The sequence below is a fragment of the Singulisphaera sp. GP187 genome (assembly GCF_900129635.1).
GTDB lineage: Bacteria > Planctomycetota > Planctomycetia > Isosphaerales > Isosphaeraceae > Singulisphaera.
Genome location: NZ_FSRB01000002.1, coordinates 1,326,447 through 2,249,192 on the forward strand (window position 1 = coordinate 1,326,447; position 922,746 = coordinate 2,249,192).

Consider the following 922,746-nt stretch of genomic DNA (forward strand, 5'->3'; position numbering starts at 1 on the left):
CTGGGTAGTGGCTTCGTCCCTCGATAACCATCGTCCGATAATACCCTAGATTTCCTGGGCTGGTGAGCGGTTCCCCGAATTCCTCACCACCATCTGCAAGCCCAACTTAGGGATGGCCCCAGACCGCAACTCCCGTCGCTACCTTGCCTGGGTGTAGGTCAATCGATGTGCCGAATCGAGAACCACTCCCTTGTGCGCCGGTAAAGCGATCGGTAGGCTCATCATACGCTCAGGGGTGTTACGATTTTGCGAAACATGATACCGGGCGTATCGCAGAGGTCAGCGATTGATCCAGGTCTGGGGAGCATGACGATGCGAAGGCGAAGCGGCTTCACTTTGATTGAACTGCTTGTGGTGATCGCGATCATCGCGGTCCTGATTGCCCTTCTCCTTCCGGCTGTCCAGGCCGCCCGCGAGGCGGCGCGACGGTCGCAATGCACGAACAACCTGAAGCAGGTAATGCTCGCCACGATGAATTACGAGGCCTCGCAGGGCTCGCTCCCGGCCGGTAAGGCGTCTTGGCCCAATTCCCTCGACCCGACCATCCCCGCGGATCACATGGGGTGGGGGGCTGCCGCAACCATTCAGCCGTTCCTCGAAGGATCACCGGTTTATAACAGCATGAATTTCACCCTTGGGGTCTTGGGCGGACCTGGCCAGGCGTATGCCTATTGGCCGCAGAATTTGACGTGCTACACGACGAGTGTTCAAACACTCCTCTGTCCGAGCGACGGCTTCCCCGAGGCGGTCTCCGGGCGTGCTTCCACGCCCTTCAAGGGGACCAACTACCTGATGATCAGCGGGGCGGGCGAGACGATAGGCGGCATCCAGGGCAATGGGGTGGGCTCCACAGGAGTGCTCTTCACGAACTCGTTTATCCGGCTCGCGGCCCTCACCGACGGGACGTCGAATACGCTGGCTTTTTCCGAGAGCCTTCGCGGCCCGGGGAGTCCTGGAAGCTACGAGGTGGCCGCTGGCACATCTACGGACGTGAAGCGTTACCTGAATAATGCCGGTAGCGCAGGGAATTGTGAGGCACCCATCGCCCAAAGTGCGATCAAGATGGGGGCATGGTACGCGGGAAACTTCGAGGACGGTACGATGGGCAATACCGCCCTCCCGCCGAACACACGGACGATGGACTGCACCTTCCACAGCGGCGCCGCCCCCTGGAAATCCGCCCGAAGCAATCACTCCGGCGGCGTTAATGCCGCGTTCGTGGATGGGCATGTCGCGTTCGTCAAAGAATCAATTAATTTGACGACGTGGCACGCCCTCGGAACACGATCGGGTGGCGAAGTCATTTCGGCTGATGCGTTTTAGGACGAGGTCCCGCGGAGTGGTCGACCGACAATGACGGTATGTCGCCCTTACGGCTCCGCTCTGATCGGTGCGATCACTCCGCCTTCTTCTTATCCGGCTCCCATCGATATTCCATCATTCGAGCCACCTCGCTCGCGTCTTCCGGCCCAAGGAGTCGGCTCACCACGTGCAGCGACGCATCGATTCCGGCCGAAACACCGGCCGAGGTGACGACCTTGCCGTTATCCACGAAGCGTCGTCCCTCGATCACCTTCGTCTTCGTTGCTGCTTTCCTCAGTGCGTCGAGCGACTCTCGATGCGTCGTTGCTTCCAGGCCGTCAAGCAGACCGGCCTTTGCAAGCAAAAGGGCACCGGTGCAGACGGAGAGCACCACTTCCGCGTCTTCCGCCGTATTTTGAATCCATTTGATGATTGCCGGATCTGCCGATGTCTCGCGGACCGATCCTCCGGGGATGACGAGAAGGTCCGGCTTCGGACAATTCCCGATGCCGTAGCGCGGGGTGACCGAGAGAAATCCCTGGCTCACAATGGGACTCTCGCTCCTCCCGACCGTGTAGACGTTGTACGCCTGGCCGCGGCCCGCCCACGTGAAAACCTCGCCCGGACCCGCGAAATCGAGCAGCTCGACGCCATCAAAGACGAGGATTGCGACGTTCTTCCGAGGCTTGAAATACGCCGCCGGGTCGGCTTTGAAGCTGGCCACGCACCGCGGTGAGCCGAAGAGGAAAATCTTGCCGTCGTGAACCAGGTACAGGTCGGGTGAAGCAGGAACCTTCGGCATCATCGTGCACGTTTCACCCTGGACCGAGAAGCGATCGGGGCTCGCGTCGAAGCGTGCCTTGTGCTCGGCATCCGTGAAGAGGTAGCGAAACCTGCCCCTCGTGGTAGCAAAATCCTCGACTCCCGTCCTCTCCTTGCCTTCCAGGAGTAAAACGGGGTCGAGCCCCTTGAGCACGACCTCGGCCGGAGACTTCTCGACGTCATCGTTCGCGCGAAGGCTCGGCAGGACACTGACCGTGGTTAGGGCAAAGGCCAAGGCGATGATGCGTTGCATCGTGAACACTCCCTAATTTTCAAAGATCGTAGGGGCAGCCGGTGTAGAGGTCCGTCGGGGCATCCGCGAAGCTGAGACTTTTCTCCGGCGAACCTGTCATCTTGGCTGTCAACGAGCCCAGTTCCCTGAGCATCGACTCTGAGTAGCCAGGCCAATGCTTCGCGATCTCACCGTTAGACCCAATCAGCACGACGTACGCCGAGTTCTCGACGCCATAATCCCGGACCAGTTCCTCGTTCGGGTCAAGGAGCAACGGATAGGTGACATGGAATTTATCCGCCCACCGCTTCGCGGGTTCGGCCGCGACGTTGATGACACCCCGTATCGAGACGCGAGGATAGGCGGCGTGGAGCTCATTGAAGAAGGGCTGGGCAGCATCACTACAAGGGCACCCTTCCTTGACGAACGTTAGGATGACCAGCCCGTTTCGAAGCATCTCCTCGAGCCGATAGGTTTTACCGTCAGTCGCGGCTTTTGAAAAATTTGGGGCCGGGCGATCAAGCATCGCTCGACTCGCCCCGGCCATCTCCGGCGTCACGATATGCTTCGTCGACCCTTCGATGATGACCAGTTCCTCTTCGGTCGCCGGTAGCTCCGACCGCAGGCGGACCATGGCATAGAGACTACCGAACGTCGCCGAAGCGAGCACGATGAGCGTGAAGTGAACGCGATTCACGGGTCACCCCCTTTTAGTAAGAATCGGCCGAGATGACTTCGCCACCGCCCCGGGTTGAGAGACCCCGCCAGGTCGCGACGTTTACGGTGTTCTTCACGAACTGGACGTGTCCATCGCAGAAGACGACATTCACCCCGCCGGGATGATTGCTCCGGGCCGCGAACCATCCGCGGTTGTGGGAGAACGTGTCCGGTGAAGAGCTGTTGGGACTAAGGTACGTATTGAAGAGTGTGGCGTTCGCCTGGCCCCAAATCCACGGTGAACCTCGGTCGCCCCGCCAGTTCGTGGCAGCGGGCGCATCGGCATCGGTGAGGGCCGGTGATACTCCACCCGGCGAGTTGAGCACGCGTGAGTGACCAGCCGAGGCGTTCGCCATCGGACGCAATGGCTTCGGGATGGTCGCGAGGGGGCCCGACTGATCGGTCCCCGAACCGAGGAGGCATTCAGACATGGCGAGCGTGTTCGAGGTGCCATCGGTCATGTTCGCGAACCGCGTCTGCGATCCGAACCAGAAGACACCGTCGGAGAGGAATGCCGGGTCGTAATACGTCAGGAGGCCGGTTCCGAAGCCCGCGACATAATTCGTCCCGACGACCTCGGCCCCGGTGTAGCCGCTGAACTGCAGCTTTTGGCCGTCGCTCGGGCAGAGGAACAAACTGACGACGGTCCGAGCGGCCGTCATCGAAGCGGGGTGGATCGAGAGCGGTGAGGACGGGATCAGGAGCGCTGGCTTGTTAAAATCGACGAGCTGTTGGAGATTGCTCTGTTCGACGTAGGGGAGAAGTCTCGCCTGCATTGAGTAGGCGTAGACGCTGTCGTTCACGCTACTCGCCCCGGGGAAACACTGGTTGCTGCTCTCGTAGTTGTGAAGAGCCAGGCCGAGTTGCTTGAGGTTATTGGTGTACTGGGCGCGTCGAGCCGCCTCGCGTGCCGCCTGGAGGGCCGGGAGTAGCAGGGCGATCAGCACTGCGATGATCGCGATGACCACGAGTAATTCGATGAGCGTGAAGCCGCAATGGCGCGGCGACGAGCCTCGGCGCATTCCCAGGAAAGAGCTCCGAGCGGGAAGGCTTGTCGTGAACATCAGGTCGCGACCTCCGTCATGGCTAAGACCTCGCGTGGAGGCTGAAGGCCCAGCCAATCGCGAATCAGGGGGATGCGACGCAGAACAATAGCGTCTAATAGCAGCACCAAGACGAGAGAAGCCCCGAACAAGGGTAAATACACCCCGAGCAACGTCACGAGAACGAGAAGGCCGAACGAGAAGCCGGGGGGCACCAGCACTTTGGGAGCACCCAGCACGCCCGAAGTCCGACGACGCCACCAGAGGACCACCGAGCTCACGCTGAGAAGGACCAATCCGATCGCGGTAAGGAGGCCGAGGACCTGATTGGGCCACCCGAAGAGCCGCCCTTCGTGCACGGCGATTCCCGCGCCCACGACCTGGTCGACAACGTGACGATCGCCGAAGTCGGTGCGACTCTTGATCGCGCCCGTGGCTCCGTCCATGACCAGATCGACGCGATATGGCCGGTTCGCCGTCATCGACTTCGCCGTCCAAGTGGTGTTCCCGCCCCGAAATGACTTCGCCCCCGGAGGCGCAATCAGAACAGGCGGGAGCAACCCAAGCGGCTTCACGGTCGCGACGATCCGGTCGACCGACGTGAGATCGACCGGCGGGCGCGAAGCGGTCCGCCCACCACGCCCCGTCGACCCATGCCCACTGTGTTCGCCGGAGCCGCCCGATTCCTCCCGGATCGCCCGCGGAGGCGATCCGTTTGACCAGTCCTGGCGGGCCACTGCCGTGCCGGTTAGCCGACGCACTGTCCGGAAGTTGTCGCCCCAAAACTTCGCCCAGGGCAAGCCGGTGAGAAGCAGGACCAGCGCGAACCCCGAGATCCACATTCCGGTAACGCTGTGGATGTCTCGCCAGAAGACCCGAGAACCTCGCCTGAGCCGCGGGTAGACGATCCCTCCCCACCTCGCTACTCCGCGAGGCCACCAGAGGAAGAGGCCGGACACGATCATGATAATCGCCCAAGATGACGCAAGCTCCACGATCGCAGACCCTCGATTACCCATGAGCAGCTCGCCGTGGATTCGGAAGAGCAACCGCATCAGGCGGTCTTCCTCGGCGATCGCATGGAGAATCTTCAAGGACTCGGGATGGACATAGACGCGCATCGCCTTGCCGTCCTGGCTGACGACCACCCGAGCGGCATCGGAGGCGACGTATGGGAGTTCATAAGCCTGCAACGTCGATCCCGGGAAGGCCTCGAGTGCCGCACGAATCCGTTCCGACGCAACCGCGGGACGCCCCTCTAACCTGAGCCGGTCGTAAGGGCGGTCGATCCAGGATTCAATCTCCTGCTTGAAGAGGTAAATCGAGCCGCTGATCGAGAGCACGACGACGAACGGGATGCAGAAGAGTCCCGCATAGAAGTGCCACCGCCAGACGGCGCGATAATCGGGCCACGTTTTGTGGCTTGGAGGCTGAGCGATCTCGGACATGATGAGGTTCCCGTAAGTCGAATCCGATTTAGTAAGCGTCCGACGAGATCACTTCGCCGCCCGCACGCGTCGCGAGGGCCATCCAGCTCGTCAGCGCAATCGAATCCTTGACGAAGCGCACGCTGCCGTCGGACATGCCGAGATTGACGCCACCGGAGTGGTTACTCCTCGCCGTCTTCCAGCCGTAAGAGCGGCCCGCGAAGCAATCCGGCCGCTTGTCGTTGGGCGAGTAGTAATGGTTGTAGAGGGCCGAATCCAAACGCCCGAGCGCCCAGGCGATGTTGCGGCTTCCCGCCCAGCTCGTCCCCGTGCTGACCTGGCAAATCCCCACCGTCGGTGGGACCGCTGAACCCGTGTGGATGTTCTGACGTCGGTGTTCGGACGGAACCATACCCGTTGAGGTTTGCTGATTGCCAACTAGCGATTCGCTCATCATCGCCGTGTTACTAAGGCCATCAATCACATCCGCAAAGCGAACAGACGACTGATGAAACATCACGCCGTCACCTCCGGCGGAGGCCCCGTCTGGATGCCCTGACCCGTTGTTCGCCGAGTAATTCGTCGGCCGCCATTGTTCCTCAATGACAGCGGAATTCGCGCCATCGCTCGGGCAGAGGAACACGTTGAAGAGGACGCAGGTCACCGTCGTGTTCTCCGCCCGGACCTTCGCCCCCAACCCCGTGGATGGGCTGTACCGCAAGCCGAGGTCGAAGTTCATCGCGTTGAAGAGCGCGTTCCCCTCGATATGCGGGAAGATTCTCGCAAGCGGACTGAAAGTGTACTCATGCGTGTCGCTGCCGCGGGGGAACACGCCCGCGGCATCATGGTATAGATGCATCGCCAGGCCGATTTGCTTGAGGTTGTTCGTGCATTGAGCCCGCCTGGCCGCTTCTCGAGCGGCCTGGACGGCGGGCAAAAGGAGGGCAATCAGCACGGCAATGATGGCGATCACCACCAAGAGTTCAATCAGGGTGAATGCTTTTCGATTTTGCATCTGTGTATTCTTCCAAGGGGGGGGATGCTCAGTGCGCACGCTGACCTGGACCGGCGACTCGTTAAATCGCGGTCGAAGCAAGACATGAGCAGTCACGCGACGGACGTAGCAGGGCCCGAGGCTTCACTAGGGAGCAACGGGGAGTAGCGTCGGTGATGTGGCCTGAACGGTCAGGCCAGAGCGTCCACCCTCGGAGGCCTCTCCAGGCGAGAGGCATGGTGGGCGGGGAGGAGGACGGAATCGGGACGCGAGGCGAGCCGACTCGTCTCAAGAACGTGAGCGGCGAGGTCGCTGATGAACGTCGCCGCTTTGCCCGTGGGGCCTGAGAAGCTGCCCGACGGGGTCGCCGAGTCGCCGCAGGGTGCCGCGGCGAAACACGGGCCTGAATCGCCCTTCTCGGGCGAAGTCGTCGTAGGTGTCGAAAGAGCAGGAGGAAGAGCCGACGCCTTTGGTTTCTTCGGCCCGCAGCAGCACGAGGCGCCGCGACATCGCGGCCCGCACTTGCACGTGTGACCGTGGTCACTCGCTTCCGTCGCGGTCGAGGCCGACAAGGAAGAAGCCCTCGCGTCTCCGCCAGCAACGATCAACCCGAGTGCGACCAGCGCCACGAGATAGGCTCGATGGCGAGAGGGGCACAGGTCGGTGGATTGCAAGCGGACCGGCATGCCGAGGGAACCATGGGGCGGACTTTGGGCGTGATACTACGAACCTCATATGATCTCGTTCACGCACCAAAGTGTCAAGGAGACGCGGAATTTATGGCCTTTTCCTCTCCACGCTCGGCAGGTGCGGCGTTCTGTCGCATTGATCATTGAGGCCATTCGAGGATAGGGAATGTAAGCCAAAAACAATGTTTAATTGTGAATAGATGGTGCGCCGTGAAAAGGTCTGGTTCTTCAGTGGGTGCAACTCCCACCCGGCTAACTCAGTCGCTCCAGCCGGTAGCTATCGAAGCGGTGGTGGAGGTAACGAAGCCGCCGGAGCCTTCGAGAAAACGGGTCGTACCAGCGACTCGGCGAGTTGGCAGGCCGTAATGTGAGTGAACGTCGAGCAGGCCTCGAAAGTTTTAACGTGGAAGCCGACCCGCCTATTTATCGGGGAAGGCCGCAGCCGCTGGGGAAATGAGGCTCACGCCTCGTGAAGCGACAGAAAACCAGTGGTTCCACCGGGGTAATGACGACGGCATGCGAGCACACGGAGAACCGAGGCAACACGGGGAACCCCATCGGTGGGAGCGCGTGACTCCCAACGGGACGCCCGCGAGGGACAAGCCAGGCCGACCGGGGTGGCGGACAGGCTCGTTTGATAGCATCCCTCATTCGGAGCTGATGAAGTCAGTCTCGCGCCGCGTCAGCGATCGGCATCTTTTGAAGCTGATCAAGATGTGGCTCGAAGCACCGGCGGAAGAAGTCGACGACCGAGGGCGGCGTCGTCGAACGACCCGCAACAAGGACGAAGGCCGGGGTAGCCCGCAAGGATCTCCGATTTCGCCGCTGTTGGCGAATATTTATATGCGGCAGTTTATTCTGGGCTGGAAGGTATTGGGGCATGAGCGTCGTCTGGACGCTCACATCGTCAACTATGCCGATGATTTCGTGATCTGTTGCCGCGGCAGTGCCGACGAGGCGATGCGGGTGATGCGATCGATGATGTTGAGGCTGCGGCTGACGGTGAACGAGACCAAGACGCGTCTATGCCGCGTGCCCAAGGAAAGCGTGACCTTCCTGAGTTATACGATCGGATTGTGTCACTCCGCGCGGACGGGTCGCTCGTACATTGGTACAAAACCGTCCGCGAAGTCGATCGATAGCCTTAAGGCCGAGATCCACGAGTTGACCGAACGACAATGGCTGTGGACGACGGTCGAAGACCGGGTGGCGAAACTGAACCGGATGCTTCTGGGATGGTCGAACTACTTCTGTCTCGGACCTGTCAGCCCGGCCTACCGCGCCATTGACCGCTACACGCGGCATCGGCTCCGCCAGTGGCTTCGGGGGAAGCATAAGGTGCAGAGTCGCGGAACGACACGATTCCCCGACGCGAGGCTTCATGACGAATTTGGCCTCATTCGCTTATGTGATCGCCCACGAAGCTTTCCGTGGGCAAAGGGGTGAGTGCTTGTCCGAGAGCCGGATGCGGGAAAACCGTGCGCCGCGGAACGCGGCCTTGAATCCCTGACACAATCAGGAGGAACTCGGAGGAATGTTCCTGGGTCATCTGGTTGACCTGAAGGCGAAAGCCGGAGGGGAAAACAGCATGCCAGAGAAGCGGGGGTCACTGGAAGACGCTGAAGGTGCCGTCCCGCAAGACCCGCGTGATAGGGCGAAAGCTGGATTGCCTGAATCCCAATCCCCAGCGGTGCAACCGCACACTCGCTGCTACAGCGTCTCGAACGCAGCGTCCCCAGGGGCGGACCGTTCGGTTTTGCGGACTGCCACCTCCGTCTGGGAGAGCGATGGATAACGAATTCATTCAAGGGGATGAATGGGGCGTCTACGTCACGCTCGATACGTTCAAGACCAACGGAACGCGGGATGGCCTAACGGGCGCGAGCCCCAAGGTCACGGAGTCTTCGTAGTAGTCGGAGGTCGGGAAAGCCGACCACATGGCGAAGGGAGACAGGTGGTCTGACGACCAAGACGTCAAGGTACGCGAGATGCGAAACGCCGAAACGATCTTAGGAGTCATCAGCGAACGTGGCAGACGAAGGCTGCCGCTGGAAGACATCTATCGGCAACTGTTCAACCCCGACCTATTTCTGCGTGCCTATGGGCGAATCTACCGCAATGACGGTGCGATGACCCCCGGTTCGACGCCGGAGACCGTAGATGCCATGTCCCTGGAGAAAATCGATGCGATCATCGACGCGCTGCGTCATGAACGATATCGATGGACTCCAGCCCGACGAACGTACATTGCCAAGAAATCAGGGAAATTACGTCCGCTCGGGATCCCCACATGGTCGGACAAGCTGCTGCAAGAAGTAGTGCGATCCCTGTTGAACGCCTACTACGAGCCCCAGTTCAGCCCACATTCTCACGGGTTCCGACCCCATCGAGGTTGCCATACCGCCCTCGGAGAGATCACCCAACGCTGGAGAGGGGTCAAGTGGTTCATCGAAGGAGACATCTCTCAATGTTTCGACCGCATCGACCACCCGGTTTTGCTGTCGATCCTGAACGAGAAACTCCACGACCAACGCTTCCTGCGGTTGCTGGCCAACTTGCTTGACACGGGTTACTTGGAAGATTGGAAATATCACGCGACGTTGAGTGGTTCTCCACAAGGCGCCGTGGCCAGCCCGATCCTTTCCAACGTCTACCTCGACAAGTTGGATCAGTTTGTCGAGACCGTGTTAATTCCAGCTCATAACCACGGAAAACGACGGAAGCCCTATCCGCCTTACATGGCCCTACTCAACTCCGCTCGAAGGAAGATGGACGCTGAGAAAACCCACGAGGCATGGCTGTTACGCCGACAGGCCCAGCAGATGCCCTCGCGCGATCCCAACGATCCCGACTTCCGGCGATTGTGGTATGTCCGGTATGCGGATGACTTCCTGCTCGGCTTCAGTGGACCACGGGAGGAAGCCGAACAGATCAAGCGTCAACTGGAGGAATTCCTGCGCGACTCGCTCAAGCTCGAACTCTCCCGGGGGAAGACGCTGATTACCCATGCGCGAACGGAGGCGGCACGATTTCTCGGCTATGAGATCGTTACCCTGGATGCCGACGAGAAGCACGATCCTCGCGGTCATCGCTGTATCAACGGCGCACCGGGGCTTAAGGTCCCCGCGGATGTCATCCGGACGAAATGCTCTCGATACATGCAGCGAGGCAAACCGAGTCGACTGGCTGCTCGGCTCCATGAGACTGATTTCAGCATCGTGACCCAGTACCAAGCCGAATATCGGGGCCTCTTCCAGTGCTATCTCCTGGCCTTTAACGTCCATCGCCTTTGGCGACTTCATCGGGTGATGGAACTTTCGTTGACCCATACGTTGGCGGATAAATTCAAGACCTCCGTCAACCAGGTCTATCGGAAATACCAGAAAACCGTGGAAGTCCCCCACGGCACACAAAAGGTACTGGAGGTGATCGTCGATCGCGGACCGAAGAAGAAACCGCTGGTCGCACGCTTCGGGGGCATTGAACTTCGCTGGCAGAAGTACGCCATCCTCAACGACCACCCCAAGGAAGTCTTCGGTGTTCGGAGCGAGGTGGTGCAGCGCCTTCTGGCTCAGAAATGCGAACTGTGTGGCGCCGAAGGGGCCTGTCAGGTCCACCACGTCCACAAGTTGGCGGATCTGAACCGACCAGGACAGGGCGAGAAGCCGCCCTGGATCAAGCGGATGGCTGCGCGCCGCCGCAAGACCCTGGTTGTCTGTCAAAAGTGCCACGCGGCCATTCATCGAGAACGACCGAGGCGGCACTCGTTCTAAGCATAGACCACTGGCGAGCCGCTTGAATCGAAAGATTCACGAGCGGTTCTGAGGGGGGTGGATGGAAAAGGACGTAGCCGGTTGCCCGTCACTGCTGTCGCATTACGGGCTCACGAACCCCGGCACAAGCCGAACCTCGCCAGCCGCCTACCCTACGCCCGTCCGGTTCGATGAGCGGGGAGTGGAAACGGGGCGTTCAGCTACTGCGCCACTCCTCGACTCTATTTATATGATTTGTTTCATGAGTCATGACTCCCATGCCCGCGCCCGTGCGAGTGACTCGAGGATCGCGCGGCGGAGCTGCGTTCGCGTTTCCTTCGCCCGCTTGTCGCCGGTCGCAAACTATAAGTGTGTCTGCACGTGAGAGGCCGCGAGCCCAGGTCGGTTGTCGAAATAGGCAGTGGGATCTTTCGTCTCGCTCAACATGAATTTGGGGACGAGGAGGAACACTCACGCGGCCAACGAACTGTTACCACGGAATACGTTCTTGATCTCGTCCTCGGATCGGAACCGGTTCGGACACCCCGTGCGGTAGACGAGGAGTTCGTTCGGCACGACGACGACACCATTTCCGCAAAGATCGATCCCGCTCACTCCGGCCGACTCGAATTCCGCAAGTCTCGCTTCCGGGAGGTAGGGCACGACGACGAGCGGATAGAACTCGGGGGGGCGGGCGTACCGACGCACCCGTTCAACCGCCTCGGAGAGGGCCTTCGGCGTCGAAAGCCGTTGGACCTCGATCACGAATCGGTGGCAACGTCCCGCCCCATCCATGCGGGCGAAGGCCTCAGGTTTCTCGCCTCTGTGACGGGTAGATCTCCTCCCACTCCAAGCTGAGGGGAGGCAGTTGAACTCGCCCTTCTCGTAGAAAGGTTGCGAGCTCGACTACAGTCGGAATTTTCTTGAATTTCATTGTTTTCCTGCGTAGGAAAACTGGGGATTTACCGAAATACCTGAGTTGATTTCCTATTGTTCGTTATTTTCTTGCTAAATCAAGACTCCCGGATGATGGCTGGATTCGGATGCGAATCGACTATCCTCAACGGGTGCACGTTCGACGCAAGCCGCCGAGTCCCGTCCTTCCGCCACTGGTCTCGCCTTGGCCTCCTCCGGTCGCTCGCATCAATTGCCCTTGACTCTTTCGATGGGATCAATACACTTGTTTCAAACGGCTGTTTGAAACGGTCGTTTCAGGGCGAGGTGAACATGGCCATACCCGACCAGACCAAGACGCGGCTGCTGGAAGCGGCTGGCGAGGAGTTTGCCGAGAAGGGGTTCGACGCGGCGCGGGTCCGTGCGATTTGTCGCCGGGCGGAAGTGAACCTTGCGGCGATCAACTACCATTTCGGTGATAAAGAGCGTTTGTATACCGAGGCTGTACTCGAGGCGCACCGGTGTGGCAGTGAAGTGTTGCCCGACTCGGTCTTTCAGGAAGCGGAGCCGGCCGACCAGCTCCGCCGTTATATTCACCACTTCTTGAGCCACGTGGTCTCGCTCCGGGGGCAACCGAAGTGGCATCACACGCTGATTCTCCGGGAAATGCTTCAGCCGACCTCGGCGTCGGAGGTTCTTGTCCGTGAGGCGATCCGGCCTCGGTTCGAGCGGTTGCTGGGGATCCTCCGCAAAGTTTGTGGCGACGCGGATGAGCGGCGGCTTCACGCGCTTGCCTTCAGCGTGATCGGCCAGTGTCTCCACTACAAGATGGCCCGGCCAGTTTCCGAGCGGTTGATCGGGACCGACGCGTTCGAGGCGCTCGACCTCGATTTTTTGACCGAGCATATCGCCACCTTCTGTCTGGCGGCCCTGGGGCTGGTCCCCCCCTTGAACGCGGCGGGGGAGTCGAGCGGTGGAGGAGTCGGGCTCGGGGCGCGGACGGTCCTGCCACGAGGGAACGAAGAGGAGAACGGCGATGTCCTGGATCGCGTTGAAGATGTTGATGGGTGACCGAGCGAAGTTCCTCGGGATCGTCATGGGGCTGACCTTCGCGGCGCTCCTGATCATGCAGCAGGGGTCGATCTTCTGCGGCCTGATGCGCCGGACTGCCGGGCAGGTCATCGATATCACGGGGGCCGACCTCTGGGTGATGGACCCGAACGTCCGGTTCGTGGACGACGTCAAGCCGATGATCGAGAACAACCTCTACCGGGTCCGCGGGGTCGACGGTGTCCTCTGGGCGGTGCCGCTCTACAAGGGCCAGGCGCGTGCGAAGCTCAACTCGTACGATCGGGACGGCCAGAAGCAGGAGGTGATCGAGCAGGTGATCTTGATCGGGCTTGACGACTCATCGATGGTGGGCGCTCCGCCACCGAGTCGAATCCTCGCGGGCAGTCGCCAGGCGCTCCGCCGGCCCGATGCCATCATCATCGACAAGAACCGGCTCCCCAAGCTCTTCCCCAATCAGGCCAAGGAGATCTACGAGAACTACGACTGGTTCGTCGGCAAGGAACTCGAGATGAACGACCACCGGGCGATCATCGTCGGGGTCTGCGAGGCGACCCGTACGTTTCAGTCGAATCCGGTTGTCTACACGACTTATTCGCGGGCCAAGTTGTTTGCGCCTCAGGAGCGGAAGATCCTGTCGTACGTGCTGGCCAAGACCGAGCCGGGGCGGAAGCCGGAAGAGGTCGCCGAGCAGATTCGCCGGCAGACCGGCCTTGGTGCTCTGACGAGCGAGCAGTTTATCTGGAAGACCATGGGGTACTACTTCAAGTACACGGGGATTCCGATCAATTTCGGCATCACCGCGGCGCTCGGGTTCCTGGTCGGGACGGCGATCGCCGGTCAAACCTTCTACAATTTTACGCTTGAGAATCTGAAGCAGTTTGGTGCCTTGAAGGCGATGGGGGCGACCAACTTCCGGATCGTCAAAATGATCCTGCTTCAGGCGACGGTCGTCGGCCTGCTCGGCTACGGCATCGGCGTGGGGCTCGGGGCCGTGTTCGGGATGGTCAACGAAGGAACCGAGCTCGCCTTCTATCCCTACTGGCCGATTCTCCCGATCACGGCGGTCGCGGTCGTCTTGATCTGCATCCTGGCCAGCCTCGTGAGCGTTCGGCGGGTCATCGTGCTCGAACCCGCGGTCGTTTTCCGTGGTTGAGGTTGAACGAATCCATCCTTCCAGATTAAAGGGAGAGGGTCGGGATGAATCCAGCCGCGATGGAAGTGAGCGATCGCCCGGCCCGGCCGGGGCTCGAGGTGGCGGTCCGAATCCGCAACGTCACCAAGCACTTCGGGGCGGGCGACCAGAAAGTTCTCGCGCTCCGGGGAGTTGATTGGGACGTGTACATGGGGCAGATGTCGATGATCGTCGGCCCGTCGGGCTGCGGCAAGACGACCCTGCTGTCCGTGATTGCCGGGATCCTCGATTGCGACGAAGGAGAAGTGAAGATCTTTGGCAACGAGGTTACGGCGATGCGTGACCGCCAGAAGACTCGGTTTCGCGCGGAGAATATTGGGTTTGTGTTCCAGCAGTACAACCTTCTGCCTGCGTTGACGGCGGCCGAGAATGCGGCGATCCCGCTGGTGATCGCCGGCTGGAAGCGGGAGAAGGCCGTGCAGCGGGCGCGGGATGTTTTGAGCTCGATCGGCATGTCCAAGAAGACGGAGAGCCTGCCGTCCCAGCTTTCCGGAGGCCAGCAGCAGCGGGTCGCCATCTCGCGTGCCCTGGTCCATGAGCCTCGGCTCCTGGTGTGCGACGAGCCGACCGCGGCACTCGACCACGAAACCGGCCTGACCGTCATGGAACTGCTCCGCGAGGCGGCCGTCCGGGCCGACCGCGCTGTCGTCGTCGTCACCCACGACAACCGCGTGTTCCATTTCGGCGATCGAATTGCCCGGATGGATGACGGCGTGATCGTCGAGATCGAAGATCGGACCAATGAGGCGGCCGCCTGATCGGCTCCCTCCCCCTCATCGACAGGAAGAGAATCGGCGATGTTTAACAAATATGTCTTGCCGTTAGTGGCGATCGGCGGTGTCAGCCTCGCGGTCTTCTACACGGTGGTCCAAGCGCGGCAGTCGACTGAGAAGGTGACGCCGGTCATTCCGCCCCCCACACGACCGACGACCAAGACCAAGGTCATCGCCGGCGCGGGGCTGATCGAGGCCCAGAAAGAGAACATCCCGATCGGGACCAACGTGCCTGGGGTTGTCTGGGAGATTTACGTTAAAAAAGGTGATTATGTCAAAAAGGGAGATCCGCTTTTTCGGATCGACGAACGGGACCTCAAGTCGCAGTGCAAGGTTCGCGAGGCGGAGTTAGCGGCCTCCCAGGCCCAACTCCATAAGTTGCGGGCCGCGCCCCGCCCGGAGGATGTCCCTCCGTTGCAGGCGGCCTTCGAAGAAGCGAAGGCGAAGTTTGCCGATACCGAGGCGGCGGTCGCTCGGACCGAGAAGCTCTACAACCGCCAGATGATCGCCGCCAGCGACTACGACAAGGACCGCTTCAACTACTACGCCGCCAAGGCGACCGCCGCCAAGGCGAAGGCCGACCTGGAGCGTCTCCTGGCCGGGACCTGGAAGGAAGACCTCGACGTCGCCGCGGCCACCGTCGCCCAGGCGCAGAGCCAGGTGGAAAGCATCAAGATCGAGCTCGACCGGCTCACCGTGCGGGCCTTGGCCGATGGCCGGGTGCTTCAACTCAACGTTCGCCTGGGCCAATTCGCGGCGATGACCTGGAAGGAGCCGATGGTGGTCCTCGGCGACGTGGACCGGCTGCACGTACGGGTCGATATCGACGAGAACGACCTCCCTTACTTTGAGAAGAATGCCGAAGCGATCGCCACGCTCAAGGGCCGTCCGTTGGTTCGGTTTGACCTGAGTTTTAAGTATGTTGAACCTTATGTGATCCCGAAGCAGAGCTTGACCGGCTCGAATTCCGAACGCGTCGATACCAGGGTCCTTCAAGTCGTCTACGCCCTGCCCGATGACCGACCGGTCGACCTCTATGTGGGCGAACAGATGGACGTCTACCTCAAGGCGGCGACGACCCCCAAGGGGATCTCACTCGAAGCCGGTCCGGGCGCATCCCTCCCGTTCGACGACGTCCACCAACCCGCCTTGAGCGCGCCGCGTACCAATCAGCCAAAGACTTCGCCCTGAAGTGCGAGGAAGGCCGTCTCGCCCGCCTGGGAAGCGAACACGCCATTCCGTCCGTTGGGGATCAACCCCTACGGACGCGTGGTGCGTTTGCGTTTGCCATTCGCGTGCGAGGCCCTGCGCAGTCGCGCTCGTGACTTGGAGCGGGCACTCGAAGCTTTTTCCGCGGGCTTGGCCGTGTCGTCATCCTCGTTCGGGAGCGCGGCGGCAACGACCCGGAATCGAAGCGTCTCCTTGGCGACCTGGGTCGGCGCGTGCTTGTCGCGGAGGATGAGGTCGTAGTCGTATTCGCCGGGCTTCAATCCCTTGAGCGAAACGGAATTCTTCAGGTAGATCGGGTTCGGCGGATAATCGACCTTGATCTCGAAGTCGAGCAAGTTCTCCTTGCGGAGCAAGACCGTCTTTTCGCCGCGGCGGCGGATCTGACCGGCTTGGATCAGATGAATGTGGTTCGACGCGCCGGTCTTGATGATGCGGTAGTTGAGCGGGTGGTAATAGACGAGCAGCTTCTCGTCCGCGGTCAGGGCCGCGCCCGGCAAGGGTTCGAAGTTCTCGAACCCATCGATCGACCGACAGGCCACGGGTGGGGTCATCGAGAGGCGATCTTCGGGTTTGCTGCCGACCGCCTGCGCGGCGGCGTCCGGCTGGGGCTCGAGCCGGTTGTCCTCACTCCCGTGGGCGATCGCCAAGGTCGCGAAGCCGCAGCAATAGAAGCAACAGAGGACGCGCGTGGTCGCTAAGACTCTCATGTTGGTGTATCCCGGTCGGTTCACGTCTCGACATTCACCTGACGGGGGGAGACGCGCAGCGTAGCGGATGAAAGGCATGACTTGCAAGAGTCTTGATTGCAAGTGGGGGGTGAGTGGCGGGAACTCCACGTGGCGTGGAGGCGGCAAAAGGGCCTCAGTGCCGACGGTCTTCGTGATCCGCAGAGTCAGCCGGGCCGGTGAGCGAAGCCTTGTCGACAGGGTGGTCCGCGGAAGAAAGTCAGTGTCTGAGGGCCGTAGCGTGAGGCATGCGACAAGTGGCGAAAAAGAGCGTGACTCGCGGGGTGGGCACGGCCGATGTTCAAGACGGTAACCCTTGGGAAGGGCTACCGTCTTGTGTTGGGATGCATCAATGGTCAAGGAATCGATCACATACCGGTCAGACTACGCGTCGGCGTCGCAGCCGAACCGCGCCCGCCGCTGCCGCCACGATCGTCCACGACAGGACCGTCGCGGGCTCGGGAACCTGTGCGCCGAACGACGGGACGTGGAGGAAACCACTGCTTTCTTCACCGATCGGATTGTCGTTGGGAGAGCCGGCATAGGCCGCGACCCAGAAGCCGTCTTTCGGATCGAGGACGCCGGGCGCCATGTGACTGAAGTTCTTGATGGTGAACTCGAAGCCCGGGTGGGCGGCCGAGGGATCGAAGGCCAGGGTACCGAGGTTGTTCGTCAACGTGGCCCCGTAACTGTTCTGCAAACTCTTGTTATTCGAACCGTTGTAGGCGGCGACGTTGAACCCGATCAGACCCGGCCCGGCGAGCGACTTGTCGGAGGGAATCCCCGCCACGGCGACGACGGGGCCATGCGAGTTCGAATCAACCGGATTGGCTCCGGCGAAGGCGACCGTAATCGATTTCAGTCCACCGATGTGGGCGGGATCGACTCCTCCATAGTCGGCCAACGCTTTGGCGATGTCCGGTCCGCCATTCCCGATGGCGCTCCCCGCGATGCTGTACGTGTTCAGACCGACCGACAGGGTATCCGTGGCCTTGTCGTATTGCAGTCGCATGTCCTTGATGGCGTATCCGTTGATGATATTCTGCGCGGTCATTTGGGGAAGTTGCGTGATCCGATTCAACGGATCGGGATCCACCGAAATGATTCGGATCTTGTCATTAGGGTCGTTGGCTTTGTTGAAATCGTTCTCGACGAACCCAGTGAAATTGATCGGGTCCGCCGACACAGAACTCGCTCCGAGCAACGTCAGCGTCGCCAGGGTCCATCGGAGCGCGTTTCGGCTCACCATTACGAGTCTCCTTCCACGTAAAGGTATTACGTCCCGCGTCAACCGCCGCGTGCTGGAGGCACGCGATGACCTGGGGGACAGAAAACGCCCCCAGAACCACGGCAGTCCGGCCGACGGACGTCGGTTGAACCGCAGTGTGTTCCGGCAGGCGGGTCTCCTCGCACCGCCGGGATGTCTCGACTCACGGTCGCTCCTGAACCGCGAATCGGGTCACCCTTCCCTGTTGGTCCGCGTCCCAACGGACGCTGGCCTGTTAGAAAGGACGATGGCGCGATGTCACTGATCTCTAGGCTGCTTCATGCCGTTCAATCGTGGCGGCGTCGTCCCGGCGGTCTCAAGACCACCAAACGGACCGCCGTGTCGATGGAACAGCTTGATCATCGGCAGCTTCTCAGCGTTAACTTCACCGGGAACGTTAAAGTCGATTTTCCCGCTACACAGCAACCAGGCGTTGTAGTCATCCCGGCTACTACGGTGAGTGCAACCGCTAACCTTCCCAATGATCTTGCCCCCATCATCGGGGTGTCAGGGTTTACGCTCAGCGGGATTCGAGTCTCTTACTCGGCATCCGACGATGTCTTGAGTATCGGTCTCGACCAACCACCGAGAGACTCCACAACCGACCCTAACAATCCTGGACCGGGCCCGTTCCCCTACAAGGCCGGAACGAGTCCCTTCTCCGTGATTGCCGGCGATGCCGACAACAATGGAGATGACGGGACCGTGAGTGCGGCGGTGCGCGCACTTCGACCTTCCGTGCTCGCCTTCGATGATCCGCCGCAGTTTGGCAAGTCTGAAACCATGGGGGCCTTCCTTGACCTCAATGGGGACGGTTTTGCGGATATTGTCGCTGGTTACTCTTCTAACGATCCTAGGACGCCGAAAGAGTATCAGGTTGCCCAGGCAATCGTCAACACGAATGCGCCTCCTACGACGCCCGATTTCGGCACGCCGTTGCCGGATAATACCGGCAATGTCTATAAGGTGAACTCGACGGTACATCCGAATCTCGAGTTCGCAATCAACCATTTCTCTCAGCTCTACCTGAAGGAGACAGGGCAGACCCTGACCCCCGACAAGGTGATCAGCATCGGAGCGTTCGCGGGTTCGGGCGAGGACGATGGCATCGGCGAGGCGTTCTTCCCGCAAGTGCCGGTGCCGTTCGACAAGACGATTGTGCCGCCGCCGCCGGTTTGCCCGCCGCCGCCGGTCTGCCCGCCGGTCTCGCCGCCGGTCGTGATCAACCCGCACCAGAACAACCACATCAACACGGCGCACCCGACCGATATCCGGGTCTCGATTCTCGGGACCTCCGGATTCGACGTCACCCAGATCGACCCGTCGACGGTGACTTTCGGTGGCGCGAGTCCGGTCTTCAACTTCTTCCGGAAAGTCAACCGTGACCAGTTCCTTGACGAGACCTTCGTCTTCAAGGGCACGGACGTCAAGTTGCCGCCAGGCATCATCGAAGCCCCCATCATGGGCTCGCTGAAGAATGGCCAGAAGTTTGTGACCTCGATGCGGGTCTTCAACCGAGACTTCAGCTTCTACTCTCCGGCCGACGTCTCCCAGGCCCAGAGCCGCCAAGCTGCGAATCCGAACCGACTGCAAACTCCGGTCTCGGTGCTCCAGCGGAGAGCCTCGCTCCATGGAGATGTCGTGGGGACTGTGGCGACCCCGGTGACTGCGGCCAAGGTTCCTAGCGGCCCGGCCGCCATCCAGGTTCGCAACACTCGGGTTGCCGCGGCGGCCCCGCCCGCGGCGGCTCAGGTCGTCTCGATCCGGCGTCGCCAGCCGGTGGTCAACACCGGACAGCGTCAGAGTGCCGCGATCTCCACGAAACTTCAGTCCAGCATCGACGCGTTGGCCAACTCCCAGTCGAGCATGGATATGAGTGGAACCGCAGCGTCCAGCCGCTAATCAACCCGCATTTCGTTCCCGCCCCGCCGACGGCGTTTGACGCCGCGGCGGGGCGGTTTTCCCTTTCGAATGCGCGGCGTCATCCCCGCTCGGCCCGATCGGCGCTGCCCACTGGCAACCACGCGGTGCGGCTCCATTCCACCTGGCCACTTCTGTCACGTTCGCTACAATACAGAAGCCCAAGCAGCCCGCGAGGCATCGTCCAAGGCCTCGTTTCCACCTGCACCCCTTGGATCGGATCGAGCGACCATGCTCAGGATCAACGACCGGATCTCGATCCCGCTGGCGGAGTTTCAGTTTGACGTCTCGCGCTCGGGCGGGCCCGGTGGGCAGAACGTCAACAAGGTGAACTCGAAGGTGTTGCTCCGCTGGATTCCGGCGACGAGTCCGAGTCTTCCCGAGCCGGTTCGGGCGCGGCTCCTCTTGGCGCTGGCCAACCGGCTCACGCGCGAAGGCGAACTGCTCGTCAGTTCGCAACGGACCCGCGACCAGTCCAGGAACCTCGCCGACTGCCTCGCCAAGGTGCGCGAGCTGATCCTCGCCGCCGCGACCCCTCCCAAGATCCGCCGCCCCAGCCGACCGACCCATGCCTCGAAGATCCGTCGGGTGGAAGCGAAGGGGCGACGCTCCGCGACCAAGCAACTGCGCCGCAAGCCCGAAACGGACTGACACACCGTCCCTTCCCTCAATCACGCTTCAGGATGCTCGACGATGGCCGATCACTCGCCGTATCAGCAAAAGATCATCAAGCGATATTACAATAATTTCTCCTCGCTTCAGGTGCAGCGGCTCAGCGAGTTGGTCACCGAGATCTATCTCGCCGAAGGTAAGAAGTGCGACCGGCTCTGGAAGCAGGTGGGCGAAAGCCTGACGAAGCTGGAGTTCCCCGCGACCCGTGTCGAGCACTTGCTCCTCAAACGCGATCCTTCGTTGCTTGCGGGTGTGCTCAAGGAACTTGAAAACAAGACGTGAGCCAAACGTCCCTGCACTGCCCACTTGTCAATTTGCCTTCCTTGCGTCCCCAAGTCCCCCATCCTCTCTAGTCTTGATTTCCCCCCTGGGACCGCGGGCGTCCCGCCCGCTCTTCGATGGATTGAATTCAAGAGCGGGCGGGACGCCCGCGGTCCCAGGGGAGAGGACTTGGTCTTCCCTCGCGGATTGCATCCTTATCTTCGTCTTCCCCTGGCGATGTAGGGACGCTCGCTCTGCCTCCCCGGATTGCCAACGAACGGGTGCGACGAGGCCGTCTCGAGCCTCTGGGGGCCGCTCCGCGCGTGTAGAACGAGTCTCGGGGCGGTGAGTGAGTGGAGTTATCACCCAATGAGGCGCTAACCGTGGGGATTAGCATTTCGGAAAACTGTTCGAGATTTACCGGTCATGTAGCACGCAGGATAAGATTGCGCCGTTTGTACGAAAGGAATTGTTGACGTGGAAACAAAGGTTTTGTAAATTTTCGACAGCTTAATGATGAATCAATGAAATGGATACTTCGACATTCGAGTAGACGCCCCACCGACCTCGGCCAAGCCGGAGGCGATGGATCGGCTCCGAATGGTGCCCAGCCGCAGCACACTGTATTCACCCGAAGCGAGGTTGCTCAAGATGTCGTTAGCTCAGCGAGTCCGGGACCATCGCTATTCCAAGGGGTGGGGACCCGACGAGTTGGCAAGCCGCGCCGCGATTTCGCGGACCGCTCTGTACCAGATCGAAAGCGGCAAGACGGAGTTGCCACGCGCCGGTACGTTGAGGCGGATCGCCCTCGCGCTCGACGTGTCGATGGAGATCCTCCTCGGCCATAGTGAAGCCGGTCCGATCGTTGCGGCCACGGCGCGGCCGGGACGAGCCAATGCCGAGTGGCTCCCCACCGAGGGAGGTCCTCTGACCATCCCGACCTCACGCACCGCGCCCACGATCGAAAATGTCGATGGCTCGCGGTTCAGCGTGGAATCCGCCCCCTTGGTCACAGCCCCGGCGGAGAGCTACCTCTCGGTACGTGAACGCGAGCTTGCATGGAAGCTCCACGAACTGCTTTCATCCAATCTCGGTGAAGGGATCGCTCGGATCATCGAAGAATCGTACCGATTGCTCCCCTCCTCCCGGCATGTTGGCTAAATTCGGCTCCTTACCCCAAAAAAGCGGGTAGAATTCCTCAAGGTTCGGCGTTGTGTGGCCGAGTTGCGGTCCGCGGAACGTCCGACTGAGCGACACCTTGAGGGGACAACATGAGTGGTCTTTCGTCGGTTCGGGGGAGATGCTGCCTGGCGATCCTCGGTCTGTTTGCCTGGAACGCGACCCGCGCTGAGGCGGGTTGGCCGTTCCGACGACGGGAGCGAACGGTGGTTGCCACGGTCGCTCCGGTTGCCGCTCCCCGGTCCGCCGCTCCGCTCGGGACGTTCACACCCACCCCCGTGATGACCGTGCGCGGCAATTTCCCGGTCGGCGGCGGATACACCCCGGCCGACTCGTTTGGCGACACGTCCATGGATATCTATGGGCCGCTCTCCTCGCTCCGCGCGACCTCCGCGCCCGTATTAACCTACAGTCGCGGTTACGACGGCCGCTCCGTGGTCAGCGAGGGCACGTCCTTCTCGACGCCGAACCTTCCCAGCCTGAGCCCGGTCATCTATCCGACCCAGGCGACGGACGTGAATGGGCCTCGACAGTTGAAGAATCCGCCCTGGTGGCCCAAGGCGACCAATTGGATCGACCAGAACTAACGCTCAGCGCGGACTTCGAAGATCCGCTCCCCGCTTGGCGTCACCATCCCTCGTGTTGAGTGAAGCCCACGCTCCGTCAGGAGGGTGGGCTTCTGCCATTCACGGGGGGGAGGCCGGCTTCGTCGCGTTCCCCAGGGCCGGTTCGCGTGCGTCCTGGTCCCACTCGGGATTCGTCGCGAATGGAGCGTGCGGTGGATTCATAAGCCGTACCATGTCCCCAAGCGTGGAGGGCGGCTAATCGTTCGGGTTCAGGCGTGCGCGGAGGTGGACGAATTTCTCGTGGAGGTCGCCCCCGCCAAGTTCGGGGTGGAGGATGGCCGTGGCATCGATGAGCTTGGCGGCCTCGCGGTTCTTCCCGGCGCGGTACTGGGCCAGAGCGACGCCATACCGCGACTCGAACCAGGCAGGAGAGCCTGCCACGGCTTGTCGCGATCGGAGCCGCTGGACTTCCGCGGCGAGGTCGAATGCGCTCAGACGGATGTACGTGTCGGCCATGTCTTTGAGAATCCGATCCTCGAGGGAGGGAGGGGTTCCCCAGTCCGCCGTAATCGAAGCGCGGGCGCGGGCCTCGTCGCCAATGAACAGCAACGCGCGGGTTTGACGAAGCTTGGCCTCGCCGAGCTGGACCTGGGTAAGCTCGCCTTGGCGTTCGAGGATGCCGGCGAGCAGCAGCCGATTGATCAGGCCGAAGCGACGGACCCGGAGGTCCGATGACGACTCCGACGCCACTGAGTCGAGCAGTCGTGCAATCTCGAGCAAGTCGGCCGGGTGACTGAGTTTGATCTCGGCGCGTGCGGCTTGTTCGGCTTCGAGAAAGTGGTTGAGCTCAGCGACGGCGATCAGATGGAGTCGACGCGCCCGTTCTCGCTGATCGGCCTGGCTGGCCGACCGCTGGACCGACTCACAGAGCCGTCGGGCCTCCTCGGCTTGACCCACATCGGGGGTGAGTTCAAGACGGACCAGGGCGAGGTTGATCGCGGCACGCTGGGTATCGTTCTGGCATTGGGTGTAGCTTTCGTTCAGGATGGAACGCGCTTCCGTATAGCGCTGGCGGACCAGCGTACGGTCATTGTTGACCCGTTGCGCGTCGAGGGCCTCTTGGCGAAGGCCGGCGACCGCCAGCCTGGCATCGAGCCAACGGGGATCGGCATGGGGGATCTCGGCCCAGAGCGACTGAGCTTCCACTGACTTGGACGTGGCGAGCCGATACTTGCCCAACAGCCAACGCGCTTCGTTCGCCGAGGGATCCTGCGGGAAGTCACGAATCTGCGTCTCCAGAGCCGTGATGTAGGCCGCCTGGGACGCCCCTGCCTGTTTCGTCGCCAAGGCGCGAGCCCGCGCCATGATCCGGAGCAGGCCGGCCTTGGCGCGGGTGCCGCCGGCCTTGGGATTGTCGGCAACCCGAGTCAGGATCGCGTCGGCTTCGAGGAATTTTCCGGCCTGGAAGAGTGAGGCGCCCGCGCGGAGCCGAAGCGCGGCGGCCTTTTCGGGCTGGCCCGTCGCATCGGCACGATCGCCCCCTTTTGCATCGAGGGCGCTGGCGCGGGCGAGCTCCCCCGCGGCGATCGCGGCCTCGGCGAGGATCTCCCAGGCGCCTGGGTCCTGCGTTTCGTCCGGTTCCTTGATCCCTCGCGCCAGGTCGAGCAAGGCGAGCTTCGCCTCCGCGGTTGTCGAACCCTGCAAGGGGCGCACCGCCTGAAAGAGGGCCTTCTCGACTTCACTGCGGCCCGACCCGGGAGCCATCCGCGCGCGCTGGTTCAGCCGAACTCGCAGGGTGAACAACGCCTTTTCCGAGGCGCTGACACCGGCGTGTTCGATGTCCTTGAGCGCCTGGTCGAACCGTTTCGCCGCCATCGCGATCCCGACCTTCGCCTCGATCAGGGCTTCGGGGGTGGGTGGCGGCGTCGCTTTCTCCGCCGCCTCGAGTGCCGACTTTGCCCCGCCCTCGTCGCCGAGCTTTGCCAAGACCTCGGCGCGGAGTAACGACGCGAATCCAACGAGCGCGGGCTCGTCGATCGATTTCTCGAGCACCTGCGCGGCATCACGGAGCCGCGAACGCTGTTCCTCCGACTCTTCAGGGGCGAGCCTCGCCCGGTCGGCCAGCGCCTGAGCCAACCGGAATCGAATGTTTTGGGCGAGGACCTTCTCGTCCGCGCGGAGCGCACCGCTGAGGGCTCGGAATCGGGAGATCGCCACGTCGAGATTCTCGATCGCGGAGTCTCCCGCCTCGCGATCGCCGGGGGCGAGTTCTCGCTGGTCGGCCCAGAGCCGCCCGCGCGCCCAGAGGTAAACCGCGGACTGAAATCGGAACTGGTTCGCTTGCGTATGCTCGGGGTTTTCGGAATCGAACCGATCGATGAGGTTGATCGCCTCGGTCCAGCGCTTCCGCCGCTCCGAAGCCGTCGTCGCCGACTGAGCGGCCCGATCAAGTGTGCCCGCCATCTCGAGCACGATTTGCTCGCGTTTATCGAGGTCGAGCGTCTGGTTTTCCACCTGGCTGCGCAATGCCGCCAGATGTTTCTCCAGGTCGTCGTCCGCGCTGACCCTTGGCAGGCCCGACCCGACGAAGAGCGTCCAGGCTACAAGGAAAAGCGCCGGAGAAGTGCCGCGTCGTGGCATGACCCATCCTTGGAAGAAAGGGATGGCGGAAGAGGAGCGGGGGGCGCGATCCGCTCCCCTTCTGGGGTATTGTACGCGACGGGTCACGCCTGTTTCTTGAGCAGGTCGCTGATCGCCTTGCGGTAGGGGGTTTCGGAGGTGATGGCCACGCCGGCGACCGAGGGTTCATAGCCCCCTTCGGCGAACGATCGTTCCAAGGGAATGTACCAAGGTCCCCCATCGCCGTAGGCGGCCGTGGCGAGCAGCGTATCGGGGCGCTCGCCCTGGGCGCCGAGCTGGTACTCCACGAAGGTTTCCGCCGGCAGGTGAAGCAGGGTCACGCCTGCTAACTCGAGCTTTGAGAGCAGGATCGGTCGTCTCGAAGCCACACGCATCAGCCAGCCGCAGGTCATGGCCGTTCGATTTCGGTTGACGACGCTCTCTTTGGGATTGGCGACGATCGCCTTGAGCTTGTCGAGATCAAGGTCGGAGCGAGCGGCGAACCGGAAGGGGGCGGTGACCCATTCGGCCGAGTCGAGCGGGCGGGCTCGATCCTGGGCGTTCTCGTCGGCCGCTTTCATCGCCGTATGGATGCGCTGGGCGAGGATGGCACGGTTGGCGTGGTTGCCGTCGTTGTATTTGCCTGCGGTGACGTTGCCTGCCCCCCCGGTGAAGTAGACGTGGAACGTGTCCGGCTCATCGGCGGCCCGCTGTTGGCGGGCCAGGCCGGCGAAGTCGCTCGAGACCCGCCCGTCGCCGTAGTAGCTCATCGGGTGCGTGGTGTAGTAGTAGAGCCGGGCCAAGGGACGATCCCCCTGGAAGAAGCCGACCGACTTGAGGATTGGGTCGATCGTGCCCACCGGCTCGGCGCGCGCCACCGGGTCGGGCGTGGCGCTACCCCGTGTGAACCGGATCTTGCCGTTGGGGCCGATGACGCGGCGGTTCGAGGCCACTTCGTGAACCTCGGCCTGTCCGGCTCGGATGTGGGTGACCGGCTTCGAGGCGACCAGAGACTCCCGCACCGCGGCCGCAGCGCGTTTGACCAGGTCGTCGACGAACGCCTCGTCGTATAATAAGGGGGCGGCGTTGGCCTTGCGGAGCAAGGCGTTCCCCTCGCGATCAATGAAGGGCGCGTTGTGTTGGTGGACGCAGTGCAGCGCCACCCGGTCGGGCGTCGTGTGCGCGGCCTCGGCAAGCGCCTCGGTCCAGAGCCGGTGCGACTCGTCCATCACCCCGGTCCAGTCCAGGGCGGCCAGCACGATCGGTAGCCCCGCCCCTTGGAGTACCACCCCACGCAACCAGAGCGGGTCGTCCACCCCCACCACCGGCTTGATCCAGCCACCGCATAAGGAGTGGCCGTTGGGTGGAGTCGCATCGACCTTGAATGTGGCGAGGTGGAAGGCGAGCATAGCGGGTGCTCCGAAGCAACGTTCTCGGCATGAGGGTTTCAACACGGACTCGAGCAATGTATCGGAATCGAGCCGGCCGTGATACGGTCTAACCGTCCGCCGCGTCCAACCGACAGGTCCGCACGTGATACCGAATTCCCACACCCCACCGGCCGTCGCCTGGCACCAGGTTCGTAAATCCTATCCCGATGGCCCTGAAGCGCTTCGTGGGGTCGACCTCACGGTCGCGCCTGACGAGTGCCTTGCCATCCTGGGAACGAGTGGCTCGGGGAAAACGACCCTCTTGAAGCTGGTCAACCGGCTGATCGACCCCACGTCGGGGGATGTGCTGGTCCGTGGCGTCTCCACGCGCGATTGGGACCCGATTGCGTTGCGGCGGTCGATGGGCTACGTGATTCAGGATGTCGGCTTGATGCCACACATGAATGTCCTCAAAAATGTGGGGCTGCCGCTCCGGCTCCAAGGCCGCCCGACTCAGGAACGCGACGCGGAAGCTTGGGAATGGCTCGAGTTGGTCGGGCTCGAGCCCGATCGGTTCGCGCCGCTGAGGCCGCATCAACTGAGCGGCGGCCAGCGGCAGCGCGTTGGGGTCGCCCGCGCCTTGATGGGCGATCCCGACCTGATACTCATGGACGAGCCGTTCGGTGCGCTCGACCCGATCACCCGGCGCGAGCTCCAGGACGAGTTCCACCGGCTTCGCCTCCGGCTCCGGAAGGCGGTCGTTTTCGTCACTCACGACATTCGCGAGGCCTGCCGGGTCGCCGATCGGCTCGCGATCGTCGATCACGGAACCTTGATCCAGGTGGGCACTCCCGCCGACCTGCTCCGGCGCCCGGCCAACGCGTTCGTTCGGAACTTCTTCAGCGACGCCCAATCGGTCCTCGAGGATATGCTGGGAGACTCGGCATGAATGGCCTGATCGACCTGGCTTGGTCCGAGCGCTGGCAACTCGCCGAGGCCACGGCCGCCCATCTCGACCTGGTGATGGAGGCCCTCGTTCTCGCCGTCTTGATCGGGGTCCCACTCGGGATCCTGGCGATGCGGTCGCGCGCGGCCGAACGGGTCGTCGTCGGTCTGGCCAACGTACTGCAAACGGTCCCGAGCCTCGCGCTGCTGGGATTCCTCCTGATTGTCTTTCGAGGACAGATCGGCAAACCACCCGCCCGTGCCGCGTTGGTGGTGTATGCGCTTCTGCCGATTATCAAGAACACGATCCTGGGGCTGCGGAGCATCCCGCGCGACGTGGCCGAAGCGGCCGTCGGGTTGGGAATGACGGCCTGGCAGCGGCTCCGGATCGTCGAGCTTCCGCTCGCCGTTCCGATCGTCCTGGGCGGTGTTCGGGTTGCCACCGTGGCGTCGGTCGGCATGGCGACCATTGCCGCCGCCATCGGCGCGAAGGGACTGGGGAGCTACATCTTCCGGGGTGTCTCGCTCTCCGACTCTCGGTTGATCCTGCTTGGCTCGATCCCGGCGGCAGTTTTGGCCCTGGCCTGCGACGCGTCGCTCGGCGAGGTTGAGCACGCCCTCGACCCGTCGCGGCCTCGCCGCTCGCGGTTCCGCACCGTCGCGGCCTCGGCGGCGATCCTCGTTCTGCTCGGCGTGGCCGCCTGGGGGTGGTTGAGCGACCGCGCGGCCGACCGGGCACGATCCACGACCGTCGTGATCGGTTCAAAGGACGGCAGCGAGATGATCTTGCTCGGCCACATGCTCGCCGACCTGGTGGAAGCACGCACCGAGTTTCACGTCGATCGCCGCTTCAACCTGGGAGGGACGCTCGTCTGCTACAACGCCCTCAGCCAGGGGGGGCTCGACGCCTATGTCGAGTACACGGGGACCGCGCTGATGGCGATCCTCAAGGAACCGCCCCAGAACGACCCGGAAGTCGTCCTCAAACGGGTTCGAACGGTCCTGGCCGATCGTGATGGGGTCGCGACCCTCGAGCCGTTCGGGTTTGAGAACACCTTCGCCCTGCTGATGCGCCGTGAGCAGGCCGAATCGCTGGGGATCCGCTCGATCTCGGACTTGCGCCGGCACCTCGCGACGATTCGGCCGGGCTTCGGACCCGAGTTCATGAACCGTCCCGATGGCTATCCCGGGCTGACCAAGGCGTACGGCCTGGACTTCGCGACCGCTCCACGCGAGATGGATCGCAACCTGCTCTACCAGGCGGTCGCCCAAGGCTCGATCGACCTGGCCGCGGGCGACTCGACGGACGGCCGGATCGCCGCGTTCAACCTGATCTCGCTCCAGGACGATCGCCGCTACTTCCCCCCGTACGAGGCGGTCCCACTCGTCCGCAACGCGACGCTACGGAAGGATGCCCGGCTTCGTGAAGCGTTCGACGAACTCGCGGGCCAGATCGACGCCTCGACGATGCGCCGGCTCAACCAGGAGGTCGACGTCAAACGACGCGACCCGGCGGCGGTCGCTCGGGAGTTTCTTCGCTCGAAGGGTCTGCTACCGGCGGGGTGACGCTCCTCGCGGCGTCGGGAGCCGCGCCGAGATCATTCACCACGCATGGTTCGCCGATCCCCCGCCACATTCACGCCGAGGGAGACGAGTGCGGCCGCTCTCCGCTCGGATCGGGTTGCGCGTCGCCGGTACTGCGGGGGCCGATCAAAAAATAGGAGTGAATCGCGGTCCGCCCCCTCGGGATTGTCGTCTTTCAGTGCAGAGGGGGGTGAAGATCGTGGGAGAACGGTTCGACACGCACAGTGCGCTCCTGGAGCGCTACCGGGACTATTTGCAGCTTCTCGCCCGGCTCCGGGTGGGTCGGCGGCTTCAGGGGAAGCTCGACCCATCCGATCTGGTGCAGCTCACCCTTCTGCGGGCGCACCAAGCGCTCGACCAATTTCAAGGAACCGAGGAGTGTGAGCGGGCGGCCTGGCTGAGAAAGGTCTTCGCCACGACGACCGCCGATGAGGTCAAACGCTACAGCCGGGGCAAGCGCGACGTGCGTTTGGAACGTTCGCTGCTGACGTTGCTCGACGAAACCTCCATGCGGCTGGAGACTTGGCTGGCAGTCGACCAGTCGTCGCCGAGCCAGCAGGTGCTTCGGCAGGAACAACTCGTCCTTCTGGCCGAGGCGCTCGCCGCCATGCCCGAGGATCAGCGGCAGGCCGTCGAGCTGCATCATTTGGGCGGGTATTCCGTGGCCGACGTGGGCCTCCAGCTCGGGAGGAGCAAGGCGGCCGTGGCGGGCCTGCTCAGGCGCGGACTGCGGGGCCTTCGCCAGCGGCTCGACACCAACGGTCAAAGGTAATCTCATGGGCGACGATCGTGAATACGACCGAGACGAACGGCTGGATCAGGTCATTGCCAGCATCCTCGACGAGGCCGAATCCGAGGGCGTCGAGGCGGGCGATCGCCGGCGTTGGCTCGTCCGCTACCCTGAGTTCTTCGACGAGCTGTCCGACTTCTTTGCCGACCGTGACGCGATCGAAGCGATCGCCGCCCCGCTCCGTGAGATCGCGCGGACGACCGATGAGGAGTGGTCGTTCGACTGGCTCGCGCCCCCCGACCATCCCGACAACCTGGGCCGGCTTGGCGAGTACGAGGTCATTGAGTGGCTGGGACAAGGAGGGATGGGGGTCGTGTTCAAGGGGTTCGACGCGGGTTTGAACCGGTACGTCGCCATCAAGGTGCTTGCTCCCCAATGGTCTTCCGACGCCGGCGCGCGGCGGCGGTTTACCCGCGAGGCCCGCGCCGCGGCGGCGGTCAGCCACCCGCACGTCATCACGATCCATGCCGTCGGCGAATGGCAGAGCCGGCCCTATCTGGTCATGGAGTACGTGACCGGCGCCTCGCTCCAGCAGCGGATTGCGGAATCGGGCCCACTGGAACTCAAAGAACTGCTCCGGATCGGTGCACAGGTCGCGTCAGGTCTGGCCGCGGCGCATGCGCAAGGGCTGATCCATCGCGACATCAAGCCTGGCAACATCATGCTCGAAAACGAGCTGGCCCGGGTCAAGATTACCGACTTCGGGCTCGCTCGGGCGGTCGATGACACCCGGCTCACGCAGCATGGCGCCTTGGCCGGGACTCCGACCTACATGGCCCCCGAACAGGGACGTGGCGACCGACTCGACCGCCGCGCCGATCTCTTCAGCCTGGGCAGCGTCCTCTATGCCATGGCCACCGGCCGCGCGGCGTTCCGGGGCGACTCGACGCTCGAGGTGATCCGCCGGGTCTGCGACGGCCGCCCTGCCCCGATTCAGGAATTGAACCCTGACATCCCGTTGTGGCTGGTCGAGGTCGTCGAGCGGCTCCACGCCAAGGATCCGGCCGACCGATTCCCGTCGGCCGACGAGGTCGCCGACCTGCTTGGCCGACATCTCGCCCGGGTCCAGGATCCTTCTCTGCCGATGGTCACCCACCCCTGGGTCGGCCGCACCCGGCGCCGTTCCCGCCGGGTTGAGGAGTGGCGGCTGGCGCGCCGCTGGTTGACGGTCCCGCTGCTGGTGGCACTCGTGGCACTGGTCTCGTCGGCGGGGACCTGGTGGGCGTTGCGATCGTCCCCGGTCGGCCTCCGGTCGGTCCCCCCCGCGGCGGTCTCGGCCCTGCTCGATCCCGCCCGGCTCAAGCAGGAGTATCATTTCGATTTCCGGAACGACCGCTACGACCACCGCTGGCTCGCGGTCGAGCCCACCGCCACGGGCGGATTGCGGGTGAAAGCCGATCCCCGCGGGCTCCGGATTGCGATCCCGACGAAGTTAGAGAGTCGTGGGATCGGCATTTTTACCAAATTTGGGATTCATGGCGACTGCGAGATCACGACGACATTCGAGGTTTTGACCGCCGACAAGCCCACGGTCGGCGCCGGTTCTGGACCCGAGCTCTATCTCCGCACCGTGGACGGATGGAGTAATTTTGTCTCCATGTATCGCTGGGTACCCAAGGATGGGACCGTGCCCGTCGTTGGCGCCGCCGCGGCGGAGAAGGTGGAACACAAGCCTTATCGTGACAATCACAAGAACACGATGCTGGCGAAGCGGGGCAAATTTCGGATCCTCCGTGTCGGCTCGCAGGTGCACTACCTGGTGGCTGAAGGGGAGAGTGATCGCTTTCGCGAAATCCAAAAAACGGAGTTCACCACCAAGGATTTCGATCGAGTCCGGTTCGTCGCCCAGATTCACAACTCTCCGATCGCACTCTCGAGCTCCTCTTGAAGGATCTAACCATTCGTGCCGAGACGCTGCCGGGCTGGACCGGAAGCCCCGTGCCTCCCAAACGGTCGCCCTGGTGGGTCGTGGGAGTCGCCGTGGTCGTTCTCGCGGCCCTCGCCGCGGGCGTTCGGTGGGCGGCCAGGCGGGCGCGGCAAGCGCAGGAGGTCGGATGACGAGACCGCGACCGGTGTGGACCGGTGGGGGGGTGGGGCTGCTCGCGGTGTTGGCGGTTGCCCTGGCGCTGCGGCTCCCTTACTTGACGGAACGCAGCCTCTGGTACGACGAGGCGTCGTCCTGGCAGACGGCGAAGTTCCCGCTCTCGGAACTGTGGCAGAGCGTTCGCATGAACGTTCATATGCCGCTCTATTATGTCCTTTTGAAAGCCTGGATGGCGGTCTGGGGAGAGTCTGTTGCGGCGCTTCGCGGGTTTTCGATCACGTTCGGCCTGGTCACGGTGCTTGGGATCGATCGGTTCGCCCGCGAGCTCTATCGGGTTTCGGCCTCGGGCGACGACCGGGAATCAGGGGCCCGGCAGTTCGGGTTGGTGGTGGCTGGCTTGGTCGCGGTCGCCCCATTCCAGGTGTTCGGGGCCATCGAGGCCCGGATGTACGCGCTTGGCACCGCCCTGACCGCCGTCAGCAGTTGGCTCCTCCTGCTTCTCCTGCGCCAGCAAGGTCCGCGCTGGCTCTGGTGGGCCTACGGGGTAAGCGTCGTTAGCCTGCTCTACGCACACCACTACGGCCTGTTCTCGGTCGTCGCGCAAGCCCTCTTTCTTGCCTTGTACTTGGTCTGGCTGATCAGTCTGGGCGCGCTGTCCGAGGCGCGGGCGCTCGCCGCAAATGGGGCCGCAGTAGCCGCGACAGTCGGGTTGGTCTATCTGCCCGGCTTCGTCCTCCTGCGTGGGCAGACCGGTCGAGTCCAGCAAGAATACTGGATCCCCGAGTTACGCTGGCGGACCTTCTGGGGGACCTTTAGCGAGTTCCTGGTTCCGACGCACGGCTTCGACTTCCTCCATGGAGGCCAAATCGTTTGCGCGGTCGTCGTGATCTCCTGGCTCGTCGTTGCGGTTCGCGGGCGGCGCGGCGACTACCTGGTGCTGGCCTCGGCCGTCATCCCGTTACTTCTGGCCGCGGCTGTTTCGACAATCCAGCCGATCTGGGTGGCGCGCTACTTCCGGTTCGCTCACCTCTTTGTGCTGACCGCCGTCGCCCTGGCGATCTGGAAGCTCACGAGACGGTCATTGGCTCTGCGGGCTGTTCTCGTCACTCTGCTGTTTGCGGTCCTGCTCGGGGCGAATGCCGTCTTCTGGAATTACCTCGATATCCCGAATGGGGGAGGCGTACGGCAGGCGGTTGCGACGATCCTGGCCGAGCGTTGCGACGGTGAAATGATCGTTACATTCAACCATCACCAGTACGTTCCCGCCAAGTATTACGTTGGTGATCGGGCAACCGTCCGGCTGCTGGATTCGGGGCCGTTGTTCTGGGGCAGGCACCTCATCCGGCCCACCGACCTGATCTCACCCGAACAGTTGCGTCAGGCGCTGGGGCGTGGCGTCTGGGTCATCGGTACCGATCCGCTTCCCGGGGAGCAGCCGGTGCTGGCTGGGGCCGTACCGTTACGGCAACACGAGTTCCACTATTACCAGTCTTTACACCGGCACTTGTACGTTCACCGGTTTGCGATCCCGAATCAACCTCCCGTTCAGGAAAGGCCGGCGCCATGATCATGAGACAAAAGGCGTTCACGCTGTTCGAACTCCTCGTTGTCGTCGCGGTGATCGGTGTACTTGTCGCGCTGTTGATTCCGGCCGTTCAAAGGGCACGCGAGGCGGCGCGGCGGATCCAATGCCAGAACAATTTGAAGCAGTTGGGAATCGGGCTGGCCAACTACCAGAGTCGCTGCGGGGTCTACCCGTTCGGCGTCGGTGCGGATGCCGACAAGTCCCTCCCGACGTTTGCCTCGACGGGCAATCGGCGGTTCTCACTCCACTCGCAACTGCTTCCCTATCTCGAGAAGTCGACGCTTTTTACATACGTTCCGCACATCTCGCCTGCAATTTCTCGGAATTTTCACCTCCTGCTATTTCTGGCATACGCTGATGTATTGGCTCCCGCGACCCGCTCCTTCCATGATCTCCGCCACTGACTTGCTCACATCACGCCTCCTCGTCCCGCCAACCCATCGTGATCGTTCCCCATCGATTCTTCGCTTGTTTCCCATGCAAGGCAATGTCCCAACCGTTCCCTGCCTCCTTTCGGAGTCAAACTTGAGGATTCGCTTTTGACGTAAGTCTTGCGGGCCTAGACTTACGTCAAGGCGTAATTATTTCTGCAAGTCAACAAAATTTTCCACCTTGACCCGCTCGACTCTCGGACAATCATGCCGACGGGAATCACAACCCGACGCCTGTCGCCAATCGCGGGCATGTCGAGGACGATTTGATCCCTCTCGAGGCCATGGTCCATGCCAGAACAAAAACGACCGCGCCAGTCGAATCCCGCTCCCGATCTCAGTCCCGGCGAGGCGGCCCACACCGGCGGTCAGTCCCTCAAGTCCTTCCGGCTCGGCGCCCTTCCCATCCTCGATCGGATCATCCGCCGACTTCGACTGGATGACTTCCTCCGCCAATACCTTCCCCCCGAGGATGCCCGCCAAAAGATCGCCACCTCCACCGGCCTCCTTCTCTTGCTCAAGAACCTTCTCGTCTCCCGTGAACCCATGTATGGCGTCGGCCAATGGGCGAGTCGCCACCCCGCCGAGTGGTTCGCTCTGACCCCGGCCCAACTGCCCCACTGGAACGACGACCGCGTCGGACGTTGTCTCGACCGACTCTTCGACGCCAATGTCCCCTCGTTCACCCTGGCCGTCGCCACCCATGCCGTGGCGGAGTTCAACGTCGCATTGGACGAACTCCATAACGACTCGACCACAATCACCTTCCACGGCGACTATCGCGAGGCGGCCCAAGAGGACCTGATGCGGGGCCAGAAGACCCAGGCCATTACCTGGGGGCACAACAAGGATCATCGCCCTGACCTCAAACAACTGCTCTACGTCCTGACCGTCACTCGCGATGGCGGCGTACCGGTTCACTTCCGCGTCGAAAGCGGGAATACCACCGACGACCGCACTCATCGTGCCACCTGGGACCTGCTGTGCCAGTTGACCGGGCGACGGGACTTTCTCTATGTGGCCGACTGCAAGCTCGCCACCGCCGAGAACATGGCTTACCTGCACCAGCACGGCGGCCGATTCCTGAGCATCCTGCCTCGTACCCGCTCCGAAGATGGCGAATTCCGCGCGTTGTTGTACCAGGACCAGGTGACCTGGAAGCCGATCCATGAGAAGCGGGATGAGAAGGGAGTTCTCCTGGAACGCTACAGCGTGGCCGACCAGGCGACCCTCAGTGCCGAGGGCTACCGTCTGATCTGGTGTCACAGCACACGGAAAGCGGAAGTCGACGCATCATCACGTCATCAGCAAGTGGAGCGTGCGTTGCTGGCGTTGTCGGAACTGCGGTTAAAACTCAGCTCGCCGCGTAGCCGCTATCGCCAACTCGGAAAGGTCAAGGAGGCGGTCGCGGCCATCCTGGAGCCGCGGGACTTGGCCCGGTGGATCACAGTCGAAGTCGTGGAAAAACGGGAGGAAACTTACCGTCAGGAGGGGCGTGGCCGTCCCAACGACAAGACGCGCTACGTGAAAGAGGAGACCGTTCGCATCGCATTGACTTACCGCATCGACCATGTTGCTCTCGCGGCGGAAATGTGCGTCGACGGTGTCTTTCCCCTAATCACCAACGAGTTATTGCTTACTGAGGAAGAATTGCTATTAGCATACAAGCGTCAGCCGGTAATCGAGAAGCGGTTTTCGCAACTCAAGACAGACTTCGAAGTGGCTCCCGTGTACCTGCAGAACGTGGGGCGGATCCAGTCGCTGCTTTGCGTCTATTTCTTGGCCCTGTTGACCGAGGCGCTGCTGGAGCGGGAACTGCGTGCGGCGATGAAACGCGATGGTGTGAAGAGTGTGCCTCTGTACCCGGAAGGTCGAGCGTGCCATCGCCCGACGGCACGTCGGGTGATTGATTTGTTCGAGGAGGTGCAGCGTCATCAGCTGATCGTGGAGGGGCAAGCGCCAGTGGAATTCACGACCGAGCTCTCCAAGTTGCAACGCCAGATTCTGAACCTGCTTGGCATGGCGACGGCCTACGATCGCTGAAATTGCAGGCCGCCGGAAATTCGGAGATAATGAACCAGAGATGTGCGGAACGTAGGTTTTTAACCAGATTAACTTCAACATCGCTCCATTCTTTCCCGATGCGACGGGCAATCCGATCGTGATCACGGGCCAAGGGCCCAATGAGACCGCCGCGCAAGTTTGGGTCGACGTTTTTATCTGCCCGTCGGACTTCAACCGGATGACCTCCCGGCCCTGGGGGCAGGTGAATTACCGGTCGTGCAACGGCAGTTCGTGGTCGGGGCGCACGGGTGATGGCCTATTTGGCCAGGCGACTCAGATCCGGCCCGCCGACGTGAGCGATGGCCTCTCGAATACGGCCGCGGCGTCCGAGCGGCTCCGCGGCCACGACGATTTCGAACGTGTGGACTTCGCCTCCGATCAATTCCGGCTCGCTGCCCCGTGGACGGAGGCTACCTTTCGCACCTGGTGCGACGAGCTGACCGACGCCGAGGCTGCCGCTCTTCCGAGCACCCCGACGTCGGCGACGTTGGGCCTGACCTGGCTGGAAGGCAACATGTCCTGGACGCGGTACAACCACCTCTTGCCCCCCGGCCGCAAGACTTGCGTGAATGGAGCGACCTGGAACGGCGCCGCCATGACCGCTAGTAGTCGCCACGACGGAGTGGTTGGCCTACTCCTTGGCGACGGGTCGGTCCGATTCGTCAAGTACGCAGTCGATCCCGTCGTCTGGAAGGGGCTGGGCACGATCGCGGGGAGTGAGACGATCTCGGGTGATTCGTACTAAGAAGCGATTTCAACCGGCGCAGCGGATGGAGCGTCTCTCTCCACGCCGTGGCCTGAGACACACGGGTTCCGTGTACGGAACCCGTGGCACCCAGAATTTCCTTGTTCCCGGTTCAAGTGAGCCGCTTGAGAGAGATCTTAAGCCTCTCGTCGAAGCTCAGGTGGCGGGAACTGGCTCAGTGAGCGAGTCGAACGGCGCGACATCCTTGTTCGACTTGGGATGGAAGAAAATCGCGAGCAGAATCGCGGAAATGATCCCCAGGGCGGCCGGCACTGCGAAGAGCTGGCTGAAGTTCACGACCTTCTCCCCCGTGGCGTTGACGGTGGTGACCTGGTCGCCCAGCCAGCCCCAGAGGAAGTTGCCGAAGAATGGCCCGACGCCGAGGATCAAGAGGTTGAACATGCTTTGGGCACTGGTTCGGATATCCTTCGGGAAGTTCTCATCCACGTAGATGTAGACCGTGGCGAAGAAGAAGGCGTACGCGAATCCATGGACCACGTTGCTGAGGATGACCAGCCAGAGCGTATCCCGGGTTCCGATCGCGTAGATGCTGAACCGGACGACGTGGCCGAGAATTCCGAGGATCATCGTGGTCCGCCAGCCGAGCTTCTTGAGGAAGAAGCCGAGGTAGGCCATCGTGGAAATTTCGGCGATCTGCCCGATACTCATCGCCGGGGCGATCCAGTTCTCGGGGAGCCCGATCGCCGAGAAGAACGGGCTGGTCCAGAAGAAGTAGCAGTAGTGGATGAACGAGTCGAGGAGGGTCACGACGAAGAGAACCAGGATGCTCGGGACGGCCAGGAGCTTGAGCGCCTCGAGCGGGGCGAACTTCGATTCCCCGTCCTTGGACGGCGGTGTATGAGGCAGCGTCAGGCAGAAGGCGGCCAGCACGAGGGAGGCAATCGCCGAGACGAAAAACGTGCTCGTGAGTGCCAGCTCCATCGCGTGACCGGTCTTGGGCGTGGAGAGTGCCTTGCCCAGCCAGGAAACGAACCCGCCGGCTGCGGCCATGCTCGGCACCTTGGCCCAATCAATCGGAATGAAAATGAACGGCCAGCTGGCCGCGATCCAGCCAATCGTGCCCCAGACGCGAATCGGTCCGAAGTCTTTTTGGGCGTCCTTCAAATTCGCAAATGCGATCGCGTTGGTCACCGAGAGCGTCGGTACGTAGAAGAAGCAGTGGAGCAGCATCAGCCCAAAGAAGGGCCAGAACTGTTTGGTGTAGGCGAGTCCCAGCATGGACAGCCCGCCCACCAGATGGCTGAACGAGAGAAACCGTTCCTGCGCGAAGTAGCGATCCGCGAGCTGACTGCCGAAGAACATGCCGGTCAACGATGCGATCGCGAAGGCATTGAAGATCCAGGCAATCTGCACCCCTTCGAACTTGAGGTACTTGCTAAGGTACAGGCCGAGCAAGGGGAGCCACGCTCCCCAGATCACATACTCGAGGAACATCATGATCGAGAGTTTGGTGCGAATGGCCTGATTCATCGTTGGAAGTTCTCGCGAGTCTCATCATGGGGGACGGACTGACGAAGGCCGCAAGGACCTTGCGTACACTCAAAGCCATTAACCTTAGCAGTTTGCTCGCGTCAAGGCGATGGGATGACGGTCAATTTGTGGCGGAGCTCAGACGGGGATCAAATCGATCAGGCGGTCGACAACGTGACGGCATGTGTTTGTGCGAGCCCAGTCGTATCGCAACGCGGCTCGGCCATCATTGGAGTGGGCCTCGAGGATCGCGCGCACCGCCGCGATGAACGCGTCGGAGTCGGCCGCGACTTCGAGGAGATGGGGATAGAGTTGGCATTCGGGCAAGGCGGTGGAGACGATCGGCCGGCCGGTCACCATGTAGTCGAGGATTTTGGTGGGACAGCAGGCGATGTTGAATGGGTGGTCGGTCAGGTACGGGATCATGCAGACGTCGAACGCGCGGTTGTAAAGGTTGATTTCATTCTGGGGTCGCCACCCCACGGCGTGGACGTTGGGACGTGCCAGGCATTGCTGATAGTCGGCGTGCCAGGAGTCCGACTTTTGAACGTTGGTTTGGCCGACCAAGACGATCGACGCCTCGGGCAAGGCTTCGCTCAGACGGATCAAAAGTTTCCAATCGAGCCGGTCTTCGACCGACCCCACAAAGCCCAGGAGCGGGCGCGGGAGTGAGGCGATGTCGGCGGGGGGCGGCGCCGGGAGCTCCCAGGGGTGCTCCGTCAGCGACGTCGTTGGCGCGCCATGCGGGAGGTGCCGGATCTTGGCCGCGGCCTCGGGCACGGCGGCTCTCAACTCCTCGGCGCGGACCCGGGAGACGCAGATCGTGAGGTCGGACTCGAGCGCGGCCTTCCGCTCTAACATCTTGATCTGGTCCGCATAAGCAGGCCAGTACAGGCTGTAGTCGTCGATGTTGTAATAGATCTGGAAATCGGGACGCAGGCTGGCGCTGAGGTGGAGGTAGTAGGGGTAACTCATCACCAGCGCCAGGCGCGCGTCCGGGGCATGCCGTTGGTGCCAGTGTTGAATCGTTCGACGGATCGGCCTCATTCCCAAGGTGGGGAACCTCTTCATCCAACCGGTGGGGAGCACCAGTTCATGCTCCCAAAGGTTGGGTCGGCTCTCCACCAGCGGGGTGTTCCAGCTCCAGGGACGAAGCCCGTGCTTCCAGGCGTTGCGATAGTCCCGGCAATTGAGGAGCAGGGTGGTGACGCCCTCGCGCTCGACCTCGCGGAACAGGTTCTCGGTGGAGAACCAATTCACATCGGCCACCGCCAGCGCAAGCCGGTTCCGCGTCACGTCGAGGCCGTCCCGCGGTCGTGAGTCAGTCATGGCCATCGTGGCTCTTGGTGTCCTGATCGTGAACTCCCTTCACTTCGTACCCACCTCAATCAATCCGTGGGAGGCCTGCCGACCGCCCCGCAACCCAACCTTGAGATCGACCGATCCTCAAGTGGAGGCAGCTTAAGTCACTCCTTGCTCCCTTGTCAAGTATGTACGTGACGCGAAGTGTTGATCGACATGGGTCGCCAGCCCTCCCAAGGAACGGTGTGATTTTCCAACATTCGGGATATTTGGCGATCGATTTGGGATTGAATCCCGCAGTCTCGAAAGATATGATCCGTAACTTCAAAATTGGGATTCAGACGCGGGATGCAGTTTGGGCCGGTTTCGGAGCGGCTCGACGGGCACCGGTCACGCGGGACGTTGACCTATGACGACGTCCGATGAAACGCGAGTCATGGGATAGATTCATCGGGGATTCGGGAATGGCCCGTGTTGGTTCGGCCATTTCTCGTGACCCCGCGATCGAGTTCAAAGCGCGGGAGATGAGCTCCGTCACGCGCCTCATTCGGTCGATTTGATGATCTATTTTGTGTATTCCGACGAAACATCGGAATCGGAAAAATTTCTCTAAACCTCCGAATTTGTTGTTGGCGCGTGCTCGCACGCTCCCTACAATCTGGCCGACTTGGTGGCAGTGGCCTAAACCCGGAAGGATGAGGGGGTTAGGTGTCGCCGAGCGGCAACCTGCGTCTGGGATGGACGAGGGTCGCGCCGTCGCGGGATCAGGTTTCGGCCTGTTCCGGACGGCCAAACCATCACACCTGTGGCCTTTGGGTTCCAACGGCGGAATTCGAGGCCCCCGATGCGGAGCCACTCCGCATTCACCGATTGATTTCGCACCTTCTGAAAGGGTTCAACTCGATGCATCAGCTTATTCTTTTGACGGCTCTCACCGCGACCAGTGGACTCTTTGGCGGCGGACGCCAGCAGTGCGGGACGAGTCGTTGCGGTCGCCCGACGTTGGGCTTCTCGGCCTGCGCCCCGCGGCAGCAGTGTGCCCAGCCGCAGCCGCAGTTCTCCGCTTGCCAGCCTGGGACCGCCTGCGGGACGGCTGCCCCGGCTGCCTACCCGACCTATGCCGCTCCTCAGGCGCCCGTCGCCGCTCCTCAGGCCGCCCCCCAGGCCGCGTTTTATCCTTCGTTCTATGGCCCCGCCGGGGCTTCGAACTGTGCCGGCGGCAGCTGCGCCCGCCGTTGATCCGGCTGCGGGGTCGCTGACCTGCTCCTTGGGGGAGCCATGGTTCAGCGCGTCCCGAGCCCGACCCTTCCATCCCTTGGCGGAGTTCTTGCGCGTGGCGCGGGGACTCCGTCTTGCATTTCGAATGCCATCGAACAAACCGCTTCGCTGACGGAAGGGCAGAGAATCAAGCCCGTCTTTTTTTTTGCCGTTCCGAGGCGGGAACGCGAAGTTTCGCCGAACCCATTTTTCCCGGTCTTGGCATCATTGTGGGGCCAACGATTCCGGTAGGGAGGGATTCGGCCCCCTCACGCGCCTTCGAGAATCTGTTGGAGCGGGCGTTTCATCAGGATCGAGGGGGCGGTGAGACCAGAGGAGGCGGGAGGAGTTGACGGTCGGCGAGGGAAAACGAGGATCGTTCCCGCTCGCCGCGTCCATCAAAGGAGGCACGATGGCTGGGGTCGCTTTGGACCCGTCACCATCGTTGGTTGGTCGATTCGATCGCTGTGAAAAACAAAGGGATTCGCAACGGCCTCACCAGCCGCGTGGGAAACACTTCTCTCAGGGAGCGATGGTGGCGAACGTTCGGAGTGTGGCCGGGGGTTCGTCCTTCAAGTCGGTTGCGATCTCGAAGACGGCGTTGTAGGGACCGGCTTGGTCGGGAGCCTTGAAGGTGATATCCACGGTATGGAGCGGTCGCGCTCCCTCGGGGTCCGCCTTTCCGGACAGCTCTTCCTTGTTCCCCTTGAGGGTGGTGAGGTTGAACGGCTGAGCGGATCGGACGAGGACTTTCTTGGTGACGGTTGAGCCAGGCTTGACGCGTCCCAGGTTGATGATCGAGGGAGAAACGACAACAGCCGTCTGCACGTTCGCCGTGACCGAGACGGGAATGGTCGCTCCGCTCGGGTCATTGGTTTCCAAGGTGATTTCGTCCTTGAAGTAACCGTTGGGCACGGTGGGGTGCAGAGTGGCGATCAAGGTAAACTGTTGCTGGCCGTCGATCGTGCTCCCCGCGGGCTTGAGCTCCGCCTTGATGTGGTTGCTCTGCGTCTTCATCTTGGTCACTTGCCAGTTGGGCATCCCGCCCGCGTAGTTCAGTTGCAGGTTGATCTTCGGTGTGGCCGAGCGCTGCACGGTCCCGAAATCCACCTGGCCGGGCATCAACGTGATGTCGCCCCGGATGAAGCAGCTCAGGTTCAGGTCGACCTCAACGAAGTTGGGCTGATCGATGATCAAGGTCAGGCCCGAGGCCTTGTGACCGACGAACTTGGTGGTATCGATCACCGCTTCGATGGAGGTCTGGGTTCCTGTCGGGATCACGCGGGCGCCGACTTTGACCTCGGTGCAGCCGCACTTGGTACGCCAGTCGGCAATGTGAATTTCATAACCCGTCCGATTGATCAGACGGAAGGTGTGGTGGATTTTGGAGCCTCGCGCGACGTTTCCGAAGTCGAAGGCTCGTTCTGGAAAAACCGTGTCGACCCAGCTCTGCGCAACCACGGAATGGGCGGCAAACAGAGCCCAGGCCGCCATGAGGATTGGAACGCGACGCATGGGGCCAATTCCCTTCTTATAGGCCAGATCACTAAGCGGCCTCTCCGCATCTCCGTTACGAGCCAATCCTAACCAGCCAGGCCGCTGGCGGGGCATGGCGGAATCCCTCGGGACCCTGCCGCCACCCCCGCGCTCGCTCGAAAGCTATCATATCCCCATCGCTGCTCCTCGTCACTTCGAGCTCGTGTTTTTCTCCGGGGTTGCCCGATACCACCAGCACGTCCGACCCATTCCGAATTCCCCGATTGCCGTTGTCAGGCTGGTGGGGGAGAGTACTAGCTGTTACGATGGTTATAAGGCATTGATCGAGTCGGGTTCCGCGTTGCCGTCGTCCTTGGGGCCGTAGGACGGATTGCGACCACCGGTCTTGTCAGCAATGCTCGTCTCTTCTCTTCGCAACGGCCATTCTCCGTGCACTCCCCCACGTCTCTGAACGCAAACCGCCGCGGATATTCTGCTATGCTCAAGCCCGCCGTGGAAGTTCACAATGTCGATGGGATCCTAGTCGCCGAGTTCTGGGATTGTCTTCGACTCGATCCAGCCCCCGTTCAAGACTTGCGTACGCTCTACGAAGCGCACCTGGCCTCGAAGGGGAGGCCCGTGGCGGTCATCGACCTCCTGGGCGTCGGTTACGCGGGGTCGGCGGCGCTCGGCAACTTCATGGCCATGCACCGTCTGGCCAAGCAACGCGGGGGTCGACTCATTTTCTGCAACGTCGATCCGACCGTGTTCGAGGTGTTTCGCGTCAGCAAGCTCGACCCCTTGTTCACGTTCTCGGCCGATCGCGCCTCGGCGTTGGCCGCGGCCAATGGTCAGGAGTCGTCGTCGGCTCCCGCCGCCTTCCCCAGTTCACCTACGGTGCCCGCCGCGGCCCCACCGCGTAAAAGCGGTGGAGATGGCTTGATCAGCGCAAGCCGACGAAGGAAGCTGTCTTAAGCTTGCGGCTCGGATCCGCGCCGCCTTGGCCTTCGCTAGCGATGAGCGGGCTGGTTGTTTGTTCCTTGAGAGGCTTTTCCCGATGGCGTCCACGCCTCGAATCGATGTGAATGAAATCGATAGCGTGAAAGTCGTCCGACTCCTCGACCGGCAACTCTTCGACGAGCGGACTGTTCGCGACGTTGCGGACCAGATTGCAGCCATTCTTCCGAATGACGGCACTCCCATTCGTTTGGTGCTTGACTTCTCCGACGTGGCCTTGATCTCGAGCTCGCTGCTGAGCAAGCTGATCCTGTTTCAGCGTCGGGTCGATTCCTCGCGGGGCAAGCTCCGGCTCTGCGAGCTTTCCCCCGTGCTCCAGCAGGTCTTCCGGACCTCGAACCTCGATCGGCTCTTCAGTATCGATCGCGACCAACGCGCCTCGCTGGCGGCCTTCTAGGCATTGTTTGAGAAAATCGGTCGAGGTTGAACTCGGCGATGATCCTCGCTGGAACCGAGCCGCGCACGCAGCGCAGCGGAGTCAGCGGTTCCCGATTGACGTTCCGAGGTGCCGAGCGCAACCGGAACGCTGACTCCGCTGCGCTGCGTGCGCGGCTCGGTTCAAGAAGAAGCAGTGGCCCGACCATCAGACCACACGGATTTTGTCCGGTTTAGACTCGCGCCAGCCTCCAGCCACCGTGGAGAAACCGCGCGGCGACCAGAGCCGCGCGAAGGCAGAGGTCGGCAAGCATGGCAATCCAGGCGCCGTAGAGTCCCCATCCGAGCCCGCCCGAAGCTTCGGGGGTGGTCAGCAAGTAGGTCAGCGGGATCCGTACGACCAAGTAGCCGAGCACGACGATCACCCAGGGCCAGCGGGTATCCCCGGCTCCTCGGAGTGCGCCGTTCAATACGTTGATGGTCGCCAGGGCGGGCATGGCGAAGGCCACCACCCGCAACACCGGCACGCCCAGGGCCGCGACTTCGGGTTGGCGGCCCCCGGTGAATACGAAGAACATCGGCCCGGCCAGCCCGTAGATGAGCACCCCCAAGCCGGAGAGGACGACGACTCCCAGCCACCAGGAGGTTCGGGCGGCCTGACTTGCGAGGTCGGGACGTCCCGCGCCCAGGTATTGGCCCGTGAGCGTACTCGCGGCGACCGCGAAGGCCGTGATGGTCAGAAAGGCGATCGCCTCGCAACGGATCGCCACACCGTGCGCCGCGGTGGCGGTCGCGCCCAGCAGGTTGATCAGGCTGAGGAACCAGAGCTGGGACAGGACGTTGGTCATGCTCTCGCCCGCGGCCGGCACGCTGATCCTGAGGATCCTCCGGGTCTCGTGCCAGACCGGGATCATCCCGCGCCAGTCGAGAGTCATGCCCGACCGCCCGCGAATCAGCAGGCCGAGCACGACCAACCCCCCTACCCCCTCGCCGATCGCTGTCCCGAGCGCAATTCCGGCGAAGCCGAGTGTCGGGAACGGGCCGATGCCCTGGAGTAGCGACCAACTCAGCGCCACATTAATCAGGTTAACCAGAATCATGACCCACATCCCGGTCCTGGTGTCCCCTGCCCCTCGGAGACAGGCAATCCCGACCGTGGTGCAGGCCAGGAGCGGAGTGATCGTCAGGACGATCTTCAAGAAGAGAGTCGCATGGATCGCCGCGGCGCCCCTGAGGTTCAAGGCCCGCACAATCGCCGGCGCGGTCATCCAGCCGATCGCAAAGGTCGCGGTGCCGACGACCAGGGCGATCGTGATCGACTGCTGGCAGATTCGCGCGGCCGCGGTGCGCTGGCCCTGACCGATCATCCGGGCCACCAACGCGGTTCCCCCGACCGAAACGATCGTCAGGATGTTGCCGAGAAACCAGAAGAGGTAACTCGACACCGTCACCGCGGCCAGATGCTCCTGCGAGAGGTAGCGACCCGTCAGCAGGGTATCGGACAGACCGACCAGGTAGAGCAGCGACTGTTCAACGAGCACCGGCGCGGCCAGCCAGATCACCTGGCGTGCAATCGAGGAGCCGGGAACCGCAAGCGAAGGGGCGTCGTCCATCACGATCCTTACTAGGGAGGAAGACGCACCCCAAAGCGTCAGCGCAAGGGGACGCGCCGAGTGTCGATGGGAAGGCCCCAAATTCGGCTTGACTCGGATTTTTCGACCCACGGGGGGACGTTGATCGGACCGGGGTGCAGGTAGGTGGGTTTCCCGCACTCGACCCTAAGAGCTATGATAGCGACTCGGACAACCCATGCTTCGGAGGAGTTCGCCCGTGCCCGCTCGAATCCTGGATGGTAAGGCCCTCGCGCAAAAAGTGAGGAAGGACGTGGCGGTCGAGGTGGCGCGGCTCAAGGCCGAGCACGGTCTGGTTCCCGGCCTGACGGTTGTGCTCGTCGGCGAGAATTCCGCAAGCCAGGTCTACGTCCGCAACAAGCAGAGCGCGTGCGAAGCCGCCGGCATGCACGGGACCATCGACCGCCTTGCCGCCGACACGTCCGAAGCCACCCTGCTCGCGACCATCGACCGCCTCAACGCCGACCCCGCCGTTCACGGGATCCTCGTTCAACTGCCGCTCCCCTCCCAGATTAACGAGCGTGCGGTGATCGAACGGATCGATCCGCTGAAAGATGTCGATGGGTTTCACCCGGTCAATGTCGGGCTCTTGACGATTGGGATGCCCCGGTTTGTCCCCTGCACTCCGCTCGGGATTCAGGAGATGCTGGTTCACCACGGGGTCGAGACCCGAGGCGCTCACGCCGTGATCCTGGGCCGCTCCCAGATCGTCGGCAAGCCGATGGCGCTCCTGCTCGTTCAAAAAGGGATCGGCGGCGACTCGACGGTGACGATCTGCCATACCGCGACGCGCGACGCCGCCGCCGAGACGCGCCGGGCCGATATCCTGATCGCCGCGATCGGCCAACCCGAAGCGGTCCGGGCCGACTGGATCAAGCCGGGAGCGGTCGTCATCGACGTGGGAATGAACCGGCGGAGCGACGGCTCGCTCTGCGGCGACGTCCACTACCCGGGCGCGTCCGAGGTGGCTTCGCTGATTACCCCGGTTCCCGGAGGCGTCGGGCCGATGACGGTCGCCATGCTCTTGCGCAATACCTTGCGGGCCGCGCTTCTGGCCCAATCATGAACCAGGAACAAGAGACGCTCCGGAAGCTTGATCGGCTCCTGAACCAGCTCGATCGGAAGGCCAGGCGGCCGCGCTCGCGATTTCCGATGGCGGCGATCTACTTGACCCTGGCCCTGATCCTGGGTTATCAACTGCTCGTGCGTTTCGTCCCCATGGTCTGGTCGACGCTTCTGCCCGGTGGCTGGGCCCAGGCCGAAACTTTGTCCGGTTGGCCGGGCCTGATCTACCGCTTAGGGTGGATCTGTCACACGCGCTTCGAGGCGGTCTGCATCGCGTTGGGTGGCATTTCGCTTGCGGGATTCGTGCTGAGCTTCGGCCCCTGGCCGGCGCGGCTCGTGGTCTGGCTGGCCGCGGTCGGGTTCGTTCTCGTCGACGCGGGCATCGTGTTCGTCGCGATCATGACCTGTCTCAATCTGGCCCTCTGAAAACGAGTCCAGGGCCGTCTCGGGCGGGTGGCTCGAGCGGTTCTCGCCCATTTCACGTCAATTTAAAGGCGACCTCTATCATGATCCGCCTGGGAATTTGCAACGAACTCTTCGAGGGGTGGGACTTCGCCGAGGTTTGCCGGACGGTCAAGGCGCTCGGCTACGAAGGCCTCGAAATTGCGCCGTTCACCCTGGCACCGCGAATCACCGACGTCTCGGCGGCGCGTCGCCGCGAACTCCGTACGATCATCGAGGACGCGGGCCTGAGCACGATCGGTCTCCACTGGCTCTTGGCCAAGACCGAGGGCTTTTACCTGACGACTCCCGACGTTGCGGTCCGGAATCAAACGGCCGACTATCTCGTGGAACTGGCCGAGGCGACTCGCGACCTCGGCGGCACCCTGATGGTCCTCGGCTCACCCAAACAACGCGATTTGCTGCCGGGGGTCTCCTACGATCAGGCGTTCGACTTCGCCGTCGATGTGCTGAGCCGATCGATGCCGAAGATCGGCGACTTCGGGGTCGACCTTTGCGTGGAGCCGCTGGCGCCGAGTGAGACCGACTTTCTTAACACGTGCGACCAGGCGAACGTCATGATCGAGCGGGTGGGCCACCCGAACTTCAAGCTCCACATGGACGTGAAAGCCCAGAGCGGTGAGACGACCGCCACCGTTCCCGAACTGCTGACCAAGCACGCCGCCAACGCCGGACACTTTCACACCCAGGACGTGAACCTCCGCGGACCCGGTATGGGAGACGTCGACTTCGGCCCGATCATGAAGGCGCTCGTCGATTCTGGCTACGATCGTTGGGCCTCGGTCGAGGTCTTCGATTACTCACCAGGTGCCGTGGAAACGGCCCGCCAGAGCATCGAGACCCTGAAGCGGAACTTGGACGCAGCCTATGCCCGTTGATTCCGACTGAGCAATGCCCGACAAATCCCCTGCCTGAAGACTCAGGTTGGGTGAGCACGGCCCACCGATTTGGAATTGGCCTGGGATCCATCCCAAGAGCCGGTGGGCTGTGCCCACCCGCCAATTCCCTGGCGTCGACACCCATTCGTGGTTGCCTCCTGTCCTGTTACTCGCAGGTTGGTCGGTTGCGCTTGATGTCAATGCGGTAGATTTGTACAGTAGGCGATTGCGGGGTCGGAGGGAAAACTGGTATTGTTGTAGAGAGACGAATGGGGTTTGCTCTGGGGCGAACGGATTCACGGTCTTCGAGGCGAAAAACGGAGCGATGGCGAAACGCAAGCGCCGATCGATCAACGGGCTAGGGCTTGAGAACGCGCGGCCGAAATCGGTCATCGAGGATGTCTCGTTGGCTGAGGCGACCCGATCGCGATACCTCAACTATGCGCTGAGCGTTATTACGTCACGCGCCTTGCCGGACGTCCGTGACGGTCTGAAACCAGTCCAACGCCGCATTCTGTATGCGATGTGGCATGATTTGCACCTGAGCTCGGACAGCCGCTTCATGAAATGCGCGGCGGTCGTCGGCGAGGTGATGAAGAGTTATCACCCGCACGGTGACGCATCCATCTATGATGCCTTGGTGCGGATGGCTCAACCATTCAGCCTTCGGTATCCGTTGGTGGAAGGTTACGGAAACTTCGGGTCGATCGACGGCGATCCTCCGGCGGCCTTTCGTTATACCGAAAGCCGGCTGACGCCGATCGCGCAAGAGCTCTTGAGCGAACTGCGGCAGCAGACGGTCGACTTCCGCCCCAATTATGCGTCGACGACCGACGAGCCTATCGTCCTCCCCGCCCAGTTTCCCAATCTCCTGGTCAACGGAGCGTCGGGAATTGCGGTCGGGATGGCCACGAATATTCCGCCGCACAACTTGCGGGAGGTCTGCGCCGCGCTCGATGCGCTGCTCAAGGACCGCGATCTCCCCTTGGAGAAGCTCACCCAGTACATCACCGCCCCTGACTTCCCGACGGGCGGCGTGATCCTGAACACCCCTGACGAAATCCGCCACGTGTATGCGACCGGTCAGGGGACAATCAAGCTTCGCGGCACCTATGAGCTTGACCCGGAGAAGGCGAACACCGTGCTGATCACCTCGATTCCTTACGGGATCGAGAAGGATCCGCTCGTGCAGCGGATCGGCGAGTTGATCGGCAAGGGCCTGGTTCCCCAACTCACGAACATCAAGGATTTGAGCACCGACGACGTTCGGATCGCGTTGGAGCTCCGGCCTGGTTCGAACGCCGACGCGGCGCTCGCCTACTTGTTCAAGAACACACCCCTGCAAACCAACTTCAACGTCAACCTGACCTGCCTGCTGCCCGCGGCCGGGGCCGAGATTGCGGTCCCCGACCGGCTCGATTTGCGGAGTATCCTCCAGCACTTCCTCGAGTTCCGGCTCGATATCGTCACCCGGCGGTTGCAGTACGAACTGACGAACCTGCTCCAGCGAATCCACATCCTCGAAGGATTCGCGATCGTCTTCAACAACCTTGATGAAGCGATCAGGATCATCCGCGACAGCGACGGCAAGGCCGACGCCGCTCCCAAGTTGATCGCCCGGTTCGACCTCTCCGAGCTCCAGGCCGACGCGGTGCTCGAAACGAAGCTCTACCGGCTGGGTAAGCTTGAGATTAACGACATCCTCGAAGAGCTCGCCCAGCGACAAAAGCGGGCCGCGGAGATTCAGGCGCTCCTGGACGATGAGTCGGCACGTTGGAAGATCATTCGGACCGAGTTGAAAGAGATCGGCCGCGCCTACGGCGACGATCGGCGGACCAAGGTCGACGGGCCTCCCGAGGCGATCGAGTATCGCGCGGAGGATTATATCGTCGACGAGGATGCGTGGGTGATCGTTACCCGCGACGGCTGGGCGAAGCGGCAGAAGTCGTTCACCGACGTCGCCAGCATCCGGGTCCGCGAAGACGACCGCGTCGGCTGGATCTACCGTTCCCGGGCGCGGCAGACGCTGACGATGTTCACCGATCGGGGGATGGCGTACACGCTCAGAGTCAACGACATCCCGATGACGACCGGGCACGGCGACCCGATCCAGAAGCAGTTCGCGTTTGAGGACAATGAGCATATCGTGTGCGTCCTCTGCCACGACCCGCGCTGCCTGCCCGAACCGGGTGATACTCCGCAGTCGCCCGTCTCCCTGGTCCAGGGAACCTTGGACGGAGTCAACGGGACTACCGGCGAAGGCACGAACCCGGCGCTCCCTCCTCCCCCTTACGGGATCGCCCTGACGGCCGGCGGCAAGGTCTTGCGGTTTGCGCTCGCGCCCTTGGCGACCGTCTCGAATCGCAAGGGGCGTTCGCTCGTTCGCCTCGACTCCTCGGTTCCGGACGATCTGGTCGTGGGCGTCGAGGCGACCGATGGGACGGAGAACATCTGTCTGGCGACCCGATCAGCGCGGGTCCTGATCTTCCCGGTGACCGAGGCCAATGTGGTCGGGAGCACGGCCAAGGGGGTCATCGCCATCAAGCTCGACTCCGATGACCGCGTCCTCGGGTTCGCGCTGGCCAACAAGGTGCGTGAAGGCCTGACCGTGCAAACCAACCGTGGGGCCACCCAGATTATCCGGGCCACCAAGTATCCCGTCACCAGTCGGGGCGGCCGGGGCTATGGCGTCCTGCAACGGGGGACGCTCGACGCGATCATCCACGATGAAGCGACGCCGATCCCACCGCCCGAACAAGTGGGCGAGTAGGGCGAACCACCCTTCTCCCTTGATCGATACCCGCGCGACCCTTACGTCTGCTTGAGCGAGGACGCTATCCGATGGCCTCGGGAACATATAACGCCGATTCGATCACCGTTTTGGAAGGCCTGGAGGCCGTCCGACGGCGTCCGGGTATGTATATTGGTGGGATTGATTCCACCGGTCTCCACCACCTGCTCTGGGAAGTCGTCGACAACTCGGTCGACGAGGTGATGAACGGGCACGCCACGCGGATCGTGGTCACGCTCGAAACCGATGGCAAGACGGTCTCGGTCTTCGATAACGGCCGCGGTATCCCCGTCGATATCCATCCCAAAACCGGCCAGAGCGCGCTCGAGGTGATCCTCACCACGCTCCACGCTGGTGGCAAATTCGACAACGATGCCTACAAGGTCGCGGGCGGTCTCCACGGTGTCGGCGCCAGCGTGGTCAACGCCTTGAGCAAGAGCCTGATCGCCCAGGTTCGCCGCGACGGCGTGGTTTATTCCCAGAGCTACCGCCGCGGCAAACCGCTCGGCCCGGTCGAGCCGGGGGAACCCGCGCGGGGGACCGGGACCACCATCACGTTTACACCCGACCCCGAGATCTTTCTCGACCAGGTCTACGACTCGAAGCTGATCGCCGAACGACTGGACATCAAGACCTACTTGAATAAGGGCTTGGTGATTCAGTTCGTCGATCAGAAGAAGAAAGAGAGTCACGAGTTTCGCCACGATGGAGGTGTCGCCGACTTCCTTGATGCCGTCAACCAGGCGCGGGCGGACGTGCGGGTCTCCCCCCTGCCGTTCGTGCTCGAGCGGGAAGACGACGCCGAAAATTTCCGGTGCCACGTGGCCCTGGCGTGGACCGAGTCCACCGAGGAGTCGGTCCGGTCGTTCGTCAACACGATCCCGACCGTCGACGGCGGCACGCACGAGCTGGGCTTGCGCGAAGCGGTCCGTTCGGCGGTCCGGCGGTACATGACCGATCACGACCTGATCAAGAAGGGGGTCGAGATCAAGAATGAGGATATCCTCGAAGGCTTGACCGCAGTCCTCTCCATTTGTGTTCATGAGCCGCAGTTTCAAGGGCAGACCAAGGGGCGGCTGAACAATGCCGAGGTCCGTTCCCTGGTCGAGTCGATGGTACGGCCTCGGCTCGAAACCTTCCTGATCAAGAACCGGAGCGTCGGCGACGCGATCGCCGCGCGGGTGATCCAGTCGGCCAAGGCCCGCGAAGCCAGCCGCGCGGCGGCCTCGCAGGTCCGCCGAAAAACGGCGATCAGCAATCGACTCAACCTCCCGGGCAAGCTGCACGACTGCGACAGTACCAACCCCGACGAGTCGGAACTGTTCATCGTCGAAGGCGACTCGGCCGGTGGCTCGGCCAAGCAAGGTCGTGACCGCGACATCCAGGCGATCCTCCCTCTCAAGGGCAAGGTGCTCAACGCCGAGCAGGCGGGTAAGGCGAAGGTCCTCGACAACAAAGAGCTGACCGATATTGTCAGCGCCCTCGGCTGCGGGATGGACGATCAGTACGACCCAGCTCGACTTCGCTACGGTAAGGTCATTCTCCTGACCGACGCCGATAGCGACGGCCACCACATCGCCACGCTCCTCCTGACCTTCTTCTACCGTCATCTTCCCAGTCTCTTGAACGATGGGCACGTCTTCCTTGCCTGCCCGCCGCTCTACAAAATTTCCTGGGGCAAGGAAACCTACTGGGCCGCCGATGACGCGACACGCGACCGCGCTTTGGCCAAGTTGCCCAAGAATGCCAAGCCCAACATCACACGCTTCAAAGGTCTGGGCGAGATGCCCTCGGCACTCCTCTACGAGACGACCCTCGACCCGGCCCGCCGCCGCCTGCTCCGCGTAACCGTCCCCGACGACGACCGCACCTACACCGAACGGACCGTGAGCGACCTCATGGGCAAAGAACCCGAGGCTCGATTCAAGTTCATCATGGCGGAAGCCTATACGGCGAAAGATATTGATATTTAGGTGTAATTGTGCCCGGATTTGCTTCGATCACGGGCTTGGGCCGTTCGGGGCTCCTTCCTCGAAACCTTGGACCGCTCGGGGAGCGCCGTTCAATCCGAGGCTGGGTCGACATGGATCAGGATCTTCCGGGCCCCTTTTTCAGAGGCGGCCCGGAAGGCGGCCTCGGCCTCATCCAGGGGAAACTCCGCGCCGATCAGGGGGCGGACGTCGACCTGGCGATTGACCAGGGCGGCGATCGCCTTAGGGAAGGGGCCGCACCGCGAGCCGATCACGCGGACCTCGTTGATGACGATCCCGGCCAGATCGAGGGTGTACGTTCCCGCGACGGTCGTTTTCAAGACGACCGTACCGCAAGACCGGACCAGCCCCAGCGCTGTGGGAAATCCCGAGTGCGACCCGGTGCAGTCGACGACGACGTCAAACTGCTTCGCGAGCGCTGAGGCTTCTTCAAGCCGGTGGGTGGCGATGCCCTCTCCCGCCAAAGCCAGCTTCGCGGGGTGCTTGCCAATCAAGCTCACCTGAGCTCCGGTTGTCCGTGCGACCCAGGCGCAGAGCATCCCGAGCTTGCCGTCGCCGAGGATCGCCATCTTCAGGTCGGGATGGAGTTCCAGTTGCTCGGTGATCCGGAAGGCCGCGGCGAGTGGTTCGATAAACACGGCCTCGCGATCGCTGATCGCGTCGGGAATTTCATGCAGGTTGACCAAGGGCACGACGACCTGTTCCGCCATCGCCCCGTCGTGGCCCACGATCCCCAGAACCGTCCGGTGCGGACAGTGACCGGGCCGGCCGTCTAGGCAAACAGGGCAATTGTGGCAAGCGTTATTGATTTCCGCGGTGACGCGGCGGCCGGCGTCGGTCAGGCCGACGAACTCGTGGCCGAGCACGCCACGGAACCCCAGATAGCCTTTGGCGAGTTGGATATCGGTGTCGCAGAGCCCCACGCTCCGGACGCGGAGGCGGACTTCACCCGGGCCGGGAATTGGCGTGGGGAGATCGTCACGGAGCCGGATTGAGGAGCCGTCGCAGTAGAGACCTTTCATGAAATTCCCCGATAATCATCGATTGCGGAGGCCCTGGCCCCAGAACGGGCAAATTGCCGGATCGGTTGATTTTCCCCGAATTTGTCTTTGTTCCGCGAGGGCAATCATAGTAAACTCTTGCCGCGACTTGATAGGGTTTCCCTCCGAACAGATCGCACACGCCCGAGGCGAGAGCCAGACTCATTTTTTCCGAGTGACTGGCGATTGTCGAGGCTCTCGCCGTCCTATAAGACACGACCGAACCTCCGGGTGGGCTCTGGTGCCGGAACGCGGAAGACAGTACGTGAGCCTGGATCGTGGCACCGACCGCTTCAATGGCAGCCGATGAGCATGATCGGCCCACCCCGTCGAACGAGTATCCGCCCGGACTATCCACAAATCGAAGGTTCAGCATGTCCACGACGCTTTCCGATCCCGCTCCGCAGAAGATTGCCTGGGCCCCCCTGATCTGGATCGGGGCGCTTCATGTGGGTGCCCTGCTCGCGTTCGTCCCGGCTTACTTCACCTGGCAGGCCGTCGCTCTCTGCTTCTTCCTGCATTGGGTGACGGGCGGGCTCGGCATCACGATGACCTACCATCGCCTGCTGACGCATCGCAGTTTTGCGACCCGGCCGAAGGCGCTGGAGTACGTCCTGACGGCGATCGGTTGCTGTGCCTCGGAGGGGGGGCCGATCGGTTGGGTTTCCGACCATCGCCGCCATCACGCCCATTCCGACGAAGAAGATGATGTTCATAGCCCGAACCGAGGGTTCGGCTGGGCGCATATGTTCTGGTGGATGACGCCCGACATCACCTCGATCCACACGCCCGAGTACTACCAGCGGTGGGCCCCCGATCTCTGTAAAGATCCGGTCCTTCGTTGGCTCGACAAATATTTCATCCTGTTCCCGATCCTGTTGGGCGTCGGCCTCTACGCGATCGGCGGCATGCCTTGGCTCGTCTGGGGCGGGTTCGTTCGCTCGGTCTTCGTGCTCCATTCGACCTGGCTGGTCAACTCGGCCACTCATATCTGGGGCTACCGGTCGCACGAAACACGTGACAAGTCGACCAACCTCTGGTGGGTCGCCGTGGTGACTTACGGTGAAGGGTGGCACAACAACCACCACGCCTTCCAGACCTCGGCCCGACACGGCCTCCGGTGGTGGGAGGTCGACATGACCTACATGACCATCCGCCTCCTCTCCTTCCTCGGTCTTGCTTACGCCATCAAGATGCCCAAGATCCCGAAGACCACCGCGGCCAGTCCCGACCGCCTTGTCGAGGACGCCGCCGGAAGTGATCCCGAGATGACCACGGTTTCCGGCACGGCCAGCGACGAGCCCGAACTGGCCGTCGCCTCGAAGTAAGCGAAGCCAACGCGCCACCGAACGCTCGGATTATCGCATAAGAGAACTTGGACGGGTGGGCCGCAACTCCGCGGCTCACCCGTTCTTGCGTATCGGCATTGTGGTTCAGGAACGGTTTCGGTGAGTAGTGGGTTGTATCGCAGCACGACTGGGGCGATGATAGTGCGAGTAAGCGGCCCTAGCTCAACGGCAGAGCAGGGGACTCATCATTTTGTGCGGAAAAAAATGGTGGCGCCGGGGGGTAACCCTCGAACGCGATCCGGGTGAATTGCGGGAAACCTAAACCCTGGGTGTCGAAACCGGTTTCGCACCGAGGGCATGGCAATCCGCAGCCTAGCTTGGTCGGGCAACAGGTGGCCAAGACGGTTCAGAGACTAGCGGGGTGAGTCCCAACAATAACCCCCGCCGACGAGCGCCCGGCCTCCTCCTGACCTTTTCCCAAAGGCCAAAGAGGAGGGTGAGATAGTCCAAGCCTCGTGGAAACGCGAGGGGCCTTGAATCCCTTGGTTGCAGGTTCGAATCCTGCGGGCCGCATTGCCGAAGATCGTGCCGAAGTGTCAGCGTCTCATCCCATCGGAGGAGGAGGCGCAAATACCAGCCGGATCGGGTCGGGTCGGAGAGTCCTAAGCAGTCGTAACGGGTCTTCGCGATGCATGACAACCCCTCGCGCCACCGCCGCGGTCCACTCCACGACCTGATAGGTAGCATCCTCGCGCGAGCGGGCAGGTCTGTTTCATGACCTGGTTCGCTCGGGGTCGAGGGACCAGGTTTTCAAAAGGTTGGGGCTTGGTCGTTCTGATGGCCCTGGTTCATGGCTGGGCCATCTGGATGGGGATGGGGGGCGCTCGGGACTCTCCAACGGCTGGCCGATCTGGCATGACGATCATCCACTCTACTTTCATAGTGCCCTGATCACCCCCCGGTTCTTGAGCCTGACCGGGACCACGGCGGGTTATGACCCCAGCTTCATGTCGGGGTATGCCAAGAGCGTGGTATTTCCCGCCTCATCGACGTTGCCGGAGCTGGTGCTTACCCTTTTCGGCGGTGATCACCCCGAGTACGCCTACAAGGTTTACGTCTTGGTTTCGGCGTCGCTGATCCCCTGGCTGATTGCCTGGGGGGCGGGCCTCTGGAACGCTCGAGGCGGGGCCGCCTCCCTTGTGGTCCTGCTCTTCCTGATCTATGTCTGGACCGATTTTCCAATCAACTACGCCGCGTTCGGCATGCTGCCCTACCTCTTGGCGATCCCACTCGGGCTTGCGGCCGTGGGGGCCTTTTGCCGCTACCTGGAGCGGGGTGGTGTACGCTGGTGGCTGGTCTCAGCGACGCTGATGGCAGGGGTTGTGCTGGTCCATCTGACCGGCTCGATGGTCGTTGCGCCGGCGGCCGCCCTGGCTTACGCCACCGCGTTCGCGATGCGCGAGCGGGTTCCCGGCTCCTTCCCGGTGTCGCGGCACGTGGGGGTCTGGCTGATTCCGTTGGTTGTGCTGGCGGTCAATGCCTTCTGGTGGCTTCCGGGCCTCTGGCTGGCCTCCACCAAGGGGCCGAGCGACTTCGCCTTCGCTCATCCTGAAGGAGTGGTCACGCGGCTTGGCCAGATCGTGACCGTCGAAGCCCCGATTGAGAGCGTTCTCTGGGGGACGGGCCTGTTGGGGCTCGCTCTGCTCGTCCGGCGCGATCGGGTTCTTGGAGCGGGGCTCCTCGGGTTTATCGGGGCGGGCGTTTTTTGGGGCTATCTCGCGGGGGGCCTGCGGTCGCTCGACTTCCTCCAACCGGGGCGGCACACCTACGCCGTCTATACGGGGCTGGCGCTGGCTTCGGGGCTGGGCATCGCCGAGAGTTTGACCCGGCTCGCCGGAGCGGAACGGCCACGACTCGATCGCTGGGCGGTCGTCGGGCTGGTCCTTGTCGGGCTTCGCCTGTTCGGACCCGCGATGAATGCGTCGGTGCTCTCTCGAGTGGCGGGACCTCATCCGTTTTTGGAGAGCCGGCCATCCGAGCGGCTCCTCTGGGTGGTCGGACACATCAAACGATCGATGCAGCGCGGTGAGCGTCTGCTCTACGAAGAAGGGGGCTTTGGGCTCCCCGGCATCCCTGACCCGTTCCAGGGAGGGCGTTTCAGCGGGATTCTCCCTTGGAAGACCGGGGTGGAAGTCATCGGAGGCCCGTATCTCCACGCCTCTCTGGTCACGAATTTCACGCAGTTCGGCGAGGGGAAGTTGTTCGGCGAGGCGAAGTGGGGCCGCGACCACTTCGTGCGCTACGCTCGGCTCTATCGGCCGACGTACATCTTGTGCTGGAGCCCTTGGACGCGAGGTTTCTGCCGGTCGAATCCCGAACTCATTGAGGTTCTCGACGACGATGGTACGCTCCTGTTCGGTCGGGTCAACGGCTTTGCCGGCGATGCGATCGAAGGTACGGCCCAGGTTGATGCGTCGCCGGGGCGGCTGGTGGTGCGCGAGAGCGAGCCTGGGGTTGACGGAACCGTGGTCCTCCGGTATCACTCCGTCCCGTGTCTGAGGACCAATCCGCCAACCCGGTGGGAACCGGTGTTTCTGGAGCAGGATCCGACGCCGTTCATTCGGCTCCACCCCGCTGGTGGCTCGGTCACTCTGGAAATCAGGTTTCCGCCCGACAAGGAGCGCGGACCTGGGCACTGACGAGGCCGCACGCGGACCGAGACGAGTTGACGCGTGGCCCCACCTCCATGGAAGGAGTGAGAGCCGTGCTACTGGCCCCTCGCGATGCGGCCCCTGATTTCGATCGCCATTTCCGCCGTGCCGTCTGGATCGCGGCGCTGATCACCATGGTGGGTGCCGCGTTGGTTTACGCCGACAAGGCGGCCGAAGACCGCAGCGCCTTCGTCCGCTGGCGGCACCAGGTGCTCCAGTTCTGGGATGGCGAGAACATCTATGACGAGATGCGGTTCCCGAACCCGCCGATCTTCCCGATCACGATTTATCCCCTGATGACGCTCTCACCGGTCACAGGGGCACTCACCTGGTTCACGATCAAGGTCGCGCTCACCGCCGCCTCAATCTGGCTCTGCTTCCTGATGGTGCGACCTACCGGCGAACGGACGCTCCCCTCATGGATCCAGGGCTTTGTGCTGTTGCTCAGCCTGAGGCCGATTCTCAGCGATCTCCATCACGGGAATAACAACCTCATCATCCTGTTCCTGGTGGTCGCCGCGCTCCAAGCCTGGCGGAAGGGCTACGACGTGCTCGCCGGCATCACGCTGGCGCTGGCGATCTCGTACAAAATCACTCCGGCGCTTTTCGTCCCCTACTTCCTCTACAAGCGATCGTGGCGGACCGTGGGTGCCACGATGCTCGGGATGGTTCTGTTCGTTCTCGTGATCCCGAGCGTGATCCTCGGCCCGTCTTTCAACCTGCTCTGTTTGAAGACGTGGTGGCACGGGATGATGACCCCGTTCCTGGTCAACGACTTCGTGAGTCCGCAGGAGATGAACCAGTCGATGGTCGGAGTCCTGACCCGGCTCCTGACCGACTCGAAGACGGGGGGCGGTCGCTACGACGTCCACCTCGATCTCAACCTGGTCTCCTGGTCCCCCGCGTTCGTGAAAGCACTTCTCAAAGGGATCTCGATCGGCCTGGTCGGCATGCTCGCCCTGCTCTGCCGGACGAAAACGAGTCGTCGCGATGATTCGAGGCTCCTCGGTGAGTTCGCGCTCATCGTCATGACCATGCTTTTCGTCTCGGAGCGGAGTTGGAAGCACCACTACGTCACCCTGCTCTTGCCCTACACCTACCTTGTGTACCGGGTGGGGATGCCGGGACCGAAATGGCGGAGGGTGGCTTTGGGAGGCGCGCTCGCGCTCTCGGCGTTCCTGATCGCATCGACCTCGTCGGAGATTGGCGGAATCTTCGCGCACGGGCGGGGTCACAAACTGGCGCAAGGGTACGGCATGTTTCTCTGGGCGGGCGTGGTCTTATATATTGCCACGGCTTGGAGTGTTTGGGTGGAGGGCGGCGCCGATTGTGCCGATTATAGGGATATTGAGCCAGTGTCGCCGGAGCGGAGCACTTCGGCGCCTCACTGGGTGGGGAAGGCTCAGCCGACCATTTCCAGCTAAATCCGCTGGAACCGCTCAGGTGCATCTCCCCCCTGGTCTGTTGTTGAGCGATTCATCTCGGGCAGTGGCCAAGGAGGGCCTTATGAACCCGTTCAAACGAGCACCTCGCCGACGTCAGCAGGTGCAACTCTGTGCCGAGGCGTTGGAAACCCGACAACTGCTCACAGGGGGTGCGGGCAATACCTTCGCGATCATCCCCGGCACCATCGACAAGCCCAACGGCACGGTCTCGGTCTCGTTCACGCTCGACCAGTCGCACTTCACCCGGCCGAAAGGAAAAGTGGCGATTGGCATCGACGTCGTGGCGGATCCATCGGGCAGCTTGAAGCCCTTGATCTCGTCGGTGACGGACCCCCACGGTAAGATCATTCCGCAAACGATCCACGCGATCTACGACCCGCACGTGAAGCATCGCCAGGTGGCCGGCGGTAAGGGCACGAGTGCGGTGATCAGCCCGATCGGCTCGTTCCCGAGTGATCCGTCCCAGCCGGTCACGTTTACGACCCAGGTCCAAGCCACGGGCAAGACGACCGGTAAGTTCTTGCTCGGGTTCTACTTGCCCGGCGACGCCAACGGCGACGGCAAGGTCGATCAGACCGACCTCAAGCTTGTTCGCTCGCTCCTGGGCTCGAAGGCGGGCGACAAACGATATTCGTTCGATGCCGATACGAATCGCGATGGCCGGATCACCGCGACCGATGTCGCTTACACCAAGCAAAACATGGGTGTGACGACGACGATCAGCCCCGTGATCGCCGCCAACCTCGACACGTCCAGTGTGAGCAACCCCGCGGGCCGTGCGAACAACATGCCCACGGCGCGATTCACCGGCACGGCCACACCGGGCGCCGCGATCACCTACGCCAATTCGTCCGACCCCCAACAGGCGACGATCTCGACCACGGCCGACACCGCTGGGAACTACACCGTGATCACCCCGCTGAGCCTGGGTGACAACGTATTCGAGGTCACCTCGGTGGACGCGTTCGGGCAGACCATCAAGGGGAAGATCGCCGGGGTCACTTACAAACCCTGAGGCCGTTCTTCACACTCAGGAGTCGTCGAGTCCGCTTGACCCGAACCGGACACAATCAAGGCCCGTTGGATCGCATCATGCGCCAACGGGTCTTGATCGTTGAGATGGGACTCGAGCGCCTGGATCGCCTCGTCCGAGCCGATCTGGCCCAGGGCCCGGGCCACGGATGAGCGAATCACCGGATCGGGATCGTCCAACAAGCCCGCGAGCGCCGGCACGGCCGAGGCTTCGCCGCTCGCCCCCAGCACGGACGCGGCGTTCCGGAGTAATCCGGAGCGTTTCGAACGTGCCAGTGCCGTTCCCTTGATCGCCTTGGAAAAGGTGGCCGGATCTTCGGCCAGCCACTCGACGAGGTTGGGGTGGGCCCACTCCTCCCCGGGGTCGAGTGCCGGCTCTCTGCCGGCCGATGCCTTGCGGTTCCATGGGCAGACGTCCTGGCAGATGTCACAGCCGAAGACCCAGCCGTCGAGCTGCCCTGCGACGTCGTCGGGGATCGGCCCCTTATGCTCGATCGTCCAGTAACTGATGCACCGTCGTGCGTCGAGTTGGTAAGGGCCGGTGAAGGCGTCGGTCGGGCAGGCGTCGAGGCAGCGGGTGCAGGTCCCGCAGTGGCTGGACTCGTGGGGCGGGTCGTAGTTCAGTTCGACATCGAGCAGCAATGCCCCCAGCAGGGTGAAACTGCCGAGGCGGCGGTTGATGAGCATCGTGTTCTTACCAACCCAGCCGAGCCCGGCGCGGCGCGCGAAATCACGTTCGAGCAACGGGGCGGTGTCGGTCACCGCGCGGCCGCGAACGGCCGGTTCCTCGACCTTGAGCCAGTCGAGGAGGGACTCGAGCCTGCGCCAGAAGACCTCGTGATAATCGGCGGCCCGAGCGTAGCGGGCGACCTTGCCCTGGGTCGGCCCCGCCGGCTCGGATTCCGGACGGCCGTACACGAAGCTCGCGACCACGACGGACCGTACGCCCTCGAGCAGCCGGTCGGGATGGGCCCGGGCCTCGGCCTGGCGTTCGAGGTATCCCATGCCCGCCGCATGCCCGGCCTGGAGCCAGTCCAGGTAGTGTGGGTAACTCGGGGGGCTCACCGCGGGCGCAATCCCGACCTGGTCGAAACCGAGTCGAAGGGCTTCAGACTTGAGACGAGCCGTCAGGTCCGGGTCCATTGGCGGGCTTTCGGGGTCAGGCTTGTCGTAGCCCGACCGAGTCTTTCACGCCGAGGTTCTCGTAGATCCGCCGGGTCGCATCCGAGCGGTTCAAGGTGTAGAAGTGCAACCCACGGACGTTATTGTCGAGCAGGTCACGGCATTGCTCGGTCGCCCAATGGATGCCCACCCGCTCGCGGGCCTCGGGGTCGTCGCCGCAGCGATCGAGTGATTTCAAGAGCCGGGCCGGAAACCGGGCGCCGAGGGCCAACTCGGCCATGCGGCTGATATTGGTGTCGCGCGTGATCGGCATGATGCCGGCGAGAATTGGCACCTTGATCCCCGCATACTCACAGCGCTCGCGGAAGTCATAGAAATCCGCGTTGGAGAAGAAGAGTTGGGTGCAGATGTAGTCGGCACCGGCATCGACTTTCCGCTTCAGGTGGTCCATCTCGCTCAGCCGGTTCGGCGTGGACGGATGCCCTTCGGGAAAGCCGGCGACGCCGATTCCAAACCCGCGCGGGTGGGCTTGGGAGGTGCGTGATTTAATGAACGCGACCAGCCCGGCCGCATGCTGGAAGGCGTCGTTACCGCGGTTGTAATCGACCAGGTTGCGCGGCGGGTCGCCGCCGAGGGCCAAGATGTTTTCAATTCCCGAGCTGGCGTAGCGGTCGAGGATCGAGGCCAAATCATCCATGCCATGGCAGACACAGGTCAGGTGGGAGACCGCGGTCAGGTTCGTCTCGCTCTGGATCCGGATGACCAGGTCGTGGGTTCGCTCGCGGGTCGAGCCCCCTGCCCCGTAGGTGACCGAGACGAACGAGGGTTGCAAGACTTGGAGCTGTTCGATGTTCCGGAAGAGGTCACTGGACGACTTGTCGGTCTTCGGCGGGAAGAACTCGAAGCTGAACGTAGTGGGATGAGCTTTGAAGATGTCGAGTATATGCATGCTGATGCTCGTCCGTGATCTTCCGGAGCTTGCCACGATGCGATGATCTTAAGACAGGATAACCGGGGCAACCTGGGAATGGGAGTCGAATTTAAAAGCCGGTTATTTCGGGAGCCGTTTCGAGTTCGGGGCACTGACCTCCCGCTTGGGGCAGATCGAGGCGATGGCGCATTCGCCGCACCGTGGGCGGATCGCCACGCAGGTTCGCCGCCCGTGCTCGATCAGGCGATGGCTGAAGTCCACCCAATGCTTGCGCGGGATGATCTGGACGAGGTCGCGTTCGATCGTGACCGGATCGCGGCCCGTGGTCAGGCCGAGCCGGAACGAGAGCCGCTTGACGTGGGTATCGACAACCACCCCCGACGCGATCGCGAACGCATTGCCGAGGACGACGTGGGCCGTCTTCCGGCCGACGCCCGGCAAGGCGGTCAGCGCGTCGAGATCGCTCGGGATCTCGCCACCGTGTAGTGCGACGACCAGGGTCGCCATCGCCACGAGGTTTTTCGCTTTCGCCCGGAAGAATCCGGTCGAATGGATCAGCTCCTCGACCTCGGAGAGGTCGGCTTTGGCTAGAGCCTGGGGATCGGGAAAGCGGGCGAACAACGCGGGGGTGACCATGTTGACTCGCGCGTCGGTGCATTGCGCCGAGAGGATGGTCGCGACGAGCAGCTCGTAGGGATTGCGATGGACCAGGGCGCACTCGACCGTCGGGTAGAGCTGAACCAGGGAGCGAACCACCTGCTTGGCCTGGAGAGCGGGATCATCATTGGGCTGCGGAAGCCGAGGCATCGCGTTGCGTCCTCTCACCTGAGGCCTGTTCGGGCTCTGAGGTCATGATCGTAGCCGGTCGCCCACGCCTGTCAATCGCGGCCGGCATCGCCGAACGCGACCGCAGGCCCCTGCCCCGGACGCCTCCCAACGGATCGCAGCAAGCAAGGAGGCGACCCCGTTCGCGCTACGTCCATCTTCTTTTATCTTCGGCGATTGCGTTCGTGCTGAGCGAGATCAACCTCCGGGACGATCGGCGGCTCCCATTTCTCGAGGACGAGGTCCGGCTTGGGCGACGACTGGAGATTTGGGGCGTCAGGCGCGATGTCGAATCTCGGGGTGAGTGCCTACAATGGGGCACGACGCTGAACATCGAAGCCGATTCTGCCTGCCCCCATCGTCCTCAACCTGGACTCAGGCCAAACCTCACCCCCGTGGAACGTGGAAGGCGATCCCGATGGCGACCAAGAAGCTGAATTCAAGTGAAGAGCCGGTGGTCCCGGCCGCGATCCGCCCTGTTTATGACACCATCGCGGTCCTGACCGACACCTTCTGCCGGGAGCACCTGACTGAGGAGTATGCAGTCCTCTGTCGCCAACTCGCCGGGGCGCTGGCGCGCAAACGACCGTCTCCCTTGCTCGGCGGTAAACCGACGACCTGGGCCTGTGGGATCGTCCGCACGATCGGCTGGGTCAACTACCTCGACGACCGCAATCAGAAGCCGCACATGAAGCTGACGGCCATTGACAAGGCGTTCGGAGTTGCCGAGAGCACCGGCCAGGGGAAGTCGAAGGCGATCAGGAGCCTATTCAAGATCCATAACTCCGAGCCGCAATGGACGTTGCCCAGTCAGAAGAAGCCGACCGCAATGTCCTGGATGATTCCGATCAACGGCTTCATCGTGGACGCCCGGATTCTCAAGCGGGAGTTCCAGGAAGAGGCATTGCGGAAGGGCTTGATTCCCTATATCCCGGAGAAAGAGGATCGCTGAGGCCGCCGACCTCGAGCCGCCTTCAGAGCGTCTCACAAGACCCTGTGGGGGCTGGCGGGACCCCCATGGGCTTGTCGTGTTGTCTGATTGAAATTCCCTGGGACCGTGGGCGGGTCGCCCGCAGTCCCAGGGGGTGGGGAGGGACTTCGCTAGGCCGGTGGTGTTCCTGAACCGTTTTACCTTTGACCGGGCGGAACATTCGATAGCCTCTGCCGCGGTGAAAAGGCTTCAGTGTGTTTTGGCTTGTTGCAAACCGTGCCTCTCTCTTTTTGCGGGACTCGACCAATGGCCGATGACGGTGACCTGAAAGCGTTTCGCAACGTCTGCCGGCTCTTTCCCCTCCCGGGCCTCGTTTTTTTTCCGCATGCGATCCTTCCCCTGCATATCTTCGAGCCACGCTACCGCCAGATGACCGAGGATGCGCTGGCCGAGGGCGACCGGCTGATTACGATGGTCCAGCAGCGCGACGACGCGCCCGAGTCCGCGGCGGGAGTCCCCGCGGTCGAGGAGATCGCCTGTTTGGGACGGATCTTCCAACATCAGCGGCTTCCCGACGGCCGGTTCAACCTCCTCTTGCTCGGGCTGAAGCGAGTTCGGCTGGGCCGCGAGCTTCCGTCGGAAAAGCTCTATCGACTGGCCGAAGCCGAGACGCTTGAGGACGTCGATCTTGGCCCTCCCGAAGGCGATCATCGTCGGAACGATCTCCACGACCTGTTCCGGGAGGTTGTCAGTCGAACCGGCCCCGGACCGAACCACGCGGATCAGGTTGCCTTGCTCGAGACCTCACTCTCCCTCGGGCCGCTCACCGACCTCGTCGCCTACACTCTCGGGCTCCCGGTGGAACTGAAGCAGAGTCTTTTGGCCGAGACTCGCGTGACGCATCGCGCCGATGCGTTGATGGAGATTCTCGGGCGAATCCTCGCTCAGCGACCGCAATCGACCCCAGGGCCGATCTTCCCTCCCCCGTTCAGTTCGAACTAGCCGCGGCCCTGTGCTTGATTTTCGCGGTTCGCGGCCTTAGAATAGGGATTCCGAATTTTACGGAACTAGAAAAGCTGCCTTGATTTACAGACGTCGCGAAGTCGGTCGACCCAGTCGCGACCAGCCTCGGTGACTACCCGCTTGAGATCGTGATCATGTCCGAGGCTTTTCCGTCGGAACGCAGTGGCTACGATTGCGGAGACAGTGCGTTCGACGACGACAAAGAAGACGAGATTGCCAGAGTGGCCGACACCAAGATCGACCTCGAACGTATCCGGGGTGCGGTTCGGGAAATTCTGATCGCCGTGGGGGAAGACCCCGACCGTGAAGGACTTCGCGATACTCCCGACCGCGTGGCTCGGATGTATGCCGAGGTGTTTCAAGGGTTGCACCAAGACCCAAAAGTTCATCTCCAAAAGCTTTTCACTCAGAAATATGACGAGATGGTCCTGATCAAGGACATCCGTTTCGAGAGCTTTTGCGAGCATCATCTTCTGCCGTTTATTGGCCAGGCCCACGTGGCCTATTTGCCGAACGGCAAAGTGATCGGGCTCTCGAAGATTCCGCGCGTGATCGACGTGCTCGCGAAGCGTCCGCAGATGCAGGAACGTTTGACCGAAGACGTGGCCGATCTCCTCATGAAGGAGCTCGACGCCCGCGGTGTGGCCGTCGTGATCGAGGCCAGCCACAGTTGCATGACCGTCCGCGGGGTTCATAAGCCGGGCAGTTCGTTCGTCACGAGCGCCATGCGCGGGGCCTTCAAGGAACGGCTGGCGACTCGGCATGAAGTGCTCTCGCTGATCTTTGGCGGCAAGCAGACCTGAGGCGGCTGTTGCCGTCGCGAGAGGCTTGGTTCGGATCGGATCGGATCGGGCTGCCGTTCGCGTGCGAGTGACTCCGAAAACCGCGGCCCTTGAGAGTCCGGCGAGACCGATGCCGATACCGATGATCCCGCTGCTGGCTGATTTCGCGATTCGCCTGGCGTGCGGCCTGGCCTTATTACTGTTGGTCACTCCCTGGCGGATCGTCCCCCCCGCGTTCTTCAGAACGCACGCTCAGATTATCCTCGGCCTCCTCGTTCTGGCTGCGCTCGATCTATCGAGGACGGGGGTGAATGCCCCGGCCGGAGTCATCATCGGCGCGGCTGTCCTCGGATACTTCGCCACGATCACGTGGGGCCTCGGTCTGGTCCGGCTGGCATTACCGATCACGGTTGCCATTGTGCTCGCCACCGGAGGCATTCTCAGCGTCGTGTCGCGCGATCCGAGGGCCGCGACCTGGACACTCACCGCCAGCGGTCGGCTGGCCTCCGCGTTTCTGATGGGCTCGACGTTCACGGCGATGCTCCTGGGGCATCACTATCTCACGGCCCCGGCCATGTCGATTGCGCCCCTCCGGCGGTTCGTGAAGTGTATGGCCTGGGGGCTTGGGATCAGGGCGTTCGTGGCGGGGCTCAGTCTCTGGTTCTGGTTCAATAGTCCTCCCGGCTCGAGCTTTTCGGCGGGTGTCTCGCCTCTTTTCTTGACGATTCGCTGGGGAATGGGCTTCGCCGGCCTGGCCTTGGCCACCGTGATGACCTGGAAAACCGTGGAAATCCGTTCGACGCAATCGGCGACCGGCATCCTCTATATTGCGGTCATCTTCGTGTTGATCGGAGAGCTGACTTCATTGTATTCCCCTGCGATGGGGTGACAGTGGGTCGCGAGCCGGCCGTCTATCGCGCGGGCGGGTGGAAACGGTAGAATGAAAGGTTCGCGACGAGGTGCGGAATTGGGGGAGGGTGAGTCGGTCGTTCGCGGGCGGTATCGAGTGAACGACCACGGGGATTTTTGAGTCGAGCCGGTGCGAATCCTGAGTTGCGGCGGCGGCCTGATCATCCAAAAGGGGCGCGGGCGCGATCACGCAGAAAATAAGGGCGGCCGATGGAGTTGACTTATCAGTGTCCGAACTGTAACGCGGTGGGCGAAGTCGCGCCGATTGAGTCGACCCCTTCGGTGACCTGTGGCGGCTGCGCACTGAAACGCGACATGCACCCGGGCTCGTCCGAGCACGGGGAATTGAAGTCGTGCGCCTGGTGCGGGACGGAAGATCTCTACATCCAGAAAGACTTCCCTCAGGGGCTCGGGCTCTTGATCGTGATCGTCGGCTTCGCGATCAGCACGGTCTTTTGGTATTATGAAATGCCATTGCTGACGTACATGGTGCTCTTGGCCTCGGCCTTGCTCGACATGGTGCTATTTTATCGCGTGCCCGACGTCACGATCTGCTACCGTTGCCTGGGGCAGTATCGTGGACTCGGGTCGAATCCGTCGGGCCGGTTCAAGATGTTCGACCTGGCGGTCGGCGAGCGATACCGGCAGGAGCGGTTGCGCGTGGAGCAGTTGCGGGGCGAACGGGCTTCGGCCGATGCCACATCCCCATCCCCATCCCCATCCTCATCCGAGAAGTCTAGCTGAACACTGGCGAATCCGACGCACCGTTTCGAACTGTTCTTCGGACTGTTTAAGGACGCGGCCCAGCCTTGGACGAGCGGCGAGCACGGATTCACGACGACCTGCGCGGAGTCATCGAGGGCGAGTTGCTATTCGAGCCACTCGAACGCGCGAATTACGCGCATGACGCCAGTATTTACGAGATCGACCCGCTGGGGGTGATTGTCCCCCGGACCGAGCAGGATGTGGCGACCGCGGTCCGCTATGCCGCGGAGAACCAGATTGCCGTGCAGGCGCGCGGGGCGGGGACCGACCCGTCGGGCGGGGTCCTCGGCGCGGGGCTGGTGATTGATTTCAGTCGCCATTTTCGTCGGATCGTCTCGATCGCCGCCGACAGCGTGGTGGTTCAGCCGGGTGTGGTGCTCGACCATTTGAACGCACAGCTCGCGCCGATGGGTCGGCGGATCGGGCCCGATCCGGCCGGCTCTGAGTTCTGTACGATCGGCGGGATGATCGGCGTCGACGCCGTGGGGCCCCGTTCGCTCCGTTGGGGGTCGACCGGCGATTACGTGGCCCACCTTCGTGTGGTCTTCGCGCATGGCGAGGTCGCCGAGGTTGGTTACGAGCCCTGGCCCGAGTACGACGACGACGCGATCGACTTCAAGGGGGTGGTCGTCCGCAAGCTTGGAGCGCTGGCGAGGCACAACAGCGAGATGCTCTCGCGGCGGATCGCCCGGGCGCCTCGGAGCCGCGCCGGGTACGCCCTGGGGCGTTCGGCGACCCCTTCGGGAATCGATCTGGCGCGATTGCTCGTGGGCTCGGAGGGGACCTTGGCCCTGGTCACCGAGGCGACCCTCCGGACCATCCCGATCCCCGCCGCGCAAGGGGTCGCGCTGCTTCCGTTCGCGCGACTCAGTGATGCCGCCATGGCGGTTGCCAAGTGCCTCGAGGAATCCCCTTCCGCCTGCGACCTCTATGACTGGCGGTCACTTCACCTGGTGCGCGACGCCGTCCCGGCCTTTCGTGACTGGATCCCCGAACTGGCCGAGTCGGTCTTGATCGTCGAGTTCGAGGGGGACGATCCGAATGAGGTGGCCGACCGGCTTCGCCGCCTGACGAACCGGATGATCCGCTCGCGATTGCTCGTCGCCGACCCGGTCGAGTTCACCCGCCGCGCCGAGGCCGAACGGGTGCTCAATCTCCGCCGCGTCGTCGAGCCGCTCCTGATGCGGATGAAAGGACCCGCTCGGCCCATTCCGTTCATCGAAGATGTGGCCGTTCCGCCCGCGGCGCTGGCGGAATTCCTCCACCAACTGCAAAATATTTTCAAACATCATGACGTGAGCTGGACCTTGGATGCGCAGGCCGGTCTCGGCCTGCTGCGGATTCGCCCCTTCCTCGACATCGCCGACCCGTCCGACCTGGCCAAGATCGAGCCGTTGGCCACTCAGGTCGTCGACGCCGCGCTCGACCTGGGAGGTGCGATCTCGGGCGCCCATGGCTGCGGTCTTGTCCGGACTCAGTTCCTGAGACGTCAGTTCGGGGATCAGGTCCAGCTCTTCCGCGAGATCAAGGATGCGTTCGACCCGTTGAACGTCCTCAACCCCGGCAAGGTCATTGGTGACGACCCGCACCTGATCACCCGCAACATCAAGCGGATGCCCGTTCCGGTTCCCGAGCCGGAACCGGACGAGGATGCGGAAGCGGAAACGGGAACCGCGGCCACATCGTGGATTCTGCCCGTGCTCCGCTGGACCGATCGAAGCCCGATGGAGACGGCCTCGGCCTGCAACGGCTGTGGGGCCTGCCGGACCTCCGACCCGTCGGCGCGGATGTGCCCGACGTTCCGGGCCCTCGGGTCCGAGGCGGCCACCCCGCGCTCCAAGGCGAATCTGATCCGCCAGATGATGGCCGGGGCGATCGATCCCAAGCTTTGGGGAACCGAGGAACTGCGCCAGAATGCCGACCTCTGCATTCATTGCAACCTCTGTTCGAAGGAGTGTCCGTCGGGCCTCGATGTCTCGACCCTGATGCTCGAGGCCAAGGCGGCGTACGCCGAGAACCATGGGCTGCCGCCGGTGGACTGGATGCTCTCCCGCGTTGACCTCTGGTCGCGGGTGGCCAGCCGATTCCCGATCATCAGCAACGCGCTCTTATCGAACGGGACCACGCGCTGGTTGTTCGAGCGGCTCTTCGGCCTCGCCAAGCTCCGACGACTACCGAAGGTGCATCGAACCCCGTTCGTCCGCCGCGCCGCGAGACAGGGGCTGACTCGACCGAGGCCCCAGGCGCCTGGTCCTCGGGTCTTGTACTTTGTTGATGTGTACGCCAACTACTTCGATCAAGAGTTGGCCGAGGCGGCCGTGGCCGTGCTTCATCAGGCGGAGGTCAACGTTTACGTCCCGACGGCGCAGCGCGGTTCGGGCATGCCGGCTCTGGTTGCGGGCGATATCGACCACGCACGTGACCTGGCGTTGGCGAACCTTCGCGTCCTCGGCAATGCGGTTCGCGATGGCTACACGATCGTCTGCTCCGAGCCGACCGCTACTTTGATGCTCCGCCACGAGTATCTCAAGCTGACCGACGATCTCGACGCCGCACTCGTGGCGGCGAACACGTTCGACCTTGGCCAGTACCTCGCCGGTCTCGAGGCGCGGGGGCAACTTCCCGCGCCCAAGCATCCGCTCCGCGCCCGGGTCGGCTACCACCAACCCTGCCATCTCCGCGCCCTCGATGTGGGGACGCCAGGGCTCGACCTGATCCGGAACATCCCCGAGCTCGACGTCGAATTCATCGATCGCGGCTGCTCCGGGATGGCGGGAACCTTCGGCCTGGCACGCGACCACTTCCGGACCTCACTCCGCGCGGGGCGGCCCCTATTGAACCGGCTCCGCGACGTCGACATCGAGATCGGTTCCACCGAGTGTGGGGCCTGTCGAATGCAGATGGAGCAAGGAGCCCCCAAGCGGACGCTTCATCCCATCAAGCTCTTGAGCATGAGCTACGGACTGAACCCCGCCCTGCTCCGCCAGTTCAAGGCACCCAAGGCCCGTCACGAGGTCTTGTAAATGGCCCGGCGGCGGTTCCTGGGTTGACGCTTGGGGACGTCGCGGCTATCTTGCCCGCCGATTGTCCCGTCTCAAGTCATGTCCTGACACACTCGATTGTCACCTCGCGGATTCGAACGGGCGACGTGCCGCGTCGCCACTGACTGCTAATCCGGTCACGTTCGGAACGCATCGAAGAACGCCTTGGGATCTTGACGCTTTTCGGAGCGTGAATGACGTGATTCCGAAATGCGACGCTCAATCATCGGGTTCGGCCAGGGAAGGCCGGCTCTTGCGGTGGCTTGGTCGACTATGGGGAGGTGCCGTGCGGGTGCACGAGCAAACCACCGACAGCACGCGTCGGACATGGTGCTGGATCATTCTGGGGATCACGCTGGCTTCGAGCCCCGTTCAGGCTCAGAGCGACGCGGAATCCGCACAGTCGGCGCGATCGGCTGACCCGATCGATCTGGCCGCGGGCTCGATCCGACTCTGGAACCAGGGCGCCGAGCAATGGCTGCTGCTCCAGGGGAAGGTCGCGATTCACCAGGGCTTGGAAGGCGTACGCGCCAACCAAGCGGTGATCAGGGTGACTCGGTCCGAGACGCGAACCGGTGTCTCACACCGGATCGATGTCTACGCCGAGGGGCAGGCGCAGCCAATCGGCCGCCCTGTCTCCCCCCGGAACAGCTATCGAACGACCCTGGTGACGGATAAGAATATCCGGTTTAAGCCCTATGATAATAAGGTTGTGGCACGCGAACCCGGCCCTCCGAAAGGCGTGACGATTCTCGACCGCGCGTTCCCGGCGACTCAACCGGCCAATACCGCACGCTCGACAGTGCCGCTGCCGAGAACGCGTTCGGTCAGTCCGGCTGCGCAGCCGCCTGCGGCCACATCCCCATTGATCCCGGAGATCGCGCCGAGTCCGGCGATCGTCACGCCCACGACGGTCACCCGCCGCGTGGTCCCCGCGACGCAAGCGGATGAGGTTCCGCGCTCCACCCTGCCGCGGCGGAGTTCCGGTCCGGTGATCCCGGTCGAGCATTTGAACGCGTCGACATCCGTGAACGTCCCGACTTCGTCGGATGTCTCGCCGGCCACGCCAGCCAGCCGTGGGTATCCCGTGGCTCAAGGGGCCGAGACTCCGACTCTCGCCACACCCCAGCCGATTCCGCCCCCGATCATTCCGGCAGTCGTGCCCGTCACGGAGCCACTGCCGGAGTTCACCTCGGTGCCGCCCCCCGTGCTGCCGACAACGGCTTCGGTGTCGGCCGATCGCGCGGAAACAGCCGAGAAGATCGACCGAGTCGTGGTTCCGACCCAGTTCGAGCCGGAAGGGTTTGATGGGGGTTCAGCGGGCGATCCACCGGGCGGGTTCCCTTCGCCGGTCGAGTCGCCGGAGATGGAGGATGCACCGAGCGTCCCCAATCTCTCACCGTTTCCTCTCGAGCCTCCGACCGAGCTGGAACCTCTGCCCGGTCCGGGTCTCGAGCCGGTCCCCGGCTCGCCGAATGGCGAGGCCGCGCGGCCTGGCAAGCCCGCGTCCCCCGCGATTCCGATCATGCCCGGCACGGCGCGGACGACGCGGATGATTTCACGCGACGGGACCCCGTACACACTGCAAACCCTTCCCACTGTCGACGGCTACACCACGACCGTCATTCGGGGGGGCGTGAACGTTCTCACCGTGTCACCGCCGCCGACGGGTGTACTCGACCTCTCGGCCGACCGGGTGATCATCTGGCGCAAGACGGGTGCCAAGTCCAGCATCGGTCCCAACGGTGAACTGATCGAAAACGCCGGTGACCCGATGGAGGTCTATCTCGAAGGTCACGTGATCATTCGCCAGGATAAGCAGACGGTGGCCGGCAGTGGCGATCAGCAGACGATCCATGCCGAGCAAGCGTTTTATAATATCCAGGCGGGTCGATTCATCGCGGACAAGGCCGAGCTCCACATGTTCGCTCCCGGCCTGATCGCTCCGACCAAGATGTTCTCACCGCGGATCGAGCAGTTCCGTCCGCTCGTTCCTGGGAAGAACGGTGGCCTGGAATATGGACTCGAGGAGATTCGGGCCGATCAGACCATGCTCACCGGCAGCCGCTTCCCGGTGCCTGGGTACCGATTCACCAGCCGATCGGTCGACATCACTCACGTCGTGAGTGCGAAGACCGACCCCAACACGGGCCAGACTGTCGGAGATCCGCGCAACCCAAGCACCGAGCCGGACCTGACCTGGCGAATCGATGCGCGGCGAAACGTGTTCTACCTCGGGGCCCTGCCTGTCTTCTACTGGCCGCGGATCCTCGGCAACGCCGACGACATCGAACCGCCGATGCGCCAAATTCGCTACGGCTATAACAACTACCTCGGACATCAAGTTCTCGCCGACTTCAACGGGTTCCGCGTGTTCGGTATTCGCAAACCGGATTGGATCGATAACTGGAATATCGATGTCGATTACTTGAGCATGCGCACCCAGCAGTTCCCTGCCTTGGGATCGGAAGTCGGTTGGTTCGGCAAAGACTTCATCAGCGATCTGTTTGACCCGTACCGGCGCGAAAAGCGCGACGTCGACCGCGTCGGACCTGACGGCTACTTCGGCTACCTGGATATGTGGGGATTGCGAGACGACGGTATCGACGTCCTCGGTGCCGGACCGGCAGTCGTCACGCCGTCCGGAGACATTCGCCTTCCCGATGGGACGGTGCCGGGTAAGCGCGGCTTTCAACGAGGCTTTAGCGGAATTCCGGGGCTCCCGAATGGCGTCCCCGCCTTCCAGAAGTTTCGAGGCCGCATCAATATGCGGCATATGCAGTCGCTCCTCGGAGCCGACGCCGATCCTTACGAGGACTTTCGGTTACAGGTGGAGGCCGCCTACGTCTCCGACCGTCAGTTCCTGGAAGAATACTATAAGCGTTTGACCGAGACCGGGCTCGACCAGGAGACCTTGGGCTACGTCATTCGCCAGAAAGACAACTGGGCCTGGTCGATCTGGACCGAGGCCAACCTGCAGAACTTCAACACCGAGACCCAGTGGCTGCCTCGGCTCGACTACTACCGCCTGGGCGATTCCCCCTTGGGGAACCTGCTGACCTACGACCAGCATTCAGGCATTGATTACGCGAATGTTCACACGGCCGTGGAAGTGAACAACCCGAATATCTTTGCGTTCATGCCCTATGATCCGATCTCGAATACCAGCGGAGTCTTCAGGTCGGGACGTGCCTACACCAACCACGAACTCGACATGCCGCTGAACTTCGGTAACATCCTTCGGGTTGTTCCCTACGTCCAAGGGCAAGCGGTCGGCTGGGACAACCAGATCAGCGGCAATGCCGTCGGCCGGCTCTGGGGTGCCGCGGGCGCCCGGGCCGACATCATGGCGTGGCGCCGCTATCCCGATATCGAAAGTGACCTGTTCAACGTCCACGGCTTGAACCACAAGGTCAATTTCCAGGCCGACTATCGCAACGCCTATTCCAACGTGAATCTGAATGAGATCGGAATCCAGGACGACCTCGACGACAACACGTACGAGTTCGTCAGACGGTACTTCGCACTCTTCCAATACCACGGGGGACTGCTTCCGCCCCAGTACGACCCGCGCCACCTGATCATGAGGCGGGCGATTTCGCCGATCACGGGAACGACCGACGTTCAGGGGACCATTCAGACCCTCCAGTTGAACATGCACTCGCGGCTTCAGACCAAGCGGGGGCCTGAAGGGAGACGGCGGATCATGGACTTCATGACCTTCGACCTCTCGACAACCTACTTCCCCTACGCCCAGCGCGATAACTTCGGCAAGGCGTTCGGCCAGAACTCGTATAACTGGCAGTGGTTCCTCGGCGATCGCACGAGCCTGGTCTCCTACGGCTGGTTTGAGTTCTTCGACATCGGGGGCAAGCCGAAATTCCAGGCGAGCAAGAACCTGGCGCAAGACCCGTTCGGCCTGAACGTGATTACCTCGGGGATCTCGATTAGCCGCCCCCCTCGTGGGAATATCTTTATCGGTTACACGATCCTCGATAGCGGTCAGATCACGACCTCGGCGTTGAACCCAAGCGTCAGCTACTGGATGAGCCCGAAGTGGTACGGGACCTTCTCCACGTCGTATGACTTCGGTAACGCCATCTGGCTGTCGTCGATGTTCTCGTTCACTCGGGTCGGGGCCGACTACCTGACGACGATCGGCTTGGTAGTCGATCCCCAGCGCAACAATTTCTCCCAGATCGCGATCGCGATTTCGCCCCGCCTCAGCCCTGGAATCCGCCTGGGATCAGGGAGTGGGCTGAACCAGTTCGACTCGCGGTATGCACCGACACAATGACCATGAATGAGTTGCGGGATCCATCGGGACGAGTTCCGAATCGACCTGGGGGCCAGTTCATGTTCGACGGAGCTCACGAGACTGAGATGCCACGCGGCCTGTTGACCGTCCCGGTCCGCGCCGACGACGACTGGAGTGAGTTCGACCCGCCGGGGATTTGGACGGCCCGCGCGGGCCGCCGGAACTCACGCGAGAAGTTCGCGGCCGGTCTCCGAGGATTGAAGCACGCGATTCGAGGCGACTCGAGCTTCTTCGCCCATGGCTACCGCGGGATCCTGATCGCCATGACGGCCGCCCTGCTCGGGGTCAGCCCCTGGTCGTGGTGCCTGCTCGTGATCGCCGCCTGCATGGTGCTGCTGTCCGAATTGACCCACAGTGCCATCGATACGCTGGCGCGTGCGGTCGGCGATCCCGAGGCGCCACCCCTCCGAATGGCCCGCGAGATCGCCGCGGCCTGCGTCCTGGTCGCCGCCTTCGGATCGGGCGCGGTGACTGTGGTCGTGCTGACCATGAAGTTCGGTGAACTGCTCGGCTGGTGGAACTGATCAACAGCCCGGGAGCCGCCACCCGGCCGGACCAATGATTAACCATTAAGCGTTTCGGCCTAAGTTTCGGCCTATTAAGGAGATTTCGATGCTGTCGCCACGCTACCGGGTTTTCTGCCCGGTCTCGGGTGACCCGGATCCACGAGAACGGTTCACGAATGAGTGGCGTACACTGGGGATCGAAGTCGGGAGAATCGTCGACCCGGCCCTGGTTTTTCCAAGGAAATCTCAGCCGGGCCGGCCGAGCCACCGCTTGAACCACGAAGCTCAACCCGTAGCATGATCGGCCCGACCGCTCCCCGTTGCGAATTTCGATCGGGCCGACCGAGCGACTCGCGACTCTCAAAGCTCCACCGAAGTCAGTGGCCCAGCCGGCCCGGCTGGGTTTCGTCCCTTGCCATTTCGGCCGGGCCACTTCCTCTTTTCCTTCGCGGTGCGCAACTCAAAGGTGAACTGCTCTAGCTAAAGTGCATCGACGGCCGCGGCCGAGAGTGCCACCTGGCTCGCGCTGGGCGAGCCCAGGAGCCCTCGCGGGGTGGCCACGGCCTCGAAGTTCCGGCCGTTGTTGATCGGCCGGTCCTGCGGGTCGGTCAAGCGCGAGACGTCAACCCGCAGGTGCTCGATGCGGGGTAGCCGCGCTGGGCGGACGGGGATGAGGATCACCCGGTTCTGCGGGGCGTCGTAGAGGGCCCGGGTCAATGTCACGCGCCCGTCGAAGACGATCCGCGGGCCCCCGATGGCCCGGATGAGCCTGCCCGAGGAAACCGCATAGGCCGCGAGGTTCTGGGCTGCCGTCTCGGAGAGAGGACCGCTGAACCCGGCGACGAGGGCCTTGACATTCCTCAGGCGGCGCGTCGCGCCGAGGTTGACCCGCTCGACGCGCAGCGAGGTCAGGGTCACTGGGGACGTCTGGTTCGGCACCGGCGTGGCCGTCGGCGTCACCCGTAGCGCGGCTGTGCCCCTCACGCCGTTGAGGGCGGCGGTGACCGTCGCCGTGCCCGCCGTCACGCCGCTCGCCAGGCCCGAGTTGGAGATGGTGGCGACCGAGTGGTTGGCCGAGACCCAGGCGACCTGCCCGGTCAGGTTGCGCGTCGACCCATCGGAGTAGACTCCCACCGCCGCGAGTTGGCTGGTCTGGCCCATCTCGAGGCTCGCGTCTTGGGGGTCGACCACGATCGTGACCAGCCTTGCCGCCGTCACTGTCAAGTTCGACGTACCGATCACGTTCCCAAGCGTCGCCGTGATCGTCGTGGTGCCGAGTCCCGCGCCGGTGGCCAGGCCTCCCGCGTTGATCGTTGCGGTGGCCAGCGTGCTCGACGCCCAGATAACCTGGGCCGTGAGGTCGCGAGTGGATTGGTCGGAGTAGATACCCGTGGCGATGAACTGCTGGCTGAGGCCCTTCGCCACGCTCTGGCCCGTCGGCGTGACGGCGATCGACACCACCACCGGAGCCGTCACTGTCAGGACGGACGAGCCGCTGACACCGCTCAGCATTGCCGTAATCGTCGACGTGCCGAGCGCCGCGCCGGTGGCCAGGCCCCCGGAGGTGATGACTACGGTCGAGGGCGTGCCGGACACCCAGGCGACCAGACCCGTCAGGTCCTGAGTTGTCTGGTCGGAGTACGTCCCGGTGGCGGTGAACTGCTGGCTGCTCCCCTTCGCGAGGCTCGGGGTCGCCGGCGTGACGGCGATCGACACCACCACCGGAGCTGTCACCGTCAATTCCGTCGTCCCGATCACGCTCCCAAGCGTCGCCGTGATCGTCGCCGTGCCGAGTGCCGCGCCTCTGGCCAGGCCCCCGGAGGTGATGGTTGCTGTCGTCTGTGGGCTCGATGCCCAGACGACCAGACCCGTGACGTCTTGCGTTGTCTGGTCGGAGTACGTCCCGGTGGCGGTGAACTGCTGACTCAGGCCCTTCGCGAGGCTCGGGGCGGCCGGCGTGACGGCGATCGACACCACCACCGGAGCCGTCACTGTCAAGTTCGTCGTCCCGGACGCGCTCCCAAGCGTCGCCGTGATCGTCGCCGTGCCGAGTGCCGCGCCTCTGGCCAGGCCTCCCGAAGTGATTGTCGCGGTCGCCTGCGTGCTCGACGCCCAGACGACCTGACTCGTCAGATCCTGCATCGACTGATCGGAGTACGTCCCCGTTGCCGTGAACTGTTGGCTCAGGCCTTTCGCGAGGCTCGGGGCGGCCGGCGTGACGGCGATCGACACCACCACCGGAGCCGTCACCGTCAAGTCCGTCGTACCGGACACGCCGCCAAGCGTCGCCCTGATCGTCGACGCGCCCAAGTTCGCCCCACCAGCCAGGCCCCCGGCGGTGATGGTGGCAATCGAGGGGGTGCCCGAGGTCCAGGCGACCTGGCCCGTCAGATCCTGTGTCGACTGGTCGGAGTACGTCCCCATTGCCGTGAACTGTTGGCTGAGGCCCTTCGCGAGGCTTGGGGCGGCCGGCGTGACGGCGATCGACACCACCACCGGAGCCGTCACCGTCAGGATGGACGAGCCGCTGACACCGCTCAGCATCGCCGTAATCGTCGACGTGCCGAGCGCCGCGCCGGTGGCCAGGCCCCCGGAGGTGATGACTGCGGTCAAGGGCGTGCCGGACACCCACACGACCTGACCCGTCAGATCCTGCGTCGTCTGGTCGGAGTAGGTGCCCGTAGCGGTGAATTGCTGGCCGAGACCCTTCGCGAGGCTCGGGTTCGCCGGCGTGACGGCGATCGACACCACCACCGGAGCCGTCACCGTCAGGTCCGTCGTACCGACCACGTTCCCAAGCGTCGCCGTGATCGTCGTGGTGCCGAGCCCCGCACCGGTGGCCAGGCCTCCCGCGTTGATCGTTGCGGTCGCCTGCGTGCTCGACGCCCAGATGACCTGGGTTGTGAGGTCGCGCGTGGACTGGTCGGAATAGGTGCCCGTGGCGATGAACTGCTGGCTGAGGCCCTTGGCGAGGCTCGGGTTGGCCGGCGTCACCATGATCTTCGTCAGGGTCAGCGGTGCGTTGCCGAAGTCGAGGCCCGTGAGGCTCCCCCCGTCGGTGATCGTCACCTGATACACACCCGGTGCGATGGGGAGCGTCTGGCTGAAGCCCCCCTGCGGCACCTGGCGGAGCGTGTAGTTGCCCGGGGCAACGTTGGGGATCGAATAGTGGCCGCCGCCGTCCGTGGGGCTTGAGGTGGCGACCAGGGTCGCCCCGCTGTAAAGCTCGACAACCCAGCCCTGGAGTCCCCCCTCGCCGCTGTCCTGCGAGCCGTCACCGTCGAGGTCGTTGAATACAACGCCGCCGACCGCCCCGGAGGGGGTCGACACCGTCAGGTTGTCGACAGCAAAAAATGCCGGCGTGTTGATTCCATAAAGTGGGTCGTTCCGGGACGACTCGAGTCCGAATTGCAGGCTCCCCGCGCCCGAAAGCGGAGTCAGGCCCACCGTCTGCCAGGTGTTGATGATGGAGTGGTTCGAACCGAGGAAGTTCGCCAGGTCGAAGTCAACTTCGCCGATCTTCGTCCCTGTGCCATTCGGACCAGTGTAGCCCTCGATCGTCAGGCGTAAGAAGTCGCCAGCGCCGAACGCGCTCACGAAGGTGTCGCCGTTCAGCATCGAGAGATAGGCGTAGGTCGTGTTCGTGACTTCGATCGACACGGGCGTCGCGCCGTCCGGCAAATTCACAAATGAGCCGGCGGGGTGGAACGGGTCCGCCGCGCCGCCGAAGGTGAAGGCGACGCCATACGTCTGCGAACCATCCGCCCCCGATCCCGTGATCGCGCTGTACTGGTTGGTGTAGCCGGGAGTCGTCGTGTCCGTCGTGCTGGAGATCGCCCAGCCCGACCAGAGGCCACCGAAGTCGGGACTGAATTCGGTGTTGAAGGTGTTGCCGGCATCAACGAACTTGCCGCTCGGACCCGCATTATTGACGTACGTGTTGGGAGCGAGCCCGAAGCTTTCGAAGGTCGCGACGGAAGTCGTCGCCAGGAGCTTGCGATCCTCGAGAAGCTCCAGACCTAGGAGTGGGCGGAAGCGCGTCGTTCGGTGCCGCTTCGCCCGCCGACCCCATGCACCGTCTGCCCGCAGGAGAGCCCTGGCTAATATCGTCATGATGTAATCCTTGGTTGCTGTTTCTTGAGTGGAAGGCCGGTGCGTCATTCGGTGGAAGTCGGGCCGCTCAGCCCACCGCGACCGGTACGCGACTCGCCCGTCGCGGCGAGCATGCGCGGGGAAGAGAGTCCCGCGACACGGCGCGAACGAGCAAGCACTTTCGAGATCTCCAGCACGGTGGCGCGCGCCTACGCCGGCGAGCCCCGCCTTTAGCGGCAACCCTATCGAGGGAGTGAGGAGGTCAACTGCGGCACGCTCGTCCCACGCAAAGCGATGCCCACAACGGTGCTGGTAGGTCTTCTGACTCTCGAGCTGGGGCGACGAGCCTTCTCACCGGGCGGCCGTTCAGGCCAACCCGACAATGGCAATTGGAGGTGCGTCGCCCGTGAACGCTCGATTACAGCGGCGGGGCCGTTCCGGATTCGCACCGGATTCCCTGTTCGCCGGCCGCGGCAGGCTGCGCGCGACCGGCCACCAACACCTGTTCGATTCGGAAGCTTAGGCAAGTTGTAGTGTCGTTGTCAACCGGCCGGGCGTCCTCCGTGATCGATCCCGGGCCGGCCGCGCGGGATGGCGAGGACGATCGAGAAAGGTACACCCCGCACTCCGTTCCGGCAGGGGTGAGACCGAGTTGATCCCGAGCGTTCAGAGGCTATCGGCACTGACAATCTCCTGACCTTTTCGCGACAGGAGGGCGCCGAGCACCTTGTTGTTGATGCTTTCCTTCAGGAACCGGGCCGACCCGTCGGCGAAGGCGAAAGCCGCCCCACCGGAGTGGTAGCTGGCGAACTCCTGACTGAAATCACATCCGAGTCTTCCGATGGTCGTGTTGCCCTTTGCAACCTGGCAGGAAGCCCAGATTGTGCCCGGCACCGTACCGTTTCGAGCGTTGATGGGGGCACTCTGATCGAGGAAGTTTTTGTGCCCCATCCAACTGCCGAACGCGGCCTCGTGGGCTTCACCCGCGACGATGGTATACGTCGTTCCATCCGTAATATGCTTGATTGAGATGGGGGCGGTACTCACGGTCAGGGTCATGCCCCGGGCAATTTTCGAGGTATCCCCCAGGTCGTCATAGGTGTTCTGGCAGGTCGTCGCCGGGAAACAACGGACGGCCCGCTCCCCATAGTTGCCCGAATAGTCATTGCGGCCATAGAGGGACGGACCTTTGGGGTTCTCTCCATTTGGCCGCGTGAGAGACATGGTAGCATTTGTCGGGCAAATATACGTCGAAATGATCGTTCCCGCGGCTGTCGAATTCTCAGCGTTGATGTACCAGCGACTCTGATTGATGCTGTTGTACAGGGGAGCCTGTTCGACGAAGGGGAGAATTGCCGTCCCCCAACTGTTGATCCTCCTGGCTTGGACCCCTTGGCTATCGCCCACGGCCTCCGTGGGCAAGGACCCTCCGAAACCTCCGATCGGGAAGACGTCATTAAGCGAGTGGTAGTTCTGGAAACCCAGGCCGATCTGCTTGAGGTTGTTGGTGCACTGGACTCGGCGCGCGGCCTCGCGTGCCGTCTGGACGGCGGGTAGGAGCAGAGCGACCAGCACGGCGACGATCGCGATGACCACGAGGAGTTCGATGAGCGTGAACCCGCTTCGGTTGCGGGTCGAGGGATGGGGGCGCATGGACATGGAGCCTTCCGCCGGGTCGGGCGTGGGGGTTCGGCTCCGGCCCCCCGGCGCGCGGCACCTCGGCAGACGGTCTGCGAGCGGGCCCGCCCGGATGCTTGCGGCCGAAGCATCGAACAGAACTCGACGGGCAGGTCTTCTGGCTTACGGCTCCAAACGGCCCCGGATCGCCTTCCCGCCGCATGGCAGTGGCATTCTTCATCCGGGGGCCTGGCCGATGACAGCGGCGGCCCCGCGACGGATTCTCACCGTCTTCCCTATTCTCCCCAAAGCCTGCAAAGAGGTCAGGGGGCACCTGTCGAGTAACAATGATTACAGCGTCAACATGACTCGACTGTCAAGATCGCCGGAATTCATTCGTTGAGAGCGACGCGAAAAGAGTGCATGGCTTTTAATGTGGGCAATCATTTAATGACAACGACCCGATCCAGGGCGAGGAAGCCTCGTGCGACTCGTTCCCACAGTCCCCCGCTATGCCTTACCCACAAGTCGTAAGTCGTTAGCAATCCGGAGGTTATGGAAGGGGGCTGTGGCCCGAGCTGGATGCCACAACTGGAGGACTCTCAAGCACTTGCGCCGATGACCCTCGCTGGACACTGGGCCAGACCCCCCACTTTTGTGGGTAATGCATAGCGGGGACCGTGGGAACGAGGGTGATTCTTAGCTCGATGGCGGGTCGTTGGTTTTTATTCACTTTGAGGGCGGGCTGCCGCTTTCCTGCGCCTTGTGAAGGGCGGCGTGTGCGGCCTCATCGGCCGGCCGGGTGTCTCGGCTCTTGCGTACCGTGAGCTCGATCCGGCTGAGGTACTTCACATTGGCGCAGTCATCGAGCTCATCGGTGTGGCAGGCGGCCGGATCCTTGATCAGGAACCGGATCGGGCCTCCATGTTCCAGGCCGAGAGCCTGATCGCCGACCCGATAGACCACGATCCCCTCGCCCCGGACCGCTTGGAGTGGGACCGAGACGTGGAAGTCGTCGCGGTCGGCATGAAGCGTCAGGTAATTGGCCTCGGGGCGTGGGCGGACCTTTTCCAGGAGCACTTCCAGGACCACGCCGTCGCCCTGGCGTTGGGGGTGGAATCGGGAGACGTCGCGCACCTGCGCGGACTCGGGTAACTGCGCGAGCTCCTCGAATGTCAGTTCCAGCGGGTGCTCGACCGCCCCGTCGACTTTCAGAACCAGGGTCTTGTTGTCCATCGGTTATCGTTCCGTCGGATAAGTGAGAGGCACCGGCGACGTTGTCTGCTCCATTCCGAGGAGGGGACGTAGCCCCTCATGCTCACGACGTTTCGGCCGGCTCGCGCACGTTGAATTCGAGCTTCCACCGCCGCGCGTCGCGGGTGCTGTTGCACCAGAGCTCCAGCGTGCCCACCTCGGTCACCTGCGAGTGGAGGCGAACCGGGACGGTCTCGCCCGAGGCGCCCTCCTCGGCGGCCAACAAGGTCTCCATGGGGGCCATTTCCTGGAGCTCGTCGGGCTGCCAGCGGTCGAGGATCAGGCCGACCGGGTCGTCGCGCCGGGTGGTCGACCCGAGGAAGCGGAACTCCGCGGGTTCGCCGACGACCAGGCCGAACTCGGGGCCGGGGACGTCGCGCTCGGTCCCCTCTTCCATGCCCATCGGCACGACACAGAGGGCCTTGATCGGCGGGGCCACGCCGGGGACGGCCGGGCCCGAGGTTTCGATGCCGACGTAGTAGGAGCGTGGCACCCCGCCGCGAATCCGGATCCCTCGACCTTGGCGGACCTGCCCGTAGTAGGCGGCCCCGAGGGCAACGGCAAGGTCGAGGTCGTGGGTCTCCAGGGGAGGCACCGGTTCGCCGGCCCATGAGGAGAGGACCTCGACGACCCGGTCGCGAAGTTCGGTCGCCTTGAACACGCCGCCGTTGAACAGGATCGCCGAGGGGCGAAGGGTTGAGCCCTGGGCGTGGAGCGACCCCGCCTGCTGGCCCAAGAACCGCGCGAGGTGCCGGGTGATGGCCGGGTCGGACGCATACGGCAGGCCGATCTCGGTCAGGCCCACGCGACGACCGCGCGCGGGCATGTCGGTCGGGGCACAACGAGGCAGGAAACCATCGAGCAGGACGGTGTTCAGGGTCTCGCGGCTCAGCTCGGTCTTGATGGCGCCGCCGATGACCTTCGAGCCTCGGCCCAGGATCGTCACCGGCGCCGAGGGCTTCTGAGGGCTGGCGAAGAGGGTTTCCTTGGCGGTCCGGCAGGCATAGCTGAGCGCGACACGCTGGGTGGCGTCGAGTCCGTCCATGCCGTTGGGGAGTGACCCGGCCACGGCGTGAGCCAGCGCCAGGTCCATGTTATCGCCGCCGAGCAGGATGTGTTCGCCGACGGCCAGGCGGGTCAGCGCCAGGTCTCCCCCCTGGTCGGTGACTGCGATCAGAGTGAAGTCGGTCGTCCCACCGCCCACGTCGCAGACCAGGAGCAGGTCGCCCACCTTGACGTTTTTCCGCCAGCCTTCGCCTCGTGCCGAGAGCCAGGAATAGAAGGCGGCCTGAGGCTCTTCGATCAGGGTGACCTGGTCGAAGCCCGCGGCGCGTGCCGCCTCGACGGTCAACTCGCGGGCCACGGCGTCGAACGAGGCGGGGACGGTGAGGAACACGTCCTGATGCTCGAGCCGGTCGGTGGCCGTCTTGCCGGCGATTCGCAGGTTCCAGGCGTCCCGCAGGTGCGCCAGGTAGGCGGTGGAAGCCTCCACGGGGGAGACCTTCTCGACGCCCTCGGTCGGGTTCAAGGGGAGGATCGGGCTGCGTCGATCGACCCCGGGATGCGAGAGCCAGCTCTTGGCCGAGCTCACGAGCCGTCCCGGGACCTTGGCGCCGTGCTCGCGGGCGAACAGGCCCACGACCTGATCGGCCCGCGCTTTCCAAGGGAGGTCGGTGGCCGCCGCCGGGAATTCCTTGGCGGCGGGCAGGTAGAGGAACGAGGGGAGGATGGGCCGCTCCCCGACGTCGTTGACTCCCACCACCTGGGGAATCGCCAACGACCGGATCGGCGCCGGGGTGTCGTCGGTCGCCTCGCGGGTGTCGGCATAAGCCAACGCGCTGTTCGTCGTACCCAGGTCGATGCCGACGACGTAGCGGGACATGCGGACTCCTTCGATGTGCATCCAGAAATGAGGATGTGAGCCTGTAAAACTTTGGCTCCACTCCGGTGCCGGTCAATCCAAGCGAGCGAGCGAGAGTCGGTGGCCGGCTCAGGAGACCTCGACCTCGGCCGGCGAGAGCACCGACGTATCGTCGCGAGCGACCGGGAGGACCGGCAGATGGACCGCCTTGACCCGCCAGCCGTGGTGTTTCAAAGTGCCCTGGAACGGAGGCGATCCATTCACGTTGCCGATCAGGCGGATGGCGGCCGGATCGAAGTCGGCGGCGATCGTCACCCGCTCTTCTTCGGCCGCGTTCATGATCGGCTCGATCGTGAGGTAATCCCGCAAGGACTTGCGGCAGCCACGATGGATGTCCCGGACCGCGGCGCCGATCTGAGCGTCGGTGTAGGCGTCGATGTCTTCCTCGAGGAAGTCGATCAGGCGACCGTCGCGTTGGAGGACCGCCAAGACCCGGAGGTCGGGACCCGTCGAGGCTTTCACAAAGAGCGGTTCAACCCGGGCCGCGAAGTCACGGTCGGTCAGCGTCCGGAAGCAGGACTTCAGGGCGAGCCAGAGACGGTTCAAAGGGTACAACTCCTCGTGATCGAGCGGGGATCTGGAGCGTCGAGCGATGACCGATCATCGCCCACTCGCATCATCAATCGTAGCCGTTCCACCCGCGACTCGTCGGAAAAAAATCGGTCTTTCTTCCCGGATCAATTTCCCACTTTAACCGCATCGTCGCCGCTTGAAAACGCGCGGACCCGCGAGAAAAATCAGACATCGGGGTCGGCTCGAGCTCGTCCGTGCGACCGTCGAGGCGCACGGATCTCGAGTCTCGCTCCGGCCCGGTTCAATCGCGGGGCGCCATTTCGAGGGGCGGAGCGAGTTCCGTGGGAGGATTGGACGACGGGCTCGCCTCCTCTCGCTCCTCCGGGTTGCGGGTGGCGACGTGGACGTTGACGAACGGGGCGCGAACGTGGACGCCGTTCCTGGTTCGAACGTTCACCAGCCCCCCCCCATCGTCCGAGCTGAGTCGATCAGGGCCGTGACAGCCGAGCAGAGAACCCGAGAGGACGAGAGCGGACAGGATTCGGCTGAGGTGGGGTTGCATGACCCAGGTCTCCCATTTTCCGTGAACTTCACCGAGAAGAAGATCGACATCACGCCTTCTCTGAGTTACTTTCATTAAAGAGCAAAGTCCTTACTCCCTACTTCCCCACTCCGTGAGTAAGGCTCGGTAGACTGACCCCGGTTCTTTCGAGACCTGGCCTGCCTGATTTGCCTCTTCTTAAGTACAGACCTGGGCCGCGATCCTCAGGAGGCGATATCATCATGTCCTCGTTCCGTACTCGAGAGGAGCCGGATGGTCTCGTCATCATGCTCGACGACGCAGCCGGCTTGAATGACTTTCGATCGTCCGCGTTCCGCGACATGCTCTACGAGCTCGTCGAGGCAATCGAGACGCCGCGGGTCGCCTTCAACCTGAGCAAAGTGGATTACCTCTCGAGCTCAGGGGTCGCGATCCTCGTCGGTCTGAAGCGACGGATCGATACCAAGAAGGGCAAGCTCGTCCTGTTCGCGACCCAGCCGATCGTCCTCGACCTCCTGCGAATCATGAAGCTTACCCAATATTTCACCTTTGCCGATGACGAGGCGCAGGCACTGGCGTCCCTTCGTCCGGTCTCTACGGTGTAATCCTCCCTTTTCATTTCCTCGTTACCCCTGTTTGCCTACCTTATCAGCTCGCCTGAAGTCGCCGAGTGAGGATCGCCGAGTAAATAAGCCGTAGCCTTAGCTCGCTGCGCCATCAGGGCTTGGGTTCGGACTGATTGGAAAAACCGTCCCGACTCATCCCATTGGCGCACGATCCAGGGGGTTTTCAGCCGGACAAGCCATTCCGAATCAGGGACGGCGGCTCGCGGCGGTTTTACGCCTGGCAGGAAGACGGGCGGAGTGACCGACCATTTTTCGTGCCGCGTTGGGGAGGGAATCTTCGATGAAATCCACTAAACGGTCTGACCGGCCCGATTCGAACCGGCTCAAGCTGGGATCGAGCCTTGAGGCACTCGAGCCTCGAACGGTGCTCTCTACAGTTCAGCCATTCACGCCCTGGATTCCGACCGACTTACCGGTCTACACGGCGGTAACCCACAAGCCGATCGCCTTCTCGATTGATGGCTTGGTCGATCAGGCGCGGACCAACCCTCAGGCGCAGTTCTTGAACAGCCGGGGCAAGATCGTCTCGGGCAAGGACCGCCAGCGGAACGAGTGGACGATCACGGTCCACGGCCCGGGCAGTGTCTTGGTCACCGACTCGACCCCGAACGACGGGATCCTCGACGACAATATCGACACGATCCAGCTCATCGGGACCGACCCGAACCGGACGTACGTGACGGCCCAGACCACCGCCTCGGCCTTCACCCCCACCGACGGTACGGTCCTCTTCAACAAGCTGGTGAGCACCACCGGCGTGAAGTCGATCATTCTCAACGGGTTCACCTTGACCCAGACCGTCGCGCCGCCCGAAGGCACGGCGAACAACTCCGATACCGGAATCTTCCTGACGGGTGGCGTGGGCCTGCTTCAGTTCCACAACATCCTCGGCACCTTCGACACCGCGACGAGCGATCTCACGACCGGCGCGGCGCGGATCCCCGATGGGCCGATCAACATCGTCATCGGTGATCCGTCGACGCGGTTGAAGGTGGCGCCGACGATTCGGATGGACAGCATCTTCAACACGGTCATCGACTCCACCGGAGCGCAGGTCGCGACCAATCCGCAGGTCAACCCGACGGTCAACTTCCTTGTGAACGGCGAGCTGCACGGGCTCGAAATCGTCTCCTCGACCCAGCATCCGTACGTCGATCCGGCGCAGCAGCTCAATGGCGTCCAAACGATCCGCGGCCCGGTGGGCGGACCCACGTTACGGTATACCAATCCGACCCTGAGCCCGATCGCCAGCGCCGGCACTCAGAACCTCTTCCCGATCGTCGGATCGACGGGGCGGACGGCGGTCCGAGCCACCGGGATCGGCCAGCTCAAATCCAAGGCGGGCGTGACCAATGTCACCGCCTCGCGTGGAGCGGTCCCGTTCCAGAACGGGTTCAGCGGCCTGAACCACCTCAAAAAGGCCTCGTTCGGCGCGAACGCCGACGCGTTGGGCCTGGATGTGAACGGCCGGATCGGCTCGCTGAAATTCAAGAAGGGACTCGGCAGCCCCGTCGGCGACAGCGCGTCGGCCACTCAGTTGGGGATTCCCGAAGGCCAGACCGGCTACCCCGCGGCGGGCTTGCAAGGGGGCCTGGTGACCGCAAGTCGCATCGGCAGGCTGAAGGTCCTGGCCGCCAACTCGAATTTCCAGACGGCGAGCAACCCCGACTTTGTTCAGCTCAATCGCCAAGGGTACACCACCTACTTTGCCCGGCCGGGCAATGCGTTGACCTCGTCTGCGATCGTTTCGTCGGGCTCGATCGGGAAAACGCAGGTTGTCGGCACCACGGTCAACAGCGAGATCAAGGGGGGCTTCCACTACCCGTCGTTCGCGGCGGGGCTGGAAGGGACGCGGTCGCGAAGCAAGGTCGGGCCGGTTGCCATCAATGGCGATCTGGCCAGCGGAGTGGTCTCGTCGACCGTTCGACCGGGCGCGAACAACGTCTACGGCAACGTTTCTCAGGTCGCCGGCCCTGGGCAGATCAGGGGCCATTCGAACAGCACCCTCTACGCCACCTCCGGGACCACCCCGCTCAACAACAAGGGCACGGGGTACTTTGCCCGCGTGAAGAGTGGTGGCTACTTGCCCCCGCCCTCGATCCATCGCAAGGTCAGCAGCGCTCAGTTCTGATTCATCGCGAGGTCTGAGCAAAAAGTACGACGAGCCGTCGCCAGTCTTGGACCGGCGACGGCTCGTTCGCTTTTGCATGATTTGAGGGCTGGCTGACTGGCTCAGAGCAGACAGGCAGAGCCCACCGCTCGTCTCATCACCAACGCCAGAGCGCGGTGCCCCAGTTCAACCCCGCGCCGAACCCGGAGGTCAGGAGCAGGTCGCCCCGCTCGATCGAGCCCGCCTGGACCAACTCATCGAGCGCGATCGGGACGGAGCCGGCCGAGGTATTGCCGTACCGTTCGAGGTTCTTGAACACGGCCTCGCGATGAAATCCGAGGACATCACTCGCGGCGTGGATGATCCTCACGTTTGCCTGGTGGGGGATGAACCAGCGGACGTCATCGACCCGGCAGTCAGCCTTCTTCATGACCTCGACCGTCGAATCGGTCAGGATCCGCACGGCCCACTTGAACACCGCGCGACCGTCCATCGTGAGGTATTGAAGCCCTTGCTGGAGCGCCTCGACCGTGGGGGGGATCCGGCTGCCGCAGGCGGGACGGCTCAGTAAGTCGCCCCCCGAGCCGTCGGAACCGAGTTGGTACGAGACCAGCCCCTGCTCCGGAGACCCCGGCGCCAGCAGGACGGCCCCGGCGCCGTCGCCGAAGAGCGGGAAGCTCTTCTGATCGCCCGGATTGATCACCCGGCTGTTGCAATCTCCTCCGATCACGAGGGCGCGCTTGCTGGTGCCAGCCGCCACGAACTGCGCGGCGGTAATCAGCGCGAAGATGAACCCCGCGCAGGCCGCCTGGATGTCAAACGCCGGGCAGTTTAACTTCAGACGGTCCTGGACCAGGTTGCCCGTCGAAGGAAAACACATGTCGGGCGTGAAGGTGCCCACGACCAGCAGGTCGACCTCGGCAGGATCGCAACCGGCGGCCTTCAGGCAGCGAATCGCTGCTTGGGTGCAGAGGTCGCTCGTGGCTTGGTGGGGAAGCGCGAACCGGCGTTCGTGGATCCCTGTCCGATTGACGATCCATTCGGGGTCAAACCCGTGCGAATCACGCAAGTCGTGATTGGTCACTACGTTTTCGGGAACGTAGCTGCCGGTCCCGAGGATCTGTATTCCCGTCAGCGAGCGGGTCCGCGGCTCGACGTGCAATTGGCCGTTGCTCATAGGCGATCCGCGACGGTCATCCACCTGGTTCTAGAGTTCCGAGCCCGAGGGGCACTCCTCGTCGGCTGCCCCTTCCGATTCCGCGGGCGGATCGTTGATCGACAACACTCAGGACCCGAACAAGGCTCGACGCGAGGGTGGGATTCTTTTGGAATTCGGGATTGTTTTGGAAAGCGGCTTCAAGGCTCGTACAACTCCCTCGGCGATTTTTGAGATTCGCCTTCGCAAGCAAAACTCGAACTCGTCACGAGGGAGAACACGACTATACTGACTGGCTCGCACGCTGGCCAGAGCAAATAGGCCGACCGGGATTTGTGGATTTGTCCCTAACCGGCTTGACCACCTTCGATTCTGATTCCTCGGAGCCCGGCGGCCACCGCGCGGGACGTTTGCATGTCCGAACATTGGATTCGCCTCCGTGGCGGCTGGGAGTGGCAGACCGGTTCCGCAGACGCCCCGATCAAGCGTCCGGTGGCCTTGCCAATCGCCTGGCCCGCCGATCAGCCAAGCCCGGTGCGGCTGCGCCGTCGCTTCGGCTGCCCACCGATCGACCCACGCCACGAATCGGTCTCACTACGCCTGGAACAGGTCCCTGGTCTGCTCGCGGTCGAGCTTAACGGCCACACTCTGGACGGCCCCCTGGATGAGTCCATGACGGTCCCACTTGGGCCAGGATCGCTCGGGCCGCTCTTGGCGAAAAACGTGCTGATTCTCGAAGTCGACCCGGTTCGTGCGACTCGTCCGGGAGAAACCTGGGGGCAGATCGCTCTGATTGTCGATGCACTCACAGGGGATCAGGAACGGTCGGCCAAAACGCCTTGATCGGCATTCCGTCCACTCATCGCCCGCAGTCCCAGGGAATGCAGGACAATACGATCAGTGGACGGGCGCCCGTTGCCCCAAGGGGATGGCCCTCTGGCTGGCGGGTTGCGACGCGGCAATGGTACACTTTTCAGCGTCTTGTCCAGAGACGATTCCGAGCGAACGCTTCCCGCATGCATGCCATCGACTTTCTCAAAGACCCGTCGAAGGTGCCGGTCAAACCGGTCTACGCCGTTTTCGGTGACGATCTGTTCCTGCGCCGAGAGAGCCTGGCGACGATCCGCCACCAGGTTCTCCAGGGGGATGACGAGGAAATGGGCCTGACCCGGTTCGCCGGCGAGCACGCCTCGCTGTCCGACGTCCTCGACGAGGTCCGTACCTTACCGATCTTCGTGAAACGCAAGATGGTGATCGTCGACGGGGCCGACCCGTTCGTCACCGCGCACCGCAAGGAGCTCGAGGCCTACGTCGAGCGCCCCTCAACGGCCGGTGTGCTGGTCCTCGCGGTCAAGGTCTGGGCGTCGAACACCAAGATCGCCAAGAACCTGGAGAAGGTCGGCCTTTCCATCGAGTGCAAAGGGCCGGCGGAACGAGTTTTGAGCGCCTGGCTCGTTCACATGGCCAAAATCCGCTCCGAAGTTCGGCTCGACTCTGACGCCGCCTCGCTCCTGATCGAGCTGGTGGGCACCGAGGTCGGGCTCCTGGTCTCCGAGATCGAGAAGCTGGCCGTCTTCGTCGGAACCAAGGCGCGGATCTCGCGCGACGTCGTGGCGAAAATGGTGGGCGCGGGACGAATCGAGGACGTCTGGAACGTGCTCAACGCCACCACGACCGGACGCAGCGCACTCGCCCTTGAACTTCTCGATCGCCTGCTCGGAGCCGGAGAGCATCCGATCGGTCTACTCGCGGCGATGAGTGCCTCGCTCCGTAAAGTTCACCACGCCGGGCAGTTGCGAAGGAATCGGCTGTCTCTGGACAATGCCTGCGAGCAAGCCGGGATCAAATTTGCACGCGATAAGGTGCGCATGCAACACACCCACCTCGGTCCGCGTCGAGTCGATCAGCTCCCTCGGCTCTTGCTTCAGGCCGACCTCGACCTCAAGGGGGCATCCAACTTGCCTCCTCGCGTGGTGATCGAAAAGCTTCTGGTCGAACTCGCCCGCCCCCGACAGGATTAAAGAGAGAATGCGTGCCATGATTCGTGGCGCCGGGCTCTGGTTCGGTGTGCTGCTGACGGTTGTTGCGACCGTGGTCTCGGCCCAGGGCGCGGAGCGCTCGGAACCCACAAGTCGGGACGGCCCCAAAGTGCCGGTGGCCCTGGTCTGGGGACCCGACGATCGACTTCACGTCGCGCTCCGCGAGGCCCGGCGGGTCATCACCATCGATTCCGAAGGCTGGCAGGTCGTCGCCGCGTGGCCGTTAACCGTCCGTCCCGTCTCGTTGACTCGCGATGAAACCGGTTCGACGTTTTTCGTGGGAGGGGCGGACGGAGAAGCGCTCGTCCTCGATCGCGCAGGCAGGGTGGTTCGGACCCTGCCGACGGGCAACGGCCCGACCCGAATTCTTCCGCTCGCCGCGGGTCAGGTCGCGGTCGCGTCGCTCTGGGACGCGGCCGTGCGGATCATCGACTGGCGGCAGGGACAAGTCGTGGCCACACATCGATTGCCGTTCCCGGTGGGGGCGCTGGTTCGAACGCCCGCGGGGAGGGTTGTCGTGGCCGACGCGTTTGGCGGTCATCTCGCCGACCTCGTGCCGGGCCGGCCGGGAACCGAGCGCGTGCGGGTCTTCGAAGGCGTCAACCTCGCGGCGGTCGCGGTCTCGGAAGAAGGCAAAGAGCTACTTGTCATTCACATGGAGCAACTCGAACCCGCGCCGATCACGGTGGCCAACATCGACCGTGGGATCATTCTCTCGAGCCGTTTGAGCGGCGTCCCACTCGCGGAGTTCGACGCGGGAGCGGAGCCGGGTGAACCCCTGAGCCGCCGCCAGGTCACGCTCGACGGCCCGGTTCACGGCGCCGCCGATCCGAGCGCGCTGGCGCTCAGCCCCGACGGAACCCAGATCTTCATCACGTTGGCCGGATCGCACCAGGTCCTCAAGAACGATCGCACGAACGGGGGTTCAGCGGTGTCGGGCGCGGCGCCTCGGTTCCGGCCCTTGGGGCACAACCAGCGGCTGCAAGTGCTCGAGGTCGGCCGCTCCCCCGTCGCCCTGGCGTTCGACCGGTCCGGTCAGCATGTCGTGACGGCAGACTCAATGTCCGACCGAATCTCCGTCGTCAAGGTTGCCGACCTTTCGCGCGTGGCTACCGTGGAGCTCAGCCCAGGTCCCGTCGTCCGGACCCCGGAACAACGAGGCGAGGCCCTCTTCCACGACGGAAGACGCGCACTCGATCGCTGGATGAGTTGTTCGAGCTGCCACAAGTCGGGTCATACCAACGGCTTGAACTTTGACACGTTGGGTGATGGTGGATTTGGCGCCCCCAAGAACACACCCAGCCTGCTGGGCGTGGCCGGGACTGAGCCCTCGGCCTGGAACGGGTCGCTGGCCCAACTCGCCGACCAGGTCCACCAGTCGCTCGACTCAAGTTTGCGTGGCCCTGATCCGGCCCCGGGCATGGTTCAAGACCTGGTCGCCTACCTGGAAAGCCTCAAGCCGCCACCGCCGCGCCGGGCTCGTGACGACCCGGCCGCCCAGCGGGGAGCGGCCCTCTTTCGCTCAAGACGCTGCGAGACCTGCCACCGGCCCCCTGCCTACACGATCGCGGGGCTTCGGGATGTCGGACTCGACGACGGTTCGGGAGGCAACCGCAGCTTTAACCCCCCTTCCCTCCTTGGAGTGGCATGGTCGGCGCCCTATTTCCACGACGGCCGAGCGGCCACTCTCGCACAGGTCGTTGAGAGTCACAGCCCAGGGCAAAAAACCAGCCTCAGTCCCGAGCAACGGGATGACCTGATCGCCTTTCTGGAATCACTCTGACTCCCCTTCCCGGTTCCCTCCCCTATCCCTCCGTTCGTTCAGCCGAGCGGCCACTCCTGATCGCTTCGGGAGGCGTTCGCTCCGTGACCGACCAGCAACTCAGGCGAGCGATCAATCATGGATCATTGCGTGGCGAAAATCGTCGAGATCGTTGCCCGAAATCAGAGCGATCGGCGCTCGGTTCTTCAGCTTGGCTATAACCTGGGCCGGCTGAGCGAGCTCACCGGGCGCGGCCGCGAGCCCTTCTGGGATCGCTGGAAAGACGCCGTGGCCGAGTGGGATGAGCAGAAATTGGCGGTGCTGGCTCAAGAATTGCAGACAAATTCATACGAAGGAACAGGCCAAGACTGATTTCTCGATCTGACCGAGGGGCTGGTCGTGCAAACTCCTGACCGCCGAACGGTTGGAGGTTTGCGAAGGATGGGTTAGGTCAAACGCCTGTGCTCCTTTGGGAAGGGAGAGTTGTTTAGGTTGTAAGACTTGATCGTCCTGGTTTTTTTAAAAGCAAGGTTTAGGGGCCTTGCGAGTCTCTTGGGAAGGAGGTTGGGCGCGAACCGAGTGGTTGAGGAAGATGGCCGGAAATGCCGATGAAGAATCGGTTAAACTCGGAATTCTCGGCAGATTCGCCAAGTTTTTCCTTGCATAATACGCATGCGTTCGTCAGAATAAGAGCGTGCTGAAGACTTCCCGATCGATAAGGTCGGCGTTTTCGGAACCCTCGCGACTGACACACATCACGTGATTTACTAACGCTTATTGTGGCTAGCGGGCGGAAGTTAGGATAATGCGACTCACACATTCGGATGGCGTAATGACTTTGCTGGAACAGGTGGAGACCCGGGTTCGTCAGTCAACTCACGGTCGGATTCGCAACCTCTTGGTCGAAGAGGTGCAGGGTCGGCTTGTGATCCGTGGTCAGGCCCCTTCTCACCATGCGAAGCAGTTGGCCTTGCACGGTGCCTTGGAGTTGCTTTCGGGCGATCGGTTTTCGTCGGTGATTACCGTGGGGCGAAGCACGCCGGTCGCGGAAGAGGTCGCCGTCTAATCACGATCTCCGGCAGGACGGCGGGTGGCCCACGCGGATTCTGAGGTTTCTGTCGCGATCGCACGGTGATCGACCTCTTTTTTTTGACGTAAGAACCCCACTCTGGCGAACGATCCACCCCGGCCATTTGACCGGGGTGTTTTTGTGTCGGGGGGGCAGCGGATTCGTGCTCGTGAGGTGAGGGACGCGTGCGTCTTGACTTGAGGGCGGCGCGGATATCGACCATAGTAGGGGGCGCCCTTCCGCGCTCGCGATGCCAGGGAAGGACGGACGCGGAGGATTCCCTTGCTCCGCCGCTGACTGGGTTCGGGTGGGGCTCGAACTCTTGATTCGTAGGGGCCACGGTCCCATTCTTTCCGAAAGGTCTTGTTTCATGCGACGGACCCGACGCGGTCTCGGCTACGGCCTTCTCATCTTGAGCCTGGGGGCCGTCCTCGCGGCGGACACGGCGACCGCTGAGACCCATGAATCTTGGGACGCGGTCTTCATCTCCGGCGCCAAAGTCGGCTTCATCCACACGTATGTCGAACCCGTCAAGGACAAAGGGAAATCCCTGGTCCGGGTTCGCCAGGATATGGAGTTCACCTTCAAGCGGCTCGAGGACCGGGTCACGATCAAGACCATGTACGGCACGATCGAAACGCAGGAGGGAAGCGTCCTCAAACTCGAGACCCGGACGCTCGCCAGCAATCAGCAGATGACGGCGACCGGTTCGGTGGTCGACGACAAGATGACGCTCTCCCTCGACGGCGGCGGCCAGCGCCAGCAGGTGACGATCCCGTGGGGCCCGGAGGTGCGCGGCCCCTATGCCGCCGAACAAAGTCTTTCCCGGGCGCCGTTGAAGTCGGGTGAGTCGCGTGACCTTCGGATGTATGTGCCTGACCTGAACAAGATCTGCGAGATCAAGCTCGTGGCCAAGAGCACCGAGGAGGTCACGCTCGGCGACGGCAAGCGTCCGTTGCTGCGGATCGACCAGATCGTGTCGCTCGAAACCAAACCGATGCCCGAGTACAACACGACCCATTGGGTCGACGCGACCGGCCAGGTTCTCAAGAGTCGGAGCGAGATCCTGGGTGGGCTCGACATCTACCGGACGACTCGCGAGGGGGCCCGTCTGGGCGGCGACCAGGTGGCGCTCAATCTCACGATCAGTTCGATCGTGAAGGTGACCCACAAGATCGCCAAGCCCGAGACGCGTCGCGACGTGACCTACCGGGTCGGGCTGACCGATGAAGACCCCGCCACGCTCCTGCCGACCGACCGCCGGCAGACCGTTCGCGCGGGGAAGACCAAGAACTCCGCGTTTCTGGATGTCAAAACCGCCCGGCCCACCGACGGTACGGCGGGCCCCGAGACGGTCGATGCCCAGTTCCTCCGCGCCAATTCCCTGGTCACCAGCGAGGATCTGACGGTCAAAAAGCACGCGGCCCAGGCAACCGCAGGCGCGGTCGATCCCTGGGACAAGGCCGTCAAGATCACGAAATGGGTGGCGCAGAACTTGAAGGACAAGAACTTCGAGACAGCGTTCGCCCCGGCCAGCGAAGTCGCCCAGACGCTCGCGGGCGATTGCACCGAGCATGGTGTCTTGGTGGCCGCCATGTGCCGTGCGGTGGGTGTCCCATCGCGTGTCGTGGTCGGGCTCGTCTATTCTGACAGTCTCGGTGGATTCGGTTTTCACATGTGGAATGAAGTGTACGTCAACCGTCGCTGGGTGGCCGTGGATGCCGCCTTCGATCAGACGGAAGTTGACGCAGTCCATATCAAGCTGTCCGACACCAGCCTTGACGGGGTCTCACCTTACGAAGCCTTCCTGCCCGTCGTTCGCGTCCTGGGCAAAATGACACTCGAGCCGCTCGAACTGCGCTGAGCGGCCCTACCGGCCGGGCCGGGTGGTGTTCTGGCCGCCCGGCCCTTGCTGGTAATTCGGGCCGTGCCGCTTGTCCGGCTTGGATTCGATCCGTAGACTTCCGGTAGCAACGGATGAGTCTCGATCGAGCCTGTCAGGCGGTCCCTCCGGGGGAGTCTTCCCGACATGATGTGGCCCTGGACGCGCAGCGCTTTCCTTTCGATCTGCGGAGTCGCCGCTCTCGGACTCATCCCGCCAGCGCTTGCGGCGGATCCTCCCAAGTCCACGCCAACCCCCGTCAATCGACCCGAGATTGTCGTCTCCGAAGCACTCCGGAACCATCCGGTGACGGCTCAGTACCCGATCGCGACGACCTGGCGGTCCGGCCAGGTCGTCCTGTCGGGTCGGGTGGGAACCAAGGTGGTTCATGACACGGCGGTCCGGCTTGCGATTGCGAGCGGCTACTCGGTCCGCGACGATCTCAAGATCGACACGTCCGAGGTGTACCGGACCTCCGGCTCCCAGGCCCTGATGGGCCCTCGCGCCGGCCTGCCGTTCGGGGCCCCTTATTACGTGTATCCACCGCCCCTATTTGGTCGGATCGACGACCCGTTCTATGGCTTCGAGCCGCCGCTGGTGAGCTACCCGCCGTGGTGGCCCGCGATCGCGGCTCGGGAACCGATCAACCTGCCTCCGGCTCAAATGAATCTGGGGCAAGGGCAGGCGCAGGCGGATCCGGGCGCCGATCCGAATACGGCCTCGCCGATGAAAGTCCCGATCGGTGCGTCGGCCGACGACGGTTTCGTGGAAATGACCCTCGACCCGCGCGGTGCGGCCGTGCTTCGCGGGACGGTCCCCACCGCGGCCGATCGCGTGGCGATCGGCCAGAAAATCGCTCAGATCCCCGGCGTGACCCAGGTCGAGAACTTCTTGAACGTGGGAGTCGCGCCGTCAGAGACGCCCCCTCCACCTCCTCAGCCCCCCCAGCCTGCGGAACTGCCCGCGGCCAAGCCTCCGGTCAAACCGGAAGCGCCGGAGATCGACCCCGCACTTCAACCGGCGATCGCGGCCGACCATGACGAACTTTCCCAGCGCGTGGGTCGAGCCCTACTCAGTCGGCCGGCCGTTGCCAAGTTGCCGATCAAGGTTGCCGTTCGTGAGGGGGTGGCCTATCTCTCGGGAGCGGTGCCGACCGTTTATGAGGCCATGCTCGCCTTCCGCGCCGCCCAGCAGACTCCGGGCGTGCGCGACGTCGACGACCGGCTCCAGTTCGTCGTCCCCGACGGCGAACGGAGGAACCCGTTGCAGCAGAAGGGACGCCCCGAGGATGTCGAACCCTACCTGACCGCGCAAATTCGCCGCCAGGTCGGTGACATCGCCCACGTCGATCAGGTCCGGCTTCAGGGCGACACTCTCGAAATCAAGGGGTCGCTCGTTCAACAAGCAGACAAGGCCCGGCTCGACGCGATCCTTCGCTCCATGCCTGTGCTCCGCGGTTTCCGCCTCGAATCGAGTTTCATCGTCGAGTAGCGGGGCCGAAGATGAGCTTTTTTGAGAGACTGGAAAATCTAGGAAAGATTTCCTGTTCGTCTCTTGAAAAAAAGTAAAGAAGTTGCAAGCCCGAACCGGTGTTTGATCTTGATCGATTCTCCGGTCCGGGCTTAGGATGACCCGCGCGGTCGGGGACCCTGTATTCCTCGCCCCGTCATTCTGATTTGAAAACACCACGTCTCTCGGGACGGAGAGGGGTCTGGATCGCATGATCGCCAACAAGGATGGTGGCGTGTCGTCACGAGCCGCGGGACTCTTCACACAACGGTCCGGCTCGTCCACGCCCTTCTCTCAGGACCCGTTGGCCGAGGCCGTCGATTCGACGAGCCGCTGGCTCATTGATGGTCAAAACCCCGAGGGATACTGGGTCGGAGAGCTCGAGGGGGACACGATCCTCGAGTCGGAATATGTCCTGCTCATGGCTTTTATCGGCCGAGGGGCCGAGGAAATCTGCGTCAAGGCCTGTCGCTACCTCCGCGACTTGCAACTCCCCAACGGCGGCTGGGCAATCTATCCCGGTGGTCCGTCCGAGATCAGTGCGTCGGTGAAGGCCTACTTCGCCTTGAAGATTGTCGGCGTTCCGGTCGACGATCCGGCGATGGTCCGGGCGCGGGAGTGGATCCTCGAAGCCGGTGGAGCCCAAGGCTGCAACAGCTTCACCCGGTTCTACCTGGCGCTCCTGGGGCAGATTGGCTACGGCGATTGCCCGAGCGTGCCGCCGGAGATGATGCTTGTCCCGTCGCGGCTCGGTTTCAGCCTCGCCGCGATGTCGGCCTGGACCCGCACGATCGTCGTGCCGCTCTCGATCATGTCGGCGTTCAAGCCGGTGCGTCGCCTGCCGGCCGCGCAGGGGATTGCGGAGCTCTTCCGGACCGACCTCCCGCTCCATCCGGCCCGGCGAACCAAACGGCTGGTCAGTTGGACCAACCTGTTTCTCGGCTTGGATCGGGTTTTCAAATGGGCCGATGATCATTTGCCGCGCTCCTGGCGGCAGCCGGGCATTCGGGCCGCGCACCGCTGGATGCTCGACCACTTTGAAAACTCCGACGGCCTGGGCGCGATCTTCCCGCCGATGATCTACACGGTCGTCGCGCTGCACTGCCTGGGTTACAAACGCGACTCGGCCGAGTTGCAGTGGGCGCATCGCCAACTCGACGACCTCCTGATCGAAGAGGACGGCAAAGTCCGCGTGCAACCCTGCGTGTCGCCGGTCTGGGATACCGCGATCGCCGCGATTGCACTGGCCGATGCCAAGGTGCCGGACTATCACCCCGCCCTGCTCCGCGCCGGCCGTTGGCTGCTTGAAAAAGAGGTTCGAGTCGCCGGTGACTGGCAGGTGCGTCGGCCGGGTGTCGAGCCGAGCGGCTGGCATTTTCAATTCAACAACGAACGCTATCCCGATATCGATGATACGGCGATGGTGATCCTCGCGCTTCAGCGTACAGCACTGGCCAAAACGCCCGAGGCGAAAGCGGCCACCGAGCGCGGGGTCAAATGGCTCCTGTCGATGCAGAACCGCGACGGCGGCTGGGCGGCCTTCGATGTTGATATCGACAACGAGGTCCTGACCAAGGTCCCGTTCGCCGACCACAACGCGATGCTCGACCCGAGTTGTGCCGACATCACCGCGCGGATCCTCGAGTGTCTGGGAACCCTTGGCTATCGCAACGATCACCCGGCCGTGGCGCGGGCCTTGAACTATCTCTGGAAGACGCAGGAGCCGCAGGGCTGCTGGTACGGTCGCTGGGGCGTCAACTACATCTACGGGACCTGGCAGGTCTTGCAGGGCCTCAAGGCGCTCGATTTCCCGATGGATCACCCCGCCTTGCAGCGAGCGGCCGACTGGCTCGAGTCGGTCCAGCAAGCCGACGGTGGCTGGGGTGAGTCCTGCCAGAGCTATGACGACCCGTCGTGGATGGGTCGGGGTGAGCCGACGGCCTCGCAGACTGCCTGGGCTTTGCTCGGCCTGGTCTCGGCCGGCCGCGGGCGTGGTGACGCCGCACGCCGAGGCGCGGATTACTTGCAGACCACGCAACGCACCGATGGGACCTGGGACGAAGGCCCGTACACGGGGACGGGATTCCCACGTGTCTTCTACCTCAAGTATCATCTTTACCGGATCTATTTCCCTTTGATGGCGATCTCACGTTACCAGGCCGTCGCGGGACGTGTGCCGGTGCCGGTACCCGTGACAACGCCCGGTGCCCAGGCCAGCCGAATTCCGGCCCTGCCCGAGCCGTTTGTCGTCTGAATCATGCTCACTGAGTCGGTCACGAACCGACGGGGAGCCGGTTGCATCCCGCGCCACTCCCCCTCGACCCTTGACCCGCCGTCTCTGATTCTTAGCCCGAGGGCCACGGATGGTCCCGAGGATTCCGCCCCAGGAGGCAGTGCGTCATGCGATTCCCACTCTCGTTGACCAGTACCGTCGCCAGCTACATCGTCAAGAAAAAGCTCGCGCGGACCAAGCGGTTCCCGATGGTCCTGATGCTTGAACCGTTGCACGCCTGTAACCTGACCTGTACGGGCTGTGGGCGGATCCGTGAGTACGAGGCGACGATCAAGCAGAAGCTCTCGATCCAGGAATGCCTCGATTCGGTCGACGAATGTGGCGCTCCGGTCGTCTCGATCTGCGGCGGCGAGCCGATGATCTACCCGGGAATCGACGAACTCGTCGCCAAGATTCTCGAGCGGAAGAAGGTCGTCTACCTCTGCACCAACGGAATGTTCATCCGTAAGCAAATCAAAAGATTCAAGCCTTCCAATAAGTTCTTCTTCAACGTCCACCTCGACGGGATGAAGAAGAACCATGACATCGCGGTCGAGCGTGAAGGGGTTTTCGACTCGGCGGTCGACGGCATCAGGGCGGCCAAGGAAGCCGGTTTCCTCGTCTGCACGAACACCACGGTGTTCAAGGAAACCGACATGGCCGAGCTCGACGAGCTCTACGCCTTCCTGACCTCGATCGACGTCGACGGGTTCATGATCGCCCCCGGCTACGGCTACTCGGCGGTCGCCGACCAGGATATGTTCCTGACCCGCGAAGACATCCGCACCAAGTTTCGCGCGGCCGAGGCGATGTTCCGCAAATACAAGTTCAACACTTCGCCGATCTACCTCGAGTTCCTCCAGGGCAAGCGCGAAATGTCGTGCACGGCCTGGGGCAACCCGACCCGGAACATCAAAGGCTGGAAAGGCCCGTGTTATCTGATCACGGACATCCACCACAAATCGTTCGACGACCTCTTGAACAAGACGCCCTGGGAGAAGTACGGTTACGGTAAGGACCCGCGGTGCGAGAACTGCATGGTTCACTCCGGCTACGAAGCCTCGGCCGCACTCGGCGTCAACAGCAAGCTGGGCGATACGTTCAAGATGATTAAGTGGCAGTTCACCTGATCGGAAATTCATGAGTCGTGGGACATCCGGAGGCGCGGCCACCAATCCCGAGGGGACGTCGTCCGCCTCCGCCTCTTCGTCTGCCCCCGCCCCCTCACCCGCCTCTGTCGATGTCGGCATAGTGGCCGCCATGTCGATCGAGGTCGGGTTCTTGATGGACCGAATGAAGCGGGTTCGCAAATATGCGGGGCCGAAGCATACGGTCATCGAGGGGGAATGCGAGGGTAAAGTCATCGCCCTGATCGTGGCCGGCATGGGCCGCGAGGCCGCCAGGCGTGGAGCGCAACTCCTGCTCGACGGCCACCGCCCGCGCTCGATCGTCTCCGCCGGATTTGCGGGTGCGCTCGATCCCGAGCTCCGGCGCAATGATCTCGTCATGGCCAGCGAGGTTGTCGACCTCGAAGGGCAGCGGTGTGCGATTGACCTCGGTGTTTCCCAGCACGCCCCCAGGCCCCGGGTTCGCTCCGGACGCCTTTTGACGGTCGATGCGATCGTCCGCACCGCGGCCGAGAAAGCCGAGCTCCGCGAACGATTCGCGGCCGACGTCGTCGACATGGAGACGTCGGCCGTCGCCGCGCTCTGTCACGAACGCTCGGTTCAGTTTCTTTCGATCCGAGTTGTCAGCGATGAAGCAGGCGTCGATCTCCCCGCCGAGGTCGCCTCGCTGATGACCCGCTCGGGCAGCTATCAGGTCGGGGCCGCCCTCCGCGCCATCTGGAATCGACCGTCCAGCCTAAAAGACTTCTGGGCCCTCCACGAGCACGCCCAGGAGGCCGCCGATCGGCTCGCGACCATCACCGCTGGCGTCATCGCCGAGCTCCCTTGAGCCGTCCCGCCCACACTTTCTCTTGAATTCCCTCTCTGGCACCACGGGCGTCACCCCGCATACTTGGCGTGACCGATGCACACTTTCCTAATAAATAATCGGCACGAGCGAATCGCTTTGGTGCGAGATTCACCACTCCGGACAACTCTTGAGCTGGGGAGAAGCGCCAGTGATCTTGGCCATCAAGTCGAGCCTTGCCCTCCCGTTTAAGCACGTGCTCTGGTGCGCCGCCGTCTTGATTGGCAGTGGTGGTTGTGGAGCGGAAGAGGGTAAGGTTTCCCAAGCTGAGTATGATGCGTCGCGATCCGTCGTTGGAGCGGCCTCGCCTCCGGCAGCCACGGCGCCCGCGGAAGGGGCGTCCGCGACACCCCCGGCCCAGCCGCGCCGGATCATCTATAATGCCCAGGTCACGCTTGTGGTGGAGAGTCTCACCGGCGTCAGTCAACAGATCAATCAACTGGTCCAGGCCAGCGGGGGATACGTTTCGGAAACCGATACGAACATGCAAACGCATGCTCCGCGCACGGGGACGTGGAAGGTCCGCGTGCCCGTCGCTCGGTTCGACAGCTTCATGGCGTCTGTGACCAAGCTTGGCGAACTCCAGCATAATCACGTCGACTCGCAGGACGTGAGCCAGGAGTACTACGACCTCGAGGCGCGGATCTCCAACAAGCAACAAGAAGAAAAACGCTTGTTGAAGCACCTGTCCGACTCGACCGGCAAGCTTGAAGACATTCTCGCGGTCGAACGAGAATTGAGCCGGGTCCGTGGGGAAGTCGAGCAGATGCAGGGCCGGATTCGCTTTCTGACCCACCAGACCGACCTGAGTACCGTCACCATCACCGCCACCGAAGTGAAGGACTATAAGCCTCCGGTCAGCCCCACTCTCTCCACCGAGATCACGCGCACCTTCGGGCAGTCGGTCGGCCTCCTCGGCGATTTCGGCCGGGGTCTCCTGCTCTTCTTCGTCGCGGCGGCCCCCTGGTTCGTGGTGATCGGCTTCGTCGCGGTGCCGCTCTGGTGGCTCACTCGCCGGCGCTGGCTACGGGCCCGAGTCTAATTCCGTTTTCGTTCCGCTTGTCTTCCCTGGGATCGCGGGCATCGCGCCCGCATTCCGATCACTTCTTCGCCGCTGCCGCGGGATTGGCCGGAGGAGCGCTCGACGGGGCGAGCGACCGGCGAACCGCCGGAGCCCGCTGCAAGGAACGGCCCGAGGCCAGGGTCCGCGTGGGCGTCATGATGCTCTCGACCCCCATGGTGGCGACCCCTGGAATCAAGAGCAAGGCGACGATTCCGATGCCGGCCGCGTGCGTCGGGTGGAACTGGAAGATCAGGGTGAACACGGCGAACCAGACGATCGCCTGGAGGACCGTCCAGGGAAGGTCGGAGGTGAACATCGTGTCGAAGGAGGGACGGAGCCAAGTCAGCAGGGCTGCGAGCAGGAACGATCCCAGACCCACCTTCAAGCCCGCGCGAGGCGTGACTTCGTCATAGAAGAAGTCCTGGCCAAACTCGACGATCATATAGCAAGAAATGAACATCGCAAACCAGTAGATCAGCAGCGGCCAGATGATCGCGCCCATGACTGTTCACTCGGCGAGTTCGGATTGGCTCCCAAGATTGGCATCCGGAGGGAGCGTGCGGAAAAGCAACAAAGGAATCATCGGCAGCCCAACGCGACGGAGGCAAGTCTCGTCCTCGTGCCGATCCGTATCGTAACCGGATCGAGAGTCGTTGGCCACACCGCACGCTGGCGGTTTTCCCGCTGATTGGTACGATTGGACGTTCGCACCGAAGACTCATTCCAATGCGAGGAACGGGGAAACGACCCATGGTCCGTATCAGTGCCTTCGCCGACGAGATTTCCAAGGACCCGGTCGAGCAGCTTGACGTGCTCGAATCGCACGGCATCCGCCACATTGAGTTTCGCTCGATCCACGGAATCAACGTCCTCGATCTCAGCGATGCGCAGCACGAGGAATTTCGCGCTCTCTTGCGTTCCCGAGGCTTCGGCCTGAGCGCGATCGGGTCGCCGATCGGCAAGATCAAGATCACCGATCCGTTCGACGGCCACCTCCAACGCTTCGACCTGGCGATGGACCTGGCCGAGTTTTACGACGCGCCGCGAATCCGGATTTTCAGCTTCTACATGCCGCCGGGAGATAACCCGGCCATCCACCGCGATGAGACCATGACGCGGATGACCGAGCTCGCACGCCGCGCCGCCGCCCGAGGGATCACCCTCTTGCTCGAGAACGAGAAGGGGATCTTCGGCGATACCGCCGCGCGCGTGCTCGACATTCTGGAGACCGTGAACTCGCCCAGCCTGTCCCACGCCTTCGATCCGGCCAATTATCTCGAAGTCGGCCAGCCGATCGACGAAGCTTGGGACATGCTGCGTTCGCGAATGACCCACTTCCACGTCAAAGACTACGATACGAAGACCCACAAGAACGTTCCGGCCGGTGAAGGTGAGGGGCAAATTCCTCGCCTCATCGCCGACGCTGTCGCCAATGACGGTTACAACGGCTTTTGCGTGCTCGAGCCCCACCTCGTGATCGCCGAGCTCAGCTTCGGCTTCACCGGCCCCGAACGGTTCGGCGACGCCGCGCGGGCCCTCAAGGGCGCCCTGGAGGCGAAGGGAGTCGCGTACGCCTGATCGGTGGCGTCCTTTCCGTCCGACCCCAAAGGTGGGAATCGCCCCGGAAAAGCCCTCCTTCGATCCGGGATCGGCCCGATTGACCGGTCCCGGAACGGGTCATAAACTGCATACCCTCAGCCTGGTTCAAGTGGATCCAATCCTCGATCGCCACCGGAGAACGCTCAGATGATCGAATCCTCAACGAGTCGACGAACGTTTTTGCGAACCTCCCTCGCGGGGGGCCTCGCACTCGCCTCCGGAGTCGGCTCGTCCTGGGCCGCCGAGGTGTCGGGCCAGCCCGCGGCCGGTAAGATTGGCGATTTCAAGATCTCGCTCGCTCAGTGGTCGTTGCACAACGCCCTGAACAAGACTAAGGAGTTGACCAACCTCGACTTCCCCAAGGTCGCCCGCGAACAGTACGGCATCGACGCCGTGGAATTCGTGAATCAGTTCTTCAAGGACAAGGCACACGATTCGGCCTACCTGAAGGACCTGAAAACCCGCGCCAATGACCATGGTGTCACCTGCGTCCTGATCATGATCGATGGCGAGGGGGACCTGAGCGCCAAAGAGAAGGCGGATCGCACGAAGGCGGTCGAAAACCACAAGAAGTGGGTCGACGCCGCCGCGGCCCTCGGTTGCCACTCGATCCGGGTCAACACCGGAGGGAACTACAGCCCGACCGACGTCACGAACGTCGCCGAGGCGTGCTCAGCCCTCACCGAGTACGGCGACCAGCACAAGATCAACATCATCTGCGAGAACCATGGCGGGCCTTCGAGCAACCCCGATGCGCTGATTGCCTTGATGAAGGCCGTGGGCAAGCCGGGCTTCGGCACGCTTCCCGACTTCGGCAACTTCCCCAAGGACAAGAAGGGCGAGTATACGATCGACGTCTATGATGCGATCGCGCGAATGATGCCCTATGCCAAGGGGGTTTCGGCCAAGAGCTACAATTTCAGCTCCAATCGGGAAACCTCGCTCGACTACGCGCGGATCCTCAAGATCGTCACCGACAGCGGCTACCACGGATACGTCGGCATCGAGTACGAAGGCCAGCGTCTGACCGAGCCGCAGGGGATCAAAGCCACCAAGGAACTGCTTGAGTCGGTGCGTGGATCGGTCTACCGCCCCAGCGTCTGAGTCCCAGTCCAATTTCAAGGACGCGACCCGACGTCAGACGTCGATCACCCCCGGCTTCGCCATCGAAGCCGGGGGCGTTTTCCCCTGCCCCTGCGTCTACCCCACCCGACTTCCCCACCCTCGACGAAGAGGTTCGCGCATGATCGCTCCCGAACCCAAATCGGTCGCGGCCGTCATCACCGAGTGGCGCGCGAATAGCCACGCCGACGTGCTCCTCTCGCGAATCCTCGAGCCCGAGGTGTGGGGACACACGAAGCCGTTCGGATTGAAACTGGCCGCCGTCTACGCCGATCAGTTCCCGGTAAACGACCTCTGTCGGTCCTACTGTCGGAAGTACGACATCCCGATCTTTCCGACGGTCACGGGGGCGATCGGGATCGGCACGCGTGAGGTGGCCGTCGATGGCGTGATCCTCGTCGGCGAACATGGCCAGTACGCACACAATCATTTGGAGCAGACGCTCTATCCACGGCGGCGCTTGTTCGAGGAGGTTGTCCACGCCTTCCGGATCCTGAAGAAACGGGTGCCCGTTTTTAGTGATAAACACCTGTCTTATGATTGGCTGTTTTCGCGTTGGATGTACGATCTGGCGCGGCATGAGGGGATTCCCTTCATGGCCGGCTCGTCGCTCCCGGTCGCCTGGCGGCTCCCCGCCCTGGACGTTCCCCTCGGCACCGAGCTGACCGAGGCGATGGCGGTGGGCTATGCCGATCTCGAGGCCTACGGGTTCCACGCCCTCGAAACGTTCCAGTGCATCACCGAGCGGCGCCGCGGGGGCGAAACGGGGGTGCTCTCGGTGCGCTGTGTGACCGGGCCGCGGGTCTGGGAGGCGGAGAAGGCGGGGCTCTGGTCGAAAGCACTGCTCGACGAGCTGGAGCCGGCCCGGCAATCGGCGTTTCGCGATCCCAAGCCAATCCAGCCGGCGGCGAGCGACGCCCTCTTTCTGATCAATTATCGCGACGGTCTCAAGGGGGCTGTCGCGATCCTCGGCTCGGTGGGCTCGTGCTTCGCCTACGCCGGCCGCCGTCGTGGCGTCAAGGAGCCTGACGCGGCCGTCTTCATGCTGGAGGACAAGCGGCCGTACGGTCATTTCGGCCACCTGCTCCGGGCGATCGAGCAGATGATCGTGACCGGGCACCCCTCCTACCCTGTCGAGCGGACCTTGCTGACCAGCGGCATTCTGTCCGCCTTGATGCAGAGTCGGCTCGAGGGAGGATCGGTCATCCCGACGCCCCACCTGGCGGACCTGGCTTACCAGCCGGCCGACTGGCCGTATGCACCCGGGCTCGTGGGAACCCCGGCTTGACCGAAACGGGGATGCGGCGTATCGTACCCGCCGACCCGATCCCGACAGGCGCGGGCCTTATTCTGCTGGCACGAGGGATGGACCCCGTGGGTGCCGACCGAACGCACATCCTGGTACTCAACTACAACGGTCGCGAGCTTCTGGCGGAATGCCTGCCGTCGATCGTCGCGGCCGCCGTACGGGCCCCGGTCCCCTGCGCGGTCTCGGTCGTCGATAACGACTCGACCGACGACTCGCGGGAAATGCTGGCCCGGGACTGGCCGAGTGTCGGAGTCATCCGCGAGCCCAACCGAGGTCTGGCCTCGTTCAACGCGGTCCTTGCCCGGCTGGAAGAGCCGATCGTGCTCTTGCTCAACAGCGATATCAAACTCGCGCCTGATGCCGTGGCGCCGCTGCTGGCGGCCTTCGACGAGCACGACGACGCCTTGTTCTCGGCCCCCCAGTGCTGGACCTTCGACGGTGTCGAGTACGAGGGGATGCGGACTCGGGTCCGCACTCGCTTTGGTCTGGTTCAGGGGATGTGCCGGGTCCCCGGTCACGAGTCCTGTGTCGATGAGCCCGACCTGACCGCGGCCTCGGGGCCGATCTTGGCCGTCGATCGCGCGAAGTTCCTGGCGCTCGGCGGCTACGACCCGCTCTATTTCCCGGGCCGGATCGAGGACCTCGACCTTGGATTTCGCGGTTGGATGGCCGGTTGGCCGGGCTATTATGTCCCGGAATCGATGGCCTACCACAAAGGCTTCGGCTCGTTCGAGCCGGCGTTCGGCCGCTCGGGCTGCGATCGCCTGGCGGCTCGAAATAGCTTGATTTTTGCATGGAAAAACCTGAGCGGACGTCGGCTCGCCGTGCACCTGGCCTGGCTCCCGGCGCGGCTGGTCCATGACCTCGCCTCGCGTCGCGCCGATTTCGCGTTGGCGTTTGTGGAAGCCCTCAGGCGACTCGGGCACGTCCGCACCGCTCGCCGCGCACTGGCGGTGGGGAGCGGTCGCTGGATCGCGCGGCAGGAGGCTTTTTTTCAACGGTTCCAATGGTGATTGTGGGTTGGTGAAAAACACGTCGCAAGGAGGCGACAAATGCCCCGTCCGACTTTCCCCCTGGTGATCGATGCGCGCCCCCGAGGTCCCCACGGACCTCTGGCCGGTGAGCTCGTCCAGGGTCGGTGCGTCCTGGGGCACTTGCTCGACATGGCGAGGACGCTGGACAACGCGACCGTGGTGGTCCACGCCCGCCTCGAAGAGCATCCCCGGCTGGGCGACTTGCTCTCCGACCGCTCGACGGCCCCGTATGTGTTTGCCACCGGTCCGCCCCCCGAGAACGCGACCATCCTGAGGACCGACCGACTCTACGATCGCCAACGACTCCACCGCGCCTTGCGGAAGGGGAAGGACCCCGAGTCGGCCGTGCTCTGGCGGCTCGATCAACCGCACGGCCTCAGCGGCGCTGAGGCCGAGTTGACCCGCCGGCAGTCGTATCAACCGATTGGTCGCTACTGGGCGCTGCTTCCTGCCCAGATGATCGCACGACGACTGCGACCGACCCGGATCCGGCCCAACGCGCTCACACTCGCCTCCGCTGCACTCGTGGTCGGGGCCGCGGTCGCGGTCGCGTTCACACGGGCGACTCCGTGGGCTCATCTGGCCGAAGCCCTGGCGTTGGCCCTCGCTCTGGTGCTCGACACCTCGGACGGGCACCTCGCCCGGATTCAAGGGACCGCTTCGGAGTTGGGACGCTGGCTCGACGCGACGCTCGACGAGCTGGGTGACATGGTCTTGCACGCCGCCATCGCCTGGTCGGCGTTCGCCCGAGACGGGCATCCCGGCTGGCTCCTCCTCGGCATGCTCTACGGCATGGGGAAATATCTGTTCATGGTGACGACCGCCGAGGCGAAGCACGTCTCCGCGCGACAACCGCATCATGCGGCCGTCGCCGCTGCGCCGCCGGCGACGTTGCGTCCATCGAGGCTGAAGTCGTGGGTTCGCCTGACGGGGCACGCCGATGTTCGCTGGCATCTCTGGATCGTCCTGGCGGCGATCGGGCGCCTTGACGTCGCCTTGATCGTCTACGCCGTCTACTTTCCGGTCCGGGCACTCGGAAGCGCCCTGGGGAAGGTGGTGGTCCGTCATGCCTGACCCGCGGATCTCCGCCCTGATCCTGGCCAAGAACGAGGCCGAGAACCTCCCGAGCTGCCTTGCGTCGGTCGCCTGGGCCGACGAGGTGATCGTGGTCGTCGATCGCGCCAGCCAAGATCAGACCCAGGCGATCGCCGAGCAAGCCGCCGACCGCGTTGTGGTCCGCACGTTCGACGACTTCGCCAGCCAGCGAAACGCCGCGCTGGCCTTGGCCACGGGTGATTGGGTCTTCGCCATCGACGCCGACGAGCGCGCTACCCCGGAACTGGCCACCGCGATTCGCCGCGCGACCACCGACCCCGACCGCGCGCACAACGGGTTCCGGGTCCCGATTCGGAGCGTGATCCTCGGCCGCCCGTTCTCGTACTCGGGGACGCAGCACGACCTGCCGCTTCGCCTCTTCCGCCGAGACGCGGGCCGTTGGGTGGGCGCGGTCCATGAGACCGTTGCGCTCGACGGATCGGTGGGAACGTTGAGCGAGGCGCTTCAGCATCGGACGATTCCCGACATGCAGACCTTTCTTCGGAAGGTCAATGAATACACGAGTCTCGAAGCGATCGAGTTTGAACGCGAAGCACGCCCCTATCGCGGGACCGAGACCGCGTTGCGGCCGTTCTGGACGTTCGCCAAGCTCTACCTGGGGAAGCAAGGGTTTCGCGACGGCCTTGAGGGGTTCGTCTTCTGCGCTCTCTCCGGGTTCTCGGTGGCGGTCCGGGACTGGAAATACCGCGAGCGGCTCAAAATGCGGAGGGCGTCGTGACGGCATGCCACGAGGCCGAGGTGGCCGCTCAGTTCGATCGGCAGCAGCAACGCTTCAAGTCCACCGTGGCGGTGGATGACGTGCGGCTGAGCGCATTGAAGCAGCGGCTCGAACCGTTGCGCGGTCGGCGTGTGCTCGACCTGGGATGCGGCAAGGGCCGGTTCGCCCGGCCGCTGGCCGAGGCAGGGGCTGAGCTTGTCGGGATCGACCTTTCGGCCGCGATGCTGGCGGACGCCCGCGGGATCGCTCGAGTCCGAGGGTCGGCGAGGCGACTGCCGTTCGCCGCGGACTCGTTCGACGCCGTGATCGCCGTCGAGGTCTTCGAGCATCTCGCGGCGATCGATGACGTGTTGCGCGAAGCGCGTCGCGTGCTCCGCCCGGGAGGAGTCCTGGCGATCGTGGACAAGAACGCCGGGGCGCTGAATGCCGATCGGCCCTGGCTTCCCAGTCTGGTCGTGAAGCGGATCGATGAGCTCCGAGGGCTCTGGATGTATTCCCATGACAGCCCGGTTCGCGAGCGCTGGTTCTGGCCGGGGCGGTTTCGGAACCACCTGGGCCGTTGGTTCGACGAGGTGCACGTCGACCACATTCTTTCCCCCAAGGAAGCGGATCGCCGGCTCTTCCGGCAGATCCCTCGCGCTCGACTGTTGACGCTTTGGACGGCGAGGGTTGCCGGGAGCCTTGTATGAATCCATTTAATCATTCCAACCTGCCGTCACTGCCGCTCTTGCTCTGGGAGACTCCCCCGGGGCTCGACCTGATCCTGGCGCAGGAAGGGATCCCCTGCTCTCGCGTCCAGGCCGCGCATTCGCTGGCGTTCCAGAGGGGGCGCTTCGTGCTCTACGACGGCCGCCGTATTTCCGGGGCCCGGGTTCGCGCCACGTTGACTCCCGACCACGTCGCGCTCGATATCGACTTGCTCCGCCAGGAGGATCGCCGCGACCCGTTCCAGGCCTTGGTTGACACGAGGGCTGCGCACCAGTCGTGGCAGGTGACGGGGCTCACGCTGACCGAGCGTGCCGGCCGGATCGCCAAGGCGGGAATCCGCCGTCGGATCGTGCAACGCCTGCGCCATGCGGTCGGACAGGCCGGCGGACTCTGGGTGCGGCTGGGCGCGTTCCCGTTCCCTTTTCGATCGGCGTTCAACTTCCGGGTCGACCTCGACGAATCGGTCCCCGACGACTACGCGCGGTTCGCTCGCGCCCGGCGCCCCTTGGAAGATTGCACGACGCACTTCGTCAGCACGCGGGCCTACGGTGAGCATCCGGCGGTACTCTCCGACTTGCTCCGTTACGATAGCCAGTCGCACGGTCATCACCACGTCATCTACCGCGATCCCGATGCGAATCGCCGCAACCTGAGGCGGGCCCACCGGACGCTGGCGGATTGCGGGATGCCGCCCGTCGGATTCGCCGCGCCCCACGGGCGCTGGAATGCCGGGCTCGATGAGGTTCTCGAAGAGCTCGGATATCTTTATTCGTCTGACTTTCAGCTCGGCTTCGACGACTTGCCGTTCTTCCCCTGGCTCGGCGATCGGTTCTCGACGGTCCTGCAAGTGCCGATCCACCCCGTCTGCGAAGGCCTGTTCATTGAAGCTGGGGCCGATAACGGCCGCGCTGTCGCGCAGTATCTCGCCCGGGTGGTCCGGTCCAAGATCAACGCCTGTGAACCGGCGTTCGTCTACGGTCATCCGGAGCGTCGGCTCGCTCGGTTCCCCGAGGTGCTCGCCGAGCTCGCGGCTCTGATCGCCAACGAGCCGTATGTCTGGCGCACCACGCTGACCGGGTTCGCCCAGTGGTGGCGCTGGCGGGCCGAGCGGCGTTGGTCGGTCTTGCCGAAGCCGGAGGGGCGATTCGAGATCCAGTTCGACGACTGGAGTGCCGAGTTCCCCCTGGCGATCGAGATCGTCCGCGGTCATCACGTGGCGACGGTGCCGGTCACGGGGCCGAGAATGGTCGTGCACCTTGCGGATCTCGCCTATGAGCGCCGCGAGGTTCGGGCCGACCTCCCGGCACCGACCCTCGCGCGTCGGACGCCGAGCTTCAAAACGGCCGTCCGCACGGCCCTCGATTGGGAGACGGTGACCCCGCTCGCGGATCTGCCCTCGAGCACGCTGACCGATCGGGTCAAGAAGGGCCTGCGTTGGTGGCGTGACGAGCCGAACGGGGGGGACGCGCGATGAGAGCGATCCATCCTTCGGCCTGGGCCTCCGCGCGATCGCAGGGGGCGATGCAGCCGGATTCGGTTCTGTTCCACGCGCCGACGTCCGCGTTCCAGGCCCCGGGCGGCGGAGAGAACCAGCTCGTCCAGACCGGCAAGCAGCTCGAGGACCTCGGGGTCACCATTCGACTGTTCTCGCCTTGGATCGACCGACTCGAGGAGGCCCGCCTTCTCCACCTGTTCGGCATGTCGCGCGAAGGGCTCGAGCTGGCCCGCGTGGCCCGAGCGCGGGGGATCCGCGTGGTGCTCTCGCCGATCTGCTGGTACGAGCCGCGTGCGATCGCTTTCCTGGCCCCCAACCGGACCCGTGAGGTCTTCGACCTCGCGAAGCTGGTCGTCAAACGGGTCGCTCCGCGCTGGCCGAGCTGGCGTCGAATGCTCTTGAATCTTGCTGATGTGATCCTGCCCAACTCCATGGCCGAGGCCGGTCAGCTCATCCGGCTCTTCGCGATCGAGCCGGGGCGGTTTCGGGTCGTTCCGAACGGCGTGCAGTCGACGTTCACCCACGCGTCCCCCACCCGCTTCCGGTCGGAATTCGGGGCCAGGGATTTCGTGCTCTACGTCGGTCGGATCGAACCGCGCAAGAATGTACTGCGGTTGGTGGAGGCGATCACCTCGACCGGTTTGCCGCTGGTCATCATCGGCTCACCTCCGCCCGGATCCGAAGCCTATGCGGACGCCTGCCGCCGAGCCGGGGGCAACGAGGTTCTCTGGATCGACGCCTTGGATCATGACGACCCGCTCCTGGCCTCGGCGTATGCGGCGGCCCGCGTCTTCGCGCTCCCGAGCTGGTTCGAGACGCCGGGCCTGGCCGCCCTGGAAGCCGCCCTGGCGGGCTGCGCCGTGGTCATCACGCCCTTCGGTTGCACGCGTGAATACTTCGGCGAGCGTGTCGAGTATGCTCGCCCCGATCGCCCCTCGCAGATTGCCCGAGCGATTCTGAAGAGCTGGGAATCGGGCCCGGATCCTCGGTTGGCCTCGCACGTCGGCTCGCGTTTTCTCTGGTCGGATGTGGCCCAGCGAACGGCGGAGGTTTATGACCAGATCGCCGGCTGAGCCCAAGCCCGTTCCCGTTCGCCGTTACCGCTACAGCAAGCTGAAGTGGCGGATCCTGGTCCACGCGCTCGACGCGGCCGGCTCGCTCGGCATGCGCCTCTGGCGCAAGTTTCGCCCCGCGCTGCGGGTCGAGAACCCACGGCGGATCCTCGTGGTCCAGCTCGACCATCTGGGCGACGCCGTGTTGAGTAGTCCCCTGCTGGCACGTTTGCGCGTGGCCTATCCCGAAGCGACGATTGATGTCCTGGCCTCACCGAGCAATATCGAGGTCTTCCAGTCCGACCCGAATGTCGATCATGTCCGGCTCGCCGCGCGCAACTGGTTCGCACGCCGACGCGGCCACTGGGCCCTGGGCACGGCGGTCTGGGAGCTTGGTTCACGGCTCCGAGGCGCGGGCTACGACGTCGGGATCGACGTGCGCGGCGATGTCCTCTCGGTCATCGTCCTGGCGCTGGCGGGCATCCCGCGCCGCGTCGGCTGGGCGATGGGCGGCGGCGGGTTCCTGCTGACCGACATCGCCGAGTGGGTCCCCGGCCGTCACGAGGTGGCGTCGCGGCTCGCCCTGCTCGAGCAACTCGGGATCCCCGACGATGAGCCCGCGCGGGTGGCCGTTTACTCGACGGACCACGACCGCGTCCTGGTTGGCCAATGGCTGCGCGACGACTGGCCCGAACGAGCGTCCCAGGTCATGAGCCAGTCGGCCTCGCGGAGCCGGGGCGAACGCTACGCCGGGGGGCGTTTGAAGACGCTCGCGGCGCCGTCGGAAACGACCACCTGGAGCGACGAGGGCGACTGGCTTCACGCCGGTCGGTTCGGCTCCGAGGCACCTATGCTCGCCGTGCACCTCGGCGCTGGGATGGCGGCGAAGCGCTGGCCCGCCGAGCACTGGCAGGCGTTGCTCGCCCGGTTCCTCGAGGATGGCTGGCGGGTCGTTCTGGTCGGCGGTTCCGAGGACACCCCGGTCGCCGAGCGGATGGTCCCTCACGCCAATCTCCGCGACTGGACCGGTCGGTTGACCGTGCCCCAGACGGCCGCCTTCCTCGAACGCGCCGACCTGTTCATCGGCTCCGACTCCGGCCCCGCCCATCTGGCGGCCTGCGCCGGGATCGCCTCGGTCATCCTCTTCAGCGGCACGAACCGCCCCGGCCAGTGGCGTCCCTGGTCACGCCGATCCCTGGTCTTGCGCCACAACGTCCCATGCCGCCCGTGCCATCAAAAGATCTGCCCACTTGTCGATCACCCCTGCATGTCCGGACTCCAACCGGAGCGGGTCTATCGCCAGGCAAAACGCTGGTGGGCCCGGATCCACCGCGAGGAATCGCCCCATGCACCGATCTGAATCCGATCGCCGGCCCGTCGTGGTCGCTCGCCCCTTCGACTGGCGTGGCTGGGTCGTCCTGGCCTGGGTGCTCTGGTTCGGCCTGCTCTACGGCAAGATGGTGGTCGAGAGCCGGGGACACCGCGTCCGCGCGCTGGTGCCGTTCACGCAAGTCTCACCCTGAATTCGTCATTCGCGCTTCATCCCAGTGGTTCGTCCGGCAAATCCTGAACTTCGGGCTGGGAGTGAGAGCCACCCTTGAGGCTTGCGGCCTGTCCGATTTCAGCGTTCCGGCAGTCCCGGTCGTATGCTTCTCAGGTCCCTGACTGCCCCATCGGTATATCGGCTGGGAAAGGTTCTGTTGTTTTACAAGTTGATGGATTTGTATGATTTAGTTTTGGATTGCGATTCTCGTGGCGATAAGTGGTTCTCAGGCCCTACCCTTTAGCAGTGCGAAGGGGTGATGAATGGCTGTGCCAATCTCGATCGAAGCACGGTTGTACTACCGTTGTGCGTTTCAACGGTATGATGACGCTCAGGTCTTGCTGCGGGCCGACCACACGACCGGGGCTGTTTACTTGGCTGGGTACGGCATAGAATGCATTCTGAAGGCACTTGTCCTTTCGGAGCTGGCTCCCACGGCCCGGGCCGAGCTGCTCAACTCGTTTCGAGGGTCGAGGGCGCACGAGTACGATTGGCTACGGACACGATACCTCAAACAGGGTGGGGCGCGCTTTCCGCGAGACATTACCGAAGCGTTTACGCTTGTTAATGATTGGTCCACCGAGATGAGGTATTTGCCCCGAACGTTGAGAGTGGATGAAGCGGTGGGATTCTTATCCGCGGCGGAAAGAATCATTCGTTGGGTGGATGGGAGGCTTTAACATGCCAATCAACATTTCAAGAGGCGACTCCGACGGCGTCATCGAATGCATGATCGAAGCGTTGCGAGCGTACGAGGCCGACCATCCCCATTCAAAAATTGATATCTATCGCCAGAATTCAGTTTCTATCCGCGTCAGGATCATCGATTCGAGTTTCGCCAATCAGAACAAGATTGAACGTAGCAAAGATGTTTGGAAGTACTTGAATTTATTGCCCGATGAAGTCCAGTCCGACCTCAGCACCCTGATTCTTCTCACGCCCGAAGAGACAAGTCATTCGTTTGCCAATCTCGAGTTCGAGGATCCGGTTCCATCAAACTTGTGACTTCGCGATCCTCACTGAGATGGCGAGGTCCCGATTGAGAGCGAGCGGTATTCGCCTTGGTTCTTTCCTGAGACTGCCGGGCATCCGGCCCGCTCTCAATCTGATTGGAATCGAATTGACGAGCGGGCGGGTTGCCCGTGCCCCCTCGGGGGTGCTTCCCATGGCGAAGCTTCGCCGAACCCGTTTTTCGAGACTTCTCGCTGATCACCACCGCAGTTTTGACGTAAATCTTGCTGTAAATGGCAGTTGATCGCGTTTTTCTCGTTCCCATGCTCCGCGTGGGAATGCCGTCTTGGACGCTCCGCGTCCTCTGGCGACCGCCATTGCCAGAATCGAAGACGACGCAGAGCGTCGAAGCCGGCATTCCCACGGAGGACCGTGGGAACGAGGGGGAACCTCGGTCCCATCCGTGGTGGTGATTAGCGAGAAGTCTCTTGATTGGCAAGTTAAAGTGTGCTGTGCCGGGCCAACCTCACCGAGCGGATTTTCTCCGCGGGAATCCAGCAATCCTTCTCCTTGCCAGGCTTGGATTTGGCGATGCCCATGTTTGTGAAGAGCCGATTTACGATGGGAATCCGGGATGCCGTCGACCCATTGCTCACCTTTCGCCGCTCCGAGACCACCGTCAGCGTGATCCCATCGTCGTTCGCTTTGGCAACCTTCCCCTCATAAACCGTCTCGACGACTTCCTGCTGGTCGTTCAGTTCGGAATTCAGTTCCACCTGGCATTGTGTACCCACGGGCAGAACCGAAGGGCTGGTGAGGATCGTGATCTGGTGTTCCCTGCGTTCGGAGTCGTCCGCTCGGGAAGAGCGATCGACGGGTTGAACCAAGACTGCAACCATAGCCGCGGCTAAGCAACATCCGTGTCGGATCTGCATGAGATCCTCCGAAATCCTGGAAAGTCGAAGAACGAAGCTTCAGTTACCCCATGCAAGCGAATTTGACAAGAGCACTATCGCTCGTGTCCCGCGTTGGAAGTTCACTGGTATACCCACGTCATCTTGTCAAGAATCAAATCCGAGTCTGATCGCTAAGAAACCGCAACAAATCGAGATATCTCCGGTGGTTTGTTCGCCGACATCCTGAGTCGCCATGGGGCAGACCAGCGATCGTGAGAATTCTCACCTCGTTGTTGGGTTGCCACGTTCATTCGTCGCCGAATTCGCCCATGTCGATAGGCATCATAATCTCGATCTCCTTGCCTGGGAATTGGGCCCGAATCGACAGTTACACCCCCCATTGCTCCGACGATTCTCGCGAGCGTGCTGAGCTTCGCGTCGCCCGACTTTTCGATCTGTGAGATGTTCGCTTGGCCCGCCCCGGCGCGTTCCGCCAGATCCGCCTGGGAGAGTTCCTGGAGTTGCCGCAGTTCGCTCAGCCGGATGGCTTTCGGCGGCTCGGATCCACCTCCGTCCGGATCAGTTCGGCGACGCGATCCGTCGCTGCTTTGACATTGCCATAGACTTCATCTGGGCCGCTCCCGTAGTCGTCGTCCGAGGGAGTAGAGACCCCGAATCCCCGCTCCGGCCGCCATTCGACCACGACCGGCGATCGACCACCTTTGCGGTGGACATCGAGAAACCACGGGCCATTCTCGTCGATCGGCCTGTCCAGAGAAATCGCGAGGCCGGGATGCCGAACGGCTATGTCGTTTTTGATTCGTTCGATCGGATTCATCGCTTCGATTCCCCAGAGATCAGATGACCTGACTGTCAGATCCCGCTTTCTCATGGAGGGCGTGGCCCAGAATATTCTTGATCATTTTATCAGGATTCAGGAGCAACACGCATCCGGCGCCAGATCCAGAGGCCGACGAAGACGCCGGCCAGGATCAGCGCGGTGAGGAAGAAGGCGACGTAGATGGTGGCGAACACCAGGTTGTCGGCCTCGTAATTGACGAACCGATAGAGCAGGACCTCGGCCGAGCGGTCGGGAGCGGGTTGCCCCGCCTGGCGGAGCATGTCGCTCAGGAGGACCCCGCGCTGTGACAACTCCTCGGCTTGGATGGTGTCACGGTCGGCCGAGTACGAGTAGTGGATTTTGTGGCCGATGATCAAGAAATTGACGAGCACGGCGGCGGCAATGCCACCGCCGATGAACTGGACGACGTTCAGGAAGGGGCGGACCGTTACTTCTCGCTCCGGGTCGGGACTGACCTGCGCATCCATGGCGACCATGAACAGGCCGATCCCGAGGCCCATCAAGAGACGGCCCGGGGCGAGTTCCCACTGTCCGGGCGCGGGGAACCAATTGAGGTCGACGACGTCGCGAATATCCCAGTACGGCCATTCCATCATTTGCTGATAACACAGGTGGATGCCGCCGGCTAAGAGCAGGAGACCAAGAATCGTGCCCGGCAGGCCGAGGATCACGCGGCGGTGGTGCCAGCGCAGTCGTGAGACGGCCAGAGAGATGGCGATGCCGATCGGCAACGGCCAGATCAGCCAGGTCCGTTGCCAGGAGCTGAGATTGACGATCATGCCACCATAGATGTTCATGATGTAGCCGTGAAAGAACTGGCACATGCCACCAAAGAAGAACAGGGCCAGGCGGATCCAGTTCTCCTTCAGGACGGCCCAGTCCAGTTGCGGCCAAACCAGGCCGAGGGAGACGACCAGGGCACAGACGCAGGTGGCGGTCGCGACCACAATGTCGTCGCTCTCCATCCAGCCGTGCAATTGACCCCAGTGCAGGCCGTAGATCAGCGCGGCGGACGCCACGACCAGACCCGGCAGGTAGGCCAGCGAACCGCGCGGTGTTCGCGGTGGCGACTCGTATGTCTCCGCCATCGACAGCAGGGCTACCAGGCCGATCGCGGCGACGATGCCCTCGAACAGGAAGCCATACTGCCACTCCGACGACTCGTAGAGCATCGTGGCGATCGCCACCGCGCCCGGTCCGGCGACCGGACAGAGGATGGCGGCCCAGGCCACGGGAATCTGCCAGTCGTGATCGAGCAATCGGGGTGCAAAGTAGATCACCATCCCGGCCCCGGCGCCGGCCACGACGCGGCCGATCAGGAAGAGCGACAGCGGGTCCCCCACCTCCACGACGTTCAGGAGCGAACCGACCACCGCCAGCATCAGGCCCGACTGGGTCAGGCCGCGGCAAGACCAACGTTGGCTCAAGGCCGGGCAGGCCAACATCGTCAGGGCGAGACTGACAAGATAGCAGGACTGAAGCGCGTAGACCTCGGCGGCCACCCAGCCCTGGCTCACACCCATTTCGCGCAGGTTCATCGTGTGGCCGCCCGTGGTGAGCAAGACGGCCACTAAGGCGATCATCGGCCGACCTGCGAGCACCTGGTCTCGGGCTCGCGCCAGCTTGGCGAACGTGGAACTCGTCTCACTCGTCGCCATGGACGTTTTTCCCGCTCGGGTCGAGTTGATTGATCCAGGTCAGTTCCATTCCTTGGGGGGTCTGAATTGTCAGGGTCGACTGGAGCGCCGGCTTGTGGTTCAGGGCCTGCAATCGCTCCGAGATATGGTGGAAGGCTTGTACGACCGCGGCCTCCTTCTCGGTGAGCTTCATGCCGGCCCAGCCTGGCCCGGTGGTGAAGATCACCGGCAGTCGCACCTCCTGCTGGAAGACGCCGACGCCGTAGGGTTGGACGATCGGCACGGGAGGCAGGACCTCAATGCGGCTGTAGAGCGGCTTCTCCCCGGTTCCCGCCTGCTGGGAGGCCCAGGTCTGGATTTCGTCGGCGACTTGGTGGAGCGCGGGATCGGCGATCTGGTTGAAGGTGTACGCCGGCGGAAGCGTCTTGTCCGAAGCCTGGGGAGGCCGACACCCCGGGGCGACCAGACCGACCAGCGGTAGTGTCGCCAGGACGATTCGCAACGGGTAAGTGATTGTGTTCATTGTTTTTTCACCTTTCCGTTGCTGGGCTCGGCGGCCGGATAGAGGATGGTTTGCCATTCCCTGGAAACCGGCCGGTAATCCGTGGACCCCACCACGATTTCAAACGTATCCCCCGGTTCGAGGTTGGCCTCGGTGCCGCGCTGGAAGCTCGCGTAGCCCAAGCCGACGATCGCGCCGACGCCCATGCCGCCGCCGATGAAGGCCATGTTTCCCCCGGAGAACTGGGCCCCCACGCTGGCCCCGGTGCCGGCTCCCTCGAGCCCGAGCAGGGTCGTCAGCAGAACACGCCGCATCCGCGTGGCGAACCGCCGGTCGGCCAGATCCATGCGCCAGGGGACCCAGCCGGATTGCCCCTCCACGGTTTGGACCAGTTGGGTCATCTGTAAGCTGACGAAGCCGGCACGGCCGAACCGGCCTGGGCTCGTGATTTTCGTCACGGTGCCTCCCACCAGGATCGGGTACGGGGGGCACGGCTCGATCAACTCGGCGAGGAAGCAATCGCCCGGCTGAATCGGCGGCCGGCCGTTGAGCAGTCGCTCGCCCGGACTGAAGCCGTCGGTCGGCAGCAACTGGCAGATCCGGAGGGTCACGGCCAGGCCCGACTTGAGCAGAATGGGCTCGCCCCGAGGGATCGGCTCGGTAGGCGTCCCCATCAGCGGCGGCAATACCGCCGGCTTCTCAGGCAACGCTCCGGTGCGTGGCGGTGCCCCCGCTCGCGGGGCCAGCATCGGTGGCGGGCTCGGTGGCTCCTGGATCGGAGACAGCTCATCGGGACGCGGCGGCGTCACCTCTCCCTGGATCTGACGGAGCGGTGTGAGCGAAGGCGCCGGGAGTGACGGCGATTGGCTGGGACGCGCCGGCATCCCGTCGCGTCGGGGTAACGGAGCCGGAACGGGTAGCGTGAACGTCCCACTGCGCGATGGCGGTTGCGAGAACGGGGACTGCGCCCGGGAGACCGGCGCGATCCAGAACGTCGCCACGGCGCAGGCCGTCCCTAGCACAACCGTGAGGAAGCGGCTTCGCATCCATGTGGCTAGGATCGTGGATTGCGTCAGATGATTATTGTAGGATGTTTTATGGCCTTGCATGGTTGCCCTCCTTCGGGACGAGCGGTGTCCGGGTGCTCTCCTTCGACGCCAGCCAGGGCAACCAGCGGTGGTGGTTCCCATCCGGCGGCGGCTTCTGCCAGGCCGTCATCCTGGAGATTCGTTTTCGCTCCACATAGTCGAGCAGTTGTTCCGTGGCGCGGAGGATGTTGAACCGGGCCAGTTGGAGGTTGTACCACTGGGTCCAACGATTGGCGTCGGCCTGGAGCAGGTTGACCCGTGCTCCGAGCACTTCGACCCAGATCGACTGCTTCTGCTCGTAAAGCCGTTCCAGCCGTTCCATTAACTCGTGGCGCAGCTTCAACTCGGCTTCGCCCAGTTCCCACTCGCGGATCGACTGCTGCCAGCGGTCCCAGGCATTGCCGGCGTCGACGGCCACCTCGATCAAGGCTTTCTCCAGCTCCAACTGCGATTGGACGACGTCGAGGCGGGCCTCTCGAATGCTCGACCAGAGGCCGATGTCGACGACCGGCAGGCCGTAGGACGAGCCGAAGATCGCGCCGAGGGTGATGCCGCCGTTTTTGGTGGGGGACGTGTTCTTGAAGCCGAGCTCGGCCGGCAATCGGCCCTCACCGAGCAGGCCCAACACGCTCCGCTTCTGCTGGAGTCGGGCGATCCGCAGTCCCACGAGGCGAATCCGCACGTCCACCCGTTGCTGCTTCGCCAGTTGGATGGCCTCTTCGCGTGAGCCGGGGAAATCGGGCATCCAACGCAGGTCCACTTCATCGGGGTCGGCCAGGTCGAAGCCGTAGGACTCATCCAGCCGGATCGGGATGGCCCGCTCCTGTTGGGGGACGAGCAGTCGGCTCTGATGGAGGACGAGGGCCAGTTCGCGCTGGGTGATCCGCGCGTCCTTTTCCAGGTCGGCGAGCAGGACGCGTGCCTTGGTGTCGCTGACGTGGGCCTCGGTGACCTCGACGTCATGCACCTGCTTCTCGCGGAGCTTGCGCTCCGTCAGCGCCAGGGTTTCCTCGGTCAGCTCCACTCCCAGTCGTGCGGTCCGGATGCCGTAATCGACCTGCTTGGCCTCATAGTAACCCTGGATCGCCAGCATCATCTGGGAGCGGCGGACCAGTTGTTCCATCAGCACCTTGGCGTGAATGCCTTCCTCGGCGATCGGCAAGGCGGTGATGTGGCCGGAGGGAGCGAGCGGAAAGTAAAGGTTGGCCCGGTTGAGCGCGGCTTGCTGGAGCCCGGGGCTGCCCTCGAGTAACGCACCGCCGGTGACGTCGGGCAGAATCATGACCTTGCCGGGACCACCCAACTGGTTGAAGGCCACGGCCAGTTGCGGGAGGTTGACCAGCGGCACGAATTCCTTCAGCGCCTCGAAGCGGGCGACCGCGGCCGTTTGCACGGACACGTTGGCTTGCACCGTCTCCACGTTGGCCAGACTTTGGCGGATGGCGTCCTCCAGACGCAACGGGACGGGGGGCCGGACCGGCGACCCCTCGGTGGGAGGTGGAGGATGGGCCGCGCTCTCCGCTCCCGCCTCGGTTGTCATGGATTCGGCGGGCTGGGCTCGAAGGTTTGTCGTGGCACCAGCCAGCACGAGGATTGTCAGAAGCAGGGGCGCTGGCCGAGGACGGCACAACGTCCGAGTCGGTTTGGAGACAGTAGGTTTCATTGGCGTGTTTCTGGTCACTCCGTTTACCATTCCTGGGGGCTGTTTCGGACGTAACGCGCCGTATCGATCGTGATCCGGGTCGACATACCGGGGCGGATCCGATTCTGAAAGTTCTCCTTGAGTCCGAACCGGATCCGTACCGGCAAGCGTTGGACGACGCGGACGAAGTTGCCCGTGGCGTTGTCCGGCGGGAATAAGGAGAAGACCGCGCCCGATCCGCCAGCGACGCTCTCGACCCAGCCCTCAAACGCCTGCTTGGAAATGGCGTCCACCGTGATCTTGACCGCCTGGCCGACCCGGACGTTGGGCATCTGTTGCTCGCGCAAGTTGGCGACGATCCAGACGTTGTCGAAGTCGAGCGGCACGATGCTGAGGAACGGGTCGTGGGCTTCAACCGTCTTGCCGACCTGGATCGTGCGACGGCTGATGACGCCGGCTCTAGGAGCGCGAATCAGGGTGTTGCTCAGGTTGAGCTTGGCCTGTCTCAGCTTGGCCTCGGCCAGGGCCTGCTGGTTGCGGAGGCCGAGGGCCGTGTCGGCGGCCACGGTGAGTTGCATTTGCTCGGCCTCGGCCCGGCCGACCGTGGCGTCGGTATTGGCCAGCGCCTTGCGGCTCTGTTCGAGGCGAACGCTCGCTTCCTGGAGCTGTAACTCGCTGGCCAGCACCTGGCGCTCGGTGCCCTTGATGTCACTCTGCAGCGATTCGACCTTGGCGATGGCCTCGCGGTAGGCGGCCTCGCGATTGTCGAACTCCTGCCCGGGCACGTCGCCGCTTTTGGCTAGATTTTTGAAACGATCGTAATAGTACTGAGCGTTGCGCTGGAGCGCCATGAGCCCTGGCATTCGCGCCTTCAGCGCGCCGAGCACTTCCTACTCTTTCTCGTGGAGCCGCGTATGCGTCTGCACGACCACGGTGGCGGCCTGAACCGCCTGCTCGGCCTCGGCTCGCTTGGCCTGTGCGGCGATCAGCATCGATTTGCGGTCGTCCGTGGTGAAGTGCGTCGTGACGTCGGCGGCGTCGGCGGCATGTCCGGCCTGCTGATAATCGGCCAGTGCCTAATCCACTGCGATCTGAAACTCCACCGGGTTGATCTGCGCGATGGGGTCGCCTGGCTGAACGATCATGTTGTCATCGACGAACAGGGCGACCACCTGGCCGGTGACGTAGGAGGAGATCGGCGTGATGTTGCCAACGACGTAGGCGTTGTCCGTGTACACTTCGGAGCGTGAATTCCACCCCCAGTGGAGCGAGACTCCGCCGGCGATCAGCCCCACCAGGAGCAGGAACCATTGACGCCGGCCCGAGGTCCGTAAACGTGGCATGAATCCTTATCCAATTGATTGTTAAGGAGCTTGCGTTTCCCCCTATTCAGTCAAGGGGTCGATGCGCAATACGATCAATTTGCCTGAATTGGTATAATTATCGCAAGGATGACAGCCGTTGATGGATGCGTTGGTTCGGGATTGGTCCGAGGCACGCGATCGCACCCGGGCCGTAATGCCCCTCCTCTTTTACGGTGGACAGCCTTCGACGTTGACGTTCGGCCTCGAATCAAAGCAACGCCAGGTGACTTATGGCCCTGAGCACGCGAAAATCCCGGCTACCGAAGCGCCGGGTCGATCAAATGGCTCACGTCTTCGAATCCGACAGTTTCGTCAATGGCGGCATCGTCGCCACGCACTGAAAGCTTCTCAGCCAACGTGATTCGCTGAAACGGGGAGGCATCGGAGTGTTGCAGAGGCATCGATACTCAAGGCTTCGCACGATTACTTGTCGGCAACTGGGATCGATTTTTCCAATTTTATCGCCTTTGGCAATGATTTGGCAGTCGAGTTTTCGCTGATATCTTGAAATCCATGGAAAGCCAGATTCTTGGACCGCGATGGTGCTGCTGATGGAGTCGGTCGAGACCGAGTCTAACGTCGGCGATCAAGCCCATGGATTCATAATTGCGATGGCATGGATTGAGGTGGGATGTTGATTTAAGTGCGACTTTGTAGCCCCGAAGGCGACGGTCGTCCCTTGCCCAGGGCGCAAGCCTTTGGAGAAAAGACAAGATTGAATCCGAATTGGTTTGAGTCGTCCCGAACGGGCGACTCTCAAATGCGTTGGCCGGCACCGACGGTCGCCCGTTCGGGATTGTGAGATGCGTGTATTTGTTTTTGAATTCAGATGCATTTAAGCTTTGTGTCTTAGGTGTAACAGGAATTCAAGCATTTTTAGTAGTTGAAGGTCGCTTGAAGGACGATGCCTTGCTGCCAGAGCTGGCCGACCGAAGGGGGGGTAGTGGCCGTCGAGGGCAGACTGTCCAAGGCCCAAAAACGCTCGTACTGGTAGCCCAGGAAAAATCGCGTGCTGCTGTTGCGCGAGGGTTGCCAGGTGGCGCCCGCCCGGATGTTGAGGATCGGCGTGTCTTGAGTGCCGAAGCGGCGGGTCTCGCCGGAGAGAGGTCGGCCGTCGGGGCCGAGCGTCGTGGAGCGGGTGAGGAACCCGATGTGGCTCCCGTCGAAGACGCTGGCAAAATCGGTCCGGAAATCGAGTGACCACCCTGAATTGCCGAGGTGGCGGACCAGATCCAGCGCCGCATGCGGGCCGGCCCCGGCGATGTTGTTGTACTGTCTCGCTTGGAAGATGCCGTTGCCGGCCGCCGCTTGGCCGAACGGCTGGTTGAACCGTGAGTCGAAGAACATGAAGAGGGTACGAATCCCGAGCGTCCATTTCATGTCCCAGTCGGGCCCGAGGGAGAGCTCGCGGCTGTTGTAGTCGAAGTCGATCATGTCGAAAGCGAGCCGGCTGTTCAGGGTCGAGGCCCCCTGCCCGCCTGGGCCACTCCCCCGCCCCTCGGTTCCCAGATGCCGATAGGCAACCAGGAATTCGCCGAACCCCGAAGGGAGGCGATAACCGAGGAAAACACGCGGGGATACCGTCCAATCCAGCGGAGCGCTGGGAAGTGCCACAATGGTCGAGGTCTGGTTGGCCATTTGCGCCCGGTTCCTCACGGTCCCACTCAACCCGTTGAGGACGTGCGGCTTGAGGACTTGAAGCTCGATCCCGGAAAACCAGCCCGGTGATGGAAACTCGGGGCTGTCGAGCCGCGGGTCGCGGACGAAATAGGGGGCATCCACCCGGAGCATTCCCTCCAACGGGGATGGAGGTGGGGGCGGCGCGAACAGGGAGGCCGGCAGGTCGGCGGGCTTGGGTAACGCTTCGAGGACCCCGCCGCCAATCCCAGCGTCCCCCGCGGCGGGCAGAGGCTCAGGGAGAGCGTCGGGCGTGGTGAAGAGCCCTGGGCGATGGGCTGTGGCTTCGCCGGGAAGAGTCGACGAACGATCTTGCGCAAGTCCCACGTCGGAGAGCGCGAAAGCGACGGCGCCAGCCAGAAGTAGATGTGTCATTTTCATGATGACAAACTCCTTGAACTTGCCGCGCTCGGGGGTCGCGCAAGGTCCGCCGCGTAAGGTGGTTCAGTGGGACGCGACCCGCCAACGTGGGGCTGGCGAACCGGTGGCCCTGGCTTAGGGTTGCCGGCCGCCGGGCCTGGATCCGTCGCGTTTGAGAACGGGTCGGTCGCCCCCATCGTCGGCGGGATGGCGCTCCGATGGCCTAGCTTCAAGGGCATTGTTGGCGCGGGAGGGGGTGTCGCGCTCGCGTTCGGGACCGGCGTCGGGGAGGGTTGGCCTTCGCTCCGCGGAACGGCCCCATGAGGGTGAGGACATGGCAAGGGGTGTAACGCGTCGAAATCGGGTAACTGCGGCAGTTCCAGGGGTTTGCCCAGTTGGTACAGGTCGTCCGTCTGAATCAAGTTGGCCACGTTCACGACCGAGGTCCAGAGTGATCCCAGAACGCCCAGGTAGGCGTTGACGTCGGTGACGAGCACTTGCTGGGCCTGGACCAGGTCGCCGAAGGCCGCGGTCGGATCGATCTTCCGCCGTTCAAAGACGCCCCGGTAGTAGCGCACCTGGTCGGGCAGCACGTTGCGGCGGTAATACTCCACGGCAACCAGGTTGGCTTTGTAAGGGGCATAAGCCGCGGCGAGTCCGTTGGCTAGGGCGACCTCGACCTGGTGCGGTCCCTCGGCGGCTCGAACCAGGTTGGCGGAGGAGGCGCGGATGTTCCCCTGGTTCCTGTCCCAGATCGGAAACGGGATCCCGATCGTCAGGGCGTGGAAGTTCTGGAACGGAAAGACGGTGTTCTCTTTCCAGATGTCACCGCGGACCTCGACGTCGGGCACGGGCGTGACCTGGGCCAACTTGAGGTTGTAACGAGCTCCTTGCAGCGTGTTCCGCGCGGTGAGCACGTCCGTGTGATTGCGGAGAACATGGGCAAGGACGGCGTCATAGTCGTAGTGCGGGATGAGCCGATCGACCTGCCCTTCGACCGCGCTGAGTGGTAACTGCTTCAGGCCCATGTCCGCGACGAGCTGCTTCCAGGCAAACACCGAGTTGGCAATCGCTTGCTGATACCCGAGGCGGACGATGAAGGCCTGGGACCGCAGGGCCGCCGGCTCGTGGCTGGCGGTGAACCCGCCCCCCAGCAGGTCGGCTTGGAGCCGGAAGATCTCGTCGGTGAAGTGGGCCAGCGCTTTGTTGACGCGGAGCGTTTCCCGGGTGACCAGGAGATTGTAGTAGTCCGTCCGGATCGTGGTGGCGAGGTCGAAGCGAGCGCGCCTGAGCGCCAGTTCCGCGTTCCGAAGATTCATCTGCGCCGCCGCGGTCTGAAGCTTCAGCTTGCCGCCGGTCTTGATCACCTGGTCGACGAAGACCCCCTGCGTGCCGGTGGCCGTGTTGTTGGCGTTGGGGCCGGCCTCGTAGCCAATCGTCGGGTTGGGATAGAGGCCCGCCTGTTGCAAGAGCCCCCTGGCCGCCTCGACGTCGGATGCGGCCTGACGAAGCGCCGGGGCGTTGGCGGCCGCGAGTTGCTGAAGGTCGGCGAGCGTATAGGGGCGGCCGTTCGGGCCGGGCAGTGGCACGGGCTCCTCGGCCAGTGGGGGTAACTGCGGAAAGAGCCTGGCGACGGCTTCTCCCCGCCCCGCCTGTTCGTCGGGGAGCTTGACAAGCGGTGTCTCCGCCCCCGGAATTTCCTTGGGGATCGCCAACTCGAATTTGCGGAGCGGCGGTGCCGTCTCGCCGGGGGGGGGCCTGTCAACCTGGGTGAAGGAGGTCCGAGCGACATCGTCGGGCTCCGAAGCGGAGCCCCGCCCATCATGGCGTGGAGTCGCGGTCCCCGGCGCCAGGGCGTCCCTCCCCGGTGGGGTGTCGCCTGGTTTGGGAACGGTGGCTGGCACCGCTCCGAACGGACTGGAGCCGCTGTCGGGCGGTGGCGAGGGGAGTGGCCGCTCTTGCCGCGGGGCACCGGCCGCCGCTGGTGGAGTCGCACTCACCGGAGAAGGTGGGCCGTCGACCGATTTCGGAGCGGGAGCCGGCGCCACATCGAAGGGATGGGAGACGATGGTGGCCACGGAATTGTCAATCATCTGCAGGGGCGGCGTGTGACAGCCACTCATCAGCAGAAGAATCGAGACCAACATAGGCTCACGCATCGACTTCATTAGGGTCTCCGTACCCCCAAGGCCTCAGTTGATGCGGCCGTCGAGTCATGAATGGCCACTCGACTCGGCCGGAACGAAGCTCAACTCGCTTGGAGCTGATTCGAGTCCGTCAGGTCGGGGAGCTGCCAGCGGCTCAGGTAAGCCGCAAGCACCTCGTCGGCGATGGCTGACTGAGAGACCCGCCGCATGGCGGACTCGACACCGAGCCGCTGAGCCGTCTCGACGGCAAGATGAAGCGTCACCTTGACAGTCGCCGGACTTGCGGGCGAATCATGATTCTGGCCTGGCTTCTCGCCGTGTTGCTTTCCCGTCGCTTTTTGGCCCATCTGTCTTACCTCCTTGCCGCTTTGCCGTCGTTCCTGCACCTCCCTATCGGCAGTCCGAGCGGACGGCTTCAGGAAATTTGGTTGAATTGTGCGGATTGTTGCGGATTTGGCGGTTCTGTTGAGCGGATGAGGAGGAACGAGCCAATGCATCCGAGAGCGGGCTTGGGGGCGGATGTTTGTGGTTTTACATGTATTGAATTTTTGATGTAATGGCAAAGCTCAGAGATGACTGGGCCGGGAACCGCGCGATCAGTGAGCCATCCCCCCGCCCCCTTCCGGCGGCTCGCGGTGGCCGTAGAAGCTGTAGAGCACCGGCATCAAGTAGCGGTCGAGCAAGAGGGTCACGGCCATGCCGCCGACCACGACGATGGCCAACGGCTTCGCCGTCTGGCTGCCCATCTTCGTGGAGATGGCCGCGGGCAAGAGCCCGAGGATGGCCGTCATCGCGGTGATCATCACGGGGCGGACCCGCTTGAGGGAGCCCTGGATGATCGCGTCGTGCACCGGGAGGCCCTGGATCCGAAGGGCGTTGAAATAGGAGATCAGCAGCAGACCCTCCATGATCGCGATCCCGAAGAGCGAGACGAAGCCGACGGCCGCGGAGACGCTGAAATTGGTCCCGGTCAGGTACAACGACCAGACGCCCCCCACCGCCACGTCGAAGACATTGCTGAAGATCACGATCGTGTCCAGGAACGAGCGGAACGCCGCGTACAGGAGGATGAAGATCAGAGCGAGCGATAAGGGAATGATCCACATGAGCCGGCCGTTGGCTTCCTCCATCTGCTCGAACTCGCCACTCCAGACCCCCGCGTAAGGGATTTGGAAGAAGTCCTTGGTCCGCGTCTTGGCTTCGTCCACGGCGCTGCCCAGATCGCGTCCGCGGACGCTGAACTTGATGGCGATGAAACGCTTGCCCTGTTCGCGGTAGATGGTTGAGGCGCCGGGGCGATAGAACGGGCCGTTGGGGGCCAGCGCGTAGTCCGCCCCCACCGGCGTGACCAGGTCTCCCAGCCGAATGCGCGGGGTGCTGCTGATCGGGTTGGACGTGTCGGCCAGGCTGCCGGTCACCGCGGGGGGCGGCAAGGCATTCCCGGCCGCGCTCGGGGTGATGCCGGAGCCCTGCGCCAGAACCACTTGATTGTTGATGATGTCCACCGGGATATCCAGGATCGACGTCTCGTCGGTCCGCCGCCACTTGGGCCAGCGTGTGGAGATATCGAACAACTTCTCGCCCTCGACCATGCTGGACATCGCCTTGGCGCCCACGGCGCTGCTGACGACGTTGTTGACGTCCGCCGTCGTCACTCCCCACTTTTGGCACTTCACCGGATCGACCCGGAATTCCAGGTGCGACGATCCGCGGACATGGAATACGCCCACGTTGGCGATTCCCTTGACGTCTTGCAGGACGTTCTTGGCCTTGGCGGCGAGCAGTTCCAGTTGGTCGAAGTCGGGGCCGAAGATTTTGAGGGAATTGTCGCCCTTGACCCCGGATAGGGCCTCAAGCACATTGTCCCGAATGTTCTGGGAAAAATTCCAGACGATGCCCGGCAGGACGCGCTCCAACTCGCTGTTCATCGCGGTGATGATTTCTCGTTTCGTTCGCGCGCGGGTGGAACCCCAGATCCATCGCCGCCAACCGGTCTGCGGCACCAGCCTGGGCCAGTCTTTCTGGCGGCGCAGTGGCACGAAGTACTCGCCGCTGTAGAAACCCTCGGTGTCCGTGCCGTCGTCGGGCCGGCCGCTCTGCGTCACGATCGACTCGACCTCGGGGTAGCGGGCAATGATGGCACGCGCCTGCTTGGCGATCGCCACCTGGTGATCCAGGTTCATGTTCAGCGGACCGATGCCGCGGAGCCATATGTTCCCTTCCTCAAGCTCAGGCATGAACTCACGTCCGAGTTGCGGGATCAAGCAGGCGGTGCCGCCGATCAAGAACGCCATCACGACACAGGTGGTTTTGGGAAACCGCAGGCAGAGCTGGAGCTTCCACAAGTAGCGGAACTTCAAGGCGCGGACGAGAAAGTTCTCCTCGACCGGTTTGAAAGTCTTGAAGAGGAGCATGCACAAGACCGGCGTGAGCGTCAGGGCGAGCACCAGGGCGCCGGCCAGTGAAAAGGCGTACGTTTGTGCCATGGGCGCAAAGAGTGCGCCTTCCGGGCCGGTCATGGCGAAGAGTGGAACGAAGGCGCACATCATGATTAAAACGGAATACAAGAGTGCGTGGTCGATCTCCTTCACAAAGCGAAGGATCCGTTCCTTCATGGGTAAGTCTGGGTAGTTGTGCGCGGCCAGGTTGCGGTAGATGTTCTCGACCACGACGACTGAGGAGTCGACGATGATTCCGAAATCAACGGCCCCGATCGAGAGCAGGTTCGCCGACTTGCCGCGGACGTAGAGCATCGTGAACGCGAACAAGAGCGCGAGCGGGATGTTGATCGCGACAATGATCGCGGTTTTGATGTTGTTCACAAACATGAACAGGATCGCCACGACGAGCGCGACGCCGGTGAGGAGGTTCTCCGTCACGGTGTCGGTGGTGATGTTGAGCAAGTCGGTGCGGTCGTAGTAGGTTTCGATCTCCGTTCCGGGCAAGAGCCGACCGAAGGCTGGGTCGTTGATTTGTCGGACCTTGGCCCTGATGTCTTTCAAGGCGGGTAACGTGTCCTCCCCCTTGCGCAGGAGTACGATGCAGGTCACCCTGTCGTCCTCGTCGTGCCCGACGTCGGCGATGGGCAGGGGGGATCTCGGCGGTCGCTCGCGGTCGGCCCGCCAATAGCCGATCCGCCCCAGCCGCGTCAGGTGGCTGACGACCACGCCCCGCTCGCCGGGCAACTGCCCCGGGGAAAGCCGGCCCCCCTCGACCACGTCGTCGACCCGAATCGGTTGGTTGTTGACCGAGCTGATGACCAGACTGCGGATTTCCCGGATCCGGCGCAACTCCTCCGCGCGGAGGATGGAGGCGGCGGCGACCGGATTCTTCAGTCCGAGCACTTTGTTTACCGGGTCCAGAGCGCCGCCAAACAGACCGATGCTTCGCACGGTCATGGCGACCTGGCCCGGGTTGATGTAGTCGCCCCCCACCGTGGTGTTGCTGTTCGCCAGCGTGGCCTGGAGCTGGCCCAGCGTGATGCCGTAGCGGCGGAGGCGGTCAGGGTCGGGCTGAACCTCGTAGCGCCGCACCGTGCCGCCGAAGCTCGTGACATCGACGATCCGCGGCACTCTCCGGAACTCACGCTCCAGCACCCAGTCTTGCATCGCCTTGATGTCGTTCAGCGTGTAGACCTCGCGACCGGCCGCATCTTTGGGCACCTTCAAGACGTAACGGAAGATTTCCCCCGTGGGAGACTCCGGCGAAATGGCCGGGGTCACACCGCTGGGTAGCGGCTGGGAAATCGTGGACATCCGGTTGATCACTTCCTGCCGAGCCGTCTGGTACGTGTACTCATTGCCGTAGTGCCACGTCATCTTGAGGTCGCTCAGGCCGAACAGCGACTTGCTGTTGACCTTCTTCAAGCCGGGCATGCCGGCGAACGTCACTTCCAGGGGGACGGTGACCTGGCGCTCGACCTCTTCGGCGGACGCGCCGGGGAACAGCGCGATCACCTCGACGATCGCGGGCGCCGGGTCGGGGTAGACTTCCACATTGACATTCAGGAACGAAGTGACGCCGATCACTGCGAGGAACAGGGCGAGCAGGATCACGACGATCGGGTTGTCGAGTGCCCACCCAATCAGCTTGCGAACCATGGGAACCTTTCGGTGGAATCCAAGGATCACCTTCGTCTTTGTTCGTTAGCCCGTGCCCAGCTTCGCCTTCCTCACCCGTTGTGATTCAAGGCCCGCCGCCGGACGCGTTTTCGCCTTGGCGACGCGATCGGTTGGCTGCTGCGCCGGTCGTGACTCGAGTTCCAGCAAGGCGGCTTTGAGTTCCAACGTCCCGGATAGGAGGACGCGCTCGCCGGGCTGAAGGGGCGCTTTGGGCAGGAGGCCCTCCTCGGCCTCATGAGCGGTCAATTGCTCCTCCTTGGGGATTGGCGTGTTTCGGACGAACACGGTGTGTTCGAATCGCTGCGTCACCTCGACGCGCCGCATCGTAAAGTGACGCACGGCCGGATCGGGCTGCACGAACACCAGGCTTTGCAGGCCATCGTCCACCAAGGCGTCAGTCGGAATCTCGACCACGTCGTTCGGCGGGGGGATGTTCACCGTGGCGGTGACGTATTGCCCCGCCCGGAGTCGCTTTCCGGGGTTATCGACATACCCTTTGATGACCGCCGTGTGCTGATTGGGGTCAATGACATAGCCGATCTCGTCGATCGTTCCGGAGAGACCCGTGGCGGAGGCCACGCCGACCGTGCGCACGGTCCACCTCCGTTCGCTGCCGCGGAGGTCTTCCAGTTCCGGCAAGTCATCCTCGGGGCAACTGGCGATGACCAAGAGCCGGTTCACGTCGGCGATTTGAAACAGGTTGACCGTGTTGTCCACCACCATCTCGTCCGTATGGACGTTGCGTTCGACGACGACGCCGTCGAAGGGCGAGCGCAAGGTCACGCGGCCCCAAGGATTCTCCGTCTCCTTGTCAGGCTCGACTTTGCCCCCGTTGGCTTGTTTCAGGCCCTTCACCCACCGGCCCTCGGGGGACTTGAACCACGCGTTCTTGTCGGCGCTGATCTTCTTGGCCTCGGCGTGAAGGGCGTCGATCTCATTCTGGGGGATGTCCCACAACTTGAGGTTGTTGAGGGCCCGGCTGATGGCGTTGCGATCGCCCTGGACGGCCCGAGAATAGGTGTTCAGGAAGACAGCCGGTACGGCCTCCGCGTGTTTCTCGGCTTCGTCGAGGATCCTCTGGTCCAATTCCAGTTGCACCAGGGCATCCAAGAGATCATTCTTCTTGATCCCGACGTCCGCGCTGTAAAAAATCCCCAAGAGATCCCCTTTCGAGACGCTGTCGCCCTGCCTCAGTTCGCGGAACTCCGTTTGACCGGTCTTGGGGGAGTGATCCCAGACCTGGGCAATCTCGACCACTTTGGCCGGCGCGAATCGAGCGCGGATGCGGGCGAGGCGGGTGGGATCGAGGGCCGTGGAACCGGGCAGCACGATCGGCCGCATCCTGGTTGGCGGCTCCGCGATCGCGAACACGTCGCGCTGGCCCTTGCGGATCCCCAAGGCGGTGGAGACCTCCTCGGGGACCTGGAGCGTGTGAGGTTGGCCCGGGACCAGCGAGACGCTCTGTGGGGCGGACGCGGCCGAGCTCTCATTGTCTGCCGCCTTGCCCGCGAGCAAGTGCAGAGGGATGCCCGAGAAGTAACTGTAGAATCCCGCCGCCGGAGGAACCAAAACCACGATCAGGAGAAACGCCACGACGACTCTCTGCCCCAACCCCATCCTGCGATGCGGAGGGAGAACCTCCGCCGCCTCTGGGGGCGTTCCCACGCCGGGCTGTTCGGGTCCCTGACCCTTGAAAGATTCATCATGTTGCGGGTTGGCATTCATCTTGCCGCCTCAGCATGAGCTGGCCCTTCGCATTCGTCCTTGAACTCAGGCCGTGGTTTCGGGGGACGTTTCCCCCTGACGATGCTGTCCCACCTGCCTGATCCCTGGTTGGCTGACAAGAAACGACTGGACTGTGGGCTGAGTTGACTGGTGTGAACGGGGTGTTCACGTTGGGCAGGCGGGCGAATGTCGGGCCCGTTTGATCCACCCAGCACCCAGCGCCCGCCCCCAGCAGCCAGACGGTTCGGGGGCGTGAAGTGGGCTCGGCGAGGCTAACAGCGGAGTCGTTGGAGTTGTTCTGGCATGAAGGAGGGAGAAGCCGGGCTCATGGTCCCGGCCGGCGTCGAGCCGACTTCGGGGGCGATCAGGTCGAGACCCATTTCTTGGAGCCAGAGGCTTGGCCGATCCTTCCCATCGCCGTCGGGGTCGTCCCAGGCCACGTCATCGAAGAATACGAAGGAATGGCCGTCCGACGACTGGATCGCGCCCTGCCGTAATCGGGTAACGGTCAGGTGAGGGCCGGAGACGACTCGGCCGATCGACCCGGCCTGGAGGAGTGGGCGAGGAGGGAGAGGTTTGTCCCGTGACGCGACATTTCCGACCGTCGGCATCTGCCCTAGGCTCAGTGTGAATAACAGCGTGAGCGAATGGATGAAGCGGGGTGAGGTGCTGGGCGAATCCGGCCGGACCCCCGCGACGTGTCCGCATCTTGCGACGGAGCCACCGGTTCCGGTCAATCTCGACGAGGCTCGTCCCCGTTCAGGATCAGTCGGGGCAAGGGCGTGGTCGTCGTCGAGCAAGGCCTCGCTTCTTGGACGCGGTGGGGGCTGCTGCATGAGATTAGGTCCGGTCGCACGCGATCACCGCAATACGAACGTTCGCGCACCGCGAGAGTCGGAACAGGAAACGGCAATCATTTGCGCCTTTTACGATAATGGATCCAACTCGGAGCGTCAACAGACCGCAGAATCAGGAGAAGTCGACGTCGGTTGGTTCGAAGTCTCCGTCTTCGCCTTGGAGGGGAGGGTAAGCATTAGCCTGCCTCGGTCGCGAGGTGGTGGCAGGCTGAAGCCGATTCTCGAAGCCACCTGCTTCCTTTCGCTCTTAGTTGTTGCCGGGTTCCATGAGGATTTTGAGAGCGTCAATGTCCTGGTCGATCGTCCCGGCGAGTGCCCATGGGTTCTGGGAGTCGACACTGTGGTTCTTGGGGGAGAGCCGATAGCCTTTGAGCGTCACCGTCAATGAGTATCGCTCGGTGGGGAGACCGATCAGATCGAAGCGGCCTTCGGGGTCGAGTTCCACGCGCTGTGAGTCCCAGGCGTCTTCCCGGCTCACCAGGAGGCGTGTCTTGGGCGGGACCGGCTTTTCGTCCGAGAGCAAGACGCGTCCCTTGAGCCGGTGGCCGGAAACGACGGGGAGGTCGCCGACATCGGTTGTGGCGGCATCGCCCCCGACCTGAATTTGCCGAGCAACCATGGCGCCGCCATCCTTGATGGTTCCGATCAGGCCATAGACGAAATAGCTTTCAGCCGGATGAACATTCAAGAAGGTAAATCGGCCGATCACGGGTGGGTCAGACGGTATGGCCAGGAGAACCAAGGTAAAGATCGCGAGACTCATGGTCGCTTTCTCCAGGATCGGTGTGCTTCAATCGATTCCCCGGAGGTGGTCGTTGGCATCGGGCAACTCGATCCGCAACAACTCGTGCTGGTCATCCGCGACATCAATAGACTTGATGTTGCGAATGGAGCGGTCTGCTCCCTCCTGACTCCGAGAAACACTCAGTTTGATGGGACCGCGCGGGAGGCCGGTGAGGTGAAATCGGCCAAAGCTCTTGGTTTTCTCGAACCAAACACTCCCTGTCGGTGGCATGATCGCATCAGTGCGATTGGACCGGTCGTAGCTGACCATCACCTTGTCGAGTGGGTTCCCACGCGGGTCGACCACGACACCTTTCACCTCCTGGTCGGTCACAGGCAATCGGAAGTCATCGAGACGCACGGACTGGCCCGGTTTGACGGTCGCATGCTTGCCGGACGAAGTCGCATGACCGCTCACTTCGACGTGGGTGTTATAGCTTGCACCGGCGATGATTTGGTCGAAGGAGTAGGAACCGTCCTCATCGATCTGGTGTTGAGTTGCGACGATGCGGCCGAACGACCGCCCGCTCTGGTCAGGGAATGCCACACTTCGGTAGAGGTACAAAACCTGAACGGCGAGTGGCTTTCCGTCGTCGTCGAGAACGTGTCCGGAGAGAGTGCCGAGCGGTTGAAGTCGGACCTCAAGACTCGTCGCGGCGGTGGTGGCCGTCTCGTCGTCGAGGAGCTCGATCATGGCGCCGAGCCGCCGGTCCGAGGCGGTGACGTCGATGACGGTGCCCTCATGGGGCTGGAGACCGGTGACTTCGTAACGCCCCTGGGTGTCGGTCTTCCCCGAGGGTTGCTCGGGCTGTCGGTTGAAGTCGCGGACGTCGACTCGGGCATTCTCCACCGGCCGGCCGTCGGGATCGACCACGCGTAGCACGATGTTTCGGCTCCGGATGAGTGAGAACTCGGCGACTTCGATCGTCTGTCCGCTCCGGCCGCTAATCTCACGCGAGAACTTGGGGTCTGCGGGGCCATCGAAGCGATCGCCAACTGGCTTTGCAAAGCCCTGCGGAATGGTTTGCAGCAAGAGGGTGCCGAGTCCCGCCGGTACGACGAGACGATATCGCCCTTCCGCATCGGTTTCATTCTGAGGATCGAAATCCAGTGAAGTGCGCGCAGCCTCCGGCATCGGAATGAAGGTGAGCAGGGCGTTGGCAATTCCCTTCCCCGAGGCACCGTCGAGCACGCGTCCTGTCAGGACCAGTCCGGGCGGTAACGACAGGGACCGTTCCAATACCTTGGGTTCCTCCGGGATCGCGATGGTGGTGACGATCGGCGCGGCGTCGACATCCGCGGAAGTCACTTGCAACTCCAGCGGCCCTGACGTGAGGCCCTCAATGTGGAATCGGCCTGCGGAGTCGGCTTTCGTGGCTTGATTGTTACAAGTAAGTCGTGCGTCCCTCGCTGGCTTGCCCCCGGTCTCGAGAGTCACGCGCCCCGTCAGAACGTGGTCGGTCGTCTTCGCCGTCAGGGTGAAGCCGCCCGTATGGATTGGGTGGCGGCTCTCCGTGACACGGCCGAAACTGCGAAAGGAGCGTTGGATGTGATTGGGCTGTGGCTCGTCGGTGGTCGCGGCGAACGCGAACAATCGCTCGTGGCGAGGTTCGGTCACGGCAAGTGCTGCGATGCGTTCGATGGGAAGTCCACGAATGATGAACCGCCCCTCCGAGTCGGTCTTGGCCCCCACGGGGAAAGCCGACCAGGACAGGTTGAGCCCGTTGTCGGTGCGCACGCCGTTGATGTCGGGACTCCCCAAGGGTTGAAGGCCGTAGACCGAGACCTTAGCGTCGACCACCGGCTTGCCCCCAGGCTCAACGATCCGGCCGCGCACCGTTCCCTCGAGACCAAGAGTCAAGGTGATCGGAGCCTGCTGGTTCTGGAGTGTAAGCTGGACCCAGTTCAAACCGTGCCCTGGTGCCAGTGCCACGACATCCCAGGGGAAGACACTCTGACCCACCCCTTCGGTTTTCTTGAAGCCAGGCGCGGCGACGTCATCGAATCGGAACCGTCCTTCGTCATCCGTCTTTGTCTCGGCCAAGGAGTCCACGAGTCCCTCGCGTTCCATAAATGTCCGATCCTCCTTGGACCGCGGCTCGCGCGCCCGATACAGGGACCACTCGCGGAGGATCACGGTCGCCCCGGCGATCGGCTTGCCGCCGGAGTCAACGACCTTGCCGGACGCGGAGAGCTTGACGACGACTGGGGACGCGTCGGCCTTGTTCGCGGACGGCGTCTCGGCCGCCTGCTTGGCGGGCGCAATCTTGGGAGACGCCTCTTCGCCCTGCGATGCGGCGAGAGCGAAGCCGATCAGCAAGGCGAAGCTACCGGCCGTGAGCGAGACGGCGGCCGCCAGCTTCAATTTAAAGGCGATCATCGAGACCAACTCCTCCCGGACGAGAACCAGGGCCGTCGCCGGGACCACCCCGGTGACCAGGCCGCGGATGGCGAGTGCCGTGGCCGCACGCGCCGTCGCCTCAACCAGGGCCGGAGCAACGGCGGCCGTCGCCTCGTTGCCAAGGAATGCCGTGCTGCCGGCCACCGCCGCCACGGCCGGGGCAAACCCACGACGCAAGAGCCGGTCCTGCAACCGACGTCGGCCGCGCGCCAGGCGGCTCTTGACGCTCCCGAGCGGCCAGTCAAGTTGGTGGGCCGCCTCTTCATGTGACAGGCCTTGCAGGCAGCAGAGGACGACCGGCAGCCGCTGGGCCTCCCCGAGGCGGTCGATCTCCGCGTCGATGACCGCTCGAAGCTCGTCGTGTTGCAGCCGGTCGGCATCGTTCACGGCGACCTCCTCAACCTCCGGTCGTTCGTGGGACTTGCGCCGGTCGATCCGAATCCGGAGCCGGAGCGCAACCCGGCGAGCGACCCGGTGTAACCAACCTCCGAGCGCATCGCGGTTGCGGACCGAGCCGGCTCGGCGGGCGAGGACCAGGAAGGTGGCCTGAAACGCATCCTCGGCCAGGTGCGGGTCGGCCAGCAAGCGGCGGCAGACGGCCAGGACCAATGGCCCGTGTCGCTCCACCAGCATGGCGAACGCGGGTTCCGAAGCCGCGGTATCGCCGGACGAGAACCGGTCCAGCAACTGGCGATCCGACAAAGCCCCCAGCGAACCGACTTCAAAGAGCGTTCGGATCTGCTCGCGCAGACGGAGGTCCAAATCCCCTGGCGTCATCGTGCCCCCCTGCCCCGGCCTTTGCCTACGCGTTCGTTGGATCCCACCTTCAATGAGACCAGGTGCGCGGGCTGAGGTCCCGATTCTTTTGAGGCGAGCGATATTTCTGAGGCGAGCGGGCGGGAGGATGGGCTTTGACGGTTTCCCGAGGGAATTCGCCCAGGCGGGCTCGAGGTTTGGCGACAGGTTTCCAGCCCGCAAACCTCAAGGTGGTGGCGGGCTGAAGCCTAATCTGTGAAGTGTACACATGAGCCAGCCGGTTTCTAGCGGTTGCCCAGGGCGAGCCGCGATTGTTTCTGAACCACGAGGCGATCGACCACTTCCCCTTCGAGGTTCCAGGCGCGGTAGGTCAGACGATTCTCGGGAACGTTGATGTCGATTGTCTGATAGGTTGCGACCTGGGTCAGGCCGAATTCGGTGTAGTCTCGCGGGTTTTGGTCGCAGAATTTCTCACCGGAGACGGCGACGACGTAGGTGGTCCCCTCGGCGTTCGAGGCCACACGCTGGTTGCCGCGCATCGGGTACGATCGCAAATAGGCGTGGTCGTGCCCCTGGAGCACGAAGTCGACGTGGTGCTTGTCGAAGACCGGGATCCAATCTTCCCCCAAGGTCGGGTTCAGTCGCGACGGATGCGACGCGTAGATCGGATGATGGAATACGACGAACGTCCAGGCCGCCTCGGTCTTGGTGAGGGCGGCGTCGAGCCATTCGGCTTGGACCTGGGCGAGCCTGCGATCGACGAGCGCCAGGTTGCTGTCGAGGACCGCGACGAAGGCGTTGCCGTATTCGAAGGAGTAGACCAGGTTGGGGGCGATCCCTGGGGGACCGTTCTTGGGGAGCTCGAAGAAGGAGGTGTAGAGTCGCGGCCCCTGGTCGAGATATTCGTGATTGCCGACGCAGGGCATGAGCGGCACAGTGTCGAACACCCCCTTCGCTCGGAGGAAAAAGTGGTCCCAGTTCGTGCGCTCGTTGCCGCGATCGACGAGGTCGCCCGCGAGGAGCATGAAGCCGGCGTCGGGATGCTGTTTGTGGGCGGCGCTGAGGAGTCGTCCCCAGCCCTCGAAGCCGCATTGCGCATCGCCGAGATAAAAGAACTGGAAGTGATCCGGGCGCTCGGGTCCCGTCCGGATCGTTCGCCAGGGAGACCAACCGGTGGCGGACCCATTTCCCAGGCTATAAACATAGCTTGTGGCCGGTTCCAGTTGGTCGACGCGGACCTGGTGTCGGCGGATGGCCGGGTCGTTGAGCAAGTCGGGGGAGCGGACGAGTTGGGATTCTCCGGACACCTGGCGGATGGCGTTCGGGTCGGCCGGGCCGTCTCCGCGCGACGACGCTGGCGCGAGTCTGAGTGCGGTCGAGGCGGCGCCGGGTTCGGTCCGCCAGCTCCAGACCAGGTCGTGGGCGGGGTTGGGACCAAACGAGACCACGACTTGATCGGGCGTTCGGCTCGACGCCACGTGGGTCTTCCAGATCCGGCCCCGAGCCAATGCGGTCGCGTGGCGCAACTCACGGGGGATTTGCAGGAGGATCGATTCACGGAGGGTGGTTGGGATCGCTCGGACCGGCACGAGGGCGTCGAGGGTCGCGCTCACGCCCTCGGCTGCCTTGACGGTCTGCCACCGCGCGGGTCTCCGCACCTGGATCGACAGCGGACCACCGTCCTCCGCCCGGAAGAAGGGGACGTAATGCTCGGCCACCGCGCGGTCGAGGGCGTTCACTCCCAGGCCCACCGAGCCGGCCTCGAACCGCTTTCGATAGAGCGGCCAGCGCTCGCCTTGCACCTCGACGGATTCCGCGGTCGCGGCGAAGCCTTGGTCCGCCAGCCAGAACGGGAGCGCAGTCGGGTTCGCGGCCACCGCGACGATCGAGGGCCGATCGATCTCCACTTGGAGGTGGCCTCTCCCCAGGGCGTCACGTTCGGCCGACGTGAGTTCGGCGAGCACGCGATGGCCTTTGGCGGCGATCGTGGTCAAGTCGTCGATCGATCGGGTGCGACTGAGTCGTTTGCCGACTTCGCCAAGCGTCTCGCTCGGAGTGGCTGGGTTTGGGGCGGGGGCCGGACTCCGATCGACGCAGCCGGTCATCAGGCCAGAGAGCAGGATCGTTGCCAAGAAACGAACGCGGGTTTGGAGTTGAGCCATCCGTGCGATCTCCCCAGTTGCGCCCGTCGAGCCGGGGCGGTCCGGTCGTTTAGATAACGGATCTCCCCCTTTCCTTACAGAGTAGATCCGCAAGAAAAAGGGTCGTCCCCCTCCACGGGGGGCTGGAATCGAGCGTTTTTCACGCATGGATCCGCAACCGGTTGCTGCGTGTGGTATGAGTCTCAGGGGTCGAGTTCGATCAGGAAGGGTTCTGAGGTGGAGGAAGCCCTTTTGAGATTGATCGCGGTGTGCGCAACGGGCTGCCCGGTCTCTGTTCGTGTCCCTGTGTAGGCACACGGTTTGCAAAGCTTTCAGACAGCTTTCCTAAGGTCAATGCAACTCTGTTCGTGGTGAGGCCCTATGCCGAAGATTACGAATTTGCGGCCCGGTGATCCGGAACCACTGGGGCCAACAGTGAAGCCTGACGGCATTAATTTCGCGATTTATTCGTCGGGTGCGACGCGCATCGAGTTGCTTCTTTTTGACAATATCGCCGACCAGAGACCGAGTCAGATCATTCCGCTCTCTGACGAGACCAACCGGACTGAGCACGTCTGGCATATCTTTGTCGAAGGCCTGCCGAACAAGACGCTCTACAACTTCCGCGCGGACGGGCCGTACGAACCGGCGACGAACGGGACCCGGTTCAATCCTGCCAAGACGCTGCTTGACCCCTATGCGCCGGCGCTCACAGGCGATTTCTACTGGCAACCCGGCGATGCGCTCGGCTACGACAATACCGAACCGGACAAGGCGGACCGCCATCTTGTCCCGAGCACGGTGGAGAACGTGGCCGGTGCCCCGCGTTGCGTGGCCTACCTGAGCGACTTCGATTGGGAAGGGGACCAGCATCCCGACATTCCGATCGAAGAGTCGATCATTTACGAGGTCAACGTGCGCGGGTTCACCCGGCACCACTCGTCGGAGAACGACCTCGCCGGGACCTATCGCGGGTTCATCGAGAAGATCCCCCACCTCAAGGCACTGGGCATCACGGCCGTTGAACTCTTGCCGATCATGGAGTTCGACCAGTTCGACGGTCCGTTTCGCGACCCCGCGACCGGCGAGCGCCTGGCCAACGCCTGGGGCTACAACACGGTTGGCTTCTTCGCTCCCGAGTCGCGCTACAGCTACTACGGCAAGGTCGGCGAGCAGGTCGACGAGTTCAAGATGCTCGTCCGCGAGCTGCACAAGAATAAGATCGAGGTCATTCTCGACGTGGTATTCAACCACACCCGCGAAGGAAATCATTACGGGCCGACGGTCAGCTTCAAGGGGTTGGATAACAATGTTTATTACATGCTGACAGCTCAGCCGGAATTCTATATGGATTTCACGGGCTGCGGCAACACTTTGAACTGCAACCACCCGGTCACGCGCAAGTTCATTCTCGACTGCCTGCGCTACTGGGTCACCGAGATGCACGTCGATGGATTTCGGTTTGACCTCGCGGCCGTCTTCGCCATCGACGTCGATCAGCAGCAGAAGGGGAAGACCCCGATCATCCACGAGATCGAGTCCGACCCGGTCCTCTCCCGGATCAAACTGATCGCCGAGCCGTGGAGTATCCAGCAGTATATGCTCGGGAGCTTTTCGGATCGGCGCTGGGCGGAGTGGAACGGCCGGTTCCGCGACGTCGTTCGCAAATTCGTCAAGGGAGAAGCTGGTCTCACCGGAGAGTTGGCGACCCGCGTGGCTGGTTCATACGACCTGTTCGCCCCCAACGCCGAATCAGAGCGTTCGCCGTTTCACAGCATCAATTTCGTGACCTGCCATGACGGGTTCACGCTCAACGACCTGGTCTCCTACAACGACAAGCACAATGAGCGGAACGGCGAGTCGAATCGCGACGGAGCCAACGATAACAATAGTTGGAACTGCGGATATGAAGGGTGGGTCGAGACGTCCGACCTGCCCGACGAAGAAAAAGAGACGATCGAGACGCTTCGACGTCAGCAGATCAAAAACTTTCTGACGCTCCTCTTCCTCTCGCAGGGGACGCCGATGCTCCTCTACGGCGACGAGATGCGGCGGACGGCCGAGGGGGACAACAACACGGTCTTCCAGGACAACTCGCTGAACTGGATTAACTGGGAGAACACGAAGCGGCATGTCGAGATCTTGCGGTTCACGAAGCTGATCGTCGCCTTTCGCAAACGCCATCAGATCGTGCGCCGCTGGCGTTACCTGACGTCCGACGAGGCGGAGACGCCGATCCTGCGGAACATCAAGTGGCATGGAGTGAGTCCCGAGCAGGCCGACTTCTCGGAGACCTCGCGGTTCATCGCCTGGGAGCTCGAGGCGTTCCAGACCGACCAGCGTTCGGACGTGCCGATTTACGTGGCGTCGAATGCGTTTTGGGAGCCGATCACCATCGAACTTCCCACGATCGAAGGCCGGCGGTGGTATCGGGTCGTCGACACCTCGCTTGCGGTCGAGGAAGACATCGTGCCCGAGGAACAGGCGTTCTTCCTCCCGGAACCGACCTATCTCGTGCGTCCGCGATCGACGATCGTGCTCGTCGCCAAATGAACAAGCTCACGGGACGAACGGTTGCGGTCAGGGCCGTTCGACAGGGGTTTTGGCTGGCGGGAGCCCTGGCCGGAGGATCGTTGGTCTGGATCCTCCGGTCGCTCGTTTCACCCGGTACGCTCATCCTGGGTGTCGGTGCGGTCATGCTGTTCGCGGCCTTGGTCGGCGAGCTGATCGTTGCCTTCACGGCGATCCGGTCGACGCGCCGGGTGATTCCTCCTCCCAACGCTCAACCGGCGGACGGGCGGATCGAGCGCCTTGTGATCACTGGCGCGACCGGCGAGCCGAACCGGCGCGACCCGAGGTTCTCGGCGTTCCGTGCGCTTCGCCCCGTCGAGAATTTGCCGCCCCCCGCGCGGCTGCCGTCCGGGAGTATGCCTCCCTTGCTCGGTCGAATCACGCTGGTCTCGCTCTTCGTCGGTCGCGACCAGCACCCCTGGTCGGACGACGAGATCGCCCGGGCGCATGCCGCGCTCTTTCGCGCGGGGGAATGGATCGAGCGCGAGGCGATCCGCTGGAAGGCCCCGGTCAATCTGACGTTGGCCGACACCTACTTTGTGGTGGATGATGACGAGGCGACGAACGACGTCGAGATGACCTTCGAGCCCGAAGGGGAGAGCGTTGGCCCGCTCGAAGCCCATGCGGTGACGAAGGCGTTGATCGACACGAGCCGCGCGGCGTCCAAGCTCGGCTTCCGCGACGCCGTGGATTGGATGGAGCAGATTCGAGCGCGAGTCGATGCCGATGCGTTGGTCTGGCTGCTCCACCCGCGACGCGCGGGCCGGTCGTTGGCCATCCCCTTGGACCTGACCGAGCTGGCCGGCGTGAGCCTGGCCGTCTGCTACGCCCGTGAATCGAGCTTTCCCGAGCCTCTGATCCGGTCGCCATTCACTGATCCGGTGACGGTCGTTCACGAACTTCTTCATCTCTTCGGCGCGTCGGACAAGTACGGAGTGCCGCTTCGTTCCTACCCACCGCGATCGGTCAGCCCGCGTGATATCATGCGTTTAAATGAGTTGAGCCTTTCCCGACTTCGGATCGATCGACAAACCGCCTGGGAAATCGGCTGGGAGATCGACGACGCATTGCCTCGGGATCGATAAAAAATCGGCCGCTCTCCGCCGTGAAGCGAAGAGCGGCCGAATCACTTGGTCAAGTAAACTTGGTCAAGAAAAGAGGTAACAAACCTTCAGTTAGATTCCACGGAAGGACGAGATTTCGCCAGTTGATTGACGAGGTACGCGGCATCAGATGCCCGGCGAGCATCCGCGTATTTGGCAAGAGGCGCCGAACACGTTTCGTCGCCGTAAATCCCAACGACCGTAAATAGACCATGCAACTCGCCTGTTTCGGCCCTCGAGAACAGCCCCGACCGGATCAGCGAAGCGAGGTTCTGCTGCCACAGTTGGGTTTCGGCCAATTTCGTCATCATGGCGAGCCCCTTGAACTTTTGGGTTGTGGGACCTTTCCTTGGCCAGCGAGCGGCCATTCAACCGCTTCTCCTCTATTCTAAACGCTCAAACCTTGCTGAGGGTTTTAAACGACTGATTTTTTTTCTGTGTCTTCTTTTCGCGACCAAGTTCCCCGGAGGGTCATTTTCACAGAGAGGCGGAATTATCGTCGTTTTTGGTCTACACGTATAGAGGAGCTCGCAGACAATCAGGTTCACTCTCGCACGCAAATTCCGAAATTCATTCACCGTCTCAAGTTATTGCGGTGCGAAGGAGACCCTGTGACGGCCGCTTTTCGGATTTTCGGAGAACGTCCTGGAGACAAAGAAACTCTACTGCAAACGTTGGGCCAGAGTGGTGTGACCTCGAAGGTCTTGTCCGAAATCCTCGAGCGTTCTCGTCCGTCCGGCGACTCGGTCGTGGCTCGGCTGAGCCGCTTCATTCCCAGGCGTCGACGCTCTCGAACGAGGATGAGCGTTTGTAACTGGGCTCGCCCGGTGGAATAGGACGACCAGATGTCTGGATGTCCTGAATCTTCCCGGTCGATTTCTGGAAAAAGGCAACGTCGTGGCCTAACCGCAGACGGGCTTGAACCTTCGGGTGGAGAGTCACTCCCGGAGGTTGCGTCGCAACCGTTGCCCGTCGCCGGTTGAAAGCTTGCGAGATCGCACTCGCCTCTGCTTTAACTATAGACGGCGTGTCGAGCCCTTGGGCTTGGATTTCTCGCTTGGCCCGAGGAATTCCGGCGGATCCGGCTGCGTCGGATCCGCGATTGCGACCATCGGTCATGGGTCTTCATCGCGGACCGCACTTCCAACGAGGCCGCAATCGAAGATGGTCCGCAAGAGCCGGACCCTACGGGACCCGTTGGACGCACGATGACGCTGAGGTCGGGAAAGACGGGTTTCCATCGAAAGGTGGAAAGCACAGTCATCAGAGGGATGCAAAGTGAGCGGGCGAGGAGCGAGGTCGCCCGAAGAATGGGTCCAACTTGAGGAAATATTTTCCGTCCGAGATCGGCCATGAGGGAGATCTGCTTGAAAATCAGGCAATCCGTGCCTCTCGCTTGGGATGCGGCGAAAGCGTACGAGGTCAGACCCGCTTGTTGACGTTGGGTGTGGTGCCTCGAGCGCGGCAGGCTCCGGTCAGGACGGGCGAGTCTCCGCGACGTCGGTGGAGCGTTGCGTGTTCAGGACGGCGTCGCGGGCCAAGGCCAGAGCGCCCTGGACCACAACGTCTTCACCCAACGCGGCGGGAACCACGTCGAAGGTGCCTCGGAACGGCGGGAAGACGTTCAGGTTGAGCTGGTTGCGGATCGGCTCGAACCAGAACTCCTCGCCGATCAGCGACACGCCGCCACCGAGGATGATCCGATGGGGAGCGAGCAGGGTCACGGCCTGATTCAATGCATGGGCCATAGCGAGGACGGCCTTGCCCAGTATGAACGAGGCTTCCTGGTCACCGGCCTTCGCGGCATCGGCCACCATCGTGGTGTCGATCCGGGCGGGGACGCCGCCGGCGAGCTCCAGGACCTTCCAGTGGGTCAGGCCGTCGGCGAGCTGCCGCTCGGCGTAATTCCGGGCCGCCCCGGCGATCGCCCAGCCCGAAGCAACGTCCTCGAGTTTGATGACGTCGAAGTCGGACGTCGTCCGGTCGATGACCCAGAGATGGCCGATCTCGAGCGCACCCGCCCCGGACCCTCGGTAGATCTGGCCGTCGAGGAGCAGGCCGCCGCCAATCCCGCTGCCGATCGTGACATAGAGCAAGGGGGAGAATCCGACCCCCGCGCCAAACCGCGCCTCGGCCAGCCCCGCGGTGTCCGCGTCGTTCTGAATCGAAACGAGCGGGATCTGCAAATTTGCCCGGACCCATTTGGCCAGGGGAAACTGATCCCAGCCCGTCACCTGATGGGACTTGGTTGTCACGCCCGTGTTGGCGTCGACCGGTCCGCCGAAGCCGATCCCGACGGCCGCAACCTGGTCGCGCGTGGCTCCGATCCGACTCTGGAGGATCGGAACGAGTTCACCGATCTGCGCGAGGATTCCCCGCGCGCCTTGCGCCGGCTCGATCGTCCGTCGCTCGAGGGCGACGATCTCGCCATCGCCTCGACCGAGTCCCAGTTGAAGCTTGGTGCCACCGATTTCGATGCCGAGCAACAGAGGTTGGTTTGTCACCGTCATTTTGCACCCGTTGGCGCTACCGCCGTTGGCCCGGAAATCCGCCGATAGATATCGTCGATGATCCAATGAAAGACGACCTGATGCAACGACTCGACGATCCCCATGTCGTCGATCCCGACGTGGAGGTTGTGCTGCGCCAGGGCTTGGAGTTTGCCCCCGCCATAGCCAGTGATCCCGACCGTCGTCATCTCATTGCGGTTGGCCCACTCGACCGCCTTGAGGATGTTCGGGCTATTGCCCGATCCCGAGATGGCCAGCAAAAGGTCGCCGGGCGAGGCGAGGTTCTTGAGCTGCTCGAGGAAGATGTTTTCGTAGCTGATGTCGTTAGCGACGGCCATGATCCAGGCGGTGTTGTCCGTCAGGCTAAGCACCTTGAGCCGCTTCTGATTCTCGAAGTCGCGCAGCGTGCACTTGGCCAGGTCTTCGCAGAGGTGGGAGGCATTGGAACCCGAGCCTCCGTTGCCGCAGATGAAGACGAAGCGTCCGGCATGGTAAGCCTGTTCGATCAGGTCGCTGAACTTTTCGACCTGAGTCATGTCGAGACGCTGGATCTCGCGGCAGACCCGTTCCATGTAGTCTTTCGCGCCTAGGGTCGCACCGAGCATCCGGACGTCTCCCGAGGAATTTCTCGTTTTCTAGAATGGAAGGGTGAGACGGATAAGGTCTCTTTGGAATAGAGCGACTGTACCAAGCGAACGAGGACTCGTGAAGATGAAGCGAGCGCGTCGGAACCGACGCAACCGTGCTAGTTTAGGCAATTAAGCATCGGGTTGGTGATTCGCTCGATCGGCGGGACGAGTCTGTTAGAATGCCGAACGGGAGCGGAGTCGGGTGATGAGGGTCCCGCGATGATGATGGGCCTGCTGGGTACGATCGTTCTCAACGCGACACTGGGACTGGGGGCCTACTGGACCGCCCGTCATGGGTTCCGCCAGCCGGCGGGTCTGACTCGGGCGTTGGCGGCGGTGACGCTCGCCTGGACCTGGGCGACGGTCGGTCTGGAGATCCTCGGGGCGTTAGGCGCACTGGGGCTGACGTCGTTATTGATCTGGTCGGCACTCGGGCTTGGGATTGGGCGCGTACTTCGGGCCTGGGATGATCAGCCCGAGTGGGTTGAGGCGGCCGATCCGCCCGGACAGGCCTGGTCCTGGGAGTCGGTCGTTGCGCTTGGGCTGACGATCTGGGGGGGCCTGTTTCATGGGGTTCAGTCGCTGCTCTGGCCGGTCAAGGTCATCAGCGACGGACCGATCTACCACCTCTACTTTGCGGCTCGATGGTGGAAGGAAGGGAGTCTTCGGCTGATCGCGACTCCGTTCGGCGAGAACGCCGCGCCATATTTCCCGGCCGTCGGCGACCTCTGGTTCACCTGGCTGATGGTGGGCTGGGGGGGAGAGCGTCTGGCGAAAGTCGGGCAGGCGCCGTTCTGGGGGGTATCGGGGCTCGCGGCCTATGCCTTGGCCCGGCGGTTGGGGGCCGGATCATCCGCCGCGCTGATCGCCACCACCTGGTTCCTCACGTCGACGCCGCTCCTGCTCTTCGCCTTTGAAGCGAATGTCGACATGATTTTCGTAGCCGGTTACTTGCTGGCCGCCTCCTTCTTCGTGCGCTACCACCTGGGAGACGTGCGGGGATCCACACTGGCGCTCGGGACGCTGGCGGCGGGGGGGGCGCTGGGGTCGAAGACGATCGGGGTGGTGTTCGTCCCGGTCTTGCTGGGCTTGGCCGGTCTGGCCGTTTGGCGGCGGCCCGGCCCGTTCTTGGACCGAGCGATTCACCTGGTCCTGGTGTTGACCCTGCCCCTGGTGATGGCGGGGTTCTGGTACGGCCGCAACCTCTGGCTGACGGGCAATCCGCTCTATCCGCTCCACCTCGCGGTCGGAGGGAGGGTCTGGCTCTCGGGATGGTATGACCGTGTCGCGATGCGAACGAGTCCTTACTATCTCCCCGTTGAGGATTGGCGGTCACTCTGGGACGTGGTGATGGGTGTGATCGACCCGCACTTCGCTCCTTTCTGGTTCGCGGCCCTCCTTGGCCTCTGGTCGCTGAGGACGCGAGGAACCGAGCGAGCGGTTGATCTCTGCGTCTGGATCTGTTCACTCCTCGCCATTCTCAATGTCGGGCTCTATTGGCTGTTGATCCCCTACCGAACGCAGCAGAGGTTTATGCTCCATGCGGTGGGACTGGCGGTGGTCCCGCTCGCTCGGCTCCTCGATCGCAGTCGCTGGCTTCGGATGACGGCGCTCGGGCTTCTGGTCATCCATTTGCTGATGTCGCAGAACTGGCCGTTCGCCTCGGGTTCGGCCCCCTGGGACCTGAGCCGTTGGATCCCCGATGTGACGAGCGGGATCTTCTTCATGCCGCAAATGGCGCTGATGCGTCAGGGCCGGAGCGAGTCGAGCCGCCTGATCGGTCTGGCCGCAATCGCGTTACTCGGGGTTGGCTCGCTCGGGGTCGCATGGGCCTGGAGCCGGGTTGGCGGGTCCCCCGCGCGTTGGCTTCGCGCGGTGTTCGCCAGCCTCGGGCTCTTCGGGATCGCGTGCGGCGTATTCTTTCCCTACGATCTCGATCCGCGCCGGCGGTTTCATCCGGTCTTCCCCGACTACTATCTCGGTTGGCTCGACCTCGAGACGCGCGTGGGGGCCTCGGGGGCGAAGATCGCCTACGCGGGAACCAACATCCCCTTTTACCTGATGGGGGCGGGACTGCGCAACGAGGTCCGCTACGTGAATGTCGATGGCCGGCGCTCGTGGCTGCTCCACGACTACCATCGTGAAGCTCGAGCGAACGGGAAACCGACCTGGCCCGACTCGAGGCCGGGGTGGGACCGCCTCCATCCCGACTACGCAGGGTGGCTGGCCGCGCTTCACGACGAACAGATTCAAATTCTCGTCGTCGCCAAGGCCAATCCCGACGAGGGACGGCACAACATCGCCGACGCCGAACAGTTTCCGATTGAACGCACCTGGGCCGACACCCATCCCGAATCTTTCTTCCCCCTCTACGGCGTGGTCGAGGGAGATCCACGAATGCGGATCTATCGAGTCAGGGCGGCAAGACAGTAAAAAGGACAGCCATGGAGGAAGTCATCGAAACTCAGGCAGGCAAGGTTGGGGGGCTCCTCGAAGCTCGATGGGCCGAGACCCGGGGCACGTCAGCGCGGGGAAGGCTCTGTCGATGCGATCTGCTGATATGGTTTTTTGTTTATTTTTTTGTCGGCGATCTGCCGTATTCGCTTGCCTGGCCAAGGCCTTCGTTGTCCGCGGCGCTGGAAATTGCCCGTAAGTCAGTATCGTGAATTGCGAAATTGATTTTATCGCAAATTGCGATTATTCTTGGCGTGAGTGAATTCGTTGGTCGATAGGTGCGGCGTGCGAATTATCTCCAAGAAGCGGCTGCAGCAGTTCTGGGAGTCCCGAAAAGTCGATTCTGAGATCGCCGAGAGGGACTTCTCGGCTTGGTACAAATTGGCGATCAACACCGACTGGGCCAATTTTGGGGCACTCAAGCAAACATTTGGAACGGCTGACCAAGTGGGAAACTGCGTCGTCTTTGATGTGGGCAACAATCGATTCAGGCTCATAGGCCGGGTGAATTACGTCCAGGGCATCGTTTACGTTCTGAAAGCGATGGACCACAGGGAGTATGACAAAAAGGTCTGGATCGCTAACTGTGGATGCAACAGCCCGCCACCAAAGCCGCCGAGCAAGCTGAAGAAGGAACGTCCGAAGGATACGCCCCCTGCTCGAGGGCAGAAGAAAGGGAAGTAGCCATGGTTGTTACAACTTTAGACCGGGCCCTCCCGGGTACTTATTTCGCGCTTGTGAAGCGGTTCCCGCTCACCCACATTCGGAGCGATGAACATCTGGCGGCGGCGGCGGCGATGATCGACCAACTGCTTCAAGAGGAGCTCGAGGAGGGGGCTCAGGAGTATTTGGCGGCCCTCACGGATCTCGTCGAGATCTACGAAGATCATCACGTGCTGATCCCGGACGCCTCCGAGGCCGACGTCTTGCGCGAACTGATGCGAACGAACTGCTACAGCCAACAGGCCCTGGCGAAGAAGGTCGGGATTGCCCAGTCCACGATTTCCGACGTTTTGCAGGGTAACCGGGCGTTAACCAAAAAACAGGTCATCAAGCTCGCTTCGCTTTTCAACGTCTCGCCCGCCGTCTTCCTGCCGGCTTGAGCGCAACGGCGAGTCGCCAGGCACTTCAGCGGGGAGATCCGGGCGATTCTTGGGGGGCCTGGCCGCGGACGGTGGTGCCACGGTGTGGCGGAGGGTGGTCCCCGGCTCTGGGTCTGCCGAGTCAGGCCGACCTCCTCTCAAGGTGGATTGGGCCTTTGACCCGAATTTTTACGAATTCCCCAAAATCGGCGACGGATTCGTCGTTGGCTTCGCACTATTAACTGCAGACGATCGACAGCACTTTCGTCCCGAAGCCGCCGTTGCGGGCGGCTTGACGGTCGAGCGTCAGTGCTACCGTCATTGATTCCATCGAGATGCGACGTGCCACGGGTTCTGCTTGGGAACTCTCCCGGAGCCGGGGGGCGGCGAGCTCGAGGATCAGTGACTGAAGAGGCCGCGGGGGGAGAAGCAAGCGATGAGACTGACCCTGAGAACCTTGCTCGCCTGGCTCGATGACACGCTCTCGCCAGCCGAGGTCCGTGAGATCGGCAAGCAGGTGGCGGAGAGTCCGTTTGCGAAGGAGTTGGTCGAGCGCGTGCACCGCGTGACCCGCCAGCGCAGGCTGACGGTTCCGAGCCGGAGCGGGCCGGACTCAACCGATCCCAACCTGGTTGCGAGCTACTTGGACAACGAGCTTCCCCCCGAAGAAGTCGCCGAGTTCGAGAAACGGTGCCTGACCTCCGACGTGCATTTGGCGGAGGTGGCCAGCGTTCATCAGATTCTCAGCCTGATCGGTCAGAAGGCGAAGGTGCCGACCGAGGCGCGGCATCGGATGTATCACCTGATCAAGGGACGCGAGTCGGTCGCTCCCAAGGCGCCTCGGGCTTCGCTGGCTTCCGAGCCGGAACCGGTCTCGGAGCCGATCCAGCCCTGGATTACCCCCGAGCCTCCTCGCCAGCAGTGGTACGGCCGCGTCTTGCCGGCCGCCGCGGTCATGCTGTTGATCGTGCTCTTATGCTGGTCGGCCTGGATGAGCCTGCCCCCGCCCGAGGTGTCGCCGAGCCCCGATGCCGGGCCGATTGCGCAGGGACCTGGCGTTGACGACGGGAAGCTCGCGCTCAACAAGCCCAAGAACGAAGCTCCCGTCCCGCCGACGGACCTCAAGAAGGGGGCGGAGGACCTGGGTAAGGAGGCGACCAAGTCGTCCCTCACCGAGCCGGGGAAAGTCGCGACCAAGGACGTCGAGGGCGCAGCCGCGGAACCGACCGAGGATGCGATGGTGAAGCCTGAACTTCCCACGGGCACCTTGGGGAAGGCTGAGAAGCCCACGGGGATTTTGCTTCGTTATGACCCGGACCGGCGCGAGTGGGACCAGTTGACGGCCGAAACTCCGCTCAAAGATAAGAACCGCTTGCTCAACCTCGCCCAACTCCGCTCGGTCCTGGAGCTTGGAGCGACGAAGGTCGACCTCGTGGGTGAGACCGACCTGACCGTCTTGCCCGCCGCGGCGAAGCAGGCGGGCCGGCTCGAGCTCGCTCAGGGCCGGGTCGTGCTCCTCGGGGCAATGCCCGCGGCCCCGTTCGCGATCCAGCTGGGCAAGAAGACCATCGAAATCACCCCGCCGCCCGGCGCCTTGGTCGGCGTGGAGCGTGTGAACCATCGCGGCTCAGGTGCGTTGGTCGCTTCGGACCCCACCTTGCAGATCTACGCCAACGAGGGAGAAGTCGCGCTTCAGTCCGATGACGCCAAGGAGACGCTCTCCGGCCCTGGTTCGATCACGTTCGACTCGGAAGGCACCTGGACCGGCGTCGACAAGACGCCTCCTCCCGGGTGGGTGACCGAATCCAAGGCCTCCCCCTACGACCTTCAGGTCGGCGAGCAGCTCCAACGTTATTTCCGGCCCGGTCGTAGCGTTCTCGCCAATCTCGTGGAAGCGCTCGAGGACGACCAGAAGGACGTGCGGCGGCTGGCCATCTCGGCCACGAGGTCGGCGGGTGGGATCGCCTTGATCGTGCCGCTGCTCCACCAGGAAGAGAATCCCGTGTCGCGTCGCGCCGCGATTCAGGTCCTCCGCTCTCACCTGGGAGAGGGATCCGACGCGAGTCGCGAGCTTCACTCCCAACTGGAAAGCACCTTTGGCGCCGAGGTTGCCGAGCGGGTTGAGAAGCTGCTCGTGGGCTTCACGCCCAAGGAAGCCGGTGACGAGGCCACCTACAAGAAGCTGGTCGATGATCTTTCCTCGCCCGAAGTCGCCGTGCGTGAGCTGGCCCTGGAAACGCTTCAATCGCTCACCGGCCGCGACGAACTTGGCTACGATCCCGACCACCCCACGGGCAAAGGGCTGACCGCCTGGAAGAACTTGTCCAACGCCCACGAGCTTCGAGCGGTCGGGACGCCGCAACCTGCGAATGAGAAGAGTGTGACGCCTAAAGTGGAGAAGTGAGCACGGGGCCTGATGCCCGCATTTTTTTTCTTCCGGCCAGGCGTTCGGAGCCTGGCCCTTCGAGTTTTGAACACTCCGTGGCCGATTCCCCTGGCTGAGGCCAAGGGATCGGCCCTCGCCTTTTTCCCGATCAGGCCCGAGCCATCGCCGTCAATCGCGGGAAGTGCGGTCCGCCACCACTTTGCGGAACACCCGTCGGCTCCTGCTCGCGCGCTCGTCGCGATGCGACCGCGTAGGCTTCGGTCAGCGTCGGTCCACTGACGTCATAAGCGACGCCCGGCCGCTGCAGGTGAACCGTATAGGTGGGGCCGTAGGCGTCGTTGCGAGTCGAGTGCCAGACATGCCACCCGGCCACGCGTAAGCGGCAGGAGACTAATTCCCAGACGAACATCGTTGAAGACTCCGGTTGCCGTCGACGACAGACGGATTCCATCTCGATCCGTCTTATCGCTGGATCAAAAGGCGGTCTCACTAAGATTCAATATGGCCAATGATCGAGGGGTTTCCAAACCAAATTGTGTATTTTGCCTATTTTCCAAAAGGGGAGCTGACGGTTGAGCCAAGACTATCGAGAGTATCAGGCGGCGGCGGAGCGGATGGCTCGGGAGGCGGGGGGCCTGTTGCGAGACGCTTACGGGCGGGTTGTGGCGCGCGAGAAAGGGCCGGGCGACCTGGTCACGGACGCTGATCTCGCCAGCCAGCGCTTGATCGCGGCGCGGATTTCGGAATCGTTCCCCGACCATACGCTGCTCGCCGAGGAGGAGGGGGCCGTCCCGGACCCGTCACGACCGTGGCGCTGGGTGGTCGACCCGCTTGATGGCACGATCAACTTCGCCCATGGCTTCCCGTTCTGGGCCGTCTCGATCGCCCTGGAACATCAGGGTCAGCTTGTGGTCGGAGTCGTCCACAACCCGTTGAGCGGCGCGACGTATAGTGCCTCCCTGGGGCAGGGAGCCACCCTTGACGGGGTTCCCGTTCGTGTCAGCCCGGCCAAGTTGCTTCAGGACAGCCTGATCACGACCGCATTGCCCACTGATTTCGTCGATGTCGCGGACCTTCAACTGGCCTACTTTCGTCGGTTCTCCACAGGGACGCACTCGGTACGCCGGACCGGTTCGTCGGCCTTGAACCTGGCGATCCTCGCCGCCGGCGGGTGCGAGGTCTGTTACGCGAGCTTCATGCACCCCTGGGATGCCGCCGCCGGGGTTCTCCTGGTCCGCGAGGCGGGCGGAACGCTGACCGGCCTGGTCGGCGAACCGTACAACCTCTACGGCGCGGGGATTTTGGCGACGAACGGGTTGGTCCACGACGAGGCCCTTCGGTTCCTCGAGGAAGCAAGAGGCGCGAAGGCCGGCAAAACCACGTGAGCGACCGCCCGTCGGCATGGCTTTCAGGCGAGCGCGGAGCCTTCGCTCTGCGCTCGCCTTCGAAACGAGCACTCAAGCGTGCGGAGAATTCCGGAACTCGACCGGCCCTTCGAGCAAGCGATCGATCGCCCGTTGTTAAAGCTGGCGACTTTGCGGGCTGGGCGACTGGGGTCGTGGCAGCGGCCCTGTCTACATGCTATATTCAGAAATGGCGTCCCACACGCCTCAACTTGGGTTGCGACTCACTCGGGACCGCACCCGAGGGCCATTTGGATTTCATTTCCCAGGAAATTGATCCATCTTCCTCCACGAAGGTCCAACGACTTGCGTCGTCTCATCCGGCTGCTGACTTGGGGAGTCCTGGCGGCCTTGGCCGTTGGGTTTCTGTCTTCAGCGCGTGCAGGGGAGGATCCACCCCCCTCGGCCGTGAAGGAGCCAACAACCCCAATCGCCCCTGCGATTGAGGAGCCGAAGCCGGAGCCGTCGGTCGCCCCGGCCGTGGAGGAACCAAAGCCGATTGCCCCGGTCGTTGAGGAGCCGAAGCGGGTCGTCCCGGACGCCCCACCCCCGCCGGTTTACATCTTCCTCAACTCACCCGCCGAACTCGCGGAACTTTGGAAGAAGCTGAAGCAGCCCGACTTCATCCTCCTGCGCGGCGATGAACTTCGGAAGCAGGCTGAGCCATTGCCGGAGGGAGTAAGTCCCCTGCTGGCGGCTCAGGGGATTGTTGTCCGTTCCGTTGCGATCCGAGGCGCGGTCGTCGGGGAGATGGCCAATCTCTCGGTTCATCTCGTGGTCGCAACCCCGACCCCGGGACCGAACCGGGTCGCGCTCCGGCTCGATAATCAGACGGTGACCCGGGCGATTGAGAAGGATCGCCCCCTCCCCTTGCGGGTGATCCCCGGTGGCGGTTGGGAGGTCGAGCTCTCCGGCCAGGGAGAGCACCAGGTTCAGGTCGATCTCAAGGTGCGACTGCGGTCGACGACCGAGGGCCGTTCGCTCGAGCTCGGGATTCCCGAGGCGCCTTCCACGCAAGTCGAGCTGGACGTGGATCAGGTGGTGTCGGACGCCCAGGCAGGACCCGTCGAACCGGTGAACCGGGAGCCAATTCACGCGGGCAAAGGAACGCGACTTTCGTCGCATCTCTCGCCACGGTCGCGGCTTGACCTGAGCTGGAGAGTTGAGGCGGAGCCGGGGGCACAACTCCCTCCGCTGCTATCGATCCAGGGGGATATCGCCATCGACGTGGATCCAGGGGCGTTTCGGGCGCGGTCGTCCTGGGCGATCACGTCGGTCCGTGGCGCGATGCGGAGTCTCGAGCTGCAGCTTGACCCCGACGACGAGGTCCTCGAAGTGACGCTCGACGGTCAGTCAATTCCGGCTGGAATCGAGCGGGATGGAGCCGAGCGCCGGTTGTCGATCCCCCTGACGGAGCCTTTGCGCCCTGGTCCCACCAAGCGGTTGTCCATGACGACCCAGCGGAAACTGCCTCCCCAATCGTCCGCTCGGCTCTCGTTCCACGGTTTCCCCTTGAGTAATGCCAAGGAACAGTTTGGGGCGATCGGCATCGCTCAGAGAGGCAACCTGGTCATCAGTCCCACCGTGGGGCGTGGACTCCGGCGGATCGATCCGAGGACCGAACTCCCCGATGACCTGCGAGCACGTCCGGGCACCTTCTTGGCCTACCAGTTCGTCGATCAACCGTTCGATTTGGAGCTTCGGATCGAGCCCTCGCCCCCTCTGGTTCAATTCGATGCGCGGACCACGATTCGCCTGGGAGCCGGGCAAGCGAAGATCGACACGTGGTTGGGCGTCGAGACAGCGAACGGCCGGCTGTTCGACCTGAATCTCGTTTTGCCAAAAGGACTCGAACTCGAGTCGGTCGGCCCGCCGGACATGATCGAATCGTGGCAGCTCTCTCCCGAGCGCGAAGAAGGTCGAATCGTGACGGCGCGTTTGACTTTCCGGGCCCAGGAGGGGAATTCGTTCGCGCTCCATCTCGTCGGACGTCAAGCGATCGACCCCACGCGATCGGTGGCTGTGGCGCTCTTCCAACCACGTGAATCCTCTCTCGGCGGTGGACGGATCGCCGTGCTCACGGACCGCAACCTGACGGTCGACGTGGCCGAGCGTACCGAAGGTTCAGCGCGGACCGAAGCGTTCCGATCCGCGCGCCAGGAGCCTCCCGCCGATTGGCCGTGGCCCCCGAATCGATCCATCGAAGATAAACCCGCGCTCTGGCTGCGCTACGATGGCACGCCGGCGACGTTACCGCTCCGATTAGTCGTTCACCCGCGGTCGGTCGCGCACGAGACCAGCCTTGTCTTTCAGGTGGGCCGTCGCGGTGTCGACGGTCGCCAAGAGACCGAGTTCGCCGTCCATTTCGGGACCCTGGAACATGTGGATGTGGACGTTCCGCCCGAACTGGTCAATCGCTGGGAAGTCGAGGATGGCGATGTGGCGAGCCGGACCGACCTGGGGCCGACGCCAAAGGGCGGACGTCTCTTCCGCCTGAAATTTGCCGACGAAGTGACGGATCGCGCCAAGTTGACGTTCCGGTTTCGACGCCCCCTCGCGGCGGAGCTCGAGCCCGACCGAGAGACCGAGATCGACGCCTCCTGGCTCCGCTTTCCCTTGGGTGAGGCGGCTCCGGTGCGGGCTCGCGTCGCCTCGGATCCGGGGATCCGGGTCGAGGTGGTCCCCGGTGGTTGGCAACGAGGCGCCGGGGAAGAGGCTACGGCTTCGCCAGGCGCCCTCCCGCTCCACTATCGTTTGCTGAGTTCGAAGGCAGAAACGGACACGCCGCCGCTCCGTCTCACCGCCACGGCCTTGACGTTGACTCCCCTGCCCTCGCTTATCGCGTCCCGACTTTGGTTGCGGACGGTTCAAGGGCCCGAGAACGACCTTCGGACGACCGCCTGGTTCTGGGTGGAAACGCATGAGTCCACGCTCTCGGTCTCGCTCCCGCGCGAGGCCGTGCTGAGCCGGGTCCGGGTCGGTGGCGTGCCCGTGGACCGGAAGGAGCAACTGCCCAACGCGAGCGGATATCGGTTCCGATTTCCGTCCCAGGCGGGCTCGGGACCGTTGCTCGTGGCCCTTGAGTATGTGGTTCCCGCAACGGCCATCAGTCGCGATTGGACTCCGCCGCAGTTGCTCAACGGCATCGTGCAGCAGACGCGCTGGGAGGTGGTCGTTCCTTCGAGCCGTGAGATCGTCGGCGTCCCCTCGGGATGGACCGACGAGAACCAGTGGTATTGGGATAAATATGTTTGGCGGCGGCGGCCTTGGAAGTCGACCGAGGACCTCGCTTCGTGGGCGAGCGGTTCCACCAGTCGAACCCGGGGCGTGAACGGCTGGGACGAGGATGGTCGGGGCGACTATCATGCTTATCTGTTCGAGCACCCGGGTCAGCCTCCCGAGCTTCGTCCGCTCATCGCCACGCGAGGCAGCCTGGTGGCACTCTGCTCGGGGCCGGTCCTGGCTTTGGGCGTGTTGGTGGTCGTCTATCGACGGCCGCGGTTCCGCTTGCTCTGGTCGGTCTTGCTGGCCCTGGCGTTGGCGGTCGCCGCTTCGGCTCAGCCGAGCCTGACCCTGCAAGTGGTGCAGTGTGCCATGGTTGGCGTGGTGTTTACCTTGCTGGCCGCGGCATTACAACGGATCGTCGATCGTCCTGGCCGGGGGGCGACGGCCGTCTTTGGCGAGCCCGGCAACCTGGGGACAAGTCCGAATGGCGGCTCCTCGGTGCACCAGGCAGGCGGGGTTGGGTCCGACGACTCGACGGCGATCCGGGTCCGTCAGGTCTCGACCGTCGATCACGCCCTCGCTCTATCGCAGCCGACGTCGGACACGGCCTCGGGACGTGGCTCTTCCCGGAACATCGGTCAATAGTTCGAGATGCACCCTGCCGGGGAAGAGTGGACCGTGACGATCGATTGCTCCAAGGCCCTTCCGAATCGCCACCGACGTCTCCCGGGCTGGCTGTGGGCTCGTCTGCTGATCCCGATCGCCTTGCTGGGCGCGGGACCGCCCGAAGCCGTCCGAATCCGGGTCCCGGCCGAGAGAGTCGGGACCTGGTTTCCCCACGGCACGGAGCTGCGCGGCCTGTCCGCGGAGCAGTTCGATGCGCTCTTGGCGTCGGCCCGGGCGGGCTATCAACGCCTGGCGGGGGGAGCCCCCGCGCGACTCTTGCAGGCCAGGCACTCCGCGCGCTGGAATGCCGGCCTGCTCGTCGGAAGCTCCGTACTGGTGATCGATGCCCCGTCAGGCAAAGGACCGTATGAGCTGATCCTCAGCCCCTGGACCGCCGCGATCGAGCCCGCCGAAGCCGCGACGACCCGTTTGCGGATGCACGACGACGGCCGGACCGCAGTCCGAGTCGAGGCGGGGACCGTTTCCACGGTCACCTTGAAGTGGCAGCTTCGCGCCCGCACGGGTTCGCAAGGCCGCCGCTTCACGCTCGGCCTGCCCGACACCGAGACGTCGAGACTCACGCTCGACTTGCCCGAGGACTGGATACCCGAAGGAGCGACCGGAATTCGCCAGGGTCCCGACCCAGGGAGCGAACCGGGCCGAAAGACCTGGCGGTTCGAGGGACGCGGCGGCCCGATCGATCTCCAACTCCACGGTCGTCGGTCGGATCAAGGGGCGAACCAGGAGCCGCGGGCCTGGGTTTCGGGACCGACTCGCGTCGAGTTGGGTGAGGCCTTGGCGCACTGGACCATGGACTGGTTGGTGGATCTTGAGCCCCACGCTCCGCGCCGATTTCAGGTGGAATTGGACCGAGGGCTTGAATTCGCCAGCGTCACCGGTCCTGGCATTGATGAGTCGCGGGCCGAAGTCATTGGCGAGGTCACTCGCGTGACCGTCCTGCTCAACGACCAGGTCGCGGCGCCAACCCGGGTGACCTTTCGCGCGGTCGCGCGGATCCCCGCCGAGGGGCCGTGGCCGGTCCCGGCTGCCCGGCCGCTCGACGCGCTCTGGACGGGGGGGAGAACGAGCATCCGGCTCGATCCGAGTCGACTGCTGCGCGATTGTCGCGAAGCGGCGGGGCGGCGCGTGCCCGCACGACCGACCGGCGATCAGGCCGACCCGAACCTCATCGTCTTCGAGGCCGAAGCGCCTCAATCAGTGGCCGTCCTCACGTTCGGAAAGCCTCGGGTCGATGTCTCGGTCGAGGTCCGCGGACAGCTCCTCCTCGGGAACTCTTCGCCGCGACTCGAGAGCCAGTTGACCTGGCGGGTGCATCGCGGGCACCTGCTCGCGCTCGATGTGGACTTGCCGCCAGCCTGGGTTCCCGAACGGGTCCAGGTCGTCGGCATCGACGAGCCGTTGGCCTGGCACCCTCGCACGTTGCCGGGGGGGGGCGTGCGGGTTCACGTCACCCCGCCCTCGGGGGATTTCACCCGGAGTTCGTTGGTGCTCAACCTGACCGCGAGCGCGGCGATTGCGGGGGGACGTGGTCCGATCACGCTCCCTCGAGTTCGCCCGGTCGGGGTCCAGGTCGTCGACGAGCGCTGGCTTGCCTGGACGGAGTCGGGAGTGACGCTTCATCCGGCAAAAGCGACCGGGCTCGCCTGGATCGACCCGTCGCTCGTGATCGGCCCCACGAATGACCGCCCCGCCATGCCGGCCGGATTGCGCGAAGCCCTCGCCTGGCGCTGGATTTCCGATCAGGCCGAGGCTCGCGTGAACCGCGAGCGTGTCCAGGAGGAACCGCGCGGCTCGATCCAACTCCTTGCCAGCATCGACCGCGATCGGTTGCGACTCGACTGGCGGATTTCGGTTGATGCCGGGGAAGAGCCGCTACGGTCGATCCCTCTCGTTTTGCCGGACCCGATCCAAGGCGCGGGGGATTGGCACTTTACCAACGAGGTCAGCTCCGTCGAGTTGCCGCGAAAGCCGATCGATCCCGCGCGGCGGGCCGAGCTCGGTTTGCCTGAGTCGGGTCAGGCCTGGGAACTGGTGCTCCCCGACGCGCCGTCCGGGCCGGTCGTGGTTCATTCGCGTCTCGAAGTCCCTTGGGACGGGCGAGGACGACTCCCCCTGCTCGTCATGCCCGATCGATTTCGATCGCGGCACTTCGCCATCGTGGACGTCGCACGCCAGTTGCAGGCGAGTGTCGAGTCGTCCGGCCTCCAGGACCTCGAGCCGGCGGTGGCCGAAGAAGCGATCCGGATTGGGAATCGGCGCGCGGGACGCGACAATTTGAAGGTTGCCGCCGACCCGGTACCCAGACGTCGGGCCTATGCCTTTAGCTACACGAAACCGGGAGGCCGGCTCGAGGTCCGGACCGAAGCGTTGGAGCCGGCCTCGAGCGAGGGGGTGATCGATCACTCGATCCTGACCACGTTCGTCGATCCCCAGGGACCACTCCGGCACCGGCTGGCACTCCGGGTGACGATCGCCGATGCCCGAACGCTCGACCTGACCCTGCCTCAGGGATCGACCTTGGTCCGGGTGAAGCGCGACGGTCAGCCGGTGGCCCCTTCCCGGAATGCCCGGGGCCACTCCCTGCCGTTACCGTCTCCGACCTCGTCCCGTAACGCCTGCACCTTCGTGCTCGACTATCAGACGCCTCGTCGCGCGTCCGCCGCCGACCAGGATTACCGTCCGGAACGCCCCTTGGCATCGCTCACTTACCTGGCGTTCCGCTGGGAAGTGGTCGTCCCCGAGCCCTGGTTGGTCGCGGAGCACGGACCGTCCCTGACGGCCAGTGACCCTGCCTCCGCTCCAACGGGGTTGCGTCGTTTCCTGCCTCCCTGGCGGTGGTCGAGGAAAGGAGAGTTGAAGCACGATGCGGACGTGCTCCGCTCGCTCGACCAGCAAGCGGCCGAGACCACGTTGAACGAGATGACTCTGGGGGAATGTTTCACCCGATGGGATGCCAGCCCCGTGCCGATCGTCATCGATCGGATGACGCTCGAGTCCGGGGGTTGGGGACCTCGGTCGCGAGTGTCCCCGCCTCACAACGACCGCAATCGGGCGGGGGCGGCCAGTGCGGTGATCGGCCCGCTCGGCCTTTCGTTGGTTCCGATCGGCGAGGCGGTGCTCGTGACGACGCGTGTGGAAGCCCCCGATCGGCCGGGCGGTCCGTTGCGCGACGCCGAAGCGAGAGCCGCATGGGAGGCGAGGATCCGGGAGGCCGTGGTCAACGGGTCGGATGTCTCCGACCGATTCCAGACCGTCGCCCGCTGGCGTGGCGAGAGTGCGCGGAAGTCGCAGTATGGCAGTGAAACCACCGATATCGACCCGTCGCCGAACGGCCGGCGAACCTGGCGGTTCTCGGCCGTGGGGTGGCCCGAGTCCGGCATGACGATCCATCTCGTCGACGAGCAGCACGAGCGTGCGACGGCCTGGGCGGCCGGGTTGGCCGTCCTGGCGATCGGGATCGCCTGCCGTGGCATTGCTCCCCATCGCCGCGCCCTTGGCTTGGCGGTCGTCCTGCTCGGTTCTGGGGTTGGCTTGGTCATGACGGCCCCACGCCCCGCCGCGATCGCGGCGGGAGGGGCGACCGGCGCCTTGGCCGTCTTCTTCTACGGGCTAGGAAGTGCGATTCCGGCATGGCCGCGCCGTCGCAACCGCAATCGCGATTCGCGGCCGTCCTCCTCCCCTCGCCTCCGGTCCGGTTCGGGGGTCATCACGGCCCTCGTCGGTTGCTCGGTGTTTTTGGCGGGTGCCGACTCGGTCCGGCTTCTGGCCGCCGCCGGCGATGACACTCCGGTCGTGGCGCTTTATCCGTTCGAGGGCGCGGCCGACCCGGCGCGGATTCCGAACCAGGCCGTGATCCGCCTCGAGGATTACACGCGTTTGAAGACGCTGGCCGACTTGACCCGACAGGAACCGAACCCAGGGGTGGAGGCACTGGCGGCCACTCATCGGATCGCCTGGCAAGGGGCGGGGGGAGTCGTCATCGAGTCGGAGATCGACCTGACGCTCGAGGGGGCACGCCCCGCGCTCTGGACGTTCCCGGTGGGCCACGCACGCGACATCACAGCGGCCCTCGACGACGTCGAGATCCCGGTCCAGGTCCAGTCGGGAGGTCAGGTCGCGTCCGTCACGATTGCCGGTGCGGGGCGGAAGCCGCTTCGGATCCGCCGGTTCGTCACGCCTCGACGCCTTGATGATGCGGAGTCGATCAGCTTGCCGATCAACCCCTTGGCCTCGGCTCGGGTCGAGGTTGGTCCCGGACCAGCCGGCCGGCGTATCGAAGTCCCCAACGCGCGCGGGGCGTTGACGCCTTGGGCAAGTGGTTCGGCGGGAGCGCTCGGCCCGGTCGATCGCCTTGAGGTGCGCTGGGTTTCCAACAATGAACAAGAGAGAATCCCGGCCGTGGGTTCGGTGGAAGGCCTCCTGCTCTGGGATGCCGAACCCGCTGGAGACCGGCTCCGCGCCCGCTTGACCTATCGCAAACCGGAGGGAACGTCGGTGATCCGGCTCCGGCTCGATCCCGGGCTTGTGGTCCGTTCCCTTGCGATTCCAGGCCAGGCGGACGCCAGTCTCCAGTCGACCGAGAAAGGAGTCGAGTGGGTTGCTCATATCAATCCGCCGCTCCCGGATGGAGCCGCCATCCGGCTCGAGTTCTGGAGGCCGCACCCGATCGGTCAAGAGCTGACCGATGAGTTGCCCACCCGCACTCTGCCTCGGATCGAGCCGTTGGGGGCCGAAACCTATTCGGGGGCGATCGGCTTCCGAAGACCGGCCGAATGGGCCGGTCGCCTGGCGGCTTTGGCGGGGAGCGACCCGATCACCGAAGAGGTGTTCGTGCGGTCCTGGGGGAACCTCCCCGAGGAACCTCTGACGCTCTCCGGGGTCACGCGCTTCCTCCGTCCCTCGAGCGTGTCGGTTCGGACCGGACTTCAGCCCGCGCGGCTGTCCGTCCAGCCGACGGTGGAGCTCAACCTCGGTCCCGGGCGCGTCGAGGTGAGTCTGGAGGCGAAGCTCACTCAGGTTTCCGGACGGTCGTACCAGGTCGAGTTCGACGTCCCGAGCGAACTGCAAGTCACCCGTGTGGAAGGCGACGGGGTCACCGACTGGAGCCGCTCCTCCGGGCGAATTCAGCTCCGATTCGATGGGGCGTCGGCCAAGCAACGCACGGTTCGGGTCCTGGGCTGGCTGCCCGTGCCGTACGACCCGTTAGCCACGGGGACCACGCGGCAAGAGGTCGGCGTTCCCTGGCCGCGCTGGCAAAACGTCGAGATCAGTCCGGGCTCTCTGGGCATCACCGCGCCGATGACCTTTCAACTCGAGACGGCGGCGGGCGTGACTCCCTCGAATCCTGATTTTGAAGACTTGAGCCTCACGACCGTGCGGACCACGTATCGGGTGGATCGCCCCGAGGGGCTGGGAAGGCTCCGGTGGGAGGTCGAGCCCCCGCGCGTCGATGTCCAGGTGAGGAGCCAGTTGACGATCAACCCAGACTCGGCCGAGTGGGTCGCGGTGCTCCGTTACGACGTCTCGGGGGGAGCCTGCGACTCGATTCAACTCAAGCTCCCGACCGTCTGGGCCCAGTCGGCCGAAGTCACGCTGGCGGGCGGCAGCCATCAACTCACGTCGGAGTCGCGTAAGGAATCGACCGTCCTGACGATCCGCCCTGAACAACCGATCTGGGGCTCGCAGGACGTGACGATCCGCTCGGTCCGATCGCTCGCCCAGACGAGTACGCTCTTCTTCCCGGTCCTCGAACCCTCGGTCAACGGGACGACGGAAAGCGACCTGGCGATCGTCAACGCGTCGGGGCGCGAGTTTTCGACCGAGGGGTCGCCGAGCTTGCAACCGATCGATGACTCGTCCCGGTTCCAGACCGAGGAGTTTTCGCCGTTGCCCGGCCTTCCGACGAGTGTCTTTCGAGTCAAGTCGAAGGGCTGGTCCTTGAAGGTGGATGCGCCTGGCGGGACGCTACTGGCGAGGGATCTCGGTAGTGGCCACATTCGGGCCGCTCTGACCGAGATTGAAGGGGTTGTCAGGGAGGATGGATCGACCCTGGGATCGATGCGCTGCCTGATCGAGAATCGTACGGGACCGTTTTTCCCGTTCTCGCTCCCCGCGGGCTCGAAGCCCGTCTGGGTGTCGGTCGGTGGTCGGCCCACCCGACCGCTCCGCGCGGCATCCGGCCGTTGGCTGATCCCACTCGAAGAAGCCGATTCGGACGAGTTGACGATGGTCTGGGTGTCGAAACCGACGGTGGCACCCAAGCCTGGTGAGGGACGCTTGATCCCCTACCCCGGGCTCGACCAGGAGCGGAGTTCCACCTTCCTCTCGCTCCGAATTCCGGCGAGTTGGGACACGACCAGCCGGAGCCCCGTTTTTGCCGCGGTGGCTCCGGACCGGCAAGACATTTCGCGCGCGGAGAAACACGGGCGATTGATCGCCGACCGGCTCGCGACGATCGACCGCAGCTCGCTTCGCGATCGCGAGTCGCTGGTTGCATCGCTCGTCGAGTTTGAGTTGATGCTCCGGAGCGCCGAGCGCGCCGCGGTCTGGGAGTCGCCGCTCCCGTCCGCGACCCGGGAGACCGAGATCCGGGTCATCCAGGCTCGGGTCCAGGCCGCGCGTCACGGGTTGGCGGAGGCCGTCGAGACCGCCGCGCTGGATGAGCTGGCCCGAGCGGCCCGGGTCCATCTTGGCCTGGCTCGTGAGGACGCGGCCGCGGCCACCCCGGAGCTCGCCGAACCGGCGGTCCCGGTTCGGCTGCGACGGCTCGGTCAGCCTCGTCGGTTCGATGGCGACCTGGATGGGGCCGGCAAGGCTCCCGTGCTGGTGGGAACCTCGAAGCCGTCCACCTGGCTGAGCGAGTCGGAGCAAGCCGCTGGTTTCGTGTGGGCCGCCGTCGCCTTACCGCCGCTCGTCTGGGGCCTGACGCGCCGAACCGGCCGGTCGAACAACCTGACGAGCGTCCTCCTGCTCGCCGCAACGCTGGCCGTCACCGCCCTCAGCGGCGGCCTCGGGATCTTCCTCGCCGCCCTGTTCATGGCCGGACTCGGTTGGCTCTTCCCGGACGCCTGATCCACCGACCACCTGAATCTCGCGTTTTCGCTCGCCTAAGGATGAATCCGCTCGATCGGGACAGTGTTTCGTCGTCCCCAACGCCGCGGTTTGAGCGTAATCAGGAGCCTGCAGCCACCGCGGGGATCCGAGAAGACCGGCGGCGTCGGTGCACAAACGGCGGTCGAGAGAGACGCCGGCGGCCGCGGAGTGACCCGCACTACGTCGGGGCGGGAGGCGATTCTTGGGGGCTGAGCGTCCGATCTGACTTGCGCGTTCTCGGGCGCGCAACGACCGTACCCGTCGTCGAACCAGTCACGTAGCAGAGCCACGACTCCCGGCTTGCCGGCGCCGATGTAGAGACTACGGCGGCGGCGGTACTCGGTCAGAATCGGTTCCGCTCGCGCCATGATCGCTCGGTCTTCGTCGTTCGGTTGATGGCCTTTGGGGACGGCCCAGACGAATTTGTTTGATGCCGACGCGACGGTGGGCACGGTGAGGAAATCGCGGGGGACGAGCTTCCTGTCCGTGGACTTTGAACCGTCCAGGTCGGCGCCGACGAAGAAATCGACGGCATGATCCGGGTAGCCGAAGAGATAGCCCGAGGCGCGAAGGCGGTCGGCCGTTGGGGCGTGCTCCATCTTCTCCACGACTTCGATCGGGTGCGATTCCGGCGTGATCCCATACGTCGAGAAGAAGGTGTGGTGAGCTCTGATCGTGCGCCGGAGGGCCGGGCGAGATGCGACCCAGGCGTGAGCATGTCGCTTTCCATCATGGACCGCGGCGAAAACGAGGACTCCGGCCTGAAACGCGTCGCCGCACCGAATGACGGGGAGGATCCTCCGCATCTCATCGAGCTGCCGCAGGTCAGGCGAATCCACCGGGAACCGGGTCCACCAGAAGGAGCTACTGACCGGCTTGAGCCCTCCGACAACAGTGTAGAGGGCCTCGCTGTCGAGCATCTTCAGGAGCAGCGCCTCGACCTGAGGGCGGAACTTCGGATCGAGTTGCTCGACCGGGAAGCACTCGTTGCGGGGGACGCCGTCCGCACGGAGGTCGGCGCCGAGGACCGAGCACAGAACAAGTCCAAGGAAGAGGAAGCGGGGGCCCAAACAAGTCACGTTATCTCCTTTATAACTTTGTGGTAATCGCGTTTGCATGTGGTTTGATTTTCGCCGGTCGAAGCCAACCGGATTCGCACGCTTCGTCTCAGGTCAGTAACCATCGGCCCCGATCACTTCGCCACCCGCCCGCGTTCCCAGGCCCCGGTAGTTGGGCACATCGATTGAGCTCTTGAGGAACCGAACGGACCCGTCTCCGAGCAGGAAATTGGCACCGCCGGGATGCATGCTCCGAAACCCGAACTGTCCGAGAGTGAGGCTTCGGGGATCGTCGACCCACGTCGTCGAATTGGTGCCGTTGGCCGGGTCGACGACCCAGGTTGGCCGGCCGATGTAGGGCGGGGCGTTGAGCTTGGGGACAACGTAGGCACCACCGGAGATCCGGGTATCGCTCCAACTCGCATAGCGCGCCGGAGTCCCAAGGTCGTCACCACTCCACGAACCACCGACATTGGCGATGTTGAAGCGACTGAACGACGACTCCTCACGAAATCGCGACGTCTCCCCCACCATCAAGGTGTTGCTCAGTCCGTCGCTCACGTCGGCGATTCGGTAGCACGCATTCCGGCCGAACATTCCCTCGGAGAAGATCGCGCCGCACAGGTGCGCGTTCCTGGCCGTCAGCGCGGTCCCATAATTGTTCGCAATACATTCTGAGAGGCCGATGACGCTGGCGTACGACGTCTGTGTGATCTTGAACGACGTTCGTGACGGCTCGGCCCGGGTGTCCGACGGACAGAGATAGGCCGAGACCGGGAACTCCCAGACCGACGTGTTTGGGGGGAAACCCGCGGGGAAGCTGAAGTTGAGGGTGTTGTACTTATTGCCCTGTTCGAGGTAGGGCATGATGTAGTTCGACCACGTATGCCCCCAGGCCGACGTGCAAGCCGGCTCCGTGGATCGCGACTGGGCGACGTAAGCGGGGGGAAACACCCCCAGCGCACTCTCGTAGTTGTGCAGCGCCAGGCCGATCTGCTTCAGGTTGTTCGTGCACGAGATTCGCCGTGCGGCCTCGCGTGCAGCCTGCACGGCGGGCAAGAGCAACGCGATGAGGACCGCGATAATCGCGATCACGACCAGCAACTCGATCAAGGTAAACGCGCGGGGGCGGCGAGCCCATTGGTTTGGCATCGGGTCGTCCTTCAGATCTTGGGGGGGAAACGACGGTCGATCTCGTTCCGAAGCATGCTGCTCCGCCGGCGGACGACGCCGTCGGTCCGCCGGCTCCGGTCGTTGAGGTCGCGTCGCTCACTCAGACGTCGAGGCCGCGATGAGGATCTCGGAGCCGTCCTTGAGCGGGCGGGTTGGACGCTACGACCGATGCGCAAACTCAAGGGGCGACGCGTGGCAGGGTCGCAAGCCTAGAGTCGGATTGCGTTAGGCCCGCGCATGTCCCGAGTGGAAGGTCCGCTCCGACCTTCGTCCGATACCTAAAAAGAGCCGGCAAAGCCGCGTCTTGGAGTGAGGCCGCCTCGGAGCTTGCGAAGGTCAAGGGCGAACAGGGGAGGACCGACATCGGAGAGGAGGCTGTCGACCGAGCCCGGTTTCGCGGGACCGACGGTGACGTTTTCCACGACCGAAGTGTCCGGCTTCCCCTCATTGAGTCCGCGAGCCTGGAATTCGCCCCGATGGGATGCGAACCCAATGAGTATGTGCCGGTCGCCAATGATTCGTTCCAACGCCGTGCCCACCCGGTCTACCCGCGACCTGCTCGGTTCCTTAAGAACGTGACAGACGTCAGCTCAGGTGACGAATGTTAGGAGACGAGGGATTTGCCAAGAGTCCGCAGGGATTCCGGAACTCTTGTGACAGGTGCGGCACATTTAAAGGTGGGAAGAGAAGTCGACATCAACGAGGTTTTGTCCGAGACCATCGCTTCGCCTCATTCAGGACGCCCTTGATCGTGGGAACGCACCGCAAACTTCTGGTCGCTTCGCTCGTCGTGATCCATTGCTGCGTGATGCTCTGCGGCCCTAGCTTGCACTCGATCTCAGAGATCGGTCATCCCGCAATACTGGGCGGTGACACGGGGAAGAGTCACGAAGACGACCCGTTCCGGGTGCCACATGGCTTCTCCGGTCACTGTCTCGTTTGCCATCTCTTCGCGCAGGGGCAAATGCCCTCCCTGCCGACGATCGCCCCGTCGTCCTTTCAAATCGTGGTGCTTGATCGAATTCCGTTCCGGCGCGTCGCCACCTACATCCTGCCCGCCATTGTGCACCCGCGTGCCCCTCCACTTCAGAGTTTCGGTCGCGCCTGACCGAGTTTCTCCTCAAATCCAAGAGGGTCGTGCCTCCGTGCCCCGGCGCGGACTCCAGTGGCTGGCGATGGGCGGGCCCATGGACCAGCTGCCGGAAGAACGGCAGCCTGCTCTGGTATCAACTTGGTCCCGCGAGTCCGAAGTGGAGGAGGCCGAGATTGGGGCCTCTCGAGAAGCCCTTCATGGTGGGCACCCGGCAGGCGACAGCGCTCTGACGTCTCCGCAGTCGATCGACGGAGACTTGTCCACGAAGAGGTATGGCAAGCCTCATGGGATCGACAGCTCGAGCAGGATCGGATCGGGCCTTGTCGGACGAGCAGTTTTCATCGGTCATCGCACCGTTGCTCGGGTCGTTAGTCACCCTGGCGAGCAAGATCCTTAAGAGCCACGATCTGGCGAGTGATGCCGTCCAAGAGGCTGCGTTGGGGCTGTGGCTCGAGGAGCAATGGCCGCCCAATCCACGGGCGTGGCTCATCCGCGCCGTCATTTACCGCAGTCTCCACATGGCCCGATCTCGCGCACGCCGCCGAAAACACGAGGCCCTGGCCGGCGCCGAACGCCAGGAATCCTGCGATCGCGATGATCCCAGCCGGCTCCTCGAAAGCCAAGATCTCCATCGTGAATTGCTGGAAGCGCTCAAGGAGCTTTCGCCCGAGCATCGTGACATCTTCGTCTTGAAGTTCGTTGAAGAATGGGACTATGAGGCAATCGCCGGGAAGCTGCAAATTCCGCTTGGTACCGTACGTTCCCGGCTGAATCGCTCTCGCAATTCTTTCCGTATCACCGTTCTACAATTCCTTCCCGATGGATGCGAAAGTCGCGTCAATAAAGAAAGAGCGATGCGATGAGACCTGAACCAGGGCATTCTTTCCGCCTCTGGTGGAGCACGATGGGCGGGCGGATTTCGACCGGCAAGCGCCCGATCGAATCTCGACCGGCGATCGCCTGGACCGGACTCGGGGGCTTCTCTGCATCAAAATGGAATGACTTTCTCACGCACGACTATTTTCCCAGCGTGAACCCCTATCTTCGCTGGATGTGGACGCCGCTGGGCTGCCTTGGGCTCACCGCGGTCGCGGCGGGGCTCTGCGGGATGATTCTGCATCCGCAAGGCTTCGTGATCCTCATCGGAATCTTAGCGGTGATCGGCTTCGGCGTCGCCTGGCCCTGGCTCGGCCTTCGGGGCGTCCACGGTTCGGTCGGCTTTGACCACAAGCGCGTTCGCGAAGGAGACCAGGTGCAGCTCGAGGCCTCCATCACCAACCGGCTTCCCTGGAGCACGTGGGGCCTTACCGTTGAAGGAATCTTCATGACGAGCGACCCGAGCGAGTCTCCGGCCCCCGTCGCGGGCCTGGCGCTCCTCCGGGGGTGGCGAACGACGCATGTGACCTCTTGTCTCGTTGCGGAATGCCGAGGCGACTACCCGATCCACCCTCCCCGAATCGCAACCGGCTTTCCCTTCGGACTTCACAAAGCGTGCCGACCCCTCTCGACGGCGTCGCGGTTGCTGGTCTGGCCCAGAACGTTTCCCGTCGGACCGATTCCCGAAACGTCGGGACGAGGCGTTGAAGGCTTCGCCCCTCGTGACAAGCCGGGGACGTCGGGCGACGTGATCGGTGTCCGACCGTATCGACGCGGCGATTCTCTGCGTCGAATCCACTGGCCGCAAACGGCCCGTCACGACCAACTGGTCGTCTGCGAGCACCACGCTCAATCGGTTCCTCGCGTCCAGGTCGTGATCGACTCTCATGAAAGCGCTCACGTGGGTCGGGGGCCGAACGGTTCGCGCGAATGGGCGATTCGGATCGCGGCAAGCTTCCTCGAGGATTGGATCGGTCAGGGTGCGGAGGTCGAACTCATTCTTCAGAGTCGTGTCATCGCCCCACGTGAAGGCTCGATCCCGGCGCGTCGCGCTCGATTTCTCGACGCGCTGGCTCGCTTCGACGCTCACGACCTACTCACTTTGCCCGACATCCTCGACCTGCCGGCCTGCCGCCAACTTCGCGAAGGGATTCGCCTGGTCGTCACCACCGACCTGGGTGTGCAAGGCATTACACGACGCGGTTCGCGTGGGATGAACGAACTCTTCGTGGTCCTCCGAGCGGCGGCGTTCGCAGAGGACGGGGAGCAATGCCATGCCTCCCCGATGTTGTTGACCCCTTGGATTTGGGTGGACGACCCAACGCGAGTCCCTCAGTGCATCCGACGCGCATGGAAGGAGGTGCCCGTTGATCGCTGATGTCGAGGATCGCAAGGTGCGCTGGCTCACCCTGGTCATGATTGCATTGGCGACGATCCTGATCGAGCTCGCTGTCGCGGAGCCGGGCCGAGCCCCGTGGCTCTGCGCCCTGACGGCGCTCGGCCTGCTCGTCGCCCCCGCCTGGGCGATGGCCTGGTTCCTCAGCCGACGCTTGGGGCCCGCGCACCGACCCCGGTTTCCGAGGCCGCAGGGATCTTCGACTCGAACCGATCGCTTCCCGGCGAATACCGTCCTCTTTCTCGTGATCCTTTTCGTTTTACCGTTCGTCGGTCAGTTGGGGCAGGTGTTCTGGCGGGGGCGGGGTGTCATGCTTGAGGTGGTCTTGCTGACCGCCCTCAGGAATCTTGGACTCGGGCTCGGGGTCCTCGCGTTTCGCCCCGTCTTCAGCAGGCTCGGGGCCGTTATCAGTCTCTTCCTGGTCTTGGTGGCCGCTTCGCTGGGCGACGGTCATTGGATTCTCGTGATCATGGGTGTTTATGCGATCGCCGCAACCTTTTGGTTGATGCTCATCTACTGGGATGGCATTGCAATGGGCGTGGAAGAAAAGCAATCGAAATCGCTCCCCTGGTCGGCCGCGGTCTGGGTCCTGGCGATCTTCACGCTCGGTGGGATGGCGGTTTTTGGACCGACCCGCGCCGCGACGACGCTGGCGGGTCTTGTGCCGACCTCGGGGGGAACGGACTGGAATGATGGCGAAGCTCGCGGTGGTGTGAACGACGGCGATCACGAGGTGAGTGCCAGTGAGAATCCGCAGAGCGTCGGTTTCACCCAGAGTGAGGTCTATCTCGACTCCGACCGGCCTAGCCTCTACGACACGTTCAACGATAGGTACGGTGAACCATTCAAGGTCAAGAAGACGGAACGGATGATCGCGCTTCAGTCTCAGTCCGTCAAGGAACAGAAAGAACTGCCGGTCGAGAACCTCCAGGCCGGACGCGAGTTTCCGCTGGTACGTCGTAAACCCGAACCGCCCACGCGTCGACCCGGCCACCGCGCGGCCAAAGCCCTTCTTTATTTGAAAGGTCCAACGCCTCTTCATCTTCGGATGGCTATCTACGACCGCTTCGACGGCAACACCTGGCTCGAGCAATCCGCGGACGAACCATTGTCTTCGCTCGAGAAAGAGGGCCAAGGAGCCTGGCTCCGGCTGGTGCGGCCGATTCCCCCGATCGATCGAGGAATCCAGTCTCATCAACTCAAAATCGGCCTCCTCGATTCCGAAACGCTCCCGGTCCCGGCCCAGTTGTCACGGTTGAGGGTGGGAAGCGTGGACCGACCCGACTTCTTTGAATGGGGCCAGGGCGGTATTCTCCGCATGGTCGGACGGACAGTTCCCGCAGGGACCGTGATCGAGACCGAGTCCCAACTCGTCGACCGGCACCGACTCGCTCGGCTCGAACTCCCGCCAATCTTGGTTTCGACCCAAGGACCTGATGGTCACCGCGACGAGGATCCGATCGCCTCCAAGGTGGCCGATCTGGCGAGACACTGGGCTTCGGGCCACCCCCGAGGCTGGGGGCAAGTCGAAGCGATCGTTGGTCGACTCAAGGCGGATTACCGCTTGGTGCGAGACGCCTCGCATCTCGTCACGAGTGGCGACCCGGTCGCCGACTTCCTGCTCCGAACCCATTGCGGCGCTGACCACCATTTCGCCTCGGCCTCCGTCGTTCTGCTTCGCTCGCTCGGCCATCGAGCACGACTGGTCAGCGGCTTCTACGCGTCGCCGGCTCGCTATGACGTTCGGACCCGGCATACGTCGGTCCAGAAGGAAGATGTTCATGTTTGGGCTGAGGTGATGGTCTCCGCGGGATGCTGGGTCACGATTGAGCCAAGCCCGGGTTATGAGGTTCTGGAACCGTCGCCAACGCTGGTCGAGAGATTGGCCGGGGTGCTTGTCCTGACAGCGCGGTGGGGCCGCGACCACGGTTGTGCCCTCGTCGTCTCCACTTTGCTCGTGATCGGTTCGCTTTACCATCGACGCGAAATGTTCGACGGCTTCGCCACTCTGGCTTGGTGGTTGAACGCGGGAAGGGCGACACACGGGGGCGTACTGGCGACGCTCTCCTTGGTGGAGCGGCGGTCGCGGTGGGCGGGCCGCCCCAGACCTCCCGGGCAGACCCCCGCGCGTTGGTATGGGCCGATGGCCCAGGGAGTGTCCGTGGAAATTCGAGACGATCTCGATCGATTGGTCCGTTTGGCGGACTGGATTCTCTATGCCCACGAGGGCGTGCGAAGTGCGCCCTCGTGGTACGAGCATGACGTTCGCGCCATGTGCCGCCGCGTCGTTCGAGGCTGGACGCTTGGGCGGGTTCGCGCCTCGGCAATGGACGCACCGAGATGAGAAAGGCAGATGATCTCGTGACCCCTGATTCGAGCCTGATGGTAGAGAGCGAGCAGTGCCTGATCGAAGGGATCCGCTCCGCCCTGAATGCGGCCCTCCGGGGCAAAGCGGTCGTCAACGAGTACGTCTTGGCCTGCCTGCTGGCGCGAGGCCATCTTCTCGTCGAGGACCTTCCCGGGCTCGGCAAGACGACTCTGGCCAAGGCGCTGGCGCACGCCGTCGGTGGCAAGTTCGCTCGGGTCCAATGCACCCCCGACCTGTTGCCGGGGGACATCACCGGCTTTCGGATCTTCGACCAGCGAACCCGTGAGTTCGAGTTTCTCCCCGGTCCCGTTTTCGCCGACGTCCTGCTGGCTGATGAAATCAATCGAGCGACCCCCAGGACTCAGAGCGCTCTTTTAGAATCCATGGCCGAGCAACAGGTGACGATCGACAATGTGCGTCATGTCCTGTCGCCAACATTTTTCGTGATCGCGACCCAGAATCCGGTCGAGCAGCATGGCACGTATCCCCTCCCCGAAGCGCAGCTCGACCGGTTTGCGATGAAACTCCGAATCGGCTACCCCGAAAAGGAAGACGAACGGGACATGCTCGCCGCGGCCGTCGGATTCACACGCGACTTGGCGGTGGAGAGCGGCCCGAAGATTGAACCGGGAGAACTCCATGCCCTGCAAGAGCGCGTCGCCCAGGTCACCGTCGGCCCGTTGGTGCGTGAGTATCTCGTCGAACTGGCCCATGCCACTCGCGCGCACCGCCAGGTCATTCTCGGTCTGAGTCCGCGCGGACTTTTGACCTGGCAGCGGCTGGCCCAGGCCCGTGCCTTGCTCCAGGAACGCGATTTCGTCACGCCCGATGATGTCCAAGATATGGCCACTCCGGTCCTTGAGGTTCGCCTCGGAGTGGAACCCGAGGCAATGAATCGGGTGTTGGGAGAGATCCTCGCTTCCGTTCCGGTTCCCGTCCTCCGATAAAATCGCTGCGCACTAAATCAATTTTAAGCAAAGTAAGTTGGGGTATGTGGATGTGTTTTGTTGCCGTTGGTTGAGCTTGTCGTGGCCGGGGTGACCTGCGTCATGATCGCCCAGGTCAGGTGGAAGAGACGCAGGTTCGGCGGCACGTGCCGTCCAAGCTCGTCGGACGGCCTTCTCGCTTCAGAGTCACATTCCGACCGATCGAGTATGGAGAATCCACGCGATGCGATGCCTCAATGAGCTCAGAGGGAACGGCCTGCTCAACCTCCTTTTGCTTTTCATTTGTAGCGGCTGCCACGAATCGACGTCGGCGAGCAATCGCCCGAGGATTACCCCTTCGACTCCTCCTCAGACTACGGCCAGCGGACATGAGCATAAGCCAGGAACGCATGGCGGCCTGATCGTGCCTCTCGACGGCGCTCACTTCCATGTCGAGGCGATCCTGACAGACCGAGGTGGGATCCGCCTCCTGATGCTTGGCGAGAACGAGTCCCGGGTGCAGGAAGTCGAGCTCCAGACCATCACCGCCTATGTGCGGGCGCTGGGGGATTTGAACTCCCGCCCATTCGAATTGAAACCCGAACCTCAGCCGGGGGACCTACCTAGCAAGACGTCCGCCTTTGTCGGCCAGTTCCCCGACGGCCTGGCGGGGCGGCCCTTGGTGGTCGTCGTCCCGAGTCTCCGGATCGATGGTCGTCGGCTCCGCTTCGGGTTCGAGACTCCCGAGCCGGAATCCTCGGCGACGATGCCGGAAAAGGTGGCCGATGAGGAGGAGCGAACGCTGTATTTGACGCCTGGCGGCAAATACACCGAGGCTGACGTGCAGGCCAACGGCCGGAGGACCGCCTCGACGAAGTTCGCGGGTTTCCATGCCTCTCACGACCCGAACCCAGCCCCGGGCTCGCGAGTTTGCCCGATCACGGACACGCGGGCCAGCCCGGATTGCTCCTGGATCGTTGGCGGGAAAACCTATCTCTTTTGCTGTCCTCCCTGCGTCGATGAGTTCATCCGTCGCGCCAAGGACGATCCCGAGTCGATTCGCGAGCCGGAGACTTACGTGGCTCCCGAGGAAGGTCCGAAATGATCGACATCCTCTTACTCTGGGCCCATGGCGATTCCACGGTGGTACTCGACCTGAATCCCGTGCGAACGATCGCGGGAGCTGCCGTCCGGTTCATCCAGGCCGTGCTCAACGGTGCCCCCTATCTCTTGTCCGGCGTGGTTCTCGCAGGATTGCTTCGGGGTATCGTCGGCGCCGAGGTCATCCGGCACCGGTTCGGGTCACGGTCGCTCGGGAGCGTGGTCTGCGCCTCGATCTTTGGGTTTCTCCTGCCCCTTGGCGCGCTGGGCTCGCTCCCCGTCGCACGTCGCCTCTTGGCCATGGGAATTCCCCGCGGCACGACCCTCGCGTTCCTGATCTCGGCGTCGGTTCTCGATCCCCTCTCACTCGTTCTCGGACTATCCTTGATGAGTCCTCGCCCGATGGCGGCATGCGTTGTCGCCGTGTTCGCCTGGTCTCTTCTGGCTGGACTCCTGATCAATCGCCTGACCAGTAACCGCTCGCCGGTTGAGACGATCTCGGACTTCGAAGGACTTCCCGGCACCCCCTTCGCGCGACTTGCCAGGGTTGTCTCGAGCATGGCTACGGATTGCTCCGGTTCGTCACTCCGTGATCTCGCGCTCGCAGCCGCGGGCGCTGGTCTGCTCGGGGCGTTCTTGCGTTCCGGTTGGCTTCAACAGGCGGCCTCGCCCCCTCGACCCGCGGGGAACCTTGTCACCGCGGCCATGGGAGCACTCGCGAGTGAAACTCCGTTGGGAGCGATGCGCCAAGCAGGGATCCTGGTCCGTGACGGGTACACGCACCAAACCGCATTCATGTTGCTCGCGTCCGGTGCCGGTTTCAACCTGGCCATCCTCAACTGGCTGCATCGTGGACTGAGGCTGAAGCCCTGGTCGATGGCGGCCGTGATCGGTATCGGCATTCTGTTGCCATGCCTCATCGGTTGGGGGTTTGATCGACCGGTGAGGGAACCGGCGGGCCAGACCATGTTTCACACCCACGCATTTGATGAGGTTGAACGTCCCAACTTCGGTGGGTTGGAATTGTCCTTGGCAGTGCCGATGGCATGGGGAATCGCAACACAGGGCCAGGCGTTTACCCTTCCGGCGCTACTTCTTCTCACGCTGCTTTCAACGGCCGGACTCATCGCTCGCCGACCTCGGATTCGGTCGGTGCTGATGCAGTGGAACGCCTGCCTGGAGTTGCCCCGGCACGCGTCGGGAACGCGAGCCTGGGATCGTTCGCTCTCCCCCCGCCTCACGACCGCACTCGGACTGGTCGCGGCAATTCCGGCGTTGATCGCATTGGTCCTCACCTACTACCCGGCACCGCCGGTCCTCCTCGATGAAATGGTGCTTGTTCATACGGAAGTCCAGTACGCCGTCCGGTTGGGCAAAGCGGACGAGGCCCTCGTCTGGATCGATCGCTGGAACGACCTGATTCAGAAGCTGGGGCCAAGTCTGCGGCTTCGGCAGGGATCGATCGGAGGCCCGGTTCAAGTCAAGCTTGACGAACTCCGCGAGGCCGTCGCCGCCCTTCGAGGATTCCTGGATGAGGGGCGTCTCGAGGAAGCGCGCACGCTACTTGGTCATCTTGATCGAGCCCAAAAGGAATGCCGCCAGGCATTCGGGGCGGTCAGCTAATCGATGGTCATGCTTGCAAATATTGATCATGTGTGCAAACGGTTGGGATCGCGCACCGGAAAATGCCGGATCGGCCTTGAGGGCGAGCGAACGGTTTCCGGTTGACCCAATGAAGCAGCCCCTCGCCCGGCCATGATGCCGAGGAGGGGCTGCTTCATTGAGTTTGAATCAAAAACGCATACCGACCTGAAAGTTCAATCAGGCCAGATTCGATCAGATCAGTTCTTTGATGGGCGTTCCGGCATCCACCAGCTTGATCGGACGACCGCGCGGGGTGGTCCACTGGGTGCCCAGGTCGAGACCCATGGCTTGGGTCATCGTGGCGATGACATCCATCGGGGCGACCGGCTTGTCGACGATGTCGACGCCGTCCTTGTCGGTGTCGCCGATGGCTTGTCCGCCACGGATGCCGCCACCGCCGAGGACCATCGACCAGCTTCGCGGCCAGTGGTCGCGGCCCGCGTCTTGGTTGATCCGCGGGGTCCGGCCGAAGTCGCCCATCCAGGCGATGACCGTATCGTCGAGCAGGCCGCGCTGGTCGAGGTCGGCGACCAGCGCACTCATGCCCTTATCAAGCTCGGGCAGGAGACGGTTCGACAGGGTATCGAAGGCGCCCGCGTGGGTATCCCAGCCGCCGAGGCTCACCTCGACGAACGTGACGCCCATTTCGACGAGCTTGCGGGCCATCAAGCAACCGGAGCCGAATGAGCCACGGCCGTAGAGATCGCGGACCTCTTTGGGTTCGCTATCGAGGCTGAGCGAGGCCTTGGTCTTGCGGTCGTTCATCATCCGGACCGTCTTGTTGTAGACGGCGTCGTGGTCGGTGCTCCCCTGGCCCCGGCGTTGGGAGATGAAGTTGTTTTCGACCAGTTTCATCATGCTGAGCCGACGGAACATCCGCGCCTCGTCGACCCCGGCCGGCGGCTCGAGGTTGGCCACCTTGCCGTTGGGGTTCTGGACGACGAACGGGGAGTAGGCCATGCCGAGGAAGCCCGCGCCCACGCCCGGTCCGTTGATCGAGATCGCGTGGGGAAGCGCGAGCCCTTCGTGCCGGTTGCCAAGTTCGTAGGCGAACGATGTTCCGAAGCTCGGATGCACGACGGTCGGGTTGGGGGTGTACCCGGTGTGCATCATGTACGTGCCGCGGTCGTGGTTGCCTTCCTTCGAGTTGAGCGAGCGGATGACGCTGAGGTGCTTCATCTGCTTGGCGACGTTCGGCAGGTGCTCGCAAATCGAGATTCCGTTGGCCGAGGTCGCGATCGGCTTGAAGGGGCCGCCGTTCTTCTCGCTGTCCGGCTTCAAATTCCAGGTGTCCATGTGGCTCGGGCCACCGGCCATCCACAGCAGGATGCAGCTCTTGGGCTTGGAACGCCCCGGGGCGGCGGCATTCGCTTCGAGAGCGCCGATGAGATGGGCCGCCGGGACGGCCATTGCGCTGGTCGCCAAATGGCCCATGAAATGGCGGCGGGACATCCCGCTGGGAACAATCAGGTGGTCTGACATCGGTCGAAAACCCCCCTTGCGCCTCAATCGAGGCGAACTCGGGGTGACGAGGCGAAAGGCCTCGTCACCGTTCTTGCATGCGGACCGGCTTCAATGGTTCAGGATGAATTCGTTGGAGTTCAGCAAGGCCCAGAACAGGTCTTCGAGAACGTAGACCGTATCGGGGTTCGAGGTCAGTACCCCGCTGGCCGCCGTCAGCTCAGACCGGGTGGGATAGCGACTCAGGGCCGAGAGGAAGAGGTTGTTGACCATGTAGATGGGCGGTGCCATCTTGCGCTGAGCGACCGCCCGGACCTTCAGATCGTCGAGAAAGCTTCCCGGTTTCCCACCGACGGCGCGTGCCATCAGGTTGCCGTTCATCATCATCAAGGCTTGAGGGATCGTCCCGTTGAAGGATGTTCCTTCCTCACCTTCGTCGTTGCCGAAGGCGAAGACGAATTGCTCCAACCACTGGTCGCGCTGGCGGTCGAGGTTGGCTGCGCCTTCGGTCTTGTGGGCGTTGGTGGCCGTGAGCAACGAGTCGAAGAGCTGCTCGGGAACCATCGGCTTCAGCGCCATGTGGCTGAAGAGGGTTTCATCCTTCTCGTTCCCCTTGGTCATCATGCTCGACAACTGGTACGCCTGGCTGTTCATGATCCAGCGGACCAGCGTCTTGATGTCGAACCCGCTGGCGGCGAAGTCTTTGCCCAGGGCCTCGAGCAACTCGGGATGGCTCGCGGGGTTATGAGCACCGAAGTCGTCGACCGGGTTGACGAACCCACGCCCGAGGAAGTGGCCCCACATCCGGTTCACGAACGCCTGGGAGAAATATTCGTTCTTGGGGTCGGCGATGAACTTGCCGAGCTCGACGCGGCGATCGACGTCCGTCGCCTGGCTGATCTTACGACCGTCGAGGAACCGAGGGAACGCCACGCCCATCAGGCCGTTCCGCTTATCGAAGCTGGCAAAGGCGTCGGTCGGTTCGTCGGTGAGCTCGATGTGGTCGATCACCTCGGCGCCGCTGGCGTCCGGTTTGCGAACCACACGCGATTTCAGGCCTTTGAAGAACGCGTTGATTCCCCAGAAATCCGCCTGTTTCCAGTCGTTCGACGGGTGGTCGTGGCACTGGGTGCATTGGATCTGTTGGCCGAGGAAGACGCGGGTCGTCACCGAGGTCAGGGGGACCGCTTCCATCTCCAGGTGGGAGATCGGGAAGTTCACCGCCCCGTTCTCTTTATTGGACCCTTTGGCCGTGATCAGGTCGAACGCGATATCGTTCCAGGGCCGGTCGGCGTTGATCTGCTGGCGGAGCCAGCTGTTCAACTCCCCACGGAGCACCATCTGATCCAGTCGTCGTCGGCCGGTCAGGATGACCGTCCATTGGTTGGCGAAGTTCTTGGCGAAATCTTCGTGCTTGAGCAGGTATTCGACCAGCTTCGCCCGCTTCCCCTTCTCCTTGGAACGGAGGAAGGACGCAGCCTCGTCCGCGTTGGGAATCCGGCCGAGTACGTCGAGATAGGACCGGCGGAGATACTCCTCGTCGGTACACTCTTTCGAAGGCTTGATCGAGGCCTCGTCCCAGGCCTCGCGGATCATCTTGTCGAGGAAGACCGGCTTGGCCACGCCCGACTTGGTGGCGACGAACTTCGTGTCCGCGGCGTCATCGCCCGCGTCCTTCTCATCCGCCCTGGCCATCGCCCCATACCAGGCCAAGCCCGCCAGTACGGCCAGGAACACCACGCGCCGGCTTGGCGACTTCCAGACTGGACCCACGCTCATCGGCCCACTCCTCAAAAAAAGGCAATGCGTACGATGTCCCGGAATCCGGCCCTGGTGCGTCGGATAGTGACGTGTCTGAAATTCAGATTACGCCAAGGAAACCCAACCGGTCAAAGGCATTCTTCAGTCCGTCAATGATTTTCTGTGTGATTGACCACATAGGCGACTGCATCCATCAGGGCAAGCACAGGCCGGCGCTGCAATTGTACGCCGTAGAACGTCAGGTGTGACACCCTTTTTTTGGAATTGGTGGAACTGCTGGTGGAGAGGGGAGATCGGTACGAAAAGAGGGAGGGATTCAGGCGTTTGAGGCGGTGGCGAACCGGTCTCAACCCGGTCGGGTACGGTTCGTCAGTCCCCCCTTCGTTCGGGGCTCTGGGAAAGGTGTGCCGTCGCAACGGGTAGGCTCTCGCCAGCGACCATCCCGAAGGGATGGCAAGCGAGAGCCTACTCGAAGAGGCGTTCTGTGAGTCCTACACGCACCCATGAAGACTCGTCACCGCCCCGGTCCAAGGATCGATGCGGTCATCCCTCGATGGGTGGGTAGACGACCGCTCAGGCGCTCTCGCGTTGGAAGTGGATCTCGTGGAGCCGGCGATAGAGTGGGGACGATCTTCGCAGTTCGCTATCCGTGCCGACCGACTCGATGCGACCGGCGTTGATGAGGACGATTCGATCCGCGAATTGCAGTGAGCCGAGGCTGTGGGTGATCAGGAAGGTCGTCCGGTTCCGCGAGAATTCTTCGATCGCCTTGCGGATCAAGGCCTCGTCCTGAATATCCACGGCGCTGGTCGCTTCGTCGAGAATCAGGATCGCCGGATCGAGGAGCATCGCCCGAGCCAGGGCGATCCGCTGGCGCTGACCCCCGAGAGCCCGAGGCCGCGCTCGCCGATCACCGTGTCGTAGCCGTCGGGCATGGCGCTAATGAACTGGTGAGCATAGGATCGTTTCGCCGCGGCGATGACCGCGTCGCGGTTGGCGTGCCGGTTGCCGTAGGCGATGTTGTTGGCGATGGTGTCCTCGAAGAGGATCGTCTCCTGGATGACCATGCCGATCTGGCTGCGGAGGCTCCGCATCTGGACGTCGCGTAAGTCGTGGCCGTCGATCCGGATTGCACCGGATTCCACGTCCCAGAACCTCGTGAGGAGGCTCATCATGGTCGATTTGCCACAACCGTTGGGACCGACCAGGGCCACCGTCTCACCATGCCTCACGGAGAGGTTGATCCCTCGCAAGATCGGGTCGCGACCGTTGTAGCTGAATTCGACCTGATCGAATTCGATGGTCTTGTAGTGCCGCGGGAGCCGCGCGGCCTTGGGCTTGTCGGCGACCTGGGGTTGGCGGTCCATCAGCGAGCAAATTCGGTCGGCCGCGGCCGCCGCACGCTGGATCCGCGAGTGCACGTTGGCCATCTTCCGAACCGGGTCCGAGATCCCCGCGAGCGTCGCGTACAGATAGAGCAGGTCTTCGATCGCCATCCGATGCGAGGCGAGTTGAAGCTTGAAGAGGCCGAGGTCGAGGAAGATCGTGCCGTTCAAGACGAGATAAGAGCCGGCGAGCAGCGCGATCGAGACCGTCGACAACGCGAGCATCTCGAGCACCGGGTCGGAGAGTGCGTCGATGGTGGCGACCTTGACGCTCTTCTTGTACAGGCTCTTGGTCTCGAGGAAGAAGCGGCGCCGTTCGCGACGCTCCATCGTGAACGCCTTCACGACGACGATTCCCTGGAACGTCTCCTGCAAGATCTTGTAGATATTGGACATGCTCTCCAGGGAGCGCCGCACGGCCCGTTTCATGATCTGACCGGCGCGGTTGGCGGTCATCGCCGAGACGGGCACGAGCACCAGCGCCAGACAGGTGAGCCGCCAGTTCAACCAGAGCGCGATCGACAGGCAACTGATCGCCCGCAGGGGTTCGCGGATCACCTTGCTGAGCAGGGTGTTGAGCCCTTGCGCCAGCGAATCCATGTCGTTGGTGAACCGCGCGATCAATTCCGACGACCCCTGATCACTAAAATTCGAGAGGTCGAGCGCCAGGGTCCGGCGGAAGAAATGGTTGCGAATGTCGAAGAGGGTCAACTGCATCACGTCGGCCACGAGCACTTCCTGAAGGAACAGGAAGAGGCCCTTGATGGCGACCCCCGTGATGACCATGACCATCAGCAAGACCAGGGTCTGGAACCCCTTGGCGGGAAGGTAGCGGTCGATCTTCGGCTGAGCCCAGCGATAGGAATTGAGCCACCACGAGGTTTTGGAACGCTCGCTGAGCAACGAGGCCCGGCGGCCCTCCAGGGGATTCGCATCCGGCTCCAACGGTTGCAGCTCGGCGAATCGCTTCAACTCGTCGAGTCGAGCGCCCGCAACATGCTGTTCCGCCTGGCGGGATTGGAGAATGACCTGGTCTCGGTTCCCGGGACCCGGTTTGCCCTTCAACGCGATCCCGTCGTTGAAGGCGCGTTCCAACTCCTGGACGCTCTCGCGTTTGCGCTCGAAGTCCTTGTTGACGTTCACGAAGTGATCCTTCATGGCGACCCCGGTTGGGTCGGCCATTCCCTGGATCAGCTTGATCTCTTCGAGACGCGCGTCGAGGGCACGGACCTCGGTTTGTTGCGTGACGATTCGCTCGGCAATCCATTTCTGGCAATTCTCACTATAAAAGAGAATCTTCAGAAGGGGATAGACCGCGCTGATGTTGGCGCTCCACAACAGAGCCACCATCACGGCGCAGGCTAGGGATAGCCCGAACCGGACCCGATATGGCCAGGCGAATCGCACGAGGCGGGCAAAATTCTTCATGGTCGAGAATCGCCGAAGACGGGGTTACCCAATAGCCTCCATGCCATCCCCGACCCACGGTGAAGCGGGCCAAGGCGTTGGGCGACGGGATCATTTACCATCTGTCGGATGGCTTGGCAATGCGACTTCAACTCTTCGGCCACCATCTCAAAGAATCGGTCTAGGAAAGATCGCGAATTGGGGTTAGGATTCCAGGCGCGGACGTCCCTCCACTCACCGGACGGCCGGTTAACCGTCAGGGAGGACGGGGATGAAGGCACTCGCTCTGGTCGATGCACCAGAACACGTCTGCTGTCGCTATCGCCTTCGAGCCTTCGAGCCCGCGCTCGCCGAGGCGGGATGGTCGCTCACGTTGCGTGCCTTGGCACGTGGTGCCTTCCGACGCTGGTTTCAATTCGCGCAAGCCGCGGAATTCGACACCGTCCTCCTCCAGCGGAGACTCCTGCCCGGCTGGCAGCTCAGCGCGCTCCGCAAGCGTGCGCGGCATCTTGTCTTCGACTTTGACGACGCGGTCCTCTATCGCGATTCCTACGATCCGCGCGGTCCGCATTGTCGGAAGCGTGTGGTTCGATTCGCCCGCACCGTGCAATTCGCCGACACGGTCATCGCCGGGAACGACTTCCTGGCCGACTGTGCATTGAGGGCCGGGGCCCGTCCCGAGCGCGTGCGGGTGATCCCCACCTGCGTGGCGACCGAACAATACCGGCCTCGCGGCTCGGACGCAAACCGGGACGCGACTCGGCTCGACCTGGTCTGGATCGGCTCGTCGAGCACGCTCCAAGGCCTCGAGCAACAGCGACCCCTCTGGGAGCGGCTCGGGCGCGAGGTGCCCGGAATTCGGCTCCGGGTGATCTGTGACCGGTTCCCGACGTTCGCGGCGATTCCGGTGGTCGAGGTTCCCTGGAACGCGGCGACCGAGACCGCTGAGCTGGCGGCGGGCGACGTCGGAGTGACCTGGATTCCCGACGATCTCTGGAGCCGGGGCAAGTGCGGTCTGAAGACACTTCAGTACCAGGCGGCCGGTCTCCCCGTGATCGCCAATCCGGTCGGGGTCCACAACGAGATGGTGGTGCCCGGAGTCACCGGCTTGCTCGCGGCGACCGACGATGAGTGGGTGGAAGCCGCGAAGCGGTTGAGAAACGATCCGGGCCTACGCAGTCGGATGGGAGTGGGGGCGCGCTCCTCGGTCGAATCGGGCTACTCGGTTGGGGCTTGGGCCGAGACGTTCGTCGCCGCGATCGCCGAGTCGGGTTCGACCAACTCGACACGATCGGCAAGTACGGCAGGTCGTCGGGCCCAAGCGGAGCGTGAGTCTCGGCCTCATCGGGGGCCGTCCCGGAAATCCTTTGATTCCGAAAGAATCGGGCGCTGAGAGTATGCACTCTTACAACGCAACGATGGGCCACGACAGGGCGACTGGATGAGTTGGCTGTTCCGGAAAATTCCGAAGACGCCTCCCTCGGAGCGTCTCTTCGAACCGCCAGAATGGGATTGGGCCCAGGCGGATGACGTCGGTTGGTGGGTCCGCGCCGACTGGAAGCAGGCGTTGCTCGGCCCTCGTGGTTTGCGCCTCGAAGAGTGGCGGCGCAATGGCCAGCTCACGGTCGTCAAGACGGGACCGCATCGGGTCGTCTATCGCGCGGAGCTGCCCGAGGGGGCCGTCTACGTCAAGCACTTCCTGGTCCCCGGCCTGAGGGCGAAGCTGCGCCAGTGGGTCCGGCGCGGCAAGGGACGCAACGAAGGGCGGCGCACCCGCTATCTCGCAGCGATCGGTGTGACCACAATCACGCCGATTGCACTCGGCGAGCAGCGCAAGCGGTTCATCCTCTTCGAAAACTACTTGATCACGCATGCGATCCCCGAGACGCTCCCGCTCGACGAGTTCGTCGAACGCCGGCTCCCTCAAGAGCCCGCGCATCGGCAGGCGCGGATCCGTCGGAACCTCGCGGCCGCGCTCGGGACGCTCACGGCCCGGTTGCATGACGCCGGCTTCGTCCATCAGGACTTCCACCCGGGAAACATCCTGGTGCGGATGGAGGACGATGACGACCAGCCCCGACTCGCGATGATCGACCTCGATGCCTTGCGGGTCTGTCATCCCCTGTCCTGGCCGGAGGCCCAGGTCAACCTGGCGCTCTTGAATCACTACTTCTGGCTGCGCTGCGGCCGATCCGACCGGTATCGATTCTTCAAGACTTACCTGCGCGATCGGAACATCACGCCCCCCGACCCGGGCGCCTTCGCGCGCTCGATTGAGAGTGCGACCCGCGCCTGGGCCGAACGGCTCTGGCGACGTTGGGGCAAGCGCTGTCAGGGGAGCAATAAGTACTTCGCCAGCTATCGGGGTCACAATGCCTGGTCGATCGCGTCACGCGACCTCGATCCGGACATCGTCAAGGCGCTGCTTGAAGACCCCGACGCTCCCTTCTCCGATCGCGGCACGGTGATCCTCAAGCAGTCGCGGACCACCACCGTCGCGGAAACGACGCTCCTGGTTCAGGGCCGCCCCACCCGGGTGATCTACAAACGATTCAACAAAAGGGCGTGGATCGATCCCTATTTGACCTGGTTCCGTCCTTCGCGCGCCTGGCAGTCGTGGCAGGCGGGTCAGCACCTGGTGAGCCGCGCGATTCCGACCCCGCGCAACCTGGCGTTCATCGCCCGGCTGCGACCGTTCCTTCGCGATCCGGGCTCGTGGTATCTGCCCCACGAGACGTATCTGGTCACGATCAAGGAAGAACGTTCGATCACCCTGAGTGACTACGTTCATAAGGTCTTGCCGACTCTCGAGCCTGCCGAGCGTCGGACCCAGATCCGCCGCTTGACGCTGGCGCTGGCGAGCTTGCTCCGCAAGATGCATGAACGATCGCTCTCCGATCGCGACCTCAAAGCGTCGAACCTCTTAATTCTGGGCGACCCGTCGGCTCCCGAGATCGAGTTGAGCGTGATCGACCTGGTCGGAGTGCGCCTGCTTCATCCGTTGCCGAAGCACCGGCAGATCCAGAATTTGGCTCGCCTCTATCTGAGCTTGGCTGATGTGAAGGACCGCACCCGCACGGATGCGTTGCAGTTCCTTCGCGCCTACCTGCCCTGGGGCCTGACGCCGCATAACGATTGGAAGGGCTTCTGGCGTGCGATTGCACTCGCCAGCCAGACCAAGATCGAGCAGAACAAGCGGCGCGGCCGCGCCTTGTCGTAACGTAAGCTCACGTAACGAATTCAACTCCAATAGACTGACCCACCCGAGCGCAGAGGCAACCACGATGCAGGAGAGACAGCCCGTCTGGATGTATCTGATCCTTGCACTTTTGGTCAGCCTGGGCATCGTCGGCTGCGCGACGATGGGCGAGCAGTCTCAGTCACTGGTTCCCACCCAATACCGCACCCGAACCGGGCCGTATGCCGTCTTCTCCAACTTCCCGATCGCGGCCGACTCCTCGGCGATCCGCAGTCTCCACTCGCTGGAGAATGACGTCGAGGCCAACCTGGGGGTGAGGGTCAACGCCGACGAGCCGCCGGTCGAAGTCTACATTCTCAACGATCGCCAGAGTTTTAGTCATTTCCTCAAATTCTATTATCCTGAGCTTCCCCCTCGCCGCGCGTTTTTCCTCGCCCAGGGGACTCAACGGGTCGTCTTCACGTTCATGGGCGAACGTCTTGAGGAAGACCTCCGTCACGAAGCCACTCACGCGCTTTTGAATGTGGCGTACGGCGACCTGCCCCTCTGGCTCGACGAGGGTTTGGCCGAGTACTTCGAGGGGGCGGACAGCCAACGCGGTCTGAACAAAGAACATCTCGGCCGCCTTCCCAAGGACATGGCGGCCGGCTGGAAACCGGACATGGCCCGGCTGGAAACCTTGACCAGTGTGCGCCAGATGACGCCACGCGACTACCGCGAGTCGTGGGCCTGGGTCCACTACTTGCTGAATGGTCCCAACACGGGCAAGACGGTTTTGCTTTCCTACCTGGCTGACCTTCGGTCGGATCCGAAGGCCGCCAAATTGTCCGTCCGCCTGCGCGATGAAGACGGCAACGGCGCTCGAGTCTTGCTCGCCTACCTCGAGCGGATCCGCGACTTGCCCGTGGCGGTTCAGCCCACGTCGGACGCGACAACGGTCCGCCTCCAGGACAACACGCTCGAGCCCACACGCACCGCGGCCCCTCAACGGCGCAGTGTTTTCACCCGGATGCGTGCGTTCTTCGGCTTCTAGGCGGTCCCGCCAATGGCGTCGGGGATCACCGGCTTCTCCCGGATTAGGGTCGCCCTGTCAGGGTTCGGGGTATTGTCCCGGGCTGCTCCGTTGGGGCGAGCATCGTCGGGAACGTGCGCAGCTTGTTGATAAACTAACCCACAGCGGTTTGCTAATGCGTTGCGCGCATTTAGCCCCAACGGGGCGGCCCAAGGAAGCCCGGGGTAACGCCCCGGGAAATTAATATGTTTGTATTCGATAGCCCTGTAAGGGCGGCCTAAACTGGGCGATGGACCTGGGGTGATCGGTCTGGTTGGGGTGACCCGTTAGGCCGCCCCTACAGGGCTGGGAGCCTTGGTGGCCGAGTCCCCAGGTCGTTGCCCTGGGCTTCCATGGGCCGCCCCGTTGGGGCTGAAAACGAGCGACACGTGAACTTGTCAGGGCCGGTTGGGAAGGTCACGGCGGGATGGTGCCAACGCCGCTTGCTTCGAATCCTTTGGCTCGTATGCAATCATGGTAAACCGCTGTAAGCGATTGGTCCGGGGGCCTTCCTGGCCGCCGGACGGGTCATTTCTTGACCTTGATGGGGATCTGGTTGATCTTGGCGGCCAGGATGAAGTCATTCTCGGAGAGGCCGCCGATCGCGTGGGTCCAAAGCACGATCGTGACGTTGCGATAGCCTTCGAGGTGAAGGTCGGGGTGATGTCCGTCCAGTTCGGCCAGTTCGGCCACCTTGTTGAAAAAGTCGATGGCGGCCATGAAATTCTTGGCCGTCCAGGTGTGTTTGATCCGTGTCCCGTCGGCTGCGAGTTCCCAACCCTCAAGGTGAGTCAGGTAGGCTTTGGCCTCGTCGACGGGAACCGGTGGAATGCCCCCTTCGCAAGGGCTGCAGGTTTTGCGAACCAATTCGTCGGCCGTGAGCGTGCTCATGGGATGGTGCTCCGGAATTGTCGACACCGTGGTGCGATCCATTCGACTCGACCGATCAGAATAATATTATAGGCACACCACGTGCCGGAGTGGTTCGCAGAGCGCACGCGGCTCGATTCGATTACTGGAAACTTTCCTGGGCGTTGGGGAAAGCTCCTGAACCGACGTCGGCGACGTATTGGGCCGCCGCCTTGCGAATTTCATCGCCGAGCTCGGCGTAGCGGCGCACGAACCGGGGGCGAAACCCCTCGAAGAGGCCGAGTAAATCGGGCGTGACGAGGACCTGGCCATCGCAGCCGGCCCCGGCGCCGATCCCGATGGTTGGGATCGAGAGCTCCGCCGTGACCCGGGCGGCCACGTCGCTCGGGACGCACTCGAGGACCAGGGCAAACGCTCCGGCGTCCTCGACGGCATGGGCGTCGGCGAGGATCTCGTCGGCGTTCCGCTGCACTTTGAAGCCGCCGAGTCGGCGGATCGATTGGGGCGTGAGCCCGACATGGCCCACGATCGGGATGTCGGCCTCGACCAACGCGCGGATCGTCGCGGCGGATCGGCGACCCCCCTCGAGCTTGACGGCCCGACACTCGGTCTCCTTGAGGAATCGCCCCGCGGAGAGGATCGCCTGCTCAGGAGACGACTGGTAGCTCAGGAAGGGCATGTCCGCCACGACCAACGCGCGCTTCGCGGCGCGGGCGACCATCTCGACATGGTAGATCATCTGGTCGAGCGTGACTCGCAAGGTCGTGGTGTGCCCTTGCACCACCATGCCGAGCGTGTCACCTACCAGTAAGCAGTCGACCTCCGCCTGGTCGAGCAGGAGTGCGGTCGTATAGTCGTACGCCGTCAGTACGCTGATCTTGCGCCCTTGCTGTTTCCAGCGCGCGAAGTCGGGGGGTGTGACGGGAGATTCAGCGGGTGCCATCCAACTCATCCTGAGGATCGATTAAGACCGCGAGCAAGATGCCCGGCCGGTCCACTAGGACTTTGTATCGCCGTCGGATCGCCTCGTGCAAGGCCAAGCGGTTCGGGTCGTCCGTCGAAACGTCGGCGACGTAGCGGGCGCCTTGGATCCGATAGAACTCCACGAGGGCCAACGGTCCCTCCGAATCGAGCACATCTCCCCACTCGCCGGCGGCCCGTTTCGCGGCCGAGGCGGTGAACTCCATCCGGCATCCCCGGCGATCGCTCGCGAAGAGCAAGGCCTCGGGCGCGGCCACCCAGGCCGCTTGGGGCACGTTCGCCTGGATGGCGCGGGCGGCCTCGGCCAACGAGGACCACTCGACCGGTGTCTTCCAGGTCGACCAGGACTGAATCAGGGCCAGCCCCAGCAGCCCCGCGCCGGCGATTTCCCCGAACGCACGCCGTCGAACGATCAAATGGTCGAGTCCTTTTCCGACGCCGACGGCCATGACGGGCGCGAACATCAGCCAGTAGTACTCGTGGTGAAGCTTGCCGGCGAGCGCCGCCAGGGCGGCCAGGGTCGATGCCCCCCAGACCGTCCAGAGCCGGTCGCCGGCACGCGGAGGCCGCAGTCCCAGAAGCGCCAGAGCCAGGCCGAAGGGCGTGAACGACCGGAGGAGAAACCGGGCGACGTGAACCGCCGTCTCGGGCCGGAACAGGGCCGTTGGGATGAGGACTCGAAGCCAGATCGCCCCATTATCGGCCGAGGCCCGAGAACCGGCTCCGGCCGAGAGCAACGAGGCCGCATGCCAGTACCAGAGCAACGCCGGCACCATCAACGAGACCACGAGGGCGATTTTCCAAGACCAGCGCGGACGGAGGATCACCGTGACGAGTGGGATCAGAATCGAGGCCGCGACGATCTTGATCGCCAGCCCGGTCGCGATCAGAACGACGCCAAGGCCGAGCCAGAACAGACGGCCCCCCGCTTCATAATCGTCCCAACAACGCATCCCGGCGACGAGCAGGCCGATCATCAGCGCGTCCGGTTGAAACGAGCGCCCGTAGCGCACCGTGACCGGAAAGATGACGAAGGCCGCCAACGCCAACAGGGCCGGCCGACCACCGAGGCGACGCTTCGCCAGGCCATGAAGCCCCCAACCGCCCAGCGCAATCGCGAGCGCCGAGACCAGCCGCCCGGACGCCTCCAGAGGGAGGCCGGTCCGTCGTTGAAGGCTGGCCGCCGCGAGCGCATAGAGCGGAGGCTCGACGAGGAAGAGGTTTGGCAAGGGCGCTGTGTCGAGTTGGGGACGCAAGAACCCAGATCCCCGCGCCAGGTTTCGAGCCACCATGGCGGTCGGAATCTGCCGCCCCACGTAGTTCTCGACGATCGGTTGGTCGAGCTTGATCGCGCGGATGCCGACGGTCAGCAGCAGGACCCCGACCACCGCGAGCGATTCACGCGAGAACCACAAAGGGGCTGACCTCCTTGACCGTTTCGCCACCATCCCCCTGCCCGTTCACCAACAAGGGTGACGGTCGCGCATCGTATCGCCCCCCGGATCGGCCGGTCAAGCGGCCAAGTGAGGTGAGGCCGCCACGGAACGGCTCGTCCTCAAAAACCTCCAGAATAGTTTTGCTTCGCCGGCAGGGAAATGGCAGGATCAAGACGTTCGCCATCTCTGTTTTTTCTTTTCCATTCCATTTGTTTCGTGAGCGTGGTTTCGCGCGTGGATGAATCGCGACGCCGCGCGATCGTATCTGACTCGGGAGACGTGACATGCAAGTCCGTGACGTCCTGAAGTCCAAGGGCGGTCAGATCATCTCGATTCAACCCGAGGCGACCGTGACCGAAGCTATTGCGCGGATGGTTCAGAACAATATCGGCTCCTTGCCGATCGTCGACGCGGAAGACCACCTCATCGGGATCATCTCCGAACGCGACCTGCTTCGCGGTATCCACAACCACGGCGAGAAGATTTGCGGCAAGCACGTCGCGGAGTTCATGACGCGAGACCCTGTGACCTGCGAACTCGACGCCAACGTGAATGATGTCATGGGCCAAATGAGCGAGCGTCGCATCGCCAAAGTGCCGGTCCTCAGCGGCGCGAAGCTCGTCGGCATCGTTTCCGTCGGCGACGTGATCAAGGTCCTCTACGACACGGTGCAATCCGAGAACCAACATCTGATGTCGTACATCCACGGATCGATGTGATCGGTTTGCTGTTGGTAGATGAGCAGACGTTTGGTGTCACGGGTTCCGAGCTGGGAACCCGTGGTATCCAATTTTTCCCTGCCTTTCCGGTTCCCAACGACGCTCGGAGCGAAGTTCAGATCGTCGCGACCGTCCGCTCAGCCAAAGATCAACCCGCAACCCGCTCCGGGGTTGATCACCGCCCAAGCAATGGCTCTTCGACGAGCTGTCGGTGGGGCGGGCCGAAATCCGGAGGGAGCGGGCCGTTCCAGCGGCTGTAGACGGCCGTCATATCGGCGAGCCGAGCGCGAACCCTCGGGTCAAGTTGGCCCGACTGGAACCGCCACGCCCAGTTCCCCTTGGCAATGCCAGGAGTGTTCATTCGTCCCGAGCTGTCGAGTCCCAGGATATCTTGCAAGGGAATGATGACCGTATCGGCCACCGAGGCGAGCGCGATCCGGATCAGGTCCCAGTGAATTTCCGAGCCGTTGGTGCCGAGGTAGCGTAGCGCGAAGGCCCGCTCGGCCGCGATCTGCTCGGGCGTCTGGGTCGTTTCGATGTGCGACGTGTGAAACCAGCCGACCGAGGTCTCGTTGTCGTGGGTCCCGGTATAGGCGACGCAGTGGTTGACGTAGCGATGCGGCAGGTGGAGTTCGGTGCCGGGATCGCCGCCGAAGGCGAACTGGAGGACGCGCATTCCGGGCAGGTTGAAGCGGTCGCGCAGGACCTCGACTTCTGCAGTGATTTCCCCGAGGTCTTCGGCGATCAAGGGGAGCCCTTGGAGCCCGTCGCGGAGCGCCTCGAGGAACGCGATCCCCGGCCCTAACGCCCAGCGCCCGGTCGCGGCCGTCTCGGAATCGGCGGGCACCTCCCAGTAGGCCTCGAAGCCGCGAAAGTGGTCGAGACGAACGAGGTCGACGCGGTCGAGAACCGACTTCAAGCGGGAGATCCACCAGGCAAACCGCTCGCTGGCATGCGCCTCCCAGCGATAGAGCGGGTTACCCCAGAGTTGGCCCGTCTCGCTGAAATAATCGGGGGGAACGCCGGCAACGAACAGCGGTCGGCCGGTGGCGTCGAGTTGGAACAGGTCGGGGCGCGCCCAGACGTCGGCGCTGTCTTGGGCGACGAAGATCGGCAGGTCGCCAATCAGGTGGATGTGGTGCGCCGCGCATGCGGCACGCAGGGCGTTCCATTGCCGCGCGAACGCGAATTGCACGAACTTGTAGAAGAGGATCGACCGCTTGAGTTCACCGCGCCACCGCTCGATCGCGCTCGGCTCGCGTCTGACGAGGTCGGGCTCCCACTCATACCAGGCGGTCCCGCCGTTCGCCTCCTTCAGAGCCATGAAGAGGGCGTAGTCGCCGAGCCAGTCGGCGTTTTCGTGCAGGAACGACGCGAATTCCGGATGATGTGGCGAAAAGTGGCGGAACGCGCGACGGAGCAGCCGATCCTTGGCGTCCGCCACGGCGTCGAAGTCGATGTGAGCTTCGGGCAGGGCGGGATAATCGCCGAGATCGGCGGCCTCGAGCCAGCCCTCTTCGACCAGCAGGTCGGGGTTGATGAGCAACGGGTTGCCCGCGTGCGACGAGTACGATTGGTAGGGCGAGTTGCCAAAGCCGGTGGGACCCAGGGGGAGGATCTGCCACCAGCGCTGACCACTGTCGGCGAGGAAGCGGACGAATGCGTGCGCCTCCGGACCGAGATCGCCGATTCCGTAACGGCCAGGCAGCGAGGTCGGATGGAGTAAAACTCCGCTAGCTCTCGGGAGCCGCATAGAAAGGCGTTCCTCTACGGTGCTATCGGTCGGGTCGGCTCGAGGCCGAGACGCACCGGCCTCCGTGCGATTGTTCCGGTCGGATGAGAATTCAGTCGGTATCCGTTCCCCTGGCGTTGGATGGCCTTCAACCCGAGGCACTCGATCCGGCTCCGCCGGCCCGTCCAACGATCGGCGGGGCCCCACTGGATCACCTTGATCAGGAGCCGACCACCATAACGCGCCGCGATCGCTTCGGCCAAGCCGTTGCACGCCCGCCCTTGCGGATAGACCGGAACCCCCCGCGCCTCACGGCTCCAGGCGGTCAGGTCAAACCTTCGCCAGTCGTCCGGCCCGGGCGGTTGGAGATGAGCCTTGAGGTCGGGCGTCAACTCGTCCCACTGGGCCTCGTGCAAGAAGATGTCGGTACGCTCGACGTGGCTGGCATAGAGCGCGTGTCCGGGCCAGGCGTCGAGCCACCCGTCGCGCTCCCCCAGCGGCAGGATCACCGCAACCCAGAACAAAACGCGTGCCGGGAGCCCGAGCCATTTCTCGCTTTGGCTCCCCGCGCTCGCTTCCGGTGTCATCGGAAAACTCATCCCGAACAGGATCGCGATTTCGACCATCATCGCCCCGTTCCAGACCAGGACGATCGTGCTGTGGCGAAGCCCCCAAGGCCCGAGGATCCCGAGCAAGGCCGTATGGAGTACGAGCGCGGCGGCCAGCCCGATCCGCCGCGTCCTGGGAACGAGCAAGGCGACCGCCACGCCGATCTCCCAGAGCGGCATCGCCAGGATCGCCGCGATCCTCCCAGCGGCCGGCCACTGGGCGGGGTCAAGGCCGAACGGCCTGACGGCCGTGACCAGGAACAGGTTGCCCAACTCATTGCAGAAGGAGACGTCGAGTTTCGAGAACCCCGAGTAGAAATAGAGCGCTGCGAACCACCAACGGCAATACGTCAACGCACGCGCCGGGGTGAGGCAAACCAGGAGTAATCCGATCATCAAGAACTGATAAGCCCAAGGCTGGAACCGGTGCTGATCCTCAAGGATCAGCACCAGGAGGATTCCCAGTCCGAGCGTGAGCGAGGCCCTCCAGGCGACCCCCGCCGTCGCGAGTGCGACGGCGGCCAGGAGTGCGGCGAACGCGACGAACCCGATCGCGCCGGTGAGAGCGGGAAGCCCCGCGACGAACGGGACGCGTGGGAAGACGCCTCGATCGATCCAGAGGGGCCAGGAGAGGACCAGGATGACGAGCGTGGCGAGGCCAAGCGCGCCCCGTAGCCGGTCCCGGATCCTGTCGACGTCACTCGCCGCGTTGGTGAATCGGTCGATCCACCTCAAAGTTCCTGGGCCAGTGCGAGGATACCGCCCCCTTCACGCTTCAGCTTCCCCTGAGCGACGAGCGCGTCCCAGACTTCCGGAGGATGTCCGCCAGGGGGCGTGATGCCCCCGATTCTCGACGCCTTGCTGCCGATCCCCAAGCCCGACGCGTCGTCAAGCCTGGCGAGCTTGAGCCGTTTCTTGAACGCCTTGAAAGCCCGCTTGATCTCCTCTTCCGTGGCCATCGTCAGTGAACCCCTGAATCCGTTGGCAATCGACCGGGACCTCTCCAGGCCGAGCGTAGTCCAGCCCACCTGGGAACGCAAGAGAGCGAGGCGAAGCGTTGCGAACCGAATCAAGGGAGAAACTCCCCGATCGCGTTCCGGAACGCCGCCCCATCTTCAATATGAGGAATATGCCCCACGTTGGGCAAGACGACGAGCCGCGAACCTTGGATCAGGCTGGCCAACTCCTCCGCGACTCGCACCGGGTTCACCAGGTCGAGTGCGCCGGCGAGGACGAGGGTCGGGCTGCGGATGGCCTGCACCTGTTCCTTCGCTTCATGGACCGCCGCGGCATGGGCCTGGCGCGCGAACGCCTCCGCATCTTGCGGCCAGACGTTTCGCTCGGAAAATCGGACGAGCCCTTCCACTTGGGGCGCGTTCCGGTAAAAAGCAGGGGCCACGAGCCAGGGGAGGGTCGCCCGGGTGAACTCCGCCGGCTCGCTGCGCCGACGCAGGAAGACCCACGAGTCGATCACTGCTCTTCGCCAGGCGTCTGTGCCCGCGTGAGTCGACGCCAGCACGAGGTGCCGGACCTTCTCCGGGTGCCGGATCGCCAACTCCTGCGCCACCGCCCCACCGAGCGAGTGCCCGACGACATGCGCGGAGGGGAGACCGATCGCCTCGAAGAACCCGGCGACATCGTCCGCCAGATCGGCCGTCGTATACCCTGCCGTCGCCCGATCACTCCGGCCGGCGTCGCGCGCATCGAGTGCGATGGTTCGAAACCTGGCGCCGAAGTGTTTGATCGTCACACTGAACGATCGGTGATCGCCCCCCAGCCCACTGAGGAAGACCAGCGGTTCCCCCTGCCCCGCCTCCTCGTAAAACAGGTGCACCCCGTTCGCAAGGATCTCGGGCATTGTCGCGTCCTCCCCTTCATTCCTGGTTCGTAAAATCGAATTCTATGATCTTCCCACACTCCGAGGACTTGACTTCTCCCCGAATGGACGGCATTATAGTCCTACCGCAAAGGCCCCCATCGTCTAGTGGCCTAGGATACTAGGTTCTCAGCCTAGGGACCGGGGTTCGAGTCCCCGTGGGGGTACTGGTTAGAGAAACAGGGGTCAGGGCGAAAGCCCTGACCCCTGTTTTCTATGCGCCCCCGATTCGCTTCCGCTTACTTTGCGACGAACCAACCGTACGATCGATCAAGCGACCAGTTGTGGGCCGGCAGAAGCTGACCCCGGGTCTAGCCGCTGGCCGCACTTATCATTTTCCTCGCCCCGCTGATGGTGGTCGCTTACTCTCGACGGGGTCGGGCCGTTGGATGAATCCGGGCCTCTGCCCGAAGCCAAAGTCCCCTGCCCTAATCGACGTCTGTCAGGTCACTCGAGTTTTGCTGGCCGTCGCATGATCCCCGCAACCTCCCCGTAGACGCCACCCGCAACGACGTCTGGGGTATCGTGCTCGATGTCTTCAAGCTTGCCGAGCTTACTCGTCCACTTTCCCGTTGGTAATTGTCTGGCTGCATGTGTGTAAAAAAGGTGGTTGCCGTAGATGGCGACCTTCTCAAATCCCGGATCGGATTCTTCCCCGTTACAGGCTTCGAAGCCGAGTGATTTGAACGCGGCTTCCAGGATACCGATGCCGTATTCGTCGGGAGGCGATACGATAGGCCAGAATACCCCCGGCTCCCACCAGTACTCGGTGTCCCCAGCCGCCCATGCGATGCAGTTGTCGTCGATCATCGCCGGGCTGGTGACCCGGTGGTTCTCGGGCGTCAGGCGGGGGAAATCCTCGTCAGCTTCCATGGCCGAGGACGCCTTGGCGTTCACCCCACAGGCCCCAGGCCTGGGCCATCAGTCGCACCTTGCCCATGGCCTCGGGCGGGACGGGGTTCTGCTCGGTGATCGCTTCGAGTGCCCAGAACCACTGATCGGGCTCGCGGCTCAACTCCTCGAGGATCAGGGGGACGACTGGAGCCCCCATTCCGATGATCCGCTGGTAGGGCTTGAGCATGGCCATCTGGGCGGAATTGGAGAGGTAGCGCGACTCCTGTTTCCACTCGGCGGCAAGCCGTTGGAATCGTTCCGCGACACTGAGTCTTTCGGTCGCCGCTGGAGGTGGGGATGGATTCTTCGACATGGCCGTGCGCTCCTTGCGAGTGAACGTCCGAGTAAGACGGTTGGCCGCCCGATCACGATTTTATTCTACCGCCAAATGCGAAAGGCCCCAAGGCAAACGCGGGCCGCAGTATGCCTGCTGGAACAGTGGTATCTTGGGGAAGTGGTCCGTTCACCTCGTTTCGTAGGGAACAAATCGGCAAAACGATTGGTAAAGCCGTCCCCGCTATCTTCGCCTGAAATCAATGATTGAATATCTCCGTCGGTGCGATAGTATCGGAGCATGGAGATTCCGCTGAAGTAAGAGGCCGATATGGGAGTGACCGAACCGGGCGAGAGACCCGGCGAAAGACGTTAAATGAATTTTGTTTTGATATGGTGATGATATTGTCTGGTCTGGGAGGTCGAGCCGGAGTGCAAGTGGCCAGGCCCTTATTTGGGAGGGCTGAGAGGCTTAAAGCGGTTGTGTTTCGGTGGAGACGCCGTTGGACTATCCAGGCTCCCCGAATTACCCCCTTTAGGTGCCTGGTCACCGACTTACTCCGCAGTCCTTGAATTTGACGCGGGTCATGCGGCCTCACTGGTGGCCGGAGCCGTCATTAGCACGTCGATGCACTCGGCCACGTCCCATATCGATAAGCGCACGATCGTTCCAGCCCCAGGGGCCGCCCCGCCGCCCCGGTTTGTGGTAATATCCAGGTTACGCTCGGCGGGTCCAGTTCGCTGACCTTGGGCGGTAGGCAGCGCCGGGCGATCGAGGCCACAAACACGATGTCGCGGTTCCCACGAGGACGACTCACTCTCTGCAAGATCATGGGGGTGGTCGCGAGCATCGCTGTCTCGTGTGCCTGGCCTCCCTTCCTCTTGCCCACCGTGTTCGTTCTCTTCGGGCTGTTCCTGCCCAGGTCGATACTCCTGACGATCGTAGCGTGGAACTTGGCCTGCCTGGTTATGCTTTATGTCCACGCCTATGCGTTCGCTCCCGCCATCTTCGCCGCTTACACGGCTCGTTTTGGCGATGTTCAGGCGAGTGACGGGCGGTTCGCCTGGGTCGCGATCACCTTCGCCTTTGTCCTCATCCCGCTGCCGCCCACGTTCGTGTGTGTGCGGCTCAACGATGCATTGGCCCGGCGTCCGAGTGATTGGAGGCGGATCGTCGCCTCTTCGGTCGCATGGGAACTGGTTCTGCTCCCTGTCCTCGTTTGCTCTCGTATATTCAGTCTTGACTACAAGATCAAACAACTCGGCTGGGCCATAATCGGGCCACCTGACAATCTCTATAGCTTTACGAATTTGGTGTTGCCCTGGCTCCTCTCATGGCTGATTTGCACGGTACCGGTCGGTGTGGCGGCGTTATGGTTGCACGAGAAGACGGGCGGACGGAATCTCAGGAATATTTGGCATGCTTATGTATGCATTGATTCATGATGAGCCGGCTAACTTGGCGTGCGAGTAAGGCCACGGTCGTTCCACCCCCAGGGGCCGTCACGCCTCCGCGCCAAGCGGCACGCCATCCTGGCGTGCCCCGAGGTCTTTCCCAGCGGAACTCCTGGAGTTTTGATAGCCAGGTACTTCATTTGGGAGGCTTGGCGAAATGAGGAAAGCAAGGCGGACCATTGCCGGCCTGATTGAGTTCACCAGCTTACCTCTCCTGCCCCACTCTCGACGCCTGGCTGCCGGAGGTTTGACCCGATCCGATTCTTTCTCAACTTCGCCAACGAGACGACCACGATTGCCGCCGAGGTGCGCGGTGACTCCGATCGGGCCTACCCCTCCCTTCACGGCCTGGTGGAAGCCACTCTCTGGGTTGTCGCCGAGGGGGGCAATCCCGAACCGTTCATCACCTGACTGAACTGCTTGGAAGAATCGGAAATCGATGAGATTGTCAGTCAATCAAGCGTGGTAAATACGGATTTGCCAAGGCGATTTTTCCTTGGTGTCAATCCCCGGTTTGGCATAATTGATGCAGGTTCAAGCCACCCTGGTGTGTGCGAAATGGACTCGACGGCCCAGCCAGACCGAGGCGATTCATGTCACACGAGCAAGGCCACTTCAGACATGGCGATCAGGGACTGAAGCCCGAGGCACTCAGCAACGAACTTCTCAAGCTCAAGATCGACGATTTGTTTCAGGAGGTCGAGAGCCTCAAAGCGCGGGTCGCTCGCCTGGAGGGTGAGTCCAAAAGAAGCCACGGGGCCCGCCGGGGCTGACACCACCGATTTGACTCGGCGCGAAGCTCACCCCGACCCACTGCCAGGGGCGGCCCGGTCTGACCTGTCATCAACGTCCTGAGAAGGACAATCATGGCTCAGGCTTGACAATTGGAGAACCTGGAAGGATAGTGTCCTAAGATGTCACTCGGGGGCGAGGGATTGTGGAGCCTGGCTCCGGTCTTCTCGCTCTGCTTTGCTGACCCTCTCGGGACAAGGACACGCTCATGCCGGAAACCGTCGTGCATTTCCAGATTCGCATGCCACCGGCGCTGCATGAGCAGTTGGCGAGCTGGGCCAAAGAGGACAAGGCGTCGCTCAACGCGCTGATCGTCTCGATTCTCAAGAACGATGCCGAGCAACGCGAGTCGGGGGGAAACCGGACGCCGAGTCGGGCGGACGAGGCCGCGCGGTAACGGAAGCCCGGCCTTTTTTTAAGGAGCGACGGGCCCTGACCTTGAATCGAGGGTTCGGTCCCTTCGTGCGGTTCGCTGGGGAAATCATGGTGTTCCGAGCATGAACCTTTCGGTCCGCGAGACAGCGAGCCTGCTGACCGTCTCCGAGAAGACGATCTATCGCTGGATCAAACAGCAGACCATCCCGGCCTACCGAGTCCAGGACCAGTACCGCTTCAATCGCGCGGAGATCCTGGAGTGGGCGACTGCGCGCCGGCTCAAGGTTTCCAGCGAGATTTTCCAAGAGCCCGAGGCCGCCGACCAACCGATCCCGTCGCTGCTGGCCGCCTTGGAAGCGGGCGGCGTCTTTTACCGGGTCTCGGGTTTTGACAAGGAAAGCGTGTTGCGCGAGGTGGTCGGCCTCCTCCGATTGCCGGAAGAGGTCGACCGGGATTTCCTGCTCCGCGTCCTGGTCGCCCGCGAGGCGATCGCTCCCACGGCGGTCGGCGATGGAATTGCCATTCCGCACGTGCGCAATCCCGTCGTGCTCCACGTCGGGCGTCCCATGATCGCGCTCTGCTTTCTGGATCAGCCGATCGAGTACGGCGCTCTCGATGGTAAGCCGGTCCATACCTTGTTCACGATCATCAGCCCCACCACGCGGGCTCATCTCCACCTCACCTCGAAATTATCCTTCGTCCTAAGAGATCCGGGCTTCCGGCAGGCGATCAAACGGCCCGAAGCGCGTCCCGAGATCTTGGTTCATGTCGAACGGGCAGAGAAGGAACTCGCGGGTCCTCGGCTCCAAAGTGTGCCCGCGGAGGGAGTGGCCCCGACTCCACGGCCCTCGGACTAAGTCGGGATCGGAGCGAGTGAGGGAAGCTGGCCGAAGGCATCCACCTAGCTCCTGGCCCTGAATGGGGTGTGCGACCGCAGGTTGCGCGATCCCGAGAGGGTTACCGAAGGAAATTGACCGTGTAGCGATTGCCCTCGATGAATTGCCGAGCGAGTCGGAGCTGCCTGATACCCCGGATCGAGGCGATCACGGGTCCTTCGAGATTGCGCTGGAAGCGAGCACTGGCAATCGCCAGCCTGACCGGAGATAATTCGGTGTTGCGTCCGCAAGAGGTGATCGTGCGTCGCGGACCATGCGGCCTCAATCCCGCGGAGCGACCAACCTCAACCAGAACAAGGTCGATTGGCAAGGTCCAGGCTTGTCCGGAACCTGCGAGTTGGTTCACGATGCATTGAAATTTCGTACCCAATCCCCCCCCCCGCATTCGCCGTACGACCACTGGATCTTGAGAGACGGTTTCGGCCTCAAGCGTCGCGTGCTCCTTGTTTGGAGAAGCAGGAAGTTCTGATTCAGACAATCCTCCGACCACGCTGACTGGCAATCGCCGCGCGTTTTGACGCACTCGAGATCAATAATGAATACGATTGATTATATTTACAGATTTGATCCAAAAAATCCGACTGCGAAGCCTTTGACCCGCGATGCGGAAGCCGCGAGGAAGGCGTTGGAAGATGGTAACCGGATGTTCTCCCATTGGATGGAGAGCTGCCGGACCAATACGACGTCCCTGGGTGAACCTCGCTACGTTGTGCAATGCAACGGGTTGGAGGTGGGGATGAAGCGGACCTACGGCGAGATGCCCACGCAATCGCCGTTCGCGGTGGTGGTCGGGTGCTCGGATGCCCGGGTGCCGACCGAGATGCTTTTCGGCCAGGGGTTCAACGACCTGTTCGTGATTCGGGTCGCCGGCAACGTCCTGGACGATGCCTGCCTGGGGAGCGTGGACTATGCGCTCACCAGCTTGAGCCATAGCATTCGGGTGGTGGTCATGCTCGGCCACAGCGGTTGTGGCGCTGTGACCGGAGCGGTCGATGCCTACCTCCAGCCGTTGAAGTTCTGGTCGAAGGCGGTCACCCCCATGCTCCGCTCGATCACCCAGCGGATCTTCGTGGCGGTCCGCGAAGCGGCCAACGGGATCAAGGACGTCTGGGGACCCGATGCACGCGACATGCCGGGCTTTCGGGAGGCCCTGATCGAAACCGCGGTCTGCCTCAATGCGGCGCAAGCGGCGTTCGCCCTTCGCCAGGATGTCGAACGCAACGCGCGCTGGGAAATCGAGGTGCTGTACGGGGTCCACAACATCCGTAACCATCAGGTCTGTATGCCGGTCGACCCCAGCGCAGCACGCTCTGACGAGCACGTCCATCTCGCGACCGCACCGACCAATCCCAAGGAGTTTTACACCCTGGCCGTGAAAATGGCCCAGATCCTCAAGCCGGGCCGCGAGACGTCCCCCAACCCCGCCGCCGCGAGTGCTAACGGGGTTGCGGACCGGACGCACGACGTGTCGGATGCGGATACGGCGACGTCCTAAACCTCCTTGGAGGAACGAACGACTGACGATTTCTCCACCATCGCCCTTCGTTTTCGAGTGGCCAAGTCGCCCCTGCGCAGGGGCGGCTTGGCCGAATTTTTCTGCCCCGACATCTCTCCTCCCCGATTGGGACCGTGGTCGTCCTGCCTGCTTTTGATTTGAATGGATTTCCCTGGGACCGTGGTCGTCCTGCTTGTTTTGATTTGAATCGAATTCCCTGGGACCGCGGGCATCCCGCCCGCAATTTAATCTAAAGGGATATTAAATTCTGATTTGAAATCGTTTTGACTTATTAAAGAACGGGCGCGACGCCCGCGGTCCCAGGGGGGATGGGAGGGAGAGTCGGAGCTCGTCTGCCTTGATTTCTGCGCGTCAATGCAGGCGTGTAATCGTCGGGTATATTTAAGGGACTGAGCTCGGCGGTTCCGGCTTCATGCTCCGCGTGGGCGTGACCCCCTCGGGCCTGCGACTTGACGAGCCCCTCTTGAGGACGACACCGATGATTGATAGGGCGAAACGATCGTTCCGACCGAGCGCGGAGTGCGTTGAAGAGCGTTGCGTCGCAACCGCTCATACCTTGGCCGCCGCCAGCGAGCTTCAGGCCATGGCGGTTCGTCATCGCGCGGATCGAGCGGCGATGGTGCTTGCGCGGCTCCCTCAGTTTCAAGCGCCCACGGGAACGGCCCCGTTGAACGGGCCTGGGGTCGCCGCTGCCGCTGTCGCCGCGGAGCGAGGGACGATCGAGGCGTTGCGGGCCCAGCGCCGCCACCCGCGTCCGCGGCCGACGCCTCAGCCCAATCCCGGGTCGGGGCCCAATGGTGGCATGGGCTTGATTCGGTTGGGGCTTCCCGGTGGTTTTCTTGACTATGGCGTCGTGAGTCTCTGGAACAACACCGGGACGACGGTGACCTTTGGGATCTCGGCGTCGACCTACCGCAACGGCCAGACCTTTTTCTTCACGTTCCGGCCTGGCCAGAACCAGTCGTTCTTTGCCCCGGTCGTGAACGGGGTCAAGCCGCTCTTTCAGGTGACTTTCAACTCGGACGTTCGCAACGCGATCCCGCTGCCGCAGCAGAATATTGTTTTTGAGTCTCCCCGCTACGTTCCTCAAGGAACGGCAGGATGGCCGTACGCGATCGGGTACGGTGTCAACGGGTATTTTCTCACGCAGATTTGATGGGAACGGAGTGGCACGACCGACCGGCCTCACGTCGTCAGTGGGGCGGACGGGTGCGAGGCGGTCGGACGGCGGTCTCGTGCCAGTATTGACGGAGAGTGACGACCAGGTCGCGATAGCGCGGGTATTCGGACGGCTTCTGAATATACGTGTTGGCGCCGGCCTGGTAGGTCTGGAAAACGTCTTCGTCACGGAGTGACGTGGTGAGGACAACGACCGGGATGATCCGCAGCAGCGGGTCGTTCTTGATCTGGGTCAGGACCTGGTAACCATCGATGCCAGGGAGGTTGAGATCGAGCAGGATCAGGTCGGGTTCGAGCTCGATGTCGGCCTTCGGGTCTTGCAGGCGGACTAGATAATCAAGCGCTTTGCGTCCGTCGTGGATGACGGTCAGGCGGTGCGGGACGTTCCCGTCGTGCAACGCGCGCTCGATGATCATCACGTCGGCCCGACTGTCCTCAACCAGGAGGATATGGAAATCAGGTCGCATGAGTCACTTCGGTTTGCGGCATGGAAGGTTCGGGTGGAGATCGGCGTAGGCTGATGAAGAACGTTGCCCCTTGATTGGGTTCGCTCTCGACCCAGATCCGGCCGCCGTGGGCATGGACGATCTTGCTGCAGATGGCAAGGCCGGCGCCTGTGCCTTCGTATTCCTCCCGCGTGTGCAAACGCCGGAAGAGTTGGAAAATCCTCGTATGGAACTGGGGGTCGATGCCGATCCCATTGTCTCGCACATAAAGGGTCAGCCAGGGGCCAGGTTCGTCGACTCGCGTTCCCACTTCCACCCAAGGCGCGGCACTCTGGTTGTACTTCAACCCGTTGCCGATCAGATTCGCGAGGAGTTGGCCGATCCGGTCGCGGTCCCCCCAGAGCGTGGGTAGCACTCCAACCGTCCTGACTTCCGCCCCTTTACTGCGAATCAACTCACCCAGGTCGGCCTTGAGGAGCGACATTACCTCTTCCAGGTTAACCGTCGCGAAATCGCCTGTCACCCTCCCGGCTCGAGAAAGCGTCAGCAGGCCGTGAATGAGGGCTCGCATGCGCCTTGATGCGTCGACCAGGTAACGGACGTATTCTTGGCCGTTAGAGTCGAGTTTATCGCCGCAATCGCGGAGCAGGAAGTCGGAGAAGGCGATCAAGGTACGCAGTGGTTCCTGGAGGTCATGGGAGACGACGTAGGTGAACTCGTCCATCTCCTTGTTTTTCCGGGAGAGCTCGTCGATCGTCACGGCCAGTCGGGCGTTCTTCTCCCGGAGCTCGGCCTCGAGTCGGTGTCGCGCGGTGACGTCCTGGGCCACGATGCGGGTGTGCAGGAGCCTGCCGCCCGACCCCACGACGGTGGTTCCCGAGACCCAGACGTCGATCGTCTCCGCGTTCGCCATCACCCACTGGCTTTCGATCTCGACTTTGCCGTTCAGGCAAAAGTCGGCGAACCGCCCCGCGAACAGCGAGCGGCGCCATTCGGGGAGGAGCCGCTCGTACGATTGGCCGATCACCTCGTCGCGTCGGTACCCGAGCGTGCGGAGAAGCGTATCATTGCACTCGAGGAGCCGCCCCTGCTCGTCGAGGCTGAAATACATCGCCGGAGCGTTCTGATAGAGGTCGCTGTACCGATCCTTCAACTCTTCGAGTTCGCGGTTGATGTGGCGTAGCTGCTCGTTGACTTGGGTGAGTTCGCGGGTTCGGAGGCGAAGTTCACGCTCCGCGCGGATCTTGGCGGTGACGTCGGTGATGTGGCAGCGGAGGTGCGAGACCGTCAGGTCCGCGCCATAGCGGGCGCCCACGTTCATCTCGATCGCCTTCGGCTTACCGCGCGCGGTCTTGATCCGGAGGATCAGGCCGTGCGCTTCCCCCTTCGAGATCGCAGCGCGCAGCTCGTCGCGCGCTCGCTCGTAATCATCAGGGTGGACGATCTCGAGAAACGACATCTCGCGGAGCTGCTTGAGCTCCCAGCCCAGGAATTCCTGCTCGGCGGCGCTGGACTCGATCCAACGGAGCGTTCGGGACTCGAGCCGGCTGACCATGTCGGTGGTGGAGAAGTCGCCCGAGAGGGAGACATCGAGGCTATCGTTTCCCGGGGTCAGCGACGCCAGCAGGGCGCTTCGCGTGAGTGAATCGGTGATCTGTTGCGAGCTGAACTCGCCACTGCTCAACGTCAGGTTGAGCGACGACGGCGGGTCCGCCTTGGGAACCGGGTGCCAGACCTTCTTCAATTCCCGGAGCGCTCTGAGGACTTCGCCCAGTTCAGGGGCGTACGTGAGCTCAAACGGGAGTTGAGGGTCGTCGGCCAGTGCGTTCAGCTCTCGAGCGAGCCGGTGGATCGGGGTGGCCCACCGCTTACGCTCGGCATCGCTCTGCACTCGCCCGGCGATCAAAAGCATGAGGGCGCTGAGCACCAGGATCGGCAGACTTCGGGGATACCCGAGAATCGCGTAGCTGGCCGCGCCGAAGCCGACCCAGAGTAGGCCGAGAATCAGGGCGGCCCCCCATTGGTCTTGGAACGGGGCAGACTTGCGGTGAGATGGAGCGGGCATGATGGATCGGGTCTCGGAGACGATCGCGGGCGCTGGTTACGAGTCCCCCTGCCCGCTCCGGATGGCAGCGGGCATGACGGCCTGGGGTAGCCAGATGGTGAAACAGGCACCTCCGCCGGGAATGTTCGAGGCGGAAAGCCGTCCCCCTTGCTCCTTGAGGATCTCGGAGGCGAGGTATAGACCATACCCGCTTCCCGATTCCTTTGTGGTGAAGAACGGTTCGAAAATCCGTTCCAGCAAGGCTTCCGGGATCCCCGGTCCGTTGTCGCGGACCTCAATTCTGACCCAGTCCGCCTCTTGGTCGCGGACCGGCTCAACCCGGACGGTGATTTGCCCGCCGTGCCCCGACGCCAGGATGGCTTCGTGTGCGTTGCCGAGGAGGTTGAGAAAGACCTGCAAGAGCCGACCGGCGTCGGCGCGCACCGGAGGTACCCGATCGGGAACGATCGTTTCGATTCCGATCGGGCACTCACGCGGGTCGCTTCCCTTGAGGAACAGGTCGGTCGACTCGCGGACGAGCGGGGGCAAGTCCACCAACACGACCATGGGCGCGCCGCTCCGGACGGTCGCCATCAAGTGCTCGAGTCGAATTTGGAGCACCTGGGCGTTCCGCAGAATCGGGTCGAGCCATTGCAGGTGGGGATCGTCGGGCTTGAGCTGATACTTCATCAACTCCGCGCTGCCGCGAATGACAGAGAGCGGCCCGCGAATCTCGTGGACGATCCCGGCCAGGAGCCGTCCGACCTGGACCAAATGCTCGTTCAGGGCCGCCACGGTCGCCATCTGGCGATACTGGATCAGCCGACTGATCCGGGCGAGGAAAATCTCACCCGGCGAGTCCTTCGTCACATAGTCGTCGGCACCGGCGTTGAGGCCTGTCAGGACGTCGTTGTCGTTGTCGCGCACCGTGAGCATCAGCACCGGCACGCCCGCGACCTCGGGGTCGGCGCGGATCGCACGGCAGACCGAATGGCCGTCCATGTCGGGCAGGTTCACGTCGAGCACGATCGCGTGAGGACGGACCTCCCGCGCCTTTGCCAACGCATCCCCTCCCCGAGCCACTTCATGGACGGTGTGGCCGGCGCGGCTTAATAAGGTTCGGAACAGGGCCCGATCGGCCGGGCTATCGTCGACGATCAGGACCGCACTCATCGGCCGCAACTCCTTTGAACCCATCGCCGACGCAAGTCGCGCCGCGGTCCCCCCGATCGCCTCGTCGCGTCCTTGAGAACGTCATGGGATGAACCTCCCTCGCATTCCTCTGAGAGTGGCTCTTCGCGTATAATACGCCAATTATTGTTCCCTGGACACAGAGTGGATTCAAAACTCCGTGGAGTGGCGAGGTCGGGCAGCCGCTTCCATCCTGTGTGGCCCCCTCATTGGTTACGTCCCGGGTCTTGCTCATGGTGCATCTTACCCCAAGGCTCTCACTCCAGGCGATGTGACCCCTCTCTTGAATCGTGCGCTGACGGACATGGCGACGGAGCGGCCCGGTTTGCGGATCGCGAACCGGGACCGACAGTGTGTTGAGGACCATGATGACAGAGAGTGCTCGCTCGGCAATCTCCGACCCGTTCTGGCGGTGTGCGGCTTGTGGAACGCCGAATCCGTCACGGCCGTATCTGACGCAATGCCTGGGGTGCGGCGCATCCGTATCGGCCTCCGACATCGCCGCCGCATCGGGTCATGAACCGGCTCGACCGCGCCATCGACGCGGCCGGTCGATTGCGATCGCGACCTGGGTGTACGCGCTGTTTCTCTTGACGATCCTCGCGCTCATTTACTGGGTCGGTGAAGACTGGTGGGGAGTGACGATCTTACTGTTCGTGCCGCGCTGGCTCTACCTCGGCCCCGTCATTGCGCTGGCCCTGGCCAGCGGCTTGAGGTGGCGTCCCTCGCACTGGATCTTGCAGGGAACGATCGGCCTGGTCGTGGCCGGTCCGTTGATGGGGCTTTCCTTTTCGACGGCACGGCTCTGGGGTCCTCGCGTCGAGGGAACGCGGGTTCGGATTCTGACCTACAACCTTGGTCCCGGCCCGATCGATTCCCATCGTCTGATCCAGATGATTGAACGGGAGCGGATCGATCTGATCTGCTTGCAGGAGAACGTCGAGATCAATCTCGCGTTCAAGGCCTACCTGGATCGGGGATGGTATCGCGATCCGTCGAAGCGGTTGGCAAGTCGTTACCCGATCGTCGCCAACCTGGAATCGTTGAATGTTCAGTCGTCGAACGATGGGTGGTATTCCGCTCAGCTCGATCGGGTCCGGGTTCGAACACCCCAAGGCGTCGAATTCGTGGTCGTCACGGTCCACCTGCCCACGATCCGGCCCGGGTTGACCGGGGTGCTCGAGGGGAATCTGAACCGGCTGCCCCCCCAGATCCAATGGTGGCGGATTCAACTGGGTCGGGTGGTGAGCAGCCTGAGCGCGTTGGGGAACGTCCCGGTCCTCGTCGGGGGCGACTTCAATATGCCCTCCGACGACTCGTCGATGGCGACACTCCGGTCGGTCTTTCGGTTTGGCTTCGAAGACGCGGGGCTGGGCTACGGCTACACGCGTCCTTCCCGGGTCCCCTGGTTCCGGATCGACCACCTCCTCGCCAGCCCGCACTGGACGTTCACACGCTGCTGGGTCGGGATCGACTGTGGCTCGGATCACCTGCCTTTGATCGCGGAGGTGGTCTTGCCTCCAGCTCCGGCTCCGCGGTCCGCGGTGCCGACTCCCCGCTGATCGATGCGACGTGTTCTGTCGTTGGCGTGCGCAGTGGAGCCTGGTGGATCGTCGCGGGCACTCGTTCCTCGTCGAAATTTCTTTGGGCGAGATCCGGGGCCGTCCCCCGGATTTTCTCGGAATCGCGGCCCGCTTGGCGAACTCCGAGGGGTTCATTCGCCCGTGCGAGACGAGGATTAAGAACCGCCGGGCATGGCGGTTGCACCGCCACGCTCTCGTCGCTAAGGTTTTGGTTACAGAACTCCCATTTCGACTGGCGAAACATGAGCGAGCTCACGAGCATGGCCGTGAAGAGTGCGAAGACGCCGACCACGTCGGTGGATGACCTGAACCGGATCGTCCACGCTAATCACTGGGCTCCGTTCTCCGTTCTCGGTTCGCATGAATGGAGCGACGGGGCCGCGCCGGCTCGCCTGATTCGGGCCTTCTTACCCGAAGCGAAAAACGCCTGGGTTGTCGACCTGTCGGGGGGCGAACCTGGTGTTCGCACTCCGATGGAGCAAATTCACCCCGACGGATTTTTCGTGGCGCATTTCCCGACGCGGACGGCCCCCTTTCCCTATCGGCTGGCGGTCGAGAGCCATGAGGGCTTCAGTTGGGAGTTCATCGACCCCTACCAGTTCGGCCCGGTGCTCAGCGATTTTGACCTCCATCTCCTGGGGGAGGGAACGCACTACCGGAACTTCGAGCGGCTGGGCGCGCACCTTCGCGACCACGAAGGCGTGGCGGGGGTCCACTTCGCGGTCTGGGCACCGAACGCCGAACGCGTGAGCGTGATCGGCAACTTCAACCACTGGGACGGCCGCCGCCACCCGATGCGGAGCTGTGGCGCCACCGGCCTCTGGGAGATCTTCATCCCCGAGCTCTCCCAGGGCGAAGTCTATAAGTTTGAGATCAAGAGTCGGGTCCAGGGCTACCTGGTCAAGAAGTCCGACCCTTACGGGTTCTCCGCCGAATTGCGGCCGGAGACCGCGTCGGTCGTCTGGGACGTGACCAACTTCGATTGGCACGATGACGAGTGGATGCGCGGCCGCCAGCAAGCCCAAAGCCTCAACAGCCCGCTTGCGATCTACGAGGTCCACCTCGGTTCCTGGCGGCGGAAAACCGAGGAGGGGAATCGCTTCCTCACCTATCGGGAGCTTGCCGACCAGTTGGTCGAGCATCTGAAGGAGACCAACTTTACCCACATCGAGCTGATGCCGGTTAATGAGCATCCGTTTGATGGCAGTTGGGGGTATCAGCCGGTTGGCTACTTCGCGCCGACCTCGCGATTCGGCACGCCTGATGACTTCGCCTACTTCATCGACACGCTCCATCAGAATGGGATCGGCGTGATCCTCGACTGGGTCCCCGCGCACTTCCCGCGCGACGTCCATGGGCTCGGCTTCTTCGACGGCACCCACCTGTACGAGCACGAAGACCCCCGGCTCGGTGAGCATCGCGACTGGGGCACGAAGATCTTCAACTACGGCCGGCCCGAGGTGCGCAACTTCCTCCTCGGCAATGCCCTGTTCTGGCTCGAGCGTTACCACATCGACGGCCTGCGCGTCGATGCCGTCGCGTCGATGCTCTACCTCGACTATTCGCGCAAGCCGGGCGAGTGGGTTCCCAACATCCACGGCGGCAACGAGAACCTCGAGGCGATCGACTTCATCAAACGACTCAACGAGCTCTGCCACGCCGAGCACCCAGGGGTCTTGACCATCGCCGAGGAGTCGACGAGCTGGTCAGGGGTTTCGCGGCCCACCTACCTGGGAGGCCTCGGCTTCAGTCTCAAGTGGAACATGGGCTGGATGAACGACACCCTTGAGTATATGTCGAAAGACCCTGTCTTTCGGAAGTATGAGCATGGGTCGTTGACCTTCAGCATGATCTACGCGTTCAACGAAAACTTCTTGCTGCCGCTGTCGCACGACGAGGTGGTTCACGGCAAGGGGTCGTTGCTCGACAAGATGCCCGGTGATCTCTGGCAGAAGTTTGCCAACCTGCGACTGCTCTACGGCTACATGTACGGTCACCCCGGCAAAAAACTCCTCTTCATGGGCGACGAGATCGCGCAGTGGCGCGAGTGGGGCCACGACACCAGTCTCGACTGGCATCTGCTCCAGTGGCCCGACCATCAGGGGATCAAGAATCTCGTCGGCGACCTGAACGCGATCTATCGCTCCGATCCCGCGCTGTATGAGGTCGACTTCGAGTGGCAGGGCTTCGAGTGGCTCGAGCTTCACGATTGGGAGAATAGCGTTCTCGCCTTCCTCCGGTCCGCGAAGGATCGGAGCGACTCGGTTGTCGTGGTCTGTAACTTCACGCCGGTCGTGCGTGAGGACTACCGGGTCGGCGTTCCCAGCGGCGGCTATTATCGCGAGATCCTCAATACCGACGCTCAGCGCTACGGCGGGTCGAACGTCGGCAACCAAGGGGGAGTCTGGGCCAGGCACGAGTCCCATGGAGGTCGGCCCTATCACCTCTCGTTACGCATTCCCCCCATGGCCGTCCTGTTCCTCAAGATGCCGACGGCTTCATGACCGAAAAAGCGGACACGGTCGCAAGGGGGCCGGGTGGTTGGACCCGGGGCACCCAGCGGTAGCAGGTCCGTTGCAGCTCCATCGGGTTGCAAAATGTGTGCATTGCTTTTCTGGCTTGCAATCGATGTCGGACAACCACCGAACGACGCTTTCCTCGCCATCGTCCATGGCGAGGAGAGCGTCGTTCGTTCGTTGAGCATGCTTGAATGGGATCCAATGATCGCTTGTTATCGTGAAGGCTCGTCCGCGAAATCTTCGAGGCGGGGGGCGTTCTTAGTCACGCCCGACTTGGCCTTGGCGGGGGCCGCCACCTCGGGTGTGCGCATGGTCTGGGGGATCAACTCGCTGATCGCGACGTCCCATTGCATCTGGCCGATCGCCACCACGGCCGTCTTCTTGCGGGGGTCGAGCTTGACGACTCGGCCGGGCCGATCGTAGCCGAATTTGGGGACGACCACTCGATCGCCGGGCTGGAGCCGGGCTCGCGCATCGGCGAGCCGTTCGTCGTTTTCCGCTTCGCGTTGGAGGTCGGTGAGCCGCTGGTTGAGTGCTTCCCGCGTGCGTTCCGCTTCGGATTGGGCGGTCAGAGCGGCCTGACGCGCGTCCTCGGCGTCCTTGCGAAGCTTCTGGAGGATCGCCAGCTCGGGAAGGTCCTGGCCCCGCCCTTGGGCCAGATACTTCGCCGCACGCGTGACGATATGTTCGGGCAGGCTAAGTCGACGAGCAATTTGCAGGGCGTTCGATTGGCCGATATCGCCGATATGTAGTCGATAGCGGGGCCGCAAGGTTTCCAGGTCGAACTCGACCGCGGCGTTCTCGACCCGAGGATTCGAGAACGCGTAGGTTTTCAAGTCGCCGAGGTGGGTGGTCACGATTGCTCGGGCGCCGATGCTGTCGATCTCGTCGAGGATCGCACGACCGAGCGCGGCCCCTTCGGCCGGGTCGGTTCCTGCTCCCATCTCGTCGAGCAGAACCAACGACTTCGCGGTGGCGCGTGCAAGGATCTCGGTCACGCGCCGCACGTGAGAAGAGAAGGTGGAGAGCGATTGCTCCAGGCTCTGCTCGTCGCCGATGTCCGCGAGCACCTCGTCGAAGACGGGGAGCTGCGACCCTTGATGTGCAGGGATGTGCAAGCCTGCCTGCGCCATGATCGCCAGGAGTCCGACGGTCTTGATCGCGACCGTTTTGCCCCCGGTATTCGGACCGGTCACGACCAGGGTCTGAAACTGAAGGCCAAGGTGGACGTCGATGGGTACGACGGTCCTCGGTTCCTGCGGACTCGCGACCGGGGGAGGAGCTGAGTCGGGGGCATTGCTCTCGGTTGGCGCTTCACGCGGCGGTTCGGGCACGCGAGGAGGTGCGGTGTCGCCTCGGAAGAAGGCTTCGAGGAGCGGGTGCCGCGCGCCGCGGAGCACCAGCTTTCCTTCCTCGTTGAAGTCGGGGGGCGTCATCCGGCCGTCGAGACTGTAACGTCCCCGCGCGTGGATCAGGTCGAGCTCGCCGAGCGTTTCCAGGCTACCCAGCGCCGATTCGGCGACCTGCCCGAGTTGGGCGCTGAGCCAGCGGAGGATCCGACGAATCTCCTTGGCTTCACGGGCGCGAATGAAGGAGAGCTGGGCGGAATGCTCGGCGATTGCCTGGGGCTCGATGTAGACCGTCTCATTGCTGGCGCTGGTCCGGTGGACGGAGCCTTGGATCTCGCCACGATGCTCTTTGGCGATCGGCAAGACATAGTGGTGGCCGACCATCGTGAAGTTCGGAAACCGGAGGATCCGCTTGATCTCGTTCGAGCGGAGCATCCTTCGGAGGGTCTCTTGAATCCGCTCCTCGACCTGGCCGATCTCGCGGCGCAACGCCGAGAGCTTACGGCTTGCGGTATCGAGGACGTTTCCTCGGCTGTCGAGGCACCCCTCGATAGCGTTGACGACCCCGGAAAACTCTCCGACCCCTTGCTTGAGCCCACCGAGCCGAGGGAACTCTTCGCCGATCCGCTCGAGCCACTGGTTGAGGTGGCCGATGGCGCGCAGGGTCTCGACCGATTGGGCGAGTTCCTCGGCGTCGAGCATCGCGCCGATCTGGGCGCGGCGGACTTGGGGACGGATGTCGTGCAGGCCCCCGAACGGAGGAGTGAGGCCGCTGGACAGGGCCTCGAGCATCTCGGTCGTGAGTGCCTGCCAGCTTCGGATCTCACCGGGATCGCGGCTCGGTTCCATGCGCCAGGCCCGCTCTTTGCCCAGCGAGCAGGCGGCGCGCTTGGCGACCAACGCGCGAACCTTGTCGAATTCCAGAAGCTCTAGCGTATGTGTGTCCATGACCCCTCGCGGCGCCCCACGTCATCTCAGCCCGCACGACCCGATTCTCCTGCGACACAACGCGGGAATTCGAGGTTCGCCTCCGGCTGATTATCGCACGCCGCAGTCCGTTCTGGCCATGTCGCCTGGAGCCGATGCGTAGGATCAGGTGAACTCATCGCGTGGTTGGAGCGGACGTTGCTTCGGTGCTCTTGGCCAGCAACTCCTTCCGCCAGGGACCGGCTTCGACGCCCAGATCCTTCTTGGTGATCTTCCGAAGCGCGTTCAGTGAAGCCAGACGGGTCGCAGGATCGGGGTGCTCCATTGAGTTCACGAGGACCTCGAGGATCCTCGGGTCCTTTGCCCTCATTTCGCCGAGCCCTTCGATGGCGGCGATCCGGCAGTCTTCCAAGGTGTCGACAGTCATGACCCGCGAGAGGATGGTCGCGTCGTCGGGCAGGCCGACCTGGCCGAGCGATCGGCAGGCCTGCGAACGCACTAATCCCTCGTTGTCGCCGACCGCCTTGATCAACGCTTCACGCGCCGCGGGATCGTGGAGCTCACCCAGAGTCCGGCAAATGACCGCGCGGGTCGCCACCGGTTCCTTGCCTTGCTCGAGCTTGTTGACCAGTGTGGCCACGGCCTCCTTCTTCTGCTCTTCAGAGTCATAGCAGTGGGGCGAGGCAAGCTTGTGATAGGCGAGGTAGCGGGTATTCGGGTCCGGGTCTTCGCGGACCTTCCGCAAGAACGACGCCGCGGTGGTGCCGGTGAAACCCGAACATCCGGCGAGTCCAGCCGCAACCAGTAAGGTCGCCGCGAGCGCCCGCCGATTCCCTGCGCAAAGAGTCGGTAACGTGCCGTCCATGACCGTTCCGCCTTAATGAATTCAACAGACTTAAGAGCGTTAATGGGATTGTCGAGTCGAGACGCTCGTGAGATGAAGACGCCATAGGTCGATCGTCGAGCCGAGTCGACAGGAGCCTCGGCGCGGCGGGCATCTTAATCCGAAGTGTAATGTCGGCCAAGGCCAACTTGTTGCGATCGGGATCAGCGGATCATCGGGATCATGGCGTGCCCATGGGCCGCTCCTTTATGATGAACCCGACAAATGGCCAGGGCCATTGCGACATCAACGTCGACGAGGGATTATTCGATGTCCGATTCCGTCAATCGCCGTCACTTTCTTTCCGTCAGCGCTGCCGCGGGGTTGGGCGCTTCGGTGCTCGGGGCGGCGGCCCCCGTGCCGGTGGGATCGAAACGGCCGATCGTGGTCGCCAGTGGGAATGGGCTGAAGACCGTCGAGAAGGCGATGGAGCGAATCAAGGCGGGGGCCGACCCCCTCGACGCGGCGATCGAAGGGGTCGCGATCGTCGAGGCCGACCCCGAGGATCACACCGTCGGCTATGGTGGCATCCCCAATGAGGAAGGGATCGTCGAGCTCGACGCGGCCGTGATGCACGGACCGACTCACGGCGGCGGCGCAGTCGCCTCGATCCGCAACATCATGCACCCCGCCGCCGTCGCGCGCCTGGTGATGAAGCGCACCGATCACTGCTTGCTCGTCGGCGAAGGGGCGCTCCGATTCGCGCGGGCTCATGGGATTCCCGAGACGAACTTGCTGACCGACGAAGCTCGGGAAATCTGGCTCCATTGGAAGGAGACCAACGGCAAGGACAGCGACTGGATCGCGCCTCCGGATGCGGAACTGTCACCGGCGGTCCGCAAGTTCTTCGGGATTCGCGAGCACGGAACCCTGCATTGCTCCGCGCTCGACACGCACGGAAACCTCGGCTGTGTGACCACGACCTCGGGTCTCTTCTACAAGATCCCCGGTCGTGTGGGCGACTCTCCGATCCTGGGCGCGGGCCTCTTCCTCGACAATGAGGTGGGGTCCGCCGGCTCGACCGGCCGGGGCGAGGCGAACCTCCTGAATCTCTCCAGCCACACCATCGTCGAAGCCTTGCGCCGCGGGCTCGCGCCCAAGGACGCGCTGCTCGAAGCCTGCAAGCGGATCGTGGCGACGAATCGCAATCCGCGACTTCGCGACGCGAAGCAGCGGCCGAATTTTCAGGTCAAGTTTTATTGCGTCGCCAAGGATGGACGGTACGCCGGGGCCAGTCTCTGGGCCGGTTCGAAGATGGCCGTGCACGATGGCGACTCGGCCCGCCTCGTCGATTGCGCCTCACTCTACGACGAACCCGATCCCGAGCCGAACTGAGCGGAACGGAACTCAGCCGGGCCGGGAGGATAATCAGCCCAAGACGGACGGTCTGATTAACGAGCATGTGAGAGAAGGTGGCTTCCCACTTGGCGGGAAGACTTCAAGCCGTTACCTCCTGGATCGATGTCCGGCGGCAGGAGGTTTACCCGCCAAGCCGGAACCGGCGGCCCGCGTGGGACAACCCCGACGCGGCGTCGGTTCGTGACCGCGGACGCAAGCCGATGAGGATTTCCCCGGACGGGTTCGGGGCCGAGCAACCACCCTCGCCGCGGCGCGGGTGGTTGTGCTCTTAAATGGAAAAATGTAGATCTGCGTAATTCTTGGAGACGCCCGCCTCACGGACTCTGGCGTGTGGGTTGGGTGCAACCCGTGCCGTCTACGGCCTGAATGCAAATCAAAGGAAGACCAGCTCCACTGGCTTAGCGCCGGCCTCTGGCCTCTTGGCTTGCGATGTGGCGCTTCGCCGAGGCCGATCCGTGTGCCTCGGCTGATCGCGATTCCACTCAAGCTGTGCGGTTAAAACGGAGAAAGGCCCCACCTCCGTGGCTCTCGTCGCCGCCCCTCTCACACGACTCTCTCTGGTGAGGGGCGGGACCGAGCGGGTTGAGGTGAAGCCTAGGTGGTCAGAGCGACCATGCGATCGGTGCGCCGGAGCGAGAGTTCGCCTGCTCAGGCGGTGGGGTTCGACGATGCGACGTGCTTTTCGCCAGCCTTGGAGACATGGTAACGGATGTGGCCGCTGACCTTGTCTTTCGCACCCTTCTTGATCAGCTTCTTGGTGGCGAGAGTCTCCAGGGACTTCGCTTCAGCCTTCTTGTCGGCCAGGTAACCTTCCTCCTTTGTACCGTGGACGACCTTGAGCAGGTCGAGCTGACGGTCGGTCAGCTTGACGACCGCAACCTTCTTGGGAGCGGCTTTCTTCGTGGTGGCGGCGGCGGCCTTCGGCTTGGGCGTGCCGGCCTTCGAAGCGGTGGCCGCCTTGACGACCGGAGCCGTCTTCGCGGCCGCGGCGGTCTTCGTTGCGGCGGTCTTCGTCGCGGCGGTCTTCGTCGCGGCCGGCTTCGCCGCGGCGGTCTTCGTCGCGGCGGCCTTCGTCGCGGCCGGCTTCACTGCGGCCGGCTTCACCGCGGCGGCTTTTGTCGCGGCCGGCTTCGCCGCCGCTGCAACCTTCTTCGGGGCGGCCTTCGTTTGGGAGGCCGAGGGGCTAGTCTTCTTGGTGGTCGCTTTCTTCTTCACCGCCATCGCTTCGAACCCTCGCATCAAGGTAGTACTCATTGTGGACCGGCACCAAACCACCGATCTCACCTGTCACTTCATAGCGAAATATATCAGGACCGGGAAGACGAAGATGGGTCGCCTCCAAATGGTTTTCTCGCGATTCCTCTGAAAACCGGCTCAGTATCTCCAACGTATTCAAGAATCTTGAGTCTGAGGAAAGCTGGAAAATCCATATGCGACGACAAATGCATGTGCGGTGAAATCGATGTTAGGCTTCGCTTTTCCCTGATTTCTTGAAGATTCACCGAGAATGATTGAGGTTCGATGATGGTCAAAGAGGCTCGCATTCGATCGCACCTGCCATGAACTTCACGAGTCTCTCGCTCTCGAAAAAAAAATTGCGAGAAGCGCCGTTTTCTCGCGGGTTTTGTGCTGAACGGCAAGTGAGAACGAGACCGGTGCAAGGACACGAACGAGTCTCGTCTTGTGTCGATGCGTCGGCCCGAGCCGCCCGCCACGCTCTTTTGAAGTGGGGATCTTTGCGGTCCGTCGGGACTCGCAATCTGGCGAACGTCTTGAGGCTCGGAGCCTGACGTGATCGCACGCCCCGAGGCGATTAGGTGACGAGGCCTCGCCGTGGTGACCGCGTGCGCGGTTGAAAAAGCGAGCGAATTCGTCGGAGCGAAACGCGCGAAGCTCGATCCATCCGAGTCAGGATCCGTTGGCAATCAGCCCGCATAAACCTCTCGACCTGCAACGTTGCGAGGACCGGAGGATGCCGCTTCTCTCGTTTCGTCTTTCCCGCTTCAAGCCCTCGGGTTCGCAACGGTGAACCGAGGCATGATCGATCCGCTCGCGGTCCGGCAGACGCATCAACCAAGTTGTCACTCCCGATTTTTCGGGGTGGGTTGGTCTCGATCAGCTACGGGCATTCATGTTGTGCCGGTTGCGGGGAATTTGACGATTCGTATTGATATTCTTGAAGGTCGCGTTGCGTGAGGTGGTGTCGTCGAACCCACGTGAAAAAGGGAGGACGGTGCGGCTTTGGTTGATCCTGCACCGACGCGCGAACCGGAGCGCCCTCGGGGCTGATGCTCGCTCACTTGCCTCGGTTCGCGGACGGAGGTCGCACGGGCCGTGGTCGAGATGAACCGGACGCGGCGTGGGGAGTCATGAGGGGGCGAACTCGGAGCTGATGCGTCACTGGCCCGGGGCACACTCGCGGGCTTCCGCCGTGAATCTGGGGGACGCGCCGCGACTTCTTTTGTTTCCCGGCTCAAATTTGCCGACAGAGATCAGTCTCTGAGCGGGGCCTTGAACTCACGATCGGAGCGCTGACTCTGACGTTTCTTTCGCCCACGCGTTGAGGACCGTCGATCGTGAGGGCTGCGAGTCGTTGGTTCTCAAGGGAAGGGCCCTGGAATGGCGGGTTTCTCCGTTGGGGCGGGATTGCGAGGACGGTCGTCGTCGTTCGATTGTGTCGAGGTGATGAAGACCCCGTTGCTGGACTTGAAGCCGGGGCGAGAATGCCTTACCTTGGCCTCTGTGTAATTTCATCCGATGCGCGGTCGTGGTGACGCGACCGGTGGGGAAGCGCGAGACGTTGCACCGGCCACTTCCCGGGTGGGATGCCGGTTCAGGAGGTGTCAGCGAAACCGATGTACGTACCCAAGCAGCTTTTCTTCACCAAAGGGGTTGGCGTCCACCGCGAAAAATTGACGAGCTTCGAGCTCGCTCTGCGCGATGCCAAGATTGCCTGCTACAACCTCGTCCGTGTCTCGAGCATTTTCCCCCCCCACTGCGAGGTCGTCTCGATTGAGGATGGGTTGAAGCACCTCGAGCCGGGACAGATCGTGCACTGCGTGATGAGCGAGAGCGCGACGGCCGAGCCGAACCGCTTGATCGCCGCCAGCGTCGGTGTGGCGATTCCGCGCGATCGGACCACGTTCGGTTACCTCTCCGAACACCACTCGTACGGCCAGACCGCCAAGATCTCGGCGGACTATGCCGAAGACCTCGCCGCCGAAATGCTCGCGACTGTCCTCGGGGTGGAGTTCGACCCGAACAGCTCGTGGGACGAAAAGCGCGAGATCTGGAAGATTGCCGACGTGATTGCCGACACCAGCGAAGTGACGGCTTCGGCCGTGGGTCATAAAGGGGGACACTGGACCACCGTCGTGGCGGCGTCGATCCTGCTGCCGTGAATGAGCGAAAGCCGAGAGAGGTCCAAACGACGATGACGGAACCAGGTAACCCCCTCAGTGTCCTCCAGCAGGTCAGTCAGCACCGGATCGCGCCTCCGGCCGTTTCCGGATCTGACCTGGCTGCCGACCTGATCGATCAAGCGTTTCTCAGCTACAACGCCGGCAGACTTCGCGAAGTCTGTCAGGTTTTCACGCGAAAGATGCTCGAGCCCAATTGCACGGTCGGGCTGACAATCTCGGGAGCGCTGACTCCCGCGGGCCTGGGCATGAGCTGCTTGATCCCCTTGGTCCAAGCCGGCTTCGTCGATTGGATCGTCTCGACCGGCGCGAACCTCTACCACGACACCCACTACGCGCTCGACCTGCCGCTCCACCAGAGCCGGCCGAACCTCGATGATTTCGCGCTGCGTCAAAACGATATCATTCGGATTTATGACATCGTTTTTGACTATGCGACCTTGCTCGACACCGACGCGTTCTATCGCGAACTGATCCGCGACGACGTGTTCGCACGCACGATGGGGACCGCGGAGTTCCACTATGAAGTGGGCCGCTACCTCCATGGCCGGGCTCAAGCCCTGGGGCGTCCCGCCAACAGTCTGCTGGCGGCCGCCTACGAGGCGGCGGTGCCAATCTACACGTCCAGCCCCGGCGACAGTTCCATTGGGATGAACCTCGCCGCGCTCAGCCTCCAGGGTGGCAAGCTCCAGATTGACGCGCTCCGCGACGTCAATGAGACCGCGGCGATCGTTTATAACGCCAAGCGGAACGGCGGCGAGTCGGCGGTCCTGATCCTGGGCGGCGGTAGCCCGAAGAACTTCATTCTTCAGACCGAGCCGCAGATCCAGGAAGTGCTCGGGTTGGCGGAAAGTGGCCACGACTACTTCCTCCAGATCACCGACGCCCGGCCCGACACCGGCGGTCTCTCCGGCGCCACGGCCAGCGAGGCGATGACCTGGGGCAAGGTCGACCCCGAACGGCTCCCCGACTCGGTGACCTGCTACACCGACAGCACGATCGCGTTGCCGCTCCTCACGGCCTATAGCCTGGCCCGGCACGCCCCGCGGCCGCTCCGTCGGCTCTACGACCAGCGCGAAGCGAGCTATGAGGCGTTGCGCCTGGAATATGAGAAGCACCGCGCCGAGGGGGAGCCCGACCCCTCCGCACGCAAGACGTTGGGCTGAGGCGGTCGCCATCCGTCCCTTCGTGCCCCTGATCACCCCCATCATTCCCGTCAACGACGATGAGCCCGATCCGACCGCCGTCAACCAGGCTGCCGGAATTCTCCGGCGGGGCGGGCTCGTCGCGTTTGCAACCGAAACGGTTTATGGCCTCGGGGCTGACGCCACAAACCCCGAGGCCGTCGCGCGGATCTTCCAGGCCAAGGGAAGACCATCGTTCAACCCCCTGATCGTGCATGCCGACCGAGTCGAGATGGCTCGCGACTGCGTGCTGCAATGGCCAGAGAGTGCCGATATTTTGGCGCGTTGCTTCTGGCCGGGGCCGTTGACGCTCGTGCTGCCTCGCGCGGCGATCATCCCCGACGTGGTCACCGCCGGGCGAGACACGGTCGGTGTGCGGATCCCCGATTCAGGGGTCGCCCGCGCCTTGATCGAAGCGACCGGCCGGCCGATCGCCGCCCCCAGCGCGAACCGGTCGACCGGAATCTCTCCGACCGAAGCCTGGCATGTCTCAAATGATCTCGACGGCAAGATCGACCTGATTCTCGACAGCGGACAAACCGGGGTCGGGATCGAGTCGACGGTGCTCGACCTCACCACCAGCCCCCCTCGAGTTCTTCGCCCCGGGTCGATCACGGTCGAGCAAATCCGTGAGGCGCTCGGCCGCGAGGTGCTTGGCCAGGCGGATCGACCGCCCGAGGCGCAACCGCATTCGAGTCCCGGTCAGATGGACGTGCACTATGCGCCGAGGACTCCGACGTTCCGGGTCGAGCACGTTGCAGTCGACGCCCTTCCAAGGGAAGGGCGCTGGGTCTTGATCTCGCTGGGCGAAACGTCGATCGCCGACGCTTCGTCGATGGGTCGACCTGACCGGCACATCCGGTTGTTGACGCCCACCGAGGCCGAGTCGTCGCTCTACTCTCACCTCCAGTCGATCGATTTGAGCGGGATCGATTTCTTGGTCATCGTTCCCCCCCCGGACGAACCGCGCTGGTTGGCGATTCGGGATCGGATCTGGCGAGCCTCACGGCCCTGGCCGGCCGGTCGCCAAGATTCGGCGAACGGTGAATAGGATTCGCCATTTTATGGAATGATAAAAGGCTGATTCCTTGTTGGGCCGTGCCAACCCTCCAAGAGACTCGCGATTATTCGAACAGCCGGCGCTGCTCGTCGAACGGGAACAGGTCGGTGTCGGACACGGGTTCGGGAAGATTGAGATGGCGATAGGCCGCGGGCGTGGCGCGTCGGCCTCGAGGCGTTCGGACGATGAAGTGGCGGCGGAGCAGATAGGGCTCGACCTCGTCGGTCAAGGTATCGATCGCCAGGTTCATCGTCGCCGCGAGCGCTTCGGCTCCGCTCGGCCCGCCGCGGAAGACCTGGATCAAGGTCTCCAGGTAACGCCGGTCCTGCTTGTCCATGCCTTCGGCGTCGACCTCCTGCATATCGAGCGCATCGCGTGCGATCGAGAGCACGATGTGTCCGTCGGCTCGGGCGGTGGCGTAGTCGCGCACCCAGCGCAGGCGGGCATTGGCGAGCCGAGGGGTGCCCCGGCTCCGCCGGGCCAGTTCCCAGGCGGCGTCCGGCGTGATCGTCGTCCGCAACTTCTCGGCGTTGATCGCGACGATGCGCGCCAGGTCGTCGACGTCGTAGAATTCCAGATGCTCGTGCATGTGGAAGCGGTCGCGCAACGGTCCTGAAAGCATGCCGCTTCGCGTCGTGGCCCCGATGATCGTGAACTTCTTGAGCGGGAGGTTGATCGTCCGCGCCGCGATCCCTTCACCCAGGACCACGTCCACCCGGAAGTCTTCCATCACCGGATAGATGAATTCCTCGACCGTCTTGGGGAGGCGATGGATCTCATCGATGAACAGGATCGACCCTTCGACGGCGTTGGTCAGGTAGGGCATCACGTCCATCTTCTTGTCCAGCGCAGGGCCGCTGGTCATGTTGAGCTCGACCCCGAGCTCATTGTGCAAGACGGTCGCGAACGTCGTCTTGCCCAACCCGGGCGGTCCATCAAAAAGGATGTGGGGGAGCGGCTCGCCGCGCTTCTTCGAGGCTTCGAGCGCGATCGAGAGTCGCTCGGCAACGCTCCGCTGGCCGACCACCTCGGCCAGGGTTTGCGGGCGGAGCTTCTCGTCCATCTGATCGACCGGCCGACCTTCCTCGCGGTGCAGGTTCGTGTTCCGGTTCGGTTCGGGAGCGTCCCCCCCCTGTCCTCCCTTGATGATCGGCTCGCGCATCGGACAATCCTTTCAGACGGTGATCGGCCGGGACCGGGACCGCCCTGTTGTTAGTCGGGCTGGCGCTGTTGCTGGTAGATGGCGTCGATCATGTCGGCCACGCTCTTATACTTCTTCTTGCCCGTGAGGACGCGGTCGATTTCCCGTCGCGCTTCGCTCTCGTTATGGCCGACGGAGAGTAGCGCGGCAAAGGTGTCGCGGATCACGTCGGGTTCGACGTTTTCCACGGTGCCGTTTGACTCGGCCGCGGTCCCCTCGGCGGCCGCGGCCTGCCCGACGATGAGCGTGAACTTCCCGACCTTGCGACGGAGCTTGGCCACGATCCGCTCGGCGGTCGCCTCGCCGATCCCGGGGAAGGTCGAGAGCATCTTGACGTCCTGGTCCTGGATCGTGCGCGCGAGCTCGCGGACCGGCCGGACCATCGCCCGAAGCGCCTTGCGTACCCCGACCCCGTCGACCGAGCAGAAGATGTCGAAGAACTCGCGGTCGATCGCCGACAGGAAGCCGACCAGCCGGGGAGTCATCCGTCCCCCCATCGCGTTGCCTTCGATGTAGAAGATCGTGTGGAGACTGACAATCTCTCCCAGTTGGGTCTGCATCTTCCTTCGCGTGTACTCGGGGATGAGAACCTCGATCTCCATCGGGTCCACCGCCAACGTCAGCACTTCCTCGGCCACCGAGCGAAGTACGCCTCGAATCTGCGAGATCACGGGCGGTTCCCCCTCTCCATCCTTAATTCATCTGTTCTGTGGTTTTGTTCACTATTATGCCCGCAAGAGGGCCGCAAGACAAGGGCGATTCCGGCCGCCCGAGCCTGGAACCGCGGGGACGGCGGGCGACTCGGCGATGGGGCGGTGCCGAGCCGTTGAATGACTGGGCTCGGCGTGTGGGGCTTGATGCGTTCGCTCGCGTGGGGGGCACGCTCCGGACCGGTTAGCGCCTGATCTTCCAGGGGAGCGATGTCTCTTTGACTTCCGCGAGCTCGGTGATTTCAGCTCGGCTCGTGCGTTCGCGATAGGGGGGCAACACGAACCAGCGCGAGGCCGGCCGAGGCCCCCCTTCCAGGTACGGGCGAAGGATTTCCCCCAGTCCGCAGGTCAGGGAGATCGCCCCGGGGCGGCTGACGTGCATCGCGTCCGCAAAGGCGGAGGACGGGTATCCCGAGTGGGCCCCATCCACCACGACCAGGTTGGGGTGGTGGGCTTGCAGTCCCTTCGCGAACTCCTCGAACGATGCGCTCAGCCCTTTGTCCTGACGCAATTGCTGAAGTCGGGCATCGAGGGGCGGTACCAGCAAGAAGACCGTGATGTCGTGCGCGGCCGCGAGCTTGAGCAGACGTCGGACGTAAAGCGTGTTGATTTGCTGGTATGACCATGCTGATGGTGCGAACCACTCGTGGTCGGTCGGTGTGAGCTCGGTCGGTGGGGAGTTCTTGGGAGCGAGGATCATCGCCCCTTGGTTATTCACGCGGTTCCACAAACTCGTCAGGGTCGGCTTCCTCAGCGAGCACGCCTTGCCGTCCAGCGTCGCCATGACCGCGTTGCGGATGTCGAACCGATTGAGGATCGAGGGGAAGGCTTTGGCCAGGAGGACTTCGGCCGTGAAGTCGGGGTCGCGAGCGGTCCAGCCCAGGTCGATCGACTCCCTCGCCGAGAGCAAGTTGGGGAAGAATCGAATGCAGCCCCAGTAGTTGTTTTTCATCAAGTGCGGGTGCAGGTCGAGGACCAGGGCCTTGGGCCGCGCCCCCGAGTCGAGGGCCCGCTTGAGCAGGTAATAGTCGGCCTGCGGCGGCGAGCTGCACATGGCCAGGTTATACGTCCGCCGGCCGAGCTGTTCCTCGAGCACTTGGGGGACCACGCCATACGACGTCTGGCTGGTGCCGAGACAGAGGATCTCGGCCTGCTTCGCGTCGAGGCGGGCCGAGCGGCCCGTGGCATACCACAACCAGTATTCAGGCCGGGCGAGGTCAAGCGAGGCGTGCGAGACGAAGAGCTCGATCGCCAGCAGCAGGCCGAGCATGCCGACGAATCCCCGAGGCAGGCGGCTGTTGCGAACCTCGGTCCCACGATCGTCCCACGGCTCGTTCATCGACGCGCTCCCGAAAGGAGGTGGGTTCGGACGATCGCCGACCGCCTGGCTGCACGGTCCGGTGAACCAGGCGCCGCGATTGGGGGCAGTAACAGTGACGACCCTGGTTCGAAGTGGGAGGGCCACTTCGGAACTATTCCGATCAAAGAAGTGATGGAGTGAGACATCCGTCGTCATCCTTGCACCGAATCCACCGCGGGCGCTCGCGGCTCATCCTGGGGCGAACTCCCCTCGAAGCGCAAGGTTTGCGCCTGAAGGTGTTTCATCTCGTTCGGCAAATGAGTCCGATCTCTTGAGGAACCGATTTGAAATTGCGATGCCAGAGTGACGCGAAACCGGCCGCGGCCCACCGGCGTGGTCGCCAATCGATCGGATGGTGCGTTGGCACGAGAAGCGTTCCGTTCCTTCGGTCTCGGATTCCGTGGTTCCCAATGGGCCTTCGAAATCCAGTTGACGTGGCTCGATCCGATTTGGTGCAAACGTGGAAAGCATTCTGGCTGAACCCGTTGCGAACTTCTCTGCTCCGGCTTGGACTCACTTGGAGGGAGCGAGGCTACGCCAGATAAGGCATTGGGGGCGTCGCGGGGAATGCGGATCGTGACGATGTTTGTTTTTTCTTGCCCGGTTCAAGGGACGAACTGCAACTGAATAAAAGAGAAGAATCGCCAGACGGGTGCGTTACGTGAAAACTCGTGATCGCTATTCCGGCGTCCGGATAGGAAGAGAGCTGGCTTATTATGAACGACTATTATGACCAGGGCGCGGAAGGACGAATCGATAGCCTCATTGAGGAATTGATTCCTTTAGAGACATTCGAATCGGCCGCGGTAGCCTCCATTTTGCTGGCTTGTCGTGCCGCGTTAAGGGACGGCCAGATCGCCGAGATGGAGCGAATTGTGTGGTGGTTCCACGATTCCGCGAAGCATGAAAGCTACGCCGAGGCCGAAGCGCGAGCCAATTAGGCTGTGTTTGAGAAAATGGGGCTCGGTTGACTTCGGCGATGATCCACGCTTGAACCGAGCCGCGCACCCAGCGCAGTGGAGTCAGCGGTCCCAAATTGACGTTCCGAGATGCCGAGCGCGACCAGATTGCTTACTGCGCTGGGTGCGCGGCTCCGTTTAAGAAACGAGGCGAGCCTCGGTAGTCTGGAGCCCGCGGATTGCGATCGGATTCGCGCTCGCGGGGTGTACTGTGCCGGGTGATCGTTTGACTAACGGTTAAGCTTCGCTGAACCCGAATTCCTCGATTTCGAAGCAATCGAGACCAGTAACAACGTGGGTCCAACGATTCGTTGGGTGGGCACGGCCCACTATCTTAATCTCCAGACTGACGGGGAGGTTGGGATGGTGGGTCGCTCCTGCGCTGTGCGAGGAAGCCGACTCGAACCGTGAATCGTCCGGATCCTGCCATCAACGCGGCGGGTTCCCCGCGGCATCACCCCTGTTCCAAGGCCTGGTCCGTGTGCGATTCCGGAGAAAAATCGCTTGGGGAGGCCGAGCCTGGTGCGATGTCGAGTGTCGCCTGGATGAGTCGTTTCCCCTGCTCTCCAAACCCGTGATAGATGCTTTTCATCGCCGAGGCGGTCAGGGCGGCGGCCCCTTCGAATCGCCATCGACAAGTCGCGTCCACCATATTTCCGGTCAGGGTAAACGGCGCTTCGCCACGAAAGACCAAGATGCACTGCACGAAGGCGCATTCCCGGTAGACCTTACCATCCAGGACGACCGTTTCCCCGGTGAACGTCTCATCAATATGCTCGACCTGATTCGGCATGGGTGCTCGAGACCTCCCGTCCAACGCGCTGCAGCCGAGATCGCCTGCCTGGTTTGACTTGCCCGGTGTCCCCCGGCGGGAATGACCGAGAGCTTGCCGACGATCATTCTAACACCCGGGCTGGTTCAAGGGGTTGGTTGAGATTTTGTCCCGTCTCATGGAACGACCTCAGAGCGAAGCGAGGTGGTGAGATGGGGCGGCGCGGCTTCGAAACGCATCGAGCCCCTGGTTTCCCAGGGGCTCGATACTCAAACGAGGATGACGGGGCTCGAACCCGCAACCTCCGGCGTGACAGGTCGCACTTCTAATTCCCTCCGTACCACCCAGACAGCCGGGATCCCCGGTATCGCGCAGCCTAAAATTGCTGCCAGGACAGCCCAGATTGGTGATGATCAGGGCCGGGTATCGGCGATCAAAGGTCAGGGTTCGCCTCGATCGTTCAACCTGGGGACCGTCCCTGAGAGGTCCAATCCTAGCGATCGAGACCCGCATGAGCCGCTCAGGGCCAGGTCCCAAGCCTGGGGATTATTCGATGCCGAATGCCTCGTACAGCCGCTTTGCCGCGGAAGTGATCGAAGTGTACGAACTGAAGGAACCCGCGACTTTGTGCAAGATGCGCCAGGCTTTGCGGGAAGTAGGAGAATTGGAAGGTGTGAAGAAGACTTCGGACTTGAAGCCAGTGACGATCGTCCGGTGGCTCAAGCAATACCCAGATCGGGCCCTCGCTACGCAGGACAGCCTTCTACGAAGCTTTCGGGCGGCATGCTCGATCGGTATCGCATCGGGCTATCTGCGATCGAATCCTTGCGATTTGATCAACCTCGACTTGGAAGAGTACGAAGAGGACGAAGACGAGGAGCAGGAAGTCAAACTCCGTCACCACTCGATCGTCGCGATTCGGAAAATCCTCGAACAGGCGTCAGCGGAGGTCGCGCAGTTTCCAGGGGAGTGGAAGGTTGCGCGTCTCGAAGCGCTGGTCTATACGTACGCCTTCTCCGCGCTTCGGAAGAGCGAAGCGCTGCAGCTCAAGCGAAAGGACGTCGACCTCAAGGAGGGATTGATCCATATCAAACGCCGTCGGATCAGGACAGGGAAGAAGCCGAAGACACGGGCGAGCATTGCCGCCGTACCGATCCCAGGCGAGCTGTCACCGATCCTCGAGCGCTGGCTAATCGAGTGTGGCTCACCGTGGGTCTTTCCGGGGGTGCGCCGGATCGGCCCCTGGACCGGTGGACCTCCCGGACACAAGCCCTTGGATCAGATCAAAGCCCTCGGCGAGCGGGCCGGCGTGGATGGACTCACGATCTTGAGCTTTCGTCACAGCTTCGCGACTCACTCACGGCGATGGGGAATGTCGGATGCCACGCTCAAATCGATCCTGCGCCATACCACGATCCGCACGCAGAAGCATTATCTCCATGCGGATGCGGACAACTTGAGAGCCGCGGCCGAGACCGTATCCTTCACGCCTTGACCCCTCCCCTGCCCCGGTCATGCTGGGGCAGGTCTTCAACTCATCTTTTTTCCAATCATTACATCTTCAACCGAATTTTTTGCCAGGCTTTCCTAGGCTGCCGACATGTCGTCGGAGCCTGCTACTGGAGGGAAGCCCTTGCGACGGTATCTGTCGTAGGGGAGTGCCTCTTTTTTGAGGTAGGGCACGATCAACGGTTCGACCAGTCGGCCGGGTGTAGTGCCCTGCATCTCGGCCAGCACCCTCAGTCTCCACGCGACTTCGTGGCCAAGGCTGAGAGTCACCTTTGTGCGACTCTCCTCCTCGACAGGCTCCACCTTGGTCGCACGTCGCCTCGAAGGCTTCTCGCTACCAGTCGACTGAGCTTCGATGCCACTCTCGACACCGGACTCAGGGTCGAGGTGACCTGCTGTCTGATCTTCCGGCCGTCGTTCACGTCGAGCCATCGACAGTCTCCTTCGTCTACTCTTGCCACTCTCGACCGCACCGACCGTCGGTCGCGTCTACTACAAATCTCTTCGGCTTCGGACACCTGGGCGCTTGATTACCGAACCGCCCAGGATGGCTCAGGGGTGATCACTCCCCCAGCTCATCCCGACGATCGTCCAAGTCGCCTACCTCACGACAGGGGAGGGCTCAGGCCCTCTCTCCGTTCTCCTCGTGACCTCACCTCGAATTGACTTCCGGGAACCCAAACCCGGGTGCGCCTACGGCGTGCCTCGGTGAGGAGGGAGCTGCGCATGATCAGTCCCACTGGCGAGACTCACGCCCCGAATCCGCAAAGCGAGATCCAACGCGACCTGATCGCCGAGCTCGTGGAGCTCCGGAAGCAACAGGATGCAAAGTGGCCCCCGGGGCATGTCCCGAGACTCGCCGCCTTCCAATGGGTCGAACTGGCACTTTCGCAAATCGATAGCGCGAGCAACGCACCCGAGTCGTCCCCGGCATTCCGGCGAAGGTTGATCCGAGCGACCAGCTACTTACTCGCCGCGCTCGAATCGACCGACCATCGGAATGAAAAGTTCCTTCGGAGGTTCGGAAGGCTCTTGAGGCATTTCCATCGCAACGGCGCAGCCGTCGAGAGGAGTTCCTCATGAGCGAATTCCTGAACGAGTTCGAGATTCCGAAGGACCTCGCGAGCTGCCCGCAATGTGGCTGCGTGGTGTTCCTGATTCGTTTCATCGACGGCCGGATCCATACCTGGGATCCGAAATTCCTGAGTCGACGAAGGATGGTCCAGACCATCGGACTCGCCGAGTGGGCGGACTGGCTCGATCACGGCCAGCGCTGGGGAAGCCGGTACGACACGCTCCACGAATGCGCACCCGGGGCCGGGGCCCAACCGGCTGAGACGGAGGGCCGCGGCCATGACATCCGGCTCAACTGAAGTCGTCGACCTGGTCGAGCACCCCGCGCCGCCGAGCTGCTCGGCGTGCGCGGACACCGGCCAGGTCGCACCCGACGCGTTCGGCCACTGGGTGCCCTGGTCTGACTATGTCGCGACGATCGCGGTCCGGGAGCTGGCCGAAGGTTGGCCCCCGACGACGTCGCCGATCGCGGTGGGGATGCTCCACCCGATGCCGTGTCCCGAGTGCCGCGCACAAGAAAGCCCCCCCGGTCAATCCGTGACCGAGGGGGCAAACCAGACGTCTGCGTTGGCACGAACCGTAATCAGTTCGAATCTTCTCTTCAAGTTGTGAGGTAAAAATGCATCCGCCCATCGACCCAAAATCCGCCTACGCTCCCCCGGCTCGCCCGCAAATTCGCTTGCGCAATGTCGCGCTACTCGTAGTGCTCGGGTCTCCGCTTCTCTACCTCGGCGATCAAACGTTGCCCCACTTCGGGGACGGACCGGCTGTCACCTCGCCCGAAGGAAGGGCAATTTTGCGGGAGTTCGTCCGCCGCGTGATGCCGAAACATTTTGCAGGAGGGTCGATCCGATGAAAATCCCCCTAACGACAACTCGTCGTGGCATCACGTTGCTTGAGATCCTGATTTCGATCCTGATCATGGGCGTGGGCATGACGAGCATCATGACCTTGTTCCCGATCGGCCTCCTGAATCTCCGTCAGGCGAACCGTTACTCACGATCGAGATATCTGGCACAGTCGGCGTTCGCCGATATGAGAGCCGAAAACCTGTTGGCTAAGTCGTCGTTCATCAAGAACCCGGCAACAGCTCCCTGGTACACAACGCCGATCGCGGCTCGAGCTTATGATCCGTGGATGCAGGACACGCCCGATTATGGCTCCGATCCTTGGGCCGCTCCGTTCGGTGTCTACCGTGGCGATGGGCCACCGACATCCACGGGGAACACGATCGGGCCGCTCGTGGGCTATGGATTCCCGGTCGCTTACGACCCGCTCTGGCGCTCCGCAACGGGACTCTATCCAGATCCCAAGACGACCCCGGAATACCGATTCGGTTCCGGAATTGGATTTGTGAGGAACGATCCGGATGGAAGTTTGGGGAGTGTCCACGGCTTGCCGCGCGTGACAAATTTCCCGGCGTGGACGACGGCCAACGTCCCGGGCATCTTCGTATCTCCGGAAGACATTGTGCTTCAGTCGGCGAGCGCCCCTTCCAAGAGCGCAGGGTCCGGCAGTTCGATCGTTCCGGACATGCAACTCGGCACGAATGCCGTCACGGGCATGGCGTCAGTCCAGAACGACTGGAAGTTCACATGGATGTTTACCGGTCGGCAGTCGATGTCGACGGAGGGGGATCGCTTTGATGGCGACATCGTGATCTTCGAGAATCGACCGTTCGCGGCGAATCCGATCGTCGCTCCCTTTGACGCCACCGTGAAGACGGCCGTCGCTGGAGAGACGGTTGTCGAGGCAATCTACGGATACACCGGTCATGTCACGAGCGTCGACGGCAAGGTCGGATACGGGTCGACGGCGAAACGCGTCGTCTTGCTCCGCTGGTCGGACAAGGTTCCGGATCCGGAAATCCGAGTCGGTGACTGGTTCGCCGATGTGACTTACGAACGAGCCGCCACGGTTGAGCGGCAACGGATGATTGCCGATCCGATCGCGGGGAAACTCGAACTCCTTTATCCGTACCAACGGTGTCACTGGTATCGGATCGCGAAACGGACCCAGCCTAACGCGAGCACGACGCTTCCGGGCTATCGCGAGCTGACGGTGTGGACGATCAACCCGCTGTATGCGTTCACGCTTTTGGATGTGGCGACCGGCGATCCCATCCACGTCAACGCGGCACTGATCTCGCCGTATGTCGTCAACGTGTATCCGCGAACCATCTACGCGCGTTGATTGACAGGGATCGCGCCCCACTTTCCGGCCGGGCATGCCTGGTCTGACCAACCGGCCTTGAGGTCCAGACCGCAGCCGCACCGCCGACAACTCCCCTGATCGAAGTCTTCGCACGCCTGGCAAATCGCCAGGCGTGCGTTCTTTTGCGCCTCGGTAACCCGTGGCGACCCGGCGGACACGTGCTGGACGATGGCCGTGGCGAACGACCGGAGCTGCGCGATGAGCCCCGGCTGGTGGGCCTGCTTGCAGACGAAGCGGGATCGCTCCCCGGGGCAGGAGCGGCTTTCGTCAGAGAGCGGGCACTGGTCGCACTTGTTCATGGCGGGGTTGTCACCAGTAGTCTGACCGCTGGGAAGATGTAGGAATCGTAGATGGGCGAACCGACGTTCCAGTAGAACTCAGCGGAATAAGTCGGCGTGCAACTGGATGCGTGGTAAACGAATCCGTTGTTAGGAGTCGAAACCGCATTCCATGGACCAGCGGGAATCGTGCCTCCTGACGGGCATCCCGCAACGGATGTCCACGACAATGAAAACGCCGGTGTGGTTGCTGGTACTCCTGCGGTATACGGAAAGTACATCATGTACCGCATCGCGACGGTGCTTGCGGGACAGGTGCTTACTCGACTCGCGCCGGGATAACTTAGTAGGTTGTAGGCAATCCAGTTGCCTGGGCCGCAAGGAATAAGGGGATTGGCTGGCGTCCAGATCGCGGCCATCGTGACACCGTAGTAGGTGTCATAGAACGAGAGGACTTCGGGGATCGTCGCAGTGCATGGGCCGAGGAAGCAACCACAACACTTGCATCCCGGGCTCCGCTTGATTCCCATCAGCAATCCTCCGAGATCGCGCCCAGCCGCCCGCTGATGATGCCCACGACGATGAACTTGCCGCCGCTCCCGACGATCGATCCAAACAGATTGCGGACCTCGGCCGTCTCGTCGGCCACCAGGTTGTCACCTTCGAGGTGATAGAGGGTGCAGGTCGCCTTGCCGACCGTGGTTCCGGAGCGTGCTGGGATCCCACCCGATGGAGTCTTGGCGTAACGCAGTTCCGACGACCCGGATGCCCCACGCGCCCGCGGGGCGGGTAAGCCGCGGGTCAGCTTCTCAACGTATCGAACGACGTCAATGATTCTCTCGGCGCCGATCTCACTGAAGCCTACCGTGGGATCGCCCGGGTCGGCCGGGCTTGAGGCGTCAGATTCACCTCGGGGCCGCGTTGCATCGGCCATCAGGCAGTCCCCTGCAACTGGGCGAAGAAGTCGTTGAAGTTGAAGACGGCGAAGTCGATCTTTTCGTGGACGTCGAATTCGAGAGTCACCGCTTTCGCGTTGCTGTCTTTGGGGAGCGGCTGGCCTGTCAGACTGAGCGGCCAAGGGGACGAAATCTTCTGGCCATATTCGTCCGTGATTTCGATTTTCTTCTGCGAATTACTTGGGTCGAGACGGCGGAATCCGAGGTTCGGGACCCGGCTCTTCCAGGGCTTGTCGTTGAAGACAAAATTATAGGTGACGACCCAGTACCAGCCGATGTCAGGGTTGAAGGCCCGCTGGGGTGTGATCTTCTTGACCTTCACGTATTCCGGATCGGCCCCGAAGAAGGGCGTCGAGTTGATCTTATCCTGGAACGAGTGCGCGAGCGCGGGGTCATAGCTCGGCTCGTTGCGGATCAGCACCAGGATCGGCCGGGAACGGTCTTTCATCACAGGCGGGTCAAATGGATCGCCTGCCGAATTCACGATCGGCTTACCGTTGACGTCTTCGGTGATGGCCTCCTGGTATTGTTCCTCGTCCCAGGAGACTTGAGGCTGGCGGTCGACCGGATCCGCCGCGAATTGGCTCGCGTCGTAGGGACCATACTCGGCCACCGCTTCCCAGCCTCGCCCATCCTCGTCACGTTCGGTAACCGTCAAGGACTGGCAAAACGAGCCGTGGTCCGATTCGTACCCCGTGTCGTACACCTGGCCGATCGCGACGGGCAGCGCGGCCAGAATCGCGCCGGGCCCGACTCGCGCGTCGTCGGTCTGGACGTACCAGGTGCGTCGGTACGATCGCTTCCAGATCTGATCCCTCTTCGCCTCCCGGCCGCCCGGTTTTTTCTCGACGATACTTATGATCCGCATCAGAATTCCCTCCGCTGGAGCGGCAGGGACTGACCCGACGCGCCGAGCTTCTTCTCGATCCGATTCAGGACTCCGACCGTATCCTTGGAGTTCTTCGCCACCGACTTGATCGAGTCATCCTTCGTCCCCCCGGCCCGGAATTGGAGGAGAGCCGAGTAGGCTTCCTTCGATCCGAGCTCGAGAGCCCCGGCAAACTTGGTTTCACCGCCTTGGCCCAGCTCCTCCTTGCCTGCGAGCTTTTTGGATCGTTCATAGGTCTTTTCATCGATCAGGCCCGCGGACTTCAGCGCGTCGAGTTCCTTGAGCTTTTCGCCGTACTTCTCGAGGGGAGTCCGGCTCTCCTCAAAGATCGACTTGGCTTTATCCGAGAACTCGTCGCCGGACTTCTTGGCACGGTCGAACGTGTCTTTGTTGATGAGACCGGCTTTGAAGAGCTGTCCGAGGTCATGGAGCTTGACGTTGTATTTTTCCAGGGGAGTCCGGGTGTCGTCATAGACCTGCTTGGCTTTCTGGCCGTACTCTTCGAGGGCCTTCTTGAAGGCCCGCTTGTAGGTTTCCTGATCGACCGCCCCTGACTTGAACATCTCGTTCAGGTCCCGGACCTGGGTTTGGAATTTTTCCAGCGGAGTGCGGGTCTCTTCGATGATCTTCTTGGCGCCCTCGGCGATTCGCTTCTGGGATTCCATGGCCGCGGGATCCAGGGCGGATGGTCCCTTCATGCCCCCCATCGGGCCGGCCGCGGCCGGTCCGCCGGCGTCCATCCGCATCATGGGGTTGCTCTTGTTGATCATCGCGAACTTGGCCTGAATCTCCTTCTCCAGGCTGGCGAAGTTCGGAGCCATCAGCGCTGGAAGGTCGAGACTCCCACCACTGAGTGCATTCTTGAGCCCGCTGTAGATCCCCTGACCCATCGTCTTGGCGAACGACCACCCGAGGCTGAAAGCGACTTTGACCAGGCCGATGGCGAGCGACGGGATGTAACTGACGATCGTCCCGATGACCTTGATCACCATCACGCTCAGGTTCCAGAACGCTTTGATCGCCTGTCCGATGCCGGCGAAGATCAGCTTGACCCAGTTGTTTTTGATCCACTCTCCGATAATCGCGAGGTTCTGGGGGATCGACTGGAAGACGGCGACAACGTTGGCGATGCCCTCCTGGAACTTGAGCTGGACGATCGACCAGACGGCCGGCAGGTTGCGGAGATAGCTTGCAGCCACGCCGATCGCATCGCCGATCCTGGCGGCGAAGCTGGAGATTGCCCCGCGATTGCGGGTAAAGGCGGTGTCGAGCCAGGTCGCAAATTCGTTGAGCAGCCCCATGCCCTTTTGCAAGGCCGGCAAGAAGACGCTCATGAGGTTTGCCCCGGCGTTGGTCATCGTGCCACCAAATCGGCGCATCGCGTTCGCCGGGGAATCGATCGTGTTGGCCAGATCGCCCTGAGCGACGGCCAGGCCTTTGATGATCAACGATGTTCGCGCCGCGACTTTCTGCTGAGTGCTCATCTCCTGGCCGGCCTTGATGAGGCCGAGCCGGAAGGCCTCTTGCTTGGTCGCGGCATCCTGAACGTCGATGCCGAACGCGGAAATGGGCTCACTTTGCCCACGGAGCGCCGAGGCGATCTTGCCGGCCGCCTCGTCGAAGCCCACGTTGAAGATCGACCCTGCGTCGGCCGCCAACTTCGCCAACTGCACGCTGGTCTCGGCCGAGGCCTTCTGAGTCTGGCCACCCATGCCTTGGAGGAGCTGGCCGAAGATTGCGGCGGTGTCGATGAACTCGGTCTTAACGGTGCCGAACCGTGTGGCCATCCCATCGGAGGCGTTCTGCACGATCTGCGCCTGGTTGCCGAAGATCACCCCCATCTTGCTGACTGACTCGTTCAGGTTGGAAGCTTCAACGGTGCTCGCCTTGAGGAACTGAACCCCTTTGAAAGCGAGCGCGAAGGCGCCGAGGGCGACGGCGATCTCCGCTCCCAAAGCAATGACCGAGTTTTTGAGCGTGTGGACAACGGAATTGACACCCCGGAACGCCGCTCTCAGCCCGGTCACTTGCGCAATCTGAGGTCCGAGCCGGAAGTTAAACATGCTTGAGAGTCTGGTACCGGCGACGTCTCCGAAGTCCCCGATCAAATTTTTAAGCCTGAGGAAGCCTTGGAACGCGCCGAGCGCCTTGTCGGCGGTCGGCCCGATGCGCTGGACCGCCGCCTGGACCCTGTTGAGGGAGCCCTCGGCGGCGCCGGCCCCCTTGGCGATCTCGTCGCGGAGCTTCTGCTGGAGACGCGAGATCGCGGCCTCGGCCTTGGGGAGTTTCATCTCCGAATCGATCCGCCGCGCCAACGTCACGATCGTGCCGCCAATCCTGTCGATCTGCGCGGTCATTGTGGCCGCAAATCGGTTGAGAGGGGCCAGAGCCGTCGCGAACGCGGCCTGGATCTCTCCGGCTTGCTCCTGAGCCTGGCTGGACATTTCCCCCATGTTCGAGGTGTCGGCCGCCTCAATCTTGGGACCCTTCATGGTGAACGAGTCCGCCGCGCGCTGGGTGCGTACGGCGGACTGGGCGAAATTGTCGAGGGCGCGTATGCCCCGGTCCAACTCCCGGACGAAGGGGTTAGCGTCGCCGCTCATGCGGACCACGATGTTGCCGGCCAGCGCCATCAGACACGTCCATTTCGTTGCGCGGCGAGGGCGCGGAGAGCGAACAGGCCCGCCGCGGCGGACTGGGTTTCGCTCTTGGGTTTCTGCCGGCGGGGGATGAAGTCTTCCGGGGTGAGCGCCTTACCCTTGCCGAAGACATTCGCAATCGTCGATGAAATCAAGCCCGCTTGCCAGTAAGAGTCAGGCAGGGGGTCGAGGCGATCGTACGCCAGCCACTCGCTCAGCTCGTGGGAATCGATCCGGGAGAGCAACTCCCGGACAGGCATCCCGAGATTCAGTGCGAGCTTGAAGCAGAATCTTCGGAGGGGCTGGCATTCGAGTTTCCCTCAAGGGCGTCCACGTCCTTCTTGGTGAAGGCGGAGAGCCGCATGGCGACCTCGAGGATCCGGTCGAGCGCGGCCGCGGACTTGGTGCCGAGGGGGAGGATGTCCTTCTCGCTGAAGAGGCGTTTCCCGGTCTCGTCGCAGACGGTGGCGACCGCCATGCGGGCCCGGAAGTCCTTGCCCGGCTCTTTGTTGTACGCCGCCTCAAGGCGGTCTCGCTCGGTCCCGGTCATGGTCTGGACGAACACCGTCCCATTCCACTCGGGGATGGAGACTTCTTCGCGCGGGAGGTCGTCGGCCGCGAGGATCGATTCGCGTGAAAGCATGATGGCCTTGGTTTTGGTGAAGGGGGAAGGTCAGAGAACGGGGCTGAGAGGTTGACCGGGGATCACGCCGGCGCAGCGCTGAGGACGATCTCGCCGGAGACCTTGATTTCAAACTCGGCTTCGAGGTTTCCTTCAACCTCCATGCCGGTCGGCTTCAGCTTCGTGAGGACGCCGTCGAAGGTGGCCGTGGTCGCGTCGGCGTCCGCGAAGACTAACTGGAAAGTGGCCAACAACGGGTTATCCCAGAGACCGAAGAGGAAGAGGTGCGTCGGGTCGTGGGGATCGTATTGCAAAGTCCCGGACATCGAGCCGCCATCGGCGATCGTCGGCCGGTAGGTTTTCTTGGCGGAGTCGAGGTTCGTTGTCTCGGCGGTGCCAACCTCCATCTCCGGGCCATCGAGCGAGACTCGCTGCGCGATGGTGGTTTGTGCCGCACTGATTTTGACTTTCAGCAGGGTCCCCTTGCCGGGGTTCACCTGTGTGACGTGGGCCATGCTAAGACCTCAAAGGGGAGGACTCGAGAAAACGGAAATTTTCATAGGCGCACTTCTCTGTCGATCCGTCTCGCAACCTCGCGCGTGACGACCTGGATTGCCCGATCTTGGGCCAGGTCGACCGCTTGCTCGAGGAGCTTGGCGGCATAGGGGCCACCCACCTCGGCTTCGATCGCCGTCGCGACCGTCGCGCCGAGCTGGGTCCCCTCGTCCTGGTGGATTCCCGCCTGGACCCGCGGTGACTGTGTGAGCGAGGACGCTTGCTTGCGCAGGACCTCACCGCCGCGGCGAATCGCGGGGAGGAGGACCTCCGGCGCCACGTCGCGTTTGAGCCGCTGGAGGGCTTCCTTGGCCTCCTTGATGCCGCTGATTTTCAGGCTGGCCATGGGTCGAGTTAGCTCGTGAGGATCTTGCCTTGGAGCCGGCAAGACGTGGTGCAACTGACCGAGATCGACGACACGTCGGCGGTGAACGGATTGGCGAAGTAGCCGGGCGATCGGCCCCAGACCAGCGGGTTGCCAGCGATCAGGTTGACAGTGTTGCTGGGCGCGACACCGGGCGTTGGCGTGGTCACGGCCGACGCGGGGCTCGAGCCACCCGAAAAGCTATCGGTGGTCGACATGGTCACTGTCTGGAGGCCAAGGTTTCCGGTGAACGTGACGTTCACCGGGGTTCCGGGGAGCGGACCTCCGGTACAGATCGCGCCACCGACCGCGACATTGGACAGCGCTTCGAGAGCGGCCTGAACGGCGGCCGCGGTGGCGTTATAAACGATCGCCGCCGTGGTCTGGCCGTTCACGGTGGATGTGAGCGTTCCCCCGGTCGGTGTCCCCGTAACCGTGATCCGCTTGGTCTCATTGCTCCCGTTGGTGCGGATCGTGAGGTTCGAGGTCGCGACAAGCACGACAGATTGCAGAGCGGCCGCGGTGAAGGCGAGCGTGACGAGCTGGTTGGCCGTACCGCCGGTGAAGGTCTGGTCGAGCACGATTTCGGCGTTGCCGACTTCGAGGTCGGAACCCCCGATTGAGTTAGCGCCGTTGGTCGTGATCGAGAGCGCTTGACGATGGGTGAGGCTCATGAGGGTATCGATTCTCGATAACGGAACAAGTAATCGTGCATCTCAAAATAGGTACCAAGGTCGGACTGGGTGACTGGCGGATCCCAGCGATCGAACTCGTCCTTCCTGACGGTTTCCAGGATCTGGATCGAGCCGGGGAGGCTGCCGTTGATGATCCCCTCGAACTGGTTGCGCACCACTTGCAGGATCGCGTCACAATCTCCGTTGACGGTGGAATAGGCCCTGAATTCGACTCGCGCCTCAGTCACGCCGGCGGCACCCGAAAGGTTATGCACGGGGACGTTCGAACGGACCACGTAGACCAGCGCCGGCAATCCCGCAGTCTGAGGGAGGACCTGGGGAAAGATTCGCTGGCCCACGATGAGAGTGAGCGCGGCATTTGACTTGAGCCCCGTCGCGAGCGCCGCCCGAAAACCAAACGCGACGTAAGGTCCGGCCGCTTGACTACGGAGGATCGTCAGAATCACGGGTATCGGCATGATCGTTTTAGATTCAGATGATGTTGAAGGTGTCGCCATTCGCGGGGGCAAAAGGCAACGGGGGCGAAACCGTGAAGGTCTTGGTTGTCCCCGCGTAGTTGGTCGCGACCGTCTTCAAACCTTGCAACTGACCTGAGGTGAAACACACCTGGCGGCCCGTGTAGAAGCCGCTGGCCGTCGACAGGCCCGATGCGGCGGTGAATCGTGTCGTCGTCGAGCTGGATCCACTCACCGTCCCTGCGTTGAGGAGCTCGTTGTAGGCGGACAGCATCTCATGGACCGCAGCGACCAGCGGACCGATCCCAAGCCCGGTCCCGTCCCAGTAGTCGCTCCCTCGACCGACAACAGGATCTCCCACGGCCGGATTACCGCCGGGTTTCTCGAAGAGGGTCCAACGATAGTTTCCGGCAGGCGAGCCAAGGGGAAACGGGCAGGCGTAGTTACCGCTCCCGGCCGGCGTCTCCGGCAGTGGAATCGCATAGGACGCGAGGTCAGCGACGACGTAAGGCGTGACAAATGCGGTTCCGTTGTAGACACGGTTCGCCGAATCTCGGATCACCGCGTAGATCGTCAAGCCGGTTTGCAGGCCGTCGATATTCATTGAGCCGCCATCCACTCGAGATTCCCTCGGCTAGATGATGTTGAACGTATCGCCATCTGTCGGCGGAAACGGGAATCCGGGCAGAACGGTGAAGGATCGGGTTGCCCCGACGTAGGTGGAAATCGGTTGCTTCAGCCCTTGAAGGTCGCCCGAGGTGAAGCAGACCTGCCGGCCGTTGTAGTGGTTGCTGTCGACGGCGAAGGTTGAGGAGCCGCGGAACGTGGTGGTTGTGGGTGCGGGATCCTCGACGGATCCGGAGAGCAAGAGCTGGTCGTAGCTCGCGAGGGTCGCGTTGGTGGCCGTCGTTGCCGGGCTGTTTCCGAACGTCGTCCCGTCCCAGTAGCCACTACCGCCTCCGATGCGAACATCAGTGCTCGCGGGGCTGCCACCTGCTTGGAGATAGACCGACCACAGGTAATATCCCGCCGGCGATGTGAGCGGGAACTGGCAGACGCGCACCCCGAACCCGGCCGGCGCTTCCGGTGTGTCCGTCGCATAAGCCTGCCAGTTGGCGAGTTCAGCAGGAACGTAGGCCGATCCATCCCAGAATTCGACGTTAATATTCGAGATATGGGTATAGAGCGTGTTGCCCCCTGTCGGCCACGGCGCCTGAATCTTCGTGTCGTTCATGATGCTTTGACGACCTCCGTAACATAGATCACATATTCACGGTTACGTTCGTCGACATTGTTGATCCAAGAAATGTCGTAGGTCCGGCTTTTGAAGGTGAACCGCTGAGTCGGCTCGATCGGACCGATGTATCGCATCTCGAGGACGTGCGTCAGGGTCGCGTGGATTTGCGCGGCGTTGAAAACCTCGCGCCCGGTCGGGGTCCGGATCGATGCCCAGTACGTCCCGACATCGGCCCATGTCGGGATCATTTGACCGTCGGTCGAGGGTGCCTCGGTCGCTGACTGGAGGGTGACGCGCTTGCGGAGTGTGCCCGGCTTCACGCGTAACTCCCATGGTCACAGGAGGCCAGCAACGCATCGACTGCGCCCGGGACCGATGCCACGAGTGTCCCCGTGACGGTCGTATCTCGATTCTCGTACCAGTGAGTGGTCATGATTTTGATCGCCGTGACAATCGGCGCGGGGATCGCGGCCGCGTTGCCGTAACCCGCAACGAACGTGACCTGCACGGAGTCGATCGTCGGCCGGGAGACTGGCCAGACCTGGGAGTAGGCCGGCTGGATCCGGGCCGGAGTGCCGATGGAGACGTTGTAGCTCGCAGGCGCGACCGTCTGGAGAACGCCCTGGAAGTCGTAGTACTGCACGCTCGTGATCGACTGGAGCGGCGGCCGGGGGATGTCGATGACCCCCGTCGAGTTTGGGACCATGCCCGGGTAGAAGCCGAGTCCCGAGGGGAGGCTCCCCATTGACGGCCAAATCTCCCGGATCGCTCGGTTGTAGTAACCGCCGGCCGAGGGGAAGCTGTCGAGATCGAGCCGCCAGGTCTGGGTGACCAGGGCCTGGCGGAGGTAGTTCTCGCAATAGACCCGCGCAGCGGTGACCAAGCTCGAGACGAGCGCATCCTCTTCGTCGATATCAATGCGGAGGTAGAGCTTCGCCTCGACGAGTGACACGGGCTCCTCAGCCGGCGGTGTGACGAGCGTGAGTCGCATGGAGGGTTACTTACCTTTGGCGTTGGAGGCCGTGGCTCGTTCGGAGGCGGGCGGGGCAACAGCTCGTTGGGGCACTGGCACCGCGACCATCGCGACGTATTCGGCGTGCCCGAGCTCGACGAGCTTGGCCGCGCGGAAGTCGTCATGGATCTCGACAACGCTGCCCTCCTCTTGCCAGTTGTCGCCGATGAGGGCCGCTCGTTTCATTCGGATTTGGCGCATGGGAGTCCGTGGGTTGGAGGTAGCCGAGGATTAATCTCCACGGCCACCTGGTGGGGCTCAGCCTTGGTTGGTGACCATGTCCGTGACCAGCGAGAACGACTCGTTGTGACGGACCTGCACATCGACGTCCTGGAGTCCGACGATCCGGACCGAACCGGTCGAGGATCCGGTGTACGGGTCCACCAGGATGTCGAGGCCCGACCAGTAGGCGATGATCAGGTCATTCCAGTTGCCGAAGAGGAGCGGCGAAAGGTTCGTGCCGGACCCCTTCGTCAGGTTGCGAGGAAGCTGCTGGGTGGCGTACGCGGGGTAGCCGTTGATCTCGTTGTTGTCACCCCAGATGTAGATCGGGAACGTCGATCCGATCTTCGCCGTGGTCTTGAGCGTGCCCCGGCCATCGGCGTTGGTCACGTAGGCCATGTTGCCGAGGTCGGCATTGCCACGCGCCACGACCGTTTCCAGGGCGACCATGGCGGCGTTGGTCGGCACGTCGCCGTTGGCACCCAGCGCGATGACGTTGGTTCCCGTGATCCCCGAGTTCTGCATGATGCCGAGCGGTTGATTGCTCGAGCCAGTGCCGTTGAACCCCGCAAGGTCGATCGCTCGCGCGATGATGGCGGCGATGTCGTCCATGACGAATGCTTCGCCGTCGATGTTTGCGAGCTCGAAGAACCGTCGGCTGATATCGGTGAAGGCGCCGTAAGTGTGCGGCGTGAAGTTGACCTGATCCAAGGTCTGGTTTGAGCCGGTCGGGGCGCCGCCTTCACCGACCCACTGGCCAGTCGCCTTGCCGTTCTGGCGTGGAATCGAGAATTTCCCTTGGAGGTTCTTGATCTCCCGGGCACCGAGAGCCATCAAGACCATCTTGTTTCGGAGGATCTCAATGTATTCCGTGTCCAGGAACGTCGGCACGGCTCCGGCGCCTGCCGAGGTGTCCAAGGCGCGACGCTCCGACGATCGCCGGCCGAACTGATCGCGGCCACCCGGGCGGGAGTTGCCCATCGGGTAATAGAAGTCGTTGGTCGGTCCCTTATCCCCGCGTTTGGCGATCTCCTCGGAGACCTCGAGTTCCAGGCCCGTGAGCCCCGGGGCCCCACGCTTGGCGCCACCGGCCCGCTTGGCGTCGGCCACTTCCTGGATCGCTTTGATCAGGCTGTACCGATGCTTGCCATTGCGGGTATTGGCCGGATCCTCGTGAGGGAGCGGAGCCGATCGCCGCTTCTCGGGATCGTCGTACCCGATCACTTCCATCGCGGCCTGACGCTCGATCGTGCCGATCCGCTTGCCCAGCTCCATCGCCTGGGAGTGGAGGCCATCGAACGAAGATTGCTCCTCGGGATTGAGGCCTCGATTTTCCTTCTCGGCCCGCTCGACGATCTCTTTCGCCGCGTCAAGCTTCGTGGCGCGCGTCTGACGCAGTTCGTATGCCTTTTCTTTCATCGCTTCCTCAGTTCAAGAGTTGGGGATCAACTGCGCCTCGGCAAGCCGTTGGCGGGCCTTGGCCAAAAGGGTCGTGATCGGTGGGGTCGGGGGAATCTCGCGCTGGCGTAGCGCGGCGTTGAAGCTGCGGCACGCGACCGACGTTTGTTCGTACGCGGGGTAAGTGACCGGGCCCACGTCGTAGAGTTTCCGGACCTTCACCACGGTCCGGATCGGGATTGCTCCGGTCATGTCCCACTGGTCGACGTCGGTCGTGAAGCTGAATGAGCAGCCCGTCATGTTGCCGAGCCGGACATTCTCGGCGGCGTCATGACCGACGGAGGTATTGGGGAGGTCGATCTCGTAGTGGAGTCCGATCTCGTCTTGCTCCATCCGGAGCGTGCCGGCGACGTTCCGTCCGATCAGCATGTTTTCATCGTGGTTGACCAGGCCACGGACGTCATCCGTCTTGAGGGAGTCGGTGAAACACCCGGGGGCGAGCTTCTCGCGGAACATCCCCAGGTCGAGGGAGAGTTGGCTGAAGACGGCTGCATAGCCGACCAACGTGCCGGGTGACTTCGAGCCCTCGGCCGCGGCCCGGAGCTCGACACTGCCGATCAGTGTCCGACGCTCGAGGTCCTCGCTGGCCGGCGGCGTGCGCGATTCGACGTTGTTCATTGTTCCTGCCTGCCGTTCAGCGTAAGGAGGTCGGCGCGACGAGCCTTCGGAGTCGCTTCCGTCGGCTTCCCTGTTTGATGAGCCGAGCTTTCGGAGTCGTTTCCGTCGACTTCCCCGCTTGATCGAGGGGGTTGTATTGAGACTGGACAAGGTACTTGTCACCGCCCTTCTCCGGTCCGATCGGGGGCATCCCCTCGCCGAGCCGGATCTCATCCGCGTTGATCGCGCCCAAGTTGCGGAGGGCCTGGTACATGGCCATCCGGGCGGCCGTGTCGCCGCGGAGCAACGCGCTCATGTCGTACCGGATCACCCATTTCCGCCGATCGTCCCGGGTCAGGAGCCGGCGGTTGAGAACCCCTTCACGCATCGCCACCCAGAACGCCAGCGTCGTCGTCCAGTAATCGAGGTTGGATTGCTCGATGTTGGACATGTGCGACTGTGAGTAGTCACCGATCTTGTGAGGAGGGACGCCATAGAGTCGCGCGATCTCGAGGACCTGGAACTGGCGGGTGCCGAGGAACTGCGCGTCTTCGGGAGAGATCTGAGTCTGGGTGTACTCCGTCCCCTCCTCGAGGATCATGAACTGGTGCGACGACTGAGTGCCCTGATGGACCTGATTGATCGACCGGCGGATGTTGTTCTGCGCCTCTTCCTTCAGTCGCTTGGGGAACTTCAGGATGCCCTTGGGAATCGCCGAGTTGCCGAAGAAAGACGCGCCGAACTGTTCAGCGGCCAGTGCCAGGCCCACGGTCTGGCGGGCGATCGTCAGGGGCGTGTAGCCGAGGATCCCGTTGAACCCGAGACCGGCGAAGTGGAGGACGTTCTCGGCGAGGAGCTCTCGTTTGTTGTCGAGGAGGTAGTAGAGTCGTCCGCTCTCAGTCTGCTTGGGAATCGTCTTCGCCGGGTGAAGGATGTGGAGCGCTTCGGCGCGACCACGGGTGTCACGAACGACCTCCGCATATCCGTTTCCCTGGCCGAGCGTGTGGCCCTGGGTGTCGAGGGTGAACTTCAGGGACGACGTATTGTCGTCGGTCTCGACTCCAAGCAGCTCGTCATAGTAGTTGGTCGGGTCGAGCCGGACCCCGCCGTCGGGCAATTTCTGATACAGCCCAAGCGGCAACGTGGCCATATCTTTGGAAATGAGATTGATCGACGCATAGACCGCCGTCAAAGCCATCGCGGTCTGAGGCGTCACGTACGTTCCGGATAGGACCGGCGCGCCGGGGACGGACCCCGTACCCAGCCCCATGGAACGACGCTCCATCCAGGAATAAACCCGGTCGAGGGTCCGGGCGAGGATCGAGGGCATCGAATTAGGCGCCGCCCGCGCAAATGGCAAACGAACCGGTTGCCGCCGGAGTGATCAGGATCGTCTTGTGGGTCGAGTCGACGGTCTTTCCGGCAACACTCTCGAGGACGTGCGTCGAGCCGGCCGGGATCGTCAGGGTCGGTGAACTGCCACCCAGGAAGACATCGAAGGGATTCGAGCCGCCCGGGGCCACCGTCAGAGATGCCGTCCCGGTGTTTCGCAGGACGAGCTTATTGACCGTCGCGAAGGTCGTGTCACCAGCGCTCGACGCAGTCGCCGAGGTCAGGTCGGTGAGGTCGATCGTGACCGCCGTCGTGCCGGTGAGGGCGACGGTGGCGGCGCCGTTTTTCGCGTAGTTCGAAGCGGAGAGGTCGGTGAGGACATAGTCGAGCCGGCTCCCACCGCCGCCCGATTCAATGACGGCGGCCGCCTCGGGAGCGTAGACACCGATCGCGCCCGCGGCCTTCATCGCCGCGCCGACCAGCGCGGCCACGGCGAGCTTGACAAAGTTACTCTTGGTTGTCGGCATGCTCATTCCTAAAGGTCAGAGAAAAAGGATCCCGCGTTCGTCGTAGATCGAGTCATCACCCTCACCACCGTCCTTGAGCCATCCGACGATCGCGTTGATCGTCGCGGCCAGGCCGTCGATTCGTTTCGTGGACGAGGACTTGACGAGGTGCATGAGGCCGGTCGAGGTGGTCTTTACCGTCGCGTTCGCGATGTTCCAATCGAGCACTGCATGGTTCTCATGCCGAAGCGTGCGATCGAGCATCATCGACTCAAACCGCACCATGGCTTCGTTCAGTGAGACGGGTCCCTGGGGGATCCCGTCGACCTTCATGTCATGGTTGTTGAAGAGCCTGGTTAGCAGGTGGGTGGCATACGCACGGTCGGCAGTGAGTACGCGAAAGGGTGTCGATTCGTGCAATTCAAGGATGTCGGTTTCGACCTGATTGAAGTCGGTCGCTTCGCCTTCGGTGAAGACCAAATAGCCTTGCTGCTCCCAAAGCGGATACCGTTCCTTGTTCAGTTTCTCATGCTTCCATCGACCTTCTTTCGGCACCCAGAATTTCGGCAGGAGGTCGAGGCCTCCCAGCTCATTCGGAAAGACCCGAGCGAGCGCCGCCATGTCGCCGGTTACTCCAAGGTCGAGCCCCGCGTAGCACGACCGTCCGGTCAACCGGCGAGATCCAGAACCCCGCATTCTTTCCACCTGTCGGTTTGCAACCACCGACTCGCCTGTTCGGTCCACAGGTTGAGGTAGAGTTGCTTGAAACGATTCTCGAGCCGTGGTCGCAAGATCGCGTCGCGGCATTCACTCCGGATGAACTCGAGGTCGCAGAAATCGCCGAGAGCCGGCATCGCTTTGAACCACGTCGACTCGGCCCGCCAGTCGTCTTCCTTATCCGCCGCGTAGATCACGGGGAGATAGGTCGGGTCGGTTACCGTGCCATTCTTGACCTGGAGTGCGTAGCTCCATTCGTCGTAGCAGACGCTGGCCAGGTCGTGGCCGGCCGTCGTGATGTACCAGGTGAGTGGATCCTTCCTCGCGCCGAACCCGGTCGTGAGGACATTCACGAGCTCTTCGTCGACCACGTGGAGCTCGTCGATCAGGACGACCGAGGGTCCGAGACCGTGCTTCGACTTTGGGACGCTTGAGAGAACCTCGAGTTCGGAGTTCCCCTTGTGGAACACGATCCGCTTGTTGCTCTGCCCCTCGTAGATCGTCACCAGCGAGTCGAGCACCGGGTCTGCCCGGATCATGCTCACCATCGCCTTGAAGATCAGGCTGGCTTGCTTGACGTCGCCTGACGCGATGTAGATGAGTTGGTTCGCGCGGCCCTGGCCCATCAACGCATAGAGCCCGCCGCCAGCAACCACCTCCGTCTTACCCTGCTTTCGGGGGAGTGCCCAAAAGCTCTTGCGATATTGCCGGAGGCCTGTGACCGGATCGATCGTCCCGAAGAGCCTCTTGATCGGCTCGGCCTGCCAGGGCCGCAGGTTGAACGGCTCCCCCGCGTAATCTCCGGTGTGGGTCAGGTTGTTGAGGAAGCGAAGCGCCCGGTCGCCCGGATTGAGTGGTAGCGGTCTCAGCCTGTCACTGACAGAAGATCTCCCCACCGGCCATCCCCTTCGGGCTTCCCATTCGATCCGCCGCGCGACTTCGCCGACAACCCGGGCGTCAACCCAAGGTCTTTCAGAAGTCCGCGGAGTCGCATTGTCTGGGCGCTGATAATCCCCAGCAGCGGATGCGGCATCGGCGTGCCGTTGGCCGCAAAGAGCGTCAGCTTGCTCGCAGGCTGAGCGGCGTCCTTGTCGGGGGCACCGACCTGGCTGAGCTCGTCGTGAGCCCGCTCGAGCAGGCAGACCGTCCGGGCCGTCGCCTCGATCAACCGCACGTCGGCTTTCACCAGAGTCCCCGCTTCACGGCAGGCGCCAACCAGTCGTTGGAACTCGCGGACCTCGGCGGCGTTCAGAGTCGCGGGGGCCTCGATTTCGTCGGGAACGACTGGCGACGGTGCGGCCTTCCGACCTCGCTTCGCCATGGTCGCAATACCCCCAAAAAAGTGGTGCAAAAACGTAAAAGGGGCCAGTGCGTTGGAGGATCGGACGGTCCCAGCAAATGACCCTCCCCCCTGGGGTTACTTATTGGTCCTGAGTGAGTCCCAGAAATTCACGCGGCGCTCGATCTCGTCGGCTTCCTCTTTGGTCATACTGTCTGGGTTGACGCTCGGCCTGTGAGTTCCGAACCGATCATCGATCGTGGTCACATCAAGCGTGCTCACTTCGATGTCTGTCTCAATGTCACCGACCTTGGCTTCGATCAGAGTCATCGTCACCGTGGCTGCGTGGTGGGGTGAGCTTCGCTCGAACCGAAGGGCGACCACTCCACCGATAGACTCGCCGGTGTCGGCGTTGACGACCGATGTCCGGTCATCCTTATGGGTGAGCTTGAGTCGCATGCTACTGCCCCCTCCTCGTCGCGTTCTTCGCCGTCTCACTCGAGTGGCACGACTTGCAGAGCAGTTCAACGTTGGTCTCTTCGAAGGCCAACTCCATGTTCACCCGAGGATCGATCTTGTGGTGGACCTCGACTCCAACCACTGGCCGTTCCCGCGTGCTGCACCGTTCACAGAGGATCCGCTCGGCGCGGATCCTCGAGCGGAACCGCTTCCATCGGGAGGTCCCATAGAGCTCGAGCAACACCGGGTCGCGACGGTTGCGGTTGTAATCCGTGTGCCGCGCGGCCGGCGTCGGCATCCAGGCAGGGCGAAGAGTTGGGATTCGTTTCGGCATGAATGACCGCTTGAGCAATGGATAAGTGCCTGGACAGAGGAGGGGTACACATCCTCTTCCAGGCTGGCAGCGATGGTTTCCCACACCAGCCAAGGCCGATGAGAACCTTGGCGTTCGCCCGATCGGGCTCTATCTGCCTCACCACTTGACCGGGCTAAATGCGGTGGTCAGCTCGCGTGAGGCAGAGCAGACCGTTTCTTTTTCGCGTCGGCGATCTCGAGCTGGTGGAGCTCGCGTTTGTGCATGCGCTCCTGACGGTCATTCGCATAACCGCGAGCGGCGCCGATGAGGGAGCTGAGACCGATCAGGATTGGCGGGATCATTTCCCAGCTCGGCCCATGGCGGTAAACCGCATCCGCGGCCCACCAGAGAGATGCCGCGACGTTGCATAAGAAAATTGAAGTCTGTGCGGTGAGATGGTTCGACATTGGTCGGGTCGGCTCGAAGAGGTCAGTGAGCTTTATCGAAGGGCCAGCGATCAACCAGCGGCCAGCGCTTGAAGTTGCTCCCGATCCTTCAAGGCTTCGTTGATACCATTACGGACGGCTTTGGGAGTCACTCCCCAGAGGGCTGCGAGGTCGTTCGCCGAGTACGGCCGGATCCGGTTCTGACCGGGATCGAACAGACCTTTCGTGGTCGCGTGTAGCCAGAGCGCGTTGCGGCGTTTGCGGCTATGAACGTTCGTCAAGCGAGGAGCTCGACGTGGGCAGGCCTTCGCGTAGACACCCTCACCGGCCGTATTCTGGAAAAGCATCAATGACCTCATCCTGATAGACTTACCGGTTATTGGTTCGAGTTAGCGACTCTGTCGATTTCAAGGATGGAGCGGCCGATCAGTTCGACGACTCGTGGGTGGACGGCATTGCCGAGGCAGCGATCTCGGTCCACGAGATGGGGAAACCCATCATCCACTCGACATACTCGGGGTGTGGGCGTGCCCTGACTGGACAGGGATCGCGGCCGGCGAGTCCGTAGAGCAGGCCAATCAATCGAGTTCCCAGCAAACTGCATGTCTGCCAGGTTTCCTTCGACCGCAGTTTCCAAGGGAAGTTTGAAACCGCGTCGACAACTGTGGGGGTAGGCAACAATCCAGGCACGGTTGCGAATGTGATCCGCTCCGATGGCCCAAGCACCCACCACGATCGGCGTTGCGGTGTAACCCGCTCGATCCAAGTCGGCGAGAACCTGGTCAGCCCCGCGAGCCCGGAGAGCAGGCACGTTCTCAGCAATGACCCAACTGGGTCGGATCTCCTTGATGAGCCTGAGCATCTGATACCAGAGGCCTGACCTCTCCCCTTCAAGTCCTTTGCCCTTGCCGGCCGTGCTAATGTCTTGACAGGGGAAGCCACCGCAGACGACGTCGATTTCACCAAGTCCATCTGCCTTCAGTCTCCTGCTACTCAGTGTGCGAACATCTTCATAGATCCAGGACTTGGGCCAATGCTTGCGTATGACGCGGCGGGCATAGCCGTCCTGCTCGCAGAAGGCGATCGTTTTCATCCCGGCTCGTTCGAGACCGAGAGAGAAGCCGCCGATACCGGAGAACAGGTCGAGGACTCGTAACTTGTTCATTGAATCTGCACGTCCACAACGTTGGCGAGCTTGGCCGTTCGGATGATCGCCTGGTTTTCTAAGCCTTGGCGACTGCTCTTGGAGCCATCCACTAACCACGGTTCGACGAGCGATTCCGGAACGATGAAACCGTCGACCTCGTAATTGACCTGATGGACCTGGTCGACCAAGTACTCCAGATAGAGCTCTTCCTTGTGCTCGATCAAAGGAGTTGCTTCGATCGCCTTTCCCCAGGCTCGAGGCTTGGAAACGAAGTCCGCAGGCTTCCCCTCTCGCTCGCGTCGCTCGTTCACTTCCTTGGCGTAGTTAGATCCGAGGTAGCAATCCATTCGAGTCCGTTTACGGAGTCGGCCAGTGAATGGATTCGGGTCGCCGGCGTCCGACTTCTTCGTCATCCTCGGTTCAGTCAAAGTCTCCAGGCTAACCAGAGTCTTTTCGTTGATTCCGCGCAAGAGCGGCTCGAGGTGGTTCACCCGAGGTCCTCTTTCGGTGTTTCGGCGGGGTAGGTGTGCGAAGGGTCCCGAGCCAACCCATAACTGGATCGACTCGGTATGATATTTAGGGTTGGATGAAGGAAGAGCCGATCGCGTCAACCGCTTATTGAAGACCGACCGCCACGACAAACGGACCGAGGGTGAAAGCCTCGAGGCTCCGCGTATCGTGCTCGGCAATCCATTGGGCCCACCGGCTGCGTGTCCCCCAAATCAGTTCGATAATGACCAACTGATCGGTGAGACGGTTCCGCTTCACGACCTCGACGCGAAACCAAAGAGGGATCCGGCTTCGACGACGGGGGCCGCGGCCCCCGTCGTCGGCGGATGGTGACCGGCGCGGTGAGAGGTCCATCGAGTCGGCTCCGACCAATCACCGATCGCCGGCCACGTTTTTGAAATCAGGTGCGGGCCCCAAGCCTACCGAAACCTGATCGGTCCAGGCCGGCCAATCCAACGCCGGCGGGCGCAGACGCGGAGAGCTCGCCAGGCGTGGCGACGTCGTCAACCGTCGCCCCCGGGCGGGAATGGCGGTCAAACTTGTGAGCGATCTTGAGGCGTGGGAGTCAGCCACGATTGGGGCTCCAGTTGGATATCGGTTGGCCATTGCGTCGCGCATCGACGCGCACCGAAGCCAGCCACTCCAGCTTCTCCGGGTCGTGCGAGCACTCTCGACTCAGCTCTCGGTATTCACCAGCACTGACGGTCTGCTTCGTCGCCTGGGTCTCAGGAGCGGCGCCGAGGATCCGTCTGATCTGCCTTGGGGTCAGGCCCGTGAGCGTCGACAAGTTCGCGACCGGCTCCCCATCGGCGGCATACCGCACGATCAGGATATTTCGCCGAGCGACCTCGAGCGCTTCACGTTGCGAATAGGGGCCAGAGAATTTTCCTGGCCTCCGTCGTGGTGTGAGAGTCGAAGTTGTTGGCATCGTCACGTCTTGGTGCATCGTCGAAGGGGACGGGCGTCGGCCCCAACCGTAGTGAACTGACCGGGGAGTGATCGATACTCCCCTCAAAAATGTTTCTCGAGGGACATAGGTTCGCGATGTCACGCGGCAAACGTCTATATCCAGGCGAGTTTCGCGACTTCACAGCCGGTCATTGTCCGTTGGGACGGTTTCACAGATGCGAGGTCATCGCGCGATCCATCCACGCTTCTGCCCTTCGTCGTGCAAGACACGGTCAGCTCCCCTCGTATTCAGCGGCATCGCCGGAATCAACCCATTCAGCCCATCTTAACACGTGTCGGCGTTTTCAGTGTACGTCAAGACACCGAAAATCGGCCAACTATCTGTACAGGGCCGAACAGGACTGGACAGCCTATTTTCCCGGAGCCATGCTTGAGCTCGGTTTACTTGCTAAAGCGCAAGCAAACCATTGCGCTTGAGCAAGGTTGCTAAGGCGCAAGATTACGCGGTTTTCCGCTTGAAATCCGAGGTGAAACGATGGGTCGAGTCGTCATCTATTACCGAGTCTCGAGCGACGAACAGTTCCAGTCGGGTGCTGGCCTCGGGGCGCAGCAAGATGCGTGCCTGCGTTATGTCGAGCGGGAAGGGCTCGAGCTGGTCGACCAGGTCGAGGAGGAAGGCGGGGTGTCGGGGGAGACACCCCTCGAACGTCGGCCCGGCCTCGTTGCCGCCGTGCAACTCCTGAAACGCGGAGATATCCTCCTGGTCTCCAAACGCGACCGAGCCGCGCGGGACACGATGATGATCGCGATGCTCGAGGCGATGTTGAAAGGGAAGCGCTGCCGTCTCGTCTCGGCCCTGGGTGAAGGGACGGAAGCGCTCGACCCCAACGACCCCATGGCCTTTCTGACCAAAGGGATCGTTGACCTCTTCTCCCAATTTGAGCTGATGATGATTCGCTTTCGTACGGCAGGTGGTCTCCGAGCCAAGCGCCGAAAGAACGAGCGGAACGGAAAAACTCCCTATGGCTGGGACCTTCACGACGACGGCCGCCGGAGCAAGATGAAGACCGACAAGGACACAGGCAGAGTTCTCAGCGGCGGCCTGCCAATCGCGCTGGTCGAGAACCCGACCGAGCAAGAGGGGCTCCGGATGATGGACCGGCTCCATCAGGCCGGTTGCTCCCTTGCGGCGATCGCCGACTCGCTGAACTCCAACTCGCTGTACACGAAGGCCGGCAAGCCTTGGGCCCGGTCGTCAGTGGCGTACTGTCTGAAGGTTTCGATCCCACTTCTGAAAGGCGGCGAGAATGAAGTCAAAGCAAAGGCGGCCGGTCCAGCGCGTGACGTTGGCGGACCAGCTCCGGGCGGCGATCGCCAACTGCAACCGATCTGAGTACGAAATTGCGACCGAGTCGGGCGTCAGCCAAGGGAGCGTGACCCGGTTCATGCGCGGCGAGCGTGACTGGACGCTCGGCACGGCCGACCACGTTGCCGAGGTCCTGGGGCTCGACCTGGCCGGCGCGAAGTACGCGCCGGCCAGCAGGCCCGGGGCGAAGCGACTGCCGAGGCGCGTCACCAGCTCGTCGTCGCCGGCGACGACGGCCGACGTCGTCCCGGAGCTCAACTGAGTCCACCTATCCCAAGTCCACGAAGGGAAAAATCAATGCCGCGAGTTATCGGTTACATGCGGGTCGCGACCGTCCAGCAAGACAACACGAGGATGTCTCTTGAGAACCAGCGGAGGCACCTGGAGATTTATGCGCGGACCCACGGTTTGGACCTGATCGACGTCATCGCGGACGAGGGGTATTCGGCGAACGACCGGCAACGTCCCGGACTCGTCGAGCTCAGGAAGAGGTTGGACAAGCACGAGATCGACGCCGTGATCGTCTGTTCTTTGGATCGACTGACTCGATCCATTGGGCTTTTGGACGAGCTCGTTCAGCGCTACTTCGACAAAAAGATCGAGCTGATCACGTTGGAGGAGGGTATCAACCAGTGCACCATCGTCGGCCGAAACACCTTCGAGCTGCTCCGGACGATCGCAGAATGGAAGCGGTTGAACATCCTGGAGACGTGAGAAACCAAACGACCCCGGCCCACGCGGGTCGAGGTCGAGGTGAGATCGGAGCTGACTGTTTCCGCGGTTGGATCCGGGCCCTGGGTGTCCAACCGGGGCGATACAGCCAACGCAGGCCGATCCCCGTCACGGGGTGAATTGCCGGCGGCGCTCTACCTGATTGAGCTACGGGCGAGCATTACGAGCTCGACCGAGGGGATTCGAACCCGCGACCTCCGTCGGCATCACAACGATACTTTGTGATTTCGGAGTGTCAAATTCCTCAGGAGGCCGCCACCCCTCCCACTCGACATACTCGATCATCGCGATACACCCGTAGAGATAGCCCACCACCAGACCGACGAGTAGCGCGATGCTGGTCGGTCCCCATTCCCACTCCCACTCCATCCGACCCCTCCCTTCGTCACACAACCGCTTGCGGATAGAGCCGACTCACCTCGTGAGGCATGGGGCCGGTGCGTCCGGCGTCTCCGGCGGGAATTGACCATCGCCCGAAAGGTGAAGGTTGCTACCGTCGGGATCCTCTCTGAACGACCCACCCCCACGGGAAATCACGGACGCTGGTTCCTCGCGACGCTCCGGAGCCGCAACGACGGCCTAGGATTTCGAGGCGGGTGCGGAGCGCGTTGATGAAGGCGACCGTGTTTTTTCTCCCCGATCGCCGATTCGAAACGGCACCGCCCTGGTCCGTCAGAACCAGGGCGGCCCGCGCCCTTCACTTCTCACCTGCAACAATCGCTCGCAACAAGACAAAACGTGCACAGAAAAATGACATCTTAGGATGTCGACAGCCAAGTGTACCACCTGATCAATCGGTCAGCGCGAGCGCTCTGCTTGACACTCCCACCAAATTTCTTCCCGATCGTCAAAATCAGGCCCTCCCAGACTCTATGTCCGGTTGATCGCTATTGGGGCGCATGAAAAAGGGCCGAGCACAACAAGTGCCCGGCCCGGGTGGGAGCTAACGCGAGACAAGACGAGGATCGGCACTCGCCCCACCTCGAGCGCAATAAAAAACGCCGTGCCCCCCGTCTCAAGGGACACGGCGTCTGTTGGTGATGTCGGAACGCCCGACGCGCGGAGTTTAACCGGGGTGCTCGATTGGTGGAAGTCACTACTCGGTTGCAACGAACTGCCGTTCCCAGACTTTCAGGAAATCCCCAATGATCTCGAAGTCTTCTTTCGTCAGATTCGCGGGGAACCTGAGATCGAACGACCTGGAACCCTTGAGGGGGAAACTCAAGGTGCGCACAGGCGATGCGTTGGTTGGAGCGGTCCACTCCGTGGATGGGTTCTGTCGGTCCATCTGTCGGTCCATCGGACTCCTCGCATCTGTGGGCCGTTCGGGGACCGCCGAATCCGTGTCGGCTTCATCCGCCGCAACGTCGCCCAGGATACCCGCCTCATTCAGGCCGGCATAGAGGATTGTCGCCCGGTACACCCTCACGGCATGTCGTGCCGCGTCTGCCGTGTAGGACCGTTCCAGCTTCAAGTAGACTTCAATCGTGTTGTCGTCAGGGAAGTGGGGTCCATAATGCTCCCAGAGTTCACGGTGTGCCTTCGGAAGAAGAGCGGCGTGCCGAATCTTCTCATCGCGATCGGGTGAGTGTTCGCGGGAGTCGGCCACGATCTGAAAGCCGAGCTCGGTGAGCTTGACTCGACGACCCTCAGCGCTGCCCTCGTCGACGGCCAACCCGTATTTCTTGAGTGCGGATACGACCAGCGAAACCGAACTCGCCTTGGGGCTGTAACCAAGGTAATTTGCGGCCGTGCTCAAGTGAATTGCGGAACGTTTCGCCTTCTGAAAGAGGATGCGGGCTTTTTCGATCGCATCCTCAAGATTGAGATAGGGAACGTTCCGTGCCCCACTGGAATTGGGCGCGATGGGCGGCCTTTCGAGGGTCCTCATGGTCTTCACTCCATTGAAAATGAGCTCTGTCCTCAGAACTGGCCGAATTAATAGCTCGCCTTCCCTGAACTGTCAATTCGGATTCTTCAGCGATCTAGGCGTGAGGACTCAGCTCGATCGGATGAGCTGGCGTGTCGGAGGTTCGGTGACCGACTCCGGCATCGACCCCCGGCCAGCAGCCGCGGTGCCGACATGACTGGGCGTTGCTCATGTCCCACCACTCAGTCCCTTCGGCTTCGGCCTGAGCAGCTCTGCCGGCTCGACGCCTACGGCATGCGCCAGGACCTCCACCATCTCGTCCGTGATCCTCGGCGATTGAATCAGGGTGTTGACCCGTTGTCGGGTCATGGGCCGGCCCACCGCCGCGGCCTTGTCGGCGAGCTCGCCAGCGGGGACCACGATCTTGGCGTGGCCAAGCCGGTAGAGATTCCACGCGACCAGGTTTCCCATGTGGACGTCATTCTCGGGCATGAAGCTCCCCCTTTGGGATGAGCCTACTCGATCACGGTTGCTCGGTCAACCGTGACGCAGGACAGCATTTGGATTTTTTAGTTGACAGGTCAATCAATGCCGTCTATAGTTCTTCAGTCAGGCATGGATAAAGAGACGGACACGAAAGGAGCTGGAGAGATGGCTAGTCGGACCGACCTGATGGGCTTCAAGCGGGGCTGGGTGGACGCGGAGCGGTTCGTGAAGGGAACCCACCGCGATCGCCGGGAGATCCGCCGTCAGCTCGCCAAGTCGGCCGACAGCTACGCCCCGTTCTGGAGAGGATACCGTGACAGCCTGCTCCAACGGCTCGAGGACTTCGCCGCGGCGATCGCCGAGGGCCGGGTTGCTCGGACCTGCCGACCGTCGCGGATCTTTTATGTGATTAACCACGAATGAAAGGGAGACTAATGGCCAAGAAGAAACCAACCCCAAAGAAACCCCCAGCTCCGCGCGTGCTGCAAGGGACGCTCGTCGTCTATGAGACGCAGACGAAGCTCAGCAGGGGCAAACGACTTTTGGCAAGCGCTCGTTTGCCTGGCGATCTTTTATATGACATCTTCATCGACTCGGCCGAACTGTGCGTTTCACTCGAACGCCAGGGGTTTGCCACTCGAGTCGTCGATCTCAAGGATCTGGTCAACGCCATTTTCTACGCCGAGGAGCGATCATGACCCACGTCCAAGCCCTGGCTGGCAACCGAACCGGCATTCAGCCCACCACGTGCAACGGCCACTTGGCCCACCACGATAGCTTCGCCGACAACCACCTGACCCATGGTGGGCCGGTGGCGCTGCTCGTCACGGTGTACCGTTGCGAGCTCTGCAACCATCGGGTGGTGCTCGAGCGGATCGCCGAGTCGGACCGGCCCGACAGCACCATCGAGCTGGCCCACCAGGTCGTCAACGACTACCTCCCGATGGGGCCTCGGCAGATGGTCAAGGCCCTGGCGGGGTTGATGGGAGTTGATCGTTGAATCCCAGGGTGGGAGCTTCTTGCCGGAGGATCCAACAAGTAGAGTGACGGTATGACTGACATCGAACGTGAAGCCCTGGAACTCGCCCGCAGAAAGTGCGTCGGCCGCTACACCATCCGCCACATCGAAGCGTGGGTGAGGTTGGCCGAACGAGGGCTGGTCCACGTCGTCAGAGACGACTCGGGTTCTTGGTACGAGCTCACAGACTTGGGATCGGACGAGCTGGGCATTCAGGAACCAGCGAGGGCGCCCGGGGACGGGATGCCCACCGCGGCGGACTGATCGCCGCGTTTCCAGGCCTCAAGAAAGGCCTTCCCCTTGTCACTCAGGTAGACCTGATGCTTGCCCCAGGTGAAGGCCCGATCGCTGTGTGAACTCTCCTTCCACGTGATGTTGAGGTAGCCTGAAGCGATCAGGCCCGCGTAATCGCCGAGCCCGTCGCCCGTGCAGACCGTGCCCCCTCCGGCGCGTTCCAACGCGAGCAATAGGTCGACGGACTTCCTGTCGAACGCCTCATTGAGGGCCATCAGGAGAAACTTCCAGGCCCGGATGGATTCCGTGGTGATCTTTTTCAGGTGGTGGAGGGCATGGCAGTTTCCGCAGAGGGCGAGCAAGTTCGACGGATCGTCCGAGCCGGCTTCGGACACGTAGACGATGTGGTGGATGTCGAGGGTCAAGATCGTCCGGCAGACCGGCACAGCACAACGATAGCCCGCCTCATGCAGGACAGCCATTCGGGTGGCTGGTGAAAGAGGGTTACGTTTCTTTGACACAGGTGATGACCACCCAAACGAAAACGCCCCCACCGGGCCATCACGCACCGGCAGGGGCGAACGATCGGGGCAAGCCCCGATTCGAGTTGTGGCGTGGTGATGGGCACGCGATGGAGGGGAGTCTACCGCCGGCGTGGACGGTGGACAAGAGGCCGCTTTGGGGGGCATTTCAGTCGCCCCAAACTCTTCTTAATTCTCAGGCCCATCTTCCTCTTAGAGGATTTACCCAAGGGTCGATCGAGATCGACTCTGCCGTGCCGCTGAACGTAATCGCCGATTACATCAAAGACCAAAGTTTCGTCATCGCTGATCTGCCCTCCGTTGCGACGCACGGACTTGAAGGCGAAGAGGGCCGCATTCAAGAGCACGACCGGATCATTGGGGTCATTGAGGCCGGGATTGATTCGTCCGGCATTGTACCGGGCAAGGTGTACCGCATGCTTAAGTTCTCGGATCTCCAGCTCGACTTCGGCCCTCTTGTTCTTCAAGGCTTCGCGGCGGGCCTCGAACTCTCGTAAGGTACGAAAATCACAACGCTTCGTATCTGCCAAGCGAATGCAAAGTTGTTGAATATCTGCTTGTAACTCTCCGATGCGTTCAAGTACCTGATGGATGTAGACGGGGCCATGGTGCCGATCGGGAGGTTGTGTGCCGGACTGGGGTAGGCACTCGTGACCATCGCCTTCGATCTCGTTGGAAACTTCTTCGGGATCCATCGTCCATCCAGAACCTGGCTAAATGAAAACACCCCCACCCGGGCCGTAATCCCGGATGAGGGCGCAGACCCAGGGCAAGCCCTGGGTTGGTTCGAAGCGTGATTACGGCACGCGATGGCCGAAGTGTACCCTGCCCCGTTCAGGTGGACAAGAGATCCGATCATGACGGAGATATCGGATCGATCGGATTGTGAGGAGGGAACTTAACCAGTCCGTCGCTTGTTAGATCGACCAACGCCAGTTAGAGTAATTTCCGGTTCATGCTTGTTAGCGGGTTATCCGACCAAGACGCCCCGCGACCGGCCAAACACAGAGGACTCAGAAATGTCCGCTTCCGCCCGCAAGGGGCCGTCGTGCCCCCGTGGCGTCCGTGCGTCCCTGCACAGTGAACGCCGATTCTACCTTGACCTCTGGTCCAAATTCAAGCAGGTGCGCGTTGCTACCCCGGCGACCCTGCCAGTCGACGTCCAGCCTGTCCGAACCTGCGCGGCCGACGCGACGGAAGGGGGTGTCGCTTGACCATCCCGATCCGCGACAACCTCGAGTCCAGCAATCCTTCGACCGACGAAGTCGAACGCCACCTGGAAATCTGGACGAACACGTCGATCCCGTTCAGCCGACGGATCCTTTCCTACCACTGGCTGGAAAAGATCGGCATCAGCGCGCCGCTCCCCGAAGGCTGGTCGGATGAGGAGCTCCCGGAGAAGACGCCGACGGGCCCGACCTACTCGCAAGGCAATCCTCGCGAGAAGTTCAACGTCTACCGGGCGAAGACGGGGCATCCCGACGGAGTTTTGCAAAGCCGCGAGGCGGAGCGTGATCTACTCGCGATCCTCGCCCGCGATGCCTCGCACGTTGGGGTGGTCCGGGAGATCCTCGTCGTCGAGGACATGGAGCTCGCGGCGCACCGAGTCCTCTTTCATTCGATCACCGACCTGAACGCGGCGGGAACACAGCCTGATCGGCCCCATCTCACGGAGGCGTTGGTTCAGGCCGGCGTCCCCGAACTGATCCGGGAGCAGGTGCTCGACGCGGTGCTCGCGGCCGAGCCCAACCCGGAGAACCTCCAATCCCTGGCCGGGATCATCAGGGACAAGGCGTTCTCTCGACGCACGAGAGAAGCTCTGGTCGACGTGCTCGACGAAGCGGCGTCTGGTAGGCATACGGCCGCCGAACTGGCTTCCCGGGTCGAGGCGACGATCCTCAGCCTGGTCCGGATCGAGTCCCTCTCTGAGTGGGAGGAACCGAACCTCGACAAGCCGACTCCCCCCATTGCGTTTCCCTTGGAGGTCTTTCCCAAGCGGCTCGTCGAGCTGATCCTTCCGGCTTCCGAGACCCTTTCGTGTTCGCCCGATTTCCTGGCCGTGCCCTGCCTGACGGCCGCGGGCGCGGCGATCGGCGCGACGGTCGCGCTTGAGATCAAGAAATCATGGAGCGAGCGTGCGAACCTGTTCACGGCCATCGTCGGCCGGCCAGGCGCGGCCAAGTCTCCCGCGCTGGCGGTCGCGACGGCGCCAATCGTCGAACTCCAATGGGAGCTCGCGTTTGACTTCCTGCTCGAATCCGACGCGAAGAGCAACAAGCGGAAGAAGGCGATGAAGCTCGCCAAATCCAAGGAGGAACGCGACGCGGCGCAACGGAAGCTGAAACTGGAGGAGGACGAAGAGAATTCCCGAATGACCGAGATCAACGTCTCTGATACGACGTGTGAGGCCGTGTCCGACCTGCTCGCGAACAACCCGCGGGGGATCATCATGGTCCGCGACGAGCTGGCCGGCTGGCTGAACAGCCTCAACCAGTACAAGAACGGATCCGGCGATGACCGTGATTTCTACCTCTCGCTATGGAACGGCGCTCCGCAGAAGAAGAACCGGGTGAGCCAGGGGCCGATGCCGGTCCATGCCCGCCGCCCATTCTTCGCCGCGACCGGCGCGATCACGCCGAGCAAGCTCGACCGGTTCACCGAAGACAAGAACGGCCGCTATGTCGATGACGGATTCCTCGACCGGATGCTTCTCAGTTATCCGTCCGAGGTCAGGTTCAAATGGAGCTGGGACGATGTGACTGGCGACGCGGTTTCCGACTGGTCGAAAGCGTTCCGCCGGCTCTGGAACCGGGAGATGGTTGTCGACGACGTGATGGGGGGCAAGGCGGTTCACCTCCCCTTCGACGACGCGGCGAAAAAGGCGTGGGAATCCTGGATCACGGCCCACATGAACGAGACTTACGAATCCGATTTCCCCGACCATCTCGTGGGTCCGTGGTCGAAATTCCGGACCCAGTGCGCCCGACTCATTCTGATTCTCGACCAGCTCCGCTGGGCGTATGACGCCAAGCGAGGGGCGAAGGCGGGCGCCGTGGGCGTGAAGTCAGTCGAGTCCGCGATCCAACTCGTGGACTACTTCAAGGCCCATTTCCGGCGGGTCGTCCAGATCCAGGCCGGCAACCAAGACAACCCCGACGCGCGTGACGTGCTCGACTGGGCGATCAACCGCGGCTCATCCCGATTCAGCGAACGCGAGGCCAAGGGGAATTTCCGAGCCAGGATCAAGGAATCGAAGTCATTCCTGACCCATGCGGTGGCCTGGCTGATCGAGCGGCATTGCATCCGGCCGCTCCCCGCCCCGGTTAAGGCCGTGGGCCGGACCGCCAAAGCGGCCTACGAAATTAATCCCCACCTCCTCAATTCCCCTAGTTCGAATACACAAAATACACGAAATTCGCAACGTGGTGCGGGGTAATGACTTAACCTGCGCATTCGAATACGCACGTAATACACGAAATGCACAAAACTCCCCCAACCGGTGTATTCGAATACACCAGTTGCACCGATCCCGGGGCTCTGGAGCGTGGCTCTAGTTTTGTGTATTACGGGGGAATTTCGTGTAGTTCGAATGCGCAGGTTAACCCTAGTCGTTGCAATGACTTAGGTTATTACGTGTATTTTGTGTATTCGAACCAGAGAAAAGAAATGGAGAGGGGCGGTTGGGAAATCGCGGGGGCGCATAAAACGGCCCCCGGGTTATCCGACCAAAGACGCCCCCGGGGGCCGCAAACTCAGAGGTATCCTGCCCACTCATTGTCCATTATGGAGTGATCGAATGACCACGTCAATGGAATTCGCAAGCAAGGTTGCCCACTTTGTCCTGACGGGCAGATGGGCAGCGAGGATGACGGGATTCGAACCCGCAACCTCTGGCGTGACAGGCCAGTGCTCTAACCAGTTGAGCTACATCCCCAACACTTCAAGTCTTCATGCGGAGCAGCAGTTCTTCAACGGCCGACTCCTGGAAATCAACGAAGCCCCTGAGAACAAAAGCCTCGCTTTTCCAGCGAGGATGACGGGGCTCGAACCCGCAACCTCCGGCGTGACAGGCCGGTGCTCTAACCAATTGAGCTACATCCCCAACACTCAGTGTTCAACGTTCGTGTTGAGGAAATTATCTTACGGCCTGAGGGGGGGGGATGTCAAGAGACAGGGGTTGCCGCTCCGCGAAATGGCCGTTAGGCTTGCACTTCTCCCCACATGGAGCGTCGTCCAACCCATGGATTTGCCTGAGCTTGTTGGGCACGAGGCTGAAGCCTCGTGCTTCGAGAATCGGACGAGAGGATCACGCGACGTGCAGATCACCAAGGCGGTTATCACGGCGGCCGGCCGGGGAGCCCGGCAGTATCCGGCCTCCGATACCGTGCAAAAAGCAATGCTACCGCTGGTCGATCGTGACGGGCTGACCAAGCCGATCCTCCAGATCATCGCCGAAGAGGCCATCGAGAGCGGGATCGAAGAGATCTGCATCGTCAGCGCTCCGGGTGACGAGTCGGTCTACCGAAGCCATTTCCGCAATTACGCGCAGAACTTGCGGTCTTCATTCCGAGGTTTCGAGTGGGCCGAGGAACAAGCACGCCGACTTGACGACCTGGAGCAACGGCTTCGGTTCGCCGTTCAGCCCGAGCCTGAAGGGTACGGCCACGCGGTCTGGTGCGCCCGCGAGTTCGTCGCCGACGCTCCCTTTCTCTTGCTGCTGGGTGACCACCTCTATATCTCGAGCGAGACGAGGCGTTGCGCCCGGCAACTGATCGACCTGGTGGCGGACGAAGGCTGCTCGGTCTCCGGGGTGCAGGCGACCCGGGAACATCTGATTCACCAGTACGGTACGCTGACCGGGAAACGGCGGCATGACCTGCCGGCCGTCTACGCGATCGATGAGATTATCGAGAAGCCGAACCCGACGCTGGCCGAATTGAGGCTCCAGGTGCCCGGCCTTCGTGCGGGGCACTACCTCTGTTTCTTCGGTATTCACGTGCTGAGCCCCGCGGTCTTCGACCTGCTCGATCACCTCGTCAGGACCGATGTGCGGGAGCAGGGGCAGATTCAACTGACCACAGCTCTGAATGAGCTTGCGCGTCGGGAGAAATACCTGGCACTCGAGACCCGCGGTTCGCGATACAACCTCGGTGTGAAGTTCGGGTTTGTTGAAGCGCAGATCGCCCTGGCGCTCGCCGGCGCGGACCGTGAGCGAATGCTTGCCGGTCTGCTCGAGTCGATCGTGCGGATCGAACAAAACCACGTCGTTTCGGACCAGGCGCTTTGAGGGGACCCGCTCGCTTGGCCGAGTGAAGACTGGAATGGAATGCCTCGCGTTGTTTGAGGATCGGCTGGCCGCGGGTTGCCAACGGATAACACGCTCGGAACCGGTGCGGGAACCCCTGGGCCGGTGGCTTTCAGGTTCCGAGTCGGGAACCTTCAGCACTCGGACTTCCCTCGCGATTGGCCTCAAATCGGCCTACTGAGATAGGCTCTAGGGCGGCTCATGAGTTTTCGCGGATCGCTGCTGATCGACACCATCACGAGCTCTGACCCGAGCGTTCGCAATCGCTCGGTCCGCGACCTGATCGCGGGGGCTTCGACCGAGGAGATCCTCCTCGCCTGCGAGGATCTGGAAACGTTCCGCCAGTCGGCTGAGAACCTGTACGAACGGGTTCGTGCCTCGATGTTTCTCCACGCGATCTATCGCTATGCGCTCCAGGACGACGCGGGCCTGCGCGAAACGGGCCACATCCCGTTCGACGGGTTCAAGGATTTGATGGGGCGGCGGTTCGAACAGGCGATCGCCTCGTTTCGCGGGTCGATGGATCGCGAACGGCCGAATGGTGCGATTGCCAGTGCCTTGGCGCAATCCTATGAGCAACTGACCTATCAGACGCTCGCCGACCAGGTGCGCCGCTCGGTCCGGAGCTGCCGCGGCAATCGTTGGATGTTCCGGGTCGGCCAAGCCGACGAGCAACCGCTCCGGCTTCATCCCACGCTGTTGGAGCGCGACTCGGATCAGTCGCTCTTCCCGATTCTGGTGGAACGCACCCCGGTCCGGCTCGACCTCTCCCACAGCGCCTGGTCCGACATCTTTTTCCTCGGCATGGATTTTCCCGAGGGGGCCCGCGTCCTGAACATCTCGGTCGACCTGGGCGTCCACGGCCGTGACGAGCACCCTCGGCCGCCGATCGAGACCTATGTCCGCGCCATCCCCGAGCCGTTGCTCCGGCTGACGAGTATCGACTTAAACGCATGCAAGGATGTGACGACGCTTGAGGAGCTCTTCAACTTCGGCAACGACTATCTGGGCCTGATCAAGGCCGGGGTCATTGCCTCGGGTTTGGTCCCTCCGTCGTTCGAAGGCACCGCGAACCGGCTCGACGAGCTGCTCGGGCACATCGTCCGGCCCGGCTACGGCCTGGAAGTCGTGAGCAAGGTCAACGATATCCCCAAGGGATCGCGGCTGGCCGTGTCGACGAATCTGCTGGCCTCGTTGATCAGCCTCCTGATGCGCGCCACGGGCCAGACGAGGAACTTGACCGGCCCACTCGACCCGGAAGCAGCGCGCGTGGTGGTGGCCCGCGCGATCCTCGGCGAATGGATCGGCGGGTCCGGTGGAGGTTGGCAGGACTCGGGAGGAACCTTCCCCGGGGTCAAAGTCATCCACGGCGTTCCGGCGAGCGAGTCGGACCCGGAAAAAGGGGTGAGCCGGGGCCGTCTGCTCCCTGAATACGAGCTGCTCGACGGCAGTGCGGGTGATTCGGCACTCGCGCAATTCCAGGAGGCGCTGGCGGAGAGCCTGGTGTTGGTCCACGGCGGCATGGCGCAGAACGTCGGGCCGATCCTGAACATGGTGACGGAAAAATACCTCCTGCGCAGCGGTGAGGAGTGGGAGGCGAGGCAGGAGGCACTCGAGATTTTCGAGGCGATCGTCCAGGCCGTCAAGCGAGCCGACGTGCGGGCCGTCGGAGCGCTGACCACGCGCAACTGGGAAGGGCCGCTCAAGCGGATCATCCCGTGGGTCAGTAACCAGTTCACCGAGACGATCATTCGCGAGGCGAAGGAGACCCTGGGAGACGACTTTTGGGGGTTCTTGATGCTCGGCGGAATGTCGGGAGGGGGCATGGGCTTTTTCGTCGCCCCGCATCGACAGGCCGCGTTCCGTGGCGAAATCGCCGAGATCATGGCGCGAGCGAAGGCTGCGCTCGACGACGCGATGCCGTTCGCGATGGAGCCGGTCGTCTACGGATTTCGGGTCAACCCGTTCGGCACGTTCGCCGCACTCCAGTGTGGCGCAGCCGCGATGATGCCGTCGCGGTATTACACGCTCCAGGTCCCGCGGATGATCGCCGCGGGGACCGGTGCGCTCGACCCGTTGCGGATGTCGGACGTCGACCATTTCGCGAACCAGAGCCGCGATACCAGCGAGTTGCTCCGCGTCTTCCGGACGATGATTAACAACCTTTTCCCGGTCACCCAAGCCGCGGCCGACTCGACCGCGAACTCGTGGGATCAGGACTCGGAGCGGATTCGCCGCGAGAATGGCTTCGACCCGGTCCAGCACGTGCAGCTTCGCGAGGATCTTCAGCGCGGCCGGATCGGCCTGGCGCTCAACCGCCTCCCGATCGCGACAGACATTCGTGACGTCGAGGACTCCGACCTGATCTTCGCCCGCGAGGAGTCGACGGCGCCGGAGCTGATCCGGAACGGCGTCCAGGCACTCCGGCACGGCGAGGTGGCCGTCGTGACGCTCGCCGCGGGGGTCGGTAGTCGCTGGACCACCGGCGCGGGGGTCGTCAAGGCGATCAACCCGTTCGTGATGCTGGCGGGCCGGCATCGCAGCTTTCTGGAACTCCATCTGGCCAAGACCCGAAAGTCGCAACGGCGGTTCGAAGTCGCGATCCCCCACGTGGTCACGACCAGCTACCTCACCCATGCGGCCATCGAACGGCACTTGAGCCGTTCGGCGAACTACGGCCACGATGGTCCGGTCTACCTGTCACGCGGCCAGTCGATCGGACAGCGCTTGATACCGATGGATCGCGATCTCTCGTTCCTCTGGGAGGAAGGGGCCCACGAAACGCTCGACGAGAACAAGCAGAAAGTCCGCGACGCCAGCCGTCGCGCGATCCTCGACTGGGCGCGGGGCCGTGGAGAAGGGACCGACTACGTCGACAACGTCCCGATCCAGCGGTTTAACCCTCCCGGCCACTTCTACGAGGTGCCGAACCTGCTGCGCAACGGCGTTCTTGCCCGGCTGATCGCGGAGCACCCCAACCTCAACTGGCTGATGGTCCACAACATCGACACCTTGGGGGTGCATCTCGATCCGACCGTGCTCGGTCTGGCGATCGAGTCGAAGTCGACCCTGGGCTTTGAAGTCATTGCCCGTCGGATCGACGACCGGGGCGGTGGCCTCGCTCGCGTGGGCGGCCGGCTACGCCTGCTCGAGGGGCTGGCCCAGCCGCGCGAGGATACCGAGTTCGCGCTGCGGTACTACAGCTCGAACACGACATGGGTCCATATTGACTCATTGCTCGATGCGTTTCAGCTCAGCCGTGCCGACTTGAACGCCAACGACACCAAAGTCGCCGCCGCCGTCCGTACAATGGCCGCGCGGGTACCGACCTACGTGACGATCAAGGACGTCAAGCGGCGCTGGGGTCATGGCCAGGAGGATGTGTTCCCGGTCGCCCAGTTCGAGAAGCTCTGGGGCGATCTGACCTCACTTCCCGACTTGCCCTGCTCGTTCCTCGCCGTCGATCGCCAGCGCGGACAACAGCTCAAGGATACCGCCCAGCTCGACGGGTGGGCGAACGACGGAAGCCGGGAATACGTTCAATCGATTTGCGACTTCGACGCGTAATTTGCGGCGTGGATGCCTTCTTTGATGCGAAGGCGGTTTGTAGGCTCTTTGCGGCTCAGGATTCCGTCTTTTTCGACCCGGTTAAGACCGGGAGAGGACTGGCCGATATCCCAAAACAGTCGGCAGTCGTTGGCGTGCGCTGGCAGCCCCAAAGCTGGGCAGTCTCGTTGGATCGATCGAACGACCCAACGGCCACGTCTCACAGGGAATGGTCGTTCAGAGGGAGGCAAGGGATGGCACGCCGAAATCGGCGAGTCGGCGTGGGGAGCGTACGCACGGTTGGCCTGGTCGTCGCGTTGCTCTCGGGATCGTCGGGATTCGGGCAAGGTGTGAACATCCACCCGGAATTGAGTTCCAGCGGGCCACTCGCTCCGGCTCGTCCCGAACTTGCCGGAGTGGGAGTGCCGCTGGCATCACCTCAGTCGGAGCGGATCGAACCCGGTACGGGCTGGAATGGGATATCAAACTCGTTGAGCAATACGGCCGTGCCGATTACATCCATTGATCAGTTGCTCCGAATGGATCGTGGGGCGCTCGACGTTTTGTACCAGAGTTCGGGCGCCGCACCGATGCCCGTCGGCAAGGTGAAGGGGCGAGTCATCCTCTATCCAGGCACGGGACTGACACGGCCGGCGTCCAAGGTGGCCAGGTTGATGTGGCAAGGTAAGATTTTCAAGAATGAGCAGCCGATGGCGGTGAACCGTTTTTTCGGCTTGAAAGTCATCAAGGCTAATGTCTACCAGGATCAAAGCTGGTTGGATGGCCGGCCTTCGCTCATTCTCGACTATAGCCAGACGTCCCGCCTCTATGCTCCCTACCGCGATGAAATCCGCGAGGTCGGCCCGGGCATCTTCTTGGGCCTGATGTACTCACGGACCCAGCCCGACCCGACGCTCAAGATGTACTTTGCGCTGGAAGCTACGCGTTAAAGTATTTGAAACTGTTCACGCCCTAGTGGGGATGAGCGAGGGGGCATGTCGCCTGAGCGGTGGGCGGCAGGATTCGATGATCGTGAGCATTCGTTCGACGAATCGGCTGCGGGTCGCCGAGTCGGTGCCGAACCTGGTCTTGCGCCGCTATCGTGGCTTTGACTCGACGAGACGGGACGCTGTGCTTGGCCGTGAGGCTGATCGGAGTTGCCGTGGCTAACGAGGTCTTGGTCGAGGATTGGACGCCTGGGCGGAAACTTTGGCTCAAGACGCCAGGCCGCTACTCGATGGATGTCGCCGTCGAAATCCTGGGTTGGATCGAGGGTTTCGATAACGTCTCGATCCTCGATCCCGGCTGGCCATCACCCGGCTACGGCAAGTTGGTGGAGGTCGGCATTAAGGTCCAATTCGGCAATATCCAGTTTGCCATAATGTGCAGCTACGACGACATTTTCATCGACCGGATCGCCGGTAACAACCGCAAATTCACGACTCTGTGTGAGGCAATCCAGCAGAAGTTTGTGACAACCTGACCTCCAAGATGTTCCGAGGCACCCAGGAGAGACCATCGTTAGAATTCCGGTCGTGGAATCAGTCGGGTAGCCCGGCGCGGTCCCCTCCCCGGTAAACCTTCACGTCCCGGTACTTGACCTGGATGCGGCGGCCTGAGCATCTTTGAGGCATGGAACGGCCGGGATGCATACCGAGCGAAAAAGAAAAAGGGACAGGCACTACGCCTGTCCCTTTTGCGATTAAGCTTGGCTGAGCGAGCGCTGGGCCAGGAGCAGGGCGCCCTGGACGGGCTGGTTGACGTAGGTGGTTTCGACCTGGTATCCGAGGCTCTTGAGATGCGCCAGGAGACTTGAGGAAACCGAGTTCGAGGACAGGAGAAACCCTCCGGCCAAGGCGAGATGGATGTGGCCGTTCGGCCATCCCAGCGCCTTGGCCACGGCGGCGACGGCCTCGGCGAGTTCGCGACCGGCCGGTTCGAGCAGGACGCGTTCGATCTCGGGATCATCTTCGGCCGCCGCAATGACGTCGGCCGCGAGCGCCGCGATCCGCGCGCGATCGAAGTCGGGCGAATAGATTGTGGCGACGAGCCGGGTGGGACTATCGATGCCAAGCGCGTGGCAGAGCTGGTCCGTGAGGGCGTCGGCAGGGTGCGGTTGGTTGTCGCGGCCGTCGAAGCGGCGGGCGACCATGCGGAGCGCCTGCAAGGCCACCGCGTAACCACTCCCTTCGTCACCCAGGAGGGGGCCCCAGCCACCGGCTCGAGCCGACCGGCCATCGGCCGTTCGACCGACGGCGATCGAACCGGTGCCCGCGATGACCCCGAGTCCCCACCCTTCGGGGGTTCCCGCGGCGATCACGAGCTCGCCGTCGTTGGCGAACACCAGGTGGTTCGACCAGCGCGATTCCCCATTCCAGGAGTTGAGCACCTCGCGATCGGCGGCGCGGTCGAAGCCGGCGAGTCCGAGGCAGGCCGCCGCGACGGGCCGCTGGGACAGACCCGATTCCGCGAAGGCCAAGGCGATCGCCTGGTCGAGCGCCCACCGCGCGGCCACGGGGCCGACCGTCTTGATGTTCGACGGACCGGCCAGCCCGCGCCCGAGAACCTTGCCCGAGGCATCGGCCAACCAGGCCGATGTCGAGGTGCCACCGCCGTCGATTCCGATCAGGAGGGGAGACGTCATCGCGGGTCGACCCCGGTTTGTGCCATGACCGCCGCGCGGACCTGGCCGCCGTGCGAGTCGAGAAGGGCCTGGGCCTGGTCGGGCTCCACGCCGGCCATCGCTGCCACCAAGGCACGCTTCAACTGGCCCGAGGAGCGTCGGAGCAAGTCGGCCGCCTGTTCATCGTCGAGTCCCGCGATCTCGCGCAGGATCCGCCGCGTTCTGATCCGAAGCTTCTCATTGCTCGGCTGCAAGTCGATCATCTGGTTGCCGAAGGTCTTGCCGATCCGAACCATCGCCCCGGTCGTGATCATGTTCAGCACGAGCTTGGTGGCCGTTCCCGACTTCAGGCGGGTCGAGCCGGTGATCACCTCGGGACCGACCAGGAGTGCGATCTCGAGGTCGACCTGCGCTCCGAGCAAGCTCGGTCGATTGCAGGCGATCCCGACGGTCGAAGCGCCCAGGGCCTTCGCCTGTTCGACCGCACCCAGCACGTACGGGGTGCGGCCCGACGAGGCGATGCCGACGACCAGATCGAGGGCCGTGATCGAAAGCGCCAGCAAGTCGGCGGCCCCTTGGGCCGGGTCATCCTCGGCCCCTTCCACGGCTCGAGTCAACGCGGTCGGCCCCCCCGCAATCAGGCCGACCACCATCGAAGGAGGAACGCTGAAGGTCGGCGGGCACTCGGACGCATCAAGGACCCCCAGCCGTCCCGAAGTTCCCGCCCCGACATAAATCAGCCGCCCACCCCGTCCGAATCGATCGGCCGCCCACTCGATTGCGGTCGCGATCGCGTCCGACTCCGCGCGTACGGCTTCGACCGCCTTGGCGTCCTCGGTAATCATCAAGGCGACGAGATCCCGCGCGCTCAGCCGGTCCACGGCCTCGGACTCGGGATTCCTCGCCTCGGTCAGTAAACGATCTTCAAGAAGCATGGGACGCTGTCTCTCTCGTGCGAATCAAAAAAAGATCCAATAAAATCATTTGTACAGAAGATAGTGCTCGCGGATCGTGCGGAACTGGGCCAGCTCCTCTTCCCAGAGCGCGCGGATGGCCTTGCCGTCTTCACCTTTCAGGAGCGCGTTGTAGGACGCCCGATCGGCGATGAATTTGAGGAGGCCGTCGTGCTCCCAGCTCTCGGGGTAGAGCTCACGCAGCACCACGGCCAGTTCGATTCCCAGGGCGAGGGGATCGAACTGGTCTCGGGAGGTAATGAAAATCTGCACGCCACCGCATTCTTTGCCCGCGTACTGCCGCTCTTTCGGAGTGAACTGGTTGGGCACGAATCGAACGCCGGGGAGGCCGCGGCCGTTGAGGGCCGCGGAAAACTCGCGGGCGTCGATCCAAGGGGCGCCCAGACGCTCGAACGGGGTGTCGGTTCCGCGACCGGTGGCCAGGTTGGTCGCTTCCAGCAGGCCGACTCCGGGGTACAGGAGCGCCTCGGTCAGGCTCCTCATGTTCGGCGACGGGTTGATCCAGGTCAGGCCCGTCCAGTCGAGGAGATCCTCGCGCCGCCAGCCTTCGCAGGCGATCACGGTGAGGTCGGCCCCGATCTTCCGCTCGGCATTGAAGAGCCGGGCCAGTTCCCCGACGGTCATGCCGTGGCGGACCGGAATCGCGTGATGGGCGATGAACGCCTCGAAGCCATCATCGCGGACCGGGCCCGAGACCGCGACGCCGCCGATCGGGTTCGGGCGGTCGAGGACGATGAGCGGGATCCCGTTCTCCTTGGCGGCCTCGACGATCAAACCGAGAGTGCTGATGTAGGTGTAGAAGCGGACCCCCACGTCCTGGATGTCGTAGACGAGGACGTCGATGCCCTCGAGGTTCTCTTTCGACGGCTTCCGCGTTTTCCCGTAGAGACTCAGGATCGGCAGGCCGGTCTTTTCGTCCTTACTATCGCCGACCTCGGCATCGACCAGGCCGCGGATCCCGTGCTCGGGGCTGAACAGCGCGACGAGCTTGACCTCAGGAGCATTGGCGAGGACGTCGATCGTCGGGACGCCGTCCTTGGTCCGGCCCGTGTGGTTGGTGACGAGCCCGACCCGCTTGCCCCGGAGGGACTCGAACTTCGACTTCACGAGCATGTCGATTCCGCAGTCGACCGGATGCAGGTGGGTCTCCCCCGACTCTGGAGCCTTGGGGCGATCGAGGATCGCGGCCGACGCCAGAGTGGCGACCTCGGTGCGGATCGGACCGGAGTTTCCTTTGGCACCGAACGGGTGGAGCCGACTGGTCAGGATGATCACGTAGGTTTGGGTCGCGGGATCGACCCAGATCGACGTGCCGGTGAACCCGGTATGGCCGAAGCTGCCGGCACCAAAACCGCGCCCGCGGGGATGGCTGAACGGTGTTTCCACGTCCCAACCGAGTCCTCGACGTTGTCGGGCAGGTGTATTGCCCGGGTCGATCATCGCCTGGACCGTCTCCGGCGCGAGAACAGCTTTGCCGTCCTGTCCCTTACCGCCGTCGAGGAGCATTTGAGCATAGATTGCCATGTCGTCGGCCGTACTGAACAATCCGGCGTGGCCCGCGACGCCGCCGAGGGCGCGCGCCCTCGGGTCGTGAACCACTCCGCGGATCCAGCTCCCCTCTTCCTTCTCGGTCGGAGCGCACCGCGCGAGGTCGATCGCGGGATTCGGCTTGTTCCCGTCCGCCAGGGGAGCGTACCGGCTGTCGGCCATGCCGAGCGGCTCGAAGATCGACGCGTGGGCGTACTCATTCAGGGGTTTGCCCGAGACCCGTTCCACCAGGCGTCCCAGGACCAGGTAGTTGACGTCGCTATAGAGGAAACGCTCGCCGGGCGTGGAGTGGAGCTCCTGCTCAGCGATTCGCTCCCAGGCCTTGTCGGTTCCGTCGGCGTAGTCCTTGATCGGGTTGTCCGCGATCAGGCCGGTCCGATGGCGGAGCAGATGCTCGACGGTGATCGCCTTTTTGCCGTGGTTGTCGAACTCGGGGAGATAGGTGACGATCGAGTCGCCCAGCTTGATCTTGCCTTGCTCGACGAGGCGCATCACGGAGGTTGCGGTGGCCACCGGCTTGGTGAGCGACGCCATGTCGAAGATCGTGTCGCGTGTCATTGTCTCGGCGGTCGGTTCGACGCTGCGCTGGCCGTACGCTTTGACGTAGGCGACTTTCCCGCGGCGGCCGACGAGCACGACCGCGCCCGAGACCTCCTTACGTTTGATCGCACGCTCGACGGCCTGGTCGATCCGGGCCAGCCGCGCCGCGTCGAGTCCGACCGCGCTGGGCTCGGCTTCCGGAAGCGCGGCCCGCGCGGCGAGTGGGCTGGCGAGGAGGGAAAATAGCAGAAAGAGGCGAGCGGCATTCATCATTCAAATCTCGTTCTGGAGGTTCGGATCGATGATTTTCCGGGGTGCGGCGGGCATCACGAGGCTCACCGCCATGCCGACGGCGACCACGGTGGTCGAGCCGACCAAGGCGTACCAGGGATAGGCCAGCTTCGTGCCGAAGGCGGCGAACGAGACGGCGACCAGGCCCGCGAGCATGCCGATGAAGGCCGAGGCCTGCCCCGCGCTCCGAGAGACCAGGCCGAGCAGGAACAGGCCGAGCAAGATTCCGGTGACGAAGCCGGCGACCGCCAACGCGTTGTCGACGACCGCCTTCTCCAAGCTGATGGCGGCGATGGCCACGCCGATCTGGACGATGCCCCAGAAGGCGGTCAGCCCCTTCGACAGTCGCAGCAGATTTCGTTCCTCGGTTTTGGGGAAGAGCGGGCGATAGAGGTCGTTGACCGTCGACGAGGCCGAGGCGCTGAGGGCGCCCGAGACCGTGCTCATCGTGACGGACAAGATCGCCGCGATCACCAGGCCGAGCACGCCGGTGGGGAGGTAGCGGATGATGAATGAGGCAAACTCTTCGTCCTTCGTGGGGAGGACGGGTGGGGGTGAGTGCTGATAGAGCACGAAGAGCCCGACCCCGATCACCAGGAAAAGGGCGAACTGAAGGAGGATCACCCCGCCGCTGGCGATCAGGGCCCAGGCGGCCTCACGCTGCGAACGTGCGGAGAGGTAACGCTGGACCATCATCTGATCGACCCCGTGCGACCCGGTGTCGAGGACCAGGGCACCAATCAGCCCGGCCCAGAAACCGTAGGCGATCGTCAGATCCGGGGTGAAGTCGAACACCCGGAACTTGTTCGCGGCCATCCCTTCCTTCAGAATGGTCGTCCATCCCCCGGGAACCTCGCCGACCAGGATCGCAAGTGCCACGATCCCGCCGAGGATGTAGATGAAGAACTGGAGCACGTCGGTCCAGACGACTGCCTTGATCCCACCCAGATATGTGTAGCCGATTGTGAATAGCCCGATCGTGATGATCGCGCCTGGCATTTCCCAGCCTGAGGGGACCGGGTAACCCTGGGTGGCGAGATACATCTGCCGGAGCACTTTGGCGGCGAGGAAGAGCCGGAGTCCGGAAGCGACCGTTCGCGTGACCAGGAACAGGACCGACGCCGCCTTCTGGGTCGCGCCTCCGAACCGTTCCTGAAGCACCTGGTAGGCGGTAAAAATCTCTCCCTTGAAGTAGGCCGGGAGCAGGACGATTGCGACGAAGAATCGCGCGAGAATGTAGCCGATCGCGAGTTGCAGGAAGGTCATGTTGCCGCGGTAGGCAATGCCTGGCACGCTCAAGAACGTCACGGCGCTCGTCTCGGTGGCGACGATGGAGATCATCACCGCCCAGCCGGGAATATTACTCTCGCCGAGGAAATAACCCTTCAGGCCCTTGGAACCAGAGCCAAGCCAGGCCCCCAATGCAGTACAGCCGATGATGTAAACAACGATCACCCCCAGATCGAATGGGTGCATGACGACTCCGGTGCGGAGACGTGTCCAGGGAGGTGAGCGAATGCCTCCGCCCGAACACGTCGGAAGGGTCTTAATTTACCACGGCGAAGCGCGAATTTACAATTACACCCCGTGAGCCGACCGCGTTGGGATTGCACTCGACTTGTGAATTCGTGGCCCCCTTTTTCGTTATGCAAGATCAATCGATTACCCCCTCTCGCAAATCGTCCGGGACTCAGATGGTTTGCGTTTGCATAATTAAACAGCTTTCTAAATCTTGTAGGGTGGGCACGGCCCGCCATCTCTGTTTTCTTGTGGGGGCGGGTCGGCTTCAGCTTGCCCCACGCCGTTTGACAAGAGGCTTGCGGGACCGGGGCTCTCTTGGTTCTCAGGGCGAAACCTGGTGGGCCGTGCCCACCCTGCAAGAAATCAGCCATGTTTCTCGCGCACGATCTGTAAGGTTTGAAGCCCCGTCATCAAGAACGATCGCTTCGACGCCATCCGGTTGGCAAAACAAGGCGTGGTTGCGACAATTCCTTGAATGCCGGACGTTTGCTTTTTTCGCTGAGAGGTCGGGTTCGAGGGAGCACCGATGCCGCCAGCCTCCGTGTGCCCGAAATGCCACAACCCATTGCCCGATGATGCACCGCTTGGGCTTTGCGTGCCTTGCATGCAGGGTCTGTTTTACGACGACCAATCGGGAACCACGGTCAAATTACCGCGCTGGGGGGAGGTTGTTCGGCGGACCGATGGCGATGTCTCGGACCGATCGGTCGAGGCCCTTGCGTGGTACGACCTGTGCGAGACCGTTTCATTTCGCGAGCGCGCGGGTTTGCCCAGGGGGCAAGGGCCGGGGGCTGGCGAATCGGGTCTGAGCCGATTCGTGAGTGCGGAGACCTTGATGAACTCGCTGGTTCGGCTCGAGCTGATCGAGCAAGCCGAGCTCGACGAACTCCTCAAGCGGTTCCCGGCCGACCTCGATCCGACGAATCCCGAGGAGCTCGCCCGGGGATTGGTGCGGTTCAAGCGTTTGACCGAATACCAGGCCGGGGCGCTGCTCCAGGGGAAATCCAAGGGGCTGGTCATTGATAAGTACCTCATCCTCGATAAGCTCGGCGCGGGCGGGATGGGGATGGTGTTCAAGGCGCTCCACCGGCGGATCAAACGCGTGGTGGCCTTGAAGGTCCTTCCCCCCTCGTTCGCCAAGGATGAGACGGCCGTCCGCCGGTTCCATCGCGAGGCCGAGGCCGTGGCCAAGGTGAGCCACCCCAACGTCGTCGCGGTGCTCGACGCCGATGAATTCAACGGGTTGCACTTCTTCGCGATGGAGTACAGCGCGGGGAAAGACCTGAAGCGGCTGGTGGAGGACCGCGGACCCCTGCCGATTGCCCAGGCCATCGAGTGCATCGTCCAGGCCGCGCGCGGTCTGGGGGCGGCTCACGCCCGCGGGATCTATCATCGCGATATCAAACCCTCCAATTTGTTGCTTGACCCGCGCGGGGTCCTCAAGGTGCTCGACCTCGGCCTGGCTCGGATGGACAAGGGGGCGAACCTCCTGGGGGACGCCGAGCCCGACCCGGAACTGACTCGCCCCGGCATCATCATGGGCACCGTGGCGTTCATGGCCCCCGAACAGGCGTACAATTCTCGATCCGCCGATCACCGTTCCGACATCTACAGTCTGGGCTGCACCCTCTTCTTTCTGCTGACGGGAAGACCCCCCTTTCAGGGCGATACGCTCATGGCGCGGGTGATCGCTCACCGTGAGGAGCCGATCCCGTCCTTGCACGACTCGCAACCCGACCTCCCTCTGGCACTCGACGCCGTACTACGGCGGATGATGGCCAAGGCGCCTCAGGCACGCTACCAGTCGGTGGATGAGCTCATCGCCGATTTGCAGTCGTGCCAAGGCCTCGGCTCCGCTGCGAAGGTTGCTTGGCCGCCGAGCAAGTTGGTCGACGCCAGCTCGCTCTCTGACTTCGGGATCGGAACGAAGTCGTTGCGTCCGTCTCGACCCTGGCTGCTTCGACGGGTCGCGGTCCTCGTTCTCACCATCAGCCTGGCGAGCGTGTTGATGGTTGCGGTCGCTCGGATGCGAGTTGAACCACCGGCTCCGAGCGTGGCGGCGAATCCGTCCCAAGTCGGCCCAAGGCCCGAGCCGGCCGCCAAAGCCATTCTTCCCGAGCCTCCCCCTGCTCTTCCATCCGCGATCGCCCCCCGCGCTGAGCCGTCCCCGCCACCCCTCGTCACCCAGGAGGAGACGAAGGCGGTCCCCGAACCGATCGAGCCGATCGGGGAAATCCGCCGGTTCTCGGGCCACGAGGATCGTCTGGTGGAGAGCATCGCCGTGGCGACTGACGGCAAGCATGCCCTGTCGGCGGGCCTCGATTGCACGGTTCGCTACTGGAACCTCGCGACCGGGGACGAGATCCGCCGCTTCGTTCACGACGGCCCGGTTTTCTCCGTGGCCTTTTCGCATGACAACCGCCTGGCGCTCACTGGCGGTGCCGACAAGGTGATGAGGCTCTGGGATCTGGAGGCCGGCCGGGAACTCGCCCCCTTCACGGGTTTTACCCAGCCGATCTACAGTGTCGCCCTCTCGCCCGACGGGAAATACGCGCTCTCGGGGAGCCGTGATAAGTCCGTCCGTTTATGGGACGTCGCGACACGCAGCGAGGTTTACTCCCTGCTCCTTGAGGGGGCGGTCACGGTGGTGGCGTTCTCCCCCGACGGCGAGCGCGTGCTGACCGGGGGCGAGGACAAGACCGTGCGGGTCTGGAAGCGGCTCTCTCCGCATGAGGCGTTTGATTTCAAGAGCACCGCCAAGGTGCTCTGTGCGGCCTTCTCCCCGGACGGTCATCGCGCCCTCTCGGGGGGCGACGATGGAGCGATCGTCCTCTGGAACCTCGACAGCAAACAGATCATCCGCCGTTGTGAAGGCCCGCGCGATCAGGTCCGCTGCGTTGCGTTCCTACCCGATAGTCGCCACGCGCTCTCGGGAACCAAGGCGGGTCGGCTCATCCTCTGGAATGTCGAGGACGATCGCGAGGTTCATCGCTTCGATGCGACCGCGGGGCGGTTGGGCGTCGCGGTGCTTCCGGATGGCCGGCGCGCCCTGACCTCCGACGATGACGGCTTCGTCCGACTCTGGAAACTTCCCCTCGTTCTCGAGTGATCCGTCAATCCGGCTTCACCGCGATGACCGAGACCGTCCGGAAGACTTGGATTTCGGGATCATGTTCACCTGGGTCAGCGTTAATGTTTCTGCCGCGGGGTCGAGCTTGTACGAGAACTGATTGAGGAAATGGGTCCCCAGCACCGGAGGGGCATCGTAGGCTTCGAGCACCACGACGCACTCGACGTTGGGGATCTTCAACGGTCCCAACTCCACGGATTTGATCGTCGTCCGCTTGGCCCGAAGGGTTTGACCATCCTCCATCAGGAGGTCGAACTCCGGCGAGGCTTCGCTCAACTCGATCTCGAGCGCGAGGGCAGACGCTCTGGAGAGGCGGACAACCTCAATGGCGGGATCGACGACCATCGTCTGGCTCTGACCGTTGATGATGGCATCGACCTGAATGGCCGTCTTGTCGGCCACCAAGGGGAGCTCCACGGTCTGGATCAGTTTCTCGGCTCGCTTCAGGATGTCGACCGCTCCCTTGGGGAGCGGGACCACGATGGCCTTCATCCTCGCTTTCGCCTTCTTGACCGCGGGGTCGTTCTCCAACTGGTCGTGCTTCTCCTGGCTGTCGTCCACCGCCTTGCGAAGGGCGAGGGCATTCTGTACGAACCCATCCCGATTGGTCGCGACGTTCTCGGCGAGTTTCTTACGAACCTCGGCGACCTCCTGCTCGTCTTTCCGCAAGTTCGCCAGCTCGGTTTTTGCTCCGGCCAACTGAGCGGTCAATTGCGCCTTGCGGGTGGCCTGGGTCGCCTTGGCGACTTGCTCTTCGAGTTTCTCGATAGTCGCCGCCAACTCCTCCGCTCGCTTCGGACGCGACTCCTCATCGCGTTGCTGATCCTTCTGCTTGCCCAACGCGTTTCCTAACCGATCCTCGAACGTGCTCGTCTGGAACGCGAGCGAATTGATGTCCTGATCCAGCCCCACCACGAGCCTTTTTCCTTTGTTCGAGGCATGCAAGTCCTTTGACTTGAGCAAGTCAGACCGCATTTTCGCGATGTTGGATCGGTAGTTTTCCACGGGCCCGAGTGCAAATTTGAGGTCGGTCCCCCGATTCAGGTCCTCCAGTGCTGCGATGACTTGTCGGTCGTTCGCGAGGTCGTCATACCGTTTTTGAACCGACTCCGTCGCGACGACCAGCGCTCCCTGGCGCCGCTGGATCTCTCCTTCTTTCGCGAGGGCCATCGAACCGAGCTGATCGTACTCACGTTGCGCTTGAATGAGTTGGAACTGGAGTTCCGCGGCCTGGTATTCGAGGCTCACATTCCGCGATTGGAGGATTTGCCACTGCCTTTGATCATTCAGGTCCTCAAGGTTCGACGACTTGTCGCCTAGCGCATTCGGAGTTCCCTTCTGAGGGGAATCCGCAGTTGCTTGATCGCGAAGTCGTTTTCGCTCGACCTGTCTGGCTTGGAGGGCGGCCATGGTTTGATAACCTTGCCGGCATTCATATTCCCACGCCTGCAAGACCTTCAATTGTCGCGCCGCGGCGATCGTGAGCTGTTCCATTCTCGCCACGATCCGCTCCCATTCCGCGGAGGCCTGCCTGATTCCTTGCAGACCCTGCGTTCTGAGCTCGTCTTCCGCGGCCAGGACGTAAACCTGGCCCGATCGTGACAAGCCTTTCGCGGTGAGTACCTCATCCGGTCGTGGCTTGTCACTTTCGGAGGGCGCGGTTCCAGGGCGATCCATCGGCGGGATCACCACGGGTCTTGGCACTTCAGTCGGAGAGGCCCGAACGACTTCGGGCTGATTTTTTTCGACCGGCATCGACGTCTTGCTCGTCGCCAGCGCGGCGGTCCCGACCTCAATCGGTTCCGTCGCTGGCTCTGGCTCCCGCGCGGGCTCCGATTCCACGACGGCAACGTCAACGGCCGGAGGGATCGGCTTCACGTCGGTCTGGATCGGCTCGGGGGCCGTTACCGGAATCGGCGGCTGAGGGTTTGAGACCGACATCCTGCCGGCAAGAAACCCGACGAGAGTCGTCACGGCAATCAGGGAGCTGAAGACCAGCAACGATCGGGATCGTGAGGACATCAGGGGAGGCTCCGGTTCCGTTCCGAATTGCCAGCTCAGGCGTCACTTGATGCTTGGGGCGTTTCGTTCACAGTGCAAGAGCGCTCGCCCTCACTTAGCCCGCACCCAATAAGGAACGGACTCTGGGGGAAACCAGTCCTCCCGAAGGTTTCGCCGCTTTGGCTGGCAACGATACCGGAAGCCGATTTGCCTGGACCGGGAGGTGCGTGGAACAAAGTTAACTTTATCGGAACCTGACTCCAGAGAGAAGTGGACGTTTCCAGTGGTTTACTTTCGGGGGGGGGCACAGGCCAAGCGGACGTGGGCAATTCGCGGGGAAACCGCTGGAAACAGGAAGTCGCCACGCGGTTGAATATTTTGTTGGCAAGTCAGCGTGGCATCGGGTATAGAAAATGCTTGGAACCGCCGAATTTAAAGGTGAGCGCCTCTCCAAAAAAATGTCATGAGGCTTTCACCTCTGCCTGATTCTGCCCCGCCTTCTTGATTGAAGTCCTCGGCCAAGCCTGATGCCCGGAGGAACTTTCCCGTGAGCCGGAACCCTCTTTTCCTCTCGTGGGTTGTTGTGATCGGAGGGTTACTCCCCTCGGCGAGCGCTCCGGGTGCCGAGGAGCCGAAGCTCGACCTCGCGCAGGTCGAGGATTTCGAAATGAATGTGCGGCCGGTCTTGGTGACCAAATGCGTGGGCTGCCACGGCCCCGACAAGCAGAAAGGGGGACTCCGACTCGACTCGCGGACCTCCATGATGCAAGGGGGAGACTCCGGGCCGGCCATCGCGCCCGGGGCTCCGGATCAGAGTCGGTTGGTCGAGGCCATTCGCTACGGTGACGACCTTCAGATGCCCCCGAAGGGGAAGCTGAAAGAGACAGAGATCAACGCCCTGACGCGTTGGGTCAAGGCCGGCGCTCACTGGCCCGAGTCCCGGTCGGAGTCGGCCGCCACCGCCCCTGCCCCATCATCGTCCGCGGCGACGACTCTGATTTCCGCGCAGGACCGGGCGTTCTGGGCGTTCCGGCCGGTCACTGTGCCTCCGACTCCGCACGTCAAGGATAAAAGCTGGCCCCGGTCGCCGATCGATGAGTTCGTGCTCAACAAGCTCGATGCGGCCGGGTTGAAGCCGGTCGCGGCTGCCGATAAACGGACCTTGATTCGACGCGCGACGTTCGACCTGATCGGGCTGCCACCGACCGTTGAGGAGGTTGAGGCCTTTCTGCGCGACGACTCGCCCGAAGCGTTTGCTCGGGTGGTCGACCGCCTGCTTGCCTCGCCCCATTACGGCGAGCGCTGGGGGCGTCACTGGCTCGACGTCGCGCGGTATGGCGAGGACCAGGCGCATACGTTCGAAGCCCGGCTCTATCCGAGTGGATTCCGGTATCGCGACTGGGTCGTCAAGTCACTCAACGACGACAAGCCATACGACCAATTCGTCATGGAGCAGATCGCCGGCGACTTGCTCGACGGGCCCAATCGCGACGATCGGCTCGCTGCCCTCGGCTTCTTCGCCCTCGGGCCGGTCTATTACGGCAAAGCGGTTTACGACGAGCTCGATGACCGCGTCGATACGCTCAGCCGCGGCTTCCTCGGCCTGACGGTCGCCTGCGCCCGCTGCCACGACCACAAGTTCGACCCGATCCCCCAACGCGACTATTACGCCCTGGCCGGGATCTTCGCGAGCAGTCAGTACAAGGAGTATCCCCAGGCCTCTGCCGAGGTCATCGCCCACTATGACCAGGCCCAGGCCGCGATCAAGGCCAAGACCGACGAGATCGCTTCGTTCCAGCGCTCGGAATCCGCGCGGCTGAGCGAGGCGCTCATCTCTCAGACGGCGCGGTATATGGTCGCTTCCTGGAAGCTCATGAACCGGCGGAAGGTCGAGCCGAAGCTCCAGACCTCCGACGTGGCCAAGGCGGAACAGGTCGAGCCGTTCTTCCTCGACCGCTGGGTGAAGTACCTCTGGCCCGAGCCGGCCGTCGAGCGTCCTTACCTGGCGCATTGGCTCAAGGTTGTCGCCGCTCAGGACAAGGCGGTTGACCTTTCCACGGACTCCGGTGCCCTGGCCCAGGTGACCGAGGAGGCGCACCGGTTCGAGACCTACCTCCAGTCGATCGTTGCGGTGAAGAAGGCGGTCGAGGCCCAGCAGAATGCCTCGAAGGCGATCGGCCTCGAGGCCAAGCCGGCCGAGTCTGTGGCGGGGGCGGGGGCGGGGGCGTCGCTCGCGGGCGTCGATAGCCAGGTCTTCGCGGAGATCGGCTCGCGTGACGGGCTCTTTGCCATTCCCAAGGACAGGGTGGATGGGCTGCTCTCCGCGGACGCGAAGGCGGCGTTGAAGACGCTCAAGTCCGAGCTGAACCGCTTGAAGAAAGAGGCGCCGCCGAAGTATGCCGTGACCCACGGGTTGGCCGAGGGGACGAGCATCGCGGACATGAAGCTCTTCCTGCGAGGGAACCCGGAAACCCCGGCGGACGATGTCCCTCGACGCTTTCTCTCGGTTCTGAGTCAGGAGAATCCCACGCCGTTCCGCCAAGGGAGTGGCCGGCTCGAACTGGCGCGGGCGATTGCCAGCCCGGCCAATCCGTTGACGGCTCGGGTGATGGTCAACCGGATCTGGGAGCACCACTTTGGCCGGGGCCTGGTCGGCACGCCCAGCAACTTCGGGCATATGGGGGAGCGGCCGACCCATCCCGAATTGCTCGACCATCTCGCGAGCCGGTTCATCGCGCTCGGATGGTCGATCAAGGCGTTGCATCGCGAGATCATGGGATCGGCGACTTATCAACTGAGTGGTCAGTACGACGCGCGGAACAACGAGGTCGATCCGGACAATCACCTGCTCTGGAAGATGAATCGGCGCCGGCTCGAGGTCGAAGCCTGGCGCGACGCGATGCTCGCGGTATCCGGCACGCTCGACCCCACCCTCGGCGGCCCCTCGATCGCGTTGACTTCCTCCGAAAACAAGCGGAGGACGTTCTACGCCTCGATCAGCCGCCATAGCCTGGATGGCCTGCTCCGGCTCTTCGATTTCCCCGACCCGAACATCACGAGCGACAAGCGGACCGTGACCGCGGTCCCGCTCCAGCAACTCTTCGTGCTCAACAGCACCTTCATGGAACACCAGGCCAAGGCCCTGGCCGCGCGGTTGCACGCGGTCCCGGACATGTCGCTTGCCGATCGGATCAAGCAGGCGTTCCTGGTGCTCTACGCCCGTCCCGCGAGCGAACGCGAAGTGCAATGGGCGTTGGAGTTCCTGGGAAGCGATGAGACGAAGCCCGATGGACAAGGTGGGGGCGCGCTCTCGAAGTGGGAGGAATACGCCCAGGTCCTGCTGGGAACCAACGAATTTACGTTCGTGGATTAATCAGCCGGGAGAATCCTCGCGAGCGGATTCTCGGATCGTCGGGCGGCGTGCGAAACAAGTTCGAAGTCTGAGGCGACGGAGATATGGACATGCGAAACCAGGGGGGCGATCCGTCTTTCTCGCGCCGGGACATGCTTCGGAAGATGGGAGGGGGCTTTGGCGCCCTCGGCCTGGCGAGCGTGCTGGCCGGCGAGGGGAGCGTCCTGAGCCGTGTCGTGGCCGACGAGCCAGCGGCCAATCCGCTGGCGCCGCGGTTGCCGCACTTCGCGCCCAAGGCGAAGCGGGTCATCTTCCTGTTCATGAACGGCGGCCCGTCGCACGTCGACACGTTCGATCCCAAGCCGCAACTGACCAGGTTTCATGGCGACAAGCCGGCGAATCAAGGAATCAAGACGGGCCGGAAGGGGGGCGGAACCCTGATGGGGTCCCCCTTCTCGTTTCAGAAGTACGGCCAGAGCGGGATCGAGGTCAGCGAACTCTACCCAAATGTTGGCAAGCAGATCGACGACATCTGCGTGATCCGCTCGATGCGGACCGACGTGCCCAACCACGAACCGGCCCTCTTGATGATGAACTCCGGGCAGATTCAGCCCACCCGGCCGAGCATGGGGTCGTGGCTGACTTACGGGTTGGGGACCGAGAACCAGAACCTCCCCGGCTTCGTCGTGCTCTGCCCCGGTAAACCGGTCGTGGGGCCGCAGCTCTGGAGCAACAGCTTCTTGCCCGGGATCTTCCAGGGAACGCACATCAATAATGCGTCCCTCGACCCCAAGGCGGTTATCCCGAACGTGCGGAACCGCAACCTCACCCGGTCCGCCCAGCGCAGTCAGCTCGACCTCCTGGCGAAGATGAACGGCGAGCATCTCGAAGGACGCGGCCGCGACCCGCAGCTCGAAGCCCGCATCGAGTCGTTGGAGATGGCCTTCCGGATGCAGTTCGAGGCGCAGGACGCGTTCGACATCAGCCAGGAATCGGCCGCGACTCGTGCCTTGTACGGCAAGGGTGAATTCGCCGACGCCTGCCTGATCGCGCGCCGGCTCGCCGAGCGGGGCGTGCGGATCAGTCAGATCTACTACGGCAACGGCCAGCCCTGGGACGATCACGCCGACATCCTGAACCACCGCAACCACGCCGCCAACAGCGACCAGCCGATCGCCGCTCTCTTGATCGACCTGAAGTCGCGGGGCCTGCTCGAGGACACGCTCGTCGTCTGGGGTGGAGAGTTTGGCCGGACCCCCACCTCCGAGGGCTCCAAAGGACGCGACCACCATAGCCTTGGCTTCACCATGTGGCTGGCCGGCGGCGGCGTGAAAGGGGGCCATGTCCACGGCGCCACCGACGAACTCGGCTTCGTGGCCATTGAGGATAAGGTCCACGTCCACGACCTCCATGCCACGATCCTCCACCTCCTCGGGATGGATCACGAACGGCTCACCTACCGCTATAGCGGCCGCGACTTCCGGCTCACCGACGTTCATGGTGAAGTTGTTCATGGCATTATTGCTTGAATTTGTTGGTTTGAATTGAGCCCCATCGGGGCAGCCCAAGGAAGCCCAGGGCAACGCCCTGGGGACTTGGTCGAAATGATCAGCAGCCCTGAAAGGGCGACCTAAAGGGTTATGGCTACAAGGCTAATGTCGCAAGGTGATGGCTCGGATTAGGTCGCCCTTTTAGGGGTGATGAGTGTAAATATGTCGATTTCCCGGGGCGTTGCCCCGGGCTTCCTTAGGCCGCCCCGTTGGGGCTAATACCGGCCAACGCGTGCGCCGCTCGACGGTCAACCGCTGTAAGGAAGAATCGTGACCCGTAGCGTAGTGAGTCACCGTGAGTCCGGGCGCGTGGAGAGACGGATGCTTCGACGATACGCCCGTGGTGGAGACTTGCGCGGAAAGACTACGTGGGGGATCGTCTGGTTCACGATCGCAACGTCGCAATACGTTGGCCCCGTGGTCGTTCGGGCGGCGGATCACGCGAACGAGGAACGTGTCGAACGCCGGGTATTGTCCTTCCTGGCGACGGAAGTGCCTCAATGGTTCCGGGAGAATCATTGCTACTCGTGTCATAACAATGGCGATGCCGCGCGTGCGTTGTTCGCCGCGAAAAAGCTGGGCGTCAGCCTGCCTGAGGACGCTCTTCGCGACACGATTGCGTTTCTCGAGCGACCGGAGCGCTGGGACAAGAATGGGGTCGACGCCGCGTTCAGCGACAAGCGCCTGGCGCGGCTCCAGTTCGCCAATGCGCTGGCGGCGGCCGTCGACGCCAACGCGATCGGGGATCGATCGGTGCTCCTGAATGCGGCGGCCCGTCTGGTGGTTGACCAGGCGCCAGACGGCTCGTGGAACATTGATGAAGTGGCCTTGATCGGTTCGCCCGCCACCTACGGCGCACCGCTCGCAACCGCCCTGGCGCGCCGGACCCTTCTCACCGCCGATGCCGATCGGTTCGCGGGACCGATACGTCAGGCGGGGCGTTGGCTTCAAGCTCGGCCCGTGCGAAACACCCTGGATGTTGCCGCGATCTTGATCGGGTTGAAACCGACCGAGGTGCCGTCCGACCTGCGGGTGCGCTGTCTCGACCTGATTCGAAAGGGCCGGTCGACGGACGGAGGATGGGGCCCGTTCCCGACCTCCCCTCCCGAGGCGTTCGATACCGCGATCACCCTGCTCGCCCTCAGCCGCTGGCCCGCTCCGCCTCCAGAGGTGGCTTCCTTCATCCAAGGGGGGCGGAGTTACCTTGTCGCCAATCAAGCCGAGGACGGGAGCTGGCCCGAAACCACCCGTCCAACCGGTGGCGAGAGCTACGCCCAACGCCTTTCGACCACCGGTTGGGTTGCTCTGGCTCTGCTCGCCACGGATTGAAGCGGGGCGTTTGCTGCCCCGAAGGGATAGCCTTTTCTCGTCAATTATGAAAATGGCGACGTGTTTTGGATCCCGAAAGGCGACCGCCCGAGCCAGGCCCTGGCTCTTGGCGGTCGCCCCTTCGGGACGGCTTGGATGATGGTTTCGACGCTTAATCCTTGACCGGCGACGGCCCCTTCTCGATTTCCTCGAACGGGATGTTCAGGATCGGGTAGGCGCTCCAATCCTTGTGGTCGAAGTGCCACCACTCGTTGATGTTGACGGTGAATCCTTCCTTTTCCATGGCGTGGCGGAGCAACTCGCGGTGCCAGTGCTGGAGGGAGGTTCCGCCGGGATAGTCGGGATAGGAGCGCTGGGAGAATTCGTCATAGCCGCCGACCATCGGCACTGGCTTACCGGTGGCGATTTCGTAGAGGGTCAGGTCGATCGCGGAGCCGCGGTTGTGTCTCGATCCCTTGGCCGGGTTCGCGACGAAGATCTTGCTCGGTCCGGGCGTTGCGTCCCAAAACATCTTGGTGACGTACCAGGGGCGGTACGAGTCGTGGATCAGGATCCCGTACCCGAGCGGTTTGAGCGCCTGGTGAACTTTTTTGAGGGCCTCGGCGACCGGCCGTTGCATGAACGAGCGGGCCGAGGAATAGAGGGGAGTTCCCATAAAGTTATTCGCGGATGCGTAGCGGATGTCAAGCTTGATCGACGGCTCGATCGTGGTGATGTCGACCAGGTCCGGGGCGCGGAACTCGTCGGCCTCGCGCGGCGGCTGCGCGGCGAGGGCTTCCACCCGCAGGTCGGCGACCGGCCGGAGAGGCTGGATCCGGAAGGTGGCGCCATCCTCTCCATCAATGGGCCGACGCACGAACCGGACTTCGGCCGCCACCACGTCTTTGACGCGACCGTTCTCATCTCGACTGAACTTCAAGCTTTCACCGTCGTAGAGCCCACGGGGAGGAAACCGGAAGTGATCGGGGGAGACCTCTTCGAGGGGGTACGAGAAGAACCACTCGATCAGAGCGTGGAGCTTACCGTCGTTCTCATAGATAAACAGGACGTTATGATCCCAACCGTATTCGCCGATCAGGCCCGCCCAGCGCTCGGGTGAGGGCTCGGGTTTGGCCACCGCCACGCGAGTCAGAGGGGTGCCATCGACGATGAGTTGATCCCCCTTATGCTCGACCTTGGACCCATAATCGAGCAGGTCGTCGACGATGAGTTGATCCCCCGACTTGCGAAGTTCGGCCCGCGCCCCTCCATCCCGAGGAGTCAGGTAGAGCTTGCCGTTGCGGGCGAGCAAGTCGACCGCTTGATCGCCACCGGCGTATCGTCCTTCGAGGCTCAGGGCGAGTTCCGGAGGCACGGGGGAACTGGACTCAAGCGCGGGTAAGGGCTTGCTCGCGCGCACCGCGAGCATCAGCCTTAAGGCGGTGTCGGCAATCCGTTTGGTCAGGGCGTTGGCACAGTCTCGGTTCGCGATCACGACGACGCCCAGCTTCTCGTCGGGGAGCGCACCCACCTCGGTGGCGAAGCCATAAACCGCGCCGCCGTGTCCGATCCGGCGGTGTCCATCGATATCGGCGAGCGCGAAGCCAAACCCGAATTTCGACTTGTCGCCGGCCTTCGAGAACTGCGGCTCGATCATTTGCCGGAGCGTTTCAGGCTTGAGGATCGTGGCCCCGTCCGGCCCTTTGCCATCGGCGAAGAGCGTGCTGAGGAATCGGCCGAGGTCGAGGACGTTCGAATAGAGGTTGCCGGCCGGTGCCGTGCCCAGGGCGAACGTCGGCGCGGCGAACGAGCGGCCGTCGAACGTCGCCATCGCTCCCTTGGCCAGGTACGGCTTCATCGCGGGAGTCGGCGCGAACCGGGTCCGATCGAGCCGGAGCGGGCCGAAGAGCCGGCGCTCCATGGCTTGCGAGAAGGGCTCGCCGCCTACGCGCTCGAGCACCAAGCCGACCACCGCGATGCCCGCATTGGAGTATTTGGTTTTGAACTCGGGTGCATAGACCAGCGCTGTGTCGTTTAGGCTTTTCACCGTCGCGTCGAGCGAGGGCTCGGTCGGGTCGAAATAGTGGCCGACCGGAGATTCGCGGACGAGTCCCGAGCGATGGGACATGAGTTGCCGGAGCGTGATCGGCTTCCCCTTGGTCTGCTTGGGCGCGAACCCGGGCAAGGAGTCGGACACGGGGGCGTCAAGGTCGAGCAACCCCTGTTCGACGAGTTGCATCACCGCGATATCGGTGAAGAGCTTGGAGACCGAGCCGACGCGGTAGACCGTCTCGGCCGAGGCGGGGACGCGTCGGCGCGGATCGGCGAAGCCGAAGCCCCGGGCCCAGGCGACCTGCTGGTCGTCGATCAAGGCGATCGAGAGGCCCGGGATCTCCTTCTGATCGATCTCCGAACTGATCCAACTCTCGAGTTTCTTGGCGACTTCCGCGTACGGTTCTCGAGGCGGGACGGTGGCGTCGGCCATCGTCGCACGCGGGATCAGCGTCGTGAGGACCAAGAGGGTCAACGCAGCGATGGCGCGGATCACAACACACTCCGTTTCCAGTCGAAGCCGAGCCCGACGAATCCGGACGGGATCCGCTCGAGCGACTCTTCGGATTCAAGCCTCGGACGTCGAGCAGGTCCGAGGTGCGCGTTCTCCCAAGGACAAGATCGTCGCCGAAGACTGCGATCGAGGCAATGATCGTGCGGGTCAGGCCACCTGGTTTCAAGCCGACAGGCCTGGCCAGGTTCGTACTCGGACCCGGCAGCCTTCGCCCGCGACGGCGAGGGCACCGACGTAACCGGGGCCGGGGTGAAGCTCGTGCAGCGACCAGCGGGCCGCCTCGTCGCGATTGTCGTGCGTGACCAGCACCGCGGCCGGCGCTCCCGGGGCGAGTGAGACCTCGAACGAGTCGAGCGGGAGTGCGAGGCCCTTCCCTTGTGCCTTGATGTACGCTTCCTTCCGGGTCCAGCACGTGAAAAAAGCCTGGATTCGCTCCTCGGCCGGCAACGAGCGGATCGCAGCCAGCTCGGCGGGGGCAAAGAACCGCGCGGCGATCGCGTCGGCGGCGAAGTCGGGGCGGATCGTTTCGAGGTCGATGCCCAGTTCCCGTTCGCGCGCGAACCCGAAAAGGGCGATCTCGCCGGAATGCGAGATGTTGAACCTCACGAGGTCGGGCTCATGGGCGTCGGCCAGGGCCGGTTTGCCGTGGGCATTATAAGAGAATTGAACATGCGAGGGCTCGATCCGCAGGTAACGGCCGAGCAGAACTCGTAGGAGACCCCGCGCGACGGTGAAGTGGCGCCGACCTTTTTCAAACGAGTAGCGATCGGCCCGCTTTCGCTCGGGTTCGTCGAGCAAGGTCCGGAACTGCGCGATCTCATGCTCGGCTTGCTCGAGCGAGGCCATCCAGACATGGACGTCATCGGGGCCAAGCGTCTCGACACTGTCGCCCGGTCTGAACGAGTAGGAGGCTGTCGTCATGCGGGAAGCCCCTGAAGTGGCGTCAGGGCCCGGCTCAACACCGCCAGCAGTTCCGCCGTGGCCGTCTGGAGGAAAAAGTGGCTTCCTGGAAAATGTTCAGATTTGAACGTTTCGCTTGTCTGAAGTCGCCAGCCTTCCAGTTCTTCCTGATCGACCCAAGGGTCGGTGCGCCCCCCCAGGGCAAGAATGGGGAGAGGTAACGGGGGTTCAGTCGTATAGATATACGTTGCGTTGACCGCAAGGTCGGCGCGGATGATCGGCGAGAACAGGCTCATCAATTCGTTGTGATCGAGGAGCGCTTGCGGGGTTCCATCCAGCAGCCGAAGCTCTTTGCGGAACTCCGGCTCGGGGAGGGTGTGGATCGGCCGGCGACGCGGGCGAAGTTGTGGAGCGATGCGACCGGAGGCGATCAAAAGCTGGGGACTCGGCAGGTTTCGCCGTCGCAATTCTCGGGTCAGCTCGAAGGCGACCAGGGCGCCCATGCTGTGCCCGAAGAGGGCGAATGGCTGATCGAGGTCGGCGGCGAGGGCCTCGACGAGGTCGTCAATGAGCGGGCCGATGAGCTGATGGATCGGCTCGCGGATTCTGGTCTCGCGACCTGGAAGCTGGATGGCGCAGAGCTCGACCCCCTCGGGGAGCTGGTCCGGCCAGAGCCGGAAGAGGGATGCGCCACCCCCCGCGAACGGGAAGCAAAAGAGCCGGAAATTCGCCAGTCGATTTGGCTTGGGCCGGACCAGCCAAGGATTCGTCGCACGATTCGTCTGCATGGACCTCTGTCTCGTCAGTGAGCATTCTCATAAGCGACTGCGGTTGACCGTCGAGTGGCGCATGCTCTCGCCGGTTTCAGCCCCAACCGGGCGGCCCAAGGCAGCCCGGGGCAACGTCCGGGAAATCAACATGTCCCGCTCCCAGAACCCTGTAAGGGCGGTCTGGGGGGCTGGGGGCCACCCGAACGTAAACCGCTGGAGTTCGCTTCGGTGGGGCGCACATCGAACCTGCCCGAACTGAGCTCGGTTCCGCTCAGTCCTTCTCGGTCCGAACCAGGCTGGCTCCGATTCGGGACACGGTCTTCGGGTCGTTCATGCCCGACTTGCCGAACCCAGGAAGCGCACCGAGGGCAACCGCCTCCTCCTGGGCTTTGGCCAGGTCGCTCACGAGCATGGTGGGCGTGCCTGCCAGTTCCGGGTCGGCCTTCACGGTCTGGATCAATTCAAGGCCGAGCGATCCGTCAAGGTCCGTAACCCGGTTGACCAGCAGCAGGTCGTAACCCCCTGCGCGGAGTTCGCTGAGCGCGTCTTCAAACGTGTCGGCGGCCGTGATCTGGGCGTTCAGTCGACCGGCTAAGGCCCGGGTCAGGCTTCCGTGGTCGAACCCACATTGACCGACACTGAGGATCCGAGGAACGGCCATCGAAGGGCTCCGCTTTATCAATAATGGGGTTCAAGCACAAAAGGGACGGTGGCAGCACGTCCACTTTAGCGTGCGGCAAACCCGAAGCTCAAGTCACGAAGTCTCGCCTTGCGGACTCGTCGAGCGCTCAAGCGAGCCCGTTTCGCACGGCTTCACGCATTTTTTCCAGACCGGTGCGTGCCACGAGCAACGGATCTTGTTTCCAGTACTCGCGGTTGAACAGCTCGAGCGAGAGCATCCCGCGGTAGCCGACGGCTTTGAGCGTCTGGAAGACCGCGCCCAGCGGAGCGACGCCGTCTCCCGGATAGATCCGATGGGCGTCGGTGATGGTGTCGCGCGAGGGCGAGTCCGGGTAGTCGTTGAGGTGGAACACGTGGAACGCCTGCCCGGAGAGGAGCTTCAAGCCCTCGAAGCTCGAACCCCCTTTGTGGAGATGGTAGACGTCGGGCAGGATGCAGGCCTTGGGGTGTCCCGAGTCCATGGCCACCAGCGCCGCCTCGCTGAGTCGGCCGAGCGTCTTGGAGAAGCCCCAGACCTCAACCTGAGGCACGACACCGATCGAGTCGCCCAGTTCCAGGAGGGTCCGATAGCGGTCGGCGACCCGCCTGAGGTCGAGGTCGGAACGATCGGTCGCCCCGAGCGGCGGAGCGGCGATCCGGTGCCCCCCGATGCTGAGGACCAGCTCCATGTTTCTCTTGGCTTCCTCGAGGCCCTTGCGACGTCGCCCGTCGTCATCCACGGCCCACTCGAAGAAGCCGATCGCGTCCTCGACGCTCAACCCCTGGTCGGCGATCCGTTTGCCCAGATCCTTGAGCGAGCCGCCCGCGTTTGCATACTGATCGAGCTCCCGGATCCAGGGCTCGATCCCCTGATAGCCGGCCTTTCCGACGATGTCAACCACGTCCGGAATCGCGAGCTTTTGACCTTGGATCGTGCTGGTGTTGAAGCAAAATCCAAACGGCGAATCGGCTCGGTCGTCGGCCGCCTCGGCCTTGCCGCCCCCCAGCGCACCGAGCGTCAGTCCGGCTCCGAGCCCGGCTGGTACGGTCGACAACCATCCACGACGCGACAGCTCACTCATCGGCGTTCTCATCCTCTGGGCCGTGATTAATGCGGGGCGGGAAGATGCGACCTCGATCCCCTTGCGAATCGAGAGTCGCCTTATATGATTCAGTTCTGATGCGATCTGAGCGTCAGGCGGAAGTCCAGGTGGCGAGTTGGCCGCTCCGGTAAGCGCGGTTGCCGAGATGGGCCGCCGAGGCGGCGCTGACGCCTGCTTCAGCCGGGCAATGGGGACGTTGCCGGCTCCGGACGCAATCGATCCAGTTGGTCAGGTGAAGCAGCTCGCCATCGGGCTTGTCGTAGAAGTCGCGGCCGCGGTGAGGGTCGGTGCCCAGGATCCACTCCTCGGGCTTCCCTTTGCCTCCTTCGGGATGGATCTCGTAGCGTCCACGGTCGATGTAGAGGGTCCCGTCGGTCCCCATGAATTCGATCATGGCGCCGTTGCGGGCGTTCGAGAACGTGCCTTCGAAATAGGCCTGAATTTCGTTGGGGTAGTGGAGCAAGCACTGGATCGTATCCGGGGTCTCCCAGACCCCTTTGCTGGCGAGCTGGTCGCCGATCGCCGCGGCTTGCTCGGGGTGATCGAGGTCGAGGAACCAGTGGGCCACGTCGATCCAGTGCACCATCAGGTCAGTCAGTAGTCCGCCGCCGAAATTCCAGAACCAGCGCCAGTTCCGGAAGCGATACTCGTCGAACGGCTGTTCGGGAGCCGAGCCGAGAAAGGCTTTCCAGTCGACCTGTTTCGGATCGACGCCGAGCGGACCCTTCAGCATCCGGCTCCGCGTGTTGCGATTCCAGGTCAGGTGGACCTTGAAGATCCGGCCGATCCGCCCTTGGTCGACCAGTTCCTTGGCCTTCATGATGTGGGGCATACTGCGCTGTTGGGTGCCGATCTGAACGATCTTGCGGGTCTCGTTCTGGGCCTTGATGACGGCGGCCCCTTCGGCCAGGTCGTGCGTCAGCGGCTTCTCGACGTAGACGTCCTTCCCCGCTTTGCAGGCGTCGATGGTCATTGGCACATGCCAGTGATCGGGGCTGCCGATCAGAACGGCGTCGATGTCTTTGCGATCGAGGAGCTCGCGATAGGCCCGGCTGACGTGGGCCTTGGAGTCGGCGAGCTTTCGGCCTTCTTCCAGGTGCGGTTCGTAAATGTCGCAGACCGCGGCGATCCGGACGTTGGGGATGTTGGCCAGCGACTTCATCAAGGTCCGGCACCGCCCGCCCGTGCCGATGCAGGCGACCTCGATCGTGTCGTTTGCCGCGTAGCCACGCGTGGTCTCGAGCCCCGTCGCTGCCGCGAGCAACGCCCCCGCGCCGACCTGCCCCATTGTCTCCAGGAACTCTCGCCGCGACTTGCTTGCGCGCATTCGATCGTATCCTTCAGAAAATAAAGGGTCGCGTCCGCGACCGGAGCGGTCGATTCTATGAAGCTGGCGTCGATCAGCCTTAGTATCGCAAGCGAGGGCGTACGCACAAGGCCCTGGCGTCATGGAGTGGGCCCCGATTGCTTTCGCTCGCCTCTGGCTCGCGAATAAGGACGGCGAGCTTACGCTCCCTGTTTTTCGAGCCTTCGCGTATGGCTGTGTCAAACCCAGGGGCTTACGCTCGCCGCTCAGCGAATACTCGAAACGGCGATGGATTGGCGACCAGGGTCAGAGGAGCCGGTTTTCCCGGATGACCTGCGAGTACCAATGAGCGCTCAGCTTCGGAGTGCGCTTCTGTGTGGCGAAGTCGACGTGGACGATTCCGAATCGCTTGGCGTAGCCTTCGGCCCACTCAAAATTATCGAGAAGTGACCATGCGAAATAGCCGCGCACGTCGTAGCCTTCGCGGACGGCTCGGTGGAGCTCGACCAGGTAACTCCGCATCACTTCGCGACGGTCGAGGTCGATGACCTCACCATCGGCATTGATCGTGTCGGCCAGCGCGGCGCCATGCTCGGTGATGTAGAACGAGGGGACGCCAAAAACCTCGGCGGCGTGACGAACTCCCCAGTAAAGCACTTGGGGCGTGAGGTTCAGCCAGGGAAGATCCCCTTGGGGAAACTGCCGAGGAAAGGCCAGTCGTTCGGTGAGGCCGTTCCGACCCGCTCGCACGAAGTCGCCCGAGTACAGGTTGAGCCCGAGGAAGTCCATCGGCTGGGCGATCCCGGCGAGGTCGCCCACTTCCACTTGCGGCGCGTCGGCTCCCGCCGCGGAGAGGAAGTCCTCCGGGTAGCGTCCTCGGAAGAGCGGTCCCATGAGCTGGCCGTTCGAACGCTCATACTCCGCGCGTGCCGCCGCGATGTGTTCGTCCGTCTCGATCACGGGGATTTGGGGCGGTGGCAGATGGTTATGGACGAGTCCGACCCGCGCGCCGGAGCCACCGTGTGAGCGCACGGCCGAGACCGCATAGCCGTGAGCGAGCAAGGCATGATGATAGCCTTGGTTGACCGCTCGCGCGGATTCGGTGCGGCCGGGCGCGAACTCCCCTTCCAAATAGCCCTTGCCGATGAAGCAAGGGATCTCGTTGAGCGTAAACCAGTTCTTGACGCGGTCACCCAGACGCTTGACCACGGTCTCGGCATACGGTCGAAACGCTTCCGCCGTGGATCGGACGAGCCAGCCGCCGCGATCTTCGAGCGCCTGCGGCAGGTCCCAGTGGAAGAGGGTGACCCAGGGGGTGATTCCGGCCGCGAGCAGGGAGTCGATCAGCCGGTCATAGAAGTCGAGCCCGCGCGGATTGACCGGGCCGTCACCCGAGGGAAAGATTCGAGGCCATGCGATCGAGAGCCGGTAATTGCGGATCGCGAGGTCCGCCATCAAGGCGGCGTCTGCTTCGTAGCGGTGATAATGGTCGCAGGCGGTTGCGGGGGTGTCACCGTTGGCGATGTGGCCACGGGTGGCCGCAAACCGGTCCCAGATCGACTCCCCTTTACCATCCTCGCGGGCCGCCCCTTCGATTTGCGCTGAGGCGGCCGCCGCGCCCCAGACGAAGTCTTCGGGAAACCGATAAGATGGCGTCGTCATGAGTGGGGTCCTGACACAGACAAACAAGTTGCCGAGGGCTCGGCACGGTCGGCCGCGTACTCATCGGTATCGTAGTCGTTGGCCGTGGCTCGTAACAGCGCCTCGCTGGCTTGTTCGGTTCTCAAGAGGCGATCCGGCGGGCCAGGATCAGCGGGCGTTTGCCGATCACCTGCGGGAGCGACTCGGAACGAGCTGGGACCGTCGAGGCGACGGGAAGCAGGTTGTCCGCAAGGCGTGTTTTGGGGCGGTCCGTCGACGGATCGAGATTGGGAAGTTGAACAAGGTCTCGTCCGGAGGAGAGCGCGGGGAGGAGCGCGGGTTTGGAGGCGAGTGCGGGCGCAGGCCGTTGATCGAAGTGCGGCCGGCCCGCGAGTTCGGTCGCGTGGCAGCGGACGTCGAGGACGCGATTTTCGGATCCGCGATGAGTCGTCGAATCGGCAAGGGATCGAGGCGTTGCGTCAAGCTTGGCCGAGTGGGCGAGAGGCAAGGACCCGGCGATCGCTCGTCCCCCATCCTGCGTGGAGATTACGGCCTGATTGAACGCCGTTGCGCGTGATCGCTTGCGCCTGGCGGTGGCTCCGATGACAACGATCAGGCAGCCGCACGCCACCCCGAGGATGACCTGATTGGTAGGGGCGGTTTCTCGGCGGTCGATCATGGGGAGACCGGCGATCGTGCGTTTCGGATTCAGGGGAGACCGCTCGGTTGGTCTCACGACGGCGGACCCGGCTTTTGGAACGGGAGTCGGACCTGATTGGCGCGCGGCCGAGACGACAGCCTGGGCGAACGCGTTGCAATCCGGAAAGCGCTGCTGTGGATCGCGTGCGAGGCCCCGATGCACGGCCGAGCAGAGGGCAATGGAGATCGTCGGGCAGACTTGGCGAAGCTCCGGGGGGTCGATGCTTGTCTCTTTCTCGAAAACCCCCGCGCTGGTTTGACCCTCGAACGGGGGGTGACCGCTCAAGAGTTCATAGACTGTTGCTGCTAACGCATACTGATCGGATTGTCCGTCGGCCGGCGCTCCCGCGACGATCTCGGGGGCGAGGATTGCCGAGCCGCCGGCGAGCTGACCGTTGGCGCTCGGTGGGCTGCCTCCCGGGGTGGAGGGAGGGAGCCACTCCGCCATCGCCTCGGCCATTCCGAGCCCGCCCAGAGACGCGTGGCCGTTTTCATCGAAGAGGATGTTGGCAAGGCTCACTTCGCGAGAGAACCGGTTCCGGGCGTGGAGAAAATCGAGCGCATCCGCCACGTCGGGAAGCCACTGCTCGAGCGAGCGCGGGGCCACGGGAGCGGGCCGTCCGTCGGGGCCGACCGGCCTCCGAAACTTCAGGCTTCCCCCCGTGCGATGCTCGGCGACCACGAAAGGCGTATTCTCATAGGTTCCCACCTCGGTGACCTTGACCAGATGGGGATGGACCAGCCGGGCTCCCGAACGAACGGCGCGCATGAAGCGCGCCTTCGATTCGTGGTTGGGGACGGGAGGGAACGCAGGAACCTCGACGATGACGTCCGCGTCGAGGTTGCGGTCGTGGGCCAGATAGACGACGCCCGCGGCGGCCTGGCGCAGGGTATCGAGAATCTGGTAACGTCCGTTCGCGAGCTTCATCCCCTGCCACGATCCGACCCGGAGGGGACGGGCCGGGGAGGACGGCGCTCGCACCGACTCCGTCTCGGCCTCGATCGTTCTGCCGGCGAGGAGGACGCAACGATCGACCGAGCGCCGGCTTCCTTCCGAGAGATGAGTCGAGAGATGTTCGAGCGATTGGCTGGCATCGGCGGCCGAATACCGATGGTACGGCGAGCCTGAACCTTGCTGAGCGCTCGAATTCGCCGAGAGGCTGGCAACCACGGCCACGACGAGCAGGATCCGCCTGGCAAAGTTTGCGGTTTTGAGATCACGATGCGGGCCACGGTAGATCGGGTGGCCGGCGTCGGGGGCGTCGCGACTCTCGTCGTTTGACTTTCGGTTCTCGGACGTGAACACGATCGGATCGCGGCCGAGACAGCGATGGAAGCGGCCGTCGAACCGGGTCGTCGAATGCTCGAACCAAAATTCGCCGAGCGCGCGCTCGATCTCCTCGCGTTCGCTCCCCATCGGGTGGATCAAGGCGTTTTGGGTGCGCAGAAGGATGGCTCGGCAACGAGGGCATGAGGCGATTGTTGGACGTTCTGCTGGCATGCGAAATTACCTCGGATAGGATTAGGTCGCCGTCCTTCCGCGACACTTGCAACAGTCGGGAATCCACCCGACGGCGACTCGGATGGGTCGCCCCCGTCCCTCACCCTGGAGGGTCTTCATTCCCTGACGACGCTTTTATTTTGGCTTGCGCGAATCAGTCCGAAATCTCGACCTCCCGTCGGTTGTACTTTTTCCCATCTTTGTAGTTATTTCCTCATCAACAGAGGAGAATTTTCCCATTCTTTCGCCGAGGAGCGCGCGACGGAATGGGAGCGGTGCCGGTCGCTTTCGAAACTCAGGCGACCGCGTCAGCGGACGGAGCGATCCCAAATCGCCGACGAAATCGCCGCCGTGGAACTCGCCCGCGCGACCGACGCATCTCATTTGCAGAGCAAAGCGAGCAGGGTTTGCCGTTCGGGCGAGCGTGGTTTTCGCCGGTTCACGCCGCACCAAAGACTTGGAGAGCGCACTCAGATTCTGAGTGACTCCGTCGGCATCTCCATCCTGATAGATGTGATCGAGTGGTCGTGCCGTCAGGTTGTGTCAATCGACGTGGAATCAATTGATGACAGAACGAGCCGACGATCCGCAGTGCAAATCGAATGCCAATGCACTCGGGTTGATCGAAAAGAACCGGGCGGAGGGCCACGGTTTCGGAAGACCCTCGTCCCGGGGACCGTGGGTGCCCTGCCTGCTCGTGCTTGGGCGATCGATCCACCCTGAAATCTGGCAGGAAATCGGGTAAAATCAGAGCCAGAGAGGACCGGTCGAACGCCCGGCCTCTGGTTGGAGGGACCCGGTCTATGTCGATGTCACCGTTGCGGAACGAGTATACGAAAGCCACGTTGGACGAGAAGGATATCGACCCCGATCCGATTCGCCAGTTTCAAGTTTGGTTCGACGCCGCCCTGGCGGCCAAGGTGGACGAGCCCAACGCGATGGCGCTGGCGACGGCCACTCCGGACGGCCTGCCGTCGGTTCGGATCGTCCTGCTGAAGGGAGTCGACGCCCGGGGCTTTACCTTCCACACCTGCTATGACGGGCGGAAGGGGCGTGAGCTCGACGCCAATCCCCATGCGGCTTTCGTGCTCTTCTGGCCGGCTCTCGAACGCCAGATCCGGGTTGAGGGGCGGGTCGAACGGGTGAGCGGCGAGGAGTCGGACGCCTATTATCAGAGCCGCCCCTTGGAATCGAGACTCGGCGCCTGGGCTTCGCCCCAGAGTGAAGTCGTTCCCTCGCGTGCGACGTTTGAGGATCGCATGGAGGAATACCGAACCCTTTATCCGGATGGCGAGCCGATTCCTCGGCCGCCGAATTGGGGTGGCTATCGGATCTTGCCGCACACACTGGAATTCTGGCAAGGGCGTCCGAGCCGGCTCCACGACCGGGTGCGTTACCGCCGGGACCCCAACGGCGATTGGCAGGTCGAGCGACTCGCCCCTTGAACGCCGAGGCGCGATCGCGAGTGGCTTCCGTCGCAAACGACCGATCCGAGTGAAATTGCGTGCGACGTCGTTGCTCGGTGCCCCGGGCCTTGGCTCTGGATCGGGAAGGGTTGGTATGTCTTCATCGGATCAGAGCCTCGGCGATGAGCGATCGAGGTTGTGGCGGCCGACGCTGGGAGCTTGGCCTGACGAGGGAGGTGCCGGGACGCGGTTTCGGGTCTGGGCTCCCGAGGCCCGCTCGGTCGAGGTGGTTCACCTCCCTTCCCAAGGAGGTGAGTCGATCATCGCCCTTGAACGTTCGGACGACGGGACGTTTGGAGGGCGAGTCGAGGCCGCGGTTGTCGGGGATCGGTACCTCTACCGCTTGGACGCGAAGGGAACCTATCCCGACCCCGCCTCGCGGTTCCAACCCGAGGGCGTTCACGGCCCGTCAACGATCGTGGACCCAGCCGGATACCGGTGGTCGGATCAAGGGTGGCGGGGAGTGAACCGTGAAGCGCTCGTCATCCACGAGATCCACGTCGGCACTTTTTCGCCCGAAGGGACCTTCGCCGGGCTGACCGATCGCCTGCCGTGGCTCGTCGAGCTGGGGGTGACGGCGCTCGAGCTGATGCCGGTCGCCGACTTCGCGGGGTCACGAAGCTGGGGCTACGACGGTGTCGACCTGTTCGCCCCTTCCCGGAGCTACGGCACGCCCGACGACCTCCGCCGCCTGGTGGATCAGGCCCACCGCGTCGGGCTCGCGGTGATCCTGGACGTGGTTTACAACCACTTCGGACCCGTGGGCAACTACGCTCCAGCGTTCAGCCCGAACTATCTCTCCACGACCCATCGGAGCGTCTGGGCCGCCTGTGTGAACCTGGATGGCGAGCGGAGCGCGTGGGTCCGCGAGTTCTTCATCGAGAACGCGCTGCACTGGGTGCACGAGTACCACGTCGACGGCCTTCGGCTCGATGCCACCCACGAGCTCCACGACGACAGCGCTCGCCACTTTCTGGCCGAGCTCACGTCGCGGGTCCGGGCCTCGGCTCCTGACCGGGAGCTCGTCCTGATCGCCGAGGATGACCGCAACCTGGCCAAGATGGTGCAACCGGAGAGCGTCGGGGGATGGGGCCTTGATGGCGTCTGGGCGGATGATTTTCATCACCAGATTCGTCGCTTCCTGGCGGGCGACCACGAAGGGTATTACCGCGACTACAGCGGATCGATTCCCGACCTCGTGGAGACGCTGAACCAAGGGTGGTACTACCATGGACAGCCGTCGATTCATCAGGGCATCGGCCGGGGAACCGATCCGCGCGGGCTCGCTCCGCGCTCGTTCGTGTTCTGCCTCCAGAATCACGATCAGATTGGGAACCGGGCGTTTGGGGATCGGTTGAGCCTGAGCGTCGACCTGGCGGCTTATCGCGCGGCGACGGCTTTGTTACTCACCGCGCCGGCGATCCCGCTCCTCTTCATGGGTCAGGAATGGGCGGCGACCACACCCTTTCTCTATTTCACGGACCACGAGGAGGATCTGGGAAAGCTCGTGACCCAAGGTCGCCGTCAGGAGTTTCGTCATTTTCAGGAATTCGTGGATCCCGAGGCGCGTGAGCGGATTCCCGACCCCCAGGCGGCCTCCACGTTCGCTGCCAGTCGGCTCGACTGGTCGGAACCGGAGCGTGCCCCCCATGCCGCGACCCTGAACCTGTACCGGGCTTTGCTGGCACTCCGTCGCCGTGACCCCGCACTCTGCTCGAACCAGCGCGACGACGTTCAAGCCATCGCACTCGACGATGCCTCGCTGCTCCTGCTCCGGCGCTCGAGTCGTGACGGAGCCACCTTACTGATTGTCGTTCGCCTCCGCGGGGCGGGCGCGGTCCGCTTGGAGAACGCGCCCGCGCTCGGCCTTCCTTCCTGGTGGGATCGCCTGGAGCTCGTCCTGACGACCGAAGATCCGTCGTTTGCCGTCGATCCCCTGCCTGTGGAGATCGACCGCTCTCAGGGTGTCCCCCTGATTCGGTTCCGCCGCGCTGGGGCGGTTGTCCTACGAATCCAACCGCCCCGAGGGAACGTCTGATCGCGGGAGCATGTTGCCCCTTCCCTCCCAGGTCGATCCGAGGGCGTGCTCGCCGGGCGGCTCGTGCGGTAAAATGGCCGTCACGATCCGGTCGAGCACGTTCGCCGGGCATCCGAGGCTTGTGGACGGAATCAATGGACGACCAGCAGACAACGACCGGCACGCTCAAGGAACTGGTACGCACGTTCTCGACGGAACGGAACTGGGAGCAGTTCCATCACCCCAAGGACCTCGGTCTGGCGCTCGTTTGTGAGGTGGGCGAGGTTCTCGAGCACTTTCGCTATCGGAACAACGACGAGATTCAAGCGTTCCTGGCCGATCCGGCCAAGAAGCGGGAGTTGGCCCACGAGTTCGCCGACTGCCTCTGGCTCTTGCTCCGTCTCGCCGACGTCTGCCAAATTGACCTGGCCTCGTCACTCCAAGAAAAGGTAGAACTGGCCGCGCTGAAGTATCCCATCGATCAGGTCTACGGGCGAGCGGACAAGTACACCACCTATCAGACGTCGCGCTCCGAGAGCGAATCGCCGGCCGAGTGACGCAGCTCGGGAGAATCGATCCGTCGTTCGCCCCTGCCAATTGTTTTTTGAGGTCGGCGTGAAAATAGACTCAAGTTCCTGGCGCAGACTGACGAGACAGAAGAAGTCGAGATGTCAACGCGCGCCGGCGTCCATGGATGGGCGAGGGATCCGGAGCTGAAGCGGGGTGGGAACTCGAAGCGCTTCGAGAGGCAGGACGACCGGGTGGGAATGGATTCCAGGCCCCTTGGTTCTGATCTGTCGAAGCGATGCAACGCGTTCTGCCCGATCGGCTTGGATACCCCGGTGCGACTGGCCCTTAGCTCAGGAGGAGCACGCGTGGCCGAACTCACTCTGCTAGACTCGGTTGCCAACGCCATCCGCGCGGAGGCAGAGAATACGCGCACCTTGACCATTGACGCCAACACGCGTCTGGTCGAAGACCTCGACCTCGACTCGATCGACATCGTCGGCGTGACGATGCGGCTCGAGGACCGGTTCCACATCGAAATTGATGTGGAGGATATCAAGCACTTTCGCTCGGTCAGCGATCTGATCGATCAAGTGTCGATCCTTCTCGGCAAGTCGGCCGCTTGATCGCATGTCCACTTGGTTTCGCCGCGACGGGCGATCGCCGCTCGGGTTCGTGGTTCAAGCAAGGCTTCGCGTCACCGCGCGGGTGGCCGGACAAGGAGCGCGGTGATGTGGCAGCGTTGGATGATCGTTCATAAGGTTGTGTTGCAGACCGTGCTACCGGTGTTGCGGCGGCTCCCTTACCGGCTCTCGATCCGGCTACTCGGCATCATGGGCCGGCTCGACCTGCTCGTGATTCCGCACCAGACGCGGCTCTATGAAGCGGCGGTCGCCGGGGCGGCCGAGCGGCTCGGGTGTGATTGGAACGTGCGCGCGGTCAGCCGTGCCCTCGCCCGGCAGACCTACCGCTGGCGCACCCGGGACTTGCTGCTGGACGGTCGGTCCGACCGTTGGATCGACCCGCTCTTCCAGGTCTCGGGGCGTGAGAAGCTCGATGCGGCCCGGGCCCGGGGCAAAGGGGTCATCCTGCTGGCCAATCACTTCGGGTCTCATGTCTTGATGACCCACTGGCTCTTCCGCCAGGCTTACCCGTTGCGCTGGTTTGGAGAGAAGCCGAGAAACATCTCGGAATACTTGATCGACAAGTTCCAGTCGGATGGAACCCACGGTCAGGCCGGGCTCTTCGTCTCACGCAAGGCGGGGACGGCCGAAGGGGCTTCGACGATCTACCACGCCGCGCGAATCTTGAACGCGGGCCTGATCGTCAAGATCGCCTGCGACGTGCGCTGGAATGATGCCAAGGCGGTGTCCGCGTCGTTCCTGGGACGCACCGAGTCGTTTTCGACGACCTGGGTGACTCTGGCCGCGATGACCGGAGCCGCGGTCGTCCCTGCCTACTGCCGGATGGATGAGCAAGGGACTTTTCATCTCGACTTTCGCGACCCACTCATCGTTCCCCCCGATGCCCGCCGCCCTGGCCGTGCGATCGAGTGGGTGGACCGAGCGCTCGATGGGCTCGAGGAACAGGTCCGGCTCTTCCCCGAACAGAGCAACGACTACTTCTTCTGGGACCCGGCCGAAGCGAAGGCGAACGGTGGTTCGACGCCCTCGGGTTCACGACGCGTTGAACGGGCTGTCGCCGTTCGATAGTCGGTAGGCAGGCAAGTACGCAAGCCATGAGAAGAGTGAAGGGTCCGGGGATCAATCCGACCGAGAACGCGAGGCGAAGGTCGGACGACCCCCGGAAGGATCCGGGGGCGACTCGGCTGTTCGGCGGCTCAGACCATCTCTTTGAGAGCCTTCATCGGGACGACCTTGACGACGTTGCGGGCGGGCTTGGCCTTGATCGTGATCGGCTCTTTGGTGAACGGGTTGATTCCCGGCTTCGCCTTGGTGGCTTCCTTGCGGCTGACCTTCAGCTTGAGCAGGCCGGGCACGACGAACTGGCCGGGGCCCTTCTTGCCGAGCTCCTTGGCGATCAACTCGCTCAGCGCGTCGAAGACCTTGGAGACGTCCTTCTTGCCCAACCCCGTCTTCTCGGAGATGGTCCCGTAGATCTCCCCCTTGGTGGCCGCACGCGCCTTAACCGCGCTGGCCGGGGCGGCCTTGGGGGCGGGGGCAGGGGCCGGGGCTTTGGCCTTGGGAGCGGTTTTCTTGGCCATGGTCGTTACGATCTCCTGGTTCTTGGAAGTGTCCGAGCGAACCGTCCGAGCCTCGACCTCATCGAAGGTGATCAACGAGGCTTTTTTCGCTTCGATCGATAGACTGATCGGATAATTACAGGAAAAATTAGAGGCGTGCAGCCCCAATTGTCGTCATTTCTCGTCATTTTCAGCGAAAAAGTCCGGTTTTTCGGGCGCTGAGACGCCGAATTACCGGTTTTTGGCCGTTTTGCCCGCCACGCTTCGAAAACCCCGCAAATTTAAGGGTATTCTGAGCGTGTCGAGACGTGCTCGTTTCTCACCTCTGTTTTAGCGTCTGGAACGTGCCCTCCCATCCGTTCGGAGGCATGGTCCGAGCCCCGTCGTTGGTCGTCAGCGCAGCGTCGAACCAGGGCGCGACGACCACCGCCAGGTCGGGGACCGACGGACGTTTCGTGCCGTCATCCGCGCCATCGCTTGGCTCTATCGGCTTGGCTTTTACTGATGTAAGATGGTGGCGGGCGCCGCAATGCGGCGTTCTTGCTGGGTGTCGTGATTTTCTCGAGGGAGCCTCATCGATGGTTTGCGTTGCTGTGACTTATGTGATCAAGCCCGGCCATGAGCGTGAGGCGGTCGAGCTGTTCGGCAAGCTGACGGGACCGACGCGAGCCGAGGCCGGTTGTCGGATGTACCTGGCGCATCGCTCCACGACCGACCCGAGGAAGTTCTTCCTCTACGAGCAATATGACGATCAGGCCGCGCTCGACGCCCATCGGGCCTCGGAGCATTTCGCCCGGTACGGGACCGGCGGCCTCTTCCCGATTATCGAGAGCCGCACGCCGGAGCTGTATGAGCCGCTGGACGTGGTCTGAAGGCGGGTGCTTGGGGTCGAGGCCCACCCAGGTTCGGGCGGGCCTCGTACCCTCGTGAATCGCGACAGGTCGAGGCCCTGGTTGCGCGTCAGGGTTCTGCTCCGAGGAGTGCGCTCGATGAAACCCAGGCGGGGTGTGCTGACGACCGTGGCCGTGCTGGCCGTGGTGTTCGGACTCGGAGGCCGGGCGGCGATCTACCGTTCGCTCGCGTCGCTCCCAGCGCCGGTGACGGACCTTGGCGAGCCGTTCGTGGAGGAACCGGAACGGCTCGCGCTCCTGACGTCGGCCGGACGGCGGATCGAGCCGCTGCACCAGCGGATGGGCAAGCCGAACCCGGGCGATTGGCTGGACCGGCACCCGGAGCCCGGCCAGACCTTCGAGGAATATCGCGCCGGGAGCCCGAGCCGTCCGACGGCTCAGCTCACCACGCTTTACATCCAGAAGTGGGGCGACTTCGACGACACTCAGTCGGCGGTCGTCGACCGAGTCGCCGAGCTGCTCGGTCGGTTTTACGGCGTTCCAGTCAAGTTCGAGGAACCGGTGAGTCTCGACTCGGTCGACGACCAGGCCTGTCCCCCCCATCCGGAACGCGGCGATCGGCGGCTCCTCTCGACCTATGTCCTTGAGGAGCTCAGGGGGTCGCATTGGCCCAACGATGCGGCCGGCAGGCTCGCGATGACGACGGTCGACCTCACGCGAACCGGTGGGGGCACCTGGGCGTTCGGTCAGGCCTCACTCTGCGATCGCGTGGCGGTCTGCTCGTTGTTTCGTCAGGGGGATCCGCACGAGGATTTCACGCTCTGCGTCAAGCGGACCTTGAAAACCTCGGTGCATGAAGTTGGCCACATGTTCGGTCTGACCCATTGCGCGGCCTTTGAATGCGCGATGAATGGATCGAACCATCGCGAGGAAGCGGACGCACGTCCGCTCTGGTTCTGCCCCGAGGACGAGATGAAGGTCTGGCTGGCGTGCCGGCTCGACCCCGCGCGGCGCTATGCCAGCCTCGCCGCGTGGGCCAGGTCGAACGGACTCGATGCCGAGGCCCGGTTCTGGGCTCGATCGCGGCAGGCCATTGCGGACCCGAGCGACCGAGCAAAGCGAAAGTGATCGGGCAGGTGGATTGGGCCGCTCACGACTTGAGCCAGCGGTCGTACCAAGCGAACGCTTCGTCCTGCATCGGCTTGTCGAACTTGTGCGGCCCGGGGTAGAACGAGCATCGATAGCGATCGGCCGCGTTCGCCTTGGTGAACACCTCGCCCAGCATCTGGTCGGCACGCTTCATTTCCGGCACGGTGAAGAGGTCGTCTTCAAGGTCGTTCAACACCAGCGTCGGCCTTGGCGCTCTCAGGCCGAGGATCTCGCAATAGTCGAGGTCGAGCGGCAGACCGGGGATGTAGATCATCCAGGTGTGCGTATGCGCCTTGTGGAGGAGATAGTCACGCCAGGTCGTCATCATCCCGACGCAGCAGGCGCAGGCGATCCGGTCGTCCATGCCGGCGAGGTAGACGGTGCGTAGGCCGCCGCCGGACAGTCCGCCGCAGCCGACGCGTTTGGCGTCGACGTCGTCGCGCGAGCAGAGGTAGTCAAGCGCACGCTGGTCTTCGGAAAGGAAGACGCCCGGCCAGGTGGTCCCCGCGCAAAAGAGGCTCTTGGCCATCAGCGACTCATGCTCGCTGGCGAACTTGTTGTACGCTGCGATCTCCGACTCGGATTCAGGATTCTCTTCCTTGAGGTCGCGGCGGACGACGCGAGGCAAGTCGCCGACCCGGATTCGCCGGCTGGCGAACGCGAAGGCGTCGTGAACCAGCACGGCGTAACCCCGCTTGGCCAGCTCGTTGGCCCAGCTCAGGCCACCGTAGTAGTCGCGATGTTTTTTCATGACCGGGTGGAGGTCGTCGCTGATCTGGGCGATCTTCCGCGTTCCGAACGCCTTGTTCCCCCCATGGTCGTGGAGCGCGAGCACCGCGGGCAAGCGTTCAGTGGCCCCCTTCGGCTTGAGGAAGATCGCCTCGGTGGGAGGGCCGTAGGGAAGCTGCCAGTGCAGGTGTTCGATGTGCAGGCCGTCATACTCGAACTGGTGTTGTAACTCGGCCTTGGGCACCCCTCCACTCTCGGGCACGAGCAGGCAGTCGCGAACCCGCTGGCGTGCGACCTGCCTCCAGGCCTCGACATCCGTGAACTCCGACTTCCGGAACGAGAGCCTGGCGGGCGCGTCGCCGACAATTGAGGCGGCCCACGGGCCGTAAGCGCCGATCATGTTCGGTTCCATCGGATCCCCTTCGTCGGGTCCCCCCTCCTTGTCCTCCGCCCGAGCGGCGAAGAATCGAGGGACGGATGCCACTCGAGTAGCTTACCGGATTCCCGGCTTCAACAAATCTAGCGAGGAATCTCCCGCCTTCAGTCGTGGGGAGGAATCGCGTGATCGTCTTGCTTTTAGATTAAAACCGTCTAAAAAGCAGACATGAAACTTGTCGCCCAGATCCAACTCATGCCGGATGCTGATGCCGCCGCGAAACTTCGCTCGGCCGTCGAGCGATTTAACGAGGCGTGCGACTGGCTGGCGGGCGTGGCGTTCGACAAACAAGTCTCCAATCGGATCGAACTCCAGCGGATCGCCTACCGCGACGTTCGCGACAAGTTCAGCCTGTCGGCTCAGGCCACATGCCTCTGTATTCGCCGGGTTTGTGAAGCCTACAAGCGGGACAAGACGATTCGCCCGACGTTCCGCAAGGATGCGGCGATGCCGTTCGACCCGCGGACGATGAGTTTCAAGGGGATTGCCCGCGTCAGCCTCTTGACGCTGGACGGCCGGGTGATCGTCCCGTTTGTCGTCGGGTCCTACGGCGCGGATCGGCTGGCGATGCCCAAGGGGCAAGCCGACCTCGTCAGACGCAAGGACGGCAAGTGGTTTCTGATCGTCACCGTGGACGTACCAGAAGCCACACCGATCCCGGTCACCGACTTCATCGGGGTCGACCTCGGTCTTGCCAACGTGGCGACCGACAGCGATCCCGAGACCAAGCCTCATTGCGGAAAGCCCGCCGAACGGGTCCGCCGCAAGCACAACCTCCAGCACAAACGCCTCCAGAAGAAGGGAACCAAAGGGGCGAAGAAGAAGTTGCAACGGGTCTCCCGCAAGGAAGCCCGGTTCAATCGCCACGAAAATCACGTCATCAGCAAAGCGATCGTCGAGGTTGCCAAAGGCACCGGACGCGGCATCGCCGTTGAAGATCTCAGCGGCATCCGCGACCGGCTCCCGGCTTGGGGCAAAGACGCGCGCAATCGGCTCTCCGGCTGGTCGTTCGGCCAACTGGTCGCGTTCATGACGTACAAGGCCACGCTTGCGGGCGTGCCCATCGAAGCCGTGGATGCCCGCTACACGTCCCAGACGTGTTCGGCATGCGGGCATTGCTGCCGAGAGAACCGGACGAGCCAAGCGAAGTTTCTCTGCGTGTCGTGCGGGATGGGCATGAACGCGGACAAAAACGCCGCCCTGAACATCAGGGCTCGGGCACTTTCTAAGCGTGCCCTAGAACTGGTGGACTTCACGGTCTAACCGGAAATCCCTCGGCTTTAGCCGTGCGGAAGCTTAAGAAATGGCGTGCTGGTGCTTTGTTGTACGAGCGATGAGGAGGGTCGAGCGGCCTGGCTGTTCCGTGTGAACTATGGCCGTGCCCACCCGGCAGGACGGAAATCACCTCGTTATTATCAGTAATGCAATGTGCATTCGTAGGGTGGGCACGGCCCACCACGATTTTTCAACGAACCGCCATCGAGCGAGGCGTCCCCCTCGTTCCCACGGTCCCCCGTGGGAATGCCGTCCCCGACGCTCCGCGTCTTCTGGCCGTCGCAAGCCGAGGACGCAGAGCGTTCCAGACTTCATTACCACGGGGGACCGTGGGAACGAAGAGCGAGCGGCTTCCTCGCCCTGGATCGGGTCGTTGTGATTTTTCGATGTCCAGGGCCATCGCGAAAGATGGTGGGCCGTGCCCACCCTACAAGAGGGAAATTGCCATGACGTGTTTATTGCATTGGGTTTTGATCAAGGAGCTTTGGGAGCGGCCGGCTTGAGGACGGTCAACCAGGGTTGGTCGGTGGTTGCGCTGAGTCCTTCGATCGCGAACCGGGCAGGCCGTTCGACCATTGCGCCATCGACCGCACGACCGAGGACTCGGAACGGACCGGACGGAGCGGTGGCCGCGGCCATTGCCGTGGCGGTTAGCGAGAGGGTCACCGTCTTCTCCGTGTCCTTGCCCGGCTCGGATCGGACGGAGGGAGCGGTCATGCCCTCGGGGAGACCGTCGAAGCGGACTTCAATGGGGCTCTTAAAACCGTTTTTGCGCTCGATGGCGACCTCGAGCGTTCCGGCCTTATCCGGGGTCAGGGTGAGCCGATCGGCCTTGAGCGTCAACGTGTAGTCGGGGTCCGGGGCGGCGATGGTCAGCCGATAGACGAACCGTTCCCCCCCATGCCCGTGCAGGTCCCGAATCGAGAGCTGATAATCGCCATCCGCCGGAGGAGTGAACGCGAGTTGAACGTCGTGTTCCTTGCCGCTGTCGTCGACGTCATTGAGGGTTTTCCCTGCGGCGTCGGTCACCCGGAGGACCGGGTCGAGCGGGGCTCCCAGGCTCTCCGACTCGACGAGGAGGCTCAGGGTCTGCCCTTTCTTGGCAGGGAATGTGAAAACATCCTGATCGCGTGCGGGGGCGATCCGTCCGCTGACGGTGCTGGGAACAGGGATCGCTTGGGGGTGGTCCCGATCGCTCGGCTCTTGTTCGATCAGCGCGGCATGAGCGACGAGGCGGATGTCGACGGTATTGGCAAAATCGGGGTGGATGAGCGAGGCGGTCTCGTGGTTCCCGTCGGCGACGACCGCAAGGCGTTTGGCGGTTTCCGGGACGTTCCAGCCGTGGGCTTCAACCTGTCCCGGATCGGAGCGGGCGACGGCCAACGGGTAGCCGTGGTCGAGGAAGCCTCCGGTCGTCAGGGTGAGCCGGTAGATGTAGGCATCTCCCCCCGCGAACCCGATCGTGCTATCCGGGGTTGCCGGAAAGGCGAAGATGCGGACCAGATAGGTTCCGTCGGCGGGCACCTCGAAGGTGAGGCGGGGGTCGAATCCGCGGTCGTCATCGTTCTGGGCCAGCACGAACCCGTCGGTTGAGGCGACTTGGAGGACCGCGTCCATCGGCGAGCCGAGCAGGCGGTTGGCGTCCACCGCGGCGACGAGGAGCTGCCCCTTTTTCATGGGGACCGAGAACTCATCGACGTCATTGGATTTGCCGAGGCGTCCATTGATCGTGACCCGAGAATGATCGAGCGCGATGTTGGGCTGATCCTTCGACTCGCTCTCGACCAGCTCCGGAAGGACACCGACGAGGAACGGTCGGAGCGAAGTCGCTCCTTCCTCGTCGCTCAGGCGGATCCAGTGGACCCCTGGTTTGGCGTCGGACGCGACGATGATCGAGAGTTGTCCCTTCTCTTTCTCGGCCTTGACCTCAATCGCGGGACCATCGGACCAAACGTGAACCGGCCAGTGATCGAACGAGCCAGTCGCCTTCACGGCCACGGTCTGGCCGCGCTGGGCTCCGGGGGGAAAGAGCCGGTCGAGAGTCGGCGGTTTTGCCTTCGCGGCGGAGGCCGTTGCGAGCAGGGCGATGAGGCTGGCAACGATGGGGCGGGTGGTCATCATGCGTCAATTGTCAAGTCAATGGGATGTGAGGGATTCGGGTGGGCCATCATCGCTTCAAATCGGCAGGGAAAGACGGGGAGCGATCAACTCCCCGCTCGCCTTGAAGACCTGAATCAACCCATCAGTTCGGTGATAGGCGTGGCGTTGCTGACAAGGTGGGACGGGCGACCTTGCGGGGTGTAGTACATCTTGTCCGGGTTGATCCCGAGCTTCAGATAGACGGTTGAGGCGAAGTTCTCCGGGGAGAGGATCCGCTCGACGGCCGTGTAGCCCTTGGAGTCGGTGGCGCCGATGACTTGCCCGCGGGGTGTGCCGCAGCCGGCGAAGAGGACCGACATGGCGTTGGACCAGTGGTCGCGGCCCCCGTCCTTGTTGATTTTGGGCGTACGGCCGAACTCGCCGAGCGCCACCACGAGGGTGGTATCGAGCAGGCCGCGGGCGTCGAGGTCTTCGATCAGGGCCGCGATCGTGGCCTCGAAGGGGGGGAGCTTCTGGTCGAGCGACTTGAAGATCCCCGTGTGGTGATCCCAGCCCCCTTCGTTGAGCGTGATGAACGGGACCCCCGCCTCGACCAGCCGCCGCGCCAAAAGCGCGCGCTGACCGAACGCGTTCCGGCCATACGCGTCACGGACCCGCGCCGGCTCACTGCCGATGTCGAACGCCGTTTGCGCTTCGCGCGACGAGATGATGTTGTAGCCCTGCTCGTAATACTCATCGAGCGAATTGGCCGGATCCCCGGCCGCCTTGTCGCTGATCCGGCGGAGGCGATCGACCCGGCTCCGCAGGTCGCGACGCGCGGTGAATCGCGCGTCTTCCAGGCTGCGCGGCAGGGCGACGTCGCGAACCCGGAAGTCGGACGAGTTCGGGTTGTCCGACATCACGAACGGAGCGTACTTCGCGCCGAGGAAGTTCGGCCCGCCCGAGCGTGACATGCTCGGCATCGAGAAGTAAGGGGGCAGACCCCCGGAAACACCGCGTTCGTAAGCGGTGACCGACCCCAGGCTCGGGTGGAAGCTGACGAACGCACCGCAGCCGACCGGAATCCGCGGCGGCGCACCCGTCATCATGTAGTGATTGCCGGCCCCGTGGTTCCCTTGTTCGTGGCGGATCGACCGGACGATCGACAGCTTGTCGGCGATCGCCGCGAGCTTGGGGACGTTCTTCGAGAATCGGAACCCGGGAATCGCGGTCTCGATCGCGTCGTAATCGCCGCGGATCTCGGCCGGAGCCCCCGGCTTGGGGTCGAACGTCTCGTAGTGGCTCGGCCCGCCATCCATCCAGATCAAGATGCAGCTTGTGGCGGATGCCGACGGCTTCCCCTGCCCCTGCTCTTGGAGCGCAGCCTGGCCCTTGAGCCGCAATGCGTCGACCAGGCCGCCGCCGATCAGAGCGCCCAGGCCGAGACGGAGGCAGTCTCGCCGCGTGGCGCTCTCGCAATTCGTATAAACGCTCATCGGGACCTCGATGAATTAGGGTGGCGTCGTGGACGGTCCGACAGGACTGGACGAGACGGAACAGGGCGGGAACGTCGTCAGTCCTTGAAGACGAACTCGGCCGAATTAATCAAGGCCCAGAGCAAGTCCTCAGCCGCCTGCCGGGGCTTGACCTTCTCCTGGGAAAAGAGTTCTTGGCCGATCGCTTTCTCTTCTTCGGTCGGGAGTCGATTGTAGACCAGCAGATACAGTTCTTCGACGATCTCGGCGGGGCTCTTGCCGGTCGCCGCCAGCTTGGCGGCACGTCCCTCGTCGCTCGTGATCTTGCGATGCAGGTCCGGTGAGTTCATCAGGTGCAGGGCCTGGGTGACGGACGTGTCGGGGGTCCGCTCGCAAGGGGGATCCTGGTTCGGGTCGGGCCGCCCGAACGTGTCGAGAAAGAGCGAGGGTGTGCGGTGGGTCCAGATCGCCACGGCCCTTGAATTCGCCGGCACCGCCTGGAACGAGTTCGCAACCTGGGTGATGTCGGCGATCGTGTCGAGCATGACCTCGGCCCGTAACCGCTGGCGGTAGTGCCGGGAATAGTTCCGCGTGTCGGCGCTGTTGCGTTCGTTCGGCTCGGAGCTGAGCCCGTAGACGGTCGAGCTCACGATCGTCCGGATCAAGTGTTTCAGGTCGTAGCGGTGCTGGCGGAAATCCTCGGCCAGGGCCTTCAGCAACGGGGGGTTGCTCGCGGGGTTCGTCGCGCGAAGGTCATCGACCGGCTCCACGATCCCACGACCCATCAGGTCGGCCCAGACCCGGTTGACGATCACCTCGGCGAGATACGGATTCTCGGGGCTCGTCATCCATTCGGCGAGCGCTTCACGCGGATCCGAGTCGGGGTCGTTAGCGTCCCGCGCCTTGCCGAACAGCGGCTTGGGGGGCAAGACCTCACCGCTCAAGGGGTGCTTGACCGTCCCCCCCTTGGCTGTGAACATGATTTCTTCGCTCCCGGAGATCGGCGGCGAGAGCCCGACCCCTTTACGGCCGATCCGCGCGAAGTAGGCGGCGAATCCGTAAAAATCTTCCTGGCCCCAGGCCTCGAACGGGTGGTGGTGGCACTTGGCGCAGTCGAGGCGGATCCCGAGGAAGAGCTGGCTCATCATCGGCGCGATCTCGTCGGGATCGCGCCGATCGCGGAAGATGGTGGCCGCACCGTTGTGGAAGGTGCTTCCTTGCGCGGTCACGATCTCGCGGACGAACTGGTCGTACGGCATGTTCTTGCGGAAGGCGTCGCGCACCCAGGCGTCGAGGTTGAAGACCGCCTTGATCCCGACCCGGTAGGGGTTGGGTCGGAGCAGGTCGAGCCATTTATTGGCCCAGACATCGGCATACTCGGGGCGATTGAGCAGCCGGTCGACGAGCATCGGCCGCTTCTCGGGCGACGGGTCGGCGAGGAAGGCACGGACTTCGTCGGGCGAGGGTTGCCGCCCGATGATGTCGAGCGAGACCCGGCGCAGGTAAGTGGCGTCGCCGGCCGGTTCCGACGGCAGGATTCCCAGCCGCTTGAGCTTGGTCCAGACGTGTTCGTCGATGAAGTTGGTACGAGGCAGGACGGCGTAGAGGCTGCTCGACACTTCGCCCGGCAACGGGATCGTGACTTCGCTGGTGGCGAACTTGTCGCGGAACCGCGCGGTGATCGCCGCCTCGCCCGGGATCGGCCCCGCTTTGAGCTGGCCGTCGGCCGCGACTTCGACGATCCCACTCTCGTTCGACTGGTAGGCGGAGAGATGCGTGACGTCCTGAGCCGAGCCGTCGGAAAAATGCGCCGTCACGACGAGTTGCTGGTCGGAGCCCGGAGTCATCAGGCGATCGGACGGCACGACGCTGATCCGCTCGAGCCGAGGCGCCTCGCGCGGTGTCCGCGGCATTCCGAGCTCGATCCAACGAAGAACGGTCGCCATCGCCTCGCTGTCCGGATCGAGCCGGCGGCCTCCCCCGTGAGCAAGCTGCGCTGAGCCTTTCAAGAGGAGCAAGCTTTGCGTCGGTGCCGCCGGGAAGACGCGGCGGCCTCGCGCTTCAAGCGCGATCGAGGCGAAGTCCGAGTCGGCATCGAACGCGAGGATCGAGAGCTGGAAGCCGTTCTGGCCCCGGGCCTTGCCGTGGCAGGCTCCCGCGTTGCATCCTGCCCGGCTGAGCACGGGCATCACGTCGCGTTCGAAGGTGGGTCGGTAAGGTTCGCTCGTCCCGGAAACTTGAAGCGTCAGGTGGGCCGTGCGTCCGCCCGATGTCGCGGAGATCCGCGCTTCGCCGTCCCCCTTGGCGCGGGCGACGCCCTCGGGGCTGACTGCCACCACGTCCGGGGTCTCGGCTTGCCATTTGACCCGGCGGGTCAAATCGACTTGCCGACCCTCCACCTTGCCGATCGCCAGGAGCTGCTGGCGGGCGCCCGGCCCCTTCAGGGCCGTGACGCTGGACAGCAACGTCAACTCAGTGGGTTCCGCGTCCCCCGCGTACACCTCACGCGGTCCGACCGAAGCTATGACCAATGACATCCCGATGAAAAAGGCGAGCGTACGCAACGGCATGTCCTCGACCCACGAGCGACTCGTTGTTCTGTCTCTCGTTCTCACTCACCCCAGATCCTATACGAAAAACGCACGATTGTCTAACAAAAGTGCAACGATAGAAGCTAGGCGACAAAACCTCGACTTATGGCTTGATTTTTTTGAGCCAAACCGGGGATGAGAAGGTGCCGTTGCCGGCGACGTCCCAGGCTTCGACCCGGATCCAGGTGCGGCCCGCGAGCTCGGGCTCGAGAGTCAGGGTGCGGTGGCCGAACGGCTCGGTGTCGGTCAGGTCGATCCGCTGGCGCACGACCTTGGTTCCGTCGCCCGAGACCAGCTCGGCGAACGCGAGCGGAAACGTCCATTCCAGGGTGACGCGGGTCTCGGGCGTGGAACTTGGTTTCAAGTCCAGGGTCTCGCCGCTGGCCTTGCCGCCGACCTTGAAGTCGAGCAGGAGCACCTCGCCGGTGGTCACGAAGAACCGGCCGCCTCGAATCGCGTCGAGCACGGGCTGCCACCCCTCCTCGAAGCGGGGAATGCGATCGAGGCGAAGATAGTTGATGTTCATGTGGCCATAGAGCTCGTGCGTGTGGTCGAGTTTGAAGACGTCGACCTCGCCGATCACCTGTTTCTTCGGCCCCCAGTTGGCCATATCGTCGAGCAGGTCGAGCGAGCGCTGGCCCAGTCGCGGGTTCGAGAGGTCGGCCGGCATCGCCTTCCAGGCCCCCCCCAGCCAGGTGTCGGCCCGAAAGTAATCCTCGTTCCGAAACGCGTCCGGCGCCCAGTTCGACGCCTTGATTCGCGGATGTGCGGTCCAGACCAGGCCGTGCTCGCGTTCCAGGAGTCGCGCCATGTCTTCACGGCTGCCGACCCGGTAGACCGTCCCTCGCAGTGGGTCTTCCTCGGCGAACGGCTCGCCGGGCGCTCGTTTCATCGTCCAGTAGACCGGCTTCGGAAAGAAGGACATCCAGTGCCCGGAGTGTTGTCCCGGTCCCGAGATCCCCAGGAAGGTGTCGACCTCCTCGCCGGGCATGATCAAGAGCTCGGGGTCGGATAGCCGCCGGCATTCGGCGAACATCGCGTCGAGCTCGGGAAGGCGGAGCGGACCAGGGTCTTTTTGGTGCCCATCGCCATGGAACTCGGCCAGGTGGACGAGCTGGACATTCATGGCTTTGAACATCCCCACAAAGTCAGGGATCGTCCTCGGTCCCCCTTGGGCCGCTTCCTTCATCGCGGCCATCGTGATCGCCATATGATAGTGGCTGGTGAACGTGGTGTGCCCGGGGATCTCCGGGAAGCGATCGCCGTGGGTGTAACGGAGCGTCTCCCGCAGCGCCTCCTCCGCGTTCTTCGGGCTCAGCAAGTAGAAGACGCCCATGTGTTGCGCGGTGCCCGGAGGCGCATTGAACCAAGGCACATAGTTCCCGCCCCCGGTTTCGGCCTGGCGAATCCCAAATCCAAGCCGCTCGTCGAGCCCGCGATGGTTGCGGCCCCGCCAGACGTTTTGCAGGTTGTCGGTGAAGTCGCGAGGCGTGAAAAACCGGTGCGGCGGCGGAAAACAGGCCACCGACCCGCGGTCGGACTCGGCAATGATCGCCCGGTGGCGGACCGCCGCCGGCTGATCGTTTGCTTGTTTGTCAAGATCGTGATGGGTGAGTTTCCCTTCGGTATCGATCCAGGCAAACCGTGACCAACTGGGTTCCTCGGAGGCCAGTCCTGCGTCGTAGAGATAGGCGCGATCTTCTTCCTTCGTGCTCAGGACGGTTTCGACGTTGATGAGCCGGCTTCCCCGGTACACGGTCACGTGCAGGGCGCCCGTGAACGGTCCGGCGGTCACGTCATTGAGGATCACCGTTGCGCGTTGGCCCTGACTGACCACGCGGATTTGCTTGAGATCAAGCTGGGCTCGATACGACTGACACGGACGCTTGGCCGGATTGTCGAAGAAGACGTTGAAAACGCTCATCCCAGGGGGCCGGTCCGGAGGCGATTTCCGCGAGCCGACGGTCACGAACGTGACGGGATCAACGTCTTTCAGCAGCGTTGCCAGAGCCGCGTTCTCGTCGCCGATGACGATGCCCATGCTGGCCAGGAGGGGTTTGCCGGGGCGCGTGTCGATGAGGAGTTGTCCCGTCTCCCCCGTCGCCAAGGGCCACTCGACTTTGAGCTGACCGGTCTTGGCTTGCTCGTCCGTGGTGATCGCCACGCCGCATTCCGGGCGATAATCGCGCAGATCGACCGGAACGACTTCCGCCGTCCTGGCATCCCGGGCCAGCGACGAGGCCGCCAGCAGACCCACCATTCCGAACGCCAGGGGAAACCTGAAACGTCTGCAAGCCGTTGAGAAACCCATGCTCGACCTCTTCGAATCGATGGTGACCACCCAAACGCTGGCGCACGGCGACCCGACCGGGCGAGGAACAGTCCGAACTCGGGGCTTTGCCACTCAAGAAACGATCAGACTACCGGGGAGTTTCCCCGGAGGCTATCGGCAACTTGCGACCGGGCGGGCCGACCTCGGGGTGAGGGCCGCGTTCCGCGGCCGGGATTTGCGGCGATGCATCCTCGAACTCGCCCACGTCTGGATGGCTGGACCCAGGACAAGAGCTCAAAGACCGGGGGTCGCCGAGTCCGGACTTCCGCCACCCAGTTCGCTCGGCCCGTGATCCCCCCCCCCGAACATAAACCGTCGTAGGTTTATTGTGTTCGATAAATATGTTGCATGTGTTATTTGGAAATTTAGGGATTCAGATTCGCTTGATTGACTTACGAATGAGTGCGGTTTACCCTTGGTTTGCCACGCCTGGGTGGCTGGGGCCCGATTCGGACTCTGGAGAACGCGTCAGAAGACTGGGGTCTGAGTTCGGACACCCGCCACCCAAGCACGCTCGGCTACGAATTCGCCCGATCGAAAATCGCTTTTAGCATCGTTGAATTGTGTGAGCTATGCTGATGAGGCGGCCACGATCGTAGTTGATCGCGATCGATCCGGAATCCAGTTTGGTGACGCACGGCGATGAACGAAATCACGCGGATGATCCACCGATCGATCAATGAGAGCGGTGGTCCCCAGGGAGCCGGACCCATGGTTCTGTGGGATCGCGACGAACACCATCGCCCTGTATCGCCGACACTGGCCCACATGGTCTCCGCTCAAGACGCTCCACCTCAATCATTTCGCGCGATGGCCGTTTCAACGGTTTCGTCCCTCGTTGAACGGCAGCCATTCACCTGTGTCTGAGGAGCTTTTTCGATGCTTCGTTTCTTCGGGATTGGGTCGGTTCTCGTGGTCGTGCTCTCCGTCACCGGGCAATCGGCCCACGCGCAATATCGCTACCCGGCCGGGTATGGCGGGTGGGGAGGCTGGGGCGGTGGTGGGTCGACCGTACAGGGGAGCATCGCCAGCGGCATGGGAAATTACGCCGCCGGGGCCGGCGCGTACAACGTGCAGACCGCGCAGGCCCGTTCGATCAACGCGAACACGGCGATGCAATGGAATAACTACATGTACGCGGTCAACAAGCAAAATGCCGCGACCAATCTGGCCCGGCGCCAGAAGCAGCAGCAGAACGTCAATGAGTCGGCCGACGCGACGTTCAAGCGGCTCCATGACAACCCCGACCCCCACGACGTCCACACCGGTGACGCCTTGAACGTCGTCCTCACCGAGTTGGCCAACCCCAAGGTGTACACCCAGTTCGTCCAGAAGTCGGCGCAGCCGATCGACAGCAAGCTGGTCAAGAACATCAACTTCGAGTTCGCCGCCCAGATGATCCTGATCAGTCTCGAGGACATCAGCGCTCGGGGTGTCCCCGACGTCCTCGCCACGAACCCGGCCTTCGAAGCCGACCGTCAGGCGATTCGGACCCTCGTCGCGAAGGGGAAGAAGGAGGCCGAGAGCTCGAACCAGGTCTCGGACGAGACGCTCCGGAGCTTCCGTGAGGCGGTCAAGGTCTTGAAGGACAAGGCCGACAGCACGTTTCAGACGGGGACGCGCCAGCGGGACGAGGCCGATAACTACCTGAAGGCCCTCTACGGCCTGTCCAAGATGCTCGAGCAGCCCCAGGTGGAGCAGTTCCTCAAAGGGCTCAACCAGTATCCGACGACGACCATGGGGCACCTGATCACGTTCATGCAGAGCTTCAACCTCCGCTTTGGCGTGGCGAAGTCCCCGGTGCAGGAAGCGGCCTACGACCAGATCTACCCGATGCTCGTGCAGCTTCGCGACCAGGCGCAGGGACAGGGTCCGAACCCGCTGACGACCCAGGCGCCGTTGCCGGATCCGAAGCATGCGACGTCGTTCTTTTCCGGGATGGATTATAGCCACTTCAAGCCTCAGCCGAGCCCGCACACCGGGGTCGTGCCCACGCCCCCCGCGCCGGGACCGTCCCGATAAGTGGGAACCGCGGTCGTTCCGTTTCCGTTTCATGAAGCGCTCCGGGGGATCGCGCAATCACGATCGGGATGACCGCGATCCCCTGCCCCGATCTTTTGCGGAAGTCATTTGTGTTCATTCGATGAGGATGGCGAGGCGTACGCCTCGGGAATTGCTGAGGAGTGACAGGCAATGAGATCGGTCCCCCTTTGGTTCGGCGTGGTGGTGTTTGGGGTTTGCCTCGGTTCCGGAGCGCAGGACGCCGTGAAGTCAGAGAAGGTGGCCGCCCGGGCATCAAGTCGGGCTGATGACGCCAAGGCCATCGCCGGGCTGGTCGTGTCCTTCACGAAAGCCTTCAACGCGGGCGACGCCGCCGCGGCCGCCGCAACCTACGCGGAGGACGCCCTGGTTGTCGACGAGCAGGGGACGCGGACCGAGGGCCGCGCCGCCGTTCGCGACCAGCTTGCCGCCTCGTTTGTCGAGAGTCCCGGCAGCACCATCGCGATCCAGGTGGACGCGTTGCGCTTCCTCGGCCCCGACACCGCGCTCGAGGAGGGCCAAACGACGATCACGCCGGCCGGGGCCGGCGGAGTGCCCGAGGTGACCCGATTCACCGTCGTCTATGTCAAACGCGACGGCCAATGGCTCCAGTCGGCCGTTCGCGACGAGGTGACGCACCAGTTGACTCCTCACGAACGCCTGAAAGAACTGGAATGGCTGGTCGGAGACTGGATCAACGAGAGCCAGGACGCGGTCGTGCATACCACCTGCAAGTGGGCGGACAACGGCAACTTTTTGCTCCGCGAATTCACCATGAAAACTCACGGCCAGCCGGTCCTGAGCGGGTCGCAACGGATTGGCTGGGATCCGGTGAGGAGCCAGTTCAAAACCTGGATCTTCGACACCGAGGGGGCTTTGGCGAGGGCTACTGGACCCGCAACGGTGACGAGTGGGTGATCAAGGCCGAGGGCGTTCGCCAGGACGGCCGCCATGCCTCGGTCACGAATATTTTGAAGCGATTGGGCAAGGACCGGGCGAGCTGGCAGTCGGTCGACCGGACCCTCGGTGGCGTCGCGACGCCAGGGGTTGACGAGTTCACACTGGTGCGGAAGCCGCCCGAAGCCGGCAAGTAAGCGTCCTGGAACCCGTTTTGCGCCATCCATCCTCCTTTCTATACTTACAGGATTCGCTCCATGACGCGCACCCTTTGGAAACTGGCTCTCGGCATTTCTCTGGCGTTACTCGCTAGCCCGTCCGACGTCCTTGCTGGCCGTGGCGGCGGCCGAGGTGGCGGTGGCGGCTTCGGTGGTGGCGGAGGCGGTGAGAACCGAGGCGGCAACGGCGGTGGGAGCCGGGGCGGTGCGATGGGGGGAACGCCTTCATTCAGCCAGTCTCGCCAGCCGATGAATCAGTCCCGAGGCTCAGGCGACTCGGGTCGAGGCAACCAGCCCGGATCCGGCACACGCTCCCAATCCGGCAATCCCGCGGCCGCCGCCAATCGCAACCAGGGGCCGTCCAACGCGGGTGCCGCCGCCGGCTATGCCAACCGCAACCAGGGGCCGAGCAACGCGGGCGCCGCCGCCGGCTACGCCAACCGTAACCAGGGTCCGAGCAACGCGGGGACTGCCGCCGCCGGTGCGGGCTATGCGAATCGCAACCAGGGTCCGAGCAACGCGGGTGCCGCCGCCGCCGGCGCGGGCTACGCGAATCGTAACCAGGGACCGAGCAACGCGGGTGCTGCCGCCGCTGGGGCTGGCTATGCGAATCGCAACCAGGGACCGAGCAACGCGGGTGCCGCCGCCGCCGGCGCGGGCTACGCGAATCGTAACCAGGGACCGAGCAACGCGGGTGCTGCCGCCGCTGGGGCTGGCTATGCGAATCGCAACCAGGGACCGAGCAACGCGGGTGCCGCCGCCGCCGGCGCGGGCTACGCGAATCGTAACCAGGGACCGAGCAACGCGGGTGCTGCCGCCGCCGGCGCGGGCTACGCGAATCGCAACCAGGGCCTGTCCAATGCGGGGGCTGCCGCCGCGGGTGCGGGTTATGCCAATCGCAACCAGTACGACGGGTATCATCCCGGCGTGGTCAACGGTTACTGGAATGGCAATAACTCTGCGGCCTGGGGTGCGGCGGGCTATGGCCTGGGCGCCACGACCGGGGTCGGGGCCTGGGGCGCTGGTTCGCCGATCTATGCTTACGGGTATTCGGGCTACAATAATCCCTACGCCTCCGGAATGGGGGGTGGGTCGCAGCAGCCTGGCAACGCGCCCCAGCAGGCCGCAGCGCCCGCCGCCGATTACTCCCAGCCGATCAGTACGACCGCCGCTTCGCCCGAGCCGGCCGTTGCCGACCAGGCGACCTCGGCGTTCGACCAGGCCCGTGAGGCGTTCAAGGCGGGCGACTACGCCAATGCCCTGCAACTCGACCAGCAGGCGCTGACGCAGATGCCCAACGACACGACCTTGCATGAGTTCCTCGCCCTGGTACTCTTTGCGCAAGGTAAGTACGAGCAGGCCGCGGCGCCGCTCTATGCGGTGCTCTCGGTCGGCCCCGGTTGGGACTGGACCACCTTGAGCGGGATGTATCCCGACGTCGCGACCTACACCGGACAGCTCCGCAACCTGGAAACGTACATTGCCGCCAACCCCAAGTCGGCCCAGGCCCGCTTCGTGCTGGCCTACCAGTACCTTTCCGAAGGGCACGATGAAAACGCGGTCGACCAGCTCAAGCAGGTCGTGAAGCTCCAGCCGGATGACACGCTCTCGGCGCAACTGGTCGCCCGGTTCCAGCCTTCCGGAGACGCTCCGCCCGCCTCCGCCGGGTCGGCCCCAGCCGGCGCGCCGGCCGTCGATGGGAAGTTGCCCGGGAAGTGGGCGGCCACTCCGGCCAAAGACGCCAACATCGCCCTGACGATCCAGGACGACGGTCGCTTTACCTGGGCCGCGACCGGCCAAGGAAAGCCGCCGACGACGATCGCGGGCGCGTCGACCTTCGCCGACGGTGTCCTGACCTTCGTCGACCAAGGCGGACAGAGCGGCTCTCTGGTCGGCAACGTGACCTGGCAGAACGCCGATCAGTTCAACTTCCGCCTCGCCGGCGCACCGCCGACGGACCCGGGGCTGAACTTCACCCGCTGATTCTCGGTCTCGAGGAACGGACGGATTTCAGAATCGCGTCGATTTGTTTAACGTAGACGGAAATGAACAAGCACCATAACCGACTCTCGCGCGCGATCACTCGTTTCGTCGAAAATCCCTTCACCAATTTGGTGAAGGGAATCGCGCTTTTCCTGATCGGTCTGTCCGAAGCCTCGAGAACCTTCTCTGAAGACGTCAAGCACAAGCAGCTTCGGGTCGGTCATGGCCTGATCATCATCGGCTTTTTCAGTATCCTCGGCGCCCTCCCGCACTTGATCGACGGCCTCGAAGCGAGCCGGCGATACTTTGAACTCAGGGACCGGACCGCCCGGCCGGATCCTGATCCCGCGGGTGGGCCCGAGAACCACGATGTCCGAGTCCAATGATTTCGGTCGACCTACTTCGGATCGACTCGATTCGTTGGACGGTGCCAAGATGCGGTAACACGTGTGCGAAAGCGAGCCTGATTTCTCACTTGATTGAATCATGAGACGTGAGTTGGCTCGCGTGGAAGTCATTGCGTGCGAACGGCTATTCCCGTGCGGTATGACACCAACGTGGGGGCATCCCGGCCATGAAGATCGGGTCAATTCAATCGCTGGCGTGCGTGGGGCTGGGCGCGATGCTCGGGTTCATCGCCGCGACTTATGACGTTGCTCCCTTGTCGCGGGCCGGCGTGGCCACGGCCCGCGTGACCGACCAGGGCGTCGCCAAGACCTCCTGCTGTTCAGAGGGAGTCGCCAGGAGCGTTTTGTTCGCGCAGGCCGGTGTGGAGGCGACCACAGCCAAGGCCGCAGCGACTCTGGCCGGGAAGAAGCCGAACATCGTCTTCATCATGGGTGACGACGTCGGCTGGTTCAACATTGGCGCCTACCACCGGGGGATGATGGCCGGCAAGACGCCGAACCTCGACAAGATGGCCGCCCAGGGCAAGCTCTTCACCGACTATTACGCTGAGCCGAGTTGCACGGCGGGCCGGGCGAACTTCATCACCGGCCAGTTGCCGATCCGCACCGGACTCACCACCGTGGGCCAGGCCGGTGCCAAGGTCGGGATGCCCGCGACGGCACCGACCATCGCGACGGCCCTCAAGTCGATGGGGTATGCCACCGGGCAGTTCGGCAAGAACCACCTGGGTGATCTCAATGAGTATCTCCCCACGGTCCACGGGTTCGACGAGTTTTTCGGCTACCTCTACCACCTCGACGCAATGGAAGACCCGGCCTTCCACTCCTACCCGCCTGAGCTGAAGGCCAAGGTCGGCCCCCGGAACGTGATCCACAGTTGGGCGACCGAGCAAGATGATCCGACCGAGCAGCCGCGCTGGGGTAAGGTCGGCAAGCAAAAGATCGAGGATGCCGGCACACTCTACCCCGACCGCATGAAGACGGTGGACGACGAGATCCTCGGCCATACGTTCAAGTTCATCGACAAGGCCAAGAACGACGACAAGCCGTTCTTCGTCTGGCTGAACCCGACCCGGATGCACGTCATCACCCACCTCGCTGACAAGTATGCCAAGCTGCAGACGCCGGAGAATGGCTGGTACACCTACGAGGCCGGCATGGCCCAGCTTGACGACATCGTCGGCTCGGTGATGAAGAAGCTGGATGACTTGAACGTTGCGGAGGACACGATACTGGTCTTCACCACCGACAATGGCGCGGAGAATTTCACCTGGCCGGACGGTGGCCAGACGCCGTTCGCGGGGGGCAAGGGCACGGTGCTCGAAGGCGGCATGCGCGTGCCTTGCATCTTGCGATGGCCGGGCAAGGTGCCGGCCGGGAAGGTCGAGAACCAGCTCATGTCGGGGCTCGACTGGTTCCCGACGCTCGTGGGGGCGGCCGGCAATCCCGCGGTCGTCGACGAGCTCAAGCAAGGCAAGTCGCTCGGTGGTATCAACTACAAGGTCCACCTTGATGGCTATGACCAGTCCGACCTGATCACGGGCAATGGGCCGTCAAAGCGACACGAGGTCTTGTACTTCGCCGAGGGAACGCTCGGCGCGGTCCGAATTGACGACTACAAGTACCGGTTCATCGACCAGCCCAACGGTTGGCTTGGCGGCACGGTTAAGCCCGACTGGCCGGTCCTGGTCAATCTCCGCCTCGATCCGTTCGAGCGCACCGGTCTGTCCGGGTCGTTGAACTTCTATAACTTCTACATCCATGAATTCTGGCGTTTCACCTTCGTGCAGCAGGCGGTCGCGAAGGTCGGCGAGACGTTCGTGGAGTTTCCGCCGATGCAGAAGGGCGCGAGCTTTAACCTCGAAGCGGTGAAGGAGCAGATCCTCAAGGCCATTCAAATGCGGGCGGCGAAGTGACAATTCCACTCGGTTCCCATGGATTCAAGAGCGGGCGGGTCGCCCGTGGTTCCAGGATCGATCGGATCTGAGGGCTCGAGCCGATCCTGGAAAAACAATGCTCGCGAAATGGAGCCGGCCGGTCCCTTGGGGGCCGGCCGGAACGATTTGTGCGGCTGAGATGGAAGGGACGCGGAGCGCACCTAGCGAATCAGGAGGAGGATCAACGCCAGCACCAGTGGCACGGTGTTGAGAATCAGGCCGGCCACCGAGTACCGGGCGACGGGCTGATGACCACATGGGGCGAGCAGCAGGCCGAGTCCGCCGAGCGCCAGGCCGATGAGCGGCGGCTCGAACGGCAGCGAGGCACGAGTCCCGGCCACCCACCCCGCGCCATGCTGCGGGATGAGGAGGGCAAAGGCAAACGCCCATCCCAGCGCCACCATCAGGCCCAAAAGCACCGACGCCTGTCCCAGCAAGAGGGAGAAGAACCAGGCGGTTTTCGGGATCAATCGTTCGGTCCGCATCACGTCCTCCTTTCCTCGAATCGGCGGCCAGTGAAGCCATTCCGTTCACTTCGCAGGGGTATTCGCTCGGCGATCGGTCTTATGGTGAGAAAGAGCCTGGCTCGTTCTCGATTCCGATACATGCTTTATTCAAGCATCCCTTTTGGCCGGTCTCAAGCCGTTACCGGCTCGTCACCCTGTTCCGCGAGCCGACTCGCAGGACTTTCCCCTAATACGTCAGAGCGTACCCCAAGGTTCAGACCGTCTGAATTCCCAAGCCTGGGGGCGATCCCTTTGCCCGCGGGACTCGTACCTCTCCTTGCTCGGGGCGAGGAGCTCCTCTTGTCTGCACGGCTTTTTCTTGAACAATAGGATGCGGGGCGACGAAGGACATCAAAGGGACGTCGGTTTGACGCCCGAGTGGGTTACTCCTGCGCCACATAAAAAACAAGGATTCCGCACGATGCCAACCACCACTGCCGTCGATATTTACGACGAGATTGAAGCACTCAAGGTTCGCGAGGACGCTGCGATTCTCGCGCACTACTACCAGGACGGCGAGATCCAGGAGTTGGCCGACATCACGGGGGATAGCCTCAAGCTGGCCCGGGAAGCGACCAAGATCAAGAACCGGACGATCGTCTTCTGCGGGGTCCATTTCATGGCCGAGACGGCCAAGATGCTCAACCCCGAGAAACGCGTGCTCCTGCCCGACATGGGCGCCGGCTGTAGCCTGTCCGACAGTTGCCCTGCGCCGGCGCTGGAGCGTCGGCAGATTCAGCTCCGTGCCGAGGGCCGCCGGTTCCAGACGGTCACGTACATCAACAGCACGGCCGCGGTGAAGGCGCTTTCCGACTGGGTCGTCACGTCGGGGAACGCGGAGGAGATCATCCGCCGGGTTCCCGAGGACGTCGAGATCCTCTTCGTGCCCGACCGCCACCTGGGCCAGTATCTGATCGAAGTGACCGGCCGGCCGATGATCCTCTGGGACGGCTCGTGCATGGTTCATGAAGTCTTCAGCGTCGGGGACCTGCTCCGCTTGAAGCGGCGGATGCCGGAGTCGTTGACGGTCGCGCATCCGGAATGCCCGACGAACATTCGCGAGCAGAGCGAGTTCGTGGGGGGGACCGAGGCGATGATCAAGTACGTCGCCGGTTACGAAGCGCCGACCGACTTCCTGGTCGCCACCGAGGCCAACATGCTCTGGCAGTTGGAGGCCAAGGTCCCCCGCCATCGCTATCACCCGGTGCCCGGCGTCACCTGCGCCTGCAACAAGTGCCCGCATATGGCGCGGAACACCCTGGAAAAGCTTCGCGATTGCCTGGCTCTCGGCACCCCGGAGATCCTCTGGCAGCCCCAGTTCGAGCGGGCCGCCGAGGTCTTGCGACGGAGCCTCCTGGATCCGTCGAAGTAGGCTTAAAGCGGTTTACCCATGCATTGCATACGAGCCAGGGATTCGGAGCAAGCGGCATTGGCATCGTCCCGCCGTGACCTATCCAACGGGCCCTGACAAGTTCTCGTGTCGCTTGATTTCAGCCCCAACGGGGCGGTCCATGGAAGCCCAGGGCAACGCCCTGGGGAATCGGCCACCAAGGTTCCCAAGCCCTGTAGGGGCGGCCCAACGGGTCACCCCTACCAGACCGATCGACCCAGGTCCATCGCCCGGTTTAGGCCGCCCTTACAGGGCTTTTAAATGCAAGTGTATTGATTTCCCGGGGCGTTGCCCCGGGCTTCCTTAAGCCGCCCCGTTGGGGCTAAAATCGGCGGCAGCTTGCGCAACGCGTTAGCAAACCGCTGTAAAGCGATGAGGCGAGCGTCCCGAGTCCTATTCCTCGCCCTCGACGGTCACTGCCATGACGACCGGGGCCGTGCCGTCGGGGCCTTTGACGAATTCAATCTGGGTGATGACGTCGTTCCGCTTGGGGGCGATCGCCAGGTAGCGGATCTGCCGACCGAACAGTGAGTACGCGAATTTCGACTCGGGGACGTCGACGCGGCGGATGTAGTCGGCGAAGTGGATCCCGTTCTTGAGCGGGTGGTCCTCGGTTGCTCCACCGGCATAGTGCAGGCGAACGATCATCGAGACCGACCCTTCCGTGCCACCCGGATAGCCCCAGCCGCTCACGCCGCTGAGCAGGTGGATTGCCTTGGCCGGGACGTTGCACGCGAGGCTGACCGACTTCGGCATCGTGGGCGGCAGCGTGCCCGAGGGGCCGAAGAGTAGGATGACGTTGGGGACGCGTTCCCCACGCGGGTCGACGAGTCGGAACGGCACCCCTTCAAATGTCTTGGGTGACCAGTCGCGGAAGATCAGGCGTTCCGCCCCGGCGTCCTTGCTGTAGAACATTCCCGTCGTGCTGACGATGGTGGCCGACTTGGCCAGGTCGAGCGGCAAGTACTTGCCTCGTTGGGTGAGGAACTCGAGCAGGTTGGCGATTCCCTCGGGATTCACCTGTTTCTCGAAGCCCTCGGGCATGACTGACTTGGGTGACGCTTGCAACTCCTCGACATCCGCGCGAAGGATGACGTGGGGCTTTCCTTCCGCGTCGCCCAGCTCAATCGCCGTCTTCGTCTCGGACGTCAAGACACCGACGAAGACCTGGCCATCGGTGGTCGCCACGTTGTACTGGCGGTAGTTGCCTTCGACGCTCCGGCTCGGGTCGAGGATATGAACAAGCAGTTCCTCCTTGGGATGAACGGCCATCCCGGTGAGGTCGGGCCCGACCTTCCCCCCCTCCGCGCCATGGGTGTGGCACTTGAGGCACTGCTGCTGAAAGACGACCTTTCCGAGGGCGGCGTCTCCTTTGCGGAGCACGAGCGGTGAAAGTTCTTCGATCACTTTTTGACGGTCGGCGTTCGGCAGGCTCCCCCCGCGCGTGAGCAAGGCCCGCGCCCGCTGACGGATCTTGGCCTCGGGATGGGCGGCCAGCGACTGGGTCTGGTCGAGGGTCAGATCCCCCAGCGAGACCTCTTGCTGCTCGATCGCGTTCAAGAGCGCGGTGGTCGCCACCGGGCGGCGGAGCAAGACTCCGATGGCGGTCGACTTCGCCGTGGGCGTGAGCCGGCCAAGCAACTTGATCAGGGCCGGGCCGACCGACTCCGACCCACTTTCTCCCAGGGCCTCGATGATTCCCTTGGCCAACGTCGGCGCGGTCCGGGGCGTGATGATTTCAAGCAGGGCATCGACCACGGCGGGGTCGTCCGGGCGGAAGCCGATCAACTGCTTCGCGGTGGCGATTCGCTGTTGCTCCGTCTGACCCTCGTCACGCACGTCCGCCAGCAGCGACTTGCCCACCTCGACGGCATAAGCCTCGAAGTGCCGGCTCCCCCAGCCGGTCGCCAACCGAAGCAGTTGCCCCTTGGCGCCCGGCGAGATCCGGGGCAGGACACCGGCCAGGGTCTTCTCCGCCTTCTCGTCAAGCGTCGCCGGCCGATCCTTGGGCCAGCCCTTGACCAGGCCCGCGACGATCGTCTCGACGACGCTGGGATCGGCGTCGTCCAACGAAGCGATCAGACGGTTGACCGACGTCGTCGGGCCCCCACGGGCATAGTGCTCCGCGACGATGTTCGTGACCGCGAGAACTCGAGTCGAAACCGGTTTCGTCTTGGCGACAGCCTCCAGGAAGTCGAGTGCGTTTCGCGCTGCGACGGCCGTGGCCGCGTCGGGGATCCAACGATCGCCCGCATTCTCCGGCTTCCCGAGCAGCGTGGCGACCACCTGGCCGACGCCCGCCGATTCGGGCATCTCCGCGAGCGCCAAGAGTGCATTGAGCCTGACCAAGGCGTCGGAATCCTTGAGGAGCCCCTGGGTCAGGACCGCTTCCAGGGATTGCGGGTTCCGCGGCAGCACTTTCAGGGCGTTCATCCTCACCCCCGCCGACGGATGCCCGAGCGCCGCGGTGGCCACGCCGGCCGCCTCGGGGTTGGATCCGTCCAGGGCGCCGAGGCCCTGGATCGTCCAGAGGGCATGGATGGCGGCGGGATTCAAGCCGATCGCGTCAACTCCCGGGTCGCGTGTGAGCGCGAATAAGGCGGGCAGGACGTCACGATCGCCGCGCTCAACGAGCAGACGTTGAGCGTGAATTCTCCAAAACATGTTGCTGTTCTTGAGCGTGTCGACGAGCTGCCCGGGAGTGGCTTTCGCCAGCGACAGTGGCGGCTCGGGCTTGGCGGCTCGATTCACGACGCGGTAGATCCGGCCGTGGGTCTTGTCGCGGAGGTCGGTTTCGTAGGCTCCTCCCCGGCCCGTCTTGAAGCCGGCGGGGGTCGGGTTGTGCTGCACGATGTAGTTGTACCAGTCGATGACCCAGACCTGGCCGTCGGGCCCAACCTCCGCCATCGTTGGCGCGGTCCATTCATCGTCGCTGGCGAACAGGTTCACCGGGTTGGTCGAATGAAAGTCGCTCCCGTCCCGCTTCAGGACGAACGTGCCGACGAGATGGCCGGTTGGCTCGGCGACGAACGCGGTGCGGTTCCAGTAGAATTCGGGATAGGCGCGGGCGGTGTAGAGCGCGTGCCCTGCCCCCGCGGTGTAACCGCCGTGGTGGTCGACCTGGCGGACCCGGTCGGTCACCGCCTTGAACATGTGAGTGTCGGCGATCATTCCCAGTACGTTCGACGACCAGCCGCGCACCGCTTCGTAGTAGCGGTTCGGGATCGCCAGGTACATGCTCGGATTTCGATTGGCGGTCGACCCGAACACCAGCCCTTCTTCGCTGATCCCGACGCCCCAGGAGTTGTTGCTCGTGCTCCGGAGGAACTCGAGCGTGGAACCGTCCGGCTTGAAGCGATAGAACCCTTGCGAGAACCGGAGCCGTTCGCCACCCACCGTTCCCGAGAAGCCCGAGTAGCCGACCATTCCCCAGATCCAGTTGTCGAGCCCGTACCGCAAGTTGCTCGGCCCGGCATGGGTATCGTGCGTGTTCCAGCCACCGAACAAGACTCGCCGCTCGTCCGCCTTGTCGTCGCCGTCATTGTCTTTGAGGAAGAGGGTCTGGGGCGCCTGATGAACGATCAGGCCGCCGCGGGAAAAGGTCAGGCTGGTCGGAATGCTCAGCTTGTCGGCGAAAATGGTGAACTTGTCGGCTCGGCCGTCGCCGTCGGTGTCTTCGCAGATTTTGATCCGATCGCGGCCGCTGCCTTCGGGCTTGAGCTCGTTCGGGTAGTCGATGCTCTCGGCGATCCAGAGCCGTCCGCGCTCGTCCCAGTTCATGCAGAGCGGCTTGTCGATTTGCGGTTCCGCGGCGAAGAGCTCGGCGGTGAATCCCTCGGGGACGATGATGTGCTTTTGCGACTCGCTGGGATCGACCGGGCGCTGCATCTTGTTCCAGGACCCGTTGCCTTGCCGCGGCCCGTCCGGCGGATAGAACGCGATCTTGGCTTCTTCATAATCGAATGGCTTCACGTCCTTGTTCTTGGGAGTCATCGTCGGCAGCGGCGGGGCACCTTGCTCAGCAAACGCCCCCGCGACGGCCGGATCGGTGGCCGCGGCCCAGCGAATCCCCCGTTCGAGCAGGTTCTCGAAGCCGGGGTTGCCCCAGGTGCGTTCGTCATGGCCCCACGCAGTATAGAACACGCGTCCCTTGTCTTGCGTTCGGACCCAGGTCCAGGGCTCTCGCCCTTGATCGTCCACCCGGTAGGCGAGCACGGTCCGCCCTTCGGCGTTGTGCTTGTGGTGAACGTAGGTCTCGTCCCAGCTCTCGAAGCCGCGATATCCCTTCATCAGCGGATGATCGGACTCGGTGATGGTGTCACGCATCACCCCCGTCCCGTGTCGCAGGAACTGGGCTCCCATCAAGGCGACGACCTTGCTGGAATTCCGGAAGCAGTACGAGGCGCAGTGAATCGGAACGAATCCACCACCGCCGTTGACGTAGTCGAGCAGGGCGCTCTCTTGGTCGTCCCCAATTCTGTCGATGTTGGCATAGAGGAGAACGGCCTTGTAGCCGGCCAGTGTCTTTGGATTCAGATCGTTGACGTCCTCGGTATACGTCAGCTCGATGCCGCGTGACCGCAGGACGGGATCGATCTGGCGAAACCGGTCCGCCGGGCGATGATGCCCCTGATCGCCCAGAAAGAGGACCCGCATCGGCTCGGCCGCCTCGATGAGCGGCCCCGAACCCAACAAGAGAGCCAGAGCCGGGAAGGTCCAGGCGACGAGCGCCTGCTTCGCCATCGATCTCATGACGAGGTCTCCGTACTTGTGCGCGATGGGCATCAAAAGAAGCGAGCACGACGCGGGCGAATCGATTACTAAAGAATCTTAAGTAAATGGCGAGTCGCACCACAAGGGGCAAGACTGACGATTGTGGTTGGCACGTTGCAGGAGGTCGTGGGCAACCTGAATCGCCAACTCCCGTGGTCCCTGTTGCGTTTCGGCTTGAGGCGATCCGCTCCCCACTTGCCTTCAAATGGACTTTCTGGGGCAAGGTCATGGACCTTGCGCCCCGATTGGATACGATTGCGGTCATCTTTCGCGAATGACTACGGCTGATCGTGCGACGCCTGGGGACTGTGCGTAATGATTTTCCGACCTCTCGGCCGGACCGGCCTGCAATTGTCCCAACTCAGCTTCGGAGCGTCCTCACTGGGACAGGAGTTTCGGCCGGTCGATCTCAATCAGGCGATCCGATCGGTTCATGTGGCGCTCGACTCGGGGATGAATTTCATCGACACGTCCCCGTATTACGGTCGTGGGATGAGCGAATGCATGCTCGGGGTGGCGCTCCGCGAGATTCCCCGAGATCGATACCTCCTGGGCACGAAACTCGGACGTTATGCGCCGGCTCACTTTGATTTCTCCGCCCGCCGGGTGGTCGAGAGCGTTGACGTGAGCCTCGAACGGATGAAGGTCGATCATCTCGACATCGTGCTCTGTCACGACATCGAGTTCGTCGAGCTTTCGCAGATTCTCGAGGAAACGCTGCCCGCGCTCCGGCGACTCCAGGCGCAGGGCAAGGTGCGGTTCATCGGCGTGAGCGGCTATCCGATGGCGATCTTCAAGGCGATCCTCGACCGCGCTGAGCTCGATGTCATTCTCTCGTACAACCACTACACGCTGCAAAACACGATGCTTGCCGACCTGGTCCCCTATCTGCAAGCCAAAGGAGTTGGGATCATGAACGCCGCGCCGTTCTCGGCACGGCTCCTGACCAATGCCCCGCTTCCGCCCTGGCACAAGGCCACCCCGGAAGTCCGCGCCCTCTGCCGCCAGGCCGCCGAGCACTGCACGGCACGCGGGGTGGATATCGCCCAGCTCGCCTTGCAGTTCTCGATCGCAGATGCCGACATGACCACCTGCATCGTCGGCTCAGCGAACCCGGAGAATGTCCAGAGCTGGGTCAAGTGGGCTCAGACGCCGCTGGACCCGCAACTTCTGAGCGAAGTGTTGGCGATCCTTCGCCCGATCCAGAACTGGTTTTATACCGAGGGGCGCCCGGAGAACAACGATCCCAGCCCCGGATCCGGGAATTGATTTCGTGTCGTGTTTGTGCCGTATGATATGAAGTGAAGTAACGGACAGTCGTGCTTTTCAGAACGGATCCGATGACGGAGCCCCGGCCGATTCGGCCCCCGGCCTACTCGTGGAGAAGCTTCGATGAAAGCCCTGTTGTTGGAATCCCCCAAGAACCTCAAGTGCGTCGAGATCGATTCGCCGGGCAGTCCCGGGCCTGGCGAAGCGCTGGTACGGGTTCATCGCGTGGGCGTCTGCGGGACCGACATCAGCGGTTACCTGGGGAAGATGCCCTTCTTCAGTTATCCTCGAATCCCGGGCCACGAGCTGGGCGTCGAAGTGCTCGCCATCGGCGAAGGGGTCACGCAAGTCAAGCCGGGCGACCACTGTTCGGTCGAGCCTTACATCAACGACCCGAATAGCTACGCCAGCCGTCGCGGGCATCCGAACTGCTGCGAAAACCTGCAGGTGCTCGGCGTCCATCGTGATGGTGGCCTGCGCCCTGAGTTCATTCTCCCGGCGCGAAAGCTTCATCCCTCGATCTCGTTGACCTTCGATCAGCTTGCCATCGTCGAGACCCTGGCGATCGGCTGCCACGCCGTCAATCGTGCCGCACCCCTGGGCGATGAGTCGGTTCTGATCATCGGCGCCGGGCCGATCGGGCTTTCGACCCTGGAGTTCGTCAAGCTGACCGGCGCGAAGACCATCGTCCTGGATGTGAACGAGCATCGGCTCGATTTCTGCCGACGCGTGATGGGTGTCAAGCACACCGTCAAGAATTCCGAACACGTAGAAAAAGACTTGCGCGACTTGACCGACGGCCACCTGCCCGACGTGGTGATCGACGCCACGGGCAATAGCGCTTCGATGTCGAACGCCTTCGGTCTGATCGCGCCCGGGGGCCGGATCGTCTTCGTCGGGATCACGACCGAAGAGGTCCATTTCAAACACGCTCTGTTCCACAAGCCCGAGGGAACATTGCTCTGTTCCCGGAACGCGCTCCCGGGCGATTTCCGGCGGATCATCGGACTCATTGAAGAGGGGATGATCGATACGAAGCCCTGGATCACGCATCGCGCCGCGTTCGATGACCTGCCCGGTCTCTTTCCATCGTTCACGAAGGCCGAGACGGGTGTCATCAAGGCAATCGTTGAAGTGAATTGATTTTTCTTGGTAAGCGTGAGCCCGCCGCGGCCCCGGAGCCCTTGACCGATGACGCAGAGGACGAATGACCAGGCCAAGCTCACGGCCTGCGTGACCTTGGGGCTTGAACCGAGCTTTGGCTTCGGAGACCGCATCGGGCTGGCGACACCGGGTCACGTCGCGGCGATGCATCGCTCCGGCGGCGGGATTCAGCCGATCTTTCCTCAACAATCGATTCGCGAGATGGCTCGGACGGGCCGGACCCCTCAACGCGTGATGAACGACGCGCTGGGGGGCATGCGGGCGGCGGGCTGGAACGGGCGCACCGGAGCGGATGCGGACCACCTGAAGACGACGGCGGACGTTGATGCGACGGCCGCCGTCGGCTTCACTTTTTTTACGATCGACCCGTCCGATAGCGTGGACGCCCACGCCGATGATTATGGTGAGGCGACCCTGCGCACGCGGTTCGCCGCCGTCGCCGGCGAGGTGGATTGGGTCGGCGGCTATCAGGGCAAGACGGTCGGGCTTGCCACGGGAACCATCGTTTCGTTGGATGAACAAGCCTGCCTGCGTGCGGCTGTGAAGTATGGTCGTGCCTTGAACCATGCGATCCGGATCGCGGAGCACATCGCGCGGGTCCATGACCGGGCGGGCCGGGACTATGAGATCGAATTAAGCGTCGACGAGACCGAGCAACCAACCACACTGGCCGAGCACTTCATTATTGCCGATCAGTGCCTCCAGCGGGGGATGAAGCTGATCAGCCTGGCCCCCCGCTACATCGGCGACCTTGAGAAAGGGGTCGACTACAAAGGGGATGTCGCCGCGCTCGAGCACTCGCTCCATGACCATGCCGCGATCGCCACGCTGCTCGGTCCGTACAAGCTGAGCCTGCATTCGGGCTCTGATAAGCTCTCGATGTACGCGGCGCTGGCACGAGCGACCCGCGGCCGGTTTCACGTGAAGACGGCCGGTACGAGCTACCTGGAAGCGCTCCGGGTCGTGGCTCGGCACGATGTCCCCTTGTTCCGCCGGCTCGTCGAGTTCGCCCGCGGCCGGTACGAGACCGATCGGGCGACCTACCATGTCTCGGCGACCCTCCGCTCGGCGCCCCCGGCGTCCGAGGTCGCGGAGCCGGCGGATCTGGAGCGGCTCTACCTGGAGTCGTGGGCGGATGTGCCGCCGGGCGCCGGCTTCACCCATCCCGGGCGACAAATCCTCCATTGCACGTTCGGGTCAACCTTGACCGACCCGACCCTTGGCCCGGCGGTCCGCGAGACACTCGAACGGCACCCGGACACTTACACCGAAGTGCTTGCCGACCACTTTAGCCGACACCTGGAGGCCCTTCGTCTCGGGATGTGAGATGATAGCCAAGAGCGAGAGCGAGCCGGGGACGTTGAACCGACGTGGATTTCTTTGAGAGGAAGAGGGGCGATGACCCAGAGCTTTGTCGAGCAGTTGTTTGGCCTGTCAGGGCAGGTGGCCGTGGTCATCGGCGGAACGGGAGTCCTGGGCGGTGCGCTGGCTGAGGGGGTGGCGAAGGCCGGAGCGAAAGTTGTGGTGGCCGGACGCGACCCGGAGAAAGGGGCCGCGCGGGTTGAGGCGATCAAGTCGGCCGGTGGTCGGGCGAGCTTTGCCCCGGTCGATGTCACCCATCGCGACTCGATTGCGGGGCTGCTCGACCATGTTCTCACGACCGACGGACAGGTCGACATGGTGATCAACGGCGCCGGGGTCAATAGCGCCAGTGCCTACCTCGAGGCGAAGGACGAGGATTGGGATCGCGTCTTCCAGAGCAATCTCAAGGCGGTTCACTGGGGCTGCCAGATCTTCGGTGGCCAGATGGCCTCGGCGGGCGGCGGATCGATTCTGAACATCGCGAGTGTGTCGGCTCACCTGCCGCTCTCCCGCGTGTTCGCCTATTCGGCCGCCAAAGCGGCCGTGGTCAACCTCACCCAAAATGTTGCCCGTGAGCTCGCCCCGTCGGGCGTCCGGGTCAATGCGTTGAGCCCTGGCTTCTTCCCGGCCGAGCAGAACCGCAAGATCCTCGACCCCGCGCGCATTGAAACCATCATGAAGCAAACCCCGATGGCCCGGTTCGGGGACCCTCGAGAACTCGTCGGAGCGACCCTCCTCCTGCTCTCCCGGAACGCCGGCTCGTTCATCACCGGGGCGACCTACTACGTCGATGGCGGCTTCACCGCCATGCGGCTCTGAGGAACGATCGCGCACTCGGGCGATTGCATCAAAGAATTTACGACACGGGATCCATTGCTATGGCGATTCGCTCGGCCGTCACCATCAGTCTTGTGCCCGAGGCCCGGGGCGGTCCGTTCGTCTTCTGGGACGACCTTGCGGGCGCCTGCCGCAAGGCGAGTGAGCTCGGCTTCGACGCGGTCGAGATCTTTCCGCCTGGTCCCGACGAGGTGGACCCGGTGGCGCTTCGGACTTTACTCGCGGGGCACGGGCTGGCACTCGCGGCGGTCGGCACCGGAGCGGGCTGGGTGAAGCACCGCCTGAACCTCGTGCATCCCGAGTCGTCGGTACGGTCCCGAGCACGCGACTTCATCCGGGCGATCATTGATTTCGCGGGTCCGTTCCAAGCGCCGGCGATCATCGGCTCGATGCAAGGTCGGAGCGGCGACGGCGTTGATGCTGCGACCGCTGCCGGCTACCTGGCGGACGCCCTCGAAGAGTTGGGCGAGCATGCCAAGAATTATGGCGTCCCGTTGGTCTACGAGCCTCTCAATCGGTACGAGACGAACATGGCCAACACGGTCGAAGCGGGAATGGTCATCCTCCGCTCGCTCTCGACCCGGAACGTGGTGTTGCTGGCCGACCTCTTTCATATGAATATTGAGGAGGCTAACCTTCCCGCCGCGATTCGCGCGGGGCGCGGGGCCATCGGTCACGTTCACTTCGTCGATTCCAACCGCCGTCCCGCGGGACTCGGTCACATCGACTTCGCACCGATCGTCGCGGCCCTCGAGGAAATCGAGTACCAAGGCTACGTCTCTGCCGAGGCATTCCCCTACCCCGATCCGGACTCCGCCGCCGAACGCACCATGCAGGCCTTCCGGCAATACTTCCGCAACGATGGGGCTTGATCCTCGCTTCCCATCGTCTTGTCGGGTGGGCACGGCCCACTATCTTATGGGCTTATCAAAAGCCAATTCTGTGATGGGCCGTGCCCACCCGACAAGCCAGGCACGAGCCGCTGGGATGAATCCCGACGGCCGGGCCGGTCGGGTTATTGAGCGCGCTGGGCTTCGGTCGGTGAGCTGGCGGGGCGGGCGTTGGCATCGGCAGGGGACTTCGATGCGGTCTGGCCGCGCTGGATCCAGCCCCAGCGAAACAGGTTTTTCGCATCGAGGTAGCGGCTGTCCGACGTCACCGCTCCGAGGATGACGACGATCAAGTGGTCGTCACCGCGGTGGCCGCTGGCGACGAGGCAGGCACCGGCCGCGGTGGTCGTTCCGGTTTTGACGCCATCGTAGCCTTCGGTGGCGAGCAGTCGGTTGGTGTTCGACCAGACGATGTTCCTGGTCTTGCCCTCGGCGTCCTTGAGCGTGGTTCCCCGCTTCACGGTCGAAACAACGGAGGCGAGGACCGGATGCTTGAGCACCTGACGCGCGAGCTTGGCCAGGTCGCCGGCGCTGGAGTGGTGGTCCTCGGCGGGGAGGCCGTGGGTGTTGGCGAACCGGGTTTCCTTCAGCCCGAGCTCGGTCGCAACCCGATTCATCTCGGCGATAAACTGGGTCAAGGAATCGGCCTTGGCCGAGTCGTCTCCTGATTTTTTGAGCCGAGTGCCGAAGTGCTCGCCGAAGGCCACGGAGGCGTCGTTGCCTGAAGGGAGCATCAAGCCGTAGAGCAGTTCACGGACAGTCACCTGTTCGCCGGCGCGGACGCCCGCGGTCGATCCGCCCGTCTCGTCCGCTCGTTCGGAAAAGGTAATGACTTCATCAAGGACCTTCGGATTGCGCTCGACGATGCGGGCCACGACCAGCGCGGTCATCATCTTGGTCGTGCTGGCCATCGGCAGTGGCTCGGCCTGGTGATCTCCCCAGAGGATCTCGCCGGTTCGTCCGTCGGCGATGGCCCATGCTTTCGCGGAAACGAACGGTGGTCCGTCGAGCGAGTCGGCAGGACGCTTGTCCGGCGTCTGGGCGTTGACCTCTGCGGGGGTCGGGACGTCCGGGACCACGATCGGCTTAGTTCCCAGCGCGGTTCGGGTCCGACCGTCAATGATGCCGGTCGCTCGGAACCCGTTGGCACGCTGGAATCGGCTGACCGCATCGCGGGTGGCGTCGCCGTAGTCACCATCGATGTCCAGGCGAGGCGAAGGTTTGAGCTCTTCGTTGAGTCGGCGCTGGATGTCTTCAACGGCTGATCCGTTGTCGCCGGGCTTGAGGATCGTCTCCGAACCCGCGCGGGTCAGCTTGGTTTTCTCAGCCGTAGCGGTCTGGGCGCGCGCTTCGATCGTCAGGACACTCAAGAGGAAGAGGCAGAACGAAGTTCCAATGGCCTGAACAAGGGAACTGAAGCGGGAGCGTTGTTGGTTTTGAGGGGTGGGTGGTGTTGTGACCTGTCTTGAGGAGGGCATGCCTGGTGTGTCTCTCGGTGGGATGAACAGGACCAAGGGGCGCGCATTCGCCGCGAGCACCTGCTTGGGGCTTAAGACGATCGTGATCGTTCCTGCTTCGGGTTGCAAGCAGCCTTTTCATTTCGCGAATGGTTTCAAACCCCTCGGCCGATCGTCGAGGGAAACTTACCGGGGTAAAGACTTGGCTTGAGGTTCCGCGCAGGGGAAGATCAGCGAAACGAACTCTACCCGACCAACGGCCCGAACACGACTATGAAACGAACTTGGATTTTCGCGTCGAGCCTCGTCCTGATTGCGGCCGGAACTGCCCTCGCCGGCGACTTCCCGACTCCCCGGAATTCGGAGCCCGACCCTGGCTCGGCGATGCCGGCGAGCGCGACGGCGGCCTCGTTTCGCGTGCCTTCGGGATTTCGGGTCAACGTGTTCGCCGCCGAACCCGACGTGCAAAATCCGATCGCGATGGCCTGGGACGCGCGGGGGCGGCTCTGGGTCGCCGAGAACTACACCTATGCCGAGCGGTCGCAACGGTTCGACCTCGGGTTACGTGATCGCGTCGTCATTTTTGAGGATGCCGATGGCGACGGTCGATCCGACAGGCGAACGGTCTTCAATGACGACGTCCAGATGCTCACGAGCCTGGAGCTCGGCCAGGGCGGTGTCTGGCTCCTCTGCCCGCCCCAGTTGCTTTTCATTCCGGATCGCAACGGCGATGACGTGCCCGATGCGGCGGCCGAAGTCGTGCTCGATGGCTTCACGGTTCCCGCCGAGAACTACCACAACTTCGCCAACGGACTGCGGTGGGGCCCTGATGGCTGGCTCTACGGGCGTTGCGGCGCGTCATCTCCCGGCCGCCTTGGGATTCCGGGGACGGCCGACTCGGAACGCATCCCGATGAACGGGGGCCTCTGGCGCTACCACCCTGCGCAGAAGCGGTTCGAGGCGCTCACGCATGGGACGACGAACCCGTGGGGGCACGACTGGAACGAATTCGGCGAGGCCTTCTTCGTCAATACGGTCAACGGCCACCTCTGGCATGCCGTCGCGGGGAGCCACTTCGTCCGTCCCCACACGATCGACCCGAACCCGCGCGCCTACGCCCTCATCGACCAGCACGCCGACCACTGGCATTGGGATCACTCGAAGGACTGGTCCGACTCCCGGAAGGTCACGGGCGAGCACGACCGTCGCGGGGGCGGCCACGCGCACAGTGGCGCCATGATCTACCTGGGCGACCAGTGGCCTGCTGCCGATCGTGGCAAGCTGTTCACCCTCAACTTCCATGGTCGCCGCGTCAATGTCGAGCGGCTCGATCGAGCGGGGAGCGGCTACGTGGGGCGTCACGAGCCCGATCGCTTGTTCGCCGCCGACACCTGGTTTCGCGGCATCGACCTGGGCTATGGGCCGGACGGCGGCGTGTTCGTGCTCGACTGGAGCGACACCGGCGAGTGCCACGATAGCACCGGAGTGCATCGGACCTCGGGCCGGATCTACAAGATCACCCACGGTGAGCCCAAGCGGGTCGTGGTAGGCGACCTCGCCAAGCAGGACGAGCGTTCGCTGGTCGAGCTCCACCGCCATTCCAATGAGTGGTTCGTTCGCACGGCACGGCGGCAACTCGCCGACAGGTCGATGCGGGGCGACCGCCTCGACCAGGCCCGCGAGGCGCTGCGTGTGATGCTGGTCGATGATCCCGATCCGGTCCGGGAGCTTCGTGCGCTCTGGTCGCTCCACGCGATCGGCGCGGCCGACGAGGGCTTGCTTCGGCCCCTGCTCGGCCACGAACACGAGGCGGTTCGCGGCTGGGCGATCCGGCTGCTGACCGATCGGATGCCCTTGGACACCGTCACCAGCCAGCGGCCTGGCCCGGTCGTCGCGCTCCCGGAGGGAGTGCTCGACATTTTTGTGAGGATGGCGAAGGAGGATCGTTCCGGGCTGGTTCGACTGGTCCTGGCCTCGACGCTCCAGCGGTTGCCCGTCGCAAGGCGAGCCGAGCTGGCCGCGCCCTTGATGAAGCGTGAGGAGGATAGGGACGACCACAACATCCCGCTCCTCGTCTGGTACGGCCTGATCCCGGTCGGCGATGCCGACCCCACGGCCCTCGCGCGGTTGGGGGCTGAGTGCGTGTTGCCCGTGACCCGTCGGCTGATTGCGCGTCGCCTGGCGGAAGATATCGAAAAGAACCCCGCGCCGTTGAACGAACTCCTCGCGAGAGGTGAGACAAGCCAAATGCCGGCGCTCCAGGCCGACATCGTGTGGGGAGTGGCCGAGGGCCTGCTCGGCTGGCGTAAGGCGATCCGACCCGCCGCGTGGGAGTCGTTTGCTCGACGGCTCGAGCCGTCGGTCGATCCTGCCGTACGCACGCGAGTTCGCGAGTTGAACGTGCTCTTCGGAGATGGCCGCGCTCTTGATGAAGTGAAAAAACTGGCACTTGATGACAAGTCCGACTTGACCGCCCGCCGCGCGGCCCTGCAAACCTTGATCGAGAGTCGCCCGCCCGACTTGCGGTCGATCTGTGAGCGGTTGCTTCGCGTGCGCCACCTCAACGCGACGGCCGTGCGCGGACTCGCCCTCTTCAACGACCCGGGGATCGGCCGCAGTCTGGCCGCGAACTATCGCTCGTTCCACCCTTCGGAACGGGGCTCGGTGATCGACACCCTCGCATCCCGCCCCGCGTTTGCGCTGGCGTTACTTGACCAGTTGGCCGCCGGCAAGATTCCCCGCGCCGACCTGACTCCGTTCCATGCGCGGCAGATCCGCAGCCTGGAAGATCCGCAAGTGCAAGCCCGCCTCTCCGAGGTCTGGGGCGAACAGCGTGAGACGGCCTCGGATAAGAAAGCGAAGATCGCTCATTTCAAAGGGACGCTCATCCCGTCGGTCATCGCCGGCGCCGATCGGAGCCAGGGGCGGGTCGCGTTCAACAAGGTTTGTGCGTCGTGCCACAAGCTCTACGGACAAGGGGGCGAGATTGGCCCTGATCTGACCGGGGCTGGGCGGGATAACCTCGATTACCTCCTCGAGAACGTCGTCGACCCCAGCGCAGCCGTCAGTGCCGATTTCCGGATGGTCATCGTGGAGATGAAAGACGGCCGCGTCCTCAACGGCCTGGTCCGCTCGCGGACCGACCGCACCCTCACGCTGCAAACCCAGACCGAGCGCCTGGTCCTGGAACACAGCGAGATCGAACGGGAAAAGGGATCACCCCTCTCCCTGATGCCCGAAGGACTGCTGGACCCCCTCACCCCGGACCAAATCCGCGACCTGATCGCTTATCTGGCCCAGCGTTCCCAAGCTCCGCTACCGCCCGGCGAATAGTGGAGGGTGTCTGAATTCTCCCGGAGGGTGGGCCGTGCCCACCAACTGGAATCGGCGATTGATAAGTCGATAAGAGGGTGGGCCGTGCCATCCTCCGGGAGAAAATGGAACCGTCACTCGATCAATCGGTGTCGGAGGCCAACCCTTCGAGGTCGAACCGAGCGAGGGTGATTCGCTCGTACGGTCCGCGCTCGCCGCGTTCATAGAGGCAACCGACACTCCGGCCGGCGAGGCTTGCCAGGCAGGAGTAGGCCGAGGGACCCGCGTGCAGGGTCTTGTGACGCGGCCAGGTCCTGCCGCCGTCCTCGCTCAGACGTACCGTCATTAATTCACGCTTGGCGCTGGCCGGGTTGGAAAAGAGCAGCCGATTCGACGCACGCCCCTGTTCGTCTTTGAGGGCGATCAGGCTGGCCTGGCAAGCGGGTTCGACCAAGATCGGGTCAATGGTGGGGGGAGTCCAGGTCAATCCACCATCACGACTGGTCGCGATCGCCCGGCCTTGCCCTTGTTTCGGCGGATGATTTCGCATGTTGAGCAGAAGCGTCCGATTGCTGAGCTCGACGACCTGGCACTCGTTGATTCGTTCGCCAGCGACACCGCCGAGTTTCCAGGTGGCGCCGTGGTCGTCGCTGTAAATCACGTGCGAGCGACTGATCTTGCTCTTGGCGAGGAAATGGTCGCAGGGGACCACCATGCGTCCGCTCTCGAGCTGAATGGAGACCCCGGGACCGGTCGCGTACCAGGTCCAATCGGGGAGTTTCACTTGCTTGGTGATCTCCACCCGAGGCGACCAGGTGAGCCCCTCGTGGGTGCTCTTCATCACCCAGACCGATCGTGTTTCTCGGCTCGTCCCATCAAGGATCTGGGGCTCCTTATCCTGCCCGTGGTTGCGGGTCATGAGCATCCAGATGGTCCCGGTTGCACGGTCGACGACCGGGCACGGGTTTCCCAACGTGTTCGGGCCGTCGTCGGCGATCACCTGCAGAGGGCCCCAGGTGATTCCTCCGTCGTTGCTGCGACGTTGCACCAGGTCGATATCACCGCTATCGCCGCTCGACTGTTTGCGCCCTTCGCAAAAGGCAAGGACCGTACCGTGGGGGGTGACGAGCAGTGAGGGAATGCGGAAGGATTTGTATCCGTCTTCCCCAGCCACGAAAACGTCGAATTGCGCGAGCCCGTCCCGTTGGCCTTGGGCCGCGACTTTGCCGCTTGGTTCATCCGTAGATAATTGCGCGGAGATGGCTGCACGGCTTGCCCCGAATGAGCCAATGAGCCAGGCGGCCAGAAGCGTCGGCACGAGGAAGCGACTTCCTCCACGTTTTCGCATGGTTTCAACCTTTTCGCTATCCATAAAATTCGGTCGATACCGCCGTTTTTGTGATCAGGCGAGGATCTCATTCACGACTCGGCAGGGCTCAACCCCGGATAGGCGGGCGTCGAGGCCCTGGAACTTGACCGAAAACCGCAGGTGGTCGATCCCGAGGAGTTTCAACATCGTGGCGTGCAAGTCGTGGACGGTGACGACGTTCTCGACCGCGGCGTATCCGAACTCGTCGGTCCGCCCGAAGCTGAAGCCCGGCTTGATGCCGCCGCCGGCCAGCCAGATCGAGAAGCCTTTGTTGTGGTGATCGCGGCCGTTCCCCCCCTGGGACATGGGGGTGCGGCCGAACTCACCCGCCCAGACGACCAGAGTGTCTTCGAGCATCCCGCGCTGCTTCAGGTCGAGGATCAAGCCCGCGCAGGCGCGGTCGACCTCCTCGGCCTTGAGGGTGATCCCCTCTTTGACGCCGTCGTGGTGGTCCCAGTCCTTGTGGTAGAGCTGGATGAATCGGACGCCACGCTCGGCGAGCCGCCGAGCCAGCAGGCAATTCGAGGCGAACGAGCCGTCCCCCGGCTGGCAGCCGTAGAGGTCGAGGATCGACTTCGGCTCGGCGGCGATGTTCATCAAGTCGGGGACCCCAACCTGCATCTTGAAGGCCATCTCGTACTGGATGATCCGCGTCGCAATTTCGGGGTCGTCCACCAGCGCGTCGAACCCGGAGTTGATCGCGTTGACCGACTGTACGACGTCCCGCTGCTGGTCGCGCGACACGCCCGGTGGGTTGCTGAGGTAGAGGACCGGATCTCCCTTGCCGCGGAGATGGACCCCTTGGTAGCGACTCGGCAAGAGGCCCGCCGACCACTGGCGCGCGGCGATCGGCTGATTCTGTCCGCCGCGACCGAGCGAGGTCAGCACGACGAACCCGGGCAAGTCTTCCGATTCACTCCCCAGACCGTACAGGACCCAGGAACCCATCGACGGCCGGCCCGCGATCTGTGACCCTGTGTTCATGAACATGTGGGCCGGATCGTGATTGATCGCGTCGGTCGTCATCGAGCGAATGATGCAGAGTTCATCCGCGACCGAACCGATGTTCTCGAACAGGTCGCAGATCTCCGCGCCCGACTGGCCGTACTTCTTGAACCGAGTTTGCGGCCCGAAACAGACGAGCTTCTGGCCCTGAAGCTGGGCGAGCTGCTGCCCCTTGGTCAAGCTCTCGGGCATGAGCTTGCCGTCCATGGCCGCGAGGGCGGGCTTATAGTCGAGGGTTTCGAGGTGGGACGGGCCTCCCGCCATCGTGAGCCAGATGACCCGCTTCGCCCTCGGCGGATGGTGCAAGGGGTTGACGCCACCTCGGGTCGCGGCGTTCAGGAGCGCGGGGTTCAATAACGAACCGAGCGCGACCCCACCGACCCCCATGGCGGTCCGCGAGAGAAAGGTGCGTCGGTTCACCCGCATTGAGTCTTCCGCGGAGTTGCGTCTCATGGCGATCAATTCCGGGTGATGGTTTCGTGGAGGTTGAGGATCACGCGGGCCGCGTTGGTCCAGGTGGCCAGCTCGGCCGCGCTGATGTCGTCGGGCCGAGGCGACTGGCCGACGGCGATCAGCGCTTTGGCCGCGGATTCGTCACGCTCGAACTGGTTCCGATGGTGCTCCACCAGGTGGATCAGGTTGGTCAACTCCTCGGGGCGCGGTGGGCGCTGGAGCGCTCGCCTCCAGGCCCAGTCGATCCGCTCGGCCGGGTCGGGCCCCCCTTGCTGAATCGTCAGGGTCGCGAGCACGCGCGCGGCCTCCACGTAAGTGGGGTCGTTCAAGAGCACCAAGGCCTGCTGGGGGATGTTCGACCGACTCCGCTCAGCGGCACACTCCTCGCGGCTCGGCGCATCGAATGCGATCATGCTGGGATGAGGAAACGAACGCTGCCACCAGGTGTAGAGCCCGCGGCGGTACTCCCCTGCCCCACGGTCGGCGACGTACTGACGGGGCGGAAAGTTCAAGTTCTCCCAGTAACCGTCCGGTTGATAGGGCTTGACGCTCGGCCCGCCGACCTCAGTCGCCAGCAGGCCGGCGATCGCGAGGGCGTTGTCGCGCACCAGTTCGGCCGGGATCCGGAACCGGCTCTGCCTGGCGAGTTCTCGATTTTCAGGGTCGCGTGTGAGCAGCTCCTTCGAAGCAGTCGAAACTTGCCGATAGGTTCGACTCGTGACGATCGAGCGCACCAGCCGTTTGACGTCCCACCCCGAGTCCACGAACTCGCACGCGAGCCAGTCGAGCAGGTCCTGATTGGCCGGCCACTCCCCTTGCGAGCCGAGGTCGTCGACGGTCTTGCAGAGCCCGATCCCGAAGAACTGCTTCCAGAGCCGGTTCACGTAGACACGCGCGGTGAGTGGGTTTTCCCGCGAGACCAGCCAACGCGCCAGGTCGAGCCGAGTGAGCCTCCGGTCGTCGTCGTCGGTGCGGTGGGGCGTCAAGTATTCGGGGAGAGCGGGGCGAACCGGTTCTCCGGTTTCATCGAGCCAGTTGCCGCGTGGCAGGATCCGCACCGTGCGGGGCGTTTTCAACGCGTGCGAGACCAGGCAGCGGGGCAGCGATTCCTCGTAGCTCGCGAGGGCCTGCTCGGATGCCGCCAGTGTGGCCCGGATCGCATTCATCTCGGGCGAAAGGACGCGATAGTGCGCAGTCACCTGTTCCTGCTGAGACGCCGTTCGATGTTCCGGGTTGATCCGGATCGCCTCGACGAGTTGCGGAGGAGGAATCATCGCCCGAGGCGCACGAACCGGGGCGGGCGACGTGGTCGCCAGGATCCGAAAGCGGCCCAGGGTGTGGTTGGACCCATGCTGGTGGCTCAGCGTCAGCGTCAACGTGGTCGGTGTCCCATCACCCAGTGGTGTGGCGGTCTCGAAGACGATCGCGTTGTCCGTCTGCGTGGCTCCCGCGATCGCCCACCCGTTGTTCGGCCCATTCTTGCCATCGATCGCCGCGAATGCGGGAAAGCCCGACTGCTCGAAGGTCGCCGACGCGTGCGCCAGACTCACGGCCTTTCCCTGGGCGTCGGCGACGCGGAATTCCGACAGTACGAAGTTGCCGTTGCCCGCGCGTCCCGGCCCTTGATTGGGGAGCGTGGAATGAGCCAGGGCGTCGATTCGCAGGCCTCTGATGCCGTGCAGCGTGGTCGGGACCGTGATCCGATAGGTGTCATTGCCGCCGCGCGATTGACCTTGGACCTGGATCACCCCGTCGGGTCCCACGGTGAGCTGAGCACCTGCTTGGGCGACGGCCGTTTCAGGATGTAAGGCGATCCAATGGTCAGCCTGGCTTGCCTCCGCGATGACCGCCTTTTCCCAGGCGTCCTGGCCGGCCGTGATCTGGGTCCCTGGGGCCGCGAGCCGAGCCTTGGCCGCGGCGACGTTCGCCTGCAGCCGCGCCCGTTCTTGGGCCTGGAGCGGGTCGGTCACGATCATCCCCGGCTCGCGCTTGCCGATGATCGGCTCTTTGATGTCGGCGAAGAACGCGCCCATCGAATAGAAGTCGGCCGCTTTCACGGGGTCGTACTTATGGTCATGACACTGGCAGCAGCCCAAGGTCTGGCCGAGCCAGACGGTGCCGACGGCGCGGACGCGGTCGGCGAGCATCCGCGCCTCGTAGTCCTTGGCCTGGGCGCCTCCTTCCTCGGTGGTCAGGAGGAGTCGGTTAAAGCACGAGGCCACTTGCTGTTCCTGAGTCGAACCGGGCAAGAGGTCGCCGGCCAGTTGCTCGATGGTGAATTGGTCGAACGGCGTGTTGCGGTTGAACGACCGGATCACGTAGTCGCGATAGGGCCAGACGTTGCGCGGGGTGTCGGAGTGATAGCCGATCGTATCGGCGAACCGGACGATGTCGAGCCAGTCGATCGCCATCCGTTCGCCGTAGTGGGGGGAGTTCAAGAGCCGATCGACGAGCCTCTCATAGGCGTCGGGTGAGTCGTTGTTGAGGAATGTGTCGACTTCTTGAGGTGTCGGGGGAATTCCGACCAGGTCGAAGAAGAGCCGGCGAATCAGAGTGCGGCGGTCGGCCTCGGCCGAGGGAGTCAATCCGACCTTCGCCAGGCGCTGCTCCACGAGTCGGTCGATCCCTTGAGGACCGGTGGGGGCCTGGGGCCGAACTGGCAGCTCGTAAGCCCAGTGCCCCTTGTAGACCGCGCCCTCAGCGATCCACTGCTTGAGCTTCTGCTTTTGCTCGAGCGTGAGCGACTTGCGCGACTCGGCGGGAGGCATGAGCTCGTCGGGCGCATCGCTGAAGATCCGCGCGATGAGCTCGCTTTCCTCGGTCTTGCCTGGAACGATCGCCTCGAGCTTGATGGCCGAGTCGCGGAGATCGAGCCGCAAGTCGGCCTTGCGCTGGTTCTTGTCAGGGCCGTGGCATTGATAGCAGTTTTCAGAAAGGATCGGCCGGATATCGCGGTTGAAGTCGATCGGGTCTTCCGCCGAGCTTGGCCGACCCACCATGAATAGCGATAGCAGAGCGAATGCCGTGATGCTCGTAGGTCCGAACCGGGCTGTGAGCAAGCGTCGTGCGAGTGGCCTGGATTTGAGTCGCATGATTGGTCACGGATCCGGTTGAGGTCTGAGTACCGAGCGTCGCCAATACAATCTTCCCTGGACCCGCGGTCCCAGGGAAGACTGAAAGAACATCAGGGGGCCGTCCCGGAACGAATCGCGGTCACTTGGTCGGTTTCACGGCCGGGATCTGGCCTTTTGGATTTTCTTGAGGCTTATTGGTCAAACTCGCCTCGGGCGCTCGACTCATGAGGTAAGCGAACAGGTTGCGAATCTCCGGGTCGGTAAGCTTGGTCATCAGGCCGTCGGGCATCAGCGAGATCGGCAAGGCCTGGAGGGTCTCGATCTCGTCGCGATTGACCAGCGTCGTTTGATTATCCACCCCGCGGAGGGTGACGGTCCGGGTGTTCTGGTCATGGATCAGGCCACTCAAGGTCCGGCCGTCGTTGGTGAAGACTGCGAAGTTCGTGAACTCCTCGCGGATCGCCGCGCTCGGGTCGGCGATCGCCAGGAGCATGAAGTCGAGATTCGTCCGTTCGTAGCCGGTCAGGTCGGGCCCGACGTCTCCCCCTTCGCCAAACAGCTTGTGACAGGTGGCGCAATTCTTGGTGAACACCTCGCGCCCGGCGCTCAGGTCGCCGCGTTCGCCGCGCACCAGGGTTTGAAGCCGCTCGATCAGCTTCCGGGTCTCCGCCGGAGTGGCCCGGGTCTTGCCCCAGAGCGTGTCGAGGCGTCGATCGATTTGCGGGTCATGATGGAGCCGCATCTGCTGCACGATGTCCATCGGGATCGTCCGGTGATCGATGGTCGATGCGTCGATCTCGTTCAAGAGCGCGACCGTCCAGCTCTTACGGCTCGCCAGCAAGCGGTGCGCCGTGCTCCGGAGCGCCTGCTCATCAGGGAGCGTCGAGTGGTACTGACGCAAGACGATCTGACCGATGGTCGGGTCGTCATAATTCATCAACGCTTCCAGAGCCACGCGTTTAATCGCATGCGAGGATGAGGCTGCCAGCAAATTTTTCAGCCCGCCGACCGCCTTGGGCTGGCGCAACTGCCCGAGGATCTCGATGTAGGCCAGTCGAGTCGGCCGATCGGCCCGCTCGTCGGCCACGATCTTGAGCGCTTGCTGGACCGACTCCGCCTTGCCGAGCCTCAAGCCGAGGGCCAGGTCGGACTTGCCGAGGCTCTGCTGGTACTGATCCAATGCATCGGCCAGCGCGGGGGGCAAACCGCTGATCTCCCGGCCGCGGAACGCCTCCATCATCCCGACCATCATCCGGGTCGTCTGTTCCTTCCCCGGCGCCATCGCGAGCAGCCGCGCGCAGGTCTCGAGGTTCTCGGGACCCCCTGCCATCGCGTAACGCTGCATCAAACGCTCGAGCACGAAGCGGTCGACGATCGGCAGTCGCCAGATCTCCGGCTCTTGAAACAAGGCGTGGACCGCCTCGCGATCGGTCTCGGTCTTGGATTCAAGGGCCCACCAGAGCAACAGGGGGATGTGCTTGTCGTCGACGTCCTCGGTGCGAGCCAGCAGTCCCCGAACGATCGGCAGCCCTTTGGAGGCCGGGAGTCGCTTCGCACTCGATGCAAGCTGAGAACGGACGTCTCGATCCGGCTCGGTCTGAGCCAGGGCCGCGAGCTTGCCGGCGATCGCCTCTGAAACGTCCTTGCCGTCACCCAGCAAGCGGACCGCCCAGCGGCGCACGTTGGGGTCGCGATGCGCGAGCGCACGGGTCGCCGCGTCTTCGTCGAACTTGCCCGACAGGTTGAGCGCCCAGAGCGCGTCGAGGGCGTGCGGGTTCTCGTCGTCGCCCGCGAGCGTCCGAAGTTGCGGGACCAACGTTTCGTCGCGACGATCGCCCAGCAGGAGCAAGGCCTGGCGACGCTGCCACTTGTTGCGATGTTTGAGCATGTCGACGAGATTTGCCCCGCTCAGCTTGGCCAGGTTGAAGGGCGCGATCGGCTGGCTCCCTTTCGCCTGCAAGCGGTAGAGTCGCCCGCTTTCTTTGTGCCAGTTGTCCCGAGGGTCGACGTGGCTCAGCCGGCTGTCATACCAATCGGCCATGTACACCGCCCCGTCCGGGCCCACTTCGAGGTCGACGGGCCGGAACCAGCGATCGTTCGTCACGACGACCGGGGGCAGGTCGACGGTTCGGTAGGTGGAGGTGTCGCGCAAGAGCCGGCTGGCGAGCACGCGGTTGTGGAGCGCGTCGGCCGAGATCACGGTGCCATCGTACTGAGGGGGGAAGGCGCCCCCTTCGTAGATCGCGAACGTCTGGCTGAACCGCTCGGGAAAACCCTCGTGGAGCATGTGGTGGTAGTAGCCGAAGGCATACGGGTTGGTCAACGGACCGTGCTTGCCCCAGTTCTTCTCGGCGTAGCCCCCCTGGACATAATGCATGCCTCGGGTGTTACCGGCGTTCGTGCCCGAGAAAACCCGGCCGACCGAGTCGATCTCGAGGCTGAAGGTGTTGCCACCCCCCTCGGCGTAGATCTCGAAGACTTTCGTCTCGGGATGATAGCGCCAGATCATCTGCCCTTTGAAGTGGACGTTTTTAGTGACGGCCGAGTTAATCGTGCCGGTGGTCGTGCTGCCGTTGGCGCCGTAGATCCAGCCATCGGGACCCCACTCGAGATTGCTGGCGACGGAATGGGTGTCTTCCAGGCCGAAGCCGCTGAGGTGGACTGTGGGGTCGGCGTCGGGAATGTCGTCGCCGTCGGCGTCGGGATAGAAGAGCAAGTACGGCGGGTTGAGGACCCAGACGCCGCCGCGGCCAACCAGGACGGAAGAGACGATGTTCAGGCCTGTGATCACGTCCCTGGTTTTATCATAGGAGCCATCGCCGTCGGTATCCTCGAGCACCGTGATCTTATCGGCGCCCGGGAAGTGGTGGGGAGGCGGGGGCGGGACCTTGTCGAACACGGCGCGGAGGTACTGGTCGTACTTGACGACCTTGAGGCCGGCCGGGAACGGGTACTGGAGGTACTGGACGACCCAGAGCCGTCCGCGCGAGTCCCAGGTCAGGTCAAGGGGTTGGCGGATGGCCGGCTCGGAGGCGATGAGCTTGATTTCGAGGTCGTCGACCACCTGGAACCGCTTGACGGTCTCGGCGGGCGACGTGGGAAGCGACTCGTCACCGGTCACCCCTTTCCCCTGGAAGCCGCGGATCATCCGCTCCACCTGCTCGTTGGCGGCGAGCCCATCCTTGTACTTGTCGCGGGCGTTCTCTTTCTTCACGGCCGCCGGCCGGTTCAGCGCCCAATGGATGGCGTTCGCCAGCAGCCGATTGAACGCGGGGAGCTTGAAGTCGTCGGGGTGGCCGAGCGACGTGTAGAAGACGCGTGAGTTCTTGAACGTATTCGTCCATGCAACCGGGTAGCTGACGGTCTTACCCTGATCGACGGTTTCACCGCGGAGCAGCTCGGTCGCCTTCGATCCGAGGTCGACCGATCGGTAGAGCGATCCGGCCGAATGAAACGCGGCCGAGGGGAGTCCGGCGAGGATTTCATTTTTCTCGGTTCCGGGCGCCTTGGTCACGTCGGTCCCCGTCTTGTTGGAGAGGTCGCCCGTATAGTGGCCGCCGAGAACCGTCGTATCGAAGTCAGGCCATTGCGCGTGATTCGCCGGTGCCGCGCCCGCGCTCAGGGCAAAGGCGTGGCTCGACGTCCGGAGCGCGACCAACGGCTTACCCGCCTCGAGATAGCCGCGGATCAGGGCCAGCTCCGCATCGGGGAGCGTGCGCCTTCGCACGCTCAGCACGAGCAGGTCCGCCTGTTTCAGTGCGTCCAGCCCGGGAAAGTGGTTGGGGTCATTCGGGTCGGGTCGGACGATCGTGGTGCGGAACCCGGGGGATGCCAGCTCGCGTTGGATGAACTCGGGGAGAGTTTCGCTGGTGCGATACCCCTCCTCACCGATCATGAGAACGAGGTGAGGAACCGTGGCTGGCTCGACCGCGCGGGTGGCGGAACCGAAGCCGACCAGGGCCATGCCAACCCACGCAATAACCACTCGCCTGATGCACATCCAAGGCTGAAGCATCTGAGTCTCCGGTGATGCGTCGAGGACCGAGGGGACTGGCTCTTGATGGACCGTCGCGGAGGGGCGATCGTCGAGGTCTGACCCTGACGGCCGCTCCTTCGAGGTTGCCGAGATTTCGTTCCTTACAGCGGTTTACCGTCGGATGTCGCACGAATTATAGTGAACTGGATATATAGTATGAGCATGTTTATGGTTTTTTTGTGTTCAGCCCCATCGGGGCGGTCCAAGGTAGCCCAGGGCAACGCCCTGGGGATTTGGTTACGAGGGTCATCAGCCCGGAAAGAGCGACTTAAAGGGTTACGCTGGCACGACCTATGTCGCAAGGTTGCCGCTCGGATTAGGCCGCCCTTACAGGGCTATTGAGCGCAAATGTGTCGATTCCCCGGGGCGTTGCCCCGGGCTACCTTACTCCGCCCCGTTGGGGCTGAAACCGGCGAGAGCGTGCGTCACTCGACGGTAAACCGCTGTAGGACGATGATGCGGATCATCTGTTTCTGACTCTCCGCCAAAGTTCCCGATACCGAGGACAGCGGGCAAAAGGCAAAACGCCCGCTGTCCCAGGAGAAGAGGATTCAATTGACCCTTTTTTGCTGGTTGACCCTCGATGAGCTTCAGGAAACCCAGGCGGGTTCCCAGCCCTTGCGGTACGGTTTCTTGAGCATGGCGTTCGCCGTGGCATTGTTCGTGATCTTGAGCGCGCCGGCGTCCCAGCGAAGTTCCTGCTCGGGGTTGCGGATCGCGATCGAGCCGAGCAGCACGGTCTCGGTCAACGGCGCTGAGTAGTCGAAATTCGAGGTGGTTTGACCCTCGCCGCGGCAGGCGTCCGCCCAGGAAACGTAGTGGTCACGATCGGGCACGGTCTCGATCTTGAAGTCGGCGAACTGCTCTTCCGGCAGCAGCCGGGGGGCGGCGACGTGGGGGATGACCAGCGATCCCTTTTCGCCGATCAACAACGAGCCCGCGGTGGGGAGCTTGGTTCCTTCCTTGAGTCCCAGCGCCTCTTGCGGGGGGAAGTGCCCTTCCCCATCGTACCAGGTCACCTTGATCGTCTTGCCCGCGGTCCGCGCCGTGCCCGGGAATTCATACTGGACCGTGGAACGGCGGGTCCAGAGGTCGCTCGGGAGCGGAGGCGCTTCGCCTCGGATCGTGGTCGGCGCCGTCAGCTCCAGGGACTTGAAGACGGGGTCGAGGATGTGGCAGGCGAAGTCGCCGATCTGGCCCGTGCTGAAGTCCTGCCAGGCACGCCAGTTGAAGGGATGATAGATCTTTTCCTTGTACGGCCGGGTCGGCGCCACGCCGAGCCATTCATCCCAGTGCAAGGTCGCGGGGACCGGGTCGCTGCCGGTCGGGCGTTCGTCGACCAGCATCCAGATCAACGGGCCGCTCTGCCAGGAGTGGACCTCCTTGACCTTACCGATCACACCGTCGTGCACCAGCTTGACGGCCGTGCGATAGGCGGTGTGCGACTGGATCTGGTTGCCCATCTGGGTCACGACGCGGTTCTTGGCCGCCGCCAACTGCATCTGCCTGGTTTCGAAGACCGTGTGCGCCAGGGGTTTCTGGCAGAACACATGCTTGCCCAACTGCATGGCCGCCAGAGAGATTGGCGCATGCATGTGGTCAGGTGTGGAAATAATGACGGCGTCGATGTCTCGGGCCTTGTCGAGCACCTTGCGCCAGTCGGTTGCCGTCGCCGCTTTGGGGTAGTGCTTGGCCGCTCGTCCCAGGTGGTCCGGCCCCTCGTCGATGTCGCAGATCGAGACGATATCAACATAAGGACTGGCGGCGACCGACGTGTGATCCGACCAGCCCTTGCCCCAGACGCCGATCGCCGCGACGCGAAGCCGTTCGTTAGCTCCGTAGACCCGCGACCACCCGGCTGCACTCAACACGCCCACACCACCGGCGACCGCGGATCGCTCCAAGAAGCGACGACGAGAAATCGGCTTGGACATCATGGAACCCTTCTCCAAATTCGTCGAATCGAAAACGAGCGAGAGCCGAGGCTCTCTCGACTGATCGGTGGTCTGCCAGATCCACCGAATTCGGCCAAATTGGGATCAACGATCAAGTCGCTGAGACTCAAGTTTCCGACCAGGGGTTGCCCCCTTCAGTGTCGCGATATTGTTTCACAGCCGTCGAACAAAAGCGACGGGCTAACGGTCGAAGTTCGCCCTCCGAGATGGGGGCCATCATTGCCGGCTCGGATTTCCGCCAGCCGAGGGGGACGCGTCAGGAGGAGTCCTGTTTCTCCTGGCGAAAATTTCTTTTATTTTGCATTTGCGAGGCGGATTCGGGGCAATACAAGAGTAGAATGAATCGAATCGGTTCCCTCTGAGGGCATGTGTGGGGCGGATGCTCAACCAACTCAGCGACGCAAGCTTACTGGAACGCTTCGTAACCTCACGTGAGGAAGATGCGTTCGCGACGTTGGTGCAGCGGCACGGTCCCCGCGTTCTCGGAGCCTGTCGGCGGATCCTCCGCAACGAGCATGATGCTGAGGAAGTCTCCCAGGCGACGTTCCTGGTCCTGGCCCGAAAAGCGGCTGATATCCCCTGGCGCGAGTCGGTGGGGTCCTGGCTTTGTGCGGTGGCGCATCGACTGTCGCTGAACGCGCGTGCCGGTGTCTCACGCCGGACCCGGCACGAGGTCCCCGTGGCCGCCCTGGCCTCGGCCGGCTCGGACCTTGGTTACTCGTCACTGCCCGAAGAGTGCCATCCTCAGGCCGACCCGTTTGCCGAGATTGCCCGCCGCGAGTTGCGGCGGGTGCTCGATGAGGAATTGTCCTGCCTGCCTGAGAAATATCGTGCGCCGATGGTGTTGTGCTACCTGGAAGGGTTGACCAACGAGGAAGCGGCCGAGCAATTGGGGTGGCCATCCGGCTCGATGTCCCGGCGGCTGGAGCGGGCCCGCACGATTCTTCGGCAACGCCTGGCGAGCCGGGGATTATGGCTCGGGTTGCTCCTCCTCTTGACGCTGACGGTCTCTCTGAAGGCCCTGCGCGTCGCGTCACGCGACCAGGGGCAAGCCTTGGTGATGGTCCGTGAGGCGATGGCCCCGTTCAAGAGCCATCAGGACGGTGGCGAAGACCTCGAACGGCTCCTGGCCGCGATCAGCCGGTCCGACGAGTCGCTTCCCTCGCTGGATGAGGCCTTGGTGGTCGCGCGTCGCTCGACGCGGGTTGCCGAGCGGATCGAGAATTTCGATCACGGCGCGGACCGCGCGAAGTGGAATGGGTACGCCGTCGGGATGCGCCAGTCGGCCCTCGCGATGACCGAAGCCGCCGAGCGAGGCGATTCCTCCGATGTCGTGGCGGCGGCCCGCCAGTTGAATCAGCGCTGTATTCAGTGCCACGTCGCCTTCCGCCATTGATCGACCGTTTGGAATCCGCCGGTCGATCTTGGGTGCGGCTGGTGCCCGGTCGGATTGGGAGCGGCTCGGTTCGCGGTACCCTGTTGTCGCGCGGTCACCTCAGCGCTAAACTGGCCGGTGGAGATCGACTCCGCTTCCGCCCCCCTCCGCCTACCGTGCGACATCTTGGGTGCTCAGCCAACTTGGTGCGCGCAGGATTGGCGAGAGTCGATCGCTCCTGGCGGGTCGTTCGCGCTTCCCCGCTTGGAAGACGACCCCTCCGTCCCGGTCCTCTTGCGAGATCACGAAAGGGCTTCGATCATGTCCGAGCTGAACCGCAGGACCTTCCTTTCCGCGGCCGCCGGTACGGTGGCGACCGCGAGCCTGGCCGGCAGGGCCTCGGCCGAGGGGCCGAACGAGACCATCCGCGCTGCGGTGTTGGGCGTCAACAGTCGAGGCAAGGCGCACATTGAAGGCTTCACGGGGACCAAAGGGGTCAAGGTGGCCCTGCTTTGCGACCCCGATCGCGTTGTGCTCGATCAGCGGCTCAATGAGTTCGAGAAGAAACACGGCTATCGGCCCGACGGCGAGACCGACCTCCGCAAGGTCTACGACCGCAAGGACGTCGACGTCGTGAGCGTGGCGACGCCGAATCACTGGCATTCGCTGGCGACGATCTGGGCCTGCCAGGCCGGCAAGGATGTTTATGTCGAGAAGCCTGGCAGTCACAACATCTTCGAAGGCCGCAAGATGGTCGAAGCGGCCAAGAAGTACGGCCGGGTCGTCCAGCACGGGGTGCAGCTCCGCAGTTCCGAGGCGATTCAAGAGGCTGTCGATCATCTCCGGAAGGGGCTGATCGGCAAGGTCTACATGGCGCGCGGGCTCGTTTATCGCGACCGGGCATCGATCGACCATGCGAAGGACCCGGACACCGCGCCGAAGACGCTCAACTGGGATCTCTGGCAGGGCCCCGCTCAGGAGCGTGCGTTCTCCAAGCGGATCGTCCACTACAACTGGCACTGGCACTGGAACTACGGTAACGGCGACGTCGGCAACCAGGGCGTCCACGAGACCGACATGTGCCTCTGGGGCCTGGGCCTGGAGACGCTCCCCTCGTCGATCGTCGCCATGGGTGGGAAGTTCCTCTGGGATGATGATAAGGAAACCCCTGAAGTGCTCTCCAGCACTTATATGTTCCCGAACCAGAACCAGATGATCGAGTTCGAGGTCCGTCCCTGGGCCACGAACACCGAAGCCGGCGCAGGGGTTGGGAACATCTTCTACGGCTCGGACGGCTACATGGTCATCAAGGGTTATAGCACCTACGAGACCTTTCTCGGCCGCCACGGCAAGGAGGCCGGTCCCAAGGGTTCAGGCGGCGATCCCGTCGGCAAGCACTTCGCGAACTTCATCGACGCCGTTCGCAGTCGCGATGTGAAAACGCTCCACGGACCGGTCGAGACGGCCCACACCAGCTCGGGCCTGGCCCACCTCGGCAACATCGCCTACCGCGTCGGCCGTCAGCTCCACTTCGACCCGGTGACCGAGAAGTTCATCGGCGATAGCGAGGCTGATACCTTCCTGACCCGCAATTACCGCGCGCCTTACGTGGTGCCCGATCAGGTCTGATCGGCCTGAAACGCCGGGCTCTCCTCGGATGGGGTGGGTCCGGCGCACCTCCTTTTCTCCATGTATGGGATAGGCTTCAGCCTTCCGTCACCCTTGAGGGGGGGCAGGCTGAAGCCTATCCACCAAGCTCGAAATTGGCCAAGGCTATCAGCATATCTGGATATCAAGAGCTGGATTTACGGTGGGTTGTTTTCACCCTCCGAGAGAATTCTGCTCGCGTCCTCCTCCCGTCATTCGATCATCGACTCTTGTTTCATCGCCGCCGGAGCGTTCGACCATGCCGGGAGGTCTCTTCCTTCGACTCGCCGCGTTCGTCGTGATTGTGAATGTTCTGGCCCTGGAGCCGGACAAACTTGCCGCGGGTGAGGAGGTTACCGACTTTTACAACGTCGTCGCGCCGGCCGGGGCCGACCCTTGGCTCTGGTCCCAGAACGGCTGGTACTACGCCACGGTGACGACGGGTGGAAACGTCACGCTTTCCCGATCACGATCCCTCTCCAACTTGGGGGCGGCAGAGCGTAAGGTCGTCTGGACTCCATCGCCGGAGACTCCCGCCGCCAAGAATCTCTGGGCGCCCGAGCTCCACCGCCTGGAGAAGGCCTGGTACATCTATGTCGCCGCCGATGACGGCGCCAATGCGAATCATCGCATGTACGTCCTCGAAAATCTGGCGGACGATCCATTTAAAGGTGAATTTGTTTTCAAGTCAAAAATCGTCGATCCGAAGGACGATCGCTGGGCGATTGACGGCACCGTGCTCCGGGTGGGTGAACGGCTTTTCTTCGTCTGGTCGGGCTGGGAAGGGGCCGAAGACATCCAGCAGAACCTCTACATCGCGGCGATGAGCAATCCCTGGATTCTGTCCGGGGCGCGGGTCGCGATCTCCCGGCCGACCCTCCCTTGGGAAACCAAGGGCGCTCCCCCCGCGGTCAACGAAGGACCGCAGGTCCTGGTCAAGGACCGGCGGATCCACCTGATCTATTCGGCCAGCGGAAGCTGGACCGACGCCTATTGCCTGGGCCGGCTCACCGCCGATATCGATGCGGATCTCCTCGCGCCGGCGTCGTGGAAGAAGTACGAGAAACCCGTGTTCGCAAGCGTTCCTGGGGTCTATGGGCCGGGACATTGCTCGTTCACCAAGTCGCCGGACGGGCGGGAAGATTGGATCGTCTATCACTCCGCCCGCTATCGAGGGGCGGGATGGAACCGGCTGCTCCGCGCTCAGCCGTTCTCATGGGATCAGGACGGGTTCCCTCGGTTTGGGGCCCCTGCTCCGCCCGATCAACCGATCAAGGTCCCAGGTGGCGAGCCCGCCCGCCAGCGGTACGAGGCCGAAGCAGGCTCGCTGGTCGGAGCCGCACGTGTTGCGCGGCAGCCCAGTGCGTCTCGCGGGGCGAAGGTTCAGTTCCCCGGTTCCGCCGACAGCACACTCACCCTCGTGGCCACCGTCAAGGAGGCGGGCGCCTATGTCGTCTCGATCCGCTACCTCAACGCGTCGGATCGAAAATCGTCGGCGACCCAGACCTTGACGGTCGATGACGGCCCTCCCCTGCGCGTTTCCTATCTGTTCACGGGCCCCGCCGACTGGTCGAATCAGTTCGTCTCCGTCACTCTGAAGACCGGACCGAATCGCATTCGGCTGGGTCAGGGCGAGCGCATGGTCGAGATCGACTGCTTGGATATTACGCCCGGTGATCGATGAGCTTGTGGCTCCTGAAAAACGGTTGTGGCAAATTGAGCTTGTTTCGACCCGTACGATCGGCTCGAATCCCTGGAGGGCAACCCGACAAGCTCGGACTTGATCGTCGTCTTTTCCCCTGGAATTCTCTTCCTCGCCGCTGAGCAGTGGCATCCGTGAACCTGATGAGGATCTCTCTCCAATGCGTTTCCGGCTCCCCTTGTTTCTCGCCTCGACGCTTGTCATGGCACTGATCGCGACCCCAACGCACGCGGGCGAGCGCTGGTCGGTTGAAAAGGCCAACGCCTGGCAGCGCGAGCATGGCTGGCTCGTCGGCTGCAACTACGCTCCCCAAACCGCGATCAATCAACTCGAGATGTGGCAGGCCGACACGTTCGACCTCACGACGATCGATCGCGAGCTCGGCTGGGCGCAGGAGCTTGGCTTCAACAGCGTCCGGGTCTTCCTCCACGACCTGCTCTGGGAGCAGGATCGCGAGGGCCTACTCAAGCGAATGGAGCAATTCCTCGCCGTCGCGGACAAGCATAAGATCGGCGTGATGTTCGTCCCGTTCGACAGCGTCTGGGATCCGTTCCCGCGTGCGGGCAAGCAACGTGCTCCTCGCCCCCACGTTCACAACTCGGGCTGGGTGCAGAGCCCAGGCATCGAGGTCCTCAAAGATCCCGCCCGGGTCGATCAACTTGAGGGTTATGTCAAAGGAGTCATTTCCCACTTCAAGAACGACCGGCGAATTCATGCGTGGGACCTCATCAACGAACCCGACAATCCCAACAAGTCGAGCTATGGGACGAAGGAGCCCAAAGATAAGGCGGAGCTTGGGCTCCACCTCACCCGCAAGGCGTTCGAGTGGGCCCGCGCGGTCGATCCTTCGCAGCCGTTGACCTCGGGAGTCTGGCAGGGAGACTGGTCCGAAGAGAAGATGGCGCCGATCGTCCGGTTCCAACTCGAGGCTTCCGACGTGATTAGCTTCCATAGCTATGATCCGTTGCCGATGTTGGAGAAGCGGGTCGCTTCGCTCCGGCGCTATGGTCGACCTTTGCTTTGCACCGAGTACATGGCCCGTCCCAACGGTAGCACGTTCGAGGGGATTCTCCCCTACCTCAAGGAGCAGAAAATCGGCGCGTACAACTGGGGCTTCGTGGCCGGGAAGACGCAAACGCAATACCCCTGGGACTCGTGGACCCGCCAGTACACGGGCGAACCCCCCGTCTGGTTCCACGAAATCCTCCGTGGCGATGGATCCCCTTATATCGCCAAGGAAGTGGACTTCCTCAAGAATCTGAACCGAACCAATTGATCGGGGCGGCCTTGCCCTGATTTCTGCGAGGAACCGGGGAGTGGGTCATTGCCTCGGCCGTGCGCTCTCTTACGCGTGCGGCCGAGGCCGTACTCCTTGATTTTCTGAGGGATGACCGCGGCCTCGCAACGACTTCCGTCACTGTGTCGGCTGATGCGGAATCGCGTCGTCGACGTTTCCTTGTGTTTTGATGGAGTCGAGGGGCGCCGCAGCACCGTGATCGCTGGGGGCGACGTTGCGGTCGAGCCAGCGCGAGACGCCATGGAGGCTGGACAGGATGATCAAGGCCATGACCGTTCCCAGGACGGCCGAGGCTGCGTGCCCGATGCCGGCGGCGATGCCCACGGCCGCGGTGAGCCAGAGGCCGGCGGCAGTGGTCAGTCCCTTGACCTCGTGGTGATCGGCCTGTTTCAGGATCGCCCCTCCGCCGATGAAACCGATGCCGGTCGCGATCCCTTGAATGACGCGGCTCATGTCGGACACCGTTGTCCCCGCTTGCTGCGCAATCAAAACGAAGAGGGCCGCGCCCAGGGCCACGAGCATGTGCGTCCGCAGCCCCGCCGCCTTGCCCGAGCGCTGACGCTCGAATCCCAACACCCCGCCGAGCAGCGCCGCGACCGTGAGCCGGACCGCGATCCGGACGACTTGGGCCAGCTCCGGCAAATCGGAAAAATCTTTGACCACCGCCTGCCACCACCGCATTGAGTCGACCCTCCAAGGCCATAACAACGACCCACGCTCACCGGGCGCTCACCGGCAGGTGATAGAACGCCAGCCCCAAGATGATGTACACCGCGATCAGCATCGCCCCTTCCATCCAGTGACTCTCCCCGTCCTGACAGACGAGGGTCAGCACGCTGACGGCCAGTACGACCGAGATCAGCTCCAGCGGCGAGAAGTGAAGGTCGAGCGGGTGCGGGTGGCCCATGAGCATGCTGGCGAACACCAGCACCGGCGCAACGAACAAGGCAATTTGCAGGCTGCTGCCGACGGCGATATTCACCGCCAGGTCCATCTTGTTCTTCATCGCCACCAGCACGGCCGTCGAGTGCTCGGCGGCGTTGCCGACGACCGAGACCACGATCACCCCGATGAACACCTGGTTCATCCCCAGCGCCCGTCCCGCCTGCTCCACCGTGCCAACCAACAAGTGCGCCATTCCGGCCACGCCTGCCGTGGCCAGCACGAGGACGATCAGCGACGTGCGCCGACTCCATTCGGGCTGGTGGTGTTCACCCGTTGAGGGCAACTCGGTTTCCGACCCTCCGAAAAGGTGTTGATGCGTCCTGAGTGAGAAGACCAAGCTGAGCCCATAGATCACCGCGAGAATGACGGCGATTTCCTCGCTCAGGGATTCGACGCTGTGCAACTCCGTGGTGCTGAGACTGGTCCCCGCGCGGAACAAGTAATAGTAGACGGTCGGCATGATCAGGCCGATGGACGCCAGGACCAGCAGCGTCGCCCCCATGCTGGCGGCCGTGCGGTTGAACTCCTGACGCTGATGAACCAGGCCGCCGCACAGGATCGCCATGCCCAGGACAAGTAAGACGTTGCCGATGATCGAGCCGGTGATCGTGGCTTTCACCAGAGGATACATCGCCGGCCCGCGCCAGAGGATCAGCAGGGCGATGAGCAGTTCGGCCGCGTTGCCGAAGGTCGCGTTCAGGAGCCCGCCGATCCCCGCGCCCAGCGTCTCGGCGAGATTCTCCGTGGCCCGGCCCATCAGGCCCGCGAGGGGAATGACCGCCAGGCCCGAGAACAGGAAGATCGAGAGCGCGCCGGCGTGGAACAGCTCCAGCCCGAGCGCCACCGGCATGGCCAGCAGCAGCCAGGTTAACGGCTGCTTGGCGAGCCCGTGCAACGCCAGGCCCAGGCCCATGCCGGTTGGGGTGTCTGGGGGGGAGGCGCGGACCTCGTTACTGGTCATCTCAACTCCGGTGGCTTTTGGATAATCTGTTGTTTAGCATTGCATGGCTTTGTGGTATACAACCCCGGAGGGGCTGCAAAATGCGTTCATGGCTTTTCTGACTTGACAGTTAGGGCGTTTCCTCCTCAGTTCCCACGAATTTCTCCGGATAGGGGGCGCTGTCGCCTCGTGCGGCGTACCAGAGGATCCGGTTGAACGTATCCTCATCGGCCTCATCCGCCTCGTCGAGGTCCAGGGCCAGCGATTCCTTGGCCCAGTGGAGAGCCTGATCTTTGAGCTTGGCGAGCGGGGGATTCATCTCGTCGAGCTCGATGCGATTGGGCGTCAAGGTATAGGGGGTCAGGTCCGGCTCGGCTTGAAAGCAGTCGCGCATCGCCGTGGCCGACAGGTCGAGCTGATTCATCGGCGGCAGCCCGAGGATCAGCTCGATCGTTTTGACCATGCCGGTCTGATTATAGCTCGTCGAGTCGACATATTTGCGTTTGGTGTAGGGACTGACGACCAGGGCCACGGTGCGGTGGGAGTCGACATGGTCGAAGCCGGCTTGGGGGTCATCCTCAACGATGAAGAAACAGGTGTCTTTCCAGAACGAGCTCTTGCTCACGGCCTCGACCACCTGGCCGAGCGCCAGGTCGTTGTCCGCGACCATCGCCCGAGGGGTCGGTGAGCCGGGTCGAGTGCCGCTCGTATGGTCGCACGGCAGGAAGAGGTAGACGAGGTTTGGGAATTCCCCTTTCCGCTCGTATTCGGCCAACTCCTTGATGAAGAGTTTCGCCCGATAGACGTCGGGAATCGACATGACGAAGCCAGGATAGGCGGGGTGGGAGTACGGTTCGAGCGTCTTGACATTCAACTTGGCCTCGACCTTGAACTTGCCCGGACCTGTTTTGTACTCTTCGTACATGTCGGTCCAGGTCGAACCTTTGGGCGCTCCCCCCTTGACGAACTCACCGAAGTTGAAAAACGTCTTCTTGTGTTCGAGCGCATTGTCCCACAAGAAGCCGCTGGAGGCGAAGGCGAGCGGGTCGCTCCCCTCGTAGGGATAGCTGCGTGTGAAGCCGCCGAAGGCCTTTTCCAGGTAGTCGGTCACATACGCTTCGTTCACCCACTGGTGTCCGTCCGCGCTCAGGACTCCGCTGCAATAGAAGTTATCGAAGAGCGTGAATTCACGGGCCAGCTTGTGGTGGTTCGGCGTCACATCCTCGCCGAACATGACCAGGTTCGGGTCGCCGTTGCCCTCGGTCATATCGCCGAAGACCTGGTCATAGGTGCGATTCTCCTTGATCACGTAGATGACGTGCTTGAAGACCGACGGTTCGCCGTGCCGCTGGGGAACAACCACAGGCGCGGTATTCGGCCGCGGTTTTTCGAGGCCGCCCAGGCTATAGGTCAGGCGGTTGTTGGCGTTGACCTCGGCGGTCTCGTTGGCGAGTTGCTCGTCGTCGGGCACCTGGATGATCGAGACACTGCCGAGGTGGTCGTGCGAGTTCATCCCCTCGTCATCCGGACGGGGCTCGCGCTCATTCCCCTTGAGCCGACTGAGCGAGCCGACCCCCTTGATATTGGCGACGAACAGTGTCTTGCCGTCGTTCGAGACCAGCACGGCGCCGGGATACCAGCCGGTCGGGATCAGGCCCGCGAGCCGACTCTCTTGGGGGTGGGTCGTGGTGGATTTCGAGGACGACGACCGGGCGCCGAGTCGAACCACGGCGATGCAGTTGTTGGTGCCGTTGGCGACATAGAGCGTTTCGCCGCCGGGACTGAGGGCCAACGCGTTGCAGCCGCTGCCGAACGGCAATCGGCTCTCGGGTCGGCAAGAGATCGTCTCGACCACTTCGTCGGTCTCGGTCCAAATCACCGAGACCGTGTCGCTGTTGGCGTTGGCCACGTAGACGAAGCGACCCTCGGGGTCGGAGATCATGCCTGAGGGATGGAGCCCGACGTCGATCGACTTCACGTGCTGCCACATTCCGTCGGTTCGTTCCAACACGGAAACCGTTCCATGATTGGCGATCCCACGGCGGTCGACACGAGCCGCTGTCCCGGAGCTGTCAGCCTGGGGGGCGTCGGCGTTCGGAGGGTTGCCTCCCCAGTTCGTGACGTAGCAAAGGTCCGGGCTTGGGCAGCAGACCGAGTAGGGGGCGACGCCGACGTTGACGCTCTGTTCCACGTTACCGCTGGCGAGGTTGACGAGTTGAGCGGTATTGCCGCGCGTTGAGGTCACCCAGATCGCTTCGTCGGACAGGCGGGCGATCCCGGCAGGGTGCGCTGCACCTTTCACGGCCGGTTTCGCCAACTTTACCGGCTCGAGCCATGAATATTCGTCCCCGTTCATCGAGGCCGCGATTTGGACCTCATCCTTGGAGTCGGTCGCATAGACCCGCCCCTCCTGCACGAGCAGGCCCGTAACACTGAAGCCGACCCGCGACGTGAGGGTCTGCCTGATTTTACCGGTCGATGAATCAATAAAGACAAGATCTTTGAGATTTTTGACGACCAAGGTTTTCCCGGCGTCGATCAGGGCGAGGTCGACCGGCCTGCCTGGAAAAAGGACCTGAATCCCCGATGGCTTGAGGATCTGGTTGGTGGGCACGACGATGCGGCCATCCGGCTGTCGGCCGACCTTGAGCCGGTCATGTTCATCGGCCCGAGCACTCGGGGACGCGACCAGGGCGAAGACGAAAAGAGTGAGGAGCCGTCGGGGAGGAAGCGGCATGGTTTGGAGTCTCTCTGGAAGTTGCGAGGGGCGAAAGGCGACTCATCAACTTAATAGTTCAAGCAGGCTCCGCCCTGGTGCTTCAAGGGGATTCGATTGGTATTCGGAGGCTTCGGACGCTGCTTTCCCGTTGAAACCGAAAAGGTGGGCGGGGCGCCCGCGGTCCCAGGAAAATGCAGCCGATTCAGTGGGTTTTCCCACTCCGTCGATCGGTCAAGAGCGGCTGCAAGTCGCGAAGGATCTCGTCGGCGATGACGCGATGGCCTTCCTCGTTGGGGTGGCAGCCGTCGGTGGTCCACTTCATGAGCGAGACCCCGTTTTGGCGGGCGGCGGACCAGGCCGAGTAATGATCGACGAGCGGAAGTTTGCGCTCGCGAGCGATCGTTCGGGCGACCGCGACGAACGGCTCGAGGCGGAGGTTGGGGGATTCGCCGAGCCCGTTCGGTGCGGAATCGTCAGCCCAGCGCGGCGGAGTCATGAGCACCGGTTTGGCGCCGGCCTGTTCGATTCGTTCGACCAGCTCGCCGAGGTTCTTGCGGTACTGGTCGACCGTGAGTCGGCTGGCCTGCTTGCCCACGTCGATGTAGCTGTCGTTGGTGCCGTACATCAGCAGGACGACGTCGGGTCGGTTCGTCTTGAGAACCTCACTCAGCCTCGCGAGTGCCTGGTCGGTCCGTTCACCACCGATCCCCACGTTACTGATCGAGGTGGCGAAGCCACGTGCCTTGAGCGTCGACTCGAGTTGACCGCCGAAGGTCTGGGCCTGGGTGACCCCGGGACGCACCCCCTTGGTGATCGAGTCACCAAGTAAGAGAACGCGGGGCGCTGGCTCCTCGGCGTTCGTCGTGGAGCCCAGGATCGCGAGCATGAATAGGAAGGATGGGATGTGTTTGTGTGTGGGCAGGTGCTTCATCGTGGTGGCTCGTTGCGCGGTCGAGACGGCGACGCGTGCTGGAAGTTGTTGGTCCAGTCACCGTCTCTCCGGCGAGAGCACAATACAACGATTGAACGGCGATGTCGAGGAACCAGACCATGCCCGAGCGACGCTGGAGAAAAGACCGCGCGGGCGAATCCACCCCCGTTGGGGATCGCAAGGCCAAAGGGGTTAGTGCGTCACCTCACGCACGTCGCCGAGCTCCTTCGTTTCTCCCGGCTCGAGATTCTCGGCCTCGCCGACTCGGAGTCCCGTTCCATGGGGGGCGGCGACCTTGAGGACATACTCTTGACCGGGTACGAGGCCGGCGAACGAGAACCGTCCGTTGCGGTCGGTCGTCGCGTCGTGGGGGGGAGGGTTGCGGATCGGTGGAAACCTGGAGATCCCCGATAGGTAAGCATGACACTGGGGCGTGGACGGCCGTTATCGTCCACCAGACGCCCTGAGATCGTGCTCCAGGGATGGAGTTGGGCGACGAGGGGGCCGGGTTCCCCATCGCGGACGGCCAGCGAGCCGGCGAGCTGACGGCCCACGTGCTGAAACTGGACGACTCGGATGCTTCGGCCGGTCAGTCCGGTCACGGGAAACCGGGCCTTCTCACGCGACTGCCACCACCCCTGCCGCGCAAGATCGCCGGGTGCAAGGCCGCTTGCCCGGGCGCCGGCAACGGGCTGGCCGTCGGGGCCGAGGATCGTGATGGACGGCTCAGGACTGGCCGTGACGGACAGGTTACAGGTCACGACATCGGTCACGGCCTCCGGCTCGATGGAGGCGAACGCATGGCATTGGGAGGGCGATGTCGAATCGTTCAGGTTGGGGAACGGTGGACTGTCCCCCGGTTGCCTTCGCGCAACCAGGTCCGCGTGAAGGAATCGGTCCCCCACGACTTTGGCGGTGATCAACCCCGGTCCCGGGAACGCGACCACCGTATAGCGGCCGTCGTGATCGGTGGGGCGGGGTTCGGGAGAGGCGATCTCGCGTGACCGGATGGCCTTCTCATTGCCGACAGTGGGATGGGCCTCGATCAGGGCCGCCACCGGGGCTCCCGTCGCTCGGTCGGTGACCCGACCTCGGACCAGCACCCCGGGGAAGAGCGCGAAGTCGAGCTGAGTCGCCCCTGTGCCCGGACGGTTGGTGAACTCGCGTGAGCCGGGGTGGTAAGGCTGCCCGTCGGCCGGGTCGGCGCGCAGGGTGACCCGCTCACGAAGGGGTAGGCCCTCGAGCCGATACTGTCCTTGCGCGTCGGTTGTCGTTCGAATGAAGGTTCCGGGCCAGTCTGTCAGAGGGTAAAAGTGCTCCGGATCAGCGTTCCCGAAGCCGACCTGGTTCCGAATGACGACGCCCGGCAAGGGAAGTCCCGTATTACGGTCGCGGACGACCCCTTCGACAGGCCGACTCGGAGCGACCACATCCACGAAGTCCGCTGTTTGACTGATGTTCTTATGGGTCGCGGGGCCCTTGTGGGTCTGTGCACCGAACGGAACTGAGACCGGAGCGCCGGGTCGGGTTACGACGTTGAGGACGTACGTCGCAGTCTTCGGACCTTGGATCAGCAACGAGACGAGGCGTTCTCGGCCCAGGCCACTGAGCCGAAATCGCCCATCGCGTCCGGTCGTCGCCGGGGTCATCAGACGCGTCAGACCCGCCTCCATCGGCCTCGACAAGTGGCTAAACGCGCGGTAACTGGATAGGCCCGCCGCGACGTCCTTGAGCCAGGGGGAGAGGTCCCCTTCGGGCGTCTCGGCAAGTTCGAGCACTCTGGCCGTGACGCCAACCAGAGGACGCCCTTCCAGGTCGATCAAGCGGCCGGTGATCGGAACATCGTCGGGGGGGAGCGTGAGGAGGAGGCCGTCGGGTTCGCCGATCTTGAGGTCCGCGGTCCAGGCGGGCCCGTAGCCGTCGGCAAACGCCGCCACCATTGGGCCCGGTTCACCCGTTCCGACCGAACGGGATGCGGCGAAGTCGGAGCGAGCGATGGTGAAGTGGAATCGCCCGTCAGTTCCGGTCGTCGCGCGAACCGCCGGGGGGCGCTCATCGTCTGACGGCAAATTCCCTGAATAAAGGCGTGCGCCCGGGATAGGCTGCCCCTTTGTATCGAGGATCCGGCCGCCGATGTCCAGGATCTCCGGGACGGTCGTCGAGCCTTCCGCCCCGGGGGGGGCCGACGAGTCGGTCACCGCGGCCAGAAGCCGATCGTGCCCTGATTTTACCGGCTGCCCCGGGCCGATGGCTAGGATTGCGACCAGGATCAACATGGGCGAACCGACAGCGAGGACTCGAATCGGCAGGGCTGGAGCTCTGTCTCGGATCGATGGCATTGTTGAGGTCCCTTGGTCACGTCCGGGGCAGTCAAGATCTCGACATTTTGTTACGGTGCGATCGTCTCGCCGATCGCCGCGTTGTTGATGACCTCCTCGCCGTTTCGGGTGATGATCGCATGTAAGATCTTGGGGTCGATCGAACGATTGATGAACCGGGTCGATCCGTCGGCTGTCAACGCGACGAAGCCCTCTTTGAATTGGCCGCCGAGCTTGGGGAAAGGTTGGTCCGGCGCGTATTGCAAGTCTTCGGGTTTCGTCCAAGGGACGGTCGCTCCCGCTTCGACGACCATCAGCGTGCTGACCGTTCCGTCCGGAATCTCCGGGAAGGGGTTGCGACCTTCGACCAGCGCGATCCCGTTCTTCCCCTCGAAAAAGGCACGCTTGCCCGTGAACCCCTGATAATAGGTCGATTCGGTCGGCTGTGATCGATTCACGACGGGAGCGTAGACCTTGGGCCTCAGCTTCAGCAGGCCCTGGTTGTGCGGCCCGTCCCAGGGCTCATCAAGCTTAAACTGATCGTAAAGTGCCTTCTCCCCGATGAATGGCAAGATCGCCACCCGCCAGCTCAAGAGCGGTTTGCCGTTTGCGCTGTAGATGGCCGGTGGGGGGAATCGCTTGTTTGTGTCGAGATAGGCATGGATTCCACGAGCGATCTTTCGGAGGTTCGCCGCACTGCGGACGATCAATTCCGCCTCTCGGGGCTCTGCTTTGTCCGTTACGGTCGTCGGCGATTTTTGGGGAGCCGCTTCCGAGGGTTGCTCCGCGGCGGCGTCAACGCGCGGGGCGGAGCCCTGCTGCGCCACCACGGCCACGCTGCCCGCCGCGGCTCCTGCCAGGATGAGGGTGACCATCACGGTCTTGATCTTTGTGAGAAACATGGTTTTGATGACTCCTTGGGAGAGAGCGGCGACTGAGGCCGGGACCGTCCCGGCCGTCAGACCCATCGATACGCTCATTGCGATCTTGGTCGTTGAACCGGCGAGTGCGGCGGGCATGGCCGAAGCCTGGCCCGTGGCCACGGCTGTCGCCAGCACTCCGCCGGGGAGAGCCACGCCGCGGCGGCTCAACCGTCCCTTGAGGCGATCCCGAGCCCGCGAGATCCGGGCGCTCACGGTTCCGACCGGTCGCCCCAGACGCCGCGCCGCCTCTTCATGGGTCAACCCTTGCAAGTCGCAGAGCACGATCGCCGTGCGATACCGCTCGGGCAACCGGTCGATCTCCTCGTGCAGCGTCTCGATCTCTTCACGGACCGAGGGCGTGAGCTCGCGTCCACCGGCGTCGGCCGCAACCTTGGCTCCAGACATCGCCGCCTCCGCCTCACGCCTCCTCCGTCGTTCGTTCCCGGCTTTCACCTGTCGCGCGGTCCGGAGGGCGACTCCGTAGAGCCAAGGCCCGACGAGCTCGGGTTGACGCAACGAACCCGCCTTGCGGGCGAGGACGAAGAAGGCGGCCTGAAACGCGTCCTCAGCATCGTGCGGATTTCGGAGCAATCCGCGGCAGACGCCCCAGACCATCGGTCCGTGCCTGGTCACGAGCGCGGTGAAGGCAAGTTCGGCGTCCTCCCCACGACGCGTCGCGAATCGCTCGAGCAGTTGCCCGTCGGTAAGCCCCGCGGTCGCCCCACCACCGAAGAGCGTTTTGAGGGGATCGACCACGACGGAATCTCTGATCGCCATGTTCCGAGGTCTCCGAATCACTGCGAGTTCATCCCATACTCACAGGTCAGAGACCGTCTCTTGCATTTTTCTCGAAATTTAATCCTGGGAAGTCTCGTACGCCTCGGCTGGAAGTAGCAGACATGGTGCCTCCCTTGTCACGCGACATCGATCCTGGTGTCGTGACTAACAATCGCGGATGTGCCTCCTCGCGTGCCGCTACCCGACCCAATGTGTGGGCGTTTACCCGAGGTCGTAAAAGACCTCGTAGTGCCGATCGTTGATCCGTTTCCTGATGAACGTTTGAAAGTTGTCGATCAGGATCGATGAGGGACGATCACGACCGGTGCCGCTCACCACCTCCTCGGACCTCAGGGGAGTGTCGGAGAAGACGATACCGCGATAATTCCCCTTCCACCCTATGGAGGTCTTGAAGAGGACGATCATTCGCCCATCCGCTGTCCTAAAGAGATCGACGGTCCCCATCTTGGTCATCGGGCGAAGCCGAGGAGGCAAAACAACGTCAAAATGCATGCCAGGCTCGAAACGCTGCCCTCTGAATTCCCGGAGTGCTAATTCAAGATCGTTTTCGCTCAGGTGGGGTTTCTCGAGAGACGACTGGAACGCTAGGAGAACAAAAGGGGCCCACTGGATCACGAGGAGGAGGACAGGAAGTGCCGCCAAGACGATGAGGACGGCCACGAGCAAGACTCGGCGCACCTTGACCTGTGCAAGCGACTTTCGCACGGATTTCCTCTCGTTTGAGGTGACTTACAAGTGTGTTTTATGAATCATCCTTGCGACCTTCCGCCATCGTCCTTCGTCCGACTGTCCGGGCTAACTGGGAGATGCCCCCATGCCCATCCGACAAAGAACCGGCGCAATGGGGAGAATCCGTAGATCCGACGCATCGGGGCGAGCCCGAAGTAGTAGAACACCAAAAGGAGGATCGACTGCGCTGCTGCCTCTGGAGATTGGAGCAACCAGAACACGATCGCGACGATCGCGGTCGTCTCCAGGAGCCAACGAATCGTGAATCTGACACGAGGAGGTCCCATGGCCACAGGCTCCGCACGGCTCGGCTAGAACGCCTGATTCCTAACTCACTTCTTCCACCTCAGACGACTGAGCCGGCGAAGGCGTTACCAACTCAACTTCAAGCAATGCGCCCTGTAGCCAGCATGGTCGCTACATCGTCTCTTAATGCGATATTGATAACGGGTTATGGTGTTGAAGCCGCCGTAAGCACCGCTCACACACCGCCTTCGTGGCAAGAAGGGCGACCACAAAGAGGCCGCCGTCAAAGGCCAGAACGCATGGCTCAATACCACTGGGATGAAATCTTAGGCCATGGATGAGGCTGGCCATGCATGGAGAGAGAGGCCACCCTCGTCAAAAGAGAGCCTTGGAGATGGGATCCAACTCCGTGGGACGATCAACCCCCCCCGAATTCTTTTTGCCATCCGGTCGGCCTCAGGTTTGCCCAGAGCAGGATTCCGGTAAGTAGCGTAAGGAGGATGGCCGTGGTCCGATGGACCGGCTGAGGCCGTCGCGCGGTGTGAATCAAAATCAAGAACGCCACCCCGATGACGGACCAGTCGATACCGGCTGCAATGACCGCTCCCACCGGCACCGCGAGTAACCACCGCCTCGTCGTCATCCGGGGGAGTTGCATGAGCTAGCCCTGTAACACCTTGCCTCGACTTCACCCGTGTCGCCTTGCCGTCGACGTAAGTCGGGAAACGATCAATCAAAAACCGCCATTCCGTTGGTCGTAATGACTCGTTACCGTTTTTGTAACTGTAAAACAGACATGTTTTGCGTCTGTTCAAGGACGCTGTGGATGGATGCTTTTCATCCCCTCCAGACTACACTGAACGGCAGCAAGTGGCGCTGACGAAATCGCCGGTCGGGTTCCGTTCGGGGATCCCGAGGGACCGGCCTCTCTCCAGTCGATTTCTCATGGTAACACGTCCGGACCAAGCGCCCGACTGACTGAAGTCACGACCAGGCCCGATGCGGGAACCGGCTGGATGGCACTGGCCACGGGGAGAGGCTGTGAGATAACGACCTATGACAAGCCGATCGATACTACAAAAATGAACAATTGTTAAAAAATAGAGTTGTGACCTCGTCTGGAAAACCTTAACGGGCCGCCTGGTTACGCTTCATTTTTGCAATCAGCTTGGGGTAGTCAGGGTGATCGCGCAGGCTTCCCAGGCTGCCGCTCATTCGGTAGTCGCCCTCCACGCGGAGGACGTTGTCGTAGCCTTTTTCGACCGCGAGGGTCAGAGCGTCGATTGCCCGATCGGTACATTGCCGTTGCAAGGCTTGCCGGTCTGAGGTTGGCAGTTTGGGGGCAAAATAGGGAGAGAGGATCCCGATGCACTGGGCACGAGCCTCGGCGAGCTTGAGGAGGCTGATTTGGTCGTCGGCCTCGAGCGTGCAGAGCGCTTTCACCGTGGCGGTCAACTCGCTCCAGTCCTGATGGCTGGCCGTGAACCTGGCGCGGTGGACGAGCAACTCGCAAGCCACGCGGATCGGCTGTGACTGGGCAAATCCGAGGTCGTCGATCGCACGCTGGCGATTCGGATAGACCTGAAAATCTTCGTCACGGGTGATCCGAATCCCGGGGATGGCTCGTTCCAACGCCAGGACTCCGTCGTAAGTCACACGGCTGGCCGCAAGACGGAGCCCTCTCAGTTCCGTAAGGCTTTTGAGGTGAACCAGGCCGGCGTCGCTCGTGACGGTATTTCCGAGGTTCAGATCTCGGAGTCTGGTCAGCGACTTGAGGTGGATTAAACCGGCGTCGGTAATCGCCGCGCCGTTGAGTTCGAGAGATACGAGGTGACCGAGACGACCAACATGCGCCAAGGTCTGGTCATTGGCCTTGGTCCGACTCTTGGCTCGCTGAGGGATCAGATTCACATGGACGACATAGCCAACGTAGTCGACTCCGAGCCGCGCCGCCAGCCATTTCGGAGCTCGAGGCCGACCATTGGGGTTGATGATGTCTGGATTATAGTGGTCCCACTCCCAGTCGTAACTGACCGTACCACCCGCCCTCAGGATCGCGGCCACCGCGTTCCGCTGCGTCTGAACGCTCCGCACGTAGCGTCCCATCCCGAGGCCTACGAGCATGACGAGCACGATCAATCCGCGCAGGCTCAGCCGGATCCAGGGACGACGCTTTTTGGGGGCGCCAGCATCGGGAGTGGACCTCACTATGGGAGTCTCCGGTTTTGCACTCGTCCCAATCGAATCCCGTTGCCCTGCTTATGGAAACCGAGGTGCCTGGAAGGATCGCCCCTGGTTCTCTGGATCTTCTCTCAGCGGCCCGAGGGTCAATCGCATTAACCGAGCGTGCGCCGGGTGTGCTGGGCAATCATGAGCTCCTCGTTCGTCGGCACGACCCAGGCGGAGACTCCGTTCCCATCAGGTCGACTGATCCGAGGTCCGTGAGACGCATTCGCGGCGGGGTCGAGCGTCAGACCTAACCAGGTGGCACTCCGGCACACGCGTTCGCGAATATTCACGTCATTCTCACCGATCCCACCGGTAAATACCAGGGCGTCGAGTCCCCCGAGTGCGGCGGCCAGCGAGCCGAGCTCTCGGCTGATTCGGTAGGCAAAGAGTTCGATCGCCTCGTTCGCATGCGCCTGATCGCTCGCCTGGAGCTCGCGCATGTCGCTTGAGATCCCGGAAACGCCGAGCAGACCGGATTGGTGGTAGATTAAATTTTCAAGTGCGTCAGCGTTCATCCCATGCTGCTTCATGAGATAGGTCATCAAACCGGGGTCGAGCGTCCCGGCGCGGGTTCCCATTGGCAGGCCGTCCGCGGGGGTGAAGCTCATGGTTGTGGCCACACTGCGTCCGTTATGCATCGCACACAGGCTCGCCCCATTCCCGAGGTGGGCGACCACCGTCCGGCCGGCCGCGGCCGCGGGGTCGAGCTGGCGGAACGCGGAGGAAACGTACTCATAGGAGAGTCCGTGAAACCCGTACCGGCGGATCCCCTCGGCGGTGAGCCAGCGCGGCAGGGCGAAGAGCTGGGCGACGGCCGGCTGACCGCGGTGAAACGCCGTGTCGAAACAGGCCACCTGCGGCAAGTCCGGCACGTGCTCGGCCACGGCTCGGATGGCCGCCAGGCTATGAGGCTGATGGAGGGGAGCGAGGGGAACCAGTTCGTCGAGCGCGGCGAGAACGGCGGCGTCGATCCGGACCGGACCCGTGAACCGGGTCCCGCCGTGGACTACCCGGTGACCGGCCTCGACGACGTGAAGGCCCCCCAGGGCGCCTCGGCCCCACTCGAACAGGAACTCGATCGCCGCCCGATGGCCGAAGCCGGTGCCTGAGCTCCAACTCCGTTCGCCGATGACGGCTCCATTGACGTCCTTCGCCTTGAAGTGGGGGTGAGTCTCGAGGCCCTCGATCTGCCCGGAGATCAGCAGGGTTGGCGCGTCCTCGATCAGGAAGACCGAGAATTTCAGGCTCGACGAGCCCGCGTTCAGGACGACTTGGGCGTTGGCCATGAGTTTCCTCGTCGGCGGGCGGGGTCGCAAGAAAAAAGCCAAGATGAACGGCAGGTCCGGGGCGGCGAACCCGCGCCCCAGACCTCAACAAGACGTCAGACGGAACAGCTTCAGTGGCGGCGGTCCGAGGCGATCAGTACGGCCACTTCCAGTCGCGGGCCTCGGGCAGGTCGACTCCGTATTCGTGGGCGTAGTTCACGCAGGCGATCTGGAGGTTGCGGAACTTCTCCTTGGCATGCGCTCCGGTCGCCTGGAGCCGTGGGACACGGTTGATCACGTCCATCGCCAGCGTGAACCGATCGATCTGGTTCTGGATCGCCAGTTCAAGAGGTGTGTTGATGTTGCCTTTCTCCTTGTAACCCCGGACGTGCAGGTTCCCGTGGTTGGTGCGCCGATAGGTCAGGCGGTGGATCAGCCAGGGGTAGCCATGGAATGCGAAGATCACCGGTTTGTCGACCGAGAACAGGCTGTCGAAGTCCTTGTCGGAAAGGCCGTGCGGATGCTCCGTGTCGGGCTGGAGCTTGAACAGGTCGACCACGTTCACGAACCGAATCTTGAGGTCCGAGAATTCCTGACGCAGCAGGTCGACCGCGGCCAGGGCTTCCTTGGTTGGAATGTCCCCCGCGCTCGCGACCACGACGTCCGGCTCCTGGCCCTCGTCGGTGCTGGCTTGCGGCCAGATCCCGATCCCCTTGGTGCAGTGGGTGACCGCCGCGTCCATGCTCATGTATTGCAGGTGCATCTGCTTGTCGGACACGATCACATTGACATAGCCTTCGCTCTTGAGGCAATGGTTCGCGACCGAGAGGAGCGAATTCACGTCGGGTGGCAGATAAATCCGGGTGACGGCCGCGCTCTTGTTCAGGACCACGTCGAGGAACCCCGGGTCCTGGTGGGTGAACCCGTTGTGATCCTGCCGCCAGACGGTCGAGGTGATCAGCAAGTTCAAGGAGGCCACTTGCCCGCGCCACGGCAGTTGGTTGCAGATGGTCAGCCACTTGGCGTGCTGGTTGAACATCGAGTCAATCACGTGCGCGAACGCTTCGTAAGTGCTGAAGAACCCATGGCGGCCCGTGAGCAAGTAGCCTTCGAGCATTCCTTCCAAGGTGTGCTCGCTGAGCATCTCGACCACTCGGCCGTCGGGAGCGAGCTCGCCGCCGTCGGCGTCCTCGGGGAACGTCTCCTCGAGCCAAAGCTTCTGACTCGTCTCGTAGATTGCTTGGAGCTTGTTCGAGGTGGTTTCGTCCGGGCCGAAGACCCGGAAGTTGTGCATGTTCGCCTTCATCACGTCGCGAAGGAAAACCCCGAGCGGACGGCAGTTCTCGGCCTCGGTTGTGCCTGGTCGCTCGACTTCGATGCCGTACTCCTGGAAGTCGGGCATCCGCAAACCTTTTTTGAGGTTTCCGCCGTTCGCGTGCGGGTTTGACCCCATCCGCCGGAGGCCGGTAGGGGCCAGGGCTTTCAACTCGGCGCGGATGGTGCCGGCGGCGTCGAACAAGTCCTCCGGCTTGTAGCTGCGCATCCAGTTTTCCAGATGAGCGAGGCGTTCCGGGTTCTTCTTGACGTCGGCCAGCGGCACCTGGTGGGCCCGCCAAGACCCCTCCAGCTTGTGGCCGTCCACCTCGCTCGGGCAGGTCCACCCCTTGGGCGTTCGGAGGACGATCATCGGCCAACGCGGGCGGAACACCTTGCCGGACGATCGGGCCTCTTGCTGCGCCGCGCGAATGTCCGCCACGCATTTGTCGAGGGTGGCCGCCATCGCTTGGTGCATGGTGTCCGGGTCCGACCCTTCGACGAAGTAAGGGGTCCACCCGGTGCCGCGGAGGAACGACTCGAGCTCCTCGTGGCTGACCCGCGCCCAGAGGGTCGGGTTATTGATCTTGTATCCGTTGAGGTGAAGGATCGGCAGCACCGCGCCGTCACGCACCGGGTTCAAAAACTTGTTGATGTGCCAGGATGTCGCGAGCGGTCCGGTTTCCGACTCCCCATCGCCCACGACCGCGGTGACGATCAGGTCGGGGTTGTCGAAGGCGGCCCCGCACGCGTGCGAGAGGACGTAGCCGAGCTCGCCCCCCTCGTGGATCGACCCGGGCGTCTCGGGCGTGCAGTGGCTGCCGATACCACCGGGAAAGCTGAACTGCTTGAAGAACCGGTGCAGCCCCTCCTCGTCCTCGCTCTTGTCGGGGTAGATCTCCGAGTACGACCCCTCCAGGTAGGTGGGACCGAGCACCCCAGGCGCACCGTGTCCGGGGCCTGCCATGAAGATCATGTCGAGGTCGTCGCGCCGGATCAGCCGATTCAGGTGCGTGTAGATGAAGGCGAGCCCGGGGCTGGTTCCCCAGTGCCCGAGCAGTCGCTCCTTGATGTGCTCGGGCCTGAGCGGCTCGCGAAGCAGTGGGTTCGCCTTCAGGTAGATCATCCCGAGCGCCAGGTAATTGCAGGCCCGCCAAAAGGCGTGGGTGTTGACCAGTTCATCCGGGCTCAGTGGACTGCCGGAAACCGTGGACCGCGCCCGACCGAACGCGCTCAGAGAAGCGGCGCCGGCCTCCTTGGACTTAACTTTGATGAGCGGAGTTTCCGAGGACTGGGGCATGTTGCGTTCCTCATCGGTGTTGCCGCGGCTGATCGAGACACGTCGGAACAGGCGTTCAAGAACAGATTCTCAATCCGTGATCATCAAGACCGTGGGGCCGGGACCGCATTCGCGCATGCCCCGGTTCGCGTGAACTCGGTCAGGTTGGCGAGCGTCGTCGTCGCGATGCCTTGCAGGGCCTCTCGCGTGAAGAAGGCTTGATGGCCTGTGATGAGCACGTTCGGGAATGTGAGCAAGCGGGCGAAGACGTCGTCGTGGATCACCTGGCCGGAATGGTCCTCGAAGAACAAGTCGGCCTCCTCTTCGTAGACGTCCAGGCCGAGGTAGCCGATCTGCCCTGACTTCAGGCCGGCGATCACGGCCTCGGTATCCACCAGGGAGCCGCGGCCGGTGTTGATGATCATCACCCCTGGCTTCATCGTGCTCAGGGTTTCCGTCTTGATCAGATACCGAGTCGCGGGCGTTAGTGGACAGTGCAGGGTGATGATGTCCGACCTGGCGAACAAGTCGGCCAAGGGGACGTAGTGAACCTGCAACGCCGCGCATTCCGGATTGGGCTGGATGTCGTAGGCCAAGACCTGGCAGCCGAGTCCGCGCATGATCCGGGCGACCTCGAGTCCGATTTGACCGGTCCCCACCACACCGACCGTTCGGCCGTGGAGATCGAACCCGAGGAGGCCGTCGAGTGCGAAGTTGCCTTCGCGGACCCGGTTGTAGGCCCGGTAGATCTTGCGGTTCAACCCGAGGATCAACGCGACCGTGTGCTCAGCCACGGCGTGGGGCGAGTAGGCCGGAACTCGGGCCACGACCAGGTGGTGGCGGTGCGCGACCTCGAGGTCGACATTGTTGTAGCCCGCACAGCGGAGGGCCACGAGCCGAACGCCGCTGCGATGGAGCTCGTCCAGGACCGGGGCATCGAGCTCGTCGTTGACGAACGCGCAGACGGCCTCACACCCAACGGCGAGCGGGGCGGTCGCGGCGGAGAGTCGGGCATCGAAATAGACGAGTTCGTGCCCATGCTCCGAGTTGGCCCCGTCCAACGAAATCCGGTCGTAAGGCTTGGTGCTGAAGACGGCGACCTTCATCGGCTTGCTCCTGAAACGGCCCCGGTTCGCGCACTTCCCAGGTAACCCTGACTGGACGCCGCGGGGGTGCGGTCGCGAGAAATCAAGCCGGAGCCCGCGAGCGGTGCCTACGGTCGGGCCTGCCCCGGCGCCGGAACCGTGGTTGAGTATACCGAGCTTCGCGGGTTTTCCGCACAAGATCCCCATTGGGTTCCCGACGCTCGCCCGATCGTCGACGATCCGCCATGTGTTTTCAAGGATCGCGCAAATGCGCGGACCAAGGTCATTCCGAGCGCGGGATCGCCTGGTTTTCCGGAACCACCGCGGCCGTTCCCTCTCGGCTCGTCCGCGGCACGTTGGGGAACTCGGCGAGATGCATTCGCAGGATGCGATCGACTTCCATCAGGGTGTACGGACTGGCGTTCATCCGGGTATGGGTGGTGGGGATCCAGTGCTCGCTCGCGGCCCCGTCGGAGTGGGCGCTGGAGAGAGGGACCACACCGTCTCCTCGGGCGAATTGAGGGGGCAGTGAGCTCGTGCCCGCGATCGTGTGGTAGGTCGTCGCCGGATTGATCGGGAGTTGCCGCATCGTCACGAGGATCGGATTGCTCCGGGTGAGGAGGTCGATGCTGGTCGGCAACTTGGCCATGTAGGGGAGGATCGCGCCTGGGTTGTCTCGTTGGAGCTGAGCGACCAACTCGCGGGAGTCGGGGGAGCGCTGAACCAGCCGGGAGGTCACCCGGCCCACCGCCCGGTTGGCCAGTGCGGCGCCGTCGTGCGGGGTTCCCATAAAGACAACGCGCCGTATGAAAGGCAGCGGTTCAAAAAAGAAGAGGTCACGCAGGAACGTCTTGGTCGATTCGGGCGCAATCAAGCTCTCAAGCGGCTGGGTTGAGGCGAGTCTCCAGAGCGCATCCCCACTCCAGGTGATCTGCAGCTTGATGAGGAGGCCGCCCATGCTATGACCGATGAAGACGGAATTCTGCAGGCCGGGGTCGCGACGTTGGGGGTCGAACGTCGCTTCCATGTTGCGGAGGCTGCGGCGGAACATGGCGGCGGATCTGATGAAGTTGATACCTGTGGGATATCGATATCCAACGATCTGAAACCGGTCGAGAAAACCAGGGCAGGATCGCAACCCATTGACGATGTCGGTGAAGGTGTAAGGGTTATCTCTCAGGCCGTGGACGAAGACGACCGGAATCTTCCCGGGCTGGTACGGTTCCACGAAACCGAGGAAGGCATCGTCGAGTACGGTGCTCGGGTACAGAAAGCCGATGAAGGCGAGCCGCCGGCTGCCGACGCTCGCCTCGGCCATGGCGACCGGGGCATCGAGGTTGCATGCGAGGGGATATCGACGGCCTCCCAGTTCAACGCAGGTCGCGCGCAATGGGTCGTAGAGTTCCAGCATGTCGACGCTCTGCGCGGCGCCGCCCTCAAGGCCGATCCAGGGACCAAGCTCGGGGTGGAGAATCGCCGTCGCCGGGAAATAGGAGCGCGGGGCGAGGAAGCGATCGCTCGGTGTGAGCTTCGGGTTCGCGCGGGCGGATACCTCCGCCGCCCCAAGACCGGTACGCTGATACGGGCGATGTTGGGCCGGATTCTTCGGCGCCGACCGGGCGTCGTGGAGTTCCTCGAAGTCTTGGGGGGACCAGACGAAGCCGCGATGGATGATCGGGACGACGATCGGCCCCGCCGGCCCGTTGATCTGAAGGTGCGAACGCGGGTCCAGGCGGCCGAACGTCCCGGCCGTGCGCAGGCAGTCGGCGAGATTCTGGTTGTAGTGGCAGGGAGCCTGGGCCTGGTCCCAGCCGGCCTCGAGCGTGCCGCCTTGGGAGATCAAGGCGGCGTAAGCGAAAACGGTTGCCTCATAGTAACGATCGACACAAGTCGGCGAACCTTCGTCCTCGAGACGCTTTGCCTCTCGGTGAGCACTCTTCGATCGGACCAACGCCTGACCCGCGTCGAGTCGGGCCGGGACCCCCTCAAGGGATGGCGCGGGACTCGTCAGGATCAGGCCCGGCAGTTGGGCGAGCACTCGCCCCCGATTCCCGCCCGGGATGACGAGCGGGCCAGCCAGCATGAGCGACGCGAAGAGGCTGTGCGCAAGCGCGTTCCTCCAACGAGATTTGACGAACTCGATCATCGACGGCTCTCGGGAAGACCGTGGGACGCAACCGCAACCGATTGGCAAACGGCCAGTGACTTCGGGTGAAACATACCTGGAGTTCCGGACGCTCACCGCGTCTCATTCCCTTCTCGGAGCGAGTTCGTGCCGCTACGATCCCGGGAAACGGAGCAAGTCGGAAACTGATCGCCGTTGGGCTCCCTCGATCGACCAAGCCGCACCGGCTTCCGGCGCGTCGAGTCGTTACCATTGAAGGGCATCGGATTTGCTGGAGAGTTGCAATCGGTTTGGGGATTCCGTAATTTGTGAAAGTCTATGTTCCTGCCATATTCATCCCTTCAGCGATCACAGTGACGTGGCATCGTTCGGTGGACTCGACCGCGGCCAGAGGCAAATCGGCGAATCGCTTATTCGAAACAAACGGCCCGAGACGTGGAATGGCTGGGAATGACCATTCCGTCTACGCGGTGAACGCGGGCCGATCGGCTCGATGAGAGGGGACGGAGATGAGCGGGAAGATCGTGCGGCGGATTGCGTGGGTCGGCCTCGTGGCCGTGGTGGCCTTCTTCGGTTGGCAAGTTTGGAAGGCCCGTCAGGCCCCTGCTCTGCCAGCGGGCATCGTCTCCGGCAATGGGCGGATCGAATCGATTCAGGTGGATATCACGGCGAAGTATCCGGGCCGGCTCGTGCAGCTCCTCGCGCGCGAAGGGGACCTTGTCAAGCCGGGTCAGGTTCTCGCTCGCATGGACACCTTGGAGCTCGAGGCGCAACTCGCCCGCGCGAAAGCCCAGGTCGCCGAGGCGGAAGACTCGGTCGCCACGGCGAAGTCGGATATCCTCCAACGTGAAAGCAACTTGAAGCTGGCCGAACAGAAGTACGCCCGCGGCCAGGTCCTCCTCAATCGGCGAACGATCTCGCGTGAGGAGTGGGATCAGCTCCGGGCCGAGCGCGACGCCAGCAAGGCCGCCGTCGAGTCCGAAAATTCCCGACTTCGCGCGGCGATGCACAGTGTTGAGGCGGCGCTTGCGGAGGTGAATCGTTTTCAGGTGCAGATCGCCGATTCCACCTTGAAGTCCCCGGTCCAAGGACGGGTGCTCTACCGGCTCGCCGAGGAGGGAGAGGTGCTTGCCGCGGGGGGCAAGGCGTTGACCTTGATTAATTTGAGCGATATCTACATGGAGATCTTTCTCCCCTCCCGGGTGGCCGCCCTGGTCGAGATCGGAGCCGACGCCCGGATCGTGCTCGACGCGATGCCGCAGTATGCCGGCCGAGCCCGGGTCAGCTTCGTTTCGCCAGAGACGCAGTTCACCCCCAAGCAGGTGGAGACGCCCAGCGAGCGTGATAAGCTCATGTTCCGGGTAAAGCTCCAAGTCCCCTCGGAATTGATCCTCCCCTACATCGAGAAGGTGAAAACCGGGGTCCGAGGTGTCGGTTACGTCCGCTTGGACAACTCGGTGCCCTGGCCCGCTGCCCTCGAGAAGCGGTTCCCCAAGCCGACGGAAATCGCCAAGCCTGACGTTGCCCCCAAACCGAGCGATGCATCGAAGCCGGAGGCGACGTCACAGCCCGGCGATACCCCTCAACCTGGCCCTGCGCAATGACGATGCCCGAGAACACCGCCGTCATCTCGCTCTCGGGCGTCTCCCACCACTATGGTGGAGTGCAGGCGCTCGTTGACATCGCCATCGAGATCCCGGCCGGTCGCACGGTCGGCCTGATCGGGCCCGACGGCGTCGGCAAATCGACCTTGATCGGTCTGATCGCCGGGGCGCGGAAGATCCAGGCGGGGACGGTGCGCGTCCTCGGGGGCGACATGGCCGACCGTCAGCATCGTGACGTCGTCTGCCCTCGGATCGCGTACATGCCCCAGGGGCTCGGAAAGAACCTCTATCACGAGTTGAGTGTTTACGAAAACATCGACTTCTTTGCCAGGCTGTTTGGCCAGTCGGCGGCGGAGCGTCGCGCCCGGATCGGCTCGCTGCTCAAGGCGACGGGCCTCGACCCGTTTCCCAATCGGCCGGCCGGGAAGTTGTCCGGCGGCATGAAGCAGAAACTCAGCCTCTGCTGCTCGCTGGTTCATGACCCTGAATTGCTGATCCTTGATGAGCCGACGACCGGTGTCGACCCGCTCTCGCGCCAGCAGTTCTGGACCTTGATCGAGCGGGTCCGCGAGTCGAGCCCCGGGATGAGCGTGCTGGTCTCGACCGCCTATATGGACGAGGCCGAGCGATTCGAATGGCTGATGGCCATGGACGCGGGCCGGATCCTCGACACCGGCACCCCCGCGGAGTTCCGCACGCGCACCGGGGCCTCGAACCTGGAAGCAGCGTTCGTGGCCCTGCTGCCCGAGGCGAAGCGAGGTCGAAGCGGCGGCTTAATCATACCGCCGAGGGTCGACGATGGCGGTGAACCGGCGATCGTGGCCAAGAACCTGACCATGCGGTTCGGCAGTTTCACGGCCGTGGACAACGTCAACTTCGAGATTCGCCGCGGCGAGATCTTCGGCTTCCTCGGCTCCAACGGCTGCGGCAAGTCGACCACCATGAAGATGCTGACCGGGCTGCTCCCCGCGACCGAGGGGGAGGCCAAGCTGTTCGGCAAGTCGGTGAATGCCGGCAGTCTCGAGATTCGCAATCGCGTGGGTTACATGTCGCAGGCGTTCTCCCTCTATGGAGAACTGACCGTGGCGCAGAATCTCTGGCTTCACGCTCGGCTCTATCATCTTCCCCAGGAGACGCGCGCGGCGAGGATCGCCGAACTGGTCGATCGGTTCGGCCTGGGGCCATACGTCGACCAGGTCTCGGAAGCACTACCGCTGGGCCTGCGTCAGCGCCTCTCGCTTGCGGTGGCGATCATCCACGAACCCGAGATGCTCATTCTCGACGAGCCGACCTCGGGGGTCGACCCGGTCGCCCGCGACGAGTTCTGGGAAGTTCTTATCGAGCTTTCTCGCAATCATCATATTACGATTTTCATATCGACGCACTTCATGAACGAAGCGCAGCGGTGTGACCGCATGTCGCTCATGCATGCGGGCAAGGTCCTCGCGTGCGACACTCCGGCGGCGCTGGTGGCCGCCCGAGGCGCTCCGGACCTGGAGACCGCGTTCATCGACTATATCGCCGACGCCATCGGCGAGGCCAAGGCGCCGGACGGTGCGGCCCGCGAGCGCTTAAACTTCGGGCCGACGGAACCGTCGGGCCGGCATGCCGCCGGGGCTCCTACCGCGTCGATCTTCCACCTGGGCCGGTTGATGGCCTATGCCAACCGGGAGACCTTGGAGATCCTCCGCGACCCGATCCGGCTGGCCTTTGCCTTCGTGGGGTCGGCGATCCTGATGCTCGTCTTCGGGTTCGGGATCACGACCGACGTGGAGGACATCCGCTACGCCGACCTCGACCTGGACCAGACGCCGGAGAGCCGGGCTTACCTCGAGTCGTTCGCGGCTTCCCGCTCGTTCTGGAAGCAATCGCCCACTCACGATCCGAACGAGATGCAGCGTCGACTCCAATCGAACGACATTTCCGTCGGCATCGAGATGCCGCCCCGGTTCGGCAGGAACTTGCGGAAGGGCTCACCGCTCGAGGTCTCCGCCGTCGTCGACGGCGCCAACCCGTCGCGGGCCGAGACAATCAAGCAGTACGTCGAAGGAGTCAACGCCTCTCATTACGAGGACCTCTACCGCCGCAAGTACGGCCAGGTGCCCAACTCGTTCGCGTCCGACATGCAGATGCGGTACACGTATAATCCCACGTTCGAGAGCATCTATGCGATGGTGCCGAGCGTGCCCCCGATCCTGCTGATCCTGATCCCGGCGGTGCTGATGGCTGTGAGCGTCGTCCGCGAAAAAGAGCTCGGGTCGATCATCAATTTCTATGTGACGCCCACGTCGCGACTCGAATTCCTGATCGGTAAACAGCTCCCCTATATCGCGATCGGGATGATCAATTTCACGATCCTGACGATCATGGCCATCTTCGTGTTCGGGGTTCCGATCAAGGGGAGCGGCCTGACCTTGGTCCTCTGCGCCTTGGCCTATGTCACCGCGACGACCGGAATCGGCCTGCTCGTGTCGACGTTCACCTCGAGCCAGGTCGCCGCGGTCTTCGTCACCGCGATCGTGACGATCTTGCCCACGACCCAGTTCTCCGGCCTCCTTCAACCGGTCTCGACCCTGCAAGGCGGAGCGCGGGTGGTCGGGACATTCTGGCCGACCACGTATTACATGCGGGCCAGTGTCGGGGCGTTTACCAAAGGGCTTGGCGTCGAGCAACTCGGGCGCGACGCCCTGCTGATCGCCGCCTTCATTCCGGTGCTGACCCTGCTCACGGCGGTCGCCCTCAAGCGCCAGGAGGCCTAGTGCGAAGCGTTGCCAATATCTTCTGGCTCGGCACCAAGGAACTGCGGAGCCTGAGGAGCGACTATGTCCTCGTCCTCTTCATGATCTACGCGTTCACGTTCTCGATCTACACGCAAGCGAAAGGGACCTCGTCCGAAGTCCACAACGCGTCGATTGCCTTCGTTGATGAAGATCAGTCCGCTCTCTCCAGGCAATTGATCGCCGCCTTGTATCCACCCCGGTTCAAGACCCCCGTACTGATCAAGGCCAACGAAGTCGCCGATGCGATGGATGACGGCCGGTTCATGTTTGTCGTGGCGATTCCGCCCCGGTACGAGTCCAACCTCCGGGCGGGCCGTCGCGCGGAATTGCAGGTGAATATCGATGCGACTGCGATGCTCCAGGCGAGCATCGGCGCCACTTACATTCGCAACATCCTGTCGGCCGAGATCTCGCGATATCGGTCCCGATCCGACAGCGACACCGGCGCGGGCCTGTCTCCCAGGATCGTGGTCCGCAAAGCGTTCAACCCGAACGGGGATACCTCGTGGTTCACCAGCATCGTCGCCATCATCAACCAGGTGACGATGCTGACCACCATCTTGACCGGCGCGGCGTTGATTCGTGAGCGTGAGCACGGCACCATGGAACACCTGATGGTGATGCCCCTGACCGCGATCGAGATCGCCCTGGCGAAAGTCTGGGCGAACGGCCTGGTCATCCTGGTGGCGGTCACCCTCTCGCTCTTCTTCGTGGTCCAGAAGATCCTTGCCGTGCCGATCGCCGGCTCGCCCGCACTCTTCCTGTTCGGCGTGGTGCTCTACCTGTTCTTCGCGACGGCCCTGGGAATCTTCCTGGGCACGATCACGCGCACGATGGCCCAGTTCGCCTTGCTGATTATCTTGATTCTGATCGTGCTCCAACTCCTCTCCGGAGGCTCAACCCCCGTCGAGAGTCAGCCAGACTGGCTCCGGCGAATGACGATCTTCCTCCCGTCGCGGCACTTCGTGAGCTTCTCCCAGGCGATCATCTATCGCGGGGCCGGCTTGAGCGTCGTCTGGCGCCAATTCTTCGCCGTCGCCGCCATCGGCCTGGTCTTCTTCATTTTCAGCCTGAGCCGATTCCGAAAATCCATCGCCGCCAGCCGCTGAGGAGAACCACCGAAACGAGTGGCCGTTCCGATTGGCGCAGCCCCAAGTGGTATTGGTGCGAAGTATGTGCTTGTGTTAGCCCTGTGGCCTTGGCCGCACTGCTCAGACTTGTTTTAAGTTGCCATTCTCCCTCCCCCCGTATCGCCCGTGGTCCCAGGGGGGAGTTGGTTTCAGCCAGGGAACTGGCTTGTCGGGTGGGTACGGCACACCGTGCCTTTTTGACCTGCAGGTTGGCCGGATTTGGTGCCCCCTGATACCCGGAGGCGAAACCTGGTGGGCCATGCCCACCCGACAAGATTACAGAAATGTCAATTAGTCAGAATTGCGACGTGTTGACTCGACCCGGCGGAGCCTCTCGATGTCGGTTTGCGAGAGGTTTTCGTTCCCAAGCTCGATCTCAACCCGCTGAATGGTCCCCGTAAACTTGAATGGCGACTCATAGGCGTCACTCACCGGCGAGCCGGTATCGAGTCCGGTGTCGAACGTTTCGTCGGCGGAGAACCGACCTGAGATTGTCTTCTCGACTCGGCCCTCGGCGACCTTCTTGGCGTCGACATGAAGCGTGACAACTCCCCCTTTGCCAAGACCGCCGCCATCGTATTTGAACTCGACTCGGATCGCATGCTTTCCCGGGGCAAGCCGTTCCGAACCGGTGACCTTGTAGCGGTCCTGGGTGAACCGGTTGTACTCATAGACCGGTTTTCCCTCCTTGATGAAGAGTGAGTAGCCGCCGACGACTCCGCCGGCCGCGACCAGCGTTCCGGACGCCCCGCCTTCGGGGATGACGACTTGCGCTGTGATCGAGTGCGACTTGTTCTTGATGTTGGGTGACGAACTTTCCGGGATCCGCCGCGCTCCGGGGAAATAGAGGAACTGGGTGCGCCCTGCGATCAGGCTTGGTCGCATCGCGGGGTCGGCCCGTTCGATGAACCGGTCGTCGAGGGGCAGGACGTTGTACTTCGCGGCCTCGACCCAGAAGAGATCCTGGAGGTCGCGGAGTTGTTGCGGGTGTTTGGCCGCAAGGTCGTTCGCTTCACTAAAGTCGTCGTCGAGATGGTAGAGCTGCCACTCATCCTTGGTGAAGTCAGACCCGCCACTGTTTTCCCAGGGGAGGCGGCCATGCCGGCAGGTGGCAATCCAGCCTTTGTCGTAGATGGCACGGTTGCCGAACATCTCGAAATACTGGGTCTGCCTCGGGCTTTTCGCCTTCGAGTCGGCGAATGAGTAAGCCATGCTTACACCTTCGATCGGCTTCTGAGTGACGCCGTTGACCTCGGCAGGCTCACGGATTCCGGCCGCCTCGAGGATCGTCGGCGCGAGGTCGATCACGTGGTGAAACTGGCTGCGAACTCCGCCTTTGTCCTTGATCCGGTTGGGCCAGGAGATGACCAGCGGGTTGCGGACGCCCCCCAGATGAGAGGCGACTTGCTTGCCCCACTGAAAGGGCGTGTTCATCGCCCAGGCCCAGCCGACTGGGAAGTGATTGTACGATTTTGGGCCGCCGACCTCGTCGAGGTGCGCGTGAATGTAGGCGGGGTCTTCCTTCTCGCCGCCCAGGCCGACCATCTCATTGAACAGGCCGTACAGACTCCCCTCCATCGATGACCCGTTATCGCCAACCTCCCAAAAAATCAACGTGTTCTCACGTTGGCCCATTTCCTCGATCGCGTCGATTACACGGCCAACTTCCTGGTCCGTCTGGGCGGTGTAGGCCGCGAATGCCTCCATCAGCCGGGCGGCCACCTGCTTCTGGGCCACGGTCAGCGTGTCCCACGCCGGGATCTCCTTGGGCCGCGGCGTGAGCTTGGTCTCGGCCGGGATCACGCCGAGCTGCTTTTGACGAGCGAACGTTTCTTCGCGATAGACGTCCCAGCCTCGGTCGAACTGGCCCTTGAACTTGGCCAGCCACGACTTGGGGACATGGTGCGGCGCATGGGTGGCGCCCGGGGCATAATAGACGAAGAAGGGTCGGTCGGGAGTCACCGACTTCTGCTGATGGAGGTAGTCGATCGCCTTGTCGGCGAGGTGCTCGTTGAGTGTGTAATCAGCCTCGCGGCCCTTGGGCGGTTCCATCTCGACGGGCGTGTTGCCGTCGTAGAGCGCCGGCTGCCACTGGTTCGACTCGCCGCCGACGAACCCGTAGAAATGGTCGAACCCTTGGAGGCCGGGCCAGCGGTCGTAGGGGCCGGAGACGCTCGTCTCCCAATCCGCGATGTTGTGGTTCTTGCCGAAGAAGGCCGTGCTGTATCCGTTCTGGCGGACGATCTCCGAGACCATGGCGCAGCTCTTGGGGATCTGCCCGGTGTAGCCCGGGTAGCTGCTCCCCAACTCGGTGATGTTGCCGGTCGCCGCTGAGTGGTGGTTGCGGCCGGTGAGCAGGGCCGCGCGGGTGGGGGAGCAAAGTGCCGTCGTGTGGAAGCGATTATATTTGAGTCCACTCGCGGCGAGCTTGTCGAGGTTCGGAGTCGGGACCTGGCCGCCGAACGTGCCCCACTGGCCGAACCCGGAATCGTCGATCAGCACGATCAGCACGTTGGGCGCCTCGGCGGGAGCCTTGACGACCGGAAACTTGCCGGGCGTGGAATCCTTGTAGGTTCGGCCGATCTGGCCTCGGAATTCGGTTGCCGGGGGAGGGAGTACGGGAGAATTGGCTGTTCCCGAGTCTTCTGGCTTGCCTGCGGCGCGGGCGTACGGAACGAGAGGAACCACGATCAGCCAGCCGAACAGAGCGCCGGTGGCGAAGGGTTGGGGGATGCGCAACGGTGTTGCCTCCAAGGTGCGAGAGGGGGTGAGAGCGCTCACTTCAGGTCGATCGTCACCTTCTGGATTTTGCCGGTGAACTTGAAGGGAACGTCGTACGAGAGGTTCACCGGCGTGCCGGTATCCAGGCCGACGTCGAGCCCTTCATCGAGCGTGAGCCGGACCGGGATCGTTCGTTCGATCCGCACCTGACCGACGGACTCGCCATCCACCGAGAGTTTGGCCTCGCCTCCTTTGCCGATTCCACCGCCGTCGTAACGGAAATCGACATGGATGGCGTGCCGACCTGGGCTTAAAGCCTTCCGCGCGGCGACTGCCGTGTGCGCGACGTCCACGAAGTTGTAGTGGAACACCGGCCTCCCCCTCTCCAAATAGAGGGCATAGCCGCCGAACAGGCCGCCCTGGGTGACGATCATCCCGGCGGCTCCGTCGTTGGGGACCTCGACCTCGGCGGTGATCGCGAACGACTTGTTCTTGATGTCCGGGGCGGCCCCCTCCGGGATCCGGCTCATTCCCTCGTACAAATGGAACGAGGATCGGCCCCGGGTCAAGCTCGGCCGGCCCGCCGGGTCCATCCGGCCGGTCCGGCTGTTATCGATGGGCAGCACGTCGTACTTTGCGGCCTCGGTGTAAAACAGGAGTTGCAGATCCTTGAGTCGGTCGGGAGACTTGCTTGCAAGGTCGTTGGCCTGGGTGAAGTCGTTCGCGACGTGGTAGAGCTCCCAGCGGTAGCCGGTGATCGGGTCGATGTCGGCGCTGTTCGGGTCCCAGGGGGGGATCGGAGGCGTGGTGCAGGCGACCCAACCGTCGTGGTAGATCGCCCGGTTCCCGAGCATCTCGAAATACTGGGTCGTTCGCCGCGACGGTGCGTCGGCGTCGTCGAAGGTGTACGCCATGCTCGCCCCTTCGATCGGCTTCTGAGCGACCCCGTTCACCGTGGCGGGAGTGGTGACCTGGACGACGTCGAGGATCGTGGGGACGATGTCGATGACGTGGTGCCACTGGCTCCGTAGACCCCCCTGCTCTTTGTTCTTGATCCGTCTCGGCCAGGAGACGACCATCCCGTTGCGGGTGCCGCCGTAGTGCGAGGCCACCTGCTTCGTCCACTGGAACGGGGTGCACATCGCGTGTGCCCAACCGGCCGGGTAGTGGTTGTAGGTCTTCCAGGTCCCGAGGTCATCGACCCGTCCGAGCACGTCCTGGATGTTCTCGGGCACGTGGTTGAAAAAGGTCATCTCATTGAGCAAGCCCTGCATGCTCCCCTCAGCGCTCGCCCCGTTATCACCAACGATGTAGAAGATGATCGTATTATCAAGCTGCCCCGACTGCTCGATGGCATCAACGACCCGGCCGATATTGTGGTCAGTCTGCGACAGGTAGGCGGAATAGAGCTCCATCATCCGGGCATACACCCGCTTTTGGTCGGCTGTAAGTGTGTCCCAAGCCGGGATCCCCTCGGGTCTTGGCGTCAGCTTGGCATTCCTTGGGATCACTCCGAGTGCCTTTTGACGTGCGAACGTTTCTTCGCGGACCTTGTCCCACCCCTGGTCAAACTTGCCTTTGGCCTTCGCGATCCAATCGGCGCTGGCGTGGTGCGGGGCGTGAGTGGCGCCCGGGGCGTAATAGGCGAAGAACGGCTTGTCGGGTGAGATCGCCTTCTGGCCGCGGATCCACTTGATCGCCTGGTTGGCGATATCATCATCGAAGTGATAGTCAGGGTTGCCGAGATAAGGTTCGATCGGCTTGGTCCCTTCGATGGTCGCCGGCCGCCACTGGCTCGTATCGCCGCCGACGAACCCGTAGAAGTGCTCGAAACCGAGCCCGGTGGGCCAGAGGTCGAACGGCCCATTTTGACTGCTCTGCCAGTCGGGCACGTTGTGGTTCTTGCCGAACCAGGCCGTGTTCCAGCCGTTTTGTTTGAGGAGTTCGGCCACCGTCGCGGTGTCCTTTCCCATCAATGTGTCGTAGCCCGGGAAACCGGTGCCGGCTTCCATGATGCAGGCGGTGTGGACGGAGTGGTGGTTCCGGCCGGTGATCAATGCGGCCCGTGTCGGCGAGCAGAGCGCGGTGGTGTGAAATTGGTTGTACCGCAGGCCTCGCTTCGCCAGCGCTTCGAGCGTTGGCGTGGGACATGGCCCCCCGAACGTGCTCGAGGCGCCGAACCCCACGTCGTCGAGCAAGACCAGGAGGATATTGGGCGCTCCGTCGGGCGCATCGATCGGCCGCGGAAAGTCGGGCGTCGAGTCGTTGGCCCGCAGGTCGATCTTGCCCTGGAATGGCACGGGAGGTGGGGGGAGGACCGGGAAACCCGCGGCTCGTCCCGCATCCAATCGCGTTCGCGGGACCAGTTCCTCAGCTCTGGCACGTGTCACCAGTAGGCCCGTCCCCGCGCTCCAGGCGCCAAGGGCAACGATCAGGCCCGCGGACAGTCTCATCAACGTTTTGCTCATGGCCGAAGGCTCCCTTACTGCGGTGTCTCAGGCTTCAGCGAGCGAACATCTACGGGAGTGAGCCGTCGAGATGTCGGAATATTTCGACTCAATGATGTGAAAAATTGCGAAATCAGCTAGTGTGTTATGTCGGAATATTATGGGTTTGTTCGAGGGAAGACGACGTTCCAATCCCTCTTCATATCCATGACGAGCCACCCGCGCTCGGGAGCCTCGTCAAGCGCCCGGACCAGGCGGCCGACGTTGGCCTTGCGATCGTAGGCGTATTCCCGCTCGGCGTCGGTATGGTGGACGATTAGGCCGAACCGCGGGCCAGGGCCCGACGTTACCCAGCGGAGCATCTCGTAGTCGCCGTCGGAGTTGCCGAACGCCGCGATCGGGCGGCGGCCGATGGATTGCTGGATGCCCACGGGCTTGCCGGCCTTGTCGTCGACGAAGTTAATCTCGGCGAGCCGGAAGAGCGTCGGTTGTCCGTCCTTGAGTTCGTACTTCAGCTTGACGGAACTGCCGACCACTTGCTCGGGAGGAATCCCGTAGACCGAGGCCGTCCAGGGGCGCATGAACTCGACGCCGCCGCCGGAGACGATGAAGGTTTTGAACTGATTGGCACGGAGGTAGGCGAGCAACTCGAGCATCGGTTGATAGACGAGCTCGGTGTACGGCCGTTTAAACCGGGGGTGCCGCGCGGTCTTCAGCCAGTCTTCGACGATCGTGGTGAACTCGTCGGAAGTCATCCCGGCATGGCTGGTCGCGAGGAACTGAAGGCGATCGTAGGCTGAGACGGAGAGGACTGCTTGGATGTCTCCCCCGAGCGCGGCTTTGAATAAAGGCTGGTCCTTCACTTCCGGGTGCTTGGCCGCGAACGCGCGAACCCGGTCCACGGCAAAGACGATCTGGACGTAGAGGGGGTGCTCGCACCAGAGCGTCCCGTCGTTGTCGAAGGCTGCGATCCGTTCGGCGGGAGGGACGTAGTCCGACCCTCCTTGCTTGGTCACCTTGCCGACGAACTCGACGATGGCCTTTTTCGTCACCCCCTCGTTCCATGAGGGGAGCGGGTCAACTTGGCCTACGGCGGGCTTTGTGAGGATCGCGGCGAGCGCCAGCGCGATCAGAGCGGACGCAGAGTGTGAATTCATGCTTGTTCCTTGAAGTCAATCGTGAGGGGAACCACGCGCCGGATCCCGATGAACTTGGCTGCCATCGGTTCCGAAGCTGGAACCGATGGCAGCCGAACGACTCGCGATTGGGCAGAGACCGAGCGAGCCCATTTCGATGGGACCGTGGGCCCAACGTCACCCGAGCACCCGCGTTCAGTGGCTGCCGAGATTCTCCTTCATCTTGTCCATGGCCTGATCGACGCTGAAACTCGGAGCCCGCTGGCGGGGCGGGAAGTCCTTGAACGTCGCCAGGAACTTGCCGGTCACGGCCTGGGCCGCGAAGATGACGTAGGGCTGGGAGACGAGCCAGTCGTAGTACGTGTTGGAGGTGACGTCGGCGCGCTCATAGGGGTCGGACCGCAGGTCGAAGAGCTTGGGCAGGCGAAGCGGGGTGAAGGGCTCGGCCCAGACCCGGAGCGTGCCGGGGGCGCGCTGCTCCATGAACACGATCTTCCAGTTCTCGGCCCGGAGCCCGACGAGGTCGCCGTCGTCGTTGAAGTAGAAGAATCCGCGACGGGGACTTTTCTCGACTTCCCCGGTCAGGTAGGGGAGCTGATTCCAGCCGTCGAGGTGAACCTTGAACTCTTTCCCGGCCGCCTGGTGGCCCTTCAAGAGCTTCTCCTTGATCTCAGGATCGCCGGCCGCCGCGAGCAAGGTGGGCAGCCAGTCGTGCCCGCTGACAATCTCGTTGGAGACCGAGCCTGCTTTGATCTTGCCCGGCCAGCGGACCATGCAAGGGACGCGGAATGCCCCTTCCCAGTTCGTGTTCTTCTCGCTCCGGAACGGGGTCATGGCGCCGTCCGGCCATGTGTTCATGTGGGGGCCATTGTCGGTTGTGTAGACGACGATGGTGTTGTCCGCGATCTTGAGGTCGTCGAGGGTCTTGAGCAGTTTGCCCACGTGTCCATCATGCTCGACCATGCCGTCGGCGTATTCCGTCAAGGCGGAGAGCCCGGGAGGGCTGCGTCGGTCCGCGGCGACGTGGGTGCGCAGGTGCATCCGGGTGCTGTTGAACCAGACGAAGAACGGTGTGCCGCCGTCATGCTTCCGCTTGATGTAGTCGATGGCCGCATCGGACGTTTCATCGTCGATGTGTTCCATCCGCTTCTTGGTGAGCGCCCCTGTGTCTTCGATGACTTGCTTGCCGACGCGACCGAATCGGGGGTCGACAGTCGGGTCATCCTGGTCGGTCGCCTTGCAGCGAAGCACGCCGCGCGGTCCGAAGATTCGCTTGAACTCGGGGTCGCGCGGGTAAGTTCTCTGCTCCGGTTCTTCCTCGGCGTTGAGGTGGTAGAGGTTCCCGAAGAATTCGTCGAAACCGTGGACCGTGGGCAGGTATTCGTTCAGGTCTCCGAGGTGGTTCTTGCCGAACTGGCCGGTGACGTACCCCTGATTCTTGAGCAACTCGGCGATGGTCGGGTCTTCCTTCTGGAGCCCGACCGGCGAGGCGGGCACACCCACTTTGCTCAGTCCGGTGCGGAACGTGCACTGGCCGGTGAGGAACGAGGACCGCCCGGCGGTGCAACTCTGTTCGGCGTAGTAGTCGGTGAAGATCATCCCCTCTTTGGCGACCCGATCGATATTCGGGGTGCGGTAGCCCATCAGGCCCATCGAGTAGGCGCTAACGTTCGTCTGACCGATGTCGTCACCGAAGATCACCAGGATGTTTGGTTTCTTGCCGTTCTGGGCCGCCTCGTCGGCGACGGCTGCGTTGCGCTCCGCCAAGGCCAGGAGCGTACCACGATCGAGGTCGCTCGAGCAGCACGCGGCTTGTCCCGGCTCTCCCGGGGTGACGCAAGTGGGTGAACCCGGCACTGCCGGGGCCGCCTTCACGGGCCGAGGGCCGCCGGTCGTCGCCGCGGCGTAACCGAGCAACGAGCCGATCGCGATCAGGGCGAGGGTTTGGAGGAATACGCTTTTTCTCATACGTGGAAGTCTCCTCTCAGGACGTTGGGGTCTTCACGCAACGGAAACCGACGTGTGACATGCCCGTATCCGGGCTACAGCCGTGGCGGGCCGACGGACGATAGCGCGAGCAGTAACTGTCGTTGCACAGAAACGAGCCTCCGCGCTGCACGCGTTGGGGAGTGAACGGGCGCGCTGGGTCGGAGCTTTGCTCGGGACCGGTCGGATTGAGAGTCAGGCCGCGGCCGGCACGTCCCCGGTAGAGGTCGCGCTGATACCAGTCGGCGCACCACTCCCAGACGTTGCCTCCCATGTCGAAGAGGCCGTATCCGTTGGGCGGGAATGACTTCACCGGCGCGGTGCGTTCGTAGCCGTCCGCCACGGTGTTCCGATAGGGGAATGCCCCTTGCCAGATGTTGGCTTGGGGCCGGTCGAGCGAGAAGGGCGCGTCCCCCCAGACGTAAGGGCGGCCGTCGAGGCCACCGCGCGCGGCGAACTCCCACTCGGCCTCGGTGGGGAGTCGCTTGCCCGCCCAACGCGCGTAGGCGGAAGCGTCGTCCCAGGAGACCTGGACCACCGGGTGGCCCCCTTTGCCCTGGATGGTGCTGCCCGGCCCCTCCGGATGCCGCCAATTCGCGCCGGGAGTCCAGCGCCACCAACGGGCGAAGTCGCGGAGGTCGACCGCTTCCTCCGTGGGTTGAAAGACCAGGGATCCAGGGACGAGTGCCTCCGGTGGGGGCGGGGGCGTTCCCGGTGAAGACTGAGCGAGGATGTCTTCGGCTTTCGGTGCGGTTTCGGCGGTGGTGACGTAACGCGTGGCCGCCACGAACGCGGCGAATTCGTCGTTGGTCACCTCGTGCTCGTCGATCCAGAAGCCGTCGACCCGGACCCGGTGGGCGGGGCGTTCGTCGGGCCAGCCGAGGTCCGAGTCGGTGCCCATCGTAAATTCCCCTCCCGCGATCCAGACCATCGCCCGGGGAGGGGCGGCAGGCGCGTTCCAGAGCTTCGTGGCGGCGTAGGCCGAAGCGAATGCCGCGAAACCGACCCCGAGCATCAGGAGGGTGCGCTTCATTGGAGAAGTCCGTGGCCAACGAGCAGGAAGATTTCTTGGGATCCCAAGATTCACAGATTGGAGGATCTGATGTTTCTTGGCGCACCGTTCGGATCGCGAACGCCTGACCAGGAACGTCCGTATGAAACATAAAGGGCCCCCCCGATCTTTGCCAGGGGTGGCCCTTCTCGTCCTCGGTTTTACTCGGTCTCGCGAGAAACGGGTTCCCGCGCGGGTCAGTGGCTTCGCCGGTGCCGGCGGATCGAGGCCTTGAGCGCTGCCGCCGCCTTGTGGCCGGCTCCGAGGTTAGCGGCCGGTTGGTGCGGGGTCGACACGACCGAGGGAGTCGGAACGTGGCGTCCTTTGCGGTGGGGATGGCCGAGCGGTCCGAGCGGGATTTTGCGGGCGGAGGACTCGGCCGTTGCAGGCGATGGGGTCGGAACGGCAGTCAACGGTGCGGGAACGCTGGTCGTGGTGGTGCTGGTGGTGAGCGTGCTCAGGGGAACCGTCGCGGTCGTGGTGGCGAACGCCTGCGGGAGGGTGGCCGCGGCCGAGACCGACCGGACCTGCAACGTGGTGTTGGGGGCCGCGGAAGGCATGGCCAGGCCCGGCGTCGCCGTGATCGTCGTCAAGAGCGAGAGCGGCCGGCTCGCCGTGTCGCCGAAGTAGACGTCGATCTGGTAGCTCTGGTTGACGTCGTGGACGCTGGGATCGGGCTCAAAGTAGAGGTCGGCCGCCGACGCATAAGTCGCCGGCCCGGTTTGTGGCTGGCGGAAAACGGCCATCCACGAGCCGGTCGAACCGTCGGACAGATACGAACCGCCACTCCCCAGGCGTCGCACGACGACGCGCGCCACCGGCGTGGTGGTCGGCAGGTTTGAGAGTACGACATGAACGTCCTGCTTGCCGTCGGATCCGCTCGACGCGGCGAGTCGAGCCAGGTCGTGGCCATCCTGGTTCAGGGAAGTGGCCACCGGGTTGAGCAGACGCGGGTCGGCGAGGACTCCGGTGAGCTGAGTCTGGGCGGACGTGGAACCATCGGCATAACGGACCAGAATCTGGAGCGTCTGGGGAATCAGAGTGCCGTCGGCTCCGAGGAAGCTCGAATTCGGCGCCAGGTAGAGGTCGCCCGTCGGCGCATACGAACCGGGACCGTTCGACGCCCGAACCAGCTTGACCGCGGACTGATAGGCTGACCCTTGGTAGGTCCACGATCCGCCCCCGACGGCCCAGACGTCCACCTGGCTGACTTGGAGGTCGGTGCGGAGTCCGGTCAGACCGAGATGGAGATCCTGAATTCCATCGCTCTGGGGGGCGGGCGTGGGGCCGACAAAGTCAGCGCCATCCTGGCCGTACGACTTGGCCGCGAGACCGACCACCTTGGCGCTGGGGTCGCCCACCACACCCCACGCGACCGTACTACTGGTCGATCCGTCGGCATAGGTGATGAGCAAGTCGTAATGATTGGAGGAATTGGTCCCCTTCTGGATGCCGTTCTCCGGGATTAACGAGGGGACGTAGAGGTCCGCGGTGGTGGAATAAGTGCCGAGGCCAAGAGAATCTCGAACCAACGCGGCTCGCCAAATCCAGGAGCTGCGGTTGATCTGAGTCGGCAGGGACGTTGGCAGTGGGGCGACGTATTGGTAGTGGCCGTAGCCGTAGGGAAGCACGTCGACCTGGGCGATCGCCTTGTTCGAGGGGAGCCCCGCCAGGACGATATGGATGTCCTGGTATCCATCGGGCGCGAGTGTGGTGCCGTACCCGACGAAGTCGGAGTTATCCTGGCCCAGCGATGTCGCCGTCACAGTGGCGGGACCACTATTGACTCGCAGCGACGGGTCGGCCACCACGACCCCGAAGAGGGGCAGGCTTGCGGTAAGGCCATTGGCATAAGTGATGAGAATGTCGTAGTGGCTCGTTGCGCTGATCGGTGCGTAAGGCTGAACGTAGAGGTCCGCCGTGGCCGCGAATCGGGAAGGGCCGAGGAGGCTTCGGACAACTCCGATGCGCCAGGCCCCCGGGGTGAGGCCGGGCGTGTTGGCCGGAAGACCGGTTGTGGCGTATTGGTAGTGGCCACCACCGTAGGGATAGATGTCGATCGTCTGGATCGCCAGGTCGGTGCGCAGGCCGGCCAGCACGATGTGGACGTCCTGAAGACCGTCCGGAGCCGTGGTGGCGCTGCGGCCGACAAAGTCCGAGCCGTCTTGATTGTGCGACACGGCGGTCACTTGCGTCGCCGCGGGAGACTGCGGGGGCTCAAGGACCTGGCCGGCGAGGTTCCCCGCGAGGAACTGGAACCCGACCTTCCGGCCGGCTTGGACGAACGCGGGGGAGGTTGTCGAACTGTTGCCGCTGAACTGGGTGAGCCGCAACTCACCCGGGTCGATCGAGGTGGGGTCGCCGATCTGGAGTGAGGTGAAATTCCCGGTGGTTGCTGCCACCAAAGCATCCGAATAAATGAATTGATTGTCGGTGACTGAGCCACTCAAGTAGAGCCGGCCGCGATTCTCCTGAATGTTCGTGCTATGTTCCACCGTCAGGACACCCTGAGCCACGGTGCGCGTTGCGCCCGCCGGACTCGAGCCGAGCGTCCAGAAGACCGGGTCTCGGAAGGTGTTGCCGTCGATCGTGAGGTCGAAGACGGGCGAGTGAGACCAGCCCCAGGGCGCGGGGTAGGCCGTACTCCCCTGCCACGCTTCCTGGGTTGCGCTGGCGGCGATGGAGAATGGCTGGGCCCCGATGACGAGGTTGTTACGAATCAGGGTGCCAACATGCGTCCCCGCGAGTTGGAAGGCAATCGACGACGATTTTTGAAGGCTCGACGTGTCGATGGTATTGCCCTCGTAGACGTCGTTGACGAAGCCTCGTGTGATCGAGATCGTGTAATCCCCCGCGGGGAGATCTCCATCCAGGAGATAGTTTTGCGGGTCGATCGTCTGAGCGATCCGAAACCAGCGTCCCGCGGAGGGGCCCGACAGGATCGCGACGATGTCCCCGGGTTCGCCTGGCGTTCCGCGCAGAGTGCCCACCTTGAGGAGTCGGCGACTGACGGGACTGACGATCGCCGGGCCTTCGTAGTGGGGATAGTACGACTCGGTCAGAATCAGTTCCGGGAGGTTGTACTGCCCTCCGGGATTCACGGCGGCATCGCGGCCGATTCCACCGTCGATGACGTTGTTACGAACCGTCGTATTGCTGCTCGTGCCCGTGAAGAGGAGAAAGCCGTAGGTGATACCGGCCGGGTCGACCTGATGAGCGTGATTGCCCTCGAGAAGGATGTCATGGCTGTAGCGGATCGCGAAGACCGGCGAGACGGACGTGCCGGCCGAGGCGCCTCGGTAGTCGTTGCCCGTGATCGTCCAGGGGCCGCCCCAGAGCTCGACCGGGCCGCCTCGGAAGACGTTGTTGGCGATCACGCCGCTATCGTCGTAGTTGCCTCGAATCAGACGGACGACCGTGAGGTTGTAGTAACCGATCGCCGAGCCTTGAGGCGAATAATCGATGTTCAGATTTCGAAAGTTGAGGTCGACCTTCGGATTCGGGCCGAAGTTGGAATCGCTATAGGCCGACCCGATCACCGCGGGGTTCATCTGAAAGTCGGTGGTCCAGCGGATCGGGGTGGCAAAGCGGATCGAAAGGCCGTCGAGCGTCGTGTGGCTCTTGTGGATCTTGATCGCATACGACCAGGCCGGGTCGGCACTCGCCTGAGAGAACGAGAAGATCGCCCCGGGGTCGGCGATCAAGGCGATGGAATTGACCAGGTCGATCGGCGCGGAGAGCGCGTAGACTCCCGCCTTCAGGTGAATCGTTCCATAACGTTTGGCCAGCGAATTGAGGTCTTGCCCGGGCTGGCTGATCGAGGCGGGGTCGACGGTGATCGAACTGGCAAGCGGAGCCGGATCGCGGAGATTCGGATCGGCGACGCCACCGCGAAACTGGCTGACGTATTGAACGGTGCCACCGGCGAGCCGGAACCGCAAGCTCATCAAGGCGTCGGATTCGTCGCGGATCGGCGCGAAAATGAGGTCGGCCTTGGTGGGATCGGCAAGGGGGCGGATCGTCAGCCGTTTTGCGCTATTGAGGTCGCCCGGAGTCCAGACCCAGCCGATATCGTCGCTGAGCACGGCCTCGGCCATGGACCAGCCCGCGGGGAGTCCGGACAGGGTGATGTGGACGAATCCGGGCGTATTCGTGTTCGCGTTGTCCTGTCGCGACCAAAGCGCCGAAGGACCGGAGAACGAGACCGGGATGCTCGGGTCCTGAGACGCACTGGCCGCGAGCGTCGGGTCGGGCGTGGTCGCGATGGTGGCGACCAACTGACTGGCCGACCCGACGAGATTGGGGCTGGCGTCCATTTTGCCGATCCGGTTATACCCGACGGTCACCGTCACGGTGGACCCCGCCCCGAGTCCGGCGACCGGGTTCAGGTACACGTCCGCCCGGCTGGGGTCGGACGGATCGAGGAAGATTTCCGCCCGGTTGTACGATGAGGACATGCCGGTCGGCCGGGGACCGGCCAGCCAGTTGACCGTCGAGCCGTCGGCCGTCGGCATCGACACGATGACCGTGTCGGTGTCGACGTTGAACGTGCTTAGCCCGCCATCGGTCGCCCGGCGATAGTCGAGCAAATTCGTGAGCTTGAGGTGGATGTCCTTGATCCCATCGGATCCCGCGGACGGTCCGGGCCCGGTCAAGTCGGGACCGTCCTGCCCCGCCCAGATCACACCCAGATCCTTGCCCTGAACCCGAAGTTGAACGTTGACCGATGAGGTCGAGAGCAGGTTGTTGATCGTTGCTAATGTGCCGTCGGCGTACTTGATTCGGATCGCTTCATAACGGGTGTTTGCTGGGTCGTTGAAATAGGGCTCGAGATAGACGTCGGCTTCGGTTGACCACGCGCCGGTTGCCTGGGTCTGGCTCCTGACCAGGAGCGCCTGCGAGGACAGGCTGGACGTGGCCGTCCACAGGCCGCCGTACTGTCGCTGCACCTCAACGCGATCGATGGCCCGACTGGGGTCCAGACCGAACAGGTGGATGTCGATGTCCTGATACCCATCCGGGCTCAGGCCATCCCGCCCCACGTAATCCGTATTATTCTGTCCCACCCAGGCGGCCATCTCGGCGAGGAGAACACGATCTTCGAGACTTTCCACACGAAGTCGGCCCCGTCGTGCCGTTGCTTTCTTGTCTCGGAGCGGTGCCACGGTGTAACTCCCGATTGATGGGCGTAGAACGAACCCGGTCCCCAGGGAAGGATTTCCTTGGGAATCGCATTCGATCGATGGGACTCAGATTGTTGGGCGGTGCGTTGATCGGGCAAGAATGCGCAAAGCGAAGCAGTCCACCTTTGATGGGCCAGCGCGCACGCGGACTGCGGATGATCGACCTCTCGGCTTATTTCTGCGTCGAATAAGAGAGAGCGAGCAATCGGTCGTCGCTGAAGTTTAGCATCCTTTTTTTATTGAAGACGGCAAAGTCGTTGTCCGACGGCTAAGTTTATTAAAGAAAAACGCTCCGGCTCGACGGGGAAAGAACGCATCCCCTTGCTCACACAGAGTGATGCGTCGGACATGCCGCGGAGAAATCGCGCCCAACGGTTTGCCAATGGGTGACGATCGCCGTCAAATCGACCAGGCCATGAACGCCAAGTGCGAGCCAGGTGTTCAAGGCCGTGGTGTCTCGACCGGATCGTGCGGGAGCACCGCCCCGGTCTTGGGGTCGATCGACAAGTGCAAGTCTTCGTCGTTACGGGTATAGAAGTAGAAGCCGTACATCATTTCGTTGAAAGTCTGGTCACCATTCCCAACCGTCTGCGATGAGTCGGGGTTGTACGGGTTGAACGCCGAGTTGTCAAAGTGCGCGAGGACCTCGAAGCGGGTTCCCTTGGGAAACGTTTTCGTCCCCGGCGCCCAGCGGTACGACTGCTGCCAGTCAAAGTTGTAGTTGGGAATCAAGAGCAGGGTATCGGTCAACCCGTTGGGGTGCCGGGCGAGAAATGTCATATCCTTGCCACGCGCGTGCATGTGTGCAAAGAGACCGACTCCGGTCGCGTCGAACTCGAGGCCACGGCGGGCGGAGACCGGGTGCGCCGGCGCCTGGGGAGGAATCTGGAATCGGGTGGCGGAAACCTGCTGGTGGCGGAGCTGATTCCGGACCTCGACGCGCGGGAATTTCAGCCCCACCGAGAGCCGCGCTCGCTCAGGTTTGCCCGTCGTCGTATAGTGGATTTGAAGACCGAGGACGCTCCCTTTGGGAATCAGGTACGCCGTTCCGTCGTCCAGGACCATCGGATCGCCGCCGGGCACGCGCCCGGTGATGAAGTTCTCCTGACGCGCTCGTTCCCCCACCTTGTTATAGGCGAGGTTGGCGTGGTGAACGACCCGAGAATTGTCGGAAATGATCTCGACGGACTGAACCCAGGTGTCGTGGGTAAAGAGATAGGGCAAGATCGCATAGCGATAGTCGACGGAGCCGGAGGCGGGAAGCTCGTGCGCCAGGAGCATCGTCGTGGTCAGGTCGGGCTCGCCGATCCGCCACCGCCCGGTGGGAAACTTGCGTGGTTTTGGTTCTTGCGCGGTGTCGCCTCGGGGCATTCCGCCCTGGATCCACCGGAGGAACGTTTCGCGTTCCCGCTCGCTCAGCCCGCGGCGGTTGGCGAACGTCCCGTGCTTGTCGCTCGCGAACCAAGGGGGCATCCGTCGGTCGGCGACCACTTCCGCAATCATCGCCGACTGTGAGACGACGTCACGATAACTGATCAACGGGAACGGTGCCTCGGTTCCCGGATGATGGCAGTCCTGGCAGTGCCGTTGAACCAAAGGCGCGATCGCTCGGGAGTACGTGGGGACCAGTCCCTGCCCGAGCGGAACAGCGGCTGTGATCAGGCATCCATCCACGGTTGTCGCTTCGCGTGCGACCGCACGACCCGCAAGGAGGTCATCAAGGGCGTCACGGAGATCATGTCGGTCGGCCCGGGGGCGCTCACCGGTCAAACGGAACTGATCGTCGATCCGGCCGCGATAGCGGATCCGGTAGTCGGAGTCGAGGACCACGGTCTCCGGAGTACGCTGCAAGCCGAGCGACTTGGCACAGATGGAGTCAATATCTTTGACAAACGGAAATTCTGTGTTGGTTTCGACGGCTTGCGTGGCCATCGCGACGATCGTGTCGTCCGGACCGACGTTGAGGGCCAAGAACTGGACGCCGCGGTCGCGATACTGTTTCTCGAGCTGAGCGAGCACCGGCAAGTAATGCTGCACGAGGGGACAGGTCGTGTTGGTTGCGACGATGACGAAGGCTTTCTTGGCGGCGAAGTCGTCGAGCGATCGAGTGAGGAAACGCGTGTCCTTGAATTCCAGGTTGGCAACCCGTTGGCCGATGGGACTGCGGTCGTCGTTGGCCCCACTGGCGGATTGCGCGACGAAGAGAGCGAGAATCATCGCCGGCCGCATCAGACGTCTTCGACGCATCGTCCTCGTCTCCCGGTTTCAGGCTCCAATCGAGAGGAGCCTTGATTGTGACCGAGGAAACGTGTGGGGGCAACGGACTCGATGAGAATCGCGACCGTGAGGTGAATCGCCAGACCTACGGACAATTAGTCGGCGGCATGAGTTTAATGTGTTTGTGGTAAGAATGTTTTGATGTTTTTGGTCAATCGAGCCGGTCTGCCAGAGCGGGTTCAACTTTCTTGAGCTCTTGGATGACGAGGTCAGCCATGGGTTCTCCCCCTTTGGGTGTGAGGTGGGTTCGGTCGGCCCCCCCCGTTTTGACGTCCTTCGGGTTGAGGACCTCGGCGGCCTTGGGACCCATCGTGTTGAGCCGTTCGATGCTTCGCGCATGGAGATCAATCACAGGGACCGACTTGGCTCGACCCAAACGCTTGACGGCATCGACATAGGGACTCAGGTCCGATTCGATCTTTCCCGCGCGCGAGAAACGCCGGCGCGTCATGGAGGTCACGAGGATCGGTTGGGCGCCGACTGACTTGGTTTCATCAATGTACCGTGTCAAAAATTGCCGATAGGTTGTTTCCGGGTCCGTCTCCCGTTTGGGTCCTTTGCCTGGTTGATCGTTGTGGCCGAACTGGATCAGGACGTAGTCGGGTTTTAAGTCCAACGCTTTCCGCCAATGACCTTCGTCCCGATAGCTCCGTGAACTCCGACCTGAGCGGGCCATGTTGATGCACTCGACCCCTGGACCAACCCGCTTGGCAAAACTCGGACCCCACCCCGAGCCGTCGGCCACCGTCGAGTCACCGATCAGGACGATTCGTAGGCTTTTCGCTTGGGCCGGCTTGGTTGCGTCGCGTGCCTCAAGATCCTGGGCCATCAGTGTGGATATGGAGGTCTGTGCCGCGAGCAAGAGCAAGATCCCCCCTGCTCCGCGAGCCGTTCTTATGAAGCGGAAGGCCGGGCCTGATGGCGTCATGACTCTGCTCCTCGTGGAGTGACGTTTCCCCACCGTTTCAATCAGGCGAGAATGCCTCGAATGACATTGCCATGCACGTTCGTGAGCCGTCGTTGAATGCCGTTGTGATAATATGTGAGGCGTTCGTGGTCGACTCCCAGCAACTGGAGTACGGTGGCGTGAAAGTCATGCCAGTGGACCGGATTTTCAACGGCCTTCCAGCCGATATCGTCGGTCGAGCCGTAGGCGAAGCCGTGCTTCAAGCCCGCGCCCGCCATCCAGACGGAGAAACCATTCTGATTGTGGTCGCGGCCCTTACCGACGACGTCTGAGGCCGATTGCGTGAACGGGGTGCGGCCGAACTCGGTGGTAAAGAGGACGAGGGTGTCGTCGAGCAGACCGCGGCGCCGCAGGTCCTGGATCAGCGCCGCGACCGGGCGATCGATCCTGAGTGCTTCCTGACTGTGATTCTGCTTCATGTCCTCGTGGCCGTCCCAGTTTCTTCGCGGGCTGCCGAACGTTCCTCCCGAGAAGAGTTGCACGAACCGGACCCCGCGTTCCAGGAGTCGGCGCGCGATCAGGCACGAGCGGCCGAAGTCGGCGGTCTCGGGCCGGTCCAGTCCGTAGAGGGCCTGGGTCTTGGCCGGCTCCCCTTGGAGATCCGCCACCTCGGGCACAGCCAACTGCATCCGGGCGGCCAGTTCGTAGCCGCGGACCCGAGCGGCGAGCATGTCATCGTTGTCGTGGTCACGCAGATGTTGATGGTTCATCGCGGCGGCGAGGCTGCGCGCGGCCGCCTCGGCGTCCGGCGCGATCGGCCGCGCGGGGAAGAGGTCATCGATTGGCGGGCCGTTGGAACGGATGACGACCCCTTGGTGCCGAGCGGGTAAGAATCCGTTGGTCCAGTTAATGGTGCCACCCGGGGGGCGCTCACGGGCGTCCGGGATGACCACGAACGCGGGCAAGTCGTCCGCTTCACTTCCCAGGCCGTAGCTCATCCAGGCTCCCAACGTGGGAAACCCATTGAGCCGAAACCCGCTGTTCTGCTGAAACGTGGCCGGCGTATGGTTCGACGTCTCGGCAAACATTGAATGGATCACGGTGAGCTCATCGGCCACCGTCGCGATCTCCGGGAACAGGTCCGAGACCCAGAGGCCGCTCTGGCCGCGCTGGTGGAATTCCCAGTCGGGCCGACGGAGTCGGCCCACCTGGCCAAAGAAGACATCGGGCCGCTCGGTCGACGGCAGCGCCTTTCCGTGGGCTTCGATGAGCCCCGGCTTGTAGTCGAACGAATCCACTTGGCTCAAGGCGCCGACGAGGCAGATGTGGATCGCCCGAGTCGCCTTGGGAGCGAAGTGGGGACAGGGAGATACCGACTCGCCCGGCACGGCCGCCTGGACGATGCGTTCACGGAGCATCAATTCGGCGAGCGCAGCACCGCCGAGACCGTTTCGGACCCAAGAGAAGAACTCGCGACGGTCCATTCGGCCCCCCTTAACCCACCTGGTTTAATCAATATAGAGAAATTCATTGCTATTGAAGATGGCGCGGGCCAGGACGGGCAAGCCGTGGCTCACCACGACCTGACGGGCCCGCTCCCGCTCGGCGGCGTCGGGTGCGCGGCCGAACGCGAGCTGATAGGCTCGCTCGACTTGCCGCTCGACGTTTTCGCCGGCCTCGTTCCGCAGTCGCTCCCCGGTACGCTCGGCCAGGCGGAGCGTGAGGTCGTTGTTGAGCAAGGCGAGGGCCTGCAATGGGGTAATCGTGACCGCACGCCGGGGAGCGGTCGTCGAGGGGTCTGGGCAGTCGAACGCATCGAGAAAGAGGCTTCGCCCCCCTCGCGCCCAGGTCCGGTAGATCGTCCGCCGATCGAACTCGGGGCCGACCGCCTCGATCGGGGTGTACAGGGTCGACGCCGCGCCGTTGACACTGGTGACTTTGAACTCACGGTAGCCCGGGCCCCCTTGTTGCGGGTTCAAAACGCCCGCAACGGCTAGCATCGCATCGCGAACGGCCTCGGCCTCGAGCCGCTGAGGTGCCTTCCGCCAGTGCAGCCGGTTGGCTGCGTCCTGCTTCGCGGCATCGGGATTCAGCCGGGCGGACTGGCGATAAGTCGCCGAGGTCACGATCTGGCGATGGACCTGCTTGAGGCTCCAGCCCTGCGAAACCAGTTCGGCGGCGAGCCAGTCGAGCAACTCGGGATGAGAAGGCTGCCCCCCTTGGAACCCGAAATCGCTGGAGGTTTCCACCAAGCCGGAGCCGAAGTGCCCCTGCCAGAGCCGATTGACGATCACTCGCGTGAATAAAGGATTGCGCGAGTCGGTGACCCAAGCGGCCAGCCGGCTCCGCCGTTCGCGATCGATCGCGTCGGGAGCGAGCCCGAAGTCGGCCGTCGGTCCGGTCACTGATGGCAGGCCGCCGGCCGCGATCAGCTCGGCCGGCTGTGCGGCATCGCCGCGGATTAGGCGATGAACCGGCTCCGGCGGGCGTGGCGTATTCGCGTAAACCTTGCGGACCTTCGTTTCGACCAAGGACCAGAGTGAGTCGAGCTCAGCCAGCAGCCGGGACCGTTCGGCTCGCAGTTCGGGCGTGAGCCGCGCTTCGAGCGCGGCGGTCGCACTGAGATCGCGTTGAGAATGCGCCGAGCTCGCGACCTCCTCCGCCGTGAGCGCCCGATCGTACAAGCGCGCTCGGAGCACCTGTCCGCCCAGCGTGGTTTCACGCGTGGGAAGGCCGTGTCTCAAGCCAAAGACGACCTGAGCCTGGCCCGCGGCAAACGTGGTGAGCTTCGGCGACCGGTACGGGGTCCCGTAGACTTTGCCCTCCCGGTAGGCGGTAATCGTGCCATTCTCGTCGTAGACGATCGCAAGATGGATCGGGCGGTCGACCGCCTCGTGTTCCTCGGAGCCGCGGAAGCTCTGCGTCCGCGCGTAGTTCTCACTGCCGGCCATCCAGCGGCGCGGTTCGCGCTCGGCGAAGACGATCGTGTCGAACAGGCGGCCGTCGAGCGTCTGCACCCCGATGACTCCGCCCCCGGCTTGTTCGAGCCGGTCGAGCCTGACCCAGGCTTCCAGCGTTTTCGCCTTGAGGTCCACCGTCAGCGGAACCGTGCTGGCAAAGCTCGAAGGGGGATGGAGTTTGAGCCCGTTGCGCCCGAGCTTGGCCCCCCCTTGGAGGGCGCTCGTCAGCTTGCCGACTTGGTCGTGCTCGTCTTGATCGAAGTCCCACCGCGCGATCGGGGTCGGGGGCGTCGAATCGGATCGGTTGGTAGTCGTGGACGATAGCTGCGTCGGGCTGGTCGCTTCAATCGCGAGCACTCGGCGCTGCAGTTCGGGAATACGCCGCCGCGCCGTCTGGACGTCCGAATCCCGCGGTGCCACGTCCTGGACGCCGTGCCGGACTCCGGCCAGTGAGGCGACGATTCGGTAGTAATCGACCTGGCGAATCGGGTCGAACTTATGATCATGACAGCGAGCGCAATGGATGGTCAGACCGAGGAAGGTTTGGCCGACGGTGCTGACCATGTCCTCGAGCTCGTCCTGACGGACCACCTTCCGCATCGCAGCGCTCTGCTGGCTTTGTCCCACACTGTCGAAGGCGCCGGCGACCAGGAACCCGGTCGCTTCCACGGCCTGCGACTCGTTGGGCCTGAGCGCGTCGCCCGCGAGTTGCAACCGTGCAAACTCGTCATAAGGGGTGTCCCGGTTGAGGGAATTGACGACCCAGTCGCGATAGGGCCAGGAATCGGGCCGGAATTCATCGTGTTCGAACCCATTGCTCTCGCCGTAACGCGCGAGGTCGAGCCAGAGCCGTCCCCAACGCACCCCGTACTGGGGAGAGGCGAGGTACCGATCGACCAGTCGTTCGTACGCGTCGGTCCGCGACTCGTGCATGAACGTGTCGACCTCCTCCGGAGTCGGCGGCAGTCCGAGCAGGTCGAACGAGAGCCGACGGATCAGAGTCCGCCGATCGACGGGCGGTTGCGGCGTGAGTCGCTCGGTTTCGAGCCGATGGAGAATGAAGGAATCGATTGGGTTCTGGCACCAAGATGAGTCAATAACAGCCGGCGGCGTGGGTCGGACGACGGGCTGTAATGACCACCAGTCCAGGCCGGCTCGCTTCTCTGTCGTCGACCGAAATGTGTCGATCGGGTCCAGGCCCCACTCGGCCCCGCCCGCGATCCAGCGCCGCAAGGTGGATTTCTCCGCCGCCGAGAGTTTCACCTTTGGCGGCATCGTCCCGTCGGCCACCTGCTCCCAGAGCAGGCTTTCATCGGGCTTGCCGGGGACAAACGCTTCGCCGCTGGTGCCACCGCGATGCGCGGAGGCCCGACTCGAGAGATCGAGGCCCCCCTTGGGGTCGAGTCCGGAGTGGCAATCGAGACAGCGTCGCGCCAGGATCGGCGCGACCTCACGGTCAAAGTTGAGGGGTTCCCCGGCGCGCGCAACCGGCACCAAGCCCCAATTCGCGGCGATCGCAAATCCGAGCATCGTCAAAGTCGGGAGACGCAAGGGACACCTCGAACTCGTCCATCGGAACCGGCCTTGGGCCGTCGCGCGAGCCTCAAAAAAAAATGAGGGGCTGACCTTGGCGTCGACCGCGCTACGGAGTGACGTTCCGTTCATAATCCACTCGCTCGGGAAGTCGGCCATTCTTGCAGAGTTCGCACCCTATTGCATCGAAAAACCTCCGATGTCCCTGGTTTTCCTCTCCCTTCGGGAACATCGTGATTCCAGTCCCGGGATCCGTTTTGGCATGCTTGCCGACCGCCTTTGAGAATCGTGGGACCAGGGATGGAAAAAAAGGCCAGGCGGTGGCGTCTATCAAGTGGCGGACGAACTGGGAACGGTTGGGAGGGTGCATGGCCCGCATCGAGCCGGAACTCCTGGGGTGTTTGTTTGATGAGCATGCGTCCGCGCTTGTGCTCTACGCCCGTCAATGGTCCGACCGCCCTGAGGATATCGTCCAGGATGCGTTTGTCGCCCTGGCCAGGCAACGGCATTGGCCCGAGCACGTGCTGCCTTGGCTCTATCGCGTGGTACGCAACGCCGCGATCGCGGCAGCCAGGAGCGACCAGCGGCGCCGTCGTCGTGAAGCCTTGATCTCGGCGTCCAAGATCTGGTTTGCCTCGGCCGACGAGCGAATCGACGCGACGGATGCCACAAGTCTTCTGGCTAACCTGACTTTGGAGCAACGCGAGGTGATCGTCGCTCGACTTTGGGGCGGTTTGACCTTTGAGGAGATCGCACGACTTCAGGGGTGTTCCCTGACCACCGCGCACAGGCGATATACGGCCGGACTCGCCCGGCTTCAGGAGCGGCTTGAACAACCATGGACCCTACCGACCGCGATCCCTTAGTCGATCGAAACGCCTTCGAGCAGCGCCTTGGCCAATGGCGACCCGCGGCCGGCGGCCTGGATCGGGACCGCATGCTGTTCGAGGCGGGCCGGGCCTCGGCCGGCGACGCTTCCTTGAGGCGGTTCGCCGTCGGTTCGATCGCTGGCCTTTTGGTGGTGGCTCTCGGCCTTGGTGGCCTGCTCGTTCACGAGCGGAGCCAGCGTCGATTCGTGGAGGCCGAACTAGCCGCCGTGCGGCATCCCGTGAATGTGGACCGGCCGACGTCGCCCGCGCCGACCGTGGTGGTCGCGGCCGACCCCAACAGCTATCTCGTTCTCACGCGTCGGATGATCGATTCCGCTCCGGATGAATTCCCGTTCACGGCGTCCTTGCCTGCGCCGGCCCAACCTTCCTTGCCGGATGAGCCCCCTCTCACGCCACTTCGGGCTCGCCAACTTGGACGTGTGATTGAACTTTGATTGAATGATCGCAGTATTAAATTAGCACAAATAATTGCTAATAGTGGTTAGTGTTAGTGAATTAATGAATGTAGAATTGTGGCAGAAATCGCTTTGCTTGCGTAGTGTTGCCTCCCCCCTGGGACCGCGGGCGTCCCGCCCGCATTCCCGTCTTGTTGGTAAGGCCGAGCCCAGTCCTTTGCAAACCGTTGGAAAACCAGCCTTCACATCCTGACCTGAGGCCGAACCGTTCGGCCCCAGCGCCACTCGGTACGAAGGGAGAAAGACCGTGCGCCATCTAGGTCGAACCCTGGCCGGAGCCCTTGCGCTCGTGGCCGCCTTGTCCGTGACGATCCTGGCTGAAGCAGAACTTGCCCCCAACGCTCCCCAGCCCAAGGCCTACAGCGACCCGAGGGAGCTTCGCCTCACCCCGAAGCCGGCACCGGTGCCCGCACTCAAGTACCGGCTCCTTCCCATGGAGTCGAAACGGACCCCGGGCGATGCGGCCCCGATCTATTTGCGGCTAGGAATCGAGTCGTCGATCGAGCTTAAAAAAGGGGAGATTGGCCAGAAATCCAAGGACTGGTCCAACCTACCGCTCGCCCAGTTTCCTGTCGCTGAGGCTCGGAAGTACCTCGATCCATGGGGCAATGTCTTCAAGCAATTGAAGTTCGCCGCCCGGAGGCAATCCTGCCGGTGGAATTACACGCTGTCCGAACAGAGGGAGGAAGTGATTGAGCTTGGCCTGTCCGACCTTCAAGAGATGCGCAACTGGGCCCGCCTGCAAGCCATCAAGGTCCGGTTGGAAATCGCCGAGCACAACTACGATGAGGCGGTCCAATCGATGGAGACGGGAATCGCTTTCGGCCGGCACGTTGGGGAGGGACCGGTCCTGATCAATACTCTGGTTGGCGTCGCCTGTGCTCAACTGATGCTCAGCGGCGTGGAAGAGTTGATCGCGCAGCCCGACTCCCCCAACCTCTACTGGGCACTCACCGCGTTGCCTCGACCGCTGATCTCGGCTCGAAACGCGCTTGAGACCGAAGCGCTGATGCCCGAATGGATGCTACCGGAACTCCTGGAAGCCGATCGCCCCCACGCCGATGCGGAGTGGACGCCGATCCTCGCTCGGCTCCATGCCCGGATGCAGTCGATCGCGAGCAGGGTGATGGTGACGGATCACGCAGGAGTTCATCCCGCGACGTCTACGTTCCCCGAATTGGCCGCATTCAAGGCCCAGGCACTTCCCGCGGCCAGGTCCTTCCTGAAACCGCAGAAGATCGCGTCGGACGATCAGGCGATCTTGATGTACCTGGCCGCGCGTTATCGTGAAATCTATGACGATCAATTTAAGCATGCGTATCTCGAGTTTCCCCGCGCCGTCGCGAGCGTCCAGGCGGCCGATAAGCCCGTGGGGGTCATCAAGACCGGCCCCTTCGACCCGTTCGTTTCCTTGATGCCGAGCAGCATGGCTGCACTGACGGCGGAGGCCCGGCTCGATCGGAGTGTCGCGGCCCTCCGTGTCATCGAGGCGATTCGGATGGATGCCGCCGTTCGAGGCGAACTCCCGCGCTCGCTCGACCAGGTGAAAGTCGTTCCCATCCCGGTCGATCCGATGACCGGCAAACCGTTCGAGTATCACCTCGACGGCGAAACCGCCACGCTCGTGGGGACCGACGTCGAACCTCGGATGGTGCTGAGGTATCAGCTCAGCCTTCGCAAGTGAGCGATTGTGACAACCCGAGCCACGGCGTGTTCCTCCGGTTTGAAGACTCAGGCGTGCCCCTCGAATCCCTTCCGTCGCCCGGTTATCGTGGGGTCCGTGGCGGTCGCTGACGCGATCGCCACGGACCCCTCACTGGTTTTTGGGATTGGGTCGCGAGAGTCTGCCGATGATCGAGCCTGTCGATCCCCATGGGGAAGTCGCCTCTGGGAGAATTACGGGATCGCCTGTCCCCTCATTCTTGGTGAGTCCGGCCCAGGCATTCGGCCGGCCGATCTGTCGGCTCGGCCTGGCTGCGCGCGGCGGTGCCGCGCTCACGCCGGACGACGTGCTGTACGCCCTGGACCGCGGGGTCAATTTTTTGAACTGGCCGGGTGAGTCGGACCTGCCCGGCGGCCCGGACGCGGTGAGTCGGGCCGTGGCGACGCTCGGGCCCCGGCGCGAGTCGGTCGTCGTCTCCGTCCAGTTTGGCGCACGGACGGCGGCCGAGGCTGCCGAGGAGCTTCGCACGATCCTTGCGACGCTCAAAACCGACTCCATCGACGTGCTTACGTTCTACTACGTCGAGCAGGCGGCCGAGTGGCACGCGCTGGCCGCTCCCGGGGGAGCCCTGGACTATTGCCGGGCCGCCCAGCGTGCTGGGGTCATCCGCAAGATTGGGATCACCAGCCACCAGCGTCCGCTTGCCGCCGAGATTGCGCGTAGTGGTCAGCTCGACGTCTTGATGGTCCGGTACAACGCCGCTCATCGGGGCGCGGAGCGTGAGGTCTTCCCGACGACCGATCACCTGGGTCTCCCCGTGATCGCGTATACCGCCTTGCGCTGGGGAGCCCTGCTGCGGCCGACGCCCGACGACCCCCCTACATTCGCCGTGCCCCCTGCCCCGTCTTGGTATCGATTCGCCCTCCAGTCGCCGTCGGTCTCGGTCGTCCTCATGGCCCCGCACGACCGCGCCGAGTTGGAGCAAGACCTGGACGTTCTCCACGCCTCCGAGCCGCTCGACCCCTTCGAGTATTCCCGATTGGCCGAACACGGAAACCGGGTACGCCGACACGCCGGCCGCTTTCCGTAACTTCGCCGTGAGATGCGAATGTTCAGTCCTGGGGTCCGTCTGGCCTGACCTCCTCAACCTGGCTTGACGAGCCGAAAGGTGAGTGATCCCGGTTGTCAGGTATTGGCGATTCGGGTACGTTCTATGCTATGAAACTTGCGAGACGTGAATTCAAGAATGCTTTGTTCATCATCGTTGGCATACTCTCCGCGGGGATGGGTCTGCATGGATTTCTGTTTTCGAGCCGCTTCATCGACGGCGGCGCCACGGGCGTGTCGATGTTGCTGGCAAAAGTGCTTGGATTTCCGCTCTCCGCCTTGATCGTGGTGATCAACCTGCCGTTCATCGCGCTCGGCTACCGGCATATCGGCCGAGCGTTCGCGATTCGAAGCTCCGCGGCCATCGTGGGCTTGGCGATCTGCCTCGCGACCATCCACTACCCTGACGTCACGTCCGACAAGCTCCTGACGGCGGTCTTCGGCGGATTCTTCATCGGGGCCGGCATGGGATTGGCCATGCGCGGGGGAGCGGTGCTCGACGGCACGGACGTGGCGGCGCTCTTGATCAGCAAGAACAGCCATTTGTTCCGGGTTGGGGACGTGATCCTCGGCTTGAACATCGTCATCTTCCTCACCGCCACCTTCTTCCTCGGGGCGGACTCCGCGCTCTACTCGATCCTGACCTACGTCTCGGCCTCCCGGACCCTCGAATTCCTGCTCCACGGTATCGAAGAATACACGGCGATCAACATCGTCTCCGAACGTAGCGACGCGATCCGCCAGGCAATTACCGGCATGCTTGGCCGTGGCGTGACCATCTATAAAGGTCGCAGAGGGATGACGGGGACGGACCAGGACATCCTCTTCTGCGTCGTCACCCGGCTCGAGATCGGCAAGATCATGGACATCGTCAACGAGATCGATCGGGCGGCATTCGTGTACGTTTATCCCCTGGCCGACGTCAAAGGGGGAATCCTCAAGAAGTCGGGCCACATGTAATCTCAGCGCGGGAGGAAAGACTCTCTCCTCTCGCGTACCTGTGGGACTGATCACTCCACTCTCCCTGACCCTCTCGGCCGTCGATTCGCTTTGAGTGTGGCTTCGTCGCGAGGCCTCCAGATTCGCGAGCTGCGCTGGCCGGGAGAGGCGGAGGCGTCCATGCAAGGATATGGTCTCACACTTGTAAGCGTGCAATTCCTCTGACTTTGCATCCCTCACTCTTGACGATCCTGCAAGGATCTGGTAAAAACAGTCCTGTCAGGCCGAAGTGGCGGAATTGGCAGACGCGCTAGGTTCAGGTCCTAGTGGGCTAACCATGCCCGTGGAGGTTCAAGTCCTCTCTTCGGCACTGCAATAAAAGGACTTACGTCGACGAGACGTAAGTCCTTTTCTTTTTCCCTTCCAGCCTCTACCACATTTCCATCACCATGTTGCCTTCCTGTTCGGCTTCTGTTGCCCGGTACGATTCTCGTGGTTCGATCAGAAACCACCGGAGTCGACTCGATGGCTGGGCTCAAGACCGACAGTAAAGGCAACAAGCTGATCACGTTCTGGTACGACGGCAAGCAGTTCCCTCGCTCGGCCGATACGAAAGACGTTCGAACCGCAGAGGCATCCAGGACCCACGTCGAGCACGCCATCTTTCAGCTGACTCAGCGTGACGCCACGCTGCCGGATGGACATGCCATCGCATTGCTCGCGTCGAATTGCTCCGTAGTCGTCCACCGTAAGCACATCCTGACCTCCGCGAACTGGGTGCCGCGAAAGACATCCAGCCTAAACGAAGGTGGTTACGGTCGGTCCCTTTTAGGCGCTCAGTTCCACCCCTCGCCGCCCACATCTTCTCAGCCGGGTTCCGAGTCCGCTCCGTCCGTATCGATCGGATACTGCGTGATCTCGATGCCAAGTTCGAGTTCACCAGCTAAACGAATCAACGACGGTGGAAGATAATCACACTGGACCATGACATCCCTTTGAGCAATCCCGAAGTCCAAGGTAACGCTCTCAATGCCGGCGAAATCGCGGAGTCGGGAAAGTTCATCCCTGTTGATTTCCAAGTATGCTGTTGCCTCGACAATCTGTTGAGGGAAGTCGTGGAAGTCAGCGTCACTGACAACGAACGTGATTCCCGAGGTTGAGTGTTTCTTTCCTTCGGGCTTAAGCTCCGGGAAGAGCGGCTCATCCTTGCGATAGAGTTTGCAGGCCTCGAGATGGCTCTCTGCCATGAACTGGTCGGGATCAAACTGTGTTCCATCGGCACGTAAGACTGCAACCATTGTCTGCCTCCTTCGATGCAATCGTCGTTCCCAACTCAGGGCCTACCTCAATTAACCCGACGTCACCGGCCCGATTCTAGTCGCAGACGGGTCCGTCTGGATCGCCCCCAACCCAGCCCTTGGGGATCGGAACGCCTGGCGGCGGTGAGATGCCGTTCCAGGAGTGGTCGATCTCCAGGGGAAGGACGATCAAGGGGTCCACCGTTGCTATCGACCCTTTGGTGTGGGGCGGTCCCCGATCCTTCGTCGTTCACGAGGTTCACCCATCGGTCGCCCGACGTTCGGCACGACGGCGTCCACCCCCGCTCTGGTGCAGAAGGGACTCGTTGCTCCCTGCCCCCTCTTCGACTAGACGACGGAGTCACAATCTCCGGTGTGGGAGTGGCAATGGAGCCGGAAACCGGGATAATTCCTTCCACGGCGCTGGATCATCCCATCGCGAATTGGAGGCCGGGCATGCAACCTCCCCGTTTTACCATAGCCAGGCTGCTGGTCCTGATCGTGTTCTTCGGGATCGTCTTTGCCGGGCTGCGTTCAGGCTCGAACGATTGGTTCAAGCTGATCTACAGCCTCACCTTCCTCACGCTGGTCTATGCCGCAATCGCAGCCAGGTATCGCAGGGCATTCTGGCATGGCTTTGCTGTCGCCGGTTGGGCCTACTTTGTCATTGGATTTGGACCTTGGATCGGTTCGCCATCCGGATCGCAACCGCCCGGTGTGGTGAACAGGAATCTCGTCTCATCGGTCGTCCTCGAAATCGTCTCTGGAATAATGCACCGGAGCGATGCGGCGGTGGCAGCAGGAAGTGGTCCTTTCCCGTTTGGCATCGTAGATCTACTCGAAGCCAACCGAAATGGCGTCGGTCACTGTGCGTTGACCATTCTGTTCGCCTTCGTCGGGGGCTTGATCTCCAGGAACTTGGCCGGACGTCCCAGGACCGAGGATTAGAAGCGGACTGTTCGGATGTGAGCTACACCCTCATCCGGTTCGGCTAGGGAAGATCAAGCAGATCAAAATCGAGCCGATTGACTTGGGCGTCCATTATCCTCATGCAAAGGCCGGAGGTTTTCGGCAGGTTGTACTTGGCAGGGAGCACCTTCCTGCTGTCTTGAAAGCCGATCGTATCGTTCCCCGGTTCCACTCCCGCCTCCCTCTCGTACTTCCCCTGGACGACGGCCCCCGAGACCTTGCGTCCCGTCGGGTCGAGCGGTTCGAAGTGGATGACGGCTGATCCTATCGGAGTGCCCTCATACGTTACGATCCCGTAGACCCGAGGCGGTGGGTTCTAGCTCCTCCAGAAACTCAACAGGAATGCAGAGAGCCCGACCAACACCAGCAAGGTCTTCAGGCTGAGTTGAAGCCGTTGCCGCCTTGAATTGGTCGAACTGCTGCGTCCGACCTCTTCGCCAGAAATGGATGCACCCTCCACGGGAGGATCGGGGCGTTCCTTTGATGATTTGACCCAGGCCGAATTCAGCGAGTGTTCAGAGAATCAGCATCCCGGTGTCTAGCGACTGTGGCTTGTATCCTCCCATCGAGCCGAGGGCGTCGGCCCATCAGCCCCCTTTCGGCCGGTGGGCCTCCACAGCCACACGCGGCAGCAAGCCAGCACCAAGAACCCGAAGATTCCGACGTACGGGAGTAACCTCGTGAGGGCAGGCGGCGTCACGATCGTCCCCACGACCTTGTTCAGTTGCCAGCCAGCCAAGCCCAGCCAAACCCACACAGGAATCGGCCTGACCCAACCCAGGGAGGACACGTTCGAGGTGCGGGTTTCGGCCCTGGTCACCCCGCCGATGAAACACTTGCACCGCGAACAGATGATCGTCTTCCCAACGGATTCATCCGATATCCCGATCGCCAGGTTGCAATTGGGGCAGCGGACGAGCTTCTGCCAGGCTGTGGCCTTGGGATACTCGGCGAGGCACGCGGGACAAACCGAGATCTCGGGGCCATCGATCAGATCGCCCGCGAATCCGCAGGTGGGACAGCCCCCCTCGTCGGTCGTGGCGGCCAGTTGGTCAGTAGACGCGACCCACCCAAGGACGAGATCTTCGTCGGTACTCCCTTCCAATGGAAGATCGCTATCCCTGCCCGTTGTTGAGCAACCTGGATCGACGCTCATGGCCCGGAGCATACCACAATTGTCTGGAGCGACGTACCTTTTACGATGGTCAAATCGATGGGGAGATGTGCCGCCGACTGGGGCTGATGAGGCCACGCACTGTCTGCCCCGGAGAGGCGGTATGGATTTGTCGATCCGCCCTCGAACCCGACTCCGCCAAATTGCCTCCAGAGCGTTGACGCTCCAACCGGCATTGTCGTTAAAGGCAGGTCGGCTTGGCTGACGAGGTTTCAGCCGCAGGCCCGGTGGAATACGCTCATGGGATATCGAATCCAGATGACAATTCTAATAATGAAAACAATGTATAAACGTCATTTTAGTTGAAGCATGACGTCTCGATCGTCGAGACCAGGCGTTACCCCAGTGCCATCCGGAGTTGACGGTAGGCGAGCACGAGGTCATCAAGGCTGAATGCGCGATTCCGCCCGCTGGGATTCGGCAGCACCCAGACCGATGCGCCACCGAAGGCGGTAGGTTGTGGACCCCAATGGACTTCCCGCTGGTGAGATAATGCCGAATAGGCGGCCTTGCCGAGAAAGGCGACGTATTGCGGCGCATACTGCTCAATCTTCTGCTCGAGTCTCGCAGAATTTGCGGTGAATTCATGTTTTGATAGCTCATCGGCCCCCGCTGTGGGGCGTTCCACCGCCGTCGTGAGCCCACAGCGATACTCCAGGAGCGATCGATCGTTCTCGGGGAGTATCTGGTCCGGGGTAAACCCGGCGAGGTGGATCACACGCCAGAACCGGTTACTCCTTCCTGCGAAATGATGTCCCGTCGTTGCCGCACGCAGGCCAGGGTTGATCCCGCAGAAGATCACCCTCAAGTCCTTTGCAATCACGTCGGGAAGTGGACCGTCCATTCGCCCCGCTCCTTTCTCGATGCCCAGCCGCCACTCATCGCTCCGAGAGACGTCTTGGCCATGTCACTCGGTCGGGCCCCTTCTCAAATCCAATTTGAGGCAAGTCGGATCCTCCAACGCCTCCTTGCCATCGACAACGCGGTGGTTGTGCGTGAGCGCCAGATCCATCATTGGGCGGATCTCGATCTTGGCGTCCACCACCCTCGTCCGCTTCCGGATCGGGTGCATGCCGAGGACGCCCGATTGCGGTGAATTCAGGACCGGCGCCGACATCAGCGAATCGTAGACGCTCTCGTCGGTGATGTTACCGCGGTTTACCGTCGGATGGCGCACGGATCATGACTTGAGATCGAGTGGCCCGCATGGAGGCTTGCTTCGCGACTCTTCGAACAAAACTTTGGCCTCCCATTGATTGCCTATCATCTAGTAGGTAAGATTCAGCGAGCGGGGCCAGAGAAATGACCGATGACGAGGGTCTCAGGATTGGCTCCGGGCGGTCCTGAGCGCCTCCGATGACTTCCCGATCGGAATCGAGCGATGAGCGATCGCGATACACGCAGAGAGTTGCTGGATCTGGCCGAGACGTTGGTGCGGACACGGGGATACAACGGTTTCAGCTATCGCGATCTGGCCGAGCAGATCGGGATCAAGACGGCGAGCATCCACTATCATTTCCCCACCAAGGGTGACCTGGGCGAAGCCTTGATCGAGAATGAACGGGAGGTGTTCGCCAAGAACCTCGCTCAACTCGACGCCGCCGAAAAAGACCCGAGGCGCCGGCTCGAGCGATTCATCCAGCTCTTTCAGGCCAGCACGATCGGTTGTGACAACCGAATGTGCCTGGGGGCCATGCTCGCGGCCGAACAAGAGACCTTGCCTGACGCCATGGGACAAGCGGTCCGGCGGCTCTTCGCGGCCAACGAGGCCTGGCTTGCGAAGTTGCTGGAAGCGGGGCGAAACCAGCGGCAATTTCGGTTCAACGGGTCCGCGGATCTGGCCGCCCGATCCTTGTTCTCGGCGCTCGAAGGAGCGTTGCTGACAGCCAGGGCCTTTCACGATATCGGCCGGTTCGAGGCCACCTCCCGATGGATCCTTGAGACTCTGATCGCCTGATCCGATTTTTTTTGGTCCCGATTATCTACCTATTAGTAGTTAGTCAGGATGAGACTGGCTTTGGATGGAGAGGAGCTTTGCGGTGAACTCGTCTCTAAACCCGATTGCCTTCGCGATGCGACATCCGGTCAGCGTGATGGCCGGCGTGGCGGCCCTGGCGGTCGCCAGCCTTCTCGCCGCCCAGCGCATCGCCGTCGACGTCTTTCCCGCCCTCGACTTGCCGGTCATCTACATCGCCCAGCCCTACGGCGGTATGGACCCGAGTCAGATGGAGAGCCAGCTCACTTCCTACTACGAGGGCCACTCGATCTACATGACCGGCATTCACCACGTCGAGTCGAAGAACATCCAGGGGATGGCCGTGATCAAGTTGTCCTTCTACCCCGGCACCGACATGGGCGGGGCGATGGCCGAGGCGGTCGGCTACACCGTCCGGGCCAAGGGATTCATGCCGGCGGGCACGTTGCCCCCGTTCATCCTTCGCTACGATACCGGGAGCGTGCCCGTCGGCTACCTGGTCTTCGATAGCGACCGGGCGCGGAGCGTCAGCGAGATGACGGACCTCGCTCTGTTTCGGGTGCGGGCGATCTTCGGCAGCATCCCAGGGGCCTCGGCGCCCCCTCCCGTGGGCGGCAACATCCGCTCGATCGTCATCAACCTTGATCCCGAGCGGCTGAGGGCCTACCGCCTCTCGCCCGACGACGTGGTCGCCGCCCTGAGCGCCGGCAACCTGGTCGTCCCTTCGGGGAACGCCCGCATCCACGACCAGGCCCCGATGGTGCCGTCGAATGCCATGGTCGTCGACCCGCAGGCGCTGGGGAGCATCCCCGTGAGGCCCGGGGAGAACCTCTACATCCGCGATCTGAGCACCATCACCGACGCGATGGACATCGCCACCGGCTATGCCCTGGTCAACGGCAAGCGTTCGATCTTCCTGATGGTGAGCAAGCGGGCCGACGCCTCCACGCTGGCGGTGGTCAACGCCTTGAAGGCGAACCTGACCCGGATGCAGGAGGCGCTGCCGCCGGATATGCACATCCGCTTTGAGCTCGATCAGTCGCCGTTCGTCACTCGGGCGATGTGGGGCGTCGGCAGCGAGGGCCTCCTGGGTGCCGCCCTGACGGGCCTGATGGTGCTCCTCTTCCTGCGCGACTGGCGGAGCGTGGTGGTGGTCGTGCTCAACATCCCGCTGGCCTTGATGGGTGCCCTGGTGGCGCTCTGGGCGACGGGGCAGACGATCAACTTGATGACCCTGGGTGGCTTGTCGCTGGCCGTGGGCATCCTGGTGGACGAGGCCACGGTCGAGGTGGAGAACATCCACTCACAGATGGAACACACCGACTCCGTGGCCGAGGCGGTACGGCGGGGCAATGCCGAGACGGCGGTCCCCCGGCTCCTGGCCATGCTCTGTATCCTGGCCGTGTTCCTGCCGGTCTTCGCCATGGAGGGGGCCGTCCGCAACATGTTCGTGCCGTTGGCCCTGGCCGTCGGCTTCTCGATGATCACCTCGTACGTGCTCTCCAGCATGTTCGTTCCGGTCATCTCGGTCTGGTTGATCCGACGGCACGGCGTCGCTCCGAGCGACCAAGGCACGCCACCCTCGGGCGCCTCAGGACGTCTCCCGCAGGCGTATGACCGTGTCCTCCGGGCGCTGATCGACAACCGCAAGAAAGTGATGGTGGGTTACCTCGTCGCGAGCGTCGGAACGCTGGTGCTCGTGGGGAGCCGGGTCGGCCGGGAAATCTTTCCGGCGGTCGACACTGGACAGTTCCTCGTCCGCCTCCGTGCCCCCACCGGCACGCGGATCGAGCGGACCGAGGAGATTGCCCGGCAGGCCCTCGACGTCATCGCCGCCGCGGCCGGGGCCGACGCGGTCGAGGCCACGGTGGGCTTCGTCGGGGTGACGCCGGCCACCTTCCCCAACCAGAGCGTCTATCTCTGGACCCGGGGCCCTGAGGAAGCGGTCCTGCGGATCGCCCTGAGACATGACAGCGGGGTAAGGGTCGAGGCGCTCAAGTCCCGGCTCCGCCGCGAATTGCCGGAGCGGCTCGGCTCGTGGCTGGAGGCGAAATGGCGGAGCGAGGGGCTGGGCTCCGACGAGGTCTCTCGGCGACGGCAGGCCCTCCGCTTCTCGTTCGAGCCGGCCGACATCGTCAACGAGGTCATGAGCTTCGGCTCGCCCACCCCCGTGGAGCTGCTGATCCATGGCCCGAACCTCCGCGATGACCTCGCGTACGCCCGGAAGGTGCGGGCCGAGTTGGAGAAGGTGCCGGCCATCCGTGACCTCCAGTTCGGGCAGGCGCAGGACTTCCCGACGGTCGAGGTCACGATGGACCGGGAGCGGGCCGGCCTGAGCCAGGTCACGGTCCAGGCGATGTCGCGTGCGCTGCTGTCGGCCACCTCCTCGAGCCGGTACGTCGTCCAGAACTTCTGGGCCGACCTGGCCTCGGGCAACGGCTACCAGGTGCAGGTGCAAGTCCCGCCGCCCCGCCTTGATTCGGCGCAGGAGGTCGGGGTGATCCCGGTCAAGCAGACCCCGGGCAACCAGGTCTTACTCCGTGACGTGGCCCGGGTCCGCGAAGGGGCTCGGCCCGGCGAGTATGACCGGCTGGACATGCGTCGGTATATCAGTTTGACCGCCAATATCGAGGGGAGCGACCTGGGTCGGGTGGCGACCGCCATCGATCGGGCGCTGGACCGGGCCGGCCCTCCGCCACGCGGTGTGCGGGTGGATGTGCGTGGCCAGATCGAGCCGATGCGGCAGATGTTCGTCGGCCTGTCGGTGGGGCTGGTGTTGTCGGTGGTCTCCATCTTCCTGCTTCTGACCGCCTACTTCCAGTCGACGAAGCTGGCACTGGTGTCCGTGGCGGCGGTCCCGGCGGTTCTGGCCGGCGTTGCGGTTATGCTTTTCATCACGGGATCGACGCTCAACATCCAGTCGTTCATGGGCGCGATCATGGCGGTCGGAGTGGCTGTGGCGAACGCCATCCTGCTGGTGACCTTTGCGGAGCGGGACCGCCGTCGCGGTTCGGCCGAGCCCGCGGTGGCAGCCCAGGCCGCGATCGAAGGGGCGCGGCATCGCATCCGGCCGGTCTTGATGACGAGCTGCGCCATGCTGGCTGGCATGGTGCCGATGGCGTTGGCGCTGGGCGAGGGGGGTGAACAAACCGCCCCACTCGGCCGGGCAGTCATCGGCGGGCTGGTGGCGGGGACATTGACCACCTTGTTCGTCTTGCCCTCGGTGTTCGCGGTGGTCCAGGCCCGGAGTCGGACCGTGTCCTCCTCGATCGACCCGAGGGATCCCGAGAGCGTTTACTTCCTCTCAGACGCCGGAGAGCCGTTGGATTGGCCCGACTCCGACCGGCCGACTGCGGTCACCTCATGAATGGAGAGTTTATCCGATGAAACGGATCCTGTACCTCAGCGTCGCGGGTCACCGGAATTGGCTCGTGGCGGTCGGTCTCCTCTCACTGGTTGTGGCGGCGGGGGTCGGCCACGACCGTCGCAGACGGGTCGACGCTTCCCCGAAATCGAAGCCGGTTCCGGCCAAGGTGATGGTGGACGCGGTCCGGCCGCGACGAGCGAGTCTGCACCGCAACATCGAGCAACCGGGGCAGATCGAAGCGTTCGAGCGGACTGCCCTGTACTCCAAGATCCCGGGCTTCGTTGAGCGCTATCACTTCGACATCGGCGACCGCGTCCGGAAGGGCCAGCTCCTGGCAGAGCTCTCAGTGCCGGAAGTGGTTGAGGAACTTCACCAGAAGGAGGCGGCCGTCATCGAGGGCGAGGTCTTGATCGTGCAAGCCCAAGCGATGCTGCGGGTGGCCGAAGCCAAGGTCACACAGTCTGACGCCACCCTCCGCTTGTCCGAGGCGAGTCGACTCAAGGCCGAGGCGACCAAGAGCTGGTGGAAGTTGGAGCACAATCGGGTCTCACGGTTGTTGGGACGCGGCGCCTCGTCACAGGCGGAGATGGAACAGACCGACGAGAAGTTCAAGACGGCGGACGCTGCCGTCTCCGAGTCGGTCGCGGGCGTGGCCCTGGCGAAGGCCGGACTCGTCGAGAGCAAGGCCCAACGCGACAAGGCGGCCGCGGACGTCCGTGTCGCCGAGGCGCGATTGCGTGTGGCTCGCGCGGACCGCGATCGAGCGGCGGCGATCCTGGGCTATGCCCGGATCGAAGCCCCCTACGACGGCGTGCTGACCCGCCGCGGCGTGGACACCGGCACGTACGTCCAGCCGCCGGCTGGCAATGCGACCGGCGCCGCACCCCTGTTCGAGATCGCGCGAACCGACCAGGTGCGGATTTTCGTGGACGTGCCCGAGGCCGATGCCGCACTCGTCAAAGCTGGCGGACCGGCCCGGGTCCTGGTGCAGGCGCTGGGGGACCGCGACTTTTCTGGGCGCGTGACCCGCTCGAGCTGGCTCCTGGAGGACCGGACGCGCACCCTGCGGACCGAGATCGATTTGCCCAACACGGACGGGATCCTCCGGCCGGGCATGTATGCCACCGCCCGCATTCCGGTCTCACGCCCGGAAACGCTGACGGTGCCGACCTCGTCAGTCTTCCTGCAAGACGACCAGGCGTGGGTCGTTCGCCTCATGGGCAACATGGCGGTCAGGACACCCGTCCGACTGGGGCTTCGTGACCGACAAAGAGTGGAGGTGTTACGCAAGCAGAGGCACTCGGTCGACCAGAGCGCACCCGCCGAGTGGGAGGACTTCACCGACACCGACCTGGTCGTCCGGGACAACCCGTCCACGCTGGTCGACGGGCAGGAGATCGCCGTCCGACCCGAGAGTACGTCAGTCGCGTCCCTGACCCCAGATCCCTGAGGGGGGGCAAGTTCCCGATTCACGGGTAGCTTGACGGCGTGCATCGAATATTCATAATTTAAGGAAAATGTCATGAGGAAGCAACGCGATTCATCAAATGGAGCGGGGCTGCGCGAATGCGCCTGCAATGCTCTCGCTCGGCTCCGATCGCGCCGGCCCGTCGAGGCCCATCCCCTCGGTACCGGGCGGCCGAGGACCCTTCTGGAATTCCGCATCAACCGGCGCATGAGGATGGTCCACCGGGCGTTGGATCAGATTCAGGAACTCAATCCGAAGGGGACGACGCGGGACGACCTCCCCGAGGAGGTGTGGGACTCCCTCGCCGGGCGCGGCGAGCGAGCGCTCCTCGACATCGTCGACGCTGAGGTGCGGTTCTGGGCCGCAATCCTCACGCACAACCCGTTGATCCTACTCGGTGAAGGCGAGGCGGTCTGGGTCGGCAGGGTCGTCCGCCTCGCGCATATCATCAGGAACAGCGCGGATCGTCGGCGAGAGGAACTGGCGTTCTTGCGTGATCGGTTCTCGTGAGGCACCCTGACCTGCCACCGGGGAGGGGAGGATGATGCGACGGCGGGACGGATGGACCCCGTGAGCCCCGGGTTGAAGGACGGGGTTGTGGTCGGCCTGCTCGGTATCGACCTCGGCTGTCGGAAGCGCAATCGCCTCAACGGAGTCGTCCGAAAAATCTCCGCGGAGGCGTACGACGTTGTCGTGGCACAGAACTACGGCAACTGTTCCCGCTCTATCCACTCGCGCAACACCTGTTTCGTCGGTGGAGCGGCGGCGGAGCAAGGTTTTGACGAGTCGAGCGTTATGGATTTCCGTGTGCTGCACTTGCGGCCCAGCGTTCACCGTGGGAGCATGCTCGCCCTCGGACTCGGGATGGTTCCGAGGCTCAAAGTACCATCGAGGACGACTCATGAGACGCGCTGCCTTCTGCCTCCTCGGCACAGTCTGCGGCTATGCTTTTTCGGCCGGAGCAGGATACGCAGTGGTCAATCGGGTTTCGCCGAACTCGCACGATCGGTCGGTCGAGGCCGCGATGACCGGCGCCTTCGTTTCGGGACCCGTCGGTGCGATCGTCGGTGGCGTCGCCGGCTTCCTCCTCGGGGGACGAATACGCCGCGGCGTTAGGCGGGCACCAGGCGTCCCCCGGGCCTAGCCGGCGCGGAAGTCCCTACTTTCGCCTGCCTGCGACCAGCTCCGCCTTGATTTCACTCGCTCGACTGATCCGAGCGATCGGCCTGGATCGAACGCTCAAACACCTCCAATTGCTCTCGGGAGCCTATTGGTAGTCCACATCGACCAGATCATCGAGGCCGACGCCGACACGGTAAGGCCGCTGGACCGCCTCCTTCAGGTCGCCCAATCGCTCGGTCAATTCCTCCCGCTGATGGAGGGCTAACGTAATCTGGGAGATGCCAGGTTCGTCCGTGTGGGTGCGATTCGTAGCTTGTCTGGCGTTTTTTTCGGCTGAAAGGAACTTATGATTCCCATTTACTTCGAAACGCCCGCGGACTTCAGGACCTGGCTTGAGCAGAACCACTCCAAGGCCGAAGTTCTGTTGGTGGGCTTCTACAAGAAGGGAACTGGTCAACCGAGCATGACATGGCCCGAGTCAGTCGATGAGGCCTTGTGCTTCGGCTGGATCGACGGCGTCCGAAACAGCGTCGATGCTGACCGTTACACGATCCGATTTACTCCGCGTAGGACCAGAAGCGTGTGGAGCAGCGTGAACGTCGGCCGGGTTCAGGCCCTACTCGATCAAGGGCGGATGCAGCCCGCCGGAGTCGCCGCGTTTGAAATCCGGAAAGAGAACCGCTCAGGTATTTATTCCCACGAGCAGCGGAGTGTCGAACTACCGGAGCCGTATCACGGAGTCCTTCGTGGAAACACAACCGCCTGGGAGTTCTTCCAGAAACAGCCCGCGTCCTACCGGAAGGCGGTCAGTTGGTGGGTTGTGAGCGCCAAGCAGGAGAAAACCCGCCTGACACGGATGGAAAAGCTGGTGGCATGCTCGGCGAATGCGGAGCGATTACCGCAGTTCACATCGAATAAGCCGCTGGGTTGACACTTTTAGTAAAACGAGAAGACTGATATTGTTGTTGGTTGATGGTATGTGGATTAGTATAGTTTTAATGGAAATTGAAACGTGAAATAGTGCTGTGGTTGTAAAGCGTAAATTGAGGCGTTGGGACGCCCCGCTACCACGTTGTCGGCCGAATCCGGCAAGCCCGAACGGCGCGAGTCGGACTCTATCCGCGACGACAGTCTGTCACGCTTGCCAAACCTCTGCTGAGATACCGGGGCGCGTGAACCCATTGGAGATTGCCCTCGACTTCAGAGCACCCGGGCCGACGCCCGCCCCGCTCACATCGTCAACGGGACGATGGACCATGACTGAACCTGAATGCTTGATCGGCACCGAATCCGCGTCGATCCTGATCGCCGTCGAAAACCTTTCAACGCCTGACGTCCCAATCTCCCGGCTCCGTCGGAAGGACACGAAGGGTCTTCGACCCTGGATTTCCCAGATCAACCAAAAAAGACGGAATAGTCAGGCCCCCTTGTTACATTCACTCTCGGTCAATCTCACGGCGGTCCCCAAGTTTGCGGGAACGAATCCGATGGCGAAAGAACGACGAGGCAAGTCCCTGGGTCAGCTCCACACGCTCTTCAACGTGGGGACGGTCGGAGGGCTGTCGGACGGGCAGTTGCTGGAGTGGTACACGAGCCGGGGCGGCGAGGCGGCCGAACTGGCTTTCTCGGCACTGGTGGAGCGTCACGGCCCCATGGTGCTCCGCGTCTGCCGGTCGCTGGTCCGGGACGAGCACGAGGCTCAAGACGCCTTCCAGGCAACATTCCTGGTCCTGGTGCGCCGGGCCGGCAGCCTCTGGGTGCGCGACTCGCTGGGGCCCTGGCTCCACGAGGTGGCCTGCCGCGTGGCCTCGTGTGCGCGCTCGGCCGCGGCCAGGCGCCGTCGGATCGAACGTCGAGCGGCCGAGTCGGCTGTGGCGTCTCATGTCGTTAGCGAGGTCGGCAGCGACCTGAGGTCGATCCTCCACGAGGAGATCGGCCGGTTGCCGGAGCCCTACCGGGCCGCGATCGTGCTCTGCGGCCTCGAGGGCCTGACCCATGACCAAGCGGCCCGGAAACTTGGCTGGCCGCTCGGGACGCTTCAGAGCCGGCTGGCTCGGGGCCGGCAACGGCTTCGCGGACGGCTGGCCCGCCGCGGTTTCGCCCTCCTGGCCGGGCCCCTCGGCGCGGTCCTGGCTCGCGAGGCGGCCGCCGCCTCGTCCTTGCCGTACGCACTCGTCGAACAGGCGACCCGGGCCGCAGTCGCCCCGGCGCTCGCGATCGGGAAAGGTGCAAGCGCCGGGGTGGTCTCGGCGGCGGCGATCGAACTAATGGAAGGAGCTTTGAAGACAATGTCGCTCATCCGTTTCAAGAAGATCGGGTTGTTCACGCTTCTCCTTGGAATCGCCACGGCCTGCGCGGGCGTGGCAGCCCGCCAGCCCGTGCGCGAACCCAGTCCCACCGTGCCTGGCGAGCAGACGAGGGTCACGTTGCCGGCCCACGTCGTCGAACCCCCCGACATGATCCACATCGAGGTCCACGAGGCGCTTTCCGGCCAGCCGATCACTGGCGAGCGCCTGGTCCGTCCCGACGGCACGGTCTCGCTCGGCTTCTACGGCGATCTCTTCGTCGCCGGGCTGACCACGATGGAGATCAAGACGAAGGTCATCCGCCACCTCCAAAAGTACCTCAGCGACGAGCAGCTCGGCCTGATCGTGCCCGACCCCGATCGCGCCGGTAAGTTCAAGGTCGTGCCCGCGATCGACTCGGTGCGGGTCTACGTGGAAGTGACGAGCTACAACAGCAAGATGTACTATGTGATGGGTGAAGTCGCCGAGCCGGGCCGGATGTACATCACCGGCAATGACACCGTTCTCGACGCAATCAACTATGCTGGCGGCCTGCTGCCGACCGCCACTCGTCAAGACATCCGCCTGGTCCGTCCGCCGGGATCCGGCAGCACGGAGCGACAGATCTTTCGAGTCGACTACCCGGCCATCGTCTACAAGGGGGACCCGTCGACGAACTACCAGCTCCTTCCGGGCGACCGCCTGATCGTTCTCCGTGACGAAAACCTCGAGGCGGCCCACGAGGCGCCGGCGTTCGACCAGGACGTTCCTCCCGCTTCAAGGCCGGAATCCTCCCTTGGAAAAAATAAGCCGGATCCTGCCTCGGCCGAACTCCAGGCCCTGACGCGACGGCTCGATCAGCTCGAGCGGAAGCTCGACCGCCTGATCGAACATCCGGGAGGATCGTCCAGCCCGCCACCAACCCGCTGAAGGAGGGCCACGACCTCAGGGTCAGGCAATTCAGTGCGGAGGTCTGGGAGCTTCAGAGATGGCCTCAGCACCTTCTTGATGTCCCTGGTCACTGGCAACGGTCGCGGTTGCGGTCGACCCTGCGGCCGCCTGAACCGGGCGGCGCTCGCCGAGAGGTTGGCCTTCGCTGAGGCGGTCGGGCTCCGGCCTGCGGCCACGCTCGAGGTGTTCAAAGAGAGCATGGCCTACTCTCGCGCGATGGACGTGAAGGGGCGGAAGATGATCGAGAAGGACTTCACCGTGCAGGCGAGGCTCTCTCAGCATCTCAAGGACGTCCTCCTGATGCTCGACGCTGCGTCCGACGCGGGACTGTCGCTGCCGCTCTCCGAGACTCATCGCCGGCTGATGAAGCGAGCCGAGGCCGAGGGATGGGGCGACCTCGACAACAGCGCGATCATCGACGTCTACAGGAGTGCGAGGCCATGAGCGGGGCGCTCCTCTCTCCCAGGGCACGCGTGGCGGTCCTGGCGGCCGCGTTCGTGGGCCTTGACTTCGACGGCGTCGAGCTCGGGCTCATGCCGGTCGCCTCGCTCTCCGTCTCGAAGGGGCTGCTCGGCGAGTCGTTCACGCCCACGCTCGGCGGCGATTGGTTCGCGCGTTTCACCGCGGCCCTCATGTTCGGCGCGGCGGTGGGTGGGATCGCGTTAGGCCACCTGGGCGATCGCATCGGCCGCACGCGGGCCATGGGGGTGAGCATCCTCCGCGACTCGCTGTTCGCCGCCCTCGGCGCATGGGCGGAAACGCAGGAATAAATGCTCGTGCTCCGATTCATCGTCGGGCTAGGCGCAGGGGGGATGTGGTCCAATGGCGTCGCCCTGGTCACCGAGTGCTGGCCGGTCGCCTCGAGGTCCTTCGTCTCGGGCGTGACGTCGGCCGGGCTGAACGTGGGCATCCTCATGCTCTCGCAACTGGCGCGGATCTGGCCGATTACCTCCGACTCCTGGAAGTGGGTCTTCAATCTCTCCGGCGCGCCCGCGGTCCTCGGCGTCCTCGTGCTCGTCGCCTTGCCGGAATCCCCGAAATGGCTGGCGGCGCGAGGCGAACCGGGACGTCGGCCGCCGCGACTTCGGGAGCTCTTTCGGCCCGACCTCTTCCGCATCACGCTCGCGGGCGTCGTCCTCCGCGCGATCCCGATGATCGGGGCGTGGGCCGCCAGCAAGTGGATGATCCCTTGGGCGGACAAGGTGGCCGGCTCGGCGAACACGCAATACAAGGCCGAGACCCAGGGCTGGTGGGTCCTCGACGCCACCCTGGGATGCTTCGCCGGCGCGCAGCTCGCGAGTCGCCTGGGGAGACGCCGGAGCTACGTCCTGATCAGCGTAGGCTCGGCGGCCATGACGTTCGCGATATTCCAACTCACCGCGCCACTGCGTCCGTCGTTCCATCTCGTGGTCTTCGCGCAGGGGTTCGTCGCGATCCTATTCTTCGGCTGGCTGGCCCTGTACCTGCCGGAACTCTTCCCCACCCGAGTGCGCGCCACGGGCGTCGGCCTGGCGTACAATTCGGGTCGCTTCGCCACCGGCGTCGGCGTGGTGCTGGCCGGGATGCTGTTCACCGCCCTCGGCGGCGACTACGCCCGCGTCGGAGCCCTGTGCGCTCTGATCTACGGCATCGGCATCCCCTTCATCTGGTGGGCGCAGGAGACCGCGAACGAGAGTCTGAAAGCCTGACCAGATCCTACGTAGCCCAGGCGTTTCAGTGGGGAGGTTCGAGCCTCAGTCGCCGGGGTATTTTCTTGCTATGTTTCTAGAAGTCAGCAAAATAAAATTGTGTGGATGGTTTTGCCGGGTTCCCTGCTTGAACCGGTTGAAATGCCTGGCCACCAACTTCTCCCTGGTGACTGGCAAGAATCGCGACGAAACGCCATTACGGAGTTTGGCCTATGCGGTGCACCACCTCGGGTATCCCGGGATATGACTTGACGCTGTCCGGGACTAGTTGGACGGGTGTACGGCCTTGGTTGTCGCAAGTCGTTGGATCGGCGCCGAGTTCGAGTAGCGTCATGGCTGAGTCCGCATAAGTGCACTCCATTGCCACGTGAAGCGGTGTGTAACCGAGATGATCCTGAGCGTTAGGCTTCGCACCGAGGTCGGCGAAGCCGGTGGCCAGGCATCTAACAGAGGGTGAAATGGGAGGTTTGGGTGATTTGTTGAAAATTTCGCGACTGGACGCTCATTTTTGCTGAAGCTTCTGGATCCCCAATCGGACTGCATGGCTTTTTCCGCCAGGTCCGGACCTCCTTTAGGCATGACTTTCCGGCTCTCGGCAATCTGGGGTATGGTGAGCTATTCCGCCATGAGGTCGCGGTGTTGATACTTGTCGACGTGGTACTGTGCCTTTCGGCCCCTACTTTCCTCCATCGCTCATGTCGAATCGGCGGCGGGACTACGTCCCGCAGAACGTGCGGTAGCCGTTCTCCTCGTGGGGCGGCTCCCGGTATTCGGCCAGCTCTTGCCTCGCTTCGTAAGGGGATGCCAACACCTCAAGCAGCCGGTGCAGCACCGACAGGTCGTCGCGCTTCTCGGCGGCTGAAAGCGCTTCCTCCACCCGATGGTTCCTCGGGATGACTGCCGGGTTAACGGACCTCATCAGGTCGTAGGAGAAGCCGTTCGGCAGGATGTCCCGCCCGAGCCGGTTCTGCCACTGGTCGTGCCAGGCTTGAAAGTCAGGCTCCCGATACCGGTCAACGGCGGGCAAACCCTCCGACGACAGGTCGCGGAACGTGTTGGTGAAGTCGGCCCGGGACTTCTGCATCCAGTCGAGTAGGGCTTGGATCAGCTCGACGTCACCGGCCTCATCCGTCCGGAGCCCCAGCTTTTTCCGCATGCCGGCGAGCCAGTACCGCTCGAACACGGCGGGGAAGTTTTCCAGCACCTCCGTGGCGACCGCAACCGCCTTCTCCGGCGCTGGATCGAGCAGCGGCAAGAGGGTCTCGGCGAATCGGGCCAGGTTCCACTGCACGATGTTGGGCTGGTTGCCATAGGCGTACCGGCCGCCATGGTCGATCGAGCTGAATACCGTCCCAGGGTCGTAGGCGTTCATGAACGCACACGGGCCGTAGTCGATCGTCTCCCCGGAGATCGCCACGTTATCGGTATTCATGACCCCGTGGATGAACCCGACGAGTTGCCACCGCGCGACGAGTGAGGCCTGGCGGTCCGTGACGGCACGGAGGAACTCCAAGTACTTTCCCGGGGCATCGATCAGTTCCGCGTCATGGCGGGCGATGGCGTAGTCGGCAAGCGCTCGCAGGGTCGCTTCGTCACGGCGGGTCGCGTACTCGAACGTGCCGACCCGGATGTGGCTCGCGGCCACGCGGGTCAGTACCGCTCCCCGGCGGATCGACTCCCGGTACACCGGCTCGCCGGTGGTGACGACCGCGAGGCTCCGCGTGGTCGGGATTCCCAGCGCGGCCATGGCTTCGCTGATGATGTATTCGCGGAGCATCGGCCCGAGGGCGGCCCGGCCATCGCCGCCGCGAGAGAACCGCGTCCGCCCTGATCCCTTCAACTGGATGTCCTCGAGTCGCCCGGACGGCGTCCGGTGCTCGCCCAGCAAGATCGCTCGACCATCGCCGAGCATCGTGAAACCGCCGTACTGGTGCCCGGCGTAGGCTTGTGCGATCGGTTGCGAACCGATCGGCAAGGCTTGGCCTGCGAAGAGAGCAGCGGCGGCCTCCGGCGGGATGGCTTCGAGATCGAGGCCGAGTTTGTCCGCGAGGCTGTGGTTCAGGATCGTCACCTGCGGTTCCCGCACCGCAACCGGGTTTGTCGGGATGAAGAGCACGTCCGGCAGTCGAGCGTAAGTGTTGTCGAACCGCCAGCCTACCGAGTCAGGATCCGCACCCGTTGCGGTTGAAGCGACCATCCCGTTCCTCCAGCGATGTGCTCAAAAATCCCATTATACCCGTCGGGACAGGGAGAAGGCTCAGTTCCTCGCCACTCCGCACCTCGGTTTCACCGACCTCGACTGAGTCGACGCCTCGGCGGGCAAACGACCGAGGGCTGATCAGTCGGTCGCTCCGCATTTGTGGAGCCGATTTGGCGTCGCGCGGGTTACGCCGTCGGGGCGCGAACCAACTCTCCAGGCCGGGTGTCATGTTCAGGTTCATGTCCTCGATCCAGGAGACAGTCATGAAGCGAACGAAGTTGCCCGCTGACACCGTCACGTCATTCGCCCCGTCACCGGAGACTTCGCCATTATGGCTGCTTCCATCAACCTGTCCGATCTCTCGTGGTCCACTCCCGATGGCCGGTCACTCTTCACTAGCCTCAGCCTGAGTTTCGGACCGGCTCAGACGGGGCTCGTCGGCCGGAACGGGGTGGGGAAGACGACGCTTCTCAAGTTGATTTCCAGCGAGCTGCGCCCCCGGTCGGGGAAGGTGTCCGTCAGCGGTAGCCTGGCCGTGCTGCGCCAGACCGTACAGGTGGGCACGAACGAAACGGTCGCCGACCTCTTCGGCGCGCGCGACGCGTTGGCCCTCCTCCACCGTGCCGAAGTCGGCGAAGCCACCGACGAAGACCTGGCCGATGCCGATTGGACGCTGGAAACTCGCATCAGTTCCGCCCTCGATCGCATCGGGCTGGACACACGGCCCGAAACGCTTCTGGCTACGCTGTCGGGCGGCCAGCGCATGCGGGCCGGTCTGGCCGCCCTCATCTTTGCAGAGCCTGACTTCTTTTTGTTGGACGAGCCGACCAATAACCTCGACCGCGAAGGCCGGAGGGCGGTCATCGACTTGCTCGCCAACTGGCGGTCCGGGGCGGTCGTCGTCAGCCACGACCGGGAGCTGCTCGACACCATGGACGCCATCGTCGAGCTGACCTCGCTCGGTGCCACGAGGTATGGCGGCAATTGGAGTCGATACCGCGAACTCAAAGCGGTGGATCTCGAAGCGGCGCGGCGGGACCTGGCGGATGCCGAAAAGCGTGTCGCCGAGGTCGCCCGCGGCGCTCAGGCGACGGTGGAGCGGCAGGCACGAAGGACCGGCGCGGGCCAGCGGAAGGGGGCGAAGGGCGGCGCACCGCGCATCTTGCTTGGCGGCCGGAAGGACCGGGGCGAAACCACGACCGGCGAGAACGCCCGCCTGGCCGAACGCCGGCGGGACCAGGCCCTCGAAGCCGCCGCCTCGGCACGCGAGCGCATCGAAGTCCTCCAACCGCTCACCGTCAAGCTCGCGCCGACGCACCTGGCGGCCAACAAGACGGTGCTCAAGGTCGACGACGCGACGGTCGGTTACGAGCCGGACCGGCCAATCCTCCGCGACCTGTCCTTCAGCATCATTGGGCCGGAGCGTCTCGCCGTGACCGGGCCGAACGGTACCGGGAAGACGACCTTGCTGGCCCTGGTCAGCGGACCGTTAAGCCCCTGGACCGGAACGGTCCAGAGGATGACCGACTTCGCCATGCTCGACCAGCAGGTGAGCCTGCTCGATCCGTCGACCTCGATCCGTGACAACTTCCGGCGCATCAACCCGGAGGCGGACGAGTCCGCCTGCCGGGCCGCGCTCGCCCGGTTCATGTTCCGGGCCGACGCGGCGTTACAGGTCGTGTCCACCCTCAGCGGCGGACAGTTGCTCCGAGCCGGCCTGGCCTGCGTGTTGGGTGGCCCGGCGCCGCCCCCGTTTTTGATCCTCGACGAGCCGACGAACCACCTCGACATCGACTCGATCGAGGCGGTCGAAGCCGGGTTGCGCGCCTACGACGGGGCGCTGATGGTCGTCAGCCACGATCCGACGTTCTTGGAAGCCATCGGGATCTCACGCAGGCTCGAACTGTAATCCCCGCCTCCAACGCCGAAAGCCCCAAAGGCAAGCCTCACGGCCGACGGAAACTGCACCGGGGAGTTCACGGGTCGCCATGGCTCAGGTGTCGCAGGTTACCTCTTGGAGTGCAGTCGCCCTGGAGACATGGTACATCGCGCGATGTTACGAATGTACTCGACCACGAGAGAGCCGCTCATGTTGGGAAAAAGTTGGAACGACTGCTCGCTCTCCCGACGTTAATTATGGGTCAGACGGAAGATCCTCGACTCTTGTGAGCTTATGCCTGTGGCCACACGGCGAAAAAACTCGGTCCTCGGGCCGCTCCGCTCGCTATTCAACGTGGGCACGATCGGGGACATGACCGACGGCCAGCTCCTGGAGCGGTTCGCGATCGGCGGAGAGGCGGGCGAACTCGCCTTTGCCGCCTTGGTCGAGCGGCACGGGGCGGTCGTGCTCCAGATTTGCCGGGCGATACTGCGTGACGAGCACGAGGCCGAGGACGCCTTTCAGGCGACCTTCTTGGTGCTCGTTCGCAAGGCCGGCTCGCTCTGGGTGCGGGACTCGTTGGGTCCCTGGCTCCATCAGGTGGCCTACCGCGCCGCCCGGTGCTCCCGTTCCGCCATCGTCCGACGAACGGCCCGGGAGCGGCGGACGGTTGAGGTGATCGCGGCTCGACGCGACCCAGGATGCGCCGATGACGGCGAGGAGCTCCGGGCGGCGATCCACGAAGAAATCGAGCGGATGCCGGAGCGTTACCGCGTCCTGGTCCTGCTCTGCGACCTCGAAGGCCGCACCCACGAGCAGGCCGCGCGGCATCTGGGCTGCCCGGTGGGCACGGTCAAGAGTCGATTGTCCCGGGGCCGCACACGTCTCAGAGACCGGTTGATCCGTCGTGGCCTCATCGTGCCGGCCGGAAGCTTCGTCGCCGGAATCCTTCCGCGGACCAGTCGGGCGATACCGCCCGTTTCCTGGTCCGATGCGACGACTCGGGCGGCGATTCAGATCGCGGCCGGTCAGCCGCTCACCAGCGTGATTTCCCCGACAGTGCTCGCGGTGATGAAACACGTTTCAAGGGGATCCTTCATGAACAGCTTGAAGGGGGCCGTGCTGGCCGCCGTGACGTTCGGAGCGCTTGCCGCCGGGGCCGTCGGACTGGCATGGGCCGGGCTCGGAGAACCGACAGGCGATCCGCAGGACCCGTCGCGTCCCAGCGTGGCGCTCCCGGCCGCGGGTGGGGAAAAGCCGCGACTCGAGGAGCCGAAGGTTCGGGACACCGCAGACATTCGCGGCTCGTGGGAAGTGGTCTACGTGACCGGTACGGTGGTTTCCGGCAACCGTGAAGGTTACACGATGCCAGGTCAGATCGTCCTCGTCACGGACAAGACGATCAACTTGCCAACCCTGACCGGCAACTCGGAAGCCCCGATAAAATCCCTCGACGCCCTGTCCTACACGCTGGAACCGGGGCGGAAGGAGGCCGACGAGCAGGTCGAGTCGGCCGAGGAAAAGTTCAAGGGGTTCCGGCTCGCGTTGTCCCGGATGGAGCAACTCGTGCGCAAGAAGCGGCTTCCCGAGAGCTCGTTGATCATGCCCAAGAAGCAGGTCGACCATGCGGAGGCGGTGTTGCGGAACACCGAGAGGAGGCGCGACGAACGGCAAGCAGAAACGACGGCCCAAGAATCCCAGATCGACATCGAAGCCGCCCCTGGGGGAGGAACGGTGTGGCGGGGCATCTACCGGCTCAAGGGCGGTATCCTGACGATCTGCTACGACTCCGGTGGAGGGCGGCCCGAAACGTTCGCTGGCAATAAACCATCCGAACGCCTCATTATCCTGATCCAGCGTCCGGCGATGATTGGCGTGACCCTGAGGGACAGGGAGCTCACACTCCCCGCTCGCCGTTCAGGCGAACGAAATCTGCCCCGAGGTCAGCGCCCGCTCGCCTCCCAGGCGAGCGGGGAACGTGAGCTCCCTGTCTTCCTGAAGTGAGGGCGAAGTGCGAGCGAAACGCCCGCTCCACAGGGTATGGGGCTGTCAAGGGCCGTCAGTTGGCCAGGCAGCTCCGTTGGGAGGCCTGGGAGATCCAGTGAAATGGAGCTCCGTCGCCACCCGTGATGAATTCATCAGGTTTCCCCTCTTACCCTCTGTAAGAGCCTGGTCACCAACATCCGCCGGTCTCCGACGCAGAAGTCCCCAGAAGCCTTGAGGGGGACAGGGCGTGAGGACAGAGACTGGGCACGGCGCCCGGATCAGACATTTCATCCCTTCGGAAACAAGGTCATCTGCGCCACGGCGATCAAGATCTGGCGGATGGTGAACCCGGAGGCGGATCATGGTTTCGGTCACCTTGGCCGATCGAGGCGATGCCCGATCAACTGAGCATGCGGTGATCGCACGCGACAGCATTTGCCTCCGATCGTTATGTCCTTGAATGGACTCCTCGATCTTACTACCATTCGTAGTTCGTGTTAGAGCTCCCGAGTCCAAGTGCGACGGTCCCCTTCGAACGGCAGGAATGATCGATGAGCGAAACGCGGCAAGACTTCTCGAAAGTTGGATTTGTGAAGACAATTGTCTTGCCCGGCGCGCTCATCTTCTTGATACCTGTGATTTCGTTGTGCTTTTTTCTTCACGCTGAGCGCCGCTTCGACGCCGAGGCGCGAGAGGCGGTCTTGCCCCAAATCCACGCGGACGCGCGATTATCGGCCGAGCAGCGGGAGCGAGCGATTGCGCTCTTCACCGAACATCCCTTCTCGGAATTGGTCGCGGATGAGCGATTCGCCGCGGGGCTCGATCCGACGGCACGCTTCCAGTTCGCGACGTTCCGTTGGCTGATTCGGCTGTCCGCATTCTCAATCGCCACCGGCGTTGCGGTGCTCGTACTCGCTGGCTTCTGCGTCTTGATCTCACGCCGATCCCAGCGGGCTCAATACCTGAGCCTGTCGGTCGGCTGGCAGGTCCTGCGAGTCTACGGAGCGCTGCAAACGATCATCCAGGGTGTCATGGTCCTGGCGCTCTCGTATTGGGTCACGGCCCTGTGGATGCACGTCTATTCCGTGAAGCTCATCGTGGTAGCCGGGGTGCTGGCCGTCGTCGGCGCCTTCGCCGTAATTGTCGCGATTTTCAAGCGGCCCAGGACCGACACCGCCGTCGAGGGGCGGGTCCTCGATCGTGCGGGGTCCCCCCGGCTCTGGGACGAACTGGGCGCCATTTGCGCCAAAGTCGGCACGGCCGAACCCGACCAGGTCATCGTGGGCGTCGACGACAATTTCTTCGTCACCGAGATGCCAAGGCCAGCGCGCATAGCTGTACGGTTTAGGCGGTCTAGCGCGAGAGGATTCAACTCGATATCCTGAGATACGGTTTTCGTGATCGCCTGCCTCGACACTTGGCGCGTGGAGGTTGGACACGGACCGAACTCAGGATCTCGTCTCATGGCCAAGTTTGTCGACGTGGCTTCGATCGGTTCCTACTTCGAATCGCTCTCCGATCCCCGTCATACACGCAATCGCAAGCACTTGCTGGTCGATATCGCCGTCATTGCGGTCTGCGCCGTCATCTGTGGCTGCGATGGACCCACCGCCATCCATCGATGGGCCAAGAACCGAGAATCCTGGCTGGCCCTGCATCTCACTCTGCCCAACGGCATCCCCTCCCGGGACTGCATCCGACGCTTGCTCATGACGCTCAAGCCCGAAGCGTTTCAACGCGTCTTTCAAGCCTGGATCTGTGAGGCGATTCCGGTCGACGTCAACAATCCCCACCGTCTCGTCGCCATCGACGGCAAGGCTTGTCGCGGGTCGCACGACAAGGCCAAAGGCCTCGGCAATCTCCACATTGTCAGCGCCTGGGCCAGCGAGGAGGGCATCGCACTGGGCCAGGTCGCCACCGACGCCAAGTCCAACGAGATCACGGCGATACCGCAACTCCTCAACCAGATCGACCTCGCCGGTACGCTCATTACGATCGACGCGATGGGCTGCCAGAAAGAGATCGTCAAGCAGATCGTCACTGGCAAGGGCGACTGCGTGATCGCCGTCAAAGACAACCAGCCGAAGCTTGCAGCAGCGATCCAGTCGTTCTTTTCCGACCACATGGAACGCGACCTGGAAGACCTCCGGTATCAATATCACGAGACCCGCGATGACGGGCACGGCCGCATCGACGAACGGGCCTATCTTCTGGCCAAGGTGCCCAGTGATTTCGCCCCGGGGAAAGAGTGGCCGTGGGTCAAAGCGATCGGCTATTCGGTGCGAGTCACGCGGCATGCCGACGGTACGGAGTCGGAGGAGATGCGTTACTATCTGAGCACTTGCGATCTCAGTGGCAAGCGGTTCGGCGAAGCGGTGCGCGGACACTGGGGCATCGAGTCGATGCATTGGGTCCTGGATGTCAACTTTCGCGAGGACGAGCACCGCACTCGCGAGCGAACTTTGGGGAACAATTTGAGCTGGCTTCGGCGGTTCGCCGTGACGCTCCTGAAGCGTCATCCCGACAAGGATAGTCTTCGCGGCAAGATGATGTCCTGTATGATCAATACGGACTATCTTACACAAGTTCTTTCATTGCAGCCACTTTGATATGCGCTGGCCTTGACCGAGATGCCGGTGAATGTCGACGAGACCACCTGTCGAGGGAGGACGCTCTATGTCAGTCTGTCGCTGCTGAAGCAGATGGATGGCGCGGAGGCGGACGCCGTCCTGGCGCACGAGATGGCGCACTTCAGCGGGAATGACACACTGTACTCCAAGAAGATCTCACCACTGCTCAGCCGTTTTGGAACCTACTTGCAGGCGCTGTATGGAAACCCTATCACGCGTCCCGTCTACTATTTCATGCATTGCTTCCGGTCCCTGTTCGAATTGTCGCTGAGCGAACACGCGCGACAGCGCGAGTTTCGCGCGGATCGGATCGCGGCGGAGACGACGTCGCCGCGCGATTTCGCCGGCGCGCTCCTGCGGATCTCGGCCTACTCGGACTTTCGGGGCAAGATCCAGCAGGATCTCTTCGAGAAGGAGTGCGTGCTGGAGACCGCCAACATCTCGGCACAGATTGAACAAGGTTTCCACTCGCACGCCATGTCCTTCGCCGCGAAACCAGACCTCGGGGGTCTCGAGACGTCGCATCCGTTCGACTCTCACCCGCCGCTTGCCCGGCGACTGGAAGCCGTTGGGATCCCGCTCACACCGCAGGATGCGCAAACGCTCGTGTCCACCCAGGGTGACGGCCGCTGGTATCAGTCGATCGATGAGGCCGAACAGATCGAGCGTCGACAGTGGGAGCAGTTCGAGGAGAGATTCCGCACCTTCCACGAGGAGACGCTTGCCTATCGGTTTTTGCCGGAGACCGACGAAGAACGCACGATCGTCGTCAAGTCGTTTCCCGGACTCACGATCGAGGGCAAGAAAGGCATGCTGGTCCTCGACTGCGAGATGGTCCGGTACACCGCATGGCCCGACAATATCCTATATTCTGAGATTGCAAATTGTTTGCTTAACGATGGCACGCTACAGATCCACTATGTCCGGAGCGGGAAACAGAAGGCGAGCATTCCGATGAAGACGTTCGCCAAGCGCCAACAGGAGGCACTCCAGACCATCAATCATTACTATGCCCGCTACTTGAACGCCGTGGCGTACCAGAAGCAGAAGCAAGCTGAAAAATCGTGATATTTCTAGGTGTTGCTGTAATATGAGGAATCCAGGATTTGAGCCCGCCTTTCCTCCTAGACGCCCTGACGTCGCCGTTCCCGATTGCGAATGCTCAATCTCACCTCCGGTGTGCTGGCCGTTTCGCGCCCCCAAACCGGATCGGGGCCGTCAACTTGGCCAGGCACCTCAGTCGGCAGGCCTGGGAGACCCAGTGAAATTAGTGCTCAGTCGCCGCCCGTGATGAATTCGCCAGATTTTACCTCTCGCCCGCTTTGGGAGTCTGGCCCCCAACATCCACCCGACTTGGCCCCCGTCACTCTCAGCCTGAGCCGTTGGTTGTCCGGGCTCGGCGCAAGGTCATTCGTCATCGTCACCGAATCGCCGCTTGAGCCATTCGCGGAGGTGATCCCTTCCGCCCGGACTGCCTTGAAAGGGGAGATCCTCCCGGAACTCGGCGCAGATGAAGCAACGCTCCACCTCGTGTCCCTCGTAGTGGGCGAAGCGAGTGAGCGTGACCATGAGCATGTCGATTAAACTCGACGCGGGCGATCCGGTCGGATCTCCAAGGTGTTGCAAGTGCCAGCAGTAATGGCGTACCTCCATTGCTATCGGGCCGCACCCGGAGCGGATCTCGGCGAACAACTGCCGGCCGAGTGACCGGAGCCGCGCCAGCTTCTCTTCACGGGCGGTTGCTACGTATCTCAATTCCGCAAGGATCGGCTCGAACGGCTCGACGGCACGCCAAGGGTCGGTCGTATTTGCCAGGACCGTCTTGCGAGCGACTGCCAGTCGGCGTCCAAATTCGTCGGACGGTTGTCGCCAGTCCATCGATCCGCTCCTGCTGTTTGACGAGCGTTGCGTAGATGGGGGGCGGCCCGACCAGGACGATGGCAGCAACCACGCCAGTCGATCGCCCCGGACGGAGCCAATAAAAATATCCTCGCATCCGCTCCCCGCCCCGTGCCAGTGGTTCGGGTGAGGAAGCGACGACGCCGCGAGTTTTGACGTCCCCGTCCCCGTTTCCTTCCCCCGTGCCGTGGCTGGGGGGACGATCGATAGGTCTCGAGTGGCCTTGACGACCCCGGACAGGAACCCGCCGCGACGCACCGCAGCGGACGGCATCTGTCGGTCTGGACTCGCTCGGAAAAGCGAATCGGAGCGACCACTCGCTCCGCTCGGCCGGGCACTCCGGCCCGATCCCAGGGTGCCAAGTCGCGTTGAAGTCCTTGCGACTGGCGGGTCCGATGTGCAGAATCTTGTCCGAATCGTCGCTCCGCGAGCACGACGGCCCCAGATCGACTCAGGGCCGTTTCAAGGCCATGATGGCTTCGGTGAGATCTTTCACAGCAGGACCCCTGCCCCGCAACTCACCGTTGAAGGGATCTGGCTCGAAAGAAAACGCCAAGCTTTCTATTGAAGGGTGCATGCTGAGTGGCGAGACAAACCTGGGGCTCCACGCCATCCGCCGGCGCGGGCCTCGACCCTTCGCATCCCGGAGACGCATCGGATGAGACGACTGACCTGGGCCGCCCTCGCGCTGGCTTCGATCGCGACACCCCTGCCCCTGCCCCTGAATGCCGCCGACGCTACCAAGTCGGGGATCGACAAGAGTTTCGTCGACAAGTCCGCCCGCCCGCAGGACGACCTGTATCGCCACGTTAACGGCGTCTGGCTCGACACCGCGAAGATCCCGGCCGACCGGCCGCAGGACGGCGCGTTCTACAAGCTCCGCGACCAGGCCGAGGCCGACCTCCGCGTCCTGATCGAAGCCGCCGCCAAGGGCGAGGGAGAGCAAACCCCCGAGGCCAAGAAGGTCGGCGACCTGTTCGCCAGCTTCATGGACGAGGAGGCGGTCAACTCCCTGGGTGCCACGCCGATCGCCGAGGACCTGGCCAAGGTCAAGGCCATTGCCGACAAGCCAGGGCTGGTCAAGGCCCTGGCCGAGTTCGGCAAGGCGGGCGTCACCGGCCTGTTCTCGGCGGGGGTCAACACCGACGCCAAGCAGTCCGACCGCTACATCATCTACCTGGGCCAGAGCGGCATCGGCCTGCCCGACGAGTCGTATTACCGCGACCCCAAGTTCCAGGAGAAGCGTGACGCCTACGTTCTCCACATCGCCCGGATGCTCAAGCTGGCCGGCCTGCCTGACCCCGACGGCTCGGCGAAGACGATCATGGCGCTGGAGACCCGCCTGGCCAAGAGCCACTGGGACCGCGTCAAGAGCCGCGACGACACGCTCACCTACAACAAGAAGGACCGCAAAGGCCTGGTCGAGCTGACCCCGGGCTTCGACTGGCCTTCGTTCTTCGACGGCATCGGGGCGAAGGGTGTTGAGGAGGTCGTGGTCGCCCAGCCCGACTACTTCACCGCGTTCGCCAAGGGCCTGGACGAGGTCCCGCTCGCCGACTGGAAGACCTGGCTCGCCTGGCACGTGGTACGTCACTACGCCCCGATGCTGGGCCAGCCGTTCGTCGACGAGAGCTTCGACTTCTACGGCAAGACCCTGACCGGCACGACCGAGAACCGCCCTCGCTGGAAACGCGGAGTGGCGGCCGTCGAAGGGATGCTCGGCGAGGCGATCGGCAAGATCTACGTCGCCAAGCATTTCCCCCCCGCCGCCAAGGCGCGGATGAAGCAGCTCGTCGCCAACCTGATCGAGGCGTACCGCCGCAACTTCGAGTCGCTCGACTGGATGGGCCCTGAGACCAAGAAGAAGGCGCTCGAGAAGCTCGCAAAGTTCACCCCCAAGATCGGCTACCCCGACGAGTGGCGCGACTATTCCAACCTGGAGATCCGCCACGACGACCTGATCGGCAACGTCCGTCGCTCGGCCGCGTTCGAGACGGCGCGCGAGCTAGCGAAACTCGCGAAGCCGGTCGACCGCAACGAGTGGTTCATGACCCCGCAGACGGTCAATGCCTACTACAACCCGGGCATGAACGAGATCGTCTTCCCGGCGGCGATCCTCCGCCCGCCCTTCTTCGACATGGACGCCGACGACGCGGTCAACTACGGCGGCATCGGCGCCGTGATCGGCCACGAGGTCGGCCATGGGTTCGACGACCAGGGGTCGAAGTACGATGGCGACGGTAACCTCAACGACTGGTGGACCGACGCCGATCGCGCCGAGTTCGACAAGCGTGCCAAGCTTTTAATCGAGCAGTACAACGCCTTCGAACCCGCCCAGTTGCCCGGCCAGCATGTCAACGGCGCGCTCACGATCGGCGAGAACATCGGCGACCTCGGTGGCCTGACCATCGCCTCCAAGGCGTATCGGATTGCCCTGGACGGCAAGCCCTCCCCCACCTTGGACGGCCTGACCGGCTCCCAGCGTCTGTTCGTCGGCTGGGCGCAGGTCTGGCGTTCGAAGACCCGCGACGCCGAGTTGATCCGCCGCCTGGCCGTCGACCCGCACTCGCCGACCGAGTTCCGCTGCAACGGCGTGATCCGGAACATGCCCGAGTTCTACGAGGCGTTTGGCGTCAAGGAGGGGGATAAGCTCTATCTCCCTCCCGACCGCCGCGTCCGGATCTGGTGAGCCAACTCGTTCTCCGGTCGCCCGGGATGGACCAGGTTCCATCCCGGGCGAGCGACCTGGTTGTAGATTGGCTATTGGGTATTTGTTATTGTTGTTGATGGTTGCATGGTATGGGGATAATAGCAGGGTTGGTGCCAAACTCGATGGGAGTTCGAGGCAGAATCTGATTATACCCAGCTTTTGCGAGCTGCGCTAAAATTGACGAGTGTCCCTTTTTCCGCTCCGCTGATGGCTGCAGAGGGAATAATTTCGATGAGTGTTGCTGTGAACATTTTTGTGACTTTGCTGCCCATTCTACTGCCGCTTTGCGAGCTTGGACAAGCCAAGGACGGCAACTCGACAAAGGATCCGCTGGGCCCAAGTGACCAACTTGCGGCGATTATTGAAACCTGTCAGAAGGCCCGTGAGGAAATTCTTCAAGGCGTCTGACACTGCAAGAGATCAAGACGAGAAAAAAAATGCATTCAGCCGCTATCAGGCCGGAACCTACGAGCGGATGAGGGGCGTCCTGGAGTTGGCCAAGGCCCATCCCCGAAATCCCGTGGCCGGCGAGGCGCTCCGATTTATCGCCTCGACCGAACGTCTCCTGGGCTCGGAACCTAAGATCGATTCACCATCATCCTTGGCCCCGGCGCTGGAGCTGCTGTGTCGCGACCATGCGCGCGACCCCGGTATGAGGAAAGTCTGCTCAAGCCTAAGTAGCTATACTTATATCGAAAGTGTAGAACGGCTGATGCGAGTGGTCTTTGATCAGAGCCCCAACCGCAACGAACAGGGCTTGGCCTGCTATGCCTTGGCCACCTTGGTGGGTCGCCAGTCGCATGATATTCGCTGGTTGCGCGAAAGGCCCGAAGGAGATATGTCCTATAAGGACTTGGAGGATGAATGGGGCAAGGATGTGATGATGAGTTTTCTTAAGAAAGACCCTGACTCGCTTGAAGCCGAGGCCTGCGCCCTGTTGGAACGCGTTTCCTCCTCATTCGGGACGGTGAGCAGTCCGTTCGACGGGGATCGGAGGACTCTGGGCGACATCGCCAGTGGGGAGTTGTTCGCGCGGCGTAACTTGGCGATCGGCAAGGTCGCGCCGGAGGTCGAGGGGCGCGACCACGTTGGCAAAGTGTTCAAGTTGAGCGACTACCGCGGGAAGGTGGTTCTGCTCTCATTCTCTGGAAATTGGTGCGGTCCGTGCCGGTCGATGTACCCTGAGGAGCGGGACCTGGTCCAACGCCTGAAGGACAAGCCATTCGCGTTATTGAGCGTCAACACCGACGAGGATCTCGAGTCGTTGCGAACGTCGGTCGAGTCGGGCGAAATCAGCTGGCGTTGCTGGTGGGACGGTGGCAAGGGGCCGATCACCACCCGGTGGGGGATCATGAACTTCCCCACTCTCTTCCTCCTCGATCGCGACGGCGTTATCCGTGCGAAGCCCGTACCCCGGTTACAGGCTTTGGGCCAGGCGGTGGAAGCATTGCTTGAGCCTGCCAAGTGAGCGGCGAACTGGCCAACCTCGAGCACTTGCGCCCTCTCGGGTTGCAAAACCAGGCCGAATCTCTCCATGTGTGCTCCCCGTTCTTGAGATAAGCAGATTGGTCAGGCACTTCAATTGGGATATCTGGCAGGCTTAGCGAAGTTGGGCGCCCGATCGCGAGTCTTGACGACTTACTCAGGTTTCCCGTCCGGCCCAGTTTTGGTGTCTGGCCACTGGCACAGATTCTCTTATTAGGCGATCGGCCCAGATTCGCTGGTGCGATGGTCCAGTAGATCCCTCAGCGCATCGCCGAGTCGCGGGAATTGAAACTCAAAGCCCTCCTCCTCCCATCGCTTCGAGACGACGTACCGTCCATAGAGGGCGAGTTCCGGATCGGTCCGCAACAACCACCCCGCTCCCATCCGGACCATCCAGGGAGATGCCGGGAGGCCGAGGGGCATGCCGACGGCGCGGCGTAGTTCTCGCATGAAGGTCCGCTGAGGGACGGGGTTGGGTGAGGAGGCGATGTAAGGACCCTGCACAGCCGGGTCGAACAGAGCGCGCACGAAGAGTCGATTTATGTCCATTTCATGGATCCAGCTCATCCCCTGAGTGCCCGAGCCAATCGGTCCGCCCAGACCCACTCTTGCCAACACCACGAGCCGCGCCAACGCACCACCCCCAGCGCCCCGGTCACGACCGAGAACAAAGCTCGTACGCAAGATGACCGGACGCTGCGTGGTCAGGACGCTTGAGTGGAATTCCGCTTCCCATGCGCGCCCCACGAACGGCGCGAAGCCGTAGCCGAAGGGCGATTCCTCCGTACAGGTGACCTCCGGCGGGTCGCCGTAGATGTGTGCCGTGCTCATCTGCACCCAGACCGGCGGCGGGGAGTTGATGACCCGGACGGCCAAGCCCAGCGCTCGCGTTGCGTCCACCCGGGAGCGGAGGATTTCGTCCTGGTGGTCGGGGGTCTTGACGCAATCGACGCTACGACCCGTGAGGTTGACCAGCCCGATCGCACCATCCAGCTCTCGACACCACTCTCCCAGAGTGCGGCCATCCCAACGTACGTGGCGCCATGGCCCGCTCGGTTTGGGGGGACGGCGCGAGAGCAGGACGACCGACGTTCCGCAAGCTTCCAGGTGGTTGGCGAGAGAGACCCCCAAGAATCCACTGCCGCCAGCGATCACAACCCGGCCGGATCGCAAAAGCTCAGTCATAGTATCAGCCACTCCTCGCGGTATGTCAGGCTTTGCTCTCCCAAAGTACCGCGAAGCGCAGCCGGACTTAACCGCCATTCTTTAGGACGCAGGGGGGCTGTACAAGTCACGCCGCCAGGTCGCGTTCCAGGGACCGGATCGATCGCAGCCTGGCGAGGCGTTCTTCATCCAGGTTCTCAAGAATTCTCTTGTGAATCTTTGAAAGTTCAGTGCCCTCGTGGGCCTGATCGGCCCAGGCCAGGATCCGCACCAGGCCCCGACGCTGATAGTGCACCGACTCGGCCTCCAGAAAGCGCGGTCAATCCCTTTTGACCGAGGTCCGCAAGGAAGCATATGGCCAGGCACCCGCGAGTTCTACCTCGGTTTTGGCTGCCGAGTCATCGACAGAATGTCTTCCATGGAGCCATCCTCGGTCGTCATTGACCGGGTGTACGTGTACTGCTCGATCCAACCGGTCTTGGTGTCGATCACGAACTCGGCGCGGTCCACTATCGTGGAGGGCTTGAGTTCGTCGGCCTCGGGCAGGAATTGCGCCGGACGCGGGAAGGTCAACTTCAAGGTCTCACTGATAATCCGGTCGGTCTCCTTGGGGTCCGGGGTCTGGGTCCAGGCGACCACGGCGCGGCCCTTGGCGGGTTCATAAGAGGTGAGGGTGATTGCCCCCTTGCAGGGAAACGGAGGTCCTTCGAGCGGGTTCGGCAGGAGGTCGTCATACTCCATGGGCTTGCCGACCTTCGGGTAGACCCGGCCGATGGGCAGGAAGAAGGTGAGCGGTTCTTTCGTAAATGATTGCTCAATGCGTTCCTTGGTGGAGAACATTGCCTCGAGGGGCGGCCGGACGGACGCCAGTATCTTTGCGTCGACTCCCGCGGTCCGTTGTGACTCGATCACGTGATCGATGAGTTTCGCCCCCGTCGCCTTCATCTCGGCCCAATTCCGCAGGCCGGTGATCGTCGCTTCGTTGTCGAGTTCGATGTCGATCGTGAGCCCTTCAATCAGCCGATTCACCGCGTGCACGTTCGAGTTGGCGGCCACCTTGGGATCGTCGAGCGTGATCTTGCCCATCCGCCAGCGCACGAGGAATCCCTCCTCTCCCGCCTCGACGACGCTGACATCCACCGGCCCTCTTGCCGAACCTTTGGCCGTCACCTTGCCGCCCGAGGTTCTCCGACGAGTCTTGACACGCTCATATCGTTGTTTGTCGCCGACCTTCCATTGCGGCTGGATCGAGACTTCGCCGGCCTTGCCGTCATCGGTTTGGCCAGTCGAGGTACGTGCCAGTACGAGGAGGGTTACGTAGGCGATGACCAGAGCGGATCGAGGTGTTCGGTAACGCATCTGATGTGTCTCTCTGGTCTTCGGCCAAGTTTGACGCGATTCAAGGCGGGGTATCGTTTAGGCCGCCGGCTGAGGCGCGAGCGGTTCATGGCGTGGCTCGCGGGGAGTCATGGGGCAAGCCTATGAAAGCTCAACCCCTCAGGAAGCGGCGGTCCAGGAGATCATGGGTGTGCAAAAACTCGGGCCAGATTGACCGCGAGATAGCGATTGAAGACGTTAGCAACAACGAAATTGTTCGCGTAACTGTAACGCTTGAATACGGTCCAAACGCCGGCAAGCGGAGATCGCCCGAGGGCACTCTGGAGCCGATTCGTCTGGGTTGCAACGCGTTTGACAAGCTTCGTCGGATTTCGGAGTGGCTCTTGGATGTTACCAGGAAGCGGGTCATTCCCGGCACGAATGAGTGTGCCCTTACCCTCTGTGTTGTAGTAGTCGATCAGGAGCGTTCTGGCCGTGCCGTGGCCGGCGAAGCCGAAATGGGCCCCGCTGGGGACGTAGGCGTTCTCGCCTACGGGCCTGAAAAGGAACAGGTCGCCGGCGTAGTGCTCGAGCGGGTACGTCACCCGCTTCGGCCCGAGGCGCACGGCCAGCCCCTGGCCCATCCGCACCACTTCGGCCGTGCCGTACAAGTCACTGGTGTAGGCGCCGACATAGGAGGCAAGCGGTCGGGCCGGAGGCGCGGGGACCGGCGGCGGCGGGTAGGTGGGGTAGAGATCAATGATCGACTGCCAGAAGCGGGCGTAGAACTCGCCGAACAGGGGCACATAGTCCCGCTGGATCGCCCCCTTGTAGAGAAGGTCGAAGAACCCGTCCGCGAGCGCTTCGGGCAGGCCGATCGGGAACGAGTTCGAGAGGACGACGATACCCACATCCTCCGATGGGTAGTATGTGATGACCGTGGCCGCACCCGAGTTGAAGGCCCCGGAGTGGTTGAGCCGGAGCCGCCCCTCCGGATCGGTCGACACATTCCAGCCGAGACCGTAGTAGCCGGAACCCGTCGAGATCTGGGGGGTGCGCGTTTCCTCCAGCGCTCGCGGTGCGATCACCGTCCGACCCTCGAACCGGCCATTGCGGAGGTGGAGACGCAGGTAGTTCGCCATGTCGCGTGCGGACGAGCTGACGCCTCCGGCGGGCGATTCGGCCTCGTCATCATTCGGCGGGATCCGGGGGACCCACGTCGAGCCGGACCGGACGTGCGGGTCGGCTCGATTGCTGGCGTCGATGAAGTCGTCATAGCGGGAGCTGGTCGAATGCATCTTGAGCGGCCGATAGAGGACCGCCTTCGCGACGTCCTCCCAGGCGAGACCCGTCGGCCGCGCCGCCGCCGCGGCGCCGATGGTGTAGCCCACGTTGCTGTAGGCGTAGTGGGTCCCCAAGGGGGCCTCCAGCGTGATGAAACGTGTGCGAGTCATCAATTCGTGGCGGTTGAACCCGACATCGACCAGCACGTCACCCGCGTACTCGGGGAGGCCGCTCTGGTGGGAGAGCATCTCGCGCACGGTCACGCGGGCGGTCGTGTCCGGCAGGTTCATTCGGAAACCGGGGATGAGCGCTGCGATCCGGGCATCCCACCGCACCGCGCCCCGACCGACGAGGCCGGCCACGATCGTCGATCCGACCGGCTTTGACAGGGACGCGAGTTGAAAGACGGTATCGGGCGAGACGGCCGCGGGCTGGCCGATCCGGCGCACGCCGAATCCCTCCAGGTACACGACCTGGTCGCCCGCAACGATGGCGATCGACAGTCCGGGGACGCCCGTCCGTGCCTGGCTCTGGATGACGTACTGCTCGAACGCCGGGAGCTGGGATCGCACGTGGGCCGGGTCAACGAAGGCCTCGACCTCGGTCACAAAAGCCTGCCCCACCCACAGCGCGGTCACCACGATCGCAGACTTCGCGATCCGACTCATGCGGAGGTCCCCCGGTTGAATGACTCGGTCGCCACCGACCACGGCGTCCACGGCGAAGCACCAATTGGAATCGATCTGTCCTTCTTAGGCAAGCCTCCTTGTCTCAATCAGTGACCTCCGTGAGCCTCTGTTCATTGGCGCTTTACCGAGGGCGTACTACTGCTATTGAGGACAACTTTGTGAACGGCCGCCTGTCGAATGCGTGCGGCGTTGGGACTCCGCCGGCTGACTTGCCCCGCCTGGCACTGAGTCACCGCAGGACACCACCGCAAGGGCAGGTCGAATGATTCGAAAGCCAAAACGTGTGGACCGCAGACGTGCGGTGTATTATGATTCACTTAAATGTTGAATTAAAAATGAAAAAATCCTTGCGCCTGGCGGGCCGTGGTGACTGGTGGGCCGCATTCTGTGGCCGCGGCGCCTGCCCGGCTCCCCAACATCACGGTAGCGATGCGGAGACTTCTGATGAATTGGAGTGGATCGGACCGTCTCGAGTACTGTACTGTCGCGCAGTCCGGTGGTGGACGGTCGTCGTTGGGCCGGGGCCGGCCGGAGCGGCATCGCCGAGCGCTGCGGCTGGTCGTCGAGTCGCTGAAGGACCGCACGGTCCTGACCACAATGCTGATGGTCAGCTCCCTGCTGGACTCCGGCGGCGGCCAGACGCTCCGGGCGGCCATCGACCAGGCCAACGACGGCCCCGACAGCGAGTACGTCAGACTCGGTTTCGCCGGGTTTATCGTTGCCGCCGTTGCGGCCTTGCAGGTGTACCGGTGGCTGATCTGGGGATAGACGGGTGGCCGGGGCACTTCATTGAAGCGGGGTCGCTCTCGTCGGTCGATGTGGCGCCGAGGTGTAACCGCCGCTGCAGCGGCCCCACCCGCCGTGGCGACTATTGCAAATGAGTTTATCTTGTAATTAATCAATATTTTTGGCGCGGAACGAGATGCGGTACACCTGGTTCGGGTCGCACACGCCCGGATTCGGCACCAGCACGAAATCGTCCGCGACCACCGGCTTCAAGTCTGACCCCTCGACGATCTCGACCGCTTCCACCCGATGCGGGAGGAACTGGAGGATCGGGCGTCCGCCGCGCTGCGAGCCGTTGGTGTTGATCGGCTTGAACGTCGATTCCCCGCGCCGGGGGATGATGTCGAGCGTATAGAGGCCGTCGGAGTGGGTCAGCGACTGATCCCAGGCCTTGGGATGCTCGGCCATCCGGGCTTCCCACGCCGGGTCGCCGTAGAAGGCGACGATGTCGCGGTCATACTCCAGACCTCGGATGTCACCCCTCTTCGCCGCCCCTGATCGCAGCCGCTCCACCATCGCGTGGTCATTGGCCAGGAACGCCTCGGCGAGTGTATACCGACCCGGCTGTTCGACGAAGTAGTCGAGTTGTCCCCAGCCGCCGTAACCGAACCAGGTCAGGTCGGTGTAGCCGACCATCTGCGCGACCCCGGCGTTGTTCATCCAGGCGAGGGCCATGGCGTTCTTGCCGTCGACGTGCCCCATCAGACAGTTGCCGACGGCCAGGTAGACCTTCGGTGTCGGCGCATCGATGGTGATTTCCTTCTTCTGAAGGTCCAGGCCGTAGAGTTTGCCGTCCTTGCAGCGGAACGTCCCGTTCTTGTAGCCATAGCCGATCTGCCAGTCGTGCTCGGTGGCGTGCCCCGAGGTGACGAAGAGGTCGGCCTTCGCGAGGGCGTCCGCCAGAGCCTGGGTGGTATCCGCCGGGCCTTGTTCTTGCCGCGGCTCAGCGCCTGGCTCCTTGACGACCAACTGGTTCGGCTTGACCTCGCTGTACCAGCGGCCCTGCTCGCACATCTCGAGGGCGACTTCGGTCCCGGCGGCGACGTTGCGGATCGTCAGCGGCTCACGGAGCTTTGCGATCCTCAGGGCGGCCTCGGGCGTATACCCGGTGAGAATGCCCCAGGAGGTGTCCGTGTAGGGATCGGCGTCGAGTTGCCGCGTCATCCGGTGGATGCGGGCCACGAATTCCTTGTCGGCCTCCTCGGGGCGGGCGACGAAGCAAGTGAATCGCGGGAAGCGGTCCTTGAGGCGTGGCAAGGACGCGGCGACGTCGCCGTCGTAGGTGATGACCTCGGCCGCGTGCTTCTCCGCGAGGGCGGTGGCGACGGCGGCCCAGGCCTGGTCGTTTTGGGTCGCCTTCGAGATGACGACCGCATAGCCGCCCGCAACTCCCTCGGCCCGTGCCGATGCGAGGACTGACGTCGCAAAGATCAATGCCAAGCCTAATCGGCGAGTGAGTCTCATGGCGTTCTCCCGAGTTGCGACCGAGAAACCCCCTGGCCCAGCGAGTCTATCAGAACGGAGCCCGAATTCGACGGCAAATCGCCGTTTGACCGAACGATGGGACAGTGCTGATGGATTATTGAATGTGAATGGAATTTATTTCTGGGGAACTGTTATTGTTCACGCTACGGCTGAACCCTGGCGTAGAAAGCGGCCTTCCCTCGTTCCCGCGCTCCGCGTGGGAACGAGGGAAGCCGAGCTTTCCTGTGATCGCGAAACCGACGGAAACGAAGGTGTCCCCCGATGCACCGGAGGACGACTACGCTTGAACTTTTCCGGAACTTACGAGAAATTATATTTAGCTGTGCTGAACCTCTCGGGTGTTCCAGCGAAGTGCGTAGCCAGGTCACTTCCGCGTGCGAGCGATGCTGTCGGGATGGATCAGGAGAAGACGTTCACGGTTGAAGAGACAATGGATTAAACCGGATCAACCCGCCCGTCACTTGGTGGGCGTGAGTGGGCGGACCGAAACATCTTTGAAGAAGACCGTCGAGTCCTTGTCGTGGTTTTGCAGGCCGATGTAGCCTTTTTCCGGTCGCGGTCCCCGCGCGGGGTCGCCCTCACCGTTCGTTTCCGTGGCCTGCGGCTTCAACTCGCCGGCATCGAAATCAGCGACCGGCGTGCCGTTGATCGCGGTGGACACCCGGTTTCCCTTCAGTGTGATCTCGAGCGTGTTCCATTCGAGCGGCTTGCCGGGCTGGCTCTTGGCATCGGCGAAGGTGTAGATCGAACCCGTACCGCGCGCCGACTTGCCGCCGTCGGCGATCTGGACCTCGAAACCATGATGGACGGCATACCAGGGGTCGCTCGGCTTGTCCGCGATGCGGATGTAGACGCCCGAATTCGACCGCGCGGTCCCGGTCTTGTAAGTGACGCGGATGACGCAGTCGCCCAGCTTCTCTCGCGCGAACCAGAGCAGTCCCATCCCGCCCTCGGTGCGGAGTTGCCCATCCTCGACCACGAACCGCCCTGGCCCGACATGCTCCCATCCGTTCAGGCTCTTGCCATCGAACAGGGGCTTCCAATCGGACGGCGCGTCTGCGAAGACGGTCATGCTGGAGACAAGCGTCAAGGACAGGATGGCGGCGGCGTTCCATACTCGGGGAATCATCGTGCGAGCCTCGCTTCATCGGGTCGGGAAGGAATCGGCCCGAGATTAACGCGCGGGGCTGAGACGATCAATGTTCAGGCCCTCGGGGAGAGTTCCACCCGCCGAGGGATACCGGCGGAATCTGCGGCGGCGGCGCCAGGCTGACGGGAAGCCGCTGCGCCTGTTTTTTCAAAGCGAGCGGCGGCTTCGTCACCACTTTTCAGGCGAGCGCCTCCTTGCAGTACTGAACGCACTTGGCCACTTCAGCCACGGCGCTCGAGCCTTCCGGGATCTTGTACTCGACCTCGATATCGGCCGGGAAAGTCCACTTCTCCTTCCTCATGGTCTGCAAGATCTCCTTGATCGGAGTCTTCCCCATGCCCCACGGCAGGTTCTCGCCTTTGACGGTCCGGTCCTTCAGGTGCAGGCTGACGATGCGGTCATGGTACTTCTCGAGTACGGGAATTGGCGACAGCCCCTTGGTGCCCGCGAAATAGTGCCCGACATCGAAGTTAAAGCCGATGTACGGGCTGTAGGCCAGGATCGGGTCGATCTTATCGAGCAACGGGTAGTTGTTGGTGTGGTTGTGGAAGGCCACCCAGATCTTGTGCTTGTCGGCGAAGGGGGCGAGCTTCTTGGCCATGGGTTCCGAACGTTCCAGGCTGATGCCGACGCAGCCCAACGCCTTGGCCACCTGGAAGTTGAAGTCGATCGTCTCGTTCGACTGGCCGAAGGGGATCTTATGAATGTGGATGTTGACGCCCGCATCGTTGTACATCTTGCGCATCGCGGCGCACTTGGTCAGTTGCGCGTGCCGCTCTTCGTCGGTCGGCTCGGCCTGCGGCTGGCCAGAACCTCGGCGACCGCCGCCGATGCCGGCAAACGACCGGATCGGTCCGTCCATCATCTCGACCTCGCTGAGCCCATCCTCAAGGAGCGCTTTGAGCGTATCCTCGGCCGAATTGATGGCGCCGCGGTAGCTGTATGTGATGCACCCGATGCGCACACCGTTGAAGTCGGAGTTGGGCTTCGGCGCGTCGGCTCCCAGCACGCCCCGCGGCATCACGGCGCACGCGGCAACGGTCGCCGCCCCCTTGAGGAACGCGCGCCGGGTTCCCGGGTTGTCAATCATGTTTTGTATGTTCATGGCGATTCCTTTGGTGTGCAGCGAGCTGTTGGTGGTGAAGCCTGACACTTGCGGGTGTCAGTACTCCCGTGGTGGGATACGCCGGCTACAAGATCATGATCGCGTTCGAAAGCACGCTCTCGAGATCGAGGCCACGAGGCGGTCTGCCGATTTTGAGTTTTTTAACCATGAGGATGGGGGGATTCTACCCGGCGTGTTGCTCGACGGAAAGGTTTCGGATTAAACCCTTGAGACTCGGTAGCCAGGCACCTACAGCGGTTTACGTTCGGGGGGATCACAGGCCGAGCTCTTCGGCTTGATCCTTCACCCGTTGCGAACCGAGTGGCACGGGCCGGACATCACCCACTTTGCGTCGGTCTGCAGCGAGCTGGTCACAGACCGAATCGGAATTGGCCCTCCCTGGCGATCTCGAAGTAAGTCTCCTCTGAGGCGATCCGGCCGGACAAGAATCGACATGTCGTTTACAATCAGCCACTTGGCTCCCGCTCCGAGGGTCGATTCGCTGTGCTCCCGGACACTACCAAGCCGGTCCTCTCCGCCGTGGCCAAGGTGTGCAATGGACTGACCTTCCTGGGGACAGAACTCGGGGGAGTCGCCATCCTGGAACGCCGAGCATGGCGCGGGTCGTGAATCCGAAGCTCCTGAGGACGTCGAATGCGTGTGAGTCGGTCCGACGGTCGCCCCACCTGGAATTGAAGACATGCTATCACGAACCTTCGACTTGAATTCGCAGTCCTACAAGCAAAACCCGTATCCGACGCTGGCCAGGATGGTCGCGGAGGGGCCGGTGGTTCGCGTCAGGTTTCCATGGCTCGGCAAGCTCTGGATGGTGACCCGTTACGAGGCCGCGAGCGAGTTGCTGCGGGATCGCGAGCGGTTTGTGCGCGAACCGCGATCGGCGGGCATGCCGCAACGGTCCAATCTGCCCTGGTGGTTTCCGCGATCGATGCAGCCGATGGCCGAGGTGATGATCAATCGCGACGAGCCGGATCATCGGCGGCTGCGCGGGCTCGTCGACCAGGCGTTCCTGCGGCACGGTGTCGAGCAATTGCGCCCCCGGTTCGACGCGATCATGCGTCAGATGCTCGACGAACTGGAGGTGAAATTCCGACGCGACGGCCACCCGATCGACCTCGTGGCCGGTCTGGCGCGGCCGTTCCCGCTGGCGGTGATCTCCGAGCTCCTGGGCCTGCCAGCCGAAGACCGGCCGATGTTCGCGAAACTCGCCGGTGCTTTTTCTGGACGCCCCTCGCCGCTCGTCCTGTACCGAATGCTCGGCGCCATCAAGAGTATCAATACCTATATTCGAGAGCAGATCCGCATCTGCCGTGCGAAGCCGCGCCAGGGCCTGATCTCGGAACTCATCTCCGCCAGGCAGGAGGATGAGCGTCTGACCGAAGATGAGATGGTCTCGATGGTCATCCTGCTCCTGCTGGCCGGTCACATGACCACGGTGCATCTGATCGGTGCGGGACTCTATACGCTTCTCACACATCCCGAGCAGAAGCGATCGCTGCTGTCCGACGGGTCGCTGGTGGAGACCACCGTTGACGAACTGCTGCGATACCTCTCGCCGGTGCAGATGACCAAGCCCATGATGCCGGTTCGCGACCTGGAATGGCACGGTAAGCGGCTCCAACGTGGCGAGAAGGTTGTTGCCCTGCTGGCCGCTGCCAATGTCGATCCCCAGAAATTTGAGCATCCCGATCGTTTCGACATTCATCGCAGTCCCAATCCGCACTTGGCGTTCGGAGCCGGGATTCACGTCTGCCTGGGATTGAGGTTGGCCAGGGCCGAGGCCGAGATCGCGCTCGAGCAACTCCTGAACCGCTTTCCCAAGTTGGAACTCGCCATCCCCCCGTCCCAGGTGACATGGTCGCGGCAACTGGGGACCCGCGGTATGGAGGCGTTACCGGTCAGGCTGATGTGACGGCTGGCGAATCGACACATAAGACTCGATTTCCCGTGGTAGTCGTCTCGGTTGAGGCCCGACGTTAAAGTTGGTGGTTCAGATGCCCAGACTTTCGTTGCTGCCCGGCCCGAATTGATGATTGCCAGGCACGCCAATGCCAAGGGGACACAGGGGACTTGTCATGACTTCGAGATCGAGAACCTTGCCGATGGCCATCATCCTGGTCCTGTCGTCCTGCCTGACGACCGCATTCGCCGACGAAGGCTGGGTCTCACTCTTCGACGGGAAGACCCTCGACGGCTGGAAGGTCAACGGCGGGTTCGCCTCGTACAAGGTCGAGGACGGGGCCATCGTCGGCACGACCGTGGAAGGCAGCCCCAACACATTCCTTTGCAAGGGGGATTACAAGGACTTCGTGCTCGAACTGGAGGTCAGGTGCGACCCCCGGCTGAACTCGGGCGTCCAGGTCCGCAGCCATCTGTACGAAAAGGACACGCCCCAGGAGTCTGACCCGAAGAAGGTTCGTAAGGCCGGGACGGTGTACGGCCCGCAGTGCGAGACCGCCGAATCGGCCAAGGGCGTCTCGGGCAACTTCTGGGACGAGGCTCGCCGCACCCGCTGGCTCGATGACTTCGCCGAGAAACCCGAAGCCCGCACGGCATTCAAGGACGACGATTGGAACCGCTACAAAATCGCCGTGCAAGGCAACCGCTATCGCTCGTGGGTCAACGGGGTCTCTGCTTCTGGCTTCACCGACGACGTGGACAAGAGCGGTTTCATTGGCCTCCAGGTCCACGGCATCGCCAAGGGCCAGGGGCCGTATCAGGTCCGCTGGCGGAATGTTCGCATCCGGCCGTTGGTGCCGGGCGAGCAGGTGCGCAAGGCCGCGGCGAGGCCCGGCGAGATCCTGCGCATCGTAACCCGATCGGAGTGGGAGAAGGCGCAAGCGAACGGCGAGTACCGGGGCGATACGTTGGCGACAGAGGGGTTCATCCACTGCGCGACGCCGAAGCAACTGCCCTGGGTCGCCGAGACGTTCTACAAGGGTCGGACCAAACTGGTCGTTCTGCGAATCGAGCCGAGCAAGTTGACCTCGCCGCTGAAGTGGGAGAGCCCGCCCGACTCGGGGGAGAAGTTCCCGCACGTCTACGGCCCACTCGACCTGGAAGCCGTGGTCGAGGTCGTCCCGCTCGAAGAACTTCTCTCCGATGGCATCCGAGATTGATTTAAGGCATAGGGTCGTCAGTCAAGTCGATGGCTCTCTGTTCGTCGAACTGCCTGTCCACGGCCGGCCCTCCCTGCGCTCTGTGGCGAGGAATTCGCCGCGCACGGACAATCATTGGCCACGTGCGACCTGCTTAGAATCGCGTGATGGAACAGTATTGGATCCAATGGATGGGGATTGAGGCACTGCGACGTTCCCGGCACTCCGATTGCATTCATGCTGCGGACTCAACGGCCGAAGACGACCATTTGTCCATGGGATGTCCCGGCCTCCCCCCCACCAGGTCCCCGCCCCGATGAACCGCAAAGCTTTTACGCTGATCGAACTCCTCGTCGTGATCGCGATCATCGCGGTCCTCATTGCCCTGTTGTTACCCGCCGTCCAGGCCGCGCGCGAAGCCGCCCGGCGGATGCAGTGCGTCAATAACCTCAAGCAGCTCGGCCTGGCGCTTCATAATTATGAGCAAGTGGCCAGTGCTTTGCCTCCGGCACTGGTGATTGTCGGAAGCGGAACAACGGTCACCTGGACGAACAGCTTCGGGGCCTATTCCCGCCTCTTGCCTAACCTCGAAGGGGGCAATACTTACAATGCGGCCAACTTCATGGTCGACATGCAGACCCCGCCTAACGAGACGGTCGTCCGGCAGGTGATCTCGGTCTTCATCTGCCCGAGCGAGACCCAGCCCGTGGCACGGGCCCTCGCCGCGGGGGGCCAGTACGGGATCGCCAACTACGGCTTTTTCGAGGGCGACTGGTTTGTTTGGGGTGGGCTCGGGAGCACCAGCAAGAATCGCGGCACGTTCGGCGTGAACCAGAGCCGCTCGTTCGCGGAGTTCACCGATGGGTTGAGCAACACGCTCTTCATGTCCGAGGGGAAGGGCTATCTCACCTACTTCCGGGACTGCTCGTCGTTTACCGCCACCAACATGAACGCCCCTCCGCCCCCCGACGCGGAACCGGCTACGGTCGCGCCCGAGTACAACGGTTCCGGCGGCTGCGCGGTCCGCGAGGCTGAGGGGCGGACCCAGTGGTTCGAGTCGGGCGTGCATCACAACGGGATGACCACCGCCTGGCCGCCGAACAAGGCGACCCCCGGGAAGTCCGGGGGGAAGACATATCCCGACGTCGACATCAATAGCAGCCGCGAGAAACTCGGCAAGCCGTCGTTCGCCGCAGTCACCGCCCGGAGCTACCATTCCGGCGGCGTTAATGCCCTGTTCGGAGACGGCTCGGTCCGCTTCGTCAAGAGCACGATCAACGGCTGGACATGGCGATCCCTCGGCACCGTCGGAGGTGGCGAGGTCATCAGCGCCGATTCCTACTGACGCGGGTCCACGGTAATCGGAGGGCTGGAACCGATTAACCTGGCTCCGACGCCCCTCCGCCCGACCGCACGCGATTTCGGTTCTCAAAGCGGCGTGGAGGCAGGCCGCCGAGGTGGGGACCGATCGGGCAAACTCGGACTGAGCGGCCCTGCCCTGATACGCGCTTGCGCGGGCCGTCGCGAAGGGGTGAGTCCAATCTCTCCCCTCGCCATGGCCCTACGCGGGAGACTCGACGGCGGGCAGACGTCGAGTCAGAGCTTGCGATTGGTTCCGGTCGTGCGATCAAAAACTCGCCGACTCTGACGATTGATTGTCCACATCTTGCTTCGATGATTTACCCAAGTTTCACCGATGTCAAACTCTGGGAATGAGTTGCGCAAATTGCGCATCCAGGCATGCCGCGTGCATTGGAGCAAGCCTCGTCACGAATCTGGCCCGAGCCAGAGAGTGAGCCAGGGTGTCCTGACGACGATCGTCACGCCGAGATTCACCACTGAGGTCCGCAACATGATGATGAGGCGACTCCGCCCCGATGCCGTTCGATTCCGACGCATCGGCTTCACCCTGATCGAACTACTTGTGGTGATCGCGATCATCGCCATCCTGATCGCCCTGCTGTTGCCCGCTGTCCAGGCGGCACGCGAGGCGGCTCGGCGGGCCCAGTGCACGAACAACGTCAAGCAAACCCTGCTCGGGTTCCACAACCACCACAACAATTTCAACGGCTTTCCGCCGGTCCGCACGGAGACGCCCTCCTATGGCTGGTGCGTCAACCTGCTCCCCTTCTTGGAGCAGCCCCAACTCTACAACGCCTTCAACCTCGATAAGAATTTCTACGACTACGAGAATCAGACGGTCTCCCATACCGCCCTCCAAGTCTTCTCTTGTCCGTCGGGTCCGCTCGGTCTCCACGACGTGCCCATCGGCTTGGGCTCCACCGTCTACGGGACGAGGGGCTACGTGGGCGACTACAAAGCGAATCACCTGCTGAACTCGATGTATCTGGTCAATGGAGTGGCCGGGAACCCGGTCTTGCTCCGCGCAGGCAAGTTTCAGCCCCTTAGCGCCGTGACCGACGGCACTTCCCAGACTACCCTGGTCCACGAGCAGGCCGGACGTCCCGACTACTATCTGCGCGGGTGGAAGAAGCAACCGTCGAACTCCGCCCTGACGAGCGTCTACTGGTGGGATCCCTGGACGTCGTATTCCCATTTCCAGTTCCAGGGTTACGCGGCCGACGGGGTGGCGACCGGCTGGGCCTGCGCCGTCAACTGCAACAACGGTCAGGGAATCTACGGCTTCCACCCGGGCGGGGCGAATGTCGGCTTCTGCGACGGGAGCGTCCAATTCTTCAAGGAAACGGCCGCGGTCCGGATCGTCTTCGCACTGGCGACGCGCGACGGCGGGGAGACGCTCTCGTCGTCGGACTACTGACACAACGGGTGCGTGGACAGACGCTCGATACGAAGTGAGAGTTGCGAGGCACACAGATTGAAATTAGATGTGATTTTGTTTTCAGTTGTAGGGTTGTTTGCCTTCGGCTGCGGCGATGAAACGAGCGGGCCGGCGATTTACCCGATCTCGGGGAAAGTCCTGGTCGACGGCCGGCCCGCGGCAAAGGCCCAGGTCTCGTTCCATGCCCTGAACGGCCCGGGCGGTGAGACCTTGCAGCCGATTGCGATCGCCGAAGCGGACGGATCGTTCCGGCCGAGCACGCGATTCTCCCACGATGGTGCGCCGGCCGGGAACTACGTGGTGACGGTCGTCTGGCCCAAGGTCAATTTGGACCACGGCGAGGAGGTTGCCGGACCGGACTTGTTGCGCGGCAAGTACAGTGATCCCGCCCGATCGGGCCTCACGGCCACGATCAAGGAGGGCGAGAACACCCTCCCTCCGTTTCAGTTAAAGACTTCGCGATAAGGTGCGGATAGGCGCCGACCAGGCCGAGTTGTTTCGGCCTGGATCGAGCCGTCATGTTCGAGGAATTCAGCGACAGGAACTCCATAAAATGCACATGGCGAATGAGCGCCGGCCCCGCGCCGGCTTCACCCGGGTCGACGTCGTTGCGACGGTGGTACTGACCCTGCTCGCGTTGCGCGGCAAGTACAGTGATCCCGCCCGATCGGGCCTCACGGCCACGATCAAGGAGGGCGAGAACACCCTCCCTCCGTTTCAGTTAAAGACTTCGCGATAAGGTGCGGATAGGCGCCGACCAGGCCGAGTTGTTTCGGCCTGGATCGAGCCGTCATGTTCGAGGAATTCAGCGACAGGAACTCCATAAAATGCACATGGCGAATGAGCGCCGGCCCCGCGCCGGCTTCACCCGGGTCGACGTCGTTGCGACGGTGGTACTGACCCTGCTCGCGTCCGGGATGGTGTTCCCTCGCTTGCTGGCGGCTCGCCAGGACGACGCCAGGGTACGGTGCCAGGACAATCTCCGCCTGCTCGGTCAGGGATGTCTCCAGTTCGAGAAATCGCACGGGGGATTCCCGGCGCGGCGGACCGGCTTCAACAACGGTTTGCCCTATGCGGGATGGGGGCCCCAGATCCTCCCCTATATCGCTCAGAATGAACTGGCCAACCAGTACAACCCGAAGCTCGATTTTTTCGATCCCGGCAACAAGACCGCTTCCGAGGCTCAGGTCGGAGCGTTCCACTGCCCGGCGGCTCCGGCCGGTCGCACGGTGGCGATCGAAGCGCAGGCTTCGGCCAAGTCCGAGAACCCGGATAAGGATTTGGTCTTCTCTATCAAAGGAGGAACATGCGACTTCATCACCTCCAATGGTGCACTCATGCCGGGCGGCGGCTACGGACTGAACGCCGCCGACCTCGGGTCGATGATTGGCAACCAGAGACAGCCAATGGGAGATGATGAATATGTACCCCTCTCCAAAATCAGCGATGGCCTGTCTTGTACCTTGCTCCTCATCGAGCAGGCCGGCCGCCCCGAGATCTGGCGGTTCGGCAAGAAGAAAGATGCCGCCGATCAATTCGGGATGAGCGCGAATGCACGGGGCTCATGGGCCGGCTGGGGTTCGATTGCGTTCGGGCCAGCCTCCGCAACGACCGGCGAGACGCCGGGCAAAGGAGACGCCAGTGACTGCGCTGTGAACTGCAACAACTCGTTCGGCATCTATGGGTTCCATACCGACGGGGCGAACGTCCTCCTCTGCGACGGTTCCGTCCGATTCGTCGGGACCAAGCTCGATCCGCTCACGTTCCTCCACCTGACCATCCGCGATGATGGCCAAGTCGTCGACCTGAACGACTTCTAACTCGGAAGGGCATCTCACCACCATGCGATTTCACTCATGGTTCCTGCTCCTCGTCTTCGCCCTGCGATGGCCTTCGCTCGTCCGGGCCGTCGAACCGCCGGCTCCGGAGAAACTGGCTGAGGTGATCGACGCCAGGCTGACAGCGGGGTGGGCCAAGGCGGGCGCACCTCGAGCCCCTTTGGTGGACGACGCCGGGTTCCTCCGTCGGGCTTCTCTCGACCTGATCGGTCGCATTCCGACGGCGGCAGAGGCACGTGAGTTCCTCTCGGAACCGGGCCAATCCGCCAGCCGGAGGGCCAGGCTGATCCATCGGCTGGTCGACTCCGGAGGGCACACACGGCACATGGCGACGTTCTGGCGCAGGACCTGGATCCCCCAGGCCGACACCGCCGAATTCGCGAGACTGGCCGATGATTTCGAGGCGTGGGTCGCCCTCCGGCTGCGCGAGGACGTGACCTATGATCGGGTGGTTCGCGAGTTGCTCACGCTCGACGAGGCCGCTGCCGCGCGCCCCGGGCGGCTCTCCCCGATCGGCTTCTTTGCCGCCAGTGAGTCTAAGCCGGAGAATCTCGCCGCCAACGCGACTCGCGCGCTCCTCGGCGTGAACCTCGATTGCGCCCAATGTCACAACCATCCGTTCGCCCGCTGGACCCGCGACCAGTTTTGGCAGACCGCCGCGTTCTTCGCCTCTCCGAACCCAACGCGGGACGGTAAGTCCGGCCCACCTCGGCTGACGATCCCGAACACGGAGAAGTCTCTCGCCCCGGCGCTGCTCGACGGCACGGCGGTGAACTGGCCCGACTCGGCTTCGCCCGGCACAGGACGCCGGCTGTTGGCGGACTGGATGGCCGCGAAGGACAACCCGTTCTTCGCCCGCAATGCGGTCAACCGTCTCTGGGCCCATCTCTACGGAACCGCACTCGTCGAACCACTCGACGATCTCAGTGGAGAAGGCAGCGACACGGGCGAACGCGCCGACTTGCTCGAGGAATTAGCCGACACGTTCGCGGCCAGCGGATCCGACCTGAAGTACATGACTCGCGCCTTCGCGTTGACGAATGCCTATCAGATGGCGGTCGTGGGTGGCGACGAAATTTCATCAGACGAGAAAATGTTCAATAAGATTCTCGTGCGAGGCTTGACCGGCGAGCAGCTCTACGACAGCCTGCGGACCGCCGCCGGTCTGCCGCCGGAGCGTGACGATCTCGGCCGCGGCCAAGGTCGGGAGGCCCGCAAGCGGTTCGCCGCCCAGTTTCACGTCGAGCGGCCGGTAGTCGCGGAGCGTTCGATCACGCAGGCGCTCTCAATGATGAACGGCCCGCTGACGACCGACCTCGGCGATCCCGCCAATAACCCGACGCTCGCCGGGATCGTCGATGCGCCGTTCCTCGACACGGCGGGCAAGGTCGACACGCTGTTCCTGGCGGTGGTCGGCCGCCTGCCCCGGAAGGAAGAATCGAGGACGGCGATCGCCTATGTCGAAGACGCCGAGGGCTTTCGCGGCCGAGCGTTCGGGGACCTGTTCTGGGCCCTCGTAAACACCACCGAATTCAACACCAATCACTAGCTTCGAAAGGACGCAAGTCCCATGCCCGGCCCCTCACAACTCTCGCGACGTGACTGGCTGCGTTTGACGGCGGTGGGCGCCGTCGGGGTGTCGCAGTCGGGCTGGCTGCGCGCTCTCGCCGACGACGCGACGGACAACCCAACCCGGCGGAAGTCCATCATCCTGCTCTGGCTCAACGGCGGGCCGGCGACGATCGACCTGTGGGACCTGAAGCCCGGCCACGCGAACGGCGGGCCGTACCAGGAAATCGACACGGCCGTGCCAGGGGTGAAGATCAGCGAGCACCTCCCGAAGCTGGCGAAGCGGATGGATGAGATCGCCATCATCCGCTCGATGGCCACCCGCGAGGGGGACCACCGCCGGGCCCGGATCGTGAGCCTCACCGGGTACGCACCGGTGGGGGCGATCCAGTTCCCTTCGGTGGGCTCACTGATCGCCCATGAGTTCGACGATCCCGCCACCGATCTGCCGGGATTCGTGAGTGTCGGCGGCCGGAACGGCGCCGACCTCGGGGCCGGATTCCTCGGCCCTCGGTTCTCGCCGCTCGTGGTGGGTGGGGGCGAGCGGCGTCTGATCCCGGGTCGCGGCGCCGACGAATTGAAAGTGCCGGACCTGGACCGGCCCGAGGGCCTGAGTGCCGCGGCGTACGCCAAGCGGCTCGAATTGCTCCACGGTCTTGAGAACGGTTTCGATGCGGGCAAGAAGGGACCCGTCGCGGAGACGTTGAAGGCCGCCACGGACCGGGCTGTGCGGTTGATGCGCCCCGAGGCCGCCGCCGCGTTCCGACTCGAGGCCGAGACGGCCGAGGTCCGCGCTGCCTACGGCCGCACCACCTTCGGCCAGGGGTGTCTGCTCGCGCGGCGGCTGGTCGAACGCGGTGTCCCGTTCGTTGAAGTCACTCTTGATGGCTGGGACACGCACCAGAACAATTTCGACCGCGTGGCGGAGCTCTCCGGCACGCTTGACACGGCGTTCGCGGCGCTGCTCGCCGACCTTGAGGGCCGCGGGTTGCTCGATTCGACCCTGGTCGTCTGCCAAGGGGAATTCGGCCGGACGCCGCGGATTAATGGACAAGCCGGGCGCGACCACTGGCCGGCATCGTGGTCCGCGGTGTTGGCCGGCGGCGGCATCCACGCCGGGCAGGTGATCGGTAAGACCAGCGCCGATGGGATCGCCCTGGAGAGTAAGCCGACCCGGACGCCGGATCTCATCGCCACCGTCGTGAAGGCGATCGGCATCGATCCGATGAAGCAAAATATGTCAAACGTAGGACGACCCATCCGCATCGCCGACCCGACCGCGAAACCGATCGAGGAGCTGCTGTGAATATTCCCGGCATCTTGCACCTTGCCCTGACGGCGGTAAGTCTCTCCCCCACGTCGGAGTCCAGCCCGCGAGCCAATGCGCCGGCCGAACTCGTTCTCCTCGGCGGTAGTCAGGTCGCGCGAATCGAGCTATCCGTGGAGGTGGCCGGCTCGCCGCTCCACACGGTCTGGGACGAGACGTTCGCACGCCTCTTTGCATTCTTCGACCGCGAGGGTGACGGCGTCCTCGACGAGAAGGAGGCGGCCCTCCTGCCCTCGCCGCTCGCGCTTCGGCAAGCGATGGGCAATGGCTTCACGCCGCCGGTCGGGTCCGCCCCTGCTTTCGCCGACCTCGACCGGGGCGACGGCAAAGTGAGGGCCGACGACCTCGCCGCATTCTACCGCGGTGCCGGCGCCGGGACGGTCCTGATTGGCGTGGGTCGGCTGCCAGGAACTGCCGAATTGTCGACCGCGCTGATCAGGTCCCTCGATACCGACCGCAACGGCGAACTTGGCCAGGAGGAGTGGAAAGCGGCGGCCGGAACCTTGAAGAAACTCGACGCGAACGACGACGAGCTGATCGGGGCTGGGGAGATCGTGCCGAAACTCGTCTACCCCGGCGCCGCCGGGACGCTCCTACTGACGCCGGCGGCCGGCCCGGCACCGTCGGACGTGCTCGCGAAGCTGCCGCTCGTTCTCCTTCCCGCAGATCCTAAGCAGACAGGCTGGACCGTCGAAGTCGCGCGGCGCCTGCCCCGATTCCAGGCCGAGGAACTGGCCCGGTGGCGGAAACGGGAGCCCGACGCAAGTTGGGGCGTCCGTCTTGGCGATCAGCCAACCTCGGAGCGGTTCGCATTCGCCGGGGACGGCGTCCGGGTGAGTGGCTGGGCCGCGAGCGGGAAGATGAAGGATTCCCTGTCGACGGCCCGACGCGCAATGACGGGCCGATTCGAAGTCCCCTGGTCCGGACCGGAAGCGGGCGGCAATCGGCGGCGCGGGGGCGACCTCTCGTGGCTTACGCCGATCGCGGACCGCGACGCCAATGGCAAGCTCGACCGAACCGAGCTCGACGCCTGGCTCGACCTGCAAGCGCAGCTCGCACGCGGGCAGGTGCTGGTGACCGTGCTTGACGGGGCGGGGCTGTTCGAGATCCTTGACACAAGCCACGACGGAGCCTTGTCCGTGCGCGAACTCCGCGCGGCCTGGGAGCGGCTGGAGGAAGCCGGATGCGTGACGGGCGACACATTCGACCGCGCGAGGCTTCCCCGTGTGGTACTGGCCGCGGTCAGTTGGGGCTATCCGCGAGACCTGGCGCTCGTCGCGCGTCGTGGCCCAGCCTGGTCCCGAGCGATGGACCGCAACGGAGATGGCGATGTGTCTCGCCGCGAGTTCACGGGGCCGGCTGCGGAGTTCGATAAACTCGACCGAGACAGGGACGGCCTGATCGACGCCGCCGAAGCCGCTCGCGCTGGCGCGAGTGCCGAGGCTTCCGATACGCCCCCAGGGCGGTCGCGTCCCTAAGTACGTGGATCTGGTCATTCTCTGTATTGAATTATGTGCAAGCCCTGGGTGCCACGGGTTGGACTCAACCCGTGAGCCAAAAACCCAGGCGATCATTCACGGGCTAAATACACAATAGTGTCCGGGATTCCTGATGGCGAGGAGGCTTTTCGTCAGGACATCCCAGAATAATTCGATTTGAACAGCCTTGCAGCCGCCTCCTTCGGTTTGGAGGGCGATCCCGGCGCATGCCGCGGCATGACCTCGTCCGCAGCGCGTGGACGGGCCCTGATCGCTTATTTGGGTTTTTCGGCACGCTTCCGCGCAACGCGGTCACGCTGTAATTGGCACTGACGCTCCCGCTCGCGAAGGATCGGCATGATCTCGTCCATCGTCGCCGTGCCGTTGGCCACCATTCCCAGCAGGCTAAACATATACTTGCTGGGGCGATTTCCTGTATGGATGTACATGAGCGTGACGCCGATCACGGCGACGTAGAAGCTCAACAGCACACCCTCGCGGCTGTGACTGATCAGATGATCGAACCGCGCGTAGCTTTTCAGCCAGCGGAAAAACAGTTCAACTTGCCATCTATGACGATATAATACTCCGATGATTGATGCGTCGGGCTCGAGCAGGGTCGTCAAGAGGTAGACCGGATTCTCGGGGTCATCCTTGGGGACGATGACCACTTCGCGAAGGACGATGCCCAGCGGTTTGCGATGCGTCGAGCCGGGAAAACGGACCAGTCGATCGGAGATGACGTCCGCGTCGCGGGCCTCTTGGGTGAGTTCCCTCGTCTCGGTCGTCTCGAGGTTGGGGGTGCGTTCTCCGGGTTTCCGGAACCGCATCACGAAATCCGCCGCCGGTTCTACGTGGGCCTTGATCAGCTTGAAGCTGAAGATCCCCCGGTCGTAGAGATGGATCGCCCCGGGGGTGATGGAGTACGCGGCGGTGGTCGCCTCGCTCTGGCCGGCCTCGGGGACGACGATCAGCTCGGGGAGCCAGGTTTGGGCATCGACATGGAAGTCGAGGCGAGCGCCGGTCTTGCCGCCGCGGCGGCGGACGCTCCAGGCCACTGAGGCGGCGGCATGAAGGAAGGTGCCATCGACGGCGAGGACCTGGCGGTGAAGCGAGCTCAGGGGATCGGCGGCCTGGTTCGGGTTGGGACTGGGCTTGAGAACGTTGCGTCGGAGCTGATCGAGGATCGGCTGCAAGCGAGTGTGGTCGGCCAACTTATTGAAGTCGGAGAGGGTGCTTTTGCAGAGTTTCTGGATCGAGAGGAATTTTTGGGCTTGTCGGGTTTGGCTGAAATCCTCGATCGTCCTGAGGGTCCGCAGAGTGGGGTTGAAGAAGGCCAGGAGCATGGCAACGAAGACGTCGTCGAGGAAGAGGTCGCGGTTGCCATGGGGGTCCTGGTCGCGAAGTTGTGCGATGAGCCGTTCGATCGAATGGATGTGCTTGGCCCCGACCACTTGATCGGGCCAGATGGGCAAATCACGAGAGAGCCACCCCGGTGCCCCGACCCGTTCAGGTCGCTGGGAAGGGGGAGTGTCAACCAGGGGTGGTTTCTTGGCCGCCATGACGAATACTGTGGCCGACCGTAACCAAAAGCGCAAGCGAAGATTTGATGAAGGTCGATCCCGGACACTATTGTAAATACAACCCGTGGCACCCAACGTCAGTAACTCGGCGTCGTCAACAACGGATGTAACTCTCACCGGACCAGAGAATTACTGCCGCTCCGTGGCTGCGGTTCGTTCGAGAGAAGGGGGGGCAAAAAATCGCCGTTCTTCGTCATGATGGGTGCGGCTAGCAACCGGCACTCACCTGGATTGAGGAAGAACGGCGATGAAGGCAGCTCGGACGCTGCAAGGCTTGCAGCAACCGCAGTCGTTGATCGGCTATGTCCGACAGTTTCTCACCCCGACGGTCTGGAAGCAAGCCCGAGGGGTTGTTCCTCAAAGGCGGTCGGCGCCGCGGTGGGATCTCCAGCCACTGGTCGTGGTCATGCTCGCCATGACCTGGGCCACCGGCGACTCCGAGTCCGAGAGGTTTGAGAAGGCCCGGGGATACTACGTCGCCTGCCATGAGTCGCGAAGACGCCCGGGAAAGACCCTCGTCGGCTTCCAGAAAGCGATGCGACGCGTCCCCATGCGACAACTCAGGGCGTTGGCCGCGGGGGTTCGGCAACAGATCCACGCCCGACTGGGGTCGCGGCGGATTGTCGACGGCTTCGAGCCGATGGGCTGCGACGGCTCGCGGATCGAGTGCCCCCGCACCCCCGAGTTGGAACGGGGACTCGGGCAGGCCGGCAAGAACGACGCGGCCCCCAACGTCTGGCTGACGGCGTTCGTCCACTTGCCCACGGGACTGCTTTGGTCGTGGCGACTCGGCCCGGGCACCGCGGCCGAGCAAGAGCATTTGAGGCACTTGCTCGCCACCCTCTCGCCCGAGGCCCTGATCGTCTGCGACGCCGCTTATATGGGCTTCGATCTGGTCCGGGCGATCCTCGGTGTCAAGCGATCGTTCCTGTTCCGGATGTCGTCGCGGGTCGACCTCTACACCCTCGAAGTGGCGAACCTGGAGGATTGGACCGAAGGCCCTGTCTTGTACTGGCCGAACTATGTCCAGAAGAAAGGGGAAGCGCCGATCCAATGCCGCTTGATCCGGATCCCGGCCAAGGGCAAGGGTAAGGGGTCGGTCAAACGCGACGTCTGGCTCCTGACCGACGTCCTCGACCCAGCCCGGATGTCGGCGGCGACGGCCGCCAAATTCTACCGCTGGAGATGGCGTAATGAAGGACTATTTCGCACATACAAGCGTATAATCAATAAATTGAAACTCGCTAGCCGCACGGTGGCCTTGGTGCATCGCGAGGCCGAGTTGTCACTGCTGGCCACGCAGATCCTCCTGGCGCATGCCGACCTGGCGCTTCGGCCGGCGTCGGCGTCGGCGTCGGCGACCGATGGCCCAGTGATCAGCCCCCGCAAAGTTCTGATCGAGATCCGCAAGGAGATCGACGCGGCCGTGAAACCCAAGGCCAAGTGTTACCACAAGCGACTCGCGGGCTGCCGCGCCGGGTGCCGGAAGCAGAAGAGCCCGAAAGCCACACGCAAGTGGCCTCGTCGCAAACCGCATAAGCCGCCGAAACCGCCTGTGCTCCACACCCTGACTCAGGAACAGAAAGCCTTGCTAAACAAGCACATGAGTGCAGTAGGATGAGGCATCAGTAATCGACGTTGCGTGGCACCCAACGGCGATTCTATCACCGCGGTCACCGCTCAGAAAAGCAAAGAAGACCGGGACCAAACGCTTAGATTCGCCCAGTGACGAGTGACGCCGGACCCGGTCGCTGAGCACCTTGACGCTCTCGAACCGGCTCGCACGCGCCGTAACGTCGCCCTCGCCCCGCTCATTCCAGAGGCACCAGGCTCGAGGCTCGCCCCTCGCGATCCACTCGACTCAGGAACGCGTCGCTACCGCTCAAAGAACGACACTTGCTGGAATCGTAGGCCGTCCAGAATCTGCTCCACCCGCGTGTCGGACAGCGTCCCGATCCGTTCACCCAAGCGGGCCTTGTCCACCGAAGAGACCTGCGCCACGACCACAACGCTCTGCGTGGGAAGGTTCGCTTCGCCCACATCGAGGAGGACATTCCCCGGCTCGCTCGCCCGGTGTAAGTTCGACGTCAGACCGCACACGACCACGGTCGTGATCCGCGAGTGGTTGAAGATGTCCTCCTGAACCACCACATTGGGATGAGTGTAGCTCGAGCCCGGGCCTCGCGAGTCATCCGGCCCGATCCAGAACACGTCACCGCGGTTAATCCTCGCGGAACGTGTGCTTGTTTCAGTTTCTGTATTTGTCTTCATGTGCATTCGCGAAATTTGGCCCAATGGATGCTGCATAGTGCGCTACCGCGTCCCATTCTCCGACCGAAGTTCTTTCGTGATCGTGCTTTTTCGCTTCTCCTGGATGATAGGTAAAAGAACTCGGCCCAAAAAACAAGGTGAAAGAAGTGACTGTCGCCACGTTCTCGGTGGCTTTCGCATGGCCTGGATCATTTGACACTGTGGCAACGGCAATGGGTTGATGGACCCTGGCGGTGGGCGGCAAGTTCGAAGCGGCGGTGAGGTAGGCCCGGCTTTCGCGATCGCAGTCGGGTAGAATCGACGGCCCCCCAATGAAACGATGCGAGTGAGCCGGTCCACCGGGTGACGCACCGGGGACTCGAGCGGGATTCTGGGCCGGACGGCGAGTGATTTTTTCGCTGCGTTTGCCTTGGGAGACTCCGGAATCCCGCGACCCGCCAAGCGATTGCGAAGCGTCGTCCATCTTCTCGGGAGACCGCCGCGCGATGAACCCACACGACCCGATTTTGCCGACTGCCCCGGCCGCACCACGCCGGTTCCTGCCCATGCTCCTCGTGCTGTTCGTCGGCAGCGGGTGTGCGGCCCTGATTTACGAGATCGTCTGGCTCCAACTCCTGCAACTGGTGATCGGCTCGACCGCCGTTTCCCTTGCCGTGTTGCTCGGGACGTTTATGGGCGGCATGTGCCTGGGCAGTTTGCTGCTACCGCGCGTCGTCTCGGTTCGGCGCCACCCGTTGCGGGTCTATGCTCTGCTCGAGTTGGGCATCGGCGCCATCGGGCTCGTCGTCTTGTTCGGGATGCCCTATGTCGAGCAGGTGTACTCGCATTACGCCGGGCACGGTGCGCCGGGCATCTGGTTGCGTGGGGCGGTGGCCGCAGTCTGCTTGCTGCCTCCCACCCTGCTGATGGGCGCGACGCTGCCGGCCATCGCGCGCTGGGTCGAGACCGACGCCGAGGGGGTGTCGTGGCTCGGCTTCTTCTATGGCGGCAACCTCGCCGGGGCCGTCTTCGGCTGTCTGCTGGCTGGCTTCTACCTGCTCCGCGTCCACGACATGGCCACCGCCACCTACGTGGCCTTCGCCCTCAATCTCGCGGTGGCCGCGATCGCGTTGGCCCTGGCGGCCTCCCTGGCCCGGCATGAAGTGCCAGCCGGCCCCACGACGAACGAGAACGCAAGGCCGGCGGCCGGCGCCTGGGCCGTCTATCTGGCGATCGCCCTCTCCGGGATGTCGGCGTTGGGCGCCGAGGTGGTCTGGACTCGGCTGCTCTCGCTGATGCTTGGAGGCACGGTTTACACCTTCTCCTTGATCTTGGCGGTCTTTCTGATCGGGCTCGGGATCGGCAGCACGCTCGGCGCCATCCTGACGCGGGGGGCTGTCTCGTCGCGGGTGGCGCTTGGCATCTGCCAGTGGTTCCTGACCGCGGCGATTGCCTGGACTGCGGTCATGATCTCGCAGTCACTCCCCTACTGGCCGATCGTCCCCGGGTTGTCGCCGAGCCCCTGGTACATCTTCCAGCTCGACCTGGTGCGCTGTCTTTGGGCCATCCTGCCGCCGGCCTGCCTCTGGGGAGCGAGCTTCCCGCTCGCCCTGGCGGCGGTCGCGGCTCGTGGCCAGGACCCCGGACGGTTGGTCGGAGGGGTTTATGCGGCCAACACGATCGGCGCCATCGCCGGAGCCTTGGTGTTCAGCCTGCTGCTGGTCCCCACCATCGGCACGGCCGGCGCCGAGCGGGTGCTGATCGGGCTTGCCCTGACGGCCGCGCTGGTGGCCCTGCTGCCCCTGGTCCGGCGGTCATCCGGAACATTGCGGCTGGGGGGGGCGACGACGCTGGCGGCCGCGGTGGGCGTGGCCGGCTGCCTCGCCTGGAGCGTGACGCCGGTGCCGTGGGAGCTCGTGGCGTTCGGCCGGGCGACGCCAAGCCTGCTCGCCCAGTCGGCCCCCGGCATCGTCAAGGACGTCCCGGAGGACCCAGGCGACGCGGACGTCTTCTGCACCTACGTCGGCGAAGGGACGAACGTCTCGGTCGCCGTCACCATGACGGCGGACGGCGTGCGGAGCTTCCATGGCGCCGGCAAGATCCAGGCCTCGACCCTGGCCGCCGACATGCGGCTGCAGCGGATGCTGGGGCACCTCCCGGCGCTGGTGCACAAGAAGCCCGAGTCGGTGTTGGTCGTGGCCTGCGGCGCGGGCATCACGGCCGGCACCTTCGTCCTCCACCCCGACGTCAAACGCGTCGTCATCTGCGACATCGAACCGTTGGTGCCGACCATCGTGACCCCGATGTTCGGTGTGGAGAACTACCACGTGGTCGATGGTATCGCCCGTGAGAACCCCCACACGGTGAATGGCAAGCAGGTCAAGGTGGTCTACGATGATGGCCGACACTTCCTCCGCACCACCCCGGAGAAGTTCGACATCATCACCTCCGACCCGATCGACCCGTGGGTCAAGGGATGCGCTGCGCTGAATACGGTGGAATATTATCAGATGTGCCGCGATCACCTGAATCCGGGCGGAATTGTCTGCCTCTGGATCCCACTCTACGAAAGCAACCTGGCCACGTCCAAGAGCGTGATCGCCACCTTCTTCCAGGTCTTCCCCAACGGCATCCTCTGGAGCAACGAGCACAAGGCCTTCGGCTCCGACGCCGTCTGGAGCAACGAACGCGATGGCTTCGGCTACGACGCCGTCCTGTTCGGCCAGATCGAACCGACCGTGATCGACGTCGACGAACTGCAAGGGCGTCTGGACCGCCCGGACCACAAGCTCGTGAAGCAGTCGCTCCGCGAAGTGGGATTCGGAGAGTTCAACCAGGAGGGGACCGACCTGCTCACCACCTACTCCGGGGAAGCGCCCTTGCTGAAGGAATGGTCGCGGGGCGCCCAGATCAACACCGACCGCAACCTGCGGCTCCAATACCTGGCCGGCATGTGGTTGAATTCCAACATGGGCGAAAAGATCCTCTCCGGCATCCTTGCGTATTACCAGTTCCCCGCCCAGCTATTCGTCGGCTCACCTGAGAGTGTCCAAACGCTGAGACAGGCTCTGACTCGGGCGGGTCGAAAGTCTTCACCGGAACTCGCCCGGGACCGCGCCGGATTGTCCAGGTAGCCGGAAGCGTGCTTGCTCATTGAGCCGTGCGACCCTGGCGTGACGCCACGATCGGCGCCGGCCCTTGGCTGTTGGTCTTCGCTCGCCTGGAAGGCGAGCGGGGAACTGATCGCTCCCTCTCTTCCGGCAGAAGAAGTGCCCCCGTGACGGGGCGATCGTCTCGATTTGGCCCCGATGGGACTGGTAGCGGCCACAGAGCCGACATAGACTAAGGCTAGTATCCGTGCATGGATGGCCCCGGCCTCTGTAGGCCTTTCTGGAGCGCGGAACCGTCAGGAGGGATCTTCATGGCTTGCCATCGGCTTCCGGGGCTCGTGCTCGGCTTGATCATGCTCTAAGCCATGGTCGCTCCGGACCCGGCCGAACTTGTCACGCGACTCGGGGCATCGAAGTATGAGGACCGCGCGACGGCAGGCGAGGCGTTGGTCCGGCTCGGCGGCCAGGGCAGGACCAAGGTCGGTGTGCTCGAGGACCTCGAGACGCAGACCGGCCTGTCGTTGCGAATCGGCCAGGGCTCCCAGCCAGACCCCGTGGCTCTCGGCGAGGGCTGCATCCAAAGCTACTCGATATTACGATTGATCGCCCCAAGTCCGGATTAATATGTCAATCCAAACCATCGCCGCCGCGGCCGACGGCAATTCCCGAGTCTGTCGCAAGGAAACCGGGCCGTCTGTCTGCCCCGGAGGCCGAAATTCGCGTGGGAACGAGATCCCGGTATCCTTGCGACTGTCTCCGGTTTCTTCGCCGGAAAATGGCACGCCTCGGCAAAGAAACTGGTGTTTGTGGCGTAGGTGCATGCTAGAGTTTTTGAATTAATTGTATTGGTGCAATTAGTGGAAGTCGTGGCAAGAGGTTAGGCGAGGTTCTCTCGCCCCCGTTCCTCATAGACTGGCCATCCGAACGCTCCCTCGTGCTCCTCCACGCCCAACTCGCAACGCGGTGATTTCGGCAAATCCACGAAAACGCCATCCAACCGGGCCTTGAGGAGAACGCCTTTGAGGAGATCGCCAAAGATTGTCACAAATTCGTCGTAGCTCCCGGGCGGAATCTCGCGTCTGGTGCCGTCGGGCAGGGTGAACAGGACCGGCTCGACTTCGTTCGCCTCCGCGGCGGCCTGCCATTTCGGCCGTTCCAACTTGTTTCCCTGGATGTGTGCATTCCACTGACCGTCGGGCTGGGCGTCGCGTCGAGTGTCGAATACGAGAGCGACCCAGCCCGCTTGATCGAATTGATAGCCGAGATCGATTCGCTTGACTCGCTTACCCTTACCCGGGCCATCATTGCTCGCAGGATAAAAGGCCCCCACTCGCTCGGAGACGAGGCGATAAATGTCGATGAAATCCTTCCTCAAATCCAATCGTTTCATGCGATCGCCTCGTTCTGTTGCGAAACCTTTGATATTATGTTCCGATCGCATGTTAGTGAATCGGCAACCGATTGGCTCCGACCACGAACGGCGGGCTCCAGGGCCAGGCATTCGTCCTGGGTGTCGCACCGCCGGCCCGAATGTACGTTTACCGGCTTCACCGTCTAGCGATCGAGATCTCGGTTGAGTTTGACGGCGTCCCATCGCCATGAGTGACATGCATCGTCCGGCGGGTCAGTGAGCCCGAGTGCCGGATTCACTTACTCAGGTGAACCTTCCTTAAAACCCATCTCGCGGCTCATCTCGGTCAGGACGTTGGTGTCGCGAATCAGCTCTTTCATCAAGAGTGGGAACGGCAATGCCCCGAGATTGACGGCGCGTTCCAGCAGGTAGGGGATCGGGCTGTGCGGCTCGAGACGTCGCAGCGCGTTCGCGGCGTCGGTGAGCTGAGCGTAGATCTGGGTGCGGGTGAGGGGTTGTCGCCCGGTCGCCGAGGCGGTTGTCCCGCTTGATGGGATGGAATCGGCGGGGTCGGCTGGATCTGAGCTTGCGTTGGGCTCGGGCAACGGCAGGTCGGGGGCCGCATTGAGCTGGAGAATTTGATTCGCCAGCAACTGACAATCATCGAAGGCCTGTCGCAAGCCGAGCAGCGCCGGGGCGGATTCGCCCATCCGCTCATCGAGTGCGTGGACCAACCCGTCGAATTCCAGGCGGGCCGCCGCGAGCAACTCGACGGCGTCGCGAGAGGAGTCGACGGGAGTGAGTTGCCTGGCCTTGTCGAATAACTCGGGGGTCAGTCCCGATCGGGGATCCTGGCTCCGTCGCCAGTCCAACCAGCCGTACTCGGCCCCCTCGCCCCGGACCAGGGGGACAGCGCGCAGGGTGCTCGGGAATGAGGCGCCCCGGTCGGGATCGTCGAGCCAGCGGAACGCCGCGGCGCGAACTTCGAGGTCGTCCCCTTCTTCCAAGGCCGGGCTCAGTCGATCCCAACACTGCTCGACCATTAGACGAAGCAAGCGCAGACCGTCACGAAGACCGGCGAAGCGGTCGTGCTTGACGAGTGCCTCGGTGAGGCGGGCCGCCACGGAAAGGTCTTTCGACGTCTCCCGGAGCACTTGCTGGCTCAACTGGACAATCGCGGACCAGTCCGCGGACTTCGCGGTCGTGGGGCGCTGAGGATCGCTCGGGTCGTAGTCGCTCGGGTTGATCTCCCGGCGGCACAGATCGAGCCGCTCGCGGAGGATGTAGGGCAAGCTCGAGCCCGCCGGTTCGGGGCCGGGGATCGGCGCCAGGAGCGGCTCAAAATCCAAGAGCGGCGAGGGATTCGTGGCCACTCGGCAACTCCGCGAGGGTCTGGGGACTCGAGACGTCCGTTGGTCTCGGCAGTCTGTCGACGCTACTGAATCGGTCTTGTGATTGCAACGGACGACGCATGATCCCAAAAGGCTTCCGAAGCGGCTCAGCGGGCTCCCGTCGATTGAATGAAGAGGTCCTTCAAGGTCTTCGCCTTGGCAGGCTGGTCCGAGGCAACACCACCCGTTGGGGCGGCGGCGACTGCGGGAGCCGGCTGGGATCGAGCCACGGTCCGCGGCGTCGCGGTGGGCGTTGCCGGCGGCTTCGGGGCCTGCGCGAAGTTGGGGACGTCCACGTCCCGCGCTGGCCCGTCGGGCGTTGCCGACGGCTTCGGTGCCTGTGCGTGGCTGACGATGTCGAAGAGGCTCTGGCCACCCAAGGGGGGCATCCCCGTCGCCGTTTCCGACGCCTGGGACGCACTCGAGGCCTGGGCGATTGCCTGGCGAGCGCGGGCGACGAGGGCGGCACGCGGGGTCCGCTCGGCGGTCTGATAGTAGAACTCGGTGCGACCCACGGCCGGATCGATCCGCTCGAGCGGAATGGCCGGCGGCAGCTCGGGTTGGATCGGATCGGGCCGCTCGGGCGGTCGCGGCTTGATCGGTTCGGGGGGCGCCATGGCACAGCGCGACAGCGCGGCGGCGGCGGCAGCGCGGACCCGCAGCGAGTTTTCGGAAGGGTTGCCGTCCGTGTCCTCGGCCGAGGCCGAAAGGGTTAGGGCGGCGATGGTCTTGTTGGTGCAGCAGCATCCTGAGCCCATCACCCGCGCGGCGGCAAACCGGACGCACTCGTTGCGGTCGGCCCTCAGCGAGTCGATCAAGGTCTTCTCGGCCTCGGGCCAGTAATGGCAGTCGACCGTACCGAGGTACTCGACCGAGGCGACCCGCGCCTTGGCCGCGGCGGTGTCGGCCTGGATCTGGGCCGCCGCGCCCGCCGCACCCGGCTGAGCCTGTTGCGCGGCTGTTGGGGTGGTCGGACAGCAATTCCCGAACGAACCTCCGGTCAGGCACTTCAGTGGTGACATCCCCTGGCTGAACAACTGGCCGCATGGCGAGGCGCAGAACTTGGCTTTGCACGCCTCGATGTTCTGACAGATTTGACCGAGGAGGCCGGTGAATCCGGTCGCCGCGCCCGCCGCCCCCGCGGTTCCGGCCGCCCCGCCCGCGGCGGGAATTGCGGCGCACCCGGTGAAAGTCAGGCTGAGTGCGATGAACAGGAGCGACGACCAGGCCCTGGCCTTGGTTGGTCGGGTCATGCCTCGATCTCCGACAGATGCAGAGGGTCGTCCGACGGACCAGGGTTCCCCCGAAGTAGGTCGGTTCGCTCTTCCCAGGGACGCAGACGAGCTGAATGCCATGAAATCGACTTCGGCATTTGACCGGCGGATCTTGACGCGATTTCGGATTAAAGCGAAAGCGGTGACATGGTGGATTGTAGCGAATTTTCTGACAAGGTGCCGTCGCGACGATGAGCACACCGGGGAATGAGACTTGGGATTGCGAGATCGTGGGATGGCCGATATAAACCGGCACGATCGAGCGGCAGTTGGCTCGAGGTTGAGCAATTCTTCAAGGCGAATCGCCCATTGTCTTCGGACACCTTACGGTCTCTCCATTTCGGAAGTCTCCGAGAGATCATGCCGTCGAACGTGAACGGCTGCGGATTCTCCCTCTTGAGAAGGAGAAGGTGCGAACGTGCTGCACACTCAGTCTGGAGCCATCGAATGATTGGGAGGTGCTTGTTCGAGCACCTCACTCGGCCCAGCGCGAGGGTGATCCCCTGGGTCGCACTGGTGGCTTGTCTTGGGGGCTGTGCCGTACCGTTGACGCCTGGTGGAAACGACCGGCCGTCGATCGACTGGACGCATAATCCGCCGTCGATTCATCGCGAGGAAAGTGTCGAACCCCCGACCCCCGACCCCGCAACGAAGGTTGCAGCCGTGGAGGTTGCCGCGCTCCCCCCTGCCCTCGACCCGACGAAAGTCGAGTTCGAGGAAGTGGCCGCGCTCCCCCCTCCCCCTCCTCCTCCCCCATCGACGATCGAGGGTGAGGAGGTGGCCGCGCTTCCTCCTCCGCCTGACCCTTCGAAATTTGGGACGGGCGCAGTGGCCGTGATCGCCAACGAGAAGGCGCCGGCCGGGGTCTCGCCCGGGACTCCCGAGGTGGTTCTGCCGATGATCGCGCTGCCCGAGTTGGACGAGGCGGCTCCCGCGGTCCCCCTGAAAGATCCGGCGGTTCAACTCTCTGGGAAGGAGGCGAGCCTCCTTGATGAGAGCGTCCTGCCCGTCGCTTGCACTTCGTGCGGGCAATTTCACGGGGCTGGCCACTCCGACACTTTCGGCGGGAGTTGCGGCCCCGGCGGGTGCATCCCCGGCCGGTCGAAGTCGTGCTATCACGCGGAGGCCTCAACCTACTTCGGGCGACTCGCCTCGAATTTGTACCATTGCCTCTGTTGCCCCGACCCGTGCTACGAGCCGACCTGGGTGCCGGAAGCCAACGCCTCCTTTTTCGTCGATCCGGCCCGCCCCCGGACCCAGAAGCGGCTCCGCTGGGATCACGGCAACACGCTCTGGTTCCCCGACCGATCCGAGTATTTCTGGGCGCGGTCGTTCCGAGGACCAGGTCCGCAACCGCGCCAGCCGGTGACGAAGAGTGGCAAGCCGATCTATGGTGAACGCCTCCTCAACTACGACCAACTCTACGTCTACATGGAAGCCGCGCTTCCGCGATTCAGCTTCTTCACCGAGATTCCGTATCGGTCGACGTCCCCCGACCTGACCGCTCACCACGCCGGCTTCTCGGATATGAACATTGGTACAAAATCGTTGCTGTTGGACTGCGACCTCATCCAGCTCGCGCTCCAATTCAAGACCTATCTGCCGATCGGCAGCGTGACCCAGGGGCTCGGCAATGGCCACGTCTCCTTGGAACCGTCGCTCCTCATGGCGCTCCACCTGGCACCCCACACTTACCTTCAGGGGCAAATCGCCGAATGGGTGCCGCTTGGAGGTGATCCTAATTATGCCGGAGCGATCCTCCACTATCATCTCAGCATGAACCAGCTCTTGTGCAACGTGATGCCCGACGTGCCGCTGATCGGCACCTTGGAGTTCAACGGCTGGTCGTTTCAGGACGGAGCGTTCACTGCGCCCGTGCTGGGTCCCCAAAATTCGTCCGGGGATTCGTACCTGAGTATCGGCCCCGGCTTGCGGATGGCCGTCTGCAACTACATCGACTTTGGCGTCGGGACCGCCTTCTCGCTCAATACACCGAACTGGGGTGACCCTTTGATTCGGAGCGAGATCCGTATCTTCTATTGAAAAAGCGCAAAAAAATGCAAAGGGGTGTCGCTCGGCACGGCTGGCTCGTTGAACCCTGCTTTTGCTACGAGAGTCGACCTTCCGGGAGTGTCGAAGCAGCCTCGCCTGTGCGGCCTCGGGCTCCTGGGGTTGCGGCCCGAACGACCACGTGCGAAGGTTCGGGCCTGCGGGATTCATGACGTGCGACTGGCGTATACCGGTTATAATCCGTTTGTCTGCGCATTTTTAGAGCACTGAAGCGTTGGGAGAGGCCGTTCCAACATGGGAATCAACCCCGTTCATTGGCATGAAGGCATGTTCCTTCGGCCCCACCACTTCCAGCTTACGCGTGCGCACCAATCCGAGCAGTCGCACCTCAATGAGAAATGGGACCACCATCACAACTGGGGGCTGCGGGAGATCGACCTTGACCTCGATGCGCTGGCCAACTCGCGGCTGGTCGTGCGCACGCTCAAGGCACGGCTCCGCGACGGGACGCAGGTGGTCATTCCCGACGACGGCGTGGTGCCCCCCGTCGACTTGAAGCCCGCGCTCCAGCGGTCGGAGTCGGTGACGGTCTACCTCGGTGTGCCGGTGCTCCAGCAAGGGCGAGCCAACGTGGCCGGCAAGGACTCGTCCGACGGGGTCCGGTATCTGGTCTCCACCCAGACCCTGCCCGACGAGAACACGGGGGTCAACCCGCAGCCGATCTCGGTGCGTCGGCTGAACCTCAAACTGCTGCTTTCGGACCAAGATCAGACCGGCTACGAGGTCTTGCCGATCGCCCGGGTGATGCGATCGCCCCGCGCTGAGGCGACGCCGCAGCTCGACCTGACTTACATTCCACCGTTGCTGGCCTGCGACGCCTGGCAGCCGCTCTGCGGGGGGATCCTTCAGTCGGTCTATGACCGGATCGGTCAGAAGATCGACTTGCTGGCCAACCAGGTCGTGTCGCGGGGGATCACGTTCGACAGTCAGACTCAGGGCGACCTCCAGATCTTTGCCCAGTTGCGGGAGCTCGACCAGGCATACCCGGTGCTGGCGGTCGTTGCGTTCGTGGATGGCGTTCACCCGCTGGCTGCCTACCTGGAACTTTGCCGCCTGGTCGGGCACCTGGCCATCTTCGACCCGACACGCCGCCCTCCTGAACTGCCGCGGTATGACCACGACGATCTGGGCCGTTGTTTCTATGGTGTTCGCCAGCAGATTGATGCCCTGCTCGATATCCTGGTCGAGCCCGAGTACAAGGAACAGCCGTTTGTCGGGGCCGGGCTGCGGATGGAAGTGACCTTGGAACCGGCCTGGCTCGAGTCGTCACGTCAGATGTTCATCGGAGTGCGATGCTCACTTGACCCCGAGGAGTGCATTCGCCTGTTGACCAAGCCGGGGCAGCTCGACATGAAAGTCGGGAGTTCCGATCGCGTCGACGGGATCTTCCGGTTCGGCCAGGCGGGGCTCCAGTTCACTCACACGCCAAGGCCGCCGCGCGCCCTGCCCGCTCTGCCGAACCTGATCTATTTTCAGATCAACCGCGACTCGGAGCCGTTGGAGTGGCAGAACGTCCAGAAATCTCTGACGCTGGCGATCCGCTTGAATGAGAATCTGGTCGCAGGCAACATCCAGGGCCAGCGTACCCTGATGATCAAGGCCGACGGCCAGTCGACCACCCTGCAATTCACGCTTTACGTCGTCGCGAAGACTCGTTGAATGGGCGTCGAACTGGATGGAGCTCGCCGCTGATGCACGAAGCCGTTGCCGCGCTCGTCCACCCGATCCTGGCTCGTGGTCTGCAACTCAAGGAGCGGCTCGACCGCGGTGAGACGCCCGTGTTTGCCACGGAGCAGGCGATTCTCGAAGGCCTGCTGACGGCCGGGCTCGCCGAGGAGCACGGGACGGCGGCTTCGGAAGCCGAGCCGCGGACGATCCGGCTCACGGGGGCCATTCGCCGGTCGACCGAACGGCTGATGACGGTCCGTTATGCCCTGGCTTGCTGGCTCGATGAGCTCTTCATCCTCGAATCCGCGTGGGAAACCCGGTGGAACGAGCGGAAGATGGAGGTTACTCTGAACGGCACGAACGACCGGGCCTGGAGATTCTGGGACCTGGCGCGGCGGCCGGAGACCCGGCTCGATCGGGACCTTCTAGAAACCTTTTTCCTCTGCGTGATGCTCGGCTTTCGGGGTGACCTTCGCGACCGACCGACGGAGCTCCGGGATTGGGTCGACAGCTCGAGGGCCCAACTCACCAAGATCGAAGGGATGGAGTGGACCCCTCCCCCGGAGCTGACCCCTCCCACTCGAGTCCCGCCGCTTCGTGGGGGCGAGCGGCTCCGGATCATGGTTGTGGCCGGAGGTCTGGTGTTCCTCTTGTTGACGCCGGTCTTGGCCTTTTTCCTCATTTATCAACTCGGGCGGTAACGGAGCGCCATGTTCCTGCTCAACTCGATCTGGCGCGGGATCAAGGGGTTGGCGAAACTCGCATTCCCCTTCTTCGCCAAGGCGCGCGAACTACGACATCCCGGCCAACGACTCCGCTGGGTGCTCCGCTTGCTGGTCCTGGCGGCGACTCTGGTCCTGCTCGGGTTCATCAACGACTGGGCCGACCTCGAGCGGGTCCTCCGCGCTCCGCTGCCGATCCTCCGGAGGATCTGGCTACCCTTGCTCTTCCTGATCATCTATATGATGTCCTGGCTGATCTGGTGGCTCTGGGAGTTGCTGACGGCCGAGAAGGAGAGCTCCGAGTTTCCCGACATTGATGAAGCCTGGGACGCCGCCCTCCGCGCACTCGAGCAGGCGAGTATCGACCTCACGCAGTCCCCCCTGTTCCTGATCCTGGGGAGTCCGATCGGCACCGAGGAGGCCTTGCTCAACGCCGCCAAGCTCTCGTTCGAGGTGGGGCGGACACCGCGAGGGGCCAATGCGCCCTTGCATGTTTATGCCAATCGCGATGGGATCTACCTGACCTGTCCCGGAGCCTCGCTGCTCGGGCGGCAGTCGGCCCTCTTGAGTGAATCACCCCTGGCTGGTGGCGGGGGACCCGCCGCCAGGCCGGCCCCCGCCCGCTCGATGGCCGTCGACCTACCGGCCTTGGCCGTGGCCACGGCAACCCAGGGAACCGCCTCCTCGCCGTTCGAGCCGGGAGTGCTCGGACGCGGGCCCGAATCGTCGGACGAGCGGGAGAAGCCTCAGACCGAGGTCCGGGAGTTGTCGAGCCAACCGCGTCGGCGTCGGGCCTCACTGATCAAAGATCAGGTCGAGGTCGACCTCCAGACCGGTCGGCTCCAGCATCTCTGCCGCCTGATCGTCCGGAGCCGCCGGCCCTACTGCCCGATTAACGGGATCCTTTTCCTCGTCCCGTTCGCCGCGACCGAGTCGGCCGACGAGGCGGACGAGATCGGGGCAATCTGCCAGCACGACCGGGCCGCGGTCCGTGACAGCCTGCAAGTCCACTGCCCGGTCTTCGCGGTGATCTGCGACCTCGAGCAAGTCCCTGGATTCCGCACCTTCATCGGCCGGTTCCCCGAAGAACAGCGTGAGAAGGTCCTGGGCCTGGACCTGCCGCTTGTTCCGGTGGTCGACGAGTCGGGTTTCGCCCGGATGATCAACGAGAGTGTGCGCTGGATCGCTCAGGTCCTGATCCCAACGCTCGTCTATCGACTCTGGAGACTTGAGGAACCGGATCGCAAGAACGCGTCGGAGGTGCTCCATGAAAACATCGAGCTCAACCAGGTCCTGACCCGGCTCCAGGAGCGCCAAGATCGGGTCTTCCGGTCGCTGACGCGAGCGTTCGCCTCCGAAGCCCCCGATTCGACCCTGTTCGGCGGCTGTTACCTGGCGGCCACCGGTCGAGACGCCGCGCACGAGCAAGCGTTCGTTGTCGGCATCTTCCGTCGCCTTCTCGAGAACCAGAACTACGTCAGTTGGACCGCGGAGGCCCAGGCCGAGGATGCCGACTATAGACGCTGGGCGATGCTGGGCTGGTCGAGCATCGCGGTCTTCCTGGTGATGGTCGCCTCGCTCGGATACTTCTTCTGGTTGCGCTGAGTCCGGAACGCCTGATTTCATCGAATTGACGAATGTTTTTTTATGGATGCAATTTATTGAACGCTAACTGAGGCTTTCGCAGGAAGTGAAAGCGAAGCTCCAGGCCGCGGCGAAGGTGGCCCACCGTTCCGTGAGCGCGTTCGTCCTGGAGTGCGCGTTGGAACAGGCCGAAGAGACGCTGGCAAGCCGCTCGGCACTCATCGAAAGAGTTCGAGCGGCACGGTGGCCGTTGTGCTTGCCTTCACGTTCACGTCGGCTTTGGCCTTGGTCTGCGACGCTTCTTTGCTCGTGGTGAGCTGGTAGTTGCCAGGGGCGAGGTTGTCGAATCGGAACGTGCCGTCGGCGGTGGTCGTGGCGCGGGCGATCTCGGTGTTCGGGGCTTCCTTGGCCTGGGCCGCTTTGGGTTTTGCTTCCTTGGTCTGAGCCTCATCTTTGGGTTTTTGGGACAGGATGACAACCATGCCGGGCTGCGGCCTTGGACCCTCCAGGACGGTGCCGACGATTCGGCCGGGTGTGACCGGATCGGTGTCGGTGAGTTCAATATTGGCCGTGGCGTAGGAGGTTTGGCCGGCACCGGTGGTAAACTGAGCCGCGAGGTCGGTCGGTCCCTTGACGTCGGGCAAGTTGAGCTCGGCCGACCAGATCACGCCTTCGGTATCGGGATTGCCCGGCGTGGTGGTGACCGTTGCAGGAAGGGGAGTCCCCTCTGCGGGTGGTTTGCCGACGAAGAAGCGGACGCTGGCGATTCCCGAGTCGGTGGCGCTGGCGGTCGCCTTGACCATAAGCTTAGAACCCCGCCGCGCTTGGAGGGGGAGCTCGATCAAGCTCGGTCCGTTCGGCCGGCTGTTGTCGATCAAGAGGGGTTGAGACACGGCTTGGATTTCTTGGCCGTTCTCGTCGAGAAGGCGTGCGCGGAGCACTCGCTGTCCCTCGATCTCCGACAGGTCGAGGGTGGTGGTCCAGTCGTCGGCCGACGCTTCGAACAGGAGCGAGCCATCGGGGCCGCCGGGGGCGAATCCGATCCGGCGATGTTGGGCGGTGGGGAACCTCCGGACTTCCTCGGGCTCGAACGACCCGGATTGCGAACGTCCGAGCATGATCTCGAGCGAGGAGCCGGGGCTTGGGTTGTCGACCTCGGCCCGGACGGGGAAGGAGACGACGGCCGGGGTTGATCGCGCTGCGCGGAGGCGGAGGGCCGGCCGGCTGTCCTCGACGGGAAGAGTGGGTTGACCGTCCGGTGGGAACGTGGTCCGGAAGGCGATTCCGCGCGGGTAGGCGTCGACCTGGATGTAAAAGGTGCCAACACTGTCCGCGCCGGGCAGGCGTCGCAGGCCTTTGACAAAGAGGAGTAGTGGTGTGCCGTCCGGGGGAAGGAGGCCCCGTAACGTGCCGTCTCCAATGCCGAGGAAGCCGGGGATCTGATCGGGGGGGAGGAGGAGCTGGGCGACGGTCGGAGGGCCTGCGGTCGCGGCGCTCGTTCGAAGCGCGATCGAGAGCCGATTCTTCGACGCGCCACCGGTGCTACTGGCGGGTGCATACTCGACATGAGACACGCGCACGTACTCGGCCGGCGCGGCGATCCGCACCCCGATCGTCGCTCGACCGAGGATCGATTCCTTGTCGGTTGCGTTCCGCAGGAGAATTTGCAACGGCCCCGTTAGCTCGGGCAACGGCGTCTCCGATTTCATCGACCCGGGTGGGAGCGGGACACGAGTGATCGCCCCGGGTGCCACACTGATCCGTGGGGCCGTGCCAGGGACCGCCTGGTCGCCGACTTTTAAATCCACGAGGACATCCTGCGCGGCACTGGTCGGATTTCGGAGGTAGAGGTAATACGGCTGTCTGTCCTTGATGGCGCGCAGTCCGAGGTCCAGTTGAGGCTCGGTCGGCTCTTTCGGATTGGCGCTCAGGAACATCTGCATGCGCCGCGATGCGAGTTCCAGGTCAATCGTGACCGCCTGGTAATAATCACGACCATCCACATGCGCGCGAACCAAGAAGCCTTGGGGGGGAGGCATGTCGGACGGTTGCTCCGCCTCGGGGGCGAGCTCGGCGCGGAGCGGGATCGCGCGGACGGCTGTGGTCGAGGGAGACAGGACGTAGGAGCTCGCGAGGCCGTTGGCGGCGGCCCCGGCCGGTCCGGAGCGACGGAGCACCGTCGAGGCCGTGACGACGCGGAGCCAGGACGGATCGGCCAGCAGGAGGTCGATGTGGGTGGGCCCACTCTCCGCCTGGCCGGGAGGGACGCGGAGTGAGAGTGACTCGGTCGTGATCGGGGATTCGGCCGACAGGGTGGCCACCGGGCCGGGGAATCCCCAAGGGGAGACCAGGCGACCGCGCTCGGACTTTCCCGACATTGTCCGGAGTTCGCGGGCCGCCGTTCGGAAGAAGAGCGAACCGCCCAGGTCGACGCCCTCATATTCATATTGGTCGGCCAACCAGGCCCATAACGCGCGTTTCTCACGAAGCCATGTTGCATAGAATATACTTTTTGGCGTTGCGTCATTGAAGGCCGACGACCACGACGGGGCGACCAGGGGGTTGAGCCGAGCGCGGTTCGAGGAATCCGCCGGGCCTTGGGTAGACTCGTTGGATCCGCCGTTCCAGACTTCGCGCAGCCCCCGTTCGAGGTCCCACCAAGCGCCTGGATCCTCACCCCGCGTCGCGGCCTTCGCGACCCGATTGTCCAGCACCTTGGCTTCGGCTTCGGGCAATCCCGCCAATCGAAGCAAGATGATCCGTCTCCGGGCGCGGTCAACGAGCCGTCGGTTGTCACTGGCCCGTGATGCGACCTGACCGGAGTTTGCAATCGACTCCGGATCCAGTCGCGCTCGGTCGAGTTTCAGGGTCTCCTTGAGCAAACGGCCCGCCAGGTCGTGGGCGGCCTGCCAGAGTGCGACGCGCTTCTTGGCCGCGGGAGCCGGATTGCGGAGCACGGTCTGAATGGCGCGGATGGTCTCCGAGCCCGCCCGGGGCGAGCGCGCCTCGGCCAGGAGCGTGGCCAGCGCGGCATCCGAGTAGGGCCTCTGGAGCTCGTCGAGATCCTGGCGAAGCCCCTCCGTCTGGGCGTGGAGGATTTCGATCCGCCGGCGCATCTCATCGATCGGCAGCGGCGTACCGTTGCGGATGACCTCATCCGGCAGAGTGAGTGCATCGCGGATCGCGATCACTCGGCCCACGGTTTCTATCCAATGGTTCTGAACGATGGTCGGCGAATTCAAGTCATCCAGCGACTGGGGCAGGAATTGCAGCGCCTCGAGCCAGAGATGCCTTGCGTCGAGCACGACGCGCTGTTGCTCGAGGATCAGGGCATAGCGTGCCTCGGCCACACGGAAGAGCCGATCCGCCTCGGCGACCGCGGCGAACCCGTGGGCCCGCAAGATGACCTCGGCGTTGTGGCGCAACAGGGCCGCTTCCTCGAGTGACAGGCGGAGCCAGGCGAGCGTCTCCGATTGATTGTTCGCTCGCTCGCCCTGGCTCGTGACCTTCAGGGCCCGGCGCACCGTCTCGGTCGGCCATGTTGCATCTTCATAACTCTTGGCCAATTCGGCCAGTTGCCGGAGCAAGAGGGTTTCGACGAACAAAGGTTCAGGCTGCTGGTCCTTGAGCAATCCGTCGAGGAGGAGGATCGTTTCCCTGGTCGGCTCGGCCGTTCGGGCCGCGTCGAACAGAGCCCCGGCCAGGTCGAGCATCGACGCGCCTTTGATTTTCGCGTCAAGGGCCGCGGCCGTGTCGCCGGTGCCCGGCTTCGTCGCGGCCACCGGTTTTGCGGCCGGCGGGGTTGCCGCCTTGGCGGGCGCGGTCGGTTTCGCGAGGAGTTCGGCCACTGCGGCGGCCACCGCCTGATCCTGAGTCCAGCCTTGAGCCGTGGCCATGGCGAGCGAGGTTGGCTTCGGCTGAGCCGTCCGTTGGACCTTGGCAAGCAGTTGCTCATAGATTGGCAGATTGGCCATTCGGTCCTGACGGATCCGCGCCGGATCGACGCCGCCACGCCACTCGGTTTCGGCGGTCAAAAGGGTCTGTTCCAACTGCCGGTAGGCCAGAGGGGCGACCTGATCGTTGGCCGCGGCTCTCCAGCGGTCGCGGACCGACCAGCCGGCTTGCAGCCATCCGGGGTAGGTGGCCGATGGGGGCATCGGCGGGGCGAACTCGATGATGTCGTGCTTGAGCGCCAGCAACGGGAAGTTGGCACCGACCCCATAGAGCACGGGCTGCTGAAGCACGCATCGGTTCAGCCGCGCCCAACGTTCGACGTGACTGCGGACATAGGCGGCGAGATCGGTAACACGAATCAGGCCATCGCGTTGCAACCGGGGTCGATCCAGCTCGGTCCCGCCGCGCAAGCCGGCTTCGAAGTAATAGCTGAAAATCGAGCGGCCGAGCTCCTCCGAGGTCAACGAGTACTGGCCGGGCGCGGCGGCCGTGAGCGTGAGCCGGCACGGGTCGTCCACGGCCTTCAAGTCATCGGGGATCCGCGATGCGATGTCGTCGTCAATCACCGCATTCCGCGATTCGCCGTGGGGCTTCGTGAGGTCGAGGACCAGCAGTTTCCAGCCCGCCGGCGACGCCCGGAGTGCTTCGAGGACTTCGCGGAGTGGTATCCAGGTGCGGAAGTCGGCGGGATCGGCGTCCGCCGGAAACAGCGCCACGGCGCCTCGGGGGCCGATGCAGGCCCGTGCGTTGACATAAACCACAACCGAATCCGTCGCGACGAGCTCGCCGAGCCGCCCGAGCTCCTGCTGAATCGTCCTCCGGTCCTGATTCCCGAACGGTGTATTAATGATTCGAGAGATGGAGTCGCCACGGCTCATCGCGTGGAGGTCTTGCTCGGCCCAAGGGAGGAACGAAATCTGGCGCGACTGGTAAGAGCTGACCCAGATCGGAAAGAGATAAGGGCGGGGAAGCGGGCGGATCCATCCGAGCAGGCCGATCAAGACTCCGGCCAGGGCCAGGATACACGCCAGAAGCACGAAGATCCGCCAGTGCCGTCGATCCGCCTGCCGCTTCATGGACCCCGACGCCGTGGGGTTCTGACGCCAGAGTGGCGAGATCGACGACGGTGAATGCGACGGATTCGACATGACGGATCATCCCTCGGCAACCACCGGTCGCCTAACCTACGAGGCCTTGGCTTGACGATCGGCGCAACCGCGGATTCTTACTCAAACGGCATGACCGACACCCCAACCTCCCGGATCGGCACTTCCTGGGGAGGGACGTCGTCCGGCCTCGGGATTGGCAAGTCCCTCAGCTCGGTCGAGAACCCCCTGCGCTCGGCCTGGGCTTTGAATGTGTTGATGGAATAGAGCTTCAAGCCGGTCAGCATCGCACCGGCTTCGTCACGCGTGACGGGCCAGAACAAGGCCGTGGTCTTGGCCGCGCTCGTGTAGTACCGTTGCTCGGAACCGGCGGGAACCAGGCCAACCGGTCGCACTCCGATCGGTTTCCCGGGCGAATGGCCCAGCCGGACCACCAGGCAGGGCTTGACCTCCCAGGCACCGTGACGGATCTCGACGCGATGATCCTCGACCCGGACGCTTTCGACGGTCACGTGATCCCCTTCCACCGGGACCGGACTGGCCGCCCGGCCGGTGTCGAGGTCGAAGTCCGGGCCGCGATCCAGGCCCGCCGACGCCGGGGTGTCCTGATCGGGGTTCCACCAGCAGCGAAGGATCGGCCGCGCTGGGGATGGGGTCCCCGGGCTGGACGGCCAACGGGAGACATCCAGGGTCCAGGCGGCCGCCGGGAAGCCGGATCGATTGCTCCATCGCGTGGCAAACGGGACCTCCGATGCCCCCAACGGCTCCAGCTCATACCAGACCTCGCGGGGGCGGACGACCGACAGGCTGGTCTCGAACCGGCTGAACGCCTTTTCCAGCGTGCAGAGCATTTGCAGACTTGATGTTCCCAGGAGTTGATCCTGGAGCACGGCCAGTCGCCAACTGTTCTTCTCGGTCGCAGGCTTCCAGGAGAAGTCCTCACGCGAGAACTCGATCCGCCGGAAGTCGACTCCGACCCGGGCGGGGTCCAACTGGACGATTAAGAGGTCACCGTTGTTCAGGGCGATGTTCCTCGACTGGCGGCGGAGGGGATCGATGACCAGCTTGAATCCGCCGGGCGCGAGCGCGGGGGCAAACCAGCGGTCGTTGGCCCCGATCCGCGAGGTGGTCAGGCCCTCGCTGGGCGTGCCGGGGACCAGCACGTTATCCTCCTCCTCAACCCAGTAACGGAGCCGGCGCCCCATTGCCTTGCCGAGCACACCGGCCAGATTCGCCGCGTCGTTCACCTCGTAGAACTTGCCCGGGATCGGCAATTCCTCGATCACACGGAACTGGGCTCGCGCCCGTTCGGCCTCCGGGCTGACCACCTTGTAGCCAACGATGTTGACTTCGATCCCCGAGTCTTTGAACAAGGCATGGATCGCCACCGGGATCGGCGTTTTATGTGGGTTTGCAAAGGTGTCTTGCTCATAACGATTGTCCATCCCGTCGGTCAGGACGAGGAGCGTCTTGAACCCGGGGACGTTGCGGAGGTCGTCGCGAGCGCGGAGCATGGTGCGGACGATGGGGGATTCGTTCCAGGGCTCCAGCGCTGGGTACTCGACCCGATCCATCAACTGCTTGAGCTGGCCGGGGTCACCGGGATCCCAGGTCACCGGATCCTGGATGCGTGTGATCGTCCGCTCGGCGTCCTTGACTGTCTTCTCGAAGCCGACCGCCTGGCCGAAGACCCAGACACTGACGACCGTCCCCTTCGTCAGGCCTTGCAGCACCTGACGAAGCGCCTGAGTCGCTTCCCGGTACTTGGTCGTCGGTCCCCATGCCTGACCGGCCGCGGGGCCCATGCTGCCCGAGCAATCGAGCACGATCGCAATGGCGCCGCTGCTGGTTCCAAGCCGTTGGAGGACCGCATCCTGGGCACGGACCGACAGGCTTGCGCCGGCGGGCACCGGGTGCCGGCCCACGACCTGCTCGGGCACGAGGTGGAGGTCGACCGCCGTCTCCAAACGGAAGCGTTGGCCGCGGAAGAGACCATGTGCACCACAAGTCGAATGCTCGACGCGAGGGGTCGACGGGGGCGACTGCTCGGACTGGTTCAACCGCTCACTGACAAAGGTGCAGAGGATCGGCGCCTCGGGTTGGGGGCCGATCGACTGGGCGATTCGTCGACCCGCCTCGGGAACGAGCGACTGCAAGTCGCGACCCGGATCGAACCAGACGACCGGGAAGCCCGACGAGGCGGGTAAGCCCGGGTCGGGTTGGAGTCGATACTCGACCTCGATTCGCTGCTCACTGGTCAGGACCAGTCGCGCCGGCCCCTGGAACCCGAACTGGCCGGGGCGCTCAAGTGCGGTCTGCGCGGCTTTGGCCGAGGTCCGCAACGCCAGCGGTCTCGGGTCGATTTGCCGCGCATCGTCCACGAATCGCAGGCCCGCGGTCCGATAGTACGGTTCGAGCGCTGGGTCTTCGGAATACCAGTGGTCGGCGAGGGTCCGACTCGCCTGCCACAAGAGGAGATCTCTGAGCATGATCAAACGGAACGACGTGCTCGGGTCGACCGACGAGTTGGTTGGCACGCCCCCGTCAAGCTGTCGCCAAAGTCGGTCGGCGACGCCGATCAAGGTTCGATCCCGCGGGTCGGCCGCGATTAAACCATCGGTCATCGACTGATCGATGACCACCGGCATTTGGAGCCAGCGCTCACCAATTTGCGTGCCGACGCCGCTGAGGGTCGCGTTCCAACCGGGATCGTCTTGGAGCCGGGCAAGCTGACCGCGGACCCGGACGAATTGATCCGCGTTCCCACTGCCCGTGGAGTCAAACCAGTTCTGTCCCAGCACCCCCAACGCCATCAGCCCTTGGATTTGCCCCTGCTGAATCGCACGCGAACGATTGCTCGCCTCGGTGATGGCGGGCGCCGTGTCGAATTTGCCGTCGTTGTCTTTGACCAGGAATCTCCGTTCGATTCGCGCGAGGCTCGACATCAGACGCTGGCGCATCCGGAGGTCGTTGAACGGAACTCCGATCGCGATCCGGAGCTCCGGCCAAAGGATTCCCAGGTCGCTTTCCTCGATGCCCCTGACGTGACTGTCGAAGTCGGCCACGACCTTCTGGAACAACCCCCGGACCTTGGCGGTCAAGTTCACGAGGTCAGTCGATGGGGAGTCGCCATCGGCAGGGCGACGGATCGACCGGGGATCGCCTTTCTCAAGAGTGGCGACCAGGATATGGGCGGAATCCCAGAGCGTGGTGACGCTTGTCTCCAATTCGTCGAGCCGGACGTTCCGGACCCGCTGTCCGTAAGGACGGATCCGAGCCAGCCAGAGCGAGTAGTCGGGGAGCGCCTCGAGCACCTCGTCGCGGATCCCGCAGGCAGCGCGCACCTGCCCGGCGTCGTCTTGCACCTCCTGGTAGATCCGCTCGGCGCGCTCGAGCAAGTCACCGCCGCGGTCCCAGTTGGACGCTTCCGAAGCGAACAAGAGGTCGAGCCCTTGGCGACGGAGCCCATCGGCCTCGTCCATCCGGGGGCGAACCCAGGGGAGGACTTGACTGACATACGGGTGCAGACCGCGGTCGGTGGGGTCAGCGGGGAGCAGCGCCGATTGTTCCGCGAGGCGGCGGACCCGGATCGCCTGGGAGACGCGCTCGGAAAGGCCAGGGCTCGCGAGGCTCTCTCGCGGCAAGTCGCGTGCCATCATGATCAATTCTTGAACTTCGACGGGTGGCGGACTCGCCGGATCGACCAGGAGCCGGGCGAGCCGGACGGCCCGGTCGAGGTGGTGCGCCGGGTCGTCGGCCGCGCGCTGAATCAAGAGGTCGAGGAGACCACGACGCAGGTCGTTCGAAGTGCGGCCGGCGGACGCCTGGAGCTGCTGCCAGAGTTTGACCTCATCGCCTGGCGACGCTTCCCAGAGCTTTTCGAAAGGATGACGGAGCGAGTCGATACCGGCGCCCCCCTGTCCGTCGATCACGCCCATGGTGAGCGTGCCCTGGATTGAGCTCAGGTCGATCGTGAGCGGCCGGCCCAACTCGAGCACGAGCTGGTTGAGATCCAGGGCCAGTTCGTTGGCGCCGTCGACCGCCCCGGCACGGAGCAGCTCGTCGTAGCGGATCAATGTTTCCTTGTAGAGCCGCCACTTGTGGGGGCGATGGATCGTCGGCGTCGGAATGGACTCGCGGAGCCGCTGATAGTCACGCCAGGCGGCGAGCGCTTTCTCGGTTTCGGACTGGTGATCGCGGGATCGGGCCCGCGGGGTGCTCAGACCGGTGGCGCCGCAGAGTTCGATTGCGCGGGCGCGCTTCCTGCCCGCGGCTCCGGCCGGGATCAGGACGGGAGTCTGCCGCTCCTGGAGGTTGATCCCGACCCACCGTTCGACCTGGCCTCGGACGTGCAGAAAGAGATCCTCCGCGTCGATCCGGCCGTCTTCATTCACCGCGGCCCCTTGGAGGCCATCGATCAGCGTGGCGGCGAAGATCGATTGCCCGAGCGAGTCGCACGACCAGGACCGCTGGTCGACGTCGCTGGCACTCAAGACGACCAGCCGCGGGATCGCCAGAACGCGGGACTCAAGTGCTGCTAATTCCCGCGCGAAGTCATTGTGAATCATCCCGAGCGTCCAATCACTCTGGATCTGGGTCGCGTCGAGAATCAGGACCTTATTCATCGCGGTGGGGAGCTTGGCGAGGCGATCGAGGACCGCAGTGAGCCGAAGCCGGTTCCGTGCGATCGGCCGGGCGTCGGCATCGTCGGTCAGGAGATAGGCGCCGTCCTGGTCGCTGCCACCGTGCAGGGCGAGGAACAGGACGAGTGTCCTCCCCTCGAATTGCGCCAGGCCACTGTCCCAGGCCGTGTCGCCGGTGAACATCAAGGGACCATGCGCGAGCCGAAGCCGACCCGAGCCCCAGCCTGACGGAGCGTTTGCGGGGACGGCCTGATTCGCTAAAACTTGCAAACTTCTACGGCCGTAAGCGTTGTGAGGGATCGCCAGGTTCTGCTCGTAGCCGGCACCGACAAGGAAGAGCGAGGCCGGCTTGGGGGGCCAGAGCCAGGTGCTGACCCAGATCAAGAGGCCGCCCAGGATGCCGAGCGCCAGGGCGGCGCCCGCGACCTTCAGGGCCCTCGTCCGACGCACCCGCCTCGGCGATCGAGCCTCGAGTTGACGGCGCCACTTCGGACCGGCCGAGCGGCGCTCGCTCGACGCACCGGTGCGCCGCCAGTCATCGCCCGAGGAGGCGGATCGCTGGCTCGACATACTCACACGGCCTCCTCAACAACCCCGGAGATCCCTCGCATTCTTGGCTCCCAATCTCTAGTATACTTGACATAAGCGCGGGGGGAGCAAACGACGCCCCGGAACTGATTGCGCGAGGTCGAGAATGCCGTTTCCCGTGTCGAGATTGACGGATGTGACGGTGACGGGGGATGTGATCACCGCTCCTGGAGCCCCCACGGTTGAAATCGCGGGGATGCCCGCCTCATGCATGGGCGATGCCGTTGCCGGGTCGGTCTGTGTCGGCACCGTGGTCGTGGGTAGCCCGACCGTGCTGATCATGGGTCGGCCGGCGACCCGGGTCACCAGCAGCGTGGTGGGGGCCAATCCGGAGACGGGCGTCCCGGTCACCACGGCGGTCGCCACGGGCGCGCCTACCGTGCTCGTGCCCTGACGCGGGTTGCGGCTTGAATCAGACCTCGAGCGCGGGGCCGTTGGCTTCCGGAGCCGGACCCGGCGGTGGGTCGCAGTTCAGGCGGATCATGGCGCCGTCCAGGTGGACATCCTCCACGGTCCGGACCCGCAGCTCGTTCGCCTGGATTCGGACCTCGCCGCCACTCTGGAGCTGGACCGCCTCGGTGGCGTCGACCTCGAACCGCCGGCATTGCAGCGAGATCGTCTCGGGCGATTCGAGCGCGATCCGGGCCGCCCGGATCCGGACCATCGGCCCCGCCTCGGTCAGGCTGATGCTGAGCTCGAGTGCGCCACCACGGTCCCGGACCTCCAACTCCTCACCGGCCGCGCCCACACGGACGACGAGCGTCCGCCCTGACGGCAGCGGGCGCTCGAACGCCGCCGGCTCGAGGTCGGATCGGGTTAATTCTTTGTTTGATTCTATGTCCATGATATTTCCAAAATGATTCGTTGCCCAAGGTTCCCCGAGGCGTTGTTCAGACACCGGGCTCGAAATCAAGCAGCGATCCCTGGGGATTGGACAGGCCCGCCGGGGGCTGATCCACGCGCGTGCCGAACTCCTCCAGGAGCTTGTCACGCAGCTTCGCGCCGAGGTGGGGATCGTCGGGGGCTTGCCGCGCCTGAGGCCGTGCCGCCTTGGCCGCCTTCTTGGCCGCGAGCTCGGCAAGGGCTTGCTCCCGCGCCTTCGTCGCTTCCTCGAGCCGTTTCTCGGCCTTCGCCTGCTGCTCTTCGATCCGCTTGCTTCGTTCATGGCTCTGCGTTTCGAAGCGTTCCAATGAATCGCCGAGCTTGTCGGTTGCCAGCTTCATGCTCTCCTGGAGTTTCCCAAGGACGTCGCGCACCGAGGCGTCGGAGGAGACGTTCTGCATCTTCGCCACTTTCCGCTGATAGTCCGACATCGCCGCGTTCAAGGTCTGGAACGGGTCGCCGTTTGACATGGTGAATTTCTCCAGGGCGAAGTTTGGATCATCGTCGGAACCGAGGCCGTTGAGTTGGCTCAGCGAATGCCCGCATTCTGGGCAGGCAATCTGCTCCCAGAGTCGCGCGGAGCAGTCGGATGAGAGGCAGCCAAGCACGGCGGCCGGGCGGAGCTTGACCGGCCGCCGACAGACCGGGCAGGGCCAGGTCTCGGGGATCGCCGTCCCGCAATCGGAGCAGGCGGCGGGGTCGGGAGCCGGAGGGGAGTCGGCGATCGCCACCAACTCATTCGGGAACGCCCGATCGTTGCCGTAGGCCGCGCCCCAGAGTTCGAGCCACTCGGACTTGCGAAAGCGGAGCGCGGGACCGAATTGAGGGTCGTGGAGCACGATCCCGTCCGCGTCGGCGTGGGTGAGGATCGAGAAGTGGCGCTGGCGGGAGCCCTGGGACAAAGGTTGATGGAACACCACGCGAACCCCGAGCCGAGAGCAGGTCGAGAGCAGTTCCCAGGGGAGTCGCGCCTGCACCGTCAGCGCGGCGAACCCGCGTTGCTGCGCCTCCCAGGCCAAGCGTGACGCATAAACACCTGAGCGATCGATCCGGTTCGGCTTCAGGATCGCCCAGAGTTCCGCTTCCGAGAATTCCAGGCCGAACGACGCATAAACCATGCGGAGCGACGCGGCGCCGCAGGTCCATCGGGTCTCCTGCTTCCGGTACGGAATCGAGGGCATCGGCAACGGCTTCATCGGCGATCAATCCCAGCGGTTGTGGCCATAGGCGACGTCGAGCCCGACCGTGATGAACCGGCGGAGTCGGTCGGACGACTTCGCCGCGAGCAGGACACTGGCCGCGGCCATCCGCGCCGCCAGGATGGGATTGGGAGGGGTGGATCCGACGCCATGGGACTCGCTCTGGCCGAGTGCAAACGCGGCCGCACGCGCCACGGCGCCGGCCGAGGTCCTGGTACCGGCCGGCTCGACCGAACGGCCGGCGGCTTGGCGGTGGGCCTCGGTCGGTTCGAGGACCCAACGGACCGCTGCCCCCAGCGCCTGGCGATGCGCCGTCGGCATCGTCTCCAACGCTTCGGCTTCCGCCGACCGGGCGCAGAGACAGGCCCACCAGACCGCCTCGCGGTTCAGTAAGGCGTGGGCCATGTAGCGGATCGCGTCGGCGTACAACCGGTTCTCGACCAGCAGGGTGAGAAACTGGCCTGGCTTCATGCCCGCGACCAGTAGCTTCTTCGCCCTGATGCCGATGCGTACGTTCTTGCAGATCTCGTCCGCGGTCCGATCGGGGTTGATTGTCGGGGGCGCCGCTCCACCCACGGCCGGCTTGGGCCCGGCCTGCGGGTTCGATCGAATTCCTGCATTCCCTGGTTCCATTCGCTCGCGTCCCACCCGCAAGAGTCCTTGAGGTCTGATCCCGTCCGCAATCCGGCTCGGTGACGTGGCCACCTGCTGGACCATCCCTTGCCCAAGGGTCGGACCTCAGGTAATGGTGATCGCCGCACCCGTGATGCCGACCTCGGCGTCGCCGGTGACGTCCACCGTCGGTCCGCTGATGACGATTCCTTCGGCGGTGATCTCGATGGCGGATGCCCCGCACGAGATCGTGATCCCCTCGGCCGTGATCGCGATCATACTCTCGGCCACCGAGAGTGTGATCGCCTCGGCTGTGACTGAGATCGTGCTCTCGGCCGCCGAGGTCGTTACTCCCACCGGGTCGACCTTCACCGAGGACTCCTCGCTTTCAACGGTGATCATCAAGGCCGAAGTGGCCGTGATACCCTCCGGGGTCATCTCGATGCAGTTGGGCTCCTGCGTGATGCCTGACTGGAGCGTGAGTGTCCCGTCCGCCCCGCAGTCGGCCGTGACCGAGCCGATCTCCTCCGCGGTTTCGGTCCTCAGCCAGGCCATCGTCCCCCCCTGGACGACGCTCATGCTCGAGCCGCAGATGAGAACAACGCCATCGATCTCCTCGTTGCCCAGGGCCTGAATCGAGATCAGTGAGGGGCCTTCGTCGGTGGGTGACAGCGCACTGACCAAATTGATACAAGGCGCGATCACGTCGTAAAGGACGTCGGCGGATTCGGAGTGGCAACCCGAGGTGTCATTTGATGCCTCTGACGCTCCCCCCGCGGCATCGCGACGCGTCGCGAACTGAGTCAGCTCTCTTCTCGTGATCGTCTGGTTCAGCGCCAACAGATTGGTCACGTATGACGTCCCGGTCTTCAGCGCGGTGACCTGGGCACTGAGCTGCTGCAACTCGGCCACCGTCGCGAACTCCCGAGTGACAGTGTTCGAGAGCGCCTCGGCATAAATCCAGGCGCCCAGGATCAGGTCATTGATCACCCAGACCCCGGCGAGTTCTCCCCACTGGCCCCCCACCCCCATATCGGGCGCCGCGGCCGCCAGGAAGATTTCGCCGATGTTGAAAGCCGCGTAGAGGCTCGCGAACACCGCGGCGGCGATCCCGGAGACGGTCGAGTTGCTGGGAGTGACACAGAAGGGGGCCGTTCCCCGCCGGACCTCGAACTTGGGGCCGTATTGGAAGGCGACATTGCCGCCCAGGATCACGTCGATATTGGCCGCCTGCGCCGCCGTGCTGAACCCTTGCGCCACCGCGCCGAGCCCTGCCGTCAACCCCTCCGCGACGACCGTGGACGGAGCAATCGAAAGGAGCGCTAGCGGGTTGATCTTGGTGGAGGAGATCTGGCCGACGAGGTTCCAGGAATAGAGGCCGAGCGTACTATTGCGGTGCCAGCCGACGGTCAGGTCGAGATTCATCGCCGGCGACGTACCGATGGTCGGCTGCCAGTCGGTGTCCATCTCCTGGCCGCCCCCCCCCGCGCCACTCGATTTCGAGCTTGGCCAAAGCGCGTGGTTAACCCCCGGCAGCACGCTCCCCACCTGGCGCGAGTGAAACGATCCGACGTGCTCGTGTTTTTCGCTGGCGACATTCACATACATGCTCCCCTCGGTGCTGTGGGACATGTCCCGCTCCGAGTGGATGTGAACGTATTCGCCTCCCTGGGTGTCCTCGAACCGGATCCCCGAGAAGTTCGGCTGCGACGCTCCGGATCCGACGGTCCGGGTCTTGATCCCGGCCTGAGTCTTCTGGTCGGGCAGCGGGAACGGCGGCATCTGGGCCGCGTTGTAGACGCTACCCAGGATCATCGGCTCGTCGGGGTCCCCTTCGAGAAATCCGACCACCACTTCCTGGCCGATCCGGGGGAGTGTGATCGCCCCCCAGTTGGCGCCTGCCCATGGCTGGGCGACCCGGATCCAGCACGAGCTGTCCGCGTTGAACTGGCCCTGGCGATCCCAGCGGAACTGGACTTTCACCCGGCCGTACTTGTCGCAGAAGATCGGGTCGTCGCCCGAGGGGCCGACGACCACGGCCGTCTGCGGACCTTCGACGCGCGGCTTTGGCGTGGTCCGAGCCGGGCGGAACGGGAGGTCGTGGGGGATGCACTGGAACGTGTTGTGGTACAGCAAGGTCGCCGGGGAACCGGTGGTGTACGAGCCCTCGAGGCTGGCTTCGTGCTTGACCTCGGTCAGCACGTAGGCACCATCGCCGTTCCGATGCCCCTGGAGGGTGAACTTCGAGCCGGCGGAGAACTGGCGGCAGCCCCCCTGCCCCTCGATCCGAAGCCCGGCGACCGCTTCTTCCTGCATCCGGATCCCGACCGTCCGCGTCCCGTCATCGAAGATCTTCGACAGGTCGGCCTGTTGCTCGTTCCCCCCCGCGCCGATCCCATCGAACCGGCCGGCGTACCCTCCGGGATATTCAAACCGCTCCAGGTGGTCGTTCCCCCCCACCTGCAGCGAGTGTTCGACGGTTCCGGCCGTGGCCGAGGCCGCGGTCTGCCGCGACGACTTCAGCGGCTTGTCGGGCATCTCGAAGCAGTAATCCCACAAGGTCGACTGGCCCGAGCGAATCTCCTGCGACTTGGTCCAGGCCGTGACCCGCTCGTCCTTCCGGGTGCCGCCGACGACCCGTTCATAGACCACCCGTGACGGCGAGGCGACGTCGGGATGAGCCTGAGGTGTGTTGGCCAGGATCAACTGGTGCCCACCGGACGAATGCTCGAAGTAGTAGAAGATGCCCTCGTCCTCCATCAGGCGGGAGGCGAAATCGAGGTCGGATTCCCCGTATTGTGCGCAGTAGTCGCGAGGCGCAAACTGTCCTTGGATCCGATTCGCCACGTCCAGCTCCGACAGCACCTTCATCAAGATGTCGGGCACGGTCATTTGCTGGAAGTTTCGCGACTGAACGTTCCGAGAAAGCAACCAGAGCTTGGGAACCATGACCGCCTGGTACCGGCAGAACGTCGGCTCCCCCTTGGGCCCCGGGACGATTTCCCCCTCGCTGAACCGGCTGATGATCCCGTTGAAATAGCGAGTCGTGCCGTTGGGCCGCTGGAGCGAGACGGTGACCGACTGACCGAGCAGCTTCTTGAACGAGACGTCGGTCTCGGCCTCGGCGAGCAGGTCGAGCTCGAACTGGAAGGGGGCGGAGAGTCGTTCGTGCCCCTGAAACTTCTCAAGCAAGAGCGCGTCCGCGCCGAGTGGTGTCTGCACTTTCAGCACGTCGGCCTGGGTATGTCGGGACATCGACGTTTCCTTAGTCGACCGGCCGCTCGTTTGGGATTGGGTGCGAACGGCCCAGGCAGGGGGGTGGAATGAGTACCGCCGACGCGATGCGTCGCCCCGCTCAGTCAGGCTGAACTGTGCCAGAAACGGTCAGGAGACGCAAGCGGCCCCGCATCGGTTGCGGCGACGTTGGGACGGCTCAACCCACCTGGTCACCAGAATCGGACGTTGGCATAGAGGGCCGCGGCCTCGCCGAGCACCTTCGGCCAGTGCGGTGGTGTCGGCTCGACCCGGGCGCGGATGCTATGGAGGTCGGCGAAGCCATAGGCCCGGTCGTCCTCATGAGTCACCTGCACCACGTTCTCGAAGTCGTGCGCGAACGGCTCCTCACCGAGAAACTCGTAGATTTGAGCCATTGTCATAGCGGGAGCCGCAGTCAACGACTCATAAGGCACGAACAGCAAACGATCGCGGAATCCGCGCATCAGGGCGTCGCGGATCCGGTTGCAGGCCAGGCCCAGAGGTTGGTCGCCCCGAGCCCAGACCGCGCATCGGCCTTCAATACTCTGGAACTCGACGTAAAACTGGGATTCTTGGGGGATCTGTCGGGTCGCCGACGCCTTCCGCCAGAGCCGTTCGAAGCTGGCCAGGACCTCGCGGATGTCGCGGACCGGGACCAGGACCCGCGCCCGCCTTCCCAGAATGGCTTCGGCCAGCTCAAGGTGGGCCAGCCAACTCCGCGACTTGTCGAAGACCACCGGGCGCGGATCGTCGGCATAATAAGACTCGAGGATACCCCGAAGAACCCGGCGCTTCGCCGCCTCAGACGCGTCTCGGTCGATCATCGCCTGGAACGGGGCGAGTTGGTCCCAGTGGTTCCGCACGCCGAAGATGACGTCGAGAATGCCGCTCGTCGCCGAAGCATGGAATCGCGGATTCTGCGCCAGGATGTTCGCCAGGAGGGTCGAGCCGCTCCGGGGCAGCCCTGACAGGAAACAGTATTGTTTGTGAATCATGTTCTGTTACGTTTACGAATCATCATGCAAGCAGGCAGCGGCTTGAAGTCCGAGAGTCGACCGTGCCATTCTCCGGAGCAGAGCGGCGGCCGTCAACTCTCCGGTCCATCCTTGGAAAATCGCGAGACTGTCGCCACGTTACCGGGGCTTTTTGTTTATCGGAAGCCTGGGAGCATGAGCGCCCTGTCTTTGGGCCTTCGCATGGGCTGGCTCGTTTGACATTGTGGAAACGGCACCAGGTTGATGGACCCGGGCGGAAAATCCGGTAACGTGGCGAATTGCTTATCCAAGATAGGCGACAGTGGTTTTCGATGAGTTGGGATTGGGGCAGCGATTGGTTTTGAGGGACTGAGCAAACACGAAGGCGGTTCAAATAGGGGAATTCAATAGGGAAATTCTCATGTCGTGATGCAGTCTGCGCAAGCTGGATAAAATTATCCCTGTAAGACTCTTCGTAGTATCCCATTTTGCCCAGACAACGGCAATATTGACGAATGTCCCCTGGTATGTAGCAAATCAGAGAGAATAACTCTTAACTCTCTGGCTCATAAAGACTTCCATAGTAGGAGTGGGATTTCTTCCCGGTCCTTTCTTGGAGGTCCATTCGCATGGCAACTCGCACTGCTTCCAGGCGGCATCGTCGCTCCCACGAGATTCAGAAGCCTACGGGAACCTTGCATCCCCGAGTGCAAGCCGTGGGCCCAGAACGGTTTGGGATCGTCAGCATCGATTGCGCCAAGGCACGATCCAAGTTCCTGCTGGCCGATTTCTATGGGACGGTCCTGCTCCCTCCCACGGTCATCAACCACGATCGCGGGGGGTTCGAGGCAGCGATTCATGCGGTCCACGCGGCGGCTCAGCGGCTTCGGCTCGGGGTGGTGATCGTCGTGGTCGAACGCACGGGGCGGTTTCACCTGCCGGTCCAGGCCGCGTTCCAGGCGGCTGGCTTTGAGGTCCGGATCGTCCATCCCTTCGCCACCAAGCAATTTCGCCAGCCCGCCGATCCCGGCAATAAAACCGATGACACCGACCTCTCCGCCATCCATCGCGCGGCGGTCAACGGTTTCGGACTCCTCGAGCACGAACCCGACCCCCTCTACGCTGACCTCCAACTCCTGGCTCGTCATCGCCGCGATCTTGTCACCAAGAACGTCACACTTCGAAACCAAATTCACGACCATTTTCAATTGATCATGCCAGGGTTTAGTGCGGTCATTGATCCGTTTGACAGCCCACTGCCGCTCTGGATCGTCAAGAACTTGCAATCGGCCGACGCGATTCTCGAGGTCGGTGTCCTCGGGCTCCTCAGGCGGCTTCGTGAGGCGGGATTCCATCCGCATCTGAAGACCGTCGAGAAGATCGTCGCCTGGTCCAAGGCGGCTCCCGCACAACATTCGCAATCGCCAAGTCATCTGCGGTTGCTCATGTCACTTGATGGAGATCGGATGACCAAGCTTGAGGCCATCCGGACCGTCGAAGGGGATCTCGCCGGGTTCCTGGCTCGCACCCCCTACGTGCTGTTGCTGGGAATTCCGGGGATCAACGTGGCGACCGCCGCCGAGTTCGCTGGCGAGATGGGGCCGATCGGCCGTTATCCCAAAGCCCGTTCGATCACCGGCCGCGCCGGGCTGTTTCCCTCGCGGTATCAAAGCGACACCGTCGACCGGAGCAACGGGGCGTTGGTGCGCCGCGGCAATCACTCGCTCCGCGAAGTGATCCTCCGGATCGCCGACAATTTGATCACATGTAATGATTATTTCAGGATCCAAGCCGCCAAGTGGCGATTGAGTGGCAAGGATCCGCGCGACATCCATGTCAAGGTCGGCGGCCGATTCTGCCGGATCGCCTACCAGATGGTGGCGGGGCAATCGGTCTACCGCCACCCGAGCTGTCAGCATCGGCATTATGTTCTTGAAAAACTGATCAAATTTTTGAACGAACACAATGTTGATTGTGCACGTACTATGTTGATCTTGGATTCGGCGGTGTGCCAGCTTCCCCGATCGGAGCATCGGTCGGAGGCGGTCCCGCTGACCGAGGAACTGTCGCGGCCCCGGTCGAAGCGGGGAACCGGTCCGCAACTTTTGGGCGAGATTCTCCCCGCGGTCTTGGCGAAGCTGGGGGTGAATTTGCTACCATCGAGCGTGTCAGGGGAGCCTGATCCCACAGAGTGACGACCCGGCCGAGGGACCGAATAACGTCGAATGTCCCCGTGGCGCAAAGCCGTGGTTAAAGCGTGGCGCTCTGTCCGATCACCAACGTCGGATCCGGCTGTGTGGGGTCACTCCCCTGATATTACCAGTGTGGCGAGCGTGATCTGCAGCGACAGAGATGGTCCATCGGCCCGCGGTTCGTCCCCGGAATCTGAACAAACCGCCAGTATTCCTGGCCGGGAGGGGCCACTTCGTCCCCAGGCTGCCCGCCCTCGTTTTGACCGATTCCTACATGGCTGTCTTTGTTTGCTCCCCGATAGTACGGGCACTCGGAAGATACGCAGGGGCACGCAGGCCGCGTAGCGACAGACGGTACTGGAGATCGTGGAAAATGCCTATTGTCTGAGCTTCCGAGAGCGATATCATGGATGGCGAGCTGTTACCGAGACGTTTTTTCCCTGAGGCAAAATCATGACAGTCAAGGAACTCAAAGAAAAGCTCTCCAAGATGGACGAAACCGAACAAGTTGCGGTGGATCTGAACGACGATTCAGGCCACTTTCTCTTCGATATCGTCGGCGTCTCGTCTCATAAGGGAACCCCGCTGCGAACGGCCGATGGTGACGCTGGCTTTAGAGCGGAAACCGATGGCCCTGCCAAATGGACGTTCATCTCGATCGAGAAAGCTTGATTGCTTACCAGTACTCGTTCGGGAATCTCACCAACTCGGCGGTAATCTACTTCTGATTACCGCCTGGGCACAACAAAAGCATATAAATGCGAGGCCAACAGATGACCGGTTACCAAGAGCAACTCAACCGCGTCCGCCGATGTTTCAAGCGATTTGAGCGGATTAACGAAAGCGGTATATTCGATGGCTCCGTGGAGAATCATATTGACGACATCCACGCCTTTTTCCAAAACTGCTATCACCTTAAGGATTGGTTGAAGAATGATCCAGCCTTCAGCACGCGCACCGGTCCAGAGATCGAGAACCATATCAATACTACTCTGGAGTTGGCAATCTGCGCGGATATTTGCAACTCAACTAAGCATCTCATACTGACAAAAAGCCCAAGGAGCGGCGCACTGCCGACGATGGGTAAAAAGACATTCACAATCGGAATCACGGACACGCTTCCGATTGCCGGGGAGCCGGTCAAAGAAGTCCCACAAACAATCTCATTGAAGATCGAGATTGATCACAATGGCGCAAAACTCGATGCATTCGATGTGGCGACGAAGGCGCTACAAGCTTGGGAGAAATTTATCTGAACCGGATACTCGTTTGGGTGGTCGCGTTCATACTGACAAACAAAAAGCACTAAGGAATAGGCCGGGGATAACTTCCGTGGTTGGCATCGGTTAGGATGTCAGACCAGATGTTTGGAGGGAGTATACGGGAGGGTCACATGGAAGCCTACACATCGACAGTCCAACGGATGATGAAACGGCTCTTCGGCTCGTTGAAAGAGAACGACCGGCGGCGGTATGCGGCGATCGAGGCCGCGAAGTTGGGGCACGGCGGGGTCGAATACATCGCGGGTGTCCTGGAGTGCGACCCGAAGACGATCCGGTTAGGCCTCGGGGAGTTGGAAGGCGAGGACGACCTGGACACGGGCCGCACTCGCAAAAAAGGGGCGGCCGGAAACGGTTGATCGAGGTCGACTCGGCCATCGAAGCGAACTTTCACAAGGTCCTTGAGGACCACACCGCGGGCGACCCGATGCGACTTGAAGTGAAATGGACCAACTTGTCGCGGCGCCAGATCGCCAAGCGGATGGAGGAATTGGGGACACGCGTCAGTCGCGACATCGTCTCGAAGTTGCTCCGGAAGCATGGTTACCGCAGGCGGAAGGCGGTGAAGAAGAAGACGATGGGGCCGCGCCACCCGGATCGCAACGCCCAGTTCGAGAATATCTCCCGTCTCAAGAAGAGGTACTTGAAGGCCGGCTTGCCGGTAATCAGCATCGACACGAAGAAGAAGGAATTGCTGGGCGATTTCCAACGCGACGGGGTGATCGATACTCAAGAAACGATCGTGGTCAACGACCATGACTTCGGGAGCATGGGCTCGGGTACTGTGATCCCGCACGGGATCTACGACGTGGGGCGGAACCTTGGATTCGTCCACCTCAACACCAGCCACGACACCAGCGAACTGGCCTGTGACAGCATTGCGGCTTGGTGGGAATACCACGGTCGGTTGGCCTATCCCGGGGCAAAGAAACTGCTGGTGCTGTGCGACGGCGGAGGTAGCAATAGTGCGTCAAGATATGTATTCAAGGAGCAACTTCAGAAGTTGGCGAATCGGCTGGGCATCGAGATCCGAATCGCCCATTACCCGCCGTACTGCTCGAAGTACAACCCGATCGAGCACCGCCTCTTCCCGCACGTGACGCGGGCCTGCCGCGGGGTGATCTTTCGAACGTTGGAGACGGTCCAGTACTACATCTCCAAGACCGAGACTGCCACGGGCTTGAAGGTGGCAGTGCGAATCCTTGAGAAGGTGTATCAGACCGGCATGAAGTGCGCCGAGGGATTCAAGGAGGGCATGAAAATTGTCTTCGACAAAGTCCTGCCCAAATGGAACTACCGGGCTCTCCCCAAACCAGCATGAAAACGGGAAGTTATTCCCGGCCTATTCCTAAGCCCCAGGGCGATTGCACCATTAAATGATCTTGCTACAAGGACTTGCGTCGACTAAACCGCCCCAGATTGGTGCTCTAGTCGACGTAAATTCATCGCACAGCAAGACTTATTGACGCAATCGCCCTGTCCTAAGCCCTGTTCCGAGGCAACAATGGCGAAACAAAAGCCGTTCGACTACGCCGATTTTCATTTCAGGAATATCTATAAGATGGTCGCCACGCTTGATAGCGAATCGGACAGAGCAGTGGCATTGATCGTAACAGCTTGGCTCGATGACGCGCTGTCGGAGATGATTAAAAGCAGATTGGTCAAGGATAAGCGTGTAATCGACGAAGTGTTTCGGTTCGATTCCGCGTTAGGGACATTCTCGAGCAGAATTAAACTCGCATATCTAATGCGACGCTTTAGCAAAACGGTCTACGATAACCTTCAAACAATCCGGACAATCCGAAATGGTTTCGCACACTCGCGCGAGAATCTTCAATTTGTGAATGTCACCATAAGCTCAAGCTGCGAGAAGCTTTGTTTAAAAGAGTTCAAAGGCTATAAGAGAGGAAAAAATGACTCGGATCCACGAAGAGCATTTATTGCGACCGGTATTGGATTACTCGGTTTTTTCGTCGAATTCATGTGGGCGGAAACTATGTCTGTCGATGGCAAGGAGGACTATTTCCCAAAATTCATGAAATCAATGGGAGAAGACACAGTACGAATGATGAAAGAGTTCAAAGAATTCGACGAAAAGCAAACAAGCGACAAATGAGCATGCCTCATAAACCAATCGTCAGCTGGTTACTCATTTGGGTGAAGAGCCCGCGATTAGTATCAATGCATTCTCCGGTCGATTACACCGAAACGAGCTGCCTATCCTAATGCTCGACGGCTCAATCGGCGGACCGGTTTCGGTTAGGCTTTCCCCATCGCCAACGGCATCTCCAATGAGACCGGAACCAGTGCGTGGTAATTGGGCACAGAAGTCTGTTGAAATGGTTGGCAACGCGAAGAAGAACCTCATCGGGGCAACGAGGATCTTCGACCAAACCCAAGTAATCGCCGCACCCCCGATGGAATGAGAATTTGTGGCCAGCGTAAGTGAAAGTCAGCCCTGGTGAGTCCGGTCTCGCCTCATGCGAGGTGACGTAGGAGACGCCGTGAAGCGTCTCCAAATGGGTCAGCATGTCCGGCCAATCCTTCGTATCCCACAGCTCAACGAAGATCCGGTTAGGATGATCGTCAGGATCGCCCAGGAGAAGGACGGGCGCGAAGCCGCTGGTCAATGGGATAACTCTGGTTTGAGTAGAGTGCCGTCATAAACGAAAAGCTGCTGGGCCCAACGCCGAACCACGAGCAGTGTAACTGAAGGTTCGCCAACTCGAGCAACACCCGTGACACGGTGCGCGGCGTCCCGGTGAGAGCCGCCGCGTCGGCACTTAGACCACTTGTGCGACGATGTAGGTGACCAGATCGGCGAGCTTGGCTGCGACGTCTGTCATCGGCATTTCTGCGGTGTCTAGGCCGTTTCGTGAGGCAAGCATGGGGCTGACCTCGCGGAGATCGTCGTACGTCGTACCATGCACGATGGGAACGATCTGGTCACGCGCGAGGAGTACCGAAAGCTCCTTGTCTGCGACGCCCGCTGTTGGAAGGCGCTTCAGCAGCGCTGGGGTTACCAGTACGATTCCGATTCGCGACTTCGCCAAGCCTTTGTCGATAGCACGGAGAAACGGCTCGCCGAGGCCAATGTCATTCTCACTGAACCAGACCGAGATACCACTTGCCACGAGCAAATCGTACAGTGTCTTGGCGACCCCCTGCCGGTCGTCCCACGCGTGGCACAGAAAGATGTGCCGAAGCTCCGGCAAAAGCGCTCGTTTCTCGACGGTTTCGCGGATTGGCGTGAGAGCCCGCACTTCCTCGGGCGTGTAAAACTGAGTCGAACCGGCTGGTGACCAGCGCGGCCTCACGCTTCTGCTGGAACCGCCGGCGCCGCTGCTCCGGCTGCCTCCGCTGTTTCCCGATGACGAGTAGGAAGGGGCTGAGTAGGAGCTGTAGCTGCTGTAGCCGCTATAGCGTCCGCCGCCGCCGCATGCAGGGCAGGCGGCCCGAGCGGCCGCTGAGCGATGGCCCTGTACTGGTGCTGTGCATCTAGCCACGGTGCGTGAACCCTGTGCTGAGATTGGTGCGAGAAGTGATGACCTCCAGGCCCTCCCGACCAACGGGATTCGACGACAACTCGTTGAGTTAGCGTTATCCCCTTCTCGCCCTTAGGAGAAATTCTATCCTCTGGAAGCCACAATCTCTAGCGAGAAGGTCACATGATGAATTCGCCACCCAATCTCTAAGTGCGTGCATGAAACCTTGCATGCATTCATTGCGGTCGGCCAATCGACAGACGTGTACTCATTCAGCCTTGCTGCTGATCAGGAAGCTTGCAATTCTGACCTTTAAAGGCATCCTTCCAAAACTGAGAATCTGGAAAGTGTTTCTGATTCAAAGCAATTAACTCTGGAACGTCAAATGTAAGTTCGTAATGATCTTTCGCGCCCGAAAGGCGTCCGAATCCCAGGAGTTGAAGAATTTCATTCGGTGTGTTCGGATCGACACTGGTGAAGCGAATGAACGCATCAGGTCGGCAGCATTCCGATCGTAAGCGTTCACGCCCCCTCGCCCAGAATCGATGGTTTCTGAGACCCATTCTGGTGGGCCATGATGGCTTGAGTGAGGAATTTCAGCACGTCGCGACTCTGGGATCGGCAACTGGCCACCACGGTTAAGATCCGTTCCACGAACCGACTGCCCCGTTCGCTGTCGGGGGAATTCAAAGGGGGCATTCCTATATTTTGACGCAGTTTGCGCAAGTTGGATAAGATTGGCCCTGAGACTTTTTGTGGTGTCCCATCTTGCCAAAATAACGGCAATATTGACGAATGCCCCATGGATTCGCCTCCGGTCGACAAGGTTCCCGGTTCGCGAGCTGACTGCGGACTCCCGGTTACGACGACGATGCGACGCCCCCAGCGATCGTGATTCGCCTCATGAGGCTATCGGCGAACTATTGAGGAAACCCAAACCATGCGATTGCCTGGCGTGCGACTCTCGGTGCGACAGGGGATGACGGCGATCGCGGGACTGGCCTTGGTGTTCGGCGGGGTGACTTGCGGCTTTCGACGCGCGGAGAACCGGCTCGTCGTTGAGAACCGTTCGGGACAATCACTCGATTTGTTGGATATTTCTTTGTCTCGTGCGGGGCACATCGTGACGATCAAGAGCTTGCCCGATGGGGGAGCCGAGACGGCTCCGTTCTGGATCAAGGGCGATGATGGGTTCGTGCTCAACGGATCACTGGCTGATGGGACCAAGGTGGTCGGCAACTTCGGATATGTAACCAACGGGGATTATGCGGAACGACTCCGTTTTGTGGTTCGTCCGGGCGGACGCGTGGAATTTACGGATTGATGCGACCCTGTGGCGAGGGCGCCGGGCCATTCGGGGCCGGGCCGAAAACCCGGCGACGTGGCGACCGTCTCGAAAAAATCGCTCCGACTGCGATCATCAGACTCTTGCGAAAGGTCGTGAAGACGCTTCGGCTTTTTTTCGAGGCGTGTTTACTGGGCGAAACTTATCTCTTAGAGTCTAGTGAATCCGGCATTTGCCGATCTGGTTGCAAGTCAACATCGCTCAAGACTGGGTGCTATCCTTGAACGTACGGTCCTCGATTCGCAGGCTTCGGATGGGGGGATGGTCATCGTCCGCTTGCGGTGGAGCGAGGATCAAGGGCCTTGCGTCCGGAGCGCGGGGAGCGGAGTCGGGAGCCACCGTCAGAGTCCGATTCCGCCCTTGGGAATTGTTGAACCGTGGGCTTGGGATTTTGTGGGTTTAGGGCTTGTTCGACCGATTCGCCAAACCAACCAACCCTCGGCGACCTTGGCGGAATGCCGTTCGTTCGAGGTGTCCGGGGCGCGACCGGTGGTCTCTATCCGAGGATGACAATGTCAAGCGAAAGCCTACAGCACAAACTGGATCGGGTGCGCCGGCCACGCGTCCAGATTACCTACGACGTGGAAACCGGCGGCGCGATGGAAAAGATCGAGCTGCCGTTCATCGTCGGCGTGCTCGCCGACCTGTCCGGTCAGCCCAAGGACTCCCCCAAACCGCTCAAGGAGCGGAAGGTCGTCGCGATCGACCGCGACAATTTCGATAATGTGCTGGCCAAGGCGGCGCCCCGGCTGGCGCTCCGGGTCCCCGACCGGTTGAGCGACTCGGGCAACAAGATCGCTGTCGAGCTCAATTTCAAGAGCTTTGAAGACTTCGAGCCGGCCCGGGTCGTCGAGCAGGTGGAGCCGATGCGGAAGATGCTCGAGATGCGCAATCAGCTCACTCAGCTCCTCAGTAAGATGGAAGGCAACGATAAGCTTGAGCAGTTGCTCATGGAAGTGTTAAGCAATACGGACGCCGCCAAAGACTTGGCCAAACAGATGGGCGGCGAGTCGCCGGCCGCCACCGAACCTGCCACTGAAACGGAGCCCTCGAAATGAGCAGCGCCGACGAGCAAGTGCAATCCGTCGCCGCGCCGACCGAGGTCGAGACCGAGGCCGCGGCCGGCCCGAGTCTGCTGGATCAGGTCATCGCGGCAACCCGACCGCAAAGTGGTGTCGAGGCGGACCGCGCGAAAGACTACTTTCGCCAGTTCCTCGACCACGTCGTCGAGCCGGGCCAGGTCGTCTCGAAGGATGTTGAAACCAACATCAAGACCTGGATCGGCGCGATCGATCAGAAGCTCTCGTCCCAATTGAATGAAGTTCTCCACACCCCCGAGTTTCAGCGGCTCGAGGCCACCTGGCGGGGACTGCACTACCTGGTCCACCAGTCCGAGACCGGCGAGAGTCTCAAGATCCGCGTCTTGAATGTCTCCAAGCGAGATCTGTTCAAAGACCTGGAAAAGGCGGTCGAGTTCGACCAGAGCGCCCTCTTCAAGAAGATCTATGAAGAGGAATACGGCCAACTGGGCGGCGAGCCCTACGGCATGCTGGTGGGCGACTACGAGTTCGGCCGCGGCCCGGAAGACGTCGGCCTGCTCCGCATGGTGTCGAACGTCGCCGCCGCCGCGCATGCGCCGTTCGTGGCCGCCGCCGCCCCCAGCTTGTTCAACATGGAGCAATTCACCGAACTGGCGACCCCCCGCGACCTCGCCAAGATCTTCGACGGGGTGGAATACGCGTCGTGGAAGAGCTTCCGCGAGTCGGATGACTCGCGCTACGTGGCCTTGACGCTGCCGCACGTTCTGTCGCGACTCCCCTATGGTGATCAGTTCACCAAAGTGGATGAGTTCAATTTTGAGGAGTTCGTCGACGGTAAGGACCACAGCAAGTACCTCTGGATGAACGCCGCCTGGGCGTACGCGGCCCGAGTGACCGACTCGTTCGCCAAGTACGGCTGGTTCGCGCGGACCCGAGGGGTCGAAGGGGGGGGCAAGGTCGAAGGGCTGCCGGTGCATACCTTCCCGACCGACGATGGCGATGTCGCCATGAAGTGCCCGACCGAGATCGCGATCTCCGACCGTCGCGAGTTCGAGCTCTCCAACCTCGGCTTCCTCCCCCTGCTCCACGACAAAGGTCGCGACTTCGCCGTGTTCATGGGAGCGCAGTCGACTCAGAAGCCCAAGACCTACTTCGACCCGGCGGCCAATGCCAACGCCGAGCTCTCGGCGAAGTTCAACTTGCTGCTTTGCACGTCGCGATTCGCCCACTACCTCAAGGTCATGGCACGCGACAAGATCGGCTCGTTCATGGAGTTGTCCGACGCCTCGAAGTGGCTCAACGACTGGATCAACAACTACGTCGTCAACCCGCAAGGGGCGGGCGATGAGACCAAGGCAAAACGACCGCTCTCCGAGGCTCATATCGAGGTCCGTGAGGTCAAGGGCAAGCCGGGTTGGTTCGAGGCGATCGCCTACCTCCGTCCCCACTACCAGCTCGAGACCCTGACCGCCTCGCTCCGCCTGGTCGCCGAGGTTCCCAAGAAGAGCTGACGCCGCGCAGCCCCTCGAGGCGACGAGGGCCGACACGGGTCGGTCCTCAACTCCTTCGGTCGGGTCCGCTCGGTGGAACCTGCGAAGTCTCATTCTTTTTTTTCGATCCGGGGTCGTGAGTCGACCGTAACAATGCCAGGTTTGGGATTCCGGAAGATTTGGCCGTGGAAACCGCGGGCTGAGTGTGGTCAGTCGCGGTCCGTCTCGATCCTCTAGCTTCGGGAGTTTTTTCGCATGGCCTTCGATTGCTACCTCCAGTTCAAAGGGAGCAACGCGCCCACCGGTGAGTCGACCGATTCCACTTATAGCAAGTGGATCGCCCTCAACTCATTCTCGTTCGGGGCGAGCAATCCGAGCGACATCGGATCGGCGACACCGGGGAGTGGTGCGGGTAAGGTTCAACTCTCCTCCTTCCAGGTCGAGAAAAAGGCCGACAACTCTTCGCCCGACCTCTTTCTCGCCTGCTGTCAGGGGAGCCACTTCGACACCGCGACGGTCGTAATGCGGAAGGCCGGCGGCGGTCAGAACGTCTATTTGCAATATGATTTCAAGGAAGTCTACATCGATACGGTCCAGGCGCAAGGGGCGACCGCGACCGACGACCGGCCGTCCGAGATCGTGACCTTCTCGTTCTCCCAGGTGAAAATCACCTACACGCCTCAGGAGACGGGCGGGAGCAAGGGGACGCCGAACGTCAAGGGCTGGGACGTGACGACGAACAAGAACGTCTAATCGATGACCGTTATGAAGATCCTCGCGTGCCTTCCGGCTGGGCGATCTGGTCGCCCCCGGGAGGCCGAGGGTTTCGTCCTCCAGCGCCAAGGCCAATGCTCATGAGCGCCGATGAACTGTTCAAGGCGGGTCGACTTCGCGAAGCGATCGAAGCCCAGATCCTCGATGTCAAGGCCCATCCCGCCGACACCGCGAAGCGCCTCTTCCTCTTCGAGCTCCTCGCCTTCGAGGGCGATCTCGGCCGCGCGCGAAAGCAGGTCGATGCTTTGCATTTCGACCAGCCCGAGTTGCAGGCGGCGGTCGTGACTTATCAAGGACTCCTCGACGCCGAAATGCTCCGGCGCGAGCTGTTTCAGGCAGGTTCGCCACCACCGAAGTTCCTGACCGATCCCCCGGCCCACGTCCTCCTCAGGCTCGAGGCGGTCGCCCGGCTCCAGGCTGGCGACTCGGCCGCCGCGGCTGTCTTGCTGGCGAAGGCGAATGCCGACGTCCCCTCGTTTCGTGGTTCGCTCAACGGCCAGCCTTTTGAACTGCTCCGCGATGTCGACGATCTGTTCGGCACCGTGATCGAGGTCATGGCGCGTGGTAGCTATTTCTGGGTCCCGCTCGAGCAGGTCGAGCGCTTGACGATGGGGGCGCCTCGGTTCCCTCGCGACTTGCTCTGGATCCCCGCGCGGCTCGAGCTTGCCGCCGCGTCCGGCGATGTCTTCGTGTCGGCGCTCTATCCTGCCACTCATACCGATGCCGACGAACTCGTTCAACTCGGTCGGAAGACCGACTGGCGTGGTGACGAGCCGGGCCCTACCCTCGGGTTCGGCCTGCGGACTTTCCTTATGGGCGACGACCCGATCGGGATGTTGGAATGGCGCGAGTTGATCGTCGAGTCGGAGTCGGAACCGGCGCGCCTGCCCGAGGCCTGACCGTGATCGGCTCCGGTCCAATCGGGGCCTCCTATTCCTTTCGTATCTCGAATTGAATGCAATGACATGGGAGGTCGTTCTTGTCCCCAGTCGATCCCCATCGCGGCCTTGTCCCGTCGGTTCTCGACCGGCTGATGCCCCAGGCGAACCGCTCAACGACACCGACCCGATCGGAGGGGGTCAGCGTCGAGCAGATGATCGAGGCGGTTCGGCGCGACCTGGAAGCGTTACTTAACACAAGGCAGTCCCAGGGCGATCTGCCCAAGTGTTACGAGGAGTTGACCCACTCGGTCTTCACGTTCGGGATTCCTGACGTGTTGGTCCTCTCGACCATGGCCCTGGAACGCGACGGCGAGATGGGGCCGGTCATCGCCGAACTGATCGAGCGGTTCGAGCCTCGGCTGTGTGACGTCCAGGTGGTCCTGGCGGATAAGGATCCGCTCGGTCGAGAAATCCGCTTTCATATCGATGGGCGACTGCGTGTCGAGCCCTATCCCGAGCTCGGGTTCGAGACCGTGCTGGAGCTGACGACCGGCCGGGCCCTGATCACGTCAAGCGAGGGATGATTCCACGATGAGCAAGACGCTCTATACTTATTACGAACGGGAGTTGCGGTTCATTCGCCGGCTGGCGCAGGACTTCGCCCAGCAGTATCCGGCGGCCGCGGGGCGACTCCTGCTGGAGTCGAATCGAAGCGCTGACCCGCACGTCGAGCGGATGATTGAGTCGTTCGCGCTCCTGGCAGGTCGGGTGCACCAGAAGCTCGACGATGAGTTCCCGGAGCTGACCGACGCGTTGCTGAACACGCTCTATCCCCATTACCTCGCGCCGATCCCGTCGATGGCGATCGTTCAGTTCGAGCTCGATGCCAGTCGTGCGCGGCTGCCCGGCGGATTCACGATCGCCAAAGGGAGCCAGCTCGTCACTCAGCCGTTGGAGGAGCTGCCTTGCAAGTTTCGCACGGCCTATCCCGTGACGCTCTGGCCGGTTCGCTTGACCGAGGCTCGGCTCGCCCCCCCGCCGTTTCCCGCCGGCCTGGAAACTCCGCCCAAGGCGGCGGCGGCGATCCGACTCCGGCTCGATTGTCTGGCGGGCTTACGGTTCGCCGACCTCTCGCTCGACCGGCTTCGGTTCTACCTCGACGGTGATGGTCCGACCACCGCCGCGCTCTACGAGGCCATCTTCAACCACACGCTTCGGATCGTCATTCGTCCGGCCACCCCAGATCCGCGCTGGCCACCGCTGACGCTCTCCCCTGAGCAATGCCTGAGTCAGGTGGGGTTCGACCGCGACGAGGGGCTGCTGCCGTACCCTCACCAGTCGTTCCTTGGCTATCGCCTGCTGACCGAGTTCTTCGCCTTCCCGAGCAGGTTCTTCTTTTTTGATCTGACCGGCCTGGCAGGGTTGTCCGCGGCGGCCTATCCCGACAAGATCGAGGTGATCCTGTTCTTGGACCGGACGTCGCCGACGCTGGAGCAAGGCGTCAATCTCGACACGTTCCGCCTGGGCTGCACGCCGGTCGTCAACTTATTTGAACAGACGGCTGAACCGATCGCCCTGACGCAGGCCCAGTTCCAGTACCGCGTCGTCCCCGACGTGGCCCATCCGCTTGGCCTGGAAGTCCATTCGGTCAACGCCGTCCGGAGCACCGACCCGGTCGCGCGGACGACCACCGACTATCAACCCTTCTATTCGTTTCGCCATGCGCCTGAGCGCCGCGACAATCAAGCGTTTTGGTATGCCAGCCGCGAACCCTCGCTTCGTGAGGATGACGCGGGAACGGAGGTCTTCCTCAACCTGGTCGACCTGGGATTCAACCCGAATTTACCGGCCGACTCGACGTTGGTCGTCTGGACGACATGTACGAACCGGGATATGCCGACACGGCTGGAACACCTGGGCGATCGGTTGGCCCTCTGGCTGGTCACGGCCGCGCCGATTACCGGCGTACGCTGCTTGCGGTCACCCACTCGGCCGATCCGCCCACCGTTGCGGCGAGGCGCCCACTGGCGGTTGATCTCACACCTCAGCTTGAATTACCTCTCGCTGTCCGACTCGGACGAAGGGCTCGCCGCGCTCCAGGAAATCCTCCGGCTCTACGACTTCTCCGACCCCGACGAGAGCGGACCGACCGCGACAATCAATCGGCAACTGATCGAAGGCCTGACGTCACTCCGGAGCCGCCGCGCGGTCGCTCGCTTGACGGACCAGGACGAGGTGGGAATTTGCCGGGGGACCGAGATCACGATCGAATTCGACGAAGAGAAATACGTCGGCACCGGCGTCTACCTCTTCGCGTCCGTCCTTGAGCGATTCCTCGGACTCTACTGCTCGATCAACTCGTTCACCCGACTCGTGGCCACGACGAAGCAGGACGGGCGTCCGTTCAAGACCTGGCCCGCGCGGGCTGGCTATCATGTGATCGTCTAGTCTTTGGATGAAAACATGAGTGTGTTATTGCCAGAAAGCCTCGCCCGGCAGTTGTTCGCCGCGCCTTACGGGTTCGACTTTTTTCAGACGGTCCGCCTGCTCCACCGGCTCGACCCGACGCGGGTGCCGGTCGGGCTCTGGGGTCCGCCCGAGTCCGAGTCGGTCCGGTTTCGCGCCCACGTCTCGCTCGGTTTTCCTCCGAGCGCGATCGTCGATCTCGCGCTTCCGGGGTCGGGCCCAGGGGTTCCTCTGCTGACCCAGGCCTTCTTCGGTCTGACCGGGCCGAGCGGAGTTCTGCCCAGGCACTACACCGAGTTGCTGTTCCGGCTCGAGTCCTCAAAAGAGCCCGAGCACGCGGCCTTGCGCGAGTGGCTCGACCTGTTCAACCACCGGCTTCTCTCCCTGTTCCACCGCGCCTGGGAGAAATACCGATTCCCGGTCACTTACGAACGTCGCGACTGGGGGAGTGGCGATCTCGACACCTTCAGCCAATCCTTATACAGCCTTGTGGGACTGGGGACCCCCTCGGTCCGCGGCCGTCTCGTCGTCTCGACACGGGTCACGACCGAAGAAGCGAAACACGATGTGCCCCTGGCCCGCGTCGATGACCTCTCCTTGATCTATTACGCGGGACTTCTCGCCCACCGCCCGCGTAATGCCATCGGTCTTGAGGCCTTCGTCGGAGATTATTTCGGACTCACCGCGCGTGTGACTCAGCATGTCGGCCAATGGCTCGCGCTTGAGCCTGACGACCGAACTCAGATCGGAGCCGACGCCAGTCACAACGTACTGGGCGCCGGCGCTGTGGTGGGTGACCGAGTCTGGGATGTCCAGAGCAAGATCTGCATTCATCTCGGCCCGATCGGTTACGCCCAGTTCGTCGAGTTTCTCCCGGACCGCGACCCGGTGGCTGAGCGCAAGGCCATCTTTCTGCTCGCTCAGTTGGTGCGGCTCTACATTGGCCAGGATCTCGATTTCGACGTTCGACTGATCCTGCGCGGCGACGAGGTTCCCGACTGCGTCCTGGAGGAAACTCAGGAGATTGGCCCTCGACTCGGCTGGAACACCTGGCTTCGTAGCGAACCGGTGACTCACGACTGTGACGCTGTCTTCGAAGGCCAAGAAGTTTTCCGGCTCGGTTGAACCGGGAGAACGCCTTGAGGACGGCCAGTACCGTCCTACTCACTTGCATTAGATCCAATGCGAGAGAATCGAGGAGAATGGCATGGGTTCCGTCCCAGTGAGCCGTGTCAGAAAAAATGGGCCGCAACGTACTTACGGGATCAAACTGCTCTGGCCCATCTTAATGCGGTGAGTCGTTGGTTCGTTCATCCTGCCTTCGACCATTACTTGGGTTCGGCGTTGGCGGGAGAAGCGGGTGTTACGGGCGAATCGTCTCCGGCCTTGGCGGCGGCCGGTTCACCTTTCTCGTTGGTTCCGCTCTCGGGCCGGGGAGGCTTGGCGAGTTCGGGAGCGTCGAGGTTGAAGTTGAACGTACCTCCCTTGGCTTCGATATGTGCGGTGAGCTTGGAGGTGCCGAGATCCGCATAGTGTCGGGGCAGATATTCTTTCGCGGTCAACATGCTTGGCGGTTGAGCCAGGCTGGATCGGGCACCAAGCCCTTGCGGTTCCCCCTCCGCCGAAAGGAGAAGGCTGATGGCCACTTTGTAGTCGCCCGGCGAGAGGCCCGGTCGGTTCGCGGTCGAGAGGCTGTATTCTCCCTTCTCATTGGTTTCGCCGAGTCCGGTCGCCCATTGTTTGGGGAGGAAGGTCACGACCGCTCCCGGCAAAGGTTCGGAATTCAGAGTGATGACTCCGGTGACAGGAACCAGGTTCGAGAAGTCGGGGCCTTCTTCCTCCGTGGTTCCCGTACAGCCCGAGCCAACGGCCATGGCGAGGATGATCGCCCAGCGCGATGGTTGTCGCATGAAACGATTTGATATCATGGATGGGGAGTCTCGCGCAGCCAGAGGATCAGCTTACGAGCACACCCCAATGGCATGCTCGAAGTCGAGGCGGTTACTTCTTCGCCGACGAGTCTGCGGGGAGCCGTCCCAGGTCGAAGTCGAAGGGGTCCTTCCCGTCAGTCACCTCGGCCTTGAACTCGCTCTTGAGCGTGGTGGCCGGCTTGGCGGCGGCGGGTCGCGCCGCGGCGTTCTGGAATTGAGCCATGAGGGGATCGGCCTGGAACTCCGGAGGAATCGCGCCACCCCCTGACGATGGATCGGCGGTGATCATGACCCGGTAGCTGCCGGGAGCCAATCCCGACCGGGTCAGCCACATCGCCGCGTAATAGCCGGTCGCGTCGGAAGACGCCGTGCCGGGGGTACTGTCCGTGTTACTCGGCTCGGGAATGAACGACAGAGCGGCATTGGCCAGTGGTTTGCCCCCTTGAGTGACCGTTCCCACAACGGGGACGAGTTTGACCCGGCTCTCCGCCGAGTCGCAGCCCGCCAGTCCGGCCAAGACGAGGACGGCCGTCAATCGAATCTGTCTCATCGGGTACGCTTGCCTTTATATCAGATGAGGTCGAGCGGAAGCGGAATGGACCGAGCGAGGCGCGCACGACCGGCTGGGAAGCGGTCGTGCGCACCGAGGAAAGGGCGGTGCCGGCTCGCTCAGTACGCGTCGGAACTGATGACCTCGCCCGCGGAAATGGTCGCCAAGGACCACCACGTGTAAACGTTGATGGTGTTCTTGATGAATCGAACGCTGCCATCGACCATACCCATGTTCACCCCACCGGAATGCTTGCTGCTAAACACCCAGGCGTAAGGGCGATTCTTCTGGTCGGCCGCGACGGTTGTGTAGTAGCTCCCCGTTTTCCCGTTGGGGAGAAACATGAGAACCGTTCCCGACGTCGGTGGATCGATCCGACCGTGGGTGGAGGTATGCGTGCCCGATCCCCAGTACGGTCCATAGCCGTATCCGATCGTATCAGAAGCCGACTGTGTCCCCAGGTAGTGTCCCAGGCCGTTGAGTGACTCGCCGGCCAGGAACGAGTTGCTTGTGCCGTCGGAGATGTTGGCGATGGTCGTGGTCAGGTCGTTGTAAAAGGCGCCGCGCGAGGCCTGATCGGGCATGCCGGTGCCGTTGCTGCCGGGGCAGTTGTATTCGGTGTAAATTGCGGAGCTGACCAGGTAATTGCTCCGCATGGCATTCTGTCGTGAGTAGTAGGTGGCGACGGTGTCGTTAACCACCGTGTTCGGGTTGGACTCGGACGGGCAGACGAACGACGCAACCATCGACCCAATCACCGTCGTGTTGGAAAAGGCCGATCCTGCGGTGCTGGTGGTTTGGCCGACGAGACCGTTGGTCGACGCCTGACTAAAGTTGTATGCGTTGGCAAGCGCCGTCTGTTCCATGAAACTGAGGACAAGGGCAAACGCCGTGGTGCTCATCGACCGACCGGTTCCGCCATTGGCACCCGCCGTTGAACAGGTGCTCGCGTAGATCTTGGCGGGAGGGAGTCCGCCGTTGGAACTCTCGTAGTTCATCATCCCCAGGCCCAGTTGCTTGAGGTTGTTGATGCACTGGGAGCGACGAGCCGCTTCTCGCGCTGCCTGGACGGCGGGAAGTAGCAGGGCGATCAAGACCGCGATAATCGCGATCACGACCAACAATTCGATCAGGGTAAAACCACGACGTGTGCGCATGGAATGCCACCCTCCGAACAGTTACGTGGATAAGAAGAATGCGTGGATGCTGCGACTTTGCGAACCGAGGCGGAACGAGCGAGGCCCACCGCAAATTGGTGTCCTTAGTCGGCACACCATTCAGACCGGCGATATGGACAACTCTAATAGAGAACCGGAATTGCTAATGGTAAGTCTAGACTAATCGCTGGGGTGTGCAACGCAAAAATAAAAAAATCAACCGATCGTGAGAGCCGGTTAGGCCGACTCGTTTTATCGGCGATGGGCAGGGGTTTTTATGTTTTGAGTGAATCTGGCTTTGCAGGGCAGGATGAATGAATCGATGGATTGCGGGTTCATGGTTTGCTTGATAATTGTGAAAATAAGCAAATGTTGATTTGGTGAGTGGCTCAAGTCGAGCCATTGTCGTGGACCTCGCGTCGTGGCGCATCCGTGGCGACGCCGTCCCCTCGTCCCCCTGCAAGTCCGAAGGATCGCCCGCGCATTCCGCGGTTGGCGGTCAAACCCGGGATGGCTCAGACGTAGAGGCGAGATTGCGAAACCGATGCCGTCCCAGGAGATCTTTGACGCTCGGCATGGCCCAAGCCATGGTCCCGATCCCCGAAGTTGATCGTTAGACCCCATGAAACAGTCTGTGGGCGTGCTCGAGCTTCATCCAAAGGATCGCGAAAGGAATTTCGTTTCGCCGCGGACAGCGGGCTCGTCTCGGCAAGCGTGCCTGACCTCTATGCAAATCCTGCTGTGAAACCAGGACATGCGTGTTGGCTTGCTTGCTGACTTGGGGCCGGCGCGGAGAAAGAGTCGCCCGACGGCGCGGTTGGGAATCCGTACGGTGGGCCGTTGGGGACGAATCGGGTGAGGCTGGACCCCAACGCCACGCGTTCCCGTTGTGGAAAAGTGTGCTGTGGGGGTAGTGTTGGACCGACTTTGAAAATCGGATTGTGGCTGGTCGAAAATCGACTCTGGCGGATGGGGGGGGCGGCCACGGATCGCTCCCGTTGCCGGGTTGGTTCACGTCCGGTAGCCGCGCGTCCCTGAGTTTAACCACTCCGTCGTGGCGGCACGAGGCCAGCGTCATCCCGTCCGTGGCCGAATGATCGTCCGTCGGATGAGCATGCCAGGGGCATGACGATACCTGGGGATTCCTTCCATCCCTTCAAGAGTCGACCGCTGGCGGTGTCCCAGGTGTCCCAGAGTTTGGCTCATCGTTCGCGGGAGGGCAGCGTCGCCCTGTGGGAGATCCCGCCTCGTATGTTGAGGCTCTCATCGATCTCCCGCCGCGATTCGACGCGTCCCGAATCGGCGGTGGATTTTGCCAGGTCCCTGGCGACGAGGATCTTGCCGTTGTGCCGAATCATCGGCGCCACGAATCAGCCAAGCCGAGGTCGATTCGCGGCCCTACGCTCGGGCACGACGGCAAGATCCCGTCTCAATCATTTAGGGTGTGCATGGTATTTGTTGAATATTAAAAGACGCATTATTGTTAAATAGGATTATCAAATGGGCCTCAATCATGTTCCTGTATGGACGCGCAGGGGGGGGCACGCAGTCGACTTGGGTCGGCGACGAGGTTATGCTCAGGCGGGAGTCGCCCATTCGCGAACTTAAGGAAGCTGCCCTCCGCACTTGTCCACCAGGAGTCCCCTCGCTCATTGGTTCTGCGGAATTGGGAAAATCGTCACGGGAATTTTCGGGAGATGGTGATTTTTGGGGTGATTTGCGCCGAATCTGCGGTCGGTTTGGCCGATCGAACCGGGGGCGGCTTGTGGCCGAAAGAGGGTAACGGGTTACCCGGAGTCAATTTGTGATCGGCTATGAGCCGACTTTGGATGCGATCCCGCGTTCTGAGCGTGCTTCGCTTCGTTGAAGAATCAGGATTTGAGCACGAGGAGTTTCATTTTGGCGATCAACGACTCCGACACCGACATTCTCCTTCGGCAAGTCGGCGACGGCGATCCGGAGGCGATGGGTCGTCTTCTCGAGAAGTATCGTCCCAGGCTGAAGCAAATGGTTGCCGTGCGGCTCGATCGTCGAGTGTCATCCCGTCTCGATCCTTCCGACGTCGTCCGGGACGCGCTCGCGGACGCCGGGATGAACCTCGGCGAGTATCTCCGCGAACCCCCCCTGCCGTTTTATCCTTGGCTCCGTCGTTTTGCGATGGAACGCGTCATCCAGCTCCACCGGCACCACCTCTACACGGACAAGCGGAGTTCGCTACGGGAGCAAACTGCGGACGCGTTCTTGCCGGATGAGACGACGCTCCAACTTGCCGACATGCTGGCCTCCAGTCAGAGTACTCCGAGCCAGCAAGTCATTCGTGGGGAGTTGTGTCAACAAGTTCGCCAGTTGCTCGACCGGCTTGCCCCCCGCGATCGCGAAGTTCTGGTTTTGCGGTATCTCGAAGACCTGTCGTTCCCTGAGATCGCATCGGCGGTCGGGCTGAACGAGGGGGCGGTGAAAATGCGACATCTGCGCGCCCTGGAACGTATTCGAGTCTTGCTCAACTCCAATGGCGAGGTTCCGAACTGATCCGAGGCGACCGACGCGTCCCCAGGCCGCTCCGAAATCGACCGGATCGATCCCGTTCTCCAGCGGAAACTAGGCGCTCACTCCCGATCCTGACGGTTTTCACTCGCCGGAAAGGCGAGTGAAAACCGTCAGCTCCCTGTCTTGGTGACGACGTGTTACCGCGGTTTTCACTCGGATGGCCGGCCACCGTTCCAGGCCCGCTTCATCCGCGAGTCCACCGCTCGCGCCAGTCAAGGTCTGCCAGGTTTCAATTCGAATTTGCACAAACAATAGGCGTGTGTCTCCGTCGCATTCCTCCCGAGCAGGTCGGACTCTCCCGCGTGGATTGCCAAAAAATGACTGCCTTCGAGTGTTCGCGGTGGTCGTCGGTTCTCGAGCGGTTTCCGTTCGGGTGGACCACGGGTCGAGCGATCCGGGTGGCTGGGGGCCGTACTCGGACCCCGCCCCGGTGCGCGGGCCATCATGAAAACCGGGGGCCGAGTACGGATCCCAGCCAGCCAGACGTGAGCCAGTCGAGGGTAAACCCCTGGAGGGCGAGGAATGGGGGCGGCAATGAATCCACCACGACGGGTCGAAGGCAAATGACGACAATTCTCGGTTCGCGTCAGGTCGGCAACAGTTCCGGCTCCTCGCTGGCGCGGGAGCTCCCGAACGCGCCGGGGACGGGGTGAATCCGGATGTCCTGGTCTTCTCTCACGTTTTTGCTGCCACCCGAATATTGGTAGCGCGGATCGACGCCCATCCCCAACAGGGTGTGGCCCGACCTGGAATTTCGCTTCACCCAATAATTTTGCATCGACATGGCTCGGTTCCTTTCCTGTCGTGCGTCGTCCCCGAGTCTGTAATGCAAGAGTTATGCCACTTGAGGCTTCTGGGAATCAAGCGGGGTTGGCGATTTGAGTCCCGGACTTTTGACGTACCCCGTTCTGTATTTTTTTTGCATCATGGGTCACCCGGATTCTTCCGAAACCCCTGGATTTCGTTACGTTTGCGTCGATGCTCTCTGAAAAATCGGCGAGGACTGTTAAGATTAATGTGAGAAATCAGGCTCCGATGCGTTATTAGTTTAAGGGTCGCGGTTCGCGGCGAAGGCGACGCACTGATTTTGTTCGAAGAGACCTCCATTACCCCCCGTGGAACTCGTGAACTCCCAGATCCGCTCAATCGGGCCGGCATGGCAGAATCGGCAGCAACGCTCGCACTCTCAATCGCGCCTCGTCTCTGAAGGAATCAGGGCCTGGAGTGGGCGAAGTGCTCTTGGAAAAAAAGCTTGTCGATCACGCGCCGGGGACCGTTCGGACCATTGGCTCATGACGAGACGGCGAGGGGAAGGGAATGCCTGGATATCGAGACGACCAGGATGGTCGCGGCCTTTATGATGCCTTTGCGTCGGGGCTTGATCGTTCGAGGGAAACGGACTCGCGCGGTCGGTTCCCTCATAAGTACTTGACTCCGACGGTTTCGCGATTGCATCAGTTCTTCGAACGCGCGGTCGATTCTCGACCGGATGCGGCTGCCCTCGATTGCGGTGACGAGCGGCTGAGCTATTCTGAGCTCGACGCTTGGGCCAATCAGTTCGCCCGCCACCTGGCCGGTCTCGGGATTCGGCCGGGCGACCGCGTCGGTCTGCGACTTGAACGTTCTGTGCCGCTTTATGTTGCGCTTCTGGGCGTGCTCAAGTGTGGTGCGACGTTTGTGCCCCTCGACGTCGCTCTCCCCGCCGATCGACTCGTCTTTATTGCGAACGATGCAGGGCTCGCTTTGGTGGTGACGTCCTCCACCCTGGCTGGCGCGGTCCCCGACCTCTCGTGTCCCATTCTCGACTGGGACGCTTCGGCCGGGCGGATCATGGCCGAGCCGGGACGGCGGTTGGAGGTCGACACCGGCGCCGACGGCCACGCCGCGGCCTACATCCTCTACACCTCGGGCACCACCGGGCGGCCGAAGGGCGTTTTGGTTAGTCACTCAAGTGTCTGTAATTTTGTCGAAGTGTGCCGTCCGGTCTATGACGTCGGTCCGGTCGACCAGGTTTACCAGGGAATGACGCTCGCCTTTGATTTCTCGATCGAGGAGATCTGGCCGACCTGGGCCTCGGGCGCGACCCTCGTTGCAGGGCCAATCGATCACCGTCGACTCGGTTCCGGGCTCACCGACTTCCTGATCGCGCGAAAGATCACGGTCTTTTTCTGTGTGCCCACGCTGCTTGCGACGATCGAACGCGAGGTGCCCACGCTCCGTACCCTGGTTGTCGGAGGTGAGGCCTGCCCCGAGGCGCTGGTGGGCCGCTGGGCTCGCGACGGCCGGAGGATGCTCAACACCTACGGACCGACCGAAGCCACCGTCACCGCGACCTGGAGCGAGCTTCGGCCCGGCAAGCCCGTGACGATCGGTCGCCCGCTGCCAACCTATTCGGTGCGGCTACTGGGTGACGACCGGGAGGCCGTGCCGGAGGGACAGGTCGGCGAGATCTGCATCGGCGGGCCGGGGGTCGCGGTTGGCTACCTGAACCGGCCCGAATTGACGCGTGACCGCTTCATCCGTGACCCGTTCGACGCGAACCCCAGGGCGCGCCTTTACCGCACCGGCGACCTTGGCCGGTTCACTCCCGAGGGGGAGCTCGAGTTCCTCGGGCGTTCCGATAGCCAGGTGAAGGTCCGAGGCTATCGCGTCGAGCCTCAGGAGATCGAGGCGGTGTTGCGGGAGGACGCCGCGGTGTCCGACGCCGTGGTCGTGCTCGACGGGACGGGACGGGATGGAGGTGAAGTCGGCGAACTGGTCGCTTATATCACTCTGAGGACTCACACGGAGAGTCCCGAAGCGGTGCGGGGCCGATTGCAGAGCAGTCTGCGGCGGCGGCTCCCTGCTTATATGTGCCCGGCCTCGATTGAAGTGCTCGACGTCATGGCGACCTTGGCGAGCGGCAAGGTGGACCGCTCCCGGCTTCCTCCGCCAAGCTCCCCGCGACTGGCCGATGCGGCCGCCGCTCCGCACGTGCCACCGGGCACGCCTCTGGAGCGGAGGTTGGCGGAGGCCTGGGCGCGATGCTTCGGCCGCGGCTTGGTCTCGTTCTCGGTGGAGGCCGATTTTTTTCAAGACCTGGGAGGGCACTCGCTGACCGCTGCAACCTTGGTCTCGAGTCTGCGTCAGGAGGCGGAGTTCCGGTCGCTCAGCATCGCCGACCTTTACGCCAATCCCACGGTTCGCCGCCTCGCCCTTTTTCTTGAAGGCGCTGCGGCACGTCCGCATTCGCGGGCGGATTCGGACCTCGATTCTGATTCACGCGAGGAAGCCCCGCGGTTGCGGCACGGCAACGGTCGCGTCCGGGCGTGTGGCGCGGTGCAATTCGGGTTGCTCTACCTGATGCTGCTCGTCCTGGGGGCGCCTGGCCTGCTGCTGATGCAGGGCGCCGGGGCGGTGGCCGGGACGGCCTGGGGCTTCGCCGCGACCGCGACCTTGGCGTTTACCCTGGCGATCGTGACCAGCACGCTTTTGCCAGTGCTCGCGCGGTGGACTTTGATCGGCCGGTTCCAGGCCGGCCGCTATCCCCTCTGGGGATGGTACTACTGCCGCTGGTGGCTGGTGCGCCACCTGCTCCAGCTCGCGCCTCTGGATCTGCTCGCCGGCACGCCGCTTCTACCGGCGTATGCCCGCCTCCTGGGCGCCCGGATCGGCAAGGACTGCCAGATCGCGACCTCCTTGCTGATGCTGCCCGACCTGATCGAGATCGGACCAGGCGCCAGCATCGGGTACGCGGTCGCGCTCGAGCCGTTCCTGGTCGAGGACGGTTGGCTGCATCTGGCTCCGATCCGGATCGGAGCGGGGGCGTTTGTGGGAACCAACTCGGTGGTGATGCTCGGGGCCGAAATCGGCGCGGGAGCGCGGGTGGCCGAGCAGTCGCTCGTGGCCCGCGACCAGGCGATCCCGGCCGCGACCTCCTGGGCGGGGTCGCCCTCGAGTGCGGGACCGAGCGACCCGCGGCTCGACGCGCTGGAAGCACTGCCTGCCCCCGCGCGGTGGTCGGCGCCATTGCTGGCCGGGTTCCTGTTCGGCAGCCTCTTCCTCGAGCTTTTGCCGGTGCTTTTGCTGGCGCCCGGCCTGGTGCTCTTGCACCACGACCTCGGCGACAACGCGCACTGGCTCCACGGCGTGGCCGTCACCCCGCTGGCGGGGCTTGTTTATGTGTTAACGACCTGCCTTGTCGTGGCGGTCGGCAAGCGCCTGGTGATGCCGCATGCGCGACCGGGCGTGTATCCGTTGTGCTCCTGGTTCGGCCTCCGTAAATGGCTCTCCGACAGGCTCATGGAGACGAGCCTTGGTGCGACCAACTCACTCTATGCGACGCTCTTCACCTCGACATGGCTCCGTTTGCTCGGCGCCAAGGTCGGGCCGCGGGCCGAGATTTCTACCGTGTCGAATCTCGATCCCGACCTGCTTGTCGTGGGCACCGAGAGTTTCGTGGCCGACCTCGCCGTGATCGGCGCCGCACGCTACCATCGCGGTTGTGTGGTGCTGGGGACGACCGAGTTGGGCGCGCGCAGCTTTGTTGGCAACGCGGCGCTGGTGCCGGGTGCCTCGTATTTGCCCCCTGATAGTCTGATCGGCGTGCAGTCGGTGCCGCCGCTGGCGGCCAACGCGATGGCGCCGGGCAGCTCGTGGCTCGGTTCACCCGCGATCTTCCTGCCGCGCAGGCAGGAAAGTGGCCACTTTGAAGAGAGCGTGACCTACCGCCCGCCGCCGAGGTTGGTGGCGGGCCGGTTGGCGGTCGAGAGCGTGCGAGTCGTCCTGCCGGCGACGTTGATGTACCTGGCGCTGTTGATCGGCCTCAAGTCCACCTTCGTCACGGCCGGCTGGCCGATCGGGTTGCGGCTCCTGACCTTGCCCGCCGTCTACCTCGGCTCGGGGCTGGCCGTGACCTTGATCACGGCCGGGCTGAAGTGGCTCGTCGTCGGTCGCTACCGCCCGCGCGTCGTGCCGATGTGGTCCTTCTTCGTCTGGCGGACCGAGCTGATTACCGCGCTCTACGAAAATGTGGCGGTTCCCTGGATTTTGCACTGGTTTACCGGTACGCCACTCATGGCCCCCTTGCTCCGGCTCTTCGGCGCCCGGATCGGCCGGCGCGTCTACATGGAGACCACGTTTCTGACCGAGTTCGACCTCGTTCGGGTCGACGACGACGCGATGGTTGCCGGTTGGACTTCGCTCCAGACCCATCTCTTCGAAGATCGCGTCATGAAAATGTCTTCGCTGATCGTCGGCCAGGGTTGCACTGTGGGGCCGCGCTCGGTCGTGCTCTATGACGCGGAGATGGCGGCGGGTTCGCGGCTTGACGCCCTCTCGCTCGTCATGAAAGGAGAACGGCTTCCGGCCGAGAGTCGCTGGCGCGGGATCCCGGCACGGTTGGCCGATTGAGTGGTGCATCCGGCGCGTTCCTTGACGTCAACCCTCCGTCGCGGCGCCCGTGGCGCGAGACGGAGGCTCGGTCGGCCCGGCCGAGATTCAGAATTCGAGGGAAACATGGCCGGGCCGGTCGTGTCAGTTGGCGACGGAGGACTCGTTCTTGCTCGGGCCCCGGCGCAATCTCGACTGTCCGAACCACCTTCGAAGTCCGCGCTGTCGCAGATCGAGCGAGGGCGAGGGCCGGCTTGCGTTGCGCCTAGGGCCTGCCCTGATTGCGCTGCTGTTGATCGTTGCCTCGGGTTGCCAGACGACTCCGACCGGGCCGCGACCCGAGCCATCGCCCACGATCCGTCGACCCTTGAGAGCGGCTGACGACCGGCGGCTCAAAAGCAAGTCTTCTGATTCGCAACTTCTCATGGCCCGTGCCCCCGCGGTCCTTCCAGGCGCACGCCCTGCTCCTTCTTCCGACCCGGGCGTCCGTCGGTCGTCAATGCCCCAAGACGACGAAGGTGATGACGACGAGGAGGACGACGACGACGAGGACGAGGATGACGAAGACGGGAGCGACGACCCCGGCTTGCGTTCCCCGGTGCAGGTGGGGTTGCGCGGGGCCGATCGCCGCTCCAGTTCGCCGATGCTCAATCGCGAGGGGCCGATCGGCTCACGTCCCGGCAAGGTTCCCGGTCGCGATCGTTCCGTGGCCTCCGGGGGACAGGAAGAGGAAGACGCCGCGAAGCCCGAGCCTTACGACAACGAAAACGGCGATGGTTTCCTACAGCCCGACCTACTGATGAAGGCCCTTGGATTTGAGGCGCCCTCGACCCGTGTGTACGGCTGGGTGGAGGGCGCCTTGCTCCTCGACCCAGCGGCGCCGAGAAACCATCAGACGCTGCCGAACTCCCCCTCCGACCTCGCCAACCGCTGGCAGGTTCCTCAGGCCTACCTCGCCATCGAACGGGTCATGAAGAACGTCGACTCGATGGATTACGGCTTTCGGTTCGACAACCTCATCGGCACGGACTTCGTGCTTTTCAACGACGTTCGCCAACTCGAGAAGCCGTTTCTCTCCAACGGTTTCGGTTACACGCCGACCCAGTGGTACGCCGACCTCCACCTGCCGATTCTCACGGCGGGGGGCCTCGACCTTCGCTTCGGTCAGTTTATTTCCCTGGCCGGCTACGAGTCGGCGTTCGCCCCGGGGCGTCCGTTGCGGTCAACCGGGCTCTTGTTTAATTATTCGCATCCGTTTACGAACGTCGGGCTGCTGACGACGCTCAACGTCTCGGATCAGCTCCAAATCTTCAATGCACCCGTGAACGGCTGGGATCGCCTCCCGAGTGCTCAAGATCAGTGGGGATACATGGGGGGAATCAACTGGGATTCGAAAGACGAGCGAACCAACCTGAGCCTGGCCTACTATGCGGGACCAAACCAGATCACGCGCTCCCTGCCCCGCTCTCCCCTGCCGATCGCGGCGAGACAGCGCTCGCTTCGAGGTCGAGATCGGGGCCAAGAAACCACCCTGATCTCGGCCGTGCTCAGTCACGATTGGAACCGGCGCTGGACCACGGTCTTCGAAGTCGACGGTGGTGCGGAGACAGGGATTCCGGTCGATTCGACCACCGCCGGAACGGTGCGCAACTCGACCTGGTACGGGGCCGGGAACTGGATTCTTTATACGATCAACGACCGCTGGACCGGCGTCGTACGGTCCAGCCTTTTCCGCGACCAAGGGGGAGTGCGGACCGGCTTCAACGACACCTATTTCGAGACCGCGCTGGGCTTGATCTACAAGCCCACCCCATGGTTCTGGATCAGGCCCGAGATCGACTACGACGGCGCCATCGGCGCTCCGCCGTTCGAGACCCGCCACGGCCGGACCAACAACGAGTTCTTTTTCGGGTTCGACGCTCTCTTTCTGTTCTGAGAGAAGGCTTGCAGATCATTCCGTATCGTCGATCTTCCTGTCTCGAGTATTGTGGACGCGAGTGCCGAGGCCCTGGGTTCGACGCTCTTCAACGCGTTTTCACGGGGTTTTGGCCACACGGGCTCGAAGTTTTCCGATCCGTCTGCGGCGATCACTTTTCGAACAGTAGGGCGAGTGTCTCGAACGGGTGGGCGGTTCCGCCCCGGATCGGTCCGCACGGATTTGCGGATTTCCTGCGCGGGGTCGGGTAGAATACCGCTGATCAAGTCAAGTGCCGAACCGGGGAAACGGTCGACCTGGCGGAGGTGCGATCATGCCAATGCCGCAGGACGTCATGCAGGACTTTCTGGCGGGCGGTGGTGAGATGGGCTCGCTCTTGCGGTCCTTCGACTGGTCCAAGACGCCGATCGGCGGCGTTGAGACCTGGTCTCCTGCCTTGGGCAACATGGTGCGGAGGCTCCTGGCCAACCGCTTCCCCCTGCTCTTGTGGTGGGGTCCGCACTACGTCCAGATCTACAACGACGCCCTGCGGCCGATCCTGGGCGCCAGGCACCCGGAAGCGGTGGGCCAGCCGGCCGCGGACTGCTGGTTGGAGAACTGGGCGGTCCTTGGTCCGCTCATCGACACCCCGTTCCACGGCGGGCCGGCCACCTGGAGCGAGGGTCTCGAGCTTGCGCTCAAACGCCCGGGATTGGGGGAGGAGGCGACCCTGACGATCGCCTGCCGCCCCGTGCCCGACGAGGATGCGCCCCATGGGATCGGCGGCATCCTGGCCACCGTCCATCAGGACGCGGTCCCGCTCGGAGCTCGGTTCCGACGCCCGATCGGCGACTCCCGCTGGGCCATTGACACGGCGGCGCCTCGGGTCGGTTCCCTCCTCGACATCACGGCGCAGGCACGCAAGGACGAAGCCCTGCGAGCGAGCGAAGCGAAGTATCGCCGCCTCGTGGAATTCTCGCCCGTGGCGATGTGTGCATGTGATAGTGAGGGTGTCATAACCTTTTACAACGACCGAGCGGCGGACATCTGGGGCTGGTCCCCGCGGGTCGGCGATCGGGTCCACCGATTCTGCGGCGCCTCCAAGCTTAGTTGGCCGGACGGCACCCCGCTCCTGCACGATCAGACACCGATGGCCCAAGCCCTCCGGGACGGGACGCCTTCCCGCAACCGGGAGCTGGTCATGGAGCAGCCCGGTGGGCGGCGGATCCATGTTCTCGTCAATGTGGACGTGGTTCGGGACGCGGGCGGCCGGATCGTTGGGGCCATCAATGTCTTTCTGGACGTCACCGATCTCAAGCAGGCTCAGCTCGAGCTGTGCCTGGCCAAGGAGTCGGCCGAGGCGGCGAACCGGTCCAAGGACACGTTTCTGGCCAACGTCAGCCACGAAATTCGCACGCCCTTCGGCGGCATCCTCGGCATGACCGAGCTGGTCCTGGAAACGCCGTTGACCGACGACCAGCGGCAATGCCTCACAACGGTCAAGGCGGCGTCCGAAAGCCTGCTTGGCCTGATCGACGGCCTACTCGACTACTCGAAGATCGAGGCGGGCAAACTGGAGTTGGACCCGGCCGAATTCTCACTTCGAGCCGTGCTCAGCGAGACGATGCGGACCCTCCTGGCACGGGCACATGAAAAAGGCTTGGGGTTGAGCTGCGACGTGCGGCCGGGCGTTCCTAACGCCCTGGTCGGTGACGCGGGCCGGCTGCGGCAGGTGCTCCTCAACCTGGTCGGGAACGCGATCAAGTTCACCAAGCAGGGGCGCGTCGAGGTCCGGGTGGAACCACTCGCCGAGGGTGCTGAGGCCGGCGGTGAAACGGTGCTGAGGTTCGCGGTGACCGACACCGGCATCGGCATCCCGGCCGACGGTCAAGAGCGGATCTTTCAGGCGTTCGAGCAAGAGGACGGCTCGACCACGCGGCAATACGGTGGCACCGGCCTCGGCCTGACCATCGCCGCGGGGCTGGTCGGCCTGATGGGCGGGACGATCCACGTCCAGAGTGAGCCGGGCCAGGGGAGCACCTTCGCCTTCACGGCGCGATTTGGCGATCGCTCGCGCTCCGCGGAACCGATCCAGGACGTCGCGAGCCCGCCCAACGGCGCGACTTCGCGGCCTGGGGAGACCGTCCCTGCCCCGGCGCCGACCAATCCGCCGCTCCGGATCCTGGTGGCCGAGGACAGTGAGTTCAATTCCCGCCACTTGATTCGGTTGTTGAACCGACGGGGCCACGTTGTCCGGCTGGCCACTGACGGGCGGGAGGCGCTGGACTTGCTGGGAATCGAGGGACAAGGGGCCAGTCACGAGCGCCCTCTGGCGCCGCCGGAGTTCGACATCCTGCTCCTCGACCTCTACATGCCGAATCTCGACGGATTCCAGGTCGTTCGGGCCATTCGCGAGCGCGAGAAGTACGCGGAGGGGCATTTGCCCGTCATCGCCCTGACCGCGCGAGCCCGCCAAGAAGACCGCGAGCACTGCCTCGCGGCCGGGATGGACGAGTACATCGCCAAGCCGATTCGCGCGGAGGAGTTGTTCGCGGCAATCGACCGGATCGTCGTCGCCAACGGCGCTCACCGTGACGATCGATAGCCCTCGACCGGCTCCTCGCGGATCCGTCTCGCGTTCAACTCCGCGACGAACGTGCGGAGCGTTTTCAGCTCCGCTCGCGACCAGGACCGCGCCGGCACGGGAGGCATCCGATAGCGATCGTTCTTGTGAGCCACGCGGGTCAGGATCGCCGACGGATTGTTGCGATCGAAGTAGCCTTCATCGAGCAGGCTCGCAAACACCGCGCTCGGACTCCCTGAGAAAACAAGTGGCGACGTGTTCGATTGATCGTTGCGATGGCAGGCGAGACAGCCTTTTTCCGTGAGGCTGGGTTCGGCCATCAGCGGCCAGATACCCCGTGTGAACCGATCCGCGAACGCGACTCGATCGGCGTCGGTCAATCCGCCGGCCACCCCGGGGGCCGACCCCGGAGGCGCCCCCGCGACCAATGTCAGTGTCATGATCGGGCCCAGAAACGCAAGTCGCATGGCGTGGCGCATCGTGCGTCCTCCTCCGGGAATGATCGAGGCCGAGCGCGAGCTCAGCTGGCTCTGGGGCCCGATTATACAAGAAATTGCACAATATCGATCGGAATAATGTAGATCTGGAGAATTCGAGTGAATACGCCCGAATCGTCCTGTGATCGGACGCGGGTTTGGCGATGAGTCTCGTGGCGATGGACCCGGTCTCACAAGGGGAAAGTTTCCCTGGTTCCCGCATCATGGCTTCCGAATGATCCCGCGCCGCCGGGTCGCTCCCAGGTCCAATCTGCGGCAGGTCGCGACTCGAAACGCCAGTCAGTGTCAAATTCATAGTGAATCGATAGGAATTGTCGGGAATAGGTCTTGACTTCCCTTCGGGGGAGACCGATGATCTCTCTGGCGACTGGGATTGTTGCCTGGGAGGTGCCGGTCCGGGGTCGCCTTGAGGAGATCCATTTCATGATTGCGATCAGGCTGTCTTGCTGTTGTTGACCCCATCCCTCCTCTGACTCGTGCTTGAGACGTGCGCTGACATCGGGCTCCGTCTCGCGCCCTTTTTGAAACAACAAGGTGGAAGGGGGATGTCGGTCCGACCGGTCGTCGGCTCGTCTCGTCCCCTTCGGCTGCGCTCTGGCGAGGCGTTCGTCCCCTTGCGCCCTCTTTTTATTTGCGAGGGGCTGTGGAGCTGCGAACCCTGGACCTGGAGCTTCGACGATTTCCAAAAATGATTTAAAACGTTTGTAAGTATTCACGTTTGCAATTTCGGAGGCGATCTGATGAAGACGACTGGGATTGTGCGTTGGATGGCGGTATTGACCTTGGCGGTGCCCGCTGTGAGCCGGGCGGCCGATGCGCCGGTGCCCAAGGTGTCAGCTCCGCCCTTGATCTCGCTCGACGCTTTGCAGAAGCGGCTCAGTGAGCCGCAGTTGCGACTGCTCGACGTGCGGTCCGAGGAGAAGTACAAGAAGGGCCATCTCCCCGGGGCACTCTGGGTGGATGTCAAGGCGTTGCAGGCGTTGACCAAACCCGAGGCCATCGCCGATAAGGACGCCTGGGCCCGTGGTCTGGCGGCGCTGGCGATCGACGACAAATCCGAAGTGTATGTTTATGATGACGACCGTCAGCACATCGCGGGGAAGGTCTGGTGGCTGCTCTCGTATGCGGGGGCACCTCGGGTCGGCCTGATTGATGGTGGGTTCCCCCTCTGGGAACGCGAGAAGCGGCCGATCAACTCGGACGATCCGCAGGCCAAGCCGCACGAGTTCGCGGTCCACTTCCACGCCAAGCGATCGGCGACGCGTGAGGAGGTTCTGTCCGCGATCCAGGACGAGAAGGTGCAGCTTGTTGACGCCCGTACCGTGGCCGAATACAAGGGCGAGAAGAAGCCGCAGAACGGCGGCCGGGCCGGGCATATTCCCTCGGCCCGCTTGCTCGACCTTTACGGCCTGGTCGATGCCGACGGCCGGTTCCGGAACGTCGAAGTCCAACAGGCGCAATTGGCCAAGGCCGGTATCAAAGTCGACCAGCCGATCATCGTCTACTCCCAGGGCGGCAGTCGCTCGGGCGGGGTCATCTTCGCCCTGCGACGGCTGGGTATCCCGGCCCGTCACTATGTTGCGGGGCTGAGCGAGTGGGCGAAAGATCCGTCCGCGCCGCTGGCTGAAGGCGACGACGCCGGCCGCCGCGCCGAGTAACCCCAGCCAACGTCCTTCGCTTTGAAACCGGAATTCGCCCCAATCGCACGCGACCGGAAGAGCCGTCATGGTTTTCCGGTCGCGTCGCTCTGCGCGCCCCGAACCCCGCGCTTCTGAGGATGTTTCCCGATTCCTTCACACCGGTTCGATGAATCCTTTCGTTCTGGAGATGCTTGACTCGGCGGCGGATTTCAGGGATCGTCGACAGACGGCAGGCGCGGAAAGCGGCCTTCTCCGCGGTCGGAAGTTCCGATCACCCCGTGGGATGCGGTGCGTTTCTCCGGCCCGTTGATCGACGTTTATTGGGAATGATCCCTGGGACGAGCCGCCAGGGAATCGACTCTCACTCGCGAGGCGGCCCGAAGGTTTCCCGCTCGATGCAAATCTCGTCGAAGTGTTCATACGCACTCCGGGCGATCTTCGTCCTTGCCGAGCGCACGGACCCGGGACCTCTGAAGATCGCTGAGATCGCCGAGCGCCAGAAGATCCCGCTCAAGTTTCTCGAGGCCATCCTCAACCAACTCAAAGGGGGAGGATTTGTCCGGAGCCAGCGCGGGGTCGAAGGGGGCTACTGGCTGGCGCGACCGGCCGACCGGATCATGATCGGCGAGGTGCTCCGCTTCATTGATGGTCCCATCTCGCCCTTTGATGGGGCCGCGAACCAATTATCCCTTGGGGAGAGCGAACTCCCTGGGAATGAGGCGTTTTTCCAATTCTGGGAACAGGTCGATCAAGCCCTCTCCGGAGTCGTCGACCAGACGACGTTTGCCGACCTGGTCCGGCGCGACCGCTCGCGGCGGGAAGAGGAAGAACCATTCGTTGCGAACTGGAGCATTTAAGCTCTCTGGCTTTGCGGCATGGAATCGGCCTGGATGTGCAGACAGGGAGCTGACGCTCCCCGCTCGCCTTCAGAGAATTCGGTCGCCCGTAAGGCGAGCGGGGAGCGTCAGCTCCCTGACTTTGTGACAATGTCTACGCCGTTGGCATCGGTTTTCTTCGATTTTCTCATGGGTGACCCTGGGGATGCATCGCCCACTGGGTGCCACGGGTTGTACTCAACCCGTGAGTGATGGCCCAGCTTTTTGGCTCACGGGTTGAGTACAACCCGTGGCACCCAGGGCTTGCACATTATTTAATGTAATGGAAGACCAGGTCCACCTACTTCGCAGACAGGGAGCTGACGTCCCTCGCTCGCCTGGAAGAAATTCCAACGGGTAGATGATTGGCTTAGTTACGGGGATGTGCTCGTGAGCTTCGAAAGCCCTGGAGCCGCGAGAAAGGCCCCGGTCGGCTTGCCGTCGGATAAACGCCAGAGCCGCACGTCGCCATCCCAGCTTCCCGAGGCGATCGTCAGGCCGTCGGGCGAGATCGCCAAGGCATGGATCCAGTCGGCATGGCCCTCGAGGGTGAGCCGAAGCTTGTTCTCCTTGAAGACGCGCACCGTCCGGTCGGCCGAGCTGGCGACGAGGTGCTCGCCGTCCGGGCTGTACCGGAGGCGAAAGACCGGTCCCTTGAAACCGCTGACCGACGCCTCTTGCTTGGCGTCTTCGGTGGGGTTCCAGATTCGGATCAGGCCATCGCCGCCGCCGGTTGCGATCCGCCGGCCGTCTGGGGTGAAGGTCACGGCGTAGACTGTGTCGGCATGGCCGGCGAACGTCACCAAGGTCGCCTTTTTGGCCCAGTCGAACACCTTGCTCGTTTTGTCGCGACTGGCCGTGGCCAGGAGCCGGCCGTCGGGGCTGAAGCTGAGTCCAAGGATCCAGTCGGCATGGTCGTCGATTTCGGTCAGGAGTTTGCCCGACTCGACGTTCCAGACCCGGATTGTGCGGTCGGAACCCGCGGCGGCGACGTGGGCGCTATCGGGGCTGAAGGCGACGGCGAAAATCGAGTCGTCCCCCTCGAAGAGTGTGCGGACCGGCTCGGCTTGGCCGTTGCGGGTCGCGCTCCAGAGCTTGACCGACCCGGACCGGCCCGGGTCACCGCTGGCGGTCGCCAGCCACTGGCCGTTGGGGCTGTAGGCGATCTCGTGGACCCGCTCCTCGACTCCGCGCAACCGCCGCTCGGGCGTGCCGTCGGGGACCTTCCAGAGGTTCACCTCATGGTTTCCCGAGGTGGCGAGGGATGATCCGTCAGGGCTGAACGCGACGGCCGCGATCGGTACCGCGGTCGGATAGCGCTCGGGCACGATCACCGGGGCGCGGCGGCGCCAAACGGCGACCCAGTCTTCGTCTGGGTTGTCGCTGTCGTACCGCGCTCCCTCGGTGACCCAACGCTCGATCAAGGCGACCGACTCCGAGGCAAGCGGACCCTGCTTGTGTGGCATCCGAGGTTCACCGTCATGACGGATCAACTCGACCAGCCGGCTCTCGTTCGGTTGGCCGGGTTCCAAGGTGACATCGACGCCCTGCTGGCCCCCCTTGGCTAGCCGCGTGAAGGTCGTCAGGTCGTATTTGCTCTCGGCCTTCTTGGAGTTGTGGCAGGCGATACAGTGCTCCACCAAGACCGGGGCCACGTCGTTCAGGAAGCTGACACGGCCGGGCGCCGAGGGGGGACGAGGAGGCTCATCGCCCACGGCCACCTGTGCCAAAACGATGGGGGCGACCCATTTCCAAGCGAGGCCAATGCGTCGGGATACGGTCATCATCGAATTTCCTGAGGGTTCGGTGCTCGGTTCGGTCGGCTATTTGGTTAACCGGAACGGGGGCAACTCGTTGGTTTCGGCCTTGATGGTGGCGGTCAATTGCGAGGTCTCCTCGTTCAGATACTTGGCGTGGTACGGGAGCCGCGCGCGGTCGACGACGCGGGTCAGGCCCCGTTTACCCCCCAGGCCTTTGGCGCCCGGAACGATCCGGATCTTGTACTCACCCGGCGCGGCGCCCTCGTTTTGGTCGACGTCATTGGTCTTGAGCGTGAACCCGCCGTCCGGCCCAATCTCGCCGATCGTTTCCGCGACCCTGGCCTTGAGCGGCAGGAACTCGATCTTCCCCGACGAGAGGGGGCTGCCGTCGGCAAGCTCGACCTTTCCCTTGGTGACGTAGAGCGGCTCCGGCTCAATCGCCGAGGTTTGGCCACCACAGCCGGTGAGTCCGAGTACCAGGACCACGGGAAGTCCCGCCAGGACGGCTTGGGAGCGACCTCGAAAACGATTCAGGAAATGCATGGGATTGCTTTCTTTGTTGATTGATAATGTCTTGCATTTGTCGGGTGGGCATGGCCCACCAGGTTCTACCTACATGTCAGAGGTTTTGGTGGGCCGTGCCCACCCGACAAGACGTCATCTCAGACGCTCAGTTGGAGCGTTCCGTGCCCGGTTTCGATGACGTCTTCGAGGACTTGCTGTCATCGGTTGCCGGTTTCTCCTCGGCCTTTTTTTCTCCCTCGTTGGGCTTGGTCATCGCGTCGGCCGCGGGACGGTTGCCACGACTCCTCGTCCCGGCCGCGCTCTCGGCTTTCTCTTCGTCGGTCTCGGCGATCGAGGGATCGATCAGGTAAGAGGTGCCATCGCCGTTGACGGTCGCGAGCCGGTCTCCCTTGGGGCTGTAGACCAGTCGGGAGATCTCGCCCCGCGGGCGATGGAGTCGATAGGTGCGAGTGGTTTGATAGGTCGTGACGTCCCAGGTGCGGGCGGTGCCGTCGCCGGCCGAGGTGCCGAGGGTCTTGCTATCGGGGGAGAAGGTCACGGAGGCGGTGCGGCCGGTGTGGCCCGCCAGGGTTTTGCGAGGCTGGCCCGTCGAGGCGTCGTAGAGCTTGATGGTCAGGTCGCGGTGCCCGGTGGTGGCCAACAGGGCACCGTCGGGGCTGAGGGCGAGCAGGTCCGGGTCATCGTCTTCATCGGGTTCGATCTCGAAGCGTTTGCGCCCTTCGGCGGGGTCCCAGAACCGGACGAACCGGTCTTTGCCCGCGGAGGCCAGGCTCTGGCCGTCGCGGGAGAAGGCCAAGGCGGTGATCGCCCCGGTGTGCGCGGTCAAGTGGATTCGCGTTTGGTTCGAGGCCAGGTCCCAGAGCCGGATCGACTTGTCCGCGCCGGCCGAGGCCAGGGTCTGGCCGTCGGGACTGAACGCCAAGGTCGCGACCGCATCCCTATGACCGGCCAGTTTGGCCAGCGGCTTACCGTCGGCTGTATTCCAGAGTCGCACGGCCGTATCCGCGCCCGCGGAGGCGAACGATTTGCCGTCGGGGCTAAAGGCGACGGCTGCCACTTCTCCCTCGTGCCCTTCGAGGTCCAGGCGGACCTTGTTGGTCTGGGCATCCCAGAGCTTGACCCGCCCGGCGCTGTCGCCGGTGGCGATCGTGGTTCCATCAGGACTGAAGGCGACCGCCACGATGGCGCCGGCTTGGTGGGAGGACCCATCCGGGGAGGGCTCGCTGGTCATGTCCCAGAGCCGGACCAGGCCGTCGGTGCCTCCGGTTGCCAGGGTCTGGCCGTCGGGCCGGAACGCCAGTGCGAGCACCGGACCGGAATGCGCGGGGATGGTCCGCAACAGGGACCCTGAGGAGGCATCCCAGAGCCGGACGGTGCCGTCGGCTCCGGCCGAGGCGAGCACCTTGGCGCTGGCGTCGTAGGCAACGATCAGGACCGAGCCGTCATGGCCGGTCAGAACGTGCGGTTCGCGACCGTTCCGCCAATCCCAGATCCGGATCGTGCCATCGGTTCCGGCCGAGGCCAGGGCCGAGCCGTTCGGGGAGAACGCCAAGGAGAGGGCACGCCCCTTCTCATGGCCGGGGAGGACAAGCGTTTCGAGGCCATTGGCCGGGTCGTAGAGCCGGATCGAGTGGTCCCAGGCGGCCAGGGCGAGGGCCCGTCCGTCCGGGCTGACGGCGAGTGCCGAGAGGTATTCGCCGGGCCTTGGAATCGTTCGCTCTGCTTTGCCCGACTCAACGTTCCAGATCCGCGCGGTGTGGTCGTCGGACGCAGAGGCGATCGTCTTGCCATCGGGGAAGAAGGTCGCGGCGAAGACGCCGTCGGTGTGGCCGGTCAATGGTTCCCGAGTGGACCAGTCGGTTGCGTCCCAGGCAATTACGTTTTTATTGCTGGATGCGGCGATCAGGGTCTTTGAGTCGGGGCTGAAGGCGAGCGTGAAATAGGCCCCGCCCACGTACCGGGCCGCCGCGATCGGATCATCGCCGGACTTGCGGCCGCCGAGCGACTGGATCGCTTGTCCCGACCTGGGGTCACGGAGTGTCACCGTACCGTCGTCACTCGCCGAGACGAGCGATTGGCCGTCCGGACTGAACGCGAGCGATCGGACGGCCGCCCAGTGGCGTGTGCCGTCGCCCAAGACGGCGACCACGCCGTTGGGCTTCGGCTCCACCTGCGGTTTCGGTTTCTCGACCGGGCCGGCCGGGACGTCGCTCGCCCCGGCCCCGGCCCCTTGGATTGTGGCCGCGGCCGCAACGGCCAGGCCCAGCGCGAGGCGGATCGTTTTTCGTCGCATGATCGTGGTCCTTTCGGGAGGAAGACGCCTCCTCAGGCGCGGTCACCCAAGGTCGGCGGGTGAGTGCGGAAGGGCACCGACCCCGACGCCGAGGAGGCGTTGGGAAATGACTCAGTGGCGGAAGAGGAACTCCTTGGAATTGAGCAAGGCCCACTGCAGGTCTTCCCAGGCGCGACGGCGGTCGGGCGTCTTGGAGACATAGCCGAGCCCGGCCGCGCGCTCCTCCGCGGTCGGAAGGCGTGAGAGCGTGGCCAGGTAGACCTCTTCGATGACCTCCGAATCGGCACGGTTGGCGGCCAGGAGCCGGCCGATCCGGTTCTCCGGGCGGGTCAGTTTGTCTCGGACGCTCGGCCCGTTAATCAGTTGAAGCGCATGCACCAGGCCGGCGTCGCCACCCCGCTCGCACTCGCACGAGGTCTCGCGCGCGGGTTGGCCGAAGGCGGAGAGGAACGGGTGTTGATAGACGTCGCCGTCGGGGAGCTGCGCGGCACGCGTCCCCACCGGCATTCCCCCGAACGTCTGGCTCGCGTTTCCGGTGTCCACAAGCTTCTGGCCGGCGTCGCGGTTCCGCTGGTCCGGGTCGTCGAACCGCTCCGGCGAGCCCGTGGCCGATGAGATGGCGTCGAGCAAGGGCTCGGCCGGCACCATCTTGACCACCGCCGACACGAAGTAACGCGCTCCGCCGCGGGTCTCCTCGTCCGGGAGCGAGGCAAGCTGGTAGACCCGCGAGTTCACGATCGTCCGGATCAATTGCTTGACGTCGTAGCGGTTCGCGATGAGGTCCTGGGCCAGCGCCTCGAGTAGCTCTTCGCTGGCCGGCGGGTTGGAGTCGCGGACGTCGTCGACCGGGTCGACGATCCCGCGTCCGAGCAGGTGATACCAGGTCCGGTTGGCCAGTTCGCGGGCGAAGAACGGGTTCTCCTTGGACGTTAGCCAGTCGGCCAGCACGACCCTGCGCTCGCCGCCGGCCGGGATCTCGGCGACGGCTCCCCCGAGGAACTTGGGCGGGACGACTTGCCCGGTCCGCGGGTGGATCGTCTCGCCGGACTTGTCGTCCTCAATGATCAGGGCCCCTTGGTTGAACCGGGCGATCCGCGGGTTGGTCGGATCGAGCTTCGAGGTCACCCGGGCGAAGAACGCCGAGAAACCGTAGTAGTCGTCTTGCGTCCAGCGCTCGAACGGATGATTGTGGCACTGGGCGCACGACATCCGGACGCCGAGGAAGAGCTGAGCCGTGTTCTGAGCCAGCCCTTGGGGGTCTTTGGCGACCCGGTCGTTGCGGAAGAAGCTGGCCGGCGGGTTATTGAACGTGCTCCCCTTGGCTGAGAGCAGCTCACGGACAACCGCGTCGAACGGCCTGTTCCGCGCGACCTGATCGCGGATCCAACCGTGAAACGCATAAGCCCCCTTGGCCTGGACGGCGCGGCGGTTGTTGCCCAGGACGTCGGCCCACTTCAAGGCCCAGATATCGGCATATTCCGGGCGTTCGAGCAGGCTGTCCACGAGCCGTGTCCGCTTATCGGGGCGGGGGTCGTTGAGGAAGCGGCGAACCTCCTCGGGCGTGGGCAAGACGCCGCAGAGGTCGATCGAGACGCGGCGGAGGAATTCATGATCCGGGGCTAGGTCGGCGGGCGCCAGGCCGAGCAGCTTCTGCTTGGCGAACAAGTGGGTGTCGACGTAGTTGTTCGTCGGAGGGTTGGTCCAGGGCTGGCTCGAATCGGGGTCGATGTAGGTCAGCAGGACCGGCGCCAGCTCGTCCAGGTAGCGGGCGAGGATGGCGGCCTGTCCCGCGCGATGGAACTCGACCAGGCCGTTGCGATCGACGTTCGCCACCGCTTCGTCGCTGCTGGTGAAGACGGTCAGGCGGGTCACGTCGCGGGTCGTGCCGTCGCTGAACCGAGCCGTGACCGAGACCTGCTGCCGCTTCGAGGGGGCCTTGATGAGGTGGGGGCCGGGCGCGATGGCGATGCCGGCGAGCTTGGGCAAGTCGGCCGGGTCATCCTTGGCGCCCCCGGCGATCCAGGCTCGGATCAAGGGGAAAGCGGGGTCGTCGGGCCGAAGGCGCTGGCCCCCTTCGTGAGGGACCCGCCCCTGCCCTTTCTGGAGGATCAGGCTCGAGTCCGGGTCGGAGACACTGATCCGCCGGCCCGCGAGGTCGCGGGTCAGTTGCAGGTAGTCCGCCGCGGGGTCGAATCCACGGAGACTGAGCTTGAACCCGTTCTTGCCGGACGGCGTGCCGTGGCAGGCCCCTGCGTTGCAACCCGAGACGTTCAAGGCGGCGATCACCTCGCGGCGAAAGCTGACCGAGTCGGGGCCGTCGAGGCCCGCGACGGTCACAGGAACGGCGACGTCCCCCTTCCCCGCGCGAAGGTGGATGGTCGTTCGGCCATTGGCCTTGGGTGTGACGAGACCATCGACGGTGATCGAGACGATTCGCGGGTCGTCCACCTCAATCTTGACGAGGTGCGTCAGGTCACGCACCGCGCCGTCGCGGTCGTGGCCGGCGACGAGGAGTTGACGCGTTTCTCTCCGGTCGACCAGGTCGATTTTCGCGGGAGTCACGGCGAGGGTGTCGGGCTGGCCGATCCCCCGATCATCGTCGTCGACCCCCGCCCCCGCGACTGCGGGGAATGCGGCGAAGACCAGGGCCAACGCGAGCGCCGGAGCGGCGGACGGGCACGGGCCGGGTCGTAATGTTCCAGGCATGTTCGAGTCAGCTCCCCTTCATGTTGGGATGCGGCGGCCTAACAACAAGGGCCGCCGCCCGTGATCGATTTTTTTGGGGATTCAGGCCAGGATGGCGCGGATCGGATCGCCCTTGACCAGCTTGTGCGGCCGGTTCAGTTGATCATAAAGATGGGTTTCCACGTCGATGCCAAGCGCGTGGTAGATGGTCGCAAGGACGTCCTGGGGCGTGACCGGGTCGGCCGCCGGGTAGGCGCCGATCTTGTCCGAGGCGCCGTAGACGGCCCCCCCTTTGATCCCACCCCCGGCCAGCAGGGTGCTGTAGCAGGCCGGCCAGTGGTCGCGACCGCCGCGCGGGTTGACCTTGGGGGTCCGGCCGAACTCGTTGTGGAAGTAGACCAGGGTCTCGTCGAGCAAGCCGCGTTCGTCGAGGTCTTCGAGCAAGGCCGTGAACGCCAGGTCGGTGGGCGGGTAAAGTTGGTCACGCGTCAGCGCGAAGTGGTTCTGGTGGGTGTCGTAGCCCGGTCCGCCGACCCCGCCGATGTTGCTTCGCAGCCAGTTGATCTGCACGAGCCGGACCCCGGCTTCGACCAGGCGACGCGCCAGCAGGCAGCACTGGCCGAAGTAGTGGTCGCCATACCGTTCGCGGACGTTGGCCGGTTCGGCCTCGACGTCAAAGGCACGCTGGGCCGCGGGCGACGAGATCACGTCGAACGCCTTGAGGTAGTGGGGGTCGAGATTGTTCGCGGCCGCGACCTTGTCCAGTCGGCTGGCGGTGTGGCCGATCTGGTCGAGAAGCAAGCGGCGATTGCCGAGCCGGGCCGCGGGCAATTCGGGGTCGGACGCCAAGGCGCCCGGCGAGTAGCCGGGCTGGCCCGGAAAGCTGTTGACCCGGTACGGGTCATAGCCCGAGCCGAGAAAGCCGGCGAACTGCCCCGGCCACTCCGGCCCGTTCGGGCCCATAGCCTCGGGCAACATCACGAAGCCGGGCAAGTCGGGCTTTACGGGGAGCAGCTTCGAGACGACCGAACCGAAGTGGGGCTTGTCGTCGCGACTCATAGTCGCCGACTCCGGCGTCACGACCCGGCCGATCAAGTCGCCGCAGAGCGTCAGGTAAATCGCCGACGGGTGGAGCGTCTGGTTGTGGTGGATCGCCCGCAGGATCGCGGTCTTGTGCTGGAGCTTGGCCAGCCTTGGTAAGTGTTCGTTGAGCGTCACGCCAGGAACGCTTGTCTTGATCGGCTTCCAGGCTCCGCGAACCTCGGCCGGAGCGTCCGGCTTGGGGTCGAACGAATCCATCTGGGCGGTGCCGCCGTTGGTGCTGAAGATGATGACCGACTTCGCTTTACCAAACCCAGGAGCCCGCCCCGCGGCCACCGACTCCGCCCCTTGGGCCTGGAGCCGGAGCAGCCCGGGGAGCGAGAGCCCCCCCAGGCCCAGGCCCCCAATCCGCATCGCCTCCCGCCGGGTCAGGCCGTCGCAGAGCCGAACCCCTTGATTCATCTCGAGTCGCAACATCAGAAGGCTCCGATTTAAAAGTGAGTCTATCGGAATAGTAGGAATTTGGGTGCGATGCTCCGGAATCAATAAGAGTCGGCCGAGATCACCTCGCCACCGCCCCGGGTTCCGAGCGCGAACCAGGTCCGGTCGGAGATCGAGTCTTTGATGAATTTGACGCTGCCGTCACCGAGGAGCACGTTGACTCCTCCCGAGTGCCAGCTCCGGCTTGCCGTGTTCATGTTGGGGCCGGCGGCCGGGAGTTCGGAGAGGAGGTGGGTGGAGTTGAAAAAGCAGTCGGCGTGGGGGGTATTCGGGGTCTGGAGCATCGAGACCAAGGCGCCTCGGTGGGTCCGGCTCAAGGCCCAGAATTCCGCCGCCTGGTCAAGCTCGTTCAGGCCGGCCGTACGAGCGGCGTCGCAGGCCGCTGTGTAGGCCTTGTTGTTGGCGTAACCGGCCGGGCTCGTCGCCACCTGATCTTGGCCGTTGCCGCTGGGAGCGTTGGACGGCCAGGGGACCTTGGTGAAGAACTCGGTATGGTCCTTACTGCCGAGGATCGAGTTGCCGGTCCGAATTTCCGCGATCACCACCGTGTTGCTCGATCCATCCACGAAGTCCTTGATTCCACGAGAGACTTGCGACGCGAAGGCGCCGATGCCGACGCCCCCCGAGGTGGCGTCCCAGCGGAACTGGGGACCGATACTGGCACCATAATTCGTGGAATTGGGAAAGATCGTCGAGTGTGGACTCGAGGGGCAAATGAATGTGTTGACCCTCGACTTGACGACCGTCGTGTTACCCGATGCGTTGACGTCGCAATTGCCAATGACGCAGCCCACCTGGAAATTGAAGGCGTTGTACAGGTTTTGACCTTCCATCGAGCCGAGGCTGCGGAGCAGCACGCTCGGTCCCCAGTGATCCTGGTAATTATCCAGGGCCCCCACGCCGTTGACGGGGACGGCGAGCGGCGGGAAGACGTCATTGCTCGAGTGATAGTTATGCAAGGCCAGGCCGAGCTGCTTCAGGTTGTTCGTGCACTGGGCGCGGCGGGCCGCTTCGCGTGCTGACTGCACGGCGGGTAAGAGCAAGGCGATCAGCACGGCGATGATCGCGATCACCACCAGGAGCTCGATCAGCGTAAATCCAGGCCGTTGTCGAAAGCGCATGGCTTGAGAATCTCCGGGTTTGGGGACATCCGCCCTCCCGATCAAGATCGCGTGGTGCGGTCCCGACCAAGGGCACGTCGATCACAGGTCGAAGCGCGGACGCGATGGGCGCAGAAGCGTCACGTCCGCAGGCCAATGGAGTCAGAGGCGGTCACCCGCCGGTTACGCGGTTTTTCAGGGACGCACCGTCACCTGGGAGCGTCCGGAACCCCAGCGAAGTCAGGACGTACCGGTCCGCCCCGTGGGGCGGATGCCACTCGTAGCCCACCGAGTCTGCGAAGATGAGCGGGGACTGGGCGGCCATTGGCGGGGGGGAACGCCGGTCGCCTCGATTTCGAGTTGGCTCCCGCCTTCGATCAAGACGGGTACAGGCACTCAGTAAGACAGGTGTTTGAGTGACTACAGCAGAGAATCATTCTCATCAAATGGTTCCTGGCGAGATGAGTGATTTTGACTGACTGCCAAACCGTTTTCAATGACCTCTCGTCACCGTATGTTGCACGATCATCGGTTCCTGAGAGTTTGATGTCAAGACAAAATCTACATTAAGTCGACCGGATTGATAGGAAATCGAAGTCTGGTTGGCTCAAGTGGTTGATTTTTCAGGGTTTAGATTGGGTGGTGTTCGATTTGCCGGGATGGTCTCAGCGACCTCGGAGCTGAGCGCAGTCAAGGAGTCAGAGGATTTCTTGGGCGCAATGCGAGCGAAGACTGCGGGAAATGACAAGACCCGAGGGTGTCGTCGTTTGGGGTTTCGACTTTGAAGGGAGTGAACTGAAAATTGATCGTATCCGAAGTAGGCCGCCGATTCTTGCGAGGATTTTTGCTATCGTGCTCACCTTCCGAAGGTCGCGCGGCCGCCAGCCTCGCCTCGCGCTGGGGGCAAAACACGAATGCAGCTCACGTTGGCAGTTCTGGTCGTGGGGTTGAGTGTCGGGCTGATCGTACGACGCTACGAGATTCGGCTAACGCTCCTCGGCGGCGGATTGGCGCTGGCGATCCTGGCCGGTCGACCACTGGCGGTGCTGGACACGTTCGCACGGTCGATGGTCGCGCCGATGGTCGCGCCGATTTGCGCGGCGATGGGGTTTGCCGCGGTCTTGCGGACGACCGGCTGTGACCGGCAACTGGTCCGTTTGCTCCTGGCTCCCTTGAATCGTCGGCGTTGGGCGATCGTTCCAGGGGGGATTGCGTCGGCCTATCTCGTCAACCTGGCGGTACCGAGCCAATCGAGCGTGGCGGCGATGCTCGGGCCGATCCTCGTCCCGTTGCTGATCGCGGCGAAGCGGAGTCCGGCCGTGGCGGGGGCGGCCCTGGTGCTGGGGGCGTCCTTCGGAGGTGATCTGCTCAATCCGGCCGCGCAGGACGTTCAATCGCTGAGCGGTCTGCTCGGCGTCTCCCCCGGGGCGCTCAGTTCCCGCGTGATTCCCGCGAGCCTGGCCGGCCTGGTCACCGCGATCGTCACCTTCGTTCTCGTGACGGCTCGATCGCCGAGCGGCAGGCACGACGTCCTCGACGAGCAGGACCTCGAACCAGGAGTGGAGGAACGGGTGAATTTCCTCAAGGCGATCGTTCCGCTCGTGCCGGTCAGTCTCTTGCTCTTGGCTCACGGCGGGCTGAAGTCGCTCGGCTGGCTCCTCGAGGTGGAGGGACTGAATGTACGTCCCGACCTGGCCGCGGCGATCCCGGTGGTCCGTGCCCTTTTGATTGGGTTCGCGCTGGCGGCCGCGATCGGCTGGCGGGACCTGCGGCAGGTGGTGCAAAGTTTTTTCGATGGGATGGGGGCCGCCTACCGCGACGTGATCTCGCTGACGATTGTTGCCCAGTGCTTTGGAGCCGGCGTCGTTGCGGTCGGGCTGGGGGAGCTTTTGATCCGCCACCTGGGCGATTCGCGCTGGGGGATGGCTTCGCTGGCCATTGGCCTCCCCTGGAGCCTGGCCACCCTCTCGGGATCGGGAACCGGGCCGGTCCTCGCTTTTGCGCACGCGTGCATCGCCCCGCTGGGCGACCACCCGGGAGTGCCGATGCTGGGCGCTCTGACCTGCCTGGCGGCCGCGTTCGGCCGGACCATGTCCCCGGTGTCGGCGGTCGTTCTCTGTAGCGCCGGGATCGTCGGCGTAACGCCCTCGGAGTTGATTCGTCCCTTGCTGCCGGCCTTGATCGTCGGCGCCATCGTCGCCTTCGCAACCATGCTCTCGCTCGGCTAACGAACTGGTTACGGCGGGATCGAACCGACCAAGCCGGCGTTTCGCCGGCCCGGCCGTGTTTTGGAATGGCCGTGGCCGTCCGCCGACTCAGCCCTCTTTTCAGGGGCGTGAGAGCACCGGCTTTTCGTTCGTCATCGGCTGCGCCGGCCGAATCTGGCCCAATCGCCGCGATTCGATCGTTTCTTCGCCCTTCGGCGAGGACCGGACGATCAAGGCGGCCGCGCCCTCGGTGGATTCGACCAGGGGGAGCCCCCGCGCGGGACCGAGGACGTAAATCGCGGTGTCGAGGCTATCGGCGGTCAGGCCGTCACGCGCGAAAACGGTGACGTTGGAGCGGTTGACGACGCCCAGGCCGGTCCTCGGGTCGACGATGTGGGCGTAGCGCTTGCCGTCGATTTCGACGAATTGCTCGGCATCGCCGGCCGTCGACACGGCCGCGTTGCTCAGGGAAACATAGCGCCTGGGCACGTCTTTGCCCGGATTCAAGGCGGCGACGCCGATGGTCCAGCCGTCGCGGCCGGGGGGAGGATCGCCCACCACGATGTCTCCGGCCCCCGCGACCAGGGCGCGGGTCACGCCCTTCGATTTCAAGACGCGGAGGGCTTCATCGGCGGCGTATCCCTTGGCCAGTCCGCCGAGATCCAGCTTCATTCGAGGCCGGGTGAGCTGGACCGTTTTCGCCCGGGGGTTGAGCCGCAGCTTATCCGAACCGACCAGGGCCAGAGCTTCGGCCAAGCGGTCGGAGTCGGGCATTTTCTGGTCGCGACGCGCTCTGCGCCAGAGTCGGACGACCGGGGCCACGGTGACGTCGAATGCCCCGTCGGATTGCTCGTAGACCGCCTTGGCGCGAGCGAGGACCGTGAAGAGCGGATCGCTGACCGGGACCGGAGGCCCACCGGCCTGCCGGCAGAGCCGCATCAGCTCACTTTCCGGCTGATAATCACTCAAAATCGCGTCGAGAGCGGCGATTCTGGCGAAGGCGGCCTGGGAGGCGCTTCTGGCAGTCGCCTCGTCTTCTGTGTATAAAACAGTATTAAATGAGGTCCCCATGTGGGTTTCGGCGAAGTCGAATCGGGTCAGTTTTGGCGTTGACTTGTCCTCGGCACTGGCCCCGGCCGTTGTGAGCACGAGCAGAAACCCAAGGCCCAGTTGGGCGATCATTGTCGAAACCCCCAGCGACCCGGTTTTGAGGGCGCCGACCGCCCCCGACCCTTCCGTGGAGAATACCACAAGTGCGCTTGTTTTCGCTGCCTGGTTTGTCGGTTGCCGTGGCCCTCGCTCTCGCCGGTTTTGCCGGGTCCACCGTGAGCCTGGCCCAGGAAGAGAAGGACGCTTCACGCCCGGAAGACATGAAGCCATATGTCGAAAAAATTCCGGGAACCGACCAGAAATTTGAGATGGTCCCGATCCCGGGTGGGACGTTCGTGATGGGGAGCCCGGCCACCGAGGAGAAGCGCTCCGAGGACGAAGGGGCGCAACACGAAGTGGCGATCGCCCCCTTCTGGATGGGCAAGAAGGAAGTCACCTGGGATGAGTACGACGAATTCGCGTTCGCGTTTGACCTGAAGCGCAAGCAACGGGAAGGCGTCGATACCGCCAAGCAGTCGGAGAGCGAGAAAGCGGCCGACGCGATCACCCGGCCGACTCCCCCCTACGCCGACGAGACCTTCGGACTCGGCCGGAAGGGCCAGCCGGTGATCTGCATCACCCACCACTCGGCCATGGAATATTGCCGCTGGCTTTCGACCAAGACGGGCAAGCTCTATCGTCTACCCACCGAAGCGGAATGGGAGTACGCCTGCCGCGCGGGCACGAAGACCGCCTACTCGTTCGGTGACGATCCGAGCAAGCTCGAGGAGTATGCCTGGAACGTCGACAATGCCGAGAAGCCCCAGCCGGTCGGCAAGAAGAAGCCGAACCCTTGGGGCCTGTATGACATGCATGGCAACGTCTCGGAGTGGTGTCTGGACCACTACGTTCCGGACCTCTACAGTACTCTGGCGAAGGGTCCGCTCGCAAAAGGGCCGGTCGTGCTCCCCACCGCCCAGGAATACTCGTATGTGGCCCGCGGCGGGTCGTGGGACGACGATGCCGATCGGCTTCGGAGCGCGGCACGCCTGGCCTCGAACCTCGAGTGGAGCGTGCAGGATCCGCAGCGGCCTCAGAGCATCTGGTGGCACACCGACGCCACCTTCGTCGGTTTCCGGGTCGTTCGCGCCCTCAATGAGCAAGAAGACCTCCGAGGTGTGAAGTCACTTGTGGTCAAGAAGAAGGGAACGAAGTAATTCCTCCCTTCATTTTGTGAGAACGATCGGCGCCGGGCTCGCTCGCTTCGATTCCGGCGCCGATCTCTAGGGACTCTTGATACCCGTTCTTGAACGCCCTCAGCCAAGGGAGAACGCACTATGACCGAGCCCAACGGCTCCAATCGCCGCGATTTCCTCAAGACCTCGACGCTCGCCGTCGGAGGTGCCGTCGCCACGCAGATCGGGCTGAGCTCGACGGCCCACGCCGCGGGTTCGGACGTGATCAAGGTCGGTCTGATCGGCTGCGGAGGCCGGGGCACCGGCGCGGCCGAGCAGATTTGCATTGCGTCGCAGCCTGACAAGAACGTCAAGCTCTACGCGATGGGCGACCTGTTCCTCGATCACCTCGAGACGGCCCGCAAGCGGCTCACGGGGGCTGTGGGCGATCAGGTCGACGTGACCAAGGAGCGTTGCTTCACCGGTTTCGATGCCTTCCAGAAGGTCATCGACTCCGGCGTCGACCTGGTGATCCTGGCCTCGCCGCCCGGGTTTCGGCCGATGATGATCGAGGCGGCCGTCAAGGCGGGCAAGAACATCTTCACCGAGAAGCCGGTGGCCGTGGACGGGCCGGGCATCCGCAAGGTTCTCGCCGCGGCCGAAGAGGCGAAGAAGAAAGGGCTGGCCGTCGTGGCCGGGACCCAGCGTCGGCACCAGGCCGGCTACGTCGAGTGTATGAAGCGGATCCACGACGGCGCCCTCGGTGAGCTCACCGGCGGGCAATGTTACTGGAACCAGGGCGGGCTCTGGATGAAGCCCCGCGAAACGAGCTGGAGCGACATGGAGTGGCAGGTCCGTAACTGGCTCTACTTCACCTGGCTCTCGGGCGACCACATCGTCGAGCAACACGTCCACAACCTCGACGTGATCAACTGGGCCTTCGGGACTCACCCGGTTCGCGCCGTCGGGATGGGGGGCCGCCAGGTCCGCACCTCGCCCGACTACGGCCACATCTTCGACCACTTCGCGACCGACCTGGAGTATCCCGGCGGCGTCCACGTCATGAGCATGGCCCGGCAGATCGAGGGTTGCGAGAAGAACATCTCGGAAACCGTCGTCGGCACCGCCGGCAAGTGGTCGAGCGCGGGCAGCCGGCTCCAGTTCACGGGCAAGGACAAGTATCGGTTCAACGAGAAGTCCACCGATCCTTACGTCCAGGAGCACATCGACCTGCTCGCCAGCATCCGCGCCGGCAAGCCGCTCAACGAGCTCAAGACGGTGGCTGAGAGCACCTTGACCGCGATCATGAGCCGGATGTCGGCCTACACCGGCGAAGCCGTGACCTGGGAACAGGCGCTCAACTCGAAGGAAGACCTGCTGCCCGCGAATCTCGTCATGGGCAACCTGCCCGTGCCGCCGGTGGCCATCCCCGGCCAGACCAAGTTCATCTAATCTTCGGTCCCAACCGATTGAGGCACCTCCCCTCCTTGGCGAGGGGAGGTGCCTTTCGCATATTCCCACCTCACACCCTCACTCAATCATAAAATGACGAAAAAGGACTGACCTATGAAGAGGCTGTTCGGTTGGTTCGCGCTCTGCGGCCTGGCGCTGGTTGCCGCCACGTCGAACGCAGAAGCCGCGGATACCAAGATCGTCTTGATCGCGGGCACTCCGAGCCATCCCGCCGGAGCGCACGAGTTCAACGCGGGGACGAAGCTGCTCGTCAAGTGTCTCAAGGAGGTCCCCGGGATCGACCCGGTCTTCGTCGAGGGGGGCTGGCCGAAGGACGAGAGCGTCTTCCAGGGCGCCAAGTCGGTCGTCTTCTTCATGGACGGTGGCGGCCGGCACCCGATGATCCAGGGAGAGCGCCTGGAAACGATGCGCAAGCTGATGGATCAAGGGGTCGGCCTCGTCTGTCTCCACTACGCGGTCGAGTTCCCCAAAGGCAAGGTCGGCGACCAGATTCTCGACTGGCTCGGCGGCTACTACGAGACCGCCTACTCCGACAACCCCCACAATCATGCCCAAATCATCCCCAAGAGTGATCATCCGATTACGCGAGGCGTCAAGCCGTTTCGCGTCAACGATGAGTGGTACTTCAAGATTCGGTTCCGCCCCGAAGACGCCCGAGTCACGCCCATCCTGACCGCCGAGGAACTCGTCGGCCACGATAAGAAAACGTATCGGGACCAGGTGGTCGCCTGGGCGACCGAGCGACAAGGCGGCGGCCGAGCATTCGGGTTCACCGGCGGTCATTTTCACACCAACTGGGGCGACGAAAATTTCCGCACCCTCGTGCTGAACTCGATCCTTTGGAGCGCCAAGCTCGAGGTCCCCTCCGAAGGGATCAAGTGCCCGGTCTCGGTCGAGGAACTCGCGAAGAACCTCGATCCCAAGGGTAAGTGATCGACATTTTTAAGCGTTGATGTGTTGCTGTGTTGTCCCGTAGGGTGGGCATGGCCTACCTCCTCAAGAGCCTGGTGGGCCGTGTCCACCCTACGGGAGCAAGGACAGGGTGGTGCCTCTTTATGAGCGATCGGCCGGCGGGTTCTGTTCGTGCGCCATGGCCCAGCCCGGCTTGGTGATCGGCTCCTGGCCGGCAGGAGGGGGCTCGACGAGCTTGTCGTAAAGCTCAGGGCGGCGGGCGCGAAGATAACGGCGGCCGGAGGCCTGTTCGAGCTTGTCGGCCGTCAGGAGCGCGACGACCACGTCATCCTCGAGTGCCGCGCTTTCCGCAAGCACTTCTCCGAACGGGTCGAGGATCATGGCGAGTCCCGGCTTGATCGTGTCGTCGTCGCGCCCGATCGGGTTGCTGAACACGGCATAGATCCCGTTCTCCCAGGCCCGCGCCGGCAGCCAGCGCATCAGCCAGCCTCGTCCTTTCGGACCTTGAAACTCCTGGCGGAGCCGGACCGGATCGCGGTGCCGCTCGTCCCAGAGCCGGCGATCGACGGTCCCCCGCCCCGGCATCACCGAGGGCAGGCACCCGGTGACGTGCGGCATGAAGATCACCTCCGCGCCCAACAGGGTCGTGATCCGCACGTTTTCCGGCAAATTGTTGTCGTAGCAGGTCAGGAACCCGACCTGGATCCCCAGGATCTCGACCACGGTGTAGCGATCACCGGGCGACAGGTGCGGATTGACGAATGTGTGCAGCTTGCGATGCTTGGCGAGAAATCCGTCGGGACTCACGGCGACATAGCAATTATAGAGATGCCCCTGTTCGTCCTTTTCGATCAGGCCCGCCATCACGACCACGCCCGCTTCCCGCGCGATCTCGGTCAAGGCCCGGACCGATGGGCCGTCGGGGACGGACTCCGCGACCGCCGTGAGCTGGTCCCGGTCGAGATGTTGCAGGAAGGTGTAGGCGGTGATCGAACACTCGTGAAAGCTGACGATCTCGGCCCCCTGCTCTACCGCGACTCGGGTCAAGTCGCGGATTCGCGCGAGGTTGTACGGCTTGTCGTTGTCGTGGTGCTCAAACTGGACGGTTGCGACACGGATATCTCGCATCAAAGACGCCTTTCTCAATTCTGTCGTGACATCGCTTCGAGGATCGCCGATGATATCGTAACAAGGGTCGGCTAAGCCGCCAGACAACCTCCGGCAACGCGCCGTTCAGAGCCGGCGGGGCGGCCTGGTCGTGAGATCCTGGAGGAGGGACGACGATGAGCGAGCCGGAACGCGAAGCCTCGGTGGAAGAGCAGGCTGAACGATTGGTGAGCGCCTTGGGCCGCCAGACGCTCGGTCGCGAGATGACGGCCGGCGAGTCGGCCGCGATGGCCACCATCCTCAAGGCGGCCGTCCAGGCACTGAAGCATGGGTTCATCCAGCGGCTCGCCGAGCAGGTCACGGCCGAGCGCGAAACCGAGACCGTCGAAGAGTTCTTCGAGAACATCAAGCCCGACTAGTCAGGATCGCCCTCGGAATTTCGCTCGCCGTTTGCGCTTGAGGCGAGCGAATTTTCTGAGGCGGGTGAGGTTTGGCGTCAGGTTTCAGAAGTCGGAATAAGGAGGGGCCGGCTTGCTGTCGAAGGCAACGCCCTTGGCGAGGAAAAAATCGCGGTAGAGGATCGCGATCGAGAGCACGTAGATCGGGCCCGTGAGCAGGATCCCGATGCAGAAGAAGCAGGTGCCGATGCCGCTGAGGAACGACGTGACGGCATGAAACAGGGTGGCCAGGAGCCATTGCGACTTGAGTGCGTTCCAGCTCCGCTGGATCGCCGCGATCGCCGTCAATCGCCCGTCGACGATCAACGGGATGGTGAACATGAAGAGGCCGTGGAGGATGAGCCCCGGGATCACGAAGCAGACGAAGCTCACGAGCGCCACGATGACTGCGCAGAGGATCGCGCCCATTGCGAGTTCGTTGAGGACGTCGACCACGGAGAACAGGTCGCTGACCTGAATTCGCATGCCCCGGATTTGACGGCAGGCCATCCGGAACATCCCGCCCACGAAGAACCCGTTGATGAGCGCGGCGAGAACGACCTGGACGGCCATCTCCTCGCGAGGCATCGGCCATCGGAAGCCGACCAAGCCACCGTTATGGCCCAGATGAAACAGCGAGTCGGCGAGTTTCGAGACGAGCGAATTTCCCGCGAGCACAACCAACATCGTCAGAGCCCAGGTGAACCATTCCGCCTGGACCAGGGTCCAGGCCTCGCCGATTGCGGAGAAGCGAACGACCGGCTGTCGATAATCCCGCGCGTTCGCGGCGTCGAACTGGGGGTCGCCTACACCCATGAGTGGGGTCGCTCCTGATCGTTTTTCGTTTCTTGGGGATTGCCCGCGCAATAACCACCACGGGGTACTATTCGCTGGTCCGCGCCGACTATTCTCGGGTTCCCCCGATTGAGGCTCAAGGATACCATTCGCCGCTCGCCCGTCGAACCAAGTTTGCGGCCCGATCGATCGGAGGCTGCCCGTGGACGGAACCGACCCAATTGTCTGCCCACGCTGTCAGGGCAGTCTGCACGAACAGGTTGACCGGTGGTCGTGCCGGGGTTGTGGGGCGTCCTACCGTGGGTTACGGGGGATCCCCGACCTGCGGACCGGTGACGACCTGTTCTTGGCCAATCGCGCCGACTGGGACTTTGCGCTGCGGCTGAACGATGACTACGACCGGCTCGACTTCCGCGGCCTGCTCGAGCGCTACTTCGACCTCTCTCCCGAAATTCCCAGCGACCTGCGGCGCCGGCAGATCGCCCACATCCTGACCGGCCCCGACCGGTTCTCGGAGCACCTCGATTGCTCGGTCATGCTCCGTTGCTTGATCTCGTGGGACCGGGTGCTCGACCTCGGCTGCGGGACCGGATCGGTCCTGCTCGCGCTGGCGAGTCGCCCCGCCGACCTGGATGGGTACGAGGACCAGCGGCCCCTGTATGGGGTCGATATCGCGATGCGCTGGCTCTTGGTCGCCCGGAAACGACTCGACGAGGCGGGGCACTCCGACGTCCGCCTGGTCTGTGGCTGCGCAGAGGCCCAACCGTTCGGCTCCCAGAGCTTCGGCGGCCTGATCGGCGGCGACGTCATCGAACACGTCGGCGATCAAGCGCGTACGCTCGCGGAGGCGCATCGGATCCTCAAGCCGTGGGGTCGGCTCTACCTGGCGACGCCAAATCGGTTCAGCCTTGCTCCCGAGCCGCACGTTCAGGTCTGGGGAGTCGGGTTCCTGCCGCGGCGCTGGATGTCCGCTTACGTCTTCTGGAAGCGACAGGTTGACTTTCGGGCGATTCGTACGCTGAGTTACGTTGAGTGGAAGCGGCTGCTTCGTCGGAGCCCGTTCGAAGGCGGGATTGTCTCGGCCCCGGGGCTGAGCGAGAACGAACTGGCCGAGTTCGCTCCGTTCAAACGCGCTCTCGCTCGGCTCTATAATCGCGCGGTGGCCGGTTATGGTCGGTGGCTGGCGCTGGCGTTCGGTCCGCTCTATCACATCCATTGTCGACGGAGCGGCGCGATCGTCTCGGCCCCCACGTCCAGCCCAGCGCCTCACCCACACTCCAGGCCGTCAACAACCCGAGTGTGACCGGCAGGCTGAGGAGAAAGAAGCGACGATGGCGCCGTCGTGAGACGACGGCGGCCGCGAGCCGTGCGAACTGGACCGACAAGATCGCTGGGGCCGCGACCAGGGCGGCCGAGTTCACGAGTCGCGAGTGCCAACCGGCACGGAGTCGGCCGAATTCGATGCCGAACCGGAGCCGATCACCGAATGCCTCGCGCCAGGAATAACGGCGGACGTGGCGGGCGATAGCCTCTCGGACTTCGACGACGGTCGCCCCGCGTTGGCGCAGTTCTCGGTGCACCTCGTTCTCTTGAATCTCGGCCCGCGCGAGCGCGGCCAGGTCGATGCTCGTGCCCGTCAAACGGACGGCGAAGTTGTTCCCCGCCAGTCGGTCCGGCGGTCCGGCCTGACCGGTCTGCCGGGGAAGGAAGGAGGCGTATTCCGTGAAGAAGACGGCCCAGTCGACGGCCGCCGTTCCCATCGCCGGCTCGACTGGACCGGAGGCACCTGTGACTGCCTGATCCTCGAACGCCCTGATCCAGCAGGCCATCCAATTTGGATCAAACCGGCAAGAGTCTTCGGTGAAGACGGCGATCGATCCTCGGGCCTGGTCGAGCCCGAGCCGACGCAGCCTCGGCACGCCGCTGCCAGCCGCGGCGGCGATCCAATGGACGCCCTCGACGGATTCGGGCGGCGCGATCTGGTCGCCGGCCGCCGCCACGATGATCTCGGCCCGGTCGATGGCGTCCTGGTTCCGGAGCGAGGCGACGGTTCGCGCGACGGCTGGCCACGAATCGCTGGCGGCGACGATCACTGTCAGGACGGGTCGCTTACTCAACCTGGTTCAGGCTCGAGCCTGGCCCGAAGAGGTAGCCCACCATTTCGCCCACCGCGCCCACGGACAGGAACAGCGCGACCAGCGGGCTCGCCGCGAGAAACCAACCGAGGTTCCGCTGCTTGGTCAGGACCGTTTTCGTGACCCGGGCCATCAGCAAGGCCGGCAAGGCGAGGGAACCGAACCCGTAGACCAGGCGTTTGAGCACCGACTGGTCGACCCGGCGCATCCCTGCGTACGACCGTGCGAAGTGGAACCGCTGCACGACGAAATAGCCGAGCCGAAACGGCTTGATATGATGAACCACCGCGGCGTTGGTCGAGGCGAGCCGGACCCCGTCCGCGCGGAGGCTATCATTGATCCAGGATTCCCACTTCCCCTCTGCCAGGACCTTGGCGTGGCGCATCAGGTGGGGGCGTTTGTAGGCGATGTTGTTGCCGGGGAGGTCGGTCGCTTCCCCTTCGACGACCGGCTTCATGTAGGGCGTGTATTCGCAGAAGAAGACGGCCCAGTTGACCAGGCCCCGCTTGCCGTTCTCGACAGCGCCCCCCACCGCGGCCCAAGGCCCTTCGTGAGCCTCGAGCAGCGAGGCCGCCCAGCCCGAGGCGACCTGGCCGTGGTCTTCGAGGATCGCGACGATCTTGCCCCGGGCCCGGCAGACGCCGAGGTGCCGCAAGTTGGGGATCGGCATCCGCTCGGCCTCGATCACGACCACCTCAGGCCGATGGGCCCGAAGCCGCTCGCGAACCGCCCCGCCGATCGCCTCCACAACGATCACTTCCATGCAGGCCCGCTCCGGCTGGGCGTCGAGCGCCTGCAGCGTGGGTTCGAGGACCTCCCAGCCATTGACCGATGCGACGACCACGGACAGGTTGGGCTCACCGACTTGGGACGTCGGTTCAGATGTGGCAAGCACGGGCATCGGGCCTCCTTACCCTGATGGTCGTTGTCGGGGCGTCGCGCTCCTCCCTCTGGGGCCGAGCCGCGCCGGCATCCTATCTCTAAAGCGCGGGACCGGCAATCGGAAGTCTCTGAAGCTCTGCGAGCCTCCCGAGCCGTCGTTTTGCGAGCGGTTTCCGCCTCTAATGATGCTCCCTTTGAGGAGTCCGCGGGCGACTCTTTCTGCTTGTTTCGGCAGTTTGGCGGAATTTTGGCGATCCGGTGGATTTGCTGGGTTGGCATGAACTCTGCGAGTCAGAATGGCTTCAGTCAAGCCGGTGCGACCTCGAGCCTCGGACAGAATTGGTGATTTCGGAGAATCCGGCAAAATCGACTCATGCTGGCGGTTTGGGGGAGAATTGAGTGGATTTGAGCCGTAGTTCTTTGCGATAGCATACGATACCAGGTGGTTCAAACCCACCTCTCGAAATCAGCATCAACTGGGAGGAGCGCATGCGACGTCTCGGCGTGGGCAGATGGATCTTGGCGATGGGAATGATGGGGGGCAGCCTGGGAGCGGCTCCCGCCGCGCCGAGTTATTATGCGGTCGATCAGAAGATTGGAACGATCCGCGAGGCGTGGACGAAGCCCGGAGCCGTGGCTCAACCGAACGCTCAGGGGTGGAACGCCTTTTTCGATGCGCTCCTCGGTGAGTTGAAGAACTACTCGGTGTTACCGTCCGAGAACGATCGGCTGGCCTCATTGAACAGCGTCTATCAGATCTCGGTGGCGCTGAAGGGAACGACCTGGCCGCCGGCCGCCGAGCTTCGCGAGGAGCTTCGCGCCTGGCTCCGGCCGCGCGTACGGCTGGCCTGGGCCGAACGCAAGCTGGTGGACCGCGTCAAGGGCCTTCCCCAAGTCCCCGATGCCGGCGTCCAGCAGAACCGCGAGCGCTGGGTGAAGTTCGTCGGGAACGACCTGGGCGATGCCCTCCGTCAGTACGAAGGGGCGATCACCGTTTCTCAGCGTCAACTGGCCCTCAAGCACCTGTACACGGCGCTCAATTCCCTGCAAGCGAACAACGCGTCTCGCCCCTGGGTTCCTTCGGTGGAGTTGCAGGCGGCGTTGAACGACCTTTACAACGTCCCCAACCTCGACCTTTCCGCCGACGCCTCGACGGTGGCCCCTGCCCTCTCGGCGGATGTTGTAGAGTCGGGTCCGATCTATCGTAAAGGCTATGTCACGCAGGTCACCGCCGGCCAGAAAACGGGGTTCGGCCTGTTGTCGAGCGACGAGGGGATCGCGTTCTACAACAGCCAGCTTGCCACCAGCGTGACTCCGATCACGGATTTTCAGAACCAGGTCCAGCAGGACCGCAGGGGCCGGCGGGCCGCCAATCTCTATTACTTCACCGCCACCTCCGTGGATAACTCCCAGATCACGGTGACGGCGGTGCTGACTCCGAACGGGCTTCGGCTCGGGCCGGAATATCAGCACAACGTCAGCGCTCTGTTTTCCTCGTTCAAGCAGCAGGGCAAAGGCCTCGGACGCTTCGTTGCCTCGCTCCTCGGGTTCAATCAGGCGAAGATTCAACAGCAGGTCGCTCAGGGAGCGATCGGCAAAATCGCCGAGAACGTGGCAAGGGAAGCCGCGGAGCTGGGGGGCGAGAGGACCGCGCAGGCCGAGGCGCAGAAGAACGCGCAGCTCGCCCAATACTTGCTGTTCGGCCGGAATGCCGCCGCCTTGCGGAACCTCTTGATCACGGGCCTGACCCTCCGTTCCCGACCGGAGAACGTGTTGCTTGGTGGTAGGCTCCAGTGGCTCAATGCGAGTGACCAGGTCGGCGGCGATGCGCCGCAGCCGGCCAAATTCGCCACGCCTGACGCGGGGGTCTCGGCCGACCTCCATCTGGGCTCGATCCTCACCAGCCTGAGCCGGGGATATCTTCAGAGCGAGCCCGCCCGGTCCGTCAACAACCTGATGATTATCACCAAGAAGCCGGTCCCCAACGCTCCCCCGGCGGAAGGGGTCGTGGTCAAGCGTGACTCCGACTTCGCCACTTACCTGAAGGCGGTCAACGACGCCCGAGCGGCGGCGGACCCCAATGTGATGGCGATCCGGGTGAAGAAGCCGACCACGCCCCCTGACTTCGCCGCGGACGCGCGCGGCTACCTGGTGGCCCTGGTTCACGACTTTCAGATCGAGGTCCCGGTCCCTCCCGAGATGACCAAGGGGGGGCTCTTCGGGCCGCCGGCCCAGGTTTATCGGATCACCTCTCCCCAGGCGGAGTTCGTGATCTCGTTCCAGGTGACACCGGAATCCCAGACCTCGCCGGTCCGGCTTGCCGGGAAGATCGAAGGATTCGACCCGGGACCGGGCGCGAGGATCCTCACCATCAATGACGATGAGGCCAAGGCCACCGCGCTCAGCCCCCTCGCCTCCGTTGCGGTCATGTCTGGCGTTCGCAACAAACTCCAGGGTCGGCCGATCGACGTTCCCCTGAGCAATTTGAAGCTGCAAGGGTTCGCGATTCGCGAGGTCAGCCCGCTCGAACCGTCGGGTTGGATCCGGGTGAACCTGATCCGGACCTCGGCGAGCCCCGCGGCGGGCGTTCGATAACCCGTAAGCCTTGCAACAGCGCTGGAACCCGCGATCGACGGCCCTCCCAGTTGAAAACAATGGCCCGAGAAACGGCACGAAGACCGCGGTTTCTTGAAGGCGGTGTCGGTCGTATTCGGAAAAAGATTTGAATCGATTGGTGTTACGCAAGAATCGGTCTGTCAACCCCTTGCGGCATCTCGGTTTTCGTCTGGTTTCTCGCCGTTTCCCGGGTCATTGATTGATTCTCATGCTTCGTGACTCATCGCTACGACCAAACACTCGGCTCAGAACATGTGAGGGCCTGGGAAGTTAGCCCACCTTTGCCAGCCCTGACGGGGCGACCGTTCGTAGGCCAGGAGACGAGTCCTGGGGGGGGCGTCCCCGAAGTCGGTTGCGACCGTACAAATCCTGCCGCCGCGGCTGGCCCGCCCAGCCGCGGCGGCGGGATTTGCGTGAAATGATTAGGATGCATTGGATCTCTTGAATTCCAAGGGCTTGCGCCCTCTGGCGATCAACGGTCGCCCCTCAGTTGGAACGCGGGAAGTTACCGCCACACGCCCATAGCCACCCGACGGTAGATCGCAGTAACATGGGGTTTTCCATCGCTCCATTGCGAGAGACCTCCGTGTTTCGTGTCGTGCTCCTCCTGGCCGTCTCCATCCCCCTCACGGCAATCGTCGCGCGGAGCGACGCCGGGGCGGCCGAGCCGCAAGCCGCGGTACGAGGCGTCCTCGTCCGGCCGGGGCGGGTTACGCCCGAATTCCTCGCGGCGTGGAAGGCCAAGGGGGCGTCGGCTGTCGTGGTGCCGCTCGACGAGGTGACGAAACAACGCTGGGAGACAATCGCCAAGTCGGTCGAACGGGCGGGGATGACGCTCTGGCCCTGGGTCGAGGTGGCCCGCAACCCGGCAATGGCCGACGCCCACCCCGACTGGATGGCCGCTCCCGGCGGCCATCATGACGACTGGCGGCGACGATTCCCAACTGCCCCGACAGCAAAGCCTGGCGAAGTCATCAAGGCGTGGCCTTGGGTCCCCATCGGCTATGCCCCGGCCTTTGACGCCCACCGTGAGCGGCTGAGAGCACTGCTCGGTGACCTGCCCGGTGCGTGGTCCGGGGCGTTCTTGAACGACCTCCAGGCCGGCCCCTCGTCGTGCGGTTGCGGCAACGACCAATGCCGCTGGGCCCTCGATTACGGTACGCCCTCAACGGCGGCAAAGACGCCGGGGGACGACGCCGCGGCAAGAGTCGTCGCCGAAGTCGTCGGACGCCATCCCGGCAAGACGATTGTCCCCGTCTGGGTTACGGAATGCGAAACGGCGGACCTGGCCAATGCCAAGGGCGGGACCGGGCTCTGTGGCGGGGTCCCCTGCGCGAAGGGCGATTGCTGGCCTCGTTACGTCCGCAACTGGAATCCGCTCGTGAAGGCGACGGGCGGCCCCATCGCCCTCGGCCTCTGGCCAGAGGTCTTTCGGCGGGATCCCGCGCACTGGATCGAGACCGACCTCATCCTGTTCCAACAGCCTCCGCGGGGAGGAACCGCGCTGGGGCCGGAAAGAACCATCGCCGTCATTCAAGCTTGGGGCAAGCCGGAAGCAACCGTGGATGCCATCCTCGAGCGGGTGAACCGCTCGGGGTGGGTCCTGGCCCTTGATCCAATCGAGCAGTCGTGGGAGCCGCGCGCGGTCCCCGTCCCGTAAGAGGAACGTGCCGCTCCCACTGGCGGTGACGATGATGGAAAGCATGCGGTGGAGATAATGTTTGCAAATGAATAGTAATAGTTCGGAGCGTAAGTCGCATTGGGAGGGGGTCTACTCAAACAAATCCGAGGCCAGCGTGAGCTGGTATCAGGACGAGCCCACGCGATCACTTGAGCTGATCGGTGAGGTTGCTCCGGTCCAGGGCGGTCGGATCATCGACGTCGGCGGCGGGGCGTCCGTCCTGGTCGATCGACTCATCCACCTTCCCTTCGACAGAATCGCGGTCCTCGACATCTCGGAAACCGCCTTGGGCAAGGCGAGGTCACGGCTGGGTGAGCATGCCGCTCGGGTGGAATGGCTCGCGGCCGACGTGACCGAAATCCGGGATCTCGGCGCGTTCGATGTCTGGCATGACCGGGCCGTGTTCCACTTCCTGACCGATCCGGCGGACCGAAATCAGTACGTCGCGTTGGCCCGGCGGACGGTCCCGGAGGGGGGCCACCTCATCATCGCCACGTTCGCCGAAAGCGGCCCGAAGAAGTGCAGCGACCTCGACGTCTGCCGCTACAATGCCGATTCGTTGCGTGCGGAGTTCGATGGCTTCTCACTCGTGCGACACGCCGCGGAGACGCACACCACGCCCTGGGGAGCCCCTCAGGCGTTCATCTACGGGGTCTTTCGACGCCGGCTCGATTAGCGAGTCGACGACTCCACCAGATTTCGTAAACGCTCGCCAGATGGTGCGCGCTATAGGAGCCGATTGACGAAGCACCAAACCGTCGAGGGATCCCAGACAGCCGTAGCCGCTGACGACTGCCAGTCGCAGCCATTGCGCTTTACCCAGAGTCACGCACTGTCTGGCGAACGCCAGGGGAAAATTGAAGATTTTAACCACGAATAACACGAAGGACACGAATGGAAACAATGATAGTCGTTACTTAAAAAGATGAACATTCGTTCGTATTTTTAGGGCAAAGCTGATGGGGAAATCGTCGATTTCGACGCCGTGAGGCACTGACACATCGGAGTTCACTACGAATGCTTGCTCTCAGCCTGCTTCTCGCCGTCCTCGGCTCCGAGCCCGGCGACCGCAACGAGCCCAGAGCCGTCTTCCGGCCGGGGATGTTCGAGACGCTGGTCAATCCCGCCTGTTCGCACTGCGTCGATGAGTCCCGTCGCAAGGCGGGCGCCCTCCACGACGATGACCGGGTGCTCTCCTGGATTCGCGGCAAGTATGACGGCGGGGCCATTCCCTACCGCTGGTTCCTCGTGCCCTACCGCGTCATCAGCGACACCTACGGCGTGTTCGTTTATGACGCCGATGCCGATTTCGTGCGGGGTTATCCCGCGTCGCTCGACTTTCGATTCCATGGCTGGCGCAATGGCGTGATGGTGATGCGCCACAAGGACGGTACGCTCTTCGACTGCTTGACCGGGCTGGCGTTCGAAGGCCCTCGCAAGGGCGAGCGGCTGACGCCCATTCCCACGATTGAGACCAACTGGGGCCCGTGGCTGAAGGCCAACCCCGGCACGGTGGCCTATGCGATGGTCGCGAAGTATCAGCCGCAGTTGGTTCCGAACGCCCTTCTCCCCGAGTCGCGAATGAGTCGCTCCGAGCCGGACCCGCGACTCGACGCGGAGGAACGGGTCTTCGGCTTGGCCCTCGAAGGGGCGAGCGGAGCGTGGCCGCTCAAATCGTTCGGCGAGCGGTCCGCGCTGCGTCAATTAACGCTCGACGGCAAGAAGGTCGTCATCCTCTGGGACAGTCGGACGCGGACCGCGGCGGCTTATGCACCCGAGTTGGAGGGCGACTCCGCGGGGCCGGTGACGCTCGCTCTGGACATGGGCGACCCCGAGTCCCCTTGGGTGGACAAGGAGACGGGCTCGCGTTGGTCCATCGTCGGCCGTGCGGTCGCCGGTCCCCGAAAGGGGCAAACGCTCCGATGGCTGCCGGGGGTGATGGTCATGTGGTACGCGTGGGCGGCTGATTATCCGATGACGGCCCTGGAGAATTGACTTTTTTTCGCCATGTCCATTGTCGGGAGTACACCGACGACTCCGGGTGGAGCAAACAGGCGCAGAAACGCTGGCTTCGGGGAGCGGCGACCGCCGACTGGTGGGCGTTCCGCTGTGACCAACCGGGCCGCCTCTCCCGCTCCACCACGGCTGGGCCAAGCTGGGGGGACGGCACGGTGACGCCGGATGATCGCGACCCTCCAGACGCTCTGATCTTGAGCTCATCCTCGTCCCCCCGGATCCGGTCGACTGTTGCCATGTCCCGAAGATCACCGTATTTCAAGAAAAGGGGGGCGTTGTCGTTGATCGATTGTCTTCGACGTTGAGGCGTTCATCCCCTGACGTTGGGCGGTCGCGCGTGTTAGACTAGTCCACAATCTGCCTGGGTGGTCGGTTCGGGACCACCCGGGTGGCTTCGTCGACCTTCCTTTGAGGACAAGCCGTCGTGTCGCATGCCCCCGCTCCTCTCCTGGCGATTTTCGATCATGACGGAGTGTTGGTCGATTCCTATGACTTTCACCAGGATGCATGGCTCGAACTGGGCCGCCGCACCGGCTTGGGCATCACCCGCGAATTGATCCATGAGACGTTCGGGATGACCAACCCGAGCATCTTCCGAAGGCTCCTGGGAGAGACCCTGGTTGCGGAGGACGTTCGAAGCTACTCCGACCTCAAGGAGCTTTGCTATCGAGACCTGGCACGCGAGCGGATCGACCTCATCGACGGCGTCCCGGCCTTGCTTGACGGACTGACGGCGGCGGGCGTCGTTCTGGCCATTGGTTCGAGCGCCCCGCGTGCGAACCTCGATTTGACGGTGGAGTCATGCGGCCTGGCGAACCGGTTCGCCGCGATCGCGGCGCTCGAAGACATCGACCGCGGTAAGCCCGACCCGCAAGTCTTCCTGGTCGCTGCGGAGCGGGCGGGGATTGCGCCGGCCCGTGCCGTCGTGTTTGAAGACGCCACCGTCGGGATTCAGGCTGCGAAGGCCGCGGGAATGTACGCCGTGGGGATCACCACCACAAACCCGGCCCAGGCGTTGTGGGATGCCGGCGCTGATGAGGTGGTCGACCATTTTCGTGACTTCGACGTTGCCAGGCTGCTGCGACAACTTGACCCGTCGCGACTGGGCCATTGACGATCGATTCGTCGCTCGGAGTGCGTCAACCTCATGGCTCGGCTCCGGATCGTGCGGGTCATGAGCGAACCCCCCTCCCCTTCGGCAAACGCCGCTGCGTGCGGGTTTTCTATTCCCGACAAGCCACGGGCCGAGCCCCCGAACCCTCACCCTGACCGGTTCAAGTGCGGTCCCGAAGTGACCCTGGACGGAATCGAGCCGATGGGTGTGGACATTAAAGCTGAACGGGTTTTAAAAGTGTAGACCTGGACTTAATATCGCATGAAATTGTGTTTTGGGGAGCGGTTGGCCGCTCGATGTTGCTCCCTCCCGAGCTTTTCGCCAAAATAGAGGTGGTGAATGAATGGGGCGGGGCGCTTTTTGATCTCAACCTTCCGGTAGGGTGGGCACGGCCCACCATCCCGATCTCCTTGCCGGAACTGAAGATAAGATGGGGGGCCGTGCCCACCCTACGGGAATCGTGGGACCAACGATGATGCCACGGCCGATCGTGTCGAAGAAGGGGAAAACGGGTTCGGCGAAGCTTTACGGGGGCCACGAGTTCAGGGCCTGGAACCCGTGCGTGTGAGTTACGGCCAGTGCCGGTCGGAGCAGGAAGGGTTCATCCGAGAATGATGAAACGCGTTGCAATCCTGGGTGCGGGCGGAATGGGGACGGCGCTTGCGATTCTTTTCGCCAGGACCGCGCGCTCGGTGCAGCTCTGGGCGCGGAACCCCGAGCAGGCCGCCGAGTTGGGGCGGACTCGGGAAAACGCGCGGCACCTGCCGGGCGCGTGGTTACCGGTCAATGTTGAGGTGACCCCGAACGCGTGTGACGCCACCGGCGGAGCCAACCTGATCGTGATCGCGATTCCGTCGGCCTATCTCCGGAGCACGCTCGAGGGCCTGGTCGAACGAATTCCGCCCGGAATCCCTGTCCTGAGCGTCGTCAAGGGGATCGAAAACTCGACCCTGGCGCGGCCGAGCCAGATCGTTACCGAGGTCTTGGGCATGCGTCCGGTCGCCGTCTTGAGCGGCCCCAGTCACGCCGAGGAACTGGCACGTGGCTTGCCGGCCTCGGTCGTGGTCGCTGGTGAAGCGGAGGGTCTGAATCGGGAGATCCAGGACGCACTTAACCAGGGGACCTTTCGCGTCTACACGAACCCGGATCTGATCGGAGTCGAGCTCGCCGGAGCGCTCAAGAATATCCTTGGTATTGCGGCGGGGGTTTGTGACGGACTCGGCTTCGGCGACAACGCCAAGGCCGCGCTGCTGACGCGCGGGCTCGTGGAGATTTCCCGGTTCGGCGTCGAGCTTGGGGGCGAATTTTCGACCTTCTTCGGACTCGCCGGGGTCGGCGACATGGTGACGACCTGCTATAGTCCATTCGGGCGCAATCGGTCGGTGGGCGAGCGCATCGGTCGGGGCGAGCGGCTCGAGGAGATCCTCGCCTCGATGGTCAACGTCGCCGAAGGGGTCCCGACCACCCGGAGCGTGCACGACCTGGCTCGGAACCGCGGGGTCGAGATGCCGATCACCGACGAGCTCTATCACGTCCTTTTCGAGGGCAAGTCGCCCCATGCGGCGGTGACCGACCTGATGATCCGAGAACCGAAGGTCGAGGGGGGGCGATGAGACCCGACGACTCCTGGCCCCTGGCGTGCGGAACGGCCTTCAAAGAGTGGGCTGGGGTTTGCGAAGCACTCAGCGACGGAAGGCAGTCGTTGATCCTCCGCAAAGGCGGGATCGCCGAGGGCCCGAACGGCTTCGTTCCCGAACACCGCCTGTTCTGGCTCTACCCGACTCATATCCATGAGCTGGAGCAGGGACTGCGCTTCCCCAGAGACCAGGCGCTCGTTTCCGACGCGCCCTCCAACGTGGTCGCGGTGCGGACCCTGGTGGAAACCGGCCCGATCGGGTGGGTCGATCGCCTCGAGCGGCTGATCGAACTCGAAGACTTTCATGTATGGAACGAAGCGACGGTGGAGCGACGATTCCACTACCGGAAACCAGGGCTCTGGGTCCTCGGTGTTCGGGTCTATCGTCGTGCGGAACCTTGGCTCGTTCGGCTGACTCCCGAACATGCGGGCTGCAAGACCTGGGTCCCCCTTGACCCCCCTTTGGAGACGGACGGGGTCACCCCTGTCCTCGGCGACCAGGAATCTCACCGGGTCATGGACCACATCCGATCGACGCTGAAACTCGAACGATGACGAATGCCGAGCCGCCCAAACGTTTGCTTCGTGTGCTCCTCGAAGACGCGAAAGACTTTCCGGCCACGATGCTCCTGGGAGCGGTCTGGGTCCTCGTGTTCGTGCTCATGGTCATGACACGCCTGAGTAACGGCCCCCTCCCCTCCCTGCAAACTTTCCTGCTCGGCAATATCGGGGGCGCCCATTCGTTCGGCGACCTGAGTCTCAACGAGCTCTACCGCGGCGAAATCTGGCGTGTCGTTACATGTACTTTTGTGCATTATAACTTGCTTCACCTCGGAATGAATCTTTACGGGTTGTACCAGCTCGGTAGCTTGGTGGAATCGTGGTATGGGCCGGGCCAATTCCTGGCGGTCTACCTGGTGCTCGGGGGGGCGGCAACGTGGTCTCGGCGCTCCTTCGGCATGCGCGAGGCATGGAGCCGCGGATGCATTCGGGGGGGGCTCAACCGTTGTCCTCGGTCTGGTGGCGCTCTGTGCCGTGATGGGTTGGCGCTCGCGGTCGCGGATTGGCGACCATCTCCGCGGCCAGATGGTCGGCATCCTGGTGTTCACGGCGATTCTCGGTCAAATGCACCCGATGATCGACAACTGGGGCCATGCCGGAGGGGCGCTGGTCGGCGGCTTGGTCGGCTTCATGCATCGGATCCTGATCCGCACGGTGGACCGACCCGTGGCCTGGTGGGCCGGCCTGGTGGCGAGCGTTGTCATGGTCGTGTGCGGCGCGGCTCAATGGCGTGACAGCCGGGTCGAGGCCTCCTATCGGCCGCAAGTCTTGGCGGAAGAGAAACGGTTACAGCAGTCGCAACAACTGACCTTCGAGCTCTTCCGTTTGATGGCCTTTTATCCGCAGGCCGTGATGCGTTCCGAGCTCGAACAGTCGCGTTACGTCCCCAAGTCGCTGCTGCTTGCAAATCAAAAAGTGCCCCGGCCCGCGACGGTCGGTGCGTCCGTCCTCTTCACGATTCCTTGGGCCACGCTCCGCGCGGAGCAAGCGCGATACCTGGCGATTCTCAAGGCGGCCGCACCGACGCTCGGTTCTCCTCCCACCGAGGATGACTTCCAGCAAGTTCGCCGACTCTTGACCAAGGTTTTCGAGCAGCCGCCGACCAAGCTGATGGCCCGCGCGTTTCAGTTTCATCTCGCGGCGCTGATCCGGCGGGCCTCGCAAGAGCTGTCGGCCGCTCAGGTCCGCCGCGCCGAGCTGGTCCGCAAGGCGGGAATCCAATGAGCGGGTCGCGCGACGACTCGACTTGATCCGGTCGACCGGGAAGGGATCAGTCGACCACCGGACCGCTCGTTTGCCAGGCGCCCGAACGATGGCGCGGGCGGCCGCGATGGTCGCGGAGCGCGGATACGAAATCGGCGATCGTCGCGATTTCTCCCGTGAACTCCGTGTAGTAGCAGCCGATGGCGTCCCGCTCGTGGCCGTCGCTCGACCCGGTCGCGCCCATGGCGGCGTGGCGCTGGAGGACCGCCGCGGTCTTGGTGCGGGTCTCGGGGGTCACGTTGTTGCTAACGAGCTCGAGTGCGTCGAAGGCGGGTCCGTGGGTCGCGATCAACTCGTCGAACGGCTGGTCCCAGCGAAACGGATGGGCCGCGACGATCGCCGCGTTGTGGCGTTTGACGAGCTTGAGCAAGTCGGCCAATCGCACGCCGGGGGGGCTTCGTCGAGATTGGGGAGTCCGTAGACCAGAAAATGGCCCTCTCGGGCGGAGACTTCGGCACCGGAGAAAACGGAGAGGCCGTTGGCTTGCGCGGCGAGCTCGGCCACCTCTTCGGGATCCCACTGGAAGTCATGATCGGTAATCACGACGCCGTCGAGTCCGACCGCCTTCGCATGCGCGATCAGGACGAGCGGGTCGATCGAACTGTCTGGCGAGTGACGGCTGGTATGTAAATGGTGATCAAACTTGGGCATTTCTCAAATCCAAATCCAAAGAGAAAAAAGAAAACCTCAACAGGTGGTCGAAGCGGGAGTCTTCTCGACGATTAAGGATGCGCCCGAGGCGTCGACCTTGACGAAGCTCGACTGCCCGAACCAACCGCCGGGGATGATCAGGCGGGGCGTTGACGTCGCGTCCTCGAACGAGCGGTGAATATGTCCCATGATGACGACGTCGGCCCGCCCAACGCAGCTCTCGACGTATCGGCGATAGGCGGTGAATTGCCGCGTGTCGTCCCCTTCGCGTTTCCTCTGATTGCGCCGGTTCAGTTGATGATCGAGGAACGAGGCGAGTGTTCCAGGGAGGTTCCGGAAGGCGTTGAGGAACGACCGACTTTCCATCCCGCGCTTCCAGACGCGTTGACCTCCCACGTTGTGGCCATGACGGAGGATCAGGCGGACGCCGTGGGTTTCGATTTCCAGCGGTTCGGGGGCGAACCGGGCCCCGAGCTCTTTCTCATAGAACGGGCCGAGCCACCCATCGTGGTTTCCCGCCATGATCGTGAGTTGTCCCCCACGCGCCCGGAAATCCGCGAGCGCCCTCAGTCCTGGGCAGGAGTTCGCGCCGGTTTGATATTGCCGAGCGGCGAACCAGAAGTCGCAGAGGTCGCCCACGATTGTGAGGCTGTCATCCTTGCCGAGGCTTTCAACCCAGCACGCGAACCGTCGGCCGCGTTCGGGGCGGTCGAGGCGCAGGTGGACGTCGCTGGTGAAATAGGACGACACGAGGAGAAGACCTCAGAACGGGAGTAAGGGCCCTTGCGCGGCCGCCTTGGCCGCTCGCCGTCGAGTGGGGGTGACGACGACGTTGGGGAACGCGGCGGCCTGGGTGGCGGCGTGAACGGCCACTCGCCGGCCGCTGGCCCGAATCGCCGCGCGGGCGGTGCTCACGGCCAGGGTTGGGTCATTGCACTGCTGACTCAGGTGGAGTAAGACGACGTGGCGAACCGATCCGGGGGCCGACCGATCGAGCACGGCGGTCACGAACTCGGCCCCTTGGTGATTCGACAGATGCCCCCAGTCGCCGAGGTTCCGCGCGATCAAGGCGTAGGATCGGGGCGCTCGCCGCTGCATCTCGACATCGTGGTTGAATTCCACCCCCAGCAGGTCGACCTGGGCCAGCGCATCGGCCATGGCTTCGGTCCAGCTTCCGGTATCCGCCATGTACCCCATCGCGATCGCACGGGCGCCTCGGGCCGGCTTCGCTTCGACGCGGAATCCGAACGTGGGCCCGCCGTCGTGCCGCAATTCGAGCGGCTCGATCCGCAGGCCCGTCGACGTGAGGAACGGCCGCTCGTCGTAATGACGGACCAGTCCCGCCCGATCGAGCTGATGAAATCCGGGACTCCTGCCCAGTTGCCGGCGATGCCCCTCGTGGCAGTAGAGGGTGATTCGCAGGCGGGTCATCTGAATCAAGGTGGCGTTATTGACGTGGTCGCCGTGGGTGTGAGTCAGGACGGCCGAGGCGATCTGCTCCCAGGACGAGCCGACGCTCTCCAACCGGCGGGTCAGGGCGCGCGGACCGAGCCCCAAATCGAGGAGGAAACCCGAACCCCCTGTCTGAACCAGGGTTGCATTCCCTTGTGAACCGCTCGCTAACACGGCAATCTGAACGGACATTGCGGCGGTCTTTCTTCGGAAACCGATTAGCTCGAGTCCCTTACAAGCCAACGCTAGTTTACGGGAGTCGAATCGCTTGGGCAAGACGAGGGAGGGACCCCGACGATCGATCGCGCCCGGTCGGTTTTGGAGCGACAGCTCGGACAATACCAGTTCGCTCCGCGAGTGACGTCGATTCCGGGCAACGTTGGCGCGGATTGTGTCCTAAGCTCTCTTGGGACCCGTAGTCAAGGAAGACCGATTGGGACCGACAGATCCGAAGGAAGACGATGAGCGACGACTTGGATCGTTTGAAGTTTCAACGGATCGGGGAGAAATCGATTCGTCTCGATTTGCCTCCCCCGGATGAGGAACCGGAGTTGGTTCAAAAGGGGCTGCTCGACCTCTTTCGCGCCTGGGTCGCCCAGTTGCCCCAGGAGCGTCGATCCATGCCTCGGCACAAGACGAGGCCGTTTCAGGTCTGGCTCGGCTGGAAGAAGAACGGGGACACCTTCGTCGCCAACACGGCCCGCCTGGTCGACGTCAGTCGTGGAGGAGCCCAACTCCTGGTGGTTGATCCTCCTAGGGAGCGGTCGAGAGTCTGGGTCTGCCTGGGCAAGCCCACCCCGAGCGATTGCCTGGAGGCGACCGTTCTCGAGGTCAGGAAAGCGCGTCAGAAGGTTTGCACCGTTCGGCTCGCCTTCAGGGAGCCTTGTCCCCACGCGTTCTTCGAGGCCGCCGTCTGCACCCTCTCCCCGTCTGATGCGCGCAGGGCCTCGTTGTACGAGACCGGCGGTGACGAGGGAATCGAGATCGTCTGATTGCTCGCTTGGGCCGGCCACACGTTGTAGGGGTGTAGGCCACGCACGGCCGCCTCAAATTCGGATCCATCGAATTCGACTGGATGACCGCTTGTCGCTCGTTCGGGTTGCCAGCCGACTCTTGGGGACCCTCCCGCAGGCGAGCGAAGGCAGCAACGCGCCGCGATCCCGCCAATTTTTTCCCTCCGGCTTTTTCTGCGGTATCTTTGGGATGATTGCGATCCCTTGCCGCCGGATGATCCATCGCTCTGGGTGGTTCCGCTTCCCGCCTTGACGCACGTCAAAGAGAATGGCTATGAGTCAAAACCGCCGTCGACGTTCCAGGGCGCTCCCGCTTCAGGTCGAGGCGATGGAGAAACGTCAATTGCTGGCGACGATTTACGTCACCACGGCCGTTGACGAGAACGACCCCACGGATCCCACGATCTCGCTTCGCGAAGCGATCAGGCTGACGAACGGGGATTTGTCGGTCTCGGCCTTGAGCACGGCCGCCCAAAGCATGGTCGTCGGTACTCCGAGCACCTCCGCGCAGGATTATATCGCGTTTGCGATTCCGGGCGGAGGACTCCAGACGATTACGCCGGTTTCCGCCCTGCCGGCGATCACGCATCCGGTGACCATGGACGGCTATACCCAACCGGGGGCATCGCCGAATGCGCCGGCGATCACCCGCATCGACTACGCAACGTTGACGGTTCGCCTGGATGGTTCACTCGCCGGTCCCGCTGCAAATGGGTTGACGATCAATGCGTCGAACTGCGTGATCTCTGGCCTGATGATTGTTAAGTTCCAGGGAAACGGTATCGAAATCTCTAACCGCATTGACAACGGGATCGTGAAGAAGGCCCAGGGGAACTCGCTGTTCGGTAACTTTATCGGGACGTCCTCAAATCCGGTTGCAGGCCAGCCGATTTCAACGGTCGAGGGCAATGGGCAATCGGGCGTCTCCATCACCTCATCCAACAACCGGGTCGGTGGGAATACCCCGGGGCTTCGCAACGTAATCGCCGGCAACAAAGCGGTGGGAATCAGCATCTCGAAGCAGGAAGGGACCGGCAACCTCGTTCAAGGCAACGCCATCCTCGACAACGTCTTCCAGGGTGTGCTGGTGCTCTCGTCCAATAACACCATCGGTGAGGCCCTGGCGGGGGGCGGAAATGTCATCTCCGGCAACGGCGCCCAAGGCGTGATGATCCTTGGACCCGACGGGCCGAACCCGAGCACGCCCGATGCCGAAATCCAAGGCAACCAGATCCTCGGCAACGTGATCGGGGCTGACATCAGCTATCTCTCCAATGACGCGTTGATCCCCAAGGGGATGAATCCCCGGCCCAACGGCGCCGAGGGGATCCTGATTCGGAACTCGCCCAAGAATTCCATTGGCAGTGTGATTCCCGCCGGCAAGAACGTCATCGCCGCGAATCAGGCCGACGGCGTGCTGATCGATGGAGTCGCCTCAACAAACAATCGCTTGCTGAACAATTGGATTGGATTTAATATTGCGGATAACCTGATTTCGCTCTCGATCCCCAATAACCTGAACGGCGTTCGCATCAGGTCTTCGGGGACGTTGATTGGCGACTCGACGGCCGCGGGGACGAACGTTATCTCACTGAATCATGAGCATGGTATCATGCTAGAGGGAGCGGGAGCGACCGACAACGTCATTCGGGGCAACATTGTCGGCCTCAATCCCGACGGTGGCAGCGATTTTGGCAATACGTTCGATGGGATCCATCTCGAAGATGCAGGGCACAATATTATCGGTGGGCCGAACCCAGGCGATCGTAACACGATCTCGGGTAATAACCACGGCATCGTGATCCGCGACCTGGGCTCAACGAGTCCTGCTCTCGCCACCGGAAACCTCGTCCAGGGGAATTTCATCGGAACCGCGACCGATGGGATTACCGACCTGGGGAACGCGGTCGACGGCGTGATCCTCGACAATGCGCCCCGCAACAAGATCGGCGGAATCGCCACCGGTGAAGGAAACGTTATCTCGGGAAACAATACGGGTGTGCATATTATGGGTCTGGGCGCGAGGGACAACCTCGTGCAAGGAAATTTTATCGGCACAGACCTTACCGGGACCGTGTCTCTCCACAACAAGGTCGACGGCGTCCTCATCACCTCCGATGCGTCGAGCAACTTGATCGGCGGAATCGACCCGGGGGCTGGCAACACGATTGCCTTCAACGTCCGCGATGGCGTTCGAGTCGAGTCGGGTTCCGATAATGCGATCCTCTCGAATCGGATCGATTCGAATACCGTGCTGGGAATCGACCTTGTCGGAGGCAACCAGGATCAGTACGGCGTCACGGCGAATTCGCCCGGCAGTCCCCATTCGGGTGCGAACCGCCTCCAAAGTTACCCGATCCTCACAGCCGTGGCCCCCAGCGGGAACGCCACCTTCGTGCAAGGCACGTTTAACGCCGCTCCGAATACGAGCTTCACGATCCAGTTCTTTTCGAGTCTCGAGAAGGACAAGTCGGGCTTTGGCCAGGGGAGGATGCTGCTCGGAACATCGACCTTGATGACCGACGCCTCGGGCAACGCCACGTTCGCCCTCAACGTGCCGATTGCCGTCCCGTCGGGACAGTTCGTTACGGCAACCGCCACCGACCCCACGGGCAATACTTCGGAGTTCTCGAACGCGATGCCTAGCGAGCCGGTGACGATTCAGTTTAGCAGCCCGACCTTCAGTATCAGTGAGGGAGCCGCAAGCGCCACGATTACCATCACTCGTAATGGTGGTAGTGGTGGAACCGCCTCGATCAAGTTTGCCACGAGCGATGGAACCGCGACAGCAGGGGCAGACTATACGGCGATCTCGGGTCGGATTTTCTTCAATCCGGGCGAGACGACCAAGACGGTCACGATTCCAATCACGGACGACCAGTTGGTCGAGGCGAACGAGACGATCCTTCTTACATTGAGCGAGCCGACCAATGGGGCCACGCCGGGAACCCCTGCCACGGCGATTCTGACGATCGTTGACAACGATCAGTCCGCTGTGCAGTTCAACGCGGCGACCTACTCGGTCAACGAGAAGGCGGGAACAGCCACCATCACGGTCACCCGAAACAGTGGCGTGGGCACTCTGACCGTCGGCTACGCCACGAGCAACGGCTCCGCCCAGGCCGGCACCAACTACAAGAGCACGTCGGGCCAGGTGACATTCGATGCCGGTCAGACGACCCGGACGTTCACGATCCCGATTCTCAACGACAACCTGGCCGACGGCGACAAGGTTGTCAACCTGACGCTGTTCAACCCGAGCACTGGGATTCTCGGAGCACCAAGTACGGCGGTTCTGACGATCAAGGATAGCGGCGTCGTGACCCCCGGCGGTCCCTCGACGGGTCCGAATCCGGGCAATCCGTCGACGAAGCCAAATCCGAATCCCGACCTGAATCAACCTGGCCCGCTGATTCGCGACTTCCACCTGATCGTTGGCCCGGGGGGAGTCACCGGGATCCTCCTGACCTTCAGCGAGCCACTCGATCCGGTCCGGGCCCAGAACGTGGCGAGCTACGGGTTCGTCGTGGTCTCCGCCGGGGCGGACGGGTACTTGAGTACGCCCGACGACTTCAGCGTCCCTTTGGCGTCGGCTGTGTACATTCCGGCAAGCCTTCAAGTCTTGCTGACTCCAGCAACCCCGCTTCGTTTGAATACGTTCAATCAACTGGTTGTCAACGGGAACCCGAGCGGTACGGTGGGAGTGACTAACGCCAACGGCGACCTGCTCGACGGTGATTCCAACGGAGTCAACGGCGGGGCTTATACCGTGATTTTTGGTGCGGGCGACAAGTTTGTCTACTCCGACCGCAACGGCGATCGCGTGACACTGCGGTTGTCCCGAGGGGGCCTGATGGAGCTGCAACGCGGCGCCGATGGCGAAGCCCGCCAGTTGCGCCTGGTGCAGACCGTCGCGCGGCGGAGCATCCTCAGCGGAAGCGTGAAGCGTTCACGACCGGGCGACGGCCGGACGACGCTCGGTACCTTGTCGGGCACGGCGGGCGTCAAGATTCGGCTGAACCGGTCGATCCGTGTGGCCACGCTCTCCGCAACGCGTTTCCATACGCCCGGCTGATTGGTCGACCCGACGGACAGGCCGTCCTCGGGAGGGCCTGAATGCCAGGCGCACTCAGGATTTCTCGTTTTCGAGGTCCGCTTCGACGGAGTTTCGCAGGGTGTTAGCGCCCGAGCATCAGGTCGCAAATCTTCTGCCAACGGCCCTGACGCTCCTGTTGGAGCTTGGCCATGCGCTGACACAAGAAACTATGGATTTGATCGTCGGGCAACTTGTCGGTAGGCGCGGTCGTCTCGTCGTCAGCCGAGACCTGGGCAGGACTGGGTGTGGGAATGCTCGTCGGTTTCGAGGAGGAAGGATTGGCTTTCGGACTCGTTCCGTTCTTGATCGCCCCGTGCTGCGGCTCGTCGTCGGGAGGGGTTGATGAGCGTGGCTTGGTCACCGCCTTGTCTTCTTCGCTCGGAGTAGCGGAGTTGGCGGCGGTCAGCGAGGCCTGGAGCAGAGCTTGAACACGGGACATGGCATCGTCCGTGGCAACCATGCCATTCGTGGACCTGATCGGAGGCAATGCGACGAGCAAGGGATCCCCGCGATTGGCCTGGGCCTGGGACTGGAGGATGAGGAGGTCTTGACTGAGTTGGCGGAGTTGGTCGAGTTCGTCACGCACCTGGGCCATCTGGTCGCGGTGGAGCGAGCCCAACGTCTGCGCCATGGTCACCATGGCTTGCTGGAATTGATCGAGCATCTGCTGCTGCATCTGGCCGAACTGGTTCGCCATGTAGGCGATGATTGACTCGGTCCGATCGGTTGGCGCGAGGAACGGTGGATCCTGTGGCAGGTCGTGGCCGATCTCCAAGAGCGTAGGGGGCCGCCCTGGTCGTGGGCTCACCACCGCGACGGTCGAGACGGTCCGAATCGCCTGGCTGGACGGCTTGGGGGCGGGCATCTCGCACCGAATCCGGATCAGGTGGCGGCCCACCTCGAGCAGATCGCCATTCTCCAGCCGAGCCCAGCGGATCGGTTGCTTATTGAGCTTGATCCCCGTCCGTCCCAGCAGGTCGACGACCCACGTGCCTGAGGGGGTGCGGAGCAGGCTGCAATGGTAATGCGAGATTTCGTGATCCAAGAATCGCAGCCGGCACTCGCTGGTGCGGCCGAGCAGGGTCAGGACGCGGCTGAGCTTCCAGGAAGGGCGCCCGGTTTGCTGGGGAAACTCCAAGATCACAACCGGCAACGGGGAATCATCAAGCGACCGCGCGTCGAGAGGGTTCCCAAGATTGACGGAGCTCGCTGGATCCTCCGTGTGGATTCGGACCGGGCCGATCTCGATCCCCCGTTGGTCGTCGACCCACCCCTGTGGGATGAGTTCTCGCTCACAGTCGTCGTGGATCCGGCCTCCGATGTTGACGTGGAAGCTCCGGCCCGCAATCACCTGGAGATAAACCTGACGCCGACTGACCCGCGGGTGATCCACGACCAAGTCCGTCCTCGGATCACTTCCCGCCACGACGAACGGGACCTCGAATACGCGGGACTCGGTGCCCCTCGGTCGTTCAATGTTCAGTCGCAACGGTCCAGCTAAACCACACGACGCCAGAAATAGCTCTTTCGAGCATCGATCCACGATGACTGTCCCCCAGACTTCATCCCCCACAGAATCGGCTCGGGGGGGAGGCTTCCGCTCAGAGTGAGAATGGCCTTACCAATCCTGACGGGTAAGAGCCTCTCGGGTCAAGTCGATGAAGGACCGAGCGGGGTTCACCCAAATCTTGGAACCGAAGCTCCGAATCGGCGCAAGACAATCAAAAAAACGGGTTGCGGCGATCGTCTGAGGTCCTGCGTCGAGCGCAAGCCGATTTCAATGCGGTTGAACAAATGTCACGGGAAAGTCCGTAAAATGGGTGAATTTACGGTCAACGTGTCCTGCCTCGTTGCGAACGAGGAGCCGACATCCACTTGTGAATTGCGCCTGACGGACGACGGGACACGTCATGCGCACCGCTTCAGTTTACCAGGACTACCATGGGATTTGAATCATCGACATGGTTTGGATTTCCGGATTTTCCAATATGTGAGGAGAATCTCGTCGGTGGATTGGCAGTGAGCTCGATTCGAGCGTGAAGCCGTGTGAGTGGTGATGGGGGGGGCCGGTTTTGCGTGATGACGTTGCCTTATCACACCTCAGGTCTGCGGCCCAATGACTGGCTCGGTTTCCTGCGGACCTCAGGAGGGAAGGGTAGCGCGGCCCACTCATGATCGGATCCGTGCCGCTCGCTTTGAGTGGAGACGCCCAAATCCACCAATCCATTGGTTTGGGTGTGACTGCCTTCAGGTTGCGTCGTGGAAGATCAACCCAACGGTGTGGCGGCTGCCTGCGCGCAATCGGCTCACGCCGTGTCTCATGGTGACGCGATAGCAACCGCGGGTGCCTTGGACCGGGCGATGGTGGACCGGGAAGATCACGCCTTGTCCTTGGCCGAGGGGGACGACCTCGGCCCTCGATTGCATTCGGGGCCGCTGCTCGGTCAGGACAAACTCGCCGCCCTGGAAATCGTCGCCTGGTTTGGAGAGCAAGAACGCGACCTGGAGCGGGAAGACATGTTCGCCGTAGAGGTCCTGGTGCAGGCAGTTGTAATCGCCGGGGCCGTAGCGGAGCATCAGGGGCGTGGGCTTGGTCTGGCCCGCCTCGTGGCAACGGTCCAGAAAGGCTGCGTGACTGACCGGATAACGGACCTCGAGGCCCATCGCCTGATTCCAGCGGTTGGCGATCTCCACGAGTGGCGGGTAGAGCGCATTCCTCAAATCGGCGATCAGGGGTGGCAACGGGTAGGCGAAGTATTGATACTCCCCGCGCCCGAAGCCATGCCGTGCCATGACGACCCGGCTCCGGAAGCTCCCGCCGGTGTCGTACGAGGCCGCGAGCGCGTCACACTGCTCCGGCGTGAGTATGGGCCCGATCACCGCGGAGCCCTGGTCATCAAGTTCGGCGGCGAGTTTCGCCCAGTCCAGGGACGCGACGCGCTCCGAAACGCTCGTCGGTGTGGTTTGCGTCACGGTTTTATGACTCATTTTTTTTCTGGTCCGCGGTTTGTGGGAGTGATTGCCTGGCTGCGTGGTTCCAGAGGTGCACCGCGGCATACCCGCGAAACGGCCGCCAATGGTCGGCCGCGGTTGTCGGCCTTCCCGGCTCATGGGGTTCGAGAGCCCGGCGCAGCACCAGGTCGGTCCCTGGCCAGGCGTCGGCCTCGCGGAGTGCCCGCAACGCGAAATACTCCACGGTCCAAGGCCCGATTCCGGGCATGCTCAAGAGGGCTTCCTTCACCCCGACCACGCAACTGTCGCCATCGGGGAATGGGATCGTCGCATCGGCGATCGCTCGGGCCACGTGCTGCAAGGTCTGCACCCGCCGCGACGGCATGCCAATCGCCTCGAGCTTGCCGTCGGCGACCGCGCGCGGAGTCGGGAACAGGAACGAGGGGCCGCCTCGACTTGCTGGGTCGACGGGTTCGCCGAGTCGACTGGCAATCCGGCCCATAATCGTCGTCGCCGCTTTCACGGTCACCTGCTGGCCGACGATGGTCCGGACGAGCAACTCGAACGGGGACCAGGCCCCAGGGACACGGATCCCCGGCGAGGCCGCCAGGAGGGGACCGATCCGAGGATCGGCGCCCAGGACCAGGTGGACTGACGACAGGTCGATCTCCAGGTCGAACATCCTTCGCGCACGCGCGAGGATGGCCTGGGTCTCGGTCCCGACCTTGGCTTCGATCGTGAGCAGAATTAGGGCGGCTGTCGGGTGGTGGGTGAACGAGAGCGTGCCGCGGGATTCCCCCAACGCGAACGTGCGGACGTAGCGTTCTTCCTCCACGGCCTCGACGCCGAGTGTGGCCCGAGCTCCGAGATATTGGAGGAAGAACGCCCAATCCAGAGGGGGCGTGTAGTCGAGTTCGTAAGTGCGGGTTTGCCCTACCATGGGGATCAGCTCGCCCCTTGTTCGCGTCGGAGCAGCCGACTCTTACGTTCGACGCCCCACCGATAGCCTGACAGTGACCCGTCCGTTCGGACCACGCGGTGGCAAGGGATCGCGACCGCAAGGGCATTCGCCGCGCAGGCTTGGGCCACCGCCCGCACGGCCTTGGGCTGTCCGATTTGGTTGGCGATCTCGGCGTAGGTCGCGGTCGAACCGGCCGGGATCGCCCGCAAGGCGTCCCAGACGCGCTGTTGGAACGCGGTGCCGCGGATGTCGAGGGGGAGGTCGAGGCCGAGCGAGGGCGTCTCCAGGAATCCGACCACCTTGGCGACCCATTGCTCGAAGTCCGCGTCGCCACCGATGAGCTGGGCCTTCGGAAAGCGGTCCTGGAGGTCGTGGGCCAGCTCGTCCGGATCGTCGCCGAGAAGAATCGCGCACACGCCCTTGTCGGAAGCGGCCACGAGGATCGAACCGAGCCAGCATTCGCCGATCGCGAATCGAATCGACGCGCCGGTGCCCCCTGCGCGGAATGCGGTCGGCGTCATGCCGAGCACTTCGGTCGAGGACTCGTAGAAACGACTGTTGGAGTTGAACCCCGCACCATAGATCGCCTGGGTCACCGTCGGACTCCTTGTGAGCGCGGCTCGGACGCGTTGGGCCCGGTGGGCGGACGCGTAGCCTTTGGGGGTAAGACCGGTCTGTTCCTTGAAGATTCGGTGGAAGTGGTAGCGACTCATGCCGACCGAGGTGGCCAACTCATCCAGGCTCGGGACCTCGTCCGCCGCTTCAATCGTTCGGCAGGCCTGGGCGATCATCGCGGCCTGGCGTTCGGCCAGACCCTTTTCGGTCGGCTTACACCGCTTGCAAGCGCGGAAGCCTGCGGACTCGGCGTCCTGGCAGGTGGCATGGAACCGGACGTTCTTGCGAAGCGCCGACCGCGCGGCACAGGAGGGCTTGCAGTACACGCCCGTCGTTCGCACCGAATAGTAAAACGTGCCGTCCGCGACGGGGTTGCGATCCACGACGGCCTGCCAGCGGGCCTCGTCGTTCGAGAACGGCGATGCGATTGCATCGGTCCTCTCGATTGCAGTGGTCATGAGGTTCGTCCTCCCGTCGCGCTCATGCTCATTCGGTTTGGCCCAGTGCTCATGGACTCCATCATAGACGGCACTGCCCGTGAGGAACTCCGGTTCTTGCTTTCGTATTCGAGCCGTGTCAGGCGCGTTCTTCCGCTCGCAACATCGCCAGGATCGGGATAACCGGCAGGGAGGTCGCGCGGACCGGCCCAATCGGCAGGCGTCCCGCCGTTCGACACGTCGACAATCAGAGATGTGGTTCCCGACGTCGACAAGGATCAAGACATGCGGATCAGGCGGATCCCCCTCCCCTTCCTCATCGCGACCGGTTTGCTGGTCGTCCTGACGAGCCCTGTCTCCGCGCAGCGTGTCGGGGACGTTCGAGCCGAGGCACTCCGGCTTTTTGAAGCCGGCGACTATCGATCGGCGGCCGCTCAATTCGACGAACTCTTGAAGCGGAAGCCCCGTGATCTCGAGGCACGATCGAAGCGCGGAATCGCCTCTCTTCGCCTCAACCAGCCTGCGCAGGCCGTGGCCGATTTCGATGCGGTGATCCGGATCACCCCTTGGTCGTATTCCTCGCACATCGACCGCGGGATCGCCCGCGTGATGCTCGGCGATTACGAGGATGCCCGCAAGGATTTCGACCAGTCGCTCGGTCTCCTCGCGCTCTCGTTCAAGCGAGATCCCACCAGCCTCGCGAACGCGCATTGCGGCCTCGGGCAAGTGGCGCACCGGCTGGGGCAGGACGATGTGGCGATCGAGCAGTACGGCGAGGCGATCCGGGCCAACCCGAGCGATCCGAGCGGCTTCCTGGGTCGGGCCGAGGCGCTTGTCTCGAAGAAAGACTTCGAGGGGGCCCTGCCCGACTTCGGCGAGGCGATCCGGCTCAACCCCAGACAATCGCGGGCGTACGCCTTCCGCGGCGACGCCCTCTGGCAACTCGGGCGACTCAAAGAGGCACTCGCGGACTTCGATCTCGCGGTCGAGCTCGATGCCGACAATGAGGAGGCGCACAGCCGCCGCGGCTCTTTGCTTGCCCAGTTGGGCGAGAACGAGCGGGCCCTTCCCGACCTCGACGCGGTGATTCGGCTCGATCCCCGCCGCGCGGCGGCCTATAAGGATCGCGGCGGAGTCCTCGTCAGACTCGGTCGCTACGGACCTGCGATTGAAGACCTGAACAAGTCGATTAAACTTGACCCTCGCCGCGCCACGTCGTATCAGAATCGAGGGGCCGCCTACAGCGGACTGGGGCAGTATGAGAAGGCGGTCGACGACTTGAACGAAGCGATTCATCTTGATCCGATAAACCCCGGGGCGAGGACGAATCTGGGGCTGGCCCTGTTCGCAGTCGGGCAGTACGAACGGGCCCTCGCCGAGATGAATGAGGCGACGCGGTTGGCGCCAACCAATTCGCTGGTGTTCCTCAACCGGGCGGGTGCCTACGCTCGGCTCGGTCTGCTCGAGCGAGCGATCGAAGACTACAACGAGGCGCTTCGACTCGATCCGAAAGCGATCCTGGCGCATGTGGGACTGGGCAAAGCGCACGACAGTCTGGGCCACCGCGTCCAGGCGATTCACAATTACGACATGGCCCTTCAGCTCAATCCGTCGAACGCACGCGTGTATACCAGTCGGGGCAATGCGCGACGGGCCGAGGGGGATTGGAAAGGGGCCCTCGGGGATTTCACCAAGGCGATCGAGATCAACCCGAAATTCGCCGAGGCCTACGTCTTGCGCGGCTGGTCCCTGCTCTGTTCCGACCGTGACGGCGCGGACGCCGACGCTCGCGCTTATCTGGCGCTCCAGGAACGGCCCGATTCGTCCACACTCTACATGTCATTGCTCGGAGCGCTCGGAGCGCGGCGGGCTGGGAACGAAACCGAGGCCCGCGTCTTCCTCGCCAAGGCCCTTTCCGGCACCAACGGCTCGGCCTGGCCGGGACCGGTGCTTCGATACATGTACCGAGCTCTGCCCGCGCAGCAGATGCTCGAAGCGGCGGGCGACGACCTTCAGAAGACCGAGGCCCACGTCTTCCTGGCGCTCGACCTTCTCCAATCCGGCAAGCAGAACTGGGCCGTCGACCACCTTCGCTGGGCCCGCGATCACGGCGTGGCCCATTCCTCCTCGGCCGACCTCGCCAGGGTCGTTCTGCTCAGCCTCGAAACCAGCAACCTCGAGCCCATTCCCCAAGCAAGCGCGACGCCGGGAACACCGACCGCTCGACAATAGAGCGGTTTCCGTCACGGTCGTGCTCCCTGGGACCGCGGGCGTCCCGCCCGAATTCTGATTTTAAAAATAATCGAATCGAAGCGGGTTGGAAATCGATGAGCAAGCCCGCCCGGCACCTCGCGAGCCCGAAAACGAACCCACGGTCGAAGCGTGAGAGTGTCTGAATTACTCGGAACGTCGCGCGTCGCGTGCGTCTTTTTTCCGAGCCTGCCGATCCGTCTTGAACACGCAACCCAAGAAATACTTGCATCGCGAGCAGACGATCGTCTTGTCTCGATCCTGGTCCGAGATCCCGATCGCCAAATTGCAGCTCGGACAATGCACGAGCTGTTTGATGGACGACACAGGCTCATTGAGGAACCTGGGATACTCCGCGAGGCAAGCCGGACAAAAGGTCGCATCCGGGCCCACCGTGAAATCGCCTTCGTAACCGCATGACGGACAGGTCCGATCGGTCCTGACCTTCCCAGGCTCGTCCGTGCCCGCCACCCACGAGAGGACGTTCTCGTCGGAGGCTCGGTCGCAGTCCGGGCACGACCCGAGGGCGGGGTCGAGCGGCTGACCACACGAAGTGCATCGATTGACGTCCTCCATCGTGACCATCGTAGCACAACTGTCGTACATCGCAAGTGAGCCGGGTGGCTTGCCTGGCCGTAGCAGCGTAGCAGTTCCCCACCCACGTTCTTGTCAGCGTCGCTCGGGTTTGAGCGCTTCGATCAGGGCCGCGCGGGCCGTGGCGAGTGCGGACCCGGAGTCCTGCCTCTTCGCGAGGTTCTCCGATTCAGTGGGATCGGCGTCGAGGTCGTACAGTTCTTCGTGGCTGTTGCCGCTGCGGATGTACACCTTGCCGTCGACGATCAGCGAGCTCATTGAACCTCGAAAGACCGGTGAGCGGCCATTGTTCGGGTTGTTCTTCGCCGGCGCGGCAACTTCGGAGAGCACCGGATCCGTGACGGGATCAATGTTTCGAGCCGCGGGATCCCAGTGCCGCGCGAGCGACGTTCCCGGGAATCGATGCGCCTCATCAGGTTGACCGACCAGGTCGAGTACCGTGGCCGGGAGGTTGCGCAGGCTCACGGGTTGCCGCACGCTGACCCCCGCGGGGACGCGCCCGGGCGCGACGATCAGGAGGGGCACGTGCACTTCGCCTCGGTAGAGACTGCTGGCATGCCCGAAGAGCTGGTGCTCACCGAAGGCTTCGCCGTGGTCCGAGGTGATGACGACGACGGTGTTTCGCAGCGTTCCTTGGCGCTCGAGTTCCTTGAGGAGTCGGCCGACCTGGGCGTCCATGTGTGCAATGCAGTCATCGTAAGCGTCGCGGGCCAGAGCAACGTCTCGGGGTGAGAGTCGCCGCTTGTTAGCCTCCCAGAACGCGTTCAGGAGCGAGTAATCCGCACGGCTCTCCGGGCTCAGTCCAAAGTGCTTGGCGCAACCATCGGGCATCAGATACGGCGTGTGAGCGTCAAACAGGTTTAAGAACAGGAAGGCGGGGCGATCGCCTTGGTTCGCGAGCCATCGAAGCGCGTCGCGCTGGATTCGTGACGAATCCTTGTACGGTCTCGCCGGCGCTGTCACCGTCTTGGAACGCGTGGATCGGGCCGCGACCGCGACGATTTTTTCGAGGAAGACCTGGCCGAATGCGGCCGAGTGAAGCACGCTCGAAGCGGAGACTTCATGGTCCTCGTAGTGAATGAACCCGCGATTGAGTCCCGTCTCCGCGCTACAGTAGAGGGTGTTCGCGATGAACCCTCCGGTGGCGTACCCGCGATCGCGGAGCGTCTCGGCCAGAGTGGGGACATCCGAATCGAGCGGTTGGCCGTAGCCGGCCGAGAGGTCATGAGGCCATCGCCCCGTGAACATGCTCGCGTGTGAAGGGAGCGTCCAGGGGGCCGCCGACCGAGCGTGCTCGAACCGGACCCCTTTACGTGCCAGGCGGGCGAGATTGGGGGTCGTGTCTCGGGAATAGCCATAAAGGCTCATATGCTGGGCGCTCACGGTGTCCAGCACGATGAACAAGACGTGGGGTGCCCCGGCCGCGGCGCGAGGCAGGTTTGTCATCACGCGATGTTCCGTCCAGGCCTCACGTCCGATCGAGAGGCCGACCAAGCCCATGACGATTCCGGCGAGCACGGGGAACGTGAACGGAACGAGTCGGCCCGAGTTGAGGCAGGACGCCTCGACTCGAGGCGCCGCCCGATAGGCCAGCCCACAGGCGAGAATCGCGCTGGCGATCGGATGAATGGAGTGGACTGCGAGGGAGAGGCTCAGCAGGGAGACGAACCCGAGGAAGAAGGCTGCGCGTCGGGTCGAGAACCTCGACCACTTGCTGACGAGCCGTCCGAGCAACGCGCCGAGGGCGCTGAAAAGGAGGAGGTGGAAGAGGGGAATCATCCAGGCAATCTGCCGGTTCATCTGAAAGAAGCCGGGCGTCCCGTCGCGGAGCTGCTTCTGCGCGAGGACGAGTGCGAGCTCGGTGGGGCCGGTCAGCAGCCCGAACCAGACGGACACCATCAGCACGCGAAGTGGTTGAGCCCGCGCCGCCGCCGGGCGGGGCCCAGCGGTTGGTCGCGAGAGGAGGAACCGACGAAGACGGCGAGGGGTTGAGCTCGTGGCGAGATCCGTCATAAACGTCGACCCTCCTGGTCGAACTCCTGCAAGTCGAGGGCCGCAAGCGAATAAGGTCAGCCGATGTAACCGAGCCCGCTGAGGCGGTCGCGGACCACTTCCTCTTCGGCCGCGGAGTAACCGGCTGGCGCGGTCGCGCTCACTTCCAACCCGGAGACGAGCGACCGCCCCTGCATCGACTGAGGACGGTCGTAACCTCCCAGTTCCAGCAGGGTGGGGGCGATATCCAGAAGATGCGCCCCTTGGATTTCGCCTTGGAGCGGGTTGTTCGACGACGCCAGGACGAACGAACCGAATTGGGCGTGGTTGCAGTCGTCGGGGCCGGTATCGTTTTCCTGGACGTGGATCGTCGGGTAGCCGACCCCGCCCACTGAACGCCAGGAGAGCGCTCCAAAGTGAACGATCAGGTCGGGGGCGACGTTCCGGACGTGGCGGAACGCCTCTTCCGGCTTGAACACGAGGGTGCCGAGCCGTTCCCCTTCGGGATCGGTGGTCGCTTCGAAGCGGCCCTTGATCTCGTCACGGAACCGCTCGTACTCGGTCGGCTCGATGATTCCGCGTGGTTCTCGCCCCTTCACATTGAAGAAGACGCGAGCGTAGTAACCCCCCTCGCTCCAGACTCGCGTCTTGTCCCAGTTCACGTCGAGCTTACTGAACGGCGTGACTTTTTCGGGATACTGATTCAGGACCAGCAACCCCTCGCGGATCAACCATTCGTTGACGCAGAAGCCGCCGTCGAGCTTACGCGCTCCGTGGTCGGAAACGACCAGCACGACCGTGTCGTCGGTCAGGAGCTCCAGGACCCGACCGATCTCCTCATCGAGATGTCGGTAGTAGTCGCGGATCATGTTTTGATAGGGATTGCCCGGCTCGTGCAGCACATGCTCGGGGTCGTGATATTTCCAGAAGCCATGCTGCATCCGGTCGAGACCGATCTCCACGAACTGAAAGTAGTCCCAGTCCGTGTTCTTCATGAGGTGCCGCACGACTTCGAATTGCTTGCGGCTCATGTCGAGGACGGTTTTGCCGAGCCAGTCCTTGTTGTCCGTCCGAAACCCTTTGACATCAACAGGGTAAGGGCCCACCAGGGTGTTGATGTCGTTGCCAATTTCGGCAGGGTGGGTATAGATGTCTTTGGAGGTGTCGGGTGTCAGGAAGCAGCCGACGGAAACGCCGTTCAGCTTGCGGGGTGGGTACGCTGGCGGTACGCCAACGACAACCGACCGTTTTCCCTCACGCGCGACCTGATCCCAAATCGCCAGCTCGCTGATCGACCGCGAGTTGACGATGCCGAGGCCGTCATAAGAATGGTCGACCCGGTTCCGGAACCCGTAGACGCCGAGTGACCCCGGATCCTGGCTGGTCGCCATGCACATCCAGGCGGGGACCGTGATGGGAGGAATGACGCTTTCCAAGCGGCCGTAGCAACCGGCCTCCATCAATCGGCGCAAGTTCGTCAGACGCTCGTCACTGAATAGCAGTTCCGGCGTCGCGCAATCGAGTCCAACGACGAGGATCTTCATGGCCGCAACGAACTCCTTCCGTGCGGAATTGACCCCTCGACTGTTCGTCGAGGCGTCGAAAATGGTCCGAGCAGGGTTCGTCACGTCAGTGACGAGGACCGCACCCGTCAAGATGGGGGCTCAGGAAGCTCTGACGCGGCACGGCCGAATCATGGTCGACCTGCTCATCCGTTGCAAGAGATCCTTGAAGAACCTCGGGAATCGATCGTGTCAAGAAACCATGAGCGAGACGGATCGGTCGTCCCACCCATGGACTCAGGTTCGTGGCGAATCTCTGCCTTTAACCGGCCTCGGTTAACGGGACGTTCTTAGCGGCTGAGTTCCTTGGAGCACACCCTCGACATGGGCCTCACCCGGGTGCGTCCGAGGACCGCGCCAATCTCCCTGGCGCCGATCTTGCCGCGAGTATCTGGGAAGAGTTGTTTGCGATGATTTCGCCAAGCGTCGAGGAATTCTGAGGATCGACCGAAAGATTTTTGAAGCCAAGACGAAGACGTTTCGGCCGAACATCGCTGCAAACCCAACCGCGGCGGCCAGGACGGACGTCATGGGCAACAGCGTTTCCGGACCGAGATAAGCGAATAACAAAGTACGCATCTCCTCGGGCCTCAATGCCCGATTAGGGGGGGCCTCTACCGATCTGGGATAATAACCGGGGAGATGATCCTTCCTGGTGTCTCCTTGCTTAAGCGTCACACGAGACGATCGAGGCAATTAAAAACGAATTCCTTCGGAAGGTCGCTGAGCGAATTGAACGGATTTGACCCCCTCCAGGCTCGTTCATCAAGAGAGGATCGAGCGTCCCTATCATCCCATTCGATGGCTTTATCGGCGATCGAAGCGCCGTTGCATCAATGAATTCACGAGGCGACTGGGGAGTACAGGTCCCTACCTTTCGCTACCGTCAAACTTTCGCTCGCCCTCTAAGGCGAGCGGGGAGCGTAAGTTCCCTGTCCCCTCGCAATGCCACCCCCCATGGTTTTCCGCCAGGAGCTTCCTGGGACCGCGGGCGACCCGCCCGCTCTTGTATTGAATTGAAAGATCAAATTGAATTGCGGGCGGGTCGCCCGCGGTCCCAGGGGGGGCGATCGCTGACCTGCGGGCGGGATTCGCTCACCTTGGGAAGGCGAGCGAAAGCTTCACGCAAGCTAGCGCGCAACAAAAAACGCCCCGACCCTTCGATAAAGAAGGATCGGGGCGTTGCTGAAGGATTCCGGCGATCACCGACTTTCGCGCCAAAGGCACTATCATGGGCCTGACGGGCTTAACGGCCGTGTTCGGAATGGGAACGGGTGGGACCCCGTCAGTATGTTCGCCGGAAAAGCACTCGGCAGGCGATCAAGCCTGCCGAGCACGTGTCAGTCGTTCAGATTCGTGTGGTCATCACGCAAGCTCAAACCGCGCGTTTCGATGGGCATGACCAACCGTCTTCGAGTCTCTTCACGACGCGTGGTCCCCGTATTGGATGGGATCCGTCGCCGTGTGATCGATCGAATGCGATCGGTGAATGATGCAACCCTGATTCCAGTCCGATTCGAGTCCCAATCAAGGGAGCCGGCGGACGGATCGGGGTGGTCAAGCGATCGGCTGTTAGGACCGGTCGGCTGCGGCGATCACTCGCCGTGCACTCCCGGCCTATCGACCTGGTCGTCTTCCAGGAGCCTTCGCACTTGCGTGCTGGAAACCTCGTCTTGAAGAGGGCTTCGCGCTTAGATGCCTTCAGCGCTTATCCTTTCCCGACCTAGCTACCCGGCGATGCCCCGAGCGGAACAGCCGGTACACCAGAGGTCGGTCCTCCCCAATCCTCTCGTACTAGGGGAGACCCTTCGCAAGTTTCCTACGCCCACGGCAGATAGGGACCGACCTGTCTCACGACGGTCTGAACCCAGCTCGCGTACCGCTTTCATTGGCGAACAGCCAAACCCTTGGGACCTTCTCCAGCCCCAGGATGCGATGAGCCGACATCGAGGTGCCAAACCTCCCCGCCGCTATGGACGCTCGGGGGAGATCAGCCTGTTATCCCCGGAGTACCTTTTATCTGTTGAGCGACGGCCTTTCCATCCAGCACCGCCGGATCACTAACGCCGACTTTCGTCCCTGCTCGACTGATGGGTCTCGCAGTCAGGCACCCTTCTACGTTTGCGCTCATGTTGCCAGATTGCCGACCTGGCCGAGGGTACCATTGCACTCCTCCGTTACTCTTTGGGAGGAGACCGCCCCAGTCAAACTGCCCGATGAGCATGGTCCCGGTCCGGGCTACGGACCGGTGAGGATCAGAGTCATTTCAGGGTGGTATTTCACCGATGGCTCCCCGACGGCTGGCGCCGCCGGATCACGGCCTCCCACCTATGCTACACAGAAAGGACGCTGACCCAATGCCAACCTGCAGTAAAGGTTCACGGGGTCTTTCCGTCTGACCGCGGGTACGTGGCATCTTCACCACGGCTACAGTTTCACCGGGTCCCTCGTGGAGACAGTGCTCCAGTCGTTACGCCATTCATGCAGGTCGGAACTTACCCGACAAGGAACTTCGCTACCTTAGGACCGTCATAGTTACGGCCGCCGTTTATCGGGGCTTCGGTCGCCAACTTCAGCTTACGCCTCATCGGCTCCCTTAACCTACCGACACCGAGCAGGCGTCAGACTCTATACGTCCTCTTGCGAGTTGGCAGAGTCCTGTGTTTTTGATAAACAGTCGCTAGAGCCGATTCTCTGCGGCTCTCCTTACGGAGAGCACCCCTTATACCGAAGGTACGGGGTCATTTTGCCGAGTTCCTTCACGAGGGTTCTCCCGAACGCCTTCGGATACTCGCCTAGCACACCTGTGTCGGATTGCGGTACGGGCCGGATGGTTCGTCCCGACAGGGCTTTTCGTGGCCGGCTTGGCATCAGGCTTCCAGATCGAATGCTGTCGGCCTTGCGGCACGGGGTATTCTAGCACCCCGACCTGACTGAAACCGGCGTCCTCTGTCGTTCAACCTTACCATCGGGTGGCGGAATATTAACCGTCTGTCCATCGGCTACGCCCTTGGGCCTCGCCTTAGGTCCCGACTGACCCTGGGCGGATTGACCTTCCCCAGGAAACCTTGTGCTTTCGGCGGACAGGCTTCCCACCTGTCTTGTCGTTACTCGTTCCGGCATTCGCACTCGCCCACGCTCCACAGATCGTTTCCATTCTGCTTCGTTGCGGTGGGCGACGCTCTCCTACCATCAGTTTTTAACCTGATCCGCGACTGCGGCACGACGCTTAGTCCCCGTCATTTTCGGCGCGGGATGGCTCGACCGGTAAGCTGTTACGCACTTTTGAAATGATGGCTGCTTCTAAGCCAACATCCCGGCTGTCACCGCGATCCCACTTCCTTTGCCACTGAGCGTCGATTTGGGGGCCTTGGTCGGCGGTCTGGGTTGTTTCCCTTTTGAACGTGAAGCTTATCCCCCACGTTCTGACTCCCGGGGTCCGTCACGCGGTATTCGGAGTTGGGTTTCGGAGGGTAGGCGGGAAGCCCCCCTACCGAATTCCGTCGCTCTACCCCCGCGTGATATGTCCCGAGGCTGGCCCTAAAGCCATTTCGGAGAGAACGAGCTATCTCCAGGTTTGATAAGACTTTCACTCCTCCCCACGGGTCCTCCCCCAGTTTTTCAACACTGGTGGGTTCGGTCCTCCACGACCGGTTAGGGTCGCTTCAACCTGCCCATGGGTAGTTCACCTGGTTTCGCGTCTACTGCACCCGACTATGGCGCCCGATGAAGACTCGCTTTCGCTACGGCTCCCCCCCTGAAGGGGTTAACCTGGGGCCGGATACAGTAACTCGCCGGATCATTATGCAAAAGGCACGCGGTCACGCGGTCCGAAGACATCGCGCTCCCACCGCTTGTAGGCACGGGGTTTCAGGTTCAGTCTCCTCCCCTAATCGGGGTTCTTCCCACCGTTCGGTCGCCCTACTGGGTTCGCTATCGGTCGTCATCGAGTGCTTAGCCTTGCGGGATGGTCCCCGCCGATTCAGGCCGGGTTTCACGTGCCCGACCCTACTCGGGTACCGAAGAGGGGAGGTTGCATCGTCGCTTACGGGGCTATCACCCGCTCTGGCGCTCCGTTCCAGGAGACTTCAGCTGACGCTCACTCATCCCATGTTATCGGCCCCACGACCCCGAGTGGTGTCCCACTCGGTTTAGGCTGATCCCCGTTCGCTCGCCGCTACTGAGGGAGTCTCGGTTGATTTCCTTTCCTCCGGGTACTGAGATGTTTCAGTTCCCCGGGTCTCTACAGGCATTCCAGGATCGACGTTCGTTGGGCAACTCCCCTGGACTTATCGCAGCCTTCCACGCCTGTCTCTCTGATGACGCCTAGGCATCCCCCCCGTGCCCTTAGGAGCTTGACCACGCCGATCCGGACGCCGCGGTTTCCCGAAAGAAACTCGACGGCCGAACTGGCGAGGGGTCAGTCCCCGATCTCTCTTCGATCGAGTGCCCAGCGTCTCGCGACGCAGGAATCACTCTCACTTTGGGTAACGATCCCAATGTGAGGTCGGTTGCCTCGCGGCAAGCGACTCTCACGCATCCGTAAGGGTTCCACTGTATTGTGGAGAGATTCTTCTACTTTGGTCTGCCACGACCACTTCGTTTGCGGTTCTCACTTGCGTGATCTAACCACCGAATTGAAAAAGAGCTGACCGAACTCCCACGACGGACCCGCAAGGCCGAAGCCTTGAAGTTCCCTCCTGAGAATCCGCACTGGCCGCTGGCCAGGGGGCGAAACCGCGTACGGTCCCGCCCCGCACCCAGCAGTGCAACGCAAACGGAAGAAAGCGAAAGGACCCCTCGGATGAGGGGTCCCCTCCCTGGTCGATCGTGTGTGTGGTTCGAGAACCTTCGTGGGAAGCCGGCGTAAATACCATCTGATCAAGGAGACGGTGCCGATGCGGCCCTTCTTATGAGCCGTCACGAGCATAAAGCCCGATCCGAACCCATTCAGAGCCGAGATTTTCTAAGAAAAATCCTTAGAAAGGAGGTGATCCAACCGCAGGTTCCCCTACGGTTACCTTGTTACGACTTAGTCCCCATCACGGGTTTCATCTTCGGCGCCTGCCTTGCGGCTCCGGCGACTTCGGATGCCCCCCGCTTTGGTGGCTTGACGGGCGGTGTGTACAAGGCTCAGGAACACATTCACCGCGGCATGCTGATCCGCGATTACTAGCGATTCCAGCTTCATGCGGGCGGGTTGCAGCCCGCAATCCGAACTGAGGAACGGTTTTTGCGATTAGCGTGACTTTGCAGCCTAGCAACGCTCTGTCCGCCCCATTGTAGTACGTGTGCAGCCCCAAGCATAAGGGCCATGAGGACTTGACGTCATCCCCGCCTTCCTCCGGCTTAACGCCGGCGGTCTGTCTAGAGTTCCCACCGTTACGTGCTGGCAACTAGACACAGGGGTTTCGCTCGTTAGGGGACTTAACCCAACACCTCACGGCACGAGCTGACGACAGCCATGCAGCACCTGTGCACGTTGTACCTTGCGGCCTCACCGACGTTTCCGCCGGCTAATCCGTGCATGTCAAGCCTGGGATAAGGTTTTGCGCGTAGCCTCGAATTAAGCCACATACTCCACCGCTTGTGTGAGCCCCCGTCAATTCCTTTGAGTTTCAGCCTTGCGACCATACTCCCCAGGCGGGGTACTTCACGGTTTCCCTACGACAGGGAGCCCATCGGCGAGCCCCCTATCCAGTACCCATCGTTTACGGCCAGGACTACCGGGGTATCTAATCCCGTTCGCTCCCCTGGCTTTCGCGTCTCAGCGTCAGTAGGCATCCAGGACCTCGCTTTCGCCACGGGCGTTCCTTCCGATCTCAACGCATTTCACCGCTCCACCGGAAGTTCCAGGTCCCCCTATGCCCCTCCAGACTCGTCGTATCCGCGCCCCTTCCCCGGTTGAGCCGGGGGATTTCAGCGACAGACGCACGAACCCGCCTACACGCGCTTTAAGCCCAATGATTCCGAATAACGTTCGCACGGTTCGTCTTACCGCGGCTGCTGGCACGAACTTAGCCCGTGCTTCCTCCAGGGATCAATCAAGGCCTTGCGACCCTTTTTCCCCCTCGACAGGAGTTTACAACCCGAAGGCCTTCATCCTCCACGCGGCGTCGCTCGGTCAGGCTTGCGCCCATTGCCGAAGATTCTCGACTGCAGCCTCCCGTAGGAGTCTGGGCAGTGTCTCAGTCCCAGTGTGCCGGGCCACGCTCGCACGCCCGGTAGGCATCGCAGCCTTGGTGGGCCATTACCCCGCCAACAAGCTAATACCACGACAGCCCGTCCCAAGACGCCGAAGCTTTGGCAAAACACCGATGCCGGTGTCGTTGCGTCGCTGGGGATTACCCGCGGTTTCCCGCGGCTATACCCAACCTTGGGGTTGGTTACCGTCGCCTTACTCACCCTTGCGCCACTGGCCTTGCGGCCCGTTCGACTTGCATGCCTAATCCACGCCGCCAACGTTCATTCTGAGCCAGGATCAAACCCTTCGAGATTGGTCGTCTCCCCGACTCCGAAGAGCCGAAGATCCGGTCCTCACCTTCCAAAGGGTTGAGGAATTTGCTAACTGGTCGCAGCTCGAGGGCACCGGGGCAAGCCCCTGCTCCCTCGTGCTGTTGGCTGTTGGATCCGTCTCCGTCGCGATTCGACCTCCAACCAAACGGGGTCGAGACGACTCAAACGGCTCCACGCCGGCTTCCCTCAAAGGTTCTCTTCAACCACAAGAACCACGATCGACCGGATTGTCAAAGAACGAAGTTGCTATCGATGCGATTGGCCGGAGCGACTTGCCTGTGAAGGCGTGTCACGCCGGCCGACCCTACCGACAACATCGCGGCCCGCTGTCTTGGTCGTCGGTTTCCCGCCGCCAGGTCAGCCGGCCGTTTCGTTGTCACCCGTGGTGACACAGGCGACAAGGACTATATTAACGGGATCCTGGCCGGAGTCAACTCGTTAGTCCCCATTTCTCATTCATTTCGAGTAAGACCTCTGAAAGTGTTCGCGTGTACAGTTGCGTTTGGTGGCGGCTTGCGTTGGTTGGAAACGGGCCTTACGATGGCACTTAATCCACCTTAATGAATGTGTTTCAGGGAGAGACTTCATGACGCGCCCGCGTTTCGAATGGTCTTTGCTGAGTGTTCTGCTGGCCCTTTCCCAGCCGGGGTGTGGAGGTGCGGGAAGAGAGGGCCATGCTGCGCCGGGGGCCGTTCGTGGCGAGGCCAAACGCGTCTTTTTCGTGGGGTTTGATGCGAGTGCGCCGCTCGTTAATGCCTTGAAGCAAGATAAGCTCCAGGGGATTGTGGTCCAGAACCCCTACCTCATGGGCCAGCTCGGGGTCAAAACCCTGGTTCAGCATCTCGAGAAGCAGCAAGTTGAGCCCCAGGTTTCAACCGGTGAGACGATGGTCACCCCCGACAATATGGAGGAGCCGGCAATCGCGCCTCTGCTTCATCCCGTCAAAGCGGAGAATCGGGCGGAAGGGAGTCTGTCGGGGAGCAAGACGAAGAAGTGGCGGGTGATGGTTATCCCCAAGGGGACGACCCACGAGTTCTGGATGACGATCCACGCGGGCGCACTCAAAGGGGCGGCCGACATGGGGAACGTCGAGGTGATCTGGCAGGGTCCTCAGAAGGAGGATGACCGGCTTCAGCAGATTCAGCTCGTCCAGAGCGCGGTCGCGGCCGGCGTCGATGGGATCGTCCTGGCTCCGTTGGATGCCCGGGCTCTGGTCAAACCGGTCGAGGACGCGGTGGCCAAGGGGATTCCGGTCGTGATCATCGACTCAGGGCTCGAGTCGAAGAAAATCGTCAGTTACGTCGCCACGGACAACTATCATGGTGGAGTTCTCGCCGCGAAACGGTTGGGTGAGCTCCTGAAAGGCGAGGGGAAGATCATCTTGCTCCGTTATGCGGTCGGCTCCGAGAGTACGGAGCAGCGCGAACGCGGATTCACGGACACGATGAAAAGCGAATTCCCCAAGATCCAGTATCTCTCCGACACCGAGTATGCCGGCGCGACCTCGGACACCGCGCAGCAAAAATCACAGAGCCTGGTCACGCGCTATCGCGGGCGGGTGGACGGGATCTTCTGTTGCAATGAGTCGAGCACGTTCGGAATGCTTCGCGCCTTAGAGGGGGCCGGCATGCTGGGTTCGCGGCCATGACCCCTCCCCTGCTGGAGATGCGCGGGGTCTCGAAGTCGTTTGGCGCGAGCCGCGCGCTCGATCATGTCTCACTCGAATTAAGAGGAGGCGAGGTCCACGCACTCATCGGAGAGAATGGGGCCGGTAAAAGCACCCTGATGAAGATCCTGAGTGGCGCCTATCGGCCCGATCAGGGGCAGATGGAGATCGGGGGCGTTGCCTACGCGCCTCGAGGTCCGCGCGGCGCCCGCAGCCTCGGGGTGGCCATGATCTACCAGGAGCTGACGCTCGCACCGCACCTTTCGGTCGAGGCGAACGTCATGCTCGGCCAGGAGCGTGTCGTCGCCGGCTTGGTCAGGCGGGGAGAGCATCGCCGCCTGGTGACCCAGGCGCTTGACCTGCTCAATCATCCGGACATCCGGCCGGACGCGTTGGCCGGAAGTTTGAGTGTCGGCGCGCAACAACTCGTCGAAGTCGCCCGCGCCCTGGTCGCGGACGCTCGCGTCATCGTCTTCGATGAACCGACGAGCTCGCTGACCGAGCGCGACGCCGAGCGTCTGTTCGAAATCATTGATCGGTTGCGTGCCAAAGGACTGGCCATCGTCTACATCAGCCACTTCCTCGAAGAGGTCCGTCGGGTCGCCCAGCGCTATACCGTGCTTCGCGACGGCCGTTCCGTGGCCACGGGGCCGGTGGCCGGGACGGAACTTTCGACGATGATCGGACAGATGGTCGGCCGCGACCTCACCGAGCTCTTCCCACGGGTGCCCCACGAGCCGGGCGAACCGATTCTGGAATTAACCGGCCTGTCGGGGCGGCCGCTCCCGAAAAAAGCGGATTTGGTGCTTCGACGTGGTGAAATCCTCGGGATCGCCGGCCTGGTGGGCGCGGGCCGGACCGAATTGCTCCGCGCGATTTTCAACCTTGATCCGGTGCGGTCGGGCTCGGTTCGCGTGAACGGGATTACCAGTCGGAACGCCACTCCTCGACTGCGGATTCGCCAGGGGATGGGATACCTCAGCGAAGACCGCAAGGGAGAGGGACTCGCGCTGGGCCGCTCGATCGAGGACAATATGACCTACTCGGCCCTCGACCAGTATTCACGCTGGGGATGGCTCGACCTGGGCAGGCGGAGATCCGAGGCCGCGAAGTGGATGGCCAAGCTCCGGATCAAGGCGGTCGGTCCTGGCCAGGTGATCGGCGACCTTTCCGGAGGCAACCAGCAAAAAGTGGCGATCGCCAGGTTGCTGCACCAGTGCGCTGACATTTTGCTCCTCGACGAGCCCACGCGGGGGATCGACCTCGGGTCGAAGGCCGAGATCTATCGTTTGGTCGGTGAGTTGGCCGCGCAAGGGAAGGCGATCATCATGGTGAGCTCCTACCTCCCGGAACTCTTCGGAATCTGCGATCGGATCGCCGTCATGTCTCGGGGGGTTCTGAGCGAAGCACGCCCGGTCTCGGCCTGGACTGAGCACGCCGTCATGGAAGTTGCGACCGGAGGCTGTTGAGATTTCGATGACGATCGAGTTTCTCGGTCAGGAGTGCGACTGACGCGGGTCGATGGTGGATTTCGGTTCGTGAACTCCCCGCGCGTCGCTTGGGAATGGCTTGTAATGACAGTGCGCGTCGGCGATGCTCAAAATCCTCGTGCGAACCGCGGAGATCATCGTTCGGGCATTCTCGAAATTGATAAAACAAGGGGGCGGCCACGTGGGAGTCAGCGCGGTCGAAGTCGGACGTGAGAAAGGATCGCCCGCGCTCCGAGGGACCTTGGGTTGGGTCTGGACGGTCTTCGGACCCTTCCTCGGATTGATCCTGATCACGGTCCTGTTCGCGTACCTGACGCGGCATTCGGGTTCGTTCCTGACCACCTATAACTGGAGGACGATCGCGGTGCAGACCGTGATCGTCGGCACGGCGGCACTGGGAATGACCGTGATCATGATCGCCGGGGGGATCGACCTCTCGGTGGGTTCGGCGGTCGCTCTGGTGACGGTGGCGATCGCCCTGGCCGTGCGTGACCTGGGATGGCCGATGCCGCTGGCGATGGCCGGAGGAATCGTGGTCGGGGGTCTTTGCGGGCTCTGGAATGGGGCCTTGATCACGGGACTCGGCGTGGTGCCCTTCATTATTACGCTTGGCGGGCTGAAAATCTTCCGTGGCCTGGCGAAATGGCTCTCCTCGAGCACGGCGGTCTACGTCCCGGACGAGGCGCAGGTCTGGTGGTTCCCCTCGATCCTGGCCACCGAACCGGAACCGAGCTGGCTGCTCGTGGCTCCGGGGGTCTGGTTGCTGCTCATTTTGAGCGTTTTTTTGGCCTTGGCCCTAAGGCATAGCTTGTTGGGGCGTTATATCTACGCCATTGGCTCGAATGAGTCGACGGCCCGTCTCTGCGGGATTAACGTGCCGCTGGTCAAGCTGGCCGTTTATGTCCTTGCCGGGTTGGCCACTGGTTTGGCGGGGGTGATGCAATACGTTTACCTCAATGCCACGGGCGACCCGGTCACCGCCGACGGACTTGAGTTGCAGGTGATCGCGGCGGTGGTCATCGGTGGTGGCAGCCTCAACGGTGGCGAGGGGACCGTGGTTGGCACCTTGATCGGCTGCTTGATCATGTCCGTGTTGAACAACGGGTGCGTTCACGCCGGGATTCCGAATGCCAGCCAGGACGTGATCATTGGAGCCATTATCGTGGCGGCTGTGACCCTGGATCGATTCCGGCGGCGTCGCGATCTCTGAGGTTTCGAATAGGAGGCGAATCATGATGAGGTTGAGCTTGATCGGTCTGGCGGCCGTGTCGACCGTGTTGGTCTGCTCGTCGCCCGGCGTTGCGGAGGAGAAAATGGAAAAGCCGACGATCTCGGTCAGCGGGACGGGCAAGCTCTCCGCGATTCCGGACATCGCCGAGATCCAGGTGGGAGTACGGTCGCAGGCTCCCACCGCCCAGGCCGCTCTTGCTGCAAATAACGAGTCGATGAATGCGATGCACTCGATCCTGAAGGAGAACGGGGTCGCAACCAAGGATATCCAGACGACCCAGATCCAGGTCAGCCCCGAGTACTCCCAGCCCCCCAACCGGCCCAGGGCGGTCAACGAAGCGGAGTTCGTTCCGCGAATCGTGGGTTACCGGGTCGACAACACCGTACAGATCACCGCACGGCAGATCCCGAAACTCGGCGCGCTGCTCGATGCCCTGGTGACGGCGGGCGCCAACCAGATCCACGGAATTTCGTTCCGGGTCGACAACCCCGAGAAGCTCCTCGATGAAATTCGCCGCAAGGCCATGGCCGACGCGAAGAGCAAGGCCGAATTGCTCGCGGGCGAAGCCGGGGTTGTCCTCGGATCTCCGCTCAAGATCGTTGATGAAGGAGGAGGGCCGCGACCGCCGTCTCCGCTCTATGCGCCTCGCATGGAGATGATGGCGAGGGCGGCGGCACCGATGCCGATTGCCGCGGGCGAGCAGGAACTGGCGGTTACGGTTCACGTCGTCTATGAACTGAAGCCTGGCAAATAGCGCAAGCTGGGTTGAGTTCGTTTAAGTTTGCCGCGCGGTCCAGCCGAATTTTCTTCGGATTGACACTGATCGACCGCGCCAATAGGATGCGGCCGCACCGGCGTCCCTCGCTCGGAGCGATCGGAAAGGGCGGCACTGCCATCACCCGAAGTTTGAGGACGCCTCGCGGACGACTCAGAACCGAAGCACCCTCGTTGATGGAACGATCTCCGTCTCGAATTCCGGTCCGTCTTCTTCCATTGCGTTGAACGGGCCGGAGTCGTGGCGGCAGGAGGGTGGGCTGATCGGTCATCAGGAATGACCGACGGCCAAGCCACAGGGAAGTGCGACCGCGCATGGCCACCACGCTACCATCGTCGAGACTGACGCCTCATCGAGCTTCTGCTTTACCGAATTCTTCGAGCCCCCCCCCGAATCGAGCGCCCGCGCCGCGGCGGATCGCATCGAATTTTGTCTTCATGAGCCTGGCGGAGATCATCTGCCGTGGTGCGTCGGTGGCCGTCACGCTGACGCTGGCGAAGCGACTGGGGATGGCGGACTACGGACGCGTCGGCTTCGCCTTCGATATCGTCTTCTGGCTCGTCCTGCTGGTGCGGGATGCGTTCGAGGTGATCATCTCACGCGAGCTTGCCCGCCACCCGCGGCTGGTTCGCCCGCTGGTCAACCACGTCCTGGCGCTCAGGGGGTTGCTGTCGCTCAGCCTGTTCGTGGGGCTGGTGTCGGTGAGTTCGCTCACGATCTCGACGGCCGCGGACCGGGCGCTCCTCACCCTGTACGGCCTACTGCTTCTGACCACCGCGCTCGGGCTCGACTTCGTCTATCGAGGGACGGAGCGAATGGGACTGGTCGCCCTCTCGCTCTGCATTCGGACTCTGGTCTATGCGACGGGAGTCTGGATGAGCGTCGGGGACGCGTCGCGGATTGTTTGGGTGCCGGCCTGGTTGGCCGTGGGGGAAGCGTGTGGGATCACCTTGGTCTGGGTCTGTTACTCGCGACAGTACGGACTGCCTCGACCCGTCCTCGGCTTCCGGTTCTTGCGGGTCTTTCTCAAGCGGGGCCGATCGATCTGCTTGATCCAGATCGCTCAGACGGTGATTAGCTCGGCCGACCTGATGGTGGTCGACCTGATGAGCCGACGCTGGTCGGACGTCGGCCAGTATGGCGCTCCGCATCGGATGATCACGGCGATCTTGACGTTCGGAATGATCTTTCAACAGGTCACGTTCCCGACGTTGGCGCGGTCGTGGCGGCAAACGACCTCCGCGGGGCGTGATGCGCTCAACGTGATGGTCAAGGTCTTGATGCTCGGCCTGATACCGATCGCCGTCGGAGGCGCTGTGCTGTCGGGGCCGCTGGTGCGGTTCATGCTCACGAAGGAGTATGCGGGGGCGGGACTGCTCCTGGCCTTGGGGATTTGGCGAGCTCCGCTGCTGACCCTGGCCTATCTCTACCAGACGACCTTGATCGCGGTGAATCGCGAGGGGGCGGGAGTTCGCCTGTTACTCGCGGGTGCGGCCACCTCCGCGCCTTTGATTGCGCTCTCCTGCTACACGTTCGGACTTCCGGGGGCGGCGGGGGCCGTCTTGTTCATGGGCCTTTCGTTGGTCATCGCCGGCTATGTGCTCCTGGCGCGGGAAGAGCGTCAGCCCGAGTGGCATCATCACCTGGGGCGGCCTCTCGCGGCCTCGCTGGTCATGGTTCCGGTCTGCCTCTCCCTGGCGCAGTGGCATGTCCTGGCTGGCGTCGGCGGAGGCGCCTTGACCTATCTGGTCACGCTCTGGGCGATTGGCGGCCTTCGGCAGGACGAGCTCCGCGCGATCATCTCCCGCGGAGAACCGCGGACGCCACCGCGGCCGCACACCCAATTTGCGAGCCGGAACCGTGTCGGAAACTGAAGAAGCCAACTGGTAATTCCCCAATAAAGCTGGTACATCTCCGAACTCTCGCGACAACTCGACGCTCGCCGCTGATCGGAACGGATGCCGTGCTTGACAGCGTCGAAGTTGTACCGACGAACGGACGAAGACAGGGAGGTCGCCGTTGAAGTTCTGCATGGTCACCACGTTCTTCGGCGCACACAGCTTTGGTGGTGACGCGGCCTACGTGGATCGTCTGACGCGCGCCCTCTGTCGACGTGGGCATGAAGTCCATGTCTTCCATTGCGCCGACGCATTCAATGCGGTGCGAGGGGCCCACCCCTTGCGGTCGTATACACCGCCGCCCGGTCTCCACATCCATCAGCTCGAAAGCGGCTTTGGAGTCCTGTCGCCATTGGCGACCCAGATGACCGGCCGCCCTTATTTTAAGGCCGAGGCGCTGCGGGCGGAGCTCGACGCCGTGGACACGGACGTCGTCCATTTCCACAATATTTCGCTGGTCGGAGGCCCGGGCATCCTCCACTTTGGCCGTCGTGCCGCGCGGATCATGACCGCTCACGAGCACTGGCTGATCTGCCCGATGCACTTGCTCTGGAAGAACGGCAAGAAGACGTGCGACGGACCCGATTGCACTCGCTGTACCCTGGCGGGGGGCCGACCGCCCCAGGCCTGGCGATACACCGGAGCGATCGACCGTGGTCTTCGCGAGCTCGACGCGCTGATCTTTCCCAGCCGGCATGCGCTCGAGGAGCATCGCACGCGGGGAATCGGCGCCCCGCTCATCCATCTGCCCTACTTCCTTCCCGACGACTGGTCGGCGGGCATCGAGGATGAAGAGCCCGAAGTGACCGAGCGACCCTACCTCGCCGCCGCCGGGCGACTCGTTCGCATGAAGGGATTCCAACAACTGATCCCGCTGATGCGATATTTGCCCCAGGTCGACCTGCGGATTGCAGGTACGGGACCCTACGAACCTACGCTCCGCAAACTCGCCCGCGACCTGCCGAACGTCCACTTCGAGGGGCTGCTCGGGGGCCAAGGGCTCGCCAAGCTGTTCCATGGAGCGCGTGCGGTCGTTGTTCCTTCGCTTTTCCCCGAGACCTTCGGGTATGTGGTGCTCGAAGCCTACGCGGTTCGGACCCCGGTCGTGGTCCATACCGGCGGCGGAGCGCTCAACGAAACGGGCGTGCTCAGTGGCGGGGGCCTGGGGTATTCGAACGACGCCGAGATGCTTCAGGCGATGAGGCGGATTGTCCACGATGACGATCTGCGCGAGGAACTGGCCGATCGTGGGTTTGCGATGCGCACCGGCGAGTGGTCCGAGACCGCGCACATGGACAAGTATTTCACATTGATTCACGGGATCCAGACCGGCCGAGCCCTTTCACCCCCCCACCGGCCGCCGACCCACCGTGCTGAGTCTTTGACCCACGGCACGACTTCGGGGAACGCATGGAGTTCGCGGCACCAATGAGGTTGAGGCTGGGCGAATTCTTCGCCGGGCTGATCGTGCTGACCCTGACCCTGACCTGCTTCGCGCGCCTGGTGGCGGAGCCGTCAGGGCTCCTCGTGGATGGCGATCGTCCCAGCGTCGATCACGCCCAACGCGATGATTTCCGTCCGGTCGGCAACGACCTGACGTTCTTCTATCTCCCTCACTACCACCAACTGGCCGACCAGCTCGCGCGTTACGGTCGGGTCCCCCACTGGGATTCCTCGGGCTTTGCCGGGCGCCCGCTGGTCGGCAACCCTCAAGGGGGCCTGTTCTATCCGCCACTCCGCCTGATCTGGGGCTTGCAAGCTCCGTCGGCGTTAGGTTGGTTGACCGTCGGCCACCTGCTCTGGTCGAGCCTCGGTCTGTTCCTGCTGATGCGAAGTCTGGGTGCTGGCGTTGCCGCCGCGACGGTGGCGGCCGGGTGCTTTCAGGCGTCTCCGTATGTCCTGGCCCAGGTGTTCGAGGGGCACTATCCCCATGTTTGGGCCGCGTCTTGGTATCCTTGGGCGTTCTGGGCCTTCGTGCAGTTTCGCAACCGGCGGTGGGGCCGGGCGCTGACGCTCGCCCCGATCCTGGCGCTTGCGCTGCTGGCCGGGCATCCGCAGGAATGGTTTTACCTGATCTTCATCCTGAGCGTCTGGGCTCTCTGGGATGCGATCCGCGACGGCGTCGAAGGGCGTCCCGGAGCGGCGCTCGCGAGGCTCGGCGGTTGGTCGTTCGTGGTCGCGTTGAGCTTGGGCCTGGCGGCCGTGGAACTCATTCCCGACATGATGGCACAAGCCTGGTCGTTGCGGGGCAGCCAGCTCTCGCTGGGCAAGGTGAGCCGGTATCAACTGCACGCGCTCAACGGCTTTCAGCTTTTGAGTCCGGGGGCGCTCGGCTCCCCGAGCGACTACTTCGGCCATGATAATTACTGGGAAACGGTCTTCTCGATCGGACTGATCCCGCTGGTGCTCGTCGCAGTCGCCGCCGCGCGGCACCCGGACCGGCGGCTCGTCCGCGGCTGGCTCATCCTGATCGTGGGGGCGTTGGTCTTCGCGGCGGGGCGGAAGCTTGGTCTCTTTCCGTTGCTGTTCGCGTGCGTTCCCGGGATGAACCGGTTTCGCGTCCCCTCCCGATCGCTGTTCGTCGTCAGCCTGGGGACAGCGGTGTTGGCTGGTTTCGGGGTTGAGACGCTGGCACTTCGCGCGTTCGGCGCTGAGGGTTGGCAATGGCTCGCCCGGCGATCCCGGCTCGTGGCCATTGTGGTCGGGGCGATTCTGCTCGGCCTCTTGCCGTTCTCGACGCGCGAGCGAAACGAACCGCGGGCGAAGCCGGACCATGCGCTTTCGTTGCGCGAGATTCGGGCCATTCTGAGGAGTCAGGGGGAGAGTGGGCCCTCGGTCGCCGCCTCGGCCGCGGGTCAGATCGCCCGGAGCGGGACATTCTGGTTCGCACTTGTCGGAATCGGGGTCATTGTCACCGTCGGCTGCCGTTGCTCCGGCGATCGTCGGTCGCGGTACGCCTGGTCGATCGGACTCCTTGGCCTGATCGAGCTCGGCGTTTCCGGTTACGGGCTGCTCAAGGTCGCCCCGCCCTCGGAGTTCCTGGGCCCCGACCCGATCAGTCGAGCGCTCGGTGATGCGGAGCCGCCGGTTGCTGGTCCGTTCCGGATTCGGGCTCGCGACACGCTCTATCCGGATCTGCGCGCATCCTCGAACGGATTTGAGAAAATCAACATCAATGACTCGTTCCAGATCCAGCATGCAGCGGATCTCTACGAATCACTTTTCGCCTTGCTCTACGCGCCCCGGACCGTGGACCTGAAATCGCCGATGAGCGAGGTCGTCGCGGAACATCAGCAGGAAAATCGTCAGCGGATCCTCGATCGAATGAACGTCGCGTTCCTTGTCGCCGACCACGTCGAGTCCGCCCCGCATTGGCCGCTCGTCGCCTCGGGAACGTCCCACGGCTCAACGTTTTCAATTCATCGAAATCCGACCGTCATGCCCCGTGCCTACGTTGTTCCTCGGGCGGAGCCGACCGGGGAGGACGCGGCCTCGGCACTCGCGGGGTTCCGCGCGGTTGATCCCCGTGAGGCGGTGCTGATGTCGGCCGATCCGCTGCCGACCGGGCCGCGCCAGCCGTTCACCCCGGCCGTCTGGGGTTCAACCGACCCCGATCGCGTCGTGATTCAGGTGACGACCGAAGCGCCGGGCTTGTTGGTGGTCGCCGATACCTGGATGCCGGGCTGGGACGCCCAGGACAACGGACGCCCCACGCGAATCTTGCGCGGAAACCACGCGCAACGGGTGATCCCACTGACCCGGCCGGGCCGCCACGAGGTCGTCTTGCGCTATGAGGCGCCCGGACTCAAACGCGGCACCGCCGTTACCCTGGCGTCGGCCGTCGCGTGGGTCGCGGTGGTGGTCGCCACACTGGTCTGGCAAGTCCGGCGCGACGTGCGATCCCCTGGTTCCCTGCCGGCTCAAGGGCAAACGGACCAAGCATTTCCGCCATCCGGACCATCCGCCCCTGAGATGGCAGAGCCTCTTTCAGACCCAGCCGTGACGCTTGCGTAGCCACCATTCGAGCGTCAGAAACGCGGTGAAGATGAGGAAGAAGGGCCAGTTGTCCCAGATCTTGTGCTCGATCTGAGTCATCGATTCGGTGGAGAGCTTGCCGTTCAGGCTTTTGAGGTACTTAGGTAGCCCTTCGGAGGGGAGATACTGACCGCCCGTCGTCTCGGCCATCTGGCGGAGCAGATCGAGGTCGGCGGCGGGGTTTTCCATCTCTCGGTCGTCCTGGTTGACGATGAATCGCGAGCTGTCCCGGCCGACCTCTTGGCCGTTTCGTTTCGCGACCACGGTCACTCGATACAACCCCGGCTGGCCGATCGCCGGGTAGGAGCCTCGAGCCGCCTCGCCTTCCTTGTAGACTGGGACGGGGTCTTCCGGGGTTTTCGATCCCTCGATGGTGACCGCCGCTTGGTAAGTGAGGTTGGGGATCGGCACGTTCTTGGCGTCGCGCGCGGTGACCGTGAAGCCCAAGGTTTCGCCCACCGAGACCTTGCGTGTGTCGAGCGTCAGCTTGACCTTGTCCTCTCCCTCATCCTCCTTGTGTGAGAGCCAGAACGTCACCTGCCTCCAGAACCTGCGGTGGGCGGCCTGGCCTTGCTCCGAGGCGCGGGGCCAGACCCAGGTTTCGCCGCCGAAGGCGACGACCCGCCCTGCCCCGCTGTCGCTGGCGATCATGAGCGGTTCCGCGTTGGGATCGCCGCTCCTTGCGAGCACCATCGCGTTGGCTTTCGGTTCACCGAAGCGATTGGTGCCGGTGAGCGGGGGAAGGGTCGCCCAGATCCGCTTGCTCTCCTCGCGGGTCGGGCCGATCTGGAAGAGATAGTTCTCGAGCCCGGAAGTCTGCGGGTCGAATCGGATCCCGTCTTTGGGCTCGAGCTGACCGTCGCTGGCGCTGATCTTCACGGGCAAGATGCCGGCGATCGGGGTATTCTCCCACTTCCCCGAGCCGAAGCTCGAGCGGCCGCCCAGCATGATCAGCCCCGCGCCGTCTTTCTCGACGGCCATCGTGAGGAGCTGCTGCTGCTTTGGGGACAAGAAATTGGCGGGCACGTCACTGAGAATGTAAACGTTATACTTTCCTGGTGCAAAGACCGCGTCGTCGAGCTCGCTCACGCCGTTATCGGCCGGTTTACGGAGCACGACCACGTCACCCTGAATATCGGGTGAAGACGTGACGGCGCGGTTCCAGTACTTATATTCCCAGGGTGAGGAGGGACCCTGGATGAACAACACGTTCAGGCCGCCGGAGAGCACGTTGATAAACGTGCTCGACTCGTTGTTCGTGGTGAGCAATTCCTGGTCTTTGGGTTTGACCCGGAGCGTGAGCAGCTTTTCGCCCGGCGTCTGGGGAATATATTTCAAACCTTTGATCTGAAGGACTTCGGTGCCCATCGGGGCTTCGAGGGTCGTCTTGGCCACCGATTTCCCATCGACCAGCATCTCGAGCTCGATCGGTTGCTTCGGGAACCCGCGGACGGCGAGCGACCCCTTGATCTGGAGCTGGTTCTTGACGAAGACGGAGGGACCCGCCTCAAAGCCGCGTATCGAGATGTCTTTTGAGGTTGGCCCGGCGCTTTCCGAACCGACGCCGACGGCGGTGATCGGGATTTGCTGGGCGCGGAGCCGCCGCGCGGCGACCAGCGGATTGTAGCCGGCGTTGTTCGAGGCGTCGGAAATGACCACGAGCGAGGCCACCTGCGTGCCGGCCTGGCGCTTGACCGCCTCGAGTAATGCATCTCCCAGCGCGGTCTCCCGTCCGTTCGGTTCCTCGTCCGCCTTTTCACTGCTGGGGCTGACTTCTTCCCGGAGCGTGGAGTTGAACCGGTAATACTTCACGTCGAGGTTCGGCCCCAGGTTCTTGGCCACGGGGCGCGCTAGCTCGAGTGCGGCGCGAGCGGCCTCCCAGCGGCTCTTACCCCCGGCCTCGTCCTTGAACTGCATGCTCTTCGAGTCGTCGAGCAAGAAGACCACCGAGGCCGGCTGCTTCTTCTTTTCCTGGAGGATCACCGACGGCCTCAAGGCGGCCAGTACGCAGAGCAAGACCGAGGCGAGGCGCAGGCCCAGCGCGAACCAGCGCCAGCGCCCCGTGGTCCCACGCATCCGCTGCGCATACGCCCAGACGGTCAGGCCGGTCACGATCAGGGCGGCCACGGCCACCACGAACCAGGAACTGATCGGGTCGAAACTGACGTTCATCGTAACGACCTTCGGAGCGGCTCCGGTTGGTGAATTCGAGTCCCCCTCGTCCTGTTCATGACCGTCACGCAGGCGCTCCCACGGCCCCTCTCGGAGCGCTTTCGCGGTGGAACTTGTTGGCGAGCAGGTTCTCGAGGGTGACCAGGATCAGGATCAGGCCCATCAGCCAGGGGAAGATCTCGAACCCGACCCGGCTCATCGTCACTTCGCGTTTCAGGCTCTCGGAGTCGGTCGCCAGATTGTAGCCCTTTTTGCCGAAGAGTGCGTCGAAGTCACTCACTTCCATCGGTGCGTAATTCATCTCGGAGAGGGGCGGGTTGACGCTGAAACCCATCAACGTTTTCTCCCCTTCGGAGTTGGAAGCGGTGACCGTCCACTGGCCGATCGGCGGAGAAACGATCACGAGTGAATCGACGGGCGGGTTGAGTCGCTCGATCGTTTTACCGTCCTCACTCTGCATTACGTAGTTCTTGAACCGGCGGGTCGGATCGATCGGCAGAATCGCATCTTGCCCAACCTCGTAGTTCAACTGCTCGCTCGACGTGCCGGCCAGGTAGGGGATGGTCTGCCTCATCAGGAGATAGAACGACCAGTTCTCGCCGACCGGGAGGGCAAACTCATTCCAGGCTGTTTTCAAGCGTGAATCCGTGACCCGTGCCAACGGGGTCGTCCAGAGCAAGACCCGGCCGGTCTTCTTCCCTTGGAACGAGCGCTCGACCAAGGCAGGCGCTCCGTTGGAGTAGGAGAGCAGGGTTCGCGACCCCTTGGGAGGGGTGATCCCCCAGTAGTGAAAGATCGGGATCTGCGAAAGCATCTCCCCGAGCTGCCTTGGGTAGCTCCGGAAGAGCGGGTGAGTGAGGTCGGCAATCTTGCCGAAGGTCGCTTCCTTGGGGGATTCCTTCTTGGTCAACGAACCGGGGATGAGCTGTGAGGCGCCCGGGAGGTTGTAGTTCTCGGGGCTGGCGTACTCCCCAAGCCCGACGATCAGGCCTCCCCCGTCGTGAACGAAGGCGTTGAGGCGGCTCCATCCGGTCTCGCTCAGTTCCTTGACGTTGAGCAGGAACACGGCCGTCTCGTGCTTGAGAGTGTCGCCGGTCTGCGCTTCGAATTTCGCGGTCCGGATCGTTTCCACTCGGTAGGTCCGCGGGGCCCCGGTCGGGAGCGACCCCGGGTCGGGGTCGAGCGCATCGGCCACGAACTGGGCGTCGTTCTCCCGGTCGGAGATGACGAGCACCCGCATGGCCGGCTGGACCTTGAAGGTGAACGAGCGGCTGTCGTCAAACTCCAAGGGATCCGGGGCGCCACTGAGCCGCACGACCCCTTTATGGATCGGGATCGCCGGATCGAGTTTGGGGGTCATGAATTTGAGTTCGGTCTCACCGTCGGCCGCGAGCGTCACTTGCTCTTTATGGCGCGGTGTGCCGTCGAGGTCGAACTGGACCATGCGCGTCGTGGCCGGACCTTGGGAACGAATCTTGGCCCGAATCTCGACGGACTCGCCTTGCGTGGCCACGCTGATCGACGGCGAGGCCTCGGCCACGGCCACGTTCCGGATCTCCTTGGGAGCCATGCGAACAATGTAGGTGGCAATGCCCGACTTGATCTTCTTGACCTTGTCGAGCCCTTCGACCGCGCGGTCGTGGTCCCAGGACGACCGCGCCATGTCCGTGAGCACGTAGACTTCATGACGCGGTCGATCGCAGTCGGAAACTGAGGCGTAAGCCTGCCCGACCGCCAGGTTCAGCGGGCGATTGGCGGGTCGAAGCACGATCCCATCCACCCGCTTGCGCGCGGCCGCCGGCGAGAGCGGAGGCGGAGCGCCTGGTTCCGCCGAGTCGATTACAAAGACCTGGCTCGAGTCGGGCATCTTCTTGAGGATGTCCTTCGCCTGCTGCTTCGCCTCATCCAGGAGCGACTTATCTCGAGGCTTGTAGCCCATCGACAGGCTGGTGTCGAAGACGAGCGCGACGGCCGTGGGGACTTCTTGGTCGCCGCCGAGTGAGGTCTGGGAGAAGAGGCGCGGTCGCGCCAGCGCCAGGGCCATCAGCGCGATGAGTGCCATCCGGGCGAGCAGGAGCAGCCAGTTCTTGATCTTCAGCGTTTTCCGGGACCGCTTTTGCCGTTCCCGGATCAGGCGGAGGGCGGGAAAGATCACGCGCTTGGGAGGCTGCTTCATGAACAGGTGGAGGATCACCGGCACGGCCGCCATTGCGGCTCCCGCAGCCAGCCCCGCGTGAATCAGGGAGATATCCATGTCGCTCCGTCCGGCTCTGGGGGTCGCGCGGTGTTCATGCTGCTCTCCCAATCTTTCGGCGTCGCCGTGGTGAACTCAACCGCCCGGGGTCGCGGATTCTCCTGACTCCACGGGGCTCAACCGCGCGACTGCCGGCTGAGCAAGTAGCTCATCAAGGCTTTATCAAATGGCATTCCGGTATGGAGCGCCGTGTAGTCGATGCGGGCGTTCCGGCACTCTTTGCGAAACTTGTCCTGAAACGAGGCGACTTCCTCGAGATAGTCGGCCCTGATTCCGTCGGCATCGACCAGCAAGGTCTCGTGGGTTTCATTGTCCTCGAGTTCGACCATGCCGTCGAACGGGAAGAGGGCTTCCGCCTCATCCAGGATATGGAAAATGATGACGTCGTGCCCGGCGAATCGGAGCCGGTGCAAGGCCTGAATGATCGGTTCGGCGTCCCCCAGCAAGTCACTGAAGATCATGACGAGGCTGCGGTGGCGGATCATTCCGGCCACCTGGTGCAGGCTCTTGGCAATCGCCGTTTCGCCGGCCGGCTGGAGCTTCGCGAGCAGGGAGAGGATATTGCCGAGCTGCGACCGCTTGCTCTTGGGGGGCAAGCTCTGGCGGACCTTCTGGTCGAACGCGATCAGGCCGACCGGGTCCTGCTGGTGGATCATCAGGTAGCCGAGCGCGGCGGCCAGGCTGATCCCGTACTCGAATTTCGTGAGTTCCTGCCGGTAGGTGTAGCCCATGGATCCGGAGAGGTCCATGACGAGATAGCCCGTCAGGTTCGTCTCGGCCTGGAACTTTTTGACGTAGAATCGGTCAGTCTTGGCGTAAACGTTCCAGTCGACGTCGGAGATGTTATCACCGGGAGTGTACTTGCGATGCTCCGAGAACTCGACCGAGAAGCCCTGGAACGGACTGGCGTGGAGGCCGGAGAGGAACCCCTCGACGATGAACTTGGCACGGAGGTCGAGCCGCGCCACCTGGCGGATCACCTCGGGCTTCAAATACTTTTCGGCCGTGCTGGACACGGGGAAACCTCACTCTCAATGTTGCGGATCAGCGACTCGAGGAAGGATTTCCGCTGGTCACGGCCAGGCGATCAGGAGTTCGTTCCTCGTCGGTCATACTTGGGCACGTCGGGCTCCTTGACCTCGGCGATCAGTTTTCGGATCAGCGACTCGGTCGTCTGGCCCTCGGCCTGAGCCTGGAAGTTGGTGCTGATTCGGTGCCGGAGGACCGGAATCGCGACACGCCGGATGTCGTCGAGCGAAACGCTGAACCGGCCGTCCAGGGCGGCCATCGCCTTACCACCGAGAATCAGGTTCTGGCCGGCGCGGGGCCCGGCCCCAAAGTCGACCAATTCTTTGATAAACGGAGGCGACTTCTCATCGCCCGGCCGCGTGGCGCGGACCAGGCGAGTCACGTACTCGACCGTGTAGTCGGAGACGGGCACCGACGTGACAAGCTTCTGAAGGTTCAGAATCGCCTTGCCGGAGAGCACCTTCTTGAGCTCGACCGACTCTCCCTTGGTGGTTGACGAGAGGATCTTCTTCTCCTCTTCCAAGGTGGGATAGCCCACCCGAATGTCGAACATGAACCGGTCGAGTTGCGCTTCGGGCAGCGGATACGTCCCTTCTTGCTCGATCGGATTCTGAGTGGCGATGACGAAGAACGGTTCCGGCAGATGAAGCGTTTCCTGGCCGACGGTCACTTCCCGTTCCTGCATGGCCTGCAACAGGGCGGCCTGGGTTTTCGGGGGCGTTCGGTTGATCTCGTCCGCCAGGATGATGTTCGAGAAAATCGGTCCGGGGACGAACCGGAACGCACGCCGCCCCGCCTCGGGCTCTTCCAGAACGTTGGTGCCGGTGATGTCCGACGGCATCAGGTCGGGCGTGAACTGGATGCGCTTGAAGCCGACGTCGAGGATCTTGGCGATGGAACTGACCATCAAGGTCTTCGCCAGGCCAGGAACGCCCACGAGCAGGACGTGGCCTCGGGTGAAGATCGCCGCCATGATCTGGTCGATGACTTCGCGCTGGCCGATGACGACCTTATTCAGCTCGGCCACCATCACGTCGCGTGAGTGGCGAAACTCATCTAGGAGATGCGTGATCCGATCGCCGGAAGTGGACATGCCAGTGGGGTGCCCTGGAGGATGGGTGTCGAACCCGCGGGGAAACACGCCGCCACGGAGTAAGTCGAGACAGGAGCAGCGCCGAGCGGGGGCCGTCTCCCACCTCAGGGCCACCGACGGAATTGAGACACGACTATTGTAGAGCGGGGCGACCCTGGGATTCAAGTTAAACGAGGCCCGCTTCCCGGCCCGGGAATGAGCGGCCGGCCGCTCAGGCGGAATCCCCCGCAAACTCGCAAGCCCCAAGTCCTGATCCGCCGCATGCCGATGCCGGGGTGCATCCCGCCGACCCTGAATCCATCCGGGTCTTGCATGCAAAGCCGTTGCCGAACGACCACCAGCAAGTAAGCCCGTCCAGCAATGGCGTTGTGGATCGAATTCGCCCCGTGGTGTGGACGTGAAAGAACCGAAGCCGCTGGGTTGTTCGAGAAATCGGGAAAAAACTCCATGGTCGCGGCATAGTAGGGGCGGGATTCGGACTCGGAGGTCATCAAGCATGGCGATCGACTCGGCGAGTGTGGCTGTCTACCTGCGAGGGCTCGGCACGCTGTTCGGCTCAGGCAGCGTGGCCGGAATGACCGATCGTGAGCTGCTCGAACGATTTGTGACGGGGTCGGGGGATTGCGCGGACACGGCCTTCGCGGCCCTGGTCTTGCGTCATGGCCCGATGGTCCTGGGCGTCTGTCGCCGGGCGTTGGCCGACCCACACGATGTGGAGGATGCCTTCCAGGCCACGTTTCTCGTCCTGGTCCGCAAGGCGGGGTCGATCCGCGTGGACGACTCGCTGGGCGGATGGCTCCATGCCGTGAGCCGGAAGGTGGCGGTCCGGGCCCGATCTCTGGCGTTGAAGCGGCCGTTCCCGGCCGGCGGCGTGTCGGAATCCTGGGAGCATCGGACGACGCCCTCCGATGAACTGGATTCGATTCTGGACGAAGAAATCGACCGGCTGCCCCGGCGATACGGCGAGGCCGTGCGTCTGTGCTACCTGGAGGGGATGGCATTGAAAGAGGCTGCCGCCCGATTGGGCTGCCAGGTCGGCACGGTGGGGAGCCGTTTGTCCCGGGCGAAGGACCTCCTGCGATTGCGCCTGATCCGACGCGGGTTCACGCATTCGGCGCTGGCGCTCCCGGTATATCTCGCATCGGGCCGCGCCCGGGCGGCCGTGCCCGAGGCCCTGATCGAGTCGGCCTCTGAGTGGGCGGCGAAAGGCGCGACCCGGGCGGTCCCGACGACCGTCGCCGCTTTGGCTTCCTATGGAATAAGGAGCATTATTATGTCGAAAGGACTTCTCACGGCGGGAGCCGTGCTTGTTGGCCTGGGATGCCTCGGGACCGGCGCGGCGGTCTTCGGCCGCGGGGACGAACCGAAGCCGAAAACCACGCCGGCTTCCAAGGACGATTCGCAACCGAAGGTGGAAATGCCGACGGTCGCCGACCAATACAAGAAGATCATCGCGGAATTCGAGGGCGAGCAGAAGAAGCTCTCCGAAGCCGTCGCGGCGGCCAAAACCGAGTTCGAGGGTTGGAAACTCTACGGGACGATGTCCCCCGACGACGCCGCGTATTCCAAAAGGATGGTCGACCTGGCGTTGACCGCGCCGAACGACCCGGTCTCGCGAGACGCCCTGGTCTGGGTTCTGAACAAGACGTACTGCTCCGACTGCGGCCCCTACGGCGACCAGTTCGCGCGCGCCGTCCGGGTGCTGGTCAACCAACACGCCGACGACCCCGAGGCCGTACGCGTCGCCCTTTCGCTAGATAACATCCTCTCCCGCAACCGCGACGCCTTGATGGACGGGTTGTACGTCGGCGCCGTGTGCCGCGAGGCGAAGGGGCTGGCCCGTCTGGCGATGGCCCAGTACCTGGAGAAGAAGGCGTTGCTCGCGAAGGGGGCGCGTACCTCGCGGGAACGTCACCCGATCGAATTCGAAACCTACGACGACACCGGGAAATTGGTGAAGAAGTCGATCCCCCCGTCCAACGAGGAGGAGGGCTACCGCGTCGCGCTCCGCCTGCTTGACCCCGATGCCGTCCGCCGCGAGGCCGAGCGGCTCTACGAGGAGGTGATCGACGAGTACGGCGACATCCCGTACGTCACGACGCACCGCCGCAAGCTGGAGGCATTGCAGAAAGAGCCAGTCCCGATGGGGAACAACAAGCCGTTGACCGTCGGCGAGATCAAGGAGCTTGACGCGCTGCTGGCACGAAAGCGGACGCTGGGCGAGGTCGCCCTCGGCCACCTCGACGAGATGCACAACCTGGCCGAAGGCAAGCCCGCCCCCGAGATCGACGGCAAGGACATCGATGGCAGGTCACTCAAGCTCTCCGACTACCGCGGCAAGGTGGTCGTCCTGGTCTTTTGGGGGTCGTGGTGCGGACCTTGCATGAGAGAAGTCCCCCACGAGCGCGAACTAGTCGAGAAATACAAGGGCCGGCCGTTCGCCTTGTTGGGTGTGAATTGCAACGAGAACATCGAAGCTGCCAAGAAGGCAATGAAAACCGAGCAGATGACCTGGCCGCAGTGGCACGATGGCGAAGACAAGGGCGGCCCGATCGTCGAGAGATTCCATGTCCGCCTCTATCCTACGGTCTTCGTGATTGACGCCAAGGGGATCATCCGCCACAAGAACGCGATTGGAGAAAGTCTGGACAGGGCCGTCGATTCGCTGCTGAATGAAATCTAGGGCGTGTGGAATTCCTCGATCAGGGAACGGGGGCAGGAACCGATCCCGCCGAATTATTGTGAACCTTCAATATTCGGCTCCTGCCCCCCTTTCCATTCCCAGGGCTCATTTCAACGCCAGCCCACCGCACGATGGGCACGCACCAAGACTTTCGCATGAAGGTGCGGACGTTGGGCAAGAGTTGAATGTCGAACAGGTCGCTTGTGTGGACAATGGCCGGCCGGACGGTAGAATTGCTACTGAGGGTGATCATGGTTCTGAAGACGGATGGTCATCCGGGGAGACAACCAGAGGAGGGGACAATGGCAGTTGCGGTCAAGAACGATGGGACCAGCGACGACCGGGCGGAATCCACCCAGGTCAAAGGTGAACGCCTTGACCTGCGGATCGCATCCGATGTCAAAGGCATGATCGAGAAAGCCGCTACGATATCTGGGCTGCCGGTTTCCGCTTTCGTCCTCAGCGTGGTTGTTCCGCATGCTCGCCAGGTGATTCATGAATCGCAGCAGCTCACCTTGTCGAGCCGCGACCGGGACCGCTTCCTTGCTGCGTTAGATGACGAGAACGCCAAGCCAAACGCGGCCCTGCTTCGTGCGGCCGAAAGATTCAACGCCGCAACCCGGTGACGATTCGTGCCAGAATGGGCCATTGAACAGTTAACCGGAAATCATGACCATTCAGGGTTCGACTGTGGAAAGCAGTCCCTGTCTGAATGGATTCAGCGTTATGCCGGCCAGAACGATAAGCGGGATACCTCCCGGACTTACGTAGCCGTGCGTCCGGTGGACTTCCGCGTTTTCGGCTATTACAGTCTGTCGAGCTACCAAATCCGCTTTGAGGATATGCCAGCCCCGATCGCGAACCGGTTGCCAAGGAAACAGCCGATCCCCGCGGCCCTAATTGGCAAACTGGCAGTCGACAAGAATGCCCAGGGCCAGGGCTTGGGAGAAATCCTGCTGATGTCGGCTCTCGGCCGAGCCGTGCTCTTATCCCAGCAGATCGCGATCAATGCCGTTGTCGTCGACGCCATCGACGAGCAAGCGAAGGGGTTCTACCTGAAATACGGCTTTCGGGCGTTGCTCGACGACCCCCTTCATCTGTTCATTCCGCTGAGCGTTGTCCGCCAGCTTAACCTCAATACCCAGGCCGAGTGAACGCGGCCCCCTCTCACTTCACGCGTCAGTTCGCGGCCGGTCACCTGACTCACCCCTGATCAGGGTTTCACGCGACGATAGACATCGAGAGTCTCACCGCGCCTAACCGTGACGAATTCATTTGGCCGCCTGCCCTGGGTTGCACGGAAGCAAACCGTCAAGACGTCGCCCTCCAGCTTATAAATCCCGGGACAGACCTTAGGTGCGCCCTCCTCGTCAGCGAGGAAGTCGAGCGCCTTCGGATTTCTGGTCGGGTCCAGCAGAACGCGGTTGTGGCTCCCGCCCGCTGTTCCGTCGGTTTTCCACGTGAAATTGAGCGTCAAGGCTCCGACTGGGAGGTCACCTTCGGGCCGGTCTTTCGCCGGCTCGACCATCATCTTGACGGTCTTATCAGCCTTGACGCCGTCCGTGGAGATCCTGACCCACGTGCCTTGAAGCTTATCCCAGTCACACTGGGGATCGTCCGTTCTCGATGTGCCAGTGACCCCGTTGGCGATCGCCAACGGATGGCTTCCGGTGGGGATGAGTCCACCCCCGCCGATTGCCACGACCCCGAGGACAAGTCCTGCGGACGGGACCTTACAGAGATTGGTCATGGCCATGGTTCTCGATACCCCGTTTACAAGTGCCACGACGGACGTCGAAACCGGTCCGCCCGTTCCCTTGGCCGTCACGGTCCACACCGCTGCCCGGCATGTGTTTTCGATCAGCACGACCGGAACCATGGCCTTCGCCGGCTCCGCAAGGAGACCGACCCCAACCAGGCCCGATGCGGGGCTTAGCCCCCGGCGAGCAAGTCGCTCGCGTAGCCGCTCGCGGCCCCGCGCCAGTCGGCTCTTGACCGTGCCGATGGGGCAGCCGAGATGTCGCGCCGTCTCCTCGTAGGTCCGGTTTTCCACGTCGCAGAGTAGGATTGGTATGCGGTAATGGTCCGGGAGCCGGTCGATCTCCTCCTGGATGACCCGCCACTGATCATCCGGTGCTGGGCCACCGCCACGGTTTCTCGCCGCCTCGGCCGCTCTCCTCTCGGCCGCACTCCGCCGGTCCGTCCCGAGTCGGGCACGAGTCGCCACACGGCAGGCCACCCGATGAAGCCAGGGGCCCAAGGAGTCCCGCACCCAGAGCGCCCCGACCCTCCGCACGAGGATCAGGAAGGTCGCCTGAAACGCGTCCTGTGCGTCGTGCTCATCCTGGACGATGCCGCGACAGGCGCGAAGGACCATCGGGCCGTGCCGCTCAACGATGACCGCGAAGGCCAGTTCGGATGCCTCGCCACGCCGGGTGGCAAACTGCTCCAGGAGTTGCCCGTCCGTCAGACCGGCGGTCATTCCCACATTGAACAGCGTGCGGATGTTGTTCAGGACGGTCCCATTCCGTTCGAGTGCCATAGATTTCGGTCTCCTCAGCGATCTGTGATCCTCCCATTACAATAAAGCCGTTGAGTCGGTCAATTGTTCCGACTTTCCGTGAGGTCTTCCGGTCAGGAGAATTCAAAGAGGCCAGGACCCGATATGGCTATATCGGGTCCTGGCCTCTTTGAATTCGTTTCAACCTTCTCATCCCGGTCGTCTCATGCAGAACACCGCGTGCATGCAACTGAAATAGACAGGGACCGGAATCTCGTGTTTCAACAGGCAGCGCCCGCATGCCGCAGCAGTTCGCGCCAGTACATAGAGGGCCGGACCGCTGGGTCGGATCCCGGAGTGGAGCGGCTGTCGCTCGTAGACCTGCGCGGCCTCCGGGAAATCCGGGACCTTGATCTCCGCGACGGGGCCCTCGTAGGCGAACTCCTCGGGGACTTCGCCTTGGCCCTGGAACTCAGTTGAATCGTTCGCCTGCACATGAAAGCTTCCCATCCACCTAAGATCAGGCCTGATCCGCAGGTAGATCGCCTTACCCTCCTTCTTCGGCAGGACCGCGAGTGCCTTTCGAAACGCGATTTGTAGCGCCTCCTCGTATTCTTCGAACGGAAGGCAATCGATCTCCGCTCGGACCTCCGCGCCCGCGAGATCCTGACACAGGCGACGGTATTGATCTTCGAGACCGGCGTAGTCCCCAGCCTGAACCCAGTGATTCATGGCTCGGAGGGGATGCCGCTGACGGTCATTCCAGGTAAGCCCCTGCCAGTTCGTATTGCGGGAAAACGGGTCGATAAATTCCGTTTCCCAGTCCACAACCCGCACGCGCTGGTCAAATCCACTACGGTAGGTCGAGATGTCCTTCAGTTCGTCGATGGTGAAACCTTGTGCGTTCACGGTCGCCGCCCTGCTCAGGCGAAGCCAGTTGAGCCGAGGCACCCAGGTCTCCCGGAGAACCTCGTCCCAGAGCTGAGGGGAAAAGCGGCATCCCCCCAGGTCCAGTGCCTCCAGATGAGCGAAAGCGGGGGATTGCCCGAGTGTCCGGACCAAATCCCCGGTCAGTATCGTATGCGATAGGTTGAGTTTGCGTAGGTTCGCCAGATAGGGAGACCGAGCCATTGCAAGAAGAATTTTGGGTGACGGCCCTCGCCAAACACCGTCGACGTTGACGGCAAGTTCTCTGAGGTTCCCCCGGTAGGGGGACAGCAAGCCCTCGACGAGCACCTTGTTCTTGACAAGGTTGCCGTTGCGGTCGTGCTGCAGGACGAGGGTGCGGAGATTCTTCAAGTGGGGAGAGTTCAAGAGCTTCGCCAAGAGTCGGTCGTCAATGGCATAGAACCCCCAGAACTCGAGGCCGGTGAGTCTCTCGAGGTGGGGGAGGGCTTCGACAACTCCCTCGAGGTCGCAGAACTGCCCGGTGTCACGGACATGGCGAATCGGCCCCTTGCTCAAGGTGGCGAGAATCTGGTCGGCGGGTCGCTCCAGGCTCATCTCAACACGTTCGATGAAGCCGCGTTGATAGACCCATTCGGTGATCTCGGTGCCGAACTCCTCGGCCCACGTCCAGCCGTATTGGTCCAGCAGCTCCGCCTCACGAGCCAGGAGCGCCGGTCGCCCCGGATCGTTCGCGGGCATCGGGTCGAGGGTACATTGGATCCGGATGAACTCGCCACGTTCCGGTTCACCCTGGCTTTCCAGCCAATCCGCGTAGGCCAACCGGGGCGCGTCGTCGTCTGGCGAATCGAGGATCGCCTTCAATAGGGCTTGTCCACTCACCATGCGCATCAATCCCTCCAGATTGCTGCCCTCTCGATCATTGGCCGACTTCAAAATCCTGGCATGCACACTCCCCGACGTCAACGTGGTGCCACTCTGAACGAGGTTCCGCGAGTTGTCCCGTCCCACGATTCTGAGCCCACCAGGACGGAGTCGGCCCGAAACACGCCGTCCTGCCCTCGATCGAGAACCGCCGCGTCGCAATGGTGCGGGGAACTTTCTCTTGTATGGCCCCTCGAACACCGCGCTGATCGGAGAGGTATCCACCGGGGATCGACGCGGACGCATCGGCATTGAGAGTCGAGTCGCAATGGGCAAGCTTCTTGCCCTGATCGGCTGGGGCATTCGCCAGGACATGGGCGAAGTCGTTATCCTGGAAGGGCTTGAACGCAAAATCTCCGAGACTGTCGCCACGTGACCGGGGGCTCTTTATCTATCGGAAGACAGGGAGCGTGAGCGCCCTGACTTAGGGCTTTCGCATGGGCTGGCTCATTTGACACTGTGGCAACGGTAATGGGTTGATGGACCCGGGCGGAAAGCCCGCTAACGTGGCGACCGTGTCTCATTTCGCGTCCGAATCCGGACCTTACTTGGAGGAGGCGAGTTCATGGGCGAAACGGACTTCTCGCGGATCCCGATTGTCGATGTCAGTATGCTGGTCGCGGGAGAACCCGGCCAACGGGCTGTCGCCGATCAACTTGGCCTGGCGTGCCGAGAGAGCGGATTCTTCTACGTCGTGGGGCACGGAGTCGACGAAGGACTTCTGGTCCGCTTGCGCGATCTCAGCCGCGCCTTCTTCTCGCTCGACACCGAGACCAAGCTGAAGATCCGGATGGCCCGGGGCGGCCGGGCCTGGCGGGGCTACTTCCGCGTCGGCGACGAGCTGACCTCCGGCAAGCCCGACCAGAAGGAGGGGATCTATTTTGGCGAGGAACTGCCTCCGGACGACCCGAGGGTGCGCGACGGGACGCCGCTGCATGGCCCCAACCTCTTCCCGGAGGAGCCAATCGGCTATCGTGAAGCGGTTCTGGAATATATGGCCGCGCTCACATCCCTCGGCCATCGGTTGATGTGTGGCCTGGCCCTGAGCTTGGGCCTGGAGGAATCATACTTCTCAGAGCATTACCTCGGAAACCCACTGACTCTGTTCCGCATCTTCAACTACCCGTCATCTCCCGCACCGGACCTGTGGGGCGTAGGCGAGCATACCGACTACGGGATGCTGACTATCCTGTTGCAGGACGACGCCGGAGGCCTGGAGGTCAAGTCGAGGTCTCGTTGGGTGCCCGCGCCACCGGTGCCCGGCTCATTCGTCTGCAACATCGGCGACATGCTCGACCGAATGACGGGCGGCCTTTACCGTTCGACCCCACACCGCGTCCGCAACGCGGCTCCCCGCGACCGGCTCTCTTTCCCGTTCTTCTTCGACCCCGGGTTCGACACCATCGTCCGGCCGATCGACCTGGTCGGCCCCATTGCCGACGACAAGGACGAGCGTTGGGATCGGTCGAGTGTCCATGCGTTTGAGGGGACGTACGGGGAATATTTGCTCGCCAAGGTCAGCAAGGTGTTCCCGGAGTTGCGGTCGGCCGTGTGAGGGAACAAGGGCCCTGGAGGCCGACGGCCACTGGCCTGGCGGGCATGAGGGCGTTGGCACCGGACAACGACATCTTTGACTGTCCCCTACTCCCCGCTCCCGCCACCGAACTGGATCAACCGGTACGGGGGCACCGCGTCGAACTGGGTATTTTACCTATCGCCGTCGCTTTCCGCGTGTGGGGGAGCAACGCGAGTGGGGGAGCAAAGGGCCATGGGGGAGCAAAGGGCCAGGCACTTTATCAAGGAGGGCTGAGAGGTTTAAGGAGGTTGGATGACTGGCTGCTGACGCCGTTGGAGTGCGCAACCCCCCCTGATTTATCCCCTTTGGGTGCCTGGGCACCAACTTCCCCAACTTCCCGCCCAGAACCCCTCTCATGTCCAACCTATGCGCTTGGCCTCCGAACCGGGCTCGGAGGGGCAATCACCGTGGGGTGTTGGTCCTCCTCGTCGAGGGTCGGGCCGGTGCCTCAAGGAGACGATCGACTCGAAAGTGTTTGAAACTCTCTCGACGATTGCCGGGGGTGAGACTCTGCCAGACGGCTGGGACCGATAGGATGTTTTCTTGTACGAGATTCAACGATCCAACATCAATCGGGCCTTGGCCATGACGGCATCTGCCCAAGCAGAATCCTCGGGCCGGACGAGCACCATCTCGAAGCCGTGCCTCTGGGATTCGAGCCAAACCCCCTCAGACTCGTCAACCAACAAGTCGATGCCGAACGCTGGCGGGTACTTGGAGCAGTCTTGGTAGGAGTGACCGCGCCCGGTCACCCTTTTGAAGTGGTGATGTTGATTGATGATGCCTGCGATGCGAACCCCGTAAAGCCGAAAAAGCATCCTGACATAGATAGGACTGCGGAAGGACGTGGTGTAGACCCAGAGCTCCCATCCTTGCTTGATCAAGGACTTCATCAGGGCGATGGTCCCCTCCCGTATTCGCTCGTGGCCAAGGAGTCTTGCCAGATATCCTTGTTTCTCGACTGGGAAGTGGACGACGCCAGGGATCAGAGTGTCGTCGAGATCGAAGGCGAGCTTCATCTTCGCAGTCCTAACCTTGGCGAAAGCCGTGCTTCGGAGCAAGTGGCCAGGCATTGTATTGGGGAGGGCTGAGAGGGTTAGGGGGGCTGGCTCACTGGCTGCAGGCACTGTGGACCATTCAGGCTCCCCGATTTACCCAGGTTGGGTGCCTGACCACCGAGTTCGGCTTTCGAGGCTACTCGTCCGGGAACTCAGGTTCGGAGTGGGGGGAGCCGGCCGACACCCCGTCCACCTTCAGCAAGTAGAAGACATCAGTGCGGATCTTGGCCGGGTCAGTGTTCCATTCGTCGGTCCAATGGCCGTAACTTTCCCAGTGGGGGCCGGCCAGTTCGTAGCCGTGATTCGCGCACCACTGGCGGATTGCCAGATGGGTCTCGTGGAGACGGTTGTAGGGACCGAAGTGCGTCGACGTGGCGACCGTGCCGGCTGGAGTGACCGAGCCAACAACCTCGCCGTGCCCGGCGAAGGGCGTTTCGAGCTCGACGCCCACTTCGAGGTTAATCTGGTCATCCCAGTAGAGCGCGATGTGTCGGCCTGCACCGGTGATCTGCTGCGTGCGGACGACACTCCACACCAAGCCGCAAGCGTCTGGGATGACCTTGGCGAGTTCCTTCGAACTCGCCCGCCGGCGCACGACGGCCAGAGGATGACTGCCGACTTGTTCGAGCCGTACTTCATATTCCATGCGAATCACCTGGGTTGGCGTTGGCACACTTTGGATTCTGCGGTCTCGCGGTCCGAGCAAGCTTTGTGAAAAAGAATGCTTATGCCTCGAGTTCGGGTGGAACTCGCGGAAAAGAGCCTGATAACGGCCCCGAAGTCTCGGAGAGACTTGGCGGATCGTTTTGCTGAATCTCCCCGATATTCCCATTGAAGTGCCGAGCTAATATCCTGCTTATCCTGCTTCGAATGGTTGCTCCTACACAAGAGCCCGCATCCATCCGCGGGCTCAGCTTTTTGACGAGAGAACGACAAATGGGCCTCTACGTCGGCACCAGTGGCTACTCCTACAAGCCATGGAAGGGCACATTCTATCCCAAAGACCTACCGGTTCAGCAGATGCTCCGTTTTTACGGTGAGCGCTTTCGGACGGTCGAGATCAACAGCACGTTCTATGGCATGCCCAAAGTTTCGACCGTGGAAGGATGGGCTGACGCGGTTCCCGCCGATTTCAAATTCGTACTCAAGGCGCCGAGGCAGATTACACATGTTCGGAAGCTCAACGACGTAGGCGAATTGATGTCGCATTTGCTCGAAGTCGCCGGAGCATTGGCGGAGCACCAGGGGCCGTTGCTCTTCCAGTTGCCGTCGACATCGAAAAAGGATGTGACCCGCCTGCGGGCGTTTCTTGCGTTGCTACCGTTGCAACTCCGCACGGCGTTTGAGTTCCGCCATCCCTCGTGGTTCGACGACGAGGTCTTCGGACTGCTACGCGATCATCGCGCAACGCTCTGCATCGCCGACGCCGATGACAAGCTTGACGTTCCGTTTATGGCCACCACGGATTGGGGCTATCTGCGGTTACGGCGCGCCGATTATGGCGATGCGGAACTCATGGAATGGGTGAAGCGGGTGCAGGAACAAAACTGGGAGCATGCGTTCGTGTACTTCAAGCACGAGGACGAAGGCAAGGGGCCAAGGATGGCGAACCGATTTAGGGAGTTGGCCGAGTCCGCGTAAGCTTCACTCCACGAGTGCTCGGACTCGAGACACGGGTTCCAACCTCAACGCTGGGACAATCAGCCATGCCCTTCAATTGGGATGTCTGAGAGATTCGGCAAGGATGGGTGCCCCGTCGCATGACTTGACGACTTGCCTAAGTCACCCGCGTTGCACTTCTGAGGTGCCTGGCCTCCGAATTGTCTCCCGAATTGTCTCGACTTGTCTACGGATCGAGCCGTTCCTGACCCGCGCAAAGCGGGACCACTTCTTGACGTTGGAGACGGCGTCGCCCACAACGGCGATCGGCTGGCGTGGGAAGCCCCGATCGGCTCGATCGGCCGCGATCTCGTGGGAGACCGCGAGTCGCGCCAGTTCGGCCGTCGTCAGAGAGGAGCTCGTTCTGGTTGAATCGCGATCAAGCCACGATCGGATCCGGACGGACGGACGGATCAGTCAGTCGGGATCGTCGTGGCCGGAGAGTGCGACCGGATCCGCCAGGGTTTGCGCGAGTTCGTCTGCGACCGTGGAAAGATTGGCCGCGATTTCTTGACCGTGGAGATGAATCGGTGAGGACGAGGGGATCGCGAGTCGCTTCAGGGCCTCGTCTTTGTTGAGTTGGAGCACGCGACAGAATTCGATGATCTGCCTCTCGTCGTCGTTCAGTTCCTGAGCGATCTCCTGAGGAGGGGACGGGTTGGTCGACATGAACCACCTCGAAAGACTCGTGACGCAACGAGCCGGATCGACATGATCCGTCACTCGACGCCGATCAGGTGAATGAGTCCAACCGGATTGGGGCCAACTGCCCCGGCGGCGGTGCCTCCACCCAAACCTTAGGGGAGGGCGTGGCCATTCACCCTAAGCTCTGGTGATGCGATTTTCGTGCCGGGATTTTCCGAGGGGTGGGGAATTTTTCAGGAGGGAGCGAGGGGAACAGGACAACGATCGGCCACCTGGTTCCCCTCCATTTTTTTCGTCTCAGATCCGTTGCGGAACCGGAGTCAGGGGCGTCGCGGGTGCGCGAACCCGTCGGCACCCGTGTGCATCATGGGGACGGAACCGGAGTGAGTTGGCGGACACCTGGTCCCGGTCGCGCCTGGGAAGCCGGCGCGTCGACGCGGCGCCGAAGGTTTTCCAGCCAGAGACTGAGGTCGTTCGAGGCCATCGGCCCCATCAAGCCCTGAAGCTGAAGGATCCGCTTGGAGAGTTCGCGAGTCTCTTGGGGATTGGTCAGGGGATCGTGCAGGGTCTCGTAGGCGCGGGTGGCGAGGTTTCGAATCTCTTCGGCCAGCAGGTGGGGGTCACGAGCAATCGTGGGGACAGCGTTCATCGGGCAAACTCGAAGGCTTCGGCCCGCGTTCGTTTGGAGACTTCTCCAGAGCCGGGCCGACTCGTCTTCGATTCTACCATGCGGGCAAGTCCCACCCCCACCCCATCTCGAACCCGAGCCTAATGAATTCATTAGGCTCAAGGTTTGGGTCGATGGCGTTTCCGGTTGTTGCTCCACTAATTCTTTTTCAGGGCGCTCGATTCGGACTTGACCCAAATTCCAGAAGACAATAAAGTCCGACCGCCGTTAGCCTCACAAGGATGTGGCGTGAGCGGCAGCATGATTTGGTCATGGCTTGGTTCTCGAGCCGTGGCCGGGGGTTCTCCCCGATTGATGGGCAAGGAGGCTGGCCGAATGTGGCGAAATCAGGCAAGGCGCAAGAGGACCTGCTTGGCCCTCGGGGCGATCGCGGCCGTGGTCCTGGTTGGGGCCGGCTCGCCGTTCAAGAAGCAAGAGAAGCCACCCAAGGTCGAGGAGACGGTCACCAACCTCGCCTCGATCTTTGCCTCCTCCCACAATAGCATGCGGCTGGAGGGGGTCGGTCTCGTGGTGGGACTCGACAATACAGGGTCGGAACCGCCTCCCTCGTGGTATCGCGAGCGGCTGGTGGATGAGATGCGCAAGGCCGGGATCGAGAACTCGGAGAAGCTGCTCGCCAATCCGAGCCTCTCGATCGTGATCGCGCGACTGTCGATCCCGACCGGAACCTCGAAGCACGACCACCTCGACGTGGAGCTCGAGCTGCCTCCCGCGTGCGGGACGACGAGTCTTGCAGGGGGATACCTGGTCGAGTGCCGGCTCAAAGAGGTGGCGATCGCCGGCGGAACCCCCAAGGAAGGGCAGGAACTCGCCATCGCCAAGGGACCCGTCATGATCGGGACCGACGACAAGCCCGATGATCCCAAGGTGGGTCGCGTGCTGGGCGGGGCGATGGTCAAGAAAGATTCGCCGTTTCGACTCGAGCTCAAGGAAAACCGCAAGAGCTTCAAGAGCGCGCAGTTGCTCCAGAATGTCGTCAACCATCGGTTCCACCAGACCGAAGGGGTCAAGCATAACGGGATGGCGACGGCCAAGACCGATAGCTTTCTCGAGCTGCGGGTCCCCAACGTCTACAAGCATAACCAGATCCGCTACTTCCGCGTGGTCAAGCTGTTGCCCCTCGTCGATAGTCCACAGCTCTCTCAGGCGAGAATGGCAATCTGGGGCGAGGAGTTGCTCGATCCGACCAAGGCCGGGATCGCGGCGCTCCGGCTCGAAGGCCTCGGGGTCACGGCCATCGAGACCCTCAAGCGGGGGCTGGCCAGCCCCAACGAGCAAGTCAAGTTCTTCGCCGCCGAGGCACTCGCGTACCTGAACGACGCATCGGGGGCCGATGTCCTGGGCGATCACGCAATCAAGAATGCGGAGTTTCGCCCGTTCGCGCTTGCGGCCCTGGCGGCGACCGACCAGCCGGCGTCGCGGATGAAGCTGGTCAAGCTCATGGAGACCCCCGAGATCCCCGTCCGCTACGGTGCCTTCAATGCACTCCGGACCCTGGACGCGAGTGACCCGTTCCTGGGCCGCGTCAAGGTGCTCGAGGAGCCCAAGGACGAATCCGACGACTCCGAGACGATGTCGATGGCGATCGCCCGCACCTCGAGTGCTCAGCGAGTCCACCGGCCCGATCCGTTCGCGCTCTACGTCGTGGATACGGACGGTCCCCCGTTGGTCCACCTCTCCCGGACCAAACGTTGCGAGGTCGTTGTGTTCGGGCGCGGGCAAAGGCTGCTCACCCCCATTGTGCTGGGCAACGGCCCCCTCCTTCTGAACGCCGCCGACGGCGACCACGCGCTTCAGATCAGCAAGATCGGGTCGGGGCGGGTGGGCGACGAGGATTCCAAGGTTCATGCCAGCCTGGACATCGACGACGTCATTCGCCAGACGGCCGGCCTCGGCGCCAAGTATCCCGACATCGTGACGATCCTTCAGGCGGCGGCCCGCCAGAAAAACTTGCCCGGTCCCCTGGTCGTCGATGCCGTCCCCGTAACGACCACCGAGTACCAGCAGGCGGCAATCCTTGGCAAGGACACGACCAAGAAGGACGACGAGGTCAGCAAGACCAGCGCCGAGGTCCCCCGCCGACGGTTCTTCGGACTCTTCGGCCGAGAGCCCAAGAAGGACAAGGAGAAGGACCAGGACGAGACCACGAAGGACAAAGACAAGGAGAGCGACAAGGCGGCCGTGAAGCCCGACGCCAAGCCCGACGCGTCCAAGGGGGACGAACCCAAGGCCGACACGCCCAAGACGGACGAGGCGATCAACAAGTCAGGCCTGGAGACCAGCGAGAAGCGCGGATTCTTCGATCGCCTCCGCCGTCGCTGAAATGGGTAGTCTAGCGAAGCTTTTGCCCCGAAATCCTTGCCGCACCCACCAAAAAATCCGCCCAAAGATCCCATCTTCTTCAGTCTCGAGATTCCTCGCAGATTGACTTTTCGCCAGGACTTGTTCGTTTAGTCGAGCTAGTCCTGGTCCATTCTAAAGTCACACGCCGTTTTGCTCGAAAAATAGTCTTGACGGTCAGGTTCGCTACGGCAAGGAGGCGAGTGATTACCTCTTTGGTGGCCCTAGACCGGGCAACCCTTCGCGATCAGCGAGGAGTGTCTCGGATCCTGTCGATGAGGCTTGGGTTGCCGACCTGGGCTTTGCTTGCGATCTAAACGGTCGTTCACGACGTATTTTGAATATCGTGGATGACCGTTTCGGTAGCGAGTTTGACAGGGTACGGGAGCGGGGTCGGAGCGTTCATTACGATCGCCGTCTTTCGCGGCCGGTTCGTCCGCTCACGCGGGTTGGACCGACACCGCCTAGCCGGGACTGTCACCGCGCCGACATTGGGTCAATCCGGAGGGGTGAGGCAACCTCCGAGGTCTCGCACCGAAAATTGGGCGAGTGGAGTCCTCGACGATGAAGAAAGTGTTTACAACCGGTCAGGTCGCGAAGATTTGCAAAGTCGCGCCTCGTACCGTTAGCAAGTGGTTCGATTCGGGCCGCTTGCGTGGATATCGAATTCCCGGCTCGCAAGACCGTCGAATCCCTCGCGAGCATCTGCTTCGGTTCCTCAAGGAGCATGGAATGCCCTTGGGAGATCTCGAAGCCGAGGTCTACCATAAGATCCTGGTCGTGGGCGCCGATGCCCCGATGCTAGGAAGCCTTCGTGAGCAGCTTCGTGAAGGGGACGACTTCCGGATCGAGACGGCGGCATCGGGCTTCGAGGCCGGCATCCGTGCCGAAAGCTTCCACCCCGACTGCATCGTCATCGACCTGGCCGTGGGTCGGATCGAAGCGGGGCAGATTGCTCAGAACCTGCGTAAGAGCCCGGATCACATCTCGACGATTCTCGTCGCTCTGACCAGCGATGAGCCCAGCGAGGAACTGTACTCGCTCGGCTTCAACGACGCCTTCAAGAAACCGTTCGATGGTGCTCTGCTCGCCGAGCGAGTGCGTCGTCTGATTTCCCAGAAGAAGGCCGACGAGCCTTGAATCGCCCCCCCGTCCCGTCTGCTTGATCGATGATCGAGCCCGAGGTTCGTCCCGGCGTTGCGCCGGGCGAACCTCGGGCTCGATTTTTTTTTGCGCCCTGCCCACGATCAAAGGGCGACTGTCGGGTCGCTCCATTCCCGCTCATCGTTCATAATATGGCCGGCACGCGGCTCGCACGGGGCCGTCCTGATTTGCTTACGGCTACTTTCCAAAGATCGATGGCGAACCTTCACCGGTGATATCCGAACCCGCTCGCCCGGCAGAATTTTGGAGCATCAGCCGCCTTGCCCTGATCGCGGCGGTAGGGGCCGGGCTTGCCGTCGTGCTCACTCTGGGCGGCCCCGGGATTACGATTGATGAACCGCTCGACGTGCGACCCGGGCGAAACTATCTCGCGACCCTGCAAGCGAAGGGCTGGCGGTTCTTTGCGCCTGAGGTGGTCGAGGCCGTGTTCCGCGACAACGCCGAGCACCCACCGCTCGGGCGTTGGCTGCTCGGGCTTGCCTCGACGCTGGGTGCGCCGCTGGAGATGGTGATGATGGGAGGACCCGACCCGGTCGGGCTCTATCTCCATGCCGGCCGGCTTGCCCCCGCGCTCGCGTTCGCGGTGCTGATCGGTCTGGTCGTGCACGCAGCGGGGCGTCGCCAGGGTCGGGTCGCCGGGTTGGCGGCCGGCTTCGCCCTGTTGGTGATGCCCCGCGTGTTCGCCCACGCACATCTGGGGGCGCTTGACACGTTCATTTGCCTGTTCTGGGTCGACGCGTTGCTGCGGGCCGAGCGGAGTCTGGAGCATCGTCGAGCCCCGCTGGCGATGGCAGGGGCCGGGCTCGCCTTCGGGTTAGCGCTTTTGACCAAGATTCACGCGTGGTTCCTGCCGCCGATCTTGCTCGTCTGGGCGTTGGCCCGAGTCAAGCTCACCCGGGCGCTGGGCTTGCTGGCGATCTGGGGGGGGACCGGCCTCGCCTTGTTCGTCCTGGGGTGGCCCTGGCTTTGGTATCAGTCGTTCGACCGGCTCCGGGCGTATTGGGGAACGGGCGTTGAACGCGCGTCGCTCCGCGTCCTCTACTTCGGCCAGGTCTACCTCGATCGGGACGTCCCTTGGCACTATCCCTGGTTCTACTTCGCGGTCACGGTGCCGATCGGTCTCCATGCGCTCGGGCTCCTCGGCCTGGTCCATGGGTGGCGGCAGCGCCGGATCGATCCCTTCCCCCTCCTCCTGGCCGGCTCGATCGCCTTTTTCCTCGTTTTGTTCAGCACCCGAATCCCGGTCTATGATGGCGAACGTCTCTTCTTGCTCGTCTTTCCCCTCTGGGCGCTCCTGATCGGACGAGGCTTTGCCGTCGCCTGGCATTACTCTGCCGTTCATCAGGCTTGGCTTCGTGCTCTCCTCGGCCTGTTCCTGCTGGCCCAAGGGTTCGGGGTGATGACGACGCACCCATTCGGCCTGAGTTACTATAACGCCCTGGTGGGCGGACTCCCGGGCGCCGAGCGGCTCGGGCTGGAGCTGACGTACTGGAACGACGCCGTCGACTCTGTTCTGCTCGACCATCTAGTGCGGGTGGCCGAGCCTGAGGCCTCGGCCGCGCTCGCTCCCACGCTCTATCCCGGCCAGGGGATCGCGAGCACCACTCGCGCCATGGGCCAGCGACCGGTCCTCCTCAGAGACGAGGACGCCGCGCTGCGGGCCGAATGGGTGGTCGTCTCCCGGCGAACCGCCTACTGGCGTCCTGAGCTCCAATCGCGGCTCCGTGAAGGCCGCTCGGTCTTCTCAAGGACCCGACAAGGGGTTTGGCTCTCCTCGCTCTGGCACCTTCCCCCCCCTGCCCCGACTCCCCGCGCCGAGCGCTCTCCCTCGCGATCGCGGCCTTGATTCGGGATTGTCCCTAGCCATCTGAGGGACGATTTGTAAAATACGTTCAGAACGAATTGAAACAAAGGAGCCGCTGGCATGTCCGGACTGACCCATTTCGACGACTCGGGAGCGAGTCGGATGGTGGATGTCTCGGAGAAAGAGGTGACCCTACGCCTGGCACGGGCGAGCGGCCTGGTCCGAATGCGGCCCGAGACGCTCCGCCTGGTTCTCGACCGCGGGATGGCCAAAGGGGATGTCCTCGAAGTCGCCCGGCTTGCCGGAATCATGGCGGCGAAGCGAACCGGAGACCTGATCCCGCTTTGCCATCCACTCGGCCTGGATAGCCTGCAACTCGAGTTCACCGCGATCGATCCGACGACCCTTCGCATTGAAGCCGTGGCCAAAGTCCGCGCACGAACGGGGGTCGAGATGGAAGCGCTGACCGCGGTGAGCGTCGCGGCCCTCACGGTCTATGACATGTGCAAGGCCGTCGATCGTGAGATGGTGATCGACTCGGTTCGCCTCGAAGAGAAGTCTGGCGGTCGTCGCGGCCATTTTCGTCGCGAAACAACCTGAGTTCGGTTAAAGGCAGCGAGGCGGGTTCGGTTCTGAGGGAGAGTTCGAGCGTGGATCGGACCTCAAAGAGCCGGTGAATCTTCCTTGCGTTCGCTTGAGATGAAACGGTCGTTGAGTTATTGGGAGCCGCGGGATGTCGTCGCAATCACTGATGAAGCCTGAGGAAGCGAACGGGAAACTAGCGGCTGTCTATGCGCCGATCGTCGACCAGTTGGCCGAGTCCGAGCGAATTTTCGAGGCCGAACTCGGCAGCCGATTCCCGTTCGTGCAACAACTCGTCGATCACTGTGCGGACTACCGTGGCAAGCGGCTTCGACCGGCCCTGGTCCTGCTCTCGGCGCGCGCGTCCGGCGCGCTCAACGCGTCCCACCCGGTGCTCGCGGCCGTGGTCGAGATGATCCATACCGCCACCTTGGTTCATGACGACATCCTCGACGAGGCCCTGGTGCGGCGGCACGCGACCACGGTCAACGCCGAGTGGGGCAACGAACCAGCCGTGCTCCTGGGTGACTACCTCTTCACCCACGCGTTCCACCTCGCCGCTTCGCTCGACTCGACGCTGGCCTGCCGTTGGATCGGCCATGCCACCAACCTGGTCTGCGAAGGGGAGATGCAGCAGGTTCACCATCGGGGGAATCTCGACCTCGACGAAGACGCATACTTTTCGATCATCCAGGGGAAGACGGCCGAGTTGACCGCGGTCTCCTGCCGGCTTGGAGCGCACTACGCCGGAGCTCCCAGCGCCGTGATCGAGGCTATGGAAAATTACGGTCGCGACCTGGGAATTGCCTTTCAGATTGCCGACGACGTCCTCGATCTCTGGGGCGAAGAACGGAATACCGGCAAGAGCCTGGGCACCGATCTCAAGAAGCAGAAACTGACCTTGCCCCTCATCCGCTTCCTCGCCACCGCCCCTCCCGCCTCAGCCGCTTCCGTCCGGCGACTCCTCGCCGAGGCCGAACCCGATCGCCGGCGTCTCAGGGATTATCTTGATTCTTCGGACGCCTTGGAGTATTCCTGGAATCGGGCGAAAGCACACGCCGAGCGTGCCCACTCGGCCCTCGAATGCCTGTCCGAATCGAATGCGAAGTCGGTGCTCCGAAGCCTGACCCATTACGTCGTTCGCCGCAGTTCGTGACCGAAAACCGGAGCGCCTCACCGTTCGGCGTTCCCCACGCCCTGATCGATTGACATTTCGACACTTGATGCGCCACGCCGCATCCGTGTCGTCATCTTGACCCATCCAACGACTGCCTCTGACTGAGTCCGCCGCTCCTGATCGGGCCTCGTTTGCACGTGCAACGCGACACGGAAAACGTGCGTTTATTACGCGCCGTGTCCGCAGTTTGCAAGATTATTGCGAACAATGGGATATTGTTTGCTAATTCAGGAGAGGGCTGTTTTCGGGATCGGGAAATGTGGTAGAGTTAGGTTTGGGGCATCCAAACGCTCCTCTTTCACGAGATGTTGGCACATCAAGGACGTTCGATCATGGATGCCGACAAGGCCTCGCCGCTTCAGAAGAAACTTCTCGGCCAGATGGTTCGCCGGGGCCTGAATGGCCAGAAGCTGGCGAAAATCTCCAAGGTCAGCGACTCGGAAATCTCGCGAATTCTTGCCGGAAAATCGCGACCCGGGTTGGAGAATGCTTTCCGGCTTGCGAAGGCGGTGGGTGTCTCACTTGATTATCTGGCCGACGACACCCTGGAAAACGACCCTGCCATCACGACTGATCCCCTCTCTCCCGAGGAACGGGAGATCCTTGATCTTGCGCATGCAATCGGCTGTTCGCGGACGACCCGGATCCTGGAAAACATCCGAATCGTCGGCTATGAAGCGGCAATGCGACGCTTGCTCGATGCCAAGCCGCAGAGCGACGCGGAGGAACCGAGCCGACCGACGGTTTCCGCCTCTTCCCCGGCCCCTCCCGCCAGTTCATTGATGTCCAATCGCGTCTAAAACGTGCCAGCCATCGCCCGGATTCCAAGCAAACGCGTCCTCACAACCTCGATCCCAGGTGGTCCGGGTTGTGAGGCAACCTTCGCCCTCCCTTGATTTCTCCTCGATTCGGGAGATCGTTCTCGGCTTGTTCCCAACGCTGCAGCAGAGGCCGAAACCCGTGGCTGCTGGAACCGGCTTGCGCGGTCCGGTCCCGGACGGCCGGTTCGTTGGAAGATCCGCATCCTGCTCTCGATCCCAAACGCGAAGCTCCAAGCGTTCACCGTTGTCGCTTCCAGATTGAAGAGCTTGTGCATCCCCGATGGAAATCGGTGGGATTCTTGAACCGAGGTCCACTCAGACCCAAGCTCTCAAAACCGTGTCGATGCCTGTGACGCCGTTGCGCTGAGATAAACGAAGCCGTCGTGGTCGAAACGGGCCTGCAAGCCCGTTTCGAGCCATTCTTGGCGGCCGGCGATCCGGGTCTGCAATCGTCCTTCCCGTTCCGGCGGAAGGGGGGACCCGTGGGCTCCGACAACTCGGAGGGCGATTCCCGGAAGGGGAAGGCCCACTGAGCCTGGTTTGTGGCCGATCTGGTGAATCGGACCCAGGTGGACGTCGGCCGTCGAGCCCGTCAAGGGGCCGAGTTCAGGATGGGTGAGCTGGGGGAGCGACGGGTCGAGGGTCTCGAGGGGACGTGGGCGATTGTCGCGCTGTTCGACCGCGAGAACGCCTGCGACGAGGACGGCTTGCCTGACGGTGAACCGGGTGATCGGTGGTGGGATCGGCGCGTCGAAGACCACGTTGACGGTTCGCCGCCTCGGCGAGGACCGCGCAGCAAAGAATCGGCCCCCCGCGAAGCTGAAGCGACTGCCCCAGAGGTTGTCCAGAAACACGGGGATGACCGGCACGGGGTCGCGTCCCTTGAGGATCACCTCGAGGCCGCGATAAAAGGGCCCGAGCAATCCCGTCCGGGTGATCTGGGCCTCGGGGAACAAGCCGACCGCGTCACCCTGGTCGAGCGTCTCTTGCGCGGCTCGGATCGCGGTTCGCACCGTGTGGCCCCCGGAAAACGGGACCGGGATCAAACCGGCTCGACGGCCGAGGATGCCGAGGACCGGCTGTCGGAGAAAGTCGGCGTTGACGAGGATCCGACCACGCCTCGGGCAGCTTGCCGCCAGGATAAAGCCGTCGACCCAGCTCACGTGGTTCGCCACGAAAAGGACCGGCCCCGTTCGGGGAACGTGGTGCAGACCGCGAATCTTCAAGCGGTAATGGGGGAAAAGCAGCAGTCGGAAGAGAGGTTGAACGATCCAGGGTAAGAACGCGAAGAAGGTGAGAACGCTGAACGCGAGGGCCGTGACTGCGATCAACAGCCAATCACGCGTTGACATGAAGCGGCTCCGAGTGAGAAGCAAGGCAGACGCCGCGCCTCGCCAGAGCGCCACGAGGCGAGCGGGAGGGCCGGGCCGGTCCGGTGCCCGAACAGCAGGAGCCTCCGGTTTGCCGGCCGGTTCATTCCGGAGTCTCGAGGGGCATCGACGCGTCGGGCAGGCGGCCGGTGCGGAGCGAATGGCTCATGAGTTGCTTCGCTCGCTCAGGCAAGGACGTGGCTTCAATCCGCGAGATCGTCTCTTCGATCGGGTAGTCGACCCGCTTGAGTTCCACCTTGTTGTCGTCGATCACGGCGTAGGCCGCCCTTGGATCGCCGTCGCGAGGCTGGCCGACGCTCCCTGGATTGAGCACGACGGTGCCGTCAACCGACAAGTTAAATTGCATGTGAGAATGACCGACGCACACGATGTCGGCCTCGACATTGTGAACGCGTTTGGCCCAGAGCAGCCGGTCTTTCATCAGATACTCGTCGAGCGGGTCGCGCGGAGTGGCGTGGACCAGGTAGAATCGCCGACCGCCGAGCGTGAACCGTTGAGTGAGGGGGAGTTGTAGCAAGTAGCGCCGTTCGTCGGACCCGAGGGCATCCCAGACGTGCGGTCGTGAGACCCGGGTGAGGTAGCGATACCCCGTCTCGCCACTGACCGCGATCCCCTGGGCCACGCCATGATCGTGGTTGCCCCGGATGGCATAGCGCGCGTGCTCCATGGCCCAGCGGACGCAGCGGGCGGGGTCGGGGCCATAGTCGACGAGATCACCCAGGCAGAGACAGACGTCGTGCGGTTCGTTGATCGCCGCCAGCGCGGACCAGTTGGCATGGATATCGGAGACGACGAGGATTCGCATCAGGGGCGATTCCGGCAAGGTGCCAAGGGGGATGATCCAACTTTTGCGACGACCCAAGGACGCTGAGCGTTGGAATCGAATGGGGTCCAGTCGATACGAGATGGCAAATGCCGAACCAGGATGGCAATGACTTCGCGAACGTCAAAGGGTCAGGTCGCCGCTCGGAGCGTTTGGGGAGTCCCTTGGTTCATCGATCGCCCACTCCCGAGACTGCGAGACCGGGAGTCGAAGAGGCACAGGGTACGCGATCCCGTGGACGGGATCAATCGCGGAACGCTCAAGACCCGTGCCAGCGATCGTACCAGAGTTGAAACATCAACAAGGTCCAGAGTGGCTTCCGGTGGTCACGGACGCCCGCCGCGTGTTCGCCGATCCGCCGTTCCACCTCGTTGGGATCGAACAACCCCTGCCGTTCCAACCGCTTGCGGTCGAGCAACGAGCCGAGCAGTCCGGCCAGAGGACCGCGAAGCCAGTGCGCCACCGGGATCCCGAAACCCTTCTTGGGGCGGTCGAGGATGGTCGCGGGGAGCCGGCCGGCCGCGGCCGTTTTCAAGAGTCGCTTGGTCTGATTGCGACCATACTTAAAGCGGGGAGGGAGCGACTGCATCGAGTCGACCAGGAGCGCGTCGAGAAAGGGAGCGCGGACTTCCAGGCCACAAGCCATGCTCGCTCGATCGACCTTGGCGAGGATATCGTCGGGGAGGTAGGTGTCCTGGTAAAGCGCCAGGGAGCGAGTGAGCGGGTCGGCCCTGGGGACGAGTCCGCTGGCACGGAGCAGATGTTCCGCCTCGACGTCGAGCGTCTCGTCCGCGATCAGTAACCGCTTGATCTCCGCTCCGGAGAACGAACCGAGCCAGCGTTGATGGGCGAGCGGGGCCGATTCGCCGGCTCCCCGGAGGAACTGCTTGAGTCGAAAGTCGAGGCTGATGTTGCCGTGATTGACCGGCAACCTGCCGACGGCGGCACCGGCCAAGGCCCGCGCGGCGCGAGGGAGCCGGCGGAACAGGTTCGCGGCGCGTTCGGCCACGAACGTGGGATAGCCCGCCAGCAGCTCATCGGCGCCATCGCCACCCAGGGCCACGGTCACTTCGCTGCGAGCGAATCGGCTCAACAGGTGCGTGGGCAAGATCGAGGCGTCGCCAAACGGCTCGTCGAGCCAACCCGCGACGTCGGGCAAGAGTTCCTGCACGGCCTCGACGGAGAACGTCCGCTCGTGATGATCGGTGCCGAGGTGGCGGGCGACCAGGCGGGCATGGGCACTCTCGTCAAAGCTCGGGTCGGCGAATCCGATCGAGAACGTGTGAATCCCCCGCGCCGGCTCCAACTCGGCGAGAGCCGCCGCGACGCTCGAGGAGTCGATGCCGCCCGAGAGGAACACGCCGAGTGGTACATCCGAGCGGCGGTGACGGGCGACCGCGGCTCGAAAGTCGGTCCAGAACTGCTCCGCGGCCACGTCGAACGGCGGACACTCATGCTCCTCGCGCGAGTCCGGAGCCGTCCAGTACCGCGTGATTCGCGCTTCGCCCCCTTCCCAGACCAGGACGTGCGCGGGCGGCAACTTCCGCAGGCCCGCCCAGATCGAGTAGGGAGCAGGGATATATTCATAAAAAAGATAGCGAGCGAGTCCGGGCAGGTCGAGGCGACGCGCGATCTCGGGATGTTCCAGGATCGCCTTGGCTTCGGAGCCGAACACCAGACCGCCGGAGGACGTCTGGGCATAGAGCAATGGTTTTTGCCCCATCCGATCGCGGGCCAGGACCAGGCGGTTCCGCTTCTTGTCCCAGAGGGCGAGGGCAAACATCCCGTTCAAGAAACGGGCGAAATCGGCTCCATGCTCTTCGTAGAGATGGACCAGGCATTCCGTGTCCGATTGGCTCCGGAAGGTGTGTCCCTGCGCGAGCAGTGACTTCCGGAGCTCGGGCTCGTTGTAGATCTCGCCGTTGTACGTGATCCAGATCGTTTCGTCTTCGTTGGCCATCGGCTGGGCGCCACCGGCCAGGTCGATGATCGAGAGCCGGCGATGCCCCAACGCCGCGGGGCCGTCGATCCGATACCCCTCGCCATCGGGGCCCCGATGCGCCAGCGTTGTCGTCATCCTCGCCAGCACGGCGGGATCCACAGGACCATTCTCACGGTTCACGAAACCGGCGATGCCGCACATGATCGAAGCGAACGTCTCCAAACCCACAAACGAAATGGCCCTGAGCTCATCCAGCCTACACCAGCCACGGGCGGGCGCACAGTCCGGCTCAAGCTCCAGGGTTGCTGCGTTGCCGCGAGCGTTCGACGTCACCGCAACACCCTTCGATCGTCACTCGTTCGGGCAAGGCTGCCTACTCGATCAGCGTAAACTGCCGCGAATCGCGACCGCGACGCTCCGCGAGTCGACATGATCCAGAGGAAAAATCACATTCGTCCGAACGATCACGTCATTGTTCCTAACTGATTGGCATGCAAGAAGAAACCTGCAGAACGAAAAAGGCGAATTCTCCCCGCTCCCGGACAAATCGGACCTCGTTTTTCCGCTCTGGTCTCTGACTTGCATTCCCTGGTGTGCAGCCCATGCGGGCTTGGACTCACGGTTTCCGCAGGTGAACGCCATGAGGAGAATGATCACGGTGGACCGCCCCCAGAACCCATCCTGCCCGACTTGCTCGACCGAGCTCGGTTCGTCCCTCCCCTGTTGGCGAGCGTCAAGCTGATGACCTGACGTCCTCCGCCGATCCAAGGGCCTGGTCCCCTCAGCCCTTGATCCAACCCCTCGGTCGACGAGATTCCGGAACGACTGGGCGACGTGGATTCGTCGTTCCTCACGCCAGTTGTTCGCTCGTTCAACCTTGAACTTTCTCACTCCTTCCTTGGAAACGTCCCGCGTTCAACTCTGAATCTTAATGAATTCGTTGACAATTGAGCCGTTGGATCGCGATTCCCCCGGCGCCTTGTTGCAGTGCAGGCCGTGGCGGAACGATCCGACGAAATTTGTTGGGAGCTGAGCAATGATTTTTTCACTGAATGGCCTGCTTCGCGGCTTCATCTACCTGACGATCGTCTCGAGCATCACCGCGATTGGGATCAGCCGTCTCGCTCCCCAAGAGTCGCATTTCCGGATCTTGAAGCCGTCGATGATTGTGCCTGTGAATGGATATCACTTCCGTAGCTATGATCGAATTCCTCGAGTCCTTGATCCCATGACTGGCCTCCTTTCCGACGTCACGTTGGAGGGTGTGGATTCCTTCGACAGCGCGACCTGTTCCCCCTGGGAGAACGATCGGGGGCAGTCGTACGTCGTCGGACGCTGGCTCGGTCGGTCGAAGGCCGATGATGGCATTTGCCAGGGCTGTGGCTTGGGCCGGTTCAAGTTTCCCGGCGGCAAGACGCTCGAGCGCGTCAAGCTTGATGTGATGCCGGTCAGTCGTCCTTGTTTCTTTCCCGATGATCCCTCACGCGTGATTTTCGCGGCGGGAGACGGTCAGCTCTATCGTTATCAGTTTGAAAAAGAGTCGGACACCTCCGAATCGCCGGGAGAGGGAACCCGCCTGAGTCCTCTGGTCTGGAAGGTTGCCACGGCCGGCGAAATGCCGGTCTCGATCAACGACCCGATCTGGCCGACCGATCCTCGGCTCAAGAGTCGGCTGATCGCCTCACTCACCTTCATCGTCAAGGACACGAACGGTAAGTCGAGGATGCGTACTCGGCTGGGATGGCTCCAACTGAACCCCGCGGGGACGGAGATCGTCCGGGCGGGCCGACTGATCGGTCAACCGGACACAATGACGCCTGGCGCCGGCACCACCCCGAGACCCGACGAGTCGCTCCCAGCCGTCTATTCCGCCGGATCTGGGGGGGGGCTCACCCTGGCCTACATGACCCACGAGGAGCATGAAAACGGTTGGGGTTTGCACGTGGCTCCCCTCGAGATTGAATTCGAGACCGGGATTCCGATCGTGGATGAGCTTCGGTGTCAGACGGTCGCGGACAAGCAGTCGCATGCGATCCCGATTTTCTCCGCCGACGGCCGTACCCTCTTCTCGGTGCTCAACACCGATCCCAAGCCCGAAACGCTGGTACGGATTCCCGTCCCCAACCTGGAGCGTGCCCCCGCTGCGGTCTTGGCACGCCTTGTCTTACGCAAGGGCCGGGTCGCGTGGAACTGACGAGGGAATTCGGGCGGCGAGCCGATCGCGCCGCCCGTTTCTCGGCGGAAGCGGCAACGGCCCGACTACCGACCTCGCTCTTCTGGCTCGCGGTTCACCTCCCTTGCCGCCACGCGTCGACCCGAGTTCTCGCTGAGAACCTCGCGGTCGAATTCGGTTCGTGGCGGGAAAACGCCACTCCCTGCCGGATCCCGCCTTGCCGCCTTGCCGGTGGGCGCGTCATGCTAAAATGGGGGTGAGCGTTCCTCGATCCCCGCAGCTCGGCCAGGGAGGTTTCCGACCATGTCGCGAATCGGGCGATTCCTCGCGATCGTATTGGGCATTGTCGGCTATGCGGGACCGCTCCTGACCTCCCCCGCGCAAGCGGCGGTCACTCGCGAGGAGGTCGAGCGCGCCATTCGCGAAGGGGTTCGCTTCCTCAAGCAAGAGCAACGCGGCGATGGGTCGTGGAGCGACGTCGACAATGACGCGCACACCGGCTCGACCAGCCTGGTGACCTTGGCGCTGCTGACGGCCGGAGAGCCGACCAACTCGCTGACGATCCGCCGAGCGCTCGGGTACTTGCGCAACTTCGGCCCTGACGAGTTGAAGAGCACCTATGCCGTGGCCCTTCAGACCATGGTCTTCGCGGCGGCCGAGCCCGAGCGCGACCAGTTGAAGCTCGTCGCCAACGTCGAGTGGCTGACGCGAGCCCAGATCCGGCCGGCCGATCGCGTCAACTGGCCCGGGTCCTGGACCTACTCGGTGATCAAGAATCGCCATGGCGACAACTCGAATTCCCAATACGCCTTACTAGGCCTCCACGCGGCGAATGAGGTCGGGATCCCGGTCCGCCCCGACGTCTGGACCCTGGCGCGAAGCTATTGGGAGAATTGTCAGCACCGCGACGGCGGCTGGGCTTACACGCCCGACGCGAGTTCTCCCGCATCCGGGAGTATGACCAGCGCGGGGATTTCGAGCCTGATCATCACCGGCTTGAAGCGCTACCAGGGGCAGGAGACCCTCGTCGGCGACGAGATTCACAACTGCGGCAAAGGAGGGGTGAACGTCGACCTGGTGCGCGGCCTCGATTGGATGGCCAACCACTTTCGGGTCGGCGAAAACTTCGGGCACGGTCAGCAATGGCGCTACTATTACCTTTACGGGATGGAACGCGCCGGTCGACTGACGGGCCGGCGGTTCTTCGGCGAGCACGACTGGTATCGCGAGGGGGCTGAAAAGCTGGTCCACGATCAGGATCCGCTCCGCGGCTTCTGGCGGGGCGCGATCTTCGAGCAGGACCCGGTGGTCGCGACCAGCTTCTCCCTCCTGTTTCTGGCGAAGGGGCGGTCGCCCGTCCTGATCAACAAGTTGCGGCATGGACCCAAGTCCGACTGGGACAACGACCCTGACGATATCCGCAACCTGGTGGGGGTCGTGTCACGGGACTGGAAACCCCTACTCGGCGGCCAGCTCTTGACCTGGCAGATCGTCGATCCGAACGTGTCGACCGTCGAAGACCTGATGCAAGCGCCCATTGCTTACTTCAATGGTCATAAGGCCCCCGAATTCACCGAGGAAGGGGAGAAAAATCTCCGCAGTTTCGTCGAGCAGGGAGGGTTCATCTTCGCCGAGGCGTGCTGCAGCTCGAAAGAGTTCGACAGTGGATTTCGTGAGTTGATGAAGAGAATCTTTCCTGAGGAAGAGTACAAGCTTGATACCTTGTCCGAGGAACACGCGGTCTGGCGTGCCCGCCACCTGTTGAGCCCGGACGTTCACCCGCTCTGGGGGATCGAGCACGGCTGCCGAACGGTCGTGATTTACTCCCCCGAGGATCTGTCCTGCTACTGGAACCAGGCGGAGAATAGCCCGGCCAACCCGGCCGTGATCAAGGCGTTGCGGGTGGGCCAGAACGTGGTTGACTATGCGACTGGCCGGGAGTTGCCGGCCGATAAGTTGGCGGTCCGCGAGGTGAAGGATTTCAAGCCCGATAGTCCCCGGCGGGGGGCGTTGCATATCGCCAAGTTGGTTCATGCGGGCGACTGGAACGTCGCCCCCTTGGCGATCCCCAACTTGACCACCTCGTTGCGACAGAAGTCGGGTCTCGACGTGGTCATCAACCACAAAGAGCTCTTTCCCAACGATCCGAACATCGTCCATTTCCCGCTCATCTACCTCCACGGCCGCGCGGCGTTCACCTACTCCAAAGAGGACACCGACGCCATTCGCCGGCACCTTACGCCGGGCGGCGGGACACTGTTCGCCGATGCCGCGTGCGGCAGTTCGTCGTTCGACACGTCGTTTCGCAAGTTCGTCGCGACCTTGCTCCCCAACACACCCCTCGTCGCCATCCCTCGAGACGACGAGATCTACTCGAAGAAGGTCGGCTACGACCTGGCCGACGTCCACTTCACCAAGGCGGCCGGTGGCGGCGTCGACTACCCGCAGCTCGAAGGGATCAAGATCGACGGCCACTGGGCGGTCATCTACTCGAAGTATGACCTCGGCTGCGCCCTCGAGCGGCATCAGGGCCTGGATTGCAAGGGGTATAGTTATGAGAGCGCCTTGCGGATCGCCACGAACATCGTGCTCTATTCGACGCTGCCCTGAATTCCTGAAAAACTCAGAATGGGTGAATCCGTTTTGTAGGGTGGGCACGGCCCACCAGGTTTTGCCCCGAGGGTGAACGGCCACCTACTCACGCCATCCCGCGGGTCATTGCCCTGGTGAGCCACTCTCGCCTTGGAGAGCAGGCTTCGCTTTAGACTTGCCCTCCAAGTAAAGCCCGAAGCTGATGGGCCGTGCCCACCCTCCAAGAGGGCAACCGTTCGAATTCGCGGCGAGCGGCTTGATGGCAACCGTTCGAATTCCAGGTTCCCGCCTACCGCAATGCAGGCTGACGCCACGGTCCCGCAGGGGCAGGTCAGCGGTGGAAGTGACTCGTTCACGGTCGAGCGAGACCTCATCGTTCTTACCGCTCCGGTCCGAATCCGAGGGGGAGCGACTGGGTCGATCGGTCCTCCCGGCGGAGGAGAACCGAGGAGCGTCGATTGCGGATCGGGGCGAGCCTGGTTACAAGTAGAGGTCGAGGCGGGAACCCCGACCATCGGGCCGCACGCGAAATCGTGGAACGAACTTATGGACTCACACGAGCTCAGATCGCTGCTGGAAAGCGTGCGGAAAGGCGAGGTTTCGCCGACGGACGCCGTGCAAAAGATCCGCACGGTCCCGTTTGAGGACGCGGGAGGCTACGCGTCGGTTGACCTGCACCGCGGCATTCGCTGCGGGTTTCCCGAAGTCATTTTCGGGCAAGGTAAGACCGCGGAGCAAATTGAGGGCATACTGAAGGTTCTGCTCAAGCACGAACAAGGGGGGCTGGTCACCCGGATCGAGCCGGAGACGGCGGCCCACCTGAAATCGGTCTTCCCCCATGGGGAACATCATTCGCTGGGGCGAACGTTCCGGATTCGAGGGCCGATCGACCCGGGCCCAGCCTTGGGTAAGGTCGCGATCGTGACCGCGGGTACGAGCGACCTGCCCGTGGGCGAGGAAGCCAGAGTGACGGCTGAAGCCTGGAATTGCGAGGTCACGCTTCTGGCCGATGTCGGCGTGGCGGGGCTTCACCGGCTCCTGCACAAGCTCGACACTCTGGGGGGAGTGGACGTCGTCGTGGTCGTCGCGGGAATGGAAGGGGCCTTGCCGAGCGTTGTCGGCGGATTGGTCGATTGCCCGGTGATCGCCGTGCCCACCAGTGTGGGGTACGGGGCCAGTTTCGGCGGACTGGCGGCCTTGCTTGGGATGTTGAATAGTTGCGCATCTAATGTTGTTGCAGTGAACATCGACGCCGGCTTCAAGGGGGGCCACGTCGCGGGTCTCATCGCCCGGCGGGCTGGGCAAGCGCGAAGCTCAGCCCAGACACAGATTCCATCACGCGGAGGTTCCGTCCATGACGCTTGAGCGGGTCGACACTCTTCCTATTCTTCCGAAACGTTCGGCCGACGGACACAAGGGGCTTTACGGCTCGGTACTCGTCGTAGCGGGCGGGCGCGGAATGGCCGGCGCAGCCGGTTTGGCCGGCGTCGCGGCCCTTCGATCGGGGGCGGGCCTGGTTCGGGTCGCCAGCGCGGCCGAAGTTCAGCCGACCGTCGCGAGCTTCGAGCCCAGCTACATGACCTACCCCTTGGAGAACGATGAAGAGGGGCTGATTCGCTTTGAACCCGCGAAGAAGGCGCTCGGAACGCTGCTCGAACGATCCACGGTCCTTGCCATCGGGCCCGGACTCGGGCAGTCGGCAGGGATCCGCAACCTCGTGCGCTGGGTCCTGGAATCGGTCAGCCTCCCGACGGTCATCGACGCCGATGCGCTCAATGCCCTGGCCGGTCAGACCGACGCCTTGGCCGACCTCAAGCGACCCACGGTGATCACCCCCCACCCCGGCGAATTCGCCCGGCTGACGGGGCGGACCGTCGCCGAGATCCAGGCCGATCGCGAGACTCATGCCGTGGCGCTCGCTCAGGCTGACAACCTGGTCGTCGTCCTCAAGGGGGCGAAAACGATCGTCACCGATGGGGCACGGATCTACGTTAACTCGACCGGGAACCCGGCGATGGCGACCGGTGGCACGGGCGACGTGCTCACGGGCGTGATCGCCGGTCTGATCGGCCAGAAGCTCCCCGCGTTCGAGGCGGCGCAGCTCGGGGTCTACATTCACGGCTTGGCCGGCGACCTGGCCCGCGACCAGAACGGCGAGATCGGCACGATCGCCGGGGATATCGTCGACGTCCTCGCCGATGCGTTTTATCATCTGACCGCGTGAACGAAGAATAATCGCTCGATCGCGCCGAATAACCCTTCCAATGGGGACCGTTGAGTCGATCTCCACCCCCCCCTTGAAGCCACGATTTCCGGATTGCTCGAGCGCTTGCTCTGTGCGATCTGGAAGTCGTGGCGTATACTTGAGTTTAACCACACGGGTGGGGGATGGTGCGGAGACAACCCGACCGTCGGTCGATGCCGTCCCGAAACGAGTGAAGGAGGTTGGGGTGTCTTCACGCGAGAACCCATCGTCGCCGCCCTGGACATACCGGATGGAAGTCTCTCCGACGGGACAGGGTCCCGCGCCGGCCGCCGCCAACTACAATGACCCGGTCGCGTTGCTCCACTTCTTGGTGAATCTGCAAAATCAGACGCTCGAGATTCAACGCCAGATCCTCGAAAACCAGCGACAACAACTCGAACTCTCCCGGGAGGCCGCCCAGGTCAACCGCGAGCAACGAGCGCGCCAAATCGCCGAGCTCGAACGCTGGCAGACGGGGCACGAGCCGGTGCTCGAGCACTGCCGAGAATCGCTTGGCAATCTTGAAAAAGTGCACGCAGCGCTTATGGGAGAGCTGGCCAACTACGTCTCCGACCATCATGAAAATCTCCTCGACGGCGATTTTGCGCTGACCGACTTTGTCGATCGCTTCGGGCCTCGTCTCGCGCATCTCAACACCATGTTGGCTGTGCTGCGGCCCCTCGCCGCCGCTGTGAGAAAGCCTGAGGGCTGAACGCGGAACGCGGGTCTCTGATTCGCTCTCCCGCTTTCAACCGAGATTCGCCCCTTCTTATCAATTCTTGAAAACGTTTCGTCGGGTGGGCCTGGCCCACACCGACGAGAACAGCAGCCCTCCCACCCCCACCCTCCTTCTCCCGACGGACTTAAAACGGCGTGGCGTTTCCCTCGCCCATCGTGGAAACTTGGACGCCACTCGCGGGTCTCATCCCAATCGTGCGCGTGGAAGGTTCACCGTTGCGCGGTGTCTGCGCTCAAGCGGTTCCCTCTCCCGGAGACTGCAACATGTTTGGTCGGATCCCGCGGCTTTTCGCCATGGTCACGTTGCTGATCGCCATGGGAGCGATAGCTCTGGCACAGGCCGACGTGCCTGGTGGTGCTCCGCCCCTCTTGCAACAGGATGCACCCAAGAAGAAGCAGCGGGCCTTCGTCAAGCAGAAGGTGGCTCTGCCCATTCTCGAAGGAGTCAAGATTGAACGAGACCTCACGTATGCCAAACTCAAGGCCAACCGCGCCCTGAAGCTCGACCTCTACGTGCCTGAAACCGCGCTCGAGAAGTTACCGCTGATCGTCTGGATTCATGGGGGTGGTTGGCGCAGGGGAAGCAAGTACCCCACCGGTGCCGCCACGCTTTCGACGAAAGGGTACGTCGTTGCGAGCATCGAATATCGACTCTCGAGCGAGGCCCAATTCCCCGCACAGATCGAGGATTGCAAGGCGGCGCTCCGTTGGCTCCGCGCCCATGCGAAGACCTACCACATCGACCCCGACAAGGTGGGCGCCTGGGGCTCGTCCGCGGGCGGACATCTCGTTGCCTTGCTAGGAACGGCCGGCGACAAGACGGCATGGGACGTCGGCGACCATCTTGACCAGTCGAGCCGAGTTCAGGCCGTCTGCGACTTCTTCGGCCCGGCGGACTTCAGCCAGATTCATGCCGAGCATGCTGCCAAAGCCGAGGGAGCCGTCGCCCAACTGCTGGGTGGATCGGTCTCCGAGAAACCGGATGCGGCACGCGACGCCAGCCCGATCACCCACATCACGAAGGAAGATCCCCCGTTCCTGATCTGTCACGGTACCGAAGATCCGCTCGTCCCCCTGAAGCAATCGCTCGCATTCCATGCGGCTTTGACCAAGGCGGGAGTCCACGCGACACTGGTCAAAGTCGAACGGGGCGGACACGGCTTTCGCAGTGATACGAATCCCACGTCCGGAGAGGTTCTCCAACGCGTTCAAGCGTTCTTTGACAAGGAACTCAAGCCGACGCCGTAGACTGGAGGAATGCCCCACGAATCGGCTGGATACGGCCGATCATTTTAAGAGTTTGACCACGAATAACACGAATGACACGAATGAATGCAAGAAAATTTACAGAATTTAATGAATAAATGTGATTTCTAATTAATTAAAATTATTCGTGTCATTCGTGTCGTTCGTGGTTAAGATCTGCTCTGTTTCACGTTCACCTTTGTGAACAAATCGGCAGGGTGGGCCGTGCCCACCCTCCGGGAAGTTCGGTCGTGGCATTTCCGTTCAGGTGGTGTAGTCGGCGTTGAGTCGGACGTACTCGGCCGTCAGGTCGCAGGTCCAGAACCGGATCGATCCCGAGCCACGTTTGAGGGTGAGGCGAATCTTCGTCTCGCGTTCGGCTCGGAGGTGGGTCGAGACGGCCGCTGCGTCGAAGTCGAGGGGAACTCCGTCGCGATAGAGCGGGGTGTCATTGAGCCAGAGGGAAAGTTCGCGTTCGTCGAACGGGACGCCGGAATAGCCCGCGGCGGAGACGATTCGGCCCCAGTTCGGGTCGGCGCCGGCCACCGCGGTCTTCACGAGTGGGCTATCGGCTACCGCCCGCGCGATGGTTCGCGCCTCCTCGCGGTCGCGTGCGCCTTCGACGTCGATCGTGATGAGGTGGGTGGCGCCTTCGCCATCCTCGGGGATCATCCGCGCGAGCGTCTGACAGGTCGAATGGATCGAGGCCGCGAACTGGGCCAGGGAGTCGCCTTGGAGTGGCTCGCCCCCGGCCGCCCCGTTGGCCAGGAGGAGGACGGTGTCGTTGGTGCTGGTGTGCCCTTCGACCGAGATGCAGTTGAAGGAGGCTTCGACCGCCTCGGAGAGGATCGCCTGCAAGTCCGCCGGAGCGACGTGCGCGTCGGTGACCAGGAAGGCGAGCATCGTCGCCATCCGAGGGCCGATCATCGCCGCCCCCTTCGCCAGGCCCAAGAGCGCCGTCGATCGACCGTCGAGTTCTTGACGGAGCGAGACGATCTTGGGGTGCGTATCGGTCGTCATGATCGCTTGCGCCGCCTCGGCGAACCGTTCCTGATCGCCGGAGAGGTGGGGCAAGGCGCGGGCCAGTCCGTCGCGCAGGTTGTCCATCGGCAGTTGGTGGCCGATGACGCCCGTGGAAGCCACAAGGACGTGCTGGGGGAGGCAGGCGAGCTGCTCGGCGGTGAAGGCGGCGGTCGCCGCCGCGTTCGCTTCGCCTTGAGCGCCGGTCGCCGCGTTAGCGTTGCCTGCGTTGATGACGATGGCCCGAATGGCGTCGGAAGGCACCAGGGCCTGATCCCAACGCACCGGCGCCGCACAGACCCGGTTGGTCGTGAACGTTCCGGCCGCCGCACAGGGACGGTCACTGGCGATCACGGTCAGGTCGAGCCCGCCCGACGGTTTGATGCCAGCCTTGACCGCCGAGGCGCGAAACCCGGCCGGGACCTCGAGCTTGGATTCCGATTCAGAGGCAGACGACATGCGATCTCTCACTGAAAAAATGAAAAAGGCAACATGAGCGCATTACTGGACGGTGTAGCCGCCGTCAACGAACAGGCAGGCTCCGGTCACGAAGCTGGAAGCCTCGGAGGCGAGGAAAACCGCGGCGGGTCCGATCTCAACCGGCTCTCCCCACCGCCCGAGCGGGATCTTCGCCTGCATCGCCGCGTTCACGGTCGGGTCGTTGAGCAACGGCAGATTGAGCTCGGTGGCAAACGGTCCGGGACAGAGCGCGTTGACATTGATTCGATCAGCTGCCCATTCCAGGGCGAGCGTCTTGGTCAGGAGGTCGAGGCCACCCTTGCTCGAGGCGTAGGGGGAGCGGCCCGGCAGGGAGACTTCGCCCAGCATGCTCGACATGTTGATCACTCGGCCCCACTTCTGCCGCTTCATCGCCGCGGAGACTGCGCGGCAGCAGAGCCAGGGACCCTTGAGGTTGGTGTCGATCACCTGGTCCCAGTCCGACTCCTTGAGTTCTTCGATCGGGCCGCGGATGTTGATCCCGGCGTTATTGACCAGGATGTCGAGCCGCCCGAACGTGTCGAGCACTCGGGCCACCGTATCGGTGACATCGACCTGTTGAGTAACGTCGGCCACGATTCCGAGCGACCGGGCACCGGTCGTTGCTTCAATGCCGAGGGCCGCGGACTGGACCTGTTCGGCGTTCCGCGCCGTCAGGGCCACCGAGGCCCCTGCTGAGGCCAGCGCCTCGGCGATCACCCGGCCCAAGCCGCGCGAGCCCCCGGTCACGAGCGCCACCTTGCCGTCGAGCCGAAATCGATCCAAGACGCTCATCAGCTGCACTGTCCTTTCCGTCCTCGCCGTCCCACCCCCGCGCTCCGGTTCCCACTCCCCCATAGCGTACCCCACGACTCCCAGACGCCATAGGGATCTGTGAGTTCGCGTGGGCGAAGAAGAATCCGATCCGCGAAACTTTGGCGGTCATTACGGACCTGTCGAATCAGGGCTCAGTAACGGTCCGGGTGTTATTGCGGGGGCTCTGTTGAGGCTACGTAACATCTGGGTAAACCTTGCGTTCTGGAAGGCCAGGGCTATTAGGGAATCTGGAGAAACAACCTTAAGCCACCTGCCCTGAGTGACCGAACACTATCTGTGAGTTGGCGGGTCCGAAGCCCGAGCGGAGCTTCGAGGCACGGGCTCAGCGATCGGCGAGATGAGGTCGGGAGTGTGATTGAGGAGCGTATGATGCGGAAACTTCGATCGGTTGCGCTCATGACCCTGGTTTTTGGGGCGTGGGTGACCGAGCACCCGGCGGAGGCGGCCAGCTATGCTGGAGGGGCCTCAACACGTTGTTGTCCGGTTCCCCAGGAGTGCGGGGGGCATGTTCAATATCAAACCCAACGTCAGACCGTTCTCCAGGCCGTGCAGGAGACCGTCTACGAGAATCAGCAAGTCACGTCGGTACGAGATGTCTGCGAAACGGTGATGCAGCCCAGAACCGTCACCACGATGCAGTCGATTTCTGAGCAGTGCGTACGTGACGAAGCTTATACCGTCCAGCGTCCGAGCTATCGGACCGTGCAGAAAGAGTGCCGTTACACCGTTCAGCGCCCGGTCAGCCGGACGATCTGGAAGGATTGCACTTACACGGTCTGCCGCCCGGTTCGTGAGACGCATATGGAGGATCGGGTCTACACGGTGAGCCGCCCGGTGCGGGAAACCACGCTGAAGACCTGCACCTACAACGTCACCACCCCGGTTCGTGAAGTCTCTTATAAGGAATGTGCCTACACGGTTTGCCGTCCGGTGCAAGAGACGTTCATGAAGACCGTGAACTACACGGTTTGCCGCCCGGTTCAGGAAACGGCGTACAAGAACTGCACCTATACGGTTTGCCGCCCGGTTCAGAAGACCTGCTATCGCTCGGTTCCCTACACGGTGCAGGTGCCGGTTCAGACCACGGTGCTCCAGTGCCAGCCGTACACCGCGATGGTTCCAGTCAAACAGTGCGCTTATAAGCAGGTGGCCTACACGGTTTGCCGCCCGGTCCGCGAGACCGTGATGCGGGAGTGCCGCTACACCGTCCAGACGCCGGTTCGTCGGACCGTGATCGAGAATTGCAGCTACACGGTTTGCCGCCCCGTGCGTGAGACCGTGATGCAGGAGCAGCGTTACACGGTCTGCCGCCCGGTTCAGACGACCACCCTGAAGACGATCACCGAGACCAGCTACCGAACGGTCACGGAAACCGCCTCCCGCGAAGTTTGCGAGACGGTCTGTGTGCCGCGAACGGTGACCCGTCAGGTCTGCCGCACGAGTGGCGAGTGGGTCAATCAGCAGATCGAAGTGCCGGGCAAGATGGTTTGCGTCAACGGCTGCTGGGTCCAGTGCCCGCCCACTTATATCTGCAAGCGAGTGTGGTGCCCGCGGACGGTCGTTGAGAACGTTTGCGAAACCGTTTACGAGAGCCAGCAGGTCCGTAAGCAGGTCCCGTACACGGTCTGCCGTCAGGTGCCCGAGTGCGTCACGCGACAGATCCCGGTGACCACCTGCACGATGGTTCCCCAGGAGTGCGTCCGGCAGATTCCGGTGACCACCTGCCGCATGGTCTCCGAGACCGTGGTCAAGCAGGTCCCCCGGGTCATCTGCGAGACGGTTGCGACCGAGTGCGTCAAGCAGGTCCCGGTGACCACGTGCCGGATGGTGACTGAGACGGCCACCAAGACCGTCCCTTACTCCTACTGCACCATGGTCCCCCGCACCTTCACGCGGACCGTCCCGGTCAGCGTGACCAAGATGTGCTCCAAGACCCTTTGCCGCCAGGAGGCCTACACCGTCACCCAGATGGTGCCCGAGACCCAGGTCAAGCAGGTTCCGTACACCGTCACCCGGATGGTCTCGGTGCCTTGCACCAAGGTTGTCCCCTGCACGATCACTCGGACCGTTCGCGAGACTCACGTCAAGCGAATCCCGGTGACCACGTGCCGGATGGTCACGACCCAGCAGGTCAAGCAGGTCCCCGTCACCACCTGCCGGATGGTGACCGAGACCCGGCACTGCCCGGTTCCCGTGACCACCTGCCGAATGGTTTCCGAAACCTGCGTCAAGCGGGTTCCGCAAACCATCTGTGAGACCGTGACCGAGCAGTGCGTCCGGATCGTGCCCCAGACCATCTGCGAAATGCAGACGATCCAGTGCGTCCGGAAGGTGCCCTACACCGTCTGCCGTCAGGTGCCGGTGACGACCACCGTTCACTGCCCCGTGACCGTCAAGCGTCAGGTCACCGAGTGCCGCACCGTCTGCGTGCCCAAGACGATCTGCCGCCAGGTTCCGGTCGAGGTCTGCGTTCAGGTCCCGGTGTCGGTCCACTGCCCGAGTCCGGTGGTTCCCTCCGCTCAGAGCGTTGTGGCCTCCGCCCAAACCGAAGTTCCTTGCACGACCCTCCCCGCTTGCGACCCCTGCGATCGCAAACACCCGCTCTTCGGCCGATTCCTCGGTCGTTATTGAGCGACAAGAGTGTCCGACCAAGTCGCCGCTGAATCACGAACGCCCTCCACTACTAAAGTGGAGGGCGTTCGTGCGTTGTACGGCCCTGCCGTCGGACAAGCTTCCAGGCGAGAGCGGAGAGTGAATCGCTCCCTCACTTCAAAACGGCGTTAACCAGGCGATCGTTTACCCCATCGCGTTCGACGCGATCAACCGCGCGAGGTCGTCGCGAAACCGACCGAACGCACGCGCCCGATGGCTGAGCTGCCGCTTGACGACCGAGCTCAACTCGCCAAACGTCTTGTGGTATTCGGGGATGAGAAACAAAGGGTCATAACCGAATCCGTTCTCGCCTTGGGGGCTGCGTGTGATCCGGCCGCGGCAGGCTCCCGCCGACTCCAGGCGGATCGTGCCGTCGGGGTCGGCCAGGGCGATCTGGCAGACGAAGGCCGCTCCCCGCTGGCTGTCGTCCACACTCGCCAGCGCGTCGAGAAGTTTACGGTTGTTTGCGGCATCGTCACCGTGTTCGCCCGCATAACGAGCCGAGAACACTCCAGGGGCGCCATTGAGGGCGTCGACCGTCAAGCCCGAGTCGTCGGCAAGCACCCAGGCGCGCAAGCTCCGGGCGGTTTCGCTCGCTTTCTTGCGGGCATTCCCCGCGAACGTGTCGGCGTCTTCGACAACGTCGGCCACCTCGGGATGGTCCGCCAGAGAACCGACCGAGAGGCGAGCCAGGTACGGGTTCGGCTCCCAGGCAGGATGGATGAGCTCGGCCATCTCCTCCCCTTTTTTGCGATTCCGGGTTCCGATGACGAGGACGATGGAGTCGGGGCGGGACGAGGTCATCTTGGCGCTCGAAAGGAGGGGCACGATCGCAATTGGGTTGGTTCAATCATCGAAGGGAAGGCCTGTTCACGTCAATACGACAAAAGGTCCGGATCGAGGCCGAGCGTGACATGCTCGGCACTGGATCGGACCCTGGATCGTGGTCGGCGGCCGGGGAGCCGAGTTAATTGGGCTTGAGCGGCGCCACTTCGGTCAGCGATGCGGCCGGGACGATCATGCTGTCGGTCACCGCTTTACGGCGTCCCTTGGACGGGTCCGGTTGAATGAGCGGGACGGAGAGCCGGAGCAACCGCTCGCGGAGCTGAACGGCGGCCGGGTCGTTCGCGGCGTTGAACGCCCCGATCATCACGCGGCTCGAAGATCGATCGTGGTAGACGTAGACCGGCTGGCCGAGCTGGCGGATCTCTTCGGATTTCGCCAGCGCTTGTGCCATCTTCTCGGCATCTTCCGCGGCGGTGATCAGCGGGCTCTTCTTCAGACCCAGATCGCCCAGCGACTGGGTGCCGGCGATGTCGAAGCTGGCCCGGCCACTGAAATTGGCCACTTCAAGCGTGTAGTTTGCCGAGCAGTTATAGAGGCTGTGAGGGCCCTGGTTCATCCTGGTGATGAACGGGTCGTTGTTCCCCGGAAACAGATTCTGAGCGGGGACATAGGGATTGGTGGTCCGGATCGCCTTGCTCAGACCGGTTTGCCAGATATACATCTTGGGCAAGTTATCGATGCACTTCGGCCTGATCTTCTTGACCTTGTGGAGCAGGGCCTCGGAACCTTTTTGGGTCTTCTCATTGCCCACGAGGACGGCCGCTTCGTCGTAGCTTCGAACCCGCTCCGGATCGGCGAGCCGGGCTCGTTCGACCCCGGCGGGAGCCGTGGGCGGAACGTTGCGGATGTTACTGTACCGAGGAAAGTCCTTGGTTCGAAGAATGAACGCGGGTAACTGGTGTTCATTCCGCAATTCAAGAACGAGGGCCAGGGCCGAGCGCTCGGCATCGGGACCACGAAACGTCCGGGCCAGTACCATGAACGGGCCGACGTCTTTGGTGAGGAGGTAAGGCTCGATCGCGCCCTGGGGAAGAGGGACCTTGGCCCGATCGCCTTGTTCCGGGTACTCCTGCGACGTCATCGCGGTCGTCCCATTGGCAGGACGGATGTTGGAATCGGTCGGGGCCGAGATCCCGGCCCGGTTGGCATTGGCCACGGCGGTTGGGGTTGCGGATGCGGAAGCGGTCGGCAGTGATCCGGTTTTTGGCGTCGCGGACGAACGGAAGAGCCCACTCTTTGGGCTCTGACCGTACGCGCAGACGGTGAGCGTGGCCAACGAGCCGGCCAGCGCCAATGTGGCGATCGGCGATTTCATGAGCGATCCCCCATCCTGTCGGGTACGCGGCGGTTCGAAGGGGATCGATGGACGCACTCCCCCCTGATCCGTACCACGGGTCTTCTCCTTTGAATCCATTCAGTCGTGCTGTAAATCGAAAGGATGAGGTCGCGGCGACTTGTCGGGCGGGACTTTAGCAGAAGATCGGAAAGTCGACCAGACGGAATCAAAAAAGCAAGCACAACCTACTTCGCAGGTGGGCGCTCGGAGGTTGGCGAAACTTCCTCCGAGCGGCGATCGACGACCTCAGACGATGAACGGCCAGTGGGTTCCGAGCGTCTCGCGCTGAACCTGGATCAAGCGGTTGATCCCCTCGTCGGCGAGGTCGAGGAGCGCTTGGAGTTGGGCCCTTGAGAAGGTCCCCCCTTCCCCCGTGCCTTGGACTTCGACGAGTCCGCCGCCCCCGAGCCGGATGACGTTGAAGTCCACCTCGGCGGTCGAGTCTTCAGGATAATCGAGGTCGAGGACCGGTTCGCCCGCGACGATCCCGGTGCTGACGGCGGCCACGCTGTCGCGAAGAATCGTACCGGCCGCGGCTCCGAATCGGCTCGACAGGGCATCGGCCACGGCGATGAACGCGGCCGTGATCGCGGCGGTTCGGGTGCCCCCGTCGGCCTCAATGACGTCGGCATCGACGTGGAGGGTCCAAGGGCCAAGTGCCTTGGTGTCGATCACTGCGCGAAGACTCCGCCCAATCAGGCGCTGAATCTCGGTCGATCGGCCATCGGTCCCGCGCGACTTACGGGTCGGTGTGCTTCCCGGCAGCATCGCGTACTCGGCGGTCAGCCATCCCACGCCCTTGCCCTCGAGGAACGGGGGCACCTTGTCCGATAGGTGGGCCGTGACGAGGACCGTCGTTTTACCGGCACGGTAGAGCGCGCTGCCGGGGCTATTACGGACGAACCCACGCTCCACCGTGACCGGGCGAAGTTCGTTGGGAGCGCGACCATCATGTCGGGGCATGCAGAACTCCAGAGATCAAACTTATTGATGCGTGTTCATGGGGCATTTGACTTTTGTTAGGGTGGGCACGGCCCACCAGGTTTTGCCCCCAGAAGGAAGGGGCACCCACGCCTACCAAACGCTTTGTCAGAAGGTGTGGTCGGCCGTGCTCACCCGCCAAGACACATGCTCGCATGTGCGGTTGGTTTTAGGCTGAGGTCTGGCTCTGCAATGCGTTGGGTATGGTTCGCGTGAGTTCCTCGGGCCACTTGTCCGAGAGCAGCCAGATCAAAAGTGCCTTCTGGAAGTGGAGACGGTTGGCCGCCTGGGGGATGACGACGCTTTGGGGGCCGTCAAGGACCTCGGAGGTGACTTCCTCTTCGCGGCGCGCGGGCAGGCAATGCAAGAAGATTGCTTCGTCACGAGCTCGCGAGAGCAATTCGCGATTGACCTGGAACGGGGCAAACGCCGCGCGTCGCAGCTCGGCCTCATGCTCTTGTCCCATGCTCGCCCAGACGTCGGTGTAGACGACGTCGGCCCCCACGAGAGCCCGTTGCGGGTCGTGCTCGACCACGAGCGGTATCTGCGGGAACGTGGCCTCGTATCGGGCTCGGAACTGGGGAGGAAACTCGTACCCTTCCGGCGCGGCCAGGACGAACTCGATGCCGACGAGCGCCGAGGCCAACGCGAGCGAACGGGCTACGTTGTTCCCGTCACCCACGAAGACGAGTCGAACGCCTTCAAGGTGACCGAGCGTCTCCTTGATCGTCATCACGTCGGCGAGGGCCTGGCACGGGTGAGCGGCGTCGGACAGCGCGTTGACAACGGGGATGGTGGCATGCTGAGCCAGGGCTTCGATGGTCTTGTGCGCAAAGGTGCGGACCGCGAGCACATCCACGTATTGGCTGATGACGCGTGCGAAGTCAGGGATGCTTTCACGCACCCCCATGCCCACGTCCTTGCCGTTCAGGAAGATCGCGTTGCCGCCGAGTTGGGCGATCGCCGCCTCAAAGCTGACCCGCGTTCGCAGGGACGGCTTCTCGAAGATGAGGCCGAGCGTTCGACCCTCCAGGTAAGGAGGGCGATGCCCTTGTTGGTCGAGACGTTTCAGGTCGATGGCCCGGTCGATCAGGTCTACGGTGGCCTCGGCCGAGAGGTCGAACAGGTCAACAAAATGGCGGATCATCGGGCACCTCCTCGCCTGGCTCAGATGGTCTGACGCCGGATCACGTCGGCCAGGATGGCACACCCTTCGTCGACCTGCTCGTCGCTGATGTTGAGCGCGGGCAAGAGTCGGACCACGTTCCCGTGGGTCGCGTTGATCAAGAGCTTGCGTTCGAGACATTCGGAGACCACGATTGACGCATCAAAAGATAACTCCAGGCCGATCATCACGCCGAGGATCCGGATCTCGCGGACCAGGTCGGGCCGCTCGTCGCGGAGCGCCTGGAAGTGGCCGCGGAATCGCTCGCCCACCGCGCGTCCGCGTTCGAGCAAGCCTTCCTGCTCGATCGTCTCGACCGCAGCGAGACCCGCGCGGCAGGCGATCGGGTTGCCGCCGAACGTGCTCGCGTGCGTCCCTGGCTTCAGATGGCTGGCGACTTCAGGGGTCGCCATCATCACGCCGGCCGCAACCCCGCCCGCCAATGCCTTGGCGCAGGTCAGGATGTCGGGTGTGATGTTCGAGTGTTGATAAGCGAACCATTTGCCGGTCCGGCCCAGGCCGGTCTGAACCTCGTCGAGGATCAAAAGCACGCCGCGCTCGTTGCAGAGCGAGCGGAGGCCCGGCAGGTAGTCGGGCGAAGGGACGTTCACCCCCCCTTCCCCTTGGATCGGCTCCACCAGGATGGCCGCCGTCTGCTCGTCGAGCACCGCGGCCACAGCGTCCAGGTTGTTGTAGGGCACATAGGTGAAGCCGGGCACCAGCGGCTCGCAGCCGGCGTGATATTTCGGCTGAGCGGTCGCGGTGAGGGCCGCGTAGGTCCGCCCGTGGAACCCGTTCTCCATCGAGACGATCTTGTAGCGACCCCGGGGCGAACCGTAGAGCCGGCTGAGCTTGATCGCCGCCTCGTTGGCCTCCGCGCCGCTGTTGCAGAAGAAGCTCTGGCCGCCGAAGGCCTTCTCCGAGAGCGCCCGGGCAAACGCCCCCTGCGACTCCATGTACCAGGTATTCGGCACGTGGATCAGTTGCCCCACTTGCTCGCGGACCGCCTCGACGATCCGAGGCGGGCAATGGCCGAGCAAGTTACAGCCCCAGCCCGGAAAGAAGTCAAGGTAACGATTGCCTTCGGCGTCCCAGATCCAAGAACCTTCGCCCCTGACCAGGCAGACCGGGTAGCGGCGATAGTTGGGGATCACGTACTTGCCGAATTGGGCAATCGTTTCCTCGGAACTCAGATTCGCAACTTGGGCCAAGGCTAGAGCTCCCGTCAGGCTGGGCCGGCGACCCGGCGTTCGTGAGAAGACCAGAGGGTTGTGTGTCCGCACAGTATCGGAGGCGAGTCGACTGCCTCTGATTTCAATGCCTGGCCGAGATCCCTCGGCTCGATCCATTTGCATTTTCTTGCAAGACGATCTCGGTCCCGATCCCCTTGTCGGTGTACATCTCGAGCAAGAGCGAGTGGCGGAGCCGGCCGTCGATGATGTGCGTTTTCCGGACACCTTCCCGGAGGCTGTCGAGGCTGGCCTCGACCTTCGGGATCATTCCTTTATCAATGATCCCTTGCGCGATCAAGTCACGACACTCGACGGGTGTCAGACTCCGAATCAGGCTCTGAGGTTCGGATCGGTCCTTGAGGATCCCCGGCGTGTCGGTCAGGAACACGAGCTTCTCGGCCTTGAGCGCCACGGCGACCGCCGCGGCCGCGGTGTCGGCATTGACGTTCAAGAGCAGCTCGTCGTCCCCCTCGGCCAGCGACGGAAGCACCGGCACGACCCCGGCAAAGCAGAGGTTCTCGATCAGCGAGACCTCCACCTCGGTCACCTCGCCCACGCGTCCGAGGTCCACGTCCCCCCCGGCTCCGTCGGGCAAGGTCAGCCGGCGGCCGAAGAGGCATTGCGTGGTTTTATGGTGCAAGCCCGCGGCGCGGCCGCCGTACTTCGTGATGTGTCGAACAATGTCGACGTTGATTTCCTCGGCCAGCACGCGGGCGACGATTCCCAGGGTCGCGTCATCGGTGTACCGCCGCCCTTGGACGAACCGGGCTTGCAGTCCGGCTTGTTCCATGGCGTGCGTGATCGCCTTGCCGCCGCCATGGACCACCACGGGTCTCATGCCGACGGTCTGCATGAACACGATATCAACGAGCAAGGCCCGGAGCGCTTCGGGTTCTTCCATCACCGAGCCGCCGAGCTTGATGACGGTGAACCGTCCGTGAAACTTGCGGAAGTAACCGAGTGCCTCGATCAGGACATCCGCCTTGCGGATCGCTTCTTCATGCACGGCGTGATCCCCAACCGCTCCCAAACAATCGACGACCAAACCACCATTCTTCATTTCTCGGGACCCTTTGTAAAGTAGGCGCTGGCGGTTCGTGCGCGCAGCGGAACGGTTGACTTGGCGATGAGCCTCAATTCGTATTACGATAAAAGGGTTGCGAGCGATTGCGGATTGTCCGCCATTATTGATTCCCGTCGAGGGTTTGTTCTCCGGTGGAACCCGCCCGTGGGCCTCATCAGCATGATCCCGACCTGGACCGACCACCGGCTCGCGCACCGATCGTGCTTGAACCCTACTTCGAGGAGTATCAGCGGCTCGTCTCCAACCCGTTCCTCGCGCTCGCGGCCCTGATCCCCTGGTTCGCGGCGACCCGCCTGGCGTTCTTGGCCAAGCACGTCCCGTCGATCCTGATTCTCCTGGCCAGCCTGGTCGCGATTGCCGGCCTACTCCAATTTCACTGCCTCGATTGTGGAGCGACAGGTTGCCTGTTTCGCTGGAAGCACCATGCTTGCCAGCGCTCGCTGGCCCGACAGTGGGCTCGGCAACGTCGCCGGCTTCGCGGTCCGAACCCCGCGACCCAGACCGTGCTCTGGGGTTTTATCGTCATGGTCGTGGCCTTGCTCTCGGCAATTGCGTCTCGGAATCGGTTCTGAAGCCTCCGTTTGATCCAATCGACGCGCGATGTTCTTGCCTGATCGATCCACCTTGACAGGGCTTGAGGACTCGAAAGATAATCGTTCACCCGCCGCCCTCAAGGGAAACGCGAAGGGCTTCGAGGCCGAAGACACAGCGACCACCAATGCCGCTGGTCACCACGACACCCCACTCGTCGGGAAGTCGCAACACTCGATAATGAGTCGCCTAGGTAGTATCATGACAGGGGCGATGCGAGCAGCGACTTCGAAGCAGCGGTCGAACATGTCTTTCTGACTGGATGCGACCTGGCGCGGCGATGCTCGTGAATGATGGATTCCTTTATTCGTCTTTTTTAAGATGCCTGGAAGTCAAATGACCGATACGCGACATCGCCTTGAGCAGATCCTCTCCGAGCGGATCATGGTCCTCGATGGCGCGATGGGGACGATGATCCACGCGCACAAGCCGACGGAAGAGGACTATCGCGGCGAACGGTTCCGCAATCACTCCAAGCTGCTCAAGAATTGCACCGAGATCATGGCGCTGAGCCAGCCGCACATGATCGAGGAGATCCATACGGCCTATCTCGAAGCCGGCTCCGACATCATTTCGACCGACAGCTTCAACAGCAACGCGATCTCGATGGCCGACTACGACCTCGAAGAGTATGTCTTCGAGCTGAACCAGGCGGCTGCGGCGATCGCGCGCCGGGCGGCCGACGCGATGACCCGCAAGACGCCCGACAAGCCGCGGTTCGTGGCCGGCAGCCTGGGGCCGACCAACAAGATGCTCAACAACCCCTCGGATCCGAACAATCCGGACCCGAGCTATCGCCCGGTCACCTTCGACCAGCTCGTCGACGCCTACACCGAGCAGGTCCGTGGCCTGGTGAGCGGCGGGGCCGACATCCTCCTGGCGGAAACCGCGTTCGACACGCTGAACCTGAAGGCCTGCCTGTTCGCGATCGACCAATATTTTGAAAAGCACGGCGGGCGAATTCCCGTCATGGCCTCCACGACGATCTTCAACGGCGGGGTGACCCTGACCTCGCAGAAGGTCGAGGCGTTCTGGGCCTCGATGTCCGCCTACGACCTGTTTAGCGTCGGGATCAACTGTGCCCTGGGCGCCGACCAGATGCGTCCCTACGTCGAGGCCCTTTCCGACCTCGCGGTCCCGTACATGAGCTGTTACCCGAACGCCGGCCTGCCCAACGCGCTGGGCGAGTTCGACGACAGCCCCGGGTCGCTCGGCAGCCCCGACCACATGGCGAGGCGGATTCGAGAGTTCGCCACCGACGGCTGGCTGAACCTCGTGGGAGGCTGCTGCGGCACCCGCCCGCCGCATATCCGTGCGATCGCCGAGGCCATTCAAGGGGTCCGCCCGCGGATCCGACCGGTCCGGCCGACCTGGTCGATTCTCAGCGGGACCGACGCCCTGACGATTCGCCCCGAAAGCAACTTCATGATGGTCGGGGAGCGAACCAACATCACGGGCTCGAAAAAGTTTGCCCGGCTGATCAAGGGAGGCGACTACGACAGTGCCTTGAGCGTGGCCCGCGACCAGGTCGAAGGGGGCGCCAACATCATCGACGTCAACATGGACGAGGGGATGATCGACGGCGAGGAGGCGATGACCAAGTTTCTCCGGCTCATCGCGGCCGAACCCGACATCACCCGGGTGCCGATCATGATCGACAGCTCGAAATGGTCGGTCATCGAGGCGGGCCTGAAGTGCGTTCAAGGCAAGTCGATCGTCAACTCGATCAGCCTCAAGGAAGGGGAAGAGAAGTTCCTCGAACAAGCGAAGCTCGTCAACCGCTACGGCGCCGCCGTCGTCGTGATGGCATTCGACGAGGAAGGTCAGGCGGTCACGGCCGATCGCAAGGTCGAGATCTGTGAGCGGGCTTATGATCTGCTCACGAACAAGGTTGGCTTCGTGCCGTCGGACATCATCTTCGACACCAACATCCTGACCGTCGGGACCGGGATTGAGGAGCACGACAACTACGCGGTCGAGTTCATCGAAGCGGTGCGCCGACTCAAGAAGATGTTCCCGGAGTCGAAGACGAGCGGCGGCGTCAGCAACGTCTCGTTCTCGTATCGCGGCAACGACTTCGTCCGGGAAGCGATGAACGCGGCCTTCCTCTATCACGCGATCGCCGCCGGGCTCGACATGGGGATCGTCAACGCCGGTCAGCTCGAGGTCTATGAGGAGATTCCCAAGGACCTGCTCGAGCGCGTTGAGGACGTCCTCTTGAACCGCCGGCCCGACGCCGCCGATCGCCTGACCGAATTTGCCGAAACGGTCAAACAGCGGGGTAAGAAGTCGACCGGGAAGGAATTGGCCTGGCGCGACGGTTCGGTCGAGGAGCGGCTCAAGCACGCCCTGGTCACGGGCAACGCCGACTTCGTCGAGGCCGACGTGGAGGAGGCCCGGCAGTCGTACACGCGGACCCTCTCGATCATCGAAGGGCCGCTGATGGACGGCATGAACGTCGTCGGCGACCTGTTCGGCATGGGGAAAATGTTCCTCCCGCAGGTCGTCAAGAGTGCCCGCGTGATGAAGAAGGCCGTGGCTTACTTGCTCCCGTTCATGGAGGCGGAGAAGGCCAAAGGGGACGTCAGTGCCCGCAAGGCACGTGGCAAGCTCTTGATGGCCACCGTCAAGGGAGACGTTCACGACATCGGCAAGAACATCGTCGGCGTCGTCCTGGGCTGTAACGACTACGAAGTGATCGACCTCGGCGTGATGGTCCCGTGCGAGAAGATTCTCGCCGCGGCCCGCGAGCATGAGGTGGACATGATCGGCCTCTCCGGCCTGATCACCCCTTCACTCGACGAGATGGTCCACGTCGCCAAGGAGATGGAACGGGAAGGCTTCAACCTTCCGCTCTTGATCGGTGGCGCCACCACGAGCATCAAGCACACGGCGGTCAAGATCGCGCCCAGCTATCATGGCACGGTCATCCACGTGAAGGATGCGTCGCGCTGCGTGGGGGTGGTCGATCGCCTGAATCGCGACGATCAACGCCACTTGATCGACGACGAAAACCGGACGATGCAGGAAAAGGAACGGGTTAGTTTCGCCCAGCGCCGGAAGCGAAACCTGGTCACCTACGCCGACGCTCAGAAGCGGCGATTCTCGATCGACTGGGCCACCTCGGAGATTGCCGTTCCCGCGCGACTCGGACCGCAGATCCTCCGCGAAGTTCCGCTCAGCGAGTTGGTCCCGTACATCGACTGGTCCCCCTTCTTTATGGCCTGGGAGTTGAAGGGGAAATATCCCTCGATCTTCGAGTCGCCCGAGGTGGGCACCGAGGCGAAAAAACTCTTCAACGACGCGATGCGGCTGTTGAATCAGATCGTCGAGCGTAAGTCGTTGACAGCCTCGGGTGTGTACGGAATCTTTCCCGCGAATTCCGAGGGCGACGATATCGTCGTTTACTCGGATGAGTCGCGGTCCACGCCGACCTTTCGGTTTCCAATGCTCCGCCAGCAGTGGGAGCGTGAGGGGCAGACCTCGTTCCGCTGCCTGGCCGACTACATTGCCCCCGTCTCCACGGGTCGCCCCGACTATCTGGGAGCCTTCGCGATCACGACGGGCATTGGGGCCGAAGACCTGGTGGAAGCCTTCGAACGCGATCACGACGACTACAACTCGATCATGGTCAAGGCTCTGGCCGATCGCCTGGCCGAGGCGTTCTCCGAATATCTCCATGAGCGCGTCCGTCGCGAGTGGGGCTACGGTCAGAACGAAGGCTTGGCCAAGGCCGACCTGATCGCCGAGAAGTATCGCGGCATTCGTCCCGCGTCGGGCTACCCGACGTCTCCCGACCATACCGAGAAGTCGTTGCTCTGGAAGTTGCTCGACGTCGAGGCTGCGGCTGGGATTCGTCTGACCGAGTCGCTGGCGATGTATCCGGGGGCGTCGGTGAGCGGCCTCTACTTCGCCCATCCCGAGGCGCGTTACTTCGCGGTCGACCTGATCACGCGCGACCAGGTCGAGAGTTATGCCACGCGCAAGGGGATGCCGATCGCTGAAGTCGAACGCTGGCTGGCACCGAATCTGGCCTATGACGTCAGCTGAGCCGTTAGAGGCATGCGAAGAATCTGAGGCAAGCGGGGAGCGTGAACTCGCTCCCTGGCTTCTGGCCTGCAACGCGAGTTGCGGAGCGTGGGTAAGCGGATTTCCGAGAATGAGTTTGCCCGTCGGCAACGGCGCTCTAATAATAGAGTGAAAAGTCAGGTTCGACCCCGAGTGGACGGGCCTCACCCCTGTGTCCGTGCGCCAAGAGGTATCACCAATGGCCCCACTCCGAATTCTCTCCGTAACCATGATCGTGGCGGGTACGTTTGTGCCATTCGCCCCGGCTCAAACCCCGAGCCCTTCGCCGAATGTGCTTCCTCGAAGCAGCAACAACCGATCCGCCTTTTCACAGATGTCGGCCCCACCGCGGCGTCGGAGCATCGTTCATCACTACCCCTACCCTTACCCGAACTACTACACGAGCGACCGTTCGGGCGGGTTCCGCAACCCAGGTGGAGTCGGTCGCTTTAGCGAGTATTATCCGCCGGGCGGCCAATTTCAGGTGAACCCCGGGGTTGACCCGGTTCGCGTCGCGTCCTTCGATCGAGGGGGCGGACCGACCCTGGCCGACCAACGGGCGGCCCAGCAGATCGGGATTCAGCGCGACTCCGTGATGCAGCAACAACTCAATAGTTTTCGTGGTTTTGGGTATGGTTACGGTGTCGGCTTCTTCGGCGGCTTTAACTGAGCGATTTGGTCGCGTCGCACGATAAGTCGGATCCAAGTCGACGGGCCGAGAAAAGGAATTCCTTTTCTCGGCCCGTCGTTGATTTGGTGTCTTGAAAATTTCAAAGCTGGTCAATCTTCCTCAATGCCCGCGCGACTCTTGGCCCACCGATCCATGATGGTTTGCTGGACGTTCGGTGGGACCGGTTCGTAGGAGCGGAATTCCATCGTGAACGAACCCTGCCCGCCGGTCATGCTCTTCAAATCGGTGGCATAACGGAGCACTTCGCTGAGCGGCACGCTTGCCTGGATCGATTGCACGCCGCCGGGCATGGCTTCCATCCCCGTAATCTGGCCGCGTCGCGTGGCCAGGTCGGCCGTGACGTCACCGAACTTCGGGAGCGGAACCACGACGTCCAACTTGACAATCGGTTCCAGCAACACCGGTCGTGCGTTCACGAACGCCTTGCGGAATGCGTTCGCCGCGGCAGTCTTGAAGGCTTGCTCGGAGCTATCGACGGCATGGTACGAGCCGAAGAAGACTTCGACCTCGACGTCGACGACCGGATTCCCGGAGACGATCCCCTTCTCCAACTGCTCCCGGGCCCCTTTCTCGACGGCCGGGACATACTGGCCAGGAATTACCCCTCCCTTGATCGAGTCGACGAAGCGGAACCCCTCACCGCGGCCGAGAGGCCGGATTCTCAACTGCACGTCGGCAAACTGGCCACGGCCCCCGGTCTGCTTCTTGTGGCGATAGTGGGCCTCCGCCTCTCCCGTAATCGTTTCGAGATAAGGGACGTGGGGGATATGCGTGTTGATGTCGAGCTTGTAACGGTTCTTGAGTCGATGCTGGATGACATCGAGATGCAACTCGCTCATGCCGGAGATGACCAGCTCGTGAGTCTGGGAGTCGCGGCGGAACGTGAACGTCGGGTCCTCGTCGGCGATCTTGGTCAGGCCGACCGAGATCCGCGGCTCATCCTCCCGCGTCTTCGGCTCCACGGCGCGTGGGACCATCGGGGTCGGGAATTGGATCGGCTTCAAGATCAGATGCGGCTCATGGCCGTTCCCCGCCGCCGTGACCGTGTCGGAGATGTGGAGGTCATCAAACTTGGGGACCGCGACGATGTCGCCGGCGATCGCCTCTTTCACTTCTTCGAGGGTCTTCCCTTGCAGGCGGTAGAGGTGCCCGGGCTTGCTCGTCTTGCCGGTGCGGAGGTTGGAGAGCAACGTGTCGCTGGCAATCCGTCCCGAGTGGATCCGGAGGAAGCTGAGTTTCCCCATGAACAAGTCGTTCGTTGTCTTGAAGACCTGTGCGATCAGTTCCCCGTCTTCATGGGGCTCGAGCTCGACCTCGTCGTCGGCCCGCGAGCCGAGTCGATGGCTGTCGGCCGGGGTCAGGCTGCAGTCGGACAGGAGATCGAGCAGTTCTTTGAGGCCGATTTCCTTGCGGGCCGAGAGGCAGACGATCGGCACGAGCTGCCCGTTCGTGATGGCGCGACAGGCGGCTTCGCGGAGCTCATGGAGTGGGAGCGTCTCCCCTTCCAGATAGCGACTCATGAGGTCTTCATCGGTCTCGACGATCTGCTCGACCACCATCTGATAGGCTTCGGCCGGATGCATCGGGCAGTCATCCGGCACGTCCTCGGGAGGGTTGAGCGCATCGATCACGCCCGAGAACTTGGAACCTTGGCCGATCGGCACGTAGAAGGGGACGCAACCGGGTCCGAAGGTTTCGCGGATCTGCTCGAGGACGTCGAGGAAATCGACGTTATCGCCGTCCATCTTGGTCAAGGCGATGATCCGGCCCAGCCTGAGCCGGGCGGCTTCTTGGAAGATGCGCCGGGTGTTGACCTCGATCCCGGCGGTGGCCGCGATGGTCGTGATCACGTTCTCGACGGCGGCCAGGCCGCTGAGAGCATTGCCGATGAAGTCAGGGTAGCCGGGGGTGTCGATCAGGTGGATCTGCCGGTTCGCCCACTCGAGGTGAAGCAGGTGGGAGTCGATCGTGATATGGCGGCGTTTCTCTTCGTCTTCCACGTCCGAGAGGCTGGTCCCGTCATCGACCGACCCGCGTCGATCGGTGGCGCCCGCGGTGTAAAGGAGGGCGTCGGCAAGACTGGTCTTACCCGACGCCCCATGTCCAGCCAAGGCAATGTTGCGGATGTCAGTGATATGATAGGTTGTGGTCATGGCGTCTCGTCCTCCCGTTTGGGTTTGGGCTGAGTCTCCCGCCTTGGGACCGACGACCAAGCCACCCGTAAGAAAAGGACGAGCCGAGCCGGCCTGCCTAGGGTGTTGAAGAATGGTCGCCAGCCCGTTCCCGTGCTTCGCGAAGCCGGAAACGACCGTCGTACAGGGCGCGCCCGACGATGCAAGCCGCGATTGGCAAGGCCGCCAGCTGCGCCAGATCCTCCAGACGACCGACACCCCCTGACGCAATCACAGGGGTCTTCAAGCGCAGGGCGAGCGCCTCGGTGGCGGCCAGGTTTGGCCCCTCGAGCATGCCGTCACACGCGATGTCGGTATAGACGACGCCGCCGAGCGGCAGATCGTCGAACTGTTCGGCCAAGGTTGTCGCCTCGACCGAAGACACTTCCAGCCAGCCACCGGTCGCGACTTGGCCGTTGCGGGCGTCGAGACCGAGGACCAACCGTTGGGGGTACTTGAGCGCCATCGCCCGGAACCAGGCCGGGTCTTTGAGCGCCTGGGTCCCCACGATGACTCGTTCCAGTCCGGCTTCGAGCCAGACGGCGATCGTCGCTTCGTCCCGGACTCCCCCGCCGAGCTGGCACGGGATGGTGAGACGTTTCAGGATACTGCGAACGGCCTCGACGTTGACGGGGCGACCCGCCTTCGCACCGTCGAGGTCGACCAGATGAAGCCTGGTCGCTCCTTCCGCCTCCCAATGCGCGGCCATGGCCGCGGGATCCTTACCGAAAACAGTCTCTTGGTCATAGTCACCCTGCTTGAGGCGAACACAGTTCCCCCCTCGCAGGTCAATGGCCGGGATCACTTGCATGATCGTCACCAGGGCCTCATCAAGCCTTCGACACGTTCAATGTAGCCGTGCCCGGAGGGGCTCGCAAGAACCTTGTCCGGGGAGCCAACGATGGGGATCACTACTTTCAGAGTGCGGCAAAATTCGCGTACATCGCCAGTCCGACGCGCTGGCTCTTTTCCGGGTGGAACTGGCAGGCCATCACGTTGTCGCGCCAGATCATCGCGGTGAACGGGGTCGGGTGATCGGACTCGGCCGCAACGTCTTTGGACCGTTCGGGCACGGCGTGGTACGAGTGGACGAAGTAGACCGAGGGGGCGGGCTCCAGGCCTTTGAGCAGAGGCGCCGGGTGGAGGATCCGGAGCGTGTTCCAACCCATGTGGGGAATCTTCAGCCCGGGTGCCGAAACGAACCGGACCACGCGGCCGGGGATGATCCCGAGCCCTTGGTGGATCCCATCCTCTTCGCTGACGTCGAAGAGCAGTTGCAGGCCCAGGCAGACGCCGAGGCAAGGTTTCCCAGCCTGTGCGGCCTCGCGGAAGGCGTCGCCGAGCCCGGTGCGCCGGAGCTCGGTAGCGGCATCGGCGAAGGCGCCGACGCCTGGAAGGATGACCTTGGAGGCGTTGCGGACGCGGTCGGGATCGGAGCTGATCTCCGCGGTTTGGCCCACCGCCTCGAGCGCCTTCTGAACGCTCCGCAGGTTGCCCATCCCGTAATCAATGATGACGATCATTTCGTTCGAAAATGCTCTTCGGGTTGTTTGTCGTCAAAAAAATGAATCGATGGTAACACCCAAAGAACCAGACCGACAACACGTCTCGAGGTTCAGCGCACCTGCTTCTTCGGGTTCGAGGCGGTTGTGCCGTGCGCGATCGGGAGCCAGCGGTCGGGATCGTTCAGCGAGCTTTGCGGACCGAAGGCATCACCGTGGGTCGGCCTGGGGTCGATCACGTGCTCGTCGTCATTGGGGTCGATCCGCGGAATCGTCTCGATTCGACCAGGGATTTGCGTGAACGGTGCCTTGCGTCGCTTCCGGCTCGATTGCGCGGCCGGAATCGTGTTCCTGGCGTCAGCGCCGCCGTCGAGGTCGCGACTGGTGGTGGCCGATGACTGAGCGTCGAAGTCCACCCCTCGCTGGCTCAACTGCAGTCGCGCGTCATCGAGCCTGGCCCGGAGGTCGCCGTTGTCGGTCTCCTCCATGACGAGCTTGTTTTCAATCTCACGACTGTCGGTCTTGAGCTGAGCCACTTCTTTACGGAGCTGTTGATTCTCATACTCGAGATGGCTGAGGCTCGTCTTGAGTGTCCCCATCGACGTCCGGCGCGGCAACGTGATGCCGGTGCCGGTCTGCGCGCAGCCCGTCAAGAGACCGGACACGGCCACGAGAGTGACAATTTTGGGGGCTTGGCCAAACCACATGACGACACCTGGCCGATCGCGGCGCGAGGGGATGCCGATTTGAAATCGACTCGTTCAGGACCACTGCGACTCTGAAAAACCTTCGGTTGTCTTGGCGGCGTAATCCGCGGGTGGACGATCGTCGGGGAGTTCCGATCCTTCGTCTCCGCCTCGAAGCCGGAGCGATTTTCTGCGTTTGACCGTGTAGACCAGGGTCATCGTCAGGGCGGTCACAATCGCTCCCACCAGGGCGCTGAGGAGGATGACGAGTCCCAACGAACTCGAAAGACTGCCCAGCCGGAACGGGAAGGCGACGGTGACGGGTTGGTTATTGGCCCAGATGAACCAGAGCATCAGTCCGAGCACCATCGCCAGCGCGATCAGGCGGCGGTACACCCAGAAGTTCCGGACGATCGAAGGCCTGCGGCGTTTGTAGAGATATGCCATGTGATCGCCTCCCGCGAGACTCTCCCTCTCCTCAATTGGGGCGGACACACTCGCTCATCCCTCCACACCCATCGTCACCCACAAGAATAGCACGAGGAGTGTGTGGAAGAGGTCTTTCGCCCAGCCATCCCAGAGCCAGGGCCACGACAGAACCAGTGCGACCGCTGCCATGCTCAAATAGGGCCCAAAAGGAATTTCGCGGTCGGCACTCGAGGATTTCGCGCCACTCAGCCGTTTCACGATGTATTTGGCGAGTTTTCCAAGGGCATGCGCCAGACCAAAGAAGGGAGCGATGAAGAAGGTGAGGACCGCCGCCTGCCAGCCCAGGAACGCGCCGATCATCGCCATCAGGGTCACGTCACCGAAGCCCATCGCCTCGCGACCGACCGCCAGTGAGCCGAGGAGCCGAACCGTCCCGGTCAAGCCTCCCCCGATCAGGAGCCCGGCCACCCCGGTCCAAAAGCCGCCCCACGCTGTTAAAGCCGTTGAAGGCTCGGGGCGAATCCAAGGGTAGACCGTCCCCAAAGCCACCCCCGCGATCATTCCGGTCAAGGTGATCGCGTCGGGAATGATGTAGAGGTCGTAGTCGATGAACGTGCTGGCCACGAGGAGCGCGATCAGGATGGCGTGGAACAACCAGGTGGTGAACAGCCAGGTGGGCAATTCCCCCTGCCAGACCCGGCGCCCGTGGATCACGTCCACGATGAAGATCGCGACGAACAGGAGGCCGACCAGCGCTTCGATCAACGGGTAGCGGACCGAGATCGGATTGCGGCACGACCGGCACTTCCCGCCCAGGGCGAGCCACCCGAAGATCGGCACGTTGTCGCGGGCGGCGATCGCGCTCCAGCACCGGGGACAGTGGGACGCCGGCCAGATCACACTCTTCTGCCAGGGAATCCGGTAGATACAGACGTTCAGGAAGCTGCCGACGACGGCCCCGAGCGCGAACAGCCAGGTTCCCATCAACAGGAGTAGCGGCAACGTCGTGGGCAAGTCAGCAGCCTTTGCACAAAAAAAAAGGAGGATCCACTATGACGATTGTCCGCCCCGGTCGTCCCATTCGTCAAGGATTGCGTCGACCACCTGTCGCGTGGTCCGGCCGCCGGTCTCGATCACGAGGTCGGCGACTTCGCGGTACAACGGGGCGCGGGCTTGGAGGACGTCCGCCAGTTCCGCGATCGTGCCGGCCGACGTGAGCGCGGGGCGATGAGCCAGGCCCCGCGGATTCGCCAGCAGCCGATCAGTGAGCAAGGCGGGGTCGGCCGTGAGCCAGACCACGAAGCCAAACTCACGGAGTCGTTTCCGGTTCGACTCGCGAAGGACCACGCCTCCGCCGGTCGCCAGGATCAGTTCGGGTCTCGTGGTCAGCTCACCGAGCATCCGTTCTTCCCAGTCGCGAAAGCAGGGCTCGCCGAGCTCGGCGAAGATCGACGGAATCGATCGGCCGGACGCGGCTTCCAATTCGACATCGGCATCCGCGAACGGGCGGCCCAGTCGATCGGCCAAAATCCGCCCAACTGACGACTTTCCGGTCCCTCGGAGCCCGACCAGCGCCAGACCTTGACGATGTGAACGATTTTCCTTCATAAACGGACCGGTCCAAGTTTACGCTTTAGCGCGGCTCGCATGACGTCCTTCGGCGCGTCCATGCCGGTATAGAGCTTGAACTGCTCGGCCGCCTGGCCCACGAACATATCCACCCCGTTGATCGGGATGCACTCACGTTCTCGGGCGAGCTTGAGGAACATCGTGTTTTCGGGGTGGTAGATCGTGTCGAACGCGATCATGCCGGGTGTGCTGAACGTCGCAGGGGGAACCGGCGTGTCATCGACGTCAGGGTGCATGCCGACCGGAGTGCAGTTCACCACGATTTCCGCCAGCGTGCTGGCCCGCTGAGCCCAGGTCACCGTGCGGCAACCGACTTCCTCGGCCAATTTCGTGGCGCGGGCGTCGTGGCGATTCGTGATGGTGACGCTCGCACCGCGCCGCGCACACCCGAAGCCGATCGAGCGGGCCGCTCCTCCCGCCCCGAGAATCAGGACTTGCTTGTCCATCAACGGGCTGGTGCCATCCTCTTTCAGCCCTCCCATCCCGGCTTCGAGCGTGTCCATCGCCGCTCGGTAGTCGGTATTGTGGCCGATCTTTTTGCCCTTTTGAAACACCAAGGTATTGCACGAACCGGTGCGCTCGACCGCCCCGTCCTTCTGGTCGAGGAGCTTGACGAGCTCTTCCTTGTGCGGAATCGTGACGCTGTACCCTTGGATGTTTAACACTTCGAGTTCTTTGAGCGACGCCTCGAGTGTGCCCGCCGGAATCAGCAACGGCACCAGGACCTTGTTCAGGCCGAGGTGTCGGAACGCGGCGTTGTGGATCGCCGGGCTCAGGCTTTGCTCGATCGGGTCGCCGATGACGGCGTAGACTTCGGTCTCCGCGTCGATCATGTCATAAGCGTAGTCGTTCTTGAGCACCTGATAGGTGGGCATTCCCGGCGCGAAGGTCCGCTCGGGATTGATGCCCGCGTAGGTGAACGGCGCCTTGTACTTGGCCCCCAAGACCCGGGTGAAGAACCCGATCTCCCCCATCGCGATCGTGACCGTCGGCACGTGCGCCCGGGTTCCGAGGTTGAGGACGCGGAGTGCATCGCTCAAGCTCTCGGCCTTGGTGGCAATCTTGACCACGTCAGCGTCCATCTCATCGCACTGTTCGGCGATCTCGACGAGTTCCGCCGGGGTTTTCTTCAAGTTGTGATAGGAGACGATCCGCTTCGTTTTGCCGAACCGGCGGATCTTGGGCGCGATATCCATCTCGAGGTCAACGTAATCGACCCCGAGCGCGATCGCCTCGCGAAGCAGTTGCTGGCGCCGATCTTCGCTTCCCCGCCAGATTCCGCCATCGACGCCGCGACGAATCGTGAAGACGAGCGGGGTCGGCCGATTGGCCAGGATGCGCTTGAGGTCCGGCTCGCGTCGCAAGCAATCCAGGCGCAGCTCGACCAGCTCGACGCCGGCGGCCGCGGCCTCTTTCCATTCCTCGGCGAGCGAAGCGTGACGGCCTCGCCCAAGTGTGACGCAGATCATCGTCGGACTCCCAGACCCAACCCGACTTACGGCGGTTAAGTATTTGTGTAGACGACCCGAATTGTACGGCGCGGCCCGGCTTTGACGAAAGAGGGCGGATCGAAACTGGCTCAGGCTTCATCCCACGCTCGGGACCTGAATCTTTTGCGGGATCGCGGCTCGACCGATCAGACCCGTCCGAACTGACGCTCCAACTCCGACTTGGTGAAGATCAAGGCCGTCGGACGGCCATGCGGGCAGTGGTGCGAGTCGGAAACCAGGTGACGCCGTTCGAGCAACGCCTGAACCTCGTCGGGCGTCAGCCGCTGACCGGCTTTCACGGCGGCTTTGCATGCGATCATGTTCAAGAGATCGGCCAGGATCGCGTCGGCGGTCGGTGGCAGTGGTTTGGTCGCGAAGTGCTCGGCGAGATCGCGGAGGAGCCGCTCGGGAGAGACCCCCGAAAGCATGGCGGGAGCGCCATGGATGAGCACGGTGTCTCCGCCGAACGGTTCGATCTCGAGGCCCAGATTCTTGAGCAAGTCGCGCTGTTCGAGGATCAGCGACGCCTCGGCGCCCGGGAGGTCGACCGGCTCGGGGACGAGGAGCCGCTGCGATTCGACCCCCCCCGCTCCACCCGTCGCTTCAGCTCCTCATAGAGGATCCGTTCGTGCAAGGCGTGCTGGTCGATGACCATCATCCCGTCATCCGTCTCGGCGACGAGGTAGCTGTCATGAACCTGGAACGCTTTGAGGGGAACGCCGGGAAGGAGGCTGAGCTCGCCGCCACCGACACTGGGTTCCAACTCTCGCTCTCCCTCGGGGCCGGCCGGTGGGGGGATCGCGCCCGTCGAAGCATGCTCCGATGCCGATAAGTCGTTAAACTCGTCGAACGGAGTCTCGGAGGCTTGTGGCGGAGTCGACGGCAGCGCCGGGGCCCACGACGGGAGCGAGACCGGTCCCCCGGCGTAGCCCGGTGATGGGAATGCCTTGAACTGGCCGGGATTGCTCGGTGTGCTGGGAGCGAACCAGTTGGCCACCTCCTGGCGGGCCTGGGATGGCTCGGCAAGCTGGAACCGCGAGGTGGGCTCACTCCGTGGCGGTGTTTCCGAGGCCGAGTAAGTCGCCGAGGCGGCTTCGGCATTCGCCTGAAGTCTCGAGTGCAGGTCGCTGGCGAGAAAGGTCTGGCGGACGGTCGCGAGGAGCTGGCTGTAGATTCGCTGACCGTCCCGGAACCGGACTTCCACCTTGGTGGGGTGGACGTTGACATCCACCTGGTCCGGGGGAAGGTCGAGGTGCAAGAAGGCGACCGGACTGCGACCGACCATCAGTAACCCCCGGTATGCCTCGGCCAAAGCGTGCGCCAGGGATCGGTCGCGAACATAGCGCCCGCCCACGAACAGGAACTGTCCCTTGGCCGTCGACCGGCTCTGTGAGGGGTGGGCCACGTAGCCCCACAGATGAATGTCGTCGACCTGGCTCTCGATCCAGAGGAGCGAGTCGGCCAACTCCCGCCCGAAGAAGACGGCGATCCGTTCATTGATGCCGGTGACCGCGGGCAGGTCGTGAACGAGCTTTCCCGCCGACCGGAACGTGAGGTGGATGGTCGGGTGCGCCAGGGCGACCCGCGAAAACATCTCCGCGACGTGTCCCGCCTCGGTCGAGTCGGACTTGAGGAACGTCCGCCGCACGGGCGTGTTGGCGAACAGGTTGCGGACCTCGAAGACCGTGCCCGGAGGGCAGCCACACGACCGGATTGGACTGGCGATCCCGGCGTCGATGGAGATCTCCGACCCCTCCGGCGAGTCGGCCTGACGAGTCTGGCACCGCACCTTGGAGACCTCGGCGATCGCCGCCAGCGCCTCGCCGCGAAAGCCGAGGGTGGCGATCCGGAACAAGTCCTCCGCCTCGGCGAGCTTGCTCGTCGCGTGCGGCATGAAGGCGAGTGGCAGGTCGTCCACTCCGATCCCGCGGCCGTTGTCCGCGATCCGGATCAGATCCTTCCCCCCCCGCTCCACCGCCACGTCGATCCGCGACGCACCGGCGTCGATCGCGTTCTCGAGCAGTTCCTTGACCACGCTCGCCGGTCGTTCCACCACTTCGCCGGCCGCGATCTGATTAATGACCGCCGCTGACAATTGCCGGATGATCCCCATGACGTCACTCCCCCGAAAGACTCTTTACGAGATTATAACCTCTGGTCTTTCGTCCCGAAACTTCGAGTGCCGTAGGCGGGCCCACCCGGATTGAAACGGCAAGGCGAGCGGGGAGCGTCAGCTCCCTGACTTCCTGGGAGCGAGAAGGCCAAGCCGGACCGCTTCGCCGAACCCGTCATTCCCGGATGTAGGGTAGGCACGGTCCACCATTTAAAAATTCAATGACAAATCACACAAATTAAGAATTTAACCACGAATGACACGAATAAATGCAAGCAATAAAAAATAATTAAGAAATTAGTTGAAATTAATGATTTGTGTCATTCGTGGTTGAAAAATTGCGATAATTTGGTTTTGCTTAACCCCCGTTTTGGCAAGGAGAACGGGAAGGTGGACCGTGCCCACCCTACGGAAACCATTCGATTTTGATCGTGAATCAACCGTGAATTGATTACGACTTTATCACAGGTTCGGCGAGGTCTTCGACCAAGCGAGTGCGCTGTGGCTATCGTGGTTCGGGGGACCTCAGGCGATTTCGTATTCTTTGAGCTTACGGTAGAGGGTGCGCTCGCCGATTCCGAGAAGCTTCGCGGCATCCTCGCGATTTCCGTTGGTCATCTTCAACGTTTCGGCGATGTAGTATTTTTCGATTTGCTCGAGGGAGCGGCCGACCAGGCTGACTTGGCCGCCGCCGGTCGCTTCACCGGTGATCGTTGCCGAGGCCTGGATCTCCTCGGTCAGGTCATCGATGTCGAGGATCCCGTCGTAGTCGATGACGACCATACTCTCGATCGTATTCTTCAACTCGCGGACATTTCCAGGCCAAGGATGGCTCATCAGCGCCTTGCGCGTGGCGGGGGTGATCGAGGTTACCGTCTTGCCATGGGAAGTGGTGAATTCTTTGAGGAAGAACTCGATCAGGAGCGGAATATCCTCGCGCCGTTGGCGGAGGGGCGATAACTTTACGCTGACCACCTTGAGGCGGTGATACAGGTCCTGTCGAAACGAGCCGGCGGTGATCGCCTCGGTCAGGTCACGGTTGGTCGCCGAGATCAGCCGGACGTTCACTTTCAAAGGTTCATTGGTGCCGACTTTGACAATCTCTCCCGACTCGATGGCTCGGAGCAGCTTGACCTGGGTCGAGAGCGGGATGTCGCCGACCTCGTCGAGAAACAAGGTGCCGCCGTTGGCGTGCTCGAACCAGCCTTTTCGCTCGCGATCCGCGCCGGTGAATGCACCGCGGACATGCCCGAAGAGTTCGCTTTCGAGGATGTTATCACTGAGCGCCGCACAGTTGAGGGGCACGAAGGGTTTGTAGCGTCTTGGGCTGTTGTTGTGGAGCGCCTTGGCCACAAGCTCCTTGCCGGTGCCGCTCTCGCCGGTGATCAAGACGGTGGCCGAGGTGGGAGCGATCTGGCGGAGCCGGGCGACCACCGTGTGCATCGACGGAGAGTTGCCGATCACGCCCTCGAAGCCGAACCGCTCGTTGAGCTGGCGCTGAAGTTCCAGGTTCGACCGTGCGAGCCGTTGGGTTTGCGAGACTTTGTCGGCGACGGTCCGCAGTTCGCTGATATCGAGCGGCTTGGTCAGATAAGTGGTCGCCCCCGCCTGCATCGCGGTAACGGCCGTCTTGATGGTGCTGTGGCCGGTCAGGATGACGACTTCGGAGTCGGGAAGCTCGCGTTTGGCTTTGCCAAGGACCTCGAGACCACCGACGCCGTCCATGATGAGGTCGGTCACGATGATGTCGAAGCTCTGCTCTTCGATCAGCCGGAGCCCTTCCCGCCCGCTGTTCGCCACCACGCATTCATAGCCGACGCGCTCGAGGCTTTCGGCCACCGCCTCGGCGTGGGGCTCGTCGTCATCGACCACAAGGACGCGAATTTGCTGATCCATCAGACCTCAGCTCTGCTCGGGATCCGGATCGAGGTTGGGCAAACGAACCGTGAATTGAGACCCTTTGCCGGGCACGCTCTGGACGTGCAGACTACCGCCGTGCGCCTCGACAATCTTCCGGGTCGTGGCGAGGCCCAGGCCGCTTCCATTGGCCCGCGTCGAGAAGAACGCCTCGAAGACGCGCGAGCGAACTTCGTCGCTCATGCCGATCCCCGTGTCCGTAACATCGAGGATGTTCCAGCGCCCCTCGCGTCTCGTCCTCATCATGAGCTCGCCGCCGTCAGGCATCGCTTGCTCCGCGTTGAGGATCAGGTTCAAAAGGGCTTGCTTGAACAGTTCGGTATCGAGCGGGACCAACGGGAGGTTGAGCGTGTACTGGGTTCGGAACACGATCCCCTTCGTCGCGGCCTGAGGCTCGCGGAAGTCGCGCATATCATCGACGACCACGTTGAGGTCGGTGGGCTTGGTCTCCAGTTCCTGAACGCGGGCGAAGCGCAGGAAGTTTTCGAGAATGTCTTGGAGTCGCTGGCTCTCGCGGCGGAGTCGCTCGATTTTCTGGAGCACGCGGCGATCGCGCGGTGTTTCCGGATTCTCGAAATCCTCGGCAAGCAGGTCGAGATTCAAGGAGAGCGTGGAGAGCGGGTTCCGGATCTCGTGCGCCAGGCCACCGGCGAGCTCGGCGATTTCGGCATACTGCGCGCGGAGCCGGCGATTGATCTCGTGCTCGTCGATCTCACTGGCGATCGTGGATGCGAACGAGTCTTGGGGATCGTCGTCCGTCGGATTATTGAGCGAGTGGTTGTCCATGGGCGATGCCCGGTCCCAGGGGAAACGCGCGATGGCCTCGGAGCCACGACGAGTGGAGATCGGCGTGTCTTTGGCAGAAAGGACCGGCCCCCAATCAAGAGGGAGCCGGTCCTGAGGTTGCCGTCAAAAGAGAAAGAGCGTGAGGCTTAGTCGCGGCGCGGTCCGCGATCGCCACCACCGGGGCCACCTCGGCCACCGCCGAAGTCGCGACGAGGAGGACCACCGGGACCGCGGTCCCCGCCGCCTCCACCACCGCCACCCTGGGGCCGGTCACCGGCCGGGTGGGCCTTGGCGTATTCGTCGACCTCGCCGCGCTCGGCCAGGGCGGCCTTGCGTGAGAGCTTGACGCGATCCTGGTCATCGACTGAGATCGCCTTGACCAGCATCGGGTCGCCGACCCGGCAGATGTCAGTCACGCTGCTGACGTAACCGTCGGACAGCTCGCTGATATGTACCAGACCGTCTTTGCCGGGGAGGATTTCGACGAAGGCGCCGAAGTCCTTGATCGAGGTGACGCGTCCTTCGTAGATCCGTCCGACCTGGACGCCTTCGGTCATCGCCTGGATCTTGTCGCGAGCGGCCTCCGCCCCTTCCGCCGTGCTGCTGGAGAGGGTGACGATTCCGCTGTCTTCGATGTCGATCTTGGCGCCTGTCTCGTCCTGGAGGCGACGAATCGTCTTGCCGCCGGGGCCGATAATCAGGCCGATCTTCTCGGGGTTGATCTGGATCTGGATCAGGCGAGGCGCGTTGTTCGAGATCTCTTCGCGCGGCCGCTTGATCGAGCGGAGCATCGCCCGGAGAATCTCGAGCCGGGCTTCGTGAGCCTGCTCGAGGGTCGCCTTGACGATCTCCTCGGTGATCCCCGCGTTCTTGAGGTCGAGCTGGATCCCGGTGACGCCGCGCTGGGTGCCGGCGACCTTGAAATCCATGTCGCCGAAGTGGTCTTCGTCACCGATGATATCGGTGAGGAGGACGAATCGACCGGAGGCCTCGTCTTCGACCAGGCCGATCGAGATCCCACCGACCGGGTCGCTGATCGGCACGCCGGCGTCCATCAGGCTGAGCGTCGCTCCGCAGACGGAGGCCATCGAGCTCGAGCCGTTCGACTCGAGGATGTCGGACACGACGCGAATCGTGTACGGGAATCGCGTCGAACCGGGCAGGATCGGGGCGACCGACCGCTCGGCCAGGGCGCCGTGGCCGATTTCACGACGGCCGGGGCCGCGAATCGGACGGACCTCGCCCACCGCGAACGAGGGCATGTTGTAGTCCAGCATGAACTTCTTGCTGAACTCGTCCATGATGCCGTCGACCCGCTGCTCGTCGGCGGACGTCCCCAGCACGGTCGTCACCAGGGCTTGGGTTTCGCCCCGCTGGAAGATCGCCGAGCCGTGGGCTCGGGGGAGGACGCCGACCTCGCAATGGATCGGTCGGAGGTCGCGTGGGCCGCGGCCGTCGGGCCGTTTGCCTTCGAGAATCAACTCGCGAACGACGCGCTCTTCGACCGCGGAGAACGCCCCCTTCACCTGGGCGGGGGTGACGTGGCCCGACTTGTCTTCCGGGCAAAACTCGGACGTGATCCGCTTGAGAAGATCCTTGGTGGCGTTGTTCCGGTCGGCCTTGCCATGGATCTGCTTGTAGTCGCGGAGTTCCCGGCCGAATCGGTCGTAGAGGGTCCGCCGGAGCGGATCTTCCGGAGCGACCTGGGGCTCGAACGGAGGCAGCCCGCAAGCGGCGACGAGCTCATGCTGCAGCGCGATGATATCCTGGTTGATTCGGTGGGCCGTCATGATCGCCTCGAGCATCTCGGGCTCGGGCAGTTCATCGCTGAACCCTTCGATCATCACGATCCGGTGTTCGGTGCTCGCGACGACGAGGTCGAGATCGCTTTCCGCGAGCTCGTCGACGTTCGGCAACGGGATCAACTTGCCGTCGACTCGCGCGAGTCGGACCGAGCCGATGGGGCCGAGGAACGGGAGCCGGGCCAGGACGAGCGAGGCCGAGGCGCCGATCATCGAGAGGACGTCGGCATCATTCTTGCGGTCCGACGAGATCGGACCCGCCTGGATTTGGACCTCGTCGCGGTACGAGTCGGAGAAGAGCGGACGGATCGGGCGATCGATCAGTCGGGAGGTGAGAATTTCTTTAGTGGTCGGCCGGCCTTCACGCTTGATGAAGCCACCGGGGAACTTACCTGCGGCATAGACCTTTTCCCGGTAGTCGACCGTAAGCGGGAAGAAGTCGAGCCCTTCACGGCCGGGGCCGGCCACGGTCGCGACGAGAGTCATGGTGTCGCCGACCCGAACGACAACTGCGCCGCTGGCCTGCTTGGCGAGACGACCGGTCTCAATAGTGAGCCGTTTATCACCGATCGTACGTTCGACGGTGACAGGCTTCCGCGTTGCGAAAGACGAGGTTGACATGGACTGCACCTACATACGTTCGTTCTGTAGCGGTCGGGGAATGGGAAGGCGACCATGCGCACCGGTCCGTTGCGGGACCGGGCGCAGGAGCCTCATTTCGGATGGATGCCCCGGGGGATCCGGGAGAGGAAGAGGCCACGGCCATCCGAAGCGCCCGACCGAGGGGGAGCGCCCGGAGAGGGTGGTCCCTAAGCCGAGAGGAAGGGTCGGCCGAGGCAGGTCGTCACCAACGGCCGGTTACTTGCGGATGCCCAAACGTCCGATGACCTCAAGGTAGCTCTTGCGATTGTGGAGCCTCAGGTACTTGAGCAGGCTCGACCGCTTCGAGACCATCATCAGCAGCCCACGGCGGCTGGCATGGTCCTTCGCATGACTCTTGAAGTGACTGGTCAAATCGTTGATCCGGGCCGTCAGGAGGGCAATTTGCACCTCGGGCGACCCTGTATCGGCCTCACCCCGGCTGAACGACCCGATGATCTCCGTCTTCTTCTCCTTCGTGATCGCCATCGCACGCCCCAAAACCGCTGGCTTTGTCATCAAAGCCGTTCTTGGAATATTCCTACGCTGGAAGGTTCATAATCTAGGCGAACGTCGTTCAGAATGCAATCCCCCCTCCCCCGTTGGATCGCAAACTGGCCCATCCTTTTGGAGAATAGCCGTTGTCACACTCGGAATTGGGTGTCGAGGAACGGGTCAAATCGGCGCGGGGTCGCTGTTCGGGATTGAGTAGCCAGGCACCTCAGTTGGGAGGTCTGGGTGGTTTGGCGGAAATAGACGTCCGGCTGTCGCCCCGGATGAATTCGCCAGATTTGCCGCATGATCCACTCTCTGTGCCTGGGCACCGCTGTCTTGAGATCCAGGGCCGTCGTTTCCCCGGGGACGCCACCGTGCTATCATATTGTAAGCAGATCCGAGCGGGCCGGATCCTGGCTCGGTTGCTAGCCCCGGAGTGGAGGACAAGCGATCGCACAGGCCCTGGTGCGCGAGCTTGATGACAAGGTCTATGAGCGGCTCAAGACGATCGCGGCGGCGAACAACCGGTCGCTCGAGGCCGAGCTGCGGTCGATCCTCACCGCGGCCTCGCGGCTGGTCACGGTGACGACGGCGCGGGCCGATGCCGCGGCACTGCGGCAGCGGCTCGCGGCTGACGGCCGGGTCCATTCTGACAGCGCTGCGATGATCCGCTCGGACCGCGACCGATGAGCCGCAGCGTACCCCCGTTCGGGCGCCAGCTCAGTGACAACCCCGATCGCGAGTCCGCCCCTCCGGAGCCGATCGTCGTGGACGCGAGCGTGGGCGTCAAAGAAAGCAGCGGCAATGTTTTCGCCGACCTTGGAATTAAGAACGCTGACCTCTATCTGGCGAAATCCGAGCTTGCCGCCCAGATTCTCAAGATTGTCCGACGCCGACGCCTGACCCAAGCCTCCATCGCTGTCGTGCTGGGACTCAAGCAACCCAAGGTCTCCGCATTGCTCAACGGCCGACTCGATGGTTTTACGACCGACCGGCTGTTCCGTTACCTCAACATTTTGGGTTGTGACATTCAAATCAGTGTGTTGAGTCCGCACCCTAAGATGCGTGGTTGTGTGCATGCGGGTGCGATTAGAGAGGATGAGTGAATCATATCCACTTCGCCGTCAGGCTGTTACACGGTTCGCTCGACTCCCGTCCCGTCGGGCCTGGTATCGCGGACCTCTCCGGACTGATGGACGTCGGGAGCGGTTTCGGTGCCTGGCCACGGACCGACTCCTTGGGAGCGTTTCACACGTGGACGGATCTTTGACTTGCATCCGAGTGGGTGAGGGACGAGGCTCGCGTCGGGCCATCAGGGCTGAGGTGCTCCGAACCGTTGAGGCGGTTCATTCTTCCCTCGCGGCGGGTTGATCGCTTCGATCCCGGCACCCCAGGTGAAGCGATGGAAGCTTCGCGCCCAGCGCGGGTGGATGACGGGCCGATAGCTGCGATCGAATTCAAAGGCCGAGAGCAGGACGATCAGCAACAATCCGGCCATCCCGGCGATCGGCCAGGCGCGCGGCCAGGCCAGATCGATGTGCTCGGGGTCGAGTGTGAGGGACCGTTTCCAAACCAGGAGTGCCACTCCCGCGAGCAGGCCGAGGCCCGTGATCGTCAGGCCGAGCCTGAATCCGGCCGGCTGATAGCGAAATAGCACGGTGTGCGCTCCGGCCGGGACGAAGACCGCACGGAACGCCACGTAGGCGGCGCGAATCGGCACCTCGCGGCCATCGATCGTGGCCGACCAGCCGGGATCAAAGGTGTCGGCGAGAATGAGGTACGCGGGGCCGTTCGACTCGGTGCGAACCTCGACCAGCTCGGGAAGTTCACGGGCGATCGTCGCGGTTCCCGAGACCTGGGCATCAACCGGGAGCGGGCGTGTCGGATCCTCAATGACCGGGCGGTCCCGGAGCGCGGGCTTGAACCGGTCGAGGGCGGCAATCGCGGCGGTCTCCGACTCCACGTAGATGGGCCGGCCCATCAGCCGAGTACGCGGCAAGGCGTTGGGGTTGCGGTTGATGAAGGCGGAGCCGGCCGGGGTCCCTTTCCCCCAGACTTCGATGTTGGGCATGCTCGTCACGAGGTGGGTGACGGCCTGGAGGTCGAATCGTCCTTCGCGCGGGAGCACGTGGTCGCTGAATTCGACCAGGCGACGCGGGAGCATCGGCGTTTCACCCCGGGCGGACGCCAAGCCCCAGACCGGGGGAAGGCTCCAGTCGAGGGTGTCGCGGGCCGTCAGAAAATCGACCGGTTTCGACGCGAAGCCCGGCTCGTTGGAGGCGCGTTTGGCGACCCCGATCAGGCGGACGAAATCGGGATCCGCCTTGAGCTGTCGCGCACTTTCGGGGGGATCGGTCCAGTAGCGTGGCGTGATCGTCGGGACGTCGGAGTAATGGGCGCCGAGGAGGTCGGCGAGAATCAGGACCGGCAGGATCGCGACGAGTCGCGTCCTCAGCAATGGTGACGAGCTGCGTAACGCCGAGGCCGCCACCGCCCACGCCGTGAACGCCAGGATCGCCGTTCGGAGGGCGGCGAACCGAAGCTCCTCACCCAGCCAGCGGAACCGCGCCAGGTGGTAGGGATACCGCCAACGTGCCGACTGGGACCAGACCGGCGTATAGATGGTGATGAGAATCGGGATGGAAACCAGCACCAGGATTCCGATGGTCAGGAGCGCGGGGCGGAGGCGGACGGTCCCCGGCCTGGAGAGGCGGTCGACGCCGACCGCCGTCAGGGCTGCGACCGCGAGCGAGACCCAGAGATGGTAGCGCACCGGGATTCGCCCGCTGCCGATGATCGGGATCCGGTGCGCAAAGTCGAAGAGGAACGTGAACCGGCCGAGCATCAGAATGCCACCCAGGCCGGCCAGGATGATCCAGAACGCCACCCAGCGATCGCGCGAGGCGGCGGCACCGACCACGGCCAGGGCCAAGGCGATCGCGCCGAGATATGCATTCATCTCGTGGTACGGGTAGAAGCCATCCATCCAGTCGGTGTCGCGGGCGAACGTGCCATAGGTTTCGCGGAGGATCAAGGTTGGCACGAGCTCGGGATGCCACGAGCCGTAGGTCAGTTCTTCCCAGGTGAGGCCTCCGGCGCGTGGCGACCGGCTGTGCAGTTCTTTCGACGGCAGGCCTTGAACCGCCGCAATCGTGCCGGCGAGCGCGATCAAAACCAGCGCCATTCCGAGCGCCGCGAACCGGGACCGACGGGACCGGTCGGTCACTGCGCGATAACCCGCGTAGAGGACGATTAGCTCGGAGGTGAGGATCGTGTCCTGCATATGGCCCGCGAACACCTGGCAGGCGAGCGCCAGGGCCCCGAGAACGATCGGCCACCAGCGACCACGTTCCCAGGCGATCTCAAGCGCCCAGATGATCAAGGGGACGCTCGCGAGCGAATTGATCATGCTGGTATGGATCAGGTGCGCCCAGACGTATCCGCCCAGCCCGAAGACCCCTGCGCCGGCCAGGGCGCCGCTGGCCCCGACGTGGCGTCGCAGCCACCCGTAGGTCCCGACTCCGGTCAGCCAGATCGAGAGGATCGTGTCGAGGTTAAAGGCTTGCCAGGTGGGCAGCCAGGGATAGAGGAAGTACTTCAACGGGTGGAGATACCCCGCCTGGCTTTCGCTATAGAGCGGGAATCCGCAGTAGAGGCCCGGACACCACCGCGAGAACCGGCCGGCCCACAGCTCGCGGGCCAAGAAGTCGCGGTAAGGGAAATTGATCTCGGTGATGTCGAAGTAAAAGAGGGCCTTCTGGAGGGTGACGGCGTCCCAGAAGTAACCCGCGACCGCCAGGGTCCAGACGAGCAAGGCGAGCACGTCGGCTCGGCCCCATGGCCGTCGTTCGGGATGCCAGGTCGACACATCATCCAACGACGTCGGGGTCACGTCTCGTCCCACCTTCTAAGGCCAAGAAATGATGTAAAACCGATTGCCCCGCTCGAGAAACTCGCCGCCGCTCCGCAGGGCACGCTCGACGTACTCTCCCCCGCGTTGGTATTGCCGGGCAATCACGATCTGGGGATGCCCCCCCGGCAAGGCGCGCGACCACTCGGGGAACCGGTTGGGATAGATCGGGTAGGGAATGCCGCGCACGGCTCGATCCGCGAGGAAGGTGAGCCGGTAGGCGTCCCAGTAGCCGGTGAGAAACGAATCGACCTCGCGATGGTCATTCAACCAGGCTAACACGAGGTCGTCCACGGGGACCCGCACCGGTCGCCCCCGTGAGTCGACCCAGCCGAACTGATGATACCAACGGCCCGTATCGAGCGTCATGAGGACGGCCATCGTTGAGCCGCAGAGCACCGCGATCGCCAGGCCCCCGCGTCCCATCCGCGTAAGCGAGCGCATCGTCAGCCCAAAGCCGATCGACCAGAGAACCAGCAAGTCGACGAGGTATCGGTAGTTATCGGGATTGAAAATGTCTCGATAAGCCACGAAGGCAACGAGCGTCGCCGCCCCGGAAATGAGCAGGCCCCAGCGAACGGCATTGGCCGCGAGATTCCCTCGGCTCGAGTCCGGATCGGCGATCGCTCGGATCGCCGCCAGGAACAACACCAGGACGAGGACCGTCACCGCGATCGCCAGCGGGTTCGTATCCTTCGGGCTGTCGTTGGGGCCAGGGTCACCGAGTTCCAAAGGAGCGGGGTCGGACTCGAGGTTGGGAAGCCGGTGGCCGGCGATGAGCCGGGGTAAGCAGTCGAGGCCAAGCAGGCGAACGTGGTTGATCAAGACCGCGGTATCAAACGAGGTGAGAAATCCTTGCGGATAGGCGTTGTGCGGATCGACCCGAGCGCCGATCTCCCGAGGGGCGACGCCCACCAGGAAGGCCGGAACAAAGACCAGCGCTGCGAGCAGGCCGCGACGCGATCGGCCGCCACTCCACCAGGCCCCGATCGCCGCGGGCACGAGACCGGAGAGCGTCAGCAGGAACATCGAATCGACGTAGACGCCAAGGCCGCACCAAACCCCAAGCGCGATCGCGTATTTGAGTCCGCCACGCGCCAGGGTCAGGTAGAGCAGCAGGAACGCGATCGCATGCCAGACGACTGCGCTGAGATGGCCGCCGGTGATCCGTCCCGAGAGCCAGATCACGCCGGTCGAGGCGAACGTCAAGGGAAGGAGCCCCCAGGCGGCCGCGGTCCGTCCGAAGGCGACCCAGGTGAGTGCAAAGGTCGCCACCACCAGACTGAGATAGGCGACGGTTCCCCCGCTCACGAGCGTGAACGGGTTGGCGCCCCAGATCAGGGACTGGGGCAACGAATACAGGATCGGCGGAATGCCGATGTAAGGCGTCGCCGGATAATGCCAGCGCCACTGGCCCCGAACGGCGTCACGCAAGGTGATGCCGTCCACGGCCAGGTCGCTATCCAGATGGTTTTGGGCGTTGAGGACCAACGGAACGCGAACGACGACGATCCAGACGATCGCCAGAAAAACGACGAGAGCGGGCCAGCGGCGCCGGCTCGTGACATTTTCCTGAACTTGATCCGTGGCTGCGATCGGCGGCTCAATCGGTCCGGTCTCGGTCGTCGACGCTGTCGCAGGCTCGGTCACGTCCCACGGCCCTTTCGGAATCGGAAGTGGCTCAAACGGCTCCGGCCATCGCTTCGAGCTGGATGAGCGAGCGGTTCTGCTCCTTGGCGAGATAGTCACGCCCCTTCTTGACGTGAATGTGGTCCCAAGGCAGGATCTCGTCGACGGGCCGTTCGCGCTGGCTGTAGAAAGGTACGTCGATTCCCAACTCCGCGAAGGTTGACCACCAGAGCTTGGAGTCGAAATACTCCGACCAAGCGTCAAGGCGGGCGCCGCGTTTCCAGACTTCTTCCAGACCCTCGGCAACCCGGCGGTCCCCGCGGGTCAAGATGCCTTCGAGGAGGCTGCGCTCGATGTCATGGCACTTCACCGTAACCGAGCGGATTCTGACCCTGGACCTGAGATACTTGTGCGCCCAATGGAAGTATTCACGGGTCTGCATCCCATTCCATTGGTACGGCGTGTGCGGTTTCGGGACGAAGTTCGAGACGCTGGCCACCACATCCGCGTACCGCCCGGTGACATCCTTGCCGATTCTCGCGATCGTCTCGGCCATCTCGATGATGCCGTCCAGGTCGGCCGGACGCTCGCCGGGCAAGCCGCACATGAAGTAGAGCTTGACCTTGCGCCAGCCGCGCCGGAAGGCTTCCGCCGCACCGTCGTAGAGGTCCTGGTTGTTGATCGGCTTGCGGATCTGCTCGCGCATGTCGTCGCGGGCCACTTCGGGCGCGAGGGTCAGACCCCCCCGGCGCCCCTCAGCCAGCAGTGCCGGGATCTTCTTCAACGTCTCGGTGATTCGCAGACTCGGCAACGAGATCTTCACTCCCAGGGGGGTAAAGACTTCGCTCATCCGGGTCACCAGCTTCTCGAAATCAGGATAGTCGCTGGTCGAGAGTGACAGCAGGCTGATCTCGTCATGGCCGGTATTCTTGTAGCTTTCCATCGCCGCGTTGACGATCGTTTCGACCGTGCGAAACCGGAGCGGACGCTTGATGACCGTGCTCTGGCAGAACCGGCACTGCCACGGGCATCCGCGCATGATCTCGATCGCGATCCGGTCATGGGCCGTCTCGACGAACGGCAAGATCGGCGCCGTGGGCAAGGGGCTGGCGTCCAGGCAGTCGATCACGCACGCCTTGATCGCGGCGGGCACGTCGCTCCGAGTCCGTTCGATCGCCGTGATCGTACCGTCGGGAGCGTACTGATGCTCATAGAAGCGCGGGACGTAGGCCCAGTTCACGCTTCCGGCGATCTTCGCAAGTTTGTCTTCCCGGCTGAGGGTGGGATCGCCCTGCATCGACTTCCAGAGTTCACAGACGATCGGCAGGCTCGGCTCGCCGTCACCCACGACGAACAGGTCGATGTAGGGGGCGATCAACTCCGGGTTCTGCGCTCCGGGGCCACCGGCAATCACCAGGGTGTCGTCCGGCCCGCGCTCCTCGGCGTGGAGTGTGATCCCGCCCAGGTCGAGCATCGTCAGCACGTTCGTGTAGCAAATCTCGTATTGGAGCGAGAACCCGACCACGTCGAAGCGATTGAGCGGCGTGAAGGTCTCCAGGCCGTAGAGCGGGAGACCGTGTTCGCGGAGCGCCTTCTCGAAGTCGGGCAGCGGAGTAAAGGCGCGTTCACAGGCCCAATCCGCGGCATTCATCAGGCTGTAGAGCACCTGGAGCCCGTGGTGGCTCATGCCGAGCGCATAGGTATCTGGAAAGGCAAGGCAGACCAGCCCTCGGGCCTCGCGATGGTCCTTGGGGGTGCTGTTCAACTCGCCGCCAATGTATTGCGCGGGGGTCGTGACGCCGGGCAGGATCTGCTTAACGATAAAGTCTTTCAACGTCTGATTGACCATCGACCTGACCTTCTCCCGGCGAAAGACACTCAGCGGACAGGTGTCGCCCCAATTCGTGATTGACGTCACCCGCCCCATTTGGGGATCGGTTCTACCTGACTTCCCTGTGCTGCATCTTAACCAACCGCCACAACATTGAACAGTTATCCCAATCGTGAACCCACTTCCGGCTACGATTTGGCCGCGGCTTGACTTCGCATGCGCCCCCCTGGTTCCGGCGGCCAACGAAACGGCCTGGATCCGACGATCGTCCTCCGAGATGGAATGGGGGAGGAATTGACCACTTCGCGATGATGACATTGGTCCTGTTGGTTTCGACTCGACAGAGAAGAGTTGCCCGGGCGATAATTAGGCGTTACGGTCGTGTCACCCGCATTCGAGAATGCTCTTTTGCCGAAACCATACCCATCCCCGGGACGAGCCTTGCAGGGACGACCTCGCTTGACTCACTCCATGATCCTTGCGTTCCTTCTGTTCGCCGGCCCGCTTGGCTGTGGAGAGACGCCTGCCACGCACCGGGTGCAGCGGACAACCTCCGGTGAGACGAGTGGAACTGAGCCGGCGGATGCGCGGACGAAACCGCCGCGAGCCATCGCGACTCATTGAGCTGAATCCTCGCAAGTCGCACGCGAACCGCAGCAGGTAGGCTAGGGAGGACGTTAATGATTCCGCAAGATGACAGGCCGCTTGTGGCGTTGACCATGGGTGACGTCGCGGGCATTGGGCCTGAAGTCATCGCCCGAGCTTGGGGCGACTCTCCGCTCCGGGCCCTCGCGCGTCCGTTTGTGATCGGAAGTAAATCGGTCCTCGAACGAGCCCTGGCTTGTGTCGGTGGACAGGCGACGGTGCAGTCGATCAGTCGGCCCGAAGATGCGCGGCCGACGGCGCGGCTCATCCCTTGCCTCGAAGCGACCGACGAGGACGTGGCCGACATCGCGCCGGGACTGGTCGATCCGCGGGCCGGGCGGGCCGCGTACGACTATTTGATCACCGCGGTCGACCTGGCCCTCGCCGGCCGAATCGACGCGATCACCACCCTGCCGCTCCATAAGGAAGCGCTTCGCGCCGGCGGCGTGCTCCACCCGGGGCATACCGAGATCCTTGCCGAACGCTGCGGCATCCTTGATCACGCGATGATGCTCTACATCGGGCCACCGGTGGGGGCGGGCGATACGGGGCTCGGCGTGGTCCACGCCACGTTGCACGTCCCGCTCCGTAGCGTTTTCGACCTCCTGACGGTCGAGGCCGTGGAGTCGAAAATCCTGCTCGCCGACCGGGCGATCCGGCCGTTGACAGAGGGGCGGCCGCCTCGGGTCGCGGTTGCCGCACTCAACCCGCACGGCGGCGAAGGGGGCCTGTTCGGCGACGAGGAAGAGCGGGTCATCGCTCCGGCGATCGCGCGTGCGGTCGAGGCCGGAATCAATGCGACCGGGCCGATCGCCTGCGATACCCTGTTCGTTCGCGCGATTGCCGGCGAGTTCGACGCGGTTGTGGCCATGTACCACGACCAAGGTCACGTGGCGCTGAAGACGATCGGTTTCGACCGCGCCGTCAACGTGACGCTCGGCCTGCCGATCATCCGGACCAGCGTGGCACACGGTACCGCCTTCGACATCGCCTGGAAAGGACGTGCCGAGACCTCGAGTCTGATCGAGGCGGTCCGGGTCGCGGCGCGACTCGTGGCCGGCAAGCGATTCGCCGTCGACGTGCCTCCCACGATCGAGCCGAGCTTCAGCGGCGGGCGACCTCGACGTTGACCCAGTCGGTTTCGAGCGTTCCCGGCCAGATCGAACGAATGTCGGGATCACCCCAGCCTCGGTCGGGATCGGCCGTCAAAATGGCGCGAACTCGCCGAGTGCCGGGGCGGTCGATCGCCGCTTGAGGGACGGCTTCGATCGGCCCCATGGGGAACCGGCGGACGTCGGCCCGCGGTTCCGGGGTCGACCCTTGCCCACTGATGATGACCGCCCCCGCCGCAAACCGGCCCGGGATCCCCTCGATCTCGATTTCGAGCGTATGGGCCAGGTCACACGGGAGCGGAGTCATGACCCGCAACCGCGGGGCAGCTCGGAAGGCGAACTCGTCGTTGAGCGGGAGGTACTCCACCCCATCGGACTCGTTGGTCTCGATCGACTCGAGCTGAATTGCCCGAGCGAACGCCTCGCCCCGCGACGCGTCGGCCAGACTGAAGAGCGCGTCGGGAGTGAGGACCGAGTCGAACTCGATGTGGAACGGAATCTGGGGCAGGTCGAGTTCCCAGGCGTCCGTGAGCCCGTAGGTTCGGACCCTCGCTTGAAGCACGAGTCGGTGCGGGCCGTTGGTGTCGAAGTCGCCCGGAATCAGGTCGAACTTCGCGAGGCCGGGCCCCGCCTTCCATGGGGTAAACGATTCATGGGCGGCGCGTCGCGTTCCCATGATCCGGTGGGACCACTCGAGGTTCTCCGGACCGACTCCTTTTCCCCCTTCAATCAGAAATGGAATTCCGTAGGCGACGGCGATCGGAATCGACGCATGAGTCTGTCTCGGATAGCGCCGACGAGCGCGCCAGGTTGTGGCGAAACCGCGAAGCAACAGGGCCTTTTCTTCCTCGACGATCAGGTTGTCCTGAGCCCAGAGCACGGCCAAGGTTCGACCCGCGGCCCAGCGTAACGGCTCGCTCTCGGCGGTTGTCAGGATCCGGAACAGGTCCATCAAGGGGGCCCGACCGTGGCTCGAGGCCGCTTCGATCGCCTCGACCGTCAGGTCGGGTTCGCCGAGGCGTGCCACGATGGCGCGAGCACGCCACCACTGAAGCAATTTCCTCCCTCCGCCGAGCAACAGTGCCGACGCCAGCACGAGGAAGACCGTGTTCCTCGGCTCACCCAGCCACCGGCTCCAGCCGCGCGGGGCATCGGACGGCTCAGACCGCCGGCGGCTCTTGCGGATCGGAACTTGTCCTGTCGCCGCGACCGGCAGCGTGGCGAAGATTCGACGGCCTGGGGTCATGATCCCTGTTCCCCTTCGTCCTCGGAAAATTGAGAGTGCCGGGCATTCAAAGTGAAGGCTTGCTTGCTTGTTTGTTGCGGTAGGCTTTGATGTCTTGGTGGGTTGCCGAGTTCAGGCCAATGCTGCTGGGGGCCACGAGTCGAGTCCAAAATCGGTGGCACCCTGGGCCTGCACGCAGCGCAAACGAAGAGCCGGTCCGTCTGTTCAGATTCCCCGTCGGGGGCGGGGCGTGGTCGTGGGGGGAGCTTCTTTCTCTTCAATAACCCCGTCGGGCATTTCCTCGATGATCGTCGGCTTACGAACCTTCGACCCATCGATGAGACCGAGGGCGGTCCGGACCTCATCGAGCGCATCGCGGACGTCGTGGATCTCGAGATGCAGCTCGTGAACCTCGGCCTGGACTCGTTTCAACGGGTCGTCCGCGCCTTGGTTGTCGGTCAGGATCAAGAGGTTATCTTCGGGCACGACGCGGAAGGTCAGGCCGACTTGGTCGAGCAAGAGTTTGAGCCCGGTCTTGAGCCGAACGCCTTTCAACTCGAGTTCTACCTTCTCGTCTTTTCGCAGGTGTTGCCGGCCGAGTGCGGCGAGGTCGAGGACGACCGGGGCGTTCAGGCTGCGGTGGAGGTAGAGGCGAACCTCCTCCAGAGAGGTCGGCTCACCGAACGGCAGGTCGAAGTCTCGCTCCATCGCATCGAGCACGGTGCGCGAAACTTCGGCGCCGATTTCGAACTTGGGCGAGACGACCGTGGCTGCGGGGCTGTCCGATCGCTTCGCATCCTGGGCCTGGAGCGACAGGCGGGCCGACATGACCAGGGCGACCACCGCGACGGCGACCATCAGACCCAGACGCATGACTCTCATTGAGGGTCTCCTCCCCAAATCGTCGTTTTCCCTTCGAGCTTCGCCGCATTGTAGCGGAGATTCGAGTCCGAGTCTTGAGGCGTTACGGGACACGCCCCACAACCAGGGCCGCATCAATCTCGCGCGGCGTCGGAAACCCGAATTCCAGGCGGTCGAGCACGAGCGCCGCGGCTGCCGAGGCTCGTTCCGCGGCGGCTCGGATCAGGGATTCCTCGGTCACGCCCGGCTCCCAACCCCCATCGAGTAGACTGGCGACGAGGGTCGACGCGAACGCTTCACCAGCACGGTTGGTGTCGCGCGGCGGCCGGCTCCTCGGAAATGCGGGAACGCGTAGCGAAATCGCCTCCCCCACCGGGTTCGTGAACCGGATGACGCAGCCGTCGGCTCCTTCGGTGATGGCGAGCACCGAGAGTTTCCAGGCCACTTCCTCTCGGTCCGCCAGTTGTTCCCACTCGTGCCGGTTGCAACTGAGCACGTCGACGGCTTCCGCGAACCGGGAGATCGGGCAATCGCGATCGATGATGTTTCGCATTGCGGGCGCGAAGACTCGGACCCCCGCTCCCGGGGCACGGAGCGCCTGGGCGGCAATCCGATTCGGCAGCCCGGCCACGACCCTGAGCGCGCACGACTGATCGACCCAAGGGGCCAGCGAGGTCAGAGCCGCATGGCAGCCTCGGAACCCGATCGGCAGCTTATCGCCGAATTTCCCACTCGTGATCAGCAGCGTCCAGTCGGCCGGATGTTCCGGGAAGCGGATGGGGTGATGGGGGATCCCGTGACGCAGCAGTTGGGTGGCGACGACCTGGCTCGTGCGGTCGGCTTCGGCGCCGAGTGCACTGACGAGGTCGCCTCCGAGCGCGGCGGCGAAGCCCGCTCCCATTCCGCCAAGTTCGTCGCTCCAGGAGATGCCTCGGACGGTCCTCCTCAGCGACGATCCGGGAGGTGCCACGGTTCGCCAGAGCTCGACTCGACCCGTCGGCCCCGGCCAGTCAGCGGGGAGTTCCAGTTCCATCAGCCCGCCGTCCGGATCGACCAGGGTGAGCCCGGGACCGAACCGCAACCGGCCGTCGACGCTCTGATCGAGGGGGCCTCCGCCGTCGGATGCGAGCAGGGGCTGATTCACACGGAGGATCCGGTCGAGGTAGGCCGGGCCAAAGACCAGAGTCCGTCGCGTCATCCCGGGTATCCTCCAATGCGCCGCCGTCTCGTCGTAACACCGCCGGGTTGATTATACTGGGTGCGAACGCGAGCGCGAGGTTTGCAACTGGTTGGGAAGGAGAGCGGATCGTTGAGTTCGGATCTCGATACGACGGTGGAATCCCTGGACCATCCGGTCGACAATGCCCCGGTTCGCTCCCTTGTGCACAAAGGGCTGACCGTCGAAGGATACTCGCGTGCCGCTGTCCAGACCTATTGGCGGATCCCGGAACTGAAGCTGGGCTTCGACCTCGGGGGCCAGCCTTGGTCGTTCATGTCGACGCCGACCTGGTTCCTGTCGCACACCCACCTCGACCATATCGCCTCACTGCCGGTCTATGTGGCCCGCCGGCGGATGATGAAGATGGAACCGCCGACCATCTATCTCCCCGCCGAGGCGATCGACGCCGTCGAGATGCTCCTGCGGGCCTTCCAGAAGCTCGATCGAGGGCGCTTGCCCGTCAAGCTTGTCGGCGTTGTGCCCGGCCAGGAGATCGAGCTCAGCCGTGAGTTGGTCGTGAAAACGTTCGCGACCAAGCACACGATTCCCTCGATCGGCTATCTCGTCTACGAGCGGCGCAGGAAACTCAAGCCCGAATACCACGACCTGAGCGGCGAGGAGATTCGCGATATCCGACTCTCCGGCGTCGAGGTCTCAACCGAAATCCGGTTGCCGAAGGTCGCCTACCTGGGCGATACCGCGCCTGCCGGACTTGACGCGCTCCCCGATCTCTACCAGGCGGAGATCATCATTCTCGAGATGACCTTCGTGGCGCCGGGCGAGCGGCCGTCGCTGATCCACAAGTACGGCCACACCCACCTCGACGACATCATCGCCCGCGCGGACCGGTTCGAGAACGAGGTGATTATCGCGTCGCACTTCAGCACCCGGCTCCACCCCGATCAGATCCAGCGGATCGTCGACAAGCGGCTGCCGGACTGCCTGCGCGGTCGACTCAAGGTTTGGCTCTGAGAGCGACCGATTCAAAGGTCCGTGACCTTCTTCGATCAGGCCTCGACCCAAACCTCATCGCCCCGAACTTCGCACCGGAATCGATGCAGGGAGTTGCCGCCGACCGTCGTGCAGCGCCCCGTCGCGAGCTTGAACCGCCAACGATGGAGCGGACAGACCGCCTCTCCGTCCTCGATCCAGGCATCCCCCATCGATCCGTTGGCGTGGGGGCAACGGCCAATCAGGGCGTGGAACTGACCACCATCATTGAAGACGGCAATGCGAAGCCCGTCCACCTCGACGGGGAAACCATGCCCCTCAACCACGTCGGCGACGTTACATACCTTGGAGAAATATGCCATGCAATCACGCTCGTTGTCACGAAAGAAAGCGGCCTGAAACGAAGGGCCTAGGACTTGCGTCGGAGCTTGCTCTCTGATTACAGTTTAGCGAACCAGTCCGCCGACTCCCAACCGAAGGATTGAGTCATCCTTGACATGAGCGTGCGTCATGGTCTGGTCTTCGGACTGAGTCTGTTCATGGCCGTCAGCCTTTCTGGCTGTGATGGCGGAGCGAACCCACGTCCGGACCTGGTTTGGGGGATCCACGGGACCCGCCCGGGCTGGTTGCACAAGCCGAGGGCGGCCGCGTTCGATGGCAAGGATCGGCTCTACATGGCCGACCTCACCGATCGAATCCAGGCTTTCGACCGCGACGGGAAATACCTTCTGGGGTGGCGAACGCCCGACTTCAACGTCGACGGACCGAGCGGCTTGACCGTGGACCGGTACGGCAGGCTGCTTGTTTCCGACACTCATTTCTATCGGGTGCTCGTCTATTCGCTCAAGGGCGAACTGCTGTTCCAGCTCGGGGACGGGGTGCAAGGAACGACCCCGGGGCGGTTCGGCTATCCGACCGACGTCGTGATTGACCGGGCGGGTAATTTTTACGTGGGCGATTACGGCGATAACGACCGGATCCAGGTCTTTTCGCCGGAAGGGAAATGGCTTCGCCAGTGGGGGGGGCACGGCTATGCCCTGGGAGAGTTCCTCAAGCCCAGGGCCCTGGCCATCGACGATCAAGATCGTATCTATGTGGCGGATAGCTGTAATCATCGGATCCAGGTTTTCGATACGATGGGCAAGTTGCTCTTCCATTGGGGGACGCGTGGTGAGTCTCCCGGGCAGATGAACTATCCGTATGACCTGGCGATCGGGCCCGACCACGCCCTCTACGTTTGCGAGTACGGCAATCATCGCGTCCAGAAGTTCAGCCTCGACGGCAAATCGCTAGGCGTCTGGGGAAGTGCGGGGCGGGGACCGGGTCAGCTCTACAACCCGTTCGCCCTCGCGATCGACCACTCGGGCGCGGTCTCGGTTATCGATTCGAACAATCATCGCGTGCAGCGGTTCCGTATGTAGGTTGGAGCCCCAAACGGAGGCGTAGGCCACGATGTTCGGAAAACTGTCGGTCACCGTCGGTCACCCCTGGTGGCTGATTCTTCTCCCGATCCTGATCCCGCCGCTGATCTTACTCAGCTTTCGAAGCCTTTCGGGCTTGGGGTCGGTCCGGCGAATCGTCGCCATTCTCTTCCGGTCCGCGGTGGTGACTCTGATCGTGCTCGCGCTGGCCGAGCTCCAGATGGTGCGGCGCAGCGATCGGCTCACGACGATGTTCCTCCTCGATGGGTCGCAGAGTGTTCCCCGTGAGCTTCAAGGCCCCGCGCAGGATTACGTCACGGCCGCGTCGAGGAAGCGTCGGACGGACGACCTGACGGGGGTGATCGTCTTCGGTAAATCGCCAAGTGTGGAGTCTCCTCCGGCCCCCACCGAGATCAACTTGCTCGGAATCGAAAGCACAATCGATTCGGAATATACGGATTTGGCATCGGCGATCAAATTGGCCCTGGCGACGTTCCCGGAAGACACCGCGCGGCGGATCGTGATCCTCTCCGACGGGAACGAGAACCGGGGCAACGCGATCGAGCAGGCCTTGACCGCCAAGAAGTTGGGCGTGCAAGTCGATACCGTGCCGCTCGACTACCACTACGATCGCGAGGTCCTGGTCGAAAAGGTGTCGATTCCCCCCGACGTGAAGAAGGGGGAGACGGTCAACATCAACGTGGTCATTCGCGCCAGTGAGCCGACACGGGGGACCTTGCAGGTTTTCCAGAAGGCCGATAACTACCGGGCTCCCGCACCCGGCAACGAGACTCCCCAGCCGATCGAGCTCCAGCGCGGGATCAACGTCTTCAACCTGAAGCAGCAGATCAACGAGCCGAATTTCTACACGTTCGCCGCCGAGTTCGTGCCTGAAAAAGGAAGCGGGGACCGTCGCGCGATCAACAACGTCGCCGAAGGGTTTACCCACGCTCGCGGCAAGGCGCAGGTGCTCCTGATCGAGGGGACCGCGGGCGAGCATGTCGAGTTGATCCGGGCCCTCCGTGAGAAAGAGATCGCGGTCACCCCGTTGGTCGCGCCTCGGATCGAGGGTTCAGGTGGAGTCGGGGGGGATCCGCTGCCGACCGACCTGGCACAGCTTCAGCCGTACGACTCGGTGATTCTCGCCAACGTACCGAAGGATTCTTTCACCGAGTCGCAGCACCAGATTCTCGAGTCGAACGTCCATGACATGGGCGCCGGCCTGGTGATGATCGGTGGGCGCGATAGCTTTGGCGCGGGGGGGTGGATGAACACCCCCGTGGAGAAAGCCTTGCCGGTCGACATGCAGATCAAGGCGCTCAAGGTCCAAGGGATCGGCGCCATGGTCATGATCATGCACGCCAGCGAGATCCCCGAAGGGAACTACTGGCAGAAGGTCGTCGCCAAGGCCGCTCTCAATGCTCTTTCGACATACGATTATGCCGGTATGCTTCACTGGGAGGGGCAGGAAGCCTGGCTCTTTTCGCTCCGCTCGATTGGCGGCGGCCGTCCCACGATGCTTCGCGCGATCGATCGGATGACGCCCGGCGACATGCCCGACTTCGACCCGTCGCTCCAGATGGCGATGAAGGGCCTGATGCAGGTCAAGGACGCGATGAGCCGGCACATCGTGATTATCAGCGACGGTGACCCGACTCCGCCCACCTCGGCAGTGATTCGCCAGCTCGCCGCGAACAAGATCACCGTGACTTCCGTGCTGACCGCGGCCCACGGCAACGACTTCGGGGCGCAGTCCACGATGCGGAACCTCGCCACTCGGACCAAAGGGCGGTTCTACAACGTGACGAACCCCAAAGCGCTGCCGCGTATCTACCAGAAAGAAGCGAGGACCATCTCCCGGCCCTTGATCTTCGAGCAAGGGACGCCCTGGGCCCCCAAGGTCAACTACCTGAGCGAGCCGGTCATCGGCTTGCCGGCCGACATTCCCCCGATCAACGGACTCGTACTGACCAGTCTCAAGGAAAACGAGCTGGTCGAGGTCCCCCTGACTTCCCCCTTGCCGGCGGGCCAGGTCAATCCCTTGTTGGCGCACTGGACTTACGGCCTGGGCCGGTCTGTGGCTTTCACCTCCGACGCCGGCCGGCGCTGGGCCAAAGCGTGGCCCGACTGGCAGAGCTATGCGGCCTTCTGGTCGCAGATCATCCGCTGGTCGATGCGCCCGGTCGACCGAGGCAATCTCACCCTCACGGTCAGGCGTGAAGAGGGGCGGATCAAGGTCGTCGTCGACGCCCTCGACAAGGAAAACCAGTTCCTCAACTTCCTCCAGATCCAGGGGAATGTCGTCAGCCCCGACCTCAAGCGGTCATCGGTCGAGCTCGTGCAAGTTGCGCCCGGGAAGTACGAGGGAACGGTGGAGGACGCCGAGGCGAGCGGCAACTACTTCGTGAACCTCGGATATCGCGGCTCGGAGGGAATTCAAGGGGTGATCTCTTCGGGGGTCTCGGTCCCCTATTCCGACGAGTACCGCGAACTCCGCTCGAATCCGGTGACGCTCGAGAACATCTCGAGCCTGACCGACGGCAAGGTGTCGACCTGGAAATACTTCCCGGACGGACGAGTCGACCTCCAGCGAACGATCGACTCGGTCGATCACTTCCGCCGCGACCCCACCCTGGTCAATCCCCGCTCCTTCGCCAACCTCTGGCCCACCCTGCTCTGGCTGGCGGTGGTCCTCTTCCTGGGTGACGTGGCGGTCCGCAGGGTGGCGCCTGATATCGACCGGATCCGCAAGTCGGTTGCTGACCAGTGGAAGAAGCTTCGAGGTCAGGAGGTTGCCCCCTCCGTCGACTACATGGAGAAGCTCAAGACGCGGAAAGCCGAGGTCGGGGAGCAACTCGACCGTTCCCGAGCCGCCACGCGATTCGAGGCTCCGCCCCCTTCGGAATCGGTCCCGTCCGGCGAACCGCTCTTGCAGGACGATCGACCGGCCGACGCGCGCCGGCCCGCGAAGTCGACCCCCGAGGCCCCCGGGCTCGGTCCCGACGCGTCCAAGGCCGCCGAACCCGAGAGCTATACGAACCGCCTTCTTCGGGCCAAGCAGAAGGTCTGGGAAGAACGCGAAAAGAACCAAGACAAGCCGTAAGATGCTGACCCAGGTCGGTGGGCGCCGCCCACCCCCGAGCTTGAGGATCCAACGACGATGTCGACGACCGAACCTGCCACAATGGAAGTCCACGCCGAGGAATTTCGCACGGCCTACCAGCGGGTGAAAGCCGAGATCGCCAAGGTGATCGTGGGCCACGATGAGATCGTTCACGGCGTGCTTACCTGCTTATTCGTCGGCGGTCACGCCTTGCTGGAAGGCGTTCCCGGGCTGGGTAAAACCCTCCTCGTCCGGACCCTGGCCGACTCGCTCTCGCTCGACTTCAACCGGATCCAGTTCACGCCCGACCTGATGCCGGCCGACATCATCGGCACGAACATCGTGATGGAAGCTCCGGACGGGCGGCGTGTCTTTGAATTTCAACGCGGACCGCTCTTCTCCCAGATCGTGCTGGCGGACGAGATCAATCGCGCCACGCCGAAAACCCAGTCGGCCCTCCTGGAAGCGATGCAGGAGCACTCGGTCACCGTCGGTGGCCACATCCACAAGCTGAAAGAGCCCTTCTTCGTCATGGCGACGCAGAACCCGATCGAGCAGGAGGGAACCTACCCCTTGCCCGAGGCTCAGCTCGACCGGTTCCTGTTCAAGCTGGTGGTCGGTTACTCGACCCGCGACGAGTTGAACGTCATCCTCGATCGGACAACGCGCGGCGAACGACCGCAGGCGGAGCCGGTGATCGACGGAGCGACGCTCATTCGGATGCAGGCGTTGGTCCGCCAGGTGATCGTCGCGCCTCACGTCCAGGACTACGCGATCCGGCTGGGCCTGGCCACTCACCCCGAGGGCCAGTTTGCGCCCCCGGTCACGAACCAGTACATCCGCTGGGGGAGTAGCCCCCGCGGCGTTCAGACGCTCGTACTTGCGGCGAAGGTTCGAGCTTTGCTCGACGGACGGTATAATATCAGTTTCGAAGACCTGCGCCGGGTCTACTTGCCTGCGTTGCGGCACCGCGTGCTGTTAAACTTCGAGGCGCAGGCCGAGGGAATCGGCTCGGACGAGATCCTGCTCAAGGTTCTCGCCGCGGTCCCCGAGAAAGCGGAGGAATCGGCACCGGTCGCCAAGGCGGGCTGACGGTGCCGGTGACGGAGGAGCAGAGAACGCACCCCAGGAGATTGCACCCATGTATGACATTTATAATCCCCCCCCTGCCCCGGTGGCCTGGAATCCGCCCCAGTCCGAGCGCCTCTTCTATACCCGCGGAGACCTGACCTGCCTTGCCACCCTCTGCGCCACCCTGTTCGCGGCCTCGATCCTGGTCTGGCGGTCGGAACCGACGGTGGCGTTCATCACTGCTCTGGGCGGGAGCCTGGTTATTCTCGAGAGCTGGTTCACTGCGCTCGGTTTCATGCACCGTCGTCGTTCGCTGAGCGTGAAGGCACGCTGGACCATCTTCGTCGCCGCCCTGGTCCCCTGGCTGGTCGGGTTGGGGATCGCCGCCACCTTGATGCTCGGTCTCTTCTACGTTTCCGACTGGTTGAGCTAAGAGCCTTCCGAAGGTGAGTGGGTTGTTCGGTAGGACCGGGTGGGCGTTTCCCCCCGCCTCAATCGTCACCGCGATTGAGGCCTACCCTCCAAAAAAGATGGGATCGAGTTGCCGATGCCGGAAACCAAGCTCACTCCCCTGCTCGACCCCGAGTTTCTCCACAAGCTCGAGCACCTCGAGCTTGTGAGTCGGAAAATTTTCGTCGGCCGCATGAAGGGGGAGCGGAAGAGCAAGCGGCGCGGGTCGTCGGTTGAGTTTGCCGATCACCGCAACTATTCGATCGGCGATGACCTGCGGCATATCGATTGGAACGTCTACGGCCGACTCGATAAGCTTTTCCTCAAGCTCTTTCTCGAGGAAGAAGACCTTCACTTTTACACGCTGCTCGACACGAGCCTGTCGATGGACTTCGGCGATCCCACCAAGCTCCATTACGGCAAACAGGTGGCGGCCGCGCTCTCGTTCATCGGCCTGGTGAATCATGACCGGGTCCTGCTCGACACCTTCAGTACCACGCTCGACGGCGGAATGCCGAGCATTCGCGGTCGCTCGCAGATGTGGCGCGTGGTCCAGTACCTCGATCAGTTGACCCCCAGCGGTTCGAGCAACCTGACGGCCGCCGCCCGCGCCTTCGCGATCAAGCACTCGGGCAAAGGCGTCGTGGTCGTGATCTCAGACTTTCTCGACAAACGGGGCTACGAGGATGCGCTCCGCTACCTGGTCGCCCGGAACATGGACATCTACGTTGTTCACGTTCTCAGTCGCGAAGAAGTCGAGCCCGAGCTCGTGGGCGACCTCAGGCTCGTGGACTCCGAAGACGACGACGTGGCCGAGATTTCCGTGAGTGCACCCCTATTGAAACGGTACAAAGATAACCTCAACGCCTTCGTCGGCGGGCTCAAGGACTGGTGTACCAAGCGTGGAATCACCTATATTTTTACGACGAATCACAATCCGTTCGACAAACTGATTCTGAACTACCTCCGCGAGCGCGGACTGGTGAAGTAAGACAACTGACGAGGCCTGGTCTGTCATGGTGAATAACCCTTGGGTGTTCTTCGGAGTGTCGGGAGCGATCGTCGCCTACTTGCTTTACATGATGATTCGGAGGCGCAAGGGGGAACGGCCCGGTTCGTTGGACCGGGAACCGGAACTCTGAGCCCGGACGGGAGACGGCGGAATGAATTTCGGCAGTCTGAGCGGCTTGAGCTCCAGCGTCCAGTTCGCGAGTCCGCTCGGGGCGACAGCCTGGGCGGTGCTCGCCGGAATTCCCGTCGGGATCGTCGCGCTCTACTTTCTCAAGCTCCGTCGGCGCCCCGTGCAGGTTCCGAGCACGTTGCTCTGGAAACGGAGCATCGAGGACCTGCACGTCAACAGCCTCTTCCAGCGGCTCCGCAGGAACCTGCTGCTCTTCCTCCAACTGGCAGCCGTCTTGCTGGCGATGCTGGCGCTGACGGGGCCTAGGATCAAGGGGACGTCGACCCAGGGACAGCGGTACGTCCTGGCAATCGATAACTCGGCGAGTATGTCGGCCACCGACGTCAAACCGTCGCGGCTGGCGCTCGCCAAGGAGGACGCCAAGAAGGTTGTGGCCTCAATGGAATCGGACGACCTCGCGATGGTGATCGCCTTCTCCGACGGCGCCAAGGTGATCTCAAGCTATACGGGAGATCGCCGGCTGTTGGCCCAACGGATCGACTCGATCACTCCGACCGAGTTGTCGACCACCCTTCGCGAGGCGCTTCAGGTTGCGGCCGGCCTGGCCAATCCGTCGCGACAGGTGGGAGAAGGGGTGGTGGCGACCCAACACGTCCCGCCCAAGTTGAAAATCTATACCGACGGCGGCTTTGCCGACGTCGAAGGGTTCAGCCTGGGAAATCTCGAGCCCGAAGTCATCGTGATCGGTCCCCCGCCGCCTGCCGTGTCCGCCACGCCCGACCCCAAAGTCGGAACAGCCACCCGGACCAAGCCGCCTTCGGACAATGTCGCCATCCTCGCACTCCAGTCGCGGCGAAATGATGAGCGTATTGACACGTATCAGGTCTTCGGACGAATCCACAACTATCGTGGCGAGCCGGTCGCGACCGAGGCCCAGCTCCTGAGGCACGACCCGAAAAAACCCGGCGAAAAGGGCAACCTGATCGACGCGATTGCGCTCAAGCTGGCACCCCAGAGCGATCAGTCGTTCAAGTTCGAGCTGCCCGACACGGGGATGGCGGAGCTCGAAGTGCGCTTGCTGGTCGATGATTCCCTGGCGTTGGACAACCGCGCGTTCACGGTTGTCGGCAACCCGCGCAAAGCGCAAGTGTTGGTCGTGACGGCCGGCAACCGTTACCTGGTGGATACCCTCAGAACGCCGACCGCCGTCGAGCGTGCCGACGTCACGGTCGTGACCCCCGAGGAGACCAAGACCGACGCGGTCGCCCGCGATCTCCGATCGGGCCGATACGACCTGGTGATCTTCGACCACTTTCGTCCCGAGTCGTCTCCCGCGGCGAACACGCTCTATTTCGGTGTGCTTCCTCCCGGCCCCGCCTACGCGAAGTCGAAAGTTCAGGAGCAGCCGATCATCCTCGACTGGGATGTTTCCCACCCGCTCATGCAGTACGTCCGCGACTTACCCACCGTCGCGATTCTCAAGGCGGTGACGGTCGAGCCCCCGCCCGGCTCGACGAATCTGATCGAGGGCAATCAGGGGCCGCTTGCGTTCGTGGCCCCGCGCGAGGGTTACTCGGATACCGTCGTCACCTTCGCGCTCATGGATGGTGAAAAATTTAACACGAACTGGTATCGGAATATTAGCTTTCCGCTGTTTCTGTTCAACAGTCTCCAAGTTCTGGGGAATGCTCGTGAGTCGGGCGGCGATGAGCTCCATCTGCCGGGGCAGTCGGTCGTCCTACGTGCGGAGTCGTCCAAGGGGCAGGTCAAGGTCACGTCGGCCGACGGCCGGCAGGTCGAGACCCTGTCACGCACGCTTCAGGGGACTTATGTGGACGATCAGGTCGACGCGACCGGGATCTATCACGCCCGTTGGGAACCCGACGGCCTACTCGCGTTCGCGGTGAATCAGTTCGACGCACGCGAGAGCGACCTGGCGACTCGCGGTCTGGTCCCCGAAGGGGTTCCGCCTGATTCCACCCTGGCCGAAAGCTACAAGATCAAGATCGGCTACAACCCCGTCTCCGGCACCCGCAACCCGCGGCCGATTCGCAAGGACTGGTGGAAGCCGCTCGCGGCGATGGCCCTCGGCATCGTACTTCTGGAATGGTATATTTACAACCGCCGTGTTTATGTCTAAGCGACTGCGTGAACAGCGGTTCGCTGACGCGGTGCGCGCACTGCCGTCGGTCTGAGTCCCAACGGGGCGGCCCAAGGAATCCCGGTGCATTCGCTGGCTGGAAAGGCGAGCGGGGAGCGTAAGGCCCCTGGCTTTGTGAAGACGTGTTATCGCGATTTTCGCCCGGATTGCACCCAAAGAAAGACTTGAATGACTCCTTGAACGCTATGAGATCCGGGCATGAAATCAAAATCTGGCGATTCCATTGGAAATGAGGAGAGCGGCAGCCGTTTCATGAGGATGACCCTGTGGGGTCGGTGCGAACGGCATGGCGTTGGGTCTGTGGATACTCGTTGCGGGTAGGGTCATGACCAACATTGAAACGTTCTCGAGACAGCCCCGCTTTGCGCCCGGGGCGAAGGTCCGGGTGAGATCCGGTGTCGCGAGTCCCGACTTCGCGGATATTCCCCTGGGCGGCTGGACCGGGACGGTCGAGGAAACCGGGGACTCTGAAGTTCCGATCCATTACAAGATTGAGTGGGATCAGAGAACGCTCGACGCCATGCACCCGGTCTACCTCAAGCGTTGCGCGCGGGACGACCTCGAGCCGGAGTTCGTTTGGCTCGCGGAATCAGACGTTGAGCCGGACGACGGGACGGTGGTGCCAATCGCTCAGCCGACCGAGATCCAGACGCCGCCGCTTTCGGAGTCGGATCAGGACGATCGGGTTCGCAAGGTGTTCGGGTTGACGCACGACGACCCGCTCCCCGAGATCTGTCATGAGACACTTCTTGCCTATTATGTTTATTTGACGACGCACTTGAAGTTCCCATTCACCACCACTTACTCGGTTGACTCGGAGGAGGTCGGCCCCTTCGCTCACAAACGGATCACCATGAAAGTGACCGGCTTGCTCGATCCCGAGGGCGAGAACCTGGATCTCGAAGATGGTCTGATCTGTACGTGCGACGATCGGGGCGAGGCGATCGAGATCCCGCTCGCCAATATCGAGGTCAAGCGAAAAAGCCCGAACTTCAAGCTGATCTCGGATTACGAAAACTGGTTCGTGAGCGGGCCGCGCTCGTACGAGGACGATGTCGACCCGGATGCTGAATTTGAGGCATTCGGGGCCGATGTCCCGCCGCTGACGGTTTCGTTTTTCATCAAATGGGGCCTCGTCGGCCTTGTCATCGTGAGCCTATTGGGGGCGGCGATCGGGGCGGGCCTGCGGACGTTGAACGGGGCCGGGCTGGCTGCCATGCTCTGGGGAATCCCCCTGGGGATGCTCGGGGCACTCGTATCGGGTTTGTTCGGCAAGATCGCGGGGACTGTGGGTCGGTTCCGCTACGGGGCGCACTTCGGGGTCTTTCTGGGTTCGTTCGTGGGAGGCTTGTCCGGGGTGATTGCCGGAGTGGCGGCCGTGGCGCTGCCCTGGAGCCTCGTGGGCCTCGTTGCCGGGATCCTCTGGGGACGCCATCTCTCTGCGCGGCCCCGGCGGCTGTTGGCGCTCCTCCGGACCGGATCGTACGCATTGCTCGGCTCGTGCTGTGGGATCCTCGTCTCGGCATTCAAGCATGACCAGGCACGGGCGACCGCGGGAGCTGTCTCAGGCATACTCATCGGCTTGGCGGTGGTCGCCGGGCTCATCCTACTTAGAATCATGATCGGTTTGATCAAGAGCCGACCGACGGGAGTCGATGAGCCCGAGAAAGCCGTCTGGGAACTCGAAGCGCCCGACCACACGCGAGGGCAAACTTGATTGAGAAACCGGCGCTGGCCGCATGAACGCGGTTTTCGCACGCGTCGTACACACCCCAGTAAGAAAAGATGACGGCATGAGAAGGCACGCAGAAGCGGAGCCTGACTCCAGTGGCCTCGGCCGGCACATGCCTGCTCTAAACAGATGGAACTGGTTTTTCGGGATATTGAATGATGTACAAGCTCTGGGTGCCACGGGTTGGACTCAACCCGTGAGCCAAAAACCTGGGCAAATCACTCACGGGTTGAGTCCAACCCGTGGCACCCAACGTCGATTACTGATGCCTCATCCTACTGCACTCATGTGCTTGTTTAGCAAGGCTTTCTGTTCCTGAGTCAGGGTGTGGAGCACAGGCGGTTTCGGCGGCTTATGCGGTTTGCGACGAGGCCACTTGCGTGTGGCTTTCGGGCTCTTCTGCTTCCGGCACCCGGCGCGGCAGCCCGCGAGTCGCTTGTGGTAACACTTGGCCTTGGGTTTCACGGCCGCGTCGATCTCCTTGCGGATCTCGATCAGAACTTTGCGGGGGCTGATCACTGGGCCATCGGTCGCCGACGCCGACGCCGGCCGAAGCGCCAGGTCGGCATGCGCCAGGAGGATCTGCGTGGCCAGCAGTGACAACTCGGCCTCGCGATGCACCAAGGCCACCGTGCGGCTAGCGAGTTTCAATTTATTGATTATACGCTTGTATGTGCGAAATAGTCCTTCATTACGCCATCTCCAGCGGTAGAATTTGGCGGCCGTCGCCGCCGACATCCGGGCTGGGTCGAGGACGTCGGTCAGGAGCCAGACGTCGCGTTTGACCGACCCCTTACCCTTGCCCTTGGCCGGGATCCGGATCAAGCGGCATTGGATCGGCGCTTCCCCTTTCTTCTGGACATAGTTCGGCCAGTACAAGACAGGGCCTTCGGTCCAATCCTCCAGGTTCGCCACTTCGAGGGTGTAGAGGTCGACCCGCGACGACATCCGGAACAGGAACGATCGCTTGACACCGAGGATCGCCCGGACCAGATCGAAGCCCATATAAGCGGCGTCGCAGACGATCAGGGCCTCGGGCGAGAGGGTGGCGAGCAAGTGCCTCAAATGCTCTTGCTCGGCCGCGGTGCCCGGGCCGAGTCGCCACGACCAAAGCAGTCCCGTGGGCAAGTGGACGAACGCCGTCAGCCAGACGTTGGGGGCCGCGTCGTTCTTGCCGGCCTGCCCGAGTCCCCGTTCCAACTCGGGGGTGCGGGGGCACTCGATCCGCGAGCCGTCGCAGCCCATCGGCTCGAAGCCGTCGACAATCCGCCGCGACCCCAGTCGGGCGTGGATCTGTTGCCGAACCCCCGCGGCCAACGCCCTGAGTTGTCGCATGGGGACGCGTCGCATCGCTTTCTGGAAGCCGACGAGGGTCTTTCCCGGGCGTCTTCGCGACTCATGGCAGGCGACGTAGTATCCCCGGGCCTTCTCAAACCTCTCGGACTCGGAGTCGCCGGTGGCCCAGGTCATGGCGAGCATGACCACGACCAGTGGCTGGAGATCCCACCGCGGCGCCGACCGCCTTTGAGGAACAACCCCTCGGGCTTGCTTCCAGACCGTCGGGGTGAGAAACTGTCGGACATAGCCGATCAACGACTGCGGTTGCTGCAAGCCTTGCAGCGTCCGAGCTGCCTTCATCGCCGTTCTTCCTCAATCCAGGTGAGTGCCGGTTGCTAGCCGCACCCATCATGACGAAGAACGGCGATTTTTTGCCCCCCCTTCTCTCGAACGAACCGCAGCCACGGAGCGGCAGTAATTCTCTGGTCCGGTGAGAGTTACATCCGTTGTTGACGACGCCGAGTTACTGACGTTGCGTGGCACCCAGTAGCCTCTGCATCCCTGCGATTACCGATCAGAAAATCAATGAACACCGCGGCCAACGGCTTAGTGGAATACGCTGGGAGTCGAATCCTGAGACTGGCGCGTGTGTTGGGGGCTCGATGAGGACAGTGACTGGTCACGGCCAATGCGGAGCACGAGGCGGCTGATTTCGGGGACACAGCCGAAACGGATCGGATGTTTGCCTGCCACCCCTTGGCTGACGTGCAGCAAGGTTCGGCCCGCGCGGAAGTAACCTCGATCGTAGCGTCGGGAGTAGCGGCTCGGCATGAAGACGGGGCCGACCCCAGGCAGACGGATCTGGCCGCCGTGGTTGTGTCCCGAAAGCATCAGGTCGATCCCGCCGTCCACGGCGCCCTGGAACTGGTCGGGCGAGTGGCTGAGGAAGAGCCGGAAATCGGCGTCCGGGGCCGCGCTGAGGTCGAGTTTCGGTCCCCACGGCGTGGACGTCCCTCCCAGTGCCAGGGTTAGGCCCTCGATTTCGAGTTGCGTCCAAATTCCCTCGAGATCGATAAACCCGGCCTCCTCGAGACGCCTCCGGACCTCTACGGGGTGATGATCGAAGTCGTGGTTGCCCAAGATCGAATACGTTCCTCGCCGCCCGCGCAACCGCGACATCACGGGGACGATCCAGTCGAGCGCACGGTCGTTGTCGATCAGGTCGCCTGTGAAGACGACCAGGTCGGCCGGCCATTCGGCCGCCTCATCGGCGACATGTTCGAAGAACCGTTGTTGGAAGCAAGGGGCGAAGTGGAGATCGCTGATCTGTACGATGCTGAGACCGTCCCAGACGGCCGGTAACGTCGGCAGCGTGACCGTCCACTCGCGTTTCCGGAGCCGGAACGAGTCGTGCCCCTTGATTCTCAAGAGCCAGGAATGACGCCCGGAGCCGATCAGGTTTTCTTTCCCGAACCGATGAGCCAGGTCGATATCCGACGTCTCCTCGGCGATGCCGTCGGGGATCCGGCGGCGATGGAGGAGCAACGAGCAGACCGGGATCCCGACCAGCGCGACCACCAGACAGAGGAGGGAATAAGCGAGGATCGGCCAGGACGAAGGGGTTCCCCCGCCTTGGAAAAATTCCCAGACCATGGCCGTCGAGACGAGGAGTACAAGCGCCAGGTAGCATTTCCCGACGCGTCCCCTGACCGGTGGCTTCAAGCCCACACCGTGCAGCAGGTTCGTGAGGTAGACGAAGACCCCCGCGTGGCCGATGGCCACCAAGGCCGCGATTGACCAGTTAAGCATCATGCACGGTTGCCTTGGGAGGAGGAGAATCGAGTGCGTCGTCCTGGTTGTCCGAGGGGGGCGGGACAGGGAGCGGAGCCGGTGGTCGGGGCGAGTTCGGTGCGGGTATCGGGCTCGACGGCCGAAGCGCTTGCTCGACGGCCTCCATCAGCCGGTCGGCGCGGAAGGGTTTATAAAGCACGGTTTGCAACCCTTCCTGGCGTGCCTTGACGATCGAGTGTGCGGGATCCCAGCCAAACCCGGTCATGAGGATGATCGGCACTCCGGGCTGCACTTCACGGAGCCGGCGGTAGGTCTCGAACCCGTCGAGGTCGGGAAGCCGGATATCGACGAGCGCCGCCGCATACGGGGTCTGCCTGGCCAGGGCGATCGCCTCGTGCGCATCGCGTGCCGTTTCGACAATCGCGCCGTGGGATCCCAACAGATGATGGGCCGACTTGCGGATCATCTCGTCGGCGTCGACCACCAGGAGTCGAGCACTGGAAAGCCGGGGCGCCGGCCGAGGCGTGCTTCGCTTCGGTTCGGGCGCGATCGAGGTACCCACTTTATGGATCAGGCTCCGGATCTCACGGGCCCGGACCAGGAGATGCCGGAGTCGAGCGATGATATCGTCGTCGTGCCCGGCATAGCGGTCGAGCACCGTCGTGCCGTCGTTGAGGATATCGTCCAGGGGGATGGCCAGCTCGCGGCTGATGGCCTCGACCGACGCTGTCGCCGCGCTGAACTTCTCGGCCTGGAGCAGGTCGAGCGTGTTCAAGGCCGAGGCGACGTTCCGGGCATAGATCTCGAGGAACTGCCGGTCGCGCTCGTCGAACGCGTTCGATCGCGCATTCTCGACGTTGAGTGTCCCGATGACCGTGCCGTGGTAAATCAAGGGAACCGTCAGCGAGCTTCGGGCTCCGGCGGCCCCTTCGAGGTAAAGCGGGTCGTGGGTGGTGTCGGGACAGAGATAGCTCTGGCCGGTCGCCGCGACGAACCCGGTCACGCCATTGTTTTCTTTACGGGCGTAGAGCTCGCGGTTGGCGGCGCTTGGCGTCATCCCTTCGGTCAAGAGCGGGATGAGCTTTCCGCTCGGGCGGTCGAGCAAGCGGATCTCGATGAAGTCGAGACCGAGCAGGTCCTTCATGTGCCGCGTGATGTTGTACTTGAGCAGGTCGGTCCGCTCCTCGACCCCCAACTCCGACAACTCCTCGGGCGTCAAGTCGGCGAGCTCATCGCCTGCTTTGTGGATCGCGTTGACCTTCAACTGCTGCTGAGTCTCGTCGGTGATGTCCCGAGTCAGCGCGATCAACTGGGTGAGACTCTGGGACGAGTCAAAAACCGGCGTCACGGTGACTCGAAGATAGCGATTGGCACCGATCCGCAGTACGGTGCTCGCGGGCGTTTTCGACGCCACGGCGGAGGTGAACGGACAGGGGTCGGGACCGATCACTTCGGGATTCCCGAGCGCCCGATAGAACTTGCCGCCAATCGTCTCAACCGCCTGGTCGGCGAGCGAGTGAAATTCCGGGTTGGCCCAGATCACCCGGAGGTCGGGATCGACGATTGCCACGCCGTCGGCGATGGCGTCGAGAATCTCTTCCGCCTGGATCAGCACACCCGCCCAACGGACGGCCGTCAGTTGGGCGGTATCGACGTAAACCCCGTCGAATTCCTGATCTCGCAGTAAGACCAAGGCACGCGCCATCGTTCGCGCCGTGACGATCTCATAACATTGTGAGAGTTGCTCGCGCGGCGACGAACCGAGGTGACTGTCGCGCTCGATAACTAAAAGCCGAGGCTTGCCCGCCACACGTGTCGCTCCCGCTAAGACGCGGCACGTCCGGCCCCGCGCCGAGGGGCCGCTCCATACCGGCTCAAGATTCCCCATCCTACAGCCTCTCCCCTGCTTCGGACAAGTCGAGCACACGACTGACGTTGAGAATCCCGCTCGTGATGCCTCATCCTCACCACATCTCGCTCGCTGACGAACGCCCTTGGGGGTCGGTACACCCCTTCCTCGTCTACGCTCATTCGACCGAACATGTTGGAGACTTTGTTTGCCGATTCGCCCCTTTTTTTTCACGCGATCCCGCTTCCGAATTCGCCAAACCGGCCGACGGCGTGTGGCGGATCCACCGTAACTTCACGAGCCAGGTGGGTTGCACCTCGGAGCCGGACCGCGGGCGTGCTCGCGTTTTCGGAGCAAGCCGAGCGCGCGGCTTGACACGGCCTCGATTCGGCCACTAGCATCGCTCAAGCCCCTTCCTCGACACGATCTTGCCGCTGGAGCGCTGGTCAATGCGTTTAACCGAACGCCTCACCGGACATCATGGCGCCCTGCTGGTCGTCGATGTCCAAGAGAAGCTGATGGCACGGATCAAATACCGTGACCTGGTGGTCGCGAATGCGGTGCGGCTGGTCCGTGCGGCGGAGATTCTGAAGCTGCCTTTTTTGGCCACAGAGCAATACCCCGAAGGGCTGGGCCCGACCGTTGCGGAACTGGCCGCTCTGATCCCGGACCGGCACTCCAAGACGACGTTTCATTGCTGTGCGGTTCCCCAGTTCCTTGAACAGCTCTATGGACATCACATCAAGCACGTCACGCTCGTGGGAATCGAAGCCCACGTCTGCGTCGCGCAGACGGCGCTCGAGTTACTGAAGCTTGGTTTCGCCGTCCAGGTGCCGGCTGACGCCGTGGCGTCGCGGACGACGATGGATTGGAAATTCGCGCTCCGCCGGCTCGAAGCGGCGGGCGTGGTTCTGACAACGACCGAGGCGATCCTTTTCGAGTGGACCGAGCGCTCGGATCGGCCCGAATTCAAAGCGATCAGCGCGTTGGTCAAGTCGTTTCAGCAACCCGGTCTGCCCCAGGGTGAACATTAAACGAGGAGCCTCTCCGTGTCCGGAATTGAACGCCCCATGCCTCCGTCTCCTCTCAGCCCCTCGCCTCGGCTCCTCCTGGGTCCTGGACCCAGCGACGTTCACCCGAGAGTCCTGGCCGCCCTCGGTCTGCCGTTGCTCGGGCACATGGATCCCGAGTTCATCGCCTTGATGGACGAAACCCAGAACCTGCTCCGCTACGTGTTTCAGACTGAGAATCGGCTCACGCTCGCGGTCTCGGGAACAGGCTCGGCCGGGATGGAAGCGGTCGTCGTCAACCTGATCGAGCCGGGCGACTCCATGCTCGTTTGCGTCAACGGCGTCTTCGGCAGCCGGATGGTCGACGTCGCCGAACGCGCGGGGGCCAAGGTCACGGTGATTGAACGCCCCTACGGCGAAGTCTTTGATCCGGAGGAGGTCCGGGCCGCGGTCAAGCGGGTCGGACCGAAGGTGGTCGGCATCGTCCATGCCGAGACTTCGACCGGGGCCTGGCAACCCGTCGAGGAGATCGCCCGGATCGCTCATGAGGCGGGTGCCCTCATCGCGATCGACGCGGTGACCTCGCTCGGTGGTGTTCCGGTCAAGATCGACGAGTGGGGGATCGACGCGGTCTACTCGGGAACCCAGAAGTGCCTGAGCTGTCCGCCGGGCCTTGCCCCGGTCTCGTTCAGCGCTCGCGCCGCCGAGCTGATCGCCAACCGAAAAACGAAGGTGCAAAGCTGGTATCTCGACATGTCGATGATCCAGAAGTACTGGGGAAGCGACCGCGTCTATCACCACACCGCGCCGATCAGTATGAACTTCGCGTTTCGCGAGGCGCTCGCCCTGGTCGTGGAAGAGGGGCTCGAGGCCCGGCACGCGCGTCATGCCTTGAACGCAAACGCCTTGAAAGCCGGCCTGGCCGCCATGGGGATTGGCGTTGTCACCGTCGCGGGGCATCAACTCCCGCAACTCACCTGCGCTCAGATCCCCGACGGAATCGACGACATGGCCGTGCGCCGTCGGCTCTTGAGCGACTGGGGAATCGAGGTTGGTGGTGGCCTCGGCTCTCTGAAGGGGAAGGCCTGGCGAATTGGTTTGATGGGGCACAACTCGCGTCAGGCCAACGTGAGCTTGCTGCTCGCCGCTCTGGAAACCTGCCTGCGCGACCTCGGGAGCACCTTGGAACCGGGCGCGGGCCTGGCGGCGGCCTCAGAGGTCTATCGCCAAGCTCAGAAGTCGACTGGCAATTGAGCCTGGTCCGCGAGGCGTCAACGCTTCCTAACGATTCCCGAAGATGGTCCGCGTATTGCGGACCATCTTCGATTATGGCCTCGTTGGAAGTAGGGTCCGCGATGTTGACCCATGACGGATGGTGATGGTCCGCAAAGAGCGGACCCTGCTGATTCGCTCTTCCGCCGCTGGCGGTTGTATCGCCCAGCAGATCCGCGATCGTGCCCTGAATGCGGCTGGTGCCGTTTGTGACCCGGTCCACCGCCGCTTCGGGACCACTTTCCAGGTCGCGCTGTCGTTCGTCCCAGGTCGCGGCGAAGCGTCCAGGCGCGAGCCAGGTCCCAGGGGGCACTCGCGCTCGGACGATACGCTGACCATCGCGATGGGCTCATCGGAATCGGCTCCCCGTGGAGATGATCCTCTGGTGGTCAATCCTTCAATGGGATGTCGCCGAGGTCCGTGGTTTCGCCCGGTCGGACCGCGGCATCTTTGAATGCAAACCGCCGCTCCTGGGTGATCTTTGCCCAGCTTTCGGCCACCAGCGAATAGTCGCATCCCGTCGGCACGTTGGGCACGGTGAATCGCCCGTCATTGCCACACGCGATCTGGGGCAGACGCAGGGAGAAATCGCCGCCCGGTTTGAGGCCTGGCCGGATGATCGCCCCCGAGACCGGATTTCCGTCGGGATCCACGATCCGGCCGGTGATCGTCGCGGACGGTTCGAGCTTTACGACGACGGGGCCTTCCTTGTCATCGCCTTCCTTGACGTGAATCAACCGGCCGAGCTTTCGCCCCTCGTGGACCAACCAGACCATCCGATCCTCTTCGGGTCCCAGGGTCACCACATCGATCTCGGCCTGGGCCTCAGGCTCGATCTCGTACCCGCCGCGATCGCGGCAGCCGCCGGTTTTCACCCCCGTCACGGGCTTCCCCTGCGGGTCGACCACCCGAAGGTGGATCTTCGCCCCCGGATCCAGCGTGAGGTCGAGATCGACGACCTCAGTGTCCTCGGCAGGCTCGATCTCTTTCATCGAATCGGGGAAATAGCGACTCGCCGTGATCGGGTTGTGAACGGTGGCGAAGTGCCCGTGCTCGTTCATCCCCTGGATCGACTCGGCGCCGGCACCGCGGCGATAGGGCTTGCCCGTAAAGACCACAGCCCCGACGATCGCTCGACCCGGCAGCCCGACCAGGCGGTAGGTCCCGTCGGCCTTGCTCTGGTATCGATCTTGATAGCCAGCTCCAGCTCTGTAGACGCCGCCGCGGAATTCGGGGGTCGCCTGGACGAAGTGATTCTCCACAAAGGGCAGGTAATGGAGCCAGGCCCCTGCGACCGGCGCACCCGTTTCTTTGTCCGTGAGCTTACCCTCGATCCAGATCCCCCTGTGCAGGGCGATCTCGACCGAAATGGCCCCCAACCCCGGCGTGTCGGGTATGGCGACGCCCTGCATGAAAAAGGGCTGATCATCATTGGGTACGATCAGCAGCTTGTTTCCGCGGCCTTTGGGGAATCCCGCCAGACGGAACCGGCCCTCGCCATTGGTGCGGGTCTTGTTGAGGTTCTTGATGACGCCGACATTGGAGCCAGCAAAGCTGAGGCTCCGGACCTCGACGTCTTTCATCACCTTCTTGGTCTTCTCATCGCGAACGACACCCTCGACGACCCGGCCCGGCGCGGCCGTGAAGGTCAGGTCAGCTCCATAGACGGTCTGATTCCCGGGACCGAAGTCGTTATGAAATCCGCGAGTCGGGAACGGCTCGATCCGCCGCGTCACGAGGTCCAGGGTCGTGTAGGCGACCGTGGGTCCTGCGATCGAAAGCGTGACGACCTTTTCAGCGTTGAGGCCCTCGATGCGGAACCGGCCCTGGGGATCGGTCTCCGCATTATCTGAGGGCTTCTCCTTGTCCTCCTCAAGGTGCCGGTACGCCGCCCAGGGCGGCTCGCCCCTCCGCACGGCCTCCAGCCAGGGGGTCAGGTCGCCGCCCTTCGCCTTGGAGATCGAGTCGACCTGAACCGTGACCCCCGGAATCGGCCGGCCCTCCAGGTCGACGATCCGCCCGGTAATCGGCATGTCCGCCGGCTTGGGCTCCGGGTTGGGTTTGGGCTTGTCCGACGGTTTGAGTGCCGTCGCTGTCGCGTCGGCCCGTTTGACCTTGGGCGCTTCGATCCGGATATCGCCGAGGTCGATGAGCTCCCCCGCGCGAAGCGTACCACCGAAGGTGGGCCCGTCGTCGATCGTCCCTTCTCGGAGTTGGAACGTGTACTCGGGGACGAGGGCCTTGATCGTGAATCGGCCTTGGGTGTCGGTCTCGACAAGTCCGTTCGGATAGCCCCACCACTTTTCCTGATCGGGCGTCCGATAGGCCAGCCGCATCGGCATCCCCGGGCGCGGCTTTCCTTGGGAATCGACCAATCTCCCGGTCGCCATCGCTCCGGTCCGCATCCGCACGGTGACCAAGGTCCCCTTCTCCTGGGGGGGCCGCACGATTCCGACGAGCCCCCGCTCCGGATGCAGGAAGACCAGGTCGCGCGGCGGCTCCTTGGGGGCCATTCCGGAGACGGTGAATTCAGCCGTCTTCATGGGCTCCAAGGAGTCCACGGCCCAGCTTCGCGCCCCGGTCATCGGCTTGCCGTCGGGACCGAGTACAATTCCCGGGAAAGTGGACCCCGGGTCGAGGGTGATGTCCCGGTGCAGCGAGTTGGAGCCGCGGGGCGGATCGACCTCTGCGAGGGCCGAGTAATTGCTCGTGAAACCCAGATGGTACGGGGCCGTGCTCAACTCCCGTTGCTGGGTCCCGAATTCATCGTCTCTCTCGGGCGCGGAGAGATAATCGGCCCGTCGCAACACGGCGACCAGACCAGGACCGGGCAAGCCGGCGATCCGATATGAGCCGTCCTCCTGGACCGGGTGGTGATGGGAAAAGACCGAACCGTCGAACTCGGGGTATTCGGCGAGGCTTGGATTCTTGGAGTGGGCGAAATACTCCACGAATCCTGTCACTGGCTTACCCGTCGCCTTGTCGGTGATCTTCCCTTCGATCCAAACCCCTCGCCTCAGCTCGATCTCGAGCGACACCGGCGCGAGCCCCGGACCGTCGGGCACCTCTTTGACGCAGGGTGCGTACGGTTGATCCGCCTTCGGGACCGCCACGATTGTGTTCCCCTTCCCCTTCGGCATACCCGTCAGCCGAAAGTGGCCCTCGGCATCGGTGACTGTCTGGGCGATGTCATCCAGGTAATTGGGGCGGGTCGCCAGCGTCCGACTGCGGATCGGGACGCCCGCCAGTGGCTTCTTGGTGTCGGCATCCCGGACGACTCCGACGATCGGCCGCGTCGGCGCAGCGGCATGGCGAAAGCTCGCGCCGAAGTAGGTCGTCGCGACAAGCGGCTCGCCGGTTTCGTGATCGCCGCCGCCATGCGGGACTTCCACAGCCTTGCCCGGCCGGGTCAGGACGCGCAGTTGCTGGCTGACAACCTTCGGACTTTCGAGCTGGAGCCACGCGACGCGGTTTCGGCCGATACCCGTGATCCGGAAGCGGCCTTCGGCGTCTGTCAGGGCTGTGGAACTCGGCTCGAGGGTGTACCGTGAGAGGTACCTGTGTTCGAGCTCCCAGGGATCACCTTCCTTGCGTTCAACCGCGGCCAGCCAGGGGCCAAGGTCGTTCAGTGGCGACGCATTGATCTGGATCACCCGGAGGCTCGCGCCAACGATCGGATTCCCTTCGAGGTCGACGATCTGGCCGTCAATCGGCGCATCATCGACTTCCAGTTGCAGCCCCAGATTGTCCAACCGGTCGCCCGGACTCGTCTTGACCCAGCCGACCCCGAACCCCGGGGCCCCCGCCGACACGATCCGACTGTGCTCGAACTCCCTCGTTTCGGGAACCTCGATGATGAATCGGCCATCGGCCCCTGCCGTCGTGGAAACAACCAAGGTGTTGGGCTTACTCAGGTATCCATAAGCCGGAGTGAGATAGACAGTCGCTCCCGGCACTGGCTTCCCATCAGGGTCGATCACCTGGCCATGGACTGTCCGGTTGTCGTCGGCCTTCTCCGCGGCGTCAGGCTTCGGCGCTTCGACCTGCGGGGCCGCTGCCTTGACTTCCTTCCTCGCCCCGCTGACGCCGAGCAGCCCCGCGAGCAGGGTTCCTGCAATCCCGGCGATCAGTGCCGCTGCCACGGTCCGCCGTCCGGCACGGGTGCTGAGCGACCGTGAGGAGTCGAGGATCCGCACGACCCGCTGTCCGAGCAATGATCGGAGCGAGCTGATCCCCACCCCCGAAAGCGCGGTCGGCGGTAGCGCGCGACCCGCCAGTTCGACCAGATGGCCGGCGTATCGGGCGCGGTCGGCGCCATGCTGCACCACGTAATCGTCGCAAACCTCCTCAGCGGTCACCTCCAGCCGGCGTGAGAGGATCCAGAGCAACGGTTGGATCCACAAGTTCGCCGACGCCAATCGCCTCAGCAGGTTCCAGAGCCCGTCGCGGCGGGCGAGGTGCGCCAGTTCGTGAACGAACGTCTCGCGGAGATTATCGACGACGTCGTCCGGAAGCAGAATTGCCGGTCTCCAGAGCCCATCCAGACACGGGCTGAACAGGAATGGGCTTCGCAAGACGCTCGGCGCGGTCAGCCTCAGCCGATCCGCGATCTCGCGACAGAGCGCCTCAGCGTCGGCCTCGACCGGGACCGCCGCGGACCGCAGGCGAGCCATCCGCCGCTGACCGATCAAGAGCCTCACCATCAAAACGACCGATCCGATCAGCCAGACCGCGAAGGCAATCCCCGCCATCGGCATCAGGCTCAACAGGTGAGACGGAGCAGGCTGTTGAGTCTCCAATATCTTCGGCTCAACCATCGGGATTGGTTGCACCGGCGGCTCGGGATTCGGACTCATCCCTGCGATCGAGGAAATCGACTCGAGCCCCGGCTCGAATCTCTGGGCGGGTCGAGCCTCGTCGATCGGCTGTTGCCGCAATTCGGCACCCAGTTTCATCCCCGTGGACACCTCGGTCCTAGGTGGCGGGAGGCGGAGTTTGAATCCGTCGACGCCGGCCCAGGTCAACAGCGCCGAGGCGATCGGACAGACCAAAACGCCCGCCAGCGTGGTTCGATAAACGGCCGACTGCACGGCGGGGCCCGACTTCCTGACCAGCCGGCCGGCGAGCAGGCCGATCCCGAGGAGTAACGTCGACTGCGCGAGCCAGGTCAACGCAAGGCCCATCAGAAGCGTTGTGAGCGTTGCAAGATCGTGCGACATGGCAACCCCTTTCGGTTAATCCTTGCGCCTCTGGTCGATCAAGCGATGGAGCTCGTCGAGCTCCTTTTTCGAGAGCTGCTCGTTGGTGAGCAGGTGAGCGACCAGACTGCCGACGCTCCCGCCAAAGACCCGCTCCAAGAGATCGCGGGTCGCGGTCTTTTTGACCCGGTCCTCTTTGAGTTGTGCGTAGAAAAGGAAAGTCCTGCCCTCCGCAGAATGGCCGACCGCTCCCTTCGCCTCGAGCTGACGCAAGAGCGTCTGCACGGTGCTGTGCGCCACCGATCCCGGCTCCGACTCGTTCAGAGCGTCCGTGATCTCGCGGGCGGTGATTCTCCCGCGCTCCCACAATTCCTGCATGATGCGGAATTGCATCCGCCCCAGTTGCGTCTCGCCCATCGCCCGCGCCTCCCCGACCAAGTTTTTGTTTACCATGATAGATCTACTGGAGTAAACGATTGGCGCCAAGGGGGTGCCGCATCTCTTCTCCCGAGGAAATTGAGTCGGATGAGGCGTCGAGGTCGAGGCGTTCGACAGGCACCGGTGAACCGGCACCCCGGTTGGTTGTGATGCGATCCCGGGCCGGGACCACGTCGATCCGCGGCGAGCGATCGTTCGGGACCCTTCTTCTCTTAAGTCGGTCCTGCTGGCCGTACCCAAAGGACGGCCTCCAGATGCTCCAATCTCAGGGACGCACTTTATGTGTTGGCAATTATGGATGCGAGAATTGTGAAAGGTGGGCGAGCGTAAATATTGGCTTAGCCACGAGAGGACTTGAGGTAACCCTGGAGGCGTGGCGGACCGACGGATTCGGGCCGGCCGCGACTACGGCACATGGCTGTCCGCCAGTTCGTTTGCCGAGTTGGCCTGTTCCTGCACTTGTGTCGGCCCGACAGCTACCGCGGCCCAAAAGACGCTTTTCTCCGGGGCGGGTCCGCAATTCCACTCTGGGGTAAATCGCCGTGATGGAACCGAGCGAGCGCATCGTTGCATCGCCTCACGAGTATCATTACGATCGCGGCAGACCGACCCTCCGAATCATACCGGTCCCGGCCCGTCCGACGATCGATGGCGGGACGATCGAGGTCGATGGGAGGCCTCCTATGCTCGTCACGTTCGCCTTATTGTTGGCGATCCCCGCCGTCGCCGTCGATGAACCGCTCGGGACGATCGAGGGTGTGGCCCGATTCGCCGGTACCGACCGGCCAGCGGCCGGCCTGACGCTGCACGTCATCGAGCAGACCGACCCGAGATTCGCGGTCGTCGTCGACGGCCAGGGACGGTTCCGCTCGCCGGCCCCGTCCGGTTGGTCCGTCCCCCAGCCCGACGGGGTGGCGACGCCCTGCTGGGCCGTGGCCGAACCCGCCGGGCGATGGCAGGTTGAGCCGATCGATTCCCCCCCGTTTCCCCTTCCACCGGAGCCTTTGCGTCAGTCGGTTGCCCAGGGCCTGGCCAGGCACGTCAAGGCGAGTTGGAAGAAGGGCATCCTCCGCGTCGAGTGCCCGGAGCCGGGCGAGGTCGACGTCCTTGTCCGGGGGCCCGACGGCAAGCCCCTGCCCGACCGTCCGGTCCGCGTGGTTCCGGACGCGGCGGCCTTCCAATCGTTCGGCCCCGCCAACGCCCGGTTCGCCGGCCGGACGGACGCCGCGGGTCGGTTCCGGATGCGCTGGTTCGAGGGTACCAGGCAACTCTGGGTCACGGTCCCCGGCGAGGGGTCGGGCTCCTCCCCGATGTTTGAGGTGGCCGCGGGGAAGACCGTGACCGTCGAGACCTCGCCGCTGGCACGATTCGGCTCGATCGCGGGGCGGTTGGCACCGAAGCTCGCCGGGCCGGGGGTCAACGTCGTCCTCGACCCCAAGACTCAGAAGCCTACGCCCTGCGACGAGGACGGCCGGTTCGAGGTCCGCGAGATCCCGCCGGGCCGGTACGTCCTCCGGCTGACGAAGGGCAACGAAGGCGTTCGGGCCGGCCAGGTCACCGTCTGGGTCGCGCCGGGGGGGAAGGTCGAGGGCCTTGTGGTCGACGAGATCCCGCCGCCCACGCCCGAGGAGGTCGAGCAGCAGAAGAAATTGCTTCAGCATCTCAACGGCCGGCGAGGTAAGAACGACAAGGACGAGCTCTGGGTCGAGGGGACCGTCCGCGACACGTCGGGCCGGCCGCTGGCCGGGGCCGACGTCTTCGTCCGGACCGCCTTCCACGGAGGCATGCGGATGTACGAGGACGTCCGACAGGCCTCCACCGACGCCCGGGGCCACTACGCGATCAGCGGGCCGGTCCACGGCTTTGTCGAGGGCCTTGTCGTGGTCGCCAAGGCCAAAGGGCGTCCTCCCGCCGTGGCGAACGCCGAGGCCCGCTCAACCCGGAACGACCGACCCTCGAAGCTCGACCTGACCCTGGCCGACTCTGGCGGCTCGGCGAGCGTCACCGTGCTCAAGGACGACAAGCCCCTCTCCGGTGCCAACGTCCGCCTCGAGGCCGAAGGGGGCGCGAATATCCACTTCGGCTTCGGCTGGGCCAGCGGTACGGAAGGCCCCGCGCTGGCCGCTCTCGACGCCATCCTCGGCCCGACGGCGGCGACCGACCGGGACGGCGTCGCGCACTTCGGCGACCTCCTGCCCGGCCTCTACGCGGCTTATGCCCACGCCGAGGCCCACGGCGTGGCCGTCTCGCCTGGACGCGAGGCGAAGGTGACCCTGGCGACCGCCCCCGTCGAGCACGTCGCGCGATTCCTGGTCGTCCGCCCCGACGGCCGCCCCGTGACCGACCAGGACGTCAGCCTCCAGTTCGGCCGGGGCGGGCAGACGAACTGGAGCTCCAGCATGAAGCTCAACGGGGAGGGGGCCGGCGAGCGTTCGTTCGAATCGGCCGGGCTGTGGACGGTCGTCGTCCGGTTTCGCGACGCGCCGATCAACTCGTTCCCGATCCATGAAGCGCCGTACGACGAGGCCGAGGCGCTGGTTCCGGTCTCGCCCACGCTCGGGGCGGTCGAGCCGATCCGCCTGGTTGGCGTCCGTCGCGAGCGACAAACGGGGTCGCTCCTCGTCCGGCTGCTCGACGTCGACGGCCGGCCGGCGCGGGGCGTGGTCGGCTTCGACGGGTCGATCAGCTCGACCGACGAGCGGGGTGAGATCCGCTTCAAGGGCCTGCCCGGGCGCAAGTTGTTCGTCGCAGGCCACCTCAACGGCCCGACGCCGCCGCCATGGTCGACGGCGGGTCCGATGCCGGCGGACGACGCCCTCCGCGGGCGGTTCGCGCTCGTGCCGGCCGCCGAGGTCGCGGTCGTCCCGGGCCGCGAGGCGACTCTCGAACTGCGGGCCAGGCCGCTCGGCTACGTCCGGGGAACCCTCAAGCCCGCCGACGGCCGGTGGGCCGCCGACTATGGGGTCTTTCCCCAGTACGACAGGCGCGTCCTCGAGCCGAGCTGGCGATACGACCCGGCGACGGGCGACTTCCTCGCCGGGCCCTTCCCCAGCGGCCCGGCGACGCTCCAACTCTTCGAGAAGATGCCCGACGGGACGCAACGGAACTGCGGCCGGCCGGTGGTCGAGGTCGTCGCGGGCGAGGTGGTGCACGTCGAGCTCAAGCCTGGCGAACCCGAGGCCGCCGACCGCTCAGCCGCCAAGCGGCAGACGATGCTCGGCATGGGCGGAATTACCGTCAACCCGGGAGCGCCCGAGGCCGCGCCCTTGACCGTGTTCCTGCCTGACGGCACGACGCCCGCCTTCGCCGCCCAAGCCATCCTCTACGAGCCTGGGCAGGAGCAGCCCACAGCGCACGGGATCAGCGACGCCAGCGGCCATTTGACCTGGCGGGGGATGTGGAGGTTTGGCAATGCCGACGACCCTCCCAAGGCCGGGCTCGTCGAGAAGCCGACGCTGGTCGTCTCGCTCCCCGGCCGCCATGGCGCGGCGATCGTCCCGCTCGAGGAGGGGGCGGCCCGGCGGGTGGTCCTACCGCCCACAATCGAGGCCGAGGGGACGGTCAAGCTCGGCGGCCGGGCCCCACGCGTCGACGGGTCGCTCGTCCGGGTCGTGGCCGCCCACCAGGGGCGAGGGGTCCTCGACGCCGCGCTCGGCTTCGCGACCACGGCCGGGCCCGACGGCCGATTCACTCTCGCCGGGCTCACGCCCGGTCGCTACCTGGTCCAGGCCGCCCGCGACGGGATCTGGGCCTCGAAGGCGGTCGAACTCCAGGTCGAGTCAGACAAGGTTCCGCCGCCGCTCGCCCTCGAGATCCCCGCGCCCGGAGAGTCGGTCACGCTTGAATTCGTCGACCACGCCGGCCGGCCGCTCGCTGGCGAATCCTTCACGTTGGCCCGCCCCCAGGGCCCTTTCGCCTCGCTCTGGCCGGCGACCCTCCGGGCCGACGCCTCGGGCCGCCTCACCCTCCGGGGGCTCGAGGCCGGCCCGCACTCGGTGTCGATCTCGGGGACGACGGAGGCGGCCACGTTCCAAGTCGGCGAGGCGCCCGGCCGGCCCGCCCAGGCGGCCGTCAAGCGGGTCATCCTGCAACGCCCAGTGCCTTGATAAGGAACTGCTCTCGAGGAGCAAAAGAGTCAAACCAGGTATCGAGACGGGGCCGAAGTCATGGGGCCTAATGTCGGGGTTGTCGATACCGGGAGGCAAACCCCGGAAGAGGCTGGATGGCTTTGTCGACCTACTCTGGGAGATGACATCGCCCACGGCGCAAACGGGTTCAACGATGGCGAACCCCCAACGAATCGGGCGTAACGAGATCATCCCAATCACTTTGCAGAGTGGGTGGAGCCAGGATGTGACCGATCGCGAGGACGAGTCACCCGTGGCGAAGACTCGATTCCGTCACCTTGGCCCGTCGCTCGGTCCCGCGTAGAATGGGGTCTTCCACGCAACCTCGATGATGACTTCACGAGGACGCTGACGTCACTCGAGACGCCTTGTTTCCTGTTTCCGCGGGGACAAACGATGGGGAAGGAGGAGGGCGTGAGCTCCATCGAAGCTCCGCTCGCACCGGCCTGATCGTTCTCGAGGAGTCGCGCGTTCTCTGTCCATTCCACCCGCTAAGTTTAAGGGAGCAACCGCCATGTCGCAGGGCGCCGAACCGACTTCTCAGACGACCCCTCCTACGCCGCCACATGGCCATCGACCGGCATCCGCGGCTCAGGTTCCGGCGACCTTGGTTCCCCAAGAGGGTTGGCACTTCCTGCACGTCTTTTACAAGGTCGATCGGGCCGCTCTGGCCGGTCTCTCGGCCGAGACGCGGCGGGAAGGGATCGAGGCTTTGAAGAAGGTGCTCGACCCGGCCGCACCGGGCGCTCCCGACCGTCTGCAGTGCTTCGCGGTCCCCGGCCACAAGGCCGACTTCGGGATCATGCTGGCCGGAGCGGACCTGAAAGCCGTTCACGCGACCCAGATCGCAATCCAGGCCTCCCCCCTCGGTCCGGCCTTGGTGGCGACCAGCTCGTTCTACTCGATCACCGAGGTCTCGGAATACGTGCCCGATGTCGAGGAATACGGCCGAATCCTCCGCGATCGCGAAGGGATCGACCCCGAGAGCTCGAGCTACAAGACGAAAGTCGCCGCCTACGCCGCGCGGCTGGAGCCGATGAACCAGCAGCGGCTTTATCCCGACTTCCCCGACTGGCCCTGCTTCTGCTTCTACCCGATGAGCAAAATGCGCCAGGGCGATCAGAACTGGTATCTGCTTCCGTTTGAAGAACGCTCGGAATTGATGAGCCACCATGGCCGAAGCGGTATGAAATTCGCTGGAAGAGTGTCACAGTTGATCACCGCCTCCACCGGAATCGACGACTGGGAGTGGGGGGTCACGCTCTGGGCGAAGAACCCGTCGTACCTCAAGGAGATCGTTTACACGATGCGGTACGACGTGAGCTCGGCGAAATACGCGCTCTTCGGTGATTTCTTTTTCGGATACATCCTGTCCGCCTCCGAACTTCTGGACACGCTCCGACTGTAAGGGGACGATCAAGAGACGGAGCGATCGCGCGACCGCTCGAAGGACTGTGACCAGTCCAGGCGGTCGTGCGCTCTCGGCAAGGAATGCTCCTTTCAGGAGTTCATCATGTGGATCTGCCCGAAATGTGGCGTCAGCGTGGAGCCCTCGTTCGACGTCTGCTGGTCGTGCGGTACGACCGCAGACGGTGTGGAAGACCCCACGTTCGTCACGGCCGACAATGCCGACCCGATCGAGGATCATCCGCCTGGTGATTTGAGGAACTCCCCGCCGAAATCGACCCTCGAACCCGAGTGGCCCGCTCCTCCATTCGAACTCGTGGAATGCTACCGGCCACGCGACTCGGCGGAGGCCAAGTTCCTGGTTGACCGCCTGGCCGAGAACGGGATCATGGCCGTGGCCAATGGGACGCACATGGGAAACATGGAATACGTGCTGCCCCTGTTCTCGCCTCGACTCGAAGTGCGCGCCGAGGATTATGCTCGGGCGCGTGGCCTCGTCGACGAATTTGAGCTCCGCAAGAAGGCGCGCCGCGCGGACGTCGAGGCCTTCTGAACCGTTCCGTTTCCGAGCCTCTGGACGATCCAAACGACAATGGGTTGAGGTAACCGCGACATGTGGACCTGTACGAAATGTGCGACGAAGGTTGACCCCTCGTTCGAGGTCTGCTGGTCATGTGGGACCGGCCGTGATGGAGTTGAGGACCCGACCTTCGTGCTCGCCGATTCGGTTCCGCCTGCCCACTCTCCGCTCGAACTCGATATGCCGCCGGGCAATGACCCGATTCCTCAAGCCGCCCCGCCGCTCGAGGACCTGGTCGAAGCCTACTGGGCGAGCGACCTGATGCAGGCGACGTTCCTCGCCGACAAGTTGAACGAGGAAGGGATGCCTGCCGTGGCAGACACCCATGACATGCATGACGCGCTCGGCAGCATGCGCGACGGTCCGCGGGTCTGGGTTCGCGCGGTCGACCTGCCTCGCGCCAAAGCCTGGCTCGAAGCCTACGACCTCCAGTACAAGACCGAGCACGGTGAACCGGATCGCCGTTAAGTGCGGTGGATTATCGGCCCCTTGGGAGCGACGCGCATCAGGTCAGGCTCCCCTCAGCGCGGAGGTTCGGATCTTGAAGGAGTTGATCCTCGCGAGTACATCGCCTTACCGCCGAACCTTGTTGGCGAGGTTGGGGATTCCGTTTCGTTGTCTCGCGCCTCGGGTCGATGAGGACGCGATGAAATTGGGGGACTGGGAACCGCGTGAATTGGCCGAGCACCTCGCGCTCGCCAAGGCCCAAAGCCTCGGCGAAGCCGAGCCGGCCGCGACCCTGATCGGGAGCGATCAACTCGTCAGTTTCGAGGGGAGGATCTACGGCAAGCCGGGAACGACCGAGGGCGCTGTCGAGCAACTCTCCGCAATGGCGGGACGGTCGCACCTACTGATCACGGCGCTCGCGGTGTGGACCCAGGGAAAAACCTCGGTCCACACCGACATCACGACGATGCACATGCGACCGCTATCGCGTGTCGAGCTGGAACGCTATGTGGCGGCCGATCGTCCTCTCGATTGCGCGGGGAGTTACAAGCTGGAGGAGCGCGGAATCTCACTCTTCGATCGGGTCGAAACGCAAGATTACACGTCGATCATGGGCCTGCCACTGATTGCCCTGACAAGCCTGCTGCGGACGCTCGGTTATCCCATCCCGTAAGCCGCCGCCAGGGGGGTGTCCCCTGGATCGGCGGTGGCTGGACGAGCATCGGCTTGGCTGACGCAGTGACGATCGCGGAGGGCTCAGCGATCGTCCTGGTCGTCCCCTTTGGTGGCGCGCGGGTCGAGGATCTTCTCGACCGATTTGACCAGTTTTTCCATCGCGAACGGCTTGCGAATATAGTCGCGAACCCCGAGCATCTCGGCGTAGGCGCGGTGGCGGCTGCCCTCGTTCCCGGTGATCATGATGGTCGGAATCAGACCTCCGGGCCGCCCCTTGAGCTTCTCGAGAACGAGGAACCCGCTCTTCTTGGGCATCATCATGTCCAGGACGATCAAGTCGGGACTCTCGCGCTCGGCGATCGTGAGTCCGGAATTGCCGTCCCTCGCAACCATGATCCGGTAGCCCTTGCTCTCAAGAACGGCGCGCATGGATTCGACGATTTCATTATCGTCGTCGACGAGAAGGATAACCTTCTGGGCTGACGGCATTACTGTGGCTCCAGCGCAATGTTGCTCGCGAGACTACTCATTTTATCATAAACCGCGGTTCAGGGCGGAGCAAGTCCGCCGCCGCCTGGAACCGTTAATGGCCGTGACGGTTCACGACCGGCCGGGTCGATTCGTCGGTGCGTTTCAACGAGCCCGATCCGATCGGACCAGGACCGAAAGTAGCGGATTCGCCTCGCTTCATGGCTGCCAATGCTTCCGCCCATCCACCCTCTTTACCGAAGTCCCCCGGCATCGTCATAATGGTTCGTAACGGACCGGCTGGTATTGGCTAAGTCTTGGCCAAGGGTCCAACCTGTCGCACATCCCTCCCCAGCCTTTCTCGGAAAGGATCGTCGACTCATGAACCTTGGGAAATCCTGGCGATCAATGCTTCGGCTGGCCAGCCTGTCTCTCGTCATCGCTGGCTGCGGGGGAAGTGATATTCCCGACCCCGACGCCGACACGAACGCGGCCGCCGAACCGCCTGCGTCCTCAGGGCCGGCTGCCGCTCCGGCGGCCCCAGCCCCCGCGGCCCCAGCTCCGGCGTCCGAGCCGGCAACTCCCGCCGTCGCCGAGAGTGAAGCGCCCGCCGCGGCGGCACCCGCCGAAGCCTCGGCCCCAACTCCCGCCGCCGCCGCCGCGCCCACGGCCGAGCCGGTCGCCGCCGCGAGTTCTGCCGAGGAGACGCCGGCCGCATCCGCGGCATCGGAAGCACCCGGGGCCGCCGTGGATCCGAGTCGAGCGAAGAACGCGTCGGCGACTGCGGACATGCTCGCGCTCGGGAACAAGCCCTTGCCGACGGAAGCTCCGGCGGTCCCGACAACTCCTGAGGGACCGGGGGCTCCTGGTGCCATGGCCAATAACATGTTGGCCAACCCTCCCGGAATTCCCACAAGTGCCACAGGCGCGCCGGGTGGCTCCATGCCTGGCATGATGCCTGGTGATATTCCCGCCAGTCCGGGGGCCAACAGCGGCGAGATTCCGGGATATCCGGGGGGAACCGAGGGGACCCATGCCGGTGGTGATACCGGGCACGCCAGTTTCCGATCGCCCAATAGCGCCGTGGACGCATTTCTGAAAGCGCTCAAGGCGAAGAATGCGGAACGATTGGCGGAGGCCACCGCCCGACGGGCGCCGACCGAGGCTTCCGGCCCGAAGAATCAGAAGCTCTTCGCCTCGATCCTGGAACAAAGCCTGACCGAGGACGACCTGAGCGACCTGGCCAACAAGCTAGAGGGGTACACGGTCGTCGGCAATAACGCGCCCAAGAGCACGGGGCGATACACGCTCATTCTCGGCAAACCGGGTAAGAACGGCGAGTACTACCGGCGGACGATTACCGCTCGTCACGAGAAGGACGGCTGGAAGGTCCTCGATATCAGTGGCGTGGGCACGATCGAGAAGCCCATTATGATTCGCGGTCGCGGAATGCGCCGTTGAGGCCATCGAACCGCTCCGGCTTGGCACCCGTATGCTTCGCTTGGTTTGCACTCTGTAAGTTTGACGACACACGTTTTGTAGTTTTTTCCGACCTCCGGCCCAAAAAAATGGGTCGGAGGTTATTTTTTTCTCAAGTTGTCCTCTTGCTTTGCCGCGAGAGTGGCCATTTTGAGGTTTTCTCAAGGTTTGGCTTTGAAGCTGCATTAGCTCCTCATCGTTCAAGTTTATTCATCTTGCCGCAGCGACGGACATCACATCTCCAGACAGTGCCCAAGGAAGGAGCCTGTATGGCCTTGTCCAGCCTTCGCCTCTGCGCGATGCTCGAACTCTCCGTGATCCTGTTCCAGGTGGTTGGAGTGATTGCGCTCTGCGTGAGTCGACTTTTGCCCCCCTCCTCGATTCGATGGGCGAACCGGGGCCGCGCGGGCTTCGTCGTGGCCATGATCGGCCTCGGCCTCGCCGGTGCCTTTTGTGGTCGACATGACTCGGATTTCGCCCTCTTCGCTGGCGGATCGATGACGATCCTGCTGATCGGAATGACCATGGGAAGCGGGCAAGTCGATACGACCGTACCGCCCCGAAGCCTGGTCGCTCCGGAGGCGAATCTCGCGAGCTGAACTTTTTCCGAACGCGTAAACTCAATTCCACACACGTGTTACCATAACGGGGCCTTTCGGCCCCGGTTTTTTTTTGCCTTGCGATTTGACACGCCAAAACCGCGCGACATAGTTTCGCGACGAATCGGAGTACGGCGGATGGAATCGCGAAGGCTTCATTTGATTATCCCCCAATTCAACCCGCCCCTTTCATCCGTTGCGATGATCGGCCCGCTTCCTTTGCCAGGGTCTCTTCCGGCGCAAGCGTCGGGCAGTCCTTGTCAGGAACGGTCACTTCCGAGACGCAGTAGCGTCGGACCAATCCCCGACCCGAACGACGTGTCCCGCTCGTCGTGCGCTAGAGTGGTCGAGTCGGATACTGGCGGGAGAAGGACAAGCCCATGTTGGTTGGACTGAAACGGATTTCCAAGGCACTCGGCCTTCTGGCCGGCTTCGCCGCGTCGACCCAGGGACAGGCGATGGCTCAGAGTCCCAACCAGACGACGGCCAACGCCGTCGCCGGGGCCCTCAGAGCAAGTCAGGCCCTTTCCGGATATCGTATTGCGATCGAGACCCGCGACGGCGTGGTCACCCTCACTGGTACGGTCGCCACTCCGGCCCAGAAAGCCGAAGCGGTCGCCCGCGTCCAAGGGGTTCCCGGCGTAGCCGCGGTCAGCGATCAACTGAATTTGGCCAGTGACAGCCGGGTTCAGCCGGTCCAGTACCAGCCGCAACAAGTGGCGATGGGAGGCCGTCACAACCGCTTCGGTAACGCAGCCGGTGTTGGCGGTGGCGAGGTCATCTACGACGGTGGCGCTGGTGCCGGAGCCGCCCCTGCCGGGCCCTCCTTCGACGGCGGGCCGCTTCCCGAAGGTCCTGCCGGAGCACCGGGTGCCACTCAGGCGGCCGTTCCGGGTCAGCCGAACTACGCGTGGCCCAGCTACGCTCCCTATCCCAACTACTCCGCGGTCGGCTACCCGACCGTCTACCCCTGGCAGGCCTGGCCGAACATCGGCCCGCCCCACCCCTACCCCGAAGTGCCCCTCGACTGGAGAGCAGTCACGCTTCGTTGGGATGACGGCCTGTGGTGGCTCGACTTCAAGAAGCACTACACCCGACCGTTCTTCACCCCGTACCCGTTCGGCCTGTTCGCCTACTGAGCCAGGCGAGAGGGTCACCACGATCCCACGTCTTTCTCAACACCGAAGAGTCGCCAGGATTCGTTCCTGGCGGCTCTTCGGTCGTTTCGAACCCAGGAAATTCTCCCAAACATTCGAAACAAAGACTTCAGAAATGGGGCCTATGACGCGAGGGCGAATGATGCAAGAGGAATTTGCGTCACAGCAAGGAAATTCCTCACACACCGAGCTATCCTCGTTCGATAACTAAGCCACATGGGCCGGTTAGTCGATTCGACACGACGCCGAATCGATCGGTCATCAGCGCCGAATCAACGAGCCCGGCGCCGAGGCCGGTGGGGCAGGATTGCCCGCCGGCGCGTTCGCGCAAGTTCCATGGAGGGGAGATCCAATGACCCAATTCGCGCGGCATCGGGGCCCGATCACCCCGCGCTGGGTTCGCGGGATTCTGACGGGAACCTTATTGGCGGTCGTCGCCACTAGCAACCTCGGTTGCGGCCTGTCCTACGTATTCCGGAACATTTCGCCACTGCGTCCGACCGGTTGGTCGTTTGCATGGCCGATCTTGCCGTCTCAGCAGCAACGACTCGAACGCGATATGGAACGCGAGGAAGCGGATCGCGTCCCCATTCTCGACCCGATCGTGGGCGAATTCGCTCCGGCGACGTGCCTCGACCCGCCCAGCGAGCAGGAAGTCTGGAACAAGGTCACCAAGTTCAAGAACGGATCGCCGCCGTTCTACGAGACGCAGAGGAACAACGTTCGGTTCCTGATCGAGAAGATCGGCGACAAGATCGACCCTTGCAAGGTCTATCCTCTGGCCGGACCGTGCCAACTCGTCCACTGCCACTACAAGTGCACCATCTACTTCGACGAGTCGTACTGGTCCGACTACCCGATCCCGTTCAACCACGTCGATCATCGGGTTGAGGTCGTCTACATCGACAAGGATCACCTTCGCCGCTGCGGTGGACCCCCCGTCGCGACGACCCCTCCGTGACGTCGATCCGACGGTCGCGATTGAACCGTCAGGTCTGATCTGACTCGCTGACCCGCCAAGGTCATGCCCCGGAATGTCGGCTCGCCTCCCAGGCGCCGACATTCCGGGGCTTTTTTTTCGTTGCGCGGGCGGTTCCTCGAATCGCGAGCAGGAGTGAGTCCCGGTCGCGTTGTCGTTGTCGAAGCGATGCTCAGGCTAGCAGGTTAGTCTGCGTCGAAGAACGGAAAGAGTCTTCTCAGCTCTCCCTCGTTGGGCTGGGTCCCATATTCGCAAACCTCAAACGCCTCGGCCGTTTTCACCGCCTTTCCCTTCTCCGGGCCGAATTCCTTGACTAACTTGTCGCGGAAACGATCGGCGAGCGCTCCGTAACGCTGGGTGGTCCGTTTCCGGGTCCAGTCGAGCCGCTCGGCTTTTCCGGTTGGAACCTGATCGAGATAGCCGGCGAGCCAGGGGTTCCACTCGTAGAACTGGGACCCGAGAGCGTCAATCGCTCGAACTTTCTGGTCGAGCGTGGAATCGATCGGGACGACGACGTCGGGCTGGAACGGATTCGGCTTCTTGAAATCGTCCTCGGTGTACAGAAAAACCGGGTTTTTCCTCAACGCGGGAACGTCGGGGCAAAAGCTCGGGACGATCACCATGAACGCGGCATCCTGAACGAGAACCCCCGTGTAGCGATGGTCCGGGTGATAGTCGTTGGGGCGGTGGGAGATCACCACGTCGGCCTGCCACTCGCGAATCTTCCGGGTGAATGTCCGGCGGTTTTCCAACGTCGGCAACAACTCGCCGTCGTGGATATCGAGGACTTCGGACGTGATGCCGAGGATCTTGGCGCACTCCTGAACCTCGGCCGCGCGGCGCCGAGCCAGGATTGCGCCGGCCATCTCGTGATGGCCAATGTCTCCGTTGGTTGCACTGACGAACTTGACCTTGTGCCCGAGCTTGGCCCAACGCGCGGCGACACCGCCCGCCTCGAGCTCGCAATCATCAGGATGAGCTCCGAACACAATGATCCGAAGCGGCCGATCGTTCTCGGCGGCCCAGAGATTCGGGCAACAGGACGCGGCCGCCAGCAAAAGGGGAAGCGCAAAGCGAAGCCATCGGAGCATCGGTCAAATCTCCTTGAGAGAGAACGTGGGAACGGACCCGAGATACCTGAGTGTCCCGGAGACGTTCTATCCGTCGCCCATTCGCGAGTCGAACGAAAAGCGGTCGAGCGCGGATCCAGGGCCCGCGTTCAACGCCTTGGCGGACCCAACGGAAACCGGTTGAATCGGCAAAGGGGCGCGTGCCGTCGGGCAATCGTTCGTCCGAAATGGCCTGTTCGGTTGACCAGGACAATTCCCATGGCCTTGGTCTTTCGCAGGTGGTTGCGGAGATTACTTTTCGAATTGTCGATAATGCTTGCCGAGTCAGGAAAAAACGCCGTAGAATCGATAGGATGAGTACACGGCTCGGTTCACTCGCGTTGATCGGACTCCTAATTCCTGGGAGCTGGGGACCAGCTCGCGCCGGCGAGCCTTCGTCTCCACCGGACTGGTCGGGGACGCTGCAACCGCCCGACGGCCGGCGCCTCGCCGGAAAGCTCCTGATCGACGACACGTCGTCGGTGGTTCGATTTGCAGTCGACGGAAGCGGTTCCGCGCTGCCGATCGAGAAAGGGGCGGTGGTTACCTTTGATGGGCCAGGCCCCGAACCGACCGCCGGCTCTCCTCCATTCCAGGTCGATCTGGGCCTTGGGCGGAGGATTTCCGGACGGCTTGGGCTCGTGGATGGCAAGCAAGTGCGGCTCGACGAAAGCTCGGCCGGCGGCCGCGTGTCGATCGCGCGGTCGGGAGTCCGCTCGGTCGTGCAACGCCTGGGCGAGATGCAAATCTTCGACGATGGGTTCGAGACCCTGAACGGCAAGCGGTGGGTGCTCATCGGTGATCCTGAAATCGCCAACGAGCCGAAGATGGCCGGTGAACATAGCCTGCGTATTCCCGCGGGGGGAACCTCCGTGACCCGTCGCCTGGACGAACCGGTGGCGGCGGGCCGGCTTGAACTCGCCTTTTACGACAGCGGGGCCATCGAGCCCGATCAGCATTGTTTTGTCGATCTTCTGTTCCGAAGCCCGGCCGACCCGGTGACGGTTCGCGTCATCCTCGGTTGGTCGGAAGAAAGCCTTTCGGTCGAGTCTCCCGGTGGACCGGCGCTCGCGGTCCAGCGTCTCGCGCGCAAAGCCGGTTGGCACCGCTTGAGCCTTCGCTTTGGGCCGGAGCAAACCGAGATCGCCGTGGACGGCAACGACCTCGCACACGGTAAAGGCCCGGGCGGCTCCCTCGTCGAGGTCCGGCTCGCCACCAGCAACGCGGGCCGTGGACCGGCGCCCAACGGCCTCAAGGCCTATTTCGATGACCTTCGCCTGGTTCGGTTCTCCGAAGGGGGCATGGGCCTGGAAGTTGACCCGACCCAAGACGAAATCCGCCTTTCCGGCGGTGACCAGGTTTTCGGCACCATCGTGCAAGCCGACGCCGGCGCGATCAAGCTGCGGGTCGATCCCAACGAGATCCAAATGCCCTGGAGTGAAGTCGCCGGACTCCAGTTCCGCCGAGTCGCCGGTCAGTCGGAGCCCATCGACGGGACCTGGCTGCGGATCGACTGGCGCGCCGCGCCGGGGGACGACCCCCTCGATCTCGACCGGATCGATGGCGCCTTGGTCAGCCACACCGCCACCGGTTTGACCCTGGAAGTTCCTTTTGTGGGACGATTCACGGTCGCACGCAACCGATTGAGGCGGCTCGAGGTTCTCGGCCGCGGCCGGAGAATCGTCGTCGACGCCACGGCCCACCACTTGGGAAATGAGATCGTCGCGAGCCCGCTTCCGCTCGATCCGCCTCAACCCGAAGGGCGAACGCTGGAACGCGCGATCGAGCTTGCCGACGTTCCTCCTGGAGCCGCCTTTCTCAGTCTCGACGTGGTTCAAGTGGCCGGCGAAAGCGCGGGGCTTCCCTTCTTCAGCTTCGTCAAGGACGGAGAGATCCGGACCAATGTCTCAATCAACGGCCGTCCGTTCGACTACCTGAACCGGCACATCACCTCCAAGAATGAGACCGCCGAGCGCATTCAACTGCCGATTCCCGCGGGCCTACTCCATCCCGGGCGCAACTTGCTTCGAATCGATCAGATTGGAACCAAGCTCGATCCGAACAATTTGGACGACCTGGGTGTCCTCGAGATCGCCGTCGAATTTCCCCACGATCGAGCGGTGCCGGCCGCAACCGAGAAGCCGTGAGATCCCTTTGAAGACTTTGACTCGAAGCCTGGTTCGACACGCCCATGCGATCGCCCGAGAAGTCGGTGCGCGGGTGATCCTGCTTTACGCCGACGTGGTCGAGAACGACCAGAACCTCGCGGACTTGATCCAGGACGTTGATTTCCGCGTCATCCTGGTCTCCCGCCGCGCAGGGTTCCAGGCACCGCCAGGGTGGGAAGACCTCTGTGCGATTGTCCGCGTCCCCGATATCACCATGACCCGAGCGGGGCAGGTGAAAGTGGCAACCCTGGTTGCCGCCGCCGAGAACCTGCTGAGGGTGGGGGATCGGATCGTCTGTCTGACCGGAATCGATGGGTCGGGAACCATTGATATGATCATTGTGCTCGACCTCGGCGTCGAGGTCGAGATGTTCGGCGACTCGGCCGCCGACCCGCTTCCTCCCGACGTCACGCCCGCGGTCTTCGAGCGCCTGCTCACTTTGGCCAGCGAGCTCAGCCTCGAAGGGCGCGAAGGGCGCCCGGTGGGAACCTTGTTCGTCGTGGGCGATAGTGAGCGAGTGCTCGCTCAGAGCCGACAGCTCGTGATGAATCCGTTCCACGGATATCCCGAGGGGGAGCGGAACATCCTCGACCCCCGGCTCGAAGAGACGATCAAGGAATTCTCGGCCATTGATGGGGCGTTCATCATTCGCGGGGACGGCGTCATCCTGAGCGCGGGGCGCTACCTTGCCCCTCAGGCCAAGCTCGACGAGCCATTGCCTCAGGGGCTGGGAACCAGGCACGAAGCCGCGGCCGCGATCACGGCTACGTCTACCGCGATCGCGCTTTGCATCTCGCAGTCGACGGGGACGATCTCGATCTTCAAACGGGGCCGGCTCCTGACCGACATCGTGAAGCCGCGGAGCCACTTGACGGACGGGCTCTGACGATCGATCGCGCTCAGGAAATCGCCCAAGCCCGGGCCGTCGGTCCGCGACCGCGGATCAACGGCCCTTGTTGATCTGGTCGAAATAGCCGCGGATATGTTTCTCGACGTTCTTGGGAACCTTCTGGTTCGTCAAGGCCTCGGCCGACAGTCCTTCCGTCGTGGCCATCTCGGCCTGGATGTCGATGACGCTCTGTCCCTTGAGCGGGTTACCCGTCGGCCCATAACCTTTGAGAACCGCCTTCCCCTTACCCATCTGTTGCTTGACCTGGGCGGTGTAGGTGTTGGTGTCGTCAGGCGCCTCGGGCCGATCCCCTTGGCCGCGCCCGCGTCCCAAGCCCTGCCCCATCCCACGACGATTGCCGCTGCCCATGCCCATCATGTTAGACAGGCTATCGCCCAGCTGATTCGCCTGGTCGCCGGCCATCCCGTTCTTGGCCTCCTGAAGATCGGCCAAGGCGCCGTCGAGCGATTCCAGTTCCTGGAGCTGGCTGGCCATCTCACTGAGCTGTTTCTGACTGACGCCCATGGCGGCGGCCGCCTTCTCCACGTCCCCCTTTTGAAGTTGCTCGCCCGCCTGGCCGAGCTTGGAGGCCAGTTTCTGGAGTTGTTGTAAGTTCTTGGCCTGCTCTTCGAGCTTGGCCATTTCTTGCTTGAACTGCCCCTCGGAGAGGCCGCCGTTTTTGCGGGCTTCCTCGAGCTGTTGTTTGCGCTGGTCGAGATTGGCAAGCTTCTCGAGCTGCTTGGACATTTCCTTGAGCTGCTCCTGGAGTCCCTTCTTGTCGGCTTCGGTCATTTTGCCCGACTTGAGTTTCTCCTGAATCTTCTTGAGCTCGTCGGCCGCCTTCTGAAACTCTCCCTTGGCCAGATCACGCGCAAAATCGTCGGCGGGTCCGCTGCTGGCCATCTGCTTGAGCTGCTGGAGTTGCCGATCGATCTGCTCGGACGAGCCGAGCTTTTTCTGCCGATCCTTCACTGCGTCGGTCAGCTTGTTGAGCTCGACGAGGGCCTTGTCCTTCTGGGCGGGGGGAGCTTTGGCGAGATCCTCAGCGGCCTTCTCAATCTCAGCCAGCAGTTTGTCGGCTTCGGCGAACTTCCCCTTCTCGAGCTCTTTCCGCTGGCTGGCGATTTTCTTTCCCAACGCCTTGGTCTGATCGACCACCAGCTTCTTCTCGATCAAGTCCGACGGTTTCGCCGCGGCCGTTTTCTGAAGTAACGGCTGCACGAACAAGAGGCTCAGGGCCAAGACCGCGGGAATCAACGGCACCCACGCGGTGCGCGGCAGCATCGGAGCAAACTCGACGTTGATGTCGAGATTGCCGACATGTCGGATCGTGTCGGCCAGGAGGGCTTGCCCCGCGGGGGTCGCCCTCAACGATTCGGGCAGCGTGAGCGCGGTGCTCAAACGTTCGTTGAGTTGGAAGACGCGATCGATCGCGACCGCGGCGTCGACTCGGCTCGGGCCGCTCAAACCCGCAATGAGGGCGGCCAGGACAAGACCGGCTCCGCCTGCGATCGCAAACGGCACCCAATCCGCGCCGGGCAAGGGCCGGTCGGCGAACTTCTCCACCGCAATCGCGATGGCGACGACCAGCAACGTCCCCCCCCAGCACCAAACCAGGGCCGAGAGGAATCGCTGAAATCGCAATCGACGCCAGACTCGCCCGATCGGTTTCTCAAGCTCATTCACAGCAAGGCCCTCCCTCGCGGGAATGCAATGACTCCGACGAACGTCAGTGCCCCAAGTATAGTAGGCGCGGCCCCGCCTCGCAAGTCAATTCAACGAATGGATTCGGATACCAACTCGCCGAACTTCGGTCTCAAACGTCCGTCCATCGGACTCGCCGAGTGGTCTGGAGCCAAGTCCACGTGGCGTTCGCTCCGTTGCCAACGGGGGCGCGGGCGTAACCATGGCTGAATCACGGGGAAGTCGAGGTGACGCTACGCAAGGTTCGCGCAGCGGATCGGGAAGATCAAGGTGAAGGTTGTGCCCTGATTTGATGCCGTTTCCAGTTCGATACGTCCTTGGTGTTCTTTCATGATATTATCGCTGATCCAGAGCCCGAGGCCGGTTCCGAGTCCCTGTGGCTTCGTGGTGAAGAAGGGATCGAAGATCTTGGCTTGGATCGACGGGGGGATCCCGGGGCCATCGTCCGAGAGGGCAAGATAGACCTCGTTTTTTTCGAGATCCGACCAACTCCGAACCGTGATCGTTGCGCCGGGGTCGACGGCCTGGATGGCATTCATGAGAATGTTAAGCAAGACCTGATTGATCTTGCCCGCAAAGCACGAAATCATGGGGAGTTCGCCGAGTTCGACCACGAGGTTGATTTCCTTGAGGCGGACCTGGTAGCGAACGATCTCGAGCGTCAATCGAACGGCATCGTTCGGGTTGATCAGCTTGCGATCGGTCTCGTCGAGCCGGGAGAAGTCGCGCAGGCCGACCACAATCTCGCGAACGCGCTGAAGCCCGAGTTTGGTGCTCAAAAAGAGCCGGTCGAGACTCTCCAGGGTATAGTCGAGGTCAAGCCGCTCTTCCGCTTGACGGATCGCTTCGGGAAGCGAGGCCCCGAAGGCGCTCCGGTATTCCGTCATGAGCGCGGCTATGCAATGGACGTCGCGGTCGAGTACGGCGATGTTGTTGGAGACATAGGCCAATGGGTTGTTGATCTCGTGAGCCACTCCGGCGACGAGTTGGCCCAGACTGGCCATCTTCTCGCTCTGGACAAGGTGAGTCTGAGCGTCCCGAAGCTGGCAACGGGCCGACTCAAGCTCCTCCGACCGCCGACGGAGCTCTTGGTCGGCGGCTCGTCGAACGTGCTCGAGGCGCCGTCGTTCGAGTGCGCCTCGGACGGTGGCAGCCACGCGAGCGGTGTGCAACTCCTCCTTGGTCAGGTAGTCATTCATGCCGCACTGGAGCCAATTGACGGCGAGGCACTCGCGGCTGGCACTGGTCACGACGACGATGGCCAGGTCGAGACATAGCTCAGTACGAATACGAGTGAGCACGTGCTCACTGCTCGTGTCCGATCGCTGGATATTCAGGATCACCAGGTCAAACGATTCGCGTTCCAGTTTTGCGAATCCAGCCTCGCCCGACTGGGCGTATTCAACCTCGAACCCTTGAAGCGCATGCGGGTCAATCGATGGATCTGGTTGATGATCCTCAATGATCAGAATTCGAGGGTAGGGCGTATCGGATTCCATGGTCGGCCGCCTCATGCCATCGAAAACGAGGCCGAGTCGCGGAGAAGGCCGGAGGCTTGGAGAGACCAATCCGCCTGGCATCCTCGACCAAGTCAAGGATCAGGGATCGAATCAGGTGTCCTACGGTTCCCCCTTCTCAAGCTTATCGTGCCCGGTGGATGACCGCAAACGTCCCGCTGCGTCATGAGCCATTTGGTACGCCCCCGTTAGCCCCAGAGATCTCGCTCGACTGAATGGCGCGCGGGGAGCGTAAGCTTGCTGTTTGTACGAGGTTCCTCACCCGCTTACGCCAAGCCGTCTTCGTGGAGTCGCAACCGATCGGAACGGCCTGCGCAACCCTCTTTTAAGATCGTCTTGTTCCTCAACACCTTGTGTAATACGATGCCGAAACCGCCGTCCGTTGCGCGTTGGCTCGAATCGGAAATCGAGAACCGGGGACGGTTTAACATTGGCAAGGGCTTGGCTTGGGGTCGGTGGCACAACGGTTGGCGACGACCCCGCGAGTTCCTTGCTCGGGAGAAGATGACATGGCGAGCGCCGAGCGAACTCGAGGCCGGATCTACGATGATATTACCCAGACGATCGGCAATACCCCGCTGATCCGCCTCAGACGCGTTACGGAAGGCTGTCATGCTCAAGTTGTCGGAAAGCTTGAAAACTTCAATCCGCTTTGGTCGGTGAAAGATCGCATCGGCGCTGCGATGCTCGACGCCGCGGAGGCCGAGGGCAAGCTTACGAAGGACACCCTGATCGTCGAGGCCACCAGCGGCAATACCGGAATCGCGCTCGCCTTCGCCTGCGCCGCGCGGGGCTATCGGCTCATGGTGACGATGCCCGAGAGCATGAGCCTGGAGCGGCGTCGATTGCTCAAGGCGTTCGGGGCCGAAATCGTCTTGACCCCCGCCGCCGAGGGGATGCCGGGCGCGGTCCGGAAGGCGGAAGAGATTGTCAAGAACACCCCGCAATCGTACATGCCGCAACAGTTCAAGAATCCGGCGAACCCCGAAATTCACCGCAAGACCACGGCGGAGGAGATCTGGCGCGACACCGACGGAGCCGTCGACTTCTTCGTCAGCGCCGTCGGCACGGGCGGCACGATCACCGGCGTCGGCGAGGTCTTGAAGCAGCGGAAGCCTAGCGTCAAGATCATCGCCGTCGAGCCGGTGAACTCGCCGATCCTGACCCAGCACCGGAACCATCAACCGCTCAAGCCGGGACCTCACAAGATCCAGGGAATTGGCGCCGGCTTCATTCCCGACATCCTCAACACCGAGGTCATCGACGAGGTCGCCTTGGTCCGCGACGAAGAGGCGTTTGAGTTCGCCCGCCGCCTGGCGAGCGAGGAGGGGATGCTCTGCGGGATCTCCTGCGGTGCGGCGGTCGCCGGAGCGATCCAGGTCGCCAAACGCCCCGAGAATGCGGGAAAGTTGATCGTTGTCCTGCTGCCCGACCTCGGCGAACGCTACCTGTCGACCCCCCTCTTCCCCGAATGAGTTGAGCTGAGCTGTCTGAGCGGACCTGTACCCACGTTTTCCCACGAGATACCATGAGCGACTCGCCCCGCATCCTCACGCTTCCGCGCGCGATCCACGACGCGATGGTCGAACATTGCGTTCGCGAGGCCCCGTTGGAGTGCTGCGGAATTCTGGGCGGGTTCCCCCCCCTGGTCTCTTCATTCCATCCCCTCCGCAACGCCTCGGCCAGCGAGACCCGGTACGACGCCGATCCGCGCGACCTCATCGCAGCGGTCAACTCACTCCGCGCTCGAGGGGCGGAGATCCTCGCGATCTATCACTCACATCCCCGCTGGGCCGCGATCCCGAGCCAGACCGACCTCCGTGAGAACTACTACGGAGAAGTGCCCCGAATCATCGTCTCGCTGCTCAATTCCGAGCCCGAGGTCCGGATCTGGCGGCTCGATCCCCAGTCGTTCGAAGAGCTTCCCTGGCGGCTCACCGAGGAATGAGACCGACGCGTTCGCGGTCGCGTTGCCGTTGAACCGGTTGACCTGAGCCGCTACACTACCCCTCTTGTTTCCTGAGGCCAAGACCGGCCAAGGGCTTCGGTCATCCTTGACCCGACTTCGCGGGGTTCGACTCTCCATGCAGCGCACCTTGATCATCTTCAAGCCCGACACGGTCCAGAGACGGCTCGTCGGTCAGATTCTCCAGCGGTTCGAGAGCAAAGGTCTGCGGATCGCCGCCCTGAAACTCTTGCAGGTCGATCGCTCGCTGGGCGAAAAGCACTATGCCGAGCATCAAGGCAAGCCGTTCTTCGACGGCCTGATCGACTTCATCACCGGCGGCCCGGTCGTCGTCGGCGTGCTTGAGGGGAACGAGGCGATCACGGTCGTTCGGAGCATGCTGGGTGCGACCAACGGCGCCGCCGCGGCACCTGGCACCGTCCGGGGCGACTTCTCGATCAGCAAGCAGAATAACCTGATTCACGGCAGCGATAGCCCGGAATCGGCGCAGCGCGAAATCGCCCTCTGGTTCCGTCCCGAGGAAGTGGTCGACTACTCGATCGACGGCAGCCAGTGGGTCTTCGGAGGAGCCTGACCTTCCTCCCTCCGGTCGGTTGGTTGGTTGGATGGAGCGTACAACAAGATGGCGGACCGCCCCCGGAAGCCGTTGTTCCCGAACCCGTTCTACGTCGTTCTGCTGGTCATGAGCACGCTCTTTGTGTTGACCGCGCTGGCGTACGTCGTGAGCCCTTATGTCGGGGCCAATCCGAACGGCGTTCGGCAGGCCGCCAAGCCCGGGACGGTGTCCCTGGCGCTGGCGGCCTGGCTCGATCGAAATGGGCCGCTGGCGCTGGGAGTCGAGTTTGTGCTGATGCTCGTCTTCGCCCTGCTCGCGATGGCGACCGATCAATGGTTCCCCTCGAAGGCTCAGCGAAGCGGTCGTTGAATCTTGTCAGGGCAAGGAGAACGACTGATGGCGTCTCGGGAGATCGAACGCGAGGTGGCGAAACTCCGCGAGGAGATCGAGGGCCACAACCGTCGCTATTACCAAGACGCCGCGCCAACCATCAGCGATCGAGAATTCGACCGCCTGATGAAGCGGCTCGAGCAGCTCGAGGCCGAAGCGCCCGAGCTGCTCACTCCCGACAGCCCCACCCAACGGGTAGGCGGCGCCCCCCTCACGTCGTTCGAGACGGTGACTCACTCCGTCCCGATGCTCTCGATCGAGAATACGTATCATTACGACGAGATCCGTGATTGGGATATGCGGATCCGCAAGGCCTTGAATCCGGGCGAGACTGTTCGTTTCGCCGTCGAGCTCAAAGTCGATGGCGTCGCCGTCTCCCTGCGCTATGAGCACGGACGCTTCGTTCTGGGCGCGACCCGGGGCGACGGCGAACGGGGCGACAACGTGACGGCCAATTTACGGACCGTCCGCAACATTCCACTGGTCTTGCGCGACGCCCCCCCTCCCCTGCTCGAGGTTCGCGGTGAGGTCTTCATGACCAACTCCGAACTCGTCCGGCTCAACGAGCTCCGGCTCGCCCGCGAGGAGGCTCCGTTCGCGAACCCGCGGAACTCCACCGCTGGCTCGCTGAAACTGCTCGACCCCAAGCTCTGCGGTCAGCGCCGGCTGAAGTTCATCTCGCACGGCCTCGGCGCATTCGAAGGCATCGAAGTCTCCTCGTATGGTGAGATGCAGAACCTGCTGGGCTCGTGGGGCATCCCTGTGAGCACGCACAATGCAGCCTACGAGACGATCGACGAGGTCATTGCTCACGCCGAGCGGTGGTCGAGCCAGCGAAACACGCTCGACTTCCAGACCGACGGCCTGGTCATCAAGGTCGACGATCTGGGGCAACGAGCGCGGTTGGGAACGCGAAGCAAGAGCCCCCGGTGGGTCATTGCCTTCAAGTACGAGGCCGAGCAGGCCGTGACCAAGATCGTCGCGATCACCGTCCAGGTGGGCAAGACCGGGAAGCTGACCCCGGTGGCCGACTTGACGCCGGTCCCGCTCGCCGGCACGACCGTGAAGCGGGCGAGCCTCCACAACGCCGACGAGATCCTCCGCAAGGATGTCCGGGTCGGCGACACCGTCGTGATCCAGAAGGCGGGCGAGATCATTCCCCAAGTGGTTCGCGTCGAGGCCGAAGCACGCGACGGCAGTGAAACTCCGTTCGTTTTCCCTAGCCGCTGCCCAAGCTGCGACGGACCCGTCGAGCGATCCGCCGGCGAGGTGGACTTCCACTGCGCCAATCCGCCCTCGCGGTGCCCCGACCAGCTCAAGGAGTGGATTCGCTGGTTCGCTCATCGCGATGCGATGGACATTGAAGGACTGGGCAGCAAGCTCATCGAGCAGGTTGTGGACCGGGGCCTCGTTCACGACCTGACTGACCTCTACCGACTGGATGAAGCCACGCTGGCCGGCCTCGAGCGGATGGGCAAAAAGTCGGCTCAGAACCTGCTGGCCGCCTTGGAGGAGAGTAAGCGGCGTCCCCTCAATCGGTTTCTCACCGGCCTGACGATTCGGCATGTCGGAACCCGGAGCGCGGAGATCCTGGCGCAGCGGTTTTCGACGCTCGAAGCCGTTCGGACCGCCCCCCTCGCCGATCTCGAATCCGTGCCTGAGATCGGGCCCGTGGTCGCGGCGAGTGTTTTCGAGTTCTTCCAGGATCCGGAAAACCAGCGCCTGCTCGACGCCCTCCCATCGGTCGGCCTTTTGCCGGAACCAGTCGTGTATGCTCCGGCGAGCCGCGCTGGGCTTCCCCTGGCGGGGAAAACATTCGTGATCACGGGCACCTTGCCGAACCGGACCAGGCCCGAGGCCGAGTCGCTCATCAAGGCTCAGGGCGGCAAGGTCACGGGCTCGGTGTCGAAGTCAACCAGCTATGTCCTCGCCGGGAGTGAGCCCGGGAGCAAGATCGAGAAAGCCCGCCTCCTGAATATCCCCGTGATTGACGAGGCTGAGCTGGAGCGGCTCGCGGGCTCATGAACGATCAATAGCCGCTTGCGCATCCATCCTTGCGGGGATCGGAGCCGCCGATCAGCACGCCGCGGGCGACATCGATCCGAATCGCCTGGTAGCCGCCAAATCCACCGGGAGAGTCGACGATTCGGTGGCCTTTCGCCTCGAGGGCACGGCGGACTTCCGGGCCGATCTCGGACTCGAGTGCGACCGACCCACCCGCGTTGGCCGGAGTGCCGGTCGGCTCGGAGGAGCCGAAGTGGCGGAACCTCGCGGCGTCGCCGGCGTCTTGAACGTCCATTCCATGGTCGATCATATTGCTAAGCACTTGCGCGTGCCCTTGGGCCTGCATGTCGCCCCCCATGACGCCGAAGCTGAGCCAGGGCTGACCTTGCTTGGTGACGAATCCTGGGATGATCGTGTGGAAGGGTCGCTTATGAGGGGCGAGCCGGTTGGCGTGATTGGGGTCGAGGGCGAAGAGGCAGCCTCGGTTCTGAATCGGAAAACCCAAGGTTCCAGGCACATGCTTTGATCCGAAGCCGACGAAATTGCTCTGGATCAGGCTGACGGCGTTGAAGTCCTTGTCGACGACCGTCAAATAGATCGTGTCGGCCGCGGCCGGCTCGCCGGGAATCGGCCGGTCATTGGCGCGGTCGCGGTGGATGAGCGGGGCCCGGGTCGCGGCATATTCCTTGGAGATGAGCGCGGCGACTGGCACCTTCGCGAATTCGGGGTCGGTGTAGTACTTGGCCCGATCTTCGTACGCGAGTTTTTTGGCTTCAATCATGAGGTGGAGCGATTCGGCCGAATTCGCACCCATGGATTTGAGGTCGTACGGTTCGAGCAGGTTGAGCATCTGGAGCGCGGCGATCCCTTGGCCGTTGGGAGGGAGCTCCCAGACCTCGAAACCGCGATAGGATGTCGAGACCGGTTGGACCCAGGTGCTCGTGTGGTCTTCGAAATCCCGGCGGGAGAATAGGCCGTCGACCTCTTTCGAGTAGGCCAGGATCGCGTCACTGAGCGACCCCCGGTAGAACGCGTCTCGACCGTCGCGTGTGATCGTGCGGAGTGACGTCGCCAGATTCGGGTTGCGGAACAGGTCACCAACCTCGGGGGCCTGCCACCCGGTAGAAAAGTGGCCGCGGTGGTGGGGATCTTGGCCAGGGAAGCCGCGGCGGACTGCCAGTCGTTCGCGATGATCTCGCTGACGGGGAAACCGTCCTCGGCGTATTGAATCGCGGGGGCGAGAAGCTCGGTCCAGTCCTTGGAGCCGAACCGTTGCCGGAGCTGGTCCCAACCGTCGACGCACCCGGGAACCGACCAGCTCAATGGTCCTTGAGCGGGGATCTCGCTCAAGCCTTTGGATTGGTAGAAGTCCAGCGACGCGGCATAGGGAGCGCGGCCGCTGGCGTTGAGCCCGTGAAGCGTCTTGGTTTTTGCATCCCAGACGATCGCGAACAGGTCGCCCCCGAGACCGCACGACATCGGCTCGACCACGCCAAGCACCGCATTGGCGGCGATGGCCGCGTCGATGGCGTTGCCCCCCTCTTGAAGCATCCGGATCGCAGCGGCGGTGGCCAGCGGTTGGCTGGTCGCCGCCATCCCATGGCGAGCAAACACGGCCGAACGCGTCTTCTGCGCAGGGCCGCTCGGCCGGTCGTGAGCCTTGACGAGGCTCGCTTCGGACGAGAGCAAGAGAATCGTCGACGCCAAGACTCTGATCCGACCGAGGCGATCCGCTTGCCGTGGCATGAGTGACTCCGGTTCGGCGTAGGAGGATGGCTCAGATGATGGGGAGACGCTGATTCTTTTGGGTTCCAGGCGAGCGTCCACTTCGGTCGAAGTCATGCCGCCAGGGAGTGAGTTCAGCCTGGCTGAAATCCGAACGGCTGGGCTCGGTCGGAAGCAGCAAAGGCCGATCCTTATCCAGAGTGGCCTGGATGGGAATACGTGGCGGCCAACCGATCGATGGCCGTGCGATCGGCGAGGGCGGTTTGCGCCCCCGCTTGAGTGACGGCGAGAGCGGCGGCTGCGGCGGCCCAGACGGCCGACTCGTCGAGGGGCCGTCCCTCGGCGATCGCGGTCGCGAGCGCTCCGTTGAAGGCATCGCCGGCCCCGACCGTGTCGACGACTTCGACGGGAAAGGCGGGGATTGCCTGACAGGTCGCTCCCGAGGCGTTGCGGGAGACGACGAGGCAACCGGCTTTCCCGTTCGTCACGACCACCGCGCCGACTCCCCGCGCAAGCAATTCTTCTGCGGCCAAGCGGAGACTGTCAGGATCATCGTCCCGGCTCGGTCTACCCGTCAGGGCTTGAACCTCGACGTGGTTGGGAGTAAGGATATCGACGAACCGGAGAATCTCGGAGTCGAGCAACCGGAGGTCGGCGGGAGCGGGGTTGAGGATCACACGCAGGCCCGCGCGATGGGCGCGGCGCACGGCGTGGGCGACCGTCTCGAGCCGAACCTCGAGTCCCGCGAGCAACACTCCGCCTTGATCGAAGACCGAGTCAGGCAAGCGATCGATGGCCGCGGGGTCCAGGTGCGCGTTGGCCCCGGACGCCACGCCGATCATGTTCTCTCCCGCATCGTTGACGAAGATTAAGGCCACGCCGGAAGCAACGTGAGGGACGATCATCACTTTGGAAACGTCGATGTCTTCACGTCGGTAACGGTCGATTGCGTCGTGACCGAGCCGATCGTCGCCCACCGCGGAGAGGAAGACGACCACGGACCCGGCACGCCGCGCAGCGACGGCTTGATTCGCCCCCTTGCCCCCCGGTCCGCTGAGGAACGAGCCCCCCAGCAGAGTCTCGCCGGCCGCGGGGAGCCGAGGCAGATGCACGGTCATGTCGGTGTTACTGGACCCGAGGACGACGACGCGAGCCATGGGTTCGTGCGCCCTCGTCAGAGATAATCCTCGCGGATCGGATGAAACACGTCGAGTGCCACCGCCGGTCCGTCCAGCGCCCGCACCCGATGGACGATCCCACCGGGGATCCGCCAAAGATCACCCGGGCCAAGCACCCTGGTCACGTCGCCGATCGTGAATTCGAGGCGGCCGGAAACCATCATCCCCATCTGCTCGTGGGGGTGGGAATGGTCCAGTACGACCGAACCCGGCTCGAACGTGACGACCGACAACATCATCCGCTCACCGGGCGTCGTGCGGATTTCGACGCCCGGAAAGATCTGATGCCGCGACCCCGCGCCGGCCGGGATAAAATAGGGATCCTCAATCCAGGGATCACTCATCGCGATCGTCCATATTGAGTGGCCACAAACTCCCCCGTCCCCGCGAGGAATTGTGCGCGGTCGGTGCCCAGAACCTCTTTGAGGACATCATCGAGCTTGGCGGGGTTTGCAAGCAGGCCCTTCACGAACTGCGGGAGTGCGGCCCGAGTCTGAGGTGCCGTCGCCAAGGCTTCGATGATCGCGAACCCGATGGCGCGGACGCTCTCCGGCTTGCCTTCGCCCCCGAGCGCATCGTTCGCCCGGTCGGTCCAGCCCAGGTCGAATTGCTCGTAGGCCGCGTGGCGAAGTCGCTGTGTGTTCGGGCTCCGCGGATCGACCCGTGACCCGAAGAACGAGCCAACACCGAGACTCAGCCAGACCGGCGCTTTCTCCGCTTCACGCTTGACGACGCCCGTCGCGAGGGAGTCGGTAATCAGCCCGCCCAGGGTCCGATTCACTTCCGGTGACTCGTCGCGGCTCTTCTTCTTTGAGCGGCTGGGGCGCCGAGTCGGAGCCGCCGGTTCGTCACGCCCGCCGGAGGGATCGAGGACCGCGACATAAGGCTCGGCCTCGTTCAAGCTCGCCGTTCCCTCCTCGAGCTTGTCGACTTCACGATTCTCGTTGCTGCGGACGAATTCGACGAAGTGACTCCGCTCGTTGAACACGTAGAGGCCGATTTTCTCGACGGGCTCATTCGATCCCGAATCCGAAATCAATCCGACGATCTTCGGGTACTGCGCGTCGGCGAGTTTCAACGTGGACTGGATTCGATCCTTGGGCAGAACGCCGAACAACATGAAATTCTTGCCAGGCGTGACCTGCGGCGTGTCCTTGGCATTCCCCTTCTTCCAGCGTTCCAGGCCCTTGGTCTCGACCAGCTTGTCGCGTTCCGCCACCGAGAGCTTGGCGAGCTCGGCGGTGCGAAGTTGCTCGGGGGTCGCGGCATAGGAGGTCAGTGGGGCCTTTGGATCCGTGCCATCGAACAAGGCGCCTGCCTTCAGCCATGCTCCGACCTTCTCGATCGCGGCCTCGGAGAGTTGGCGGTTGGCACCTCGGGGCATCCGCGGTGTTTCTTCGCCGGTCAACCGGAGGTAGAGATGACTCTCGTCGGGCATTCCGGCAACGAAGCCCGCCCCGCCGGCTCCCCCCTTCTTGATCTTTTCGAAGCTGGTCAGGTCAAGCTTTCCGTTCTTCGCCATCGCCTTCTCGTTGTGGCAACCGATGCAGTTGCCGACGAGGATCGGTGCGATGTCTCGCGAGAATTTCAGCCCGTCCGGCTCAGGGTTCGCAGCCTTTTCGGTGGCGGGAGGAGGTGCGTCGGCCTCGGCCGGCTCTGTCCCCTTCCCCTTTTCCATCTTCTTCTTGCCGCGTGTCTTCTGCGCGATCCGAATGATTTGAGGCGTAGTGGGCGGCTGCCGGCTCGACAGCGCTCCACCGCTCACGACGTCCGCTCCCAGCGAGGCGGGCCGTTGGGGCGTCTCTTCCGACAGAGCCACTGTCGCGAGTGTCAAACAAACGAAACCGAGGCTCGAGAGGATTCTCAACATAGTCCGATCCCCACCTCAACTTGAAACACCACGGTTGGATGCGTTCATTGTCCCACGCGTGTTCAGGTTTCGCAAGGCACTGAGTGGGCCTGGTTCCGATCAACCTGGAGAGCAGGAGACGATGGATCGGACGAGACTTCAGAGAGCCGATTGAAAGAGGCCGGGCATTGAAGCCGATTGTGCCCCGGCTGACCTCAGGCATCCGGCGGCCTTGGGTCGGGAACTCCGGTCTCTCTGCTCCAGTGTCAGAGCTCAGCGCTGAATGGTCAAGGGGATGGAGGCGGATGTCGAGTGTCCGGCGATCTCATCCTTTTGAACCACGCGAAGTTCATAGACGCCGGGCGGGATCGTGTCGGCCAAGATGATCCGGTAGTTCACGTAGTAGTCGCGGCGGCGACGTCGGCAGACATCTTCGGCCGAGCCGAGCGACTGTGCCCAGACGGGGTCACCACCGCTGGACGGGACCAACTCGACACGTGACGAGAGTCGGGAGTGGAACTGCTCTCCCGCCGCGGAATATTGCAGTCCCGACATCTCGCAGTAGACGATCAGCGGTTGGCCGGCTTTACACGCCGCGGTATCCAACGGATCGAAATTTCCGAATCCGTTGACTTTACGGCAGAGCCTCAAGTCACTGATTTCGAGGGGGGCTTCGCCCTCGAGCGCGACGACCGCCGCGCGAATCTCGGCGCCTCGAGGCGGCTCGTCCTCATCCGTGGCCGTGGTCGCGGACGAATGGGGAATGCCGAGCGCGGCCAGCGCCATTCGCCAAGGCCGAGCGGGCTCCGATTTCCCAATCCCCTTGAGGTCCTCTTCCGCGATGGCTTCCAAGAGATGGGCCCGCTGAGACCAGGTGCCCGGACCGGCCGCCTTGGCCTGCTCGCTGGCGATGGTTCGGAGCCGCGCCAGACCCTCGCTCCAGAGCTCGCGAGGGTCGATCGGTTTGACTGACTTTTCGGGGTTGATGGTCCCGGGCGCCGATTGGGAACCGGTCAAGGCGCGAAGTGCCATGAGTTTGGGATCAGGTGCCGGGCCTGCCGGCGGCTCGGGAGCCAACGGCGGAGCCGATTCTTGAGTCAGCCGCGGCGCCACGGCGGGTTCGTCCCGCGCGGACTCCGTCGACTCGGCTTCCCGATTCAAACTCGCATCGGTGACGCCCACATGCTCAGCCTCGGCGTCCACCTTGGCGAGGGCTTCGTCCAACCACGGGGTCGGAGCGTCCGCCGCGCTCAGCACGCCCAACGAGACGAGCTGAGGGGAGAGCGGAAGCGGTGGAAGTCTCTCGCCCCCTTCGGTCCGTTCCGGAGCCGCCGCGGTCGATTTCGTCGCGACCAGTGGGACCGGCGCCGGGAGGGAGTCCGGGCGTGGATTCGGGAGGTGGACCTGATTCGAATTGGCGCGAGGCACCGGGATCCGCGCACACCCGGGTGCGGTCAGCACCACGGTGATGGCGATCCAGGCTAGACCCACTACGGTCCGCCTCCTTTGGCTGCCTTCGGACATCGAACGACCCCTGCTTCGGCCGCGAGAGAGATGATGGATCCGTGGAACCGATTGTTCCTTGGAGGCCATGGAAAGGGACGTCGCGTCGGTGTACCTGATCTCCCAAATTCGGGCAAGCTCAATGCGCGGGTCGATCGCCGTCTGAGGCGTTGGCGAGTGTGGCAAGTCGTTGAACGAAATCCCTCATTTTTCGCTGGTTTTCGCGGTCGAGTGTACGCGCCGTGATGAGGTCGACGCGCTCGAAGCGGAGGCGATCGCCCTCGCGAAGTTGACCGAGCCGCGCGAGGTCCGCGGAGATGACCTGAGCCACGATCGGGTAGCCGCCCATGGTGCCACAATTGACCCCCAAGAGGAGCAACTGTCCGCCCGCAACCTGGATCGATCCGGGGGCCACCGGTGTGGAGAGTGGTTCGGGAGCGTCACGCATGATGAGCGGCGTTCCCGCTATGCGAAGGCCCATGCGATCGCACTGGCGACTGACCTGGAACTGCGCGCCCCGCCATGGATCGGGATCCTCGACGCGATTGGCATCCGGGCCGTCGATCACGCGGATCGGTTCCGCAACCGGGTGAAACCACGCAGGAAGGCGAGGATGGCGCGTTGGTGTGGAACCTGGGTTCGCCGCGAGGGTCGCCCCGGGGCTGAGTCGGAGTTCTTGCGAACGGCTTCCGAGTTGGATTTTTGATTGCCAACCTCCTTTCACGGCCAGGTAGGTGCGTGCGCCGAGGGTTGCTCCGCCGATTCGAAGGCGTTCTCCTGGTTTCAGCGAACAGGCGAGCGGGATGCGGAGAGGATGCTCCGCGCCCTGGCGATCGATGAGCGTCGTTTCCATCAGTGCGCCGGCCAGGGCGATCGCGAGGGGGATCTGGGCCTCGTAGTTCCCGCCGAACAGGGTCATCTCGAGCGCTGCGGAGTCAGGCGGGTTGCCGAGGAGGCCGTTGGCGATCGCGAACGCGTCGCGGTCAAACGCTCCGGCGCAGGGAACGCCCCACTCCCGGAACCCCGGCCGCCCCTGATCCTGGATCGTGGTGAAATGACCGGGGTTGAGGATCAGCAGTCCCATGTCAGACGAAGCCCTTCATGACGATCGAGTGCCGCTCGAGGAGGTTGCGGATCGTCCGTGCGTTCTCCAAGGCGCGTGGATCGTCGCCATGAATGCAGAGGCTTGCCACTCCGCTGTCGATCAGCCGGAGGACTTGGCACTCGACTTCGCGGGCCTCGACGAGGACCGCGTTCGGCTCCGATCGCGGCACAAGACGGCCGTCGTCGCGATACCGCCGGTCCGGGAACCCTTCGGTCACGTACGTTACGCCCAAGGCTCGAGCCCGAGTTTCCAGGATCGTCCCGGGTTGGCCGAGCAAGGGAAGCTGAAGGCGAGCCATCGCGGAGAGAACCCCTTCGGCGACCTCGGCCTGTCGTTGGGCCTGGTTGTAGAGGGCTCCGTGCGGTTTCACATAGCGAATCACGAGACCAACTTCGGCGGCTAGCAATGCCAAGGCGTCAATCTGGGTGAGCACCAGTTGCTCGACCGCAACCGCGGAGGTGGCCAGTTCGCGCCGGCCAAAATGGTCCCGATCCGCAAACCCAGGGTGAGCGCCGAGGACCACCTTGCGCTCGGCCACCTGGTGGAGCGTCTCGAGGATCACCGGTCGATTGCCGGCATGTGCGCCGCAGCAGAGGCTGGCGGAGCTCACCAGATCGAGGAGCTCCCGATCGTTGGGGAAGCCTTCACCGAGGTCAGCATTCAGGTCGACCGCGCGTGCCGTGGGATGATTCAAAGGAGTTCCCCCCGTCGCGTCTCAAAGGCCTGAGCGTTGATTGGCTCGAACCGGATCCGGTCTCCGGCTCGGATTGGGAAGTGAGCCCGATCGACGTCAACGATTCGGAGCGGCGTGCGGCCGATCAAGTGCCAGCCACCGGGCGAGGGATGGGGATAAACCCCCGTTTGCTTACCCACGATCGCGACGGAACCGGCGGGGACTTGCTGCCTCGGTTCTTCCCGGCGTGGCAAACCGCTCAGCGTCGTGGGCAAGTACCCTGCATAGGGAAATCCGGGAAGAAAGCCGATTGCATAGACGTGATAGTCGGTCCCGGAGTGAAGTGCGACGACGTCCGGTTCCGTCAGCCCGAGTCGGCGCGCGACTTCCGGCAGATCTTCGCCATCGTAGAGAACGGGGAGCCGGATCAGAGTGCCTGCGGAAGACGGACCGGGCGCTGGAGGGACGGCGCGGAGATCTGCCTCGAGTTGGTCAAAGTCCACCAGGTCAGGATCGGCGAAGACGGCCGCGGTCCGATAGGCGAGCACAACGTCGAGAATTCCGCGCCATGCCTTGCCACGAACCAGGGTCGTCCAGGCCGATGCCTCGTCCTCCGAAGCAAAGTGGGCCAGGAATGCCCGATCACCGAGTGGCCCCATCGAGATCATGCCGTCGAACACTCCGGTCTAATTCACTGCCTTCACGTCCCGGGCGCTGAGCCTACTTGCTTCCGGACTCAAGAATACCGCTCGATTCTCCTGTGCGACAAATCGATCCCCACATGATAGGGTGGATTGGGATCAGCAGTCGTCGCTCCTATCGCGCCTGGATTCGATCCAGGATTGGAGGGTGATCGTGGGACTCGGCCCCCTTCTCATTATTGTGATCCTGACGATCGGGGGCGATGCCCCTCTGCCCCCTGAGACGGCGGCTGATGAAATTACGCTCCGGGATGGCCAGGTTTTGCACGGTCAGGTGGTTGAACCGGCTCCGCGCGGGACGCTCGTGGTCCTTATCAGACGGGCCTGGGCCGAGGCGGAGCTTCCTGATTGGTACGCGCGCTGGAAGAGCGTCGAGGCCCCTTCGCTCCGTCGCGCCCGCGCACAACGGCTGGACCGGCTCTCGGCCTGGCGACGAAGCCGAGCCCCGTTCGCCAACGCCGATGACGCGATCCTGGCCTGGATCGACCGAGAAGTCGCACGTCTCAGCGTGCAGAAGCCGAGCTCCGAATCGACACTCATGTCCGTGAAGTTGAACCGAGGCGAGGTTCGATCGGTGGTGCGTCGTCCCAGGAGCTCGGCGAGATTGCTCCAACTCGGTTGGCGCTCGGGATTTCCCCGAGTGGAGACGATGCCGCTGGACCGCCTCGTGGAGTCGTTGGAAGGGCGAGGATTCGCCGCGGAGGGAGTTGCCCCCGTTTCGTTGGATCGCCTGCTGCCGGAACCGGTCGAGACCGAGACGCAATGGACAACCCGTCGCGCGGCGACCGAGGTCGCCACGGACCCGGGCTTGAAATTTGTCCGGACCGGATCGGTTCTCTTGCCGGAGCCCGAACCTGGGCAACCACTCGCGGTGGGCGGAGCCCTCTCCGCGCTTTCCGATCTGACGCGGCTGCTCGAGGATCGCGCGACCGATCCACTGGCCGAGGCGTTGGGCAAAATCGCGGCCCGAGGACGGATCGGCGCACTGGTGACCCAGTTGGAGATCAGTCCCGACCTGACCGCGGTTCGAGTTCAGTCGACGCTCTGGGTCCGAAGGGCCGAGCGCTGGCTCCCCGCCGGATCCCGAAACGCGCTGGTCCGGCCCGATGCGCTTGCGGCCAATGCGGGAGCACCACTCGCCGAAGACCCGCAAGTCAAGGGCCTCTTCAACCTGGTGGAATCGATCGGACTCGGGCAAGTTTCCGACGACGTCAAGAAGCGAAGCCTGAATATCGGGGCCGCGACCCAGAAGGCGCTCGGGCAAGTGCGCTCGATGATGCTCGAGGAGTTGAACGGCCTGGTTCTTCCCGTAAATGAAGCGCCTGGATCCGAGGTCGAGCCTTGATCGCGTGCGACCAACCGCTTTGTCTGGGCAAAGTCCGGTTGAGTGGTCGAATTTCTCCGTGTATCCTGGGCAACGCTAGACGTGCGATCGCTCCGGTTCAAAACGTTTGTCACAACGCGCATTCCACGCGAAGGGGTCCCGCTGATGGGCTTGTTCTCTGGGAAAAAGGGACTTGTGCTGGGAGTCGCCAATGACTTCAGCATCGCCTGGGCGATCAGTCAGAAATTGCTGGCCGAAGGGGCGGAGATCGGCTTCACCCACTTGCCCGGCGATAAGATGGAGCGACGCGTTCGCAAACTTGCGGACCCGATTGGCGCGAAACTGATCACGCCGTGCGACGTCCAGAAGGATGAGGATGTCGCTCGCGTTTTCGAAGAAGCCCGCCAGACTTACGGTGCGCTCGATTTCGTGCTGCATTCGATCGCGTTCGCGCCGATTGATGACATCAAGTGCAACTATGTGAACGCGAGCCGCGAAGGGTTCAAGACGGCCATGGAGATCAGCGTGTACTCGCTGGCCATCGTCGCCCGGCATGCCGCCGAATCCATGCCCAACGGCGGGTCGATTGCGACCATGACGTATTACGGGGGCGAACGGGTCGTCTCCGGCTACAACCTCATGGGGGTCTGTAAGGCCGCGCTCGACGCTTCGGTCCGCTACCTTGCTTACGACCTGGGTCCGAAGAAGATTCGAGTGAACGGTCTTTCCGCCGGACCGGTCAAGACGCTGGCCGCCTCGGCGGTGGGTGATGCCGATAAGCTTGCCGGCCTCTACGAAGCGGTCTCGCCGCTCGGGCGAAACATTACGCGCGAAGAGGTGGGGAACTCGGGCATGTTCCTGCTTTCCGACCTGTCGAGCGGGATCACCGGCGAGATTCTCCACGTCGATTGCGGCTACAATGTCATGGGTTCTCCGGGACGAGCCATTGAGGCGGCCAAAGCGGGCGCTTCGATCTGAGTGCACCATAAATCCATGATTCGCAGCGAACCCGAGACTGAGAAACCGATTGTCGTGGGAATCGGGCTGATGGCTCGCGACGGCAGGTACTTGATCCGTCAACGCCCGCCGGGCGCAGCCATGGCGGGCGTCTGGGAATTTCCCGGTGGCAAGTGCGAACCCGGCGAGACCCCGGAGCAGGCGACCGTTCGCGAGTGCCGCGAAGAGACCGGCCTCGCGACGATCGCGGGCCGGCTTCGGCGGCGGTTGGTTCACCGTTATCCGCATGCCTGGGTCGAGCTTTTCTACTTCGATTGCACGACGGCCGATCCCGCTGCCGAGCCGCGGCCCGAGACCGGATTTCGCTGGGTTGAGGCGCGTGCTCTCCTTGCGCTGACGTTCCCGGGCGCCAACGAGCCGATCCTCGAGGAATTGTCGAACGAGGCTGGTCGGACGGATCCGACCTGAGTCGCCTCGATCGGGTACCAATGACCGTGTCCGACGAGGAGTGCCATGCTTTCCCAATGGCATTACGCCTTCTCCGTGGGGCTCCTGGCACTCTATCTACTCATCTTGGCCAGGTGGCACGGCGGCCGATCCCCGCGGGTGGTGTCGGGCCCCGCCGATTTTGCATTCTTGACCTTCGGTCTGGGTGGGTTAGTGCTTTTCGGTCCGATCGGCCAAGCGCTTGCCAAAATCTTCTTCGTCAGACCGAATGCGCTCGACTGGTTGGCGCTCGCCTCGGGGATGACGCTGGCGGCGCTCCTTGTCTCCCGACGCGCCTGGCGACGTTTGTTGGTCTATCACGTCGACGCCGCGACCTTGGAGCGCGCACTCGATGACATTCTCACCCATGCTGCCGGCCGATTCGTTCGGACGATCCACGGCTTCGAGGATCCGGTCCAGCGGAGGGGAATTCGAGTTGAGGCGTCATCGCGCTGGATGACCGCGTCGATCGAAGCGTACGGTCATGAGCCTGAACGAATGATCCAGATGCTCGAGGGCCGGCTCGAAGATCGATTACGGACGATGGTGCCACCCGCTTCGAAGGTTGGCGGACTCTTCCTCGTGGGATCGGCGTTGACCTTGCTCCTGGCCATCGGCGGTTGGCTTCTCACCCAACCGCAAACGCTCGCCATGCTGCGTGGCTTGCTGGAACGACTCCCCGGAGGATGAGAGGATCCGACGGGAATCGTATCGATCGAGGTGGAGGTGGAGGTGGAGGTGGAGGTGGAGGTGGAGAGGATCACAGGGGACCAAAAAAATGGGACGCCTCAAAGAGGCGTCCCATTCACAATACGATTCCTGGTTCAGTTCAGGAAAACTTCAAGGGATCGGGTTCGGATTCAGAGGAATCGCCGGCTCACGATCGACCACGTTATCGATGAGTCCGTAAGCACGTGACTCTTCGGGCGACATGAATCGGTCGCGATCGGTATCTTCCTGCAGCTTCTCCAGGGTCTGCCCAGTGTGCTTCTGGTAGATCTGGTTGAGCTGCTTCTTCATCCTGAGGAATTCTTCGGCGTGGATCAGGATGTCGGTGGCTGTTCCTTCCATGCCCGCGAGGGGCTGGTGGATCATGATCCGACCGTGCGGCAAGGCGTTGCGCTTACCCTTGGCGCCCGCGGCGAGCAGGAGCGAGCCCATGCTCGCGCACTGGCCGATGCAGTAAGTCGCCACGTCGCAGGACACCCACTGCATGGTGTCGTAGATCGCCATGCCGGCGGTGACGCTCCCGCCCGGGCTATTGATATAAAGGTGGATGTCGGCCTTGGCATCCTGGTGCGCCAGGACCAACATCTGGGCGACGATCAGGTTCGACACATTGTCGTCAATCGCCGAACCGAGGATGATGATGCGATCTTGAAGCAGGCGGGAGTAAATATCCATCGCCCGTTCTTCGCGACCGCTTCGCTCGATCACGATCGGAATCAGTGGCATGTGATCATCTCTTTCCAGGGGGTAATCACGAGTTAGCGGCCGGAGGCGTTTGCGCCTTCAGCTCGCCACTGGGAATGTGGCCCACAACTTCGTCCACCATCCCGTATTCCTTGGCCTGCAGCGCGGTCAGATAACGGTCGCGTTCGGTGTCCTTCGCGACCGTCTCGTAGGTCTGACCGGTGTGCTTGGCAAGAATCTCGTTGATATCCTTCTTACTGTTCACGATCTCCTGGGCCTGGATCTCGATGTCGGAGATCTGCCCACCCACCTGGCCGTAAGGCTGGTGGATCATGACTTTGGAGTGAGGCAAGGCATAGCGTCTGCCTTTGGCCCCTCCGGCCAGGAGAACGGCAGCTCCCGAGGCTGCCATGCCGATGCAATAGGTCGCGACCGGGCAGTCAATGAACTGCATCGTGTCGTAGATAGCGAGCGTGCTACTGACGCTCCCACCGGGGCTATTGATGTAGAAGCTGATCCCCTGCGTCCGGTTCTCGAACTGGAGGAACAAGAACTTCATCACCGCGGAGTTCGCGACGGCGTCATTGATGACGCCCTCGAGAAAGATGATCCGGTTCTCGAGCAACAGATCGCCCAGGGTCATCTGCCGCTGTCGCGCATAGTCGCGATAACGTTGAATCGTCGGCTGCGCGAGCGTGTGTTCGGCGTACATGGGAAGCAGTCCTTCAGGATCAAGGGCTCGAACCGCCGCGAACGATGTCGAGCGAACCTGACAATCATTCGAGTCGAGTCAAGAGTGGAGCCGGACGGCCGGGGCAAACCGGACCGTTAGCTCTCGTCCTTCGAGCCGGCGGTGCTCCCGTCTTCAGTCGCCGCATCGTCCGCTTCAGAAGCGGTGAGTGAGGACGCGCTTTGGTCCAGCGTCTCCACAGCCTGCTGCTCGACGTGAGGAACTTCTTCGTAGGTCACGTAATCGAGGATCCGGTCGAGTGCTTTTCGCTCGAGGATTTGCGAAGCGAGCGCGTCGCCAAGCCCGTCCTTCTCGATCTTCGCCCGAACCCGGCGAGGACTCTCGTCGGTCCGTGCGGCAATCGCCTCGATCTCCAACTCGAAATCTTCGTCCTCGACCGAGATGTCTTCTGCCTCGGCGATCTTGGCGAGAATGAAGAACTCTTGAAGTCCGCGAAGCGTGGACTCGTGGGCATTGGCTCGGATCTCGGCCTCGCGAGCCCGGATCTCGTTCTCGTTCAGTCCTTCCTGCCTCATGTCGAGGATCAGGCGACGCAGCGTGGCTTTCTCTTGGCGATTGACGAGGTCGCCGGGAAGATCGAAGGGAGTTTCCTTGATCAACTGTTCGAGAATCTCACGGCGAACGGCCTGACGCTGCTGCAAGGCCAGACGACGCTCGAGAATCTCACGCAACGCCTCACGCAGTTCGTCTTCCGTGTCGAAACCGAGTCCCGACAGGAAGACGTGATCGACTTCAGGAAGTCGGAGTTGCTTGAGGTCGTGGACCTGGAAGGTCACTTGAATGTTCTGGCCGCGAAGGGTGGGGTCAACCGAGCCGGAGCCGATCTTGGCGTCGGCGTCTCGCGACTCACCCGGCTTGACGCCCACCAGGCTTTCGCCGATCTTGGGCACCGAACCGTCCTGGAACCGGAGCTCCGGCTGAAGCCGGAACTGGATTTCCTTGACTTCGTTGAGGGTTTCCCCATCGCGATGGAACCGAAGGTCAGCCGTGACGAAATCACCGATCTCCGCTCCGCCCTCAAGCTTCGGCACCATCTGAGCGTGTCGCTCGAGGAAAAGCTTGAGCTGGGCGTCGACGTCGCCATCGGCAATCGTCTTGACCGGCCGCTTGACCGTAAGGGCCTTGTAGGCGGGCAACGCGAAGTCAGGACGAACCTCAAGGTCCATCTCAAACATCATCGGCCCGTCGTCGGGGAGTTCAATCGCCTCGACGTCGAGCTGGGGTTGTGTGATCGGATTGAGTTTGTAGTCTTCGTCGATTTGCTCGAGACAAGCCATCAGCAGAGTGCTCTTAACCTGCTCGGCGACCTGCTTCCGGAACCGCTTTTGAACAAGCTGTTTCGGAGCGCGACCGGGACGGAAGCCGGGGACGGCTGCCTCCCGAGTCATGGTCCCAATCGACTCATTGAATTGACGGTCGATCTCGGGACGTGCGACGACGACCTTCAAGTGCTTCTTGCAAGGGCCGACATCAGCGATCTGGACGTCGAGATCGAGCTTCCGCTTGACCGCGTCGACCTCAGCATGCTGAGACGCGTCGGCGGTCGTTACGGGCGATTCTTGGTCGTGCTCGTGCTCGCCAGTGCTCATCAAACAGGCCTTCCTCGGAATTCGCCAGGCTGGGATGACTTGGTCCGCCATCACGCACCCGACGCGTTCCGAGCGTAAGCCGCCAGCCTCTCGATAGCAATCGTGAAAGAGCGGGAGATGGGATTTGAACCCACGACAACCACGTTGGCAACGTGGCGCTCTACCCCTGAGCTACTCCCGCTACGCTCTCAATCGGAACAAATCAAATTCAGAGTCATGTTGACTCGTTTTCGTTTTGTTTCGACCTCACTCGGCCGGCGTGACTTAGTATAGCAGGCCGAGTCAGACTTTCAATCCCACTTGAAACGATTTTTTTCGATCGTTTCGGCTCTCATTCCGGTCCGTCGTGGCTTCGCCAGGGCGGCGAGGCTTAGTATAGACTGGCGAGGCGAGATTTCAATCTCAGTTGAAGCGATTTTTTGAGGATCGTTTCGACTCGTTTCGGCCCGGCTTGGCTTCACCCGACCGGCGAGACCTAGTATAGACGGACGAGGCGGGATTTCAATACGGCTCTCCCGAAATCGGCGGAAATCGATTCCGCCCCGGGGAACCAGGACCGGGGTTGAAATTCATTTGCGTGCCGGCCCGCCACGGTATAGCCTAGATTTACCTTTCGCCACGCGGTTCTCAATGCCCTCCCGGCGGATTCCGTTAGGATTCTCGAACATGGATTTCCAACTCTTAATCGTCCGTGGCCGCGGGGCCTCGACGACAGTGAAACTTGCTGACGGTGTCACCACCGTCGGTCGTCAAGACGATTGCCAGCTCCGTATCAAGTCCTCGCAAGTGAGCCGCAAGCACTGCGAATTGTTTGAGAAGAAGGGACTGTTGCTGGTCAAAGACCTTGGAAGCTCCAATGGCACGTTCGTCAACGGCAAGCGGATTCAAGAACAGCGCGTGCTGGAACCGGGCGATGAATTGAGCATTGGCCAGCTTCTCTTTAAGGTGGCCAAGGTCGGCGAAGCTCCTCCCAAGGCCCCGACCGCCCCACCTCTGAAGCCGGGCGATACGGCGGTTGTCGAGGCGATCCCGGCCGTCGAAGACGACGAATTTGAAATCGAGTTCGACGTGGACGTTCCCTCCGTCGAGACGATTCCCACCGTGGACGAGGTCGCAAGCGCTCCGGCGGACCCAGAACTCGAAGCGAAAACCGAACCGAAACCGAAGCCTGAACCGACTCCTCCATCCCGGACGCCCGCCGAACCGGATAAGCTACTCGGCGATGATGCGATTGCGGATTTTCTGCTCGATATCAAATTTGACGAGGATTGACTCCCGTGCCCTTGCGAGGTCGTGACGACGCATAAGAACCTGGGCCTCGTCACGATTTCCCCGCCTCGCAGACCCGATCCAAGGGGTCGAAGGGTACTTTCCCTGCCTCCCCATCGACTCCTTCGCCTGCCCTCGGTACGCCCCTCGAACTTGCGCCCTTTCCCGTTCTCGAGTTCAAACCTCGACACGGTCCGCGTTGCCTGAACGCAACCCGAGGGGGAATGCAATTGATTTTGAATTAAGATCGCCATATAAGGCTATCAGTAGCGATTGAGGATTGAGGTCCCGGCGACGTCGGCGGGAATCGACCCTGGTGAGGCTTGACACGAAAAGGTTGATATCATGGCCCGTCGTAAGACGTTGCCCGACTTGGTCAAAACCAAGTACTCGTTGGCGGAACGGCTCAGTCGGCTTCGTGCCGAGTTGTTTGGAGACCGGGGTGGGCCAGAGTTGGCACGCCGGTTGGGGATCCCGGTTCGTACTTGGTACAACTACGAGGCGGGGGTGACGGTCCCGGCTGAAGTCGTGCTCAGGATCATCGAGTTGACCGCGGTCGAGCCGATGTGGTTGCTGCACGGCAAGGGCGCCAAGTTTCGCCCGAAACCGATCGAAGACTTTGAGTTGCCGCTGAATTCCGAACGGTCGGTCGGTTCCTTGCTCAGGACGGCGCTTCAGATCCTCGAACGCGGGGAACAGACCAAGCGGCCGGTCGCGAACCGAGTCCATGACGATTCGGAGGAGCAGTCCGACGCGTCCGACGATGTCGTGTTCGTCGATGCCAGTGACGCGAGTCTCGAGCCGTTGACGAGGGCGTCGGGTTCACGCTTCCACGCGGCGCAAGCGGAGTGGCTCGAAGCCGAGGAGGAAGGGCGGCGGATTCTCAACAAAGGCGAGGCGATGAGCCCGATCGTCGCCGAAGGCGCCAGCGTCGTCTTCGCGAGTTCGGAGGAGGATCCGGCCACGCTCGACGGCAAGCTTGTGGTCGCCTGGGTGGAAGGAACGCCCGAGATCCGTTGGTTCGAGGTCCAGGGTGATCACGCCCTGCTGCGCGCCGAGTCACCCGAAGCAGAGTCGTACCAAGTGTCGCTCGACGCCGAAGGGGTGTCGGAGGACGATCGAATCCGTCGGGTCCTCTGGATCCGGACTCCGCACTGATCCGCATCCTGATCCTGATCAATGGACCCTGGCCTCCGCTTCTCAAAAGTTCGGAGCGGAGTCGAGACAAGGAAGAATCATGATTTTACCATCTCCCATTCGGCCGGTTCGCGCCTGGGAGACGATCAGCTTGACCGCCGTGGCCACGTCATCGTCGTGTACGAACAGTGTGATCTCAACCTTGGGGAGGAACGACGCGTTATATTCGCTCCCGAGATAACGATGGAGCCGGTTCTTCTGACGGCCATAACCCATGGCTTCGCGGACCGTTCCGCCCAGAATTTCAATGGACTCTAGCGCTGCCAAGACCGCCTGGGCGCGGAACGGCTTTACCAAGGCGATGATTTGAACCAACCGAACTCCCTCCATCGCAGACTCGAATCGTGGAACTCACTCGCTCGGGAGCCCTGGCCCGGAGTGGCACGCTCGGCGTTCCATCCCACACCGAATCGGAACGCTTGACAAGCCTCCATGTCCGGGTGAAAGTGGAAGTTCGTTGAGCGAGTTGAAGCTTGCGCGAATTCAATTGCGGCCGTAAGAGGTGATCCATGCGACGGGTGCTGGCGATGTTGGCAACGATGGCACTCTTGATGATCGGAGGTTGCGGCAGCAAGAGTTATGAACTCCGGCTCGCCGAAACCCTCGAAAACATCAAGTATCAGGATCGCCTCAATAAACTGCTGACGCCCGCGTTGACCAAGGGCAAGTGGGAAGAGTTATCCATTTACCTGCGGCCACCCAAGAAACTTGCGCAGACCAAGGCGTGGATGCTGGTCGAGACCGAACCGGGCAAGTTCGATCAAGAAGCCAGCTTTGACGAGCCCAAGAAACAGAACATGCATGTCCTGGCGCGAGTCAAGCGGGCCAAGACCCCGGGCAAGAAGGCGGTCCCCTCGCCGGCCGACACGGTCGATCGCACCAACTTCAACGGCGACGTGCTCGCGATTTTGAACGAGTTCTACAAGCCTCCCGAAGAATTGACCATCACCAAGTTCAAAACCGAAACCAAGAAGAAGAACGACTTTAAATTTCACAGCATGACGGTCAACGACAAAAGTGTGAAGATTTATCTCTACAAGAAAGAACCGTACGAAGTGGCCTTGATCTTTGAATACCCCAAGAGCGAAGAGGCGGATCTGTATTCGAAGATCGGACTCTGCCTCGAGTCGTTCGCCGTCGGGGATAGGGCCCGTCGGTTCTTCGGTGGCGCGACGAGCGAGGCGGAAGCGAGTGGCGAGGCCGGACCGAGCGGAGTGGCCTTCTGACCTCCGCACCAGTCACCTTTCCCGAAACCCGAGCTCCCAGCCTTAGCGTTTGGGCCGCCCTGTCCGAGTGACGGGAGCGGCCTCTTTCGTTCCCTTCTCGACGCGTGGTTCGAGCAATTCTTCCCGGAGCACCATCACCTCGCTCGGGGCCTCGATCCCAAGTCGCACTTGCCCCCCCTCTAACTTCACGACGGTGATCCGGATGTCGGATCCAATCACGATCTGCTCCATTCGCTTTCGACTGAGAACCAGCATTCCAGCCTCCCTGCCATGGCCTCGCCAACTCGGTTTTACCCTATCCGTCGAACCTGACTCTGCCAATACGATCGAGAAGTCGGAACGTTCACCGACAATCACGCCGCGTTTCGAATGACCGACTGCAAGCCCGAAGTTCTTGGAAATGGTTCGACCCTGTCACGCGCCCTCAGCCCTTGCCTTGAGAGCGACCGTTCGACGCAACACTTTGCCAGGCTGCTGTTTGAGGGGCGTGCTCGGTCTACGGCGGGCGCCGGATACCAACCGCAAAGGGATCGACCGGCTCCCAAACTCGGACCGAGTTTGGGGAACGTAACGTTTTGTAGAATCGGCTTCCCGACCTCGGGAAAGTACGAGGCGATCAGCCGGCAGGGAGGGTGGGTTCGGCGCGGCCTGACCGTTTCTTTTTTATCTCAGAACCCGTCTATCGGCGCCATTCGTCGATGAGCGAGGCGACGAGCGCCGTCCAGCCGGTCTGGTGCGACGCTCCGAGCCCGGTGCCATTGTCTCCGTGGAAGTACTCGTAGAAGAGAATGAGGTCACGCCAGTGCGGGTCGTCCTGAAATTTTTGGGAGTTGCCGAAGACCGGTCGTCGGCCTGACCCATCACGGGCGAAGACGCGAATCTGTCGTTCGGCGATTTCGCGGGCCAGGTCGTTGAACGGGAGTGAGGCGTCTCCAGGGTGCGCGGCGGGACAGCCGAGTTTTTCTCCGAACGCCTTCCCGAGTTTGCGGAGTGACTCGATCAGCAGGAATCCGGTGGGAAACCAGATCGGTCCTCTCCAGTTCGAGTTGCCCCCTTTGATCTTGTCGATCGACTCGGCCGGCTCATACCGGACTACGCTCCCATTGAACTCGAACGGATGCGACTCGTGCGCTTTCGAGAGGCTCCGGACGCCGTAATCCGAGAGAAACTCATCGGGATCGCGAATCCGCGCGGTCATCCGCCGGAGTTGATCCTGATTGAGGATCGTAAGCGCGTGTGTGACTTGCCCGTTGCGCTCAACGGTATGGACCACACTCTGAGCCAGTTTCGCGCGGTTCTTCATGAACCAGTCGAAGTTCTCTCGAAACTCCTTGAACGGTTCGATCCAGGCGACCTCCAGCCGCTCCACCGCGAAGAGGGGAATGAGGCCAACCAGCGAGCGGACGCGAAACTTGCGGTAGCGACCGTCAGGATAGAGCAAGACGTCGTAGAAAAAGCCGTCCTCCTCATCCCAGAGCTGATAGTCGCGGTTCCCCATGTGCTTCATGGCCGCGGCGACATAAATGTAATGTTGGAAATATTTCGATGCCAATGCTTCGTAGACGCGATCTTCCTTGGCCAGCTCCAGCGCGATTCTCATGAGGACTAGGCAGAACATTCCCATCCAGCCGGTGGCATCCGATTGCTCGAGGCGTGAGCCGTCCATGCACCGTGTGCTCCGGTCGACGACGGTGATATTGTCGAGCCCAAGAAATCCGCCTTCGAAGATATTGTTTCCCTTGCTGTCGACCTTGTTGATCCACCAGGTGAAGTTGATCAAGAGCTTGTGGAAGCAGCGTTCGAGGAAATCGCGATCTGCTTTGCCGGAGCGAATCCGGTCCATGTTGTAGACCCGCCAGACGGCCCACGCATGAACGGGCGGGTTGAGGTCGGAGAACTCCCACTCGTAGGCGGGGATCTGGCCGTTGGGATGCTGAAATTGCTCGAAGAGCAAGAGCCAGAGCTGGTGCTTGGCGAACTCACCGTCGACGAGCGCGAACACGACGCATTGGAATGCGAGATCCCAGGCCGCGAACCAAGGGTACTCCCACTTATCCGGGACGGTCATCACCCGGAGTGAATTCAGGTGCCGCCAGTGCTCGTTGCGGATCGTCTTGCGCGAGGCGGGGGGAGGCACGTTCGGGTTGTCGCCGTCGAGCCAAACGTCGACGTCGAACAGGTACGATTGCTTGCTCCAGAGGAGGGATGACAACGCTTGGCGCTGAATGAGTCGTTCGTCGGCCGTCGCCTTGGGCGGGTAGAGCGTCTCGTAGTAGTCGTCGGCCTCGCGGCGGCGGAGCGCGACCGTGCGCTCAACCTGGTCGAGAGGCTGGTTCAGGCCGGGTGTATCGGTCAGGCGGAAGCGAAGGACCACCGACTCCGAGGGTGCAACCGCCTCGAAGCGGTAATGGACGGCCGCCTTTGTCCCAATCTGAAGCGGGTTCGTGCAGGGATCGCCATCGATCAGCGACCGGTGAAACGCGTCTTTGACGAAGGGCTTCCGGTTCGCGTGCCCCGGCCCGAAGACGCGAGGCATGTTCGTTTCATTGTCGGTAAATAAGGGGGTTCCGCCTCCGGGTGCATGGAAGAAGCGCGTGCCGAGGCGATAGGTCACCGGGATTGAGCTCTGCGGCTCAAGCTCGGAATCGTCCGAGATGAGACAGAGGTCCGCGGATTCGTCGAGCACCATCCGAATTTTTGGCTCGGGGCCAGGACGAGGACCCCAAGCCCAGGTGTTCCGAAACCAGAGGTGAGGAAGGATGTGCAAGGGAGCCGGGCTTGACCCGCGGTTGATCGCCTCAATGCGAATACAAATGTCTTCGGAATTGAATTTCGCATACTCAATCGTAATGTCGAAATAGGCATTGTCGTCGAAGACGCCGGTGTCCAGCAGCTCAAACTCAGGCTCCGACGTGGATCGACGGCGGTTCTCCTTGATGAGACGCTCGTAGGGGAATTCTCGTTGCGGGTACTTGTAGAGGAAACGCATGTAAGAATGCGTGGGAGTGCAGTCAAGGTGGAAGTAGTACTCCTTGACGTCTTCGCCGTGATTGCCTTCGGGTGAGGAGAGGCCGAACAGACGTTCCTTGAGGATCGGGTCGCGGCTGTTCCAGAAGGCGGGGGCGAACACGAGAATTTGATAGCGGTCGCAGATTCCGGCGATCCCGTCCTCGCCCCAGCGGAAGGCCTTGCTTCGCGCCAGGTCGTGAGGCAGGTAGTCCCATGCGTCACCGTTTGCGCTATAGTCTTCGCGAACGGTCGCCCAAGCCCGATCGCTGACGTAGGGTCCCCAGCGACGCCACCCCGTGGCATCGTCCCGACTGTCTTGGAGCCGCTCGTGTTCTTTGCTTGCCATGGACTTTGAATTCACACGCCGACCGAAGAGGGGAGACTCGGCAAGGAGGACGCGAGTCGTTCGTCAACTGACTTGTTGTCTGCATGATAATCCGAGGCGAGGGAAGCGGGCGAGTCCCCACTGGTGCCTGCGACGGGTTCGTGGGCGAGGGGGAAGCCGGTTGGGGCGGTTCGGACTTCGTAACGCGACGACCTCCTGATCCTGGTTCATGGATCGGGAGGCGCTCGATCGTCCGACGGAGAAGCATGCTTCGGATCGAAGGCCAGCGAGGTCCTGGATCAAAAGTCCAAGATTAAGTCAAGCTTACCTAAGGCCTAACGGCTCAAGCGCACGAATCCCTATGGACGATACGATCGTTGAGAAAGTCCGCTCGGAGGGCTCCGACACGAGAGAGGTCTGGAGGATGAGAATGACAGGTCGGAAAAGAGGCAACTTCCTCCCCTGGAAACTTTTAGGGGTGGTACTGTTCATGAGTCCGTCGGCCGTCCCCGGTGCGGAACCTCTCGACTCGCCCGCCGCGATCGTGGCTCCGACCGGGCCGGCGAGCGAAGACTCGGGCCCGAGAGGGGCCACGGCGAGCATTCCCGCAACCAGGACCGCCTCGGCTGCCGAAACGCAGCTTCCCCTGTTGCTTCCGCCCGCGCCGACGATCTTGGACCCTGCGATTCGTCCGATCGACCTGAACACGGCGCTCCAGCTCGCGGGGGTGCAGAATCCCGACCTGCTGATCGCCCGCCAACGTGTGGTCGAGGCCGCTGCGCTGCGGCAGCTTGCGGCGGCTCAGTTCCTGCCGTCGATTAATCTCGGGATGAATTACGACACGCACACCGGCCCGGTGCAGCAGTCGAACGGGAATATCCTCTCGGTGAACCGGTCCTCCATTTACGTGGGCGCAGGTGCGAACGCCATCGGGGCCGGCACGGTCAACATCCCGGGAGTGGTCTTGAGCGGCAATGTCGCGACCGTGGTCTACGGCTACTTGGCGTCGAAGCAGGTGGTACGGCAACGCGAGTTCGCGAGCCTGGCGGTCCGCAATCAGGCGTTCCTCCAGACCACGCTCGCCTACTGTGGGTTGATGCGCGGTGAGGGAACACGGGCCGTCGCCATGCAGGTCCGTGACGATGCGCGCCGGGTCGCGCACCTGACGGCCGCCTATGCCGCTGCGGGCCAGGGGCGCAAGGCCGATGCCGATCGCGCGGCGACTGAGCTGGCGAAACGCGAGTCGGATTTTCTGGCCGCTGAGGGCGACGTGCTCACCTCGTCTGCTCGGCTCTGCGAGGTGCTCAACGTCGACCCGTCGATCCGGCTCCACCCGACCGACGCCTGGGTAACACCTCAACCGATCGTCCCCGACCCGATTCCCGTCTCGCAGTTGATTGCCCTGGCGTTGCTCCAGCGCCCCGAGTTGGGTGAGCGGCGCGCGGCGATCCGCGAGACGCTCTTGATGCTCGAAGGGTCGAAGGTTCTCCCCTTCTCACCGACGATCCTCGTCGGCTTCAGCGCGGGGGGCATGGGAGGCGGCAGTAACCTCGTCCGGCCCGTTTTCGGTGGTTTCGGCGGGCGAACCGACCTCGATGCCTATGCCTTCTGGACGATCCAGAACCTCGGCGTGGGAAACATGGCGATGATCAATCTGGCGCGAAGCCGGGTGGGCATCACGCGGTATCAGGAGGTCGCGGTTCTCGATCGGATTCGCGCGGAAGTGGCGGAAGCGTACGCCCGGACTCACGCCCGGTACGCCCAGATCGGCACCACGGAACAAGCGGTCCGTAGCGGAACCGAAGGCTTCCGTGCCGACCTCGTCCGACTCGAGAGCACGGTGGGCCTGCCGATCGAGTTGCTCGATAGCATGAGGCTTTTGGCTCGCGCCCGCTACGAGTACCTGGCCGCGATCGTCGACTACAACGAGGCCCAGTTCGCGCTCTATGTGGCGTTAGGACAACCTCCGGCGAATGCGCTGGCTCGTCCGGTCCCCACCGCCGGCGTTGTTCCCACGGGCGATCCGATTCCGACTCCCGCGAACCCGGAGGGCCAGCCCCGTCCGGAACCGTTGCCGAACCGACCCGCAAATGGAGTCACACTGGCCCCGACTGCCGCCAATAGCCGTCCGCCCGGTCTGCCGCCGACTCAGGCGGGTCGTTGATCGTGGCGAAACACGGAACGGAGGGCACCAGAATGTTGACCGACTCACGATCGCGAACCATCTCCTTGCGGAAACGGTGGAGGCGAACCGCCAGCCTGACGACGCTGCTTTCGATCTTTGTTGCCAAATCGGGGGGATCGGCGGAGTCTGGGCTGGGAGCGATTCCTCTGCGAATGACCAAGACGACAAGCGCTCGGCCCGGGGGCGGGGCGAAGGACGCCTCCAAGCTCAACGCACCCCCCTTGTTCCTGCTGCCGACCTGGGGAGAGGCAACGGCCGAGGCCCAATCCCGACGGTCCACCCCCCGCGGTTCCACGCTCGATCCGAGACTCAGGACGACGACCTCGGCGGATCCCAATATCCCCGGGTTCGTCACCGCACCGGTCGTCCCACCACCGATTCAAACCTTCCCCGTCGACCTGACCACCGCGTTGCGGCTCGCCGAGGTGGAGAATCCCGAAATTGCCGAGGCTCGGCAGCGGATTTTCGAAGCCACCGCGCTTCGGCAGGCGGCCTACGCCCTGATGCTTCCGACGCTGAACGCGGGCCTCTCCTATCACGGACATGACGGGGACCTCCAGCGGTCTGCGGGGCATACGCTGGCGGTGTCGCAGCAGTTGGTTTACGTGGGCGGCGGAGCCGTCGCAACCGGATCCAATACCGTGGCAATCCCGGCGGTGATGATCGCCAGTCCCTTGACTGACGCCATTTTTGAGCCCCTGGCGGCGCGTCAGAATGTCACCCGTACCCAGTTTGCCGCCAGGGCGACCGCCAACTCCGTGCTCCTCGACGTCTCCACGCTCTATTTTGACCTGGTGGGGGCTGAGGCTGCACTCCAGTTGCGGCGTGAGACCGAGGCGGAGTCTAACGAAGCGGCTCGCCTTACGTCGGCTTACGCCAATTCGGGCCAGGGCTTCGTCTCGGATGCCGACCGTGCCGCCACGCTCTCCAAGTTGATCCACCGCGCGGTCGAGCAGAGCGAGGAGGAGGTTGCCGTTGCCTCCGCGCGACTCTCGAGGCGACTGCATCTCGATCCGGCCGTTCGGGTTCACCCGATTGTACCGGGCGTGGAGCCGATCAAGCTCATTGATGCGACCAGTCCGGTGGAGGAACTCGTTCGAGTGGCGCTCCAAGGTCGGCCGGAGATGGGCGCTCGGGCGGCGGCGATCGGTGTTGCGGAGACTCGACTGACTCAGGAAATCGCTCGTCCATTGCTACCGACGGTCTGGCTTGGATTCAGCGGCGGTGCGTTGGGGGGCGGAAGCAACCTGGTCCCGCCGTTGGTCGGTAACTTCGCGGGGCGGACCGACTTCGATGTCCGACTCTTCTGGACGTTCCAGAATCTCGGTTTAGGCAACCTGGCGCTCCAGAAACAGCGTCGGGCGACCATCGGCCAAGCGGTGGGCGAGCAATCACGGACGATCAATACGATCCGACGCGAGGTCGCCTCCTCGAAAGCGTTGGTCCTGACCACCCAGCAGCGGGTCGAGGCCACCAGGCATCAACTCGAGACCTCCGAGGCGGGGTTCCTCGCCGACCTCGACCGACTCCGAAACACGGTGGGCCGGCCGATCGAGTTGACGAATAGCCTGGAGTTGCTGGCGCAGGCGCGCATCGACCACCTTCGCGCGATCATTGAGAACAACCGGGCGCAGTTGCGTCTGTTCGTGTCCTTGGGATCGCCACCGCCCCTCGACCGACCCGGCACCGATCCGCTTCCGCCTGCACCGGTCGCCGCGCCCCCCCTGCCCTTGGTCCCCGTCCGCTGAGTGGACGAGGCCAAGGCCATTGTCGGGCTCGGGCTATTTGAGCCTCGAGCCGGGAGCGGCAAAGTCGAGCCAGTAGATGGGATAGACCCGGGTCACTTGCTGGCCATAAGGGTCGATGACCAGGAAGTTGTGATTCGTCAGCCCCTCTTTGTTGTGCACCTTGAGCGCGAAATTGCCTTGGGCATCGGTGGTGAGGATATCACCACGGAACGAAAAGTCGCCGACACCGCTATCGGTGAAGATGAACGAGCCCGGGGTCGTACGTCCCAGGATCGTGACGTCCTGGTGGTGCGTCTTGCCGCCGGACGTCTTGGGCGTCGGCCCTTTCGCCGCGTCTTCAGGCGCCAGGGTCAGGAAGACGCTGAGGGGAACCTTCGGCGTGAGCGGCTTGAGGTTGCGCAAAAGGAACTTGGCATCTCCTTGCCCGATCTGCCCGTTATGGTTGGCGTCGGCCGAAGCGAGATAGTTGGCGTTGCGAAATTTCGAGAGATAAGTGCTCTTGAACGCCTTCTGATCGGCGAGCGTGACTTGTCCGTCGCCGTTGACGTCTCCGGGGAGAGTCGCACTGAGCTGGAATCCGCCCGTCGTCCCCGCCCGCCCCGTGACGCCGGAACTGAGTGTCCCCGCCTGACCGGTGCGAATGTACGCGTGCGTTGGCGTGTGCCGGCCGAGCCCGGCCTGGATCCCTTGATGCACCACCAGTGGCTCGCCGCCAGGTCCGTGGGCGTGCCTGACAGCCGGAATCAACGAACTCCCGTCCTCCGGCCGAACCGACTCACCGATGAGGATCGAATGACGGCGGTTGATGTTTCGGGCCGAGACCGGGACCGAAACCTTGGTCGTCTCGTGCGGTGTTTGAACTTCGCCCTGGACGACGGCGAGCGTGTTGGAGGGAACGTCTGCGCTCAACGCAACGCGTGGTTCACAGGTCTCCACCAGTGGCCGAAATTGAGCCTTGGTCGAAGACAAGATCTCTCCTCCTTGAAGATGAAGGTTGAGGCATTCCAATCCCGTGGAACCGCCATCGGAGAGCTTGCGCTATGAATCGCCCCGGGTCCAACTCCGGGAGTCGGCCTTTTGTGGAGACGTATCAATTCTTCGCATTACGGACTGTGGTGGTCTCGCGCATGGCCGGTCATCCCCAGGTTTTTGTCGCGGTTTGCAACGAGCCCACCGGCCGGACGGGGGCAAACCGACATCCGGATCGAGCGCGGTTGGTTATTGCGTATGCAGACGTAACGAGTAATACGCGGCGCCGACCAGCGGCGCCTTGGGGTTGAGGGAGACGCGGACGTCCAGGTGCTGGAGGAACTCCGCGAATCTTCCCTTGGCGGAAAAGGCTTTCAAAAACTCGCCCCGCCGAAGGGCCGTCAAAATCTTGGGCGCGATCCCGCCACCAACGAAGACCCCTCCCACCGCCACGCTCCGCAGCGCGAGGTTCCCGGCCTCGGACCCGTAGATCGAACAAAAGAGGGCCACGGTTGCGGCCGAGAGCGGGTCAGTTCCCGCAATTCCGGCTTCGGAGATCCAGCGATTGGGGTCGCCGAGTTGGAATTTCTCGGTCAGTTCGGGAGCTTCGGCAAAACGCCCCGTGTCACGCAGAAAGGTGTAGATATTGGAAAATCCTGGGCCTGAGAGCACGCGTTCCCAGCTGACATGCCCGTGAAATTTCTCAGCGAGGTACTGGAGCAATTCGACCTCGATCGGGGACGCCGGCCCGAAATCGGCATGCCCCCCTTCCGATGCGATCGGATGAAACAGTTGGCCGTCCCAGTAGAGCATCGCCTCACCGAGCCCGGTGCCCGCCGCGATCAAGGCAAGATTCCCCTCCCGCGGGCCGGTTGCACCCGACTGCAGGACGCTCTGTTCGTCAGCACTGAGGTGGAGCATCCCGTAGGCTGCGGCCTCCAGGTCGTTGAGGAGCTTCACGTGGGGGATGCCCAGCTGTTCTTCCAACGCCCGCTCCTCGAGCTGCCAAGGTAGGTTTGTCGTGTGCGAACCGCCCGACACGACCATCCCGGCCACCCCAAAGCAAGCCGAGAGGACGGGCCCGGTCGTCCGCTCAGGCTGGAATTCCGTCAGGATTTGTTCGAAGGTTGCGTACGATTGACTTCGATAGGACTGTTCCCGCACTTGACGGAGTCCGCCATCCGCGGGATCAAAGAGGGCGAGGACGGTTTTCGTGCCGCCGATGTCACCAGCCAGGATCATCGAATCGACTCCTCCAGTTCGTTCCCCACGTTGCTACGGATTTTGAACTTAGCATGGCGTGAGCGACCCTGTCTGTTCGACTTTGCCGATCCGGTTGCATTGGCCGCGAGGAAGTTGCCGATGTTTTCGATGCGGGACGATCCCAATTCGTAAGCCAACCCGAGTTCTCCACGCGGTAGGAACGCTCTCGCGTGGTGTGCATTTGTTTATGATGTTTCGGTTCGCCGCTCCCGGCTTGATGCAGGTGACCAATGCGCAGATCCGGAACGGAGTCGAAGTCGCGAAGTCGTCGGGAAGCCTGTTCCCGCGGATTGTTTCCCTTTCTCGTTGCGATCCTCGCGGGGATGGGGCTAAGCGGCTGGTTGACGGTCGGTTCTTTGGTTCGCGCAGACTTGGTCTATTTCGCCAACGGGGCGGAAGCCCAGGTGCCGGTGACGACTGAGGGGGCGAGCGTTCGCGTCGACCTTCCCGGTCGATCCTTTGAATTCCTCAAGGAGGATTTTCGAGCGATCGTACCGGGCCATTGGCCGGAACGTGAGTGGAAGGCAAGAGAAGCCGTTGCACTCACCGGCGGAGCCGAAGCACGATCCGCGGCCGCGTGGTGGGCGCTCGAGAACGGCCTCACTCCGCAGGCCGAATCGATGCTTAAAGCCGCTCATGAGGCGGATCCGACCCACCAACCGACCGCGCGAATGGTCGCGGTCCTGGCTTCGCTGGCGAAACCGTGCCCGGACCCCGACCTCGAGCCACTCCTCCGTGCTCTCGGCGGTGCAAGTGAGGTGGTCCGCGGTCCGCATGTCGTCCTGATCCATCAGCACACGGCCGAAGAGGCCGCCGAACGGGTCGATCTTCTCGAGCGGGTCGTCACCACCTACTACCTGCTGTTCGCGGCCCAGGACATCGACCTTGCGGTACCGGCTCATCGGTTGGCCTCGGCCTACTTCTTGGAGCACAAGGATTACCTCGAGTATCTTCGCACGGAGCACTTGGAGGCGTTCCGTTCGACCCGAGGATATTATCACCCGACCTTGAATGCCGTTCTCGCGTATGACGCGCGGAGCTCGGGGGCTTTGAAACAATCGTGGGAGCCGCTTGCGGCCAGGCAGCGAGAACTCGCAATTTGGAAGACGACCCTTGAGCGCCTTCCCAACGACCGTCGCTTGGTGATTCAGCTTCGCGGCGAATTCTCTCGGACGATGAGCCGGGGGCAGGCTCGGAAATACCTTGAGGGACTTGAGCGTGACCTCCGTCGCCGCCAACTCCTTCTCGAACTCGATCGTCGTTCCATCGACCTCGGGACCGCGGCGCACGAAATGGTGCACCAGCTTGTCGCCTCAAGCCGGCTCGCGCCCCACCACGACGATTTCCCTCTCTGGCTCCACGAGGGCTTCGCCGCCCAGTTCGAGGTGATCCGCGGCGGCCGCTGGGCAGGCGTCGGTCGTGCCCACGACTTGCGCTTACCCGATTGGCGAGCGATCCCCCGGCGCACCTCCCTGCCGCTCCTTATCGAAGACCAAGGCTTCGGACGCGGCTACCAGCGCGACTCCTACGCCCAAGCCTGGGCCCTGGTCTTTTTCCTTCGCAAAGAACGACCCCAGCAGTTCCTCACCTTCCTGGACCTACTCCGTGCCCCGGACACCACCGAAGCCCCTCGTTCCAAACAGCGCTCCGCAGCCGCATTTCGCCAGGCCTTCGGGGCCAATCTCGAAGACCTCCAAACCGACTGGCAGCGCTACGTCGACAGCCTGAAAACACCACTCGAGGAGAGTCGTAAGCCAGGAGTTCGATGATTCTTCGCCTGGATTTCCAGAGCCCGATTGACAGATCGAGTTCGTCTGCTATGATTCTCTTCTACACGACGCGACTGCAAAACGACTGAGATAAAAAGAGAATTAGACGGGGCGTAGCTCAGCATGGCTAGAGCGCACGGTTCGGGACCGTGAGGTCGGAGGTTCAAATCCTCTCGCCCCGACTTTTCCGATAGATTACTGAATCTTCGGTTGAACATTGTTGCTTTCTTCGATAGCATCACTCTGATTCGTCTAAGAACCCGGTTTTCTACCGGGTTCTTTTTTTATTTCGAAGAACCGCAGTGCATTCCCGCCGGTTGCGTTCGGACGCCGGCGCTGGCCAAGTGGTTGATGCCCTCACTGGCGTAGACCGTGTCTGCCAAAGTAGGGCATGCTCCTGAATCGCGATGTGAAGTGCAACCGCCTGGCCAAGCCATCTCGTGATGGCCGGCCTACGTATTGCCACATCCACGAGCGGTTCGTGGCCTCATGGCGTCTCCTTCTCATGGATCGCGTCTGGATGGCGTCACAGGCGGCAAGCCACTGTTGCTGCCTGACGTGACGTGTCAAATCTAAACAACGACCCGCCATCGAGCTAAGATTCCCCCTCGTTCCCACGGTCCTCCGTGGGAATGCCGTCCCCGACGCTCCGCGTCGTCTGGCCCTCGCAAGCCGAGGACGGAGAGCGTTCCAGACTGCATTCCCACGGGGGACCGTGGGAACGAGGAGCGAGAGCCTTCCTAACCCTGTATCGGGTCGTTGAATCTAAACGAGCCTGACTCGCTTGCCGGCCGGTAGAGCGAGCCGATCCTCGTTCGGCGAAACTCGCGGGACGTCAACCGAGTTCCGATTGGCTCGATCCGCCATGTGATTGTCTTCGTCAACCTTCCAGTGGTTTACACGACCACCTACGGCTGGTTTGTCATATTGAGAAATTAGCAATAGTGGTGTCTATGTAGATGGTATGGCATCGCTGCAGTGATTAATTCACGGTGTTTTTTTGTCGACTATCCCGGACCGGCCTGGTACGACTGCACATCCGCCTTCATGACATCGTCGACCAGGAAGGGATCAGGTCGTGTTCGTGCCGCTTTGCAAACGGTGCGTGGGCCTGATCGAGACAATCTCGCGGCCGATCGAGTCGTAGGTTGCGAGGGATGCGGTCATCGTAAGCTGGACCATGACATTTGATAAATTGTTCAAGCAAGCGACTGGTAATTCACCCTATCCTTATCAACGTCGCCTGGCCACCGCTCCGGAGTTGGCGGAGCTGGTCCGCGTGCCGACTGGGGCGGGTAAGACGGCCGGTGCCGTGCTCGCCTGGCTCTGGAGGCGATTCTACGCCGAGGATAAGGTGCGGCGGGCGACCCCGCGCCGGCTGGTTTATTGTCTGCCGATGCGGGTACTGGTCGAGCAGTCGATTCGCGAGGCGGAGAAATGGCTCCGCGAACTCAAACACGACCGGACCAAGATCAGCGTCCTCATGGGAGGCGCCGAGTCTGACGACTGGTACCTCGAGCCGGAACGCTCCGCGATCCTCATTGGCACCCAGGATATGTTGCTGTCACGGGCACTTAACCGAGGGTATGCCGCGAGCCGCTTCCACTGGCCGATCGACTTCGGGTTGCTGAATAACGACTGCCTCTGGGTGTTCGACGAGCCGCAACTGATGGGTAACGGGGTTTCCACCTCAGCGCAACTGGCGGGGTTGCGGGCCGCGCTGGGCATGGTTGCCCCCTGCTCGTCGCTCTGGATGTCGGCTACCCTGGAACCGAGCTGGCTCGACACCGTGGATTTCGCCAAGCAACCGCGTGGCCCCTCGCTCGAGCTCCAGTCAGACGACTTTGACCCGAAATGGCCCCTGAATCAGCGGATGACCGCCGAGAAGACTTTACAGCCCCTGGGCATTATGGCGACCAGGGACGGGAAAGATGTGGCCCAGCAGGTCGTCAAGAACCACCTTACCGGCACCCAAACGCTGGTGGTGCTCAACACCGTGGACCGGGCGAAAGAGGTCTATAAGTCGATTAAGAAAGATAAGTCGGCGCCGACGAATGTGCTCCTCGTCCACTCGCGTTTTCGTCAAAGCGATCGAAAGCGATTAAACGAAGAACTTATGGAACCGGCGAAGGACCGTATCATCGTCGCCACTCAAGTTGTGGAGGCGGGTGTTGATATTTCAGTTCAAACGCTTATCACCGAGTTGGCCCCCTGGTCGAGCCTTGTTCAGCGCATCGGCCGTTGCAACCGCACGGGAGTAGACGGCCCGGGTCGCGTCTTCTGGATTGACCTCGATTCCGACAAGCTAGGCGCCCCGTACGAGCCCCCTGCCCTTCGGTTTGCCCGCGAACAATTAGTCAAGCTTATAGGTCAGGATGTCTCGCCGAAAGCACTCGACGTATTTAAGAATCACGAGTCGATCACCCTGGACTTCGTTCCCACCCACGTCCTGCGCCGTCGCGACTTGCTCGACCTGTTCGATACGACGCCCGACCTGTCGGGTAACGACATTGACGTTGCACCCTACATCCGCGGCGATGAGAAAGACAGCGACGTTCAAGTCTACTGGCGGAAGGTTGGCTCTCCTTTTCCGGAAAAAGACGCGAAGGTTCCGAACCGCCTCGAACTCTGTCGCGTGCCGATCGGAGCGTTCCGAACATTCCTCAGGAAAGAGAAAAAAGGCAAGAGGCCGGCGGCCTATTTGTGGGACCACCTCGACGGAGCGTGGCGGCAAATTCGCGAGTCCGAGCGAGAGGTACACCCCGGGATGACAGTCCTCCTGCCGGCTGTCGCGGGGGGCTACTCGACGAAGCTTGGTTGGGACGAAGATTCCTCGGAGGCCGTCGAACCGGTGGAACTCGACGATGAGGAACGACCACTCGAGGAGGCCGTCGGCGACGACCTGAACTCTTGCGGGCCGGAATACACGATCGCCGAGCATACGGAGCACGTTTGCTCTCAGCTTGATGAGTTCTTGAGTGGACTCGGCGACTTGCCGGACGGCTGGTCGGCCCATTTGAGGCGTGCGGCCCGCTGGCATGACCTCGGTAAGGCTCACGACGTGTTCCAAGGCGGCGTGAGGAAGGCCAATCCCTCGCTTGATTCCCAGAAGCTCTGGGCGAAGTCGGGCAGATCCGGGCGACTGAGCTACGACCGCCCTCACTTCCGGCATGAGCTCGCCTCGGCGCTGGCCGCACTCCAGCACGGCTTGCCATTCGAGGTGGTCTACCTGATTGCCGCCCATCATGGCAAGGTCCGGTTGAGTATTCGCTCGCTGCCGGACGAGAGACCACCCGACCAACCGGGCAGACTCTTCGCCCAAGGAGTCCATGACGGCGACACACTCACCGACGTTGACCTTGGCGACGAGAAGTGTCCGGGGCTGAAGCTCGACCTCTCGCCGATGCAACTCGGCGGCGCGACCAGTTGGACGGCCCAGGCGCTGGCGCTCCGCGATGCGATCGGCCCGTTCCGCCTCGCCTACATGGAGGCGCTGTTGCGCTCCGCCGACCTGCTTGCGAGCAAGGAAGAGCGGAAAGGATGGAAGGCGTGAACGTCATTGACTTACCCGGCTGCAAGCCCGAGCCGCTGATGAGCTACTTGAAGGCCCTCGGTGTGTTTCGTCTCGTGGTCGAACAGGCCGATCCGACGGCCAGCATGGTCTGGCACGGCGGCGTCTGCCGGTTACTGACTACGCTCGACCGCGAGGGACTGATTGACTTCTTCGCGAATCAATACAGCCCAACCCCGATCATCGGCCCCTGGGGTGCCCGTTCCGGGTTCTATCCCGGTTCGTCGGAATCGTCGGCCCGCGAAGCCCTGAACCAGATCGTCGCCGGCGCCGCAGCGTACCCGCGACTTGCCCCGTTTCGCGACGTGATCGAGGCGGTCCGTGACCTCCTGCGGGCGAACGGGATGACCGAGAAGGTTCGCGACGATGACAAATTGACGTTGATGCGGCTCTGCCGAAACAACCTTCCTGACGCCCTGCTGCCCTGGCTCGACGCGGTGTTCATCTTGACCGGCGATTCCCGCAGGTTTCCCCCGCTCCTCGGCACGGGAGGCAACGAAGGGAGCGGAAGTTATGTCTCCATATTCGCCCAGTTGGTGGCATCGCTCCTGGTCGACGCGACTGATCCGGCAGGGGTGGTCGACGCCCTTTTCGGTGGATTCAGCGCAACGCTCGACGGGATCTCGGTCGGCCACTTCAGTCCCGGGGCGATTGGCGGCCCGAACTCGTCCCAGGGCTTCGACGGCGGAGGCGGTGCGAATCCCTGGGACTACCTCCTGGCGATCGAAGGCACGTTGATGTTCGCCGGCGCCACCTCGCGGCGCCTTGGGAGCGATACGGCCGGCAAGGCCGGCTTCCCCTTCTGCGTCGAGCCGATCGCCGTCGGTTATGCCTCCGAATCCGACAAGGAAGCGGAGAGCGGAACCCGCGCCGAGTTGTGGCTTCCCCTCTGGTGGAACCAGCCGGTGACCCTCGCCGAGTTGACATACTTGTTCACCGAGGGCCGCGTCCAGTTCGGCAGGCGTCAGGCCAGGAACACCATCGAATTTGCCCTGGCAATCAACCTCCTGGGGGTAAGTCGGGGCATCGATGCGTTCGTTCGCTACGCGTTCGTGATGCGCAACGGTCTTTCGTACTTCGCGGTCCCCCTCGGCCGCGTTCCGGTCACCCTGAAGCCAGCGGCCAACCTGTTTCAGGATTCCAACCTGACACAATGGCTCAACAAGTTCCGTTTGGCCTGCCGCGATACTGAAAAGACCCCGGCGCGATACCGGACCGCCCTTCGACAAATCGACCAGGCGATTTATGCGTTCTCCACGGGGAGTGAGTCCGACCCACGCGGACTCAACGACGTCCTCCGCGCTCTGGGCCGCGCCGAGCGGGCCCTCTCAACTGGTCGGCGATTCTGCGAAGACGAAAAGCTTCGCCCACTTCAGCAACTCTCGTCCGAGTGGCTCGAACAGGCCGACGATCAGAGTCCGGAATTTCGGCTTGCGGTCGCACTCTCCGGAATCGAAGCGAGCGGCAAGGTGGGCTCATTTCGCGTTTTCCTTGAATCCATGGAGGAAATGAGAGAGAGTTCATTTCAATGGTCCAAGGATAAGAACAAGACGGCCGTTTGGTCGAACCGCCCGCTCACCGCCAACCTCGCGGCGATGTTCCTCCGCCGGCAGATGGAAGCGTTCCGCGACGGCCAGATCGGAATCCCGTTGCGGTCACCCCGTTTCGCAAAACTCGAGGATGTCGTTGCATTTTTGCACGAAACATTTGATGACGACAAATTCGCGGACCTCATCTGGGGCCTCGTGGCCATCAATTGGTCGAAAGTGACTCGAATCGATGGTGTCGAATCGGGTGAGGATGCGGCGGTTCCGTTCGATTTTGGCGTGCCCCGACTCCTCGTCGAGCCCTGGTCAGTTAAGTCGGTTCGTGTCCCTCGACGCCTCATCGAGCCGTGGGGTACCCGCCCGACCGGCTTTCCGTTGCGATGGAAGCTGACCAAGGGCGGCGAGCCGAACGCTGTGCTCGACCCCGACGTCTTCCAGGTCCTTGCTTCCGGTCAAGCCGACGCGATCGGTCAGTGCGTGGATCGCGCGGCGCGGCGATTGAAGGCGGGTGGCCGGCTCGTCGCTGGTTCACGCAACCGCCGCCTGGCTGGCCGTTCTCTCGCTGTCAGCTCCTCGTTTCGAGCCGACCGGCTCCTCGCCGCCATGATGTTCCCGCTCTCCCAACCCGACCTTGAGACGGTGGCCAACACCGTGCTCTACCCACCCGAATCGGATGATACGTTATGAGCTTTGATGATGTTTTGAATAACGCTCCACGCATCCTGATCGAGGCCCACCTCAAGCCGGTCGCCGGCACCCGGATCCAGCCGACCGGGTTCCCGGACCTGGGCGCGGCGCAATATGATGCCCCGGACGACAAAGGCGGCCTCGTCAAGATGCTTCTCGTCGAGTCGGCCCAGTCGATGGCCAACCGGCTCGAGGCCGTCTGCTGGGATGAGGCCACCGACGACATCGCCCCCGAACTGACCGGACTGCCGTTCGTCGCGGTCAAGCTTTCCGGACTCGGTAATGGCACCGACATGACGAGCAGTCTGCTCGAATTCCACCGACTCAACTCTCCCTATATCATGAACGGAACCAGGGATGACGGGAGCGTGTTTGCCGACGTGATCAGGAAAGCGCTTGGGTTAGGATCGGTGCCGGGAAAAAAGACGTCGAAAAAGGGGGCCGATGCCGCGCCCACCGAGGAAACGACCGGCGAGAAGGAGCGTGTCGAAGTTGCCGGCGTGGTCAACCTCCGTAAGTTAGCGTCCGTCTGCTTCCAGTATGACCCGAATTCGCTGGTCCATGGCGTCTTCCTCGAGAAGATCGCCGGCCGGTTGCGCCATCCTCGGGCGCTCTCCGCGTTCATCGAGGCGAGCGGAGTCGAACGCGCCGACAGTGGCGGCGTCAAGTTCGACCGAGTCTTGCCCAGCCCCAAGGTCGGCGGCGTCGACTCCGCGGGGGGATATGGTAACGTGCCGTTCCATCGCTCCGAGTACACCGCGCGATCGATCACCGCGTTCTTCTCGCTCGACCTGGCCCAGATCCGTGGTTACGGCCTCCCCGCCGAGGCGACCAAGCTTCTCAAGGTCCTTGCGCTCTGGAAGGTCCGCCGGTTCCTCGACTCCAACATGCGGCTCCGAACCGCCTGCGAACTCGAGGTCGACGAGAAGGCCGGTGGCATCGAAGTGGTCCGCCCCGAGGACTTCGCGCTCCCTTCGACCAAGGAACTCGCGAAGGAGCTCACCGATCTCATCAAGAAGTGCAAACCGCATTTCGCCAACCCCACCAAGACGGTCCTGACCTGGAACAAGCCGGTCAGCTCGAAGGAGTGAGCGCTGATGCCCGTCACATTGACGCTGAATCTCCCGGCCGGTCGATACCACGCAACCCCCTGGGGCCGCCACGTCAACGAAGGTGCCCCTGAGTGGCCGCCCTCTCCCTGGCGACTCTTGCGGGCCCTCGTCGCCGTCTGGAGGCGGACTTGCCCGGATCTCTCGGAGGAGCAAGTCAGGCGCGTGCTCGAACCCTTGCTCCCCCCGCCGAGCTTCCAACTCCCGGCGTCACGAGTCGCCCACACCCGGCACTATATGCCGCGGGGGAAGGCCGGACCGGACGACCGCACTCTGGTCTTCGATACGTTCGTCGCCATCGACCGCACCCAGCCACTCGTCATCGGCTGGCCGGACGTTGAGCTCCCCCCCGGCGACCGGGCCGTGCTCGCCCAGCTCGTCGCAAACCTGACTTCCCTTGGTCGAGCGGAGAGCTGGGCCCATCTCGAGCTGTCGACTTCGACGCCCGACCGCTGGAACTGCCTCCCCGCCGAGCCGTCCGACCCCAACCCGGTGGCCGTGTTCTGCCCCGACCCGACCACCGCGTTCGGAAATGAATGTTATCCTGTTCACACGGCAAAAATGCTCAAGAATGGGTTCAAGCCGGGAGACCTCCTCTTCGACTCCCCGCGCTGGCATCTTTGCCTCGACACGCAAACGATCCACGATCGGCAATGGCCTCAAGTGCCCGGAGCGAAATGGGTGAACTACTCGATCCGACCCACGCATCAGGAACGGGATCCGCGCGCCAACGTCCCGCACCGCCCGCCGGCAACCTTCGTGCGGTTCGCCCTCGACGGCCCGGTTTTGCCCCTCGTCACCGACACGATACGACTCGCCGAGCAAGTGCGGGTGCAGCTCTTGCGCCGTTGCAAGTGGCTCCATAAACCCGACGATCCCCGACTCGCCGTCGCCGACCTCACGACGATCACCCCGGCGTTCTGGGGAAAGGACGAGGATCGCAAACCCCTTACCGGACACCGTCACGCCTTTTTCCTCCCGGTGGATGAGGACGGCGACGGCGCTATCGACCACGTCGCCGTTTACGCACCGATGGGTTTCAGTCGCCTGGAGCTTCAAGCGATCGACCGTCTCCGTCGGCTCCAGTACGGCGATCACGAATTGTCATTTGTCGTCATTGGCCTGGGTGCTCCCGAGGACTTTGCCCGCTCTCGGCTCCTGGGCCCGGCGACGACCTGGGAATCCGCGACCCCGTTCGTCGTGACCCGCCACCTCAAGCGCCGGGGCCGCAACCGCGACCCGCTCGAATGGACCCAAGGCCCCGACGGTCACGCCTCCTTCGTTCGCGAAGTCCTCAAAGAGGAACTGGCCCGTCGCGCCGAGATTGACCCGGAAAAGTTCCTTGGCGCCACGATCGAGCCCTCGCCCTCGGGCAATTGCGGGATCGGGCCGCGGCATATCCGTCCCCTGGAGTTTTACTTGAGCCGTCTCAAGGAAGGTGGCGATGGCGAGCGTCGTCCCCGAGGTCATTTCCGAATCCGCTTCCCGCACCCGGTCTCGGGCCCGATCGCCCTCGGGCACTCCTGTCACTTCGGTCTCGGCCTTTTCCTCCCGAGGCTTTTGACCTCTGACGACTGCCCCGCTCCATAAACCTCAACCGACCCGGAAGGGAAGTCGGGGCGGCGAAGCCATTCTTAGGCCACGATCGCCGCCTGTTTCATCCCGACCCTTCTCCATCGTGCTCCAGGTCTCCGCCCGATCGAAATCCAACGAGCATCCGGCCGGACTCCCCACCGCCTCTGGCGATTCCCCCCCGAATTCGGACTGGCCAGCCCTTCCCGCCCCTCGCCACGCGACCCGCCGCTTGTTCGCTGGTAACCGGATGATTTGGGCGTCCCGAGCGAGTAACCTCCTTCGTAGGCTTCGGTGCCTGACCACCCGCGAGCACGAGGATCGTGAAATCCGCGCCGGCTCCGGGATCGTCTTCAAGCTCTTTGACAATAAGGATTTAAGCGTGAAAATGCCGCCCTAGCCCCTCTCGCAAACGATAAGTCGTTTCACCTCATGCCTTTCGGGCAACAAGGCTCGCCCTCGTGTGCGAGCGAGCAACCCAAGAAGAGTCACCTCTCGCAAGATCCCCACTAACTCGCTACACTACGAGAGGTTAGGTCCCCGGCCGTCATCCACGGCTTCCGAGCCGTGGCCCCATTGAAGCCCCGCCGTCCACCTCTCCCTAGCCCCTCCACGCCGTGTCATCCACGGCTTCCGAGCCGTGGCCCCATTGAAGCAATCTCCCCTTTGGCCTCATGAACAGTCTTGTCCATCGTCATCCACGGCTTCCGAGCCGTGGCCCCATTGAAGCTTCCGCTTCGCCACCGCCCGCGCCGCGTCCTCGCGTCATCCACGGCTTCCGAGCCGTGGCCCCATTGAAGCCGTAACGCGGACAGTTCTTCCGTCGTCACTTCGATTCGTCATCCACGGCTTCCGAGCCGTGGCCCCATTGAAGCCGCAGCTTCCTCGCTCTGGCCAGTCCATGTAAAAACTTGTCATCCACGGCTTCCGAGCCGTGGCCCCATTGAAGCACCGCGGTCGATGTCCGGGTGATGCTTGCGGAGTGGGTCATCCACGGCTTCCGAGCCGTGGCCCCATTGAAGCGCGGCCTCGTTAGCGAGGATCCGATCGACGATCATCCGTCATCCACGGCTTCCGAGCCGTGGCCCCATTGAAGCGTCTTCGCCGGTGATCGGATTCATGTACATGCCGAGTCATCCACGGCTTCCGAGCCGTGGCCCCATTGAAGCCATGCCCGCGCGATGGCGAACCTGCCTGCTGAGAACGTCATCCACGGCTTCCGAGCCGTGGCCCCATTGAAGCGGCATTACCCTCCCCTCGAATCTGCGCGATCGTCGTCATCCACGGCTTCCGAGCCGTGGCCCCATTGAAGCGCCATGTGCGACGTTCGACCAGAACTCGGCATTGAGTCATCCACGGCTTCCGAGCCGTGGCCCCATTGAAGCGCGTTGACACGGAAAAACAAGCTTCGCCGGCACAGTCATCCACGGCTTCCGAGCCGTGGCCCCATTGAAGCGCCACGGCCGGACCGATCGCCGATTGGGTGAGTCATCTCGTCATCCACGGCTTCCGAGCCGTGGCCCCATTGAAGCGGGCCGAAGTGTAACCAGAGCCACCGTTGGTGACCGTCGTCATCCACGGCTTCCGAGCCGTGGCCCCATTGAAGCAGGGCCGCCTCAAGTTCGGGCGTTAACTCGCCATCGGGTCATCCACGGCTTCCGAGCCGTGGCCCCATTGAAGCAACGACTTGATTTCGACGGTGGACTTGTCGCCGGACTGTCATCCACGGCTTCCGAGCCGTGGCCCCATTGAAGCGCCTCTTGCCGCTCGAAGCACTCGCCCGCGATCCAGGTCATCCACGGCTTCCGAGCCGTGGCCCCATTGAAGCCTCAAAAATAAAATCATGGTTGCCTGCGACCGAAACGAGTCATCCACGGCTTCCGAGCCGTGGCCCCATTGAAGCGTAGCCATCCTCATCAGCGACGTTCCACGTCTTCTTGGTCATCCACGGCTTCCGAGCCGTGGCCCCATTGAAGCGATTTCCAGGGGGTTTTGCAGTCCGTCAATCCTTCGGGTCATCCACGGCTTCCGAGCCGTGGCCCCATTGAAGCGCGAATGCCAATGCGATCTGGGACAACGGTTCGCGTCATCCACGGCTTCCGAGCCGTGGCCCCATTGAAGCTCGGCGTGAACGATGCGGCTCTTGGCGGCCTCGGCGGTCATCCACGGCTTCCGAGCCGTGGCCCCATTGAAGCTCCACATAGGCGGCCACGACGTAGCGATCGTTGCCGAAGTCATCCACGGCTTCCGAGCCGTGGCCCCATTGAAGCGTCATGCCGCCGCTCCCGGTGGAGCCGGCGGGCAGTCATCCACGGCTTCCGAGCCGTGGCCCCATTGAAGCATTGACGGCAAAGAGAAGCCCTATGGAGAGATCGGTGAGTCATCCACGGCTTCCGAGCCGTGGCCCCATTGAAGCTGTGCAAGTCTCAAGATACGTGATTGGCTGTTTGCCGTCATCCACGGCTTCCGAGCCGTGGCCCCATTGAAGCTCGCAGTGCGGCACATGAACGCCGTCGCGAATGAGAGTCATCCACGGCTTCCGAGCCGTGGCCCCATTGAAGCTCGAGCCACCGCCTCATGCGAGTGACGCTGATTGAACGTCATCCACGGCTTCCGAGCCGTGGCCCCATTGAAGCATCTCTACCGATCAACCGGACATGCTCGCGTCTGACGTCATCCACGGCTTCCGAGCCGTGGCCCCATTGAAGCCTGTGCCCTCCCGGCGCGAACCTACCAGCCGATCGCGTCATCCACGGCTTCCGAGCCGTGGCCCCATTGAAGCCTTGCCTTCTGGCAGCCTGAACCTGACCCTGAACCGGTCATCCACGGCTTCCGAGCCGTGGCCCCATTGAAGCATATCCTCCGGAGGGACAGCAGCCCCAACGGCAGCCGTCATCCACGGCTTCCGAGCCGTGGCCCCATTGAAGCCTTACCTGGGACGGTTCGCCCCTGGCATACTCGACGTCATCCACGGCTTCCGAGCCGCGGCCCCATTGAAGCTTTCATTTGTGCGGTATTGCGGGATTGCATTCCGCAGTCATCCACGGCTTCCGAGCCGTGGCCCCATTGAAGCCGATCGGTTGAGGCGAGACTGGTGCGTGAGGGGGATGTCATCCACGGCTTCCGAGCCGTGGCCCCATTGAAGCTAGAGGCGGGCCTTACGGTTGGTCTCTTCGGCGGAGTCATCCACGGCTTCCGAGCCGTGGCCCCATTGAAGCTTGGCTTCCTTGCCGAACCCGACGACATTGAGCAAGGTCATCCACTGCTTCCGAGCTGTGGCCCCATTGAAGCTCCACCGACCAGATCTTCTTCTTCCAGGACGAACTGGTTATCCACGGCTTCTGAGCCGTGGCCCCATTGAAGCTCGATCCCCACCCGCTTCCCTGCCTCCTTGACGCGTGTCATCCACGGCTTCCGAGCCGTGGCCCCATTGAAGTGCGCGGTCGAACAAGGACTGTACGCCTTCGCTGATCGGAAGAGAATGACTCGTCCCAGGTATCAGGACAAATGACTTGCGAGTTTGTGACGGAGATCTGACGCATCCTGCGATGTATGAGTGGGGGGAATGCTTAGGCATGATGCCGACTGGGGTCGATTTATGGATTGACCTGAGCGACGATTGATCGACGAAGATCTACATCAATGAAGGGGGCGAGTGATGAGCTTCTTGGGGCGTCGGATTCAGATCGGGGACGAGGACCGGTCTCGGGTCGCCGAGCGATCGGGGAAACGGGGCTTGAAGCCCTGGGGCGAGGTTTTGGAAGGTCGCCTGCTGCTGTCGGCGGACGGAGGAGCGATCAAGGCGCGCGGCGGCTTCCAGATCTTGGAATTCCAGGGGGTACCGTTCGGTCATGACGTCGGTACGGGATTCTCCGGTGAGACGCTGGCCGACTTCTCCAAGTGGCCCCAGAGTACGGCAGGCGACTTCAATGTCACCATCGACTGGGGCGACAATTCGGCGCCGACATCCGGCACGGTCGGTCGATACTCCTTCACGAACGACTTCGATGTCGAAGGCGACCACGCGTACGCGCAGACTGGGAACTACACGATTACCGTCACGATCAAGGACAGTGACGGCCACACTGCCATCGTGAACGACCAGGCCACCATCAAGGCCGGGCCGCTCGCTTCGACGCCGACGGACGTCAACACTGTCGTCGGCAGTGAGTTCGGTTCACACACGCTCGGTCAATTCTACGACGCGCGGGGGCTCCAGGAGCCCGACGGCTACCAAGTGACGATCGACTGGGGTGACGGCACCACGTCCGCCGGCAGTCTTGAGCGTCTGCTTTACCCCGGCGGGAACGCGCCCTACCTGAAATCTTACGGAATCGAAGGAAGCCACACCTATCAAAACAATGGGCATTTCGCAATCACCGTTTCAATCACGGACAACGACGGCCACTCGACGACCCTGACGTCTCAGGCCACCGTTGCTCTGGAGAACGTCAAGTATCCGACCCCTGTGCTGTTCCCGACCACGGGTACGGCGCTGACCAACGTGCAAGTCGCGACCCTGGACTTCCCCGGGCCGTTCAGAACGGCGGGGGTCGTCGAGGCGACGATCGACTGGGGTGACGGAACACCCCCAACGCAGGGCCAACTTGCATTCCTGGTCCCGACCTCACTCAACGGCGGGCCGCCGGTCATGTTTGTCAGCGGGAACCATACCTACGCCCAGGCCGGTTCTTATGCGATCCGAGTCACGGTGACCAAGGACGATGGCGCGACTCTCGTGGCCGTCGGCCCCGCTTATGCCCTCGTCAGTGATCCGATCATGGTCAGCCCTCTGCTGCCGCCCTCGGATCCTCCCGCCGAATCGCCGCCCGTGGTGGTCGGTCACCCGGTAACACTTGGGCCTGCTCAAACCGTCCCACCGCCGGCACCGCCGGCACCGTTGGTCGCGACTCCCCCCCAAATCGCGCCCCTGCCGAGCCCGTATCCCCCAACCGAGCCTGTCGTGAAGGCAATTCGGCATCATAAGCCGGTACGTCAAGATCTCCGGCACGATTCCCCCGCTCATCGCTCGCCTGCTCCGAACCACGACCACGTGCCTGTCACTGTCGTGACGGCGATCCGGCATCGCAACGCGGTCCTTCAACAGCACGGGGCCGTCGTTCGGCACGCGTCTCTCGCCGTTGGCCATGGTCACGCTCGAAGAATTCGCCCCAGTTCGTAGGCCGGAACGACGGCGCGGATCGATTCCGGGCGCGATGGATCGCGCCCTTGTTGGGACAATTTGCCCCGGCTGAGCGCCGGGATGCGGGAGAGCGTCGATTGATCGGGAACCGCCCCCGTTCGCGCTGGGCGATCAGGAAGGACCGATGCCGGTCCGCTTGTCCGAGGCCAAGGCGATCCCGCCAGCCATGAAGCCCGGGAGAACCTCAGCCCGTAAATCTTCATGACATGTTAAACGGGTTAAAATCGACATCGTTTGGTGTCGATAGGTCGTGCTAGTTTTTTTGTGTGGAAAGATGAAACCTTATGGATTGTCTTGTCCTTGTCTGTCAAGTCGACCGACTGGTCCTCGCTGACCTCTGCGCAAGCGACGATCACGTTTCGGTTTGAAACTCGTCCTCCGGAGGAGTGATGTGCTCCCAGTGGCCATTCTGGTGCAACCAGATGGGGTCGGCGTTCTTGACGATGTATTCATCAATGGGCATACCATCGATCGTCTGGGGTCGCGGGACTCGCACTTGCTTGCCGTTCATGAAAACCATCATGTACTTGCGCTTCCGTTCGCGTCGCGCTCGTTTTGCCGCGGCCGTGAGTTTGCGTTTCGACATGGCTTCCCAATACTTTTGGGCTCGAATCCAGGACCCGTCCTCGCCTTCGCTATTCGTCGCGAGATTGCGACGGCGACTTGCCCACTCGCTTGATGACACGCGGGTAAGTGACGGTCGGGATGGCTTGTTCAATCCGATCCACCTGGACCTTGTGATACCAGTTATCGCCGAAGTCGAACCAGTAGCCGAAGACGCGTTCCGGCTTCAGGCCCAGGTCGTCCAGTTTCGTTGTACGGGCGTCGCCGTATCCCTTCTTGCTTTTCTGTGGGCGGGGCAGTCCGTAGTTGGGCCCGGTCGGATCGTGCGGGCGTTTGCCGAACTGGAATTCGTAGGCACGTTCGTCTGATCGGTCGTATGCCTTGAAAATGGCGTGATGGAGGTCTTCGAGTGTCTGGTCGCCGCGGATTTCAATCACTCGCCAGAAAACCTTGTTGGCAGTTTTCTCACTGATCGGGCCACTCAAAATGAAGGTCGAGATGACGTATAAGTGTGCCGGTGGGGCGGCTTTGACGACCGGCCGCGACGGCGCCGGGCTTTTTTTCGCGGGCTTGCGACTGTTCCACGACGGGATCTCGTCCTCCGGAATCAGGATCTGAATCGAACGAGACTGTCCTGGGTGGCGTAGGATCAACCCTCTCTTCTCAAGCATCTTCACCATCTGATTCACCGACGGCGGAGCCACGCACATGGCCGCGGCGATCTCGGTCTCGGCAGGCGGGTATCCGTGCTGACTGATGTAGGCGCGAATAAAGGCCAGATAGCGGCCCTGGGTTGGTGTGAAGTCGGCCATGACGTCTGTTCCATCGTGAATGCAAAGCGACTTTTGGATTCCCAGTCGACTCGGGGGCTTGCCTCGACGTTCAATCGGGATCGCCAGGCGGGCGAGTGCGCCTTGGCACTCGGCCCCGGGGGATCGTGGGGGCAGTGAGTTCAGTTTTCAATGAATATGAAGTCTCGGCTTTGCGCGAGCCGTAACATAAGAGGATATCCGACGAGCGACCACGAGGCAAAACGCTCGCAAACCGGCTTGTGGTTGTGTGATTTTGTTCACTGACTGTCTTCGACCCGCCACTTGAACGCGTTCTCGGCGGAATTTTCAGCACAATTCGACGATCCGCCGCAGGAGTTCGGATAGGGCACTCCGCCCTTCCCGCTCGATCCCGTGCGGGAATCCGGTTGATCGGGCCTGGCGAAGCGTGCGATCCTTGAGCGAAATCGACTTCGTGGCGCTCTCCTTGAATGGGGGAATGTCCCCAAGCACCAAGGCCCCGGCTGAGACGCCCCTGACTAACCGAGATCCCCGAGGGGCGACGAGCGACTGCTTCCCATCGGCCGGCCTTGTTTGTAAGATGTTTAACTCGAGCCACGGGTCAAAGCACGATCGCCGATCCTGCTCATCCGTTCCCTTTCGAAGTTGGTCGTTCAGATTCCGGACGCCTCGGGTCAGGCGGTCGGGCGGTCGAGGGCACGGGAGTAATTGGGCATGGGCGCCAGACACGCATTGGTCCTCCTTTTGATTCTGCTGAGCTTCGCGCCCCCTGCCCTCGGGTTCGGCGACGCGCCGCCCGCGTTGGAACAGGTCTCGAAGGAATTCGAGGGGGCCGTGCTCCCGCTGGTGAAGCGGTACTGCCTTGAGTGTCACTCGGCGGAGGAACAGGAAGGGGACCTCGACCTCGAACGATTCACCAAGCTCGACCAGGTGCGGAACGCCCCGCGCGTCTGGCAGCGAGTCGCCGAGATGCTCGATAACGGCGAGATGCCGCCCAAAGAGGCTGATCAGCCGGACGCCGGCGAACGCGCCCGGTTGCGGGGGTGGGTGCGGGGCTTTCTCACGGCCGAGGCGATCCGGCGGGCCGGCGACCCGGGACGAGTGGTCCTCAGACGGCTGAATAACGCCGAATACACATACACGCTCCGCGATCTGACGGGCGTCGCGACGCTCGAACCGGCCCGTGAGTTCCCCGTCGATGGGGCGGCGGGCGAGGGGTTCACGAACACGGGCAATGCGCTGGTGATGTCGCCTTCGCTCGTCACCAAGTATCTGGATGCGGCGAAAGGGGTTGCCGGCCATGCGGTCCTGTTGCCCGACGGCTTTCGGTTCTCCCCTGGGGCCACCCCACGCGACTGGACCGAGGAGACGCTGACCAAGATCCGCGACTTCTATCGCGAGTACACCGACCCTCGCAGCGGCGGCGAACAAGTCAACTTGCAGGGGATCGTCTTCGACACCAACCAAGGCGGACGCCTGCCGCTTGATCGCTACTTCGCCGCGACGATCGCCGAGCGTTCCTCGTTGATTTCGGGGGCCAAGAGCATCGAGACCGTTGCGAGCGAAAGCGGGCTGAATGCGAAATATCTGGGCATCCTCTGGCGAAGCCTTTCGAGCTCGACGCCGTCGCTTCTGCTTGGCGGGCTTCAGGCGCGTTGGCGGGTCGCCACGCTTGAAAATGTCCCCGCTCTCGTCGCCGAGGTCGCTGCCTGGCAGCAGGGGCTCTGGAAGTTCTCCAGCGTCGGCCACATCGGCAAGCTGGGTGGTCCCAAGGCCTGGATGGAGCCGGTCAGCCCCTTGAACGCGAAGCAGGAGGTGCGGTTCAAGGTGCCCTCCTCGCCCGACGGCAACGACGTGACGCTCTCGCTGGTTGCGACCGACGCGGGGGACGGCAACGAGCACGACTTCGTCGTTTGGCGGCAGCCGAGGCTTGTCGCGCCCGGCCGCCCGGATCTTCCATTGCGGGACGTCCGGCGGGTCGCCAGCGACCTGGCGACGAGGCGCGAGCGGCTCTTCGCCGATACCACGGAATATCTCGATGCGTCGGCCAAAGTCGAGGCGACTCGAGGCCGGGTCGACCTTGAGGAGCTGGCCCTTGGACGCGGTCTCGATCCGGTCGCGCTCCGGGCCTGGCTCGACTACTTGGGCATCGTGCCGGCCGAAGCCTTGACCCTGACCGGCCACTTCACCGACAAGCTCACCCGAGGCGGGGGCCACGACTTCATCAATGGCTGGGGCCGTAACGAGACGCCGCAACTCTTGACCAACTCCTCCGACCAGCACGTTCGGATTCCCGGCAACATGAAGCCGCACGGGGTTGCGGTTCACCCGTCCCCGACCCTTCGCACGGCCGTTGGCTGGCTCAGCCCCGTGATGACCACGGTGCGTGTTGAAGCCACGGTCAGGCATGCCCACCCCGAATGCGGGAACGGCGTGACCTGGTCGCTCGAACTCCGCCGCGGCTCGAGACGACGTCGGCTTGCCGCCGGTATTGCGCAAGGGGACCAAGAACGGAAAGTCGACCCGATCGAGAGGCTTGCCATCCAGCCCGGCGACCTCCTCGCCCTCGCGATTGGCGCTCGTGACGGGAATCACTCTTGCGACCTGACCGCGATCGACCTGCGAATCGTCGAGACGGGCGAAACCGGTCGGACCTGGGATCTCGCCGCCGACGTCTCGAGCGACGTCCTGGCCGGCAACCCGCACGCGGACCGCCTGGGCCATCCGGGGGTCTGGCACTTCTACACCGAGCCCGACAAGGGCGGAACCGAAGCGGATGCGGTGATCCCCGCCGAGTCGGTCCTGGCCAGGTGGCAGGCCGCGAAGTCGGACGACGAGAAGCACCGGCTCGCCGCCGAGACGCAGCGGCTGATTCGCTCGGGCACGCCCGCCTCGAAGGCTGGTCCCGACGCCACGCTCTACCGACAACTCCGGTCGCTCGGCGGGCCGTTGCTTGGCACGATCCTTCGCACACGACCCGAGGTTGAGCCCGGGCTGGCGACGATCAAGCCAGACTGGGGACTCGACGAATCGAGGTTCGGCAAGCACCCGAACGGGAAGGCCATCGACGCCGGCGACCTCTGCGTTCAGGCTCCAACCGTGATCTCGTTTCGGCTCCCGGCCGAGCTTGCCGAAGGGGCCGAATTGGTCACGACCGGGACGCTCGAAGCAACGACGGGTGCGGAAGGGAGCGTCCAGTTCAACGTGGTTGCCGGGCCGCCGCCCACCGTCACCGGGCTGAATCCGAGCGGTCTGAAGGTGACTCTTGCCGCCGGACCTTGGACCTCGGATAACCGGCGGGCATCATCCACTTCGCCGATCGTCGTCAACGACGGGAGCGCGAGCCGGAAGCGGATTGAGGCCGCCCTTGATGACTTTCGCAACCTGTTCCCCGCCGCGCTCTGCTACAACAAGATCGTGCCGGTCGATGAAGTCGTTACGCTCACGCTGTTCCATCGCGAGGATGGCCACCTCGCGCGGCTGATGCTCGACGACGCGGCGAAGGCCAAGCTCGACCGCCTCTGGGACGAGCTCCATTTCATCAGCGGCGACGCCTTGACCCTCGTGGACGCCTTCGCCCAGTTGATGGAATATGCCTCGCAGGACGCGGACCCCAAGGTCTTCGAACCGCTCCGCCAGCCGATCAACGACCGAGCGGATGCCTACCGGCGGCGACTGGTTGCGGTTGAGCCCACGCAGGTCGGCACACTCCTCGACTTCGCCGCCCGCGCCTACCGTCGCGCATTGACCGAAGCTGAGGCGAGCCAGTTGCTTGGTCTCTACAAAGGACTGAGGGCGCAGGAGATCCCCCATGAGGAGGCGTTCCGCATGACGCTCGCCCGGGTCCTGGTCGCGCCGGCGTTCCTCTACCGGGCCGAGAAGCCGGTGCCGGGGGCGGGGCAAGGTCCGGTCTCGAACGAGGAGTTGGCCACGCGTCTGAGTTACTTCCTCTGGTCGTCGCAGCCTGACCGCGAGTTGCGTACGCTTGCCGAGTCGGGCAAGCTCACCGACCCCAAGACGCTCGCGAGCCAGGCTCGGCGGATGCTCCGGGACGACAAGGCCCGGCGGTTGGCGACCGAGTTCGCCTGCCAGTGGCTCCACATCGCCGACTTCGACCAGCTTGACGAGAAGAGTGAGCGTCACTTCCCCACGTTCCTCGGGCTCCGAGGCGCGATGTACGAGGAGTCGGTCCGGTTCTTTACCGACCTCTTCCGGAACGACGGCTCGATTCTCGACATCCTCGACGCCGATCATACCTTCCTGAACGGCCCGCTGGCCGAGCACTACGGCATCCCGTTGGAGAAGAAGCCAGGAGTGGCCGGCAAGTCCGAGGACTGGCGCCGGGTGGACGGCATCAAGCAATTTGGCCGGCGCGGGGTGCTCGGCCAGGCGACGGTCCTGGCCAAGCAGTCCGGCGCTTCCCGGACCAGCCCGACCCTCCGAGGCGACTGGATCAGCGAGGTCCTCCTTGGCGAACGCCTGCCACGCCCCCCCAAGGGCATTCCGCTCCTGCCGGACGACGAAGCGGGAGCCGACGGTCTGAGCGTCCGCCAACTCGTCGAGCAGCACGCCAGCAACCCGAAGTGCATCGTCTGCCATGAACGGATTGACCCGCTCGGATTCTCACTCGAAGGCTTCGATGCGATCGGCCGCCGCCGCGATAAGGACCTGGGGGGTCGGCCGATTGACGCCCGATCCAAGGCCAAGGACGGGACGCAATTCGAGGGCCTTGAGGGGCTCACGGATTATCTCCTGACCGTGCGCCGCGAGTCCTTCCTGAATCAAGCCTGCCGCAAGTTACTCGGCTTCGCCCTGGGACGCTCGATCCAGCTTTCGGACGCGACGCTCCTGGCCGACATGCAGGCCGCCCTGAAGACGAACGATTACCGCGTCGGCTCCGCGATCGAGGTGATCGTCCTGAGCCGGCAGTTCCGCGAGATCCGCGGACGCGAGACCGCGGACACGGATTGAAGAATTTCCACCCCTCAATGAGACCGGAGTTGACCCGGATGACGACCCACCGATTCAGTCGCCGAACCATGCTCCGAGGACTCGGCGTGTCGATGGCCCTCCCCTGGCTCGAGTCGCGCCCCGTCTGGGGCGACGAGCCGGCCGGCAAGGCCGGTTCGAGCGAGGCCCCCGTCCGGCTGGCGGTCCTGTTCGCGGGCAACGGGTTCCACAGCAAGGAGTGGTGGGCCAAAGGGGCCGGCAAGAGCATGGAGCTGGGCCAGGTGCTCGCCCCATTGAACGACTTCCGTGAGAAGATGCTCTTCGTCCAGGGCCTGTATAACGAGCAGGCGCTGAAGGGGAACATCCATAGCTCGCAGACCGGGAACCTCCTCTCCGGCTCGCCGCTCGCTTCCGGCGGCGAGATCCGCTCGGGGACGAGCGTCGACCAGTGGCTCGCCGCAACCTACGGCCGCTCGACCAAGGTCCCTAGCCTGGTGCTCGGCTGCGAGAAGTCGAACCCATCAGTCCACAAGAATTATTCGATGCTTTATAGCTCGCATATCTCGTGGACCTCGCCGACGACCCCGACGCCCCTCGAGCTCTATCCCGCCCTGGCGTTCGACCGGCTGTTCAAGGATGAAGTCCGCCGCGGCGACAAGAGCGTGCTCGACGCCGTGCTCGAAGACGCCAACGACCTTCGCCGCCAGGTCAGCACGACCGACCAGCTCAAGCTTGACGAGTACCTCGAATCGGTTCGCGACGTGGAGCGGAGAATCGAGGGGGCGGGCAAGCGCGGCGAGCTTCAAGGCTGGCGGCCGACGCTCGACAAGCCCAACATCCCCCGGCCCCCCGAGGGGATCCCTCAAGATATCGCCGACCATATGCGGCTGATGTGCGACATCCTGGTGCTCGGCTTCCAGACCGATACCACCCGGATCACGACGCTCAAGTTGAACAACGACCACTCGTCGCTCCGCTTCCCGAACCTGGGCGTGGATTACATGATCCACCACCTGCTTTCGCACTCCGACACGGCCGACTGGTTGAAGGTGAATCAGTTCTTCGTCGGCCAGCTCGCTTACATCGCCCGCAAGCTCGATGCGATCCAGGAGGGAGAACGCACCGCGCTCGATAACTCGATGCTGATGTTCTGCTCGAGCATGATGAGCGGCGGCCACGACGCCACGCAATTGCCCGTGGTGATGCTGGGCCGGGCCGGCGGCAAGATCGAGACCGGCCGGGTCCTCGACTACCGCAAGGAATCGAACCGGCAGATGTGCCGGCTCTACCTCTCGATGATGGAGAAGATGGACGTCCGGCTCGACCGCTTCGGTGACGCCACCGAGCCGCTCCGTGAGATCTGATCATGCGTTGCGTTTTCGTGGCGGGGTCACCAGGAGCTGACCCTGCCCCGCATCGGCCCCGGCAGCACGCTCATCAGGCACAATGTGTTCATCAAGAACGATGCGCGCAGTCCCGATGGGGACCGACCCAATATGCTGGTCGGTGGTTTTCCCGCCAGTGGCCCCGGCTCGGCCGACCTGTAGGAGATCTACGGCAATTTCATCTGCCACAACCCGCGTGAATCGCTCCTGCAGGCTTCGGGCCGAGTCGCGATCCATGACAACGTGTTCGTTGATGATACTGCGCCGAGTCATGCGGCGATCACGCTACGCGATCACGATTCACCGCTGAAACAGGCGTATGTTTACAAAAACACGATCTGCTCGTCGATGCGTGGAATCCAGATCCCAAGCCCGGCGTCCGAGGATCACAACGAGATCCCGGTATCCTTGCTAAAGTCTCATTTCCCCAGGGCGATTCTCGAGGTGGCTAACCCACTCGTGAACCATCCGTATCGACAGACGTATGTCGAACCAACGTTCGCGTGCGTCGCACGGTGTGTCGTGCCCACCAAATCGGTTATCGCAGAATGAGCGACGGGCCGCCGGTCGTTCCCAGGAAGGGTTGTACGGTTGGTCCTTTGGGGTGGTTGTGGCTTTCGGTATTCAAAGGTGGGTGGATGGTTGCCCCTCTGAAGCATGCTGTGGATACTAGGGTGAGTCAGAAAAGTGACGCACGCATTTTGCAACTCCGAAGGGGCGACTGTACATCGCCAGGGGCGCAAGCCCCTGGGGACAATCGACATATTTATGTTTTGCAGCTCCGAAGGGGCGACCGTCCGAGTCGGACACTACGTTTGACGGTCGCCCCCTTCGGGGCTGCAAACGAAACGGATTCGGATTTAAGCATATTTTGTTTCCAGGGGCTTGCGCCCCTCGCAATGAACGGTCACCCCTTCGAAGCTACAAGGGAAATGAACCCTCTGACCAAGCGTCCCTCGGGTGCATAACTTTTCTGACCCTCGATAGGGGGCGATGAATCGCGACGAATTGAAGTAAGTCGTATCCGAATTCGGTGAGAGGTTTCGGCCCGCGAAAAGCCTCTCGGGGACCAGCACATGGATCGATCCCTCCTTCAAGGCCGGTTTGCCACCTTCACCTCCTGGAGGAATCAACACCGGCGATCCGTCCCGACACCGGTCGGCGAAACCGACCTCTATGAGGCTTGCAGTTCGCTCATCGCCGAGAGCCGCCGGAGCCGTATCGAGCGGGACAAGTTGTGGGCTGCCGCCATTGCGGAGTTGTCGCGATCGCACGGTTATTGCCGTTCCTTGCTCAGTGTTGCCACGACCCGCCTCATCGCTCAAGAACGCGACCGGCCCGATCCGGGAGACCCGCACGCGGATCGGAAGCCGATACTCTAGACATGATCAGATGTCAGCAGCGGCGATCAGAGCGATCCCCTTGCGGAAACGGCGAATTCCATTGAATTCCCCTGGGGCCGCGGGCGGGTTGCCCTCCCCAACGGGGATTGGGATATGATCAAATCGGCGATCCGGTCAAGAACGACCCAGAGCCGACGTCAAGGGTCGCTCGCGAGGGGAACCGAGACGGGACAGCAGCAAAGCTTGGGCCTCCCGTTCCGGTGTTGACGCTCGCTCAAGCCGGGTCCGACGGGGGGGGCGACTGGGACGACACCTCTTCCTTCGGGGGACAATGCCCCTGGCCATCATCCAGGAGGCTGTCGAGGTTCCGGATCAGGCGAGCGACGCGAGCGGCCAATCCCGGATCGTCCGCGATCAATCGCTCGAGCCGCGCACGACGCGGGCCGTCCAGCCGGCCGAGGGCGTAATCCAGCAGCTCGGTGGGGTCCATGGCATCATGACCTCTTTGCCCGCTCGGCCATTTCACGGAGCTGAGCGATGGCGCCATGCAGCCGCGACTTGACCGTGCCGAGGGGGATTCCCAGCAGTCCGACGATCTCGGCATAGCTCAGCCCCTGATAATAGGCGAGCAAGAGCACCTGCCGCAGTGGTTCGGAGAGCCGGGCCACGCTCTCGCGGACCCATTCTTGGCGTTCCCGTCCCTGCAATTCCTCGAGCGGTCCGGGCGCAGCACTGGCCAGCAATTCGAGCAGGGATCCGGGATCGACCTCCTCGACCGCCGCTGCACACGGTCCGTCGATCCGGATCGTCGGCAGCTTCCGGGATCGTCGCAGCGCATCGACTGCGCAGTGGATGGCGATCGCGTACAGCCAGGGCCGGGCCGGTAAGCCGTCTCGGTACAGGTCGCATTTTCTGTGGACCCGGAGGAAGGTGTCCTGGAGCACGTCTTCAGCGAGCGCCAGATCACCAAGGTAACGGGCGAGGTAGCGACTCAACTCGTCGGAGTAGCGGACGACGAGCGCGGTGAAATCCTCCGATCGACGAGCGTCTCGATAGCGACCCAAGAGGTCCTCTTCGCTCACCGAAACGGAATTCTCACTTGCCGGTGGGCTTGGCCAGTGAGGGTGCGGTGTTACATTTGCTCGCGTGTCGATTGGACCGCGGCAAGAGGGATGTTCGGAACCGGTTTCGAACGGGTCGCACCGGACCGGCTCACGGAGTGCTGCTGTCATGGGCATGGGACCACCTCCCGGGATCCTGGGTGGTGGGCCCGGGATCCGCGCACAGTGCGGCAACCATCGCCGCGGGATTCCGAAGGCGGGAGGTGGTCCTCCGATCCGACCGTTCGGTCGGACGCAGGGCGCACGAAAACAGCCCCGCCGTCGTGATGGTACACACAGGGGGCTGCCATAGCCGGGTCACATCCATCGCCCGTCGCGAGCGATGATTCACCGAGTGTAGTATGCCGTGATTCCGCGGGCAACACCTGATCTCACTGATTCGTTTTATCAACACACGCCTGTGTCAGTGAGCCTCGGTCGTTCCACGTTGATCCACCTTGGCTAAGGCGAGAGGGTGACTTCCCGCAGGTCCATCACCGCCGGCCCTGGTTTCTTGATCGCGCGAACCTCGAGCTGATACCGGCCGGCGCGTGGGAGGGTGACTTGACCGAGCGCCTGGGGCACGAACCGCTGGAAGCCGCCCGTAACCGGGACGGTGAGCTTCAGCCTCTGATCCTCCACCCGGAACGCAACGGTGCTTCCGCCACTGCCGTCGCCGCAGCCGACCAGGGCCTGAACCGCGAATGTTCCCGGCTTCGTGACGTCAAACTCCCAGGAGGCCCAGTCGTCGGCGCGGACCCAATAGCCAAGCGTATTCTTATGAGGAAGTGGCTCGAATCGGAGCATCGCGCCATGGACCTCGGCCGTGCCGGCCAGTAGGCGGATCGTGCCGTTGGCGAGTTGGGCGTTGGGCGTGTAGGCTGGGTTCGGCGTCGGCATCTGGGCATCGACGTCCTTCCGCCAGGCGGCGAGCTTCGCGGCCAACTCTTCGACCTTCCCCGGCTCGGATTCGGCGAGGTTGGTCGACTCTTTGATATCGCGCCCGAGGTCGAAAAGCTCGCGACGGCCGGACTGGTAGTCTTCGACAAGCTTCCAGTTGCCGTCTCGGACCGCGCCCCCGGGCCGACCCCCTTGATTGCTGTAGTGCGGGTAGTGCCAGAAGAGGGGGCGCGAGGCGATCGGCTTCGCCCCGGTCAACAGCGAGGCGAGGCTCACGCCGTCGCCCGCAATCGGCCCGGGAACCCCGCAGAGGGCCTTCAGGGTCACGGGCAGGTCGGCCGCCCAGACGGGCGTCTCCTCGATCCCTTTCGGCACCCGCCCGGCCCAGCGCATGATCAGGGGGACGCGCAAACCGCCCTCATAGAGGTAGCCCTTTCCCTCGCGGAGCGGGGCATTGCTCGTCGGCGGCGTGTTCGGGCCTTCGAGGGTCGCGAGGCCCCCGTTGTCGCTGGTGAAGAGGATGAGCGTGTCGTCGGTTAACCCGAGCTCCTCGATCTTGGCGACGATCCGGCCGACGCTCTCGTCGAGGCTCTCGATCATCGCCGCGTACACGGGGTTCTCCTGACGCCCGTGCGGGATCCCGTCCCACCGGGGATATTTGGCGATCAGCTCGTCCTTCGCCTTCAACGGGATGTGGACGCCGTAATGAGGCAGATAGAGGAAAAAGGGCCGCGAGCGGTTGGCCTCAAGGAATTTCTCAGCCTCGTCGGTGAGGCGGTCCGTGAGATACTGGCCGTCGGGGGCGTCGCCCAGGCCGGGCATGATCTGGCCCTTGCGGCGGAACGGTGCGAAGTAACTCAGCGGCGAACCCATCGAGTCGCCGGCGATATTGAGGGTGAAACCTTGGCGTGTGGGGTCGAATCCTTGACCGCCGAGGTGCCACTTGCCCACATGGGCCGTGGCGTAGCCGGCGGCGCGGAGCGACTCGGCAATCGTTTCCTCTTCGAGGGGCAGTTCTTGGCGAATGAGCGACCGCGCGAGCTTTTGCCCGGGGAGGTCGCGTCGGCCGGGGAGCCAATCGGTCAGATGGAGCCGCGCGGGGTGCTTGCCGGTCATGAGCGCCGCCCGAGTCGGCGAGCAGACGGGACTGGCCGCATACGCCTGGGTGAACCGGCGTCCCTCCCCGGCGAGCTTGTCAAGATTCGGGGTCCGGTGGAAGCGGCTCCCGTAACAGCCGAGGTCCGCCCAACCCAGGTCATCGGCCACGATCAGAACCACGTTGGGATGGTCCTGGCCCGCGTGGACGGGGAGCGCCGAGGCAAGCCAGAAGCCGAGGATCAGGATTCGTCTCTGCATGGTTTGCACCGCGGTAGAAGGGGTGATTCGCGTATTTTTTCTTGATGATGACTCGGCCACGCTCGAGGTTCAAGGGAGCGGATTACAACCGTTCGTCTCTGTTCCCGCCAGGGGGGGGATCGAAGCCCCGAGCGGAAGCCGTCGAAGCGTCCCTTCTTCTTGGCAAGTTGGCTCGTGCGCAACGCCATACCGGCGAGTCATAACCCGAGCTTGTGAAACCGCTGGGCTTGCATCCTCCGATCACCTCGCCTGAAATAGTGGAGTTGGCCCTCGAATGTTCCTGAAGCCCAACTGAAGACATCCCATGAGCCGACATGATCCTCCGTCACGCCCCATGACACCCCCGTTGGATCGACCGGATCGTCTCTGGTCGCTCCACCACACCGCCGACGAGGTGGCGCGGAGGAACCGGCACATCTATGATGCGATGCTCCACGGGTCGGAGCACGTCCGCGTCGGGAACTTCACCGCGCTCGGTTCCGTGGATCTCCGCCTGCTCTTCGATCTCTACGACGCCCGGTTTTTCGACGGACTGCTGGATCGGATGCTCCGCGAGGACGGCGTGGGCGAGGTGGCCTTGCGGCCCTCGACTCGGATGACCAGAGCGGCCGGCAAGACCTACGTGCGCCGGGAGCGACGGCGGACGCCCGCCGGAGTTGTCGACCGGGTCGAGTACGAGATCGCGGTTTCGACCATGCTGCTGTTCCAGAACTTCCGCGAGCCGGGGCGACCGGTCACCGTCGGTGGGCTGGTGTGTGGCGACCGGCTGGAGATCCTCCAGCGCATCTTCGAGCACGAGTTGCTTCACCTGGCCGAATTCCTCGCCTGGGGCCAGTCGAGTTGCTCGGCCGCGAACTTCCATGCGCTGTCACGGCGGATCTTCGGCCACGAGGGGGCGACCCACGACCTCGTGACACCGCGCGAGCGCGCCGCCGCGGTGTACCAGGTCCGGCTCGGGGACCGGGTCAGCTTCGAGCACGAGGGACGGCAGCGGGTCGGTGTGGTCAACCGGATCACCAAGCGCGCGACCGTCTTGGTCGAAGACCCGCAGGGCCGACCCTATTCGGATGGCCGAATTTATATGACTTACTATGTTCCGATCCCGTCGCTCACCAAGGCGAGCGGTTGACCGGAATCGATCACCAGGTCCGGAGTCTCAGATTCCCTCTGCGGCCTGGCGGCGCTCCCGATGATCCTCGAGGTGACCATGACCTTGACCGAGGCCGACTCTCAGGTGATCGACCAGGTGGTCGGACTGCTTCGGCCGGACCGGCGTCTGCTCTTCATCACCGGCGCGGGGCTCTCCGCCGACTCCGGGCTGCCGACCTATCGCGGCGTCGGCGGGCTCTACGGCGACGCCCACCTCACCCGCCACGGCCACGCGATCGAGGAGGTCCTGTCCGGCCCGATGATGCGTCGGCATCCCGAAGTCACTTGGGAGTACCTTATCGAGCTGGAGCAGGCTTGCCGAGGGGTGTCGCCGAACCAGGCTCATCGGGTCATCGCCGCGATGGAAGACCAGTTCGCGGCGGTCTGGGTCCTGACTCAGAACGTCGACGGGCTCCATCGCCACGCCGGCTCGCGCCAGGTTATTGACATCCACGGCGATCTGCACGTCCTCATCTGCACCCGTTGCGATTATCGGGAGGAAGTCGAGGACTTTTCCGATCTGGATGTGCCACTTTGTCCTCGCTGCGCGGCGGTCGTTCGACCCGACGTCGTCCTCTTTGGCGAGGAGCTACCGGCCGAGAAGCTGGCGGTGCTGGAACGCGAGCTGGATCGGGGCTTCGACCTCGTCTTTTCGGTCGGTACCAGCAGCGTCTTCCCGTACATCGCCGCGCCGGTGCTGCGGGCGCGGAGGGCGGGCATCCCGACCGTGGAGATCAATCCGGGCCGTTCGGAAGTCTCGGACGTGGTGGACTTACGGATTGCCGCCGGGGCCGCGCTGGCGCTGGGGACGCTCTGGAAACGCTATCTGGCCCGAGAGGACCGCGGTTGAGCGCCCCGCTCCGACCCCCGGTTCTCAAGGGTCTCGGTCCAGAATACGGCCACATAAATCTAAGAATCCTTATCGGTTTAGCTGGCCTGTTTGAGGGCGTCGCGGGCGATCCCTTTCGTGTCGTCGAAAAAGTCTTCCCGCTGGATCCACTCGAGATAGTCCGGCTTGGACTGGGCGATGTCGTTCAGCGATCGCCCCTTGTATTTTCCGCGGATGAAGAGGATCACACCGTCTTCGTCCCTGCCGAACATTCCGCCCATATCCAGCGCGCACGGGTCGTTGCAGTATCCATGGAGCCCGTCCACCGTCCTGGGTAAGTCGTCATAGCGGACGACCTGTGCATCAAGGATTTCGGCGGTTGCCAGCACGTCGGCCGCGGCCCCGTGGGCTCCTTCGTGGGCGAGGCCGCAATAGAATCGGTAGGCGGCCGTCAAGTCCCTTGGCTCGCGTCTGTGGAAGATTTTGCAGGCGTCAACGACCTTGCGTCCGGCCACGGGAAAGTTCAGGCCGATTCGGTTGTATTCCGCGACCAGCAACTTCAAGTCGTAGTTCAAGACGTTGAAGCCGGCCAGGTCGCAGCCGTCGAGGAATCGGCTCAGGCCCGGGGCGATCCCTCGAAACGAGGGCATGTCGGCCACGTCGTCGTCGGTGATGCCATGGATCGCGGTGGCCTCCGGCGGGATGAGCACCCCCGGATTCACGCGACGGGTCCGATGATCGAGTTCACCGCCGGGGGCCAGCTTCAATACGCTGACTTCGATAATGCGGTCATTCCGGGTATCGGTGCCGGTGGTCTCCAGGTCAATCACGGCCAAGGGGCGTTCCAGACGGATGTTTTTCAGCATGATCCCTCCGGGTGTGAGTCTACTCCTGAGGTTTTTCGACGGATCACACGTCGGAATCCCAGGCTTCTTCAGCCGACTTCTGGGACCGAACCCTCACGAACATTACACTTCGCCCATCCGTCCGTTTCCGCAAAAGCGTCCTTCGGGTCATGGACGAGTCGACAAGGATTGAATGGATCCTCGGCGTTTCGAGTCACTCTTGACTGTGGTCGCCCCCTGCCCGGCTCGGTTAGGGTGGGTTTCGGATCCTCTCACTGGAATTTCATTCCGAGCGAGGAGTGGAGTCGTGCCCGACACTCGAACGCACCGTGGTCCCGGTCCCGAAGACCGGGTCTGGTTTGGCCCCGAGGCGCGGCCGGCCCTCGCGGCGGCCGTGGCCGATCTGTCGTGGCTGCTCTCGCGGGGCTACGCCGAGGTGTCGGCATTGAAGTTGGTTGGTGACCGCTATCACTTGGTGACGCGGCAACGGATGGCCGTACTTCGCTCGGCGTGTTCCGACGAGGCCCTGGCACGCCGCCAGGCAAGTCGGGTTGACCTCGATGCGGTTCGGGGCCGTCGGCTGCGGATTGACGGGTTCAACCTGGTGCTGACTCTGGAGTCGGCCCTCGGGGGCGGCGTCGTGCTGGGTGGTCGCGACGGCTGTTTCCGCGACCTGGCCGGTGTGCACGGGACGTATCGCCGGGTGGAGGAGACGCGGCCGGTCCTCGCTCTGGCGGCGCGGAGGCTGGCGGAGTGGGGCGTCGGACCATGCACCTGGTTGCTCGATGCCCCGGTCTCGAACAGCGGCCGGCTCGCCGCAATGATCCGGGCGGAGGACGCCCACTGGCATGCCGAGGTTGTGCCTGACCCCGACGCCCTCCTGGCCACTCCCGGTGACCCGATCGTGACGGCCGATTCCGCCGTCCTCGACCGTTGCGTGGCCTGGGTTAACCTCGCGCGGACCCTCGTCGAGGCGGTGGCGCCGGAAGCCTTCATCGTCGACCTGGGGTGAGGCCAAGCCCGAACGCCGGTCGCGCGACCCCCGCCGAACTTGAGGGAGGCGGTGACTCTCTCGACAAGGGACACGGCATGGGCGGACCGACCTGGATCGGCGGGATTCCGGGATCGCCAGGGCAATCAATGCAGGGCCTGTTGGCTGAAGAGTCCAAGATTATCGAATTCAAGCATGAAAGACGTTGGCTCGCGAGAAGCGGGGATGGTGGGTCGCGTCAACGCGTCAACGACCTCGCCGAGGAAATCTTGACATCAGACCCTCCGGCTCCTACACTTGATTAACTAGTTTTTGTTGGTTTGGTCAAATCGGGATGACTTTAATTCGTCGCCGCATTAGTCGATCGTTGGCGTCTTGAACAGACGCCCGTTGAAGATGGGACTTTCGGGTCCTTCGAGATCATGGTTCCGGATGCAATCCTCTCCCGTGCATCCGGGATTCTCCGAGTGTTTCCCAAAACTCTCGGAGCGAGTTCGGTCAGAATCGTCGCTCTCAGGCAAATCTTGTAGACGCCGCTTTCCCGGCTTGATGAATTGCCGCGATGGTTTTGACGACTCGCTCGTTGGTTGCCCGGTTGCTTCGGCCGATTCTGAATCGCGCCTCCTTCCGCTCTTGATCGTCGTGAATCCTGATTCGCGATCTTCAACCTAAGCCTTGGGTCCTTACTCCCCAAGGCTTCACACCCGCGTACCTCATTTCCCTCAGTATCAGGATTCGACCATGAGAAGATTTCGTCATTATCGCGGTTTTACACTGATCGAGTTGCTCGTCGTGATCGCGATCATCGCGGTCTTGATCGCCCTGCTCCTCCCCGCCGTGCAAAGCGCCCGCGAGGCTGCTCGCCGCTCGCAGTGCACGAACAACCTGAAGCAGATGTGCTTGGCCGCCGCCAATTTCGAGTCGACCTTCAGTAACATGCCGCCGGGTACGGGGCCATACCCGAGCGCGGGCACGGACTTTACGCGGATGTCGACGGCGGCGGTCATGCTCCAGTACATGGAGCAAGCGGCCGCCTATTCTTCGTTCAACATGCAGCTCGGCGTCGGGACCGGCCAAGGCGCTCAACTTACGGCGATGTACCAGGTGGTCTCGGCCTATGTCTGCCCGTCCGATCCGAATACCACGAAGTTTCGTCAGTACTCTCCCGGTGGTCTCGGCTACAACAACTACTTCGGGAGCCTTGGCAACACGCCCTGCCAGCAGCTTGGCTCGGCAACCTATCAAGAAGCGAATTCAGGCCGTGCCGGCATTACGAATATTCGTCTGAACACGTCGGAATCCCAGTATTCCGACGTGGCGCAGACCGTCAAGAATCCGAACTACCGGGCTTGCTTGGGAGTCCGGATCTCCGAAATTACCGACGGCACGAGCAATACCGCCTTGTTCTCGGAAACCAAGCGATCCCGCGCCGATATGAACCTGACGACCGAGATGCCCACGACGGATGTCCTAAACGTCTACACCTCTGCAGCGAGCTTTACTGGGGCGTCGACCATCGATCCGCCGGACGATTGCCGGACGTTCGCAACCCAGACTCGGATTCGTTATCGTGCCCAGATGTACTATCGTGATCTTCCTTCGACGAGTGCTTACTCCCATACCGTCCCGCCTAACTACAAGCTGTGGGATTGCGCGGACCTCGCCACTTATACCCAAATCCACGGTGCGGCCCGGAGCTACCATTCCGGCGGGGTGAACACGGGCTTTTGCGATGGTTCGGTCCGATTCATCAAAGACTCGATCAACCTCAACACCTGGCGGGCGTTGGGCAGCAAGGGCGCGGGCGAGGTCATCAGCTCCGACTCTTACTGAGTCGACGCGTCCATGCCATCGACCCTCCGTCGCGATTGTTGGCGTTCGGTCTTACTGACATCATGAGCAAAGGGTGAGGAATTCGATCCTCGCCCTCGCTTCTCATCAAGGGGAATCTGTTGATGCGAGGATTGGATCGGTGGCAACGGCTCGGACTCGGTTTGGTCCTCATGAGCCTGATGTCGGGTTGCGGTGGCGAAGGAGCGCAGGTTGCGGGGACTCCGGACGAAACGCTCAACCTCCAGAGTTTCGCCGAAGACTATCGAATGTACTCGATCTCCAAGAAGCAACCGCCTCGCAAGATGGATGACATGAAGGTCTTGCAGACCATGGCCTCTCCGGCGATGGCCGAGGTGCGCAACGGCAATATCCTGGTCGAGTGGGGGGCGGCCTTGCCCGACACCAAGGAAGAGCCTGGCCAGTCGCCGGCTCCCGAGATTCTCGCCTATGGCAAGGAGGTCCCGGAGAAGGGCGGCTATGTCCTCCACCTCGACCGCACGGTCTCGCGGGTGACGGCTGAGGAATTCAAAGCAGCCCCCAAGGCGGCCGGTTCGGCTGACAAAAAGCCCTGAGCAACGCGAGCCTTTTGGAGCTTCTCGAAGTTTGATCGAGTGCTCCTGAACGCGGCGGAGCCTGAATGGCTCCCCGCGTTTTTTGGGGTCGAGAGTCAGGAAAGTCATGCACGCGGTTCTTGGCAGAAGTCGTGTTCTCCAAAAACCATTTGAATAACGATTTGTTTGTGATTTGAGCTAAGCAGAATGTTTTGTGTTCGACTCGCTTCGGGACAACTCCGCTCTCCCCTTGACCAGCCACGCGAAGAGACCACATGCCAACGCCGCCAGCATTTGCGGCATGAGTAATACGACTGCGGTTACGAGTCGATATTGTGCCAGGCCCGGGAAGCAACCGACGACCCCATTGGCATAACCGTTCTATATTGCGCGCATCTGATCGGCGCTGAAGTACCCGGGAACCCCGGCGCCCACGGTAAGAGTGTCCGTGGTATAATTATACGTGGTCTTGAGCGGTGTGGAGAATCGCGTGGCCCAGCCGAATGACAGCATCATGAGAAAGCCGGCCGTAAGAAATCCGGTCCAGAACGCCCGCCTCCTCTCCTGTGCACGGATCAGGCGGAACAGTGCAACCTGCAACACGATCGCGGTAGGCATGACCCCTACCATGAGTCTGTTGTCATAGGCAGCAAGACGGCGAGCGACCGCCAGGTGCAGCGCGACGATGCCCACCACCGCCATCAACCTACTTATTGAGAAGCTTTTGATCCTCATTGTTACTAGCCTTCAAGACGGAGCGGTCCATTTGGTCGGGGCAGCATGGTAGCAAATTTGGGCGTGTTTGCGTATTGCTTTTCTGACCCTGGGTAGCCTGGGCAAAACACAAGAACCCTCTGTGTACGGGAATCCCGTGTGAGACGATTCCTCAAATCGTGCTCGCCGTTGACTCCCCCGCTTGACTGCGGCGGCCCCAAGTCCTTCAATACAACGACTCTACCGGTCGAGGATGAGCGAACAAAGGAACGGCCGCTCGTCTCATCGGGGAAACCTCGGATCGATGTCCGGTTCGCGCTCGTACCGGATCCGATTGAATCGTAAACATGCTTGTGTGACGGGACTGAAGGCCAAGATTATGGATCGAAGTGCAGCGGAGGGGGCCGGCGCCGGCCATTCGGATGGGTTCGCGATCGTCGCCCGCGGTGTGGGAGTGCGGAAGGGGGACCGCTGGATCTTGAAGGATGTCGACTGGACGGTGCCTCGTGGGGCGTGTGTCGCCGTGCTCGGGCCCAACGGGAGCGGCAAGAGCTCGCTCGCTCGGGTGATTTCGGGCTACCTCTGGCCGACCGAGGGGGAAGTTTCCGTCCTCGGCGAGCCATTCGGCGCGGTGGATCTGCACGCGCTCCGCGAGTCGATCCGCCTCGTTCAGCCGATCGGACAGGCCGAACCCGCCTCCGAGATGACGGCGTTCCAGGTCGCCTTGACGGGGGCGTTCGGGACGGTCGGGCTCTATCGCGAAGCCCCCGCCGAGGCCCAAGCGGAGGCGGAACGACTCCTCGGCGTGGTCGGGCTCCGGTCGGTCAGCCGACACCCCTACCAGACCTTGAGCAACGGCGAGCGGATCCGCTGCTTGATTGCGCGGGCCTTGGTTCGTAAGCCCCGCCTGCTCTTGCTCGACGAACCGACAGCGGGTCTCGACCTTCTGGCCCGAGAGCAGGTGCTGGCGACGATTGAGTCGCTCTTCCGCGCCGGCGAAGATCCCCCAACGGTCGTCTTGATCACGCACCACCTGGAAGAACTCCCGCCAGCGGTGTCGCGGGTCATGGTCCTTGACGAAGGGAAGATCGCCGCGGAAGGGACTCCTGAAGCGGTGCTCACGTCCGACCTGCTCTCGACCGTCTACCGTTGTCCCCTCGACGTGGTCCGGAGCGACGGCCGCTATTACTCACGCGTGAGCCCCGGGGCTTGGGACGGGTTGCTGGCGTCGAGTTGAACCGAAAGGCACTCGGTAGGGGCGGGAGCTCCCGCCCTGACCTACGGGCTCGACTCGCTCGATTGCTTCTCCAGCGAGAGTTCCGGAGGGATTCCTCGGCAAGTTCAACAGCATGCAGTCAATAGCACGCGACCTGAACAGTGAACTCGGGCCGCGAAACCAAGAGGACGGTTGCTGGTTCGTAAACGAATACAAAATATTCTTGTCTGTGGATTATTGGTCGGTTTCACGGTTACGTGTCGCGGCCGATGTTTGCGGCGCAGGTAGGGTAACCAGGCTCGCTTTGGCCAGGTCACGACAGGACGCGAGGATTCGCTCGCCGAGGGCCTTGTCCTGGACCGATCGGGCGACACCGAGCCCGCCGACGCAGAGGGCGAGGATTGCCAGGGCTCGATCCTCCGAGAGTTCCCCGTCCGCCTGATCTTTCAGCCGGGCAGCGAGGTCGCGGACGATCGCCTCGAAGCTTGCTTTGACCGGCCCGCCCGTGCGGGCAACTTCGGAGGCCAGGGCCGGGAGTGGGCAGCCGCCCTCAGTGTCTCTCATGTGCCGAGGGGCCAGATAGCGATCGATGAAGGCTTCGGTTCGGGTGCGGCCTGTCTCGCCTTCGAGTTCCTGGTCGTGCGGGACGCCGGCCTCGGCCGCGGCGGGCGCGAGGGCCTCGGCCAAGAGCGCCGCCTTGGAGGGGAAGTGGGCGTAGAACCCGCCGGCCGTGAGGCCCGCCTCCTCCATGACCATGTCGATCCCCGCCGCGTGATACCCCTCACGACGGAAGACCTTTCCCGCCGCCTGGACGATCTTCGCGCGAGTCCGGGCCTTGTGACCGGCCGCATAGCGCATGAGCCGCCTCCACCGATTTCGTGACGACGATGCCGGTCCCCATGATTTCCATGCGCCACTCGATGATTCACGGTGGTTACGAGCGTGGTCCGGAATCTCGTGATGCATGATATCACGGTCGTCATTTAAAGACAATGAGCATGGTTCTCGATCAGATGCTCCCATAAGCTTCCTCCGCCGTCAGGATGATTCGGGCGATCTCGATCAGCTTCTTGTTCTTGTCGCTGGCGAGCTTTTGGAGCCGACGGAAGGCATCGTGTTCGTCGAGATTCGCCTTCTTCATCAGGATGCCCTTGGCTTTCTCGATCGTTTTACGATCTTCGAGCGCCTGTTTCAGGTCGGCCGTCTCCTTGCGCAGGGCCTGGAACTGGTCGAAGCGGCGAATGGCGATCGCGATCGCCGGCTCGAGGTCGGCCTGCTTGATCGGTTTGACGAGAAACGCCATGACGAAGTCGGCCTCCGCGCGGCGAATCGTGGCCGGGTCATGGTGGGCGGAGACCAGGATCACGGGGACCGCGGAGCTCTTGTAGATGAGCGCCGCGGCGTCGATGCCATCCATATCGGGCATCTTGATATCAGTGATCACTAGGTCCGGTTTGCTGGCACGGCACTGCTCGACCAAGTCTCGACCGGTTCCCGACACGGCGATCACCGTGTGCCCCAACCGGGGCAGGATCGTCCTGAAGTATTCCTGCATGTCGGGTTCGTCGTCGGCAACGGCAATCCGCAATGATTGGTTCATGGCTCTCCTTGCGGTAAAGTGATCACAATCTCGGCGCCCTGGCCGGCGGCTTGGCCCGCGGCGATCTGTCCGCCGTGGGCCTCAATGATCCGCCGCGCGATCGCCATCCCCAGGCCGGTCCCTTTCGTCTTGGTCGTATAAAAGGGCTCGAAGATCCGCTCGCGGTGTTCCGGCCCGACTCCCGGGCCATTATCACGGACGGCGACGCGGAGGAGCGGGACTCCGTCGACCTCGATTCGTGTACAGCCGACCTCGATCTTGACCGGGTCCACGCATGCGGAGAGCGCATTCTCGAGGATGTTGTGAAAGACTTGCCCGAGGCGAAACGGGTCGACCGCACAGCGCTGGTCGGGATCTTCACCCGACTCCACGAGAGTGACCGCCCGCCCTGCCCATTGAGGCTTCAGGTCGGCCCAGGCCTCGCGCCAGATCTCAGCGAGCTTGCACAAACGTCGCTCGAGCCGAATTGGGGCCGCGTAGCCGCGGACGTCCTCGTAGAGGTGGTGGAGATGATCCTGGGCTTGCTGGAGACGGTCGATCAGGCCGATTGCCTTGGGGCGGTCCTGGACGTGGAGCGCGAGCATTTCGAGGCAGGCCTGGCTCCGCTGGAGCGCGTTGCGGCTCTCGTGCGCCAGGCCGGCGACCATTTCGCCGATGGCGGCCAGGCGTTCCGCATGCAGAGCCCGCTCCTGAGCCTCCTTCAGGTCTGTGAAATCCTGCCCGAGTGCGAGGACGCCGACAATCTTCCCCTCGGCATTCTTGAGGACGCGATTGGACCAGCGAATCTCCCGCTCTCGCCCGCTCTTGGTCACGATCGCGTTGGCCGTGCCGTTAGTTTCGACCTCGTCGAGGGTCTTTCGGAAGACTTCCCGGATCCGAACCCGATCGCGACGAGGTAAGAGGGTCTCGAAGAAGTCTTGGCCGAGGACTTCCTCTGCGCGGTAGCCGGAGAGATCCTCGGCAAAGTGGTTGTAGCGGACGATCCGGCCCTCCGGACTGAGCAGAACGACCACGGCCGGGGCCGCGTCGATCAGGCCTTCCGCGAGGTCGCGCTCGCGACGCAGTTCCTCCTCCGCCCGCTTGCGCTCGGTGATATCGCGATAAATGATGACCGCGCCTTTGATGACTCCGTCGACGCAGATCGGGCTTGCGTTCACGCTCATCCAGCGACCCGAGTGCGGCTCCAACCGCCTGACGAACACCTCCTCGTCGGTGACCGGTTCGCGCCTCAGCGCTCGGGCGAGCGGCGGTTCCCGGCGCGAATCCGTGGACGCGGCGTCGGGTCGGTAGGCCTTCCCCAGCGCGCCCCATTCCTCGGGGGGAGCGCCCACCCTCAGCGGTCCGATGAGCCGCTCGACAGCCGGGTTGGAGAGCAAGACCCTGCCCTGGACGTCCACGACGATAATGGCGTCGGTGGCGTTTTCGAGGAGCGACCGGATGATCTCTGCCTGCCGCTTCAGTTTGTCGCCGGTCCCCTGAATCTTGGCGATTCGTCCAAGCCTGGTACGGAGGTCGTCCGGGTCAATCGGCTTGAGGATGTAGTCGGTCGCCCCGTGGCGCAACGCCGAGACCGCCCCCTGCAGGTCGAGATAGCCGGTCACGATGATGACGGCCGCGTCGGGCGCTACCCGCCTGAGCCGGGGCAACAACTCGTCGGCCGTGGTGTCGGGGAGCCTGCGATCGAGGATGATGGCCGAGATCGAGGCCCAGTTGTCCCGTGCCATGGCCTCGGCGGCCGACGTGGCCACTTCAACCCGATGATCGTCCAACTCGAGGATGTCGCGCAGGTTGGCCCGGGTGTCCGCGTCATCCTCAATGACCAGGATGTGAAGTGATCTCACCGTTTCCATTGTTGCTGACTTCGGTACCTTGGTCAATGGCTCCAGGGTCTCCAACCGCCGCGAGTTGTCCCATGGTTGATCGTTGTCGGCGTCGGCGCCCTTGACCCACCTTGAGCGTCAACGTCAAGTTCCCGTCAGGGCGGCCTGCGATCGAGTCGGACCGGCCCAGTCTCGCTCGGGGAGGGGGACGCCAGCAGACTCACCGTGAAAACGCTGCCAAGGCCAGGCTCGCCCTCCACTCGCAACCCTCCTCCACACTTATCAAGGATCGTCCGGACGATGGCAAGGCCGAGGCCCAGCCCGCGCGGCTTGGTCGAGTAAAGCGGTTCCATGATCTTGAGCCGATCCGCCGTCGTGATGCCGACCCCCGTATCGGCGATCGCCACCTCCACGGTTCCGTCGACCTCACGGCCTGAGATCGTCAGCAGGCCGCTCGGGGCCATGGCATCGCGCGCATTGCGGATCAGGTTGCCGAAGACGATTCGGAGTTGGTCCGCGTCCGCCAGCGCGGGGGCGAGCGATGCAGGCAGCTCGACTTCGACCTTGATGCCAGGCCCCGGTGGGTCGGCCTCGAGTGCCTCATTCACACAAGCTGCCACGAGAGTCGGCCGCAGGCTGGGCATAGGCATTCTGGCGAAGTTCGCGAGCGTCGTGATCACGCCGTCGGCCAACCCCACTTGCCGATCGATCCGGAGCAAATGTTCGGCGAGTTTCTCGGGCGTTGGGCTTGGGCCGTTGAGGAGATAATAGACCGAGGTTTTGACCACGTTGAGCGGGTTACGCAACTCATGGGCTACCCCGCCCGCGACCTGGCCGAGGGTCGCCAGTCGCTCGGTGCGCTGGAGTCGCAACGCGGATTCGGCTTGATAGGCCACCTCGATGATGGCCAGGTCGAGGTCGAGCAGCGTGTTCAAGGAGCGGTTCGTTTCCTTGAGCAGCGAAAGATCTCCCTCCCACCTCCCCTGGAGGATTCGGTCCAGGCCCGAGCGGAGTCGGGATAGAGCCACGTTAGTGTAGACCTGGTCGAGGCCGATTTCGACGTGGCGCCAGCCGACCCGCCAGCGGCGCTCGACGTACGACGCGTCGTACCGGCCGGCAAGCAACTCGCGGACCCACTGCAGCAAGGTGCACTTGAGGCGGTCGATCTGGGCTTGGCCGCCTGTGATCACTTTGAGGACCGCGGGATGGCGCTCGATCTGGTTGTAGAAGTCATTGATGAGGGCGGGGAGTTCAGGATCGAGCCGCGCGGCGACGGCCCCGATTCGCCGAGCATCCTCGTCGGTCCAACCCACGTAGGACTGCAACTCCCGGTAACGATCGAAGAGCCGATCCGGGTTCATTCCCAAGACCTCAGGCCCACACGCCGCTCCCTTTCAATTCCAAAACATTGCCCCCTCCCCGCCTGGGGCGGTTGCGTGGGCTCACTTGACCCGGGTCGGATTGTCCGTCGCGAACCATCCGACCGATAAAGACCAATCTACTCGAAGTCCTGGGCTGAGGAAAACAGTTCTAACGGATTGGAGAAGCTCAGCCGCCGCCGCCCGGGAAGACTAAAGACCTTTGAATCATGCCCGCTTGACACATGCTGACTGCGCCGTTACGATGAGTTTGTCATTGCTCGTGAGGGGTAATGGCTCGAGGCTATGGTGGCCCCGCCCTGCGAATTGAGGCAAGGCCGGGGCCGTTTGTTTGCGCCTTGCCCGCATTTCCGACGAACGGAGACCCGGAGCGTTCTGCGTTCCGGTCCAGCACACCGCGGCAATGGCTGCCGCCCCGGGTCCCCAGCGATGGTTCTCCATCCCTTGGGGGGACAGGAGGAGGCACCATGACCATTTCATTGAGTCCAACCAGTGATCGCGAACCACAGGCACGCCCGGGGCCATCGCTTGAAGTCGGCCTTGGCCATGAGGCCGAGCGTCGACTTTGCGAGAGTGGTTACCTGGCTCTGCGCGACGTTTCCGTTTCGTCGGAATCCCACGCGGGGACTTTGTGGCTGCGCGGGCGTTTGCCCACCTACTACCTCAAGCAGGTCGCCCAGTCGATCGTCTCCGAAATCGAAGGCGTGAACCAGGTTGTCAATCATATTGATGTCGTCGCGCCCGCGGGCCGTTCGCCGCTCGGCCACGAGGCGGAGGGAACTCTGGACACGACCGGGTCGAACGCGTTGGCACGGACGCTCCAGCCATGGGAGGCATCGAGCCCGTTCGCATCCCCGGAGGGGAACTGGGCGCGAAGCTGGTCCTGAGTCGCAAGTTGAACGAACCAATCATGATCGATGGCGCCCGTTGTGGCACGGTGGTTCTGTTCGCTCATCAGGCACCCCGGCGGAACTTGGCCCCGTTGTCTGCTCCTTTGAACGTGAAGGTTCCCTCCCCTGCCCCTTCGGTTGTCTCCAACCCAACCGACCTGAAGCTTGGGCGAACGGGAGCGGATGGATCGCGGGCCGAGAGTCCACGGCACTAGAAGTGCGTGCAAGATGACTCCAGGAGATTGTTGGTTTCGCGGAGAATTTTGCCATGCGGACTGACCAGTGTCACTTGATCGTGGAAGACGCGCTCTGTGCGAGTTGTTCGGTGCACACGACGCGTGTGCATCACAGTGACTTTCCAGAGATCAGGGCCGAGTGCGGCTCGGTCGCGGACGGGGTCGCCTTACTTGTTAAGCATTTGAAATGTGCGCGGGAGAATGCTCAAAGCAACTGGCGTCACGAGTTGATCGATCGAGCCATTGCCGACGCGACCGAGTTCCTCAATGCGATGGCCGAGGCCGGACCGAACCACGAGGCGTTTTGCCGGTGTGTGGCCCGGATTCCCGACCAAATCGAACCCATGCTCCCCGAACGCAGTACGTCTCTCTGAGCTGTCCCGGTTCCACTTGCCCGGTCGAATTCCTGAGCCTTCACGGGATCGATGGTCATCGATCAACTTGGAATGGTTCCATGGCCGACAGGCGAGTCCCCATCAGGTTTGGGGCTTCGATGTCGGACCGCTGGTCCCGCGGGGGGCTGATCCCCGGATCGGTGCGCGGTCTCGCCGCTCGGACAACACTTTGTCCGGGCCACCTACCCAACGCCGGGCAGAAAACCCGGCAACGTGACGATACTCACCGATTTTCCCGACTTTGCCAGCCCCGGAGGGGCGACCATTCCTACGACCCAGGGCGCGAGTCCTAGGTAGGAACGGTCGCCCCTTCGGCGTTGCATGCCGCAGAGATTACTTTTCTGAATCACAATTAGACAAAGTCGCATTTTGAGTTGACGTCAGGGTTGGCACGGCTCGCTCCCAGGATCCAAGGACTCGCAGTCCCAAAACTGCGTGAAACTTGGGGACTGCCGACGTCGCTGGACCCCCGTCCGAAAAAAAATCTGAAAAAGAATCGAACCGAGATTGATCAGTTTCACACGCCTGACGTATATTCGTCTCATACTAGAGGCCACCGAGTCGAGTAAGTTCTCTGCAAATACATAATGGGGGTAGGATTCGGGAGCGCAGACGCCGGCCGTCGTGTTTCAAAGACCCCGCGGACCTCATCTCCCAAAATTGCAGAAAGGTTGACCACACAAACGAGCCGATGGAATGATTTGTCCCCCGGGCCTCAACGGGTGTTGGCGGCTTGAAACCCATGCCCGCTGTTCGAATTTTGACTGCCACTTGGGGAGGAGCAATCCTCTTCCTTCGTTCCGCTGCTTTGAAATATCGGAACTTCGGTTCCGAATATGAAATTGGTGAGTATGGATTCTACGAGGAGCCAGAGCCAATTTCAGGCCATTCGTTGCCCACGGCAATCGCCACATGATGCGATTGTCGCGGTCCTGCACGCTCCGCTGAGATGGAGTATTTCTTATTCATGTTCAGATGAGCGATAAAAAATGATGTTCGGTTAACGATTAAGGCCAGTTCTCCCTTCATAGGCCACTCGCGATCTGCGAAAGCGGCTTGATGCGCCCACTGAGGTCAGACAGCGTCCATGATTCTTTCCTTCTCTTCCAATCCCGAGGGGGTTCCCCGATGAGAAGTAAGAGGCGAGGTTTCACGCTGATCGAACTGCTGGTCGTGATCGCCATTATCGCCGTTCTGATTGCCCTGCTGCTCCCCGCCGTCCAGGCGGCGCGAGAGGCGGCCCGGCGATCGCAGTGCGTCAACAATTTGAAGCAGTTCGGACTTGCGCTCCACAATTACCATAATGTCAACAACAGCTTCCCGATGGGGTCCGGCAGCGGTGTGCTCGCGCCGGCGACGATGACTTACCAGGCCAAGGAGTGCTGGAGTTCTCACGCGTCGTTGCTCCCTCTGTTGGAGCAGACTGCGCTCTATAACGCGATCAACTTCAACTTTACCTGCGATTCGACGGGCTATCCGACTGCGTACCCCAACTACACCGTCTTTCACACGCAGGTGCTTACGTTCCTCTGCCCCTCGGATCCCAACGGGCCGACATTGGCGAACGATGGCACCGCGGGCAATAATTGCTATTTCGCCTCCATCGGGGCCACGACCGACATCCTCGGCGGTAGCGGCTCGAATACCAATACCGCGACGCCGAGCCTGGCCACGGTCCCGACCACCGGGCTGTTCGCGTTCCAGCAATCCAAGACGATCGCCAGCGTCATTGATGGGACGTCCAACACCATCGCCTATTCCGAATCGACGGTGGGGAGCACGTCGGCACGACCGAAATCGAAGTTGGTGGGACTGGTCGGCGTCCCGCTCCAGACCGGAGCGACCGGGGCCGTCCAATACAACGCTTTCACGAATCCGGCCGGCGTGAAGGCCGGCATTGCGGCGTGCTCACAGACCTGGAACACCTTGGCAAAGACTCCCGACCTCCAGCGCGGCGACAATTGGTGCCAGGGAGGGATGTGCGCAACCTTGTTCAATACCATCGTCCCACCCAACGGCGAATCGGATGAGTGGGCCTACTGCGGCTTTCTCGCATCCGGGGCGTGCTCGAATATCAGCAACGCGGATAGCTACCATTCCGGTGGAGTGAATGTGCTCATGGCCGACGGCCACGTCCAGTTCATGAAGGACTCAACCAATCAGACCACCTGGTGGAGCCTGGGGACAATTGGCGGCGGCGAAGTGATCAGCAGCGACGCCTTTTGAGGTCGATCAAGTCCCCTGAATCGTTGGCCAGGATCGAGAGCTGTCGCCCTCGGTCCTCACTCCCGCGGTTTACCAACGCGATGCACTCGCCCATACCGGTTTTAGCCCCGTTGGGGCTAAAATCGGCGTGAGCGTGCGCCATGCGTTGGTAAACCGCTGTAGGAGATGATTGCAATGATCCTCCACGACGCGGCACGGTGCGGCGACGCGGCGACGATCCGCGACTTGATCGACGCGGGAGCCTCTGCCGAGGTCCGCGATGACGAAGGACGAACGCCGCTCCTGCTCGCGGCCGAGGCGGGGCACCTCGCCGCGGTGCGGGCCCTGGTTGAGGCAGGAGCCGAGGTCGACGCACCGGCCCTACCGCCCGGCGAGGATTCGAATGATCCGCCGGCAGAGCCGATCCTGCCGGTCGTCTGCCGCCGGGGCCTGATCGATCGGGTCTGGCCCCTACTGTACGGCCAGGCAACGGTCCGAGAGCGGAGAAAGGGGAACCCGGACGGTCCGACCCCCCTGATGACCGCCGCAGCCGCAGGGCACGAGGCGGTCGTTGCGTGGCTGCTCGCCGCCGGCGCCGACGTCAACCGGCGCGACCGCGATGGCTTCACGGCCCTGGCCTACGCCGCGGCCTTCGATCATGCAGCAATCGTCCACGCCCTGATTCGGACCGGCGCCGACCTCGACCCGGTGGGTCACTATCACATGCGGCCGGTCGGCGTCGCCGCGCTGCTCGGCCAGGCCGGCGCGGTACGGGCGTTGGTCGAGGCCAGGGCAGACCTGACGGCGGTCGAGAGCTGGCCGGCCTTTTCTCCCCTGCACCTGGCGGTCCGTTACAGCAACGCCGAAACGGTGCGTGCGCTGCTCGCCGCCAGCGCCGACACCCGTGCGAAGTTCCTCGACAGCAGGGTGATGGAGATGGCCTTCGACCGCGGCCAGGCCGAGATCATCACGGTGCTGGTTACCGGCGGCGCCGACCTCGCCGCCGAGGATTCGCGCCGGCTCACGCCGCTGCTGCGCGCTGTCGCCAAGGGGGACCGAGCGGGCGTACACAGCCTGCTCGCGGCCGGGGCCGACCCGAACTGCGCGGTTACGGGCAAGAAGAAGGAGCCCTACGCGACCCAGGCCCTGCCCGGCGGGGCAACGGCCCTGCACCTCGCAGCTTGCCGAGAGGAGCCAGAGTTCGTCGTCGACCTGCTCGCCGCGGGGGCCGACCCGACGGCGAGGGATTCACTCGGATTCACCCCGCTGGCCCTCGTGCTGGCGAGCGGCAATGCCGAGGCCGCGCGGCGCCTGCGTTCGGCCGCGCCCCCCGCCGAGGATGAGGAGTCGCTCCTCCTTGCTTACGAGCTGGTCGCGGCCGTGCGCCGGGGGGACGAGCCGGCCGTGCGGGAGTTGCTTGCCGCGGGGGTTGATTCGGGGGCGACTATCCCCGACACGTTTAAGTATCATTACATCCTGCGTTGTGAAGCGCAGGAGCACTTCGGTGACTTCGACCCGTATCGTGACCGCGGCCCCGGCACTTTCGGCGACGCCGGCCGGTCGGTGTTGGCACTGGCGATCGAGCGGGGGCATGACGCGATCGCCAATGCCTTGATGGCCGCCGGGGCACCGACCGCGGGGGCCGGCGGGGGCCGGCGGGGGGAGGTCGGGAAAATCCCTCTGGCCGTCGCTGCACGCGAGGGGCGGCGCGACGTGGCCGCGGCCCTGCTGATGGCGGGGGCCGACCCCAATGCCCTTGACGACGAGAATCGGACCCCCTTATTCCACGCCGCGGGGACCGGCCACGCGGCGATCGTCCGCGACCTGATTGCGGCTGGAGCGAAGGTCAATCTCAAGGACCGCGAGCGTGGGATGCCGCTCCGCGACGCGGCCGCCGAGGGGCACGCCGACTGCGTCCGCGCCCTGCTGGAGGCGGGCGCGATACCCCGGCCCCACGACCTGTCCCTGGCGGCGATGGGCGGGCACGTCGAGGCGGCGCTCGTCCTGCACGATGCCCTGTCGGCCCGGGGGATCGAGCTCGAGCCGCAGACGCTGACAATGGCGGTCTGGTCCGGCTCGGACGAACTCGTGCGGCGGCTGCTCGACGAGGGTTTCGACCCCTCGGCCCGCGACGAGCACGGCACGCCGGCCCTGGCGACGGCTTGCCACAAGGCGCTGGGCCTGGTGCAACTCCTCCTCGACGCCGGGGCCGACCCGAACGCCACCGACCGCGAGGGTTCGACGCCCATCGCGTTGGCGGTGATGTTCGGCGGCCCGGCCGTGCTCCGCCTCCTCCTGGAGCGCGGGGCGAGCCCGGAGGGTCGGCCCGACGGTGTGACGAAGGGGGAGACGCCGTTGATCCGCCTTGCGGGCAACGGCACGGCGTCGATGGTCGGCTGGCACAAGGACCCCGACGTGTTGGCCCGGGCCTGGGCACGAGACCGGGAGATGATCGGCCTGCTGCTCGACCACGGGGCCGACGTCGAGGCCCGCGACCAGGCCGACGGCCGTACCGCCTTGATGCATGCGGTCGAGAAGGGGCACGAGGACATCGTGCGCGCTCTCCTGGACGCGGGGGCGGAGGTCGACGCCCGCGACGAGCGGAACGGCCGGACGGCCCTGCACTGGGCCACCCAAGGGGGACGCGCCGGGGCGGTCGAGCTTCTGATCGCCGCCGGAGCCGACCCCCTGGCCGCGGACGGCGACGGCCTGACACCTGAGGCCGTCGCCCGCCGCGCCGGGCACGAAGCGCTTGCCCGGGTGCTGCGGGCCAAGACGGGAGATCGTCCCCGGGGCGGTCGGTCGATGTTGGGCGTTTTGCGGAAGGCCATCGAGGCAGGGGACGCAACGGCGGTTCAGACTGCCTTGGAGGCGGGGGCCGACGTGAACGCCCGGCTGGCCGGGAAGAAGACCCCCTTGCTGCTGGCCGCGGAGCGGGGGAGCGTCGTGGTCGTCGAGACGCTGCTCGTCGCCGGGGCCGACCCGAACGTCCGCGACGCCGACGACGCCACGCCTCTGCTGATGGCGATCGAGGCGAAGGGCGCGGAGGTCGTCCGTCTGCTGCTCCGCGCCGGGGCCGACCCCGACACTGGCTCCCGGCGGCACGGCAACGAGGAGCGGGAGACGCCCCTCATGGTCGCCATCGGCGAAGCGAGTCGGGCCGACGAGAACGCGCTGCACGACTCCTCCAGGCTGGACGATGAAGGCCCCCACGACCGGGGCACCCTGGCGATCGTCCGCGCCTTGGTTGAGGCCGGCGCGGCTGTCGACCGGGAGGACGACTGCGGCAACCGGCCGCTCTGGTACGCGCTGGACCTTGGCCAGCCCGAGATCGCCTGCCTGCTGGTTGAGGCCGGCGCGGGCAGGGACTTCGTGAGCGCGGCTTACCTGAAGGCACGGACGCTCGCCAGGGCGGCCCGCGCCCCTGGGTTCCGGGCCCAAGTCGAAGCCTTCGCCGGGCGCTACGGCCTCGAGCCTCAGCCTTGGACCGACCGGCCGACGCGGCGCGACTTCCAGCGGATGCGACAAAGCGGTGAGCTCCCGACCGGGCCGACGATTGGCGCCCAGTTCCACACGACCCGCGACGTTGCCGAGGCACTGCTCGCCGAGCAGGAGGATTGGCGCCGCCGCGGCGCGTTCCCGGTGCGGACCTCATGCTACGGTGACGATTTCGACTTCGAGCGGCAGACGATTGGCCTCCTGCCGACCGACGACCCCTATGTCGTTATCGCCGCCGTCTGCGGCCCGGGGACCGACTGGGGATGGGTCTGTCCTGCTTTCACGATTCGTGACCTGAAGGCGATGGAACGCGATTATCCGTTCACGTTGATCGGGTGCGAGTCGCATTCGCTGGAACTTCAATTCGCCGCGCCGGTCGCCGACCCAGTCGGCCTGGCGCGTCGGCTCGGCTCCATCCGGACCCACCTTGGCGGGTCCGGACTCTCCGAGTACCCGGACGACGAGGAGGTGGCTGACCACCTGGCCGGGTGCGCCCGGATCGGCTTCTACTGGGAATGATCGATACGGTCGTCACGTGACCGGGTTTTCCGACCGGATCCATCAACCCGGTGCCGCTGCCACAGTGTCAAAAGTGCCACTCCACGCGAAGGCCCACAGACAGGGAGCTGACGCTCCCCGCTCGCCTATCAGAGGCGAGCGAAATCCATTGCACCACGATCGGTGCCGTCCCTGGGTCGTTGGTCTTCGCTCGCCTGACAAAGGCGAGCGGGGAGCGTCCGCTCCCCGTCTTTCGACGGACGAAGTGCCCTCGGTAACGTGGCGACAGTCTCCATGTTTCGGGCTTTATTCGACTCTCTTGTCTCGGAGAATGCGCTACTGAGGCTTGTGTTTGCCAAAGAACTTCTGTCACCCTACGTTGGTATAGGTGGGACGACGATCACTCCACGGAACGCAACCGAGGGGAGTCCGCACTCGAGAGGAGTCCGTGTGCCGAAGCGACGATCTGGGAAAACGGATGACGATCGCTCCGAAACGAAGAACAACCGTGACGATTCGCGCGTGGGGAGGAATGGGAAGCCTGGCCTGAATCCAACTCCGAATCTGCCCCGGCTCGATCGCGACCGGACCGCAAGGTTCTGGAGCCTCACTTCTGAGGAATTGCTGCGACGCCTTCGGTCGGGGCGGCAAGGCCTGACTCCCGACGAGGCGGGGCGGCGATTGATACTCTGGAGCGAGAGCCTGGGCCGGCCAAGGGCTCGGCATGGCAGACTGGTCTTGCTCGGCTCGCAGTTCAAGAGTCCGATCATCCTGATCTTGGTCGCCGCCGCCGGCCTCTCCGCCTCCCTGGGCCAGGACACCGATGCGCTCATCATCATCGCGATCGTGCTGGGGAGCGGTTTCCTCGGGTTCTGGCAGGAAAATGGAGCGGCCGACGCCGTGGAGGCGCTGCTGGCTCGGGTCCGGATCAAGGCCGCGGTCATCCGGGCTGGTGCGGAGGTCGAAGTGCCGGCTGAGGAGGTCGTATCCGGGGATCTTGTCGTGCTCAATGCCGGCGATATCGTTCCGGCCGACTGTCTGATCCTGGAGTCGAAGGACCTCCACCTCGATGAGGCGACACTGACCGGGGAAACCTACCCGGTCGAGAAAGCGGCGGGCGTGGAGGCCGAGGATACGGCACTCGGACTGCGACGAAACAGCCTCTTCAGGGGCACCCATGTGGTCAGCGGCACGGCCACGGTCATCGCGGTCCACACCGGGGAGCAGACCGAGTTCGGCCGGATCTCGCAGCGGATCGACCAGACACGGCCCGAGGCTGAATTCGAGCGCGGCGTTCGCCGGTTCGGTTACCTGCTGATGGAGTTCACGCTCGTCCTGGTCCTGATTATCTTCGCGATCAACGTCGTCCAGGGACGCCCGGCGCTGGATGCCCTGCTCTTTTCCACGGCGCTGGCGGTCGGCCTGACCCCTCAGTTGCTGCCGGTGATCATTGGCGTCAATCTCGCGCATGGAGCGCGGGCGATGGCTCGGCGCAAGGTGATCGTCAAGCGGCTCGCGTCGATCGAGAATTTCGGCAGCATGAACGTCCTCTGTTCGGATAAGACGGGCACGCTGACCGAGGGGGTTGTCCAGATCGAAGCGGCCTTGGATTGCGCGGGGCGTCCGAGCGAGAAGGTCCTGTTCCATGCCTGCCTCAACGCCTCGTTCGAGGCGGGGTTCTCCAACCCGATCGACGAAGCGCTCCGCGACTCGAAATCCCTTGACCTATCCCGCTACCGTAAGCTCGGTGAAGCACCCTATGATTTCATCCGAAAACGACTGAGCGTTGCGGTCGAGGTCGACGGCCGTTGCTTGATGGTGACCAAGGGCGCTCTCAACAATGTCCTGGAGGTCTGCACTCGGGCCGAAGGGGCGGAGGGCGAGGTCGTGGAACTCGCCTCGGTCCGGCCTGAGATTGAGCGGCACTACGTCGAGTACGGCGCTCGTGGATCGCGCGCGTTGGGGGTGGCGTACCGTGACCTTGGACACGATTCAACGCCCTTGCGAGATCAGGAGGAGGGGATGACCTTTCTCGGGTTCCTCGTGCTCCATGACCCTCCGAAACCCGGCATCGACGCGACGATCCGAACGTTACGTCAGCTCGGGATCGCACTCAAGATTCTGACGGGAGACAACCGGCTCGTCGCCGCCACTGTGGGCCGGATGGTTGGGCTGGCCGGGTCTGAAGTGCTCTCCGGGACGGAGATTGCCCGGATGAGCGACGAGGCCCTGACTCGGCGGGTTGGCGATATCGAGGTTTTCGCCGAGGTCGAACCCAACCAGAAGGAGCGTGTCCTCCTCGCTCTCAAGAAGGCAGGGAACGTGGTGGGCTACCTGGGGGATGGGATCAACGACGCCTCGGCGTTGCATGCGGCGGACGTGGGCGTCTCGGTCGATTCGGCGGTGGACGTTGCCAAAGAGGCGGCCGATATCGTCCTGCTCGAAAAGGACCTCGGCGTCCTGATCGAAGGGGTCCGGGAGGGAAGGGTCGCGTTCTCAAATACCCTGAAGTATGTCTACATGGCGACGAGCGCCAACTTTGGTAATATGCTCAGCATGGCGAGCCTCTCGCTCTTCATCCCGTTCTTGCCGCTGCTCCCCAAGCAGATCCTACTCATGAACCTGCTGACCGACTTGCCCGAGATGGCCATTGCCACCGATGAGGTTGACCACGAGCTGACTGACCGACCCCGCCGCTGGGACGTCCGTGACATCCGCAATTTTATGATCGTCTTCGGAGCGATCAGCTCGCTCTTTGACTTCGCCACGTTCGGCGTTTTGCTCGTGATGCTCCACGCCGCGCCGAGTCAATTCCGGACCGGCTGGTTTATGGAGTCGGTGATTTCCGCCTCGGTGATCGTGCTGGTGATCCGGACCCGAAAGCCGTTCTACGCGAGCCGGCCGGGAAAGACGCTGCTGGCGAGCACGATCTTGGTCGGGGGGGCGACACTTTTGCTCCCTTCCACCCCCTTGGGGGTGGTTCTGGGGTTCCGCACGCTCCCAGCCGTGTACCCGTTGGCGTTGGGAGCGATCGTTGCACTCTACGTCGTCGTGGCGGAGCTCACCAAGCGAATTTATTTTCGCTCGAAGGCATAAGATTCGCATTGAGTTATCAACCGAAGCTTCGAGACTTCAGGTCTCGTCAGAGATGGCCGGCGCGAAGTCGCGCAGGAGGTTTCGATGAAGCTCACGGATCTGATCGTTGCCCTTACCGACCCGAGTGCCTACCCCCACCCGGTCGACGAGGTGGAAGTTCACCAGACCCACATCTCGGTCGTTTTTCTCGCGGGTCCCTACGCCTACAAGATCAAGAAGCCGCTCGACCTGGACTTCCTCGAGTACGGCACCCTGGAGAATCGGCTCCAGTTTTGCGAACTGGAAGTCGTCCTGAACCACCGTTTAGCGCCCACGGTCTATCTTGGCGTCGTCCCTGTCGTGCGGCAGGGGAGGGCCGTCAAGATGGATGGCCCGGGCGAGGCGATCGAATGGGCCGTGAAGATGACACGGCTGCCCGAGACGGCGACGATGCGGGAACGGCTCCGTCGCGAGGAGGTCGGAGTCGATCAGGTGGAGGCGCTGGCGGAGCGGGTGGCGGCCTTCCATGCCGATGCAGAAGCCAGTCCGCACATTTCGGCCGCCGGCCGCTTTGATGTGGTCGCCCGAAACGCCCGGGAAAACTTCGAGCAGGCCACGTCGGATGTCGGCATGACCGTGAGCCAAGCCGTGTTCGAGAGATTGCGGGGTTTGACCGAGGAGGCCCTGACTTATCATCGGTTCGATATTGAGGCACGTGCGATGCACGGAGTGCCGCGCGACACCCACGGCGACCTGCGGCTCGTTCACGTTTACCTCTTCCCCGACCGACCGCCTCCGGAAGACCTCGTCATCGTGGATTGCATCGAGTTCAACGAGCGGTTCCGCCATGCCGACCCCGTGGCTGACATGGCCTTTCTCGCCATGGATTTCGCCCGTCACGGCCGGCCGGACCTGGAGCGGGCGTTTACCGATGCCTACTTTCACGCCTCGCATGACCTCGAGGGGCGAACTCTACTTCATTTCTACAAGGCCTATCGCGCCGCGGTGCGTGGCAAGGTCGAAGGCCTGATCGCCAGGGAGCCGGAGATTCCCGCGGCCGAACGAATGAAAGCCCTCGCCAGTGCCCGCGCCCACTGGCTCCTGGCCCTTGGCGAGCTCGAAGAGCCGGGCCGGAGACCCTGCCTGGTCCTGGTGGGAGGCCTGCCGGGGACGGGCAAGTCGAGCCTGGCGCAAGCGCTCGACCGGCAACATGGGTTCACCCTCGTTCGCTCGGACCTGGTTCGCAAGGAACTGGCTCGACTCACTCCCGAGGAATCCGTAGCTTCCCCCTACGGAACGGGGATCTATCACCCTGAGTGGAGCGAACAGACTTATGCTGAATGCTTGAAGCGAACGGAGTTGCTTCTCTTCGAGGGAAAACGCGTTGTGGTCGACGCGACTTTGGGAGTGGAGGCGAATCGCGTTGCCTTTCTGGAAACCGCGGCGCGCTGGGGAGTACCGACGGTGTTCCTCTGTTGCCAAGCCGAGCCGGAGGTCGTTCGGGCACGGCTCGAGCGCCGCAAGCATGACGCTTCGGATGCCGACTGGTCGATCTACCTCGAGGCCGCTGCCGACTGGGAGGCGCCGGGGCCGATCACAACGCGGTCGCTCCATGAGATCGACTCGGGCGGAGACAAAAAGAGCGTGCTCGCTCGGGCCGCCACCATTCTCCGCGATCTTGGACTTGAGGACTGAACGGTGACGAAGCCGCAACCCGATCCGCAGGTGTCCGGGGCGAACCGTCAGCAAGGGATTATCGCGATCTTCACACTCGTGGCGATCGCGGTTCACCTGCTCCTTCGCTTCGGAATTCGAACGCCCTCGACGCTTCAGGGAATCCCCCTCGCGGTTGTCCCGTTGCTACTTTGCCTCGTTTTCGGCGGTGGACCACTGATTCTCGAACTCCTCGGCAAACTGGTCCGTCGCGAGTTCGGCGCCGACCTTCTGGCCGGAATCTCCATCCTCACCTCGGTACTCCTCGGTGAATACCTGGCAGGTTCGTTGGTCGTCCTCATGCTTTCCGGCGGCGAGGCGCTTGAAGCCTACGCCGTGCGCAGCGCCTCCTCCGTTTTGGAGGCGCTGGCGAAACGGATGCCGTTGCGCGCTCATCGCAAACAGGAGGGCAGTCTTGCGGATATCCCGTTGGATGAAGTTGGGATCGGCGATGAACTGGTCGTCTTGCCCCACGAGATCTGCCCGGTCGACGGGCTCGTCCTTGAGGGGCATGGCACGATGGATGAGTCATTTCTCACGGGTGAGCCCTACCTGATGTCCAAGTTGCCTGGCTCGACCGTGATCTCGGGCGCGATCAACGGCGACATGGCGCTCACGATTCGGGCCGAGAAGCGTGCGGAAGACTCGCGCTACGCCAGGATCATGCGGGTAATGCGTGGTTCCGAACAACGTCGACCGAAGCTACGACGGCTCGGCGATCAGCTTGGTGCCATCTACACGCCATTGGCTGTCGCGATTGCCCTGGCCGCCTGGGGGGTGAGTGGCGATCCGATCCGGTTCCTGGCGGTGCTCGTGGTCGCGACACCTTGCCCACTACTCATCGCCATTCCGGTGGCGATCATCGGTGCGATCTCGCTGGCGGCGCGGCGGGGGATTGTCATCAAAGACCCGGCCGTCCTCGAAACGATCGACGGTTGCCGTACCGCGATCTTCGACAAGACCGGAACCTTGACTTACGGACGGCCGAAACTCACCGAAGTGATCCCTCGCCCAGGGCTGGAGGCCGATGAAGTCCTCGCGCTGGTCGCCAGCCTCGAGCGCTACTCGAAGCACCCGTTGGCGGGCGCCATCCTCGAAGGGGCACGCGCAGCGAGGGTCACGCTTCGGGACGTGAACCAGATCCAGGAACGGCCCGGTGAGGGGCTCTTGGGGATCCTCGACGGACAGCGGATTCAGATTACCGGCCGGAAGAAGCTGGTCGCGCAACAGCCGCAAGTGGACCGCGAACTCCCTGCGATCGCGGGTGGCCTTGAGTGCATCTGCCTGATCGACGATCGTTACGCCGCCACCTTGCGGTTCCGTGATGAACCGCGGGCCGGGGGGGCGTCGTTCATTCACCACCTCGGTCCCAGGCACCAATTCGACCGGGTGATGCTCGTCACGGGTGACCGCGAGTCGGAAGCTCATTACCTGGCTGAACAGGTTGGCATTAACGAGGTCTTTGCGAACCAGACCCCGGAGCAGAAGCTGGAAATCGTTCGCCGGGAGACGCAACGGGCGAATACCGTTTTCTTGGGAGATGGGATCAACGACGCTCCGGCCCTGACGGCCGCGACGGTCGGGATCGCCCTTGGGCGGAATAGCGATATCACCGCCGAAGCCGCCGGCGCGGTGATTCTCGATAGCTCACTTCAGAAAATCGACGAATTTCTCCATATTAGTCGACGATTGCGGACGATCGCACTGCAGAGCGCGATCGGCGGAATGACCTTGAGCCTAATCGGCATGGCGGTGGCCGCAGCAGGCTATCTACCTCCTGTCGCGGGGGCGATTGGCCAGGAGATGATCGACGTGCTCGCCGTCGCGAATGCGCTGCGAATGGCGATCCGACCGAAGTCGCTCACCGACTACGATCCACGCCCGACTGACCCGGAAAGGCTGGACCCCCGCACTTCGATGTTGGAGGTCCCGGTCGGATCCGTGTAAAACGGTTTCTGAAGTCGGCGGGACGGGTTGGAGTCCAGGTAAAGCTTGGCCGAACCTGCGTTGATGATGTTTGATGTTGTCGATAGGTTTATTGTGGATTTGCGTCTGAGCGCTTCGGCTCCGTTGTCTGCGTTCCAGACGCGAACGGACCGTCTCCATTTGAGGTCGGCGGCGGTTGTGGTTGCAAACGCTGGCCGGCGGAGGGCTCGGTGGGTGCTGTGATGGTCGCGGGCGGATGTTCATTGAGCTGGACGCCGACGATCCGCTCGAGCGAGGCGAGCGCCTTGCCCAGTTCGGACTCAAGGCGGGCGATCTGGAGTCGGACGGTGAGGAGTTCCCTGAGGCCGGTGATCAGGGTGATGAAGTCCTGGTTGCCGACCCGGTAGTCGTTCGTCGCCAGTTCGAGCACGTTTTCGGCCCGAGGTAGGTAGCTCGTTCGGAAGAGGTCGAGCACCTCGCGCCGGGCTTTGGCCTCGAGGAATAACTCCTTCACCTCTTCGTAGGTTTCGTCTCTGAGGTCGTCGTAGCCCCTGGAGTCGGCGATGGCGCGGGCCTTGGCCTCGTTCACCCCAGCAGCAAGCTTCTGTTGATAGATGGGCAAGTTGAATCCGACGATGAAGCCGACGTTGTCTCGTCCGTCGGCAATGGCGGACATGCTGTTCACTCGCGTCATCATGCCGTAAGCGATACCCGCGGTGATGTTTGGGTAGTAACGCTTCTTGGCGAGCTCCACCTGCCGTTCGTCGCGGGCGATCGCGGCGAGCTTGCCTTGCAACTCAGGCCGGGCCGCGGCGGCGAGGCGGTAAAGCATCTCAACCTGGGCGGGGACCTGAGCAACTTGCATTTCCGAAACGGCCCGCAGGTCCGCTTCGGGGCTGACGTGGAGTTGCCGTGCGAGGGCCGCTTTGGCCCCCGCGAGCTCCTGGCGGACAGTGACTAGCTCACTCTCCACGTCCGTGACGATGTTCTGGGCGCGAAGCACGTCCTGGAGCGTGGTCGTGCCCGACTTGAGTCGCTCACGGGCGAGGACGACGAAATCCTCGGCGAGCTTCCGGTTGTCGGCCAGGATCGCTTCGGCCTTCTGGTTGAAGTAAATATTGTAATAAGCACGCTTCACGCGTGAGACGACCTCGAGCTGGGCGGCCAGAAACTCGTAAAAGGCGGTCTTCGCCTCCTGCTCCGCTGCCTGACCGCGAAGCTTGAGCGTGCCGAACCAGGGGAACTGCTGGGTGATCATCAGCTCATAAGGCATGTACCCCATGAGCGAGTATTGGGGCGCGTTGCTCGGGAACGGCCAGATGGTGTTTTGCACCATCGGGTCTTCGAGTGCGGTCTCCTGGGGGATCCGCTGCTTCATGGCGAGTAGGTTGAACCGCGCGGCCTGCACCCCGCGGTTCTCGGCCAGAGCGTGACAAATATACACGTCGACCGGTTGCTCACCACTGAGGCCGGGGGGGCCGGGGCCGGGTCGAGTGCCGTGGCCATTGGCTCGTCAGGCCGTATCGATTCCGGCGGACGATGGGCCGTGGCCTGTACGTTGCCGGCCACTTCCTCGTATTCCACAAGTGGGAATGGGTGAACGCAGCCAACCATCGCGACAAGCGTGAGAGGGATCAGGCGTTGAGGTTGTAGTCGGCTCATTGCCGGCCCCTGCTTTCTTGAAAGGAGATCAATGCACGCACGATCGGCGCAACCGGCAACGCCGCCATCGGGGGGGGAACCCAATCCCGTGTATCGGCTGAGACGGTTCATTCGCTTCTATCGATTCTTTCGGCGCGAGCGAGTCTCAAGGAGTTCGGGTTGGTTTGAGCCGTAATCTCGCCACGGATTCCCAACGAAACCAAGGGAGGCGTGGCCCGTCGTTGTTGTCGCAGTCGGCCATGTTTAAGATTTGACGAGCGGCTGCCGAACTTGTTCTCAAGGCGGTAGTGCGGTAGAATACATCGAAATCGCACGATCCCCCCAACTCCTCGAAAGAACTTGTAGGCTATGACGACACGACGCCCGAGAACGAACTTCGCCTTGGTTGCCTTTGTGGCGATCGCGGGGATGCTGTCGTTTGCGGACGTCGCCTCGGCCTGCACGACGACGAAGTCCGCACCGGCGGCATCCCGTGCCTGTTGCGCGAATCGTCCTCCGGCTGAGTGTGGCTGCTGCGGCAAAATCGAGTCCATGCCGACTTCGGCCGAAGCGAAGCTGGGGGATGTGATCGTCGCCTCTCACGCTCGGCTGAGCTCCCCGCCTGCCTCGCCCACGTGCGAATGCCGGGAGAACGAGCCCGCCGCTCCTTCCGAGCGTCCGGCCCAGCCGACGCACAGCCAACGCACCGACGGGCAGAGTGGCGAACTCTCGGCCGTCGTCCCCCTCACGGTCCGGCCTTCGCTCACGCTCAGCCGTCACCGACTTCCGAACGAGAGCCTGCTCAAGTCTCCGCTCTACCTTCGAATCTCACATCTCTTGATCTGAACTCCCACTTGCGAATGACGACTTCATGCTGCGCTCGTTTGGCGTCTCTTTCGCCAGGCGTACGCTCGGCAATAAGCCGTTCCAAAACCACGCCCTATCGTGATTGACGCACGCAAGAAACGCGCCCCTCGGGTTTATAACCCGAGTTGAGCGAGGAGTTTCGATCATGTCCGTTCATGGACCTTCCCCTCAGTCCGACTCGGGTGCGCCTGAGTCTGGCACTCGACCTGCGCCGAGCGCGGCGAATGAGCCGCAGCTGACACGCTGGCAGAAGTTTCGCATGGTCGTGAAGGTCGTTGAGCTCAGGCTCCGCTTCATCGCCCTAATGGCCGTCACGGGCCTGGTCTTCGCCTACTGGGACACGCTTTGGAATCACTACGAGAAGTGGACCCGTCCCGCGGGGGAGACGCACGCGGCGGCGTCGGACAGCGAACACTATTGCCCGATGCATCCGACGGTGATTCAGGTCGAGCCGGGCTCGTGCCCGATCTGCGGCATGCCGCTCTCGAAGCGGAAGAAGGGGGAGAAGGAGACGCTGCCAGCGGGGGTTCTTGCTCGCATCTCGCTCGCTCCCTTCCGGGTGGCCCAGGCCGGGGTGCTGACGAGTACGGTGAACTACGCTCCGCTCTCCGAGACGATGACGACCGTTGGCTCCATCGAGGTCGACGAGCGGCTACTCAAGCGGATTTCGTCGAAGACCAAGGGGATGGCCCGGGTCGATCGGCTCTTGGTGAATTTCACCGGCACCAAGGTGAAGGCGGGGGAACCGCTCGCGGAGGTGTACAGCCCCGAGTTGTATCAAGCCATTCAGGAGCTCCTCCTCAATCAGAGCTCGATGCGCAAGCAATCGCAGATGCAGACGACCCTCGGCCGCTCGGTATTGGGAGATCCGAACGAGCTGGTCCGGCTCTCGGGCGAGAAGCTCAAGCTCTGGGGAATTGCCCAGGCCCAGGTCGACCAGATCCTCCGCGAAGGGAAGGCGGATTTCCGTCTGCCCATCCTCGCGCCCATCGGCGGAGTGGTGATCCGGAAGAACGTGGTCGAGGGGGAATACGTCAGCGAAGGCCAGGCCCTGTTCGAGATCGCCGACCTCACGCATGTTTGGGTCAAAGCACAAGTCTTCGAGAATCAGTTCTCACTGGTTCGGGTCGGACAGGCGGTGGAAGCGACCGTCGAGGCCTACCCGGGCGAACTTTTCACGGGGAAGGTTGCGTTCATCGACCCGGTCCTGAATTCCCAGACGCGCACGGTCACCGTCCGTTACGACCTGGAGAACGCGGACCTTCGCCTCCGCCCTGGTATGTTCGCCACCGTCACGCTCAAGACCCCGGTGGCCGACACTCCGGCGTTCCACGCCCGGATCGTCTCACGTCCCACTGCGGGAGCGACTCGGCGGGCGAGCCTCACGGTTGACGAACAGCAGGTCTGCCTCGTGACTCACGCCAAGCTCGGCTCGATGGGGGCCCCGATTCCGATCGAGGTTCAGGGGCAGAAGCTCTGGATGTGCTGCGATGGGTGCGAGGCGAAGCTCAAGGGAGAGCCCGTGAAGTACCTCGCTCGGCTCGCCCCGGCGCCGAAGGATGAGGTGCTCACCGTCCCCGAGTCGGCGGTCATCGACACCGGGACCAAGAAGGTCGTCTACGTCGAGACCGACCCCGGCGTCTTTGAAGGGCGCGAAGTCGTGCTCGGCCCGATCTCGGGTGACCGCTACCCGGTGCTCGACGGCCTCTCCCCCGGCGAGTCGGTGGCGACTTCGGGATCGTTCCTGATCGACGCCGAGAACCGGCTCAACCCGAAGGCGGCCGCCAAGCCGGCTACCGACGCAACGCGGTCGGCCTCCGCCCCTGTCCCCGCCGCAGCAACGCCACTCCACCGGCATTGAGAAAGGAGGTTGGTCCATGATCGAAGGAATCATCGAGTGGTCGATCCGGAACCGCTTCCTTGTCATTCTTGCCTCCATCGTGGTCGGGATCGCGGGCTTCCGTGCGCTGATGACGATGCCGGTGGATGCCATTCCGGATCAGTCCGAGAATCAGGTGATCGTTTTCACCGACTGGATGGGTCGGAGCCCGCAAGAGATCGAAGACCAGGTCACCTATCCGCTCACGACGAAGCTCCAAGGGCTCGCTGGGGTGAAGGTGGTTCGCTCGTCGAGCGAGTTCAACTTCTCGATGATCAACGTCATCTTCGATGACTCGACCGACTACTATTTCGCCCGCCAACGCGTGCTCGAACGGCTCGCGACCGTCGCCCCCGAACTCCCGCAAGGCGTTACCCCGTATATGGCGCCCGACGCCACGGCCGTCGGCCAGATCTTCTGGTACACCGTCGAGGGGGAGAACTCCGACCTCGGCGAACTCCGCGCCATCCAGGACTGGTACGTCCGCTATCAGTTGAATTCCGTCCCCGGCGTTGCTGAAGTCGCCTCGGTGGGCGGGGCCCCGCGCGAGTACCAGATCGACCTTGACCCGAACCGGCTCCGCTCCTATGGCATCAGCTTGGGCGAGGTCTACTCGGCCGTTCAGCGCTCGAACTCGGCCGTGGGCGGCCGGGTCATTCACAAGGGGAACGCCGAGTATCTGATCCGTTCCGTCGGCTGGATCAAAAATCTCGAGGATTTGAAGGATACCGTCGTCGCCCAGCGTGGGGGCGTGCCGATCGACCTGCGGACCATCGCTTCGGTCCAGATGGGCCCTGGATTCAAGCGGAGCGTGCTCGAGAAGGATGGGAGAGAAGTGGTTGGCGGCGTTGTGATGATGCGGTTCGGCGAGAACCCGCTCGAAGTCACGCGCAAGGTAAAAGAGAAGATCACGACACTGAGCGCCGGGCTCCCCGAAGGGGTCCGCATCGTCCCGTTCTATGACCGCACACCCTTGATCAACAAAGCACTTGAAACGGTCTCGGACACGGTCAAGGAAGAGATCCTGATCTCCACGGTGATGATCGTCCTGATCATGGGGCACCTCGGCGGTGCATTCGTCGTTTCGATCACGCTCCCGCTGGCGATCCTTTTCAGCTTCCTGCTCATGAAGATATTCGGAATCCCGTCGAACATCATGAGTCTCGCCGGGATCGCGATTTCGGTCGGTATCCTTGAGGACCAGGCGGTCGTCATGACCGAGAACGCGGCACACCACCTCACGCGACGGTTCGGGAATCGCCGCGTGACCGGGAACGTGCTCGACACAATCATCCCGGCCTGCCGCACGGTCGGCCGTCCGATCTTCTTCTCGGTACTGATCACTATCGTCTCATTTCTCCCTGTGTTTGCTCTGACCGGCCGCTCCGGGAAGATGTTCCACCCGCTCGCCTGGACCAAGACCTTCGCGCTAATTGGCGTGGCGATCCTCGCCATCACGCTCGTCCCGGCACTCATCCCGATCTTCCTCAAGGGCCGGATCAAGTCCGAGGACGATAGTTGGCTGGTCCGGACGATGATCACCATCTTCAAACCGATGCTTTCCTGGCTGATGGATCGGACCACACTTGTCTGCTGGCTCTTCGTCTGCATCCTGGGCACGGGCTACCTCGCCTCGACCAGACTCGGGAGCGAGTTCATGCCCCCGCTGGATGAGGGGTCGATCCTCGACATGCCGACGAGCGTACCGCGGATGTCGGTGACGCAAGCCACGCAGGACCTGAAGGCCCGCGACGCCGTGCTTCGCGGTTTTCCCGAGGTACTGACGGTTGTCGGCAAGGCCGGTCGTGCCGAGACCGCGACCGACCCCTCGCCACTCGACATGGTCGAGACGATCATCAACCTTCAGGACCGCGAGGTCTGGCCCAAGCGAAAGCTCAAATTCGACGACGCCCTGAGCCAAACCCGGGCCGCGCTCACCGCGCTCGAGTCGAAAGGCATTTTGAAGCCCTCGGCCACGAAAGAGGATCGCGATGCGTTTCTGAACGAGTCGGCGATGGAGGTGGTGACCCGCGTCGATACGACGCTCCGAGACCTGGCATTGCTGCGACTGAAGGAACACCGGCCGGTGCTCGGGACCCAACTCGCGGGGGAGGCCGTCGAATTGCTGCTGGAGCGGGTGGACCCGACGCTCATCGATCGCAAACTTACCGCGGCGGAGCGGGAGGACCTCGCGAAGTCGCTCGGCGAACTCCATGGCGAACGGCTCGCGCTCGAGCCTCGATTTGACGATGTGACCGACCTCGTAAAGGATGCCTCCAAGCGGCTGATTCACCTGGGTGTTCTCAAAGAGCATCCCGACCTGCTCTCGCCTCAACCCAACTCGTGGGAACAGGCAACCGACGCTGTCGGGGAGTTGTTCGGCAGGAGCAAGGAAACGCTCTTCACGCGACTTACCGAACGGCTGGTCGGGTTCCAGGAGGAGAAGGTCAAGGAGCGAATGAAGTCGCTCAACTGGGAGCTCTTCGACCGAGCCGTTGGCGCGGGCACCTGGGCCGCACTCGAAGAGCTGACGACGCGGGGGGACGCGAAGAATCTCACGGTCCGAAAGCCCAATCCCGACGAGCTCCCCGCCCTCCGGGCCACGCTCGAGAAGCCGTTCAGCGACCGCCTTTTCCTCTGGCAGAAGTCCAAGCAAGACCTCGTCGACGAGATGAGCACGGCGCTCCAGGTTCCCGGCTGGGGAAACATCTTCACCCAGCCCATCATCAACCGGATCGAGATGCTCGCGACGGGCGTGCGAACCCCCGTCGGGGTGAAAGTCTTCGGCGACAACCTCGACGAAATCCAGCGCGTCAGTCAGGAAATTGCCGACGTGCTCCGCGGCGTGCGGGGAGCAAACGGCGTGGTGCCCGACCAGATCGTTGGCAAGGGCTACGTCGAGGTCGATATCGACCGCAAGAAAGCCGCCCGCTACGGCATCCAGGTGGGCGACATCCAGGATGTCGTCGAAGTTGCCATGGGGGGCAAGCCGCTCACGATGACCGTCGAAGGCCGCCGGCGGTTTCCCGTCCGCGTCCGCTACGCTCGCGACTTCCGCACTGATGAAGAAGCGCTCAAGAATACGCTTGTCACCGCGCGAGGGGCGACCGGCGGCTCGGGCTCGGGCGCGGACGGGGACGGCATGGCAGGTCCTTCGGCGAGTGTCCCTGCATCGGGGGCCGCTGCTCAGCCGGTCCAGGTGCCGCTCTCCGAGGTAGCGACCGTCCGCGTGGTGGAAGGGCCATCCATGATCAAGAGCGAGAACGGCCTGCTCCGGGCTTACGTTCAGCTTACCGTCACCGGCCGCGACGAAGTCGGCTTTGTCGAGGAAGCCAGGCGGGTTGTCGCGGACAAGGTGAAGCTCCCGCAGGGGATGTATGTCGAATGGTCGGGGCAGTTCGAGAACGAGCTCAAGACGCGCAAGACGTTGCAGATTGTTTTCCCGGCCGTCATCGCGGTCATCGTGCTGATCCTCTATCTGACTTACAAGAGTTGGATTGATGCAGGTCTGATGATGACGAGCGTGCTCGGAGCGCTCGCGGGCGGGGCCATGTTCCAGTGGCTCTTTGGATTCAACTTCAGCGTCGCGGTCTGGGTTGGCTACATCGCTTGCTTCGGCATGGCGACCGAGACCGGCATCGTCATGCTCGTCTACTTACGAGAAGCCATCGAAGAGCGTGGCGGTCTCGAGGGCATCGAGTCCATCGCCGAGCTCAAAGAGGCAATCCTCCAAGGGGCCATTCACCGGCTCCGGCCGAAGCTTCTCACCGAAGGCACGACGATCATTTCGATCGCACCCATGCTCTGGGCGAGCGGCGTTGGCTCCGAGGTCATCCGGCCGATGGCCGCGCCTGTCCTGGGCGGGCTCCTCATCGCCGATGAGGTGATCGATATTTTCCTCCCTGTCCTCTACTTCGCGGTGAAGAAGTGGCAGTGGCGGAAGATTCACCACATCGGTCTGTTCGCCGTGAACGAACCGATGGCGTCCGGGATGCAAAACCACACGACGGCCCCCGTGGCCGAGTGACTTCAGTAGGCCTGGACGATGCACGATTCCTCGGTCGCAAACGCGATCCCGGGGAGTTGCGCCTCTTGACAGATGGAGCGTCAGAGACGCGAGTCGCAAGAACCCGTCGCACCCTTGGGATGGATTCCAGAGGAGCGATCACCCACTGTTAACCGAAAAGGAACCAATCGATGCAGACGTTTCGCTGTGATCATCTCCTGACGTTCGCCGCAAGTGTCGCCATCACTCTTGGCATGACCGGACTCGCCTTGGCCCACGACGGTCACGAGCACGGCGCGCCCCTTCACGGCGGCAAGGTGGCGATGACCAAGGAGTACCATTTCGAGGTCGTCTTCGCGAAGGACGGGATCAAGGTCTACCCGCGAAGCCACGAGGATCAGCCGGTCGACGCTTCGCGGCTGACCGGGACCGCGACGTTCTACCACCCGAGCTCGTCGTCGAAGCCTTGGTTCGAGCGGAAGCTCGCCCCGACCGCCGCCAGCCCCGGCCGAGCGCCGTCCTCGATCGGCACCGCCATCGATCTGGGCAAGGTCCCCGCGAGCGGCGCTAAGGTTGAGTTCAAGGTCGAGGGACTGCCCGAGCCGGCCGAGACGACGGCGGCCTTCATCGTTCCGTTCGCCCTGTCGTCGCGCGGCGAGCTCATCGTCACCAAAGCGACCAAGGCCGACGCGAAGGCCATCGCCGCGCTGAAAACCTGCCCGGTCAGCAACGAAGATCTGGACTCGATGGGCGGGCCATTGAAGGTCACCCGCGATGGCAAATCCACCTTGATCTGCTGCAAGGGTTGCCTCAAAGAGCTTCGGGCAAACCCGGCCAAGTACTTCGGTAACCAGGCCTCGTCCCCGGCCGCAAAGGATGAACACGACCTCAAGCACTAAGGCTAAGGAATAGGCCGAGAATCACCTTTCGATTCATGAAAGGGGCGGCCCCCACAATTTGTTGTCCGGGCCGCCCGACGGATGAACCACTCCTGTGCGTCAGAAAAAAATGCACGTATTTCGCAGCCCCGAAGGGACTGCAAATTACTTTTTGACTCGATGTAAGGAGTTGCTGATCTCTTCAGCAAGGAAATGGTAAGCAATGACGCTCCGTTACAAGTTCGCCCTGCCGATCAACTTGATGTTGCTCCTCGTCCTCGGAACCTCGCTCGTCTGGGAATGGCGACGTCAGGAAGCTACGGGGATGACGCTTCTCCAGGCCAGGCTCGACGAGGAGGCCCGCTTCGTCCGAGCGGCCTACCACTCGTTCGGTATGTCGCCTCGCTTCGTCGCTTTCCTCCGCGCGTTCTGCCACGCGAGCGACACTTCGGCCTCGCCCGAGCACCAGGTAGCCCTCGTTGACGGGACTCGGGTGGTCGCCAGCGCCGCCGAGCACGCCCGACGGCCGATGGAACCGGTGCGCCTGGCCGCGATGGGAGAAGGGACCTGGACGAGGCGCGAGGGGGGCGAATCGTTCCTCGTCGGGGTCCTCGGCAAGGGGACCGAGCGGATCGTCGTGGCCGAGTCGACCCGGGCCGTGGCGGATCGCGTCCGGGCGAACCTGAAGAGCCAGGCCGTCTGGTTCCTCGGGGCCGCCGTCCTCCTTTTCGGCGCGATCAATTTCGTGATGGGACGCGCAGTCCTCCGCCCCATCGGTCGCATCGCTCGGGCGGTTTGCGCCCTCGAGGGGGGCCGGCTCGGGGTCGAAGTCGCGTCCCCGAACAATGACGAGCTCGGAATGCTCGCCAGGCAATTCAACGCCATGTCTCGCTCCTTGGCCGACCAGGCGGACGCCGCCCGTTGGGAGATGGAGACGGCCCGGCGGGTCCAGTCGGAGCTTGATCCCCCCGAGCACGTCCAGATCGGCGGGATCGAGCTCGCGGGGCGTTGCCTCCAGGCAGGGCCGGTCGGGGGCGACGTCTATGACGTCCGGCTCCTCCCGGGGGGCCGCGTCGGGCTCCTGATCGCGGACCTCTCGGGGCACAACGTCGCCGCCGCGCTCCACACGGCGATGGTCCGGGCGATCGTCTGGCGCGAGGCGGAGCAGGCGCGATCGCCTGGCGACGTGATGTCCCGGCTGAACGACGAGCTCTGCCGAAACCTGCCCGAGGGACACTTCGCGACCGCCTTCTTCGGCTGGTTCGATCCGGAGAACGAACAGCTCCACTACGCAAACGCCGGCCACCCGCCGGCCCTCTTGAGGGACGCCGTGGGCGTGACCAGTCAACTCGAACCGACGATGCCGCTCCTCGGCATCATCCCCGACCTACCGGAATCCGAAGTCGTGGTGTCGTTCGGGCCGGGGAGTCGGCTCCTCGTCTTCAGCGACGGCCTGACCGAGGCCGCGAACCCGCAGGGCGACCTGTGGGGGGACGGTGAGCTGTCGGCGTCGCTCGAAGCGGACGACGAGCCGGAGGCCTTGGTCTCTGCCGTCCTGAAACGGGCCGCGGAGTTTCGGGGCGGCGAGGCTTCGCAAGACGACGTCACCATCGTCCTGGCCGCGTGTGCGCCGGTCCTGGCTGGACCGACGACCGGGCAACCTGTGTCGGCGACGGCTCGGGCCCCGATCGCCAATTCTTGATCACCGACCCCGGTGAATCCGCCGGTCGGATCATGAGGCAATCAACCATAACGATGTCTCGGCCTTTGGCCTTGCGTTCGTCGGATGGCCTGGATGTCCCCTTCCGCACGCCCCCGCGACGACGCCCCGGGTATTGACTTTATACCCCCCATGGGTATAGAGTTGATTTACCCTGGGGGGGTATATGGAGGAAGCAAGATGAGCAAGGGCGGATCAGCAAAGATCAAGTCGCGGGTGAACCGGATCGCGGGGCAAGTGGCCGGGATTCAGCGCATGGTCGAGGAGGATCGTTACTGTGTGGACATCCTCAATCAGATCGCCGCGGTCCGCTCGGCACTGGACGCACTCGGGATCGAGCTCTTGAGTCAGCACCTCGAGTGTTGTGTGTTGGGTCACGGCACGGGCACGGAGCATGCTCAGGCGGAGCCGATGTCGAAGGACCAACTCGTGGACGAGGTCCGCACCGTACTGGCCCGCTTCCTGAAATAAACGTTTCATCGGCACCGAATGTTAAGGAGGCGACGATGGCGATCAACACCGTTCCCGAGAGCAAGACCGTGACCGATCCGGTGTGCGGAATGAAGGTGGACCCGGCATCGGCCGCGGGGCAGAGCGAGCATGCGGGGAAAACCTATTTCTTCTGCTCGGGCTCTTGCAAGCAAAAATTCGACCATGAGCCCACGAAGTTCGTGATCCAAGTTCCGGGTCTCGTCGTTCTGAAGCCGGCTCAGGGCGGCGGGGGCCACTCGTGCTGCTCCTCGCACGAGGTAAAGAGCGAGCGCGCGGTCAAGGACCCCGTCTGCGGGATGGACGTCGACCCCGACCGGGCGGCAGGCTCGTTCGGCTTCGAGGGGCAGACCTACTTCTTTTGCAGCAAAGGCTGCCTGGAGAAGTTTCGCGCTGATCCCGCGCGGGTCCTGAGCCATGGGCCCGGCGGCATGACTCACGTGCAAGGGGCGGCGGCCCTCCCGAGCGGGACGCTCTACACCTGCCCGATGCATCCGGAGATCGTCCAGGAGGGGCCGGGGAGCTGCCCGAAATGCGGCATGGCGCTCGAGCCACTCGACCCCTCGGTTGACGAAGGGCCGAACCTCGAGCTCATTGAGATGAGCCGACGCTTTTGGGTCTGCCTCGCCTTGGCTGTTCCGCTGCTCGTGATCGCGATGGGGGAGATGGTACTCGGTCGCCCTTTTTTCGCTGGCCGAGCCTTTCTCTTGGTCCAACTCGTGCTCGCGACCCCGGTCGTCATCTGGGGCGGGAAGCCCTTCTTCGAGCGCGGCTGGGCCTCGCTCGTTTCTCGCAACTTGAACATGTTCACTCTCATCGCGATCGGGACGGGGACGGCGTACCTCTATAGCGTTGTCGCAACGCTCTTCCCGGAACTGATCCCGCACTCGTTCCGCGGTCACGGGGGCATGGTGCCGGTCTACTTCGAGGCGGCCGCGGTGATCACCACCCTGGTGCTCCTCGGCCAGGTGCTCGAGCTCCGGGCGCGGAGCCAGACCAGCAGCGCCCTCAAGGCGCTCCTCGGCCTCTCGCCCAAGACCGCCCGGCGGTTTGGGGCTGACGGCCATGACGAGGACGTGCCGATCGAACATGTGCATGTCGGTGATCGCCTTCGGCTCCGCCCCGGCGAGAAGGTCCCCGTCGATGGCTTCATCCTCGAAGGCGCGACCACGGTCGACGAGTCGATGGTCACGGGCGAGCCCATCCCCGTCGAGAAAGGGGCCGGCGACAAAGTCATCGGAGGGACGGTGAATGGCACGGGCAGCGTGGTCATGCAAGCCGAACGCGTCGGCTCGGAGACCATGCTCGCGCAGATCGTCCGCATGGTCGGCGAGGCGCAACGCACTCGCGCTCCGATCCAGCGGCTGGCGGATGTCGTCTCCTCGTACTTCGTGCCGATCGTGCTGCTCATCGCCGTCCTGACTTTCGGCGTCTGGGCCATCGTCGGGCCGGAGCCCAGGCTCGCCTATGCCTTGGTCAACGCCGTCGCGGTCCTGATCATCGCCTGCCCGTGTGCGCTCGGGCTCGCAACGCCGATGTCGATCATGGTCGGCACCGGCCGAGGCGCCACGGCCGGCGTTCTCATCAAGAACGCGGAGGCGCTGGAGGGACTCGAGAAAGTCGACACGGTCGTGGTCGACAAGACCGGGACCCTCACCATGGGCAAGCCCCGCGTCGTCTCGATCGTCGCGGCCGACGGCCAGGATGAGTCCGAGCTCCTTCGCTTGGCCGCGAGCCTCGAACGTGGGAGCGAGCATCCCCTGGCGGCGGCCATCGTCGACGCGGCCAAGGAGCGAGGGCTGTCGCTCTCGGAAGCGACCGATTTCCGCTCCGTCACGGGCCATGGAGTCATCGGCACGGTCGACGCCCGTCCGGTCGCGATTGGCACCTTGAAGCTGCTCGCCGAAGTCGGCATCGATGCCGGGACGTTTCAGGAGCAGGCCGAGCGCCGTCGCGTCGAAGGCGAGACCGCTGTCTTCGTCGCCGTCGATCAACGCGTGAAAGGATTCCTGGGACTGGCCGATCCGATCAAGGAATCGGCCGCGGCCGCGGTGAAGGCGTTGCATGCGGACGGCCTGCGCGTCGTGATGCTGACCGGAGACAGCCGGACCACCGCTCAGGCCGTTGCCAAGAAGCTCGGGCTCGACGACGTCCAGGCGGAGGTGCTCCCCGAACAGAAGGGCGAGGCGATCAAGCGACTGCAAGCCGAGGGCCGGGTGGTCGCAATGGCCGGAGACGGCATCAACGACGCCCCAGCCCTTGCCCAGGCTCAGGTCGGCATTGCCATGGGCACGGGCACGGACGTTGCGATGGAAAGCGCGTCGGTGACGCTCATCAAGGGGGACTTGCGTGGGATCGAACGGGCCCGAAAACTGAGCCGAATGACGATGCGAAACATCCGTCAGAACTTGCTCTTTGCCTTTCTCTACAACATCCTCGGGGTCCCGATCGCCGCGGGTGTTCTTTACCCGTTCTTTGGCATTCTGCTGAGTCCGATGATCGCCAGCGCTGCGATGACCCTGAGTTCGGTTTCGGTCATCCTCAATTCGTTGCGGCTCCGGAACGTCGATCTCTGATCGGTTTGATCTGAGGCGCTAAAGATCGCGGCATGATGAGGTCCATGTTGTTTTTGGACACTGTAGCAAGGGCGCCGGGGTATTGGATCCGGGCCACGCAGGGTCGGGCGGAAAACCCGGTAGCTTGGCGACAGTCTCAATCGCTGGGTCGATTTCTGATGCGAGTACGGTCAAATGGCCGCCCTGGTCTCGTGGTCAAGAGACCAGGGCGCTGAATTCGCTTCCCGACTATCGCATGAACCGACTTGCTCCTGATCGCCGCCTCGCGAGACTGCTTCCTGGGGACGCGAATCGCGATCGGCGACGCTCAAGAGTCGTGGCGTTTCTCGACGGTCACACCGGAACCGCCTTGAGGGGCTGCTCCGCTTCGATAATCTCCAGCTCAGGCAGGGTGACCTTCACACCGTCTCGGTTGAAAACCACCGGGATGATTTCCTTTGAGACGGCTGCGTCATAGCCCAGGCCGAGGAACTTGTGCGCCGGGGTGGAGAGCCGGAGGATGATCCGAAAGAACCGGATCCGCAGCCAGCGGTGGAAGGGAAGATCATCGCTGAGGATGATGTCCTCCTCACCGGTCTCGATGATCCAGCGATCTGAGGAAATGTCGATTTCACCATTGGACTGCAACTCGCGGAGCGCGCCCCGGATGTCGGGCTGTTCCATGTAGCCGTAGGTCCCGACCACGGAGACGATGTGGCGGCCGAGGTCGATCACCTCGAACCGGCCATTTCCCAGGTCGGCCTCGGCCACTGAGAGCTGTTTGACGTGGAAGAGCGTCACGTGGGACGGGAGCACGCCGAATTTCTTGAGGAAGACCCGCATCGACACGGGCACGTACTCGTCAAGGTCGCGGATCGGTCGCGAACAGAGGAAGACGAACGCGCGATCGGTCTCGACGAGTCTGCGTCTGCCCTGAACGAGGGTCCTGGCGAGAGGAAGATTCTCATCAATTGAGAGCTGGATCTCGTCGACCTTCTCGCGGAGCGCGACGAGCCAACTGATTTTTTTGCCTCCCTCGACGCCGAAGGCGAAGAACGCCTTGGCGAGCTCGGACCTTCCCCATTGCCACGTGAGCATGATCGTGACGAGCGCGGCGGCGATGGCCACGGGGTAGTAGCCGCCATGCATGAATTTGAGGAGGTTACTGACGAAGAAGAGCAGGTCGACCGCCAAGATCGGCGTGCAGACGGCGACCACCTTCCAGATTCGCCACCCCCAGCGGTAATGCGCCACATATCCGAAGGCGAGCGTCGTGATGCCCATGGTCCCGGTAACGGCAATTCCATAGGCCGCGGCCAGGTTACCCGCGGTGCGGAAGACCAGCGTGATCATCACGCAGCCGAGGAACATGGTCCAATTGATGCCGGGGATGTAGACCTGCCCCTCCGCCTCCCGGCTGGTGAACTTGACCTCGAACCGGGGGCAGAAGCCAAGCGCGATCGCCTGCTTGACGATCGAGAACATCCCGGTGATCAATGCCTGTGCGGCGATGAACGCGGCGATCGCCGAGATGACCATGTCGACGCCGAGGATGATTCGATCGACATTCGGGTCGCCCGTCCTCGGGGTCAGGGCATAGAAGGTATTGGCGCGTGGCGGGACCCCACGCTCGAGCAGGTAACCGACTTGCCCGGCGTAGTTCAGAACCAGACAGGGCAAGACCAGGTAGAACCAGGAATACATCACGGGGCGACGGCCTGAATCGGCCGGGTTGATGCTCTGCCCGTCATGGACCTCAGACTCGCCCCGGCGCGCGAAGTGGCCGATGTCGGCGTACTTGGCTTCGCCCCCCGTGATCGCCAGGACGACGACGCCGAGGATGACGAAGAGGCCGATCTGGGGAAACCCGGCGATGAACCGGACCGCGTAGGTTGGGTTAATCGCCAGGAAGACCTCGGGATTCCGAACGATCCAAGGCAGGCCCTTCAGCGCGATCCAGGGGAACCAGACCAGCATCATGAACCAACCGAAGAGCCCCCCGACCTGGCTTGTTCCGCGCCATTGGGGCTTGAAGAGGACGAACAGGCTGACGAGCGTCGCCGCCACCGCCCAGTGTTCTCCGAGCGGTTCGTAGGCACCCAACATGCTGATCGGCGGTGTGATCACGCCGTCGGCGGCGAGGAGTCCGGCCGCCGCGACCACGAGGTAGCCCAGGAGGGTAATTCCGAACACCTTCGCCGTTGCGCCCTTGAGGAGCGCCCAGAGGGCGAACGTCCCCCCCTCGCCGCGGTTGTCGGCCCGCATCATGATCAGGTCGTACTTGACCGTCAGGAAGATGAGCGCCCAGAACACCAGGCTAAAGCCGCCGAGTGCTTCGCCACGGCTGACGAGGGCGCCGCCCGGTTCGAGCAGGGCCGTCAGGTGCTCGCCGTGGACGTTGTGTTTGAGTGAGATCGTCTCTCGGGTGATCTCCATGAGAGTGTAGAGTACGGACGTTCCGATATCCCCGTACACCGTCCCCATCGCCTCGCGCATGCGTGTGAATAGGCCCCCACCGTGAGCGTGGGAATGTCCCTGACTTCCAGTTGCTGCCACATCCACGTTCCGCTCTCCACCCCAACGAACGATTCCCAGTGCCGCGAAGTCTCTCACAAACTTATCCAGGGCACCAGGGAAAAGGATAGGGGGCGGGCACCCTGCGATCTCACAAACGTCTCTTCGAGTTTGACTCCTATCCGATTCGTCGTAAATCCCCCTGCCCTGAGTCATCGGATTCTCAAGGCGATTTTCAACGGGGTGGAACCTCATCGTAGGACCGGACCCGGTCCGGCGGAAACCAGCCAGTCGCACGTTTCGGTCGATCGAAGTTTTGCCAATTCGCGATTTCGGACGAATGATTTGATTAAGGGCCGAAGGCGTGGCCGCATCCGGCGTTCGCATCGCGTTCCAGAGAGGTCATTCTGCATGAACTCCAACGCAATCTTCGCAAGTCGTGGTTTCTTGCCGGCCGAGGATCCACTCGTTCGGTTTGGGGACGACTCCGTCTTCGCGCCACTCGACGAGTGGGGTGACAACTTGCCGAGCCTGCTCGAGGATCCTGGTTTTCGGTCGTACGCCCGCGGGTTGAGGATTCCCCCCCTCCCCGACCGTGACCCCGCGCTCCCTATGCTTCAGCTCTATTACGTCCGCCTCGGCTTTCTCGCCTCGGCCTACATCCACCAGGTCGGCATGGAGCCCGTGAAGCTCCTGCCCGCAAACCTGGCCGTCCCGCTCTGCGACGTCTGTACCCGGTTGGGCCGTCCGCCGATCCTGAGCTATGACGGGTACGCCCTGTTCAACTGGAAGCGGTTCAACTCGGCCGAGCCGATCATGTTGGGTAATATTGACACAATCCAAAATTTCGTGAAACTTTACGACGAGCACTGGTTCATACTCGTGCATGTTGAAATTGAGGCGATTGCCGCGCGCCTGCTCTCGGCGATCCTCGATGCGGAGACGGCTGTCGTCGCTGTCGATCGCCCCGCGCTCGATGCGGCCATGCGGCGGGTGGTTCAAGCGGTTTGGGAGCAGGTGCGGGTGCTCCGACGGATCCCCGAGAAGATGGACCCGGCGCTCTACTACAAGACCTTTCGGCCCTACATCCGGTTCTTCGAGGAGGTCATATACGAGGGGGTGGGGATCACGCCAATCGACCACCGAGGCGAGACCGGCGCCCAAAGCAGCGTCATCCCCGCACTGGTCGCGTTCCTCAAAATTCCCCACAAGCCGACGCGTCTGACCGACCATCTGGAAGATATGCGCCGGTACATGCCGGCCGAGCACCGCGCCTTTCTCAAGCGGGTCGAGGCGATGCCCTCGGTCCGCGAACTGGTCGACAGCACGCTGTTCAACGACGCCTTGGAGGCCTTGGCGACCTTCCGCGAGACCCATTTAGGCTTTGCTCGGGAGTATATTTCCCGATGGGTTGAGGACCCGCGGGGGACCGGTGGGACGCCTTATCTGGAGTGGTTGGACCAACTCATCGCGGAAACACGCGACTTCAAGTTCGTTTAAACCGAGAATTGGCTCGGGTTCGACTCCATCGCTGGTCCTCGCGTGAACCGAGCCGCGCACGCAGCGCAGCGAAGTAAGCGGTCCCCGACCGACGTACCGAGGAGTCGAGCGCAGCCAGAACGCTGACTCCGCTGCGCTATGCTTGTGGCTCGGACTCAAAAGTGACTTGGGGTCGAGCGTGAGATTGCCCTCGGCCCAAGGCGTTAGCGAGGGGCCCACGGTCGTTGTCCGCTCTGCCGCAGTTCGTTGTTACGGTAAGCGTCGATCAGCCGCTCGAGCATCCTGACTTCGCCTCGAATTTGATCGCCGCGCTCGGTGTCGGCGACGCGGTGGGGCTGGTCCCAGGTCCGGACGACCGAAACCTTGGGGATGATGTCCACGCCGTCACGGACGGCGGCCTCGACGGACTCGAAGTGCGAGTGCTCGGCGAGCAAGGTCCGGTCGGCCTCCAGGACCAGGGTGTAGCCGTGGTCGCCGTATGCCTCGGAGAACGCGCCGTCGATCGTGATCGCCTTGCCGCTCCGTTTGACCGGGTTCTCCCCTTTCTCGATCCGCACCGGGACGTGTCCATTGACGATCAGGGCGTCAGTGGGATCGACGTTGAACTCGCGGAGGATCCGGTCGCAGAACCAGGGTTCGTGGATCAGTTCGAAGTAGGGATTCTTGGTCTCATGGTGGGTGGCCTTGTCCGCGATGAAGTCGCGCTCCAGGGTCGTGATCCGGTCTTTCCCGAAGAGTGGCGAGCGTTCGCCCCCCCAGAGATACCAGAGCAAGTCGAGGTCTTTCAGGGCCCGCTGATCCGCCGCTCGCAAGATCGCCTTGCCAATCGCGTCGAACAGGGGGCGACCACCCAAGGTCTGTCCTTCAATGCCCATGGTGAGGAACTGACCGGCACCGTCGACCGGTGCACAGCCGTGGAAGATCAAGCAGCCGTCGCGCACGAGGTACATCGAGCCGTGGCTCACGAGGTAGAGCATGTGCTCACCGAGCTTCTGGCTGGCCAGGAACGAGCGGCGCAGGCGATCGATGCAGATCTGCTCGTCCTCGGAAAGCTCGTAGGGGGCGGCCGGATCCAGGGTCGGCAGGTACGTGTCGCTCAGCGGATACCGGACACCGTCGACCTCGATGGACTTACCGGCGTGGTCGATCCGGTGCAGCAGGCGGCGGTGATCCATCTCCCAGTGCGGGTTGCGGGCGACGACCTGCCCCTCGAGCTTGAACTGCATCACCGCGGCGGCCTTCTGCATCCGGGCGACGATCAGGTCGGGTCGCATCCCGCTCGACTTGGGCAGGAATCCGGCGGCGTCGTCGTCGGCATATACCGTCCTGGCGAGGTGTTCCAGCGGGGTGAGGGGGATGCTGTACCCTTCGTCGAGCTGGCCCAGGCGGCGGTATCGCAACGAGAGCCGGAGCACGTGGCAGATCAGGGCCTCGTGGCCAAAGCTGGCCCCCAGCCAGGCGACGTCGTGGTTGCCCCAGATGAACGAGACATTCGGCTGCTGGCGGAGGTAGTCGACCACGCGGTCGCCTCTCGGTCCCCGGTCCCAGCAGTCGCCGCCGATGATCAGCTCGGAGATCGCCAGGTTTCGCACGAGCCGCGCCGTGAGGTGGATCAGGTGGAGCGCTCGGCCGCGGCGGAGGAGCTCGTCGACGATCGCCTCGACGAAGGTCTTGTCTCGCTCGGTTGTCGGCTGGTGGAGCATCTCCGCCATGAGGTCGCGGTACTCGGGCGGGAAGACCTCCATGGCCCGTTTCAGGCTGTAACGCGCGGCCAGAACCCGGACCAGCTCGAACTCGTGCCGGAGTGTCCGGGTGCAGAACGAGCGCAATTGCTCGGGGGCGAGCAGCGTCTGTTCCAGCCGTTCGACCATCTCGGCCGGGTAGAAGATGAGCGTGAGGAACTCCTGAAACTCCTCCGCGGACATCTTTCCGGCGAACAGGCCCTGAACGAGCGGGCGCAAGGTGCCCGAGGCGTTATTGATCACGTGCCGGAGTTTCTTGTCCTCGCCGTGGACGTCGCTGATGACGTGCACGGTCCCCTTGGGCAGGGTCAGGACCGCGACCAGGCGGGCGATCTCCGCCGTGGCCGAGTCGATGTCCGGAAACCGGCCGGACAGGGCGCGGAGCGTGATCAGGTCGTCGGTACGGAGACTCGGACCACGGACGTCGATATCGCTGGGGGCCTGCGGGTCCATGGGGGCTCGGCTCGCTGAGGTGGGGAGAGGGGTCGAGCACAAACGATCGCTCAAGAGCGTTGAGTTGTCAACGCGATTGAGCGTCTTGAAAGTAGGTTGACGGCAGGTCGAAATTGACGGGAAGGAGCTCGTGGGTCGGGTGCTTTGGCTCTGCGCCGTTGTCGTGGCTGATGCCCCGAGGCCTGGCTTCCCAGAGTTTGATCGATCCGTCGTGGCTGCACGAGGCCAGAGTCATCCCGTCCGTCGTGAAGGCCAGGTCATTGATCGGTGCCTGGTGCCCTGAGAGGTTCATCAATTCTTGTCGAGTGACGACATCCCACAAGTGGATCGTCTGGGAGACTCCGGCCGCGGCGATCAGCGCTCCATTGGGCGAGAAGGTGAGCCCGCGCAACCCGCCGTCGTCGCAAAGAATGGTCCCTCGACTGGTTCCCGAGGCCGGGTCCCAGAGCGCGATTTGTCCGCTCTCGCTGACTGTTGCGAGGATTGATCCGTCCGGCGCGAAGGCAACCGCCATGAACTCCGTTGGGCCGTCGAGGGTGTAACGGGGTATTCCCGTGGCCAGGTCCCAGACCCGGACCGTTCGGTCGTCGCCGGCCGAGGCCAGGAGCCGTCCGTCCGGGGAGAAAGCCACATATTGCACGATGTTGGTGTGGCCCCGGAGTCTCGCTTGCGGCTGCTCGGTCGCCGGGTCCCAGATCCAGATCGAGTGGTCGTTCCCGGCCGCGGCCAGCCGCGTGCCGTCGGGGCTGTAGGCGACCGAGCGGACCCGTGTGGGGCCGACCAGGGTAGTGTTCAAGCGTCCGGTTGCGACCTCCCAGATCTTGACATTTTGGTCGTCACTGATCGCTCCGGAAGCGAGCGATCGGCCATCGGGTGAGAACGCCAGCGAGGTCACGGTGGCCTCGTGCCCCAGCCATCCCTTGAGGAGTTGTCCGGTGGCCACGTCCCAGAGCTTGATCGTCTTCGGTTCGTGGGTGTCATTGCTGCCCGAGGCAAGAATCCGACCGTCAGGAGAGAATGCGACGGCCCAAGCTTCGTCGGAGTGACCTGGCAGAGAACGGGGTGTCTCACCGTCGGTCGGTTCGGGAGTCCATCGGTAGAGGTCGGACGAACGTGCCAGAAAGAGTGACTGGCCGTCGGGTGCGAACACCGGCTTACAATAGGCCGCCGGGCGGCCCGGAAAGGGCTTCAGTCGTTGCAGGGTTGGCACATCCCAGAGCATGATCGACTCTCGGCCTTTCGTGTTGGGATGGGCGCTCAGGGCGAGGCAAGCGCCGTTGGGAGAAAGGGTGCAGTGAAACTCTCGCGGCACTCCCGGCTCCGCCTCCGGCCGCAAGGTTTGCCAATCGTGGGTCACCCTGTCCCAATGGTGGACGAGTCCGGTCCTGTTCCCACCGGCAACGAAACTGAGGCTGTCGGCGCTGAAGCTGAAGGGCCTGCGTAGGTTTTTCGTCGGATCTCGCGCCACTTCGATCCCGGACTCGGTGTCGTAAATCATCACGCCAGAGGGACTTTCCGTGAGGACGGCGAGACGGCCGTCGGGTGAGAGATCCAGCTCCGCGTCAGGCTTACCGGCGGGTGAAAGTCGATGGCGAATGCTTCCGGTTTCGCGATCGCGGAGCTGAAAACGGCCATGTTCCCAGGTGCCGAAGGTGCGGCCGCCCGGCGCGAAGCTGGCTCCCTGGAGACCTTTGACCTCAAGTCGGAGCTGAGGTGCCGGGTGATCGGGAGTGACCCTCCAGAAGGTCGCAGAGACCGTTCTGTCTGCCTCCAACCATTGGATGCCGAGAGTCTGATCCATCGTGGTATGGTGTGGCGGATTGTATGCAAGTTCTAAAATACGGCCTGTGCGTTGGTAGAGTTCTGTGCGACTGAGACGGCGGCCATTGGACGCATCCCATACGCTGATAAAGCGATGATGATCGTTAGGGTTGGCGATGCTTCCGTCCCTGGTCGCTTCGGTCGCGATGACGAGACGACTGTCCGTCGAGAATTCCGGGCATCCGGTCGCGAAGGTCTTGCCGGCCAATTCGGCGCGGAGGCGACCGGTGAGGGCGTCCCAAAGTAAGACCCGATGCGTTGTGTCTTGCGTTGCGAGCGCGCGACCGTCAGGGGAAATCATGACGTGGTTGATCGGATCGTCATGGCCGCGGAGCACCTCGATTTCCCGAGTGGCCAGGCGCCGCAGGTAGTGCCAGGCGAAATGGCGAGGATCGGTGCCATCGTCGCCGGGCTTGATCTCCTCGAGGAACTCCTGGGCCCATTCGATTCGCCCCTCCTCGAGCGCCTGGTGGGCCGAGCGGATCCGGGTGGCGTAGAGGTGTCGGTTGGCCAACCGTTGTTGTTCCCGAGCGATCGATTGGAGCCGAGCGGCCTCCCTTGCGTTGCGATTGGCCTCGGCGACTGAGTCCTCGAGCCGTTCGTTCGTGCCGCGAAGCCGGGCGTTCGACCAGGAAAGGCCGGCGATCGAGAGCGCCACGAAGAGGAGACTCAGGGCGGCGGCCGTCGCCACGAGCGGCCAGCGTCGGCGTACCCATTTCGCCAGCCCGTCCACCGGAGAGGGTCGGCGGGCAAGGATTGGGCGTCCCTCGAGAAACCGCTTCAGGTCGTCCGCGAGCGCTTGCGCCGTGGGGTAACGGCGGCTTGGTTCACGGGCCATCGCCTTCGTGACGATCGTTTCCAGGTCGGTCGGGATCGTCGCATCCAACCGCCTGAGCGGAACGGGCTCCTCCTCGACGATCCGCATCAGCAGGTTTTGCCGATCGTCCCCGGCGAAGGCGGGTCGGAGGGTGATCACCTCGTAAAGCGTGGCACCCAGGGAGTAGATGTCGGTGCGGTGGTCGATCAGCCCAGGCCGCGCCAGGGCCTGCTCCGGGCTCATGTAGCGGAGGGTTCCGATCATGTCGCCGGTCCGTGTCGGATCACCGTCGCCCTGAAGCCGGGCCAGTCCGAAATCGGTGACCCAGAGCTGGCCGCGGTTGTCCACGAGCAGGTTCGCCGGCTTGATGTCGCGATGCTGAATTCCAAGGTCATGCACATGGGCTAGCGCTTCGGCCGCTTGCCGTCCCAGGTCGGCCACCGCGCGGAAGTAAGCTCGTCCCCGAGTGGGAGGAAGCGAGGAAGCCGGGTTGCTTCGACTCCACCGAGACGGAGGATCGTCGGACTTGCGAGCCGAGGCGTCGGAATCGGCGGTGCAGCTCTCCCCTTGTCCGGGAGCGGATGGACGCTCTAGGATCGAGCGTGTCACATCGCTCAAGACTGGGAGGGGCGCTTTCCCCACCGCCCGATCTTCGAATTGCCGCAATTCGCGGCCGACGTCGGCCAGGGTCCGGCCGTTGATGAGTAGCATCGCGAAGTAAGAGAACCCCCGGTCTCGTCCGACCGAGAAGATCGGCACGATGTTTCGGTGGTTCAGGCTGGCCACGGCCTGGGCTTCGAGCTGAAACCGCTTGAGTTGGCGGGGGTCGAGTGCCGTGGCGAACGGGAGGACCTTGAGTGCGACCCGCCGTCCCAGGGGGACTTCGAGGGCCTCGAAGACAACGCCCATGCCGCCTCGGCCGACCTCGCGGAGGAGTTGGAACTCCCCCAAGGTGCGATCGGCCAGGCCGATGTCGCTTCCCGGGTCGAGGGTTGGGTTGGGGGTGGTGTCGGTGTTGTTGTTGTTGGGCCCGAGCTTGGTCATGAGTTGGATGGTGGGCAGGAGCTGGCGGAGTTGCTCGGCGCGCTCCGGGTGATCGCGGATGAGCGTCTCCAGGTCCGGAGCCTGGCCCGCCCGAATCCGATCGGCGAGCTCGGCCACCCATTGCGCCAGGATCGAGTCGTCCCCGGTCCCGTCGGTTTCGTCGTGGCCCGGGTTGGTGGGGGGAGGTAGGCTCATACCGCCTCCGCAACGTCGCTCAGCGACCGGTCGTGGCGTCGTGGAGCCCGGACCCGCCAACGGCCGTGTGGAATCCGCAAGGCGAGTGTGTGGCCATCGCCGTTGGATGGAAATCGGATGGGGGGTATCATCAGCGTTGGCGCTCGTGCGGATCCACTCATGACTCCAGTGGTTTACGTTCGAGTGGATTATCAGCCACCCAGACGAGAGCAATTCGAGGATAAACCACTGGAGTATAAAGCATTTCTAGTGAAGTTGAATCACGAGCCGATTCCAGCGATGCTGGTAACGCAACGGCCGCCGCTCTGCTGACAGCGGTTCTCACTCGCATGACACACAGGCCAAACGATGAGGGGTGGTCTGGGCCACCGGTTGGTCATTTCTCGAAATCGAAGCGGACTTCACCTTCATCAATCTTTAAACGTGCCTCGAAACGTTTTCCCGCCTTCGATTTGAAACCCTTGAGCACGGCCGTTCGACCCTGCTTGAGGAGTGCCTGGACTGCGCGGATGCCAATCGTTTTTCCGGCGATCTGCTTCCAGATCGTAAACCGGCACGCTCCCTTCGGCCCGGCGCAGCGATACCCCTTTTCCTGCTCGACGACCTCGGCCCCGCACAGGGGGCAGGGGCCGAGGGAGACGGATGCGAAACTTGACTTGTCTTTGTGCGTCGTGGCTTTCTCGGACTTGCCCGGAACGGCCTCGCGTCGCCCAGCCCCCTTGGCTTTTCGTGGGGACGGGGGCCGACGATGCGCCTGCGCGGATTGCCTCGGCTTTCCGGCCGGTATTGGGATCGCCGTCAATTCTCCCGCGTCCGTCAGGTGAACGATTACCCCGCCCGAGCCCGTCGCCCCACCCGACCCGAAGAGCACGCGACGTTGCAACAGTTCCCGGACCTCGTTCTCCCCGAGTGTTCGATCCTGGAACTCCCGCCAGAGTACGAATTTGCACCCGTCCTTCCAACCTGAGCAACCGTAGCCCTTCTTGCCCACGATCACCGGGCGACCGCATCGCGGGCAGTCGCCGAGCCGGTCGGGATCGATCGCGGTTTCATCGCCGGAGCGAATGACTTCGCCCGTATAGTGCGCGATCTCGCCCATGAAGGTTCGGGCATCAAGTCGGCCCCGTTCGATCTCCCGGAGCTTGGCCTCCCACTCGCCGGTGAGTTCGGGACTCTTTAATCCTCGGACTTGAATGAGCGCGATGAGGTAGCGGCCCAGGTCGGTCGCGGCGAGCGTTTTCTTGTCGCGATTGATGTATCCTCGCGCGAGGAGGGTCTCGATAATCGAGGCCCGAGTCGCTGGTGTGCCGAGTCCGCGCTCCTTGAGTGCTTCCTTGAGCTCCTCGTCGTCGACGAACTTCCCGGCCGTTTCCATGGCCCCGAGAAGGCTCCCCTCGGTGTACGACTTGGGCGGCGTCGTCTCCCCGCGCTTGACCGAAGGCTCATGGGGGCCGCTCTCGCCGGACCGGAACTCGGGAAGTTCCTGTTCTTCCTCTTTCTTGTCCTTATCGTCCTGATTCCGGGGATAAAGCACCGTCCAGCCGGGGTCGACGATCCGAACACCCCGAGCCCGAAACGGGACCGTGTTTGCGAGCCCGGAGACGGTCGTCACCTCTTTGAGACAGGTGGGATAGAAGGCGGCGATGAAGCGAGTGACCACCGCGTCGAAGATCTTCCGACCGGCCGGCGCGAGGTCGCCGGGATACTTGCCGGTCGGAATGATCGCATGGTGGTCGCTCACCTTCTGATCGTTGATGATGCGCCCGGTGAAAGCGAGTGACTTCAAGTCGAGCTTACCAATCTCCTCGGGTTTCAAATCCCGGAGCTCGGCCAAAATCGCCGGGACCTTCGCCTTCATGTCCGTACCGAGGTAACGGGAATCGGTCCGGGGATAACTCAGCAGCTTGGCCTCGTAGAGCGACTGCGCGGTCTTGAGCGTGGCGTCGGCCGACATTCCATAGCGACGATTCATGTCGCGTTGCAGATCCGTCAGGTCGTAGAGCTGGGGAGGAGGGACTCGTTCCGGCTTCCGGTCGATCCCTCGGATCGTGAACGGCTGCCCTTGCACCTGTTCGAGAACCGCGCGGGCCTCCTCTTCTTTGACGAAGCGGTTTCCCGCGAATTTGAACATGACTGCGCGATACCGCGTGATCACCTCCCAGAACGGCTCGGGCTTGAACGTGCGGATTTCATCATCCCGTCGTACGATCATCGCGAGCACGGGGGTCTGAACTCGGCCCACGCTCCAGAGCAGGCCCGGGGTGCGGTAGCGGACCGTGTAGTAGCGAGTGGCGTTGAGCCCGACGACCCAATCGGCTTCGCTCCGGCACCGGGCCGCGGCGAACAAAGTATCGTAATCGGAAAGCGGCCGGAGGCGAGCAAACGCTTCCCGAATCGCCGACTCGGTCAGCGAGCTGAGCCAGAGCCGTTGCGCGGGCTTGGCGCCGCAACCGGTCAAGTCGAGGATGTACCGGAAAATCAGCTCACCCTCTCTTCCGGCATCGGTGGCGCAAACTAAAGCGTCGGCCGTGCGGAAGAGGCGGCGGATGACCTCAAACTGCTTGCGGGCGCCCCGGTCCTCGATCACCTTGAGACCGAAACGATCGGGCACGAACGGCAGAGTCTCCAGCGACCAGCGTTTCAGCACGGGGTCGTAGTCGTGGGGTTCCTTGAGGGTGGCCAGGTGCCCCAAGGCCCAGGTCACCTGGTATCCCTTGCCCTCGTAGTACCCCTCGCGACGTGCCGTGGCGCCGAGGAAGGCGGCCAGCTCGCGGGCGACGGATGGCTTCTCGGCGATCACGACTTTCATGAATTCCCTGGGCCGGGTGATGCCCCGCCGCTTCCCCCCGATTGGTTTGCTGATCTGGCGGTGAGCACGGTCTGGGCGCGATGGCGGAATCATCCCAACAGGACAGCCTGTCTGTCAGGATCTGACACACTCCGATTCTGTTCGATTGTACACATTCCGGTCTTCCGAAAGTAGACCCAGGGCGGAATCCCCGCGGGCGAACCCTGCAGACGACCCGATGACTATTTGTCTACTTAATGAGCGATGCTCCGCGGTGCTACCATACCCGCTTGTTTGGCGCGAAGCGTGCCGCCGGCGCGGGTTGGGCTTGGTGCCTCTGACAATCGGCCCTTGCATTGAAGAAAGTCGACGCGTTTCATGGCGATTCTGATCCCCGACACCTGTCCTTCCAAGGCGACCGTGGGGGAGAAACGCGTCTATGGGTTGCTCCGGGACGCCCTGCCCGACAACTACACGGCTTGGTACGAGCCGGTCGTCGGTGACCGGCGCCCCGATTTTACCCTCCTGGCCGATGACTTCGGTCTGATCGTCCTGGAGGTCAAGGGCTGGTACGCCGGCCAGATCGCGCGGGCCACCGACCAGGAGGTTGAGCTGCATCGGACCGAAGGGGGGGAAACCCAGGTTGAGATGCACAAGAATCCCATCCGTCAGGTCCGCGATTACCTCAATCTCCTGATGGATAAGCTGGCTCGCCCGGAGTATGCGATCCTCCGTCAACCCGAGGGCGAGCATCGCGGCAAGCCGTGCTTCCCATGGGGGTTCGGCGTGATCCTGACCAATATCACTCGCGCTCAACTTCGAGCGGCCAAGCTCTCGGAACTCTTCCCTCCCGACAAGGTCATCTGCCGCGATGAGCTCACGTCGATGGATGGCGCCGGCGACCGGGCGGTGATCCGCCGACTCAAGGCCATGTTCCCGGCCCCCTTTCCGTTCGATCCGCTCACCGAGGACCAGGTCAAGACGGTCAAGGGCGTCCTCCATAAAGAAGTTATCGTTCGTCGCCGACCGGCAACGGCGGCCTCGGTTCCGAAGGGCCAGTTGTTGCTGCCGGGGGCGGTGGCTCTCGACGTCCTCGACGCTCATCAAGAGCAGGTGGCGCGGTCCTTGGGCGACGGACACCACATTGTCTTCGGCGTCGCCGGGTCAGGTAAGACGGTCCTGATCTTGGCACGAGCCCAGCTCATTGCGCTCCAGGACGCGGCGAAGAAGGTTTTAATCCTTTGCTACAACAAGGCGCTCGCGGCCGATCTGGTCGCGCGGCTCGGACCGCATGGCCCGAAAAACATCGAAATCCGTCACTTCCACTCGTGGGTGGCACGGAAGACCGGGCTCCGCAAGCGCCAGGAGGAAAGCTTCGACGACTACGAACGCCGGCTCGTCGACGCGATGCTCCGCGGCGCGGACCACTGGACCGAAGCCGAGAAGTACGACGCAATCCTGATCGACGAGGCCCATGACTTCGAACCCGACTGGTTCCGCTGCGCCACGAGCCTGCTCCGGGACGGCCCCGTGGGTGATATCCTGATCGCGGCGGACGGCGCCCAGAGCCTTTACGGTCGCGACCGCAAGTTTACCTGGTTGAGCGTCGGCGTCCAGGCGAGGGGTCGGTCGCGTCGGCTGACGCATAATTATCGCAATACAAAACAGATCCTGGAATTCGCCTGGCAGGTGGCCCAGTCGACGGTCAAGGACGACGCTGAGTCGGAGACTCTCGTCCGGCTCGTGCCGACCCGTGTCCTCCGCCGCGGGCCGGTCCCCTGTTACCGAGGCAGCACGACGATTGAGGCTGAGCATGCGTTGATCGCAAAGCTGGTCCAGCGGTATCGTGAGAAAGGAATCGCCGCACAGGACATCGCCGTCCTCTATCCGCGTAACGAACGGGGTCGGATCGACGCGCTCTGCCAGACGCTGCGACGGTCGGGCGAGGTGAGTTGGATCTCCAACGAAGCCGATCCCGGCGGCGGTGTCCGGGCGCTCGCGCAGCCGGGGGTGCGGCTGGCGACGGTCCATGCGGCCAAGGGCCTGGAGTTCAGGGCCGTCATCCTCTGTGCGCTGGACCTGCTGCCGAATCGGCAGCAGATCGACGAGGTCCGCGATAGCAACCTGCTCTACGTGGGACTGACCCGGGCCACGGACGAACTGATCGTCACCTGGGCAGGACGCAGTGCGTTCACCGACCGCCTCCCCTACGCCTCCAAGGCCATACTATTGACTGATGTTTAGTTATGGTTGGCTTGATGGCGGAGACGGTGCTCAAGGAGCAAACCAGGGCTTGGCGAGTGGGTCGGTTTTGAAGAAGTTGAGCATGACCTTGGCAACCTTGTCGCGGCCCGCCTCGGAGGGATGCGTTCCATCGGCGGCGAGATCGGCACGTTGATAGTTGAGCTTGTCGCTCGCCCGCGGGGTTGTACCATCAGCCCAGAGATAGGGACCCCAGAGGAGTAGTGGTGCTTTGATCGGGCCCCGATCTGCGTTGAAGTTCAATGCGCCACTCCCCTTGATCTGGTTCTGGATGAGCCAACGCACGGGAAAGGCGGATTCGTAAGCGAACGGTTCGGGGTTGAGATTGGTCGTTGCATAGCCGCCGTAAATCCGGCTTGAGAGGTACGCGATCCGCAAGTTCGGGAAGCGTCGCTTTGCGTTTTGAATCACGGCCAGAGTGTCGCGCTGCAACTGCCGCCCATGCTGTTCTAACTCGCCGTGGGGCCCCTTGTTTGCAAGCTTGATCCAGGCAATCTGCACTTGTTTGGGCGATACCGTGGCGCTGGCCAGCCGTTGCTCGGCGATGGACCAAGTCCGCGCATCCGGTGGTGCCCACTCGGCCATGGCCTGCCCCCCTTGAGCGCAATCCACGATGGTCAACTTCGCGGACTTGGCCGGGTCCAGGTCGGCAATCTTCTTGAATCGCGCAAACTCTTGCGTTGCGTTCGACATGCTGATCGAGACGAAAACGATCTTGCCATCCGCGGCAGGCCGTCCATCGGTATTCAGGGGCTGGATGCGTGCCAACTCTTGCTCCGCCTCGCGGCGATGAGTTTCCGGTGGGGTGTTTTTGCCGCCACCGTACAAGCCACCGTCCTGCTGCTTGTAGCGATCATCCGCAGTCATCTCGATGAGTGGATTGAGCCCGGTTGAGTCCCTCGGGACCGGTTTAGGGCCTTGACGTTCCGTCACACCGGCTTTCTGTTGTTCCCGGCGTGCCGCGATGGCTCGTTTCAGGTAGGCCGTCTCGTCGTCCGTTAGCGCTTCACCGCGCTGGCGCTTGCCCATCAACATTCGTGCCCGCTCGAAGTCGATCGGCTGTTCCTTTGGAGCCTCCGACTGATGGCCCGGCCGTTCTCCACTCGGCGCGGGCTGTGCATCAGCGAAGGTTCCTCCAATCAGGGACAGCCAGCCCAATGCGAACCCTACGTGTTTGTACCTCATTCTCTGCCTCCTCCGTCGCTTGAGCCGTTGGTTGCGGGTGGCGCACGGTGATTATCGAGGCAGGAGCCGAACGACTCAAGGAGTCAGGCGACTTCTTGAGTGGACCGGAACGCGATGCTCTCACCGCACCAGCCGGGCTCGACTTTGAGCTCTGGCTTTTGAGCTCTGGCTTTTGAGCTCTGGCTTTTGAGCTCTGGCTTTTGAGCTCTGGCTTTTGAGCTCTGGCTTTTGAGCTCTGGCTTTTGAGCTCTGGCTTTTGAGCTCTGGCTTCTGGAGTCTCGGGAAGAGGGGGTCGGCTACGTCTGGCTCTCCGGTCGGTCCGACGAAGCCCGTCGCTCAGCGGGCTGCGCCGAGCTCGGGGTCTTCGGAGGCGTACTGCCATTGGTCTGGCGCGATCCCGAACCACTCGAGGGCCATCGACTCCGCACCGGTCAAGGTGTCGAACCAAGAGTCGCTGGCGAAACTCGAATCGCCTTGCGCCGTGATGATGAGCAGGTAGCCCGGTCCTTCCTCCTCGATTGTGATGTCGAGAGTCACACGGTGGACCGGGGTTGGCAACGGAATCGCGGCGCCGGGCGGAAGCCAGCCGCGATGCGGCTCGCCGCCGTACACATAGCTCACACCGGAGACCCGCTTTATCACTGACATCGTGGATGCCTGTCGGTACAGCCCTGTGGAGTGGTGACTCAACGAATGTTCGCTTCTGAACTATGATTAAGGAAAGCTGACAGTGGCCGTGATCGGCCGATTCGCCAATCCGGGAAGACTCATCACGGTATTCCCGGCGGGAGGTGGAGACGTGAAAAGGGGCTTCACCTTGCCATCCAACGACGCATAAGCCTCGAAAGCCGGGAACGAATCGATCTTGCCGTTAAACTCGATCGTCACTTCTCCACTCTTTGCTCCAGGGCGGATCACAAACTCGCCTTCATAGTCGATGTCCGCGGCCGCGGACACCAAGGGATCGCCTGCGGCCGCTTTCAGCTTTAAAACGAGGGCCGTTGCCCCGAGCGCGGAACCGGGCATGACCGGACTCGGAAAAGAGGGCGACGTCGCCAAGGGTTTGATTGTGGGAGTGGTCCATGAACATCGTGACATGTTGGCCACTTTGAATCGCAACTCTTTGCCGTTTACCAAGTCAACTTCGGTCGTTCCCGAGCTGCGATGGCCCTTGGCGATCACCTCGAGTGGCGACAACTGGATCTCGACCCACGACTGCATTCGAGCACTTGCTTTGGGCGAGTCGCTAAAGGTTCGTTGGTCGGTGAGGAAGCCCGTGTCACCTGCATTCTTGATCTCCGTCCACAGGTTGACAGGATTGAGACTTGCCATCGTAGGCAGCGGGATCGCGGTTTTGCCGACATGTGTGCCTGTCGGAATGACTCTCGTGTAGCCCTTCACCGTCTTTGGGATAAACGCACTCATCCAGATGATCAATGACACGGAGTTCTCCGAACAGGGTAGGATTTGCCCGAGCCAGGACGTTGAGCTCCAAACGTCGGGTCACGAGGGGGGTACCGTGCTGGAACCGATCTGTGACGAAGGAGAGGCCGAGATTTTTGGAACTCGACGCACCCGAACGCTTGCTCCGCGCCGATTCGCCCTGGCCTGTATAACAATATGGTGAACACGGCAGATCTCATCGGCTCATGGAGCCTGCTGAGCCGATCGGAATCCTCGTTGTCAATCCCCTCCGCTTCCGACTCTCGACGGAATCCTCGAAAAAATATCCTCGGTGTCACGTCACCGCGCCGTCGCAAGGTCGTAAAGAAAGGCAGTCCGGCAGGGTGGACCAGTCGGAAAATACGAAGATATAAAGAGGTGAATTCGATGGCTGTCGACATGTTTCTGAAGATTACCGACGTCAAGGGTGAATCCAAGGACAAGGGTCATGCGGGCGAGGTCGAAATCGAATCCTTCAGTTGGGGAGCGACCCAACTCGGCGCTTCCTCGCACGGGACCGGAGCCGGTGCCGGCAAAGTCTCGATGAACGACTTTCACTTCGTGATGCGGAATAACTCGGCGTCGCCGACGCTGTTCCTCTTCTGCGCCAATGGTAAGCACCTGAAGGAAGCCAAATTAACCTGCCGCAAGGCGGGCGGTACGCAGCAAAACTTTATGGTCGTCACCTTGTCCGACGTGCTGATCTCCAGCTATCAGACCGGCGGCTCCCAAGGGGGCGAAGTGCCGATGGACCAGATCAGTCTGAATTACTCGAAGGTCGAAATCGATTACCTCGCTCAGGATGAGAAGGGGATCACGAAGTCGGCCGGTAAGAAGCATTGGGACATGAAGACCAACACGGGCGGCTGAGCTGGGGACGATGCGTCCGGAACTGGCCACCGTGGAGGGTTGATGGGAGCGAAATCATCGCAACCGGAATGGCTCTTTGGCCCTCCGGTTGCGATTTTGGTTTTGACGCGGTGGATGACGGTCGCTCGGAACGGAGTCCTTGCTGGGACGACGCGTTCCGGGCCTTCCAATGCGCGCCTTGATGTCAGGTACGGAACCTGTGGCCCCACGCTGTCGCAGATTTCCCGCCTCAGAACTCGACCGCTCCTTCGGGAGTGGGACACGACCGGTTGGAAGCCTCAGGTTCTCAACAAAGCGGGCGATTATCGCGATGGGGCGAGCACGCTGATTCGGGCGACGGCCGACCGACCCTCCTCTGTATCGGGAGCTTCCAGGGCAATCTCGCGATAGTATTTCAAGGCGCCTGGGATTTTCCCCGACCGCTCCAGGTTGAGCGCGATCGGGAGTTTTTGCTGGGCTCGTTTCGCCGCCGCCGCGACGAGTCGTCGACGTCGGTCTTCGCTTTGCTGTCGCTCCTCGCGGTCCGCGGCTTCCTCACGTTCTTTTCTGACGAGCGCCTCGGCATCACGGACCTCATCCGGGACAATGCGCGACTCGAGTTCAGCCGCGAGCATGACGCCGGCCGCGGATGCCGCCGAGGGGGCGAGGAGCGATTTCAAGAACGCCTCAACATTCGACTGCTCCTGAGAGGGAAGGCTGAAGTACTGTCGAGCCGCCTTGGTCCCTTGACCTCCATGAAGGGCGATGGCCTCTTCCAAGGTCTGCGCCCGCCCGTCGTGCAGGTAGGGACCGGAATCGCGTAGGCCCCAGAGCGGCGGAGTGCGCCACTCGCCGGGTCTTGGTCCGCCGATCGATTCGGAACCGTCGATCCAGTAATAACTGCCCGAATCACTGAGACTTGTGCCCATGTCATGCAAGAGCAGATCGCTGTAAATCCCGCGAACATTACCGAGTGACGGAGTGTGGCAGGAGGCGCAGCCGATTTCGGCGAAGAGTCGACGTCCCTCGCTCATGGCAATCGTGCCATGCGGCCCGGTCGGATCGACGACGACGGGTGCGGGCAGAGCTCGGACGTAGGCGACCAGCGCATCACACTCCGGCTCGATCAGGTCGAGACCCGATGGTTTGACGTCGGGGCCGAGGGGCGAGATGCCCTGCGAATGGCCGGCGACTTCCAGGCCCAGTTCGCTGGCGCAGGCACCTCGGACGAACTCGTGGAGGCTGGAGATTTGCGCCTTCCAGCCGAAACGGCCAATCCGCCCTTTCGGGTCGCGGCTGACTCGGCCCCGAATGTCGGACGGCTGCCGCTTGGCCTCGTCGATCATGACCACGGACGGGACGGCGTCGATCTGACCCGCCCCAAAAAGCGCAGGGGAATTCCGTTCGGAGACGACGAGGGTAATGCCTGGCTCCGGCTGCAATCGAGCCGAATGGGTGCGAAGCCGACGATTCAAGTCGGTCTGCTCCGCAAGCCGTTTGATCCGGACCTCAACCGATTCATCGCCGTCAACTTCAGGAGGAGGTGTGCCCTGCGCGCGAGACGATTCGGAGAACCGTCGCCGCCACGCCCCATAGGTGGGATCGGTGCCGAAGCGATGGAGGACGGTGCTTCGGGTGCCGCGGAAACCGGGATGGATCCGGTCCAGTCCCTTGGGGACGCTTCCGCCCGTGGAACTGATCGCCGTAAGCAGGACCACGTTCTTGTTCTCCGCGCCTGCTCCGCCTGGAGCGCCCAGGCCATGGCAGGCAACGCACGAGGTCTCGTTGTAGACCGGCCCTAAACCATCACCACTGCGACTCCTGTCGTCGTTGACCGCCCATTCCTTGGTGAAAAGCAACTCGCCTCGCATTTGCTCTTCATTGAAGTGTCGTCCAACTCGTGTCGAGATCACCGGGGATGCCGGTATCGCCGCGGCCCCGTTCGCGAACTTGACGATCGACCCGTTCCCTGGGGGGCGGGACACGGGGAAACCCGTCGGGATGGGGGGGGCGACCGGGGACGAGCCTTCCGCACTCACATCGAGCGGCGCTCGACCGATCGCTGTCGCGGCGGCGCGGTTCTCCGCAGGCGCTGGCGGGCTGTTCGTTTGGAGGAGGTTCCGTTCCGTCCTGGGAGCCCCCCAAGGCGGTTGATGAATGCCGACCCAACCCACGGTTGCAGTGATACCGACGGCCAGCACGAGATTCGTCGCCACCTTGAGTCGGGTTGCCGCCATCGTTTTGAGCACGGCATCGGCCAGGGCCACGACCGAAGCCGGGACGAACCCGGTCGCAGCCGCATCGCTTGCTGCGAATCCCGCTGCGCCCCGAACCGTGGCGTTGACCAGCACGGTGGTCACCAAGGCCGAGGCACCCTCCGCTCCGAGCAACGCACTGCTCAGTGCGGCCGTCGGGAGAATTCCACGTCGGATCATCCGCAATCGGAGTCGTTCCCGCGCACGGCTCAGTCGCACCCCGATGGTGCCCACCGGGCAAGCCATCCGATGCGCGGCCTCCTGGTACGTCATTCCTTCGAGTTCACAGAGAACCACGGGAATGCGATACCGCTCGGGCAACCGGGAAACCTCCTCGTGGAGGACCTCGAACTCCTCACGGGAGATCAGTGCCATTTCGGGCCGGTACGCGTCGTCGGAGGGCTCTTGATCGGCAATGATCGCGGTTGTGGCCTCGCGCCGTTGCCTACGCCCGGTGCTCATCCTCGCCTCCCAGGCGGTGCGCAAGGCCACACCGTAGAGCCAGTTCCCCAGCAATTCCGGCTGTCTGATCGAGCTGGCCCTTCGTGCCAGGACCAGGAAGGTCGCCTGGAAGGCATCCTCGGCATCGTGGCGGTCGCCGAGAATCTGGTGACAAACGCGCAAGACCATCGGGCCGTGCCGACGCACCAAAGTGGCGAAGGCCAACTCGGCCGATTCGTTGCGATGGGTATTGAACTGCCCCAGCAGTTGACCGTCGCTCATCCCTGCGTCCAGGACCTTCCTGGATTGCTTCGGGACCGCCTGTGATTGCCCGTTCGCCATGATGACGACCTCCGTAGAACCTCGGGTGTCTCCTTCAGAATACTGGGACCTCGAGACCATCGTATTTCAAATCTTTGGACGACGGGCTGATCGGTACCTGGGGTGTGTGGTCCGTGGCCCAGCCGCGACGCGCGTCCAGTGACCAGGCAACACTTCTGTTGGGCGCGCAGCGACTCTCGAAATGGAAGGAATCTTGCCTGATTGGCACAAGGCTTGCGTCCTGGATCTTTTTGTTCAGGCAAACAGTCGAATACGTCAGGGAACCTTGCTTGACGTGATGCTGCATTAACTTCTCGTGTTGAGATCTAAAAAGCATAACAACCGATAAAAATCGTTGAGTGATAGGCTGTTTGACATGAAGTGGCTGCGATTGATACCACCCGTTGCTTTTGAGAGGAGAATGCTATGAATTCCATCGTGATGATCCCGATCGTCGTGGCGGCTGCTCAGTATTCTTTGATCTACCTGCTGTTGGGAGGAGGCTTCATGGGAGCTGCCGGCATCTACGTGGTTGCGAAGATGCTTGGTAAGTAGTTGAATCGCTCGGCTTCGGGTTGCCATTTTGCGATTCGATCCTTCCGATCGGTTTTGAACCGTAGACGTCGCTAGCCGCCGTCAGAGCCACTCGACTCACGAACATCGATAGGCGGGGCGATTTCCCAATCGTCCCGTCGGGTTTCATTGGTGTCTCGCCCTGTTGATTTGCTGAATCCTTGACCCGGCCTGGGGCGCCTGATTCAATGTCGGGCGCGTCTCCCTGAATGACTTGGGAGATCCGAGTCCTCATCTCAACCCTGGAGGTTCCCTTGAGCCGAATCAGTGGATTTCTCGCCGTGGCCCTGGTCTGCTTCGCCGTTCCTGCGCTGGCGGCCGACCCAACCGGCACCTGGAAGTGGAGTGTCGAGCGCAACGGCCAGACGTTTGAGACGACGCTCAAGTTGAAGCACGAGGGGGGTAAGCTGACGGGCACCGTCTCCGGACGAAACAACACCGAGACGGAGATCGAGGACGGCAAGGTCGACGGCGATGACGTTTCGTTCAAAGTGACCCGGGAATTCAACGGCAACAAGTTCGTCCAGAAGTACAAGGGCAAGGTGAGCGCGGACTCGATCAAGGGCAAAGTCGAATTCGAGCGCAACGGCGAAGCCCAGTCGCGTGACTGGGAAGCAAAGAAGAGCTGAGGTCGACCGGATCAGAAGTCCGAGCGGGCGGGGGCATCAGCCCTCGCCCGCTCTTTTTTTTTGCGTTTCTTCGGGGACGGGGCATCTCTCCGAGCGTTCGATCCCGATCGTGTGTCTTGCTCGGAACGCCCCAACTTCCAAAATTCTCAGCCACACGGCTCTTCGCGACCTGCGGGAATGTGGGTGATTTGGAGGCAATGTATTGTCTGTGGGCGATCGTGAGGTCGCCATGGAGCCGAACAAGACGATCCGGGACCGTGGCCTCGACATCCAACCGATCACCCTCGGTCGCTCGGTCCTCAGGAGCAAACTTGGCAATTCTGTTGGCTCTCTTCATGTTCGCGCGATTTCCGAGAGGCGGAGCATGATCTTTTCTTCGCAAGAAAAAAAAGAGTTTTCGATGCTCTCGGAATCGATCCTCAACGCCGCGATCGACCCACGGCAGGAGGCTGATCTCCCGGACGTCGGGGCGGAATCATCATCGTCGAGCGAGTGCTCATTGCTCGACATAATGCTTGATAGACAAAGATTTTATGGAACAAACTTGCGAAGTGAAATTGGGGGAGCGAGATGGCGGTTGTGGAGTTGATATCAAGGGTTGGTGGTAGGGCGAACGGCCCTTCGGGGAGGCCCTGAGAATGGGGTCGCGGGAGCCGCTGAGCCGCCCATTCAGGTCGTGCGATCTCACGTCTCCGCAAAACCGGACTGTTGGTCGACCCCTGACTTGGAGTACGATCGTTTTTTCGCCTCGCGTCCGATCTCCTACTTGGGCGGTGGTCTTCCACCGTATCCGAGCCAAACGACCTCGACGGACCCGGTCCGACTGCGCGTGCAGCCGACCCGTGACGGGGCCGGACACACTCACGTAAAGTTAACCCACACTCTCTATGGTAGATCGTAACCTGCTCCGTGAACTCGACGTCCAGGACGTGGACGGCGAGGAGTTCGACCTGGATTTCCTCCTCCAGGACGGCCCAAGTGTCGTGGCCGGTAGCATCGTCCTCGGCAAGGTTGTCGAGGTCGTTGGCGACCAGGTCGTCGTTGACGTCCGCTACAAGTCCGAGGGCCTCGTCTCGCTCCACGAATGGGACGAAGAGGAGACACCTCCCAAACCCGGTGACGAAGTCGAAGTTCTGCTGGAGGGAATGGACGACGAGACCGGCGAAGTCGTCCTCTCCCGCAAGAAGGCCCACCGCATGCGCGCTTGGGAGCGCGTCGTCTCCAAGCACCGCGAAGGAGACGTGGTCACCGGCAAGGTCACCCGCAAGATCAAGGGTGGGTTGCTGGTCGACATCGGGATCAATGCCTTCCTGCCTGCAAGCCAGGTGGATATCCGTCGGCCACCCGACATCGCCGACTACCTCGACCGCGAGGTCCGCTGCGTGATCCTCTCGATCGACGAGGACCGGCGCAACATCGTCGTCTCTCGACGAAGCCTCATCGAGACCGAACGGGTCGCCCTCCGCGAGCAGCTCTTGGCCGACATTGCCGTGGGCCAGGTCCGCACCGGTACGGTGAAGAACCTCGCCGACTTCGGTGCCTTCGTCGACCTCGGCGGCATCGACGGCCTGCTCCATATCACGGATATGGGCTGGGAGCGACTGAAGCACCCAGGCGAGCGGCTGCGCGTCGAAGAGAAGATCGAAGTGATGATTCTCAACGTCGACAAGGAGCGAGGAAAGATCGCCCTTGGCCTCAAGCAGCTCACCGCCAATCCCTGGGAGCAGGTCGCGGAGAAGTATGCGGTGGGCGCTCGCGTCACCGGCGAAGTGGTCAACGTCATGTCCTATGGCGCCTTCGTGAAGCTGGAATCGGGCATCGAAGGCCTGGTTCACATCTCGGAGATGTCCTGGACCCGACGGATCAACCACCCCAGCGAGGTCGTTCAGGCGGGCGAGCAGGTCGAGGTCGTTGTCCTCGGCATCAATCAGCAGAAGCGAGAAATCTCGCTTGGCATGAAGCAGACCCAGGCCGACCCGTGGGATCAGGTGGTTGAGAAGTACCCGCCCGGCACGATGGTCGAGGGAACCGTCCGCAACCTCACCAACTACGGTGCCTTCGTCGAAGTTGAAGAGGGGATCGACGGCCTCCTGCACGTGTCCGACATGAGCTGGACGCGGAAGATCGGCCACCCCAACGAGGTGTTGGAAAAGGGCCAGACCGTGAGCTGCCAGGTCCTCAGCGTCGACCTGGAGCGTAAGCGGATCGCCTTGGGACTGAAGCAGTTGCGACAAGACCCGTGGGAGACGGACATCCCCGACCGGTACACGGCGGGCGATATCGTCACCGGCAAGGCCACCAAGCTGACGAACTTCGGCGTCTTCGTCGAACTCGAGCCCGGCCTCGAAGGCCTCCTGCATATCTCCGAGCTGGCCGATCACAAGATCGACAGCCCCGAGGAAGTGGTCAACGTCGGTGACGACATCGAGGTCCGAGTTCTCCGCGTCGATCGTGGCGAACGAAAGATCGGCCTGTCGCGTCGCAAGGCGCAGGATTCGCCGGCAGAGCGGGACGAAGCCGAGACCACCGGTTCGACCCCCGCGGCCACTCGTGAAGAGCCCGCCAACCTCAAGGGCGGTCTCGGAGGCGGCGGTCTGCTGTTCCGTCTCGGCGGCGATTCGGAACCCGCCGAAGCACCGAGCGAGACCGAAGCGGCTGCACCGAGCGAACCCGAAGTGGAAGCGTCGAGCGAACCCGAAGCGGCAGCACCGAGCGAGCCCGAAGCGGAAACCCCGTGAACTGGTCTGGGATCAGAGAATCGTCCCACCCTTGAATCGGGTGGGATGGCTCTCCTCTCTGACCAGAGCGATTGGGACGAACTCCGTTCGCGGGAGTCGAAGCCTTGTCTCTCATCGCATTCTCGAGCCCGAGCGGACCCTACCCTGGGTCCGCTCGGGCTTTGCGCTTTGCCTCATTCGATGCCGCTTCGTCTCGTCGCCGAAGTTGTGAAGAAGTCCGCTCCTGACGGCATGCCAACTTGCAATTCGAGCCCAATTCTCACGGCTCCCCCCTCACTCCGATGATAACCGCGGACTTCAATCTGGGGCGGCAGCCTCCAGTGCGTTGATCTGCGCCCCCTGACGGTTACACTGAGCCAAGGGTTTCGACTCGTGAGGCTCGAGGAGGGCGATGAATGTCGACTCGGCGCAATTTCATAGGCGGGATCGGGGCGGGTTTTGTCGCGGCGACCGGGGTGAAGGCGAGTGCCGCAACGGGTGAGGACGACGGGCCACTGCCTTTGGGGGTCGAGGGTTACGCCGACCGCCTGAGCTACCGGGCCGGTGATGTGATCAGCTTGCAGGTCTCGACCACAGCGCCGCAGTATTCGATGGAGGTGACCCGCCTCGGGGCGAAGGACGAGGTCGTTCTCAGCAAAACCGGCCTTCCGGGTGCCCTCCACCCGATTCCCGAGAACGCGTCGTCGCACGGCTGCCGTTGGCCGGTCTCGCAGCAAATCACGGTTCCGCCGGAGTGGCGGTCGGGATACTACAACGTCAGGCTGCGCGTGGTCGACGGCGGAGGAAAGTTCATCGGCCGCAACCACCGGTCGGCCGAGGTCGACCTCTTTTTCATCGTCCGTCCCGCCAACCCAGGCGCAAACGGGTCGATCTTGCTGCCGCTGGCCACCAACACGTACAACGCCTACAACAACTGGGGTGGCAGCAGTCTCTACGCCTACCATGGGCGCGACAACCTGCAAGGGCATCGGGTCTCGTTCGACCGGCCGCTCTCCGGTCTGTTCCGTAACTGGGAGTTGCCGTTCGTGGCCTGGGCCGAACGCCACGGTTACGTCCTCGACTACTGTTCAAATGATGATATGGAGTTTCGTCCGGAACTCCTCGACCATTACAAGCTCGTCCTGAGTGTCGGGCATGATGAATACTGGTCGGCCCCGATGCGCGATCACGTCGAGGCGTTCATCGGAAAGGGGGGCAACGTTGCGTTCTTCAGCGGCAACACCTGCTGCTGGCAGGTCCGTAGCGAGGAGGGTGGTCGCGCCCTGACCTGCTGGAAGCAGGGGTATAGCCAAGACCCACTCTTTCCGACCGGCGACTATCGGACGCTCTCGACGTTGTGGAGCCACCATCTTGTGAAACGGCCCGAGAACCAGCTCACCGGGGTCGGCTTCCTCCATGGGGGATACCACCTGAGCCACGGCCAGTTCATGGACGGTCAGGGGGCGTTCACCACCCATCGGCCCGACCACTGGGCCTTCGAGGGGACGGGGCTCAAGGCGGGCGAGCCATTCGGCGGCAAGCATACGGTGGTCGGCTACGAATGCGATGGCTGCGAGTTCGAGATGAAAGACGGGTTGCCCGTCCCGACCCACCGCGACGGGACTCCCGACGGGTTCACCATCCTCGCCACCTGTCCGGCGAAGTGGCACCCCGATGACGCCCTCTGGTATGACCACTTTCCGCGCGATCCCTCGGGCGGACCGACGCCAGGCGCGGCCGTGCTTGGAACCTATCACCGCGGAGGTACGGTCTTCACCGTCGGTACCACCGACTGGTCCCATGGCCTCGGCGGTGGCGACCCTGTGGTGGAGCGTGTCACCAAGAACGTGCTCGACCGCCTTTCCACGTGAGATCGGCTCCGGACAGGATTCCTCTCCCCCCTGCTCCCCAACGACGACCGGTTGGTATCTCGGGTCCCCAAAAGGAGCCAGTTCATGGCGTGGCAGCCCACCCTCGGATTTCCCAGATTGGCATCGGTCGCCCTGGCGCTCGTGATGGCCCACCCACTCCTGATCGCGCCAGGCCGGGGGCAAGAGGTCAAGCAGGCTGGGGCGAGTCCGGAAGGTCCGTTGATCTCGGGAGCGGAGCAAGTTGTTCAGGCGCAGGTTGAGGCCTACAACCGCCACGATCTCGAGGCGTTTCTGAAGAACTACGCTCCCGAGATCAAGCTGTACGACTTCCCCGACAAGGAGACGGGCTCGGGACTCGAGTCGATGCGGGAGCGCTACGGCAATCTCTTCAAAAGGGAGCCGACCCTAAATGTCAAAATCGTCAAGCGGATCGTGCAGGGCGATCGTGTCGTCGACCAAGAAGAGGTCAGCGTGGGCGGCCGGCAATTCCACGTGGTCGCGATCTATCAGGTGAAGGGCGACAAGATAACCGCGGTCTGGTTCCTCAAGTAGCGGGCCGCTCGCGCTCCGTGACGCTTGGCCTTCTGGTGATCGAATCCAAGGCGAGCGAGGTGTGTGTGCGCTCCCCGCTCGCCTCGCAAACCGTGCAATGGGCGGTGGAACTTGGCCAGGTGAACCCCGGTCGAGCCATGAGGAGCCTCCATCCTTGAGACCAGGATCTCGGGATGGAGGGCCTCAGGCTGCGATCGAGGTGGCCGGCTCCAGCCGGTTCAGCAGTTGCCTGTACTCCGTCTGACCATTCAGATGCTCGAACGAGCGGGACGTTTCCAGGAGCGGGAGCATCGTTTCGAGTTCTTGCCGATGGACCTCGTCGTCGTAGTCTTGCTCATCGAGCATCAGCTCGATCGAGGAGAGCGCGGCGTCACGCGCCTCGTCGAACGTGGCGTAACGATCGAACCGGTCGGCGTCGTACCGGCCCTCGGGGTCGTAAGCGACGGTGTCAACGGCATCGATAGTGATGTGAATGTAGTGCTTTACTATTGGGTTCATGGGAGAAAATCCCTCCGTGATGTGAGTCGAGGTATCGAGCGGCGTGCATGGCTCATTACGCAACCTCGCCTCGTCCGGTTCGGTAAAATCGGCATGCGATTCGGATTTTGACGGCGATTATGTCGATAACCGCTTTCTTGCTCTCAGGTTACAACTCGTGCTTCCGGACACGAGTGGTTCCAGCCCAGCTCCCGTTCCTCACAGTGACGGTTTCCGGCCCGTGGGCCACAAGTAGTCCGCCTGCTTGCGAAAGCCTTGGATTCGGATCGTGCCGTCAGGTCGCACCTCCATCACCGAGTACCCGTTGTTCTCGGCCCCCGAGCCTTCGATCATCGCGACCAGGGTGCAGTAGTGGATTCCGGCGATCTCCTTGTAGTCGTTCTTGTGGCTGTGGCCCTGAAAGACAGCCAGCACCTTCCCCGAAGCTTCCAGGACGCGGCGCACCTCGGGACCATTCTTGACGCCGTGGCTGTTGCTGACGTCGAGCCGCTGGTGGGCGAAGACGATGACCGGGTTGGCCGTGGCCTTGAGGTCGTCGCGGAGCCAGTCCACCTCCGCGGCCGGGATGTTCGCGTCGGTCCACTCGAAGTTCCGCCGTCCGTACGGCGTCCCATCGCTCCGAAAGCAGGAGTCCAGAACGATGAAATGGAACTGGCCATGGTCGAACGAGTCGTACGACCGTTTCTGGCCCACGCCGTCGAGGAACTCTTCCTTGGTCAGGGTCGACACGCAATGGTTGCCCAGTACGTAATGCCGATTCGGGGAGATCGCCGAGAACTCCCGGTTGATCCGCTTGAGATAGCCTTGCTCGGTCGCCACCGAGTCGGCAGAGTCGATCAGGTCGCCGAGTTCCACCACGAACTGTAAGTCCTCACGACCAAACCGCTCAGCCGCCTCGGCCAATTTCCCCGGAGTCTCCCGGTAGTAGCGCGATCCGGCCCGCGGCTTGTCGGCGTAATGCAGGTCGGTCAGCAGCCCGATTCGCAGCCCGTCCGGGGTCGCATCTTCCCGAGCGAACAGCTCGTGGAAGCCCGTCACGTCAAGGGCCGCGGTGGCCAGCACCAACGCGCCCCCCTTGAGGAATGCTCGCCGCCCGAAACCACCTGAATCGGTTTGCCTCATCGGATTCCTCGGTTGTCTTGGATTCGCTGTGCTTATAAGCTATGATCTTGTCTTCAATAAACTTCGCCCCAACCGGGACTCTTTCTGGCAAGGCTCGATCGTTAGGATACCCCTCTTCTTCGCCAAAAGAGGAATACCGGCCCTGGATTTTTTCGCGACTCCGGCCGCTAGCCGGCGCGACCCTCCTGATCCACTTGGCTGAATCCACGAACGGGCTACTTCTACCCTGAAGCTGTCATTGAATGTCGGCCTTGAACCTCGTCGTCGCGGGGAGTTCCGATGCGAATCACCACAAATTCGGGCCGACTGCTCCTTGAACGCGAGGGCGAGTTGGCCGGAGCCGACTTGAGCGGCCTGAAATTACCCAGCGCCTATTTCAAAGACTCCTCGCTGAGGGCGACGAATCTCTCACGATCACTCCTCAGTTCCGCCGACTTCTCCGATGCCGACCTGTCGAACGCCTGCCTCGCGGGTGCCGTCATGGAGGGGATCTTTTGTCCCGATGCCTACTTTGATCAGGCGGACCTCCGGGGAGCCGACCTCAACGGCGCCTTCGGATATCGCGCCTCGTTCCGAGGCGCGGATCTCTCCGGGGCCAATCTCCGGGGAGTCCACTTCGAAGAGGCCGATTTCACCGGGGCGAATTTGGAAGGAGTGACCCTTGGCGGCGATCCTCTCAACGACTTGACCGATCTCCGGGGGGCCGATTTCCGTGGCGCCAACCTTCAAGGACTGAGTTTCGAGCGGACCCGCGTCGAGGGGGCGACCTATGACTCCCGCACTTGCTTCCCACACGGTTTCGACCCCAATGCCAACGGCATGATTTGCCGAGATTATGATCGGAAGCCGGTTGAACGCGAGTCGGCTTAGCGCTTTTCGGCGATGCTGCGGTAGACAGACGTTCAAATCAACGAGGTGGCGTACCGCGGCGCCGAGCGGAATGTTGTTTCCGATCTCATCATTATCAATGGGCCTGTGAGCGGGTGAGGCGACGCGAGATCCTCCACGGAATTCGAGGCGAACCTTGAAGACGAGTTTGCTGGTGCGGCTCTGGGTGATGGCGTTTGTTCAGTACGCGATCTGGGGCCTCTGGTATGTGACGATGGGCACCTACCTGACCCGGACCCTTCATTTTAGCGGCGGCCAAGTGGGGCTGGCCTATGGGACTCCCGCGATCGGCGCCATGATCTCGCCGTTTCTGGTCGGCCTGGTGGCCGACCGTTTCTTCGCGGCCGAACGAATCCTGGCGGCGCTTCATCTCATGGGCGCGGGCCTGCTCTATTTCGTCTCGACCACGACCAGTTTCCCTGCGTTCTACGGTGGCCTGATCGCGCACACGATCGGCTACATGGCCACGCTTGCCTTGACGAATACATTGACCTTGCGGCATGTGACGAATCCAGGTCGTCAGTTCCCGCTCGTGATGTTGATGGGCAGCGTTGGCTGGATTGCCGCTGGCCTCGTGATCGGCCAGGCCGAAGTCGAGGCCGCGGCGACTCAGTTTCAGTGGGCGGCGCTGGCGTCGGCCGCGATGGGGCTTTATTGTCTGACCCTGCCCCCTACCCCACCGCTCAATCGCGAGCGTTCCACCACCCTGGCCGAGGCCCTTGGGTTCGACGCGTTGAGACTGCTTCGCCACCGTTCGTTCGCCGTGTTCCTGCTTGGCTCGTTCCTGATCTGCGTTCCCTTGAGTTTCTACTTTAGCTGGACGAACGTCTTCCTGAACGAGATCGGGGTCAAGCACGCCGCGAGCAAGATGACGCTCGGGCAAGTTTCCGACGTGACGTTCCTGCTCCTGATGCCCTTCTTCGTGGGGCGGCTGGGAGTCAAGCGGATGCTGCTGCTCGGCATGCTCGCCTGGACCGTGCGCTTCGGCCTGTTCTACCTGTATGCGACGGGCTTGACCTGGCCAGGCCTGCTCTACACCGGGATCGCCTTGCACGGAATCTGCTACGACTTCTTCTTCGTGATGGGCCGGATCTACGTCGACCGCCGCGCTCCCGAGCATCTTCGCGCCACCGCCCAGGGCCTGCTCGCCTTCGTCACCCTTGGCACCGGGATGTTCGTGGGGACTTGGCTCTCCGGTCTGCTTGGCGAATCGTCCGTGGTTCCCCGGACCGACGGTACCGTCCTCCACGACTGGAGTCGGGTCTGGATCATCCCCTCAATGATGTCCGGAGCAGTCCTGCTTGGATTCGCCTTGCTCTTTCGGGACGACGATCGGGAACTGGTCGAAGTCGCGTCGGGTCATGTCGGTTACGCGCCGACGGACTCCTGAGCATCACCTCCCCTGTCAAGCTCCCGGTCGATCCCTGGCAAGTCGATCGCGGCCGAAACCCACCGTTTCAAGGGCCGCCTCCACCGTCCGAGGGTGTTGGTTTCCGATCCTCTGCCTCGTAGACCATGCAACCGTGATGGGGTCGTCGCACGCGCTCGAGCCCTGCCGGAACCGACGATGTGCCGGATGCCGCCGGTCGCGGCGTTCCCTGCGCTGGACGCGATGAAAGAGGGCGAAACGTCCGAGAAACCCAGGCGCAGATGGCTGGAATCTGGGTGTTGGCGTAATCTTTATAAAGTAACGTGGATGCAAAATCTAGGGGATTGGGCCCCGAGGAGTGAGCTGAATTGACCCGGAAGTTCCCGCTTGAATGCGGAAACAAAATAAAAATTGCGATTGATGGTGATTTCTCGCGATTGACCCGCGACGGAAATGACGTCTCTTATTATAGTACATGGAATCAGGAGGTTTCAGAGTAACCGTGGTGTTTGGGACAAAATACATGTTAAAAATAAGTGATTCAGGTTTCTCGAATGAATGGTCGCTCTTGGGGAATCGGTTTTGGGACCAAGTGGGACGCCTGTTCAGGAGCGGCGGAGGTGTGAGCCCGGGTGTCGAGCGAGGGCTTCTCACTCAATCCGTTCCTTTTGCAGCGGTGCCAGAACGTACGGTCTACGCTTCCGAGGAGAGTTCACGATCTCAGAGTCATCCATCATCGTGATTTTACGCTGAGACGATTCCCCCGGAGCGACTTCGTCTTGAGCCGGTCGCACGGGACAACTGGGCGGATTCCTTTTTCGAGCGTCTGCAAACGCTCAGGCACTTAGTCCGGCTTCACATCAGGGATGAGTCGTACCAAACGGAGGTCGACCCCATGCAGGATCACCAGTGCGACTATCTGATGCAGCTGCTTAACGAAGATCCGGCCCGATCGAGCATGGAAGGCGAACCGACTCATGATGGAAAGGGCCCAAAGACCTACCGTGGACAGGATTCGTCCGAATGGGTGACCATTCACTGTTGTTTAAAGCGAATTCGCCGCTGGCGAGTCCCGCCTCACTGGTCGTGTCAAGATTGGTTCGACGAAATCATGGCCGAGGTGACACTGAGTGTCGTTCAAGCGACAAATGACTTCGATGTCAGCCGAAACGTCCCCTTCGGCGCCTTCCTCCACCGGCGAATTTTGCATACCGCGCTCGCCCGGTATCGTCGTGAGTGGACCTACGCGATCCACCAGAGCACCGAAGCCGCGGTCGACAATTGCGAAGCCGTCAAGGGGGCGAAATCTCCCTCACGCGAAGCCGTCGGGACCTTGCTTAACGAGGCGATCGCTCGGCTTCCATCGTCGGATGCTTCACTCATCGAAGAAATCTTTTGGGAGGGGAAAACTGAGGCATGCGTGGCGGAAGTTCTTGGAATTAGCCAACAAGCGGTGAATAAACGTAAGCATAATATCTTCCGACTGCTCGACAACATTATCCGGACGCGGTTTCCCCAGATCGCACCAGGAGCCGATTCCGAAGCCCCCCTCAGTTAGGCCGGTCGGAATGGACCGAATCCCCTCCCCTCTCTCGTGGGGAATTCGGTCGTCTCCCGCACCGTCGGTCCTCGACATGGCTGTGCTGCTTGGTCGTGCGTGCGTGATCGAGTTCGTCACGCCGCTCTCCGATCGAGTGGGTCATGGACGGAGCGATCTTCGGTGGCTGTGGTCCGGACTCGGCCGCCGGACTTCTGGCTCTTGCATCGGGGGCCGAGTCCGGACCCCAGCCATCCCAAGGGGAGCCGCTCATGGCGAAGTCCCGACCCGGCGGACATCCCCCTGAGTCGTAAAGCTTCGCCGAACCCGTTCTGAATTCATGAATAAGATGCGATCGATCAGCGGTCAGGATCGTTTTTTTCCCGTAGTGGTCGATCCACTCTAAATTCGTGGGTATTTACGGCGGCCACAACTCGTCGACCTGGCTGAAACAATGCACTCGGCACGTCAATAGCGAGTATGTGTCACCCCACAAATTTAGAGTGGATCGACCAGTAGGGTGGGCACGGCCCACCAAGATTCTTCGATGTCCCGCGCAATCGCAAATGAGGGTGGGCCGTGCCCACCATAAAAGAGCAAAATGGTTGCGATGTGGTTATTATTTGGGGCATAAGTAGGGTCCGCGATTGCGGACCATCACCATCCGTCATGGGTCATCATCACGGACGACACCTCCAACGAGGCCGCGGTCGAAGTTGGTCTGCAATCGCGGACCCGACGGGAATCGTTGGACCTACGATGCTGCCACGGTCGATGGCGCCGAAGGACGGGGAAACGGGTTCGGCGAAGCTTGATCCTGAGTCCGCAACCTCAACTCCCATGCCCCTCGAATGGGTGAGCGCCGGCGGCGATCAGACACTGGGTGGTCAGTCATGTCGAGGTCGCGGCCGAGAGCTGGATCTCGATCGAAGCTTCTGGCCAGCACTGAAGGCAGATGCCCCTGGACCGGTTCGAGGGTCGGGTTACCGCTGAGCCGCGGTGAGGTATCAACCGGGGCGCTGGCTTGAGTCGGCACAATTCATCCAAGGTCACTCTGAGTCGATAATAGGCTGAGATAGGCCTTGTTTGGGGGAGTCGCGGCCGAGTTTCCTCAAGGTTTGCGATCGAGTCATCCGTCAACGCGGTAATTTATGGCGAACATCGCATTTTTGGTTGTATTTTTTTCAGGGCGTGCAATATCGTTAAATGCAGAGAGGTCGACGGGAGGTCAACTTCTTTCAGGCTTGAGACTGTCGAAGGACGACGGCTCGGTGACGCGATGATTTGCGTCTTGGAAACGAACTGTCAGCCGGCTCGCCCAACTTTGTGGTCGTCGTGTGGGAGTTGAAACCGTCAGCCCGACACGCGCGATTGAGGGACGATCGCCGCACACCGCTCGTCAGTGCATTCGCACCGGCGACTGGTGGTTCGTCTCCCCACGAAAATGACGATGGCACGTTGAGGGTGACGCTGCAACCCATCGGCCAAAGGTATGCGCACTTCGTACCTCAAGGTGGAAGTCGGGATCGGGAGGACTCATCCCGCCACCGATGCCGGTCGCGTCGCCCTCACCTGGTGCCTGAGGAATGAAGGATTGATGAGGGCGATTCTTCCCATCAATCCAAAGGCAGCGCTCCACTTGCTTCGCAATTCACCCCGAGAGTGGCCCGGATCCGTTACGTTGTGAAAACCGACGAGACTTGGCGGCTCCGGTCGCTTTCGCATCCTCCTACGACCAGGAACCATAATACCGTAGAGTTTTATGGTTCATAAAAAGAAACGTGATGAGCATGCGTGGGCAGGTTTCGTATTAAGATGGAGATGCCAAGTCGTAACGGATTTGCGTGCGGATCATTGCTGCTCTGAGAGGCGGTCTCGTAGGCGCCAGGAGGGGGAATTCGATGAAATGCCACGCTCCCGATGCTGTGAGTGGGCGGAAACGGTTGGATCCCCTCATCCTCCTGGCGAGTCTGCTGGGCGCGGGTCTGATCTGGTTTTATTGGCCGACCCTCGTGGAAATGGCCCAGCGCTGGTCGACCGATCCGCGCTATGCGCATGGTTACCTCGTTCCCCTGTTCTCGGTGATCGTGCTCTGGCTCCGACGCGACCGGTTCATGGTACTCACACCCCGCTCGAGTTGGCGGGGAGTGGCGCTCCTCGGGTTCGCAATCGGCATGCGAATGATTGGGACGTATCTTTATGTTAAGTGGTTTGAGGCCGTGTCGCTGCTGCCGGCCGTGGCCGGTGTCTGCGTGCTCATCTGGGGTTGGCCGTCACTCCGGTGGTCGTGGCCGGCGATCGCGTTCCTGGTCTTCATGCTGCCACTGCCCTATCGGTTGGAGGGGGCATTGGCCCAACCGTTGCAACGCGTTGCCACCCAAGCGAGCACCTATGCTTTGCAGACGCTGAGCTTCCCTGCCCTGGCCGAGGGGAATGTCATTCATCTGGATGAATTCGCGCTTGGCGTCGTCGAGGCATGCAGTGGTCTGAGCATGCTGTTCACCTTCTTCGCATTGACGACCGGTCTGGTGATGGTGATCCGGCGGCACTGGCTTTCCAAGCTCGTGATCGTGATGAGTGCCGTCCCGATTGCCCTCATCGTCAATACGATACGAATCACGGTGACCGGGGTGCTTCATGAGTTGGTGGGCAGTGTGATGGCCAACCTCGTCTTTCATGACCTGGCCGGCTGGCTGATGATGCCGACCGCCCTGGGGCTGCTCTGGCTCGAACTCAAGCTCCTGTCGCGGCTGTTCACCGAACCGGTGCTCGTGTCCTCCGCCCTGAGTCCGATCGATCTGGCTCGAGCGGCCCGGGATGCACGCGATCAGCGAGAGCCCGGTGATTCCAATCGGCGCAACGGCAAGCCGGTTGCCTCCGCCGCGGTGAAGGGTCTGTTGACGCACTCCTAAACTGGTTGGACTGGTTTGCTGGGAGCACGCCCCTCATGATGTTGAATTCCAACCCTGGATCAAGACCCGATTCAGTGAACCTGCCCGCGACGATTCCTCCGCATCGCAAAGACAGCTTCGCGGACTCGTCGGCCGTCATGGGATCGTCTACGAGTCTGGATCCATTCATGCTGCTCAAGGCCTTGCGCCGTCGCTGGGCGATGGCGCTCGGAATTGGTCTGGTTGGTGCGGGTGTCATCGGCTTCACCACCTACCTCTTGGTGCCCGCGGCGAAGTACACCGCGCGGTCGATGCTCCACGTCAACTCGGTCCAGCCGAGAATCTTGCTGACGACCGGTGAAGTCCACACCGAGTATGGAGCCTACCAGCGGACCCAACTGGCACTGCTGCACAGTCGCCTCGTGCTCAGTAGTGCGCTCAAGCAGCCCGAAGTCGCCAAACTTCCGATCCTCACCAAGGTGAGCGATCCGATCGAGTGGCTGGAGAACGAACTCAAGGTCGATTTCGCCCCCGGCTCCGAAATCCTTCGCATCAGCATTAGTGCCGAAAAACCCGACTTGCCGATGCTCCTGGTCAATGCCGTGACGCAGGCATATCTGGATGAGATCGTCGATGTTGAGATGAAGCAGAGTCGTCAGCGCTACGATCTTCTGAAATCGACCTGGAATCGCTACCAGGAAAACTTGAGGGAGAAGCGTCAGCAACTCAAGGGCCTGACGGAACTGGCCGGATCGGACAATAAATCGACGATCGCCACAATCCATCAACATGAACTGGATCGTCTCGGCCGGGCCGAGGATGAATTGTCGCGGATCCAGTCCGAGCTGAGAAGCCTGCGGATCGAGTCCGAGGTCCTCCACGAGAAAGCGGCCTTGAACCAGATGATGGTCACTCCGGCCATGATCGCGGATGCGATTAGCCGGGATCGTTCGATCGAGTTGCTGAAAGACAAGGAGGCGCTCGTTCAACGGGCCATCGATCGCGTCTCGCATTTGGTCCGCAATCGAAACGATCCCGCGGTTAAAAAACATCGTGACGATCTTGAGGCGATTCATGTCGCGCTCGCGGCGCAGCGCCGCAAGCTCTACCCGATCGTCACGAAGCAGTTGCAAGACATGGGACGCGACTCCGACGAATCGAAAGAAATCTTGGTCCAGCATCGGTGCGTGATCCTTGAGAAGATTGAGGCCGCGCTGCAGGACGACGTCAAGCGGCTCACCGAACGGAGCCGCTCGATCGGCCAGAACTCGGTCGATCTCTTCTCGATCCAGGAGGAAATCGCCAACGCCGACGAGATCGCCCGACTCATTGGCAAGGAGGTTGAGGCCCTGACCGTTGAGCTTCAGGCGCCACCGCGGATCCGACTCCTTGAGAAGGCCGAACTGCCGCGCACCAAGGATGAGACGCGCAAATTCAAGCTGGCCGGAGTGGCGGGATGTGGTGCCTTCGCCCTCGCGCTGCTGGGGATCTCCTTCTGGGAGTCGAGTGCCCGTCGGGTCGACTCGGCGAGCGATGTCGTTCAATGCCTGGGAATGGATCTGTTCGGGACGTTGCCGATCCTGCCCCGGCGGCGACTCATGCTCGGCTCGGGAGCGGCGCAACATCGGCGGTGGGGTAGCATGCTGATCGAGTCGGTCGACGCCGCGCGGACCGCCCTGTTGCACGTTTCGCGGACCGAATCGGTGCGCGTGGTGATGATCGCCAGTGCGCTGGGCGGCGAGGGGAAAACCTCGCTGGCGAGCCACCTGGCGACCAGTCTCGCTCGTGCCGGCCGGCGGACCCTTCTTGTGGATGGCGACCTGCGCCGTCCCTCGGTGCATGAGTTATTTGACCAGCCTTGCGTGCCTGGCTTCAGCGAGGTGCTCCGGGACGAGATCGAGCTGATCGACGCTGTTCAGCCGACGTTGATCAGTGGACTCTCATTACTTACCGCGGGCTTCAGTGATAGTGACTCGATCCAGACGCTCGCTTCCCGGGACTTGCGGGCCATGTTCGATCAGCTCAAGGAACAGTTTGACTTCCTCGTGATCGACTCCTCCCCGGTATTGCCTGTGGCCGACGCCTTGCTGATCGGCCAGCACGTCGACGCGGTGATCTTCTCGATCATGCGCGACGTCAGCCGCATTCCCACGGTCCAAGCCGCTTACGATCGGTTAGCCCGACTGGGGATCCGGATGCTCGGGGCGATTGTCACGGGCGAGCAGACCGACCACTACGGCAGTAATTATCTCCCCTCGGGCCGCGCCTAAACCCGCGGATACGGCACCCTCGGATTCGCCAACGACGAGCGGACCAATGCTTCGACTCCTGCCTATGACAATCGCCCTTGTGATGGTCGTCTCCGCCGGGATCGTCCACGGCCAGTGGACCCAGCGCTGGACCGTGTCGCATGCGATCGAGGACGCCGCGGCCAGGCTCGAGCGACTGCCATTGGTCCTGGGCGATTGGCAAGGAGAGACGCTGGAGCTCAATCGTGAGCAGGTGGTCCTGGCGGGGATCGCGGGATATGTAGCACGACGCTACGAGGAATCGCTCAGCAAAGACGCGGTGACGATCCTCCTGGTCTGCGGCTCCCCCGGGCCGATCTCCGTACACACGCCGGACGTCTGCTACTCTACGGCCGGCTTCGAACTGATCGGAGAGCCGGACCTCTTCGCGCTACCGATCGAGACCTCGAGGTCAACGGCTGAATTTCGACACGCTCTGCTCGGCAAGACTAACGCACCGGTGCCCACGTATTTACGCATCTTTTGGTCCTGGTCCGCCGCCGGACCTTGGGAGGTTCCTGAGAACCCGCGCGTGGCGTTCGCGTCCAATCAGGTCCTGTACAAGTTGTACGTGATCCGAGAACTGAGCGCGGACGATGAGCCGATCGAGGAGGATCCCAGTCCAGCCTTTCTGCGGATTCTGCTGCCCGAGCTGGAGAAGCTTCACTCGCGACCCTCGGGAAGTGGTCCACGGAGTGTGCGGTCTGAGCACCCTGTGTTGACCACGGATCTGCACGCTGGCTAATGCCGATTACAGCATGAGTCATGGGCTTCCTGTCGCTCCGATCGCCGCCGACCGCATGACCCGAGGCTCGCCATGGACTTCGCTGCATTTGTTTTGCTCAACGCCGTGCTTTTCATTCGGCCGATGGAGTTCATCCCCGCGTTCTATGGCCTTCCGCTCTATAACATGGCGTTCTGCCTCTGCCTTTTCCTGAGCCTCCCTGCTCTCCTTGGAAAGGGCGTGCTCCGCACGATCGTCTTTCATCCGATCGGTGTTTGTGTACTGACCCTGGCCTCCACGGCGGTTCTCTCGAACCTGGCGAATGGCGGGATCCAGGACGCGGCCGATGCGTTTGACGTGATGAGCAAGGTTTTCCTGTATTACATCCTCCTGGTCGTGGTCGTCCGCACGCCCGCGCGCTTGAAATGGTTTTTGGCGGCCATGGTGATCAATGGATGCGTCGTTGCTGGGGTTGGGATTGCAGACTACAAGGGGATCATCCGAATCCCAAGCCTGATCGTCGTCGAGGAGATGCGGTATGCCAACGGGCAAGCGATTCCGTTCCGGAGGCTCGGTAGCACCGGCCTCTTCGCCGACCCCAATGACCTCGGTCTGTTCCTGGTCGGATGTATGATCAACAGCCTTTATCTCGCGAGCGACCGTTCGGTTGCGTTGCCACTCCGGGCGCTTTGGCTACTGCCGTTGGGCGTCTTGTTCATGGCCCTGCTCCTGACTTACTCGCGGGCCGGGATGCTCACACTCCTGGTCGCCCTTGCGATTTATGGCATTGCAAGGTACGGCTGGCGCGCCCTGCTCCCGATGGCTCTCGCCCTGCCGGTCGTGCTCGGGGTTGGCGGTCGCCAAATGGAGTTTAAGCTCTCTGGTGGAACCGGGCAGACCCGGGTGGTGATCTGGGATTGTTTTTTTAGCCTGTTCGTTCAAAACCCAGTCCTGGGCGTGGGGTACAACCATTGTCTGGACTATGCCGATCAAGTGGCCCACAATTCCTATCTTCATGCCTTTGCTGAGTTGGGATACGTCGGTGGCACGTCGTTCTTAGGGGCCGTGTTACTGGGCCTCTATGCCCTGTTGAGGATCGGGCCGCTTCGGACGGGGCGACTCGACCCCGCGCTCGCCAAGCTCTGGCCTTTTCTCCTGGCCGGTATCGGCTGCTTCGCCTTCGGGATCATGTCGCTCTCGCGGTGCTACGTGACCCCGACCTACTCGATCCTCGGCCTGGTCGCCGCCTACGAGCGGATGGCACTGGCCGTCTCGCCGCGACGACCGCTGCGCCTCGGCCCGACGATGATCGGACTTCTCCTGCTTTCCGGGGTAGCATTTTTGCTCATTATGTTTGTTATTATCAAAAAAAATGCAAATTATTAAAGTTGCGCGGCCATGTTTGAGGCCGGCGAGGTCGGGGAGAGCGACTTGCCACGGCCCGGCCCGCGGATTCAGAGGAAGGACCATTGCCAGCTCGCTCGAGGTGGTCATGCACCTGGGCCTTCGGACCGTCACTGAGGTGAGCCGGACTGGATCGACGGCCGTGATCGAACTCGTCGTGAGGAGTCACCGACCTTGAATTATCGATATCGGCTGGCGCAGTCCCAGCACCCGGCCGCCCGCATCCTGAGACGGCTTTACTGGGGAGTGCAGACCTTCTCCCTGCCCGCGCCACGGTACGTCATTAAGCCCATGCTCTGGGCCTACCTGGCCCTCCGTGAGCTTTACTACTTTGCAATGCGGGTTTGTATTTGTGAGCCACTGTTCAAGGCTGCTTGTCGTCGGCACGGCCGTCGGTTGCGAACGGGAGTCTTCATCCACTGGATCAAAGGAAAAGGGGATATCGTCATCGGCGACGATGTCGAGTTTGGCGGCAAGTGCGACATCATGTTCGCCGCCCGGTTCACTCCGAATCCGACCCTGGAGGTGGGTGATCGTACGTGCGTCCGCGGCACCACGTTCTCGATCGGCCGACGGATTTCGATCGGCAACGATTGTCTGATTGCGATGGGAGTCAAGATGTTCGATTCCAACGGCCACCAGTCGGACCCTGAAGCTCGTCTGGCGGGCCTGCCTCCAGAATTCGAGGACGTGCGGCCGATCACCATCGCCGATAACGTGTGGATTGGACAGATGTCGATTGTTACGCCGGGTGTCAATATCGGCGAGGGAAGCATTGTCTCGGCCGGCTCCGTGGTCCTCGGCGACGTTCCCCCGTACACGGTGGTCGCGGGATACCCGGCCCGGAAGATCGGTTCCCTTCGGGACAGGCGCACTCCGGAGTCCCCGGTGACTCCATTGTTGTCACCCGTGCATTGCTCGGGTTCGGTCCCATCGGAGTTGTGAGGCGATTGACGATGAAGCTTGTCGAGGCGCTGAACATTCTGAAGTCGCCCGCCCCCGCCGGTGTGCGGACGACGGAGGTCGGGCTCGCCTGTGGGTTTACGCCCGCGCACCTTGAGTTATTCTTGGCGGCCCACCTTCGGCAAATCGAACCCAACGATCGGCCTGTCATCAGGTCTGGTTTGTACGGCGACTGCCTGGGCAATGTGGAGCGGCTCGCCCTGGCTCCTCCCGAGGCGGCCGCGGTCATAGTGGAGTGGTCCGACCTCGATCCCCGGCTCGGCCTGCGTCACCTCGGGGGCTGGGGCGTCGCGACGCTCGCCGACATCCTGGAAACGGCGGCCGGTCGAGCGAGCCAACTTGCCGAGGTGATCGTTCGTGTCTCGGCCAATGTTCCGCTGGCGCTCTGTTTGCCCACCCTTCCTCTACCGCCCGTGGCCTACCAGCCTCCCCACGTCTCGGGTGCATTCGACCTGAGGCTCAGCGAGCTTGCGGCCTCCTTGGCCGCGCGGGTCGCGGAGGCGCCGGGGGTTCGGGTGGTCAAGACCGAGCGGCTTGCCGAGCTGTCTCCTCATGGCGAACGGCTCGACGTGCGCACCGAACTGTCGTCCGGCTTCCCGTACCGGCTGGCCCATGCGTCGGCCGTGGCTGAGCTGTTGGCGAAGCTGATTCGGCCGTCCGTACCGATGAAGGGGATCATCACCGACCTTGACGACACCCTCTGGTTGGGGATCGTCGGCGACGTCGGTACCGACGCGATCGCCTGGGACCTCGACCACCATGCGCAGGCCCACGGCCTCTACCAGCAAATGCTCGGTTCGCTGGCCGAGTCGGGCGTCTTGATCGCGGTCGCCAGCAAGAATGACCCACGAGTCGTGGACGAGGCGTTCCGGCGAACCGACCTGCTCCTGAAGCGGGATCGGATCTTTCCGATGGAAGTGGGCTGGAATGCCAAGTCAGAGGCGGTGGGCCGCATCCTCCGCGCCTGGAACATCGGCGCTGAGAGCGTCGTCTTTGTCGACGACAGTCCGATGGAGCTCGCCGAAGTCGCCGCGGCCCATCCCGACTTGCTCTGCATCCCGTTCGCTCGAAACGACGAGTCGGCAACCTACGCTCTGATCGTCCGGCTCCGCGAGCTGTTCGGTAAGAACTCGGTCTCCGGAGAGGATGCCCTCCGCCTGGAGAGTCTCCGGCGATCGGCCGAACTCTTCGGTGGACCGGGCAGCCAAGCTCCCCCTCCGGAACAGTTCCTTGAGCAGGTCGGTGCCGAGATCGTCATCGATGGCGCGAAGAATCCGCCCGATCCCCGTGCCCTGGAGCTGATCAACAAGACCAACCAGTTCAACCTCAACGGGCGGCGATATTCCGCGGGCGAGTGGCTGGCCCACCTGAGGAACCCCGACACCTTCCTCATGATCCTCTCGTACAAGGACAAGTTTGGCTCCCTCGGCACGATCGCGGTCTTGACCGGCCGCGTTACACGGGGCGAGGTCGTCGTCGATCAGTGGGTGATGAGCTGCCGTGCGTTCTCCCGGCGGATCGAATACCGCTGTCTCGAAGCGATCCTCGAGCGAACCAAGGCGGACCGGGTTGAGCTCGACTACCAGGCAACGCCGAAAAACGGGCCGCTCCGCGACTTCTTGACCGGGATCCTGGGCTCGCCGCCCTCGGTCCGGTGCCCATTGACCTCTGACCAATTCCGGGCCCAGTGCCCACCGCTCTACCACCACGTCCTGGGGACCGACTCATGGCTGATCCGCGAACCCGCCTGAACCGTTGCTTCTCCGCCGTCTTCGCCAACCTGGACGAAGCGCAGATCCCACAAGCCACCAGAGACACCGTCGATGGCTGGGACTCACTGGCCACCTTCACGCTTCTGACGGTCATCGAGGAGGAGTTCCAGATCCAGGTCTCGCCGGAGGACGTGGACCGTTTTACGTCCCACGAGGCAATTCTCGACTGCCTTCATGGACGATACAACGCAATGTGCTAAGCATGGCAAAGGCAAAGCGATCAGATGGCTAAACATCAAGATGTCTTGCCAATCCTCGTACGCTCACCTGAATGGGCGCGGTGCCCCGACGAAGTCGACCGCGACTCCTCTCCCGACAGTCTCGGCGATCATGCCGATGAGTTCGCATGACGTCGAGCGGATGAGACGGAACCGTATCTGAAGGAACTGAGATGGTCGCATCAAGATTCTTCAAGATTCTGCCGAGTTTTGCAACCGCGGCCGAGCTTGCGCGGAGGGACCGGGGTTGCCGCGATTCGAGCCCGGTCACGGGGATGTCTCGTCGCTTCCTTGCACGCCGGGTCATCAGCCTGAAGGATCGCGTCCAGGCTTCGCAAGTTGCCCGGGAGTTTTTGGCCATCATGCGACTTGCGGCCTACGGAGTGAAAGTGAGGGGCCGCTGGCGGTCTGGCGGTCAGGAACACACCGGCGATCTCTTTTGCGCCGCGCGGCTCACCAAACGCCCAGTCGTGCGCCGGTTGATCCGCTCGGCGCTCGCCCCATGCATCGCCGGACGTCGTGCGGAACTGGACGTTGCCGAGCCCCGGTCAACCTTCGTGGCGGCGACCGATGCCTCGATCTCTTCGGCCCTGTTGTTGAAGGAGCCAGGGCCCGACGGGGAGAAAGGTGTGCTGCTCCTCGGGATGGAGATGGGATGGTCGGCGTTGGAGCGAGCGGGAAGGGGTACCCGGTTGTTCGAGGATTACAACCTGGTCATTCTGTCGTCCTGGTCGCCGCCGCAACTTCATGATTTCGCGCGACTCGTCGGGTACTCGAGCGACCCGATTTACGTGGGGATCTCCAACCGGGCCGATGACCCAACCTATGAATTATTGGCCCCCACGTATACACCCATCCCGCTCATGGCGTGTGACTGGCTCGACCCGGCAGAGTTTCGGCCGAGCCCGCGGTCGGAACGCGACGTGGACATCCTCATGGTGGCCAATTATGCCGCCTATAAACGCCACTGGCTGCTCTTTGAGGCGTTGCGAGGGATGCGCCGGGATCTCCGGGTTGTGCTCCTCGGTGGCCCTTGGGAGGGGCGGACGATCGAGCACGTCAAGGCCGAGATCCGCGCTTTCGGGGTCAAGCAGGAAATCGAACTCCCCGGCCTGGTGCCGATTCAACAGGTGTACGGATACATGGGGAGAGCCAGCGTCTCGGTGATCTTTACCCGCCGGGAGGGGGCCTGTGTGGCCGTGGCCGAATCATTGTTTTCGGACACACCCGTTGGCATGATGCGGGACGCTCACATCGGTTCGCATACGCACATCAATTCAACGACAGGCGTTCTCTTCGACCGTCGTCAGCTCTCGGGACAGCTTGCTCGATTTCTCGAAGCGCGGCATGAGTTCTCGCCCCGGTCTTGGGCCGTCGAAAACATCTCTTGCCATCGTTCGACCACCCGGCTGAACGAGATCCTGCGGACTGATGCCAGGCGGAGAGGCCGCCCCTGGACGCGTGACATCGCGCCCCTCTTCTGGCGCTGTTACACTCCCCATTATTTTGATCCGTGCGATGCACGGACGTTGGGAACGGCCGCGGAAGAGCTGTACCCGCACTATGGTTTTCGGCTCATCCCTCCTACAGATGGGTGGGGACCGACCCCAGTCACGAGTCAGGGGCTTGTCCGTTCGGCGCCCTGAGCCGATTGCCCATCGTAAGCTTCGCCACTGTCAGAGGGTCAGACCCGCGCCTTCCGGCGGCCTGGTCCCGACGTCATCGCCGTTGACGTCGATTGCGACCGAGGTTTGGAAAGGGACGCCGTCCGGGAGCCTTGCGCCGCGGGTAAACGCCGCCCATTAAAAAGTCATGGCAGTGACGATTCAGTGTGATGATTGTGAAGTTATGCAATTTAAGAAATCATTAGACGAGCAAAGGTAATGACGAAATTAAACTTGCACCACATCGGAATCCTGGTCAAGGAGATTGACGTCGCAACCGAGGACTACGTTCACCGATTCGGCTGCGAGATCCGGAGCAGGATCATCCACGACCCAGAGCAGACGGCCTTCGTTCGGTTCCTGAGCCAGCCGGGCGACTCGGTTTTCCTGGAGTTGGTCGCCCCCGACGGCGAGGCCAGCAAGTTGTCCAATGCGTTGAACAAAGGGGGCGGCCTGAACCACCTCTGCTATGCCGTCGACGACCTTGAGGCAGCATGTCTTGAAATGCGGACAAGGGGGATGTTTCCGGTTCAGGCTCCGACGTTCGCTGTGGCCTTTCCGGGCCGGCGGATCGCCTGGATGATCGGGCGAGACGGAATCCCGATCGAGTTGGTGGAGCGGGGTCCCCACGGGGAGATTTGAAGGTTGTCACGTGACGGGGAGGTGAGGATCACATGTCCGATCGCCGACTGACGGTCTGCCAACTCCTGTTGACGCTCCAATTCGGGGGAGCCGAAATCATGGCGGCTCGCATCGCCCGCCGTCTCTCGGGGCCACATCGGATCATCTTCGCATGCCTGGAGGAGCTTGGCCAACTCGGCGAGCAACTCCGTGCGGATGGCTTCCCTGTGCAGGTTCTGGGCAAGCGCCCCGGGGTAGACCTGCGGGCTGCGCATCGCCTGCGGCGGCTGCTCCATCGGGAGCGGGTGGATTTGATCCATGCTCATCAGTACGGGCCGTTCTTCTACGCGGCCTTGTCGCGACTCCCGTCAGGTCGGCTCCCTGTCGTCCTCACCGAGCACGGGCGGTCATTCCCCGACCCGGCTCGGCCCAGCCACGTCTTGGCGAATCCCTGGTTGCTTCGCCGCCACGATCGGCTCTTTGCCGTGGGCCGATCGGTCCGTCAAGCCCTGATCGAAGTCGAGGGTTTTCCGGCCGCCCGGATCGAACTGATCTACAACGGGATCGATACGGACGCATTCGCCGAAACCGCCAGGGGCCGCGCGATCGTCCGCCGCGAACTCGGCATTGCCGACGACGATTTCGTCGTGGTACAGGCCGCCCGTCTCGACCCGATCAAGGATCACGCCACGGCGCTTCGGGCCGCGGGACGGGTCGCCGGGCAGTGCGGATGTCTGCGGCTGGTCATCGTGGGCGATGGCCCGGAAGCGGGGCCAATCGAAGCCATGGTTCGTGACTGGGGCTTGGGGACCCACGTGCTTCGGCTCGGCCTGCGGCGGGACATCCCTCGGCTGCTCGGGGCGGCCGACGCCGTGTTGCTTTCGAGCCTGAGCGAGGGCATCCCACTCAGCCTGATCGAGGGCATGGCCGCGAGCCTCCCCGTGGTGGCGACCCGCGTCGGCGGTGTATCGGAAGTCGTCGTGGAGCAAGAGACCGGTCTGCTCGCGCCGGCCGGCGACGACGAGGCACTGGCCGCTCACCTGATTCGCCTGGCCGGCGATCCAGGGCTCCGGATGCGGATGGGTTGGGCCGGACGCGAGCGGGCCTGGGCCTTGTTCTCCGAGGACCGGATGGTCGCGGAGTATGACCGGATTTACCACGAAGTGACTACCCGGACTGCGAGCGGCGTGTGGCAAGGGCAGACTTCGACGGCTCGGGGGGCCTAGACCGATGTGTGGCTTCGCTGGATTTCTCGACCGTAACCGCCAGGCCGGCACGGACGCGATGACAACATCGGTGTTCGCCATGGTCGATACGCTGCACCATCGCGGTCCCGACGATCGCGGGGCCTGGGTCGACGCCGAAGCGGGACTCGCCCTGGGCTTCCGCCGACTGGCGATCGTCGACCTCTCGCCCGAGGGGCATCAGCCCATGAGCTCGGCAGGTGGTCGCTACGTTCTGGCCTTCAACGGCGAGATCTACAATCACATTGAGTTGCGCCGCGAGCTGCAGGCGGTCCGGACCATTCCCTTTCGCGGCCATTCCGACACCGAGGTCATGCTCGCCGCCTTCGAACAGTGGGGACCGGAACGGGCCGTCGAGCGGTTTGTGGGAATGTTCGCCTTCGCCCTCTGGGACCGTCATGAGCGGACGCTCCGACTGGCTCGCGACCGGATCGGCGAGAAGCCGCTCTACTACGGGCAGGCAGCCGGAGGGCTCGTTTTCGGGTCAGAGCTCAAGGCGCTGCGGGCCTATTCGGGGTTCCGCGGTGACCTCGATCGCGAGGCGCTGTCCCTCTACATGAGGTTCGGCTATGTCCCGGCGCCGTATTCGATCTATCGGAATATTCGCAAGCTTCCGCCGGGCACGATCGTGACGATTCGAGACGCCGTCGCCCTTCCTGAACCGGTCCCCTACTGGTCGGCTCAGGATGCCAGCCAGGCCGGAATTGCCATGCCCTTCAAGGGTACGGAGACGGAAGCGATCGACCGGCTCGAGACGCTCTTGCGGCGAGCGGTGGGTCTGCAAATGGTCGCCGACGTTCCTCTGGGGGCCTTCCTTTCCGGAGGTATCGATTCATCGACAATCGTCGCTTTAATGCAGGAGCAGAGCACGCGCCCGGTGAAGACATTCACCATCGGTTTCGACGAGGTCGGTTACAACGAAGCCGTGCATGCCGAGTCGGTCGCACACCACCTGGGGACCGAGCATACCGAGCTGTATGTGACGGCGGCCGAGGCGCGAGAAGTGATTCCTAGGTTGCCGATTCTCTATGACGAGCCGTTCGCCGACCCGTCGGCGATCCCGACCTTCCTGGTCGCTCAGTTGGCCCGGCGCCACGTGACGGTCAGCCTCTCGGGTGACGGCGGCGACGAACTCTTCGGTGGCTACCCCTGGTACCCTCGGACGGCGAGCGTCTGGGGCAAAGTCCGGCGGCTGCCCCGGGTCTTACGCCGACAAAGCGCCGGTGTGCTCGCGGGACTCGCCGGGGGCGAGAGCCGCGTGCCGACTCGGCCCGGAAGTGTGGGGCGGACCAACCGGTTCGCGACTCGCGACCGATTACACAAGCTTGCGTCGATTCTCGGGCGATCGGCTGAGCCTGAGGACGTTCACTGGGTCTTGCTCTCGAAGTGGGATGACCGGATGCCGGTCGTACTCGGAGCGGCCGGAGACACTCCGATCCCGCGGGACTGGGAGGCGCAACCGGGTCACGGCGACGTCGCCCGTCGCCTGATGCTCACGGATCTGCGGACGTACTTGCCGGGCGACATCCTCGCCAAGGTCGATCGGGCCGGCATGGGGGTCAGTCTGGAGACGCGGGCACCGTTCCTCGACCATCGCGTCGTCGAGTTTGCCTTACGGGTGCAAACCGGCCTGAAACTTCGTGGTGGGAGCGGCAAGTGGCTGCTCCGCCAGGTACTCGACCGCCATGTTCCGCGTGCCCTGATCGAGCGGCCGAAGATGGGTTTCTCCGTCCCGGTCGGCGCCTGGTTGCGGGGCCCGCTCCGCGCCTGGGCCGACGACTTGCTGGCCGAGGAGCGACTTCGGCATGAGGGCTTCCTCGACCCGTTGCCGATTCGCCGGAGGTGGGAGGAACACCTCTCCGGCGGCCGGAATTGGGAAGGCCACCTGTGGCATGCGTTGATGTTTCAGGCGTGGCTGGCCGCCTAAACATGGGGATATCGTTCGGTAAACCGCCGGCGAGCGTTCTTGTCTGGAATGACGCATGATTTTATGAGTTTTCGGCGTTAACCCTATGAATATCGCAATTGTCGGTGGCAACCTGCCGTATCCCCCGACCGCGGGCAACCGCGTGCGGACGCTGAACCTGACACTCCGGCTGGCCTGCGCTCACCGGATTACTCTCATCTTTCATCGTGGCGAGGATCCTGGCGCGGACCGAGAGGCGGTCGCCTACTTCGGCGACCACGGGGTCGAGACCATCGGAGTCGACCAGTCGATTCCCTCAAAGTCTGGCCCGGCCTTTTATGCGCGCCTGGCGGCCAATCTTGCCTCGCCTCTGCCCTACTCGGTGGCGACCTACAACAGCCCTGCCCTCGTTCAGGCGATCCGCCGGCACGCGGAACGGCGATCGGTTGACGTGTGGCAAGCGGAAGGGGTGCCGTTCATGGAATCGTTGCGGGTCCTGAGCGGGACTCGCAAGGTGGTCATGGCCCACAACGTCGAATCGCAAATCTGGCAGCGCTACCATGAGACGGAACGTCAGCCGCATAAGAAGTGGTATATCGCCCGCCAGTGGATGAAGTTCGAGCGGTTCGAACGGCGCTCGTTCGCCGAGGCGAAGCGGGTTGTCGCAGTCAGCGACGAGGATGCGGCACTCGTCCGCCAGCAGTTCGGTACCAACCGGGTCGACGTGGTCGATAACGGCATCGATCGGGCCTACTTCGCGTCGGTCGAGCCAGATCGCGAGGTTGACCGGATCGTGTTTCTCGGCAGCTTCGAGTGGCGTCCCAACCTCGACGCGGTGGCCCTTCTGCTTGACAGGATCTTCCCGAGGGTGTTGGCCGCCATGCCTTCGGCCAAGCTTGACCTCGTGGGACGCAACCCGCCCGAGTCGCTGGCACGGCGGGTTTTCGAACTCCCCAATGTGAAACTGCACGCCAACGTCCCCGACGTTCGACCCTTCTTGGCGCGGAGCGGGGTCATGGCCGTGCCCCTTCGAATCGGCGGCGGCTCGCGCCTGAAAATCCTCGAGGCCCTTGCCTCGGGCTTGCCGGTCGTCTCGACCCGCATCGGCGCCGAGGGGCTCCGGCTGACCTCGGGACGCGACCTGACGATCGTCGATCCGGTCGAGGAGATGGCCGAAGCGTTATTGGGCTGCATCCGCGACCCGAACGCTGCGCGGGCGATGGCCGAAGCCGGTCGCCGACTCGTCCTGGAACGCTACGACTGGGACGTGCTCGCCGCCCGACTCGGCCGCATCTGGGAAGCTTGTCTCAATTAAGCGGGGACACGTGGGCCAAGCCCTGGCAAACCGCATGACAAATCAATGAAAACGTATAAATATTACGACTTCACGTTCTGGCTTCTGGCGGATCCCAACGTTCTCCGGGATGCACGCCCGTGCGACCTGAGCCTCTGACTCGATTCCTTGGGTAATCCCTGCGAGCACGATTGTCGCTCCGCACGAATCCGTTGAGGATTCCATTGAGGGTCATGCAATGAACCCGGTGAAGCCGCGCGTCCTCGTGATCGCCACCATGTTCCCGAATCCGGCCCTGCCGAACTTTGGGATCTTCGTCGCTCGTCGTCTCCGCGCTGCTGCCGAATTTGCCGACCTGGAGATTCTTTCTCCGGTGCCGTGGTTCCCTTTCGGGACTTGCCTCAAGCGCTATCGTCATCGCGAGCACATTCCTGTTCGATCCGAGATGTTCGGCTTGAAGGTTCATTACCCGCGCTTTCTTTCCATACCTCGGTATTTCAAACCGTTTGATGGAATCTTCCTGGCCGCTTCGATTTGGTGGGCGACCCGCCGGTCGAAGTTCGACCTGATTGATGCCCAATTGGCATTTCCCGAGGGTTGGGCAGCACGGCTTCTCGCCAAGCTCCGGAGAGTTCCGTTCTGCATCACGGTCCGGGGCCATGATGTGAACCACCTCCCGGCATTCCCGGTGCGCGGCCAGCAGGTACGATACGCCTTGAGCGGGGCGAGTCGCGTCATGTCGGTTGCGGAAGCCCTGCGGCAGTGCGTTCTCTCGCTGGGGTGCCCCGAGGACAGGACCGAGACCATCCCTAACGGTGTGGATCTGAAAACATTCCGACCGGTGCCAAGAGAGGTCGCGTGCCAGTTCCTGAAGCTAGATCCGGACAAACACTACCTCGTCTCCGTGGGACATCTGGTCGAGCGGAAGGGGCATCATGTTCTGATCGAAGCCCTCGCACTTCTCAAGGAGCGGCACCGACCCGTTCCCACACTCGCGATCATCGGGGCCGCGAGCGAGGAAGGCGATATCTCGCAGCACTTGCGGGAGCTGATCGCAAAACATGGCCTCGAAGCGGAAGTCATCTTGGTGGGCGAGCAGTCGCCGGACAAACTTCCGTTTTGGTATAGCGCGGCGGATGCGCTCTGCCTCGCTTCCAGCAAAGAGGGGTGGGCCAACGTGCTCCTCGAGTCCCTTGCGTGCGGTACTCCGGTCATCGGTACCCGCGTCTGGGGTACCCCGGAGGTGATCTGCAACGAGTCGCTCGGCATCCTCGTCACGCGGGATGCGAAGAGCTTTGCTTTGGCCTTCGAGCAGCTCCGGGAGCGGCCATTTCTGAAAGACGAGCTGATCCGGCACGCCTCGGGATACTCATGGGAGCAGGCCGGCAGGAAACTCGCCGCGAACTACCAGTTGGCGCTCGGTGTCGTCGCGCGCGGTTGATCCTCGAGTTGCTGAGGTTCGGGGGATTGCACCGCTGGGTGATGCGAATCTCGCATCAGCGGAGCCCGTTGTTGCGCGGTGCGTTTTGTCGATTTCGAAGTCTGAGAAATTCATACGGAGACTCATGTGAGAGTTCATTGCAATCATGTTCGTGTCCGCTGTTTGGCCTTTCCGGCACGCTGTCCTCGACTCGTCTCGGGCGCCCTCCCGAAACCCTTCCTCAAAGCGCGAGCCGATCATGAACCATGGATCAATCAGCCGGCGAGGATTCTTGGAACGATCACTGAGTTTGGCAGTGACACCGGCCCTCATGCTTGCTCCACGCCCGGCGAGGGAGCTACCGCCAATCCCGCAACTCGGCCGCTGGTGGGCCGAGATGATCAAATTCGGCAAGACCCACGCAGCGAACCTGAAGGAGTCGAAGGGGCCGTTCGACCCACTGCTCGGCGCGACTTATTACGACGCGCAGCGGGTCTTTCTCCAGATCGCCGAGTTCTCCGCCGATCGCTCCTGGCTGGCGGCCGCCGACCATGCCATGGCTATCTATCGCGACCGCTACGTCCTTGAAAACGACGGGAAAGTGCCCGGCTACTGGATCTTTCCCCACGGCTTGGCGCTTCACTACCGGCGCACGAAAGATCCGAAGTCTCGCGAAGCCCTCCGCTGCCTGTCGCGCAACGCGGCCTTCGCCGCCGACTCCACGCCCGCCGGCTGGACCAAGGACGTCATCACGAGCCGCGAGGTGGCCTACAACATCCACAATTTGATGAAGGCCGAGGAGGTCGGCGAACCGCCTCGACCTCGTCTGCCGCTGCTCGTGGATCAGGCATTGGGGCACATCGACCAGTGGTTCATCTCCCGGACGGCCCCGTATCACAAGCCGTTTATGTTTGGACTGACCGCCGAAGCCTTGATCGCCTATCACGCGAAGACCGGGGACAAGCGGATTCCCGAGGCGATCCGAATCGGGGCGGAGTGGCTCTGGAAGAACACCTGGATCCCCAAAGGGCGGGCATTCAAGTATGTCGATCGTGTGGTCTCAGGCGAGGGAGGGCCTGACCCTGCTCCCGACTTGAACCTCCTGATCGCACCGGTTTACGCCTGGCTTTATCGACGGACCGGCGAAGTTCAGCACCGGGATCGAGCCGACGCGATTTTCGCGGGTGGGGTCGAGCAGTCCTGGCTCGGCGGCGGCAAGCAATTCAATCAGAACTACCGATGGAGTTTTGACTACGTCTTGTGGCGTCATGAGGGCGACCTGACCCACGATCCGAGCCGGACTCGGAGTGAAAAGAAGGGATAAGACAGTGCTTGAAATCACTTTCTGGGCGTGCGTCGCATGCATCGCCTATCCCTACGTGATCTATCCCCTCGTTCTGGCGGCCCTCGCCCGGCGAGGGAAAGGGCTGGTCCGCGACGAGGGAGAGAACTGGCCCTCGGTCTCGGTGGTCATGGCCGCGCGCAACGAGGCGGCCTCGATCGGGCGCCGGGTTCGCGAGTTTGCCGCCATGATCGCCTCATCGGGGCTGCGCGGAGAGGTGATCGTGGTCTCCGACGGGTCGACTGACGAGACGGCGAATGCCGCGCGGTTGGCTGGGGGCGAACTGGTACGCGTTCTCGAGCTGGCAGACAACGTGGGTAAGTCTGCGGCACTGAGCGCCGGTTGCGCCGCGGCCTCGCATGAGATTCTGGTCCTGGCCGACACCCGGCAGTCGTGGGCCTCGGACGCGCTGAAACGGCTGTTGGAGAATCTCGGCGATCCGTCCGTCGGCGGTGTCGGTGGCCACCTGATCCTGGAAACGGACCAGGGTGCCCTGGCCGGCGTGGGGGTGTATTGGCGGTTCGAGAAATGGTTGCGCCGTACCGAGAGCCGGCTCCATTCGAGCATCGGCCTGACCGGAGCCATCTGTGCCGTTCGCCGCGAGCTGTTCCGGCCGATTCCGCGGGGGATCCTGCTGGACGACGTCTACTGGCCCTTGCAGGTGGTGATGCAGGGCTATCGCGTCGTCCAGGATGACCGCGCATTGGCCTACGATCGCCTACCCGACCGGGTCCGCGACGAGTTCCGCCGCAAAGTTCGGACGCTCAGCGGCAACTACCAACTTCTCGTCCGGCTCCCCGCGGTCCTGCTCCCCTGGCGAAACCCGATCTGGTGGCAGTTCGTCTCGCACAAGTTGGCCCGGCTCCTCGTGCCCTGGGCGTTGTTGGGGGCCTTCGGCATTGCGGCGGCGCTGGGGGGATCGTTGTACCATGCCCTGTTCTTGATCCAGGTCGTCGCCTACCTCGGTGGATTGACGGGCGTGTTCGGCTTCGGGACACGGATTCGGGCGATCTCGGTCTCGGCTTCGTTCTTGATTCTCAACGCCGCCGCCTGGATGGCGTTCTGGGTCTGGTTCTCAGGTCGGGCGACGCAGTCCTGGGGTAAGGTGGCGTACGAAGTTCCCGGCGTCGATTTCGTGGAGCGAGTGGAATGAATACCGAACTCACGGATCTCTCCGCGGCGTGGGCTCCCTATCTTCAGCGCTACCGCGAGGGTGAATGGCGTGACCGGATCTTCCGGGATTTGCTCGCCGACGATGCTCGGCGCATGGGCTCTGGTTCGACGATTCTCGACATCGGCTGTGGACGCGGCCTTGATGGTAGCGTGCTCTTGCAGCGGTCGATCGCCGAACTGGCGGACCATTACATCGGGATCGAACCGGATCCGGAGATCCCGCTCGCCGATTACTTCGACGAGACCCACCACGCCTTGTTCGAATCCGCCCCGATCCGGCCGGGCTCGATCGACCTGGCGTTCGCGGTGATGGTGCTGGAGCACCTGCCGACTCCACAATGCTTCTGGGATAAGCTCTGGGAATCCTTACGCGAAGGCGGCGTTTTCTGGGCCATGACCGTCGACGGCCGCCATTCGTTCGCCCAAGCCTCGCGGTGGGCCGATCGCTGCCGGCTCAAGTCGTGGTACCTCAACCGGCTCCACGGCCAGCGAGGGAGCGAGCGGTACGAGGACTATCCCGTCTACTACCGGACGAACACCCCTGACCAAGTCCGTCGCTTTGCCGGCAAGTTCCAGTCCGTGGATTGTGTCAACCTCTCACGGGTTGGCCAGTGGAGCAGTTACCTGCCACGGCCCTTGCGCCCACTGGCAGACTTCGGGGATCGCCTCGCAATCCGGAATTCACGGCCGGGGACCTTGCTGATCATTCGTGCCGTGAAATAAACAAAAACTGGAGTGTGGTTAATGCGGATGCAAGCTTCGGAGCTCAGCAGGTGAACGCGACGAGGCAAGGACCTTGTCCTTGCCTCGTCGGAACCTTACGGTCTGTCATCCGGTTTCCCGGCTGGCTTCTCGGTGAAGACGGTTAGTTGCCGAGCGTCGGTTGGGTTCTCCACTGGACGTAGGAGAAGCTCCAGCGATAGTTCTGGTCGAACTGCTTTGCTCCTTGGAGGTAGGCCTGATCGACTCCACCCGCGAAGATCTGGTCGCCACGATCCCGGAAGGTCGTGTCGCCCGTCTGGTGATAGACCCATCCGAAGGCCGGGGCGATCAGCAGATTCAGGTCGGGAGCCGCTTCAAGGCCGTTCGTGTCGTCGTTGGTCGGGCCGTTCGCATAAGAGAAGGCGCGGGACGAAGGAAGCCAGGTCTTGGCCCAGATCCAATTCAGGGCGGTGCGAACGGCCGGAAGCACGCGGGTATCGCCCGTCACGGCTTGGTACTGAATCAATGCCTCGCATGTCAGTGCGACCATGAACGGTTTGACCCACGAGGCGGTTTGGGAGACGGTAAACTGATCCAGGTGTGAAAGAGCCTGGTTTGCCAGCAAGTCCGTCCGGGCGCGATGCGGCCCGCCGATCGATTCGGCGTCCAAATTCGCCATGAGGCTGTACGCCACTTCCCGACTCATCTCCCATGAGGACGTGCTGCTCGCCGGGACTCCATCGTTGCCGTACATGCTCGTTGCCAATTGCATGACGGCGTTGCGGGAGGCGGCGCTACCGGTGAGGCGGTAGTTCGTCGCGAGACCATTCGTGAAATTCCAGTAGCCCGGAACGCTGCCATTGGCCGGCAGAACATAGCCGTCCCGGTAGATCCTCATGGAGTCATTGACCGCGGTCAGCCACGACGAGTCACCGGTGTAGTTCGCGATCTGGTAGAACACCCGGGCGGAGTCGTAGTAAGTCGCGCCGAGGGCCGCATCGCCGGTGGCCGTATGGAGCTCGTTGGCGGCGATCCGACCATACGTGATCATTTGCGACTGCCACTTGACCACCGCATTGTCGAAGAGGGCCGACCCCGTGGGCGGTGTCGTCGTTCCGCCACCCGACGCAGTCACGGTCACTGCCACCGTGGACGCGGAACTGATCCCGCCATCCTTGTCGGACACGGTCAAGCTCGCCGTGAAGGTCCCCGCCGTTGCGTAGACGTGGGTCGGGCTCGTCAGGCCCTTGCCGCTCACGTCGGCCGTGCCGTCGCCGAACCTCCATGTGTAGGTGAGACCGGCCGCGATATCCGCCGGACTCGGATCGGTGGCCGAACCCTTGAATGTCACGGACTGACCCGCGGTGCTCGTGTAGGGGCCGCCCACGCTAGCGGTCGGGGCAACGTTGGCGACGGTGATGGTGGCCGTCGAGAGCGCGATCACGCCGGCGGAATCGGTGACGCGGAGTCTGACGGTATAGGTGCCGTTATCCGGGAATGTGGTGGAGACGTTTTGTCCGGCCGTCGTGTAGGTCCCGTTGTTGGCCAGGTCCCAGGCGTAGGTGTAGGTCCCGGTTCCGCCCGTGGCCGTAGCCTTGAGGGCGATCGCGGAGCCTTCATTGCCGGTGTACGTCCCACCCGAGGAGGCGACGAGCGGCGGTGCGACCGGCGGTGCGATCGTGATGGTGGTGGAAACGCTCGAGCTGGTGGCGTTGTCCTTGTCGGTGGCGGTGACGAGGACCGTATAGGTACCCGCCGCGGCGTAGACGTGGCTGGGACTGGTCAGGTTCTTGCCGGAGACATTGGCGGTGCCATCGCCGAAGGACCAGGTGTAGGTGAACCCGGCGGCGGTATCGACCGAGCTGGGGTCGGTGGCCGAGCCCTTGAGCGTCACGGCCTGTCCCGCCGTGCCGGTGTACGGTCCGCCCACGGTCGCGGTCGGGGCAACGTTGGCGACGGTGATGGTGGCCGTCGAGAGCGCGACCACGCCGGCGGAATCGGTGACGCGGAGTCCGACGATGTAGGTGCCGTTATCCTGGAAGGTGGATGAGACGTTCTGGCCGGCGGTTTCGTAGGTCCCGTTGTTGTCCAGGTCCCAGGCGAAGGTGTAGGTCCCGGTTCCGCCCGTGGCCGTAGCCTTGAGGGCGATCGCGGAGCCTTCATTGCCGGTGTACGTTCCATTCGTGGAGGCGACAAGCGGCGGTGCGACCGGCGGTGCGATCGTGATGGTGGTGGTAACGCTCGAGCTGGTGGCGTTGTCCTTGTCGGTGGCGGTGACGAGGACCGTGTAGGTCCCGGCCGCGGCGTAGACGTGGCTGGGGCTGGTCAGGTTCTTGCCGGAGACATTGGCGGTGCCATCGCCGAAGGACCAGGTGTAGGTGAACCCGGCGGCGGTATCGACCGAGCTGGGGTCGGTGGCCGAGCCCTTGAGCGTCACGGCCTGTCCCGCCGTGCCGGTGTACGGTCCGCCCACGGTCGCGGTCGGGGCAACGTTGGCGACGGTGATGGTGGCTGTCGAGAGCGCGACCACGCCGGCGGAATCGGTGACGCGGAGTCCGACGATGTAGGTGCCGTTATCTGGGAATGTGGCCGAGACGTTCTGTCCAGCGGTCGCGTAGGTCCCGTTGTTGGTCAAGTCCCAGGCGTAGGTGTAGGTCCCGGTACCACCCGTGGCTGTTGCATTGAGTACGGTCGGGGAGCCTTCCTTGCCGGTGTACGTCCCCCCCGTGGAAGCGACGAGCGGCGGTGCGGCGATGGTTACTGTGGCGGTCGAGGGCGCGCTGGTGGCATTGTCCTTGTCGGTTGCGGTGACAGTGACCGTGTAGGTTCCCGGCGCTGCATACATATGGCTCGGGGTCGAGAGATCCTTCTGGGTGATACTGGGCGAGCCATCGCCGAAGTTCCAGGTGTAGGTGAACCCGGCCGCAGTGTCGACCGGGCTTGGATCAGAGGCCGGGTCGTTGAATGCGACGGACTGCCCTGCCGTGCCCGTGTAGGGTCCGCCCGCCGTTGCGGTCGGGGCGACGTTGGCGACGGTGATGGTGGCCGTCGAGAGCGCGACCACGCCGGCGGAATCGGTGACGCGGAGTCCGACGATGTAGGTGCCGTTGTCCGGGAATGTGGTGGAGACGTTCTGGCCAACCGTCGTGTAGGTCCCGTTGTTGGCCAGGTCCCAGGCGTAGGTGTAGGTCCCGGTACCACCCGTGGCCGTACCCTTGAGTGCGATCGGGGAGCCTTCATCGCCGGTGTACGTCCCCCCCGTGGAAGCGACGAGCGGCGGTGCGACCGGTGGTGCGATCGTGATGGTGGTGGAAACGCTCGAGCTGGTGGCGTTGTCCTTGTCGGTGGCGGTGACGAGGACCGTGTAGGTCCCCGCCGCGGCGTAGACGTGGCTGGGGCTGGTCAGGTTCTTGCCGGAGACATTGGCAGTGCCATCGCCGAAGGACCAGGTGTAGGTGAACCCGGCGGCGGTGTCGACCGAGCTGGGGTCGGTGGCCGAGCCCTTGAGCGTCACGGCCTGTCCCGCCGTGCCGGTGTACGGTCCGCCCACGGTCGCGGTCGGGGCGACGTTGGCGACAGTGATGGTGGCTTTCGAGAGCGCGATCACGCCGGCAGAATCGGTGACGCGGAGCCCGACGATATAGGTGCCGTTATCTGGGAATGTGGCCGAGACGTTCTGTCCAGCGGTCGCGTAGGTCCCGTTGTTGGTCAAGTCCCAGGCGTAGGTGTAGGTCCCGGTTCCACCCGTGGCCGTTGCCTTGAGTGCGATCGCGGAGCCTTCATTGCCGGTGTACGTTCCATTCGTGGAGGCGACGAGCGGCGGTGCGACTGGCGGTGCGATCGTGATGGTGGTGGAAACGACGGAGCTGGTGGCCTTGTCCTTGTCGGTCGCGGTGACGAGGACCGTGTAGGTTCCCGCCGCTGCGTACACGTGACTCGGGCTCGTCAGACCCAGTCCGCTGGCTTGCGCCGAGCCGTCACCAAAGTTCCAGGTGTAGGTGAATCCGGCGGCGGTGTCGACCGAGCTGGGGTCGGTGGCCGAGCCCTTGAGCGTCACGGCCTGTCCCGCCGTGCCGGTGTAGGGTCCGCCCACGGTCGCGGTCGGGGCGACGTTGGCGACGGTGATGGTGGCTTTCGAGAGCGCGATCACGCCGGCGGAATCGGTGACGCGGAGTCCGACGATATAGGTGCCGTTATCCGGGAAGGTGGTCGAGATGTTCTGCCCGGCCGTCACGTAGTTGCCGTTGTTTGCCAGGTCCCAGGCGTAGGTGTACTTGCCCGTTCCGCCCGTGGCCGTTGCGTTGAGGGTGGTCGGGGAGCCTTCCTTGCCGGTGTACGTCCCCCCCGCGGAGGCGGTCAGCGTCGAGGAGGATGGCTTGCCGACGATCACGGTGGCGAGGGCGATGGGGCTGGTGGCTCGCTGACTGTCAGTCGCGGTGACGAGGACCGTATAGGCTCCCGGCGTAGTATACACATGGCTCGGGTTCGAGAGTCCCCACCCGCTGACTTGCGGTGTGTTGTCGCCGAAGTTCCAGGTGTAGATGAATCCGGCCGCAGTGTCGGATGGATTCGGGTCGGTGGCCGAACCATTGAACGTCAGTGCCTGGCCCGCTGCGGTTGCGTAGGGGCCACCCGCCTTTGCGGTCGGGGCGACGTTGGCCACTGCGCCTGCCCTCGAACCGAATGTGGAGCCAATCGCGCCGAGATCAAAGGAGTACGAGGAGATCCCCGAGGCCATCAACTGCCGGTCTTCCAGGGCCTCAACTCGCAATCGGAGCTTGGCCTTCGAAACTCCTTTGTCTTTGGATTTTCGGGCTCGCAGGAAACCACGCCAAGACGGGTTCATCATCCAATCAACCTCGCGTTGCAAATCGAGATGGGATAGGAACTGCTTCAGGTCGGGGAATCCTCCCCGAGTTCCAAAGCAACACTGTGAGGCGAATGCAAATCGTAGCCGAGGTCCGAACCCGCCTCTCCCGTGAGAAGCATGGGGGGACGACTCAGAGACGCATTTGAGTTGTCTTGGACCAGGCTGATGAGACTCAAGCGTGACAGCACTAGCGGACGGGCGTCTCGATCGTTCAGTTTGAACTTAAGTTCAGATGTTCGAACTCGAGTTCAGAAAGCGAAAACTTTCGGTACGTGGGAATCTTGGCTTGGAACGCACAGTTTGAGGGCAACCCGTGAGCACCTTGGCTTCCTCCCACAACTCTTCTCCAAAGAACCAGCGTGCAAGCGTATCGGTCGCGATTGGCGAGAAGTCTCGCAAATCGTCCCAATCGCGGACCGAGGTCGATCGGAATTCTTATCGGGAAAGAACTACGGTCGGCGAACGAATTAGCGAGACAAGAGTTATCGAATCAAAGGATAGGGTTACTGAGATCGCAAAACGATTCAGGTGCGGAATCGTATCTTTGTTAGGGAAAGAGGCCAATGAGGTCCGCTACTTTGTCGGATAAGAAGTCTGATTATAAGGAGACGCATTCTGTAAGGCAAGTCTATTGAAATGCGAAGAAGTAATTTTGTTGTGGTGTCGAGTCGCACCAGTCTGATTCTTCGCATTCAAGAAACCCGGCAACTGAGTGTGATGACCTGTGATCGGGTCGAGCCATTGTCCTCAAGAACACGAGTGTCACCAGGGCCGAGGCTGGCTGGCCTTGGCTTCCGGTCGAGTGTCCCCAACGCCCACGGCGTTTGAACGGATTATAAAGTGGGGGGATGGCTGGCACGAGAGTGGGTAGTGCGAGTTCGCAGTGCTGGTGGTTGTCTCCTTCGGGTTGTCGTGGGGTGTCGGGCCACTCTCGTGATTCCGACATTCCAACGGGTCCGACGACCCAGAATCGTGGGGCAAATCTTGAAGTTGCAATCCGTTTATTCGGGTTGAGACGCCGGTCAGGAAGGACCAAGCCTCAGGAGGAGATCACGCCTCGAGCAAGGCGAAGCGTGAAGGCGATACCCATACCATAGTTTACAAATTAAGGTTCGTACAGATCACTTTCCAATTTTGATTACAACAGATGAGCAGTCGCTAGTAAGTCACGAATTAACTGTGTCGAACGATTCGCGTGACGGCACCCTCGAGAGGACCGACCCGAAACGCCGTCGCAAAATAACCGGCTCATTCGTCACTTGACTGAACCCATGATTGGGATTGGCTTTGTGCGATTGAACGCGGGAGGGCCGTGGTGCTGGGCTTTTCCCCTCGTGGTTGCCCTGACTTCCGCGGAGGCCGTTCCTCACGCCGTTGACCCCCGGTTTCAGGTCCGTCAAGAATCTGGTCGGAACGCCCCAGAATTCGATCGATTTGCCATTCTTAAGCTGTGGTCGCACGGAGTTGTCGAGAGCGACATGTTCGCATGCAGCCTTGAGCGGCCGTTCAAGCGGTTGCCCATCGATCGACAGGCGACCACCCCCGAAGCGATTTCACACGTTGGAAACGTCTCACCGTGCAAAGGATGTGCCAGCGGCGATGAGAGGTTGAGTGGGTGGATCGTCGAAATCTTGGCTTCGACGGGTTGGTACGAAGCCACTCCCGCGACAAATGACTCAGGCCGGTTGTTCCGCCTGCGAGTTCGTCGCGCGGGTGCCGATTTTTGAAGTCGTCGGCTCTGGGCTTTGCGTTGCGGATCGAGAGTGAGATGTGGCGTTTGGCAAAAGCATGGAGGCATGAGAATGAGCGGCGGCCTGATTTCCTCAGGAGGGATTCGCCCCGAGCGAATTCTCCGGAGCTTCATTTCGGATGGTTTCAAGAGGATAATCTAAAAACATAAAACAGTCGCATAGACACGAAATGAATATTTTGTGTTAAGCGTGTTCGGTGAGGAGTGCGGGGCGTTACCGAAAGATTGCCAGGCCCGATGCGGGAACTGGCGAAGTCGGACCCAAGAAATCAGCGCGGACCCCGACGTGGGGGTGCCTAGTGGAGCTGGCCTCTGCTCAGCCGCGGTTGCACGCGCGATTCCGTGCTCCGGGCCGCTCGGAGTCGAAACCGTTTGTCAACTGGCCGGTGATCGTGCTTGTCTCAATCCGCCAACGGGTGATCGCTGAGGATGCCGTACATCATGAACGGAAAGTTGAATCTCAGATTCCTACTTGGCCTGTTCGTCACCTCCGCTCTGGTCGGCGGCGGGATCCATTGGGTGCATGGCGTGCTCGAAAAACAGAATGTCGGCGCCTTGCTCAAAGAGGCTGACCGGGCTGAACGCAAAGGAGACCGTGCCGGCTTTGAGAAGCTCCTGGCACGCTATCTGGCCTTCCGGCCTGAGGATGGCAAAGCGCTCGCTCGCTATGGGCTGTTGCTCGCGGAGGGGGCGGCCACGGGGAGAGTTCGCTTGCAGGCGTTGCAAGTCCTCGAGCGGGCCCTGCTGCACAACACCGAGCGCGACGCCATCCGCCGCCGCGCCGCGGAACTGGCGATGTCGCCGGAGCTTGGGAAATTTAAGGAAGCCAAAGTACACCTCGTCACTCTCCTCCTCAAGCCATCCCCTGGCGGGGAGGTGGGGTCGGAGTCGGGGTCGGAGCCGGAGCCGGAGGATGTCCAACGTCTCGAAGCCTTGCTACTCGAGTTTGCACGCCAGGATGGGGCGCAGCCCCCGTCCCCGGGGCTGGAGCAGTGTCTGGCACGCCCCGATGCAGAGGTGTTGAGCCTGCTCGGCCGTTGCCTGGAAGAGCAAGCACGAACCGGACCACGCGATGAGTCGGACCACTCCTCCTTGAAAGCCTTGGCTTGCTACCGGCTCGCCCTGACGCGGGCCCCCGACCGGGTCGACCTCTATGTCCGGCTCGCCGCGCTTCTGCGGGGTCCGATCGATGATCCGGCGCAGGCGGATCGGGTCATGGACGCGGGCGATATTCGAGACGGCGTTGTCGCCAAGAACTCTGACTCGTACCTCGCGTATCTGGCGCGGGCGCAGTACCGCAAAGCGTTGGGCTTGTCGGGTGTCACGGATGACGTCACCCGCGCGTGGCAACTCGCCCCGGAGGAGGCCGACGTGATCGTGGCCGTCGGGGAAATCGCCCGAGAGAGGCGAGACTATTCGGAAGCACGTCAGCTTCTCGAACGTGGCATGGAGCGTTATCCACGCGATGTGCGGATGTATCAGAACCTGGCGGAAATCGAAACCCGGGCCGGACGCACCAAGGAGGCGCTGGCGGTCCTGCGCCGGGGCGTTTTGGCATTGCCGGATCAGCGAAACTTGCAATGGAATCTTGCCGACCTGCTGATCAATGCGGGGAGCCCTGAGGCGAAACTGGTCATCGCCCGACTCCGGAGGCGGGCCGATCTTTTCCAGCCGGCGGTTGAGTACCTCACGGCTCGTGTGCTGCTCAACGAAGGTCAGCGGGCCGAGGCCGTCCGTCGCCTCGAAAAAGCTCGGACGCTGATGGCAAACGTGCTCGACCTCAAGAGCCTGACCCTCAAGGCCGAGCTTCTCCTCGCCCAGTGTTATCAACAGTTGGGCAATCCTGATCAGCAGGCGGCCGCCAGCCGACGCGCATTGCTCCTCGAGCCCAAGTCCGTGTCTGCCCGCCTGGCGCAGGCCTCGGCGCTCTTGTCGCTGGGCCGGTCCGACGAGGCACTCGAGGAATTTCGCAAAGCCGCTCCCGAGTCGGTCGAGGCCCGGGTCGCCGTGGCGCGGCTCCTGCTGGCTCGGAATCTCCGTCTGCCGGACGATCAACGCCTCTGGCCCGAGATTGACCAGGCGCTCGAGGAAGCGGACCGGGCGGGGGCGGATGCCGTCGAAGTGACGATCCTCCGCGCCGATGCCCTCACGGCCCGTGGTCAGTTCGATCAGGCCCGGGAACGGCTCCAGCAGGCGCGGAGCTCGCAGCCGAACCGGGTCGAGCTCTGGATCGCCTTGGCCAATCTCGCCGGTCGCCAGGGCAAGTCGACCGCCATCCTTTCCGTCCTGGACGAAGCCCAGACGCAACTCGGAGATCGGGTCGAGCTCCGTCTGGCTCGCGCCTACTACTGGGGCCAACGCGGTGGTCAAGACGCCCTCAAGGCCCTGGAGCCATTGGCGGTAAACCTCGACGCGTTCTCCGCCGACGACCGCGACCGCCTCGACGATGGGCTGGCCGATGTCTTCGCTCAGCTCGGTGATGTCCGTCGGGCCGAGGAACTCTGGACCGGCTTGGCGGAACGGCGGCCCCATGAGCTCCATGCCGCAATCCGGTTGTTCGACCTGGGCTTGGCCCTTGAAGCCCGAGAGCAAGCAGACCGTGGGACACTGTCCCGAGCCGTCAAGCGGCTCCACGGTATCGAAGGCGAGGACGGAGTGCTCTGGCGCTTCGGCGAGGCGACCCTCCTGGTTCGGCAGAGCCCGCAAGCCAATCCAAAACGGCTCGATCAAGCCCGTCTGCTGCTCTCCGAGGCCGCCAAGCGGCGCCCCGATTGGTCACAGGTGCCCCTGCTCGAGGCCGCGATCGCCGAGCAGGAGGGGAGCCCCGAGCGAGCCACCGAGGCCTACCTGAGGGCCATCGAGCGCGGCGAGGGGCAACCCCTGGTGATTCGTCATGTTGTTAATCTGCTGATCGACCAGAAACGCTTTGCCGAGGCCGATCGCATCATTCAGAAACGGCTCGATCAAGGGCCCGCCACCGGAATCCTGGGTCAATTGGCCGCCGAGAAGGCCCTGAGGCATGCGAATCGGGAGGAGGCCCTGGCTCTGGCGGCCCGCGCGGTCTCGCCCCAATCGCAAGACTTTCGCGACCACCTCTGGCTCGGCCAGATCTACTGGTCGATCGGGGAGAGGGCGAAGGCCGAGGCCGCGCTCCGTCGCGGCCTGGAACTGGCGGATTCGGTTCCTGAAACCTGGATCGCTTGGGTGGAATACCTCTCCAGAACCGATCAGAAAGCGCTGGCCGAAGCGGCGATCGCGCGGGCGAAGAGCAAGCTTCCACCCGATCAGGCTCCGCTGACTCTGGCGCTCTGCTACATGGCGATGGGCCAGCCGGATCGGGCCGAGGAGCAGTATCAACAGACTCTGGCCGCCCGACCCAATGACCCGGCAACCTTGCGGATCATCGCCGATTTCTACTTGCGCTCCGGCCAGAATTCAAAGGCCGATCCCTACTTGAAGAAAATTGTCGATACGCGGATCGGTTCTCCCGAGGCCCTGGTCATCTGGGCGCGACGCAAACGCGCGTTTGGCCTGGCGCTCCAGGGGGGCTATCAACAGATCAGGGAGGGACTGGCGCTGATCGAATGCAACCTCCAGGCGAGCAACGAAGTCGAAGACCAACGGGCCAAGGCCCTGTTGCTGGCGAAAGTGCCGGGCGGGCTGCGCGACGCGATCCGAACACTCGAGGACCTGGAACGGCGTCAGCCCTCCACGCGCGACGAGAAATTCGTGCTTGCCCAACTCTTCGAATTCGGGGGCGATTGGCCTCGGGCTCACTCCTTGATGCTTGGGCTACTTTCCTCCGACGATGGGAACGCGCTCTATCTGACCGCCTTCACACGAAGCCTGTTGCGGCATGGAAAAGCCGAAGAAGCTCAGCCCTGGCTCGATCGTCTTGAAAAGGCCCTGCCTCAACATTCCCAGACAATCGAGCTCAAAGCACGCTGGCTCGCGGCCCGGGGCCAGGGGGCGGACGCCGCCGCCCTGCTCAAGGCCTACGTGAATGATAAAGATAAGGATGCCTACCTCCCCCTGTTCGCGGCGCTGCTGGAAGAACTGGGCCAACCGGAGGCGGCCGAGGCGATGTACCAGGACGCGGTCAAGCGTTCCCCGCGACCCGAGACCGTCCTTATCCTCGCGGAGTACTTCGGACGTCGGGGGCGGCTCGCCGAGGCACTCGACCTCTGTGAGCGAGCATGGTCGGTCTGCAATCCCGAAGCGGTCGGCCATGCCAGCCTCCTCACGATCTCTGCAGCCAAGGCCACTGCCGAGCAGTTCCGGAGCGTTGCGATTCGGCTCGAACAGGCGGTTCGGAACAACCCCGATTCGATCAGTCTGCTGTTCGACCTCGCGAACCTCTACAGCTTCCAGGGAAACTACCGGGACGCAGAGATGCTCTATCGGCGGATTTATGAGCGGAACACGTCCGACGATGGCGCTCTGAACAACCTGGCCTGGCTCCTCGCGGCCGCTGAGGGTCAGGGAGCCGAGGCGCTTGCCGTCATCGGCCAGGCGATTGCCTTGGCGGGGCCGAAGCCGAACCTGCTCGACACCCGCGCGATCGCACACCTGGCGATGGATCGGAGTGACCTGGCGATCAAAGATCTGGAAACCGCCATCACGGCAAACCCTTCGCCGGAGATGTACCTGCATTTAGCCCAGGCTCGCTTGCGGAGGAATGACCAGGAAGGCGCCGACGCGGCGTTCCGGAATGTGAAGGCCGCGGGCCTCCAGATCGACAAGCTCCACCCCCTCGATCGCGAGGCTTACGGCCGCCTGTTCGCCGATCTGAGCCGGCGGGAAACAACGTCCGCCCCGAAGCGTTTCGGGCCACCACGAGTTCCATAGAGGAGTGTGTATGTGCTGAAAAATCTCGGAAAGCGCGGGAGCCGGAGACCTCGTCAGTGAGGTCGACGGCTCGATCAATTGGCTCGCGCTGGAGTTGTAACCTCGCGACGGACTCTCGCCTCGGTCGTTGATCGAGGACATCGTGAGCAGGCACCGTGCCATCACGACGAGAGCCATCGTCGCCGATTCGCTCACCTTTTCAGAGGATAAAGGAGCCAGAAGGATGACTCGAATCCACGCCAAAGGGTTAGTGGTCAGCGCTCTGTTCTTGGCACTGACCACCTCGATTGCGTCCGCGTCAACCGTGATCGATTTGACAAAGGCCGGGGCCACGGCCAACGAAACCGGCGCATTCGGCGGTAACTTCATCGTTCAACAGACGACCATCCCGTCAACCGGATCTGAGGTCATCGACTCGTTCGTGCGACTCAAAGCCGAAGGATGTGAAAGGAGTGTCGAGGGCTATAACACGGACTTTCGTCCCCTTCAGTTCGACGAAGCCAAGTCACCACAACTGACCCATTCACTGTTGCTGAGCGATGTGCCGGTCGTCAACATCGATGGCACCAACTATCGCCAATTCGTGCTCGAACTCGGTCCAGGCGCGGGCGATAAGTCAAAAATCGTATCGCTCAATCAAGTGCAGATTTTTTTGCGAGATTCCGGAGATCTCGGCGGGGCTTTCACCCAATTCCCGGTGACCAAAACCACACCGCCGGTGATCGCCTTCGTGGACCCGTTTTCAAGCGAAGTGTTCCAGTTGAACACCAACAATCCGAGCTTCCTTCAAATCAAGCTCAACGCGGCTCTCAGCTCGCAATCCAAACCGGGTAATATGTTCCTTTACGTCCGGGACGACGCGTTTCAAACCGCGATTGCCGGCAACCCGTTCCTCCAGGATCCGGCCAACCAATACGTCTATCTCTATTCGCAATTCGGCCGTCCTCCAGGCCACTGGGGCTCCAAAGTCCGATTCGAGGAGTGGGGGGTCCTCAAGTCCGCGCCCAATCCAGTCCCCGAGCCTTCGACGGTGGCCCTCGCCCTCACGGGCCTCGGCACCTTCGGCTTCGTGGGTCTGCGTCGTCGCCGGACATCCCAGGCGTGAGCTTGATCCCTGGCCGTTGATTCTCGGATCGTCAGATCCCTCGGACCGCTCCCGAGAGTGTTGAGCGGACTCGCCCCGGATTGACCTGAGAACCAGGTCAATCCGGGGCTTTCTTTGATACCGACCTACGTCATCGGGGCGCTTCGTCCGTCGGAAGACCGGGAGCTGACGCTCCCCACTCGCCTTTGGAAGACGAGCGTAGACCAACGACCAAGGGACGGCAGCTGACTCAGCTTGAGCGACCAGGGGATTCATTCTTGGAGTCCACGCGTGAACGTGCCGGCTTGCGCGTGCCAAGTCAGGTCCTTGAACCACGAGCGGTTCGTCTCAGTCCGTTTCGCCTCTCGGGAACCGGGAAGATTGTTCCGGTCCGCTCCGTGCTTGCGGATTCGGGAAGAAGGATAAATAGGCGAGACATGGCTTTTTATGGATCGCGGAGACCACAGTTACGACCTGGTTTGCGTCATAATAATGCGTCAAATTGGTGCCTAATGGCGGACTGCACATTCTCGGTTGTAAAATATTCTGAGCCTGCAATATCGTTAAGAGCAGTGAGAGCTTTGGGACACGATCGTTTTGAGGTTCGAGACCGTCGAAGAACGACGGAACAGTGACGCGACGATTTGCGTCTTGGAAAATGAGCAATCGACCGGCTTGCTGAGCATCAGACTCGTTGCGTGAAATTCATCGTCGTCAGTCCGTTTCACGCGAATGAGGGCTGAAGGCTGCACACTTCTCGTCGGTGCATTCGCACCTCCGTTGAGGTGGGTCATGGTTCATATTTTCATTAGAATTGGTCAAAGGCCGAGGGGCAATTGCAACCCATCGGCCCAAGGTACGCACCAAACTCGACACTGGCGGGGAGTGCGACAACCCACGGGCGGAAGGTACGCGCTGCGTTTGACTCGTTTCCCATCGGCGAGAGGGGTCGACTCGACTCGAGTCCGGATCGCCGTAAACCGTTGAGGCTGCGGGAGTGGAGGCAGACGCAGACGCTTCGGTTACGACTCGAATCCGTGATTCGGAGATTCAAAAACAGGCGGGCTCAAGGGAAGCAGGAGTTGTGTGAAGCGTCCAGGTCACAGGAGGATCAAAGCATGCCGATTCTGCCCGCGGAGCCGGAATGGTATCCCGAAACGTTCTGGGAGAGCGATCTGGTGGAGGACAAGCAGGACCGCCTCTGGTGGTGTCTGCACACCAAGCCTCGCCAGGAGAAAATGCTTGCGCGTTCGCTTCGTGCCCGGGGGGTTGCGCACTACCTGCCCCAGGTGACTCAAGAGACGCGTACGCCTGGAGGGCGGAGGATCTGTTCGACGGTACCGCTTTTCCCGGGCTATCTGTTCCTCTATGGCGATGATCACGATCGCGGCGAGGCGATTCAGGGAAACCATCTCGCGAACATGCTTGAGATCTGGGATCAGGACGGGGTTGAGCGCGATCTCCGCCGCGTCCATCGCATGCTCAGCGTCGGGATGGCGATTACGCCCGAGCCAACCTACCTGGTCGGGGATCTGGTTCGAATCTTGTCCGGTCCACTCCGAGGTCTCGTCGGAACCGTCACGCGTCGCGACGGTCGTGACCGGTTCGTGGCCGTGGTCCAATTCCTCGGCCGAGGCGCGGCGGTCGACCTCCAAGATTGGCAGGTCGAGCCGGCCGAGGACGATTCGCCGGGTTGCGTGAATCAATCCCGAGGCATCGAGCCGACGACCCGTTTCCGGCGCGCTTCCTCGACGCTTGCCTCTGTCTAGTTTGCACGAACGCCAGATGCTCAGATTGCCACGTACTCCTCTCCGGGTTCGATTACTGATGATTGAATCTATGGGGAAGATACCGGCGTTTGGTGCTGGCAAAAAAGCGATGAAGCGCACGACGGACTGTATTCATGGGACACCGCTGACTTGCTGTCCACCAAGGATATCGATCCAATGATCGCCGCTAAACTCACCAATGCCCGCACGCCTGACCCGGCTCGTGCCGCCGTAGACGCGGAATCCACTGAAGGCATGCTTCGAATGAACCGAACCAAGGTCATCGTCGATTTTCTGACCGCTCTATTACTGTTGATCCCGGCCGCTCCGCTCATCCTCGTGACGATGATTCTCGTCCGATTGACCTCGAAGGGGCCGGTGATTTACACCCAGATTCGGCTTGGGCATGGCGGCCGGCCGTTCACCATCTACAAGATCAGGACGATGTGCAACAACTGTGAACAACTCACGGGTGCTTGCTGGTCGGTCGGAGATGATCCAAGGATCACCTCGGTGGGCCGGTTCCTCCGCCGCACCCACCTCGACGAGCTCCCGCAACTCGTGAACATCTTGCGAGGCGAGATGAGCTTGGTGGGGCCGAGGCCGGAGCGACCGGAATTCGTCGGCCAACTCGAGGCGGTTTTGCCACGCTATCGGGAGCGTCTCACGGTGCGTCCGGGCGTGACGGGGCTGGCGCAGATTCAGTTGCCGCCGGATACTGACCTCTCGAGCGTCCGGCGGAAATTGATATGCGATCTCCACTATATTGAACAAATGAATCTTTGGCTGGACCTGCGTGTCACGGCTTGCACCGCGCTCGGTCTGGTCGGGATCCCGTACGCCACCTCTTGCAGGTTTTTCAGTGTGCCGAGATTGGATGATTTCAGTTGGACACCCAGCCGCGTCCAGACGAGTTGAACGGCCCTATTCGCCCGAAGCAGGGCAACGCAGGGATTCAGGCTCGCTTCATTGGATTGGGAACGAGGCATGGCGAATCAGGCTGTCGGATGTCAATCCAGACCTTGAGAGCTGGCCCGTTGACTTGAGCCCCGCGGCGGTCGCGTGGCGCAATCAGACCACGATTTTCAACGAATCAACCCAATATGAGCGGCACCATTGAAATCACCGTGAATTCAGCGCCGGTCGGCAAGCGCCTCGACCAGGCCGAGATTCCGGTCATCGATATCGTTCCGGACCAGAAATGGTGCATCCTTGATTTCAGCGAGATCTGGGCTTTTCGAGAGCTCCTCGCCTTTCTGTGCTGGCGGGATGTGAAGGTCCGCTACAAGCAGACCGTGCTTGGGGGAGCCTGGGCCGTCCTTCAGCCTCTCATGACGATGATCGTCTTCAGCATCTTTTTCGCGAGGCTGGCGAAGGTCTCCTCAGGCGAAATTCCCTATCCCTTGTTCGCGTTTGCCGGCCTACTCCCATGGACCTTCTTTGCAAACGCGATTGCCGCGGCCGGACAGAGTGTCGTCGGCAACGAACGGCTCATCACGAAAGTCTATTTCCCAAGGTTGATCATCCCGTTCGCCTCGGTGGGGGCCGGGCTGGTCGACTTCGCGGTGGCCTGCGGAATGCTCGGCGTCTTGATGCTCTATTACGGCGTCTTGCCGTCCTCGGCCCTCTTGCTCGCTCCCGTCATGGTGGCCGGTCTTGTGGTCGCGGCCGCGGGGGTCGGTTCGTTGTTGGCGGCCTTGAACGTGGCGTATCGTGATTTCCGCTACGTGATCCCGCTGCTGACTCAGCTCTGGATGTTTGCCACACCGACCGTCTACATGGACACCGCCGCGTTGTCCTCCAGCGTCTGGGGGTGGGTCCTGCCCCTCAACCCCGCCTATGGCCTCATCGCCAACTTCCGTGCCGCGATCGTCGGGGGCCCGATCGAGCTGTACTCCCTTGCGATCTCTCTGGGGGTCTCCATGGTGATGTTCGCCCTGGGATCGCTCTACTTCCGAACCGTCGAACGTGGTTTTGCCGACATCATTTGACACCCGAGGGCGCCATGGAAAAGCTCAAGGTCGGAATCATCGGTTGTGGCTACTGGGGACCGAACCTGATTCGCAACTTCACGGCCTGCCCCACGACCGAGGTCGTGGCGGTCTGCGATGCCAACCCTGCGCGTCTTGCGACGATCGGCCAGAACCATAATCATCTCAAGCTGGCCTGCTCGCTCGATGAACTGTTGGAACTGCCGCTCGACGCAGTCGCGATCGCCACCCCCGTGTCGACCCACTTCCCGATCGCGGAGCGCTGTCTGGAAGCAGGGCTCCACGTCCTGGTCGAGAAGCCGCTGGCTGCCAATGTCCACGAGGCCCAGGCGCTCATCAATCTCGCGGATCATCACAAGCGTGTCTTGATGGTCGATCATACCTACTTGTTCAACAACGCCGTGCGGAAGATCAAGGAGCTTCTCGAGTACGGTGAGCTGGGCGAGCTCTATTACATCGACAGCATCCGGATCAACCTCGGCCTTTTCCAGCACGACATCAACGTGGTCTGGGACCTGGCACCGCACGACCTCTCGATTGCCGACTACGTGGTCGACTTCGAAGCCAGGAGTATCTCCGCCTGGGGGTGCTCGCACACGAACCGAGGAACCGAAGACATCGCCTACGTGAACGTCGACTACGGCGACCAGATGCTCGCCAACTTTCACGTCAACTGGCTCTCCCCCGTCAAGATTCGCCAAATGATCTTCGCCGGTTCCCGCAAGAGCGTCGTTTTCAACGAACTCAATACCACCGAGCCGGTCAAGGTGTACGACCGTGGTATCGAGCTCGGCTCAGGGGTCGAAGGCCGGCACAAGCTCCTCGTCGGTTACCGCACTGGCGATGTCTGGAGTCCTCACATTGAGGCGGGCGAGGCACTTCAGAGCATGGTGGCGCATTTCGCGGAGTGCATCCGCGAAGGCAAGACGCCGCTCAGTGACGGTCGGATGGGTCTGCGGGTGACCCGGTTGCTCGACGCGGCGAATCGTAGCATTCGTGCCCAAGGGGGGCGTGTCGTTCTTTCCCACGGAGCCAACCACAATGGCAATTCAGACGCATCCGCGATCGGACCCCTCGAACGGAATCAGGATCGCGCCGGACGTCAGGCTCGGTCGCGACTTGATTATTCACTGCTTCGTTAATCTCTACGGTTGCTCGATCGGTGACGACACGCGCATCGGCAGCTTCGTCGAGGTCCAGAAGAACGTGTCGATTGGCGCACGTTGCAAGATCTCCAGCCACACGTTCCTCTGCGAAGGGGTCACCATTGAGGACGACGTCTTCATAGGCCATGGTGTGATGTTCATTAACGATATCGACCCCCGGGCGAGCGATCACGGTCGCCCGTTGACCGACCAGGATTGGACCGTCAGGCCGACGCGGATCTGTCAGGGTGCCTCGATCGGCAGTGGAGCGGTGATCCTCGGTGGTCTCACGATTGGGCCCGAGGCATTGGTGGCCGCGGGGGCCGTCGTGACCCGAGACGTGGCGGCTCGTGGGGTTGTCAAAGGAGTTCCAGCCCGGCAGTTTCGTCTCCGAGAATCGAGAGGAGTGCAGAGCCCATGAGTATCGTCACCGAGAAACTCCTGCCGACGCTGGAGTCTCAACCCGCGCCTTCGACGATTCCGCTGCTCGACCTGAAAGCCCAGTATCTCTACCTGCGAGAGGAGATCTCCCGGGCACTCCAGGACGTCGCCGACAGTGGAACCTATGTGCTCGGCTCGCGAGTCCGCGAGTTCGAGGAGGCGTTCGCGGCCCACATTGGCGCCCGGCACTGCGTCGGCGTCAATAGCGGGACCTCCGCGCTTCATTTGGCACTGATCACCGCGGGGGTCGGGGTCGGCGATGAGGTGATCACCGTGCCGATGACCTTCGTCGCGACGACCTGGGCGATCAGCTACGTGGGAGCGCGACCGGTCCTGGTCGATGTCGACCCGGTGACCTACACCATGGACGTCGGCCAAGTCGAACGGAAGATCACCGCGCGCACTCGCGCCATTCTTCCGGTCCACCTCTATGGACAACCCGCCGACCTCGCGCCTCTGCTGGAAATTGGCCGGCGCTATGGCATCCCCGTGATCGAGGACGCGGCTCAAGCCCATGACGCCCGCTATCACGGTCAAGGGGCGGGAACCCTCGGTTTTGCCGGCTGCTTCAGCTTCTATCCGGGGAAGAACCTCGGCGCCTACGGCGAGGCCGGCGCGATCGTGACCGACGACGACTGCGTTGCCGCGCGGCTCCGTCGGCTCAGAGACCACGCTCAGGGGCAGCGTTACCATCACGACGAGCTCGGCTTCAACTATCGGATGGATGCATTTCAAGGCGCGGTCCTGGGAGTGAAACTACGCTATCTCGACGCCTGGACCCATGCGAGGCACCGTCTTGCCGCCGGTTATCGGGAACGGCTCGCCGATCTGCCGCTCCAATTGCCCACCGAGGCGTGCGATCTCCGGCATGCCTGGCACCTTTACGTTGTCCTCCACCCCGAGCGCGACCGACTTCGTTGTGAGTTGGAAGTGCTCGGGATCAGCACGGGCCTGCATTACCCGATCCCAGTCCATCTTCAGAGAGCGTATTCCCATCTGGGCTATCGCGAAGGCGACTTCCCGGTCGCCGAGCGTATCGCACGGGAATGTCTGTCGCTACCGCTCTTTCCCGAGATGACGGCAATCCAGCAGGATCAGGTCGTCGCGGCCGTGCGAACGCTCTTACGGGAGGACCCGGTATGACGTGCTCACTTGAAGGGAAGACGTTCCTGGTGACGGGGGGGGCGGGGCTGATCGGCTCGCACATCGTCGACCAGTTGATCGATGAGGGAGCGGGTGAGATCCGCGTGCTCGACAACCTGGTTCGCGGGTCCGACGCCAACCTGGCCTTCGCACGAAGTCGTTACCCGATCACGTTCATTGATGGCGATGTCCGTAACCGTCGGACGGTCGCGGATGCCGTGGCGGGGTGTGACTATGTCTTTCATCAGGCGGCGATCCGGATCACGCTTTGCGCCGAGCAGCCGCGGGAGTGTCTGGACGTTTTGGTGATGGGGGCCTTCAACGTCTTCGAGGCGGCCGTGGCGTCGGGGGTCGAGAAGGTCGTCTTCGCGTCGTCGGCCTCGGTCTACGGCGGAGCGAAGGACTTTCCCACCCGCGAAGTCCACCACCCCTATGGAAATCGCACCCTCTACGGCGCCGCGAAGCTGATGAACGAGGGGATTGCACGAAGCTTTCACGATATGTACGGCTTACCGAGTGTAGGCTTGCGCTACTTCAACGTCTATGGCCCTCGTATGGACGTAACCGGGGCTTATACCGAGGTCTTTATTCGATGGCTCGATTGCATCGAACAAGGGAGGGCGCCGCAAATCCATGGCGCCGGTTCCACGTCAATGGACTTCGTCTTTGTCGAGGACGTGGCGCGTGCCAACCTGCTCGCGATGAAATCGGACCGGGTCGACGATGTCTACAACGTCGCCAGCGGGACCGAGACGAGCCTCCTGGCGCTTTGGGACGCGATGCGGAGGGTGAGCGGGGCCTCGGACCTGGCGCCGGAGCACCTCCCGGCGCGGAAGGTGAATCCGGTGCCCCGGAGGCTGGGGGACACGCACTTGGCCCAACGGGACCTGGGGTTTTCGACAACGATTTCCCTCGAAGAAGGCCTACGCCGGCTCGTGACATGGAGACATTCGTTGAGGCTTCCGCTCGAGGAGGTGGCTCGGTGAGTCGCGTGCAACTGCGGAAGATTCCAATCACCCGGCCCAACCTGGGTGAGGCCGAAGTCGCGGCCGCGCGGCAGGCCATCCTCTCGGGTTGGATCACTCAAGGTCCCGAGGTCGCGGCGTTCGAGGAGGAATTCGCCGCCTACGTCGGCGCTTCCCACGCCTGTGCCGTCTCGAGTTGCACGACCGCACTGCACCTGGCACTTCACGCTTTGGGTGTTGGACCCGGCGACGAGGTCATCACGGTTAGCCATTCGTTTATCGCCACCACCAACGCGATTCGCTACTGCGGAGCTCGGCCGATCTTCGTAGATATTGAGCCGCGGACCTTGAACCTCGATCCCGCCTTGATCGAGGCGGCCATCACGCCGCGGACCCGGGCCCTCGTTCTCGTACACCAAATCGGGCTCCCTTGCGACATGCGGGTGATCCTCGAGATCACCGGGCGGCACGGCCTGCCGGTGATTGAGGACGCCGCCTGCGCCATCGGATCCGAGTTGCTCGTGGACAACCAGTGGGAGCGGATCGGCCGGCCGCACGGCACGGTCGCCTGCTTTTCGTTCCACCCTCGCAAAGTGCTGACCACGGGTGACGGGGGAATGATCACCACCCTCGATTCCCAACTCGACGACAAATTCCGGCGGCTCCGGCAGCATGGAATGAGCATCCCGGACACGGCCCGCCACTCGTCCGAGACGGTCCTTTTCGAGGAGTACCCGATCGTCGGCTTCAACTACCGTATGACCGACATCCAGGCCGCGATCGGTCGCGTTCAGCTTGAACGCCTGCCTGGAATGCTGGCGAGACGTTTGGCCTTGGCCAATGAGTACACCCGAGGGCTGGGCGAGATCCCGGGCCTGGAGCCTCCCGAGCGGCCCGCCGGGACGCGGCCCAACTACCAATCCTATGCGGTCCGAGTGACGGCCAACTTCCCGATCGGCCGCGATCAACTGATGCAGTCGCTCCTGGAGCAAGGCATCAGCACCCGCCGCGGCATCATGAACGCCCATCAGGAACCGGCCTACGCGGGGCAATGGCACGGCGCATTACCTCACTCGGAGGCGGCGAGGGACGGGGTCATCCTCCTGCCGCTCTATGACACGATGACCATGGATGATCAAGACTACATTCTCGAGACGCTGCGGGACCTTGCCGCGGCGATCAGAATCTGAGGCGTGTGATGAGCCTACCACTCGTGATCCTGGGGACCGGAGGAAGCGTTCACGACGTCCTCGACATCGTCGAGGCGGTTAATCAGCGTACGCCGACGTGGGAGGTGGTCGGTTATCTCGACGACGCTCGGCCCGCGGGCTCCCGACACCTCGATCTCGAGGTGCTCGGCCCGCTGCACGTGGCGGAACGGTTCTATGGCCATGCCTTCGTCAATGCGATCGGCAGCGACTCGACGTTCCGACGGCTCCCCGAAATCTTGCAGTCGACGGGTCTGGCCCCGGACGAATTTACCACCCTGATCCACCCGGCCGCTTCGGTCTCCTCCCGCGCGCAACTCGGCCGAGGAGTTACGGTCAACTATGGCGTCAGCGTCGGGGGGGGAGCGAAGATCGGTAACAACGTCATCCTCTGTCCCGGATGCATCGTGGGCCATGACGCGACGATCGAGGATTATTCGATCCTCGCGCCTCGGACCGTGATTAGCGGACATGTCCATGTGGGACGAGGTTGCTATATCGGCGCGAGGGCGGTGATCCGCCAGAGGATCCGAATCGGCGCGGGATCGCTGGTCGGGATGGGGGCGGTCGTTATCCGTGAGACCGACGCCGGCTCGATCGTGGTCGGCAACCCCGCACGTCCGCTCTTGCGTGTCAACCCACTATCCCTCACCTCACTGAGCGAGACCGGAAAATGAGCCAGGTCGACGTGATCGTCCCGTGCTACAAGTACGCGCACTTCCTTCGCCAGTGCGTCGAGAGCGTTCTGACGCAGGAGGGCGTCGACCTTCGGGTTCTCATCATTGACGACGCCTCGCCCGACGACACTCCGACAGTGGCCGCGGCCTTGATCGAAGCCGATCCGCGGGTCCAATATCGCCGACATGCCGTGAACCAAGGCCATATCGCTACCTATAACGAAGGCTTGAACTGGGCCGAGGGAGATTATACCGTCCTGCTCTCGGCCGACGATCTGCTCGCGCCCGGCGCACTGGCTCGTGCGGCGAAGCCGATGGATCATGATCCGAAGGTCGGCATGATTTATGGTCGAGGGGTCGCATTCCATTCGGATCAGCCGATCCCGGAATGGCACGCGTCCGCCGAGTCGTCCGGCCTGGAAATTGTCCCCGGCAGCGAATTCCTGGAAAAGTGCTGCACCGCTGCCGACAACCCCGTGTGCACGCCGACCGCCGTCGTGCGGACTCGCCTTCAGAAGGAGTTGGGAGGTTACCGCCAAGAACTTCCCCATGCCGGTGACATGGAGATGTGGATGCGATTCGCGGCCCACTCGCCTATCGGCATTCTCTCTTCACTCCAGGCCTTTTACCGGCTTCACTCCGCGAATATGAGCTCGTATTGGTTCAATACCATTCTTGCGGACTTGAGACAAAAAAAGGTGGTATTCGATACGATCTTCGACTCTTACTCCCATCGGATCAATGACGCCGAACGGTTGAGGTCCGTGGCCAATCGCTCGATCGCACGCGAGAGCTTTTGGCAGGCAATCCTTGCGTTTGACCGCGGCGATCTCTCGTCACATCATATCATGGTGACATTTGCAGTAAACGCGTATCCTGGACTTCGTGACGAGCCCGAGTGGGCTCGGATGGCGTGGAAGCGACGTTTAGGGCCAAGGTTCTGGTCGGCATTGCGGCCTCTGGCCCAGCGGATTCGTCACGTCTGGTTGAATCGTGTGACTCAGCCAAGTTGAGAGGCCAACTTCGATTCGTAGTCCTGGATGAGAGGTTCGCATGGAGCTTGCAATTCGGGTCGCGAATGTATCGAAACTCTATCATCTGGGGGCTCGCCAGCAGGCGGGTTACGCGACGCTCCGGGAGAGCCTGGGGGCGGCCGTCGCCGCTCCGATCAGGCGTCTGCGTCAGTTCTACCAGGGTGATCGCACGGGCTTGCATGACGCGCAAAGCGATGAGCATTGGGCCCTGAAGGACGTCTCGTTTGAGATCCGTCCGGGCGAGGCGATCGGGATCATTGGCCGCAACGGCGCAGGAAAATCGACGCTTCTGAAAATCCTGAGCCGAATTACATCGCCGACGGATGGCCGCGTTCGGATTCGTGGTCGCTTGGGAAGTTTGCTGGAGGTCGGAACGGGCTTTCATCCGGAATTGACTGGTCGCGAGAACGTTTTCCTGTACGGAGCCATCATCGGGATGGGCCGCCAGGAAATTGCGCGCAAGTTCGACGCGATCGTTGATTTCGCCGAAATCGACCGATTCATTGATACGCCCGTGAAGCGCTACTCAAGTGGCATGTACGTGCGTTTGGCGTTCGCCGTAGCGGCTCACATGGAACCCGACATCCTCCTGATCGACGAGGTCCTCTCCGTCGGCGACCTTGCGTTTCAGAGAAAATGCATGGAGCACACGAAGCGACTCCTGGAGAGCGATGCAACCCTCTTGTTCGTCTCACACAATATGTTTTCAATCAAGGCGCTATGCCCTCGATCCGTCTATCTCTCAAAAGGCAAAGTCGTCTTCGATGGCGCAACGGAGGAAGCCGTTTGTCACTATGACCAAGACGGAAGCATGGAGGTTGCGAACTGGGCGGAAAAGACGGTGGGCTCCGACCCCTCACAATGCCCGATCTCAATCAGCTCGATGGAAACGCTGGACGATGAGGGGCAGTCACGCACCCTCTTCAAATACGGCGACAGGATTCGCATCCGACTCCACTATGAGGTCCGGAAGCCGATTCGCGAACCGAACTTCACTGTGGCCATGGTGCGGTCCGATGCGGTGGCTTGCTGTAATTATAACACAAGCATGGACGGCTTCTCGACCGCATTGGTTTCCGGCAGCGGGACCATTGAATTACGCACTCCCCCGCTCAAACTGGTCTCCGAGCTCTACGCCCTCCATGTCCTGGTCTGGGACACTTCGTTTCAGCATCTTTACTGTGCCCAGGTCGGAAAGAGCATCCATATCAGCCATCCCGATCTTAGCACCGAGTTTGGTGTGTTTCATGAACCCGCGGAGTGGTGTTGGAGAAACTGATTGCCACCCTGCAACGCGAGCCAGGCGCACCATGGGTCCCTGGCTCTGCAATCGCGGGTTGCCTGGCCGATGCTCAGGAAAAAAAGAGGGAGAGGGAAGCAATTATGGGTGTCTCGATCGCTATTGCGACCTATAACCGGGCCGAAGAACTCGAGCGGACGCTTATCAGCCTCGATCAGGTTGATCGGGCCGGACTCGAGGATTACGAAATCCTGATTGTCGACAACCGTAGCAGTGATCATACCAGCGAGGTGGCGGCGAGGATGTCTCACCGTTTTTCGGGGCGGTTGCGGTACATTCACGAACCGAAACAAGGCTTGAGCCACGCTCGGAATCGTGCCATCTCCGAGGCTTGCTTCCCCATCATCGTTTTTGTGGACGACGACGTAAACTTTGATGGGAATTGGTTGCGTCATTTGATGGCGGCCTTCGAGACCGGCGGTCATGCCGCGATCGGCGGTCGCGCTTCGCTCATCTTCCCCCAGGCCCGACCGAAGTGGCTCGGCGAGCGCGACGAGGGGCTGCTCACGAAGGTGGAACTCGGATCAGAGCGGCGGCCAGCAAATCCAGGCGAACTCTTTGGCCTGAATCTCGCTCTCCTCAAGGAGTGGGTCGATCACGTCGGAGGGTTCAGGACGGATCTTGGCCGGGTTGGGAAATGCTTGTTGGGCGGCGAAGAATCGGAACTGCTCGAGAGAATCGCGGCGGCGGGAGGAACCCTGCTGTACGAACCGGCCCTGATTGTCGGGCACCGGGTCCCACCCGAGCGGCTCCGCCGACGCTGGTTCTGGAGCCGCTGTTACTGGGGGGAACGCGGTGAGATGCGGGTACGGCCCGAGCAAGAGGTCTGCCTGCACGAAGTCATTCGGAGAGGCTGGCACGTCGCACTCACTTGTAAGGATCTCTCGCGGGCCCTGCTCTCGCTTAGTCCTGGGAATGAAGAATGTTTTCATTACTCGTGTGTGCTTGCGGGACGACTTGGAGCGTGCGTGGGAATGTTTCTTCGTCTGGCGACGAAGCCTCGGCTGGTTCCGTTTCATTCCGTCGATCGATCCGAGTCTCGACTGCCCAGGGCTCGAGCATTCCTCGTCGGTTCATCGGGGCTTCGTGATCGTCGCTGAGGCTTGAACTGACCGTAATCAATGATGCAGAAGATCAACAACTCGTTCGTCGAAGAGCGACTCAATTTAGCCGCCATCGAGCCGCGGTGATTCGGTCGAAACCGTGCTTCCGATCGTGTAGTGTTGCACGTTCTCAGCGGTTATCTGCGTTTGCGTCGCATCTCGTCCCACCAGGCGAACTCTCTTCAATTCGTCTCAACCCCCGAAACAATCCCTGCCCTCGATTTCCAAAAACCTGCGACCTCACGGTTCCGGGTCTGCATTGAACCCGGCTCATTGTCGTGGCTCGCTCCAGTCGCTTGGGCATCGCCTGAATGAAGTCGCATGTCTCCGACAGTGACTGCAACTTGGCTCACTGAACCGCGGTCGGATCCATTCAAGCCATGACCAAACTAGGGTGTGGCGACCCTGGGACCATCGCTCCCCTGCCCATGGCAGACGCCACATCGGAGGACCTAGTGATGAACAGACGATTCCATCGTCAGTCGAAAATGAAGAAGCACCACTTTGCGAATCATCCTTTTGTCGAGGTATTGGAAGACAAAGTCCTTTTTGCTGTCAACCCAATCGTCGCTGAAAATCAGTTACCTGGTAATCCTCCGAGCGAGTGGGACATTGCCGGCTCGGGCGACACGTCGCTCCAGGGGTTCGCCACGGACATCAGTGTCGATCAAGGGCAGACGGTCTCTTTCAAGATCAACGATACATCCTCCGCTCCCTATCAAATTGATATCTATCGTATGGGGTATTATGCGGGCTTGGGCGCACGGAGGGTGGCGACGATCCCTTCCACCCAGACGCTTCGGATCGTGCAGCCGGCCCCGCTCACCGATGCGTCCACGGGGCTTGTCGACGCAGGGAACTGGGCGGTGGCCGCGACATGGGCGGTTCCCTCGACGGCGACGTCCGGGATCTATTTCGCCAAGATCACGCGCACCGATACGGGCGGGGCAAGCCATATTTACTTCGTGGTCCGCGACGATGGCGGGCATTCCGACTTACTCTTCCAGACCTCCGACACGACTTGGGAAGCGTACAACAACTGGGGTGGTGTGAGCTTCTACACCGGTCCGCTCGGCCAGAATCCCAGTCGGGCCTACGAGATCAGCTATAACCGGCCGTTCATCACCCGAACCAGCACTGTCGGCGGACGTGATTTCGTCTTTGGTGAAGAGTATCCCATGGTTCGCTGGCTGGAAGCAAACGGGTACGACGTCAGCTATTTCACCGGGGTGGATAGCGATCGCTACGGCTCGGAAATCCTTCAACATCATGGGTTCTTGTCCGTTGGCCATGATGAATATTGGTCCGGTCAGCAGCGGGCCAACGTCGAGACCGCGCGCGACGCGGGCGTGAACCTCGCCTTCTTCAGCGCCAACGAGATCTACTGGAAAACGCGCTGGGATACCAGTATCGACTCGTCCCACACTCCGTACCGAACCCTGGTCTGCTACAAAGAAACGATCGCGGCCAATAAGATCGATCCGATGGCCGGCGTCTGGACTGGCACCTGGCGCGATCCCCGGTTCCGCACTCCAGGGGACGGCGGTTTGTCGGAGAACGCTCTCTCAGGTCAAATCTTCGTCGTCAATCGCGGTCCTGGGGGCGAGACCGGGACGTCGATGAATGTTCCCCAAGCCGATGGACTGCTACGGCTCTGGCGCAACACCGCCGTCGCCGGCCTTGCGCCCGGTCAGACCGCGACGCTCGGCGATCAGGTTCTCGGCTACGAGTGGGACGAGGATCGTGACAACGCATTCCGGCCCGCCGGCCTGATTCGCATGTCCTCGACGACTCAGAACATCCCTCAGTTAATTGATGACAGTTATGTGAACTGCCCATTCGGAGGCTCGGGGGCCAACCCGGGAGGGGTGTGCGCGTCGTGCGGTTGTGTCGTCAAAACGGGGACCGCGACCCATAGCCTGACCCTCTACCGCGCCAGCAGCGGGGCCTTGGTCTTCGGCGCGGGGACGGTCCAGTGGTCGTGGGGCCTGGACGGGACCCATGATGGAGGCTCGACAGTCCCCGACCAGAGCATGCGTCAGGCGACTGTCAACCTGTTCGCCGACATGGGCGTTCAACCCGCGACGCTCCAGTCCGGCCTGGTCTATGCCACGATGTCGACCGACACGGTCGGCCCCTCATCCGTCGTCACCTCGCCGTCATCGGGTTCGAGCCTCCAGGTCGGCGTTCCGATCACGATCACCGGTACCGCGGCGGATACCGGCGGTGGCCGGGTGGGGGGCGTCGAGGTCTCGGTCGATGGCGGACAAACCTGGAGCCGAGCCACGGGACGAGAAAATTGGAGCTACACCTGGACGCCTGCCATCAGCGGCCTGATCCTCATTGAAAGCCGCGCCACCGACGACAGCGCCAACATCGGCAAACCCTCGGCAAGTGTCTCCGAAAACGTCACGCTCATGCCCACGAGCGCAACCGGGCTTGTCGCCGAGTACAACTTCGACGCGGGGAGTGGCACGACGCTCACCGACCTGTCGGGTCAGAACAACAATGGGACCATCTCGAACGCGACCTGGACGACTTCCGGCCATACCGGCTCCGCGCTTGCCTTCAATGGCACGAACAGTTGGGTGACGGTCGCCAACTCCAGCTCGCTCAATCTGAGCAGCGCCATGACACTGGAGGCCTGGGTCAAGCCCACCTCCATCACCAACCCCAGTCCCCTTCTCTTCAGGGAGGGAGCCGGAAACAGTGCATACTCACTTTATGGTGCCTATAAGTCCGTACCCAGTATTTATATCAACCACAATATCACAGGGGAGCTCAGCGCCCCGGCCTACCAGTCCCTCGCGACGAATACGTGGAGCCATGTCGCGGCCACGTACGATGGATCGACGCTTCTCCTCTATGTGAACGGAGTCAGGGTCAGTCAGGCCACGGGTGTCACCACCTTGTCCTCGTCCGGCGGGGCGCTTCGGATTGGGGGAGACTCCACGTTCGGCGAGTTCTTCAATGGCCTGATTGACGACGTCCGGATTTATAATCGTTCCTTGAGTATGGCGGAAATTCAAGCCGACATGGGCACCCCCGTCGGAGGCGCCATGGATAGCACGCCCCCCACCGCCGCGATCACATCGCCGGTTGCCAATGCAAGCCTCAGCGGAACCACCACGATCGTGGCGAATGCAACGGACTTCACCGGGGTCGCCGGCGTCCAGTTCCTGCTCAACGGCAGCCCACTCGGGGTCGAAGATGTTGCCGCACCGTTCTCGTTGGCCTGGAATACGACGAGTGTGGCCAACGGGACCTATCTTTTGTCGGCGCGAGCACGCGACATGGCAGGGAATTTCAAGACCTCCAGCACCGTGTCGGTTACTGTCAATAATCCCACCGATTTGGTCGCTCCGACGGTCCGGCTCATGAGTCCCTACGCCAACACGACGGCTGGCAGCCAGATGGTTCTTGCGGCCTTCGCTTCGGATAACGTCGGTGTCACCCAAGTGCAGTTCCTGGCCAACGGCAATCCGCTCGGGTCGGCGCTCACGACGGCCCCGTACAGGGCCCTTGCCACCCTCGCGACGGGCACCTACACCATTACCGCCGTGGCGACCGACGCCCATGGCAACCAGGCAACCTCGAGTTCGTTCACGGTGACGGTGGATACCACGGCTCCGACCGTGACCAGCCAGTCCCCTGCTCCGAACGCGACTGGAATTGCCACAGACAGTCCCATCAAGGTCACGTTCAATAAGCCGATTTTGTTCAATCCGAACAATGTCTCCGTAACCGGTTCCAACGGGACTGTGACCGGCAGTCTGATTTATGACGCTCCCACGCAGTCCTTGATCTTCTCGCAGGACCTGATTCCGTCAACCAGATACACCGTCACTCTCAACGGGATCTCAGACATTTATGGCAATGTTCAGGCGCCGATTTCCTGGTCCTTCACCACCTCCAGCGTGTACCGTGCCTCCTTCTGGGGAGGCGGAGCGATTCCTGACATTGCCTCCGCTACTGACCATGCGGCCGTCGAGGTCGGTATGAAGTTCACGAGCGGCACCGCGGGACAGATCACCGGCATCCGCTTCTACAAAGGGGCCGCGAACACCGGGACCCATGTCGCCCACCTCTGGACCGCCACGGGAACCCTCCTCGCCACCGCCACGTTCACGGGTGAGTCGGCGTCGGGGTGGCAGCAAGTTCTCTTCTCCGCGCCGGTGGCCATTTCCGCGAATACGACCTACGTTGTCTCCTACTTCGCCCCCGTGGGTGGCTATGCGACCACGGCCGGATACTTCGCCAATTCAGGGTTCGACAACGGGGATCTCCACGCGCCCTCAGGTCCAACGAGTGGTGGTAACGGACTCTACCTCTATACCAACAGCGGCGGATTCCCCAACGCTTCGTTCCAATCGAGCAACTACTGGGTCGACCCCATCTTCGGGCTCTCCGGCGCCGACACCACCCCACCCTCGGTCAGCCTTGTCACGCCAGCCAGCAACGCGACCGGTGTGGCGGTTGGCACGACCGTCTCCGCCTCCTTCAGCGAAGCGGTTCAGCCCAGCACCATCGTGATGACGCTGACAGGGCCGGGAGGAGCCGTCGCGGGATCGTTCGCCTACACTACCAGCACCAACACGGCCACGTTTACGCCGTCGGCCCCGCTGGCCGCGTCGACCACCTACACCGTCAACGTCAGCGGCGCCAAGGACCTCGCCAACAACGTCATGGCTCCAACCTCCTGGTCGTTCACCACCGGAACCGGCAGCGTCTCGGTCAGCTCGTTCTGGAGTAACTCCGTGATTCCCGCGGTTGCTTCGGACGCCGACACCTCGGCCGTCGAGCTTGGCATGAAATTCACCAGTGACACCGCGGGAACCATTACGGGGGTCCGCTTCTATAAAGGGGCCGCGAACACCGGGACCCATGTCGCCCACCTCTGGACCGCCACGGGAACCCTCCTCGCCACCGCCACGTTCACGGGTGAGTCGGCGTCGGGGTGGCAGCAAGTTCTCTTCTCCGCGCCGGTGGCCATTTCCGCGAATACGACCTACGTTGTCTCCTACTTCGCCCCCGTGGGTCGGTATGCAAGCAATTCGGCATATTTCGCCACGTCCGGAGTCGATAACGGGACGCTCCATGCCCCCTCAAGCCCGGCGAGCGGAGGCAACGGACTCTACGTCTATGGCAGCAGTGGCGGGTTCCCGACGAATTCCTACAATTCGACCAACTACTGGGTCGACGTCGTCTACAGCGGCACGGACACGACGCCGCCCACCGTCACCACCAGCACACCCGCCGCGAATGCGACCGGAGTCGCGACCACCACCACGGTTTCCGCGATCTTCAGCGAACCGGTTCAGGCCGGCACCATCGTGATGACGCTGACGGGTCCGGGAGGAGCCGTCGCGGGATCGTTCGCCTACACCACCGGCACCAACACGGCCACGTTTACGCCGTCGGCCTCGCTGGCTGCGCAGACCACCTACACCGTCAACGTCAGCGGCGCCAAGGACCTCGCCAACAACGTCATGGCCCCAACCTCTTGGTCGTTTACCACCGGAACCGGCAGCGTCTCGGTCAGCTCGTTCTGGAGTAACTCCGTGATTCCCGCGGTTGCTTCGGACGCCGACACCTCGGCCGTCGAGCTTGGCATGAAATTCACCAGTGACACCGCGGGAACCATTACGGGGGTCCGCTTCTATAAAGGGGCCGCGAACACCGGGACCCATGTCGCCCACCTCTGGACCGCCACGGGAACCCTCCTCGCCACCGCCACGTTCACGGGTGAGTCGGCGTCGGGGTGGCAGCAAGTTCTCTTCTCCGCGCCGGTGGCCATTTCCGCGAATACGACCTACGTTGTCTCCTACTTCGCCCCCGTGGGTCGGTATGCAAGCAATTCGGCATATTTCGCCACGTCCGGAGTCGATAACGGGACGCTCCATGCCCCCTCAAGCCCGGCGAGCGGAGGCAACGGACTCTACGTCTATGGCAGCAATGGCGGGTTCCCGACGAATTCCTACAATTCGACCAACTACTGGGTCGACGTCGTCTACAGCGGCACGGACACGACGCCGCCCACCGTCACCACCAGCACACCCGCCGCGAATGCGACCGGAGTCGCGACCACCACCACGGTTTCCGCGATCTTCAGCGAACCGGTTCAGGCCGGCACCATCGTGATGACGCTGACGGGTCCGGGAGGAGCCGTCGCGGGATCGTTCGCCTACACCACCAGCACCAACACGGCCACGTTTACGCCGTCGGCCCCGCTGGCCGCGCAGACCAACTACACCGTCAACGTCAGCGGCGCCAAGGACCTCGCCAACAACGTTATGACGAGTGTCGCTTGGACCTTCACGACCGCAACGCCAAGCGTCTGGACCGAATCGACCCCGGCGGATTTCGCCACCGGAACCTTCAACGGGACCCTGGTCGCCGATGCGTCAGCCGGCGGAATCAAGCTGGCGTCAAATCTGCGAGACGACTTCATCAGCAGTACGCTGGGCCCGTTGTGGACGACCGTCGCATGGGGCCCCTCAGCCCGCTCGACGATCACGGGAGGCGTCGTCACGGTCGCCGCTGAGGAGATCTTCCATAATGCGGCAACGGCTACGGATACGGGGGTTGAAGGCCGGATCAGCTTTTCCAATGCCTATCAGCACTTCGGAATGGCCACCGACCTTGTGACGAGCATTGGAAATTCCTGGGCGCTGTTCAGCACGAGTGGAACGACGAACACGCTCTTCGCCCGGGTCAACGTTAACGGGGTCATGCAAGACGTCAACCTCGGCGCCCTGCCGGTCGGTTTCCATACGTACCAGATCCAGCCGGTTGCGACCGGCTTTGCGTTCTCCGTCGATGGAGTGCTCCAGACCACAATCACCGCGACGTTGCCGGCCGGAACGAATCTGAGACTCGTGCTCTCCGACTTCGCGGGAGCTTCTCAGTCCCCCCTTCAAGCGGACTGGACCCGAGTCATGGGAGGAACCTACATCTCCTCAACCTTCGACGCGGGAAAGACCACGACTTGGCTGAACGCGTCCTGGACCTCGTCACTCCCCGCCGGCACCAGTGTGATCGTCCAGACGAGCAGTTCCACCGACAACGTCACCTGGTCGCCCTGGGCAGCGGTCGTCAACGGTGGGACGATCGCGAGTCCAAGCGGCCGTTACCTGCGATACCGACTCGTGCTGACCTCGCCCGATTCGATCGCGATCCCCACCTTGCTCGGGATCTCGATCTACCGGATGTGAGAACACGCCGGCGACGAATCGGAACGGGAACCGCCAGGGAAGGCGTGAAATCCGGCCATCATCCGCCTCAGGCTGACTGTCGGCGATCGAGGCGAGCTCACCTTCGATTCGCATGTCTTCCGGTCGCCCATCGTTCGGAGGTGGAAAAGCATTGCGGAAGTCGCGGCAATGGGCGCACAAACGGGCGAGTCGACCGAGCCAATCGTCGCCCTCGCGGAGGGGATGGCCTCCGAGGTCCGGCGTCCTCGGTTAGCGGGCAAAGCGAGTGGAGGCCGAACGATACGGAGTGGGAGACGTCACGGAGGCCGGGTGAGGGGATCAGCACGGCCGCACCACCGCGATCGGTTCAGTCCCCGTTACCCACACGCACACCGTGGTCAATTTTTTGGGGACGACATCGACCCCATTGCAAGATATCAGAAATGGTGTTACACAATAAATGCCACATTCACAGATGAATGAGAAGAGTGGGTACGATCGCTCGACGCGTGGTCAGTCTCCCTACGCGGAATCGGGATGTTGGTCAACGATGCATGCTGCATTGGTGTTGCTGGGTTTGCCATATGTCCTCGACCGTCGGGTGAGCGGGCTCGGGCGGTGGATCAATCGCTTCGGGCAAGAAGTCATTGGGCTTGCGTGAGTTATGGGTCGACTGCGATCGTCGTCTGTCCACGGGTGTGGTCCTGCAACATGCGAGTGTGAGGAATACCTTGGGAATGGTCCTCGTCACGGACTGAGGGGGCAATTTTCGGGTTTTCTGTTGCAGGTATGGAATTTGCTCTTGAATGGGTTCAGGTCGTCCGTCATTTGGTTCGCGGATCCAGGGGATTCGCGGCGGAGCGTATTCGAGCCTTTCGAGCAGGCTCACGAGGATGCTTGCATCAGAGTCAGCCCTTCTCGCTTCAAGGGAGGAGCTTGACGTCTGCTCCACGAAACCGATTGAGCTGGGAAAGATCGTGTCGGAAAAATGACGATCGTTACCCTTCCACGTGGGAGGGTATCCACGCGAAACTTGGATAATCACTCGTAAGGAAATGTGCATGGATCGTATTCAAGTCCGATTAGCCGACGGTGAGACTTGGGATCCGACTGTAGGCGATCCAGCCCGGCAGGATCCTGAGTTCGACGCGCTCCTTGCCGCCGCGATCGATGTCGAGGATCATTCGGAGGCGTTGAGGGCTGAGCTAGCGTTAACAATCTATTTGTTGCGTCGGAACTATGACCTGAGTCCCGATGAACTCGCGTTGCTGCTGACGTTCACGCCGGACGATCCGGCGTTGGCGACCCTGCAGAGTGCGATTCACGATCTCGTGGTTGAGAGAATTCAGGGCAATCGGGGAGCGGTAGGGGTGCCGGCAACCGAGAACCAGCTTCCTGGCCGGTCCAACGTCATTCCGGGGACGCGGTGAAGCCACGCCGTCTGCGCAGAGAAAGGTGTTACCTGGATGATGTCCGCGCTCGATTGAGTCGCGATTTGCGCGAATGCTGAAATCTTGGCGCTGGGCAAGATCAGTTGGGGCTCGTATTTGTTGAGTGTGAGTGGGTGTCTGGGGTTCTGCCGTTTTCAGAGAGTTTGACGGGTTGTTTTTCCAAAAGCGTCAAGCCCGCCCTCGACGTTGGTTCTCGCCATGCGTCGCCCCTGCTCGGCGGATCAAGGCACAGGGCTGGGCGGTTCTGGTTCCCCGTGCGGCTTCCGGCGAGCCAAGGGATAACCTGATCGGGCCGATCCTCCCGTGAGCGATGCGTCTGTCGATCAAGGTCAGGACGAAGGTGGCTGGAGCGGTCCACTTGGGCTGGCAATCGCGAGTCTCGACCGCGATTCAACGGCAATGTCACCAGGAACTTCAACAGCCGTCTGTGATCGTGGGCCGCAGAGCGACAGCAAACTTCACGCTCGATCCCCCGGACGTGAGCCGTAGCCACGCCGATCTCCAAGGTCGTCGCAGGGCATCTCTTTTCAACGATTCGCAATCGAGCTTAAGAACGACACGAGTCGCCACGTTATCGGGTCGTCCGCCCGGATCCATCCACCCGGTGCCGTGGCCCCAGTGTCAAAAGAACCAGCCCATGGCTAGGCCCAAAGCCAAGGGAGTTCACGCTCCCCGCTCGCCATTCAGAGGCGAGCGAAATCCCTTGTACCACGATCGGTACCGTCCCTTGTTCGTTGGTATTCGCTCGCCTTCCAAAGGCGAGCGGGGAGCTGATCGCTCCCTGTCTTCCGACGGACGAAGAGCCCTCAGCAACATGGCGACAGTTTCAAAACCGGAAACTGTAGCCAGGGCGCCGGGTTAATGGATCCGGGCCACCCGAGGTTGGGCGGAACACACGGTAACGTGGCGACAGTCTCCAAAACCGTGATCGGCAGCTTGCATCTCTCCTCATCTCTCACACCGCAACGCAACCACCGCCCCCCCCGCTTCGGTAAACCCGCGCCAGACGAACCGTCGACCCGCGTGGCGTGGGGCAGCGATACGTCGAAAGCATCGCTCCACGCTGGTTTGGCAACCCATCCTCCTTGATGTCACGAGACGAGTCGATTGCCAGATCGAGAGAAGTGAATCACTTCGTGCTCGACGAGAAGGGGTAAACATGAAACGCAATTGTGCATGCAGCAATAAGCGTGTGCGTAGTTGCGATCTTCCCATCTTTCATTCGATCCGCCGCGTGAGTGGCGATCTGATGGTGCCGAAAATGATTGATGTAGAGTCCGCAATCAAGGCCAGATTTGATTTGCTGTCACCGCTACTCAATGAGCGGACCCGCCGTCTCATCAGTGCGGCTGAGGCAGGGGTCTTGGGACGCGGCGGCATCACGATCGTCTCCCGGCTCACGGGAGTCTCGCGTCGTGCCATCGCCGCTGGGCTCGCAGAGCTACGGTCGCGCGACAATTCCGCACGGGGGCGGGTTCGTCGCCCTGGGGGAGGTCGACGACGGAGAATTGTCGATGACGACACGCTGGTCCGAGATCTTGAGCAATTGATTAACCCCGTATCCAAGGGCGACCTTACGTCTCCCTTGAGATGGACCTGCTCCAGTGTGCGAACCTTGGCCGCGGAACTGGTTCGGATCGGGCACGCGACGAGCCATCGGATGGTGGCGGAATTGCTTCACAGTTCTGGGTATAGCCTTCAATCAAAGCGACGGCGCGTGGAGGGAGGCGGCCCGAGTCATCGTGACATTCAGTTCGGGTACATCAATCATAAGGTCAGCGAAGCGCTTCGCACCGGGCAACCCGTCATCACGGTCGAGTCGATGACGAAGGAAATTGTGGATCAACCGAAGTCCAAGGGAAAATCGGTGACTCCGGATGAAATCCACAGACCCGATCGCTTAGAAAATGTCAATGTCGGAGAAACCGGGCGATGTGAATTTCATTTGGACGATGAGCACGCCGGAGCTCATGGGAAAGGCCGGAGCGGCGTGATGGTGGATCGCGATATGACCGAGTTTACCGTCGAGGTCATCCATCGCTGGTGGCAATCGATGGGGAGCAAGCTCTTTCTGAAGGCCCAGAGTTTGCTGGTCGTGGCCGACATTGGTGGCGGCGATGACTTGACAGCTCACCTCTGGCGATCGGGACTTCAAAAACTCGCGAATGAGACCCAACTGGCGATCTCGGTCTTCCACTTTCCACCGGCGACCACGCGGTGGAGTCACATCGAGCATCGACTCGTCGCGACCATCAGCCCGTACTTGCGCGATAAACCGGCAGTCAGTCATGACGTCGTCATCAGCCTCGTCACAGCGGCCCCCGCGGTCAGCGAACCTGGGGCCACGCGCTCACTCGTTCAGGAAGGTTCGACGCGCGGTACCGAATTGACCTACCAGGAGATCGAGAATCTCCTGTTGACGGCGGAGGGGTTACACGGCGGCTGGAACTATACAATCGTTCCCAACACCGCAGCGCAATAAGGCGGTTTGCCACGGGAATCGACGCGGGGTTCGCCCCAACCACGGGCGTTCCGAGCTCGTCCTCCAGCGTTTTACCGTCGATTGGTGCACGCTCTCGCCGGTTTCAGCCCCAACGGGGCGGGCT

The 922,746-nt window shown here is 63.0% G+C and carries 667 protein-coding genes, 7 tRNA genes, 3 rRNA genes, 7 pseudogenes, 1 CRISPR repeat array and 2 riboswitches; of the genes and pseudogenes, 377 read left to right on the forward strand and 307 right to left on the reverse strand.

Features of this window, described 5'->3' with window-relative positions:
- The first annotated feature begins 312 nt into the window (after positions 1–312).
- Positions 313–1,323 carry a DUF1559 domain-containing protein gene (locus BUS42_RS29670; protein ID WP_074313073.1) on the forward strand — a complete coding sequence of 337 codons (1,011 nt, stop codon included), beginning with the start codon at positions 313–315 and terminating at the stop codon, positions 1,321–1,323.
- Positions 1,324–1,396: 73 nt separating this feature from the next.
- On the opposite strand, the gene BUS42_RS29675 is transcribed toward BUS42_RS29670, so the two are convergent.
- Genes BUS42_RS29675 through BUS42_RS29695 form a run of 5 tightly spaced genes read right to left on the reverse strand, consistent with a single transcriptional unit; the run spans position 1,397 to position 6,558 of the window.
- Entirely contained in the window at positions 1,397–2,377 is a 981-nt protein-coding gene (locus tag BUS42_RS29675) for a DJ-1/PfpI family protein (RefSeq protein WP_216821097.1), read from the reverse strand.
- A gap of 19 nt (positions 2,378–2,396) precedes the next feature.
- Positions 2,397–3,053: a peroxiredoxin family protein gene (locus BUS42_RS29680; protein ID WP_074313075.1), complete on the reverse strand. Its 657-nt coding sequence runs from the start codon at positions 3,051–3,053 to the stop codon at positions 2,397–2,399.
- A 13-nt stretch (positions 3,054–3,066) separates the two neighbouring features.
- Entirely contained in the window at positions 3,067–4,137 is a 1,071-nt protein-coding gene (locus tag BUS42_RS29685; RefSeq protein ID WP_254053876.1) for a DUF1559 domain-containing protein, read from the reverse strand.
- Positions 4,137–5,564, reverse strand: a complete 1,428-nt coding sequence (locus BUS42_RS29690) for a PepSY-associated TM helix domain-containing protein (RefSeq protein ID WP_074313077.1) — start codon at positions 5,562–5,564, stop codon at positions 4,137–4,139. The genes BUS42_RS29685 and BUS42_RS29690 overlap by 1 nt, the downstream gene beginning before the upstream one ends.
- A gap of 28 nt (positions 5,565–5,592) precedes the next feature.
- Positions 5,593–6,558: a DUF1559 family PulG-like putative transporter gene (locus BUS42_RS29695; protein ID WP_074313079.1), complete on the reverse strand. Its 966-nt coding sequence runs from the start codon at positions 6,556–6,558 to the stop codon at positions 5,593–5,595.
- 294 nt (positions 6,559–6,852) lie between these two features.
- On the opposite strand from BUS42_RS29695, the gene BUS42_RS43885 reads away from it, so the two are divergent.
- The 4 genes from BUS42_RS43885 to BUS42_RS29710 all read left to right on the forward strand — a co-directional run bounded on the left by BUS42_RS43885 (position 6,853) and on the right by BUS42_RS29710 (position 10,999).
- Entirely contained in the window at positions 6,853–7,071 is a 219-nt protein-coding gene (locus BUS42_RS43885) for a hypothetical protein (RefSeq protein WP_074313081.1), read from the forward strand.
- Positions 7,072–7,742: 671 nt separating this feature from the next.
- Positions 7,743–8,672, forward strand: coding sequence for a reverse transcriptase domain-containing protein (locus BUS42_RS29705; RefSeq protein WP_410001721.1), 930 nt, complete (start codon positions 7,743–7,745; stop codon positions 8,670–8,672).
- Between the two features lie 341 nt (positions 8,673–9,013).
- Entirely contained in the window at positions 9,014–9,136 is a 123-nt protein-coding gene (locus BUS42_RS46085; protein WP_256386212.1) for a hypothetical protein, read from the forward strand.
- A gap of 78 nt (positions 9,137–9,214) precedes the next feature.
- A complete protein-coding gene (locus BUS42_RS29710) occupies positions 9,215–10,999 on the forward strand; it encodes a reverse transcriptase/maturase family protein (RefSeq protein WP_074315485.1) in 1,785 nt (594 codons plus the stop codon).
- Between the two features lie 450 nt (positions 11,000–11,449).
- Here BUS42_RS29710 and BUS42_RS45550 read toward each other — a convergent pair whose 3' ends face one another.
- Complete coding sequence (locus tag BUS42_RS45550; RefSeq protein WP_254053877.1) at positions 11,450–11,743, reverse strand: hypothetical protein; 294 nt, start codon at positions 11,741–11,743, stop codon at positions 11,450–11,452.
- Between the two features lie 462 nt (positions 11,744–12,205).
- Between BUS42_RS45550 and BUS42_RS29720 the strand changes: the two genes are divergently transcribed.
- Genes BUS42_RS29720 through BUS42_RS29735 form a run of 4 tightly spaced genes read left to right on the forward strand, consistent with a single transcriptional unit; the run spans position 12,206 to position 16,099 of the window.
- Positions 12,206–12,943, forward strand: a complete 738-nt coding sequence (locus BUS42_RS29720; protein ID WP_254053878.1) for a CerR family C-terminal domain-containing protein — start codon at positions 12,206–12,208, stop codon at positions 12,941–12,943.
- Entirely contained in the window at positions 12,909–14,096 is a 1,188-nt protein-coding gene (locus tag BUS42_RS29725; RefSeq protein WP_074313087.1) for an ABC transporter permease, read from the forward strand. The genes BUS42_RS29720 and BUS42_RS29725 overlap by 35 nt, the downstream gene beginning before the upstream one ends.
- A 44-nt stretch (positions 14,097–14,140) precedes the next feature.
- The gene (locus tag BUS42_RS29730; protein ID WP_074313089.1) at positions 14,141–14,893 is read left to right on the forward strand and encodes an ABC transporter ATP-binding protein; all 753 of its coding nucleotides are present in this window, start codon (positions 14,141–14,143) and stop codon (positions 14,891–14,893) included.
- A gap of 39 nt (positions 14,894–14,932) precedes the next feature.
- Positions 14,933–16,099 (forward strand): HlyD family secretion protein, encoded by a 1,167-nt coding sequence (locus BUS42_RS29735; RefSeq protein WP_074313091.1) that lies wholly within the window; start codon positions 14,933–14,935, stop codon positions 16,097–16,099.
- A gap of 68 nt (positions 16,100–16,167) precedes the next feature.
- Here BUS42_RS29735 and BUS42_RS29740 read toward each other — a convergent pair whose 3' ends face one another.
- Both BUS42_RS29740 and BUS42_RS29745 read right to left on the reverse strand, forming a co-directional pair.
- Entirely contained in the window at positions 16,168–16,845 is a 678-nt protein-coding gene (locus BUS42_RS29740; protein ID WP_074313093.1) for a hypothetical protein, read from the reverse strand.
- A gap of 397 nt (positions 16,846–17,242) precedes the next feature.
- Positions 17,243–18,112, reverse strand: a complete 870-nt coding sequence (locus tag BUS42_RS29745; protein WP_074313095.1) for a hypothetical protein — start codon at positions 18,110–18,112, stop codon at positions 17,243–17,245.
- A gap of 681 nt (positions 18,113–18,793) precedes the next feature.
- Here BUS42_RS29745 and BUS42_RS29750 point away from each other — a divergent pair.
- The 5 genes from BUS42_RS29750 (at position 18,794) to BUS42_RS29770 (ending at position 22,749) form a co-directional block, all read left to right on the forward strand.
- On the forward strand, positions 18,794–20,032 hold the full coding sequence (locus BUS42_RS29750) for a hypothetical protein (protein WP_254053879.1): 1,239 nt from the start codon (positions 18,794–18,796) through the stop codon (positions 20,030–20,032).
- Between the two features lie 249 nt (positions 20,033–20,281).
- On the forward strand, positions 20,282–20,701 hold the full coding sequence (arfB, locus tag BUS42_RS29755; protein ID WP_074313099.1) for an alternative ribosome rescue aminoacyl-tRNA hydrolase ArfB: 420 nt from the start codon (positions 20,282–20,284) through the stop codon (positions 20,699–20,701).
- A gap of 42 nt (positions 20,702–20,743) precedes the next feature.
- Entirely contained in the window at positions 20,744–21,004 is a 261-nt protein-coding gene (locus tag BUS42_RS29760) for a hypothetical protein (RefSeq protein ID WP_074313101.1), read from the forward strand.
- 630 nt (positions 21,005–21,634) lie between these two features.
- Complete coding sequence (locus BUS42_RS29765; protein ID WP_074315487.1) at positions 21,635–22,144, forward strand: helix-turn-helix domain-containing protein; 510 nt, start codon at positions 21,635–21,637, stop codon at positions 22,142–22,144.
- 110 nt (positions 22,145–22,254) lie between these two features.
- On the forward strand, positions 22,255–22,749 hold the full coding sequence (locus BUS42_RS29770) for a hypothetical protein (RefSeq protein WP_074313103.1): 495 nt from the start codon (positions 22,255–22,257) through the stop codon (positions 22,747–22,749).
- Between the two features lie 234 nt (positions 22,750–22,983).
- Here the strand turns inward: BUS42_RS29770 and BUS42_RS29775 are convergent, their stop codons facing one another.
- Complete coding sequence (locus BUS42_RS29775; RefSeq protein WP_074313105.1) at positions 22,984–25,368, reverse strand: hypothetical protein; 2,385 nt, start codon at positions 25,366–25,368, stop codon at positions 22,984–22,986.
- A gap of 83 nt (positions 25,369–25,451) precedes the next feature.
- Positions 25,452–26,756: a hypothetical protein gene (locus BUS42_RS29780; RefSeq protein ID WP_074313107.1), complete on the reverse strand. Its 1,305-nt coding sequence runs from the start codon at positions 26,754–26,756 to the stop codon at positions 25,452–25,454.
- A 124-nt stretch (positions 26,757–26,880) separates the two neighbouring features.
- Between BUS42_RS29780 and BUS42_RS29785 the strand changes: the two genes are divergently transcribed.
- From BUS42_RS29785 to BUS42_RS29820, 9 genes are all read left to right on the forward strand, one after another.
- Positions 26,881–27,666 carry an ATP-binding cassette domain-containing protein gene (locus tag BUS42_RS29785; protein WP_074313109.1) on the forward strand — a complete coding sequence of 262 codons (786 nt, stop codon included), beginning with the start codon at positions 26,881–26,883 and terminating at the stop codon, positions 27,664–27,666.
- On the forward strand, positions 27,663–29,228 hold the full coding sequence (locus BUS42_RS29790; protein ID WP_074313111.1) for an ABC transporter permease/substrate-binding protein: 1,566 nt from the start codon (positions 27,663–27,665) through the stop codon (positions 29,226–29,228). The genes BUS42_RS29785 and BUS42_RS29790 overlap by 4 nt, the downstream gene beginning before the upstream one ends.
- Before the next feature lie 208 nt (positions 29,229–29,436).
- Positions 29,437–30,018: a sigma-70 family RNA polymerase sigma factor gene (locus tag BUS42_RS29795; RefSeq protein ID WP_216821098.1), complete on the forward strand. Its 582-nt coding sequence runs from the start codon at positions 29,437–29,439 to the stop codon at positions 30,016–30,018.
- Positions 30,019–30,022: 4 nt separating this feature from the next.
- A complete protein-coding gene (locus BUS42_RS29800; RefSeq protein ID WP_074313113.1) occupies positions 30,023–31,924 on the forward strand; it encodes a protein kinase domain-containing protein in 1,902 nt (633 codons plus the stop codon).
- On the forward strand, positions 31,921–32,094 hold the full coding sequence (locus tag BUS42_RS43890; protein ID WP_159452311.1) for a hypothetical protein: 174 nt from the start codon (positions 31,921–31,923) through the stop codon (positions 32,092–32,094). The genes BUS42_RS29800 and BUS42_RS43890 overlap by 4 nt, the downstream gene beginning before the upstream one ends.
- The gene (locus BUS42_RS29805) at positions 32,091–33,647 is read left to right on the forward strand and encodes a glycosyltransferase family 39 protein (RefSeq protein WP_143206561.1); all 1,557 of its coding nucleotides are present in this window, start codon (positions 32,091–32,093) and stop codon (positions 33,645–33,647) included. Before BUS42_RS43890 ends, BUS42_RS29805 begins: the two co-directional genes overlap by 4 nt.
- Positions 33,644–34,069, forward strand: coding sequence for a DUF1559 family PulG-like putative transporter (locus BUS42_RS29810; RefSeq protein ID WP_074313117.1), 426 nt, complete (start codon positions 33,644–33,646; stop codon positions 34,067–34,069). The genes BUS42_RS29805 and BUS42_RS29810 overlap by 4 nt, the downstream gene beginning before the upstream one ends.
- Before the next feature lie 318 nt (positions 34,070–34,387).
- Entirely contained in the window at positions 34,388–36,139 is a 1,752-nt protein-coding gene (locus BUS42_RS29815) for an IS1634 family transposase (RefSeq protein ID WP_083670021.1), read from the forward strand.
- A 118-nt stretch (positions 36,140–36,257) separates the two neighbouring features.
- A complete protein-coding gene (locus tag BUS42_RS29820) occupies positions 36,258–36,905 on the forward strand; it encodes a DUF1559 family PulG-like putative transporter (RefSeq protein ID WP_074313119.1) in 648 nt (215 codons plus the stop codon).
- A 156-nt stretch (positions 36,906–37,061) separates the two neighbouring features.
- Here the strand turns inward: BUS42_RS29820 and BUS42_RS29825 are convergent, their stop codons facing one another.
- Together BUS42_RS29825 and BUS42_RS29830 are read right to left on the reverse strand one after the other, a co-directional pair.
- On the reverse strand, positions 37,062–38,396 hold the full coding sequence (locus tag BUS42_RS29825) for an MFS transporter (RefSeq protein WP_074313121.1): 1,335 nt from the start codon (positions 38,394–38,396) through the stop codon (positions 37,062–37,064).
- Between the two features lie 138 nt (positions 38,397–38,534).
- On the reverse strand, positions 38,535–39,725 hold the full coding sequence (locus BUS42_RS29830) for a glycosyltransferase (protein ID WP_254053880.1): 1,191 nt from the start codon (positions 39,723–39,725) through the stop codon (positions 38,535–38,537).
- Positions 39,726–40,601: 876 nt separating this feature from the next.
- Between BUS42_RS29830 and BUS42_RS29835 the strand changes: the two genes are divergently transcribed.
- A complete protein-coding gene (locus BUS42_RS29835) occupies positions 40,602–40,937 on the forward strand; it encodes a hypothetical protein (protein ID WP_074315490.1) in 336 nt (111 codons plus the stop codon).
- Between the two features lie 540 nt (positions 40,938–41,477).
- On the opposite strand, the gene BUS42_RS29840 is transcribed toward BUS42_RS29835, so the two are convergent.
- A complete protein-coding gene (locus BUS42_RS29840) occupies positions 41,478–42,470 on the reverse strand; it encodes a DUF1573 domain-containing protein (protein ID WP_074313125.1) in 993 nt (330 codons plus the stop codon).
- Positions 42,471–42,929: 459 nt separating this feature from the next.
- On the opposite strand from BUS42_RS29840, the gene BUS42_RS29845 reads away from it, so the two are divergent.
- Entirely contained in the window at positions 42,930–43,406 is a 477-nt protein-coding gene (locus BUS42_RS29845; RefSeq protein WP_074313127.1) for an STAS domain-containing protein, read from the forward strand.
- Between the two features lie 82 nt (positions 43,407–43,488).
- On the forward strand, positions 43,489–43,845 hold the full coding sequence (locus BUS42_RS29850; RefSeq protein WP_074313129.1) for an STAS domain-containing protein: 357 nt from the start codon (positions 43,489–43,491) through the stop codon (positions 43,843–43,845).
- A gap of 211 nt (positions 43,846–44,056) precedes the next feature.
- Here BUS42_RS29850 and BUS42_RS29855 read toward each other — a convergent pair whose 3' ends face one another.
- Complete coding sequence (locus tag BUS42_RS29855) at positions 44,057–45,436, reverse strand: MATE family efflux transporter (RefSeq protein ID WP_074313131.1); 1,380 nt, start codon at positions 45,434–45,436, stop codon at positions 44,057–44,059.
- A 217-nt stretch (positions 45,437–45,653) separates the two neighbouring features.
- Here BUS42_RS29855 and folD point away from each other — a divergent pair, with 217 nt between their 5' ends.
- From folD to BUS42_RS29880, 5 genes are all read left to right on the forward strand, one after another.
- Complete coding sequence (gene folD, locus BUS42_RS29860; protein ID WP_074313133.1) at positions 45,654–46,520, forward strand: bifunctional methylenetetrahydrofolate dehydrogenase/methenyltetrahydrofolate cyclohydrolase FolD; 867 nt, start codon at positions 45,654–45,656, stop codon at positions 46,518–46,520.
- The gene (locus BUS42_RS29865) at positions 46,517–46,945 is read left to right on the forward strand and encodes a hypothetical protein (RefSeq protein WP_074313135.1); all 429 of its coding nucleotides are present in this window, start codon (positions 46,517–46,519) and stop codon (positions 46,943–46,945) included. The genes folD and BUS42_RS29865 overlap by 4 nt, the downstream gene beginning before the upstream one ends.
- Before the next feature lie 80 nt (positions 46,946–47,025).
- Positions 47,026–47,859 (forward strand): sugar phosphate isomerase/epimerase family protein, encoded by an 834-nt coding sequence (locus BUS42_RS29870; RefSeq protein ID WP_074313137.1) that lies wholly within the window; start codon positions 47,026–47,028, stop codon positions 47,857–47,859.
- 325 nt (positions 47,860–48,184) lie between these two features.
- Entirely contained in the window at positions 48,185–50,629 is a 2,445-nt protein-coding gene (locus tag BUS42_RS29875) for a DNA gyrase/topoisomerase IV subunit A (protein ID WP_074313139.1), read from the forward strand.
- Between the two features lie 71 nt (positions 50,630–50,700).
- The gene (locus BUS42_RS29880; RefSeq protein WP_074313141.1) at positions 50,701–52,623 is read left to right on the forward strand and encodes a DNA gyrase/topoisomerase IV subunit B; all 1,923 of its coding nucleotides are present in this window, start codon (positions 50,701–50,703) and stop codon (positions 52,621–52,623) included.
- Between the two features lie 89 nt (positions 52,624–52,712).
- Here BUS42_RS29880 and BUS42_RS29885 read toward each other — a convergent pair whose 3' ends face one another.
- The gene (locus tag BUS42_RS29885) at positions 52,713–53,663 is read right to left on the reverse strand and encodes an MDR/zinc-dependent alcohol dehydrogenase-like family protein (RefSeq protein ID WP_074313143.1); all 951 of its coding nucleotides are present in this window, start codon (positions 53,661–53,663) and stop codon (positions 52,713–52,715) included.
- 392 nt (positions 53,664–54,055) lie between these two features.
- Between BUS42_RS29885 and BUS42_RS29890 the strand changes: the two genes are divergently transcribed.
- The 5 genes from BUS42_RS29890 to BUS42_RS29905 all read left to right on the forward strand — a co-directional run bounded on the left by BUS42_RS29890 (position 54,056) and on the right by BUS42_RS29905 (position 60,141).
- Positions 54,056–55,009 (forward strand): acyl-CoA desaturase, encoded by a 954-nt coding sequence (locus BUS42_RS29890; protein ID WP_074313145.1) that lies wholly within the window; start codon positions 54,056–54,058, stop codon positions 55,007–55,009.
- Positions 55,010–55,479: 470 nt separating this feature from the next.
- Positions 55,480–55,540: transfer RNA gene (locus BUS42_RS43895), tRNA-Gln, on the forward strand.
- A gap of 248 nt (positions 55,541–55,788) precedes the next feature.
- Positions 55,789–57,669, forward strand: coding sequence for a hypothetical protein (locus tag BUS42_RS29895; RefSeq protein ID WP_254053881.1), 1,881 nt, complete (start codon positions 55,789–55,791; stop codon positions 57,667–57,669).
- Positions 57,670–57,734: 65 nt separating this feature from the next.
- Positions 57,735–59,105, forward strand: coding sequence for a glycosyltransferase family 87 protein (locus BUS42_RS29900; protein WP_074313147.1), 1,371 nt, complete (start codon positions 57,735–57,737; stop codon positions 59,103–59,105).
- Between the two features lie 82 nt (positions 59,106–59,187).
- Positions 59,188–60,141, forward strand: coding sequence for a dockerin type I domain-containing protein (locus tag BUS42_RS29905; protein WP_074313149.1), 954 nt, complete (start codon positions 59,188–59,190; stop codon positions 60,139–60,141).
- On the opposite strand, the gene queG is transcribed toward BUS42_RS29905, so the two are convergent.
- The 3 genes from queG to nth form a co-directional block, all read right to left on the reverse strand.
- Positions 60,129–61,301, reverse strand: a complete 1,173-nt coding sequence (gene queG, locus BUS42_RS29910; RefSeq protein ID WP_074313151.1) for a tRNA epoxyqueuosine(34) reductase QueG — start codon at positions 61,299–61,301, stop codon at positions 60,129–60,131. The two genes, BUS42_RS29905 and queG, sit on opposite strands and share 13 nt — an antisense overlap.
- 16 nt (positions 61,302–61,317) lie before the next feature.
- A complete protein-coding gene (gene metF / locus BUS42_RS29915) occupies positions 61,318–62,229 on the reverse strand; it encodes a methylenetetrahydrofolate reductase [NAD(P)H] (RefSeq protein ID WP_074313153.1) in 912 nt (303 codons plus the stop codon).
- A gap of 102 nt (positions 62,230–62,331) precedes the next feature.
- A complete protein-coding gene (nth, locus tag BUS42_RS29920; protein ID WP_074313155.1) occupies positions 62,332–63,018 on the reverse strand; it encodes an endonuclease III in 687 nt (228 codons plus the stop codon).
- A gap of 436 nt (positions 63,019–63,454) precedes the next feature.
- On the opposite strand from nth, the gene BUS42_RS29925 reads away from it, so the two are divergent.
- The 8 genes from BUS42_RS29925 (at position 63,455) to BUS42_RS29960 (ending at position 75,329) form a co-directional block, all read left to right on the forward strand.
- The gene (locus tag BUS42_RS29925) at positions 63,455–63,988 is read left to right on the forward strand and encodes a DUF6398 domain-containing protein (RefSeq protein WP_074313157.1); all 534 of its coding nucleotides are present in this window, start codon (positions 63,455–63,457) and stop codon (positions 63,986–63,988) included.
- A gap of 285 nt (positions 63,989–64,273) precedes the next feature.
- Complete coding sequence (locus BUS42_RS29930; protein WP_074313159.1) at positions 64,274–64,969, forward strand: LON peptidase substrate-binding domain-containing protein; 696 nt, start codon at positions 64,274–64,276, stop codon at positions 64,967–64,969.
- Positions 64,970–65,124: 155 nt separating this feature from the next.
- Positions 65,125–65,793, forward strand: coding sequence for a GTP cyclohydrolase I FolE (folE, locus tag BUS42_RS29935; protein WP_074313161.1), 669 nt, complete (start codon positions 65,125–65,127; stop codon positions 65,791–65,793).
- 109 nt (positions 65,794–65,902) lie between these two features.
- Entirely contained in the window at positions 65,903–66,661 is a 759-nt protein-coding gene (locus BUS42_RS29940; RefSeq protein WP_074313162.1) for a hypothetical protein, read from the forward strand.
- Positions 66,662–66,891: 230 nt separating this feature from the next.
- Positions 66,892–67,425 (forward strand): hypothetical protein, encoded by a 534-nt coding sequence (locus BUS42_RS29945; protein ID WP_074313164.1) that lies wholly within the window; start codon positions 66,892–66,894, stop codon positions 67,423–67,425.
- 65 nt (positions 67,426–67,490) lie between these two features.
- Positions 67,491–70,469 (forward strand): FAD-binding oxidoreductase, encoded by a 2,979-nt coding sequence (locus BUS42_RS29950; protein ID WP_074313166.1) that lies wholly within the window; start codon positions 67,491–67,493, stop codon positions 70,467–70,469.
- A 310-nt stretch (positions 70,470–70,779) separates the two neighbouring features.
- Positions 70,780–74,784, forward strand: coding sequence for a hypothetical protein (locus BUS42_RS29955; RefSeq protein WP_254053882.1), 4,005 nt, complete (start codon positions 70,780–70,782; stop codon positions 74,782–74,784).
- Positions 74,785–74,870: 86 nt separating this feature from the next.
- Positions 74,871–75,329 carry a diacylglycerol kinase gene (locus BUS42_RS29960; RefSeq protein WP_254053883.1) on the forward strand — a complete coding sequence of 153 codons (459 nt, stop codon included), beginning with the start codon at positions 74,871–74,873 and terminating at the stop codon, positions 75,327–75,329.
- A gap of 462 nt (positions 75,330–75,791) precedes the next feature.
- Here BUS42_RS29960 and BUS42_RS29970 read toward each other — a convergent pair whose 3' ends face one another.
- The 6 genes from BUS42_RS29970 to BUS42_RS29995 form a co-directional block, all read right to left on the reverse strand.
- Complete coding sequence (locus BUS42_RS29970; protein WP_074313174.1) at positions 75,792–79,424, reverse strand: Ig-like domain-containing protein; 3,633 nt, start codon at positions 79,422–79,424, stop codon at positions 75,792–75,794.
- 272 nt (positions 79,425–79,696) lie between these two features.
- Positions 79,697–79,918, reverse strand: a riboswitch (cobalamin riboswitch).
- 151 nt (positions 79,919–80,069) lie between these two features.
- Entirely contained in the window at positions 80,070–81,062 is a 993-nt protein-coding gene (locus BUS42_RS29975) for a DUF1559 domain-containing protein (RefSeq protein ID WP_143206562.1), read from the reverse strand.
- A gap of 108 nt (positions 81,063–81,170) precedes the next feature.
- Positions 81,171–81,373: riboswitch (cobalamin riboswitch) on the reverse strand.
- 376 nt (positions 81,374–81,749) lie between these two features.
- Entirely contained in the window at positions 81,750–82,256 is a 507-nt protein-coding gene (locus tag BUS42_RS29980) for a molybdopterin-dependent oxidoreductase (RefSeq protein ID WP_074313178.1), read from the reverse strand.
- Positions 82,257–82,338: 82 nt separating this feature from the next.
- Positions 82,339–84,156: an Hsp70 family protein gene (locus BUS42_RS29985; RefSeq protein ID WP_074313180.1), complete on the reverse strand. Its 1,818-nt coding sequence runs from the start codon at positions 84,154–84,156 to the stop codon at positions 82,339–82,341.
- Between the two features lie 108 nt (positions 84,157–84,264).
- Positions 84,265–84,741 carry a DUF2760 domain-containing protein gene (locus tag BUS42_RS29990; protein ID WP_074313182.1) on the reverse strand — a complete coding sequence of 159 codons (477 nt, stop codon included), beginning with the start codon at positions 84,739–84,741 and terminating at the stop codon, positions 84,265–84,267.
- A gap of 268 nt (positions 84,742–85,009) precedes the next feature.
- Positions 85,010–85,270, reverse strand: a complete 261-nt coding sequence (locus tag BUS42_RS29995) for a hypothetical protein (RefSeq protein ID WP_074313184.1) — start codon at positions 85,268–85,270, stop codon at positions 85,010–85,012.
- A 221-nt stretch (positions 85,271–85,491) separates the two neighbouring features.
- Here BUS42_RS29995 and BUS42_RS30000 point away from each other — a divergent pair, with 221 nt between their 5' ends.
- Both BUS42_RS30000 and BUS42_RS30005 read left to right on the forward strand, forming a co-directional pair.
- Positions 85,492–85,854, forward strand: coding sequence for an STAS domain-containing protein (locus BUS42_RS30000; protein ID WP_074313186.1), 363 nt, complete (start codon positions 85,492–85,494; stop codon positions 85,852–85,854).
- A gap of 301 nt (positions 85,855–86,155) precedes the next feature.
- The gene (locus tag BUS42_RS30005) at positions 86,156–88,006 is read left to right on the forward strand and encodes a hypothetical protein (protein ID WP_074313188.1); all 1,851 of its coding nucleotides are present in this window, start codon (positions 86,156–86,158) and stop codon (positions 88,004–88,006) included.
- A 136-nt stretch (positions 88,007–88,142) separates the two neighbouring features.
- Here the strand turns inward: BUS42_RS30005 and BUS42_RS30010 are convergent, their stop codons facing one another.
- On the reverse strand, positions 88,143–89,162 hold the full coding sequence (locus tag BUS42_RS30010) for a beta-ketoacyl-ACP synthase III (RefSeq protein WP_074313190.1): 1,020 nt from the start codon (positions 89,160–89,162) through the stop codon (positions 88,143–88,145).
- A 393-nt stretch (positions 89,163–89,555) separates the two neighbouring features.
- Here BUS42_RS30010 and BUS42_RS30015 point away from each other — a divergent pair, with 393 nt between their 5' ends.
- The 11 genes from BUS42_RS30015 to BUS42_RS30065 all read left to right on the forward strand — a co-directional run bounded on the left by BUS42_RS30015 (position 89,556) and on the right by BUS42_RS30065 (position 102,690).
- Positions 89,556–89,984 (forward strand): hypothetical protein, encoded by a 429-nt coding sequence (locus BUS42_RS30015; RefSeq protein ID WP_074313192.1) that lies wholly within the window; start codon positions 89,556–89,558, stop codon positions 89,982–89,984.
- 173 nt (positions 89,985–90,157) lie between these two features.
- Positions 90,158–91,162 carry a DNA polymerase III subunit delta gene (gene holA, locus BUS42_RS30020; protein ID WP_074313194.1) on the forward strand — a complete coding sequence of 335 codons (1,005 nt, stop codon included), beginning with the start codon at positions 90,158–90,160 and terminating at the stop codon, positions 91,160–91,162.
- 7 nt (positions 91,163–91,169) lie between these two features.
- Complete coding sequence (locus tag BUS42_RS30025; RefSeq protein WP_074313196.1) at positions 91,170–92,963, forward strand: cytochrome c peroxidase; 1,794 nt, start codon at positions 91,170–91,172, stop codon at positions 92,961–92,963.
- A gap of 129 nt (positions 92,964–93,092) precedes the next feature.
- Positions 93,093–93,314 carry a hypothetical protein gene (locus BUS42_RS30030; protein ID WP_254053884.1) on the forward strand — a complete coding sequence of 74 codons (222 nt, stop codon included), beginning with the start codon at positions 93,093–93,095 and terminating at the stop codon, positions 93,312–93,314.
- A gap of 433 nt (positions 93,315–93,747) precedes the next feature.
- Positions 93,748–94,008, forward strand: a complete 261-nt coding sequence (locus tag BUS42_RS30035) for a hypothetical protein (RefSeq protein WP_143206563.1) — start codon at positions 93,748–93,750, stop codon at positions 94,006–94,008.
- Between the two features lie 373 nt (positions 94,009–94,381).
- Complete coding sequence (locus tag BUS42_RS30040) at positions 94,382–95,875, forward strand: transglutaminase-like domain-containing protein (RefSeq protein WP_074313202.1); 1,494 nt, start codon at positions 94,382–94,384, stop codon at positions 95,873–95,875.
- A gap of 165 nt (positions 95,876–96,040) precedes the next feature.
- Positions 96,041–97,384, forward strand: coding sequence for a BON domain-containing protein (locus BUS42_RS30045; protein ID WP_074313204.1), 1,344 nt, complete (start codon positions 96,041–96,043; stop codon positions 97,382–97,384).
- 229 nt (positions 97,385–97,613) lie between these two features.
- Positions 97,614–99,656 (forward strand): squalene--hopene cyclase, encoded by a 2,043-nt coding sequence (gene shc, locus BUS42_RS30050; RefSeq protein WP_074313206.1) that lies wholly within the window; start codon positions 97,614–97,616, stop codon positions 99,654–99,656.
- Positions 99,657–99,802: 146 nt separating this feature from the next.
- Positions 99,803–100,804, forward strand: a complete 1,002-nt coding sequence (gene hpnH, locus BUS42_RS30055) for an adenosyl-hopene transferase HpnH (RefSeq protein WP_074313208.1) — start codon at positions 99,803–99,805, stop codon at positions 100,802–100,804.
- Between the two features lie 10 nt (positions 100,805–100,814).
- Positions 100,815–101,630, forward strand: coding sequence for a phosphorylase family protein (locus tag BUS42_RS30060; RefSeq protein ID WP_074313210.1), 816 nt, complete (start codon positions 100,815–100,817; stop codon positions 101,628–101,630).
- A 169-nt stretch (positions 101,631–101,799) separates the two neighbouring features.
- Positions 101,800–102,690, forward strand: a complete 891-nt coding sequence (locus BUS42_RS30065; RefSeq protein WP_074313212.1) for a DUF4349 domain-containing protein — start codon at positions 101,800–101,802, stop codon at positions 102,688–102,690.
- A 58-nt stretch (positions 102,691–102,748) separates the two neighbouring features.
- Here the strand turns inward: BUS42_RS30065 and BUS42_RS30070 are convergent, their stop codons facing one another.
- Entirely contained in the window at positions 102,749–103,213 is a 465-nt protein-coding gene (locus BUS42_RS30070; RefSeq protein WP_074313214.1) for a hypothetical protein, read from the reverse strand.
- 248 nt (positions 103,214–103,461) lie between these two features.
- Here BUS42_RS30070 and BUS42_RS30075 point away from each other — a divergent pair, with 248 nt between their 5' ends.
- The 13 genes from BUS42_RS30075 (at position 103,462) to BUS42_RS30130 (ending at position 115,412) form a co-directional block, all read left to right on the forward strand.
- Complete coding sequence (locus tag BUS42_RS30075; RefSeq protein WP_074313216.1) at positions 103,462–104,289, forward strand: sugar phosphate isomerase/epimerase family protein; 828 nt, start codon at positions 103,462–103,464, stop codon at positions 104,287–104,289.
- 168 nt (positions 104,290–104,457) lie between these two features.
- Positions 104,458–105,414, forward strand: a complete 957-nt coding sequence (locus BUS42_RS30080) for a sugar phosphate isomerase/epimerase family protein (RefSeq protein WP_074313218.1) — start codon at positions 104,458–104,460, stop codon at positions 105,412–105,414.
- A gap of 139 nt (positions 105,415–105,553) precedes the next feature.
- Positions 105,554–106,720, forward strand: a complete 1,167-nt coding sequence (locus BUS42_RS30085; protein ID WP_074313220.1) for a hypothetical protein — start codon at positions 105,554–105,556, stop codon at positions 106,718–106,720.
- Between the two features lie 11 nt (positions 106,721–106,731).
- Complete coding sequence (locus BUS42_RS30090; RefSeq protein WP_254053885.1) at positions 106,732–107,754, forward strand: glycosyltransferase family 2 protein; 1,023 nt, start codon at positions 106,732–106,734, stop codon at positions 107,752–107,754.
- A gap of 39 nt (positions 107,755–107,793) precedes the next feature.
- On the forward strand, positions 107,794–108,849 hold the full coding sequence (locus tag BUS42_RS30095; RefSeq protein WP_074313224.1) for a CDP-alcohol phosphatidyltransferase family protein: 1,056 nt from the start codon (positions 107,794–107,796) through the stop codon (positions 108,847–108,849).
- Positions 108,842–109,609, forward strand: coding sequence for a glycosyltransferase family 2 protein (locus BUS42_RS30100; RefSeq protein ID WP_074313226.1), 768 nt, complete (start codon positions 108,842–108,844; stop codon positions 109,607–109,609). The genes BUS42_RS30095 and BUS42_RS30100 overlap by 8 nt, the downstream gene beginning before the upstream one ends.
- Entirely contained in the window at positions 109,606–110,298 is a 693-nt protein-coding gene (locus BUS42_RS30105; protein WP_074313228.1) for a class I SAM-dependent methyltransferase, read from the forward strand. Before BUS42_RS30100 ends, BUS42_RS30105 begins: the two co-directional genes overlap by 4 nt.
- Entirely contained in the window at positions 110,295–111,791 is a 1,497-nt protein-coding gene (locus tag BUS42_RS30110) for a polysaccharide deacetylase family protein (RefSeq protein WP_074313230.1), read from the forward strand. The genes BUS42_RS30105 and BUS42_RS30110 overlap by 4 nt, the downstream gene beginning before the upstream one ends.
- Positions 111,788–112,885, forward strand: a complete 1,098-nt coding sequence (locus BUS42_RS30115) for a glycosyltransferase (protein WP_074313232.1) — start codon at positions 111,788–111,790, stop codon at positions 112,883–112,885. Before BUS42_RS30110 ends, BUS42_RS30115 begins: the two co-directional genes overlap by 4 nt.
- Positions 112,866–114,224, forward strand: a complete 1,359-nt coding sequence (locus tag BUS42_RS30120) for a glycosyltransferase family 9 protein (RefSeq protein WP_074313234.1) — start codon at positions 112,866–112,868, stop codon at positions 114,222–114,224. Before BUS42_RS30115 ends, BUS42_RS30120 begins: the two co-directional genes overlap by 20 nt.
- Positions 114,211–114,387, forward strand: coding sequence for a hypothetical protein (locus BUS42_RS44160; protein WP_173878276.1), 177 nt, complete (start codon positions 114,211–114,213; stop codon positions 114,385–114,387). The genes BUS42_RS30120 and BUS42_RS44160 overlap by 14 nt, the downstream gene beginning before the upstream one ends.
- A 283-nt stretch (positions 114,388–114,670) precedes the next feature.
- Positions 114,671–115,087, forward strand: coding sequence for a HEPN domain-containing protein (locus tag BUS42_RS46740; RefSeq protein WP_074313236.1), 417 nt, complete (start codon positions 114,671–114,673; stop codon positions 115,085–115,087).
- Position 115,088: 1 nt separating this feature from the next.
- Positions 115,089–115,412, forward strand: a complete 324-nt coding sequence (locus tag BUS42_RS30130) for a hypothetical protein (protein WP_074313238.1) — start codon at positions 115,089–115,091, stop codon at positions 115,410–115,412.
- Positions 115,413–115,858: 446 nt separating this feature from the next.
- On the opposite strand, the gene BUS42_RS30135 is transcribed toward BUS42_RS30130, so the two are convergent.
- From BUS42_RS30135 to BUS42_RS30220, 17 genes are all read right to left on the reverse strand, one after another.
- Positions 115,859–116,245 (reverse strand): hypothetical protein, encoded by a 387-nt coding sequence (locus BUS42_RS30135; protein ID WP_143206565.1) that lies wholly within the window; start codon positions 116,243–116,245, stop codon positions 115,859–115,861.
- Positions 116,246–116,445: 200 nt separating this feature from the next.
- A complete protein-coding gene (locus BUS42_RS46745) occupies positions 116,446–116,799 on the reverse strand; it encodes a helix-turn-helix domain-containing protein (protein ID WP_083670797.1) in 354 nt (117 codons plus the stop codon).
- A 382-nt stretch (positions 116,800–117,181) separates the two neighbouring features.
- Positions 117,182–118,774 carry an efflux MFS transporter permease gene (locus BUS42_RS30150; RefSeq protein WP_074313246.1) on the reverse strand — a complete coding sequence of 531 codons (1,593 nt, stop codon included), beginning with the start codon at positions 118,772–118,774 and terminating at the stop codon, positions 117,182–117,184.
- Entirely contained in the window at positions 118,761–119,276 is a 516-nt protein-coding gene (locus tag BUS42_RS30155) for a hypothetical protein (RefSeq protein WP_074313248.1), read from the reverse strand. The genes BUS42_RS30150 and BUS42_RS30155 overlap by 14 nt, the downstream gene beginning before the upstream one ends.
- The gene (locus tag BUS42_RS30160) at positions 119,273–120,364 is read right to left on the reverse strand and encodes a hypothetical protein (protein ID WP_143206566.1); all 1,092 of its coding nucleotides are present in this window, start codon (positions 120,362–120,364) and stop codon (positions 119,273–119,275) included. The genes BUS42_RS30155 and BUS42_RS30160 overlap by 4 nt, the downstream gene beginning before the upstream one ends.
- Entirely contained in the window at positions 120,351–121,883 is a 1,533-nt protein-coding gene (locus tag BUS42_RS30165; RefSeq protein WP_074313252.1) for a TolC family protein, read from the reverse strand. Before BUS42_RS30165 ends, BUS42_RS30160 begins: the two co-directional genes overlap by 14 nt.
- A gap of 146 nt (positions 121,884–122,029) precedes the next feature.
- Positions 122,030–122,872, reverse strand: a complete 843-nt coding sequence (locus BUS42_RS30170) for an HlyD family secretion protein (RefSeq protein ID WP_074313254.1) — start codon at positions 122,870–122,872, stop codon at positions 122,030–122,032.
- A 189-nt stretch (positions 122,873–123,061) separates the two neighbouring features.
- The gene (locus BUS42_RS30175; RefSeq protein ID WP_074313256.1) at positions 123,062–123,328 is read right to left on the reverse strand and encodes an HlyD family secretion protein; all 267 of its coding nucleotides are present in this window, start codon (positions 123,326–123,328) and stop codon (positions 123,062–123,064) included.
- Between the two features lie 897 nt (positions 123,329–124,225).
- Entirely contained in the window at positions 124,226–125,407 is a 1,182-nt protein-coding gene (locus tag BUS42_RS30180) for a hypothetical protein (RefSeq protein WP_254053886.1), read from the reverse strand.
- Positions 125,404–127,554 carry a TolC family protein gene (locus tag BUS42_RS30185; protein ID WP_074313260.1) on the reverse strand — a complete coding sequence of 717 codons (2,151 nt, stop codon included), beginning with the start codon at positions 127,552–127,554 and terminating at the stop codon, positions 125,404–125,406. Before BUS42_RS30185 ends, BUS42_RS30180 begins: the two co-directional genes overlap by 4 nt.
- 80 nt (positions 127,555–127,634) lie before the next feature.
- Complete coding sequence (locus BUS42_RS30190; protein WP_074313262.1) at positions 127,635–127,880, reverse strand: hypothetical protein; 246 nt, start codon at positions 127,878–127,880, stop codon at positions 127,635–127,637.
- A gap of 249 nt (positions 127,881–128,129) precedes the next feature.
- The gene (locus BUS42_RS30195) at positions 128,130–131,633 is read right to left on the reverse strand and encodes an efflux RND transporter permease subunit (RefSeq protein WP_074315492.1); all 3,504 of its coding nucleotides are present in this window, start codon (positions 131,631–131,633) and stop codon (positions 128,130–128,132) included.
- Positions 131,634–131,678: 45 nt separating this feature from the next.
- Entirely contained in the window at positions 131,679–133,247 is a 1,569-nt protein-coding gene (locus BUS42_RS30200; RefSeq protein WP_254053887.1) for an efflux RND transporter periplasmic adaptor subunit, read from the reverse strand.
- Between the two features lie 404 nt (positions 133,248–133,651).
- A complete protein-coding gene (locus BUS42_RS30205; RefSeq protein WP_074313266.1) occupies positions 133,652–133,990 on the reverse strand; it encodes a hypothetical protein in 339 nt (112 codons plus the stop codon).
- Positions 133,991–134,483: 493 nt separating this feature from the next.
- Positions 134,484–134,999, reverse strand: a complete 516-nt coding sequence (locus BUS42_RS30210) for a carboxypeptidase-like regulatory domain-containing protein (protein WP_074313268.1) — start codon at positions 134,997–134,999, stop codon at positions 134,484–134,486.
- Between the two features lie 27 nt (positions 135,000–135,026).
- Positions 135,027–138,197 carry a sigma-70 family RNA polymerase sigma factor gene (locus BUS42_RS46175; protein ID WP_074313270.1) on the reverse strand — a complete coding sequence of 1,057 codons (3,171 nt, stop codon included), beginning with the start codon at positions 138,195–138,197 and terminating at the stop codon, positions 135,027–135,029.
- Between the two features lie 263 nt (positions 138,198–138,460).
- The gene (locus BUS42_RS30220) at positions 138,461–140,338 is read right to left on the reverse strand and encodes a purple acid phosphatase family protein (RefSeq protein ID WP_074313272.1); all 1,878 of its coding nucleotides are present in this window, start codon (positions 140,336–140,338) and stop codon (positions 138,461–138,463) included.
- Between the two features lie 360 nt (positions 140,339–140,698).
- On the opposite strand from BUS42_RS30220, the gene glgX reads away from it, so the two are divergent.
- Positions 140,699–142,870 (forward strand): glycogen debranching protein GlgX, encoded by a 2,172-nt coding sequence (glgX, locus tag BUS42_RS30225; protein WP_074313274.1) that lies wholly within the window; start codon positions 140,699–140,701, stop codon positions 142,868–142,870.
- Positions 142,867–143,973, forward strand: a complete 1,107-nt coding sequence (locus BUS42_RS30230; RefSeq protein WP_074313276.1) for a hypothetical protein — start codon at positions 142,867–142,869, stop codon at positions 143,971–143,973. The genes glgX and BUS42_RS30230 overlap by 4 nt, the downstream gene beginning before the upstream one ends.
- 86 nt (positions 143,974–144,059) lie before the next feature.
- Here BUS42_RS30230 and BUS42_RS30235 read toward each other — a convergent pair whose 3' ends face one another.
- From BUS42_RS30235 to BUS42_RS30245, 3 genes are all read right to left on the reverse strand, one after another.
- Positions 144,060–144,359 carry a hypothetical protein gene (locus BUS42_RS30235; RefSeq protein ID WP_015246369.1) on the reverse strand — a complete coding sequence of 100 codons (300 nt, stop codon included), beginning with the start codon at positions 144,357–144,359 and terminating at the stop codon, positions 144,060–144,062.
- 1,107 nt (positions 144,360–145,466) lie between these two features.
- A complete protein-coding gene (locus tag BUS42_RS30240; RefSeq protein ID WP_074313278.1) occupies positions 145,467–146,501 on the reverse strand; it encodes an ROK family protein in 1,035 nt (344 codons plus the stop codon).
- Positions 146,498–147,106 carry a D-sedoheptulose-7-phosphate isomerase gene (locus tag BUS42_RS30245; protein WP_074313280.1) on the reverse strand — a complete coding sequence of 203 codons (609 nt, stop codon included), beginning with the start codon at positions 147,104–147,106 and terminating at the stop codon, positions 146,498–146,500. The genes BUS42_RS30240 and BUS42_RS30245 overlap by 4 nt, the downstream gene beginning before the upstream one ends.
- A gap of 243 nt (positions 147,107–147,349) precedes the next feature.
- Between BUS42_RS30245 and BUS42_RS30250 the strand changes: the two genes are divergently transcribed.
- The 4 genes from BUS42_RS30250 to BUS42_RS30270 all read left to right on the forward strand — a co-directional run bounded on the left by BUS42_RS30250 (position 147,350) and on the right by BUS42_RS30270 (position 153,070).
- Complete coding sequence (locus BUS42_RS30250; RefSeq protein ID WP_074313282.1) at positions 147,350–149,563, forward strand: 4-amino-4-deoxy-L-arabinose transferase; 2,214 nt, start codon at positions 147,350–147,352, stop codon at positions 149,561–149,563.
- Positions 149,564–149,869: 306 nt separating this feature from the next.
- A complete protein-coding gene (locus BUS42_RS30255; protein WP_159452312.1) occupies positions 149,870–150,268 on the forward strand; it encodes a type II toxin-antitoxin system HigB family toxin in 399 nt (132 codons plus the stop codon).
- 2 nt (positions 150,269–150,270) lie between these two features.
- On the forward strand, positions 150,271–150,687 hold the full coding sequence (locus tag BUS42_RS30260) for a helix-turn-helix domain-containing protein (protein ID WP_074313284.1): 417 nt from the start codon (positions 150,271–150,273) through the stop codon (positions 150,685–150,687).
- A gap of 415 nt (positions 150,688–151,102) precedes the next feature.
- Positions 151,103–153,070 (forward strand): HEAT repeat domain-containing protein, encoded by a 1,968-nt coding sequence (locus tag BUS42_RS30270; RefSeq protein ID WP_074313288.1) that lies wholly within the window; start codon positions 151,103–151,105, stop codon positions 153,068–153,070.
- Positions 153,071–153,200: 130 nt separating this feature from the next.
- Here the strand turns inward: BUS42_RS30270 and BUS42_RS30275 are convergent, their stop codons facing one another.
- On the reverse strand, positions 153,201–153,461 hold the full coding sequence (locus BUS42_RS30275; RefSeq protein ID WP_074313290.1) for a hypothetical protein: 261 nt from the start codon (positions 153,459–153,461) through the stop codon (positions 153,201–153,203).
- 163 nt (positions 153,462–153,624) lie between these two features.
- Between BUS42_RS30275 and BUS42_RS30280 the strand changes: the two genes are divergently transcribed.
- The 3 genes from BUS42_RS30280 to BUS42_RS30290 all read left to right on the forward strand — a co-directional run bounded on the left by BUS42_RS30280 (position 153,625) and on the right by BUS42_RS30290 (position 165,438).
- Entirely contained in the window at positions 153,625–154,437 is an 813-nt protein-coding gene (locus tag BUS42_RS30280) for an inositol monophosphatase family protein (protein ID WP_074313292.1), read from the forward strand.
- Between the two features lie 324 nt (positions 154,438–154,761).
- On the forward strand, positions 154,762–158,325 hold the full coding sequence (locus tag BUS42_RS30285; protein ID WP_074313294.1) for a hypothetical protein: 3,564 nt from the start codon (positions 154,762–154,764) through the stop codon (positions 158,323–158,325).
- A 33-nt stretch (positions 158,326–158,358) separates the two neighbouring features.
- A complete protein-coding gene (locus BUS42_RS30290) occupies positions 158,359–165,438 on the forward strand; it encodes a hypothetical protein (protein ID WP_074315495.1) in 7,080 nt (2,359 codons plus the stop codon).
- A gap of 35 nt (positions 165,439–165,473) precedes the next feature.
- On the opposite strand, the gene BUS42_RS30295 is transcribed toward BUS42_RS30290, so the two are convergent.
- From BUS42_RS30295 to BUS42_RS46750, 3 genes are all read right to left on the reverse strand, one after another.
- Positions 165,474–166,538 (reverse strand): hypothetical protein, encoded by a 1,065-nt coding sequence (locus BUS42_RS30295; protein ID WP_074313296.1) that lies wholly within the window; start codon positions 166,536–166,538, stop codon positions 165,474–165,476.
- Positions 166,539–166,631: 93 nt separating this feature from the next.
- A complete protein-coding gene (locus BUS42_RS30300; RefSeq protein ID WP_074313298.1) occupies positions 166,632–167,669 on the reverse strand; it encodes a DUF1559 domain-containing protein in 1,038 nt (345 codons plus the stop codon).
- A 299-nt stretch (positions 167,670–167,968) separates the two neighbouring features.
- Positions 167,969–168,229: an erythromycin esterase family protein gene (locus tag BUS42_RS46750; protein ID WP_074313300.1), complete on the reverse strand. Its 261-nt coding sequence runs from the start codon at positions 168,227–168,229 to the stop codon at positions 167,969–167,971.
- Positions 168,230–168,441: 212 nt separating this feature from the next.
- Here BUS42_RS46750 and BUS42_RS30310 point away from each other — a divergent pair, with 212 nt between their 5' ends.
- The 7 genes from BUS42_RS30310 (at position 168,442) to BUS42_RS30340 (ending at position 177,073) form a co-directional block, all read left to right on the forward strand.
- Entirely contained in the window at positions 168,442–168,798 is a 357-nt protein-coding gene (locus BUS42_RS30310) for a hypothetical protein (protein WP_143206567.1), read from the forward strand.
- Positions 168,799–169,103: 305 nt separating this feature from the next.
- The gene (locus tag BUS42_RS30315; protein ID WP_254053888.1) at positions 169,104–169,646 is read left to right on the forward strand and encodes an RNA polymerase sigma factor; all 543 of its coding nucleotides are present in this window, start codon (positions 169,104–169,106) and stop codon (positions 169,644–169,646) included.
- On the forward strand, positions 169,643–171,037 hold the full coding sequence (locus tag BUS42_RS30320; RefSeq protein WP_254053889.1) for a DUF58 domain-containing protein: 1,395 nt from the start codon (positions 169,643–169,645) through the stop codon (positions 171,035–171,037). Before BUS42_RS30315 ends, BUS42_RS30320 begins: the two co-directional genes overlap by 4 nt.
- Positions 171,027–173,399: a transglutaminase domain-containing protein gene (locus BUS42_RS30325; RefSeq protein ID WP_074313306.1), complete on the forward strand. Its 2,373-nt coding sequence runs from the start codon at positions 171,027–171,029 to the stop codon at positions 173,397–173,399. Before BUS42_RS30320 ends, BUS42_RS30325 begins: the two co-directional genes overlap by 11 nt.
- 38 nt (positions 173,400–173,437) lie before the next feature.
- A complete protein-coding gene (locus BUS42_RS30330) occupies positions 173,438–174,370 on the forward strand; it encodes an AAA family ATPase (RefSeq protein ID WP_410001729.1) in 933 nt (310 codons plus the stop codon).
- A gap of 223 nt (positions 174,371–174,593) precedes the next feature.
- On the forward strand, positions 174,594–175,454 hold the full coding sequence (locus tag BUS42_RS30335) for a hypothetical protein (protein ID WP_074313308.1): 861 nt from the start codon (positions 174,594–174,596) through the stop codon (positions 175,452–175,454).
- Positions 175,451–177,073 carry a permease gene (locus BUS42_RS30340; RefSeq protein ID WP_074313310.1) on the forward strand — a complete coding sequence of 541 codons (1,623 nt, stop codon included), beginning with the start codon at positions 175,451–175,453 and terminating at the stop codon, positions 177,071–177,073. Before BUS42_RS30335 ends, BUS42_RS30340 begins: the two co-directional genes overlap by 4 nt.
- Positions 177,074–177,286: 213 nt before the next feature.
- Here BUS42_RS30340 and BUS42_RS30345 read toward each other — a convergent pair whose 3' ends face one another.
- The 4 genes and pseudogenes from BUS42_RS30345 to BUS42_RS30355 all read right to left on the reverse strand — a co-directional run.
- Positions 177,287–178,576, reverse strand: coding sequence for a DUF1501 domain-containing protein (locus BUS42_RS30345; RefSeq protein WP_074313312.1), 1,290 nt, complete (start codon positions 178,574–178,576; stop codon positions 177,287–177,289).
- Positions 178,577–178,666: 90 nt separating this feature from the next.
- Positions 178,667–180,334 carry a DUF1553 domain-containing protein gene (locus BUS42_RS30350; protein ID WP_074313314.1) on the reverse strand — a complete coding sequence of 556 codons (1,668 nt, stop codon included), beginning with the start codon at positions 180,332–180,334 and terminating at the stop codon, positions 178,667–178,669.
- 555 nt (positions 180,335–180,889) lie between these two features.
- Positions 180,890–181,165 (reverse strand): hypothetical protein, encoded by a 276-nt coding sequence (locus BUS42_RS45565; protein ID WP_254053890.1) that lies wholly within the window; start codon positions 181,163–181,165, stop codon positions 180,890–180,892.
- Positions 181,166–181,180: 15 nt separating this feature from the next.
- Positions 181,181–183,129 (reverse strand): annotated as a pseudogene (locus tag BUS42_RS30355) (ABC transporter ATP-binding protein); the annotation flags it as partial.
- 250 nt (positions 183,130–183,379) lie between these two features.
- Here BUS42_RS30355 and BUS42_RS30360 point away from each other — a divergent pair.
- The 3 genes from BUS42_RS30360 to BUS42_RS30370 all read left to right on the forward strand — a co-directional run bounded on the left by BUS42_RS30360 (position 183,380) and on the right by BUS42_RS30370 (position 187,340).
- Positions 183,380–184,501, forward strand: coding sequence for a glycosyltransferase family protein (locus tag BUS42_RS30360; protein ID WP_074313316.1), 1,122 nt, complete (start codon positions 183,380–183,382; stop codon positions 184,499–184,501).
- Positions 184,502–184,549: 48 nt separating this feature from the next.
- A complete protein-coding gene (locus tag BUS42_RS30365; protein ID WP_074313318.1) occupies positions 184,550–186,328 on the forward strand; it encodes a lipopolysaccharide kinase InaA family protein in 1,779 nt (592 codons plus the stop codon).
- A 64-nt stretch (positions 186,329–186,392) separates the two neighbouring features.
- On the forward strand, positions 186,393–187,340 hold the full coding sequence (locus BUS42_RS30370) for a DUF1570 domain-containing protein (protein WP_074313329.1): 948 nt from the start codon (positions 186,393–186,395) through the stop codon (positions 187,338–187,340).
- Between the two features lie 546 nt (positions 187,341–187,886).
- Here the strand turns inward: BUS42_RS30370 and BUS42_RS30375 are convergent.
- From BUS42_RS30375 to BUS42_RS30385, 3 genes are all read right to left on the reverse strand, one after another.
- Positions 187,887–188,249 (reverse strand): 4a-hydroxytetrahydrobiopterin dehydratase, encoded by a 363-nt coding sequence (locus BUS42_RS30375; RefSeq protein ID WP_074315501.1) that lies wholly within the window; start codon positions 188,247–188,249, stop codon positions 187,887–187,889.
- A 121-nt stretch (positions 188,250–188,370) separates the two neighbouring features.
- Positions 188,371–189,171 carry a 3-methyl-2-oxobutanoate hydroxymethyltransferase gene (gene panB, locus BUS42_RS30380; protein ID WP_074313331.1) on the reverse strand — a complete coding sequence of 267 codons (801 nt, stop codon included), beginning with the start codon at positions 189,169–189,171 and terminating at the stop codon, positions 188,371–188,373.
- Positions 189,158–190,624, reverse strand: a complete 1,467-nt coding sequence (locus BUS42_RS30385) for an ArnT family glycosyltransferase (RefSeq protein WP_074313333.1) — start codon at positions 190,622–190,624, stop codon at positions 189,158–189,160. The genes panB and BUS42_RS30385 overlap by 14 nt, the downstream gene beginning before the upstream one ends.
- Before the next feature lie 305 nt (positions 190,625–190,929).
- Between BUS42_RS30385 and BUS42_RS30395 the strand changes: the two genes are divergently transcribed.
- Positions 190,930–191,364: a CBS domain-containing protein gene (locus BUS42_RS30395; protein WP_074313337.1), complete on the forward strand. Its 435-nt coding sequence runs from the start codon at positions 190,930–190,932 to the stop codon at positions 191,362–191,364.
- A 175-nt stretch (positions 191,365–191,539) separates the two neighbouring features.
- Here the strand turns inward: BUS42_RS30395 and malQ are convergent, their stop codons facing one another.
- The 4 genes from malQ to BUS42_RS30415 are packed head-to-tail and all read right to left on the reverse strand — an operon-like array spanning position 191,540 to position 195,562.
- Positions 191,540–193,219 carry a 4-alpha-glucanotransferase gene (gene malQ, locus BUS42_RS30400; protein ID WP_256386228.1) on the reverse strand — a complete coding sequence of 560 codons (1,680 nt, stop codon included), beginning with the start codon at positions 193,217–193,219 and terminating at the stop codon, positions 191,540–191,542.
- Positions 193,132–194,439 (reverse strand): MauE/DoxX family redox-associated membrane protein, encoded by a 1,308-nt coding sequence (locus BUS42_RS30405; protein WP_254053892.1) that lies wholly within the window; start codon positions 194,437–194,439, stop codon positions 193,132–193,134. The genes malQ and BUS42_RS30405 overlap by 88 nt, the downstream gene beginning before the upstream one ends.
- Complete coding sequence (locus BUS42_RS30410; protein ID WP_254053893.1) at positions 194,436–194,777, reverse strand: hypothetical protein; 342 nt, start codon at positions 194,775–194,777, stop codon at positions 194,436–194,438. The genes BUS42_RS30405 and BUS42_RS30410 overlap by 4 nt, the downstream gene beginning before the upstream one ends.
- Positions 194,774–195,562 carry an alpha/beta fold hydrolase gene (locus tag BUS42_RS30415; protein WP_074313341.1) on the reverse strand — a complete coding sequence of 263 codons (789 nt, stop codon included), beginning with the start codon at positions 195,560–195,562 and terminating at the stop codon, positions 194,774–194,776. Before BUS42_RS30415 ends, BUS42_RS30410 begins: the two co-directional genes overlap by 4 nt.
- A 112-nt stretch (positions 195,563–195,674) precedes the next feature.
- Here BUS42_RS30415 and BUS42_RS30420 point away from each other — a divergent pair.
- Positions 195,675–195,747, forward strand: a tRNA-Glu gene (locus BUS42_RS30420).
- 280 nt (positions 195,748–196,027) lie between these two features.
- Here the strand turns inward: BUS42_RS30420 and BUS42_RS30425 are convergent.
- Together BUS42_RS30425 and BUS42_RS30430 are read right to left on the reverse strand one after the other, a co-directional pair.
- Positions 196,028–196,453 carry a DUF7689 domain-containing protein gene (locus BUS42_RS30425; RefSeq protein WP_074313351.1) on the reverse strand — a complete coding sequence of 142 codons (426 nt, stop codon included), beginning with the start codon at positions 196,451–196,453 and terminating at the stop codon, positions 196,028–196,030.
- Positions 196,443–196,787 (reverse strand): hypothetical protein, encoded by a 345-nt coding sequence (locus BUS42_RS30430; RefSeq protein WP_074313353.1) that lies wholly within the window; start codon positions 196,785–196,787, stop codon positions 196,443–196,445. Before BUS42_RS30430 ends, BUS42_RS30425 begins: the two co-directional genes overlap by 11 nt.
- 749 nt (positions 196,788–197,536) lie before the next feature.
- Here BUS42_RS30430 and BUS42_RS30435 point away from each other — a divergent pair.
- The 6 genes from BUS42_RS30435 (at position 197,537) to BUS42_RS30465 (ending at position 202,937) form a co-directional block, all read left to right on the forward strand.
- Positions 197,537–198,193, forward strand: a complete 657-nt coding sequence (locus BUS42_RS30435; protein WP_143206568.1) for a hypothetical protein — start codon at positions 197,537–197,539, stop codon at positions 198,191–198,193.
- A gap of 602 nt (positions 198,194–198,795) precedes the next feature.
- Positions 198,796–198,975 carry a hypothetical protein gene (locus tag BUS42_RS30440; RefSeq protein ID WP_074313357.1) on the forward strand — a complete coding sequence of 60 codons (180 nt, stop codon included), beginning with the start codon at positions 198,796–198,798 and terminating at the stop codon, positions 198,973–198,975.
- Positions 198,976–199,202: 227 nt separating this feature from the next.
- Complete coding sequence (locus BUS42_RS30445) at positions 199,203–199,391, forward strand: type II toxin-antitoxin system antitoxin (RefSeq protein WP_074313359.1); 189 nt, start codon at positions 199,203–199,205, stop codon at positions 199,389–199,391.
- Positions 199,392–199,491: 100 nt separating this feature from the next.
- The gene (locus BUS42_RS30450; protein WP_074313360.1) at positions 199,492–200,226 is read left to right on the forward strand and encodes a PTS sugar transporter subunit IIA; all 735 of its coding nucleotides are present in this window, start codon (positions 199,492–199,494) and stop codon (positions 200,224–200,226) included.
- 775 nt (positions 200,227–201,001) lie between these two features.
- Positions 201,002–201,760: a carbonic anhydrase gene (locus BUS42_RS30460; protein WP_254053894.1), complete on the forward strand. Its 759-nt coding sequence runs from the start codon at positions 201,002–201,004 to the stop codon at positions 201,758–201,760.
- Positions 201,761–202,259: 499 nt separating this feature from the next.
- Complete coding sequence (locus tag BUS42_RS30465; RefSeq protein ID WP_074315507.1) at positions 202,260–202,937, forward strand: hypothetical protein; 678 nt, start codon at positions 202,260–202,262, stop codon at positions 202,935–202,937.
- 37 nt (positions 202,938–202,974) lie between these two features.
- On the opposite strand, the gene BUS42_RS30470 is transcribed toward BUS42_RS30465, so the two are convergent.
- From BUS42_RS30470 to BUS42_RS30480, 3 genes are read right to left on the reverse strand one after another with little or no spacing between them, the layout of a single operon-like run.
- A complete protein-coding gene (locus BUS42_RS30470; RefSeq protein ID WP_074313366.1) occupies positions 202,975–203,427 on the reverse strand; it encodes a response regulator in 453 nt (150 codons plus the stop codon).
- The gene (locus BUS42_RS30475) at positions 203,417–205,471 is read right to left on the reverse strand and encodes a sensor histidine kinase (protein ID WP_074313367.1); all 2,055 of its coding nucleotides are present in this window, start codon (positions 205,469–205,471) and stop codon (positions 203,417–203,419) included. Before BUS42_RS30475 ends, BUS42_RS30470 begins: the two co-directional genes overlap by 11 nt.
- 36 nt (positions 205,472–205,507) lie before the next feature.
- A complete protein-coding gene (locus BUS42_RS30480; RefSeq protein WP_074313369.1) occupies positions 205,508–206,623 on the reverse strand; it encodes an ATP-binding response regulator in 1,116 nt (371 codons plus the stop codon).
- A gap of 383 nt (positions 206,624–207,006) precedes the next feature.
- Here BUS42_RS30480 and BUS42_RS30485 point away from each other — a divergent pair, with 383 nt between their 5' ends.
- Together BUS42_RS30485 and glgB are read left to right on the forward strand one after the other, a co-directional pair.
- Positions 207,007–208,203 carry an endonuclease/exonuclease/phosphatase family protein gene (locus BUS42_RS30485; RefSeq protein WP_254053895.1) on the forward strand — a complete coding sequence of 399 codons (1,197 nt, stop codon included), beginning with the start codon at positions 207,007–207,009 and terminating at the stop codon, positions 208,201–208,203.
- Between the two features lie 263 nt (positions 208,204–208,466).
- Positions 208,467–210,728: a 1,4-alpha-glucan branching protein GlgB gene (gene glgB / locus BUS42_RS30490; RefSeq protein WP_254053896.1), complete on the forward strand. Its 2,262-nt coding sequence runs from the start codon at positions 208,467–208,469 to the stop codon at positions 210,726–210,728.
- A 227-nt stretch (positions 210,729–210,955) separates the two neighbouring features.
- Here the strand turns inward: glgB and BUS42_RS30495 are convergent, their stop codons facing one another.
- A complete protein-coding gene (locus tag BUS42_RS30495) occupies positions 210,956–213,040 on the reverse strand; it encodes an endonuclease MutS2 (RefSeq protein ID WP_074313378.1) in 2,085 nt (694 codons plus the stop codon).
- 154 nt (positions 213,041–213,194) lie between these two features.
- Positions 213,195–213,884, reverse strand: coding sequence for a HEAT repeat domain-containing protein (locus BUS42_RS30500; protein ID WP_074313379.1), 690 nt, complete (start codon positions 213,882–213,884; stop codon positions 213,195–213,197).
- A gap of 288 nt (positions 213,885–214,172) precedes the next feature.
- Between BUS42_RS30500 and BUS42_RS30505 the strand changes: the two genes are divergently transcribed.
- Positions 214,173–215,237 (forward strand): N(4)-(beta-N-acetylglucosaminyl)-L-asparaginase, encoded by a 1,065-nt coding sequence (locus tag BUS42_RS30505; RefSeq protein WP_074313381.1) that lies wholly within the window; start codon positions 214,173–214,175, stop codon positions 215,235–215,237.
- 672 nt (positions 215,238–215,909) lie between these two features.
- On the opposite strand, the gene BUS42_RS30510 is transcribed toward BUS42_RS30505, so the two are convergent.
- A complete protein-coding gene (locus tag BUS42_RS30510) occupies positions 215,910–216,500 on the reverse strand; it encodes a hypothetical protein (protein ID WP_074313382.1) in 591 nt (196 codons plus the stop codon).
- A 1,616-nt stretch (positions 216,501–218,116) separates the two neighbouring features.
- Between BUS42_RS30510 and BUS42_RS30515 the strand changes: the two genes are divergently transcribed.
- The 3 genes from BUS42_RS30515 to BUS42_RS30525 are packed head-to-tail and all read left to right on the forward strand — an operon-like array spanning position 218,117 to position 220,915.
- Positions 218,117–218,662 (forward strand): pyruvoyl-dependent arginine decarboxylase, encoded by a 546-nt coding sequence (locus BUS42_RS30515; protein WP_074313383.1) that lies wholly within the window; start codon positions 218,117–218,119, stop codon positions 218,660–218,662.
- A 32-nt stretch (positions 218,663–218,694) separates the two neighbouring features.
- Complete coding sequence (locus tag BUS42_RS30520; RefSeq protein ID WP_074315509.1) at positions 218,695–219,846, forward strand: homospermidine biosynthesis protein; 1,152 nt, start codon at positions 218,695–218,697, stop codon at positions 219,844–219,846.
- Positions 219,847–219,868: 22 nt separating this feature from the next.
- The gene (locus tag BUS42_RS30525; protein WP_074313384.1) at positions 219,869–220,915 is read left to right on the forward strand and encodes an L-threonylcarbamoyladenylate synthase; all 1,047 of its coding nucleotides are present in this window, start codon (positions 219,869–219,871) and stop codon (positions 220,913–220,915) included.
- Between the two features lie 73 nt (positions 220,916–220,988).
- On the opposite strand, the gene ruvB is transcribed toward BUS42_RS30525, so the two are convergent.
- From ruvB to BUS42_RS30540, 3 genes are all read right to left on the reverse strand, one after another.
- Complete coding sequence (gene ruvB, locus BUS42_RS30530) at positions 220,989–222,086, reverse strand: Holliday junction branch migration DNA helicase RuvB (protein WP_074313385.1); 1,098 nt, start codon at positions 222,084–222,086, stop codon at positions 220,989–220,991.
- Positions 222,087–222,136: 50 nt separating this feature from the next.
- Positions 222,137–222,796, reverse strand: a complete 660-nt coding sequence (gene ruvA / locus BUS42_RS30535) for a Holliday junction branch migration protein RuvA (RefSeq protein ID WP_074313387.1) — start codon at positions 222,794–222,796, stop codon at positions 222,137–222,139.
- Positions 222,797–223,019: 223 nt separating this feature from the next.
- Positions 223,020–224,174, reverse strand: coding sequence for a DUF1574 family protein (locus BUS42_RS30540; RefSeq protein WP_074315511.1), 1,155 nt, complete (start codon positions 224,172–224,174; stop codon positions 223,020–223,022).
- A gap of 737 nt (positions 224,175–224,911) precedes the next feature.
- On the opposite strand from BUS42_RS30540, the gene BUS42_RS30545 reads away from it, so the two are divergent.
- Positions 224,912–225,136 carry a hypothetical protein gene (locus BUS42_RS30545; RefSeq protein WP_074313388.1) on the forward strand — a complete coding sequence of 75 codons (225 nt, stop codon included), beginning with the start codon at positions 224,912–224,914 and terminating at the stop codon, positions 225,134–225,136.
- A gap of 472 nt (positions 225,137–225,608) precedes the next feature.
- On the opposite strand, the gene BUS42_RS30550 is transcribed toward BUS42_RS30545, so the two are convergent.
- Positions 225,609–225,947: a hypothetical protein gene (locus BUS42_RS30550; protein WP_074313390.1), complete on the reverse strand. Its 339-nt coding sequence runs from the start codon at positions 225,945–225,947 to the stop codon at positions 225,609–225,611.
- 532 nt (positions 225,948–226,479) lie between these two features.
- Between BUS42_RS30550 and BUS42_RS30555 the strand changes: the two genes are divergently transcribed.
- Positions 226,480–227,421: a tyrosine-type recombinase/integrase gene (locus BUS42_RS30555; protein ID WP_074313392.1), complete on the forward strand. Its 942-nt coding sequence runs from the start codon at positions 226,480–226,482 to the stop codon at positions 227,419–227,421.
- A gap of 92 nt (positions 227,422–227,513) precedes the next feature.
- On the opposite strand, the gene BUS42_RS30560 is transcribed toward BUS42_RS30555, so the two are convergent.
- Positions 227,514–227,867 carry a hypothetical protein gene (locus BUS42_RS30560; protein WP_074313394.1) on the reverse strand — a complete coding sequence of 118 codons (354 nt, stop codon included), beginning with the start codon at positions 227,865–227,867 and terminating at the stop codon, positions 227,514–227,516.
- 294 nt (positions 227,868–228,161) lie between these two features.
- Between BUS42_RS30560 and BUS42_RS30565 the strand changes: the two genes are divergently transcribed.
- The 4 genes from BUS42_RS30565 to BUS42_RS30580 all read left to right on the forward strand — a co-directional run bounded on the left by BUS42_RS30565 (position 228,162) and on the right by BUS42_RS30580 (position 230,702).
- A complete protein-coding gene (locus BUS42_RS30565; protein ID WP_074313396.1) occupies positions 228,162–228,518 on the forward strand; it encodes a hypothetical protein in 357 nt (118 codons plus the stop codon).
- Positions 228,515–228,808, forward strand: coding sequence for a hypothetical protein (locus BUS42_RS30570; RefSeq protein ID WP_074313398.1), 294 nt, complete (start codon positions 228,515–228,517; stop codon positions 228,806–228,808). Before BUS42_RS30565 ends, BUS42_RS30570 begins: the two co-directional genes overlap by 4 nt.
- Positions 228,789–229,121: a hypothetical protein gene (locus tag BUS42_RS30575; RefSeq protein ID WP_074313400.1), complete on the forward strand. Its 333-nt coding sequence runs from the start codon at positions 228,789–228,791 to the stop codon at positions 229,119–229,121. Before BUS42_RS30570 ends, BUS42_RS30575 begins: the two co-directional genes overlap by 20 nt.
- A gap of 240 nt (positions 229,122–229,361) precedes the next feature.
- Entirely contained in the window at positions 229,362–230,702 is a 1,341-nt protein-coding gene (locus BUS42_RS30580) for a hypothetical protein (protein ID WP_074313407.1), read from the forward strand.
- On the opposite strand, the gene BUS42_RS30585 is transcribed toward BUS42_RS30580, so the two are convergent.
- From BUS42_RS30585 to BUS42_RS30730, 29 genes are all read right to left on the reverse strand, one after another.
- Positions 230,690–231,022, reverse strand: coding sequence for a DUF6171 family protein (locus BUS42_RS30585; protein ID WP_074313408.1), 333 nt, complete (start codon positions 231,020–231,022; stop codon positions 230,690–230,692). The two genes, BUS42_RS30580 and BUS42_RS30585, sit on opposite strands and share 13 nt — an antisense overlap.
- A 508-nt stretch (positions 231,023–231,530) precedes the next feature.
- A complete protein-coding gene (locus tag BUS42_RS30590) occupies positions 231,531–231,935 on the reverse strand; it encodes a hypothetical protein (protein ID WP_074313409.1) in 405 nt (134 codons plus the stop codon).
- On the reverse strand, positions 231,935–232,825 hold the full coding sequence (locus tag BUS42_RS30595; RefSeq protein WP_074313410.1) for a hypothetical protein: 891 nt from the start codon (positions 232,823–232,825) through the stop codon (positions 231,935–231,937). The genes BUS42_RS30590 and BUS42_RS30595 overlap by 1 nt, the downstream gene beginning before the upstream one ends.
- Positions 232,825–235,479, reverse strand: coding sequence for a phage tail family protein (locus tag BUS42_RS30600; protein ID WP_074313411.1), 2,655 nt, complete (start codon positions 235,477–235,479; stop codon positions 232,825–232,827). The genes BUS42_RS30595 and BUS42_RS30600 overlap by 1 nt, the downstream gene beginning before the upstream one ends.
- Positions 235,479–235,745: a phage tail assembly protein T gene (locus BUS42_RS30605; protein WP_074313412.1), complete on the reverse strand. Its 267-nt coding sequence runs from the start codon at positions 235,743–235,745 to the stop codon at positions 235,479–235,481. Before BUS42_RS30605 ends, BUS42_RS30600 begins: the two co-directional genes overlap by 1 nt.
- 8 nt (positions 235,746–235,753) lie before the next feature.
- Positions 235,754–236,128: a BTB/POZ domain-containing protein gene (locus tag BUS42_RS30610; RefSeq protein WP_074313413.1), complete on the reverse strand. Its 375-nt coding sequence runs from the start codon at positions 236,126–236,128 to the stop codon at positions 235,754–235,756.
- A 62-nt stretch (positions 236,129–236,190) separates the two neighbouring features.
- On the reverse strand, positions 236,191–236,622 hold the full coding sequence (locus BUS42_RS30615) for a phage tail tube protein (protein ID WP_074313414.1): 432 nt from the start codon (positions 236,620–236,622) through the stop codon (positions 236,191–236,193).
- A 41-nt stretch (positions 236,623–236,663) separates the two neighbouring features.
- The gene (locus tag BUS42_RS30620) at positions 236,664–237,008 is read right to left on the reverse strand and encodes a hypothetical protein (RefSeq protein WP_074313415.1); all 345 of its coding nucleotides are present in this window, start codon (positions 237,006–237,008) and stop codon (positions 236,664–236,666) included.
- A gap of 8 nt (positions 237,009–237,016) precedes the next feature.
- Entirely contained in the window at positions 237,017–237,700 is a 684-nt protein-coding gene (locus tag BUS42_RS30625; RefSeq protein ID WP_074313417.1) for a hypothetical protein, read from the reverse strand.
- Positions 237,697–238,179, reverse strand: coding sequence for a tail completion protein gp17 (locus tag BUS42_RS30630; protein WP_074313419.1), 483 nt, complete (start codon positions 238,177–238,179; stop codon positions 237,697–237,699). The genes BUS42_RS30625 and BUS42_RS30630 overlap by 4 nt, the downstream gene beginning before the upstream one ends.
- A 13-nt stretch (positions 238,180–238,192) precedes the next feature.
- Positions 238,193–238,780, reverse strand: a complete 588-nt coding sequence (locus BUS42_RS30635) for a hypothetical protein (RefSeq protein ID WP_074313421.1) — start codon at positions 238,778–238,780, stop codon at positions 238,193–238,195.
- 30 nt (positions 238,781–238,810) lie between these two features.
- On the reverse strand, positions 238,811–239,410 hold the full coding sequence (locus BUS42_RS30640; protein WP_074313422.1) for a hypothetical protein: 600 nt from the start codon (positions 239,408–239,410) through the stop codon (positions 238,811–238,813).
- A complete protein-coding gene (locus BUS42_RS30645; RefSeq protein WP_074313423.1) occupies positions 239,407–239,733 on the reverse strand; it encodes a phage head closure protein in 327 nt (108 codons plus the stop codon). The genes BUS42_RS30640 and BUS42_RS30645 overlap by 4 nt, the downstream gene beginning before the upstream one ends.
- Complete coding sequence (locus BUS42_RS30650) at positions 239,730–240,404, reverse strand: head-tail connector protein (protein WP_074313425.1); 675 nt, start codon at positions 240,402–240,404, stop codon at positions 239,730–239,732. The genes BUS42_RS30645 and BUS42_RS30650 overlap by 4 nt, the downstream gene beginning before the upstream one ends.
- Before the next feature lie 6 nt (positions 240,405–240,410).
- Positions 240,411–240,626, reverse strand: a complete 216-nt coding sequence (locus BUS42_RS30655; protein ID WP_074313427.1) for a hypothetical protein — start codon at positions 240,624–240,626, stop codon at positions 240,411–240,413.
- A 57-nt stretch (positions 240,627–240,683) separates the two neighbouring features.
- On the reverse strand, positions 240,684–242,066 hold the full coding sequence (locus tag BUS42_RS30660; protein ID WP_074313429.1) for a phage major capsid protein: 1,383 nt from the start codon (positions 242,064–242,066) through the stop codon (positions 240,684–240,686).
- Between the two features lie 12 nt (positions 242,067–242,078).
- The gene (locus BUS42_RS30665; protein WP_074313430.1) at positions 242,079–242,723 is read right to left on the reverse strand and encodes an HK97 family phage prohead protease; all 645 of its coding nucleotides are present in this window, start codon (positions 242,721–242,723) and stop codon (positions 242,079–242,081) included.
- Positions 242,724–242,739: 16 nt separating this feature from the next.
- Positions 242,740–244,032, reverse strand: a complete 1,293-nt coding sequence (locus tag BUS42_RS30670; RefSeq protein ID WP_143206571.1) for a phage portal protein — start codon at positions 244,030–244,032, stop codon at positions 242,740–242,742.
- A 4-nt stretch (positions 244,033–244,036) separates the two neighbouring features.
- The gene (locus BUS42_RS30675; protein ID WP_074313432.1) at positions 244,037–244,561 is read right to left on the reverse strand and encodes a hypothetical protein; all 525 of its coding nucleotides are present in this window, start codon (positions 244,559–244,561) and stop codon (positions 244,037–244,039) included.
- A gap of 15 nt (positions 244,562–244,576) precedes the next feature.
- Entirely contained in the window at positions 244,577–245,212 is a 636-nt protein-coding gene (locus BUS42_RS30680) for a terminase TerL endonuclease subunit (protein WP_074313433.1), read from the reverse strand.
- Positions 245,209–246,153, reverse strand: a complete 945-nt coding sequence (locus BUS42_RS30685; protein WP_074313434.1) for a terminase large subunit domain-containing protein — start codon at positions 246,151–246,153, stop codon at positions 245,209–245,211. Before BUS42_RS30685 ends, BUS42_RS30680 begins: the two co-directional genes overlap by 4 nt.
- Positions 246,123–246,578 carry a P27 family phage terminase small subunit gene (locus tag BUS42_RS43195; protein ID WP_074313435.1) on the reverse strand — a complete coding sequence of 152 codons (456 nt, stop codon included), beginning with the start codon at positions 246,576–246,578 and terminating at the stop codon, positions 246,123–246,125. Before BUS42_RS43195 ends, BUS42_RS30685 begins: the two co-directional genes overlap by 31 nt.
- Before the next feature lie 96 nt (positions 246,579–246,674).
- The gene (locus BUS42_RS30695; RefSeq protein ID WP_074313436.1) at positions 246,675–246,995 is read right to left on the reverse strand and encodes a hypothetical protein; all 321 of its coding nucleotides are present in this window, start codon (positions 246,993–246,995) and stop codon (positions 246,675–246,677) included.
- A 1-nt stretch (position 246,996) separates the two neighbouring features.
- The gene (locus BUS42_RS30700) at positions 246,997–247,329 is read right to left on the reverse strand and encodes an HNH endonuclease (protein ID WP_143206574.1); all 333 of its coding nucleotides are present in this window, start codon (positions 247,327–247,329) and stop codon (positions 246,997–246,999) included.
- 167 nt (positions 247,330–247,496) lie between these two features.
- Positions 247,497–247,652: a hypothetical protein gene (locus BUS42_RS45570; protein ID WP_254053897.1), complete on the reverse strand. Its 156-nt coding sequence runs from the start codon at positions 247,650–247,652 to the stop codon at positions 247,497–247,499.
- A gap of 155 nt (positions 247,653–247,807) precedes the next feature.
- A complete protein-coding gene (locus BUS42_RS30710; RefSeq protein ID WP_074313440.1) occupies positions 247,808–248,083 on the reverse strand; it encodes a hypothetical protein in 276 nt (91 codons plus the stop codon).
- A gap of 29 nt (positions 248,084–248,112) precedes the next feature.
- Complete coding sequence (locus tag BUS42_RS30715; protein WP_074313442.1) at positions 248,113–248,901, reverse strand: DNA cytosine methyltransferase; 789 nt, start codon at positions 248,899–248,901, stop codon at positions 248,113–248,115.
- Positions 248,898–249,374: a hypothetical protein gene (locus BUS42_RS30720; protein WP_074313444.1), complete on the reverse strand. Its 477-nt coding sequence runs from the start codon at positions 249,372–249,374 to the stop codon at positions 248,898–248,900. Before BUS42_RS30720 ends, BUS42_RS30715 begins: the two co-directional genes overlap by 4 nt.
- Before the next feature lie 584 nt (positions 249,375–249,958).
- Positions 249,959–250,321: a hypothetical protein gene (locus tag BUS42_RS30730; protein WP_143206575.1), complete on the reverse strand. Its 363-nt coding sequence runs from the start codon at positions 250,319–250,321 to the stop codon at positions 249,959–249,961.
- Between the two features lie 516 nt (positions 250,322–250,837).
- On the opposite strand from BUS42_RS30730, the gene BUS42_RS30735 reads away from it, so the two are divergent.
- From BUS42_RS30735 to BUS42_RS30745, 3 genes are read left to right on the forward strand one after another with little or no spacing between them, the layout of a single operon-like run.
- Positions 250,838–251,695: a recombinase family protein gene (locus BUS42_RS30735; protein WP_074313450.1), complete on the forward strand. Its 858-nt coding sequence runs from the start codon at positions 250,838–250,840 to the stop codon at positions 251,693–251,695.
- Positions 251,610–251,930, forward strand: a complete 321-nt coding sequence (locus tag BUS42_RS30740; RefSeq protein ID WP_143206576.1) for a helix-turn-helix domain-containing protein — start codon at positions 251,610–251,612, stop codon at positions 251,928–251,930. The genes BUS42_RS30735 and BUS42_RS30740 overlap by 86 nt, the downstream gene beginning before the upstream one ends.
- A gap of 35 nt (positions 251,931–251,965) precedes the next feature.
- The gene (locus BUS42_RS30745) at positions 251,966–252,382 is read left to right on the forward strand and encodes a recombinase family protein (RefSeq protein ID WP_083670827.1); all 417 of its coding nucleotides are present in this window, start codon (positions 251,966–251,968) and stop codon (positions 252,380–252,382) included.
- Between the two features lie 1,114 nt (positions 252,383–253,496).
- On the opposite strand, the gene BUS42_RS30755 is transcribed toward BUS42_RS30745, so the two are convergent.
- Both BUS42_RS30755 and BUS42_RS30760 read right to left on the reverse strand, forming a co-directional pair.
- Positions 253,497–254,291, reverse strand: coding sequence for a hypothetical protein (locus BUS42_RS30755; protein WP_074313458.1), 795 nt, complete (start codon positions 254,289–254,291; stop codon positions 253,497–253,499).
- Between the two features lie 207 nt (positions 254,292–254,498).
- Positions 254,499–254,762 (reverse strand): hypothetical protein, encoded by a 264-nt coding sequence (locus BUS42_RS30760; protein ID WP_074313460.1) that lies wholly within the window; start codon positions 254,760–254,762, stop codon positions 254,499–254,501.
- 159 nt (positions 254,763–254,921) lie between these two features.
- Here BUS42_RS30760 and BUS42_RS30765 point away from each other — a divergent pair, with 159 nt between their 5' ends.
- Genes BUS42_RS30765 through BUS42_RS30775 form a run of 3 tightly spaced genes read left to right on the forward strand, consistent with a single transcriptional unit; the run spans position 254,922 to position 255,756 of the window.
- Complete coding sequence (locus tag BUS42_RS30765; protein ID WP_074313462.1) at positions 254,922–255,179, forward strand: hypothetical protein; 258 nt, start codon at positions 254,922–254,924, stop codon at positions 255,177–255,179.
- Positions 255,180–255,190: 11 nt separating this feature from the next.
- Positions 255,191–255,454 (forward strand): hypothetical protein, encoded by a 264-nt coding sequence (locus tag BUS42_RS30770; RefSeq protein ID WP_074313466.1) that lies wholly within the window; start codon positions 255,191–255,193, stop codon positions 255,452–255,454.
- Complete coding sequence (locus tag BUS42_RS30775) at positions 255,451–255,756, forward strand: hypothetical protein (RefSeq protein WP_074313468.1); 306 nt, start codon at positions 255,451–255,453, stop codon at positions 255,754–255,756. The genes BUS42_RS30770 and BUS42_RS30775 overlap by 4 nt, the downstream gene beginning before the upstream one ends.
- A gap of 230 nt (positions 255,757–255,986) precedes the next feature.
- Here BUS42_RS30775 and BUS42_RS30785 read toward each other — a convergent pair whose 3' ends face one another.
- Positions 255,987–256,490, reverse strand: coding sequence for an HNH endonuclease (locus BUS42_RS30785; RefSeq protein WP_159452315.1), 504 nt, complete (start codon positions 256,488–256,490; stop codon positions 255,987–255,989).
- Positions 256,491–256,534: 44 nt separating this feature from the next.
- On the opposite strand from BUS42_RS30785, the gene BUS42_RS43900 reads away from it, so the two are divergent.
- The 3 genes from BUS42_RS43900 to BUS42_RS30795 all read left to right on the forward strand — a co-directional run bounded on the left by BUS42_RS43900 (position 256,535) and on the right by BUS42_RS30795 (position 259,986).
- Positions 256,535–257,047, forward strand: a complete 513-nt coding sequence (locus tag BUS42_RS43900; RefSeq protein WP_159452316.1) for a hypothetical protein — start codon at positions 256,535–256,537, stop codon at positions 257,045–257,047.
- Between the two features lie 522 nt (positions 257,048–257,569).
- Positions 257,570–257,764 (forward strand): hypothetical protein, encoded by a 195-nt coding sequence (locus BUS42_RS43200; protein WP_143206577.1) that lies wholly within the window; start codon positions 257,570–257,572, stop codon positions 257,762–257,764.
- On the forward strand, positions 257,761–259,986 hold the full coding sequence (locus tag BUS42_RS30795; RefSeq protein ID WP_074313476.1) for a DUF3987 domain-containing protein: 2,226 nt from the start codon (positions 257,761–257,763) through the stop codon (positions 259,984–259,986). Before BUS42_RS43200 ends, BUS42_RS30795 begins: the two co-directional genes overlap by 4 nt.
- Positions 259,987–260,410: 424 nt before the next feature.
- Here BUS42_RS30795 and BUS42_RS30800 read toward each other — a convergent pair.
- Positions 260,411–260,484 (reverse strand) — tRNA-Asp (locus BUS42_RS30800).
- 94 nt (positions 260,485–260,578) lie between these two features.
- A tRNA-Asp gene (locus BUS42_RS30805) sits at positions 260,579–260,652 on the reverse strand.
- Between the two features lie 213 nt (positions 260,653–260,865).
- Between BUS42_RS30805 and BUS42_RS30810 the strand changes: the two genes are divergently transcribed.
- The 4 genes from BUS42_RS30810 (at position 260,866) to BUS42_RS30825 (ending at position 266,884) form a co-directional block, all read left to right on the forward strand.
- The gene (locus BUS42_RS30810; protein ID WP_159452317.1) at positions 260,866–261,837 is read left to right on the forward strand and encodes a UTP--glucose-1-phosphate uridylyltransferase; all 972 of its coding nucleotides are present in this window, start codon (positions 260,866–260,868) and stop codon (positions 261,835–261,837) included.
- A 219-nt stretch (positions 261,838–262,056) separates the two neighbouring features.
- A complete protein-coding gene (locus BUS42_RS30815) occupies positions 262,057–265,422 on the forward strand; it encodes a UTP--glucose-1-phosphate uridylyltransferase (RefSeq protein ID WP_074313480.1) in 3,366 nt (1,121 codons plus the stop codon).
- A 233-nt stretch (positions 265,423–265,655) separates the two neighbouring features.
- Complete coding sequence (locus tag BUS42_RS30820; protein WP_074313482.1) at positions 265,656–266,351, forward strand: hypothetical protein; 696 nt, start codon at positions 265,656–265,658, stop codon at positions 266,349–266,351.
- A gap of 212 nt (positions 266,352–266,563) precedes the next feature.
- Positions 266,564–266,884 carry a hypothetical protein gene (locus tag BUS42_RS30825; RefSeq protein WP_143206579.1) on the forward strand — a complete coding sequence of 107 codons (321 nt, stop codon included), beginning with the start codon at positions 266,564–266,566 and terminating at the stop codon, positions 266,882–266,884.
- Between the two features lie 219 nt (positions 266,885–267,103).
- Here BUS42_RS30825 and BUS42_RS30830 read toward each other — a convergent pair whose 3' ends face one another.
- From BUS42_RS30830 to BUS42_RS30845, 4 genes are read right to left on the reverse strand one after another with little or no spacing between them, the layout of a single operon-like run.
- Complete coding sequence (locus tag BUS42_RS30830; protein WP_074313486.1) at positions 267,104–268,045, reverse strand: N-acetylglucosamine kinase; 942 nt, start codon at positions 268,043–268,045, stop codon at positions 267,104–267,106.
- The gene (gene murQ, locus BUS42_RS30835) at positions 268,042–268,959 is read right to left on the reverse strand and encodes an N-acetylmuramic acid 6-phosphate etherase (protein ID WP_074313489.1); all 918 of its coding nucleotides are present in this window, start codon (positions 268,957–268,959) and stop codon (positions 268,042–268,044) included. The genes BUS42_RS30830 and murQ overlap by 4 nt, the downstream gene beginning before the upstream one ends.
- A gap of 45 nt (positions 268,960–269,004) precedes the next feature.
- Positions 269,005–271,359, reverse strand: a complete 2,355-nt coding sequence (locus BUS42_RS30840; protein WP_074313490.1) for an exo-beta-N-acetylmuramidase NamZ domain-containing protein — start codon at positions 271,357–271,359, stop codon at positions 269,005–269,007.
- The gene (locus BUS42_RS30845) at positions 271,360–272,853 is read right to left on the reverse strand and encodes a sodium:solute symporter (RefSeq protein ID WP_074313492.1); all 1,494 of its coding nucleotides are present in this window, start codon (positions 272,851–272,853) and stop codon (positions 271,360–271,362) included. It lies immediately after the preceding gene.
- Positions 272,854–273,502: 649 nt separating this feature from the next.
- Here BUS42_RS30845 and BUS42_RS30850 point away from each other — a divergent pair.
- Positions 273,503–276,007 carry a protein kinase domain-containing protein gene (locus tag BUS42_RS30850; RefSeq protein WP_254053899.1) on the forward strand — a complete coding sequence of 835 codons (2,505 nt, stop codon included), beginning with the start codon at positions 273,503–273,505 and terminating at the stop codon, positions 276,005–276,007.
- A gap of 15 nt (positions 276,008–276,022) precedes the next feature.
- On the opposite strand, the gene BUS42_RS30855 is transcribed toward BUS42_RS30850, so the two are convergent.
- A complete protein-coding gene (locus BUS42_RS30855; protein WP_254053900.1) occupies positions 276,023–278,050 on the reverse strand; it encodes a retroviral-like aspartic protease family protein in 2,028 nt (675 codons plus the stop codon).
- Between the two features lie 526 nt (positions 278,051–278,576).
- Between BUS42_RS30855 and BUS42_RS30860 the strand changes: the two genes are divergently transcribed.
- From BUS42_RS30860 to BUS42_RS30870, 3 genes are all read left to right on the forward strand, one after another.
- Complete coding sequence (locus BUS42_RS30860; RefSeq protein WP_074313498.1) at positions 278,577–281,402, forward strand: PSD1 and planctomycete cytochrome C domain-containing protein; 2,826 nt, start codon at positions 278,577–278,579, stop codon at positions 281,400–281,402.
- Positions 281,403–281,491: 89 nt separating this feature from the next.
- A complete protein-coding gene (locus BUS42_RS30865; protein ID WP_074313500.1) occupies positions 281,492–282,910 on the forward strand; it encodes a DUF1501 domain-containing protein in 1,419 nt (472 codons plus the stop codon).
- Positions 282,911–283,252: 342 nt separating this feature from the next.
- Complete coding sequence (locus BUS42_RS30870; RefSeq protein WP_254053901.1) at positions 283,253–284,260, forward strand: prenyltransferase/squalene oxidase repeat-containing protein; 1,008 nt, start codon at positions 283,253–283,255, stop codon at positions 284,258–284,260.
- A gap of 151 nt (positions 284,261–284,411) precedes the next feature.
- On the opposite strand, the gene BUS42_RS30875 is transcribed toward BUS42_RS30870, so the two are convergent.
- From BUS42_RS30875 to BUS42_RS30910, 8 genes are all read right to left on the reverse strand, one after another.
- Complete coding sequence (locus BUS42_RS30875; RefSeq protein WP_074313502.1) at positions 284,412–286,787, reverse strand: serine hydrolase; 2,376 nt, start codon at positions 286,785–286,787, stop codon at positions 284,412–284,414.
- A gap of 180 nt (positions 286,788–286,967) precedes the next feature.
- Positions 286,968–287,726, reverse strand: coding sequence for a 4'-phosphopantetheinyl transferase family protein (locus tag BUS42_RS30880; protein ID WP_074313504.1), 759 nt, complete (start codon positions 287,724–287,726; stop codon positions 286,968–286,970).
- The gene (locus BUS42_RS30885; protein ID WP_074313506.1) at positions 287,723–288,493 is read right to left on the reverse strand and encodes a thioesterase II family protein; all 771 of its coding nucleotides are present in this window, start codon (positions 288,491–288,493) and stop codon (positions 287,723–287,725) included. Before BUS42_RS30885 ends, BUS42_RS30880 begins: the two co-directional genes overlap by 4 nt.
- A gap of 253 nt (positions 288,494–288,746) precedes the next feature.
- The gene (locus BUS42_RS30890) at positions 288,747–289,136 is read right to left on the reverse strand and encodes a response regulator (RefSeq protein WP_074313508.1); all 390 of its coding nucleotides are present in this window, start codon (positions 289,134–289,136) and stop codon (positions 288,747–288,749) included.
- 127 nt (positions 289,137–289,263) lie between these two features.
- The gene (locus tag BUS42_RS30895) at positions 289,264–290,217 is read right to left on the reverse strand and encodes a sugar phosphate isomerase/epimerase family protein (RefSeq protein WP_074313510.1); all 954 of its coding nucleotides are present in this window, start codon (positions 290,215–290,217) and stop codon (positions 289,264–289,266) included.
- Positions 290,218–290,329: 112 nt separating this feature from the next.
- Complete coding sequence (locus BUS42_RS30900) at positions 290,330–291,565, reverse strand: Gfo/Idh/MocA family protein (RefSeq protein WP_074313512.1); 1,236 nt, start codon at positions 291,563–291,565, stop codon at positions 290,330–290,332.
- A gap of 285 nt (positions 291,566–291,850) precedes the next feature.
- Positions 291,851–293,206: a GH1 family beta-glucosidase gene (locus BUS42_RS30905; protein ID WP_074313514.1), complete on the reverse strand. Its 1,356-nt coding sequence runs from the start codon at positions 293,204–293,206 to the stop codon at positions 291,851–291,853.
- 121 nt (positions 293,207–293,327) lie between these two features.
- Positions 293,328–295,301: a serine/threonine protein kinase gene (locus BUS42_RS30910; RefSeq protein WP_074313515.1), complete on the reverse strand. Its 1,974-nt coding sequence runs from the start codon at positions 295,299–295,301 to the stop codon at positions 293,328–293,330.
- 887 nt (positions 295,302–296,188) lie between these two features.
- Between BUS42_RS30910 and pdxH the strand changes: the two genes are divergently transcribed.
- The 5 genes from pdxH (at position 296,189) to BUS42_RS30945 (ending at position 301,087) form a co-directional block, all read left to right on the forward strand.
- Complete coding sequence (gene pdxH / locus BUS42_RS30920) at positions 296,189–296,830, forward strand: pyridoxamine 5'-phosphate oxidase (protein WP_074313519.1); 642 nt, start codon at positions 296,189–296,191, stop codon at positions 296,828–296,830.
- Between the two features lie 115 nt (positions 296,831–296,945).
- Positions 296,946–298,889 (forward strand): malto-oligosyltrehalose trehalohydrolase, encoded by a 1,944-nt coding sequence (gene treZ, locus BUS42_RS30925; protein WP_074313521.1) that lies wholly within the window; start codon positions 296,946–296,948, stop codon positions 298,887–298,889.
- Between the two features lie 134 nt (positions 298,890–299,023).
- Positions 299,024–299,425, forward strand: a complete 402-nt coding sequence (locus BUS42_RS30930) for a nucleotide pyrophosphohydrolase (protein ID WP_074313523.1) — start codon at positions 299,024–299,026, stop codon at positions 299,423–299,425.
- Between the two features lie 318 nt (positions 299,426–299,743).
- A complete protein-coding gene (locus tag BUS42_RS30940) occupies positions 299,744–300,001 on the forward strand; it encodes an acyl carrier protein (RefSeq protein WP_015246271.1) in 258 nt (85 codons plus the stop codon).
- A 105-nt stretch (positions 300,002–300,106) separates the two neighbouring features.
- The gene (locus tag BUS42_RS30945) at positions 300,107–301,087 is read left to right on the forward strand and encodes a lysophospholipid acyltransferase family protein (RefSeq protein WP_074313525.1); all 981 of its coding nucleotides are present in this window, start codon (positions 300,107–300,109) and stop codon (positions 301,085–301,087) included.
- Positions 301,088–301,215: 128 nt separating this feature from the next.
- On the opposite strand, the gene BUS42_RS45575 is transcribed toward BUS42_RS30945, so the two are convergent.
- Positions 301,216–301,599, reverse strand: coding sequence for an HU family DNA-binding protein (locus BUS42_RS45575; RefSeq protein WP_074313527.1), 384 nt, complete (start codon positions 301,597–301,599; stop codon positions 301,216–301,218).
- A 557-nt stretch (positions 301,600–302,156) separates the two neighbouring features.
- Between BUS42_RS45575 and BUS42_RS30955 the strand changes: the two genes are divergently transcribed.
- On the forward strand, positions 302,157–302,450 hold the full coding sequence (locus BUS42_RS30955; protein WP_074313529.1) for a putative quinol monooxygenase: 294 nt from the start codon (positions 302,157–302,159) through the stop codon (positions 302,448–302,450).
- Positions 302,451–302,567: 117 nt separating this feature from the next.
- Positions 302,568–303,557 carry an archaemetzincin gene (locus tag BUS42_RS30960; protein ID WP_074313531.1) on the forward strand — a complete coding sequence of 330 codons (990 nt, stop codon included), beginning with the start codon at positions 302,568–302,570 and terminating at the stop codon, positions 303,555–303,557.
- Between the two features lie 22 nt (positions 303,558–303,579).
- On the opposite strand, the gene BUS42_RS30965 is transcribed toward BUS42_RS30960, so the two are convergent.
- The gene (locus BUS42_RS30965; RefSeq protein WP_074315515.1) at positions 303,580–304,719 is read right to left on the reverse strand and encodes an alpha/beta hydrolase family protein; all 1,140 of its coding nucleotides are present in this window, start codon (positions 304,717–304,719) and stop codon (positions 303,580–303,582) included.
- A 192-nt stretch (positions 304,720–304,911) separates the two neighbouring features.
- On the opposite strand from BUS42_RS30965, the gene BUS42_RS30970 reads away from it, so the two are divergent.
- On the forward strand, positions 304,912–306,006 hold the full coding sequence (locus BUS42_RS30970; protein WP_074313533.1) for an RNA-guided endonuclease InsQ/TnpB family protein: 1,095 nt from the start codon (positions 304,912–304,914) through the stop codon (positions 306,004–306,006).
- 486 nt (positions 306,007–306,492) lie between these two features.
- On the opposite strand, the gene BUS42_RS30975 is transcribed toward BUS42_RS30970, so the two are convergent.
- The 4 genes from BUS42_RS30975 to BUS42_RS30990 all read right to left on the reverse strand — a co-directional run bounded on the left by BUS42_RS30975 (position 306,493) and on the right by BUS42_RS30990 (position 314,474).
- Positions 306,493–308,139, reverse strand: coding sequence for a PPC domain-containing protein (locus BUS42_RS30975; RefSeq protein WP_074313534.1), 1,647 nt, complete (start codon positions 308,137–308,139; stop codon positions 306,493–306,495).
- Positions 308,140–308,252: 113 nt separating this feature from the next.
- Entirely contained in the window at positions 308,253–309,593 is a 1,341-nt protein-coding gene (locus tag BUS42_RS30980; RefSeq protein WP_074313536.1) for a DUF1501 domain-containing protein, read from the reverse strand.
- Between the two features lie 77 nt (positions 309,594–309,670).
- Entirely contained in the window at positions 309,671–312,142 is a 2,472-nt protein-coding gene (locus BUS42_RS30985) for a DUF1549 and DUF1553 domain-containing protein (RefSeq protein ID WP_074313537.1), read from the reverse strand.
- A 124-nt stretch (positions 312,143–312,266) separates the two neighbouring features.
- Complete coding sequence (locus BUS42_RS30990; protein WP_074313539.1) at positions 312,267–314,474, reverse strand: CehA/McbA family metallohydrolase domain-containing protein; 2,208 nt, start codon at positions 314,472–314,474, stop codon at positions 312,267–312,269.
- Positions 314,475–315,374: 900 nt separating this feature from the next.
- Here BUS42_RS30990 and BUS42_RS31005 point away from each other — a divergent pair.
- The 6 genes from BUS42_RS31005 (at position 315,375) to BUS42_RS31025 (ending at position 321,956) form a co-directional block, all read left to right on the forward strand.
- Entirely contained in the window at positions 315,375–316,517 is a 1,143-nt protein-coding gene (locus BUS42_RS31005) for a hypothetical protein (protein ID WP_074313545.1), read from the forward strand.
- 171 nt (positions 316,518–316,688) lie between these two features.
- Positions 316,689–317,453 carry an SgcJ/EcaC family oxidoreductase gene (locus BUS42_RS31010; RefSeq protein ID WP_254053902.1) on the forward strand — a complete coding sequence of 255 codons (765 nt, stop codon included), beginning with the start codon at positions 316,689–316,691 and terminating at the stop codon, positions 317,451–317,453.
- Positions 317,450–317,629 carry a hypothetical protein gene (locus tag BUS42_RS45580; RefSeq protein ID WP_254053903.1) on the forward strand — a complete coding sequence of 60 codons (180 nt, stop codon included), beginning with the start codon at positions 317,450–317,452 and terminating at the stop codon, positions 317,627–317,629. The genes BUS42_RS31010 and BUS42_RS45580 overlap by 4 nt, the downstream gene beginning before the upstream one ends.
- A 60-nt stretch (positions 317,630–317,689) precedes the next feature.
- Positions 317,690–319,633 (forward strand): tetratricopeptide repeat protein, encoded by a 1,944-nt coding sequence (locus BUS42_RS31015; protein WP_074313547.1) that lies wholly within the window; start codon positions 317,690–317,692, stop codon positions 319,631–319,633.
- A 62-nt stretch (positions 319,634–319,695) separates the two neighbouring features.
- Entirely contained in the window at positions 319,696–320,019 is a 324-nt protein-coding gene (locus BUS42_RS31020) for a hypothetical protein (protein ID WP_074313549.1), read from the forward strand.
- A 188-nt stretch (positions 320,020–320,207) separates the two neighbouring features.
- A complete protein-coding gene (locus BUS42_RS31025) occupies positions 320,208–321,956 on the forward strand; it encodes an arylsulfatase (protein WP_216821099.1) in 1,749 nt (582 codons plus the stop codon).
- Between the two features lie 182 nt (positions 321,957–322,138).
- Here BUS42_RS31025 and BUS42_RS31030 read toward each other — a convergent pair whose 3' ends face one another.
- Positions 322,139–322,462, reverse strand: a complete 324-nt coding sequence (locus BUS42_RS31030) for a hypothetical protein (RefSeq protein WP_074313551.1) — start codon at positions 322,460–322,462, stop codon at positions 322,139–322,141.
- 442 nt (positions 322,463–322,904) lie between these two features.
- On the opposite strand from BUS42_RS31030, the gene nadA reads away from it, so the two are divergent.
- The gene (nadA, locus tag BUS42_RS31035) at positions 322,905–323,855 is read left to right on the forward strand and encodes a quinolinate synthase NadA (RefSeq protein WP_074313553.1); all 951 of its coding nucleotides are present in this window, start codon (positions 322,905–322,907) and stop codon (positions 323,853–323,855) included.
- A 411-nt stretch (positions 323,856–324,266) separates the two neighbouring features.
- Here the strand turns inward: nadA and BUS42_RS31040 are convergent, their stop codons facing one another.
- Positions 324,267–328,625 carry a PVC-type heme-binding CxxCH protein gene (locus tag BUS42_RS31040; RefSeq protein WP_074315519.1) on the reverse strand — a complete coding sequence of 1,453 codons (4,359 nt, stop codon included), beginning with the start codon at positions 328,623–328,625 and terminating at the stop codon, positions 324,267–324,269.
- Between the two features lie 336 nt (positions 328,626–328,961).
- On the opposite strand from BUS42_RS31040, the gene BUS42_RS31045 reads away from it, so the two are divergent.
- From BUS42_RS31045 to BUS42_RS31065, 5 genes are all read left to right on the forward strand, one after another.
- Positions 328,962–329,915: an aldo/keto reductase gene (locus BUS42_RS31045; RefSeq protein WP_074313555.1), complete on the forward strand. Its 954-nt coding sequence runs from the start codon at positions 328,962–328,964 to the stop codon at positions 329,913–329,915.
- A 123-nt stretch (positions 329,916–330,038) separates the two neighbouring features.
- On the forward strand, positions 330,039–331,058 hold the full coding sequence (locus BUS42_RS31050) for a zinc-binding alcohol dehydrogenase family protein (protein WP_074313557.1): 1,020 nt from the start codon (positions 330,039–330,041) through the stop codon (positions 331,056–331,058).
- A gap of 48 nt (positions 331,059–331,106) precedes the next feature.
- Positions 331,107–332,405: a tagaturonate epimerase family protein gene (locus BUS42_RS31055; RefSeq protein ID WP_074313559.1), complete on the forward strand. Its 1,299-nt coding sequence runs from the start codon at positions 331,107–331,109 to the stop codon at positions 332,403–332,405.
- Between the two features lie 72 nt (positions 332,406–332,477).
- Entirely contained in the window at positions 332,478–333,260 is a 783-nt protein-coding gene (locus tag BUS42_RS31060; RefSeq protein WP_074313561.1) for an SDR family oxidoreductase, read from the forward strand.
- A 59-nt stretch (positions 333,261–333,319) separates the two neighbouring features.
- Positions 333,320–334,150 carry a sugar phosphate isomerase/epimerase family protein gene (locus BUS42_RS31065; RefSeq protein ID WP_074313563.1) on the forward strand — a complete coding sequence of 277 codons (831 nt, stop codon included), beginning with the start codon at positions 333,320–333,322 and terminating at the stop codon, positions 334,148–334,150.
- 143 nt (positions 334,151–334,293) lie between these two features.
- Here BUS42_RS31065 and BUS42_RS31070 read toward each other — a convergent pair whose 3' ends face one another.
- Positions 334,294–335,754 (reverse strand): peptidoglycan-binding protein, encoded by a 1,461-nt coding sequence (locus BUS42_RS31070; RefSeq protein WP_254053904.1) that lies wholly within the window; start codon positions 335,752–335,754, stop codon positions 334,294–334,296.
- Between the two features lie 144 nt (positions 335,755–335,898).
- Between BUS42_RS31070 and BUS42_RS31075 the strand changes: the two genes are divergently transcribed.
- Positions 335,899–338,958 (forward strand): PVC-type heme-binding CxxCH protein, encoded by a 3,060-nt coding sequence (locus BUS42_RS31075; protein ID WP_074313565.1) that lies wholly within the window; start codon positions 335,899–335,901, stop codon positions 338,956–338,958.
- A gap of 121 nt (positions 338,959–339,079) precedes the next feature.
- Here the strand turns inward: BUS42_RS31075 and BUS42_RS31080 are convergent, their stop codons facing one another.
- From BUS42_RS31080 to BUS42_RS31100, 5 genes are all read right to left on the reverse strand, one after another.
- A complete protein-coding gene (locus BUS42_RS31080; RefSeq protein WP_254053905.1) occupies positions 339,080–340,285 on the reverse strand; it encodes a sialidase family protein in 1,206 nt (401 codons plus the stop codon).
- A gap of 54 nt (positions 340,286–340,339) precedes the next feature.
- Positions 340,340–341,764 carry a DUF1501 domain-containing protein gene (locus BUS42_RS31085; RefSeq protein ID WP_074313569.1) on the reverse strand — a complete coding sequence of 475 codons (1,425 nt, stop codon included), beginning with the start codon at positions 341,762–341,764 and terminating at the stop codon, positions 340,340–340,342.
- Between the two features lie 5 nt (positions 341,765–341,769).
- Positions 341,770–344,856 carry a PSD1 and planctomycete cytochrome C domain-containing protein gene (locus BUS42_RS31090; protein WP_083670841.1) on the reverse strand — a complete coding sequence of 1,029 codons (3,087 nt, stop codon included), beginning with the start codon at positions 344,854–344,856 and terminating at the stop codon, positions 341,770–341,772.
- A 121-nt stretch (positions 344,857–344,977) separates the two neighbouring features.
- The gene (locus BUS42_RS31095; protein WP_074313573.1) at positions 344,978–348,853 is read right to left on the reverse strand and encodes a PVC-type heme-binding CxxCH protein; all 3,876 of its coding nucleotides are present in this window, start codon (positions 348,851–348,853) and stop codon (positions 344,978–344,980) included.
- 611 nt (positions 348,854–349,464) lie between these two features.
- Positions 349,465–350,811 carry a Gfo/Idh/MocA family protein gene (locus BUS42_RS31100; RefSeq protein ID WP_074313575.1) on the reverse strand — a complete coding sequence of 449 codons (1,347 nt, stop codon included), beginning with the start codon at positions 350,809–350,811 and terminating at the stop codon, positions 349,465–349,467.
- A gap of 397 nt (positions 350,812–351,208) precedes the next feature.
- On the opposite strand from BUS42_RS31100, the gene BUS42_RS31105 reads away from it, so the two are divergent.
- The 4 genes from BUS42_RS31105 (at position 351,209) to BUS42_RS31120 (ending at position 356,829) form a co-directional block, all read left to right on the forward strand.
- Positions 351,209–352,225, forward strand: a complete 1,017-nt coding sequence (locus BUS42_RS31105; RefSeq protein ID WP_074313576.1) for a sigma-70 family RNA polymerase sigma factor — start codon at positions 351,209–351,211, stop codon at positions 352,223–352,225.
- A 300-nt stretch (positions 352,226–352,525) separates the two neighbouring features.
- A complete protein-coding gene (locus tag BUS42_RS31110; protein ID WP_074315523.1) occupies positions 352,526–353,833 on the forward strand; it encodes a Gfo/Idh/MocA family oxidoreductase in 1,308 nt (435 codons plus the stop codon).
- A 277-nt stretch (positions 353,834–354,110) separates the two neighbouring features.
- Positions 354,111–355,535 (forward strand): family 43 glycosylhydrolase, encoded by a 1,425-nt coding sequence (locus BUS42_RS31115; protein WP_074313578.1) that lies wholly within the window; start codon positions 354,111–354,113, stop codon positions 355,533–355,535.
- 178 nt (positions 355,536–355,713) lie between these two features.
- A complete protein-coding gene (locus BUS42_RS31120; RefSeq protein WP_074313580.1) occupies positions 355,714–356,829 on the forward strand; it encodes an endo-1,4-beta-xylanase in 1,116 nt (371 codons plus the stop codon).
- Between the two features lie 138 nt (positions 356,830–356,967).
- Here the strand turns inward: BUS42_RS31120 and BUS42_RS31125 are convergent, their stop codons facing one another.
- The 13 genes from BUS42_RS31125 to BUS42_RS31190 form a co-directional block, all read right to left on the reverse strand.
- Complete coding sequence (locus tag BUS42_RS31125) at positions 356,968–357,531, reverse strand: MgtC/SapB family protein (RefSeq protein ID WP_074313581.1); 564 nt, start codon at positions 357,529–357,531, stop codon at positions 356,968–356,970.
- Positions 357,532–357,568: 37 nt separating this feature from the next.
- The gene (gene cax, locus BUS42_RS31130) at positions 357,569–358,756 is read right to left on the reverse strand and encodes a calcium/proton exchanger (protein WP_216821100.1); all 1,188 of its coding nucleotides are present in this window, start codon (positions 358,754–358,756) and stop codon (positions 357,569–357,571) included.
- A 109-nt stretch (positions 358,757–358,865) separates the two neighbouring features.
- Entirely contained in the window at positions 358,866–361,472 is a 2,607-nt protein-coding gene (locus BUS42_RS31135) for a bifunctional YncE family protein/alkaline phosphatase family protein (protein WP_074313586.1), read from the reverse strand.
- A gap of 184 nt (positions 361,473–361,656) precedes the next feature.
- A complete protein-coding gene (locus BUS42_RS31140; protein ID WP_074313588.1) occupies positions 361,657–362,385 on the reverse strand; it encodes an SGNH/GDSL hydrolase family protein in 729 nt (242 codons plus the stop codon).
- Positions 362,386–362,585: 200 nt separating this feature from the next.
- The gene (locus BUS42_RS31145) at positions 362,586–364,724 is read right to left on the reverse strand and encodes a carboxypeptidase regulatory-like domain-containing protein (protein WP_254053906.1); all 2,139 of its coding nucleotides are present in this window, start codon (positions 364,722–364,724) and stop codon (positions 362,586–362,588) included.
- A gap of 50 nt (positions 364,725–364,774) precedes the next feature.
- Complete coding sequence (locus BUS42_RS31150) at positions 364,775–366,403, reverse strand: sigma-70 family RNA polymerase sigma factor (protein ID WP_074313590.1); 1,629 nt, start codon at positions 366,401–366,403, stop codon at positions 364,775–364,777.
- 222 nt (positions 366,404–366,625) lie between these two features.
- Complete coding sequence (locus tag BUS42_RS31155; RefSeq protein WP_074313592.1) at positions 366,626–367,129, reverse strand: hypothetical protein; 504 nt, start codon at positions 367,127–367,129, stop codon at positions 366,626–366,628.
- A 44-nt stretch (positions 367,130–367,173) separates the two neighbouring features.
- Entirely contained in the window at positions 367,174–367,440 is a 267-nt protein-coding gene (locus BUS42_RS31160) for a hypothetical protein (protein ID WP_074313594.1), read from the reverse strand.
- 1,087 nt (positions 367,441–368,527) lie between these two features.
- Positions 368,528–369,607: a leucine-rich repeat domain-containing protein gene (locus BUS42_RS31170; protein ID WP_254053907.1), complete on the reverse strand. Its 1,080-nt coding sequence runs from the start codon at positions 369,605–369,607 to the stop codon at positions 368,528–368,530.
- 128 nt (positions 369,608–369,735) lie between these two features.
- Positions 369,736–370,914 carry an acetate/propionate family kinase gene (locus BUS42_RS31175; protein ID WP_074313597.1) on the reverse strand — a complete coding sequence of 393 codons (1,179 nt, stop codon included), beginning with the start codon at positions 370,912–370,914 and terminating at the stop codon, positions 369,736–369,738.
- Between the two features lie 133 nt (positions 370,915–371,047).
- The gene (locus BUS42_RS31180) at positions 371,048–373,507 is read right to left on the reverse strand and encodes a phosphoketolase family protein (protein ID WP_074313598.1); all 2,460 of its coding nucleotides are present in this window, start codon (positions 373,505–373,507) and stop codon (positions 371,048–371,050) included.
- Positions 373,508–373,590: 83 nt separating this feature from the next.
- The gene (locus tag BUS42_RS31185; RefSeq protein WP_074313600.1) at positions 373,591–374,592 is read right to left on the reverse strand and encodes a 2-hydroxyacid dehydrogenase; all 1,002 of its coding nucleotides are present in this window, start codon (positions 374,590–374,592) and stop codon (positions 373,591–373,593) included.
- 262 nt (positions 374,593–374,854) lie between these two features.
- Positions 374,855–376,717: an esterase/lipase family protein gene (locus BUS42_RS31190; protein ID WP_254053908.1), complete on the reverse strand. Its 1,863-nt coding sequence runs from the start codon at positions 376,715–376,717 to the stop codon at positions 374,855–374,857.
- Positions 376,718–377,205: 488 nt separating this feature from the next.
- On the opposite strand from BUS42_RS31190, the gene BUS42_RS31195 reads away from it, so the two are divergent.
- From BUS42_RS31195 to BUS42_RS31205, 3 genes are read left to right on the forward strand one after another with little or no spacing between them, the layout of a single operon-like run.
- Entirely contained in the window at positions 377,206–378,300 is a 1,095-nt protein-coding gene (locus tag BUS42_RS31195; protein ID WP_074313602.1) for an HlyD family secretion protein, read from the forward strand.
- A complete protein-coding gene (rbbA, locus tag BUS42_RS31200; protein ID WP_074313603.1) occupies positions 378,297–381,059 on the forward strand; it encodes a ribosome-associated ATPase/putative transporter RbbA in 2,763 nt (920 codons plus the stop codon). The genes BUS42_RS31195 and rbbA overlap by 4 nt, the downstream gene beginning before the upstream one ends.
- Complete coding sequence (locus BUS42_RS31205) at positions 381,059–382,189, forward strand: ABC transporter permease (protein ID WP_074313605.1); 1,131 nt, start codon at positions 381,059–381,061, stop codon at positions 382,187–382,189. Before rbbA ends, BUS42_RS31205 begins: the two co-directional genes overlap by 1 nt.
- A 312-nt stretch (positions 382,190–382,501) precedes the next feature.
- On the opposite strand, the gene BUS42_RS31210 is transcribed toward BUS42_RS31205, so the two are convergent.
- The 10 genes from BUS42_RS31210 to BUS42_RS31255 form a co-directional block, all read right to left on the reverse strand.
- Positions 382,502–384,949, reverse strand: a complete 2,448-nt coding sequence (locus BUS42_RS31210; protein WP_074313607.1) for an arylsulfatase — start codon at positions 384,947–384,949, stop codon at positions 382,502–382,504.
- A gap of 38 nt (positions 384,950–384,987) precedes the next feature.
- Positions 384,988–387,399, reverse strand: a complete 2,412-nt coding sequence (locus BUS42_RS31215) for an arylsulfatase (RefSeq protein WP_074313609.1) — start codon at positions 387,397–387,399, stop codon at positions 384,988–384,990.
- A 137-nt stretch (positions 387,400–387,536) separates the two neighbouring features.
- The gene (locus BUS42_RS31220) at positions 387,537–388,535 is read right to left on the reverse strand and encodes an HAD family hydrolase (protein ID WP_074313611.1); all 999 of its coding nucleotides are present in this window, start codon (positions 388,533–388,535) and stop codon (positions 387,537–387,539) included.
- A gap of 174 nt (positions 388,536–388,709) precedes the next feature.
- The gene (locus BUS42_RS31225) at positions 388,710–390,482 is read right to left on the reverse strand and encodes an arylsulfatase (protein WP_074313613.1); all 1,773 of its coding nucleotides are present in this window, start codon (positions 390,480–390,482) and stop codon (positions 388,710–388,712) included.
- 16 nt (positions 390,483–390,498) lie between these two features.
- A complete protein-coding gene (locus tag BUS42_RS31230; protein ID WP_074313615.1) occupies positions 390,499–391,533 on the reverse strand; it encodes a formylglycine-generating enzyme family protein in 1,035 nt (344 codons plus the stop codon).
- 215 nt (positions 391,534–391,748) lie between these two features.
- Positions 391,749–396,716: a right-handed parallel beta-helix repeat-containing protein gene (locus BUS42_RS31235; RefSeq protein ID WP_074313618.1), complete on the reverse strand. Its 4,968-nt coding sequence runs from the start codon at positions 396,714–396,716 to the stop codon at positions 391,749–391,751.
- A 459-nt stretch (positions 396,717–397,175) separates the two neighbouring features.
- Positions 397,176–398,981, reverse strand: coding sequence for a redoxin family protein (locus BUS42_RS31240; protein ID WP_074313620.1), 1,806 nt, complete (start codon positions 398,979–398,981; stop codon positions 397,176–397,178).
- A gap of 181 nt (positions 398,982–399,162) precedes the next feature.
- A complete protein-coding gene (locus BUS42_RS31245) occupies positions 399,163–399,939 on the reverse strand; it encodes a rhamnogalacturonan acetylesterase (protein ID WP_216821101.1) in 777 nt (258 codons plus the stop codon).
- 41 nt (positions 399,940–399,980) lie between these two features.
- Complete coding sequence (locus BUS42_RS31250; protein WP_074313622.1) at positions 399,981–401,402, reverse strand: DUF1501 domain-containing protein; 1,422 nt, start codon at positions 401,400–401,402, stop codon at positions 399,981–399,983.
- Positions 401,403–401,426: 24 nt separating this feature from the next.
- Positions 401,427–404,543, reverse strand: a complete 3,117-nt coding sequence (locus BUS42_RS31255; protein ID WP_254053909.1) for a DUF1553 domain-containing protein — start codon at positions 404,541–404,543, stop codon at positions 401,427–401,429.
- Positions 404,544–404,779: 236 nt separating this feature from the next.
- On the opposite strand from BUS42_RS31255, the gene BUS42_RS31260 reads away from it, so the two are divergent.
- The 6 genes from BUS42_RS31260 to BUS42_RS31285 all read left to right on the forward strand — a co-directional run bounded on the left by BUS42_RS31260 (position 404,780) and on the right by BUS42_RS31285 (position 409,835).
- Positions 404,780–405,277 carry an RNA polymerase sigma factor gene (locus BUS42_RS31260; protein WP_074313624.1) on the forward strand — a complete coding sequence of 166 codons (498 nt, stop codon included), beginning with the start codon at positions 404,780–404,782 and terminating at the stop codon, positions 405,275–405,277.
- Positions 405,250–405,735, forward strand: coding sequence for a hypothetical protein (locus BUS42_RS31265; RefSeq protein WP_074313626.1), 486 nt, complete (start codon positions 405,250–405,252; stop codon positions 405,733–405,735). The genes BUS42_RS31260 and BUS42_RS31265 overlap by 28 nt, the downstream gene beginning before the upstream one ends.
- Before the next feature lie 268 nt (positions 405,736–406,003).
- Positions 406,004–407,440 carry a hypothetical protein gene (locus BUS42_RS31270; protein WP_143206580.1) on the forward strand — a complete coding sequence of 479 codons (1,437 nt, stop codon included), beginning with the start codon at positions 406,004–406,006 and terminating at the stop codon, positions 407,438–407,440.
- 166 nt (positions 407,441–407,606) lie between these two features.
- Positions 407,607–408,509, forward strand: a complete 903-nt coding sequence (locus BUS42_RS31275; RefSeq protein WP_083670844.1) for an aldo/keto reductase — start codon at positions 407,607–407,609, stop codon at positions 408,507–408,509.
- Positions 408,510–408,637: 128 nt separating this feature from the next.
- On the forward strand, positions 408,638–409,486 hold the full coding sequence (locus BUS42_RS31280) for a YitT family protein (RefSeq protein ID WP_074313630.1): 849 nt from the start codon (positions 408,638–408,640) through the stop codon (positions 409,484–409,486).
- A gap of 262 nt (positions 409,487–409,748) precedes the next feature.
- Positions 409,749–409,835 (forward strand) — tRNA-Leu (locus BUS42_RS31285).
- A 131-nt stretch (positions 409,836–409,966) separates the two neighbouring features.
- On the opposite strand, the gene BUS42_RS43205 is transcribed toward BUS42_RS31285, so the two are convergent.
- Together BUS42_RS43205 and BUS42_RS31290 are read right to left on the reverse strand one after the other, a co-directional pair.
- Positions 409,967–410,212 carry a hypothetical protein gene (locus BUS42_RS43205; RefSeq protein WP_143206581.1) on the reverse strand — a complete coding sequence of 82 codons (246 nt, stop codon included), beginning with the start codon at positions 410,210–410,212 and terminating at the stop codon, positions 409,967–409,969.
- A gap of 119 nt (positions 410,213–410,331) precedes the next feature.
- Positions 410,332–410,763 carry a hypothetical protein gene (locus BUS42_RS31290; protein WP_074313632.1) on the reverse strand — a complete coding sequence of 144 codons (432 nt, stop codon included), beginning with the start codon at positions 410,761–410,763 and terminating at the stop codon, positions 410,332–410,334.
- Between the two features lie 456 nt (positions 410,764–411,219).
- Between BUS42_RS31290 and BUS42_RS31295 the strand changes: the two genes are divergently transcribed.
- On the forward strand, positions 411,220–411,711 hold the full coding sequence (locus BUS42_RS31295) for a hypothetical protein (protein ID WP_143206582.1): 492 nt from the start codon (positions 411,220–411,222) through the stop codon (positions 411,709–411,711).
- Positions 411,712–413,243: 1,532 nt separating this feature from the next.
- Here the strand turns inward: BUS42_RS31295 and mug are convergent.
- Both mug and BUS42_RS31310 read right to left on the reverse strand, forming a co-directional pair.
- On the reverse strand, positions 413,244–413,750 hold the full coding sequence (mug, locus tag BUS42_RS31305; RefSeq protein ID WP_074313637.1) for a G/U mismatch-specific DNA glycosylase: 507 nt from the start codon (positions 413,748–413,750) through the stop codon (positions 413,244–413,246).
- 63 nt (positions 413,751–413,813) lie between these two features.
- Positions 413,814–414,053, reverse strand: a pseudogene (locus BUS42_RS31310) (2-oxo acid dehydrogenase subunit E2); the annotation flags it as partial.
- Between the two features lie 234 nt (positions 414,054–414,287).
- Here BUS42_RS31310 and BUS42_RS31315 point away from each other — a divergent pair.
- From BUS42_RS31315 to BUS42_RS31360, 10 genes are all read left to right on the forward strand, one after another.
- On the forward strand, positions 414,288–414,863 hold the full coding sequence (locus BUS42_RS31315) for a TetR/AcrR family transcriptional regulator (protein ID WP_074313639.1): 576 nt from the start codon (positions 414,288–414,290) through the stop codon (positions 414,861–414,863).
- 82 nt (positions 414,864–414,945) lie between these two features.
- On the forward strand, positions 414,946–418,248 hold the full coding sequence (locus BUS42_RS31320; protein WP_216821102.1) for an efflux RND transporter permease subunit: 3,303 nt from the start codon (positions 414,946–414,948) through the stop codon (positions 418,246–418,248).
- 16 nt (positions 418,249–418,264) lie between these two features.
- Positions 418,265–419,698: an efflux RND transporter periplasmic adaptor subunit gene (locus BUS42_RS31325; protein WP_074313642.1), complete on the forward strand. Its 1,434-nt coding sequence runs from the start codon at positions 418,265–418,267 to the stop codon at positions 419,696–419,698.
- Positions 419,699–419,770: 72 nt separating this feature from the next.
- On the forward strand, positions 419,771–420,226 hold the full coding sequence (locus BUS42_RS31330) for a hypothetical protein (RefSeq protein ID WP_074313644.1): 456 nt from the start codon (positions 419,771–419,773) through the stop codon (positions 420,224–420,226).
- A gap of 391 nt (positions 420,227–420,617) precedes the next feature.
- Positions 420,618–420,860 carry a hypothetical protein gene (locus tag BUS42_RS31335; protein ID WP_074313647.1) on the forward strand — a complete coding sequence of 81 codons (243 nt, stop codon included), beginning with the start codon at positions 420,618–420,620 and terminating at the stop codon, positions 420,858–420,860.
- 558 nt (positions 420,861–421,418) lie between these two features.
- Positions 421,419–421,769 carry a YdeI/OmpD-associated family protein gene (locus tag BUS42_RS45585; protein ID WP_254053910.1) on the forward strand — a complete coding sequence of 117 codons (351 nt, stop codon included), beginning with the start codon at positions 421,419–421,421 and terminating at the stop codon, positions 421,767–421,769.
- Positions 421,770–422,325: 556 nt separating this feature from the next.
- Positions 422,326–424,053 carry a sigma-70 family RNA polymerase sigma factor gene (locus tag BUS42_RS45590; protein ID WP_254053911.1) on the forward strand — a complete coding sequence of 576 codons (1,728 nt, stop codon included), beginning with the start codon at positions 422,326–422,328 and terminating at the stop codon, positions 424,051–424,053.
- Between the two features lie 78 nt (positions 424,054–424,131).
- Positions 424,132–424,518 carry an NAD-binding protein gene (locus tag BUS42_RS31350; protein WP_074313653.1) on the forward strand — a complete coding sequence of 129 codons (387 nt, stop codon included), beginning with the start codon at positions 424,132–424,134 and terminating at the stop codon, positions 424,516–424,518.
- Positions 424,515–424,844 (forward strand): MFS transporter, encoded by a 330-nt coding sequence (locus BUS42_RS31355; protein ID WP_074313656.1) that lies wholly within the window; start codon positions 424,515–424,517, stop codon positions 424,842–424,844. The genes BUS42_RS31350 and BUS42_RS31355 overlap by 4 nt, the downstream gene beginning before the upstream one ends.
- Before the next feature lie 6 nt (positions 424,845–424,850).
- A complete protein-coding gene (locus BUS42_RS31360; protein ID WP_159452318.1) occupies positions 424,851–425,762 on the forward strand; it encodes an MFS transporter in 912 nt (303 codons plus the stop codon).
- Positions 425,763–425,958: 196 nt separating this feature from the next.
- Here the strand turns inward: BUS42_RS31360 and BUS42_RS46755 are convergent, their stop codons facing one another.
- Together BUS42_RS46755 and BUS42_RS31370 are read right to left on the reverse strand one after the other, a co-directional pair.
- The gene (locus tag BUS42_RS46755; RefSeq protein WP_083670847.1) at positions 425,959–426,249 is read right to left on the reverse strand and encodes an ankyrin repeat domain-containing protein; all 291 of its coding nucleotides are present in this window, start codon (positions 426,247–426,249) and stop codon (positions 425,959–425,961) included.
- Positions 426,250–426,477: 228 nt separating this feature from the next.
- Positions 426,478–427,959 (reverse strand): protein adenylyltransferase SelO, encoded by a 1,482-nt coding sequence (locus tag BUS42_RS31370; RefSeq protein WP_074313660.1) that lies wholly within the window; start codon positions 427,957–427,959, stop codon positions 426,478–426,480.
- Between the two features lie 334 nt (positions 427,960–428,293).
- Here BUS42_RS31370 and BUS42_RS31380 point away from each other — a divergent pair, with 334 nt between their 5' ends.
- From BUS42_RS31380 to BUS42_RS31400, 5 genes are all read left to right on the forward strand, one after another.
- Positions 428,294–429,871 (forward strand): ABC-F family ATP-binding cassette domain-containing protein, encoded by a 1,578-nt coding sequence (locus tag BUS42_RS31380; RefSeq protein ID WP_074313664.1) that lies wholly within the window; start codon positions 428,294–428,296, stop codon positions 429,869–429,871.
- Between the two features lie 270 nt (positions 429,872–430,141).
- Positions 430,142–431,845: a sigma-70 family RNA polymerase sigma factor gene (locus BUS42_RS31385; RefSeq protein ID WP_083671110.1), complete on the forward strand. Its 1,704-nt coding sequence runs from the start codon at positions 430,142–430,144 to the stop codon at positions 431,843–431,845.
- 533 nt (positions 431,846–432,378) lie between these two features.
- Positions 432,379–433,212 carry a hypothetical protein gene (locus BUS42_RS31390; RefSeq protein WP_074313668.1) on the forward strand — a complete coding sequence of 278 codons (834 nt, stop codon included), beginning with the start codon at positions 432,379–432,381 and terminating at the stop codon, positions 433,210–433,212.
- Positions 433,213–433,290: 78 nt separating this feature from the next.
- A complete protein-coding gene (locus BUS42_RS31395; protein WP_074304534.1) occupies positions 433,291–434,436 on the forward strand; it encodes an ISAs1 family transposase in 1,146 nt (381 codons plus the stop codon).
- 27 nt (positions 434,437–434,463) lie between these two features.
- Entirely contained in the window at positions 434,464–435,525 is a 1,062-nt protein-coding gene (locus BUS42_RS31400) for a M48 family metallopeptidase (protein ID WP_159452319.1), read from the forward strand.
- Between the two features lie 339 nt (positions 435,526–435,864).
- On the opposite strand, the gene BUS42_RS31405 is transcribed toward BUS42_RS31400, so the two are convergent.
- Positions 435,865–436,335: a hypothetical protein gene (locus BUS42_RS31405; protein WP_074313672.1), complete on the reverse strand. Its 471-nt coding sequence runs from the start codon at positions 436,333–436,335 to the stop codon at positions 435,865–435,867.
- Positions 436,336–437,014: 679 nt separating this feature from the next.
- Here BUS42_RS31405 and BUS42_RS31410 point away from each other — a divergent pair.
- From BUS42_RS31410 to BUS42_RS42200, 3 genes are all read left to right on the forward strand, one after another.
- A complete protein-coding gene (locus BUS42_RS31410; RefSeq protein ID WP_074313674.1) occupies positions 437,015–439,045 on the forward strand; it encodes a M13 family metallopeptidase in 2,031 nt (676 codons plus the stop codon).
- Between the two features lie 252 nt (positions 439,046–439,297).
- A complete protein-coding gene (locus BUS42_RS43905) occupies positions 439,298–439,474 on the forward strand; it encodes a hypothetical protein (RefSeq protein WP_159452320.1) in 177 nt (58 codons plus the stop codon).
- Positions 439,475–439,541: 67 nt separating this feature from the next.
- Positions 439,542–440,534 carry a peroxiredoxin family protein gene (locus tag BUS42_RS42200; protein WP_083670850.1) on the forward strand — a complete coding sequence of 331 codons (993 nt, stop codon included), beginning with the start codon at positions 439,542–439,544 and terminating at the stop codon, positions 440,532–440,534.
- 230 nt (positions 440,535–440,764) lie between these two features.
- Here BUS42_RS42200 and BUS42_RS31425 read toward each other — a convergent pair whose 3' ends face one another.
- The 4 genes from BUS42_RS31425 to BUS42_RS31435 all read right to left on the reverse strand — a co-directional run bounded on the left by BUS42_RS31425 (position 440,765) and on the right by BUS42_RS31435 (position 444,984).
- Positions 440,765–441,736 (reverse strand): epimerase, encoded by a 972-nt coding sequence (locus tag BUS42_RS31425; protein ID WP_074313678.1) that lies wholly within the window; start codon positions 441,734–441,736, stop codon positions 440,765–440,767.
- Between the two features lie 106 nt (positions 441,737–441,842).
- Entirely contained in the window at positions 441,843–442,010 is a 168-nt protein-coding gene (locus BUS42_RS43910; protein WP_159452321.1) for a hypothetical protein, read from the reverse strand.
- Between the two features lie 80 nt (positions 442,011–442,090).
- Positions 442,091–443,074 (reverse strand): hypothetical protein, encoded by a 984-nt coding sequence (locus tag BUS42_RS31430; RefSeq protein WP_074313680.1) that lies wholly within the window; start codon positions 443,072–443,074, stop codon positions 442,091–442,093.
- A 161-nt stretch (positions 443,075–443,235) separates the two neighbouring features.
- A complete protein-coding gene (locus tag BUS42_RS31435; protein ID WP_143206584.1) occupies positions 443,236–444,984 on the reverse strand; it encodes a serine hydrolase in 1,749 nt (582 codons plus the stop codon).
- A 465-nt stretch (positions 444,985–445,449) separates the two neighbouring features.
- On the opposite strand from BUS42_RS31435, the gene BUS42_RS31440 reads away from it, so the two are divergent.
- Positions 445,450–445,773, forward strand: a complete 324-nt coding sequence (locus tag BUS42_RS31440) for a hypothetical protein (RefSeq protein WP_074313685.1) — start codon at positions 445,450–445,452, stop codon at positions 445,771–445,773.
- A 126-nt stretch (positions 445,774–445,899) separates the two neighbouring features.
- On the opposite strand, the gene BUS42_RS31445 is transcribed toward BUS42_RS31440, so the two are convergent.
- The 3 genes from BUS42_RS31445 to BUS42_RS31455 all read right to left on the reverse strand — a co-directional run bounded on the left by BUS42_RS31445 (position 445,900) and on the right by BUS42_RS31455 (position 449,531).
- Entirely contained in the window at positions 445,900–447,255 is a 1,356-nt protein-coding gene (locus BUS42_RS31445; protein WP_074313687.1) for a C25 family cysteine peptidase, read from the reverse strand.
- A 478-nt stretch (positions 447,256–447,733) separates the two neighbouring features.
- Entirely contained in the window at positions 447,734–448,405 is a 672-nt protein-coding gene (locus tag BUS42_RS31450) for a 3-keto-disaccharide hydrolase (protein WP_074313689.1), read from the reverse strand.
- A gap of 199 nt (positions 448,406–448,604) precedes the next feature.
- Positions 448,605–449,531, reverse strand: coding sequence for a sugar phosphate isomerase/epimerase family protein (locus BUS42_RS31455; RefSeq protein WP_143206585.1), 927 nt, complete (start codon positions 449,529–449,531; stop codon positions 448,605–448,607).
- Between the two features lie 700 nt (positions 449,532–450,231).
- Here BUS42_RS31455 and BUS42_RS31465 point away from each other — a divergent pair.
- From BUS42_RS31465 to BUS42_RS31510, 10 genes are all read left to right on the forward strand, one after another.
- The gene (locus tag BUS42_RS31465) at positions 450,232–451,461 is read left to right on the forward strand and encodes a cytochrome P450 family protein (protein WP_083670856.1); all 1,230 of its coding nucleotides are present in this window, start codon (positions 450,232–450,234) and stop codon (positions 451,459–451,461) included.
- 190 nt (positions 451,462–451,651) lie between these two features.
- Positions 451,652–452,668 carry a DUF952 domain-containing protein gene (locus tag BUS42_RS31470; RefSeq protein ID WP_254053912.1) on the forward strand — a complete coding sequence of 339 codons (1,017 nt, stop codon included), beginning with the start codon at positions 451,652–451,654 and terminating at the stop codon, positions 452,666–452,668.
- Between the two features lie 295 nt (positions 452,669–452,963).
- Positions 452,964–453,992, forward strand: a complete 1,029-nt coding sequence (locus BUS42_RS31475) for a DUF1559 family PulG-like putative transporter (RefSeq protein WP_074313699.1) — start codon at positions 452,964–452,966, stop codon at positions 453,990–453,992.
- 447 nt (positions 453,993–454,439) lie between these two features.
- Positions 454,440–455,426 carry a DUF1559 family PulG-like putative transporter gene (locus BUS42_RS31480; protein WP_159452322.1) on the forward strand — a complete coding sequence of 329 codons (987 nt, stop codon included), beginning with the start codon at positions 454,440–454,442 and terminating at the stop codon, positions 455,424–455,426.
- Between the two features lie 75 nt (positions 455,427–455,501).
- Complete coding sequence (locus BUS42_RS31485; protein ID WP_143206586.1) at positions 455,502–455,912, forward strand: hypothetical protein; 411 nt, start codon at positions 455,502–455,504, stop codon at positions 455,910–455,912.
- Between the two features lie 88 nt (positions 455,913–456,000).
- Positions 456,001–456,186 (forward strand): hypothetical protein, encoded by a 186-nt coding sequence (locus BUS42_RS31490; protein WP_074313703.1) that lies wholly within the window; start codon positions 456,001–456,003, stop codon positions 456,184–456,186.
- 88 nt (positions 456,187–456,274) lie between these two features.
- Positions 456,275–457,267 carry a DUF1559 family PulG-like putative transporter gene (locus tag BUS42_RS31495; protein WP_083670862.1) on the forward strand — a complete coding sequence of 331 codons (993 nt, stop codon included), beginning with the start codon at positions 456,275–456,277 and terminating at the stop codon, positions 457,265–457,267.
- Positions 457,268–457,289: 22 nt separating this feature from the next.
- On the forward strand, positions 457,290–458,834 hold the full coding sequence (locus BUS42_RS31500) for a DUF1549 domain-containing protein (protein WP_074313704.1): 1,545 nt from the start codon (positions 457,290–457,292) through the stop codon (positions 458,832–458,834).
- 21 nt (positions 458,835–458,855) lie between these two features.
- Positions 458,856–460,160 carry a DUF1501 domain-containing protein gene (locus tag BUS42_RS31505; protein WP_074313706.1) on the forward strand — a complete coding sequence of 435 codons (1,305 nt, stop codon included), beginning with the start codon at positions 458,856–458,858 and terminating at the stop codon, positions 460,158–460,160.
- Positions 460,157–461,659 carry an EF-hand domain-containing protein gene (locus BUS42_RS31510; RefSeq protein WP_074313708.1) on the forward strand — a complete coding sequence of 501 codons (1,503 nt, stop codon included), beginning with the start codon at positions 460,157–460,159 and terminating at the stop codon, positions 461,657–461,659. The genes BUS42_RS31505 and BUS42_RS31510 overlap by 4 nt, the downstream gene beginning before the upstream one ends.
- Positions 461,660–461,934: 275 nt before the next feature.
- On the opposite strand, the gene BUS42_RS31515 is transcribed toward BUS42_RS31510, so the two are convergent.
- Positions 461,935–463,221, reverse strand: coding sequence for an IS4 family transposase (locus BUS42_RS31515; protein WP_254053251.1), 1,287 nt, complete (start codon positions 463,219–463,221; stop codon positions 461,935–461,937).
- A 268-nt stretch (positions 463,222–463,489) separates the two neighbouring features.
- Here BUS42_RS31515 and BUS42_RS31520 point away from each other — a divergent pair, with 268 nt between their 5' ends.
- Positions 463,490–464,863, forward strand: a complete 1,374-nt coding sequence (locus BUS42_RS31520; RefSeq protein ID WP_074307590.1) for a transposase — start codon at positions 463,490–463,492, stop codon at positions 464,861–464,863.
- A 254-nt stretch (positions 464,864–465,117) separates the two neighbouring features.
- Here BUS42_RS31520 and BUS42_RS31525 read toward each other — a convergent pair whose 3' ends face one another.
- On the reverse strand, positions 465,118–465,513 hold the full coding sequence (locus BUS42_RS31525; RefSeq protein ID WP_074313710.1) for a type II toxin-antitoxin system PemK/MazF family toxin: 396 nt from the start codon (positions 465,511–465,513) through the stop codon (positions 465,118–465,120).
- Between the two features lie 485 nt (positions 465,514–465,998).
- Between BUS42_RS31525 and BUS42_RS31530 the strand changes: the two genes are divergently transcribed.
- Positions 465,999–468,626 carry a spermine/spermidine synthase domain-containing protein gene (locus BUS42_RS31530; RefSeq protein WP_074313712.1) on the forward strand — a complete coding sequence of 876 codons (2,628 nt, stop codon included), beginning with the start codon at positions 465,999–466,001 and terminating at the stop codon, positions 468,624–468,626.
- Positions 468,627–468,898: 272 nt separating this feature from the next.
- Here the strand turns inward: BUS42_RS31530 and BUS42_RS31535 are convergent, their stop codons facing one another.
- The 4 genes from BUS42_RS31535 to BUS42_RS43920 form a co-directional block, all read right to left on the reverse strand.
- Positions 468,899–469,183: a hypothetical protein gene (locus BUS42_RS31535; RefSeq protein WP_074313715.1), complete on the reverse strand. Its 285-nt coding sequence runs from the start codon at positions 469,181–469,183 to the stop codon at positions 468,899–468,901.
- A 296-nt stretch (positions 469,184–469,479) separates the two neighbouring features.
- Positions 469,480–469,992 (reverse strand): hypothetical protein, encoded by a 513-nt coding sequence (locus tag BUS42_RS31540; RefSeq protein WP_074313718.1) that lies wholly within the window; start codon positions 469,990–469,992, stop codon positions 469,480–469,482.
- A 260-nt stretch (positions 469,993–470,252) separates the two neighbouring features.
- Positions 470,253–471,326 (reverse strand): type VI secretion system protein TssA, encoded by a 1,074-nt coding sequence (gene tssA / locus BUS42_RS43915; RefSeq protein ID WP_074313720.1) that lies wholly within the window; start codon positions 471,324–471,326, stop codon positions 470,253–470,255.
- Between the two features lie 125 nt (positions 471,327–471,451).
- Positions 471,452–472,597, reverse strand: coding sequence for a hypothetical protein (locus tag BUS42_RS43920; RefSeq protein ID WP_074313723.1), 1,146 nt, complete (start codon positions 472,595–472,597; stop codon positions 471,452–471,454).
- Positions 472,598–473,065: 468 nt separating this feature from the next.
- Here BUS42_RS43920 and BUS42_RS31555 point away from each other — a divergent pair, with 468 nt between their 5' ends.
- From BUS42_RS31555 to BUS42_RS46760, 5 genes are all read left to right on the forward strand, one after another.
- Positions 473,066–474,661, forward strand: coding sequence for a hypothetical protein (locus tag BUS42_RS31555; RefSeq protein WP_074313724.1), 1,596 nt, complete (start codon positions 473,066–473,068; stop codon positions 474,659–474,661).
- 261 nt (positions 474,662–474,922) lie between these two features.
- Positions 474,923–476,347 carry a type VI secretion system baseplate subunit TssK gene (tssK, locus tag BUS42_RS31560; protein WP_074313727.1) on the forward strand — a complete coding sequence of 475 codons (1,425 nt, stop codon included), beginning with the start codon at positions 474,923–474,925 and terminating at the stop codon, positions 476,345–476,347.
- Between the two features lie 32 nt (positions 476,348–476,379).
- Positions 476,380–477,057 (forward strand): DotU family type IV/VI secretion system protein, encoded by a 678-nt coding sequence (locus BUS42_RS31565; protein WP_074313729.1) that lies wholly within the window; start codon positions 476,380–476,382, stop codon positions 477,055–477,057.
- Positions 477,058–477,066: 9 nt separating this feature from the next.
- On the forward strand, positions 477,067–478,683 hold the full coding sequence (locus tag BUS42_RS31570; RefSeq protein ID WP_074313731.1) for a type VI secretion protein IcmF/TssM N-terminal domain-containing protein: 1,617 nt from the start codon (positions 477,067–477,069) through the stop codon (positions 478,681–478,683).
- Between the two features lie 85 nt (positions 478,684–478,768).
- The gene (locus tag BUS42_RS46760; protein ID WP_074313733.1) at positions 478,769–478,978 is read left to right on the forward strand and encodes a type II toxin -antitoxin system TacA 1-like antitoxin; all 210 of its coding nucleotides are present in this window, start codon (positions 478,769–478,771) and stop codon (positions 478,976–478,978) included.
- On the opposite strand, the gene BUS42_RS31580 is transcribed toward BUS42_RS46760, so the two are convergent.
- Together BUS42_RS31580 and BUS42_RS31585 are read right to left on the reverse strand one after the other, a co-directional pair.
- The gene (locus BUS42_RS31580; RefSeq protein ID WP_074313735.1) at positions 478,881–483,764 is read right to left on the reverse strand and encodes a carboxypeptidase-like regulatory domain-containing protein; all 4,884 of its coding nucleotides are present in this window, start codon (positions 483,762–483,764) and stop codon (positions 478,881–478,883) included. The two genes, BUS42_RS46760 and BUS42_RS31580, sit on opposite strands and share 98 nt — an antisense overlap.
- 77 nt (positions 483,765–483,841) lie before the next feature.
- Positions 483,842–488,935 (reverse strand): VWA domain-containing protein, encoded by a 5,094-nt coding sequence (locus BUS42_RS31585; RefSeq protein WP_074313736.1) that lies wholly within the window; start codon positions 488,933–488,935, stop codon positions 483,842–483,844.
- 136 nt (positions 488,936–489,071) lie between these two features.
- On the opposite strand from BUS42_RS31585, the gene BUS42_RS31590 reads away from it, so the two are divergent.
- The gene (locus BUS42_RS31590) at positions 489,072–489,347 is read left to right on the forward strand and encodes a PAAR domain-containing protein (RefSeq protein WP_216821103.1); all 276 of its coding nucleotides are present in this window, start codon (positions 489,072–489,074) and stop codon (positions 489,345–489,347) included.
- Positions 489,348–489,365: 18 nt separating this feature from the next.
- On the opposite strand, the gene BUS42_RS31595 is transcribed toward BUS42_RS31590, so the two are convergent.
- From BUS42_RS31595 to BUS42_RS31615, 5 genes are all read right to left on the reverse strand, one after another.
- Positions 489,366–489,797, reverse strand: a complete 432-nt coding sequence (locus BUS42_RS31595; RefSeq protein WP_074313738.1) for a hypothetical protein — start codon at positions 489,795–489,797, stop codon at positions 489,366–489,368.
- A 46-nt stretch (positions 489,798–489,843) separates the two neighbouring features.
- Positions 489,844–491,031: a cysteine peptidase family C39 domain-containing protein gene (locus BUS42_RS31600; RefSeq protein ID WP_074313739.1), complete on the reverse strand. Its 1,188-nt coding sequence runs from the start codon at positions 491,029–491,031 to the stop codon at positions 489,844–489,846.
- A 6-nt stretch (positions 491,032–491,037) separates the two neighbouring features.
- Positions 491,038–491,739: a DUF6931 family protein gene (locus tag BUS42_RS31605; protein ID WP_143206588.1), complete on the reverse strand. Its 702-nt coding sequence runs from the start codon at positions 491,737–491,739 to the stop codon at positions 491,038–491,040.
- A 33-nt stretch (positions 491,740–491,772) separates the two neighbouring features.
- Positions 491,773–494,901, reverse strand: coding sequence for a type VI secretion system tip protein TssI/VgrG (gene tssI / locus BUS42_RS31610; RefSeq protein WP_074313743.1), 3,129 nt, complete (start codon positions 494,899–494,901; stop codon positions 491,773–491,775).
- 191 nt (positions 494,902–495,092) lie between these two features.
- On the reverse strand, positions 495,093–495,896 hold the full coding sequence (locus BUS42_RS31615) for a sulfotransferase family protein (protein ID WP_074313745.1): 804 nt from the start codon (positions 495,894–495,896) through the stop codon (positions 495,093–495,095).
- 695 nt (positions 495,897–496,591) lie between these two features.
- Here BUS42_RS31615 and BUS42_RS31620 point away from each other — a divergent pair.
- From BUS42_RS31620 to BUS42_RS31645, 6 genes are all read left to right on the forward strand, one after another.
- Positions 496,592–498,070 carry an IS110 family transposase gene (locus BUS42_RS31620; RefSeq protein ID WP_159452259.1) on the forward strand — a complete coding sequence of 493 codons (1,479 nt, stop codon included), beginning with the start codon at positions 496,592–496,594 and terminating at the stop codon, positions 498,068–498,070.
- A gap of 450 nt (positions 498,071–498,520) precedes the next feature.
- Complete coding sequence (locus BUS42_RS31625; RefSeq protein WP_074313747.1) at positions 498,521–498,739, forward strand: hypothetical protein; 219 nt, start codon at positions 498,521–498,523, stop codon at positions 498,737–498,739.
- 101 nt (positions 498,740–498,840) lie between these two features.
- Positions 498,841–499,323, forward strand: a complete 483-nt coding sequence (locus BUS42_RS31630) for a hypothetical protein (protein ID WP_074313749.1) — start codon at positions 498,841–498,843, stop codon at positions 499,321–499,323.
- Between the two features lie 137 nt (positions 499,324–499,460).
- Complete coding sequence (locus BUS42_RS44485) at positions 499,461–499,706, forward strand: hypothetical protein (RefSeq protein WP_074313751.1); 246 nt, start codon at positions 499,461–499,463, stop codon at positions 499,704–499,706.
- Positions 499,703–500,668, forward strand: coding sequence for an ISAzo13 family transposase (locus tag BUS42_RS31640; RefSeq protein ID WP_074306208.1), 966 nt, complete (start codon positions 499,703–499,705; stop codon positions 500,666–500,668). Before BUS42_RS44485 ends, BUS42_RS31640 begins: the two co-directional genes overlap by 4 nt.
- Before the next feature lie 183 nt (positions 500,669–500,851).
- The gene (locus tag BUS42_RS31645; RefSeq protein WP_074313754.1) at positions 500,852–501,463 is read left to right on the forward strand and encodes a hypothetical protein; all 612 of its coding nucleotides are present in this window, start codon (positions 500,852–500,854) and stop codon (positions 501,461–501,463) included.
- Positions 501,464–502,130: 667 nt separating this feature from the next.
- Here the strand turns inward: BUS42_RS31645 and BUS42_RS31650 are convergent.
- Together BUS42_RS31650 and BUS42_RS43215 are read right to left on the reverse strand one after the other, a co-directional pair.
- Complete coding sequence (locus tag BUS42_RS31650) at positions 502,131–502,853, reverse strand: toll/interleukin-1 receptor domain-containing protein (protein ID WP_074315537.1); 723 nt, start codon at positions 502,851–502,853, stop codon at positions 502,131–502,133.
- 501 nt (positions 502,854–503,354) lie between these two features.
- Positions 503,355–503,510 (reverse strand): annotated as a pseudogene (locus BUS42_RS43215) (IS66 family transposase); the annotation flags it as partial.
- Positions 503,511–503,772: 262 nt separating this feature from the next.
- Here BUS42_RS43215 and BUS42_RS31660 point away from each other — a divergent pair.
- The 8 genes from BUS42_RS31660 to tssG all read left to right on the forward strand — a co-directional run bounded on the left by BUS42_RS31660 (position 503,773) and on the right by tssG (position 511,953).
- The gene (locus tag BUS42_RS31660; protein ID WP_074313755.1) at positions 503,773–504,156 is read left to right on the forward strand and encodes a hypothetical protein; all 384 of its coding nucleotides are present in this window, start codon (positions 503,773–503,775) and stop codon (positions 504,154–504,156) included.
- 533 nt (positions 504,157–504,689) lie between these two features.
- Entirely contained in the window at positions 504,690–505,235 is a 546-nt protein-coding gene (tssB, locus tag BUS42_RS31665; protein ID WP_074313757.1) for a type VI secretion system contractile sheath small subunit, read from the forward strand.
- Positions 505,232–506,728 (forward strand): type VI secretion system contractile sheath large subunit, encoded by a 1,497-nt coding sequence (tssC, locus tag BUS42_RS31670; protein WP_074313758.1) that lies wholly within the window; start codon positions 505,232–505,234, stop codon positions 506,726–506,728. The genes tssB and tssC overlap by 4 nt, the downstream gene beginning before the upstream one ends.
- Before the next feature lie 234 nt (positions 506,729–506,962).
- A complete protein-coding gene (locus BUS42_RS31675) occupies positions 506,963–507,460 on the forward strand; it encodes an Hcp family type VI secretion system effector (RefSeq protein WP_074313760.1) in 498 nt (165 codons plus the stop codon).
- A 101-nt stretch (positions 507,461–507,561) separates the two neighbouring features.
- Complete coding sequence (locus BUS42_RS31680; protein ID WP_159452323.1) at positions 507,562–508,380, forward strand: type VI secretion system accessory protein TagJ; 819 nt, start codon at positions 507,562–507,564, stop codon at positions 508,378–508,380.
- 80 nt (positions 508,381–508,460) lie between these two features.
- Positions 508,461–508,946, forward strand: coding sequence for a type VI secretion system baseplate subunit TssE (gene tssE / locus BUS42_RS31685; RefSeq protein WP_074313763.1), 486 nt, complete (start codon positions 508,461–508,463; stop codon positions 508,944–508,946).
- Between the two features lie 7 nt (positions 508,947–508,953).
- Positions 508,954–510,810: a type VI secretion system baseplate subunit TssF gene (gene tssF / locus BUS42_RS31690; protein WP_074313765.1), complete on the forward strand. Its 1,857-nt coding sequence runs from the start codon at positions 508,954–508,956 to the stop codon at positions 510,808–510,810.
- Between the two features lie 15 nt (positions 510,811–510,825).
- Positions 510,826–511,953 (forward strand): type VI secretion system baseplate subunit TssG, encoded by a 1,128-nt coding sequence (gene tssG, locus BUS42_RS31695; RefSeq protein ID WP_074313766.1) that lies wholly within the window; start codon positions 510,826–510,828, stop codon positions 511,951–511,953.
- A gap of 203 nt (positions 511,954–512,156) precedes the next feature.
- Here the strand turns inward: tssG and BUS42_RS31700 are convergent, their stop codons facing one another.
- The 3 genes from BUS42_RS31700 to BUS42_RS31710 form a co-directional block, all read right to left on the reverse strand.
- A complete protein-coding gene (locus BUS42_RS31700) occupies positions 512,157–512,738 on the reverse strand; it encodes a carboxypeptidase-like regulatory domain-containing protein (RefSeq protein ID WP_216821104.1) in 582 nt (193 codons plus the stop codon).
- 91 nt (positions 512,739–512,829) lie between these two features.
- The gene (locus BUS42_RS31705; protein ID WP_074313770.1) at positions 512,830–513,309 is read right to left on the reverse strand and encodes a carboxypeptidase-like regulatory domain-containing protein; all 480 of its coding nucleotides are present in this window, start codon (positions 513,307–513,309) and stop codon (positions 512,830–512,832) included.
- 119 nt (positions 513,310–513,428) lie between these two features.
- Positions 513,429–514,466 carry a DUF1559 domain-containing protein gene (locus BUS42_RS31710; protein WP_074313772.1) on the reverse strand — a complete coding sequence of 346 codons (1,038 nt, stop codon included), beginning with the start codon at positions 514,464–514,466 and terminating at the stop codon, positions 513,429–513,431.
- A gap of 1,899 nt (positions 514,467–516,365) precedes the next feature.
- On the opposite strand from BUS42_RS31710, the gene BUS42_RS31715 reads away from it, so the two are divergent.
- Positions 516,366–516,995: a sigma-70 family RNA polymerase sigma factor gene (locus BUS42_RS31715; RefSeq protein ID WP_074313774.1), complete on the forward strand. Its 630-nt coding sequence runs from the start codon at positions 516,366–516,368 to the stop codon at positions 516,993–516,995.
- A gap of 604 nt (positions 516,996–517,599) precedes the next feature.
- On the opposite strand, the gene BUS42_RS31720 is transcribed toward BUS42_RS31715, so the two are convergent.
- Positions 517,600–517,797 carry a hypothetical protein gene (locus BUS42_RS31720; protein ID WP_074313776.1) on the reverse strand — a complete coding sequence of 66 codons (198 nt, stop codon included), beginning with the start codon at positions 517,795–517,797 and terminating at the stop codon, positions 517,600–517,602.
- A gap of 665 nt (positions 517,798–518,462) precedes the next feature.
- Between BUS42_RS31720 and BUS42_RS31725 the strand changes: the two genes are divergently transcribed.
- The 3 genes from BUS42_RS31725 to BUS42_RS31735 all read left to right on the forward strand — a co-directional run bounded on the left by BUS42_RS31725 (position 518,463) and on the right by BUS42_RS31735 (position 526,903).
- The gene (locus BUS42_RS31725; protein ID WP_254053915.1) at positions 518,463–522,404 is read left to right on the forward strand and encodes a Pls/PosA family non-ribosomal peptide synthetase; all 3,942 of its coding nucleotides are present in this window, start codon (positions 518,463–518,465) and stop codon (positions 522,402–522,404) included.
- A 478-nt stretch (positions 522,405–522,882) separates the two neighbouring features.
- Positions 522,883–524,319 carry an outer membrane beta-barrel protein gene (locus BUS42_RS31730; protein WP_254053916.1) on the forward strand — a complete coding sequence of 479 codons (1,437 nt, stop codon included), beginning with the start codon at positions 522,883–522,885 and terminating at the stop codon, positions 524,317–524,319.
- Positions 524,320–524,632: 313 nt separating this feature from the next.
- Positions 524,633–526,903, forward strand: a complete 2,271-nt coding sequence (locus tag BUS42_RS31735; protein ID WP_074313782.1) for a PAS domain-containing hybrid sensor histidine kinase/response regulator — start codon at positions 524,633–524,635, stop codon at positions 526,901–526,903.
- On the opposite strand, the gene BUS42_RS31740 is transcribed toward BUS42_RS31735, so the two are convergent.
- Complete coding sequence (locus tag BUS42_RS31740; protein ID WP_074313785.1) at positions 526,885–527,361, reverse strand: hypothetical protein; 477 nt, start codon at positions 527,359–527,361, stop codon at positions 526,885–526,887. The genes BUS42_RS31735 and BUS42_RS31740 overlap by 19 nt on opposite strands.
- A 758-nt stretch (positions 527,362–528,119) precedes the next feature.
- On the opposite strand from BUS42_RS31740, the gene BUS42_RS31745 reads away from it, so the two are divergent.
- Both BUS42_RS31745 and BUS42_RS31750 read left to right on the forward strand, forming a co-directional pair.
- Positions 528,120–529,037, forward strand: a complete 918-nt coding sequence (locus BUS42_RS31745) for a sulfurtransferase (RefSeq protein WP_074313788.1) — start codon at positions 528,120–528,122, stop codon at positions 529,035–529,037.
- A 377-nt stretch (positions 529,038–529,414) separates the two neighbouring features.
- Positions 529,415–529,876: an RrF2 family transcriptional regulator gene (locus tag BUS42_RS31750; protein WP_074315541.1), complete on the forward strand. Its 462-nt coding sequence runs from the start codon at positions 529,415–529,417 to the stop codon at positions 529,874–529,876.
- 392 nt (positions 529,877–530,268) lie between these two features.
- Here the strand turns inward: BUS42_RS31750 and BUS42_RS31755 are convergent, their stop codons facing one another.
- The 6 genes from BUS42_RS31755 to BUS42_RS31780 all read right to left on the reverse strand — a co-directional run bounded on the left by BUS42_RS31755 (position 530,269) and on the right by BUS42_RS31780 (position 539,820).
- Positions 530,269–531,681, reverse strand: coding sequence for a c-type cytochrome domain-containing protein (locus BUS42_RS31755; RefSeq protein WP_254053917.1), 1,413 nt, complete (start codon positions 531,679–531,681; stop codon positions 530,269–530,271).
- A gap of 36 nt (positions 531,682–531,717) precedes the next feature.
- Positions 531,718–532,197, reverse strand: coding sequence for a hypothetical protein (locus BUS42_RS31760; RefSeq protein ID WP_074313793.1), 480 nt, complete (start codon positions 532,195–532,197; stop codon positions 531,718–531,720).
- Between the two features lie 127 nt (positions 532,198–532,324).
- On the reverse strand, positions 532,325–534,472 hold the full coding sequence (locus BUS42_RS31765) for a WD40 repeat domain-containing protein (RefSeq protein WP_074313797.1): 2,148 nt from the start codon (positions 534,470–534,472) through the stop codon (positions 532,325–532,327).
- Positions 534,473–534,583: 111 nt separating this feature from the next.
- The gene (locus BUS42_RS31770; protein WP_074313800.1) at positions 534,584–537,178 is read right to left on the reverse strand and encodes a DUF1549 domain-containing protein; all 2,595 of its coding nucleotides are present in this window, start codon (positions 537,176–537,178) and stop codon (positions 534,584–534,586) included.
- An 81-nt stretch (positions 537,179–537,259) separates the two neighbouring features.
- Entirely contained in the window at positions 537,260–538,675 is a 1,416-nt protein-coding gene (locus BUS42_RS31775) for a DUF1501 domain-containing protein (protein ID WP_074313802.1), read from the reverse strand.
- A 65-nt stretch (positions 538,676–538,740) separates the two neighbouring features.
- Positions 538,741–539,820, reverse strand: a complete 1,080-nt coding sequence (locus BUS42_RS31780) for a DUF1559 domain-containing protein (RefSeq protein WP_074313804.1) — start codon at positions 539,818–539,820, stop codon at positions 538,741–538,743.
- 893 nt (positions 539,821–540,713) lie between these two features.
- On the opposite strand from BUS42_RS31780, the gene dcuC reads away from it, so the two are divergent.
- Positions 540,714–542,027 carry a C4-dicarboxylate transporter DcuC gene (gene dcuC / locus BUS42_RS31785; protein ID WP_074313806.1) on the forward strand — a complete coding sequence of 438 codons (1,314 nt, stop codon included), beginning with the start codon at positions 540,714–540,716 and terminating at the stop codon, positions 542,025–542,027.
- A gap of 99 nt (positions 542,028–542,126) precedes the next feature.
- Here the strand turns inward: dcuC and BUS42_RS31790 are convergent, their stop codons facing one another.
- A complete protein-coding gene (locus tag BUS42_RS31790) occupies positions 542,127–543,257 on the reverse strand; it encodes an FAD:protein FMN transferase (protein WP_254053918.1) in 1,131 nt (376 codons plus the stop codon).
- Positions 543,258–543,259: 2 nt separating this feature from the next.
- On the opposite strand from BUS42_RS31790, the gene BUS42_RS31795 reads away from it, so the two are divergent.
- From BUS42_RS31795 to BUS42_RS31805, 3 genes are all read left to right on the forward strand, one after another.
- A complete protein-coding gene (locus tag BUS42_RS31795; RefSeq protein ID WP_074313808.1) occupies positions 543,260–544,312 on the forward strand; it encodes a formylglycine-generating enzyme family protein in 1,053 nt (350 codons plus the stop codon).
- A gap of 120 nt (positions 544,313–544,432) precedes the next feature.
- A complete protein-coding gene (locus BUS42_RS31800; protein WP_074313810.1) occupies positions 544,433–545,722 on the forward strand; it encodes a Gfo/Idh/MocA family protein in 1,290 nt (429 codons plus the stop codon).
- A 114-nt stretch (positions 545,723–545,836) separates the two neighbouring features.
- Positions 545,837–546,676 carry a ThuA domain-containing protein gene (locus tag BUS42_RS31805; protein WP_074313812.1) on the forward strand — a complete coding sequence of 280 codons (840 nt, stop codon included), beginning with the start codon at positions 545,837–545,839 and terminating at the stop codon, positions 546,674–546,676.
- A gap of 120 nt (positions 546,677–546,796) precedes the next feature.
- Here the strand turns inward: BUS42_RS31805 and BUS42_RS31810 are convergent, their stop codons facing one another.
- Positions 546,797–547,783 (reverse strand): nitrilase family protein, encoded by a 987-nt coding sequence (locus BUS42_RS31810; RefSeq protein WP_074313814.1) that lies wholly within the window; start codon positions 547,781–547,783, stop codon positions 546,797–546,799.
- A 155-nt stretch (positions 547,784–547,938) separates the two neighbouring features.
- Here BUS42_RS31810 and BUS42_RS31815 point away from each other — a divergent pair, with 155 nt between their 5' ends.
- Positions 547,939–548,181, forward strand: a complete 243-nt coding sequence (locus BUS42_RS31815; RefSeq protein ID WP_074313816.1) for a hypothetical protein — start codon at positions 547,939–547,941, stop codon at positions 548,179–548,181.
- Positions 548,182–548,265: 84 nt separating this feature from the next.
- Here BUS42_RS31815 and BUS42_RS31820 read toward each other — a convergent pair whose 3' ends face one another.
- The gene (locus BUS42_RS31820) at positions 548,266–549,015 is read right to left on the reverse strand and encodes a hypothetical protein (RefSeq protein WP_074313818.1); all 750 of its coding nucleotides are present in this window, start codon (positions 549,013–549,015) and stop codon (positions 548,266–548,268) included.
- A gap of 514 nt (positions 549,016–549,529) precedes the next feature.
- On the opposite strand from BUS42_RS31820, the pseudogene BUS42_RS45600 reads away from it, so the two are divergent.
- Positions 549,530–549,925 (forward strand): annotated as a pseudogene (locus tag BUS42_RS45600) (class I SAM-dependent methyltransferase); the annotation flags it as partial.
- A 193-nt stretch (positions 549,926–550,118) separates the two neighbouring features.
- On the opposite strand, the gene BUS42_RS31830 reads toward BUS42_RS45600, so the two are convergent.
- Both BUS42_RS31830 and BUS42_RS31835 read right to left on the reverse strand, forming a co-directional pair.
- Positions 550,119–551,111, reverse strand: coding sequence for a glycosyltransferase family 2 protein (locus BUS42_RS31830; protein WP_074313821.1), 993 nt, complete (start codon positions 551,109–551,111; stop codon positions 550,119–550,121).
- Entirely contained in the window at positions 551,104–552,030 is a 927-nt protein-coding gene (locus BUS42_RS31835; RefSeq protein ID WP_074313823.1) for a glycosyltransferase family 2 protein, read from the reverse strand. The genes BUS42_RS31830 and BUS42_RS31835 overlap by 8 nt, the downstream gene beginning before the upstream one ends.
- 470 nt (positions 552,031–552,500) lie before the next feature.
- Here BUS42_RS31835 and BUS42_RS31840 point away from each other — a divergent pair, with 470 nt between their 5' ends.
- From BUS42_RS31840 to BUS42_RS45610, 8 genes are all read left to right on the forward strand, one after another.
- A complete protein-coding gene (locus BUS42_RS31840; RefSeq protein WP_074313824.1) occupies positions 552,501–554,606 on the forward strand; it encodes a hypothetical protein in 2,106 nt (701 codons plus the stop codon).
- Between the two features lie 607 nt (positions 554,607–555,213).
- Positions 555,214–556,287 carry a hypothetical protein gene (locus BUS42_RS31845; protein WP_074313826.1) on the forward strand — a complete coding sequence of 358 codons (1,074 nt, stop codon included), beginning with the start codon at positions 555,214–555,216 and terminating at the stop codon, positions 556,285–556,287.
- A 67-nt stretch (positions 556,288–556,354) separates the two neighbouring features.
- The gene (locus BUS42_RS31850; protein WP_074313828.1) at positions 556,355–556,984 is read left to right on the forward strand and encodes a class I SAM-dependent methyltransferase; all 630 of its coding nucleotides are present in this window, start codon (positions 556,355–556,357) and stop codon (positions 556,982–556,984) included.
- Positions 556,985–557,325: 341 nt separating this feature from the next.
- Positions 557,326–558,303: a DUF3179 domain-containing (seleno)protein gene (locus BUS42_RS31855; protein ID WP_074313830.1), complete on the forward strand. Its 978-nt coding sequence runs from the start codon at positions 557,326–557,328 to the stop codon at positions 558,301–558,303.
- Between the two features lie 445 nt (positions 558,304–558,748).
- The gene (locus BUS42_RS31860; protein ID WP_074313832.1) at positions 558,749–559,438 is read left to right on the forward strand and encodes an HAD family hydrolase; all 690 of its coding nucleotides are present in this window, start codon (positions 558,749–558,751) and stop codon (positions 559,436–559,438) included.
- 611 nt (positions 559,439–560,049) lie between these two features.
- On the forward strand, positions 560,050–561,051 hold the full coding sequence (locus BUS42_RS31865; protein WP_074313834.1) for an NAD(P)H-dependent glycerol-3-phosphate dehydrogenase: 1,002 nt from the start codon (positions 560,050–560,052) through the stop codon (positions 561,049–561,051).
- Positions 561,048–561,629, forward strand: coding sequence for a DUF1802 family protein (locus tag BUS42_RS31870; RefSeq protein ID WP_074313837.1), 582 nt, complete (start codon positions 561,048–561,050; stop codon positions 561,627–561,629). Before BUS42_RS31865 ends, BUS42_RS31870 begins: the two co-directional genes overlap by 4 nt.
- Positions 561,630–562,112: 483 nt before the next feature.
- Positions 562,113–562,859, forward strand: coding sequence for a hypothetical protein (locus BUS42_RS45610; RefSeq protein ID WP_254053919.1), 747 nt, complete (start codon positions 562,113–562,115; stop codon positions 562,857–562,859).
- A 46-nt stretch (positions 562,860–562,905) separates the two neighbouring features.
- Here BUS42_RS45610 and BUS42_RS45615 read toward each other — a convergent pair whose 3' ends face one another.
- Genes BUS42_RS45615 through BUS42_RS31890 form a run of 4 tightly spaced genes read right to left on the reverse strand, consistent with a single transcriptional unit; the run spans position 562,906 to position 565,193 of the window.
- Positions 562,906–563,283, reverse strand: coding sequence for a PHP-associated domain-containing protein (locus BUS42_RS45615; RefSeq protein WP_254053920.1), 378 nt, complete (start codon positions 563,281–563,283; stop codon positions 562,906–562,908).
- Entirely contained in the window at positions 563,187–563,549 is a 363-nt protein-coding gene (locus BUS42_RS45620; protein ID WP_254053921.1) for a PHP domain-containing protein, read from the reverse strand. Before BUS42_RS45620 ends, BUS42_RS45615 begins: the two co-directional genes overlap by 97 nt.
- 36 nt (positions 563,550–563,585) lie before the next feature.
- Positions 563,586–564,299, reverse strand: coding sequence for a UDP-2,3-diacylglucosamine diphosphatase (locus tag BUS42_RS31885; protein ID WP_074313839.1), 714 nt, complete (start codon positions 564,297–564,299; stop codon positions 563,586–563,588).
- A 12-nt stretch (positions 564,300–564,311) separates the two neighbouring features.
- On the reverse strand, positions 564,312–565,193 hold the full coding sequence (locus tag BUS42_RS31890; protein WP_074313841.1) for an MBL fold metallo-hydrolase: 882 nt from the start codon (positions 565,191–565,193) through the stop codon (positions 564,312–564,314).
- Between the two features lie 269 nt (positions 565,194–565,462).
- On the opposite strand from BUS42_RS31890, the gene BUS42_RS31895 reads away from it, so the two are divergent.
- Together BUS42_RS31895 and BUS42_RS31900 are read left to right on the forward strand one after the other, a co-directional pair.
- Positions 565,463–565,993, forward strand: a complete 531-nt coding sequence (locus tag BUS42_RS31895) for a PilZ domain-containing protein (protein ID WP_074313844.1) — start codon at positions 565,463–565,465, stop codon at positions 565,991–565,993.
- 295 nt (positions 565,994–566,288) lie between these two features.
- A complete protein-coding gene (locus BUS42_RS31900; RefSeq protein ID WP_074313846.1) occupies positions 566,289–570,089 on the forward strand; it encodes a Calx-beta domain-containing protein in 3,801 nt (1,266 codons plus the stop codon).
- A 103-nt stretch (positions 570,090–570,192) separates the two neighbouring features.
- Here the strand turns inward: BUS42_RS31900 and BUS42_RS31905 are convergent, their stop codons facing one another.
- The 4 genes from BUS42_RS31905 to ada all read right to left on the reverse strand — a co-directional run bounded on the left by BUS42_RS31905 (position 570,193) and on the right by ada (position 575,096).
- Positions 570,193–571,503, reverse strand: a complete 1,311-nt coding sequence (locus BUS42_RS31905) for an FHA domain-containing protein (protein ID WP_254053922.1) — start codon at positions 571,501–571,503, stop codon at positions 570,193–570,195.
- 854 nt (positions 571,504–572,357) lie between these two features.
- Positions 572,358–573,098: a 2OG-Fe(II) oxygenase gene (locus tag BUS42_RS31910; protein ID WP_074313849.1), complete on the reverse strand. Its 741-nt coding sequence runs from the start codon at positions 573,096–573,098 to the stop codon at positions 572,358–572,360.
- Positions 573,088–574,002, reverse strand: a complete 915-nt coding sequence (locus BUS42_RS31915) for a DNA-3-methyladenine glycosylase family protein (RefSeq protein WP_074313850.1) — start codon at positions 574,000–574,002, stop codon at positions 573,088–573,090. The genes BUS42_RS31910 and BUS42_RS31915 overlap by 11 nt, the downstream gene beginning before the upstream one ends.
- 5 nt (positions 574,003–574,007) lie before the next feature.
- Entirely contained in the window at positions 574,008–575,096 is a 1,089-nt protein-coding gene (gene ada, locus BUS42_RS31920; RefSeq protein WP_074313852.1) for a bifunctional DNA-binding transcriptional regulator/O6-methylguanine-DNA methyltransferase Ada, read from the reverse strand.
- A 264-nt stretch (positions 575,097–575,360) separates the two neighbouring features.
- Here ada and BUS42_RS31925 point away from each other — a divergent pair, with 264 nt between their 5' ends.
- Entirely contained in the window at positions 575,361–577,307 is a 1,947-nt protein-coding gene (locus BUS42_RS31925) for a tetratricopeptide repeat protein (protein ID WP_074313855.1), read from the forward strand.
- A 687-nt stretch (positions 577,308–577,994) separates the two neighbouring features.
- Here the strand turns inward: BUS42_RS31925 and BUS42_RS31935 are convergent.
- The 5 genes from BUS42_RS31935 to BUS42_RS31960 all read right to left on the reverse strand — a co-directional run bounded on the left by BUS42_RS31935 (position 577,995) and on the right by BUS42_RS31960 (position 587,970).
- Positions 577,995–579,932, reverse strand: a complete 1,938-nt coding sequence (locus tag BUS42_RS31935; RefSeq protein WP_074313860.1) for a sulfatase — start codon at positions 579,930–579,932, stop codon at positions 577,995–577,997.
- A 56-nt stretch (positions 579,933–579,988) separates the two neighbouring features.
- Positions 579,989–581,455, reverse strand: coding sequence for an alkaline phosphatase family protein (locus tag BUS42_RS31940; RefSeq protein ID WP_074313862.1), 1,467 nt, complete (start codon positions 581,453–581,455; stop codon positions 579,989–579,991).
- A gap of 1,211 nt (positions 581,456–582,666) precedes the next feature.
- A 5S ribosomal RNA gene (rrf, locus tag BUS42_RS31950) occupies positions 582,667–582,775 on the reverse strand.
- 251 nt (positions 582,776–583,026) lie between these two features.
- Positions 583,027–585,834: ribosomal RNA gene (locus tag BUS42_RS31955) — 23S ribosomal RNA — on the reverse strand.
- Between the two features lie 622 nt (positions 585,835–586,456).
- A 16S ribosomal RNA gene (locus BUS42_RS31960) occupies positions 586,457–587,970 on the reverse strand.
- The 16S, 23S and 5S rRNA genes sit together here, the layout of an rRNA operon.
- A gap of 605 nt (positions 587,971–588,575) precedes the next feature.
- Here BUS42_RS31960 and BUS42_RS31965 point away from each other — a divergent pair.
- From BUS42_RS31965 to BUS42_RS31995, 7 genes are all read left to right on the forward strand, one after another.
- Positions 588,576–589,637: a substrate-binding domain-containing protein gene (locus BUS42_RS31965; protein WP_074313864.1), complete on the forward strand. Its 1,062-nt coding sequence runs from the start codon at positions 588,576–588,578 to the stop codon at positions 589,635–589,637.
- A complete protein-coding gene (locus tag BUS42_RS31970; RefSeq protein WP_074313866.1) occupies positions 589,634–591,124 on the forward strand; it encodes a sugar ABC transporter ATP-binding protein in 1,491 nt (496 codons plus the stop codon). Before BUS42_RS31965 ends, BUS42_RS31970 begins: the two co-directional genes overlap by 4 nt.
- 202 nt (positions 591,125–591,326) lie before the next feature.
- Positions 591,327–592,355 (forward strand): ABC transporter permease, encoded by a 1,029-nt coding sequence (locus tag BUS42_RS31975; RefSeq protein ID WP_254053923.1) that lies wholly within the window; start codon positions 591,327–591,329, stop codon positions 592,353–592,355.
- A gap of 22 nt (positions 592,356–592,377) precedes the next feature.
- Entirely contained in the window at positions 592,378–593,130 is a 753-nt protein-coding gene (locus BUS42_RS31980) for an SIMPL domain-containing protein (RefSeq protein ID WP_074313870.1), read from the forward strand.
- Positions 593,131–593,465: 335 nt separating this feature from the next.
- On the forward strand, positions 593,466–595,025 hold the full coding sequence (locus tag BUS42_RS31985) for an oligosaccharide flippase family protein (protein WP_256386213.1): 1,560 nt from the start codon (positions 593,466–593,468) through the stop codon (positions 595,023–595,025).
- 145 nt (positions 595,026–595,170) lie between these two features.
- The gene (locus tag BUS42_RS31990) at positions 595,171–596,481 is read left to right on the forward strand and encodes a glycosyltransferase family 4 protein (RefSeq protein ID WP_254053924.1); all 1,311 of its coding nucleotides are present in this window, start codon (positions 595,171–595,173) and stop codon (positions 596,479–596,481) included.
- The gene (locus tag BUS42_RS31995) at positions 596,478–599,063 is read left to right on the forward strand and encodes a YfhO family protein (RefSeq protein ID WP_254053925.1); all 2,586 of its coding nucleotides are present in this window, start codon (positions 596,478–596,480) and stop codon (positions 599,061–599,063) included. Before BUS42_RS31990 ends, BUS42_RS31995 begins: the two co-directional genes overlap by 4 nt.
- Here BUS42_RS31995 and BUS42_RS32000 read toward each other — a convergent pair.
- From BUS42_RS32000 to BUS42_RS32015, 4 genes are all read right to left on the reverse strand, one after another.
- Entirely contained in the window at positions 599,037–601,256 is a 2,220-nt protein-coding gene (locus BUS42_RS32000) for a glutamine amidotransferase (RefSeq protein WP_074313874.1), read from the reverse strand. The two genes, BUS42_RS31995 and BUS42_RS32000, sit on opposite strands and share 27 nt — an antisense overlap.
- Before the next feature lie 64 nt (positions 601,257–601,320).
- Positions 601,321–603,510 (reverse strand): BatA domain-containing protein, encoded by a 2,190-nt coding sequence (locus tag BUS42_RS32005; protein WP_074313876.1) that lies wholly within the window; start codon positions 603,508–603,510, stop codon positions 601,321–601,323.
- A 116-nt stretch (positions 603,511–603,626) separates the two neighbouring features.
- Positions 603,627–604,526 (reverse strand): DUF58 domain-containing protein, encoded by a 900-nt coding sequence (locus BUS42_RS32010; RefSeq protein WP_074313878.1) that lies wholly within the window; start codon positions 604,524–604,526, stop codon positions 603,627–603,629.
- A 71-nt stretch (positions 604,527–604,597) separates the two neighbouring features.
- Positions 604,598–605,632 (reverse strand): AAA family ATPase, encoded by a 1,035-nt coding sequence (locus BUS42_RS32015; RefSeq protein WP_254053926.1) that lies wholly within the window; start codon positions 605,630–605,632, stop codon positions 604,598–604,600.
- A 496-nt stretch (positions 605,633–606,128) separates the two neighbouring features.
- Here BUS42_RS32015 and BUS42_RS42220 point away from each other — a divergent pair, with 496 nt between their 5' ends.
- The 3 genes from BUS42_RS42220 to BUS42_RS32040 all read left to right on the forward strand — a co-directional run bounded on the left by BUS42_RS42220 (position 606,129) and on the right by BUS42_RS32040 (position 609,469).
- Positions 606,129–608,315 (forward strand): sigma-70 family RNA polymerase sigma factor, encoded by a 2,187-nt coding sequence (locus tag BUS42_RS42220; protein WP_083670881.1) that lies wholly within the window; start codon positions 606,129–606,131, stop codon positions 608,313–608,315.
- A 251-nt stretch (positions 608,316–608,566) separates the two neighbouring features.
- Positions 608,567–608,941, forward strand: coding sequence for a type II toxin-antitoxin system TacA family antitoxin (locus BUS42_RS32035; RefSeq protein ID WP_159452324.1), 375 nt, complete (start codon positions 608,567–608,569; stop codon positions 608,939–608,941).
- Between the two features lie 6 nt (positions 608,942–608,947).
- On the forward strand, positions 608,948–609,469 hold the full coding sequence (locus BUS42_RS32040; protein ID WP_074313882.1) for a GNAT family N-acetyltransferase: 522 nt from the start codon (positions 608,948–608,950) through the stop codon (positions 609,467–609,469).
- 59 nt (positions 609,470–609,528) lie between these two features.
- Here the strand turns inward: BUS42_RS32040 and BUS42_RS32045 are convergent, their stop codons facing one another.
- Positions 609,529–610,857 carry a sigma-70 family RNA polymerase sigma factor gene (locus BUS42_RS32045; RefSeq protein ID WP_074313884.1) on the reverse strand — a complete coding sequence of 443 codons (1,329 nt, stop codon included), beginning with the start codon at positions 610,855–610,857 and terminating at the stop codon, positions 609,529–609,531.
- Positions 610,858–611,025: 168 nt separating this feature from the next.
- On the reverse strand, positions 611,026–612,612 hold the full coding sequence (locus BUS42_RS32050) for a TIGR02996 domain-containing protein (RefSeq protein WP_254053927.1): 1,587 nt from the start codon (positions 612,610–612,612) through the stop codon (positions 611,026–611,028).
- Between the two features lie 214 nt (positions 612,613–612,826).
- Between BUS42_RS32050 and BUS42_RS32055 the strand changes: the two genes are divergently transcribed.
- Both BUS42_RS32055 and BUS42_RS32060 read left to right on the forward strand, forming a co-directional pair.
- A complete protein-coding gene (locus tag BUS42_RS32055; RefSeq protein WP_074313886.1) occupies positions 612,827–613,021 on the forward strand; it encodes a hypothetical protein in 195 nt (64 codons plus the stop codon).
- A 189-nt stretch (positions 613,022–613,210) separates the two neighbouring features.
- The gene (locus BUS42_RS32060; protein ID WP_074313888.1) at positions 613,211–614,200 is read left to right on the forward strand and encodes an isopenicillin N synthase family dioxygenase; all 990 of its coding nucleotides are present in this window, start codon (positions 613,211–613,213) and stop codon (positions 614,198–614,200) included.
- Positions 614,201–614,775: 575 nt separating this feature from the next.
- On the opposite strand, the gene BUS42_RS32065 is transcribed toward BUS42_RS32060, so the two are convergent.
- Positions 614,776–615,240, reverse strand: coding sequence for a hypothetical protein (locus tag BUS42_RS32065; protein ID WP_074313890.1), 465 nt, complete (start codon positions 615,238–615,240; stop codon positions 614,776–614,778).
- Positions 615,241–615,415: 175 nt separating this feature from the next.
- Positions 615,416–615,925 carry a GyrI-like domain-containing protein gene (locus tag BUS42_RS32070; RefSeq protein WP_074313892.1) on the reverse strand — a complete coding sequence of 170 codons (510 nt, stop codon included), beginning with the start codon at positions 615,923–615,925 and terminating at the stop codon, positions 615,416–615,418.
- A gap of 290 nt (positions 615,926–616,215) precedes the next feature.
- On the opposite strand from BUS42_RS32070, the gene BUS42_RS32075 reads away from it, so the two are divergent.
- Entirely contained in the window at positions 616,216–616,920 is a 705-nt protein-coding gene (locus tag BUS42_RS32075) for a DUF72 domain-containing protein (protein WP_074313894.1), read from the forward strand.
- A 435-nt stretch (positions 616,921–617,355) separates the two neighbouring features.
- On the opposite strand, the gene BUS42_RS32080 is transcribed toward BUS42_RS32075, so the two are convergent.
- Positions 617,356–617,607: a hypothetical protein gene (locus tag BUS42_RS32080; RefSeq protein WP_074313896.1), complete on the reverse strand. Its 252-nt coding sequence runs from the start codon at positions 617,605–617,607 to the stop codon at positions 617,356–617,358.
- Between the two features lie 340 nt (positions 617,608–617,947).
- Entirely contained in the window at positions 617,948–618,232 is a 285-nt protein-coding gene (locus BUS42_RS32085; RefSeq protein WP_074313898.1) for a hypothetical protein, read from the reverse strand.
- Between the two features lie 354 nt (positions 618,233–618,586).
- On the opposite strand from BUS42_RS32085, the gene BUS42_RS32090 reads away from it, so the two are divergent.
- The 6 genes from BUS42_RS32090 to BUS42_RS32115 all read left to right on the forward strand — a co-directional run bounded on the left by BUS42_RS32090 (position 618,587) and on the right by BUS42_RS32115 (position 626,138).
- A complete protein-coding gene (locus tag BUS42_RS32090) occupies positions 618,587–620,593 on the forward strand; it encodes a flagellar basal body P-ring protein FlgI (protein WP_074313900.1) in 2,007 nt (668 codons plus the stop codon).
- A gap of 582 nt (positions 620,594–621,175) precedes the next feature.
- Positions 621,176–621,751: a helix-turn-helix domain-containing protein gene (locus BUS42_RS32095; RefSeq protein ID WP_015246121.1), complete on the forward strand. Its 576-nt coding sequence runs from the start codon at positions 621,176–621,178 to the stop codon at positions 621,749–621,751.
- Positions 621,752–621,986: 235 nt separating this feature from the next.
- Positions 621,987–623,621 (forward strand): ArnT family glycosyltransferase, encoded by a 1,635-nt coding sequence (locus BUS42_RS32100; protein ID WP_254053928.1) that lies wholly within the window; start codon positions 621,987–621,989, stop codon positions 623,619–623,621.
- A 78-nt stretch (positions 623,622–623,699) separates the two neighbouring features.
- The gene (gene moaC, locus BUS42_RS32105; protein WP_074313904.1) at positions 623,700–624,179 is read left to right on the forward strand and encodes a cyclic pyranopterin monophosphate synthase MoaC; all 480 of its coding nucleotides are present in this window, start codon (positions 623,700–623,702) and stop codon (positions 624,177–624,179) included.
- Between the two features lie 133 nt (positions 624,180–624,312).
- Positions 624,313–625,317 carry a polyprenyl synthetase family protein gene (locus BUS42_RS32110; protein ID WP_074313906.1) on the forward strand — a complete coding sequence of 335 codons (1,005 nt, stop codon included), beginning with the start codon at positions 624,313–624,315 and terminating at the stop codon, positions 625,315–625,317.
- A 353-nt stretch (positions 625,318–625,670) separates the two neighbouring features.
- Positions 625,671–626,138: a helix-turn-helix domain-containing protein gene (locus BUS42_RS32115; RefSeq protein ID WP_074315555.1), complete on the forward strand. Its 468-nt coding sequence runs from the start codon at positions 625,671–625,673 to the stop codon at positions 626,136–626,138.
- A gap of 350 nt (positions 626,139–626,488) precedes the next feature.
- Here BUS42_RS32115 and BUS42_RS32120 read toward each other — a convergent pair whose 3' ends face one another.
- From BUS42_RS32120 to asnB (BUS42_RS32130), 3 genes are all read right to left on the reverse strand, one after another.
- On the reverse strand, positions 626,489–627,511 hold the full coding sequence (locus tag BUS42_RS32120) for a 1-acyl-sn-glycerol-3-phosphate acyltransferase (RefSeq protein WP_074313908.1): 1,023 nt from the start codon (positions 627,509–627,511) through the stop codon (positions 626,489–626,491).
- A gap of 121 nt (positions 627,512–627,632) precedes the next feature.
- Positions 627,633–628,355: a metallophosphoesterase family protein gene (locus tag BUS42_RS32125; protein WP_074313910.1), complete on the reverse strand. Its 723-nt coding sequence runs from the start codon at positions 628,353–628,355 to the stop codon at positions 627,633–627,635.
- 277 nt (positions 628,356–628,632) lie between these two features.
- On the reverse strand, positions 628,633–630,648 hold the full coding sequence (asnB, locus tag BUS42_RS32130) for an asparagine synthase (glutamine-hydrolyzing) (RefSeq protein WP_254053929.1): 2,016 nt from the start codon (positions 630,646–630,648) through the stop codon (positions 628,633–628,635).
- Positions 630,649–631,351: 703 nt separating this feature from the next.
- On the opposite strand from asnB (BUS42_RS32130), the gene BUS42_RS32140 reads away from it, so the two are divergent.
- The 6 genes from BUS42_RS32140 (at position 631,352) to BUS42_RS32165 (ending at position 639,311) form a co-directional block, all read left to right on the forward strand.
- Positions 631,352–632,509: a hypothetical protein gene (locus BUS42_RS32140; protein ID WP_074313915.1), complete on the forward strand. Its 1,158-nt coding sequence runs from the start codon at positions 631,352–631,354 to the stop codon at positions 632,507–632,509.
- Between the two features lie 282 nt (positions 632,510–632,791).
- Positions 632,792–635,098 (forward strand): DUF4159 domain-containing protein, encoded by a 2,307-nt coding sequence (locus tag BUS42_RS32145; protein ID WP_074313917.1) that lies wholly within the window; start codon positions 632,792–632,794, stop codon positions 635,096–635,098.
- Positions 635,099–635,626: 528 nt separating this feature from the next.
- The gene (gene larB, locus BUS42_RS32150) at positions 635,627–636,445 is read left to right on the forward strand and encodes a nickel pincer cofactor biosynthesis protein LarB (protein WP_074315560.1); all 819 of its coding nucleotides are present in this window, start codon (positions 635,627–635,629) and stop codon (positions 636,443–636,445) included.
- A complete protein-coding gene (locus BUS42_RS32155; RefSeq protein WP_074313920.1) occupies positions 636,435–637,304 on the forward strand; it encodes an NAD(P)H-hydrate dehydratase in 870 nt (289 codons plus the stop codon). The genes larB and BUS42_RS32155 overlap by 11 nt, the downstream gene beginning before the upstream one ends.
- A 337-nt stretch (positions 637,305–637,641) precedes the next feature.
- Complete coding sequence (locus BUS42_RS32160; RefSeq protein ID WP_254053930.1) at positions 637,642–638,037, forward strand: hypothetical protein; 396 nt, start codon at positions 637,642–637,644, stop codon at positions 638,035–638,037.
- A 290-nt stretch (positions 638,038–638,327) separates the two neighbouring features.
- The gene (locus BUS42_RS32165; RefSeq protein ID WP_074313926.1) at positions 638,328–639,311 is read left to right on the forward strand and encodes an alpha/beta hydrolase; all 984 of its coding nucleotides are present in this window, start codon (positions 638,328–638,330) and stop codon (positions 639,309–639,311) included.
- Between the two features lie 261 nt (positions 639,312–639,572).
- Here BUS42_RS32165 and argJ read toward each other — a convergent pair whose 3' ends face one another.
- Entirely contained in the window at positions 639,573–640,787 is a 1,215-nt protein-coding gene (argJ, locus tag BUS42_RS32170; RefSeq protein WP_074313929.1) for a bifunctional glutamate N-acetyltransferase/amino-acid acetyltransferase ArgJ, read from the reverse strand.
- Between the two features lie 42 nt (positions 640,788–640,829).
- Positions 640,830–641,600 carry an SDR family NAD(P)-dependent oxidoreductase gene (locus tag BUS42_RS32175; protein WP_074315562.1) on the reverse strand — a complete coding sequence of 257 codons (771 nt, stop codon included), beginning with the start codon at positions 641,598–641,600 and terminating at the stop codon, positions 640,830–640,832.
- Positions 641,601–642,008: 408 nt separating this feature from the next.
- Here BUS42_RS32175 and BUS42_RS32180 point away from each other — a divergent pair, with 408 nt between their 5' ends.
- On the forward strand, positions 642,009–644,273 hold the full coding sequence (locus BUS42_RS32180) for a hypothetical protein (protein WP_254053931.1): 2,265 nt from the start codon (positions 642,009–642,011) through the stop codon (positions 644,271–644,273).
- A 165-nt stretch (positions 644,274–644,438) separates the two neighbouring features.
- On the opposite strand, the gene rdgB is transcribed toward BUS42_RS32180, so the two are convergent.
- From rdgB to argB, 6 genes are all read right to left on the reverse strand, one after another.
- Positions 644,439–645,098 (reverse strand): RdgB/HAM1 family non-canonical purine NTP pyrophosphatase, encoded by a 660-nt coding sequence (rdgB, locus tag BUS42_RS32185; RefSeq protein WP_074313934.1) that lies wholly within the window; start codon positions 645,096–645,098, stop codon positions 644,439–644,441.
- 163 nt (positions 645,099–645,261) lie between these two features.
- A complete protein-coding gene (locus tag BUS42_RS32190) occupies positions 645,262–646,455 on the reverse strand; it encodes a hypothetical protein (RefSeq protein WP_074313936.1) in 1,194 nt (397 codons plus the stop codon).
- Positions 646,456–646,722: 267 nt separating this feature from the next.
- Positions 646,723–647,439, reverse strand: a complete 717-nt coding sequence (gene rph, locus BUS42_RS32195; protein WP_074313938.1) for a ribonuclease PH — start codon at positions 647,437–647,439, stop codon at positions 646,723–646,725.
- A gap of 187 nt (positions 647,440–647,626) precedes the next feature.
- Positions 647,627–648,604, reverse strand: a complete 978-nt coding sequence (gene argF / locus BUS42_RS32200; RefSeq protein ID WP_083670887.1) for an ornithine carbamoyltransferase — start codon at positions 648,602–648,604, stop codon at positions 647,627–647,629.
- A 20-nt stretch (positions 648,605–648,624) separates the two neighbouring features.
- On the reverse strand, positions 648,625–649,833 hold the full coding sequence (locus BUS42_RS32205; RefSeq protein WP_074313941.1) for an aspartate aminotransferase family protein: 1,209 nt from the start codon (positions 649,831–649,833) through the stop codon (positions 648,625–648,627).
- Between the two features lie 103 nt (positions 649,834–649,936).
- Positions 649,937–650,914, reverse strand: a complete 978-nt coding sequence (argB, locus tag BUS42_RS32210) for an acetylglutamate kinase (RefSeq protein ID WP_074313943.1) — start codon at positions 650,912–650,914, stop codon at positions 649,937–649,939.
- A 155-nt stretch (positions 650,915–651,069) separates the two neighbouring features.
- Here argB and BUS42_RS32215 point away from each other — a divergent pair, with 155 nt between their 5' ends.
- From BUS42_RS32215 to BUS42_RS32230, 3 genes are all read left to right on the forward strand, one after another.
- Positions 651,070–651,510 carry a hypothetical protein gene (locus BUS42_RS32215; RefSeq protein ID WP_074313946.1) on the forward strand — a complete coding sequence of 147 codons (441 nt, stop codon included), beginning with the start codon at positions 651,070–651,072 and terminating at the stop codon, positions 651,508–651,510.
- Between the two features lie 355 nt (positions 651,511–651,865).
- Positions 651,866–655,579 (forward strand): methionine synthase, encoded by a 3,714-nt coding sequence (metH, locus tag BUS42_RS32225; RefSeq protein ID WP_074313953.1) that lies wholly within the window; start codon positions 651,866–651,868, stop codon positions 655,577–655,579.
- Positions 655,580–655,796: 217 nt separating this feature from the next.
- Positions 655,797–656,267 (forward strand): hypothetical protein, encoded by a 471-nt coding sequence (locus BUS42_RS32230; protein WP_143206590.1) that lies wholly within the window; start codon positions 655,797–655,799, stop codon positions 656,265–656,267.
- Positions 656,268–656,377: 110 nt separating this feature from the next.
- Here the strand turns inward: BUS42_RS32230 and fusA are convergent, their stop codons facing one another.
- The 13 genes and pseudogenes from fusA to rpsO form a co-directional block, all read right to left on the reverse strand.
- Positions 656,378–658,441 (reverse strand): elongation factor G, encoded by a 2,064-nt coding sequence (fusA, locus tag BUS42_RS32235; protein ID WP_074313958.1) that lies wholly within the window; start codon positions 658,439–658,441, stop codon positions 656,378–656,380.
- 97 nt (positions 658,442–658,538) lie between these two features.
- Positions 658,539–659,270, reverse strand: coding sequence for a 1-(5-phosphoribosyl)-5-[(5-phosphoribosylamino)methylideneamino]imidazole-4-carboxamide isomerase (hisA, locus tag BUS42_RS32240; protein WP_173878282.1), 732 nt, complete (start codon positions 659,268–659,270; stop codon positions 658,539–658,541).
- A 106-nt stretch (positions 659,271–659,376) separates the two neighbouring features.
- The gene (hisH, locus tag BUS42_RS32245) at positions 659,377–659,982 is read right to left on the reverse strand and encodes an imidazole glycerol phosphate synthase subunit HisH (protein WP_074313963.1); all 606 of its coding nucleotides are present in this window, start codon (positions 659,980–659,982) and stop codon (positions 659,377–659,379) included.
- Positions 659,983–660,074: 92 nt separating this feature from the next.
- On the reverse strand, positions 660,075–660,668 hold the full coding sequence (locus BUS42_RS32250; RefSeq protein ID WP_074313966.1) for a hypothetical protein: 594 nt from the start codon (positions 660,666–660,668) through the stop codon (positions 660,075–660,077).
- A 54-nt stretch (positions 660,669–660,722) separates the two neighbouring features.
- Positions 660,723–661,094 (reverse strand): lipopolysaccharide assembly protein LapA domain-containing protein, encoded by a 372-nt coding sequence (locus BUS42_RS32255; RefSeq protein WP_074313968.1) that lies wholly within the window; start codon positions 661,092–661,094, stop codon positions 660,723–660,725.
- A 54-nt stretch (positions 661,095–661,148) separates the two neighbouring features.
- On the reverse strand, positions 661,149–662,090 hold the full coding sequence (locus BUS42_RS32260; protein WP_074313971.1) for a prepilin peptidase: 942 nt from the start codon (positions 662,088–662,090) through the stop codon (positions 661,149–661,151).
- Between the two features lie 36 nt (positions 662,091–662,126).
- Positions 662,127–662,684 (reverse strand): shikimate kinase, encoded by a 558-nt coding sequence (locus BUS42_RS32265; protein ID WP_074313973.1) that lies wholly within the window; start codon positions 662,682–662,684, stop codon positions 662,127–662,129.
- Positions 662,681–664,174 carry a shikimate dehydrogenase gene (gene aroE / locus BUS42_RS32270; RefSeq protein ID WP_074313975.1) on the reverse strand — a complete coding sequence of 498 codons (1,494 nt, stop codon included), beginning with the start codon at positions 664,172–664,174 and terminating at the stop codon, positions 662,681–662,683. The genes BUS42_RS32265 and aroE overlap by 4 nt, the downstream gene beginning before the upstream one ends.
- A gap of 167 nt (positions 664,175–664,341) precedes the next feature.
- Positions 664,342–666,308: pseudogene (gene mutL / locus BUS42_RS32275) on the reverse strand (DNA mismatch repair endonuclease MutL).
- Positions 666,309–666,833: 525 nt separating this feature from the next.
- Positions 666,834–668,204 carry a sigma-54-dependent transcriptional regulator gene (locus tag BUS42_RS32280; RefSeq protein ID WP_074313977.1) on the reverse strand — a complete coding sequence of 457 codons (1,371 nt, stop codon included), beginning with the start codon at positions 668,202–668,204 and terminating at the stop codon, positions 666,834–666,836.
- A gap of 6 nt (positions 668,205–668,210) precedes the next feature.
- Positions 668,211–669,011 (reverse strand): two-component system sensor histidine kinase NtrB, encoded by an 801-nt coding sequence (locus BUS42_RS32285; RefSeq protein ID WP_074313979.1) that lies wholly within the window; start codon positions 669,009–669,011, stop codon positions 668,211–668,213.
- A 146-nt stretch (positions 669,012–669,157) separates the two neighbouring features.
- A complete protein-coding gene (pnp, locus tag BUS42_RS32290; protein WP_074313981.1) occupies positions 669,158–671,434 on the reverse strand; it encodes a polyribonucleotide nucleotidyltransferase in 2,277 nt (758 codons plus the stop codon).
- Positions 671,435–671,671: 237 nt separating this feature from the next.
- The gene (gene rpsO, locus BUS42_RS32295; protein WP_074313983.1) at positions 671,672–671,941 is read right to left on the reverse strand and encodes a 30S ribosomal protein S15; all 270 of its coding nucleotides are present in this window, start codon (positions 671,939–671,941) and stop codon (positions 671,672–671,674) included.
- A 471-nt stretch (positions 671,942–672,412) separates the two neighbouring features.
- On the opposite strand from rpsO, the gene BUS42_RS32300 reads away from it, so the two are divergent.
- Both BUS42_RS32300 and BUS42_RS32305 read left to right on the forward strand, forming a co-directional pair.
- Positions 672,413–672,637 (forward strand): FitA-like ribbon-helix-helix domain-containing protein, encoded by a 225-nt coding sequence (locus BUS42_RS32300; RefSeq protein WP_074313985.1) that lies wholly within the window; start codon positions 672,413–672,415, stop codon positions 672,635–672,637.
- The gene (locus tag BUS42_RS32305) at positions 672,634–673,053 is read left to right on the forward strand and encodes a helix-turn-helix domain-containing protein (protein WP_083670890.1); all 420 of its coding nucleotides are present in this window, start codon (positions 672,634–672,636) and stop codon (positions 673,051–673,053) included. The genes BUS42_RS32300 and BUS42_RS32305 overlap by 4 nt, the downstream gene beginning before the upstream one ends.
- Positions 673,054–673,259: 206 nt before the next feature.
- Here the strand turns inward: BUS42_RS32305 and BUS42_RS32310 are convergent, their stop codons facing one another.
- From BUS42_RS32310 to BUS42_RS32320, 3 genes are read right to left on the reverse strand one after another with little or no spacing between them, the layout of a single operon-like run.
- A complete protein-coding gene (locus tag BUS42_RS32310) occupies positions 673,260–675,839 on the reverse strand; it encodes a YfhO family protein (protein ID WP_074313988.1) in 2,580 nt (859 codons plus the stop codon).
- A 15-nt stretch (positions 675,840–675,854) separates the two neighbouring features.
- The gene (locus BUS42_RS32315; RefSeq protein WP_074313991.1) at positions 675,855–677,507 is read right to left on the reverse strand and encodes a hypothetical protein; all 1,653 of its coding nucleotides are present in this window, start codon (positions 677,505–677,507) and stop codon (positions 675,855–675,857) included.
- Positions 677,508–677,538: 31 nt separating this feature from the next.
- Complete coding sequence (locus tag BUS42_RS32320) at positions 677,539–679,335, reverse strand: TIGR03960 family B12-binding radical SAM protein (RefSeq protein WP_074315569.1); 1,797 nt, start codon at positions 679,333–679,335, stop codon at positions 677,539–677,541.
- Between the two features lie 662 nt (positions 679,336–679,997).
- On the opposite strand from BUS42_RS32320, the gene pdxA reads away from it, so the two are divergent.
- Entirely contained in the window at positions 679,998–681,092 is a 1,095-nt protein-coding gene (pdxA, locus tag BUS42_RS32325; protein WP_074313993.1) for a 4-hydroxythreonine-4-phosphate dehydrogenase PdxA, read from the forward strand.
- Here the strand turns inward: pdxA and BUS42_RS32330 are convergent.
- The 3 genes from BUS42_RS32330 to BUS42_RS32340 form a co-directional block, all read right to left on the reverse strand.
- Complete coding sequence (locus tag BUS42_RS32330) at positions 681,067–682,320, reverse strand: hypothetical protein (RefSeq protein WP_074313995.1); 1,254 nt, start codon at positions 682,318–682,320, stop codon at positions 681,067–681,069. The two genes, pdxA and BUS42_RS32330, sit on opposite strands and share 26 nt — an antisense overlap.
- Positions 682,321–682,524: 204 nt before the next feature.
- A complete protein-coding gene (locus tag BUS42_RS32335) occupies positions 682,525–683,181 on the reverse strand; it encodes a hypothetical protein (RefSeq protein ID WP_074313997.1) in 657 nt (218 codons plus the stop codon).
- 82 nt (positions 683,182–683,263) lie between these two features.
- Positions 683,264–684,358: a PfkB family carbohydrate kinase gene (locus BUS42_RS32340; RefSeq protein ID WP_074313999.1), complete on the reverse strand. Its 1,095-nt coding sequence runs from the start codon at positions 684,356–684,358 to the stop codon at positions 683,264–683,266.
- A 111-nt stretch (positions 684,359–684,469) separates the two neighbouring features.
- Here BUS42_RS32340 and BUS42_RS32345 point away from each other — a divergent pair, with 111 nt between their 5' ends.
- Positions 684,470–685,351 carry an MBL fold metallo-hydrolase gene (locus BUS42_RS32345; RefSeq protein ID WP_074315571.1) on the forward strand — a complete coding sequence of 294 codons (882 nt, stop codon included), beginning with the start codon at positions 684,470–684,472 and terminating at the stop codon, positions 685,349–685,351.
- Between the two features lie 35 nt (positions 685,352–685,386).
- Here BUS42_RS32345 and BUS42_RS32350 read toward each other — a convergent pair whose 3' ends face one another.
- Positions 685,387–685,692 carry a Rieske (2Fe-2S) protein gene (locus BUS42_RS32350; RefSeq protein WP_074314001.1) on the reverse strand — a complete coding sequence of 102 codons (306 nt, stop codon included), beginning with the start codon at positions 685,690–685,692 and terminating at the stop codon, positions 685,387–685,389.
- 135 nt (positions 685,693–685,827) lie between these two features.
- On the opposite strand from BUS42_RS32350, the gene BUS42_RS32355 reads away from it, so the two are divergent.
- The 8 genes from BUS42_RS32355 (at position 685,828) to BUS42_RS32385 (ending at position 696,394) form a co-directional block, all read left to right on the forward strand.
- Positions 685,828–686,751 (forward strand): NHL repeat-containing protein, encoded by a 924-nt coding sequence (locus tag BUS42_RS32355; RefSeq protein ID WP_074314003.1) that lies wholly within the window; start codon positions 685,828–685,830, stop codon positions 686,749–686,751.
- Positions 686,752–686,782: 31 nt separating this feature from the next.
- Positions 686,783–689,854 carry a VWA domain-containing protein gene (locus BUS42_RS32360; RefSeq protein ID WP_074314005.1) on the forward strand — a complete coding sequence of 1,024 codons (3,072 nt, stop codon included), beginning with the start codon at positions 686,783–686,785 and terminating at the stop codon, positions 689,852–689,854.
- Positions 689,855–689,911: 57 nt separating this feature from the next.
- Entirely contained in the window at positions 689,912–690,946 is a 1,035-nt protein-coding gene (locus BUS42_RS32365; RefSeq protein WP_074314007.1) for an AAA family ATPase, read from the forward strand.
- 49 nt (positions 690,947–690,995) lie between these two features.
- Positions 690,996–691,358, forward strand: coding sequence for a hypothetical protein (locus tag BUS42_RS32370; protein WP_074314009.1), 363 nt, complete (start codon positions 690,996–690,998; stop codon positions 691,356–691,358).
- 114 nt (positions 691,359–691,472) lie between these two features.
- Positions 691,473–692,366: a DUF58 domain-containing protein gene (locus BUS42_RS32375; RefSeq protein ID WP_074314011.1), complete on the forward strand. Its 894-nt coding sequence runs from the start codon at positions 691,473–691,475 to the stop codon at positions 692,364–692,366.
- Between the two features lie 25 nt (positions 692,367–692,391).
- Positions 692,392–692,517, forward strand: a complete 126-nt coding sequence (locus tag BUS42_RS46090) for a hypothetical protein (protein WP_256386214.1) — start codon at positions 692,392–692,394, stop codon at positions 692,515–692,517.
- 21 nt (positions 692,518–692,538) lie between these two features.
- The gene (locus BUS42_RS32380; RefSeq protein ID WP_074314013.1) at positions 692,539–694,656 is read left to right on the forward strand and encodes a vWA domain-containing protein; all 2,118 of its coding nucleotides are present in this window, start codon (positions 692,539–692,541) and stop codon (positions 694,654–694,656) included.
- Between the two features lie 346 nt (positions 694,657–695,002).
- On the forward strand, positions 695,003–696,394 hold the full coding sequence (locus BUS42_RS32385) for a calcium-binding protein (protein WP_074314015.1): 1,392 nt from the start codon (positions 695,003–695,005) through the stop codon (positions 696,392–696,394).
- A 285-nt stretch (positions 696,395–696,679) separates the two neighbouring features.
- Here the strand turns inward: BUS42_RS32385 and BUS42_RS32390 are convergent, their stop codons facing one another.
- The 3 genes from BUS42_RS32390 to BUS42_RS32400 form a co-directional block, all read right to left on the reverse strand.
- Positions 696,680–698,047, reverse strand: a complete 1,368-nt coding sequence (locus tag BUS42_RS32390; protein ID WP_074304734.1) for a transposase — start codon at positions 698,045–698,047, stop codon at positions 696,680–696,682.
- Between the two features lie 246 nt (positions 698,048–698,293).
- On the reverse strand, positions 698,294–699,499 hold the full coding sequence (locus BUS42_RS32395; RefSeq protein WP_074314017.1) for a metallophosphoesterase: 1,206 nt from the start codon (positions 699,497–699,499) through the stop codon (positions 698,294–698,296).
- Positions 699,489–701,288 carry a response regulator gene (locus BUS42_RS32400; RefSeq protein WP_083670893.1) on the reverse strand — a complete coding sequence of 600 codons (1,800 nt, stop codon included), beginning with the start codon at positions 701,286–701,288 and terminating at the stop codon, positions 699,489–699,491. The genes BUS42_RS32395 and BUS42_RS32400 overlap by 11 nt, the downstream gene beginning before the upstream one ends.
- Positions 701,289–701,776: 488 nt before the next feature.
- Between BUS42_RS32400 and BUS42_RS32405 the strand changes: the two genes are divergently transcribed.
- Positions 701,777–702,361 (forward strand): hydrolase, encoded by a 585-nt coding sequence (locus tag BUS42_RS32405; protein WP_074314025.1) that lies wholly within the window; start codon positions 701,777–701,779, stop codon positions 702,359–702,361.
- Positions 702,362–702,397: 36 nt separating this feature from the next.
- Positions 702,398–703,591 carry a pyridoxal-phosphate-dependent aminotransferase family protein gene (locus tag BUS42_RS32410; RefSeq protein ID WP_254053934.1) on the forward strand — a complete coding sequence of 398 codons (1,194 nt, stop codon included), beginning with the start codon at positions 702,398–702,400 and terminating at the stop codon, positions 703,589–703,591.
- Positions 703,592–703,998: 407 nt separating this feature from the next.
- Here BUS42_RS32410 and BUS42_RS32415 read toward each other — a convergent pair whose 3' ends face one another.
- A complete protein-coding gene (locus BUS42_RS32415; protein WP_074314031.1) occupies positions 703,999–708,828 on the reverse strand; it encodes a M56 family metallopeptidase in 4,830 nt (1,609 codons plus the stop codon).
- Positions 708,829–708,843: 15 nt separating this feature from the next.
- Positions 708,844–709,224: a BlaI/MecI/CopY family transcriptional regulator gene (locus BUS42_RS32420; RefSeq protein ID WP_074314033.1), complete on the reverse strand. Its 381-nt coding sequence runs from the start codon at positions 709,222–709,224 to the stop codon at positions 708,844–708,846.
- Between the two features lie 704 nt (positions 709,225–709,928).
- Here BUS42_RS32420 and BUS42_RS32425 point away from each other — a divergent pair.
- The 5 genes from BUS42_RS32425 (at position 709,929) to BUS42_RS32450 (ending at position 716,479) form a co-directional block, all read left to right on the forward strand.
- The gene (locus BUS42_RS32425) at positions 709,929–713,351 is read left to right on the forward strand and encodes an MSCRAMM family protein (RefSeq protein ID WP_074314035.1); all 3,423 of its coding nucleotides are present in this window, start codon (positions 709,929–709,931) and stop codon (positions 713,349–713,351) included.
- 535 nt (positions 713,352–713,886) lie between these two features.
- Positions 713,887–714,780 carry a hydrogen peroxide-dependent heme synthase gene (gene hemQ / locus BUS42_RS32435; protein ID WP_074314039.1) on the forward strand — a complete coding sequence of 298 codons (894 nt, stop codon included), beginning with the start codon at positions 713,887–713,889 and terminating at the stop codon, positions 714,778–714,780.
- Positions 714,781–714,885: 105 nt separating this feature from the next.
- Entirely contained in the window at positions 714,886–715,332 is a 447-nt protein-coding gene (locus BUS42_RS32440) for a putative signal transducing protein (protein ID WP_074314040.1), read from the forward strand.
- A 60-nt stretch (positions 715,333–715,392) separates the two neighbouring features.
- On the forward strand, positions 715,393–715,827 hold the full coding sequence (locus BUS42_RS32445; RefSeq protein WP_074314042.1) for a putative signal transducing protein: 435 nt from the start codon (positions 715,393–715,395) through the stop codon (positions 715,825–715,827).
- Positions 715,828–715,900: 73 nt separating this feature from the next.
- Positions 715,901–716,479: a Maf family protein gene (locus BUS42_RS32450; protein WP_074314044.1), complete on the forward strand. Its 579-nt coding sequence runs from the start codon at positions 715,901–715,903 to the stop codon at positions 716,477–716,479.
- Positions 716,480–716,562: 83 nt separating this feature from the next.
- On the opposite strand, the gene BUS42_RS32455 is transcribed toward BUS42_RS32450, so the two are convergent.
- Positions 716,563–716,970, reverse strand: coding sequence for a response regulator (locus tag BUS42_RS32455; RefSeq protein WP_074314046.1), 408 nt, complete (start codon positions 716,968–716,970; stop codon positions 716,563–716,565).
- 360 nt (positions 716,971–717,330) lie between these two features.
- On the opposite strand from BUS42_RS32455, the gene BUS42_RS32460 reads away from it, so the two are divergent.
- The 4 genes from BUS42_RS32460 to BUS42_RS32475 all read left to right on the forward strand — a co-directional run bounded on the left by BUS42_RS32460 (position 717,331) and on the right by BUS42_RS32475 (position 721,145).
- A complete protein-coding gene (locus tag BUS42_RS32460) occupies positions 717,331–718,410 on the forward strand; it encodes a hypothetical protein (RefSeq protein ID WP_074314048.1) in 1,080 nt (359 codons plus the stop codon).
- A gap of 287 nt (positions 718,411–718,697) precedes the next feature.
- On the forward strand, positions 718,698–719,027 hold the full coding sequence (locus tag BUS42_RS32465) for a hypothetical protein (RefSeq protein WP_074314050.1): 330 nt from the start codon (positions 718,698–718,700) through the stop codon (positions 719,025–719,027).
- A 380-nt stretch (positions 719,028–719,407) separates the two neighbouring features.
- Complete coding sequence (locus tag BUS42_RS32470; protein ID WP_074314052.1) at positions 719,408–720,166, forward strand: BON domain-containing protein; 759 nt, start codon at positions 719,408–719,410, stop codon at positions 720,164–720,166.
- 370 nt (positions 720,167–720,536) lie between these two features.
- Positions 720,537–721,145 (forward strand): hypothetical protein, encoded by a 609-nt coding sequence (locus BUS42_RS32475; protein WP_074314053.1) that lies wholly within the window; start codon positions 720,537–720,539, stop codon positions 721,143–721,145.
- 203 nt (positions 721,146–721,348) lie between these two features.
- Here BUS42_RS32475 and BUS42_RS32480 read toward each other — a convergent pair whose 3' ends face one another.
- A complete protein-coding gene (locus tag BUS42_RS32480) occupies positions 721,349–722,254 on the reverse strand; it encodes a PIG-L deacetylase family protein (protein ID WP_074314055.1) in 906 nt (301 codons plus the stop codon).
- 332 nt (positions 722,255–722,586) lie between these two features.
- Between BUS42_RS32480 and BUS42_RS32485 the strand changes: the two genes are divergently transcribed.
- Both BUS42_RS32485 and BUS42_RS32490 read left to right on the forward strand, forming a co-directional pair.
- Positions 722,587–724,419, forward strand: a complete 1,833-nt coding sequence (locus tag BUS42_RS32485) for a hypothetical protein (protein WP_254053935.1) — start codon at positions 722,587–722,589, stop codon at positions 724,417–724,419.
- Positions 724,420–724,426: 7 nt separating this feature from the next.
- Positions 724,427–725,326 carry a DNA integrity scanning protein DisA nucleotide-binding domain protein gene (locus BUS42_RS32490; protein WP_074314057.1) on the forward strand — a complete coding sequence of 300 codons (900 nt, stop codon included), beginning with the start codon at positions 724,427–724,429 and terminating at the stop codon, positions 725,324–725,326.
- Between the two features lie 57 nt (positions 725,327–725,383).
- On the opposite strand, the gene BUS42_RS32495 is transcribed toward BUS42_RS32490, so the two are convergent.
- Positions 725,384–727,015: a hypothetical protein gene (locus tag BUS42_RS32495; protein WP_074314059.1), complete on the reverse strand. Its 1,632-nt coding sequence runs from the start codon at positions 727,013–727,015 to the stop codon at positions 725,384–725,386.
- A gap of 251 nt (positions 727,016–727,266) precedes the next feature.
- Positions 727,267–728,532 carry a sensor histidine kinase gene (locus BUS42_RS32500; protein WP_074314061.1) on the reverse strand — a complete coding sequence of 422 codons (1,266 nt, stop codon included), beginning with the start codon at positions 728,530–728,532 and terminating at the stop codon, positions 727,267–727,269.
- Positions 728,533–729,059: 527 nt separating this feature from the next.
- Here BUS42_RS32500 and cysK point away from each other — a divergent pair.
- The 5 genes from cysK to ligA all read left to right on the forward strand — a co-directional run bounded on the left by cysK (position 729,060) and on the right by ligA (position 733,487).
- Complete coding sequence (cysK, locus tag BUS42_RS32505; protein WP_074314063.1) at positions 729,060–730,025, forward strand: cysteine synthase A; 966 nt, start codon at positions 729,060–729,062, stop codon at positions 730,023–730,025.
- 53 nt (positions 730,026–730,078) lie between these two features.
- Positions 730,079–730,498 carry a M67 family metallopeptidase gene (locus BUS42_RS32510; protein ID WP_074314065.1) on the forward strand — a complete coding sequence of 140 codons (420 nt, stop codon included), beginning with the start codon at positions 730,079–730,081 and terminating at the stop codon, positions 730,496–730,498.
- A gap of 136 nt (positions 730,499–730,634) precedes the next feature.
- Positions 730,635–731,090: a nucleoside-diphosphate kinase gene (gene ndk, locus BUS42_RS32515; protein WP_074315577.1), complete on the forward strand. Its 456-nt coding sequence runs from the start codon at positions 730,635–730,637 to the stop codon at positions 731,088–731,090.
- Positions 731,091–731,138: 48 nt separating this feature from the next.
- Positions 731,139–731,441 (forward strand): hypothetical protein, encoded by a 303-nt coding sequence (locus tag BUS42_RS32520; RefSeq protein WP_074314067.1) that lies wholly within the window; start codon positions 731,139–731,141, stop codon positions 731,439–731,441.
- Positions 731,442–731,468: 27 nt separating this feature from the next.
- A complete protein-coding gene (gene ligA / locus BUS42_RS32525; RefSeq protein WP_074314069.1) occupies positions 731,469–733,487 on the forward strand; it encodes an NAD-dependent DNA ligase LigA in 2,019 nt (672 codons plus the stop codon).
- A 4-nt stretch (positions 733,488–733,491) separates the two neighbouring features.
- Here ligA and ggt read toward each other — a convergent pair.
- From ggt to BUS42_RS32565, 8 genes and pseudogenes are all read right to left on the reverse strand, one after another.
- A pseudogene (gene ggt, locus BUS42_RS32530) lies at positions 733,492–735,212 on the reverse strand (gamma-glutamyltransferase).
- A gap of 170 nt (positions 735,213–735,382) precedes the next feature.
- Positions 735,383–736,348 (reverse strand): ribokinase, encoded by a 966-nt coding sequence (rbsK, locus tag BUS42_RS32535; RefSeq protein ID WP_074314071.1) that lies wholly within the window; start codon positions 736,346–736,348, stop codon positions 735,383–735,385.
- Positions 736,349–736,365: 17 nt separating this feature from the next.
- Positions 736,366–736,713, reverse strand: coding sequence for a cupin domain-containing protein (locus tag BUS42_RS32540; RefSeq protein ID WP_074314073.1), 348 nt, complete (start codon positions 736,711–736,713; stop codon positions 736,366–736,368).
- A complete protein-coding gene (locus BUS42_RS32545) occupies positions 736,710–738,239 on the reverse strand; it encodes a c-type cytochrome domain-containing protein (RefSeq protein WP_074314075.1) in 1,530 nt (509 codons plus the stop codon). The genes BUS42_RS32540 and BUS42_RS32545 overlap by 4 nt, the downstream gene beginning before the upstream one ends.
- A gap of 252 nt (positions 738,240–738,491) precedes the next feature.
- Complete coding sequence (locus tag BUS42_RS32550) at positions 738,492–739,709, reverse strand: hypothetical protein (RefSeq protein ID WP_254053936.1); 1,218 nt, start codon at positions 739,707–739,709, stop codon at positions 738,492–738,494.
- 151 nt (positions 739,710–739,860) lie between these two features.
- A complete protein-coding gene (locus tag BUS42_RS32555) occupies positions 739,861–740,805 on the reverse strand; it encodes a 5-oxoprolinase subunit C family protein (protein ID WP_074314077.1) in 945 nt (314 codons plus the stop codon).
- 1 nt (position 740,806) lies between these two features.
- Positions 740,807–741,520, reverse strand: coding sequence for a 5-oxoprolinase subunit PxpA (locus BUS42_RS32560; protein WP_074314079.1), 714 nt, complete (start codon positions 741,518–741,520; stop codon positions 740,807–740,809).
- Entirely contained in the window at positions 741,517–742,167 is a 651-nt protein-coding gene (locus BUS42_RS32565) for a 5-oxoprolinase subunit B family protein (RefSeq protein WP_074315581.1), read from the reverse strand. Before BUS42_RS32565 ends, BUS42_RS32560 begins: the two co-directional genes overlap by 4 nt.
- A 187-nt stretch (positions 742,168–742,354) precedes the next feature.
- Between BUS42_RS32565 and BUS42_RS32570 the strand changes: the two genes are divergently transcribed.
- From BUS42_RS32570 to BUS42_RS32585, 4 genes are all read left to right on the forward strand, one after another.
- Positions 742,355–743,545: a hypothetical protein gene (locus BUS42_RS32570; RefSeq protein WP_254053937.1), complete on the forward strand. Its 1,191-nt coding sequence runs from the start codon at positions 742,355–742,357 to the stop codon at positions 743,543–743,545.
- A gap of 144 nt (positions 743,546–743,689) precedes the next feature.
- Positions 743,690–744,502 (forward strand): enoyl-ACP reductase FabI, encoded by an 813-nt coding sequence (locus tag BUS42_RS32575; protein ID WP_074315586.1) that lies wholly within the window; start codon positions 743,690–743,692, stop codon positions 744,500–744,502.
- 69 nt (positions 744,503–744,571) lie between these two features.
- Entirely contained in the window at positions 744,572–744,949 is a 378-nt protein-coding gene (locus tag BUS42_RS32580) for a (deoxy)nucleoside triphosphate pyrophosphohydrolase (protein ID WP_254053938.1), read from the forward strand.
- A 45-nt stretch (positions 744,950–744,994) separates the two neighbouring features.
- Entirely contained in the window at positions 744,995–745,657 is a 663-nt protein-coding gene (locus tag BUS42_RS32585; protein WP_074314083.1) for a hypothetical protein, read from the forward strand.
- Positions 745,658–745,807: 150 nt separating this feature from the next.
- On the opposite strand, the gene BUS42_RS32590 is transcribed toward BUS42_RS32585, so the two are convergent.
- The 4 genes from BUS42_RS32590 to BUS42_RS32605 all read right to left on the reverse strand — a co-directional run bounded on the left by BUS42_RS32590 (position 745,808) and on the right by BUS42_RS32605 (position 748,901).
- A complete protein-coding gene (locus tag BUS42_RS32590) occupies positions 745,808–746,422 on the reverse strand; it encodes an ATP-dependent Clp protease proteolytic subunit (RefSeq protein ID WP_074314085.1) in 615 nt (204 codons plus the stop codon).
- Between the two features lie 25 nt (positions 746,423–746,447).
- Entirely contained in the window at positions 746,448–747,092 is a 645-nt protein-coding gene (locus tag BUS42_RS32595; protein ID WP_074314087.1) for a ClpP family protease, read from the reverse strand.
- Positions 747,093–747,208: 116 nt separating this feature from the next.
- Entirely contained in the window at positions 747,209–748,720 is a 1,512-nt protein-coding gene (gene tig, locus BUS42_RS32600) for a trigger factor (protein WP_074314089.1), read from the reverse strand.
- A 109-nt stretch (positions 748,721–748,829) separates the two neighbouring features.
- Positions 748,830–748,901 (reverse strand) — tRNA-Gly (locus BUS42_RS32605).
- Between the two features lie 485 nt (positions 748,902–749,386).
- Here BUS42_RS32605 and BUS42_RS32610 point away from each other — a divergent pair.
- Positions 749,387–749,992: an FHA domain-containing protein gene (locus BUS42_RS32610; protein ID WP_074314091.1), complete on the forward strand. Its 606-nt coding sequence runs from the start codon at positions 749,387–749,389 to the stop codon at positions 749,990–749,992.
- 342 nt (positions 749,993–750,334) lie between these two features.
- Positions 750,335–751,147 (forward strand): helix-turn-helix domain-containing protein, encoded by an 813-nt coding sequence (locus tag BUS42_RS32615; RefSeq protein WP_074314093.1) that lies wholly within the window; start codon positions 750,335–750,337, stop codon positions 751,145–751,147.
- 42 nt (positions 751,148–751,189) lie between these two features.
- Here the strand turns inward: BUS42_RS32615 and BUS42_RS32620 are convergent, their stop codons facing one another.
- The gene (locus BUS42_RS32620) at positions 751,190–751,501 is read right to left on the reverse strand and encodes a P-II family nitrogen regulator (protein ID WP_074315588.1); all 312 of its coding nucleotides are present in this window, start codon (positions 751,499–751,501) and stop codon (positions 751,190–751,192) included.
- Positions 751,502–751,695: 194 nt separating this feature from the next.
- Here BUS42_RS32620 and BUS42_RS32625 point away from each other — a divergent pair, with 194 nt between their 5' ends.
- Positions 751,696–752,412, forward strand: a complete 717-nt coding sequence (locus BUS42_RS32625) for a hypothetical protein (protein ID WP_074314095.1) — start codon at positions 751,696–751,698, stop codon at positions 752,410–752,412.
- A gap of 42 nt (positions 752,413–752,454) precedes the next feature.
- Here BUS42_RS32625 and BUS42_RS32630 read toward each other — a convergent pair whose 3' ends face one another.
- Both BUS42_RS32630 and BUS42_RS32635 read right to left on the reverse strand, forming a co-directional pair.
- The gene (locus BUS42_RS32630; protein ID WP_074314097.1) at positions 752,455–752,667 is read right to left on the reverse strand and encodes a carbon storage regulator; all 213 of its coding nucleotides are present in this window, start codon (positions 752,665–752,667) and stop codon (positions 752,455–752,457) included.
- Between the two features lie 424 nt (positions 752,668–753,091).
- Complete coding sequence (locus BUS42_RS32635; protein WP_074314099.1) at positions 753,092–755,767, reverse strand: MGH1-like glycoside hydrolase domain-containing protein; 2,676 nt, start codon at positions 755,765–755,767, stop codon at positions 753,092–753,094.
- Between the two features lie 409 nt (positions 755,768–756,176).
- Here BUS42_RS32635 and BUS42_RS32640 point away from each other — a divergent pair, with 409 nt between their 5' ends.
- The gene (locus BUS42_RS32640; protein WP_074315590.1) at positions 756,177–757,910 is read left to right on the forward strand and encodes a TolC family protein; all 1,734 of its coding nucleotides are present in this window, start codon (positions 756,177–756,179) and stop codon (positions 757,908–757,910) included.
- A gap of 173 nt (positions 757,911–758,083) precedes the next feature.
- Positions 758,084–759,679, forward strand: coding sequence for a TolC family protein (locus BUS42_RS32645; protein WP_254053939.1), 1,596 nt, complete (start codon positions 758,084–758,086; stop codon positions 759,677–759,679).
- Between the two features lie 33 nt (positions 759,680–759,712).
- On the opposite strand, the gene BUS42_RS32650 is transcribed toward BUS42_RS32645, so the two are convergent.
- Together BUS42_RS32650 and glk are read right to left on the reverse strand one after the other, a co-directional pair.
- The gene (locus tag BUS42_RS32650) at positions 759,713–760,648 is read right to left on the reverse strand and encodes a dockerin type I domain-containing protein (RefSeq protein ID WP_074314103.1); all 936 of its coding nucleotides are present in this window, start codon (positions 760,646–760,648) and stop codon (positions 759,713–759,715) included.
- A 249-nt stretch (positions 760,649–760,897) separates the two neighbouring features.
- Positions 760,898–761,890, reverse strand: coding sequence for a glucokinase (glk, locus tag BUS42_RS32655; RefSeq protein WP_074314105.1), 993 nt, complete (start codon positions 761,888–761,890; stop codon positions 760,898–760,900).
- A gap of 311 nt (positions 761,891–762,201) precedes the next feature.
- Here glk and BUS42_RS32660 point away from each other — a divergent pair, with 311 nt between their 5' ends.
- The 7 genes from BUS42_RS32660 to BUS42_RS32695 all read left to right on the forward strand — a co-directional run bounded on the left by BUS42_RS32660 (position 762,202) and on the right by BUS42_RS32695 (position 777,348).
- Positions 762,202–763,680, forward strand: a complete 1,479-nt coding sequence (locus BUS42_RS32660) for a DUF1570 domain-containing protein (RefSeq protein WP_254053940.1) — start codon at positions 762,202–762,204, stop codon at positions 763,678–763,680.
- Positions 763,681–763,787: 107 nt separating this feature from the next.
- Positions 763,788–763,862 (forward strand) — tRNA-Pro (locus BUS42_RS32665).
- A 998-nt stretch (positions 763,863–764,860) separates the two neighbouring features.
- The gene (cas3, locus tag BUS42_RS32670) at positions 764,861–767,233 is read left to right on the forward strand and encodes a type I-G CRISPR-associated helicase/endonuclease Cas3g (protein WP_074314107.1); all 2,373 of its coding nucleotides are present in this window, start codon (positions 764,861–764,863) and stop codon (positions 767,231–767,233) included.
- Positions 767,221–769,485 (forward strand): type I-G CRISPR-associated protein Cas8g1/Csx17, encoded by a 2,265-nt coding sequence (csx17, locus tag BUS42_RS32675; RefSeq protein WP_254053941.1) that lies wholly within the window; start codon positions 767,221–767,223, stop codon positions 769,483–769,485. The genes cas3 and csx17 overlap by 13 nt, the downstream gene beginning before the upstream one ends.
- Complete coding sequence (cas7u, locus tag BUS42_RS32680) at positions 769,482–770,576, forward strand: type I-G CRISPR-associated RAMP protein Csb1/Cas7g (RefSeq protein WP_074314109.1); 1,095 nt, start codon at positions 769,482–769,484, stop codon at positions 770,574–770,576. The genes csx17 and cas7u overlap by 4 nt, the downstream gene beginning before the upstream one ends.
- A 6-nt stretch (positions 770,577–770,582) precedes the next feature.
- A complete protein-coding gene (gene csb2, locus BUS42_RS32685) occupies positions 770,583–772,184 on the forward strand; it encodes a type I-G CRISPR-associated protein Csb2 (protein ID WP_074314111.1) in 1,602 nt (533 codons plus the stop codon).
- 528 nt (positions 772,185–772,712) lie between these two features.
- Positions 772,713–775,603: a CRISPR direct-repeat array (repeat unit 37 nt; unit sequence GTCATCCACGGCTTCCGAGCCGTGGCCCCATTGAAGC).
- A gap of 221 nt (positions 775,604–775,824) precedes the next feature.
- Complete coding sequence (locus BUS42_RS32695; protein WP_074314115.1) at positions 775,825–777,348, forward strand: hypothetical protein; 1,524 nt, start codon at positions 775,825–775,827, stop codon at positions 777,346–777,348.
- 373 nt (positions 777,349–777,721) lie between these two features.
- Here BUS42_RS32695 and BUS42_RS32700 read toward each other — a convergent pair whose 3' ends face one another.
- Both BUS42_RS32700 and BUS42_RS32705 read right to left on the reverse strand, forming a co-directional pair.
- Complete coding sequence (locus BUS42_RS32700; RefSeq protein WP_074314117.1) at positions 777,722–777,955, reverse strand: hypothetical protein; 234 nt, start codon at positions 777,953–777,955, stop codon at positions 777,722–777,724.
- Positions 777,956–778,004: 49 nt separating this feature from the next.
- Complete coding sequence (locus BUS42_RS32705; RefSeq protein ID WP_074314119.1) at positions 778,005–778,745, reverse strand: IS1096 element passenger TnpR family protein; 741 nt, start codon at positions 778,743–778,745, stop codon at positions 778,005–778,007.
- 693 nt (positions 778,746–779,438) lie between these two features.
- On the opposite strand from BUS42_RS32705, the gene BUS42_RS32715 reads away from it, so the two are divergent.
- From BUS42_RS32715 to BUS42_RS32730, 3 genes are all read left to right on the forward strand, one after another.
- On the forward strand, positions 779,439–783,695 hold the full coding sequence (locus BUS42_RS32715) for a DUF1592 domain-containing protein (RefSeq protein WP_083670900.1): 4,257 nt from the start codon (positions 779,439–779,441) through the stop codon (positions 783,693–783,695).
- A gap of 38 nt (positions 783,696–783,733) precedes the next feature.
- Positions 783,734–785,038, forward strand: coding sequence for a DUF1552 domain-containing protein (locus BUS42_RS32720; protein WP_074314125.1), 1,305 nt, complete (start codon positions 783,734–783,736; stop codon positions 785,036–785,038).
- Between the two features lie 1,097 nt (positions 785,039–786,135).
- The gene (locus BUS42_RS32730; protein ID WP_074314129.1) at positions 786,136–786,441 is read left to right on the forward strand and encodes a hypothetical protein; all 306 of its coding nucleotides are present in this window, start codon (positions 786,136–786,138) and stop codon (positions 786,439–786,441) included.
- 235 nt (positions 786,442–786,676) lie between these two features.
- Here BUS42_RS32730 and BUS42_RS32735 read toward each other — a convergent pair whose 3' ends face one another.
- From BUS42_RS32735 to BUS42_RS32745, 3 genes are all read right to left on the reverse strand, one after another.
- The gene (locus BUS42_RS32735; protein ID WP_074314131.1) at positions 786,677–786,892 is read right to left on the reverse strand and encodes an anti-sigma factor; all 216 of its coding nucleotides are present in this window, start codon (positions 786,890–786,892) and stop codon (positions 786,677–786,679) included.
- Positions 786,893–786,896: 4 nt separating this feature from the next.
- Positions 786,897–787,466 carry an RNA polymerase sigma factor gene (locus tag BUS42_RS32740; protein ID WP_254053942.1) on the reverse strand — a complete coding sequence of 190 codons (570 nt, stop codon included), beginning with the start codon at positions 787,464–787,466 and terminating at the stop codon, positions 786,897–786,899.
- 498 nt (positions 787,467–787,964) lie between these two features.
- Complete coding sequence (locus BUS42_RS32745; RefSeq protein ID WP_074314135.1) at positions 787,965–789,758, reverse strand: sulfatase-like hydrolase/transferase; 1,794 nt, start codon at positions 789,756–789,758, stop codon at positions 787,965–787,967.
- Between the two features lie 304 nt (positions 789,759–790,062).
- On the opposite strand from BUS42_RS32745, the gene BUS42_RS32750 reads away from it, so the two are divergent.
- Positions 790,063–790,887 carry a SprT-like family protein gene (locus BUS42_RS32750; protein ID WP_254053943.1) on the forward strand — a complete coding sequence of 275 codons (825 nt, stop codon included), beginning with the start codon at positions 790,063–790,065 and terminating at the stop codon, positions 790,885–790,887.
- A 78-nt stretch (positions 790,888–790,965) separates the two neighbouring features.
- Positions 790,966–791,757 carry an NAD-dependent protein deacylase gene (locus BUS42_RS32755; protein ID WP_074315598.1) on the forward strand — a complete coding sequence of 264 codons (792 nt, stop codon included), beginning with the start codon at positions 790,966–790,968 and terminating at the stop codon, positions 791,755–791,757.
- A gap of 77 nt (positions 791,758–791,834) precedes the next feature.
- Here the strand turns inward: BUS42_RS32755 and BUS42_RS32760 are convergent, their stop codons facing one another.
- On the reverse strand, positions 791,835–792,602 hold the full coding sequence (locus tag BUS42_RS32760) for an exonuclease domain-containing protein (protein ID WP_074314137.1): 768 nt from the start codon (positions 792,600–792,602) through the stop codon (positions 791,835–791,837).
- Between the two features lie 286 nt (positions 792,603–792,888).
- On the opposite strand from BUS42_RS32760, the gene BUS42_RS32765 reads away from it, so the two are divergent.
- The 3 genes from BUS42_RS32765 (at position 792,889) to BUS42_RS32775 (ending at position 795,977) form a co-directional block, all read left to right on the forward strand.
- On the forward strand, positions 792,889–793,593 hold the full coding sequence (locus tag BUS42_RS32765; protein ID WP_074314139.1) for a DUF434 domain-containing protein: 705 nt from the start codon (positions 792,889–792,891) through the stop codon (positions 793,591–793,593).
- Between the two features lie 720 nt (positions 793,594–794,313).
- The gene (locus BUS42_RS32770) at positions 794,314–795,405 is read left to right on the forward strand and encodes a DUF1559 domain-containing protein (protein ID WP_074314141.1); all 1,092 of its coding nucleotides are present in this window, start codon (positions 794,314–794,316) and stop codon (positions 795,403–795,405) included.
- A gap of 122 nt (positions 795,406–795,527) precedes the next feature.
- Entirely contained in the window at positions 795,528–795,977 is a 450-nt protein-coding gene (locus BUS42_RS32775; RefSeq protein WP_074314143.1) for a hypothetical protein, read from the forward strand.
- Between the two features lie 360 nt (positions 795,978–796,337).
- Here BUS42_RS32775 and BUS42_RS32780 read toward each other — a convergent pair whose 3' ends face one another.
- The gene (locus BUS42_RS32780) at positions 796,338–796,658 is read right to left on the reverse strand and encodes a hypothetical protein (protein WP_143206594.1); all 321 of its coding nucleotides are present in this window, start codon (positions 796,656–796,658) and stop codon (positions 796,338–796,340) included.
- Between the two features lie 391 nt (positions 796,659–797,049).
- Between BUS42_RS32780 and BUS42_RS32785 the strand changes: the two genes are divergently transcribed.
- Positions 797,050–797,907 carry an ABC transporter ATP-binding protein gene (locus BUS42_RS32785; protein WP_254053944.1) on the forward strand — a complete coding sequence of 286 codons (858 nt, stop codon included), beginning with the start codon at positions 797,050–797,052 and terminating at the stop codon, positions 797,905–797,907.
- Between the two features lie 213 nt (positions 797,908–798,120).
- Here BUS42_RS32785 and BUS42_RS32790 read toward each other — a convergent pair whose 3' ends face one another.
- From BUS42_RS32790 to BUS42_RS32810, 4 genes are all read right to left on the reverse strand, one after another.
- Entirely contained in the window at positions 798,121–798,744 is a 624-nt protein-coding gene (locus BUS42_RS32790; protein WP_074314152.1) for a TetR/AcrR family transcriptional regulator, read from the reverse strand.
- Between the two features lie 151 nt (positions 798,745–798,895).
- Positions 798,896–799,486 carry an ANTAR domain-containing response regulator gene (locus BUS42_RS32795; protein ID WP_074314154.1) on the reverse strand — a complete coding sequence of 197 codons (591 nt, stop codon included), beginning with the start codon at positions 799,484–799,486 and terminating at the stop codon, positions 798,896–798,898.
- Positions 799,483–801,336, reverse strand: a complete 1,854-nt coding sequence (locus BUS42_RS32800) for a PAS domain S-box protein (RefSeq protein ID WP_083670912.1) — start codon at positions 801,334–801,336, stop codon at positions 799,483–799,485. The genes BUS42_RS32795 and BUS42_RS32800 overlap by 4 nt, the downstream gene beginning before the upstream one ends.
- Before the next feature lie 125 nt (positions 801,337–801,461).
- Complete coding sequence (locus BUS42_RS32810) at positions 801,462–802,667, reverse strand: sensor histidine kinase (RefSeq protein WP_074314156.1); 1,206 nt, start codon at positions 802,665–802,667, stop codon at positions 801,462–801,464.
- A gap of 485 nt (positions 802,668–803,152) precedes the next feature.
- Here BUS42_RS32810 and BUS42_RS32815 point away from each other — a divergent pair, with 485 nt between their 5' ends.
- From BUS42_RS32815 to BUS42_RS32845, 7 genes are all read left to right on the forward strand, one after another.
- Positions 803,153–803,572, forward strand: a complete 420-nt coding sequence (locus tag BUS42_RS32815) for a BON domain-containing protein (protein WP_074314158.1) — start codon at positions 803,153–803,155, stop codon at positions 803,570–803,572.
- 271 nt (positions 803,573–803,843) lie between these two features.
- Positions 803,844–804,185, forward strand: a complete 342-nt coding sequence (locus BUS42_RS32820) for a hypothetical protein (protein WP_074314160.1) — start codon at positions 803,844–803,846, stop codon at positions 804,183–804,185.
- Between the two features lie 1,149 nt (positions 804,186–805,334).
- On the forward strand, positions 805,335–806,432 hold the full coding sequence (locus tag BUS42_RS32825; protein WP_074314163.1) for a DUF1559 domain-containing protein: 1,098 nt from the start codon (positions 805,335–805,337) through the stop codon (positions 806,430–806,432).
- 174 nt (positions 806,433–806,606) lie between these two features.
- Positions 806,607–810,428, forward strand: a complete 3,822-nt coding sequence (locus BUS42_RS32830) for an ankyrin repeat domain-containing protein (protein ID WP_074314165.1) — start codon at positions 806,607–806,609, stop codon at positions 810,426–810,428.
- 429 nt (positions 810,429–810,857) lie between these two features.
- Entirely contained in the window at positions 810,858–813,503 is a 2,646-nt protein-coding gene (mgtA, locus tag BUS42_RS32835; protein ID WP_216821106.1) for a magnesium-translocating P-type ATPase, read from the forward strand.
- An 84-nt stretch (positions 813,504–813,587) separates the two neighbouring features.
- Positions 813,588–815,177, forward strand: a complete 1,590-nt coding sequence (locus tag BUS42_RS32840) for a bifunctional aminoglycoside phosphotransferase/ATP-binding protein (protein ID WP_074314167.1) — start codon at positions 813,588–813,590, stop codon at positions 815,175–815,177.
- A gap of 3 nt (positions 815,178–815,180) precedes the next feature.
- Complete coding sequence (locus tag BUS42_RS32845; RefSeq protein WP_074314169.1) at positions 815,181–817,142, forward strand: heavy metal translocating P-type ATPase; 1,962 nt, start codon at positions 815,181–815,183, stop codon at positions 817,140–817,142.
- A gap of 88 nt (positions 817,143–817,230) precedes the next feature.
- On the opposite strand, the gene BUS42_RS32850 is transcribed toward BUS42_RS32845, so the two are convergent.
- Positions 817,231–818,565: a TolC family protein gene (locus BUS42_RS32850; RefSeq protein ID WP_254053945.1), complete on the reverse strand. Its 1,335-nt coding sequence runs from the start codon at positions 818,563–818,565 to the stop codon at positions 817,231–817,233.
- Between the two features lie 566 nt (positions 818,566–819,131).
- On the opposite strand from BUS42_RS32850, the gene BUS42_RS43925 reads away from it, so the two are divergent.
- From BUS42_RS43925 to BUS42_RS32885, 7 genes are all read left to right on the forward strand, one after another.
- A complete protein-coding gene (locus tag BUS42_RS43925) occupies positions 819,132–819,608 on the forward strand; it encodes a hypothetical protein (RefSeq protein ID WP_159452325.1) in 477 nt (158 codons plus the stop codon).
- 166 nt (positions 819,609–819,774) lie between these two features.
- Complete coding sequence (locus tag BUS42_RS32860) at positions 819,775–821,490, forward strand: heavy metal-binding domain-containing protein (RefSeq protein WP_074314171.1); 1,716 nt, start codon at positions 819,775–819,777, stop codon at positions 821,488–821,490.
- Between the two features lie 16 nt (positions 821,491–821,506).
- Positions 821,507–825,535, forward strand: a complete 4,029-nt coding sequence (locus BUS42_RS32865) for an efflux RND transporter permease subunit (protein WP_074314173.1) — start codon at positions 821,507–821,509, stop codon at positions 825,533–825,535.
- Positions 825,536–825,705: 170 nt separating this feature from the next.
- The gene (locus tag BUS42_RS32870) at positions 825,706–826,413 is read left to right on the forward strand and encodes a hypothetical protein (protein WP_074314175.1); all 708 of its coding nucleotides are present in this window, start codon (positions 825,706–825,708) and stop codon (positions 826,411–826,413) included.
- Between the two features lie 202 nt (positions 826,414–826,615).
- Positions 826,616–828,094 (forward strand): SpoIIE family protein phosphatase, encoded by a 1,479-nt coding sequence (locus BUS42_RS32875; protein WP_074314176.1) that lies wholly within the window; start codon positions 826,616–826,618, stop codon positions 828,092–828,094.
- A gap of 198 nt (positions 828,095–828,292) precedes the next feature.
- Positions 828,293–828,583: a metal-sensitive transcriptional regulator gene (locus tag BUS42_RS32880; RefSeq protein ID WP_074314178.1), complete on the forward strand. Its 291-nt coding sequence runs from the start codon at positions 828,293–828,295 to the stop codon at positions 828,581–828,583.
- A gap of 35 nt (positions 828,584–828,618) precedes the next feature.
- Positions 828,619–831,177, forward strand: coding sequence for a heavy metal translocating P-type ATPase (locus BUS42_RS32885; RefSeq protein WP_074314179.1), 2,559 nt, complete (start codon positions 828,619–828,621; stop codon positions 831,175–831,177).
- A 333-nt stretch (positions 831,178–831,510) separates the two neighbouring features.
- Here BUS42_RS32885 and BUS42_RS32890 read toward each other — a convergent pair whose 3' ends face one another.
- Entirely contained in the window at positions 831,511–833,718 is a 2,208-nt protein-coding gene (locus BUS42_RS32890) for a KUP/HAK/KT family potassium transporter (protein ID WP_254053946.1), read from the reverse strand.
- 363 nt (positions 833,719–834,081) lie between these two features.
- Between BUS42_RS32890 and BUS42_RS32895 the strand changes: the two genes are divergently transcribed.
- The gene (locus tag BUS42_RS32895) at positions 834,082–835,170 is read left to right on the forward strand and encodes a PrnB family protein (RefSeq protein WP_074314182.1); all 1,089 of its coding nucleotides are present in this window, start codon (positions 834,082–834,084) and stop codon (positions 835,168–835,170) included.
- 203 nt (positions 835,171–835,373) lie between these two features.
- Here BUS42_RS32895 and BUS42_RS32900 read toward each other — a convergent pair whose 3' ends face one another.
- From BUS42_RS32900 to BUS42_RS32910, 3 genes are all read right to left on the reverse strand, one after another.
- Positions 835,374–837,365 carry a fructose-bisphosphatase class III gene (locus BUS42_RS32900; protein WP_074314184.1) on the reverse strand — a complete coding sequence of 664 codons (1,992 nt, stop codon included), beginning with the start codon at positions 837,363–837,365 and terminating at the stop codon, positions 835,374–835,376.
- A 67-nt stretch (positions 837,366–837,432) separates the two neighbouring features.
- On the reverse strand, positions 837,433–841,242 hold the full coding sequence (locus BUS42_RS32905; RefSeq protein ID WP_074314185.1) for a protein kinase domain-containing protein: 3,810 nt from the start codon (positions 841,240–841,242) through the stop codon (positions 837,433–837,435).
- 376 nt (positions 841,243–841,618) lie between these two features.
- Positions 841,619–844,051 carry a type IA DNA topoisomerase gene (locus BUS42_RS32910; RefSeq protein ID WP_074314187.1) on the reverse strand — a complete coding sequence of 811 codons (2,433 nt, stop codon included), beginning with the start codon at positions 844,049–844,051 and terminating at the stop codon, positions 841,619–841,621.
- A gap of 357 nt (positions 844,052–844,408) precedes the next feature.
- Here BUS42_RS32910 and BUS42_RS32915 point away from each other — a divergent pair, with 357 nt between their 5' ends.
- Positions 844,409–846,274: a 3'-5' exonuclease gene (locus tag BUS42_RS32915; RefSeq protein ID WP_074314189.1), complete on the forward strand. Its 1,866-nt coding sequence runs from the start codon at positions 844,409–844,411 to the stop codon at positions 846,272–846,274.
- Between the two features lie 30 nt (positions 846,275–846,304).
- Here BUS42_RS32915 and BUS42_RS32920 read toward each other — a convergent pair whose 3' ends face one another.
- The 3 genes from BUS42_RS32920 to BUS42_RS43930 form a co-directional block, all read right to left on the reverse strand.
- On the reverse strand, positions 846,305–847,477 hold the full coding sequence (locus BUS42_RS32920) for a hypothetical protein (protein WP_074314191.1): 1,173 nt from the start codon (positions 847,475–847,477) through the stop codon (positions 846,305–846,307).
- 336 nt (positions 847,478–847,813) lie between these two features.
- A complete protein-coding gene (locus tag BUS42_RS32925; RefSeq protein ID WP_143206595.1) occupies positions 847,814–848,125 on the reverse strand; it encodes a hypothetical protein in 312 nt (103 codons plus the stop codon).
- Positions 848,126–848,191: 66 nt separating this feature from the next.
- Positions 848,192–848,503: a hypothetical protein gene (locus tag BUS42_RS43930; protein WP_159452326.1), complete on the reverse strand. Its 312-nt coding sequence runs from the start codon at positions 848,501–848,503 to the stop codon at positions 848,192–848,194.
- 804 nt (positions 848,504–849,307) lie between these two features.
- Between BUS42_RS43930 and BUS42_RS32935 the strand changes: the two genes are divergently transcribed.
- The gene (locus BUS42_RS32935; protein ID WP_074315606.1) at positions 849,308–849,790 is read left to right on the forward strand and encodes an Hcp family type VI secretion system effector; all 483 of its coding nucleotides are present in this window, start codon (positions 849,308–849,310) and stop codon (positions 849,788–849,790) included.
- Between the two features lie 302 nt (positions 849,791–850,092).
- On the opposite strand, the gene BUS42_RS32940 is transcribed toward BUS42_RS32935, so the two are convergent.
- Positions 850,093–852,807: a sigma-70 family RNA polymerase sigma factor gene (locus BUS42_RS32940; RefSeq protein ID WP_074314199.1), complete on the reverse strand. Its 2,715-nt coding sequence runs from the start codon at positions 852,805–852,807 to the stop codon at positions 850,093–850,095.
- Between the two features lie 405 nt (positions 852,808–853,212).
- On the opposite strand from BUS42_RS32940, the gene BUS42_RS46095 reads away from it, so the two are divergent.
- The 5 genes from BUS42_RS46095 (at position 853,213) to BUS42_RS32970 (ending at position 859,128) form a co-directional block, all read left to right on the forward strand.
- On the forward strand, positions 853,213–853,341 hold the full coding sequence (locus tag BUS42_RS46095) for a hypothetical protein (protein WP_256386217.1): 129 nt from the start codon (positions 853,213–853,215) through the stop codon (positions 853,339–853,341).
- Between the two features lie 272 nt (positions 853,342–853,613).
- A complete protein-coding gene (locus BUS42_RS32950) occupies positions 853,614–853,988 on the forward strand; it encodes a DUF2147 domain-containing protein (RefSeq protein ID WP_074315609.1) in 375 nt (124 codons plus the stop codon).
- An 887-nt stretch (positions 853,989–854,875) separates the two neighbouring features.
- Positions 854,876–856,726, forward strand: coding sequence for a 30S ribosomal protein S1 (locus tag BUS42_RS32960; protein WP_074314205.1), 1,851 nt, complete (start codon positions 854,876–854,878; stop codon positions 856,724–856,726).
- Between the two features lie 395 nt (positions 856,727–857,121).
- A complete protein-coding gene (locus tag BUS42_RS32965; RefSeq protein WP_074314207.1) occupies positions 857,122–858,576 on the forward strand; it encodes a N,N-dimethylformamidase beta subunit family domain-containing protein in 1,455 nt (484 codons plus the stop codon).
- 84 nt (positions 858,577–858,660) lie between these two features.
- A complete protein-coding gene (locus BUS42_RS32970) occupies positions 858,661–859,128 on the forward strand; it encodes a nuclear transport factor 2 family protein (protein WP_074314209.1) in 468 nt (155 codons plus the stop codon).
- Positions 859,129–859,311: 183 nt separating this feature from the next.
- On the opposite strand, the gene BUS42_RS32975 is transcribed toward BUS42_RS32970, so the two are convergent.
- On the reverse strand, positions 859,312–859,626 hold the full coding sequence (locus BUS42_RS32975) for a hypothetical protein (RefSeq protein WP_074314211.1): 315 nt from the start codon (positions 859,624–859,626) through the stop codon (positions 859,312–859,314).
- A 198-nt stretch (positions 859,627–859,824) separates the two neighbouring features.
- Complete coding sequence (locus tag BUS42_RS32980) at positions 859,825–860,748, reverse strand: metallophosphoesterase (RefSeq protein ID WP_074314213.1); 924 nt, start codon at positions 860,746–860,748, stop codon at positions 859,825–859,827.
- Positions 860,749–861,027: 279 nt separating this feature from the next.
- On the opposite strand from BUS42_RS32980, the gene BUS42_RS32985 reads away from it, so the two are divergent.
- The 19 genes from BUS42_RS32985 (at position 861,028) to BUS42_RS33075 (ending at position 886,189) form a co-directional block, all read left to right on the forward strand.
- Positions 861,028–861,618, forward strand: a complete 591-nt coding sequence (locus BUS42_RS32985; RefSeq protein WP_074314217.1) for a pentapeptide repeat-containing protein — start codon at positions 861,028–861,030, stop codon at positions 861,616–861,618.
- Positions 861,619–861,772: 154 nt separating this feature from the next.
- Positions 861,773–863,026, forward strand: a complete 1,254-nt coding sequence (locus BUS42_RS32990) for an MFS transporter (RefSeq protein ID WP_074314219.1) — start codon at positions 861,773–861,775, stop codon at positions 863,024–863,026.
- 874 nt (positions 863,027–863,900) lie between these two features.
- A complete protein-coding gene (locus tag BUS42_RS32995; protein ID WP_074314221.1) occupies positions 863,901–864,563 on the forward strand; it encodes a sigma-70 family RNA polymerase sigma factor in 663 nt (220 codons plus the stop codon).
- Between the two features lie 1,880 nt (positions 864,564–866,443).
- The gene (locus tag BUS42_RS33000) at positions 866,444–867,454 is read left to right on the forward strand and encodes an exosortase/archaeosortase family protein (RefSeq protein ID WP_074314224.1); all 1,011 of its coding nucleotides are present in this window, start codon (positions 866,444–866,446) and stop codon (positions 867,452–867,454) included.
- A 167-nt stretch (positions 867,455–867,621) separates the two neighbouring features.
- Positions 867,622–869,703: a polysaccharide biosynthesis tyrosine autokinase gene (locus tag BUS42_RS33005; protein WP_254053947.1), complete on the forward strand. Its 2,082-nt coding sequence runs from the start codon at positions 867,622–867,624 to the stop codon at positions 869,701–869,703.
- Between the two features lie 46 nt (positions 869,704–869,749).
- Positions 869,750–870,466, forward strand: a complete 717-nt coding sequence (locus BUS42_RS33010; RefSeq protein ID WP_143206597.1) for an exosortase-associated EpsI family protein — start codon at positions 869,750–869,752, stop codon at positions 870,464–870,466.
- A 72-nt stretch (positions 870,467–870,538) separates the two neighbouring features.
- Positions 870,539–871,831, forward strand: coding sequence for an O-antigen ligase family protein (locus BUS42_RS33015; protein ID WP_074314228.1), 1,293 nt, complete (start codon positions 870,539–870,541; stop codon positions 871,829–871,831).
- A 192-nt stretch (positions 871,832–872,023) separates the two neighbouring features.
- Positions 872,024–872,794 (forward strand): acyltransferase, encoded by a 771-nt coding sequence (locus BUS42_RS33020; protein ID WP_074314230.1) that lies wholly within the window; start codon positions 872,024–872,026, stop codon positions 872,792–872,794.
- 11 nt (positions 872,795–872,805) lie between these two features.
- Positions 872,806–874,563, forward strand: coding sequence for an HAD-IIIC family phosphatase (locus tag BUS42_RS33025; RefSeq protein WP_074314232.1), 1,758 nt, complete (start codon positions 872,806–872,808; stop codon positions 874,561–874,563).
- Positions 874,539–874,784 (forward strand): acyl carrier protein, encoded by a 246-nt coding sequence (locus tag BUS42_RS33030; protein WP_074314234.1) that lies wholly within the window; start codon positions 874,539–874,541, stop codon positions 874,782–874,784. The genes BUS42_RS33025 and BUS42_RS33030 overlap by 25 nt, the downstream gene beginning before the upstream one ends.
- Positions 874,785–874,975: 191 nt before the next feature.
- Complete coding sequence (locus BUS42_RS33035) at positions 874,976–876,448, forward strand: glycosyltransferase (protein WP_074314236.1); 1,473 nt, start codon at positions 874,976–874,978, stop codon at positions 876,446–876,448.
- A 237-nt stretch (positions 876,449–876,685) separates the two neighbouring features.
- The gene (locus BUS42_RS33040) at positions 876,686–877,108 is read left to right on the forward strand and encodes a VOC family protein (protein WP_074314238.1); all 423 of its coding nucleotides are present in this window, start codon (positions 876,686–876,688) and stop codon (positions 877,106–877,108) included.
- A gap of 32 nt (positions 877,109–877,140) precedes the next feature.
- Positions 877,141–878,313 (forward strand): glycosyltransferase, encoded by a 1,173-nt coding sequence (locus BUS42_RS33045; protein WP_074314240.1) that lies wholly within the window; start codon positions 877,141–877,143, stop codon positions 878,311–878,313.
- Between the two features lie 4 nt (positions 878,314–878,317).
- A complete protein-coding gene (gene asnB / locus BUS42_RS33050) occupies positions 878,318–880,258 on the forward strand; it encodes an asparagine synthase (glutamine-hydrolyzing) (RefSeq protein ID WP_074314242.1) in 1,941 nt (646 codons plus the stop codon).
- 85 nt (positions 880,259–880,343) lie between these two features.
- Positions 880,344–881,552: a glycosyltransferase family 4 protein gene (locus BUS42_RS33055; RefSeq protein ID WP_074314244.1), complete on the forward strand. Its 1,209-nt coding sequence runs from the start codon at positions 880,344–880,346 to the stop codon at positions 881,550–881,552.
- Positions 881,553–881,769: 217 nt separating this feature from the next.
- Positions 881,770–882,972, forward strand: a complete 1,203-nt coding sequence (locus BUS42_RS33060) for a glycosyltransferase (protein WP_074314247.1) — start codon at positions 881,770–881,772, stop codon at positions 882,970–882,972.
- A gap of 310 nt (positions 882,973–883,282) precedes the next feature.
- The gene (locus BUS42_RS33065) at positions 883,283–884,275 is read left to right on the forward strand and encodes a hypothetical protein (RefSeq protein ID WP_254053948.1); all 993 of its coding nucleotides are present in this window, start codon (positions 883,283–883,285) and stop codon (positions 884,273–884,275) included.
- Positions 884,276–884,279: 4 nt separating this feature from the next.
- Entirely contained in the window at positions 884,280–885,446 is a 1,167-nt protein-coding gene (locus BUS42_RS33070; protein WP_074314251.1) for a glycosyltransferase, read from the forward strand.
- The gene (locus BUS42_RS33075; RefSeq protein ID WP_074314253.1) at positions 885,443–886,189 is read left to right on the forward strand and encodes a class I SAM-dependent methyltransferase; all 747 of its coding nucleotides are present in this window, start codon (positions 885,443–885,445) and stop codon (positions 886,187–886,189) included. The genes BUS42_RS33070 and BUS42_RS33075 overlap by 4 nt, the downstream gene beginning before the upstream one ends.
- 142 nt (positions 886,190–886,331) lie before the next feature.
- Here the strand turns inward: BUS42_RS33075 and BUS42_RS43935 are convergent, their stop codons facing one another.
- Positions 886,332–891,017: a PKD domain-containing protein gene (locus tag BUS42_RS43935; protein ID WP_083670925.1), complete on the reverse strand. Its 4,686-nt coding sequence runs from the start codon at positions 891,015–891,017 to the stop codon at positions 886,332–886,334.
- Between the two features lie 2,212 nt (positions 891,018–893,229).
- On the opposite strand from BUS42_RS43935, the gene BUS42_RS33105 reads away from it, so the two are divergent.
- The 14 genes and pseudogenes from BUS42_RS33105 to BUS42_RS46765 form a co-directional block, all read left to right on the forward strand.
- Positions 893,230–897,636 (forward strand): tetratricopeptide repeat protein, encoded by a 4,407-nt coding sequence (locus BUS42_RS33105; RefSeq protein ID WP_074314257.1) that lies wholly within the window; start codon positions 893,230–893,232, stop codon positions 897,634–897,636.
- Positions 897,637–897,763: 127 nt separating this feature from the next.
- Positions 897,764–898,741, forward strand: coding sequence for a PEP-CTERM sorting domain-containing protein (locus tag BUS42_RS33110; RefSeq protein WP_254053949.1), 978 nt, complete (start codon positions 897,764–897,766; stop codon positions 898,739–898,741).
- A 1,097-nt stretch (positions 898,742–899,838) separates the two neighbouring features.
- A complete protein-coding gene (locus BUS42_RS33120; RefSeq protein WP_083670928.1) occupies positions 899,839–900,489 on the forward strand; it encodes a transcription termination/antitermination protein NusG in 651 nt (216 codons plus the stop codon).
- Positions 900,490–900,666: 177 nt separating this feature from the next.
- Positions 900,667–901,407 carry a sugar transferase gene (locus tag BUS42_RS33125; protein ID WP_074314262.1) on the forward strand — a complete coding sequence of 247 codons (741 nt, stop codon included), beginning with the start codon at positions 900,667–900,669 and terminating at the stop codon, positions 901,405–901,407.
- Positions 901,408–901,592: 185 nt separating this feature from the next.
- Complete coding sequence (locus BUS42_RS33130) at positions 901,593–902,480, forward strand: ABC transporter permease (RefSeq protein WP_074314264.1); 888 nt, start codon at positions 901,593–901,595, stop codon at positions 902,478–902,480.
- A gap of 14 nt (positions 902,481–902,494) precedes the next feature.
- Positions 902,495–903,622 (forward strand): Gfo/Idh/MocA family protein, encoded by a 1,128-nt coding sequence (locus tag BUS42_RS33135; protein WP_074314266.1) that lies wholly within the window; start codon positions 902,495–902,497, stop codon positions 903,620–903,622.
- On the forward strand, positions 903,600–904,046 hold the full coding sequence (locus BUS42_RS33140) for an acyltransferase (protein WP_074314268.1): 447 nt from the start codon (positions 903,600–903,602) through the stop codon (positions 904,044–904,046). The genes BUS42_RS33135 and BUS42_RS33140 overlap by 23 nt, the downstream gene beginning before the upstream one ends.
- A complete protein-coding gene (locus BUS42_RS33145) occupies positions 904,043–905,209 on the forward strand; it encodes a DegT/DnrJ/EryC1/StrS family aminotransferase (RefSeq protein ID WP_074314271.1) in 1,167 nt (388 codons plus the stop codon). Before BUS42_RS33140 ends, BUS42_RS33145 begins: the two co-directional genes overlap by 4 nt.
- Entirely contained in the window at positions 905,206–906,195 is a 990-nt protein-coding gene (locus tag BUS42_RS33150; protein WP_074314273.1) for an NAD-dependent epimerase/dehydratase family protein, read from the forward strand. The genes BUS42_RS33145 and BUS42_RS33150 overlap by 4 nt, the downstream gene beginning before the upstream one ends.
- A complete protein-coding gene (locus BUS42_RS33155; protein WP_143206598.1) occupies positions 906,192–907,364 on the forward strand; it encodes a DegT/DnrJ/EryC1/StrS family aminotransferase in 1,173 nt (390 codons plus the stop codon). Before BUS42_RS33150 ends, BUS42_RS33155 begins: the two co-directional genes overlap by 4 nt.
- An 8-nt stretch (positions 907,365–907,372) precedes the next feature.
- Positions 907,373–908,059, forward strand: a complete 687-nt coding sequence (locus BUS42_RS33160; RefSeq protein ID WP_074314277.1) for an acetyltransferase — start codon at positions 907,373–907,375, stop codon at positions 908,057–908,059.
- The gene (locus BUS42_RS33165) at positions 908,056–909,072 is read left to right on the forward strand and encodes a glycosyltransferase family 2 protein (protein ID WP_074314279.1); all 1,017 of its coding nucleotides are present in this window, start codon (positions 908,056–908,058) and stop codon (positions 909,070–909,072) included. Before BUS42_RS33160 ends, BUS42_RS33165 begins: the two co-directional genes overlap by 4 nt.
- 40 nt (positions 909,073–909,112) lie before the next feature.
- Positions 909,113–910,372 carry an ABC transporter ATP-binding protein gene (locus tag BUS42_RS33170; protein WP_074314281.1) on the forward strand — a complete coding sequence of 420 codons (1,260 nt, stop codon included), beginning with the start codon at positions 909,113–909,115 and terminating at the stop codon, positions 910,370–910,372.
- A gap of 104 nt (positions 910,373–910,476) precedes the next feature.
- Positions 910,477–910,827: pseudogene (locus BUS42_RS46765) on the forward strand (glycosyltransferase family A protein); the annotation flags it as partial.
- A gap of 90 nt (positions 910,828–910,917) precedes the next feature.
- Here the strand turns inward: BUS42_RS46765 and BUS42_RS45650 are convergent.
- Positions 910,918–911,253 (reverse strand): hypothetical protein, encoded by a 336-nt coding sequence (locus BUS42_RS45650; protein ID WP_254053951.1) that lies wholly within the window; start codon positions 911,251–911,253, stop codon positions 910,918–910,920.
- Positions 911,254–911,954: 701 nt separating this feature from the next.
- Between BUS42_RS45650 and BUS42_RS33180 the strand changes: the two genes are divergently transcribed.
- The 3 genes from BUS42_RS33180 to BUS42_RS33190 all read left to right on the forward strand — a co-directional run bounded on the left by BUS42_RS33180 (position 911,955) and on the right by BUS42_RS33190 (position 922,622).
- On the forward strand, positions 911,955–918,710 hold the full coding sequence (locus BUS42_RS33180; protein ID WP_074314285.1) for a DUF4082 domain-containing protein: 6,756 nt from the start codon (positions 911,955–911,957) through the stop codon (positions 918,708–918,710).
- Positions 918,711–919,750: 1,040 nt separating this feature from the next.
- Positions 919,751–920,119: a hypothetical protein gene (locus BUS42_RS33185; protein ID WP_254053952.1), complete on the forward strand. Its 369-nt coding sequence runs from the start codon at positions 919,751–919,753 to the stop codon at positions 920,117–920,119.
- Positions 920,120–921,401: 1,282 nt separating this feature from the next.
- Complete coding sequence (locus BUS42_RS33190) at positions 921,402–922,622, forward strand: ISAzo13 family transposase (RefSeq protein WP_074315612.1); 1,221 nt, start codon at positions 921,402–921,404, stop codon at positions 922,620–922,622.
- Positions 922,623–922,746 lie beyond the last annotated feature (124 nt).

Coding starts and splice junctions, on each gene's coding strand:
- BUS42_RS33185 (WP_254053952.1), top strand. CDS start 919,751: ATGGATCGTATTCAAGTCCGATTAGCCGACGGTGAGACTTGGGATCCG.
- argJ (WP_074313929.1), bottom strand. CDS start 640,787: ATGTCGTCTGCCTCTGAATCGGAATCCAAGCTCGAGGTCCCGGCCGGG.
- BUS42_RS29890 (WP_074313145.1), top strand. CDS start 54,056: ATGTCCACGACGCTTTCCGATCCCGCTCCGCAGAAGATTGCCTGGGCC.
- BUS42_RS31040 (WP_074315519.1), bottom strand. CDS start 328,625: ATGAGATCGATGGCGAAGCAGGCGCTCGTCGCCTGGACCTTCCCGGCT.
- BUS42_RS31435 (WP_143206584.1), bottom strand. CDS start 444,984: ATGAGTCGGATCGCGAAGTCTGCGATCGTGGTGACCGCGCTGTGGGTG.
- BUS42_RS32715 (WP_083670900.1), top strand. CDS start 779,439: ATGGGCGCCAGACACGCATTGGTCCTCCTTTTGATTCTGCTGAGCTTC.
- BUS42_RS30895 (WP_074313510.1), bottom strand. CDS start 290,217: ATGAGTGAGCTGTCGCGTCGTGGATGGTTGTCGACCGTACCAGCCGGG.
- tssG (WP_074313766.1), top strand. CDS start 510,826: ATGAGTGTGTTATTGCCAGAAAGCCTCGCCCGGCAGTTGTTCGCCGCG.
- BUS42_RS32385 (WP_074314015.1), top strand. CDS start 695,003: ATGACCAACATTGAAACGTTCTCGAGACAGCCCCGCTTTGCGCCCGGG.
- BUS42_RS31440 (WP_074313685.1), top strand. CDS start 445,450: ATGAATTGGAGTGGATCGGACCGTCTCGAGTACTGTACTGTCGCGCAG.
- BUS42_RS33045 (WP_074314240.1), top strand. CDS start 877,141: ATGTCCGATCGCCGACTGACGGTCTGCCAACTCCTGTTGACGCTCCAA.
- BUS42_RS30180 (WP_254053886.1), bottom strand. CDS start 125,407: ATGAAAATGACACATCTACTTCTGGCTGGCGCCGTCGCTTTCGCGCTC.
- BUS42_RS31570 (WP_074313731.1), top strand. CDS start 477,067: ATGTTCCTGCTCAACTCGATCTGGCGCGGGATCAAGGGGTTGGCGAAA.
- BUS42_RS30220 (WP_074313272.1), bottom strand. CDS start 140,338: ATGGCTCAACTCCAAACCCGCGTTCGTTTCTTGGCAACGATCCTGCTC.
- BUS42_RS33160 (WP_074314277.1), top strand. CDS start 907,373: ATGAGCCTACCACTCGTGATCCTGGGGACCGGAGGAAGCGTTCACGAC.
- BUS42_RS31680 (WP_159452323.1), top strand. CDS start 507,562: ATGAGCGCCGATGAACTGTTCAAGGCGGGTCGACTTCGCGAAGCGATC.
- BUS42_RS30560 (WP_074313394.1), bottom strand. CDS start 227,867: ATGGCTCGACGTGAACGACGGCCGGAAGATCAGACAGCAGGTCACCTC.
- BUS42_RS31075 (WP_074313565.1), top strand. CDS start 335,899: ATGAAACGAACTTGGATTTTCGCGTCGAGCCTCGTCCTGATTGCGGCC.
- BUS42_RS29780 (WP_074313107.1), bottom strand. CDS start 26,756: ATGCTCGCCTTCCACCTCGCCACATTCAAGGTCGATGCGACTCCACCC.
- BUS42_RS31910 (WP_074313849.1), bottom strand. CDS start 573,098: ATGAGTCATAAAACCGTGACGCAAACCACACCGACGAGCGTTTCGGAG.
- BUS42_RS30485 (WP_254053895.1), top strand. CDS start 207,007: ATGATGACAGAGAGTGCTCGCTCGGCAATCTCCGACCCGTTCTGGCGG.
- BUS42_RS31290 (WP_074313632.1), bottom strand. CDS start 410,763: ATGGTTGCAGTCTTACGTGCCGATGGAACACAGTTTGATCCCGACCAG.
- BUS42_RS32230 (WP_143206590.1), top strand. CDS start 655,797: ATGGCCCCACTCCGAATTCTCTCCGTAACCATGATCGTGGCGGGTACG.
- BUS42_RS32000 (WP_074313874.1), bottom strand. CDS start 601,256: ATGAACGTCAGTTTCGACCCGATCAGTTCCTGGTTCGTGGTGGCCGTG.
- BUS42_RS30990 (WP_074313539.1), bottom strand. CDS start 314,474: ATGGGTTTCTCAACGGCTTGCAGACGTTTCAGGTTTCCCCTGGCGTTC.
- glgB (WP_254053896.1), top strand. CDS start 208,467: ATGAGCGAGCTCACGAGCATGGCCGTGAAGAGTGCGAAGACGCCGACC.
- BUS42_RS31775 (WP_074313802.1), bottom strand. CDS start 538,675: ATGTTGCGACTCGAGATGAATCAAGGGGTTCGGCTCTGCGACGGCCTG.
- BUS42_RS32425 (WP_074314035.1), top strand. CDS start 709,929: ATGCTCGTCACGTTCGCCTTATTGTTGGCGATCCCCGCCGTCGCCGTC.
- BUS42_RS32840 (WP_074314167.1), top strand. CDS start 813,588: ATGAAGCTCACGGATCTGATCGTTGCCCTTACCGACCCGAGTGCCTAC.
- BUS42_RS30785 (WP_159452315.1), bottom strand. CDS start 256,490: ATGGCTGTCCTGCATGAGGCGGGCTATCGTTGTGCTGTGCCGGTCTGC.
- BUS42_RS30095 (WP_074313224.1), top strand. CDS start 107,794: ATGCCCCGTCCGACTTTCCCCCTGGTGATCGATGCGCGCCCCCGAGGT.
- BUS42_RS29675 (WP_216821097.1), bottom strand. CDS start 2,377: ATGCAACGCATCATCGCCTTGGCCTTTGCCCTAACCACGGTCAGTGTC.
- BUS42_RS32070 (WP_074313892.1), bottom strand. CDS start 615,925: ATGGAATATGAAGTACGGCTCGAACAAGTCGGCAGTCATCCTCTGGCC.
- BUS42_RS43885 (WP_074313081.1), top strand. CDS start 6,853: ATGAACGTCGCCGCTTTGCCCGTGGGGCCTGAGAAGCTGCCCGACGGG.
- BUS42_RS31085 (WP_074313569.1), bottom strand. CDS start 341,764: ATGAGACGCAACTCCGCGGAAGACTCAATGCGGGTGAACCGACGCACC.
- BUS42_RS32755 (WP_074315598.1), top strand. CDS start 790,966: ATGACCTTGACCGAGGCCGACTCTCAGGTGATCGACCAGGTGGTCGGA.
- BUS42_RS32285 (WP_074313979.1), bottom strand. CDS start 669,011: ATGGACAACCACTCGCTCAATAATCCGACGGACGACGATCCCCAAGAC.
- BUS42_RS30435 (WP_143206568.1), top strand. CDS start 197,537: ATGTCGCGGTTCCCACGAGGACGACTCACTCTCTGCAAGATCATGGGG.
- BUS42_RS31295 (WP_143206582.1), top strand. CDS start 411,220: ATGCAACCTCCCCGTTTTACCATAGCCAGGCTGCTGGTCCTGATCGTG.
- BUS42_RS31900 (WP_074313846.1), top strand. CDS start 566,289: ATGAGTCAAAACCGCCGTCGACGTTCCAGGGCGCTCCCGCTTCAGGTC.
- BUS42_RS29870 (WP_074313137.1), top strand. CDS start 47,026: ATGATCCGCCTGGGAATTTGCAACGAACTCTTCGAGGGGTGGGACTTC.
- BUS42_RS32075 (WP_074313894.1), top strand. CDS start 616,216: ATGGGCCTCTACGTCGGCACCAGTGGCTACTCCTACAAGCCATGGAAG.
- BUS42_RS30830 (WP_074313486.1), bottom strand. CDS start 268,045: ATGACGTCTCCCCTCCTGATCGGAATCGACGGCGGTGGCACCTCGACA.
- BUS42_RS31520 (WP_074307590.1), top strand. CDS start 463,490: ATGAAGGCAGCTCGGACGCTGCAAGGCTTGCAGCAACCGCAGTCGTTG.
- BUS42_RS32635 (WP_074314099.1), bottom strand. CDS start 755,767: ATGGCAAGCAAAGAACACGAGCGGCTCCAAGACAGTCGGGACGATGCC.
- BUS42_RS32065 (WP_074313890.1), bottom strand. CDS start 615,240: ATGAAGCTCGCCTTCGATCTCGACGACACTCTGATCCCTGGCGTCGTC.
- BUS42_RS32565 (WP_074315581.1), bottom strand. CDS start 742,167: ATGATCTCGATGGGGCCACTCGGTGATCGGGCATTCCTGGCCCACTTT.
- BUS42_RS32580 (WP_254053938.1), top strand. CDS start 744,572: ATGGCTCGCGACGGCAGGTACTTGATCCGTCAACGCCCGCCGGGCGCA.
- BUS42_RS30445 (WP_074313359.1), top strand. CDS start 199,203: ATGCCGGAAACCGTCGTGCATTTCCAGATTCGCATGCCACCGGCGCTG.
- BUS42_RS30945 (WP_074313525.1), top strand. CDS start 300,107: ATGTGGCAGCGTTGGATGATCGTTCATAAGGTTGTGTTGCAGACCGTG.
- BUS42_RS31800 (WP_074313810.1), top strand. CDS start 544,433: ATGACCGAGCCCAACGGCTCCAATCGCCGCGATTTCCTCAAGACCTCG.
- BUS42_RS31995 (WP_254053925.1), top strand. CDS start 596,478: ATGAGGTTGAGGCTGGGCGAATTCTTCGCCGGGCTGATCGTGCTGACC.
- BUS42_RS31895 (WP_074313844.1), top strand. CDS start 565,463: ATGAGCGACGACTTGGATCGTTTGAAGTTTCAACGGATCGGGGAGAAA.
- BUS42_RS30605 (WP_074313412.1), bottom strand. CDS start 235,745: ATGCCTGTCCGGGAGTTGCTCTCCCGGATCGATTCCCACGAGCTGAGC.
- BUS42_RS30540 (WP_074315511.1), bottom strand. CDS start 224,174: ATGAACGAGCCGTGGGACGATCGTGGGACCGAGGTTCGCAACAGCCGC.
- BUS42_RS31220 (WP_074313611.1), bottom strand. CDS start 388,535: ATGAATTCACACTCTGCGTCCGCTCTGATCGCGCTGGCGCTCGCCGCG.
- BUS42_RS30275 (WP_074313290.1), bottom strand. CDS start 153,461: ATGTTCGTCTGGGAATTAGTCTCCTGCCGCTTACGCGTGGCCGGGTGG.
- BUS42_RS31765 (WP_074313797.1), bottom strand. CDS start 534,472: ATGCGACGAAAAACGATCCGCCTCGCGCTGGGCCTGGCCGTTGCGGCC.
- rbsK (WP_074314071.1), bottom strand. CDS start 736,348: ATGGCTCGCGTCGTCGTCCTCGGGTCCAGTAACACCGACATGACCGTG.
- BUS42_RS32045 (WP_074313884.1), bottom strand. CDS start 610,857: ATGGCACTCGAACGGAATGGGACCGTCCTGAACAACATCCGCACGCTG.
- BUS42_RS31470 (WP_254053912.1), top strand. CDS start 451,652: ATGGCCATCATCCTGGTCCTGTCGTCCTGCCTGACGACCGCATTCGCC.
- BUS42_RS33170 (WP_074314281.1), top strand. CDS start 909,113: ATGGAGCTTGCAATTCGGGTCGCGAATGTATCGAAACTCTATCATCTG.
- BUS42_RS43930 (WP_159452326.1), bottom strand. CDS start 848,503: ATGCCCGGTTCCGCGCTCGGGGCAACGGCCCTCGTTTTAAAGCTGAAA.
- BUS42_RS30370 (WP_074313329.1), top strand. CDS start 186,393: ATGCAGGAGAGACAGCCCGTCTGGATGTATCTGATCCTTGCACTTTTG.
- BUS42_RS31475 (WP_074313699.1), top strand. CDS start 452,964: ATGAACCGCAAAGCTTTTACGCTGATCGAACTCCTCGTCGTGATCGCG.
- BUS42_RS32485 (WP_254053935.1), top strand. CDS start 722,587: ATGAGTACACGGCTCGGTTCACTCGCGTTGATCGGACTCCTAATTCCT.
- BUS42_RS30820 (WP_074313482.1), top strand. CDS start 265,656: ATGGCACGCCGAAATCGGCGAGTCGGCGTGGGGAGCGTACGCACGGTT.
- BUS42_RS30060 (WP_074313210.1), top strand. CDS start 100,815: ATGAGTCGTGGGACATCCGGAGGCGCGGCCACCAATCCCGAGGGGACG.
- BUS42_RS32475 (WP_074314053.1), top strand. CDS start 720,537: ATGACCCAATTCGCGCGGCATCGGGGCCCGATCACCCCGCGCTGGGTT.
- BUS42_RS30570 (WP_074313398.1), top strand. CDS start 228,515: ATGAGCGAATTCCTGAACGAGTTCGAGATTCCGAAGGACCTCGCGAGC.
- BUS42_RS33000 (WP_074314224.1), top strand. CDS start 866,444: ATGAAATGCCACGCTCCCGATGCTGTGAGTGGGCGGAAACGGTTGGAT.
- BUS42_RS32465 (WP_074314050.1), top strand. CDS start 718,698: ATGGCCTTGTCCAGCCTTCGCCTCTGCGCGATGCTCGAACTCTCCGTG.
- holA (WP_074313194.1), top strand. CDS start 90,158: ATGCATGCCATCGACTTTCTCAAAGACCCGTCGAAGGTGCCGGTCAAA.
- BUS42_RS29730 (WP_074313089.1), top strand. CDS start 14,141: ATGAATCCAGCCGCGATGGAAGTGAGCGATCGCCCGGCCCGGCCGGGG.
- BUS42_RS30230 (WP_074313276.1), top strand. CDS start 142,867: ATGAACAAGCTCACGGGACGAACGGTTGCGGTCAGGGCCGTTCGACAG.
- BUS42_RS31935 (WP_074313860.1), bottom strand. CDS start 579,932: ATGACGGATCTCGCCACGAGCTCAACCCCTCGCCGTCTTCGTCGGTTC.
- BUS42_RS29770 (WP_074313103.1), top strand. CDS start 22,255: ATGAGTGGTCTTTCGTCGGTTCGGGGGAGATGCTGCCTGGCGATCCTC.
- BUS42_RS31675 (WP_074313760.1), top strand. CDS start 506,963: ATGGCCTTCGATTGCTACCTCCAGTTCAAAGGGAGCAACGCGCCCACC.
- BUS42_RS32790 (WP_074314152.1), bottom strand. CDS start 798,744: ATGCGCTATGCGGCCGGTCACAAGGCCCGGACTCGCGCGAAGATCGTC.
- BUS42_RS31060 (WP_074313561.1), top strand. CDS start 332,478: ATGACCCAGAGCTTTGTCGAGCAGTTGTTTGGCCTGTCAGGGCAGGTG.
- BUS42_RS30775 (WP_074313468.1), top strand. CDS start 255,451: ATGACCCACGTCCAAGCCCTGGCTGGCAACCGAACCGGCATTCAGCCC.
- BUS42_RS29940 (WP_074313162.1), top strand. CDS start 65,903: ATGCCGATACCGATGATCCCGCTGCTGGCTGATTTCGCGATTCGCCTG.
- BUS42_RS31530 (WP_074313712.1), top strand. CDS start 465,999: ATGAACCCACACGACCCGATTTTGCCGACTGCCCCGGCCGCACCACGC.
- BUS42_RS31850 (WP_074313828.1), top strand. CDS start 556,355: ATGAATAGTAATAGTTCGGAGCGTAAGTCGCATTGGGAGGGGGTCTAC.
- BUS42_RS45565 (WP_254053890.1), bottom strand. CDS start 181,165: ATGCTCCTCGATCCGGCGATCCTGATTCTCGACGAAGCGACCAGCGCC.
- BUS42_RS31735 (WP_074313782.1), top strand. CDS start 524,633: ATGCCAATGCCGCAGGACGTCATGCAGGACTTTCTGGCGGGCGGTGGT.
- BUS42_RS30615 (WP_074313414.1), bottom strand. CDS start 236,622: ATGGCCCACGTCACACAGGTGAACCCCGGCAAGGGGACCCTGCTGAAA.
- BUS42_RS30880 (WP_074313504.1), bottom strand. CDS start 287,726: ATGACGACAGCCTCCTACTCGTTCAGACCGGGCGACAGTGTCGAGACG.
- BUS42_RS33105 (WP_074314257.1), top strand. CDS start 893,230: ATGAACGGAAAGTTGAATCTCAGATTCCTACTTGGCCTGTTCGTCACC.
- BUS42_RS30395 (WP_074313337.1), top strand. CDS start 190,930: ATGCAAGTCCGTGACGTCCTGAAGTCCAAGGGCGGTCAGATCATCTCG.
- BUS42_RS32415 (WP_074314031.1), bottom strand. CDS start 708,828: ATGTCGCACGATCTTGCAACGCTCACAACGCTTCTGATGGGCCTTGCG.
- BUS42_RS43905 (WP_159452320.1), top strand. CDS start 439,298: ATGAGTGTTGCTGTGAACATTTTTGTGACTTTGCTGCCCATTCTACTG.
- BUS42_RS32785 (WP_254053944.1), top strand. CDS start 797,050: ATGGATCGAAGTGCAGCGGAGGGGGCCGGCGCCGGCCATTCGGATGGG.
- BUS42_RS31940 (WP_074313862.1), bottom strand. CDS start 581,455: ATGAAGATCCTCGTCGTTGGACTCGATTGCGCGACGCCGGAACTGCTA.
- BUS42_RS43925 (WP_159452325.1), top strand. CDS start 819,132: ATGACGACACGACGCCCGAGAACGAACTTCGCCTTGGTTGCCTTTGTG.
- BUS42_RS31330 (WP_074313644.1), top strand. CDS start 419,771: ATGAGGAAGCAACGCGATTCATCAAATGGAGCGGGGCTGCGCGAATGC.
- BUS42_RS32265 (WP_074313973.1), bottom strand. CDS start 662,684: ATGAAGGAAAATCGTTCACATCGTCAAGGTCTGGCGCTGGTCGGGCTC.
- BUS42_RS30735 (WP_074313450.1), top strand. CDS start 250,838: ATGGGTCGAGTCGTCATCTATTACCGAGTCTCGAGCGACGAACAGTTC.
- BUS42_RS30740 (WP_143206576.1), top strand. CDS start 251,610: ATGAAGTCAAAGCAAAGGCGGCCGGTCCAGCGCGTGACGTTGGCGGAC.
- BUS42_RS31770 (WP_074313800.1), bottom strand. CDS start 537,178: ATGCCTGGAACATTACGACCCGGCCCGTGCCCGTCCGCCGCTCCGGCG.
- BUS42_RS30630 (WP_074313419.1), bottom strand. CDS start 238,179: ATGCCGATACCCGTGATTCTGACGATCCTCCGTAGTCAAGCGGCCGGA.
- BUS42_RS30870 (WP_254053901.1), top strand. CDS start 283,253: ATGCTTCGACGATACGCCCGTGGTGGAGACTTGCGCGGAAAGACTACG.
- rbbA (WP_074313603.1), top strand. CDS start 378,297: ATGACGATGCCCGAGAACACCGCCGTCATCTCGCTCTCGGGCGTCTCC.
- BUS42_RS32830 (WP_074314165.1), top strand. CDS start 806,607: ATGATCCTCCACGACGCGGCACGGTGCGGCGACGCGGCGACGATCCGC.
- BUS42_RS31760 (WP_074313793.1), bottom strand. CDS start 532,197: ATGCATTTCCTGAATCGTTTTCGAGGTCGCTCCCAAGCCGTCCTGGCG.
- BUS42_RS31490 (WP_074313703.1), top strand. CDS start 456,001: ATGCACATGGCGAATGAGCGCCGGCCCCGCGCCGGCTTCACCCGGGTC.
- BUS42_RS32335 (WP_074313997.1), bottom strand. CDS start 683,181: ATGAGAGTCATGCGTCTGGGTCTGATGGTCGCCGTCGCGGTGGTCGCC.
- BUS42_RS32370 (WP_074314009.1), top strand. CDS start 690,996: ATGTATGACATTTATAATCCCCCCCCTGCCCCGGTGGCCTGGAATCCG.
- BUS42_RS32750 (WP_254053943.1), top strand. CDS start 790,063: ATGAGCCGACATGATCCTCCGTCACGCCCCATGACACCCCCGTTGGAT.
- BUS42_RS43900 (WP_159452316.1), top strand. CDS start 256,535: ATGACCACCCAAACGAAAACGCCCCCACCGGGCCATCACGCACCGGCA.
- BUS42_RS30600 (WP_074313411.1), bottom strand. CDS start 235,479: ATGGCGCTGGCCGGCAACATCGTGGTCCGCATGAGCGGCGACGCTAAC.
- BUS42_RS30350 (WP_074313314.1), bottom strand. CDS start 180,334: ATGAGCGTGGGTCCAGTCTGGAAGTCGCCAAGCCGGCGCGTGGTGTTC.
- BUS42_RS31175 (WP_074313597.1), bottom strand. CDS start 370,914: ATGGCCAACGCCCAAGTCGTCCTGAACGCGGGCTCGTCGAGCCTGAAA.
- BUS42_RS30450 (WP_074313360.1), top strand. CDS start 199,492: ATGAACCTTTCGGTCCGCGAGACAGCGAGCCTGCTGACCGTCTCCGAG.
- BUS42_RS31230 (WP_074313615.1), bottom strand. CDS start 391,533: ATGAAGCGCACCCTCCTGATGCTCGGGGTCGGTTTCGCGGCATTCGCT.
- BUS42_RS30980 (WP_074313536.1), bottom strand. CDS start 309,593: ATGAGCGTTTATACGAATTGCGAGAGCGCCACGCGGCGAGACTGCCTC.
- BUS42_RS30650 (WP_074313425.1), bottom strand. CDS start 240,404: ATGCGACTCACGCTCGTCACACCGCCGGCTGAGGAGCCCGTGTCACTC.
- BUS42_RS33120 (WP_083670928.1), top strand. CDS start 899,839: ATGCCGATTCTGCCCGCGGAGCCGGAATGGTATCCCGAAACGTTCTGG.
- BUS42_RS29740 (WP_074313093.1), bottom strand. CDS start 16,845: ATGAGAGTCTTAGCGACCACGCGCGTCCTCTGTTGCTTCTATTGCTGC.
- BUS42_RS32355 (WP_074314003.1), top strand. CDS start 685,828: ATGAGCGTGCGTCATGGTCTGGTCTTCGGACTGAGTCTGTTCATGGCC.
- BUS42_RS32410 (WP_254053934.1), top strand. CDS start 702,398: ATGCCTCCGTCTCCTCTCAGCCCCTCGCCTCGGCTCCTCCTGGGTCCT.
- BUS42_RS32585 (WP_074314083.1), top strand. CDS start 744,995: ATGCTTTCCCAATGGCATTACGCCTTCTCCGTGGGGCTCCTGGCACTC.
- BUS42_RS31115 (WP_074313578.1), top strand. CDS start 354,111: ATGCCGGGAGGTCTCTTCCTTCGACTCGCCGCGTTCGTCGTGATTGTG.
- BUS42_RS32405 (WP_074314025.1), top strand. CDS start 701,777: ATGCGTTTAACCGAACGCCTCACCGGACATCATGGCGCCCTGCTGGTC.
- BUS42_RS46085 (WP_256386212.1), top strand. CDS start 9,014: ATGGATAACGAATTCATTCAAGGGGATGAATGGGGCGTCTACGTCACG.
- BUS42_RS31120 (WP_074313580.1), top strand. CDS start 355,714: ATGCGTTTCCGGCTCCCCTTGTTTCTCGCCTCGACGCTTGTCATGGCA.
- BUS42_RS29880 (WP_074313141.1), top strand. CDS start 50,701: ATGGCCTCGGGAACATATAACGCCGATTCGATCACCGTTTTGGAAGGC.
- BUS42_RS31150 (WP_074313590.1), bottom strand. CDS start 366,403: ATGGCGATCAGAGATTCCGTCGTGGTCGATCCCCTCAAAACGCTCTTC.
- BUS42_RS32555 (WP_074314077.1), bottom strand. CDS start 740,805: ATGGGACTGCTGATCCTCAACCCCGGTCATTTCACCACGATCCAGGAT.
- BUS42_RS32745 (WP_074314135.1), bottom strand. CDS start 789,758: ATGCAGAGACGAATCCTGATCCTCGGCTTCTGGCTTGCCTCGGCGCTC.
- BUS42_RS43195 (WP_074313435.1), bottom strand. CDS start 246,578: ATGGCGAAGCGAGGTCGGAAGGCCGCACCGTCGCCAGTCGTTCCCGAC.
- BUS42_RS32330 (WP_074313995.1), bottom strand. CDS start 682,320: ATGACCCCAGGCCGTCGAATCTTCGCCACGCTGCCGGTCGCGGCGACA.
- hisH (WP_074313963.1), bottom strand. CDS start 659,982: ATGATCGTCATCATTGATTACGGGATGGGCAACCTGCGGAGCGTTCAG.
- BUS42_RS46095 (WP_256386217.1), top strand. CDS start 853,213: ATGAATTCCATCGTGATGATCCCGATCGTCGTGGCGGCTGCTCAGTAT.
- BUS42_RS30320 (WP_254053889.1), top strand. CDS start 169,643: ATGAGACCTGAACCAGGGCATTCTTTCCGCCTCTGGTGGAGCACGATG.
- BUS42_RS32125 (WP_074313910.1), bottom strand. CDS start 628,355: ATGCGAATCCTCGTCGTCTCCGATATCCATGCCAACTGGTCCGCGCTG.
- BUS42_RS33180 (WP_074314285.1), top strand. CDS start 911,955: ATGAACAGACGATTCCATCGTCAGTCGAAAATGAAGAAGCACCACTTT.
- BUS42_RS31105 (WP_074313576.1), top strand. CDS start 351,209: ATGCTCAACCAACTCAGCGACGCAAGCTTACTGGAACGCTTCGTAACC.
- BUS42_RS29930 (WP_074313159.1), top strand. CDS start 64,274: ATGGCCGATGACGGTGACCTGAAAGCGTTTCGCAACGTCTGCCGGCTC.
- BUS42_RS30375 (WP_074315501.1), bottom strand. CDS start 188,249: ATGAGCACGCTCACGGCCGACGAATTGGTTCGCAAAACCTGCAGCCCT.
- BUS42_RS31030 (WP_074313551.1), bottom strand. CDS start 322,462: ATGCGGACCGAACGATTGATCCCGAAAACCGCCTGGTTCTTCTCCCTC.
- BUS42_RS33165 (WP_074314279.1), top strand. CDS start 908,056: ATGAGCCAGGTCGACGTGATCGTCCCGTGCTACAAGTACGCGCACTTC.
- BUS42_RS31965 (WP_074313864.1), top strand. CDS start 588,576: ATGACGCGCCCGCGTTTCGAATGGTCTTTGCTGAGTGTTCTGCTGGCC.
- BUS42_RS32900 (WP_074314184.1), bottom strand. CDS start 837,365: ATGGACCCGCAGGCCCCCAGCGATATCGACGTCCGTGGTCCGAGTCTC.
- cas3 (WP_074314107.1), top strand. CDS start 764,861: ATGACATTTGATAAATTGTTCAAGCAAGCGACTGGTAATTCACCCTAT.
- BUS42_RS31730 (WP_254053916.1), top strand. CDS start 522,883: ATGCCCCAAGACGACGAAGGTGATGACGACGAGGAGGACGACGACGAC.
- BUS42_RS30625 (WP_074313417.1), bottom strand. CDS start 237,700: ATGAGCCTCACCCATCGTCAAGCGCTCTCGATCACGACCAACGGCGCT.
- BUS42_RS31135 (WP_074313586.1), bottom strand. CDS start 361,472: ATGCCGCTTCCTCCCCGACGGCTCCTCACTCTTTTCGTCTTCGCCCTG.
- BUS42_RS31050 (WP_074313557.1), top strand. CDS start 330,039: ATGAAAGCCCTGTTGTTGGAATCCCCCAAGAACCTCAAGTGCGTCGAG.
- BUS42_RS29840 (WP_074313125.1), bottom strand. CDS start 42,470: ATGCGTCGCGTTCCAATCCTCATGGCGGCCTGGGCTCTGTTTGCCGCC.
- BUS42_RS33130 (WP_074314264.1), top strand. CDS start 901,593: ATGAGCGGCACCATTGAAATCACCGTGAATTCAGCGCCGGTCGGCAAG.
- BUS42_RS30865 (WP_074313500.1), top strand. CDS start 281,492: ATGCGAAACCAGGGGGGCGATCCGTCTTTCTCGCGCCGGGACATGCTT.
- BUS42_RS30035 (WP_143206563.1), top strand. CDS start 93,748: ATGCGACTCACACATTCGGATGGCGTAATGACTTTGCTGGAACAGGTG.
- BUS42_RS32540 (WP_074314073.1), bottom strand. CDS start 736,713: ATGAGTGATCCCTGGATTGAGGATCCCTATTTTATCCCGGCCGGCGCG.
- BUS42_RS30335 (WP_074313308.1), top strand. CDS start 174,594: ATGCGATGCCTCAATGAGCTCAGAGGGAACGGCCTGCTCAACCTCCTT.
- BUS42_RS32360 (WP_074314005.1), top strand. CDS start 686,783: ATGTTCGGAAAACTGTCGGTCACCGTCGGTCACCCCTGGTGGCTGATT.
- BUS42_RS30500 (WP_074313379.1), bottom strand. CDS start 213,884: ATGGACGGCACGTTACCGACTCTTTGCGCAGGGAATCGGCGGGCGCTC.
- BUS42_RS32985 (WP_074314217.1), top strand. CDS start 861,028: ATGCGAATCACCACAAATTCGGGCCGACTGCTCCTTGAACGCGAGGGC.
- BUS42_RS30555 (WP_074313392.1), top strand. CDS start 226,480: ATGCCGAATGCCTCGTACAGCCGCTTTGCCGCGGAAGTGATCGAAGTG.
- BUS42_RS30235 (WP_015246369.1), bottom strand. CDS start 144,359: ATGGCCGCTCGCTGGCCAAGGAAAGGTCCCACAACCCAAAAGTTCAAG.
- BUS42_RS32590 (WP_074314085.1), bottom strand. CDS start 746,422: ATGCCACTGATTCCGATCGTGATCGAGCGAAGCGGTCGCGAAGAACGG.
- BUS42_RS30045 (WP_074313204.1), top strand. CDS start 96,041: ATGATGTGGCCCTGGACGCGCAGCGCTTTCCTTTCGATCTGCGGAGTC.
- BUS42_RS31710 (WP_074313772.1), bottom strand. CDS start 514,466: ATGCGCACACGTCGTGGTTTTACCCTGATCGAATTGTTGGTCGTGATC.
- BUS42_RS32970 (WP_074314209.1), top strand. CDS start 858,661: ATGGCGTGGCAGCCCACCCTCGGATTTCCCAGATTGGCATCGGTCGCC.
- BUS42_RS32375 (WP_074314011.1), top strand. CDS start 691,473: ATGCCGGAAACCAAGCTCACTCCCCTGCTCGACCCCGAGTTTCTCCAC.
- BUS42_RS30365 (WP_074313318.1), top strand. CDS start 184,550: ATGAGTTGGCTGTTCCGGAAAATTCCGAAGACGCCTCCCTCGGAGCGT.
- BUS42_RS31495 (WP_083670862.1), top strand. CDS start 456,275: ATGCACATGGCGAATGAGCGCCGGCCCCGCGCCGGCTTCACCCGGGTC.
- BUS42_RS33040 (WP_074314238.1), top strand. CDS start 876,686: ATGACGAAATTAAACTTGCACCACATCGGAATCCTGGTCAAGGAGATT.
- BUS42_RS32775 (WP_074314143.1), top strand. CDS start 795,528: ATGCGAGGATTGGATCGGTGGCAACGGCTCGGACTCGGTTTGGTCCTC.
- BUS42_RS30340 (WP_074313310.1), top strand. CDS start 175,451: ATGATCGACATCCTCTTACTCTGGGCCCATGGCGATTCCACGGTGGTA.
- BUS42_RS30965 (WP_074315515.1), bottom strand. CDS start 304,719: ATGGAACCGAACATGATCGGCGCTTACGGCCCGTGGGCCGCCTCAATT.
- BUS42_RS30510 (WP_074313382.1), bottom strand. CDS start 216,500: ATGCGAGGGTTCGAAGCGATGGCGGTGAAGAAGAAAGCGACCACCAAG.
- BUS42_RS30480 (WP_074313369.1), bottom strand. CDS start 206,623: ATGAGTGCGGTCCTGATCGTCGACGATAGCCCGGCCGATCGGGCCCTG.
- BUS42_RS29885 (WP_074313143.1), bottom strand. CDS start 53,663: ATGAAAGGTCTCTACTGCGACGGCTCCTCAATCCGGCTCCGTGACGAT.
- BUS42_RS31065 (WP_074313563.1), top strand. CDS start 333,320: ATGGCGATTCGCTCGGCCGTCACCATCAGTCTTGTGCCCGAGGCCCGG.
- BUS42_RS33060 (WP_074314247.1), top strand. CDS start 881,770: ATGAACCCGGTGAAGCCGCGCGTCCTCGTGATCGCCACCATGTTCCCG.
- BUS42_RS30300 (WP_074313298.1), bottom strand. CDS start 167,669: ATGCCAAACCAATGGGCTCGCCGCCCCCGCGCGTTTACCTTGATCGAG.
- BUS42_RS32645 (WP_254053939.1), top strand. CDS start 758,084: ATGACCAAGACGACAAGCGCTCGGCCCGGGGGCGGGGCGAAGGACGCC.
- BUS42_RS31395 (WP_074304534.1), top strand. CDS start 433,291: ATGGCCAAGTTTGTCGACGTGGCTTCGATCGGTTCCTACTTCGAATCG.
- BUS42_RS32720 (WP_074314125.1), top strand. CDS start 783,734: ATGACGACCCACCGATTCAGTCGCCGAACCATGCTCCGAGGACTCGGC.
- BUS42_RS30470 (WP_074313366.1), bottom strand. CDS start 203,427: ATGCGACCTGATTTCCATATCCTCCTGGTTGAGGACAGTCGGGCCGAC.
- BUS42_RS30120 (WP_074313234.1), top strand. CDS start 112,866: ATGACCAGATCGCCGGCTGAGCCCAAGCCCGTTCCCGTTCGCCGTTAC.
- BUS42_RS33065 (WP_254053948.1), top strand. CDS start 883,283: ATGCTTGCTCCACGCCCGGCGAGGGAGCTACCGCCAATCCCGCAACTC.
- BUS42_RS30755 (WP_074313458.1), bottom strand. CDS start 254,291: ATGAGGACCCTCGAAAGGCCGCCCATCGCGCCCAATTCCAGTGGGGCA.
- BUS42_RS31275 (WP_083670844.1), top strand. CDS start 407,607: ATGATCGAGCCTGTCGATCCCCATGGGGAAGTCGCCTCTGGGAGAATT.
- metF (WP_074313153.1), bottom strand. CDS start 62,229: ATGCATATACTCGACATCTTCAAAGCTCATCCCACTACGTTCAGCTTC.
- BUS42_RS30765 (WP_074313462.1), top strand. CDS start 254,922: ATGGCTAGTCGGACCGACCTGATGGGCTTCAAGCGGGGCTGGGTGGAC.
- BUS42_RS30760 (WP_074313460.1), bottom strand. CDS start 254,762: ATGCCCGAGAATGACGTCCACATGGGAAACCTGGTCGCGTGGAATCTC.
- BUS42_RS32910 (WP_074314187.1), bottom strand. CDS start 844,051: ATGAAAGTCGTGATCGCCGAGAAGCCATCCGTCGCCCGCGAGCTGGCC.
- BUS42_RS30070 (WP_074313214.1), bottom strand. CDS start 103,213: ATGGGCGCGATCATCTGGCCGCTGCTGATCTACTGGTTTGCGATGTTC.
- BUS42_RS32340 (WP_074313999.1), bottom strand. CDS start 684,358: ATGACGCGACGGACTCTGGTCTTTGGCCCGGCCTACCTCGACCGGATC.
- BUS42_RS30360 (WP_074313316.1), top strand. CDS start 183,380: ATGAAGGCACTCGCTCTGGTCGATGCACCAGAACACGTCTGCTGTCGC.
- tssI (WP_074313743.1), bottom strand. CDS start 494,901: ATGTCCCGACATACCCAGGCCGACGTGCTGAAAGTGCAGACACCACTC.
- BUS42_RS29810 (WP_074313117.1), top strand. CDS start 33,644: ATGATCATGAGACAAAAGGCGTTCACGCTGTTCGAACTCCTCGTTGTC.
- BUS42_RS30670 (WP_143206571.1), bottom strand. CDS start 244,032: ATGCCCTCGATCCTCGCCCGGACCCTCGACCGGGTTTATTCCTGGATG.
- hemQ (WP_074314039.1), top strand. CDS start 713,887: ATGTCGCAGGGCGCCGAACCGACTTCTCAGACGACCCCTCCTACGCCG.
- BUS42_RS31410 (WP_074313674.1), top strand. CDS start 437,015: ATGAGACGACTGACCTGGGCCGCCCTCGCGCTGGCTTCGATCGCGACA.
- pdxA (WP_074313993.1), top strand. CDS start 679,998: ATGATTCCGCAAGATGACAGGCCGCTTGTGGCGTTGACCATGGGTGAC.
- BUS42_RS29805 (WP_143206561.1), top strand. CDS start 32,091: ATGACGAGACCGCGACCGGTGTGGACCGGTGGGGGGGTGGGGCTGCTC.
- BUS42_RS32250 (WP_074313966.1), bottom strand. CDS start 660,668: ATGTGGTTTGGCCAAGCCCCCAAAATTGTCACTCTCGTGGCCGTGTCC.
- BUS42_RS32770 (WP_074314141.1), top strand. CDS start 794,314: ATGAGAAGATTTCGTCATTATCGCGGTTTTACACTGATCGAGTTGCTC.
- BUS42_RS29865 (WP_074313135.1), top strand. CDS start 46,517: ATGAACCAGGAACAAGAGACGCTCCGGAAGCTTGATCGGCTCCTGAAC.
- BUS42_RS30550 (WP_074313390.1), bottom strand. CDS start 225,947: ATGCCGAATCAGGTCGAGCATATTGATGAGACGTTCACCGGGGAAACG.
- BUS42_RS32880 (WP_074314178.1), top strand. CDS start 828,293: ATGAGCAAGGGCGGATCAGCAAAGATCAAGTCGCGGGTGAACCGGATC.
- BUS42_RS32085 (WP_074313898.1), bottom strand. CDS start 618,232: ATGAACGCTGTCCCCACGATTGCTCGTGACCCCCACCTGCTGGCCGAA.
- dcuC (WP_074313806.1), top strand. CDS start 540,714: ATGCAGCTCACGTTGGCAGTTCTGGTCGTGGGGTTGAGTGTCGGGCTG.
- BUS42_RS42200 (WP_083670850.1), top strand. CDS start 439,542: ATGAGGGGCGTCCTGGAGTTGGCCAAGGCCCATCCCCGAAATCCCGTG.
- BUS42_RS30745 (WP_083670827.1), top strand. CDS start 251,966: ATGCCGCGAGTTATCGGTTACATGCGGGTCGCGACCGTCCAGCAAGAC.
- tssK (WP_074313727.1), top strand. CDS start 474,923: ATGGGAATCAACCCCGTTCATTGGCATGAAGGCATGTTCCTTCGGCCC.
- moaC (WP_074313904.1), top strand. CDS start 623,700: ATGTCCGGACTGACCCATTTCGACGACTCGGGAGCGAGTCGGATGGTG.
- cax (WP_216821100.1), bottom strand. CDS start 358,756: ATGACCAGTAACGAGGTCCGCGCCTCCCCCCCAGACACCCCAACCGGC.
- BUS42_RS30250 (WP_074313282.1), top strand. CDS start 147,350: ATGATGATGGGCCTGCTGGGTACGATCGTTCTCAACGCGACACTGGGA.
- BUS42_RS31595 (WP_074313738.1), bottom strand. CDS start 489,797: ATGGACATAGAATCAAACAAAGAATTAACCCGATCCGACCTCGAGCCG.
- metH (WP_074313953.1), top strand. CDS start 651,866: ATGACCGATACGCGACATCGCCTTGAGCAGATCCTCTCCGAGCGGATC.
- shc (WP_074313206.1), top strand. CDS start 97,614: ATGATCGCCAACAAGGATGGTGGCGTGTCGTCACGAGCCGCGGGACTC.
- BUS42_RS32575 (WP_074315586.1), top strand. CDS start 743,690: ATGGGCTTGTTCTCTGGGAAAAAGGGACTTGTGCTGGGAGTCGCCAAT.
- BUS42_RS31370 (WP_074313660.1), bottom strand. CDS start 427,959: ATGGTCGCTTCAACCGCAACGGGTGCGGATCCTGACTCGGTAGGCTGG.
- BUS42_RS32015 (WP_254053926.1), bottom strand. CDS start 605,632: ATGTCCACTTCCGGCGATCGGATCACGCATCTCCTAGATGAGTTTCGC.
- BUS42_RS32255 (WP_074313968.1), bottom strand. CDS start 661,094: ATGGCATATCTCTACAAACGCCGCAGGCCTTCGATCGTCCGGAACTTC.
- argF (WP_083670887.1), bottom strand. CDS start 648,604: ATGATCCGCCATTTTGTTGACCTGTTCGACCTCTCGGCCGAGGCCACC.
- larB (WP_074315560.1), top strand. CDS start 635,627: ATGGACTCACACGAGCTCAGATCGCTGCTGGAAAGCGTGCGGAAAGGC.
- BUS42_RS31750 (WP_074315541.1), top strand. CDS start 529,415: ATGCAAATCTCGTCGAAGTGTTCATACGCACTCCGGGCGATCTTCGTC.
- BUS42_RS31915 (WP_074313850.1), bottom strand. CDS start 574,002: ATGGTAGGGCAAACCCGCACTTACGAACTCGACTACACGCCCCCTCTG.
- BUS42_RS43935 (WP_083670925.1), bottom strand. CDS start 891,017: ATGATGAACCCGTCTTGGCGTGGTTTCCTGCGAGCCCGAAAATCCAAA.
- BUS42_RS32480 (WP_074314055.1), bottom strand. CDS start 722,254: ATGCTCCGATGGCTTCGCTTTGCGCTTCCCCTTTTGCTGGCGGCCGCG.
- BUS42_RS31425 (WP_074313678.1), bottom strand. CDS start 441,736: ATGACTGAGCTTTTGCGATCCGGCCGGGTTGTGATCGCTGGCGGCAGT.
- BUS42_RS30975 (WP_074313534.1), bottom strand. CDS start 308,139: ATGATGACCACCCGCCCCATCGTTGCCAGCCTCATCGCCCTGCTCGCA.
- BUS42_RS31700 (WP_216821104.1), bottom strand. CDS start 512,738: ATGCGACAACCATCGCGCTGGGCGATCATCCTCGCCATGGCCGTTGGC.
- BUS42_RS29980 (WP_074313178.1), bottom strand. CDS start 82,256: ATGGACAACAAGACCCTGGTTCTGAAAGTCGACGGGGCGGTCGAGCAC.
- BUS42_RS30955 (WP_074313529.1), top strand. CDS start 302,157: ATGGTTTGCGTTGCTGTGACTTATGTGATCAAGCCCGGCCATGAGCGT.
- hpnH (WP_074313208.1), top strand. CDS start 99,803: ATGCGATTCCCACTCTCGTTGACCAGTACCGTCGCCAGCTACATCGTC.
- BUS42_RS30985 (WP_074313537.1), bottom strand. CDS start 312,142: ATGCCGTTGCGTACGCTCGCCTTTTTCATCGGGATGTCATTGGTCATA.
- BUS42_RS32155 (WP_074313920.1), top strand. CDS start 636,435: ATGACGCTTGAGCGGGTCGACACTCTTCCTATTCTTCCGAAACGTTCG.
- BUS42_RS30580 (WP_074313407.1), top strand. CDS start 229,362: ATGAAAATCCCCCTAACGACAACTCGTCGTGGCATCACGTTGCTTGAG.
- BUS42_RS31740 (WP_074313785.1), bottom strand. CDS start 527,361: ATGCGCCACGCCATGCGACTTGCGTTTCTGGGCCCGATCATGACACTG.
- BUS42_RS32110 (WP_074313906.1), top strand. CDS start 624,313: ATGTCGTCGCAATCACTGATGAAGCCTGAGGAAGCGAACGGGAAACTA.
- BUS42_RS32305 (WP_083670890.1), top strand. CDS start 672,634: ATGAGCCGCAGCGTACCCCCGTTCGGGCGCCAGCTCAGTGACAACCCC.
- BUS42_RS30520 (WP_074315509.1), top strand. CDS start 218,695: ATGACGGAACCAGGTAACCCCCTCAGTGTCCTCCAGCAGGTCAGTCAG.
- BUS42_RS33075 (WP_074314253.1), top strand. CDS start 885,443: ATGAATACCGAACTCACGGATCTCTCCGCGGCGTGGGCTCCCTATCTT.
- BUS42_RS32800 (WP_083670912.1), bottom strand. CDS start 801,336: ATGGAAACGGTGAGATCACTTCACATCCTGGTCATTGAGGATGACGCG.
- BUS42_RS30010 (WP_074313190.1), bottom strand. CDS start 89,162: ATGAGCAACGGCCAATTGCACGTCGAGCCGCGGACCCGCTCGCTGACG.
- BUS42_RS30845 (WP_074313492.1), bottom strand. CDS start 272,853: ATGCACCCATTCGATCTGGGGGTGATCGTTGTTTACATCATCGGCTGT.
- BUS42_RS30175 (WP_074313256.1), bottom strand. CDS start 123,328: ATGCCACGTTTACGGACCTCGGGCCGGCGTCAATGGTTCCTGCTCCTG.
- BUS42_RS33145 (WP_074314271.1), top strand. CDS start 904,043: ATGAGTATCGTCACCGAGAAACTCCTGCCGACGCTGGAGTCTCAACCC.
- BUS42_RS32815 (WP_074314158.1), top strand. CDS start 803,153: ATGACCATTTCATTGAGTCCAACCAGTGATCGCGAACCACAGGCACGC.
- panB (WP_074313331.1), bottom strand. CDS start 189,171: ATGGCACCCGCTGAATCTCCCGTCACACCCCCCGACTTCGCGCGCTGG.
- BUS42_RS33190 (WP_074315612.1), top strand. CDS start 921,402: ATGATTGATGTAGAGTCCGCAATCAAGGCCAGATTTGATTTGCTGTCA.
- BUS42_RS31315 (WP_074313639.1), top strand. CDS start 414,288: ATGAGCGATCGCGATACACGCAGAGAGTTGCTGGATCTGGCCGAGACG.
- BUS42_RS32390 (WP_074304734.1), bottom strand. CDS start 698,047: ATGAAGGCAGCTCGGACGCTGCAAGGCTTGCAGCAACCGCAGTCGTTG.
- BUS42_RS30815 (WP_074313480.1), top strand. CDS start 262,057: ATGAGTTTTCGCGGATCGCTGCTGATCGACACCATCACGAGCTCTGAC.
- BUS42_RS33030 (WP_074314234.1), top strand. CDS start 874,539: ATGGCTGATCCGCGAACCCGCCTGAACCGTTGCTTCTCCGCCGTCTTC.
- BUS42_RS31565 (WP_074313729.1), top strand. CDS start 476,380: ATGCACGAAGCCGTTGCCGCGCTCGTCCACCCGATCCTGGCTCGTGGT.
- BUS42_RS30465 (WP_074315507.1), top strand. CDS start 202,260: ATGATTGATAGGGCGAAACGATCGTTCCGACCGAGCGCGGAGTGCGTT.
- csx17 (WP_254053941.1), top strand. CDS start 767,221: ATGGAAGGCGTGAACGTCATTGACTTACCCGGCTGCAAGCCCGAGCCG.
- BUS42_RS30885 (WP_074313506.1), bottom strand. CDS start 288,493: ATGCAGACGAATCGTGCGACGAATCCTTGGCTGGTCCGGCCCAAGCCA.
- hisA (WP_173878282.1), bottom strand. CDS start 659,270: ATGCAAGTGATCCCGGCCATTGACCTGCGAGGGGGGAACTGTGTTCGC.
- BUS42_RS31025 (WP_216821099.1), top strand. CDS start 320,208: ATGAAGATCGGGTCAATTCAATCGCTGGCGTGCGTGGGGCTGGGCGCG.
- ndk (WP_074315577.1), top strand. CDS start 730,635: ATGCAGCGCACCTTGATCATCTTCAAGCCCGACACGGTCCAGAGACGG.
- BUS42_RS32925 (WP_143206595.1), bottom strand. CDS start 848,125: ATGTCAGTGATAAAGCGGGTCTCCGGTGTGAGCTATGTGTACGGCGGC.
- BUS42_RS32380 (WP_074314013.1), top strand. CDS start 692,539: ATGAATTTCGGCAGTCTGAGCGGCTTGAGCTCCAGCGTCCAGTTCGCG.
- BUS42_RS32995 (WP_074314221.1), top strand. CDS start 863,901: ATGCAGGATCACCAGTGCGACTATCTGATGCAGCTGCTTAACGAAGAT.
- BUS42_RS32145 (WP_074313917.1), top strand. CDS start 632,792: ATGTCGCGAATCGGGCGATTCCTCGCGATCGTATTGGGCATTGTCGGC.
- BUS42_RS30770 (WP_074313466.1), top strand. CDS start 255,191: ATGGCCAAGAAGAAACCAACCCCAAAGAAACCCCCAGCTCCGCGCGTG.
- BUS42_RS30665 (WP_074313430.1), bottom strand. CDS start 242,723: ATGAACAACGTCGAATCGCGCACGCCGCCGGCCAGCGAGGACCTCGAG.
- BUS42_RS30585 (WP_074313408.1), bottom strand. CDS start 231,022: ATGAACAAGTGCGACCAGTGCCCGCTCTCTGACGAAAGCCGCTCCTGC.
- tig (WP_074314089.1), bottom strand. CDS start 748,720: ATGAGCACTGGCGAGCACGAGCACGACCAAGAATCGCCCGTAACGACC.
- BUS42_RS44485 (WP_074313751.1), top strand. CDS start 499,461: ATGGAAGCCTACACATCGACAGTCCAACGGATGATGAAACGGCTCTTC.
- BUS42_RS30245 (WP_074313280.1), bottom strand. CDS start 147,106: ATGCTCGGTGCGACCCTAGGCGCGAAAGACTACATGGAACGGGTCTGC.
- BUS42_RS32080 (WP_074313896.1), bottom strand. CDS start 617,607: ATGTCGACCAACCCGTCCCCTCCTCAGGAGATCGCTCAGGAACTGAAC.
- BUS42_RS43920 (WP_074313723.1), bottom strand. CDS start 472,597: ATGACCCGACCAACCAAGGCCAGGGCCTGGTCGTCGCTCCTGTTCATC.
- BUS42_RS46175 (WP_074313270.1), bottom strand. CDS start 138,197: ATGACGCCAGGGGATTTGGACCTCCGTCTGCGCGAGCAGATCCGAACG.
- BUS42_RS43200 (WP_143206577.1), top strand. CDS start 257,570: ATGTCCGCTTCCGCCCGCAAGGGGCCGTCGTGCCCCCGTGGCGTCCGT.
- BUS42_RS32060 (WP_074313888.1), top strand. CDS start 613,211: ATGGGCGAAACGGACTTCTCGCGGATCCCGATTGTCGATGTCAGTATG.
- BUS42_RS31325 (WP_074313642.1), top strand. CDS start 418,265: ATGAAACGGATCCTGTACCTCAGCGTCGCGGGTCACCGGAATTGGCTC.
- BUS42_RS31810 (WP_074313814.1), bottom strand. CDS start 547,783: ATGCGAGATATCCGTGTCGCAACCGTCCAGTTTGAGCACCACGACAAC.
- BUS42_RS29960 (WP_254053883.1), top strand. CDS start 74,871: ATGCCACGCGGCCTGTTGACCGTCCCGGTCCGCGCCGACGACGACTGG.
- BUS42_RS30460 (WP_254053894.1), top strand. CDS start 201,002: ATGAAGCGGACCTACGGCGAGATGCCCACGCAATCGCCGTTCGCGGTG.
- folE (WP_074313161.1), top strand. CDS start 65,125: ATGTCCGAGGCTTTTCCGTCGGAACGCAGTGGCTACGATTGCGGAGAC.
- BUS42_RS29800 (WP_074313113.1), top strand. CDS start 30,023: ATGGGCGACGATCGTGAATACGACCGAGACGAACGGCTGGATCAGGTC.
- BUS42_RS30270 (WP_074313288.1), top strand. CDS start 151,103: ATGAGACTGACCCTGAGAACCTTGCTCGCCTGGCTCGATGACACGCTC.
- BUS42_RS32700 (WP_074314117.1), bottom strand. CDS start 777,955: ATGTCGAAACGCAAACTCACGGCCGCGGCAAAACGAGCGCGACGCGAA.
- tssC (WP_074313758.1), top strand. CDS start 505,232: ATGAGCAGCGCCGACGAGCAAGTGCAATCCGTCGCCGCGCCGACCGAG.
- BUS42_RS30415 (WP_074313341.1), bottom strand. CDS start 195,562: ATGCCCGAGATCCTTGCGAACGGGGTGCACCTGTTTTACGAGGAGGCG.
- BUS42_RS31380 (WP_074313664.1), top strand. CDS start 428,294: ATGGCTGCTTCCATCAACCTGTCCGATCTCTCGTGGTCCACTCCCGAT.
- BUS42_RS45575 (WP_074313527.1), bottom strand. CDS start 301,599: ATGGCCAAGAAAACCGCTCCCAAGGCCAAAGCCCCGGCCCCTGCCCCC.
- BUS42_RS30930 (WP_074313523.1), top strand. CDS start 299,024: ATGGACGACCAGCAGACAACGACCGGCACGCTCAAGGAACTGGTACGC.
- BUS42_RS30855 (WP_254053900.1), bottom strand. CDS start 278,050: ATGTCCTCACGATCCCGATCGTTGCTGGTCTTCAGCTCCCTGATTGCC.
- queG (WP_074313151.1), bottom strand. CDS start 61,301: ATGGACCCGGACCTGACGGCTCGTCTCAAGTCTGAAGCCCTTCGACTC.
- BUS42_RS31125 (WP_074313581.1), bottom strand. CDS start 357,531: ATGCGGTGGTGGCAGGCGGTGGTCAAAGATTTTTCCGATTTGCCGGAG.
- BUS42_RS32140 (WP_074313915.1), top strand. CDS start 631,352: ATGATTTTTTCACTGAATGGCCTGCTTCGCGGCTTCATCTACCTGACG.
- BUS42_RS32500 (WP_074314061.1), bottom strand. CDS start 728,532: ATGGAATCCGATACGCCCTACCCTCGAATTCTGATCATTGAGGATCAT.
- BUS42_RS31225 (WP_074313613.1), bottom strand. CDS start 390,482: ATGAGAAAAAGCGTATTCCTCCAAACCCTCGCCCTGATCGCGATCGGC.
- BUS42_RS30430 (WP_074313353.1), bottom strand. CDS start 196,787: ATGTCGAAGAATCCATCCCCACCTCCAGCGGCGACCGAAAGACTCAGT.
- BUS42_RS31805 (WP_074313812.1), top strand. CDS start 545,837: ATGAAGAGGCTGTTCGGTTGGTTCGCGCTCTGCGGCCTGGCGCTGGTT.
- BUS42_RS29790 (WP_074313111.1), top strand. CDS start 27,663: ATGAATGGCCTGATCGACCTGGCTTGGTCCGAGCGCTGGCAACTCGCC.
- BUS42_RS31005 (WP_074313545.1), top strand. CDS start 315,375: ATGCTTCGTTTCTTCGGGATTGGGTCGGTTCTCGTGGTCGTGCTCTCC.
- BUS42_RS30015 (WP_074313192.1), top strand. CDS start 89,556: ATGTCCGAACATTGGATTCGCCTCCGTGGCGGCTGGGAGTGGCAGACC.
- BUS42_RS33150 (WP_074314273.1), top strand. CDS start 905,206: ATGACGTGCTCACTTGAAGGGAAGACGTTCCTGGTGACGGGGGGGGCG.
- BUS42_RS32870 (WP_074314175.1), top strand. CDS start 825,706: ATGCAGACGTTTCGCTGTGATCATCTCCTGACGTTCGCCGCAAGTGTC.
- BUS42_RS32760 (WP_074314137.1), bottom strand. CDS start 792,602: ATGCTGAAAAACATCCGTCTGGAACGCCCCTTGGCCGTGATTGACCTG.
- BUS42_RS30545 (WP_074313388.1), top strand. CDS start 224,912: ATGAACGACTATTATGACCAGGGCGCGGAAGGACGAATCGATAGCCTC.
- glk (WP_074314105.1), bottom strand. CDS start 761,890: ATGATCCTGGCTGGTGACATCGGCGGCACGAAAACCGTCCTCGCCCTC.
- BUS42_RS32115 (WP_074315555.1), top strand. CDS start 625,671: ATGGATGCCGACAAGGCCTCGCCGCTTCAGAAGAAACTTCTCGGCCAG.
- BUS42_RS45570 (WP_254053897.1), bottom strand. CDS start 247,652: ATGATCCCGCCAATCCTGATCGGTCTCAGCTCCCTCATCGGCGCCGCT.
- BUS42_RS31505 (WP_074313706.1), top strand. CDS start 458,856: ATGCCCGGCCCCTCACAACTCTCGCGACGTGACTGGCTGCGTTTGACG.
- nth (WP_074313155.1), bottom strand. CDS start 63,018: ATGCCTCGGCTTCCGCAGCCCAATGATGATCCCGCTCTCCAGGCCAAG.
- BUS42_RS32735 (WP_074314131.1), bottom strand. CDS start 786,892: ATGGACCCCACCGAGCTGCTGGATTACGCCCTCGGCCGGCTGGACGGC.
- BUS42_RS31865 (WP_074313834.1), top strand. CDS start 560,050: ATGATGAAACGCGTTGCAATCCTGGGTGCGGGCGGAATGGGGACGGCG.
- BUS42_RS29995 (WP_074313184.1), bottom strand. CDS start 85,270: ATGCAACCCCACCTCAGCCGAATCCTGTCCGCTCTCGTCCTCTCGGGT.
- BUS42_RS30115 (WP_074313232.1), top strand. CDS start 111,788: ATGAGAGCGATCCATCCTTCGGCCTGGGCCTCCGCGCGATCGCAGGGG.
- BUS42_RS30000 (WP_074313186.1), top strand. CDS start 85,492: ATGTCCTCGTTCCGTACTCGAGAGGAGCCGGATGGTCTCGTCATCATG.
- BUS42_RS29830 (WP_254053880.1), bottom strand. CDS start 39,725: ATGACTGACTCACGACCGCGGGACGGCCTCGACGTGACGCGGAACCGG.
- BUS42_RS32520 (WP_074314067.1), top strand. CDS start 731,139: ATGGCGGACCGCCCCCGGAAGCCGTTGTTCCCGAACCCGTTCTACGTC.
- BUS42_RS31335 (WP_074313647.1), top strand. CDS start 420,618: ATGAGACGCGCTGCCTTCTGCCTCCTCGGCACAGTCTGCGGCTATGCT.
- BUS42_RS29845 (WP_074313127.1), top strand. CDS start 42,930: ATGCTCAAGCCCGCCGTGGAAGTTCACAATGTCGATGGGATCCTAGTC.
- BUS42_RS29905 (WP_074313149.1), top strand. CDS start 59,188: ATGAACCCGTTCAAACGAGCACCTCGCCGACGTCAGCAGGTGCAACTC.
- BUS42_RS31870 (WP_074313837.1), top strand. CDS start 561,048: ATGAGACCCGACGACTCCTGGCCCCTGGCGTGCGGAACGGCCTTCAAA.
- BUS42_RS30635 (WP_074313421.1), bottom strand. CDS start 238,780: ATGAATATCGACGGCCTGCAAACCGGCTTGACGATCTACGCGGTGATC.
- BUS42_RS31815 (WP_074313816.1), top strand. CDS start 547,939: ATGAGCGAGCCGGAACGCGAAGCCTCGGTGGAAGAGCAGGCTGAACGA.
- BUS42_RS31780 (WP_074313804.1), bottom strand. CDS start 539,820: ATGCGCTTTCGACAACGGCCTGGATTTACGCTGATCGAGCTCCTGGTG.
- BUS42_RS31835 (WP_074313823.1), bottom strand. CDS start 552,030: ATGCCCGTGCTTGCCACATCTGAACCGACGTCCCAAGTCGGTGAGCCC.
- csb2 (WP_074314111.1), top strand. CDS start 770,583: ATGCCCGTCACATTGACGCTGAATCTCCCGGCCGGTCGATACCACGCA.
- BUS42_RS30190 (WP_074313262.1), bottom strand. CDS start 127,880: ATGGGCCAAAAAGCGACGGGAAAGCAACACGGCGAGAAGCCAGGCCAG.
- tssF (WP_074313765.1), top strand. CDS start 508,954: ATGAGCAAGACGCTCTATACTTATTACGAACGGGAGTTGCGGTTCATT.
- BUS42_RS29705 (WP_410001721.1), top strand. CDS start 7,743: ATGCGAGCACACGGAGAACCGAGGCAACACGGGGAACCCCATCGGTGG.
- BUS42_RS32120 (WP_074313908.1), bottom strand. CDS start 627,511: ATGTCAACGCGTGATTGGCTGTTGATCGCAGTCACGGCCCTCGCGTTC.
- BUS42_RS30695 (WP_074313436.1), bottom strand. CDS start 246,995: ATGCGACTCAAGCTCACCCATAAGGATGACCGGACATCGGTCGTCAAC.
- BUS42_RS31615 (WP_074313745.1), bottom strand. CDS start 495,896: ATGATTCACAAACAATACTGTTTCCTGTCAGGGCTGCCCCGGAGCGGC.
- arfB (WP_074313099.1), top strand. CDS start 20,282: ATGCTCAGGATCAACGACCGGATCTCGATCCCGCTGGCGGAGTTTCAG.
- BUS42_RS32190 (WP_074313936.1), bottom strand. CDS start 646,455: ATGAAATCGCCGATCGCCACATTGGCGCTGGCCGGCTCGTTGGCCACG.
- BUS42_RS32905 (WP_074314185.1), bottom strand. CDS start 841,242: ATGAGCCTACCTCCCCCCACCAACCCGGGCCACGACGAAACCGACGGG.
- BUS42_RS30905 (WP_074313514.1), bottom strand. CDS start 293,206: ATGACGACGCCATCTTATCGGTTTCCCGAAGACTTCGTCTGGGGCGCG.
- nadA (WP_074313553.1), top strand. CDS start 322,905: ATGCCAACCACCACTGCCGTCGATATTTACGACGAGATTGAAGCACTC.
- BUS42_RS30565 (WP_074313396.1), top strand. CDS start 228,162: ATGATCAGTCCCACTGGCGAGACTCACGCCCCGAATCCGCAAAGCGAG.
- BUS42_RS30475 (WP_074313367.1), bottom strand. CDS start 205,471: ATGCCCGCTCCATCTCACCGCAAGTCTGCCCCGTTCCAAGACCAATGG.
- BUS42_RS31745 (WP_074313788.1), top strand. CDS start 528,120: ATGAAGACGACTGGGATTGTGCGTTGGATGGCGGTATTGACCTTGGCG.
- glgX (WP_074313274.1), top strand. CDS start 140,699: ATGCCGAAGATTACGAATTTGCGGCCCGGTGATCCGGAACCACTGGGG.
- BUS42_RS33015 (WP_074314228.1), top strand. CDS start 870,539: ATGGACTTCGCTGCATTTGTTTTGCTCAACGCCGTGCTTTTCATTCGG.
- BUS42_RS31820 (WP_074313818.1), bottom strand. CDS start 549,015: ATGGGTGTAGGCGACCCCCAGTTCGACGCCGCGAACGCGCGGGATTAT.
- BUS42_RS30590 (WP_074313409.1), bottom strand. CDS start 231,935: ATGGCCGATGCAACGCGGCCCCGAGGTGAATCTGACGCCTCAAGCCCG.
- BUS42_RS31045 (WP_074313555.1), top strand. CDS start 328,962: ATGATTTTCCGACCTCTCGGCCGGACCGGCCTGCAATTGTCCCAACTC.
- BUS42_RS32630 (WP_074314097.1), bottom strand. CDS start 752,667: ATGCTGGTTCTCAGTCGAAAGCGAATGGAGCAGATCGTGATTGGATCC.
- BUS42_RS29855 (WP_074313131.1), bottom strand. CDS start 45,436: ATGGACGACGCCCCTTCGCTTGCGGTTCCCGGCTCCTCGATTGCACGC.
- BUS42_RS31355 (WP_074313656.1), top strand. CDS start 424,515: ATGAGCGGGGCGCTCCTCTCTCCCAGGGCACGCGTGGCGGTCCTGGCG.
- BUS42_RS31245 (WP_216821101.1), bottom strand. CDS start 399,939: ATGACGCCATCAGGCCCGGCCTTCCGCTTCATAAGAACGGCTCGCGGA.
- BUS42_RS32895 (WP_074314182.1), top strand. CDS start 834,082: ATGAACTCCAACGCAATCTTCGCAAGTCGTGGTTTCTTGCCGGCCGAG.
- BUS42_RS29735 (WP_074313091.1), top strand. CDS start 14,933: ATGTTTAACAAATATGTCTTGCCGTTAGTGGCGATCGGCGGTGTCAGC.
- BUS42_RS30110 (WP_074313230.1), top strand. CDS start 110,295: ATGAATCCATTTAATCATTCCAACCTGCCGTCACTGCCGCTCTTGCTC.
- BUS42_RS32965 (WP_074314207.1), top strand. CDS start 857,122: ATGTCGACTCGGCGCAATTTCATAGGCGGGATCGGGGCGGGTTTTGTC.
- BUS42_RS29765 (WP_074315487.1), top strand. CDS start 21,635: ATGTCGTTAGCTCAGCGAGTCCGGGACCATCGCTATTCCAAGGGGTGG.
- BUS42_RS29970 (WP_074313174.1), bottom strand. CDS start 79,424: ATGACGATATTAGCCAGGGCTCTCCTGCGGGCAGACGGTGCATGGGGT.
- BUS42_RS31970 (WP_074313866.1), top strand. CDS start 589,634: ATGACCCCTCCCCTGCTGGAGATGCGCGGGGTCTCGAAGTCGTTTGGC.
- murQ (WP_074313489.1), bottom strand. CDS start 268,959: ATGCTTCTTGAAGATCGTTTACTGACCGAGGCGAGGAATCCCGAGTCC.
- BUS42_RS45590 (WP_254053911.1), top strand. CDS start 422,326: ATGGCGAAAGAACGACGAGGCAAGTCCCTGGGTCAGCTCCACACGCTC.
- BUS42_RS29745 (WP_074313095.1), bottom strand. CDS start 18,112: ATGGTGAGCCGAAACGCGCTCCGATGGACCCTGGCGACGCTGACGTTG.
- BUS42_RS30715 (WP_074313442.1), bottom strand. CDS start 248,901: ATGAACAAGTTACGAGTCCTCGACCTGTTCTCCGGTATCGGCGGCTTC.
- BUS42_RS30515 (WP_074313383.1), top strand. CDS start 218,117: ATGTACGTACCCAAGCAGCTTTTCTTCACCAAAGGGGTTGGCGTCCAC.
- BUS42_RS29685 (WP_254053876.1), bottom strand. CDS start 4,137: ATGTTCACGACAAGCCTTCCCGCTCGGAGCTCTTTCCTGGGAATGCGC.
- BUS42_RS31145 (WP_254053906.1), bottom strand. CDS start 364,724: ATGCCATCGATCCGAGACAGAGCTCCAGCCCTGCCGATTCGAGTCCTC.
- BUS42_RS32460 (WP_074314048.1), top strand. CDS start 717,331: ATGAACCTTGGGAAATCCTGGCGATCAATGCTTCGGCTGGCCAGCCTG.
- BUS42_RS31185 (WP_074313600.1), bottom strand. CDS start 374,592: ATGAAGGTCGCCGTCTTCAGCACCAAGCCTTACGACCGGATTTCGTTG.
- BUS42_RS32885 (WP_074314179.1), top strand. CDS start 828,619: ATGGCGATCAACACCGTTCCCGAGAGCAAGACCGTGACCGATCCGGTG.
- rph (WP_074313938.1), bottom strand. CDS start 647,439: ATGCCCCGACATGATGGTCGCGCTCCCAACGAACTTCGCCCGGTCACG.
- BUS42_RS32780 (WP_143206594.1), bottom strand. CDS start 796,658: ATGGCGGTGGTGGGCATCGTCGCGCTGCACCTGGCGGTCGCTCGCCGT.
- BUS42_RS31215 (WP_074313609.1), bottom strand. CDS start 387,399: ATGAGCAAAACGTTGATGAGACTGTCCGCGGGCCTGATCGTTGCCCTT.
- BUS42_RS45620 (WP_254053921.1), bottom strand. CDS start 563,549: ATGCCCAAGTTTGATCACCATTTACATACCAGCCGTCACTCGCCAGAC.
- BUS42_RS31720 (WP_074313776.1), bottom strand. CDS start 517,797: ATGTCGATGCAAAATTATTGGGTGAAGCGAAATTCCAGGTCGGGCCAC.
- BUS42_RS32165 (WP_074313926.1), top strand. CDS start 638,328: ATGTTTGGTCGGATCCCGCGGCTTTTCGCCATGGTCACGTTGCTGATC.
- BUS42_RS29925 (WP_074313157.1), top strand. CDS start 63,455: ATGGCGACCAAGAAGCTGAATTCAAGTGAAGAGCCGGTGGTCCCGGCC.
- BUS42_RS30240 (WP_074313278.1), bottom strand. CDS start 146,501: ATGACGGTGACAAACCAACCTCTGTTGCTCGGCATCGAAATCGGTGGC.
- BUS42_RS31660 (WP_074313755.1), top strand. CDS start 503,773: ATGCGATTGCCTGGCGTGCGACTCTCGGTGCGACAGGGGATGACGGCG.
- BUS42_RS32420 (WP_074314033.1), bottom strand. CDS start 709,224: ATGGGCGAGACGCAACTGGGGCGGATGCAATTCCGCATCATGCAGGAA.
- BUS42_RS30900 (WP_074313512.1), bottom strand. CDS start 291,565: ATGCGCGCAAGCAAGTCGCGGCGAGAGTTCCTGGAGACAATGGGGCAG.
- BUS42_RS32625 (WP_074314095.1), top strand. CDS start 751,696: ATGCGACGGGTGCTGGCGATGTTGGCAACGATGGCACTCTTGATGATC.
- BUS42_RS30330 (WP_410001729.1), top strand. CDS start 173,438: ATGGTAGAGAGCGAGCAGTGCCTGATCGAAGGGATCCGCTCCGCCCTG.
- BUS42_RS32510 (WP_074314065.1), top strand. CDS start 730,079: ATGAGCGACTCGCCCCGCATCCTCACGCTTCCGCGCGCGATCCACGAC.
- BUS42_RS32320 (WP_074315569.1), bottom strand. CDS start 679,335: ATGGTCAATCAGACGTTGAAAGACTTTATCGTTAAGCAGATCCTGCCC.
- BUS42_RS31240 (WP_074313620.1), bottom strand. CDS start 398,981: ATGCGTCGAAGACGTCTGATGCGGCCGGCGATGATTCTCGCTCTCTTC.
- BUS42_RS29725 (WP_074313087.1), top strand. CDS start 12,909: ATGTCCTGGATCGCGTTGAAGATGTTGATGGGTGACCGAGCGAAGTTC.
- BUS42_RS30700 (WP_143206574.1), bottom strand. CDS start 247,329: ATGCCGAAACGAATCCCAACTCTTCGCCCTGCCTGGATGCCGACGCCG.
- BUS42_RS29875 (WP_074313139.1), top strand. CDS start 48,185: ATGGCGAAACGCAAGCGCCGATCGATCAACGGGCTAGGGCTTGAGAAC.
- BUS42_RS33005 (WP_254053947.1), top strand. CDS start 867,622: ATGCTGCTCAAGGCCTTGCGCCGTCGCTGGGCGATGGCGCTCGGAATT.
- BUS42_RS31645 (WP_074313754.1), top strand. CDS start 500,852: ATGGCGAAACAAAAGCCGTTCGACTACGCCGATTTTCATTTCAGGAAT.
- BUS42_RS30260 (WP_074313284.1), top strand. CDS start 150,271: ATGGTTGTTACAACTTTAGACCGGGCCCTCCCGGGTACTTATTTCGCG.
- BUS42_RS30575 (WP_074313400.1), top strand. CDS start 228,789: ATGACATCCGGCTCAACTGAAGTCGTCGACCTGGTCGAGCACCCCGCG.
- BUS42_RS31985 (WP_256386213.1), top strand. CDS start 593,466: ATGGCCACCACGCTACCATCGTCGAGACTGACGCCTCATCGAGCTTCT.
- BUS42_RS29975 (WP_143206562.1), bottom strand. CDS start 81,062: ATGTCCATGCGCCCCCATCCCTCGACCCGCAACCGAAGCGGGTTCACG.
- BUS42_RS29825 (WP_074313121.1), bottom strand. CDS start 38,396: ATGAATCAGGCCATTCGCACCAAACTCTCGATCATGATGTTCCTCGAG.
- BUS42_RS30495 (WP_074313378.1), bottom strand. CDS start 213,040: ATGGACACACATACGCTAGAGCTTCTGGAATTCGACAAGGTTCGCGCG.
- BUS42_RS32610 (WP_074314091.1), top strand. CDS start 749,387: ATGGATTTCCAACTCTTAATCGTCCGTGGCCGCGGGGCCTCGACGACA.
- BUS42_RS30850 (WP_254053899.1), top strand. CDS start 273,503: ATGCAGGGTCTGTTTTACGACGACCAATCGGGAACCACGGTCAAATTA.
- BUS42_RS30655 (WP_074313427.1), bottom strand. CDS start 240,626: ATGCGCCAAATCCGAATGAAACGAGCGGCCCTCATCGGCGACAACTGG.
- BUS42_RS31925 (WP_074313855.1), top strand. CDS start 575,361: ATGCGGATCAGGCGGATCCCCCTCCCCTTCCTCATCGCGACCGGTTTG.
- pdxH (WP_074313519.1), top strand. CDS start 296,189: ATGTCGATGTCACCGTTGCGGAACGAGTATACGAAAGCCACGTTGGAC.
- BUS42_RS31350 (WP_074313653.1), top strand. CDS start 424,132: ATGTCCCTGGTCACTGGCAACGGTCGCGGTTGCGGTCGACCCTGCGGC.
- BUS42_RS30195 (WP_074315492.1), bottom strand. CDS start 131,633: ATGGTTCGCAAGCTGATTGGGTGGGCACTCGACAACCCGATCGTCGTG.
- BUS42_RS31585 (WP_074313736.1), bottom strand. CDS start 488,935: ATGTCGAGCCAGCGATCCGCCTCCTCGGGCGATGACTGGCGGCGCACC.
- mug (WP_074313637.1), bottom strand. CDS start 413,750: ATGGACGGTCCACTTCCCGACGTGATTGCAAAGGACTTGAGGGTGATC.
- BUS42_RS29760 (WP_074313101.1), top strand. CDS start 20,744: ATGGCCGATCACTCGCCGTATCAGCAAAAGATCATCAAGCGATATTAC.
- BUS42_RS30505 (WP_074313381.1), top strand. CDS start 214,173: ATGTCCGATTCCGTCAATCGCCGTCACTTTCTTTCCGTCAGCGCTGCC.
- BUS42_RS31515 (WP_254053251.1), bottom strand. CDS start 463,221: ATGGCGGCCAAGAAACCACCCCTGGTTGACACTCCCCCTTCCCAGCGA.
- BUS42_RS33055 (WP_074314244.1), top strand. CDS start 880,344: ATGAATATCGCAATTGTCGGTGGCAACCTGCCGTATCCCCCGACCGCG.
- BUS42_RS29945 (WP_074313164.1), top strand. CDS start 66,892: ATGGAGTTGACTTATCAGTGTCCGAACTGTAACGCGGTGGGCGAAGTC.
- BUS42_RS30210 (WP_074313268.1), bottom strand. CDS start 134,999: ATGAGTCTCGCGATCTTTACCTTGGTTCTCCTGGCCATACCGTCTGAC.
- BUS42_RS32595 (WP_074314087.1), bottom strand. CDS start 747,092: ATGTACGCCGAACACACGCTCGCGCAGCCGACGATTCAACGTTATCGC.
- BUS42_RS31090 (WP_083670841.1), bottom strand. CDS start 344,856: ATGCGACTCAAATCCAGGCCACTCGCACGACGCTTGCTCACAGCCCGG.
- cysK (WP_074314063.1), top strand. CDS start 729,060: ATGGCGAGCGCCGAGCGAACTCGAGGCCGGATCTACGATGATATTACC.
- BUS42_RS30040 (WP_074313202.1), top strand. CDS start 94,382: ATGCGACGGACCCGACGCGGTCTCGGCTACGGCCTTCTCATCTTGAGC.
- BUS42_RS32005 (WP_074313876.1), bottom strand. CDS start 603,510: ATGGATATCTCCCTGATTCACGCGGGGCTGGCTGCGGGAGCCGCAATG.
- BUS42_RS32920 (WP_074314191.1), bottom strand. CDS start 847,477: ATGAGGTACAAACACGTAGGGTTCGCATTGGGCTGGCTGTCCCTGATT.
- BUS42_RS30075 (WP_074313216.1), top strand. CDS start 103,462: ATGGTCCGTATCAGTGCCTTCGCCGACGAGATTTCCAAGGACCCGGTC.
- BUS42_RS31110 (WP_074315523.1), top strand. CDS start 352,526: ATGTCCGAGCTGAACCGCAGGACCTTCCTTTCCGCGGCCGCCGGTACG.
- BUS42_RS32810 (WP_074314156.1), bottom strand. CDS start 802,667: ATGAACCCGGATCGGCTCTTCGATCGTTACCGGGAGTTGCAGTCCTAC.
- BUS42_RS30675 (WP_074313432.1), bottom strand. CDS start 244,561: ATGCCGACAACCAAGAGTAACTTTGTCAAGCTCGCCGTGGCCGCGCTG.
- BUS42_RS30910 (WP_074313515.1), bottom strand. CDS start 295,301: ATGGGGAGCGAACGCGAGGAGATCGAGCGCGCGCTCGGCGAATTTTGG.
- BUS42_RS32280 (WP_074313977.1), bottom strand. CDS start 668,204: ATGGATCAGCAAATTCGCGTCCTTGTGGTCGATGACGACGAGCCCCAC.
- BUS42_RS30730 (WP_143206575.1), bottom strand. CDS start 250,321: ATGCCAACAACTTCGACTCTCACACCACGACGGAGGCCAGGAAAATTC.
- BUS42_RS32035 (WP_159452324.1), top strand. CDS start 608,567: ATGGTTCTGAAGACGGATGGTCATCCGGGGAGACAACCAGAGGAGGGG.
- BUS42_RS31630 (WP_074313749.1), top strand. CDS start 498,841: ATGACCGGTTACCAAGAGCAACTCAACCGCGTCCGCCGATGTTTCAAG.
- BUS42_RS32050 (WP_254053927.1), bottom strand. CDS start 612,612: ATGCGCATGGTGAGTGGACAAGCCCTATTGAAGGCGATCCTCGATTCG.
- BUS42_RS31080 (WP_254053905.1), bottom strand. CDS start 340,285: ATGCGAAAACGTGGAGGAAGTCGCTTCCTCGTGCCGACGCTTCTGGCC.
- BUS42_RS31980 (WP_074313870.1), top strand. CDS start 592,378: ATGATGAGGTTGAGCTTGATCGGTCTGGCGGCCGTGTCGACCGTGTTG.
- BUS42_RS32730 (WP_074314129.1), top strand. CDS start 786,136: ATGGATCGATCCCTCCTTCAAGGCCGGTTTGCCACCTTCACCTCCTGG.
- BUS42_RS31465 (WP_083670856.1), top strand. CDS start 450,232: ATGCTATCACGAACCTTCGACTTGAATTCGCAGTCCTACAAGCAAAAC.
- BUS42_RS32865 (WP_074314173.1), top strand. CDS start 821,507: ATGATCGAAGGAATCATCGAGTGGTCGATCCGGAACCGCTTCCTTGTC.
- BUS42_RS33135 (WP_074314266.1), top strand. CDS start 902,495: ATGGAAAAGCTCAAGGTCGGAATCATCGGTTGTGGCTACTGGGGACCG.
- tssB (WP_074313757.1), top strand. CDS start 504,690: ATGTCAAGCGAAAGCCTACAGCACAAACTGGATCGGGTGCGCCGGCCA.
- BUS42_RS30155 (WP_074313248.1), bottom strand. CDS start 119,276: ATGAACACAATCACTTACCCGTTGCGAATCGTCCTGGCGACACTACCG.
- ligA (WP_074314069.1), top strand. CDS start 731,469: ATGGCGTCTCGGGAGATCGAACGCGAGGTGGCGAAACTCCGCGAGGAG.
- BUS42_RS29690 (WP_074313077.1), bottom strand. CDS start 5,564: ATGTCCGAGATCGCTCAGCCTCCAAGCCACAAAACGTGGCCCGATTAT.
- rpsO (WP_074313983.1), bottom strand. CDS start 671,941: ATGGCGATCACGAAGGAGAAGAAGACGGAGATCATCGGGTCGTTCAGC.
- BUS42_RS30085 (WP_074313220.1), top strand. CDS start 105,554: ATGATCGCTCCCGAACCCAAATCGGTCGCGGCCGTCATCACCGAGTGG.
- BUS42_RS32705 (WP_074314119.1), bottom strand. CDS start 778,745: ATGGCCGACTTCACACCAACCCAGGGCCGCTATCTGGCCTTTATTCGC.
- BUS42_RS30100 (WP_074313226.1), top strand. CDS start 108,842: ATGCCTGACCCGCGGATCTCCGCCCTGATCCTGGCCAAGAACGAGGCC.
- BUS42_RS30345 (WP_074313312.1), bottom strand. CDS start 178,576: ATGTCAGACCACCTGATTGTTCCCAGCGGGATGTCCCGCCGCCATTTC.
- BUS42_RS29670 (WP_074313073.1), top strand. CDS start 313: ATGCGAAGGCGAAGCGGCTTCACTTTGATTGAACTGCTTGTGGTGATC.
- BUS42_RS33125 (WP_074314262.1), top strand. CDS start 900,667: ATGATCGCCGCTAAACTCACCAATGCCCGCACGCCTGACCCGGCTCGT.
- BUS42_RS32935 (WP_074315606.1), top strand. CDS start 849,308: ATGGCTGTCGACATGTTTCTGAAGATTACCGACGTCAAGGGTGAATCC.
- BUS42_RS32365 (WP_074314007.1), top strand. CDS start 689,912: ATGTCGACGACCGAACCTGCCACAATGGAAGTCCACGCCGAGGAATTT.
- aroE (WP_074313975.1), bottom strand. CDS start 664,174: ATGATCTGCGTCACACTTGGGCGAGGCCGTCACGCTTCGCTCGCCGAG.
- BUS42_RS32825 (WP_074314163.1), top strand. CDS start 805,335: ATGAGAAGTAAGAGGCGAGGTTTCACGCTGATCGAACTGCTGGTCGTG.
- cas7u (WP_074314109.1), top strand. CDS start 769,482: ATGAGCTTTGATGATGTTTTGAATAACGCTCCACGCATCCTGATCGAG.
- BUS42_RS30840 (WP_074313490.1), bottom strand. CDS start 271,359: ATGATGAATGCCGCTCGCCTCTTTCTGCTATTTTCCCTCCTCGCCAGC.
- BUS42_RS30425 (WP_074313351.1), bottom strand. CDS start 196,453: ATGGAAGCTGACGAGGATTTCCCCCGCCTGACGCCCGAGAACCACCGG.
- BUS42_RS30160 (WP_143206566.1), bottom strand. CDS start 120,364: ATGCAAGGCCATAAAACATCCTACAATAATCATCTGACGCAATCCACG.
- BUS42_RS30440 (WP_074313357.1), top strand. CDS start 198,796: ATGTCACACGAGCAAGGCCACTTCAGACATGGCGATCAGGGACTGAAG.
- BUS42_RS30660 (WP_074313429.1), bottom strand. CDS start 242,066: ATGAAAGAAAAGGCATACGAACTGCGTCAGACGCGCGCCACGAAGCTT.
- BUS42_RS31095 (WP_074313573.1), bottom strand. CDS start 348,853: ATGCTTCAGCCTTGGATGTGCATCAGGCGAGTGGTTATTGCGTGGGTT.
- BUS42_RS30620 (WP_074313415.1), bottom strand. CDS start 237,008: ATGGCCAGCCTGAAAATCAGCGGCATCAAGGAGGCCAAGGAAGCCCTC.
- BUS42_RS30610 (WP_074313413.1), bottom strand. CDS start 236,128: ATGCTTTCACGCGAATCGATCCTCGCGGCCGACGACCTCCCGCGCGAA.
- BUS42_RS32455 (WP_074314046.1), bottom strand. CDS start 716,970: ATGCCGTCAGCCCAGAAGGTTATCCTTCTCGTCGACGACGATAATGAA.
- BUS42_RS30710 (WP_074313440.1), bottom strand. CDS start 248,083: ATGCTTTTCCAGAATACGGCCGGTGAGGGTGTCTACGCGAAGGCCTGC.
- ada (WP_074313852.1), bottom strand. CDS start 575,096: ATGACCACTGCAATCGAGAGGACCGATGCAATCGCATCGCCGTTCTCG.
- BUS42_RS29985 (WP_074313180.1), bottom strand. CDS start 84,156: ATGTCCCGCTACGTCGTCGGCATCGACCTGGGTACGACGAACAGCGCG.
- BUS42_RS29835 (WP_074315490.1), top strand. CDS start 40,602: ATGCATCAGCTTATTCTTTTGACGGCTCTCACCGCGACCAGTGGACTC.
- BUS42_RS31525 (WP_074313710.1), bottom strand. CDS start 465,513: ATGAAGACAAATACAGAAACTGAAACAAGCACACGTTCCGCGAGGATT.
- BUS42_RS31540 (WP_074313718.1), bottom strand. CDS start 469,992: ATGAAACGATTGGATTTGAGGAAGGATTTCATCGACATTTATCGCCTC.
- BUS42_RS29695 (WP_074313079.1), bottom strand. CDS start 6,558: ATGCAAAATCGAAAAGCATTCACCCTGATTGAACTCTTGGTGGTGATC.
- BUS42_RS29850 (WP_074313129.1), top strand. CDS start 43,489: ATGGCGTCCACGCCTCGAATCGATGTGAATGAAATCGATAGCGTGAAA.
- BUS42_RS32875 (WP_074314176.1), top strand. CDS start 826,616: ATGACGCTCCGTTACAAGTTCGCCCTGCCGATCAACTTGATGTTGCTC.
- BUS42_RS31455 (WP_143206585.1), bottom strand. CDS start 449,531: ATGAACATACAAAACATGATTGACAACCCGGGAACCCGGCGCGCGTTC.
- BUS42_RS33025 (WP_074314232.1), top strand. CDS start 872,806: ATGAAGCTTGTCGAGGCGCTGAACATTCTGAAGTCGCCCGCCCCCGCC.
- BUS42_RS45610 (WP_254053919.1), top strand. CDS start 562,113: ATGGGTTGGCGCTCGCGGTCGCGGATTGGCGACCATCTCCGCGGCCAG.
- BUS42_RS32960 (WP_074314205.1), top strand. CDS start 854,876: ATGGTAGATCGTAACCTGCTCCGTGAACTCGACGTCCAGGACGTGGAC.
- BUS42_RS31280 (WP_074313630.1), top strand. CDS start 408,638: ATGAAACTTGCGAGACGTGAATTCAAGAATGCTTTGTTCATCATCGTT.
- BUS42_RS32975 (WP_074314211.1), bottom strand. CDS start 859,626: ATGAACCCAATAGTAAAGCACTACATTCACATCACTATCGATGCCGTT.
- BUS42_RS32175 (WP_074315562.1), bottom strand. CDS start 641,600: ATGAGCGTCTTGGATCGATTTCGGCTCGACGGCAAGGTGGCGCTCGTG.
- BUS42_RS31020 (WP_074313549.1), top strand. CDS start 319,696: ATGAACAAGCACCATAACCGACTCTCGCGCGCGATCACTCGTTTCGTC.
- BUS42_RS29720 (WP_254053878.1), top strand. CDS start 12,206: ATGGCCATACCCGACCAGACCAAGACGCGGCTGCTGGAAGCGGCTGGC.
- BUS42_RS30890 (WP_074313508.1), bottom strand. CDS start 289,136: ATGGCCGTTCCTCGGATCCTCAGTGTCGGTCAATGTGGGTTCGACCAC.
- BUS42_RS31010 (WP_254053902.1), top strand. CDS start 316,689: ATGAGATCGGTCCCCCTTTGGTTCGGCGTGGTGGTGTTTGGGGTTTGC.
- BUS42_RS29775 (WP_074313105.1), bottom strand. CDS start 25,368: ATGCCACGACGCGGCACTTCTCCGGCGCTTTTCCTTGTAGCCTGGACG.
- BUS42_RS32940 (WP_074314199.1), bottom strand. CDS start 852,807: ATGGCGAACGGGCAATCACAGGCGGTCCCGAAGCAATCCAGGAAGGTC.
- BUS42_RS31180 (WP_074313598.1), bottom strand. CDS start 373,507: ATGCCCCAGTCCTCGGAAACTCCGCTCATCAAAGTTAAGTCCAAGGAG.
- BUS42_RS32440 (WP_074314040.1), top strand. CDS start 714,886: ATGTGGATCTGCCCGAAATGTGGCGTCAGCGTGGAGCCCTCGTTCGAC.
- BUS42_RS30025 (WP_074313196.1), top strand. CDS start 91,170: ATGCGTGCCATGATTCGTGGCGCCGGGCTCTGGTTCGGTGTGCTGCTG.
- BUS42_RS31855 (WP_074313830.1), top strand. CDS start 557,326: ATGCTTGCTCTCAGCCTGCTTCTCGCCGTCCTCGGCTCCGAGCCCGGC.
- BUS42_RS31580 (WP_074313735.1), bottom strand. CDS start 483,764: ATGTCGAATCCGTCGCATTCACCGTCGTCGATCTCGCCACTCTGGCGT.
- BUS42_RS31405 (WP_074313672.1), bottom strand. CDS start 436,335: ATGGACTGGCGACAACCGTCCGACGAATTTGGACGCCGACTGGCAGTC.
- BUS42_RS30150 (WP_074313246.1), bottom strand. CDS start 118,774: ATGGCGACGAGTGAGACGAGTTCCACGTTCGCCAAGCTGGCGCGAGCC.
- BUS42_RS30165 (WP_074313252.1), bottom strand. CDS start 121,883: ATGACAACCGAGGCGGGAGCGGAGAGCGCGGCCCATCCTCCACCTCCC.
- BUS42_RS31195 (WP_074313602.1), top strand. CDS start 377,206: ATGAGCGGGAAGATCGTGCGGCGGATTGCGTGGGTCGGCCTCGTGGCC.
- BUS42_RS32860 (WP_074314171.1), top strand. CDS start 819,775: ATGTCCGTTCATGGACCTTCCCCTCAGTCCGACTCGGGTGCGCCTGAG.
- BUS42_RS29815 (WP_083670021.1), top strand. CDS start 34,388: ATGCCAGAACAAAAACGACCGCGCCAGTCGAATCCCGCTCCCGATCTC.
- BUS42_RS30595 (WP_074313410.1), bottom strand. CDS start 232,825: ATGCGGATCATAAGTATCGTCGAGAAAAAACCGGGCGGCCGGGAGGCG.
- BUS42_RS31430 (WP_074313680.1), bottom strand. CDS start 443,074: ATGCGTTACCGAACACCTCGATCCGCTCTGGTCATCGCCTACGTAACC.
- BUS42_RS30080 (WP_074313218.1), top strand. CDS start 104,458: ATGATCGAATCCTCAACGAGTCGACGAACGTTTTTGCGAACCTCCCTC.
- BUS42_RS31625 (WP_074313747.1), top strand. CDS start 498,521: ATGACAGTCAAGGAACTCAAAGAAAAGCTCTCCAAGATGGACGAAACC.
- BUS42_RS30960 (WP_074313531.1), top strand. CDS start 302,568: ATGAAACCCAGGCGGGGTGTGCTGACGACCGTGGCCGTGCTGGCCGTG.
- BUS42_RS30005 (WP_074313188.1), top strand. CDS start 86,156: ATGAAATCCACTAAACGGTCTGACCGGCCCGATTCGAACCGGCTCAAG.
- BUS42_RS31140 (WP_074313588.1), bottom strand. CDS start 362,385: ATGAAGCACCTGCCCACACACAAACACATCCCATCCTTCCTATTCATG.
- BUS42_RS30130 (WP_074313238.1), top strand. CDS start 115,089: ATGCCAATCAACATTTCAAGAGGCGACTCCGACGGCGTCATCGAATGC.
- BUS42_RS31555 (WP_074313724.1), top strand. CDS start 473,066: ATGATTGGGAGGTGCTTGTTCGAGCACCTCACTCGGCCCAGCGCGAGG.
- asnB (WP_074314242.1), top strand. CDS start 878,318: ATGTGTGGCTTCGCTGGATTTCTCGACCGTAACCGCCAGGCCGGCACG.
- BUS42_RS32980 (WP_074314213.1), bottom strand. CDS start 860,748: ATGAGGCAAACCGATTCAGGTGGTTTCGGGCGGCGAGCATTCCTCAAG.
- BUS42_RS32795 (WP_074314154.1), bottom strand. CDS start 799,486: ATGAACCAATCATTGCGGATTGCCGTTGCCGACGACGAACCCGACATG.
- BUS42_RS44160 (WP_173878276.1), top strand. CDS start 114,211: ATGCACCGATCTGAATCCGATCGCCGGCCCGTCGTGGTCGCTCGCCCC.
- BUS42_RS32545 (WP_074314075.1), bottom strand. CDS start 738,239: ATGTTGAGAATCCTCTCGAGCCTCGGTTTCGTTTGTTTGACACTCGCG.
- BUS42_RS31015 (WP_074313547.1), top strand. CDS start 317,690: ATGACGCGCACCCTTTGGAAACTGGCTCTCGGCATTTCTCTGGCGTTA.
- BUS42_RS31250 (WP_074313622.1), bottom strand. CDS start 401,402: ATGGACCGTCGCGAGTTCTTCTCTTGGGTCCGAAACGGTCTCGGCGGT.
- BUS42_RS30640 (WP_074313422.1), bottom strand. CDS start 239,410: ATGAACGACACGAAGATTCAGGCGCCGTGGCCGACAGGGGGCAACACG.
- BUS42_RS31450 (WP_074313689.1), bottom strand. CDS start 448,405: ATGATTCCCCGAGTATGGAACGCCGCCGCCATCCTGTCCTTGACGCTT.
- BUS42_RS31055 (WP_074313559.1), top strand. CDS start 331,107: ATGACGCAGAGGACGAATGACCAGGCCAAGCTCACGGCCTGCGTGACC.
- BUS42_RS32090 (WP_074313900.1), top strand. CDS start 618,587: ATGTGGCGAAATCAGGCAAGGCGCAAGAGGACCTGCTTGGCCCTCGGG.
- treZ (WP_074313521.1), top strand. CDS start 296,946: ATGTCTTCATCGGATCAGAGCCTCGGCGATGAGCGATCGAGGTTGTGG.
- argB (WP_074313943.1), bottom strand. CDS start 650,914: ATGAAGAATGGTGGTTTGGTCGTCGATTGTTTGGGAGCGGTTGGGGAT.
- BUS42_RS32180 (WP_254053931.1), top strand. CDS start 642,009: ATGATGCGGAAACTTCGATCGGTTGCGCTCATGACCCTGGTTTTTGGG.
- pnp (WP_074313981.1), bottom strand. CDS start 671,434: ATGTCAACCTCGTCTTTCGCAACGCGGAAGCCTGTCACCGTCGAACGT.
- BUS42_RS31755 (WP_254053917.1), bottom strand. CDS start 531,681: ATGATGACCGTATCCCGACGCATTGGCCTCGCTTGGAAATGGGTCGCC.
- BUS42_RS32445 (WP_074314042.1), top strand. CDS start 715,393: ATGTGGACCTGTACGAAATGTGCGACGAAGGTTGACCCCTCGTTCGAG.
- BUS42_RS31190 (WP_254053908.1), bottom strand. CDS start 376,717: ATGATCGAGTTCGTCAAATCTCGTTGGAGGAACGCGCTTGCGCACAGC.
- BUS42_RS31260 (WP_074313624.1), top strand. CDS start 404,780: ATGGCCCGCATCGAGCCGGAACTCCTGGGGTGTTTGTTTGATGAGCAT.
- BUS42_RS32470 (WP_074314052.1), top strand. CDS start 719,408: ATGTTGGTTGGACTGAAACGGATTTCCAAGGCACTCGGCCTTCTGGCC.
- BUS42_RS31100 (WP_074313575.1), bottom strand. CDS start 350,811: ATGATGTCCAAGCCGATTTCTCGTCGTCGCTTCTTGGAGCGATCCGCG.
- BUS42_RS33035 (WP_074314236.1), top strand. CDS start 874,976: ATGGTCGCATCAAGATTCTTCAAGATTCTGCCGAGTTTTGCAACCGCG.
- BUS42_RS32640 (WP_074315590.1), top strand. CDS start 756,177: ATGACAGGTCGGAAAAGAGGCAACTTCCTCCCCTGGAAACTTTTAGGG.
- BUS42_RS32395 (WP_074314017.1), bottom strand. CDS start 699,499: ATGATGCTTAACTGGTCAATCGCGGCCTTGGTGGCCATCGGCCACGCG.
- BUS42_RS32350 (WP_074314001.1), bottom strand. CDS start 685,692: ATGGCATATTTCTCCAAGGTATGTAACGTCGCCGACGTGGTTGAGGGG.
- BUS42_RS31890 (WP_074313841.1), bottom strand. CDS start 565,193: ATGTCCGTTCAGATTGCCGTGTTAGCGAGCGGTTCACAAGGGAATGCA.
- BUS42_RS30205 (WP_074313266.1), bottom strand. CDS start 133,990: ATGCCGACGGTCGGAAATGTCGCGTCACGGGACAAACCTCTCCCTCCT.
- BUS42_RS31160 (WP_074313594.1), bottom strand. CDS start 367,440: ATGGGACCTCCTCGTGTCAGATTCACGATTCGTTGGCTCCTGGAGACG.
- BUS42_RS46090 (WP_256386214.1), top strand. CDS start 692,392: ATGGTGAATAACCCTTGGGTGTTCTTCGGAGTGTCGGGAGCGATCGTC.
- BUS42_RS32615 (WP_074314093.1), top strand. CDS start 750,335: ATGGCCCGTCGTAAGACGTTGCCCGACTTGGTCAAAACCAAGTACTCG.
- fusA (WP_074313958.1), bottom strand. CDS start 658,441: ATGACCACAACCTATCATATCACTGACATCCGCAACATTGCCTTGGCT.
- BUS42_RS31840 (WP_074313824.1), top strand. CDS start 552,501: ATGCGACGTCTCGGCGTGGGCAGATGGATCTTGGCGATGGGAATGATG.
- BUS42_RS32095 (WP_015246121.1), top strand. CDS start 621,176: ATGAAGAAAGTGTTTACAACCGGTCAGGTCGCGAAGATTTGCAAAGTC.
- BUS42_RS31445 (WP_074313687.1), bottom strand. CDS start 447,255: ATGAGACTCACTCGCCGATTAGGCTTGGCATTGATCTTTGCGACGTCA.
- BUS42_RS42220 (WP_083670881.1), top strand. CDS start 606,129: ATGGCGATCGACTCGGCGAGTGTGGCTGTCTACCTGCGAGGGCTCGGC.
- BUS42_RS30185 (WP_074313260.1), bottom strand. CDS start 127,554: ATGAAGTCGATGCGTGAGCCTATGTTGGTCTCGATTCTTCTGCTGATG.
- BUS42_RS31705 (WP_074313770.1), bottom strand. CDS start 513,309: ATGAGACAGATTCGATTGACGGCCGTCCTCGTCTTGGCCGGACTGGCG.
- BUS42_RS31500 (WP_074313704.1), top strand. CDS start 457,290: ATGCGATTTCACTCATGGTTCCTGCTCCTCGTCTTCGCCCTGCGATGG.
- BUS42_RS32915 (WP_074314189.1), top strand. CDS start 844,409: ATGGCGATTCTGATCCCCGACACCTGTCCTTCCAAGGCGACCGTGGGG.
- BUS42_RS30970 (WP_074313533.1), top strand. CDS start 304,912: ATGAAACTTGTCGCCCAGATCCAACTCATGCCGGATGCTGATGCCGCC.
- BUS42_RS31390 (WP_074313668.1), top strand. CDS start 432,379: ATGAGCGAAACGCGGCAAGACTTCTCGAAAGTTGGATTTGTGAAGACA.
- BUS42_RS32695 (WP_074314115.1), top strand. CDS start 775,825: ATGAGCTTCTTGGGGCGTCGGATTCAGATCGGGGACGAGGACCGGTCT.
- BUS42_RS46740 (WP_074313236.1), top strand. CDS start 114,671: ATGGCTGTGCCAATCTCGATCGAAGCACGGTTGTACTACCGTTGTGCG.
- rdgB (WP_074313934.1), bottom strand. CDS start 645,098: ATGACCTCGTCCCGCCCCGACTCCATCGTCCTCGTCATCGGAACCCGG.
- BUS42_RS29710 (WP_074315485.1), top strand. CDS start 9,215: ATGCGAAACGCCGAAACGATCTTAGGAGTCATCAGCGAACGTGGCAGA.
- BUS42_RS31265 (WP_074313626.1), top strand. CDS start 405,250: ATGGACCCTACCGACCGCGATCCCTTAGTCGATCGAAACGCCTTCGAG.
- ruvB (WP_074313385.1), bottom strand. CDS start 222,086: ATGCGCGAGCCGATCATCAAGGGAGGACAGGGGGGGGACGCTCCCGAA.
- BUS42_RS33010 (WP_143206597.1), top strand. CDS start 869,750: ATGCTTCGACTCCTGCCTATGACAATCGCCCTTGTGATGGTCGTCTCC.
- BUS42_RS31255 (WP_254053909.1), bottom strand. CDS start 404,543: ATGAACGGAACGTCACTCCGTAGCGCGGTCGACGCCAAGGTCAGCCCC.
- BUS42_RS32820 (WP_074314160.1), top strand. CDS start 803,844: ATGCGGACTGACCAGTGTCACTTGATCGTGGAAGACGCGCTCTGTGCG.
- BUS42_RS31600 (WP_074313739.1), bottom strand. CDS start 491,031: ATGAAGCCGTTGCCGATGCCCTCGATTCCGTACCGGAAGCAGGAGACC.
- BUS42_RS30090 (WP_254053885.1), top strand. CDS start 106,732: ATGCGGCGTATCGTACCCGCCGACCCGATCCCGACAGGCGCGGGCCTT.